Genomic DNA, 922,746 nt, shown 5'->3' with positions numbered 1-922,746 from the left:
TTTAATATTGCTAAAAATCTTTAATTCAATATGATACATAATTTTCGATATTATTTAAATAAGCTAAATTGGATACTTAACAATACTAAAATGATGATATTTTATTCAGACTTAAATACCTGTTAATCGGGTAAATTAAATAAACCTTAGAATAGTAAATAATCAATCTTAATTAATTTCACTTAAAAGTATTCTAATGAACACTTATATAATTTAGATTACTATTCAATCTAAAATTACATAAAATGAAGATTAATAACTTTACTTTAATATATTTTAGTACACAACAAATCAATTTCATTAGCCATGTCTTTGAAGTTATGATATTTGATAGTTTGATTATAGTTATTTTCGATAATTTTATAACTTACTTCTTCATTTTCCATTAACTGAAGAATTTTTTTAGATAAGTCTTTGTAATCGTGATTTTTAAAGGTCAAACAATTAAAATTATCCTTAGCAAATTCCCTGGTTTGTTTAAAATCTGTTAATATTATAGGAACCCTGGCAACACCTGCTTCATATAATGGTCGAGACTGGTGAGCTGAGGTGGCAGGAAAAACTAATATGTCTGAAGACCGAATATAATCTTCTGGGTTAACAACAGTAGGAATAAATATAATTTTTTCCCATAAATCATTCTTATCGATTAATTTCATTAATTTGGCTTCATAATCCATATTCAAAATATATCTTAGTTTATGTTTTAGTGAGTTATAATCTTTAATTTTTCTTACTTCTTTACAACCATCAAACTTTAAGAATATCAATTTTACGTTTTGATCCTTTAGTTCAATTAATGCTTTTAAGATAATATGCGCTCCTTTTAGCCGATTAGCTCCTCCCAAGTATATTAATTTTTTATCTACAGAATCTGTATCATCAAGGATTTCAAATAACTTGAGCTTTTTAGTTAACTCATTATCAATAGATACTTTTACTTTATCAGTGATTAATTGTGCATGCCCTGCTATCGGCCCAGTTTCTTCAATGTCATTATTGGAAATAAAAGCAACGGCATTAAAATGGTTTCGAATGCACTTCTTTATATATCTTGTTCTAATTCCGAACGTTCCTTTTGCATACGTCTCTCTATGGAAACATACGGTCTTAATTCCAAGTTTTTTCACTAGTTTACCCATCCAACAAAGCGTCATAGAATTAAAAGCAACTATATCTGGATTTGAATTTTTTATTACTTCTTCTAATTCATGCCAGCCATTTTTTCTGATTAGATTTATTATATTTATTAAATTATGTCTGTTAATTATAGGTTTATCATTTCCACTGTAATGCGAAATTATTGTTGGATTAGTTTTTGCTTTAAAAACTTTAATGTTTTTTTCTTCTAGAAGATTACACATATCTGGTGGGAGAAAAGGACAATATACTTCTAATTTATATTTTTCGGGCATTAAACCAAAAGATTCTACTATATGTAAGAGACTTACTCCCCCTCCACCCAAATATCCAGTATGATTAACTATTAAAACTTTTTTCATTTAAAAACTCCTAAACACTTCTTTTATTGACTAAGCCTAAAAAAACAAATAAATATATTAACTCGTTGTATATTAATAATTGGGTGTTAATTGAAATCATTATAGCAATCAACAACCCTATAGAAACTATCAAACCTTGCTTGAATTTTTGAAATAAATTAAAAAATGAATATATATATATAAATGTAAATATAGGACCAAAAATAACTAATAACGCACCAATAGTACTTGTATTATGTGTTGTTATACTAGCCATATTTTGAACTGACTCACTTATTCCACCAGTTATTCCTTTTCCGAAAAAAGGACTTTGCATCCAAACAGAAAGATTTCCTAAAACCGCTCCTGTTCTCCCCTGAAAAGAAGATTCTTTCATAAATAATTTATCACTTGACTGGGAGAACATATATGAGAATACATCATTTGTAAGGAAAAAGATGAGTAGAATACATATAACTGTGCTAATTATGTAGAATAACTTTTTCTTACTTTCTATTAGTTTTTCTTTTGATAAAGATTTATTTTTTGATATGAAAAACAATAAAATTATGAGTGTTCCAACTATGTAGCCTGGAGGAGAAAATGTGGTGATCGTTGTAATATAAATTACGGAGACATTAAAAAAACTAATCTTATTCTTTTTATAAAATAGCTCGAATATTAAAGCTAGATTTAAAAAAACTTGATATAAACCTGGTTCACCAAAAATTCCAAAATTACGGTAATAATTGATATCATTTATTAATACACTAAAACGAGCATCGACGAACACAAGATTGTTAGGATTCAACACAATAGGAAATATAGAATTAGGCATATTAAATGTTATAGGTCTAAAAAAATAATTAGCAAGTAGAGAATAGATAGCTAGAAAAATTATTATTTTCACATATTTATCCGCAAATTCTTCAAGAGTAAAAATATGGACTGAAAAATAACCAATTATTAACCCTAAAATCACTACTCCGTTACCACCAGTGTAATCAGAATTGAATAACATTGTTATTAATATAATTGTAACTAATACTATAAAAATTACAGTGACTTTAACATCTATTTTACATTTAAGTACTACAATTTTATAGATAAATAATAAGCCAGTTGTTATTGTAACAATGTAAATGGGCAACAATAAACTAGTATTTACAGATGCATAAAAAGTGGAATGATTAAAATAAACAAGAAAAGCAATAATTAAAACAGTTATCCATGAGTAACTAACTTTTAATTTTTTTTTGAAATTTATATTCAGCATTTAGTATCTCCTAATATTGTATCTTGACTACTTAACGGCACTAATAATTTTATCAACTTGGACTTCCCAATTCTTATTATCTAGAATAAATTTTCTAGCATTACTAGAAATTTCAATAAGGTCACTTTTATCTTTGGAAAGAATTATATCTATTTCCTTAGCAATATTGTCCGGTTTCATATCATTAAACACATACATATGCTTTAAATAGGATGATGATAGACTATTTACCTTAGAGCTTAAAACTGGGGTGCCACTAACTAAATACTCAACGATTTTAGATGGAAACGCCACTTTAGCGACGGGATGTTCAGGGTCTAAAGTACTAATTAACAAAGAGGATGTATGTTGTAATTTCATAATTTCTGAGTTTGAAACTCTACCCATATAATTAATCTTAGGATTTTTTATACTTGCTTCTCGAACATAATCAGTTAGTGGCCCATCTCCATAAATATCTAGGATAAATTTGTTGTTTTTAACTAATTTGGCAGCTTCTATTAAGTTTTGAATTCCATTATACTCGGTTAATAAACCACTGAACATTACTCTTAATTTTTCGTTTTCTGAATCTAACCATTGACCGCCACAAGGAATTAAAGGTGTTTCATCTAAATCAAAACCTCCATCAATCACAACGTATTGTGAAGTTGGCGAAAATTTTCGAGCTGCACTTTCATTTAAAACTGCTAACAGATCAAACTTTTTAATATTTTTCTTAGTACTCTCAGACTCAATTTTTGCAGCTATACCTTTAATATTCTTAAACTTTACAACCCCATCAATTGGTAAATCTGCTACAAGGCATATAGTTTTTACTTTACTATACTTTGTTGCCCATAAAATCGGAAGGGAAATATGAGGAAATGCATTATAGCATATTATCATCTTCTCTTCGCCATTATTTTCTTTCATCCAATTTTTAATGTACTTATAAGTGTTAATAATTTTTGAATACTGTTTTAGTAAAAATATATTAATAAATGGTACTTTTCTTGAATAAATATTTTCAGCTAGTTCTATTATTTCATTTTTTATAATAATTTTACTCTCAGTTGGAAAAGATGCAATAGGATAACTAGTTATTATTGATAAATCATCTTGATATTTCTTATATAAAGCTTTAATGATTCCCATTTGCATCTTATTCCCCGCTACTGAAATCCCCCGATGTTTGTTTGCATCTTCATTTTTTAAAACACTTCCAATAAATAAAACTTTCATTTATTGTTCACTCCTAATAATGCATTAAATATAGTTATATGTTTATTAACCATCTTCTGGATTGTATATTCTCTAATTTTCTCTAAATTATTTTTAGCAATTTTTTCTCTTAGTACATTATCATTAAGAACTTTCTTAATTAGCCTATTCATCTCTATAGTATTATCCACAGGGACTATATAACCGTTTATTTCTTCTTCAATTAATTCCACACCTGCTACACATTTATCTGTAGTTATTATAGGTAATCCAGCAGCCATGGCTTCATTGATTACAAGTCCCCAAATATCTCCTCTTGTGGGTAATACAAAGAGATCACTCAACATATAATATTCTTTTAATTCGTGCTTATTTTTAAATCCATGAAAATGAACATTAGTTAATTCTAATTTTTTTTTCATTTCCGTATAATCTTGTGTTGCTTCGCCACCAATAACATAAAGGCCGTAATTATCTGGCATTCCTTTAAAAGATTTCAATAATACATCTATTCCCTTGCTTGGTATAAAACGTCCAACAGACAAAATCACTTTCTCTTCTTTAATATTCAACTGATCTTTCAATATATTTTTATCCGATATATTAATTGGCTTTTCCAAGATATCTTCTGTATGCAATGAAGTAAAAGGATATCTAACAATCTTTTCAATATTGACACCGTATTTCATATAATACTCGTCATGAGATTTAGCAGTGCTAAAATAAAATGTAGCTCCTTTCAATACTTTTGTTTTAAAAGCTATTTTAAACTTATTCTCATATTTACTCATCCCTCCATCACTAACAATTGAGAAAGATATATTTTTCATGCGCATAAAATGGGTAGTGATAATACCCGTAAGTGTAAAGGGATTAGATACAATAATATGATCAAACATTTCATTCTTTATATACTTCAATTGTTCTAAGCTTAAAGCTTTATCACTTCCCATACTAATATTTTTTAATATTACACCAGTAAATTTGTGAAAATGGAAATTAGCCCAGCTTGTGTCCCTTTCGCTAGAAGTACTTTTTTCGAATAAAACTGTTAATTCACACTGAGATCCTAATTCATTAAAAAAATCGACTCTATATGGCGAAGGAATATTTGTTAACCATAGTATTTTCATTATACTTCTCCTATTTCTTGTTTGATAACTTTAATCACTTCTTGCCAGCTATTAATGGTTTTTTCAACTTTTTTTTCAACTTCTATTTTTTTTATTTCTGAGTTTAACACTTTCTCCATTAATATCGCTAATTCTTTCGGGCTAAACGGATTAAAAAAATAAGCGTTCTCGTAATTACCAAGAACTTCTCTTGCATATGGACAGTCTGCTGCAAGTATTATTGATCCTATCTCTCTGGCTTCAATTAAAGGAAGACCAACAGTCTCAATATACGACGGAAACACTAAGGTAGTTCTACTATAATATTCCATAACATCTTTTTGCTCAATTTTACCTATGAAAGAAATATTTTTTTCTGTTTTTTCTTGATCGATGGTTAGAATAATTTCGTGTTCTCTTATACCTTTTTGTTTTAATTCATTATTTGCCTTATATATACATTCATGATTTTTATACAAAATCTCTTGTGCAGGATAGAAAAAAGTAGTATTACTATACGATAATCCAAATTTGCTCTCAGCTTTGTTTACTTGTGGTGGCATAAAAGACAATATTTTCCTTGGATTTATATTAGTTTTTCTAATTATTCTTTCTCTCATCCAAATAGTTTGCACAATTATCTTGTCGGCTTTTTTTATAGATTTTATTATCATTCTTCCTATAATATGTTGATACACTGCAAGAATTCTCTCTTCTGGTTTTAAAAACGAGAATTTTTTTTCATCCTGAAATGGTATCGATTGATGCACGTACAATACTTGTGGACAATCCACGCCAAAAAAAATAGTATTTTGAAGAGAAAAAACTATATCAGGTTTTAATTTTGAAACTAATTTTTTTCCTGTAAAACAATCAAATGTTAATCTTCTAATCCATGTTTTTTTAACATCTTTTAGTATAATAACTTTTATATTTTTTGTTTCTTCAATATAGTTATCATTTAAAAGGAATATCCATTCGATTTCTTTGTCAGATTCTAATCTTATATAATCATAAAAACTATGTAATATGGATAAGGCTCCACTTGTGCTAGCAGCAATATTATTAACGACTATTTTCATTTTTTCTCCAGACAATTCTATTAATATAATCCGTATACGATAAGAGTATTCTTAAAACTTTCTCTGAAACGTTTGAAATAGAATAATCTTTAATATTTTTTAAAGTATCCCTCTTCTGAGTTTCTAAAACTATCAATCCTTGTAAAATCCTCACTTTTTCTAGCCCAGTCATAATTACGTATGCCTCTTCCATAGCCTCTGGCCGCTCATGGGCCTGTCTAATATTTAAAGCTTTAAAACCAAGAATAGAAGACTCTTCACTTATTGTTCCACTATCACTCAAAACCGCTTTAGCTTTCATTTGCAGTTTGACATAATCATTAAACCCTAAAGGTTTCATAGTCTTGATTAGCGAATTGAATTTTATACTTTTAGCATCAATCATTTTCTGTGTTCTAGGATGAGTGCTAATAATTATTGGCAAACCATATTGATCTGCAATCGCATTTAGACTTTCACATAAATCTATAAAGTTTGTCTCAGAACTAATATTTTCTTCTCGATGAGCCGATACTACAAAATATTTATCTTCTTCAAGATTTAATTTCTCGACTATATTTGAGTTCTCAATATCTTCTTTTCTTGAATTAAGAACTTCAAACATCGGACTCCCTGTTTTTATAATGCGATCTGCCGGCAATCCTTCTCTCAAAAGATATTCTCTGGCAATATCACTGTAGGTTAGGTTTATATCAGCAGTATGATCTACGATTTTACGATTCGTTTCTTCTGGTACTCGCTGATCGAAACATCTGTTTCCTGCTTCCATATGGAAAATAGGAATTTGTCTTCTTTTAGCAGCAATTGCACATAAGCAGCTGTTTGTGTCTCCAAGTACAAGAAGTGCTTCCGGTTTAACTTCTTCCAGAATAGGATCAATTTTCACAAGAATATTTCCGATTGTTTCAACAGCTGTACCATTCGCTGCATTTAAGAAATAATCTGGTTTTCTCAAGTTAAAGTCTTCAAAGAAAACTTCATTTAATTCATAATCATAGTTTTGACCTGTATGTACCAATATATGATCAATTGCATTAGATTCCTCTAACTTATTTATGACTGCTGAAAGTCTGATAATTTCGGGTCTTGTTCCCACTACAGTCATCACTTTTAACTTTTTCATTTTTAAACCTCCAAATAATGAGTGTCCGGCTTTTCAGGATCAAAGCTTTCATTCACCCACATAACTGTGACTAAGTCTGTTTCTCCTACGTTAACGATCGAATGTGTATATCCTGTTGGAATATCAACAGCCTGCAGTTTGTCACCATTCACGTAGTATTCGATAATCTCTTCTGAATCAATATTTCTGAATCTAATTAACCCATTTCCGCTTACTACCAGAAACTTTTCATTTTTAGTATGGTGCCAATGGTTTCCTTTAGTGATACCTGGTTTAGATATATTCACTGAAACTTGACCGCGGTCCGGTGTGCGGAGAAACTCCGTAAAAGACCCACGATTATCGACATTCATCTTCAAATCATAAGAAAAAGATTCTTCAGGCAAAAAACTCAAGTAAGTACTGTACAACTTCTTCGTCAGGACATCGCTCATTGCAGGAACTGCTAAAGATGTTCTACTTACTTTGAAGGTTCTAATCAGGTCAGCTAATTCACCCAATTTAATGCTATGAGTAACTGGGATAGTACAGTAATCGTCAATGATAGTTGGATTGCCTTCCAATGCTTTCGAAAATTCCGCCATTACGTCATCAATGTACGCCAATTCAAGAAGAACTTCTGGATTGTTTACTTGGATATCCAAATTTCTCGCTATGTTATAGCAGTATGTAGCCACTACCGTATTGTAATTTGGTTTACTCCATTTCCCAAACAAGTTGGGTAATCTATACACAAAAGCGTCTGCACCTGTTTCTCTTGAATAGGCAAATACTTCATCTTCTCCAGCTTTTTTGCTCTGACCATATGGATTATCTTTTTCAGCTTGTATGGAAGAAGTAATCAATACTGGCGCTTTGTTTTCATTTTTTATAAGAGACTGGAGCAATTGGGAAGTTAAGCCTTGATTCCCTTCCATGAATTCACTTTCATTTACAGGGCGGTTCACTCCTGCCAAATGATAGACAAAATCACAGTCTTTTGTAAATCTCTCAAGGTCTTCGCTAGAATTCTCTCTATTAAACAGATACAATTCCTCATGACCTTGATTTTTCAATTCTGCTACCAAGTTTTTACCAACAAATCCATTAGCACCTGTCACTAAAATTTTTGTCATTGCGTAACACCCATTTTTTCCAGTTCTACTTTAACGACATTAAGTGTAAGTAATAAATCTTTTATTTCTTGCATTGATAAACGGTGCGTATTATGAGAGTTGTACTCCCACCCTTCTGAAATCTCTTCTTCACCTTCAGTGAAGTATTTGTTGTAGTTTAAGTCACGGTTATCAGCAGGGATACGGTAATAGCCGCCCATATCTGTAGCAACAGCCATTTCTTCTCTTGTTAGAAGAGTTTCATATAATTTTTCACCGTGACGAGTTCCAATAACTTCTATTGGATTATCAACTTTAAACAATTCTTTAAGTGCCTGTGCAAGTTCACCAATTGTAGAAGCAGGAGCTTTTTGCACAAAAATATCTCCTTGATTTGAGTTTAAGAAAGCAAATAGAACTAATTCAACAGCATCCTCCAACGACATTAAATATCTAGTCATTTCTGGATCGGTGATAGTCAAAGGCTTACCTGCTTTAATTTGGTCGATAAACAATGGAATCACTGACCCACGTGATGCCATAACATTACCGTACCGAGTACCACAAATATTTGTGTCATCCACACTCACAGTTCTCGATTTAGCGACAGTAACTTTCTCCATCATTGCTTTGGAAATCCCCATAGCATTGATTGGATACACGGCTTTATCAGTAGAAAGGCAAATAACTTTTTTGACGTTATTCTGAATAGCAGCATTCAATACATTTTCTGTTCCCAACACGTTCGTTTTAACTGCTTCCATTGGGAAAAACTCACATGAAGGAACTTGTTTTAGTGCAGCGGCATGAAATACGTAATCTACATTGTTCATTGCTGTATTAATACTATTAATATCTCTTACATCCCCAATATAGTATTTGACTTTTGGGTTATTAAGGCGCTTTCTAATATCTTCTTGCTTTTTTTCATCTCTTGAAAATAAGCGAATTTCTTTAATATCTGTATCTAGAAATCTATTAAGTACAGCATTTCCGAATGAGCCTGTACCTCCAGTTATTAACAACGTCTTATTCTTAAACATATTTTAACCTCTTTCTATTTTTTAAAATGACTCATTATAATGTCATAAGAATGTTTAGGAGTATAATTCTCCTCTAAGTATTTCCTGGCATTCTTTCCGAATTTTTCTCTTAGATCTTTGTCACTTAATTTTTTTACTTTCTGATTAAAAACCTTAATTTCGTTGCTCTCACACCAATATCCAAACTCGCCTTCTGTTATAACTTGGCCAATATCAGTATTAGGGTCAGTGGCCGCTAAGACTGGCATTGAAGCTTGCATGTACGATAGTAACCGGGATGGAAAATTAGGGATTGTGAAACGGTGATCTAAGAAAATTAAACCTACATCACAGGAATTAGCTAAGACTTCATAATCTTGTTTAGGTAATTGTTGAAACAATTGAGCGTTAGTTGGCGCGTTGTTTTCGAAATAAGAATTTAATTTACCAAACTCTGTGCCTGAACCTGCAATTACAAAATATATTTCCTTATTGATCTTGTTCATTTCCAGGCACTTTATCAAGAAATCTATACCTTGCGGCTTTCCAAGATTTCCCCCATATACAAAAATTGTTTTATCTAAAGGAATATTGTATTTATTTCTAATATCATTCTTTATTATCTCGTCTATTTTTATTTCGACTGGTGTAATACTGTTAGGACAAATTTCTACGATATCTTTATTTAATTCTGGATTTTCTTTTAGCAAGAAATCTACATTTGCTTGTGACATGCATCCGATATAATCTGAGCTATTATATAGCTTTTTTTCTTTTGATTTAAAGAGGCGATAAGGAATACTTTTAACTCCCTTTTTGCTCATCATGCCTAAATCAACTGCATTTTGAGGAAAAATATCTTTTAACAGCAAATAGGACTTTGCTCCATCTCTATTTTTTATATATTCCACTGCTTTTTGTAGTGTGATAGGAGGCGTTGAATAAATTATTAAATCGAATTTTATATTGGTAAAATGCTTTTTGATAGAACGCATAAAAACAAATTCTAAAGTAAGGGTCGATACAGCCTTTTCTATAATATTAGTTTTTTGAAAATTACCAATCTGTGGCTTGAGTATTTTATGTGTTTCTTTATCAATCAGTTTTGTAGCTTTGTTGTTTCTTTTTTCACTAGGAGATATTATATAAACTTCGTGATTATTATTCACAAATTCACGCATCAAATCTGTGTAAATTCCACTTTCTTCGATTGACTCGAAATCTAATAACGTTAGAAAAAGCACATTCAATTACTACACTCCCCAAAGGAAATTTTCTTAGAGCCTAACTTAATAAATAAATTTGATAGGTTTCGCCGGCGCACCAACTGCTACACAGTTAGCGGGTAATTCGTTTACTACAACGGCTCCAGCACCTACAACTGTATTACCTCCGATTTTTACACCTTGAATTGCAACAGAACCAATTCCTAACCAAGAGCCAAGAGCAACTTTAACACTCCCGGCCAAATTAACCCCCGGAGAAACATGTACATAATCCTCAATCAAATTATCATGATCAACAGTAGCAGCCGTATTTATTATGCAACCTTCTCCAATTTTAGTTGAAGAGTTAATAATTACTCCCGCCATTACCACAGTACCTGAAGCTATCTCAACTTCCTCGCCTATAACTGCATTCGGATGTATTAACACAGGTATTGTTGCACCAAAAGTTTTCAAGCTTAGTTGAATTTTTTCTCTTGTAGAGTTATTGCCCACAGCCACAAAAATATCCCATTCAGCAATAAAATCTTCAGAGTCTCTTGATTTTCCAATAACATCAAGACCAAGTGAAGATTTAAGAGTATCATCATCATCGAGAAAAGCTATCTTTTTCCATTTTTTCATTTTCAATGCGATATCAGCCACCACTTTTCCGTGACCACTAGCACCGATTATAAGAAGGTTTTCTTTTAGATTTTCATTCATGCTTTTCATTCCCTTTAAAAGCTTCCATAGTAACTGCAGTATCAGAACTAATGCCTTCTCGTACAAAGACCTTCTTGAATGTAAGAAGTATTATCTTCCAATCACCAGTGAAACTAATTCGATCAACATACTCTACATCCAACCTAAACTTGTCTTCCCAACTAATAGCATTTCGCCCATTAACTTGAGCTAAACCAGATAAACCTGGGCGAACCTCATGACGCTTTTTCTGCTGCTCATTATACAAAGGCAGATACTGAACTAACAAAGGGCGTGGACCGATAATAGACATATCACCAATTAAGATATTAAAAAGGCCAGGCAACTCATCTAATGATGTAGATCTTAAAAACTTACCAAACTTAGTCAAGCGAACACTATCCGGCATAAGATTTCCTTCAGCATTTCTCTCATCCGTCATAGACCTAAACTTATACATCTCAAATATCTCTTCATTCAGTCCCGGCCTCTCCTGCTTAAACAAAACTGGACTCCCAAGTTTCGTTCTAACTATAATGGCCACAATGAGAAATACAGGACTAAGTATAATAATCGCAGTCAAAGAAAGCACAAAATCCATCGGCCTTTTGAAAAACCTTCTATATATACCACCTTTGTTCTTTTGCATAATTACTCCCACAACCCTCGAATTATCTTAACAACTCTTTCCAACTGCTCATCTGTAATCTTCGTATCACACGGCAAACAGACCCCAGTCTCAAACAATCTTTCCGAAACATCCGTGCCAACAAAATCATACTTCTCAAAATAAGGCTGCATGTGCATCGGTTTCCAAACAGGACGAGATTCAATATTCTCCTTTTCAAGAGCATCCATCACTTCAACCGGTCGAACCTTGCCTGTTAGCGTCATTGCACTCAACCAATAATTTGGCTTGTCCCATTCGTTATTTGGCATGAATTTTACACCTTCAAGGTCGCTTAGATTGTTCTTATAAAAATTGTATATGTAGTTCTTCTTCTCGACTCTATCATCCAACACTTTAAGCTGACCTCTGCCAATTCCAGCAATAACATTGCTCATCCGATAATTGAAGCCTAGTTCGCTATGCTGATAATGTCTTGCTTGGTCTCTAGATTGCGTAGCCCAGAATCTTGATTTAGCAATACGTTCTTGATTATTGGATACAAGCATTCCTCCACCTGAAGTGGTGATGATCTTATTACCATTAAAAGAGAAGATTCCGTAGTCTCCGAATGTTCCAGTATGTTGGCCTTTATAATAGGTACCTAAAGATTCAGCTGCATCTTCAATTAGTACAACATTATATTTTTTGCAAAGTGCTAAAATTTGATCCATTTCTGCCGATAAACCATATAGATGGACTAACAATACAGCTTTAACTTGAGGATACTTCTCAAATGCTTCTTCCAATGCCTTGGGTGACATATTCCATGTCTCGTAATCGCTATCGATAAAAACCGGAATGGCATTTTGATAGATAATCGGATTTGCTGTTGCAGAAAATGTCAGTGTTGAACAAAAAACGATATCGTCTTTCTCAACACCGGCTGCTTTTAAAGCTAAATGAATAGCTGAAGTTCCAGAAGATAATGCTGCTGCAGCTTTAGATCCGACTTTAGCTGCCAATTCGTTTTCAAATCCGTCTACATTCGTACCAAGTGGAGCAATCCAATTCGTATCGAATGCTTCTTTTACAAAATGCTGTTCATAGCCTTCATCGCTCATATGAGGCGATGAAAGAAAAATTCGTTCTGCCATTTTTCATGCATCCTTCCTTGACCTATCCATATCATTCATCAAGATTCTATATATTTTTAATTACTGACTTTCAGTAATCCTGTATCTTTCAAATCAATATTTTTTCGATTAGCTAAAGTTACCAATACATCCTTAACCTCATCATTCTCCATATCAGGCAACTTCTCTAAAAGATAAGTCAACTCACCCTCACTAACCGGATTCGCCTTCCCAATATAAATCTTCGGAAACACCTGCTCAGTCTGAATTTCATTGTCATTCAATAACTCTTCAAACAATTTCTCTCCAGGACGTATCCCAGAGAAATTGATGCCGATTTCGCCTTCTGAATAACCGGACAAGCGGATCAAGTTCTGTGCCAGATCAACAATCTTCACAGGTTCTCCCATATCCAAGACGAACACTTCGCCACCTTCAGCCAATGTTCCTGCTTGAATAACCAAGCGTGATGCTTCAGGAATCGTCATGAAATAACGAGTCATGCGTGGATCTGTCACGGTAATCGGGCCACCAGCTGCGATTTGTTTCTTAAATAAAGGGATAACCGATCCACGCGAACCAAGTACATTGCCGAAACGCACCGCTGCGAATTTCGTGTCGCTGCGTTTCGCCAGGTTCTGGACGATCATTTCCGCGAAGCGTTTCGTTGCCCCCATGACGTTCGGCGGGTTCACTGCTTTATCTGTCGAAACCATAACGAAATTGCCTACGCCGATCAAATGCGCAGCTTCCGCAACGTTCTTCGTGCCGTAAACATTGTTCTTGACCGCTTCCATCGGGTTTCCTTCCATCAAGGGCACATGCTTATGCGCCGCTGCATGGTAGACCACATCCGGTTTATAGGTCTTCATGATTTCCAGGATACGTTCTCGGTCTTGGACGTCTGCGATGATTGGGATGATTTCCGTATCGGGAGCCAGCTTTTGGCGAAGCTCCATATCGATCAAGTAAATCGAGTTTTCTCCGTGGCCTAAAAGCAAAAGCTTTTTCGGGCCGAAGCGAGCGATTTGGCGTGAAATTTCAGAGCCAATCGACCCACCTGCACCTGTTACAAGAATCGTCTTGCTGGTCAGTTGGTTCGCAATCTTGTTCATATCCAGTTTTACTTCATCGCGGCCCAATAGGTCCTCGATCTTAACGTCCTGGATATCCGTCACCGAGACTTTCCCCGTCATGATGTCTTCAATGAGGGGAATCGTCTGTGTCCGGACACCGGAGTCCATACAGGTCTTGATCAGTTCGGCGGTTTCCTGCTTGCCGAGTGAAGGAATGGCGATGATGATCGTATCGATCAAATTGTCTTTCGCAATGTCCGCAACGTCTTTCGTGTTGCCGTGAACGACCCGGACACCGTAAATATCAAGGCCTTGTTTGTTTTTGTCATCATCGACGTATAATACCGGCAACAGGCCGTTTTCTGGATTGGCCAGTAATTGGCGAGCCACTAAGCTGCCCGCTTTCCCGGCGCCTACCACTAACGTTCGTTTCAGTTCTGAACTTTTGGGTTTCATCTTGTTATCTCGGAACAGCCGCCAAGACAGGCGTGATCCGCCGATCAAGATGAGATGCAGCATCCAGGTAATGGCTAAAGCACGGAATAGGACATCGCCTCTGTACATGTATTGGACTAGACCAATTACGACGATGGACCAGCTGACCGCTTTAAAAATGGACGTCAATTCTCCGATTGAAGCGTACTCCCAAACTTTCCGGTACAAGCTGTAGTACATCGCCAACGCGTGATGTGCGATGAAAATTGTCAGGGCACTTGCCATCAGGAATTGGTTTTGCAAAACAGCCTCGTAGGGGTAAAGCACATAATAACCGACAAATATTGAGAAAAATACAATTAATGAGTCAACGATTAGTAATAAAGACACACGGTTTTTCAACGACAAAGCAGTCAATCCTTTCAATTCCCAGTACTATATACATAGCTTTGTAAAAATCTTATCTAACTCTAACATACTATGAAATGGAAATGATAGGATTTAAAAAACAAATTAATACTTTTATATTATTTATTAAGCAAATATATTCCACCATTTCCCTTTCTGGATGTCATCGGGCTCTAATACATGCAGATGATCGTCCAAAAGGATGCGTTCGTTGTTTTCTAGAAAAATATCGACCATGTCGTGCTGCTTCTTTTTCTCCAGGTAATCCAGGCCTTCATTGAACAGGAATGGCCGCTTGTCCAGGCTGTGGACATCCGATCCATAGACATGGATCAAGTTGGCGTCGATCAGGGTCATGGCCGTACGCTGAATGGCTTTGCCGAAGCTTCCGGCAACGGATCCCGCTGTGACTTGCGCCATCGCCCCGTGGAGCAAGAGCTTCTTTAAACGTTCTGGCTTTTCAATGATGCCTTGGTTGCGTTCGGCATGGGCGATGATCGGCACGTAATTATTGGTGATCAATTGTTGGATGATCGGGACGGTGTAAGCGGGTATGCCGGATGACGGAAGCTCGAGCAGCACATAACGGGACCCTGCCATCGTCAACGCTTCTTTTGCCAGCAGCTTTTCCGGCAGCTTTTCGCTCAGGCGGCATTCCTGACCGCTGTAGATTTTAATCGGCAACTGTTCCTGGGCGACATAACTGTTGACCAGCTCCAATTGCTTTTTTAACGCTGCGAGGTTTGTTTGGAAGTTCGGGTGAAAGGCGTGTGGTGTGGCGATGATGCCGGTCAGCTGTTCGTCAACCGCTTTTTCCAACATCCGTTTTGTCTGTTCCATCGTTTCCGCTCCGTCGTCAAGACCGGGCAGGATATGGGCATGGGTATCGATCATTTCTTGTTCCTCCTTGTGCGCTTAAAAAAAAGTAAAAAGGAAAATCCTTTTTACTCTGCATTCCCGTAATATTGATAATAATAGCTGTCTTTTGCCAGAGCGTAATTATTCAGGACCGCACCAATCAGACGGCTGTTTGATGACTCGATGGCTTCTTTGGCTTTCAGCGCCATTTCTTTTTCGGTATTGCCCGAGCTGACGACCAGAATCGTGCCTTCGCATTTGTTCGCCAAAATCTGTCCATCGGTTACGGAAAGAACAGGCGGCGCATCGAAGATGATCAAGTCATACATTTCTTTCAGTTGTTCGATCAATGCCGTCATTGACTTGGAAGCAAGCAGTTCTGCCGGGTTCGGCGGAATCGGACCGCACGTCATCAAGTCCAGGCGTTCAACCGCTGTTGGGCGGATGACTTCCTGGATGGAATTTTGGCGCGTCAATACACTCGACAAACCAACCGTGTTCCCCATACGGAAGGTATAGTGCGTCGTCGGTTTGCGCATATCGCCGTCCACCAACAAGACTTTTTTGCCTTCCTGTGCGAAAACGACGGCCAGGTTTGCGGACGTTGTCGACTTTCCTTCTGACGGTGCTGCAGACGTTACAACGAGTGTACGGATTTCTGCATCCGGTGATGAAAAGTTGATATTGGTGCGCAAGGTACGGAATTGTTCCGCTACGAACGAACGCGGTGTAGTGAATGCGATAAGTTTACGTGCAGTTTCCTGCAGGACTTTTTTCTTTCTTGCCATAGCGTTACACCGCCCTTCTTCTAGATGATGCAGTAGGTTCATCCAACTTGGCTTCTTCTTTAATAGGAGAAATGACGCCAAGCATCGGAATACCTAAGATGTCTTCTATATCCTGTTGCGTTTTAATGGACGTATCCAAGTATTCAAGCAGGAACGCAATGCCGACTCCCAGCATCAAGCCGATCACTGCGGCAATCGCCATGTTCAACATCGGGTTCGGTGCGACCGGTGATGGGTTTTCTTTCAGTACCGCTGGTGAGAGGATCGAAACGTTATCGACGTTCATCAATCCCATGATTTCGCCTTCAAAGACTTCTGCCGTTTTATTGGCGATTTCCACTGCCTGTGCCGGGTCTTCGTCTTGTACCGTCACGTTGACCACCTGTGAATTCTCAGCAGTTGCGACGGTGATTTTGCTGTTCAGCTGCTCGACGGACATATTAAGGCCTAACTGGCTTGATACTTCATCTAATATCGCTGGGCTTTTGATGATGACTGAATATGTATTGATCAATTGAAGATCGGTTTGGATGTTTTGGTTCGTCAATTGGCTGGCTTCTGTCTGTTCCTGGTTGACCAGGATCTGTGTGGAAGTCTCATACATCGGTGTCAGGACTAAAAAAGAAACAACGCCCGCGATGGTGATGGCTAATATCGTCATGAGTGCAATTAACCCGGCCCGTTTTTTCAGGGTTTTGAACAGGTCTTGTAAGCTGATGGTTTCTTCCATGTAGTAAGTATCTCCTTTAATTAGCATATTCTTGCCAGTCTCTTTTATAAACAACTTAAAATAGTATAGCATAGGAAAGAGTCGAAAGAACTTCCAAATTTAAAATGTTTTATAGGCTATTAGAATGAATTATGCTATCTTTATTTGTAAGTATGGATGTTTTTTGAAAGGAGTATTCGATGAAATTGTATAAAATTGGCGCCGTTTTGGCTGTACTTGTGTGTGTCATTGCATTAGTATTCAGCTATTTGACCTGGCAGGATAAACTTGAAAATGTATTGGATAAACCGGAGGAAGCGCGTGCCCAGTCTGCTGATAAAGCAGAAGAAGAACCGGAAATCGAAACAAATGACGATTCTGTGAACGTTGAAGGATTGATCGCTAATATGGATCCACAGGTTCAGGCGATTTTTGAAGCACGAAATAGCGAAGGCGAAAGCGTGAAGTTGCTGATTGCGGGTTCTGCCGCGTTGGCATCGGGTGAACCTGGCTACGCGGAGCAATTGGAAGCGTCTTTAGCGGAAGCGTATGGAAACTTTATCGAGACGGATATCGTTTCTATAGAAGGAACGTCTGAATCCCTGGCGAATGTCGATCTGTCGGCAGGCTATGATGTGGTGTTGCTCGAGCCGATGACGTTGATGAACAACGACCGCATCGCCATCGAACAGGAACGCGAGCACATCAGAGAGTTTGATGCTGCACTGACTGCTGAGAAGGAAGACGCGCTAGTGGTCCTCCATCCCCCGCAGCCGATTTACGGCGCCGGCTATTATTTATCGCAAGTGACCGCATTGAATGAATTTGCGTCGACAAACGGTTATGCTTATATTGATCACTGGTCCGCGTGGCCAGATACAGATGATGAGTTGCTGAAGGAATATTTGGCGGAAGACGGATTACCGAACAACAAAGGCGCACAGGTATGGGCAGAAGAATTACAGGCGTATTTTATCGCCAACTAAAAGGGGCAAAGCTAGATGAGCAGAAGAGACAAAAAAAACAAGAAGAAAAAATGGCCGTGGATCGTCGGGATTCTTGGACTGATCGTCATCGGCCTTGGGATTTACCTGTTTACGGTATATAGCACGTTCACGAACACATTAGAAGAAATCCACGAGCCGATTGAACGAGAAGCCTCGGAAAAACGCACGACGGACCAGGCTGTTGACCTGAGTCAGGAAGATCCGTTTTCGGTCTTGCTGCTGGGTGTCGATGAACGGGAAGACGACCGCGGCCGTTCAGATACTGTGGTTGTGATGACGGTTAATCCAGCGGAACAATCGACGAAGATGGTGTCGATTCCGCGTGACACGTACACGGAGATCGTCGGACGCGGCACGATGGATAAGATCAACCACGCGTATGCATTCGGCGGCATCGAAATGTCGATGGCGACTGTAGAGAATCTGTTGGACATTCCGATAGATTATGTCATGCAAGTGAATATGGAAGGCTTTAAGGACATTGTTGATGCAGTTGATGGGGTTGAAGTCAATAATACATTGGCATTTGACGGGTTTGCTGAAGGTACGATTGAGTTGAATGGCGAAGAAGCGTTGGATTATGTAAGAATGCGCAAACAGGATCCGGAAGGCGACTTTGGCCGACAGAATCGCCAGAAGCAAGTGATCCAGGGCATCATGAAAAAAGGGGCGTCTGTGAATAGCTTGCTGAACTATAAGGACATCTTTACTGCCCTTGGCGATAACGTCCGCACGAATATGACGTTTGACGAGATGATGGATGTGCAGTCGAACTACCGCGACGCGATCGGTACGGTTGATCAGCTGATGGTAGAGGATGGTTACGGAGAGACGATCAATGGCATCTGGTATTACATGATGGACGAAGCCGAGTTGGCGGAGATCCAGTCGACGTTGAAAGAACATCTGAATATGTAATTTTGGTGAGTCAGGAGTGCAACCCCGTTTCGGGGTGGCGCTCTTTTTCTTTTGGCAGAGGATTTTTTGAGATTTTCTATAAGTCGCTCTGGTGCTAGGTTTTGATGAATTCTAGAAGTCGCGTTGGTGCTCTGGAATGGACTCCCGCGATAAGCCAAGTAGCTGAAGTACGCTACTCGTCTTATCGCTCCGTCCACTCCTGGACGCACCTGCCGCTTGGTTTTGTAAGACTCGCAGCAAACTTGTCTGGTTTTGAGTGTGGAAAGTTAGCGTGTGATTCCGCAATCGCTCGGCGTGATGGTGCACACGCCTTCGCTTGGAGAATAATCACTTTAGTTGGGTTCTATAAATTGTGTGTGAATTGTGTGGGTGCCAGGCACCCACACAATTCACACACAATTTACCTTTTTCCCCACACAAAAGCCCGCTCCTGTGGTCAGGAGCGGGCTCAGGTGAATGATTCAGTTTACTGGATCATCTGGCGCATCGGCAAAATCATCATTTTTTTTTTAGAATCGCCGAATTTGAGTTTCTTTAGATCGTATTCACGAACAAAATACACAAAGGCCTGTCTCGGCATGCCAAGCTGTTTGGCACCAACAGATGGGCCCACATTGTCCTTGATATAGAGGTCCTTCATGACTTCCACCAAGGCTTTGTTATGCCGCTGCTCTATTTCTTCTCTATAAGCGTCATACTTCGTCATAAGCCCTTCACCTCACTTCCCACTGGTTTATATAGGTCTTGCGCATCTTTTCTCTTCTTATATTTACATTATAAGGCTTCCAGTTCTTCATTACTAGTCTATATGTCATGTTTTCGTTTGTAAATTCTTGATATTTGAACTACTTACTTTTATCGTTTAAACTTTCAGTCAACTCGTACTTTAAGGTTTCGGCGTCATCCTTAATGCAACCGGAACGAGAATCGCTTGGTCTCAGCTTCTTTGATGAAGTTCTCCATCACGTGATCACTTTCAAATTCACGCGCTTTGATGCGGTCCCATTTGGAGATTTTCTGGTACTCTTTTTCACTCGACAGCAATTTCTCGATTTGCGCCTGGACACTGAACAACTCGCTGTTTTTCGAGAACGAATCGCCGCTTTCGTATGGTGGCAATTGATGGAGAAAGCCTTCTGTTACTCCGTCCCAATCGTTGATCTTGGCTGTAATGCCCGGAATGCCGCAGCCTGATGCTTCAATCAACGGAACCCCCATGCCGACAAAACAAAACGTATCTTGCAAAGCCCGTTTTTTGTCCGCATAGGTGAATGCCCCATGCATGAAAATATGGTCGCGCGCAGAAGATTCGGCGATTTTATTGCGCAGGTCGTCTTCGCCTTGCCCTGTTCCGTAGATGTGATAGGTAAATTCCGGATCGATCTTGATCAGCTTTTCCATGATGTCGACCATATAATAATTATAAGTGCGGAAATGCGCCAGTTGCCCTATAGAGACGATGCGCCGCGAGTTGAAGTTGCATAAGCTTTTGGTTGGACCGCAAAAATCGAGCGGCATCGGAAAGATTGCATTGTCCAATGGCGCACCAATGGCTTCTTCTGTCATTTTTTTAATGGAAGGATTCATAAACAGTAGTTTTTTGTAGAATTTCGGATCGATCAATTTCAAAGTTTTGACGACTCCCCCCATGCGCTCCTGCTTGTAGCTTTCCGGATGGTAGACGCCGGACATCCGCTTTGTCGCAGGCAATAGATATGACAATAGGAACGACATCGGCCCAAACGAATAAACCAGGTCGAATTGTTTGTCGAGGCGCATACTCAGCATTTTGGTAAGTAGCCAAAGATTGACTGAAGGATCTTTCGGATCTTCATCAACGACGATGGTCACGCCTTTGACTGACTCGAGCTCTCGCAGCAGAGGCCCCCCGCTGCTGAACAGGAAAAGCGTCACATGATAGCCGCGGGCGCTGAGCCATTTGACCATGCGGACCACCAGCATTTCCACGCCCCCTACTTTCATGTTCTTATGGATGAGCGCAATCGATTGGATCGGCTGTGTCCGTCTTTCAAAGTTGAAGAAATTGTCGCTGCTGAATGTAATCATGAAAACACCTCATCTGATGGAATGTCTACTATTGTTTTTTGGCCAAGTCTGCATATTTGTATTTTTCGGTGTACCAGTCACGCGTAATCGACAACCCGGTTTGAAACGGAATAGCTGGTTCAAATCCTGGGATCTGGCTTTGATGGGTGGAAGCTGTTGTGGATTGGATAGGCACATCCGTTTGTCCGACACCTGCTGTATCCAGGCTATTTCCCGGGAAATCTCCATTCGATAAGGCATTGACCTGCTGGACAATCGCCTTGTCCGATAAGCGTGCAATGGAGCCTGTTTCGTATCGTTTCCCCGCGTCGCCTAAATGGAAGACGGTGTCGATTGCCTCGCATAAATCGCTGACAAACAGCCAGTCCCGCTCTTTCCCATCCGTTTCCAGGATTTCCAGCTTGCCGTCCAGCGCTTGCTGGATTGAAAGAGGAACGAGTGCATCATCCTGCTGCATCGGCCCGAAGATTTCCGGACTTGCGGTCGTAACGACGTTCAACCCGTATTTTTCATGGAAGCTTTGGATCATCTCATCGGCGTTGGTTTTACTCAGGGTATACAGCGTGTTTTGTCCCGAGTCCATCAAGGAAATGTGATGGAAACGCGCGGTTTTATAGGCTGGCTTCGGCTGATGCGCAGCGTCCATCCACGCACTTTGTGCGGCGTACAACAGGTTCATCGTGCCAAGCACATTGGTCTGCTCGTAGAGTCGAATTTCTCCGACGTTTTCCCTGCTGCGCGTTTCCGCTGCGAAATGGATGATATCGGTGATGTCGTAATGCTCGAACAAATGATTGATGGCATAGACATTTCGGATATCGACGCGGTGAAAGGCATAGCGGTTTTTCTGATCCGGGCAATGCATGTTTCCCGGATTAGCGGCTTCGGTGTTATAATCAATATTAACGATTTGATAATCCGGGTACTTATTTAAGTAGTAGTGGATCATATTGGAACCGATAAATCCGTGGCCACCGGTGATCAATATAGTTTTGGCGCTCATAGCTGTCCGCCTCCCTTGCTCGATTAGGTGATTCCGGGACGAGCTGAGTGGTTTCATCTACCTACTCGACACGTCTTTTGTACCAGTTATTTCTTATATAATAGAATCTTAAAGTTAAATGTAGGTTAAAAGACGTTATTTTCTAAATATTTAATTAGTATACAATGTTATTGGATATTTTGCATCATAAATCTTAATATTTACCAGTCTTTAGATATATTTTTTATCTAAATGGTAGTGATTATATAGTTAAATGGAAAATATTTTATATTTTTTTGTTCTAATGCGTTTATTTCTGAAAGCTTGTATGATTCTTTAGGACCTGAGGAGTGGTTCGTTGTACATGTGTTTCTTCTGGGGGTAAGATGGAGGATAGTGGAGATAAATTATGTATGCATGAAGTTGATGAAGTGTTTTATATGAACCGATACTCCGCAAAGCAGCTGCGCTTTCGGGAGTTCTAACTGAATATGTGAGGCTTTTAGCTGAACTCTTAGAGCGGCTACCTGAACTCTTTATATGTATAGCTGAATCTTTTGCTCCTTTACATGAACAATTCCCATCCTTACCTCAATTCACCGTGCTCCACTTAGACAACCCGAATCATTTTTTCTCTCTAAGCGAAGGCGTGTGCACCATCACGCCGAGCGATTGCAGAACCACTCACCTTCTTCCTATACCACGCATCAGTACGTTTGCTGTTATATTCCCCGCCACCCAGCGGCAGGTGCGTCCAGGAGTGGACGGAGCGATAAGACTAGTAGCGCACTTCAGCTACTCGGCTTAGCGCGGGAGTCCATTCCAGAGCACCAACGCGACTTCTAGAACCCGAATAAGTTGTGTGGGTGCCAGGCACCCGCACAATTCAAAAAAAGCTGCAGAAAGCTCGTCAATCCGAGTCTTTCTGCAGCTTTCGCTTATTAGCCGACCAGCACAAACGCGCCGGTGACGATCAGCAGGACGCCCACGACTTTGCGGGTGCCGATGCGTTCTTTTAATAGGAAATACGATATGAGCATGGTCCAGATATACGTGATCGCCGTCAATGGGAAGACGACCGTATAGGGCAGGAACTTCAACGCGACGATGTTCAGGATGGCGCTGACGCCGTAGAGGAACACCCCAAACAGCAGGCGCAGCATGAAGGCTTTGCGTTCCATGTTGATATTGAAGGATGATGCTTTTTTCAGGAAGTAGCCGCCGAATGCGCCCACCCAGGTCATGATGACCAGCAATAAAATCAAGAGAATGTTAATCGCTGTCACCCCCGATAACGATGACGCCGATCAAAATCAGCAAGGTGCCGATCGAGATATTGAACGTGATGGCTTCATTCAGAAACAAGGCTCCGTAAAAGATGGCGATGACGTAGCCCAGGCTGAGCAAGGGATGCAGCACGGACAGTTTGCCGAAACGGAAAGCCGCGGTCATCAGGACTGCGCCCATGCCGTACAGCATGAAGCCGCCGAGCATGTGCAAATCCAGGATGGCGTCGGACATTTTCCACAGCAATTGCCCGGTCGCCGTCGAAACGGCGGCAAGGATCATCAGCAGGATGCCGATGGGTGCCGTTTTTTCAGGCTTATTCACGAAGATGCCCACCTTTGGGACCGAAATTGATGAGGCTGATCAGGAAAGCCGCATACATGAACAGCGATGTGTTGAACAAGTAACGGAAATCCTGGGCCGGCATCGTTGCCATGACCGCCGCCGTGTTCAAGGCGATCGGCAACAGGATCAGCCAGATGCGCCAGTTGTTGCGCAAATAGGCGACATAGATGAACAGCGTGATCAGGAACAGGTAGACAGCCGGACGCCAGAGGAACTCTTCGGCTTCGGTATCCACTTTCAAATAAAGCTGGGCGCCGTATGTGACTTTTGGATAAATGACGGTATTGAGCAGCTTGAATTCATTGCCATGGTAGATGTTGGTGACGAAACGGTTCATGTGGCCGTCTTCTTCCAAGCGCATCTGCCAGACCAAGGAAGTTTCATCGAGAAAGGCTTCGATGGCAAGGCCGGGATTTTGCATGACCAGCTGCGCCCAATGCTTGGCGTAGAGCTTCGGATCGTCGTAGATTACAAAGCGGTCGTATTCGCCCCATGAGAATTTGATCGGATCGACGCTGGACGGATTGTATTTCTCCGGCCATAGCTCGAGCGGCATCAGGCGGTTGATGTATTCCCGCTGCTCCTCGGTCATGTCGCCGTCTTTGGTGACGATATTGGCGATCTGCTGGGTCGGAATGCTGAGTGCTTCCTGCGGATCGGACGGCACGACGTCGAGCGCTGTATACACCGGGCCGGTGATAACCTGGTGGATGATGATGATGCCGAGCGTCATCGGAAGCAATTGCTTCCACATGCGGCGGTACATGATGAGCGCCGCAATCATGGTGATGACGAATACCGGGAAACCGTTGTGCCGGAAGAATACCAGCATGAACGACCCTAAAAGGAATAAAAGAACGAAGGAAACTTTCTTTGTCTCCAGTCCTTTTGTTTTGACGAGCAGTAAGATCAATAATGAGAAAAATAATAAAGAAACGCTGTAGAGAACGTCTTTCCAGATGATGATCGACATGATCGAATTGACCGGAACGATGGCAGCGGCAAGCAGCACGGCCCAAATGATCCACGAATTGACCTTGAAACGTTTCATCAGGTAGCCCATATACCCCATCGTCAACGCTAAGGCGAAGATTTGGAATAAAGCGATGATGCCCGGGCTGTCCCAGATTTGTCTCAGGAACATGATGAGCCACGTGAACATCACGGGATGCCAGTTGGTGAACTCACGGGTTTCGGATTGTTCCCATTGAGATAGGGAATCCGGCGTCATCGCGGCAGGATAGAAAGCGATGAACATTACAAGCGAAGCGCCGAGCATCGGCAGCATGTAAAGCAGCACGTAGAGCGGCGACACTTTCTGTTCGCCTTCCGGCATCCGGATGCTGAGCAGCAGTTTGATGATGGAAATGACGATCAGTGCAATCGTCAGGAATAAGCCGATATAGACGGCTGTTTTGATCAGCCAATGGTTATCGGCCAGGTATTCCTGGTTGCCGAGCAGACTGAGCCCTGCGAGAACGGTGAACAACGGCATGAAAATAGCCAGGCTGATTTTTTTGCCGCGCGGCCAATTTTTGACGGTTTGGACGAACGAACGGCTGTAAAAAAGCAGTCCGAACAGCACGAGCGTCACGGCACCGATCAGTACCGGATGCGCGTTTCGGATCGGTTGGAAATAAAAAATGGCTGTAAATGCAAGGAAAAGTGCTGCAACAAAATATGCAGCACCCAGTAGGTACGTTTTTTTCATAGAGTTTTATCACCTTTTATCCGGTCACTGATGCGGATCAATTCAAGTTCAAATTGTTTCCGGTGCGTGCCGGCGACTGTGTCGAGGATAAGTCCGCAGGCAAATGCCAAAGTGGACAGCATCATTAAGCCGACTGCCAGGATGGCGGATGGGATGCGCGTTACAAAGTCGATTTGAATGTATTCAACGATGACAGGAATTCCTGCAGCGAGACCCAGGATAAAGAACAGGACTGCCCAGCATGAGAAAAACAATAAAGGCTTGTAGTCTTTGAAAAGCGTGAAGATCATGCGCAACACTTTGATGCCGTCTTGGATGGTGTTGAGTTTTGATTCGCTGCCTTCCGGGCGGTCGCGGTAATCGATGGCGACTTCCTTGATGAGGAATTTATTGTCCAGCGCATGGATGCTCATCTCGGTTTCGATTTCAAAGCCCGGGCTTGTGACTGGAAGCGATTTGACGAACAAGCGGTCAAACGCGCGATAGCCGGTCATGATGTCGTTGATGTTGCTCTTGTACAGACGGTTGATCAGGTTTTTGACAAGCGTGTTGCCGAACCCGTGGAATTTCCGTTTGTTTTCATTGAAATACGTGCCGTTGGACAGGCGGTCGCCGATGACCAGGTTGGCTTCCCCATCGATCACGGGCTTGATGATGTTGTGGACGAATTCCGCCGGGTATGTATCGTCGCCGTCGGCCATGACGTAGACGTCCGCATCGATTTCACGGAACATCGAACGCACGACGTTGCCTTTCCCTTGACGCGGTTCCTGCCGAACGACTGCCCCGTGGGCCAGCGCCACTTCGGTGGTTTTGTCTTTCGAGTTGTTGTCGTAGACGTATATTGTCGATTCTGGAAGTTCTCGTTTAAAGTCGTCGATCACTTTGCCGATCGTCATTTCTTCGTTGTAGCAAGGCAATAATACCGCAATTTTCATAGACATGTTCTCCTTTTATTCTTAAGCATTAACTAAACTATCATATCATGATTACAGGATTTAGTGAAATTGGTTTTGGGTTGGGGGTGGGTGGTAGATAGCGAGCGGTTCTGGAGTTGCTCGGCAGCGGTGGTGCACGCGCCTTCGCTTGGGCAATAATTTAGCTTTAGTAGGATTCTATCAGTCGCTTCGGTCGCTTAGGGCATGGCTCACGCCATGAGCCGAGAAGAACCCTCGTCTCATCGCTCCGCCCAGCCCGTGGACGCGCCTCAGCTGGGTGTTGTGGGATACACAATCTGTCTACTGGGTGTTGTGGAGTGAATTGTTCGGGAATTGTTTGGGTGCCTGGCACCCAAACAACTCTCAAACAATTCCCCTGTTGTACCCATGAGAGCGGTAGTAAGGGGTATTTCCTGTACGTTTGCTTTTCGTTTACGAAAAGCCGGCATCATGGAAAGTGAACTGGATCGAGTAAGTGACGCGTTGAAAACTTTACATGAACGTTGTGCGGCTGTACCTTCATCTTCAGGGTTCCTATCTCAATCTGTAGAGCGGCTACCTGAAGCATCCCACTTCCTACCTGAACTTACTCCATTTCTACATGGATCTCACTGGTTTTACGGAGTTCAAGCCCTTGAATAGAAACGTCACCTCTTCATCTAGAGAGAGAAAAAACACCTGTAGAACCCGTCACGGCTTGTCCAAGCCCAGCGAAGGCGCGTGCACCACCGCTGCCGAGCGATTTTAGAACCCCATGCCCACTATCTCCCTCTCACAAAAGTAGTTTGTTGCATATTCCCGCAACACTCTAAGCAGAGGCGCGTCAATGGAGGGGGTGGAGCAAGAAGACTGGCAAGCGGAGCGCTGCCCGGCTTCTTGCGGGAACCCTCTCCTAAGCGCTGAAGCGATTTATGGAACCCTGTCCAAATTGTGTGGGTGCCAGGCACCCGCACAACTCTCACACAATTCACTCCACGCCTACTTCTCCCTCCCACACAAAAGAAATTTGTTGCGTATTCCCGCAACACTCTAAGCTGAAGCGACTTATGGAACCCTGTCCAAATTGTGTGGGGGCCAGGCACCCGCACAATAAAAAAAAGCTTTCCGCAACGAGCGGAAAGCTTTCTTTGTGTTATTCGATCACGATTCGGTACTTGGCGAAATCGTTGGCAGCTGGGGCTACGTAAGTGATGCCGCTGCCTTCTGGGATCAGGCTTTGTGCGTTGGCCGAGGTTTCAAAGACGATGTTCTGGTCGCCCGCAATCGGTGCGAATTTCCAGTTGGCGTCTGCTGAAGGGTCGATGGTTCCGATTTCCAGCAGGTAGTCGATGATGACCTGGCGATTTTCATAGGCGTAGTCGATGACTTCCACGGCATCGGTGACGCCTGGGAAGTTGCCGGTTGCGCGGTAGTTATTCGTTGCGACCAGGAATTCCTGGGCATCGGTTACCGGCGCACCTTCATAGGACAGGTTTTTGATGCGGTTGGAAGCTGGATTCGCCAGCACGCCTTCCGCGTCGTATTTGGCAGGGACGGTGACGTCGATTTCGTAGGTGACGCCGTCCAATACGTCAAAGTTATAGGTGCGGAAATCGTTGTTGATCAATGGCTGTTCGCCTGTCGCTGTCGGGTTGATTTGCTGGAATTGCCCTGCAGCCATTTCCAACCACTCCTTGACGTCTTTGCCTGTCAGTTTCAAGGCGAATACCGTGTTGTCGAAGACGTAAAGGTCGGCGACGTTTTTGATGGCGATTTCACCGGTTGCGATGTCTGTGTAATAGTTTCCGCCATTGCGGCCGCCCGCTTTAAACGGTGCTGCTGCAGATAGGATCGGCAAGTCGGCATTGGCTGTACCCGCTACCTGCTGCTCGACGTACCAGGTTTGTGCGTTGTTGACGATCTGGACAGATGGATCGTCCTGAACCAGTGAGAAGTAGCTGTTGATCGGTGCTGTGGTTTCACCGACCGGGCTGCGTACGTATTCGATGGTCGCTTCGTGTGTTTCTTTGACAGCGTCAATGACTTGCTGTGCGACGACGTCGGATTCGGCATCGATTTCACGCAATTGCGCTTTGCCCGATTCAACGTTCCATTCCTTGCCTTTTTGCGACAGCTGCAAATCAATGATGCCTAAGTGGCTGCCGAAATTGCCCGGCATGACGACGGGTGTGCCGTTGATGGTCCCCTGCTGTTGGTCGACATTTTTCAAGTCGCCGTAAGAGCCCGGGAAGACATCGTGGTTGTGGCCGGTGATGATGGCGTCGACGCCTTCCACTTCAGAAAGCTGGTAGGTGATGTCTTCTTCGCCGATTTCATGGGTTTCGTCACCCATTCCTGAGTGGGATAGGACGACGACTACGTCCGCTCCCGCTTTTTCCACTTCCGGAAGGAATTTCTCAACCGATTCGACTGCGTCTTCGGCGATCACTTTTCCTTCAAGATGCGCGCGGTCCCATTTCATGATGTGCGGAGCGACGACTCCGATGACACCTACTTGAATCGTGTGCTTCTTGCCTTTGCCATCGACCACTTCCTTGTCGATGATCGTGTAGGGTTCGTAGCGGTTTTCATTCGTTTCAGCGTCGTAGACATTGGCGTTCAGCACTGGAAACGGTGCATCATCCAGCGCTTCGTCCAAATAATCCAAGCCGAAGTTGAATTCATGGTTGCCTAAAGTCGATGCATCGAAATTTAGCGAATCAAGTGCGGCATAGGCCGGATGCAGCTCGCCTTCTTCGATCGGGTCGACGGTTGCTTTATAGCCGCCGAATGGCGTTCCCTGGATCAAGTCGCCGTTATCGAATAGGAGCGAGTTGCTGTTTTCTTGGCGCGCCTGTTCGATCAGCACCCCTGTTTTCGCCAAGCCCAGGCTGTTCGATACTTTGTCCTGGTAGTAATCGTAATTGACGAAGTTGGTGTGGAGGTCGGAGGTCCCCAGAATGCGCAAGGTGACATTCTTGCCGCCGACCGGCTGGTATTCTTTCAGCAAGCGCTGGACAATCGCCCGCATCTCGCCTGGAGAAACCGGCTTCGATGGTTTTACGGTGCCGTCACCATAGCCTTTGAGCAGGCCGATGCCGACTCCTTTGGCCAGGTCCTTCAACAGGCTTTTGCTTAAGTAACGGTTATCTTTAAAATTTCTCAATAAGCCTGTCGAATAGACTTTGTCCGTCATGACTGCGCGTGAAGCGATTGAAAACGCCTGCTCACGGGACAGTTTTTCATCCGGCGCAAAGACCGTCTTGGACTTTCCGCTCGTCAACTTCAGGTTGTAAGCCGCTTCAACATATGGAGCCAGCTCCTTATCGACGTCCTTGAAGCTGATGGTCGAGCCGTCCCCTAAATCCAGTTTCAGGGACGTCACCAAATGCTTGATGAACTCGCCTCTCGTCACTTCGTCGGCTGCCGCCTGTGTTGGAACGGCTGCAAACAATCCGCTGAGAACGAGGACAAACGCTGCGAGAATCATGGAAATTTTTCTGCTGATCGCCATCTTTTCATCTCCTCTTCTTTTTGACTAAATAGTCTAACAACTAAATTATATACGACAACCGAAATATTAAAAGATATTTACAAAAAGAAAATAGAGTGGAGTTGCAGCTTTCTTAGGGTTCTCTAAGTCGCCTCGGTCGCTTTGGAGTGGGTTCCCACAATAAGCCAGGCAGCTAAACACTGCCAGTCTTATTGCTCCACCCACTCCGGGGACGCGCCTTCGCTTGATGTTGTGGGATATGCAACCTGTCTACTGTGGGTGGTGCGCGGGAAGTGAATGTGTGGTTTTGGAATCGCTCTCGCTCGGCAGCGGTTAAATTGTGTGGGAATTGTGTGGGTGCCTGGCACGCACACAATTCTCTTTAGGTTTCTCGGACGTAAAGTATCCCAGCTTTCCCCATCCAAATGCCTCCAATTAATCAGAATAATCAGTATTATTTATGGTTATCGGCTTCCTCCCCTGTTAAAATGCAGGTAAGGATACGAAAAAAAGTTTTAGAAAGGATGAGAGCTATGAAGAAAATGGGAAAAGTCGCGATGTTCTTTTTGGCACTGCTGCTGATTGTGCCACCTGCTTTGGCCGCTCCTGATTTGTCTGAGCAGCATACGTTTTATGAAGAGATCAATTATCTGATGGAGCGTGATGTGATCACCGGCTATCCGGATGGCACGGTCCGGCCGGATGCTGTTGTCACCCGTGCCGAAGCGGCGATTATGATTGGCCGTCTGAAGGATTTGGATGGCACTCAACGCGAGACGAAGTTTCCGGATGTAACGGCCAACCAACGGGCAAGCGGCTATATTGCTTCGGCTGAAGAAGCCGGCTATGTTTCCGGCTTTACGGATGGCACTTTCCGTCCGTATGCTGCGATTACGCGCGGAGATATGGCCATCATCGTCGACCGCCTCTTCAGCCTTGGACTCACTGCACAAGTGGATTTCACAGATGTGTCGCAAAATATGAGAGCTTATGAAGCCATTTCCCGTATTTTGGCCGGCAACATCACCATCGGGTATCCGGACAATACTTACCGTCCGTCTGCATCCGTGACGCGCGGACAGTTTGCGGCATTTTTAGGGCGTGGGCTTGAGCCTGCTTTCAAGAATAAAGCAGCGATTCCGGTTTCATTTATGAAAGACAAGACAAAAACCTATATCTACCAGACGCCTGAAGGAATCGAACGCCACAGCTATGCTTATGTGCCTGACCGGAGCGGCCGCGAGTACGGGTTCATGTGGTCCGTCGTTTCGGACATCGGCACCGGCGAAGCTTTGTACGGGGAAATTGAAACGCATCGCACGTTTGGCCTTCAATTCATCCCGCAGGATATTTATGTGCTGGATCTTCAGTATCCGGTGCGGCTGGGTGATTCCTTCACAGATGAAAACAATCAAGTCTTCACGGTCACAGCTGTCGGCCAAACGGTCACCACCGATTACGGAACATTTGAGGATGTTGTGGAAGTCACGGTCAATGGCTACCAGCATTATTACGCGGAAGGGCATGCGCGGATCCGCGTGGATAATCCTCAAGGGGATACAGTAAATCAACTGATAGGGATGGAATGAGGAATTGTGTGGGTTTTGGGTGGATTTCTAGTACCTATACAATTTGAGCAATGAAAGCTTTAATAGGTTTCTATAAGCCGCTTCGGTGCTCTGGAGTGGACTCCCGCGATAAGCCGGGCAGCGCTCTGCTTGCCAGTCTTATCGCTCCGTTCACTCCGGTGGCGCATCTCAACTTAATCGGGATAAATAGTATGAGAATTGTGTGGGTGCCAGGCACCCACACAATTCTCACACAATTCCAAAAATAATATTGGTAATTATCCCATTTTTGTAACTCTTATGGGTATACTGTACATGTAGAAAATTTCAGATACCCGAGAGGATGGATAACTTTGAAAAAGACACTGATTCTGAGTAGTGCTGTATTGGCGTTCAGTTTAATGGGCACGCCTGCTTTGGCTGCTTCCGACTTGCCTGAGAACCACCGTTTCTATGACGAGATCGATTATCTTGTCGACAAGAAAGTCATTACCGGATATGAGGATGGCACGTTCCGTCCTGACAAAACCGTCACTCGCGCAGAAGCTGCAATCATGATCGGCCAATTGAAGGATTTGGATGGCACGCAGAGAGCGACTGGCTTTAAAGACGTCAGTAGATCCAGTAAAGCGAGCGGCTATATTGCTGCTGCACAAGAAGCCGGTTATTTGAATGGTTATCCCGATAAGACCTTCCGTCCGGATGCACCCATTACCCGCGGAGACATGGCAATCCTGCTGTCGAATATTTTCACGATGCCTCTTTGGGGTGCCACTGACTTTAAGGATGTCTCTGCGAATATGAAAGCATTCGAGCCGATTAACCAACTGGTTTCCTACAATATCACCGCCGGTTATCCCGACAGAACCTATCGTCCGTTAACCAACGTGACCCGCGGCCAGTTCTCGGCTTTCCTTGCCCGCGGATTGGAACCTGTATTCAAGAACGATACTCACATGGAAAATTCTTATTTGCGTGATAAAACAAAGGTTTATTCCTACCGCTCAGCTGACGGCACAGTGCTGAATGCGCGTTATACGGACGATTCACACCTTAATGGCGAACCACTCGGTTTCCTTTGGGAAAACTATAATGAAGACGTAGAAGATATTTTCTATACGGAAGACGAAACCTATGATATGTATAATATCGGCTTCCCTTTCTCTGAATATATAACCGAATTGGTTTATCCGATCAAAAAAGGAAAAGTGTTTAATATCGACAACCCTTTTGCACCAGTAAGTAAAATTACCGGAGTCAACGTCACTGTCAAAACACCTTATAAAACCTTTACCAATGCAGTCGAAGTTACAGTTCCATATGATTCTTCCGTTAACCACGATACGGGCTATAAATATTATATGGTCGAAGGGTTCGGCACGGTTAAAACCGTCGGCCTCGATGGTAAAATTTCGTCAGAATTGATAAAAGTACAGTAATCGGTGCCTGGCACCCGCACAATTCCCACACAATTCAATAGAAAAAGCCGGAAGCAGCTGCTTCCGGCTTTTTCTATTGAGATATTCTCACGCTCTAGATCTGTTCTTGATCTGCTTTTACTCCATTCCTACTCAGTTTTTAACAGGCTTCCCTGGCTTATCGGGTTTGCCTTTTCCTGGTTTCTCAGGCTTGTCGGGTTTGCCCTTGCCCGGCTTGTCCGGTTTTCCTGGCTTGGTTGGAGCTGCCTTCGTGATGGTGAAGACGGCCTCTGTTACGTGGCCACCCAAATCGATGACTTTCAGCTTGATTTCGTTTGCTCCATCGGCCGGTACCGGCACGGTGGTGGTGATGTCCTGGTCGAAATTCTTCAGTTGGTAAGGGGCTGTCAGGTCTTGGGCGAAAATTTCGCTGTCAAAGTAATACGCGCGGATTTCGTCGAAATTGTCTTTGACGTTGAAAGTGATTTCCACTTCGTCCTGGTCAAGGCCGATTGTTTTCGGCACGTCTGTCAAGGTGATGACCGCTGGAGTGGTGTCGACCAGCACTTGGCGGCGAATTTCCATCTCGTTGCCGAATTCGTCGATGGCTTTGACTTTGACGTAATGGGAGCCATCCGCCAAGGTCAGCTTGTGGCTGAAGGTCTTGCCGTCAAATTCAGCTGCCGGCTCGCCGTTGACTGTCAGGGAAACGATTTTCGAATCGTCTTCCACGCGTCCAGCGACGGCCACTTCTTTGGTTTTGTGCACTGACAGGACATCCGGCTTGTCGATATAGATGACCGGTTTGACGGTTTCAGGTGTTGCCGTCGATAGGTCGACCACTTGTTGGTTGCCGGCCGTATCGTAGAATACTGCTGTCAGTTTGTCGCCTGCTTTCAGCTCTTCCGTTACCGCAAAGCTCGTGACGTCAGGCGCCAATGACTCGTCTGCAGGCGTCGCCGCATTTTCCGTCAGTTCTTTGTCGTTCAGGAAGACTTCCCAGCGATCTGGGCCAGAGCCTTCTGGGTTGTCGTTGAAGCTTGCCACTTCCACCAGTTTGGCCGCTGCGTTGAAGCTTGCTGCTGCAACGGGTGCTACGGTATCGACTTTCACCGGGAATTCAATTGTCTGCCATTCCGCATTTTCATAATCGATCACTGCGCGCAATTGAATTTGGTAATCGCCGTCCGCTACGGCTTTTTCAAGTACTTTTCCATCCCAGCCATTGGCCGGATTGAAGTTATACGACTCATCGGCTGAATAGTTCTTCACCAATTCGTCTTCTGTCCGGATGGCCCGCAAGGTGTTGCCCGCTGCATCCAGCACGTTCACTTCAAAGTCCTTGGCGTTCCGCAGCAATGAATACACTGGAATTACCTGGTCTTTCAGGCCATCGCCATTCGGGGAAAACGCGAATCGTTCCGGCACAAAGTCCGGCTGATGCGTTCCGCCTGTGATGGTCTCGCCGTTTTCATCCACCAAGAAGGTCATTCCGTAATACGTGGCTGGATCCCATGCGAAGTAATCGAAGATATTCGCATCATCCCATCCGCCGTTAAAGCCGAAGTATGGAACGACCAATTCCGTATTGCCCGTCACTTCTTCGTTGGCATCCGTCAAGGTCAGGAAGCCGTCTACGAAAAAGCCGTTGGTGAATGCTTGATAAGCCGCATCGTTTTCCAGTGCGGACACATCGACTGCGACGGTAATGTCCTGGCTGCCGTTAGCCGGAACCGTCACTGTTTTCGGCACATCAATCGCCACTTGTTCCGTGACGACATTTGATCCTGCGATGTTCGGTGCCGTCACCTGGACGCCGCTCGCCGTTAAGGCTTTATCCGTCTGGACATTGACAGCTACGTTATAATTTGCCGGCTCATCCGAGAAATTCTGTGCCGTCACTGTGAACGTGAATTTGTTGTCTTTGATTTCTTTTAATGCCACTTTCCCTTCGCCTGTCGCTTTTTCGGTCACCGTCACGTCAGTCGACAAGGCATCATGCAATTGCATCAAGCCTGCTCCCTGGCGGCGCGGTGAAACGAATTCCCCAGCGATCAATTCTATGGGATTCGCTGTATTCATCATCAGGTTCTTGGCGAATTGAACACGTTCCTTGCCGTCGAGCCCCAATTCCTCGATGCGTTGGAAGATCAAAGCCGTACCGCCTGAAACATGCGGTGCTGCCATCGACGTTCCGCTCATCAAGCCGTATTCATCGTTGTTCAATGTCGAGAAGATATTGCCGCCCGGCGCTGTGATTTCCGGTTTGAAATCCAGGTTCGGTGTTGGTCCCCATGAAGTAAAATCACTCATCTGTCCAGCTGTCGGACTTTGGGTTTCCAGGTATTCTCCGTCAAACAAAACCGTCACCCTCTGGCCGGCGTCGATCAATGCTTTCATAGCCACACCGTCCGCCTGAAGGGCTGACATATAAGGAATCGTGATGGATGGATCGGACGCCATATTGATGGTGCCTGACGTGTTGTTGTAGATGATGACACCGGTCGCTCCTGCAGTTTGTGCGTTGATCGCTTTTTCCACGAACGGATTGCCACCGCGTGAAATCAGTGCGAATTTACCGGTGAAATCTTTTCCTGCAAAGTCAGCGGCCATACCCAGTCCCGCATCCGCCACTTCATAGGAAGCTTCCGGCAAATCGCGTGGATCTTTGTCGTTCGCCAATAGGTACATGGCGCGCCCGGCTTCTTCCCCGTCCGCCTGGTACGCAAAGCTCATGGCCGTGATCATGTCGTTTTCAAAAGATGCGACACCAAACGAGTCGAATGAAACACTTGGCGAGCCGGTCAAGCCGTAATCCTGGTTTTCAGCATAGGGATAGAAATAACCCGATCCCAGCATATCCGAGTTTCCGGCTGAAATGGATACCAGGATGCCGCTGTTTGTGGCGCGTTCAACCGCCTGTTGTTCAGGGTTCGAGGAATCCACAAATCCGGAAACGGAGCCCAATGACATATTGATGACATCCGCCCCCAATTTGATGGAATCATCGATGGCTTTAATGTAGATATCGCCGTAAGTCGATGGATACAACGGATCATTGCCGAACACTTTCAGCGCAAGCAATTGCGCTTCCGGAGCTACGCCCTTGATACCGCCGTTTTCTTCATTGCCGTTGGCTCCCACTGTGCCGGCTACGTGCATGCCATGCATCGAAGCTTCCGGTCCGAGGTCCAGGATTTCATTCTTGCCGTCCATGTAATTGTAGCCGAACGGCACTTTAGGCGTGAAATACTGGCCATTTTCCACTGAGCCATCGCCCAATAGCGCGCCGACATCGGCTTTGGTGATGTCACCTGAAACGTCATCGCTCAAGACCATGTCTTTGTGGCTCGGGTCGATGCCGGTATCGATGACGCCGACGACCATGCCTTCGCCTTTATAGTCGTAATCGTTCCAGACTTGTTGCGCCTGAACAAGTTCTTTGGAGTATTTCATTTCCGGTTTGATTTCCGGACGTTGGTATTCGGTTGATTCGTAGACAGCTTTGACGCCGCTTTGAGAAGCGATGTCTTTGACTTTTCCGGCTTCCACTTCAGCCGAGAAGCCATTGAAGACCGTCGTGAAATTTTCTAGGTATGTAATGCCGGGTGCCAGTTTCAAGATGGATGACTGAACTGAATTTTGTTCAGAACTGACTGCCGCTTCCAAGGTTTCTTTCTGGGACGCTGGCAGATTTTTGTAGAGCACGCCTTTGCGTGTCGCGTTTTCGATTGCCGGTTCGCTTGCGAGTTCCACGATGATCCGCACTTGTTTGTTCGGATTTTTCGGATTTTCAAGCGTTTCCGGAATCTTCACTGCCGGCTTTTTCAGCTGCAGCTCCTGGCCAGCCCCAGCTGCTTTATTCGGCGCAGCTGAAACGCCTGGCAAGCCTGCCGAGACAGTTCCAAAAGCTACCAGAAACACCAATGCCATCAATAAAATTGAACGTATCTTCCCCAATTTTTCTCCCCCTCGTCAAAATAATGGAATTTTCAAACTAAAAGACAGTTTAAATTTACCATAATTCACGGCTTAAGCGACCAAACGCTAATCAAAATAACATTACTTTTATGTTACATTTATTACAAAATGATACATATTGAATCGATGAGAAAACCCGTCATGCCAGAGGCAGACGGGTTTCGGAAGGGATATGCAGTTTTATGGAAATGAAAATGAAGACAGTCCGCGCTTTACATTGAAGCCAGTCGATAGATGAAGATGGCCAATTCGCCGCGTTTTACATTGTTGACGACGCCGAATTGTGTAGCGCTGATGCCGTTGGTGATTTTATTGGTGGCCAGCGCATTGACCGCTTCTTCGTAACGGGAGGATACGTCGGTAAACGGCAATTTCTCACCGTTCGGCTGAAGCTTATAGCCGTTTTTCAGAATCAAGGCGATTTCGCCCCGCGTCAGCTTTTGGGTTGCCCCGAAGGTCGTTTTCGTCTTGCCGCTGATGTAGCCCGCGTGTTTTAATGCGTTCACTGACGGCACGGCACGGGCCGGGACATCGGTGAATCCGGATGCTGGCGCAGCGGCCAGGTTCAAACCAAGTTCTTTTGCCAGCCAGATGGCGGCGTCTACACGAAGGATGTCGTTTTGAACGCCAAACCGTGTGGAGCTTTCACCATTGGTGACCCCTCTTTTCACCAGGTAGTCGACTGAAGGAAAATAGGCAGCAGAGACATCTGTGAAAAGATCCGCAGTTTGTGGAACGGTTATTTTCAATGAAGCGGTTTTATTTCCTAAAGTTGCAGTGACGGTGGTGCTCCCAACTGCTTTCATCGTCACTTTTCCTTTAGAGACGGTGGCTACTGCCGGATTTGATGAAACCCATTGTGCGGTTTGGGCCGCATCGATGGCTTCGCCGTTCGTATAGCTCGCCGTCACAACCAGTTGAACCGATTTGCCGACTGCGCTGGTGATCGACGCTTTATCGAAAGCCAGTGTCAGAAGTGGATTGCCCACTTCAGAAATTCGCGGTGCTTTATAGGAAGAAATTTGAATCAATCCATGGCCGTAGAGGGGATCTCTGCCAGCTTTGCCCAAGTCTTTCGCTTCCTGCGCCATCACGGCCCGCAATTCCTTGTTCGTCAATTTTGGGTACGCCTGCTTCATCAAAGCCAATTGGCCAGCCACGTACGGCGTCGCCATAGAGGTACCGGACATCAGGCTGTAGCGGTTACTCGGCAATGTGCTGTAGATGTTCAGCCCAGGCGCCACCACTTCAACCGCAGGTCCTGTCGACGAAAATGGTGCGCGAAGCAAGTTTTGCCCTAATGCACCCACCGCAATGACGGATGGATAGCGTGCCGGATACTCGACATTATCGCCTATCCCCGTATTGGTGCCGACATTGCCGGCTGCTGCTACGATCAATATTCCTCTGGCATAAGCTTTGTCGAAAACTTCCTTAAAGACGGTGGAATCTTCCGGCGAACCGCCACTCAAGTTGATGATGTCCATATTATTGGTTATCGCCCAGTTGACGCTTTCAATCAAATCGGATAAATAGGCGTCGCCTTTGCTGTCAAATGCTTTGACGGCGTACAGGCTCGCTTCGTGTGCCACACCTTTTAAGCCGATGCTGTTATTTTTGGCACCGATGATTCCAGCGACATGCGTTCCATGCCCTTGATCGTCCGCATAGGAAGTCATGCCATCGATAGCGGAATAGCCACCGGCGATGACCAAATCTTCATGTCTGGTGATCCCCGAATCGATGACGGCGACTTTCACGCCTTTTCCTGTAAATCCGGAATTCCAAGCCGCAGCTGCTTTGATCTGCGGAATTCCCCAGCCTTCCGATTGAGCACTAAGAGAAAAGACGATATCTTCTTCAATCGCTTTGACGGAAGGATCGGCCAAAAGCTTCGCAGCTTCCGCTTCCGTCATTTCCGCAGATACAATCGATACTTCCTCATAGGCCTCTACCTCAGAGCCGCCGAAATTTTCGGTCTTTTCAGCGATTGAAAAGCTCTTTTGCTCTTCCTCATAGACGATAATCATCCGTTTTTCCTGATTGTCATCCGCTGAAGCCGTTAATTGCCCCAAACCCGTAACCAGAAGTAAAGCGCTCAACGTGCTATACAGTAGTTTCAATAAAAAAACCCCTTTGCTATCTTGAATTATTTTAGTAGAATTTTCCAAAAATATAAGAAATATTTAACAGAGATATAAGTTCTAATACCAATATCAGTATATAAGATGGAGAAAGAAGCGTCAAAGCCAATTGTGTCCATTGTTTGATTACTTGTATTGTACTCACTTCCAGCAGAGATGAAAAGGGCTTTCGCTTAAATTCATACTAGAAAAGAGTAATTTATACTAATATCTGGGGGAGCTGACTTCAGGGGGAAGAAGTCGCTCCAGGTGGACGCTTTCGGGCCCGCAGGATGCGGGTCATGCAGCTGGCGCGACAGGACGTCGCGGTGCCAGCTGCCGGGGGGCTCGCGCCGAACTAACTCGGGCTTAACGCCCGAGTGGATTTCGGCACTTCACTGGTTCCCCCAGGAGTCGCCACCTTCCGCTCTTTCTTCTAGTTTTTTGGGAGATAAGGAGTGAGGCGTCACTCTTTATCGGAGGAATGCGGAAAGCATAGGCATCGAGCTGATCACGAACAGGTGTGGGACTTGCGCAGAAACGTTTGTTTCTGCATCATTTTGTGTGTTGAACTGGAGATTTCTTTATTGGTGGCTACTTGGGGTTCTACCTGAATGTTCGTGGCTTCTACATGAACAATTGGAGCGGCTACCTGAAATTTTCATATCTATAACTGAAATTTTTGCTCCTTTACATAAACAATCTTCATCTTTACCTCAATTCGATGTTTTTTACAAAGTTCAAGCACCTGAATGGAAGCTGTTCGCGTGGCGAACAGCCGGGGATAGGGAGTGACATTTTCTGATCAGGTATTGTCCATATACAGGATGTAATTTCCCTCATGAAATTCGTGTAGGAAAGGAAATCTTTCATATAGAGAAGTTAAAAAGTGAGATAGTATCCTCACCTTCTTATAGTAGAAACTTATAATTGTTAGGTAGAGATCCCTACTCTTCCTCTAAAAACACAAATCTATTTATAGACTTCACCCACATCAAGCGAAGGTGCGTGCACCATCGCTGCCGAGCGATTTCAGAACCACTCTCCATCTATCTTCTCGACAAGAACCAGAAGATGGGATGTCATCCCCACACCCAGCTGAGGCGTGTCCCCGGAGTGGGTGGAGCAATAAGACTGGCAGCGTTCTCCAGCTGCTTGGCTTATTGTGGGAACCCACTCCAAAGCGTCCGAAGCGATTTATAGAATCCTATTAAAGGTATTCCCGCAACCTCACTCCAAGCGAAGGCGCGTGCACCACCTCGTCGAGCGATTGCAGAACCACACGCCCACTTTCCCCACCACATCCAACATGGCTTGCCGCATATCCCCCAACACCCAAGCACCGGCGCGTCCCCGGAGTGGGTGGAGCAATAAGACGGGCAGCGTTCTCCAGCTGCCTGGCTTATTGTGGGAACCCGCTCCAAAGCGTCGGAAGCGACTTTTAGAAACCGCTCAAACTAAGTACGCCCAGCAAAGCACTGCTCGGCTTATCCCAGGAGTCCATTCCAGAGTACCAGAGTGACTTATAGAAACCCAAATTGTGCGGGAATTGTTCGGGTGCCAGGCACCCGCACAATTCAAACCAACGCTGCCCGGCACTAGAGCGATCTGTATACCAAAATAAAAACAGCCTTCTTATATAGAAGACTGTTCGTTTTTTGCTATGGCACCAATCGGTTGATCACCGGCAGCTTCTGCATGGCCAGGATGATGGCAAACGAGAGGGTGAATATGAGAATCCAGACAAGCGGAACGCTGAGGATCGGGTTGAAAGTGGTTTCGTTGAGCCCGAAGAATTTATTCAAATAAATCTGGATAAGCGGATGGATGACATAGATGCCGAAAGTGGCGGTGCTGATCCGTGTGATCAAGGCATTCGGCTTGATCTTGTTCGCCATGTGCTGGAATCCGATGAAGATGAACAGTGTAATCAGCAAGTTGTTCGGGCGGTAATGCTCGTAGAAGAACTCATCGAACTCTCCCGCCGGCAAACCGTTGTTCAAGTAATAGGTGCCCCAAAGCGTCGCAAAATAGCTGATGACAGCGAGTACGCCCAGTGGCATCAGGTATTTTTTCGGAACCGGGTAGAGCACGAGATAGGCGCCGAGCAGGAAATAGCCGATATACGGTTGGAACAATCCGGCATCCAAGGCAATTTCGAAGCCGAGGAACTTCGGCAGAAACGGCAGGAAGCTGGCAAAGACGATCCAAAACAACAGAAAAGCCTGGAAGGTTTTCTTGTCCATGTAAGCTACCAGCAGTTTCAGAAAAGGCGCCATGATGTAGAGGCCGGTGATGGTGTAGAGAAACCACAAGTGGTAATAGATGTCGTCAGTCAGGAACTGTACGAGGATTTCATAGGCGGTATACGACTCGCCCAGCTCGTAAATATTGTACAGCGTGTAGACGAAGCTCCAGAAAATCAGCGGAATGACGACTTTCGACAGCCGCTTCTGCAGAAATTGCCAGACGCTTTCCTCTTTATCACGCGTCAGCAGCAAAGCGCCGCTGAGCATGAAGAAAATCGGCACACACCAGCGCAGACCGGCATCGAAAACATTGGCGAAATGCCAGATCCAGTCGTCCGTGGTGGTGCTGTTGATGATTTTTGAAACTACATGAATGCCGACGACTACGAAAATCGACAAGACCCGCAGCCAATCCATATAGTCATATCTTCTGGCCATGTGGGCAACTCCTTCTATGTATGTATGATGTTGTGGTAAAGATTGATAATTACTGTTTATTACAAAGAGCAAGAGAAGCTCATTCTCATATCACCTCTACAACCTATAGAAGAAAGAGTGGAAGGCGGCAGATGTTCTAAGTATACGAGTCGCAAAGACATTGGCCGAACTCTCTTCGGCCAATGTCTTGTCCACCTGGAGCGATTTCTTTCCCCACTCCGCTTTTAAACATCCTTACTTTAAATCCCTCTATCATTTTAGCCTGTCCCACCGATTTGAACCACTACGAATTCATTACATCTATATGACAAAGGTTTTATTCCAATAACTGCTGGCACAATTTGCGGATGTCGTCGCGGTTCGTATTGAGCAGCTCCTGGCCGAGCTCGACCAAGGCGTTGAGGTTCTCTTCCGAGCCGTCGTCCAGTTTCTCCGTACCTGGTTCTTCCAACTCGATTTGGAAACGGTAATAGCGTTTCGCCTCTTCCCTTTCCGGCAGGACGTAATTCAGCTGGTGATGCACCACGTCGGAGCTGCCGTCCATCAGGATATACCAGAGCGGACGCGCCCAACCGAGCAGGCCCCAGTTTCGGAAGTCGCCGAATTCGATGGTCAGCTGCGGATTCCCCGTACCGAGGGAAACAATCAGCAAATCCTCGTCATCCGGAAAGATTTCCTTTGCTTCCGCATAGGCGCACATGGCTGGGTTGTTGGCGAAGACGCCGCCGTCGATAAACGTCGCGTCCGGATAGGCTTTGATCTTTTTCGGCACAAAATACGTCGGTGCTGCCGAGCCGGCGCGTGCGACATCCCGCATCAATACATCCCTTTCGATTTTCTTTTCGGTTACGTCCCGGCTCTTGAAAAAAGCCGTAAAGCGCCCATGGATTTCATAGCTGGGCACAACGACAGCCTTTATGGCTTCAGAAAGCATGGTCGGACCAAAGTATGTCTTCAATGCCTTCTCAAGCGCACGGGCGTGGTAGCGCCGTGCGAAAAGGCCACGGGTGATTTTGTAGAACAGTGATTTATCGAAAATGGCATGGGATTCCTCTAAATAAAATCCGAGAAACTGCTCGGCTGAATAGCGAGGCTTTGTGGGAGCCAACCTGTCCGGCGCAACCAGTCCAAGTGCCAAAATCCCTCCGGTCGACGCGCCGACCACCAAGTCAAACAGCTCCGCAATCGGTTTTCCGGTCTGTTCTTCGATTTCTGCCAGCACCATTGCCGGAATGATGCCGCGGACACCTCCACCGTCGATGGAAAGGATTTTTTTCATCGGCTTCCCCTCATTTCAGAATTTTCTAATTTATTCAATTGTAAGAAGTTTACGGTTTTCTGTCAAAATTGGACGAACAGATGTTATTGCAACCAAAGTTTTTGAATAATTTAGATAGTATATTATTTTTTTAATAAAAAAATGAGTGTGTTTATCTTATACATTTTTTCAACAAGCAGTCTATCATCATTTTGTCATTTTTTCACTTTGCATAGCTAAAATAAAGCTGGTAGGATTTTTAATTTTGTATTTATTAGGAGATTTTTTGTAACAAATACACTATTTTAAAGATCAGAAACCCATTTTCTAAAGAAATAAACCTTTTCTCCGTATTTTATTGACTTCCAAAACCCTGCTATTAAAGGGTTTTGAGGGCCAAATTCTCTTTGTTATACAACTGTAATATAACTGCAATTGAATTGACGTTGTTTTTAAGTTGTTCTCTCTATATAGTAAATGGCAGAGCAAAATATTATTAATTCATATTCTTGGATAATAAAAAAACTTTTTGGAGGAACCAACAACAATGAAAAAACTAGTCTTTACTTTACTCGCAGCCGGATCATTGCTATTTGCTAACTCAACCACGGACGTACAAGCAGCAACAACTACTCAAAATGTCGCTACTTCATCATATGAAACTTCTGAATCTACAGTGGAGCAAGTTGCCGCAAGCAAAGCAACTGCCAAATCAGGTACATTCAAAATGAAATACAACACAAATGTTCGCGCAGATGCAGGAACAAAATACAAAGTGGTAACAGTCGCTAAAAAAGGCGCAATCGCTACAGCTACTCACCAAAAGAAAGTCGGCAAATCGACTTGGTACAAAGTGAAAGTCAACGGCAAATCAGGATGGGTATTAAGCACACTGCTTTCTTCCGCTACTGTCAAGAAAGCTTCTGTTTCAACTTCATCTTCATCAGTCGTTTCAGCAGCATTGTCACTTAAAGGCATCCCATACAAATTTGGCGGCACGACGCCTTCTGGATTTGATTGCAGTGGATTTGTTCAATACGCTTACAAAAAAGCAGGCAAAAACGTATCACGCACGACACTGTCACAATACGCTGAGACTTATGCAGTCAGCAGCCCGCAACCAGGCGATTTGGTATTCTTCGCTAACACGTACCGCGCTGGGATCTCACACGTTGGGATTTACATCGGCAACAACCAGTTCATCCATTCTGGCGGAGCGAAAGCCGAAGTCAAGAGCATGGATGATCCTTACTGGGGCAAGAAATTCCATAGCTACAAGCGCTTCTAATCAAATAGGTATTCCAAAGGGTGACCCGAAGACCTGCTAATAGCAGGCCTTCGCCGGTCCCCTTTTTAATTTGGGAATCTTTAATGTTGCTGGAGTAATACCAATGCAGGATGCCCAGGCTTGAAGAAGTCGCTCCAGGCGGACGCTTTCCGGGGGGCTTGCGCCGAAATCCACTCGGGCTTAACACCCGAGTGGATTTCGGCACTTCGTCGCTTCGCTGCTTCCCCCAGGAAAGGTATTGGCCGAAGGTAGTTCGGTCAATACCTTTGCGACGAAGCTAGCGCAGCGATGCAGGAGCATATCTTTGCCCTTCGCCACCTTCCGCTCTTTCTTCTATTTTTTGAGAGATAAGGAATTAGCGTCACTCTTTATCGGAGGAGTGCGAAAAGTATAGGCAGCGGGCTGACTATAGAGGGTTTTCGCAGAAACGTTTGTTTCTGCATCATTTTGTGGTTTGAACTGGGGTATAGGTTTTATGGTAGCTGGTTGTGAGAATGAAGTTTGGGGAGTCGGCTTGAGTCCTAGCTGAATGTTTAAGGCTTCTACATGAATGATTGAAGCAGCTACAAGAACACTCAAGATCTATACCTAAACTTTTTGCTCCTTTACCTGAACAATCTCCATCCTTACCTCAATTCGACGTTTTTTTACAAAGTTCAAGCCACTGGATGGAAGCTGTTCGCGTCGCGTACAACCAGGAATAGGGAGTGACTTTTTTGATATGGCTTCCTTCACACACAAGATGTGATCTTTCTTGTGAAAATTGTGTAAGGAGTTAAAACTTTCATGTAGAGAAGCATACTGGTGAGGTAGAAACCTCGATAGGTCTTGTAGAACTCCTGAAAAGGTGATTTTCAAAGCGAAGGCGCGTGCACCACCGCTGCCGAGTGATTCCAGAACCACACGCTAACTTTCCACCCCCACACATAAATAAGTTTGCTGCGTATTCTCCGACACCTAGCGGCAGGTGCGTGCAGGAGTGGACGGAGCGATAAGACTAGCAGCGTACTTCAGCTGCTTGGCTTATCGCGGGAGTCCATTCCAGAGCACCGAAGCGACTTACAGAAACCCGCCAAAAGCTACCACACCGAAGCGGCTTATAGAACCCACTAAAACACATAAAAGAGCAGACTCACATCTGAGTCTACTCTTTATTCATTCACAATATCATCGATCTGGTAATCGCCGTACTCGTCGATCACCACCGAATAGACGCCTTCGTGGGACACCGTCGACGATTCACCGCTCGCTTTTTCGTGGTAGGTGAAGTCGGCTTCGGCCTCCACGATGGCATTGTCTTCATTGATGTCAATGCTGGTGATAGTCGGCTGGACGGTGTCATAAACACGACCCGATTCGGCAAACGCCTCAATCAGCTCTGTCGCTTCCTGTTCCGCTTCGCTGCCTGGCAGGATATAGGACAGATAGTAGGAAGATTCGGCATCGTTCAGCGAATACGGAATCAATTCATAATAAGCAGCAATAAAGTCTTCCAGCAGTTCATCAGCAAAATAGGCATCTTTGACATCCTGCAGCACGATTTCCTCTTCCTCAGGAAGAACCGGGTTGTCGACCCATTCGGTCAACTGATCCCAGACGCTGTACAGCGGGATGGTGTAGCCGGTTCCCTGTTTTTCCTCAAGGATGATCGAGTTGATGCCAAGGATTTTTCCGGTGTCGGCCGCGATCAGCGGTCCGCCGCTGGAGCCCCGGGCGATTTCTGCGGTCATCTCGTAGAGGCCGGTGTATTCATATTGGTCCAGAAAGTCGAGGTCGGTTGCGGTGATTTCACCGGTGGTCGCTGTGTTGCTTTCGTCATTGGGGCTGCCGATGGCAACAACGGGTGTGCCAATGTCCACCGGCTCCATTTCAATTTCCAATGGCTCTTTGCCGGCCAACTCGTCAACACGGACGATGGCCAGGTCCTGGGTTTCGGACATGCCGATGATGTGGCCATTGAATTCCTGGCCGTCGCTGTTTTTAACAGTGATATAGGACGCATCCAGCACAACGTGGGCATTGGTCAGGATGTCGCCTTCAGTGTTGATCAGAAAGCCTGAACCTTGCTCAAGGTCGGTGTACAGAGTATAGACATGGGTTTTGGCGTTGGCGATCATCGATGCCTGGCTTTGTTCATCCGCCACGTCACCTGTTTTGTCGCCTTCCGCAGCGGGCTCGATTTCCTCTTCTGCAGGCGGGTTGTCTGAAACTGGGGATTGGCAGGCACCCACTCCAAAAAGCAGCACGGCCATAACAAGCAGCATCTGCATGACCCCTTTGTAGAAGCTTTGCTTTCCATCGTTGTCACGTCTGTTCATCTGTTTCCCCCACTTCTGTTTTTTTCTCAGTTGATTTGTGTTCATTATAACAACTTGTGTCGAAAAGGTCTTGTGGGCAAAAAGAAATTGTGTACGTGCCAGGCACCCACACAATTCTCAAACAATTTAACCCTTCCCAGCAAAGGCGCGTCCCAGGAGTGGACGGAGCGAAAAGACTGGCAAGCAAAGCGCGGCCCGGCTTATCGTGGGAGTCCTCTCCAGAGCACCAGAGCGATTTATAGGACCGACTAAGTCACCACTACACAAAAAAAAACAGCCAAACCCGATCGCTCGGGTTTGGCTGCTTCTGCATAGATTATTTTTTCTTCGCCTGGCCTTTATTCGTCACGACGGTGTAGTTCCCCAGTTCGTTGATGCTGAGGGTGAATACATTGTCGCCGAGTTGGCCCTGGATGATTTTCCATTTGCCTTTGGCGTCTTCACGCGCACCGAACTGGACTTTGATGTCGTTTGTTGTATCGAATGCCAGTGTGACCGGTGAGGTGAAGTTCAATGGCAGCTCGTTGCCCGCTGCGTCAGTCAGGGTCAGGTCGATTTGATCGGTCAAGGTTGGGCGTTTGTCGACTTCTGGTGCGTCGTCAACTGCCACTTCCAACACAAATCCTTCGCCTGCCGCTGCTGCAAGTTGCTGAAGGTTTTCGGCTGATAGCGTCAAGTCCGCTGTCGGCATATTGATCAGCAGGTCTTTTCCGCTTTCCAGCAATTCAGCTACCGTGCCTTCAGAGAACGTGATGGCAAGTTCACCGTTTTCATCCGGTTCGCCAGCTGTGATGACTGCCTGGTCTCCGGATAAATCAGGATCTGCCTGTTGCTCACCTGGTACTGGTGCTGCTTCTGCTTCAAATGCAATCTGTGCCAGCAATGGATCGTGATCCGATGCGCGGCCGTGCTCTTCCATGAACATGGCGTTGATGTGGACCATGTCCAATTTAGTGCGGTCTGCTAAATTATTGGTGACCAATAGGTGATCCAGGACCTGTGAATTGCCCTGGTAGTAATAAGAGAAGCGGTCTTCAAGCGGCACATCCTCGACTTTATTCGTCAGAATCTCGCCTTTCAATGCGTCCATTGCCGGTGTGAACTCAAAATCGTTCATATCGCCTGCAACGATGACGTTCAAATCCGGATCTTGCTCCAGACCTTCCTGGATAAAGCCGTTGATGGCTGCTGCCAGCTCGATGCGCTCTTCTACAGAGCCAAGGAATGGCGGCTGATTCTGGCCGAATAATGGCTGGTCTCCGCCTTTTGAGTTCAAGTGGGCGCCGATGACCACGACTTGCTCACCTTGGAATTCGAATTGTGCAGCGATCGGTTTGCGTGTATTCGGCATCGGGATCGGCTGGACGCGTCCAGGGTTCAAGGCAAGTTCGCCGTCCACCCATGAGTTGTCTTCCGTTGCCGTGCCTTTTGTTCCTTCAGAAAGTGTAACGCGTTCAGGATTGTACAGGTAGCCGACGCGGATATTCCCGCCCGGCTGCCCGCCGTCCTGGTTGTATTCAGGTGCGATGTCTGTCCAGGCATAAGTCGGGCCGCCTGCTGTTTCGATATCATTGATCAACCGTTCGTAACTTGCTGTTGCGTCACTGTTGTTTGATGCAATCGGGCCGTCACTGTCCTGTACTTCCACCATGACGATGACGTCCGGTGAGTTCAGGTCATTCACGAACGACTCTGCGATGCGCTGTGCTTTTGCATCAGATGTGTGGCTTGGATCTGCAGAGAAGTTCTCTACATTATAAGCCGCTACGGTCAGTTCGTCTTCTTTGTTTTCAATCCACGTTTCTTCCGGAGTGGTGCCGCCATCCACGATTGCTGGAAGCTCGCTTTCCTCCGTCCAGATCTGGTAGTTGCCGAAGCCGTAGCCCAGAACGCCAACTGGATTTTCTGCAAATGTGTCGCCTGCTTTGGCAACGATGTTTTCACCTGTGGTAACGGTGATGCGTTCAGGGTTGTAATCGTCTTCCGCAAGCAAGATCCCGCCTTGTTTGTGGAACTCGTTGTTGGTGGCCTTTTTCGATACGACAAACACTTCGCCGTAATCCTGCGGACCGACGATTTGTGCGTCAGCTACCTCAACACGCATAAGTTCAAGCGATTCCCAGAAGTCAATGCCATCTTCTTCTGGATTGAATTGAGTCAATCCATCATCGTCGATGTTCTGGGTCGGTGGGTAGACATCTTCACCGATAATCAAAGCTTCAGGAAGTTCAGCTGTTCCGTCCTTTACCACGTCCGTTGAGCGGATGCGTGTCACCGGAAGGTCGTTATCTCTCATGTCGGAATAGCCTTTATAGAAATGTTCTTCAACCGTTCCGGCTACTGTGACGACATCGCCAACTTGGAAAGAACTGCTGGCGCTTGCTTTGTTGACCATGATTGCTTCTGAAGTCGTCCAGTCATCGTCTCCGTTCGGATCTTGGATGACAAAGTTCGCTCCATTGTAGAAATGTGTGATGACGCCTGTGATTTCATTCACCACTGCGCCGTCATACTCGGAGTAATGGTTTCCGCTTTGGATGTCACGGATTTTCAGGTCTGTGGTTTTCAGGACCGTGTAGTCGAATGTAAATACCTCAGACGTTTCGTCAGCAATCGCAATGGCCTTGATCGCTGTGTCTTTTGTCAAAACGATGGGTGCTGTGTATTCGGTGCTGTCGGCAGTTGGAGCTGAGCCGTCAAGCGTATAATAAATAGTTGCATTTTCCCAGCCCGAAGCCAATGTGATTTCAGTGCCTTCAGAAACGACACCTGGGAAAACATCAGCGTATACTGCCGGTTTGTTGACTAGGTCAAAGCTTTCAAAACCAAGCGTCTTCACCTGGTAGGTATCATTGTATTTCGAAGCGATTCCAGTGACGTGGATCAAATCGCCTTCTTTATATTGTTGCGTAAATTGTTCAAAAGCCAGTCCGTTGCGGTTATCGTTGCGGATGGTCACCGCTTCGCCGTTTTCAGCAACTGCTGAAAACTCGAACGTACCGTACTCGTTTACGGATTTTAATCCTGTGATGGTAACGTTCTGCAGTTCGATGCGTTCGCTTTGCGTGTCTTCAGCGACACCGGCTGGCGTAACGGTCTGCACTGCCGGCAACTCATTGCCGGAAGAAAGAATTTCTATGGTAGTGGGCTGCAGCTGCAGTTCGCCGCTGTATTCGGAAACGGTTCCCGTCAAACGGACCGCATCGCCCGGCGCCACAGTTGCGCTCGATGTGTAGACGTAGATTCCGGCTGTCTCATCCTGGACGTAGAATGCATTGCCGCCCCAGAAGCCTGTTTCGGTTGTCACGATTGCGTCAACCTGAATCAGTTCACCTGGCATTGTGCGTGCTTCTGCCAATGTATCGACAGCAGTCGGCTCAGGTGGTGCTTCGCCTTCCGAAATGATCGTGTAGGCCGTTGGAGATTTAAGGCCGGGCACTGAAAAATAAGCTTCAAGTGAGCCTGTAATGGTAACTTCCGCTTTAAAATTGGCCGGGTTGTCGACCAAGTTCAAGCCTGCGCGAATCGATCCTGTCGGCAATTGCACCGGAAGGATTTTCGTCGGATCGGTTTCATCCGGAGAATCGGCAAGACCCAAATTTGTTGCCGATGTAAATGGCGCTTCCTGGTCGTAGTTGGTACCGCTACTGGCAGTTCCCACCACAAAGCCTTTCACAGTGGCAGTACCTGTGTTGTTCGCGATCGCGTCAGCAACCGTAATCGGTTCTGCGGCGTTTGCCGGAGTTGCCAAATATGGCAGCATCGCGGATAAGGCCAGTACTAAGCTCAATAAGATCTTCACGAACGTGTTTCTCGTCAAAAGCTCCACTCCCCTAAAATATTATGAGTTACGAAATAAGTATACAAGAAAATTGTAAGCGTTTTATTAAAATTTCGTAAATAATGCAAATTTTTTCTTGTTTCGTGCCTGGCACCCGCACAATTCTCGCTCAATTCACTCTGAGGGACTCGATTTCTGGATGATCCGGCTCTTCGCAGTACATCAGATACCCCGCTACACACTTGGAATAGGGTCTTGGCAAGATCGTCGGCATATAACTCAAGTCGAGAAATTCATAAGGCGGACAGGAAGCATTTGCATAGAAACGGTAAGAGCTGTGCGGATACTCTTTCATTTCCGCCACCATCGGATTCAGGGTGTTGATCGGGTTTCGGTGGATATAGCGGCTGACTGCGAGGATGCTTTTGTGGGTAATCGCTTTGCCGGCATAATACCGGCTTTCGTAGAAATAACCACTGTAGTGGTATTTCTTTTTAGCGTAATCACTATAGCGCTTGTTGATGAGGGCCATCAATTTCCCTAATGGCACTTCAGGGGACCGAATCAATAAATGGTAATGATTGGTCATCAAGCAATAAGCCAGAATCGTGAATGGATATTTTTCATGGGCATACGCCAACACCCTCATAAAAGCATCCATATCCGATTCCTCCTGAAAAATCGGCTGCCGGTTATTCCCCCTCATCACCACATGTTCATAGGCATCCGGATTCCAGATGCGCCGGCTTCTCCCCATCCTGCTCACTCTCTTCTTCTAAGAACTTTCTTTCTATCGTAGAAAGAAGGTGGAGTTCCGTCAATTGTCTCAAAAAGTGAATAACTTACATTTGCTGGAGAGTAGAAGCCCAAAAATGATTTTTCATCTTGAAAGCTCTTGAGCAGCCTGTCTATTCAGCTCCAAAATATTTTTTTGAATTGTTTGGGTGCCAGGCACGCAAACAATTCTCACACAATTCCCACACAACAAAAAAAGCCGGGAGCGCCCGCTCCCGGCTTTTCACCATGCTTTACTGTTCTTTTGTGATGACAAAGCTTTCTTCTGTAATATGTCCGGCCGCGTCAACGACTTTCAAGGTGAATTCGTTTTCGCCTGGATTGCCGACAGGGACTGTGATGGTGATGTCTTCGTTGAAGTTACCTTCCCCGTATGGCTCACTCATGTCGTTGCTGTAGACTTCACTGTCGGTCAGGTAGACTTTGATGGCGTCCATATTGTCTGTGACATTGAACGTCACTTCGGCGCTATCCTGGCCGGCTTCCACCGTCTCCGGCACATTCAGCAGTTCAAGGACAGCCGGTTGGGTGTCGATCAGCACTTGGCTGCGCACTTCGAGTTCATTGCCGGCTTCGTCAATGGCTTTGGCGAAAATGTCGTTACGCCCGTCTTCCAATGTCAGCCTATGCTGGAAGAAGACGCCGTCAAAGCGATCCGCTTTTTCGCCATTGACCGTTACAGAGACGATGCGTGATTTGTCTTCTACCGTACCGAATACATCCACCCGCTTCGTGCTCAATACTTCAAAAAGCCCGGGTGCGATGATGGAAACAGCTGGTTTTTCCGTGTCTTCTACTGCACCGGTCAACGGAACTTCGGTTTTATTGCCGGCCGTATCGTGGAATACCGCTTTCAGCACGTCGCCGTCTTTAATGTCGACAGGCACGACATAGCTGGTGGTGCTCGGCGCCAGCGACTCGTCTTCAAAAGTCTCCTGATTCTCGGTCAGCTCCACATTGTTGAGGAATACTTCCCAGCGGTCTGCACCGCCGCCTCCTGTGTTATCTTCGAAATTCGTCACCGTTACGGTCTGGGTTTCCGCATTTAAGGCAGCGTTTGCCGTCGGTGATACCGTATCGACTAGAATCGGCATAGTCAGTGACTGCCACTCAGCATCGGGATAATCAATGACCGCGCGCATCTGAATCTGGTACTGGCCGTCTTCGACCATTTTGCCGAGCACTTCCCCGTTCCACTCATTCAGCGGATTGTAATAATAGGAGAACTGGGTAGAGAAATTCTTCACCAGATTTTCTGCGGTCTGTAAGGTCCGCAATTTTTTGCCCGCTGCATCCAGCACGTTCACTTCCAGCTGCTTGGCGTTCCGCAGCAGCGAAAACACTGGAATAATCGATTCCCGTGCACCATCGCCGTTCGGTGAAAAGGCAAAGCGCTCCGGAACAAAGCCTTGCTGGTGGTTGCCGCCGTTGATGATCATTCCGAAATCATCGGTCAGGAATGTCGAAGCGAAAACCGTGCCGGGATCCCATGCCACATCATCAAAAATCGGTGCATCGTCCCATTCGCCGTTAAAGCCGAAATACGGCACGGCAAGCGGCGTGTTGCCAGTCACTTCTTCATTGCTGTCGGTCAAGGTAATAAACCCGTCAATGAAATAGCCGTTGGTGAATGCCGCAAATTCCGGACGTCCCTGCAAAGTGGAAGCATCAATCGTCACTTGGATATCCGCCGTCCCATTCGCCGGCACTGTCACTGTGTCGGGTGCGGTGATGTTGACGAGATCCGTCACGACATTGGATCCGGCGCGATTCGGATCAGTGATGTCGATCTTCCGGTTCGGATCCTTGGTGATGTAGTCGGTTTGGACGTTGACGCCCACCGCGTAGGTCGCGGCCGCATCTGAGAAGTTCTCAGCCGTCAGCGTCATGGTCATCTGGTAATTGTCGATTTCCTTCAAGGTTACTTTGGCATCGCCGCTGTTCTGATCCGTCAGCATAACATCTGTCGACAGCGCGTCATGCAATTGCATCAGGCCTGCCCCTTGTCGACGCGGCGAAACATATTGGCCCGCCACCAATTCAACCGGGTTGGCCGTGTTCATCATCAGGTTTTTCGCAAATTCCACGCGATCCCGGCCCTCTAGGCCAAGTTCTTCGATCCGCTGGAACACCAAAGCCGTACCGCCTGCCACATGCGGTGCCGCCATCGACGTTCCGCTCATCAACCCATAGTCATTGCCGTTTAATGTCGAGAAGATATTGCCGCCCGGTGCCGTGATTTCCGGCTTGAAGTCCAGGTTCGGCGTCGGTCCCCAAGAGGTGAAGTCGCTCATCTTGCCGGCATTCGGATTCGGCGTCTCCAGCTTCTCTCCGTCAAAGACGACCGTCACCTGGCTTCCTGCATCGAGTGCCGCTTTCATCGCCAGTCCGTCCGCCTGAAGCGTCGACAGGAACGGAATGGTGATGAACGGATCGGATTCCATATTGATCGGTCCGGTGGTGTTGTTGTAGATGATCACACCCGCCGCTCCCGCCGCTTCTGCCGCAAAGGCTTTTTCAGTGAATGGAATCTCACCGCGTGCAATCAAAGCGAATTTGCCGTTGACATCTTTTCCTTCAAAATCCGCCGGCAGTCCGAGTCCGACTTCCACCACTTCATAAGAATCGGCAGGCAGACTTTCCGGCTCCACATCATTCGCCAACAGGTAAAGTGCGCGTCCTGCCTGGGCGCCGTTTACCTGATAGACGAAACTGTCCGTGGTGATCATGCTGTTTTCAAACGAGGCCACACCGAGTGAATCAATTGCCAGTCCAGGCGAACCGATCAGACCGTAATCCTGGTTTTCCGCAAACGGTGCCAGGAAACCGGAACCACGCAAGTCTGAATTCCCCGCTGAAATGGCGACTAAAATACCGTTATTCGTTGCACGTTCTACGGCTTGCTGTTCAGGACTTGACGTATCCACAAACCCGGCTGTTGCGCCGAGCGACATATTGATGACGTCCGCCCCCAGTTTAATGGAGTCGTCGATCGCCTTGATGTAGATATCCCCGAAAGTCGACGCATAATAAGCATCGTTGCCGAATACTTTCAGTGCCAGCAACTGCGTTTCGGGGGCAACACCTTTGATGCCGCCATTTTCTTCATTGCCATTGGCGCCGACGGTTCCTGCGACGTGCATGCCGTGCATCGACGCGCCTGGGGCGATGTCCCGGATTTCCGTATTGGCATCCATGTAGTTATAGCCGAATGGCACTTTCGGCGTAAAATACTCGCCTTTTTCGATCGAGCTGTCGGCGACGAACGCTTCGACTTCTGCCTGCGTCAGCGCAGCTGTTGTGTTATTCGTCAGCACCATGTCCTGGTGGCCCGGGTCGATGCCCGTATCGATGACGCCGACAATCATGCCTTCCCCTTTAAAGCCGTAGTCACTCCAAGCCTGCTGCGCCTGGACCAGCTCTTTGGAATATTTCATCGTCGGTTCCACTTCGGGACGTTTGTATTCCGTCGCTTCATAGACTGCCTTGACGTTCGGCAACTCAGCGATTTTCGCTACCTGTCCTGCCTCGACTTCCGCTGAGAAGCCATTAAAGACGGCTGTAAAGGTTTGCAGGTAATCGATATTCGGCGCGATATCGGCAATCGCCGTCTGAGCGGTTTCCTGCTTGGCTATCGCTGCCTTTTCGATGCGTTCTTTCTGGCTATCGGGCAATTCTTTATAGAGAACGCCTTGTTTGCTCGCCGTTTCAATCGTCGGCTCTTCCAACAGCTCGATGATGACACGGACTTTCTCTTTCGGCGATTCCGGCTTCAACAGGGTTTTCGCCAATTTCACTTCTGGATCAGGCGCGGCCTGTACCTCTGGGCTGTTGAAACCACCCAGACTGCTGATGGTTAATAGTAAAATTGCGAGTATTGCTAATACTTTCTTCATGTATTTTCCTCCTCTTTCTGAAATCCTTGTCTAAATAATCAAATAATTGAGTCAACTTCATTTTTCCAGTTCAGCTATCAAAAGTCTATGGTTCCAAAGCTATCTTATTTGTTAGTTTTCTTCGAATTATTTAGGTATTTCGGGTTTTGGTGGGCTCTTCTTTTTTCCTTTTTTTAGGTTTTAGTTGGATGAGTTTTCGCTGAGTGTGAGATTACGGGAATAGTTTTTAAATGGTTCTATAAGTCGCTTCAGACGCTCTGGAGTGGGTTCCCACAATAAGCCAGGCAGCTGGAGTACGCTGCCCGTCTTATTGCTTCCCCCACTCCGGGGACGCGCCGGCGCTTGGGTGTTGGGAAGATACGCAACGAACTTGTTGGATGTGGTGGGAAGTTAGCGTGTGGTTCTGGAATCGTTCGGCAGCGGTGGTGCACGCGCCTTCGCTTGGGGTGGTGACGTGGCTACATGTGGATTTTTGGGTTCTAAAGGAAGAGCTGGTGTCTCTACCTCACCCTTTCAAGTTTCTACAGGAGAAAGTTCGGATGCTACCTGACCGGCTTGCACTTCTACATGAAGTTTCTGTGTTCTTACATGAATTCCGAGAAAAGGTGAGACGAAATTATGTGCTCAGTGGGTAAAAGCTTCAACGCTGGGTGTGAGCCATGCCTCGTTAGAAAGTATCGCTCCTTATGCCAAGCTGTTCGCGGCGCGAATAGCTTCCAATCAAAGGCTTGAACTTGGTTAGAAGCAGAAGTGGAGGAAATGCATGTAGAGGGTTAACTAGTTCATGTAGCCGTTCCTAAAGTTCAGGTAGAAATAGGGACGTCCATGTGCTCTGGTTTGGCGTGAAGAGGTGCCTATAGTTTAAGACGTCTGTTTAATTTCCAAATATCTGCATTTGCTTGCATCTCATGCTTCCTCTATACTTAAGGGTAGTCCACATTTTCCGTCTCTTTCTGGCGATCGATGCGCCTGATGTGATAAATCTTTTTGAGGTGATTTTTAATGAAAGTCAAATGGAGCTACAAACCTGTTTTGGTTATGCTAGCCACCATGTTTTACTTCTTTTTGCTTATAAATGGAATTGAAACATATTTAAATGGAAGCTATTCGGAACGTGCTGTCTGGCGCGGGGAAAACAAAGAGGCTTTTTTCTTCAATTACATGATTGCCTTGAGTTTGTTCATTGTCTTTTTAGGGATTTTCAACCGCTATTTTATCAGTTTTATCCTCACCAACGCGATTGTAGTGCTATTGGCGGTTTTCAGCTTTTATAAATTCAGCTTTTTAGGGGAATTTTTATATCCTTGGGATTTGATGCTTTATAATAATGTGCTGAATTTATTGCCGAACCTGTATGAAACCGTCAATTTAACGCAAGTCATTGTCATTTTCGGATTGATCATTGCGGTCCTTTCTGCCTTTTCCGCTTTTTTATTCATCAAGAAGCCGAAGCGCTGGATCCGCTTGAACCCATGGGTGCGTCTGTTCTTCGTCGTTGCGGGTGCTGCGTATTTGAGCATCTTCATCTTTTACCGGTCGATCCCGGATGTGGAATCGACTTTGGAAGATGCGGGAGTCACCAATTTAGTTTTTGACCAGAGCCGTAATTACAAAACCAACGGCTTCCTGCTGACGTTCCTATTGAATATGCAAAGCGCCATCGTGCTGCAGCCAAGTGGCTATAATGAAGAAAACATTCTGGATATCGTTGATGGGTTGAATAGAGTCGAACCGCAATCCAACTCGACTGCGCCAAAAGATCCGAATATCATCTTCATCATGAGTGAATCTTTCTGGGATCCGACTTCTGTAGAAGGCACATCGTATAACGAAGACCCGATGCCGACCGTTAGAGAACAGCAGAACGGCCAGATTTTGGCACCTACTTTCGGCGGAGGTACCAGCAATGTGGAATTCGAGGCATTGACCGGCTTCACCAATATGTTCCTGCCACCCGGTTCTGTGCCGTACCAGCAGTATATAAAAAATGAAATTCCAGCAATGCCTAATTATTTGGCGGATCAGGGATATCAGACCACTGCGATCCACCCATATCCGAAATGGTTCTGGAACAGAGAAGAAGTCTATCAGCATGTCGGATTCGAAAAGTTCATCGATATCGACGGATTCACCGACCCGGCTTATAAAGGGCCCTATGTTTCGGACCAGCAAGTGACTGATACGATCATCGAACAGACGGAAGCGAATGAAGATCCGACGTTCATCTATGCCATCACCATGCAGAACCATACCAGCTATAATGTTGATAAATACCCTGAATTCAGTGTCGAAACGCAAACGCCGCCCGGAGTGGATCCGGTCTTCAACTTATTGTTGCGGTCCTACACACAGGGAATCGCGGATGCCGACGCAGCGTTCAAGAGCCTCATCGATTACTACGAAACATCCGATGAACCCACCATCGTCGTCTTTTTTGGAGACCATTTGCCGGGCCTCGGCAACGATTATAAATTCTATAAGCAGGCTGAATACGTGCCGCGCGGAGCCGGAGACATCAACTGGAGCCTCGAGGATCAGTTGAAAATGCATGCTACGCCACTGGCCATCTGGAATAACTACGGCACTGAAGTTCCGGATCTCGGAACCATCAGCCCTTCGTTCCTGGCACCGACCGTCTTTGACCTGGCAGGAATCGAACAGCCTTTGTACCATTCCGTGCTGGAAAACTTCCAAGCCGAAATGCCTGGCTACACGAACGACGTGAAAATCGATGCAAACGGCGAACTCTACAAAGTTACACCGGACAAAGTCGAACCAACTAAGCGTGAATACGAACTGATCCAATACGATCTGCTCTTCGGAGAACAGTATTCGCTGGAGAAGTTGTTCGGGAAACAAAAGTAAACAAAAACACAAACCCCCATGAACCGGATCGCCGGTTCATGGGGGTTTTGAATTGTGTGGGAATTGTGCGGGTGCCTGGCACCCGCACAATTCCCTTCTATATCGTTTCAGCTTTTCAGGCAAAAAAGCCCCGCAGAGATTTCTCTCGACGAAGCTTCCTTTCCAGTTAAGGTATTACATTGAACTTATCGTTCGCAAGCAATCAGATCTTTATCACGGTCACTTTTTTTATTGGCATCATACAATGCTTGAGAAACAAATGGCTTGTACTTTGTTTTCCCGCCTTTGTTTTTTACCTTTGAAGAGCGGGCAATACCACCTGCATAAACTTTGTTGATTTCTTTACAGTTAGCGTATGTCTTCGCTTTAGTTGCCGCAGCATCTGCCGGTAATGGTGCTGCACTGAACGTAAAGCTAAGAGCCACCATTAATGACAATAGTGCATAACTAAGTTTCTTCACTTTGAGTCCCCCTCTCATTAATTTTCCCTATTGCAACAATATGTTAACGCTATTAATAAGTCAGGCATCTAATTGCACATCATCCAATTATTAGTAGCTTCCATATTATAGCAGTATTTTTATTTTAATCCTATATATTTGGAAAATAAATCCTATATCCTTTTTATCTTTAAAGAGGAAATCGAAGTTACAGAGAGCTACTACCACGCGTTCTTTGAGAAAGCTATACGGGGCGCAATTAACGTTAATGAATTGTATAAGAATTGCGCGGGTGCCTGGCACCCCCACTATCAGTTGGAATTTCCGGACCACTGCATTGAACGCTTCGAATTTTCCTGCTGGAGTCAGATGCGTTTCTTCGCCCGCCTCTAAAGATCTTCGAGCTTTTTCTCCACCGAGAGATCTTTCGAAGGGGGGACGACCGGTACTGCTCTTGCCTCGGTGCTCTTCAAAAAAACCTCTTCCCCATATATCTGAAACGTTTTCTGCCAACGTTTTAATGTCTCTTTCAGTTTGTCCAAGCCAATTTCCAGCAGGTCGAATCCATTTTCGCCAAAAATTTGAGCTGGCCTTTTCCTTGCAGGTTTTCTTTGACTGCTTTCACCTTAAATTCGGGTGTGTATTGAATCATTCGATCAGTGACCGTTTTGACATTCGGATTCGCCTCCAAAACTCGGCGTTGATGTTCGTTAAAGATGATTTTACTCATCACAAACTCTCCCGTTCCAGTAGATATGTTCAGTATACCGAGGTCTAAAAACAGAAAAACCCCCAAATGGAAGCACTTTTTTAAAGTGTCTACCATTTGGGGTTCAGTTCAAATACTCTCGTGAAGGTATTCAAAATTACTTTGTACTTTTATCAAGAGTGTAAAAGTAAACACTACTTAGTAAAGATTAGTTAGAAATAGTTGCGTTTTTCACAAAATTTCCGTTTGCATCAACTAAGTTTGTTGATTTAAATTCAACAGTGACTTTATCAGTTAAAGCATAATCTTCAGTAGTAGTAACTGCTAAGTCACCATTTGTAACTGTTAGTGCAGATGTAGTAACTACATTTCCATTAACTTTTACTGTTACTCCTGTTGGAGCTACTTGGTCTTTAAGAACTTCAGAGAAATCAACAGTGAAGTTTTTGCTGTTTGAGATATTAACTTTTGTAGCTGTTGGAGCAACGCTTTCTTTTAATGGTACTAGCACACTTGCTTTACCATCTTTCAAAGTGTTTCCAGCAGTGTCCACTACGTTATTCACTTCAAGAACGTAGCTTCCATTAGCAGTAATAGAACCTTCTGGCAAAGTAAAGCGTACTTTATCTGTACCATTTACAAACTGCACCAATGTCCCAGCAGGTAGAGCTTTTCCACCAAGGGTATAGTTAGATGCCACTGTAGCAGATGAAGTAACATCAGCTGCGTAGTCAATAGTGAACACATTGTTGTTAGTCTGGTCAACCACAACTGGATTGAGAGCTTCAAGAGTTAATGAAGCTTTGCTTTCTGGTGTTGGAGCTGTGAAAGTTGATGTCGCTACGTTTACATTCAAAGCATTCGATATTACATTGTTATGAACATCTGTTACTGCTTTAGCAGCTAGTTCAAAAGTATAAGAAGAATTAGCATCTAAGTCAACATTTACTTTGACTGTATTTAATTCAGACCCTTCAATCTTACCATTTCCATTAACATCAACTCCTGCTGCAGAAGCATCGTTTATAACAATCGGAGCAGCATCAGTATAAACAATCCCGTTTTTAGCAGTCAATTTGAAGTTTCCATTAACTTTAACAGGTTCACTGAATGTTAAATATACTGCATCAACATCAGTAGTTACTTTAGTATCGTCAGCTACTAGTAATTTAGCAGATGCAGATACTAGACTCGGCGGAGTTGTATCCTTCTTCAAAGTTGTAGAAAATTCGAATGCATCTCCTGCGTTATTTGCAAGATCTTTATGACCTTCTACTTTTACTTTTGTATTAATGAAAGTATTATTTCCTAAAGCCGAAATTGCATCTATAGTGAACTTAGTGTTGTCATTAGAGTCCATATCAGCTGCTGTTAGATAGTAAGTTGTCGAACCAACAGTTACTTTTGCATATTCACCTTGACTTGAGTCAGCATTTAAATCCTGGAGAACTAACTCTTCAGAGAAATCAAAAGTGATCTTAGTGTCAGTAACAGAAGTCGATACAGCTGGTTTTGAATTGTCTACAACTGGAGGAGCAACTGTGAAGTTAAGCGCGATTGGGTTAGCCATGTTTTTAGCATAGTCAACTGCCCCTACTACATCTACTTTATAAGATTGATTTGCTACTAATCCTGTTACAGTTAGAGTTTTGCGATCTGCACTCACAGTGTAACCAGCATTTTCAGCAATGACAGCACCATTTAAGCTAACTGTTCCGAAGCTTTCAACTGATTCGTTAAACTTAATAACAGATGTAGTCCCCTTAGCATCTACAGATGTAACTTGTGGAGCTGCTGTGTCTTCAAAAGAAAATAGTGTTGTGAATACTTCTGTTAATACAGTTCCATCAGCCTTAGTTTTAATAGGTTCTACAGTTAGTTTAGCGTTATTTACTTTTAACTCAGTTTTAGAAGTTAAGGTTACAGTTCTACCATCTTCTGAAATTACAACAGCCTCGAACTCTTCTCCTTCAAGTGTATACTTACTTAATTCTTTAGCATCAACACTATCAATTGCAGTATTGAACTTAACTTGCAACTCTTTAGCGTTAAGTGCTGTTACAGAAGTAACCCCTAGTGTAGTTGGTGCTTTTTCCAATTCAGACAATCTATGAAGGAAGATTGCGAAATCTCCACGCTTGATTGAAGATTCGATTCCAAAGCTAGTTGGAGTTACGCCTTCAGTGATTTTGTTTTCAACTAATGATGCAACTTGAGTTGCGAAACGGTGTTTTGCACCAACATCAGTGAATTTAAGTTTTGATGCATCGCCAGCTTCCAAATCATAAGCCTGTGCAAGCATGAATGCTGCCTGGCCACGAGTGATTGACTGATCCCAGCCGAATTTAGTATCTGAAACGCCACTAAGAACTCCTGCTGCTTTAAGAGAGTTGACTGCAACAGCACCACGAGAAGGAACGTCAGAGAATCCTGAGTTTGGAGCTTTTTCGTTCATCAAGCCAGTAGCTTTAGCGATCATGATTGCTGCATCGCCACGAGTGATTGATTCGCCAACACCGAATTTAGTTGCAGTAAGACCGTTTGAAATGTTATTAGATACTACATAGTCAACCGCTTCTGTATAACGATCACCCACATCAGTGAATGCTGAAGTTGAAGCTTGGTCTGCGAATGCCGCTGGAGCGATTGCTGATGCTACTAAAGTAGCCGTTGCTGCAGTTGCTACAAATTTTTTGTAATTTTTTGGTTGGTAAGCCATTAATATAATTCCTCCTTGGTTTGGTGGTGCTATAAATATATTGAGTCATATAACTCAATTCAGTTACCCGCTTCTCCCTAATCGTTTCCACCTTCTGTAGATTAAGTACGTCTTATGAACGATACTAGAGTCCCACTTGTTATAGGTCGAACGAAAGATTTTATCAGATAACTAAACTCTTACTTAGTTTACCAAAGAATTACGTTAAATCAACCACTAATGTAATAATATATCAAAAAATTTACTAATACTTACAAAAATAATGCAGAAGAATTACATTTAATACCGATTTCTGATTTTTTCGAACAACTTATGGTATATTATCCCTATATTTTATTTCCTTTTTTATCCTATTTCACGGTAAATGAAGTTTTTTTACATTTTATAGTAATTTATTTTCTTCAACCATTAGCAAGAATATCATTTTTTTATTTTATTAATATTTTTAACCAAAAATATTGGCCTTTTAAGCCAGTAAAATCATGTCAATTTACTTATACTACTTTTTCTTTATTTGTTTAAATAAATAGTCTTTAAAACACCCTTAGTCTTTAGTCCCCTATCTCTGAACACTGAATTTGCTTCCTGCACTCCAGATTTTCTTCTCCAGTAATAGCCGATTCAACTGATTATTCCCCTCCCCATTTTTCAGAATATACGTGGCCTTAATCTTCCCAAACAGAAAAAAAACCCCGAAAGGCAGCAGAATTGCAACGCTGTCTTTCGGGGCTAGATTTACTGGATTCTATTTTATTTCGATTTAAGCAGATCTTCGTTTACCGTCAGCATCGCGAGGATAGCTGCCACATAGATGGAAACGGCTGGAGCTGTCAAGACGTGGCCTGCGGTATAGGCAATTCCAATCCCTAAAAGGAAAGCAACGCCATATAAAATATAGAAGTACGTAAAATGGGTTTTGATATTGACGACAAAGTGAATCAGGAATTTACCGGTGAACCAAACAAATGGAATCATCATGTAAATGAAAGTGATCCATCCGAACGAATAGAACCAATCGTGAAAGTCCATTTCGATCATCGTCGGTGACTTGCCAGGTTCGGGAATTTCATAATTCCCCGCAAAGCCCATTCCGAATAATTGCTGAAGGATCGGCGAGTTCTGGAAGTCCTCTTTCATGAACTGCGCATAGGTTTCGCGAGAGCTGAACACCAGGTTCTGCACTTGCGCACTTGTGATTCCGGAATCTTCTTCTTCTTGCTGCTGCTCCTCGAAGCCTTCGTCCCCTTCGACTAATACTTCATCTCCAGGACGTTCGACGGCATCCCCAAAGTTGATGCCAAGCGAATCGATGTGGGCAAACATATTGCCGAATACTGGAGTTACAGGTGTAATCGCAATCAAGACGACGGTCAGGAAGGTGGAAATCAGCAAATTGATTTTGATCGTTGCTGACCGTTTCTTCATCAGCAGCATGATCAAACTGCCGAATACTACCGATAATAGAACGATGATGATTCCGCCATAGCCGACCTTCGTACCAAGTGCGAGCATGCCGATCGACAGCAGGATGAACGGAATCCATGACCAGGATTTTTTCCAGGAATCGGTTTTTTCAATGGCATAGAGAGCCATAATCGGCAAAACAATCGCCATAATTGCCCCGACTTCGTTACCGGCATAAAACCATCCTGTAAAACCGACTTTCGTATGCGAGTAATTGGAAAGGCTTGTTCCCGTCAACTGGGCAATGATAAAGATAATTCCGATGAATAAACCCGATATCCATAAGTATTTTGTTGTTTGGCTGGCAATATTGTAGTTTTTGTCTTTCAGCTGGCGATAAACCACCAGGAAACCAAACAACACAATATGGAAATAGATCGCCTTATTGAAGAACTTAAGCTCCTGGAACAGATAGTACGGATCTTTGATCTGCAGATTGCTGACGATATTGATGCCGATCAGCAATGCCAAACCGATCAAGTAAACAGTGAAAAGCCGACTGTTTTTGCTGGTTCTCGCCATCCATAGCAAAAATACCAGTGCCAATGCCATATAAGCTGTCCGTAAAAGGACACCCACCGTCAAACTGGTTTCCACCATGAAGATGGAAGCCGTCGTCAAGACATCAATGATCGGCTGAATCGCAATAAAGGCGATGAAAAGTATTAGAATTTTTTTAGAGTCCATAGTAAAATCCTCTTTCATTTAATTAGCTCAAGTTCATGAAATATAGCAGAAAGCTTCGATTGAATCTTTCCCTGATCATAATTTTGTGCAGTTTCATAGGCAGCTTCAGCGATTTGTTGCTTTTCTTCCATTGTTAATCGGTTATACAGTTCCAACTGCTTAACCAAATCTTCCCATTCACCGGCTTCAAACAACCAACTATTGGTGCCATCTTGGACATAATCCAAGATGCCGCCGATGCGGCTCGCCAAAATCGGTGTTCCGCAAGCCATTGCTTCAAGACCCACCAATCCAAGGCTTTCGCCTTTTCGGGTGGTCGGGAATATGAAAAGTTCAATGATGTTGTAGATGGCCGCTAAGTCTTGATGTTTCATTAATGGAAAGTGATGGACAACGTCATCGAGTCCAAGATCGGACTTCATTTTAAAAAATGCGGCATCGTCTTTTCCAGAGCCGACCATGATTAAATGCGTTTTGTCTTTTTCGGCGGGATTTCGTTCAAGAAAAGCGGAAAAGCCTTTTAATAGATGATCCCACCCTTTGCCGACGTCCATCCGTCCAACATACCCAAAATAGCGCATATCGGAATTCAAGCCTAATTGTTCCAGCTGAAGTTCCCGCTCCTCGGGATTCGGATAAAATACAGACGAGTTCACACCACCTGAAGGAAAGATTTCAATCGGTGTCGTGACGCCGTATTTTTCATGGACAAGCTGTTTATAATAATTTGAAGGAGTGATGATCAAAGTGGATTGCTGCAATAGCTTTTTGACATAGGGCTGGAACTTTTCCTGGGATGCCACTTCGGGAACCACGTCACTGCCATGGACATTGGTGACAATCCGGACAGAAGGCTTCAGTTTTTTCAGGAGCAGGAGTGGAAACGCATTATGGGCAGCATAGTGCACATAGATGGCATCATACTTGCCCATCATGCCTTTCCGGACCACATTGGCATAATGGCCCATATAAGCAGATAATTTTTTGGACTTGCTGACTGTTTTCTCAACGACAGCTTTATCTACAGTGAAACCTTCAGCTGTTAAAATGGCTTCGGTGTTTTTCACAAAAACACCGAAGCTTGGAAATTGCTCTGAAGGGTACATATTCGATACGAGCAAAATTTTCAAAGACAGGCCTTCCTTTCGAACTTTACTTGTATTCTTCTAATTTTAATCTCATAAAATCCAACAAGTCTTCACGGAGCTCCGGACGCGCCAAGGCAAAATCCAAAGTTGTCTCCACAAATCCACGTTTTTCGCCTACATCGTAACGTTTTCCTTCGAAAGCATACCCGTAAACGCTTTGCACAGCATTCAACTCTTCAATGGCATCGGTCAATTGGATTTCTCCATTGGCACCGACTTTCATATTATCCAAAAACCCGAAGATTTCCGGCGTGAAGATGTAACGGCCGATAATCGCCAAATTTGAGGGAGCTGTCCCCGCTCTTGGCTTTTCAACGAATTTATTGGCTTTATAAAGCCGGCCATCTTTTGTAGATGGATCCATGATGCCATATCTATAGGTTTCTTCTTCCGGCACTTCCATGACACCGATGATGGATGATTGTGTTTTATCGTATTGGCCCATCAACTGCTCGAGGCCTGGCACTTCCGATTGAATGATATCGTCGCCCAGCAAAACAGCAAACGGCTCATCACCGATGAATTTCCGCGCCGTCCATACCGCATGGCCCAGACCGAGTGGAGATTTTTGGCGAATATAATGAATATCCACTTTACTCGATAACTGAACTGCATTCAACAACTCAAACTTTTCGGATTCTGCAAGACGGGATTCAAGCAAATGGGCAGAATCAAAATGATCTTCAATCGCACGTTTGTCTTTCCCGGTGACGATGATGATGTCTTCGATTCCGGAAGCGACCGCTTCTTCCACGATGTATTGAATGGTCGGCTTGTCGAGAATCGGCAGCATTTCTTTTGGCATCGCTTTCGTTGCAGGGAGAAACCGTGTACCTAATCCAGCAGCGGGAATAATCGCTTTCCTTACCTTTTTCATAGGCTTGCCTCCTAGTTTAGTTGAAGTTTTTAGTTTACCCACCGCTTCGGACGCTTAGGGCAAGGCTCCCGCAAAAAGCCAGGCAAAGGACGCCTGTCTTCTTGCTTCGCCCAGCCCGTGGACGCGCCGGCGCTAAGTGATTTGTTGAAATCGAAGCGGGCGTAATTTTTTTAAGTTTTTATAAAATCTATACTTTGCATATACTACTATGTGAATGACTCTTAGAAGAATGAGCGGAAGGCGGCGGAAAACCGGCGGCTCCTGCGAAAGGGGCATCTTGCAGTAGCTCTGCTCCTGCATCGCTTCGCTGCTTCGTCGCAAAGACACTGTCCGAACTCCCTTCGGCCAATGTCTTGTCCGCCTAGAGCGATTTCTTCTACCCTTACCTTCAGTTCTTCGAATCTCCAAGTACGTATACGTCAAAACCGGCTGCTTCCCACTTCGCGCGGTCTACACAGTTTTTGGTATCGACGACGATTTTGTTTTTCATCGATGTCAACGTCGTTGGGTCTAGATCCTTGAACACTTGGTGTTCTGTCAAAATGACCAACGCGGATGCGTCTTTTAAAGCTTCTTCCGCATTTTGCGTCTGTTCGGCGATGTTGTTGACTTTGATATGCGGGTCGTACGCCGTTACGTTAAAGTTCCGGTGAGTGAACTGCTCGACCACTTCCAGTGACGGGCTTTCGCGCATGTCGTCGATATTGCCCTTGAAGGCCAAACCGAAAATAGCGATTTTCGAATTAGTGATGCCTTTGGCTTCAAGGATACTAGCAGTCAGCTGAGCCGTATACGATGGCATGCCATCATTTGTCTTGCGCGCCAGGTGGATGATCTTCGATTTCTCGGGATCCAGTTCAACAAGGAACCATGGATCGACGGCGATGCAATGTCCGCCGACTCCCGGGCCTGGCGTATGGATATTGACGCGCGGGTGGAAATTCGCCAATTTGATGGCTTCCCAAATGTTCACGCCGATGTTTTGCGCAATCATCGCCAATTCATTGGCGAACGCGATGTTGACATCTCTGTATGTGTTTTCCATGACTTTTACAAGTTCAGCAGTCGTCGTGTCGGTTTCGTGCATAGCACCTTCTACAAACGAGCGATACAGATCCGATGTGACGCGGGCTGATTCTTCGTTGATGCCGCCGATAATGCGGTCATTCGAAACCAATTCCGCGAAAACTTTGCCTGGAATGACGCGTTCAGGTGAATGGGAAACGAATAATTCCGTTCCGATTTCCAGACCGGATTGGATCAATTCCGGAAGCATGACATTTTCGACCGTTTTTGGGGGAACTGTCGATTCGAGCACAACCAGATCTCCTTTTTTCAAAAAAGGAACAACGGAAGCTGTCGCTTGACGGACATATTCAAGCTCCGCTGTTTTATCCGGATTGATCGGAGACGGAACGGCAATGATGAAGACATCCGCTGCCACCGGTTTGGTGCCGACTGTCATTGCACCTTTGTCGATTGCTGTTTCCAGACGTTCCAATAATCCGTTCTCTTCTATATGAAGTTCTTTATTTCCAATCATTTGAACTGCTTTTTCATTGATATCCACACCATGGACCTGATGTCCGTGATTGGCAAACATAACCGCTGTCGGCAAACCGATATAGCCCAGACCGACAACACAGATAGACTTCTTCATTTTTACATTAGCTCCTTTAGCGTGATCGCAATACTTTCATTAAAAAGATCGGCAAGTTCATCTGCCGTTTGATGCGGGATGGGCTGGAGATCAGCCGGTACAGCCACTCGATTCCGAGTTTGCGGAAAAGTGCAGGTGCCCGCTTGACGGTTCCTGAAAAGACATCAAAGCTTCCGCCGACCCCCTGGAATACTTGGACGTTTTTGAGGCGTCCCATGTTGCGTTGAATCCACAATTCCTGCTTGGGGCTGCCGAGTGCCACAAAAATAACTTTTGCTCCACTGCGGTTGATGCGTTCAATCAAAGCATCTTCATCTTTTTCATAGCCGTTGGTATAGCCTGCAATGATTATTTCCGGATGGGTCTGCTCGATGCTGCTGATTGCTTTCGTGACGACTTCTTCTTTTGCACCGTAAAAATACACAGGGTGTCCTTCATCTGTGGCAAACTCCAAAAGCTTCGCCATCATGTCCACACCTGTGACGCGTGACGTGATCTGGCCGCCTTTTATTTTTGCAGCGAGCAGGATTCCGATGCCGTCAGCGATCTGGTACGTTGATGAGTTGATCAGCTCTTTGACTTTCGGATCACGTTCAGCGGCGATGACTTTTTCCGGATTCACCGCTATGATGGTGGACTGATCGCCATTCGAAATTCTTTTTCTTAAATCTTCTATTATACCTTCATATGAGAGAGGTGAAACATTCACCCCTAAATAGCTTTCTTTCATCATTCGAACCCTCTATTCACTAGCTTTCAATTTTATTAGTATAGCAGATTCTAACAGTAGTTGCATAGGCTGTTTAACAAGTGATAGAATTTAGCAAGGACAAGGCTTGCGAGCTTTAGTTTGAGGAGGAAACAGTGTGAAAATAGTACTATCCGGCTTTTATGGATTGGGCAATACAGGCGATGAAGCCATCCTGAAAGCGATTATTGATAATTTGAGAGCAGAATTGACCGACCCAGATATTACTGTATTTTCTTTATCGCCCGACCAGACAGCGAAAGAATATGGTGTCAAATCGGTGTACCGGGCATGGAGACGTGAAAACAAAGAAAAAGTGAAAGCTTTGCGGGATGCGGATTTGATGATTTCCGGAGGCGGCGGCTTGCTGCAGGATACATACCCTACGAAATTCTTATTTGGTCCCCTTCCCTATTATTTACTGATTGTCATGCTGGCTAAAATGTGCGGCACAAAAGTGATGTTCTTTTCCCAAGGAATCGGCCCTGTAACATCGACATGGGGCAAGATCCTCATGAAGCTGTTTGCGAACCGCGCAGATTTCATCACCGTACGCGATCAGTATTCGAAAGATTACTTGAAGAAGCTCGGCGTGACCCGTCCGGAAACGGTCGTGACCGCGGACATCGTCTTCGCTTTTAAAGCGGACGAAGAAGATCGCGCTTACCAATCCCTGCCGTTGACTGGAGACGAGAAGATTGTCGCCGTTACGGTCCGTCCATGGTTCAGCCATCCGGATTATATTGAAAAAACCGCCCATTTGCTGGATCAATTGATCGAACAGCGCGGCGTTACCCCTGTCTTCGTTCCAATGGAAGGAAAATATGACGTTCCTGCTTCAAAAGATGTCATGTCCAAGATGAAGCACGCAGACAAGACCCATTTGCTGGGTTCTGATTTCACGCCGAATGAGTTCTTGAATTTCATTCGCCATGCAGAATTGACAGTTGGCCTGCGCCTTCACGCGCTGATTTTCTCGGCCTTGTCGAATGTGCCCCATCTCGGGTTCAGCTACGACAAGAAAGTGGAAAGCTTCCTGAAACGTTCGGGCATGTGGGATTATTCTTTCCGTTTAGGGGAGATCGATGAAACTAAACTATTGGCCAACGCGTTATACCTATTGGACAACAAAGCACAGGCGCAGCAGGTTATGAAACCGAACGTAGCGAAGCTTCACGCTGAAGCGATGCGCAATATCGAATTGTTGCAGGAAAATTTTGTGAAATAAGCTTTTCAGGAAGGAACTGTAAAATGAAAATTCTATTGGCGACAACTTACGATTACCCCCATCTTGGTGGACTTTCTACCCATATGACGACGTTGAAGACGGGCCTTGAAAACTTAGGGCATACAGTCGAAACCCTTTCTTTTTCCGACGTGCCGAAATGGCGCCGTGACTTTATAGCCCGCGGCCCTTCGTTCTTATTAAACAAAGCTTCGCTTGGAGCCGGCTATGTCTGGACTTTGAATCGCCGCCAGGAATTTCTGGAACAGATTTTGAAGGACGACAAATACAAATCCTTCGACATCATCAATGGCCAGGATGTATTCGCGACACGCGCTTCCCTAAATGTCGGTTTGCCGACAGTCACGACGACCCACGGCTATTTGACTTACGAAGGCATTTCCAAAGGCTCGGTAGCTGAAGGCAGTAAGCATGCGCAGAAACTGCTGGATGTGGAAAACAGCATGTACAAAAAAACGCGCGCCGTCATTACCGTCGATACGCGCATCAAAGAATACATCAAGCGCGAAGCCGGCGTCGAAGCGTCGATGATCAAAAACTTCATCGATGTGGAGGATTTCAAACCGGAACTTGAACGCCGCGAAGAATTCCGCAATAAATACGGCATCGCACAGGATGAATTGATTTTCTTCATCCCCCGCCGATTGACGAAGAAAAACGGCGTCATCTATCCGATCCTCTCCTTCCCTCCAGTATTGGAGAAATACCCGAATGCCCGGCTGGTCTTTGCGGGAACCGGCGAAATGATGGATCAGATGAAGGCAAAAGCAAAAGAGCTGGGCATCGACAAGAATGTCACCATGCTTGGAGCAGTCGATCATAAGGACATGATCCAGTATTATGCATTAAGTGATATTGCATTGGTCCCTTCCATCTATTCTGCCGGCGTTGAAGAAGCGACCTCCATTTCCGCTCTGGAAGCCATGGGATCGGGCATTCCGCTGATCGCCTGTGCAGTAGGCGGACTGAAGGAAATCGTCGACCACAACAAAGACGGCCTCTTAGTTGAAGAGAAAAATGTCGAACAGCTGTCAGATGCCATGATCTATTTATTGGCAAACCCTGAAGAAGGCGCAAAGCTGGCCAAAGCAGCACGCACAAAAATCATCGAGCAGTATTCCCATTTTGCAGCTGCCGAAAAATACGAAAAGATTTACCAAGAAGCGCTGACAAAAAACTGAGTATCCAAAGAAAAAGTGGCCGGCTCTCTATTTTGAGCCAGCCGCTTTTTGTTGAGAAAGAAGTGAATTCATGTCCAGTCTTAAAAAAGCAGCCATCTGGACCACGGGTCTGGCCCTCTTATTGAAATTATCGGGTTTGCTGCGCGAATCGATTGTCGCCCGTGAATTTGGGGCTTCTGCTGAAACAGACGCTTATTTCCTGGCTTTTTCTTTTATCACTTTAGTGGTGGCCATGATCGCCACCGGCTTCAATAATGTCTTCCTGCCGCTCTACATCAAGCGGCGCCAGAACAAGATGGACCTCACCGATGGCAACGCCAACGCCCTTTTAAATTGGACGATGCTGCTGTTTATCGGTGTTTCAGTCGTAGGCTGGTCCACTGCGGGCTGGCTTGTGCCGTTCATTTACGGCAATATGCTGCCGGCAACTGAACTGATTGCCATCGAGATGACTGAAGTCTTCTTCATCTTCATGACCTTTATCGCACTTGCGGGGCTGTTGGAATCCTATCTGCAATCACGCCGCATTTTCGTCCCGACACTTGTTTCCAAACTGCTCGCGACGTTCATGTCCGCTGTGTTCGCCCTGCTGTTCAGTGACATTTGGGGCATCTATGCACTTGCCTACGGGTTTGTGGTCGGGACCATTATCGGTGCTATTATCCAGCTGTATTATTTAGTGAAATCTAATTACAAATGGGAACCGACGTTGAAGATGGAATCTGATTTCCGGAAAGCCTTCATCATCCTGATCATCCCTTCCCTCTTGAACTCTGTGGTCGGGCAAGTGAATTTATTCGTCAACAAAGCCTTCGCTTCGGGAACCATCGAAGCCGCTGTCACTTATTTGAATAACGCTTCCTTGATCATCAGTATTCCCAACGCGATTTACGCAGCCACTTTAGCCGCCATCATTTTCACGTTGATGTCGGAACAGGCAACGGATCAAGCGAAATTTAAGGATACCTTGTTCTTGGGCATGGAAATTTCGTTCGTGACGCTTGTGCCGATTTCCGTCGGCTTGCTGGTGATCGGAGACGCCCTCATTTCCTTTATCTATGAAGGCGGCGCCTTTACGGCCCAAGATGCAGACTATACTTATATGGCCTTGCTGTTCTACTTGCCGATCATCATTTTCCAAGGCATGCAGCTAATGCTGTCGAAATCGATGTATGCGCGCGGAAAAACCGCTGTCGTGTTCCGTATCTCTGTCACCACCGTCGCATTGAACTTCCTGTTGAACTGGTTCCTGGTGGATGATTATGGCTACTTGGCTTTGGCCTTTGCTGCATCCGTCGTCTCCGTTTACTATTTCACCTTATCGATGATCGTGGTGTACAAGGATTTGGGCATGCAGGAATTCAAACGTTTTTTATCGATGGCGGTTCGCGTCATCGTTCCTGCTGCCGCGATGGGATTTGCGGTTTGGGGAGTGAAAACGGCCTTTTCAGCTACGGAATGGCCCGCACTTGTCCAACTTGCCGTCCTTGTCCCAGTTGGCGTTATCGTTTACGGTGTATTGCTGCGATTTATGCACCCAGCTGGATTCCGGCGCTTTATCGGATTGATCAAACGCAAAAAGAAAGGGTGATGATGTGTTAAAGAAAGCCATTTGGGGAGTCGGCATCTTTTTGCTGACCGCGCTGCTGTTATTTACCGCTTTTATCCTGATGAAAGAAGACTATATGATCTACCAAGGCGACGAATTTGATGTGTTCATCGAATTGCCGGCATTATTGACCGTCACTGCTCCTGACCAAACCGAACGGACCCTGGAAAACACCCAGGACGTCAGCCAGCGCGCAGACATCGAATTATTCGGTTTGACCATCGGTTTTATTGAAATAACCGAACGGACTTTGGGCAATGGTTCTAAATTCCTTTTCGAACGATTGGAAAATAGCAGCTGGCTGTTCTTCCCTGCTACTGTGACCATGATTGGCCTAGAAGACCACGAATTCACCAGCTGGAATCCGACTGTCGTGGAACACGAATACCATGACGTATTCGGCGTCGACGCCACGGTCAATCCGTTCGGTACATTGAAAGGCGCTGAGTTTGAGCTTCTTCAAAGCAATGTCTATCTTTCAAAGAAAATGCAAGCTTCCTATGAAGACGGCACAAGCAGCCACCTCCGGGAACTTTCCAAGGAAGTGACTAACCTGGAGGTTACAGAAAACTCTATTGTGAAGGAATTTTGGCTGCGGCCGGTCCATCTTGCCGAATCATGGGCGATGATTTCGGAAAGCCCGCTTTTTTCGTCAACGGAATCGGAAGAGGAATGGATCGATCATTCCCTGCACAATCAAACCGTCCAATTGAATTGGTTGACGACGGATGGTCCTTTCACGAAATTGCCGTTCTCCATCGAACCCAGCACGAAAATGGGGTATGGCCGTGCCATCGGCCGTTTTGAAGATGACGAGGCTATGCGCTGGAATGAGAAAGACCCTTCCGCTTTTCACGAAACGATGATTTTGAATTCACGCGTCAACCTGCTGTATTACCTGGCTGAGTTTGACGGTTCCCGTTGGCCTACCGAATACACCAGCACCTGGCTCAAAAACGCTTATGAAGTGACTGCGCCTTATGTCGATACCCGTTATAACGAATATGTCGCTTTTTACCTGGATGAAACTGCCCGGCTTTATGATGACGAAATTGAGCAGGATGGGCTGGCTGTGGAAACCTATGCTGATTATTTGTTGAGCCAGGTAGAAGAGGAGCAAATCCTTCCAACAGCTAACGGTTATTTGATCGTTGATTATTTTGATGAAGATGACGGTACGCCGCTGACCCACGCTTCTTTGAACCATGAGCTGGGCGGGCTGAAGATTTTGCTTCAGGCTTACGGCGATACTGGCGATGCCGAGTATCTGGAGGCAGCTGAGCAAGTGACTGTGGGCATTGAAGAGTTTAATCAGGAAGAAGGCGGCTGGATCCGGGAAACTGGAGACTTGTGGTACCAGGCGCGCCCTGATGGAACGTTCAGCGGTGACGATTATCCTCAACTGACGTTGTTGGATCTGCTGGAGACGCAGTTGCTGCTGGAGGAGCTTGGCATGGAACGGAATGTTTATTTTGATGAAATGATCGAGTCGAAGCTCGGGTATTTGGAGAATGAAAATATTGAGCTGATTGAGAAGGTTACTAGTTTGATGGAATAGGTTTTGTGGTTTTATAGTAGTTCTAGAAGTCGCTTCGGACGCTTTGAGAGCGGAGCAGTGTTGAATGATTCTGAGAGTGCTGATGTTTTTTGTGGGTTCTATCAGTCGCTTCGGACGCTTTGGAGAGGACTCCCGCCATAAGCCGGGCAGCGCTTTGCTTGCCAGTCTTATGGCTCCGTCCCCTCCTGTGACGCGCCGGCGCTGGGTGTTTCTTCATACGAAGCAACCTACTTTTTGTTTGGTGGTAGGTGGAGTGGGGTTCCGGAAACGCTCGGCAGCGGTGGGGCACGCGCCTTCGCTTGGTGAATGGAATAGATCTGAATGATTCTGTGAGTGGTGTTTTTTAGTGGACTCTATCAATCGCTTCGGACGCTTGGGAGAGGACTCCCGCCATAAGCCGGGCATCGCTTCGCTTGCCAGTCTTATGGCTCCGTCCCCTCCTGTGACGCGCCGGCGCTTGGTTTTTCTTCATACGCAGCAACCTGCTTTTTGTTTGATGGTAGGTGGAGTGAGGTTCTGGAAACGCTCAGCAGCGGTGGTGCACGCGCCTTCACTTGGTGATTGATGAAAGTTTCCAATGATTCTAGAGTCGCTTCGGACGCTTGGGAGAGGACTCCCGCGATAAGCCAGGCTAGCGCTTCGCTTGCCAGTCTTATCGCTCCGTCCCCTCCTGTGACTCGCCGGCGCTGGGTGTTTTTTCATACGCAGCAGCCTACTTTTCTGGTTGGTGGTAGGTGGAGTGGGGGTCTGGAAACGCTCGGCAGCGGTGGTGCACGCGCCTTCGCTTTGTAATCTTGAATTATGAAATGCTTCTATGTAAGTAAGCAAAGTTATAAGCAGAAGGGTTCACGTTTCTACGTGAGCCCTTTTTTTTCTTTGTGTAAATTCTTTTCAGTGGCGGTTCGCCTGCGAACCGCTTCCATTCGGATGGGTGCACTTTGAGAAATTCGTGAATGCAGATAGAGAATGAGAAGTTCAGGTAGGGGCGTGAAAAGTTTAGGTAGCCGCCTTAACTATTTAGCTAAGAATCCAACATTTGAAAGTTACTAGGATAGACAGCAGGCAAGCTTCCACCTGCTGCTATGTTCGCTATCTATTATGTACTTAATAGATAGCGAACAACAATGGATAGTTCAAAAAAGTGAACATTCTGCTCCCCTCATCCAGGATGCCTACTTTTTTACATGGAAAGCATAAGAATAATATTGCCCATTCTCACCCCTCTCCTCCTTGTAGAAACCTACTCCAAACACTTCACACTCCCTACTACAAGAAGACGTCTAGAAGAAAACGCGGAAGACGGCGACTCCAGCGGGACAGCGAAGTGCCGAAATCCACTCGGGCGTTTAGCACGAGTTAGTTCGGCGCAAGCCCGCAGGAAAGCGTCCTTCTGAAGCGATTTCTTCCCCCTTCTATATCTAAACAAGCTAAAAAAAGACGTTTCGGATAAGCTCCGAAACGTCTTTTGTTTTCTTGCTATTCGTTATTAATTGATTTCATCAACCAGATCTGAACGGATCCATCCGACGCCTTTATTGGTGTCAGTGTCCGGGTTCAAGTCGGAGATGACCTGGTACCAGATGTAGCCGTCGCTTGCTTGTTGAGAGCCTAAGATGACGACCGGGTAACCGAAGGCGTTGTTGACGCCAAGTTCCGAGCGTTTGAATTGATACAGCACGGTTGGGCCGTTTGGTGCGTTTCTGACATTGGTGGAAGCGGTATTGGTGATTCCCAATTTATGCTGGCCGATGTCTTTTTTGCCTAACTCCAAGTCAGCGCGGAACATGTGCCCGGCTACTTTAGCGCCCCATGTCGGATCTGATGCATAGCTGACATTAAACCCCGTGGTCTTGTTGCCTGGACTTGCGCCATTTGCGTATCCGCCAAGTGGATTCGCATAATTGCGGTTCATGTATTCACGGGCGAAAGCATCAATGCTGCCTTCAGGCTGCGAATAGACGGTGCCTTCGTGAGGCGATCCATCAAAGACACGAATTCCGAAAAGGTTATTTTTGGTTTGTGCATTGGCGCTCATGCCATAAGCACTTTCGTGCATTGCTGCCGCTAACATGAACAGGGCATTGATATTATATTTGTTCTGCATTTCTATGAAGTATTTGCCTTTGCCGATCAGTTTTGATCTCGTTACAGCATCTTTGTATGTTCCGGATGAGGTGGTCACCCCTTTTAATCTGTTCATGACGAATTGATCCAGTTGTGCAGCCGTATAATTGGTTTTGGTCCGAACCGATTGATACTGGAAATAAGGGTAATGGACAAACTGGGTGACTCCCGCTTCGTTTGCAAAATGGACGCCATCTTTACTATAGTATTTCACTCCCGTCGCCATTTCTGACGGTGCTGGCCCGATTGAATGGCTGGCACGGGTTTTGGTGACGTAATTGTATTGATGATGCTCTAAAGTGCCCCACTGATTTTTCAAGTAATAATCACGGCTCGTGATCAATTCAGAAGGAACAAAATCCACTTCGCTGTGTTTGGCAAAGCCGATTGTTCCGCCTACTTGTACTTTGACAAATTCCGCATTGGCATCGATATAGCGGAGCTCTCTGCCATGCTCGATGTATGTGGCTTGTTTGGTGAACTGGGAATCATAATAGATGGTCGTTACTTCTTTTACGCCGCTTCCTGAGACACGATTTCCATAAGCGAGTCCGCTCTTAATCCGGATAATTTCATCCCCTTTAAAGATTGCTTGGGCAGTCGGAACATTCTTGAATGATTCTGCAGCCAACTGATACTCCTTGTGGCCGTATTGCTGTTTCACCAGTACGCCATTGTCGACATAGCCTAGGTAATAGGCTGATCCGTCATTCGGTACATCCGGGAGAATCGGTGGTGCACTGGCTTCTTCATGAGCCAGAAGGAAGCGATAGATGAAAGCTGCTGCCTGTTCACGGCTGGCGATGTCTTTCGGTCCGTATTTCAATCCGCCTTTGCCATCCGGAATCCCTTCCGTAATGCCGTAGTGGACGATATTGAATACGGCACGAATTCCACCAGAAGAAACAAAGTTATCAGCATCCGAAAACTCAATGCGCTCTTCCACTAATTCCATCTCTTGGTACGCCAACACATTTTTCAAGGTTTGGGCCATTTGCTCACGTGTGATATTGGCAGTCGGACGGAATGTACTTTCTGTAACTCCGACCATTAGTCCGGCACTGTAGGCAGCACCGATTTCATTTGAAAGGCTAGAGTTTTTTGGTACGTCCTTAAACGGATGGATCCCCGCCGGCAAATTCAATGCACGGTTAATGAATGCAGCGAATTGCTCGCGTGTCACACTGGCTGTCGGTTTATACGAGCCATCCTTGTAACCCGATAAAATCCCTCTTTCCACCATTTCTTTCATTTCTTTTTCCAACGCGCTGCCGGGTACGATATCGGTCGCCTGGCTGGTTGATGCAAAACCGAAAACTCCGGAAATTAATAAAATGATAACTGCTAACCGAGTGATTGTCTTCATGTGGGCCCCCTGTAAGTTCTGATTGATTGGCTTGTGCAATATAGGTATTCTTTCTTCTCTCTATCAGCCTAAAAGTTCATTAGTTACCAATAAAATACTCTTTTATAAACAGTTTATAGTAAAAATATGTTTTAAAGAAGGTAAATATGGGAATACTTTAAAATACGCTCCTTGTGCCTAATTCTTTGTAACCGCATTTAAAAATAGACTTTCAAACCATAACTTTATACCTATGCATTGCATCAAAAAAGGACCTCCCATATGATACCGGAAGGCCCTGTTCTTCTTGATATTTATTTAACCATCATTGAACTGTATAAAGCTGCTGCAAATTCTGAACGATTTGCATTTTTCGTTTCGTAATATCTTGATGTTTGGAAGACTGTTGTCTGATCAATCGCCTTTAACGTAACGATGTGTTTGTGCGCCCAGAATGTTGATGGAATATCCAGGTATTTAACAGATGAAGTTTTAGCTTGCGCTTGAGTCGACTCAGACATTTTAAATGCCCGCTCGAGAATGACAGCTAATTGTGTTTTTGTTAAAGTATCGTCTACTCCGTATGCACCGTTTGTGTATCCGAGAATAATACCGGATTCATTCATCGCCGCTATGTCTTTAGCGAATCGATGTGATGTGGATACATCACTGAAGTTGACAGCACCTGATGGTTGCAGCTCCAGTACGCGGTTGACCATTGCAGCCGCTTGTCCGCGAGTGATGGATTCGTTTGGACGGAAATCCTGTTTTTCGAAACCGTTGATGATTCCTGAAACATTCAACGATTTAATCGCTTCATATGCTGGATGTGATGAAGCCACATCTACGAAGTTGCCATTTGTGACCGGAGGCAGTGAGGCTTGAATTGGTGCAGTAACACTTTTAACCCCACTTAACCGTTTAGCTCCTGCGTATTTCGGGCCCCAGTAAGGATTGGTGTTGATGTTTGAAATTGCCACACCTTTACTTTCCGCTGAGATCACATCGCCATCCCCCAAGTAAATTCCTGTATGGGAAATTCCTGGCTTATATGTATCGGCAAAGAATACTAAATCACCTTTTTGAAGATTGCTTTTCGAAACGCTGGTCCCGACATTAAATTGTTCGGCTGACGTTCTTGGCAATGAAATATCGAAGTTCTTGAATACGTGTAGGATGTAGCCTGAACAATCAAATCCTGCTGTAGTGGTTCCACCAAATTTGTAAGGTGTGCCTTTAAATTTAAGAGCATAACTGGCAATGTCGTCTGGTGCTGCTGCCTTAGTTTCAGTGGCTGTAAAAGGACTGATTACTGAGAATAATAGTACCATCATCATTATGAGCAATATGCGATTCTTCAATTTGTCACCTCTTATTGTTTTTTGGACCCAAAATGCTGATCAGGCACTGAATCATGTTTTTTTGTATTCTTAATCTATTTTTGATTTTAGCAGACAATTCTAACAGTTATTGTTACATTTGCATTACATTTATGTAACAAGTTTCATTTTTTTGTTTATTTATACCAATAAGAGGATATATAAGGTCTTTTAGAACCCCGTCTTACTAATCATTTTGCAGTAAATTTTTTGAAGTAAATTTATCGAGTTTAGGTTTTATTTTGCTTTGAAAACAAAAACTCCACCGCGCCACATTGGGCAGTGGAGTTTTTGGCAAGGAAAGATCGAGCTGCACGGATGGATCTGGACGATTAATGCAGTCGTTTACTTGGTGAAGAATCAGCTACGCTGTAATACTGGCCCAAATCAGTGCGGCCATGGTAATGATAGTAGAAGTCAAGGCTTGCCAGATAAAGGGCTCTTCCCATATTCTTGCGATGCGCATCAGAACGGATGTACTTAATATCGACATCGCTGTCGATAAAGCCCATTTCAATAAGCGTTGCAGGTACAGTGTTTTGGCGAAGAACTGCCAGGTTTCCTTGTTTCACTCCACGATTAACAAGTGGCCAAGCTTCCTGCATACGTGCTTGCATATAGATGGACAACACTTTTGATTGAGTTACATAAGGATTGGTCGCAGAAGTTGAACCATAATAGAATGACTCTTGGCCATTGGCCGATTTGTTGAACGCATTGGTATGAACACTGACAAATATGTCACCACCATATTTTTTCGCAAATTCCGCACGTTGCGTCAAGCTTGGATAAGTGTCTCCAGTACGCGTCATTACGACTTGAATCGGCGTCTTATCAAAATAAGACTTCATGTGATTACTGACATTTAAAGCGACATTTTTTTCAAGGAACCCAAAACCACTAGCTCCTGGATCTGTTCCGCCATGTCCTGGATCAATGATGATTGTAAGATCTTTTCCGGCAGCTGGAGGTGGAGCTGGCAGTACTGCCGCCGGTTTTGCAGATTTCAAATAGGATTTATCGACATAGCCGATCAAGTTTCCGGCTTTAATGTATGCCCAGTTGCCCGTGTAGCTTGCAACACTGACCATTTGGCCGTGGCTAAGCTTGCCGATGACGTTAGAAGGCGAATTGACGACTTGCGGTTTTGAGCGGATGTTCAATGTACTTGAACCTACGCTTACATATTGCGTTGTTTTAAAGATGGATGTATCTCCGGTTTTGACACGAAAATCAGCATTGATGGTTCTAGCCAGGAATACGGCGAAATCAGAACGGATAATCGTTACATTGCCTCCGAAGCTTCCATCAGCCATCCCTTGTGCAATGCCTTTATCCATCAGAATTTTAGCAGAGTCTGAAGAATTCGTACCCCCTAAGTTATAAGCACGGTTGATCAAAATGGCCATTTCGCCACGATCTAGTTTTGCGTTAGGACGGAACGTACCGTCTCCATATCCGCTGATGACTTTCTTATTGACAAGTTCTACTATATAGCCTGAAGCCATATTTCCAGCTGCAACATCTTTGAAGCTAGTTGCGCGTTTTTCGCCATTCAACCCCAATGATCTGCCCAGCATGGCAGCAGCTTCTCCTCTTGTCACTTCTCTATCAGGAACAAACTGGGTGGACGTAACCCCATTGATGATGTTCTTGTTCACTAGATAAGCAATTTCCGCTGCGGCTCGGTGACTGGCACCGACATCCTTAAAACTGGTATTTGCATTCACATGGCTCATAGGAACTATCACTGAAGAAATCAATGCTATACATAGTAAAATTATCCACTTTTTCAAACTTATTTGCCCCCTAAATATTATTGTTAATCCATACTTTAAACCATACCTTCAGTAAATTCTATGTAACTTTTAACCTATTTGTGATTATTTGGAATCAGATTTTTCTATACTAATGAGTCTAAAGTCTTCCGTTTTTTCTTCACTATACGTTAGTGTTTTGGATTTTGTTAATATTTTTTCATGGATTTTTTCTTTACAAATTAATGTAAAAACTAGGTATTTCGCTTATATTTTAAGGAAAACCGCCCCCTGCTAAACACCCCATCTGTGCAGCAATAAGCGCATGTTCTATAAGATCTCAAGATTTCTTTCTCCACATAAAGACCCACGCAAAAAAGCTCCGCCCCCAAAAGAGGGCGGAGCTTTTTTTAAATTTATGAAGCTGTGAAGTTATTGAGGCGTGTTCACTTCAACGATGCGCCCTTCAACTTCCGGTGTCACTTGGCCGATCCGCTCCAGTTCTTCCTGGAAATTGATCCAATCCGAAATTCCCAAATCAATGGCACGGCCTTCAGCGTATGCCTGAGCCAGAACATCATAACCGTCTCCGCCTTTAGCGGTAAAAGCATTTGTTGCCACTTTATATGTCTCTGATTCTACTAGAGGCGTTTCAGTTCCAGCTTCATCTACAAATGTAATGGATACAATTCGCGAGCCTGCAGGTTTTGTAGCATCAAATTGAATTTCTGCTCCAGAGACGTGCAGGAAACCGCCATTTTCGTTTGGATATTGGCCGACACTGATTTCAAATGCCTGTTTAATTTCAGTACCAGTCAAGTCCATGGTCGCCAATGTGTTGCCGAACGGCAAAACAGCAATGATTTCTCCCACTGTGATTGGCCCCGCATCAATAGCTGAACGGATTCCGCCGCCATTTTGGAAAGCCATCACTGTTTCCGGGCTATAGTCTCTTGCTTTTGCAAGCATGCCATCTGTGATGATATTGCCTAATGGGGTTTCATTTTTGCGAACACTCACTCCAGTTGTGTTGCCTGTATCACCTGTACGCGGATTTAAAAGCGGCTCCACAGCAACAGCTGTTGTCTCTTCTTCTTCAATTTCCTTCACTCTTGTTGCATAAGGCTCTAGAATTTCTACAGCTTCTGCATCTTCGGCTTGCGCATCAATTTCGACCAGCTCACCCGCGTATGCGTAGACTTCCCCTTGATCATCGAATTCCACATTCAATGTTCCCAGGTTATCGCCATACTGTCCTGTTTGGACAATGATGGTCGGGGCGTCAAACTCATTTACCAAAACTGGATCAGAAAGCTCTGTATGCGTGTGGCCACCCACGATAACGTCGATGCCTTCAACCGCTTTCGCCAATTCCTGATCGTTATCGATTGCAGCATTATCATCAAAGCCGATATGGGTAAGGGCTATGACTTTATCGATCCCCATTCCTTCAAATTCAGCGACCATTTGCTTCGCTTCTGCAATATAATCAGAAAACGTGATTTCTCCAGGACTGGAAATGTCTGCAGTATCCTTCGTTGTGAGTCCGAAAATCCCAACTTTCTCGCCATCGATTTCCTTCACGATTCCTGAGTAGATATTGCCTGAGGCAGCCTCTGCCGGAATCTTCGTCTGGAACAACCCGTCAAATAGCGGATCGTTTGAGAAATCAACGTTCGCAGCTACAAACGGGAATTCTGCCGCTTCGACAAATTCTTTCAGCGCCTGATGCCCTTCTTCAGAAGAACCCAGATCAAATTCGTGATTTCCGAAGGTCATCGCATCGTACTTCATCAAATTCATCATTTTCACGTCTGGTTCTCCAGTAAATTCGTTGAAATACAATGTTCCCGAGAATACATCACCTGCATCCAGCAATAAAGCATCCGGATTTTTTTCACGGAACTCCTTTACTGCCGTCACTCTTTTAGGAGCTGAATCCAGGCGCGCATGCGTATCATTTGTATGCATCAATGACATCGAGAACAACTCATTCTTCAAATCGTCTTTAGCACGGAAAATGAACAAGGCCATTTCTCCACGTGTCAGGTTTTGTTCAGCACCAAATTGTTTTTCCGTCTTCCCGACTGTAATGCCATTTTTAAGCAACGCGTCTACATATTTTGCGAATTTCGCATTCACATCTGTAAACTGTGTTTTTGTCACTTTGTCGTCTATATCATATTTGGCCGCACTTGCCAAAATTTTGGAAAGCTCATTCCGTGTCAGTAAATCAGTGGCACCGAAACGTTTCTCCGTCTTGCCGTGGACAATTCCAGCCTGTACCAAAGCATCTACAGCCCATTTAGCAGAAGCCGGAACATCAGTGAATCCTGAATCTTTAAAATCCTGGCTTGAATTGAATCCTATTGCGCGGGCAATCATCACAGCTGCATCCTGTCTCTTAATATTGTCAGCCGTACCGTAATGTGTTTCAGAAATACCATTCGTAATGCCGTTTTCAACCAAAAAATTAACCGCTTTCACGTAACGGTCGGAAACATCTTCAAATTTCGCCGCATCAGCAGATACGGTTGAAACTGCGGAAGCCACCATAGTTACAGCGATTGCCGAAGCGATGAATTTCTTGTTTTGCAGGACATTTGTCATGTGCTCTTTCCTCCTTAAGGATTATGTTTCTCATTGCTCCTTTACTTTACCAAATTAAACCTGCTCCTTCCATACAATTTACACAAAAAACGCATTATTCTTACAATGTATTTCTGTGCTGAATAGTTCATCTGTTTCTTTCCCATTAAACAGCGGAAATAACGCTCAAACCCACTCATTCTCCTCTTCTCCAACTAATGAAGTAAGACTGCTGGAGAAGAGAGTCTTCATTTTTTTTAGAAATTGGTGCGACTCAAGAAATGAACATAAAAAAACCCTTTTGCCGGTAAGCAAAAGGGGGTGGATACCTTATTCGTGGCGGCTTTCTTCGTCGCCCCAGCATTCAGTGTTCTTCAGGCCGGGGATATTTTTAGCAAAAAACTCCGGATTCTTTCCGGCTTTGCGCTGGCCTGTGTAATCATCCAGCACCTTGAAGGCAATTTTGCCGAGCAAGGCGATGACTACGAGGTTGAGTACAGCCATGAAGCCCATGAACAGATCGGCCATGTTCCAGACCAATTGAACCTGTGCCAATGCACCGAACATCACCATCGCCAATACGCCGAAACGGTAAGCAGTCAGCCAACCGCTGTGGGCGTTGATGAATTCGATGTTCGTTTCACCGTAGTAGTAGTTACCGATGATCGAACTGAACGCAAAGAACAGGATGGCAATCGCCAGGAAATAAGGCGCCCAGCTGCCCAAGTGAACATTCAATGATGCCTGCGTCAGCAGGATCCCTTCCTGTTCGCCATTTGAATACAGGTCTGCCAGGATAATGATGAAAGCAGTTGCCGAACAGATGACAATGGTGTCAAAGAAAACGCCCAAACTCTGCACAAGCCCCTGCTTCGCAGGATGCGAAACGTTGGCAGAAGCTGCTGCGTTCGGTACAGAACCCATACCCGCTTCGTTGGAGAACAAGCCCCGGCGGACACCTTGCATAATGGCGGCACCAATACCGCCGCCTACCGCTTCTTCCAAACCGAATGCACTTTGGATGATCAGGGTGAAAACGGCAGGAATTTCCGTAAAGTTTATGATGACGATATACAATGCAACAAAAATGTAGATCGTTGCCATAATCGGTACGACGACTTGCGTAACGCGTGCAATGCGTTTAACACCGCCGAATATGATGACAGCTGTTAAAAGTACCAGCCCAAGACCAACCGACCAATCAGGAATATTGAAAACATCCTCGAACGATTGCGCAATGGTATTGGATTGGACAGAATTGAAGATAAAGCCGAACGCGAGTGTCAATAGAATCGCGAAGACAATACCAAGTTTACGGTTGCCCAGCGCTTTTTCCATGTAATAGGCCGGACCGCCGCGGAATTGCTCGCCGTCACGGACTTTATAGACCTGCGCCAATGTGCTTTCAATGAAAGCGGTAGCCATGCCGATGATAGCCACCATCCACATCCAAAAGACTGCTCCCGGACCACCGATGGCGATTGCTAATGCGACACCTGTGATATTGCCGGTTCCGACACGTGATGCGGTTGAGATCGTGAATGCCTGGAAAGCGGATACGCCGCTATCGCCGTCCTTCTTCTCCGTGATGACGCGGAACATTTCGCCGAACAAGCGAACTTGGACGAATTTGGTGCGAATGGTAAAGTACAGGCCAAGGCCCATCAAAAGTGCAATTAATATGTATGTCCAGAGCAACGTGTTGACGTTATCGACGAACCACGTAACCCCATCTAAAAAAGCATTCATTCATTTTCTCCCCTTTTCAGTAAACTTATTTACAATACCCTGTATCCATTGGAAAGAAACGTTCTTTTCAACGGATATAAAGAAAAGCTTCGCTCAGCGGGATATTCCATTGAGAAAAGCCAGAACATAAGCCAAAAACGCCTATATATCCGGTATCCTGCCTGTCCAGTCTAACGGGCAGTTACAGGTCATATAAAAATGAGACCCTCTAGTAAAAGAGGGTCTCGGATATCGGCTTAACTTCATGATAGCATGTGTTTGGCCAAAATAAGAGTTGTTAGTATTTTAAGTTATTTCCCGGGAAATATTCTGTGGAAACATGCATTTCTTTGGTTATCGGATGGCGTACATGTGCACCCAATAAGGAAATCCATCTGAATCTTCCATATAGCCAACGCCGATAACCGTATATGATTTCAACAACAGGTTGTCTTTATGGCCGCGGGATTCCATCCACGCCCTAACCGTTTCATCCGCTGTAATATAGCCGCTCGCTAAGTTTTCCCCTACCTGGTTGGTTGGATAACCCAAATCGACGGCCATTTCCCATGGAAGCCCATACGTAGGTGAGGTATGGTCGAAATAATTATTTCGAGCCATATCTTCCGCCTTCAACTGTGCAATTTTCGACAGTTCAGGATCTTCCTGAACTTTTCCTACACCTGCCGCCTGTCTTTTTTCATTGACTAGGGCGATGGTGTCATAGGCTACTGAAGTTACTCCCGAATAGGCTTTACTGCCGCTGTCATATGTGACAGTTTTTGTTTTTACCCGTTCCGCAAATTGCATGGAACGTTCGATAAATGCTGCCAGCTGAGCACGCGTCACCAGGGTCTCCGGCTGAAAAGTAGAGGTCGTCACGCCTCTGGTGATATTAACTTCGGCCATCGTCACGATATAGGAATGTGCCCAATAAGTTGAAGGGACATCCTTGAAATTGATTTCATGGTTGTTGTCTACGACAATATCGAAACCTTCGATGATGATTTTTGCCATCTGCGATCTTGGCAAAGGACTTGCCGGATTGAATTTTTTGACGTCCGCGAATACACCTTTTTCAGTTAAGGCCGCAATTTCCTTATAAGCATAGTGGTTGGTTGGAACATCCGTGAACTTCGGCTTGAATGCGGTATCCAAATCCAGTTTCAGGGTTTTCGCGAGGATCAAGGCTGCCTGCGCTCTCGTTACATTGTCGTTAGGACCAAATTTGCCATTGCTGTAACCGTTTAAAATTCCAGCCTTGGATAAGTTATGGATCGAATAATAGGCAAAATGGTATTTAGATAAGTCCGGGAAATGATGGGCTTGAACCGGTGATGTCGAAAATAAAAATAATAATACGATAAGTGCAGAAATAATCGGCTTTTTCATATGCCCTCCTCCCTATTCGAGAACTCTCAAATACATTTTTTCACTATATTTTTACCTATACCCTTTTTCACCCCTTTTCTATCCTTTATTTTAAAAAAACTACTACTTTTGTTTTACTTCGGTTTATTGCCTTACTATATTTGCCAAAACACGTGCGCCAATCGCAAGGGCTTCGTGGTTAAAGCGCATATCCGGATGGTGGAGCCCAGGTGTGAGATCCGCGCCGATGCCGATCATGGCTGCATGCAATTCCGGTTTTTTGATCGTGTAGAAATGAAAATCGTCAGCACCTGTCGTATGGACCGGTGGAGCTGTCGCTTCGTCCCCCAAGGTTTGCCGGATGGCAGCGTCTGCAATCTGCATCGCTGTTTCGGAAACTTCCGCAGCTGGCGTGTAATCTGTCCACTCATAGGAAATTCCGACATCGTGCAGCTTAGCGATCGCCTCCAAACCGTCAGCGATTTTTTGCTGAAGTTCTTTCATGAGCCCATTCGATTGGGAGCGGACATCCATGGCAAAATGAGCGCTTCCCGGAATGATGTTCAAACTGTCGCCGCCCGTCTGGATATGCGTGAGTTTCGCCGAGTACGATTCAAACGGGGAAAAATAAATCGATTTCACAAATTGATGAATCGCTGCAAGGACATCGATGGCATTTTTGCCTTGATGTGGTCGAGCGCCGTGTGCATCCACACCAGTGATCTTCCCTCTCAAGAAGATGCCGGATCCATGATGCAGCGCAGGCGCCACTTGGCCAAACGGCAATTCCTCGATCGGCCGCAAATGCACGCCGTATAAATGTGAGACTCCGTCGATGGCTCCCCGCTCGATCATCGACAGCGAGCCATTTCCGAGCTCTTCTGCTGGCTGAAAAATAAAACGGACCCGTTTCGTCAAGGTTTCGTCTTTCAAGTGCAGAAGTGCTCCGAGCACCATCGCCATATTGGCATCGTGTCCGCAGGAATGATTGGCCTGGAGTTTGCCGTCCACTTCCTGCCAAAGCGCGTCAATATCCGCTCGAATCGCCACCACTTCCGGCCCGTTGCCGATTTCCGCAATCAACCCGGTGACATCTGGAAACGTATGGTATCCTACACCCAGCTCAGTCATGATCGCCGCCAGTTTCTTGGTGGTCTCCACCTCTTTCCAACTGACTTCAGGATGCGTATGGAAATGATTGAAGTATTCACGTATTTGCTGTTCGATATCCATGCAATTGTCTCCTTTGTATGAGAAATTCACTTTAATAGTTTGATTGTACACGAGGAACGGGGGGATTTGTGAAGAAATAGTTTGGGTGTGGGTTTCAAGATGAAGTTATTTTTTGGCTACATGAATAGATGAAGTCCCTACATGAAGTTTTCGACTCTTTACATGAAGTATCTAACTCTCTACATGACTTTCTGATTCTTACGTGAAGCTTTTTGTTTTCTACATGATCAATTGCGATCTCTACATGAAGTATCTAACTCTCTACATGACTTCTTGATTCCTACATGAAGCTTTTTGTTGGCTACATGAATAGTTGAGGTCTCTACATGAAGTTTTCGATTCTCTACATGACTTTCTGATTCTTACGTGAAGCTTTTTGTCGGCTACATGATCAATTGCGGTCTCTACATGAAGTATCTAACTCTCTACATGACTTCCTAATTCCTACGTGAAGATTTTTGTTTTCTACATGACCAATTGCGATCTCTACATGAAGTATCTAACTCTCTACATGACTTCTTGATTCCTACGTGAAGCTTTTTGTCGGCTACATGATCAATTGCAATCTCTACATGAAGCATCCGTTTCTCTACATGACTTTACAAGAATTCTATTATATTTCCGGTGAAAGTTTGTTTATTTTCCCTTCAACGGACGGGTATATTCGCGGTATCGCCTGCCGCCTATTGGTTGGCAACCGTTTCGGACCAGAAATCGCTTGGCTGTATCGAGTTTTTCTAGACCGATAAAATCGAGGCATTCAGCTGTATTGATTGTAGGTTTTATTAGCATGAACCAGTCCAGCAACGCATCAACAGGGGCATCTTGGCTGGTCAGTCGGCACGATTCACATTCCCAGATACGCTTTGTTCTTGCCATCTTTTCAAATACGCAGCGTGGACAAAAGACTCCAGCTTCGATTTCAGACTGTTCGATTTGAAATTTAGGAGCCAGAGGGAAAGGGTGATAATCCCGATGAATATCCACTAAACTTTGCCCAAGCTGATGAAGTTCTTCTATAGAAATAATCGGTTTCGGCAATTTCATTTTCGATAAGTGAAAATTGAGCTCGCCCGAAGCTAAAATAAGAGCATTAGGCGGCGCGTCTTCAACAATTTGCGAAGGATGCGCGATGACAATAATAGTCGCCACCGACAGTGGACAACCGAGGGTTTTCAAAAATTTGTTCATGCGTATAGCAGTTTCATTCATTTGCGTGATGGGACTCTTATAGCTTTTAATCTCTCCATTTGTCAATATCGAATGCAGCGCACTCGGATTTTGCTTGAATTGAAGCTTTCCCGCGATATTTTTTATTTCCAGTAAAAACACACAGCTCTGGGTGAGCACCACCGTATCCACTTGAACTTTAAACGACTCTCCCAATGAAAAAGCCTGGATAATCAGGTGAGGATAAGGCGGGTCAAAAAATTCCAGCGCTTCATCCAAGCGTTCTTCCCCTCCGTAGCCCGCGTTGGCATTATTTAAACTATTTTTCACAGCCATCCGTTTTGGATGAGTCGGCGGCAGCCTTTTTAATAAAGCTTCATACCCCGCAATTTTTTTCGGCTTTTCGCGATGTTTAATGATCATAAAATCTCTCCTTTTTCTCATTAGTTTAACAGATAAAATAGGGAATTACCATTTATATCCAAATCTAATTTTTGAACCTATTATAGCTTTCAAAAATGATTTTTGAGTATAAGTTTATGCGATAATTTGCGAGTTTTACGTGAAAGTCTCAGTTTTCTACCTGACATTTCTTCTTCTCTGTATATAGTGTTTCTTTCTATCTTACGTATTCGGACTTTTACAAGAATCTTTCATCTCCATATATCACTAAACTACGCTCCTACCTCAAGTTTTCAAGCTTCTATATGAATCAATGCCGTCTATCTCACATTTCCCGCCCTCTACATGAACTCTCCCTCTCCATACATCAACCAACTTCACTCCTACCTGAATATTCACCACCTTTACCTAAATCCACCGGATCCTAAACTATCTCTCCCCCAAAACACTCAGATGTCCAACCCCAAAACACTCAGATGTCCAACCCCAAAACACTCAGATGTCCAACCCCAAAAACGCTTTTCGCTCGCGAAAAGCCACAAAATCGATCTTGAACTGACCCCACTAAAGCATCCTGCTCACCCTCTCGACCTAAACGCCAACCAAAAAAAGCCGCCTCAATGGCGGCTTTTCACGGGTATGGATAGAATCATTTCTTCTAAGAGAATGGGCATTTCTTCGAATGTGTTTTTGATGTGCAGACGCTCGGTGCGTTTGTGGGCGTCTTTGCCGTAGGGTCCAACGTTCAAAACAGGAGCGGTCAATTGTTTCATGGCTTCGAACGGGATGCTGTAGGGATCGCCATAGACGGGCGTGTTGTTTTCATAGGTGATCCAGCCCCCGTTTTGATCCGTGTAATTGACGTAGCTCAGATCAGAGATGCCGTTGAAATAATGAACTTGTTCGATGTCCAAGTTGAACTTTTCTTTGGCATTGGTTGTGACTTGTTCGACGCATAATTTGATCAGCTCGTTTTCTGATGAATTGACGGGCGGATAATAAGGCGGTGCGTACATCAGGACCATGGCAGGAGTCAGTTCCTGGCAATTGATGAGCAGGATGTCTGTGACATGCATGGACTTTTCGCGGACGTCCCATTCGGGATGCATCAGCGTGTCGCGCAACAAATCGGTGATATAGTCGTGACCGAATTTATTGAGCGCGTATTCCATCAGTTTTTCGTAGCGCATGACATTGATGCTGCCGAACGGTTCGATGTTTTCGCGTTCACACATGGCACGGTAATCGCGCTCGCAATGGGCAGCTGCCTCTTTCGCGACGTTTTCAAAAATCTCGAAGACTTCTTCCGCGTTGCGTTCCATCATGAAGACATTGTACATGGCCGACGTACGGTACGGAGTCTGTGCCGAATAGGACAACTTCATATCACGCTGCATCAGAGTGACCGGCAGCGGTGTCGTCTCCCCATAGACGACTTCCTTGAAACTTGGATTCCATTCCATCCGATGGGTCAGATAGGTCGAAATATAGCTTGATGTGATGCCTGACAACGGTTCGCCGACATGAGTCTCTTTGCCGTAAAACAACGCCGATGGCATGATTTTCCCGATTGAGCCAGTATACAGATAGTGAGTCTTATCGCCAGGTTTCATCGCAAATACGGGTTCGCCGTTAAGGAACAGGATGAATTCAAGCCCGTGTTCGCGCTCAAGGTCGAGCAGCTTGGCTACGCCATAGCGCATGCCTGCCGAGTTGACTTCCTCGTCCGGCACCGTCATCAGCAGCAGATTGATCGGCCATTCTTCGATAGAGGCTTTTTCAATCAAAGCCATATGCAGGGCAAGGCCAGCTTTCATATCCATCGTTCCGCGTCCGAAGAGGTATTCGCCTGAATCGAGGTCGCTTAACGTGTCCGCGTCGAATTCGTCACGGATCAGCTTGAAGGCCTCCGCCAATTTATAGGGACTGCATGCCAAAGGTTCCAGATCTCCGTATTCTCCTGTGTGCACCGTGTCGAAATGGCTGAGCAGGACAATCGTGTCGACCGCTTCCGGGTGTTTATAGAGAGCCGTCACATTTTGCCGCTCCCAATTCACTTCACCCAATCCGATATATTCCGGATGTTCCTGGAAATAGGGAAGCTCCATCAGTTTGTCTTTCAGCTTAAAGGCAAACTCCACTTCTCCATCGGTCAATGTCAGGCTTTTCCAACCGACAAGTTCACACAATAACTCTTCTAATTTCTCTGGCGTTCCCCATAATGTGGCCATGGCTTTTCACTCCTCTGATTGTTCTTGGCTGTCTAACTTTCTTCTATTATAGTGAACTTCCCTGTAAATAAAAAGAGGGCGCAAAAAAAGAATAGCAGCCACCCTGCATTGCAATTTCGGCTTTTCCAACAATAAAAACAGCTCAATGCGAGAGCCGTTTTTTTCGTTTCTTCAAGAGATCTTCGGCAGCCCCAGAACCGAACAGCACGCCGATGACAATCAGCACCAAGCCGTAGATATGGCCGGGTGTGATCTTTTCATTCAAAATGACGCTGGCACCCACAAGGGAAAATAAGGTGTTCAGGTTCATGAAGATGGCGGCTTTTGTCGGTCCGGCCTGCCCGATCGAATAATTATAGAGCATATGGCCGACCGCTGTCCCCAGCATCGCCGAGAACAGAAAAGCAATCCAGAACGATACGGGTACCATGGCGAAAGCCCGGATTTCCCCCGGCTCCTGAATGAGCGAAATGATGAATAGGACGGTTGCGCCCACCACGAACATATAGCCCGTCAATAGACGCGGATCCAGTGAGCGCGCGGCATTGGCGATGACGATATAGCTCAGCACCTGCGCAAGGATCGAGATGAAGACGAAAATGTCACCGACGTTCAATCCCGTCGCAGCGCCGTTGCCCACCAATACTGTAGCCGCAACGCCAGCAAAGCCGACGATTACACCAAGCCATTGCAGTTTGGACGGGAAATTACGCATGATCAGCGATACCAGCACCGCCGTCAACATCGGTCCTGTCCCAAGGATCAACCCGGCATTCGAGCCGGTGGTCAAGGACAGGCCGTTCGACAGGAAATAATGATGCGCAACGACATTGAGCAGCGAACCGAGGAAGATGAACTTCCAGTCGCTTTTAGCCGGCCAACGCAGCATTCTGAAGGCAGCCAGAATTCCGATCACCGACAATCCCGCCAATAAAATACGGAATGCCGTCAAGGTCACCGGATCCACAAATGCCACCATGTATTTAACAGAGGCTAAGTTAAAGCCCCAGACAATCATCACTGCTGTCAGGATGCCGTAAATTTTCCACTGAGTCAATTGCAAAGACCTTCTTTCGCTTTCCGAATATAAGCATTCATTTTACGCCTGTTTCCGGCATCTGTAAATGTCCAAAAATTCACTTGTGGTTTGGATTTATAATTGACTAAATTGAACTATATGAGTTGAACTATGGTTTTTTAGCCGATATTCCGCAAAACAGCTTCGCTTTCCAGCGGGCTCCCGCCCAATCCTCCTCGTCCGCTGCGCTCCCTGCGGTGTATCGGTCGAATCGCTAAGCCGCAGGAGTCTTCGCTGTTTTGCTCCATATCTATGCAAACGCTCCAGCGCCGGTGTGTCTACAGGCTAGGCAAAGCAATCTCCTCAATCCCCTATTTCATCAACGTACATTATAATTATAAGCCTTCCTGCCGATCAACAAACTAAAGGCAATGAAAGCGACGAGCGACAAGAGCACCGGCAGCGTCACGGTATGGACGCCGAACAGGTTGCCGTTTTCCAGGTTGTAGAAATGCAGCCCGATATAGCTGAGGATTCCGGTCGCCATCGATGCGATTGCGCCGTATTTATTGCCCCATTTCCAATACAGACCCAAAACGATCGGCCAGATGAAAGCTGCTTCCAAGCCTCCAAAGGCGAACAGGTTCAGGAAGATCAGCAAGTCGGGCGGATCCAAGGCCAGCAGAAAGACGATGATTCCCAGGATGCCTGTGACACCGAATGATACGCGCTTGATGGTTTTGATGGTGGCGTCCGGTTTTATGTAATTCAAGTAGACGTCTTTGACGATCGACGAGCTGACCAGCAGCAATAAGGAATCGACGGTCGACATGATGGCAGCCATCGGAGCGGCGAGAACGATGCCGGCTACCCACGGCGGCAAAGTTTCCAGCGCAATGAGCGGGATGACTTTGTCGCCGATTTCAATTCCCGGAAGTACAGGACGTGCAAAAACGCCGATCAAATGCATATTGAGCATGATGAAGCCGGTGACGATCGTCCCGATGATCAAAGCTCTGTGCATCGAACGTGAATTCTTGTAGGACATCGCCCGCACGGCAATCTGCGGCAGGCCGACGACGCCGACACCGACCAGGATCCAGAATGACGACACGTAAGCGGCACTTAAATCACCGCTTGCTCCGTATGGCGTGACCAGATTCGGGTTTTCATTGATGAGATCATTGACGATGTTCGGAATGCCTCCCCCTGCGATGATGACCGCGATCAGCAGGACCAATGTTCCGATCAGCATAACTGCACCCTGTACGGCATCGGTCAATGCAACTGCACGGAACCCGCCGATGGTGACGTAAACAAGGACACTGGCGGCAAATAAAAATAAAGCCGAATTATACGATAAGCCCGTCAGTGATTCCACGAGGCGAGCGCCGCCGATCCACTGCGCCGCCATGGCAGAGAAAAGGAAGATGATGATGCTGAGTGCCGACAACAGCACGACGGCTGTACTGTCATAGCGCGATTTCAGGAAATCGATCATGGTGACGGCTTTGTAGCGGCGGGCCATGATGGCGTATTTCTTGCCGAGGATCATCAGGACGAAATAGCCGGTGACCACTTGCGACATTGCAAGCAAGACCCAACCGAAGCCCATCGTATAGGCAGTTCCGGGTCCGCCCAAGAAACTCGACGCACTGCCGTAGGTTGCCACCATGGTCATGGCCAGGACAAATCCGCCGAGTTCACGGCCGCCCAGGAAATAATCGCTGATGAAATTGGAGGACGCCGATAATTTACGGCTTGCCCAATAGCCGATAAAGAAGATGATCAACAAAAAGACGATCATCGGTACTAATACAGCGTAATTCATTGGGAATCCTCCTCTTCCTCAAATGGGACTTCTACAAAGAAGAATTTCACGATGACGATCACCAGCACCGCAATCACCAAAAAGCCGACGACGCAGCTATAGAAAAACCAATCCGGCAAACCGAAGACATAGCTGTATTCCTCTACCGGCCGTGAACCCATGCCATATGCAAATCCAAACCACCAGACAAAGTTGAACAGCGCCAAGCCCACGCCGATCCGTGCTTCCCGGTGTGCTATCTTAAATCGCCAATCTGTTTCTTCCATTTCTGTTCACTCCGTTCACTCGCTATTTTCATTTCATGTCAGCAGTGGTTCAAGATCTCCACTGAGCAGTTTTATCTCAATCCATCGTACACTATTGCACCCTGCAGATTAACCCCCATGCTCTTTTGAACAATCAAAAACCCGAAAGCTGTTGCTTCCGGGTCGGTCTAATGAATGGTTAACGAGCCAGCAGGTATTCGACGTAGGCACGCCAATACGTATTTTTGGCGTATTCGAAATCAGGCTGGTGGCTTGGGAACGGCATGAAGACCTTTGGAGGCGAAACGAAGTTCTCCAGTTTTTCCTCATGGATGACAACCGTTCCGGCTTCAGGGCCCTCAGACAGCACGGCTCTCGCACCGTCTTCAAAATTGGTTGCCACTGCCAGAGTCTTCGGCCGGCCATTGATGTTCAAGGTATGGGTTTTGCCTTCCGTACCGTCATAGTTGAAAAGCCAGGTGGTCGGAAGAGCTACCGCGTCTTCTGCGGTTTCCAAGGTAATGGATGTATTGACGTTGCTGCCATAAGGCATGGTATTTTCAATCGGCGTATCCGCAACAATCCGCACTTCGTAATAGGCGAGCGGGTTGTTCTGTTCTTTCGGATCTAACTGATGATAGGCTTCCAGCCATTTCGATTCTTCAGCCGGCATCTTGGAAACACTTTGGACCGTTCCAGTCGCGATGCCGTCTATGCCTTCACCTTCAATTTTAACCAGATCCGCCACTTCAACCAGCGGCCATTCATCCTCCAGCACATAGCTGAGGAATACTTTTTCATTTGAATAGAGTTCGATGCTCAACGGTTCTGTGTCCCGGTTGATCTTAGCGACTGTTCCATCCACTGGGCTGATGACCGATGGATTCGACAGGCTTTGCGATAATTGCGCCTCGAGCACTGCCAATTGCGATTCAATCGAAGCCAGCTGTTGTTCGGCCTGCGCAATGCCTGCGGCGTAGGAACCATCCTGCGGAACTGCTACACCGACCGAAACATTGACATCAAACTGAATGGTCTCATCCTCGTCATTGGTGATTTCGGAATTATCGGTCGCGTCCTGTGAGACCGGTCCGCCTTGGGCAGCTCTCGCCTGCTGAAGTGTGGCAAGTGAACTTCTTACTTCTGTCCGTTGCCCTTCCAAAGCGGTTTTCTGTGTTTCCCAAACCGCACGCTGCTCTTCGGTTTCCGCTTCGTTCAATGTAGCAAGTTCGGATCCTGCTGTAACGCTGTCGCCTTCACCCACCATCCATTGCTGAAGCGCTTCATGGTCCTGTACATAGATTTTCACGGTTCCCTGCGGCGCCGTCAATGCTTCTTTGAACATCTGGGTCTCGTATGTATGCGTATAGGCCTGTTCATAGTCACTGACATAAACGCTTTTCGAAAGGATGCTTTTTTCGCCGAACATTAAAAGGGAGTTGGCTGTCAGAAAGGCGATGACTGCAACTGATAAGCCTACAAAAAAGAATCTATTCAACCGAATTGCCCCCTTCCATGAACCCGCTCAGCATATCGTCCACTGGAATCAGGCCAAAAGATGCCACAATCAGGGCAGCAAAGATATGGAGAATGATCAAGCCGAATAAAATCAGCTTCGGGTTGATTTTCGTAAAGCTGCGGATAAATCGGTACTGCACCGCAATAATCAGCGAAGTGAATAAAGTCAGTTGGTTAAAGAAATAAATCAGGAAGTGGTTATCCAGGAATGTCGCGGCAATCGGTCCAAACGAAAAGATTGATACGGGCATCGTAAAACCGGTCACAGAAAACAATGCGAAAACCAAGCCCTTTTCGATGACCAGCAATGCAGTGACATAGGTCTGCATAATAATTGCTGCCCGCCATGGCATTCTGAGAATTTTGCTGAATAGAAAAGCGGCGCCATAAAGATGGAAAGCCAAATAGAAGCCTGCCCATAGCAGTGTTCCGACAAGCGATGTCCAACGTGCCAATGTATAAGCGTCCCACATGCCCGCTGCTAATAGCGGCGTCAGGGAATCGGTGTTCATGCCCCAGATTTCACTGATGGCAAAGACCAGCAAGCCGATGGCGATGATGCAGGCAATGCGTTTATTGACGTTGCGCATTTCGGTATTTTGGATATTATGTATAAGTTGCCCTTGTCTTGGGAAGAAGTGCCAGAATCTGAAGTCTGATATCATGCGCGTATGTCCTTTCAAGGCAATTGACGTTCTGCTTCACTTTACTTTACCAAAAAACCTTCCCCTTTGGAACGCATTAGCTGCCACATTTTCCAATATTTAAAAGGTTTGAGCCAAAAGGCTTAGAAGAATGGTTGAGGAGAGATTGAGAAGGTGGAAGAATTTGCTCCAGGCGGACAAGACATTGGCCGAAGGGAGTTCGGACAGTGGCTTTGCGACGAAGCTAGCGCAGCGATTGTAGGAGCATTCATATAGGGGTAAAGAAATCGCTCCAGAAGGACGCTTTCCAGGGGGCTTGCGCCGAACTAACTCGGGCTATGGCCCGAGTGGATTTCGGCACTTCGCTGCTCCCCAAGGAGTCGCCTCCTTCCGCTCTTTCTCCTAGGTTTCTTCAAATTGATAGAAAGTGAGGGGGTAAGCATCTCTGTTGTCTTCATTTGAAGAGAGAAAGAAATGATTTGCCCTTATGCTTTTCGCGTGAGAAAAAGCGGGCATGTTGGAGGAGCGAAGCGGATCGCTTTTGGTTTTAAGTTTGTGGGTAGTTGTGAGTGAGAGGTTGTATACTTCTACATAAACTTTTTATGGTTCTACCTAATTTTTGTGAACGGCTACATGACCGCTTCCCCTCTATACATGAACCTGTTGCTCCTTTATCTGCACATTTCCCTTCCTTACCTGAATTCCACCTATTCCAATAAGTTCAAGCCCCTAAATGGAAGCTGTTCGCGGGGCGAACAGCCCATCATAGGAAGCGACACTCTCTATCCTGACTTAGCTCACACCCAGTGATGGATTCCCCCACTCAACACATGATTTGTCAGTACATTTTCACGGAATTCATGTATGGATCCAAAAGGATGAGATAAAAATGCCACTTGTTCCAGTATAAGTACAAAACTCTCAGCTAGCCACTCGAAAACTTCATGTAGAATATGTCTCCGATCAACATTACAAGCGAAGGCGCGTGCACTACCGCTGCCGAGCGTTTTCAGAACCCTACAAAATATACCATCCACAAAAAAAGAAAGTTGGCTTCCTACAAAACAACACCCAGCTGAGGCGCGCCGCCGGAGGGGACGGAGCCATAAGACTGGCAAGCGGAGCGCTGTCCGGCTTATGGCGGGAGTCCTCTCCAAAGCGCCGAAGCGGCTTGCAGACCCCAGCTCAAACTACTACCACTAGCCAAAAGCTCCTCTCCCTATCCAAGCGAAGGCGCGTGCACCACCGCTGCCGAGCGTTTCCAGAACCCCACTCCCCCTACCACCAAACAAAAAATCAGGCTGCTGCGTACAAGCCCCACACCCAGCTAAGGCGCGGCACCGGAGGGGACGGAGCCATAAGACTGGCAAGCGAAGCGGTGCCCGGCTTATGGCGGGAGTCCTCTCCAAAGCGCCGAAGCGACTTTCAGAACACAGTAAAAAATACTACTGCTCACCAAACCGCTTACAGAATCATTCCAATTTACTCCACTCACTAAGCGAAAGCGCGTCTTTCCAAAGCACCGAAGCGGCTTGCAGAACACGGTAAAAAATACTCCCGCTAACTAAGAAGCTTCTTATAAAAAAGTACAAAAAAAGAAGGCTACCTTTGGCAGACAGCCTTCTTTCTAATGGAATTATGCTTCGACGATGCGGTATTTCTTATGTGAAATTACGGTCATGTTGGATGGCGCACCGATTTCTTTTGCGTCTTCTGGTGAAATCTCAACAATTACCGAGTTGTCCATAATTTTAAAGATGGTGCCGTTCACATCGACGCCGTTGCGAGTGAAGGAAATCCATTCACCGATGTAGCGCGCTGCTACGAATTCTGATACTTCTTTTTCATGGGGTTGGAATGCCATCATTACCACGCCTCTCTTTTTAAACACTATCTGTTTATTATAACACATTTCGCTGCCCATTTCATCTCTAAGCAAACGCTCCAGCTAAATGATTTTATTCACAAAGCTGTTGATAGCGGGCTGTTTGGAAAATACAGAGAGGAAGTATCCCCTTTAGTCCTGTTCTTCAGTTTCCACAAATCGGCGAACGGTGCATAACTCCGTTTCGTGTTTGGTGCCGGCCAGTTCAATGATTTCCACTGACTTTCCGGGAGTCGGGGAATGCAGCATCAAGCCGTTGCCATAATAGACCCCCACATGGTGAAGATTGCCTTTTCCTTCTTCATAGGCAAAGAACAGCAAATCACCGATATGCCAGGAATTCTGGTCATGCTGATCAATTTCGCTGCCTTCCATCGCTTGATCGACGGCATCGCGTGAAATGATGATGCCGTTTGCTTTCATTAAATTATAAGTGAACCCCGAACAATCATAACCGTAGCTCGACATGCCGCCCCATAGATAAGGCAGGTCTAAGAATCCTGCTCCCAGCTTGGCGATGTCCAGGCCGCTCCCCTGCGGACTTTGGTTATAGGCGGCAACTATTTCCACAGCATCCGCCATGACCAGCGCATCGCCATCCGGTGTTTGCAGGCGGACGAAATCGCCAAGTTCCTTGACCGGCAATAACGTATTGAAGGATACCGCTTTCAAAGGCTTGAATTCTTCTGTCCAGAGCTGGGCTTTGTTGGCCGTTACACGGGCATATCCGAGCTCAGTTAGGGCTTCGACTTCCTTCAATTGATCCTTTGGCACCCATCCCGGGTAGCCCCGCTCATCTTTGTGGCATGGCTGCCAAAGCGCGATGATTTTCGCCCAGCCATCCACTACTTCCTCGACCAATACAGGCTCGCCATAGAGAAGCTGCGTCTGGATGCGCCCACTGTCCGTCAGGTCTTTATTGTCCGCACGGCTCATTTCCTGCAGCCATTTATTGATGTTCGGATTTTCTGAAATGCCTTCCGCATCGACGGGACGCGCTTTTTCCGGCGCTGTCCAAACGGTTGCGACCGGCACACTACATACCCACGCCGTAGATTCTGTCTGCAGCAAATTCTCCACTCCATTTCTTTTTCGGATTATCCCGCTTTAACAGGCAGTGTGGGATGCCCCCCCACTGATTGAAGTTTCTCTTTATTCGACTCCTGGAAGGATGGTCAAGGTTTTCGCGTCTCCATCCAGCCGTGCAAGCGCCCCCAGCGGTACCGAGAAATGCGGTTCGCAATGGCCGATTTTAAAGCCTTTGACGACTGGAATTTTCAAGTCGTTGAAGTAATCGTTGAATACCTGGTCCAACGTCAGTGACGGCTTGCGTTTTTTCGGGCTGGCATTTTTGAAGTCGCCGACGACAATGCCTGCCGCTTCATCGAATTTGCGCGCCATCCGCAATTGGTTGAGCATTTCGTCCACTTCGTATGGCTCTTCATCAATGTCTTCAATCAATAAAATTTTGCCTTTGACATCCAAGTCGAACTTGGTGCCGATTGCACTGCGAATCAGCGACAGGTTTCCGCCGACCAGTTCACCCTGTGCGACTCCACCGACCAGTGTTTCGAGCGGTGCGACTTCTTCTGTATAATGCAGCTCAAATGGTTCGAACAATTGGCCGAACATGCGGCCGCTGCGTTCATGGAATTCCGGCTTGCCGACATCAGATGCCAGCATCGGTCCGTGGAATGTCACCATCTCGGCGTATTCGCCGATCGCTGTATGTAAAAAGGTGATGTCTGAATAGCCCCAGAACACTTTCGGGTTTTCCATGATCATGGCGTAATCGATCTTATCTGCATAACGCGCAGCACCATATCCACCGCCCGCGCAAATGATGCCGGACACTTCCGGGTCTTCGAACATGGCATGAAGATCGGCCAGACGTTCTTCATCTGTTCCCGCTAAATAGCCATGGGCAGCATCAACCGATTTGCCAAGCTTGATTTTTAAACCCAGTTCTTCCAGAAACGGCAGTGCTTTCTGCAGGTTTTCTTGATTGGGCGGACTCGAAGGCGCAATGATGCCAACGGTGTCCCCTTTTTTCAGTCGTTTCGGCAATTTCCGCAAAATGATCTACTCCTCTTTTTCTGTATTTCAGGCTTTTTTCATTATAACCTGAAATCCGCTTTAGTTAATCAACCCGCGATTCAGCAGAACTTCGCCTGCATGGCAAGTTCACTCATCACCAGCATGGCCCGGTAAGCTTCCAGAATATCTTTCGCCTGGAAATGCACGATGGTCGTGCCTTCCTCCAACTCACAACCCGGCATCATAGCGGCAAGTTCTGCTTCTCCATAATTCGTGAACTCGATTTTCAACAGCGGTGTCTCGGGCGGCACCAGCGGCTGGACATTCGCCCGGTTTTCAATGGCGCGGATGGTTTGTTCGCGCAAAAGCTTTTGCGCTTTTTTCGGATGCAGGGTTCGAACAGCTGAACGCGTCAGCGATTGTTTGACTGCCGCTGTCGTGATGTTCGGGATCAAGGCTTCTGCTTCCCGGCATGCACAATCGTCTCCAGCGACCATTAGAACCGGGACCCCGTGATAGCCGGCAACATATGCATTAAAGCCAAGTTCCCCTACTTCCACGTCATTGATCCACATGGTCCGGACCGCAAAAATCATGGAATGGGCCATAACCCCCTTTTGGCCTGCCCGTGCATGGTAGCCGGCAAAAAAAGCACCCGTGTAACTGCTGTCCAAGCCCTCAACCATCGAAAATGCCTTTACCCCTCCGGTAATCAAGTCCGCTTCTTCATGCAACTCTTCTGCAATCAGGTTATTCATTTTTGAATGGCTGTCGTTGATCAGAAATTCTTCGGCTCCCGCATCAAATGAGCCACGGACGATGGCATTGGCATCCGCCGTCATCAGGCGGCGTCCCCGCTCGTAATTGTTTTCTTTCGAATCCACATATGTATAATCCGGCAAAGCTGTAACACCTTCCATATCCATCGATAAATAGAATTTCATAATGAATACTCCCCCTTCTCTGTCTTCGTTACGGTCCATATGACTCAATGTACCAATACCCGCTCCATAGTTCAATCCAGCTCTGATCCCTTGCTGCTTCAAAGTCGGGACGACTTAACAATTTTTTAGTTTATTTTTAGAATTTTTAGTTATTTTGTATGATGTTTATTAAGAATCATTTATTTATACTAAAAAACAAGTTAGCGAATACGGTAACTTGCCTGTAAGATCTTCCATCAACAAAACCCAATCGAAAAGGAGCGGATTATGATGAATTTTGACAAAGTACTTGAGCTCGGCTGGGGAGATCTTGCAATCGGTGTGGCTGGTTCGACGGCAGTCATGTTGTTTATCAATTTTTACACTTTGATGTAAGGGGTGACTTATGAATAGTGAAGAAACCTAAAAGCTCTTTTCCCTTTCAAGCGGAAAAGAGCTTTTGCTGTTCCATTTAATCCCATTCAAAAACGCCTCCCCTTAATGATCCGGAAAGGCGTTCTTTATCCATAGGCTGCTGATTTCACTTTACAAACCTCCATGTAGTTGTTGTGATTCCCGCTGTTGGGCCAATAATTCATCGAACATCGCTCGGTCTCCTGCACTCAATGCTTCATCAATCATACGGCTGTAGTTTTCCTGCTCCAGAAAATAGATGGCGTCCGCCGCTTCTTTTCTCGACTGTTCGTTGACCTCGATCAATTCAGCTCGCTCTTCCTGCAGGATCGCTTGAAGATGTCTGTGAATATCCGACACGAGCAACAATTGGTATAGAGGTAAGCGAATAAAGCGATTGCCTTTCTGGAAGACGAAGACTTCCGAGAGATTTTCAACCTGGAATGTGTTGAGGTTGACGATGATCTCTTTGCCTTCCACAGGAATGAAATGGAACAGCTCGTCGTCTTTCATGATAGAGAAGTACTGATAAGCAAACACGAACTTCACCAAATGCCCTTCTTTCTTTGTATAGAACGGCTTCATGAGCTTCACATGCAACATCTGACTCACCCCCATCTTTTTTGTAATATTCTGATTACATATATCATACCATAAAAACCGCTTTTCGAACATAGAATTGCATAAGAACAGTCTTATACAATAGACGTATCAGGCTACGATTTTGTTACAAATTTGACATAATATTAGCAATTTTTAATAAATACGAGACAAAATTATTGCGTCTTCTTGAAACCTTTTTAGAAGAACCAGAAAAATATGCCACCATTCCCAACCGAAGGCGCGTGCACCACCGCTGCCAAGCGTTTTCAGAACCTTACTTTCCTTACCACCCACAAAAAAGAAGGATGATGGTTGCGTATAAACTCCACACTCAGCTGAGGCGCGCCACCGGAGGGGACGGAGCCATAAGACTGGCAAGCGGAGCGGTGCCCGGCTTATGGCGGGAGTCCTCTCCAAAGCGCCGAAGCGATTTACAGAACCCGTAAAGAATACTGCCACTTAAACCACTTACAGAATCACACAAACCTAATCCTCTCTAAAAGCCGAAGCGATTTATAAAACCGTTCTAAAACTACCCCAACAGAAAAAGCCTGTCCACCATCCCAAACTCGGATTAGCGAACAGGCTTTTCATATAGAGCTTCCTTATTTCTTGCTGCGTGTCCGCTGGTGGCGATGCCGCGGAGGACTGACCATGAAATGCATTTCATCCGGATTGATGTAAATCGAAACTTTATCCATAATATAAGCCACCAGACTATGGAACTCTTCATCTGACATTTGCCGTTTGTAAAAAATGATTCGGTTCATTTTGAAATCGACCTGTATCTGTTCCAGGTAATCCGGAAACAGCCGCGGGTTTTGGATACTGTAACAATCACCATCTGACGAAATTTGCCAGCTGATCTTACCAAATACCAATTCAGCTTTCGCATAGATTACTTCCCAAGCCACAACGTCCTTTGGATGCAACACAGAACGCAAGTCGGGGATTTCCAAAACAAACGAATTGAGCAACGATCATTCTCCTATCTCCATTAAATTATTTAGAACTTTATTACTACTATAGTACCATTTACTTTACATAAAACAAGGACTACCGAAAAATAAACCAGCGGCTTTCCGGGAGATGGAAGAGCAAAGTATTCTTCATCGTTTACGGAGCAGTCAGAAAGACGTATAATAGAAGGAAAGTTTTATTTTGGGGCGATGCATATGGCTACGGTTCAATCCCTGGCGAAAAGATTCGAAGATACGATTCACAATTATATGGCTGCTATCGACAAATCACTTCTACCGACGCGTGCTTCGGATGAAGAAATGGTTCGAAAAGCAGTCTTTTTAGTGCGCCATGACGGCGTACAGATTCAGTCGTTCAATGAGGAACGGCTTTTACTCGAGGCAATTGTCAAAGATGCACATGCAGTTAAAGTCATTCTCAATTTCGATAAGCTCACGGCAATATGCGCTTGTCCGCAGGAGACGATGTGCCGTCACCGATTGGCGGTCATTTTTGCGCTATATCAAAAAATCGGTTCTCTTTCCGAATGGGTAGCGTCATGGCGTGAGCCTGAAAGCAAACAATTGGCTTTGTTGTCTGAAAAACGCTCTCCTGAACAATGGACAAAGCTGATCCGCAGCATCTGGCGTGATGCGATTCCAGATTACACCACCCGGAATTACTTCTATTTTGAACAGATGTACGATGGACGTCTGAAAAACGCCTTATCCTATGTGCCTTTAGAGCGGGAGTGGAAAGTGCTGTACCGCGCCTATGCGCATTTTATTTCCTTGACGGAAGTGTGGGCTACCTTCATCGCCGGCACTCAGGAAGTCCATCACTCATTCTTCAAAACATGGTTTGACGATGAACTGCATGAATTACGTGATTTGCTCGCTCAATTGCGTGTTCAACACCGAACATTTGAAGCGGATGCTTTTTTTGAATACTTGAAAACCTTGATCCGTGAATTTATGGAAGTGAAGGACAGTTCGTTTTCACAGCGTTTCTCACTTTACCAGCTGTTTTGGACCAATCTGTTCACCACCAGCAGACTTCGTGAAGAAGAACTGGCCGCATTGAAAAATCCGGATGAACGATTGAAGGCGTTTTTCGCTGTCATTTTAAAGAAAGATTTGGATATCAAAAAAATATCACCGAACGAAACGCATGATTGGGTAGAACTGGCGGTTCTTGCCGAAGGGGAAAATCATCCGCAGGCATTGACGACTATTTTGCTGGCAATCAAACCACATGTAAAGACCTTCCTTTTTGAAGGGCTTTATACACAATATCGCCATCAATACGTGCGTACGCTCAGCCGCTTATTTTCACAAATCGAATTGAGCGAGTACGACTGGGAAGATCTGTTCAAGCAATTCGGCCATTACGGGCTGCCCGCCTACTCTGCTTACTTAGTCGAAAAACAATTATACAAACAATGGGCAGAACTGCATCACCTCCATAATTCGCCTTTGTATTTTGCAGAGGAATGCGGACTCAAGGAAGTCCAGACGTCAGCACCGGATTATGTGCTCCCGCTGTTCCACCGGTATGCGCTGGCTCACCTTGAAGAGCGCAATCGCCCGAGCTATAAACAAGCGGTCCGCATCTGGAAAAAGATGAAGGCCGCCTGCAAGAAAAGCGGTCAAATGGAGTTCTGGACTGCATACATCAATGAAATCCGTACGCAGAATAAACGCCTGCGTGCACTCCAGGAAGAGATCGAGAAAGGAAATCTGATATGAATCAATTCCAAACTGAAGGAAGCCGCCTCTACTATCTAACCATTAATCGTGGAGAGCTTTTCCGTATTCAGGCTACCAATGAAGCCGGCAACCGGATTCCTCCGGAAATCTGGAAACCGTATTTGTATTTTTTGGACAAGGACAGCTTTTTCGGTTTGACAGCTCAGACAGATGGTTTGGACCTGGTGTTGACTCCCGCTGATTTTGTACGTCTATTTCAAAGCGAACCTCACCATTACGTGACATTCGCCGGACAGCGTGCAGAAGATGAAGGCTGGTTGAAACTTGCTGGAAAAGTCGCCGATTCTTTAAGCGATCCAATATTATGGGACCATGTTTCGGTTGAAGACGGAGACATTGTCATCAGTGATAAGTACGGAGATCAGGAAATCCGGACATTCCTCAGCGATACGATCCATCATCAATTGCGCCAGAAAGGCTTATCGGTTGCTCAGCTGCCTTATATTCAAGGTTTTGTCCAAAAAGCAGGGTGGCAGGGAATGGCGGATGCAGATGACTATGTCGTCGCCGTACAACTGAGCGAACCGGATGCGGATGAGTTTTGGTCTTTTAAAGTCGTAATGCGCTCGAAACGTGGCAGTGTCTACTGGTCGCCTTCCAAACGCCGTGCCGATGAACCGATCGATAAGGCCTTGCCTGAGAAGTGGCGCGCGTTTACCGAAGATATCAAAGAGCGCCAAGCGCTGCTGTTGAGTTTATGCCCTTCTGTTGAGCGGTTTGATGAAGACCGTTTTTACCACGCTGAGTGGACAGATGGAGAAATTCTCGAGTTTCTCCGCAATGATGCAGAAATCCTCCAGGCCTTCGGTGTTGAAGTGTCGATTCCTTCATGGTTGAAGGCCGTCCAGGAGTCGAAGATCCGTGTCAAAGCCAACGTCAACTCACCGATCAAGAAAGCATCGGTTGTCGGGCTTGACCAGATCGTCAATTTTGACTGGCAGTTTTCGCTGAATGGCCATGAATTGAGCATGCAGGATTTCCAACGCCTCGTTTCCGAAAACAAGGAATTTATCCGCATCGGCAATGAATGGGTGCGTGTCGATTCAAACCTGTTGATGCAATTGCGGAAAATGATTGAAGAAGCGGAAGATGCAGACTGGACAATCAAAGATATGCTGTTCCAGAACGTTCCCGAAATCATGTTGGAGGAGACAGCGGACGAAGAAGATCCGCTGGTTGAATTCCATTTGAACCGTTCTCTGAAAACCTTGCTGGATAAGCTGCTGGACAAACGCGACCTGCCGGAAACCGCCTTGCCGCAGAACCTGTTGACGGAGCTGCGCCCTTACCAGAAGATCGGTTTCGATTATTTGGTGTTTATGCGCGAAGAAGGCTTTGGGCTTTGCTTAGCGGATGATATGGGGCTCGGAAAGACCGTTCAGCTGATTACGTACCTCTTGCATGTGCATGGAAAGAATCCGGATCAGCCCTCACTGATTGTCTGTCCGACTTCTGTGCTCGGCAACTGGCAGAAGGAATTGGAACGTTTTGCGCCTGCTTTGAAGGTTGTCACCCATTACGGCAGCATCCGTCCGAAAGGCGAAGAATTCAATGCCTTTTTAGCGGAAGAAAAACCGGATGTCGTGTTGTCGACTTACGGCATTGCGTCTTCTGACGGCGAAGAAATGCAGAGCCTGCATTGGTCGAGCATTACGCTGGATGAAGCACAGAACATCAAGAATATGTACACCAAACAATCGCGGACGATCCGCAAGTTCAAAGGTGACCACCATATCGCCTTGACGGGAACACCGATTGAAAACCGCCTGTCTGAGTTGTGGTCGATCTTCGACTTTATCAATAAAGGCTACCTGTACCGCATCAAGCAGTTCCAGGAAAACTTCATGATTCCAATCGAACGCGACAATTCTGAAGAACATAAGGAAAAATTGCGTCAACGGATTCAGCCTTTCCTTTTGCGCCGGACGAAGAAAGATCCGGACCTGCAATTGAACCTGCCCGAAAAGCTGGAACAGTTGGAGTATTGTCCTCTGACGCCCGAACAGGCCGCTCTTTACGAAGGGTTGGTACAGGATACGGTGCAGAAAATGGAGACGCTCACAGGTTTTGAGAAAAAAGGGCTGGTATTGAAAATGCTGAGCAAATTGAAGCAGCTATGTAATCATCCGTCTCTGTACTTGAAAGAGCCGTATACGAGCGCTGCTGAAATCATGCCCCGTTCTCAAAAACTGGAGCGCATTGTGACCTTGGCCGGGGAAATTGCAGAACGCGGGGAACAATGTTTGATCTTTACGCAATACATCGGAATGGGGCATTTGCTGCAACAGGCCATAAATGAGCTGTATGGCCATGAAGTGCCATTCTTGACCGGCAGCATGCCGAAACAGCAGCGTGATTCACTTGTGGCTTCTTTCCAGGCTGGTAAATTCCCAATTTTCATCCTATCCTTGAAAGCAGGTGGCACCGGCCTTAATTTGACCGCTGCAACTCACGTTCTTCATGCGGACAGATGGTGGAATCCGGCTGTCGAAAACCAGGCGACTGACCGCGCCTACCGCATCGGACAGACGCAATTTGTCCATGTCCATAAATTTGTAACGATCGGGACGATCGAGGAGAAAATCGATGCCCTGCTGGTGCAAAAGCAATCGATGTCCGAAGAATTCATCCAATCCAGTCAGTGGATGACCGACCTATCGGATAATGACTTGAAGGAATTGTTCACGTATTCACTTTAACTATATAAGTTGAACAAATATGCCATAACAGAAATGATTTAATTATGGATATTCCACAAACCAGCTCCGCTTTCCTACGGGCTTGCGACGAGGAGGCTCAGCGCTTCGTCCGCGGAAAGCATCCGCCTGGAGCGCTTTCTTCGTTTCTTCACACTAATTTGAATTGAAAAGGTAATTTCTTTAGTTCAACTAATATAACTTAATTTGATTTCAAATAATCCGGCCAGGTCCCCACCTGGCCGGATTCCCCTTTTAGACGTGAATATTCACCCTTTTTGAACGGAACGGAAGATCGATTTCAGTTCACTTAGTTCCCGCTCCGCCTCTGCCAATCGCTGATGGAGCAAAGCGGTTAGTTTGATCAATTGCTCCATATGCACTTCCAGTTGCAGCTGTACATCTTTCGGCATCGCTAAGTGCCTCCTTTTTTAAAATTGCTTATGCATTTACTTGCTCCGTCCCTGGTGGTTGGAAATCGAAGTCTTCATCTGACTGCGATGCTTCCGGCTGAGGGGCGGTTTCTTCTTGTGGTTTTCTTCTGTCGAGGAACCGGATCTGATCGCCAAGTACTTCCGTCACATAGATGCGCGTCCCGTCTTCTTTATCGTAAGAGCGTGACTGCAGGCGGCCGGTAACAGCGACCAGTGATCCTTTGACGCAGTATTTCGAGACATTGTGGGCAGGCTTGCCCCAAGTGGAACAAAGGACATAATCTGTTTCCGTTTCTCCTTTCTGATTTTTATAGTTTCGGGAGACCGCTACGATGAAGGAAGTATGTATCCGCCCTTCATTCATGACCCGCATGGCTGGATCTTTTGTTAAACGTCCTACAATTCCGACTTGATTCATTTTCTCACCTCCTTTCGCTTACTTGAAGCATACTAAGAAGATTGAATTCTTTGCAAAAACGAAAAAATTATTTTTTGCGGGTTTTTGCGCCTTCATATCTCATTTTTGGAAGATCCCCTGAATTTCTTTACGTATTGTTTAGTTGAAATGATTGAGTTCCAGCTAAAGGATCTGCCAAATCAAAAATGTCTTTTGGGATAGCTCACATTTTTTTACATGCCCTTTTCCGTTCGCCACCCAAATCTTCAATATGCTATACTGAAACAAAGTTAGTGTATTGGAGGCATTGCTGCATGAAAACATTCAAAATGCTGTCACTGGGTATTGAAATAGAGGATCAAGTGACCGATTATCCGGTACATGATGGCATCATCATCAACCAGGAGAACACTGAACGCTCGTGGATCCTGGAAATGCTGATCGACTTGACCCACCAGGAAACGTTTGAACACTTAAAGAACATTGAAGAAACAATAGCGGTCCAAGTCGTCATTTCCTATCCTGGAAACGAACCGGCCCCATTTGAAGTAGTGGTGTGTGCAGTAAAGGTCATGGGGGATCATATTTCTGTCCTTATGAAAGGCACCTTGAAGCGGGCTCGCCGAAAATATGCAGAAACGCTGCTGTCGGAGTTGCTTGAAGATGGACTTGAAGGACAAGAATTGCTTGAGCGCTTCGAAACGGATATGCGCACACGTCCAGGCCTGCGAAAAGATGAGGCAAAATCATAACGGTCCAGCTTTAAATTATAGGCAGACAAATAAGAAATCCGAGCAGATTTACTTTCTATGAAGTAAATCTGCTCGGATTTTTGTGCAGATAAAAAACCACCGGCATGCAGCGATGGTTTAGTGACAGCTTAGTAGTTTGATTTTGTCGAATTGAGTTTGCGTTCTACAAAGTCCGCTTCTGCTCTGCAAGCGTAATCGTAGGAGGTATGTAAAGTTTCTTGTGTGATTTCTATACGGGCTACCTGCTCTTCTGAAGGAGGTTCCTTTAAAATGCGATCGATTGTCTGGTTGATCTTTTCAGCAATGCTTTCATGGAACTCAGGGGCAGCCTTTACCTCTTCAGGTACTTGCTTGTACCACTTTGCTTCATTTTCAATATAGGCTTTCCATGTATCCATAAAATCCGTTAACTGAAAACGCTCCTCTTTCCACTCGATCTGCGCCATGTATTTTTCGAAATTCTTTGAGATTGATTTTGTTATACTGCTTTTCACACTCGGTGATAATGATTTATACATCTAAGTAACCTCCATTTCTAAAACGAGAAGCCTTTGCTGGTAAGGTTTGCTGTCTCAAGAAAGCTTATTCACTTAGCTTCAGAAACAGGTCCCAACGCAAAGAGAATATCGCATTCGCATGCTATTTCTCCGTCCACGGTGGCAATTGCATGGCCTTTGCCCATAGAACCGCGCAGTTTCGTCAACTCAACTTCCAGTCGCAATTGATCACCTGGTATAACCTGCCGTTTAAAGCGGCAGTTATCAATGCCTGTGAAGAACGCCAGACGGCCTTTATTGGCATCCAATTGCAGGACAGCTGCCGCGCCAACCTGTGCCAGCGCTTCAACAATCAAGACACCTGGCATCACCGGGTATCCTGGAAAATGTCCGTTAAAAAATTCTTCATTCGCAGATACATTCTTTAAGCCGACCGCTTTCTTTCCGGCTTCAATTTCTACTATCCGATCCACCATCAAAAATGGATATCGATGCGGTAAAATCGCTTGAATTTGTTCAGTTGTCAACAATCGATTCAACTCCTTCTATTTTTCTTCAGCAATCGCTAAAGCCTATTTTCCACTCATAATATCAAATATGTGCTGCCAAGTTTCCCATTTCAACGCATCGGCCGGTTCGCCGTCTCCGACAACGCCAAAGCCCACCATTGCGCCTAGAACAGCAGCCAGAGCAACCAAGGCAATTACAATGATGATGCGGAGCCAAATGGGAAACAGGCGGATTTGGACCCACCATGTCTTTTTCGGCTCTTCAGTTTTTACCTCATCTTTTTCAGCTTTTTTCCGAAGAGAAAAGTTTTTTTTCAGCTCAGCCATTCACTCCGTCAACCTTTCCATCTACTGAATTCCCGAATTTCGGGCAAATCCATTCGTCCTGCTTTCCCTCAGTGAAGACGCTCTTCTGCCGAGGGAAGTTTCCCTTTTGTCTAAACTCTAGTCATTATACTAGAATACTCTGTTTTTGCCACCTGCTATTTGGCTCTGTTTACTCTGGCGGAAGATATTTTCTTTTGCTTCTAGCATCAATCCTGTGCCCAGCGCTACGCATTCCATTGGATTTTCTGCGATGGAGACCGGAATTCCCAATTTCTCTGCCAACAGCTGATCGAGGCCTTCCAGCAAGGCGCCTCCGCCTGTCAGGATTGCTCCGCTTTCAATGATATCCGAAGCCAGTTCCGGCGGTGTTTTCTCCAGCACCAGACGGGTAGCCTCAACAATGGATTCCACCGATTCCTTAAGCGCAGACTCAACCTCTTTTGAAGTGATGATCAATGTTTTCGGGTAGCCGGTCAAAATATCACGGCCCCTGATTTCCATTACTTTCTCTTCAGCGTGCTTCACTGCCGTACCGATCTCCTGCTTGATTTTTTCAGCAGTTTTTTCACCGATCAGCAGCTTGTGGTGTTGTTTGACATACTTCATTATCTGCTGGTCAAATCGATCTCCCGCTATTTTAATTGTTTCACTTGTAACGATATCACCCATAGACAAAACCGCGACATCTGTTGTTCCGCCTCCGATATCGATAACCATACTGGCATTCGGTTGATAGATATCCAGGCCGGCACCGATTGCCGCAACTTTCGGTTCCACTTCCACATAAACTTTCTTGCCGCCTGCTTTTTCCGCCACTTCACGGATTGCATTCTGTTCAATGCTCGTGACATTCGTGGGACAGCAAATCAGGATGCGCGGCTTGGTCATGAAACCTTTCAATTTCAGGATGTGAATGAAATGCTTGAGCATGGCTTCCGTAACATCAAAATCGTGGATTACGCCGTCTTTCAACGGACGGACCGCCACAATATGCTTCGGCGTTCTGCCCATCATTTTGTGCGCGTCTTTTCCGACAGCCAGCACTTCATTGGTTTTTTGGTCCATGGCCACTACGGAAGGCTCGTTCAGGATGATTCCTTTGCCTTTAACGTAGATCAATACATTCGCTGTTCCAAGATCGATTCCGATATCCTTTGAAAACATCAAGCCCGCACTCCTTCTAACCCATTTATCCCATTTCTGCAACCGAAGGAAAAGTAGCCCTCCTGATTGAAGTTGTTCACCATTCCTACATATCGCTAAAAAAAAGACTCTCTTAATTGAATATTTTATCATAGTGAGGAACGCAATGACAAAAATTCGTTGATCCACCTGAATTCATAAAAAGAGCCTGCAACGCTAAGATTTAGCGCTGCAAGCCCCTTATGAAAGAATTAGACCAATTGCTCAACTTTCGTTTCAGCCTGTTCAACACTTACACGCTCAATATCAGCGCCTAGAGCTGCCAGTTTCAAATGAAAATCTACATATCCGCGATCTAAATGATAAAGTTCGTTAACACGTGTGATTCCGTCTGCAGCGAGTCCAGCCAGAATCAATGCAGCCGCAGCTCTTAAATCTGTAGCTGCCACTTCCGCTCCTTGTAGAGCTGAAGGACCTTCCATGATTACAGAGCGGCCTTCGATTTTGACCGAAGCATTCATACGGCGGAACTCTTCCACATGCATGAAGCGATTTTCAAAGACAGTTTCCGTTAAAATGCCGTTGCCCGTAGCAGTCAGCATCAAGGACATCATCTGAGATTGCATGTCCGTCGGGAATCCCGGATGAGGCATGGTTTTGATATCGATTGAACGAAGTGGTCGGCTTGCACGGATGCGCAGCCCTTCTTGCGTTTCCTGAATATCAACACCCATTTCACCCATCTTCGAGATCAAAGCTGCCATATGTTCAGGAACAGCGTTCTCGATGATGACGTCGCCTTCAGTGATTGCAGCAGCGACCATGAACGTTCCAGCTTCAACACGATCCGGAATGATGTAATGCTCAGCACCATGCAGTTCTTCCACACCTTCGATACGCATAGTATCTGTACCGGCTCCGATTACGCGGCCACCCATTTCATTGATGTAATTTGCAACATCGACGATTTCAGGCTCTTTTGCAGCGTTTTCGATCAATGTTGTACCTTCTGCCAAAGCGGCAGCCATCATAATGTTTTCAGTTGCGCCGACACTTGGGAAATCCAAATAGATTTTAGCCCCGCGTAAACGTCCTGTTGTTTTTGCTTCAACAAAACCGTTGCCAAAAGTGATTTTCGCACCCATCGCTTCAAACCCTTTAAGGTGTTGATCGATTGGACGTGAGCCTATAGCGCATCCACCCGGCAAAGCTACACGAGCAAATCCATTACGTGCAAGAACTGGTCCCATTACCAGAATCGAGGCGCGCATTTTACGCACATATTCAAACTGCGCTTCGCTTGATAATGTTGCTGAAGAATCGATCAGCATTTCATTTTTTTCCGGGAAGTATTCAACAGAAACATTCAAGCTTTTCAAAACTTCCTGAATGGTGTAGACATCCGCCAAATTTGGCACTTCTTTGATGATGCTCTTGCCTTTTGAAGCCAATAACGCTCCGGCTAATACCGGAAGAACTGCATTTTTAGCACCCTCCACACGTACTTTCCCTTTTAATTTTTGGCCGCCTTTTACAATAATTTGATCCACTAATATGCCCTCCATGTGTTTAATAGTCATCTATATGTATCCCATATACGTTTAAAGTCCAATGTCATTATTTAGAAACAAAACCTTACTCATATTACCTGCTTCTTTAGTAAAAAACAAGCAACTTTACTCTCATTTTGCGCAGTTATTTTAATCAAAATTATTCATTACGTTAAGTTATTCGAAAGATACTTCCATTTTATGTCCGTTAGGGAGAAAAGTCACGTTTTATTACCAGTCTTAATAGACCTTTTCCCCTCTGTCTTGTGCTTAAACCTTATACGCAAGATTATTTCCCGGGTAATAAAACTTTTGCCGTTTTGCCATAGCCATGAGTTTCAGAGCCATGGCAAAACGGCAATTTTAAAACAGATAAGGCAATTGCCTTGACCAAGATGAAATATTTAGGAAAAAAGTAGATACCATGGTCCCGAGTGCTATACTGATAAAAATATAGAGAATTTGCGCTTGGAGCACATGATGCTTATGGATCCACTTTTCAAACATTACGGCGCGCATTGCGTAAAAAGCAACGCCCGAAAAGAAAATATGGCTGAAGATTGAAATTAAAGCGGTTTGGCCAATCATGGTTTCCATCTTATCCATCCTTTCCAGAATAGTAAAAGCGGGCAAAAGTCACTTGCCCTTCTGCCCGCTTTTTCTTTTGTTACTATCCAGCTTCAACGGCCAACTCCTCGGGTCTTAAGGCAGCCTGGCTGTGCGGCTGAAAAGATGCCGCTTCGCCAGTCTGCCTTAAGCCCGTCGGAGCTGAACGGCCGTTTACGCTTTTCTTATTGTCCAGCTTCAGCGCCCAGATTCTTGGGTCATAAGCCAACCCAGCTGCGTGGCAAAGTACGCCACACTGCTGGTTTTTCTTATGCCCGTCGAATCTACACGGGCGCTTACGCTTTTCTTTAAATGTTACCCTCATAAACGTTGATACGATTCATCGCACGCTTTAACGCCAATTCTGCACGTTTAAAGTCGATTTCATCTTTATTTGCCTGTAAAAGTGCTTCTGCACGTTTAGCGGATTCCTGAGCACGCGCCAAATCAATTTCTGTAGCGAGTTCAGCCGATTGTGCAAGAATTGTCACTTTTTCAGGGCGGATTTCAAGAAATCCGCCGTTTACAGCTACCAATTCTGTCGAGTTCTCTTTCTTCAATCGGACTGCACCGATTCCAAGAGGAGCGACTGTCGGAATGTGGCCGGGCAGGACGCCCATTTCGCCTGTTGCTGTAACTGCAATAACCATAGATACTTCTGAATCGTATACCGGGCCGTCGGGAGTGACAATATTGACTGTAATGGTCTTCATTTTTTTCCCTCCTGGTCCCTGGTTTTAGACTTCTACGCCCATGCCTTTTGCTTTTGCAATAACATCTTCAATGCGTCCGACCAAACGGAAAGCATCTTCTGGCAAGTGGTCATATTTTCCATCAAGAATTTCTCTAAATCCTTTGATCGTTTCTTGAACAGGAACATAAGAGCCTTTTTGGCCAGTGAACTGTTCAGCCACGTGGAAGTTCTGAGAAAGGAAGTTTTGGACACGGCGTGCACGGTTAACCGTCAGCTTGTCTTCGTCGCTTAACTCATCCATACCAAGGATTGCAATGATATCTTGTAATTCTTTGTAGCGTTGAAGCGTTTCTTGAACTTCACGTGAGATGTTGTAATGTTCGGCGCCAACGATTTCAGGTGACAATGCACGTGAAGTTGAAGCCAAAGGATCTACTGCTGGGTAGATACCCATCTCAGAAAGTTTACGCTCAAGGTTTGTTGTCGCATCCAAGTGAGCGAAAGTTGTAGCCGGAGCCGGATCCGTATAGTCATCGGCTGGTACGTAGATCGCTTGAATAGACGTTACTGAACCTGTGCTTGTTGTCGTGATCCGTTCCTGTAATTGACCCATTTCAGTCGCAAGTGTCGGCTGGTAACCAACGGCAGATGGCATGCGGCCAAGAAGCGCTGATACCTCAGAACCTGCTTGCGTATAACGATAGATATTATCGATGAATAGGAGTACATCCGCGCCTTGTTCGTCACGGAAATATTCAGCCATTGTCAAAGCAGACAAAGCAACACGCATACGTGCGCCCGGCGGCTCGTTCATTTGGCCGAAGACCATTGCCGTTTTCTTGATTACGCCAGAATCGCTCATTTCGTGGAATAAGTCGTTTCCTTCACGTGTACGCTCACCAACACCGGCGAATACAGAAAGACCGCCGTGCTCTTGAGCGATGTTGTTGATCAATTCCTGGATAAGAACTGTTTTACCTACACCGGCACCACCGAAGAGACCGATTTTACCACCTTTGATGTAAGGGGCAAGCAAGTCGACAACTTTGATACCTGTTTCAAGAATTTCTACTTCTGTGGAAAGGTGTTCGAATGTAGGCGCTAAGCGGTGAATCGGATCACGGCGCTCTGTAGCAGGAATCTCTTCCCCTAAATCGATAATTTCACCAAGTACGTTGAATACGCGGCCCAATGTTGCTTCTCCAACTGGAACAGTAATAGCGCTGCCCAAATCGGTTACAACCGATCCGCGTTGCAATCCATCAGTGGATTCCATCGCAATTGTACGGACTGAATCGTCACCAAGGTGAAGAGCCACTTCAAGCGTCAAAACGACTTGAGCTTGTCCGGGACGATCAATATTTACAGTTAGGGCATTGTAGATAGCTGGAAGTTGGCCGTTAGCGAACTTGACATCTACAACCGGTCCCATAACTTGAAGAACGTGTCCTGTGTTCATGCTGTTCCCTCCTGTCTTACTTTTATTAAAACTTTATTGCAAGTCTCAACGGCCTTATCGGCCGTCTTCGCTTCAATGTTTTTTCGTTATTGTCCAGACTCCAGCAGCCCAGCTCTTCGGGTCATAAGTCGACCCAGCTGTGCGGCAAAGAACGCCACCCTGCTGGTCCACCTTATGCCTTTCAGAGCTTAACGGGCACTGTCGCTTTTCGTTATTGTCCAGACTCCAGCAGCCCAGCTCCTCGGGTCATAAGTCGACCCAGCTGTGCGGCAAAGAACGCCACCCTGCTGGTCCACCTTATCCCTTTCAGAGCTTAACGGGCGCTGTCGCTTTTCGTTATTGTCCAGACTCCAGCAGCCCAGCTCCTCGGGTCATAAGTCGACCCAGCTGTGCGGCAAAGAACGCCACCTGCTGGTCCACCTTATGCCTTTCAGAGCTTAACGGGCGCTGTCGCTTTTCGTTATTATTCTAACGCAGCTGCTCCGCCGACGATTTCAGAGATTTCCTGAGTGATTGCCGCCTGGCGGGCACGGTTGTATTGAAGTGTCAATCCGCCGATTAAATCAGACGCATTGTCGGTTGCGCTCTTCATTGCTGTCATAGATGCAGCATGTTCACTCGCTTTGCCGTCAAGAAGGGCCCCAAAGATCAAGCTTTCCGCGTATTGCGGAAGAAGAACTTCCAAAATCGCTTCTGCTGAAGGATCGAACTCGTAAGAGGCAGTTGATCCTGTCGGTTGAATATCCGTCAGCGGCAAGACTTTTTTCTCTGTGACTTCTTGTTGAATTGCTGAAACAAAGTGATTGTAATACATATAAACTTCGTCATATGTACCATCTGAGAACATACCAACAGCTTTGCGCGTTATTTCTTTAATATCCGCAAACGTCGGATGGTCCGGAAGCGCAATTGCACTTTCAAGAATGGTCATTCCTTGCTTCGCAAAGAATTCTTTCCCTTTCCGGCCGACGCTCAGGATCACAAACTCGTCATTGGATGTATGCCGTTCACGGATTTTGTTCATAACAACACGAAGAATATTACTGTTATATCCACCTACAAGGCCACGATCCGATGTGATCACTAAATAAGCAGTTTTCTTTACAGGACGGGCGATCATCATTGCATTGCTGGTGTCCGTAGACCCGGCTGCGATGGATGCCACTACGTCCTGGATTTTGTCCATGTAGGGAACGAATGCTTTCGCGTTCACTTCCGCACGGCTTAGTTTAGATGCAGAAACCATTTGCATGGCTCTTGTGATCTGACTCGTTTTCTTGGTTGACGTAATGCGTGTTTTTATATCGCGTAAAGATGCCACTGGTATTTCACCACCCTATTATTTTTTCTTCATATTCGACTCGAGTAGCCCTCCGCTCTAACGGGCAGCATGTCTCCCGCATTGACACGCAGGAAATGGACTGACCGCAAAAGTCCGATTGGATCAACCAGCATTCAGTGAGGCAAAAGCCTCTACTGAATACAGTTTCTCTTTACTCTGATTTTGCGAATGTGCGTTTGAATTCGTTGATCGCTGCACCAAATGCGTCATCAGCAGGTAAACCTTGAGTTGTACGAATAGTATCCAAAATTTCTGTGTGGTTTGTATCCAACCAGCTTGTCAATTCAGCTTCAAAGCGAGAAATGTCGTTGAGAGCGATGTCGTCAAGGAATCCACGAGTCAACGCATAGAAGATAACAACTTGTTTTTCAACTTTGATCGGGTTGTTCAAATCTTGCTTCAAGACTTCAACAGTACGTTTCCCGCGCTCGATTTTCGCAGCAGTTGCAGCATCAAGATCTGAACCGAACTGAGAGAATGATTCAAGTTCACGGAAAGAAGCCAAGTCAAGACGCAATGTACCCGCAACTTTTTTCATTGCTTTGATCTGAGCTGAACCACCAACACGTGATACAGACAGACCCGCGTTGATCGCTGGGCGTACACCTGAGAAGAATAGATCCGATTGAAGGAAGATCTGGCCATCCGTAATCGAGATAACGTTTGTTGGAATATATGCAGAGATATCGCCAGCCTGCGTTTCAACGAACGGCAATGCTGTGATTGATCCTGCTCCAAGAGTTTCGTTCAACTTCGCTGCACGCTCAAGTAAACGTGAGTGCAAGTAGAAGACATCACCTGGATAAGCTTCACGGCCTGGTGGACGACGAAGCAATAGTGAAAGTTCGCGGTAAGCAGATGCTTGTTTTGTTAAATCATCATAGACGATCAACACGTGCTTGCCTTCAAACATGAATTCCTCAGCCATTGTGATACCTGCATAAGGAGCAAGGAACAATAATGGAGCTGGCTGTGAAGCAGAAGCTGTTACAACGATCGTGTAATCAAGAGCTCCGTTTTTACGGAAAGTTTCTACTACGTTACGTACAGTAGATTCTTTTTGTCCGATTGCAACATAGATACAGATCATGTCTTGGTCAGATTGGTTTAAGATCGTATCGATCGCTACAGAAGTTTTACCTGTCTGGCGGTCACCGATGATCAATTCACGCTGTCCACGGCCGATCGGCACAAGTGCGTCGATCGCTTTGATGCCTGTTTGAAGTGGTTCATGAACCGATTTACGGGCCATAACCCCTTGTGCAGGGCTTTCAATTGGACGGGTTTTAGTCGTGTTGATCGGTCCAAGACCGTCAACAGGCTGTCCAAGTGGATTTACTACGCGTCCGATAAGTTCAGGTCCTACCGGTACTTCCATGATGCGGCCAGTCCGACGTACTTCATCGCCTTCTTTAATGTCTGTGTAAGGGCCAAGGATAATAATACCAACATTGTTGGCTTCCAAGTTTTGCGCCATACCAAGGACACCAGTTGAGAATTCTACAAGTTCTCCAGCCATGATGTTGTCGAGGCCATGAGCGCGCGCGATACCATCACCAATGGTGATTACTGTACCAACGTCGTCAACTTTCATCTCTGATTGATAATTTTCAATCTGTTGTTTGATCAGACCGCTGATTTCTTCAGCTTTGATGCTCATGTATGTCACCCTCTCATAATTTCATAATTAACCGTTCAATTGACGCTGCAGACGTGACAATTTCGTGCTCACACTGCTGTCGTAAATGCGGTTTCCGATTTGAAGACGCAATCCGCCGATCAACGATGGATCGATGATGTTTTCAATTCGTAAAGATTGTTTGCCGATTTTTTTAGCGAAAACGGAAGAGATGGATGCGCGTTCTTCTTCAGTCAAAGGACGTGTAGAATAAACTTTCGCATCTTCGATTCCCTGTGCATTGTTGGATAAAGCGACGAACGCGTCAGCCATAGAGCCGACTTCGTCCAGACGTTTGCGTTCTGCCATCAATTGAAGTGTATTTACAACAAGCGGATTCGCTTCTCTGAATACCTCATTGATTAGGTTTGTTCTTTTATCAGCAGAAAGTTTTGGAGAAACGATCAAATTGTAAAGTTCCGGGGTCATTTCGAAGACCTTTTTCACTTCACGCAAATCCTGCTCTACATCCAATGACGATTCATGCTTTTGAGCAACTTCGAACAATGCTAGAGCGTAGCGTTCTGCAACTTGACTCACTGAACTTCGCCTGCCTTCGCAATCGTTTCGTTAATCAACTGACGGTTGTCTTCCTCAGAGATTTCTTTTTCAAGCACTTTCGTAGCAGCAAGCAATGACAATGCCACAACTTCTTCACGAACAGCTGAAATAGCTTTATCTCTTTCGTTGGCAATTTCTTGAACCGCAGCTTCTTTCATACGGCCAGACTCAGCACGCGCTGTCGTAATGATTTCCTCACGCGAAACGTCGCCTTGCTTTTTAGCGTTTTCAACGATTTCCTGTGCTTGCGTACGCGCATCTTTAAGAAGGCTGCGCTGCTCTTCAAGCAATTTCTGAGATTCCAGACGGCTGTTTTCAGCAGTTTCGATTTCACTCTTGATCAAATCTTCACGCTGCTGCATTACGCCCATCAAAGGACCCCATGCGAATTTCTTCAAAAGCAACATTAGCAAAATGAAGATAACAAGTGTAGCAAGGATGTCTCCAATATTCAAAAACTCCCCGGTTGCACCGAGTACGAGGTGATCAAAAAACACGATTGTTTCACTCCCTTCAAGAGCCTAAAATACAATTTCTTCTATAGTAAGATCTTTATCTGTCGTAAGATGGATTTTCAAAAGCAAATTGCTTCATACAAGTTTAAATGGCGAAAACCATATCGAAGCATCCCCACCATTTAACTTTTTGTATAGAAATACTATTGGTTCATAACGATGAACGCGATAACTACAGCGATGATTGGCAATGCCTCTACCAATGCAACACCGATGAACATTGTTGTTTGTAGGACGCCGCGTGCTTCTGGCTGGCGAGCGATACCTTCAACTGTTTTTGAAACGATAAGACCGTTACCGATACCTGCACCTAGTGCTGCTAAACCTACTGCGATTGCTGCTGCTAATAAACCTAATGAACCTGTCATTTAATGTGTCCTCCTCAGGATAGTTGTTTTTTTTGCTCTACGAGCAGTTTATACTCAATGATCGTCGGCAACTTTATGCGACATGTAGACCATCGTCAACATAACGAAAATAAACGCTTGGATTGCCCCGATAAAGATCGAGAAGCCTTGCCATGCCATCATTGGTACGATGGCTGATGCAAATCCAAATGCACCTGCTGATGCGAGGCCTGCCAACAAAGTCAACAGGATTTCCCCCGCATAGATGTTACCGTAAAGACGCAGACCGAGTGTCAGCGTATTTGCGAATTCCTCAATGATGTTCAATGGGAACAAGAATTTCATCGGCTTGATGTAGCCTCCGGCATATCCTTTAAGCCCTTTCAGCTTGATACCATAATAATGGCTCAAGATTAGCACCATTGCGGCCAATGTCATCGTTACCGTCGGATCAGCTGTTGGTGATTTCCACCAAAGATCTCCGTTGACAACTATTGCAAATGGAAGGCCTAACATGTTCGAAACAAAAATGAACATAATCAGGGTGATTCCAAGAACATGGAATCGGCCACCATCTTTCCAATCCATATTGCTTTTGATTATCCCTTTTACGAAATCCATGATCCATTCCATGAAGTTCTGCATGCCCGTCGGTTTAAGCTGCAGGTTCCGTGTGGAGATAAAAGCAATAAGGAAGACGATAAGAGCGGCTATAAGCAGCATCATAACGTTCGATAGGTTGAACCAGATCCCGAACACCTCGAGCATAGGAGCGCCATGTTCCACGATAGTTTCACCTCTCTTTCCACATTCTTAATGGTGTTTCACGTGATAAACAATCCGCTCTGTTAACAACAGAGCATAAGGGACCATCAACCCAATTACCGTACTGACCAAGTGAATGTGCTCTGCGAATAAAATGGCGATCGCCACAGCTGCAACACCTGATGCAAACCGTAATGCCGTTCCAAGCGAACGAACTTTCGAGCCTTCAGCCACCGCGCGGTCGAATTTCTCCATCCGCCGAACCAGAATCCACATGTTGTAAATGCCGAACAAAGTTCCGATGATGAGACCGGCGAACACTTCTTGATAAGGGGTAAACCCCCAACCAATAACGTAGAACGCCAAGATGAAAAAAATCATCTTTTTCAGTCTTGTATATATCTCCCTAAGTCCATCCATTTTTACTTGTCTCCTGATTCGAATTTGCGGACGGTCTGAAGCATTGCCCAAACACCGGCAGTGATGCCTATGACTAGGCAGATGATCATGAAAAACGGGGCGGTTCCGAGCTTTTCATCGAGCCACATACCTGTGAACACACCGAAAAGCGCGGACCCGACAAGTTGTGAGAGGATGGCACTGTAAAGCGCCATCGCTTGTAAGGGACTTTTTGTTGGGCGCATGATAACCCCCTCGAACCTCGTTGATTTGACATTAAACCCTTAAAAAGGACCGTCGCATCAGGCTTCCAAAACCACATAATATATGTAAGAAAACCTTCTCATGCATACCCTTTGTAAGCATACAATAGGGGTAAAATCATGTCAATTAGTAGAAGTGAAAAACTTCACAAGCGATTTTCCTCTGACATATTGTCGACAAACTTTGTACAGAAAAGTGAAAGTGCCTGTTCAGCTCTGACAGGCATAAGGCAATTCGGCGAAGTGGCGCTCTTTGCCACACAGCCGGATTGACTTATGACCCGAAGAGCTAGGCGCTTGCAACTGGACACCAGAAAAGCGGAATCGGCCGTTCAGCTCCGACAGGCGTAAGACGGAATTCCGAAGTGGCGCTTTTTGCCACACAGGAAGACCGGCTTACGACCCGAGGAGTTGGCCGATGAAGCTGGACAAAAGAAAAGTGAAAGTGCCTGTTCAGCTCTGACAGGGGTAAGACGCTCTGGCGAAGCGGTATGTTTTCAGCCGCACAGCCAGAGTGGCTTACATCCCGAAGAGCTAGGCGCTTGCAACTGGACACCAGAAAAGCGGAATCGGCCGTTCAGCCAATCACAGTTTCGAAAAATACACATGCAGTGCTTCGACGATCCGCGCCGAAGCTTTGCCGTCTCCGTATGGATTGGATGCTTGGGACATCGCTTTATAAGCGTCTTCATCCGTCAGCAATTCTTTAGCCATTCCATAAATCGTCTCTTCGTCTGTTCCAGCCAGCTTCAAGGTTCCTGCGCTGATTCCTTCAGGGCGTTCAGTGGTATCTCGCAAAACCAGTACCGGCTTGCCAAGTGAAGGCGCTTCTTCTTGAATCCCGCCCGAATCGGTCAGGATAAAGAATGAGCGGGCTGCAAAGTTATGGAAGTCCAGAACTTCCAGCGGCTCAATCAAATGGATGCGCGGATCACGGCCCAATACTTCATCCGCCACTTCACGCACAGCTGGATTCATATGTACCGGATAGACCACTTGAATATCATCGTGTTCTTCAATCAGGCGTTTGATGGCACGGAACATATTGCGCATCGGCTGTCCAAGATTTTCACGGCGGTGTGCAGTCAAAAGAATCATGCGGTCCGTGCCGATCTTCTCAAGGATTGGGTGCGTATAGGTTTCGCGCACTGTTGTTTGAAGTGCGTCGATGGCTGTATTGCCGGTGATGTAGATCGTTTCTTCCTTTTTGTTTTCATCGAGAAGGTTCTGAGCTGATTTTTCAGTTGGTGAAAAATGAATATCGGCCATGACACCCGTCAGCTGACGGTTCATTTCTTCCGGATACGGCGAATATTTATTGTGCGTACGCAAGCCCGCCTCAACATGGCCAACGGCAACCTGATTATAGAAGGCAGCAAGGCTGGCAGCGAAAGTTGTCGTCGTATCGCCATGTACCAGGACAATATCCGGTTTCGCTTCTTTCATGACTGCATCAAGACCCTGCATGGCGCGCATCGTTACATCGGTCAATGTCTGGCGTTCCTTCATGATGTTCAAATCGAAGTCAGGCGTGATTTGGAATGTCTCCAGCACCTGGTCCAGCATTTCTCTGTGCTGCGCTGTCACTGTCACCAATGGTTCGATGGTGTCAGGATGTTTTTGAAGTTCCAGAACAAGCGGCGCCATTTTGATGGCTTCTGGCCGCGTACCAAATATCGTCATTACTTTCCATTTTTTCGTCAAGCTGATATACCCCGCTCTCTTATTTTGTTCCGAATAACCGGTCACCAGCATCTCCAAGACCTGGGACGATGTATCCTTTTTCATTTAATTTTTCATCGAGTGCCGCAATGTAGATATCCACATCAGGATGCGCTTCTTGAAGAGCTTCTACACCTTCAGGAGCTGCAATGATGCACATGAAACGAATTTTCGTAGCCCCACGTTTCTTCATGGAGTTGACTGCTTCGATCGCTGATCCGCCTGTCGCCAGCATTGGATCCACAACGATGAAATCCCGCTCCTGAACATCGGAAGGCAATTTCAAATAGTATTCAACCGGCTGCAATGTGACCGGGTCACGATATAAACCGATGTGTCCGACTTTAGCAGCTGGAATCAATTTTAGAATTCCATCCACCATGCCGATGCCTGCACGTAAAATCGGCACGACGCCTAATTTCTTTCCTGCAAGGACTTTTGATTTTGCTAGCTGGACCGGCGTCTCCACTTCGATTTCCTCCAACGGCAAGTCGCGTGTAATTTCGAACGCCATCAATGTAGCGATTTCGTCGACCAATTCACGGAACTCTTTCGTACCTGTCGATTTATCACGGATGTACGTCAGTTTATGCTGAATCAGCGGATGATCAAAAACGTATACTTTTCCCACGGCCTATCTCTCCTTTTCACACATTATCTTAAATAGTATAACAGAAAATCATTGGCTCAAGTTGCCAGATCCCGCTTTGCTATTATTCAGTTATTTTCACCCATGGTTTATTTACCCATAAGAAAAAACCGGGAAATATTGCCCCGGTTTTCCGCAAAATCTCTATAACTCTTTTCTAGTTGTTCCAATTCAAGCAATGTTCCGGTTGCCGGCACTTCAGATGCCCTATAACAAGAAAGCTTCGCTGAGCGGCATAGGCTTGTAGAACAGATACCCCTGCCCCACTTTACAGCCGAGCCTCAACAGGGTTTGGCGGTCTTTTTCCGTTTCCACACCTTCAGCAACTGCACGCATGTCCAAATTTTCCGCCAGCTGGATGATAGTTCGGATGATAGCCAATGTTCCCGGTTCCCCCATATTGGAAATGAAGGACCGGTCAATTTTCAGTTCCTCGACAGGCAGCTTCTGCAGATAGCTGAGCGACGAGTAACCAGTCCCGAAATCATCAATCGAAGTCGTGAAGCCGCAATGTTTCAGGTGCTTGAATACTTTATTGGCCGTTTCAATATCCACAAAGCCGATACGCTCCGTAATCTCCAATTGAATCCATTGTGGATCAATGCCATATTCAGCAGTCATGTCCATCAAATGTGGAACGAATGAATGATGGAAGAAATGATCTGCAGATATATTGATGGCCACTTGGCGAATCTGCAGCCCATGCTCAACTCTTTTTTTCAGCCATTCCAGCACCTGCTTCAAAACGCTTTGTTCCAACAAACGGATTTTGCCATTTTTTTCAGCAGCAGGGATAAAGACATCCGGCGGGATGGTGCCGAGATCCGGCGACGTCCAGCGAGCCAGCGCTTCAAAGCTCAGAATCTCGCCGGTTTTCAAATCAACTTTCGGCTGCAGGTGAACCCCCACCTCATTGCGTCTGATCGCTGCTGTCAATTCATTGGCCACGCGCAGATCCTTCATCATGAATTCGTCATATTCACTTTCAAAATAGCAGATGGACTCACCAGTACGGAGCTTTGCCTGGGATAATGCACTGTCGGCACAGCGGATTATCTCTTCGGAGTCAACCTGATGAGGCGTTACGATGGCAACGCCCATTTTCAAGGTCAGGAACAATTCCATATCACCGACTGCAACAGGTTCGACCAACCCTTGCAGAAGATGTTCCAGGTAATCCGGGATTTTTGTGAAAGGTGTCATGCTGTACATAGCCAATGTAGAGTCTGAGAACCGGGCAATTAAATTATCCGAGGAATTCTGCGCCAGCATCATCCGCTTGCCAATTTCACGCATAATGGTATCTCCGGCACTATGGCCATATTGATCGACCACTTTGACATATTCGTCTGTGGACACGAATGCCACAAACCCTTCCTTGCCTTCCTTCAGCATTTCCATCATTTCATTTCTGAAATAATTGCGATTGGGCAAGTCCGTATTTTCATCGGTATAGGCCAGTCGAAGAACCTCTTCATGTTGGCGGGAGTATTTGATCGCGAGTGAAGCAATCGAAGCAACTTCCTCCATGAAAGCCAAATCTTTTTCATGCGGTGACAGTGCTGCAGGAAAGTACATGCCGAATGTGCCGATTGGCATTCCTTCAACGCTGTAGATCGGAATTGACCAGCTTGACACCAAGTTATAGTTTTCCACCAATTGCTGGTGATTTCGCCATAGATAGTCCGTAGTCATGTCCTCGACAACCACCGGCTGCTGCCGATGGAAAGCCGCTCCGCATGTTCCGATATCTTCTTCAACCAGCAGTCCGTTGATTGCTTCCTGAAAACTCTTTGGCATGGAACTGGCCGCACCGATTTTATAAAGTTCTGTGTCGTCAATCAATAACACCGTACATTTTGCCCCATCAATAAAGAATGATTCGGCAGTAGTACAGACATTCTGCAGCAGCATGCTGAGCATATAGCCCTTTTCGATTCCATTATAGGTCTCTTTTTGAAGTTTAATCAAAGCTTCTGCACGTTTGCGGTCGGTGATGTCATGTTGCAGCATCAACGTGAATTTGAAATTCTTCTCCGGAAATGACAAGGGCTGGACAGTGATCTCATTCCAAAAAGGCGTGCCGTTTTTCCGGTAGTTTACGATTTCGACAATACCGCTTTCGCCCGCTTCCACGCAGCAACGTATTTTTTCACTTGCTTCTTCAGACGTTTTTTCACCATGCAGGAAACGCCCATTGCGTCCCAGAGTTTCTTTTTCGTTATAACCGATCATTTTGTAGAAGGCGTCATTAGCATAGACGACAGGCTGATCTTCCATTTCCGAATTCACAATCAAAAATGAGGTATGGAATTCAACACCCAGACGGCGCAGCCACTCCATGATCACCTTTTTATCTCTCTTCAATTCATGCGTGTGCATACGACGCGTCCCCCCTGTAAACAGCTCTATGTATAGATTAAAAGCAATACATCCATTCTTCCCCGACGCTTCGGCCGATAGGACCTACCGAAATCTTATTAACTGAAATAATTGTATGTAATAGGTATTATTCCTGATTTAGGCAATACGCAAACAAACTTCCCCATTTATTTATGGAAAAAATAAAGCTGCCAAGCATTAACCCGGCAGCTGTATGAACTTATTTATATAAAGGATGCGCAGCAGTCAATTTGGCTGTACGTTCTGCAGCATCTTTTTTCACTGATTCGTCTTCCGGGTTTTTCAGAAGCATTGCCATGATTGAAGCAATTTCTTTCATGTCCGCTTCTTTAAAGCCACGAGATGTGACGGCAGCTGTTCCAAGACGGACGCCGGAAGTGACAAATGGGCTTTCCGGGTCGAAAGGAATGGTATTTTTGTTTGTCGTAATACCGACTTCATCCAGTACATGTTCTGCAACTTTGCCTGTCAGATTCAACGAGCGAAGATCCAGCAACAGTAAGTGATTGTCTGTTCCGCCTGAAACGATATCCACGCCTTCAGCGATTAAGCCTTCAGCAAGTGCATGGGCGTTTTTCACGACTTGTTCAATATAGGTTTTGAATTCCGGCTGCAACGCTTCACCGAATGCCACAGCTTTGGCTGCGATTACGTGCATAAGTGGGCCGCCTTGAATTCCAGGAAAAATGGTTTTATCGATTTTTTTCGCAAATTCCTCATTGCAGAGAATCAACCCGCCGCGTGGTCCGCGAAGTGTCTTATGCGTAGTCGATGTAACAAAATGGGCATGAGGGACAGGGTTAGGATGAGCTCCAGTAGCGACCAGACCGGCAATGTGTGCCATGTCGACCATCAGGTATGCTCCGACTTCGTCAGCGATTTCACGGAATTTAGCGAAATCCAATTTGCGCGAATAAGCACTTGCTCCAGCAACGATCATTTTCGGTTTGTGTTCCAATGCTGCCTGGCGAACTGCTTCATAATCGACCAATTGTTCTTCTTCTGTAACGCCGTACTCAACAAAATTATACTGCATGCCGCTGAAATTCACTTTACTGCCATGTGTTAAGTGGCCGCCATGATTAAGGTTCATCCCAAGGATTGTATCGCCTTTTTCCAAAACTGCTGTATAGACTGCCATATTGGCCTGTGATCCGGAATGCGGTTGAACGTTCGCATGGTCGCCGCCAAAAATTTCCTTCAGGCGGTCGCGGGCAATGTTTTCAACAACGTCCACAAATTCGCAGCCTCCGTAATAGCGTTTGCCCGGATAGCCTTCTGCGTATTTGTTGGTCAATACTGATCCTTGTGCATCCATTACGGCTTGTGAGACAAAGTTTTCAGAAGCGATCAATTCGATATTCGCTTCCTGTCTTCCTTTTTCTGCGTTCATCGCTTCATATACTGCTGGGTCTTGCGACTTAATCAATTCCATCTGTATATCCCTCCCGTGATTGAACAAGCTCACGATCATAGCTCGCACGTTCACCGCCGATCAATTTCGGCCGTGTTGTTGCAGCTGCTACAATCGCTTCACCTACTAGTTTAACAGAAGTTCGGAGAGGAACGGCAACTCTTTTCAAATGCATACCGATCATCGTTTGTCCAATGTCGATTCCTGCATGAGCCTGAATCTCTTCCACTACAACTGGATCGGCCATATTGCTGAATGCATAGGCACTCATCGAACCGCCCGCTTTTGCAACCGGAATAACCGAAACAGGTTCCCAGCCATATTTGATGGCTGCCTGCCGCTCCACCGTCAATGCACGGTTGATATGCTCACAACCTTGAAATGCCAAAAACAAGTGATGGCGTGACGCGAATTTCTCCAAAGGTTCAAACAGACTTTCGGCAATATCCAATCCGCCGCCTGTTCCAATCCTTTTTCCTGCTACCTCTGATGTCGAACAGCCGACTACAAACACTTGGCCTTTCCTGAACTCGATCTGCTGCTCCAATTCACTTAAAACCTCTTCAAGTTGCAATTGCCATAAAGTTTGCATGCCGACTCCTCCTTATTTTTCGAGGTCAGTAATTTTTTGGATCCGCTTGCCGTGTCTGCCGCCTTCAAATTCCTCTGTCAGCCAAGTTTGGGCGATTTCACGTGCAAGCCCTGGGCCAATGACGCGCTCACCCATTGCTAAAATATTTGAATCGTTGTGCCCTCTGGTCGCTTTTGCACTGAACACATCATGGACAAGTGCACAACGGATTCCTTTGACTTTATTCGCAGAAATGGACATGCCGATGCCGGTGCCGCAAATCAGAATACCGCGATCAAATTCTCCGCTCGCTACGCGATCAGCCACCGGCTTTGCATAATCCGGATAGTCGACCGAATCGTCTGTATGTGGTCCAAAATCCTGATATTCGATACCAATTTCGTTCATTAGGTTAACGATTTCTTTACGCAGGTTATTGCCGCCGTGATCTGATGAAATTGCCACTCTCATGATATACCCTCTTTTCTTGAAATCAAATTTATTGTTCAGCAAAAGCGCCAATGTCGAATTATGCGAATTTCGATTACGCTTTTAATCAATTCTAACATTTTTACGCAAAAAAGACAGGCACAGCCTCGAAAGGCCTGCCTGTCTTTTTCATTCAGTTGACTTTATCGATTAATTTATCAATCAAATGCTTAAGTTCCTGGAAAGTCTGCTCGTAAAGTGCCAGTGGCCCGCCATAGGGATCACTGATATCTTCTGTCGAGCCTTCCGTAAATTCCTTCAGCGTATAGAGCTTTGTCGCCACTTCAGGATATGCCTGCATAAGCGTCACTTTATGGGAGGAAGTCATGGTTAAAATCAGTTCGGCCCATTGCATATCTTCCACATCAAGCGGCTTTGAGATGTGCGCAAAAGAAATTTGCTGCTGCTCCAGTACAGCTTGGGCATTTTTAGAGAGAGGCGCGACTCCGGCATAAATACCGGCAGAACGAGCTTCGATTTCCGGCAGGTTCCGGGCTGACAAGATGGCTTCAGCCATCGGACTTCGGCATGTATTGCCTGTACAGACAAAAAGAATTCTCATACAGCATCTCCTTTCAGCGATTCAGCTGAACCACTTATGGTCCGCCGCTTTTTCGAGTCTGTTCATCAAGGCATCATTCTCCTGCAATCCGGGTTCAACCGATGCCAAAATCAAATCAGCATCCGTTGAATCACATTTCCGCAAACTGGCATACAGGCTTTCCATCGACAGTGGAAAATTGAAATCAGCTGCAGGGTACTCGGTTTTGCTGAGAACAGCAACCGTTTTTCCTTTTTCCTGAATGTAGTCAATTGCTTTTTCAATCAATCCCTCTTCGTTTTCAATTAAATATAAAGGGGCAGTTGGTGCATAATGCATGTATTTCATTCCCGGTGATTTTGGAACATTGTTTTTGTTTCCGGACGAGGTTCGAACTGTTCCAATCACTCCTTCGATCTGCTCTTTCGAGACTTTCCCAGGACGCAAAATGACAGGCGGTTCGCAGGTCGTATCCAAAACTGTGGACTCAATGCCGATTTCCGTAGCGCCACCGTCCAGGATCAGCGGAATTCTGCCTTCCATATCATGATAGACATGCTCAGCCAAAGTCGGACTGGGCTTGCCGCTGGTGTTGGCACTCGGAGCAGCCAAAGGCAATTGAAGCTTGCGCAACAAACTTAAGGCAACCGGATGATTCGGCACACGGATGCCGACCGTTTCAAGGTCGGCAGTAACGTTTTTTGCGAATGCTCCCGGTCTCTCCTGCATGATCAGCGTTAATGCACCAGGCCAGAAAGCATCCATACATTGCAGCGCTTTCGGAGAAACTTCCTGTACATACTCCAGTGCCGTCTCTTTCGAATCAACGTGGACAATCAATGGATTATCCGCTGGCCGTCCTTTTGCTTCAAAAATTCTGCCTACAGCCTCCGCATTGGTGGCATCTGCGCCCAACCCATAAACGGTTTCAGTCGGAAAAGCGACAACTTCACCGGAAAGGAGGATTTCCACAGCCTGTGCATAACTTTCTTCTTCGTCCACATTATTATCCACAAAAATAATTTCCGTTTTCACATGAACAACTCCTATTTTTAAAGGTTTTTCACCTTTCTATCCACAATCAGTGGATAAACTCCACCGAATTGTGGGTATTTTGTGCATAAGTTAGTCTATTAACGCAAAAACCATTCGATCGTTTTTGTTGATATCTTTTTTACTATAGACTAAAGCATCCGGAAAAGCGTCTTTCAGCATTTTTTCAACTGCTTTTCCCTGTTGATAACCTATTTCGAAACCGATGATGCCTGGTTTATTGAGCATCTTCGGAAATTGCTTCGCCATCTTTTCATAAAGAGCCAAGCCTTCATTGTCGGCAAACAACGCATGATGCGGTTCGAAATCGCGGACACTGTCCGACAATCCAGGGGCTTCAGCATAAGCGATGTACGGCGGATTGGACAATAGTACATCCCATTTTTCGCCTTCAATCGGTTCAGCCAGATCCCCCAGCCGAAAATCGATGTCGGCATTTAAACGTTCAGCATTTTTCGCTGCCATATCCAGTGCCTTTTGTGAAATATCCGTCGCTACAACCTGTGCATCAGGCAATTCACATTTCAGCGTAATCGCGATAATGCCACTGCCCGTTCCAATATCGGCGATTGCCAGTTCTTTTTTCGATAGATGGCGATCAATCAGCTGCAGTGTTTCTTCTATTAACTCTTCTGTTTCCGGACGCGGAATCAATACATCCGAATTCACCAGAAAGTTTCTTCCGTAGAACTCTTCGCTTCCCGTCAAATGCTGGACTGGAATTCCTTTGGCATGCGATTCGATATTCGCCCAAAACCTTTCAAATTGCTGTTCACTGATTTCATCACGCATCGAAGAAATCAAACTCGAATACGACAGGCCCATTTCATGTTGAAGAAGAATGCGTGCCGCTCCTTCTTCGCGACCGTTCTCCTGTAAATAAGAAGAAGCCCTCTTGAGGGCCTCATAAACATACTTAAGCTTGGTCATTGTTCAGGCTTTCCATGCGCGCAGACTGCTCTTCCACAATCAAGGCATCGATGATTTCATCCATTTTCCCCTGCAAAATCTGGTCCAATTTCTGGATCGTTAAGCCAATGCGGTGATCTGTAACACGGTTTTGAGGGAAGTTATAAGTCCGGATCCGTTCAGAACGGTCACCTGTTCCAACTGCGGATTTGCGGACTGCGTCGTATTCAGCTTGTGCTTCCTGCTGGAATTTTTCATAGACGCGGGCACGCAATACTTTCATCGCACTCGCTTTGTTTTTGATCTGTGATTTTTCATCCTGGCAGGTTACCACTGTATTCGTCGGAAGATGCGTCAGGCGGACAGCTGACATCGTCGTGTTGACCGATTGTCCACCAGCTCCGGAAGATGCATAGGTATCTGTGCGGATGTCGTTTTCATGTATATCAACTTCCACTTCTTCAACTTCCGGCAAACACGCCACCGTTGCAGTAGAGGTATGAATCCGGCCGCCCGATTCCGTTTCCGGAACCCGCTGTACGCGATGTGCGCCATTTTCGTATTTCAATTTTGAATAAGCGCCTTTTCCTGTAACCATAAAGACGATTTCCTTGAATCCGCCAAGGCCGGTCGGGTTTGAATCCATGACTTGGACTTTCCAGCCATTAGATTCGGCAAAACGTGTATACATGCGGTATAGGTCACCAGCAAACAAAGCCGCTTCGTCTCCGCCCGCTGCTCCACGAATTTCCATGATTACGTTCTTGTCGTCGTTTGGATCTTTTGGAATCAACAATTTGTGAAGGCGCTCTTCAACTACAGTAATCTGCCCTTCCAATTCATTGACTTCTTCTTTGACCATTTCGCGCATATCCGCATCCATCTTATCATCGAACATGGCTTTCGCTTCTGCCAATTGCGCAGTCAACTCTTTGTATTCGCGGTAAGTTTCGACTGTTTCCTGAAGGTCGGATTGTTCTTTGGAGTATTCGCGAAGTTTATTATTGTCGCTGATGATATCCGGGTCGCTCAATAATTCATTTAAACGGTCATATCTATCTTCCACTGATTGTAAACGATCAAACATGGGTGTCACCTCGAGTTCTATTTTTTTGTTGTTGTTGATTTGAAATTCCGCAAACCAGCTCCGCTTTCCTACGGGCTTGCGCCGAACTAACTCGGGCTATACGCCCGAGTGGATTTCGGCACTTCGCTATCCCGTGGGAGTCTCCACTGGTTTGCTCCATATCTTAATAAATGACGTTAATAATCAAAATCTTCACTAATGATTTAATGATAAGTCTACTGTAATTTTTAAATGGAGTTTCACTTTACATAATTGTTCACATGACTCTTAGAAGGAAGAGCGGAAGTTGGCGAAGGGCAAAGATCTGCTCCTGCATCGCTACGCTAGCTTCGTTGCAAACGAGTCAGGCACAGCCTGACTCGCTTCCTGCGGAAATAGCGCGAGCTGGAGCCACTGGACTGAGCACAGCGAGGGAAGCGGCAGAGGCCGTACCCGCGGAAAGCGTCCGCCTGTAGCAATTTCTTCAAAACCATCTCAATATTTATACTCTATTCACTTAACGGTAACGCCTGCCGGTACTTCGTGGTGATGGCGGCAGCGTGGTTCGTAGGCTTCTGATGCACCTACCAGGATTGTCGGGTCATCCGATCCTGCAGGCTTTCCGTCGATCAGTCGCTGGGTGCGGCTTGCGGGAGAACCGCAAACGGTGCAGACAGCTTGAAGTTTCGTCACTTGTTCGGCGATTGCCAATAATGCCGGCATCGGGCCGAACGGGCGGCCTCTGAAATCCTGGTCCAGCCCTGCCACGATTACCCGGAAACCATGATTTGCAAGCTTCTGGACATTTTCGATGATGTCTTCATCAAAAAATTGGGCTTCATCTATGGCAATGACATCAAATTCATCGGTAATGTACTCCCACATTTCGGTTGAACGGGAAATCGGCAGGGCAATCACAGTTGCACCATTATGGGAAACGACCGCTTCTTTGCTGTAACGGTCGTCGATTTTCGGTTTAAAGACAGCGATTTTTTGTTTGGCGAATTGGGAACGACGGACACGGCGGATCAATTCTTCTGATTTCCCGGAAAACATGCTGCCGCAGATCAATTCGACCCATCCAGTTTGTTTCATGACATACATAGGTGAGACCCCTTTCGAACTCTTGGTTGTTTTTTCATGCACGAATGTTTATAGAAATATGAAGCCCTTCCTAATTATATAAATTGAACTCAACTAACTATAGTAGCCGATATTCCGCAAAACAGCTCCGAAGACATTAGCCGTAGCTTGCGAGGACAATGTCTTTGCGACGTAGTGCGCAGCACGAAGGAGCACGGTTTTTAAAGCTACGCTATCGATAGGGATATAGCATAGCTGTTTTGCTCCATATCTCTAGAGATTTCTTTAACGCCGGCGCGGCACAGGAGCAGGCGAATGCCGAGCGGAGCAATAAGACGAGTGGTCTTCTCGGCTTATTGTGGGAGCCAATGAGGGACCAGGCATTCCTGGGACCTCATTGGCGACGAGCTTGCGCAGGAGCAATCGTCTTTGCTCTACCCAAAGCGCCGAAGCGGCTTATTTACGAGGATTCTTTAGTTCAACTTATATAGATGAAGTTTTTCTTTATCATACCAAAAATCATGCGATTGCTTGCTGTTTTTTGAAATATGTAAGGTGTTTTTCAGATAGAAGGCGAAAAAAAAATACCCGCCAGGCGTTTTCGCGCTAGGCAGGTATATTTTTATTTACTCGTTGATTTCTTCTTTTAGGCCGTATTTCTTGTTGAAACGATCTACGCGGCCATCTGCTGATGCGAATTTCTGACGTCCAGTGTAGAATGGATGACATTCAGAGCAAAGCTCAACGCTGATGTTTTCTTTTACAGAACCAGTTGTGAAAGAGTTCCCACATGAGCAAGTTACTGTAGCTTGTTTGTAATCTGGATGAATACCTGTTTTCATTGTAATTTTCTCCTCTCGCCCTGAACCATCTGGAACAGAGTTTACTCTATTTTACTATTGCCTTACACGGTTCTTCAGACCGTATATGCAATAGCTTTGCTTTGATTCACTCTCATAATCATAACAAATCCCCGTACCATTTGCAAGCAATTAAATCATCTTCTTATTGCTTCGGTGGGTCTTCATTTCCGTAGCCAATTGTTCAAAGAATTCTTCATTGGTATCCGTTTGGTTCATTTTTTTCAGGAAACGTTCGCCGAAGTCATGTGAATCCGAGAAGGTTTTCCGGATGGACCAAAGCTTTTCAAGCTGCTTCGGTTCGATCAGCAATTCCTCTTTGCGTGTTCCGGAACGGCGAATATCAAGTGCAGGGAAAATACGGCGCTCAGCCAAAGAACGGTCAAGATGCAATTCCATATTGCCTGTCCCTTTAAATTCCTCGTAAATGACTTCATCCATACGTGATCCGGTCTCTACTAAAGCTGTCGCTAAAATAGTCAAACTGCCGCCTTCTTCGATATTGCGGGCAGCTCCGAAAAAGCGTTTCGGCCGGTGGAAAGCTGCTGGGTCTATCCCTCCAGATAGTGTACGGCCACTTGGCGGAATAACCAAATTATATGCTCGTGCCAGACGCGTGATGGAATCCATCAAAATGACAACATCACGTTTGTGTTCAACAAGGCGCATCGCGCGTTCAAGAACCAATTCAGCAACCTTAACATGATTTTCAGGCACTTCATCGAAAGTTGACGACACGACATCGGCATCCACGGAACGCTCGATATCCGTCACTTCTTCCGGACGCTCATCAATCAACAGCACAATCAATTCCGCTTCCGGATGATTGGTCGTAATCGAATTGGCGATTTCTTTCAGCAGCATCGTTTTCCCTGCTTTCGGCGGTGCCACGATCAAACCGCGCTGGCCAAATCCGACAGGCGCAACCAAATCCATAATGCGCGTCGATAAATGCGCAGGTGTCGTTTCCAGGCGGATATGGCGGTCTGGATAAAGCGGCGTCAGCCCTGGGAAATGGACGCGTTCTTTTGCCACTTCCGGATCTTCGCCGTTTACCGCTTCCACTTGAAGCAAGCCGAAATAACGTTCGTTTTCTTTCGGCGGACGCACTTTCCCGGATACTTTATCGCCATTTCTCAAATCAAAACGGCGGATTTGGGAAGCGGAGATATAGATGTCCTGTGAACTCGGTGAATAGTTGATCGGACGCAGGAAACCAAAACCCTCCGATTGAATAATCTCCAAAACACCTTCCATAAAGAAGAAACCTTCCTGTTCCGCACGTGTTTTCAAAATCGCAAAAATCAGTTCCTTTTTGGTCAGCTTGCTGTAATTGCTCAGTTTGTATTCTTTTGCTAAATTATAAAGTTCTTTTAATGTCATGTTCTCCAATGCGGAGATCGTTATCGTTGCCATGTATCGGACACCACTCTTATTCGTATTATTTTTTGTAGATAAGTTGAATGAATGCAATAAATTTTCGCGGACTCGGGCTAAGCGATATGCAAAAAAAATTTTTTGATTCAACTTATAAGATTTGAGGATCAGCAGTGAATGATTGAGAAGATCGTAAAGAAGAAGTCCGGCAAGTTGCCGGACTCATTTTATGAAGTAGGATCGTTAATCGTTCATTACAAGATTCGGCTTTTTCTGCAGGCTGTGACGCCCTTCGATAAAGCGGATGGTTCCGGATTTCGCACGCATGACCAATGTATGGCTTTCGGCGAAACCGCCTTTCAGCTGGACGCCTTTTAATAGTTCGCCGTCTGTGACGCCTGTTGCCGCAAAAATGGCATCATCGCCTTTGACTAGGTCATCCATCATCAGGACTTTACTTACGTCAAGGCCCATATCGATGCAGCGCTGCGCTTCTTCTTCGTTCTGTGGAACCAGTTTCCCCTGGATCTCGCCGCCCAGGCATTTTAAGCCGACTGCAGCGATGACACCCTCGGGTGCTCCACCAGTTCCGAATAGGATGTCGACACCAGTTTGATCGAATGCAGTATTGATTGCACCGGCAACATCGCCGTCATCAATCAATTTGATGCGGGCTCCCGCTGCACGGATCTGATCAATGATCTCCTGGTGGCGAGGACGGTTCATAATGGTGGCCACGACGTCTTCGATGTTCTTGTTCTTGGCTTTCGCCACTGCACGAAGGTTGTCGATGACTGGCGCGTTGATGTCGATTTTGCCCACTGATTCCGGCCCAACCGCTATTTTCTCCATATACATATCAGGAGCATTCAGAAGGTTGCCGCGATCTGCAATCGCCAAAACTGCCAAAGCATTCCAGCCGCCTGCAGCGACAATATTTGTTCCTTCTAAAGGATCTACTGCAACGTCCACTTCCGGACCATTGCCAGTCCCCAGTTCTTCACCGATATACAGCATAGGAGCTTCATCCATCTCACCTTCACCGATGACGACAACACCACGCATCGGAATGGTATCAAATACCGTTCTCATTGCAGTGGTCGCTGCATCATCCGCTTCAATCTTCATGCCGCGGCCCATCCATTTTGAAGCAGCAATTGCTGCCGCTTCAGTGATACGCACTAATTCCATCGATAGACTTCGTTCCATACTATCAGTTCCTCCCGTTCAGCTATAACGCTATGTCTTCATTATTGTAGCACATATTTTTACGCTAAAAGAGAGTCAATTCGCGTCTTGGCTAAGGTCGGACTTCATGCTTGCCACCGGATCGATGGTCTCTCTCCGGATATCAGCGCCGAGGCCCTGCAGTTTTTCGATGATGGACGAATAGCCCCGTTCAATATGATAGATTTCACGGATTTCCGTTTCGCCTTCCGCCAATAATCCTGCAATGACCAATGCCGCTCCTGCCCGCAAGTCGGATGCAACGACAGTTGCCGATGTCAGCGGAGTCGGACCGGTAATAATCGCCGCTCTTCCTTCCACCCGCCCGCTCGCATTCATCCGGCGAAGTTCGTCGATATGCTTGAAGCGTGCCGAGTAGATGGTATCTGTAATCATCGAAGCTCCTTGGGCCTGAGTCATCAGCACAGAGAACGGCTGTTGAAGATCTGTCGCAAAGCCTGGATAGACCAGGGTTTTTACATCGATTGCATGCAAATCAACGGATTTTGGAATATAAATCGATTCTTCGCCTTCCTGAACATCAACGCCCATTTCACGCAATTTGGCAGTCAATGCTTCCATATGGAAAGGAATCACGTTATCGATCGTGACGCCATCCCCTATAGCAGCAGCCATAATCATGAAAGTTCCGGCTTCGATGCGGTCAGGAATGATCGTATGATTGGTGCCGTGCAATTCTTCCACGCCATCGATACGGATGACATTTGTTCCGGCTCCTTTGATTTTCGCGCCCATATTGGTCAATAAAGTCGCTACATCAATAATTTCCGGTTCTTTTGCCGCATTTTCAATCGTCGTCTGCCCTTTAGCCATTACAGCTGCGAGCATAATGTTTATTGTTGCGCCGACACTGACAACATCCAGGTAAATTTTAGCTCCACGAAGTTCATCTGCACGCAAATAAATGGCGCCATGTTCGTTCGTCACTTTTGCGCCTAACGCTTCAAAGCCTTTGATGTGCTGATCGATTGGACGGGGGCCTAAGAAACAGCCGCCCGGCAAGCCGATTGCTGCATGCTTGAAGCGGCCCAGCATCGCACCCATCATGTAGTAGGAGGCACGAAGCTTTTTCACATTGCCGTTCGGCAAAGGCATATCAATCATTTTTGTCGGATCGATATTCATCGTTCCGTCTTCGAATGTTACTTCTCCGCCGATTTCTTCCAAAATACTCTTCAGTGTCCAAGCGTCGGAAATTCCCGGCAATCCCTCAATCGTTACTGGCGAATTCGCCAAAATCGATGCAGGAATCAAGGCTACTGCACTATTTTTAGCGCCATTGACTTTAATTGTTCCGGAAAGGCGTTTGCCGCCCTTTATTTTATAAACATCCATTAAATTTCTCCTTTTTCTCCCTTTCGGACAGTTCGTTTCGTCCGAAAAGTTCCATTGCTTCGGCCTTTGGACTAGATGCCGATCACAATTTTAGTCTATCCCGCTTTTCAAACGGGGAAATCCACTGTTCTCTTTATTTTACGCCGTCTTCCACTGAACGTTTTTCCCAGTCAGCCAGGAATGCTTCGATTCCTTGATCTGTCAGCGGGTGTTTAAACATCTGGTGCATAACTTTAATCGGCATAGTGGCAATATGTGCACCATTCAAAGCAGCTTCTGTAACGTGCTGCGGGTGACGGATTGAAGCAGCGATGATTTCTGAAGAAATGTCATGGATGGCGAAAATCTCTGCGATTGTTGCGATCAAGTCCATTCCGTTATGTCCGATATCGTCAAGGCGTCCAAGGAACGGTGATACGTAAGACGCCCCTGCACGTGCTGCAAGCAATGCTTGGTTGGCACTGAAAATCAATGTGACATTGACTTTTTTGCCTTCTGAAGCAAGAACCGAGCAAGCTTTCAAACCGTCTGGAGTCATCGGCAATTTAACCGTAATATTCGGAGCAAGGTCTGCAAGTTCACGGCCTTCTTTAATCATGCCTTCTGCATCAAGTGAGATGACTTCGCCACTGATTGAACCGTCAACAAGTGCAGCGATTTCTTTCAGGCGGTCATGGAATGAAACATTCTTTTCTTTTGCAACCAATGATGGGTTGGTTGTAACACCCGATAGGATACCCCAGGCATGTGCTTCTTTAATTTCGTCAAAGTTTGCTGTGTCGATGAAAAATTTCATGGTTTTTTTCCTCCAGTATGACGGGAAAAAGAGAAGGCGCCTTGTGGACACTTCTCTCCCATCTTTTTTTGTCTCTTATTATGCTTTTCCTGAACTTCCAAATTCACGCATTTTGCCGATTACCGTCTTTTTGATTGCGTCGCGGGCTGGTCCCAGGTATTTGCGGGGATCATAGACATCCGGATCGCTGTTCAATTTGTCGCGGACTGCTTGAGCCGATGTAATCTGGCTTTCCGTGTTGACATTGATTTTCGATGTGCCAAGTGAAACAGAACGTTGAATATCCTTTAAAGGAATGCCTGTTCCGCCGTGCAATACAAGCGGCACGTCACACTGCTGAGAAATTTCTTCCATTTCTTCGAAGCCTAAATTCGGTTCTCCTTTATAAGGACCGTGGACCGAACCTAGAGCAGGGGCCAGGCAATCGATTCCGGTTTGTTCAACCATCTGTTTGCATTCCTGAGGATCTGCATAAATCACGCCATCTGCAATGATGTCATCTTCCTGTCCACCGACAGTTCCTAATTCCGCTTCAACGGAAACATTGTGCTTCCGTGCATATTCTACGACTTGTTTCGTGATTTCAATGTTTTCTTCAAAAGGATGATGGGAGGCGTCGATCATAACTGAAGTGAATCCAGCATCAATCGCTTCCTTACATTTTTCAAAGCTTGAACCGTGATCCAAATGAATCGCCACGGGAACGGTAATTTTATAATCATGCATCAATCCTTTGACAATATTAACAACTGTCGTAAATCCACCCATGTAACGGGCTGCACCTTCAGAAACTCCGCAAATGACGGGAGAATTCTCTTCTTGTGCGGCTTGAAGAATAGCTTGTGTGAACTCCAAGTTGTTTAAATTGAATTGACCGATTGCATATCCTTCTTGTTTTCCTTTTATCATCATTTCTTTCATTGAAACCAATGGCATTTAGAATTCCTCCTCAGCAATGTTTAAAGCGAATATCCTTTATACTATATCAAAAACCCAGTACTTACGCTACTTCTTCGTTGTTTACTCTTCTAATAACTGCTTAACGGCGTCACGCACTTCGAAGACATCAAAAGGCTTAGTGAAATAACGTTCCGCTCCCCAGTTCATGGATTCCTTAATGAGGTCAAGTTCACCGTAAGCCGTCATCATGATGACATGAACAGCCGACTGGTTTTTCTTCAAGCGCTTAAGGATCTCAATGCCATCCATACCGGGGATTTTCATATCCAACAGCACCAGATCCGGACAAACTTCCTGCACTTTTTCAAGTGCTTCTTTTCCGCTTCCCGCTGTAATCGCGTGGTATCCTTCTTTGCTGAATACTTCTTTCAACAACAGCCGGATTCCTGGCTGGTCATCGACAATTAAAATGGTTTTCAAGAAGAACCACTCCTTTATCTGCTATACTTTTTTCACGAGGTGAGTTTTATGGATCCATTAACTGCACAATTGACCCGATTGTTTGAGCGCCTGTCCAATCAGCAGCCTGCCATTGACGGCATTGCCGGTGTTTTGGCACAGGCCGCCGTTGCGGAAGGGACCATCTTCATCGCAGCCTTTGGTGAAATGAAAGCTGTGGTTGCCGCAGCATTGCATAGCGAAGTGCCGTTGATTGCTGCAGCCGAGTGGTCGCCGGCAAGCATCGTCACCAGTACCGACCGCGTCTGGATTCTGGCACCGAATAATGAGGGGGATGAACTTGCCGGGAGGTTAGCAGACGCCGGCATTCCATTCGCGTTTGTCGCATCCCATTCAGACGAAAGTGAATTGGCTGACGTCTTCCTTCCCTTAAGCAGCCACGAAGGCACCCTGTTACAGGACGACGGCTTGCCCCTGTTAGTTCCACACGCCATGGCCGCGCTCTATCTTTATTATGCGGTCAAGCAACAGATTGACCAACTTTTGAATGAATAAATTTATGCAAAAAGCCTTCCCATTTTCAGGGAAGGCTTTTGCCATTTATTTATTGGCAATGGATGCTTTTACAAATTCACGGAACAATGGCTGCGGACGGTTCGGTCGTGAAATGAACTCCGGGTGGAATTGGCATGCCACGAACCATGGGTGGTCAGCAACTTCAATAATTTCCACCAGGCGGCCATCCGGGCTGGTGCCTGTAAATTTGAATCCGGCATTCTCGAAAGCTTCACGGTATTCATTGTTGAACTCGTAACGGTGGCGATGTCTTTCGTAAACCAATTCTTCTCCATAAGCCTCATGCGCTTTCGAACCTTTTTCAAGTTTCGCCGGATACAAGCCAAGACGAAGTGTTCCGCCCAAGTCTTCGATGTCTTTTTGTTCAGGCAATAAATCAATGACTGGGTATGGTGTTTTAGCGTTCAATTCAGAAGAATGTGCGCCTTCCAGGTTCATGGTGTTGCGGCCGAATTCGACAGATGCCAATTGCATGCCCAGGCAAATACCGAAGAACGGTACATTGTTTTCGCGTGCGAATTGAGTAGCCGCGATTTTCCCTTCAACTCCACGGTCGCCGAAACCACCTGGAACCAGGATCCCATCACAATCTTTCAATTTTTCTGCAACATTGTCGGCATTGATGTGTTCAGCGTTGATCCAATCCACTTCGATTTCAGAATCAAATGCGAAACCAGCATGCTTCAAGGCTTCCACTACAGAAATATAAGCATCCTGCAATTCTACATATTTTCCGACAAGGCCGATGCGTACGCTGTTTTTAAGCGATTTTACTTTATCGACCAGCGTATTCCATTCCGTCATGTTCGCTTCAGGCGCTTCGATCCCGAAATGATCAAGGACGATTTGGTCCATATGCTGCTCCTGAAGGCGAAGCGGCATTTCGTAGATCACGTCAACATCGCGTGATTCGATTACTTCTTCCGGCTTAATGTCGCAGAACAATGCAATCTTGTCCTTCATGTCCTGTGGCACTGGGTGTTCTGTACGCACGACGATCAGGTTTGGCTGAATGCCGAGGCTGCGAAGTTCTTTTACACTATGCTGTGTCGGTTTTGTTTTCATTTCCTTAGCTGCTCCAAGATACGGAATCAAGGTACAGTGGACGTACATCACTTCATCGCGCCCAAGATCAGAACGCATTTGGCGAATTGCTTCGAGGAATGGCAATGATTCGATATCGCCTACGGTTCCGCCGATTTCCGTGATGACTACGTCCGCTTTCGCTGTTTTGGCAGCGCGCAATAGACGGTCTTTGATTTCGTTTGTGATATGTGGAATAACTTGAACCGTTCCGCCCAAGTAATCGCCGCGGCGTTCTTTTTGAATAACGGTCGAGTAGACTTTCCCGGTTGTTACGTTTGAGTATTTGTTTAAATTAATATCGATGAAACGTTCGTAATGGCCAAGATCCAAATCTGTTTCTGCGCCGTCATCTGTCACGAAAACTTCTCCGTGCTGATACGGACTCATTGTTCCAGGGTCGATATTGATGTACGGATCGAATTTTTGAATCGTTACATTCAACCCTCTGTTTTTCAATAAACGCCCTAACGATGCGGCTACAATCCCTTTACCTAGTGATGATACAACCCCACCGGTTACAAATATATACTTCGTCATGCCTGCTTCCTCCTCGAATGGTAAAAATAAAAAGCGCTCCACCTGCTGCATATGCAGGGGGAGCGCGTAAACTGTACGAATCATCTCTCCTATTTTAAGGAGCCCAGTAAAATCTTATCCAGTCTAGCCTCATAAGTCAAGGTGAAAAAATGTTCAGATTACTTCAAGTCATCTTCTTCATCGTCGTCCTCGTCGTCGTCTTCATCATCGATGATGTTGCCGTCAAGGTCTTCAACCAGAACGTCAACGTCTTCTTCGTCGTCGTCATCCGCATCGAAATCCAGAACTTCCACTTCCACCGGTGATTTAACCACTTCATCCTCGTCATCATCGTCATCGTCGTCTTCACCGAAGTCCTCAAACTCCAATTCATCTTCCAATGCCAATTCGTCCAAATCGTCAAAGCCTTCATCGTCAGCCACTTTGGCTTTCTTTTTACGTGCTTTAACAGTCGGTGCCGACTCTTCTTCAATCTGTTCAACCGGATACCATTCGCGAAGGCCCCAGCGGTTTTCGCCCAAAATCAAAAAGCGGCCGTCAATATTCAGGTCAGTATAGAACTGCACAAGACGATCTTTCATTTCTTCTTTAGACAAATTCAGCAATTTTTCAATTTCCGCAACCAATTCTGCGTAAGTTCTTGTTTCGTGTGTTTCTTCCAGCATTGCATATGTCAAGTCAACGAATGACTCTTCTATCAGTTCTTCTTTAGATAATTCACGAATTTTCATTCCGTGCACGTCCCTTCTTCTTTCGTAACTTAATTCATTATATACAAACTACCTAGTCTCCGCTACCGTGTTTTCTTTTTTCTCGGATCTATTTGTCTCCATCCAAAATAAAACAAATAGAGCGCCAGAATCATAAATGGAATTGATCCCAAAGCTTTATTGTACAGGAAGAAAATCAGTATGACACAGATTGTGATGATTATGTAGTGGATAGCTTTGCGCATAGGATCCATCCTTCTTGGTTTCTGCGGTGCGTATTCTTCTATTATACAGAAAAAGAGCAGGGATATCGAATTGGCGTGTATAGTGAGGGATTGTTACGGGTTAACTTTTTGGAAATATTTTCTTTTATAAATAAGATACTAGATTTAATTTCTTTTTATCATATTTCCTTTTCCGTTTTCCTGCTGTTTGTGCGTATTTTTTCTTGAGCGTGCATATTTTTTTCTGAGCATGCGTATTTCCTGCTGAACGTGCATAACCTACTTAAAATCAACGAAAATCCAGTGTCTCAGCCTGCAAGTTAGATCTCTCTTTTCTTTTTCTTCTCAAAAAAGGTGATAAACCCGTCTTTTGACGGGTTTTCGCCTTCTTTCGTACTTTCATCCATCTGGCTCTTAGGTCTTAACTCAGCCGAACGACCATAAATTTTTTTGAGCGCCCATAAATTCCCGTGAACGACCACAAATCTGTTTGAACGCCCACAAATTCCTCTGAGCGCCCATAAATCTTTCTGAACGCCCACAAATTAAATCCATCTCGCTTTTTCGCCAAAAAAAGTAAGCGAAATCCGTTGGAAGACGGATTCCGCTTACTTTTATCGTGTTTTATACAGTTTTTCTTTATCCAAACCTTGATTTCGTGGGCGGATCCGCTTTTCCTTGTCCAGCTCCACCAGCCTGCTCCTCGGGTCGTAAGCTGCCTTGGCTGTGCGGCTGAAAACACGCCGCTTCGCCAAACCCTCTTACGCCTATCGGAGCAAAACGGCTGCTTCCGCTTTTCCTTGTCCAGCTCCACCAGCCTGATCCTCGGGTCGTAAGCTGCCTTGGCTGTGCGGCTGAAAACACGCCGCTTCGCCAAACCCTCTTACGCCTATCGGAGCAAAACGGCTGCTTCCGCTTTTCCTTGTCCAGCTCCACCAGCCTGATCCTCGGGTCGTAAGCTGCCTTGGCTGTGCGGCTGAAAACACGCCGCTTCGCCAAACCCTCTTACGCCTATCGGAGCAAAACGGCTGCTTCCGCTTTTCCTTGTCCAGCTCCTCCGCCCAGCCCCTCGGGGTCTTAAGTCAACTCGGCTGTGCGGCTGAAAACACGCCGCTTCGCCAAGTCGCCTTAAGCCTGTCGGGGCTTTCATGGGCGGATCCACTTTTCCCACTACATATTCCGTCTATACTGCCCGCCGACTTCGTACAAGGCTGTTGTGATTTGGCCGAGGCTTGCGACTTTTACAGTTTCCATCAGCTCTTCGAAGATGTTGCCGCCGGTCTTGGCTGCCTGCTTGAGGCGCTCCAAGGCTTCGGTTGAGTCGTTGCGTTCCTGGAAGGCGCGCAGGTTGTTGATTTGTGTTTCTTTTTCTTCCACTGTGGCGCGGGCGATTTCCATCGCGTTGATGTCGTCGTCCGATTGCGGATTCGGGTTCAGGTAAGTGTTGACGCCAATGATCGGCAATTCGCCTGTATGTTTCTTCATTTCGTAATGCATGGACTCTTCCTGGATTTTGCCGCGCTGGTATTGTGTTTCCATCGCGCCCAGGACGCCTCCGCGGTCGTTGATGCGGTCAAACTCAGTCAGCACCGCTTCTTCCACCAATTGTGTCATTTCTTCAATGATGAACGCGCCTTGCAGCGGGTTCTCGTTTTTCGACAGGCCATGCTCTTTGGTGATGATCATCTGGATCGCCATTGCGCGGCGGACCGATTCTTCCGTTGGCGTCGTGATCGCTTCATCATAGGCATTGGTGTGCAGCGAGTTGCAGTTGTCCTGCAGCGCCATCAAGGCCTGCAATGTCGTGCGGATATCGTTGAAGTCGATTTCCTGCGCGTGAAGGCTGCGCCCTGAAGTCTGGACATGGTATTTCAGTTTCTGGCTGCGTTCATTGGCGCCATATTTATCGCGCATGACGACTGCCCAGATGCGGCGTGCTACACGTCCGATGACGGTATATTCCGGATCCAGCCCGTTCGAGAAGAAGAACGACAGGTTCGGCGCAAAGTCATCGATGTTCATGCCGCGGCTCAAATAATATTCCACGTACGTGAAACCGTTGGACAGCGTAAACGCCAATTGGGAAATCGGATTCGCGCCGGCTTCGGCAATGTGGTAGCCCGAAATCGATACAGAGTAATAGTTGCGGACTTTGTGGTCGATAAAGTATTGCTGGATATCACCCATCATGCGAAGCGCAAACTCGGTCGAGAAGATGCAGGTGTTCTGCCCTTGGTCTTCTTTCAGGATATCGGCTTGCACGGTTCCGCGCACAACTTGCAGCGTGCTTTCACGGACTTCCGTGAACTCTTCGACCGTCAATGTGCGACCCAGCTTTTCTTCGTTCAACTTGACCTGCTGATCGATGGCTGTGTTCATGAACATCGCCAAAATGATCGGCGCCGGTCCGTTGATCGTCATGGAGACGGATGTCGATGGTGCACACAGGTCGAACCCTGCGTACAGCTTCTTCATATCATCAAGCGTACAGATCGACACGCCCGACTCTCCGACTTTTCCGTAAATGTCCGGACGGTGATCCGGGTCTTCGCCATAAAGCGTTACCGAGTCAAATGCTGTCGACAAACGTTTTGCATCATCATCTTTCGATAAATAATGGAAGCGGCGATTGGTGCGTTCCGGTGTTCCTTCGCCGGCAAACTGGCGCTTTGGATCTTCTCCAGCCCGTTTGAACGGGAATACCCCTGCTGTATAAGGGAATGAACCCGGAACGTTCTCGGCATAGACCCACGACAGGATTTCGCCGTAATCGACGAATTTCGGCAATACGACGCGCGGCACTTTGATGCCTGACAGGCTTTCTGTACGCAGGATCGTACGGATTTCCTTGTCGCGGACCGATGTGACGAATTCGTCGCCAGCATACATTTCCTTCAATGCATCCCAGTTCGCGAGAATGCGTTTGGATTCAGCAGTCAGTTCATCACGGACGCCGTCAGCCAGCGATTCGAGCGAAGCGACCAATGCATCATCCGGCGCTTTTTCTTTTACCGCTTCGATGGCGCCTTCCAATTGGAACAGGCGGCGCGCAAAGGCGGATTGTTCTTTAGCTTTAGCATGATAGCCGCGGACTGTGTCCGTCAGCTCGCGCAAATAATAGCGGCGGTCATTTGGAATGATCAGATTCTCTTTCTGGGTTTTGACGAATTTATCGTAATCCGTTTCCCAGTCGGTTCCGACTTTTTCATTGACCGTAGCCACTAATGCAGCAAACAGGGAATTGGTCCCTTTATCATTGAACTGGCTGGCGATTGTCCCGTAGACCGGCATTTCGTCCAGGTCTTTGTCCCACAGCAGGTGGCTGCGCTGATACTGCTTCTGCACTTGGCGAAGCGCATCCTGCGAACCGCTGCGTTCGAATTTATTGATGACAATCAAATCGGCATAATCGATCATATCGATTTTCTCAAGCTGTGAAGGCGCACCGAATTCGCTGGTCATGACGTACATGGAAATGTCCGAGAAATTAGCGATTTCCGCATCTCCCTGGCCAATTCCGCTCGTTTCAACGATGATTAAGTCAAAGTCGGCCGCTTTCACGACATCCAACACGTCGCCAATGGCCCCAGACAACTCAGAGCGTGAACCACGCGTTGCCAGACTTCTCATAAAGACGCGTTTGTTGAAGATGGCGTTCATGCGAATCCGGTCACCAAGAAGTGCACCGCCCGTTTTTTGCTTGGTCGGGTCTATTGAAAGAATCGCGATTTTCTTGTCCGGCAGTTCAGACAGGAAGCGGCGAATCAATTCATCCGTCAATGAACTTTTACCGGCTCCGCCTGTTCCTGTGATGCCAAGAACCGGCGTGTTTTTCGTCTGTTCCCGAACCGCTCTCAACAAATCGTCGGTATCGGTATCGCGCGTGTGGGCTTCTTCCGCTGCTGTGATGACGTGGGCCAACACAACCGGCTCATCGGCTGACAGGTTTTCAACCTTCACATCCGGTTTCGCCGTCGAGAAATCACATTCTTCCACAATTTCCGTAATCATGCCCTGGAGGCCTTTTTTGCGGCCGTCTTCCGGCGAGAAAATACCGGCAATGCCGTATTCTTCAAGCTCTTTGATTTCGCGCGGCAAAATAACGCCTCCGCCTCCGCCGTAAATGCGGATCTGCGAAGCGCCTTTTTCCTGAAGCAAGTCGTGCATATACTTGAAGTATTCCATGTGGCCGCCCTGATAGGACGAAATGCAGATCCCCTGGACATCTTCCTGGATCGCGGCATTGACCACTTCTTCAACCGAACGGTTATGGCCCAAGTGAATTACTTCGGCACCGCTCGCCTGCAGAATCCGGCGCATGATGTTGATGGACGCGTCATGGCCGTCAAACAGACTGGAAGCTGTGACAAAGCGGATATGGTTTTTTGGCTGATAGGTTTTCGTTTCTTCGATTGTAGCCATTATGATCAAGCCCCCTGTATTGAGATGTTTTCCCCTGCCATCCCCTGCAAAAGAAATTTGGTTTGCATGTCGATAAATTGTTGGATGGTGAAATCGTTTAACGCCCACCGTCTGAAAGCCCACATCTGTCCCTGGACGAATAAATGATGGGAAGCCATGACCACTTCTTCCGGAGTCATCTTGATTTCCCCGTTGTCGACGCATTGCGTCAACAGGCGCTCGAAAATCGCCACCATTTCAAGTTCTTTCTTCAACACGTAGCTTAATGCGTCTTTCGGCAAGGATTTGGATTCCTGGTACATGACCACGAATTCATCCTGCATATCGTCGATCAATGTGTAATAATGTTCGATCGCCGTCACCAATACGCTGACCGAGCCCTGTTCGATATCGAGCCGGTCCAGACGCGTGTGCACTTCATCGTAGATGGAGTCACAGACGAGATACAGCACATCTTCTTTGGTCCGGATGTATTCGTATAACGTACCGATGCTGAAACCGGCTGCTTTTGCAATTTCCCGCGTCGTCGTCCGGTGAAAGCCTTTTTCTTTAAAAAGCGTGACAGCCCCGCGAATCATTTGTTCGCGGCGCTTTTCAATCAGGCTTTCGTCTTTCACGGAGGACTCAATCTCACGCTTTTTGTTCATAAGGCAACCCTCCGCTTATTTCGTGACCATCCGGGAAATAACCAGACGCTGGACTTCCTGCGTGCCTTCGTAAATTTGCGTAATTTTCGCGTCGCGCATATAGCGTTCGACCGGATAATCTTTCGTGTAGCCGTAGCCGCCAAATACTTGAACCGCTTCGACTGTCACTTTCATAGCTGTATCGCCGGCCATCAATTTCGCCATCGCCGACTCTTTGCTGTAGGATAATTTATTTGATTCCAACCAAGCTGCCTGGTAAGTCAACAGGCGGGAAGCTTCGATCGAAGTCGCCATATCCGCCAATTTGAATGAAACCCCTTGGTTTACTAAAATCGGCTTTCCGAATTGCTCACGCTCTTTGGCATAGTCGATTGATGCGTCAAGCGCGCCTTGTGCGATGCCCACAGCCTGTGCTGCGATGCCGTTGCGTCCGCCGTCAAGCGTCTGCATCGCGATCTTGAACCCTTGGCCAAGCTCGCCCAAAACGTTTTCTTTCGGTACACGGCAGTTATCGAAAATGATTTCTGTTGTCGGACTTGAACGAATGCCGAGCTTGCGTTCTTTTTTGCCGACCGAAAAGCCTTCGAAATCTTTTTCAACGATGAATGCTGTCGTGCCTTTATGTTTCGATTCCGGATCCGTTACCGCGAATACGATATAGATATCCGCAATGCCGCCATTGGTGATGAAGATCTTCGAACCGTTCAGCACATAATGATCGCCATCTTCTTTTGCAGAAGTGCGCATCGCGCCCGCATCTGATCCTGAAGCCGGTTCTGTTAAGCCGTATGCACCAATTTTTGTGCCTTCAGCCATCGGGCGAAGGTATTTTTGCTTTTGCTCTTCTGTTCCGAATGTGTAAACCGGCCATCCGGCAAGTGAAGTATGTGCAGATAATGTAACTCCCGTTGACGCGCAAACACGGGACAATTCTTCAACTGCGATGCAATACGCCAAATAATCCGAACCGATTCCGCCGTATTCTTCCGGCCATGGAATTCCTGTCAGGCCCAGTTCAGCCATTTTGTCGAAAATTTCACGGTCAAAGCGCTCTTCTTCGTCGCGTTCTTCCGCGGTTGGCGCCACTTCTTTGTTAGCGAAATCTCTTACCATTTTGCGGATCATTTCGTGTTCTTCAGACAGTTGAAAATTCATTTTCCATTCCTCCAATTAATTACTTGATTAGTTGTTTACTGATGACGATGCGTTGAATCTCGCTGGTGCCTTCGTAAATTTCGGTCACTTTTGCGTCGCGGAACAGGCGCTCGACTGGATAATCTTTCGTGTAGCCGTAGCCACCGAAAACCTGGATAGCTTCAATCGTCACATCCATTGCGGCTTTCGACGCGAAAAGTTTCGCCATGGAAGCCTGTTTATTGCAATCTTTGCCTTTGGAATAGAGGTCCGCAGCGTTGTAGACCAGCAGTTTCGCTGCTTCCACCTGCGTCGCCATATCTGCCAGTTTAAAGCCGACGCCTTGTTGCTGTGCAATCGGTTTTCCAAATTGCTCACGCTCTTTGGCGTAGGCGACTGCATACTCGTATGCCGCTTCGGCGATGCCGAGCGCTTGTGCCGCGATACCGATCCGTCCCACATTCAAATTCGCCATCGCGATGCTGAATCCTTTATTTTCTTCGCCTAACAGGTTTTCAGCCGGTACCCGCATGTTTTCGAAGGTCAATTGGACCGTCTTCGAACCATTAAGGCCCATTTTCTTTTCATTTTTTCCGATGATCAAGCCCGGCGTATCCTTTTCAACGATGAAAGCCGAGATTCCGCGAGAACCTGCGGAAGGTTTTGTAGACGCGAATACGATATACGTATCGGCCTCGCCGCCATTGGTGATAAAGACTTTCGAGCCGTTCATGACATAATCATCGCCGTCCAGCACAGCTTTTGTCTTAAGGCTGGCTGCATCCGATCCTGCCGAAGGTTCTGTCAGGCAAAAAGCGCCCAGATATTCCCCGCTCGCCAGTTTTGGTACGTATTTTTCGATTTGCTGCTGTGATCCGAAATTAAGGATCGGGTTGGTGCCGACAGACGTGTGGACTGATAAGATAACCCCAACCACACCGCTCGCTTTTGATAGTTCATGGATAGCTGTGATATAAGAAGTAAAATCCATTTCCGAGCCGCCGTATTTTTCCGGTGCCGTTATGCCCATCAATCCAAGCTCGCCCATTTTCTTCAGAATAGCTGTTGGAAATTCGCCGTTTTCCATGTTTTCGATAAACGGTGTAATCTCCTCTTTCGCGAAATCTCGCACCATGTTGCGCATCATAAGTTGTTCATCTGTAAAGTGCAAATCCATTACGGTTCCCCCTAATAATTAAGTGTATTCATAGAAACCGCGTCCGGTTTTCTTGCCGAGCCAGCCTGCTTTGACGTATTGGCGCAATAACGGGCTTGGGCGGTATTTGCTGTCGCCAAATCCTTCATGCAGTACTTCCATAATGTACAGGCAGGTATCCAATCCGATAAAATCAGCCAATTGCAGCGGCCCCATTGGGTGGTTCATGCCGAGTTTCATGATGTCATCGATCGCTTCTTTGGTCGCAACACCTTCCTGAAGTGTGAAAATCGCTTCATTGATCATCGGCATCAGAATGCGGTTCGCGACAAATCCCGGGAAGTCGTTCACTTCCACAGGTGTTTTCGACAATTGAACCGTCATTTCTTCCACTATTTTGTAGACTTCATCGGAAGTTGCCAAACCGCGGATAATTTCCACCAATTTCATCACCGGTACCGGATTCATAAAATGCATGCCGATGACCTGCTCCGGGCGATTGGTGACTGCCGCGATCTCTGTGATTGGAAGTGACGACGTGTTCGTTGCCAGGATCGCGTGCTTTGGCGCCACTTCGTCCAGCGTTTTAAAGATGCTGTGCTTGATGGCCATGTTCTCGACAGCCGCTTCGATGACGATATCGACGTCATGCGCATCCTTCAGATCAAGCGATGCGGTGATGCGGCCGAGGACTGCTGTTTTTTCTTCTTCGGTCATGCGCCCTTTTTCAACATTGCGGGTCAGGTTTTTGGTGATGGTCCCGATTCCCCGCTCGTAGGCTTCTTGTTTCATATCATTCAATTTCACATTCAATCCTGCTTGTGCGCAAACCTGCGCGATGCCGGAACCCATTTGTCCGGCGCCAATGACCATTACATTTTGAATCGACATGCTTATTTTGCCTCCTTAGGAACTTCGATCATGACCGCGTCGCCTTGACCGCCACCTGAACAGATGGCTGCGATGCCGATGCCGCCTCCGCGGCGTTTCAACTCGTAGGCTAATGTCAGGATGATCCGTGCACCGCTCGCCCCGATTGGATGCCCGAGTGCAACTGATCCACCGTTGACATTGACTTTTTCAGCGTCCAAACCAGCGATTTTCGAACTCGCCAGCGCAACCGCCGCGAATGCCTCGTTGATCTCAAACAGATCGATATCATCCAGCGATTTACCGGTTTTCTTCAGTAATTCATTGATGACGATACCAGGCGTTTCCGGGAAACGATGCGGCTCGATCGCCACTTCGGTGTGAGACAAAATATGCGCCAAGACGTTTTTCCCTTCATTCTGTGCACGTTCTTCACTCATCAGCACAAGCGCCACCGCCCCATCATTGATGCCGGGCGCGTTTCCTGCAGTGATTGTTCCGTCTTTGCCGAATGCCGGCTTCAGTTTCGCCAATGCATCGATGGTAGAATTGGCGCGTGGCGCTTCATCAACATCCACTGTAATGGGATTCCCTTTGCGCTGCGGAATGTCGATGGCGACGATTTCTTCAGAAAATAGATCCTTCGCTTTAATGGCGCGTTCATGTGAACGGGCGGACCATTCGTCCTGCGCTTCACGCGTCAGGTTAAAATCTTCTGCGGTCGAGTTTCCGTATGTCCCCATATGGACTTTGTCGGGATGAAATGAGCAGGATAAACCATCATGGACCATGCCATCAACGACTTGAGCATCGCCCATGCGAAGGCCCCAACGCGCTTTCGGGAGATAATAAGGTGCATTGGACATGGACTCCATGCCGCCTGCAACGATGACTTCTTCATCACCTAAGCGGATGATCTGGTCTGCCAATGTGACGCTGCGCATGCCGGATGCACATACTTTATTGATTGTTTCGGATTTGACGTTGTAAGGAATCCCTGCTTTTTTCGCTGCCTGGCGTGAAGGGATCTGCCCTTGCCCTGCCTGCAGAACATTGCCCATGATGACTTCCTGGACATCTTCCGGCTGGATATCTGAACGGCTCATTGCCGCTTTGATCGCTTCTGCCCCGAGTTCGCTTGCCGTCAATGTGCTCAAGTTTCCTCCGAATTTCCCGAATGCTGTACGTGCCCCATCGATGATGACTGTTTTTGCCATGAATATTTTCCTCCCCTTTTCGTTTTCGTGTAAACGGTTTCAAATGTATTAAAAAAATATAATTGGTGAGTTAGGTTGATTTAACTTTTTGTCATGACTCTATCCCACCGTGGATATTCCACAAACCAGCTCATAAAAACCCGGTGCTCCTACATCGCTTCGCTAGCTTCGTCGCAAATTTTTTTGAGCTGAATTTCATTCAACTCATAAAATTGACTGAACGCTCGCTCGGTTTGATTCCAAAAGAAAAGGGAGCATTCACTCCCTTCCTTCTTTTGCTTATGCTGTTATTCTACTCAATTTTCTGTCATTAAGCAATTATTAATTATTGAAGCGTTCTTGTGGATGTTTACTGGACAATCGCTTCCGGTTCTGGTGTTTCGTTTCCGAGAACGGCCATTTCCAACAGTTCAGCCACATCGTATGTGCCAACCTCGTCTTCGACTTCTTTGGCTTTCGTTCCATCTGACAGCATCGTCAGGCAGTATGGACAACCGGAAGAAATCATTGTCGGGCTGACTTCGAGTGCCTGTTCAGTACGGGCCACATTGACGCGATGGCCTGCGTCTTCTTCCATCCACATCATTCCGCCGCCGGCTCCACAGCACATGCCGTCTTGTCGGTTACGGACCATTTCGACCAATTCCACGCCTTCGATCGCTTTCAATATCTCGCGCGGTGCGTCATAGACATCGTTGTAGCGGCCGAGGTAACAGGAATCGTGGAACGTGATTCGTTCGTTCACCGGGAATTGCGGTTTCAAACGTCCGTCCTGCACCAGTTCGAACAGCATTTCGGTATGGTGATAAACTTCAGCTTTGAAACCGAAATCCGGGTATTCATTTTTGAAGATATTGTAAGCATGCGGGTCAATCGTGACGATTTTCTTGACTTCCGCTTTTTCAAATTCTTTGATATTGCCTGTCGCCAGTTCCTGGAACAGGAATTCGTTTCCGAGGCGGCGCGGCGTATCTCCAGAGTTCTTTTCTTTGTTGCCGAGAATCGCGAATTTCACACCGGCTTCATTCATCAGACGGGCAAATGACAAAGCGATTTTTTGTGAGCGGCTGTCGAATGAACCCATCGATCCAACCCAGAAAAGGAATTCGAATTCTTCGCCTGCTTTGTTCATTTCTTTTACTGTCGGAATCGAGATATCTGGACGTGCATCTCTCCAGTTCTCTTTTTCTTTGCGGTTAAGGCCCCAAGGATTCCCTTGCTTTTCGATGTTTGTCATCGCGCGCTGCGCATCTTTGTCCATTTTCCCTTCCGTCATTACCAGGTAACGGCGAAGGTCGATGATTTTATCGACGTGCTCGTTCATAACAGGACATTGGTCTTCACAGTTACGGCAAGTCGTACATGCCCAGATTTCTTCTTCTGTGATGACGTCTCCGATCAAGCTCGGGCTATATAGTTCGTCGATGCTGATTCCTTCAGCACCGGCAGCCATCGCCAATTGGTTTCCTTGTGTATTGCTGAATGCCATTGCCGGCACCCATGGTTTTTTCTGTGTCATGACCGCACCTGTGTTTGTCAGGTTGTCACGGAGTTTTGTAATAAGATCCATCGGAGACAACATTTTTCCTGTCCCGGTTGCCGGACACATATTCGTACAGCGTCCGCATTCTACGCAGGCGTAAAAATCGATCATTTGCCCCTGAGTGAAGTCGGTAATTTTTCCAACACCGAATGAAGGCATGGCATCCGGATCTTCTTCATCTTCCATTTCTTCAAAGTTGATCGGCTTCAAGCGTCCGACATGATCAACTCGGTGGAACCAGGTGTTGACCGGCCCGAAGATCAAGTGAGCGTGCTTGGATTGTGGAACATAAACCAGGAACGTCAGCAGGAACAATAGATGCGCCCACCACATAACGTAGAAAATCGTTACAGTTGCAGCTTCAGGCAACCAAGCGAAGGCAGCCGCCACAAGTGAAGCAACGGGTTCTGTCCAGGCACCTTCGTGGCCGTGCCAGATCATGTTCATTCCGTTGCCGATCAACACGGTCACCATCAGTCCACCAATAAAAATAAGGACAAGCCCCGATTTCCATCCGCGCTTCAAGCGAACCAATTTTTCGATATAGCGTCTATAGAATGCCCAGACCACTGCAACCAAAATCGTCAACGTCACGATTTCCTGGAAGAAAGTGAAGGCCGGGTAAAGCGGGCCGAGCGGCAAATGTGAATCCGGAGATAGGCCTTTGATGATGAAATCAATGGCGCTCGCCTGAACCAGCAGGAAGCCGTAGAAGAACATGACGTGGATCGTACCGCTCTTCTTATCTTTCATTAATTTCTTTTGTCCAAAAACATTGACCATAACTTTGCGCAATCGCTCGTTGAAATTCTCTTCAAACTCAACCTTTTTCCCGAGTTTGATAAAATCATATCTCGACTTCAATAAATAAATGAAGAGATAGATGGCGTAAGCGGTTACAGCTATGAATAAAATCCAGTTGGCAATAAGCAATGGCTCCATCGTGATATCCCCCTTGTGTGTATATTCTAAAAATTCCATACCCAAAGTCTACGTGAATGAGAACAACTTGTCGATACTATGTTCTATATTAAAATATGAATGAGCATTCAGTCAACAACTATTTAAAAGAGTTTTCAAATTTCGGCTTTTGACTATTTACTATCCATAAGATACCAGTTCAAGATTGTAAAATCTACAGTTTTTTTGCTCCTCGAATAAATTTTCCCTCGACAAAAAAACATCATCCACTCATGGATGATGTTTCTGCTCTATTGGAATTCGATCGGAAAAAGTTGTTCTTTGAAATAATCTTGAACACGTCCTCTATTTGACGGCAGGACACCGATCAGGACGCAGGTCGCCGGCCCAGCGGAGCTGTCGACGTCAGGAACTGTGGAAAATCCCTTTGACTTGCCCATCAACAATTCCACTTCATGCGCGATGCCTTTCGATCCGACTGGCCAAACACGTTCAATTAGCTCCGATTCAAAAGCTTTCTTGATGGCAGCGAGATTGGCGACTTGATCTGCCTTCGCCAGGACATCTTCCCCGACTAGTGGAACACCGTAGACGAACCACTGCAGCGATTCGGCAGGCGGCTGTGTCCGTTGCTGTTTGCCGATCATTGTCACGGCGATGCCGGATTGCAGCGTCGGCATATTGGTTTCTGAGCTTCCTGAAACTGGCGGCACTGGCGTTTCTGCTTCAGCGAAAAGATTGGCGATGCCGTGCATATAGACATCCCATCGATCGGCCCCGCTGAAGTTGTGCAGCAGTATTGCCTGCGCTTCGCTGCCCGCCGCCCATTGCTCAAGGAGCGCAACCCGCGCCGCAAACTTAGCCGTTATGGCATCGGGAGCGTAGACCACATCCTGCTGCTTTTCACCGATTGCAGCTGAATTATCTGAAGTGATGACAAAGCCGCCGATCAAAAGTTCATGACGCATGCAGAGACCCTCCACGAACTTTTAGCACATAAGGCATCAGCATCGCTGCAACCCCGACATTGATCGCGGCCGCAATCACCAGCCCGGGCACCGACGCATAGAAAAATGCCGGTGACAGCAGGAAATAGAACGGGATTGCCGCAAGCACTCCGTTGCCGATGATGAATGCCGGCCATTTCAGCCATTGGTTGCCGGACTGATGCAGCTTCGCGAACAGCCACACCACTGCCCACATTTCAAACGCGATGATCAGATGAAACGGCCCGAGTGGCATGCCCCCGAACAAAGCTGAAATCAAATGGCCGAATGCCGCAATCGTTCCGGCGAGCGGCGCTGAAAAGAACAGCACGGCCACTAGTGCCGGCATCGAATCGAGCGCGATGGACGCGATGCCGAGCGGAATCTTGATCATGCCTCCGATTGCGGATAAGCTGATGAAAAGAGCCGCAAGTGCCAATTTTCTCGTCGACAACTCAATCCACCGACTTTTTGCTGCGCCCGCCATTCTTGAACACTTTGGCGCTGCGCACATATTCGTTATCCGGCACATTCGCACGCGAATTGACGACGCGCGATGCGGCGAACAGGTAGTCAGACAGACGGTTCAAATAACGCTGGACTACAGGCGGGAAATCTTCCCCTGCCCTCATCAACGTCACTGTCTGGCGTTCTGCACGGCGTGTGATGGTGCGCGCAATATGAAGCGTTGCTGCTGCAGGAGATCCCCCAGGCAGGATAAAGCGTTCCAGCAAAGGCGGTTCCTCCATCAATTCATCGATGCGCTTCTCCAGAACTTCTACCGGCTCTTCCGTCATTTTGTAATTGGGTTCTTTGCGGACATCGGCCAAATCGCCGCCACAGTCGAATAATTCATTTTGGATTGCTTCCAGATCCGCCAGCAGATCGGCATATGTCTCCGGCTCCAATTCAGTCATCGCCTTGCCGATAAATGAATTCACTTCGTCAATCGTGCCGTATGCTTCAACGCGCGGCGCATCTTTATCTGTACGCGCTCCGATCAAACTGGTTTGCCCTTTATCCCCTGTTTTCGTGTAAATCTTCATCTTTATCCGCCCCTTTAATTTTTTCTGGTATGCCGTACCAAATCCGTGTAATTTCTTCAGCTTCGGAAAATAAAAACTGATACAGCCGTCCGATAACATCGCGTATTTCGCGCTCGATGCGTTCGGTCGGTACGATGCCCCGGTTCAGATCCGTTAAAACCCAAATTTGCTGTGCTTGGCCATGGCCAGCTGTTCTCCTCACTTGCCCGATCAGTTGTTCTTCTGACAGCCCCTGTTCAAGCTGCTGTTTCACCCACAGCTCCAAACCGGCGATGACAACAATGGTTTCAGCAGCTGCCGGTGCAGGTAACCGGCCTTCATTCCAGTCGATATCCTGTTTTTTCAATTGCTCTTTCACATAGTGCCGTTTGCCGTTAAAGGCTCCACCGAAAACGATGTGCATAATTCCCGCTCCTCGAATGCCTGTCGGCTTTGCCAGGTCAAAATGTGGCAGCCGCCGTGCAGCGCAATTTGATCTTGAAATCTTTCACCCAACGCCTGAGCCATCAGGTATCGAATCGGGCCGCCATGGAGAACCAGCGTCACTTCGCTGCCCTTCGGCAGTTTCTTTATGCCCTGTTCGACCCGCTTCACCATGTCGTTCAAACTTTCACCGCCAGGGGGCCGGATATTCCATGGTTCGTTTATCCAATTCCGGTACAACTGAATCTCTTTCAGTTGTTCATAGGTTTTCATTTCCCATTCGCCGAAATGGCATTCCCGCAAATCCCGGTTTGCCCGGTAGACCGCATTTGGAAATAGCACCTCGGCCGTCTGCCGGCAGCGTTTCAAGTCACTGCCGATAACATTCTTCAATGCCAGGTCAGGTTCTGCCTGAAACGGCAAGATCGACTCGTCCGTCCAGCCGATATAGCGTTTTTGTTGATTGCCTCGTGTAGGGGCATGACGGATTAAACGAAGAACAAAAGGCTGATCCATAATAGAATCTCCACTCCTTCCACATAAGCACCAAACAAGTCACCCGTCACCCCACCGAAATTCCGCAAGCACCAAGCGCGGAATAGCCAGAGCGAAACGAGCAGGAGCACCAGCAATATAAAGGCGATTCCGAAACTCGTGCTCCAAGCCAGGAAGGCAAAACTGACAGCCAATAAACTAACAGCTGCGAGCTTCAGTCTCTTATGATCCGCATGCTGCTGAAAGAATGCCGCCAAACCTTCCCGCTTCGCTGATTTCGTGGAGCTGAATAGAATCAACAAACCGATTCTGGATAAGATCGGAACAAATAAAACCAGCACCAGCGAAACAAGTTCTATGGATTCTGCTACGATAATGATTTTCCCGACAATCGACAGCAGCAAAACCATGGAACCGAACGCGCCAATCCGTGGGTCGCCCATAATATCAAGTCGTTTTTCCCGGTCCTGGTAAGAGAAAAAAGCATCTCCTGTATCAGCCAGGCCGTCCATATGCAACCCACCGGTCAGCACGATACTGATGACAACAACTACAAAACCGATCATCAGCGAACTGGTGTCAGTTGTTTCCCGCAGCAGCCAGACCGCCCCTGCCAGCGTGCTGCCAAATAACAGGCCCAATAAAGGCAACATGGCATACATAGCCGTGATAGGGGCTTTTTCCATCGGCAGCTGCTTTTTCACAGGAATCACCGAGAAAAATTGAAGCACCAATAGAATTCCTGTTCCCAGAAGGCGGATCATCGGCTTCCCTCCATTATTTCTTCGACTTTCTGCCAGTTCAGATGCCGCCTGACATGCTTTGCCCAGCGGTCAAAAGGATCCTCCAGCTTTTCAGGCGCGGGCAATGGCAGGTTCTTCTGCTTTCGGATCGGTGCCAGGAAAGCGGTACGGCAATGGGGCTCACGGAAAAACCCATGCAGATGCGTGCCCAGCAGATGGCCGTGGAAATAACCTTCGACAGAACGTTCACAGCTTATAAGCGGGTGTTCCGTCCCAGACACGTTGCCGTGATGAATCTCGTAGCCGGACACGCTGATTATTGCTTCTGCAAACTTCACCGTTCCGCTCTGCCTTTGGACTACTTTCTGTTCTTGAAAATGGACACGCATATTCGGCACCAAACCAAACCCTTCTTCGCTTTCTGCAGCAAAGCCGTCATGGCCTTCCGGGTCCGACAGGGTTTCGGCAAACATCTGATAGCCTCCGCATAAGCCGACAATCCAGGTATCCTCCTTCAAGGTTTGCAGTTTGGCGCTAAGCCCCTGCTCCTTCCAATAGCGCAGATCAGCAATCGTGCTTTTGGTGCCCGGCAGCAAAAGGATATCCGGCTGTCCGATGTCTTCGACCGTTTCCGCCCAGCGGATCGTCACATCCGGCTCATTCAGGAAGGGTTCGATATCCGTAAAATTCGAGATATAAGGATGCCGGCAGATCACCAGTTCAATCGCATCTTCTACGCTAGATACCCGCTGCACCGCCTGAACACCGAGTGAATCTTCCTGTTCGATTTCATGGCTGGCCATATAGGGGACGACACCGAGCACGGGAATGCCCGTATAGGATTCCAAGAAACGGACACCGTCATCAAAAAGTCGGGCATCCCCGCGGAATTTATTGATGATCAGCCCTTTCACACGCTCCCGTTCCGGAATCAAGGCGAGCGTTCCGACAATCGAGGCAAACACGCCGCCGCGTTCAATGTCGGCAACGAGAATCACCGGTACATCCGCACGTTTCGCAACTGTCATATTGACCAGTTCCCGGTCGTTCAAATTGACTTCGGCCGGACTGCCGGCTCCTTCGATGATTAAATGGGTAAAATCTTTTGCCAGATTGCCCAGTGCCTGATCGATTGCAGCCAGCCCTTTTTCATAAAATTGTGCCCGGTAGTCCATGCCGTCCATCGTTTCCAGTTTATTGCCGAAGAGGACCACTTGCGATTTCATGCCGCTTTCAGGCTTTAAGAGGATTGGGTTCATATCGGCAGTCGCCACTGTACGGGCAGCTTCCGCCTGCACGCCCTGCGCACGGCCGATTTCTTCGCCCAGCACGGTCACATAGGAGTTATTCGACATGTTCTGTGATTTGAAAGGAGCTACTTTCAGTCCCTCATCAGAAAGTATTCGGCAAAAAGCTGTACAGATCATGCTTTTACCGACATCTGAAGCGGTGCCTTGAATCATTATTCCGCGCATCTTTTCACTTCCTTCTGAATGCCAGCCCATTTTCCATTTCGATAGCCTGATCTGCTTGCTGCACGAGCCAAATATGGATGCGCCCGAGCCAGCTTTGGTAAAGTTCGTCGCGCACGAAGTCGTCCAGCACTTCGTTCGAGACGACTGTCAATAAATCAACGGTTTCCAGCATTTCGAGAATCGTCTTTTGGAGGCTGTTCCATTTCTGTTCCATGCACCCTGGCTTTTCGGCACACACGCTGCCTGTCTCCCACCCTTCGTACAGTTCATTGGCGAGCCAAGTCGTCACACAATCCCATAGTACCAAGTCTTCCGCTTGCAGTTCATCCAGAACACTGTCCATACGATAGGCCTTTTCGATTGTCTGCCAGCCATCTTCCTGACGATCTTTCCGGTGGCGTTCAATGCGGTCTTTCATTTCTTCATCGTAAGCCCGTCCGCTCGCCAAATAGATTTTCCGGCGGTTGCCGGCTGCGCAGACGATTGACTCTGCATAAGCGCTTTTGCCGCTTCGGACCCCTCCGCTGATAAAAATCAATTGCCCTCGAGCCATTCCTTAATCGCCTCCCGCAATATGTTCATGTTTTCGGTTGACTTCATACCAATTCGGAACCATTTGCCATCCATCCCCTGGAACGATTCGGTATGCCGCAGGACGACTCCTGTTTTCAGGAGCTCCCTAAAAAATGCAGCGGATCTATCCGGGTCCGGCAGTTGGAAGGCCAGGAAGTTGACTACAGAATCACTTGTCCGGCATTGGTTCCTCGCCAAAAACTGCTGCATCTTCCGACGTTCTTCCGTTGCAGCCGTAATGACTTTGCTGCGGTAAGCCGCTTCGGCCAAGCATTGGGCACCGATGGCCGCAGATAAGGCGTTGACGTTCCAATGCGCCGCCCCCTGCTTCAGTTGGCCAATCGTTTCGGCCTGGCTGATCACATAACCGAGGCGGAGTCCTGGTATCGCATACATTTTAGTCATCGACCGAACGATGATGACATCCGGAAAGCTCATTAAAAATGGCATAAAGGATGCTTCTTCTCCAATAAAATCGATAAACGCCTCGTCGATGACGAGTTCGCAGTTATTTTCCAAGCAAATCTGCGCGATCTCCTGAAGTTCACCCAGGTTCAGCAATGTACCTGTAGGATTGTGCGGGTTGCAGATATACAGAGCCGCACAACCTGAAATTGCCTCCTGAACGTTTTGGGCCGTCAATCGCCAGCCGGTTTCCGGTTGCAATTGAATCTCTTTAATCCGGACATTTTCCGCTTCCAGTGACTGGCGATATTCGGAAAATGCCGGTTCGACCAAGACCACCTGCTGGCCACGGTATCTTCTGGCCAGCCAAGTGAAAATCTCGGCCGCGCCGTTTCCTGCAGCCACTTGATTGGCTGCGACCCCATGGTATTCTGCAGCGGCCGTACGGAACGGTTCTCCGTCCGGATCCGGATAGGAACGGGTTAAGGCCAGCATTTCCGGCCATTGCTCCACCAGAAAATCCGGCGGTCCGAATGGGTGGACGTTTTCACTGAAATCCAAAATATGTTGTGGCGGACTGATGCCTGCCTGTTTGTATAAACGCAGCGGATTGGCTCCGTGATTAGGCAACTCCAAGCAAAATTCCTCCTAAGGCAAATAAAATGAAAAAACCCATGGTGACCGTCTGCATATGGCTGACGGCATCCTTGATATGATGCGCTTCCAGTGGATGAATCGGTCTTCCCATACGCGCACGGTCCGACTCGACTCCCTTGTAGCGGTTCACTCCACCAAGTTCTACCCCCAATTGCACGGCAGTCGCCGCTTCCAGCCAGCCGCTGTTCGGGCTCGGGTGCTTCGGAGCATCCCGCAGCCATTCTGAAAAACGCTGACGCATGGTCAGTGAACGCTTATTTTCCGTCATCAATAAAATCAACATCCCCGTCAGTCGGCTCGGAATAAAGTTCAAGACATCGTCCGCTTTTGCGGAGGCAAAGCCGAATTTCTCATACTCCTCATTCTGGTAGCCGACCATCGAATCCAGCGTATTGACCGCTTTGTAAAGCCATAAGCCGGGTGCGCCTAAAAGAAATGCCCAGAACAACGGAGCTGTTACCCCGTCACTGGTATTTTCTGATACCGTTTCTACGACGCCTCTCGTAATTTCGCTTTCACTTAACCCAACGGTATCTCTGCCGACAATCCATGACAATTTCTCTCGTGCCAGTTCCATGTGTTTGTTCGTCAGCGGATTGTAGACATCCATCGCTGCATCCTTCAGGCTCTTTTGGGCCAGGCCCGAAGCGATGAGCAGTGCTTCAACAGCAATTCCTGCAAAGACATTCAGTGAATAGGCCAAAAAAACAATCGCGTATACGATCAAAAAGGACGAAACTGCAATCGTCGCCAGCAGCAGGAAACCGTTTCGGAAGGCGTTCGGCCCGTGGTTCCATCGTTTGGTCAGCTTGGTGATGGCTGTGCCGATCCAGCGAACCGGATGCGGCCAATTCGGTGGATCACCGACGATGCGGTCGATGGCCAATCCCAGCGCAATGGCACTCAAATGAGGAATCATATGCTTTTCGCTTTCGCCTGCTGGTAGAGTTTGAGCGCTTCGATGGTGCATTCAAAAACACCGACACCGATCAATTTTCCAAGTTCGGTGATAGGTCCCGCGTAAGGCAATTGTTCGCCCTGCTGCGTTGCCGCCACCAGGCAGCTGTCCGTAGATGTGCCCGTTGCGATCGTACCCGTCAACGGATCTTTGACCTGTTCCTGCTGGAGTGCTTTTGTTTTGGCTTCTGTCGCGGTGATCATCGCCTGGATAAAAGCTTCATCTGATAATACACCATTGACCAGTATCCATGTGTTGATGGTCCCGACGCGCAATGTACGCTCCACGGCTTTCGAGACATCCACGCCGTTGCCGACGCCCGCCGTAACAGCAATCACGACAGAACCGAATGGACCAAGGTATTCTTTGATGATGGCGTCCTGCGTCTGGACAGCGGTCATCATCCCTACCGTATCCGTCGTCTTCAATCCGCTCAGTTCAATGAAATCGGACATTTCCTGGACGCTGTCATTGATATTATAAAAAGCATCCACATGGCGGTTCATAAAGTTACGGAACCATCCGGAACCCGCGTTGACAACCGCTGAAGAAACCGTCTTTAACGGAATCGGGCTTTCATAAAGGACCATATCTTTGGAAATCTGAAATTCCTCAGCGCGTATGGTGTGGAAATCGGCTTCACGTTCGATCCCAGGCAATAAAGTGATCTGCGGCTTCGGCAATTCAGGATGCGGATGATTGCTGACGCGTGTATGATAGACCGTTTCGATGTCCTGTTCCCGAACCACTTCATGCGGTTCGCCGATCCGGACAACCTGTCCCCGGTCCAGCAACAGCAATTGATCGCAATACATCGACGCCAGGTTGATATCATGAAAAATGGAGACAATCGTCAAGTCTTTTTCGATGGCCTGCTTTTTAATGGTGTCGAGTAATTCCTTCTGATGGTTGATGTCCAGATGGTTGGTCGGCTCATCCAGCAACAGAATCCCTGCATCCTGCGCCAGTGCCTGAGCCACAAAGACGCGCTGTTGTTCGCCGCCCGACATCCGGTCGATCTGAGTTTTTTCGTAATGGCTGATGTCCATCAGGCGCATCGCCTCCAGTACGGCCTGCTCATCTTCTTCCGACCAGGAAGAAAACCAGCCGCTTTGATATGGGTATCTGCCAAGTGAAATCGTTTCCCGGACGGTATGGGCAAAAGCGTGGGCATGCAATTGAGGCAAGACCGCCATTTTTCTGGCCAAATCCTTTGCCGGAAAATCAGCAACCGATACACCGTCTATCCGGACATCCCCTTTTGCTGCCGGCAGCACGCCGCTGATCAGTTTCATCAGGGTCGATTTGCCGCTCCCGTTTGGTCCTAAAATACCGAGAATTGAGCCTTTATCGACAGTAAACGATACGTCTTTGACGATATCCTGATCGCCGTAGCCGCCTGTCAGCCCTTTTATTTCAAGCATAGTTAAGCTCCTCCTTTGCGTTGTCGGAAAAAGATGAATGCAAATACCGGCGCTCCAATAAAGGCGGTAATGACACCGATCGGCAATTCCGTCGGTGAAATGATGGTTCGTGATACCAAATCACAGACAATCAAAAGAGCTGCTCCGTTGATGAACGATAAAGGCAAAACGTGCCGATGGTCCGCCCCCCATAGCAACCGGGTCATATGCGGAACGACCAAGCCGACAAAGCCGATGGTTCCTGAAACCGAAACAGCTGCTCCCGTCAGTACCGAACCACCGATTAAAATCGTCATTTTGCTCTTTTTGACATCCACACCCAAATGCTGCGCGCGCTCTTCCCCGAACAGCATGGCGTTCAACTCACGGCGCTTCAGCCATAAAACGAAAGAGCCGATCAAAACGAAGGGCAGCGCCATCCGCACGTATGGCCAGCCCCGCATCGACACACTGCCGAGCAGCCAGCCGATGATTTGGCGCAGTTCTTCCCCGGTCAACGCGATCATCAGGGAAATGATCGATCCGAGAAATGAACTGAAGATGATGCCTGTCAAAATGACCGTTTCCATTTTCATGGAGCGATCCACCAGCTTAGCGAAGCTCATGACGGCAAGCATCGTCAAAAGCGCACCGATCATGCTCATGACCGGTAAGGTGAATGGTCCCAGAAACGGAATCGAAATACCAAAAAAGAGCGTCATCACAGCGCCGACTGAGGCACCGGAAGACACTCCCAAGGTGTAAGGATCGGCCAGTGGATTCTTCAGAAGCCCCTGAAACGCTGCACCGGCAATCGCCAGCGCCGCACCGACAAGCCCTGCTAAAATGACACGGGGCATGCGGATGTTCCATAGTATATTGGCAGCTGCTTCATCCGCTGACGGATTCCACAGCACGACCGGTGAAATGGAGACCGTTCCGACCGTTACTCCCAGCAGTACGGCTCCTGCTAAAATCAGCAGCGAGACGCTGTATGCCAGTACATTCTTAGTCATTGAAAACTTCAGGGTAAACAGCTTGCGCCATTTCCATCAGCCCTTCTGATAAGCGTGGGCCTGAACGGGTGAGCATATCCGAATCCAGGTTATAGACAGCATCTTCTTTAACAGCAGTCACTTCTGCGAAGCCGCTGCGTGATTTGATCTGTTCGACAGCGTCTTCTACATAGGCACCCTCAGTTGTAATGATCACATCTGGATTAGCCGCAACGATGGCTTCCGGATCCATGCTTACCCAACCTTCCAAATCGCCGGCTACATTTTCAGCGTTGATGAGTGTCAGCATTTCGTCCATAAATGTCCCTTTACCGGTCGTATAGATGTCCGGCTGGCTGCCAACTTCCAAAAAGACTGTTTTCGGCTCTTCGATTGTACTTGCCAGTTCCTCGATTTCCGCCACTTGTACTTCCATTTCTGAAACAATGCTTTCCGCTGCTTCCATCGTACCGGTCGCTTGCGCGATAACCGTGATGGAATCATAGACTTCTTCAAAACTGATCGCATTATTGACGACGAATACATCAAGTCCCGCATCACGCAATTGCTGTAAGCCTGCGTCTCCGACACCCAGTCCGGATTCATGGGCCAGCACCAAGTCCGGCTGAAGGCTGATGATTTTCTCCACATTGAATTCCTGGCCGCCGATTTTCTCGACTTCTGTTGCCTCTTCCGGGTAATTGTCAAAATCCGAGACCCCGACCATTTTGTCGCCCGCCCCTAACTCATAGACGATTTCCGTATTCGACGGCACCATTGAGACAATAGCTTCCGGTTCTTCCTCAATGACCACTTCTTCCCCGACTGCATCCGTCATGGTCACTGGAAATTCAACATCCACCACTTCTGTCGGCGGTTCTGCCGGTGTTTCCACGTCTTCTTCTTCCACCGGTGTTGCCGTATCTCCGCACCCTGCCATTAAAACCGCGGCCAACCCTGCTGTTGCTCCAAATTTCCAAATCTTCTTCATGAATAAAACCCCCTTGTTGTTTGTAATGCTTTATCTATATAAATTGAACTAATAATTTGTAGTAGTAGATATTCCGTAAAACAGCTACGCTTTCCAGCGGGCTCGCGCCCAATCCTCCTCGTCCGCTGCGCTCCCTGCGGTGTATCGGTCGTCTCGCTAAGCCGCAGGAGTCTTCGCTGTTTTGCTCCATATCTTTAGAGTTTTCTCTGATAGTCGCAGCGATATATAAAATGCTATTTCTTTAGCTCAACTTATCTAGCCATTTTATTAAATGATAGAAATAACTCCTTAAACAATTCAGGTACAAAAGGTTGAAAAATTTTCTTGGGAACACAAAATCCCCCGCAGCAAACTGCGAGGGATGGAAAGGACGCCATAAAAAAGCATGCGCATCCAGCCTTTCCTCGCAGGCGTTTGGGTGTGTCGTCATAAAGGCAGGTCTCCTGGCTTGTGGTCGTCGGTTTCTGCACCTTCCCAAAGCATCGCTTCAGTGGCATCTAGCAGATTCCTCTCACATACAGTGGCGGGACCGCGCCGGAATTGAACCGGCTTCCCTTTTAACTCATGTTCTTAGACATAAGCACCTTTATGAATTGTTATCATATTCTGTTACTTCTCTATTATTATACACCTAAACGCGGGTGTGTTTCTTACATTTTTTCCGGAGCTGCAACGCCGACTGTTTTCAATGCATTGGCTAAAGTCGTTTTCACGGCTGTGATCAATGCGAGACGGGCGCCAGTCAATTCCGGATTCGACGCGTCCAATACTTTATTGGCATTGTAGAAGCTGTGGAAATTGGATGCCAATTCATGGATATAGGTCGTAACTCTATGAGGCGCGCGCTGCTTCGCTGCATCGGCGATCACTTGCGGGAAATCCCCAATTTTCTTCAGGACATCGATTTCTTTCTCAGAAGTCAATAAGTTCAACTGTCCTTCTGAAGCCAACAGACCTTGCTCCTCTGCCTGGCGCAGAATTGAAGAGATGCGGGCATGAGCATATTGCGAATAAAAGACCGGATTTTCATTGGACTGTGAAACGGCCAAATCCAAATCAAAGTCCATATGCGTATCGCCTGAACGCATCGCGAAGAAATAACGCACCGCATCCAAGCCGACGAGTTCAACCAGTTCGCGCATCGTCACCGCTTTACCGGTACGTTTGCTCATCTTCATCTTTTCGCCGTCTTTGTACAATTGCACCATCTGGATGATGCTGACTTCTAGCGTGTCGCGGTCATAACCAAGTGCCTGGATCGCCGCCTTCATGCGTGGGATATAGCCGTGGTGATCAGCTCCCCAGACATTGATGAGCTTGTCGAATCCGCGCTGCAATTTGTCTTCATGGTAAGCGACGTCGGGCATCAAATATGTGTACGTGCCGTCATTCTTGATCAACACGCGGTCCTTGTCATCTCCAAAGGTCGTTGAACGGAACCAAGTCGCCCCATCTTCTTCGTAGACATGCCCATTGGCACGGAGTTTAGCCAACGCATCATCAATTTTGCCATTTTTGTAAAGGGATGATTCAGGATACCAAACGTCGAATTCCACGCGGAAGTCCGCCAGATCCTGCTGCAATTTCGCCAATTCCACTTTCAATCCGTGCTGGCGGAATGCTTCAAAGCGCTCTTCGTGGGTCATGCTGACGAATTTATCGCCATGTTCCTGGACTAGCGCGTCCGCGATGTCTTTAATGTCCTGTCCACGGTAGCCGTCTTCCGGCATGCTGTCGCCTTTGCCTAGCGCTTCAAAATAACGTGCTTCGATCGACAAAGCCAAATTGTTGATTTGATTGCCGGCATCGTTAATGTAATATTCGCGTGATACTTCGTATCCTGCCAGGTCCAATACATTGCACAGCGAATCGCCGACTGAAGATCCACGGGCATGGCCCAAGTGCAGATCGCCTGTGGGATTGGCTGATACGAATTCCACCTGGATGCGTTCGCCGCCACCTGCTGTTGAACGGCCATAATCGGCTTTCTGCTCCAGCACGGTTTTGATGACATCCTGCAAATAATCCTTTTTGATGGTGATGTTGATGAAGCCTGGTCCGGCAATTTCAACTGTCTGGATATTTGCTGCATCTTTATCGAGGTTTTCGACAATCGCTTCGGCAATGGCGCGGGGCGGCTTTTTCGCCAAGCGTGTCAATTGCATGGCGATGTTCGTGGCGTAATCGCCATTCGCTTTATCTTTCGGCGATTCGAGTTGGACTTCAACCGGCTCGGTCGTCAATTCCGCTTTTTCGATCGCTTCTTTAAACGCTGTTTTAATCGCATGTTGAACTTTTTCTACTGCATTCATCATTTAGCCTCCATAAACTGTATTTCCATTTCGTATTCGCCGACATGATCCGCGCCAAGCGTAAGGTCGTAGCGGACCATGAACCGCGTATCGCTGACCGACAGCTCGTGCGCTTTTGTCGTCAGCATGAATGACCCCTGTTCATTGGTCAGATTGCCGGTTTGTTCTTTATGTAATAAAAAAGGTAGCCGCATCTGCAGGCCGCCGCTTCTCATGATCACCGCTTCATTTTCTTGAATTTTGACCGTCGTCCGGATTTCAAGTTCGTCCTGCTGCTCCGCATATTGCAGATAGCGCAGCTCGTTTTTTTCCGTCAAGGTGCCTTGGGATTCCAACGTCATCACTTGCTCTTCCATATCCGGCTGGCGGATCGTCGTCGTCAGTTTGATCGTCACTGTCTTTTGCATGGCTCTCCGCCTCCCCGTCCTTTGATAACCTTTATATTATAGCTTGACTCGACTGTTTTTTTCAATGAAGGATTGGCAGGAACTGCAGATTAGACAAAAGACCACATATTTTGGCCTCAGCCAAAGCTACGTGGTCTTTAATCCTATTCCATTGCAGAGCATAGCTGGTTACCTTGTATAGGTTGTAACAAAAGAAGGGCGCGGGAAAATATTCGGGCGTTTGTCGATGCCTTCCGCCGTGCCACGTTTTGCATGTGCATGGCCGTATGCCTGTGATTCCTGCCAGTCTTTGAATGATTGCTCGTCTTTCCAAATCGTCAGAATCGCATAGGTATCCGAATTCAGCGGACGCAATACGCGAATTGCTGCAAAGCCGGGTTCCTTTTCAACCATTCCTGCCCGATTTTGGAAGCGTGATTCAAACAGCTCACGGCCTTCCTCCGTCACCGGAATATTATTGAATACGGCGTAGTAACCGTCATTGATATCTCCCACTGCATTCAGTACTCCATAAGCTTCTGCCCCCTGCAATCCTGGGCCGCCTTCTGTTTCATAAAGCAGAACCGCTTCGTCGCCGTTCACCAAGTAAATCAGCCGTGCATTTGCCAAGTTCGCCATCAACGTCACCGCCTGATCGCGATGGCCCGTCCATTTATACAGTTCCATTGTCAGCACCTCTTCCAGATAATTAGTCTCTATTATCTTAACGGTTTTAAATCAAAGATTCTATTTTGGAGGGCTTCGACCGGTTTTGTGGTTCTCCCAGCATTCCGTCTGACTTACGGCTTCTGTACTTTAACATGAAATTGAAAAAGCCGATCTGGGAAATTCCAGACCGGCTTGGTTTTTTGTCATTCAAATCCAGATGTTCGCTTGCGCTTGTCACGGCTAGACGGCTGCCTTCGCTTTTCTTTGTTGTCCAGACTCCAACGGCCAACTCCTCGGGTCATAAGCCACTCTGGCTATGCGGCAAAGGACGCCGCTTCGTCAGATCGTCTAAACCTTATTGCTCCTGCAGCACTTTGTGCTTCGTCGCAAAGAGGTGGCTCAAACTACCTTTGAGCCACCTCTTGCCTGTCGGAGCTGAACGGCCGTTTCCGCTTTTCTTGTTGTCCAGACTCCGGCAGTCCAGCCCCTCGAGTCGCTTCAGCCTTTCCAGCAATGGCACAGAACGCCATTACCGGCAAGGCTTCCAGCGCTTGTCGCGGCTAGACGGCTGCCTTCGCTTTTCTCTACTCTACCCAACCCAAAATCATCTCACGCATCAGCTTGCTTGCTGTGTTTGCGGTTTGGTCGGAATGGTCGTAGACAGGTGCAAGTTCTACTAAGTCGAAGCCGACGACGTTGACGCCTGACGCTGCGATGGCATGTATAGAAGCCAGCAGTTCGCGCGACGTGATGCCGCCTGCGTCGACAGTGCCTGTTCCCGGTGCGTGTGCCGGGTCCAACACGTCCATATCGATCGTCACGTAGACGTTGCGCCCTTCGAGGGTCGGCAATACTTCTTTCAACGGCTCCAGCACTTCAAATTTCGAAATGTGCATGCCTTGCTCTTTGGCCCATTCGAATTCTTCTTTCATGCCCGAACGGATGCCGAATGAATAGACGTTCTTCGGTCCGATATGGTCCGCGATTTTACGGATCGGCGTCGAATGTGAATATTCTTCGCCTTCGTAGTTTTCACGAAGGTCGGTGTGTGCATCAAAATGGATGATCGCCAAGTCGTCGTATTTGCTGGCGACCGCTTTCATGACCGGCAATGACACTAAATGTTCGCCGCCCATGCCCATTGGGATTTTATTGTCAGCCAAAAGCGTGTGCACGTAAGTTTCGATTTCAATCAGACTTTTTTCCGGATTGCCGAACGGCAAGGGAATATCGCCTGCATCGAAAAACTTCACGTCCCCGAGTTCACGGTCGAGATACGGGCTGTATTCTTCCAGTCCGATGGACACTTCCCGGATTTTGTTCGGGCCGAAACGGGATCCCGGACGGTAGCTGACTGTCCAGTCCATCGGCATGCCGTAAAGGACGGCTTTTGACTCTTCGTAATTCGGATGGCTTTTGATGAATACTTTTCCTGAATAGGTTTCGTCAAATCTCATCGTTTACTCTCCTGTCAGATCTTTCACGAATTTAGGCAACACGAAAGCGGCGTTATGTAGCTCAGGAGTATAGTATTTTGTATCGATTTCATGGAAACGCTCAGCCGGAACTTCCAGCGGGTTGTATTTCTTCGAACCGATTGTGAATGCCCACAGACCGCTTGGGTAAGTCGGGATGTTCGCCAAATACAGCTTGGTGATCGGGAAGATTTCCTTCACATCGCTCTGTACCTGCTTGATCAGATCCGCTTTGAACCAAGGGTTGTCGGATTGCGCCACAAAGATGCCGTCTTCTTTCAAGGCTTTCGAAATGCCTGCATAGAAGCCTTTCGAGAACAGGTTCACTGCCGGTCCGACCGGTTCGGTTGAATCCACCATGATGACATCGAATTCGTTTTCAGATTCCGCGATGTGCATGAAACCGTCGCCGACAATCACTTCCACGCGTGAATCTTCCAAACCTGATGCAATGCTTGGCAGGAATTTTTTCGAGTACTCGATCACTTTTCCGTCAATGTCCACGAGCGTCGCTTTCTTGACAGACGGATGCTTCAGGATCTCTCGGATGACACCGCCATCACCGCCGCCGACAACCAGTACATTTTCCGGGTTCGGATGCGTGAACAATGGCACGTGTGCCACCATTTCATGGTAGACGAATTCGTCCTTTTCAGAGGTCATGACCATGCCATCCAAGAACAGCATATTGCCCCATTCTGCTGTTTCCGCCATTTCAAGGTATTGAAATTCCGTTTGCTCCGTATGAAGCGTCTTGTTGATTTTCATTGTAATCCCGAAATTCTCTGTCTGTTTTTCTGTATACCAAAATCCTGCCATCTATAATCAAACTCCTTTTCAATCTAAATCAAATCCACCTTAAAAAAGTATAAGTGTTTTCGGTGAAAGTGCAATATTTTTTTATACTCCTCTTTACCCGTTGAAAGTGGCGTTACACTCCAACTAAAAAGGTTTCCTGTACAGGGAATGTTTTTCCCTTCACAGAAAACCTTTTTAAAGCCTGATGGTGCAGAGAAAGAGACATGAGGCATTGGGCTTGGGTTTTAATCTCAATGGCTCATGGCACTTGCTCGCTACCAGGTGTCCTAGCTTTCTATTGAAAAGCTGTATTTCTAGTGTACTGCCTTTTATAGACAACTTCAACCATCCATTGGAAGCAAATAGAAATGTCACATTCTGTTCAAAAAACTGCATTTTTAATAGATATTCTGCTTTGACATTCTCATCTTTTATTGGCCAAGCTGTGTTCTTTACTTTCGGCCAAGGTCCTGATGAAGCTGTTCTGAGCTGCGCTGCCACATTTCGGGGTTATGGCTCTCCAAGTATTCAGCAAGCACTTTTTTCGATGGTTCATCCATTTGTTCAACAAGGATTTTGCGCTTCATCGACTTGTCCATGCGATTGACATGATCAGCCAGAATTTTATAACCACGCCGTTTCTCACGGTTGACCACCATTTCGCATGCTGCAACTCCCGCGTAATAAGGACCTTCCGGATTGTAATCGATGGTGATCCACACGAGCCAATAATCTTTGCCGCCGGCAGAATCTTCCGGGTTGGTGGTGAACTTGATGCCGCGCTCCACTTCACTGCGGGCATGCATAGCACCGATATCAATAAAAGCTTCCTGTTCTTCCACATCGATGAATAGTGGAGAAACGTTTTCCAGTGACAAGGAACCGATGCCGTAGCCTTTATGGCCGTCCGTCGGATCGTTCTTTATGATGGTGAAGCCTACTTTTTGTTTTGGTTTTTCTTCATTCGCCATTGTCTGAATCCTCCGTTCTGCTATGATGATAGTATTCTCAAGAAAAGGAGCTGTATCCATTATGCCATACGTAACTGTAAAAATGCTCGAAGGCCGCACAGAAGACCAAAAACGCGCACTAGTCGAGAAGGTATCCGAAGCTGTTTCTGAAACAACAGGCGCACCGATCGAAAATGTCACCGTCTTTATCGAGGACATGAAAAAAACCGATTACGGCACAAAAGGCAAACTGTTCAGCGATCAGTAAGAGGAGCGGAAATGGCCGTTCAGCTCTGAAAGGCATAAGGCAGACCGGCGAAGTGGCGCTCTTTGGCACACAGCCGGGTTGACTTATGACCCGAAGAGTTGGCCATTGCAGCTGGACACCAAAAGAAAATCAACCTCTATTACTCAAAAGCTCCCATAACGGGAGCTTTTTTCATTTCCAATTCTCTTAAGAGCGCAATCCTTCAATAAAAGCGAATGCTTCATCGATTTCCTCTGCCGTAAAGTTCAATTTCCCTTTGACGACATGCAGCTTGTCGATTTGTTCCTGACGATTCAAATTGTCGAAATACAGGAGAGTCGCGGTCAATTCCAGGAATCGCCCGCTTTTGGCATTCAGTTTCCCTGCAGTCGATGGATTATCCAAAACGGATTTGCCCAACACTTTGCGGAATTCCATGCCTTCTGCTGTAACGGTGTATTTATATTGAACGTACGAGCCTTTGTCCTCCAACGCTTCCGTCAAAAAACCCATATCGCATAATTCGTGTACACGGGCAGTCAATTCTTCCGAGTACGGCCCATAAATATGAAATTCGTATTTTTCCTGAAACGGCAGGTCCATCTTTTTCATTATGTAGATCATTTTCTGTAGTTTCTTGCGGCCGGTGACACCTTCCGCTGCGGCAATAAAGTCCACAATTTTTGCATGTTCCTGGAGCAACTAGAGCCCTCCTTCTCGAAGCATTTCCAAAATCTGCTGTTTGATGGCTGTTTTCTTGCCGTCGATCAATAGCTCAGCTGGAAAATACAATTTATAATCGGTTCTGCGCTTGCCTGAAATGGCATCTACAATCTGGGACAAGCGCGATAATTCCTTGATGTCGCCATTCGGCATCAACAAATGGATCGGCAGGCGCTCTTCTTCCTCTCCCGGACGATAGAAATCGTAGGGCAGGTCGGATGTCGAGTCGTCTATCAAATAATATTCCGGGTCGATGCCGGCAGAATGGAACAGCTGAGCCAACTCGCCAAGCTTTTTATAGTCCTTGCCCGGGTCAAAATCGACATACTGGAACAGGCGCCGGTTGACGAAGCGGTCGCACAGGTCTGATAGAATCGGATCGCGTTCGGTCATCCACAATTGGAAATAGGTCATCAGCACGCCTTCATCGAGCGCCAAATATTCTTTCAGCGTAAAGCTCCGGTCGAAAAATGCCAAAAAATGCGTCGGCGGCTGTTCGAATTTATAGCCGCTTTCACTCAATTCCTTCGCGCGCTGCAGAATCTTGCGCAAAATCACTTCTGCACTGCGGGCAACCGGATGGAAATAGACTTGCCAGTACATCTGGTACCGGCTCATGATGTAATCTTCGACAGCGTGCATGCCGCTCGACTTGATGACCACCTGGTCATCCAGCGGACGCATGACGCGGAGAATCCGTTCCATATCAAAATGTCCGTAGGAAACCCCTGTATAATACGCATCCCGCTGGAGATAATCCATGCGGTCTGCATCGATCTGGCTGGAAATCAATGAAACGACTTGTTTATTCGAATACGTTTTGGCAATGACTTCCGCAACTTTTTTTGGAAATTCAGCGGACACCTTCAACAGGATTTCATTGACCTCGGTATCCCCAAGCAGGATTTCCCGCGTGAATTCCTCATGGTCGACAGAAAAGACTTTTTCAAATGAATGCGAAAACGGGCCATGGCCCAAGTCATGGAGAAGCGCCGCACACAAAACCACCAAGCGTTCGCTTTCATCCCATTCTGGACGGCCGTGGAAAATATCATCCGAAATCCGGCGGACAATTTCGTAAACGCCCAGCGAGTGGTTGAAACGGCTGTGTTCCGCGCCGTGGAATACTAAATACGAGGTGCCCAATTGCTTGATCCTGCGCAAACGCTGAACTTCACGCGAATTGATCAGATCCCAAATCACTTGGTCGCGCACGTGGATATATCGGTGAACCGGATCTTTGAAGACTTTTTCCTCAGCTAACTTTTGCGTTGCGTAGCTCACTTGCGCACCTCCAGATTTTTCATGTACCAGCTATTCTACACCAGCGCCTCTCTTCTATTCAAGAGGGCGTTCCAGCATTTTGCTATTGCGTTCGACAACGCGTTTCAAATAAAAACCGTACAGTTCCGTCTCATCCTGCTGCAGGGGCATCGGTGCGGGTTCTCCCATTAAAGCATGGAGGTCCAGCACCACTTCCTGAACGGTAATGTTTCTTTCCAGCAGCTCACTGAGCGATGCCATCGTCTCCGGTTTTATTTCCGGGTAAGTGAATTTCGTTTCTTCTCCCTGCAGTCCCGCTTCGTAAAAATCGCGGATGACTTCTGCGCGTTCTGAACCGCTGCCTTCAACGCACAGGTAAACTTGTACGGCAATTCCGCGGCGAATCCGGCGCTGCGAGATGCCGGCGAACTTCCGGCCGCCAATGCTCAGGTCATAGGACCCCGGACAGTACGAGCCGACGATTTCGTAGGCATCGATTGTGGCTTCCGGAAACAGCTCACGCACCAAGTCAAGCATCAATTCGTACCCTGCTGGAATGTCGATGGCGTTGTCCTTTTCCGACAGAACGAGCGAAATGTTCAGGACACCAGCGTCCAGCACAACCGCGAGCCCGCCTGAATTGCGGATAATCGGGGAAAACCCACGTGCTCTCAAAGCGTCCATCCCTTCATCAATGTGCGGCAGCCGGTGATCCTGGATGCCCAATACTACAGTATCGTCGTGCACCCATGTGCGGACGGTCGGGGCGCTTTTTCCCGATCCAACCAATTCACATAAAGTGTCATCCGCTGCGAACGACTCGAGTGCAGAGCGGTTTTTGGCGCTGAGGGACTGGTCCCAAAAACGCCAGGCTGTTTCTTCAAAAAATAACGGCATGCTTCCTTCTCCTCTTTCTGCAATTGCTTGTCTTCAGTTTACCCTTTTCGGCTGTTGCTGAAAACCCGTGCGCGTCATGTCAAATTGGTGACAGCCATTAGTTTTAAAGGAAGTTGATGAGGGGTTGTGATAAACTGAGTGGTGAGAGATTTACATTAAAAGGAGTGTTTGAGTAATGAATGAAGCAGCGATTACATTAGACGGCTGGTACGTCCTGCACGATTTCCGGTCGATGGATTGGGTAACGTGGAAAATGCTGACGGAAGAAGAGCGCCAATTCGCGATCGACGAATTCCAGGCATTTATGGACAAAATCAACCAAGCCGATGAAAATAAAACCGGCGCACATGCTTTGTATTCAATTGTTGGCCAAAAAGCTGACTTGATGCTGATGATGCTGCGTGAAACAATGGACGAATTGAACGAACTTGAAACGGAATACAATAAGCTGACATTGATCGCTTATACAGTTCCTACCTATTCATACGTTTCAGTTGTCGAGCTTTCCAACTACCTGGCTGGAAAATCCGACGAAGATCCTTACCAGAATGCACATGTCCGTGCGCGTCTGTACCCAGAACTTCAGCGTTCACAGTACATCTGCTTCTACCCGATGGACAAACGCCGCGATGGTGACGACAACTGGTACATGCTTCCAATGGATACACGCAAAGAATTGATGCTGTCACACGGCAAAATCGGCCGCAGCTATGCCGGCAAAGTAAAACAGATCATCTCTGGATCTGTCGGCTTTGACGACTACGAGTGGGGCGTTACTTTGTTCGCAGACGACGTTCTTCAATTCAAGAAACTGATCTACGAGATGCGTTTTGACGAAGTCAGCGCGCGTTACGCAGAATTCGGTTCATTCTATGTCGGTACAAGACTAGATGCCGAAAGAACCGTTAAATTTTTAGAAGTTTAATGAACGCATGCTGAAAGCCGCCTTTTGGGCGGCTTTTTTTGTTTGATTTGTATGCGACCGCACTTCGAATGGCTGCGACCGCACCTTGAGGAGTGATTTCCGCACCTCAAGCGGGTGTAACCGCACCTCGCCGACCCATTTCCGCACCTCAAACGTCCTAGACCGCACCTCGACGCGAAATCAGCGGCAGTTTCATACGCCGAATTCCCAATTAATTGGATATACAGTCCGACTTGAGCAATATACAGTCCATTCGACCACAAATACTGTCCGCGACCTAAAAAAAAGGGCAATCCGCATAAAACAGATTGCCCTTCCCCTATTCTTACAACGCTTTTACTGCAGCAATGATGACCATTACCCAGGCGGCGATAAAAGCGACGCCGCCGATTGGCGTGATGGCACCGAGAATGCTGATGCCCGTTAAACTCAGGACATATAAACTCCCTGAAAAAATGACGATACCAGCAAGCATCAAATAGCCAGCCCAGTTCAATGATCCGAGTGGCCCAAGCAGAGACGAGCTCATGAGGATCGCGATGACCATCAAGCCGACTGCATGGAACATCTGATATTGTACGGCCGTTTGCCATGTATCCAAATATTTATCTGCAACACGCCCTTCCAGCAGATGTGCGCCAAACGCGCCAAATGCGACAGACAGAAGAGCGTTAACCGCTCCGGCAATCAAGAAAAACTTCATATTCCATTTCCTCTTTCCCTTTAAAATTCAAACAGCGAATCGCCGTTCGCGTCTTCTTCTTTCAGCTTATTGACGGCAGATACCGTCTGCGGCTGAGGGGAAGCAAGCGGCACGGCGCGCGGTGTTTCCTTGTCGACAGCCGGTTGATCGTCCTCCAGCAGCAGGTCGCATAATGCACGGATGGCCGCGACAGATTCACGCACCTTCGCCGGATGGCCGCCTCGCGCACGCGTCGTGTGCTTGTCGATTTCATTTAAAATACGCATGGTATCGATGGCCATGTTACAGCCCCCTCTCCTTTTTTGGATTACTTCCAGTTTACCACGACGCTCTGCTGCAGGTCAGTCCAAACAGAAATCGATGGGCGTTTGGCCGCGGCTTTGTAACAGACTGTTCACTTTTGAATACGGCCGGCTGCCGAAAAAACCGCGGCTCGCACTGAGCGGACTTGGATGAGGCGCTTCGAGAACCTCATGCTTTCCGAGGTCGATGAGCCGCTTCTTCGTTTGGGCAGGTTTTCCCCACAACACAAAAATAATCGGCTCTTCGCGCTCGGACAATTTGCGGATGACTTCATCCGTAAACGTTTCCCAGCCTTTATTGCGATGCGAATTCGCTTCTCCGGCTCTGACCGTCAGGACGGTGTTCATCATCAGGACGCCCTGGTCGGCCCATTTCGTCAACGTGCCGTCTTTCGGCTTGTCGCAGCCGATATCCTCCTTCAATTCCTTGAACATATTGCGCAGGCTCGGCGGATGCGGCACTCCCGGCTGTACGGAAAAACTTAGGCCATGCGCCTGGTTTGGGCCATGATACGGATCCTGCCCCAAAATCACGACTTTGATATCCTGATACGCCGTGTGTTCAAAAGCCGACCAAATATTTTCTTTTGCAGGATAGATTGTTTTATTGGCGTATTCTTCTTTTAAAAACTCGCGCAGCTCCAAATAATACGGTTTATCGAATTCTTCGCCCACGACGTCCTGCCAATCGTTGTTGAAAATCTGTTTGCCCATATCCATCACTCCTCGAACTCTACTGTGACATCATAATCGACCAAGCCGAACATCTCCTGGACCGAACGCGCTGCATTAGCCTCTGCCGTCTGCAGCACGCCCTGGCCTTCCGTCTCCACCAACATCAGGTTCTTGGCCTCTTCCGCCAGTTCGTAGGCCTCAGAAAAGTCCGTTCCGCTGCGAAACAGCCCTTCATACGAATAAACCTCCACCTGGTCCATGAACAGTTCCGGTCCTCCCAGAAACTCTGCCGGCGGCAACGTCAATGTTGCGGTCTGGGCTTCTTCGTCAAGAATGATATCGTCTTCGGATACTTTGGAGAAATCAATGCCGGCGCGGACCGATCCCGGTATGACGACCAGCAGTTGCCGTTTCGTTCCCGGCAGGTCCAAGCCGATTTCCTGCCCGAATACTGCATTATCTTCGCGTTCAATGATGACTTTCGAAAAAGCTTCTGCTGTGGACAGCTCGTTCAATTCCTGGATCTGTTCCAGAAAGGCACCTTTGCTTTCAGTCGCTGTGCTGCCTTTGATCATCCAAAAAGTGCCCAATGGAAGAGCCACAAGCAGCAACAGCAAAACCGCTATCAGCACCAGAAACGTATTGCGCCAGACACTCATCATCAATTTGGTGCTTTTCCAAAAGCCTGATTCTTTCGTCGTTCCCTGCTCTTTCATTTCTGCCAATAACCGTTCGATTTCCGTCATTTTCGGATCTTTCGCCAATAAAACCCCTACTTTCTTATATTCTCTTCATCTCTGCTTCATGGTACGCTTATCTAAAGGAGCGATCAGCATGGCCGATTGGCGCGAAAAAATAACCAGTGTTTCAAAAACTAAAGGAGCGACTGCTCCAGAAGGCGCAAAACGGGCCGGATTGGGCTGTCTCGGCCTGATAATAGTAGCTGTTTCCATTCTAACATTACTCATTACGATTGGTCTTTTCAAAAGCGGCTTTGCATTAATGGGGATTTTCACCACTGTATTTCTGCTTATCTGCCTCGCGACTGCAGCTCTTCTGCTGGTACCGAATAAGCGCAATCCGTTGTAAATGTTCGAATTTTTGTTAAAATGAGAGCAATGACATAATCCACTTAAAGGAGATTTACGCATGACACTCAAAAAAACCTTAACCATCGCCGGTTCTGACACTTCCGGCGGAGCAGGCATACAAGCAGACCTTAAAACTTTCCAGGAACATGGAACATATGGCATGAATGCATTGACTGTCATCGTCACCATGGATCCTGAAAACGGCTGGAGCCACGGCATCCATCCGATTGCGTTGGATACGCTCGATGCCCAGTTGACAACAGCGTTCTCTACTGGCGTTGACGCCTTGAAGACCGGCATGCTGCCGACTGTCGATATTATCGAAATGGCTGGAAAAGCGATTGCTGATTCTGGCATCACAGACGTGGTCATCGATCCGGTAATGGCGTGCAAAGGCGAAGACGAAGTTTTATTTCCTGAAAACGTTGACGCCATGATCAAGTATTTACTGCCGAACGCTAAAGTCGTTACGCCGAATCTGGTGGAAGCTGGTCAATTATCAGGCGAAGGCACCTTGCAAACAGTGGAGGACATGCAGACAGCTGCTGAAAAGATCCACGCGCACGGCGCTGAGTTTGTTGTCATCAAAGGCGGCAAGCAATTGAAGCACGAAAAGGCGGCAGATTTGCTGTTCGATGGCAAAACGCATTATTTGCTGACATCCGAAAAAACGGATACCACATACAACCACGGCGCAGGCTGCACATTCGCAGCAGCGATTACGGCGAACCTGGCAAACGGCCAGTCGGTTAAAGACGCTGTCCTCAACGCCAAAATTTTTGTCGCAACAGCGATCCAGCACGGCTGGAAGCTGAATGAATACGTCGGCCCTGTCATGCACGGTGCCGCATCGAAATTCACAAAACCTGAAGTTGAAGTAACTGAATTATAAAATGTTCCAGTCCAGACCGCCCCGGAAGATCATGAAAATGATTTTCCGGGGCGGTCTTTTTTGTTTAAATGAAAATGACTGAACCGACACAAAGCATCCTAATCGCATTCTTCCCCACATTTCCCTATACTGAAAGAATACCGATTCAATAGGAGGAACATCATGGAACTAGTCGAAGTAAAAAAACTACAGGTTGAACTGGATGCTTTTGCAGGCAGAGATGTCTACCTTCATTTGGAAACGACGAACGGCTCGTATGCCACCCATTTCAATGAAGGCTTTTTCAATGCTGGTGCATTTATCCGAAACGTCGTCATCAATTACGAACTCGGAAAAGTGGTTGGGGACAGCCCCCATCGTGTCGGACTGAAATTGCCGCATGGCTGGGTCTACGCGCAAGGCATTACACATTATGAATTGGACGAACAAGGCCGCCTGCTCCTTGCAGGACACGACGGCTCTGGAAAATTGGCGGTCGCGCTGCAAATCAGCGAAACACCGTTCAGTTATTAAGGGAGGAACTTACGATGACAATTCCACAAGAACGACATGTCCTGGTCGTCTTCCCTCACCCGGATGATGAAGCATTCGGCGTGTCCGGAACGATCACGACACATATCCAGCAAGGCACCCCGGTTACATACGCGTGTCTGACACTTGGCGAAATGGGCCGCAACTTGGGCAACCCGCCATTTGCCACAAGAGAATCATTACCGATCATCCGCAAAAAGGAGCTTCAGGCTTCTGCAGATGCAATGGGATTGACCGACCTTCGGATGATGGGGCTGCGCGATAAAACCATTGAATTCGAAGATGACGAGAAGATGGTCGGCTTGATGACGGACCTGATCGAAGAGCTGAACCCTTCGAAGATCATCACCTTCTACCCTGATTTCGCTGTCCATCCGGACCATGAAGCGACTGCCCGTGCCGTTGTGCGTGCCGTTCGCCGGATGAAGGATCGTCCGACATTGCATGGCGTCGCGTTTGCGAACAATACAGTGGAAATGCTTGGTCAACCCGATGTCATCTACGATATCCAGGAAGTCCGCGACCAAAAAATGAATTCCATGAAAGCCCATATTTCTCAAACGGCCTGGATGCTTGAGGAGATGGAACATAAACTTCAACAGGGCGATAAAGAGACAGAAAACTGGTTGACGAAAGAACGTTTCTACAATTATCGTTGGCACGAAGATTTTGAAAAATCCTTTTAAAAATATACCCCTCAACTTTTTCTCTGTTGGGGGGTATTTTTTATGGACATTTTCAGATAATATAAACATTGGCTGTTAAGCGTTTTCATGGGGAAAAACGCTGTATAATCAGTTAGTATCATGTGTATTCATACACTCAGAAAAGGGGAATTAGTTGTGAAAAAGTTTTCTGCTTCAACTTGGTTATTGTTCTTGATTCCTTCTTTACTTGGAATCCTGCTGTTTTTAATACCGATTCCAACCGAAGATGGCTGGATGGTAACAATTGCTGTGCTTGCCAATTTGTTGGCCGGATCTATTGAATCCATTGTACCGTGGATAATGATGGTCATTTTAATCGTGGCCGCTTTAGGTTCATTGTTCTTCATCACAAAGAAAGTCAACGAGAAAGAATCCGTTTCATTTGTCGATAAGCTTTTCAATGTCAATCTCTTCTGGACCATCGTCCGGATCCTGGGAGCTGCATTTGCAATTATGGTGCTTTTCCAAGTCGGTCCTGAACCGATCTGGAACGAAAATACCGGCGGACTTCTTCTGGCTGGAGACGGTTTACTGTCATTCCTTTTCACCATTTTCCTCTTTGCCGGATTATTCCTTCCCCTCTTGATGAACTTTGGCTTGCTTGAGTTTTTCGGAACCATGATGGTGAAAATCATGCGTCCGCTTTTCCGTTTGCCTGGCCGTTCTTCCATTGACGCCTTGGCTTCATGGGTCGGAGATGGCACCATCGGGGTTCTACTGACAAGCAAACAATATGAAGCAAATAAATACACGCAACGTGAAGCAGCAATCATCGGAACCACCTTCTCGGTCGTTTCCATCACATTTGCGATTGTGGTCATTCAGGAGATTGGTCTTGGCAGCTACTTCCTGCCTTACTACGCTACTGTCATTCTAGCGGGTATCATCTTGGCGCTGATCATGCCGCGCATTTATCCACTTTCGAAAAAACCGACTACATTCATGGACGGTTCGCCACAGGAGTCTCAAACTGAGGATGTTCCAGAAGGCTATAACGTCGCTTCCCACGGCATTGAAAACGCCTTGACGAAAGCCGATGATAATCGCTCTATCAGTAAATTTTTCCGAGACGGCTTCAAAAACGTGTTGGATATGTGGATTGGGGTCGCGCCGGTTGTTATGGCTTTCGGTACGGTCGCATTGATCTTGGCTGAATATACTCCTATATTTACGATTCTGGGTACGCCATTTGAACCGTACTTACGATTGCTCGGCGTTCCGGAAGCAGCAGAAGCTGCACAATTGATGGTCGTCGGTTTTGCCGATATGTTCCTGCCAGCTATTCTTGGCGCAGACATCGAGTCTGAAATGACACGTTTTGTTGTCGCCACTATGTCTGTAACCCAACTAATTTACATGTCCGAAGTCGGTGGATTGTTGTTGGGTTCCAAAATACCCGTCAACATCTTTGACCTAATCGTCATTTTCCTGCTTCGTACAATCATTGCTTTGCCGATTGTTGTCGGTGTCGCACATTTGTTATTTTAATCAAACCAAAAACGCCATCCGCATGCCGCGGATGGCGTTTTTATCATTTCGGCTTTTTTAATGGGATTCACTCAAACGGGTTGAAGCTTTTTTTTTAATTTTTCCAGCATATCGAAAGTCATCGCGTCCAGATCGTAAGAAGCTTTAAAGCCCCATTCTGATTTCGCTGCCGATGCATCAATATTATCTGGCCAGCTGTCTGCAATTTCCTGTCTTGCCGGGTCAACAGCATAGGACATCTTGAAGTCCGGAATATGCTTGCGGATCGATGCTGCAATCTGTTCCGGCTCAAAGCTCATCGCCGTCACGTTGAAAGCATTGCGGTGAATCAATTTGGCGGGATCTGCTTCCATCAAGTCGACGATGGCCTGCAGTGCATCCGGCATATACATCATATCCATGTAAGTGCCTTCTGCAATATAAGAGGTGTAACTGCCTTGCTCAATTGCTTTGTAATAGATGTCGACAGCGTAATCGGTCGTGCCTCCGCCCGGTTGTGCAACGTTTGAAACCAGCCCCGGGAAACGTACGCCGCGAGTATCAACGCCGAATTTTGTATAGTAATAATCACATAGCAACTCGCCGGCTACTTTGTTGACCCCATACATGGTGGTCGGGCGCTGCAATGTGTCCTGCGGTGTGTTCTTTTTAGGTGTTGATGGACCGAATGCGCCAATGGAACTGGGTGTAAAAAATTGCATGCCAAGCTCACGAGATGCTTCGAGCGCATTTACAAGGCCGCCCATGTTCAGGTTCCAGGCAAGCAGCGGTTTTTCTTCAGCAGTCGCTGACAGCAAAGCCGCCATGTGGACCATTGTATCCGCTCCAAAATCCTTTGCCAAATCGTGCATTCTCTGTGCGTCTGTCACATCCAAAATTTCAAAAGGACCGGATTGATCGGCAGTTTGGCGGATATCCGTCGCCAATACATTGTCATTGCCATAGATGCTGCGCATTTTCCCCACAAGCTCCGACCCAATCTGTCCTAAAGCACCTGTAATCATAATTCGTTCCATTTTCAACACTCCTTTTCTCCAAAACATTTGTCCTGTGTGAAAACACAAAAAATAGCTTATAAACCTTGTTAATTTAACCTTTAATATTTAGTTATTATAATGTGTTCTCTTTAAAAACACAAATGATTTCTAAAAAAAGATTACCGTCAATTGATCTCCAACTAGCAAAACGTTCTCTATCAGTGCATAACCGCTGAATCATCGAACTTCAGAAAATCTGTCTTTTTGCGTTCGCTTCATTTGAGACTGCAGGGTAGGCGTGCTATAATAAATCAGCTTTAGGATTACTTGTAGATTTCGCATCAATTTTCCTTTTTTTAAACTTTAAACCTACTAATCCGGTTGGTCATTATGTCTTTATGAACTATATTTACAGTAGGTTTAAAATACGGATGCGGCATTCGGGTAAGGAAATCCAAAAAATACAAAAGAATAGAGGAGAGTTTATGAAGAAATTTAGTTTGGCGTTTTTATTGTTGGTGGCAATGCTGGTTTTGGCTGCATGCGGAGGGTCACCGGAAGAAGATCCAACGACAGATGATGCAGTAGGAGACGAAAGCTCAGAGCAAGATCTATTGGCTAAGGTCCAGGAAGAAGGAACATTGGTTATCGGAACGGAAGGAACCTACCCTCCTTTCACTTTCCATGATGCTTCGGGTGACTTGACTGGATTTGATGTGGAAATAGCTCGTGAAGTGGCAGATCGCCTTGGCGTTGAAGCTGAATTCCTTGAAACGCAATGGGATGCCATGTTTGCAGGATTGGATGCCGGCCGTTTTGATATGGTAGCGAACCAAGTCGGGATCAATCCGGAACGTCAGGAAAGCTATGAGTTTTCAGACCCGTACATCACCTCTACTGCCGTATTGGTGGTTGCAGAAGACAACACGGATATCCAGAGCTTTGAAGACTTGGAAGGCAAATTGTCTGCGCAGTCACTGACCAGCAATTATGCTGAAACCGCAACTTCATTCGGCGCAGAACTTGAAGGCGTCGAAGGATTTAACCAAGCAATCGAATTATTGAATTCGGGCCGTGTTGATGCGACTGTCAATGATAATTTGACCGTTTTGGATTTCCTGAAACAGCGTCCGGATGCACAAGTGAAAGTTGTCGATGAGTCTGAAGATGCTGCTCAAAGTGGATTATTGTTCAGACAGGACAGCGGCGCAATCGTCGATGAAGTCAACCAGGCATTGGCCGATATGATCGAAGACGGCACCTACGATGAAATTTCAGAAAAATGGTTTGGTGAAAATGTACTTGAATAGTATTTTCTCCGATCCTGTCAGAATGGAACGGCTTGTGGACATTGCGCAATCCTCATTCCTTCCATTAATCGAGGCAACTCTTCAATTCACCTTGCCTCTATCGATCATATCCTTTATTTTCGGATTGGTACTGGCGATTTTGACAGCTTTGGCGCGAATTTCTACGGTTAAAATTTTCCAGATCATTGCCCGCGTCTATGTTTCCATCATTCGGGGTACACCGCTGCTGGTCCAATTGTTCATCCTGTTTTACGGATTGCCGACACTCGGTATCACGATTGATCCATTTCCAGCGGCAGTGATCGGTTTCTCCTTGAACGTCGGAGCTTATGCTTCCGAAGTGATCCGGGCAGCCATCTTGTCGATTCCCAAAGGTCAATGGGAGGCAGCCGATACCATCGGCATGTCTTACACACAATCCCTGCGACGCGTCATTTTACCGCAGGCATCACGCGTTTCGTTGCCTCCCTTGTCGAATACATTCATCAGTCTGATTAAAGATACATCGCTGGCATCGCTTATTCTGGTTACCGAGATGTTCAGGGTCGCCCAGCAAATCGCTGCGACCAATTACGAGTTCCTGCTGCTTTACGGGCAGGCGGCATTGCTTTACTGGGTCATCTGCTTTGCCTTGTCTCTGGTTCAAGGAAGACTCGAACACCGCTTTGACCGGTACGTTTCCAGATAATAAAAGCAGTTCACTTATTGCAGTAAGGAGTCCCAGATGATTTCAATCAAAAATTTGCATAAAAAATTCGGCGATCTTGAAGTATTGAAAGGCATTGATGCAGACGTCCAAAAAGGTCAGGCCATCGTGGTCATCGGGCCATCCGGGTCCGGAAAAACGACATTCCTGCGCTGCCTAAATACGTTGGAGACACCGACTTCCGGGTCCGTAACAATCGACGAACAAACCATCGACTTCTCCAAACCTTTGTCGAAAAAGCAGATTATGGCTTTTCGCAAGCAATCGGCTATGGTCTTTCAGCATTACAACCTGTTCCCGCACATGACAGCTCTTGAAAACGTCATGGAAGGTCCGGTTACTGTCCAAAAGCTGGACAAAAAATTAGCCCGCAAAAAAGCCGAACAGCTGCTGACGAAAGTCGGTCTCGGCGAAAAGATCAATGACTACCCGTTCCAGCTGAGCGGCGGCCAACAACAGCGCGTCGGCATCGCACGCGCGCTGGCACTCGAACCGAAAGTCATGCTGTTCGACGAACCGACGTCTGCGCTCGATCCGGAATTGGTCGGCGAAGTGCTGCAGGTTATGAAAGACTTGGCTGCTGAAGGCATGACGATGGTCGTGGTGACACACGAAATGCGCTTTGCCAAAGGCGTCGCTGACGAAGTGCTGTTCATGGACGAAGGACGCATCGTCGAGCGCGGCAAACCCGAAGACATCTTCAACCATCCGACAGAAGAACGGACAAAACGTTTCCTGAGTTTGATACAGAAAGCCGATACGATTTAAGAAAAGCGTAAACTGAATGAAACAGAAAAACTCGCCTCTCTTTTGAGATTGCGAGTTTTTTTGCGGTCATTTTTCGATGATGCATGATTTAACCGTCAATTTCTCCAATTGCGCCTGATCCACTTCCACACCCAGACCTGGCTTACCGGATAATAAGACATTCGGGTGCTGATAGGTCAAGTCGCCGATTTCTTCACTGAACAGCAACGGCCCCGTCAATTCGGTGCTTTCGATATTGATGCGTGACATCGCAACGTGATAGCCTGCGGCTGAACCGATGGATGATTCCACCATGGAACCGATTTGGCACAGCATACCCGCTGCTTCAGCCGTCTTTGCCATTTGCGCAGCATGGAAAATCCCCGCACATTTCATCAATTTGATGTTGATGACATCCGCCGCCTGCAGCCGGATGATTTCCAACAGGTCTTCCATCGATTGGATGCTTTCGTCGGCCATGATCGGCACGGCGGTCTTCGAACGGATTTCAGCGAGGCCCCGGATGTCGCCCATGCGGATCGGCTGCTCGATCCAGGCAATGTTGGCCCCTTCAAGTTGTTTGATTGCCGCCACGGCAATGCCTGGAGACTTCCATCCTTGATTGACATCGACTCGGATCGGCATGTCTTTGCCGACTGCTTCGCGAACGGCCAAAATCCGGTCGACATCTTCCTGCGCCTGCCCTTTCCCTACTTTCAGCTTTAGGGAAGCATAGCCCATTTCAACGGCTTTCTTCGCTTTTTCCGCCATGATTTCAGGTGCTTCGATGCTGAGCACTTTCGGATAATCCAAATGAGCCGTTGCCTGCCCGCCAATCAGGTTATAGACTGGCTGCCCTGACGCTTTACCCATCAAATCATAGCAGGCGATATCCACAGCGGCTTTAGCCGCTGGATTGCGGGCCATCAACGCGTTTAGTTTCGAATGGATAGTTTCAATATCGAACGGGTTCATTCCGATGATCGCCGGGAGGAACAGCTCTTTCAATAGTTCAAACGCTGCAGTGAAATACTCTCCCGTCACATGTTCATCCGGAACTGCTTCTCCGTATCCGACAAGGCCGGTGTCTGTTTCCAGTACCACAATCAATGCCGGCATATCTGGATAAGTTGCATAAGAGATGATGAATGGTTCGCTGAGAGGAAATCTGACTGCATGCAAAGATGCTTTTGTGATTTTCATTTGAGTGCCTCCAATGATTTTAACTTATTGTATACTTACTACTATAGTGAAATTAAAGAATAATTGGTATTTTATTTTATATCCAAAGGAGCTTACATATATGACATTAGCTGAGCAGATTGATTCACTGTACGAGGAAATGGTGGAAACAAGAAGACACCTGCATATGCATCCCGAGCTGTCGCATCATGAGATTGCGACTCCGGCTTTTATTGCGGACCGTCTGGAAGAATTGGGCGTTGAGGTTCGCCGGGGAGTTGGCGGGCGCGGAGTCGTCGGGACGATCGGTGGCGGCAAGCCTGGCAAAACGATTGCATTTCGTGCAGATTTTGATGCCTTGCCGATCGATGATCAAAAAGATGTCCCTTATAAATCCACTGTTCCCGGCGTCATGCATGCTTGCGGACACGATGGACACACTGCTGCTTTACTCGGCTTCGCTAAAGCGATGATGGCCATTCGGGAAGAGCTTCCGGGCACGATTGTGCTGATCCATCAATTCGGCGAAGAGTTGTCGCCGGGCGGTGCACGTGCCATGATTGCAGATGGCTGCCTGGACGGTGTGGATGCCGTCTACGGCGCTCATCTGCAAAGCAAAATGGACAGTGGCCGTATTTATTTGCGCGATGGCTTTCTGCAGGCGTCCGAGGATACGGTCAAAATTATCGTCCACGGCTCGGGAAGCCACGGAGCCGAACCGCATAACGGCGTCGATCCAATTCTGGCAGCGAGCCATATCATGGTGGCGCTGCAATCCATCGTCAGCCGAAATGCGGACCCGCTGAAGGAGTTGGTCGTCTCCATCGGAAAATTCCATGCGGGTGATGCCGATAATGTCATTCCGGGCAAAGCCGTGCTGGAAGGCACCATCCGCGTCTTCGATCCTGAGCTTCGCGAGCTGGCCAGCCAGCGCCTGCGGACGATTGTGGAGAATGTCGCCATCGCAATGGGCGCCACGGCTGAAGTGATCATTGAAAATGGCTATGATGCGCTGTGGAACCATCCGGCTGAAACCGAGCGGGTCCGCAGCGCAGGCCGCGGCTTGTTGGGTGAAGAAAACGTCGTGGAAATCGACCCGGTCATGCCGGTCGAGGACTTCACTTATTTTACGCAGGCAAAGCCTGGCGCCTACTTTTTTATTGGGGCGAAAATGGCAAATAATGCCGCAGTTTACCCCCATCACCATGAAAACTTCGATTTCAATGAAACCGCCATGCTGGTGACCGCAAAAATGTTCGCTGCGATTTACTTTGAGGCGCAGGAAATGCCTACGGACAGTATTCTGGTTGATTTGGACAGTATTTAAGCTAGTTTGGACAGTATTTCCTGCCAACTGGACTGTATATCACACCATCCGGACTGTATATCCTATATCTGGAAATAAAAACACGCCCAGCAGCGTATCGCCGGGCGTGTTTTCGTTTATTTACTTGATGACGCCTAATTCTTTGCCGACTTTTTCGTAAGTGGCGATGGCTTCATCCAACATTTCTTTCGTGTGGGCAGCTGTCGGCATGTTACGTACGCGTCCAGTGCCTTTTGGAACGGTTGGGAAAACGATCGACTTGGCATAAACGCCTTCTTCGAACAAACGCTTCGAAAATTCCTGCGTCAGCTTTTCGTCGCCGATGATGCAAGGTGTAATCGGCGTTTCGGAATGGCCAATATCAAAGCCTAATGCATCCAGCCCTTTTTTCAGGTAATCGCCGTTGCTCCATAATTGATCATGCAATTCCGTTGAATCCATGATCATTTGGACTGCAGCGGTGATAGCTGCCACGTCGCCTGGAGTTACCGCTGTCGAGAACAGGAATGGACGTGAACGGACTTTCAGCCAATCGATGAGATTCTTTTTGCCGGCTACATAACCGCCGACAACTCCGACTGCCTTAGACAAAGTTCCCATTTGCATATCGACTTCTTTTTCAAGGCCGAAATGCTTCACAGTTCCTTTTCCTTTGCCAGTGACGCCTGAACCGTGCGCATCATCCACGTACGTGATCAAGTCGAATTCCTTGGCGATTTCCACAATCTCAGGAAGTTTGGCGATATCGCCATCCATTGAGAAGACCCCGTCCGTGATGACCATAACTTTATTGTAGAGGCCTGATTCTGTCGCTTCTTTCGCTTTCATGCGAAGGTCTTCCATATCGGAATGCTTGAACGCGATGATTTTCGCTTTTGACAAGCGGCAGCCATCGATGATTGATGCATGGTTCAATTGATCGGACAGAATCGCATCGTTCTTGTCCATTACAGCTGAAATCGCCGCCATGTTGCAATTAAAACCGGATTGGTAGGAAATAGCCGCTTCGGTTCCTTTAAACTCGGCTAATTTCTCTTCCAATTTCACGTGCAGATCAAGCGTTCCGTTGATAGTGCGGACTGCCCCTGCACCGACACCATATTTATCGATAGCATCTTTTGCCACTTGCTTCAACTCTTCGTTGGTCGCAAGCCCCAGGTAGTTATTTGAAGAAAGGTTGATCAGTTCCTTGGCGCGCACTTTGATGATGGCGCCGTTCGGTCCTTCAACCGGATCGATTTCATTATAGAGGCCCTGCTCTTTTAATTCTGTTAAATTTTCATCTAAAAATGTATCTAGTTTTTTCGACAATGTCCTCTTCCTTTCACAAACAATCTCAGTTTCCATCTTACCATACGGGGCTTTTTCTCCAAAAGAAAAAGCGGACCGAGGTCCGCTTTCAGCTTATTTATTGCTTTTTTCTTTGTTCTTGCCTTTGTTCGGGTTGTCTTGCTTATAGATTACTTCATACGTGAATTCTTTCGCTTCTTTTTGCCCTTCTTCTGCAGCGTAAGAAGTGATCATTTTCACATTGCCTTCACGAAGAACCTGGTTAAGGTCCAACGCCTGCTTTTCTGTCACGTTAAATGGATCAACGTGGAAAACGCGTTCTTTGCCGTTTTTCTTGGTTTGGATGAATGTTGTCGTGAAGTTGACATAGTCACCTTTCAATTGACCCAATGACTGGAACACATCCGTTGAAGTGCCATCAGCTGTGAACTCGCCTAATTCAATGTTCTTGATGAACCACCCTGAATTGTTTGAACCCCAGTCAGTCAGGTTGCGGAATGAAACCAGAACATCCTGTCCTGCATAAGCGGATAAATCAAAGCTTTCAGTTGCCCAATCACCATTCGTTCCAGTAAATCCAGGCACATTTTCCTTGATGGTCGGGTAACCTTCTTCAACTACATCACTGCGCGTGTTTTCATTTTCAAGAGAAGTCCATGAATCGCCATTGTCAGTTGAAACCTGAACCATACCGAAATCCCATTGCTCTTCAGTATCGTAGTAATGCTCGAACGTCAATGTCGCGTCGGCAGCAGGAACAGTTGCTCCAAAAATCAATTCCTGATCTGCTTCGTCGCCGTTATTTGCGTGTAGCACCTGTGCACCAGAACCTTTTGGATCTGCTACAGTTTTCCATTGCAATGGCAGGAAGTCGACGCCGTCAAATTCCAGGCCGCGGACATCTTTGCCGAAGTTGAATTCCTTAAAGTCGCCGCCCCATGCTGGAACGCCTTCTTTTTCAAAGGTCTTCGCTTTTTCAAAGTCTACCGTTTTGCCGCGCACGTCACCATTTGTGCCGACCGGCAGTTCACGCAAATCAATGCTTTCGAAATTATAATCGCTGCTGACGTCTGAGTTGTCCAACGTCAACGCCGTCATAAAATTCTGGTAGACTTCAGTGAATGTCTTATTGGTGCCATAATCCTGCAATACTTTATCGACGCTCGCCATTCCCTGGCTGTCGCCGTCTGTCGCTAATTCACGGATGAACTCTTGTCCGAACTTGTCGTACATATAAAGGGTGAACAGGTAAACCTGGCCGTAATCCGCAATTGTTTCAGGACCGGTTGCTGCTGTTCCATGCTCGTCCCAGTTGACTAATGAGTTTTCCGGGTGGTCCAAATAGAAGTTGATTGATCCTTCTCCGTGACCATATCCGCCCAGAAATTCAGAGAATGTCGACATGCCTTCATTCAACCATGTTTCTTCAGAAGGGTCATTATCAGCTTGGATCAAATGCTGCAATTCATGGATTGTTGTCCCGAAGAATGTGCTCTCCAAACGTGTTTCCCATGAATTCGTATCGATGGTGATGATGTTGCGGTCTGTGTAGTTTTCAAGTGTCTGCCAGAAGAAGCCGGCAACAAAGAATGGGTAACTTGGGTTGTTCCAGCCTTCATCCTGGACATTATCGACCAGCATGATGACTTTATCAGATCCTTCGTAATAGCCTTCAGGAAGGTTAACCATACCGGGAAGTGGCGAGTTAGAGCCATCCAATTGATCCGGTGTTCCGAAGAAGTCAGTTGCTACCGGATAGATGTTGCTGTCAAACTCAGCCTTTAATTTATCCACCTGAGCCTGTGTGACCACGTCAGCCGGTTTCGGGTTATTTGGCCCGTAAGCTAAATCTTTGGCTACCCAGATTTCCACGTTGTCGCCAATGCTCCGAAGTGTAAATTCTTTAAAAGCTAAATTGCGGTCCAGGAATAATTTCGTCCCGTGATCTTCTGTAAATGCTCCGTCGGCTGCCGCCTCAGACGTTCCGTCTGTCACGTCATCCGCCTGTTCTTTTATCTTTTTATCCGCTTCTTTTTTGAAATTTTCATCCTGCGCTAAATCATTCAAGCTTTGGTCGATATCGATCCGGTCCCCGTATCGTTCACTGTTCCAGTCGTTTGCTGATGGTACTGCCTCGGTTGGTGCCGCTGCAGCTGCTGGCGCGAATAAAGATAGGGTTAACGCACTAGCCGATAAGATCGATACCCATTTGCTGTTCTTCATGTTGCATCCCCTTCCAAACTGTCAGAATATTATTTCTTTCAAAATCTTACCATGACAGAATAGTCAGAAGAATAGGGGAAAAGGTATATTTCGAGTTACGAAATTACAGGTTATAAGATTCATTTTTCCCTATTACAAATAGTTCAAATGGTTTTAATTATAGAAAGAGAACGTAAAAAAACCGCCTTTATTAGGCGGTTTGTCACTTATTTTAAAGCATTTTCCAGATCTTCGATCAAATCTTCAACATCTTCGATTCCGACTGAAATTCGAACGAGTCCTTCGACGATGCCCAACTCGCCACGGCGTTCAATAGGAATTGAAGCATGGGTCATTTGTGCCGGTACGGAAATCAAGCTTTCCACGGCGCCTAAACTTTCAGCCAAGGTAAAGTATTTCAGCTTCGCCAATAATTCTCCGGCCTTTTCCTTGCTGCCTACATCAAATGAAATCATGCCACCGAAACCAGTCGCTTGTTTCTGCATTAATTCGCGTCCTGGATGGCTTTCAAGTCCTGGATAGATGACTTTGCCGACGGCGTCATGCGCTTCCAAAAACTCTGCAATTTTCTGTGCATTGGAATTGGCTTCTTCCATGCGTAAGCCCAATGTCTTCAATCCACGGATCAGCAGCCAAGAATCCTGCGGCCCTAAAATCGCACCGATGGAGTTTTGCACAAAGTGGACCTCTTCAGCAAGTTCCGCTGAATTGACGACAACCAAACCTGCTACGACATCACTATGCCCGCCGATGTATTTGGTCGCACTGTGCACAACAATGTCAGCACCCAAAGCAATCGGATTCTGCAGGTAAGGCGTCATGAACGTGTTGTCGACAATCGTCAGCAGATCCTTCGATTTAGCGAAGGCAGCGACCGCTTCGATATCTGTCACTTTCAACAGCGGATTGGTCGGTGTTTCAATGAAAATCGCTTTGGTATTTTCTTTGACTGCCGCTTCCACTTCCGCCAGGTTGCCGGTATCGACAAACGTGAATTCCAAGCCGAAACGGTTCAGTACTTTATTGATGACACGGTAGGTACCGCCATAAACGTCGTCTGTCAGGACGACGTGGTCTCCGGCTGAAAACAGCATCATGACTGACGAAATCGCAGCCATCCCTGAACCGAATGCAAAACCGGCGTGGCCGAATTCCACATCCGCGATCAATTCTTCCAGTGCATGGCGTGTCGGATTGCCTGTCCGTGAATATTCATAGCCTTTAAATTTGCCGACCGCTTCCTGCTTATAGGTGCTGACCTGATAGATCGGCGTAGACACGGCGCCTGTCGCTTCATCTCCGACAATGCCACCGTGGATTAATCTTGTTTTTGGTTTCATTACTGATCCTCCTCAAAACTTCTGCTATAAATATTTTGGCTCATATAACGTTCGCTTGAGTCAGCAAAGACAGTCACAATATGGCTTCCCGGCGTAGCAGTTTCCGCTTCCCTGAGCGCTGCTACAAAAGCTGCACCGGAAGAGCTTCCTACTAATAAACCCTCGTTTTTTGCCAACTCGCGAACGGCCATAAATGCTTCTTTATCCAGGATGGTGTGGATGGCTTCAAAATAGCTCTCATCCATGTAATCCGGCAAAAATTCCATGCCGATGCCTTCCGTCAAATGTGGTCCTGATGGCCCGCCGTTTAAAATCGAGCCTTCCGGTTCCACAATGACGGTTTTGATGGCGGGCTTTTTTGATTTCAAATAACGCGCTGTGCCCATGAAAGTGCCTCCGGATCCTGCCCCGGCAATAAAAATATCGATTTCACCGTCTAGCGCTTCCCAGACTTCCGGCCCAAGTGTCCGGACATAGGTTTCGGGATTGGCTGGGTTGGAAAATTGGGAAGGGGAAAATGCCCCTTGCTCTTCCACCAGTTCCTTGGCTTTTTCGATTGCGCCTTTGATACCCTTTTCAGTCGGCGTATTAATGACTTCCGCTCCCAATGCGCGCATCAGCCCCTGTTTTTCCTGGCTGAATTTTTCAGGCACTACAAATTTCACGTGATAGCCTTTGCCGATGGCGGCGATCGCCAAACCGATGCCGGTGTTGCCGGCTGTCGGCTCGATCATCGTACCGCCCGGTTGGAGCAGCCCGCGTTTTTCAGCATCTTCAATCAACGAAACGCCCAAACGGTCTTTGACGCTGCCGCCGGGGTTAAAATACTCCAGCTTGGCAAAAATGCGGCAGCCGTTCGGAATTTTGCTGTGTGTCAGTTCCAACAGTGGCGTATTGCCGATCAGTTGTTGAATTTCAGTAACATAGTTCATCGTTATTCTCCTTAGATCGCTTCATCCGCGAAGACTTGGCGCCATTGGTCTTTTTTCGCCAGCATTTCACGCGCCAGTTCTTTTGCGCCTTCTAAGCTATGGCTCGCAGCCCAACCGCATTGAACTTCATTGCATGCCGGCACTTCGTCCGCTTCGATTACATCCTTCAATGTGTTTTCAAGAATGCGGAGAATGTCTTCATAATCGTCATGGTTGATGACGGACAGGTAATAGCCGGTCTGGCATCCCATTGGCCCGATATCCACAATGTTATCTGAATGGTTGCGGCTGTGTTCTGCCATCATATGCTCAAGGGAATGAAGTCCGGGCATATCCATATGTTCTTTGTTCGGCTGTTTGAAACGGATATCGTATTTGCGGATCGTGTCGCCTTTGGCTCCAGTTTTTTCTCCTGCGAGGCGTACATATGGCGCCACTACTTTTGTATGGTCCAAGTTAAAGCTTTCAACATTCATTTTTTTCATCTTAATCGCTCCTTGTTTCTTATTTTTTCGTTGCATCAATCAGAAATACGTAATTGTTCAACTTCGACAATTCTACCGTAAACCCTGCATCTGTAATCAATTTTTCCATGACAGGCACCGTGGTGTAATATTCCCGGTTCAAGTCCTCTACTAGATTAGCATGACCTCTTGCTTGTTCAAATGCAATTATTTCCTTTTTAGCATCTTCTGATTCGAATAGCGTATCTGCGAAAACCACTTTGCCGCCTGCCGGCAATTGCTCCGCATAAATCTGGAATGCCCGTGCTTTTTCGGCATCCGTCAAATGATGGAAGGCGTAAGAGCTGACAAAGCTCTGCGGTGTGACGCCTGCCTCAAATTCCAGAAAATCTCCGTCTGTGACTGTCAGGTCTTTCAGTTTTTCCGCGACCACTTCACGCATCGCCTGATTCGGTTCGATTCCCACCACTTCCAGGCCACGGACAAGAAGCTTTTCGGTAAGGTTTCCCGTACCGACACCGAATTCCACCACCGGACCAACTGCCGCATCGGCCACTGCCTGCAGAATTTCATTATATTTTACGAATACATCCTTGTATTCCTCATCTTTTCCATTAACTGAATCATCATACGTATGAACCCATTCATCAAAGATTTCTACAAATTCACGTCCCATAAAAATGCCCCTTTATGCTTATATTTAATAAAACCAATAGAGTTACTCGGCTTTATTTATACCATATCAGCAGAGCGGTTTCAACTATATGAGACGGATGGAAGATTCAGCTTATTTCCTGCATAGCGCCAAAAGGAAGCCAGGCAACGTACACCTGGCTTCCTTTTTCGTTTGCCCCATCAATGGGCCATCGCTGCAGATTTCATTTGTATAAAAACAAGCTTTCCTGTTTTCATTTTAAGCTGGCCCAGCTCAAATTTTGAGCACAGGCGGAACTTCTTCTTTTCTGCCGATGAGCGTCACCAGCAGCTTTTCAAATTGCGGCAGGGAGACTTGCACGATCCTCCCGGTCAGCAACGCGACAGCAATGGTACCGACTCCGACCGGGCCCCCGAGCAGCCAGCCGAGCAAGGCGACCCCCACTTCGATGCCCGCCCGCACGACGCTGATGCTGAGTCCAGTCTTTTCAACGAGCATCATCATCAGGCTATCCCGCGGCCCCGCTCCGATTTTCGGCGACACGTAGAGACCGACGCCATAACCCGAAACGACGATTCCGGCCGTCAAAATCAGGATTTGCCCGACCAGTGTGTGGATGTCCGGAATCAGGAAGTTGAAAATATCGATGAAGACGCCGATCAGCACCATATTCAGGAAGGTGCCGATTTGCGGAATTCGCCGTGTGAACAAAGCGGTGCTGGCAATCAGCACAAACCCCGCGATGACCGACCAGGTGCCGATCGTCAATCCGAAATTCAGGTACAGCCCGACATGGAGCACATCCCATGGTCCGATGCCCAGTTTGCTGCCTTTGATGGTCATGGTGAAACCAAGAGCGAGCACGATCAATCCGACAATAAAAAACAGCCAACGGTAAAACAACGAACGCTTCATCCAAATCCTTCTTTCTGCTAGTATGATATGAAAAATCCACCCATTCGAAAAGAATGGATGGAGGCCTCATTGACCGGAGGCTGTTAATTCGGCAAACTGGGCATTTGTCACACGGGCCAGTTCGACAGGAGCCAGTTTCAGCTGCATGCCGATTTTGCCGGCGGATACGATCATTTCAGGCAATTGTTCCGCTTCTGCTGAAAGGAATGTCGGAAACGGTTTTTTCATCCCGACAGGTGAACACCCCCCCCGGATGTAGCCGGTCAATGACAGAATGTCTTTGGACGGTGCCATGTCGATTTTCTTTTCGCCGGCGGCTTTGGCCGCTTTTTTCAGGTCCAGCTCTTCTGCAACCGGAATGACGAACACAAAAGCCTGCTTTGACGCACCGATCGCCACCAATGTCTTGTAGACAAGGTCAGCAGAGGCGCCGATTTTAGCGGCAACAGAAACGCCATCCACTTTGCCGTCATCTGTACTGTAATGAAGCAGTTCGTAAGAGATTTTCTCTTTGTCGAGCATGCGTGCCGCATTGGTTTTTGCAATTTTCTTAGCCATGGCGTTTTCTCCTTATTTGAAAACTCTCTTCGTCACAGCATACCATCTTCACCAACGGGTTTCTATTCAGTTTGGCCCAATAATTTTTTCAATGCATCGGCCATTGCCGTATTTTGCGGCGCTTCATCCTGCTGGTTCAAGTATTTATTGACGTCTTTCTTATTGGCTTTTGACTGGCCGGATTTTTTGCGTTTTTCAAAGGCCGACAGCTTCTCGCGATGTCCGCATTTGCAGACGAAAATCTTGCCGTCGCCTTCGCCCTGCATCTCCAGCTTCTTGTGGCAGTTCGGGCAGCGGGCATTGGTCTGCATTGCCACATTCTTTTTGTAGCCGCAGTCACGGTCCTGGCAGACATTCATCTTGCCGCGCTTGCCGTTGACTTCAAGAAGCGGTTTGCCGCAATCCGGGCACATTTTGCCGGTGATGTTGTCGTGCTTGAATTTCTTGTCGCTCTTCTTGATGTCCGACACCGATTTCTCGGCGAAGACGATCATTTCTTTGATGAATTCTTCTTTTTTCAATTGGCCCTTGGCGATCTTGGTCAATTGCTGTTCCCAGTCGGCTGTCAGTTTCGGTGACTTCAAGTCTTCCGGAACAAGCTCGAGCAGCTGGCGGCCTTTTGACGTGATCGTCAGGTCCTTGCCTTTTTTCTCGATCAGGAAGGTGTTGAACAATTTATCGATGACATCCGCACGCGTCGCAACCGTGCCGAGGCCACCTGTTTCGCCAAGTGTCTGGATCAGTTCTTTCGATTCGCCGCTCATGAACTGCGCCGGGTTTTCCATAGCGCCAAGCAGCGTTCCTTCATTGAAGAAAGCGGGCGGCTTGGTTTTGCCATCAGTCAGGGCGATGCCTTTGATGGCCAGCTTCTGGCCGTTTTCAAACGGCGGCAGCGTCGTATCGTTGTCGTCGCCTTCATCTTTGTAGACGCGTTTCCATCCTTCATTGCGGATCGTATTGCCTTTCGCCTGGAAGGTTTCCCCGCCGGCAGTCAGCTTGACGGTCGTCTGGTCGTACTCATACTGCGGATAAAATACCGCAAGGAAGCGCTTGACGATCATGTCGTATAATTTATGCTCTTTGTCGGACAAGTCATGCAGCGGCGGCGTTTCTTCCGTCGGGATGATGGCATGGTGATCGGAAACTTTGCCATCGTCGATGACGCCTTTTTGCGGCGCCACCGGATTTTTCAGGATCATCGCGGCCAGGCTGCGGTAAGGTCCCATCTGCACCGCCTTGACGCGGTCTTTCAAAGTGTCGCGCATATCGCTCGTCAGATGCTTCGAGTCGGTCCGCGGGTAGGTCACGATTTTGTAGCGCTCGTACAGGTTCTGCAACGTGTTGAGCGTCTCTTTCGCCGACCAGCTATAGCGCTTGTAGGCTTCTTTCTGCAGTTCGGTCAAGTCAAATAAAGGCGGTGCCGGCTGGCGTTTCGGCGTGATTTTGATATCCGTCACCGTGCCTTCATGCGTATTCTGGAGTTTATTGAACAGCTGGTCGACTTTGTCCTTGTCGAAGGATTGCGTCGAGTTGCCGTCCGTCCAGGTGAAGGCGGCCTTGTCGGTAATCGCCTGCATGCCGTAATACGGCTTCGGCTGGAAATTACGGATCTGCTGCTCACGTTCGGCAATCATCGCCAGTGTCGGCGTCTGCACGCGGCCAGTCGACAATTGCGCATTGTATTTGACGGTCAGCGCGCGCGTCGCATTGATGCCGACCACCCAGTCCGCTTCCGCACGCGCGACAGCTGCCGCGTACAGGTTTTCATAAGCTTTTCCGTCTCTCAAGTTATTGAAGCCGTCTTTGATGGCTTTGTCGGTGACGGACGAAATCCACAGCCGCTTCACAGGCTTGCGCGTATTCGTTTTCTCCAGGATCCAGCGCGCCACCAGCTCGCCTTCGCGCCCGGCGTCTGTCGCGATGATGACATCTTTGACATCGCCGCGCTGCAGCTGTGATTTAACCGCATTGAATTGTTTCATCGACTGCTTGATCGGCACCAGCTTGAACGGCTTCGGAATGATCGGCAGCGTGTCCATCTTCCATTCCTTAAAGTCGTTGTCGTACTGCTCCGGCTGGGCATGCGTCACCAAGTGGCCAAGCGCCCACGTGACGATATACTGCTTGCCTTCCAGGTACCCGTTGCCTTTTTGTTCGCATCCGAGAACACGCGCAATATCACGCGCCACGGACGGCTTTTCTGCTAAAACGATTGATTTCATTTGGATTCACCCTCATTTCTGATGTGGTTATTGTAACATTTTCTGATTTTAAAGGAAAAAAAATGCGCCAGAATCATATTTCTCGCACAATGGAACATATTTAAATTTTTGTGAGTCGTATTTCAGAACCAATGGAACGTATTTCACTCCCAATGGATCGTATCCAGTTAAAACTGCATTACCTTGAAAATAAAGTCGGAATATTCTTGATTTCATTAGTCGATAACGCTATATTATTTTAAACTCCCTTGAAAGGAATGATGTGTTTGCAACTGTTTGAACGCCGGCGGCCTAATATCCTTATTTATTTGGAAGCATTGCTTGCCCGAACCCCTCTCCATCATCCAACCTATGCCGATGTAAAAGAAAAAGTGAGGACCTGGACCGCTGGATATGCCGGCGAAAAGTGGTTTGGCCGACTCTGGCATGATTATGCAAATGATGAAGTCTTCAGAGTTATCCCCGACTATGCTATTCCTTCTCATCAAATGGATGCCGTCTGTGTTTTTTCCAAATTCATTGCCATTATCGAGATTAAAAACATCGGTGGAGTCATTGAAATGGACGGAACGACTCGGCAATTCACCCGCACACTGCATACAGAAACCATGGGTATGAGAAATCCCGACGATCAGCTTTATCGCCATGAAAAAAAGATCCGGCAGCTGACCAACTATAAGATTCCTGTTATCGGCATTGTTGTATTTACAAATCCCTCAAGCATCCTCAAGCTCGAAGCTGTTGAACGACGAGTTATCCATCTCTCCGGGCTCCCATTTGTATTAGATCAATTGATTGAACAACATGCCACCTACCCGTCGTTTGATGTTCCCCAACTATGCGATCTTCTCCTGGCTTACCAATGTCCACCCACAGCCTATCAGTCCGAACCCATTACTTTCCCATTACAAACCGGTGTTTTTTGTTCCGCATGCTCTTTTTCGAAAATGGTCTATTCCCGCGATTTATGGCGGTGCCTCAATTGCAGCCATAGGCAGCAGGATGCTCATTTATTAGCCCTGCAAGATTATCGCTTATTAGTTGCAAACACTATTTCGAATCAGGAATTCCGGAGCTTTACGGAGATGGAGTCAAGGTCGAACGCTGTGAAAATCTTAAAGCGCTGCGGTTTCAAAACTGTTGGCAACTATAAAAGCCTCAGATATATGATTCCTGAGATGGACTTGCGGAATAAAGCCAAATAGGGAGGAAAATCGTATTTCGGGCTCAATGGATCATATATGCGTGGCTGTGGATCGTATCCTATTCCTAACGAGTCGTATTTCCAGGCTTATGGAACGTATTTCATTTCCAGCGGAACACAAACAAAAAAACCTCCCACACAGGGAGGTTTTTCTCATCAATCAATGATTATCCAGCGTTTCTTTCGATAGATGCTTGCTCATCTCGGCGTATTGCACGAAGACACGCGCCAGTTCGCGCAGGCGGTTGTGGACGTCTTCGTTGGTGATGGTGTTGGTTTCGTCGAAATGGCTGCTGTGGGTGTAGACGTAGTTCGGCGTCACCAGGCAGCGGAAGTAATCGAGAATCGGCTTGAGCTGGTTTTCAATGACCAGATGATGCTGATACGTGCCGCCGTTCGCCACGATCGATACCGGCTTGTAGCGCATCGTGCGCGGATGCAGCATATCGAAAGTGTTTTTCAAAACACCGGGAATCGACCCCTGGAAAATCGGGGACGCGATGATATAGCCGTCAGCGTCTTCAAAGCGGCGGACGATTTCCTGCATGCTGTCGTTGTATTCGCCGAGTGGGCGGCCATCGACGAATTGATGGTCATAATCGGCCAGCTTTAATATCGTCAATTCCATTTCGGGATTGAATTCTTTGATGTAGATCTCCACCTGCTCCAGGATAGCCCCGGTCTTGCTCCCCAGAATCGTTCCATCTACTAATAAAACCTTCATAATCCTATGTCCTCCTCAGAATGCGTAAAGTAACTGTCGGTTGTCTGTTTTGAATTCGTATCATTACAATAAAATCCGAAACAATCCGTTTGTTTTCATCATAACAAACCCTGTTTCACAATACGCATCGAAAAGCTTAGAAGGGAATGATTTCATTCTTTAGACTGAGTGGCGAGTTTGAAGCGTTTGTTTTCCAAGCGCTCTTGTGCACGGTCCGACTGGCGGGCCGGTGAAGTGAAGCTGACAACGGTATCTCCAGCTTTCGGTTCAAGCTTATTGTTTTGAGCGAAGAATTCAATTTTTCCTTGTGGCCGCTGGATAAAGAGCGGAATGTTTTCGCCGGTCCATTTGCCTTGGAAATCTTCAAAACTGAACCGCTCCGTCAACTGCGTTTTGCGCATCGTATAACCTTCTTCCGTCTTCATCTCCAATTCGTGGATGTTCCACGTCTCCCCGAACAGGGTCCGTCCGCTCAATGAGGAGTGGAAATCGGCCGGATCTCCTTGGTGAATGGCCGTCTGGTACAGATTTGCCCGGCCCAGTTCCGGTACGAAGTTATTGACGACAAGCGCATTGTAGGAATCGGTTTCAGTGGCGACGATCATCGTCTCATATGGCGTCAATTCCACTTCGTAATCTGTGTGCTCCGATAGGATTTCACCGGCATAAGTCTTCAAGCCAACCTGACGGGCTCCTTGGAGACGGCCCCAGGACGGATCCATGATCAACACGTTTTTATTGAGATTAGCCAGTGCTTCGCCAAGCTTGGTTGCGAACCGGCTGGCACCCACGATGATGATGCCCGGATCGTCGGCCGTCGCCAGGCCAAGCTTTCTTCCCAGCCAGCCGATGGTGAAGCCGTGGACCACAACCGTCGAAAAGACCAGCGCGAATGTTAGGGCGGTCAGCAGTTCTGCATCCGCGAAACCGGCATCGAGCAGAACTCCCGCAAAATAACCGGAAACCGTCAATGCCACAATTCCGCGCGGCGCAATCCAACCGACCAGTGTTTTTTCCTGAAGGGTCAAATCGGTGCCGATCGTCGACAGCCAGATGGACAGTGGACGAACGACGAACAACGTCGCCAAGACGAATGAAATGATTTGCCAATTGAAGATTCCGATCAATACATCAAGACTTAAAGAAGCCGTCAGCATGACAAAAATACTGGAAATCAACAGGACAGAAATATTTTCCTTGAAATGGCGCATGTCGTTGATCGAGGCGATGTTCATATTGGCCATGATCATGCCCATAGCGGTAACTGCCAACAGCCCCGTTTCGTGCATAATCAGATCCGACACGACAAATGTCAGCAGCACCATACCGAATACCATCGGGGCTTTCAGAAATTCCGGGACCTGTCCTTTCTCGAACATCAGCCCCATCAGCCCCCCTGCTCCTGCGCCAAGTGCGGCGGCAAAAAGCGAGGCCAGGAAGAACAGGCCAAAAGCGGCGGCTGTTTCGTCGCCATTAGCGAACAGCACAAACTGGAACGCAAACAAAGCCAGCAGTGCCCCGAAAGGATCTACGATAATGCCTTCCCATTTCAAGATGGCGGCTGGTCGCGATTTCAGCTTTGCCTGCCGAAGCAGCGGCAGAATCACCGTTGGGCCGGTGACGATGAATAGTCCACCGATGACAAAGGCTACCGCCCAGGACAATCCGGCGATATAATGCGCTGCCAGCGACCCGACGATCCAGGCGATAAAAGCACCAAGTGTAACGATCCGTAAAATCGGTTTGCCGAAAGTGCGGATTTCCTTGAAATTCAAGTTCAAGCTGCCTTCAAACAAGATGATGGCGACTGCCAACGAAATAAAGGGATTGAACAGATCTCCGAAACTTTCAGCCGGATGGATCACTTCGAAAATCGGTCCGACAAGGAGACCCGCGATCGACATCAGGACAATGGCAGGAAGCTGAAGACGCCAGGCGACCCATTGGGAGAGCACTCCCAGAAAAATAATTAGCATCAAGTCGAATAATAGGGTATCGATGGCAAGTCACTTCCTTTTGTTCTTTTTTTGGAATTATACAGGTTTTATATAATGAATGAAAATCGTTAAGGATTCAACTTTTGTGTTTTTGTGTTACAATGGTAGAAAAATAAGGGTGATTTTGTGAACAAGCAGGAATTGGAATACGCGATTGCTGAGCTGAAGATGGATTATGTGCGCCATCAAGGTGATATCGAGAAGCTGGAAACGACTGGACATGCCGGAATGGTAGAGAAAGCGGAATTGCGTTTGGAAAAAATGGAACTACAACTTGCGGAATTAAACCAAAAACTCGCGGATCTGTAACCGCGATTTTTTTTATGATAATGGAGGAATTTATTAAATGAGTTTATTGACAGTAGAAAATTTAAGCCACACGTTCGGTGACCGGACCCTTTTCAACGATGTATCGTTTCGATTGGTCGAAGGTGAACATGTAGGATTAGTCGGGGCCAATGGCGTCGGGAAATCGACAATGATGAATATTTTAACAGGCAAGATCATCCACGATGACGGGCGCGTTGAATGGCAGCCGCGGACCCATTACGGTTACTTGGACCAGCACACCCAGCTGCAGTCTGGACGCACAATCCGCGAAACCCTTCAGGACGCGTTCCTGCCTCTTTACCAGAAAGAAGCGGAATTGAACGATGTCGCCATGCAAATGGGTGATGCCGATCCTGAACGGCTGGAAGAACTGCTTGAGCAGATGGCGGAAGCACAGGACGCTTTGGACGCTGGCGATTTTTACACATTGGACGGCAAAGTCGAAGAAATTGCACGCGGCTTAGGCCTTGATGCAATCGGGCTTGACCGCAATGTGGAAGCTCTTTCCGGTGGACAGCGCACCAAGCTGCTATTGGCGAAATTGCTTCTTGAAAAGCCGAAAGTATTGCTTTTGGATGAGCCGACCAACTATCTGGACGAAGAGCATATTCAATGGCTCGTCAATTACCTGAAGAACTATCCGCATGCCTTCCTGTTGATTTCTCATGATACGGAATTCATGAGCAGTGTCACAAGCGTCATTTTCCACTTGGAATTTTCACGTCTGACGCGTTATACAGCGACTTACGAAAAATTCATCGAACTTGCTGAGCTGAGCAAGCAACAGCATTTGGACGCTTACGAAAGACAGGAAGACATGATCAAGAAAACCGAAACCTTCATCGCGAAAAACAAAGCACGCGCTTCTACAACCGGCCGTGCCAAGTCACGCCAGAAACAGCTGGACCGCATGGATCGTATCGACAAACCGGAAGTTGCGGCAAATCCGCAATTTGCATTCAAGGAAACACGCAGCCCGAGCCGCTACGTCGTTGAAGCCGAAGCGCTTTCCATCGGCTATGACAAGCCGCTCTTGCCACCATTGACCTTTATGATCGAACGCGGTGAAAAAATTGCCCTTGTCGGTATGAATGGTGTGGGGAAATCGACTTTGCTTAAAACGATGCTCGGCAAAATCAAGCCTTTGGACGGCGATGTGCTTCGCGGTGAATATTTGACTCCGAGTTATTTCGAACAGGAAGTCAAAGCACCGACGCATACACCACTCGATGAAATCTGGGCAGCTTATCCGAGTATGGACCAAGGCCAGGTGCGCGGCGCTCTTGCCCGTACTGGTTTGAAGAACGAACATATTTCGCGTCCAATGACTCAACTGAGCGGTGGCGAACAAGCCAAAGTCCGCCTTTGCAAATTGATGATGGAAGAAAGCAATTGGCTGATTTTCGATGAGCCGACCAACCACTTGGATATCAATGCAAAAGCTGAACTAAAACGGGCGATGCAAGCTTATAAAGGCACCATCGTTCTGGTAAGCCATGAACCTGACTTCTACGAAGGCTTGGCAACAAAAGTCTGGGACGTTGAAGAATGGATTACAGCCGGCAAACCGGTACAATCGTAATAACAAAAAAGCCTCTTCCGGTTTTTCCGGAAGAGGCTTTTTTCAATACGTCGTCAATTTGAACAGTTTTTGGAATCCATAGATGCCGCGTTGCCAAAATGTGAAGTCATCTTGGTATTCTTCAGTATCCAATGTATATAAGGCATCTTCATTGTTCCAGAGCCGATCAAAATAAGTTTCCATATCTCCAGTCAGTTCGCTGTCGTTTGGCGCCACAATCCTGATATTGCTTTCCAGATTATAATCATTGAACGCCCGCTCGGTGTAATTTGTGGACCCGCCCGAAACGATTGTTTCGTCCGATGTTTGGATCATGATGGATTTTGTATGGAATTGTCCGACAACCGCATTATACCAGCGTACCTGCAGACGATCTTCCGTTTCAGCCAACATCTCATGGACCACCGGCCGGTTCGGTAAACCTGTCTTTTCAGTACCAAAAGCATTTTCATTGGCGTCCAGGATCAAGCGGACCTCCACTCCGCGATTGGCTGCGTCCGTCAAAGCCTTGACCACACTGCTTTCAGCGATGTAGAACATCGCCAATTGGATGGTGTCGCCTTCTGCCGTTTTTTCAATATCCGAAAGCAAAGCATCCAACACTTTCCGTTCCGTCAAGTATTGCACTTGATAGTCTCCCTGTTGTTCAGCCACTTCGATTCTGGGCAGCTCCGGCCCACCTGAAAATCGGGATACGGCTTCCTCTGCTTCCAAAATATCATTGACAACCGGTCCGCTGACCTTAAAGGCCATATTGCCATGCAAGCCACTGGCATTATGGGGATTCGCCGAACTGATCAATGCCTCATTTTCCGTAATGACCGTTTTCCGGTGATTGGCTTTAATATTCATCATCTTCAAGTAAGAAGACAAGGTTAAGTCAGGTGCATCACTCGACATCCCGTTCGGTACCCAGCCTTTTCCGCCAGCATCAAACCATTGGAAAATCACCCGGTAAAATCCCGAATACAGTGGCGTAGAATCTCGCAGCTTGTCCAGGTCTGTCGTAATGACTTCGACGCCTTCGTCTTCCAACGTGCCCAAAAATTGATTTTCATAAGATCCGTAGCCAAAGTTCAGCGGATCTGTAATAAAATAGATAGGGAAATCCGGATTTCCTTCTTTTTTGTCGAGTAAATGATCCGTCAAAGTTTCCGATACCGCTGGAAAGTCCGTATCCTGGTCATTGTAATTATCAAAAAGGAAAAGATCCAGGACGATGAATTCTTCCGCCTCATCGATCATGTCATAAATTTCATTGAATATCCGTAATTCGCTTTCAGTTTCCATACCTTCTTTATCTTGCGCGTAAGATAAATCATAAATCATTTCAACCTGTTCAACTGCATGGAGGTCACCTGCGCTTGAAATCCCTTCAGGCAAAGGCTTGAAAGTCTGCCACACGATGACTGCGATATACAGGAATGCCAGAATACCGACGGTGCCCATAACAATCCGCCTTCTTCTGCTCCAATCCTGAAACTTCTTCTTTTTCATGGACTTTCCCCCTCCTGTTTATTATAACCAGTAAGAGAATAAAATCCTTATAATATTTCCCATAAAAAAATCACCGAATTTGTTGGCAGTTTCCGACAATTCCGGTGTTGCAATATACGTTTTTTCAATTTTAAATAGCTACCACATATTCGCGTGTACGATCGTCTTCCATCAGCATGTCTTTCAAGCGCTGCTTACCGCGGAAAAGGCGGGATTTCACTGTTCCAATCGATACTTTCATCGCGTCTGCGATTTCAATCAGCGAATATTGATGGACGTAGAAATAGAGGATCGTCGTGCGGTAAATCGTGTCCAGCTCTGAAATCTTGTGGCGGATCATGACAGATACATCCTGTTTCTCAAGCAATTCAGCTGCACCGGCTGAATCAGAAGGAATCAGATCCAATAACGAAACATCCAAGCCTTCTGGCTGTTGAATCAGGTGTTTGCTGCGCCGTACATTTTTGCGGTAACGATCACGGAACGTATTCATGCAGATTGTCGTCAACCATGCCTTTACATGATCCACTTCAGCAATCGAAGATTCATAGCGTACAACCTTCAGCCAAACTTCCTGCATCAAGTCCTCCGCTTCGGCTTTATTGCGTGTCAGTTTCAAGCATAAATGATAGATGTACCGATTATATTCTGTGTATAAGGTTTCCATGATCGTGCCCCCGTCCGTTCTGCTTGTCCAGCGGAGCTGTTGTTGCTTCCGCTTTCTCTTATATCCTTATCTTGACGGAAGTTTACCTTTCACTCTATCGCTTCTACTTTCATTTCCCTTACAAAGGTGTAATATAGGGAACTTTTTATAAACCGGGTTTCTCCTCGTTTGAATCCAGCCTGAACGAAAAACCCCCTGTCCGAGGACAGGGGGTTTGAGCTTGTAGACAAAAGAATATTGATGTCATTTAAAGAATGAATATACATTTTATTATGTTTATACCGGATCCTGTGCTTCAGGCGGACGCTTTCCGCGGGCTCGCGCCGAACTAACTCGGACTGGCGCCCGAGTGGATTTCGGCACTTCGCTGTCCCCGCAGGAGTCGCCGCCTTGCGCTCCGGATCCTTGAGTGAAGGAGTTACCAGGTTTGTTGTGATTATTCTTTCTAAAATTGACTAGCAAGTTTCTCTCTTTAATTGAAGCAACACACCCCCAAGCGGGCTGGCCACGAAGACTCCTGTGGGACAGCGATAGCTGAAGACCCCGCAGGAAAGGCATTGGTCGAAATTTGTGAGGTCAAGCCTTTGCGACGAAGCTAGCGCAGCGATGCAGGAGCATGGGTTTTCCAGTGACGAGGAGGCTGAAGCTGAGCCCACGGAAAGCGGAGTGGCCGGACCGCTTGGGGATTATGCACCCCTATACATTTTGGTCAAACTTTGTCTACAGTCTGAAACCCCCTATCCGAGGACAGGGGGTTTCTCTATGCTAATACTTCTTCTTTATCTGTTTTTGTAATGGTTAAGCGCACAATACGGTTACGGTCCATTTCGTTGATTTCAACGTGAAGGTTTTCATAGGTGAACTGTTCCCCTTCGTCCGGCACATGCCCCAATTGCTGCATGACAAAACCGGCGATGGTGTCGTGGTCATTGGGTACTTCCACTTTGAACATGTCATTGACGTCTTCAATTTCAAGACGGCCATGGCATGACAATAAGGTGTCCGTCATTTCAAAGACCAGTTCATCGTCTTCTTCATCTGTTTCATCTTCGATATCCTGGCCGATCATTTCTTCGATAATGTCTTCGTGCGTGACAATTCCAAGCGTTCCACCGTATTCATCCAAAATAACAGCCATATGCTTTTTCTTCGCCATCATCATCTTAAAGACTTTTTCAACGCTGACCGACTGGACTACAAATAGCGGGTTATCGTCCATCAATTCTTCCAGTGTCAAGTTCGGATTCATTGACCATTCGATCAGTTTCTTCGAATAAAACAAGCCGACGACATTGTCCATGCTTTCTTCATAAACCGGATAGCGTGTGTAGGAGGAATCCAGGATCAAGTCGCGAACTTCTTCATAGGTCGAGCCGATTGCAATGCCCACTGTATCGGTTCGGTGAGTCGACATGACGTCCGATACGTCTTTATGGGGGAAATCCAAAACCCCTTTGATGCGCTCGGATTCACCTTCTTCAAACGTACCTTCCGTCGATGCAATGTCAACCATCGTCCGCAGCTCTTCTTTTGTCATAGTCGCTTCCTTCACCGAACCTTTGGAGATGATGCGGATAAAAATATTCGTGAATTGTGCCAGCAACCAGGTCAATGGCATCAGAATGACGACCAGGAAACTGATGACCGGGAATACAATGTAAGCTACTTTATCAGCAAATGTCGCCGCAATTGTTTTCGGCAGCACTTCTCCGAAGATAATAAGGACAATCGTCAGAATAGCCGTCGCAAGCCCGACTTCCCATCCCCTGGTAATTGCAATAGTGGTCACTAAGGTCGGAAGCATGATGTTGGCGATGTTATTGCCGATTAAAATTGTCGTAATCATTCGGTCCGGCTTCGCAATTAATTTCTGCAGTTTCTGCGCCTTGGCGTCACCCTGCTCTGCGCGAAGATGGACCTTCATCCTATTTACTGCGGTCAATGCCGTTTCGCTTCCGGATAGGAAGAACGACATCACCAAAAAGATACCTAATGCTATAAACAATTTTATTTCCTCCAGTGCCTTAAACACATAATTTTACGAACTCTTTCCGTAGTAAACACTATACCACAGCCAATTTCCACTTGTCGAAAACCAAAACTTGGTATGTTATAATTTTTTCATACTCAAAATACACGAATCGAGGGATCCTGATGAACGCTCAAGCGATAGACCAATACTTCAAAGACAACCGGGAAGCACACCTGGACGAATTAAAAACGTTTTTGCGCATCCCTTCTGTCAGCTCTTTATCCGAACATAAAGCGGATATGCAAAAAGGGGCTGAATGGCTGATCACCGCATTTGAAAGTGCTGGCCTGGAAAACGCAAAAATCGATGAAACCGATGGACATCCGGTTGTTTATGCTGACTGGCTGCATGCAGAAGGCAAACCGACCGTATTGGTTTATGGCCATTACGATGTCCAGCCAGTGGATCCACTGGAGCTGTGGGAATCTCCTCCATTCGAACCGCAAGTGCGCGACAACAAACTGTACGCCCGTGGCGCAAGTGATGACAAAGGCCAGGTATTCATGCACATCAAAGCTGCTGAAGCTCTTCTGAAACTGAATGGCGAATTGCCGGTCAACATCAAATTCATCATCGAGGGCGAAGAAGAGATCGGCAGTCCCAATCTTCCGAAATATGTCGAAGAAAATCAGGAATTATTGAAAGCTGATGTCATCGTCATTTCCGATACCGGCATGCAAGGGCCCGGACGCCCAGCTGTCTGTTACGGATTGCGTGGGCTTGCCGGCATCCAAATCGATGTCAAAGGGCCAAAAGGCGATCTGCATTCCGGACTATACGGCGGCGCAGTCCAAAATCCACTGCATGCCATCGTTGAAATCCTGCAATCGTTCCGTGACCAGGAAGGCTTGATTCAAGTGGACGGTTTTTACGATGACGTACTCGAAGTCTCCGATAAAGAGCGTGAAGAATTTGCAGCGCTTGAATTCGATCTTGAGCATGAGAAAAAAGAGATCGGCATTTTAGAAGACTTCGGCGAAAAAGGCTATTCTTTTGTAGAGCGCACATGGATTCGTCCGACACTCGAAGTCAACGGCATTACCGGCGGCTTTTCGGGTGAAGGCATCAAGACCGTTTTGCCTGCAGAAGCCAGCACGAAAATCACCTGCCGTCTGGTGCCGAATCAGGATCCCGACGATATCGTCGCAAAATTGAAAGCGCATGTGGAATCCCATAAACCTGCAGGCGTCTCAGTTGAGATTTCCGAGTTCGACAAAGGGAAACCTTTCCTCACTCCTTTCGACCATCCTGCGATCCAGGCAGCCGGCCGCTCGTATGAAAAAATCTATGGTGTACCGACTGCATTCACCCGCATGGGTGGCTCCATTCCAATCGTTGCTGCATTCGATGAGATTCTTGGCTTGCCGATCGTCTTGATGGGCTTCGGGCTTGCTTCAGAGAATTTCCATGCACCCAACGAACATTTCCATCTGGAAAACTTCGATAAAGGCCTTCGTGTCATCAGCGATTATCTTTTCGAAGCTGCAGAGCTAAACTAAACTTTTCCATCAAGGCCTTCCCGCTCTGCAGGGGAGGCCTTTCTACTCTGCTTTACTATCAAAATTGGAGGCTTCCTCATGATCGCATACTGGCTATTTTCTTATTTTATCGGTAATTTTTTGACAGCCTGGTGGATCGGCAAATGGAAAGGCGTTGATCTGCGGCAGCAGCGCAGCGGCAACCTGGGAGCTCGGAACGCCGGTGCCATCCTTGGAAAATCTGCTTTTATTTTGACTTTTCTTGGTGATGCCGGCAAAGGGGCGCTGGTTGTCTGGATCGGCTTCTTTTTCGATTTCCCGATCTGGGAAATCGCTGTTGCGGGTCTCGCTGTCATTCTTGGCCATCTATTCCCGTTTTGGCTCAAATACCGCGGCGGCAAAGGAATCGCCGCTTTCATCGGTGTCACGTTCTGCTTAACGCCGGATTTGTTTTTGGCGATGCTCATTCTCTTCCTGGCATTTTATCCTTGGCTCAAAAGCGCGACACTTTCGATGCTTGCCAGCTTTTCCGGTTTTATCGCAATGGCCATCATCCTTCAGGTCTGGCTCATTATCTGGCCCTTGATTGCAGCTGTTTTTATTATTGTAATTAAACATAAATCCGATATTATAGAATCGTTCAACAACCGATTCCGCGCTTCTTCTTTGTAAGTAATTCACCTTCGACGGCTATTGCTACCGCAGAAATATTATCCATGTTATAGTTTTTGTATTCTAACTATTCTAAAAAGACGGGGGTTATATCATGAAAAAGCCGATTGCGTGGGTTATGGATACCACAGGATTTGTTACAGAGGAATTCAAGGCCCATCCGGACGTCTACATTGTTCCGTTGAACATTCATTTTGGGACCGAAGAATACATTGATGATGGGGTGGATCTGACGAATGACGAACTTTATCGACGGATAAAGGAGGCATCCGAATTCCCCAAAACCTCCCAACCATCCGCCGGTAAATTTGCCGAACTTTACGACAAACTCAAAGAAGAATATGAATGCGCAATTGCCGTCCACGCTTCTGCAAAGCTCAGCGGAACGATTGCCTCTTCTACTGCCGGCGCTGAAATGAGCGAGTTTAAGGTCTATGCAATCGACTCACTCGCGCTATCCTATGGCTTGTCAGGCTTGATCGAGCGTGGCCTCAAACTTCAGGAGCAGGGACTTGAAGCTGAAGAAATCGCGCAACGCCTGGAAAAGGAAACTGCAAATTTCCGCAACTACATTTTGATCGGCAATCTGACACAGTTATACAAAGGCGGCCGAATGAGCGGTGCCCAGTATTATTTGGGAAGCCTGCTGCAGATTAAACCGATTGTTCAGCTTACTTCTGAAGGTGAACTCCAGCCGATCGACAAAGTCCGATCCCACAAAAAAGCAATTCAATATTTGATCAATCATGCGAAAAAAGATTACGAGGAGTTTGGCATCCGACACTTCCAGATCATGCATGGCCATGTGATGAAAGAAGCCGAAAGCCTAAAACAAGAAGTGTTGAAAGAGATGCCGGATGCTGAAATTCTAATCGGAGACTTGAGCTCATCACTTGCTGTCCATGCAGGAGAAGGAACACTTGCCTTCCAGTGGAGACGGGACGCTTTGTAAAAGAAAACTGCGACTAATGACATATGCGTTATTTTTATTTTTCAGACTTTTCGGCTGAACCGGCCCTCCCTAAACGGATATTCCTCTTTTGTTCTGCTACAATAAGAGTAGAAGAATGATGGTGAGGTGGATTTAATGCAACATGTGGAACGAGAGCTTACTGAATTTGTAAAACTTTGTGATGCAAGAGGCCAATTAAATCCAAAAGCCATTGGGTATGCCAAACAGCCATTGGTGGAAAGCAATTTACGCGGCAATTTCATGCGGAAGAAAAAATGGAATTATTGGTGTGTGTTCGGAGATGAAATCCTGTTTTCGGCTACGATTTCCCATCTGGATTATGCAACTGTCTGCTTCGTGTACTTCCTTAATTACGAAACGCAGCGGTTTTATGAAAAAACGATTGTAGTTCCTTTTACGCGACATGTAAAACTATCTGAAAACGCATTGGATCCTTGCTATTTCCGAAGTGAAACCATGACAATCGAATCAGTATATAGTCAGGACGCTACACATTTAACAGTCAGCGTCAAAGAATTTGATGGAGAAGATCTGGAAGCGCTTTTAGTCATTTCCCATCCCGAAGATTATGAATCCTTAAACGTCGTGGTCCCTTGGAATCGCCAAACTTTCCAATTCACCGGCAAACATACATCCCTGCCGGTCAGTGGGATGGTGAAAATCGGCAGCCAACAGTTTGAATTTGAAAAACTCGATAGCTTTGCCGTATTGGATTACGGCCGCGGCGTCTGGCCGCGGGAATCCGTTTGGAACTGGGGAATGGCATCCCAACGCTCGCTCGGAAAAGTGATCGGCCTTAATTTAGGCGGTAAATGGACCGATGGCACAGGAATGACCGAGAACGCTTTTTTCGTAAATGGCAAAATGACGAAAATCCATGAGGATGTTTTGTTCCATTACGATAAGGAAGATTATAAGAAGACGTGGCTGATCCACAGCAAATTTTCCGATGATGTCAGACTGACGTTCTCCCCATTTTTTGAACGTGTTTCCAAAACCGATGTGCGTCTCGTCAAATCGGAAGTCCATCAATGTTTCGGCTATTATAATGGTTATGTCCGTTATCCCGATGGCAAAAAACTGAAGATCACCCAGCTTCTCGGTTCCATCGAGGAGCATTACGCCAAATGGTAAACCAAAAAGACGAATCGGAGAAATCCGATTCGTCTTTTTTAAGGAAAAAATATAAACTATACAAGTAGTGGAGCAATTTCATCAAAATATAATTACGTAGTTTAACTATCAGCTGAAATGTGCCAGCATCTTTTCGGGGTAATCCGTAAAGATGCCGTGGACTCCGATTTTTTGCAGTTCTTCTGCGTAAGTCTGGTCATTGACTGTATAGACATAGACTATGGCACCCTTGCGCAAAGCGTCTGTAGTCATTCTTCTGAACGCCGATGGCAAGGAAACATGGATTCGCTTCGTCCCAACAATACGGGCATAATCGTAGACATCCACCAGGACTGCAAAGGTCAGGATGGCGCTTTCCACTTGTTTTCCCAGGACAATGGATTGAACGTCTTCGTGGTTAAAAGAAGAGATCAGCACACGATCCGTAAATCCGCGCTTTGCAGCCAGATCGACCACTTTATCGGCTAATCCATCGTACGGGAAGACATCTGTCTTCAATTCGATATTCAGCCGATGGTTGGTTTCTTCAAAAATATCGAATACTTCGTCCAAGGTCGGAATTTTTTCATCGTTCCATTCTTCGGAATACCAGGAACCGCAATCCAGCTCCCTCAGTTCTTTTAAAGTCATTTCTTTTACATAACCTTTGCCATTTGTCGTGCGGTTAACTTTTTCATCGTGAATGACAACGATTTCGCCGTCTTTGGTTAAATGCACATCAAGCTCGACACCCGTAATCGGCAATTCAGCCGCTGCACGAAAGGCTACTAATGTGTTTTCCGGATAATTCCCTGAGCAACCTCTATGCGCGTAAATCTTCACAAAACCCCTCCTAAATATCTGTCCGTATTTCCCATAATTCCGGGAAGAAATATTGATCAAGAACTTTCTTCAAATAGTTGACTCCTGATGAGCCGCCAGTTCCTTGCTTAAATCCAATCACGCGCTCCACCGTCTTCATATGACGGAATCGCCATTGCTGCAGCCAATCTTCAATATCCACTAATTTCTCTGCCAATTGGTACAACTCCCAATAGGTATCCACATCGCGATAGATGGTTTTCCATGCTTCGCGCACACTTTCGTTGGATTCGTAGACCATGCTGACGTCCCGTTCCAGTATTTCCTGATCGATGGCAAATCCGCTTCTGGCCAGTTTTTGGATCGCTGCATCATAAAGGCCCGGCGCATTGAATGCCTTTTCAAGTTCCACATGAAGCGGCGCATCTTTTTCATAGATCTTCAGCACATGTTTAGTTTTGTAGCCAAGGGCAAATTCAATCATTCGATACTGATAAGACTGAAATCCACTGGCATTCCCCAAATCATCGCGGAACTCCATGTATTCAGCAGGCGTCAGCGTCGACAGCACATCCCAGCCTTGGATAATTTGCGATTGGATGCGTGACACCCGTGCTAATTGCTTGAATGCCGGCTGCAGATCGTCGTTATTGACATTGTCGATGGCCGCCTGCAGTTCATGCAAAATCAGCTTCATCCATAGCTCTGAAACCTGGTGGATGATGATGAATAAGGTCTCATCATGATGTCCACTGACCCCTTCCTGGGCTGTCAACAGCTTGTCCAAGTGCAAGTACTCCCCATAAGTCATGCTTTCCTTGAAATCTGTGCGGATGTTCTTTTCGGCTGCTGCGGCGATATTCTGTCCATTTTCGTAGTTGTTCATCAAAGTTGCTCCGTTCAATCTCGGCTTGTTCTCTGCTGGGCTCAGTTGGTGCCTTTTCTATAAGCTATTGATTAATTCCAGAAAATTCGGGAATGTGCATAGTAATAAGTATAAGCTAAGGGAAAGGATGAAATCAGATGATCTTCAATAAAAGAAATATAATGGCGCCTCTGCTGTTTTCTTCTGCTTTGCTGTTAGCCGCCTGTGGTGATGACGAGCAAGTAACGGAACCTGTGGACAACGAAAGCCAAGAACAGCCTGCCGATCCTGGAGGCACGGAAAATGCCTCTCCTGAAGGCGGATTGGACCAGGACAGCATCGGTGGCGAAACATTCGGTTTCACCGAGCTCGACATCAATGTCGACTACCCTGATATGGATGATATGATCGAAATCAGCTATGAGGAGGACCGCGATAAAGTTGAAGCTGAATTTAAAAACCAGATGACGGAAACGGATTTATCTGGAAATGATGCCATGGATGAAATTGAACCCGGACTCAGCCAATTGGAGCTGACAACGGATACTTCCGATGACGAAGTCATCACACAAGTCATTGACGCTTTTGGGATTGAGGACGGATTTACTGAAATTGAAATCGAAGTCACATATCCTGACGGCACAGATAAAGAATACAGACAAACCAGCAATTGATTCAGTCTCTGGATGAACTTTAAGCTTGTGTTGCATCAAAACCCATTCGCTTACCCGCCTTACCTGAGCCGGGAACCTGCGGATGGTTTTTTGTTATACGGTTTTACGCTTCCAATAAGAAATGGTTTGTATCCGCATGAATCCTGATTTTTCGTAGACATGTAATGCTTCATTATCCGTTTCGACATCCAACAGGACTTTCGTCAACCCCCGCTCGGAAGCAAGCACCCGGCACCATTTCAAAAACGCTTTGCCATAGCCCCTGCCTTGGTGAACAGGATGCACAGCAAAAGCCGTCACCCACAATGCCCCTTCTTCAGTCAGCAGCGTGGCAGTGGCAACCAGCTGGTTTTCTTTCTTAAGCAGCCAAATCTCCCTTTCCGGATCCACCAAATTATGCTCCAGAATCGGCAGGATCGTATCATCAAATGCCGCCGTCAGCAACTCGGCCAGCGCTTCATCTTCCCCTTCGTAAGGAACAATTGCCAGTCCTTCAGGCAAAGGATTTCCGGATAATGGTTCTGCAGAAAGAAGGATTTCATTGAAGTCTGGACCGTAGCCGATCTTTTCCATGAATGCAGCAATTTCGGTGTCGTCTGCAAAAGCCGCCAACTCGCTTTCAGCCTGGCGCTGCGACAAGGCGTGGGATACACCATCTGCCAAAGCCGTCCCAAGCGAAATTCTGCGGTAATCCGGATGGACAAACAGTGACCACTCGTAATGATGCAGCCCGACCATATCCGCCGCTGCGGCAAAGCCGATCAGTTCTTCCTGATCCGTGTAGGCAATCACAGCAAAGCCTCTTGCCTCCGCTGCCCTCCATAGGGATGGATGAAGGACCATTCTTTGCTGTTCCGGCAGTTTCTCCAGCAATTGTGCCATGTCCCCCGCTGTTTGTTCATCTACCGGAAATGAAACGATTGATAACGATAAATCCATTGGGATGCCTCCTCAGCTTATGCGTTAACATTCAATGGCATTGAACTTCCGATTGAATGAAATGCCTCTTTGTTTTTATCGTATCATATAGCCTCTGGAATGTAAGGAATGCTGCGAAAAAAGCCAAGTCCATTTAGCTGGACTTGGCTCTTCTTTATAATTGTGCGTCAGCCAGCATATTGGCGTAAATGCCGCCTTTGTCCAATAATTGCTGCTGTGTGCCTGATTCCACCAGTTCTCCCATCTCCATAACCAGAACCAAATCGGCTTTTCGCACCGTATTCAATCGATGGGCGATGACAAAGCTGGTACGCCCAGCCATAAGCCGCTCCAATGCTTCCTGTATCTTCAATTCGGTGACGGTATCGATGCTGCTCGTCGCTTCATCCAGCAACAGGATGACCGGATCGGCAATCAAGGCGCGGGCAATCGACAGCAATTGCTTCTGGCCCTGGCTGATCATTGAACCGTCTCCAGTCAAGATCGTGTCATAGCCATTCGGCAGCTTTTCGATAAAGTCATGTGCGTTTGCACCTTTTGCCGCCTCCACCACCTCTTTATCCGTAGCGTCCAATTTGCCGTAGCGGATGTTGTCACTGACGGTCGCTTCGAAGAGAAAAGGGTCCTGCAGCACGAAAGCGATTTGCTTGCGCAATGTTTCACGTGGCATGTCAGCAATCGGCGTGCCGTCCAACCGGATTTCTCCTTCATTGGCATCATAAAAGCGCGCCAATAACTGCATAATTGTTGTTTTCCCTGCACCGGTTGCCCCGACAAGCGCCGCGGTTTGGCCAATGCCGACGGTGAAGCTGACATCACGGATGGTCCAGTCTTCTTCTGTTCCTTCGTATTTAAAGGACACACGGTCGAAGATCACTTCGCCTTCCAATTTCTTTTCGACATTGAAGACCTGGTCATCCTTTTCTTCCGTCTCATCCATGATGGAGAAAACCCGTTCAGCGCCGGCGATTGCCGACAGGACGGTATTGAACTGGTTAGCCAGGTCGTTCAACGGACGTGTAAATTGCCGTGAGTACTCCGTAAAAATCACGATGACACCGATCGATACAGAACCATTGAGCGCCAGGATCCCCCCGACACCGGCCACAATCGCAAAACTGCCGTTGTTGAGGAAGTTCATCACTTTTGGAATGAACCCGGCATAGGTCCATGCCCAGAATCCTGCACGCCGGAGCCGCTCACTTTTCTCCCGGAACTCTTCCATCACACGCGGTTCCTGAGAAAAGGCTTTGATGATTTTTTGTCCGGAAATCGTTTCTTCAATCATTCCGTTCAATTCCCCGATCGCTTTCTGCTGCTCTTTATAGAGGCGGCCTGTGCGCTTGGTGATCCATTGAATGGAAATGTACATGAGCGGAATGATGATCAGCGTCAATAACGTCAATAACGGGCTAAGCGTCAGCATGACGATTGCCGTACCGGTCAAGGTCAAAATGCTTGAAAACACTTGGATGAAGGACGTGTTCAATGTCGAAGAAACATTTTCGATATCATTCGTCATCCGGCTCATCAATTCTCCATGCTGGCGCTTGTCAAAGAAAGTGACAGGCAAGCGCTGGAGGTGTGAAAAGAGCCGCGTCCGCATGCGGAAAATCACCTGCTGGGCAATCCCCACCATCCAAAAGTTCTGCAGGTACAGAGAAACGGAATGGCCGATATACACGACAATCAACCACAGCACCACAATTCCCATCCCATTGAAACTTTGCGGAACAATGTATTCATCGATGATGAAGCCGATTAAATACGGACCAAGCAGGGCCAAAGCCGAGCTGACGAAAACAAGCGCCACTACCACGATCAGCAGGAAGCGCTGCTCATCCACCAGTCTCCAGATTTTCAGCAGCGTCGATTTCCAATTTTCCGCACGCTCTGTTTTCTTGTCGTCTTTCTTTTTCTTCAAGTCTTCCTTGGTAAGGATCGGTTCATGGCCGAAAGGACGGCGAATCGCATCAAACATATTCATCAACCTCCTCTTCCTGCTGGGACATTGCAATCTGGCGATACAGTTCGGAGCTCTTCATCAGCTCTTCATGCGTCCCATAAGCTGAAATCATGCCATCTTCCAACAGCAAAATACGGTCGGCTCTCATCGCCGTCCTGATTTTTTGCGTGACCATCAGCATTGTCGCTTCTTCCCGGTCCAGCTCTTCCCACAACGCCGCCTCGGTTTTGACATCCAACGCACTGGTGCTGTCATCCAAAATTAAAATCGAAGGCTTGCGCACCAAGGCGCGCGCAATGGACAGCCGCTGTTTTTGGCCCCCGGATAAATTGACGCCTTTTTGTCCGACGCGGGTAAAATACCCTTTCGGAAAACGTTCCACCGTTTCATGGATCTGGGCCTTGATGGCTGCATCAGCCAGTTCCTCCTGCACCACTTCATCTTTGCCCCAGGAAAGATTATTGGAGATAGTTCCTGTAAACAGAAGCGATTGCTGGGGCACGATGCCAATCGTTTTGCGCAATGCCCGCAGCGACCATTTCGTGACATCACGGCCATGCACCGACACCGTTCCCTCAGTTCCATCATAAAACCGTGGAATCAGCTGCAGCAAAGAGGATTTCCCCGATCCTGTCGCTCCCATGATCGCCAGTTTTTCATTGGCTTTCAAATGGAAAGAGATATTTTTCAGCACAGGCCGGGTAGTTTCCGGATAGGTGAACGAAACGTTATCGAAACGGATTTCACCACGGTGGATGGCTTCACTTTCTCCAACTTCCTCTTTTTCACGGATATCCTCCGCCAGCAGCACTTCTTCAAGCCGCTCGGAAGAAGCTTTCGCACGGGCAAAAATCATGATGATGAAGGAAAACATGGAGAAAGCACCTGTCATCCGCATCGCATAATTGACGATGGCCACCAGTTCACCGATCTGTGCTCCGCCGCTCCGAATTTCAAATGCCCCGAACCATAAAACAGCAAGCAAGGAAAGGTTCATACCGAACAATAAAATCGGCAGGATGATTTCCATGATCCTGAAAGCTTTTACAGTATCTATTTTTAGAGAGCCTGCCACTTCTGCAAAGCGATTGGTTTCGTATTTCCCACGAAGGTAGGCTTTGATCAGACGCACAGCCTGCAGATTCTCCTGAACGATCCGGTTGACCCGATCCAGCCGTTTTTGGACAAAACCAAAATAGCTGACTCCTTTTTTGACCATGACATACAGAAAAATAAGCAGAAATGGAAAAACAATCACCAAATAGAAAGCCAGTTTAGGATTGACGACAAATGCCATGATCATACTTCCCACCACAAGCAAAGGAGCACGCAGCATAATCCGCAAGCCCATATACAGAACCTGCTGGACCAGCGTTACATCGCTCGTCAACCGTGTGATCAAACCGGAAGCCGGAAATTTATTGAACATGGCCAATGAAAATGATTGGATGCGTCCGTAGACGGCCTGCCGAAGATCAAATGAAAAGCTTTGCGAAGCATGCGCCGCAAAATAAGAATTGACGATTCCGGAAACAAAAGCGATGACGGATAAGGCCATCAACACGATTCCCAACTGGATGATGACGTCCTGATCCCTTGCCACAATTCCTTCATCAATGATGCTGGCAATGACAAGCGGCTGCATCAATTCAACCGTCAGTTCCAGAAGCATTAAAATCAGTGCAATCACAATATAAAATTTATATGGTTTGGCATATGAAAAAACTGTTTTCATGGACGTGCCTCCTAAACGTTTCGATACTCGAACCTTTGTACTGAATAGTATGCCATAATTTTCAGATATCGAATAGAGATTTCTATTTTGGCACGTAAAAGCGATGCCGTTTTAAGCGGCATCGCTGACATTAAAATTATATAGGCAGCAATCAGCAAAACTAGTTTTGCTCAGAGTGTAGACAAAGCCTGACCAAAATGTATAGCAGTGCATAATCCCCAACCGGTCCGGCCACTTCGCTTTCCGTGGGCTCAGCTTCAGCCTCCTCGTCACTGCGTTCCTGCGGGGTCTTCAGCTTTCGCTGTCCCACAGGAGTCTTCGTGGCCAGCCCGCTTGGGGCATGTTGCTTCAATCAAAGAGAGAAGCTTGCTCGTCTGTTCTAGAAAGAATAGTCCCAACAAATCTAGAAAACCCTTCACTCAAGGATCCGGAGCGCCAGGCGGCGACTCCTGCGGGGACAGCGAAGTGCCGAAATCCACTCGGGCGCCAGTCCGAGTTAGTTCGGCGCGAGCCCGTGGAAAGCGTCCGCCTGAAGCGCAGGATCCGGTTTAAACAGGATGAAATGTGTATTCATGCTTTAAATGACAGCAATATTCTTTTGTCTACAAGCTCAGCAAAACTAGTTTTGCTTTATCTATGTTTATTCAGAAGACTGCGGCTCCTGAGTCCGCCCTTTTTTCTTTTTCGTACTTCCTGCAAGCGACAGCCACGTGACGAACACCAGCATCAACAGCGCGCCGAGCATTTGAACCGGCGACAGGACCTGGCCGAACCAGAACATGGAAATGACCATTGCCGTTAAAGGCTCAAGTGATGACAAGATACTGGTTTCAACTGCCGTGATATAACGCATGCTGCTGAGGAACAGGACGAAAGCTGCTGTTCCGATGAAGATGATCGCGATGATTGCCCCAATAACAGGCGGCTCGGTTAAAATCGGCCATTCATCTGACAGGAAAACCGGGTTTACCAGCCCCAGGAAAACCCCGCCAAAAAGCATCGACCATCCCACAACAACCAAAACTCCCCATTCCTGCATGAGCCGCGCTGGATACAGCGTATAGAAGGTGAAAGCCAATCCCACGAGGATGCCCCAGAAAAAAGCTTCTCCACTGATGATCAGTTGATCCGGCCTGCCATTGGTCAGCAATAGAAATAACCCGGCTAAAGTGCCGACCATTCCGATGATCTGGTAGCTGGGCGGCATTTTTTTATGGGTCATGGAAACAAACAGAATGACATAAACAGGAGCCAAGAACTGCATCAATGTCGCCACTACTGCGTTGCTTGCTTCAATGGCCGCGACAAAGCTGTACTGGACACCAAGCATTCCCAATATCGAGAATATCAGCAAGGGCCGAACCCAATACTTATTGCGAAAAATTGCTGTAATTCGGACGCCTTTCAGTTTCAGGAACAGAAGCAACAAAAGACCCGCTACGGTCAAACGAATGGTTAAAAGAAACGGTACAGAGATACCGTAAACTTCCATTGTCCATTCCATCAAAGGACCTGTAGCTCCCCACAGTATGGCCCCGATCAATATCATGGAAATCCCTTTTAAACGTTCCATTTCCCCACTCCTTTCCATAGAAAAACCAATCCCGGAAGATTGGCTGTAAATTAATTAAAATGAAAGACTCAACATCAATCCTGCATAAAAACAGATAATGAATCCAATACCGAACAACAACGACAGCCAGGCATTCAACTGACGGGAAAAGCCCAATAGCATCAATGCCAGTAAGAGCAAGCTCAGCCCCATCAGCAGCGAGCCATTCAACGTCAAATCCAGTCCAGCTGTAAACGGGATGTATAATGGACCAGCCAATTGTTCAATAAACCATCCACCGCCTTCGATACGCAAGGTATCATTAACATCATGAGGCGGTGCCTGCTTGCTCATAAAAGCAGTAAAGACAAAGACGACAAGCAACAAAACGCTTTCAAGCTTCAACCAAGACTGCTGAAACACTTTCTGTTTGTTGAGAAATCCATTGATTAATGCTGCCAGCAGCACCGGAATGATGCTTATATGTTTCAACAGCAGCAATTGCCCATAAGGCAAAGCCCAAGAGTTTGCATAATCGGATGGTGCCACGAAAAAGAACATGATGACGATTCCGCTGGCAATAACCGCAGCTACACAGAAAAAGGCAAAAGGCGTAAACCAGGCCAGAAAACTGCGCCAGTTCGCTCCATCTTTTGTAAACCAAGCCACATGGAGCAAAACTCCAGCCCACATCGACAGAAAGAGAATATGAATTGATTGAAGCGCAAATCCAGTCCAAAGGTCAAGCGTCGAAATATGGCTATAGAAACCGACTGTCAAAATAAGCAGGAACAAATACAATCCCTGGATATGCCGACTGCCGCCAAAATAGATGGTGAGAGACAGGATGATACTGAGCAGCAAAGTGATCAACCATCCCTGTCCAATCCGAAACCCGGTAATGGCATTCAGCCAAGCTTCTCCCCAGCCTTGGCTGCCCTGCAGAAAGACCACGAGTTCATAAACCGGGAAAAATGACAGCAGAACGATGCCTGTGGCACTGAGCAGGAGCAGAATTTTAGATTCAGCAAGCGGTGGTTTTCGGTCTTCCGGTACAAATTGCAGCACGATATACCCAGCAAGATACGAAAAAGCGATATACAGCAAGACATCGGCAAATGCGGTGAAAAACGTCATTCTTTCTTCAACAGCAATTTATAGATTCCATAGATGACCAAAACAGCAGCAAGGATAAGCAAGACGGTCACCATCAAATTACCGCCAGACTCACCTTCAGCAGACTCAACGACTGGGTTTGCCAGCTCTTCCGCTACCTCAGTCTCGACTGGCGAAGTCTCCACTTCTTCCTCAGCTTCAATAGAGACACCGAACGCTACTTCTCCTTCAATCGGATGTCCGTCTTCTCCGATAATATTCCATAGAATACGATACGATCCATTCGGTAAGGTTTCCTTAAAATCCCCCACCATCGTGTCCTCTGCAATAGCAATATTGGCGAATTCGAAAGACTCACTTTCTCCTTCAATTGTCATTGTGCTGCCTTCTTCGATTTTCGTACCGAAAACCAGTTGCACTTCCTCTAAAGCTTCAGCTACATTTTCGCCTTCAGCGGGCGTTGAGGACAATAAAGTTGTATGCGCTTGAACCGAAAAAGGTATACTAATAATTAGGAATAATAATACAAAAAGTTTCTTAAACATTTTCTTACCTCTATTTTCATATGATTTATGCCTATTCTCTCACGATTACCAGCGAAAGGATAGTGAAAAATCCGTGAATTTCCTGTAGAGATTATTTTGAAAAGGATGACGATAGACCTTTTCTTCTTTATAATGAAAATAACTACGGTTAAGGAGCGTTAATGAATGAGCGAATTGCAAGGAAAACTGGCTGATACCCTCGTTTTTAATCATATCCCTTTCCCCATCATCATAATCGATAAAAACGGCTTGATTGTCTGGTGCAACCAGCATGCCGAGCGCGTTTTCCAAATAGAATCCGAAGCAGTCAAAGGACAGCTTTCTCCTTATATGAATCCCGAAAAAGCTGCATTAAGCAAACATCCATGGGATAAATTACTACATACTGAGGAACCGGTAAGATTTGAAGATGTGGAAATAGAATTGAGCGAGGGCATAAAAGCGTATACAACAGTAGTAGCCAAATCCTATACATCCGACAACGAACAGTTCGTCATGACCATCTATGAACTCGATGAAGCGGATGAAGACGGCTCTGCCCCTAAAGAATTAAATCAATTACGAAATGGTTTGGACGACTCGTTCATGCTGCTGTATTTTGATGAAGAATTTTTGATCACATATGCAAATCCATTGTTCCTGAAATTGAGCAAATGGACTCCGAAACGAATCTTAGGCAAGCCTGTATGGCATATGTTTGGAGACGGTGAAGAAGAAGTTCAATTCGTCGATTCCATTCTTTCTACGTTAAGAGAAGGGAATGTCTGGAACGGCGAAGCGAAAAAGGTGAAAAAAGACGGTGAAGTTTATTGGGTTGATTTGACAGCAATTCCGATGCAACTTTCGAGTGAAGACACGTATTATATTTTCCTGGAAAAAGACATTACAGCAAATAAGAAAGCCCAACAGCATCTCGAAGAAATCGCTTTTATCGATCCTGTGACTGGATTGGAAAATCGTCATCGGCTTGAGCAGGTAGTCAATGAATACATAGAAGAAGGTCGGCATTTCTCCTTTATTTTTCTGGATATTGACCGTTTCTATACGCTGCGCGATGTTTCCGATACAGACACGGAAAACGAATTGCTCACCGAATTCACCAAGCGCCTGCGGATGTACTTTTCCGATTCCATCATCACACGTGCCGGTCTGCATGAGTTTGCTTTAGTAACCCCTTTAAGCAATTGGTTTATCGAAGGATTTCTCCATTATCTTCAGCAACATCCGATTTACCTGAAGGGTACGGCGGTGCCGATGACCATCAGCGGCGCCATTACAAAATACCCCGAAGATCAGCAGAGCTTCATGCATTTGATCAAAGCTTCCTATGCAACAATCAAAAAAGTGAAAGATCGCGGGGGCAGTGCTATTGCCGCGTTGACATCCGATGACCATGAACGGTTGAATCGTAAAGCGCTTATCGAAAAACGGCTCATCTACGCATTGGACCGTAAGAATTTGCAGCTTTTGTACCAGCCACAGGTCAATTTGAAGAACGGTAAAGTGGAGCGCGTCGAAGCATTGGTGCGTTGGACCGATTCAGAAATCGGTGTCGTCACGCCGGATGAGCTCATCCCGATTGCAGAAGAAAATGGCTTGATCAATGAAATCGGCAGCTTCGTTATTGAAACAGCGTGCAAACAATTAAAAGACTGGAAATCCAAAGACATCGATCTGCAGATCAGCATCAACTCATCCATCCGTGAATTCAGGGACAAGGATATGGCGAAGATGCTGCTTGAACAATTGAAGGTCAATAATTGCCAAGCCAGTTCATTGATGATCGAAATCACTGAGAAATTCGCTCTCGAAGCCGAAGCAGAACGTTCGATCATGGCACAAATGAAAACTCTTCACCAAGCAGGCATAAGTTTTGCATTAGATGACTTTGGGACTGGCTACGCTTCGTTCCGCTATATGCTTATGTTGCCAATATCTTCATTAAAAATAGATCAAATGATCATACAGTCGATCACTAAACAAGAAAAAATACAAAAATTGATCAACGGCATGATCCAGTTCGGAAAATCTCTCGACTTCCAAGTAACAGCAGAAGGCGTTGAGACAAACGAACAATTTGAACTCCTGCGTGCCATGGGCTGCGACAGCCTCCAAGGCTACATCATCGGCCACCCGATGAGTGCCGAAGATTTGGAGAAATGGTTGGGGTAGACAGAAAAACGGAAGCAGCCGTTAAGCCCCGACAAGCGCTGGAAGCCTTACCGGTAATGGCGTTCTTTGCCATTGCGGGTAAGGCTGAAGCGACTCGAGGGGCTGGCTGCTGGAGCTGGACAAAGAAAAGCGGAAACGGCCGTTCAGCTCCGACAGGCAAGAGATGGCTCAAAGGTAGTTTGAGTCATCTCTTTGCGACGAAGCACAGAGTGCTGCAGGAGCAATAAGGTCTTAGGCAGACCAGCAGTGTGGCGTTCTTTGCCGCACAGCCAGCGTGGCTTATGACCCTAGAATCTGGGCACTGCAGCTGGACAACACGAAAAGTCCACCCAACCAACATATTCCCAAAACATAAAAATGGGTCTGACAAACAAGAATTATTCTTGTGTCAGGCCCATTTTTCTTTGTATTCTTCTAGCCTGCCGCTTAAAGTACAGCTGCATCAGCACTTCAGCAAAAACCAGCCCCATCGCAACAGCTCCGGAAATCATCAATGCTTCGGAAGCAAAAGCGATAGCTTCCAAGTGATTGTTTTCAACGATGTTTCTCATAGCGTTGTAGGCCTTGCTTCCCGGCACTAATGGAATAATTCCAGCGATACTGAAAATAATCATCGGCATCCGGAATTTTTTAGCCAGCAAATGTGCCACAATCGAAACAGCAAATGCGCCGGCAAAAGAAGCCTGAACCGAGTCATCAAAAGCCAGAAAGAATGCGCGGTAGATGAGCCAGCCGCTCATCCCGACCAACCCACAGCTGACCAGGGTCCGGCGCGGGGCGTTGAAGATGACACCGAACGCGCCTGCTGCCAAAAAACTGAGAAATGCTTCCAATGGCCAGTTCATCTGATTACCCCCTTAAAATGATAGTACTACTGCGATTCCAGCACCGATAGCAAATGCCGTCAAAAAAGCCTCCGCTCCCTTGGATAATCCTGATACGAAATAACCTGCCATTAAATCACGTACCGCATTGGTAATCAGCAATCCCGGAACCAGCGGCATGATGGAACCGATGATCAGCGTATCCAAATTTGTCGCGATTCCGGTATAAACAGCGATGGATGCGAGTATTCCGATGACAAAAGCACCAATGAATTCAGCAAATATTTTTACACGTGTCTCGATCAGTATGGTTTCTACTATGATGAACCCGATTCCACCGATTACAAAAGGAAAAGGAATATTGGACCAACTGCCACCCAATAAAATAAAAAAGCAGGCACTCGCCACCGAAGCAGCCAGCGTCTGCACCCATACACTGGTTCGGTAATTGGTTTGGTCAATGATCATCATTTCATCATAAGCCTGTTGCAATGTATATTCGCCGGATACCAGTTTGCGTGAAACCGAGTTGATAAGCGCCACCCGTTCCAAGTCGGTACTCCGGTTATTGATGCGGACAAATCGTGTAGCAAGCTCTTCACTTGGCGAAAACATGATGCCTGTGGGTGTTACGAAGCAATGGGAATTCACCATATTTTGTGATACCGCCATCCGGATCATCGTATCCTCAACACGATAAGTTTCAGCTCCACTTTCCATCATGATTCTGCCAGCCAGCAAAAAACAATCCAACGCGAGTTCACGCCTAGTCTCTCCTATTTGCGCCACATGCGTCTCTCCTCTCGCTGTCGGTTTCTGTACTCATCATAACGCACATAGGCAAAAAATTAAACGCCCCAGTAAATCGGGACGTTTAATAAAATTTTTATCGTGCGTGGGAAGTTATGGTTTCAGGACGACTTTCGTACAATTGTCTTGATGGTCATTGAAGATTTGATAAGCTTCACTGGCACTTTCCAACGGCACGATATGCGAAATGATTTCGCGCGGATCAAACTCGCCATTTTCGATTTTTTTATACAGCATCGGCATCAAGTGGATAACGGGTGCCTGTCCCATTTTCAAGGTGACATTCCGTTCGAACATGTTACCCAGCGGGAACATATTGTAAGTCAGTCCGTAAACACCAGTCAATTGAATGGTACCAAATTTGCTGACAGCGTCTTTCGCAATGTTAATGGCGCTGAGCGTACCACCTTGCAGCATCAGCTTTTGCTGGGCGGCTTCTGCTGGTGACTTTTTGCCGTCCATCCCTACACAATCAATGACGACATTCGCGCCCCCCTGCGTAATCTCGTGGATCAGCGCGCCCGTGTTGTCATGTTTACTGAAATCAACAATTTCTACATTGTTCATTTTTTTGGCAAGTTCCATTCGGTAAGGAATCTCATCCACTGCAATAACGCGGCTTGCACCCTGCATCCAAGCGAATTTCTGTGTCATGAGTCCAATGGGGCCACATCCCAGAACAACTACGGTATCCCCTTTTTTTACGCCGGCATTTTCAACACTCCACCAGGCTGTCGGCAGGACATCTGATAGGAACAGCAATGATTCATCTTCCAATTCGGAGGATTCAGGAATAACAAGAGGCATGAAATTGCCATAAGGTACGCGAAGATACTCAGCTTGCCCTCCTGCATAATCGCCATAGCGCTCCGTTAACCCAAAATACCCGCCCGTATCGAAATGGGGATTGCCATTTGAGTTGTCACATTGGCTCTCTAATTCATTGCTGCAATAAAAACAGTGGCCACAGCTGACGTTAAAAGGAAGGACGATGCGATCGCCTTTTTTCACTTTGGTGACATCCGGTCCGACTTCTTCCACAATCCCCATTGGCTCATGGCCAATGACGGTGTCTTTTGTCGTCGGCAATGCACCTTGATAAATATGTAAATCTGTACCGCAAATAGCAGTTGAAGTTATTTTTACAATGATGTCGTCTTTTTTCTGAAGTTCAGGATCCTTAACATTTTTCACCTGCATATTTTTTGTTCCTTGAAACGTTACTGCTTTCATCGATATCCCTCCAGTTATAGTTTTCAGAATACTTCTCAACTTCCCTTTTTCTGCTAATTGAAAACATAAAAAAAAAGAAGAGGGCGATAAAAACACGCCTCTTCCCGCTATTTATCAAACACCAGACTACCGATTGGTTCGAATGTATCCAATCCATAGCTTTTGATTTCACCATTTGCCACTGTGTACAATTCCCCGCCAACATAGAGGATGCGCTGAATGGCCGTATTCCAGTCTTCGTATTGGTCATCGGTTTGTTCAATTAAATTTGCTGCTTGTGAAATTCCGTCTGGTGTAATTGTGTAGATCAGTGCACCTTCCCCTTCAAACTCCACATAGTCACCACCCGTTTCTGCGTATAGCGCAGCAGGAAAACCAAACAGGTTTTTTTCCTGATGCGTGAACAATGCTTTGTGGTCATATTGGAGCGCCGAATAGGTTCCGGGTCCACCGATAATCTCTGTATCTTTTTCAAGTGGGTCAGTAAAATCGCTGACATCAAATAAAGAAATTTTCATGCCGCCTGTCACGACCCGAGGTTCTCCGCCTTTTACTGGCACCAGTTTCGTATCATAGCCAAAGCCGATCAAATGATTCTCATCCAACGGGTGAAGATAATTTGAGAAGCCCGGTATTTTCAGTTCTCCGAGCACTTCTGGAGAAGATGGGACAGAAACATCAATGACGAAAAGCGGATCCGTTTCTTTAAAAGTCACCATGTAGGCTTTTTGTTCAATAAAACGGGCTGAATAGATCCGTTCTCCGGGAGCCAGATCTTCCACTGATCCCACTTGGTTCATCTGCCCATCGAGGATGAACAGATGATTTTTCGACGGGGAAGTCAAGTCCCATGCAATTCCTTCTGTTGTTACTGCCCTAAAGTAGCCATTGTATTCATCCATGGAAAACTGATTGAGCAAAGAACCTGTTATTTCTGCAGAAGCGAGGAAATCGACAGCTGTTCCGCTCAAACTGAATTTAAAGACTTCAGTATTTGCCTGCTGTGGCAGCCAGATAGCCATTTCCCTGTTGCCCGGCATTTGCTCCTCATCCAACGGAACATAAGCAGACGCTGTTAAATAGAGACTTTCTTCATTCATGTAAAGCTGCTCATTGCCTCCTAAAAACCCTTCTGTCGAGATGTCGTTGGTTTCAGGAGCATTCAAGTCGATGGTTGTAATGACGCTGTAGCTGCCCTCCATAGTCCCCGGCAAAACCGCGATGCTGTCATAAGGCAGAGGCTGAAGCTCGCCTCCGTCATTTGAGTCATACCGATGCGGCCGCAGTTCAGGTTCATCTTGCTCTTCCAGCACCCAATAATCCGGATAGACGTTGGTGACAAAGTAAAGGACATTGTTTGCCAGCCTTGCGCCACTTAAATTTCCTTCAGCGCCGAATTCACGGATCAACTGAGGAGATTCGGGGCTACTGATGTCATATAAATAGACAGAGGTGATGCCTAAATGCGGCAATTGGCTGTGCGGCAGCTGAAAGTTATCGATTGGCATGGCTGAAAAACGGCTTCCCATGACCACCAATGTATCTTCCGATAAGAAAAGCTGCTGCGGGTAGGTTTCTTCTGTAAAGGGCAGCTCAGCTGCGACCACCATCTCCTGCGGATTTTGGACATCCGAAATCACCACACGCGATTCACTGATGGAGTAGATATACGAACCATCCGTTTTCACAAGATCGGCTTCATCCACACCTTCCACCTGGTTATTGGTAGTCGAATAATCCCCATTCGCTCCCGAGCTTCCGCTTTCACCTGCTGCAGAGTCAGCGGATTCCGCGGTCTCTTCACTGCCTTCCTGCATGATGCCTCCGAATTGCCGGTTGTTTTGTTGCATTTCCATCAGACGCGCGAAATAGTTCCGCAACTCTTCTTCACCTGATAGTTTTTCCAGTTGTTCCTGTACAGCGAAAGAAACTTCTGTATCCACTAAACTTTTCATAAAACTGTTCTTTAATGCTGCATTTTTGATATGCAATTGGTATTCACCTATTGGGATCCCCCGAATTTCCAGCGTCTTTCCATTTTCATGGATAAACATTTCGGTGTCGACACGGTCACCATTTTCATCCGTGATGTATATATACCCCTTATCAATGGCTTCCTGATGGAGCGATGAAGAGAAATTGGCTTTCCACCCCTGCTCCGCTAAAGCAACAGAGGAAGCGCTGACTGATACTTTATCATTGAAAAAAACAAACGCCAGACCGGCAACTGCAATCGCAATGGCAGCAATGAGCCAGATTTTTTTCTTCTTCATGACCACTCACGCCCTTTCAGACATCCCTTTTTCCATTAGACAGAGAAGCACTGGAAAAGTTACACATTTCACTTGAAATTTTTTAGGGCTGACCGGAAAACATCCTTGAATATTTCCGGTGAGTTATCGGTAGCACCGCCACCTTGAGCAAATTGTGCGTTTCCTCCGCCTTTGCCTCTAGTCAACGCCAAAAGTTGCTGCAACACTTCACGCATATCGCCCGGCGCCTGTTCCCCTCTTGCACAGACAAAGCGTACATCTCCTTCTGAAGTACTGATGAACAGCACGGTTACTGAAGGATTTTTAACAATCACCAAGCGGGCAAGCTGCTGCAGTTCCTTAATCGGACGGCCTTCAAAGAGCTTTTCTATAATTCCATTAGCCGGATTAATCGTCTCAGCTTCCAGGTTCAGCAGTTGTTCCTGAAGATTTTTGATTGCTTTGTCAGCAGACGCCTTGTCTGCCAATAGAGTTTTCGCTGCCTGCGGCAATTCGGCAGCCGGTGCATTCAGTTGAGTCACCAGTTTATCAGTCGTTTCCATCAAAAAGTTAAAATGCTGCAAGGCACGATCACCGCATAAAAAATAAACCCGCATTCCGCCTTTGGCTTTCTCTGTAGAGATGATCTTCAACAAACCGATATCCGCTGTATTTTTGGGATGGGTGCCTCCGCAGGGATTGAAATCAATTCCTGCAATTTCAACCAGCCGAATGTCCCCTTCCACTACCGGCGGCTTTCTCAGATTCAGCTCTTTTGCTTGTTCGGAAGTGATCCAGCGTTCGGAAATTGAAAGGCATTGGCGGATTAACCCATTCGCCTTATTCTCAACCGCCAGCAGTTGTTCTTTTGTTGCCGAATCCAAGTCCAAATCGATGGAGACCCGTTCTTTTCCTAAATGAAAACTTTGGGTTTTGAAACCGAAATCGTCTTCAAGCAAAGCACTCAGTAAATGTTGCCCCGCGTGCTGCTGCATATGATCCCATCTTCTTTGCCAATCCACATTGGCAGAAAAGTTGCCTTTCGGCAGCTGAATATCTGTGTAATGACGGATTTCGCCTTCGACAGACTGTACATCCAGCACTTTGGCAGGTCCAATCTCTCCCTGATCCGCCGGCTGTCCGCCGCCTTCAGGATAGAAGCAGCTTTGGTCCAGGATAGCGTAATAGCCGGCTGCATCCTTTCCGCTGTCCATCACGCCCACACGAGCTTCTGAAATTTCCGAATCCTGGTAATATAATTTAATTGTCATATTGGCACCTCTTTTTTATAGTTGCTTTCATTTTACTGGCTTCCATTGTTTATGTATTCTTGATTAGTGGAATTATATAAGCAAATAGAAGTACAGGAGGACATATGAAATGCCTAAGTTCAATCGTTCCGTATTATTGTATAACGGCAATGCAGGAGCGTCTACGGTAGACTCTGTTCTGCGGCTGGCTGTACCTCATCTGGCTGAAGCGTCCAAGTCACTCGAGCTGATCAAAACCGATTCGCCGGAGGAATTCGAGAATGCCTGCCAAACTGCTGCTACGCATGCGGATATTCTGTTTATTGCCGGAGGCGATGGAACTGTCCATTCTGCGGTCCGCGCTTTGGCCTCCGTTCCCGCTCCGCCTCCAATGGCTATTATTCCAAGTGGTACCTGTAATGATTTCGCACGCACCTTGAACATTCCTTTAGACTTGGACTTAGCGGCTTCAGAATTGGTCAATGGGGAAATTAAAGAGATCGATACAGGAAAAATCAACGGCGGCTCTTTTCTCAATTTTGCCGGCATCGGCCTGATTACTGATGCTTCTTCAAACATTGATCCCCACCTAAAAGAACGTTATGGAAAAATCAGCTATTTCATGAGCGCGCTTCAGTCCATGCGGCAGGCAGAACCATTTCCAGTGCATTTGAAGATTGACGGAATCAGCTATGCCGAGGAGGGTGTGCTGGTGCTTGTCATGAATGGCAAGTCGATCGGTACACACAACTTTCCACTCGCAACGATCGACCCGACAGATGGACTGCTGGACCTGTTTATTATCCAAACTTCATCTTTGGCCGCTTTACGAGAGTGGTTTTCTTTATCACAGCCTGAAGTGGTCGCAGAGGAATTGGAGCATATCACCCATTACCAGGGAAAATCCATTTCCATCAAAACAGAAGAAGAACTCGATGTGGATACCGATGGCGAAATCTATTTGACCACGCCACTCGACATCGAGATTCAGCCTGCCAGCCTGAAAATGCTGGTCCCGAAAAAAGTGGAAGAACTTCTATAAGAAATGAAAAGAAGGATGGCGCCGTCTGGGGCCATCCCTCTTTTACTGTTTGACCATACATACTTTAGCGCTCTTTGTTCTATAGATACACACAAACCTTTAATTCTGAAGAGCTGAACGGTGAACGGTTTCTTTGATTTCTACACCGCGCTTTGCCATCTCTGCAATATATTCGTCTCCTGGAACAACCATTTCCGGTGGGTAGGCACCCGCCTTATCGATTATGCCTTTGCCGATCATCTGTGCGACAACTGAAATGGTATAGGCGGTCGCACGCGCCATTGCGGTAACGCCCGTATCAGGATCTTTCACCGTCACCATATTGTATTCATAGCTGATATCCTCACCAGCCTTCACGCCTGACACCATTACCCGCAGAACGACAGCATCCTGCTTGTCCCCAAGTGCCGTTATGGGTTCCAGCACAGCCTTCAAGACCGAACGCAGCTTCACTTCATGACCTTCCACTTGGACTGTTTTTGTCCGGTCGGTAAAGCCCAAATCAACCAATAGTTTAAATTTCTCGGCATGGCCTTTGTAGCGCAATGTTTTGTATTCCAGTGAATTTACATCGCTGAAGGTATCCGTCAACGTCGACGTTCCTCCAGATGTATGGAAGGCTTCCAATTCACCGAAGCCTTCAAACTCGATATGTTCAATTTCAGATAAGGATTCAACTTCCAACAGTTTCCCTTCACGGATGACATGGGATTTATCCGTGTAATGGTCGAACACGCCTTCCAGCGAAAAAACATGATTGTATTCGAGCGGCGGTTCCGGATGGACAGGAATGCCCCCGACATACAAACGGATATCAGAGACCTGGTCAAGCTTGCTGGCACCATATCCTGCGAGGATGTTGATCATTCCAGGCGCTACCCCTAAGTCAGGAATGAGCGTGACGCCCTTTTGCTGTGCCTGTTCATGCAATTCCAGCACAGCATCCGTCGCTCCGCCAATATGGCCGCCCAAATCTACAGCGTGGACACCGCATTCAAGCGCAGTAGCCGCCACTTTTTCATTGAAGGTATAGAAAAGGGCATTGATGACGATATCTCCTTTTGCAATCACTGCCGCCAATGCTTCATCATTGGCCGCATCCAATTCCAGCACTTCCAGCTTGCTGCTGCCGAGCTGTTCTTTGAAGAGTTTGGCCTGTTCAGTATTCCGATCTGCTAAGAACACCAATTCCACAGCATTGTCAGCGACCAAGTCCCGAGCCGCCTGCTTCCCCATCAAGCCTGCACCTAATACGACGACTTTCATCTCTCTATCCCCTTTCCCTTAAACTTCATTGTCGATTTGCGCACGCTGCAATTTACCGCTGTAATCGACATAGACGCTTTTCCACTCCGTAAAGACATCCAATGCCGCAACGCCTGAATCGCGGTGGCCGTTGCCTGTGCCTTTCGTCCCGCCGAACGGCAAGTGAATTTCCGCTCCTGTCGTTCCTGCGTTTATATAGACGATCCCTGTATCCAAATCACGCTGAGCTTTGAACGCACGGTTGACATCAGCCGTATAGATAGAGCTGGACAAACCATAGATCACACCATTATTGACATCAATAGCCTCTTCAAAACTCGACACTTCGATCATCGATACGACTGGGCCAAAAATCTCTTCCTGCGCAATACGCATATCCGGCGTCACATCCGCAAACAATGTCGGAGCGTAATAGTTCCCTTTATCGTAGATGCCGCCTGTCAGGATTTCTCCGCCAACTAACAGGCTGGCTCCTTCTTCTTGGCCAATCGTGATATAGGAATGGATTTTTTCAAGAGCTTTTCGATTGATGACCGGTCCCACTTTAATCGATTCATCCGTGCCATCGCCAATCGTCAAGGTATCCATTTTCGACAGCAGACGCTTCTGCAACTCCTCTTTGACCTCTGTATGGACAATCACCCTGCTGCAGGCCGTACAGCGCTGGCCGGCCGTACCGAATGCACTCCACAAGATCCCTTCCACAGCCAAATCCAGGTCAGCATCCTCCATGACAATGACAGCATTTTTGCCACCCATTTCAAGTGATACTTTTTTCAGGTTGCGCCCTCCCGCTTCTGCCACTTTACGTCCTGTCTCAGTCGATCCCGTAAATGAAATGACCCGCACGCCTTCATGTTCAATGAGTGCGGTCCCGACCTCTGAACCCGCTCCAAAGACAATATTGGCGACGCCTTCGGGAAGGCCGACTTCTTCAAATATCTTCGCCATTTCATAAGCCATCATCGGCGTTTCGGTTGCTGGCTTCCAAACAAAGGTATTGCCGGCCACAATCGCCGGAAACGATTTCCAGGTAGCGATGGCTATCGGGAAATTCCATGGAGTAATGAGCCCCACCACACCAATCGGAGAACGGACGCTCATCGCGAATTTGTCCGCCAGTTCCGATGGCGTCGTTTCACCGAACAGTCGCCTGCCTTCCCCGGCCATGTAATAGGCCATGTCGATTCCTTCTTGAACTTCGCCACGCCCTTCTTCGATGACCTTCCCCATTTCTTTGGTCAACACTTGAGCCAACTGTTCTTTTCTCTCTTTCATCAGCCGCCCGATTTCATATAAATAATCCGCACGCTTGGGTGCCGGAACTTTCGCCCATTTTTTCTGTGCTGTCTGGGCCGCCTTGACCGCTGCATCGACATCTTCTGCCGTAGACATGCGGACCTGTGCCAACTCGTTCCCGTTTGCCGGGTTCAGAACTGGCCGGAATTTCGCCGTTTCATCCTGCTGCCATTTGCCGTTTACAAAATTGGTCAATTTCATTGTCATTACTCCTTTCATAAAGAGGTTAATGATAGCGCTTTCAATTTCATTATTTCATAGATATCTAGTAAATCCTAGGAGATTTCTGAAATATCTGTTTTTATTTTTTCAGCTAATCCCTTAAATAACCTTCCAATCTTAGAGTGAAGATTAAAAGGACTATTTTTATATACAAATCTGCAGCAGGCATTATAAGCCGTCAAACTGTTCTTCGACTTTTTAACAGCTATGATACAGAAATAATACATTTTCACATCTTTTCCCCTAAACTATTGACACTGACGGTGCGTTATAGTGTATTTTAAAGAGAGAGGTGATTAGATTGTACAAAGTACAAGAAGTAGCAAAAATAGCGGGCGTGAGTGTCCGAACTCTCCATCACTATGACAGCATCGGTTTACTGAAACCATCAAATATCGGAACCAACCGATATCGTTATTACAATGGAGCAGATTTGAAATTGCTTCAACAGATTTTGTTCTTGAAGGAACTGGATTTTTCATTAAAGAAAATCCAAGAGCTAGTAGCTGATGGCATTGATCGGGAATATGCATTGGTGCAGCACATCGAATTGCTGGAACAGAAAAAACAACGCATCGAAAACCTGATCCGCAATGCGGAACTGACCCAGCAAGAGCTGCAGGGTGCGCAGAGTTTGACCGATACAGAACGGTTTTCCGCTTTCGCGACCAGCAAAGCAGAAGACTTGATGAAGAAATACCAAAAACCGGGCATCGGCATAGCTGTTTTGGAACCGGTTGAACCGCAGCTGGAATCCTTGCAGGCTGCATCCGGCGGATACGGTGAAGAATCAGCTGTTGCCGTAGCGGTCGCTCCCGTTGAAACAGCTCTAAACGAAGAACCTGCCGCAACACTGAGCGAGCCTGTACAAGTGGAAAAAGAAGAAGAGGATTTGGATGAGATCAACCGCGAAGGAGACCGCATTTACAACACGGTTGCCAGCTTGATGCACCTGCCTCCACAGGCGGATGCCGTCCAACTCGAAATGAAAGCATATTATACGCTTTTGAACCGTTTCTATGACTGTTCACCGAAAATGTTCCGCGGTCTCGGCGATCTATACGCATCAGACAGCCGTTTCGCCAAGAATATCGACCAGCACGGCAAAGGCTTGGCCAAATACCTGAAAGATGCGATGTACGTCTACGCCGAAGGTTTACAGGATGCTTGAGCTGATCGGGCCATGCAGTAATTGTGGCAAAGACGTCTATTGCCGTGATGGTTTTCTCGATGGCGTATATGTAGACGCGGAATTGGTCTGCTTCGACTGCCAGGAAGAAGTCGAAAAATAAACTGAGCAAAATAAAAGAAGCTGCCGAATCAATCGGCAGCTTCTTTTGCATTCATTTATACTTCAGTTGTTTCTTTCAAGGCATCCAGACGCGCCTGTACCTGCTCCCCAGTCAAACCGTGTTCAAAAGCATAACGGTTGCGCGGGTGTTCGCGGCACTCGTCTGAACATGACCGCATGTACTTGTGTTCGTTTTCTTCAGAAGCCAGAATCTTCGCGTTGCAATCTGGATTTGCGCAGTTCACATAGCGTTCGCAAGGTTCGCCTGTAAAATGATCTTTGCCGACAATCACGTGTTCCAATTGGTTTACCGGAACAGCAATACGCTCATCGAATACGTATAATTGGCCATCCCATAGGTCACCTTTCACTTCAGGGTCTTTTCCATAAGTGACAATGCCCCCGTGCAATTGAGCGACATCCTCAAAGCCTTCTTTTTTAAGCCAGCCAGAGAATTTTTCACAGCGGATTCCGCCTGTGCAATACGTCAAAATTTTCTTGCCTTCAAATTGCTCTTTGTTATCGCGGATCCATTCAGGAAGGTCACGAAAGTTTTCGATATCCGGACGGACCGAGTTGCGGAAATGCCCAAGGTCATATTCATAATCATTGCGCGCATCCAAAACGATCGTGTCCTGCTCCTGCATTTGTTTGTAGAATTCGACCGGCTCCAGATAAGTCCCTGTCAGTTCGTTCGGATTGATGTCTTCTTCCAGTCCGAGATGAACAATTTCTTTTTTCGCACGTACGTGCATTTTTTTAAACGCGTGTCCTTCAGCGGCATCAATTTTAAAAACGATGTCGGAGAAGCGCGGATCGCTTTTCAACATTTCCATATAAGCTTCAGTTTGTTCGATGGTTCCTGAACACGTCCCATTGATCCCTTCTTCGGATACGAGGATCCGGCCTTTCAGCTCGAGTCCTTTGCATGCTGCCAAATGCTCAACCGCAAATTCCTCCGGGTTTTCAATCGATGTATATAAATAATAAAGTAAAACGTTGTGTGTATGATTTTGCATGAATCATACCTCCTATTTCCTCAATTTGCTTCTGTGCCGTAAAGGCAGCAAAACCTCAATCATTTTACAATAAATAACGCCAAACTTCAACTTCTGCAAAGCTGGAAAAGTGCAGGGCCCAAGTTGATGCCTTGCGCTATGCTCTATATCCCATTGCAGAAGGGCCACCTTGCCCCGTTTAGATCCAACCGGCAGGCGGTTCTTACATTTCAAAAAAGGCAACTGAACGTCAGCTGCCTTTTCCTGCCTCACTCAGCAGACTCTATTTTTCACTGATTTATTTTCCAGGCACGCCTTGATTGCTTCGGCATTCAAAGCCATCATTTCAAGACGGGTTTGAACAGTGGCACTGCCGATATGCGGCAGCACTGTCACATTCGGCAGCGTCAATAAGGGATGGTCCAACGGCACCGGTTCCTGTTCAAACACATCGAGGCCAGCACCCCAAAGTTTGTTTTCTTTCAATGCTTCATACAAAGCCATTTCATCGACGATGCCTCCTCTGGCGACATTGATCAAACAGGCCGTTTCTTTCATCAAGGCCAGCTCGTCCGCTCCGATCATCCCTTCTGTTTCAGGCGTCAACGGCGTCAGAATCACGACATAATCCGAAACCTTCAATAGCTCCTCAAATTCGGCATAACGTACATCTTCCAAACTCCGGCGCGTACGGTTGTGATACAGGACATCCATACCAAAACCGTGGGCTCGCCTGGCCACGGCTTCACCGATCCGTCCCATTCCAATGATGCCAAGCGTGGCACCAGCAACGTTCTGGCCAGTCATCCCCATCGGCGTCCAAGATTTCCATTCCCCTGAACGAACCGTTTTTTCTGCTTCAATGATTCTGCGGGCGGTTGCCAACATTAAGGCAAAGGTCAGGTCTGCTGTGGATTCCGTTAAGACGTCCGGTGTATTGGTGACGGTCACGCCATGTTTTCTGGCAGCCTCCAAGTCGATATTGTTATAGCCAACTGCCAGGTTACTGACGATTTTCAAATTGGGTGCCGCTTCAAACACCTCATTGTCTACTTGGTCGGACAGCATGGTCCAAAGCGCATGTGCCTCTTTCGCTTCTTCCAGTAATTTTTCGCGCGGCGCAGGGGTGTCTTCATCCGCCCACATCCGGACTTCATATAATTCTTCTAATTCAACTACTGCCTGGTCCGGCAACTTTTGCGTAATGAATACGATCGGCTTCATAGAAACCCTCCATCCTCTATTATCCCATTATTATAACAATTTAAAAAACTGCCGGCAATTGCCAGCAGTTTCCTGTTAGTCACGCGTTCTTATTTTTTTGATGTAATACCAGATAGCCACGATGGCGCCCAGCCCAATCAATGCATAGACCGCGTTGGAGTAAAGCTCCAATTGCCGCATGATCTGCTCCCGATTTTCTCCGACTGCTTCACCGACAAACACCAACACCGTATTCCACAGCAAGGTGCCGAGAGTGGTGAAGCTTATGAATAACCAGAACTTCATATTCGACATCCCGGCAGGAATGGAAATCAAGCTGCGGAGCAATGGGACCAAGCGGCCAAAGAACACAGTCCAAACACCAAAGCGATCAAACCAAGCGTCCGCTTTGTAGATATCTTCCTTCTTTACACGCAGCCAATTGCCATATTTGTCGATGATCTTTTCCAGCCGCTCAACATCCAGCAATAAACCGACGCCATACAAAATAACTGCTCCAAGGACTGATCCGGCAGTGGATGCCAGTACTACTCCCGGTATCGTCATTTCAGTCGTTGTCGTCATAAATCCACCGACCGTCAAAATCACTTCCGACGGAATCGGCGGAAATACGTTTTCCAACATGATGAGCAGGAAAATTCCAAAGTAGCCATAATCTGACATGACTGAAGTAATCCAATCTTCCATGTAAACACTCCTCTTACGAAGTTGGCCGGAAATTCATCTTGACCGACCACAACTCTGAACGGCTTCCAATCCGCAATGGCGGTCCCCAGAAGCCGAATCCTGAAGACACCAAAAAATGCGTTTTCTTAATTAGACGGTAGCCGTAATCCAACTCAAAAATTCGCTTCGTCAATAGATGGTTTGGCCACATCTGGCCTTTGTGGGTGTGCCCAGACATATGAAAGTCCGCACCTAACTCGACCGGCATCTTCAGATCGGAAGGGGTATGGTCCATCACAATCCAGGGCAGCTTCCCTTTTTGCGGCTTCAGCTGAGACAGCGGACGCCGTTTCCCGTTGGTCCGGTCTTCACGCCCCGTCAAATAAAAACGATTCGCGATCAGAATAGTTTCATCTCTTAAGATATTCACACCTGATTTTTCCATCATCCGCACCAATAACGGGATTTTTTTGCCGTAATACTCATGATTGCCCAAAACGCCATAGACGCCAAGAGATGGGTTCAACTGCTCCATCACTTCTGACATGCCATAACGCGCATACCAAATCGGATCGTCATCCACCAGGTCTCCTGCTAAAAACACAACATCCGGCTCAAGCGAGTTGGTTTTTTCAACAAAACGCCGCAAATGCCTTTTGCCTGATAAAACACCCAGATGGAAATCAGAACCGATAACCATATGCAGCGGCTCTGCCTCTTGCCCTTCCACTGTGAGCTCCAACTTACGGACAACCGGGCTATAGGCCAAATAAGTGCCGACAATGAAGATCGCAAGCAAAATGATGCCCGTTGCCGATCCGATGAAAAACACATCGTCTCTAAAATTTACCATCAGCACGATGAGATTCGCCACGGGTATCAGTAGAATCGCATACTGCAAAAAAGCGAACCAATACGAACCGAGAATCGTAAAGCCAAGCCATTTATGGCCGATCCGCCCGATGACATAACTGTAGGCGAAAATCAGCCAGAGAACCGCAAAGAACCAAGGATTGGCACCATCCACAAAACTGTTCATCCAGCTGTAGACTGCCCAGCCGAGATAAGCAATAAGCCCGGTATAGATTAATAAGGCACCGCCAATGCCCGTCAGTATTTTCATAGAAAAACGCCTCTTTCTTCTTTATAAGATGGACCATATACAAAGTTCATTGTTCTCAATGCATTAGTTAAAAGCCAGTTTCTTCAGTTCAACTTGTATCGTGAAAATTATTATAGCATTCCATCTGCCAATCTTTCGCAGCAGAACTCCTGAAAGTCGGATGTAGATGCTTCTACGCCTCAGGACCTAGTAAAAGATGCAGTCAGAGACCGTATTGGAAAATGCGCCCGCTTAGTATGATTAGGGTAGAAATTGAGAGGAGGAAACAAGATGAACAAATTTTGGTTAACCACCCTCGGCATCATCGCCGGAATCGTCGCACTTTCCAATTTGGGACCCATCATTGGATTGGCCGTATCCCTATTAGTCGTATACGCAGGGGTGCATTATTACTTAAGAAGCATCTCGGCCTTGGCTAAATTCTGGTGGGCTTTCGTCGGCGTACTTGGAGGACTTGCAGCCATCTCGAATGTGCCGGCATTGATCGGCGTTGCTGCAATCGCCGGATTGTGGATGATCTACCGCGCATGGAATGGCCAAAGCGTTTCAGTCGCAGCCGTAAAAGAAAGCGATCCATTCACGAACTTTGAACAGCAATGGAACAAATTGACCAAATAAGGAGGAAACGAATATGACAACTTTATGGGACCGTTTCAAATTTGCCGTCGCAACCGACCTGGATGCCGTCGTCGCTAAGAAAGAGGAAAAAAATCCACTTGCATTATTGAACCGCTATATCACAGAAGCAGAAAACCAGACGGCAGCTACAGGAAAATGGGTGGAGCGCCAGGCACAGCTGAATGGTAAACTGGAGAAGGAATTGGCTGAAGCTTCTGCTATGCTCGACAAGCGCCAAAACCAGCTGGAATTGGCACAGTCTTCAGGCGAAGCCGATCTCGCTGATTTTGCCGCCATGGAAGTCGAGGCTTATGCTGCCCGCGTTTCGGCGCTGCAGAACAACCTGGATGAAAATATTGCTGAACTGACTGGCCTGGAACACCGCTACGAGGAAATGAAGCACAAAGTGAAAGACATGAAAGTGAAGCAGCTGCAATTGATGGGCAAGGAAAATGCAACGCGCGCCCATCATCAGATGGATAAAATACTGAGCCCGGAACTTGTCGCTGAACGCATCGGCTCATTTGACGACATGGCGTCCTATATTACGACGCTTGGCGCTAAAGTCGAAGAACGCCATGAGCATTCAGCAATGGAACGCCGCTTGGAATCTTTAGAAAAAAATAGCGCAAACCAAAAAGAAATTGTTTAAACTGAAATGAGAAGAAGCTTTTCTTCTTCTCATTTTTTCTGATACAAAGAAGGAGGCAAAAGCCATGCAGCATTTTACAACAAACAGACAAGCGTTTTTTCTATTGAGCGCTTTATTATTGATCTTCGTGGAAGCTGCCTTTTTCGGAAACGGCAGTGTGTTTTTGATCCTTCTTGGTATCGGAACCATTTACTATGCGCTACGAAATAACGTAAAATACCGCCGTTCTTATTTTTGGACAGGCGCCTTCCTTATTGGGGTTTCCATTCTGTCGATGTGGAGCCTGCGGCTGATGGTCTTCGGGCTTGCCATCTACCTCCTGATCCGGTTGTGGAAAGGGGAAGAATGGCTGCAGACTGCACCGCTTCACGGCTCTACAGATAAGGGCCTGATCCAAAACAAAGTCATGGCCGCACAGAGCACACCCATTGAATCTTATGAGTGGAAAGACATTCATGTCCAGGGGTTTATCGGTGATATCCTGGTGGATACCACTCAAACCGTGTTGCCGAAAAAGACCTCATTGATTTCCATACGGCAAGGCTTTGGAAAAGTCCAAGTCGTTGTTCCCTATGAAATCCCTGTAAGGGTCTTCTATTCGACTTTGTTGGGAGAAGCCCGTTTTTTCAACGGGACCAACCAACGGATTCTTAACGGCACAGTCCACGCAGAAGATGGCTACCCAGCGGACACCGGCAATAAAGCCGAATTGATTATTTCCCTGACCACTTGGATGGGAGATGTCGAGGTGATCCGCAGATGAGACAGATTTTGCCGCGCAGCCTATTTTTCATTTCCCTTTTCGCCTTGATCGTGTTCAGCATCCTTTTTGCCTTACTCGGCTTGCCGACAGTCAACAGCTGGTCTGTCCTTTGGGAAGATTTCATCGCTGGCCTGCCCCTTGGTATTTGGCTGCTTGTTCTGATGCTTGCTTTGTCTGTCGGCATCTCCTGGTGGACCGAATCCTTGTCCCGTTCAAAGGTACAGGAAATTGAAGAGATTTTCCAGGCACTCTTGCGCAATGAAGACCAGACCGTTGTCCAGGCTGCCCAAATGAAAACCCTGCCGCGTAATTTATCCAGCTCCATCCTGAAATTGCAGAAGCTTCTGGAGTCACAGCGCAAAAGCTTGACCCGCATTGCCAATGAACGTGCGGAAACACAGGACCAAATCATCCAGGAGCGCTTGATCATGGAACGCCAGCGTCTGGCAAGAGAGCTCCACGACTCGGTTTCCCAGCAATTGTTCGCTGCTTCCATGCTGTTGTCTTCCATGACCGAAAGTGGAGACGCGCAGCCAGGACTGCTCCAGACCGAGAAGATGGTCCAGCAGGCCCAATTGGAGATGCGTGCACTGCTGCTGCATTTGCGTCCCGCTGCCCTGCACGATAAGAGCCTGCGTCAGGGATTGTTCGAGTTGGTCAGTGAACTGAAGGAAAAAGTCTATTTTACAATCGAGCATAAGTTGGAAGAGGTGCCATTGCAAAAAGGGGCCGAAGACCATCTGTTCCGCATTGCACAGGAAACCTTATCGAATACATTGCGCCATTCCAAAGCGACCGAGGTTCATATCCTGTTTGTCGAGCGTGATAATTTCGCGATCCTGCGCATTCAGGATAATGGCGTCGGCTTTGAAAGCGAACAATCCAAATCGACTTCCTACGGCCTAAAACATATAGAAGAACGCGCCATTGAAATCGGTGCGACCAGCAAAATCGTTTCCGTGCCTTCTGAAGGTACGATTGTGGAAGTAAAAGTTCCGATTGAAAGGAAGAAAACCCATGATTCGAATCTTATTAGTGGATGACCATGAAATGGTGCGCATCGGTGTCTCTGCCTACTTGCAGTCCCAAAAGGATATGGAGGTTGCCGGGGAAGCGGCAAACGGCCAGGAGGCGGTTGAAATGGCATTGGAACTGCGCCCCGATCTGATTTTAATGGACATGGTGATGCCCGTCATGAATGGTGCAGAAGCGACAAAAGCCATCATCGACCAGTGGCCGGAAGCGAAAATTATGATTGTCACCAGTTTTCTGGATGATGACAAAGTCTACCCGGCCCTTCAGGCGGGAGCGGTCAGCTACATATTAAAAACATCGAAAGCGTCACGGATCGCCGACTCTATTCGTGAAACCATGAACGGCACCCCGGTTCTCGAACCCGAAGTCATGACCAAAATGATGAAGCAGATGCGCCACGAACGTGTCCTTCACGACGATTTGACCGAACGCGAAATGGAAATCCTCCTGTTGCTGGCTTGCGGTTTGACCAACCAGGAAATTGCCGATAAATTGTTCATCGCCCTGAAAACCGTCAAGACCCACGTCAGCAACATCCTGGCAAAGCTGGAGGTCCACGACCGGACCCAGGCGGTCATTTATGCCTTTCAGCATAAGCTGATTTCTCCTCCTAAATAAAAACACAAAAAAGCCGGACAGTTTTTACGCTGTTCGGCTTTTTCAATTAGCGAAATATAATTTTTCAGCTGTTCTTTTAGTGTCTAGACTTCAGCGCCCAACTCTTTGGGGCATAAGCCATTCTGGCTATGCGGCAAAGTACGCCGCTTCGCCAGATCGTCTTATGCCCGGCAGAGCTAAACGGGCGCTTGCGCTTTTCTATGTCTAGACTTCAGCGCCCAGCTCTTTGGGTCATAAGCCAGCCCGACAATGCGGCAAAAAGCGCCGCTTCGCCGGTCTGTCTTATGCCCGGCAGAGCTACATGGGCTCTTCCGCTTTTCTTTTTACACATTTAATTTTCGCAATTCCACGCGGCGGATTTTGCCCGAAGCCGTTTTCGGCAGTTCATCCAAAAACTCGATGACCCGTGGATATTTGTAAGGTGCGGTAATTTCCTTGACATGGTCCTGCAGCTGTTTCACTAAAGCTTCTTTATCCTGGAACTCGTCCGGATTGCGAAGCACGACATAGGCTTTGACAATATTGCCGCGAATTTCATCCGGAGCGGCTACGACTGCGCATTCCTGGATAGCTGCATGCTTCATGAGCGCATCTTCAACTTCAAAAGGCCCGATTGTATATCCAGAACTGATGATGATGTCATCACTTCGCCCTTCAAACCAGAAATAGCCATCTTCATCGCGCGTTGCCTGGTCCCCTGTCAGATACCAATCCCCTCTGAACGACGCTTTCGTCCGTTCAGGATCCCGGTAATACTCCCGGAACAATGCCGGACAATCACGGTGCACGGCAATATCCCCCACTTCCCCGACCGCTGTCGGTTGTCCTTCATCATTGATGATATCCACCGGATTTCCTGGAGTCGGTTTGCCCATCGATCCGGCCTTCACTTCCATATCCTGAAGCGTTCCGACAAGCAAGGTGTTTTCTGTCTGTCCATAACCATCACGGACATTGATATTAAATGCCTGTTGGAATGCCTCGATGACCTGTCGGTTCAAAGGTTCTCCAGCAGATACCGCTGACCTTAATGCCGGCAGCTTGTAGGAATTCAAATTCTCCACTTTTGCCATGATGCGGTATTCTGTCGGAGTACAGCATAAGACATTGATATTTTCTTCCTTCAATAGATCCAGGTATTTCAACGCATCGAATGGCCCGTTATAGACGAAAGCCGTTGCTCCGAGTGTAATCGTCGACAGGAATGGACTCCAGATCCACTTTTGCCAGCCTGGAGCTGCAGTTGCCCACACCATGTCCCCGCTTTGTACACCCAACCATTTTGTCGCTGCAGTCCGTACATGTGCATAGCCCCAGCCATGGACATGCACGACGCCTTTTGGATTTCCGGTAGTGCCGGATGTATAAGAAAGGAAAGCCATGTCTTCGCGGTGAGTCGGCACAGCTTCGAATTCCGGTGATTCTTTTTCTGCCAGCTCCTCGAAAGACTGCCAGCCATCTTCTGTCCCACCGATGATCAACTTATTGTTCAGTGCTTCCAAGTCTTCATCAATGGAGTTTGTTTCCGCAGTAGTTTTATAATGCGCAACAATTCCTTTAGCCCCAGAATGGTGCATCCGGTAAGTTAAATCTTTCTTTCGGAGCATTTCCGAACAAGGAATGGCTACAATTCCAGCGCGGAGGCAGGCCAAATACGTAATATAAGCTTCCGGAATCCGGGGTAGGATAATCAGCATCCGATCTCCTTTACCAATGCCCAGTTTCAGCAAAGCCTGCGCATATTGATTCATTTTGCCGACCAGTTCTTTATACGAAAGATCTTCCCGATTGCCTTCACTGTCCAGCCACCGAATCGCCAATCTGTCGCTTTCTTCTTTGTATTTCTCAAGTTCTAAGGTGATATTATACTGTTCTGGAGCAATTAAATCCTTGAATTCCATATGATAGCCTCCAATCATTTTATCTTCATGCTGGCGGGATAATCAGGTAATAGACACTCGCTAAAAAAACGAATGCTGCCAACGTCGCCAGGTAAGCTTTCTTAGTTGAGAAATTCTGCGTGGTTTTAATGATTTTAACGCAGACCAAGTACATCCAGATGAGGCCGATCGCCAGCAGCACATAGACCAGCGGATGGCCATTTCCTGCATCCGCAAGGTAGGGCGCTCCCAGAAGACCAGGCAGCAAAGCAACCGGTGCCGCGCGATTGATGTCCCGCAGCAACCCTTTCCCGCCAAGACCCTTTGAGCCTGCCCAAAGCAGCAACGCCAAGCCTATTTTTGTAATGAACGCCATCAGCAGCCCAAAAAGGATGAAAATTGCCGGAACAATGAAGTTTTGCAGCAAAGCCGAATCGAAACTTGCTATGTATGAGGCATTTGACGCGATTGAAATCGCGCCATAGCCCAAACCAACGATGAGCAATAGCAGATTGCTCACCCATTGGGTTTTCGGCAATTCTAAAAATGACCGAAAAGATGAATCATTTAAAGCAACCATTTTTCCGACCATTTTACTCACCCTTTCTTTCATTCCCTACATCCCCCAAGGCATCAATGCCCAGATTGCAACAGCAGCAGAAACCACTACCGTAATTCCGGCACCTACCGTACTGTTGTAACGATACGATTTGATGTCCTTCCATCCGTGGATGCGTTCGATCAATTCAATATCCGATTGCTTGGTCAATTTACTTTGAAGACCCGGCATACGGTTGGTAATATAAGAAACGACGATCAACAGGATAAAGCTGATCGGTACAGCAAGCATCGCGCCGGATAAGCCCATTCCATCGGTAACGCCGTGCCCCGTCAATACGATGCTCGGGAAAACGAATGGCGACACGATGATGTAGATGGCACCACCAACGACAGAAGCCACTATGGCACCGAATTTATTGGCCTCTTTCCACCAAACCCCAACTATAATTAGTGGTGCATTCGTGACTCCCGCTAAACCAAAAGCCCATAGGATACTGACGACCAGGAAAGCCGGTGGTTGGATCGCCAGCAAGATACTGACCAATCCACCTGCAAAAATGGCGATGAAGCCAATCCGAAGGCTCAGACGCTGAGGGATATTCGGCTTTAAGGTAGCGATGATATCCTGGGAAATTAAGGCACCGATCGCCAATAAATTCCCGCTTAAAGTTGAAAGTCCCGCTGAAATGGCCCCAGCGATAACAAGTGCAGTCACCCATTCCGGGTTATAGACCAAATTGAGGATGATGGTTAATTTATCAGCATCCCCCTCTGAAATCGTCAGCCCTTGAGTAGCTGTCGCATAAACACCGACAAAGCCCATTGCGTAAGTTGCTGAGAACACCAATCCAAGAATAAAGGCGAACCAGACCATTGCCGAGCGTGCACTTTTCAGATTGGATGCCGTATAGACACGCATCGCCAAGTGCGGCAGCCCCAATGCTCCGATTGTCAAAGCCGGAATAATGGAGAAATACCATTTCGGCGAGAACTGGTAATCAAAGAATGTAGGCAAAGACTCCAGCATTGCCGGAACCATGTCCGAATAGAACAACGGTGGGAAATACCATCCGTCTGCTCCTACTGCTTTCATGATGGCGCCAAGCGGGATGATAAACATCAAAGCGATAATGACCATTTGAATCGCAGCGTTGTTTGTCGCTCCCGCCATGCCGCCGATTGTAATATAGCCGACAATAATAATTCCAAAAACAAAGAGTCCTGTTAAATAAGGAATTCCCAGTAATGTTTCAAACGTAATGGCGATTCCAATCATCTGACCCAGCGCATACATGATTGAAACCAAAATCATGAATAGAGCGGCAATGATGGAAGCCGTCACTCCATATCTGTCGCGGATAAAATGCGTAGGAGAGAAAGCGCCCATACGGCGCAGGCTTGTTCCGTAGATGATCGTAATCAACGGAATTGCCAAGATCAATTGGATCCACAACATAATGAATGGGACCTGCAGCTGCAGAATCAATGCCGTGATGCCAAGGAAAGTTGCCAGGCTCATATAAGTTGATGCCATCGCCAACCCATTGGTGAAGGCCCCGACGTTTCCGCCGCCTATGTAAAGGTCTTTTGCCGATGCACTTTTCCGGTTGGAGATGAATCCGACGATATAGAATAATAAAAACGTCGCTCCCACAACCGCTAAACCAAGAATCGGATTGGATAATTGCCAGTTTTGTGCTTCCATCATCTACACATCCTTTACTTCGTCGGAAACTCCGAGCGCGTCGTTTTCACTATCAATTTCATCGTCAATACGATTGCCGATCTTGCCCGCTACAATTGTAAGAAAGAATACACCAAACCACCCCATCAGGATCGGTACAATGTACATGACCGGAAAGCCGAATAACATAGCATCTACCGGAAAGATGGAAAAAATCAATCCTACATTTCCCACTAAAATAAAGGCGACTGTCATCCAGACTGTAAACTGAACTTCTTTTTTGTACGCTTTCATCGTATCCCCCATTTCATCTTAGTTTCTAGCCTGAACCCTCCCAACTGAGCGTTCACTCAGTTGTATAAAATACTCTCCCTTCTAAATATTATATAGTTAATAACTCCTTTGATTGTAACCGTTTGCATAAAATCAAGTCAACTGAATTTTTTAATTATTTAAAATACTATATCGATAGCATTTTTACCTATTTAAAGCATTTTTTTCAGCTTACTTACTTAAAATATGGGACTGTAATGGATAGATAATACACTTCATTAAATTCACTAAAATTTTTTTGTATTTTGATATATCTTCATATTCCTTTAATTCAGTTGAAAAAATTCCCTTTTTATCATCGAAACGAATATTTATACAGAAACCTAAAAAAATATAAAATCCCTTTAGGCAAGATCTGTCTAAAGGGATTTCTATGATGGTTTTATAGATTTGGTTTATCGTTCTCTTTTTGCATTTTCTTTTCAAGGTTTTCAAGCTGGCGTTTAGCGAATTCACGTCCACCTATACCGAAGGAGATCGCGAATGCCACTGCAAGTCCAGCGATGATGAATAAGAATGCCAGGTTAACGATATTTGTTGCGAAATTCAATTGGTCAAGCGTCATGAATACGGCAATGATGATGATGGCGTATTTGACGATGGCTCCCAGGAAACGGTTGCCGGAAGCTTGTTTGATGTAGTTTCCAAGCAGGCTGCCTCCGATCAATCCAAGACCCAGAATGATCAATGAGCTGATGAGCAATGGCAGGTATCCGATGATGGCTTCACCGATTCCATTCAACACATCAAGCTGCAATACGTTCATCGCTTCTACTGTAAAGAAGATGATGATGATCGCTTGCACTACCTTGCCGATGATATTCGCGATATCGAAGCTTGGCGATTTGGTTTTGTCAGGGTTCAGGTAAGTCGAGAAACGGTTGATCCCTGTGCCATTCAACAGGCTGATCAACAGATCACCTATGAATTTAGCAATCAGAACCCCTGCCAAAATCAAGATGATTGCGACAAAGATATTCGGAATCATGTTCAGAACCTGGTTGAGCATATTGACAATCGGCTCAGAAATAGACTGGATGTTCAAGGTCTCCAATGCAATCGTCAGAATTGGGATCAAGACGATGACGAAGACCACATTCGCTAAAACATTCGCTAAGGTCGATTTGTCACCCGCATCCATTCTTTTTGTTCCTGTTGATGTACTGCCCGGTTTACTGGTGAATTTATTGAACCATTTATCAATATTCACCGCGGTCAAAAGGCTGAATACAAGATTCTTCACAAACTTGGCTACAAAATAGCCAATGACTACAATAATGATGGCCATCAGAAGATTCGGCAGGAATGCCAGCAATTTGTCCATCATATTTGAAATCGGTTGTGCTACTTGGTGCATATTCAATGCCTGCAAGACGCTCGGAATAAACAAAATGAAGATTAGGTAATACAGGATTTTCCCGATGGAATCCAATTTACTGTCTGCGTCTTCTTTTGTTTTTGCCATATGGCCTCTGACCATCGCTCTGTCTGCCCCTGCTTTTTTCAATCCTTTAGTGAAAATCGCCCGTACAATTGTCGCTACAACCCATGCAATCAATAATAATAATAATGCCCCTAAAACGTTTGGAATGTAGTCAATGATTGTATTTCCGACACCTCTAAAAGAATTACCCACTTCGTTCATACACACAACTCCTTTTTGTTTTTTTATATCCTAGTTACTATGCCCTTCCCTTGGCTCAGTTAAACTCCAAAAAGACAATACATGAATCCGAAGATCATTTAAGCCCTTGCGGAGCAGTTAGCCGCTGTCTCTTGCCGATGGTCAATACCAATATGCCGCCGAGGAGAAGCCCTACTCCGCTCCAGGAAAGGCCACTCAGCACTTCTCCAACTACCAGAACACCCAAAATAGCTGCGGTCAGCGGTTCCGCTAACGACAAGGTCACAGCAGAAGAAGATGGAATCTGTTTTAATCCAAAAGAAAAAAGGATATACGATAAGCTTGTCGCTCCAATCCCCAAATAGAGTAGGAGCGATAAGTTTCCGGGTGCGGTTACGTAGGAAAGGTCAAATAACAGCAGAAAAGGCAGCAGACAACAGGCACTCAGTGAAAAAATCACCGCTACAGCGGAGACGGTTTCCATACGCTGGAGTACATTTTTGCTGACAAGGGCATAAACAGCAAAAGAAAAACCAGCCCCTAATGCCATGGCAATACCTACTGGATCCACCAGTTGTTGGCCTCTATTGGCAAATAACAGGACACATCCGATTAAAGCCAGCACGGTGGCAATCACCCAAACTCTATCGGGCTTTTTTTTCAAAGCCACCCATTCAATCATTCCCGTCAACACAGGAGCACTGCCGATGGCTACAACAGTTCCAATTGCAATCCCGGTCAATTGGACAGATGAAAAGAACAAGGGCTGAAACAGCGCCATACTCAGGGCTGAAAGGAGTGCAGCCGGCCAGGGAATCGTCTGGACCGATAACTTTTTTGTAGCAAGAACAAAAACCAACAATGAAAAACCGCCTATCGCTAAGCGGAATGCGCCAATTGACAGTGGATGTGCAGGGCCATCAAAAAAAGATTGAGCGGTCCCAGTCGTCCCCCATAAAATAGCAGCCAGCAAAACTAATAGATACGCCATATAATTCAACATCAACACTCCTATTTCCGGACTTTTCCCCTTAACATACCATGACGCGAATGGTTTGAGATAGCTGTCTTCTTCCATTATAATAAAAGAAAAGAATGGAGGAGGAGATCCTATGTATATGACAGTCCAGGAAACTGCCGCATTCTTATCGATGCCTGAAGAACAAATCAATCGTTATGTATTGGAAGGCCGTATCCGCGCAGTCCATGATGGGGAGCAATACATGATCAACACCTCTCAATTCGGAACGCATTTCCAACAATTGGAGCAGGCTAAGCAAGCGCTGGAGGAATGGCGCGCCATTCCTATACCAGACGATGTGGATATTAAAGACGAAGACTGAAAAAAAGCATCTGAGCGGGGACTGCAGTCCCGCTCAGATGCTTTTTAAATCGAACTTTTAACGTGTGAGCTCAGGCACCAAAAGACGTTTCAGTTTTTCTTCGATAAAACCGCCCCATTTTTCAAACTCCACCAGAAAACCGTCATGGCCAAAATCCGTTTCGATGATTTCCCAGGTCGCATCCTTCTGCTTTTCAAGCCACGGAACCATCAGTTCACTTGGGTAAAGCAGATCATGCGTAAATGATAAGGAATAGACGGGAACTTCCAGGATAGCCTCCTGAATATCATGTGTATTCATTGCTTTCAGCAACAGCACATAGCTGTTGGCATCAAAACGGTCTGCCAGTTTTTTCCCTTGGTAATTCAAATAGGACTGTACGTTGAATTCATCGCCATCATTGATGCGTCCAAAACGCTGGTTAAACATATTGCCGCTGCGGTAAGTGACCATCCCTGCCATTCTGGCTACTTCGAACCCTTTCAGCAGAGACGAATCTTCATAATTACCGCTGTCGAATTCTTTATCATTCTCTATTGCCAAAATACCGATGTGGTTAAAAGCTACGCCATAATCACTGTAATACTGAGTCACGGCCAACGGAAAAACTGCATCGACAAAGTCCGGATACAATTTACCCCATTCCAGAGTTTTCATTCCTCCCAGTGAACCCCCTACCACTCCAACGAGATGGTTGATGCCCAGTTTCTTTAAGGCATGATACTCCGCCCGCACCATATCACGTATCGTCAAGGTTGGGAAATCCGCACGATAAGGAGCTCCAGTTGCCGGATTTATCGATAATGGGCCTGTGGATCCATGGCACCCTCCTAGTACATTGAAGATGATCACTTGAAAAACATTTGTATCCACCGACTTGCCTGGTCCGATTAATCCTGCCCACCAACCTGGATCTCCGTCTGTGCCAACTGCATATTGATCGCCTGTCAATGCATGGCATACCAGGACAGCAGGAGCTTTTTCATCCCCATGACGTTCGTATGCAAGTTCTACATTGTCTATAGTCTTAGTTGAATCCAGGGTTAACGAGCCAATGGATACTGTCTTCATGAAAATCCCTCCTTATGCCTTTTCCAATACTGCCGCCTTTATCGCCTGCTCCAAATCAGCAATCAAATCTTCAGCGTTCTCCAACCCGACAGATAAACGGATCAACTCTTCCGTTACTCCCGATGCTTTCAACTCTTCATTGTTCAATTGCTGATGCGTGGTGGAAGCCGGGTGGATAATCAATGATTTAGCGTCTCCTACGTTTGCGACATGCGACCAAAGATTGACGCTGTCGATCACTTTACGGCCTGCTTCCCGTCCGCCTTTTATGCCAAAATTGACAATCGAACCATAGCCATCATTCTTCAAATATTTTTTCGCCAATTGATGCGATGGGTGATCTTCAAAACCCAGGAAATTGACCCATTCGATTTGCGGATGCTGTTTTAAGTAATCCGCAATAATTTGAGCATTGGTGCTGTGTTTAGGGATGCGAAGATGCAAAGTCTCAAGACCCTGCAGTAAAGCATGCGCACTATCCGGACTCAGTGAAGGTCCAAAATCCCGCAGCAGCTGCACACGAAGCTTTGTCGCAAATGCTGCATCCGGCACATCAATGCCGTAACGCAAACCATGATACGATTCATCCGGCTCTGTGTAATTCGGGAAGCGCGGATTGTCCCAATTGAATTTCCCGGCATCTACTGCGATGCCACCGATTGTCGTGCCGTGTCCCCCAATCCATTTCGTAGCGGAATGGATGACCACATCTGCACCGAATTCGATCGGATTGCTGCCGTATGGAGAAGCGAATGTATTGTCGATCAATAACGGCAATCCATTCGCATGGGCGATTTCCGCTACCTTCTCAACGTCAAAGACATTCAAGCTTGGATTGCCGATAATTTCGCCAAATAACGCTTTGGTTTTATCTGTAATGGCTGCTTTAAAGTTTTCAGGGTTTGTCGCATCGACAAATATTGTCTTGATGCCATAACGCGGCAATGTGTTGGCAAATAAATTGTACGTACCGCCATAAAGATTGCTGTCCGCTACGATTTCGTCTCCAGCTTCTGCAATATTCAAAACAGAAAATGCAATAGCCGCCATTCCGGAGGATAGTGCAACCGCAGCAGTGCCGCCTTCCAATAATGCCACCCGTTGTTCAAATACATCGACTGTGGGATTCATGATGCGCGAGTAGATATTGCCGGTATCCTTCAAGCCGAACAGATCCTGCGCATGTTGTGTATCTTTAAAGACATAGGAAGTTGTTTTATAAACCGGTACCCCTCTGGATCCGGTTGTCGGATCTGGCTGTTGTCCCCCGTGCAATAATAAAGTTTCTGGTTTCATATTCGTCATTTTCCATTCCCCCTGTTTTTTATTGATCCATAACGGTCAAAGAAAGCAGCAAAAAGCCCCCTTCGCTAAGAAGAGGGCCGTAAATTACGGAGTTTCCTCCTCTCATCTGTCAGAATCAGTCGTTCGATCCTGTAGGAATTAGCACCTTTCCAGACATGTGCGTCTGTTGGTTGCCGGGCATCGCAGGGCCTATCCCTCCGCCACTCTTGATAAGAGTATTTGATTTGGTTTTTCATCTTGTTGAGAAGTATAAAAATTTCAGCGCGATTTGTCAAGTCCATTAGTCAAAAAATTTTGAAACCTCGTTCTGTTTCAAACGTTATCTTTTAAGGTAGAGGAGGAATTGGCATGTTTATCTGGATGTTGCTATTATTTATTATTTGCTATGTAATCGGCTGTTTTCATGGATCTCTTGCAGCTCAGGCTCTATCAGGGGTCAACGTCAAAAAAGAAGGTGTAAAAAATTCCGGGGCTTCCAATGCAGCCATCGTACTGGGATGGAAATATGGTTTGCTTGTCGCTTTCATCGATATTTCCAAAGGCTTTGCTGCTGTTGCAGGCTTACGCCTTTTGCTGGATTCCAGCAGTCTTTCTTCTGAAATGATCTGGACTTTGCTATTCATCGCAGGTGCCGGCGTAATTTTCGGCCATAACTTTCCGTTCTATATGAATTTCAATGGCGGCAAAGGCACGGCTTCTGTAATTGGCGTCATGCTGGCCCTCGATTGGAAACTTGGACTGGTCGGACTGCTCTTGCTCATCGGCGTTTCGCTCGCCACCGATTATTTGGTCATTGGCGTACTAGTGCTTTACGCGGTTTATTTTATGATTGCTTTCGGTCCTGCTGTTGGACCATGGCCATTGCTGACAGCCTTGGCTTTATTCGCAATGGCGGTATGGAAGCATAGCGAAAACATTATTCGAATAAAGAATGGAAGCGAGAGCAAAGTATCCTCCATCTTTAAGAAGAAGCCATCAACCCCTGTAAAGTAAAGGAGTTAAACTAATTATTGCTTTCATGTAAAAGATTGTGAAATAAATATCATAATTCTTCTTGACATTTTTGTTATTTCACCATAAAGTAAGAATCACGAATCGAATAGCATACATCACTTTCTTATCAAGAGAAACCGAGGGACAGGCCCTGAGACGTTTCGGCAGCAGATTTGTTTAACCGCAAAAACTGTGCCAACTCCTGCAAATGCCGTTAACGCATTTGGAAGATGAGAATTAGATGGTTTCAACTGGAGCCTTCTTTTTTCTTATGGATAAGAAAAAAGGGGGCTCTTTTTTGTCCATTATCTCAGGAGAATGTGAGACTCCATCGATTTGATAAGACCCATTACAGCATGAGGAGGTTCAATCACCATGATTCAATTCGAAGGCGTCGCCAAGACCTATCAATCAGGAAAACAGGAAATCCATGCCTTGAACGGCATTGAACTGACCGTCGAAACCGGCGAAATTTTTGGAGTCATCGGCTTTAGCGGAGCCGGAAAAAGTTCTTTGATCCGCACCGTGAATCTGCTCGAACGTCCTTCTGCAGGACGCGTATTGATTCAAGGAAAAGATATATCCACTTTATCCAGCAAAGAGATCCGCACCACCCGAAAAGATATCGGCATGATTTTCCAGCATTTCAACTTGCTGAATTCAAAAACGGTTTACCATAACGTCGCTATGCCGCTCTTGCTTGCTAAGACACCAAAAGCAGATATTGAAAAACAGGTAACCGACCTGCTCGACTTTGTCGGCCTTGCAGACCAGGCACAGAAATACCCCGATCAGCTGTCAGGCGGACAAAAACAACGGATCGGCATTGCCCGGGCGCTCGCTACTAACCCATCTGTTCTGCTATGCGACGAAGCGACTTCGGCACTTGATCCGCAAACGACTAAATCGATTTTGGACTTGCTTCGCAAAATCAATAAAGAATACAACATCACCATTCTGCTCATCACTCACGAAATGGGCGTCATCCGGGAAATCTGCGACAAGGTGGCTGTGCTTGAAGCAGGGAAAGTGATCGAGCAAGGCAGCGTCTTCGATATTTTCTCGAATCCGCAGCAACCAACCACCAAACGGTTTGTCCGCTCCGTCATGAACGACGAACTTCCTGATTCGCTGCTGGCACAAATTCAGGCAGCCGAAAGCGATAATGCCATCTACCGCCTCCAGTTTACCGGCACTTCCGTCGGCAAACCGTTCATGTCCCGAGTATCACGCGATTTCAAAGTTGACTTGAATGTGCTGTTCGGCAATATCACTGAGCTGCAGGGCGTCCCGTATGGCAACCTGATCGTGGAATTTTCCGGCGAGCCCAGTGAAATCGAATTGGCTTTGTCCTCCATCCGAGAAAGCGATATCCACATAGAGGAGGTCAATAATTATGTCAGTTAACTACGAACAAATCATAGAAGCTCTATGGGAAACCATTTACATGACCGGCGCAGCATTCGGCTTTTCCCTTTTGATCGGCTTTCCGCTCGGCATCCTGCTGGTGGTCACCCGCAAAGGCCATTTGCTGGAAAATGAACCGGTCTCCAAAGTGTTGAATATCGTCATCAATATTTTCCGCTCGGTTCCGTTCATCATTTTAATGGTTGCCATCATTCCATTGACCCGCCTGATTGTCGGTACGTCCATCGGAACCGCAGCCGCCATCGTTCCACTGGTCTTTTACGCCGGGCCCTACATTGCACGGCTGATTGAAAACTCCTTATTGGAAGTTGATAAAGGCGTTATCGAAGCGGCTCAGGCGATGGGCGCCACGCCGATGCAGATCATTTTCCGCTTCCTGATTCCCGAGGCTTTAAGCTCTTTGGTTCTCGCATTGACGATAGCAGTGGTCGGCTTGATCGGTGCATCCGCCATGGCAGGCGCCATCGGAGGCGGTGGGCTTGGCGACTTGGCCATCACTTACGGCTATCAGCGTTTCGATACGCTCGTCATGTTCATTACCGTAGCGATTCTTGTCGTGCTGGTGCAGGGTGTTCAATCCCTTGGAAATGTATTGTCAAGAACGGTACGGCGTAACTAAAAAATAAAAACAACATAGAAAAAACTGGAGGAATTACTCATGAAAAAACTTACAGCGACAGCATTACTTTCACTATCTGGCTTACTTTTGGCAGCCTGCGGAGACGACAGCAGTTCCGATGGCAACACGAAAGTGACACTTGGCATCAGCGGTTCCGATACAACCATCTGGGATTATATTGGCGAAAAAGCCGAAAAAGAAGGCATCGACCTCGAAATCCAAACGTTCTCTGATTATGTGGCACCAAACTTGGCGCTTGCCGAAGGCGAACTCGACTTGAATGCTTTTCAGACCATTTCTTATTTCGATGAATTTGTTACAGAGCACGACATCGATATCGTACCGATTGGTTCTACCGTCATTGCACCGATGGGCTTATATTCCGATAAATATGAATCCATCGATGAAATTCCCGAAGGTTCACAAATCGCAATGCCGAATGAAGCGACCAACATGGGGCGTGCCCTTCTATTGCTCGATGAAGCCGGACTGATCACGCTCTCTGAAGATGCCGGACTTACTGGCACAGCAGAAGACATTATCGAGAATCCAAAAAACATTGAAATTATGCCGATGGTATCCGGCCATACGCCGCGCGCTATGCCAGATGTTGCCGGTTCGGTCATCAACAACGGCGTTGCAGTGGATGCTGGCTTGAATCCGACTGATGATCCGATTGCCCGTGAAAGCGAAACAGCGAAACCTTATATCAACTTGATTGCCGCAAACGCTGAAGAGGCAGATAATGAAGCCTACCTGAAAATCGTTGAATTATATCAAGAAGAAGACACTGCTGAATTTATCATCGAACATACAAAAGGTGGTCAAATCCCTACCGTTGTGACAGTTGACGAACTGGTCGATTACCAATAAAACGAATTCAACTTAGGAGGAGTTCCAATGACATTTATCAAGGAAGCAGCCCAGTCCATTTCCCAGTCCATCGATTCCCGGAGCGAAACCTATATTGAAACAAGCCAGGCGATCCACGCAAACCCGGAAATCGGCAACCAAGAGATTTTCGCCAGTTCTTTATTGATCAAACGGCTTGAAGAAGCTGGGTTTCAGGTTGACAAAAGTGTCGCCGGCCATTACACCTCTTTTTTTGCCAGCAAAGAAAGCGCCCGTCCTGGACCGACAATTGCTTATCTTGCCGAGTATGATGCACTTCCCGGAATTGGCCATGCCTGCGGCCACAATATCATTGGAACAACCAGCGTGGCTGCGGCCATCGCATTGGCGGAAACTTTAGACTCAACAGGCGGACGCGTGGTCGTCCTGGGAACTCCTGCAGAAGAAGGAGGGCCGAATGGCAGTGCCAAAGGCAGCTTTGTTAAACATGGGTTGCTTGAAGGCATTGACGCCGCGTTGATGCTTCATCCTTCCGGAAATTCAGCTGTCACCGGACCTTCTCTTGCGGTCGAACCTTTGGAATTTCACTTTTACGGAAAACCAGCGCATGCGGCAGGATCTCCTGAAGAAGGCATCAATGCCTTGGATGCCGTTCTGCAGCTGTTCAACAGCATCAATGCCCTGCGCCAGCAATTGCCATCGGATGCCCGGGTTCATGGAATCATCACTCATGGAGGCGATGCGCCGAATATCATTCCGGAATACGCTTCTGCCCGTTTCTATATCCGCGGAGATTCATGGAAGAAAACATCCGATACTGCCCGCAAAATTCGGGCTATTGCGGAAGGCGCTGCTCTTGCAACTGGCGCGACAGTGAAAATCGAACGCTTTCAGAATGAAGTGCGTGATTTGGTCATCACCCCAGCATTGGATGCTGTTGTCCGCAGCGAACTTGAATCATTGGGTGAAACAGTGGCTGATTCCCGCATCTCCGGCCTCGGCTCTACAGATGCCGGCAATATCAGCTATGAAGTACCCACTGCCCATGGGTATATCAAAATCGGTCCGGAAAGTCTGGTTGCCCATACTGCCGAATTCCGCGAAGCCGCAAAATCAGTGAAAGGCAATGATGCGTTGATTAAAGGCGCCAAAGCCTTGGCCACTACCGGTTACCGCCTGCTGACAGAACCTGAGCTTCTGGAACGAGTAAAAGCCGCACATGCCGATGCGGTTAAAGCAAAACAGCAAAATTGATGAAGCGATGCCCTAACCCGGGCATCGTTTTTTTAAACTGGAATTTTCATCATTTTCCTGCTTCGTGCTAAAATACTACTATATAAGTTGAACTGATGCGTTTCATAGTCCATAGGCCGCAAGTCGATCAGGAAATTAGTGAAAATCTATGAACTTACACCGGGTTAGTTAGATAATCTCTTAGTGCCGGTGCGGCGTATATATGATGCTAAAGTTCAACTTATATAGAACGAATTCAAGGGGGATTACATATGTTAGAGACGTTAATCGAACGGCTTGTCCGTTATGCAAAAATCGATACGCAATCTGATGCAAATAGTGAAAATACACCTTCTACAGCGGGACAATGGGACTTGTTGCGTGAATTGGAACAGGAAATGAAGGCTATCGGCCTGACGGATGTCGGCATGGACGACGCGGGGTATCTATTCGGTACACTGCCAGCCACTACCGAACGGGATATCCCGGTAATCGGTTTCCTGGCGCACGTCGATACCGCAACAGACTTTACCGGTAAGAACGTGAACCCAAAGCGCATCGACAATTATGACGGACAGGATATCCCGTTGAATGACAGCATCACAATGACTGTGTCGGATTTTCCTGCCTTGAAAAATTATGCAGGTCATACCCTGATTACCACAGACGGCACAACACTTCTTGGGGCAGACAATAAAGCCGGTATCGCCGAAATCATGACAGCCATGGAATATTTGAATGCACATCCCGAAATCGAACATGGAAAAATTCGTGTGGCGTTTACACCGGACGAAGAAATCGGCCGCGGCCCCCATAAATTCGATGTTGAACGCTTTGGCGCTGAGTATGCCTATACCATGGACGGCGGCCCTCTTGGCGAATTGCAGTATGAAAGCTTTAACGCAGCCAGCGGCAAACTAACCGTTCAAGGCAAGAGCGTGCATCCAGGCTCAGCAAAAGACAAAATGGTCAATGCCCAAACGGTCGCCATTCAATTCCAGGAGGAAATGCCAAAGGACGAAGTGCCTGAACAGACAGAGGGGTATGAAGGCTTCATCCATTTGAACAACTTTAACGGCAACATTGAAACGGCGGAATTGACCTATATCATCCGTGATTTCGATAAAGCGAAATTCGAAGATAAAAAGCGGCATATGCAGGCGGTTGCCGAGAAACTCCAGCAGCAGTACGGCGAACAGGCTGTCCACTTGGAAATCGAAGACCAATACTATAATATGCGCGAAAAGATTGAACCAGTCATGGAAATCGTCGACACTGCAGAGCGTGCGATGAACACCTTGGGAATAGAACCGAATATCGTTCCCGTGCGCGGCGGTACGGATGGTTCTCAATTATCTTATATGGGATTGCCCACACCGAATATTTTCACAGGCGGTGAAAACTACCACGGAAAATACGAATTCATCTCTGCTGAAAACATGGAAAAAGCCACACAGGTCATTATTGAAATTGTAAAAACCGCCAAGTAAGTTGGCATCTTATAAAAAAGGCGTATTGGACTGGGTCCAATACGCCTTTTGATTTGGAGTTTAAAAATTTCAGTTTCTTCTTTGGATTTTATGCCCGGCAGAGCTACACAGGCGCTTGCGCTTTTCTTCTTTGTCCAGCTTCATCGGCCAACTCCTCGGGACATAAGCCGTTTTGGCTGTGCGGCTGAAGTAACGCCGCTTCGCCAGTGCGTCTTATGCCCGGCAGAGCTACACGGGCGCTTGCGCTTTTCTTTGTCCAGACTCCAGCGCCCAGCTCTTTGGGTCATAAGCCACTCTGGCTGTGCGGCTGAAGTAACGCCGCTTCGCCAGTGCGTCTTATGCCCGGCAGAGCTACACGGGCGCTTGCGCTTTTCTTTGTCCAGACTCCAGCGCCCAGCTCTTTGGGTCATAAGCCACTCTGGCTGTGCGGCTGAAGTAACGCCGCTTCGCCAGTGCGTCTTATGCCCGGCAGAGCTACACGGGCGCTTGCGCTTTTCTTACATAATGCTTCTCCCGTTTTGCGCCAGGGCATAATGGATGCCATGCTGCAAAGTTTGGAAGCATTGGAATTTCGATAAGTTGATGGCTGAGTCTGTAATGGTCATACTCATTCCTGCTGAAATTCCCACCAAAATGGTTTGTGTACCAATCAGCGATGCGGTTGAGCCTAATTTCTCGATCAGCATTGCGGCATGCTGTGTAAAGTTCGTGTTTATTCCCGTCAAGTCCAATATTAAGTACTTGGCTTTGTGTTTCGGCATGTTCTGCAATGTTTTCACCAACAGCTCTTCCGCACGGGCCTCGTCATAAGTCCCCAGAAGCGGAACGACGACGATATCTTCAAGAACCGGAATGAGCGGAGATGAGATTTCTTTGATCATTTCATTCAGTTCTTTTGTTTTTTCATCCACCAATCGTTCAAGCTCATTGATTTTTTCCGCTTCTTTCAAACGGGACAATTGATGGATATTCTTTTCGATAGTCTCTTCTGAAGGGAAATACTGAACGACAGTTTCTGGAAAACCATCCAATTGATAATGAACGACTTTATACCAAATATTTTGCTTGAACAGTGATGAAAAAATTCCTGCGTAATGGGCAGGCAAGAAACTTCCTCCCCGCTCCTTCTCTTGCGCCACATTGATTGTGTGCTCCCAGCTGTTTTTCAAGTGCACTTCAAGTGTATGTTCCTCTTCATCTAGCTCTCTAATTGCCGCCAATCCCCATCCTGCTGAGGCGTATGTATTGGTGATCAATTCAGCAGCCTCTGCGACGGAGACACCTTTCATCCCTTGGAAATATTCTCCCACTACAAGCCCCTGGCGAAACCCTGTTGTTTCCAGCACAACATACGCTGCGTTTTTTCCGGCAATCTCTTCTATCGAATCAAAAAACATTTTCATTGCTGATGCTGTCCAAAAAAGAACAGATTCCTGACCTTCAAATAGAAAGCGGCCCTCAGCCAACTTCCATTCGAAATTCAAACCGCCTACTGTTATCGCTGATTTCGTATTCATCTTGCAACTCCTTTCGTTCCCTGATTTCATTTTATCATATTTATTGTACTTCACATGGCGGTAAAGATGATTTTCGCTCCTTGCAACGCTGCTCTAAAAGAAACAAACGGGTTTTCATCAGGCAATTAAACAGGAAGTGCGCATCCACTCTATGTTTTAAAAGGTTTTATAAAAGGAATACAGTAAGTAATACAATCAGGAAGAGGTGCTATACATGTCAGACAAAAGACCATTTAAAGAGGAAGACCGCAACATAAGCGACGGCGGTCCCATGGATAACCCTGAACAGTACAAAACCGATAAAAAGACCCTCACCGAAATGCATGAAGAAGAAATGAATGTGGATTCTATTCCGATGGAAGATCTAAAGCAGGAAAAACGGGAAGAAAAAGATAAGCGCGGAACGAAGAACAGTTCATCCAGCGAAGAAAAATTCCCAGAGTAAACAGCATGAATTTTCGTAAAAGTGAATGCTTTCAAAAAAGACCGCCGAGGCTACCCTCAGCGGTTTTTTTATGCTATGATTCTCGTTTGAACAGGAGTGAAAGAAGATGAAAAACTGGATTTACCCACTAATGGTCGTCATAGCAGCGAGCTGTTACGGAGTTCTCTCGACCATTATCAAAGTGGCCATGAAAAATGGATTTACTGCTGCAGAAGCAGTGACCGCCCAATACTTTATAGGGTTCGCCTTAGCGGCTCTTTTATTTTTTGCAACGCAACGTAAAATGCCTGGGATTAAAGGATGGAAGATTTTGATGCTATCCGGTAGTTTTACTGCTGCCACCGGCATGGTCTATGCACATTCCCTCAACTATCTGCCAGCTTCATTGGCTGTTGTGCTGCTGTTCCAATTCACTTGGATCGGCATGTTCCTGGATTGCATCGTCAACCGCCGATGGCTGAAGCGGACTGAAGTTTTTTCTTTGGTGCTGCTGTTTGCCGGAACTTTATTTGCAGCCGGCATCATCGGCACAGATCTTAGCGGGATTCCTTGGCAAGGCTGGGTTTGGGGAATGGCTGCGGCTTTTTGTTTCTCAGCATTCATGTTCGTCAACGGCAAACAGATTGAAGGCATGGATACTTCAGCCCGTCTATTTTATGTATCACTTTTTGCAGCAATTGTTGTTGGCTTGTTCCAAACACCTGAAATTGTGTGGAACGGACAGCTATTCAATGAAGGCCTATGGGTTTATGGATTATTGCTGGGCTTTTTCGGAATCATTATGCCTATCTACTTCTTTTCTGTTGCAGTGCCGCATGTCGGCTCGGGGCTTGCTTCTATTTTGAGTGCTATGGAATTGCCGGTGGCGGTCATTGCATCGGTCCTGATCCTCAACGAAACCTTATCAACACTTCAAGTCGGCGGAATTTTCATCATCCTGATCGGCATGGTGCTCCCTAGTGCGTTTAACCGGACACCGAAAATAGTTGAACAAGTTTAAAGGCCTGCTGCCCAAGCAGGCCTTTTATGTTTAGTACGGACTTAAAAAGGAATAGATAAGTACAAACATAAAAGGAGTGGTATGGATGAATCAGGAAGATGTAAAAAAAGCGGCGTTAAAAATTTTAGAAGACAGCTATGTGGGGACTTTAGCGACGATAAAAGGACAAAAACCCCATTCGCGTTATATGACTTTTTTTAACGATGAATTTACACTTTATACTGCTACCAGCAAAAAAACACAGAAAGTCGACGAATTGGAAGCCAATCCGCATGCCCATATTCTTTTAGGTTATGAAGGCGAAGGGGTCGGCGATACATTTTTGGAAATCGAAGGAACCATGTCGCTGAATGACGATCGCGAAATGATCGACAAAGTGTGGAACGAGCATCTGGAAGGATGGTTTGAAGGTCCTGATGATCCAAATCTCATCATTCTTGCCATCAAACCCGATCGTGTACGCTTAATGAATACAAAAGGGTTAGAGCCGCACGTGCTGGAACTATAAATAAAAAACGGCTCATTAATTGAGCCGTTTTTTATGTCTGAAGGATTTCGCGAAGCCCTTCCCTGTTGAACATCAGGTCTTCAAGCGTATATTCATCCAATACGGACAGGTAAGCATTGAGAGCCTTGCCTAATACGCCACGCAGACCGCAGATAGGGGAAATCGGACAGCGATTCGTCGCTGAATTAAAGCATTCAACTAAATGGAAATCATCTTCCATTCGCCTGACTACGGTTCCTACATTTATATTTTCAGGAAGGTCAGCAAGACGGATACCACCACCTCGTCCACGGACGGTATGGATAAAACCGGCTTTGCCCAGTTCGAATGTAACTTTCGTTAAGTGGTTTTTGGATATATTATATGCATCAGAAATTTCCTGTATCGTTGCAAGCTTATCTGTTTCTTTGGTGCCCAAGTAAATCAAAACACGTAATGAGAAGTCTGTATACATGGTCAATCTCATTTTTTTCACCTCTTCTGCATGTTCATTATAACGGCTTTTCAGAAAGTCCGAAAGTAATTGAACCTCAAGACTTTATTGAGAAAAGGAGTAGATCAGCATGTTATCAGAAGAAACCCGTACAATTGTCAAATCCACTGTCCCGGTTCTGGAGGAACACGGCGTGGCAATCACCACCACGTTCTATAAGAACCTGTTCGTAGCCCATCCCGAATTGCTGAATATCTTCAATCATGCCAATCAGGCACAAGGCCGCCAGCAAACAGCTTTGGCTAAAGCAGTATATGCAGCGGCTGTGCACATCGATAACTTAGAAGAGATCTTGCCAGCTGTTGTCCAAATTGCCCACAAACACGTCTCTCTTGGCGTGTTGCCTGAGCATTATCCAATCGTTGGCGAATATCTGCTGAAAGCGATGAAAGAAGTGTTGGGTGATGCTGCAACAGATGAAATCATTGAAGCATGGGCAGAAGCTTACGGGGTCATTGCCGATGCATTTATCGGTGTTGAAAAAGAGATGTATGAACAAACGGAGGCACAGGACAACGGCTGGATTTTCTTCAAGGATTTCATTGTCTCCCGAAAAGTAAAGGAAAGTGACGTCATCACTTCCTTCTACTTGAAGCCTGCGGATGGATCCAATGTTCCGCCCTACACACCAGGCCAATACATTTCCGTGCGTTTATCGATGCCAGGCGAAGAGTTTCTAGTGATTCGGCAGTACAGTCTTTCCCAGGCACCAAAACCGGATGAATTCCGCATTTCGGTCAAGCGTGAAAACGACAACGATCCAAATGGCGTTGTCTCCAATTATCTGCACAGCAGCATCAACGAAGGGGATCGACTAGAAGTCAGTGCACCGGCTGGCGTCTTTGTCCTCGATACCACAAAAACTTCACCGGTCGCTTTCATCAGCGGCGGTGTCGGTATCACGCCGATGATGAGTATGTTCGAGACAGTCGCAAACTCTACACCAGAGCGGCCGACTACTTTCCTTCACGGCGCCCGCAATCCTTTGCAGCAGGCTTTTGATGATGATATTCAGGCATATGCCACAATGATGGATGATGCCCGTTACAAAACCATCTATTCAGATGAACCGAACGGATTTATTACCCGGAAAATACTCGAGGAATATGTTGATCCCGAAAGCGACATCTATGTTTGCGGACCGGCTCCATTTATGGAAATCATGATTCGTGAACTGCACGGCATGGGCATTCCGGAAGAACAGATTCATTACGAGTTCTTCGGTCCTGCGATGGATTTGAATACAGGTAATTAAAACGGATTTTTGAAGCCCGACTCAAGTTGGGCTTTTTAATTTTGGGTTTTCTTGACGCAGGCTTTCTTTCTGAAAGTATTTTAAGTAAATCGGAAATCATATCCAGTTAATGGAAATGACTGGTTCCTCAATTGAATGAAATATAACTAACTTCCCCTTCTTTCTTGCAGTTTACTGAATCTATACAGGTGCTTCCAGCGCCCGGCAGAGCTGAACAGCCACTTTCGCTTTTCTTATTGTCCAGCTACTGCGCCCAGAACCTCGGGGTCTTAAGTCCGCTTGCCTGTGCGGCTGAAAACACGCCGCTTCGGCAACCTCCCTTAAGCCTGTCGGTTCTAACCGGGCGCATTCGCTTTTCTTTTTGTCCAGCTCCAGCGGCTAGCTCTTTGGGTCATAAGCCAACCCAGCTGCGCGGCAAAGAACGCCACTTCGCTGGTCCGTCTTATGCCCGGCAGAGCTGAACAGCCACTTTCGCTTTTCTTTTTGTCCAGACTCCAGCGGCCAACTCCTCGGGTCGTAAGCCACTCTGGCTATGCGGCTGAAAACATGCCGCTTCGCCAGATCGTCTTACGCCTGTCAGAGTTAAACGGTCGCTTCCGCTTTTCCTTGTTGTGACTTTTCTGTGAAGTTAAATGTGTCTAAATTTTAAAGATGTATTTAAAATATATCTTTAAACGAATTGTGGGAGTATAGTCAAAGTATAGAAAACAAAAGGAGAGATTGAGCATGTTATCACAAGAGACAAGAACAATCATCAAATCCACAGTACCGGTATTAGAAGAGCACGGAACAGCCATTACGACTGTATTCTACAAAAATATGTTTGAAGCGCACCCAGAACTTTTCAACATTTTTAATCAAGCCAACCAGAAGAAAGGACGTCAGCAAGCTGCTTTGGCAAACACGGTTTATGCTGCAGCAGTCCACATCGACAATCTGGAGGCTATTCTTCCGGCAGTTGTACAAATTGCCAACAAACACGTAAGTTTAGGAATTAAACCAGAGCATTATCCGATTGTTGGAGAATATCTGTTAAAAGCGATCAAAGAAGTATTGGGCGATGCAGCAACTGATGACATCATCAATGCTTGGGCAGAAGCATATGGCGTAATCGCAGATGCCTTCATCGGCGTTGAAAAAGATATGTATGAAAAAATGGAATCTCAGGAGAATGGCTGGAGCTTCTTTAAAGACTTTACGATTGTCCGCAAAGAGAAAGAAAGCGAAAACATCACTTCCTTCTATCTAAAACCTGCAGATGGAAAAAATGTTCCAGCTTACCAGCCTGGCCAATACATCTCTGTGCGCTTGTCGATACCAGGCGAAGAATATTTATCCAACCGCCAGTACAGCCTATCTCAAGCTGCACAGGAAGATGAGTTCCGCATTTCCGTTAAACGCGATGCTGATAATGATCCGAACGGCCTTGTATCCGTTTATCTTCACGATCATTTGAACGTAGGGGATAGCTTTGAAGTCAGCGCACCAGCAGGTGAATTTGTACTTGATACGGAAAAAGATACACCTGTTGCATTCGTTAGCGGCGGTGTCGGCATCACACCGATGATGAGCATGTTCGAAACTGTTGCTACACTGACTCCAGAACGTCCAACCGCATTCCTTCATGCTGCGCGCAATGAAACTATGCACGCTTTCGATAAAGATATCCAGAAATACATCGCATCTATGGACAATGCAAGCTATAAAACACTTTACTCCGATCAGCCTCAAGGCTATATCACGAGAGCGGTTCTGGAAGAATACATTGATATCACAGGTGATGTCTATGTATGTGGCCCAGTACCTTTCATGGAGGCCATGATTAAAGAATTGCGGGCACTTGGCATGAAAGAAGAACAGATCCACTTTGAATTCTTTGGTCCAGCCATCGCTCTTCAAACTGCATAATTACTAAAAAAGCTGTCCGCTTGCCGGACAGCTTTTTGTGTATTCATTTTCCCCCCAAAGTAAAAGGACCTGCCAACATGGCAGGTCCTTTTGCTATTTGTTGGTTCTTTTCATTTCATCTTGCGCAGCAAGTAAAGTAAATAGGGTGTGCCAATTAATGCTACAACCAACCCGCTCGGAATGTCTTTTGGCGCGATCAGGATGCGTCCGACAAAATCAGCGGTGACCAGCAGCAATCCGCCAAGCAAGCCAGAAGCCAGCATTAATGGCAAATGGCGGAAACCGACCAGCCGTCGGGCGATATGCGGGGCCACCAGCCCTACAAATCCGATAGTGCCGACAATCGATACGGCCACCGTCGAAATGGCTACACCGATGATTAACGCCCATACACGCGTAGAGCGGATGTTCAATCCAAGCCCTGCCGCGACATCATCTCCGAAGGTCAGCGTATCCAAGCTGCGTGTCAGATAGATCGCCGGCCAAATGAATACAGCCAATAGGATCAGCGCAAATTGAACATCGTCCCATCCTTTTCCGTAAGTACTGCCTGACAGCCAGACAAGTGCACTGGCCACTGCCAGCTTCGCCTTGACAATAAAAACCTGCGTCGCTGCCGAACCGAATGCGGAAATGGCAATTCCCATCAACGCAACCAGCATCGGCTGGAAATTATTCTTCCAGGCTGTCACCAGGATGATGCCAAGTGCCAAAGCTGCACCGACCGTTGCCCCCAGTGGCATGAACTCAGGTGGAATAGACGGGAAAAGGACCAGCAACAGCATCGCTCCCGCTCCTGCCATTGAAGTGACACCGAGCACACTGGCATCTGCCAGCGGATTTCTCAGGACTCCTTGAAGAATGACACCGGTAATTGCCAGCATCACACCTACAATAAATGAAGTTAAGACCCGCGGCACCCGGAAATTCCAGACGACTGGTTCCATCCAGGCGAAGGTCCAGGCAGAACCGTTGAAACTCAACGCCATGACTATAATTCCTAAGATAATCGCCACCAGCACTGGTACGATCAATTTTAACCGGATTGGTTTGGTAGTGCCGCCCATTTGGCGCTCTCCGCGCTTCAAGGACTTAGCCGTGCGCCATGCCAGATACAAGAGCCACGGACCGCCGACTAATGCCGTCATGGCACCAACCGGCACTTCCTGGCCGGGCTGGATCAACCTGCCCAGTACATCCGCACCGACCAAAAAGACGCTACCCCAAATAAAGGAATGGATGAAAATTTGGAGATGGCCACGAATCCCCATCATGCGGACAATGTGCGGAGCCATCAGACCAATAAAGCCGATCGGACCAACGACACTTACTGTCGCAGCAGCCAAAACAATGGCGACTCCCCATGCAGCCAGTTTAACTACCCGAACATTTTGCCCCAGTGAAGACGCAATATCTTCTCCCAGCGATAAAATATCCATTGGTTTCGCCAACAGCAGTGCGCAGGTGAACATCAGGAGAATAACAGGCGCCGCAAAAACGACCCCCTCCCAATTCAACTGCACCAACGTTCCAGAGCCCCATAGAAAGAGACCATTCGTCTGATTTTCAAATAATAACTGTAGCGCCCCGGTAATGGACGCGAACAGCAGTGAAATGATCATTCCCGTCAGCGCTACACGCACGGGCTCCATTTGATTTCCAGCAAGGCCGACGACCAATAATGAAGAAAGCACGGCGCCCAAAAGAGCTGTAACAAATGGAAAAGCACCAAGCAGTCCTGGAAAAAAGATGGTGGACAGAACCACAAAGAAAAATGCCCCTGCATTGATGCCCAAAGTTCCTGGAGAAGCCAATGGATTATTCGTCAAGGTTTGCAGGACGGCACCTGAAACTGCTAACGCTCCTCCAGCAAGTAAGCCCATCGCAAGACGCGGCAATCGGAAAGAAAGCACAATATCTTGGATACGCCCTTCCGTCCACACTCCTGTCAACAGTTCGGATACTGTATAATCCGCCTGACCTTGAATCAGGTGTATGACAGATAGCATAATAAGCAGGAAAAAGCCCGCTGTCAGAGAGACAGTGGACTTGTTCAATAATCTTCGGAGCATTAGTCAGTCACCAATACATCAGTGATTTGGTTCATCAATGTTTCAGCAGACAACGGTCCTCCGTATAACCAGGTATCCGCGCCTAAATCATACGTCCGGCCTTCTTGGACAAACGCAAGATTTTCCCAGACAGGATTTCCTTTTAGCTGGTTTTCATAAATATTATCTTCTTCCGGTACTGTGTAAAGGTAGTTGGCATCTTCGTATTTAACCAATCCTTCTACATTGAATGTACTGGATCCGAAAATTTCAAACTGGTCCGGTTCATGGACATTATTCAAGCCGATGCGCTCTAAGATGATGGAAGCCATCGAGTTTGGCGTAAAGACACGAATTTCCGGAGCCTGCGCCCCGCTGTAGGCAAGTGTTAGAATAACGTCTTTTGTTTTCAAATCAGCCGCTTCAATTTCAGCCGCCTTTTCTTCGTACTGTGCTTCCAAGTCAGTCAAGACCTGTTCGCCTTCTGTCGTCTTCCCAACTGCTTTTGCAATTTCAAGGAACGTCGTTTCCATTTCCTGATACAGATCGATACTCTCATCTTCAGGATACGGATTGAAAATCACTGTAGGAGCAATCGTCTCCAATTGTTCGATCATGCCATCATGGCGGAAGCTCACACCAATGATCAGGTCTGGCTCTAAAGCGGCAATGGCTTCCAAATTCGGCTCCTGGCGGCCGCCGACGTCCACAACCGTTTCATCCAATTGCGGTTCAATGTTCACGTAGTTTCCATAATCCGAAATATCGGCCATTCCCGCCGGCTGTACACCGACTGCCAATAGGTCTTCTGCATACGTCCATTCCAGAACCACCACTTTTTGGGCTGGCGCGTCTAATGTCACTTCGCCATTGGTTCCTTGGATTGTGACCGGTTCCGCTTCTTCAGCTGGCGCCGCCGGCTCTTCTTCTGCTGTTGAACACGCTGCTAGTATAAGTAAAAGGATAGCTGTTAGTACAATTAGTAAGGGCTTCTTCATTTTATTATCCTCCAAGTTGTTTGATAATGATTCTCAATACGTCTTTATTTTAGGTCTATCTGTCACATTTGTAAAGCATTTTCTGAAAATCGTAGTGAAAATTGTTCTCATTTAATAAGAATTTATGCTATAGTAACTGTAACGAAAATCCTATCAAACAGAATTACAGTGAAAGATATGGAGGAATTGCGCAATGTCAATAGCCGTCAAAACCAGCGACTTGTCAATTGGATATACAGATAACCTACTTTTCGAAAACCTGAATTTATCGATTCCGCGCGGCGAAATATCGGTATTTGTGGGCAGCAATGGCTGCGGCAAATCCACCCTTCTTCGCTCGATTGCGCGTTTACTTAAACCTCAAGAAGGCTCTATACTCTTGGAAGGCAAAGAAGTCCATAGCATGTCTTCACGTGAAGTCGCGAAAAAAATGGGCATTCTCCCTCAATCTCCAGTATCACCTGAAGGGCTGACAGTCCACGACCTGGTCAAACAAGGCCGTTATCCACATCAGTCCTGGCTGAAACGCTGGACCGAAGAAGATACAGAAAAAGTGGAAGCCGCTATGAAAGCGACGCGCGTTGATGCATTCCGCGACAAGCCTGTAGACGAATTATCAGGGGGACAGCGGCAGCGTGCCTGGATTGCCATGACACTTGCCCAAGATACCGAGATTATTCTCTTGGATGAACCCACTACTTATTTAGATATGACACATCAAATCGAAATTTTGGATTTGCTGTTTGAGTTAAATGAAACTCAAGGCCGTACAATCATCATGGTTCTTCATGATTTAAATCTGGCTTCCCGCTATGCCCATAACATCATTGCCATTAAAGACGGCGATGTATTCGGACAGGGAACGCCTGAAGATGTCATTAGCTGCGATTTGGTCCGTTCCGTTTTCGGAATGGAATGCCAGGTTTCCAAAGATCCTTTGTTTGGAACTCCCCATTGCGTTCCATTTGGCAGAGGCCGTTGCATCGTCCCTGAAATCCGCCAAGCGTTAAGCAGTGCGCAATAATGGAAAAACTGGATCTTTTCCAAGTACACCTCCAACCGGATGCAAATGGATTTATGACTTTGTCTGAAAGCATGGAAAGCCGTTCTTTTGAATTGATCCAAAAAGTCATCCGTGAATCCGGAGCACCCACTGAAGCCGTAGCCTCGTCTATCTTCATGCGGCGCTTCGGTTTTTTTATAACCGCTCAGCTTTATTTATTGGCACATCAACAAGTGTGGGCTGGCCCACTTAGCGAAATCCACTTGACTGAAGCCGAGTACGGAATTGCTTTTGAAGTTGATGGAAAATGGTTGAGGCCACGACAGGAAGGCGACCTGGAAATGGTCTTGAAGGAATACGCAAGTCCAGTTGTGGAAACGTTCCGGAAAATCGGCCCCATCTCCAAATTGATTCTTTGGGAAAATATTTGGGGATATGCCATCTGGATGTATGGCATGGAACAATCAGTACAGGCTGAACAGGACTTGCAGGCTTTGCTGAATGACACACTCTGGCAGCCCGAAATGCGGAAATCGCATTTCAAGCAATTTCTAGGCGGACACAGTCTGGAGCATTCACAAGAAGAATACAAACGCGTAACCTGCTGTCTCTACAAAGAATTGCCGGAAACGGATAAATGCCCATACTGTCCTTTGCGCAAATAAATGCCCTGCTCATATGCAGGGCGTTTTCGTTTTTTATGATTTCTTTTCAGCAGTGATCATTTCAAAAATTCCAACCGGTTTCCGAAAGGATCGAAGACGAAAAATCGCTCGACACCCGAAATGCTGTCATCTTCTTTCCATACAATACCGGTTGCTGATAAATGAGCCTTCAGCTCACTATACCCCGCTACACGAAATGCGGGATGCGCTTTTTTGGCTGGCGAAAAAGGTTCCTCCACACCTACATGCAATTGCTGTCCACCAAATTCAAACCAAGCTCCGCCTCTTCCTTGCAAAGCTTTCGGCTTTTCGACTTCCTGCATCCCTAAAATACCTGCATAGAACTCTCTCGCCGTCTCTTCTTTTCCAGCCGGTGATGCCACCTGTACATGATCGATCTGTAAAATTGAAAAATCCATTTCCTCACTCCTTTCCCTTCAGTTTATCCAAGTTAGCGGCAAAAGAATATACGCTTGTTTTAGAGCTTTGCCATAAGATTATCCAATCACTTTGCAAACTCCGCTCTTTTGCCGTAGCATGAAAAATAAAGAGGTGATTCCACATGACTTTACCATCACAGGCAAGGTATTCATTGAGCAGCCAATCCGTAGCAGTGGATCGTATTCCGCACCAGCCGTTCAGCCAGGACATTCCCCTGATGATCGAGGAACTGAAAGCCTGGTGCGAGACCGACAATGCCGGTGCAGCAGTATCCTATTTCTTCCGTCAATATGCGCTCTTTGTAACTGCTCAATTCAGTCTGCTCCATCAGCATGGCGGCTATATCTCTATCCACTGGAAGGACCTCCAATTTGACCGGGTCCACAATTATGGGTTGCCGCTTCTGCAGACCCATGTCGACTCGTCTTCGTTCCAAACTCTTGAGGGAAATGAAAGACATCAGGCTTTCCATGAAATCCTTCATCAGCAAGTAGATGAACTGGTGAAGGAATTTAAAAAATACATAAAAATATCTCCCATCACCTGTTGGGAGAACGTACTGGGATCTGTCCTTTGGTTTTATGCCGGTCTGGAAACACGCGAACCTCGAAAAGTTGCAGAGGACATGGAATGGCTTCTTGATGCAGCTAATTGGAAGCCGGTCAAAACTTCTTATCTCGCTAAACTGCTTGGCGATATCCCCCTGCAGCAGGCTGTTTCAAAGCCGCTTAGAAAAACCTGCTGCCTGTACAAAGAGATGCCGTCTTTTAATACCTGTACATTCTGTCCAACACCAAATTAAAGCACCTCAGCATGTATGCTGAGGTGCTGTATGCTTATACTTCAAATACTTCGTGCAGGATTTTCCCTGGATCGTTATTGATCAGGTTTTTATAGACGCAGCTTGTCGGTTTCTTTTGGAGCGCTTTAGAGAAAGACTTGGCGTGTTCGGCTTCTCCGACCACGTGGATTTCTTCCCATTTGCGCTCTTTTTTCAATTTCTCGATCTTGCTGCCCATGTCTTTATAAAAGCGTTCGAGGTTTTCTTTCAGCCGGTGATCCAATTCATCGACAGGGCTTCCTCCGCCACTGCCGCCAATGACCGGGCTATTTCCTCCAGCAGCACCGCCGCCAACGGATCCTGCACCTGAACCGCCTGCTCTTCCCTGAATGCGTCCGGAACTGCGTACGCCTTTCTGTTCTGTCCAAACTTCCAGCCCGGCATCGAATTCATAAAAGAATTCTTCATTGATAATCCCCATTGATGTATCGATTACACGGATTCCTTTAAAGCTTGGCAAAATGATGCCCGCATACGGATAGGCTTTGTACATATAGCGAAGCTCTTCAAGAGCAGGCTTCGTCTCCCAGTGGAAACTTGTTTTTACCGGGACCTGAACATAGTGGACAGACCACAAATCTTTATGCGGTGATGCAAAAATAACGACACCCTTCTGGAGGTCGTTTTGATTGTCTAAAATTTCTTTTTCAACTTTTTTTCTCAAGGCTTTATATACCTGTATTTCTTTTTCATCATTCGAAGCCTTTAAATATTCGTCTAATCGTTTCAAACCATTTTTCAGATGGATTTTCCACGCCCCGTTTTGGGCGTTTAAGTCAGCTGGATTGGTATTCAGATATACACTTAACACGCAACGGTCTGGACATTCGAAACTCTTCAATTCCTGGATTTCGTCGTATAAAGTCATTCATTCATCATCCTCCTTGTATTCCATCCTTGTTATCTGATTACCCGAAGGCAGTTAATTTAAACGAATCTTCTGAACCATTATTGAAACCACGTTTAAAATTCAGCGACAGTGGTAAATAGAGAGTACGATAAAAAATTTGAAGGAGCGTGTTACAGAATGGAAAACATCAACAAGCAAGTTGAAGATAAACTCAAGAATACAGATGACAAGAAAAAAGAGCAGATTTTAGCGGACTTCTCAGTTTTCATCAATTATTTAGGTGATAAAGTGGAAATCGGAGAAAAAATGGGCTTAAGTGAAGAACGCATCGCGCAGTTAGCCGAAAAAGTTGCAGGATATCTAGCTAAGAAAGAAGATCCAAAAAATAGCGAAGAGTATTTATTGCAGCGCCTATGGCAGGTCGGCGATAAAGAAGAACAGCATATGCTGGCACACATGCTGGTGAAATTAGCCAAAGACCAAGACAAATAATTTGAAAAGGCCTTCCTCAATGGGAAGGCCTTTTTTCGTATAGATGAAACATCAACAGATAGACAATGCCGCTGGCGAGTGCAAGCAGACCCAAAAGGCCGAATGTCCACGCAAAACCGAACCAGGCTGTCATCGGAATGGAAACCGGCGCAATCATCCGGCCAATGGTGTACCGCAAACTGGCCGCTGCAAAATATTGGCCACGCATGTCCTCAGGCGCCAATTTAGAGATGAAGTTCTGCTGCAGTCCAACGACCATCAGCTCCGCAAATGTGAAAACAGCCATTGCGACCACGAATATCCAGAACCATGAAGTCAACGGAAACAGCCACATCGCCAATGCGTAGAAAGCGGCAGATGTGAAGAAAACCCATTTCTCTGGAAATTTGGTCATCCACCGGGTAACCACCACCGTCAGCAACGCGACAAATAATCCGTTTTCAGCCAATAGAATGCCAAAGGAAGTTTCTCCTGTGACAGACCATTCCTGGTCAAACAGAGTGGCTACTGTCTGGCTGTCAATCGTTTCCTTCAAATAGACGGGAATCAGCAGATCCAATTGCATAAACGTCTGGGCACCCAAAACACCGGCAATGATAAATAATAGAAACAAACGATCTTTGAAAATCAGACCGTATTCCTTAAATTGCTTTAAAATTGCGCCAGTCCATCCTGTTGCTGTCTGCGACTGCCATTTGTCCACCATAACCTGGGACAAGGTTTCCTTTGTCAGTAGTCTCAGCACCAGACCAAGCAGCATCGAAATCACTGCAACCGCCAGCAATAGCTCGAAACGGTAAGAAAAGAATAGGATCGCGCCAAAAAGCGGTCCCACTACAACCGCAATATTCAAGGTTGTGTAAAAAATCGCAAAGACATCGCTCCGGTATTTTTCCGGTACGACATCCGCAATCATTGCCTGGCTCGCCGGCCAGTATAGGGAACCGCACATTCCAGCAAGAGTGAACGCGACAAAACCAAGTTCTGGCGATTGCAGCCAAGGTGAATTGGCAAAAGCAAATAACAGAAACGTAAAACCCTGCGCAATAGAAGCCACGACCAACATCCGTCTGCGGCCGAAACGGTCCGCGCAATAACCGCCAACCAGGTTGGCTGCAACTGAAAACACCTGTGAAATCACCAGCAGCAAGCCTGCCATTCCTTTGCCGAATTCTTCGGCAAAATAAATCGCTAAAAACGGAAATACCATCCAATAACTCGTATTCATAAAAAACTCGCCTACCAGGCGTACCTTTAAACTTCGATCCCAATCCTTCAATCTCATTCCCGTTTCCCCACGTTCTTTTATAGGCCACTTCTATTTTTCCAGAAGTGCTACTCGATAATCTCCAACAATCTATAACTTAAGCAAATATCGATCATTAAATCTTTTCGTTCTTTTGCGAATTGGATGGAGATGCGTTCCTTATCCCGCTCAATGATTTCTCCCGCCCCAAATACCCGGTGCCGGACCTGAACGCCTTGACGCAAAGCATCTTCTGAATGGATCGCATTCGGATTATCGGGCACCTTCACTTTGATGGGTGTTTTGGCTGCAGTCCGCTGTGTTGTTGCCAACCTTTTTTCAGGGATGATCAGTTTGCGCACTTCATCTGCAAAACGGGATTCGCTGCCATAGCTGATCAGCTCTAAATGGTTTTTAGCCCTGGTCATCCCGACATAGAACAGGCGCCGTGCTTCTTCCAACGTATCTGGATTCTCCGCATCTTCTTCAGTTGGAATAACACCTTCCACCAAATCAATCATATAAACCCGCTCAAACTCCAGACCTTTGGAGCTATGGAAAGTCGATAAAGTCAGCATGTCGTCGGTTTTTTCCACCTTTGCCTGCTGAGTTACCTGCTCGAGCTGTTTCAACCGTTTGGCAAACGCAGTCATGGACTCAAGCGGTTCCGCAATCTGTTCCAAAGTCGTTAAAATCTGTGTTAAATAAGTCATTTTCATACCGAATTTCTCCGCGCGGCTCGCAAGCATCTGATCGTAGCCCATTTCCCCTCGGATGGTTCGGATGACCTTCAATGGCTTCATGCCATTCAATGCAGCAAACCATTTTTTCTGTTCGGCCAGAATTTTAAGCTGGTATTCCTTTAAGGTGATCGTCAAATTGATGTCGTCAAAAGCATTGTTTCCTGTCGGATTCATCCGGCTCAGCATCTTCAGTTGGCTGCCTGACCAATAGGCATTGGTTTTAGAAGCCACTTTCGAATAAATGTCGATACGTTCCGGCTTCAGGCTGAAACGCATGAAGTTCAGCATATCTTCTACAATCCAATGAGAGAAAAAGCGGTTATCCGAATCCTTCATATAAAAAGGTATGCCCAAGCGTTCAAGTTCGCTCATTAGCAGAGTGGACGAAGAGTTGTTGCGGTACAGAATAGCCACGTCGCCGTAATCGGTCAATTCCTTGAGCTCTTTCATAAGGTATTTGAATTGGGCTTCTTCTGAACCCAAGCGTTTCAAAACAATCGGATCGCCTTCCGGTTGCTTGGTGAACATATTTTTGTCATGGCGCTTTTTATTGGTCTTGATGAATTCATTGGCGGTGTGGACGATATTTTGGGATGAACGGTAATTGCGCTCCATTTTCATGATGTAGGCATCTGGGTAAACCGTTCTGAACTTCAGTAGGTAAGTCGGTTCAGCAGCTCTCCATGTATAAATTGACTGATCATCATCGGCTACCACACAGAGATTTTGATGTCTTGCCACCAGCTTTTCCACAATGGCATGCTGGATCAATGAGGTATCCTGACTTTCATCTGTCATGATGTAATCCCAGCGTCCCTGGTATTTCGCTAATAGGCTCTTGTCTTTTTCAAGCGCTTCATAGGCCAGTGACAGCATGTCATCAAAATCGACCAACCTAACGTCATAGTTTTCTTTGAAGGCTTCATAGGTTTTCAGGATTTCAATAGCACCTGGAAATGGTTCCTTTAACTTCGCCCATTCTGTTCTGGGCAACATTTTGTTTTTCACGAAACTGATAAATGAAATCAATTCTTCCAGTTGGTCCTCTGTAATCGGCTCATCATTTTCAGTTTTGTACATTTCACGAAGCAGCTTTTTTTTGTGAAGGCCATTCGTCTCGTTGCCTTCTATCATGACGTAACGTGAACCTGAAAAATAATCACGGGTGATTTGGAAAGCCAGACTATGGATGGTCGAAAAATCGATGGGTTGCAGGGAAGGAAAAAATCGTTTGTACCGCTCGAGCATATCGTTCGCCGAAGCTTTGCTGAACGTGATCGCTTTGATCCGTTTTGGAGAAACACCCTTTTCTTCAATCAGGTATCCGATGCGCATAATCATCGTGGTTGTTTTTCCAGATCCGGGACATGCCAGCAAAAGCAAAGGACCTTCCGTCCGTTCTACCGCTTTTCGTTGTATTTTATTTAATTGGACTCCAAGTTCCTGTTTTTTTCGTTCAAAGAATTGGCTCATTATGAGGGGCTCCTTCATTTTTCAATATCCCTATATTAACACAAAAACGGACCCGGTTTAATGGGTCCGTTTCTGTTCAAGCAGATAAAGAGAAACTTCAAAGCGGGATAAAGCTTATGCTGTGTTAGGTCTGGAAGAGCTACACTGGCGCTTCCGCTTTTCTTATTGTCCAGCTCCAGCGCCCAGCCCCTCGAGTCGCTTCAGCCTTACCGACAATGGCAAAGGACGCCATTATCGGTAAGGCTTCCAGCGCTTGTCGGGGCTACACGGGCGCTTACGCTTTTCTCATTGTCTAGCTCCATCAGCCAGATTCTAGGGTCATAAGCCACCCTGGTGTCTAGTTCAGTGCCTAACTCTTCGGGTCATAAGTCAACCCAGCTGTGTGGCAAAAAGCGCCACTTCGCTGGTCTGTCTTATGCCTGTCAGAGTTGAACAGGCACTTCCACTTTTCATGCTGTGCGGCTGAGAACATGCCGCTGCGCCAGGGCGTCTTATGCCCGTCGAATCTACATGGCTGCTTACGCTTTTCTTTAAATAAAGTTCTTTTCATCTGGCTTGCTGATTGGGTCTGCATTGCGCTTGTCTTTTCTGAATGCGGGATCTTCGTAATGCCGCTCATCCAGTTCAACCGCTTTCCCTTCGCGTTCTTCTTCTATGGTCCGCGGACCTTCCGACTCAAGCTTGTCCTGTTGAATTTCCGTCTTTTCGTCTTCGGGCAATTCAAATGCATCGTGTGCATCTTTGTTTACATAAAGCAGTAGCTTGCCTTCTTGTACGTCCCGATAGTAGCGTTCTGACTCATTTTCATCAATCCCCATATTCAGAAAGGCTTGATGAACTTTTTGATCACCTGTTAAAAAAGTGGCGAATCGATCGGCCCAGCCAGTTTCAGTTGAATGGACTTCTACATCTGATTTCCCTTTTAGTAGGGATAGCTGGTTACTGGACTTGCCCATAATATACATATCTTTTTCCAAATAGCCATCTTTTTTCAGTTCTTCGATTTTCTGCAGAACTTCTTCCTGTGTATGATAGGTTTCGATGAATCGATTCAGCATGCTGATCTCTCCTTAATAGGGGTTACTGTATTTTACCCTTATGCCAGGAGCTCGAAACAACCGTTACTTTTGAGACAAAATCTCACAGACACGTCCAACCTGTCCGTCTTCCAACCGCACTTTGATGCCATGCGGATGAGTTGCTGAGTTTGTCAATAAGTCCTTGACGATGCCGCGGGTTTTCTTTCCTGAACGCTGATCTTGTTTTAAAATCACATTTACTTCAATACCTGGTTTCACGTCACTTCTTTTTTTACCGTCCACGCTTATCCCTCCTTACTTTCTTCTATCATACGCTATTCCTTCCAGCTGAACAAAACATGCTCAAATCAAAACCAAGGAAGGAAAAGTCATCCTTTTCCTTCCTTGGCGCAAAGCTGCCGTTTATGGGTTAATTCTTTTAACTGCCTGAAAGGCTTATTGCTCTAAACTTTACGCAACCATCTAAAAAAGCGGGGATTTCTCCCCGCCTCATCGTTCATTTCATCGATTATAAACGGTCTCGATCCGTGCGGTTTTTGTGGTCTTTACGAGTTAACTCGTCGTCCGTCACATTGGTATCTTCATCGATATCCGCTTCTTCACGACGGACAGTCTCGTTAACAGTTTCAGTGTCCTGTACTTTGCGTTTTCCGACCACAATCTCTTCAGCTACTACGTCTTTTTTTGTAACCTCGACGCGTTCTTCCGATACTGGGATGTGGATGTTTTCGCCTTCTTGATAAGCATCTCCAGTTAAACCGGAATCTTTATCGAAGGAATTTCCAGTTGTTTCTTCGTTTACAGGGCGGCGCTCTACATATACTTCTTCACGCTCTACCGGTACTTCGATTGATTGGTTTTCTTCGACAACGTGTTTCCCGACGTTCACTTCACCGGTTTGTACACGCTCTTTGTCGACATTCAACCGCTCTTCATGCAGACGGAGTTTTTCTTCATCCGTGCCAGTACGATCAAGGTCTCTGTCTTTGGCGTCAAAATTATCCGTGCGATTGACATCATCAACCGTACGATCTGATCCTAAACCGAAACCTGTGCCTGAATCTTTTCCGACGCCGGCTGTTTCCGTAGTATCACGGCTGAACTTATCGTCTTTTTTATTGTAGTAAACGTCATTTTCAGCATTTGTATCCACTGTTAAACCATCTTTGGCTACAGCTTCGTCGTCCATACGGCCTCTGCTGCTTCCTAATCCGGCTCCGGTAGCGCCGGTAGCTCCAGCTGCACCCATCGTTCCTGCTGCGTCACTTCTTGATGTATTGTCATACGGCGCATTACCTTCATAGTTCGCACCATACTCACGATCTACAAACAATAGGATTTTGCCGTTCTGTACTTCTTTGTAATAACGGTCAGCTTCTGCTTCATCTACACCCATTCCAGAGAAAGCTTGGCGTGTAGGTTCATCCCCTGATAGGAATCCCATGAACTTATCCATCCAGTTGCCTTCGGATGATTTGTAATCCACATCTGTCCGTCCCCGGACCATTGAAATCTGATCTTTATCGCGTGCCATTACATACATATCTTCTTCGCGGGAACCTTGTGCTTTCAATTCCTCAATTTTTCTCAATACTTCCGTTTCACTGTCGAACGTTCCCATAAATTTATTGTTGGCCATTTTCTATTCCTCCAATTTTTTATGCGTATTTTGAAAATGCTTGCTTAGTTTAGAAAATACCCCGCACGTCTTTTCTTAAACATTTCAGTGTTTTAAGATTTTAGTTTCGGCTGTTTTTTTTCTTCTTTATTCGACTTGTCTATCCCAGTGGCGATGCGCTGTGATAGCTTCAAGGAACGGCTCTGTAAAATTGGAAGCATCGCTTGCTGCAACGACTCCTGGCTGATCTTCGATGGCGGCTGCCTTCAACCATTGCTGGCCATCATGTGTCGCACCGATCGGTTTGTAATGATCGAATGCTTCTCCAATATAGCGGGCTGCCTCTTTAGCAAACTTCCTGCTGACATCTGGTCCTCCGACAGCATAAATGGCGTCATAGAGAACCGGATCGGTCGTAGTGAATGTGTGGTCGACTTCAAGTTCTTTACCGTTCGAGCCCATCACTGTGCCTTGCATTTCACTGACCACTTCGTATTGAACACCTTTCGCTTGGAGTCCTTCGAGGATTTTCAGCACCTCAGCATCATTAAAGCCTTTATCTGCCAGGACTCCGACTTTACGCGTAGCTGGCGATTTCACAGTATTGTCCAGACTCAGCGCTGGAGAAGCTTTAGTGACATCCGAACCACCGTTTGTTGGAGGGGCGACACCAATATTCTTAGCTACTGCCTGCGCCATTTCCAAGTTGACATTCGTGAACATCTCAACAGCACCTTCACGAATCCATTTCTCCTGGCATTTTCCGAGTTCAAAACTGAAAGCTTCGACAATATGCTTTCGTTCCGGTTCTGTCATACTGTTCCAGAACATGGTCGCTTGTGAGAAATGATCCTTAAAGCTCTCACTGCGGGCACGCACTTTACGCCCTTCCATTTTTTCCTGGTAATGAGAATAGCCGCCTTCAGCTTCACTGACAGGAGCTGGCGTACTGTTTGTGAATGAACTCTTCTGATAAGAAACTTGCCCTTTATTGATCGTTTGGCGTCCGAAACCGTCCCGCTGATTGTTATGGAATGGGCAAACCGGTCGATTGATCGGCAGTTCGTGGAAATTTGGTCCATTCAAGCGGAGCAATTGGGTATCTGTATAGGAAAACAAGCGACCTTGCAGCAAAGGGTCGTTCGAGAAATCGATTCCCGGTACCACATGCCCCGGATGGAAAGCCACCTGTTCTGTTTCCGCAAAAACGTTGTCAACGTTGCGGTTCAAGGTCATTTTCCCGACAATCTGAATCGGAATTTCTTCCTGTGGCCATAGTTTCGTGGCGTCCAATAGATCAAAGTCGAACTTGAACTCGTCTTCCTCCGCGATAATCTGGACGCCCAACTCCCATTCAGGGAAATCTCCCTGTTCAATGGAATCATACAGATCCCGACGATTGAAATCCGGATCTTTACCGGCGATTTTCTGTGCTTCATCCCACACAAGAGAATGGGTCCCAAGCGTCGATTTCCAATTGAATTTAACGAAATGTGATTTTCCTTCAGCATTGACGAAGCGGAATGCATGCACACCAAAACCATCCATCATCCTGAAGCTGCGGGGAATTGCGCGATCAGACATCAGCCACATCATCATATGCGCTGTTTCCTGGTTGTTGATGACAAAATCCCATAAGGTATCATGCGCACTTGCCGCCTGTGGCATTTCATTGTGCGGCTCCGGCTTCACAGCATGGACAAAATCCGGAAACTTGATGGCATCCTGAATAAAGAACACCGGCATGTTATTGCCGACCAAATCATAATTTCCTTCCTCGGTATAAAACTTCGTAGAAAATCCTCGAACATCCCTCACTGTCTCTGCAGATCCTTTTGATCCGGCAACAGTCGAGAACCGCACAAATACAGGGGTCTTCTTACCTTTTTCCGACAAGAACTTGGCCTTTGTCAAAGACTCCAACGATTCATACGCCTCAAACACTCCATGTGCAGCATATCCTCTGGCATGGACAACGCGTTCCGGAATCCGTTCGTGGTCAAAATGGGTCATTTTTTCACGGAAATGAAAATCCTCCATCAATGTAGGGCCGCGCTCTCCAGCTTTCAATGAAAATTCATCTTCCGCCATTTTCAGCCCTTGATTGGTCGTCAAGCTTTTGCCGGTATCATCCGTCCGGTACTGCTCCAATTGTTCATCCTTGCTGTTTTCATTCACTTCAGGTTCTTTCGCCATTTTGCCACTCCTTTTATTTTTATATTCTTTCTTTTACTACCCTGTCTTGTTTTAATGCACACCTCTATTTTTATTTTATTCAGCAAAAAACTCCGCAGGCTGTTAAAGCCTGCGGAGTTCCTATTAAAAGATGCTTAAATCCCATTCTTTCGAAATTTGCCGCAGCATCATCGTGCCTGCTGCACTGTTTCCTTGTACATCGATTGCAGGGCCATAGACACCAATGCCCGCTCCCGCCCGGAATTCATAAGTTTGTGAGTGGAGTTTCGGTGGAACAGCAGCCATGATACCACCTGAGACACCGCTTTTCGCTGGAATCCCGACATGAGCCGCAAAATTTCCGGAAGAATTGTACATGCCGCATGTCACCATGAGGACTTTCGCCACCTGCGCAATTTCTTCAGAGAAATGCTTTACTTTTGTAATCGGGTTAAACCCGTCATATGCAATGATCAGGCCGATCAATGCCAAATCCTTCGTGCTCACTTTAATCGCGCATTGCCGAATGTAAATATCCAGCGCTTCCTCCACTTCGAGATCCAGGAACTTCGCTTCTTTCAAATAGTAAGCCAATGCCCGGTTCCGATGAGATGATTTCCATTCGGAATCGTATACTTCCTTATCAAGCTCAAGCGGATGGCCCACCAGCTCTTCCAGAAAATGCAGCAGGAATTCATATTTCTTCTGGCTTGTCTGTCCTGGCAGCAACGCTGAAATCGTGATTGCTCCTGCATTGATGAAGGGATTGAACGGCTTGTTCGGACGATGGATTTCAAACGGGATAATTGAATTGAACGCTTCTCCGGTCGGTTCCACATCCACCCGCTCCAACACAAAATCCAACCCGTAATGGCAGCTCAATGCGATGAATGTCAATGCTTTTGAAATGCTCTGCAGAGTGAATTCCTTATCCGTATCTCCTGCGCAATAATAATTCCCTTCATCATCGACCATACAGATTCCGAGTTGGCTCGGATCCTCTTTTCCAAGTGCCGGTATGTACTGCGCGGTGGTTCCCAATATGGCATGGCCCTTATTATCTTTGACCCAAGCCTCTAACTGCTCCTGAATACGCGGATTGGTTTGCACTGCCATCCCTCCTTCTACTTCTTTCCTCCTATCATGAATGAAAGCAGTCGCCTTTGTCAAAAGCGTTCCCCCGCTGGCCCAAGAACTTTTGGCATTGTCTGCTTTCTGCATCCATACTCAATGGACGAAAGAAAAAAACCTTCCCTGCACACAGGGAAGGTTCATCTTATAACTTGTCGTACCAGGTTTTGGCGGCTTCCACTTCCGGCATCGTCAATTGATGGCCGAAATCTTCCCAATGCAGCTCAGTGTTTGCACCGGCACTTGTCAGCAGCTTGTCAAGATCTGTCGATTCTTCTGCCGGACAGATGGGATCATTGGTGCCTGCTGCGATGAATACAGGAACACCTGTTAAATCGGGCAAATCCGCCTCGCGGTTGGGCACCATCGGATGATGAAGAATTGCTCCTTTTAACGAATCCGAATACGTAAACAGCAAATTAGCGGCAATGTTTGCGCCATTTGAATAACCGATTGCAATGACATTGCTGCGGTCAAATCCATGTTCCTCAGCAGCCTGTCCAATAAACTCATGGAGCTCTTCTGTGCGGACTTTCAAATCTTCCATGTCGAAGACACCTTCTGATAACCGTTTAAAAAAACGGGGCATGCCATTTTCCGATACGTTGCCGCGAACGCTCAAGACAGAAGCCTCCGGGTCGATATGGGCAGCGATGGCCAGCAGGTCATTTTCATTTCCACCTGTTCCATGAAGCATCAGAAAAGTTGGTTTAGCAGGATTGCTGCCTTGTTGAAAAATATGTTTCATCATGAATAACCTCCAGTTGTAATCTAGATAAGTTGACGTTGAGAGCTAAAGTTCAGCCCATCGATATGCCGGCAAAGAGTGACTTACCGGACTGAGTCGAGCTGCTTCTACAATTCCCTAATTTCACTAAAAGAAACTTATCTCGAATTCAAGATAATGATATCATAGATTTTCTTTTCCTCCAATAGAAAAGGTCCATCGCACAAATTGCGTGGACCTCTTTTATTTATCGTGTCTGCGGATTCAGCATATCTTCCAGGTTTTCTTTTGAAAACAGGTAGTTTTCATTGCAGAAATGGCATTGCGCTTCCGCTTGTCCGTCTGTAACGATCATGTCCTCGATTTCAGCAGTTCCAAGGCTTTGAATGGCTCTGGAAATGCGGTCTCTCGAACATTGGCATTGAAACTGGACAGGCATTTCATCCAGCACCTTTACGTTTCCGATGCCCAATACCTCATTTAGAATATCTTCCGGCGTCAAGCCCTGGCGAACCATATTGGAAATAGTCGGAATGACTTTTAAGCGTTCTTCAATTTCCAAGATGACTTTTTCTTCAGTTCCCGGCAGCAATTGGATGATGAATCCGCCGGAAGCCTGGATGGTATTATCAGGATTGACGATTACGCCAACACCTACTGAGGATGGAATTTGTTCAGAAGTGACAATATAATGGGTGAAATCGTCACCCAATTCGCCGGACACTAAAGGAACCTGCCCGACAAAAGGCTGGAGCAATCCAATGTCTTTGGAAACCGCTAATGTACCGTCAGTACCTACAGCTCTTTTGACATCCAGTTTGCCCTGCTCGTTCAAATCGAAATGTGTCAAGGGATTCGTCACATAGCCACGGACTTCACCTTTTGCATTTGCATCCACTAAAATCGTACCAATCGGACCTCCGCCGTTAATGCGGATGGTCAGTTTCTCTTCGCCCTTCATCATCGCACCGAGCATGACGCTCGCTGTCATGGAACGGCCAAGCGCTGCAGATGCAGTCGGCCATGTATAATGGCGGCGCTGCGCTTCTCCTACAGTTTTTGTTGTCCGCGCAGCATAAGCACGTACTTGTCCATCGTATGCTAAAGCTTTCACTAAATAATCGTTCATATTGTTCTCCCTTTCTATATCAAGCTTTTCAGCTTTGATCGGCTTGTTTTTTTGCACGTACTTTGTCAGGGGTGATATCGTCACCCAATGGATCGATGACCGTCATATTGGTGACAGTCCATTCGATCTGTCCGCGGATTGACCGCAAATAATCTTCACGCAGTACTTGACGTTCCACTTTCTCCGCGTTTGTCAGTCCTTCTTCACGTGCTTTTTTTGCCAATTGATTGATGCGCGGTAAAATCGCGATCATTGTTCTCCCTCTCTTCTCTTTAACCTACAAGTTTTTGAGACAGCCATTCGGTTAATTTTTTTGTTTTTTCCTGAAATCGCTGCTCCTCCATCTTCTCTGAAAGAACAGCAATTGTTTCCTGTTCCATTCGGAAACGCCATGCATTTTCTGCATCGATCATCAAATCCGTCAACAGACAGCATCGCTCCGGCTCCTCGAGTTCCAGCAGGTCGCCCAACACTCCACTTGAGGTATACAGCGCTTGCTGTCCTTCAATGGCCACATATATATCAAACACATTAATGTCTTCCGGTTTTTTATTGAGCTTGAACCCGCCTTTAACGCCTGGTACAGAAGCGATTAAGCCTGCACTGACCAGTTTTCTCAAGAGCTTTTGAAAATAGGTCGGGGAAGTCCTGAGTTGCTGGCTGATGGCTTCGCCCGGAAGCACGGCCTTGTCCGGCAGCATATTCAATAGAAGAATTGCATACACCGATTGCTCTACACCTGGTTTCATATGCACCCAAATCACCCTCCTTCAATTACGGATAAACTTTATCCTTGTTGTCCACAATAAACTATCTTGAATTAAAAGTAAATAATAGTGCCTGGCTTTCCAAAAACTCAAAAAAGCCATCCGCAATTGGATGGCCTGGTTATCTTCAAATTAGTTGATTGAAAATAATTTGTATTAAATCGCAAAAGCTAAATCATTCCGGACACTGCTCCATAAGCAAGCGCCATTAAAATGACAAAAGCGGGATGCACTTTCCTGATTTCCAGCAGCCAATAGCTGACGATGATCAGAATCACTGTTTGTACAGTTCCTGAAGTATCAACTGAAGTCATAAAAAATTGGAGAGTCATAGCCCCGAGCAATACAGCAATGACTGGACGAACAAGCTTGGTGATGTTTTTGACTTTCGGTGAGTCTTTGTATTTCAAAAGGGTCACCATCAAAAGGACCATCAGTATAAGCGAAGGTGCCACTGAAGCGAACAAAGCGACAATCGACCCCAATATTCCGCCTTCCATATAGCCGATGTACCCTGCCATTTTTGTTGCAATCGGACCGGGAAGCGCATTGCCCAATGCCAGAACTTCCCCGAATTCCTGAGTTGTCATCCAGCCATAGCGGTCCACCACTTCTTTTTCCACAAGCGGAATGGAAGCAGGTCCCCCACCATAACCTAAAACACCGGGAATAAAAAATGCCAAAAAGATGGACCAATAAATCATTTTGACCCGACCCCTTTCTTAAAGGAAGTTAAGGAAAGAATCAAAACACCTAATATGACAATTGCAGGATGAATATTCACTAGTTCCAGCAATACAATGGCGATCCCTGTAAACAGGATGGCCCGGCCGATTCCCAATGCCTTGCCGGATTTCTGAAAGAAATCCCATGTCATCACCGCCAGCATGACGCCAACGACCGGCACCACCGCGGCCGACATGCTGTTGACCCATTCAAGATCTTTGTATTTTTGCAAAATGCCCAGCAGGATGATCATCAGGACCACTGTCGGAACAACGGAAGCAGTCAGTGCTACAAGGCAGCCCATAATCCCATTGACACGATAGCCAATGTAGCCCGCCATTTTCGTGGCAATTGGACCCGGCATCGTATTTCCCAAAGCTAAAGTATCGCCGAACTCGTCTTCTGTCATCCATTTGTAGTTAATGACCGCCTCACGGTGAAAAAGTGGGATAGCAGCGGGTCCACCACCGAATCCAAGTAAACCTACACGAAAAAAAGCGAAGAAAAGGTCTTTATTGATTTTCAGACTGGAAATCCCCAGTTTCTTTTTCTCCGCTTTTTTAGCGCCTACCAAGCAGCCACCGCGCCGTCTGTCCGCGATTCGGTTCCTCCGGCCAGCACACCGGTTTCGGGATTGCGCCAAATGATCTGTCCTCTTCCGAAACTGCCGCCATCTGTCGCGACTTGAATTTGATGGCCTTTACGGGCTAAAGCTTGCGCCAGGTAGTTCGGGAAGCTTGGTTCCACAAGAACGGTTTTCCCTTCCATCCATTGCCATCTTGGTGCATCAAGTGCAGCTTGTGGATTCATTAGGTAATCGATGGTATTGGTGACAACTTGAAAATGTCCCTGCGGCTGCATATATCCACCCATTACACCGAATGGACCCACGGCTTTTCCGCCTTTTGTCAGGAATCCCGGAATGATGGTATGGAAGGTCCGCTTGCCGCCAGCCAGGACATTGGGATGCTCAGAATCCAAAGAGAAGTCTGCTCCGCGGTTCTGCAGCCCAATTCCAGTCCCTGGAATGACGATGCCCGAGCCGAAGCCCATGTAATTGCTTTGGATGTAGGAAATCATATTGCCTTCTTCGTCAGCTGCCGACAAATACACCGTACCGCCTTTCGGCAATTCATAAGGTTCCGGATCTGAAGCGTTTTTGCCGATGGTTTCAGCGCGTGCCGCAGCATAATCTTTTGAAAGAAGATGTTCCGTGCTGACCGGCATATGTTCAGGTTCCGTAATGAAGGCTTTGCCATCTGTAAATGCCAGTTTCATCGCTTCAATTTGTTCATGGTAGGTATCAGCAGACTGCCATTTCGGCTCGGCCAGCTCTTTGAAGATATTCAAAGCCATCAAAGCGACCATCCCCTGCCCATTTGGCGGAATTTCCCACACCTCATAGCCACGGTACTCCGTAGAAACCGGTTCAACCCACTCAGGTTCAAACGATTCCAGATCTTCCTTCGATAAAAATCCTTCGTGCTTTTTCATGAAGTCATCGATTCTGTCCGCAATCGCACCTTCATAGAAAGAACGAGCATCGGTTTGCCCGATTTCAATCAAGGTTCTGGCATGGCCGGGGGATGACCACATTTCACCAATTTCCGGTGCGCGGCCGTTCGGTGCGAAAGTATCGAACCAAGCTTGGTATTCTTCACCTGTAAATGAAGACTTATATTTGGAATAGGCAGCTTTCCAATATTTTCCGAGAATCGGCGTTAATGGATAGCCTTCCTCTGCATAACGGATTGCAGGCTTCAAAGCATCCGCCAGTGACAGTTTCCCAAACTTCTTCGACAATTCTGCCCATGCAGCAGGCACGCCTGGAACCGTTACAGGCACCAAGCCATGTGTCGGCATTTTATCAAAACCAAGCGCTTTGACTGTCTCCGGAGAAATGCTTTTTGGTGCAGGGCCTGAACTGTTTAAGCCATGCAGCTTGTCTTTGACCCAGACCAATGCAAAGGCATCTCCACCAATGCCGTTCGATGTCGGCTCGACAACAGTCAACGCCGCAGCAGTTGCGATGGCTGCATCAATGGCATTTCCCCCATTCTGCATAACTTCAATACCTGCCTGTGCAGCCAGTGGCTGTGAAGTCGCCACCATCCCTTTTTTTGAAAATACGGTATGCCGTTGTGATGCAAACGGATTTTGTAAGTAGTCCACAGCAATACTTCCTTTCTCCGACTAAACTTTTGTATGAAAATAAATCCTATTCTCCACCAATTGTTAACCATTATTGGAATTCACTTACCTATAGTAAAGAGCTAATAGTCTCGATTATAGAGTATTCGTTTACTTATTTCTACCTCAAAAACAAAAATAACAGAATATTCCCACTGAAAAAGAGGGATATACTGCACTTATAAAATAAAATCCTGCAGCTCGCATCGGCTGCAGGATTTTATAGCTTCATCCCGGTACGGCTCTTGAAACGCCGAAGGAGAATATGGCTTTCTACCCTTGTGATTCCTTCGAGGGCATAGAGTTCTTCGTTGATGAATTTTTCCAGGTCGGTAAAATCATCGACCAGCACATGCATGTGAAGCGTGGATGGACCTGTCATTTGGTAACAGCTGGCCACACTGGGGTTATCCGCCAAAGTTTGAGCCACCTCAACCAAAGAAGCCGGTTCACAATCCACTTCAAAAAATCCAGATACTTTTTTACCGACTTTTTCACTGTTGATGACGACTGTAAAACTTTCAATGACACCGGCTTCCGTTAACTGGTGGACTCTTTCACGGATCGCCACCCGCGACAAATTCAGTTCTTTCCCAATATCCACATATGAAATCCGGCCGTTTTCAGTCAATAACTCCAATATCTTTCGATCAATAAGATCCAGTCTCATGAATACACCTCAAGCTTTTATTTTGAAATCTGAATGTCTAATTCCCTCTTGGGCAAAGATATGATCCCTTTTAATTGTCCAAGCTGAATTCCGTACATGTAATGCCCGGAGCTACTTCAGTTAAGCGCTGTTCCTGAAACCCGAGTGCTTTGTATAGAGCGATGGCGGGTTTATTTGCAGTTCCAGTGCTGACCGTGAATCGATAGCCTCTAAAACTTCCCAGCAAGTAGGCCACCAGTTTTCTGCCGACACCTTTTCGGAAATGATCAGGATGCACGACGAGCCGGTGTATATCGACTTCTCCTTCTTCTACTTGATACGATAGGAGTCCCTGCAACTGCTCTTCCTTGTATCCGACAAAGGTTTCGGCACTGTTTTGGATTTGAGAAGTCGTTTCATGAAGCTGAGGAATTCCATGGAAACCCATCAATTCCGCTTCTATTCGGTAAGCAGCCTGCTGGATTCCCTGTATTTCTTTTGCAAGCTGTTCATTTTGATGATCTACGATATGAATCATCACCATCACCCCAATCTAACTTTACCACGATGCGATTCTCATTTTCTAAACTTATTTCTGAAGAAATTCCAGCAGTTCCTGGAATCGGTCGGTGGCATCCTGATAGCCTTGGTTGTATAAAGCTTCCAGCCGCTCCCGATCTCGTTCTACACCTCTTATTTTATAAAGGTTCATCGGGCGTATCACCATGGCCAGCCCTTCACGTTCCAATTGCTCGATAAATTCTATTGTTTCATTGTAATAAAGATGCCGGCTTTCCATTTTCTTGGCGATAGCAGGATACTGGCGAACAAATGCCGGCATAATTTTAGCGAGCCGACTTTGTTTTTTCCGGTAGCCTTTTTCTCTTGTCAAAATGATGATCGGTTTGGTCACTCCGTCCGATAACGCTTTACGGATCGGAAGCGGATCTGCAATACTGCCATCCATTAATAATTTACCGGCAAATTCCACCGGCTGCGCCATTAAGGGCAGCGAACTGGAGGCTCTGACAATGGCCAGCACATCTTCCGGCCGACTTTGTTTTTCAAAGTATACTGCTTCGCCGGTTAAACAATCCGTCGTGCCGACCACGAACTCTTCCGTTGCGTCATTAAAGCGTTCATAATCGAAAGGAACCAGGCTGTTCGGGATTTCATTGAAAATCAAATCCATTCCGAAGAGCTCCCGCTTCACCAGTAGATTTTTCACAGAGATGTATTCCGGATGGTTAACATATCCGATGGTCACTTCGCGATTGCGTCCAGCTTGTCTGGAAATGTAAGAAGATGCATGACAGGCTCCTGCCGAAACACCGATGATATAGTCGACAAAAATTTCTTCTTCCAACAGCTTTTCCAGAACACCGCCTGTGTAAACGCCACGCATTCCGCCGCCTTCCAATATCAACCCGCTCTTCATCTAACTCCCCCCTATAATCGCAAAATCAGTAAAGGGTCCAGCTGGTTCAGCCGACTTTTTCAATCAATTCCGGTTTATTGTTCTTTGGAGAGTTGACTTCATCCGAAACCCGATAGGCTTCCATGTCTTCTGCCTTATAGGGCTTCAACAGCCCTTTCAATGTTTCAACATCGTCAACATCGGGATCCAGCCAAATCTTCTCGTCCTCTTTTGATAGAATGACAGGCATCCGGTCATGGATTGACTCCATCAAAGCATTTGGACCTGTCGTCAAGATGGAACAGCTATTGACCGTCTTGCCATCGGGTGCTTTCCACGATTCCCAAAGAGCCGCAAAAGCGAAAGGTTCCCCCGTTTTCAATTTAATGCGCATCGGTATCTTTTCTCCATCTTTGCGTTGCCATTCGTAGAAAGAATCCGCCACCACCAAACAACGTTTCTTTTTGAAGGCATTGCGGAAGCTGGGTTTTTCCGCTGCAGTTTCCGACCGGGCATTAATCATCTTATAACCGATTTTCACATCTTTTGCCCATGGAGGAATCAGCCCCCACTTGAGTTTGCCAAGCCGGTTTTTCTCTCCATCATTTACGATCGCGACCACTTCCTGGGAAGGCGCCACATTATAGCTTGCCGAATACTCGTCTTCATCAATCGCCGCTTCTTCAATATTGAAGCGTTCAATCAATACAGTATAATCAGTGAACAATGAGTATCTTCCACACATCTGTACCACTCCTTCCGTTAAAGGTTCCCTATCTTAAATATACCAGATAATTCTACTACCTTCTTTGCTTCTGCCCTGTATTTTGAAAATATTCAGATAGTATATCCTTTATTATAAAGGTGAAATCAGTCATTTCCCTTGTTCTTCCGTCGGGTTGTCCTGCTAGATTTTGCATATGCCATTATTCCTTTAAATCAATAGCCCTAAGCCTTTACACCCGTTAAGGCTTAAAATCCAGGGAAAATACGTTACAGCCCCTTAAATGGCTAAATAGTGTTATAATAGAAGAACAACGAGTTATATTAGGAGGAATCACATGGCTACTGCACGCGAAATGAGTCTCGTCAACAAGGATTTTCTGGTTGAAGAATTAGGGCTGAAACAACAAGGAAACTCAACTATCTTTATGAATGAAGATTGTTTTGTATTATCCCCATCTGTTCAGCGATATGAAAAAGGTTTTGACGTCAGTGAATTCAATTTGGCAAAGTTCGATCCTGAACGCCAACAAGGCTTTTTGCTCGTACGGTACATGGACACCTTTTTAATGGCGAAGCTTGAAAGCTTTACAAAGAAAATGATGCTTCCAGAACTTCAAATCAAAAAGAAAAATACAAAACCGCATTGGAAGTTTACTGTCGCTGAGAATCCGGCCTATCATATCGTCAATACTCAAAACAAGGAACTGCGTTACCGTTTGCAGGAACCTACAAAAAAACAAATTGTCTCATTCTTCAACAAAATATAAGTTTCCCCGCAGCCTTTGGGCATGCGGGCTTTTTTATACCTCTTTAAAGGCATTGCTTTTTAGATCGATTTGCCATTTGGACTAATTTTTTAATGGTAAAATATATGGAAGTATGGAAGTTTTGGCTCATTGGCAGTTTGCCGGCTTAAAGCTGCCGAGACAAAAAAGCAATCAGTGATTGGAAGTGACCTATGGATGCTCAGCGTTATACCGTAAAAGACCGCCAGTTTTGGAAAATTATACTCAGCCTTCTGTTTGCCTCATTGTTCATATTTGCAAATATGTATGCTGTACAGCCTTTACTGCCTGTTTTTGTAGATGAATTTCAAGTCTCTGTTTCTACAGCCAGTTTATCCTTGTCATTGACCATAGTCGGTTTGATCCTTGGATTGATCGTCCTTGGGTTCTTTTCTGACCGTAATGGCAGAAAATCTTATATCATCTATTCTTTACTCGGATCAGCAATCCCTTTTTTCATCATTCCCATGACGGATTCATTTACCGTACTGCTGATTCTTCGTTTTATCCAGGGATTTGCGCTGGCAGGTGTTCCTGCGGCTGCGCTTGCTTATATCAGCGAAGAAATCGACAGAAAGAATATCGCTTACGCAACTGCTCTTTACATATCAAGCAACGCACTGGGCGGCATGCTCGGGCGGGTTTTAACCGGCTATCTGACCGACCATTTCTCCTGGCAGTTTTCATTTTATGCATTTGCTGTGACAGGACTTCTATTATTCGCAGCTGTTGTCTACCTCCTGCCGCCTTCACAGAATTTCAGCTCCAGCCAACTGAGCTTTGCAAAAGACATTGAGGGATTCCTGTTTCACTTGAAAAATCCGGCACTTCTCGTCGTTTTCGGTTTGGGCGCTATTTTACAAGTTTCTTTTACCGGCATTTGGACGTACCTGCCGTTCTATTTGGAAAGCCCGCCTTACTCCATGTCACTGCAAGCCATTTCGTATTTATTCTTTGCCTATGGCATTGGTGTCATCGGTTCCCCACTCGCGGGACGGGCCGCCGAGACATTCGGATTGCGCAACGTCCGTCTAGCAGGAGTTTTTATCCTGTCAGCCGGCATGTTCATGACACTCAGCCCTCATCTTTGGATGATTGTCGTCGGCCTTTGTGTGACTTGCCTGGGCTTTTTCACTTCCCATTCCTTGACTGCCGCTTCTGTCGGCCAGCAGGCAGCCCATCATAAGGGCAGTGCTTCCAGTTTGTATTTAGTGTCATACTACATTGGTGTTGCAGCGGGAAGTTCCCTGTTGAGTCCTCTATGGACTTCTGTTGGCTGGACCGGACTGGTTCTTTTCACCGCAATCTTGCCGCTTCTTTATATAATGGCTGTCACTCTCTACAGAAAAAAAGCAGGCTCCACCAGAAGGTGAGCCTGCTTTTTGCTGTTTATTTCACTTTATTCGAGAAATTCTGCTGGAATCGACATCAGGTCGAGTCCCCAGACAAGCGGCAAGAAGTAGAACACCGCAAGTGAGACAAAGAAAATACCGAATATATTGAGCGCGAATCCGGCTTTAGCCATGTCTGAGATCTTTAAATATCCGGATCCGAAGACAACCGCATTCGGCGGTGTAGCAACCGGCAGCATAAATGCACACGATGCCGCTACGGCTGCAGTGACCATCAGCGCATATGGATGGATGCTGAGCGCTACTGCAAGAGATGCCATGATCGGGAACATCATGGAAGCAGTCGCTGTATTGGAAGTGATTTCCGTTAGGAACAAGACCAGCGCAGCCACTACCAGAACAATAATCAGGACATTGACTCCCTGCAGTCCGATCAATTGATTTCCGATCCACTCAGACAGACCGGAGTTTGTGAAGCCAGCAGCGATGGCAAGCCCGCCACCAAACAGCAGCAGAATGCCCCAAGGCAGTTTGACTGCTGTTGCCCAGTCCAGCAAATGGTCGCCTTTTCTGTTTTTCGAAGGGATGATGAACAAAATCATCGCAGCAATCAAACCGACCATGGCATCCGTCATTTCCAGATTCGGTGCAAAAGCATCCAAAACAAAAGAGCGGCTGATCCAGGCAAGCGCCACTGCTACGAAAACAACAAAGACTGCTTTTTCTTCATAAGAAGCAGCGCCTAACTCCGCTTTCTGCTGGCGTATCACTTCGCTCCCTCCAGGTAGATGCTTCAATTTCTGTGGGTAAGCGACTTTCACCAAATAAATCCAGGCGATTAAAATGAAAGTCCAGGCCAATGGAACACCGAACAGCATCCATTGTGCAAACGTGATTTCAATGCCGTAGATTTCATTGACCGCACCAGCCAGCAAGGTGTTGGGTGGTGTTCCGATCAATGTTGCAATCCCGCCGAGTGATGCGGAGTAGGCAATCCCGAGCATCAAGGCTTTACCAAAACCAAAATTCTCTTTTGTAGTATTGATCGAAGAGTCATCCTTCAGCGCCTCTGATACCTGATAGATGATCGCCAGTCCGATCGGCACCATCATCATCGCTGTGGCAGTATTGGAGATCCACATCGACAAGAAACCGGTGGCAACCATAAACCCGAGAATGATCCGTTCAGTATTGGTACCGATGATAGAAATAATAGTAAGGGCAATTCGCTTATGTAGATCCCACTTCTCCATTGTTAGGGCAATCATAAAGCCGCCCATAAAAAGAAAGATTGTATCATTGCCATATGCAGATGTTGTTGAGCTGACATCAAGTCCGCCAGTCATCGGAAAAAGAATAATCGGCAGAAGCGATGTTGCGGGAATCGGAATGGCTTCCGTAATCCACCAGGTCGCAATCCAGATTGTACTGGCCAGTATAGCCTTCGCCTCAGGGGACAGCCCATCAGGGTTAAAGAAAACCAGCGTCAAGATGAAAAGCAACGGCCCCAGAAATAGACCGATTAACTGAGGTGTATTGTAGCTGCGGTTCTTTTTGCGTTCATCATAAGATCCGGCATCTTCCGCTCGATCACGGTCGTCGGGCACCCCACCTCCAGGGTTGGTGAAGAATCGAAATGTTTCTTTTGCCTGATCGTGTTTTTCCCACATCCAGTTCCATGTTGCAGAAATCATCTTATCCCTCCATTGTCTTAAAAAAACGAATTTTTCAATAATTTCCTTTCATCATTGTATAGCTTTATGCTCTGGCAGACAAGTCGCCCAAAGACGGGTTTCTTTATACAGAGAAATATGGCGTGTTCCACTTGATGAAGCAAATGAACTGTGATCCAATCGCTCACTTGAATGCATTGCTGCAGCACCGGACCTTGGCCGAAACGACCATCAGCTACCGGGAATTCAGGGGATTCACTGGATACCCTTCCACTACTACCGCCTCCAAGATGTTGAAATCGGCAAATACGCCATTCGTCGGGAGTTATAAAGATCGAATATACTCCATTCCTGAACTTTTTGAAGGCATGGAAAGTATTTAGAGCTTATTAGAAAGTATTCAGCCGTTTACGGAAAGTATTTGCACCTAAACAGAAAGTATTTCACTCATATTAGAAAGTAAGCTCTATTAATGGAATAAAACCATTCTTCTTTTCAAATAAGATCCAAATCATCACATCCAAAACAAAAACCGCTGGAGAAAAATCATTGATTTTTCTCCAGCGGTTTTATTTCAGGGACTGATGAGTCAGCCGCTTGCTCTAAATTTCTTGATACGCCAGTTCTTTACGGCTCAGCTACTTTTCTTCCGATTCTCCGATCGGATTCCGTTCATCGCCCACTCCTGTATTGCTGTGAGCTCCTTTTTTCTGCATCTTGTCGCCATCTTCTCTCGATTCCTGATCGATGCTTTCGAATTCTTCACGCTGCCGGCGATTGTGGCTGCTTTGTGGATTTGCATCTTTTGAAAAATCATTTTTAGCCATTAAAATCATTCCTCCTATGAGCGTTTGTTCTTCCATTTCCCTTCTGTCATGAAGTAAAACGTTTACAGCGAAAGAAAAACGTCATAACCGAAATAGACGCAAAGAAGCGATAGCAATGCAAAGACCAGGTTTTCTGAAGTGCCGCCAGTCGTAGCGGTCAGCGGAAACCGGACGGTCAATCTTATGGGGAAGAATAGTTTGACTCCCCTTTTTGTTGCCATATCCAAGACGATGTGGCTTGCCATCCCAACGAGCAGCCCTGCTGAAATTGCTTCCATCGGCATAAAGTTATGCAACAAAATCCCAAACAGAACCAAAAACAGCAGGCTGTGCGTGAATGTCCGGTGCCCGAAAAGACCGTTGATCAATTTTGATAAAAGAGGCAAGGCCCGCCCAATCTTACTGCTGCCATGGCAAATATCAGGAATCAGCGACCCGATGACGCCTGCTCCGAGCAATAAGACCGGCTCGTAATTTGTAACTTGTGCAAAAGCAAGAGATGCTGCGATGCCGCCTATGATGTGTGTCTTTCCTGTCATGCTCCTCTTCTCCTTCGTCACGCTTTACCGGTGTCATGTATATTATACTAAAAATCGTGTATGCTGAAGACAAGGAATTTAATTATTAAAGGGTGAGGACATGAAGAATTCGCACGAGGCCGGTGTAAGCCTTCGGCAACTCCCATACCTGTTGCAGCCATGTGCGAAGGCATAGCTGATCTGCAAGTCATTTTCTGCAGACTCGCATCCTTACAACTTACTATTCAACTCAACTAGAAGGAGGCGTCATTATGGGCATTCATCGATTTTTTACATCATTAAATGATTTGGAACGGATTATCCGTGCACCTGGAAGATTTAAATTTGAAGAACATAATGTTGCAGCCCATTCGTGGAAAGTCAGCCAATACGCGATGTTTTTTGCAACAATTGAAGAACGTGCAGGACGTGAAGTTGACTGGAAGGCATTGTATGAAAAAACCATCAATCACGATTTCGCCGAAGTATTCATCGGAGATATCAAGACTCCGGTCAAATATGCTTCTCCCGAATTGAAGGAAATGATCGCAAAAGTGGAAGAAGGCATGATGGAGAAGTTCATCCTGCGCGAGATTCCCGAGGAGTTTCACGATGTCTTTTTCGATCGCATGAAGGAAGGGAAAGATTCCACCGTTGAAGGCCGCCTGCTTGAACTGGCGGATAAGCTCGATCAGTTTTATGAAGCGTTCGCAGAGTTGAAACGCGGCAATACCGACAAAGAATTTGTCGTCATGTACCGGATCGCTTTGACTAAAATATTGGACCTTCCCTTGCCTGCAAGCATCGATTATTTCAAGAACGTCATGCTCGACGATGTCATCAATGAAGACACGGCCATCGACGTGAAGGAGATTACACGACAAATCATTTCTGAGCACTAAGCTTTGCTCTATGTTTCGTGCTCGTATTATGGTAAATTTAACTTCAACAAATACTTTCGGAGGTGAATCCCTTATTTAAGGGAATTTATTGGACCCCATACTTTTAGTGAATTTAGCTTTGCTCGTCTTATTAATCGCGTTAACGGCTGTTTTCGTCGGCTCAGAATTTGCCGTCGTTAAAGTCCGGATGTCGCGCATCGACCAATTGATCGATGAAGGAAACAAAAAAGCTGTGCTGGTCAAAAAAATCACCAGTGACCTTGACTATTATCTGTCAGCGTGTCAGTTGGGAATTACCGTCACCGCCCTCGGACTGGGCTGGTTGGGGGAACCTACCGTTGAACGGCTTTTACATCCTTTGTTCGATATGCTCGGTGTTCCTTCTTCCGCTTCTACCATCATTTCATTTGTATTGGCATTCTCACTGGTGACTTTTCTGCATGTTGTCGTTGGGGAAATGGCACCAAAATCGTTGGCGCTGCAATTTGCAGAACGGATGACGCTTCTTTTGTCGCCTTTCCTGTATTGGTTCGGCAAAATCATGTATCCGTTCATCTTCGTCCTTAATGGTTCAGCTCGCATCCTATTGCGTGTTTTCGGGGTGGAACCTGCGAAAGAAGAGCAGGCCCATTCAGAAGAAGAGCTGAAAATCATTATGGCTCAAAGCTTCCAAAGCGGGGAAATCAACCAAACCGAATTGTCCTACATGCAGAATATCTTTGCTTTTGATGAACGCAGCGCAAAAGATGTCATGATTCCGCGTACGCAAATGATCGCTTTTTCAGATGATTTATCAACTGAAGAACTTCTGGCTGAAATCCGTGAGCACCGCTTTACCCGTTATCCCATCTCAAGAGATGGAGATAAAGATGACCTGATCGGTTTCATCAATGCCAAAGAAGTCCTGACCCATTATGCTGTCAACGGTCAATTTGAGTTATCAGAACTGATACACGATCTTCCTTACTTCCATGAAACCACGCCGCTTCAAAATGCCTTGGTGAAAATGCAGAAAGACCGTACACATATCGCCTTGGTCATCGATGAATATGGCGGAACTTCCGGATTGATTACAATGGAGGATATCTTAGAGGAAATTGTAGGGGAAATCCGCGATGAATTTGATGAAGAAGAAGACGAAGAAATTATTAAGGAAAGTGATACCCGCTATCTTTTGAATGGTCGTGTCCTATTGAAGGATCTGGAAGAACGGTTCGGCTTTACTTTTGAAGACAGCGAAGACATCGATACGATCGCCGGCTGGATTCAGCATCAGCTGATTGAAGCTGAAACTGGGGACCTCTTTATAAAAGGTGGTTGCCAATGGTCCATCGTTGAAATGGAAAATCACCATATTTTAAAAGTGGCCTGTGATCTCTTGCCAAAATCAGCTTAAAATGAACGTCCACTTGCCGGGCGTTTTTTTCTTTGCAGAAAACAAATTTCAATAATGCTGTATTTTTTCAACTATTGAAAAACACAGCATATCAAGGTTTCAGGCTATTGGCTCTCATCAAATTTTCCCTTTCCCTGAATCTGTCACCACTATCGAGGTTTCCAGCTCTTTTTCCTGCAAATCAGCTTTTGTTTCCATTTTAGGGTTAATCCTATGTATAACGGGGCATATAAAGAATAACCAATTTTAAAAATGGAGGTTTTCACATGAGTAAAGCTATGGGGTTTGCCAAAGAACTTGGCAGTGAGTTTAAAAAAGATAAAGCAACGACCCTAGCAGCGGCACAGGCTTATTACTATCTTTTAGCTATCGTTCCTTTATTAATCCTGTTGCTGGCTATTTTGCCTTATCTTCAGATCGACCCACAGCGTGCGGTAGATTTCATCGGCACCATCCTCCCAGGGGAAGTGGCTTCAACATTCGAAGAGACGATTGTCAGTGTCGTCACCACACCATCAGGCGGTTTATTGACATTTGGTATTCTGGGTACGCTTTGGTCTGCTTCGAACGCCTTGACTGCGTTTATCGATGCCACCAATCAAGCCTATGGCATTGAAGAAACCCGTTCATTCATTAAATTGAAAGCGACAGCCATCGTTTTGACGCTTGGTATGCTCGTAGCGGTTATTGTCGCACTCGTCCTGCCAATTTTTGGTGGCACGATTATTGACATGGTTAAATCCTTCTTGAGTCTTCCAGAACAAACAGAAATTATTTTCCAGATTCTGCGTTGGGTCATTTCCATTGCAGTTATGAGTATTGTCTTGGCACTTATGTACAAGTTTGCTCCTGATAAGCATTTCCCATTCAAGGAAGTCATTATCGGAGCAGTAATTGCAACCGTGCTATGGCAAGTCGTATCATTCGGATTCTCAATCTACGTTGCCAATTTCGGCAGTTACTCGGCTACTTACGGCAGTCTTGGAGGACTTATTGTACTCATGTTATGGTTCTTCCTGACCGGTCTGATTCTGGTGATCGGTGCTGAAATCAACGCTATCCTACACAGACGCAAACATGCGAAAGCAGATACTTCATCTGATCCTGTCGCCCAAAGTGAAGCAGGTCAAAAAGAAGCAAAGGATGCAGAATCGTCCATGAACAAATATTAGATTGGAAAGCCCCTTCACCGGTTTGGTGAAAGGGCTTTTTTTGGTTTTCTCAATGGTCTACTTTTTCGTACAGAGCCATCCACTCATCAATTGTGAAGGTTTGAATTTTTCCAGCACTGGTTTCTATTGAAAAGTAGTCAGTGGTTTTTTCATCCGCACTAAGCAAATGCAGGGAAACCTGCTCCACTTGCGCTTCACTTTCAGCAGTTCGAGCTACCCACGACGGATAATCGAATGTTTTCTTCCGGTCCGCTGATTTCAGTTTCACCAAACCATTCTGCTCCAGCAGACTCGCCCATTCTTCTTTTGGCAGGCAGCGTGAATGGCTGGCATCCCGCAATTTTTCAGTAGCGTTCATAAATTCTGCAAGCTCGGGGTCTGCCGGGGCGACATTGTCGATCAGCATAAATTTTCCGCCTTTTTTTAAAACCCGTGCCGCTTCTTTGATAAATCGGGCCGGATGCGGAAAGTGATGCGGTGCAATCCTGCACACTGCTGCATCAAAACTTTCCTTCAAGAATGGCAAAGCCTCAGCATCCGCCACTACATATTGGATGTTATCGAAACTGCCGCGCAGATACTTGGCCGTATTCTCCAGCATTTCTTCTGTCAGATCTGTCGAAAATACAGTTGCTGCATGGGGAGCCAGTGTTTTGGTCACATGGCCACCTCCCGTTGCAATATCCAGCACAGTCCAGCTCTTCTTAGGCTGAAGCCATTCGACAATCAGCGGCAGATCATCTCCTTTAGCATGGCTGTTGCTGGTTACATATTTATCGGCATTTTTCCCAAAAACTTCTTTCACTTTTTGTTTTGGCGTCTTCTCCATCTTTCTCCCCCTCACTTACATCCCAGGACGATGTTCCAGAAAGTTGCGGTATGCAAATCCTTCCACTTCCGCTTCTGTATAATGCTTCTGCAGCTCATTGATCAGGTTAGGGAATTCTGATGCATCCCCGAGTTCTGTAATGTGCGAAGAAATCCCATCAAAATCGGACCCGATGCCTATTTGGTGAATTCCACCCAAGGAACTGAGGTGATCAATGTGGCGAATCAAATCGGATATCGTCGCCTGTTCACTGTCATTATTGATAAACTGTGGAGCAAACACAACATCGATCATGCCATTGTTGGCAAACATCGCCTGAATTTGCTGGTCATCCAAATTGCGTGGGTGATCGCAAAGGGCCCGCGCATTGGAATGGCTGGCGATCGGATATTTCGCCAGCTCCATGACATCCCAAAATCCTTTAACGGACAGATGGGATACATCGGTGAAAACATGGTGGTCATTATTGAGGTGGACCACTTCTTTCCCGAGCACCGTCAAACCAGCGCCTCGCGGATCACCCACACCATCGGCGCAAAGATTGGCATTGTTCCAAGTCAAACCGATCGACAGAACACCTAAACGATAGAGATGGCGAAGTTTCGCTAAATCGTTTCCGAATGCATCCGCTCCCTCCAAAGTCAAAACCGCTCCAATTTCATCGGGCTTTAACAAGTCGATATCCTGCCAGTTTTTGATCTGCCTCATCAGCGGATTTTTCCCAAGAATCTCACTGTAGAACAAATCCACCTGTTCCAGCGCATGCTGCCATTTTTCGTCGGATGGGAATTCCGGATGGATGAAGACAGCAAAAAACTGCACTTTCACCCCTCCAGCCTGCAGCCTTTCAAAATTGGTTTCCAGTTCATTTGACTGCCGGTAGTCCAATGCTTCGCCTTTGAATAAGGTATTCCGCTTGGCGATCTGCAGCTTCAGCAACGCGTCACAATGCGTATCGAAAATCTTCATCTACTCATCCCCTTCTTCGCGGCATGCCTCGATAAATCCTGTAAAAATGCCGAGTGATGCCGAGTCTTTAGCCCGTGCCATGTTTTCCGGATGCCATTGCACGCCTAATGCGAAATGATGCTGCGTACTTTCGATTGCTTCCACAATCCCATCACTCGATATACCACTGATGATAAAGGGCTTCGGCACGTGCCGATTTGCCTGGTGATGACGGCTGTTCACTTTCATGCGTTGCACTCCTGTTAATCGGTGCAACAACGACCCTTCCGTTACGTCAATAAAATGAGAACCATGGAATCGCGGCGCTTTCTGCTGATGCTGCAGCAGATCGGCTTTTACTTGCGTTGTGATATCCTGATACATGTCACCGCCGACAGCGATATTCAAGATTTGCGCTCCCCGGCACACACCCAAAATCGGTTTTTTCAAAGCCAGTACTTTTTTTGCCAACGCCAATTCAAATGCGTCGCGCGACGGGATGATCACCCCAAGGTTCGGATGCGGCTCTTCATCAAATAAAGTCGGATCGATGTCATAGCCTCCAGCAAGGAACAACCCATCGATATGCTCGGCAATTTCCTCAATATCCGCTTCTTCCATTAAGTGCGGAAGCATGATCGGCAAGCCGCCTGCTGACACAATCGCTTCTGTATCGGCAAGTTCGATGCCGTATTCGTCACGTCCGAGTTCCAAAGACGCAGTAACTCCAATAATGGGTTTCATCTATGTATAGCCTCCTTTTATAAAAACTGAATATAATAAACATACAGAATTTGTTAATGGAATACCAGCTTATCTACGAAGTTTGTCGATTATGAATTCCATAATAAAAACGGGAAGCCTGTAAGCTTCCCGTTCTGGTCTTACCGTTCTTCACCTGATTCCGCAATTGCCGTGGCAATGGCGTCTTCGATTGGTGTGACTGATGCCAGGTCATTATTGATGATGATGGAAAAAATCAATGGCTTGCCGTCTTTGGTTGTGGCATAGCCAGACAAAGCGGATACAGCGGTCAATGTACCTGTTTTCGCTTTGACGTTATTTTGGGCTGCTGTTTCTTTCATCCGATTTCGCAATGTGCCACCGACAAATCGTTCTGCATTTCCCGCAACCGGAAGAGCATTCAGGTAGCTGCCGAACCAGGATTTGTGCTGGACTCCAAACAATAATTGTGATACTTCATTCACAGGAATCAAATTGACATGGGACATCCCAGAACCGTCACGCAGCAGAATTGTATCCGTGTTGACGCCAATTGTACCGGCTACATCCTCCATCACTTTCAACCCTGCTTCCCAGCTGCCTTCTCCTTGGGCGACGCGACCCATTTCCTTGATCAATACTTCACCATGGCCATTATTGCTGAGCTTCATGAACGGAATTGAAAACTCTGGGAGCGTCATCGACTCATGCTCGAGCAATAGTGTACTGCCTTCGGGAGTTACGCCCATTTCCAGCGTATACTTTCCGGCCCACTCGATGCCTTCAGCAAGCAAAGCATTTTCAAACAAATCCAGGGCATAGCCTGAAGGTTCATCCACGGCAATCCATTCTCGCGTCCGTGAACCTTCCGCAGGGATATTCCCTTCAACTATTATTTCGTTGGTTCCGTGCTCACGGCTGATGGAAACTGTTTTGGGCTGGCCTGCCGGCACAGTTTGCGCCTGGTTCACGATGGTTACGTAATCCGTTTCAGGTGACATGGACACTTTGGGTTCTGCGCCTGCTGAATCGCCCGGATTCACTTCAACGATAAGCGAGCCAGCATCATAATCTTCATTGGGCGATGCAGTCAAAGCGGATACTTGTGCTCCGTAATAATAAACTTCGTCCTGCCAAGTGATATCCTCTGACAGTCGGACATCGTCGTACCAAGTATCATCACCAATCAGATCACCTTTAATTTTTTCGATCCCTTGGCTTTTCAGCTCCTGCGCAAACTGCTCAAAATCTTCCTGCAACAAGGTCGGATCCCCTTTACCCTTTAAATAGAGATTGCCCTTGAGGAGCTTGCCTTTCAATGTGCCGTCCGTATGTATCTCGGTGGAGAACCGGTGGTCTTCACCCAAGGTTTCAAATGCTGCTGCAGCGGTGAAGAGCTTCATATTTGAAGCCGGTATCAACCGGGTGTCTCCAAAGTGATCGTAGATTTTTTCGCCTGTTTCCGCTTCCCTTATACTGACACCTGCCAAAGCACCATCCAACCGTTCATCCTGCAGAATCTGGTTGATTTCGCTGACCAGCGGTGCATATTCATCGTCTGCCCCTGCTGTTATTTTTTGATCAGCCAAACGAATCGGCGAAACCGCTAACACTCCTGCCAATAATAAAAATACACTTCCTTTTAGAATTCTTTTGCCACTCATCATTCCATCCCCTATCCCATAATATGTTAAAGAATGTACCATACTCCCCTCTAGAATTTTCAGTTAATTCATTAAATGAACCTTTAAACATAGAACTTTTTTATACTTATAGGAATATTATCCATTTAAATTTATTTATTTTTTACCAATTAATAAAACCCATAGCCTAATTCACCTACTCTATCTCATAGAAAAAGGTTCAGCGGAAACATCGAGTTTCCGCTGAACCTTTTCTTATATGTGTATTCTTATTGCCAGAGCGTCATCCGCCCCATTGCAAATCTGTTGTATAAAGCAGCCGGTCGCCTACAAAAATCCGACATTCCACTTTGCAGAAACACGATCCAATCGACACTTTGATTTCTTCATACTGGCCATCTTCGTTCTTCACTTTTCCAAACAGGCGGGAAGTTAAATGAAAACCAACCTGTTCATCCTGCAAAACTCCATCCACAAACAGTTTTTCATTGGTCCATGTATTGACGACACGGATTGTGTGCTCACCGTACTTCACTATCCATACATCTTTCATAACTTGACCTCCTGTTTCAGCTTTTGACAACAGTATAACAGAAAAAGACCACAGACCACTCAAGTCAGTCGAGTGTATCTGTGGTCCATTAAATGGTAACCGCATATCTATTCTTTATTCTCTTACTCCACCAATTCCAGCTCGACAGGAATCGATGCTTCAACTTCTTCGCCTTCAAGTGACTGGACTGCCGTTTCAACTGCCATTTCACCGATCATTTCGGGTTTTTGAGCAATGGTACCGTCTAACCGGCCTTCTTCTACAGCTTTAACTGCATCTTCGTTTGCGTCAAATCCGACAACCGCAATATCTTTTCCTGAAGCTTCAATAGCTTCAAGAGCACCTAATGCCATTTCATCGTTATGAGCAAATACTCCTGTAATGTCAGGGTTTGCCTGAAGAATGTTCTCCATGACTGATAAACCTTCAGAACGGTTGAAGTTCGCTGTTTGTTTAGCGACAACCTCAAGGCTGTCACCCGCGACATTGTTAAAACCTTCTCCACGCTCGCGTGCAGCTGAAGATCCTGAAACGCCTTCAAGTTCTGCAACCTGAGCACCTTCACCCACGATTGAAACCAAGTGTTCGCCTGCCATTTCACCGCCAGCGATGTTATCTGAAGCGATATGGGAAACCACTTCGCCGCCCGCAGCACTGCGGTCAACGGTGATGACCGGAATGTTTGCAGCATTTGCTGATTCTACTGCGGCCGCAACCGCTTCAGAGTCTACAGGATTGATCATGATCAGATCCACTTCCTGCTGGATCAAATCCTCTACATCACTTGCCTGTTTTGAAGCATTGTCCTGTGCATCCACTACCGTTAGTGTCGCACCAAGCTCTTCAGCTTTCGCTTCAGCACCTTCATTCAGTGTAACGAAAAATGGATTATTCAATGTCGAAATTGAAAACCCGATTGTGTAATCGCCGCTTGCTTCTCCGCCATCGCCACTTCCCTCTTCAGAACTTGAACCTGGAGCTTCCATTGAACAAGCCGCCAAAATCATCATTGCCATTAAAATGAACCCCAATTGCATTTTTTTCATTTTCCTGCACCCCTTATGCTGTTTTTTTACGGTCCAGAAGAACCGCTAATAATATGACTGCACCCTTCACCACTTGCTGGAAGAAGGACGGAACCCCAATCAAGTTCAAACCGTTATTCAGTACACCAATGATCAAAGCACCAATTAGCGTGCCGACGATCCATCCACGGCCACCGGTCAGGCTTGTGCCGCCTAGAACAACAGCAGCGATGGCATCAAGCTCGAACATTTCACCGGCAGTCGGCTGAGCCGAATTTAGCCGCGATGTTAAAATCAGTGAAGCTAATGCTGCCAATAACCCAAGCAACGAATATACATAGATTTTGATGCGGTCTGCATTGATCCCTGATAAGATCGAGGCTTCTTCATTGCCGCCTACTGCATAGACACGGCGCCCGAAGGTCGTCTTTTTCAATATGAAATACAAAATTGCGAAACTGACGATCATGGTTACTACCGGAATAGGAATTCCAAGGAAATAACCTTTTCCAAGCATCTGGAACGTCAGGCTGTCGCCCAATCCTGAAATAGGGCGTCCGTCTGTGTAGACCAATGTCAAACCTCGATAAATGGTCATTGTTGCCAATGTAGCGATAAACGGCGCCACTTTACCTTTTGCAATAATGATTCCGTTAATTGCGCCCAGAACTGCCCCAAGCAAAAGCCCAAGCAACATAGCAAAAATCGGATCTACCCCGCTTGCCATCATTCCAGCCGAAACAGCTCCAGTCAAAGCGAGAGTCGCCCCGACGGATAAGTCGATGCCTCCTGTCAGAATGACGAAAGTCATACCGAAGGCGATCAAAGCGTTGATGGAAACCTGCCGAAGGACGTTCATTAAATTGGATACCGATAAAAATCCTGGATTTAAAATGGTGATAATCACGATAATGAGGATTAATCCGATAAATGGAGCGATTTTTTGTAAAATTGATTGATTATTGGTCTTCAACTGCAAGTTTTCCACCTCCTGTAGCAAAATGCATAATTCGTTCCTGTGTCATTTCGTTTTTCGCTAAATCAGCTGTTATTTTTCCTTCGTGCATCACCAGGACGCGATCAGCCATGCCGATCACTTCCGGCAGTTCTGAAGAAATCATTAGAATCGCCACACCACGCTCAGCCAGTTCGTTGATGATGGAGTAAATCTCCTTTTTCGCACCGACATCAACTCCTCGTGTCGGTTCATCCAAAATCAGCAATTTCGGTTCAATGCCAAGCCATTTTGCAATCACCACTTTTTGCTGATTTCCGCCGCTTAAGGATTTCGCTGCCTGGTCAGGGCCGGATGTACGGATGCCGAGGCGTTTGACCATCGTGTCGTAAAGCTGGCGTTCCCTGTCTTTAGAAATCAAGCCGTTTTTGGATATGGCCGCAAAATTCGTCATGCTGACATTTTCCTCAACTGTAAAGTCGACAACAAGCCCTTCTGATTTCCGATCTTCCGTGACATAGCCGATGCCCATTTCTTTGGCTTTTTTTGGCGTATCAATTCTGACTTGTTTGCCGTCGAACTCGATCGTACCACTGTCCAGCTTCTTGTAGCCGAACAGCGATTGTGCCACTTCTGTACGCCCTGCTCCCATGAGCCCTGCAATAGACAGCACTTCACCTCTTCGGAGTTCAAAAGAAATATCTTCGAAACAATTTTTTCGGCTTAGGCCTTTAACAGCCAGTTTGATTTCACCGATTGTCGATTTCCGTTCCGGGTAACGTTCTCCCAGCTCCCGGCCGACCATCATTTGAACAATTTCATCGAAGGAAGTTTCGCTTATTTTTCGCTCTCCGACAAATTCACCATCGCGTAAAATGGTAATTCGGTCGCAAAGAGAAAAGATCTCTTCCATTCGGTGAGAAATATAGATGAAAGAAACACCGCGCTTCTGGAGGTCCCGGATAGTTTTGAACAAATTATCGATTTCACGGTCTGTCAGCGCTGCCGTGGGCTCATCCATGATGATCACTTCTGCATCCACTGACAATGCTTTGGCAATTTCTAAAATCTGCTGTTTGCCGACTGATAAGGAACTGGCGGGATCAGCAGGATTGATATCAAGACCCAGGTCAAGCAGAATTTGGCGCGTCTTTTTTTCCATCTGCTTGGTTTTCAATATTCCGGTGCGGCCAATGGTTTCTTCCCGTCCAAGAAATAAATTATCCGCAATCGACAGGTGAGGCAGGATGTTCAATTCCTGATGGATGACTGCAATGCCTGCCTTTTCAGCTTGTTTTGGAGAAGTGAAATGGACTTGTTCACCTTTCACTTCAATCATTCCTGAATCACGTGTGTAAATTCCGGACATCACTTTCATCAAAGTTGACTTGCCGGCGCCGTTTTCACCCATCAAAGCATGGATTTCACCTTTTTCGAGAGCAAAATGGACGTTTTTCAATACTTTATTGCCACTGAACGATTTGGAGATATCGGTCATTCTAATCATTGGATTCACCTGCCTTTTTAAAAAATAACGCCAGATCGAAGGACAATATTAGCGTATGGTGTCGCTTCCCCTGTACGGATGATCAATTTCGCCTGTTTGGTGAGTTCTTTCAGTTCATCATGTGTTAGATAGTCTGCTGTCATTTTTTCCAGGATCGCTTTTTCAACTTGAGGATTGCTGGCTGTTATTTCCCGGGCAATGAACGCCGCTTCTGCTTCGAAGTCAGCCAGTACAGCTTCCAGGATAGTCAGAAAGGCAGGCTTCCCTATAACATAAGACAAGTCCACACATGGAATGTCTTTTGGAATCGGCAAACCGCAGTCCGCAATCACCAGAAGATCCGTATGTCCAAATGACGCCAAGGCTGACGCTATGTCACGGTTGATGATGCCATGTTTCTTCATGGACGGCCACCTGCCATTCGCTCAGTTACAGCAGTCCGTTCCGGCATGCCTCCCTGGGCGCCGAACTTCTCTACGGACAAGGATGCAGCAGCATTCGCAAAACGCACAGCTTCTTCAAAAGCCTGCCCTTCTGACAGTGCTGAAGCAAGTGCCCCGTTGAAGGTATCACCGGCTCCAGTGGTATCAACTGCTTTTGTAGGAAACCCTCCAACGAGGACATGTTTTTCTCCATCATAAAACTGCGCACCCTTTTGTCCGAGCGTCACTACAAGACGGTTTGGATATTCCTCTAAAGCTGCTTCCCAATCGCCGCCAAAAATTTCTTCTGCTTCTGTTTCATTGGGCGTCAGGTAGGTGCAATAAGGCAGAAGTTCAGCCGTAAATCCACTTGCCGGTGCTGGGTTCAAAATAGTGGGAACGCCTTGTTGATGGCAAATCTCCAGAGTCCGTTGAATAACAGGAATCGGCATTTCCAATTGCATCATCACCAAGTCGCTTGCAGCGAGTTGATCCGTTAACGCGTCGATTTCTTCCGTTGTGACGCTATGGTTTGCTCCTGGCACCACGATTATGCGATTATCGCCTTCGGACAGAAGAATATTGGCGATGCCGCTGGCACCATCAATCTGTTTGACGTGCTCTACTTGAATCCCCTCTTCTTTCAACCCTGCCAACAGCTCACTCCCGAAGGCATCCTGCCCAACAGCTCCGATCATATGGACACCGCTCCCAAGCCTTGCAGCTGCCACCGCCTGATTGGCGCCTTTGCCGCCAGGAACTGTCGTATAAAGGTTCCCTAAAGCTGTTTCTCCTTGTTTTGGAAAACGGTCTGTTTGTACGACCAGATCCATATTGATGCTGCCTACTACTGTTATCATTCCAACACACTCCTTGTTGTTCCACGAATGACCAATTTCACGGGAACTTCATAAAAACTTTGATCGATTTTTTTGTTTTCAATTTGTTTGATCAGGACACGGGTTGCAACTGCGCCCATCTTATAAACATCCTGAGCGACTGTCGTCAATCCGGGCGACAGCATCTCGCCCATTGCCACGCCATCAAAGCCGACAATCTGCAAGTCATCAGGTACGTGTTTTCCAATCGTACTTGCCGCTTTTAAAGCACCAGCCGCTGAAACGTCACTGCTGGCAAAGATGCCATCGATTGTTGGATCCGTCTCTAATGCACGTTCCACAATCTTCTGTGAATCAGCGAAGTGGAAGGGGCTGGTCACTACCCGGTAATGCACATCCGAATTTTGAATTGCTTCCATAAACCCTTCATATCGGTCGTTCGCCGGATTCAATTCTTCAGGTCCTCGGAGGAACAGGATATTTCGGCATCCTCTTTCCAGCAAAGCATTCGTTCCCATGACCGCTCCTTCTCTGTTGTTTGAGGAGACAGTCGGAATTTTCTCGTTAATCGCCCGGTCAAGTGCCACAATCGGCACATTGGCATTGGCATAATGCGGTGCATCAAGCTGATTGGACGTCACGATAAAACCCGCAATGTATTTTTTCTTTAAAGTTTCAATATAGTTCTTTTCTTTTTCGGGATCTTCATCCGAATTGCACAGCACCACTGTGTACCCATAAGTCAAAGCCACATCTTCAACGGCCCGCGCAAGTTCCGGAAAGAAAGGGTTGGTGATGTCCGGCAAAATCAAGCCGATTAAGTTCGATTTCTTCGTATTCAATGAACGCGCGACCGGATTCAACTCATATTGCAGTTCTTCAACTGCGGCGGTTACTGCTTTGGCAGCTTCTGTACTGACGTATCCACTGTCATTTAAAAACCTGGAAACCGTAGCCACGGAGACCCCTGCTTTTTTCGCTACATCTTTAATAGTGGTCATAAAAAACGACTCCGTTCTCTCCCTGATGTGTAACCGGTTACACATAATATATATTGTTAAGGTTTTGTTGTCAATGTGAACATTTTCCAGTTGTTTGAATTTTTTTTACATGAAAATCCGTGTTTTCTGCTATAGATAGACAAAAAGGATTCCCGCATCGCTGCGAAAATCCTTTTCTCATTAAGCGTTCATATTTTCCATTCGTAATTCTCTATCTTTTTCAGTTTCCGCCACATAAACTGCACATGCCGCATCTCCTGAGATGTTTACTGCCGTACGCGTCATATCCAATAAGCGATCGATTCCGATTACAAGACCAATACCTTCTGGCGGAAGACCCACACTCCCCAATACCATGGCCAGCATAATCAATCCAACGCCTGGCACACCTGCTGTACCAATGCTTGCCAATACGGCGGTGAGAACGACTGTCGCAAGATCTACTGCAGATAATTCAATGCCATAAGCCTGGGCAATAAACATTGTTGCAACCCCTTGCATAATAGCAGTTCCATCCATGTTGATCGTAGCACCCAGAGGCTGTACAAAAGAACTGACAGACTTAGACACGCCTAATTTTTCTTGCGCCACTTCCATTGAAATCGGCAAAGTCGCTGTACTGCTCGATGTACTAAATCCGACGCTCATTGCAGGAGCAAAGTTTTTAAAAAACCAAATTGGGCTTTTCTTCGCCAGAAATTTAATGGTTCCCCCATAAGTGAAGATTGCATGAACCAAAAGAGCTGCCAGAATAACGAGCATATAAGAACCCATCGCTTTCATTGCTGAGAACCCCTGAGATCCTACAGCTGTTGCGATTAAGCCAAATGTGCCGTAAGGAGCGAATTTCATAACAATGCCCACCAGGTACATCATGACGTCATTGCCCTGTTCAAACAAATGAACTAGACCTTTGGTTTTTTCGCCAAGAGCCGTCAAAGCCAAACCAATGAAGACAGCAAACACGATGATCTGCAGCATATTGCCTTCCCCTAAAGCTGCAATTGGATTTGTTGGAATCATATTCAACAACGTTTCTCCGACAGATGGTGCTTTTTCTGCTTCAAACTCCGCACTTGTCAGATCAAAATCGCCGGCAAGTCCAGGCTGAATAACAGCCGCCAACGACAACCCAATTAAGATTGCAATAGTGGTGGTCACAAGAAAATAACTGACCGTCTTAATGCCAATCCGCCCTAATTTAGCCGGATCGCCCAACCCTGCTGTTCCCAGAATGATCGAAAATAGAACAAGTGGAACAACCAGCATATTAATTAAACTTAAAAATATTTGGCCAAGCGGCACAAATAAATATGTATTCAACGCTTCAAATGAGCCGGACGCAAATAAGTTGATCAATAATCCAACCACTGCTCCCAACACAAGTCCAGTCAGTACTTTTGCTGTCAATCCAGGTTTTTTCATTCATTTCCCTCTTTCGTTTCTAGACATAAAAACATTTTATAGGAAAGTATATATTGGTGACAAGCTTTAAGTGATTCACCGAATCTACTGTGTTTTCAAAATAAAATCACTATTTTAAAATACAATAAACCTGTGTAAACGGGAATCCGTTTACACAGGTTTAAGGTTAACAGCATGCGGTATGCATTTTGTCTTTACGGTTTTCGTTCATTAAACTATAGCTGGCCACATTGAATCCTTTTTGATGGAGCAGGCGGGCTGCTAAATTTTTTTCCAATTGATTTTCTGCAATCAGGTGAATCGGCTTTTTCGGTATTTCCTGATAGCCTCTGGTAAAATAGGAAATCGGCAGATTAAAGGCCTCAGGAATCGGCTCTTTATCGGATACATTATAGGCGCGGACATCCAGCAATGTGTATAAGTAGCTGTCCACACGATCCAGCTGCTCCGGTTTGACTCCATGAACCGGAACATGTCTTTTATAAGCTCCATAGGCCACCATCGAAACTGGGACCCCAATCAGCATTATACTCGTTATCATTTTATTTCTCCTTCTATAATATATGAGGTGCATATAGTTTTATACCTGGAGATTTTACACAGCCTCGTGTTGAATATCAAAAAAATTAAACCGTCATTTCTTCTTTCCATTTTGAATAGCCACCGGTCAGGTTCACCAAGTTGTCGATCCCATTCGCTTTGAGGATGCTGGCTGCAATTGCAGAACGTGCACCTGCCTCACACTGAACGATTACTGTTTTGTCTGTCTCGACTTCTTCCAGACGGTTCTTCAATGTACCGATCATAATATGGCCGGCTTCTTCAATATGGCCTTCTTCATATTCAGTTTGGCTCCGGACATCCAATACATAGCCTTCTCCATCTTCAATGAGCTCTTTAGCCTGTCCCGGTGTCACGTTTTGGTAGGTATCCAAATGCTCTGCTTCATTGATCGTCTTCGAAACATCGGCATAGCCTGCTACATGATCGATGCCGATGGAATGCAGAACCTCAAGAACCTGATCCAAGGATTCCGGCTCCAGCAACAGATAAAGCGGCTTTTTATAATCGGTAATCCATCCGGCCCAATTGGCAAAAGATTTGTTGAACGGAATATTGATTGTTCCTGGAATATAGCCATTGCTGAATGAAGGGGCAGAACGCAAATCCAGAACCTGGTGGCCATCAGCAATCAATGCCTCAAGCTCTTTGACTGAACTGATAACTTTCGGCTCCGGGAGATCTTTCACTAGTTCCACACCTGTTTTATTCACAGCTTTCATGACCGCAAAATAATAAGGCGGTTCTGGTTGTCCATCCAACAGTTCTTTTTGGAATGCTTGTGCATCATCATACTGCAATGCCCAGTTGAACAGCTTCTCATAACCGACAGTAGTCGATGGCACAGCGCCGAGTGCTTTCCCGCAGGCACTTCCTGCTCCGTGGGCCGGCCATACTTGAAGATAGTCCGGTAGCTTTTTAAAGCGTTGAAGTGACTCGAACAACTCTTTTGCCCCCGCTTCAGAAGTCCCCTGTATGCCTGCCGCCTTTTCGAGCAGGTCAGGTCTTCCCACATCGCCGACAAATACAAAGTCTCCAGTGAAAATACCCATTGCTTTATCCGCTGAACCGCCACGGTCCGTCAATAAGAATGAAATGCTTTCAGGCGTGTGGCCCGGTGTATGCATCACTTCAAACACCAGATTGCCGATTTTGAACTGGTCGCCGTGCTTCAGTAATTGATGATTCAGGTGATCGATATTCTGATATTTCCAATCCGCATCGCCTTCATCAGACAAATACAAGGTGGCTCCGAAACGATTCGCCAATTCACGCGAACCTGAAACAAAGTCAGCATGGATATGCGTTTCAAGCGCTCCGACAATATTCAGATTTTCTTTTGCTGCGAGCTCTTCGTAGGCTTCAATATTGCGCATCGGATCTATTACCACTGCTTCCCCGGTCGCCTGGCAACCTACTACATATGAAGCGTGCGCTAAATTTTCGTCATAGAAATATCGTAATAACATCTCATCAATTCCCTTCAGCATTTTTTATTAACCTCAATATACCACCAGGGGTATACAGTGTACACTATTCTGCTTATGGAGAAGCAACTTGCGCTTATTTGCAAAAAAAAAAAATTGGATCCGAATGCCACTTTCATGACGTTTGGATCCAACTCTAGTTTGATTTTTTACTTTTTCTTCTCAAAAAACTCCGGCAATTCACTGGCCTTCATCGGGAATTCCGCTTTGCGCTTGTCGACAAATGACTGGATGCCTTCATCCGCATCCGCATTCTGACCAGCCCAGTGCAGAAATTTGGATTCAACCAAATGGGACTCAAGCGGATGATCCTGCCCCAACATCTTCCACAGCAGCTGACGGGTAAAGCTATTTGAAGTGGCCGCTGTGTTTTCGGCAATTTCCCGAGCAATTTCATAAGCCTTAGCGAGTGGATCTTCTGATTCGTATTGCATCAACCCGGTTTCCACTGCTTCGGCAGTCGGTATGTAACGGCCGGTCAACGTCCATTCGAGCGCTTTGCCGATTCCCACCACTCTTGGCAGGAACCAACCCGAGGCCGCCTCGGGACCAATACCGCGCCGGCCGAAGACAAAACCAATCTTCGTGTCTTTTTTGACAATCCGAATGTCCATCGGCAAAGTCATTGTCATGCCGATTCCGACAGCCGGTCCATTGATCGCTGCAATGATCGGCTTGTTGACTTCGTATACTTGAAGGCTGACCTGGCCGCCGAGGTCCCGGTACTCATCGGAGGATTGCTCAGAGGAGAAAGTCGAGCCCCCTTCCGACAAATCCATACCTGCGCAGAATGCCCGGCCGCTGCCAGTCACCACAATGACACGCACGCTGTCATCGTCATTGACTTCCCGATAGAAATGCAGCAATTCCTCATTCATTTTTTCGGTATAAGCGTTCATGTTATCGGGACGATTCAAGGTTAATGTCAGAATTCCGTCCTGAAGCTCGGTTTTAATCGTTTCGTACAAGCCCAGCCACCCCTTCCTCATATTCAGCAAGCAATTGGTCCACAATTTCCTTCGTCGTCTCCCGTTTAGTGATGGTGGTGACTCCGTGGCCAGCCGACCAGATATCCCGCCAAGCTTTGGCATTCACCAAATGCGACAGATCGATTTCGTCTTTCGGCTTCAAGGTTTTCGGATCGATTCCCTGCTTCACTAAGCTGGGAATCAGCACGTTGACCGGCACTCCGCTGAAAGAATCGGTATAGAGAACATCTTCCACGGACGAGTCGATGACCATCTGCTTGTACTCTTCCGGCGCGCTGCTTTCTTCCGCGGCTAGAAAACGTGTACCCATATAGGCATAATCGGCTCCCATCAACTTAGCTGCAGCCACATCCGCTCCTGTAGATAAAGAGCCGGACAAAATAATCGTTCCGTTATAGAACTTTTTGACTGCTGCAATAAAAGCGAATGGATTTATTGTGCCGCCATGCCCTCCCGCTCCTGCACAAACAAGTATCAGGCCGTCCACTCCGCTGGAAGCTGCTTTTTTCGCGTGGCGGATATTGGCGACATCCGAATAGACCAGCCCCCCATACGCATGCACAATCTCGATGACATCGGTCGGAGAACCAAGAGACGTGATGACAATCGGTGGTTCGAATTGGCGGATCAATTCAAAATCCTCTTCATAGCGTTTATTCGAGCCGCGGTGGCAGATGAAATTGACTGCCCAGGGCTTTTCTCCAAGAGACTCCTTTACTTCTTTCAGCCATTCGGCACAGGTTTCGATCGGACGCGCATTCAATAGCGGAAACGACCCGATCACCCCTGCATTCGATGCTTCAATAACCATTTTAGGTGTTGACACCAAGAACATCGGTGCCACAATGACCGGCAACTTAAGCATGTTCAATCACCACCGCAATTCCCTGGCCTCCGCCAATGCACAGACTGGCCACTCCATATTTTCCGCCCCGGCGCTTCAGTTCATATGCCAAAGACAATAAGACCCGCGCACCGCTCGCACCGACCGGATGGCCCAAGGCAATCGCACCGCCGTTGACATTGACCCTTTCACGGTCCAAACCGAGCTCTTTCTCCACCGCCAAATATTGTGCGGCAAAGGCTTCATTCAGTTCAAACAAGTCAATATCATCAAGCGTCAATTCAGCCCGCTCCAATGCCTGTTTGATGGCCGGCACAGGTCCGATGCCCATGATGGTCGGATCCACTCCAACCACTCCCCAGGATACAATACGTGCCATCGGCTTGAGGCTATGCTTTTTCACCGCTTCTTCGCTAGCCACGATCAAAGATGCCGCTCCGTCGTTTATACCAGAAGCGTTGCCTGCCGTAACCGTCCCATCTTTTTTAAACGATGGCCGAAGTTTCGACAAAGCCTCCTGATTGGCATCCGGCTTGATGTGTTCGTCTTTATCAACCACGACGACGCCTTTCCGCGTTTTCACTTCGACACCGACGATCTGTTCCGCAAATGCACCGGATTCCGTTGCCCGTGCCGCTCTTTGATTTGATTCCACAGCAAAAGCATCCTGCTCCTCGCGTGAAATATCATATTGTTCCGCCAGTTTTTCTGCGGTCATTCCCATCCCGCTGCCCGTATACTGGTCTGTCAATGTTGCCGTCAGCATATCATCAAATTGCAGATTGCCCATTTTTGACTTGCTGAAGCGCTGGTCAAAACTGGAGTACGGGGACATCGACATATTCTCTGCACCTCCCGCCAGCACCAGGTCCGCCTCTCCCAACAAAATATGCTGGGCTGCCGTCACGACAGCCTGAGCGCCTGATCCGCACAAACGGTTCAAAGTCAGAGCTGGCACTTCCTTCGGTATCCCCGCTTTCAAACCGATATGGCGAGCGATATAAGCAGCATTCAAACTGGAGTGAATGACATTTCCGTAAAAAACATGGTTGATGTCCTCCGCTTTGACGTTCGATCGCTTCAAGGCCTCCACTGCTGTAGCCGCTCCAAGTTCAGTAGCATCCGTATTGGCGAATGACCCGCCGAATCCTCCAAAAGCCGTTCTTGCTCCATCTATTAAGTAGACATTATTCATATTCCAACTTCCCCTTCCTCGACTCTAGGTTTGCTGAAGAACCTTAAAATGACTTCTAATAGAACAAATAAAAACCCAATGGGCACTAAGAAATAAATAGGCCAGACCGAGACTAAGCTCCCTCCTAATGGGACAGCCATCTGGCTTTCAAAACCTGACATGGCGAACAGGAATCCATAATAGGTCAATAGAGTAAAAACGCCCAAATCAATAACAAGAATCAATATGTCATTGAACTTCTGAAAAGCTTTTGGCGTTTTTGCAATTATTTCTGACAGCCTCGGCAAAACACCTACCCAGTAGACATAACCCAATGCTGGAAAGATGGCCATGGGCATCAGGAAAAATTGAACGATTTCATAAGTTCCAGAAATCGGGCTTCCAAAAACGTTCCGCATAAAAACATCTGCTACAATAATCAACATCATCAGAAAAATGGAGATACCACTAAAATATTTTCCTGCACTTCGAAAAATACTATTTATCCTTTCCAAAATCACCATGCTTTCACCTTCCTTATCTCATCTGGCTTGGTAACCAAGTCACTAATTCCGGGAATGCAATCAATAACCCGATTACAACTACTGTTGCGACTACTGCAAAAACAGTCGAAGTTTTAAATAGCCGCTCAATAGGAATACCGGACACTCCTCCAACGGCATATACGCTGATTCCAACTGGAGGTGTAATCATTCCAACTGTACAGACAACCGTCAGCATAATCCCAAACCAGAGAGGATCTACAGCAATTGTCTCCAATATAGGCGTAATGATCGGCACAGTCATCAGAATAACCGCCACTCCCTCGATAAACATAAATAGGAAGAAGTAGAAGACCATTATAATAATTATGACTAAAGTTGGCGTTTCAAGAAGAGGCCCCAATAAATCAATGATTTTTCGAGGTACCAGAGACAACGAAATAAATCTTCCGAAAAGTGAGGCACCGATAACAATGAACATAGCCATAACTGTAATTTTTGTTGTTTCAACCAAGGAGGTTCTCAGAAAATCCAAATTCAGTTTCCCCAGTAATGCAGCCATGATTAAGGCTATAAATGCACCTACAGCGCCTGCTTCCGTAGGAGAAAAAATACCAAGGTAAATTCCTCCGAAAATAGAGATGCCCATCAATGAGCCAAGAATCGTTACCACAATATAACGGGAAACCGGCACGTCATCGCTGACAAATGTTTTTGAAGCAGCATTCAGTGCTTCCCGATTCATCCGCAAATAGAAGATTGCAACTACAGAAAAGACCAGCATAAGCAAAAGGCCTGGGATGAGTGCCGCAGTAAACAAAGATCCAATTGATATTTGCGCCACCACTCCATACAGAATCAGAATGACACTCGGAGGAATGATGGCAGAAAGCGAACCGGCTGCGGCTGCAATCGTTCCAGCCAAGTGGTCCGGATACCCTCTTTTTTGAAGCTCCGGCACAGCAATCTGTCCGAGCGCAGCAGAAGTTGCCGTTCCAGATCCGGATACTCCACCCAATAACCCTCCCAGCAGAATGGTCATCACGCCCAAAGGTCCTGGCCTTCCACGTGATATGGTATACATCAAACTGTACAAATCTTTGACAATGCCGGCCTGCATGACAAATTGGGCCATTAAAATGTACAGTGGAATTGTAGTCAATGCATAGCTGGCTGTTCTGGTGAATGGTTCATTCTGCAAAAAACCACTTAAAAGATCCATCCCGCCAATCAGAAAAATCCCTAATATACCGATTGAAAACATTAAGGAGCTGATATATTGGCCAGCGATCAAAAAATAAAGAAAAAGAACAAGCGAGATGATAATTATAATATTTTCCATAGACAAGTTCCCCCTAACTTTAAAAAAGGAGCACAGAGGCTCCTGATTTAACTACTCTAAGTCTAAAATATCTTGAGGAAGAACTGCTCCGGATTCAACAAGCATATCTCTCCATAGAATAGCCATCTCCTTACCGCCCAACCCCTGTGAATCCAAATCTTCAATCCAATCATTCCACGAGTTGACGACGGCTGATTCCAGCAAATCATGCACTTCCGGAGTAACATCGTCAAAATGAGTTATTTCTCCACCCTTTTCTTTATTGGATGCAATATTCTCTTCTGTTTCGCCCATTGTCAAAGCCGCACCTTCATGCACAATCGACTCAGCATTTTCTCGGAATACCTCTTGAGTTTCAGGGGATAATGAGTCCCATGTTTCTTGAGTCATTGCAGTGTGTCCGACAAAGTGGCCTAAGTTGACTCCGGTGATTGTATGTTTGATTAGTTCATCCAATCCGAATGCAATCCAGTCAGGAGCATTATAGATGATTCCATCCAAGGCATTTCGGCTTAACGCATCATAAGCATCAGAAATCGGCATCGATTGCCCTGTTATCCCTAACTCGTTCGCTAAAATTTCATGAACGCGAGAAGCGGTACGAACACGAAGTGCAGCTGTAAAATCAGCCGCAGATTCAAACTTCTGGTTTGTCGTCGAGAGCACGTAAGGCTCTGTTGCCGGATTCGCAAAAGCTACGAGATCTTTATCTTCGAACTCCAATTGGTAGTATGTCTTTCCATCAGCGATTTCGCGGTCACTCTCCATCATTTTGGCCATGGCTTCAGTGGCGATGCCCGCATCAGAAGTTAAAGTTGGAAGCATTACCACTTCGGTATATGGAAACCTTTGCGGATCATAAGGTGGCATCAAGGTCAGTGCAATATCAATCTGCCCGGAGTTAAGCGCGTCCAATTCCCCACCGAGCGTGACCAGTTCTCCAGAAGTGAAAATATCAAATGTTGCTTGTCCACCGGATTCTTCTTCTACAGCAGTTGTTAATGGTTCAAAGAAACCTCGATGCCAGAAATGCTTGTCGGGTACACCAGAAGAGGCACGAAAGTTCTTCGCCTCTCCACCTGCTTCTGCTTCACCTGATGAAGATGAACCAGTTTCTTCACCACAAGCACTTAAAACGAGAGCACTAGCCAAAACAACAGACATCCACTTCATTTTTTCCATAATGAAATCCCCTTTGTATTTATTATTTTTTCTATTTTCCTTTAATACGATAGCTCCGGTGGCAGCAACATGGCTTTTCTGCTTCTGATAAATCTCATTTACAAGAAAACGCTTACACTTCTCCCTCCTCTTCAACCAATTTTTTCTTTAGCCCGTAATGTATGTTTTAATACTTTACCGGAAGCATTTCTTGGCAGTTCTTCCATAAATTCAACTTCGAAAGGCACCTTATATTTGGCAAGCTGCGTTGCACAATAGCTTTTGATCTCTTCTTCAGTTATAGACTGACCATTCTTCAGTACCGCATAAGCCTTCGGAACTTCGCCATAAACTTCATGCGGCACTCCCACTACAGCAGATTCCATGAGCTGTGGAATCTGGTAAAGAACTTCTTCCACTTCGACCGGGTATACATTTTCTCCGCCTCGGATGATCATATCCTTTTTGCGGTCCACGATATACAACAGCCCATCTTCATCAAATTTACCCAAGTCCCCACTATAGAGCCAGCCGTTTTTGATTGCCTGGTGAGTGGCTTCAGGATTTCTCAGATAACCTTTCATGACCTGAGGCCCTTTCACTACTATTTCTCCGACCTGCCCAACAGGAAGAGGCTCGCCAAATTCATCTACTACCTGAACGTCTGTTTGGGGCAGTTTTTCTCCAACTGACCCAATTTTTTCTAAAGCCAGATGATCTTTCAAGGTGGAGGCGGCTGGAGCATTTTCAGTCTGGCCATATAAATTTTGCACGGCTACATTCGGAAACGTTTCTTTCAATGTCTTCACCAGTTCATAAGGCATGGGGGCTGCCCCATAACCAAATAGCCGAAGGTTCGGCAGTTCAACTTTCTTGATATCAGGTAAGTTCAAAATAATACTGAACATGGCCGGTACTCCAAAGAACATTGTCGGACTTTCCTGCTGCAGCATATCAAGCGTTTTATCAGGAGAGAATGCTTCTTCAATGATGATGCTCCCGCCCTTATAAGTGACTGGAACAACAAATACATGGCTTGCTGCACAATGGAAGAGTGGTGTCGAAACAAGCATCCGGTCATTTTCCGTAATCGACATGGCTTCAGACCAGATTTCACCCGCGGCTTTCACATTGTTGTTGGTCAACATTACCCCTTTTGGTTTTCCGGTCGTTCCTGATGTATACATGACAACTGCCGTATTTTCACCCGCTAATTCAGCAGCAGTAAATAGAAGAGATTCATCCTCAAGTATTTTTCCTAACGAATCCTTTTCGCCGCCAATTACGAGTACATCCTCAAATGAATAACTGGTCTGATCAACTGTCTCTTCAATCCGAACATCATAAATCAAGGCTTTGGCTTCAGAATTCGAAAAAATATATTCAACTTCTGGTGCAGCCAGTTTCGTATTGACCGGCATAACAGTAAACCCTCCGAGCTGGACCCCGTAATAGCACACTAGAAAAACATCTGAATTCAATGAATACAAAGCGATGATGTCTTCTTTTTGATACCCCTTTTTCTGAAAATAAGCAGCTACACGCTGAGCTTTTTCGAAGAATTCTCTATAAGTCCATTCTCGTCCGTTGTAGGAAGTGTAGATTTTATCCGGATACTTTTGGACATTTGCTTCTAAATTTTCAGTAATGAACATTCTCCCCGCCCCTTTATTTCAATAATTTAATGATCGAATCCCCAAATGTTTTTTGCAGCTCTTCTTTTGAAAGCCGTCCCCCAGGCCGATACCATTGCTGGATCCAGTTCATCGACCCAAGAATGATCATTCTGGAAATCAGTGGATCATTTACTTCAAATTCACCGAATTCGACTCCCCTACCAATGATCTGATCAAATAAATGAGAATAGAATTTTCGAAGATCCAATACTGCAGTCAACTGTTCTTCCGTAAATATCTGTTCAGGTTTCAAAATCATATTAAACGTTTCTTTTTCTTCGATTGCGTAATCAATATGTGTAACGATCATTGCTCTTAAAACTGCTTCTGCTGTACCGCTTTTTTTGAGATGTTCTTCCTGTTCCTCAATGGCGGCTCCAAGCACCAGATTGTGGCATTGGAACATCAAGTCGCCTTTATTTTTGAAATAGTAATAAAGCGCTCCTTTAGTCATCAGCAGATCAGCAGCAATTTCTTCCATCGTGGCGCCGGAATACCCTCTGCGGTTCACGATAGCCACGGCGGCCATCAATATTTCCTCTTTTTTCTTTAAGGCCCTTTTTTCCGCAAGCTTCATGCTTTCTTCCACCCCTAGGCCAGAATTTTCTTGGCAATGATGTTTTTCATAATTTCTGTTGTGCCCGCATAAATGCTCGTGACAGGGATGTCGCGATAACGCCGGGCAATTTCGTATTCCTCCATATAGCCATATCCACCATGGAGCTGAAGACATTCAGCAGCAACCCTTTTAGCCATTTCACTGATCCACCACTTTGCCATGGATACTTCTTTGACAATTTCTTCGCCTGCGATATGTTTTTCTGTCAGTGTATTGACGTACGTTCTTCCTATATCGATTTCCGTCGCCATTTCGGCGATTTTGAATTGGGTATTCTGGAAATCAGCGATGCGGCTACCAAATGCTTTACGTTCTTTTACATAATCAATCGTCAAACGCAACATTTCTTCCGCCTCTACTTGAACCTGTAATGCGACAACCAGACGTTCCTGCTGCAATTTATCCATTAAGTAGTAGAATCCTTTTCCCTCTTCACCGAGCAAGTTTTCGGCAGGAACTTTAGCATCTTCAAAAATCAGTTCCGCAGTATCCCCCGAATGCATGCCCATCTTGTGGAGTTTTTTACCTGTTCGGAATCCTTCTGTACCTTTTTCAACGATCAATAGGCTGATGCCTCTGTGAGCAGGTTCCGCTTTCAAATCTGTTTTACACACCACCACAATATAATCCGCATTCTGCCCATTGGTGATGAATGTTTTTTCACCATTCAGGATATAATGATCTCCGTTTCGTTGCGCAGTCGTTTTGACGCCCGCTAAATCGGAGCCTGCACCTGGTTCAGTCATCGCAATAGCTGAAATGAATTCACCAGTTACACTCTTTGGAAGCCATTTCTCCTTTTGCTCTTCTGTCCCATATGAAGATATGTAAGGGCTTACAATATCCGAGTGAAGGCAAATACCGCTAGCAAGCCCAACTCCCACGCGTTCTAATTCCTCTGTCAATATAAATGAATATGAAAAATCTAAAGCTAGACCGCCATAATTTTCCTCCACCCACGGCAATAAGAAGCCATTCTCGCCAAGCTTCGTCCAAAACTCTCGTGGAATCGCCTTTTCTTCCTCCCATTTTTCATAAAAAGGATAAGCTTCTTTATCCAACATTTTTCTCAAGGATTTTCTGAACAGTTGATGATCTTCAGTTAAAAAAGATGCTTCCATATGTTTCCTCCTTTAAGCATTTATAATTATCTGAAAATTTGTATTTATTTCATATTACCTGCCTTTTTTTGAATATGCAATAGATTTATTACTAATACTTTAATTTTTAACGCATCGTTTAAATACTATGTGATATTACCTGCTTTCTTGGCTTCCACCAACTTGTTCCATCAGGCAGAAAAATACCTCAAACAAATATCGTTTGAGGTTTTGGGAAAAAACTATTTTTTAAAACTTTCCTTTACCGAGATATTCTGTTCACCCGCCCACCGATAGACGGTGCTGACAGACACGCCTAAAGTTTTCGCAGCCTGTTCTATTTTTTCTGAATTCCGCAAGACTGCTTTCAGCATTTGTGCTTTTGTTTCTTTTTCCATTTTTTTATATAATTCCGGATTTTCTTGTGGCGGGGTTTCTTTTGCTAAATAAGCTGGAAGATATTCCGACGTTAAAATGTCCTCGTCACAGAACACCTCCATTTGCTCTAATACATTTTTTAGCTCTCTGAGATTCCCCGGCCACTCATAAGCCATAAAGGCATTTACTGCTTCAGGTGCCAGTTTTTTTGTTCTTGAAAAATAATCGACCAGAAGTGGCAAGTCACTTTTCCTTTTCCGGAGAGGCGGAATCTCCAAGGTCAGGATATTCAAACGATAAAATAAATCAAGCCTGAATTTCTTTTCTTTTACCAGAGACAATAAGTCTTGATTGGTGGCTGCGATGATTCTGACATCCACCGATTTTGAGCGGTTTGACCCGAGAGGTGTAATCTCTCTTTCTTCCAAAACACGCAATAGGTTCGCTTGGAGGTCCAAGGGCATATCGCCGATTTCATCAAGGAGCAATGTTCCTCCATGAGCCGCTTCGAACTTCCCTTTCTTGCCGCCGCGTGCCGCATTCGTAAAAGCACCATCTACATAGCCAAATAATTCACTGGCAATCAGCTCCTGCGGAATTGAAGCACAGTTGATGGCCAGAAAAGGACCACGCTGCCTTGAACTGTCGTTATGGATAGCCTGGGCAAACAGTTCTTTCCCTGTTCCGCTTTCACCGATCAATAAAACATTTTTATCTGTTTTGGCTGCTTTTCTTGCATAGTCCACCGTTTTCCGAAAACTCTCTTCTTCTCCCACAAGAGAAGAGAACTGGTGTATTGCAGTACTGTTCATCAATTCTTTCGATACTTTCCGTTTGAGGATCAGAATATTTCCGATATGCTCCTTTTCGATTCCTATTTTTCGGGAAGTCAGAAAAAATTGGGTTCCGCCTCCACTTTCCACACTAGATTCGCCTTTCAATATCACTTCATGTTCATTGATCGTTTCAGTTAAGTCCGTTGAAAAAGACTTCAGCTTTTCAATCTCGTTTATCTTGAGCTTTTCAAAATTACTTCCTGGAAGATGAAGAAGATGTGCAGCAATTTTGTTCATACGAAGAATTTCACCATGAAGGTTAACGATGACTATTCCATCCGAAACTGATTCCAAGGCAGCATTAAAGTAATGGTTGCTCATATACTTTCCCTGCTCCAGCTCTTTTTGTTCAATCAATTTCATGATTGCTTCGGCAGCCGCCTTCACCAAAGCCAAGGAATGCGGATGAGCGGTATTCAAATAGCCGACCACTGTTATAATACCGATAATTTCAGATGAAAGCGGATCACGGATAGGGGCACTTGAACAATGGGAAGTATGCCATGCTACACAATAATGCTCTGCTCCCACCATTTGGATCGGACCACCGATTGCAATTGCTGTTCCGATGGCATTGCTTCCAGAATGCCTTTCACTCATTTTGGCGCCAACTTTGAAATTAGCACTTGCCGCATTCATAGCAATTTCACTGTCTCCAAACAATTCCAAAATGACACCCTCTTTATCTGAAAATGCAATGATGCTATCGCTTCCACGGACCACAGCGAAAAGATCATCCAATAAAGGACGGATCAGGTTCAAGAGTTCTATGTTTTTCCGGATTTTACTTTCTATTGCTTTTTCAGTGCAGATTACTGGCGCTGCCAAAAGATCGGGATTTACCCCATACTCTTTGGAACGGCTCCAAGACTCCGCTATGACTTCCCGGACTTCACCTTCCGGCGTATTCCATTTAACATGATTTGTCCAAGCCATTTTCAGCTTCCTATTTTTTTCGGGGCGCCTGACAGTTGCGTCGGTGGGTTTATATACATGTATGTCAGCCAAATCCAACCACTCCCGTTTTTAGTATGTATAGAAAAAGGGCGGACTTCCGCCCTTTTCCGATATGAAGCCACCTGCTTTAAACTGTGCTCCATCCGCCATCTACCGGCAGAATGACTCCAGTTATATAACTGGCTTCATCAGATGCCAAAAACAACGCAGCTCCGGCAATTTCTTCCGGTTCTCCCACTCTTCCAAGCGGACCCGTTTCGTAGTTTTTAGCGATTTCCGGAATATCCAGCACTTCGCTGATCATCGGTGTATTGATTGCACCCGGGCAAATGCAATTGACACGGATATTGTGCTTCCCGTAGTCGGCTGCCATCACGCGTGTCAATGCTACAACCCCGCCTTTTGACGCCGTATAGGCGTCTGCTCCAGTGACACCGATTATGCCATTTAAAGAAGAGTTATTGATGACACTCCCTTTCCCTTGCTCGATCATTACAGGAATGACATACTTCGACATCAAAAAAGTGCCATTCAGATTAATACTCATAATGCTGTTCCAGTCATCCAACGGTGTCTCTAGAATAGAGGCCATGGTGTACTTGGAACGGGAAGAAAAACCGATGCCGGCATTATTGAATAAAATATCGATGCTGCCGTATTTGTCTTGAACGACGCTAACCAGTTCTTGGACATTCTCTTCATTTGAAATGTCCGTTTTGAAAAACATTGCTTCATTTCCGGCATCAGTGATTTCTTTTTCCACTTGCTTTCCCGCTTCTTCATTCCATTCGGCAATGACGACTTTTGCTCCCTGTTCAGCGAATAGCAAAGCAGATGCTTTTCCCTGACCGCTTCCTGCTCCAGTAATGATCGCTGTTTTCCCTGCTAACCTCATAATCATCCCCCTATTCTTCAGCTCAATTCTTCCACAGTTACGTTTTCAAATGCTCTCTTTACTTCATTTGTAAAATGGGCACCTGTCACGCCATCGATAAAGCGGTGGTCGTAGCAGATCGACAAAACCATAATCGGGACAACAGAAATTTCGTCATCCTCCCCTACAATCGGCGTCTTTCGGATTGCGCCGGCAAAGATAATGGTTGATTGTGGGCTATTGACAATCGGGGTTCCCGATTCTATGCCAAGGCTTCCAAGATTGGAAATGGTGATCGTGCCATTTCCATAATCTTCCATTGCCAATTCTTTGTTTTCCGCTTTTTCGGCCAGCTGTTTGATTTCTGCAGAAATCTCCTGAATCGACTTGCTCTCTGCATTTTTCACAACCGGCACCACCAGTCCATGAGAGCTGTTGACGGCTACAGAGATATTCACTTCTTCGTAGACAGTGATTTTATTGTCGTCTTCCAACTTGCTGTTGACGAGCGGATAATTACCCACTGCATTGCTGACCGTTTTTACAATGATGTCATTCAACGAAATATCGCTGAGTTCTTTTTTCACCGCTAATGCATTTGTCATATTCACGGAGACCATTTGAGTGAACTGCGGAATGCTTTGCCAGCTGTTCAGGACATTTTGTGCCATTGCTTTCTTAACACCATTGAGTGAAATCGTCTCTTTCACTTTAATAGTTGAGCTTGAAGCTGGAGCTGATGCATTTCGGATATCTTCTTCAGTGACGATTCCATCTTTTCCAGTTCCGTTTACGGTATCCAAAGAAACCCCAAGTTCTTTTGCGAGTTTCCGCGCTCTTGGTGAAACTCCGCCTTTTCTTGCAGCTGGCTTCGATGGATCCTGAGCAACCGCTTCTTTCACAACTTCTTCTGTTTTTTCAGCAGGTGCTGCTTTGGCGTCATGTGTGTATATCGACAAATCCGCTTCTTCATCCGCCGCACCTAAAATGGCGATGACTGTATTCACCGGAACTTCTACATCCGCAGGAACGATGATTTTTTTCAATACCCCCGATTCCTGGGCTTCTATTTCCAATGTCGATTTTTCGGTTTCCAATTCAAATAAATAATCGCCTTTTTTGACTTCCTCACCTTCTTCAACCAACCATTCGGTAACTGTACCGTTTTGCATCGTCACCCCTAAACGGGGCATTTTCACTTCATACATCTTATGCACTCCCTTCTAAAAGTAATCGTGGAAAATCCAAAAAGGGGCTGGCTTGGAATCATACCTTGTCCAGCCCCTGGCTTCTAATATTCCATCAATTCATTGACCGCTTTGGTGATTTGGTCTTTACTCGGTGTATAAAATTGTTCCAGGTAAATACTCTGCGCAATGGGAACATCCGGGCTGCCGATTCTTCTGATAGGTGCACTGAGATCAAACAAAGCACCTTCTTGGATTTGAGCCGCAATTTCGGCGCCAGAGCCTCCCGTTTTCGGTTCTTCATGGACAATTAAGGCACGCCCTGTTTTTCTGACTGATTCCAAGATCGTTTCCATGTCCAAAGGAGCCAAAGTACGCGGATCAATGACCTCCACTTCCACACCCTGAACCGCCAGCTCATCAGCAGCTGCCAAAGCCGTATGGACCTGCAGAGCCGTGGCGATAATGGTGACATCTGTGCCAGAACGTTTAATGTCCGCTTTGCCGAATGGAATCAAGTATTCCTCTTCCGGAACTTCACCTTTCATATCATAAAGAACTTTATGTTCAAAGAATAATACAGCATTATTATCGCGGATTGCGGTTTTCAACAGCCCTTTAGCATCGTAAGAAGTGGAAGGAATAACGATTTGAAGCCCTGGACCGTGCATGAATAAGGCTTGAGGACTTTGTGAATGCTCTGGCCCTGCTCCGCCCGCAATACCAATAGGCAAGCGCAAAGTTACTGGCATTTCCATCTGCCCGCCATGCATGAACCGCCATTTCCCCATTTTGTTGAAAACTTCATCAAAAGCGATTCCTACAAAATCACCAAACTGCAATTCAGGAATCGGACGGGCATTTCCGGTGATCGCCATTCCCACTGCTGCCGCTACGATTGTCGGTTCAGCAATCGGTGTATCAAATACACGGGTACTTCCGAACTTTTCATACAAGCCTTTTGTTACGGCATTGATGCCGCCAAATTTACCGACGTCTTCCCCAAACAGAACTGTCGTTTCATCCCGCTCCATTTCCTCATTTAAAGCTTCCAGTAAAGCTGCACGCATTGTAATCTTTCTCATCCGTTTCTCCCCCTTTACGCGAATAGTCCTTCGTAGATTCTTTCAGGATTCGGCAGTGGTGCCGCTTCTGCTTTTTGAATAGCTTCCGCTATTTCCACATCAATCTCTTTATTGATTTTTTCAAGGTCTTCTTCTGTCACTACTTTATCGAGCATCAGTTTAGCTGCAAAGTTGGTGATTGGATCTTTCGTGTCTTTCCAGTTCTGCAGAATTTCCACATCCACATAATCGTATGGATCGCCTTCAAAATGTCCGCGATGGCGGAACGTCTGAGCTTCGATGAAAGTTGGGCCTTCTCCGCGTTTTGCCCGCTCTACCGCTTCCTTTACAACTTCGTGCATCAGCAGCACATCATTGCCGTCTACGACACAGTTTGGAATTCCATAACCGTCGGCCCAATCCGCAATATTTTCTTTGACAGAATGCGTTTCAGATACATGGCAGGAAATGGCGTATTCGTTATTTTCACAAATATAGATGATCGGCAACTTATAAAGTCCGGCCCAGTTCAAAGAACCGTGAAGCATTTCACGCGACGCTGCTCCGTCTCCAAAATACACCACTGTCACCTGATCGCTGCCAGTCAACTTCGAAGTATAGGCGGTTCCGACGCTTAATCCCAATTGGGAACCGATTGTTCCTGCCTGTCCGAGTACACCTCGCGATGGATCCGCACTGTGGACGATTCCCGCACCCAAGCCTCTCGTAGTGCCTTCAATCGTCCCGAGGAAATCCCCGTAAATTTTCGACAGCGGTACACCCTTCGCGATCTTCTGGTTACACCCTCTATGGTTGTAGTAGATATAATCCTCATCCCGCAGGTTTTGCCGGATAGAGCCCGCTGACAACCCTTCAGAACCGATGCCGGAATGATAAAATCCGGAAACTTTCCCTTCAGCCATCAACTTGATCAAATTCTCATCAAACTTTCTGATTTTCGCCATTGTCTTGTAAAAATCCACCAGCACTTCTTTCGTGTAGCTTTTTGTTTCGACTTCCTTCACATATGTCTCAGCCATTCTTTTTCACTCCTCTTTTTTTAATGGTTCAAAAAAAACGCTTTGATATTCGGAAAGAGATTATCCTTCTTTTCTGCTCCGATCTTTGTTGGTTCCCCATGCCCCGGGTAAACTTCTACATGGTCATTTAATGAATAGAGTTTTTCTTTAATGGAAGCTTTCAAAAGTTCCCGATTTCCTGATGGGAGATTCGTCGGCCCCACTAACCCGGCCAGCAAGGTGTCTCCGGAAAACAAATAGCGGTCATTCAGCAAATAGCAGACACTTCCCGGAGAATGCCCAGGTGTATGGATCACCTTTACCGAAAACTTTCCGCATTGAACCAACTCACCTCCATTCAGCAAAATATCCGGCCATTCACAAACTACTGGCTTTCCGCTTTCCGATGATAGGTTCAACACTGGATCACTCAGATATTCCGCTTCGGCATAATGAATGGCGACTGATGCGTCAGTTCTCTCTTTGAGAGCGGTCACGCCTCCAATATGATCGTAATGGCCATGCGTCAATAGGATGTAATCGACTTTCCTGTCCCCGATATACGTCAATAGTTCCGTGGATTCTTCTCCCGGATCAATCACCACACAAAATGACTCTTCATCCGATACCACATAACTATTGCTCTGGAGCTTCCCTGAGACAAACGGGACGATGCTAAGTGGCTTCATCTCAAGCCTCCTTTCCCGCAAGCTTGACTCCTTCTAAAGAAAGCGTTTTCATAAATTTGTTGATCGCCTCTTTTACAGTCTTGTTCGCTTGCATATATTGCCTTCCGCTTATCAAGAGATTTTTCTCTACCTCCTTTTGTGTCTTTTAAGGCAATGGCGCCTTCATTATTTATATATGCAAATTCCGTGCCAACTCAAAAAATGAGAGACATATGGAACTGCCCGTTCTTTGCGGCTGCATTTTTCTCATTTCCGAGAATTTCCTATAAGAAATTCCTATTTCTGCTCAGTAGCGCCGCCTGTTCATGGAATTCGCAAATTTCAATTGTTCCCGATACTTAGCTATGGTCCTTCTTGAGACCGGTACACCTTGCTGTTTCAATAAAACCTTTAATTGTTCGTCTGAATAAGGTTCAGATGGGTTTTCATTTTCAATCAAAGATGCCAGTTTAGCTTTTATGCTCAACACAGACTCTGAATGGCCAGTAGTCGAATTTGATAAACCCTGAGTGAAAAAATACTTGAAAGTATATAAGCCATAGGGTGTCTGAATATATTTATTGCTGGTGATCCGGCTGATTGTCGATTCATGAAGCTGCAATTTTTGGGCCAGATCTTTCAAACGCATAGGCTTTATAAATGATTCACCTTTTTGAAAAAATGCCTCTTGATGGTCCATGATCATTGCCGTCACATGGTATAAGGTTTCTTTTCGGCTCTTTAGGCTATTCCTTAAGAATTGGGCATCCTTTAATCGCTGTTGTACATAGCTTTCAACGTCATCTTGTTGTGATGCCAGAAGGTTTTTAATATATTTTTCATTCAATTTAATGGTGGGCAATAAATGATCGGTTACATGGATGATCCATCTTCGATCAATCTTTTCAATCACAACATCGGGTACTACATAGGAAACCGGAGATTGGGAATAGTCCTCTGCTGGATACAGCTTCAGGTTCTTGATGAAATCTGTAATTTCCTGAAGGATTTGTCTGTTGACCTTATACTTAGCCGAAAGAAAATGAAAAGAGCCCGACGCCATTTTCACCAAGTCATTTTCAATCAAAGTTTTTGCAATTTCTTTGTAGTGAAAATTCAGGCTGGAGTCAATTTGAAGCAATAGAAAATCCTTCGAGTTTGCTGTACCTATCCCCATTGGCTCCAGTTGCTGAAGCAAGCCAATCAACCCTTTCGCTTCAGCCTTGGAAATCCCGAGCATCCTCTCAGCTTCAGGGACTCCACCACTTAAAAATCCATGACTATCTAAGTTGGAAATTAAAAACTTCATCATCTTTTCCTGTCTTTTTTCGAGATTCAAAAGAACTAGTTGTTCCAGCAGTTCACTTTCCAGTTTATTTTCTGCTGCTTCAATAAATTGAATAGGATCGAGTGAACTTTTAGCCGTTGAAAAATATCTCTCCCCTTTCACATGATCAGGATGCTGAAGAAGTGGGTTTGCAGAAATCTGCTCATTTAAGAATTCCGCCAATTCCAGTGTCGAATACTGCAGAAGCTTTATCGCCTGAGATAAAGCAGGTGTCATGTGGATTTTTTTCACTTGCTTTTGCTGCAACTGAATACCGCCATACATAGACATCACCTCTGGTTTATTGGGTGTAACGGGGATTGATCTGAAGGGGAAAGGAGAGCAGGTTGGATATTTAACTACTAAACGATTGCCCCCCTTTTGGAGGGCAACGGCTCAACAGCAAATCCATTAAGGGATCAGTAGAACTTTGCCGATACTCGCCCGGCTTTCAATATGGGCATGCGCTTCCGAGGCATCCGCCATTGCAAAGCTCTTGGAGATGACAATTTTCAATTGTTTTTGCAGCAGGTATTCGGTTATCCTTTCAGCACCTTCTCTCAAGAATTCCGGGCGGTGCTTTCGGTATGTGCCCGTACTGTACCCAATGACTGAGCGACAGTTTGAATGAAGCTGATCTGTTTTTGCGATTCCTGGAACTGATCCATCATTGGCATGTCCGAAAGAGACGATTCGCCCAAATGTAGCCAAGCATTTCAAGCTCCTTTCGAAATTCTCGCCTGCTATTGTATCAAGAATGACATCTGCCCCTTTTCCTCCAGTCAATTCATTGACTTTCTCCACAAAATCCGTTGACCGATAATTGATGACTTCGTCTGCACCAAAAGATTTGGCATGTGCTACTTTTTCATCACTGCCGACAGTCCCGATAATTTTGGAAGCTCCGAAAAACTTGGCCAGCTGAATAGCGGTTGAACCGATTCCCCCTGCCGCCGCATGGATTAAGAGGATTTCCCCTTTTTCCAGCCTCGCCATTTTTTGGATGACGTTATAGGCAGTGATGCCAACGGTCAAAGAAGCTGCGGCCGTTTCGCTGCTTATTTCATCAGGTACCGGATAAGTTAAATTCTCTGGCGCCACGACATATTCAGCGTAGGAACCGCCTGTCGGAAATGCCATAACACGCTGTCCGGGCTGAAACCGGCTCACTTGATCTCCAATTTCTACAACAACTCCCGCACAATCCAGACCTGGTGTAAAAGCTGCATCTGCTGCGACTCCATGGTACTGTCCTTGGCGAGCCTTAATATCTGCAAAATTAACACTGATTGCTTCAACACGGATCAGGACCTGATGTGCATCAGGCTTTGGTTTATCGATTTCCTGAAGCTTCATCACTCCAGGAGGACCGGTCTCTTCGACGATAATCGCTTTCATGGTACCCTCTCCTTTTCTTTCTAGAAAATCAGCATACAGGCGCCTATCACTAAGCCTCCGTAAATCAAAGCAATCATGGTGTATCCCATGATATCGCGAATCTTAAGACCAGCAATCGCAAGCAATGGAATCGCCCAGAATGGCTGGATCATATTGGTCCAGCTGTCACCCCAAGCAACAGCCATCACCACTTTTGCTGGTTCGACACCCATTTCGAGCGCAGCTGGAATCACCAGTGGTGCCTGAACCGCCCACTGTCCACCACCCGAGGGGATAAAGACATTCAGAATTCCAGCCGATAGGAAAGTCCAAAGCGGCAAGGTCGTATCCGTTGAAATATTAATGAAGAAATTGGATATCAGTACTGCTAAACCGGAAGCACTCAGCATTCCCATAATGCCTGCATAGAATGGATATTGCAGAACAAATTGGCCTACGCTGCTGACGGATTTCAAAAGTCCTTGAGCAAGTTCCCGAACATTCGAGAACAATAGCAAGGCCGCTGTCAGGAAAATCAAGTTGACTGTATTCAAATCCAACGAAAATCCATTGGCAATAAAGTGATTGACCAAGTAACTTAAGCCGAGGAATCCACCTATAAGTGGAATCAGACGAGTCTTTTCAATCTTGTCATTCGGATAATTGGTTTCTTCACGAGAGTCTTCTTCGACTACCGGATCCTCTAAACGTGACTGTTCCACAATATAACGGTCTTTGGGGTTTTTCGGATGGACCAAACGCATGACAAAAGGCAGCGTGAAGAACAATGTGGCTACAATGGCAATATTGACAGCTGACAGCAAAGTTTCTGAAATAGGGATTAATCCGATTTCCCCTTCAAAGACATGTCCCGCTGTCGCAACGAAAAGCGCTGGAGAAGATGATAAACCACCTTCCCAAATCAGGAAGCCCGAATAGCCTGCTGCTACGAGTACACGATAATCGACGTCATGGACTTTCTTCGCAACCAGTTTCGCGATGATCCCTGCCACTACTAAACCGAAGGCCCAACTGATCAGGGAAGCACCCAGAGCTGTGAATGTCACCATCAAAATGGCCGAGTTCGGCGATTTGGGAATCGCCGCGATTTTTTCAAGGGTGTTAGAAACTGTCTTCGTCAATGCTAAGGCATAACTTAAAACAAAAGTGGTTATGATCTGCGCCGTGAATGTTAACAGACCCCACATTCCATCGCCCCAATAGGTCATCATGTCAAAAGGGCTTGAGTCTGTGAAAATAACTCCTGCAATAAAAGCGATGGTCGTCAGTATAATGGCAAATACGAATGCATCAGGCAACCATCGTTCTGCAATGCGGGCAAACAGCCCCGCTACTTTTGCGAGGGGATTATTTTTATTTGCGTTCAACACTCTTTCCCTTTCCAGCTCTTCTGCACTTTTCACTTTAGTCATTCCTGCTCCCCCTTAAACCCATTTTTTCATTTGCTGTTTCTGTATCTTTCCGACTGAAGTACGCGGAAACTCTTCTGTAAAGTGAATTTCCTGTGGCACCTTGAATTTAGCTAGACGTGCGCGACACCATTCCAAAAGCTCTTCTGAAGTCAACTTCCGGTTCTCCTTTAAAATGACAAAAGCATGTATAGATTCTTCATATACCGGATCTGGTACAGAGATGACCGCACTTTCGAAAACGGCATCATGTTCATTGATTACCGCTTCAACTTCTCCAGCTGCTATATTTTCCCCTGATCGTTTCATCATGTCTTTCTTTCGGTCGACAAAATAGAACAGTCCGGTCTTCGGATCCACTTTTGCCATATCTCCGGTATACAACCAGTTGTCTTGAATTGTTTCCGCAGTTGCTGCCGGATTTTTAAAATACTCTTTCATGATTGTCACACCCGGTTCACCGTAAACCGTAATTTCGCCTTCTTCGCCAGTATTGACTTCATACCCTTCTCCATCTCTTAATACCACAGAATATCCGCAAGCTTCTCCACCGATGCTGATATGGTCCTGCAAGTCTTCCACCGGATTCATCAAAGGGATGGCAATGGTTTCGGTCATTCCATATAATTGGCGGAGTTCAACTCGATACCTAGTGCGAAATTCATCATATTGCTGGTCTGTCAACGCTTGTGCATAGATGACGAGTCTTAATGAATTCTCCGCATCTTCAGGATCATAGTCTTTTTTTAGAATCATTTTAATGGGAGCTGAAAAAAGTGAACCCACTGTGGCTTTCAGCCGTTTAGACTGTTTGACATAATTGGTTGCACTGAAGCTTTCAGTAATGGCGATGCTCGCTCCAGCATAAAGCGCAGGCATTGCCATATAGTATTGGCCATTGCCATGGAACATCGGCAACACGATCAGAACGCGATCCTCTGAGCTATATCCAAGCGTTTCCGCCATCTGCTTTCCGGTATGCAAGTAATTCTGCTGCGTCAGCACTACGCCTTTCGGTTTTGAAGTTGTTCCTGATGTATACAAAATCGCGGCTTCGTCCTGGGGCGAAAGTTTCGGCAACTTCACGACTGGTTCCGCTTTTTCAATTTCAGCCTCTAGCCATATTCCTTTGTGGTCTTCTCCGAGACGAGAGAACAGCAAAGGCAGCCCAAAGCTCGAGAATTTCTGCTCGTACTCTTTTTCAGTGATGATCAGCTTGCTTTCCGAATGGTTCACCAGGTATTTCATTTCTTCTTCAGGGGATAGGATATTTGTCGGCACCATGACAGCACCGATGGACAGAATGGCAAACCACGATTTCATAAAAGCACTGCCGTTCGGCAGATGCAGCAGAATCTTATCCCCTTTCCTGATTCCGTTTTCGCTTAATACCTGTGCCAGCTTTCGGACCTGTTCCTGGAATTCAAGATAGCTCAACCTTTCCACAGAACCGTTTTTATCTTCGATCACTAGAAACTCCTTATCAGGAGCTTCTTTGCACCTTGCTGCCAGCAGCTCCGAAACAGTTGCGTATTCCATTTGTCTCCTCCTTACTTCCGTCACATCTTCTCAATTTGCTGTCCATCCTCCGTCGATATACAGAATTTGCCCAGTCACATAAGTAGAGGCGTCTGACGCAAAAAACAAAGCCGGTCCGATCATTTCATCCGCTCGCCCCATCCTTTTCATCATGGTCCGGCTGATGATTTTCTCCAACCTTTCTTCGTCCTGTAAAAAAGGTTCAGTCATGGGAGTGATTATGTAAGCAGGAGCTAAGGCATTGACGGTTATCCCATGCTCTGCAAGTTCAGATGCCCATACTTTTGTCAGCTGATCGATTCCCCCTTTACTGGCGGCGTAGCTGGTCTGAAGTGGATTGCCGATTTTACCGAGAATCGATGAGATATTGATGATGCGTCCGCCTTTTTGGACAATCATCCGCTTTGCCGCCTGCTGTCCCACTAGGAAAATCCCTTTTAAATTGGTTCCAATCACTCGGTCCCAATCTTCTTCCTCCACTTCAACAAGGGATTTCCGGATATTCATGCCTGCATTGTTGATCAGGATATCGATTTGCCGAAACTCTTGATCGATGTAATCGAAGAGTTTCTCCACTTCTTTCTTCACTGTCACATCAGAAGTTTTCCAGGAAACCCGGTACCCTCGCTTCTTCATTTCATCCACAGCATCTATAAGGGCGGATTCATTTCTACCGGTGATCAGCACTTCCGCTCCTGCATGTGCCAAACCTGCGGCAATCGCCAGCCCAATTCCCTTGCTCCCTCCAGTTACCACCGCTTTTTTTCCAGTCAGATCAAATGTTGGATACATGTAGTTTTGCATTGCATCTATTCTCCTCTTTTACAGAAAGAATATTCCGTCTTTTTACATTAGACAGAACTGTTTTTTACAGTAAATGAACCCATCAGTTTCATTGAATCTTGCGGATCTTTTATCAAGATTTCCCCGCTATTTTCAGCTACCATCGTTCCAGTGATGACGAGAATGGTTCCCGGATGGGTGACAGCTTGAAAACGGACACTAAATGACGCCAACTGCCTTTCTGGAAACCATTCTTCTATAGCCGCCGCTGCCCAGCCCATCACGAACATGCCATGTGCGATGATATTAGCAAACCCTTTTTCTTCAGCAATCGCCGGAACAGTATGGATTTCGTTGAAATCACCGGATGCACCCGAATATTTCACGAGATCGATTGGATAAATAGGTTTTTTGATAATGGTCCGCAGTTCATTCATCAGTCCACCTCCGCTATTTCTATAATGGTAGCTCGTCCAACAGCCGTGATTTCATTCCATTGGTTTCTGTAGATTGTCTCCAAGAGAAAGAAATTCTTCCCTTTTTTATGGAACTGCTCTTTGACCCTTACTTGTGCTGCAATGGTATCACCAGCCAGTATAACTTTATGGTATTCATACGACTGCTCACCATGGAGTACGTGATTCGGATTCAACTTCAGAAAATCCGCGAAAAACTGATAAAAGTTGCGGTCATTCCAGAAATCAATGACGGTCATGAATGTCGGAGGTACTGGTATTCCTCGGTACCCAGCTGATTTAGCTGTTTCTTCATCCCTGTATATCGGATTTTCCAGCTGCAGCGCCTTCGCAAATTCCTTTATTTTTCCTGCTTCAATCAGAAACGGGGCATAGTCGAAAACCATCGCTTGTTCACTCATGAATCCACCCGCTTTACAAAAGTTATTGTTATATTAATTGTCCGCTTCTGGTTAGATTGGCCATGTCCACTAAATTAGAAACAGCCTGATTCAAGTCGCTGAAGCGGTCATCATCGATTTCTCCGGTTTTCCAGCGATAATGGATTTGCTGCAAAATAACGGCGAGTTTATAAAAGCCGAATGTCACATAGTAGTCGACATTCGAAACGTCACGTCCGCTTTGTTTTGCATACTCCTCAATAAATTCTTTTCTGCTGAAGAATCCTGGTTGGCTTGTAACGATATTGATGCCCATATCGGGATCATCCGGTTCGCCCCAGTAAGCGACAGTAGAGCCCAAATCACTTAAAGGATCACCGATAGTAGACAATTCCCAATCCAATATACCGACGGCTTTGCCTGGATTCTCTTGGTCAAGCACCATATTATTGAGCTTAAAATCGTTGTGGACGATGGTTGTTTCCGCGTTGACTGGAATATTTGCTGACAGCCAACTTTCCAGCTCATTTAAATTTTCAATTTCCTCAGTTTTTGACTGACTGTAGCGTTTGATCCAGCCCTTCACTTGGCGCTCCATGAACCCTTCCGGCTTGCCCATCTCTTCCATTCCTGCTTCTTTGTAATCGATGGATTGAAGCTGAACCAAGGTATTGATGACATTTTTTGAAATCGCCATCCCTACCTGCTCAGAACTGCCATAAGACTCAGGAAGCTGGTCATCGATCACGACGCCTTGTTTTTTCTCCATAACATAAAAATGCTTGTCCATGATTTCAGGATCTTCACAGTATATATATGGCTTTGGAGCCAATGGAAAAACTGGATTCACTTTTTCAAGCATCCGATATTCCCTTTCCATATCATGTGCACGCGGCGGCACTTCTCCAAAAGGAGGACGTCTCAGCACACCCTCCCAATTGCCAATCCGTATCAAATAAGTCAAGTTCGAGTAGCCCTCGGAAAATTGCTGAACTTCCATTTCGCCTTCCGGCAAGCCCGGTATCGACTTGCGAAGATGTTTTGCGACTTTGGTCCAGTCAATCGGCTCAATCGTTTTATCTGCTGCACTCATCCTATCCACTCCCTGATCATTAGTCATAAGTAAAGAACCCCTGTCCGGATTTGCGTCCTAAACGACCTGCCCGCACATACTTCTTCAAGAGAGGTGCTGGACGATATTTGGAATCATTGGTTTCGTTATAGAGGGTTTCTGCTACAAACAACATCGTGTCTAAACCGATCAAATCGGTCAATGCCAGCGGACCGATCGGGTGGCTGGCCCCGAGCATCATCCCCTTATCGATATCTTCCGCCGATGCGATGCCTTCCGATAAGACAAAAATCGCTTCATTGATCATCGGTGTTAAAATTCGATTGACTGCAAATAATGGGGCTTCTTTAACCGAGATAGCTGTTTTGTTGAAACGCTCAGCCACTTGATGTGCGATTTTAAATGTTTCATCACTCGTTTGTTCGCCTCTGATGATTTCAACCAATTGCATGACCGGCACCGGATTAAAGAAATGCATGCCAATCACTTTTTCGCTGCGCTTTACAGAGCTGGCCATTTCTGTAATGCTTAACCCGGATGTATTGGAAGCAAAGATTGTGGAGGGCTTACAGATTCCATCAAGTTCTGTCAGCAAACTTTTTTTGGGTTCCATTTGTTCGATAATCGCTTCGATCACCAGATCGACATCTTTCAAGTCTTCGATATTTCCCGTCGGTGTAATTCGCCCGCGGATGCCATCGCTTTGGTTTTGATCAATTTTCTTCTTTTCGACATTCCTGGCTAATGTCTTTTCAATTCTGGATACGCCTTTCGCCAGTCCCTCGGCATTGACATCATACAAGAAAACTTCGTATTCTCCTTCAGCGGCTACCTGGGCAATGCCGTTTCCCATGATTCCCGCACCAACTATCGCAATGCTTTTCATCGCTCCATCTCCCTTCAGACTTTAGTTCCCTTTAAAATCAGCAGTGCGCTTTTCAGTAAAAGCTTTAACACCTTCCTGCATGTCCTGTGTTTCGGCTAATTCTGCAAACAGTTGTGTCTCCAAATTCTGGCCAGCAGCTAAACTCAGCTCCAGTCCTTCATCAATCGCTTTCTTGGCATTCGCTACTGCCAGCGGTGCTTTCGAAGCTATTGCCTGAGCAAGCTTTACAGCATTTTCGAATGCCTGTCCCGAGGGCACCAACCTTTCCACCAAGCCCGCTTCATGTGCTTCCTTACCGGATAAAAACTCACCCGATAAAACCAGCTCTTTTGCCTTTCCTGGACCGACCAAACGCGCTAAGCGCTGTGTCCCGCCATAGCCCGGCAATATACCCAAGCCTGTTTCAGGAAGCCCAACCTTCGTATTTTCTTCAGCAATTCGAATATCACAAGCAAGCACCAATTCCAATCCTGCTCCCAGAGCCAACCCTTGAACTGCACAAATAACCGGTTTTCCTGCAGCCAACTTGTCGAATATCCCTTTTCCTTTTTCTACCAGAGCTATGCCACTTTCTTTTGTCAGGCTTGGAAATTGGCGGATGTCTGCACCTGCAGCAAATGCTTTTTCCCCGGCTGCCCGCAGGACAATTGCCCGAATCCCTTGATCTTTTTCAACTTCGTCTACAGCTTCGTTCAATTGGTTCAGCAACTCATCTGTCAGTACATTCAAAGGGGGATTGTTCAAGGTCAATACTGCAATCATTTCCTGGCGCTCCAGTTTAATCACTGTCCACTGTTCTTTCTGCAATGGCCTTCCTCCTTCAACTTCTTTTAAGAGTTATTTTCTGATGATCATTGACAATTTTCCCATTTCTAAAAAGCGGCACAACATCCACCAATTCATGGTGCCGAAGAACAAATTCCACCGAATCTGTAAAATCGAACCGCTTCAATAAATCTGCGGTTTCGCATTCATGCAAACTTTTGAAAGATGCTGCATGTGCATGAAGATAAGCCTCTCTGGCCAGCTTAGAGGAATCGGATAATTCATAGCTCGCTTTTCTCGATAGATGTTCAACTATCTGTCCCGCTCCAATAAAATCTTCCATTGAAAAACGGTCATCATTTCCTGAGCAGACCAGAACAATGGAGGAATCAGCTTCCTGCAGATGGATCCGTTCTGCAATCAAGTGGCCGTTAACCAATGAAGAAATGAAGAGCACATTAGCTTTGCTCGCTTTTTCAATGGCGATGGTGCCGTTTGTGGAACAGATGATTGCTGCCTGCTTTTCATCATTTAATTTGATTAGGCAAGGGTCAGGATATTGAAATCCTTGAATGGACTCCCCTTTTGTCTCTCCTAATAGAATATGAGGTTCACTGTGTTTTTTGGATAACTCAATTGCCTGATCGCTGTCCTTCACTGCATAAATGGGCTCGAAATTATTTTCGAGCAGAAAAGCAATCGTCGAAGTCGCGAGGAAGACATCGATGACCACTGCTGTACAGCCTTTCAACTTTTCTTCTGCCACCGCTTCTTTTTGCGTAATGACGTGGATTTTCCTCATCACAATCAATTCCTTTGAATTAATTCCACTTTAATAAGCTGATATTACTCAGCGGATATAAAGAAACTTAGTCCGAGTAATGTTCGTGGATTCTAATTTATGCCAGCATCTTCAAAAAATACTCTGCGTATATGTTCTCTATCTTTTCTTTGCTGAACTTGCCTTCAGGCGAATACCAAACCTGTACCCAGTTGGTGGCACCAAGAATGATCATACGTGCCATTTTTTTATCTGAAACGTTAAATTCTCCCCGTTCCACCCCTTCGGCAATAATTCTGTCAAAAATCCCAGCGTATTGATCACGTTTTTGAATGATCGTTTCTATATTTTCTTCTGAAAAAAGCTGTTCCGGCTTCACAATCAGATTAAAAACTTCCTTCTCCTTTATCGCAATGTCCAAATGCGTTTTAATTGCCTTTTCCATCTTTTTCATAGAAGATAATTCTTCTGCATAGATGGATTCCACCTTTTCCATAGCCGCCGATAAAATCAAATCATGGCAACTGTACAACAGCTCTTCTTTACTTTTGAAGTAATAGTAAAGAGCTCCTTTGGTCATCAATAATTCTGCTGCAATGTCTTCCATCGTTGCATTCTGATAGCCGTTCCGTGAAATCACCAGACTCGCAGAACGAAGAATATCTTCTTTTTTCTTGGCTGCTTTTCGTTCTCGAAGACTCATGCCACCACCTCATTCATTTATTCAGTTTCAAAGCAACTCTTCAGGCTTTGCCTCTGTTTCCTTCATCACCATGGACGGCTTGTTGTCCAAAATATTTCGGATCAAAATAAAAATATTTTCAATCACAATCATGGCAAAGGCAATAGGAATTAGGAAGAACAATGGATACAGCGGATACAAGGTGCCGGCAGCAGGAAAGGCGGTCTTGCGTTCGAAGCCGCTCATGGCATATTCCCAACTGAATTGGACAATCAGCACAAGTACGAATAGTTCAAGCAACACCATAAGAAAAATCAAAATCCTTTTTGCGGAGTTATTCAGTTTTTCAAGGATTAAATCCATTTTCGGCAATACACCCGATGCATATACATATGCGAGACCTGGAAACACCACAAGAGGCATCATGTAATTCTGGATGATTTCAAAGCCACCGCGTATCGAACTGGAAAAGAAGGTTCGCATAGCAACGTCGTACACAATCAGCAGCATCATTACCAGTACACTGATTCCACTGATCCATATTCCTGCCAGTTTTATATAATGAAAAATTTTATAGGCCTTCCATACACCTTTCACTCAAGCCCACTCCCTTCAGTCGCTCACATGGAATTCGGCAGCCACGTGGCAAGTCCCGGAAACGCAATCATCAAACCACAGACAATGATCATTGCGACGACGGCAAAAACCATCGAGATGCGGAATATTGATCCTGAACTGATTCCGCTAACCCCGGCAACTGCATACACACTCAATCCGACAGGCGGCGTTATCAATCCAATCGTACAAATAACGGCTACAAATACACCGAACCAGAGGATATCAACCTGCAACTCTTGAATGATGGGAAGAATGACTGGAATTGACATCAAGATTACAGCTGCGCCTTCTATAAACATAAACATGATGAACAAAACAACCGAAATGGCGATCAACACCAATACTGGAGTATCCATAATCGGTTCGATCAATTCAATCAGACGTCTAGGCAGCAGAGATAGGGAAACAAAGCGACCGAATATCTGTGCACCGATCATGATGATCATGACCATCCCTGTCAGTTTGATGGTTTCAACAACAGAAGTTTTGAAAAATTGAAAATTGACCTTTCCTAGAACCAGTGCAGCAAGCAAACCGACGAACGCTCCCACTGCTCCTGCTTCAGTCGGTGTAAAGACGCCTGAATATATCCCGCCGAAAATCACCAAAACGATGAGTATAGCGATAACGCTCACAATAAGTAAACGGATGGCAGATAACTTTTCTGTTACCGGGGCCTCTTTGATTGCCGGCTCTTCTACTTGTGTCCGTTTTTTTCTTTCCCATCGGAAATACACCAGCATCACCAGGATAAAAATGGCCATGGTCAGTATGCCGGGAATAAACGCCCCGACAAACAAACTGCCCACGGGTGTTTCAGTTGCCACTCCATAAAGGATTAGAATAATGCTCGGCGGGATAATCCCCGATAAAGAGCCTCCTGATGCTGCTATTGCACCAGCGAGTGGTGCACTATAGCCATGTTTCCGCAGCTCCGGAATCGCTACTTGGCCGAGTGAAGCTGAAGTTGCGGTTCCCGAACCGGAAACTGCCCCCAGCATTCCGCCAATAATCAATGTTAAAATTCCAAGTAGACTGTTTTTTCCTTTTGAGACCTTATGAACCATATAAAAAATATCCTGGACCAAGCCTGATTGAAGAATAAACTGCGCCATTAAAACAAAAAGGGGAATGGTTGTTAAGGTATAGCTCGCGACCCGGTTAAAAGGTTCGTTTCCAAGCAGCCCGGGAAGTATCCCGAAACCCTCCAATAAAATTAAACCGATTATGCCGCTTGCAAGGAGTACCGAATGTATATAAAGACCTGCGATCAGCAGGACAATCATCATTACCAGAATAATTCCTATGACCAGTAAGTTATCCACCTCAAGACCTCCTTGCATAAAATTATAGAAAGAAAAGGGAATGACTCACTGGATGATAAGCTATTCCCTTTTCCCAAACGGCTACTCCAGATCCATGATGGCTTCCGGTACCTCGCCGCCTTCTTCAATTAGAAGATCTCTCCACATTTTAACCAATTCATTTCCTGGCATTCCATTATCCTCAAGCAATGTTGCGTAATCTGTCCATGTCTCTTCGATCCCTTGGTTGAAATGGTCCTGGACTGCCGGATCCAAATCAGCAAAGTCAACAAATTTCCCGCCATTCGCTTCATTTTCCGGGATGATTTCTTCTGAGCGGTTGATCCACTCCTGAGCGCCAGGCTCGAAGATTTCTTCGTTTGCTTGCGTCATCGCTTCCTGTACATTTTCGGGCATTTCCTCCCATTTATCCTGACTCATTCCAATAAAGGCGTTGAAATGTCCGAAATTGATACCAGTCAAAGTGTAACGGAACAAATCCTGGAATCCGTATCCTGTCCAGTCGGCAATACTGTAAAACGCTCCTTCAAATGTGCCTCTGCTCAAGGAGTCGTAAATTTCCACAGCAGGCATTGTCACACTGTTGATGCCCGTTTTAGCCGCATACATTTCATGAATCCGTGAAGGCGTGCGAAGTGATGTACCTTCTACATCGCTGACTGCATTGAATTCATGGCCGGTTGTTGAAATTGAATATTCCTGAGTAGTAGAGATTGGGAATACTTTAAAATCACCAAACTGCATCTCAGTATAGGTTTGTCCATCTGCCAGCTCCTCTTCACTTTCAAGAAGATTTTTCCAGGCGTTGGAAGCGATTAGTGTATCCGAATGGTTCAACGGCAGCATTGTCACTTCCGCCATCGGAAATTGATCCGGCTGGTAAATCGGCAGAACGAGGGCAACGTCCACTGTGCCGGTTTCGAGAGCTTCCGCTTCATCGGGAACCGCCACCAACTCGCCTCCGGTGAAGGATTCAAATTGAACCTGTCCTTCCGTCAGTTCCTCGACACGTTCCATCCAAGGCACCATCGATGCTTCCCACCAGGCGTGCTGGGCACTGAGTCCAGTGGCTGCACGTAATGTGATCGTTTCCCCTTCTGAAGAACCACCACCTGTTTCTTCACCGCCTCCACATCCTGACAACAAGAGCACTAATCCTAGACCTGCTACTGAAAAACGAGAATTAAATGATTTCATAATTTTTCCCTCCATCCATTTAATCTAGTGATTGTGTTTTTGTATCCGCTTACAAAACCAAAATACTATTTGCCATTAAATTGAGGAACACGCTTCTCGAAAAAAGCTGAAATGCCTTCTTGATGATCTTTAGTCTGTAGCAGCATCGCCTGAATCATATTTTCCTGCATAAAAGCAGTTTCTTTATGAAGTTCTCCTACATGATTAACCAGATATTTGACGTATTTATTGCTGATGGGCGGTCCGTCCACAATAAATCCTGCAAATTCAGCTGCTGCTTCCACTGCCGAACCTGTGGAAATTTTGTTGATCAAGCCATGCCTGTAGGCTTCTTCAGCTGATAGGGTCTTGGCTGAAGAAATCCACTCCTTGGCAATCGGCGGTGATACACGCTCAGTTAATGCTTTGATCAAGCCCAGATCCGGAATCAAGCCGATATTCGAAAAGCTCAAAGCGAATTTGGCATTTTCATCTGCGACAATGAAATCTGCAGCAAGAGCGATGCTGAAGCCCGCCCCTGCAGCGTAGCCATGCACTGCAGCTATTACGTATTTATCCAGGCTTATTATTTTTTTCGACAGACCCGAAACATACTCGATCCATTCTGCCACTTCGTGGGCATCCGCCAACTCCTTCATGGATGAAATATCACCGCCTGCAGAAAATGCTTTGCCTTCTCCTGACAAAACGATGACCTTGACTTCCTGGTTGCCGGACAATTCATCCAAGGCAACCATGACTTCCTGCACTAATTCACGCGACAAGGCATTCAACTTCTCCGGTCTCTTCAATTTCAAATAACCGACTCCTGCCTGTGTATTGATTTCCACCAATTTAGTCATCCACTTTCCTCCCTTTTCATTACGGTTTCACAACCAACTTTCCATAGGTTTTGCGGTCACCCAATAGATCCAAAGCATCCGGAACCTTTTCAAATGGATATTCTTCATAGATCATCGGGCGAATAGCTCCCTTTTCGTATAAATCCATCAATTCGTGATGAGCCTTCATCACTTCTTCCGGATATAAATTGCGGAATAATCCGAAATGAACACCTACAACCGAATAATTTTTAATCAAGGCATGATTGGTTGGTGCATCTGCAATCCTGCCTCCAGCAAAGCCAATTACCAACAAACGGCCTTCAAAGGCGATGCATTTTCTGGAAAGGTCGAAGGTGTCTCCACCGACAGGATCGAAGATGACATTAGCCCCTTTTCCACCTGTCGCTTCTTTAACTAGGGAGACGAAATCCTCTGTGCGGTAATTGATGACCTGATCAGCACCAAGCTCCTTGCAGATTGCTGTTTTCTCGTTGCTGCCGGCTGTAGCGATGACAGTAGCTCCTGCCGCTTTTCCAAGCTGGATGGCAGCTGAACCAACACCGCCTGAGCCTGCATGCACCAACAAGGTTTCGCCTTTTTGAAGGCGCGCTGTCCGGTGCAACGCGAAATATGCGGTCTGGTAGGTGATGAATAGAGATGCTGCTTCACTATAGGAAAGCGAATCCGGAATCGGGAATACCCCTTCTTCCTTGACGACTACCCATTCGGCAAGACCGCCAGTGGGCAACTGAGGTGTAGCGAGAACACGCTGGCCGATCTGTATGCCCACCCCATCTCCCACCTTTTCAACAATACCGGCAATTTCAGCGCCCGGTGTAAATGGCAGATCAGGTTTCTCCTGATATTTTCCCTGACACTGGAGGATATCAAAGAAATTCAAGGCGGCTGCCTCCACTTTCACAAGTACTTCGCCCGCTTTTGGTTCAGGATTCGTGAGCTCCGTAAGCTCAAGAGCTTCCTGTGGATCTCCTATTCGGACCACTGTCCAAGCCTTCATCACAATACCCCCTTATTTTACGTTTGAACTTTCCTTCAATTGTTCGCGCAATTCCAGGCGTCCGACATCACGTAGATGGACTTGGTCTGGACCGTCAACCAAACGCAGTGTCCGCGCATTGGCATAATGTGCCGCAAGCGGGAAATCTTCGGTTAAACCGGCTCCGCCGAATACTTGCATAGCGCGATCGATGACATTCAATGAAACGCGAGGTGCTGCAATCTTGATCATGGCAATTTCTTTACGTGCCGCTTTAGCACCTTCCTCATCAATTTTATGGGCAGCATGCAAAGTCAAGAGACGCGCCTGTTCAATTTCGATTCTGCTTTCGGCAATGATTTCTTTGATCACATCTTTTTCGGCCAAAGTAGAACCGAATGCTTCTCTGCTGTCAGCCCGTTTACATAGGAGCTCCAGTGCCCGCTCAGCTGCTCCGATGGCACGCATGCAATGATGGATGCGTCCTGGTCCAAGGCGGCCCTGTGCGATTTCAAAGCCACGTCCTTCACCCAGCAGCATATTGGAAACTGGTACCCGTACATTGGTGTAATGGACTTCAGCATGACCTTGTGGTGCATCGTCGTATCCGAAGACAGTCAGCGGTCGGATGATTTCCACTCCCGGTGTATCAAAAGGCACCAAAATCATTGATTGTTGCTGATGTTTCGCCGCATTCGGATCTGTTTTCCCCATGACAATCGCAATTTTGCAGCGGGGATCCATCGCTCCGGTTGTCCACCATTTTTTCGCATTGATGACATATTCATCCCCATCACGGACGATGCTACTCTGGATATTGGTAGCGTCGGAAGAAGCGACAGCTGGTTCCGTCATCGAGAAGCACGAACGGATTTCCCCACGCAGCAAAGGCTCCAGCCATTGTTTTTTCTGCTCTTCTGTTCCGTATTTGACGAAGACCTCCATATTGCCGGTATCGGGGGCGTTGCAATTGAACAGCTCCGGCGCAATCAAGGAACGGCCCATGATTTCGCAGAGATGCGAGTAATCGTAATTCGACAAGCCAGCTCCGTATTCCGGATGGTCTAAAAATAAATTCCACAGTCCTTGCTCTTTCGCCTTTTCCTTGAGCTCTTCGATAATCGGTGGAATCGTCCAACGGTCCTCGGCTTCCTGCAGATACTTTTCGACAGTCGCTTCATTGGGATAGACGTAATCATCCATGAACTTCAGTAGTTTCCCTCGTAACTCTTCGGCTTTCGGTGATAATTCTTTAAGCATTTGTTTTTCCTCCAATGTTTTTTAATGTATTTTTTAATATTTTTCCGGATGCATTTCTTGGCAAGCTATCGATCAATTCAAATTCTTCAGGAACCTTGAATTTAGCCAGGGACTTTCTACAATGTTCCTTTAACCCAGTGAAATCTTCCGCATCCAGTTTCGGACCCACCACAAACGCTTTCACTTTTTCCCCGAAAACCGGGTCGGGTTCCCCGATGACAGCAGCCTCTACGACATCGGGGTGGGCTTTCAATACATCCTCGACTTCAATTGAAAATATTTTTTCACCCGCACGGTTGATCATGTCCTTCTTCCTGTCCCGAATATAAATGAAGCCGTCTTCATCTTGAATGCCAAGATCTCCTGAATGCCAATAGCCATCCGTAAAACTGGTTTGGTTGGCCGTCGGGTTATCCCAATATTCCTTAATGATCATTGGACCCTTAATGTAAAGCTCTCCTGATTCACCGGTTTCACATTCTTTTCCTTCTTCACCGATGATTTTGATATCCGCCACCTCTACAGGGAGTCCGACTGAAGTCACTTTAGAATCAGGATAGTTTAAGGGCATTAATGTTGCAGGTGAAGTTGTTTCTGTTGCGCCGTAGGCATTGTGCAGCTGTGCATTTGGAAATGCGTTTTTCAGCATCGTAAAGGTCTGCTGATAAATTGGTGAACCCCCAAAAGCCACTTTCTTCACAAAGTCAAACGAGTGTTTTTGAAATTCTTCACTGGTGGACATCATAATGAAAATGGTGGGTACATTAAAAAGAAAATTGATTTTATGCTTCAGTATTCGATTGATATATTCCTCATTTTGATAGCGGCGCATGCTATATACCGTGCCTCCAACATAGAACATATGCAGAAGTTGACCAACCAGCCCGGTTACATGGAACATGGGTACGGCGATCAGCGTATTGAATGTTTCATCGGTTTTGAAAACCAATTTATAATTCATGAGGCTGTGAATGACATTGATATGAGTCAGCACAGCACCTTTGGGACGCCCTGTCGTCCCCGATGTATACAAGATGAAAATACCGTCTTCCTCTGTAACCGGAACTTCGAGAAAAGGCGTATCCGTCTTCACTAGTTGTTCGTATGAATTTTGGCCATCAATGACAAAGATGTTTTCTTCAGGTACCACAGCCGCTTCTTTATTGGCTTTTTGTACTTGTTCCAAAAACTCCTGTTCACTGATGATAATGCTCGGTTTGGAATGTCTGAGGATATAGTGAAGCTCTTCCACCGCCAGTTTAACGTTGATCGGAACCATGATGGCTCCAATTTTTGCACAGGCAATTACCAGCAAAGGAAATTCAGCTCGATTTCCAACGATGACTGCTACACGGTCTCCCTTTGCAATTCCCCGGCTTTGAAGATTCGCCGCAATTGCTGTCGCCAGTTCTTCCAATTGTCGATAACTCAACGATTGATCTTCGGTTACAATGGCAGGCTTTTCACCATAAGTTTTGCTGGTGCTACGAATGATTTCTCCAACAGTTTGTGGACGTTCTTTAAATACTTTGACTCTTTTTCTGCCAAACAAGCTTATTTCCTGTTGTTCCATAAAATGCCCCTTTCTTTTCAAAACCCAATATGAAAGCCCTTACATATCACTCGAAATAAATAGTCAAAATTTTTACACTATTGCTTCAAAGTTAGTATAAATGTTCTGTTTTTGAATTACAAGTCAAATTTCTAATTATCAGAATATTTTTTCCGATAAAAAAAGAGACGCTGTGATTTACACGAAGCGTCTCCTGCTCTATTTCGGTTTTATTCCCCTAAATCAACATTGTGATAAACTTGCTGAACGTCTTCCAGATCTTCGATGGCATCGATCATTTTTTCGAATTGCTCCTGTGCGTCTTCCGGCAGCGGCAATTCATTTTGCGCAAGCATCGTCAATTCAGCAACCGTAAATTCGGTGATGCCAACATTCTTAAACGCTTCCTGTACGAGGTGATATTGATCCGGTTCGGCGTAGACGATGACGCCATCCTCTTCTTCTGTGATGTCACGTACATCGATATCCGCTTCCATCATCAACTCCAGCACTTCGTCAGCAGTTTTGCCTTCAATACCGAATACCGCAGTATGGTCGAACATATAAGCAACAGATCCGCTGACGCCCATGTTGCCGCCGTTTTTGCCGAAAGCCGCGCGAACATCCGAAGCCGTACGGTTGACGTTGTTCGTCAATGTATCGACGATCACCATAGAACCGTTCGGCCCGAATCCTTCATAACGCAATTCATCGTAGCTTTCTTCAGAACCGCCTTTAGCTTTTTCTACTGCACGGTCAATGATCGCTCTTGGAATGCTATAGGTCTTTGCACGTTCCAGAACCACCTTCAAAGCCTGGTTCGATTCCGGATCCGGCTCTCCCTGTTTGGCAGCCACATATATTTCACGTCCAAATTTTGCATAGATCCGGCTTGTGTTGGCATCTTTTGATGCTTTCTTCTCTTTAATATTATTCCATTTGCGTCCCATTGAACTTCCTACTCTCTATAAAGTCTCATTCTGAATGATATTCACTATGTACTATTATAGTACAAATTTTTCGGATGTAACGTATTTTGCCGTCAAAAACCGCAGTTTTTATGCAAGCGGATACTTTGAACGAGACACAAATAGGGTGTACGGTGAAGTTGTAGAAATAATTTGAATCGATTAGGAGGAGTTCATCATGGCAGAAAACAAAGTACTCATCATCACAGGCGGAGCAAGTGGAATTGGCCGGCATGCTTCGTACCAGTTAGCAAAAGAAGGTTACGCCATTGTTGTAGCTGATTTCAATGAAGACGGTGCAAACGAAACCGTTTCCCACATCGAATCCGAAGGCGGAAAAGCCGCATCATTTAAAGTGGATGTGTCAAAAGCGGAGCAAGTGGAAGCAATGGTTGATTTCGCCGTCGAGAAATTCGGAACCTTGAATGGCATCTTTAATAACGCCGGCATCGGCCTTGTGAAGCCTTTGCTTGAAATGGATCCCGCTTCTTACCACAAAGTAATCGATGTCGATCAGCACAGCGTCTATTACGGAATCTATTACGGCGCGAAGAAAATGGTGGAACTCGGCACAACCGGAACCATCGTCAACACAGCATCTATTTATGGATCGATGGCCGCTAAAGGCAGCTTCAACTACAATGCAGCGAAGGCCGCGGTCGTCATGATGTCAAAATCAGGAGCATTGGAGCTTGCTGAACATGGCATTCGTGTCGTCGGTGTGGCACCAGGCTTTATCGACACCCCAATCCTTGGAGACGATCCGGAAATGAAAAAAGCTCTGTCGGCCCTTCATATGCACAACAAACTGATTCAGCCTGAAAAAGTAGCGAATGTCGTCAAGTTTCTATTCTCTGAAGACGCAGCGGCTGTCAACGGCTCCACTGTTGCAGTGGATGACGGGTTCTTGAGTTTCAAATAAATTTATGGGCATTTGGGCGGATTTGCACCCGTTCAACCCGAAATCCTAAAACAGCAGCGCCGCCCAAAAAGGCAGCGCTGCTGTTTTTATACTTTATCCGTCCGATGGTATTCCGAAATCTGGATGACCCGGACATCCCGTGTATTCAGCTCATGGTAGATTCCGCGGCTGTCATGAAACGAAATATACTGATCCCGCTCACTTTGTATCAGTTTTTCTGCCTTTTCCTGTGACTCGACGTGAATGAACCGGCGAATATAATGTTCTTGGTCAAAAAAATAGGTCACTTTGAATTCCTTCATCAGTATCCTCTCCTTATGATTGATAGGGAGCTTTTTGATGGAAATAATTTGGCTTAACCAGGTCGTTCTTATAGGGCTTGTGGAAGATATGGGTCGTGGCCGGGGACATCGGCGGGATTAACCAAACCCAGTTTCCGGTGACATCCCGCCCTTCCACTTCTTCTTTTTTTTCGAAATTCTTGAACTGTTTGGCTGCTGTATGGTGATCGACGATGGTCACCCCTGCTTCTTGGAACGATTCCAGCACAGCAATATTCAATTCGACCAAAGCTTTGTCTTTCCATAAGGAACGGTTCGATTGCGTATTCAGCTCCAAGAGTTCCGCTACAGCGGGCAGAAAATCATAACGGTCTTCGTCTGCCAGATTTCTGGCGCCAATTTCAGTCCCCATATACCAGCCATTAAAAGGAGCCATCTTGTATTCAATGCCCCCGATTTCCAGCCTCATATCTGAAATGATGGGAACTCCATACCATTTGATGCCGAGCTGTGAAAACGCGGGGATTTCGGGATGTCCGATGTTGACCTCCACAATCGACTGCTCCGGGATCTCTTTCAGAAAAGGCGCTTCTCCTGGCAGTTGAACCACTAAAGGCAAAACATCGAAAGCTGTTCCCGCTCCCTGCCAACCGATTTTTTGGCAGGTTTTCGTGAACTCCACTGAACTGGGATCACCAATGATGCCTTCTGCGGTTTCGTATCCGGCATAACGAATCAACTGATGGTTCCATAAACGCATGGAGTCTCCATTTTCCTGTTCAGCACGGAATACCGTTATGGCTGGTCGGATTTTCCCGTTATTCGAAGCAAAGTTGATATGCTGGACCAAGGCATCAAAAATCCCTTCCGCAGTGGTTTGATGCCGTTCGTCAAAGACCGTCAGTGTATTCCAGAACAATCTGCCGATGCAGCGGTTATTATTGCGCCATGCCATACGTGCTCCATGCTCCAGCTCTTCAAAGCTGTGGGTATAAGTTCCAGTGTTTTCTATTTCCTCTATAACTTCAAGCAGCCTGTCAGCTTTCTGACGCTCGCTCTTCCCTAATTCGTCGCAGCAAATTTCTATATAGTCAGTGGCTTCTTCCAATAAAAGCATCGTCGAATTGCTCATCGTCATTTCATTCACTCCTTGCCCCTATCATATCACCTGCACCTGTTTCTTTTCAGTGACAGAACTCTGAACTACCTATGTTTTTATTCGTTTTTCCAGTACACTAGAGCAAAGTAAAGATATTGTCAGGAGGAGCTCACACCGATGGTCAAAGCGATTTTTTTCGATTTGGATGATACCTTATTATGGGATAAAAAGAGTGTTGAAAAAGCGTTCGAGGAAACCTGCCAGTTGGCTGAAGCATTGACAGGCCAGGACTGTCCGGGTTTGGAAGAGGCAGTAAGAGCTGCAGCGACTGAGCTTTATGCTGGATACAATACATACGAGTTCACCAAGATGATCGGCATCAATCCTTTCGAAGGATTATGGGGGAATTTTGATGATGAAGGAACCGATTTTCAGCAGATGAAAACCATTGTTCCGGCGTATCGCCGCGAATCCTGGACAGCCGGACTGAAAAAAATCGGCATCGACAGCCCTGACATCGGAGCTCAACTTGCAGAGTACTTCCCTGAAGCGCGCAAAAGCAATCCTATCCTCTACGAAGAAAGCTTAAAAGTGCTGGAAGATTTGAAAGGCCATTATCAATTGCTGTTATTGACCAACGGTTCGCCAAGCCTTCAGCAGATCAAGCTTGAGATCACACCGGAAATTGCTCCTTACTTTGATCACATCGTCATCTCTGGCGCGTTCGGTAAAGGCAAACCAGATCCGGACATCTTCCATCATGCCTTATCGAAATTCGATTTTTCTGCTGATGACGTGCTGATGGTCGGTGATAACCTCATGACGGATATTATTGGTGCTGAAAAAGCAGGGATTCGCTCCGTCTGGGTCAACCGGGAGCAAAAAGCTCCCCATGAATCCATCATCCCAACATATGAAATCCAGCATTTGGAGGAATTGCTTCAACTGCTTGAACAAATTTAAACACAAAAGAATATTGATGTCATTTAAAGCATGAATACACATTTCATCCTGTTTATACCGGAACCTGCGCTTCAGGCGGACGCTTTCCACGGGCTCGCGCCGAACTAACTCGGACTGGCGCCCGAGTGGATTTCGGCACTTCGTCGCTTCGCTGCTCCCGCAGGAGTCGCCGCCTTGCGCTCCGGATCCTTGAGTGAAGGATTTACTAGATTTGTTAGGACTATTTTTTCTAGAACAGACTAGCCAGCTTCTCTCTTTGATTAAAGCAACATGCCCCAAGCGGGCTGGCCACGAAGACTCCTGTGGGATAGCGAGAGCTGAAGACCCCGCAGGAACGCAGTGACGAGGAGGCTGAAGCTGAGCCCACGGAAAGCGAAGTGGCCGGACCGGTTAGGGATTATGCACCGCTATACATTTTGGTCAGGCTTTGTCTACACTCTGACACAAAAGAGGTCCTCGCTATGAGGACCTCTTTTCTGTTTCTTATAGGTTGATGGGTGTGACTCCCTGAATTTCATCCAATTTCGCCAATTGTTCCAGGCTGCTTGATTCCGCAGGCTTATCAATCGATAACATCATAATGGCGTCTCCACCGACATTCGAGCGTCCAACCTGCATCGTCGCAATGTTGACGTTCTCCTGGCCGAGCAAAGTTCCGACACGTCCGATGACGCCTGGGCGGTCATTGTGGCGAACATACAGCAGATGGCCTTCCGGCACCACATCCACCAAATAATCATCCACTTTGACGATACGTGCACCTTGTCCATTCAACAGCGTTCCAGCGGCTTTTCTCGTGCCCTTTGCTGTTTTCACTTCTACAGTGATCAAGCTCGTAAACCCTTTCGATTCCGTAGTCTTTTGTTCGCTGACCACAATGCCTTTTTGATTGGCGATATACGTGGCATTCACGTCGTTGACATGCTTGCCAAGATGGCGCTTCAACATGCCTTTCAGCATATTGCGCGTCAATGGACCCACTTCCATATTAGCCAAATCTCCAGCATAGCGGACCGTCACTTCTTCTGCAGCCGCACCACTTAAATCAGTTAAAAAGGCACCCAAACGCTCTGACAAATCAAAGTAAGGTTCGATTTTCTTCATGATTTCTTTCGGTACTGACGGCAGGTTCACTGAGTTCCGCACAGTTCCTGTTGTGAAGTAGCTGACCACGTCCATGCTGACATCCACAGCTACACTTTCCTGAGCTTCAAATGTGCTGGCGCCTAAATGAGGCGTTGCGATAATTTCCGGTAAATCCAATAGCCGGAAGTCAATCATCGGCTCCTGCTCAAAAACGTCAAGTGCAGCGCCGGCTACTTTACCTGATTTCACTGCGTCGAACAATGCATTTTCATCGATGATGCCGCCGCGTGCACAGTTGACGATCTGGACGCCGTCTTTCATGATTTCAAAGGCTTCTTTATTGATCAAATGCTTGGTTTCTTTTAGCAAAGGCGTATGGACAGTAACAAAATCCGCCACTTTCAGGACATCTTCCACTGATCCAAAATCCACACCCAGCTTTTCCGCTTTTTCAGCCGTCAAGAATGGATCATAGGCAATGACGTTCATCCGCTGCCCTTTTGCACGTGCTGCCACTTCCTGTCCGATTCGGCCAAAGCCGACAACTCCAAGCGTCTTGTTCTTCAATTCCACGCCGACATATGATTTACGATCCCATTTTTGATTGCGCAGAGCGTGAAACGCCTGTGGAATTTTGCGTGCCATAGACATCAGCATCGCCATCGTATGCTCAGCGGCCGAGTTGGTATTGCCGTCCGGCGCATTGACCACGATAATGCCATGTTCTGTAGCAGCTTCCAGATCGATATTGTCGACGCCGACACCTGCACGTCCGATAATTTTCAAGTTTGATGCTTTTTCAATCAATTCCCGTGTCACCTGGGTCTGGCTACGGACAAGCAGCGCATCAAACCCATCAATACGCTCTCCCAATTGTTCCGGAGTTAAGTTGGTTTCCATGACGATGTTTACGCCGTTCGCCTGGCGCAGGGGATAAATTCCCTCTTCGCTGAGTGGATCACTGATCAGTACGTGAAAAGTCATTTGGTTTTCTTCCCTTCTGTTAAAAAGACTTGCTGTGCAGCGGCAATTCCTTTACCGAGTTCGATTTCTTTTCCTACTTTGACCAATCCGATTTCCATTGCGGCAATTGCCTGCAGCATATCTGCCGGAGAACAATAGCCCATGTGGCCGATGCGGAAAATCTTTTTCGCTAGATGCTGTTGGCCACCAGCCACTTCCAATGCAAATTCCTTCTTCATCACTTTACGGAATTCTTCCGCATCAAAGTCATCCGGTTTCACGGCTGTAACTGTCGGTGATGCATCTTTGTCAGAAGTCAGTAGCGGAATGCCCAATGCTTTAAATGCGGCACGGGTCATATCCTTCATCAAGTGATGTCTTGCGTATACGGCTTCCAACCCTTCTTCCTCCAGCAACTGGAGTACTTGCTGCAATCCGAATAAAATCGACAGGGCCGGAGTAAACGGCGTTGTGTCTTTTAGAATATTGTCTCTGTGTTTTTTAAGGTCCAGGTAAAAACGTGGCTGGGGGTTCGCTTCGATCTTCTTCCATGCACGGTCACTTGCCGCTACGAATGATAGGCCTGCCGGAAGCATAAAGGCTTTTTGTGAACCGGTGACTACAACATCGATTCCCCATTTATCCATTTGGGTTTCCGTTCCCGCTACACAAGATACACCATCTACAATGACAAGCGCCTCGGATACTTCTTTGACAGCTGCTGCCAATTCCTTGATCGGGTTCAGTACGCCAGTGGAAGTTTCACAGAAGGTGGAGAAGACCACCTTGATTTCAGGATGTTCCACAAGGAAATTCTTTACCGCTTCCGGATCGACCGCAAGACCCCATTCCACTTCGAATACGTGGGTTTGAATACCATATGCTTTACAAATTTTCGCAAAACGATCACCGAATGCACCGGTTACGAGAACCAAAACTTCTTCGCCAGGAGCAACTGTATTAACCACTGCGGTTTCCAGCCCCGCAGTCCCACTCCCCGTCAAAATGACAACTTCCTGCTTGGTTCCAAAAACGCGTTTCAATCTTGGTCTGATGTCACTGATCATTTCGGATGTACTCTGTCCACGGTGGCCGATCATCGGTTGTGCCATTGCACGTTGGACACTCGGTGGAATTGGCGTTGGTCCTGGGATTCGTAAAATTTGTTGGTCAGTCAGCATAATGATTTCATTCCCCTCTCGATTTCCCCGCATTTGCGGGCAGTGATTGTGTAAAGACGACAAAAAAGACTCTCCGCCCTTACATAAAGATGCAAGGGGCGAAGAGTCTTCCATTTCGCGGTACCACCCTAATTCACCGTCAAAAAAACTGACAGTCTCATTGGTTCACATGCGTAACGGACATGAAGCGGATGGACCTACTGGGTTATTCAATCCATCTATTCAGAAGTGCTGCCAAATGCCGAAACCACTGATTTTCACCAACCATCAGCTCTCTTGAGATTTCCCTGCATAAAGCGTATCTCCATCAACATAGTTAATCTGTATATTTGAATTGACTCCATCATATACAGCCTAAAATGCGTTGTCAATATATAAAAAATATTTAGACTTCTTTGCAAACGTTTCCATCTTTCACAAACCCAGAAGCCCCGTGGCTCTAATAAAAACGAAAAAATATTTTCATAATTCGGTGAAGTAGACCAATTCAGGCTCATTTCCGGAAAAGAACATATTTTTGTTATAATGATTATGAATTTATTTCAAAGGAGGAATTGACATGGCAATTAACTCTTCTGTCACTAACTACTTATCAAGCAACAGAGACCACTTCGAATCAATCAGCCAATACGTTTGGGAACATCCTGAAACGCGCTACGAAGAATTTGAGTCCGCTGCTTTCTTAGCTGATGAACTGGAGAAAGAGGGATTTTCAGTCGAACGCGGAGTAGCCGGCATTGAAACCGCGTTTGTGGCAACTTATGGAGAAGGAAAGCCGGTAATCGGATTTCTAGGTGAATTCGACGCCCTCTCCGGCCTCAGCCAAAAAGCGAACTCTACACAGCAAGAGCCCTTGGTACCAGGTGGCATCGGCCACGGTTGCGGCCACAACCTGCTCGGCACCGGCTCACTTGCAGCGGCATATGCCGTTAAAGCTTATCTCACTGAAAATAAGATCAACGGAACCGTGAAATTTTACGGCTGTCCCGCTGAAGAAGGCGGCTCCGGCAAAACCTTCATGGTACGTGAAGGCGCCTTCAATGGCTTGGATGTCGCTTTGACCTGGCACCCTTCATATGCCAATTCCATCATGAGCTTATCGAGCCTCGCCAATTATCAAGTCTATTTCCGTTTCAAAGGAGTGGCTTCGCACGCAGCAAATTCGCCGCATTTAGGACGCAGTGCACTGGATGCGGTAGAGCTGATGAATGTCGGCGTCAATTACTTGCGCGAACATGTCGTCCAGGAAGCACGGATGCATTACGCCATCACCAACAGTGGCGGATTTTCACCAAATGTTGTCCAGTCGGAAGCGGAAGTTCTGTATTTGATCCGTGCGCCGAAAGTGGCACAAGTCGATGAAATCTACAAACGCGTCTGCAAAATCGCGGAAGGTGCTACATTGATGACAGAAACCGATATGACGATTGTCTTCGATAAAGCCTGCTCCAACTATGAACCGAACCGGACATTGGAGGCGATTCTAAATAAGAAATTGCAGGAAGCCGGAGCAGTCGAGCCAACGGCAGAAGAAAAGGAATTCGCTGCAGGAATCTGGCAGACTTTATCTGAAGGAGAAAAAAATAATTTTCTCGCCGGCATGAAAACTTTCGGCTACAGCGGAGACGGCAGCGAGTTCGAAGGCAAATATCTTGCAGACGTAATTTCCGAGTATGTTCCTTCGGATGAAGTGATGGCAGGGTCCACCGATGTTTCGGATGTCAGTTGGATTGTTCCCACTGCTCAAGTGACAACGGCCACATCAGCCATCGGTACGCCTCTTCACACATGGCAGATGGTGACGCAAGGCATCAGTTCATTTGCACACAGCGGCATGCTCTTGTCCTCTGAAGTCATGGCGAATACCGCCATCCATTTGTTCAATAATCCCAAAGACCTTCAGGCGATCAAAGCCGAACACGAAGCGAAGCGCGCGAAAGAGCCTTATACCTGTCCGATTCCGGAAGGGGTTCAGCCCTCTGCTTTGAAATAACGGAAGAAATAAACATTCTTAAGACGCAAAAAAGACGCCAGAAGATTTTCTGGCGTCTTTTTCTTCTGGCCATTAATAAGAGCGAGGCATCTTCAGCACATTCTGGCCGAGATAAGCCAAAATCATATTGTTGCTGACGGGTGCCACTTGGTACATCCGGGTCTCCCTGAATTTCCGCTCGACATCATACTCATCGACGAATCCATAGCCGCCGAATGTATCCAGGCAGACATTGGCCGCCAGCCAGCTTGCTTCACTCGATAGGAATTTCGCCAAGTTGGCCTGTTCTCCGAATTTCTCATTTTCGTCAAATCTTTTTGCCGCTTCGTAGCGCATCAAGTCCGCTGCTTTGATCGCTGCATAAGCCCGGGCTATCGGAAACTGGATGCCTTGATTTTCTCCGATCTTCCGGTTGAAGACTACCCGTTCATTGGCATAGCTGGTGGCTTTGTCGATGAAGAAATAACCGTCGCCAATGGCTTCCGCTGCCAATAAGGTCCGCTCTGCGTTCATGCCGTCCAATACATAACGGAACCCTTTGCCTTCTTCCCCGATCAGGCATTCGGCCGGAATCTCCATATCCTTGTACCAAACTTGATTGGTTGCGTAATTGAACATGGCCCGAACCGGTTCCACTACCAAGGATTCGGGCTGCTGTTCGCGGATGATCCGCAGATCGACGAGGAACAGGCTAAGTCCTTCAGCCCTCTTTTCCCCTACATCCGCAAGCGGCGTCGTGCGTGCCAGCACCATCAGCAAATCTGATTGCAGCAATCGGCTGGTCCAATTTTTATGGCCGTTGACCCGATAGCCAGCTGCTGTTTTTTCAGCGAAGGTTTCGATTGCGGTGGTATTGGAGCCGGCTTTCTCTTCTGTCACCGAGAACGCCTGGAAGCGGATCGAGCCATCTGCGATGCCGGGCAGATACTGTTGTTTCTGCTCTTCACTGCCATGCTTCAATAAGGCGCCCATCGTATACATCTGAGCGTGGCATCCGGCGGCGTGGCCCCCCGAGCGGTTAATCTCTTCCAGAATGATGGTCGCTTCTGTCATGCCGTATCCTTTGCCGCCATACTGTTCAGGAATCAATGCGGAAAGATAGCCGCTTTTCGTCAACGCATCCACAAATTTATAAGGGTATTCCCGCTCAAGATCCAGCTTTCTCCAATAGGAATTCGGGAATTCCGAACACAGTTTCCGCACTTCCTGCCGTAATTGTTCTCTTTCCTGCTGCGTTAATTTCGCCATTTCCATTTTCCCCTTTCGAATGCTGCCTTTTCATTGTGTGGTCAACTTTTTTATTTGCTGCTCAGAAAATCCAAACTCCGACAAAATGGAATGCGTATGTTCCCCGACTGCCGGAATCGGATTCATGACAGTATCGACTTCATCTGAAGTGACCGGCGGGATAAGCGCCTTCAATTTCCCCACTGGCGAATCCACTTCCCGCCAGCGGTCGCGTGCCGCTAATTGCGGGTGGTCGACCAGTTCGTTCATAGTATTGAGGCGTGCATTGGCGATCCGAGACTGTTCCAGCCGTTCGATGGCCTGGCCGGAATCCATTCCTTGAAATACGTCTTCAATGATAGTTTTCAGTGCTGTTTTATTGACCACCCGCTGGGAATTGCTGTTGAACAAAGGGTCAACCGCCAGCTCAGGGTTATCCAAAACAGTTTCACAGAATTCAACCCATTCCCGTTCATTTTGGATCCCCATAAAGACCATTTTGCCATCTCCGGCTTCAAACGGGCCATACGGATAAATCGTGGCATGGCTTGCCCCGGTTCGCTGTGGTTCGTTGTCCCCGTACGCGGAGTAGTAGAGCGGATAACCCATCCATTCCGCCAGCGCTTCCAGCATGGACACTTCAATAATCGCGCCTTTGCCTGTTTTATAGCGTGAAATGATGGCGGTCAACACCCCGGTATAGGCATACATTCCTGCCGCAATATCGGCAATGGAAATTCCGGCTTTGGACGGAGTATCTTCTGTCCCGGTTACAGAAACCAGCCCTGCTTCGCATTGGATCAGCAAGTCATACGCTTTTTTATTGGTATACGGGCCGAAGGTGCCATAACCCGAAATGGAGCAGATGATCAGCTTCGGATACTTTGCCTTCAATTCCTCGGCGCTGAATCCAAGGCGATCCACTGCTCCGGGTGCCAGATTATGAAGAAACACGTCGGCCTCTTCCAATAATTTATACAAAACCTCTTTGGCCTCTTCCTGCTTAAGATCCAGCGCCAACGACTCTTTGGAACGATTGATCCAAACAAAATGGCTGGCCATCCCTTTCACCGTCTTATCATAATTTCGGGCAAAATCGCCCACTCCCGGCCGTTCCACTTTAATGACCCGCGCACCCAAATCGGCCAATTGCCTGGTCGCAAAAGGCGCTGCAACAGCCTGCTCCAAAGAAACGACGGTTATGCCTTCCAATGGCAACATATGAATTCCTCCTTGTTGATTCGATTGATGAACAGAAAATCCATCTTTTCAAACTGGGCAACATTAAATCAACCCAATCCAATTCCACCAAGTTGCGGCGACCAGAACAGTTGCCGCCATTGAAATGACAGTAGCGTATAAACCAGGCTTCAAAAAATCTTTCTGTGAAATCATTCCGGTGCTGTGGGCAATCAGGTTCGGCATGGATTCAACAATCAGGACAAATCCGAAAAGACAGGTCAAGCCTGTTGTAAAAGCAATGGCCAGGGGATCGATTCCCGCATTTTGGGCTACACTGATGACAATCGGCACCAGGACAACAACGGCAGTGGCAACATTGGAAATCATTTTATGAAAAATTTGAGCCAAGACAATGACGATTACTACGGCAGAAAACGGATTTTGAATAAGCTGCATGAACCAACCGACACTCAAGTATTGGCTGATGGTGGTTGCGGCTCCTGAATCCACAAATGTATAGCCCATCGATAAGGTGACGCTGATCAACAAAACGGTATTGTAGTTGATGCGGACGACAGGCTCCCATGCAGCGACGCCGATAATGGGCAATGTCATCAACACCACACCGGCTAGAGCGGGAACGCTCGGATGCAGACCATGAAGAGGCTCAGTCAGCCAAAAAATCACAATCGTCAACAGAATAGCCAAACAACGGATTTCCCGCGCATTGACAGGTCCTAATTCTTTCAGCTTCCATGTCATTTCTTCTTTGATTGCCGGAAAATAGCTCTGCTCTTCCGGCAATGGAAAAACTTTCAACAGCATGAGCCATATTGCCGGAATCAATATCAGCCAGATCGGGAAAGTGTAATAGAACCACTCGAAATACGTGATATTGATTCCCGCAAAACGATTGAGCAATTCCACCGTCAAAATATTGCCGATTGCCGCAGTCATGACAGATGTTCCGCTGATGATGCCGCCGAAAGCGACACCGAGCATAATCATTTTCCGCAAATTCCCGCCTGGCTCGGCATGGGTCGTTTCAATGATCATGGTTGAAACCGGTAGAATCAGGGCAGACCGGACAGCAGTGGAAGGAATAAAAAATGCTTGAATCTGCTGGATGATGATGATGCTGCCGAGCAAGCCAGCTGAGCGGCCGCCCCACTTTTTCAGGATGGTGTAGCTCATCCGTTTGATCAAGGCCGTTTCATTGACCGCTGTGGCAAGCATCATGCCTCCGACGATCAAATAAGTTGCCGGTGACGCAAATCCGCTGAAGATAACCGACGAATCCGCAATACCGAATAGCAGCATCAACAATAGAATGATCAAGGCCGTCAACCCCATCGGGATCGGTTCCAATGACCATAGGATAATCCCGAGCGTAATGATGCTGGTCATCACTTTAGCGGCGTAGGAAAATTCATCTGGCAATAAAAAATAGACAGCAAGGAAACCCAAAACAGCTATGCCTATAAACAGGAGCGTCCTCCTGCTTTCCGCCGGATTGCTTTTCATGCTTCCTTACCTCCTTTTTCACAGCCGAGCAGGTTCCGTATTTTTTTAATCCGCGTAACAGATCCATCCGCCAAAATGGTTGGTCTTAAAGAAGTTGGCGACCCGGTGGAACCCTGAGTCCTTCAGCAATTGACGAATTTGAGCTTCAGAAATCGAGGATTCCGTTAAAGTTCCTTTCATCAATTCCTCCACTTTTTGCTCTGGCAGATTGGTCATGTCCAGCCAGTAGTTTTTCCATAAAGCGACCAGCTCTTTAAATTCGGGATCGTCTGGATCTCCGAATTTACTGACCAATACGAAAGGCGCGCCTGAATCCAAATGACTTCTTACTTTCATCAGCAGCGCCCTTTTCTCTTCTATCTCTGGAACAAAGTGGAGGACCAGGATGCAGGTCGCGCCATCAAAGCGCTTTTCTGTCGGTACATCCATTACGGTCCCGTTCACCCATTCGATGCGGTCTTCAATTCCGGCATGCGCCGCTTTGGCTTTCGCTGCTTCCAACATGGCTTTTGCCGGATCGACCGCCGTAAATCGCCAGCCTTGGTTCGGAACACCAAAAGTTTTCAATTCATTGCCACCGCCACAGCCGACCACCAATACTTCTGCCTGCTCGTTAAGTGCATTGCGAAGAAAGGTTTGTGACAAGCGCAGCATCGGATCGTAAGTCGGCAATGTCCGTCTCACCCCTTTGTCATATTCAGTCGCAATGTCCTGATTGAATTCCATTTTGCCTGCCACGTTTTTACCTCCCCCTTACTTTTTATCCTTACTTGCCGATTGTCAGCAACAATTCATACAAATTGGCCTTTTCTTCAAAGCCGATTCCCGGCACTTCCGGGAGCCGGACATAGCCGTCCTCCACTGCGTAGCGATCCGCAAATCCGCCGAAAGGTTCGAAGACGCCTGGATAAGATTCATTGCCGTGAAGCTCCAGACCTGCTGCAATATTGAGTGACAATTGGTGGCCGCCATGCGGGATGCAGCGGCGCGAAGACCAGCCATGGTCTTTCAGCATATCGAGGATCCGCAAATACTCCACCAACCCGTAGCTGAGGGCGCAGTCGAATTGCAGAAAATCTTTTTCCGGGTCCATCCCTCCGTACCGGATTAAATTGGTGGCATCCTGAAGTGAAAACAGGTTTTCGCCAGTTGCCAAGGCATGCGGATAACGCTTGGAAAGCTCTGCCTGTAAATGATAATCCAATGGGTCTCCTGCTTCTTCGTACCAAATCAGTTCATAGTCTTTTACTTTTTCACCAAACTCAATGGCATAGTCCAAATCGAAGCGGCCATTGGCATCAACCATCAAGCCGCTGCCTTTTGGCAAAATGTCCAGAACTGCCTCAATTCGCTGGAGGTCTTCATTCAATGACGCACCGCCAACTTTCATTTTCACGTCACGGTAGCCCAGATCCAAATAGCCTTTCATCTCGTCTTGAAGCTCAGTCAAGCCTTTATCAGGGAAATAATAGCCGCCCGCCGCATAAATATAGACCTTGTCATCCGTTTTCCCGGTTCCATAGCGGTCCGCCAACAGCTGGTACAAAGGCTTTTCCTCTATTTTTGCAACAGCATCCCAGACCGCCATGTCAATGACGCCCACCGCAACTGCGCGCTCACCATGACCGCCCGGCTTTTCATTGGACATGATGATTTTATGTATTTTGTGGGGGTCCAAGTTGCCTCCATCAGCTGTCACAATGTCTTTCGGGTCCGCTTCCAGAAGCCGTGGGATAAAACGTTCTTCCAGTAAACAAGTGGGTGCATACCTTCCATTCGAATTAAATCCGTAACCCACTACGGGTTTCCCGTTTCTGACAACATCAGTGGTAATCGCCAGAGCCGAAGTGGTCATTTTGCTGAAATCTATATAAGCGTTGCGGATAGGACTGCTGATCGGTACTGTCTTAACATCGATTTTCACTATTTTCACGTTGCTCACCTCATCATTTTTAATGGGAAGATTGTTTAATAGTCTCTATTCTGCAAGATTCGTTTAGCTTTTTTATAGACTGGATAATCGACAAACTGTCCTTTGACTTCAATCGAAGCCTTGCCTGTTTTTTCAGCTTGTTCAAATGCTACGACGATTTCTCTAGCCAAGGCAAGCTCTTCCTCTGAAGGCGAAAGCACTTGATGGACAACTCCCAATTGTTTCGGATGGATGACCAGTTTCGCCTTGAAACCCAACTGTTTGGCAAAAACCGTTTGCTTTTTCAGTCCATCTTCATCCGTTAAATCAGGATAGACCGCATCGATCGGCGAGCCGATTCCTGCTGCTTTTGAAGCGATCACCAATTGGGAACGGGCATATAATAATTCCAGCCCTTCAGGTGTAAGTTCACATTCGATATCCAAGGAAAAATCGATTGACCCGAAAGCCAGAGCCGAAACCAGTGAATCTGCGGATGCAATCGCATATGCGAACTGCACACCTTTAGCGCTTTCTATCAATGGAATCACCTCTACTGTTTTATCCCCGGCGATACTCCGTATTCTATGGCAGACCTTTTGTATGTCCTGCTCACTTTCCGCTTTTGGAACCATAATTCCACCAGCTCTACTGCGGATCGCCACTTCTAAATCGGCTTCCCATAAATCGGTGTCAAGACTGTTGATGCGGACAACACCCCTGTTTTCGTGTTGATGCGTCTCTAACGCTTCTTTCATTACTTGCCGCGCTGCTTGCTTTTCCGAGACAGCCACAGCATCCTCTAAATCCAAGATGACAACATCAGCAATAGATGAGAACGCTTTCTTTATAATGGAAAGATCTCTAGCTGGAACAAATAAATAGGAGCGTGGTGTATTCATTGCACTCTCTCCAATCATTGGATATTGGATACAATATTAATTTAATTCTCATCTTACTAAATGATTGGGCTATTGTAAAATACTTTTCAGAAAATTTAGTTCTTTTAAAAAGACAGCAGTTATCTTGTGCAGCACTCCGCGACAACTTACTGTTTTCTAAGATTAGCAATTATTTCATCGGTTACCTCGGAAGTGGAAGAGCTGCCGCCAATATCCGCCGTCTTGATGCCGGATTGCATAGAAGCTTCGATAGCCTCGAGCAACAATGTACCCATTTCCAGTTCTCCGAAATGGTCGAGCATCATTTTGGCTGTCCAGATCTGCCCGATGGGATTAGCGATCCCTCTGCCAAAAATATCCGGTGCTGAGCCATGAACCGGTTCGAACATGGATGGGTATTTGCCATTTAAATTGATATTTCCTGCCGGCGCTATTCCGATGCTGCCCATTATGGCAGCGCCTATATCGCTTAAAATATCACCGAACAAGTTGCTGGCTACTACTACATCCAGCGTCTGCGGCTTGGTGATGAAAAAAGCAGAGAGTGCATCAATGTGCTCGCTATTGGTTTGAATTTCTTCATAATTGGTTGCGACTTCTTTGAAGACTTCATCCCAAAACGGCATGGAGTGTACGATTCCATTGGATTTGGTGGCGCTCGTCACCCTTCCGTTCCGTTGTTTTGCCAATTCAAATGCATACTCGATGACACGGGAAACCCCTTTTTTGGTAAACACCGCATTTTGGATGACAATTTCATCTTCTCCGCTGTGGACTCTGCCGCCAATACTGCTGTATTCGCCTTCGCTGTTTTCACGGACAATCATGATGTCGAAGTCCCGCGGATTTGCTAAAGGCGAGACGATGCCTTTCAGCTGCTTGGCAGGCCGGATATTGATAACCTGCTCAAATTCCCGTCGGATTTTCAGCAGCAACCCTCCCAGTGAAATATGGTCAGCCACTAAGTCGGGGTCCCCGACAGCCCCCAGGAAAACCGCATCACTTTGTGCGATTTGGCTCAAGCCGTCCGCCGGCATCATTATTCCATGTTGGACATAATATTCCGAGCTCCATGGGTGGTGGATTGAGTTGAACTTTAATCCACCGTGGATTTCTGCTATCACATCCAGGACACGCAATGCCTCCGGAACCACCTCTTTTCCGATGCCATCTCCTGGAATAACCGCTAACTCGATTTGTTTCATACTGTCTGCCCCTCTCCCTTTATCAAACACTCAACAAATAAATCCCTTTATTCTTTCATCATTTCAATTAAGTTTTCTTTCGTTCTCAGAATATGCTTTTCGGTGATTCTCCTTAACTGGACTTCGTCTTTCTGTTTGACGTATTCCAGCATTAAGCGATGTTCTTCGTGCGAATCCGCCAGATGGTTCGACAGCAGGCTTGGTGTATAGGGAGGAATTCCTTTCCATAAAGTTTCAATAAACCCCTGGATCCTTCTCCAAGGGCAGCTCTCCCTTAAAATCCGGTGAAACTCAGCGTTCAATTTCATAAAGATTTCAACATCGTTTTCATCGGCTTTCAGTTTGATCATTTCATCGTATAGATTTTGGAGTTCCTCAATTTCTTCATCGCCTAAATAAGGGAGCGACTTTACGACTGCCTGTCCTTCCAAGAGAGCTCTCAATTGATAGATTTCTTCAATATCCTCTGTGGAAATTGGCGTGACCACCGCGCCTCTTCTTGGCTCGATTCTGACCAACCCTTCCACTTCCAGCTGACGCAATGCTTCTCTAAGAGGCATCCGGCTGACGCCCAACTTTTGTGCCCATTCCTCCTGCATCAAACGCTCGCCCATTTTGAATTCGCCTTTGAGTATCAATTCCCTCAGTTTATTTGTTACTTTATATTGCAAAGTGGCTCTATCCTGCTCTGTTAATTTAAATTTTTCCATATGGCACCCCTTAAACACGTTCCCCTTTAACTGCAGGAAAGAATAATTGCATTTTATCATTAAAAACCACCTTCGAGTATTGGGTTGATCAGGACCCTTTGATTTCCACAGCGAACATGTCTTCGATATATTTCACAATGGCGGTATGGTCCTGATCACCGCCGCCCTGGGACCAGGCATGCTTCCAAAGTTGGAACGATGCACTGGAAATGAACATCGGCACTTTTTCTTCCTCCGCCATCGCCATCGCAATCTTCAGATCTTTGACCATCAGATCCAACGTAAAGCCAACTTCGAATTTCCGCGTCAGCACTTGATTGGGAAATTTGAAGTCACTGGAAAAGCTTCTGCCGGTGCTGGCGTTGATAACGTTCAGCATCTTTTCAGGATCAAGACCTAATTTGACGCCAAGTGCCATCGCTTCTCCCGTAGCTGCTAATGTTGTTGCGGAAATCATATTGTTCAACGCTTTTATGGTATGGCCCGCCCCTGCTTCGCCGACGTGAAAAATATTGGCTCCCATGCATTCAAGCAGCGGTTTTGCTCTTTCGAAGTCTGCTTCCTCGCCTCCGACCATGATGGACAAAGTGCCTTCTTCCGCTTTTTTGACCCCACCGCTCACGGGGGCATCAATCATCTTCAGATCTTTTTCTTTCAGCAAGGCACTCAGTTCTTTTGTTACTGAAGGAATGGACGTCGTCATTTCAATCAGCAGGCTGTCTGAATTCATGCCTTCCATCAACCCTTCCGGACCAGTCAACGTTTCTTTAACAATGAATACATTCGGCAAGACTGTCAGGATGTATGAATATTTTTCTGCTAAATCTGCGGGGCTTTCAGCTTCTTTTGCACCAAGCTCCACGAATTTTTGGACGAACTCTTTATTGACGTCAAAAACACCCACTTCGACTCCTTGCTCCAGCAGCCTTTTCACCATACGGCCGCCCATATTGCCCAACCCGATAATTCCTGCTTTCATCCATGTTGCCCCCTTTTTGGGTATCTTGTCGACTATCCTCATTGTTTGTATTTCGCAACGCCATCCTTATAAATATCACCGCCATGGATATCATTGATGACAAATACCGGAAAATCTTCAATGGTCAGTTTCCGGATAGCTTCTGTACCCAGATCTTCATAGGCGACCACTTCCGCTTTTTTGATTGAGCGGGCAATCAGCGCTGCAGCACCACCGACAGCACCGAAATAAACCGCTTTGTGTTGGAGCATGGAAGTGATGACCTCTTCACTTCGATATCCCTTGCCGATCATTCCCTTCAATCCTTTTTCAAGAAGAGCCGGCGTATACAGATCCATTCTGCCGCTCGTCGTCGGTCCCGCCGAACCGATCACTTCTCCAGGTTTTGCAGGAGTCGGCCCCGTGTAATACAAAACCTGGCCATCCAGCTCCACCGGAAGCGGTGTTCCATCTTTTTCCTGTTCCACCATTCGCTTATGGGCTGCGTCCCTTGCTGTATAGACGATACCGGAAAGCAATACGCGGTCTCCTGCTTTCAGCGATTCGATGTCTTCGTCTCGTAAAGGCAGGTTGATTTTCTTCTGCATGCACTTTCACCTCACTTCAGTTTAATCGTTTGGTGGCGGCTCGCATGGCAGTTCAAATTGACAGCCACCGGCAAAGCCGCAATATGGCAGGACTCGAGTTCCACTTTTACATCCAGTGCGGTCGTGCTGCCGCCCATTCCTTGCGGGCCGATGCCGAGGCGGTTGATTTGTTCCATCAATTCCAGCTCAAGCTCTGCAACTGCCGGATCTTCATGGCGCACCCCTAAAGGGCGGAACAATGATTTTTTCGCCAAAAAAGCGCAGCGTTCAAAATTTCCGCCGATTCCAATGCCGACCACCAGCGGCGGACAGGCATTCGGCCCTGCTTCTTTAACGATGGATAAAATATAATCCTTAATCCCTTCCATTCCATCAGATGGCTTGAGCATCTTCAATGCACTCATGTTTTCGGCCCCGCCGCCTTTAGCTGTCATATGGAGAGTCAGCTCTTCCCCTTCAACCAAATCGATATGGACAATGGCTGGCGTATTGTTTCCAGTATTTTTTCGGTTCATCGGATTGTAGACCATGGAATTTCTTAAATAGCCTTCTCCATAACCTTTTTCCACCCCTTCATTGATGGCATCCACTAATCTTCCGCCAACAATATGGCAATCCTGGCCAACCTCGACCATAAACACTGCAGTCCCGGTATCCTGGCACATGGGCACCCTTTCGGCCTTGGCAATATCTGCGTTATCAATCAGCTGCGTCAACACTTCCTTGCCGGTTTCTGAACGTTCCGTCTGCAATGCCTGTTTAAATGCCGAGTAGACATCTTCTCCAAGATTGTAATTGGACTCCATGCACATGGCTTTTACTTCTTCCACAATAGTTTCGTAAGTAATCTCATTCACTTGTCTCCCTCCTTCCTTTTTGATGCACCACTGATATAAAAGGTACCCAGCGCTTTCGCGACTAATTTCCCCGAGACATCGTGAATCGAACATTCAGAAACGACCGTGCTTCTGCCTTGCCTTAAAATGAGGGGAGTCGCAATTAAACGGGAACCTTGCCCTTTTTCAATAAAATTCACTTTCAGCTCCAAAGTGAAGACTTTTTCACCTTCTGTTAAATTCTGCAGGATACTAAAACCGATGGCGACATCGGCCAGTGTATAAATGGAACCGCCCTGTGCCACACCATAAGTATTTTCGTTCTGAAACCCCAATGCCATCTCTGTCGTACCGTTCTGATTCTGCACCATCCCTAAAAAACGCCCAAAAAAATGCATGGGTACAGCATTTCCGGTTGAATCAGCCTGCGGCTCCTGCAAGAGCGACAATAAATAGGCAGCCTGCTCCAGTTCAATAGGATTGAAGGATTCCAATTGCTTTTGCAGTTTTGCGATTTCCAGTTTTTGCTCACTGTTTTGTTCCATAAAGACGCCCTCTTTGCATGAATTCTTTTTATCCTGCTTCCGGTTCAATCGCGGTAAAAACCGTTTTACAATGTATCCATCAGATCACCGACATTCTCTGCTGATTCTAAGTCCATCAAGCTCTCCGCTAATGCCTGCCGCTGTTCAGTAGGTAACTTCGTGGCCATTCCCATGAATTTTTCAAGCAGTTCTTCTGAAGTCACCGCATTTTCAGGGTCGCCTTTTGGAAAATCAGTTTGCTTGCTGATTTTCTCCCCATTCTTCAGCAGAACACTGACTGCAGCTCCCCACTGCTTCGGATAACCGTTATCAATTGCGGGATCCGTGTGGACATTGACTTTTTTCACCAGCGATCGAATATCTTCATCCCATAGCTTATCTCCATTGAAGTCATCCAGACTCGCACGGCCATTCAACAAGGCCAATGCCGAACAGAATTGGAGGCTGAATTTAGCAGCATATTCTGTCTGTGGATCAGGATCATCTGTAATCGTAAGCGCAACCTGATAGGAATCCACTTCCACCGATTCGATTTCGTCCAATGCGGGGTTCTGCTCCTTAAAGACATCGATCAGTAGATCGACAGCATGATGGGTATGGCGGCATGAAGCATGGATTTTAAAAGAATTCTCCAGAATCTTGAACTCCTGACCCAGGTTTTCGGTTATTCTTGAAGCATCATGTTCCTCACTCATCGCATTAAAAAAGCCCCGGTCGCCTTCAAGTATCTTTTTCGGTCCCGTAAATCCTTTTTTTGCCAATAAAGCGGCCATTGTTCCGTTCATTGCCGCTTTTCCAGTATGCAACTGCTTGGTCATCGCTCCATCGACGATGAATTCCCATAATCCCGCAGCCTGGGAACCTGCATTTCCTAAGGCGCTGACCATTTCATCTTCTGTTAAACCGAGCAGTTTTCCGGCCGCTGTTGCAGCACCAAAAGTGCCGCATGTAGCTGTATTGTGCCAGTAGTAATAATGAGAAGGCGATACCGCTTCCCCGATTCTAAAACAGACTTCATATCCCGCCACTACTGCCGTGATCAGTTCTTTTCCGCTAAGCTTCTTCCATTCCGCAACCGCAAGTGCCGCAGGAATAACGACCGTTGCCGCATGTACAATGGACCCTTTATGGATGTCATCAAGTTCCATTACATGACTTGCTGCTCCGTTCACTAAAGCCGCATGAACGGCACTGGATTTTCCTCCAGTGACCAGTTTCGCCTGTTCAAAGCCACCCATTTCATTGACTAAATCGCTGACCATTTGAACTGGGCTTTTATCCGACCCCGCAATCGCTGACCCAAAATAGTCAAGAATGCACAACTTCGTAAACTCTACGACTTCTTCCGGCAACTCATCGTATGAAAGTTCTAAGCTGTACCTCGCCAATTGTCTGCTTAACTCCATTTTAGGTTCTCCTTCCACTAATGCGCTACAGCATCAGCACTTTGTTATTTCCCTTGCCATTCCGGCTTCCGTTTTTCATTGAAGGCCAAAACACCCTCGAGGCGATCCGCTGAATTTGCACATTTATAATATTGATCAAGTTCAATCGACAGGGCCGTATTGATGTCCGTATGAAGGCCGGTAGAGATGGATTTTTTGATGGATTGCAGGGATAACGGCGCATTTCGCGCAATTTCCTTCGCCACTTCCAGCGTCTTCGGCATCAGCTCCTCTTTCGAAAAGACGCCATTTAGAATGCCGATATCCACTGCTTTAGCTGCATCCACCTGGTTTCCTCTAAACAACATCTCTTTTGCCAATCCGACTGGAATCGCACGCGGCAATAATTGCGTTCCGCCTACACCCGGGATGATGCCGAGTTTCACTTCAGGCAATCCCATCTTGGCGTGTTCCGCTGCATAGCGGAGGTCGCAGCTCAGCAGCATCTCCATGCCGCCGCCTAAAGCAAAGCCATTGACGGCTGCAATGACAGGAAACTTGAAGTTCCGCAGCAATTCATAAGCATCTTCAAAAATGTCATGCTGCTGTTTCCATTGTTCATTGGTCATCCCTTTCCGTTCCTTTAAATCCGCACCTGCACAAAAACTTTTTTCTCCTTTGGCAGTGAGCACCAGAACCCGCAATTCCTTTTCCTGCTCCAGTGATTTCAGGCAGTCAACCAGCTCGATGCCCATTTTCGTATTCAGCGAGTTCATCGCCTCCGGCCTATTCAATTCAATCACAAAGACGTTTTCATTACGGTGTTCGTCAATTAAGTTCAAGGTTTCCCAATTGGCCATGGTCGCATCCTCCAAATCATCTCTAAAAGTTCTATTTGTTTGCCGGAACTGGATATTTCCGGTCGTAGGGGCCTGCTTTCAGAACGTAGCTGGGTGTTTCGTGGCCAACATATTGTTGAAGCGTTCTTGAAGCTGCCATCAATTCTTCAAGTGACAGCCCGGTCTCGATTCCCATGCTGTGCAGCATGTGGACCACATCTTCTGTGCAGATATTCCCTGTCGCACCAGGGGCAAATGGGCAGCCGCCAAGACCGCCTAAAGAAGCATCAAAACTCGTGATGCCGGCCTGCATAGCCCCCAGCATATTGGCAAGCCCCATGCCTCTTGTATTATGGAAATGAAGATTGAACGATTGTTCCGGAAATTTGGTTGTCATCTCCGACACCAAATCGTAGACCTGCTGCGGATTCGCCATGCCGGTGGTATCTGCGAGCGTAATGGTCTCTACATTCAACGGCACCAATTGCTCGAGGATCCACTGGATTCTGTCCTTGCTCACTTCACCTTCAAACGGACAGCCGAAAGTCGTGGCAACCGATACATTCACTAACATTGCATGGTCTTCGCAATAAACAAGAATTTCTTTGAGATCGTGCAATGATTCTTCTGTACTTTTCTGCACATTTTGCTGGTTATGCGTATCGCTTGCCGAAAAGACGAAATTCAATCTTTCTACACCTTTTTCCTGTGCATTCTTTGCTCCCTTTAAATTCGGGATTAGGGCAATCAGTTCGAGTTGATTCGCTTCTTTTGAAATCAACTCAAATAGTTCCCCACTGTTTGCCATTTGCGGAACCAGCTTCGGATGGACGAAAGAACCGAATTCCACTGTTCGAAGATTGGCTTTCACCAATTGATCAAATAAGGCTTTTTTCTCGTCCACCGTCAGTACTTTGTCTTCCAACTGCAGTCCATCCCTTAATACCACTTCGTTTATCTTCACTTTTTTTGGCAGTTTCATTTTGATTCACCTCAGTCCCAAAATTGATTGGTATAATTTTCTTAATGGTGTATATTGTACAGAAACAAGAATCAGGCAGACTGCTTAATGAATGGAAGGAGAGAGTGTTATGGAGATTTTCAATATTTTCTTGAATATCATCGTCCCCATTCTCATTTTGATTGGACTTGGGGCATTTTTGCATTTGAAATTCCATTTTGATTTGAATACGCTGGCAAAAATCAATATTTATTATTTAGTGCCAGGATTAATTTTTATCCGTCTTTACGAAACTGATTTGGCTTTAGAAATGTTTTTTAAAGTATTGGTGTTTTTTATTTTTTTGTCTTTATTTTTGTATTTTGTATCCAAGTTAATCAGCAAGCTTCTCGGTTTCAGCAAAGGGCTCAGTATCGCCTTTTCACATAGTTCTTTGTTCTACAACTCAGGAAATTACGGCATTTCCGTTAATGACTTGGCATTTCGCCAGGATCCGATCGCTATGGCGGTCCAGGTATTGGTCCTTACTTTTCAAAACTTGCTGGTCTATTCCTACGGCATTATCAGCTTGCAGCGACTGGACAAGTCCAAGATTAAGGCTACCGTCCCTTATTTTAAAATGCCGGTGCTTTATGCGATGTTTTTCGGTCTCATACTGAATGCCTTTGACCTAACACTTCCGCAATTCTTGTACACACCAGGCTCTTATATTGCAGATGCCTTGATTGCATTGGCTCTTTTGACCCTTGGTGCGCAAGTCGTTCAACTGAATTTCACTAAGAATATGGTTACTGTTTACTTGAGCGTAGGTGTCAGGCTCATCATCAGTCCGCTTCTCGCCTTTATCATCATTCAATTTCTTAACGTCGACACCATCACAGCTCAAGCGATGTTCATCGCTTCCGCCGTTCCAAGTTCCGTAAATAGTGCCATCATTGCACAGGAATACGAAAATGAAACTGCATTTGCGGCTCAAGCTGTTCTTGCATCAACTATTTTCAGCGCTTTATCCGTAACTATCGTCATTTTCCTATCGCGGATCCTCTTTGTTTAAGAGGGAGTGAATTATTGCTCTTTATCCATTTCATCAAATACTTCTTTTGCTGTCCGGAAGCTATCAATCGCCGCTGGTACACCGCAATAGATGGCGGCCTGCAGGAAAACCTCCTGAATTTCGTCTTTTGTTAAGCCGTTATTGATAGCTCCTCTGACATGCAGCTTCAATTCATGAGGCCGATTCAATGCCGTAATCATAGCGAGATTCAGCATGCTCCGTGTCTTTTTCGGCAAGCCTGGCCGCGCCCAAATCTCTCCCCAGCAATACTCCGTCACCAATTCCTGCATCGGCATATTAAAATCCGTCGCATTCTGGATCGATTTGTCCACATATTCTGCGCCCAGTACACTTCTTCGTATTTCCAATCCCTGCTCAAACTTCTCTTTGTTCATATTCCATTCTCCTGTCTGTTAGTTATTTTTTCTTTTTCTGGATGCCAAGCGGTGAAAAATTCTGTATTCAATCAATGCTTATCTTTAGCCGGATATTAAACTGAAAAAAGCTGGCTATGGTGACAGCCAACTTTTTTCAGTTCTCTTCAAGTATTATTGGCCTGCTGCTTCACGCGCCGCTTCGTATACATCTGCGCCGATTTCATCTTCGAACTCATCGTAGATAGGCTCCAATGCTGTACGGAACTCTTCGATTTGTTCTGGTGTCAACTCGATGATTTCAACCAGCCCTCTTTCACGAATCAATTCGAGAGCTTCTTCGTTCAGACTTGTTGCTTCCTCACGTGCCACCGCTGTACCTTCATCCAAGCCAGCCTGCACTATCTCTTTTGTTTCATCATTCATGCTTTCCCAGAACTCTGTATTCGTGAAAACAGCATAATCTACACGCGTATGGTTCATGATTGTCATGTAATCTTGAACTTCATCAAATTTCTTGGATTCGATATTGCTGAATGTATTTTCCTGTCCCTCAACTACTCCTTGGTCCAACGCTGTGTAAAGTTCGCCGAACGGAATGGACTCAGAGCCCGCTCCCAAAGCAGAGTAGATAGCTTCCAATACTTGGCCGCCTTGTGTACGGAATTTCAGCCCCTGGAAATCATCCGGTGAATCGATTGGCCGTTCGTTGTTAGTGATATGCTTACCACCGTTCGGCCACATTGATAATCCAAGTACGCCATCGCTTTCCAGGCTCCCCAAAATCTCCTGGCCTTTTTCGCCATCCCAAAATGCAATCGCCTCTTCATCGTTATCAAACATAAAAGGAAGAGCCGGCACATTGAATTGCGGATTATTTCCGACAAACTTCGTCAAATCCGGTGCAATGAACTGAACATTATTCGAGGCCAGATTCTGGTATTCATCCTGATCTCCGAACAACGAACTATTTGGATAAATCTCTACTTCGATAGCGCCATCGGATTCTGTTTCAATATACTCTTTCATAGCTAAAGCACCTTGGTGTTTCGGTGTATTCTCAGCGACTACGTGAGAGAATTTGATCGTCATCTCCTGGACACCCTCTGCACCGCCTTCTCCACCGGTCGCTGCTTCATCACTGCCACATGCGGATAATACAAGTGCTGACATCAAAAGTGACGTGGATAGAATATACTTCTTCATCTAAAGAACCCCCCTATTGGTTTTTGGACCTGTGCCTACTTAAAACATTTTTGTAAGGGCTTTCATTTTGGAGCTGCACCTTCCTTTCTTTCAGCCCTGCTCTCCGTGTTATACAAAAAATTTTAAGCTGCTCTCCTTCAAATGAATTTTGGATACAACTCACAACAAAATTAGCATATAAAAAAATGATTGTAAAGATAAATTTGAATATTCAATTTTCATATACGCTAAAATTTTACTTCAATTAGTAAAAAATAACCTGTATTTATAAAGCAGAGAGGATTTTATTGACACTAATTACCCACTTAAACTTTTAGTCAATTCTAAATTTTCACTTGTTATTCGATAAAACTTGTATTATGATTTGACTAATTCTTTTCGTATCCAAAATACAAAATAGGTAAAGGAGGATTCAAATGAAATACTTGAATTATATTGAAAGCGCTTTCTCCATTGTCTTGTTCTTGTTTGGAATCGGCATCAGCCTCTACTCGGTCTTCATGCGCTATATTATGGGGAGCTCGCAAAGTTGGGCAACGGAAATCTATACCATGCTCTTAGTTTGGGCCATTTTCATCGGTTTCTCTTCCGCTTTAAAAGAAGATAAGCACATTGCGATCGATGTACTTTACGATCGATTCGGTCCTAAAATGCAGCATTTCTCCCAAGTGCTCACTTTGGTGGTCGGCGCAGCATTCAGTGTTTTCATTATTTGGACTGGAATGGACATGGTGACCACAGCTTACAGCCAAGATATCAAAACCATTGATGTCGGCTTCCCGATCTGGATCAATTACTTGATCATGCCAATTGCAGGAACCTTGCTGTTTATTCGTTTTTGTGAAAAAGCTTATCGATACTTTGTCAAGAAAGAAAATGTTACGGGCGGAGGAGATGCAGAATGGAAGCAGCAGTAATTGTAATCGTCTTACTTTTCGTATTTGCTTTCTTACGGGTGCCGATTGCCATCAGTTTGGCAGTATCGAGTATTGTCGGTCTCTACATGGTGGACTTTTCATTGAATACGGTGATTCAGAGAATGTTCACTGGAGTCAACAGCACCACTTTGATGGCGATTCCCGGATTTGTTTTCGCTGGATTGATCATGGCCAAAGGCGGAATATCCAAATACTTGATCGAATGCATCCGTTCCTGGGTGGGCCACACTAAAGGTGGCTTATCAGTGGTCACCATCATCACCTGCATGATTTTTGCTGCGATTTCAGGTTCAAGTCCAGCGACTGCTGCTGCGATCGGTGCCATTATGATTCCGATGATGGTCAAAGCAGGCTATGACAAAAGCTATTCAATGGGACTGGTCGCTGCCGCTGGTACATTGGGGATTCTGATTCCACCTTCAATCCCGTTAATTCTGTACGGTTCAGTTTCTGAACAATCCACAGGCAGATTATTTTCTGCCGGGATACTTCCTGGACTGTTACTTGGGCTAGCTTTAATCATTTATGCTGTTCTTGTAGCTTACCGGAAAAATTACGGTGGCTTGCCGAAGGTTCCTTTAAAAGACCGGTGGCGCCCTACACTGAAAGCTACTTGGGGTCTTATCATGCCGGTTCTTATCTTAGGCAGTATCTATACGGGGATTGTCACCCCGACAGAGGCCTCATTTGTAGCTGCATTATATGCCATTATCGTATCCATCGTTATCTATAGAGAAATGACCTGGTCTCAATTTATCGAAATTACCAAGGAGTCCATCAATACCACCTCGATGATTTTCCTGATTATTGCAGCTGCCCTGGTTTTCGGGATGTTCCTGACGACTGAACAGGTTCCACAAGATTTTGCCGCCTGGGTCAGTGACAGTGGCTTCAATAAATGGACATTCTTGCTGATCGTCAGTATCCTGTTCTTCGTTCTTGGAATGTTCCTGGAACCGACAGCCATCATTTTAATTACGCTGCCGATTTTGCTGCCGATCATTGGAGCATTGGAAATCGATGTCATCCACTTCGCCATCATCATGGTAGTCAATATGGAGTTGGGAATGATCACACCACCTGTTGGACTCAATCTCTTCGTTGTTAGCGGGATAACCGGTGAAAAGGTCGAACAGGTCATACGAGGTGTTGTCCCATTCTTTATGATCTTTATAATCGTTCTGATCCTGATTATCATCTTCCCTCAAATTTCCTTGTACCTAACCTGAATTTCATCAAGTATGGCTATCGAATAGGTATTGGCATAAAGAAAGACGGCAGGAAATACCTGCCGTCTCAGAGTATAGACAAAGCCTGACCAAAATGTATAGCAGTGCATAATCCCCAACCAGTCCGGCCACTTCGCTTTCCGTGGGCTCAGCTTCAGCCTCCTCGTCACTGGAAAACCCATGCTCCTGCATCGCTGCGCTAGCTTCGTCGCAAAGGCTTGGCCTCATAAGTTTCGGCCAATGCCTTTCCTGCGGGGTCTTCAGCTTTCATCGCTGCGCTGCTCCCACAGGAGTCTTCGTGGCCAGCCCGCTTGGAAGCGTATTGCTTCAATCAAAGAGAGAAGCTTGCTAGTCTGTTCTAGAAAAAATAGTCCCAACAAATCTAGAAAATCCTTCACTCAAGGATCCGGAGCGCCAGGCGGCGAGTTCGCGGAAAGCGTCCGCCTGAAGCGCAGGATCCGGTATAAACAGGATCAAATGTGTATTCATTCTTTAAATGACATCAATATTCTTTTGTCTACAAGCTCAGACGGCAGGAAATACCTGCCGTCTTTTTCATGCTTTGCTTAGTTTCAATGCGGAGCGGTACAGTAAGTCGACAGCTGCCAACATTGATGCTTCATCAAAATCGAACCTTTCGTTGTGGTGGCCGGCTGCTAAGTCACTGCCGACGATGCAATAGGTGGCCAATCCACCATGCGCTTTTACCTGTTCCATATAATAGGTCGCATCTTCGGACCCTGCCGAATCAGTGGACCAGTCAATGGTGTTGGTGAAGTAAGGTGAGCTTTGGGCAACTTCATGCAAGCTTTCAACCAGCTCTTTGCTCGGAATGCTGCTTTTGGCTTCGCCCACCACTTCTGTAGAGACTTCGACGCCATACATGGCTGCAGCTCCTTCAAGAACTGCAAAAGCCTGTGTCCGGATGTAATCATTGATTTCAGAAGTTTCTCCGCGGGTTTCAATTTTCATATGAGCAGCTGCCGGAATAATGTTGCGTCCAGAACCTGCGTTCAACACGCCGACATTGACACGCGAAGCTCCAGCCGAGTGGCGGGGAATCCCGTGCAGTCCAAGCACAGCAGAAGACGCGGCCATCAACGCATTGCGCCCTTCTTCCGGCTTGCCTCCCGCATGAGAAGCCACGCCTTTGAATACCACATCCATCTTGGTGGTTGCCAGGAAACCGGCATTGCCGGCTACAAATTCACCTGTTGGAACACCGGTTCCAAGGTGCATGGCGATGAAGACATCGACATCGTCAACAACGCCTGCCGCTACCATTGATTTCGCTCCACGCGTACCTTCTTCTGCCGGCTGAAAAATCAGCTTGATCGTTCCGGCCAGTTTATCTTTGTTGTCGATGAGTATTTTCGCAAATCCAAGCCCAATCGAAGTATGCCCATCATGCGCACAAGCGTGCATCTTATCTGCGTTGACCGACTGGAAGCCATGATCGAATGGAATATGCCCTTCCGCCAATTCCTCTTGGATATCAAGAGCATCCATATCAAAGCGGTAAGCCAGCACCGGACCCGGTCTTCCGGTTTCAAGCACAGCGACAATCCCCGTCATGCCATCCTTGAAGTTCGGCAGCCATTTTGGATCAGCGCCGTTCTCTTGTGCCCAGTTATAATGCGCCTCCAGAACTTCTTGGCTGGGAACACCCATCCGCTGATCGGCTTTCATCACTTCCCCAGCCATCTGCAGCGGGTAGCCAAGTTCAGCTAGGCGGCTGGCGACAAGTGAAGCGGTACGCATTTCCAAGAATCCGGATTCCGCATGCTTATGCAAATCCCGCCGCCAACTGACCATCTCCTCCTGCAGCAGTTCGTCGATTAATTTCTCTGTCACTTGTTGTCCTCCTCAATATGATGCTTCTTTTTATAGATAAGGGGTGATTCCCGGTCCATATTGCAATCCTGTAAAGAAGAAAATCAGGAACAGGATGATCCAGACCACCAGGAAGGATAACGTATATGGAATCATCAATGAAATCAAGGTACCCATACCAGCCTTTTTGTCATACTCTTTCAAGAAAGAAAGCACGACGATAAAATATGGATTCAGCGGTGTCACGATATTCGTTGAGGAATCCCCCAAACGATAAGCCATCTGAGTAAATGCCGGATGATAGCCCAATTGCATAAACAGCGGAATAAATACCGGTGCTTCCAATGCCCATTTCGCTGATCCTGAAGTGATCAGGAAGTTCAAGGAGGCTGTGAATAAGATATATCCGACAATCAGATAGATGCCGGTAAAGTTGATTTGCGTCAAAAATTCTGCCCCGTTGACGGCAATCCAAGTTCCGATATTGGTCCACGTAAAGTAGGCGATAAACTGTGATGCAGCGAAAATAAGCACAATGAATCCAGACATATCTTTAATGGATTCAGCCATAAAGCCTACAGCATCCCCTGAATCTTTGATGGCTCCGACTGTTTTTCCGTAGGCAATGCCGAGAACCAGGAAAAATCCAAGAATAATCGGGACAATTCCCGACAGGAATGGCGAAGGGATCATCCCGCCATCTTCATTGCGGAGAGAAGAACCCGGCCAAACAATTAGCACCACTATGACAGCAATATAGGCAAGAGCCGCTAGCCCCGCATTGCGCAAGCCTTTGTTGGCTTTCGGGTGTTCTTCAGCACTGACATCGATAACAGCTTTTCCTTCGTATTTTCCAAGTTTCGGTTCGATAATTTTTTCAGTCACTAATCCTGCTACAATGGTCATGACAAAAACCGAAACGATATTGAAGTACCAGTTATCCGCAGGAGTTACGATCAGCGTATCATCCAAAATGGCGGCCGCTTCCGTTGAAATCCCGGAAAGCAATGCGTCTGTTCCAACAATCAGCAGGTTTGCAGTAAATCCAGCACCGGCGCTGGCAAATCCTACTGCCAGTCCGGCAAGCGGATGGCGGCCCAGTTTGTAAAATACCATGGCTGCCAAAGGCGGGATGAGGATTTGAGCCGCATCGGAAGCGATGTTCCCCATGATCCCCACAAAAGCGATGGCATACGTTACGATTGAAGCTGGAGCTTTCATGATCGTCTTTCGAATGGCGATTTCCAGCAATCCCACTTTCTCGGCCAATCCAATTCCCAGCATAATGGCTAATACGGTCCCTAACGGAGCAAAGCCGGTAAAGTTGGTCAGCATTGAAGTGACGATATACTGCAGACCACCCCAGGATAACAGATTTTCAATCGCCAACGTCTCTCCTGTCCCGGGATGGACAACAGAAGCACCGAATAAGCTGAAAATGAATGATGCAATGATTACACCAATTGCTAAATACACAAAAATCATGAATGGATCGGGCAATTTATTTCCCAGCTTTTCAATGGTATTTAGAAAACGGATAAAGATTCCCTTTTTTTCCCCATTCTGTTCCGGTTTTTTCATAATACGCCTCCTCAAATTCCTGAAATCTTAACTTTTTTAATAGTATAGTCAAATAAACAGCGAATAATCAAGTGATTCCGACAATTAATGAATTTTTGTTTTATATTGTACGTGTTTTACAACATTATCCTTTTAGCTTATTCAGAGCATCCACTGTCACTTTAGTCATCGTTTCAATTCCAATTTCCAAAGCGTCTTCGTCAAAAAAGAACTCCGGATCGTGCAGGGGTTTGGGTGATTCTTCTCCTGCTTTCGAACATCCCAGCCAATAGAATGCGCCGGGAATTTTCTCCAGGAATCTGGAAAAATCCTCCCCCGCCATAGATGGGTCGACTTCCGGCAAAGCTTCTTCCCCCAGTAGACCGCTGGCACTTTCGCGCACTAACTCTGACCATTCTGGAGTGTTGATGGTGGCTCCATAACCTTCTGCATAGTCGAAATCAATTTTCACCTCATAAGCAATCTCAAAACCTTTCACTAAGTTTTCCAGACGCCGTTTCACAGTTGCTTTGGCTTTTTTGCTATAGGTGCGGACCGTTCCGTTCAACACGACCTGATCCGCTATGACATTGTAACGATAGCCGCCTTCGATCGTACCGATGGTTATCACGGCGGATTCCAAGGGATTTACGTTCCGGCTGACAATTGACTGCAGAGATGAGATGAATTCAGCCGTCACGACAATGGCGTCTTTTCCTTGGTGGGGCATACTGGCATGTCCGCCTGCTCCTTTGATTGTGAAAGACAGTTTATCTGATGCGCCCATCATTTCTTTGTCGCGTACACCAATCTGTCCGACTGGCAAATCGGGCCATACATGCTGTCCGAAAATGACATCCGGCTGGAATTCATCGAAGACGCCATCTTCCATCATCGGTCTCGCTCCACCGATGGGCGAAGCTTCTTCATTTGGCTGAAAAACGAGCAACACACGACCAGACAGCTGCTCTTTCATTTCCTGCAGTTTAAAGGCTGTTCCCAAGAGCATTGATGTATGTGCGTCATGGCCACAGGCATGCATCTTGCCGTCCACTTTGGATTTAAATTCGACAGCGGTCTTCTCCAGAATCGGAAGAGCATCAATATCAGCCCGGAGCGCTACCGTTCCGCCCTCTCCTTTGCCTTCGATAATGCCCAGTACACCCGTTTTCGCAAAACCTGTTTTAAAGGGGATGCCGGCCTTTTGCAGCTCTTCCTGAATCCGTTTAGAAGTTTCCCATTCTTCTCCGCCCAGTTCCGGATTTTGATGCAGAGCTCTTCTGATTTCCTTTACTTGGTCGATTACTGCCATCGCTTTTCATCCTCTCTGTTTTACTGACTCACTTCGAGAATAGCACAGTTGAAAAAAGCTGTGTACAAAATTCTGAATTCAGTAGTAATTATGCTACTATTGAAGGACAATTTCATGGGAAGGGATGAACATGGATGAAAATGAAAATTAATATAAACCGATTGATGTCGGCTATCGAGGCTTATGCTAAGTATGGACAAGTCGAAGGCGGCGGGGTAACTCGGCCCAGTTTTTCTACTGCCGATTACCAGGTACGGGAGCTTTTCAGTCAGGAGCTGGAGGCTCTCGGCATGACTGTATCCGTCGATGCCATCGCCAATATTTGGGGAACTTTACCGGGGTCTGACGAGATGAGTCCTCCACTGGTGATAGGGTCTCACCTTGACACCGTTCCAAATGGAGGCAAGTATGACGGTGCTTTAGGCGTTTTGGTTGCCAAGGAAATTGTAGAGACTTTAAAAGAACATCAAGTCACACTGGCCCATCCTCTGCAAATTGTCTCCTTCACTGCTGAAGAAGCCAATGAATTTAATTTTTCGACCATGGGTAGCCGGGCTTTGAGCGGAAAGCTCAGCTCAGAGGAATTGCTGGCGGCAGAAGACCGCTCTGGAAGAACCCTGGCTGCAGCAGTTGAAAAAGCCGGCGGCGACCTTTCAAAGGTCGGCACCGGCAACAAGAAAACAATGGCCGCCTATTTCGAATTGCACATCGAGCAAGGAAGCAAGCTGGAGAACGAAAACTTATCCGTCGGGATCGTCGACAGTATTGTCGGAATCTACCGGGATCTGATTACGATTGATGGCCAGCAAAACCATTCCGGTACCACCATCATGAAGAACCGGAAAGATGCACTCGTGGCTGCCGGTGAAATGGTGGCAGAAGTGCAGAAGTTGGCGATTGCCCTCGACAGCGATACCGTCGCCACTGTCGGCAAATTCGAAGTGTTTCCAAATGCCGCCAATATCATCCCGGGCCGTGTCGAGTTTACGCTTGAAGTACGTTCTGCTGACGGACAGGAACGCAGAAACCTGGTTCAGTGCATCCATAATTCGTTTCGTATGATTGAAGAAAGACATGGCGTTAAAATGGCGATTGCCAATAACTACAACACACAGGAATGCGATTTCAACAGGCAGCTAATCGGTTTCATGGAAGAGGCGGCTGCCGAATCCGGCATTCATTATATCGTTCTTCCAAGTATGGCCGGACACGATGCCATGAACTTGGCGGCAATGACCAAGTCCGTCATGGTCTTCGTCAAAAGCATCAACGGCATCAGCCATAGCCCGCAGGAATTGAGTCTTCCAGAAGACATCGAAAAGAGTGCCAATGTCCTGTTGAACGCTTTGCTGAAAGCGGATCAAGCTCTGTAAAAACTCTGCTTCCTGCATTTTCAGCAAAAAAATAAACCGCTTATCAGTTCAAAACTGATAAACGGTTTTTAGTTAATTAGCCTAAGCCATAATCATTCACTAATGCCGCAAGGCCGCCCTGATAGCCGCTGCCGATTGCGTTGAACTTCCATTCATTGCCATGGCGATACAATTCGCCGACCACTAGAGCCGTTTCAATTGAGAAATCTTCCCCAAGGTCGTAACGGATCAATTCTTCGTTTGAATTTTCGTTCACGATGCGGATAAAGGCATTCGACACCTGGCCGAAGTTTTGTCCGCGGCTGTCCGCTTCATGGATGGTTACAGTGAAACTGATTTTATGGACATCAGCAGGAACATTCGGCAAGTCGACAATCACTTGCTCATCATCGCCTTCTCCTTCTCCTGTTAAATTATCGCCTGTATGGGTAACGGCGCCACCCGCACCAACCAAGTTGTTATAGAAGATAAAATCTTCCGGCCCGCGTGATTTACCGTTTTCTCCCACAAGGAAGACTGAAGCATCCAAATCAAAATCTCCGCCACCGCTGTATTTATTGGTATCCCAGCCTAAACCGACGACTACTTTTGTTAGGCCCGGGTTTGTTTTCGTTAAGTCGATCTTCTGTCCTTTTGAAAGATTGATAGTTGACATATTGATTTCCTCCTCCGATTAATTAGCTTTGCGTTGCGTGTCTTCGTATTTCTTCTGCAATTCTTCGATGCGGAGACGACCTTCTTCACGCATTTTGCGATTTTCCTGCTCAATCTCGCGCGTATCATTCATCCCCTGCATAATAGTCTCCCATGTTTGTTCAATCGTTTCAATCTTGATGCTCGGTTGGCCCGACATTCTCGCGATATCAACACTTTGGCGTGAAATGTCATTGGCATTGTTCAACAACATCTCATTGGTGCGCCGGTCCAATTCACTCATGGATTCAGCTACCAGGTTCTGGCGTTTTGCCGCGATGGCATTGATCAAGCCCGTTTTGAAGATCGGGATGGTCGTAACGAAAGCTGAGTTGATTTTCCCGATCAATTTTGTGTTCCCGCGCTGGAGCATGCGGATTTGAGGTGCTGACTGATAAGATACCTGTTTAGCCATTTCAAGATCATAAACCCGCTGTTCCAGAAGCTCGATAGCATTCTGCAGGGAATTCAGTTCCATCAAGGCCATTTGGTCGCCGGACTCCGCTTTTGCACGGACAGCTGGTTCTTGGGCTTTCAGTTCTTCGACTTTGATATCGCCGGCCGCGATGTACTTCTCCAATTCCATGAAATAATTGAAATTTTGGTTATACAATTCTTCCAACGTAGTCGTCGATTTTTTCATTTCGCCTTCATACTTGGTGATTTCAACATATACTTTGTCGATTTCAGTACCCATGGTCTGATATTTGTTGAACAGCTGCTCAATCACTTTATTGCCTTTATTGAAGATTTTATTGAGGAAACCTTTCTTTTCAACAAAATCCTTCTTGTCGAATTTATCCATGATTTTGCCGAGTTGCTTCAGCAATTCACTGGATTCTTCCATGCTGTTTGCCTGGACGGAATTCAGGACCTTCCCTGTAAAAGCGGAAATCTCATTGGCTGGCTCGCGGCCGAATTCCAATAAAGCGATTTGGTTTTTCGGATCGATCTTTGAAGCCAATTGAAGGACTTCAGGGTCTTTCTTCAATTGAACTTTGAGTTGGGTTTCATCTTTCATCACCAATTCTTGCTGTTCGATTTGATCTGGCATATTCGTCATCCGATTTCACTCCTTTGTGGCTACAGCCATTTTCTGAATATCTTTTTCACTACGGAAGGCTCCCGGTACGGCTCGTTGAAGCTCCGCTCATCCAGCCAATGTGTATCGAACGATTCGGGATCCACCCAGCGTTCAATGTCTTGATGCCCTTGCGGATTGATGATGATGACATCGAGTCCGAAGACATGGATCAAGGCGATTGCGTTGGCATCCGCCCGGCTCAATTCGCCATCTTTTTCTTCGTTGTAAAACAACATCGTCGGTACGAATTGCGGATAATCGAACAATTGGATCAATTGAACCACCGAATCCGGCAGCGACATGGACTGGGAAAAAGCATAGAGCTGCAGGTCTTCAAACGATTCACCGCTTAGCGGCAGCAGGATCGGCTTTTCAACATGCCGCGCTATCGCTGCTGCAATGGCAGTCTGGACGCCGTCCGGCAACTTATTGTACTTCCACCAATGTGCGGCTTTCATTTTTTCCGGGTCGAGCTGTCCGTCTTTTCCAAGAGCGGCGCGGTAATGGAATTGTTGATTGCCTTTTCGTTCTTCCATAAAAGGAAAACTGCGTACCAATTTTGTATCTTCACGCTCCGTTAAGTTATGGACATTATCCCAAAAGCGTTTACGGTCTTTTTCGATGCCCATGAGCTTAGAGAAAACAACAGGAATGTTGACGCTTCCACTTGCTACTGAAAACGAGGGGCGGACCATCGCTCGTTCTTTGGCGAGCATGAAAGCTTCATCCATCGTCGTTTTCAATCGCACCGAATGTGTCCGGTAGGATTTGAATTGGAACGGCTTGTAAAGCCCGGAATCATCATGATGCAACAGCCGATCCACTTCCTGGGTTGCCCGGTAAGCGACCGTTCCGACACGTTTCGGCTTTTCTTCCGGAAAAGGCAGAAGCGACTCGGTGTTCACTTGGAAGCTGTGGCTGTGAAGGCCTTCTTTTCCAATTGCCTGTTCGAACCAGCCTTCGCCTTTCGGATCATAGACGATTACGTGGAAGCCGAAATCAGCTGCCAATTTCAAAAACCAGGTTTCACTTTCCGAAGCGCTGCCATACCACAAAAAGCCCGGCAGCCCTTTTTCAAGATCCAACTTTTCTATTTCAGGGTCGATATGGTTGAACATCCATTTGACTAGATCAGTCGTTACACGACGGAAAGAAGAATGGGTCGTGCTCCCGCCAGATTGCTCCTGAAATGCTTTCAGGATGTCGATTAGTACAACGCGGAGGCGTCTGTTCAGTCCGGGATCTTTTAATCTGGGAAGAAGGCCTTTACCGTCAAGGAACGCTACCATGCGATTCGGGGACAGGCCTTTTTCCTTTTTATTCATTTCAAACAGATCCTGCAATGTCCGGAGCCGATCCTGCTCAATATGCTTATTCATTTTATCCGATAGACGGATTAGCCGCCCTTCTGCTGCTTCGATGACGTCATAGATGGAGGCGAAATATTCGTCGGCATCAAGTGTCATGCCCATCACCTGTCCAAGCAGCTGCGGATACGTAATCTGATCTTCTTCAATTTTAGTTTCGCTGTGATCCACTATCGGTTTTTTCAGCCATTCCCCGATCTTTTCCAGATCCCAGGTTTTGGCGGGGATCGGATGCAATTGAACCATCGGAATCTCTCCTTGCTTTGTTGCTTACTTACGCTGCAATGAAACCTCGACGACACGGGCCAAGATCTCTTCTCCTACTTTAATGCCATGTCCAGCAGTCCTGTGAATGTGCCCAGATACCGGAACCGCACTTTTTACTGCTTCTCCATGGGAGGCCAGCATACTGTAATCAGCACTTTCCAATAGGTCCAGATCCAACAGCGAATCACCTGCTGCAACTACATAAGTTGCACCCAGACGTTCTTTGACATACTCCATGGCACCTGCTTTCGTGATGCTTTCCGGCATGAAATAAAGTTTTCTTCCTTGGAGCGACATTCCCCACCCGAGCTTCTTAAAAGATGTCGTATAAAAATCAAGCTTATCTTCAGGGAACCGCGCGCGGTCGACAATCAGATAGACGAACCACTCGTCCGCTTCCCGGACTTTCAGTACCCAGTCTTCCGAAAAATGGCGCTCAATTTCCGGCAGTAACTCCGTAATGATGGTTTTTCGGCTGACGCATTGCCGGCGAATTTCTTCTGACCACTCCTTGATCGGTTCACCATTCTCCAAAATGACGGCTCCATTGGAAATAACCGCAAAACGCGGTGCTTGCTGCCCTTTGAAAATGCCTGTCACCCGCTCATATTGAGCCTGTGTCCGCGTAGTCACCGGTAAAAAGAATGCCTTCTCGTTGATTGCCCACAACGCCGACTGGCTGCTTTGCGTCATGAAGGACAAAGGTTTGCCTTCGTATCGCTCCACTTCCACCAATTCGTCTTCTGCCACGTCCATTCCCATCGAATTACGCGAATAGATCAAGGTTTGATCCAAATCACTGGCGAATAATACTGTCATATTTCTTTACCTGACCGGATCAAGCCGATTGCACGATAGAACAAATTGGGAACGACTTCCACCGGCACCTCTTTTTCTTTTGCCAACATCAAAATATGATGGACATCCGGATTATCCAGGCTGTTGACCAGAACCTTCCACGGACTTCTGCGAAGCAGGACGCGCGTCGTTTCTCCAACACCTGGTTTAATCAGATGGTAATCGGTTTCACTGTACATCTGTTGGCCGATCGCCTCGACTTCCTTCATGCCCTGCCAGGTTCTTTCCGCCGTCACCGGCGTAGAGACGGCGTCCTTTTCGACTCTTTCACGCGTCACCGCAAAGCATTCCGTAATCTGGTCGACAAAATCATTGGATAAATCCTCTTTGAGCAGCTCTCCATAAAATTTCGCGCCGTGGAAATCATCCTCACCAATATACAATTTGTTGAGGATCGTTCGGCTCACCAAACCTGAAACAGTAGCATTCAAACATGCACTTGGAATAAGGAAGTCTTCACGCGTACCGAACAGTACCGCACAGGCTCCCGGATCGGCCAAGACGGCCATATCATCAAACAATTCCATTCCTTTTTCTGCATTGAGGCCCTTGACCGCTTTGGTCAACTCTTTTTGTATAGCCCCTTTTCCAGTCCAGCCATCCACAAATTGGATGCGGCTGGTCGGATGCGCAGTCCGGATTGAGTCGATCGCTTTTTCATCAATCCCTTTATCGCGCAAAATGGATACGCTGTAATGCGGCCAGTCCATATTCATCACTTGTTCGGCGTAGCGGCGGATCAAAACACCGATCGGGCTGCCTGCACGCGCCAACGACACAAGAACAATATCATCCGTTCCGGCATTCATGAAAATCCGGCGTGTCACCAAGCCTACAAGATAGCTTAATTGTTCTTTGGTTTTCAGCACTGTTTCATGATAAAGATTGGTGTATTCCTCAGAAGGCCGATATTCCATCGGCAGCCGTTCTGCATAATGAGCACCTGTCTGAACCGCCTTTTCTCGTTCCTCCAATGTACTTTCCACAAACTCTTCGCTTACATCCTTCAATAGGAAAGTGATGTCTTCTTTCGGATAACTCGTTTTCACTAGACCGGTTGCTATCATTCGATTTCTTCACTCCTTTTGGTGGTTGTCAGGGATATCCACTCCACTGGTGCCTTTTTCTCCAGGTATGCGATCAGTGGCTGCCATTCGGATTTGTCGATGACAGATTCAGCCAACAGGTAGATCCGGTCAATATCCAGTTCATTCAGATTATAGATGAATTGGCTGACTCCTTCTGCATCCGGCAACGCAAAACTGGCTTTTTCCTTAATCGGATAGCCGGTTGTCTGGGAGGCGAAGATCGGGCTGCGCGTCGTCGTCTGCACAAGGGGGTTGCCGCCCAATGCCAAAGCAAAACGCAAAGGCAGGTACATATTTTCCCCTACACCAATGACCAATGCCTTATCGCTTGTGCCTACGACCTGACGGGCTGCCGATTCTGCCCAGACCGCTATTTCATCCTGTTGCTTGCTGGTGATGCCGAAACGTCCAGTATAGGAGATATACTGTTGACCGGTTTTTGAGCCGACAGCTAATTTCCTGCCCGGCAATTCGACATCCGGAAGTTTGAAAACCGTTCCATCCAATGAAACCAATTCCGGCTCCTCAGGTGCTGAGCTGTGCAACAGGTCGAATTGGCCAGCCATTAAAGACAGCACTTTCAGACTGATATCCCGTCCATATGCCATTTCTTCCAACTTTTCTTTTTGGCTTTCATTTCGCCAATCCAGAATGGAAAGAGACGCATAATTTTTTCCAGGAAATTGATCATCCAATGCACAAACCAGATTCAACAACGTATTGCCTGTAGAAATTTCATCATCGATCAAAACGATGGTTTTCGCTTCTTCAAGCATACCCGAAGGCGCATATACTTTATGGGACGTTGCGTGGGAATGTTCTTCTTCAAAGACAAAAGATGGGGTAATGCCGATAATTTCTTCACGCGTTGTATGGATATAGGCAGCTTCTTCAAAATGCTGAAAAACCGAATGGCCAAGTCCGGTGGCTGTTTCCGCCATACCGATGAAAACCGTTTTTTCAGGCATCGCTTTTTTAAATTGAAGTGCCTGGAAACTTACATGACGATCCGCTGTTCCAGATTCGATCATTTTCACAAGAGAACGCGTATCTGGATATCCTTCAAGGCCCACTTCTTCCATCAGCAGGGAAGCAAGCAATGTTCCTGTACCGAGAGCCAAAGCAGGATGGACAGCCAAATGCTTGGCAATCAACTTGCTGACAAAGAGAAATTGGCGCTTTTTATTGACGCGCAGCGCGACAGAAAAAAGCGATTCCGGCGAGAGGCCAGGATAGGCTTCTGCGACAGAAATATTAATATCCAGATTGTCCCAGAGTTTAGTGTTGATTTGATAGTTGGTTTGCCCGGATATGGTTGAGGACGTCGATTGGTTGATAGTTTTCATTCAGCACCCCGTAGACTTCCGCTTGAGCGGCAATTTTCCTTGCCCAACTCAAATGCGGTTTTACTTCGTTCATTTTATTGCGTTTGGGACTTTGCAGAACCCCATTTCGCTTACTGCTTTCATTAAGAATCAGTCGAGCGTCTTCGTAGGCTTCAAGCGTGACGATATGGCCTGCATTGACGATGGAGATCTGTGATGGATGAATGCAGGTTTTTCCTTTGAAACCGTTCAGGACGTCCAGTTGGACTTCTTCCCACAATGTCTGTTCCGGTTTCGAGGAAAGCCATAAACGTTCTCCACTCGAAAAATGTTCATATACAGGTCCAGATACCGTAAAGCCATCTTCTGAACGGCCAAAGCGGTTTAGGATGGAAATCAGGCAATCCCGGATGATGTGGACATCGTAGATCGTCCGTTCTGCAGGTCGCCGCAAACCGTAAAGACTCGAAAAATCGGTTGCACCTACCCGGACGGTCAAAATCCGCTCAGCTTCAGCTTGCATAATACTGTGTAAATCAGCCAGCGTCTGTTCACGGGATTCACTGTACAGAACTTCCTTTGTTTCAAGAAGAGGCAATGCGTAGAGTCTTCTGCCTGCCGCTTCGCTCGCTCGATCCAACGCATCGAAAAATAACGGCAATGTAGCCGGCAAACATTTTGGAAAAACGACTCCGGTCAATACGCCTAATGCAGTTCCTGCCATTTTGATCAATTTATCCAATTGATTCGGCGTCCGAATCCGCAAAAACAAAGCCGGACCTGCTGCCAACTGATCCGCAGTCGCCTGTTCCAGTTTTTTCAACTCACCCACAACATTTTCTTCCGCCGACTTCAATTCTGTATCAGCTACTGCATCTTCCAAACAGACAATCAATGTCGTCAGGCCGGTAAATGGGCCGTTATTGTAATCCCCACTTAAAATCCTTTGAGCGAAATCCACTCTGGATCCCGGTGTATAAAGTGCTGCACCCAAGGCCAGGCTTAAAGTTTCCCGTTCCGTATCACGGTTGAATTCTGCCGGGGAATATTTAAAAAAAGTCTTTAAATCAGAATCGGTTAATCCGTTAAAATGTCTCATGCGTGATCCCTCCCGGCATGCTGCTAGCTACAGCCCGTTCAAATTATCATTTCAACTATGAATGGAGAAAAAGCAAGGAGAAAGTCTCCTTGCTTTTCCATCGTTTACTCAGCTGTTTAAGCCAAAGTCCTTAACAAGAGACTCTAAGCCGCCTTGATAACCGCTGCCAATGGCATTAAATTTCCATTCTCCTCCATGACGGTAAAGTTCACCGACAACAACTGCAGTTTCAATTGAAAAATCTTCACCCAGGTCGTAGCGGATCAATTCTTCATTTGTGTCCCCATTAACAATACGGACGTATGAATTACTTACTTGGCCGAAGTTTTGGCCGCGTGCTTCCGCATCATGGATGGTGATGGCAAAAGTCGCCTTCTCGATGGATGCTGGAATAGCAGACAGGTTGACATTCACCTGTTCGTCATCGCCTTCGCCTTCGCCTGTTTTGTTATCGCCTGTATGCTCTACTGCACCAGCAGCGCCTGTCGTATTGTTATAGAAGATGAAATCAGCTTCAGAAGCCGTTTTGCCTTCAGCATTCAGAAGGAAGACCGAAGAATCCAAGTCGAAATCCTGCCCGCCGTCATACTTATTGGTATCCCAGCCTAAACCTACGATTACTTTGGATAAGCCCGGATTGCTTTTCGTTAAATCCACTTTTTGGCCTTTTGATAAATTGATTGCCATTATTCCATCACTCCTTAAGAATATTTGTTAGCGATTGATCCAATATCAGGTTCTGATGCACCTTCGCCGATGGCAGAAAACTTCCACTCTGCACCTTGGCGGTAAAGTTCACCTGTAATCAACGACATTTGGCCCGCATAATTATCGGTTAGGTTATAATGAACCAATTCTTCTTTCGATTGATTATCGACTAAACGGATAAAGGCGTTTTCGATCATGCCGAAGTCTTGTTTCTTTTGTTTGGCATTATAGATGTTTACGACAAAGACCAAGCGATGAACGGAAGGTGAAATACGTTTCAAGTCGATATTGATCGTTTCATCATCGCCTTCGCCTTCGCCAGTCAGGTTATCACCCGAATGGACCACGCTGCCGTCTTTGCTTTTCTTATTGCCGAAATAGATCAGGTTTTCCTTAGCCGTCAGTTTGCCGTTTTCGTCCAGCAATAGGACAGAAGCGTCACAGTCAACCTCGGCTCCACCGCCGCCGCCCAATAGGCCACTCAGGAATCCTCCACTTTTCTTTTTAGCGACTGGGTCCCAGCCCAAGCCGACCATAATGCTTGAAAGAGATGAACGTCCTTTTGTTAAATCGATCTTCTGACCTTTTACAAGATTAATCGCCATTCGTAACACTCTCCATTCATCAGTATGTATTCTATTTTAATGGTATCGGTCCAACATGTAAAATTCAACGAATAAAGCCTGACAGCACTTTCAACCATTCAAGCCGCTTGAAGTCAGATCCTCCCGCCTTAAGTTTTAGAGACAGTAAACCTGCGCTGAATTTTCAGTCAAATGTTTTCTTGAAACACCTGACGTATACTAATACGTATCTAAGGCCAGGAAGTTTCATTTTCCTGTGGCATACTTCTTAATTGACGCGGGTAATGTAAGCTAAAGATGCATTTTCACGAACAGATCGAAAGGGGAAATAAACATGAAGCTTATCTCCATTGTAGTTCCAGCTTATAACGAGGAAGCCAATATCGCTTCGATGTATGCGAAATTGGCGCAGGAACTTGAGGCCCTTCCATATCGTTATGAAATCATGTTCATCAATGATGGCAGCAGTGATGGCACACTCCAGGAAATTTTAAAACTGGCAGAAGCACATGACACTGTAAAATATATTTCACTGACACGGAATTTTGGAAAAGAGTCGGCGATGCTCGCTGGCTTGAAACGCATCAAAGGAGACGCCGCCATCGTAATGGACAGCGACCTGCAGCATCCGCCCACCCTGATTGGAGAGATGGTCCAGGGTTATGAGGAAGGCTTTAACCAGGTCGTAGCCAAACGATCACGCACCGGAGACACCAAAGTCAGGTCCATGCTCTCTTCCCTTTACTATAAACTGATCAACTCCATCACCGATGTCGACTTGCAGGATGGTGAAGGCGACTTCCGGCTGTTGAGCCGTAAAGCCGTCAATGCGATTCTGGCATTGAGTGAAAGCAACCGTTTTTCCAAAGGGCTGTTCTCCTGGATCGGCCTCAGCAAAAAAACCATCAATTATGAAAATGTACTGCGGACTGATGGCGATTCAAAATGGTCGTTCAATAGCCTGGTCAATTACGGAATCGACGGAATCGTTTCATTCAATATGAAGCCTTTACGCATTTGCTTTTACACAGGCTTCCTGGTTCTGTTCCTTTCGATTATCTACATTTTCTTTACGCTGTACAATATTTTGCGCGAAGGCATCGGAGCTCCCGGCTACTTTACAACAATTACCGCGATTCTCTTACTGGGCGGCATTCAATTGATCAGCCTCGGGGTCATCGGCGAATACATCGGACGCATCTATAATGAAACCAAACAGCGCCCGCATTTTCTTGTGGATATCAGCAATGCGGATGAATATGATGAGATTTAACTCGGTGAATACTGAATTTACCCGCTTTCTCTTTGTCGGCGGCCTGAATACCTTGAGCTATTACACCATTTACCTTGTACTTCATAATGTTTTCTCACTGCCTTATCTGCTGGCGCATATTATCGGCTTTCTGATCAGCTTGAACATTTCCTTTTTTTTGAACTGCTATGTGACGTATCGCATTAAGCCAACCTTAAAAAAATACTTGTATTTCCCTTTAACACAGGTGGTCAATATGGCTGTTTCCACAGCGTTGATTTACATTTTCGTTGAGTTTCTTCACCTCAACAGCAATATCGCGCCTTTCGCGGCGGTATTATTCACAATTCCCATCACTTTTGCTGTATCCGGTAAAATCCTGAAAGATACGGCTCAGCCAAAATAAGCAAAAAGACGGTGACTCTATGCAAAAGCTACGCCCTGCTCTTCTTCTGTTATTCTTCAGTTTCCTGCTGTCGGCGATTGGCCACTTTGTTTTTCTTCATCAGTGGACACGCAGCCATTTCATGGTGGGAGTCAATGATGGGCTTTCACAAATGATGCCTTTCAAGCATCTGTTATACGAACAATATACCCGAGGAGAGTTTTTCTATTCATTTGATTTCGGCTTGGGGGCAGGCACGTTCAGTGAGCTGTCTTATTATTTCTCCACATCCATCGTTTTTCTGATTTCGGTGGTGATCGTTTTCCTATTCGAGATAAGCAACATCATCCAGACGACAGACGTACTGTTCTGGGCAAATGCTGCCGTCTTTATCAGTATCGTCCGTCTGGCAGCTGTATTGTTCATCACTACACGCCTGTTCATGTACATGAAGCTGTCAAAGCCGGCAGCTCTTTTGGGGGCTTCCCTCTATGGCATCTCGGGCATGTATTTCCGCCACGCCACCTACTGGGAGTTTTTCGCGGACGCTTTCCTATGGTTGCCGATCCTCCTGTTTGGTGTCGAAAAAATCTTCCGTGAACAAAAGCCCGGCTGGTTTTTGGCCGCGGTCGCAGTTTCAATGATCGACAATTTCTATTTTGCCTACATCAACCTTTTATTGACCGGCCTCTATATCCTTTTCCGCTTGTTCATCCCACTAAGTGAAGGTGGCGAGGACAAGAAAAAAGCAGTGATGCATTTTGCTGTTGCCGGCCTGGTGGGCGCTGGCATCAGTGCCGTTTCTTTCGTTCCCGCTGTCTATGCGTACCTAAACAACCATAGGCCGCCTTTTCAGCAAGAGATTCCATGGATCGATTTAACGGATAATATTCTTTTCAGCAGTCGTTTTATCGTCCTGCCGGCGTTTTTCATCCTGCTGTTGTTTTGCGGCTTTCTTTATCGCCATAAAACGTTTCGCTTGTTTGCGCTTCTTGGCATAGCAGGCATCCTTATGCACCACAGCCCATTAATCGGCAGCGCCTTCAACGGTTTCTCCGCCCCCCAATACCGTTGGGAATATTTTTTATCCCTGGTTGCAGGAGGTGCCGTTGCCGTTGCATTCGATCAATTGCATAAATTCACGCTGCAGCGTTTTGCCATTGCCGCTGTTTTTGCGATTTTCTGTTTTGCGCTTTACGCTTCAGCAGATGAATATTTTATCATCGATTCACCGACTTCCCTAGTAGCTTTTGGCAGCCTGCTGCTTACGCTGCTGCTGTTGTTTTTTTACATCCAATTCAAAAAGCCATTGTTTAAAATCCTGTTGATGACTTCGCTGTTTGCTTGGGTTTTGATCTTTTCCAACCTCTACCAGACAGAAAAGCTCCTGGAAGATGGTGATATTTCCCAGGTCAACGAAGAGCTGATGACTGGGGCTGACTATGATGATCCGGAAATAAATGAACTGCTGGATTACATCCATGCCAAAGAATCAGATGGGCCTTACCGTACTGAGTGGATGGAAGGCGTGCGCAACAATACGCCCATTGTTCAGGATTTCCAGGGATTGAGTGCGTATTCCAGCATTTTAAATAAAAACTTATTGTATTTTTACTTATACGATCTTGAAATTGATATGGGACGTGAAAGCGTCAGCCGCTATGCAACACTTGGCAATCGGGCGAATCTGTACAGTCTGCTGCAGGGTAAATACGTCATCCGTCCACACGGAGACGAAAACATTCCATACGGCTTCACTGAAATCCAATCCAGTGAAAATTTTGCTGTCTATGAAAACAGTTATGTACTGCCTTTTGCCCGATCCACTTCCAAAGTTTATCAGGAGCAGCAATTAGCCGGAATGTCTCCACTGATGCGTGAGCAGGCCATGCTGACAGGCATTGTGCTTGATCAGGATTCAGATGCTGAACGGCTGCCATCAGACGGCAATTCTGTCGGCTTTAGGACTACAGCAATCGGTGGAACTTACGATGATGGGCTATTAGAAGTAACTGAAGGCACCGGTGGTTTAAATTTACGTTTGGAGAACCCGCCGGAATCCGACGGTGATTTGTTTGTCTCCTTCCATTTGGAAAATACGGCAGCGGATCAAGGCTTTCCACTCCAGGTCAATGGCTATCGCACCACCAGAAAATCCAATCAGTCGGTCTACAAAACCTTTGTAGACGATCTCACAATCCGAATCCCGGCTGCTCAACAAGTTGAGCTCCGCCTTCCGGAAGGAACATATGAATTGACGGATATCCAATTGCATTCGGAGACTTATGAGATCTTGCGGGAGCAAGCCGATCAGCCTGACCTTTCCAGCAACTTAACAATCGAAGGCAGCCATGTCAGCCTTGATTATTCCAATGCAGAAAATGACGATTACTTAAAATTGTCCATTCCTTACGAACGCGGATGGCATGCATCCGTTAATGGAGAAGAAGTGAAAGTGCTGAAAGCAGATTATGCTTTTGTTGCAGTTCCCTTGGAAACAGGCGAAAACACCATCTCCTTCACTTATCGGCCACCATTCTTTAAGCCGGCCGCTGCAATAAGTGTCCTATCGACACTTATTGGGTTGTTAATTGTTTTCCGCAAAAGATTAAGATGAAACTTCTTTATCCTACAAAAGAATCCATTTCAGAAAATTGCGTTTATTTCCCCGTGAATATGTGTAAGGTAGAATAACATGATTACGAGGGAGGAGTTCAGATGAAGCGTTGGCTTATGCTTATTTTAGCACTGGCTTTTTTATTATTTTTGACAGCCTGTGGCAACGAAAGCGCAGAAGACCCACCAACAGAATCTGACGGCGCAACAGAACAGGAACCTGAAGACGATGGAGATGACTTGCCGCAGCTCGGAGACGAGACAGACGAGGAAAGCAGTGAAGAAATTCTAATGCTGACTGTTGAAATGATGGACAGTGATGGAAATGCAATTGGCACCGCAGAATTATCTGGAGAAGAGGCTGGTGTGATGGTAGCACTTGAAGTGGAAGGCTTGGAGGAAGGCATGCACGGCATTCATTTCCATGAAACCGGCATGTGTGAAGCTCCTGATTTCGAATCAGCTGGCGGCCATTTTAATCCGACCGACGCTATGCATGGCATAGATAATCCGGATGGACCGCATGCTGGAGATTTGCCGAATATTGAAGTAAGCGATGATGGCACGGCTTCGCAGGAGTTTACAGCTGAAAATGTGACACTCGCAATCGGCGAGGAAAACTCTCTGCTTAAAGAAGGCGGAACGGCGCTTGTCATCCATGCAGGAGAAGATGATCAAATGACGGACCCATCCGGTGACTCCGGCGATAGAATTGCCTGCGGAGTAGTTACTGGAGAGTCATGAAAATTTTACTGAACCAGCTTCAAGTCCGAACGGAAACACCTCTACAATTGGGTGTTTCCGTTTTTCTTTCCTTATGAACAGTAGTTTTCCAGATAATTGCTTTTGTGTTTAAGTGAAACAACAGCGGGAATAAGGAACATGACGCTAGTTAATTTTAAGGAGGATTCGTTATGGCTAAAGACAAATTCGAAGAAATTGATGAACAGGTGGATCCGCAGGAACAATCAAAGCAACCCGGTTTAGAAGAGCAAATGGATCCTGAACCGATTTACGATGACAAAGACTATAAAGGCTCCGGGAAACTGGAAGGCAAAGTCGCCCTCATTACAGGAGGAGATAGTGGAATTGGACGCGCTGTCGCTGTCGCATATGCAAAAGAAGGCGCCAGCGTTGCCATCGCCTATCTTAATGAGGATGAAGACGCTGATCAAACGATTAAAGCGATTGAAGCCTACGGGGCTAAAGGCGCTAAATTTGCGACAGATGTCAGTGATGTTGAAAATTGCAATCAGCTTATAGTGGACGTCATTTCTGAATTCGGCCAATTGAACATTTTGGTCAATAATGCCGGAAAACAGTTTCCACAGGATGATTTCCTTGCCATTAGTCCAGACCAGTTAATGGAGACTTTTTCAACCAATATTTTCAGTATGTTCTATTTGACGCAGGCTGCCTTGCCGCATCTTCAAAAAGGCGACAGCATCATCAATACATCATCCGTCACAGCTTATCGCGGCTCTCCAGAACTGATTGATTATTCATCAACCAAAGGAGCAATCACGAGCTTTACCCGCTCCTTGTCCGCCAATATCGCGGAGCAAGGCATCCGGGTGAATTCAGTCGCGCCGGGTCCGATTTGGACACCACTGATTCCAGCGACTTTCGGTGCAGAAAAAGTTGGAGAACATGGTGGAGACACACCGATGGAACGGCGTGGACAGCCGTCAGAACTGGCTCCTGCCTATGTCTATCTGGCTTCCAAGGACTCCACCTACGTGACTGGCCAGGCCATTCATGTAAATGGCGGAGATTATATCAGTTCCTGAATATCACTGACCTGGCATTTGCCGGGTCAGTTTTTAAATCCTTTTTTACTTGACGAAACGCGTCGGGGAAAAGAGGGAAACTTCTCACAAGCCCCTTGTATGACGCAGACCATCTGCTTTCACGCCTCCCTCACTGGCGTATAAAACCTTGTTTTTTGCCCTTTTGAATAATGGGCCATCGGAAGATGATGATGGAGCGAAACAGGAAGATACGAAGCCATTGTGTTTTGATGGATCTGGCCTTTTAAATAATGGAGCGTCCAGGGTGGATGTGTAATATCCACTCGATACAGCTGCTCTTTCGGTTTTGTCCACAAACAATAACGTTCCGTCAGCCACTGCTCGATGGAGCTTGGTGCAATGGGCTTTGCATCTTCTTTAAAGGTCATTCTAAAAGATTCCGGAAAGTGATCTTTTTCGATTCTTTTGCTGGTGAATGTCCGGTGTCCCGCTTTCTTTGACATGCTCATATCAGCATGCCGATATGGCAGAAAACCGCCGAGAGAAGCAGCTAGTACGGCAAGCCGGCTGTCCGCATCCAAGCTGAAGAAATACACGCCTTGCTTATTTTTGTATTTCACATACGTCCTGACGTTCAGCTCCAGATAGGAACGTGTACTTGGAACTGGCGGAATCAATCGAAGACGTGTAGCTTTTGCACGGAACAGCACGACACCAATCCAAGCTCGATTATCGTATAAATCGATTTCCAACTCTGCCGGCACAAAACGACTCAGCCAACTCACTTCGACCGGCCAGTGCAAAAAAACCACATCTTTCCACTTCTGCTTCATGATCCAGGCTCTTTTTGACACGATCCCTCCACCCTTTCTTTTGAAGAAATTGTACGGAAGAACAAAAGAGGCTGCCCCTAAGCCATTGCATATGACTTTAGGACAGCCTCAAAAGGGTTATTTCAGTTTATCTTCCGGCAATGAATTATGGGCTTCCGGTGGAGCTGGCTTCAGTTCAGGTTTAGTGCTGAAGGGCTCTGGTTTGCCGAATTTAAATTCGTGGCCATCCGGTGCAGGCTCATGCATCCACTTGAGCTCTTTGCTGCTTTCAGAGTTCGTGTAAAGAGTATGGGAGTATTCAGTTGCTTCCCATTCTGGCGGAAGTGTTCCAGGCACAATCGGACCTTCTTTCGCTTCCAATTCTTTTATAGCAGCAAGCCATTGGTTTTGGTGCATCGTATCACGTGCCAAGAGGAAAGAAAACAGGTCTTTCACACCTTTGTCGTCTGTCATGCTGTAGAGACGGGCTACCTGCAGGCGCCCCTGTGATTCTGCATTGACATTGGCACGGAAATCCGCCAATAAATTACCGCTCGCTACGATATATCCCGCGTTCCAAGGAACCCCATTGCTGTCTTTTGGGGAAGCACCTAATCCATGGACGATGGCATGCTGCGGATTCATGCCGCCCATGATTGCTCCGACAATCGGATCGCTGGCAGCTTTTTCCTGTTCGTAAACAGGTGCCCCTTCAAGGAGCCTTGCCACCATAGTTGCCAGCATTTCAATATGCCCCAACTCCTGCGTTCCTGTATCCATCAGCAAATCTCTGTACTTTTCGTTTCCTCTTGTGCTCCACCCTTGGAATAAGTATTGCATGGCAACTGACATTTCGCCGAATTGCCCGCCGATCAATTCCTGTACTTGTTTAGCGAACACCGGATCTGGAGCGTCCGGTTTAGCGTGGTATTGAAGTTCTCCTGTATGAAAAAACATAAATAAAACCTCCTGTTTGATTTTAGTTTTCGTCTTCGGAGCCTATGCGCCCTTTACTGTCAGGCTTAACATCTTCTGGATGTCCACCATCGTAATCAGAGTCATTTCCGCCTGCATTATAAGAATCGCCGGTTTGTTGTTTCTGCTGCTTTTCTTTTTGCTGTTTACTCAAAGCATCTTCCGGATGTCCGCCGTCATAATCAGAGTCATTTCCTCCAGCATTGAAATTTTTCTTTTCTTCAACTAAATTCTGACCTGTAGATTCTATACTTTTTGAAGTCCGTTGCTTCTTCTGCTCTTTGTCCATTCCCTCCATCCTCCTTTAATTTCAGTATGACTCTGCATTATATTTCTACCCTGCTCCGATTTTTTAAAACCATATTCTGTATTTTTTCAACGTCACTGTAAACTGCTGTTACCACTTATTAAAATAAAAAAAGCCGGAAAAGTGAGCTTTCCGGCTTTTTTGGAATTCTTATACTATTTTCAATTCTACGTCCACATTCCCTCTTGTTGCTTTGGAGTAAGGGCAGAACGCATGTGCTTTTTCTACAAGGTCTTTCGCTGTCGCTTCATCGACACCTTCCAAATGGGCATTCAGTGTGACACCGATTTTAAAACCATCGTTGCCTTCATCTTTTAGGAAATGCACATCGGCTTTGATGGAAGTGCTTGAAACATCCGCTTTTTCTCTTTTGATGATTAGGTTCAAGGCTCCGTCAAAACAAGCTGAATAGCCTGCTGCAAATAATTGTTCAGGATTCGTGCCTTCTCCTCCGGGACCGCCCAATTCTTTCGGCGAGACCAATTGAAGATCCAATACATTGTCTTCGGAAACGACTCTTCCTTCACGGCCACCAGTGGCTGTGACAGATGTTGTGAATAATGCTGACATTTTTCCAACCTCTTTCCTGATTAGTATTTGAGAACAGTTAAAACTTACCTCTAATTCCAATACAGAGTCAACTGATATGGTTTTCACTTGCGGTTTTTTGTGTAATGAAATTTAAGGCTCTCTCAATGGTAGAAAAAGTGATTAAGCGGCTGTCCCGATCCAAGTCGTTTGCAAATTGCTGGGCAGCTGCTGGGGAGATACCTGTTACATAAAGATTGCTTCCCATAATTCGCAACGCTTCGTAAATCTGTGTGAACCAATAAAGGGGCGATTTTTCATTCCATGACAAGCCGGTGATATCGATGATGGCATGTTCAATGCGATGCTCCTGCACATATTCACATATTTTCACTTTCAAGGTTTCAAAGCGTTGCAGATTCATCGTCCCTACAAGTGCGACGGTCGCCACATTTTCCTGTACGGATAAAATCGGCAGCATCAACTTTTCAATTTCGTCTTCGTTGGCCATGATTGCCTGTTGCTGAGAACGTTCAAGTGTAATGTCTGTTTGAGTACCGATGAAATACAGCTTGTCCTCTATACGGACAGGTTCGATGGCAAGGCGATTCCAAAATGGCGAACCGTCTTTGCGGTAATTCTGCAACGTCAAGATGACCTTTTTTTCGTCCGCAATGGCTTCTTTCATTTTTTGAATATCTTCTTTTGCGGTTCCCGGTCCCTGCAAGAATCGGCAATTGCGTCCAATCACTTCTTCTTGTGTATATCCTGTCATTTCGATAAAGGTTTTATTGGTATAAATAATCGGATTGTCGTGCTGAGACGGATCGGTCACAATAGTACCCACTTTACTGCCATCAAGCATGGCTTCAAGTAAGGTCACCTGGGTTTTCTGGGTTAACTCTTTCAAGCGGTCCACCTCATCTTTCGTATCATGGAATAATCGTAGCATATCTCTGCAACTGAATCCATGAACTCCCCCGTTGCCACGTTTCAGGATTTCCCTATAGGGTAAATGAAGAAACAAGGACTTTCTAAAAGTAGGAGGAAGATATGATGGCAAAAGTATTAGCGGTTTTATCCAATGGCTACACGGACGAAGAAAATAATTACGTGACCGGTTGGTGGGCGGAAGAATTGTTCGCACCTGCATTAGAGCTCGAAAAAGAAGGGCACATTGTGGGATTGGCTTCTATTGACGGGGGCAAGCCAGTGGTCGATCCACTGAGCCTCAGCAAAGACTATGACCCGGATGGAATTTATAAAAAACAATACGAATCGGGCATGGCGGATAAAACAACTCCGATCGTCGATGTTAAGGCCAGTGAATATGATGCCATCATGATTGTCGGCGGACACGGAGCCATGTTTGATTTGGCGAAAAACGAAGATTTGCATGCAGTGATCAACATTGTCTATGAACTGGGCGGTATCGTCTCAGCTGTCTGCCACGGACCGGCTCCGCTGATTTTCACAAAAACCAAAGAAGGCCGCGGAATCCTTGAAGGTCTGAAAGTTACCGGTTATCCGAACGATATGGAACCGGAAGAAGTGGTGGATCTGTTGCCGTTCAGCCTCGAAGATGAATTGAAAAAAATCGCGGATTACCATGAAGAGAAAGACCAGGATGCTTATGTTGTCTGGGGCAGCAAACAAATACTTACAGGCCGGGATCCGCAATCTTCAGAGCTTTTCGGCCGGGAGTTGGCTCAGAAGTTGACTCAGCGCGAATTGCAGGCGGAAGAAAAGTTCGTGGATTGAACCTTTGCTTTATCGGGTAAAGATGACTAACAGTAAGTTCAAGGAGGCATTCAAATGAGTAATAGCGATAAAGACGATTACATGAAAGAGACTGAAGAAGAGGCTAAACGCCGTCCACCTGAAGAGAAAGAAGGACTGCAAGAGCCAAGGACTACAGGCTACAAGCCTTTGCAGCTGGGCATCATCATCTTTGTCGTCCTGGTTCTCATCATTGTCGGCTTCGGAATCGGAACAGATTGGTTCGGCATTTTCGATTAACACTTCTGCACCTGTGTAACTTAAGAAGTTCCCCAAAAAAAGCCTCCCGTTTATCGGGAAGCTTTTTTCTTATGCGGTTCGATTGTGTTTCCACATCATCTGGCGGTATCGGATAAAGCAGCCGATGCAATCGCCCGTGAATGCCGCTCCTCATTCCGACAGCATTTTAGCTGGCGGACTGTATTGTGCCAGGTTTGGACTGTAAGCTCTATTAATGGAATAAAAGCATTCTTCTTTTCAAAAAAATCCAAAAGACTTGCCACAATCTCCTGAAAGTCGCTGTTGCCTAGGGAAAACCGCGTACAACGCAAAACTGCTGGAGAAAAATCATTGATTTTTCTCCAGCAGTTTTATTTTAGCGTCTTAAAAGAACACCATTACCGGTAAGGCTTCCAGCGCTTGTCAGGGCTAAGCGGCCGCTTCTGCTTTTCTCCATCAAATGCTCTCCGTCAGTTTCAACTCGAAGCTCTGGAGTTCTCCATTTCGGTAGGCTTTGACTTTCAGTGTATCGCCGACTTCGGTTTCGTTGTAGAGATATTGGCGAAGCTCCAATACGGAGTTCACTGGTTTTCCATCCATTTCAACGATCACGTCAAAGTCTTTCATTCCCGCAGCTGCCGCTCCTGAGCCTTCAACTACTGATTCGACGACGATGCCGCCTTCCACTTCTGCCGGCAAGTTCAATTGAGAACTGCGGTATTGGGCTGGCACTTCAGCCAGATCCAAAATCGCGACGCCCATTGACGGACGATCTACAGCTCCTTCTGTTTCCAGGTCAGAAATAATCGGTATGGCGGTGTTGACGGGTATCGCCAGTCCAATTCCTTCCACAGCATCCTGGGCAATTTTCATGGAATTGATGCCGATCAATTGTCCTTCAGCATTGATCAATGCACCCCCGCTATTCCCTGGGCTGATAGCAGCGTCGGTTTGAAGAACTTCTGACTGCCAGTCTTCGGTGCCATCCTGGTTTACGTCAATCGGTACCAAGCGCTCCGTACCTGAAATGACACCCGTGGTCACAGATCCCGAGAATTGAAGACCTAGAGGATTACCTATGGCAATAACCGGTTCGCCCGCTTGCAATACAGATGAATCTCCGAACTCAGCCACTGTTGAAATGCTGTCTCCTGGAACTTCCAACACGGCGAGGTCGGTCCAAATATCTGTACCGAGCACTTTAGCGTCGAGTTCCGTACCATCCGACAAGGTGACCATTACTTCTTCTGCACCTTCTACCACGTGGTTATTGGTGACAATGTAAGCCGTGTCCCCATCTTTTTTATAGATGACACCGGATCCTACACCCGCTTCTTGTGATTCCGCATCTTTGCTTGTCTGTGAAGCAAATGGATTTTGCTGCGCTGCCTGCAAATTCGATACCCCGACTACTGCATCGCTGGTTTCTTCAACGATTTCCGTCACATCTGAAGTGACAATCGTTGAGTTTGTCTGCAATCCGCTGACCGCTTCCGTTGTTGACGCCGATTCAGTGTTTCCGGGCTCTGTATCCGTTACTCCGGGCAGAATTACCCCCACCAATAATGCTCCTGCCATCAATCCTGTAAAGCTGGAAGCGAAATACCCTTTCTTATTTCTTTTCGGTTCAGATGAATTATAATAACCCATTTTTATTTCCTCCTCTATTCTGTCAGTTTATTGACGATATCGTATGACTCGGTTTTCTCAGCCAGCCATTCGGCATATTTTGTATTTAATGCTTCATCAAATAAGGTTTCCTTAATCTGTTGTTTGCTGTCTTCCAAGTTGGCTTCCACTGCATCGGTCTTTTTGGTTACCTGTATGATGTGGAATCCATAATCCGTTTGTACTGGATCACTGATTTCATCAACTTCCATACTGAATGCAGCTTCTTCAAATTCCGGTGCCATTTCACCTGCACCAAACGCCCCGAGAGCGCCGCCACTATCAGCATTGGCTGTATCTGTCGAATATGCTGCTGCCAGCTTGGCAAAGTCATCGCCGTTATCCAGCTTAGCTTTAACTTCATCTGCTTCTTCCTGCGTAGCTACTAAGATATGGCTCGCCTCTACCTGCGAAGGCTGCTCAAATGAATCTTTGTTTTCTTCGAAATAGGTGCTGATCTGCTCATCCGTTATCTCAATATCCGGTCCTACGATTTTTTCAACCTTCAAGTATATTTCCATTTCCTCTTTGAGATCATCTATCGACATTCCGCTTGATGCAAGAGCCTGTTCAAGCGCCTCCGCTCCGCCATAGCTTTCTTCATAGACGGCCATTTCCGCATCAAGTTCTTCCTGCGTCACCTTGACGTCAGCCTTATCCGCCTCCTGGTTGACCACTTCGTTGGAAATCATCGCATCAAGTGTGGCCGCTCCAGCGGAAGCCACCATTTTGTCATACAATGCTTCTTTGGTTATTTCTGTATCTCCTACTTCAGCAACAGTTTCATCTCCTGAAAATGCCACCATCATAAAAATAGCTGTGGCCGCCAGTACGCCGATTCCAATATATAAAAGTTTTTTCACGTATATTCCCTCTTTTCCTAAGTCGATATACAAAGCTTATCAAGCAGTTATGAATAAACTATGACCAGAGTTTTAACAAAAATAAAAAGTTCAGGAAATAAAAATAAGACCTGGAATTGGTTCTTCCAGGTCATTCTTTATGCGGCAGACGGATGATGAATCTCGTTCCCTGCCCTTTTTCACTTTCCACCTGAATTTCTCCATCATGCAGCGTCACCAATTGTTTGACGATCGATAAGCCCAGTCCGAATTGGCCGCTGCCCCGCGATAAATCCGCTTTATAGAACCGGCGCCAGATCATGTCGATTTCTTCGATATCAATGCCCGCTCCATCATCTTCCACTGTGATCACCATGTGATCGGCTTCCGCATAGCTGGTCAGCGAAATAACTCCATTCTCTGTAAACTGAATCGCGTTCTTGACAATATTCATCAGAATTTGAATCAGCCGGTCCATATCCCCGTAGATGACGTCGCCAGGATTGGTATTGATGACGATTGAATCGCCTTTTTCTTTCGCCTGCAGATAAAGCTGTTCCTGAATAATTTCCAAAAGCTCATCTGCTTCGATTTCCTCTTTCGTCAGTACCACTTGATTGGATCTTATTTTTTCATAATCCAGATTTTCATTGACCAGGCGCATCAGCCGTTTCGTCTCATCGCTTGCCAGGCGGATGCCTTTTTCCCGTTGGCCTTCTTCAATCATATTGTTCCGCAAACCTTCGATAATGCCAGCAATCGTCGTTAAAGGCGTCCGCATTTCATGCGAGACATCCGCCATGAATTGGCGACGGCGATTTTCAAGCCGGTCGATTTCCTCATTTGATTTTTGGAGTTTGGCGGCCATCTTGTTGAAGTCATGTGCCAGATCTCCAAACTCATCAAAATTCGACTCGGGCAGATTAACATCGTAATGGCCTTCGCTGATCATCGAGGTTGCTTTTCGCATCCGTTGAATCCGGCTGACATGCAATTTCGATAACCATAGGCTGAGCAGCAGGGCAATCGCTAAAGCCACCAGGACCGTCGTGATCAAGGTTTTATTCAACTCAGCGATCATTTCACTGACGCCGCTGACGGGCGAGGCGAGCAGGACTCCTCCTGCTAGCTGGTTATTTTCGAAATAAGGCATGGCCACAAATGTCACTGTAAAATCGAATCGGTCCACGTCACGATTGACGACAAGGGTATCTCCCTGTTCAATGACATTCCACTCTTCCTGCGTCAGTTCCACTGGAGGGAACGAACCGGACACCGGATACAAAATCCGGCTTTGCTGGTCAAAGACGATGAAGCTGATATTCTGTGCCTCAAGAATCGAGACATAGGCCTGCAGATTGGTGCCAGGACGCGTCCGTTCCAGCTCGGCAATAATCCGCTCCCCATAATTTTCAAGTTCTTCGGCTTTCTCACCATAGGCAAAATCATCCACATATCGCACGAATAAAATGCTTAAAATCAAAAAAGCAATCAGCAAAATGCTCATATGGCTGGCGATCAGCTGATAGAAATACTTAATTCGTGTGTTCTTCAAATTTATAGCCAACTCCCCATACCGTATGGAACAGCTTGTCCCCGCCGTTGATTTTTTTGCGCAGGCGTTTAATATGGACATCCACCGTCCGCTCATCGCCATAAAACTGATAGCCCCATACCTGTTCCAACAATTGTTCTCGGCTGAACACCTGTTTCGGATGCTGCAGGAAGAAAATCAGCAGGTCAAATTCTTTTGGAGTCAGACTGTCGACTTCCTGGCCGTCTTTCACAATATCCCGTGTTTCCTTATTGACGGTGAAATGGACGGTTTGGATCAGATCCGATACAGGTTCCGTTTTCTGGGTACGCCGCGTGACCGCTTTGATGCGCGCCATTAAGGTCAGCGGACTGAACGGTTTGGTCACGTAATCATCCGCCCCCATTTCAAAGCCGATGACCTGGTCGGATTCACTGTCTTTAGCTGTCAACATGATGATGGGAACGGCGTTTCCTTCTTCGCGGATTTTGCGGCATAGCGCTATGCCGTCCATTCCCGGGAGCATCCAGTCCAGGATCAGCAAATCATAGTTGCTGTCTTTGTACTTCCGGTAACCTTCCAGCCCATCAGCCGCAAAATCACCTTGGATGCCTTCTTTTGAGAAGAACAGCTCAAGCATGGAGCTGACGCTCGGATTATCTTCCACTACCAATATCTTCATCTTGCACCTCCGACTATCTTTCTCCTAAAGTTAAATGACAAATCCGAAAGACGCAAGCAACTTGAAAACCGCCCTTCAAGGTTCGAAGGGCGGTTCAGCAGTTCTTAAGCTTTTTTCTCGCGATTTTTCAGCTTTTCAAACAAATCGCCGATCATATCGTAATCAATGGCAATATTATTTTCATAGGCGTATTTCACACCGTAGCCGAGCGCCAATGTCATGGACGAAGCCACAGTCCCACCGATGATGGATCCTGCTCCGGGTATGAATTTCAGCGCCTGGCGATAAATGGTGTGCCCGATGGTCTGCGTAGCTGTGACGACAATCATGTCTTTTGCCGCTTTTTTAGTCAGCGGCTTATCGTATAGATTCGATAATTTGATGATCAACCCTGCCTGCAATGTGGTCAGCGGCAGCACATCAGAACCCGGAATCGGCGATGCACCGATGACCCCTGCCGAAACGCCGGCGCCGATGATCCAACGTGTAGCAGCAGAGGATTTTTCTTTCATGCTTTTGGCGAAGAGCAGGTCCTTACCCTTCTTTTCGAGCAAAAAAAGGATTTCCTTCTTTAAGGTTTCCAAATTTTCTTCTGTCTTCGAAGAAATCGGAATGACTTTATATTTATGGGCGGTATGCTCTTTGACAAACTGGACGATGGACGGAATATTTTCGGCCGCATCGATTTTATTTAAGACAATCAAAATATCTTTATTGTGTTTTTCGATTTCATGGAATTTCTCTTTTTCACTTTCAGAAAACACCGTGCCTGCTGCATTCAGGAAAAACAGCACAACATCGGATTTCTGGACAAACTCCAACGTTTTTTTAGGGTTTTCGTCATTTGGGTCATTCAATCCCGGTGTGTCCATGAATTTGATATTTTCCAATCCACGGATATTGTAAGGATCTACACTGACCGTTTCTCCTGGCATCGGATTGGTGCTGGCGATATCCTCTCCGATGATCTTATTGACAGTGGATGACTTACCGGCATTCACTTCACCGATCAACGAAATCAACAGCTCTTGTTCGAGTGCGTCATTGACTTTTTTCATTTCGTTTTCAAACATTTTGTCCATCGCCTGAATGACTTCTTTTTCAAACTCTTTTACCATATACCGGTTCCCCCTTATCTCTTACTTACATTCTATTATAACGGCTTACTCTCTACTGAGGAACTCATTCCTCGATATAGCCTTTCAATAAGGTATCAGCGTAATTCATCAGTGTTTCCGTATCCTCGATATGCTTTTTCGCTTCGCTGTTTTTTGCGCGTTCACTCATGGTTTTCAGGTCATACAAAACTTCCGGCAGTTTCGCCCCCGGCGCTTTATACAATTGTTCCGATTGGATGTAAGACCCTCCCGGCAAATAATAGCGCATGCCCAATAGATTCTTTTTATATTGGAACAGGTTATGCCCCATCATCGGCTCGTCATGTTCAACGCCGAGCAAGGCCAAAAGTGTCGGCATGATATCCACCTGGCCGCCGAGGCGGGTCATTTCAGTTTCTTCAAACAAGTTCCCGCCTGTAAAAATCAGTGGAATGGTGTATTGGTCTTTCAATGAATAATCATGTCCCAAAAAGCCACTTAACAAGCGTTGGTCTTCATCAGTAACCAGCGTACCATGCATACCCGAATGGTCTCCAAAAATAGCGATCAGGGACTCATCATAAATGCCCTGGTCTTTCAGTGTCTGAATAAATGCACCAATTTGTTCATCTGCGTAGCGGATCGATTGCAGGTAATTCCCAATGTACATTTCTTCATACTCAGCTGGCAAATTTAGATACTGCATATCATCCGGCATTTCGAATGGTGTATGGCTGGTGACGGTTACGATATTGGCATAGATGCGTTCATAAGCTTCAAGCTGCCGAGGCAGCTCATTCGCTGCAAAATCGAACAGCACTTCATCGGCTGGGCCGAAACCGACCTGTTTGATATCCGGAATATCTTCGATTGAAAAAATCTCCTCGTAGCCAAGAACCGGATAAAGGACGTCCCGGTTCCAAAACGACACATCGTCAGCATGATAAGTGGCAGAACCATAGCCTTTTTCCTTCAAGCTCCGCGCCAAGGACGGTACTTCTTTACCTGTCAGGCTATTGGCGGTGGGAATCATCCCCTCCGGATACAAACCTGTATTGACCATCCATTCGGCATCAGAGGTGGTACCGGCCCCCACCTGCTGGAAGACAGTTGAAAAATAAGCACTTTCACTCAATAGCTCATTGAGATGCGGTGTAATCTCTTGGCCATTCAAGCTACGGCCGATGACAAAATTCTGCAGGGATTCCACTTGAATGACGAAAAGATGGCGGCCTTCGGCAACTCCAAAGCTTTCCTGCTCACTGACCTTCACATAGTTATTGCCTTTAAGCTCTTCCAGCTCTTTTGTTGACAGTTTGGTTGAGGAAGCATGTGCAGTTTCATTGGAGCGGTTATACAACTGGGCTATCTGAGACTGCAGGAAACCGTTTTCTTTTGCAAAATAAGAAACGTCGATGATTGGCTGTTGAAGCGCATAAACGACGGTCACCGTACAAATCGCTGCCGTACTGATAGCCACATATTTCAATCCTGTAAACTTCACAGGATTTTTCCAACGCCGCGCTATGAATACGAATAGGACAGCGTCCAGGAAAAAGAGGAAGTCCCATGGAGACGACAGCATCGTAATGGTATTGCTGACAGAGCCGGTCTGCGTCAATTGCTGCAAATCATAGTAAGACGGAATGGTGGAATAATAGCGGATATAAAGTGTAACTGTAAAGAAGATGACGGAAACCAACAGGTTGAAAAGCCAGACCGTCCGCCACAACTGATTTTTAGCGAGTATCAAAATAACTGACAACAGTAAAGCCCACATCGGAAACTCGATCAGGAGGATCTGTAAAATCGATTTCGAGTCAAAAATAAGCACACGAAAAACACTCACTTTAATCAATAACAAAAGAAAAATGAGTCCATATGGCAACAACTCTGTTCTTTTCATTTGAACCACCTCTTTTCTACAGACAAATACTCGAATTGGATGTTGCATATATTACTTCCTAAAGGGAATAGGAGACTGTGTAAGTTGAACTGCCATTCCGCTGGCCAACAGCGGACTCGGTTGAATTTACAAAGACTGATCACCTAAAAGGAGCGATACCGTGCAGACATTAAAAGCGATTTTTCTTAATGCTTCGTTAAAAAGTTCAGAGGAGCCTTCCCATACCGAAGGATTCATCAATGATGTTCAATTCCATTATAATCGGTTGGGGGTAGAATCTGAAATTGTTCGTTTGGCTGATTATTCCATAGCTTATGGCGTCCAAGCAGATATGGGCGAGGGAGATGAATGGCCCCAGATTCTGGAAAAAGTTTTAGCTGCAGACATTGTCATTATCGGCACACCCATCTGGCTTGGAGAAAAAAGCTCACTGGCCACGCAAGCTATTGAGCGCCTATACGGCAGCAGCAGCGTCACCAATGACAAAGGACAAGCTATTTTCTATAACAAAGTCGGCGGTGCCATTGTAACTGGAAATGAAGATGGAGCCAAACACTCGTCTGCTTCCATCCTCTATGGACTTTCTCATATCGGCTTCGTTATTCCGCCGAATGTGGATGCCTACTGGGTGGGTGAAGCTGGTCCCGGAGACTCCTATATGGATGCTGGCCGAGACAACGAATTCACAAAATCCGCCATCCAGCGGCTTGCCTATAATACCTATCATTTAGCCGGCATGCTGAAAAACAATCCCATTCCAAATGAAGGAAACACGCTTGAATAATTGGCCTTTTTAATAATAGGGTAAAGCAAAAGCGAACGCGTTTCAGGCCGGCAGCAAGTTAAGCGCTGCCGGCTCTTTTGCCTTGCTTTAAAGACAGTCAAGCTCCCACTTTCAGATATGGAGGATGTGCATTCCACTTTATGGAATCAGCTCCAAATACGCTTCACAGAAGGCATCCCTTGTTTTATAGTCACTTCATAGACATCCGGATTGGTCAGTTTTTTCCACTCCGAAAACCCATAGCTTTTGTCGATTTGCTTCAGCAGCAATCCAAGTAAGTTTCCGTGGGTCACCGCTGCGGTTCTGTCTTTCATTTCACTCAAGACTTCCATTGCTCGGGCCGTTGCTTCTTTTCCCGATTCGCCTCCAGCCAATTTCAAATCTGCATCCCCAAAAGACGCCTCCAACTTTTCCATCCAGTCAGGCAAATCTTCAGTGCTTAGCACGCGTTCTGCCAAACGGTCATCGATTTCAATCGGCAAATCCAGCTGGTCTGCTGCCGGTTCGATGGATTGGATGGCACGTGTAAACGGACTGGAAATAAAATGGGCCACCTGCCGTTCCCGCAAGAACTCTGCCAAATCCTGCGCCTGTTTTCTTCCCGCTTCAGTCAATTCTGCATCCGGAGATTGTCCGGTCGCCTGGCAATGCCTGATCAAATAGATGATCTTGTCCATAACTCTCCCCCTAAATCAATTTTCCCCATTCAGATACACTTCAGAAGTATCCTTCAGTAATTTCACTATTTTCTCTGTAGTCAGCTTCATTGTGATTCATCAGTCCTATTGCTGTTATACTTTCCATTCCCCAAATTCGGCCTTTTAACCTCAAAAAAACTCCTGAGCAAAAGCTCAGGAGTGCTGTATTATAATTTTTTCATCAGATTTGCCATTTCTATGGCACCCGCTGCTGATTCCCAGCCTTTGTTGCCGGCTTTTGTGCCTGCACGCTCAATTGCCTGTTCAATGGAGTCCGTCGTCAAAACTCCAAAGATGACTGGAATATTGGCTTGGTCACTGGCTCTTGATACGCCCTTCGCGACTTCACTGCAGACGAAATCAAAATGAGGAGTTGCGCCTCTGATGACTGTCCCTAAAGTGATGACTGCATCATAGTTTCCACTCATCGCCATTTTTTTTGCTACAAGCGGAATTTCAAAAGCTCCTGGCACCCAGGCAATGGAGACATCATCTTCTCCAACACCATGGCGCTTCAAAGCATCTTCCGCGCCGCCCAGCAGTTTACTCGTGATAAATTCATTAAAACGTCCGACAACTATACCGATCCGCAGTCCTTCACCGTTTAAATATCCTTCAAAATGTACAGTCATTCAGTTCCATCTCCTCTGGTAGATTAGTAGGCTGTCGTGTTTTGATTTTTTTGCTGGTAGGATACCAGATCTTTAATCGTGAGAATACCAAGGCCGAGCCGTTCCGCCACTTTCAGCAAATCGTCCACACGCGCCATTGTGCCGTCCGGATTCATGATTTCGCATATGACGCCTGCAGGGGGTGATCCCGCAAGCTTCGCCAAATCGACAGCTGCTTCGGTATGTCCAGTGCGGTCAAGCACACCGCCATCTTTCGCAATCAATGGAAAAATATGCCCAGGACGTTTAAAGTCTGTTGCTTTCGCATCCGCTTTCACTAAACTGGTGATCGTGTGGGAGCGTTCAAAAGCACTAATCCCCGTCGTTGTATCTTTGTGATCGATACTAATGGTAAAAGCAGTACCGAATTCATCTGTGTTATGGTCGGTCATTAGGCCGATCTGCAAACTTTGAGCGATGGATTGGGCAATTGGCACACAAATCAGCCCTCTTCCTTCAGTCGCCATCAAGTTGACGATTTCCGGTGAAGCAAACTCTGCCAATGCGATGAAATCGCCTTCGTTTTCTCTATCTTCATCATCGATGACGATGATGGCTTTGCCATTTTTCAAATCTTCGACGGCTTCTTCTACGGTGTAGAACATCTCTTCAGCGCCTCCTTTTAAAATCCGTTTTCCGCCAGCCAGCCTCTGTTGATCTTTGGTTCTGCTGTCTGGATACGTTCGGTGTATTTCGCCAACAGATCACATTCGATGTTGACCTTGTCGCCGATGCCTTTTTCGCCTAACAGTGAATCTTCCTGTGTTGTGGGAATCAAAGAAATGGTCACCGTATTATGGCCAAGCGCAAAAATCGTCAATGAAGTTCCATCTACTGCAATAGAACCTTTCAGCATCATGTACTTCATCAACTGTGGATTGAGCTCAATTGTCTTCGTCACAGCATTCGCTTCTTTTTTCACTGAACGGATCGTACCGACGCCATCAATATGGCCACTGACAAAATGGCCGCCGAAACGCCCGTTAGCTGGCATAGCACGTTCTAAATTCACGCGTCCGCCTGCTTTCAATCCGATCATCGTCGAAGACTTGACCGTTTCCGGGATGACATCGACTGTGAATGTGCTGGAACTGAATGTAGAGACAGTTAAACAAACTCCATTAATGGAGATGCTGTCTCCGCGTTTAATGTCCTCTAAGATCAGCGCACAGGAAATCGTTAATTCCATAGCCTGGGGTTTAGTGCGGACTGAAGCGACATGGCCGACTTCTTCGACAATACCTGTAAACATTTAGGCACACTCCTCCGTTCTGTTTGCCAGACTGTATTCAATTGGGGCCGTACGAGTTTTTGGGTGCTTTCCACCATGGGGCTTATGGGTGGTGAGGAAAGGGTTGCTCAGAAGGTTTTGTATCCATAAATAGATGTACATGTGCCCTGCTTCTTTTTCAAGATTGCCGGTTTTCCGGCAGTTTTTCTTACCTTGAAGAAGCCCATTTTCCTTGAAGGAAAGGAGCGGGATTAAAAATGATCGCATCGTGATTTCAGGGACTGGTCCCTGAAAAGAGTTTTTGGTCATACAAATTCCTCCTTTCAATTTCAACTAATTGAAAAGAAGAGGCACATAACGAAGCCGATCTCTGAATTCTTCTCCCATCCAGACTGTAACTGTCGGTGCTGGAATTTCACCAGCTCCACCGCTTGAGCGCTCAAAACATAGTGGCCTATGTCCGCATTCGCTCAATCGGGTCACGGACTTGCAGTTTCCTGCTCACCGCCGGTAAGGAATTTCACCTTGCCCCGAAGAATTAGATTCGTAGTTTCGTCCCTTTCATAGTAGCATAGAAAGAAACTGAACCCTATAAATCAAAGTGATTATTTTCAATGAGCTTTGCAAACAAGTACTTGAAACAATCTGTGAAGATTTCCCGGATTCCACTCATACATCCTATCCCCTTTTCAGAAAGGAAGATTTGAAATGGCCCACCATCATAGAGTGAAAGGCATTCAAGTGGACGCCGAAACACGTTGCGCCCATTACCATTCCCCCATCGACCGCATCGCCATCAAGTTCTTTTGCTGCCAGGAATATTTCCCCTGCTTTGAATGCCATGCAGCTGCCGGCTGCGGAAAGCATCAGGTTTGGCCAAGGGATCGTTTCCATGAAAAGGCGGTTTTATGCGGAACCTGCGGATACGACCTGTCTGTTGATGAATATCTAGCCTGTGCATCTACTTGCCCAAGCTGTTCTTCACCGTTCAATCCAGGCTGCAGTCTGCATAAGCACCTTTATTTTGAATAAATGCAAAAAGCCAAGCGGCAGCATTTCTGCTGTCACTTGGCTTTTTTTGTATACAGGGACATAACATATTGTTCGCCTTTAGAGCGCATAATCCGTCTGCCTGTGTCTGTAAATCCTGCCTTTTGATACAGGCGCTGAGCTGGTATATTGCGGGCATTGACCCCCAGCACCACTTCATCAAAATCCGGGAATTCCGTTTCCATGAATTCAGGTAGTGCATAGATTGAACCGGTCGCGATGCCTCTGCCCTGAAATTTCGGATTCACAGAAAATCCCCTCAACAACAAAGCTTTCGGATTGTCTGAGTATTTCTTGCGGTCTTCCGATTCATCCAATTCAAAAAACCCGGCATCTTCTCCACGTGCTTTGATGATGATGAAATGCTTTAATGGATCTTTGGCATCTTTTTCCACAATTTCTTTCGGCAATCGTGTAAACTCCAGCTGATCTGATGGCAGATCATAGTCAATTGACACTTTTGAGGAATAACGGTGCAATGAAACTTCTTTTTTCTTGATCACACTTAGCAGCCTCCCTGTTTGCATTCACTAATCAGCGATCGGCTTGAAACCGGCAAGCCTGATCAGCTGCCGGTGGTTGGACAGACATCAGTCAGCCTATAATTCACGACCCATCATTCGCTTATCCTTTTTCCAGCGTTACAACAACAATTTCCGGCAAATTGAAAATACGGACAGGAAAAGTACTGTTGCCAAGCCCGCGGCTGACAACCATTTTCGATTGACCTTTTTCGAAGATTCCTTCCGTCACTTTAGGAAACCACCCTTGCCCCGGAGCAATCAACCCACCAATTCCAGGAATACGGATTTGTCCGCCATGAGCATGGCCAGAGAAGACGACATCTACGCCTCTTCCCGCATAAATAGAAAAATATTCCGGTCGATGTGCCAGCAACAATGTAAAATCGTCCGTCAACTGTGCCTGATCGAGGCTATGCTGAGTCACTTCTTCCTCATGGAAATCAGGTTCCATGAGCGGATCATCGATTCCTGCAATCTGGATTGTTTCCTCATCTTTTCTCCATTCGACAGAATCATCCGCCAGGACCGTGACACCTCGTTCCTGCAATGCTTCCATAATTTCGTCTACCTTATTGGAAGCCACTTCATGATTGCCAGTCACGTAATATACTTCACTCATTTCTACGAGGGCATCCACCAAAACCAAACTGGCATCCAGATCATAGCGGTTGCTGTCCACAAGATCTCCTGTCAAAAAAATGGCATCAGGTTCAGCCGCTTCCACCTTTTCAATCAGCGACGATTGATTTCTTCCAAAAGTCGCGTTATGTAAATCGGATACCTGAACAATTCTTGCTCCATCGAAAGCTTCCGGCATCTTATCCGATGCTATTGTATATTCAGTGGTTTGCACCCACTTATTGCTGCTCCAGATTCCACCCCATACCACTAGCGCGAGCAGTAAGAATACTGCCAGTTTCTTCATAAAAATTAACCTCTATTCGATTCTGATTCAGTCCACGGGGTTGTCATACCCCCTTCTTTTCTTTTGGCAACGCAGCCAAAAACGTTCCAAGCTTTCCTTATACATGGACGTTCCCTTCACCTGGTGCTGTGATTTCAATTTTCAAGCGATCAGGCCCCTCAAGGAAAACCGCATAATAATTTGGACCACCTGCATAAGGGTGAAGATCTTCATACAGGACTTGCGCTCCCCATTGTCTCATTTTTTGAGTCATCACGTCCACTTGCACGCGTGAAGCTGCCTGAAAGGCTAAATGGTTCAACCCCGTTTGTTTCCGGTGATATGGAATCTGGATGAATTGCTCCTCCGTTTGCACAAACACGATATATGTTGGACCTGACTTGTAGCTGAAGCCTTTTTCCCATTCCTGAAACAGGGCATACCCGAGCGGCGGCAACAGCTCACTGTAAAACGATTTGGCTTCCGGTAAATTTGAAACATTAAGTTCTACATGATGCAGCAATTGCTCCAGCTCCTTTTCGCCAAACTTCCGATTTTATCCCAAAAGTACATATCCCAGCAAAGCCCTTGCCGCTTTTTATCCGATTTATTTCCCTATTAGACTTTTGTTTTAGCTTTGTTTTTCCGAGATATCCAGCTTCCGAAACCGAATAAAACCAAAATGATAACAACAGTAATTCCGACGGCTCCCCAGAGGCTGGGAAGATCCGGGTTCCCTGTCAGCCAAGTTGCTGCATACTGAGGGATTTTGACTGGTGAGACAGACCAATTCGCCCCCAAAAGACCATCGGCTAATTGAAGAAGCACATATAAAGCAAATGCGGCAGCGGCGGCAAGTCCACCATTTGGCAAAGCGGCACTTGCAGCTAAAACAATGGTGAGGATGAGCAATACCCAGAAACTATAGAAGCCGATCATTTGAAGAAGCTTGATGATTTCTACCTCTCCGAAAAATAACCGTGTATAGTAATAGCCCGAAAAGAAACCGAGCCAAACGCTGGCCAAGGAAATGGCAGCCGCCACCACCCACTTACTTAAGAAATAAGCGGAAAAAGAGAGTGGGCGCACATACAATAAAGTCGCAGTTCCACTTTTCCGTTCCCCAGCTATGGTTGCCATATACGCGAGAATTAGCACAGCCATACCAATGGTTTGAAATTGTTGAAGGACCGCCATTAAAATTTGTTCCGGTGTCGGGGTCGGTATTTCAAAAACCGCACCTTCCGGCAAACCGTCGGATGCTTCCAGTATTTGCGGAAGAAAGTAATTCACTGCAGGTTCTGTAATTCCCAAAAGGATAAAAATAGCAGGTATCCAGTAAATTTTATAATTCCGTATATTTTCCCGCCACTCTTTTTGCATCAAAATGCCGAAATGCTTCATTTGCCAGCAACCACCTTTAAAAAGATTTCTTCCAATGAAGCTGTTTGAAACTCGACGCCTAGAACATCTTGTTTTTTAGAAGCCAAAACCTGAAGTACCTGCTGCATGGTTGGACCACTTTTCTGAACCGGAAGAAAGATGGAATTCTCTTTAACTTCAGAACCCCATGCCTGTCCTTCAGCAAACTCCACCGCTTGGGCATAGTTTTGAAACCGGATTCGGATACGGGGATTGGCATGCCGATCTCTGACTTCACTCAACGAGCCTTGCTCAATCAGCCGCCCGTCTTTCATAAACAGCAACTGGTCTGTCATTTCTTCCGCGTCGTTTAAAATGTGGGTCGAATACAGGATCGTCGTATCCTGTTGCAGAGATTTCAACAAATCCATGATTTCCCGACGTCCGGTAGGATCCAGAGCTGAAATCGGTTCGTCCAAAAGAAGCAGTTTTGGCTGATGGACAATGGCCTGCGCAAGACCCAGACGCTGTTTCATCCCTCCTGAAAAAGCTCCGGTTTTTTTAGTCAAGGCAGTTCCGAGTCCTACAAATTCCAATGTGCGCGTTGCCTGTAATCTCGCTTTCTTTGTTTCAACACCACTTAGTTTTGCAGCCATTTCTGTAAATTCAAGAGCTGTCAACCAAGGAAAAAATTGCGGATACTGGGGAAGAAAGCCGATTGTCAGCCCTTTGGCCATCGTGACTTTCCCACTGGTCGGAGACAGGAGATCAGCCAACATCGATAAAGTTGTCGTTTTCCCTGCTCCATTCGGACCAATCAAAGCCGTGGCCGTGCCTTCTTCCAATGCAAAAGAGAGTTCTTCAGCTGCATTTTCCTGTCCATAACGTTTTGTCAGTCTTTCTACTTCTACGATGTTCAATAATTTTTCCTCCCAATGACAAAGTATAGAATGGGTCCAATAATGTTAATGACAACAATAAAGATGCCCCACATCCATTTCGGACCGTTTGGATTTGGGTTTTTTATCAAGTCTACCAATGCAAAAATCATCAGAGCCAATTGGATGATGAGGATTGGCAACAATGCCAAAATCAAAGTTGTTTGATCCACTGGGTGTCACCTCTTCTTAATATTATTTTAAAAAACCGTACAGTTCTATGTTCTCTGCCTTCGCTGTCTTTCCCTTTTTTTAAAAAACGCAAAAAAAAAAAACCGAAAACTGCGTTCGTTCGGTTTTTTCTCCTTTTACTTGGTCTACCATTTCATCTTTGAAAAAAGATCAATCAAATAGGCCTTTTCTTGTTCGTCAATGTTCCACTGAGCCATTTCTTCCAGCATACCAGCTTTTGTACCGAAGCCTTTCACAAATCCGTTTAACCGGGCAGCGAAAGTTGAGTCCGTCAGCAATGCCGGGTTCGGGTAAAGTTCAGCGGTCTGTTCCAATGCTTTCGGATAACGCTTCAGGTAGTATTTTTGATGACGTTCCTCGGCCGGAGTGAATTGGCTGAAAGGTGAAATTTCCGTTTCAATCAGCTCCCCTAACTGCAGCTCCATTTCTTCTTTGATTACGTCAATCGTTCGCCGCTGTTGCTCTGTGTGGTAATGCAGTAAAGAGATATACTGTCTCCCTTTATAATTATCGCGATTCGGGTAATGATTCTGCCAAAATTCCCTAAGCACCTCTGCATAGCTGATCATCAATGGATCAAACTCAATTTGGACTGTTTCTGTATGATCGCCCATGCTGCGGTAAGTAGGAGACGGGAACGTTCCACCCGCAAAACCGACACGCGTTCGGACGACTCCAGGGATGCTCCCGAACCTCGCCTCCGGTCCCCAGAAACACCCCATCCCGAATGTAGCAAGTTCCAGTGGCCGACCGTTTTGATAGAGTCCTTCTTCAATTTTTTTAATGGTCTTTTGCTGAAATCCCATCATAAACACCCCTTCTTTGAAGACACCGATCTCCGTAGCAATTACTATACAGTTCGCAATGATTTCCTTAAAATTAACGTAACAAGACTGCTCAGAAAATGCATGGCTCAGCTACTCCGTTTGGTGCAGCTCCAATAAAAGAAAGCAGGTGGAAGTAATGAACAGTCAACGAAAAGAAATCATCTCCTATTTCAAACAGATGGACCGCAGCTTTTTTATGGACACCAACAAGGACCTGGCCTCTTTCGACCAAGCCCTGCCGATTGGATTTGAACAAACCATCTCTCAACCATCTTTGGTTCTCGAAATGACCTTAGCACTTGACCTTCAGCCAAAACAGAAAGTACTCGAACTCGGAACAGGGTCAGGTTTTCAAACCGCTTTGCTGGCCGCTTTTTCTGGAACCGTCTATACCATCGAGAGAATTGAAGAATTGCAGAAGCGCGCAAAAGAGCGGCTAGAGCAATTGGGTTTCCAAAACATTCATTATAAATTGGGTGATGGCAGTGAAGGATGGGAAGAACACGCACCCTTCGACCGGATCATGGTCACCGCTGCGGCTTCCGAAGTGCCGAGAGAACTGCTCGAACAATTAAATGGGGGTGGAAAAATGGTTATTCCGGTTGGAAACTCATTCAGCCAGGAACTCCGTTTGATTGAAAAGGATATAGACGGTAAAACCCATACCACAATTTTAAATGAAGTCCTATTCGTTCCATTAAAAGGAAAGTACGAAAAGTAAAGCCACTATTTTTCTTGTGATGATAATTGCAGGCACACACTTTGATAAAAGACTGGAGAATTCGAGGTTCACTACCGATTTCCATTGGACTTTATTGGCGTGTTCGGGGTTTGCCAAAGCAGAACTATTCCAGCTAAAAGCAAAATCACCGCTGTAATATTCCAAACCAGATCATACGGCAACAAATCCACGCCGTAGCGAATTTGGTGAAGCTCTAATAACTTATGTTGAATGATGCCATCGTAAAGTTGAAAGGCTCCGGCACCAACCAATATGCCACCTGTCCATCTCTTAGGCCACCAGGCTTTTCGCCGTTGGAGATCAGCCAAAAGAAACAGGGAAGCTACAGTCGCAAACCAGCTGAAAGCATGAAATAAGCCATCTGAAACTAGTCCTGCATCCGTTGTGGATCGATCATAGAAATGATGCCAGTGCAACAATTGATGAAATACAGTTTCGTCGATAAACGCCACTAAGCCGATACCAAATAAAAGTCCTGACCAGACGTTTCTTTTGGCATGGACTCTACGGTTTTTCTCTTTTGTGTAGTCAACGGTTTTGACTGTAGATGAAGGCATGGAATCCTCCTTTCTTGGTCAAGCGAGCAGAAAAATGCCCGGGCAGCTTTTTCCAAATAATACCCTTTTTTTACCGGTACCAAACAAATAAACAAATGAAAAACCTTATTCCTGATTCAAAAATCCTAAACTTTTTTACAAAATCGCTCCTTTCTTCCAAAATACAGAATTAAGAAGTCAAAATCCCAATATCTCATTTCGATTTCTTTAAATGCCCGTGCTAATCCCGTATAATGAAGCCAATTGAGCAATAACAAACAGCCGGAACTTTACAGCCACACAATAAAAGGAGAGCTAAACATGTCCAAAGAAAAAACAATGCACACTGAAGTCGGCAGCTATATTTCCACCTTATTGCGTGACCATTTTGGAAAAGGGCCTACCTCAGTATTCGTGACAGTCAAACCTCCTTTTATTTCTATACACCTTCGGGGATTTTTGGCTCCAACTGAAAGAATTTTGCTAAAACAGCAGGAGCATCGAAGGGTGTTGGAAACGCGGGACCTATTGATGAACCAGTTGGCAGCAGATATAAAATTGGATTTATGGAAGATTGGAAATCTGGAAGTTGAAGAGGTATATGCAGACTGGAATTTAGACGATCAAACCGGGATGATATTGGCGATCATGGCGGATAAGTCTGGAGCAAAAGAAATTGAATGGGATTCAGCTATTCAGATTGAAAGTGTCCGTGAAGAAGTGAATGAAGCCAGCCGAAAAGCACAAAAAACACCTGAATCGACAGAGCTGTACTGGTTAAACAACCGGACACTATTGATCGAGCGGTCCGGAATTTTTGTTGAAATCGAAAAAGAGTTGATCCGTGGTGGCTTTGTCGAGGAATTGAAATTAGTGAAGCGTCCTTTGGAGCGAAGATTATTATTGCAGACACGCATCGAAGCTATTCTCGAGCAATCTATTTTGGAAGTGTTCCTCGACTGGAACTTCATTTCGGATAAAGGGTATATTGTGTTGTTGCTGGAAAACGCCAAATAAGAAAAAGCCAGCTTTAGCTGACTTCTGAAACCATGGACAAACTACTCGTCCATGGTTTTTTTCAATTTGATAACTTCTTGGAGCCTTCCGCCTTCTATAAAATCTCTTTTAGCTGCTGATGGTCTGGGCTGTCTGGCAATGGGGACAGAACTCATACGAATCTTCTTCCTCCAGCTGCTCGATATAATCAGCACGATCTGTAAATTCCCTTTTTTCCACAGGCGTTTCTACAAACCCGCACCGGTCTCCCGCAAATTGGCGTTGATGGATTTTCTTTTTCTTGTGATCCACAAAGTAATGCATGAAATTCGCTTCCTTTCTTTTTCAGAAATAGAAAAAGCCGAAAAGAATCACCTCTGTTTCAAGGCAATCTTTTCGGCTTTTATATCAGCTCTATCGTCTGAAATATTTAACCAAGATATAAAATTAGATGTGAGATGGGCAGTAGCCACAATTACGAATGGAATTTTATACCAAGTCGGAAACGCTATCGTTTTCCAAGTCTTTTTATTATACTAAATTTCGCAGTAAAGGTAAAGTGACAGTAAATTCAATTGCCTGTAAAATCAGACAGTTTATTGTTCCTCTACTTTTCTCAAATCCTTTTTATGGGAAATGTCTTCGAATTCTTTGGCTATTCGTTCTAAAGCTTCTTTAATGAGCGGCCGTGGGGAAGGTGTACAGATTCTTTGATAGAATTCCCCTTCTTCACCGAACATGCTGCCGTCTTCCAGCAGGACATTGGCTTTATTATAGATACGGTCGTGGATATCTTTTGCTGAAATGCCGTAGCCGCTGAAATCCAGCCACATAATATATGTGCCTTCCGGAATGGCTACCTTCACTTCAGGCATTTTTTCAGCTAAGAATTCCTTTATATACACCATTGTGCCATCAACGTAATCCTTTAACTGCTCAAGCCAATCCTCACCTTCGTTATAAACGGCAATCAATGCAGCAATGGCAAATGGAGAGGCCAATTGCATACCCATTTCAGTGGCGAATTTAGTGCGCAGCTCTTCATCCGAAATGATGACATTGGTGCAATGCAATCCCGCAACATTAAAGGTTTTGTTGATGGCTGTACAGGTGATGATATGGTCGGTTTGGTCGGCTACTTTAGCCATCGGAATAAATTCCTTTCCACGGCGCAGCAAATCTCCATGGATTTCATCAGCCACGATTAAGACATTGTGTTCATGGCAGATGGCAGACATCTTTTTCAACTCTTCTTCATTGAAGAGTCTGCCTGTCGGGTTATGTGGATTACAAAGAATGAACATTGTCGTATGGTCATCCTTTGCCTTGGCTTCGAAATCCTCGAAATCGATGGAATAATAACCATCGGCCTCCTGTTTCAGCGCGTTGTTCACTACTTTTCTGCCGTTTCCTTCAATCACGGAAGTGAAAGGAGGATAAACTGGACGTTGGATGATGATGCCATCTTCCAAATTCGTAAATGCCTTAACCGCAATATTCAATGCATGAACCGTGCCTGGGCTATAGACAATCTGCTCTTTTTCGACTTTCCAGCCATGCCGCTTCTGCATCCAGGACTGGATGGCCTCAAAGTATTCATCCGGAAAAACGGAATAGCCGTAAATCCGGTGATCCACTGTTTTGTGCAAAGCTTCAACTAAAGGCTGAGGAACCGGCAAATCCATATCGGCGGTAAACAGCGGAATCGTGTCCTCATCGTATCGTTCAGTAAGACCGAATTGTTTGATCAGGTCCCCTCCATCCCATTTCATGGAGTAAGTGCCTCTTCTGTTGACGATTTCATCAAAATTATATTTCATGCGAAACTCCCTTTCCAGTGAATTGTTAGGTTATGTCTTCTTTATTCATTATCAAAGAAAGACTGGAGCCATTGCAACCAATCAAGCTTTTGAGTCTCAGCCCTACTTAAAACCTTTAAAACTCCATCTTCAATTTGCCCTCTTCCAACACCAGTTTGGCGTTGAACTTCTTGCCGTTTTTCGAAACAAAGCCTTTAATGACTGGCGTCTTCCCTTTTGTGCACAAGTATTCAATCTGCTTGGCCGTTAACCGCTTCTTCAGGAAGGTTGCCGGAAATGACTGCTTGCAGCCATTGGCGTGTTCGGTGCAATTGTAAGAGCCTCTCCTTGATACGATCATACCGGTCTTGCATCTCGGACAAGGAGCGATTTCATCTTTGGCGCTGGGCGTCGCCATCTGTGCCGGCAATCCGTTCTTCTGCATTTGCCCAGGTACTTCATCGAGCAGCTTTTGGATGAATTTGCCGATCGTCGCCAGAAACACCTCCGCCGAACCTTCGCCCTTCCCGATTTTCTTCAGATAGGTCTCCCATTTCGCGGTCATCGACGGGCTGGAAAGCAAGTTCCCTTCGATGGACTGGCACAGGATGCGTCCTTTATCAGTGATTGAAACGATGTTTTTAGTTACTGAAATGTATTGATGGCGTTTGATCGTCTCGATGATTCCGCTTCTTGTCGCTTCTGTTCCCAGTCCTTCGACTTCTTTTAGGATCTCGGTGTCTTCCACATCCTCGACAAACTTCCCGCAGGTCTTCATCATGGCGATCAACTGGCCTTCCGTATAGGGTTTTGGCGGTGTCGTCATACTTTCTTTTATGTCGACCTTGCTCTTCACCCGCTCCTGCTCCCGCAATTCCGGCAAAGAGGGTTCCTGCTTGGTTTCCTTTGCGGGTGGAAACAGCTCTCTCCAGCCTTTTTCAAGCTCGGTTTTTCCAGTTGTGAAAAATGCCAGTCCTTTGACGTCCGTAGTCACTTTGGTTTCGGCGTAGCGGTAATCTTTATGGAACATCGCTAGAGTTGTGCGCAAAACTTCTTCATAGAGATTTCGTTCGTCTCTTGCCAACCCTTCCAGTTTTCTTGCGGTCGGAATGGTTTTTGTTGGAATGATGGCATAATGCTCCTGGACTTTAGAGCTGTCCACAAACCTCTTTTTCGGTGATTTGGAAGCAATCGGGAATGGTACATCAATCAGCTGTTGGTATTTTTCGACCTGTCCTGCCAAATAGCTGAACTCACCCGGTGTAATATGCTGGGTATCCGTTCTTGGATAGCTGACAAGTTTCTTTTCATACAATCCCTGCATGACAGACAACACTTTAGCCGGACTGTATTTCCATTTCCGGTTCGCTGCAGCCTGCAAGGTCGATAACGAATGAAGCTGTGGCGGCGGTGTGCGTTTTTCGGTGGTCTTCATCTGAGTCACAATGCCTTCTTCCTTGGCAGTAATGGCATGTTTGGCCAAAAGCTCTTCCGCTTCTTTCCGCTCTTTTGCCCTCAGCTTTGCTTTGCCCTTGTAGCGCCCTTTTTCCGCGTCAAAAACACCTTCAATTTCATAAAAAGGCTCTGGTACGAACGCTTCAATTTCTTTTTCGCGCTGATAGATCAGGAACACGGTTGGTGTCTGCACACGTCCGATGGCAAAGACTTCGTGAATGCCTTTTTCCTGAAGCAAAAGGGAATATAGGCGGGATCCGTTCATCCCGACGAGCCAATCACTGATTTGACGCGCTTTGGCTTCCTGATACAATAATAGGTCCTGCCGATTGTCCCGCAGTTCCTGAAAGCCTTTCCTCACTTCATCCGCTTCCAGTGAATTGATCCATAACCGCTGAATCTTCTTGTTTTTGGCACCTGTCTGGTAATAGATGCTATAGAATATATTGGAGCCTTCCCGGTCAACGTCACAGGCGTTGATGACCGTATCGGTCTGGAAAATCAATTTTTTGATGATGCCAAATTGCTGTGCCTTGCCTCTTGCCACCTGAAACTGATAGGTATCCGGCAAAATCGGCAGCGCAGTCAGCGACCATTTTCCCCATTTCGGGTCATAGGCCTTCGGTTCTTTTAGTTCCACAAGATGTCCGATTCCCCATGTGATATAGGCACCCTCTGGAAAAATCGCATCGGGTGCAAGTTCAATATAGCCATCGCGTTTCACGGACTTGAATGCTTCCGCATAGGCTTTTGCCTGGCTTGGTTTTTCAGCGACTATCACTGGTTTCATGCGCTTCTTCCTTTCCTATCGATCTTTCTCTTATTGTACCCCTTCAGCCAAAGAATCAAAGCAAAAAAGACAATTCCCTGTATAGTGGGGTATAGTAAGTTCTAACAGATAGATGACACAGAAAAAGGAGTCGTTCAAAATGAACAACAAAACCGCTTTACTGGCAGGTGCCAGCGGACTGGTCGGCAACGAATTGCTCCATATCCTCCTAGAAAGCCCCCATTACAAAGGGGTGAAAATTTTGGTGCGCCGTCCACTCGACATGGCACATGAAAAACTGGAACAAGTAATCACGGATTTCGACAAACTGGACGATTATGCTAAGCACTTTGATGTAGATGATGTCTATTGCTGTCTCGGCACCACCATTAAAAAAGCCGGATCACAGGATGCATTCAAAAAAGTCGATTATGAATATCCCTTAAAGATGGCTGAATTGGCAAAGTCGCAGCAGGCAAAGAACTTTCTGATCATCACTGCCTTGGGTGCTGATGCTGAGTCAAAAGTCTTCTACAGCCGTACCAAAGGGCAGCTGCAAGTCCGCCTGAAGAAAATAGGCTTGACGGCACTTCATATTTTCCAGCCCTCTTTACTGCTTGGCAATCGTCAGGAATTTCGATTGGGTGAAAAAGCAGCCACCATCCTTAGCCCGGCCCTCAGCAAATTGCTGAAGGGAAAAATGAAAAAGTATAAGCCTGTCGAAGCAAGAGATGTCGCACTCGCCATGTATGAAGTAGCTCAAATCGAGCGCACTGGCAACTACACTTACCCACCAAACCGAATCGAAAAAATAAGCGCCCAAAGCGCTGACTGATAAAAAGAGAGGGCGCCTGTTACAAGGCGCCCTCTCTTTTTGCACTAAAGGATATCTGTCCAGATTTTAATCGCTGTAGCTAAAATCAGTAGAGCCAATATCCATTGCAGGTATTTGGTATTCATTTTTTGCCCCAGCTTCGCTCCAAGAGGCGCTGCTAGTATACTTGCGACAATCATAACAGCTGCCGGGCCATACAAAATCTGATCGGTAACGATTTTGCCGACTGTCGAACCGATGGAGGACAGAAAGGTAATCGCAAGCGAAGTCGCGATGGTCATCCGGGTCGGGATCTTCAATACGACCAACATGATCGGCACCAGGATAAAGGCACCGGCTGCCCCAACGATTCCGGCAGCGATCCCGACGATAAACGCCAATCCTGCTGCCAGCCATTTGTTGAAAGTAACCTGATCCAGCGGGATATCATCCACGCCTTTTTTCGGCATGAACATCATGACAACCGCGATGGTCGCCAGTACCGCGTAGACAATATTGATGGCCTGCTCAGACAGCAAAGTCGATCCGTAGCCGCCGATGAAGCTCCCCACTAAAATGGCGCCCCCCATATAAGCGATTAGGGTTTTATTCAAATAGCCGCTGCCACGGTATGCCCAAACACCGGCAATCGTCGCAAAAAAGACCTGGATGGCACTGATCCCCGAGACTTCATGGGCGCTGAATGCCGTGTACCCCAACATCACCGGTATGTAGAGCAGCATCGGATACTTGATAATCGAACCACCGATTCCCACCATTCCTGAAATGAAGGAACCTACAAAGCCGATCAGAAAAATGACAATGATAAAGTCCATACTCATTTCTTTTCACCTCTCTAAAAGGGAAAAGGGCATCATGGCGATGCCCTTTAATCCGGCTCTTAGCCTTTCTTGATCCAGAATGTAAAGACATCTCCATTTTCCTGCGAATCCAGCAACTCATGGCCGCCGGATTTTGCCCATGCAACTAAATCCGCTTTCGCACCCTTATCGGTTGCCAGAATTTCAAGAATCTGTCCACTTTCCATTTCTTTCATTTCTTTTCTTGTTTTTACGATCGGCATTGGGCATGCCAGCCCTTTTGCATCCAATACTTTATCTGCGTTCATCAAAATCTCTCCTTTTGGTTTTTATTTACTGTTAACTTTTTTCTCTAAATCGTTGCTTAGCGAACCGCACAACGGTTTGGTCCGATTTCCATTTCACGCTGAACTTCTTCATCAGGCGTAATCTTGCCCATATTCGTTTTGCGGATATCCTGATAAGCGTTCGGCTGCGGCGGCAGGTTTTTTGTGACCATATCACGGAACTCCTGCTCATCTGCAATATTCAGGCCATGGTTTTCCTTGAACAGATCACCTAATTTTTTAGCGACACTGCCATCTTCGTTCAACTCTTCCATGATCATGAAATGAGCCGGCAGAACCACAAGTTCATTGGCTAATTCCTTGTAACGTGTGTACAGGGATTCTCTTAAATCGCCAACCCAGTCATCAGCCAAGCCTGCAAGATCCGGCCGTCCGATAGAGTCGATGAATAGAATATCGCCTGTCATCAAGTATTTATGGTCTACGATGAATGAGGTAGAACCGATTGTGTGCCCCGGTGAATAAAGAGCTTCAATGTCGATTTTCGAGTTGCCGATCGCCACTTCCAAGCCGTTTTCCAAAGCCGTATAGCCAAATACCACTTCTTCCGCATCAGCCGGCGGCAAGTAATAAGTTGCGCCTGTTGCTTCTGCAATTGCACGGCCCCCGGAAATATGGTCAGCGTGCAAATGCGTATCGAATACATGCTTGATGGTTGCGCCTTTTTCCTGCGCGAAGTCCAAGAAGATATCTGTCATGCGTGTTGCATCAATAACAGCGGCTTCCCCTTCAGAGATGGCCATGTACGACAGGCATCCCTTGCCAAGACGAACAAATTGATACAATTCGCCGCCGCCTTGCAATTCACCGACTTTCACTGGTTCCAGGTGCTCACTCCAAGCTTTCATGCCGCCTTCAAGATAGACCACGTCAACACCTTCCTCTGACAGCATTTCTGCCACCATGACGGAAGAGCCTTCTTTTGCACAGACTACCAGGATGTCTCTATCTGTCGGCAATTCTGAAACCACTTCTTCGACGCCGTCCAATAAATCGAAATAAGGGGTATTTATATACTGGATATTCCCGCCTTCGATTTTCCAATCAGCAAAGGCATCTCCATTTCGTACATCCAGGATGAACAATGGCTGATTGTTCACTACTTTCTTTGCTACTTCACTTGCTTTCATCGCTTTTACCGTCATACTCAAATTACCTCCAGGGGTATATATTTTTCTAAATTTTTTTACTCTGTCTTCCCTGTCCAGTTGCTCATGCCAGGTACTACATTGTATAAAGTGCCAAAACCATTTTTGGCCATCATATCTCCTGCAATGCCGCTTCTTCTTCCCGAATGGCAAATGATATAAATTGCATTTTCTTTGGCTAATTCAGCCATTCGTGCTTCGACTTCGCCTAAAGGAATGTGGATTGCTCCCGGAATATGGGCTTCTTCAAACTCATCTTTTTCACGGACATCCAGAATCGTCATGTGCTCGTCAGCTTCCACCTTTTGAGTGAAATCAGCCAGTGAAATTTCTGGAATGGTGATGGTTTCTTCAGGAGCTCCAGCTCCATCTTTGCGAAGGAAATGATGTAAAACGTCCCCTTCAGTTTCAGTGCCGATATATTGATGGCCTGAACTCTTTGCCCATGCCTGCAGATCAGCTGTTGAACCTTTATCTGTTGCAAGGATTTCCAATACTTTTCCTGAATCCATCGTTTTCATCATCTTTTTTGTTTTCACGATTGGCATCGGGCATGCCAGCCCTTTTGCATCTAATGTTAAGTCAGTTTGTACCATTTATATTCCTCCTTGGAGATTTGCCTGTTCTTCAGCAGGCGTTTAGTTTGTTTCGCCATTCCAATCCAGCATTCCGCCATCCATATTGGTCACTTTATAACCATGGTTTTCAAGGAAATTGGTGGCTTGTCCGCTTCGTCCGCCTGAACGGCAAACCATGATATATTCTTTCGATTTATCGAGTTCATTCATCCGAAATTCCAGTAAGCCCAAAGGAATATTGGTGGCGCCGGGAATTTTCCCTGCCGCAACTTCATTGGTTTCCCGAACATCGATCAAATTGATTGCTTGTTTGCTTTCCACTAATTCCTGAACTTGCTGAGTTGTCATTGTTTTCATTATAATTTCTCCTTTATGCGCGGTAGCTGCTCATACCGCCTCTGATATTTGTGACGGTGGTGAATCCGTTCTTCTTCAATAATTGGCTGGCTTTGCTGCTGCGCACACCGCTTTGGCAAATGATCAGTACTTCTTTTTCTTTTGACAATTCATTCATACGCTTCGGCAACTCATTTAATGGGATGTTCTTAAAGCCCTTAATGTGGTTCCCTTTGAACTCTCCCGGCGTTCGAACATCGATATACTGCTTATCTTTCTTGCCGAGCTGCGTTTTCATTTCTTCTGTAGAAATCGATTCGATTCCTTTAGCCGGTGAAGTGAACCGGTAAGCTACCCAAAGAGCTGCCACTCCAATCAGAACCCATAGTATCCATTCCATGCTGCATCTTTCCCTTCTGCTGTAAATGCGATTAGATGAATAGGTTGACGTTGCCGTCTTCGGCATCTCCAAGATAGGCAGCGACTCCTGCATATTCGACTCCGTCCAACAGTTCTTCTTTCTGCAAACCAAGAAGGTCCATCGTCATCGTACAAGCGATCATTTTTACGTCCTGTTCTTCTGCCATTTCAATTAATTGGGGCAAGGTCAGTGCATTGTGCTTTTTCATGACTTGCTTGATCATTTTAGGTCCCATTCCGCCGAACTGCATATTCGATAAACCAAGTTTATCTGCACCTCTTGGCATCATTTTCGCAAACATCGTTTCTAAGCGTCCTTTTTTCAACGCTGGCGGATTTTCTTTCCGTAATGCATTCAATCCCCAAAATGTATGGAAGATTGTCACTTCATGATCGTATGCCGCAGCACCATTGGCAATAATGTAAGCTGCCATCGCCTTATCATAATCCCCGCTGAATAATACGATCGTCGTCTTCTTTTGCTCTTGTGCCATTTTAATGCCTCCATTTTTAATTACCCGTGGGGGTATATTTTATTTCGAAAAAAAATGACGTTTTATAGTGGCGCCGCACTTTTAAATACCCTACAGGGTATAATAAAGCATGTCTTTCTGAAAGTCAAACAAAAATTTTTTTATCTGCTTTTCACTAGCAATTCGACAGCTTCTTTTACCATGCCTTCAGTGCTTTCGCCTTTTTCGATGCTTTCGCGTACACATGTCTCCAGGTTATCGCTGACAATAACACCAATGGCGCGATCAACTGCGCTTCTTACCGCGGATAGCTGCATGACTACGTCTCTGCATTCTCCATCATTTTCAACCATTTTGATGACACCGCGAAGCTGGCCTTCTATTCTTTTCAATCGATTCTCAACAAGTTTGTCGTATTTCATCTTAACTATGCCTCCTATAAATAATATAAGGATGTTTAACTAACCCCCATAATATACCCCTAAGGGTATTAAGTCAAGCTATTGGCTCGCAATAAAATCGATCTAAGAAACATGGCAAAAGCAACTGTCCGCAGACCGTGCAGCAAGTTATGCAGATTGATCGATGCACTTGATCAATCGCTCTTCAATATCTTCAGCAATCGATTTGATATTCTCGTCTTCCACCATGCTGATTAAAGCGGTGGGCTTCGGCATGCCGATTTTCACGCTATCGCTTTCCTTATAGACAACGATTTTACATGGCAGGAAATAGCCGATCATCAAGTTTTCCGATAATACGCGGTTCGCTTCTTTCGGGTTGCAGACTTCCAAAATAGTGTAGGGGGTATCAAAGTCTTCTCCTTTTTCCTGCAGTTTTGCAGTTAAGTCGAAATTCCATAAGACACCGAATTTCTCTTCCTTTAAATTCTCTTCCAATGCTTGCACGGCTTCACTCACTGTTTTAGATGTATCTACTGTGTAATTAAACATATTCATATTCCTCCTCTTATTTTTGGTCTTATAAGTACCCTACCCGGTATATTTTAAGGTAAACATTCGAGAGGAAGGCGCCTTAACCAAAAAACCTTCATCCTCTAGTGATCGGATGAAGGTTTTTGAAGACATTCAGTTTTCCGTTTTGATATCTTCCTGCAGTTCGATTTCTGCGAATGGGTTCATTGCCAAAAGAATACTGCCCAAGTAATCGCTATGGCAGTAACCACAAAACTCGAATACCCCCCGATAATGAGTTGTTCCTTTAAGGAGAATGCATTTTTTTGAAAAGCAAGAAACGTCGTGGGTGAGTGAATTGGTAAAATGGTAACGCCACCGATCATCATAATTACTAAAAAAGCAGAAGACATGACAGACAAATCCAAAATACCTGCGTAGTTTATGATAATAGGAAAAATAATGATCATGGAAGTGGAAGGAACAACAAACAGGAAGCGCAGGATAAAGATAAAGCAGGCAATGTAGACAGTATTCCCGAAGTCACCCAGTCCATCCGGCAGCAGACCCATCAACTGCTCAGCCAGTACAAAGGCAGTCCCGCTCTCTTCAATTATGTAGCCTAAGGAAAATGATGAGCCCAGAAGCAAAAAAGTTTCCCAATCATAATCCCTTACTGTTTTATTCGTTATCAGCCCATTGACCGGCATCGCATAGTAGCCGACCAATAGCAACGGCGCCAAAACCAACGGCACCTGCTGATGGTCTAAAACAATCCAACTGACGATCATGATGACAAAAGGCAGCATAATCCACCAGAACCTCGGCGGAAGCGCCCCATCTTCCATTTCAGGAATTTTCGAATCAGCAGCAACTAGAAGAGCGCTATTCCGCTTAAAGTAAAACCAGACCCCGAAGCTTACAAGCAGCATGGCCAGCCATAAAGGAGGAGCGATGCGCAAAAACCAACCAAGCCACGAAATTTCGATGCCGCCAAAATCCTTCAACAATTGTGCTGCCAAAATCGGAAATCCGCCGCCCGTAAAGACAATCATCGTCGCATTCTGATTCAGCATACCGATTGCATACATGCAATATTTTCGGAACAAGCTTTCCTGGCCAAAACCAAACCGATCATTCACCTGTTCAATGATCGGTTCGAGTATACGAAACCGCGCGACCGCCGACGGCAGAAGGATAGGCATAAATACAATCAGCAGAGGCAGACCGAGTAAAATTGCCCGGATTCCGCCTCTGCTGAATTTTATGATGATATGGGCAAAAACACGGTCCACTCCCGCCCTCACTAAAGCGGCAGAAATGAGGGACAGCACTAAGATAAAGTAGAGAGCATTCGATAGAAATCCTCTGAAGGCTTCTTCCGGCTCATCTACAATACCGAACAGCAGCATCAATCCGATCAATACTAAACTTGATGCCGCAACAGGCAGTGGACTGAGTGTCCAGAAATAGATGGCAATCCCGAGCAGCAGGAGCGTTGATTGCTGTTGAAGTGAATAGGCGGAGCCTAGATCTGTATAAAAGAGGCCAAATGCAGCTAGAACCAACAGCAACAGGCTTAGCCATGGCCGAAGTCCAGAAAAACTCACCTGATTCCCTCCCTTACATTTTAGCCAGCTTGCGTCGGCTTCTCCACTTAAGAAGACCCGGTATGACAAGCGACAAGAAGGCGACGAGGATCAAAGACAAAGGCAGTGGACTGTTGACAAAAATCGCTAAACTGCCATTTGAAATCGTCATCGACTGTCTGAATGCCTGCTCCATCATGCCGCCCAGGATGAATGCCAGGATAAATGGCGGAGCCGGGAAAGAAAAGACCCGCATCGCAAATCCCAAGGCACCAAAAACAAGGAGCATATAAAGATCGAACACATTAAAGCTGATTGAGTAAACACCGATCAAACTGAACATGATGACCAGTGAAATCAATAGCGGCCTCGGAATGCTCAAAATTTTAGCCAGGTACGGAATAAGAGGCAAGTTCAAGACCAACAGAAAAATATTCCCTAAGTACATACTTGCAATAATTCCCCAGAAGATTTCAGGTCGATCCGTCATCAAAAGCGGACCCGGCTGAACGCCCAATACCAAAAATGCGCCCAACATAACTGCTGTCGTTCCTGAACCTGGAATACCAAGACTCAGCAACGGCACAAACGCGCCACTTGTTGCTGCATTATTGGAACTTTCCGGAGCAGCTAACCCTTTGATGGACCCTTTCCCGAATTCCTCCGGGTTTTTCGAAATGCGTTTTTCGAAAATATAACTGATGAATGAGGCGATTGTTGCGCCTGCCCCAGGCAGAACGCCCAGGATGAACCCAACAAATGATTGGCGCGTCATCGGACCGCTCATCTCTTTCAAGTCTGCACGGCTTACCTTCAGACTGCCAAGTTTCTGGTCATCGCTCAAACTGCGGTTTTTCCGGTTGAGGACCAGCATACAGACCTCTGCGATGGCAAACAGGCCAAGTGCAATAATCAAAAAGTCAAACCCATCAAACAAGTTTACATTTCCGAAAGTGAATCGCTGCGTACCGGTTTGCGGATCAATTCCTATCGTGACGACCATTACGCCCGCTACAGCAGAAATCATGGCTTTTATAGTAGAACCTTCAGATAAACTTGAGATAGCCGTCAGTCCCATCAGCATCAAAGCGAAATAGGCAGGCGGTCCAAAGGAAATGGCTACGCTTGACAGGGCAGGTGCCAATAACATCAGCATGATGACCGATACGGTTCCCCCAAAGAATGAAGCGATCGCTGCGATAGCCAGCGCTTTTCCGGCTTTGCCTTGCTGGGCCATTGGATAGCCGTCAAAAGCAGTCGCAACGGTCCCCGAGATTCCCGGAGCATTCAATAGGATCGAAGAAGTCGATCCACCGAATACCGCTCCATAATAGACACCAGCCATCATCACCAATGCCGGTGCCGGATCCATCCCATACGTGATGGGGATCATAATCGCGATGGCGCTGATCGGCCCCAACCCAGGCATCATTCCGATCAGTGTTCCTACAATGACACCGATTAAAACAAACAAGATGCCTTCCCAGCTTAAAGCGACCTGGAAACCTGTTATCATTCCATCAAAAGCATTCATAAAATCCACACCCCCTATATTGGTAAAATGCCTTTAGGCAGCGAGATTCCTAATGCAAAAACAAAAATCGCATACATGCCCAGAGGAAATAAAATTGAAACGATGATATTCGTTTTCCATTTGGTATATCCTAAAAACCAAGAGCTGAAAAAAATGAATACAGCCGTCATGATGATGAAGCCAAGCGCTTCGAATAATAAAATATAAAGAAAAATCATTGCGAAAACAGCCAACAACACCAATAACTCTTTTTTAGGGATATTGCGTTTCTCTTTTTCCGCTTCCGTTTCAATGGCTTTAGAAAAAAACAGCGCCGCAGACAGTATGAGCATCAACACGCCGAGGCCTTTGGGTATAACGTCTGCATCTACAGGAGCATACGGATAATTAGGCAATTGAAAACTTAAGAACAAGTAAACGGCCGCGATGATGAATAGTATAAGACCAATTCGTTGATTGATTGTCGACAGCATGTAGAACGCCTCCTTCAGACTGAAAAGAGAGAAACCGAATAATCGCTATCCGGTTTCTGCTTCTTTTAGTTTCCTAAACCAATTTCTTCTAGCAATGTTTCGATCTCTTGATATTCTGTATTCAGGAACTCTTCGTATTCTGCCGAATTCATGTACATCTCGTTCCACCCATACTTCTCACGTACTTCAGCAAACTCTTCAGATTCACTCAACTCCTGGAATTTCGCTTCATAGAATTCTACGGCCGCCGGATCCATGTTTGGCGGTCCAAAGAATCCGCGCCAGTTGATGAAGCTTTCATCGATTCCTTGTTCAATAGCTGTAGGGAAGTCAGAAAGAACTTCGCCTTCCATCCGCTCTTCAGCTGTTATGCCCAGAACTTTGATGTTTCCAGCACGTACTTGTTCAACCACTTCACCGACTCCTGTAGAAAACACATCCACTGAGCCGTTCAGTACTGAAGTCAATGCACCGCCATCCTGATCGGATACGTATTTGATTTGAGTCGGATCGACTCCAGCCGCTTTAGCGATGCGGACGAACTGCATATGGTCCATGCTTCCTGGTGCTGATGTCCCAACGACCGTCACACTTTCAGGATCTTCTTTCATCTGGTCGAACAAGGCATTCAGGTCATCCCATTCGCTGTCTGCACTTACTGCAAAGGCACCGTAATCCGCAATCATGTTTGCTAATGGCGTGAAATCTTCATGCCCAAACTCGGATTGTCCGTTTAGAGGAACGAACATCAATGGCGGTGATGCCACGAATAGATTATAAGGACTGTCATCTTGTCCATGAATGTAAGCCCAGGCAATCGCACCTCCGCCGCCTTCTTTATTCACTACCGTCATATTCTCTTCGATGATCCCTGTTTCCCCAAAGACCCGTGCCACTTCACGTGCTGTTGTATCCCAGCCGCCGCCAGCTCCAGCGGGTGCCACCATTTCGATATTTTGTGTGGGTTCGAATGCTCCACCCTCTCCAGTGTCCCCGTTAGTGGATTCTTCTGAGTTACACCCTGCAAATACCAAAGCACTGCCGGCTAAAATGGTTGTAAGTATCGTTTTTTTCATTTGACTTCCTCCTCTTGTTTTTCAATTAAACTGAGTATAACTGCGAATTTTCAGAATGTAACCGTTTGCAAAATAAGGTTTATAAAGAGTTTAGAATTTTTTATGTTCATAAAGTTCACAAAAAAAAGACTGATGAGTACTATCAGTCTTTTTTCGTATAATAATGCCGTTCGGGCCTTCCGACAATTCCATAGGCCAGTTCAGCAAAGCATTCATCAATGGCTACAAGATGTTCCAAATACCGGCGGGCCGTGGTTCGTGACGCACCCATCTGCTCCCCCATTTTTTCAGCAGTGATGCCGGAGGATTGCTCTGTCAACACGTCCCTTACCTTCTCTAAGGTCAAGGGATCGATTCCCTTGGCACCTATCGCCGGTTTCGGAGTAAGTTCGACACCAAAAAACTCATCCAGAAAACCCTGGTCGATATTGCTGGTGTTTTGGAGCGTCTTTTTGTTTTCCATGTATTTAATGATTGTGGAAACGAACCTTTCCAAGGTAGCTGGTTTGATGATGATGCCTTTTACACCTTTGCGGATAGCCGTTTCAACATACCCCTTATCATTTTCAGCGGACACCAGGATGATATCGGTTTGGGGGCTTACGGAGCGGATATCATCAATCAAATCGATGCCGAGGCCATCCGGCATATAATTGTCTAAAATGACCAAATCAATTGCATGTTCTTTTACAGCCTTTAAGGTTTCTTCGCAATTGCCTGCTTTCCCAAGTAGATTCACTTCGGGGATTTGCTTCAGAAATTGTTCATGGATATTTGCCACCCGAAAATCATCTTCGGCAATATAGACGTGTATCATTCATTTCTCCCACTTTCCTATTTTGGTAAAAAGACGGTGAAGACAGTGCCACGCGTTAACTCCGAATCTACTTCTATTGACCCTTTCAATTCCTCGACGGCCTGCTTAACGATGGCCAGCCCATAACCCCTGTCCTTTTTCCCAAGCTTTGTTGAAAAACCCAGTTTGAATAATTCTTCCATATGTTCAGTCTGTATACCGCGTCCTGTATCTTCCACTTCAATCACCAAATCATGGCCAAGGTCAGTGACGAAAAAAGACACCTCTCTGATAGCCTGCTGCGCAACTTCTTCAATTGCATTATCAATCAGATTCCCCAGAATATGAATAAGCTTGGCAATATCAAAATGTTCCGGGAGTGCCTCCAACGAACTGTTTTCATCAATGATCAGCTTGACTTTATTTTCAGATGCCTTTCCTATCTTGCCAAGCAGGATGGCCTGTACTTTTTTGTCTTGGATATGATCCAGCATATGCTTCGTTTGATTCTTGTGGATTTGTGTTTCCTGCTGAATCAAATTGATGGCTTCCTCTTTTTGTCCGAGCTGCAGCAATCCTGAGATGGCATACAGCTTATTGGAATATTCATGCGTCTGGGCACGCAGCCCTTCTGAATACTGCTGAATCTCCGACAAAGTCTCCAATACCTCCTGAATATCCGTTTTCTCCCGGAAAGTCGAGACCACACCAACGATTTTCCCTTCATGTGTTATTTGTGTCCGGTTGATGATAAGGAGCTTATCTCCAATCAGCATTTCCTCGTTGCGGATCGTCCTTCCGGATTGCAGAGCTTCCTTCATCTTTGACTGAGGGATAGCTTCGGCAATATCGGAATTGATCGAAGCTTGCGTAAGCCCGAGCATTCTTTCTGCAGATTGATTGATTTCTGTGATTTTCCCTTGATTATCAATGGCAATCACGCCTTCTACGATTGAAGAAAGCAAAGCTTCACGGTCCCGGTACATTGCCGCTATTTCACGCGGTTCAAGTCCCATCGTGTCTTTTCTGATGTTCTTTGCCAGCAGGATGCTGCCGATAATCCCGATTGCCAAAGCCAGCAATACAAACTGCAGCAGCTCCAGGGTTTTCCCAATAATAATCTGTTGGATATCTTCCATCAAATAGCCAACAGAAACCAATCCCACCACATTGCCGGTGCCATCGAAAATCGGGGCTTTCCCCCTTAAGCTTGGTCCCAGCGAGCCCTGGGCTTCAGACGTATAGAATTCGGCATTTACCAACGCCCGGTCATTGTCGCCGCCTACCATCAACTGACCGATTTGAGAAGGATTCGGGTGGGAATACCGAATTCCAGCACGATTGCCGACTACGATAAATTCTGCACCGACTTGCTTTCTCATGTACTCAGCTAAGGGCTGGATGGTTTCTTCAGGATTTTCATCCTCCATCGCTTCAACGACACTTGGCATGACGGAGATGCCGATGGCGGTTTCCAATGCGCGCGTCCCAACATTTTCTTTGGTATCACCAATTTCGTTATAGATAACAATTCCACCAAAAATAATGGTGACGAATAAAATCAATGACATACTCAATATAATAATTTTCGCTTGAAGCGATAAGTTCCGCATAGTCGATACTCCTAAAAATACTGAATTTTTAATATTTGTAGTCTATCACATTTCGCGCAAAGAAAAAGTCCGTTTTAGAAACAACTTAACCAAAAAACCTTCATCCTCTAGTGATTGGATGAAGGTTTTTAAAGAAATTCAGTTTTCCGTTCTGATATCCGCCTGCAATTCGATTTCTACATTGCCTTTGATGGCACGTGTAATCATGCAGGAGCTTTCGGCTTTTTCCGCCAGCTTCTGTGCCAATGCCAAATCTTTTTCGGAAGCATCAGCTTTCAGGACCACTTGTGGTTTATGGATGATGCGCTTATAAGTGATTACGCCTTTCTCCACTTCCACAATGCCTTCCGATTCCATGGTCAAGGATTGCTTTTCCAATTTGCTGCGCTCCATCATAGCAGCGAGCGTAATGATATAGCAGGTAGCTGCAGCACCCAGCAGCATTTCATCAGGATTCGTGCCGATTCCCGGCCCATCCATTTCCGGCGGGATCGAAATCCTGGTTTTCAGCCCGCCGACTTCAATGTCACCTACATCGTTGCGGAGGCCTGGCCAATCCGCTTTCAGATGAAAACTATGCAATGTCATAAGATCTCTCCTCCTGGATTACTGGTTGTCGCCATTACTGGTTGTCGCCATTTCCGCTAGATGCGGCATCGCGGTCAAAGCCCCTGCTTTTGTCGCACAAAGCGCTCCCAGCTTATTGCCGAAATCGGCACAGGCAACGACTTCCTGCTTTGTTTCAGGCAAGCCCCGCAGATGGACGTGGCGAATGACGCCAGCCATAAAGGCATCACCCGCGCCTGTCGTGTCCACTGGCTGCACGGGGAGAACCGGTATATGATGAATTTGATTTTGAAAAACCGCATGGGTCCCATTTTCACCATCCGTTACCAATACCAGTGGGATAGCAGTACGGGCCAATCGCAAAACTCCTTCTTCAAGCGATTCCGTTTCCATCAAAAAAGCAAGTTCGGCAGTTGTCAACTTGACGATGTTTGCCAATGGGAGAAAATCGAGTACGGTTTCCCGGCAATGCTCTTCGCTTTCCCAGCGCAACGGTCGAATATTGACATCGTATGAACACAGAACGTCATGCTCTTTTGACAGTTCAAGAGCTCTTCGGGTTGTGGATCTCGCTTCCGGATGGAAAAGGGTACCGGAGCAGAAATGAAAAATACTTGCCTTTTCAAAAGCTTCTTTCCGCAGTTCATGGCTCCTTACTTGCAGGTCTGGCGTTTCATTGACATAGTCCGCGAATACGCGATCGAATTCAGGAGTCAGATGAATATACACACCGCTTACCCGCTTTTCCGGCACCTGTATGGCGTGTGTCAAATCCACCCCTTCCTTCAACAACTCATTCCGCACAAAAGCCGAGGTATCGTCATCTCCTGTGATGGTGATGAATCCTGAGGGCAGACCCAATCGGCTGACGCCTGCAGCTACGTTCACTGTAGCGCCTCCGAGGTGGCGGTTGAATGAATCATTGCTGGTAGTTGCGGCTATATAATCCACAAATGCATCTCCGTATGTCAGGACATGCTTGGTATTCCCCATAGTATTGCCTCCTTCGTGTTAAAGGGCTCTTTCATTGATATACTATTATTTCAGTCAATGCAGACTTAATGCAAGCAAAAGGAGTAGATCACGATGAATATCAGCATTCGACAAGCGCAACCAGAAGATGCAGGGAAAATCGCCCCTCTCATTATCAATGCAATCGGCGAAATCGCTGACCATATGACAGCGCAGAAAGAGCCGCAAGCTGTACTGAAAAAAGTCGAAGACATGATTCGCGGTGAACATACTCGCCACAGTCACCGCTATACGTATACAGCTATTGTGAATGGAGCCATTGCGGGCGCGCTGGTGCTTTATCACGGCAAACAAGCTGAAGCCCTGGATCGTTATTTGATTGAACAGCTGAAAAGTGAAGGCCACGAGCGGACAATCGAACCCGAAGCCCACCTGGACGAATGGTATATCGATACCGTCTCAGTCGATCCCGCCTGCCAGGGACATGGCATCGGTTCCAAGCTATTCGAATTTGCAGAGGAACTGGTTCACTCTCAAGGAGGCGGCAAACTTTCTTTGAACGTCGACATCGGCAAAGAAGGCGCCATTCGTCTCTATAAACGTCTCGGCTATTCCATTTCCGAACCATGGACCATCATCGGCGAACCTTTCCACCACATGGTCAAGACAGTTTCCTGAAAGCACTATTTGATAGTGAAAACTTTTTTAAATATATAAGTGAAACTAAATAGACAAAAGCCGCTCCCGATTTTCTCGGGAGCGGCTTTCTGTCTAGGAAATATTATTCAGCCATCCATTCCGGCTTGCCGAAGCCTTCAAACTCTTCATCAATTACAGCTTCAAATTCATCAGATTCCACAATTTCCACTAAGTCAGCAGCCAATTCACTGTCTTCATTTTCAGCATTGACCGCTACTACATTGCGGTATTGGTCAGGCATGTTCTCAAGGGCCAACGCGTCAAGCAGATCCATCTCCGCAGCGATTGCAAAGTTTCCGGGTACAGCCGCTAAATCAGAGCCGTCCACTGCACGCGGCAACTGGCCCGCTTCAATTGGCTGGAATTCCAGATTTTTCGTATTCGTAACGACATCTCTTTCCGAAGCCTGCAAGACTTCCGCTTCTGGATCCAGTTCAACCAAGCCTTCATCCTGAAGCATCAAAAGAGCGCGTGCCCCGTTTACCGGATCATTCGGAATCGCGATGGTCGCTCCATCTTCAACAGCTTCCAAGGAATCGTATTGGTTTGAATAGATGCCCATAGGCGCAGTCGGCACCGTAATCAATGCAGACAGGTCCATGCCGTTCTCCTCTTCGAAGTTTTCCAGGTAAATCGTATGTTGAAACAGATTGGCATCGATATCTCCGCCATCAAGTGCCACGTTCGGCTGAATGTAATCGCTGAATTCGACCAGTTCCACTGTATAGCCTTTTTCCTCTAAACCAGGCACAATCGCCTTGCTCAGCATATCGCTGTATGGACCTGCAGTAGCTCCTAATTTAATGTCCTTTGAAGCTTCTTCTGTCGTTCCTGCAGAGTCGCTTTCTTCCCCGCCGCCGCATGCTGCCAGAGCCAGTGCACTCGCTGCTAAAATAAATCCTAATTTTTTCATGTCATTCTCCCCTTATCGTTTATCGATTGTTTTCGCTGTATAATCTCCTGCTTGCTGAATCAATTGGACCAGCACAATCAAAATGACGACTGTGACGATCATGATGGTGTTGTCGTACCGGTAATAGCCGAAGCGGATGGCCAAATCTCCGATGCCTCCGCCACCTACCACACCAGCCATCGCCGAGTAGGCGACCAAGCTGATGATGGTCAATGTCACACCTTGGATGATGCTCGCTTTCGCTTCAGGCAAAAGAACGTCTTTAATGATCATCCATGGGGTTGCACCCACTGCAATCGCTGCTTCGATGACGCCTTTATCAATTTCACGGAGTGAGTTTTCCACAATCCGTGCGAAAAAGGGAATGGCAGCAACCGATAAAGATACACTGGCCGCAATCGGGCCGATTGTTGTTCCTGTGATCAATTTCGTCAACGGGATGAGTGCCACCAATAGAATGATGAATGGAATGGAACGCACGATGTTAACAATAAAGCCGATCACCGCATTGACCGGCCGATTTTCAAGAAACAGGCCGCGGTCTGTAATGAATAATAAGATTCCAAGTGGCAGCCCAACAATCAGCGCGACAGCTAAAGAAATTCCGATCATCGTCAATGTCTGAAAGAAGGCCGTCTGTATTTCTGGCCACAATTCAATAATCCGTCCCCATTCAATGCCCATTCGGAATCACCTCCACAATTGCTGATCTGCTTTCCATATACTTCAATGCGTCCATGACGGCGGTAGAAGTACCTTTCAACTCCATGATGAAAATGCCGAGAGGCTGTTCCTGAATATACTCGATCGCTCCGTGCAAAAAGTTGCCTTTTACCGGGTAATTCTGCAGCATATCGGAAATCACGCCTTCTCCGGCCACGCCGCCTTTAAACAGCACTTTCACCAGTGTGCCTGTAAATTCGCTCAAAATATGCTCTGGTACATTGAACGATACGACACTGGATATGAATTCCTTGGTCAATTCCTTTTGTGGATCTGCAAAAATATCATATACCTGGCCTTCTTCGATGACGCGTCCCCCTTGCATGACGGCCATGCGGTCACAGATTTCCTTGACGACATTCATTTCATGCGTGATGAGGACAATCGTGATATCCAATTTACGGTTGATGTCTTTCAACAAACGCAAAATGGATAAAGTCGTATTCGGGTCAAGGGCGGAGGTAGCTTCATCGCACAGCAGAACGGCCGGATTGTTGGCAAGTGCCCGTGCGATGCCGACGCGTTGTTTTTGCCCGCCGCTCAATTGTGCCGGATAAACATCCCGCTTGTCGGATAAACCGACCATTTCGAGCAGCTCTTCCACCCGCGTTTTAATGTTTTTTGCAGGAGTTCCTGCTGCGCGAAGCGCAAAAGCGATATTGTCGTAAACCGTCTTTTGGCTGATCAGATAAAAATGCTGGAAAATCATGCCGATTTTCAACCGGGCTTTTCTCAGCTGATCTCCGTTCAGTTGGGTTAAATCGTTGCCATCTACCGTCACACTGCCAGAGGTCGGCCGTTCCAGCAGGTTGATGCATCGGATCAGCGAGCTTTTTCCGGCACCTGAATAGCCGACGATCCCGAAAATCTCGCCTTTTCCGATATCCAATGATACATTGTCCACTCCGGTGATTGTGCCATGCTTAGTTGTGTAGGTCTTCGTCAATTTCTCAATCTGTATCATAGCGTCCTCCCGGCAATAAAAAGATGCCTCTTTCATCAAGAAAGAGACATCGAAAATTTTAGTTTCTCGACTTATCTTCCAGAACATTTGCATGTTCCGTTGGATTTGGCACCTTCCCAATCGGGGGTTGCCGGACGTCATAGGGCCTATCCCTCAGTCTCTCTTGATAAGTTTACGTTATTTGATTAAATTTTATGTTACAGGCATTAATTACGAGTGTCAATCTACTTTTTGAATTTTTCGTACAATTTATCGCGGCGGTCTTCAAAAACCGGTATTCGCTTCCGGACTTCTTCCACTTCATCCAAATCGATATCGATATAAGCGACGCCTTCATCTTTTTTCATGTCGAGACGGACTTCTCCCCATGGAGCAATTGCCATCGTGCTTCCCCCAAACTCGTTGTTTGGATCGCTGCCGATGCGGTTTACTGCCACAATAAAGCATTGGTTCTCGATCGCTCGCGCCTGCAGCAGGATGCGCCAATGATCAATTCGTGCCTCCGGCCATTCAGCTGATACAAAAATTAGTTTTGCACCATTCAGTGCCTGCGCGCGAATCCATTCAGGGAAACGGATATCGTAGCAAATGACTCCGCCGTAAACGGTATTTTCCAACTCGAATGTACCCAGTGAATCTCCTTCTTCAAGATGGATATGCTCATCCATCAAGCAAAAGCGATGCGCTTTATCATATTCCGAAATAAGCTCTCCATTTTTGTCGACGACATACATCGTGTTATAGAAACCACCGTTCTTTTTCGTCGAAACAGATCCACCGACAATATTGACCTTGTGTTCTTTCGCAAAACTCTTCAGCAACTCCACGGTCCGGTTCGTGCTGTCTGCAAGTGTATCAAGCTCTGTCAATGCGTATCCCGTATTCCACATTTCGGGCAGGACAATCGTTTCCGCTCCACCTCCGGCCGCTTCCTTCAAATAGTCCATGACCCGCTGATAATTCAGTTCCGGTTCTCCAAAAGCGATATCCATCTGAACGCATGCAATTTTCATATGTTTCTCCTCCACTAGACAAGTTACCTACAACTCTATAAGATTTGGGGTAGATGTGCAATTATTTCGAAAACAAGGAGAATTATATGGAATTTTCAAATCGCCTGCAAAACCTGCCTACACAATTTTTTACTTCATTGGTTGCTAAAACGAGTAAAGCCATCGCCGAAGGACGCGACGTCATCAACCTTGGCCAGGGCAATCCTGACCAGCCGACGCCCGACCATATCATCAAGGCACTGCAAACCGCAGCGGCTGATCCAAAAACACATAAGTATTCCCCTTTTCGCGGCATTTCCGAGCTGCGCCAGGCTGCAGTGGATTTCTACAAACGCGAATACGGCGTGGACATCGACCCTGACCTTGAAGTAGCCATTCTGGCTGGAACAAAAGTCGGGCTTGTCGAATTGCCACTGGCCTTGTTGAATCCACAGGATCTCCTGCTGCTGCCGGACCCTGGCTATCCGGATTACCTGTCCGGGGCTCCACTCGCCGATATCGACTATAAACTGATGCGGCTCAATCCAGAAAATGGCTATTTACCGGATTACGGTGAAGTGCCTGAATCTGTTCGCTCGCAAGCTAAGCTGATGTATTTGAACTACCCGAACAATCCGACAGGCGCAGTGGCCAATAAAGACTTCTTTGATGAGACTGTCGCTTTTGCAAAAGACAACGGCATTGCCGTCGTCCATGATTTCGCTTATGGCGCAGTTGGTTTCGAAGGAAAGAAACCGGTGAGCTTCCTGCAATCCGAAGGGGCCAAAGAAGTCGGCATCGAGATGTATACTTTATCTAAAACGTACAATATGGCCGGCTGGCGCATTGGATTTGCTGTCGGACATTCGAAAATGATCGAAGCCCTGAACCTGATCCAGGACCATCTATTCGCCGGTCTGTTTCCCGCCGTCCAGTTGGCTGCCGCCAAAGCTTTAAGTGCTGATCAGCAATGTGTGGATGACTTAGTGGCTCTCTATGAAAAACGCCGCGATGTCCTGGTCAAGGAATGTTCGCGCATCGGCTGGGAAATCGAAGCGCCTCAAGGCTCTTTTTTCGCCTGGCTGCCGGTTCCAGAAGGCTTTACCAGTGTCGAGTTCGCTGATTTCCTACTTGAAAAAGCGGATATTTCAGTTGCTGCAGGTAGCGGGTTCGGTGCTGGCGGAGAAGGATTTGTCCGCGTTGGATTATTGGTTGATGAAACCCGTATCACCGAAGCGATAAACCGCATTGAAAAATTGAACCTATTTTAACTCAAAAAGACAGCTTCCCTTTTTTCGGGCAGCTGTCTTTTTTGATGCAAGTTGAACAAATAATTTATAACAGAAAAAAATCTACTATGGATATTCCACAAACCAGCTCCGCGTTCCTACGGGCTTGCGCCGAACTAACTCGGGCTAAACGCCCGAGTGGATTTCGGCACATCGCTATCCCGCGGGAGTCTCCGCTGGTTTGTTCCATATCCTGGTTAGTTGTTTAATGACGCTTAGAAGAATGAAAGTCGGTGAAGGGCAAAGATGTTCTCCTTTATCGCTTTGTTGCTTCGTTCGTGAAAAGTGTCCGTCTAAAATACAGGATCCGGTATGAATACGATGAAATGAGTATTCAATCTTGGAATGACATAAATATTCTTTTGTCTACACACTTAGACAGCTGTCTTTTTTCGATTTTGGAGCAATCGAGCATTCTCCATCATTCCACAATCCCGATATGATCGAGCGGAGATAATCGGATTTTCACTTCTCCAATGATGGAGTCTTTAGAAATAAATCCTAAAACCCTTGAATCCATGCTGTTTAAACGGTTATCTCCCAATACATAATAGGATTCGGCAGGCACAGTGAATTCCTGGAAATCCTCGGTTAACCGAGAGAAGCCCTGCTGTTCGGCCAATTTACGGTTCTTATCCAAATAAGGCTCAGCTACAGCCTGGCCGTTCACATATAATCGATCGTCTTTCATGGAAATGCGATCACCCGGAATACCGATTACACGCTTGATGAAATTCACTCCAGTAGGCGCAGTGAAAACGATCATATCAAAATTTTCTATGGTATAAACCTTAACCAGCATTACTTTGTCATCGTCTTCAAACGTAGGCATCATTGATTCACCATGAACGGCTACCGGCTCAAACAGGAAATGCCTCGACATGAGGACAATAAGCACTGCCAAAAAGATTACACGCATCCAGGAAACAGATTCTTTTACCGGATCTCCATACACATTGTCCCCTCCTGCCCATGCTTTTACTTTTTATTATAATACGCCTTCAGCTTTATGCATACTTTTGGTAATTGACATCCAACAGATGCTGCCAAAATCAGGAATGCCTCTTTAAAAACTAAAAGAAGCTTTAATCTTTTTTTCAAGCGCCATCATCAAGTTTGGCGCTTATTTCCTCGGTCTATCGGCGTCTGAATCGTCAGACTTTTGAGGGCGGCGCAATTTTATGTTACACTCAATAAAAAATGTAGGTGATTATGAATGGTAGGAAGAAATGATCCATGCCCATGCGGCAGCGGCAAAAAATACAAAAAATGTCACGGAAAACAGCAAACTGTCTCCATTAATGATTTGGTGAATGAGGAACTGTTCAAAGTACGCCAGCAGTTCTTCTCGGAAAATCCGAATCAGGAGCAACTTGCCGAATTCCGTGAACTTCAACAAGCATGGCAGCCACGTTTAATGCAATCAATGGCTGAAAACGATGCACAGGCATTTGTTATCGAGAATTTCCTGTTCATGAAAAAACCAGAGCTATGGGAAGAATTCTTGGCAAAACAAATTGACCTTTCCCAGCGCCCTTCAACTAAAGAAGTGCTGGAAAACTGGAACGACGTAAAAGTATTCCTTGGACAATATGTCAAAGGCGATACAGAAACGGCTCAGTTTACAGATATCTTTACAGGCGAGACGCTTGAAATGGCTGATCAACCGCCAACTGACATGGAAAACGGACAAGGCTTGCTTGCAATCCTTCTTCCGGACTCCCGCGTCGGCGATAATGGCGTATTGTTCCTAAACGGTTATTTGACCGTTGTCGGTGAGTTCAAGCCGTTCTTCGAGCAGTTGAAAGCACAAATCACGTCTGAAAATGCTTCACAGGATGAAAGCTACCTTCGCGACAATTACTTAGCGGTTGTTGAACAAATCGTTAAATATTCGACTGGCAGCGTAGAAGAAAGCATCCAGCTTTCTCCAGAACACGACTCTGTTATGGCTGAACTCGATAAGCATATCGAACAGGCTGATTTCGACGAAGAGACAGTCAGCAACATCACAAGCATCCTGAACAGCTATCTTGTCAGCCAGCAGCCAACCGTCCAAAAACCCGAAGCTCTTGTAGCCGGGTATTGGAGATTCCTGCAGGATCACGAGCTCGTTAAAGGCCCAATGCTTTCTGCAAAAGACCTAAGCGAAAAATTCGGCGTCTCTTCAAGTACAATTTTGAAGCGTTCAAAAGAATTCAGTGCTTATTTCGAAGAATTACTGGCAAAAAAATAGGATTCACTCAGCCTGTGAGTTTTTTATCCCCCAATAGCTGGTAAACCAACAAAAAGGAGTAGCCGCGGCTACTCCTTTTTTTCGTCGTCTTTTCTGCGGAAGGTGATGAGGATATACAACAGAATTCCTGAAACCACTAGAAACAAATACAGTCGGATAAAATAAAAGGGGAGCCATGAAACATCGGTCACCCCGAATAGCCAATTGGCCAATGTCAGCAAAGATAAAATGATGCCCACAGCAAAAACTACCAAACCCAAATAACGGAGCAAGTTCAAGAAAAGTTCCATTTTCATTCACCCCTCACCCATATCAGATTATCCCTCCTATTCCCTTTGCGAAAAAACAAATCCAACTCAAAGTTAATCTCCGTCTGATGCGTTTGTTGATAACTACAAAGGGAAACATGAATAGTAAAGGAGGACTTCCTGAAAAATTGGATTTACACTTAAAAATTTCCACATATTCATTCTTATACACATTTAATACGCCATTTGTGTGTGTTATGTGGATAAGATGTTTGAATTTTGTTGATATTCTTGCATAAATAAAACTTATCAACATGTGGATAATTTTATTATTTTTTGAACGAAAGGAGGAATAAGATGTTTGAAATTACTTTAGACAGCTTCATCCGGATTGTTACAGTCGGCTTTTTGGCCTATGTAGGATTAGTGATTTTTCTTCGGGTTTCAGGCAAACGCACACTCACTAAATTAAACGCGTTTGATTTGGTTGTAACTGTGGCTTTGGGTTCGACATTGGCCACAATTTTATTAAGCAAAGATGTCAGTCTTCTTGAAGGGCTGACTGCATTTACATTATTAATTTTTATGCAGTATTTGTTCACTCTTCTTGCTGTTCATTCCCAATGGTTCAATAACGTCATCAAGTCTGAACCCCGGCTGTTATTTTTAGACGGACAATTTTTGAGAAACGCTATGAAAAAGGAACGCATTAAAGAAATTGAAATCCTGCAGGCGATCCGCAACACTGGATTCGGCTCTACTGAGAAAGTGAAAGCGGTGGTCCTCGAAACGGACGGCAGCATGTCAGTCATCAGCAGTGAACCCGGCAATACGCTGACAAATGTTAAATCAGAACATGAATCGTTCAGTTAATAATTGCCGATACAAAAGGTGCCTGGATTCCTCCAGGCACCTTTTACTGTTATCTTGGTGTTTTCACACGCATTTTCCGATGTTCACGTCTGGCAGGTGCTGATTCGAAAAACAGTTTTTCGCCAGGTGATTCCGGCAGAACAGGCGGTACTGGGGTCGGCTTGCCGTCGTCTCCCATCGCCACCATCGTCAAAAACGATTCCGTCGTCAGCTTTTCTTCACCTGTTTGCAGGTTCTTGGATTTGACTCGAACATAGACTTCCATCGACGTCCGGCCAGTTGAAGTGACATTCGCTTCAAGTTCCAATACATCTCCGACCCTTGCTGAAGACAGGAAATCCACTGAATCGATTGATGCTGTCACCACTACTTGACGACGCGCATGCTTCATTGCTGTAATTCCTGCAATTTCATCGATATAGGCTAATACTTTTCCTCCAAAGATGGAATCCATATGATTGGTGTCCGGCGGGAGCACCAACTTTGTCTGGATTGTTCTGGATTCTTTCATCGGCTTTGCTTCCATTTTGATCATTCCTTCCTCTATTGCCTTGCTGACAATGGTTTCCCAAAATTGCAGGCTTTCCTTTATAATATAGTGAAATCGGAGGGATACTTTATGTCAGAGTTATTGAATATTTTAAACACGCCTCAATTCCAGTCGAAAGAAACCTTAAAGCCACAGCTACAACAGCTGGGCATCGAAGCTGGAGACGCAGTGATGGTCCACTCCTCGCTGAAGTCCATGGGGTGGATCGCTGGAGGCGCTCAAGCGGTCGTAGAAGCTTTAATGGAAACTATTACGGAAGCAGGCACCTTAATCATGCCCGCTCAGTCTGCGGACAACTCAGACCCCGTGTATTGGATGGAGCCACCGGTTCCGGAAAATTGGCATCAGCCAATCCGTGAACAGCTCCCTGCTTTCGATCCCCACTTAAGCGGGATGCGTGGCATGGGCAAAATTGCAGAATGCTTCCATCGCCATCCCGCGACCATTCGGAGTCCTCATCCCTCCCACTCCTTTATCGCCTGGGGGAGTCAGGCAGCCCATTGGATGAGTGAACAGCCGATTGACGATTCCTTCGGAAAACGATCGCCGCTCGCAAAAATGCTGCAGGTTAAAGTGAAGATCCTGCTGATCGGTGTCGGCTTTGATTCGTGTACGGCTCTTCACTATGCTGAATTTGTCCAGGAAAACCGTGCGACTTCCCCGCAGGGAGCTGCGATCTTAAAGGATGGAAAACGGATTTGGCAGACCTATGATTGTGTGGAAATGGATTCGGACTGTTTCCCCGAAATCGCCAAAGCTTTTCCTGGCAACATTTCTGAAGGTCTTTTAGGGCAAGCCCAGACCCGCCTTGTAGAAATGAAACCTCTTGTTGAATTCGGAATCGACTGGCTGCGCAAGCATCCCGCCTCATAAAGCACAGAAAATGCCAGCGCTCTCCGAGCAGCTGGCATTTTTCAGGGAGTGATTATTTCATCCAACAGCTTTTCCAGACGATTAGTGTCCTTATTGAACGAATCGACAAATGCATTGATAATCTCTGCAGGCTCCAGCACCTTTTCCCAATCCAGCCGGTAACCGGCATTCAGCAGCAACTGACGCGCAAATTCGCGGACACTGCGCCCATTGCCTTCCCGAAAAGGATGAAGGGCATTTAATTCAGACAGAAAATAAGCAAGCCGTGAAATCAACTGATCTCGCGGCAAATTCTTCAAGTAATTCTCTGCTTTCAATTCCTTGAAAATCTTCAGCAGCTGCTCCTCGATGTGTTTGGGATGGGCAAAAGCAGATGAACCTTTGGAAATCATCTCTTTCCGCAACTCCCCGGCAAACGGGTAGACATCCTGAAGCAGATATCGATGAATAGCTAAAAAAGCTTTAACGTCCAAAGGGTCTGTCGGTTCGTTTATTTGGAGTTCAGAAAGTCGGAGCAGAGAGTATACTTTCTCTAACTTCTTTAGTTTTTCTTCATCCTGTACATCAAACAAATTGATCAATACATCGGTTCCGGGGTAGCAATACATCGAGGCATGCTGGTACTTAGACATCGAACTTCTTTTTGATGGCCTGATGGAATTGGGCTTCCGTCCGTTCACCAGTCAATACCGACCGAACGAAGTTCTCATCCTCATTGGTTACATCGAATCCTTCTGTAATCAGAGAATGGGATGCGCAGGAAATCGCGTGATTGGCTTGTTCGTGGGAAACTCGGTTCACTAATTTCGTCAACTGGATGACCACCTTTCATGCTGAAATTATACCATTTTTACAGCATGAATTCTATCATCACCCCTTGTTTTATAAAGGTTTTCAGCATATTTACAGCATGAATGGACAATAAAAAAAACCAGATGCCTAGGCATCTGGTTCCGTTTAAATCTGCTCCTGCAATTCTTTCGTTTCTTCAGCGGTGAAGGCCCTCGATCTTGTCAAAAACCGCTTGCCTTCCACTCCTTCCAAAGAAAACATTCCGCCTCGCCCTGGCACGACATCAATAATCAACTGCGTGTGGCTCCAGTAATCGAATTGGTTTTTATGCATATAGAACTTACTGTCACCGATCACTCCCATCAGAATATCCTGATCCCCGATGAACAAGTCCCCTTCCGGATAACACATCGGTGAACTGCCATCACAGCATCCCCCTGATTGATGGAACATGACCGGCCCATGCTTTTCTTTCAGCAATTCGATCAATTCAATAGCAGCATCTGTCGCAATTACGCGTTCGACCATTGCTATCCCTACTTTCTGGTGGATCTTAAAATTCCAAGGGGCTATGCCCCAGGATCAAAAGAATCCTTGTTTGTCTTCGCTGTAGCTGACCAGCATGTTTTTCGTCTGCTGGTAATGGTTGAGCATCATCAAATGGTTTTCACGGCCAAAGCCGGACATTTTGTATCCGCCGAATGCAGCGTGAGCCGGGTACTGGTGGTAACAGTTCGTCCAAACACGCCCTGCCTGGATGCCACGTCCGAAGCGGTAAGCCGTGTTGGTGTCACGCGTCCAAATTCCTGCACCTAGTCCATAGAGGGTGTCATTCGCAATTTCGAGCGCTTCTTCTTTCGTTTTGAAAGTTGTCACCGATACAACAGGCCCAAAAATCTCTTCCTGGAAAATCCGCATCTTGTTGTGGCCTTCGAAGACTGTCGGTTGGATATAGAAGCCTTCAGACAGCTCACCGTCCAAATGATTGCGGTCGCCGCCAGCAAGAACTTTAGCGCCTTCCTGTTTGCCGATATCCAAATAGGATTGGATCTTTTCCATTTGTTCAGTGGAAGCCTGCGCTCCCATCATCGTCTCTGGGTCCAGCGGGTTGCCTGTCTTGATTGCTTCCACACGCTTTATTGCACGTTCCATGAACTCGTCGTAGATATCTTCATGAATCAACACACGCGATGGGCATGTGCAAACTTCCCCTTGGTTCAAGGCGAACATGACAAACCCTTCAACTGCTTTATCAAGGAACGCATCGTCTTGGTCCATAACATCTTTAAAGAAGATATTCGGTGATTTTCCGCCCAATTCCAGTGTTACGGGAATCAGGTTTTGTGAAGCGTATTGCATGATCATACGTCCTGTAGTCGTTTCGCCAGTAAACGCCACTTTGCTGATACGTGGGCTGGAAGCAAGCGGTTTGCCTGTTTCAAGACCGAATCCGTTGACGATGTTCAGTACACCAGGAGGCAGGATATCGCCGATCAGTTCAGCCAGCACCAGGATACTTGCAGGCGTCTGCTCAGCAGGCTTCAAGACGACACAGTTACCGGCAGCAAGAGCCGGAGCCAGTTTCCAGACAGCCATCAAAATCGGAAAATTCCAAGGAATGATCTGTCCGACCACTCCAAGTGGCTCGTGGAAATGGTAAGCTACTGTATCGTTATCGATTTGGCTCAGCGACCCTTCCTGCGCACGGATCGCTCCAGCGAAATAGCGGAAATGGTCAATCGCCAATGGCAGATCGGCATTCAATGTCTCCCGGACTGCCTTCCCGTTGTCCCACGTTTCAGCAACAGCCAGCATCTCCAGGTTCTGCTCCATACGATCTGCAATTTTCAACAGCGCATTGGCACGTTCAGTTACTGAAGTTTTTCCCCAAGCATCTTTTGCTGCATGTGCTGCATCAAGGGCCAGTTCAACATCTTCAGCCGTTGAGCGGGCGATTTCGGTAAACTTCTTGCCTGTTACCGGTGAAACATTCTCAAAGTATTGCCCTTTGACCGGTGCTTTCCACTCTCCGTTTATAAAGTTCTCATACTTATCTTTAAACGTAACTTTTGAACCTTCTGTGTTTGGCATTGCATAGACCATTCCCATTTCTCCCCTTTACTCGTTTTTCTGCTATGTACACGCTTACATTTGTCCAAATACCCCTCGGCGCATCAATAACAGCTTCCCTTCTATATTGTCAAACTAATCTAAAAATTGCAACTGTGAAACTCCGAATTTTTTTATTCGCCTCCAGAGTTCATGTATAATGAGAGCGAGACCAGGAAATACAGAACTGAAAGGAATTCATTATGCGAATCAATAAATTTTTAAGCGAAACAGGAATCACTTCACGGCGCGGAGCCGATAAGTTCATCGACGCAGGACGCGTCACCATCAATGGCACCCCGGCCGAACTCGGCAGTAAAGTCGAAGCGGGAGACGAAGTACGCGTCGATGGCAAGATCATCGAACAGCCGAAGCAACAATATGTCTACTTGGCATTGAACAAACCGGTCGGCATCACCAGCACGACCGAACGGCATATCGAAGGAAACATCGTCGATTTCGTCAACCATCCAGAACGCATCTTTCACGTAGGGCGCCTCGATAAAGATTCGGAAGGGCTCATCCTATTGACCAATGACGGGGATATCGTCAATGAAATTCTGCGCGCTGAAAATGAGCATGAGAAGGAATACATCGTCAAAGTTGATATGCCAATCACGGAATCCTTTATAGCGAAGATGGAGGAAGGCGTTGAAATACTCGATACGAAAACACTTCCCGCCAAAGCTGATAAATTGTCCACCTACACCTTCAAACTGACCATACGTCAGGGATTGAACCGCCAAATCCGACGAATGTGTACAGCGTTAGGCTATGAAGTCCGGGCTTTACAGAGGGTCCGGATTATGAACATCCTGCTTGGTGACTTAGCTGTAGGTGAATGGCGCGATTTGACGGAAGCCGAACGCAGTGAACTGTTCGCCAAACTCGATTACACACCAAAACGTTGAGGAGGATACAGATATGCTGACTATGAAAAGCACGCCGAACCATACAGGTGTTAAAATCAGCGGCGATTATTTCGACTTGGACGAACTGAACCAGGCGATATACAGAGTCATCGGACAGGAAGATCAGTATTATGGCTATGAAGGATCGCGGATGCGAATCCTGGGCCTTTCCTTTGAAATTCGCCATGCTGCCCAAGGAGATCGCAACGTGGATTTCGTATTCAATGGCCTGCACGAACATACGATGAAACAGCATGGATTTATCGCACCCGATAAGAATATCTACTTTTCTGTCGAAGTGCTGTGGCCGGAATTGATATACACTGCCATCGCCTTGAAGGATTTCATCAAATTTTATCAGGAAGACAAACAATTCCCTCTTTGGGATGTCCACTTGCCGGTCATTTCCCGTTTTCAGTCTTTAGTGCTCGACTGCCTGCAGGGACATGTCCCGCAAGAAGAATACGAACTGATCGTAAAAGCCTTCAATCAGCCGGTTACAGTGAATGATTACGCAATCCAGTATGTAGACTTTTTAAACTTGAAGTACATCGCCATGACCAAAGAGCAACGTGAGCAAAGCCTGTCGGCAATCGCCATGAAGATCGCGGTGCAGGACCAGGATTACGCAGCCTTCCGCAACCAGGTCCTTGCCGCCGCTACTCCCCATAAAAAACCGATTCACGAAATCAATATAAAAGCAGAATATCCAGAGGAATTTGAGTGGTGACTAGAAAAGCGGAAACGGCCGCTCAGCTCTGACAGGCATAAGACGATCTGGCGAAGTGGCATGTTTTCAGCCGCACAGCACAAAAAGTGAAAGTGCCTGTTCAGCTCTGACCGGCATAAGGCGGACCAGCAGGGTGGCGTTCTTTGCCGCACAGCTGGGTTGAGTTATGACCCGAAGAGCTAGGCACTTGCAACTGGAAGCCAGAGTGGCTTATGACCCGAGGAGCTGGCCGTTGGAGCTGGACAACTAGAAAAGCGGAAGCTGCCGTTTGGCCCCGAAAAGCGCTGGAAGCCTTGCCGGTAATGGCGTTCTTTGCCATAGCTGGAAAGGCTGAAGCGACTCGAGGGGCTGCAGCCGGACAACTAGAAAAGTATATGCTGCTCAACCCCATGAATAAAAGCTCACGCTTTCTCAGCGTGAGCTTTTATTATGGAGTAATTTGAAGAACCAATAGATCACTTGGCTCGATTGCGGTCAGGCTGTGTTTTTCTTTTGGATCCATATGCAAAATGTTTTCAGGTGATACTTCCACCGTTTGCCCTTGTACATCAAATGAAACTTTCCCGCTCCGTACGATAATGATGACATTTGCCGCCGAGTCGTGTTCTGCAATCTTTTCGCCTGCCTGCAATTGTATATTAACGACTTTAGTATTGCCGAAACTTAAAGCTTTTTGGACATGCTTGTTTTTTTCTCCCAATGCATTTGGCGTTTCAATCAATTCCATTAGATCACCTCATCCCTTTCCCAAACCATACACCCGGGGACTTCAAAAGAAAAGAAAAATAGGACTATCGCTGACTAATCCTCAAAAAACCGGCTTTAATCTCCAATTAAAACCAGTTCAATCCCCTGAAAACACCACCTACAAGGTTAGGAAGGGTTTTGTAAAGGGTATTATTCAACTAACAATGTTTAATTAATAGAGGAGCGTGATGTTATGTATAGATTCTTTATTCCATTGAGCTTGGTTTTACTGCTATCTGCCTGCGGGGAAACAGCGCCTGAGGTTACAGAAGAAAGCCAGACCGAAGTAACCGCTCCAGAAGGAGAACTGGATCCCACCGATCCTGAAGAAGCAGAAAATGCGGAATTTGTGAGCTTCGAAGAATTGGCTTCGGGAACTATTGAAGAAGGTACCGGAGTTTCTGTTCAAGGAACAGTGGAAGAATTGGCAGATGACATCGCCTTTCCTTCATTTATTATGGTGACCGAGGAAAATCGGATCTATATTCGAAATATGGCGGAAACACCCGTTGAAGTAGGCGATACCATTACAGCGGACGGGATTTATGAAGGCAATGCCGAAGAGAATATGCCGATGGTTTCTGCTTCCACTATTGAAAAAGCAGAATAGACGCATGAAAAGCCCCTTCTATAAAATGAACTGCACCTCCATTGGTAGATACCACTAACAATGGAGGTGCAGTTCAAAAAAAGAAAAGGACTTTTTTTCATTCTACTGCTAATCCAACTCAGAAATTTCAATTATGGTGGTTTCTGCATAATGATTCGATGAAACGTCTCTTATCGCTAAATCGCCTAAAGAAACAATGCCGACTACGCGATCATTTTCTACAATGGGCAGCCGACGGATTTTATGGGCAGCCATTAGTTCAGCCGCTTCTTCAATTGTTAAGTCTACCGTTCCGGTAATGACTTCAGCAGATAGAATTTCAGCTATGGCGGCATCGCTCGGAATTTGCTCAGCTATGGCACGGATGACAATATCCCTGTCTGTAACGATGCCGACCAAGCGATCTTCCTCACAAATCGGGATGGACCCTACATTTATTTCCCGCATTTTTGAGGCAACTTCTTGGAGCGTTGATTCAGGCATACACGTTTCGACATCAGTCGTCATGATCTCTTCGATTCTCATCCATTCAGCCTCCTCAAATACTCTCATATACTTTACCTTAACCGTTTTGTCGATCAGCAAACGTCAATCAACAAAAGAAAGAAGGAATCAGTTCATTCGAACCGACTCCTTCTTTTCTATCTGGTATTTTCAACCTATTGAGGGATCGTTTATTCAACCAGTTGAATAAACTGTTTTGTCCGTTCGTTTTGCGGATTTTCAAAGAAAGTCTTTGGATCTGCCGATTCGATGATCTTCCCTTCATCAATCATGATGATGCGGTCCGCTACTTCTTTGGCGAATTTCATTTCATGGGTAACCACGACCATGGTCATCCCTTCTTCAGCCAACTGCTTCATGACCTGCAGAACTTCTCCAACCAATTCCGGATCGAGCGCTGAAGTCGGCTCATCAAACAGCATGACTTTCGGCTGCATCGCAAGGGAGCGCGCAATGGCGACACGCTGCTTTTGTCCGCCGGAAAGCTTGCTTGGATAGACATCTGCTTTATCTTTCAAGCCTACTTTTTCCAGCAATTCCATCCCCAGTTTTTTTGCAGCTTCTTTTTTCATCTTTTTGACGGTGATCGGTGCTTCTATGACATTCTCTAATACCGTCTTATGAGGAAACAAGTTAAAATGCTGGAAGACCATGCCTACTTCAGCACGGATTTTCGTTAAATTATCCTTTTTCGGGTTGACTGTATGGCCATCAATCGTAATCTTTCCTTCATTAATCATTTCAAGGAAGTTGAAACATCTGAGGAGCGTGCTTTTCCCGGAGCCACTGACTCCAACAAGTACAACAACTTCCTGTGGTTTGACATGAAGATCTACGCCTTTCAGCACCTCGAGGTCACCAAAGGACTTATGAATGTTTTCTCCAATGATCATGTTAGTCCCTCCTTAGGCTCTGTCGACATCGAGTTTGTTTTCATACAAACGCAATAGGAATGTGAAGATCATCACCAGCACCAGGTAATAGAGCGCAACAACCAGGAACGATTCAAACGGCTGGTAGGACTGCGCAGCTTCCCTGTTTCCAAGTGAGAAGATTTCCGCCACCCCGATAATATAAACGAGTGACGAATCTTTCAATGTGATGATGAATTGATTGCCAAGCGGCGGAATCGAGCGGCGCAAAGCCTGCGGGAAAACGATTCGGCTCATTGTTTGGCGCCGATCCATCCCGAGTGACATACTGGCTTCACGTTGCCCTGGGTCAATGCCCTGTATTGAACCACGGAAAATTTCCGCGATATAAGCACCGTTATGGACACCGAGCGCAATTGCCCCTGCCCAGAAATTGGACATTGTATAAATTTCGACGATGCCGAAATATAGAAACATAATTTGCACAATCAACGGCGTACCGCGGATGATTGTGATATAGATATTAGCAATCGTCTGTAAAATTTTCGATCCTGAAATTTTCATCAGCGCAAAAATAAGTCCGATGACTGTCCCTAAAATGACACCGATTGCTGTCAATTGAAGTGTAACGACAGTGGCCTCTAAAAATCCAGGGTATGTTCGCATGAATACATCATAAACCGTTACAAATATCTCTGGCATAAACGCCACTCCTCCCCATCTCAGCTTGTTTAGTTGAGAATTTCAATTCCTTCAAGATCTACATCGAGGAGGTTACGCCCAAACCACTTCTGGGAAATTTCATCGTATGTTCCATTTTCAACAATAGTTGCCAATGCTTCATTGATCGCTTCAAGCAAGGCTTCATCTTCCGGACGCACTGCAACAGCAGCTTGTTCAATCCACAATGGATCACCGATCATTTCGATTTCCAAGCCTGCGTTCTGTGCTTCAAATCCTACTACATCGGCAGTGATAACAGCATCTAGACGCCCTTCAACTTCCAAGTCTTGCAATGCAACAACATCACTATTGTAGTATTGAATGTCATCTGTGTAGTTTTGTGCAGCTGTGTCATACGTACTTTGTCCGACAACGCCGATTGTTGCTCCTTCAAGATCGGCTTCTGAAGTAATTTCTGTATTTCCTTCACGGACGAAGATTACGCCACCAGAATAATAGTATGGATCCGAAAATGCCACTTGCTCAGCGCGTTCTTCAGTAATAGCCATCGATCCCAAAATTGCATCGTAACGGTTTGTCGTCAAGCCCTGAATGATTGTTTCGAATGGAGTAGTCACCGGATTCGGCTCCAAGCCCATCTCTTCAGCAAGCGCATTTCCGATTTCAATATCGAAACCTGTCAAATTGCCGCCTTCTTCATAGTTGAAAGGCTTATAAAGCCCACTTGAAGCAGTAGTGAACTTCCCTTCTTCCACTAAGTTCAAATCACTGTTCCCGCCTTCTGTACTTGCTCCTTCTTCCGGACTGGTTGTGTCGTCTCCTCCACAAGCTGCCAATAACATTCCTGCAGAAAATACTACACTTAAAAATGATAATTTCTTTTTCATTTTATTCTCCCCTTTTCGTTTATAATTGACCAAATCGCCAAGGCGCTTCGGAATTTCCCAGTAAAGAGTGTTCGCTAAATAAAAAGATTCCGCTCTTTGTAGACAACTTCTGCCTTTGCCCAATTGCCATTTACTTTCGTCTGTTCTTTAACATAAACAAAACGCATAATCGAAGTCAAAAGCGCATGGACAGAGGTGTAGGAATCAATGCTCAATGTTGAATTCACTGACACCGTAAGAGCATAATCTGCATAGGCAAGAGCTGGAGAATTTTCTGTATCAGTCAGAACGATGACATCTGCCCCATGTTCTTTGGCGTTTTTCAATGTATCGATGACTATTCTGGTATAGCGAGGGAAAACAAAAGCGATTACCAGATCCCCTTTTCCCATTTTGGAGAGTTGGGTATAGTATTCTCCAGTTGAGGGATGCATCATTTCTGTATGGTCAAGTGCAAGGTTCAACCAGTTGGCGAACCAGTGAGCTATGCCATAATCGAAAAAATCACCAGCAACATACACACGATTTGCTTGACTGATTTTGTCGACAACTTGAAGAAGTTCTTCCTCGTTGATCGATTTTTTCAGCTTCACAATACTTAAAACTTCTGCATCCAACAAGTTTTCCAAAAAAGTCTGAGTGGCAATAGGTTCTGGAACATTTTGTTCGGCTTTCTCCAGGCGCTCTTCAGCCAGCTTGCGCTGCACAACCTGTTGAAAATCCGCATATCCCCTATATCCAAGTTTTTGTGTCCACCGGATGACTGTCGATTCACTGACATTCACTCGCTTGCCAACTTCAAGAGCAGAAGAGAACGCTAAAAAAATGGGTTCTTTAAAAAACAAATCACCGACCTTTTTTTGGCCTGCACTAAATTCCGGATACGAATCAGATACACTTCGCAGTAAATCCTGCATTATTAACGCCTCCACTTGAAGAACACACTCGTTTACTCTTCTAAAGTATACTAGTGTGCAGGAAACCCTGCAAGAGTTTACAGAAAATTCAAGACTGACCGCATTCTCAGATAAATCAATTTTTGTCGTTGAATGCCTGTGCCTCAAGGCTTTAAAATAAATAAAAAAGATTAAGATTTTTAGTTAAATTTTCTTTTCCCTCAAAAAAATACGCTATTTTAACTGGATAAATGCTTTATTTCCTCAAAAAAATTGAATAATAGATAAATAGATACAGCAATTTATTCCCTATTTTTGAAACGATAAAACCTGATGTGTGTTTCGTCCCTTCAATCTTTGCTTGCTTTTGGCTATAGCTTTCCGCATGTTTTCATATTTCATCCAGACTCCTGTATAATATTTGTATAAGTCATTTTGTTGAGGAGCTGTTCACGGTGTGGGAAAATCGAATCTTTAAACTTTTTATCTTTTGGTATGTATGCGGCATTATTTTACTGGGTTTTGACCTTCTGCCTCCCTGGCTGGAGTGGGCAAATGCGTTCTTTCTGATGCTGGCCGGCACACTTGGCTTTTTGTATTTCACTAAGCGTTTTGGCGTTGCGGTCGGATCATCGCTCGGCATACTTATTTTCTTTTCAACATTTTTTGTGGAATGGGCCGGTGCAGACAGCGGATTCCTGTTCGGCTCTTACGATTATACAGACCGTTTTGCCCCTAATATCTTCGGTGTTCCAATCGCCATCGGTTTTGCTTGGTTGATGGTTATGGCAACTACACATGTTGTCGCGCGCTGGATCTTTCCTGCTGGGGGCTTACTATACGCCATAGTTGGGGGCTTTGGCGCAGTAGTCATCGATTTGATCATCGATCCAGTAGCTTATCAAGTAAAACAATATTGGATTTGGGAAGACACCGGCCTTTACTACGAAATTCCCTGGACCAACTTTTTCGGTTGGTTTGTTGTAGCATTTGTCCTTCATCTGGTGATCGACTTAAGCATGAAGAAGAAATCCATGGTCATGGCTTCGGATCTGCCTGAAAAACGGATGGTACTTTTATATGTATTGATGATCGCCATGTTCATCATGCTGGGAGCGATCGGCGGGTTGTGGCTAGCCGCGTCATTGACTGCCATATTAACTGCTTCGATCGTACTGTTGGCCTGGAAGAGGCGGCCTATATGATCGATGCAAAAAAATCAGCTTTGTTTGAAACAGGCTTTAATCTGTATTTGACACCACTCATCCGCTCATCTTTTTCCCGTTTACTCGGGCAAGGAGTGGAAAAAATTCCGGAAGAGCCTGTATTGTTTATTGCCAATCACAGTTCCTGGTGGGACGGCCTGGTGTTTTTCTATTTGAACCGCACAGTCTGGCGCCATGATATCCATATGATGATGCATGAAGACGGGCTTAAAAAACATTCTTATTTCCGTTATCTCGGCGCATTTTCCATCAATCGGCAGAAACCGAAAGAAATTCTCACTTCACTTCAATATGCTGAATCCTTGTTGAAGAAGGGTAAATCAGTGGTTCTTTTTCCGCAAGGAGATGAATTCCACCTTGAAACAAGGCCTCTCGCCTTTCAAACAGGAATCGCCTACTTGATGGAGCATTGCCCGGAAGTACCGGTTGTGCCCCTCAATTTTTATTATTCATTCGGCCACCAGCAAAAACCCGAACTTTGGATACGCCAACATCCGCCGGTATCGACCGATGAAATTGCGCATATGACCCGTAAAGAAAAAACGCTTTATCTTCAACAGCTCTGCACCGAACAACTCGATTCGCTAAAGAATACAGTCATCAGTGAAAACAGTGAAGCCTTTGAGTCACTTGGAAAAAGGAGAAAATGACGATGGCCATTTATATCGGAATGCATTTGTTTTTTCTGGCTTGGATCATCATCAACCGCATGTTTCTTCCTGCTTTGCCTAAACAACCCAGTCTTTTGGCTACCCCCCTCATGTCCGTTCTTGTTCCTATGCGAAATGAAGAACGTAATGTCGAAGTGCTGGTAAAATCATTAAAGAATTCTTCATATGGCCGCACGGAATTCATTATCTTAAATGATCAATCCACCGACGGCACACAGCAAGAGCTGGAACGGACGATTGATGGAGATACCCGTTTCACCATCCTGCAGGGCAAAGAATTGCCCGATGGCTGGGTTGGAAAAGTGCACGCCTGCCATCAGCTGCAGCAAGCCGCTTCTGGGGATGTTCTGCTGTTTGTCGATGCGGACGTCCGATTCAGGCCGAGAGCGATTGAACAGTCCTTGGCATTGATGCAGCAAAAGAAAGCTAACTTGCTGACCGGTTTTCCCGCTTTTGATGTATCGCCTTTTCTCAGCAAACTTCTCGTGCCGATGCTGCATTTCGTGATTTTATTTCATTTGCCGATTGCTTTGGCCAATTATACGAAATTCAAAGCGGCGACAGCAGCCAATGGCATGTGGATGATGTTTGAACGCACCAGCTACCAGGAAATTGGTGGACATGCAGCGGTCCATGATTCATTGGTCGAAGATGTCCATATTGCCCGGGAAATGAAATCGCAGGGCTTTAAAGTCATACTGGCGAATATCACCATGTCGGTAAAATGCCGGATGTATGACACCAACTCTGAAGTATGGGAAGGGTTCCTGAAAAACAGCTACACTGGAATCGGCCGTTCTCCTATACTTGCAGCGGGTCTCATCCTTTTCTATTCTGTCTTTTATGTGCTCCCGCCATTTATAGCCGTTTACGGCCTGTTCAGTGGGTTCTATTCATGGATCATCCCTTACGCACTGACAATGGTCCAGCGCTGGTATATCGATATGGTGACCAATCAACGCTGGTATCTTTCCTTTCTGATTCCTCTTCAGGCAGCAGCAATGCTTGCGGTATTGGTTCAATCCATGCGCAAATCCTTTAAAAAACAACCTTATTCATGGAAAGGAAGGCATTATTCATGAAAAAAATTGTCATAGTCGGCGGCGGATTAGGCGGACTGGCTTCCGCCGTAACGCTTGCCCATGCAGGATTTGAAGTGGAGCTCTTTGAGAAGAATGACCATCTTGGCGGCAAGCTGATGCCTGTGGAACTGGGAAGTTATCGCTTCGATTTCGGTCCAAATACCATTACGATGCCAGCTGTCTTCAATCGAGTGATTTCACAGACTGGCGAAGATCCACAGGAGTACCTGGATTTCATTCCTTTGAAAGTCCATACGCGCAATCATTTTCCGGACGGCCATGCTTTTGATTTTTCCAGCAATCAGGAAGAGATGGTCCATCAACTCCAAACGATCGACCCTGCAGCTGCGGGTAAATACCCAGCCTTCATAAAGGAAATCAGTCGTTTGTATAAATTGTCGGAACGCTTTTTTTTCCCGGTGACGTTCCAGTCCTGGCGCGATTACCTATCGCCGTCTCTCGGCTTCGCGCTTTTTCAGGTCCGTCCGGCTGAATCCATGCATCATTTTTTCCAGCGCTATTTTACAAATCCTTTTTTGGTGCAGGCATTCGATCGGTATGCCACATACATCGGCTCTTCTCCTTACCGGGCACCAGCTACTTTTTCCATGATCGCTTATTTGGAATTGGTTGAAGGCGTCTTTTATACAAAAGGCGGAAATACTGGAATTGCCCAAGCCTTTGCGGCTGTCGCAAGAAAATCCGGAGCGGCATTACATACCGGGACAGCTGTTACAAAAATCATCACAGATGGAGGACAGTCAAGCGGCGTGGAGCTTGAAGACGGAACACTGATTGCTGCTGACCTGGTCATTTTAAACGGTGACCTGCTATCAGCATTTCCGGCTTTGGTCAAAGAAGCGGAACGTCCATCTTTAAACGATGCTAAGATCGCTGCTTTTGAGCCCTCCATTTCGGCGTTTGTCATTACTGTCGGTTTAACCGAACGACTGGACCTTCTCAAGCACCACAACGTCTTTTTCTCGTCTGATTACCGTCAGGAGTTCAAGGATTTGTTTGACGCTTCCGTTTACAGTGATGAGCCGACAGTTTATATCAGCAATTCTTCCTATACGGATCCTTCGGTTTCACCGGACGGCGACAACCTGTTCATCCTGGTCAATGCACCTGCCTTAACCGTTGAGGGAACATTGCAAATTGAGCCAGAGGCTTATAAAGAGCGTATCTACGATTTCCTCTTTAGCTATGGAATTGATATCCGCAAGTACTTGGCCGAAGAAAAAATCTTCACGCCTGCTTTTATCCGTGAAAAGTTCGGTTCATTTCGCGGCTCCCTATACGGCCCTTCATCCAACCGGCCGAAAGACGCCTTTCTGCGCCCGGCCAATGCAAGCAAAGATATCCGCAATTTGTATTTCGTCGGCGGCAGCACCCATCCAGGCGGCGGGTCGCCGATGGTTGTATTGAGCGGCTTGAACGTAGCCAATAACATTATTGCGAAATCGAAAAAGACACCTTCATCATGATGATGAGGGTGTCTTTTTCGATTATAGTAGGAGGCGCGGCTAGACAGCTGCCTTCTCTTTTCTTATTGTCCAGACTCCAGCGCCCAGCTCTTTGGGTCATAAGCCAGATTAGCTATGCGGCAAAGAACGCCACTTCGCTAATCTGTCTTATGCCCGGCAGAGCTATACGGGCGCTTCCGCTTTTCGTACTACAAACAAGCCAAAATCGCTTGTTTTGATTCTTCTGGTACGTAATGCTTTTCGCGGAAGACGTTGTATTGCTTCGAGCGGATGGTTGTCAGGATTTCACGGTATACAAGTGCGGCTCCTTTGACCGGGACTCTTGAAGAAAGCGGATAGTCCTGTATGGTTTCAAATGCTTTCTTATAATGGAATTCGGCTTTTTCCGCCAGTTCTTCCCACACGGCAATAAATTGAGGGCTGACTATTCCAGAACGCAGCTCATCTTCACACAACTCATATTTCCCCATGATTTCTTCCGGCAAATAAATCCGGCCCATTTCCAGGTCTTCACCAATATCGCGAAGAATGTTGGTGATCTGCATTGCATAGCCGAGTGAAACGGCGCCTTCTTTCAGAACCCCTGTTTTTCCCGGTGCCAAAATCGGCAACAACATCAAGCCGACGGTGCTCGCTACATGGTAGCTGTAGTTCAACAGTTCTTCCATGGTCCGATAGCGGTTGATGGTCAGATCCATTTCCTGTCCCGTGATCAATCCCCAAAATGCCTCGACATCCATTTCATAGTTTTCAAATACATGTGCCAAGGCCACCCACATCGGATTTTCGAAATCGTAGTTTCCGTTCAAAAATTCGTTGAAGTCCACTTTAAACTGTGCAAGTTCTTCTTTGGAGTTGAGTCCTTCATCCACAATATCATCCACTGTCCGGCAAAATGTATAAACAGCCCAAACAGCTTTGCGTTTTTCCTTAGGCAATAAGGAAAATGCTTTGTAAAAGCTTTTCGAATGCGTAGCGATGACTTTTTCACAGGAGGTATAAGCATCTTTCAAATTCATCATGCACTGCCCCTTTCCTTTGCAAAATCGCCTTGGATTTGCTCTGCCAGCAGCTTTGCACCTTGCATGACAATTGGAATGCCTCCTCCAGGATGAACAGAAGCACCAACCGCATACAAGCGATCTGTTTTGTATGGTTTGACTTGGGGACGGAAAACACCTGACTGGAATAAGGTTGGACCGATTCCGAAACTGCCTCCTTTAAACAAGCCGAAAGCTTCTGCTTGTGCAGGCGTCCGGACTTCCATCCATTCGACCGCTTTCCGGAAATCCGGAAAAGCCAATTCTTCCATTCGATCAATGATTCTGTCGATCCATGCTGTATCGCTCGCCCAATCGATGTCTGTTCCTGAAGGCACGGGCACCAGTACATACATAACACCTTTGCCTTCAGGAGCCAGTGAATCATCTATCTTCGACGGATGAAAAGTGTAGATTGCCGGATTTTCAGTCTTCTTTTTCTTCCTAAATACATCATCCATATGGTCTTCATAGCTATCGCCAATGAAAAATTGATGGACATTTCCTTCTTCATATACCTTGTTTAACCCGAAATACAGTAGCACACACCCTGAAGAAGCTGTATAGCTCTTTTTCTTCTGTTCCGGCAATACTTTTTCAATGCCGGGGAAATCGCCATTGTAGACAATCGCCTCGAATGCTTCAAAGCCTTCTTTTGTTTCAATCCCTTTAGCTTTGCCGTTTTCTGTGACAATTCGCTGTACTGCAGTGTTTGTTTTGATGGTCAAGTTATCGCGTGACCGCAATGTTTTTTCCAAGGTTGGAATCAGACTGCCATAACCGCCTTTTAAATAATATACCCCATGTTCGTGTTCACTAAAAGGAACAAGCGAATACATCGCCGGGGCACGGAAAGGATCTCCACCGATATACAGGGACTGCAGAGAATAAGCTAATTGCAGCCGTTCATCCCGAAAATAATTCGATGTGAGTTTTTTAACAGATTGCTGGGGCTTCAGCTTAAGCAGTTTTTTTATATTTGCAGCTGTAAAAAAATCGGCTTTATTGACAAATGAATGCTCTAAGAATGAGGACTTGCCGATTTCAAAACGCTTGCGCCCTTCTGAAATATACCGTAGAAACCCTTCTTTTTCAGCTGGAAAGACGTTTTCAATCTCTTCCAGTTGACGATTGATATCGGGATATTTTGTGTAGACTGTCCCATCTGAAAAACGGATGGAATAAAGTGGATCGCATAATAATAATTCGATTTCTTCAGCCGGAATCCCTGCCTGCTGAAGCAAATCCTGAAACATTTCAGGCAATAGGACAATCGTAGGGCCCTGGTCCACTTTAAAGCCGTCTCGCTCCACGAACGTTAACCGGCCGCCAAGCTTTTCTTCTTTTTCAAAAATAGTGACGTCAAAGCCCATATTGTTTAAATACAAAGCACCCATCATACCGCCGACACCACCGCCGACCATTGCGATTTTCATACAAATCCCTCCAATGCCGGAAGAGGCAAGATCGGGATGCCTTTTTTGCCATGCTGCTCAAGGATGCCGTTCGCCGTAATGCGGGCAGATTCCAAAATAGTCGGCAATCCGCTTCCGGGATGTGTGCCTCCGCCGACCAACCAGCAATTCCCCAACTCTTCAAATTTATTGTGCGGACGGAATACCATCATCTGTGTTAATTGATGGCCAAGATTGAATGTCGCTCCCTGGTATACCGAATAATCTTCCTGCCAGCCCATCGGTGTCAGCATTTTCTCAACTTCGATATGATCACGCAGATTCTTGAATTGCGTCTTTTCTTCAATAATATCTAGCACCAATTCACGGAAAGCATCCTGCTCTTTTTCCCAGCCGATGTCACTGAAGTTATTGGGTACAGGGGCTAAAATATATAGCGCTGATTTCCCTTCAGGCGCTAATGTCGGATCGGTCACACTGGCATTCTGTACATAAATGGAAGGATCTGCAGAAAGGATGCGCGATTTTGTCATCTCTTCAACATTTTTCTTATAATCCTTCGCAAATACGATGGTGTGATGAGAAAGGTCGTACTTTTTATCAAGACCTAAGTACAGCATGAATGTGGAACAAGAATATTTTTTCTTCGCCAGTTTCTCCGGCGAGTATTTTTTCAGGATTCCCGGTTCGACCAGATTATTCATGGCATGTGCAAAATCACCGTTGATGATCACCTCGTCCGCTGCCTCACGTCGGCCATTTTCAAGGTCTACCCCTTTCACTTTGCGGTTTTCAATCCATAATTTTTTAACACCTGTACGGGTATGGATTTTGCTGCCCAGTTCTTCCACTACTTTTGCCATCGCTTGCGAAAGTTGGTTGACTCCGCCGATCGGGTGGTAGATGCCGTAAGCGTGTTCCATATAGGAAAGAATCGAAAAAGCACCGGGGCATTCCCATGGCGACATGCCCAAATATTTAGATTGGAAAGCAAAAGCCATTTTCAAGCGCTCATCCTTAAAATAGCGGGATAAAACATCATATAATGTTTTATTCACTTCGAGTTCCGGCAAAGCTTTCAAGACCTTTGGATGAACCATCCCAAAATAACTGTCCATTTTCGTTTGCAGAATCGGCGATAAAGCTTCCAGTTTCTTTCCGGTCTCTTTCATAAAGCGTTCGTATCCGTCGCCGTCGCCTTTGAAGTTTTCATTGATCTGCTTTTTCATTTCCTGGTTATTGCGCGTCATCACCAGGTTCTGATCTTCAAAAATCAATTCATACATAGGATCCAGTTCAACCGCATTCATATAATCTTTTAAATTGCGGCCGGTCGCTTCAAACAGTTCTTCCACTAAATGCAGCATGCTTAAAAAGGTTGGGCCTGTATCAAACGTGAAGTCCCCAAGACGCAACTCTGCGTTTCTTCCCCCTATCCATGCCTGCTTCTCATAGACATCCACCTGGTATCCTTTACTGGCCAATAACATAGCTGCAGCTAAACCACCAGGCCCGGCTCCGATCACAATCATTTTCTCCGACATAACAGATGCCTCCATTTCAAATTACCCTAAATAACTCTACATTTATTATACAAACATTATACCGCCTAGCTTTTAAAAAGACTATTTATTTGAATTTACCCTCTTTCCCTATTTTTACTTTATTCATCAAGCATTTATTTTGATCTGGAGGTAACCAGTGATATGCGTAAGAATAATCTACTGATTTTATAGCATTCCATAAAAAAATCCGGCTCATGTTTATGAGCCGGATTTTGCTTATTTCAATATTTTTATTTTTACGTTTTTGCGTCCCCACTTAAGTGCATTGCTTTGAGTGGGAATAAAGACATCAATTTTGTTGCCTTTAATGGCACCGCCTGTATCGCCTGCGACTGCATAGCCATAACCTTCAACATGGACTTTTGTCCCCAATGGAATTACTTTTGGATCTACCGCGATGACTTTAAGCCCCGGATTTTTCTTTAGGTTAAGCCCTGTTCTGGTAATGCCGGAACACCCTTTGCAATACGCCGTGTAGGCAGTTGCACTTACTGTAAATTCTTTAGCTACCGATCCGCTTGTTGAACGGGAAGGCGTCGTTTTTTTGGAAACTGGTTTTGCTGAAGATTTCTTCAATTGAAGTTTTTGTTTCGGATAAATGGTGTCGGATTTTAATCCGTTCCAAATTTTCAAATTGCTGACTGAAACTTTTTGCGTTTTTGAAATCTTATATAATGTGTCCCCGCTTTTTACTGTGTATGTATTTGATGCGGCTGAACTTTCAATCGAAGTGCCTAGGAATAAAATCAGTGCAAAACTTAAGACTGCCAATAGTTTTTTCAATCTGCTATCCCCTTTGCTTTTTGTAAGTACAACTAAAATAGCACGGGAATATTACAGACACGTAACAATAAAGGGCATGTTTCATTACAATACGGCTTCATTGTGTGACATAAGTATTGAACAGACTCTTATTTGAACCTAAATAATGGCACTTAAAAAGACTTTTATACTATTCCAAATGATACAGCCCTCTTTTATTTCTGGGAAATATAAAAGCACGAGCTCTATTCAGCTCGTGCTCCCTGTTTATTTATTGGCTTTATGCACTTTTAATGTTTTTCCTTTTATCGTCTTATCTTTCATGGCTTTCAGCACCATTGGTCCTTTGCCATTTAAAATATCGATATAAGTTACCGTATCCTGGATCTTGATGATCCCGATGTCTTCAGCAGTTACACCTGGAATACTTGTGAGTGTTCCGACGAAATCAAAGGCACGCAGCTTCTTTTTCTTGCCGCCATTAAAGTACAGTTTAAGGATATCTTTATTGACTTGCTCATTTTTATTTTTCTTCAGCTTCGGACGGCTTTCCAGTTTTTCTGTAAATGCCTGCATCGCTTCATCCACTTCACTAGGTGAAGGAGCTGTTCTGCGCGGAATCTCAAATCCGATATAATCTTCGATTTCAGCCAGGAATTTATCTTCGTTTGGTGTAACGAATGAAATCGCTCTTCCTGTTTTTCCAGCGCGGCCTGTACGGCCTGCACGATGGACATAGCTTTCTTTTTCCATTGGCAGGTCATAATTAATGACATGCGTAATACTGTCGATGTCAATTCCACGGGCAGCGACGTCGGTCGCCACCAAATAACGGAATTCACCGCGTTTAAAATCGTTCATGACTGCAGTACGGTCTTCCTGCAGCATGCCGCCATGCAATTTATCACAGGTGTAATAATGCTTTTCCAATTGCTCCATGACAAAATCGACATTGTCTTTGGTCCGACAAAAAATAATGCAGCTATCCGGATTTTCGACGATGGTTACGTCACGCAATAAGGAGAACTTTTTCTGTTCCGCTACAACAAACAGCGAATGATCAATGTTGGCTGTCAGGTTCTCCGCAGAAGCAATTTCTATATGCTGGGGATCGATCATGTATTTTTTCTGAAGCTTTTCTACGTTTTCAGTCAAAGTTGCTGAAAACAACATCGTAGTGCGCTGCTTCGGCAATTTGTTGATGATTGCTTCCACTTGCTCTACAAATCCCATATTCAACATTTCATCCGCTTCATCCAGAACCAGGTACTCGATCCGTTCCAAATTCAGTGTTCCGCGTTCGATATGATCAAGCACTCGGCCTGGCGTACCCACCACAACGTGGCATTTTTGCTTGAGTTCAGCCTGCTGGTAGGCAAATGGCTGTTTGCCATAAACTGCCGCTGCTTTAATGCGTTTGAAGCGCCCGATATTCGTCAAATCCTCTTTTACCTGGTCTGCTAATTCACGGGTCGGCGTCAAAATCAAAGCTTGGGGTTTATTTTCTTCCCAATCAACCAGTTCACAGATTGGAATACCGAATGCTGCAGTCTTCCCGCTGCCTGTTTGGGACTTTACTGTTATGTCAGTCTTTGAAAATGCGACAGGAAGAACTTTTCTCTGTACTTCTGTCGGCTCTGTATAGCCAAGCCCCTCAAGGGCCTTTACGATTGGTTCACTTATGCCGTATTCTTTAAATTGTTTAGTATTCATATTCGCTCTCCATCTCCGTTCAAAAATTTCAGGTTCTTCTATTATCGCACGGATTAGAAAATTCTGCCGTTAAACGATTATTAAGATTTATCCCCTTTCAACGGCTATTGCAGATTGAAGATGCCCTTTCGTAAGCCACACCTATTTTATTGATCCATCAAGCTCACCGAAACTTTAACATCCAATGACTGGCTGCCCCCACGGTAAACGCCCTGAACCGGGCTGACATCATTATAATCCCGTCCAACTCCGACACGGATATGGTTTTCCAATGCTTCTACGTTATTTGTCGGATCCAAGCCGACCCATCCAATGCCTGGCACCATCACTTCCACCCAAGCATGGCTTGCTGCGTCTCCGACCAGCGCAGAGTTTTCACCCACATACAGGTAGCCGCTGACGTAACGGGCAGGTATATGCTTGCTGCGCAGGATGCCAAGCATAACATGCGTAATATCCTGACAAACACCTTTTCTAAGCTCAAAGGATTCTTCCGCCTTCGTAGTGACAGTCGTCGATTCCCCATCATAGGTGAAATGCTGGTGAATGTATTCCATCACATCAATTGCGTATTGGACTGGATTCTTCATTATTCCCAGTTCCCGGTCAATTTGGCTCATTTGTTCAATCGTTAAATACGTATAAGCCGTATTACTTAAAAATGCCAGATAATGTTCACCGAATAATTGCGAATGAAAAATGGCGCTCATTTCTGGTGAATAATCAATCCGGTGAATAAATGGACTTTTTTGAATGCTGACAATTGAAGTCGTCTTCACTTCCAGATGCTGATGATGTTCTGCAATAAAAAAGGTTTCCACGTGGTTCCCCCAAATATCGATATGCTCTTTAGTTAAGGAAGCCGGTGTAATTTCTGCCCGATACGATAAGAGGCGCTGGCATTCATCGGTTCTCGGTTTTAAGCGAATCGAGTTCATGCTTTGATCCACAATGGTTTCGTACTCAAAAATGTTCGTATGTTCAACTTTATATTTCATAGATGTTATTCCTTTCGTGCCCATGCTCTGTGATTGGCTGGACTTCATCGGTTTTGTCTCGGAGTCGCTTAAATAATAGGTTTTCGAAAAAATCTGTCCGACTTCATTGCAGCCGTTCTGAAATTCATTCAGAAAATCCATAATTTCGTCTGAATCAAGCTCATCAATATTGATCTCTTCAAACTCTTCCTGCAGTTGGTCCAACTTTGCATAAAGCTCCCAGGAATAATGAGAAATTTTTCCGCCTTCCAGCTCATCGATAGCTCTGCGGACGTGAGTCAGGCAGTAGCGGATCGACCGCGGGAAATCCGTATTGGCAATCAGGAAAGTCAGGACTTTCTTTGGGTTCATCTGAGGAGGATTCATTTTCAAATAGGCATTATAGCCGTTGGTCATCCGTAAAGCAGCCAGCCAATAATAATAATCTTCGGATTGCGCTTCGAGCACCCGCTCTCTTGTCCGCTCACAAACCACGTTTAAAATACGCGCTGTTTTCTCCGCACGCTCCAACCATTTGGCGATTTTAATGATTTGATAAGCTACCCCCCGCGACATGGAAGATTCTACAATGCCCTGAGTGGTCAGAGAGGTCAGTTTGACCTGCTCAAGAAATTCACGCATTTCTTTGACTGTGCAGTGTTGCTGATCCATTTCCTTTAAAGCCAAGTAACAACCGTTCCAGGCTTCCCAGTAATCATCGGGAATATGGTCTCTGCTGATTCTCGCATTTTCGCGAACGACTTTTACACAGCTCGCAACGGAATTGAAATTGGTTTCTTCCATTGCCAGATAATGGACCAGCTGATCTTCCTGGTAACTGGGCATCGATTTGATCTGCTCCATTGTTTCCGTCGAAGCACAAATTTCATAAATCAGCTTCCAATCACTGTCCCGAATCAGCTCTTCATCAGCGGCTTCAATCATCTGCAATAATTGCACATCCAGTATACGGGCGTTATTCTCCGCCCTTTCAACATTTCTCGACATCCAATACAAAGAATTCGCTACACGGCTAAGCATCAGGCGTCCCCCTCTTCTTCTCTTTTCTTGAACACCCATGTATCCTTCCCTCCGCCACCCTGCGAAGAGTTTACAACGAGTGAGCCCTCTTTTAAGGCAACCCGCGAAAGTCCGCCTGGCATTACATGCGTATCAACTCCCCGGACCACAAAAACCCTTAAATCGACATGGCAGGGATAAAACTCTTCTCCCTGGTATGCAGGAGCCCTCGATAATTTGATGGTCGGCTGCGCAATGTACTGGTGAGGGGCTTCAATGATTTTTTCGCGGAATTTTTCAATGAGCTCTTCCGACGCATGTGGTCCAACCAGCATATCGTAACCACCCGAAGCACCGACATTTTTGACTACTAATTCATTCAAATGATCCAATACCCACTCCCGCTCTTCCGGCTTATCCAATAGATAAGTTTTGACATTATCGATTATGGGTTCTTCATCCAGGTAGTAGCGGATCATATCCGGGACATAGGCATAGATGGCTTTATCGTCTGCCACGCCATTACCGATGCCATTAAGAATAGCTACATTGCCTTTCCTATAGGCCAGCAACAATCCGGGAACACCCAATGCTGAGTCGGCCAGAAACGCTTCAGGATCCAAATAATCATCATCAATCCGACGGTAGATGATATCCACACGCTTCAAGCCTCTGATCGACTTCATATAGACGATATTCTTTTTGACGATCAGATCCCTGCCTTCCACCAAGTCAATCCCCATCTGCTGCGCTAAAAATACATGGTCGTAGTAGGCAGAGTTGTACATCCCCGGTGTCAATAAAACAGCAAAAGGCTTTTCTTTTCTCGATTCCGGTGCATGATCCAATATGGCTTGATGCAGATGGGAAAGCTGGTGCTCGAGGGTATGAACCGATTGACTGGCGAAAAACTCGGGGTAAACCTGGCGCATGACATATCGATTTTGATATACGTAGGACAAGCCGGATGGATTGCGCAAATTATCTTCCAGCACATGATATTTGCCATTCTCATCCCGGATCAGGTCAATTCCAGCTAAAAAGATGTGATTTTTCAGTGGGATATCAATCCCTTTCACCTGTTCTTCGTAATAGTATGGGTTCTCTTCGACTAACCGCCTTGGAACAATGCCATCCTGCAGAATACGTTTTTCATTGTATACATCTTCCAAAAATCGATTGAGCGCTTCCGCTCGCTGGATCATTCCTTTTTCAACAATTTCCCATTCTTCCGATGGAATGATGATTGGAACAAAATCAAAAGGCATCGTTCTTTCTGTGCCGACATTATTGTTATATACAGTGAACGTGATACCTTGCCTTAGAAAAGATAATTGAGCTGTCTCATGCTTTTCTCTCAGCTCTTCTTCCGAAAACCGCTGAAGTACATCGAAGAATTTTCGGTAATGTGATTTCGGTTTTCCTTGCGGTGTAAACATTTCGTCAAAAAATGCCCCTGTTGAATATGTTTTAAACAAACGAACAACCCCCTCAATGCATAGAATATTCAGACAAAAAAGAATTAAGAAAAAAGCTATGCCGTTTCTAGAAACGAACATAGCTTATCCTAGTTCTATTATACCAAACTTACTTTTTGAATGTTGAATCATTTGAGGATGAGCTATCTTTTTTTGAAGAGTCATCCGATAGATCCTTTTTCAGGGAATCTGTATATTCGGTACTTCCCCCGTATGGTTTGTTGGCTTCGGAAGAAGAACTTCCGTAAGTGTTTGTTTTACCATATGTTGAATCATCCTTTTTCGATGAATCGTCTGATACATCTTTTTTCAAGGACTCTGTATATTCGGTGCTTCCCCCATAAATTCCGCCCGTTGGCTTGTCAGTATTAGGAGAAACATTGCCTGTAGAACTTGTTTTGGACTTATCGGTTGAACTGCTGTCTTTATCTGCATTTCCGCCCACATCATCCTGAAGCGTCTTATTGGCTTTATCCAAAGCGTCTTTCTCTTTGTTCATCATATCCTGTTGCGCATCTATTGCTGTTTTTACTTTTTCAACCGCTTTGTTGACCGTTGGCTTCACTTTATCAACCATACCGCCGGATTGCTCATTCAAACGATCGAGCCCTTTTTTGATGTTATTCTTCATATCTGCTTTGCTGGTTTGAGAAGTTCCGCCTGTTTCAGTTTTCTGCTGCGTCATTGCTGCACCGATTAATGCACCAAGACCGATCAATACAAGTTTACCGAACATGCCACCTGATGAATTTCTGGCCATTTGAATCTCTCCTCTTCGTTTTTGTATAGTCACTGTGTATAAAGTATTGACTAAATTGCATGTTTTTAAACATTTTGAGCAAAATAAAAGACACCTCGAACTGTCTTGGGTGTCTGGGTTCAGCATCTATGAACTTAGTCTTCCTTCTTCTTTTAAAACCTGTTCGAAAGCCTTCACAACTTCCTCATCGTATTGAATTCCGATCAGACTGTTAATCTCAGCCATCGCATATTCCGCAGTAAAGGCTGACCGATAAGCTCTGTCTTCAGTCATCGCATCGAAAGTGTCACATACGCCGATAATTTTTGCTTCCACTAAAATCTGGTCACCTTTTAACCCGAACGGGTAACCTCTTCCGTTGACGCGCTCATGATGCTGCTCGACAATATCTGCAATATCTGCGTAAGGTGTATCACGGATCATGGCAGCCCCATCCCCAGGATGTTTTTTGACCATCTCAAATTCTTCATTTGTTAATTTACTTGGCTTTTTGAGAACTTCTTCCGGAATATTGATTTTGCCAATGTCGTGAAGGATTGACGCTAGCAACAAATTTTCCATTTGTTCTTTTCTCAAGTTCATTTTAGAAGCGGTCTTTACCGCATAATTGGATACACGTGCACTGTGGTTAAAGGTGTACCGATCTTTTTTTTCAACAGCTTCTCCAATACTTCTTAACTTACTTACTATATTACTTAAATAATGAAAAACAGGGACAGTGGAAATAGATAAAAAAGTCAGGTCAGCCAAAGTTTTAAATTGTACTGTACCTTCAAGGTTTTTGGCAGAAATAAAGTCATCTGGCCCAAGCTTTATTGTATCTCCATTTATATTAGCCTCAATTTCACCACTCAAAATATAAAAAAATTCTTGAGCATTTTTATCTTGACTAGGAAATAGCACAAATATACTGTCTTTCAATATCGTCTGTTTCATTAATTCAATACCGTTTCCGCGTCCCAAAAGACTCAGCGTCGTTGCACCATTATTCACTTTTTCAAGATAACCATCTGCTAATATGTCCAAGCCTTTCACAGATACACTTCCTCTATTGAAAATATGAGAGTATAGAAAACTCTCTATACTCTCATATTACTCTATTTATTATTTTTTTGACACCTTCATTACCAGCCAACCACTAGAATTGGATCAATTGCCTCGGTACGATCAGCAAACTTAACGTCTACAAAATACATTTCCACTACTAATCCAGCTTTTTCAGCCTTTTCAATTCCTTTGAGTGTCATTTTTTCAGTTTTCACTTTCAGCTGACTAATTAACTCATCGGACTTCTTTTCATAGTTCGCAGTTAATTTAGCTTGTTTTGCTGAATCTTGGTGCTTGATTAGCTCTTCGTTGTACTTGTCGTGCATCTTTTCATATTTCACAACTGCCTTTTCAATTTCATTGAAAATTTTCGCATTTGTTTCTTCTACCTCAATTAATGCCTTAGCAATTTCTGGTGTAACTTCTTCTGCATTATAGTATTTTATAGGTTGGAAATCTTCTGCTGCAAATGCACTTGTACCCAATACCATTGCCATGATCAACGAAAATAATACAGCAACTAAACTCTTTTTAAACATATTTATTCCTCCTATTTCATTTGTTATTAGCAGCGCATGAAATTCCAATCTTTTATGAGTGAACGTGAATAACATGTCACTATAAATTGACTTAAAATACCATCTCTCGCCTTCTATAGTATATACTTTATAGGCATTTCGCACAACCTGTTATTGCACTATTTAGATAAAAGACACAGTCTTTACATTGTCGAAATCTTTCGGAAGCGCTTTGTAAGCAAATAGACATTATTAAAGCTTCACTTGTCCATACTAATGTTTTCGAGAACTTCATATGCAATGATTTATAACTTCTCACTATAAAAAAGTAGCAGTTGAACTCACTGATGAGTTCAACTGCTACTTTCTTTCAAAATATTCATTTTGTGCACTTACTATGGCAATACAGTGGTTCCCATAAGGAACCGATCGCATTCACGCGCGGCTTCACGGCCTTCGTTAATGGCCCAAACGATCAGGCTTTGGCCACGGCGGACATCTCCTGCCGCAAACACGCCTTCTACATTGGTAGTGTATTTTCCGTATTCTGCTTTTACCGTTGAATTCGTTTCAGTCTCTACTTCCAGCTGCTGAATCAAGTCCTGTTCAGGTCCGCTGAAACCGATGGCAATCAAGACCAAATCCGCTTTCCATACTTTTTCTGTACCTGGAATTTCTTCGCGGATCCGATTGCCTTTTTCATCTATCTTCAACTTCACATTTACGGTATGAACTTCTTTGACTTGTCCCTCTTCGTTGCCGACGAATTTCTTTGTCATGACTGCATAAGCTCTTGGGTCTTCGCCAAAAGTTGCAGCCGCTTCTTTATGGCCATATTCAATACGGTGAACTTTCGGATACTGGGGCCATGGATTGCCCTTTTCATCGCGAATCGCACCTTTTTTATCATAGACATCAAACTGTACAAGACTTTCGCAATCATGGCGAACAGAAGTCGCTAAACAGTCTGTTCCCGTATCTCCGCCTCCAATGACGATGACGTTCTTGCCTTTAGCCGAAATGAAGTTGCCGTCTTCGAAGTTTGAATCCAACAGACTTTTCGTGCTGGCATGCAGAAAGTCCATCGCAAAATGAACACCTTCTAAATCACGGCCTTCTACATCAATATTGCGGTGAACGGTTGCACCTGTGCACATGACAACCGCATCGAAGTCTTCCTTTAATTTCGAAGAAGGATAATTTTTCCCTACTTCTACACTCGTAATGAAAGTGATGCCTTCTTGTTCAAGTAAATTTACGCGTCTCGTCACCATATCGTATGACAATTTCATCTCTGGAATCCCGTATGTCAGCAATCCACCTACGCGGTCGCTTTTTTCAAATACCGTCACCAGATGTCCTGCTTTATTTAATTGAGCCGCTGCAGCAAGTCCGGCCGGACCGGAACCAATTACCGCAACTTTTTTTCCGGTACGCGTTTTAGGTGGTTCGGGTACAACCCAACCCTCCGCAAACCCACGCTCAATAATGGAACGTTCCACTGTGCGGATGGCTACAGGCGGTTCATTGATGCCTAATACACATGCTCCTTCACAAGGTGCCGGACAAGCCGTCCCTGTAAATTCTGGAAAGTTATTCTTAAGGTGCTCGCGGTGCAACGCCTCTTTCCATTGTCCGCGATAAACAAGATCATTCCATTCTGGGATGAGATGGTTTACAGGGCAACCGGTCGTTACATTGTCCAGTTCCATTCCGGTATGGCAAGTCGGCACTCCACAATCCATACAGCGCGCGCCTTGTTTTGCCACTTCTTCATTCGACAAAGGGATTGTATAGTCATTCCAATCTTTTGTCCGTTCAGCCGGTTGGCGCTCTTTGACTGTTTGTCTGCCATATTCCATAAATCCTGTTGGTTTCCCCATTGTTTCCCTCCTACTCACGATTTCTCATGTTGAAATCTACAGGTTTCTCTATTTTCACGAGAACCTGGATTTTTTATTTGATTGTGATTTCAGTTCTGCTTTTGGGTGCTTCGCTTTTCTTTTGTCTAGACTCCAGCGCCTAGCTCTTCGGGATGTAAGCCGATCTGGCTGTGCGGCTGAAAACATGCCACTTCGCCAGCTCATCTTACACCTGTCAGAGCTGAACAGGCACTTTCGCTTTTCTTTTGTCTAGACTCCAGTGCCTAGCTCTTCGGGATGTAAGCCGATCTGGCTGTGCGGCTGAAAACATGCCACTTCGCCAGCTCATCTTACACCTGTCAGAGCTGAACAGGCACTTTCGCTTTTCCTATTTCGCGGCGTTAGCCATTTTGCTTTCTTCAAAAGCAGCCATTTCCGCTTCGGATTTCGCCATGCCGCTGCTTTGCAATTTGTTGATTCGTTCATTGATTTGCAGGTAGGCTTTTGGAATGACGCGTACAAACTTAGAAGTATAAATGTCCCAATGCGCCAGTAGACGGGTTCCTTTGGCGCTGCTTGTATAATGAACATGTTTTTGAATCATTTCACGCAGTTCTTCGATTTCTGCTGGATCGGCAAGCGGCTGCAGATGAACCATTTCTGCATTGCAGCGTTCACTGAACGTACCTTCTTCATCAAGTACGTACGCTACTCCACCAGACATACCGGCCGCAAAGTTTTTGCCGGTTTGTCCCAGAATCGCTACCCGTCCACCTGTCATATACTCACAGCCATGATCACCAACGCCTTCAACGACAATTTTTGCTCCGCTGTTTCTGACTGCAAAACGTTCCCCAGCGACGCCATAGATATAAGCTTCACCGGCAGATGCACCGTAGAACGAGACATTCCCAATGATGATGTTGTTTTCCGGAAGGAAAGTTGAATCCAATGCTGGATAAACCGTAATTTTACCGCCTGACAAACCTTTTCCGACGAAATCGTTGGCATCACCGATCAGGTTCATCGACATTCCTTTTGGAATGAATGCCCCAAAACTTTGTCCGGCAGACCCTTGGAAGTTCAAGTTGACCGTATCTTCAGGCAAGCCTTCTGCGCCATAGCGTTTCGAAATGGCACTGCCGACAATTGTTCCTGCCGCTCTATGGATATTGCGGATCGCTGTCGCCACTTCTACGCGCTCGCCAGTTTCAATGGCTTTTCGGCAACGCGGCAATAGCTCCTGATAATCCAGCGTTTTTTCCAACTCATGATTTTGTTTGATGGTTGCATAGCGTCCTACTTTTTCAGGAAGATCCGGCTGATACAACAAGGCACTCAAATCGATGCCGCCAGCTTTCCAGTGATCCACTGCCTGATTGGCTTCGATAACATCAGTACGGCCGATCATTTCATCAATTGTACGGAAGCCAAGTTCCGCCATCAGCTCACGTGTTTCACGTGCGATAAAGCGCATGAAATTCGCTACGTGTTCCGGGTCTCCGCCGTATTTCTCACGAAGCTCCGGATTTTGCGTCGCAATGCCGACAGGACAAGTGTCCAAATGGCAGACGCGCATCATCACACAGCCAAGTACGACGAGAGGGGCGGTTGAAAAACCGAATTCTTCTGCGCCTAAGAGAGCCGCTGTCACTACATCGCGGCCAGTCATCATCTTGCCGTCTGTTTCCACAACGATCCGGTCGCGCAGACCATTCAATAGAAGAGTCTGGTGCGTTTCAGCCAAACCGATTTCCCATGGCAGGCCTGTATGTTTCAAACTTGTTTTCGGCGCCGCTCCTGTTCCGCCATCGTAGCCGCTGATCAATACGACATCTGCACGGCCTTTCGCTACACCGGCTGCTATCGTTCCAACACCTACTGCCGATACCAATTTTACGCTTATGCGTGCATCTGGATTTGCGTTTTTCAAGTTGAATATCAATTCAGCTAAATCTTCTATCGAATAGATATCGTGATGCGGAGGCGGTGAAATCAATTCAACACCTGGAGTAGAACCGCGTACTTCTGCAATCCACGGATACACTTTCTTGCCTGGCAAGTGTCCGCCTTCTCCCGGCTTCGCTCCCTGGGCAACTTTGATTTGAATTTCGTCGGCGTTTACAAGGTAATGGCTGGTTACGCCAAAGCGTCCGGATGCCACCTGTTTGATGGCGCTGCGGCGATTGTCGCCATTTTTATCAGGGATAAAACGGGAAACTTCTTCTCCGCCTTCTCCTGAATTGCTTCTGCCGCCGATACGGTTCATTGCGACAGCGAGTGCTTCGTGTGCTTCTTTACTGATGGAACCATAAGACATGGCGCCTGTTTTAAAGCGCGCACAAATCTCCTCGATGGTTTCCACTTCTTCAATCGGCACCGGCGTTTGTTTCTTAAAGGACATCAAGCCGCGCAATGATTGAAGGTTGGCTTTCTCATCAGTCAAAAGATTCGTATATTTCTTGAAGACATCGTAATTATTGGTCCGGCACGCATGTTGCAGCGTATGGATCGTTTTCGGATTGTATTGGTGATTTTCTCCATTTTCACGGTATTGGAATTCGTCGCCCGACTCCAATGCCTGATCGTCTCCTTGAGCAACCGGATAAGCTGCTGCATGTCTTAGGAGAACTTCTTTGGCAATGATATCGAGGCCGATTCCGCCAAGGCGTGAAGAAGTACGCGTAAAGTATTTGTCGATGACATCCATATGGATACCGACAGCTTCAAATATTTGTGCTCCACGGTAGCTCTGTATGGTAGAGATACCCATTTTGGACAGAACTTTGATGATGCCGTCTGTAACGGCTTGTACGTATGTCTGTTCTGCTTCTTCGAAAGTCATATTCGGAATATCTTCTATTTCTATTAGGTTCTCAATCGTATCAAAAGCCAAGTAAGGGTTGATGCCCTCTGCTCCATAGCCGAGAAGTGCCGCAAAATGATGGACTTCACGTGGTTCTGCAGATTCCAGCAAAATACTCATTTGTGTACGGGTTCCTTTACGGATCAGGTGATGATGCAAACCTGAAACAGCCAGAAGCGCAGGAATTGCTGCAAATTCTTCGTTTACGCCGCGGTCAGACAAAATAAGCAATGTGGCGCCTTCTCGAAGCGCTTGATCCGCTTCTTCAAAGATCGTGTCCAATCTTTGCTCCATGGCTTTCGCTCCAGCATTCTTGTCGAACAGAATCGAAATCGTGGCAGATTTGAAATCAGGGATATCCTGCTGACGCAATTTCTCAAGTTCCGCATCCGTTAAAACTGGTGTTTCCAATCGAATGTGGCGGGCACTTTCAGGAGTCGGCTGAACCAGATTCCCTTCCGCACCGATCGTAGTGCGTGCTGCAGTAATAATGTGTTCACGAATCGCATCAATTGGCGGATTAGTGACTTGGGCGAACAATTGCTTAAAGTAATTATAAAGAAGCTGTGGTTTTTTCGATAAAACAGCTAATGGGGAATCATAACCCATTGAACCGACAGGATCTTTACCGTCGGTTGCCAACGGCTTGATGATTTTTTGGACTTCTTCCATTGTATAACCGAAAGCCAGCTGACGTTTGATCAAAGGTTGCGCATTGTCAGAGTTCGAAGGCTTCACTGGTTCTGGCAGATCATCCAAATCGAACATATTTTTTTCAATGAAATCTTTATAAGGCAATTCTCCTGCAATTTGAAGTTTGATTTCTTCATCAGGAATAATTTTGCCTTCCTCTAAATCGACCAACAGCATTTTACCTGGGCGCAGACGATCTTTATAGATGATGTCATCCGCAAAAATATCCAATGCGCCGACTTCTGAACCCATGACGATCATGCCGCTCTTTGTCACATAATACCGTGCCGGGCGAAGGCCGTTGCGGTCAAGACAAGCCGCAATCTGTTTACCGTCAGTGAAGACGAGTGCAGCCGGCCCATCCCAAGGTTCCATTAATGTGCTGTGATACTCGTAGAAATCACGTTTTTCCTGTTTGATGGTTGGATCATTGACCCAAGGTTCCGGCACCATCATCATCGCTGTATGCGCCAGAGACCTTCCAGACAAATGCAAAAATTCAAAGCAGTTGTCGAACATGGACGAATCACTGCCGGTTTCATCGATGACAGGCAAAACTTTATGAAGCTCCTGTTCAGTGAATGCAGGAGATGCACAAAGCATCTGACGGGCACGCATCCAATTGACATTTCCTCTTAAGGTATTAAATTCACCATTGTGGATTGAATAACGGTTAGGGTGTGAACGCTGCCAGCTTGGGAAGGTATTCGTACTAAAACGAGAGTGGACGAGAGCCAAGGCCGATTTAAATTCGGGATGGTTGAGGTCAATATAAAACGAGTCCAGCTGTTCCGGGATCAGCATGCCTTTATAGACGATGGTCCCTGCTGAAAGACTGCTGAAGTATACATCTTTAAACTCTTCTTTTCCGACCATGGCTTGTTCGATCCGCTTGCGGATAATATATAACCGGCGTTCAAGATCAATCCGGTTTTCCAATCCGTGCGCAGCACCGATAAATACTTGTCGGATAACAGGCTTAGTTTTTGAAGCGACTTTACCAACGAATGAATCGTTCACTGGAACTGGACGCCATCCAAGACAAATTTGTCCTTCTTCCTGAACGATCTGATGGATCATTTCTTTTGTCTTCATTCGCAGGTCATAATCCTGTGGCATGAAGAGCATACCGATTCCATACTTTCCTTCTTCAGGCAATGTAATGCCTTCTTTCTCACATTGCTTCAAGAAGAAACGATGGGGAATCTGAGTTAAAATTCCAGCGCCGTCGCCTGTGCTTGTATCGGATGATTGACCGCCGCGATGTTCCAGGTTACACAATATATTTATGGCATTTTGAACGATTGCATGTGACTTTTCCCCATTAATATTGGCGATCATCCCTATCCCGCACGCTTCGTGCTCTTGATCTGGATGATACAGCCCTTGTGGGATTGGATACTCTTTCTTGCTCATCAAACCGCCTCCTTCATTACACTCATGTGTCATAATGTTTTGATAGTATATCATAAGTCTGAATATATATACAATTCCCCCAAGTAAAAAAATAGAATTTCTGCGACTAAAACCCCATGATTCCGTTGAAAACGCTTCCATTTTATCCGATTGAAATTATCTGAAGTCATTATATTTAAGTGCATAATTATACAAGTCTGATAATTTATAAATAAAAAAACCCCGTTTTATACGGAGTTTTTGCACTTATATTTATTCAGTTATTTATCGCATCAAAAGAATGGATCGCCTGTAAAAATGCTTCACCATATTTTTCAAGCTTATTGGCGCCCACTCCGTTGACTTCTAAAAATTCGGCATCATTTTTCGGTCTTCTCGCCACCATATCCTGCAATGCCTTGTCGGAAAAAATAACAAAAGGTGGAACTCCCGCTTCATCAGCCAAACTTTTCCGAACCACGCGCAATTCTTCAAATAAAGGATCATTTGAAGCAATGCGCTTCGTCACAACTGCTCCTTTTCGCAGAACCTGTCGCTTACCCAGCAATACATCCCGCCCTCCATCCGGTACATAGATGGTCGGGAATGAGCCTTGCTCGACCGCCAAAAGTTCCTGGGATATCATGAATTCGATTAAATTCGACACTTCTTTGGCATTTTGGTGCTTTAAAATTCCGTATGTCGACAGTTTATCGAATCCGAAATCCAAGACCTTTTTATTGCGCGACCCTGTCAGCACTTGTGCTGTCATCGCCTTACCGAATTTCTGCCCCATGCGGATGACGCAAGACAGAACCATTTGGACGTCTTTTGTGACATCCAGACTTTCCCGGTCATCCAAACAATTCCCACAATGGCCGCATGGTTCTGCTGCCGTATCACCGAAATAATGGATGATAAACTGCTGCAGGCAATTTTCGGTGTGGCAATAATCGACCATCCCCTGCAATTTCACCAGTTCTCCTGGAATGCGGCTCGGATCTTGGGCCTGGTCGATCAGGAAACGCTGAGTTTGAACATCCTGCGATGCATAGAGAACGATACACTCACTCGGCAACCCGTCCCGTCCTGCACGCCCCGCTTCCTGGTAATAACTTTCCATATTCTTCGGCAGCTGATAATGGATGACAAATCGGATATTGGATTTATCGATTCCCATACCGAATGCATTGGTCGCAACCATGACGGTCACTTCATCATTCAGGAATCGCTCCTGGCCAAGCTTTCTTTCATGATCCGGCATGCCTGCATGGTATTTTGCCGCCTTAATGCCTTTTTTCAATAACATTTCATAAACCGAATCCACTGTTTTTCGAGTAGCTGCATAGATAATGCCTGCTTCTTTATCATTTTTCTCTACATACTCTTTCACAAACCGCTCCCGGTCCTGGCCGCGTATGACGGAAAACGTCAAATTAGCCCGTTCAAATCCGGTCATGATGGTATGCTGTTCTTCGATGTTCAAAATCCGGCAAATATCTTCGCGCACCTGAGGTGTAGCTGTTGCCGTCAAGGCCAAGACTGTCGGATTGTTCGGAAACAATTCCGTCATACGGCTGATCAGACGGTAGCTTGGGCGGAAGTCATGACCCCATTGCGAGATACAGTGAGCTTCATCGACCGCAATCAGCGGCACATGGACTCCTTGCAACTCATTGAGGAACATTTCCGAATCCAATCGCTCCGGCGCAATGTACAGCAGTTTGATGGCACCGCGCTGCACATCCATCAGCGTTTCCCTCACCTCATCAAAATCGAGGGAACTGTTTATAAAAGCAGCGGGAATCCCAGCTGCCAAAAGTGCATCCACTTGGTCTTTCATCAATGAAATCAAAGGCGACACGACAATTGTGGTCCCTTCCATGACAAGCGCCGGAATTTGATAGCACATGGACTTGCCTCCGCCTGTCGGCATGACACAAATCGAATTATGGCCTTCAAATACCTGCGTAATGGCTTGCTCCTGGCCGATCCGGAAAGACTCATAACCAAAATGGGACTGCAGTAATTTCTTTGCGCTTTCCAACAAAATTGAACACTCCTAATACTCGTATCGTATGAGTTAGCTTACCACATTTTAGCACCTTTTTCTTCGGTTAAATCTTGGAAAGTATTGCTTCACAGAGACAAAAAATCGCCCCTAAGCCTAAGCTCTCAGGACGATTCTTTATTTTTCCAATTTCTCAAGCAAAAAGAAAAAAGGCTGCTTATCTCCTTTAAGATCCATCATGCCGAGCAACTTTCCATCAGCGATTTTCCGCAAATGATCATGGATTGGCAAATGGTCATAAATGATGGTTGCACTTACCTTGCCGCGGAACTCAACCATCCGCATGCGGGCTTCACCGCCTGCCGCTTCCGATAGCTTCTGCTTTGTCAGGAACGGCACAGGATCAACCGCTACCACTTTTCCTTTTTTGATTTCAAAAAGCAGGGGATCCACATTGTCCGCGTCGTGGAATTCCTTGCCGTACCATCTTAATTTCGTCAATACCCATCCAGTGGATGGCCCGTATGAAATTCTTTTCCTTTCCAGGTTCCGAGAAGGGATTCCAAATCTACGGTCTCCAGTGAATCGAATAATTTGCAGGCAGTATGAAGATCTGCTGTTCCTTCTTCCAGCATAGCGACAATCTCGGCTTGAGACTCCATGCTCATCTCCCCTTCAAATTTCCATTTCCCAGCGTTTCGCTTCTTCTTCCTTCATCTGCTTTTCTGTTTCTTCTGGGAAGGCAGTGCGGAATTTATGTGTATCCAGAGGGATGACTTCCACCATCTTCGCAATCATTTCTTCGGGATCATACTGATTTTCCAGTGCTTTATCCGCCTCTTCCATGTCCTCTTTCCGCGTGAAATGTATGGCTTCGTTGTACCATTTCCATTTCGCTTCCGCACTGCGGTCATTGAAACCTGTCGCAAACGCACCTGGATTGATGGTCGCCACTTGTACTCCGTGACCTTCCAATTCCTTCTGCATCGTCGTCGCTATCGCTTCGATTGCATGCTTGGTTGCCGTATATGGCCCGACATAAGGCGTCGCCATTATTCCTGCCATTGAAGACATAAAAATGATTTTTCCTTTTCCTTTATCCACGAACTTACGTGCAGCAACCTGCGCCGTTTCCAACGTGCTGAAGACATTCACCTCGAATAATTCCCGGAAATTCGACATCGGCACCTCCGAAAGCGGCCCACCTTCATTTACGGCTGCATTAGCGACGAAGATATCAAAATCGTATTCGAGCATCTGTGCCAGATCCTGTGGATTTTTGATGTCCATTTTGAAAACATCCAATTCCAGACCTTTTGCAGCAGCTTCCTCACGTAATGCTGTCACCTGCGGAGCGGTTTCCACTGGCGCTATAACCTTATGCCCCTTTTCTGCAAGTCCGAATGCTGTTCCTTTTGCCAAACCGCTACCGGCTCCTGTGATAAAAATTGTTTTACTCAATTAATCCAGCCTCCTGTATTCCTATTTTATACTTTATGTCTTCCCCGAGAAGCATAAAATAAACAGGACTTAGCAGAGCATTGGATTCTTAACTGAGCTTCTATGGACTTCATGAAACAAAAAAATGCCCACTCCCTCGAAAAGGAATGAGCATTTTAAGCGGGCTTATGGAAAGTCAGTTCGATGCGACACCGTAACTACCCATACGGCGTTTAACTTGAATGAAAGATGCAGCTTCAGCAAGTTCGTTCTGATTCAACGGCTGGTCATCCAACATGAGATTGTAATCATTTAAAAAACTGGTATTTTGAAGATCCACATTGATTGTCCGTTCGTTGCGATCCAACAAACTGTCGACAGATATCTCAAAATAATCGGCAAGCCTCTCGAGATGCACTACAGACACTTGTTTCTTTCCACTTTCATAAGCCCAAACCGTACTTTTCGCAAAGCCGATTGCTTCTGCCAACTCTTCAGTAGATAGTCCTTTTGCTTCCCTTAAGTCCTTGATGCGTTTACTCAACTGTTTCATTTATACTCCTGCTCCCTAAATAATTTTCTAACTATTTTAAATATACTGCACCTTGCGCTTTTTCACAATCTTTTTTGGATAATTCTTTAAAAAAGTGTGAATAATTAGTGAACACTAACTAGAGATTACTAAATATGGTAATTAAATAGGTTTTTATAGTTACTTAATTTACCAATTTCAAAGTTGTTTAAATTGACAGGTAAATAGACACTTCATCGTTTAATTACCTTTAAATGCCATACCACCTATAAAAGTCAGGTGAATCCTCCACTGGGTCTTCGACAACCCGCCAGTAAAATTTGTTCTAAATCTTCCAAATGCCGTGCCTTCTTCAATCATTCTCTTGCCGATCAAACTATGCCTCGTAAAGTTCGGATAAAATTAATAAATAGCACTAATTTGAATTTAATAACTATTCTAATAAAGTATATTCATTTTGAACTAGATTAAAATCCTTTAATAAATCCAAAATAACACCTATATACCTACTCATGAAATTTATTTTGATTTTTTTAACTAAAAAAAGTATTATGTTAGAATAAACAAATGGAGGTTAGTGTAATGTCTGAAAAGTATTCTCGGCAAGAGATTGTTAAAAGTGTTCCTCAAAAAGGCTTTTTTGGCCATCCAAAAGGGCTTTTCACGTTATTCTTTACAGAATTCTGGGAACGGTTCTCCTATTATGGAATGAGAGCCATCCTGGTTTTTTATATGTATTACGAAATTTCCGATGGCGGTCTGGGACTTGATCAAACGACTGCTTTATCCATCATGTCCATTTATGGATCACTCGTTTATATGTCCGGAATCATCGGCGGTTGGCTGGCTGACCGGATATTCGGCACTTCAAAAGCTGTCTTTTATGGTGGGATTCTCATCATGCTTGGACATATCGCATTAGCGATTCCAGGTAACCTCGCTTTATTTTTCGTATCCATGGTCTTGATCGTTCTCGGTACCGGTTTATTGAAACCGAACGTATCCAGTGTTGTAGGCGAAATTTACGCGGATAATGACGATCGCCGCGATGCCGGATTCAGTATCTTCTATATGGGTATTAATATGGGGGGCTTCCTGGCGCCGTTAATTGTCGGTACTGTCGGAATGAACATCAGCTTCCATTTAGGGTTCAGTATTGCCGCTGCCGGCATGTTCTTGGGCTTAGTGATTTTTGTCGCTACCAAGAAGAAAAACCTTGGTCTGGCAGGAACGGTTGTGCCAAATCCATTATTGCCTTCAGAACGTAAAACAACGATTAAAATCTTTACAATCGGCGCATTGGTCATTGCAGCAGCAGTTGCAATCGGTATTCCAACTGGATTATTGACTTTTGACAGCTTTGTAGCGATTGTCGGTATTTTTGGCATTTTGATTCCCGTCGCTTATTTCACAGTTATGTACCGCAGCAAAAAAACAACAGAAGTGGAACGTTCACATCTGCTGGCATACATTCCATTGTTTATCGCATCCGTCATGTTCTGGGCAATCCAGGAACAGGGATCAACCATCCTTGCGGCATACGCGGATACACGCACGGATCTTGAATTTGCAGGGATTTCGATTTCCCCTGCCTGGTTCCAATCTTTGAACCCGTTGTTCATCATCATGTTGGCTCCAGTCTTTGCTTGGCTATGGGTTAAACTTGGAAGCAGACAACCGTCGATTCCACAAAAATTCTCACTTGGCCTGTTGTTTGCCGGATTGTCCTTCCTGGTCATCCTATTGCCTGCTTACTTCGGAGGACCAGCAGCATTAGTCAATCCACTTTGGCTTGTCCTTAGTTATTTCATCGTTGTACTCGGCGAACTCTGCCTGTCTCCGGTGGGACTATCAGCAACAACCAAATTGGCACCTGCTGCTTTTTCTGCTCAAACGATGAGCCTGTGGTTCCTATCCAACGCAGCAGCTCAGGCAATCAACGCACAATTGGTCAAATTCTATACAGTGGAAAACGAAATGATGTACTTCGGAATCATCGGGGGCGCTTCGATCGTCCTCAGCATCCTGTTGTTCATCTTCGCACCACGCATCCAAGGCTTCATGAAAGGTGTCCGGTAACAAGAAAAGCGCAAGCAGCCGTTTAGCCCCGACAAGCACTGAAGCAAATAAAGAAAACAAAAGAGACAATACCAGCAAAAAAATGCCCGACAGCTCAAAACTGTCGGGCATTTTTTTCGTGTTCCTTCTATAATATTAGTTATTTTCTACAATCATTCCCATCTGCCGGGCAAAAGCTATGGCCTGCTCCGGAGACACCTTGCATCCCTGCAGTTTCTCAATCGACACTTGGATGCTGTCGAAGGTATTCGTACTTAAATCGATGCCTTTTAAGCTGGTTTCAGTGAAATTGATCTCATTCATATCGCACAGGCGAAATTCACTGGTCTTCAGCTCCATTTGGTAAAAGTCTGCAAAGCGCATGGAAGAAGAGACGAAACTTACCGTATTGCATAAAGAAAAACCAAATGTGGCGTAATTCAAGAGACACTCTTCAAAAAGTGTATGGCGAATTCCTGCTTCAGCAAAATTGGTTCCCACTAGTTTCGAGTTTCGGAATTCTGTTCGGTGAAAGACGGCGCGGCTCAAATCCGCATTCGATAAATCACAATTCAAAAAAACGACATCAACAAATTCAGAGCGTGGCCAACTGGTTTCCAGGAAGTTAACGTTTTCAAAGACCACATTGTCGATATGAAGTGCTTCTTCAGAACTGAAATCTATGGTTTCCTGCGATATTCTGCAATTGCTTATGTAATACTCATCTATGGCTGCTGTAAACGAGCGGGTTTCCAGTTCCGATGGGATAAGCGGTACCAATCTTTTGGTTTTCTTCATGACTCTTTATCTCTCCTCTTGGGTAAATAAAAGACCACTTCGATAGCGAAGCGGTCTTTTATGTTGTTATTTATTTTTTCACTAATTCTTTTTCCAGGCACTTGTCGATGATTTCCGGCAAATCAATGCGGTCTTCCGTCACTTCCGCTTGATACAACTTATTGTCATGCATGAACTTAAAGATACCATTATCGAAATCGGTACCGATTTCCTTAAAGAAAATCCCTTCAAGCTGACAGTTTTTCGATTGGGTGAAATTGATTTTGTAGCTGTCTCCATCTTTTACCAAGTAACAGCGTACACCTTTTTCAAATTCGTCCCCTTCAACGCCCTTCACTGTACGAGCCAATGAGACGACATGAAGATCAACAAACGGAATTTCACGAAGCAGCATGTTCAGGAATGAACCTTTCGTAATTTCTTCCCATCTGCTTCTCGCGGTCTGTCCTATGACAATTTGCGTAATATTAAATTCGTGCGCCACTTCTGCAATCACTTTTGCAGAGGGGCGCTTTTCTTTATCACGAACAATAAACTCTTCAGCTTCGTATTCTTCAGCCAATTCTCTCCATCGCTCAATATAAGATGCTTTTTCAGCGTCAAATTCGTCAACGGATGTCGAATCCACCGTTAAAATGTACAATGGGCAATCCAGCATGGTGGCAAGTCTATTACCCCGGTTGATCAAACGTTCACCATTCGGTCCGTAAAAAACACATACCAGGATGCTTTCATCCATTCGTCCTCTGATTTTTTTCATTTATGTTCACCCCCCTGGGAATATTATTTATATACTGACATTCAAAACCATGAAATTATACTTCTTCTATTTTAAAAAATCAAGGGCATTTGTTTAACTTTAGATTTTCGATTCACAAAGAAACACCCACTTTTCATTTTGTGGGTTAGCTGAGAAATGAAAAAGCCTTGATTTTACTGTATAATTTATGTTGACTGCTTTGAGAGCCCTTATCATATCATATTGCAGGAAAAGCGAAACCTATTACCCTTATTATATACCCGCTCTTTGATTTTTCCATTCACATTTGATTGTTTTTCCCATTACAGGAGGTTCTGCCGTGTCTTTATTGATCATAGCCATCTTAATTCCTTTTATCGCTACCGCTCTGATTCCACTCATACATAACCGCATAGGAGCCTTGCACATCGGCTGGCTCGTGCTGCTGATTCCTACCGCGCTTTTCGTCATATTCGCTTTACAGATCCCCGTCATCTCCACTGGCGACACGTTAACCCAGACAATCAATTGGATCCCTTCAGTAGGCATTAACTTTGTTGCTTACCTTGATGGCCTCAGTTTGATCATGGCTTTGCTGATCACGGGCATGGGGAGCCTCGTGGTTCTCTACTCCATCTACTATTTATCAGCATCCGACTCTTTCCCACATTTCTATGCTTATCTGCTGCTGTTCATGGGGGCTATGCTCGGCATCGTCCTATCTGACAATCTTCTAGTGTTGTATATCTTCTGGGAATTGACCAGTATTTCTTCCTTCCTACTGATTGCGTTCTGGTATCACCGGAAAAATTCCCGTTATGGTGCACAAAAATCCTTATTGATCACCTTTTTCGGCGGATTGGGCATGCTTGCCGGATTCTTGATGCTGCATTCCATGACAGGAACTTTCAGCATCCGGGAAACTGTATCTGCAATCAGCCAATATACCGACCACACATTGTTCTACCCGGCAATGTTCCTGGTGCTGCTCGGCGCATTCACCAAATCGGCCCAGTTCCCTTTCCATATCTGGCTGCCGGATGCCATGGAAGCCCCGACTCCTGTCAGTGCCTATCTCCATTCGGCCACAATGGTTAAAGCTGGCCTTTACCTGGTCGCCCGCTTCACGCCGATTTTCGGCGGGACTGCCGAATGGTTCTGGACAGTGACGATTGTCGGACTCGTCACCTTATTCTGGGGAGCATTCTGCGCAGTCCGCCAGACCGACTTGAAGGCTTTGCTGGCGTATTCGACAATCAGCCAGCTTGGCTTGATTATGACCCTTCTCGGTTTGGGTTCGGCGGCTATGTATTTTGGCGATGGCGAACAAGGGACACTTTATGGTTTAGCCATTTTCGCAGCCTTATTCCACATGGTCAATCACTCGACATTCAAAGGGGCACTCTTTATGGTGGTCGGCATCGTCGATCACCAGGTAGGGACACGTGATATCCGCCGTCTTGGCGGACTAATGGCGTTCCTGCCCCTCACGTTTACATTTGCTGTCATCGGCAGCTTTTCAATGGCCGGATTGCCCTTCTTCAACGGATTCCTGAGCAAGGAGATGTTTTTTACAGCCACGGTCAATGCGGTGGGCCTCCCTGTTTTCGGCGTTTCAACTTGGGGCTTGCTGATTCCAGTCATCGCTTGGATCGCTTCCGTCTTCACTTTCGTCTACTGTATGATTTTCGTATTCCGCACTTTTTTTGGAAGACCGCAACTGAAGAAGCTGGACAGGAAACCCGTAGAGCCTTCTCCTGGTATGCTCATTTCACCAGCTATTCTGTGTGTACTGATTGTCGGTTTGTTCTTCGTCCCTAATTTGTTAGGTGATCATCTACTTAGACCAGCTTCAAATGGCATTATCCCTGGTATTTCAGGAGCAGCTCCGCATATTTCCGCATGGCATGGTTTTAACACTGAATTATTCATGACTTTTGGAATCATAGTAGGAGGAACACTTCTTTTCCTCACTTTCCGCAGCTGGTACAAAATCTACCTCCTGCAACCCGCAGGATGGACTTTCACTGCACTGTATAATTCTTTCCTGAAGAACTTGAAACGAGTATCCAATTGGATCACCACACATTATATGACAGGCCACCTGCCAGCTTACTTTGCTTATATCTTTATTTTCTTCATTGCCACAGCTGGGGGTGCGCTTCTTCTCACTGGCGCGCTATCGATTGATCTGACGGCAGATTCACCTATCAGCTTCTATGAAGGCATGCTGGTTACTGCCATGGCGATAGCGGCTGTCAGTGTTCTGTTTGCGAAATCCCGCCTGACAGCAATTTTGCTGAATGGTGTATTGGGCTTCTCCATCGCCATTTTCTTTGTTCTGTTCCGTGCACCGGATTTGGCATTGACGCAATTGGTCATCGAAACGGTGACCACCGCTCTATTCCTGCTGTGCTTTAACTTTTTGCCGGAATGGACAAAAGAAGATTCTTCAAAACGGATAAAAATCCGGAATGCGGTTATTGCAATCAGCGCCGGAATTACGGTGACGTTAATTGGACTGACGGTCAACAGCGGACAATCATTTGACAGCATTTCCGGTTATTTCGAAAACTCCTATGAACTTGCAGGAGGGGACAATATCGTCAATGCGATCTTGGGCGATTTCCGTGCTTTTGATACCATGCTGGAATCACTCGTCTTGTTCATTGCCGGACTTGGCGTCTATACCTTGATCCGCTTAAAGCTTGGAAAGGGGCCGGAAAAAGATGAACATAAATGACGTAATTTTAAAAACTGTCTCAAAAGCCGTTGTTTTGATTATTTTAACTTTCGGCATATACCTATTCCTTTCCGGTCATAATCAGCCAGGGGGCGGTTTCATCGGCGGATTGGTTATTGCTTCTGCTTTCGTGCTGATGTTCTTATCTTACGACTCAGAAACCGTCAGTGAAGCATTGCCGATCGATTTCAAGAAATTATCCGCACTCGGTGTATTGCTGGCGATGCTGAGTGGCGTAGCTCCGATGTTTTTTGGCGGGGCATTTCTAAGCCAGAGTTTCGGCTACTTCGATTTGCCGATTTTCGGCAAAACCGAACTTGCCACTGTTACCATATTCGAAGCCGGCATCGCGTTGACCGTCATCGGCGTTGTCGTGAATATAATTCTTAGTATAAGTGAGGATGAGTAGCCTGTGGAATCATTGATCATCATTTTGGTCGGCGTCCTTACCACGGTCGCCATCTATCTCGTTTTATCCAAAAATGTCGTTCGCGTCATTTTGGGAACAGCCATTCTTTCCCATGCAGTCCATCTGCTCATCCTTTCGATGGGCGGCTTGAAATTGGGGACTGTCCCCTTGCTCGGCGAAGAAGCTGGATCTTATGTTGACGCTTTGCCGCAAGCATTAATTTTAACGGCTATTGTCATCAGTTTCGCTGTTACAGCCTTCATCCTGGTGCTCGCGTATCGCGCCTATCAGGAGTTGGGAACCGATAATCTGGGAGCTATGAGAGGTTCTGATGATGAATAATATCTTAGTCATCCCCATGCTGCTTCCGATTGTTGTAGGTGTATTGTTGATTTTCCTCCGGACTTACGGCCGCCTCCAGGCCTGGGTCAGCATTGCCTCTATGGCGGTGACTGCAGGAATATCGTTTTATCTGTTGTATACGGTTCAAACCGACGGAATCCTCCGTTTGGATTTCGGAGGCTGGGAACCGCCTTTCGGCATTTTGTTTGTTGCCGATTCCTTTGCCGTCCTTCTCGTCCTGACGTCCAGTATCGTAACCGCCATTTGTCTGAGCTATGCGTTGATCTCCACCAGCAAAGAGCTGCAGACCATGTATTTTTATCCCACAGTGCTGTTCCTTGCAGCAGGCGTCAACGGATCATTTTTGACAGGTGATTTATTCAACTTGTTTGTATGTTTCGAAGTGATGCTGTTGTCGTCCTATGTCTTGCTGACTTTGGGGAATTCCAAACGCCAGCTGCGTGAAGCCATTAAGTATGTATCCATCAATATCGTTTCTTCCTGGTTCTTCCTGGTGGCTTTAGCTTACTTATATGGATCTGTCGGCACCTTGAATATGGCGCATGTAGCTGAACGGGTAGCAGAATCGGGTCAATCCCCTCTCCTGACAACCATCAGCATCGTCTTTTTAATTGTTTTCAGCTTGAAGGCCGGATTGCTCCTTTACTTCTGGCTACCGGGGTCCTATAGTTCGCCGCCTGTTGTCACGTCCGCCCTTTTCGGCGCATTATTGACCAAGGTCGGCATCTACGCCCTTTTCCGGGTCTTCTCCCTGATTTTCCACCATCAGCCGGAAATTACACATACCATCATCGGCATCATGGCTGCTCTCACCTTGGTCGGAGGAAGTCTCGGTGCCATCGCTTTTAACGATATCCGTACAATTGCAGCTTATAACGTTGTCATTGCCGTCGGTTTCATACTCGTTGGACTGGCCATCGCCACTCCAGCAGCTGTGGAAGGGGCCATTTACTATTTGATCCACGACATGGTCGCCAAAGCGTTGCTGTTCCTACTGGTCGGCACAATGATCACACTCAGCGGCACATCGAAAATGGCCGGGATGAGTGGACTGATGAAGAACTATCCATTGCTCGGCTGGTCTTTCTTCATCACTATGCTGTCGCTTTCTGGTATTCCGCCGCTCAGCGGTTTTATCGGAAAAGTCCTGATATCTGCTGCAGCTATCGACAGCGGTTCATATGGTTTGCTGGCATTGGCACTCCTTTCAAGCATTTTTGTCCTTTACTCGCTGCTCCGCGTCTTCAAGAACTGTTTCTGGGGTGAAACCATTGTCAGTAAAGAAGAGCAGCCCCCATTGCGCAAAGGCGTATTATGGCCTTGTTTAGCGCTTGTACTTCTGACGATCGGCATTGGTCTGGGCACTGAGGCAATGGCGCCATATGTCACTGATGCCGCTGAAACTTTATTGAATCCGGATATTTACATTGATGCTGTATTAGGTAAAATCCAATAAAACCACTTATTATTGAAGGGAGTGAATTAAAGTGCCGGCGCAGTTCCTGTTGAATATCACCATTGCTTTGCTATGGACCTTATTGATGGATGAAGACGCTTTTTATCTCACGACTTTTCTGTCCGGTTATTTAATTGGGATCGGAATCCTTTTCCTCATGCACCGTTTTTTCGGAACCAAGTTCTACTTATTGCGTGTTTACTCTACTGTTAAACTGCTGCTGATTTTCGTCTCTGAACTTTTTCAATCCAGCCTGTTGATCATGAAACAGATCTTAAGCCCGAAACTCAATATAAAACCCGGCATCTTCACCTATGAACATAGTATGGAAGGTGATTATGAATTGACTACACTTGCCCTTCTGCTGACCCTGACACCTGGCTCTGTCGTAATGGAAGTGTCGTCGGACGGAAAAATCTTCTATATCCACGCCATGGATGTGGAAAGCTCACGTGATTCCGTACTGAAATCCATCAAGGTGTTTGAAAAAGCAATCATGGAGGTGACGAGAAATTGATAAATACGATCCTGACTGTCGCCCTTTCCCTATTCATCCTGGCAATCATCCTGGCTCTTTACCGGATTATCCGTGGCCCTTCCATGCCGGACCGCGTGGTGGCGCTGGATATGATCGGCGTCAATCTGATTTCAGGAGTGGCTGTATTTTCAGTCGTCCTCAATACGCATGCTTTTCTCGAAGTCATCCTCATTGTCGGTATTCTGGCATTTATCAGCACCCTTGCTTTAGCACGCTTTGTTGAAAGGGGCGATATTGTTGAACATAAGCATGATCGTTGAATATTTTGGTGTTTTCCTGATATTGATCGGAAGCATTATGGCAGTCATCAGTGCAATCGGGATTCTCCGCCTTCCCGATGTCTATACTCGTTCTCATGCAGCTACCAAAAGCTCTACGTTAGCCGTTTTGCTGTCGTTGTCAGGAACCTTCCTTTACTTTTGGGCAACCGAAAACTTTATCAGTGTCAGGCTTATATTGGGCATAATATTCGTCTTTTTAACAGCACCTGTGTCAGGCCATCTCATTACACGTGCAGCTTACCGTTCCAACGTTAAGTTGGCGGACTCTTCTACAGAAGATGCATTAGAGGAATTGTTTAAGAAGTAAAGAGAAGCCTCAATATAGACATGAAAAGGCATTGCCGCTCCAACGAGTGCAGCAATGCTTTTTTTTTACGAATAAAATCAAAAGTTTACGAAAGGGTTCTCAGGGAATAGGAGTAAAAAACAGAAATGAGGACGGACTCTCGATGGAAAATGTAAGAGACACTTTTAAAGAAGTTGCCGCTGCCATCCTTCCAGTCACTCTAGTCGTCATTATTCTGCAAATTGTTTTTATCAGGATGCCTTTTGAAGCGGTAATCCAGTTTCTCATCGGTGTTCTTTTTGTCAGTACCGGTTTTTTCCTTTTTCTTATCGGCGTCAATGCAGGGCTTTTGCCTATCGGCGAAATGATCGGCAGGAGGTTGCCGAGCACAAAAAAAGCCGGTTTGATTATTGCTACCGGATTTTTGCTGGGCATCGCTGTTACCGTAGCTGAACCCGATGTCCGGGTCTTAGCCAAACAAATTGAAGAGGTATCTGAAGGCGCCATCAGTGCAACAATTCTTATCCTGTCTGTCTCACTTGGTTTAGCCATCTTTGTAGCTTTGGCAATGATTCGCACCATCTTCAGCATCCCCCTGCAATATTTACTCATCGGCGGTTACGCTTTAGTTTTTCTGCTCTCTTTCTTTGTCCCCGAAGCTTTTATATCCATCTCCTTTGATTCCGGAGGCGTCACCACCGGCCCAATGGCAGTTCCATTCATCTTAGCACTAGGCATCGGCGTAGCCTCTGTCCTGCGGTCAGAGGATGACAGTTCCGGTGAAAAGTTCGGCTTAATCGGATTGGCGTCCATTGGCCCCATCCTGGCAGTTATGCTACTGGGGGTGTTATTCAGGTGAATATCCACGTTTTCGAAGGATTTCAAACAGTGATGCTGGAAGTCAGCTTGGCACTGCTTCCTCTTCTGGCTTTCTTCGCCGCATTTCAGATTTTCATGCTTAAACTGCCCATGCAGCGTGTCATGCAAGTAGGCATCGGTTTTATTTTAGCTTTTCTTGGCCTTTCCTTTTTCCTTCAAGGTGTTCATATAGGCTTTATGCCTGTAGGGACCATGATGGGAGAAACGCTTGGAAGCTGGGAAAACAAATGGTTGTTGATCCCGATTGGTTTTATCCTTGGGTTCGCCGCTACTTTCGCTGAACCAGCTGTCAGCATCATGACAGATGAAGTCGACCAGGAAACCGGCGGATACATTTCCCGCAAAATGATGCTTTACACATTGTCCGTTGGGGTTGGCGTTTCCATCGCTTTATCCATGCTGCGCATCTTAACCGGCTGGTCGTTATGGTATTTCATCATTCCAGGTTACCTGCTGGCATTTATTCTTCTGCTCTTTTCAACCCAGACCTTCATCGGCATTGCTTTTGATTCCGGAGGAGTCGCGACAGGCCCCATGACGGTCACCTTTGTCGTTGCCGTTGCAGTCGGGATTTCAAGCGCAATAGAAGGCAGCGATCCATTGACCGATGGATTCGGAATGATTGCACTTGTGGCCTTGACGCCAATCATCGCCGTACTCATACTGGGTCTAATCTTCACTAAAAAAGGTGGGACATAAACCTATGACTCTCAATCACAGACTAATGATCGCCATCGTCAAAAGAGGCCATTCACGCGAAGTGATCGCCGCCGCCAAAAAAGCAGGGGTTGATGGCGCAACTATCATCTATGGCGAAGGCATCGGCAGAAATGAAAAACCTACATTTTTAGGCCTTCCGGCTACCCATGAAAAAGATGTGATTTTTTTCGCATTGGATGGGGACAATGAAAAAGCAGTCGCAGAGGCCGTCTCGGAAGCCGGAAAATTAGGAAAGCCTGGTTATGGCCTGGGCTTCACTGTGCACCTCAGCAAATTGCTTGGTGTGCCTCATTTATCCGAACGCATGGATGACCGAAAAAGAAAGAGAGGTGCTACGGAATTGGAATCTGAATTAAAGGATTTTCAATTGATTGTAACGATTGTAAACTCAGGAGACTCAGCAGCAGTGGTTAAAGCTGCAGCCAAAGCCGGTGCCGAAGGCGGAACAATCCTGAATGGGCGCGGGACAGGAGTCAACGAGCAGCAGAAGTTCATGAATTTTACAATCGATCCGGAAAAAGATGTCGTATTGACACTGGTTCCAAGCAGCTATGCAGAAGAAGTGGTCAAGTATATCGAGCAGGCTGTCGATTTGAATGCCCCCGGCAAAGGCATCGCCTTTCTCTTGGATGTCGAAAAAGTTTTTGGAGTCAATCATTCTTCACTTGGCAACCTGGAACAATGACAAGAAAGCCTGATAAAACCATTACACTTAAATACCGAAAAAGCACCGGCAAGCCATGGAGGCTTGCCGGTGCTTTAAAATTGTTAATATGGTTTAGCTTCATGTCCTTTTGCAGCCGCCCCTTGCGCTACTTTATTGGCAGCGGGTTGACCGTATACTTTTGGTCCTGCCTTTTTCATTTCTTCGTTTTCTTTAATCTTTTGCTCCATGTTCTCACGGACGCGGCGGCCATACTCTTCATCCGCCTGAGTGAAGTGATAGATCATTTCTTCCTGGATCCGAGGATCGCATACCGATAATGCATCTCCCAGATTATTGATCAGCTCTTCGCGTTCCCAATCTTCAAAGCTGCGGTAAGTCTCACCCGCTTGCCCATAGTTATTGGTGCGATCAATCGGTGCTGATACGACTTTTGCGTTATATGCCGGTTCGTGAGCCGGCGTCTTGCTTGAATCCGCTTCTGTAAAGCCGCCAAGAACAGAGGGTTCATAGTTGATGGACGGATTTGAAGGGTTTTCGTCAGGATTCTTCACATCCATTGCTCCACGCTGCTGATTGGTTGCCACACGTTTCTTCGGTGCATTGACCGGCAACTTCAAGTAATTGGCTCCAACACGGTAACGCTGCGTATCAGAATAAGAGAATGTGCGTCCCTGCAGCATCTTGTCGTCCGAGAAATCCAGACCATCCACAAGAACACCTGTACCGAATGCCGCTTGTTCAATTTCAGCGTGATAATCGACCGGATTTCGGTCTAATACCATTTTTCCTACTGGAAGGAACGGAAATTTATCCTGAGGCCATAATTTTGTATCATCCAGCGGATCGAAATCCAATTCCGGATGTTCATCATCACTCATGATTTGGACAAATAATTCCCATTCCGGATAATCCCCGCTTTCAATCGCTTCATAAAGATCCTGTGTTGCATGTCCGACGTTTTCCGCCTGGATTTCAGAAGCTTCTTTCTGTGTGAGGTTGCGGATGCCTTGCTTCGGCTCCCAGTGATACTTAACCAAGACAGCTTCTCCCTTATCATTGACCCACTTGTAAGTGTTGACTCCAGATCCCTGCATATGGCGATAAGTTGCCGGAATGCCCCATGGTGAAAACAGGAATGTAATCATGTGGGTCGCTTCTGGTGAACGGGCAACAAAGTCGAACATGCGCTGTGGATCTGCGACATTTGACGCTGGATCTGTTTTAAAGGCATGAATCATATCCGGGAATTTCATCGCATCACGGATAAAGAATATTTTAAGGTTGTTGCCGACCAAGTCCCAGTTGCCGTCCTCTGTATACATTTTAACTGCAAATCCGCGAGGGTCGCGATCGGTTTCCGGTGAATGCCTGGATCCTGCCACAGTCGAAAAGCGCACCATCAACGGTGTCTGTTTCCCTGCACCTGAAAATACTTTTGCGCGGGTATATTTTTCTACCGGCTCATCGCCGACTTTTCCATAAGTTTCAAAATAACCAAATGCACCTGCGCCACGCGCGTGGACAATTCGCTCGGGAATCTCTTCACGGTCGAAATGTGAGATTTTTTCAATGAAATGATAATTTTCAAGTGTAGCAGGGCCCCGGTTGCCGACAGTTCGCATATTCTGATTGTCTCTGATCGGATGGCCTTGGCGGTTCGTCAATGTTTCTTCACTTTCGCCTGTGCCCATTTTCTTCTTTTTCTCTTCATTACTCTCTTTCATCAATATCCTCCTCTGCAATGTGCTATCACCTAATATTCTTCCCACTTTTCAAGAAAATAAACGCCTATCCAGAAAGTAATTGAAAAATTAGTTTCTTAGTGAAGATAGACAAAGGCAGCGTTATATGAAAAACTAAAGTAATGACAACCAGTAGAAAGCAGGGCTTATAGATGAGTGTAGAATTAAAAGAAAAAGGAAGATGGGATCCCTTGATGGTATTTGCCAAAGTTTCAGCCGCATACCTCCTCTCCTTCTTCATGAAGAAAAAAAATGGAAAGAAAATCGCTTTAGTGGGAGGGAATCTTGGTGAAAAATATGAAGACAATGCTGCTGTGTACCATAAGTACTTGTTGAATAACCATAAAGACCAGGTGACGGCCTATTGGATGTACGATCCAAAGACTTCCTATGCTCAAAAGCAAAAAATCGAAAATGCAGTTCCACTTGGAAGCTTTAAAAATTATCTGCTTTTTTTCCGGGCAGATTACACATTTCATGGACATTCTCTTCTTTACGACATCGTTCCAGCCGCCGATAAATTTCTATTCCTTAACCGGAAAACCATCATTACCCATGTCAGCCACGGCATTGAGGGATTCAAGAAAATCCTGATCCAAAAAGAAGATGTTCCATTGTTGAAGCGTACTGATTACTTTAATTGTGCCTCTCAATACGAGTATGAACTAAAGCTCAATAAGTGGAAAATCCCCGAGCAGAAGTTGATTATAACCGGATTTCCACGCTTCGATCGTTATCCGCCGAATCAGCCTTCCACGGAAGTCAAAAATATTTTGATGATGATGACCTGGCGCGAATGGCTTTTTGACTTGACGAAAGAAGAATTTATCGACAGTGTTTACTTTAAGAGCACCGTAGGTTTATTGAAGCATGAAGGCATTCAAAAACTGCTTTCTGATCACGATCTCAAACTGAATATCGCCTTGCATCCTTTCATGAAAAAGTTTGAAAAGTATTTTACCGGACTGACAGACAACGAACATGGCATCAGATTCCTGGACTTCAATCAAGAAACCATTGAATATTCAATCGACCACAACGATATGCTGTTGACGGACATCACGAGTGTATCCTGGGATTTCCTTTACCTGAATAAACCCATTATTTTCTATATGTTCGACCAGCAGGAGTATTTGGAAAAAAGAGGGACTTACCTAAATATGGATACGGATTTATACGGTTATAAAGCAAATTCAATCGACCATGTATATGAGTATCTCAAAAAAATCATCGAGGAAAAAATAACTTATAATGCTTGGTATCCGAAGGCAACTGACTATATCGACTACTTCGATCAGGACAACTGTAAACGCCTTACGAAGCGGGTCATGAACCTATCATAGTCTTACGTGATAGTTTCACGTAATAGTTTCGCGTAATAGTTTCACGTGAAACTATTCAGGAAATTTATAAAGTTAAAAACACACTCAAATTGAGTGTGTTTTTTATAATTCTATCTGCAGTTCGACTGGGCAGTGATCTGATCCCCATACATCCGCATGGATTTTTGCGTTGCTCAAATGCGGCAGCAACTTTTGGGAAGCGAGGAAATAATCGATTCTCCACCCAACATTCTTTTCACGGCAATTGGAACGGTACGACCACCAGGAATAGAAGCCAGTTTTTTCCGGGTGAAAATAACGGAAGGTATCCACAAATCCGCTTGCCAAAAATTGCGTCATTTTTCCGTGCTCCTCAGGAGTAAACCCTGAATTTTTCTTATTGGCTTTTGGGTTCTTCAAGTCGATTTCTTCATGGGCGACATTCAAATCACCACATAAAATAACGGGTTTGTGGGCTTCCAGCTTTTTCACAAATGATAAGATGGCATCTTCCCAAAGTAGACGATAGTCCAAACGAAGCAAGCCGTGCTGGGAATTCGGGGTATAGACCGTTACCACATAATGGCCTTCGAACTCCAATGCAATCAGCCGTCCCTCGGTATCATGTTCTTCCAATCCCAGGCCGTATTGAATCGATAAAGGTTGTTGTTTTGTAAAGATTGCTGTACCTGAATAACCCTTTTTATGGGCATAATTCCAATATGTATAGTAGCCGGGTAAATCCATTTCTATTTGGCCTTCCTGTAATTTAATTTCCTGCAGGCAAAACACATCGGCATCTGTTGCTGTAAAGAAATCCATGAAGCCTTTTTTCATCACAGCTCGAAGTCCGTTGACATTCCATGAAATTAGTTTCAAAAATAACCCTTCTTTCTTTTCATACACTAGTTTAAACACTCTCCCACCAGAACACAACAAATGAGCTACGCCCTGCTCCATTCAAGAAATCTTTATTCAGCAAGCCTTATTTGTTTCAGCTTAGAAAATTGTATATGTTTAAAAATGTAAAATTTCTGTATTTTTTTAAACATTCTGCATCATTTTCAAACACCTTCTTGTACAATGAAGTTATCTGACAAAGAGAAGCGAACCCTGGATAAAAGCATGTCCATGGTTCGCTAAAGCAGGGCAAAGGGGATAGAACGATGAAAAAGTTTTCGAAAGAAGAAAAAAGCTGGGCTTTATACGATTGGGGGAGTTCCGCCTACTCCATCATCATCACGACAGCAGTTTTCCCCATTTATTATAAAGCATCTGCTACTGAAGCCGGTGTCAGTTTATCCGATTCGACGGCTTACTTGGGCTACACGATTGCGATTTTCACATTTATTTTGGCGATGATCGGCCCTATACTGGGAACCATTGCTGATTACCAGGGCATGAAGAAAAAGTTTTTTACCGCCTTTTTCCTGTTGGGCACCATCTCTACCGCCCTACTGGCATTTGTCCCAAGTGAAAACTGGTTATTGATGCTGATCTGTTATGTCTTCGCGGCTCTCGGAGCGACCGGTGCCAACTTGTTCTATGACGCATTTATTGTCGATGTCACTACAGAAAAACGGATGAACAGCGTTTCTGCCTTTGGCTACGGACTTGGCTATATTGGCTCAACCATCCCATTTATCCTATCGATTGCCATCATCCTGCTGGCTCAAAATGGCGTATTGCCCATTTCTGCCACCGTTGCCAGCCGCATTGCTTTTTTGATTACCGCCGTTTGGTGGGCTTGCTTCTCACTTCCAATGTTCCGCCATGTTAAGCAAATCCATTATATCGAGCGAGAACCTAATCCTGTCCATCAAAGTTTTAAGCGGCTCGGAAAAACCATCAAAGAAATACGCCAGTACCGTGCGTTATTCCTGTTCCTGATTGCTTACTTCTTTTATATCGACGGAGTCGGCACAATCATTTCCCTCTCCACAGCGTATGGGACTGATTTGGGGCTTAGCGCCACCAACCTCCTCATTGTCCTGTTTGTCACCCAGGTTGTAGCTGCTCCATTTGCCATCCTTTACGGGCGGTTGGCAAATCGGTTCACCGGCAAGAAAATGCTGTACGTAGGAATCTGCGTGTATATTGTGGTCTGTATTTATGCCTTTTTCTTAGAAACCATTACGGATTTCTGGATCTTGGCTATGCTCGTCGCTACCAGCCAGGGTGGCATTCAGGCACTCAGCCGTTCTTATTTCGGCAAGTTGGTGCCGAAAGAAAATTCAAACGAATTTTTCGGCTTCTATAATGTTTTCGGTAAATTCGCCGCAATCACAGGTCCCCTGCTTGTAGCAGTCACCTCACAAGTGACCGGCAATTCAAGCATGGGTGTATTCAGCCTGGTGATCCTATTCGTTATCGGTCTCATCGTCCTGTCCCGCGTACCCGAACCAAAACCGCACGAGCCAGTAGATAAGGTGGCAGCTGAGTAGGAAAAGCGGAAGCAGCTGTTTAGCCCCGACAAGCACCACAATCAACCCCAAATAAAAAGGTGTCCGCCAATCCATCTGGCGGACACCTTTTTCGGTATTAATTTTTATTTTTATCTTCAGCCTTTACAGTTACGCTGCCGGTGCTGTCTTTTTGCACAGATGCATCGCCAAGTTCAACAACTTCGATGCCGCTTTTTTCTTTATCGGCTTCCTTGTCGGCTTTTTTGATTTCTTTTTCTACCGCTTTTTCGGCTTTTTCATGTTCTTTTTCAGCCTTTTCTTGCTCTTTTGCTTCTTTTTGGACGACTTTTTCTTGTTTCTTCAACTCTTTTTCTTCCTGTTTTTCAACACGTTTTGCTTTAAGCTCATCAGCTTTGCCTTTAGCTTTTTCAGTAATGCCGCTAGTCTTATCTTTGAGTTGATTGGCTTTTTCTTTCACTTGATCCATTGCGCCGCCTGAACTTTCATCGTTCCCGTCCTTAGAGCTGGACGCCTTTTCTTTAACGATTTCCTGAAGTTCCTTACCGCTCTTTGGAGCGAACAATAGACCTGCTGCTGCACCGATAACTGCACCGGTTGCTGCACCAGCTAAGAAACCGCCGCCTCCGCCGCTTTCTTTACGTTCAGCTTCTGTTGGCTGCGGCGCTTGGATCTTACCGCCGCGCACAAGACGCTCTTCCACTTCTTCTACGATTTCGTACAGCGTACGTCCTTTAGCTTCAACGAGTGACACGCTCATGTGATAGTCAGCTAAATCTTCCTGATCTCTCACAACGATGACGTCATAATCGGTTGAATCCGATTTATCTTCCAGCATCTCTGCTTGGTACCCTTTTTTCTCTAATGCTTCACGTACTGACGTAAATGGATGTTCGACTGCAATTTTCACCATGTTCTGTCCACTCCCTTTTCAAAAGTCTATATTTCACTGTTTCCCCTCAATTGCGAAATTATAAACTTCTTTCTAAAAATTCGGTAATTTACTGCCAGATTTTTATTCTGTCCGTATTCATCAAGCGAGCCGCCAGAACAATGCCCAATACAGCACCGCTCAAGCTGGAAATGAAAAATGGAGGAATAAAAAATAATGCCCCAAACTCTGTACCCAGCAAAAGCTTGGCATAAGGTACGGCAACCAAGGAAGCGATTATTCCCGTACCCACTACTTCCCCTAAAGCAGCAATCCAGATTTTTCCGAACCTCGCATACATGAGTCCAGCCAGCAAAGCCCCGATCATTCCTCCAGGAAAAGCCAATAGAGATCCGGTCCCTGTCAAAATTCTGACGACACCCGTCAAAAAAGCGATCACTACCGCCGGACCGGGTCCAAAAAGAACCGCGGCGATAACATTGATGGCATGCTGGATTGGATATGCACGAGCAATTCCAGCCGGAAAATAAACAAAAGCAGATCCAGCCACTCCGATAGCGACGAACATCGCCATCAAGATGAGTTTTCTTGTCTTCATTTCCCTGCACCTTCTTTACAGGAAGACTGGAAGGCAGCAATTTGCGCTGCAATATCTTCTGCTTCCGCTATAGCGGATATCACGGCAATCCCTGAAACACCGGATTGCCATACGTGATTGGCATTATCGGGTGTGATCCCGCCGATTCCCACAATCGGCAAGTCAGGAAACTCATTTTTGACGAGTAGAATTTCTTTGACGCCGGCAGGCTTTTTCGCATCCGCCTTGGAGGTCGTCCCGAAGACCGGGCCCATTCCGATATAATCCGCTCCGTCCTTCACAGCCGTTTGCGCTTCTTCCAGGGAGTGGACGGAAACGCCCAGAAGTTTTTCCTTGCCGATCATTTTACGGGTCTGTCCAGCAGCCAGATCGTCCTGCCCGATGTGCACCCCATCCGCTCCAACTTGGCATGCCAGGTCGACCAGGTCGTTGATGATGAACGGAACACCATATTCACTGCATAGTTGTTGGCATTGTTCAGCGAATTCAACCAATGTTGCACCCGTCAAAGCTCCCACCCCTTTTTCTCTCAACTGAAAATGGGTGATGCCGCCTTTCAAAGCCGCCTCCAATACTTCCACCGGATTTCTTTTTCCCGAATTTCGGGAGCCCATTATAAAATAGATGGCCGGTTTATCGGAAAACTTCAATGTTCGCCACCTCCCTGTTTTTTTCAAGTCTTGCTTTATACGCGGCATGATTGGTTGGTCCATGCCCCGAACCGATATTCAACGGTTCACTGAGCGCAGCCTGGATGAATTGCTTTGCCGTATGGACAGCATCCTGCAGTTCCTGTCCTTTGGCCAACTGTGCGGTCACGGCCGCTGCAAAGGTGCAGCCTGTCCCATGTGTCTGATCCGTTGCAACCCGGGTTGAGCGGTACAACAGCGATTCTCCGTTATCCTGCAATAAGTAATCCTCTGCATATTCAGGGTCGCTCCCATGTCCGCCTTTGATGACGACAGCCTCTGCTCCCAGCGATAAAATCTTTTCAGCAGCCCGCCGGCGGCTGAAGGAATCTGTGATTGCGATGCCTGTCAGCGCTTCTGCCTCCGGGATGTTCGGCGTTACCAGCAAAGCCAGCGGCAGCAAGTGGACTTTAAGCGCTTCCACTGCCTCCTGCTGCAACAAATTGGCACCGCCCTTCGCAATCATCACCGGGTCTACTATCAGATTTCCCCACCCATACTCTCGAACGGCCGCAGCAGTTTCCTTAATGATTTCCGGATTGAACAGCATGCCCGTTTTCACAGCCGCAATCTCGAAATCACTTCCCACTGCCTTCAATTGCGTCTTTACAGCCTGAGACGACATTGGGTAGATGTCTGTGACTCCCGTCGTATTCTGAGCCGTCACGGCCGTGATTACAGATGTGCCATAGACACCGAGCTCCTGAAATGTTTTCAGGTCCGCCTGGATCCCGGCGCCTCCTCCAGAATCCGATCCGGCTATCGTCAACGTTTGTGGAATTTTACTCATAGTATTTCCTCCTATAAATAGACATGTTCTTTCACTTCACTGTCCGTCAGCCTGGCAAGTTGATTGAGGAAAGCGACTTGAAAATCCCCTGGAAGAACTGCAGACTTCGCGGCCTTCTGTCCAGCAATCGCATAAAAGTGCAGCGCATTGCCGACAGTCTTTAAAGGATCCTCTGGTTGGACTGCCAAGGCTGCAGCCACAATACTGCTGAGCAAACAGCCCGTTCCCGTAATCGAAGCCATGATCGGATCACCAAAAGAAATTTCCGTTACACTTTTTCCGTCTGTGACAATATCCGTTTTTCCAGTGACTGCGACTACCAACCCTAATTTCTGAGCAGTGGAGACGGCAAGTTCTCTGACGTCCAGGAGCCCTTCTCCGGCATCAACACCTTTTGACTGCCACTGTTTCCCGGCTATAGCTGCAAGCTCTCCTGCGTTGCACCGAAGGACGCTGACGTCAACTGTGTCCAGAATTTCGCGGACCGCCTGCTTTCGAAAGTTACTGGCTCCTACGCCGACAGGATCCAGGACCACAGGTATTCCCAGCCGATTGGCCGATACTCCGGCAATCAGCATACTTTTCAAAGATTGTGCATGTAAAGTTCCGATATTCAACGACAACGCCTTCGACATTGCAGCAAGTTCTGCCGCTTCTTCAGGTGCTTCTCCCATGATCGGGGATGCACCGATCGCCAGCAGCCCATTGGCTTGAAAATTGGAAACAACATGATTGGTGATGCAATGGACAAGCGGATTTTCACTTCTTATCTGCTGGAGCATATTAGACACCTACTTTGTCGATGGAATCTACGGACCAGGATTCTTTTTTCCAAGCCTGATCCCAGAAATTCCATTCATAATAGCTGCTCTTCCGGAAACGGTTTTTCAACTCCTGCCGGCGCGTTTCCGGCAGCCCTTCTGCCAGCCTGTCCATACGGGCAATCTGTTCGTTGACTAATGCCCCAAACTCCTCGGAACCATAAGTTGCGATCCACCGGTTGTAGATCGGATGATCGGGTTCCGCATTTTTCAACCGCTCTCCAATTTCGTAATAAAGCCAGTAGCAAGGTAAAATGGACGCCAGCACATCCGCTAAATCGCCTTCGGATGAGCGGTACATATGCGATACATAGGCGTAAGCGGTCGGAGAAGGTTCAAAAACAGTCCACTCTTCTTCAGTGACTTCGAGAATTTCCATGAACGATTCATGAAGCGCCAGCTCAGCACTGCAGGTATGTGCAGAATGGATGGCAAAACGCTGAGTGGTTTCCAGATCTGCAGCTTTGGATGCGCCAATAGCCTGCACTTTCGCAAAATGCGTCAAATAATAGGCATCCTGCATTACATAAAAGCGAAATCTATCAATCGGCAACGTCCCGTCTTCGATTCCTTTCACAAATGGGTGATCAAAACTAGCTTGCCACAGGGTGTCGCATTCTTTTCTTACTTCTTTGCAAAATGCCATTTCTCCATCTCCTTTTCTTCCACAAAACAAAAAACACCGCTTCCCAGTAAAGGGAAGCGGCGTATGCAGTCGATAATGGAAATAGCAGACGGCCGCCACTTCCCTCCGCTGGTATGATCCAGATCAGGTTCAAAGGGTCCAGGCTTATGCCCGTCTCAGCCGATATCCGGCTCCCCTAGTGGTGTTTTTTAGTTGTGTTTTCGAAATCACTATATCATAGTTTCAGAAAATTCTACAGCTTTTATGCGATTTCCCGTTTCCTCATCAAAAAAGTGTACGTGGCTCATATCAAAAGCAAGCGTTGCCGTATCACCCGCTTCAATTGTGGTAGAAGCATCAATGCGTGCGATGAATTCCTGATCCGCATATACGGCATAGAGGATGGTTTCAGCCCCTGTCAATTCAGAAACTGTAATGGTCGCTTCGAATTCACTTGCTGGGAAACCCGACAAATCTTCGTTATTGACATGAATATGTTCCGGCCGGATGCCTAAAGTCACCGCCTTGCCATCATACCCTTCATTTCTCAGCATCGTCATTACAGATGAGGGAATATCAATCACTTTATCCCCCATCAAATAGGTACCTTTATCAATTCTTCCTTCAAAAAAGTTCATCGCCTTTCTGGGGTTCGGAACTCAGACGCCCCATCATTGACAAAATCGTCGCTGACTTCAATGAATCCCAGGATGAAATCGAAGTCAGACATACGTACAGCCCTTGGGGAGACATCTGGACCAAAGAGCTGGCTGCCATTGCAGCGGGCAATCCTCCTGATGTCGTAATCAATGACATCAACGCTACTGCAATCCGCGGCAAGGAAAATCAGGCCATGAACCTTTCAGAATTCATCGATGAAGATTTCTCAGAAAAATTCTATCCTGAACTTTGGGAGGCTACGCTCTATGAAGGCGATTCTTACGGCATCCCTTTCAATACTGATACGCGCGTCCTCTTCTATAACAAAGACGCCTTTGAAGAAGTCGGTCTGGATCCGGAAGATCCACCGGAAACATGGGCAGAACTGGAAGAATACGCAACTAAGCTGGATGTAAAGGAGAATGGGGAGTATGACCGCCTCGGCTTCTATCCTCTTTGGGGAGTCGGTTACGATGTCTGGCTGCTGAATGCCAACGGCCAAAACTATTTCGGTGAAGACAATAATACAGATACAGTCAACATCAATACAGAAAGAAATGTTGAAGTTTTGAACTGGCTGAAATCTTGGAGAGAAAGAATCGGGGAAGATGTCGTCAATTCATACCAGGCTCAAATCGACAGTCAGCAGGGAAATCCTTTCTTCAGCGGTGATTTGGCTATGATCGTGCAACAGCCGACTTTCTACCAGCAAATCAGCGAATATGCGGAAGACCTGAATTTCGGTGTAGTGCAGCTTCCTGAATACGAACCGGGCAGCGGCCACACGAGTTGGGGCGGCGGTTTCGTAGCTGAAATTCCTGAAGGATCAAGCGATCCGGAAGCCGCATGGGAGTTTATCGAATATCTGACAGGTAAAGAAGCACAGACATACTGGGCAGTGGAAAACTTTGATAATATTGCTAATATCGAAGCGGCAGAAGCAGCTTCAGAATCCGATGAGTTAACGGAAGAAGGCCAGATGGTCTATCAGATTGCAGTTGAAAGCATGGAAGATACTTTGCTCACACCAGCTCCTGTGGAAGCACCAGGGTTCTACAATTACATCAATCCGCAAGTCGATGAATTCTTCTTGGGCCAAAAGACAGCCGAAGAAGCACTTGCACAAGCGGAAGAGGATGTGAAAAATTTAATCGAGGAAAACCAGTGAGCTAGGAGGAAATCCCATGGGAAAAAGAAAATTGACCATGAGGCGTAAGGAAAGCATATACGGCTATATTTTCATTTTGCCGTTTATTGTCGGATTCTTCGCTTTCACTGCCGGGCCTTTATTGTTTTCTTTAGCAGGAAGCTTCACAGACTATAATATTACATCACAGATGAATTTCACCGGAGTGGAAAACTACCAATCGCTCATCACGGAAGATGGTCTTTTTCGGACTTCCCTTTGGAATACAATTTATTACGTTGCGTTTTCCGTCCCTTTGACAACAATAGGCGCTATTTTCATTTCTTCGCTGTTGAATCAGCAGGTCCCAGGCATCCGTTATTTCCGGACCTTGTATTATTTGCCCGCTGTACTGTCAGGTGTCGGCGTTTACCTGCTTTGGATGCAATTGCTTGAACCTGGAACCGGGATGGTCAATCTCGTTCTTGGCTGGGTCGGCATCGACGGTCCGAACTGGCTGTATGATCCGGATTGGACCAAGCCATCCTTAATTTTGATGAAACTTTGGAGTGTCGGCGGATCAATGCTCCTCTATCTTGCCAGTATGCAGGGGGTTTCAAAAAATCTCTATGAAGCAGCTGAAATTGATGGAGCGAGCAGATTGCGCCAATTTTTCCATATTACAATTCCCATGATTACTCCAGTCATATTTTTCGATGTAGTCACCAGCACGATTGGAGGCTTCCAGATTTTCCAGGAAGCCTACATCATGTCAGGGAACGGTGAAGGCGGACCTGCAAATTCCCTGCTGTTCTACAACCTTTATATGTGGAATCAAGCCTTCGAGAATTTCAACATGGGCTATGCCATGGCAATGTCCTGGATTTTATTTGTTATCGTCTTTGTTTTGACAATCATCAACCTGAAGCTGGCTCCTCGCTGGGTACATTACGAAGGAGAGGAGAAATAAATGGCTAAAACCAACGAAGAAACCAAGTTTCTTGATGAAGAAGATAAAATCGAAAACCGATCTGTCCCCAACACAAAATTGCGCTATTTGGAACACCGTGGAAACCGGAATAATATGTGGCGGATATTCAATTTCGTCTTGCTGGCTGCAGGAAGCCTACTGATCCTGTCGCCACTTTGGTGGATGTTCGCCACGTCACTAAAGACCATGGCAGAAGTCATGTCCTATCCGCCGTCCTTCTTCCCGGAATCCTGGGAATGGACCAATTATATACGCGCCTGGAACGCCGCACCTTTTACCACCTATACCATTAACACAATCACGATTACGACCTTTGTGGTGATCGGCAGTGTCATGGCGAATTCGTTCATTGCTTACGGCTTTGCCAAGATACCTTTTCGGGGGAAGAGTATTTGGTTCGCCATTGTGCTATCGACCATGATGATTCCCGGATTTGTAACGCTCATTCCGCAATACATCCTATTTTCCAATTTGGGCTGGGTCAACACGTATTACCCGTTGATTGTCCCGCATTTCTTTGGAAGCGCATTTTACATTTTCCTGCTCCGGCAATTCTACATGACCATTCCAACTGAATTGATCGAAGCCGCTAAAATGGAAGGGGCAAGCCATTTCTATATCTGGTGGAAAATCAGCCTTCCTTTAACAAAGCCGGCACTTGCAACTGTTGCAATTTTCTCGTTCAACGGCGCTTGGAATGATTTCCTCGGACCGTTGCTTTACTTAAATGATGAAAATCTCTATACCCTGCAGCTTGGGCTAGCGGTATTCAAAGGACAGCTCAGTACACAATGGAATTACCTGATGGCCGGATCGCTTCTCGTGCTCCTTCCCGTCATTCTGCTGTTCTTCTTTTTTCAGAAGTACTTTATCCAAGGAATCAACCTGTCGTCTGGCGGGAAATAGGAAAAGCGGAAGCAGCCGTTCAGCTCCGAAAGGCATAAGACAGGCTGGTGAAGCGGCATGTTTTCAGCCGCATAGCACGAAAAGTGAAAGTGCCTGCTCAGCTCTGACCGGCATAAGGCGGACCAGCAGTGCGGCGTTCTTTGCCGCGCAGCTGGTCCGCCTTATGACCCGAAGAGCTAGGTACTTGAAACTGGACACCAGATTGGCTTATGATCCGAGGAGTTGGCTGCTGGAGTCTGGACAATAAGAAAAAGCGTTCCTAAAATTTCAGGAACGCTTTTTTTATATTATTAGACGGTTGCTACTTTTTTCTCTTTTTTGATTTGCTTGCTTCGTAATTGTCCACAAGCTGCATCGATGTCGGCGCCTTGCTCGTGGCGGACACCGCAGTTGATGCCTTTCTTTTTCAGAGCATCATAGAAAGCAGTGATCGCTTCCGGCGTGCTTTGCTGATACTGATCGTGCTCATCAACTGAATTGTAGGGAATCAGGTTGACGTATGACAGATGACGTTTGTCTTCCAGCAATTTCGCCAATTGATTCGCTTCTTCAACATGGTCATTAACGTCGCGCAATAAAATATACTCAAACGTGATGCGGCGGTTGGATTTCTCCAGGTAATAATCGATGGATGCCATCAATTTTTCAATCGGATAAGCTTTATTGATTTTCATGATGCGCGTACGCAATTCATTGGTCGGCGCATGGATTGAAATGGCCAAGTTCACTTGCAGGCCTTCGTCTGCATAGTCGTAGATTTTCGGTACGATACCGCTTGTCGATACCGTAATGTGGCGAGCTCCGATAGCCAAACCTTTTTGTGAGTTGACGATGTTCAGGAAGCCCATCAAGTTCGTGTAGTTATCGAACGGTTCGCCGATACCCATTACGACAATATGGCTGACACGCTCGTCTTTTTGCTGGGAGTCGAAATGCGCTTGTACCTGCATGATCTGTTCAACGATTTCGCCCGCATTTAAATCGCGGCTCTTTTTCAAAAGTCCGCTGGCGCAGAAACTGCAGCCGATGTTGCAGCCAACCTGTGTCGTTACACAGACCGAATTTCCGTATTTGAAGCGCATCAATACAGTTTCAATCAAGTTGCCGTCCTGCATTTGGAACAGGAATTTAATCGTGCCGTCTGCCGATTCCTGCTTAACGGTTTCTTTCAAAGTGCGGATCGCAAAGTTATCTTCAAGCAATTGAATGCAATCCTTCGAAAGATTGTTCATCTCTGAAAATTCGGTGACGCGTTTAATATACAGCCAATCCCATACCTGTTCCGCACGGTATTTTTTCTGGCCGTTTTCTAAAAACCATTCTTTTAACTGATCTATCGTTAATCCATAGATGGAATTTTTCATTTTAGTACCCTCATTTCAAATTTCACAATTGCTTATTATAATACTAAAAATAACGCTTGACAACAACTATTTTTGTTTAGACAGAAAACTCTGATTTAAATAGTGCTTATTCTGCTTCTTGTATGGGTAGAGAATGATAGGAAGGAGTGGATTTTATGAGCACCATTACACATGTGGGACTTGCCGTTCCCGACTTGAATCGAGCCATCGATTGGTACAAAAAAGTGTTTGATTTCTATATATTGGCTGGTCCGTTCGACTTTAATGCTGAGGAAGAAGCGAGTGCCATGACATTGGATTTGCAAGGAAGCGAGCTGAAGAAGATGCGCAACGTCCACCTGATGTCTTCAGGCGGCGTCGGCATCGAGCTTTTTGAATTCCAGGATCCTACATATTACAGCGATCATTACTCACCACATGCCGGTTTTATCCACATATGTCTGGTTGTCGATGATCTTGTCGGAACCATCGAAAAAGCCGTGCAGCATGGTGGTAAACAACGCAGTAAAATCTGGAATATCAATAAAGGCAAACCTCATTATTTGGTTTATACTGAAGACCCTTTCGGCCATGTGGTTGAACTGTACACTCGCAGCACTTCTGAAATCTATGGAAACAAGTAATTGAAAAAACCAGACAGCTTATTTAGGCTGTCTGGTTTTTCTAAGTTATCGGGTGTTTTCGCTTTTCTTTATTGTCCAGACTCCGGCAGCCAGCCCCTCGAGTCGCTTCAGCCCTACCTGCAATGGCAAAGAACGCCATTACCGGTAAGGCTTCCAGCGCTTGTCGGGGCTAGACGGCTGCCTTCGCTTTTCTTTTGTCCAACTCCAGCGCCCAGCTCTTTGGGTCATAAGCCACTCTGGCTATGCGGCAAAGTACGCCGCTTCGCCAGATCGTCTTATGCCCGGCAGAGCTACACGGGCGCTTCCGCTTTTCTTATACCAATTGCTCTTTCTTCTGTAGCATTGTGCCGTTTTTCGCTAAATCGGCGTGCCATGAGAATGCTTTTTCCAACACATGCGGTGTTTGTCCGCCGCGTGTCAAAGCTTCGTCGTAATACTCGCGAAGTTGAGTGCGGTACGACGGGTGTACGCAGTTTGCAAGGATGACTTCTACACGTTCACGTGGAGCCAGTCCGCGAAGATCTGCATATCCTTGCTCTGTTACTACCACATCCACATCGTGTTCTGTATGATCCACATGGGATACAAACGGTACTACGCTTGAAATGTTTCCGTTTTTGGCAATTGATTTTGTGACAAAAATCGCCAAACGGGCATTTCGTGCGAAATCACCTGAACCCCCGATGCCGTTCATCATTTTCGTACCAGATACATGCGTGGAGTTGACGTTTCCATACATATCGAATTCCAAAGCAGTATTGATTGAAATCAATCCGAGTCGACGGATAATCTCAGGATGGTTTGAGATTTCTTGAGGACGCATCACGATTTTCTCACGATAGTTTTCAAATTCAGCAAAAACCTGCTTCATTTTCGGTTCAGATAATGTAATTGAACAGCAAGATGCGAAACTTACTTTTCCGGCATCCATCAAATCAAAGACAGCGTCTTGAAGAACTTCCGAGTATACTTCCAAATCTTTGAATTCAGAGTCGATCATGCCATGCAAAACAGCATTCGCTACAGATCCAATTCCTGACTGCAAAGGAGCTAATTTTTCTGTCAAACGGCCTGCACGAATTTCAGAACGCAGGAACTCAAGCAAATGGTCAGCCATAATTTTTGTTTCTTCATCCGGCGGTACAATGTTTGAAGGAGAATCCAATTGCTCAGTGAACACAATGCCTCTGACTTTTTCCATATCGATCGGAATTCCGATGGTACCGATACGCTGATCTGCATCAGTTAATGGAATCGGCGAACGCTCGCCTTGCTTGCCGGTATCATAGATGTCATGAACCCCTTCAAACCATTCAGGCTGTGCCATGTTGATTTCTAGAATGATGTTCTTAGCATGTTTTGCAAAAATAGCATTATTTCCGACAGAAGTTGTCGGAATGATCATGCCATCTTCCGTAATGGACAGAGCTTCTAAAATTGCAAAATCAATCGATTCTGTCACTCCAGAGCGAATCCATTCTGAAGTATGCGATAAGTGATGGTCCACAAACAGCATTTCACCGTCGTTGATTTTCTTGCGCATTGCCGGTTCTGCCTGGAATGGCAAACGTTTGTTGACAATTCCCGCTTCCGCGAACAATCGATCGATGTCTGAACCTAAAGAAGCGCCTGTGAAAACATTAACTTTAAAGCTTTCATCTTCCGCACGTTTAACTAATGCCAAAGGAACCGCTTTCACGTCTCCAGCGCGTGTAAACCCACTAAGACCCAATGTCATTCCATCCTGTATCCATGAAGCTGCCTCTTCTGGTGTAACCACCCGGTCCTGTAATTGTTTCGCTTTGATGCGCTCAAGTTTCTTTTCCATTGTAATCACTCTCTTTCAAATTTTAGTTTTAAATAATGCTCGCTTGATAAAGCGTTTTCATGAGCGGCCGCTCAGTTGAAAATCGCAATCCGTACAAAAATGGGTATAGTTTTTCATTATCTATCAACAACTTAATTATTAGATAATTTTAACTTGTTTTGATATGTTATTGAGCTTTGCAGATTGGAAAAGAGTTTATTTCTGCCAAGCAGTTAAAAAGACGATTGAAGCAGCATATTTTTAATAACGCAAAAAAGCATCGAGACAATCCTTGAAAGGATTGTACCGATGCTTAGCATTTTTCAGTTCCAGCAGGAGCGGGCGCTTTTCTTGTCCAGCTCCAGCACCCAGAACCTCGGGGTCTTAAGTCAATTTGCCTGTGCGGCACAAAACGCCGCTTCGGCAAACCGCCTTAAGCCTGTCGGTTCTACATGGGCGCTTCCGCTTTTCTATGTTGTCCAGACTCCAGCGCCCAGCTCTTTGGGTCATAAGCCAACCCAGCTGCGTGGCAAAGAACGCCACACTGCTGGTCTGTCTTATGCCCGTCGAATCTAGATGGGCGCTTCCGCTTTTCTATGCTGTCCAGTTGCAAGTGCCTAGCTCTTCGGGATGTAAGCCACTCTGGCTGTGCGGCTGAAAACATGCCGCTTCGTCAAAAAACTTACTGCTCCTGCAGCACTTCATGCTTCGTCGCAAAGAGATGGCTCAAACTACCTTTGAACCATCTCTTTCCTGTCAGAGCTGAACAGGCACTTTCACTTTTCTATTGTCCAGCTCCAGCGCCCAGATTCTAGGGTCATAAGCCAACCCAGCTGCGTGGCAAAGAACGCCACACTGCTGGTCTGTCTTATGCCCGTCGAATCTAGATGGGCGCTTCCGCTTTTCTTTAGAACCCCAATAGTTTTCTGAAGTAGCTGGAATAGGACTGACTGACGGGGATTCGCTCCCCGTTATTCATTGCCAGGACGAATGTGGAATGGGTATCCGGATAAATTTCTTCTATATGATGTACGTTGACGATAAACGAACGATGGCACCGGATGAACGATTCACGCGGCAACAGGAATTCAAATTCCTGAAGGGAGTTTTTATTGGTTCCGGAATAACCCTCAGCATGGACATGGGTTTTGCGGTCCTTCACTTCCAGATACTTAACTTCGGTAAAAGGAATCGGTTTCCAGCCATCGGGGCTTTTCACCGTCACAACGGACTTTCCTTCCGTAAATGCTGGATAGATGGCCATGACACAGCCCTGCAGTTCCCCTTCGTGTTCAAACGGTACAGCCATTCCGTGGTAAGGGACGCCGAAAATTTCCCGATTGATGAATTCGGAAGTTTTCTGATTCGACAGCAGCGCTTTATGTGCGATGGTCCCCGGCTTCACCTGGTCTCCTGATTTTATTTTCAGATCTACACGCTTGCTCGGCCTGTAATAGATATATTCTTTTGTGTTGGTCACAGCTATTGAAATTTCGTCAGAGAATAATTCCCCCATGACATCCAATAGTGAACCTAGTGTAAAGCTCTCCATTATAACCCTCCTGTTTCAACTCAATGCTTTGATTATACACGAAAAGCCCTTCTTCTATTAGAAAAACCAGCCCTTCGCAAGGACTGGTTTTGTACGATTATTCAGAAATGAGCATTGTTCCATTTTCCATTAAATTAGTGTGCCAGGAAAAGGCTTTTTCCAGCACATGAGGCGTCTGCCCTCCACGCAGCAGTGCTTCCTCATAATAAGCCTGCATTTGGTCCCGGTACATCGGGTGGACACAGTTCTCGATGATCAGAGGCACCCGCTCACGCGGAGCGAGTCCGCGCAAGTCCGCGTAGCCCTGCTCGGTCACGACAACATCGACATCGTGCTCGGTATGGTCTACATGCGTGGCGAATGGGACTACGCTTGAGATGATGCCGCCTTTGGCAATTGATTTTGTAACAAAGATGGACAAACGGGCATTGCGGGCAAAATCACCGGACCCACCGATGCCGTTCATCATTTTAATGCCGGACACATGGGTCGAGTTTACATTGCCGTAAATATCGAATTCCAGTGCTGTATTAATGGAAATCAAACCGAGACGGCGAATCAATCCTGGATGATTCGTAATTTCCTGCGGGCGCAAGATGATTTTATCCCGGTACTCGCCAAAGTTTCCGAATACCTGCTTCATCTTCTCCTGAGACAGCGTAATCGAGGAAGCGGAAGCGAACTTCACCTTTCCTGCATCCATCAAATCGAAAACCGCATCCTGGAGAACTTCTGAGTATACGTCCAACTCATTGAATTCAGACTCGATCAAGCCGTGAAGAACGGCATTCGCAACCGAACCGATTCCCGACTGCAGAGGAGCGAGTCGATTGGTCAACCTCCCCGACTTCACTTCCGCTCGCAGGAAATCCAATAGATGGCCAGCCATCACTTCCGATTCGGCATCGGGCTGAAGAATAGTGGAAGGGGAATCCTGCTGTGCAGTAAAGACAATGCCCCGGACCTTTTCTGGATCTACTGGTATCCCGATTGTTCCGATGCGGTCATCGACACGAGTCAATGGAATGGGCGAACGCTGCCCCTGCATTCCCGGTTCGTAAATATCATGGATTCCTTTAAACAATTCAGGCTGTGACAGGTTGATTTCCACTATGACATTTTTGGCATGTTTTACGAAAACCGATGAATTCCCGACCGATGTCGTTGGAATGATCATGCCATCTTCTGTGATTTCCAAAGCTTCGATTATCGCAAAGTCGATCGGTTCAATGACACCTGCCCGAATCCATTCAGCGGTCTGGGACAGATGGTGGTCGACAAACAGCAGATCGCCGTTGTTTATCTTTCTGCGCATCGCCGGATCTGCCTGGAAAGGCAAACGCTTATGGATGATCCCCGCTTCTGCCATGAGTTTGTCGACGTCCGAACCCAACGAAGCGCCGGTAAAGACATTCACTTTAAACTTCTCTGTTTCTGCACGGCGAATCAATGCATACGGTACGGCTTTGGCATCGCCAGCGCGCGTGAATCCACTTAGCCCTAACGTCATTCCATCTTCGATCCAAGAAGCTGCCTCTTCGGGAGAGACAACCCGATTCTGTAATTCGATAGCCTTGATACGACGAAGTTTTTTGTCCACCTTTATCACCCTTCAAAAACTTTAGTTTTAAAGCTTTTCCATTTATTACGTCTTATTCCCTGATCTCTAAAAATCAACCAAACTTTTTCCTAACTGCGTTTGCCCTCTCCTCTTACTAAAATATAATAAAGTATTTTATCTTTGCGTAAGATAATTGTGCTTATGAGCCTCGTCAATGTGCTGGTCCTTTATCGGCCGGACTGCTGACCATCACCTTATTGATCGCCGTGGCTTGGCGCAGTTCATGCGCAGCCAAAACGCTTGCTTTGACTCAAAGCGAATGAAACAGCTGAAGCGGAATCTCTGGTCTAGAGATTCCTTTTTTTATGGGTTTAAAAGTCAATAATCCGTTCAAGTCTGTTCTATTGACAAGAAGTGGAAGCTCAAATAATATGGAAAAGCTGAAGAAAAAAACTTCGTATAAACACATAGAAGAAAAGAGGAAATCTGTCATGTCTGCAGACCAAAAAAAGAAAATTTTTATCCTGATGATCAATATGTTCATCGCCATCGCAAGCTTCGGAATCGTCATCCCGATCCTGCCTTCCTATCTGGAATCCATCAACCAAGGCGGTATGGCGGCAGGTTTGATGATTGCTATTTTCGCCGCTGCCCAATTCGTCTTTTCTCCGATTGCTGGAAAATGGGCCGACCAATATGGACGCCGGAAAATGATTATTTACGGCTTACTCGGTTTAACGATTTCCATGTTCGTCTTCTACGCTTCTGACTCTATTTGGGTATTGTACTTATCCCGTGTCATCGGTGGCGTGGGAGCAGCGATGCTGATCCCCGCTATTTTCGCTTATATTGCAGATATCACGACCTTTGACCAGCGAGCTAAAGGAACCAGCCTGGTGTCTGCCGCCATGTCGCTGGGGATTGTCGTAGGGCCTGGCATCGGCGGATTTTTAGCTGATTATGGCTTGAAGCTGCCATTCCTTGTTTCTGCATTGGTATCCCTGGGCGCAGTGCTCTTTTCCGTCATCTGGCTGAAGGAACATGATGCAACAGATGCCAATCCTGTATTGGCTGCTACATTGACTGATGAGGAATCCATGTTCACTAAAATCGGCCGCTCCACCAAGATGCCGTATTTCATTCCATTGGTCATTACACTCGTCATGAGCTTCGGCTTATTGGCATATGAATCCGTAGTTGGCCTGTATCTGGACAATCAATTCAACTCGACCGCAAAAGACATCGCCTTCATGATTACCGCAACAGGTGTCGTCAGCGTTATTGTGCAATTGTTTATTGTTGACCGGATTGTTCGCCGTTACGGAGAAGTTGCCATCCTGGTTGCGTTTCTGGGTGTTGCGGCATTCGGTTTCCTGATGTCCCTGTTCGCGGGAAGCTACATCATGTTCTTCGTTGTTTCATTGGTGATCTTCATGGCTACGTCCATTTTGCGTCCAGTCTTGAATACCTTGATTTCGAAAATGGCTGACGGTGAAGTCGGCTTCGCCATGGGCATGAACAACGCCTATATGAGCATCGGGAATGTGATTGGGCCATTGCTTGCAGGTGTCCTTTACGATATCAATATCATTTATCCATTTATTTTGGGTCTGATCATGTTGATGATCACCATGTTCATCACGGTCTCTTGGCAGCGTTCGCGCGCCGCCAAAGCTTCTGCAACTGTATAAAGATCCATTAATGATGGGCTCTCTCCGGAGAGTCTATTTTTTTTCATCCTTTTTGTCGAGTTATGTCTCCAGCTTTACGGGTCTGTCTATACGTTGTATAATATTTGTACAACACCTAACCATAAATCTATAGAATGAAGGTAATGCTATGTATAATATTAAAGCAGCTGCCAAAATCTTAGATATGCCGAAAGTGACAATCCGCTCGTGGGAGACGCGTTACAGTGCGATTACGCCTGCCCGTACGGAATCTGGACACCGCTTGTATTCGGATCAAAATCTGGAAGATTTGAAATGGCTAAAAATACAAGTCCAGGACAACGGCATGAAAATCAGTGAAGCTGTAAAAAAGCTTCATGCTTCACGCAAGCAGTTCATCGTACCGAATACTGAACTCCCTCAAAAAGAAGCAATGGAATACGAAGAACAAATAAATCAACTTTTTCAGGCTGCTGCCGAGATGGATACGGAACGTTTCAATTATTTGCTGGATCTTCATTTTTCTTTATTCCATCACCAAACAGTCTTTTTTTATATCATCGCGCCGTTGATGGTGCGTATTGGAGAGGCTTGGGAAAATGGCGTCATCAGTGTGGCTCATGAGCATATGATCACCCACATCGTCCAACAACGCTTCAATCAATTTTTCCGTGTTTTCCCGGTTTCCCCTAATCTGCCGAAAGTCATGGCGCTCAGCCCAAGCGGTGAACAACATCAATTAGGCTTGCTGCTATTCACTTTATTCCTGCGGGAGAACGGGTTTTCGGTCGTTTACATTGGACCGGATACACCTCTCGAAGGCTTAGAGGAAATGGTCACCAAACAGAATTTCAAATTGATGTGCATGTCCATCGCCTCCCCCAAACTCCTGCCGGTAGCTAATAAGTACATTGACGCCTTAGCTAAAGCCAACCCTGAAATGCATTTTATCCTCGGGGGACAAGGCGTCGATTGTGAGCAGACTGAAGGCAACCGCTGGTACTTGGGCAGCGATGTCAAAGTTTGGCAGCAATGGCTGGATCAACAAAAATTTTAGCAACATACAAAACGCCCTCAAATCGATGATTGAGGGCGTTTTTGTATAGATTTTTTATAAGTTTATTCCCAGTCGAGGTCTTGATAGTCTTTCTGGTAAGTTCCGTTGTCCGTTACTTCTGAATGGTAGAGCGCTTTTAAGGCAAAGCCTTTTTCAAGCTCCATTTCCTTCATCAATATTTTCAACCGCTTCTTCAATTCCGGATGATCGCTGACCAACTGCTCCATTTTGGATTTGGTGTATTTCATCTTTATCCGCTCCTTTTGGATCTTCTTCTTTCATTGTACACTGCTATAGAAAAAAACGCACTTGCTTCAGCAAGTGCGCTACTGTTGACGGGTCTCAACCCAAAAAATGAAACACGAAATTTGCGAGGAACAAGCCAGCAATCACAAACAGGGTCAGCGAAACTTCACGCCCTCTGCCAGTTGCGATTTTCAAAATCGGATACAGGATGAATCCGAAAGCGATGCCGTCCGCAATGCTGTACGTAAACGGGATCAATGCCACAATCAACAGAGCCGGAAAGCTTTCGGTCATGTCCTTCATATCGAGATTCTTGATGTTCTGCAGCATCAACCCGCCGATGATGATCAGAATCGGCGCAATTGCGCTATCCGGAATCAGTTTGATGACGGGAATGAAGAACGAAGCGACCAGAAACAATAAGCCGGCCGTAATCGTCGTCAATCCGGTCCGGCCGCCTGCAGTCATACCTGCAGCACTTTCGACCGTCGCCACTGTTGGGCTCGTACCGAAAATACCGGATGTCATCGCTGACACGGAAGTCGCCTGGAACGCGCGGCCGAATTTCTCCGGGCGCTCGATGAATGCCACTTGTCCGTGGACAAGGCCGATGTTTTCAAACACCAGCACCATCGTCAGCGAAAATACCGCGACCCAAAACGTCATGGACAGGATGTTGCCGAACGACAATGCGCCAAATACCGCAAATGCTTCCGTCGCGTTGATCGATGATTCGTTCATACTGCCGAAGTCGATTAGGCCAAAAAACGAAGCGATGACCGTTCCCACCACAATCGTGATCAGGAAATTCCCCGGCACGTTACGGATGAACAACACGATCGCGATAAGGAACGTCAGCACTGTCGCCAGCACCTGCGCTTCCGCAAGTGAACCGAGCGCCAGAATCGAACTCGTCCCCCGCTCCACGATACCGCCTTTCTCAAGGCCGATCAGCATCAGGAATAAACCCAGTCCAACCGTAATCGCTTCTTTCAGCGAATGAGGCACTGCCGCGCTCAGCATTTTCGCGAAACGCGTGAATGCCACCGCCACAAAGATCACGCCTGAAACAAACACGACCGCCAGTGCTTCCTGCCACGACAAGCCCATCGACTGGACCATGGTGTATGAGAATAACGCATTGATTCCCATACCGGGCACCAATAAAATCGGCGCATTGCCCCAAAATCCCATGATCAGACAGCCAAAGACCGACGCCGCAATCGTTGCGACAATTGCCGCTTCAAGCGGCATTCCCGCTTCCGATAAGATCAGCGAATTGACCGCGATGATATAGACGACCGTAAAAAAGCCGACCAATCCCGCTGTCATTTCGCGTTTGACCGTTGTATCGTTTTCCTGAAGACCAAAATATCGGTCCATCCAATTAAACATAGCCAAAACCTTCTATTAAATTAGCCCTCTCCCTACCCGCTCTGCCTATCGAAATAGGTAAGCCAAGATAGGAGTGTAATCTAAAAAGATTAGGGTGTCAAGAGGATATGCTTGATGGCGTAAATGGTTGGAATTTTTGAACGGTGGGAAATCTCTTCGAGCGAGTGTAAATCCTTCTAAACGACTGCAAATCTCTGCGAACGGCTGCAAATCGGAATGAGCGACTGCAAATCCTTTTGAACGATTGCAAATCTCCAAGAATGGTTGCATTTGGCTGAACAGCTTTGGTGTTGGTCGCTTTTCGCCTGCGAAAAGCCGGTATTCAGGTTTTTCATCGGCTCTTAAAATAAGATAGCCGCAAGGAAAGGAGCAATGCTATAATTCTATTAATTTTAAAAGGAGGGATTCATATAGTAGATTTATTACCGCGTGCGAAAGCATTGGAACTATTGCTAATACGGCTCGGCGAACATCATCCTCAACGGCCATTTATTGAGCGGGAACTCCACTGGGCCGCTGCTGGAACAAGAGGCGAAGATCGCCTGCAGAAAAAGTTCCACGAGTTCTATTCGGAGGAAGAATTCCAGATCCTTTGGGACGTCAGCTTGAAAATCGGCAGTTGGTCCGTTCAGATGGATGGCCTGCTGCTCACTGAGCGCTGCGCGGTCATCATCGAGTCCAAAAACATCAACGGCCAGCTCTATTTTGATGAAAAGACGGGCGAATTTTTCCGAATTAATACTGCTGGAGAAAAAACCGTCATGGAAGACCCTCGCGTACAGCTGAATAAGCATATCCGTTTTCTGAAGCAGTTCTTCCAAATGAAAAAAATAAATCTGCCGGTATCCGGCCTGATCGTTTTTACTGCCAAAGATTGCGAATTCGCGTCGAAACCGCATCGCGCCTCTATCTGCAAAACCTATCAAATGGTCGAATATCTCCTGAAGATCCTGCAGGCTTTCCCCCATGAAGCCGACAATAAGAAACTGGCGAAGATCAAAAAAACGATTTTGACCAATCAAACCCCTTATAAACAAGCCCCTTTATGCACCTACTATTTCATCGACCCAAAAGATTTGCGGCCCGGCGTTTATTGCCGACATTGCAAGTCCCTGTCGATGCAGCGGGACCAACGCAGCTGGATCTGCAGCAGGTGCCGCGCGCGCGACCCTTCCGCTCATCTTTTGGCGATCCAGGAATACTTTACTTTTGTGGAGCTGGAGATCACCAATCGAAAGCTTCGGGAGTTTTGTGGGTTGGCGTCTCGAACTGTGGCTAAACGCTTACTGACACGGCTGGATTTAGATAGCACCGGCGCCCTCAAAAATCGCGTCTATCATTTTAGAGAATAGTGAGAATGGAGCCCCGCAAATTGCAGGGCTTTTTGCATGATATTTTATGCAAAAATAGCTGAACGCCCATAAATCCGGCTGCACGACCATAAATTTTTTTGAGCGTCCACAAATCTCTTCCAACCGCCCACAAATCCATTTGACCGCCCATAAATTTTTCTGAACGCCCATAAAATCATTTTCGCGCTCAACAGGCAATTTAAACCCGAAAACCAACCACCCAAAACCCCCAGAATACCCGCTTTCCGCAAGCGAAAAGCACTAAAACCTAAAAAAAGGACCTGCAGCAGCTGCAGGTCCCTCACATTATCAAGTTTAGACGAACATTCCGGCGATAGCTGCGCTCAATAACGAAGCGAGCATACCAGCCGCAACGGCGCGAATGCCGAGGCGGGCGATGTCCGGGCGGCGGCTTGGCGCCATTGCACCAAGTCCACCAAGCAAAATTGCGAGTGAGCTCAAGTTAGCGAATCCACAAAGGGCAAAGCTGACAACGATGACGGTTTTAGGTGACAGGTCAGCAATTTCCGGAGCAAAGGCTGTGTACGCAACAAACTCGTTAAGCACCAATTTTTGTCCGATGAAACTACCCGCTTGGACAGCTTCTGCCCAAGGCACACCGATCGCCCAGGCAAGCGGTGCGAAAATGACACCCAGAATAGCTTGGATAGTCAGGCCTTCAAAGCCGAACCAGCCGCTGATACCGCCAAGCACCCCGTTCAATAATGCGATCAACGCGATGAATGCAAGAAGCATCGCACCGACGTTTAACGCCAGTTGAAGACCGTCAGACGCACCGCGTGCCGCTGCATCCACGACGTTGACCGACGTTTGGTCTTTTTCCATAACGAAGTCTTTTTCTTCGACTTCCTCTGTTTCCGGCATCATCATTTTAGCCATGATCAAACCGGCTGGTGCAGCCATGAAGCTTGCAGCAAGCAAGTATTCAAGCGGTACGCCAAGAAGCGCATATCCCGCCAAGGTCGAACCGGCAACAGATGCCAGTCCACCCGTCATGACAGCGAACAACTCAGATTTGGTCATCCCCGCGATGAATGGTCGTACCACAAGCGGCGCTTCCGTCTGGCCGACGAAAATATTCGCTGCAGCTGAAATCGATTCCGCTTTACTGGTTCCAAGAAGCTTCGATAACGCGCCTCCCAGAAGTTTGATGATAATCTGCATGACACCAAGATAATAAAGTACTGAAATTAAAGAAGAAAAGAAAATGATGATCGTCAATACTTGAAAAGCAAAAACGAAACCGAATCCTTGTGTATCCGCCGCTGGGCCGAATACAAAAGCGATTCCTTCACCTGCATAATTGATGACGTTCTGAACCAGATTCGAAAGACCCAAAAGGAGGCTTCTGCCGAAGTCCCATTCCAACACCATAAATGCAAACGTGATTTGGATGGCTAATCCGCCGAGAATTGTCCGTGGCTTAATAGACTTCTTGCCGCTTGATAATAGGAAGGCGATTCCGAGAACAACGAATACGCCAAAGATGCCCCACAATAAATTCACAACTTCACCTCATCGGTATATTTTTTATCAGAAAATTAAGCAAATAATATGTTTAACTCCACTGTCGTCAGACATCTTACCAAATTTAAAGAAAGAAGTAAATGACTATCGTGTGACAAAATGATAACGCATTCATAAGTTTTTCTTTTATAGAAAAGTCTTTTTATTCGCCTTTATCTGCCGCTTCCATCCCTGGACCGGTTTTTCTGAGGAAAAACGCCAATCCAACACCGATGATGCTCAAAATACCGACGACGATAAACGAAATATTGACCCCTCGTATCAGGCCTTGCACGCCGTATTGATCAGGATCCAGCGCAGTGCTTGTCATGACGGTCACCAGAAGTGCCGTCCCGATTGAGCCCGATACCTGCCGCATGGTATTGCTCATTGCCGTGCCATGTGGAATCAGCCGTTCAGGCAGCTGATTGAGGCCGGCCGTCGTCACCGGCATCATGACCATCGCTACACCGAACATGCGGATGGCATGCATGACGGTTAAATAGAGGAAAGAAGTGGTCGCGGTCAGCACCGTAAATTGGAAAGTCGACACCGTCACGATCGATAAGCCCACGACCGCCAGCCATTTGCCGCCAACTTTATCAAAGACCCGGCCCGTGATGGGGTTCATCAAGCCCATGATGATCGCTCCCGGCAACAGCATCAGCCCCGATTCAAGCGCGGTAAAACCGTGCATGTTCTGCATATAGATCGGCAGGATGGTGGCGCTGCCGATCATGGAAATGAAAACGATGACACTTAGGATAGTGGATAAAGTGAAAATGCCGTAGGAAAATACACGAAACTCCAAAATCGGCTCATCCAACCGGAATTGCCGGCGGATAAAGAACACTAGTGAAATGATGCCGACGATAATGGAAACAGACACCGCTGGACTGTCCCAACCGAGCGAGCCGGCACTCGAAAAGCCATAAAGAATTCCGCCAAACCCCAGCGTCGACAGGACAATCGATAAATAGTCCAAAGTCGGAAAGGTTTGCTTGGTGACGTTTTTCAGGAAGAAGTACGCCAAGATCAAATCCAGCAAGGCAATCGGGATGACGATATAAAACAGGGCGCGCCATGGGTATTGGCCGACGATCCAGCCTGACAACGTAGGGCCAATCGCCGGAGCAAAGGAAATGACCAAACCGAACAAGCCCATCGCCTGCCCGCGTTTTTCCACCGGGAAAATGATGAACAACACTGTCTGGGTCAACGGCATCATGATCCCTGCTCCAGCCGCCTGGACAATCCGGCCGACCATGAGGATCGAGAAGCCCGGAGCAAAAGCACAAATGATCGTGCCGGCCGCAAATAAACCCATCGCCACAAAAAACAGGTTGCGCGTCGAAAATTTTCCGATCAAAAAAGCGGTGATCGGAATCATGACGCCGTTGACCAGCATAAAGACGGTCGTTAGCCACTGTGCCGTATTTGCAGAAATACTTAAATCATCCATGATATGCGGCAAAGCTGTCGCGAGTAGGGTTTGATTTAAAATAGCCACAAAAACCCCAGCCATCAGCACCGCCAGGAAGGGCCCTTTCGCAATATCGTTTTCTGTTTCCTTCTGCCGGATTTCCATCATCGCCTCTTCCCCCTACGATCATCTTTACTTTATTGCTTACCCCTTCGCTTTCCAAATATTCACCGATATAAATAAAACTGCGCAGCCCAAGGGCAGCGCAGTCGCTAGTTATTCTGTAACTTGATTTCTGCGGCGGTTCACACGATAGAACACCAAGTACAATGATGGAATCATCACCAAGGTGAACAAGCTTGAGAACGCCAATCCGGCAATGATGGTCACTGCCAGTGGTTCAAATAACGGATCGCCCGACAAAGCGACCGGCACGAGTGCAATGATCGACGTAATCGAGGTCAATAGAATCGGTTTGATGCGGGCATAGCCTGATTCGATGATGGCTTCTTTGATATCGAAGTCACCCGACAAACGGCGCGCTTCCACAAAGTCGATAAGAACGACCGCGTTGCGCACAACAATCCCCGTCAGGGAAACAATTCCCATAACACCCAGGAAGCTGAGCGGTGTCTGTGTCAGGAACAAGCCAAGAATCGCACCGGAAATACCCAAATACACGGCAATCAACACAAGGAATGGCAAGCTGAATGATTTAAACTGGAAAGCGATGACCAGGTAAACCAACAGGAGCACGACCAGGAACAGCACGCCGATTTCCGCAAAGAACGCTTCCTGATCCGAGTTCTCGCCGCCAGTCGACAATTCATAGCCTTCCGGCAGTGATTCACGTTCAGCATCCACTACATCCAGCATTTTGTTTTCAAAGTCATCCACTTCACCGAATGCGCGAAGCGTGATGGAACGATCGGCCTGCTTATGTGGAATCTGAGCCAAGCGATCTGTTTCTTCAGCTGTCAGCAACTCATCCATCGGCACCAATTGCGGCGGCCCTTGTTCAGCGAGTGAAGGAACACCGAACTGAGACAGGTCAATCGGTTCCCCGTCTTCAATGCCTGATTGTTTCAGGTACACTTCGTATGGCATCTGCCCTTCGTAAATGGTGTACAACGGCACACCCTGCGTCAGAAGCTGCAGCTGGTTGGTCACCGAACTGAGCGCTATATTATTTGTCTGCAGCGCATCCTGGTTCGGTACGTATTCGATCGCCGGCACCGGATCTCCCAGATTGTCCGTGACGATGGTTGCGCCGTTTTCAAGCATCTGCTCTTTCAGTACATCACGAAGCGACTCTAATTCCTCGATGTCCTCACCTTTAATGTCGACGGTGACTGGAGCACCAACAGGCGGCCCTTGGACAATCGTATCCAGGAAGATTTCAGCCTCCGGGAAACGGTCGCGCAGCTCCGACTGCCATTTGCTGATGAAATCTGCAGCCGTCGTGCTTTCACGATCGATCCGGAACGCTACCTGGCCAGTATTGCCGCCAGTATTGTCCATCGATGCGGAGAACAGGTTCGGCAAACCTTCACCGGCGAAAATGGCTGTTTCCGCCACATTGCCATCTTCTGAAGCGACCTGCTCAGTCAAGTCTGTCAGGAATACATTCGTTTCTTCAATAGTGGTACCTTCCGCAAGGCGGACATCCATCGTCACCTCTTCGCGGTCAGCTGCCGGGAAAAATTCAAATGGCGTAAAGAGTGCAAGGGACAATAAGCCCGTCGCTACCAATAACCCGCCAACGCCTACCAAAATCGGGCGTTTCAAGACGCCGCGCAGCACTTTATTGGAATAGAACAAGGCAATTTTCTCGAGTGGTTTCCCTAAAAATCCGGGAGTGTCTGAAATTTTCTTCGCTCTTCTTTTCGTTTTTAAGTATTGCATCATTGGCACCAGCGTAATCGACAGCACGGTCGAAGCCAAAATGGTGGTGATCAGAATGCTTGGCAGAGCTTTGATGAATGCCCCGTTGCCGCCCGACAACAGCAGCAATGGCGAAAACGTCACGACTATCGCCAAACTGGAGGAAATAATCGACGGGTACACTTCACGGACGCCGGTGATGGCTCCATTGAGCGGCGAATCCCCTAATTTATAGCGCCGCTGGATATTGTCGTTGACCACGATGCTGTCATCAACCAGAATCCCGATGGCAATGATGAGGCCGATGACCGAAATCTGGTTTAAGTCGACACCCATGAACGGAATCGGAATCATACCGATCAATACGGAAGCCAGCACGGTCAAAGCAACTGCAAAAGCTCCGTACAAAGTCAGGCCGGCTGTGGTGACGATCAAAACTGCCAGCACCGCGATGGCCAATGAAACATACAAGCTATCAAAAATCGTGTTGACATTATCCGCTTGGGATTCGTATTTTTCTGCCTGCACACCTGCCGGCAGCGTTTCGGTGAATTCTTCAATTACTTCTGAAACATTTTCGTCAACAGAAGGAACATCCTGCTCTGTCTGCAAAAAGACTGTATAGGAAATCGCAGGTTCTCCTTCAAAAGTGACGATATCCGCAGTTTCCTGGTCCACCGTTTCAATGGTCGCCACGTCAGCAAGCGGAACCGCTGCTCCACCCACCTGAAGCTGTTCCAACTTTTCGATGCCTTCACTTTGCTGAATGGTCAAGGTCACCTGTTCATTGCCATTGTCATGGGTTCCGAGCGATAAGGGCTGGTTGGCCTGCTGAAGCGATTCAAGCACTTCGAACGGCTGCAGGTTATTGGCTGCCAGTTCTTCACTGTCCAGTTCGATGAGTACTTGTTGCGTGTTCAGCCCTTTTACCGTCGTTCCCGCAACACCCGAAACGGCTTCCACTTGATCTGACAAATCGGATAACGCATTAGCCATAGTGACCAGCTCTTCTTCATCTCCATAGAACATGTAGGAGACCAATGGGAAAGTCAGATCCAGCTTTTCAACTGTGGGTTCCTGCGCTGTATCGGGAAATCCCGAAGCCGCACTTCCCGTCTGCTGCTGGATGCTGTTGATCAGTTCATCCGGATTTTCACCGTCCTCAAGTTCCAGGGTGATGATGGATGCCGAATTGGATGATATGGACTGCATGGATGAAATGCCATCCACTTTCTGGATTTCACGCTCCAACGGGTTGGTGATGGATGTCTCCACTTCTTCCGGCCCCGCTCCCGGCAAAATCGTCGAAACCAGTACCAGGCTCGACGGTGTTTCCGGAATTTCACGTTGAGGCAAGGTCAGGAACGTGTAAGCTCCTATTATTGAAAGGATTAGAATCAGGAAAATAAATAATTTGCTGCGCTCTAATATGTAATTCATCAGCTTTGCCCCTCTACTTTTTGTATAACAATTGTATAACTGTGATTTTGAAAATGCTAGTATAATGCACAGAAAAACCGGATGAAATTTCCATCCGGTTCTACAAGCTCTGCATTTTTTGCTGTTTCATTAGAAAAGCGGCAATAAACAACACCAACGGCAACAGAATACACAGTCGGAACCAAATTCCTTCTCCACCCATAAAAATGAGCAGCATCGGTGGCAGCAAAGCGATTCCGCTCCAGGCAAGTGCTTGCCATGACTTCCTCCAAAGACCGACAATTGCCAAGACAATTCCACCAATGACAAGCGACCATAAGACAATCCCAACTAAAAAGAAGCCCACCTTTTCGCGCCTCCCCATTCGTCAATCTTCTATTTAATCTATACCCCTTTTTGAAAAATAAACATCATCCAGTAAAAAAAAACCGGACAGCAAATTCAGCTGTCCGGTTGAAAAATCGATTATAGATTCTGGAAAAACAAGCGGATGACATCTATACCGCCGATGACATTACCGGCCGCAGTACCAATATTGGTCAACACGACGACCAGCAGGACACGCGTTACTTTATTGTCCCAAAATCCTTTGAGCGTAAAAACGTCTTTCGACAATGTCTGGAAATCTCCGACATTCGGCCGACGGATATAGGCTTGCGCAAGTCCGGAAAACCAGCCTGCGGCCAAAAGCGGATGCAAGGCGCCGATCGGTCCGCCTACAAAAGCGGTCAGTATGGCCAACGGATGGCCGAATGCTGCAGCGGCTCCAATAGCTCCGAGACAAGCTGTCCATAAAATCCAGCTGACGGTCTGATCAATCCCAGCTGCGGGATTGTTCATGAATGTAATGGCGATCATGGCGACAAGAGCCAATGGAATGGCCCAGCCGATGATTTTCGGCCACTTCGATTTCGGTGGAACTTTTGATAATTCCGCCAAATCATGTTCGTTGTGGACTTCCTTGATAATCCCCGGAATATGGGCAGCACCGAGGACTGCGACAACTTTTTTGCCCGGTGCTTCTTTGATTTTCTGTGCCAAGTACTGATCCCGTTCATCGATCAGCGGTTCTTTCAATTTAGGGAAGGACTGGGTGAAATCATCCATGACAGCATTCAACGTATCCTGGGACTTCATCTTTTCCAGATCCTCTTCCGAAATCGTCTCTTTGCTGAAAATGCTGAAGAAGACCGAAGTCAAGAGCTGTGCTTTCCCCATAAAGCCGATATTTCCCCAGATGCGTGAAAACGTGACCTGAATATTGCGGTCAGCCAGCACCAATTCCGCGCCTGTTTCTTTGGCTGACGCAATTCCTTGGATCATTTCCTGGCCAGGCTTGATGCCGAACTGATCTGCCAGCCGATTCTGAAACGAGGAAATCGCCAGGTTCATCAGCAAAAGACTGGCTTTCTTGTCTTTGATGACTTTAAAAATGTCCGTTTCTTTCCACTTACTGCCTTGTGTGACCGATTCATAGCGCTGTGCATCCAATTCGATGCACACTGAATCGGGCTGCTCAGCTTCAATGACCTCTTTCACCTGTTCCGCACTGAGCTTGGAAACGTGTGCCGTACCGATCAAGATCAATTCTTTATCGCCGTATTCTATGCGTGTAATATTATCTTGCGTCATGTTGTACTTCCTTTATAGAACTGAATTTCTTTTCAATTATAGATGAAAAGACTGTCTATTCTTTATAATGAATCACTACAGCGAAAATATCAATGCCGCACCCTTGGATTTCTGCCAAAAAGCGCTTCGGAATCACAAGTCAGTTGCATTGAAGGTATCGCCTTCTTTGAGATTTCCCGCCTGAAAGCCTTTATAGAACCAGCGCTGACGTTGCTCGGAACTGCCATGGGTAAAACTTTCCGGGACTACGTAGCCACGGGAGCGCTGTTGGATTGTGTCATCCCCTACCGCGCTTGCCGCTGTCAACGCTTCCTCCAGATCGCCTTCCTCTAAATAACCCATTCCCTGGGCGTGATGTGCCCAGACACCGGATAGATAATCCGCCTGCAGCTCCAGGCGAACCTGTATTTTATTGTATTCTTCTTCACTTAACTGGTTGCGGAGAGGCTGCACTTCTTCCATGACGCCAAGCAGATTTTGGACATGGTGCCCTACTTCATGCGCCACTACATAAGCCATGGCAAAATCACCGGGGGCCTGAAACTGATTCTGCAATTCATTGTAGAAGCTCAAATCGATGTATAGCTTGTAGTCGCCGGGACAATAGAACGGACCGACGGCGGCACCTGCCGTTCCGCAGGCTGACTCGACGCTTCCGGTATACAGAACAAGGGTCGGTTCAACGTACTCCATGCCTTCTTCTGCAAATACTTCTGTCCAAACCTCTTCGGTATCGGCCAAAACGACCGATACGAATTCAACCAACTCCTCTTCTTCCTGCGTCGCTACATACGGCTCGTTTGAAGTTGTTCCGGCCGATCCGCCTAATTGATCCAGGATAACGCCCGGGTCGCCGCCCAAAAACGCCACCAGCAGGACAATCAAGATGCCGCCGATGCCTCCTCCTGCAACCATGGCGCCGCCTTTCCCTCTTCGGTCTTCAACATTTCTGCTGGCTTTTCTGCCTTTCCATTCCATATAGGGTCCCCCGCTTCAAATTTGTTTTTAGTTAAAGCATACCCATTATCGCTTGTCTTCTAATCCATATGTGGCAGCCGGTATATTAAAAAACGTTCGCGTGGCTCTTTATGGAAACCGAGCAGCTGAATTTCCGCCACTAACTCAAAGGCCGTACTGTTTTCCAGGAAATCACTGTATTCCTGTGGAGGAAAAAACAAAAACAGTTCCACCATCCGCGGATTTGTTTCGACAGAGCGCAAAACCTTATTAATAAAACTGATGAATACCTGCACTGAGAATGGATTGAAGAAATAAAATTTATTGTCCCGCGCATCGATTGGATAATCCTGTGCCAGGCAATTATAGAAGGCAATGCTCTGCTCAGCGCTTTTATGTTTTTTTGCATAGTTCTTTTTGTTTTCCAAAGCTTCGGCGTAGAATTCCGGATTCATCTCAATGCCCGCACTTTCCACACCAAATAGATGATGGGCATAAAAATTCAGCCGCCCTTTTCCAGACCCAACATCCACCAGCCGGTCTCCAGAAGACAAGCTGTACTTATCGAACAGCCTGTCCAGAAGCTCATAAGGAGTTGGTTCATATCGGTTATGGTGCAGGGAATCCGTGAAACCCTGCTGATTTCCTGCAGTGGCAATATTCAGCCGGCGGTCATGTAGCTGTTCGTTCATCCGAACCCCTCCTTTTTCATAAGATTTTACGTTTTTCGTCTTGCAATTGACAAGAAAATTTGTTATAGTACAGCTAATTAAATATTTCTTGCTCCAGCTTTTATGGAGTAGGATAGAGGCGCAAAAACCATCAGTACGCAAAACGAGGATGATGAGATCCATTGACGTTTGCCGAAAGGGGGATTTGCCGAAGTGGCGGAAATCTCATTTTTCCGTGCGCTGGGTCTGCATTCAATAAATGCAGGACTGTCATATAGGAAACTATATGGAGGGCTATCTGATGCACAGGAACGAATGTTAAACATTGTTTCTACTGCAGCAACGGGACCCCCTCGTTGCTGCTTTTTTTGTTTATTCCTGACTGGCCCCTCACCTCTAAGTTTCGACAAAAATTAGAAAAGGGTGTGTTCATTATGAATTTCGGCCAAGTAATTACAGCAATGGTGACGCCGTTCGACCAACATGGAGAAATCGATTTTCCGGCAACACAAAAACTGATAGAGCATTTGATCGCAAACGGTTCAGACGGCCTTGTCGTCGCAGGAACAACAGGGGAATCCCCAACTTTATCGACAGAGGAAAAAGTGGAGTTATTTGAGTTTACCGTCAACACAGTCGCCGGACGGATTCCGGTAATTGCAGGAACCGGTTCCAACAATACACGAGCTTCCATCTCCTTGACGAAACAGGCTGAAGAAACAGGCGTTGATGGGATCATGCTGGTCACGCCTTATTATAACAAGCCTTCACAGGAAGGCATGTTCCAGCATTTCCAAGCGATCGCCCAGTCTACAAGCCTGCCGGTCATGCTGTACAACATCCCAGGGCGCAGTGTGGTCAATATGTCTCCAGAAACGATCATTCGCCTGTCCAAGATCGACAATATCGTTTCTGTCAAAGAAGCGAGTGGAGACTTGGACGCTGCTGCAGAGATCATCGAAAAAACACCGGCTACATTTTCTGTATACAGCGGCGACGACAGCCTGACCTTGCCGCTGCTGTCAATTGGCGGTACTGGCATCGTCTCAGTTTCCGCGCATATCATCGGCAACGATATGCAGGACATGATCACCAGCTTCAAAACAGGCGATGTGAGCACTGCTGCTGCTATCCACCGCAGACTGGTGCCGACGATGAAAGCATTGTTCGCTGCACCTAATCCATCTCCGGTCAAAGCGGCACTTAACATGAAGGGGGTGGATGTTGGCGGTGTACGCTTGCCGATGATTCCATTGACCGAAGAAGAAACTGTCACTTTACGCAAGTCATTGCCTGACCTGCATTCTGAAGCTGTAACTAACTGACTACTAAAAAAACGCTGGAGCCTAAAGGCTTCAGCGTTTTTTTAGGGTCAATTAATTTTCATCTGATGAAGCACGCGCTTCAAACTGCCGCCGATCTCCAAGTCCTTCAAATCGACTCCGATTTCCGTGAGTGTCCGGGCAATTTCCGGACGGATGCCGGTCAGAACCGAGCGTACCCCGACAAGCTTCAGCGATCGGATGATTTTGATGATCTGCTCGGCTACCATCGAATCCACTCTCACCACTCCCGAGAGGTCCACAATCAGCACTTTGATTTTCAGTTCATTTGCGGCAAGCAAAGTCTGTTCCAGTATATAGCGCGCCCGGTCAATTTCAATGCTTCCCACTAACGGTAAAATCGCGATCTGGTCACTGACAGGGACGACCGGTGCGGAAAGTTCGAGAAATTCTTTTCTTGCCAATTTCAATTTCCGCTGATAAGAGGCCGTGTAGGCTTGGGTATACGAATAAGCTGCATGATCCAGTAGAGAATGGAAAAATTCCATGACATTAAAAAGAAGCTGAAGTTCCATGTCTTTTCGAACCGCTTCCGTTTTAATGATTGTTCCGATATGTTTGCGGTAAAGTGATGTTTCTGCGAGCGCTTCTTCAAGCGACCTTCCCGTTTCAAGAAAAAAGTTCCCTGTCTTTTCTCCCCATTCTTGAATATCCGCGTAGACTTTTTGTACATCACAACTATTGCTGATCGACTTTCCGATAAGTTCCACAAAATCGATTCGAGTCTTATTGACAATGTCGATAAAAGCTTTGTTCATTTCAAGCTGCTCCATGGGAACATCCCGGACCGCTTCTTCATGAATCAACTGAGCGATCAATTCTTTATCCGCTGACACCCGTTCACCAAGCAATCGATTCTTATTTTCCATCATTACCCCCAAAGGTGAAGATATTTTCATATGCCATTATTATAGCTCTTGAGCCGGTGATTGTAAGGAGTTTTCCGCATAAAAAACCACCCGTTTTAAAAACGGATGATTAGCTCAGCTTTTATTCGATTCCAAACACACAGTTTCTCCCATTGGCCTTGGCTTTATAGAGAAATCCATCAGCCCGCGCCAACAGGCTATCCACTCCATCTCCAGCTGCATAAGCTGCGGCACCGATGCTGACCGTGACCGGCACGTGCTGCCAATCAGCTGTTTCCATAAGATTGCATAAAGTATTGCCGAGTTTAAGGCTTTCCTCTATTCCGGCATCCGGCATGACCACCACGAACTCTTCACCACCGAGACGCGTTACAATCCCTTCAGGTCCTACTTCCGTTTCCAAGCGCCAGGCTAATTCCTGCAGCACGGCATCCCCCATCGGGTGTCCATATGTATCGTTGACTTGCTTAAAATGATCGATGTCCAAAATCAGGACAGCCACTTTTCTGCCATTTTCCGCCTGCGCTAAAAACTCAGCGAGCCTTTCTTCCAAGTAGCGGCGGTTTTTCAAGCCTGTCAGCTGATCTGTCGTAGCCAACTGCTGCAGTTTCCGGTTAAGATCCATCAGCTCCTGCTGTTTGCATTCCACTTCAGCCAGTAAGGCCTGCAGTTTTTCATAAGCTTCTGCTGTTTCCCGGTTGATTTGTTCTGCATTGCGTTTGGCCAGCAGCAACTCTTTTTCATATTCTCCTCGGACGCTCATCTGAATCAAAGCACATTCATAAAATCCGTCTCGTTCTGCCGTATTCATCAGCACAGGCATTGGACCCTCGTCACTTTTCAAGGTCAAAAACATTTCATTTACCGTCCCGTGCATTTTAATGGAGGGAGTAAAATAGGTCTGGAAATAAACCCGCGAAGCGATTGTCAATAAATCATGCATATGCTGTGGATTCTTTACCCCGGTCATCTTCTGCAGCGTTTTGTTCATTTCGACGATACGCAAGTCCTGGTCCAGAACTAAATAACCGCAAGGCGCCCTATCGAGTTGCTGTTCCACTGTATCCACTCCTCTATTGTTCCAGGTATGCCTTGATGTATTTGACCGTTTCTCCTGAATCACTCAGGTGTGGATTATGGCCCACAGCCTCCATAGTGATCATTTGGCTGCCCTTCATGTGATCGTGGACATATTGCCCAACTTCAAGCGGCGCAATCGCATCGAACTTCGGCTGGAGAATCAACGTAGGAACTGTTACTTGATCCAATTTGTCTCGGAGATCCGAAGTAAATGTCACTTCCGCGAATTGCCGGGCAATCAGTGGGTCATTCGAACACAACAGTTGCTCAAAATCCTCCGCCAGCTGAGGGCGCTCTTCATTCTGCATAACCACAGGCGCCAAATATTTGGCCCATTCCTTGTAATTGGTTTCCATCATATCCAGCAGTTCATCAATATCACTGCGTTCAAATCCGCCATTATAGCCCGGTTCATTCATATAATAAGGAGATGGTCCGATCATAATCATTTTCTCCATCAATTCCGGACGCTCAATTGAAGCCAGCATGCCGATCATGGCACTGACAGAATGCCCCACAAAGATTATTTCCTTAATCTCCAGCCCGTCACAGACATCCAACAGATCCTGTTTATAGCCGTTCAATGTGCTGTAGCGTTCTTTTGAATAAGCAGCCTTATCACTATTTCCCGAACCGATATAATCGAATGTGACGACACGGTAGTCCCCCTCAAAATCCTTAATCGTATTGTTCCAAACCTGCTGATCACAGCCAAAGCCGTGTCCAAACATTATTGTCTTTTCCCCTTGGCCCGTGACCCGAACATTATTACGCTTTAAAACATCCATTCCCATTACGTTTCTTGCCCCCTACGAAGATACCTATTGAAAGGATTAATATATTATTTAAAAGTAAAATATAACCTTATGATAGCATCAATAGACTCCTTTAACCGGGTATTACCTAAAAATATTCACCCTACTTCGAAAAATCCATTCCTTTGAATCAGCTTCTTATACAACTAATAAAAGCAGCAGACTGGCGTCTGCTGCTTCCGAGGATATGGAACTTTCTTGAGCTGATCCAACGGCTCTTCTTTTAATGCCTTTAGAAGGATAATCTTAAAAAAATCGCCTCACCAGCTGGCCTTCTTCACACCTGGAATCCGGCCATTATGTGCCAACTCCCTAAACACGATGCGCGACATCCCGAATTTACGCATAAAGCCACGCGGTCTTCCTGTCACTTCGCATCGATTGTTCAGACGAACCGGAGACGAATCTTTCGGCAAATCAGCTAAGGCCTGAACATCGCCTTTTTCCTTCAATTCTTGCCGCAGCTCTGCAAATTGTGCAACCATGGCCTGTTGCTTATGATGACGTGCAATTTTCGATTTCTTTGCCATTCTTTTTCCTCCTAAAAGTAATGATGATCATTTGGATTTTATAAAAAATTATTTTGTCTCTCTGTGAATCGTGACCTTTTTTAGACGCGGACTGTACTTTTTCAATTCAATACGTTCCGGATTGGTCCGCTTGTTTTTTGTTGTGCTGTAATTCCGGTCCCCGGTTTCTGTACATGCTAATGTAATATTGACTCTCATCTTTTTTCCTCCTCAAGTAGTTGAAATGCTGGAAGTGGGTCATAGAATGTTTTCCAATCCTGTGCAGTTTCTTCATCCGTCAGCAAACACAGATTCAGCCTGCTGACGATGTCCGCCTGGTCCATATCAATACCAATGAATACCAGCTCGGTCATTTTCACTCCTTTTTCCAGTTCCCATCGGCCCGCATGCTCAATGCCGAGTGATGGTCCAGCCTGGGACAGCAAAACAGCCGACTCGGTTCTTGTCGCCAACCACAAAAATCCTTTGGCGCGGACAATTTCCACCGGCCATTCCTTGACCCAATCCATCAGCCGTTCCGGATGAAACGGTTGCTGGCTCCGGTAAACAAATGAAGCTATGCCGTATTCCTCGGATTCTGGAATATGCTCTTCATTCAGTTCTTTGATCCACCCCGCACTCTGACTCGATTTAACAAAGTCGAATAAACCGGTGTTCACTACATTTTTCAAAGCCACTTTCGAATGCTCGGTTTCAATTATCTGCGCATCCGGATTTAAAGTTGCAAGCAGCTCTTTCAATCGCCCCCGCTCCTCTGGGGCCACCAAATCTACTTTGTTCAATAAAATGACATTAGCAAACTCTATCTGGTCAATCAGCAAGTCTGAAATTTCACGGACGTCTCCTGCCGCTGCTTCCTGCTTTCTTTCGAGCAGTGATTCCCCCGATGCAAAATCCTGCCAAAAAGCATAGCCGTCCACTACGGTGACTAAAGTATCCAACCGACAGCTTTTCGTTAAATCAATTCCCATTCCATCATCCATATATGAAAAGGTCTGAGCTACTGGAAGTGGCTCGCTGATTCCCGAAGATTCGATTACGATGCAGTCGATGTCTCCACGAATAACCAACTTCTCGACTTCCTGCATAAGATCTTCTCTCAACGTACAGCAGATGCACCCATTCTGCAGCCGAACCAGTTTTTCCTCTGTCTGTGAAAAACTCCCCCGCTCTATTAAATCTGCGTCTATGTTCACCTCACTCATATCATTGACAATCACCGCCATTTTCAACTCTTCTCGATTATTCAACAGATGATTCAATAAGGTCGTTTTGCCGGCTCCCAAATAACCACTCAAAACTGTAACTGGAACAATTTCCCCCACCATGCCACACCCTTTCTTTAAAGCCCTTAAATAGTAATGATTACGTTTTATATTGTATTAAAGAACGAGTGGTAAAGCAAGCCTTTATTTTTTAGTCTTTCAACCAGCTCCGTCACGGCAGGAATAATATTCTCCGTACATTTATTTTCGACCTTGTTTCACACGTTATCGCTTGTTCCACCAGTCTTTCTGTTCTACTTCACCAAACGAACATTGTTAGGAAAGAGAGTCCTTTCTACCTTTACTGGAACTTGCGGTGTTTATTCCGAAAAGCAACGGGGTAGATTATGATTACCTTACTTTACAGGTGATTTATCACTATTAGGAGGAATTGACCATGACAAACAAAGGAACAACATTCATTCAAGCATATGACGTACAAGCAGAGGTTCTGCATAAAATCGGTGAATTGAAAGCACAAGGGTACAACGAAGAGGATATGTATGTAATTGCGAAGCATGACGATCAATTATCCATGGTTCAAGGCCAGACGGATGTCCATTTGAATACGCAGCAAGACGATAACATGATGGGCAAATTCAAATCCTTCATTTCCGGAGAAGATTCCACTCGGGACGCCTTCACGCAAATGGGATTAGGAACCGGCGAAGCGGACGAATATTACCGCCAAGTGGAAAATGGCAAGCTCGTGCTTTATGTCAATAGCGATTATGGTACATCCTACAAACCATACAACGGCACTCAAACCGGTGCCGAAACAGCCAGTACGACTTCTGCCGGAAGCCCTGACGAAGAAGAACATCTGCGTCTTCACGAAGAGCGCTTGAGCGTCGACAAGGAACGCGTGCAGACAGGCGAAGTGAATGTCGGCAAGCATGTTGTGGAAGAGCAACAGACCATCGAGGTTCCTGTGGAACGTGAAGAAGTTTATGTAGAACGCCGCCCGGTAAACGAGGACGTAAGTTCCACAGGCGGCGGATTGACCGATAAGGGTGCTTATGAAGACGGCGAAACCATCCATATCCCACTTTCCGAAGAACGTCTGGAAGTCACCAAAAAAGATGTCGTCAGCGAAGAAATTGTCGTCGGCAAACGTAAAGTACAAGATACGGAAGTTGTAAATGAAACCGTGCGCCGCGAAGAAGCGGATATTGATGAAAACGTAAAGTCCAAAAAAGATGATCGCAATTCATTTTAACGAGCAGTAAAAGGCGCCTCCGGATAAAACTTCCGGAGGCGCCTTTTTGTAGTTTCCAACGTTCAAGGTTTATAGGGTGCACAGCCTCGGGTAAATAGACCTTAATGAAGTTATATTGGTGCCACTGACATGGGAGGATTGAGCATGGAGAAAAAAGGAAACAAACTGGTCGGCCTTTTTGATGCGCAAGCAAAAGTATTGATCAAAGTCGGCGAATTAAAAGCAGCAGGATACGAAGAAGAGGAACTGTATTTGGTAGCGAAGCATGACAAACAGATCGACTTGCTGATCGATTACACGTCTGTCCATGTCGACACACAGGATCGGGATAATTTCAAAGGCAAAGTCATCGCCTTCTTAGCCGGGGAAGACATTACAAAAGACGCCTTTAACCGTATGGGACTGGACGAAAAAGAAACGGATTATTATTTCCAGCAGGTCGAAAGCGGCAGGCTTCTTCTGTACACCCACAATATGCCTGCAGTTGCTCCTCAACCGGAGACAACCACTTCACCCGAAGCCAAAAATGATGCTGCACTCTCCACCGATGAGGAAGAAGACAAAGAAATCCGCGTGCCAGTGGAACACGAAGAAATTGATATCGACAGGCGTCCCCTCCCTGCGGAAACAGCTACCGGAAATGAGGAGCAGGTGCTGACACCGAAACAAGCCTACGAAAAAGGCGATGCCATCTACATTCCGCTTTCCGAAGAGCGCCTGGATATCGGCAAAAAGAACGTGGTTCGTGAAGAGATCGTCATCGGCAAACGAAAAGTCAAGGACGTTAAGGTCATCAACGAAACCGTCCGACGGGAAGTGGCCGATGTGGAAGAGAATGGGACTGTCCGTAAAGTGGACCAATCATAATAAAACAAGGCAGCCTTTTCGTAATGGATTCCATTGGGGGTACAACCCCCATCTTCACCCATACAATCGCACTATATTTCGCACATCCATCAGAGTTTAAAATGGACCTCAACTAACGAGAAACTCTGAAATTCAGATGATCCTCGGTGGAGGTTCTTTTATTTTTCGTACATGTTTCATTTTCCAAAAGGCGCTTTGAAATTTATGGTAAAGTGTAAAAAAGGGGGATGTGCAATGGGATGGATGCTTATTATTGTGATAGCTTATTTACCGATTTTTTATAGAATTCATAAACGGATTGAACACCTGGAAAGTGAAGTAGAGAGATTATCTAAAAAACGGCCAAATTTATAAACGCCTAGCCGAAGATCGGTTAAGCGTTTTTTATGATTGCAAAGAGCTCCACCTGTGAACCAGGAAGGCTTTATTGAATTGGTGGTTCTAAAGACAAAAAAGAGACTAATTCATAGACGAATTAGATCTCTATTTATAATGCCATTTGTGTTTTGTACGTTAAAACAGAATCCCTTAACCTTTCCAGTTGCCTTGTTTTATTTAAATTCTATAGAACGACCATTGCAATCACCGCGATAATAGCTGAGATCGCAATAATGACCAGCACAATTGGAATAAGGATGATGAAGAACCCTTTCCAGGCAGAAAGTCTGTGCGCTTCCCCCACTGCTTTGCACTGGATAACGAAAGTCCAGATGGAGACAGCACCTAAAATAATGAAGAAAATTACAGACAGCAGATCTGCCTCTGCAAACGGAAGTTCACCCGGCTGCAGGAAATAGGTTTCGGGCAGCAACAGCATCCACAAAAGGATGACCGGGATCAACCAGATTTGCGGAATCTGCCCCGTCAATATTGCACGGAACATTTCTGAGTAACTGGCTTCGCCTTTAAATAATTTGCCGACCACCAGATAGATGCCTGCTCCAATCGCCGTGCTCACCATAACACCGATCGGCCCAAAGAAGAGCGACAGGAGTATAAGTCCCGGCACCGGAAACAGCTGTTCCGAATCCAGGCTGCTGAGAAGTCCGCCTGCGAAGCCTGCCAGCACGATTAGCAGAAAGATGAAGCCCGATGTTTTTTCCTCAATAACGCGCCGGACGACTGCGCGAGGCCGCGTCCAAATTGCCGTAAATGGATTGATGCTTTCATAACTTTCTGTCTTGTTCAATCTAATTCCACCTTTTTTATACTGCTTCTATTCAACCATATTGGAATAATAATGTAAATGATAGAAAATATACCCACTAAACCATTCCTAATACAGCTTTCTATAAAACGATAAAAAGGCCGCCTCAGGAGGAGACTGCCTTTTTCCATTTAAGCATTCTTTTCAGATCACATAATTTAGTCTCACTGATCGTGCTTACTCTCTCTTCATCCGCTCCCGGATTCCGCCTTCGACTTCTATTCCTTTTTCCATCGGAATGTAGAGGCTGCCATTTGTCGGCCCCGCTGGCGGAGCATCTTCAATGACCTTCTGGACAAATTTGGCATTCATTTTTTCTGTAGCTCCGGGAAGAATATGGCTGGAGAGAACCGAGGCTTTCGATTTTGCGCCGACCGCGACAGTTTCCTGCGGCTTGTCGATCAATCCGATGATGGCTTCGACGACAATTTCCGGATCATCCATCGGTTTCATTTCCGCGGCATGTCCCGTGTAATTTCCTGTGTGTTCAAACCACGGCGTGTCCGTCGCCCATGGCAGCACTGTGCAGACATGGATATCCTTAAAGCCTTCGAGCTTCACTTCCTCGTTCAATGCGGAGCTGAGCCCTAATACTGCGTGTTTGCTGGCGCTGTATCCGGTGTAATACGGAAAAGCGATTTCGCTTGTAATAGAGCCGATATTGATAAGAATGCCGCGTTTCAGTTCCTTAAAATGGCGCAATGCAAAATGACTGCCGTTGATCGTCCCTTTGACATTGACATCGACCACCCGCGCCAAATCCTTGACTGGGATGTCGGTAAATGGACCAATGGCGCCAACACCGGCATTGTTGATCCAGACATCTATTTTGCCGAACCGGCCCAGCGCCGCTTCAAAGAGACGTGCCACCTGCTCTTCCTGGCTGACATCCGTCGTCACCGCTAGTACATTCGGACCCAATTCCTCTGCCAACTTTTCGAGCAGTCCAGTCCGGCGCGCTGCCAATACCACGTTAGCTCCTTGCGCTGCCAGCTCTCTCGCGACCCCTTTTCCGAATCCGCTGGAAGCACCGGTGATCACAACGGTCATTCCTTCGTGGGATTTCTTTTTTGCCATCTCCCATTCCTCCTCGCTTCTGCATTCGGTCATCCTTTGGCTTTCAGCCGCTCCCGTAGATTTCCTGATACTTCTGTCCCTTCCGGCCCCGATTCATAAAGACTGCCCGATGTCGGCGGAGCAGGAGGCGCCTCCTGGATCATTTTCAGCAGCGAACGCCCCGTCAGCGCTTTTGTCGTCTTTGGAATCAACGTACCCGTAGCCGCGATGCCTTTGGACTTGGCACCGATTTCCACCACTTTTTTTGGATTATCAATCAACCCGATAATCTGGTCCACCACTTTCTGCGGGTCATCCGCCGGTCCCACGATGATTTCATGGCCACTGTAATTGCCGGCATGCTGTGTCCAAGGCGTATCCGTCACCCACGGATCCACCGAGCAGACATGAATGTCATCAAAACCGTCCATTCTCATTTCCTGATGCAAGCCATTGCTCAAACCAGAAATTCCGTATTTACTGCCTGTATACGCCGCCCCGAAAGGCATCGGCGTTTTACTGGCGAACGAAGAAACATTGATCAACGTTCCGTACCGCTGTTTCTTGAATTGATTCAACGCATAATGGCTGCCGTAGATGGTGCCCAGAAAATTGATTTCCACCGTCCGGTTCAAATCCCTCAACGGCGTATCCGTGAAGGAGCCGTATGTTCCGATGCCGGCGTTATTGATCCAGACATCGATGCTGCTGAATACGCCCATTGCCGTTTCAAATAGGTTCTCCACGTCTTCTTCCCGGCTGACGTCAGTCGTCACTGCAATTGCATTGGGCCCGCATGCTTCTGCCAATGCTTCAATCTCCTTGGTGCGGCGCGCTGCCAGGACAACATTGGCGCCTTCTGCCGCCAGCTGCTGAGCCACCCCTTTGCCGATTCCGCTCGAGGTTCCGGTGATGACGATCGTCAGTCCTGCATATTTCTTTTCATTTGTCATGGTTATTCCTCCCATCCGTAAAACGGTCCTTACTGCTGTTTGCCTTTTCGGATTTGTTGCTTCAGCCTGTTCCGCATATTTCCTGACACTTCGGTCCCTTCTGAGCGCGGTGAATGGATACTGCCGGAAGTCTTTTCAGCGGCTGGAGCGGACTGGAGCATCTTCTGCAGCAAAATGCCGTTCAGTTTCTCGGTTCCAATCGGCATCAAATGCTGGGAGAGAATGGCGGCTTTTGACTTGCTGCCGATCTCCACACTTTCCTGCGGTTGGTCAATCAGCCCGATTACAGCGTCAATGACCGTTTCGGGATCATCGGCTGGTCCCAATGTGATTTCATGGCCGCTGTAGTTTCCCGAATGCTCCGGCCATGGTGTATCCGTCACCCACGGATGCACCATACAGACATGGATGTCCTTCCGCCCTTCCAGCTCCATTTCCAGATGCAGTCCTGCCGTCAGCCCTGCAATGCCATACTTCGTGGCACAGTAGACAGCACCGAACGGCAGCGGCACACTGCTGATGAAGGAAGACATATTGATCAGGGTTCCCGAGCCGTTCTTTTTGAAATGGCGAAGAGCATGATGGCTGCCATAGATCATTCCCTTCAGGTTGATGTCCACCAGCCGCAGCATGTCATTCAGCGGAATATCCGTGAACGACCCCATGATGCCAAGACCTGCATTATTGATCCAGACATCCACTTTGCCGAAACGGGATTCCGCCGCAGCCATCAGCCTGGCTATATCTTCTTCCTTGCTGACATCCGTAGTGACAGCGAGGGTCCGGACACCCAACTCTACAGCGAGTTCATCGATCAACTTGGTCCGCCTGGCAGCCAGCACGACATTCGCTCCATCTGCTGCCAGCTTTTGGGCAATACCTCTGCCAAACCCGCTTGATGCTCCAGTGACAACTACAGTCAATCCTTGCCGGTCCTTTGTCAGGGCCACACTGTCTCCTCCTGTCTGGAAATGAAATTGCCTTGTTTGCTTACTAACTACCCCTTTCTCCTCAACAAAAACGCTTTTCTAAAGAGGTTCAGAAAGTCTTTTTCAGGGAATCAGGGAGATAAAAAGAAAGGAGAGAGGATATGCTGCTTAAAGATTTTCAGTCCACTGTCGTCAATACAGGAGAAGCGGAGATTTATTTGCGCTACGGAGGGCAGGGCCCTCCGCTCCTTCTGCTGCATGGCCATCCCCAAACCCATATGATGTGGCACGAGCTGGCTCCAAAATTGGCAGAAGAGTATACCGTCGTGATGCCCGACTTGAGAGGGTATGGAGACAGCTCCAAACCTGAATCTGCCGATGACCACTCAACATATTCCAAACGCGCGATGGCCAAAGACCAAATAGCCGTCATGAAAGAGCTCGGGTTTTCCCGCTTCACAGTCATCGGCCATGATCGGGGAGCCCGGTGCGCTTATCGCCTGGCCCTCGACTTTCCGGAAGCGGTGGAAAAGCTCACTGTCATGGATATCATCCCCACCGGCGAAACTTTTAGAAGAGCCGACAAGGATTTCGCCATGGGGTATTGGCATTGGTTTTTTCTCGCGCAGCCTTTCGACTTTCCGGAACGAGTCATCGGAGAGAACCCCGACAATTTCTACTTCCAAGGCACGCGCCACCTGTTCCACCCCGAAGCACTCGCGGAATATTGGCGGGGCATCCACAATCCTGGAACAATCCATGCCATGTGCGAAGATTACCGGGCCGCAGCGACCATCGATTCCGAACTGGACGAAGCAGAACGGGGAAGCAAAAAAATCGCATGCCCCGTACTTGTCCTATGGGGTGAAAAAGGAGCGCTCCCGAATTGGTATGATGTGCTCGATGTATGGCAAGGCTGGGCGGACGACGTGACAGGACGCGGCATCGATTGCGGCCACTATCTTGCAGAAGAAGCGCCTGAGGAAACCTATGAGGAGATTCGAAAATTCTTGAAGACGTAAAAAAGGACAATCCAAGTTGGATTGTCCAGATTTCCTCTGAAACTCCGCCTCGCGTCCATGCGCATGGTAGTTGGAGCGAAGCGAATTCTGGCTGAACGGTTGCAAATCGAAATGAACGACTGCAAATCCATTTGAACGACCATAAATCCGTTTGAACGCCCATAAATCCGTTTGAACGCCCATAAACCCAAACTGCCTAGATATAAAGACAGCCAAAAGCCCTGTGCCGACTCTCGGCACAGGGCTTTTTCGTGAAATTTGATTCAAATCACTCTGTAACTCTGCAACTTCATACTTTAAACCTGTTCCACCACGTTGTGGCTGGCAAATTTGCCTGCTTGTTCCCCGGCAATTTTCCCGAATACAGCACCCGCCATCAAGCCAGCGCCTCCAGGATAGTTTTCGTAGAACAGCCCGCCCGCGGCTTCACCCGCTGCGTACAAGCCATTTATTTTTTCGTACATGGTGTTTTGCACTTCAGCTTGTTCATTGATTTTCAAGCCGCCGAATGTGAATGTGATGCCACAAGTGACGGCATAGGCTTCGAACGGAGCCGTATCAAGCGTATTTGCCCAATTGCTTTTATCAACAGGCAAACCAGCTGTGCCGCGTCCATCTTTTTCATTCGGATTGAACGGCACCGCATCGTTGATCGCTCCATTGTATTCGTTGATTTCCTGAAGGAATTTCGCTTTGTCGATGCCTTCCATTTTCTCTGCAAGTTCTTCGAGTGTATTGGCTTTGACTTTGGTCACCTGCCTGCCTTTATACTCTTCGCGCAGCAGATGTGCCACCTTGCCGTCAAAAACCTGCCATGCACACCCCTCTTTTTGTTCAAGGATGCGCCGTCCATATTTGGCATAGGTGTAATTCCGGAAATCCGCGCCTTCGTTTAGAAAACGCTGGCCATCGGTATTGACAATGACGCCGAATGGATAACTCAGCCGCTGGAACCCTTCCTGGAAATCAGGCAAGTAGCGGTCGCCCGTCACGGCATGTGCCATCGACCAGTTGCCGGCAGACAGGGCCCCGATATCCAAGGCCATCTGAATCCCTTCACCGGTATTGTAGCGGCTGCCTCTCGTATGTACCGTATCCCATTTCGGCCCGAGGTATTTGGTGCGCATTTCGATATTGGCATGGAACCCCCCCGAAGCGATAACCACCGACTTCGCCCGGATGACTTTCGTCTTGCCTTGTTCTTTAACGATGACTCCCTGCACGCCGTCGTCATCCTGCAGAAGGCTGACCGCCATCGTTCGGTAGAGGATCTGTATACCCAAATCAATTGCCCGCTTATGCAAGGCTTCCACCAGGCCAGGTCCGCCGCCGACCGATTCTAGAATCATGCCGCCCCAGAACTTGAAGATGCCGTCGACCTTGAACGCCTGCCGCCCATAAATAGGGATGAATTTGATGTCATGGCTGGTCAGCCATTTCATGGTTTCGAAGCTTTCGCCAGTCAGCAGAGAAGCCAGCTCCGGATCCGTTTTGTAATTGGTCATCCGGCACATATCCTCGTAGTACTGCTCTTCACTGTAGCTGCCGAAATCAACCGTCTTCAATTCCTCTTCGTCCAGTTCCGGGATGATCGCCTGGATATCCTCCACGCCTTTATAGGCAAAGCGGATGGAACCATGCGTATAGGTGGTATTGCCGCCTTTTTGCTGTTCCGGTGATTTTTCCAGCACAATGACGCGTGCCCCCTGTTCCTGAGCGGAAAGCGCCGCGCACATCGCTGCGTTCCCGGCACCGATGATCACCACGTCGGTTTCATAATCGATCGATTGTTGAGTCTTCACGGTAACACTCCTCAGCTGTTAAATTTTCTTGCTAAAGAATGACTGGATCAGCTCGTGGAAACTGTCCTTCATTTCAAGCTGCGCCCAATGTCCGCATTGCCCGAAGACATGGAGCTGGGCATTGTGCAGATGCTCCGCCAGATAATAGCTGGATTCCACCGAACAGACCTTGTCATTCAAGCCATGCACCAAGAGCACCCGGTTCTTGATCCGGTTGAGCGCCACGGTCGGAATCGGAACGGCCGCTGTAGCGAAAATTGAATCATTTGAACGGTGCACTTCCGGACGCATCGCCGTTTCAAAGCGCTCCTCCAGAAGGCCTTCGATGACCGGACTCATTTTATCCGCATCATAAACGAACCAGCTCATGATCTGCTTCAACTTCTTTTTCGAAGGATTGTCGTAAAAGCTTTTCGCACGCGCCAATTCAAAGCTCAATTTGGTGTTCGGCGTCCCGCCAGGACCCATCAGCACCACTTCATCAAAACGCTCTGGATACTCGATCAATAATTCCAATGCGATCGAACAGCCCAGTGAATTGCCGACCAAGTGCACTTTCTCCAGTTTCAGGTGGTCCATCAATTCCAGAACTTGCTTGACCCATTGGTCCATCCATTGCTGGCGGTTTTTCAACGGCTGTTCCGGATGGCTGCTTTTGCCGAATCCGTATAAATCAGGTGCCAGGCAGCGGTAGTTTTCACTGACGCCTTCGAGCGCTTTATGCCAGTTGACGACGGCAGTCACTCCAGGACCAGATCCGTGAAGAAATAGGATGGTCTCGGTATTCTGTTCGCCAGACTGGTTCAAGAAAGTTGCAAAATTCTCTGTTTGGATAATTTCCTGCGTAGTTTCATTCGTAACAATCGCCATAGCCATTCCCCTCCAATTCATAAGGCTTCTATCGTTTCTTTGACTAACTGCTTCTTGTTTATACTGTCGCCCCAATAGGTATTGCCGAAAGCACGTTCACTTTCAGTCCACTCGACCGGCTGCCAATCCGGTTCGAATATCAAGTAGCTGCCCGTGAATAATTCCACCCGGCAGCCGCTCCCCGGATCTGTCACGTATAGATACAAAGCCTGGGAGATGGAATGTTTCCCCGGACCGACAAAGTCGAAATGATGCTCTCTCAAAATATCCGCTGCCCGCAGAATGTCCTGCGAATCATCCAGCCAATAGGAGATATGATGCAATCTGGCTTTTGTCGGTGTTTCCGGACGGGACACCAACGCTACGTCATGAACCAATTGCGTGACACTCATCCAGCCTGCGAGTATATTTCCTTCATCACTGATCAAATACTCACGCATCTTGAATCCGAGCACTTCTTCCATAAAGGAATAAGTGGCACTTGATTCGGCTGACGTGTGAAGATTGACATGATCCAGACGGCGGGGAGATATTCCCTTTGCCCACGATTTATACGTCTGATTCTTCAGGACCGACCGGCGGTGTTCATCCACGGGTGGCCGCTCTACATCGAAGTACAGATTGAATGTATGGCCGCTTGGGACTTGAAAGCTGATGGATTCGCCGATGCCAGGTGTTTTCCAGGCATCCACCTGATCGACTTTAATCCCCTGCTCTTCAAGTAAGGCCTGAAAAGCAGCAACATCTTCTTTGGTTTTCGTCCGCCAGCCGATATGTTTCACATGGCCGCGGTCTCCCTGCTGGATCGACAAGGTGTGGTGCTGGAAGTCACCCCAAGCGCGCAAATAATGCACACCGTCTTTTGCTTCTGTTTCTTCCAAGCCGATGATGTCTTTGAAAAACACCAGCGACTTTTCCAAATCCGCCGATACCAGCGAAATATATCCCAACTTCGCAATTTCCGGTTTCACGATAAACCCTCCCCTAACTGATAAGCTAATTTTCTGTAAGCGCGTACATTTAATAGCGGATGGCGTTTGATTCGAGTCCGGCCAATACACGCCCGAAGTTTTCTTTGGTGATGGTCGGCGACAAGGAGCGATGCGTATGCAAAGTCAAGAAATCGAGCAGGATCCGCTGCATCGGATGGCCGTTGTAGACAAATCCAGAACCGCTTGCCGACAATAGGATATCCATCGCTTCTTTCAGCAGTTGGTTGGCATAGCCGATATCCGCCAGGGTTTTCACGCGTTCGTGACGCGGCATATATTCTTTTGCTGCTGCACTGGCATCCAAAGCATCCGCCACTTTGTAGAAGAACATTTCAGCGGTTTCGATTTTCAATGCCACATCTGCCATGGCAGTATGTGTACTGGCTGCATCTTTGATAAATTCTACGCCCATATGTGCTGCACGGCGGTTCGGTAAAGTTTGTTCATAGAATTCATATGCCGCTTTCAGCAAGCCCAAGCCCGGCAAGCCCAATGACAAGATTAAAGCTGGGAATAACGCTGTATTGTAAAGCGGGATATCACGCAGATGCGCAGATTCGAAATCGCCATCAAGAGCTTTAACGAACGATGTACAGCGGCGTTCAGGAATAAAGACATTGTTCATCTTGACACTGTTGCTGCCTGTTCCTTTCAAGCCCATCACATGCCAGTCATCCATGATTTCCATTTCAGAAAATGGCAAAGTCATCAATACCTGGTCGATCATCTTCCCTTCATCATCGACAATCGGCATTCCAAAATAGCCCCATGTCGCGTGCAGAGATCCCGAACAGAACATCCAAAATCCTTCTTCGATCATATAGCCGCCTTCTACTTTTTTGGCGATGCATTTGCGCGGCTCGTAAACTCCTGCGAACAGGACATCATCTTCGTTCTTGCCAAAAATTTCTTCGTGGGTTTCTTCACCGAAAGACTCAGCAACCATCAATTCGCGGATGGCGCATAATGCGACGATCCACCCTGTCGAACCGCAGCCTTTGGAGATTTCAACAACCGCTTCACTATAGTCGCGCATAGACGTTTCAAGCCCGCCATAACGCTTCGGGCGCAACATCTTGAATATGCTCAATTCCTTTAATTCATTCATAGTAACTTCTGGGATACGGCGGATTTCTTCAGTTTCTTTAGCGCGCTCCCGTAATGCAGGAATCAGCGATTTCGCCGCTGCCACTACATCGGTTTCACTTTGTTGTTGGATAACTGGATTCATTTTTCCCACTCCTCTTCAGCTTTTTCTTTCTGTCTCTAATTTAAAGAAATTTCTGAATAAATTAAAGATGAAAAAGCATTCGATTTCCGGTCATTTTCCAATAGAATTTATTAGTTTTCCGGAAATGGAAGCGCATTAATCGAGTTTTTCCAATGATTATTTTTTAGATACGAATTAAAAACACAAAAAAGCATTGCCAGAAGCCGCGTCTTTCAGCTTCAGGCAATGCTCTATGTTTCTTCTTGATAAAAATTATACCTCGATGTCGCCAAGTATTATCAATGCATCCAGCATCAATAACAATTCATAGGCTACTGTCGGATTGCGCAGTTCCTTGCCGAGCAGTTTTTCAATCCGGGTGATGCGGTACATCAGCCCGCTCATGGAAAGCGACAAGTCACTGATGGACTGCTGCAGGTTTCCGCCATTCATCAGGAAGACATACAGCGTTTTCAGCAGTTCGTCGCGCTTATGGTCTTTCAGCTCAAAAATCGGTTCCAGCTCTTTTCGGGCAATACGGCGGATGGACAGCATATTTTTTGAATTGATCAAAGAGCCGATGATGCTGACATCTTCAAAAGAAGCAATCTGGTCTTCCGAGTTGAGTCTTAAAGCCACCCGCGACTCTTCCAGGCTTTCTTCGATTGTTTCAATCGAATCGCTTTCGCTGCTCAAGGCAACTTGGAACTCTGCATAGCGGTGCTCTTGACGCAGATGCTTCAGGATATTTTCAATCATGTAGCGCAATCGATCGACTTTAGGCAGCAGCATGAGAATATGGCCTTCGTATTCCGTAATCAGGATTTTATAGCTTTGCATCTCCAAATAGCGGCTAATCGATTGGATCGCCTGCTCCAAAAATTCCACTTTGGAAACATCAAGATGTTCTGAAGAGCATTTTAACGTTGCAATGTAAAAAGGCTCCTTCAAGTCTACCCCCATGTAATACCCACGGTAAACCATGCTTGGCACAGACGTGTATTGCTTCAGCAGCAGCTGTTCGAAAAAATAGGACTTGATGTTTTCCACAGCTTCCAGACTGGTTTTTTCATTCAGGAACAAAAGCGCTGCAGAAACGGCGGCCCGGCGAATAAACATCGTTTCGTTTTCCAATTCCATTTCTTTGTCCAAGTAGAAAAATGTGATATAGCCAATGGCTTTCTTCTGGACGATAATTGGTGAGACAAGGCGGTTATGTGTCTTGCCGCGAATGATGAAGGTACCCGTGTAAGTCGCTGGCAGGATTTTGCCACTCTTGGTTTTATTGATGGCTGTCCGGAAATCATCGCTCAAATTCTGGTATTCAATTTCATCCAACCCTCTATAGACACGGGGTTCAAAATTCAGATCTTCAATCGAAACCGGTATGTTCAGCGTATCGTAGATCGTGCCGATGATGTCTTCGATTGAATCACCATCCGACAGCTTCGAAGTCAGCGTATCGTGAAAGGCTGCCGCTTTTTCGATATAGTTTTTATGCTCGACTACTTGTTCATAAGTGCCATTCAATTCGTCGATGAACCGGCTTTTTTCATAGAGCCCTATTTCTTCCAGCATCCCCGGCTCATCCCAGTCTTCTTCTAAACGCATTTCAAATGTACAGGTCGCATCCCCTTTGCCCCGGCATTCCACTTCTTTGATGAAGACACGGCGTTTGATGATGGTCGAAGTGAAACCGCTTCCAAATCCTGTTAACGTATGGCATACCGGACAAGCCGACAGCCCATGGTTCTTAACATGCTCTTCTACCTCAAAAGAATCCACCCATTCTCCTTTTGCCGAAATCGACAGCAGGTTGCCATGATCATCCATCTCAACTGAACGATTGGAAATCAAATTTGAAATTTGACCGGTTTGAAAATGCAGTTCTCCTGCCTTTTCAAGCATTTCTTTTATCGTTCCACCAGCTTTTAAGACATCTTTGGCGTGAGCCTCCCCTAAATTCCACCCATAACGCAGTAAAAACGACTTAGCCCGCTTCATCCCCAGATTTTCGATCAATTCCTTGCGCAATAAACCGAATGTGGCAGAAGTGGTCGATATCTTTTTATCTTCCAAATGTTCGAATTCCTCCAACTGTCTCATCAAAATCCCCCTTTGATCACAGTTCTATTTCACTACAGCATATTTACTAAAGTAAATGGATAAACTTATGAAATATTTATAAGCCAGCTCCATTATACAAAATTTTAAATTAAACTGATAATTTATTGTGATATAACGAGATGCCCAAAAACCTCCGCTAGTAACGGAGGCTTTAAAACTAAATTCGAATTCCAGCTTTGACCGATAATCCATAATCAAGGCCGGCATGGATATCGCTTTCTTTATTGTAGAAACCGCGCAATTTTTTCACCGCTTCTTCCGGCGGCTTGGCATTGAAATAGCCTTTGCGCGTCATGGTGACTCCCGAATTCACTTTGAGGTCCGTCATGGTTTCGCACATTTTGATGCCGGCCGCAAAAGAGTCGACGATCGGTACGTCTCCAATCCGCGAGATGCCTTGAGTCGCGAGGAAGACATTCATCGGTCCTTCTCCAGGAACAATCACATCTGCACCCAGTGCAATGGCTTTTTCCGCGCTTTCGATAAAACTGTCGATGACCGGCTGCGGATTCTCAAATCCGGCCAGCACTTCGTAAAATCCGACAGAAGTCTGGACGATCGGTCCAAGCTTGCCTCCTAAGCCATAGCGATCGGCGTTCTGGCGCAATTGATCGGCCAATGGTTCCAGGAAATTGACGATGCCGATGTTGTCTCCAAGCATGGAAGCGATATGGAAAGACGCCTGGCCATAGCCGATCACCGGGATGTCCACCAGCGTCCGGGCTTCCATCAACCCGACATCCGGAATAGTGCCGATGAACATGCAATCATAGCCCGCACTTTCAGCAATCAATGCATTTTTGACAAATTGCTCACGGTGGAGATTCTGCAGATAGGCATAGGTGATGAAATGGCCGGGGTATTCGGATGGATAGGTTTCGTTCGACATGCCATGCAGTACAACCTCTACATCCGGCCTCGCCACTTTCTGGATCTGTGCAATCACGGCGTCGCGATAAGCCGGAACATGTTCAATTGAAGTCAGGCTTTGGTGCCAAATTTTCAATGGTCTCACCTCTCCTTTTATCCCGCTTTAACGGTAAGTCGGGGATGAAGAACCCCCCACTGATTGAAGCTTTTCTTTATAGAACCGCTTGCTTCTTTAATGCGCTTTGGACGGCGACACGGCCGAAGATTGCGGCTTTCCCTAATGAGCTGCCAGTCATATAACCGGCTCCATGGAAGCCTCCGGCAATTTCACCGGCTGCGTACAAGCCTTCGATCGGTTCGTTATAGGGATTCAAAACATGCGTATAGCGGTCGACACTGACACCCGCATACGTGGCAAGCATCGCCACTGTTGTATGCATCGCATAAAACGGTGCCTGGTCGATCGGCTGCGGCTTGCCGAAATGATGGGTCAGGCTGTCGCGCCCAAATCCACGGTCAACGCCATTTCTGACGTCTTCATTATAAACAGCTACTGTTTCTTTCAGATCTTCCATCGGCAAACCGATTTTTTGAGCAAGCTCCTCAAGCGTTTCTGCCTGTTCAATCAAATCAAGCGATTGCAGCTTGACGAAATCATAGAGGGCATCGCCTGCGACACCTTGCTCCATAATCGCCTGATCCCAAATTTGGTAAGTGAGTTTGTCCGGCTGTCTCAACGCTTCGGTTCCAATCAATTTATAGGAGATCGACTCATTGACAAAGCGTTTAGCTGATTTATTGACGATGATGGCGCCTTTGTAGAATGCCAGTGCCTGAGATTTCCGTGGACCGTCTGCTGTCGGATGAAAACCGAAAGTGCCTTTCAGGTAAGGGAAATCGCGGAGCCAGGCACCTTGTTCACTGGCAAGCCGGATGCCGTCACCGACATTGCCGGCGCCGCCGATCCTTAAAGCCCCATCCAACTGCGGAGCAAATGCTGACAGCAGTTCTTCGCTTTTGGAAAATCCGCCTGAAGTCAACAGCACTCCATTTTCCGCTGTTGCAGTGAAGGTTTGCCCTTCGTGCTCATAGACCACTTCCGCAACGCGGCCCTCTGCGTTTTTTCGAAGCCGCTGAACCTTGGACTGCGTTTTGAAAACGACATTCCCCGATTTTTCCGCTTTTTCGTATAAGGCGGTAATCGCTTGAAGCGGCGTGATCGTATGGCCCCGCGGCACACTATGCCCGCTGACCGCCTGTACTTTATGGAACTCGACACCTTGGGCAACCAGCCATTGATAGGTTTCAAACTGGTGCTCCCCGTAGGCCTCGACCAAATCAACTTCATTTTTTCCTTCACCGACCGCCAGCATATCAGCGACCAGAAATTCCGTTTGATCGGTGATTCCTTCACGCTGCTGAATATCGGTTCCGGCAAAAGCCATGTAGCGTCCGCTCAGCAGGGAGCTGCCCCCGAACTTCTCTTCCTTCTCAAGCACCAGGACACTTGCTCCTTGCTCCGATGCTTCAGCCGCTGCACATAAGCCGGCCATCCCCGCTCCGACAATGATGAGATGATAGGAATTGTCCATACGCTTTACACTGCCTTTGTGCTAAGCTGCTCCACAACTTCCAGGGCGGCTTCACAAACCTGCATGTCATGCGTGTAATGGCCGCCGCTGACACCGATTCCGCCAATCAATTCCCCGTCGATCTTAATCGGATAACCGCCGCCGAAAATAACCAGGCGCTCTGTATGTACCAGGCCATGCAATAACGGTGGATCATCCTTCAAACGGTCATACCATTCATGTGTTGCACGGTTATAAGTTGCTGCTGAAAAGGCTTTGTTCTGTGCGATATCCAAGCTCAATACCGGCGCATTGTCCATAGCTGAGAAAGCTTTAAGGTTTCCGACTCTGTCGACAATCGAGATGCTGAAAGGCATGCCCAATTCTTTTCCTTTTTCTACTGCAGCCTCCAATAGTTTAGTGGATAATTCAAGGCTGATATTTTTTGATGAGATTGCTGATACGAATTCAGTCATTTTTATCGTTCCCTTCGCGTTTTATTTTTGTAAGCTGGCGATCGGCTGTCCTGCACCGAACGCTTCAATCGATGCTGCTGTAACTGCGACCATTTTCGGCAGACATAAGTCAACCACTACATGGGCGATGTCGATCGGCTTGAGCCAGCCGCTTTTATCGACATCCATGCCCAAGTCATCAATCATCCGGGTGTCGACAGGACCAGGATTCACTACATTTACGCGGACGCCATGCGGCTTCAACTCTTCTCCCAAAGCTTTTGAAAATCCGATGATGGCATGCTTGGATGAGATATAGGCACTTCTGTTCGGTCCGCCTTTTGTCCCCCAGATCGAGCCGATATTGATGATGACGCCGTCCCTCTGTTCAATCATTCCCGGTACGACTGCTTTGCTCAAGTTGAAAGGGGCATGCACATTGATATCGTGCACCCATTTCCATTCTTCCAGCGTCGTTTCTGTAAATGGTTTGAGGCTCATGACACCGGCATTATTGATCAGGATCGTCACTTTACCAAGTTCATTTTCCACCGTTTCAACTGCTTGTTTCACTGCCTCTTCGTCGCCCACATCGCAAATTACCGCAATGGCCCGGACGCCGTATTGTTCAGTGATCAGATCTACCACTTCTTGGCATTCATCCGCACTTCTTGCACAAACCGCTACATCCGCTCCATATGAAGCAAGGAGAATGCAGGTTTCACGGCCGATTCCACGGCCGCCGCCTGTGACCAACGCCACTTTCCCTGTTAACAAAAGCTCCACCCCTTTTCATTAAGAATAAGATTTCACGTTTGATGAGATGTACTCCACTGCATGCTCCCCTGAACGTTTGCCGAATACAAGGCCACGCAACACTGACGTACCGCCAGGGTATTTTCCGTAATAAAGGCCGGTCATCTCTCCTGCAGCGTACAGGCCTGGTATCGCTTCGTTGTCATTGGATAAGACACGGCCATGGACATCGGTCGCCAGCCCACCGTTGGTAAAGACGTTGCAGCAAATAATCGGATAAGCGATATACGGCCCTTGATCGATCGGTACAGCCCAATTGGATTTGGGCGGTTCGATGCCGACAGCTTTTTTGCCATCCTTCTTGTTCCATAAAAATTCGCCAGGCTGTACGGCCTTATTGAAATCTTCGACCGTCTTCGCCAGGACCTCTGCAGGAATGTCCAGTTTCTCCGCCAGCTCTTCAATGGTTTCTCCGGTTACGGGCGGCTGTTCGGTTTGCAAGGCTTCCTCGTAATTCGGAATATCGTATAACTTCTGATCGGTGATCATATAAGCGACGTGGTTCGGCAACTCATAGAAAATTTTACGCGCCACGGCTTCATATTGTTCATCGATCGTCGATGCACCTTCGTCGACGAACCGGTTGCCGTTCTGGTCGACAAGGATGGCGTACGGGTATGTCATGACGCCCGCTTCTTCCCGCTTGCTGCGCGGATCGACCGGTTCGGCATGAAAAGCGTCCCATTGCCCTGACCCTTTAGCGCCGAGCTGCATAGCCATGCGGATGCCTTCACCTTTATTGAAGAGACCGCCTTCGGCAACCGGCGGAATCTTATGGGCATCCCGTCCGATGTATTGCGCCATCATTTCCTGGCTTCCCTGGAAACCACCAGATGCCAAAATGACCGTACTGACACTCAAATCAATCGAGTTGCCGCCTTTGATGCGGATTTTCAGCCCTTCGACTGCGCCTTCTTCATCCAGGCTCAAATTCCAGGCCGTCGCTTCATAGATGATTTCCACACCGAGTGCCCGTGCACGCAGCGACAATGTATCGATCAAGGCGCGTCCGCCGCCGACAGGCAACAAGCGCGGTTTGGCTGATGTCAAAAACATCGTCGGCAAATAGTCGAACCCGACCCCTTTCGATTCGACCCACCGCAAAGTCGGTCCGGCATGGTCGTAAAGTGTTTCAATATATTGACGGTCTGAGAAATTATCCGAGAACGCCATCATGTCTTCCTTAAAGTTCGGTGCCGGCTGATCGATGGTCTCCATGCGCATATACGCCGCTGTCCAACGCGAGTTGCCGCCCCGGTTATCAAAGTCTGCCCGCTCGATGATGGCGATCTTCAATTGCTGATCCTGTTCCTTCGCTTTTTCTGCAGCTGCCAGCGCCGCCGCTGTTCCTGCTGCACCACAGCCGATAATGGCAATGTCATAATCGATTTCTCTCGTCATCGTTTGCGCGCCTCCTCTAGTACATCAAATTCAAGGTATTGCTTTTCCCATTGCTTGATCTGCTTGAGCTTGAACAGCTCCTGCCGTTCTTCCCACGTACAGATGAACTCATGGATGTTCTCCTGTGACTTGTCCTGCTGCAGGATCCCCAAGCTTTGTTGAATGCCTTTGATAGCTGAACGCAATACGGTATTGGCACAAAGCATGATCTGGAAGCCCATCTTTTCCGCTTCTTCCAGCGAAACAAGCGGCGTGCTGCCGCCTTCAACCATATTGATGATATGGGGGATATCCGGAACCTGCGCCGTAATCTGTGTCAGCTGTTCAACGGTGGTCGGGGCTTCAACAAAAATGACATCTGCTCCCGCTTCCTTATAGGCATTGGCCCGGTCAATCGCCTCTTCCATGCCATAGATGGCCAGGGCATCGGTTCTTGCGATGATCGACAAGTCTTCAGCTTGCCGTGTATCGACGGCCGCCTTGATTTTATTGACCATCTCTTGTTTTGAAATCACTTGCTTGCCGCCGAAATGCCCGCATTTCTTGGGAGCTACCTGATCTTCAAACTGGATAGCCGAAGCACCTGCCCGCTCCAATTGTTTAACGGTGCGCATCAAATTCAATGCATTGCCGAATCCGGTATCTCCGTCTACGACGATCGGCACATTGGTGACATCCGACATGCGCGCTACCACATCCGCTATTTCAGTAACCGCCGTGAGTCCGACATCCGCCCATCCGAGCTGGGCGTTGGAAATTCCGGCGCCGGTTGCATAGATAGCGGGAAATCCGAATTCCTCGATCATCCGTGCTGTCATTCCGTCATAAGCACCCGGCAGTAAAAATGCATTCGGCTGCTCAAGTAATTGTTTAAACTGATTATTTTTCGTCATCCAATCATCCTCTGCCATTGATTTATCAAGCGAAGCTGAAGACATTTTCTTCAACTTCCTTATGCCATTTGATGGTCATGCGCCTGTCTGAAATAAAGCCGATTCGGTTGAAATTAATCTGCCGGTCGGCCGTCACCTGCAGAATGCCGGTCATTTCGCGGTCATGGCATTTCAGCGTGACGACGTATTCACCGGCTGCCGGCAAGGTATAATGCGGCAGCAATCCATTTTCGGGGCACCATTCGATGGTATAGGCTTCACCCATCATGTTCTGCAGGAACTCGATGTCGCCAGTCGCCAACTTTTCGCGGATCCGCGTTGAACTGATCTTATCTCCGCAGACTTCCACTTTCGCCACTTCCGTTACACCGAACTGGCCGCCGCCATGATCGGCAAGCGTCGTGACATTTCCCGCTCCTTTAGAGCCATACGTGTAATCAAATCCGCAGACAACATGCTGTGCGCTTAACCCCACCAGATAATCCTGCACAAACTGTTCGGGAGATAAGGCGGCGAAATCCAAATTGAATTCAACAATCAAGAACAGATCCACACCAAGCTCTGCCAGCCGCTGCTGTTTTTTCTCCAATGGCATCAAGTAATCGACTTGCACTTTGCCTTTCGACAAAACACTTTTCGGATGCGGGAAAAAGCTCATGACCGACAACGGCAATCCCAGCAAATCCGCTTTCTTCTTCGCTTCTTCGATAACTGTCCGGTGGCCTTTATGCAATCCGTCAAAAAATCCAAGGGCGATGACATGCGGTGAAAGTTCAAGCTGGTGCTGCTGCAAGTTCGTGTAATCGATTTCGATTGTTTTCATGAGAGTTCGCCTCTTTTCTCCTTATTTCGCTTCGATGGTGATGTTGTTCAATTCTTTGTCCTGCACTGAATCTCCCCAATACGTATTGCCGACTGCCCGTTCTTTCATCGTCCATTCGACCGGTTCCCAGTCGGGTTCAAAGATCAAATAGCCGCCAGTGAAGAGTTCTACGCGGAAACCGCTGCCGGGATCCATGACGTACAAGTAAAGAGCCTGTGAAATGCCGTGTTTTCCTGGACCGATGAATTCGATATTGTTTTCGCTGAGGATATCCGCCGCCCGCAGGATATCCTGTGAATCGTCTGACCAATAGGAGATGTGGTGGATGCGTGCCGGTGATGGCAATGATGGCTTCTGCGCCAACGCCACATCGTGCACCAATTGCGTTACGCTCATCCAGCCTGCAATGATATCGCCATTGTCATCCCGCAAATACTCACGCATATTGAATCCCAGCTCCTTCAGGAATTCGTAGGTGATGCCGGCATCCGTCGAGGTGTGAATATTGACGTGGTCCAAGCGTCTCGGTGAAATCCCTTTTGCCCAGGCTTTATAGGTCTGGTTCTTCAATACCGATTTCCGGTGTTCCTCGGGCGCTGGGCGTTCGATATCATAATACAATTCAAACGTATGTCCGCTTGGCAGCTGGAACCGGATCGCTTCGCCGATGCCCGGCGTTTCACCAGCCGCGTAATAATCCACTTTTACGCCGTCATTTTCCAGAAGTTCCCGGAACTCTCCGACATCCTTGCGGTTTTTCGTTCGCCAGCCGATGTATTTCACATGGCCGCTGTCCCCTTTTTCAATGGATAAGGTATGATGCTGAAAATCTCCCCATGCCCGTAAATAATGTACGCCATCAATTTCCGTCGTTTCCTCAAGCCCAATCACTTCTTTGAAGAAATGCAGGGATGCCTCTAAATCTGGTGTCACCAACGACACATAACCCAACTTCGCAATTTCCGGATTCGCCATTTTCTTTTCGCCCCTTTGTATGCGTTTACAATTATTTCTTTCTGTATAAATTGAACTAAAGATTTACTTTAGCCGATACTCCGCAAAACAACTTCGCTTTCGGGCCCGCAGGATGCGGGTCATGCAGGTGGCGCGACAGGACGTCGCGGTGCCAACTGCCAAGGGCTCCCGCCGAATTGGCCTATAATGTTCCTTCTTTAGTTCAACTTATATAGCTAATAAAATTTGTAGAATATACTGAAATATTACACAAATCATTTCTAGCATACTAGAGTAGAAATTATCCGTATTGAAGGTGGTTTTCCGGTAGTTTTTATTAGTTTTCATCTTTAGTAACGCTTCTATCGAATCAAAAACTGTAGATTCGACATATAGCCATTAAAAAGTGAACATTAAAAGGGAACTGTGAAATTCTTTCTTCTCACAGTTCCCTTATGCATTATCAAAATTTATTTAGATAGATTTGCAATTCCAACGCTTATTTGTGGAATCAGTACAATCAATATGACGTCTAAAATTAAAATCAAGATAAATGGAATGATTGGTTTTACTATAGACTCGTATCGAATATCGCCAACTTTTGCTGCAATGAATAAATTTAAGCCAACCGGCGGTGTTATCAACCCTATAGACAAAGTAACAATCATAATGATTCCGAAGTGAACTGGATCATAGCCAAGCAATATGACAATTGGCAATAAGATTGGCGTGAGAATGATGATTGCCGACATAGGTTCCATGAAAGTACCAACTATGAGCAACAAAACAATAATCAGCATCATGACCAGGAATGGCGCTAAACTTGTGCCTCCCACTAATGTTCCGAGAGTATGAGGAATCCTTTCCAAAGTAAGCCATAATCCGAAGAATGAAGCTGAAGCAATTATTAACGAAACAGAAGAAACTATTACTACTGTACTTAATAAGATTTCTTTCATCACTGCATAATCAATCTTTTTATAAACAAATTTACCAATTAGGAATCCATATACAACAGCCACTACAGAGGCTTCAGTCGGTGTAAAAATTCCACCGTAAATACCGCCAAGGATAATAACCGGCATAAACAAAGCCAGCAGAGAATCAATAAAACTTCTTCCTATCCCCGAGACGTTTACTCTAGCCGTAGTTTTGTAGCCTTTCATTGAAGAGTAGACATATGCTACAACCATAAGGGAAAGGCCGACTAGAACACCTGGAACTATCCCCGCTAAGAATAAATCTCCTACAGAAACTCCTCCAGTAACAGCAAACAATACCATAGGAACGCTTGGCGGAATGATGATTCCCGTAGTTCCCCCAGCTGCTTGGACAGCCGCAGAAAAATTCCGATCGTAGCCAGCTTTGACCATGGCCGGTATCAGGATTGCTCCAACAGCCGCAGTTGTGGCTACCGCCGAACCGGACAATGCTGCAAAGAACATGCAAGCTATAATCGATACGTGCGCGAGCCCGCCCTTCAGATGGCCGACCAAGCTGCTTGCGAATGTCACCAACTTTTCGGATATCCCGCCATGTTCCATAATTTTCCCCGCTAAAATAAAAAATGGCGCAGCCAGTAATGGAAATGAATCCAATGAATTGAACATTCTATTCGGCAAAGTTGTGACTTCAAAACTGCCCGACATGAATACGACGATAAAAGTACCGAGACCAAACGCGACGGCTATTGGCACATTAATCAATAGAAGTACAGTTAATATGACTATAAGCGTGATTATCAAAAGATCACCTCTCCGCCTTCGTTTCTTTGGATTTGAAATAGTTGAGGTTTACATCAACTACATTAAGTATTTGAAGAATACCGCTTATAGGTAGAGCCAAGTAAACCAACCCCATGGGAATATTCAATGCCGGTGAAGATTGAGTCATTGATGAAGTTGTAAACTCTAAACCTGTAACAATCAAAATAACAAAAAACGCTATGCAAATAAGCATGACCGCCAGTTGAATGAATTTCTGCCATCGGGCTGAAAACCTTTCTACTATGGCTTCAATACCAATATGCGCCCGATGTTGAAAAGCAATGCCGCCACCTAAAAAAGCAAGCCAAACCATCATGTAGCGGGCCAGCTCATTGGTCCATGAAAAAGAAGTGCTGAACATAGCACGCGAAACGATTTGAAAAAATACGAGCAGTACCATAATTACCAGTAAAGTCATCGTAAAACTCTCTGTACCTTTATTTAATGCGCGAATACTTTTGCTCCACATAAGCTATCCCCCCATATCGGCAAAAGAAAGCATTGTCAGAAATGCTTTCTTTTGCTCAAATATGTTTCTACTTAAAAATTATTTTTCATTTTGAATACGTTCAACTAAATCGCCGAACCGCGCTTCATGCTGTTCATATACCGGTTGAACCGCTTCTACAAATGCTTCACGATCAACGTCTTCGATAGGGACTATCTTGACATCATTATCTGTAAGCGTTTCTTTCACGCTTTCTTCATACTCTGGGTATACAACCGAGTGATAATGGTCAATGCTGTCCTGCACCACAGTCTCCAACTCTGTTTTGGTCTCTTCTTCTAAGCCATCGAATTTATCTTTGTTCATCAATAAAATACCTGAACGGTAATTCAAAGAAATCTCAGTATAGTAATCTGTCACTTCGAAAAGTTTGCCGCCGATCATGGCAACATTAACCGGATCTGTTCCATCAACTACACCTTGTTGAATAGCCGAGTAGACTTCTGGGAACGGCATCGGTACCGGGTCTGCCCCCAATGCTTTGAACGTATCCATAAAAATGTCATTTTCTAAGGTGCGCATCTGAAGACCCTTTAAATCAACAGGTTCTTTAATTTCTTGCTTCGTATTAGCTAGATGTCCTTCTCCATAATCATAGAACCCCAAAATCTGAAAGCCCTCTTCTGCCGCTTTTTCTTTAATTTGGTTTCCGACTTCGCCATTCAAAACTTTTTTTGCATGGTCCAAGTCATCGAAAAGGAATGGCATATCCAATACAGCGATATCAGGAACAAAGTTCGATAAAGCTCCTCCAGTGACAAATGCCATATCAACAGAACCTGATCTTAATTGTTCTACAATCTCTACTTCTCCACCCAGCTGTCCTGATGGGAACACTTCAATAGCCACTTCTCCCCCAGTAGCTTCAGCAGTATCAGCTGCAATTTTATCCGCAATAACACCGCCCGGATCTGTCGGTGGAGCAGAATGGCCATACCGGAGTGTTGATTTCTCCGCTCCCGAAGCATTTCCGTCTTCTGAATTTCCACACGCTGCCATCAAGCAAGCCATTAAAATAAATACACCGAGAATCATTAGTTTTTTCATATGTCCACACCTCTCCTTTTTTAGTTTTAAAAACCGGCTTTAATGTAACCCCTTACATTTCGAACCTACCAGCCTCCTTTAATCAGATAAAATCTTTCCATCAAATATAGAATATTCAATCAAATAGAACTAGGTAAAAAATCATTGGAATTACTTAGAATTCCAGCTAGTATTTACTAGTTTATTTCGAAATATCGGCATGGTTTTTAAGGGATACCAATAAAATTGCTTTATTTCAACGGCACCGGATTTGCTTTACACCTTTAAAAACTGTTCTAAAAAAAGCTGATTAATTCATAATTAATCAGCTTTTCAAGAGATTATAAAATTGGTTTTTTATTGAGAGAAATTTTTCATTGCGTTTTCTTCGCCGCAAAACTCTGGGCAACATCATAAATCAAATCTTCCTGTCCACCCACTGCCTTCATGCGGCCGAGTTCCACGAGGATGTCGCGTTCATCGACACCGAACTTTTCTGCGGCTGTCTGTGTATGGAGCAAGAAGCTTGAGTAGACGCCCGAGTAGCCCATGATCAGGCTGGAGCCGGTAATTTCCTGTGGCCGCTGCATGAATGGGGCCACGACTTTATTCGCCACATCCATGATTTTGTACAAATCGATTCCGGTGTTATAGCCAAGGCGTTCCAGAACCGCCACCATTACTTCTGTCTGTGTATTGCCGCTGCCGGCGCCAAGCGCGCGCAGGCTGCCGTCGATATAGGTGGCGCCTGCTTCAACCGCCGCTATCGTATTTGCCATCGCCATCGACAGGTTGTTATGGCCGTGGAAGCCGATTTCACAGCCCACCGATTGCTTCAGTGCCGTGATGCGTTCCGTCACTTCATGCGGCAGCATATATCCCGCCGAATCGGTCACATAAATCACTTCAGCACCATAGCTTTCAAAAAGCTTGGCCTGCTCGACGATTTTCTCAACACTCGCCATATGGGCCATCATGAGAAATCCAACCGTCTTCAACCCCAGTTCCCTGCCGAGTGCGATATGCTGGGCCGCAACGTCCGCTTCCGTGACATGCGTCGCCACACGGACCATTTTCGCCCCGGCTTTCACTGCTTCCTGCAGGTCTTCTTTAATGCCGATTCCAGGAATCAGCAGAACCGAAACTTTTGACGTTTTGCAGACATCCGCTGCCGCCTCGATCAGCTTCAGCTCGTCCACTTTCGACAAACCATATTGCAGGGACGAGCCACCCAGGCCATCGCCATGGGATACTTCAAAATAATTGACGCCTGCCAAATCCAGCCCTTTGGCCGTATCGCGGACATGCTGTTCCGTAAATGCGTGCTTCATAGCGTGACTGCCATCCCGAAGTGTCACGTCCAGTATTTCAAATGACCGTTGCGTCATTGGATTCTCCTCCTAAACCTCCGCAGCCATCAGCTGCTTCGCCATTTCGTTTGCTACTTTCGCCGCTGCTGCGGTCATGATATCCAGGTTGCCTGAATAAGGCGGGAAAAAGTCGCCCGCCCCTTCCACTTCCAAAAAGACCGAAACTTTACGGCCGTCGAACTGGGGTGCTCCGCGCAGACGATAGCCAGGAACGTAGCTTTGCACTTCTTTTACCATGTCATTGATCGACTTGATGACGGCTTGTTCCTGCCCTTCAGCAGCCATTAACGCGTGAACGGTATCCCGCATCAGAATCGGTGGTTCTGCCGGATTCAGAATGATGATTGCTTTTCCTTTTTTCGCTCCGCCCACCTGCTCGATCGCTTTAGAAGTTGTGTGGGTGAATTCATCGATATTGGCGCGTGTTCCCGGACCCGCACTTTTGCTGGCGACGGTTGCGACAATTTCTGCATATTCGACTTCCACTACACGGCTGATTGCATTGACGATTGGAATCGTTGCCTGTCCACCGCAAGTCACCATATTCAAGTTCGGTTTTTCAAAATGCTCATCCAAATTGACAGTCGGCACAGTGAACGGGCCGATTGCTGCCGGTGTCAGGTCGATGACTTTTTTACCGGCCGCCACCAACAGTTCGCTGTGATGCTTGTGCGCCTTCGCAGACGTCGCGTCAAAAACGATGTCAACGAGCTCCAGTTTTTCCATCAAGCCATCGATGCCATTCGCCACCACTTCATAACCACGGTCAGCTGCACGCTTCAACCCTTCCGATTCAGGATCGATGCCCACCATGACACTCATCTGCAACGCATCGTTGCGTTCGATCTTATACATCAGGTCGGTGCCGATATTGCCGGATCCAATAATGCCCACTTTCAGCTTTTTCACACCCGCTCACCTTCCCTTACAAACGATACCGACACATCGCCAAGTTCTCCGAAGTCAGCTGTAAAATTTTCATCCGCTTCAAATGGAACCGCTTTTGACAACGCGCCTGCCAAAATGAAATAGCCTGCACGCAATGTGATGCCGTATTCCGCTACCGCATTGGCGAGCCAGGCCACCGCTTTTGCAGGATGTCCCATCACCGCTTCGCCCGTCGCCGTATCAAACCATTCGCCGTTTCTGTAAGCATTCATTTCAACAGCTGCCAGATCCACATCTTTCGCATAGGAGCGTTTGCTGCCGAATACCGCGCCTGCTGAAGAACCATTGTCCGCTACTGTATCTTCAAATTTGAATTTCCAGTCTTCGATGCGGCTGTCGATAATTTCGATGGCCGGCACAACGTAGTCAGTAGCGGCCAGGACGTCTTCAACTGTGACATTCGGTCCCTTCAATTCATTCTTCAGCACAAAGGCAATTTCAAACTCGACTTTCGGCTGGATAAACTGCTCCACATTGACTGAGCTGCCCTGCCCGAAAATCATCGAATCCAGGATATGGCCGTAATCCGGCGTATCCACATTGAACATATCCTGCATGACTTTACTGGTCAGTCCGACTTTCAAGCCTTTGATTTCCGCGCCTTGCTCCACTTTTTCCTGAATTTGAAGCAATTGGATCTGGTAGGCATCTTCAACAGAAATCGCTTCTGACGAGGATGTGAATGGAGCAATCGGTGCTTTGTTTTTTTCAGCTTGCTTCAGCTTTTCTGCCGCTGCTTGAATATCCATCGAATTCTCCTCTCCCTTATACGACTGGCGCTTTTTCGGCTAACGCATGGTATTGGCCGCTGAAGAAAATCAACGGGTTGCCTTCTTCCAGTTTGATATCCAGCACTTCACCGATCAATAAGGTATGGTCCCCTTCGACATGTTCCGCTACCAGCTTGCAGCTGACTTGCGCCAATGCGTTCGGAATGACCGGATTGCCCGCCAATTCACCGAATGCGACTTTGCTGTCATCTTTCGCCTGTCCGGCAAACATGCGGGAATAATTCTCCTGATCCGCTGCCAGAATATTTACTGCGAACTTCTGGGAATCCTGCACCTTCGCCAGGAAGCGTGCTTTATGGCCAATCGATACGACCACCAGCTTCGGCGTCAATGAAACCGACATAAATGCATTTGCTGTCATGCCTGCAGGCTCATTTTCAAACTCTGTCGTCAATACGGTGACCCCTGTTGTAAATTTGCCCATTGCATCTCGGAATAAACGATCATCCATGATGATTCCTCCTCTATTTTGGTTTTAGTTTTATGCCTTAATGGTCGGATTGTTTTCTGTCTTGGTATCTGTCTGGTCGCCCCAGTAGGTGAAACCAACGTCCATTTCGTCAAGGGTCCAAACAATCGGCTCCCAGTCCGGTTCAAAGATCAGGTAGCCGTTGGTGAAGATTTCAACACGCACTCCACTCCCTGGATCGATGGCGTAAATATACATAGCCTGTGAAATGCCGTGCTTTCCTGGCCCCACAAAATGAATGCCGTGTTCTGTCAGGATATCCGCTGCCCGCAGCAGGTCCTGTGCATTATCCAGCCAATAGGAAATGTGGTGGACTTCATTGGTGGAAGCGGCATTCGGGTCATGGCTGATGGCGATATCATGCACTAATGCAGTGACACTCAACCAGGCGCCAACCAAACTGCCATCCGGTGCCTGTACGCATTCACGCATCTGGAAGCCCAGTTTGTCCATCAGGAAATCCGCCAGTTCATTGGCTGGTAAAGAAGACAGCAAATTGACATGATCGATTCGTCTCGGTGATACACCGCGCGCCCATGATTTATGGGACTGGTTTTTCAGTACAGAACGGCTTTTCGGATCTGCCAATGTTTTTTCCATTTCGTAATAGATCTCCAATGTATGGCCGCTCGGCATCTTGAAACGGAACGCTTTGCCTTGACCGGCTTCGATGCCTTCTTCGTTCCATGTGATAGGAGTTCCTGACTCTTCCAGGATTTTTGCAAAACCTTCTACATCCTCCGGTTTTTTCGTACGCCAGGCAATATGATCCAGCTTCGCTTCGTCACCCTGACAAATAGTCAGTGTATGATGCTCGAAATCTCCCCATGCCCGCAGGTAATGGACGCCATCCCGCTCTTCCGTTTCTTCTAATCCCAATATTTCTTTAAAGAACCATAATGATTTCTCCAAATCCGTTGATACCAATCCAAAATGCCCCAATTTTGCGATTTCCGGTTTGCTCATCCCAAATTCCTCCTCTTGAGTATCTTTGTATACTGAAATTTCAATCTCCTTAGTTTAGACGAAGTACGTATTCGGTTCCTGGCCGCATATGACTCTGCCATATGTCTCGATCAGGCTTGATGGTGTGATGAAGCCGTGCAGGTGCATCGACAGGAAATCACGGTAGACCAATTGGAACAGGTTGTTGTTATAAGAGAACACCGAACCGGCACCTTCTGTCAGCAAGTCGATCGCTTCTTTGCAGAGCTGATTGACGTAACCGAAATCCGCTTTCATGCGAATGCCTTCCTCCATCGTCAATTGCAGTCCTCGAACGGAATAATCATCCAGTATATCAACTGCCCGGTACAGATGAAGCTCGGCAGAATCGATTTTCAGCTGCGCTTGCGCCACTTGCATGTGGGTGATCGGTGCTTCGCTCATTTTTGCGTAGAAAGTATTGCCGATGCCCGCTTTTTCGACGCGCTCCATATGAAGATCCATCGCTGCCTGCGCCAATCCAAGTGCCGGAGCCACGATCGACAGAGTCAATGAAGGTACAAAAGGCGTCTGATATAAAGGAATGTCGCGCAGCGGCTCGATCATGTACTCACCTTGTCTCGCCAGGCGATCGAGCGATACCCGATGCTCCGGAAGAAAGACGTTTTCGACTTTCACACTGTTGCTTCCCGATCCTCTTAAACCCATTACATTCCAGTCATTTAAAACAGTCACTTCATGTCTCGGCAGCACCATGATGGCCATTTCCATGCCGCCTTTGCCGTCATCCACCGGAAATCCGAAGTAGAACCAATCGGCATGAGGGCTGCCGGAAACGAATGGCCATTGGGCTTCTTTGATCATGTAGCCGCCTTCCGTTTTCTCGATTTCACATTTGATCGGTTTAAAGTTCCCCGCCAGAATGACGTCCTGTCCTTCACCGAAAATTTCATCCAATGCCTGTTGGCCGAATGCGTAGGAAATCATGTAATCCCGGATGTTGCTCAGTGATACGAACCAGCCCGCCGATCCGTTGCCGCGGGAAATTTCCGTCACCACTTCTGTATAGGTGCGCATATTCGTTTGATAGCCTCCGAAGATTTCCGGGCGCAGGACCTTCAACAGCCCATTGCTGCGCAGTTCTTCAATCACTTCATCGGATAATTCGCTATTGCGGTCAATTTCCAAACTCAGGTCTCTTAACTTCGGTATCAACGCGGTTCCGCTTTCCACCAGCATCTTTTTCGTATCTGTCGCCATTTGAGTCAATATAAACACCCCTTATCTAATTTTTAAGCGCGGTTCAATACTTTATTGCGGTTGAAGAAATCCTGAGTCAGTTTGATGAAATTCTCTCTCTGTTCAATCTGTGCCCAGTGCCCGCATTGCTTGAAGACATGCAGTTCAGCATTTTCCAGGTATTCCATTACGTACAGGCTGCTTGCCAATGGAACAAAACGATCCTGGTGTCCATGAATCAGGAAGAATTCGTGCTTCATGCGCTTAAGCGCAGAAGGCGGAACCAGCATATCGGACAATTGTGTCTTACTGAAGTTCTCTTCGTAGGATTTGCGCACTTCCGGACGATTGAACAGTTCCATGCGTTCTTCAACGATGCTATCCAGCTTGTCTTCCATCCCCGTTGTGTCGTATAAGAACCAGCTCAGTAAATTGCGCAGCGCTTTCGCCGTTGGATCTTTATGGAAGTTTGCCAATTTGCTGAGTTCCGGTGTCGGCTCAGTTAACCCGCCGCCAGCACCCATCAAGACAATGCGGTCGAAACGGTCCGGTGTATCCATCGCCAGGAACAGGGAAATGACACCTCCCAGTGAATTGCCGACGAGATGAACCTTCTCCAGGTCCAGTGCGTCCATCAAATTCAACACCTGCTCGATCCGCCAGTTCATCCACTGCGCTCCATTGGCCGGATACTCTGTCGGATGATCCGTCTCGCCAAATCCGAGGAGGTCAGGAGCTACAACGTGATAATTCTCAGCGTATTCCGCCAGAACCCCTTGCCAGTTCGAACTTGCACTCGCTCCGGGGCCGCTGCCATGAAGGAAAAAGATCGTCTCGCTGTTGCCGGCTCCTCCCTCGTGTATAAATGTCTCATATGCGCCTGTTTGGACTTTCCGTTTCGTGATTGTCATTCTGTCCACTCCCTAAGTAAAATTTTAGATAATTGTTTTTAACCTTCTTTTCAACAGAATCAATTCATTTCCGCTTATTTTATGAACAACTAATATTTCAGTATGTCTATACGTAATCCTTTTTCCCTAAAATCCAAAGCATCTGTTTTCCGCTTACACCCTCCCTTTCATCTTCCGCTCCATCCCGTATCCGCTTCAGTAAAACGCTTACATTGTTCTTGTAACTGATTCTATGCGGAATAAACTAAACTTTCAATGATATTTGAAAACTCAATAAATAGTTATCTAATTCCATTCTGTTTTCTGTATATAACCTACTAAAAACAGTCTTGATATCTGCCAGATTCAATCCATATGTCCGTATTTACCAATAATAAATTGCGCAACCCGCATCAAATGCTTTTTCATCAGCAGCTCTGTCAGTTTTGAATCCCCATCACGCAGCGCATAATAAATCATGCGGTGTTCAGCTTGCGACTGTTCACGGTTAGCTCCGCGGAACAAGGTTTCGGAAGCATTCAGGTAGTTCAGGTAATCCCAATTGATTTTATTTGTCTGGAACGCATAGCTATTATTGGCTGCACGGCAAATCATCGTATGGAAATCCCGGTTCAAGATCTCGTAATCACTCGGCTCAATGGCAGGTTGTTCCATCGCCTCCAGCAGTTTTTTCAATTCCTCGAGTTGAAGTTCATTGATTGATTTGGCCGCCTGCTCTGCCAGGAAAACATCGATGTTAACGCAAAGCAGCAGCCTTTCCTGCACTTCCCTCGCATCTGGCCGCCGCACAAAAACGCCGACCTGGGGTGTAATGGTAATATACCCTTCCCGTTCTAAACGCGACAATGCCCGGTGAATCGGTGTTCGGCTCATCACCAGCTGCTCCGCCAGACGATTGATGCTGATCGCTTCTTTCACTGAGAATTTCCCCTCAATGATCATTTTCTTAATTTGTTTGTATGCCTGTTCTTCTTTCATTTTTATTGCCCCTCGCTTTATTTATGTAATGTTCCGACTTTAAATTGAACTATAGTCGGCAGTTCTTCTACTTGTCAATAAAGCTTTGTATGGAGTACAGCCAAAAATGGTTAATTGTTCAAAAGGAAGAGACCTCCCAGCCATGCTATACTGAAATCACTTACTAGTGAAAGGATGATTTCTTTGTCTGAACTGACTCATTTCAATGCCCAGGGACGCGCCAAGATGGTCGACGTCTCCGATAAGAAAGACAGCGTCCGCACTGCCCGTGCCACAACTTCGGTTTTGCTGAACAAAGCGATATACCAGCAGATTAAAGAAGGCACCAATAAAAAAGGCGATGTTTTCGCCGTTGCCCAGGTCGCCGGCATCATGGCCGCCAAAAATACCGCCCAAATCATCCCGATGTGCCATCCTTTGGCTCTCAGCGGAGTCGATATTGAATTCCAATGGAATGTCGATGAAGACGCCAATCATTTTGAAGTCCTGTTGACAGCCGAAGTCAAAACGAAGGGGCCGACCGGTGTCGAGATGGAAGCACTCACTGCGGCTTCAGCTGCTGCTTTGACCATCTACGACATGTGCAAAGCAGCCGGCAAGGAAATGGTCATCGGACCGACCATGCTGCTCCAGAAAACCGGTGGGAAATCAGGCGATTACGCACGCGACTGAACGACAGTGGCAACTTCACCGTTTGATCAAATCCATAAAAAAGCCTCAAAAGCCGTCATTTCGATGACGGCTTTTGAGGCTTTTGGTATTAAATTATGAATGGCTCTGTTTTGTCAGCCGGTTATTCACCAGTCTGACGATGCTTAGTCAGCTCCGAATGGATATGCTGGATTTCCGGCAAAATCAGGCGTTCCATCGCCAGTTTTACAGCTCCACGGGATCCAGGCAGGACAAAGATGGCTTTATCATTGGCTACACCTGCCGCCGCCCGGCTTAAAAGGGCTTTTGTGCCGATGTCTTCAGTAAAGCTGACGTAACGGAAGAGCTCGCCAAAACCGTCAATTTCCTTTTCAAACAACGGCTCGACCGCCTCTAACGTAACATCGCGTTTGGCGATTCCTGTTCCGCCGGTTGTGATGATTACATCAATTTCATCCTGTTCCAGCCAGTCGGAAATAGCGACACGAATAGCCGCTATATCATCTGCCACTATGTCGTAAGCGACAAGTTCCAGCCCTTCATTCCCAGCCAGTTGCTGAACGAGCTGTCCCCCGGTGTCCGTCTCTTTTGTCCGCGTATCGCTGATCGTCAACACTGCCACACGGACATGTTGAACCCCTTCGAATGATTCCGACATACAAACTCCCCTTCCTGATCAACCGAATACTTGATGGTATAATTTCCGGCCTTCTGTCACATTGTGGACGCCGTGAATCAGTAAACGTCCGTTTCCGAATAGTATCATGCGGTGGTTAAAGACCTTCAATTCGACAAAATAAGGTGTTCTCCTTACTCCCGCTTCCAGCCGGTTGCCCACTTTTTCAGCGTCGTCCAAAGTGATCGGACGATTCGGATCAGGCAGAATCTGCACGGCATCACGACCGCATAAAACGGCATAGGCGTTCACTCCTGCTTCGTTTAGCGACGGGAATACTGCATCTGGCCCGCATGTTTTGCAGGCAGGGTCCTTGATGCGCGACACTCCGATATCCAATTGGCTATTGTCCCACATATTGAAGTGATGGATCTTTTTGCGCATCGCTTCACGGTTGCCGCTCAACCATTTCAGCGCTTCTGTACATTGAAGTGCAGCCGTCACCTGAACCGCCGGCGAGATGATACCGACCGTATCACAGGTTTCATTGATGGCTGGCAACACAGGCAATAGGCAACGGAAGCAGGAACTTTCTCCAGGTATGAACGGGAAAACCACTCCCGAACTGCCTACACAGGCGCCGTAGATCCAAGGTACGCCGTATTTTACAGAAGCATCATTAATCAGTAGGCGAGTTTCAAAATTATCGGTGGCATCCAGGATCAGATCGCTGACAGCAGCCAATTTCTCCATTCCTGCCGCATCCAAGTGCTCCAGATAAGTGATTAGATGGAGATCACTGCGAATCGCTTTTAACCGCTGCTCCGCAGCCGCCACTTTCGGCAGCATCTGCTGGGCATCCGTTTCCGTGAAAAGCTGTTGACGCTGAAGATTTGACACCTCCACATAATCACGGTCGACTAAATGGATGGTTCCGACGCCTGCACGCGTCAGCGTTTCTGCAATCGCCGAGCCCAAAGCTCCGCAGCCGACGATGGTGACAGACGATAATCCGAGCTTTTCCTGGCCGGTCTGGCCAAGCGGTTTGAATAACACTTGCCTTGAATAGCGTTCATCCACATTGTTTCCCACTTTCCTGCCGCTTGATCGTCCAAACGGTTTCTTCGTTAGTATCACTTTATCATGGCCAATCTATAACTGCAGTCCCTATCAAAATACTGTTTGCTCCGTCATCTGTCCTTTTTCAATCCGGATGATCCGGTCTGCCAATTTCTCAGCATCGGCAATCCGATGCGTCACAAAGATGATCGGTATTTGCCATTGCCGGTGAATCCGCAGCAGTTCGTCCTGGCAGCGGTCACGGTTGGCGTCGTCCAAAGCTGAAAATGGTTCATCGAGCAGCAGGATATCGGGCTGAATGGCCATTGCACGCGTCAACGCCACACGCTGCTTTTCGCCTCCTGAAATCTGGTGCGGGTATTTGGCCAGCAGCCCGGTGATTCCAAGGATTTTTGTAAGTTCGGTAATAGGTGATGTATCCGCGACTCGCGACAGCGCATACAGAATATTCTGTTCCGCAGTCAGATGCGGGAACAGCGCGTAATCCTGAAACAAATAGCCCACTTTCCTTTTTTGGATTTTAAGCGGCTTCTGCCCTTCCCTGTAAAAATTCCGGCCGTTCAATGAAATTTCCCCTGCATCCGGATGGACAATTCCCGCCAAGCAGTTCAGCAACGTGGTTTTGCCCGAACCGGAAGACCCCACAAGTGCCAGAATTTCCTGCCCCAGTTCAAACTCCATATCCAAGTTAAAATGATCCAATTGCTTTTGAACATCCACTTTAAGCATCTGCTCACTCCCTGCCGATTCGTATTGCGTTTTTTTTGCGCCAGTAGTTGACCCAGGCGATGGCGGCGACTCCAAGCGAGGAAATGATCAGCACCCAAAACAGGGCTTTTTCCATATCGCCTGCTTCATAGGCGAAGTAAATCGCGAGCGGCACCGTTTCCGTAACGCCCGGGATGTAGCCGGCAATCATCAAAGTGGCCCCGAATTCACCGATACCCCGTGCAAACGCCAGGATTAATCCCGCCAGAATACCCGACCAGGCAAGTGGAAATGTGATGGTCCGGAAAATCCGCCATTCGGACACGCCCATCGTCCGCGCCACGTTTTCCCAACGCGGATCCACTTTTTCAAAAGCGGCCAGAACGCTTTGATACATCAGCGGCAAAGACACCACAAAAGACGCAATGGCTGCGCCGATCCAAGTAAAGACGACACGAAATCCAAACCACTGCTCCAAGAGGATGCCGAGTGGACCATTGACGCCGAATAAAACGATCAAGCCGAAGCCGATAACCGTCGGCGGCAAAACCAAAGGCAGCAGAATCAGGGCTTCCACGAAGCTTTTCCCAAAAAAATCACGCCTGTTCATCAAGCGGGCAAGCGCCAGGCTGGCCAGAAATACAAATAATGTGGAAATGACCGCGACTCTCAGCGATAACCAAAGTGGAGACAAATCATATGGCGTCATGGCGCTTTTCCATCTCCCGGCAAAAAGCCGTAGTCCTTAAAAATGGCCTGGCCTGTTGGACCCGTGACAAAATCCAGAAAAGCTGCAGCAGCCTGCTGATTCTCTGACGCGGTTACAACGGCTCCAGGGTAGACGACAGGATCTATCTGTCCGGGCAGCTCGAGCGTCGCTGTTATTTCCCGGGAAATAACGGCATCGGAAGAATAGATGATGCCAAGACCTGCATTCCCGCTTTCTACGTAAGTCACCACTTGCCTTGCGTCTTTGGAATAGATTAGACGCCCTTCAAGCGGCTGCCATAACCCTTGGCTTTCCAATGCCTGCCTTGTATACGCTCCAACCGGCACGCTGTCAGGCTCTCCAACGGCAATGGTTTCTTCTGCATCCATCACTACTTCCTCAAAATCCACCGATTCCGGGAACTCTTCCAAAGAAGCCAGAACCAGCCGATTTTCAGCAAATGGACTGATGCTTGCAGCGTCTATGAGCTGCTGCGATTCGAGCAGGTCCATATCCTTCATGCTGGCCGATAAAAACAAATCTGCAGGTGCCCCTTGCTCGATTTGGCTTCTCAGCTTGCTGGATGATCCGTAATTGAAGGATAAGTCAATATCCGGTTCCACCTGTTGAAATTCCTCTTCCATCTTTTTCATCACTTCCGTCAGGCTTGAGGCTGCCGAAACCAACAGCTCACTGTCGTTGCCAGCCGATGTATTGCTGCAGGCGCTCAGCAGGATGGCTATGCTTATAATAGTTATCATTTTTTTCATTAATAAAGACCCCTTATTCGTTTGAAATGCAGCTCACCGGTTCCGGTAAATTCTCCACGTACCTTCAGTATAACGCCAGCTGAAGAGAAGCTAAATAATTTTGCGAATAATCTTGTAAGAAACAGAGCATTTGAGTAAAATAAAGAGAAACTTCAATCAGTAAAGACTTTTTCACTCTTCACTGATGAAAGCTGAACAAATTCAACAAAAAATTAAATATGCTACATCCTTATCAAGAGAGGCAGAGGGAATGGCCCTACGACGCCCGGCAACCGCCAGTTAACGTAACTGGAATGGTGCCAAATCCAGCAGAAGCACGATGTTCTGAAAGATGAGGAAGAGAATTTCACGAGCAGATAACCACTCTTCCCTTTTTCAGCGGAAGATTTTTTTTATTTTAAGGAGTGATATCTATGAAGTTGAGCAAAGCCGAACGAATCAAAAAAACACGGGTACCCGTAGTGGATCCCGCACTGGCTGAACGCCTGCCACCTGGCCAAGTGCTGACCGAGCGCTTTCCGGTCCTGCACGAAGGCGAAGTGCCGGTCTATGATATGGCCACCTGGACCTTGAAGATCTTTGGCCAGGTCGACAAGGAAGTTACACTGCATTACGACGACTTATTGAAGTTGCCACAAACAACGATTACCCGCGACATCCACTGTGTCACACGCTGGTCCCGCTTCGATAATACATTTACAGGTGTCCGCTTTATCGATCTGATGAAAGAATTGGGCGTAACACCGAAAAGCGGTTATGTGATGCTTCATGGTGACAATGATTACACCACCAATCTTGCCCTGTCCGACCTCGACCGGGAAGATGTGCTGCTTGCCCATTCACTTGACGGCGAACCACTGACAGCCAAACACGGTTATCCGCTGCGCTTCGTGGTGCCTCATCTGTATTTCTGGAAAAGTGTCAAATGGGTCCGCGGCATCGAATTCATCGATGAAAACCAACCTGGCTTCTGGGAGCAGAACGGCTTCCACATGAACGGCGATCCGTTTCAGGAAGAGCGTTTTTCAGGTGAAGATCTGGAGATTCCAGAGGATGAATGGGAGAAAAAGGATTTTGACTGAGTCCAGTTATAGTCTTATGATTCCAGGACAACTGAACTGTCACTTTAAGAGATAATTTGCATCAACTTAAACTTTATTTTGCGTATTATTTTAAAGAACCCAGCAACCTTTTATGCGAAGGTTGTTGGGTTCTTTGAATTATATGTAGAATCTATTGCTGCTTCCGATAATCCCTCAGATGTAAACTCGTTATCTGTAAAATTCATAGCTTATTTCAAAAAATACAATAAGATGGACCCGAGAAAATTAGGCAAAGCTATCAGTAAGACAGTATTTGATAAGTTGAGTGTTTCATCTAATTTTATAATGGCCAAATTCCCGATAACAGGTGCATTAGAGCTAATGAAACCTGTTTTCAAAAAGCCCCCGATTAAGATGCCTACGAGCCCTAGTATTCCAGTCACATTCATAGCAAGTTCGATGTTATTTTGCACAACAAAGAAACTTACTATAAAAATAAAAATTAATAATCCTAAAGATAACCTTTTCATAATATTCTCCTCTTCATATAATTTGCCTGAAAAAATATACCGACCAACAGTTCTGATTTAGGATCTAGCTTATGAAATTTTCTAAAAGCAGAAATTTTTTTCAGAAGTCTCATTCCTAATGTACTAAATAAATACATTTAGTTCATCTTATTTTTTAAGTATTCCGATATCTATTAAAAACCATTATTTTTATTGAATTAATCTTTCTCAAGTATTCGCAAACGATAAATCTGAATATAACTTAATTCATATTAAGTTATATTCAGATCTAGTAATTTTATTAGACTCCCACAGAAGCTATAATGGCGATACTCCATGTAATGAACACAAATGATGTTGTGAGCCAAATTGTATTAACTATTGTTTTCTCATCCCTTTTTACCTTTTTGATTATGGCCACAAGGTTAAGGCAAAAAATAATACTCAAAACTGGGATGAGGTATATACCGATGAATAGAAAAGCACTTTCCATATAATTCACCCCTCAATTTTTTCACTTACTGCACTTTTGTTACATTCAAATACTTAATATTCTTGATACATTACACTCTTCAAATGCTTTGAATTTTAAGTTGTGTAAAGGTAGTTTTTGATTTGTTTCATCTGAGTTTTTAAGGCTCACTTATTCCCATTGCAAATAAAAGTAGAAAGGCGAATATCAATGCAATAAAATTCACTCCACTACCTAAAACCATCCATAACAATTGTTTAGATAATGCTGCAAATAACAGACCAATAACCGAAAGAGTACTTAATACTATTATAGTTAAATAAATATCTCCATCTGGTCCTCTCATTGTAAAGAATGCAACGAGACTAACAACAAACATCAGTAGAGATAACAAACCAAATTTGTTCATTTTATTCCCCCTCCAATTTATTTTTATAAGTCTACTCTACATAAATCATTAATCCAGTTTCTAATATATCACACCAAAATACCCCAATATATTCTGCTTTTTTTATTCTGTATTAAAACCAAAACCGCTTGTAAACCTATCAAGTCATTTTACAAATGTTCGCGAATTTACATACATATTTACGAACAGCTTTCAGGTAAGTGAAGGAAAAAATAAAAAACTTTAGATCCCTCTTCCCGCCTGCTGTCTCAGAAAAACAACCTCATTCAAAAAAACGAACGGAGAAAAGGAATTCTTTTTCTCCGTTCGTTTATATGCAGAACTTGTTGGAGCACCTATTTTTTAAAAATATGTCACTCAGCCAATCCCTCTTTATGCATGATTTTCTCAATTTCTTTGATGGCGTCTTCTTCATCGGATCCTTCAATGTTCACTTTAAACTCGGTGCCATAAGCAATGCCCAATGACATCACGCCTAAAATGGACTTTAGATTCACTTTTTTCTCCTGATGGACAATGTTCACTTCTGACTCGAATTTGTTTGCCAAGTTCACCAAAATCGCTGCCGGACGTGCATGAATCCCCGCTTCGTCTGTGATTGTAAATTGCTTTTCAACCATTATGATCCAACTCCTCTATCCCTTAGTTTATCTTTAACTGAATATGCCTTAAAAATAATTGTTCTATTTTGGGGACACATGCCTGCGCAGCTTCGTCATTCGTGAGTGACCAAAAGCTCCAGTTTTCCTGAGATTCCATATGTTTCAACCGTAGATGGCAAAATAAAATGACTGCCTTTTTCCACCGGAAAAGACTGTCCGTTAACAGAGATTTCTCCCGCGCCGGCAATGACGCTGATCAACAGATAATTCCTTTTCAAAGGGGTTTTCACTTCCCCGTTAATTTGCCAATGGTAAACCGTAAAATAGGATTCTTTTATTAATTGCATACTCGCGAGATCGCCATCATTTACTGCAGTCTTAGGGGGCTGGACTGGGTGATGAGGAAAGTTGATGACGTCGATCGCTGATTGGATTTGAAGTTCGCGTGTCTTTCCTTCGTCTGTAATCCGGTTATAATCGTATACGCGATAGGTGATGTCCGAGCTCTGCTGGATCTCCACTATCATGATTCCTTTTCCGATGGCATGAACCGTTCCGCTCGGAATATAGAAGAAATCACCTTTTTTGACGGGCAGCGGAAGCAGCAGCTCGTCCCATTGTTCTGCGTCCACCCGTCTCTTGAAGTCTTCCTGGCTCTCTGCCCGGTGCCCCAGAATAATTTGGCTGTCCGGTTCGCAATCCAACACATACCAGCATTCCGCTTTTCCAAAAGGCATATTTTCCATTTTCCGCGCGTAAGCGGCATCCGGATGGACCTGAACAGACAGGCTTTCATTGGCATCCAGGATTTTCACCAGCAGCGGGAACTCCCCGCTGCCTTGTTCTTTTCCGAATAATAAAGGATTGTCATTCCAGGCTTCCAGCAGATTCTTTCCCTTCAACAGCCCATTCGCAATTGTAGATGGTCCATTTTTATGAGCTGATATCACCCATGCTTCCCCTGTTTTATCTGATGGAATATCATAGCCGAAGAAAGTGTGAAGCTTCTGGCCGCCCCAAATTCGATCCTGAAAGAATGGTTCCAAAAAAATAGGTTCTTCGTACATAGTGAAGTTCCTCCGATTCCTGGTTACTTAAAGCAAAGAGCTGCTGCACCAATGACTCCGGCTTGTTGGCCAAGCTTTGCCGCCACAACTTCCGTTTTTCTGCCTGTCGGATTCAAGGCATAGCGCTGGACATACTGTCGGATCGAATCGAACATCGGCTCTCCGAATTCAGAAACTCCGCCACCAATAACGAGCTTTTCAGGGTCGAAGGTATTGATCATATTGACAGCAGTCACACCAAGCACCTTAAAGACTTCTTGCATGTATTCGATTATCTGGGAATTCCCTTCCTGATAAAGGTGAAAAACCTCTTTTGCCGTTACCTTTTCACCGAGGATTTCTGAAGCTCTTTTCGCAATGGCGGTTCCTGACGCAATGGATTCAAGACAGCCCGACTGTCCGCAGGCACATTTTCCGTAAGAAGGATCGATGACGGTATGTCCGATATCTCCCGCATTTCCCTTCAAACCTTTAAGCAGCTGTCCTTCAGCAATGATGCCAGCCCCTATCCCGGTACTGACTGTGATGTAGATGAAGTTTTCATTTTCTGTCGCGGCTCCGATCCATTTTTCGGCAAGCGCCGCTGCATTTGCATCATTTTCCAGAAGAATCGGGACAGGAAAGGACCGCCCGATCAATTCCCGGATTGGGATATCCACCCATGTCTGCAAATTTGGCGGGCAGGAGATGAGCCCGTTCCTGCTGTCTAACGGACCCGGTGCCCCTATGCCGATTCCCATCAGCTGAGCCATCAAGACACCTGACTTTTCGATTATCCGCCTGATTTCCTGTTGAATTTCAACAATCATGGCTTCAGGCGGAATTTGGAGGTTTGTCGGAATGACCGATTGGCAGATGATCGTTCCCTGCTCATCCACTGCCGCAACAGCTACTTTTGTTCCGCCGATATCCACACCAATGGCATAGTTCATCTTTTCACTCCTTTACCTGAAAGATCAGCAACTTGAACAGATAATAGTTAGAAATGTTGGTCAAGCTCCCCTACAATGCAATCACTTTCATAAAATCCTCGTAGGTTTTGGCTTTAATCAACCGTTCAACAATTGCGCTGTCATGAATGATTCTGCCGAGCAGGTCATACATGACCTGCAGATCTTCCTGGCTGTCTTTCATGACATTCAGCAGACAAACAAACTGGACCGGCTTATCTTTCCAAATGATCGGTTTCTTCAGCGTGCATACTGTTAAAAAAGTCGTTTCGGAATGCGGTGTGATGGGATGAGGAATAGCAACAAAGTTCCCGAAGGAGGTCGGCGCCACTTTTTCCCTTTCGAATACCGCCTGAAGACAGCCTTCATCCACCAGCCCTTGTTCCATCAATTTTTCATGCAGAAATTCCAAAGTTTGTTCTTTCGTACCCAGCTCTTGCCCCAAGAACACCCGGTCTTTTTTAAAATAAAAAGAGATGTCTTGTTGTTCCTTAAGGATATACTTTTCGATTTTCCGTATATCCGACTCGCCCAAAATTGCATTGACCACAATGACCGGAACAGCCAACTCTTCCTGGATTGGAATGGAACTGATAATGAAATCGATCCCCTCCAATCCACATTGCCCCAGCTTGTAGTATTCGGTTGTGCCGACCACTTCCAGGCTTTCGCCGAATTGGGATTTTAATTTGTAATAGATCAATTGAGCGGTCCCCAATCCCGATGCACAGACGATCAGGCATTTTTTCGGGACCACTTCGGATTTTCTCCGCTCAATCGCAGCGGCTAAATGAAGCGCCAGGTAACCGATTTCGTTTTCATCAATGACGGCTCCAATCGCTTCATTGATGGTTATTCCAGCTATGATTCCGGCTTCAAACGCAACGGGATAGTTTGCTTTGATATCCTGAAGCATCGGATTCCGGATGTTCATGCCGTATCGATAACGATTTACGGCCGGCTTTAAATGCAGGCTCAAAGCGATGATCAATTCCTGATCTTCCTGTATGCCTAAATTCAGTTTTGACTCGATTCTGCCCAATGCTTTCATGACCAAGTCAGTGATCTCTTTCTGGATCACCTGTTGGACCGCCTTTTCCCCAGCAGCTGGGTGAGCGGCAATTTTGGTGCCCAACAAATGCATAGCAATGTAAGCCACCTCTTCCAAAGGAAAATGCACAGCAAACTTCTCTTGCACTTTCTTGACGATTTTCTGGGCTACTTTGTATTCCTTTTGCTCCAGTATTTCATCAATATCCGCAGAGTGTAACGTAACGTTATAGCCTTCTTTTATTCTTTTATAGGCGATAGCCAGATGGATCACGAGGTTATTGATGGCAATGTCCGATACAAGCACTCCATTCTCTTCAATCTGCTCCATGACAATCGCCAGAATGGAATCCAATTCCTCCTGTGACAAGGAAGAGAAATGAGGCTTGAACAATTCGTTTACCAGCTCTTCCCGGATGAATATATATTCCGCCATACAAAAACGGCGCTTCAATTCATCGGCATTGACAGACAATCCATAATTTGGACGCGATTCCAGACGGATATCATAGACTGCCAGCATTTTTTTCACATGGCCTAAATCGTTCTGAAGGGTCGACTTGCTTATATACAGTTCATCAGCCAGCTCCTCAAGCTTGATATACCCATCGCTTAGTAGAAAACGTTTGATCAAATAAGCGATCCGCTCTTCGGGCATTTTTGGAATAATGGTTTCGAGTTCCGTATCTTCCATCGCCAGCATTTTTAAATAGTCCCGGAAAAGCTGCTCTTCCATAATTCCCAATTTATAGCCCTGCCCCATAATCGAATCGATATAGGCGCCATGTTCAATCAGCAGCGAATCCAGTACTTTGACGTCTTCACGGATTGTCCGCGAAGAAACCTGATTGAGCATCGCCAGGTATTTACCAGTAATCGGCGTTTCCGCCGCCATCAATTCACGAAAAATAGTTTTCATTCTTGAGGTCAACATATCGCCACTTCTCCTTACGCTGCTTTGTAGAGCATTATGACCTAGTTCTTTAAGTCTATTATAATTGAATTCGGAATATTTAATCTGTTTAAATTCAAATTTGAGCTATAGACCGCTTAAATACAGAATCCGCTTGAAATAGAGAAGCCCTTTAGATCAGCTGATATAGGATTTTTCGAATTGCGGCAGGTGTTCTTTATGGGCTTCCAGCATTTCGTCCAGAATTTTCTTCGCTAAGCTGTCGGATGGCACGAGAGGATTGATCGTCATCGCCAGCAACGCGGTAGGATAATCTCCGGTCACCGCCGCTTCTGCAGCCAGGCGCTCAAATGATTTGATTTGCTGGACCAGGCCGCTGACTGCAACCGGCATGTCGCCCATAGCGATCGGCTTCGGTCCCTCATTCGTGATGATGCAGCTGACTTCAACTGCCGAATCCGCCGGAAGGCTGGAAATCGCTCCATTATTCCGGACATTGACCACTTGGATATCCTGTTTGTTGTTATAGATGGAGTTGATGAGGTTGCAGGCCGCATCGCTGTAAAATGCACCGCCCCGTTCTTCCAATTGTTTCGGTTTGACCGCCAGATTTTCATCGCTGTATAAAGTGAATAATTCTTTTTCCAGTTTCTGCACCACTTCAGCACGCGTCCCTTTTTCCTGCAGGTCCCGTTGTTCCTGGGCAAGCATTTTCTCCGTCTGGTAGTAATAACGGTGGTACGGACACGGCAGCAGGTTCAAAGCTTTGATGAAATCCTTTTCCCAACCAACATCGACAATATTTTTCATGGTCATCGACGGCCCGCTTGCCAGTTTATCCAGCACCTCGCCCATGACCGCTTTGCCGTCCAAATAGACTTCCAAGCCATACACCATGTGGTTCAAGCCAGCAAAGTCGATGTGGATACGGTTCTTTTCGACTCCGAGCATCTCTGCCACCGCCATATGCATCCCGATCGGCACATTGCACAGGCCGATGGTTTTCGTAATGCCGCTGTAGCGAAGGATGGCTTCTGTGACCATTCCGGCTGGATTCGAAAAATTGATGAACCAGGCGTCCGGACACAGTTCTTCGATATCCCGGCAAATCTCCAAAATGACCGGAATCGTACGCAGCCCCTTCAACAGGCCGCCCGGACCATTAGTTTCCTGTCCGATTACACCGTATTTCAATGGAATCCGCTCGTCTTTGGCACGCGCTTCCAAGTGGCCGACACGGATTTGCGTCGTGACGAAATCCGCTCCCGGCAGAGCCTCCCGGCGATCCAGCGTAGTGCGGATCTCAATCGGAACCCCTGCCTTCTCCACCATACGCCTGGCAAGAGCCGACACGATTTCGAGCTTCTCCCGTCCTTCCGGAATATCGACAAGCCACAGTTCCCGGACCGGCAATTCGGGGTAGCGGTTAATAAACCCTTCAACCAATTCAGGCGTATAGCTCGAGCCACCGCCAATCGTCACTATTTTGATGCCCTCCATGTATTCACTCCTCCCAAACTAGTTAAAGCCGTTCTGTTCAGAAACCTTTTTGATCCAATGGGCGCTTTTTTTCGGTGTCCTTTTCTTTGTTTCGGTATCGACGGAAAAGAAGCCGTAGCGATTTTTATAGGCGTTCATCCACGACCAATTGTCCATGAACGACCATAAATGATAGCCTTTGACATTGCAGCCTTCTTCAATGGCTTTATGCAGCCACTTTAAGTGTCCGCTGATAAATTCAATCCGGTAATCGTCCTGTATCTCCCCGTGTTCCATGAACCGGGATTCGTCCTGGACACCCATGCCATTTTCAGCGATATACGATTGGATGTTGCCGTAGTTGTCCCGTAGATTGACCATAATGTCATAGATCCCTTTTTCATAGATTTCCCAGCCGCGATAAGGATTCATCTTTCTGCCCGGCAGTTCATAGTTATCAAAATACCAGTCCGGCATGAACGGCCCATGTGGATTCGGCAGATGCTCTTTCGCCTTCACCCGCCTCGGCTGATAGTAATTGACGCCCAGAATATCGACGATTCCCGCTTCCAATAAAGCCTGATCGCCTTTTTCGGTATGCGGCAGCTGCCCATGCCCACTCAGCAGTTCCACCAATTCCTCTGGATACTTTCCTAACACCGCCGGATCCAGGAAGCTGCGGTTAAAAAACAGATCAGCGGCATTGGAAGCTTTCAAGTCGGCTGGATGCTGGCTTCTCGGATAGGAAGGTGTCAGGTTCAAAATAATGCCGATCTGCCCCTCTGTAATTCCAGTTGTCCGAAATGTCCTGACCGCTTTTGCATGGGCTATCATCGTATGATAAGCCACTTGCACAGCACGTCTCGCATCCACTACGTTCGGATAGTGGAAATCGTAAAGGTACCCACCTTCGACCGGCACAATCGGCTCATTGAACGTAAACCATTTTTTCACCCGGCCACCGAATAACCGGAAGCATTGTTCAGCAAACGCTGCATACGCCTCCACGACCGACCGGTTCTCCCAGCCGCCTTCCTGCTGCAGTTCAAGTGGCATGTCAAAATGGTAAAGCGTGATGAAAGGTTCGATGTCCTGCGCCCTCAATTCATCGATGACATTGTTGTAGAAAGTCACCGCTTCCGGATTGACTTGCCCGCGTCCTCCCGGAATCAGCCGGGACCAGGAAATGGACAGCCGGAACGTATTATGGCCAATCTCTTTCATCAACCCGATGTCTTCTTTATATAGATGATAAAAATCAGAGGTGGATTCGGGACCCACTTCTTCAAAAAAACGATTGGGCTCGTTTCGATGCCAGTGGTCCCAGATATTCGGGCCTTTTCCGCCTTCTTCTGATGCGCCTTCTATCTGCGTCGCAGATGTCGCGCTTCCCCACCAAAATCCTTCTGGAAACTTATACTGTACAGCCATTCAACAACCTCCATTTGGTTCTATTTATTGCGATAGATCTCAACGATTTCGACAGCCAAGTCTCTGACTGTCATTGAAGTCATCAAATGATCTTGTGAATGGATCAGCATTACCGTAATGGTATTTTCTTCTCCGCTGGCTTCTTTCTGCAATAATTGCGTCTGGTAAGCATGGGCTTTCCCCATTTCCTCCCCCGCCACGGTCAAAAGCCTATCCGCTTCCTCGAAATCATTGGCTTTTGCAGCTTGTATCGCTTCCATGGCACTGGATTTTCCATTGCCAGCATTCAGGATTATTTGAAAAGCAATTTCTGTGATTGTGTCCATCTGCATTTGCGGTCACCTCTACTAGTAGTTTTCAGGAAAATGATCAAGCTTCTTCCCGTTCAGTATCATAATAATTTTTGTCCAGAATCCGCAGGAACGGCCACCAGATCACCATGACGACCAGCATGTTAACTGCCTGAAGCACACCGCCCTGCCACGCATTTCCTGTTGCCAGGAAGCCATTGAGGATAGGAGGTGTCGTCCATGGCACGATAATTCCTGCCGGTCTTGGCACCAACCCTGCGGCCATCGAGTAATACGTGATGACTGTTACTGCAACCGGTGCCAGCATCCACGGGATGATGATCAACGGATTCATGATGATCGGCAAACCGAAGATGATCGGTTCGTTGACATTGAAAACGCCAGCCGGAGCCCCCAGCTTTCCTAATTCCTTGAGCTGTCTGCTTTTACCGATGGCAAAAATCAACACAATGACCGCAAGCGTCATTCCCGTCCCCCCCATTCCAACAAGGAATGAATCGATGAATTGCTTGGTCACAATGTTCGGAAGGGCTTCTCCAGCTTGGAAAGCCACCAGGTTCTGGTCATTAAGAGTAAACCAGATCGGATCGAATACTGAGTTGATGATGATTTGCCCATGCAAGCCGAAGAACCAGAAGACCTGCGTCAGCAGGACGATGATGATTGTTGCCGGCAAACCGCTACCGAGAATCGTCAACGGCTGTTGGATAATCGTGAAGATGAAGTTTTGCATGGTTTCAAATGTTGTAAAGCTGAACAACACGCGGATGAGCAAAAAGACGGACAGTGTTAAGGTGATCGGGATCAACGCACTGAACGATTTCGATACGGCTGCCGGCACACCCGCCGGCATCTTGATGGTCCAGCCACGCTCGATGAAAAAGCGATTAAGTTCCGCAGAAAGAAATGCAGTGAAAATTCCAAGGAACATCCCTTGTGCCCCAAGAGCTGAAGTTGGAATTACGCCTGGTACATCTTCCAAAACCTGCGGCGTCAAAATCAAGAAAGCCGCCAAAGCGACAACTCCGCCATAAATGGCGTCCTGTCCATAATGGGCGGTCAGTTTATAGCCGATGCCGATGATGACAAACAGCCCCATGATGCTGAGCGTCGCAGCGGACGCAGGCCCTAGGGCACTTTGATAGGCCGCAAAAGCTTCCGGGCTGATGACACGATCAAGGAACGGGAAATTGGCGATGACTACAAAGATGGAACCGAAAATAATCAAAGGCAAGGCGACCATGAATCCGTCCCGCAAGGCAGTCAAGTACCGATTGTTGTTCAGTGCATCCGCAAGTGGCAGTAAAAAACTTTCCAAAAACGACATAAACTTATTGTTCTCCATTTTCTTTCCTCCACTCCGTTAATGGGTTTCGATCAATTCCATCGCTCTGTTCAATACTGCTTCGCCGTCCAGTCTGCCATAGGCCATCGAATCGATGACCTCCAGCGGGATACCGACTTCTTCCGCCACTTTCGCGAATTTCTTCTTCATAAACCTCATTTGTGGACCGATCAACAGGACATCCGCCTTTTCCATATCCTTGGGTGCTTTGTCCTGTGAGACTGCCCAGATGGTTACATCAATCCCTCTGCTCTTCGCCGCTTCTTCCATTTTGGTGACCAATAGGCTGGTGGACATCCCCGCTGAACAAGCCAATAATATGTTCTTCATCTTTTTACCCCTCCCGAACTAATTTTCTGAAATATTCGACTACACCTTCAGTCTAATTTGAAACCGCTTACAACTCTACCCATTAATTTTCCGCTTCATAGAGGAAAAGAGTAACCCCTCCTTTTTTGGGAATCTGCGTTAGAATAGAAGATAAGCACATCAGTTACACTAGGAGGAATCGCAATGAGATTTGGCATCATCGGAACAAATTGGATCACTGACCGGTTTATTAAAGCGGCAAAGCAACATCCTGAATTCATCATCGGGGCCATCTATTCCCGTAAGACGGAAACCGGCCGCGCATTTGCAGAAAAGCATGAAGCCGAAAATGTCTATACGGATATGAAAGCCATGTTCAGCAGCGGGGAAATCGATGCGGTGTATATCGCATCCCCCAATGCCTTTCATGCAGAGCAAAGCATCCTGGCTATAGAGCATGGCATCCATGTCCTGTGTGAAAAGCCTGCAGTGACATCAGTCGAGGAAATGGACCGCGTCATTGCAGCTTCGCATACGCACGGGACCACTTTTATGGAAGCTATGAAATCCACGGTGACCCCCTCTTTCCTGAATTTGAAGGGGAATTTGGACAAGATCGGACCGATCCGCCGTTTCGTCTTCCATTACAACCAATATTCTTCACGCTACGACAATTACAAAAATGGCGTCATTGAAAATGCCTTCAAGCCGGAACTCGGCAACGGCGCTAAAATGGACCTGGGCGTCTACGGCATCGCACCCGTCATCCATTTGGCAGGTGCACCAAAGTCGGCCCTGAGGAACGATTATCTACTATCGACAGGCGCAGATGGACAAGGCAGCATGATCCTGATTTACGAAGGCATGGAAGCGGTCATCATGTATTCGAAGATTTCGGATTCCTTTATGCCGAGTGAAATCCAGGGTGAGAATGGCCTGATCGAGATCGACCGGATCAGCGACCCGAAACGCATCACCGTTAAATACAGAGATGGCGAAACTGAAGATTTATCGATAGCGCATGAATTCGATACCATGTATTATGAGTTGGCGGAGTTCATCGAATGCGTGAAAAATGGACAGCTGGAATCAGCCGTCAATACACACGCCATTTCACGCGAAGTGACGAAACTGCTGGTGTGAAGCGATTGACTTAAGAAAACTTGTCCAAAATGGCTTGAAAGATTAAACTCCATAGTTCATCTGATCCAATTCATCAGCAAAGGAAGTGCCTTATGATCAAAGGAATTATATTCGATTTTGACGGTTTGATTTTTGATACGGAAACGCATCAGTATCGCATTCTTCAAGAAATGTTCAGCGAATACGGAAGTGAACTTCCGCTTGCGCTGTGGCAAAATGAAGTCGGCACAGACAGCGGCTTCTCGCCGTTCCATTACATGGAGCAGCAGATCGGCAAACAAGTGGAACATGCGCTCCTTGAGCGACAGTATGAAGAGAAGTTCCTCTCAACTCTGGCCCAGGAGAAAGCCCGGGACGGAGTAGAGGATTACCTCAAGATGGCGCAGGAGTTGGACCTGAAAATCGGTTTGGCATCCAGCTCCAGCTACCGCTGGGTTTCGGGCCACCTGAAAAACCTCGAGCTGTTCGATTATTTTCAGTGCATCCGCACTTCGGACCATGTGGAAAAAGTGAAACCCGATCCTGCTTTGTATATCCAGGCGGCCCAGTGCCTTGATCTCCATCCAGAAAACTGCCTGGTATTTGAGGATTCCGCACATGGTGCAACCGCAGCGAAAAGCGCTGGCATGGGTTGTGTCATCGTACCGAACACAATCACCAGTACGATGGATTTCTGCCAAGTCGAGCACCGGCTGGATTCGATGGCGGATATGCCTTTGACGGAGCTTCTTGACTATGTAACTGCATTAAAAGTAGAGCGTTAAAACAAAAAAGATGGCTCTGGTTGAATACCAGAAGCCATCTTTTTGCTTATGATTATTTACTACGGACACTTTCTAAGTGTCCGTAGTATTTTTGTGCCGATCAAATTGATGTTATTGTTCAGCTCGGAAACCAACCAATTGGCTCCACATTTAATCTGGTGTTGATTTGTTTAGTCTCTTGGAAATCTTCCATTCCGTATTTCCCTAAACTTCTTCCGATACCACTTTGTTTATATCCACCCCAAGGAGCTTCTACATAAGTCGGATGGTAATCGTTGATCCAAGTGATGCCCGCTCGGATTTTCTTAATAACCCGTAAAGCTTTTGCTCCGTCATTGGAGAATACACCACCCGCAAGACCATAATCCGTATCATTGGCCAATTGAATCGCTTCTTCTTCTGTCCGGAATTTCTGGATTGTGACCACAGGCCCAAAGATTTCTTCACGAACTATGCGCATGTCATTTGTAACGTCTGTAAATACCGTCGGCTTGATGAAAAATCCTTTATCCAAACCATTTTCGGTTAAACGATAACCGCCAGCCGCCAATGTCGCGCCTTCCGCTTTCCCTATTTCGATGTAGTTTAAAATGCTGTTCATTTGCGCTTCACTTACAATTGCGCCTACGTCAATGCCCTCTTCCAATCCAGGACCGACTTTGATTTTATTGGCCCGTTCTACATAGCGTTTAACGTACTCATCGTAAATGCTTTCTTCCACTAAAATCCGGCTGCCGGATGAACATACTTGTCCTGCCCCGAAGAAGATTCCAAAAAGCCCGTAATCCACAGCTGTTTCAAAGTCAGCATCTGCAAAGACGATGTTCGGAGATTTACCGCCCAATTCGAGCGAAATCTTCTTGAGGTTCCCTGCAGACGCACGCATAATTTCACGGCCAACTTCTGTACTTCCAGTGAATGAAACCACATCCACATCCATACTTTCTGCAATTGTCTGACCGATGATGGAACCGCGGCCCAAGACCATATTGGCAACCCCTTTAGGAACTCCGACTTCTTCCATAATTTCAAACAGCTTCATTGCTGTGACAGGCGTCACTTCTGCCGGTTTATAAACAATGGAGTTGCCGGCTGCCAGTGCAGGTGCAATTTTCCAAACACTCATTAAAAGAGGGAAGTTCCACGGAACGATCAAGCCTGCCACCCCTACTGGCTCTTTAACCACCATTGCCTGCACATTATCAGGCACTTGATAAGTTTCCCCTTCAGGATGCATAATCATACCCGCGTAATAACGGAAGCATGTCGCGGCATCAGCGATGTCAAACCCGGCTTCTTCTTTGCGTTTGCCGTTATCCATTGTTTCCAACACCGTTAACTCTTCTGCACGCTCATCGATCTTGTCAGCAATCGCGTTCAATATAGCCGCTCGCTCATGGGTTGTTTTGCCTGCCCAAATTCCACTTTCAAATGAGTCACGCGCAGCCTGAATCGCCTCTTCTGTTTCTTCCTTACTCGAGCGCGGCGCATGTGCAATCACTTCCTGATTTGCAGGATTGATAATCGCACAAGTTTCTCCAGATCCCGCTAATCGCCATTCACCATTAATATAGTTTTTCAGTTCCAATACGCTTGTCAATACTGTCATTTTGTTTTCCCCCTTATTTTCTTTACGATTAAATTTTGATAGCAATTCGTTCATTTTTGGCGCGTGAACAGCAGGCCAAAATAGAATTTCGGCTTTGGCGGTCGTCTTCCGTCAAAAAGATATCGCGGTGAAGAACTTCGCCTTCTGAGACTTCCAATTCACAGCTGCCGCAGCCACCTATCTTGCATGCATACGGCGCTTCAATTCCTGCCTTTAACAACGCATCCAATAATGTTTCATTCTCACCTACATGCAGCGTTATCTCACTATCGATCAGATCAACAATGAATGGATTTTGGGGTCCATTATCTCGGCCGCTTGAGAATAGCTCAAAATGAATGGCTTTTGCCGGATATCCGTAAGACGCAGCTGCATCCCGGTACTCTTTTACCATGCTTACCGGTCCGCAGAAATAGACATGGGTGCCGATGCGGTGATCCAGCATGGAAGCCGGTGACATCTTTTGCGGTTTATCGCTTCGGGAAAAGTGGAAATGGCAACGGTCCCCATATTCTTCTTTTAGTTGTTCATAGAATGCACATTGCTCCGCTGTACGGGCAGTATAATGAAGTTCGAAAGTCTGCCACTCCTCCAAGTCTTGCGCCATTGTCAAAAATGGGGTGATCCCTATGCCTGCCGCATAAAAAACGTGGTGCTTCGCTTGATAACTTAAAGCAAAATGATTTCTTGGAAAGCTGATTTCGAGCGCCGTACCGACTTCAACTTCTTCATGCCAAAAAAGAGAGCCACCGGTGGAATAATCATCTTTCCTGATTGCTATTTCATAAAAGTTCCGCTCCTGCGGTGGACTCACAAGAGAATAGGCCCGCTCTAAAACTCCTTCTTCTTTTTGTAAAAATGTTTTTATATGAGCTCCTCCCGCAAATGCCGGCAATAATAAATTATCAGTAGGAGCGAACCGGAATCGTTTCACGAACTCTGTTTCTTGTATGATTTGAACAACTTCCACTTGAATATTTCCTGCGACTCTCATCTTTCTCAACTCCCCACTGTTTGTCGTTGTTCGACAGGTATAAATGGATAGCCAATGTAGCCTTTTCTTACTTTCGAAAAGAATGGCCCTACTTCCAAGTGAGCACTGCACTGGCATTGCACCGCTGATGCATCGCCTGCAATTTCAGAAGTACTGAAGCATTTCATGCAATAAACAAACCGCTTTTTTGGGCCTATTATAAATGTTTGAATTTCCTCTTCTGATGCACCTTCTTCAACAGTAAGCGAAAATAGACGGTAAGCCGTATCCCATTGAGCGACGATACATAATTGAGTACCCATTTTTTGAGAAGCTATAAATTCACTGACCTTCTGATCGGGAGTGTCCTCTGAAACCAGCAGCGACTCTGCCGGAATGGTATTCGCTGTCTCTAATATGCCTTCCGCCTGCTCTCTGCCAGTTTCGTCGAACAATACAGCAATCTTTGTTCGCCCTTGCAGAAGGGAAAAATTATCGGCTAATGTAGGGGATTGATCGAATAATACCGGACGGCTGTACATAGAATCCTCTCCTTTACGCTTCGCTTTCTTTACTTGCTTTTATTTTTTCATCTTCTCTTCGCAAATATTCAACTGTTTGCGGCAAATAAGGCGCAATCCCTTTGTACTCTGCCATCGGTTCCGGAATATCCTGCAAAACGCTGTATGTTAAATCAAACCATTCCTGGCGTAATTTCAAATCCTCCATCGGAAGGAATTGTGTATTCAAAACAAATAAAATGGCATTGCTTCTTGGCATACGGTAAAACTTCTGCTCTTCTACACGAAGGCGGACAAGTTCACCGGCATTTTCAGCGGTGATCAAACTTCTCTCCGGTTCCCAAACATCCATCGTTTCGTAGTTGACGTCCCAACGGTTCGCCATCAAATTCCAATTGATGCGTGTCCAAGGTTCTCCAGCTTCAATCGAGTGCAAGAATTGCCGAACCCGATCGGCCAACTGGTCTCCTTTTCGTGATACGAAAGGAACAGGACCATGAATTTCATTGAAAGACATGCCCTTGTTCCAATGGGCTGAAAACAAGGCTGCATAGGAAACCTGTCCAACTTCCAAATAATAATTGTCGTCACGCTGTACCATCATGACAAAATCATTATGGAAATGGCGTCCGATATAATCCAGGGGTTCAAGTTCCAATGTGCTGGAGTCACCAAATACAAATGACTCTTCTTCTGCTAATATATTGTTTTTAAACGTCCAATTTCGACCGTCTTTCTTAACTTCAAAATGCTCTGGATAACGGCTGACTGCCATATCTACCAACATTTCAAGCACTTCCCACTGCATTTCATGCGTGTGTGGGAATGATTGGAAACGGACATCGTGCTGTTCATCCAACAAACGTCTTTTAGCTCGAATCATTAACTCATACTCCGGCGTTATCTCCACGCAGTTTATATTTTGCAATTTTTTCAAGTCATTGGAATAGCGGTAATTCCCTGAAGTAAAAGGAAACGGAAATGTCGTTAAATCGGTCGTTTTGAAATCCATGCTTTGTGTGAACATATTAAATTTCCCCTTTCGAAATTAAGGTGGTTGCCGGTTCTTTGTGCTCTTGAACAATACGGCTGCCGGCCTGATCGACTTCATATTTAAAAATATATTTAGCTGATACATAATAAGATATCAATGCTGCAAAGTAGGTCGGGATGCCTGCCGACATGTATAGAAACAGATTGCTCGAGTTGAACGTCAGCGGATTATACAATCCCCAGTAAACCAAGATACTGACTCCTATTGCGACAAGGGCAGATGGGTTTACTCCCTTCCAATACGTATATGCGCCCTGTGTATCGTAGAGATGTCTCAGAGAGATCTTTTGTTTTTTAACAAAAAAGTAATCTGCGATAATAATTCCGCCAAGGCTTGCCATAATAAACGAAACAACAGCAATGAAAGACCCAAAAGCGTTGTAGAATGTAGCACTTAACAACAGCAAAACCGCGGGAATCGTCGTCCCCATTGAAAATAACCAGGTTCTTTTCGGGAATAAGGTTTTAAAGCTGACTGCTTGTGAATACATAAGGAAAATCGCTGCCCCTAAGTTGGCCACTGTAAGCAACAGCAAGCCAATAAGTCCGCCGTATGTCCCTGCAATAGCCATCATCCAACTTGCAGGAGCCAATGAACCAGCAATTAATGTCGCAAGCGCTCCAACGATCGCCGCTAAAGCAACGATAACGCCGTAACTGTAGAATCCGGCTTTGAATGCGCTGCTTTCTTTTTTAGCAAGCCTGCTGTACTGCCCCAGATAAGGCAGCCATGAAAATCCTAATCCGATGTTAATCTCAAGAGCGATTGCCAGTGAGCGAGAGTTTGTTTCAAACGGTTCTGCCGGAAGCAAAGAAGATAATGCCGGAATATGTTGCCCAAACACAATAATTCCTAAAAGCCCCACTAAAAAAATAATGAAAGCCGGAACCGCAAAAAGATTAAATTTACGGATGGCTGCAGGCCCGCGCACTGTCACGAGAAAAGCAAGCGCGAACAAGAATATTGCAAAAAACGGTGTTCCTGTTCCCGAGCTAGTAAAAAGAGCAGGCAAGCCAAGCCATACAGCTACTTCTACTAAAGCTTCCCCAGCCATGAACAAAGCAATTGCTATGTAGCCAAGTGTTAAAGCCAAAAAGACGAAGAAAAAAGCTTGAGCTCCTTTATATCCTAGAGAACTGCGAAAGCCGATGAATGTATCAATGCCATACCTGGCAAAGAATAAGATGATCGGAGCGATTAAAAACATGGGAAACGCATTTCCGAAGAGTACGGCTGCCAAGGATTCTGATGAACCAAGCATGCTCCCTGTATAAGCGCCAGTCAGAAGTCCAAAAGCTGATAACCCGATAACTACTTGCACGAGTATTAAATCCCAGAAATTGAAGATCCGCCCTTTTTTGTCGGTGGGCAAAAATCCGAAAGCAACGTCATTAGTTACAGCCGATGTTTGTTTTGGCATTGAATTCACTCCTTTATCAGTTGTCATTTTCTAGTATTGGTAAAATACTTTTTGCGTGGTATTCTAAGCTTTATATGACTGTAGCGACAAAAAAGATGACGATCAGGCTCATTACCGTCAATACACCAATGGTATCTTTCCAATGGATCTGTTCAGTTCTGTCATTTTCGCTATGTTCATAATCTTGGATTCTTTTTTCTAAGTCTTCATACATGCCTCGGATAAATGGGTCGTCAGATTGAAGATTTTGCTCGTATTTACTCAGTTCGTTCATTGGTACCCCTCCATTTTTCGAAATTTTCAAACGTATTATAGATTATATAGCAAGAAGCGTGCCAACTATGAAAGCGCTTTAAATAACTGTTTTCATACTGGGTTCTATGTGATGGAATTCAAAAATGAAATTATTATTCAATTCTGAAATATAGAATGGGAGCAATGCATATGGAATGGAAATCTATTTTACTTCGCCTTTATGATTACTTGATTGTGACCACTGATGAGGGTATCGTCTGTTCCACGGATGGAAATGATGACCCTTTGTTCGCGAATATATCCAGATATAAGAATATAGAAGAGCTGGAAACCAAATTATTTACCGAAGGAATCTACTCTCAATTAAATAAAGATTTTAAAAAACAAGTTTATCGGCAGACCACCTGGATGGGGATTGATGTTCTGACAACTGTTTTTAAAGAAAAAAAACATTTTTACTTTGCCTACACCCACCTCATTCCCCCTTATATAGAAGCAGAAAATCATGAGCGCACTGATTTTGAATCCTCCTCCTTTATCGTCAACAGCCAACCCATGGAAGAAGTTGCTTCTAAATTAAAAAAAGTAGCAGCAGTTGGAGTGACCGTTCTGCTGCTCGGGGAATCAGGAGTCGGCAAAGAAATGGCGGCGAAAACAATTCATCAAATAGGCAGCCGCTCTGACAAACCATTCGTTTCCATTAACTGCGGAGCTATCCCTGAGAACTTGTTGGAAAGTGAATTATTCGGATTTGTCGACGGAGCCTTTACGGGAGCCAAAAAAGGCGGAGTCGAAGGGAAATTTCGCCAAGCCCATACAGGAATCTTATTCCTGGATGAAGTTGCTGAACTGCCTCTGGCGCTCCAGGTCAAGATTTTGAGGGCGCTCGAAGAACGAGTAATTACGCCTATCGGCAGCAGCAAGTCCTATCCAGTGGATATACAAGTCGTTGCAGCTACCAATAAACCCCTTGAAGAAGCTGTAGCAAAAGGGGAATTTCGGGCAGATCTGTATTACCGATTAAATGTAGTGCCGATAATGATTCCGCCTTTACGTGACCGGGTCGAAGAAATTCCTTCTCTTGTCCAGCACTTCATCCAAAAATTTAACGTCCGTTATCATAAACAAATCAGTTTTTCTCCAGATGCATTGGATTATCTATGCTTGCAGCCGTGGCACGGGAATATTCGAGAATTGGAAAATACAGTGGACCGTCTGATGGTTCTTTCCAATACATCCATTATTAGCAGTTCATTGATAGAACAGATCATCCCTCCAAAAATTCCATCCCGGGTATCCAGTCCCATGATCAACCAATTGATGCCGTTGCAAGAAGCCGTAGAAATGGTGGAAGAGGAATTAATCACAATGGCAATGGAACAATATAAATCCGTAAAATTGGCTTCAAATATCCTTGGAATCAGTCAACCAACGATGAGCAGAAAATATAAGAAAATTAGGGATATGCAAAAGAACGGAAACAGCCAGCTCAGTAAGCGCCGGATTTTAGAAGAACAGTTAAACAAACATTTACGATCCATCACCATCGTCACAGCAGTGGCCATTTCTCCTGAAGAAGTGAGAAACGCCGTAAAAGACACAAGCAATGCTGCGTTGCGAGCTCCTCTTTCCCAAAAGTTCACTGCTATCCACCAGCAAGAAGGCGGAATCAAATGGGTATTTGTTTTTCAGATGCAAGCCGATGGAAAAGTTATGCACGTTGCCGCTTCGGATGATTTCGTTATTAACCCTGGCGAAGAATATATCGGACCGCCTGAAGTGATGAAAGTTATCTACGAAGCCTTCAAAGGAAAGAGTGGCGTTACGCCTTTATACGAAGATGAATACGGGATTTGGAAGAGCAGCATCGCCCCCCTTTATGATGAAAATGGCCATATAATAGCCATCATCGGTTTTGATTATAGTGAAGAATATGTCAACAGTGAATTGCAGCGGCTCAGTAAGCAATTGAATATCACCCTTTGAACCCTCAGCTAAAACAAAAGCATTCTAAAAAAGAAGGTAAAAGACTGATGGATTCCCACCCATCAATCTTTCGCCTTCTTTTGGTTTGGATCTATCCAAACCATCAGATTCAACTGTAACGGACTCTTTTCGCTGAGTTGCTGATCAATAATTCTTCCCTGTATTTCGCTACGGTTCTTCTGGATATTTGAATGTTCTCTTTTTGCAGCAGAGCTACAAGATTTTGGTCAGAATAGGGCTTTTTGCGATCTTCTGACTGAATGATTTCTTTTATCTTTGTTTTAATCTGAGCTGTGGATTCCATTTCGCCTTCCTTATTCACTAAACCTTTGGCGAAAAGTGTTTGGATGCTAAAAATTCCACATGGCGTTTGAATATATTTGTTTTTGACCGCTCTGCTGATAGTGGATTCATGTACTTCAAGCAGCTCTGCTGCATCTTTTAACCGCATCGGTTTAAGACCCGCTTTTCCTTTTTCGAAAAAGCTAGATTGCACTTCTACGAGCAATTTTGCTAGTCGATATAAGGTTTTATCCCTTTGTTCCAAGCCTTGAATTAGTATACTGGCATCTTTTAAATTTGCTTTTAAGTACTCCTTTGTTTGAATATCACACTCTTTTATCATTTGCGAGTAATGGTCACTGATGGACACAGACGGAATATGACGTCTGTTGATGCTGACAATCCATTCCCCCTCAACTTCATTGACGATGATATCCGGAATGATGTATTCAACTGCCTCATGGACCAGCTCCTGCAACGGTTTCGGTTTAAGGGATCTGATGTAATCTACAGCATTCTGGATTTCCGTTTTAGATTCTCCGCAAGCGCCCGCTATTTTTTTCAAAGCACCTTCTGCCAATTCATTTAAATATTGGTCAACGATTCGATAAGGCAAACTGGTTGCTGAATGGGTCTGTACAATCTGAATCAACAAGCATTCCTTCAGGTTTCTGGCGCCAATCCCGGCTGGCTCGAAGGTTTGTAGCAACTGCAGCACATTTTCTGCCGACTCCATCTCGACTCCGAAAATTTCCGCTGCATCTTCTATAAAAATATCCAAGTAGCCGGATTCATTTAAATTATTGATGTAATAGAGCAGCACCTTTTTTTCGGTACAGCTCAAATAAGTATTGAAAGGGATTTGTTCAATCAAATATGTTTCGATATCATTAATCTCAGGATTCAATGGTCTCTTTGCATCTAAATAATCTTCGGTTTTTCCTTTAGTTGAATTGCTTGAAGCCGGCTGATTCTTTAGTAAAACCATCTTTTCAATCTTTTTGAAGTCGACTTGGTAATCTTGATACTCAATATTCAATAAAGGATTTTCTGACACTTTTTCAGCTAAACAGGCTTGTAATTCCACTGCTGACATCTGTAAAACTTGCAGCGATTGCTGCATTTCCTGTGTCATTTTTAAGGCTAGGTTTTGTTTGAGATTCACTTCTAGTTGCAATGTCATCAACTCCTTATAAAATATTGTTAATTTTATAATAATATACATCAGCAACTTTTACTTAAATTTATTAAATATATGTTTTAAAATCATCTTATAATATTTCAAACAAGGAGAAAAAGCATAGGCTATTATTTTTTCATCGTCCATCTAATGAAAAATATCTGTTTTTTTTTTGCATTTTCAATGCCAAAACAGACAATCCAAAAGGAATTGTCTGTTTTCTATTTATTCGGATTAACTTATAACTCCAACCCAGCCAATAAAAACGGATTTACAGAATCAAACCCATATTAAACTGCTGCTACAGTCTCATTCAGATTTCTCTCCACTTCAGTGTACGGATAATTATGTGCTTCAGCTACCGCCTTATAAGTGACTTTGCCATCAACCACATTGACTCCTTTTGCAATTGCCTTATTATCCAATGCCGCTTGTCTATAGCCTTTATTGGCTATCTGCACTCCGTACGGAATTGTTGCATTCGTCAAAGCTAAGGTGGAGGTACGAGCTACCGCCCCTGGCATATTAGCTACAGAATAATGTACTACATCGTGTTTAACGTATGTTGGATTGCTGTGCGTCGTTATATGATCAACCGTCTCAATAGAACCGCCCTGATCGATTGCAACATCCACAATAACAGCTCCTGGTTGCATAGTTTTGACCATTTCCTCGGTAACGAGCATTGGCGCACGAGCACCCGGAATTAGAACTGCTCCCACCAATAAATCGGCTTCTTGCACAGCGGTGGCAATATTTAAGCTGTTTGAAGCCAAGGTTTTCAATCTCCCATCAAATTGGTCATCGAGTTGGCGAAGGCGATCCATGTTGACATCAAGAATCGTCACATTAGCCCCTAGTCCAATAGCCATTTTCGCAGCATTAGTTCCAACGATGCCACCACCGATGATGACCACCTTACCAGGAGCCACACCCGGAACTCCGCCTAAAAGAACGCCTCTTCCTCCTTTTGGATTTTCAAGGAACTGGGCACCGATTTGAATGGACATCCGCCCGGCAACTTCGCTCATCGGCGTTAGAAGTGGAAGTGTTCCATTATCAAGTTGAATCGTTTCATATGCGATGGCCGTTACTTTTTTATCAACAAGAGCTTTTGTCAATTCCGGTTCCGGGGCTAAGTGCAAATACGTATAGAGAATCTGCCCTTCACGGAAATTCTGGTATTCCTCTGCCAATGGCTCTTTTACTTTGATCACCATTCCTGCTGACCATGCTTCTTTTGCTGTGCTGACAATTTCAGCACCGGCGTTTTGATATTCTTCATCTGTAAAGCCACTGCCCGCTCCTGCATTGGTTTGAATCCAGACCTCGTGACCATTATTTTTAAATGCTGTTACTCCTGCAGGTGTTATCCCTACACGATTTTCATTGTTTTTAATTTCTTTCGGCACACCAATAATCATCCTTTTCACCCCATCTTAATAATTTTGGTTAAAGACAACCAACTTAAGTTCTGTCATTTCCTCAATTGCATATTTAACGCCTTCACGTCCAACTCCGCTTTCTTTCACGCCGCCATATGGCATATGATCGACCCGGAAGGTAGGAATGTCATTTACCATAACGCCCCCAACATGCAGCTTTTTCGTCGCCATCAATGCTGTATGGATGTTTTCAGTGTAAATTCCCGCCTGCAAGCCGTAACGCGAATCATTTACTTGGCTGATGGCCTCTTCTACTGATTTCACTTTATTGATGACAATGATTGGTGCGAATACTTCCTGGCAGGAAACTTTCAACGCTGCGTCCACTCCAGTCAGTATAGTCGGATACAGAATATTCCCCTCTGCTTTTCCTCCCGCTGCAACCGTTGCGCCGCCTTGTTTCGCTTCTTCTATCCAGGCAAGCGCACGTTCAACATCTTTCGAGCTGATCAATGCAGAGACATCTGTTGATGGATCTTGTGGATCGCCGAGCTTTAGGCGGTTGGTAGCTTCGACCATTTTCTCCACGAACTCTTCATACAAGTCTTCGTGAACATAGGCACGCTGCAGTGAAATACAAACTTGACCTTGAAATGCAAAGGCTCCAGACACACAGCGGGCGATAATTTTGTCGAGATCGATTCCACTGTCGATGATGACAGCTGCATTTGAACCCAGTTCCAACGTCACCCGTTTTAAACCGGCTTTGTTGCGAATGCCTATCCCGACAGCCGGGCTTCCGGTAAACGAAATTTTCTTCACTCGGTCATCCTTGACCAAGGCTTCGCCGATCACGGCACCGCTCCCAGTTACTACATTTAATGCACCTGCCGGCAAACCGGCTTCTTTGAACACCTCTGCCAGGAATAGAGAAGACAAGGGTGTTTGTCCTGCTGGCTTTAATACGACTGTGTTTCCAGAAGCAATCGCTGGACCCACTTTATGGGCAACTAAGTTCATTGGAAAATTGAACGGCGTAATCGCACCAATAACACCCAAAGGCTCACGTACCGTATAAGCAATCCGGTTCTCCCCACCCGGAGCAGCATCCATCGGAATCGTCTCTCCATGCATGCGCTTTGCTTCTTCGGCCGCAAATTTGTATGTAGCAATTGTTCGGTCGACTTCTGCACGAGCTGTTTTTATCGGCTTGGCTGCTTCATTTGCAATAATGCCCGCTGCTTCATCCGCCCGTTTTTCGAGAATCTTTGCTACATTTTCTAAAATTCCAGCACGCTCATGGGCAGGCAGCTCCGCCATCGTCTCTGCCGCCTTATATGCCGCATCCACCGCCCGGTCCACGTCTTCTGCAGTTGCAGAAGCGACTTGGGCAATCTCTTCATTACTGTAAGGGGAATAAAGAGGCGTATATTTGTTTGCCTCAACCCATTCCCCATTTATAAATAATTGTTTCTTGACTGTGGTTGCTTCGACCTGTGACATGCAACTTACCCCCTTATATTTTTACAAGATTATTTTCAACAGCAGTAAAAGTTTCGTGGATAATATCAGTCATCGCGACCACTTCTTCTTGAGTAATGGTCAACGGTGGCGCAAATACCAGTGTATCCTGGCCATCAAATACGACCGAACGGAAAATCAGGCCTCTCTTGGCTGCTTCGGCTACTAGTTGGGGAACGATTGGCGATTCGAATCTCTCGTTTGTCTTTTTATCTTTAACCACTTCAATTGCCCCGATCAGACCGAGCGTCCGTACTTCTCCGATAATGTCATGCTGCTGTTGAAGCTTGACGAATTCTTCGAGCATCACTTTGCCCATTTCCTTGGAATTAGCGACTAAATTTTCACGTTCAATAATTTCAATGTTCTTCAACGCAACTGCACAAGCCATTGCATGGCCGCTGTATGTGTAGCCGTGTAACAGCGTGCCTGTTGACAGTTCAGTAAATTCTTTATGGAGAGGCTCGGAAATCATGACGCCCCCTAATTGCGCGTAACCGCTTGTAACTCCTTTGGCAAAGCACATCATATCCGGAACGACATCATAATGTTCAATACCGAAGTAGGTTCCCGTACGTCCGAATCCGGTAATCACCTCATCGGTGATGAACAAAATTCCATGCTCGTCACAGATGCTGCGTACCTCTTTAAAATATCCTTCAGGAGCGATGTGGACACCGCCAGCCCCTTGGACAGGTTCTGCCACAAAAGCTGCGACCGTATCCGCACCTTCACGTTCAATCACTGCCCGCAAAGACTCCGTTGAAAAGTTTTCTGCGTAATGGAAGTCAGGTGCGATGGACGTTGTAAAATCCCGAAACGGTTTTAACCCGGTTGCACTCGTGGCTCCCATCGATACACCATGATAAGACTTGGTCCGTGAAATGATCTTTTGGCGATTCGGCTGGCCTTTCAAAACCCAGTAATGGCGTGCGAGCTTATAAGCCGTATCGTTCGCTTCAGAACCGCCTGAAGTGAAAAAGGTCGACGACAAGTTTCCTGGAGCAATTTCTGCAAGTTTTGCAGCTAAACGGATTGCCGGTTCATTGCTGAAAGTCGCAAAGCAAGAACTGAAAGCCAGTTTCTTCATTTGGGCAGCAGCTACTTCCCCGATTTCCTCGCGGCCATGTCCGATATTGACATTCCAAAGTGAGGACATGCCATCAATTAGCGTCCTGCCACTCATATCCGTTAAATAGATACCTTTTCCTTCAGTAAAAATAAACGAAGCCCCTTTTTCCTGTTGTTGGCCAATTGGCGAAGTGGGATGTAAAAAGTGTTTTTTATCTAATTCCATCAATTCTTGAATTTCTTTTTCTCTATTCATCAATAACAGCTCCCTTTGATATAAATAATTTTCGATTCATAACTTATATAGCAAGTTCCATGCCAACCTTTTTCTGAAGAATTAAAAGAAAACTCCCTGCTTTTTGATTCATATTCGAATTAAAATGATATATTTGATTCGGATACGAATCATTCAGGAGATTTGATTTATTTTTGAATCATTCTTAGAGGTTCAAATTAAGGAGGGATTGCATGGAGAACGAATTCTTGCAAATTGAGCTAAATAAAATTATCGAAACATCGAATAATAATATTACTGTGACGGACCAAGATGGCATCATTTTGCGTTCAAACCCCAACCACTGGTCCATCTACGGAATTGAACCCGACCAGTATATCGGAAAATCAGTTTATCAGCTCCAAAAAGAAGGAGTTCTATCGCCTTCAATCCATGCCATGGTTCTCGAAGACAAAAAACCAGTCCAAATCCTGCAGAAGACCAAAACAGGGCGGACTGTCATGGCGACTGGATTTCCAGTATTCGACCATAATGGTGAGATTATGAGGGCCATCAGCTATAGCCAAGATCAAACGGAAATCTTCAATCTCCAGGAACAATACAAAGGCCTGGAAAAGAAATTGGTCAGTTATCAAACCGAAGTAGAGGAATTGCGGGGAAAGGAAGCAGATTATCATGGCATCCTGTATCGAAGTTCTTCCATCGAGCAGATTGTAAAAACTATTTACAGCGTTTCTAAAACAGATGCCTCCGTCCTTTTGCTTGGACCTTCAGGTGTAGGGAAAAGCACGTTCGCCCGTATGCTCCATGCCCAAAGCAACCGAAAAAACGAACCGTTTATAGAAGTGAATTGCAGTACCATTCCAGAAGCTTTATTCGAATCAGAAATGTTCGGTTATGAGTCCGGTTCATTTACCGGCGCAAGTAAACATGGTAAACAAGGGTTAATTGAAAGTGCGGAACAAGGAACTCTCTTCTTAGATGAAATTGGGGAATTGCCTTTAGCCGTCCAATCAAAACTTTTGCGGGTACTTCAAGAGAAGAAAGTAATGCGGATAGGCGGTAAGAAGGAAAGACAAGTGAATTTCCGGCTCATTACAGCGACTAATAAAAATATCGAAGAGATGGTTGAAAAAGGTGAATTCCGTTTGGATTTGTTTTATCGCATCAATATCATCCCACTTCAAATTCCACCTTTAAAAGATAGAAAAGAAGATCTACCTATTTTAATCAACCATTATGTTCAAAACATCAATGAAAAATACCAGTTGGCTAAAAAATTTCATACAAGTACCTATGATGTGCTCACCCAATATAATTGGCCTGGAAATGTGAGGGAATTGGAAAATATTTTAGAACGGGTTATATTAACCGTTGATGAAGAAACCATTCTTCCTGAACACCTTCCAGCCAATTTCAGAAGCTCTATTCCTCATATAGAAGACAGGGCTGCGTCAGAAATTAATCATGTTGAGACTGAGGAACATGATTGGAAGACCTCTATTGAGAAGATTGAAACCCAGTTGCTGAAAAAAGCTTCAAAACACTGTAAAACAACTTATGAAATGGCCGACTATCTTGGAATCAGCCAACCATCTGTTGTGCGTAAACTGAAACAATATGCTATAAGCAGAAAGTTATAAGTCAAAATCCCACGATAAAGAGCCGATTAAAGAGCATATCTTTAATCGGCTTTTGCTATCTCCATATGAAACACGATCATTCTTTCTTTGCCTACTGGAGCTGTTCGATGGTCTGTTTTGGACTAAATATCCACGCCACCGGTTACCATCGGCAATAAAACTGGAACCGATTTTCTCCTATTCAACTTACCTGCGTCGCGGCAATGCCGAAAAAGGATCCCGGATCGTCTGAAAACACCACCCGTTCGAAATGCGCCTGGAATCCCGCTTCCGCAAGCAGCTCTTCCCATTCGGGCATGGAAAACAAGCCGCCTTTCATGCTGTCGTGTTCATGGGTGACTTGCCCATCCCTGTCCCGCATAACATAGGCATACTCCGTTTCCAGCATCTGATCATCCGAGTCGCTGTCATAAGTCCACTCCAAATACCGCATGCCCCGCCCGTCCTTATCAATCCCGCCATGGTTCGTCCGCGGCTCGAATGTTTCCGAGTATTCATCCGGCATGATGAACAGCAGGCCGTCCGGTTTCAGATGCTTCTTGGCATTTTTCATGATCGCCAGCAAATCGGCTTTGTCTGTAAAGTAGGTAATCGCATCGTGGATGAAAACCAAATCAAACTGGCGGTCCACTGTCATCGTCCGCATATCTCCCTGCATATGCGGACAATCCGGATTCAGCTTGCGGCTGACTTCCAGCATGTCCGCTGACAGGTCCGTCAAGGTCATTGAAAAATGCTTTTTCAGGTAAAAAGCGTTGCTGCCTCCTCCCGAACCGAATTCCAGCGCCTCTTTGACTTGCGGATGATACTGTTGGATGATCTTCAGGAAAAGATGGGCTTCTTCCTCGTATTCCGTATGCGGGGACAATAACGGCCACCATTCCGCCAGTTCCTTGTACAGCTTCATGCGACTCACCCTTCCGATTTTTCTTTTATTATATAGCGGGTAAGCGGAAACTGCAGAAAAAAGCGATTCCAGAACTAAAATCTGGAATCGCTTTTCGTTAAACTTCTTTAACCACTGTATAAGAGTACAGATCGTGCGGGAATTTCTCGCCTTCGTAGGCGTCGTAATGGGCGCGGTCCTTCAAATAGACGAAAGGACCGACTGTGTCGCGATGCACGATGCGCTCAAGGATCTGTTCAGGCGTTGGTTCGCCGCCTGCTTCGTTTTGGACCTCGATGCCCATCATCTTATGGCCGACCGTCTGGCCTTTCAAACGCATCTGCGCGTATTCCAGTCCCCAGAAAATCACGGTCGGTGACACTACTGTGTAGATAAAGCTGTTCTTCGTTTTTCTTTTCAATAAAGGCTCAATCGCGAACGATACCGCAGTGGAAATCGCTGTATCGATCAATCCGGCTTTCAAGCGCTTTTTCGTTAGTTCATTCATTTAATTCATCCCTCCATCGCAAGTAGTAAAGTAAAGGCTAAGAAAATCGTTAATGACGCTGACCATTCATACCAATAACGTTCTTCTTCGCGGTACGAATGCCATTCTCCGATTCCCCGAAACAAAGTCTGCAAGAAAAACAGCGCCGCAAAAGGACTGAGACGGGCAATCAACGAAATTCCGGCACCGTCATCTTTCATGTTGATAGCAATCAAGGCAAACACAAAGCCAGCAAAAAGCGCCAACTCAAGTGCGATTCCCAAAAGGTTTCTGTCCTTCAGGAAAACGCTTCCTCCCAAGCCTTTGATGCCGCGATATTTTCTGAGGTAGATTCTGATAAAAAGGAAATAAGCCACAAAAGTTGCGATGAGTCCGATGATCGTGACTGAATGCATAGAACAACCTCCAGAATAGTTTACCTCTCCATTTTGGACTTATTCCCCTTCTTTAGTCAACATTGGGAATTAAGCAGAATCACATTGCCTTATTATGTTAAAATTGCGACAGTCATTTAGGAGGAGACGCTTTTGAATATCGATACCGATTCATTTGTATTATTTTTAATCACCTGGGGAATTCCTGCTTTTTGATGCGGCGGGCCTATTTGAAAATGGACGTCACTGACCAGAAGTCCGCAATGGACGATTTTAAATCAGTACGCTTCATTTTCTTTCACCCTTGGTTTTGTTGGACTCGGATTTTTCCTGCTTCATCTGGAAAGTACCCTTACTTTCATCCTACTGAAAATCACGGGACTTTGTCTCTTGATTACAGGTGGGATTTTTTCAACGGTCTCTATATGGAAGACCAGTAAAATCAAAAGCTTGATTACGTTCGCGTTAGTAAGTTTTATGGTTTTTCAAGCAGTCAGCTAACAGTTTGCCGGTGGATCCTTCAGGGAACCTATGAGGTAATGGAATAAGTTGAAAGAGGGGGAATGACTGTGATCTTTTTTATCGTTTGGCTGATGCTGGTCGGCTATGCTGTTTTTCTTGCACCCGGCGGCGAGACCGATCCCGTTCTGTCGAATATCTTCAGCGGTCAGCTGGGGGAAATCGACCCGCTGGTACTGGCCGTCTTCAACTCGCTCGGGTTGTTTCCGATGGTTTTTTTGACCTTGCTGCTGCTGAATGACCGGCAAAAATGGCCGGCCTGGCCGTTCGCGCTTTTGTCTTTCGGCGTCGGCGCATTTTCACTCCTATTGTATTTCGCTTTCGGCGATCGGCAAGCTGAAAGAGGGTTGCGTACACCGAAATGGCTCGTTCGCTTTCTCGGTTCCCGCTTCTGGCTCATTCTCCTGATGCTGTCCTGGGCCGTCAACGGACTGACGCTGCTGCAGGGTTTTTCACTGGCCGCCTACCGCGAAGCCTTTTTCGCTTCGGGTCTGGTATCTGTCATGACCGTTGATTGGTTTGTGCTGTGGGGCTTATCCGTCTACACCGTCTACCGCTTCTATCCCGAGGCGAAACGCAAAGCGCTCGCCTGGATCCCGATCATCGGCCCCGTGCTTGTATTGTTCCTCAATAAAAAACACCAGAAACTTTAAAAATACGGCCATTACGCTGAAATCCGCGTAATGGCCGTATTTATTTCTGCTTATTGAGCTGTCATGCCGCCGTCCACCACAAACTCCGAACCTGTGGAATAGCTTGCTTCATCCGAAGCAAGGAACATCACCATATTGGATACTTCCTCTGATTGTGCGACGCGCTTCAACGGGATATGCTTTGAAAATTCCTCGACTGCCGCTTTGGTGTCTTCCTGAACAACCATCGGGGTCGCAATAACGCCGGGGTGCACGGAATTCACACGGATGCCGTAGTTGGCGCATTCCATCGCTGCCGCTTTGGTCATACCCCGAACTGCGAATTTCGTATCGGTATAGCCGATGGCACCAGCCACCAAACCATTCATGGATGAAATGTTGACGATCGACCCGCCGCCGGCTTTTTGCATGGACGGGATGACGGTTTTCATACCAAGGAACACAGATACCTGGTTAATGTCCACAATGCGGCGGTATTCTTCTTCTGTCGTCTGAAGAATCGATTTCGCCATCGTGATGCCGGCATTATTGACCAGCACGTTCACCGGACCGAATGCTTTTTCGGCTTGTGCCACAACTGCTTCCCAATCTTCCGCGCTCGTCACGTTCTGCTTAACGAACAATGCACCTTCTCCAAGTTCAGCTGCCAAAGCCTGGCCTTTTTCTTCGTTCAAATCCGTCAGCACGACCTTCGCGCCCTCTTCGATGAATTTTTTCGCATGTGATGCACCCATACCTTGGGCCGCACCTGTAATAATCGCTACTTTACCTTCTAAACGTGCCATTTTCTGTTCCTCCTAAAATTCTGTTGAAATTCATTTTCAAAATAAACTACATATGTAAGTTAACAGACAATCATTGAGTTTGTCCATTATTCAAGATTCATGTCATACTTAATTTACAAACCTGTCCATTTTTCGGACACAACAGGAGGAGCTCAAGATGAAGGGCACAGAAGACCGCCGTATTTTGCGGACCAAAAAAAAGCTGAAAACAGCGCTGCTTCAGCTGATGGAAGAAAAAGAGCTCCAGCAGCTCACCATCACCGAAGTCACAAAGCAAGCTGACTGCAACCGTGTCACCTTCTATTCCCATTACACGGATCTGAACGAGCTGCTAGCGGCCGTCGTCGAAGACCATCTGGACGGCCTCGTCGGCTATTTCCGGAAAAGTTTCCAGGAGTTGGAACGCTTTTCCTCGACAGATGTGCAGCGTCATCTGCCAATTTTCGAATACATGTATGAACATCAGTTTATCTTTCGGCTGATCATCCAAGGAGAAGTACTCCCCGGCTCGCAGAACCAGTTTTGTGAAAGCCTGGTCCAAGTGGCTGCCACCGAGCTGCGCCTGGAGGAAGAAAGTGAGCTCGATATAGCTGCGCTCAATTACTTTGTCACCTACGGCAGCCTGGGATTCTTTCTGTATTGGATTAAACAGGATTTTAACGATTCTCCTGAAATCATGGCCGGAAAGCTGGCTGATCTCCACGGCAAAATGTATAAAGGCGCGGTGGTAGTGGAAGATGAAAGACGATGAAAAAGGCATTCCTTTGGCGGAATGCCTTTTTCATCGTGGTCTATAGCGCCAGTTGACCTGACACAGAGCGACGAGCAGGTAAAGCTTATTCTTTTCTTCTATAAATCCACAGCTGTCCATTCCGCTAAGCCCATCAGACCCAGTATGGACAGGATGAACACAATCGTCAGCAGTAAGCTGACAAGAGAGCGTCGTGAATTCCCGACGTATTTCCATTCGATCAAAGTTTGAAGTACAGCTAATCCTCCAAAGCACAACAGGACAATCATGTAGTTGATCGCTACCCCAGCTGTCGCCAGGCCAATAAGTCCGATTAAACTGATCCCGCTGATCCAACCTGCCGAGCGTTCGATTTTCTTCAATGGCTCTCCAGCTTCTGCCCGGTCTACCCCATACTTTTTTTCCAGCTTTTTCAGCATCAGGACGACTAGTGCCATGCTGATGAAGAACCCGATCAAAATCAACGCATCCACTTCACTCACTCCCCAATCATTACTTCGCATCTATCGAACTGAACTTTTGATGCTACCCTATTTGCCATCCGACATAGCTGATGAACAACACGACAGCCAGCACTGTAATCGCAAAATAGATAAGCGATACTTGATATTTTCGGGATTCTTGCAAGTATTTCCATTCCAGAAAAACTTGTACCCCGTTTACGATGAGGAAAACGATCATCAGCCAAGAGAAAAACACTTCCAGCGAATCCGGAAGAAGCATAAACAACACAATAATCGCTCCCAGCATCACCCAGCCGTTCCAGCGTTCGAACCGCCTTACCTGGATACCCGCCCGCTCTTCCTCATCAATGCCGAACCGATTTCTCAAAAATATCCTTAAAAATCCGAAGCCGAAAATAATGGCCAGCCAAATAAGTAAAACTTCCATATGCCGCACCTCCTGAGCTCTTGTCTATTCTACGGGTCAATTGGATGGAAGTTCCGAAAGATTTCCCGGGAAATGAAAATCTACTCAATCGCTTCGATGGATTCAACAGGTTATCCCCAATCCTCAAGAAAAAAACGGCAATAAATGAAAAACCCGTCGAGTTATCCGACGGAATCTTGGATATGTGGATGATTTCAGCTTGAAACGGGGATAACTTTGCCGTTTCGTCATTCTTTACCGCTTATCCACATGTGGATAAACTATTACGGAAAGTTGTCGTTCGCTATCCACAGAGAAGTTGAAGAAATCGTATCGGTGATGACAAAATAAAAATTCGAATCGGTGTGAAAATGCGCGATACGGGTATTTTAAACATATAAAAGGATATCGGTTCCACGCAGCTGAAACAGGTTTATTCGGGAAAGAGGTGCACGTGATGGAGCAGGACAAAAACAAAAACGCGCTAAGCCATGCAGCTTCCTGGTTTGCGAAATGGGTGCTGAACAACAAAGCGGTATCCGTACTGATCATTGTCCTATTGATTCTGCTGAATTTACTGCTGCTGCCGAAAGTCAGCTTTATCTTCCAGCCGCTTGTCGCTTTTTTTGATGTCATGGGGCTGCCGCTGATTATGGCTGGTGTCTTGTACTACCTGCTGAATCCATTCATCGATTGGATGGAAACGAAAAACATCCCGCGCGCTGGCGGCATCACCATCGTCTTTGTCGTGATCGCCGCATTGTTGGCGTGGGGCATCGCGACTTTGATCCCGATTATCCGGGAACAGACGCTCAGCCTTTTGGACAACTGGCAAGAGTATTTAACCAGCTTCATCTCACAGATCGACGCCTTTTTCCAAAGCGATTTGCTGTCACAGCTCCAGATGCAGCTGACAGGTGAAGATGACAGCCTGTCCACTTCCATTACGGACCAGGCGGACGATGTTGTCGATACGACGGTCACCGGCATCGGCAGTATCTTCGGCATCCTGTCGACCACCGTGCTGGCCATCATCACAACGCCCTTCATCCTTTTCTACCTCTTGAAGGATGGCCATCACCTGCCTTACCACATCATGAAGCTGGTCCCTTCGAGAATGCGCGAGCATACTTACCTGCTGCTGCGCGAAACGAACCTGCAGATCAGCCAGTATATCCGGGGCCAGCTGCTCGTGGCTTTTTTCGTCGGCCTGATTTTTTGGATCGGCTTCAGCATCATCGGCCTCGAATATGCATTGATACTGGCTATTACAGCCGGCGCTTTAAACCTGATTCCTTTTCTGGGCACCTTTATCGCTTTCTTCCCGATTGTCATCATCGCCATCGTGCTGCATCCGCCCATCATGCTTGCCAAAGTGCTGATTGTCTTCTTCATCGAACAGACATTGGAAGGGCGCGTCATCCAGCCGCTCATTCTCGGCAGCAACCTGAATATCCATCCCGTCACCATCATCGCTGTCTTGTTGACGGCGGGAAATCTCTTCGGCATTCCCGGCGTCATTCTCGGAATCCCGGCCTACGCCGTCACCAAAGTGTTTCTCGTCCACCTATTCACCTGGTACCAGCGCTATACCGGACTGTATGACGATGAGTACAATCCGGCGCCGAAGCCGCTGGTCTCAGAAAAGAAAAAGAAGAAACAGCTGAACCTGAAAAAGAAACTGAGACGAACCCACTAGAACTGCTGAAACTTTTGTGATTCAAGCCATATGCATATATGAGCTTACGGATGTTAAAAGACAAAAAAGCCTAATCCAGCCGTTTCTTGAACGGGGAATTAGGCTTTCTGTTTTTCATTCAACTAATCGCAGTCATGCTTAGGGATTTTTAAGTAAAATTGATGCTCCCGCTTAAACTGCCAAATCAACTGATAAGAAGTCAGGCAGCGACTGTTCACGCTTGTCGAGCATGATCTGTTCGGTCTTGACGCCCTGCTCACGCAACAATTTAATGTTTTCCATAAGGAAGTCGTCGCTTCCGACAACATAGAAAAGGCCATCCCTGTCTGCAGCAAGATTCTTCACCTCTTCGTAATAGTCGCGGCGGTTATCGACGAATTGTGAGGTGAACTTCTTGTCAGGTGCGGATTCAAAGACATCCGTGAACAGGAAATCTTTAGATGAGTCGATGTTCAACGAATGGATTTGATTGACCTGGTCGGCACACTCGAAATAATCCAGCACAAGCGGTCTGAACGTTGCCAGGCCGACACCCGATGACAACAGGTAGACATTTTTGTCTTCTCTTTTGAGCGGGACATTCGAGTGCGTTTTAAAGATCGCCACTTCATCGCCGACTCCGAGGTTTCTTAGAGCCGCTTTAAATTCAGAACACTGCTCTCTGATGCGTGTCGTGATGCCGATCGAATTTTCATGCGGCAATGTAGAGATGGACATATGGCGGATCAATCCGCGGTTTGGTTTCTCTCCAGCGTTAAAGCCTTCCAAAGCGAAATGGGTATGGGAACCTTCCTGCCAGGTGAATTCTTCCGGGCGATCCAGAAGGTAGGTTCTGACCTCTGGTGTTTCTTCAATGATCTTGTTTATTTTCGTCCAGTAAATTTGCATAATCTATTTTCCCCCTGAATTATCTTTCTCTGTTACATCTACTATACAACAAGTGATAATTGTTCTCAATTAAACGTTCTGGATGAAGCGGAGGAAATCTGACAATCCAGCTTTATTTATACTTATTCATCAATTCTTCTGGAATATGACAGTAATCAGTTGGGCATCTGGCTAACCGGTCCTGATGTTCTTCTGCACTTCTCACATAGTTTGTAAGCGGCAAAACTTCGACCACGATAAGATCCGAATCATTTCTTTCCCCAATGAATGCCTTCGCCTCTGTTAGATGGGCAGGATTTTCGCTGTAAATGCCCGTTCTGTATTTCTCGCCAACATCTTCGCCTTGTTTGTTCAAACTGGTTGGATCGATGATTTCAAATAAATACTCCATCAATCCCGGGATTGATACGACGGCCGGGTCAAAAGTGGTTTTGACACATTCGGCATAGCCATCGTAATCACTCTCGAGCAGAGAACTTGTTCCATTGGCCCTTCCTGCTTCCGTGGACTCGACCCCGGGCAAAGTTTTGATGAAAGCCTGCACTCCCCATAAACATCCGCCTGCCAAATAGACTGTTTCCATAGTGGTCCTCCTCTTTATGTAAAATCAATTAAAATAAATATACCATTTTCCTGTGAGAAGCTTGTTTTTTAATGCGGAATTCCAGAAAGTACAGAGCCATTCCGGCCTCTCCAGATTGACGGTATCCGCTTTAGAATGGTAGATTTTGTATTCAAGCAGTTTTGCTGCAAAACTAAGGTACTGGAAGGGGAAATTAATGTGAACTCATTCAAAGCCATCAGAGTTAAGGAACAGGAAGACCAGATCGTCTATGGGTTGGAAGAAGTAACTGCAGATCAACTTTCCGAAGGGGATGTCCTGATCAAAGTCGCTTATTCGTCGATCAATTACAAAGATATGCTGGCTGTCCAGAAAAATTCAGGGGTCATCCGAAATTACCCGATGATTCCGGGAATCGATTTGAGCGGCACCATCGTGGAATCGAAAGACTCGCGCTTTACAGAAGGCCAGGAAGTGATCGTGACCGGATTTACGATGGGCATGAGCCATACAGGCGGCTTTTCAGAATACGCACGCGTCCCTGCGGAGTGGATTGTGCCATTGCCAGATACTATGAGCTTGAAGGATGCCATGGTATTCGGCACGGCCGGATTCACTGCAGCACTTTCCATTCTTGCACTCGAGAAGAACGGGATGAACGTTGCAGACAATCCGGAAATACTGGTGACGGGCTCAACCGGCGGAGTCGGCAGCATCGCCTTACAGATCCTCTCTAAAATCGGCTATAAAAACGTCTCCGCTTTGGTGCGGAAAGAGCATCAGGAAGAAGTCGCCAAATCACTGGGCGCAGCCAATGTTGTTTTTGCAGACCAGCTCGGAGACGCCAAGAAGCCACTCGCCAAGACCCGTTTCGACTATGTGCTGGATACGGTCGGCGGAGATGTGGCCTCTGCATTGATTCCGCAGATTTCCTACGGCGGCAGCATGAGCATGTGCGGCAACGCGGGCGGCCTTCCAGTGAACACCACTGTCCTGCCGTTCATCCTGAGAGCCGTCAACCTGCTCGGCATCGACTCTGTCAATGTGCCGATCGAGAAGCGCGGAAGCATTTGGGAGAAGATGGCCAGCGAATGGAACATCGCCGACACGACACTGGTGAACGAAATTTCACTGGAAGAATTGACCGAGGCGATCGACGCCATCAAGAATGGCCAGCATTTGGGGCGGACCATCGTTAAATTGTAAGTTCAGGCTAAAAATACAAAAAGCGGAAGGGCTAAAATCAGCCCTTCCGCTTTTTCACGTTTCTTTCCAATCATGCGATCCTCGTACCCAGCCGCCGATCACTGCGCCCATCGCCATCATCGGCGAATCAAACTCGGTGTCTTCCATCAACAGGAGTTGATGCTCGAACGGCACAAGCAACTTATCCAGCACTAAGTTCTCGCGCAGCTTGATGTATTTTTGAGGGCATTTCGGCGAAGTTGACGCCGCAAACTTGGATCCCCGCTGCACGACAAATTTCGCGTCCCGGTAAAATCCGGTCGCATCCGCCCCGCGTTTGGAGGTGATGGAAAAGATTTCAGGTGCTGGCTCCTTCTCCGCATAGAGCTGCAGCATCCCCGTTTCAAACGGATTGATGGCCTGTTCCTCGCCTGTCTGGGCATCTAGTTCCAGAAATTGATAGAGCTCGCCTTCTTGCGGGTGCTGGATTTTCTTAACGTAGTACTCCTTCATTTTTCGTCCTCCTCTAAAGTAAGTTCCGACTTTCGCTGGATAGCGGGTGTCTGGTTACTTTAGAGATAGGAGAAGTTAGAGTAAAAGGAGACAGGACTATCAACTTTCCTCGCTTGCAATGTAGCGATACAACTTCCCTTCCACCGTGTTTTCCAAAGCTAAATGCATATGAACCACGGGGATATCCTTTAAGTTTTTATCTTTCATGAACGCTTGCTCAACGCTTATCTTGTCCGGAAGAACTTGCCCTAGGTAATAGAAATCGCCGCCTTCGTCATCATCTTTTTTGATGAATAAATGAAGGTCAATATGATTTTCAGCAGCGTCTATGATGGTTTTTACTTCCGCAGACGCCAGCGTTCGATTACTACGCGTCGACCATTTGAAGATATCCGGGCTTACAAATCCTTCTGTATAGGCAACACTCGACTCTACTTCATCATTTTTATGATAGGTAACAAAAATTGGACAGGTACCATGCTTCGTTTTATACCCATAAATCGTTGAGCTCTCATCGCTTGTCCAGTTCAATAAGCGACATGCATCTTTGCGGGTATATTTTTTGTAGAGTGTCAAAGATTGATCGCATCTATAGCTTTTGCTTAACTCTTTCGCACTGATGACGATATCTATCAGCATTGCTTTAAAGCTTGGATTCTGCTTCAGGCTGGCTTGAATTTCCCTATTAAGTTGAATACCATTTTCCTCAAAGACCACAAGTGGTTTATTGCCATATTTTTTTCGAGGGCCTTGATTGTAGAAACTCAAGTCCAACACACGCTGCACCGAAGCTAAGGTTTCTGGGCCTACAGAGCAATTATGAGATCTTATCGATTGTTCAAATGCCTGCATCGTGACTTGGTCTTTTTCCAGCAATAATTCGAGCAGCAGAATTTCGTGCAGTCGCTTGCCATTCAAAATTTCCAATGACAACATCGTCAAGACCTGCTCTTCATAGACCGTTATTAACGGATCAATCTCTTTAAGTTTCAGTAAAAATTGATAATAATTTGTGTATTTTTGAACAATCACCAAAGGGTCGATTGAGTTGTGTTGGATAAAATCCTGAAGCTGCGGAATATGTCCAATTCTGTTTTTTAGCTCAATATAAGCTTCGCGAAGAATCTTCATATCGTTTAAATTACTCTTCTTAATCGCTGAGAACACACGATTTTTCGCAATCTCTTCAAAATTCACAGTGGAAATCCCCTTGATATAGCTGGTGTCTTTCATTCGACGACGGATATTGTCTTTGTTTTGCGAACGTTCACCGGACAAAGCCACGGGAATCAGGTAATTGTTTTTGTAGTTTCCGATAAAGTCGATGATCGTCACAAATTCCTTTGATCCATGCTTACGAAGTCCGCGACCAAGCTGCTGGATAAAGATAATGCTCGACTGTGTTTGTCTCAGCATGACTACTTGGTTGACACTTGGAATGTCTATCCCCTCATTGAAAATATCCACAGTCAAAATATAGTTAATGACACCATTTTCTAGCCGTTCAACTTGCAGAATGCGCTCTTCCTGAGAATTTTGCCCAGTCAAGGCGACCGTTTTTAATCCGCGACGATTCAGCTCTTCTGAAAGCTTCACCGCTTCTTCTTTTCGGCTGCAGAACATGAGACCTCTTACTTTTTCGCCTGAATGACCGTAATAATCGACCTTTTGCAAAATATGATCGACACGTTCTCCCGTTACTAGTTTTGAAAAAACCGTCGCTTCATCAATCACACCTTCTTCATATTCGACGTCAGTCACTCCAAAGTAATGGAACGGACAAAGCATGTCTTCTTCCAGTGCTTCCTGTAAGCGAATTTCGTAGGCTACATTATAATCGAATAGCTCGTAGATATTGAAATCATCAGTACGTTCAGGCGTCGCAGTCATTCCCATCAGGAACTTCGGCTGGAAATGCTCAATGACTTTCTGATACGATTTCGCACCGGCTTTATGCACTTCATCAATTAAAATATAATCGAAAGCTTGTGGATCTAGTTGCTTGAGCGTCGCTTCTTTTGAAATCGTTTGGATGGTCGCAAATAAATAACGCGCGTTTGTCTCTCTTAAATTCCCCGATAGAATCCCAAAATCTTGTTCTATCCCACCTAGTATCCGGATGAAATCTGACTTGGCTTTCTGGAGAATTTGTTCTCGGTGAACGATAAACAACATTCGTTTTGGGGCAAAGTTACGCACGTCAAAAGCCGATAAATAAGTTTTCCCAGTGCCCGTCGCTGAAATAACCAATCCTTTGTCATTCCCAGCTTCCCGTACCGCTTGTATTTCCTGAAGAGCCGCAGTTTGCATCTTATTTGGTTTAATAGTAACCGCTTCTTCTAACGGGTTTTCTGTATACACCTCTGGAAACTCAGCAATATTCTTTAGCTCTTTACGGTATTCAATCGGCACATAGGATTGTTCATATCGCGTAATCCACTGTTCGGATAAGGGTTGGGCGTTCTCCCAGACCTCTTCGAATTGCTGATAGAAATGGGAAACCAATTCCCCATTTTCATGAGAACTCAATTTGATATTCCACTCGTAATTTACCTTTAGAGCTTGCGCAGTTAAATTGGAACTTCCGACGATTAAGGTTTGGTGCGTTTCATGAGAAAAAATATAGCCCTTAGAATGAAAGCCTTTCATACTCGACAATCGGACTTCCACATTGTTAATTTTCAAGAGTTCCTTGAATACTTTCGGTTGATTGAAATTCAGAAAAGTTGAGGTTAATATTCTTCCTTTAATGCCTTGGCGGTCAAGATCTGATAAATGGGTTTTTAAAGTCGCCAAGCCACTTTCAGTCACAAAAGCTACAGAAAAGAGAAAGGATTGACAGCTATCCAGCTCTTCAGTGATGGAATTCAATACGGTCTCATTTGTCTTTGTATTATTGATCAGCAAAGTCGGTTTAAAGCGTTCTCCGCTAGGTTTTGTTTGATCGATGAAACCTTTGTAGATAGAGTCTTCTAAATTCTGAAGAAAGTTCATTTCCGTCCCCCGCTTTTCTCTCAACTGTCTCTCTTATTTTTGGGCTTGGTACGTCCGCTTTAATTTTCGGATGGCCGGTATATCTGCCGGAGCCCATTCGAGCTGCTCTAGCTCATATGCTTCTAACCACTGAATCGCAATATGCTCCGTTAACACCGGAGTTCCTTCAACTAGTTGGCAATAAAACGTGGTCAAATGAACAACTCCGAAATCGTATTCGTGCACCGTATGTTCTACTTGCTCACCAATCGCTACCTGGCAACGCATTTCTTCTTGAATTTCTCTTTGTAACGCTGCTTGAGGCGTTTCAGGTTCTTCAATCTTTCCACCTGGAAATTCCCATAAGCCAGGCAAACTTTTTTCCATACCGCGCTGCGCACATAATATTTTATTGCCGTTTGTAATTACTGCTCCCACTACATGTATATTTTTCTTCATATTTTTTCACCTGCTTCTCGAAATTTAAAGTTGCTTATGATTTGAAAACGTTCAATTCCCTTTATTCTAACATTTTCTTTTCAAGAAAAATTCTTCTTCATTGTTTAAATTGAAATGAGACAATAATACTTCACGCAACAAAACCTCTTACCTGTAATATCCAATACTTTTTGTTACACTTGGAAAAAGGCAGACTAGTATGCCATCACCGAAAGGATTTTTAGTTTGAAGACATACTGGCTGATTATTGCCATCTTATTGGTTAATCTATGTACACTCCTGGTCAATGATTATTTCCCGGGAACGCTGGATGCGCTTGGCATTCCGCCGTGGATCCTGTTCGCGGTTATTGCGCTTATGGTTGTCCTTAGTGCACTGACGCTTAAACAGCAGCGGGAAAAGAAACGTTATATGATTATTTTTCCGCTGCTGATGATTGTGGTGCCACTGATCGTACTAGCCGTATTGACGGTGCTTGGCGGAGAACCCCGCAACAGCATTTCCCTCACGAGTTCCTCCCTGTGGATCGGCGTTGCTGTGACCCTCTGGATTTTCTGGCTCGAATATTTACGCGCTTCCAAAAAAGAAGCAAAGGAAGCATAAGGTTTCCCTAATACATATGAAAAGGCCAAAGAAGCTCAGATCAGTTCTTTGGCCTTTTTGTATGGAGTTTTTTATCCGTCAGATTTGCGGAAGTATCGCTATGTTTAATTCTCCAGCAGTTCCTGCAATTCTTTGACTACGTTCTGGGGGACCTTGCCTGTCACACCCTCTACCAGGTTTTCTGCCGCTTTCATGAGCATCGCTGCGCGCGTTTGTTCGGTGGCCGAGCCGATATGCGGGAGGGCGACGACCTGATCCATCCTGAGCAGCGGGTTATCGGGGCTCACAGGTTCCTCTTCAAAGACATCCAGTCCCGCTCCGCGAATCTCCCCTTTCTCCAGAGCGTCGATCAAAGCTTTCTCATCCACCACGGCCCCTCTGGCACAATTGATCAAAATCGCGCTGTTCTTCATCTTTTCAAATTGCTGCTGCCCCATCAGGTGATGGGTCTCCGGCGTCAAAGGCACGATCAGGACGACGAAATCGGATTTCTCCAGTAAGGCGTTCAGTTCGCTGTAGACGATGCCGTATTTTTCTTCGAGAGCGGGTTTCGGCGTCCTGCTATTGTAGAGGACTTCCATTTCAAAACCGAATCTCGCTCTTCTGACAATCTTCTCGCCGATGCGGCCCATGCCGATGATGCCCATCGTCGCGTGGTGCACATCGATGCCGAACAGGTGCCGAGAATCCGTTTGTTTATCCCATTTCCCCTGTTTAACGAAGTTGTTCAGCTCGGGCACTCGCCTCGCTGTCGCAAGCATCAAGCTGAAGGCCAAATCCGCCACCGTTTCATCCAGCACAAAAGGTGTATGCGTGCCGAGCACCTTATGCTGTTTCATGGCTTCCAGGTCGAAGGAGTCATAGCCTACCGCCGAATTGCTGATGATTTTCAGATTGGGTGCCTGCTCCAGCAATTCATGTGTGATGGGCGCATGCTGCACCAGCACCCCGTCGACATCCTTTATTTCTTCTATTAAGACATCCAGCGGGATGGCCCCTTCTCCCTGCCACTTTCTGTAATCGCAATGCTTTCCGATATATTCTTCCACTTCTTTTGAGATCTTTCGTGCAATATAAACTTTTGGTTTCATGTAATGCCTCCTTTATTGATTAAAAACTGCATTTTTTATTCAGTTATAAGAATATTATAACAACGTTAGAATTGAATAAGATATGAAAGGAAGAGATAGATGAAAAAAACCAACAAATTCAAGCTGGAGGAAGTGTCCCGCGGTGGAAGCTGCATCGCAGGATCACTAGGAGAATAGATCGTAGAGCCCATCTATGGAGAAAAAAGGATCCTCTATGCCGAAACTCGACATCGACAAAATCGCCGAGAATCAGTTCGACTTTGACGCATCCGGGCATTATTCGCGCACGGATGTTTTTCAGTTGAGTGGGAATGAGAAGGAACAGAAGCATCTAGTTTGGGAAAAGTAAGCCAGGATTCTCTCTCGAATTCCAGATTTAGTAGATAAACGCAAAGCGACCCGCCCCATATCTCTTAGGGCGGTTCGTCTTATGAAATCTATTCTCTACTCTTTTCTCAGATAGCTACCGTATCTGTAGATAGGCCTGCTTTCATGACCTGCCCCGGCAGTTGATACCCTAAAATCCGTTCCAGCTGTTTGGAAGTTCCTATCAACTTGTCGATATTAGCACCTGCCGAGATTCCCATGAACTTGAGCATATGCACCGTATCCTCCAGACAGATATTGCCGCTCGCCCCCGGGGCAAAGGGACAGCCGCCAATGCCCCCGAGAGCAGCATCGAAGTGACGGATGCCAGACTGATAGCCTGCATATAAATTGGCAAGCCCCATGCCTCGTGTATTATGTAGATGGAGTGCAAAATGGCTATCAGTATGGTCCTTTTTGAGGCCTTCGACAAACTTGCTGATTTGAGCCGGACTTGCCATTCCGGTCGTATCCGCGAGCGTAAAGCGGTTCAGCCCACCCCGCTTCAGGCGTTCAATAACAGCTGCCACTTTTCCAACATCATATAAGCCTTCAAACGGACAGCCGAATGTAGTTGCCAGACTGATGATGATTTTGTCGGTAGGCATCAGCCGGCTGATTTCCAAAATGCCCTCTATTGATTCGTCCACGGATTTATTGACGTTCTTGTTGTTATGCGATTCACTGATGGACATGACCACATTGATTTCATCTACTCCTGCCTCCAACGCGCGTTCAGCGCCTTTGGTGTTTGGCACAAGAGCGATAATGTCGACCGCTCCCCGGTTAAGCCTGCTGATGACTTCCTTTGCATCTTTCATCTGCGGAATAGCTTTTGGCGACACAAAGGAAGTCGCTTCAATGCGTGTGATTCCTGCACCAATGATGCCATTAATGATTTTTACCTTGTCTTCGGTTTCAATCCACTGCTTTTCCATTTGAAAGCCATCACGTCCGGTAACATCCGTCAAAACCACTTTTTCCATGCTTCGGCACCTCCTGTCAGTTTTCCCGCGGCAATGTAAAAAGCTCCTGTACTTCACTGTAGCGGTTGGCCAAACGCCCAAGCGGCTTCAGCTTTTCCAGATCAACTTTATAGTTGCCGAGGTAATAATCATCTTTGATATGGTAATGCACGATTTTCCCAAGAATCAAATGGTCGCTTCCGAGCTCGATGATGCGGTCGAGTTCAAGCTCGAATGAAATAGGCGCTTCCCTCACCCGCGGCGGAGCGACCGATACACTGTCAGCCGCCGTTACTCCTGCGGCTTTGAACTCATCCACGTCGCTCGGAAAATTTTTAGCGCTTTCATGCATTTCGTTGCCCAATTCCGTATTGACGATATTGATGATATATTGCTTTTGCGTCCGGATATTTTCCAGCGTATCTTTGATGGTACCTTCACGTTCCCCAACACCTGGCCCGATTGAAATGCACAGCATCGGCGGATTTCTGGAGGCGACAGTGAAAAAGCTGAAAGGCGCGAGATTCCGCTGCCCTTCTGCATCGATGCTCGATACCCAGGCAATCGCTCGCGGGACAACCGAGCCAGACATCAATTTATAGGCTTGTTGTGTTTCAATCTCTCTTAGATCTATATCCACCCAAATTCCTCCTGTCGAATTTCTTCTGCTCTCATTTTTCAATTTCGCTGCTCTGATTTTCTTTTTTCACGATGACCATCGCCAAAAGCAACAGAGCGATGACTGCCGCAAGCATGAGTGCAAGGAACAGCCAGCCAAACGTGAATGCACCGGTGACATCGACGATATACCCGAACAGCGGCGGTCCGATGATGACCCCCCATGAACCAAGGGTCAAACTGAAGCCGCTGGCGATTCCTGCCTGTTCAATCGGCACCAGCTCTGTCGCAGCGTTCATCCAAATGCCGTTGAAGCCGGAAATACAGAAGCCGAACAGCACAGTGATCGGCACCATGAGCCAGAACGGGGTTCCTGCAGGAAGCTGGCTGATGACCAGGGATGTCAGGATCGACAGGGAAGCGATGATGACCAGGACAATGATTCTTTTGCCGCCAAACAAGTTATCGCTGATGACTCCCCATGCGACACGGCCGAACGAACCGCTGACTTCGGAAATGACCAGCAGCATGCCTGCCAGAACAAGACTGATGCCAAGATGCTCGTAGGCGAACAGGACGATATAAGTATTTAAAATAAGCTGGCTCCCGCTAAGGCCCATCGCTGCAAGACTAACCAGAACTAGGGGCTTTTCGTTGAACATCTGAAGAATTGAGGCAAACAATCGGGTAGGTTTTTCTGCGCCTTTCGCTTCTGCTGCCGGCGGGTCATGGTAGAACCTGTAGGCGAGCATTCCCGTGATGATCAACAGTGCACAAGCACCGAACAAGACTGGTCGCCATCCCCATGCAACAGCAGCGGGAAGCAGCAGAAGTGCCGCCAGTGCGGAACCTAAAGTTACGCCCATCTGCTTTATTCCCATGGCTGTTCCGCGCTTTTCGGAAAACCAGTAGATAATGCCTTTATTGGACGTCGGATGCATCGTTCCATACCCGATTCCTCCCAGCACCACCATGAACAGCACTACCGCATAAATCGAAGTGACTGTCATGAGAATAAAAGACAGACCCAGACAGAGGGACAAAAGAAAGAGCAGTTTTTTCGATCCGATTCTATCAACCACAAAACCGGCTGGAATCGAGACCAAAGACTGCCCTAAAAATAGTGCCGCCGGGAGCATGCCGATCTGTGCTTTGGTCAGCGACAGGTCTTCTCCTATCAGCACCCCGAGCGGCGCAAGGCTTCTGCCGACGAATGCCACCATAATCTGGGCAATCAGGAGCCACGTGAGCATACGCCAAGGATTGATATTAGCGACTGCATCCTTGTGAAGAATGGTTTTATTCATACGGGGTCATCTCTTTTACAGGCTTAAGACAGAAAGCATTCTCCGTTAAGCCAAGTCGATTTTTTTCAGGTCTTCCTTCTCTTCTTCTGTTGCAGTTACTGTCACGAGGTAAGAGCCGACAACCGCAATCAGGAAGTTGGCAGCTAAACCAATAACTCCACCATGAACGCCAAATACGGTTTTATGTCCGGTCCACGTAAGGACTCCTGCAATAATGGCTCCTGTTAACATCCCCCAAAATACAGGCTGTGCAGCCATTCGCTTCCAGTACAAACCGAGAACAAAGGCAGGGAATACTTGAACCAGCAATTCGAACTTTAAGACAAAAATTTCATATAAAGTCGCTGGAGGATACCAAGCGATCCATAACAGGATAGCAACAGCAAAGATACCCGTCACTTTTCCGACTAGCACTTTTTTACGCTCCGGTGCATTCGGATTGATGAATCGGCTGTAGATATCGTTTGACACAATAGACGAGAAACTCAACAGCACAGAATCCGCTGTGGATACAATCGCGGCAACAATCGCTCCGAAGAAGATGATCATCACCCAGTAAAAGAATCCGTTGATGCCTGCTATTTCATTGGCCATCAAACCAACCAGCTGTTCTGATCCCGCTACATCCAGATTAGGAATAAGTGCAATCCCTAAAATTCCGATGATGAATACAAGTCCAGTAGTAATCGGTGGCATCCAGGCCATCCGGGAGAATGAACGCTTTAGCGTACGCTCACTTTCAGCTGCAAAAATTCGTTGGACTGCATGTGGGTAAATTGCAGCTCCAAAGCCGACTAGCAAGATCATACTCAGCCAGTTGACCGAAGTCATCATCTCTGGGACCCCAAGTTTGGCAGGTTCTGTTTCAGCAATAAATTGGGTTGCGCCTGCAAAATTGCCTCCGACCAGGTACACAGCTCCAACAAGGAAGATTACGATTCCCACCATCAATACAAGCCCCTGCATGACATCAGTGAAAGCAACCGCTTTCATCCCACCCAGCCATTCGTAAATCAGCATGACCAAAACAAAGGCGATAACGGCGACTTGATATGGAATGGTCCCGCCCGTCAGGCTTGATGCTGCCTGTCCGATAGCCACTAGCTGCTCCAAAAGATAATTTCCCAGTCCCCAAAGCATTAGCAATACAGCCAAAATGGTAACAGCCTTGGATTTAAAGCGATAATTGATCCAGTCTGCCGGCGTAATGAAGTTCAGCTTTTTGGACACTACATACAACCTTGGTGCAAATAACAAATAGACACCAATGATAATCGTCATGAACGTGATGGACTGCAACCAGGCAAAACCAGTCCGGTAAGCAGTCGGTGCATATCCGATAATCGTATTTCCACTGTATTGTGTCGCATACAGCGTGAAGAACAAAGCGATGAAGCCAAGATTTTTCCCTGCTAAGTAATAATTGCTCATGCTATCATGAAGCGTTTTGTCGCCGCGCCCTGAGAAATAACCAATCAGCAGCATGACAACAGCATAGGCAGATAAGATTAAGACACCATCCATACCTGAAAAGGTTAAATCATTCATTCAATTTCCCCCTCTTCTCTTCTTCTTCAACATCTTCTACGATATTCCAGTGCTTTAAAGTTGCCCAGCTCAAGTAAGCGCAAAGCAAGAGAGAAAAACCTACAATAATCCATGCCCAGTAAGGGATGCCTAAAATCAGCGGTTCATACGAGCCTGCCGGCATATACCATGGAACATTCCCAAGAACGATCAGTACGAGAACGATCCATATCCATTTCTTGCGGATTGGTTCTTTGATTGACTTATTGTCCATAAATAAGCTCCTTTTTTACGTACCGTAATCTTAACCATCTTAAAAATTCATTTCTTGGCCACTTCATTTTAATGAGTAATAAACATTATGACGACGTTCAAAATCAGTTATTTCCGTTTCATATTGAATCGTTGCGGAAATTTCATCGAGTCCTTTCAGGAGCATGTCGCGGCGGTATTCATCCACTTCAAAACTCTTTTCATAGCCCTGTCCATCTGTAATTACATTTTTTTCCAAATTGACCGTCAGCTGATAGCCAGGAATGGCGGCAGATTTCTCAAACAGCTGCTGCACGTCTTTCGCTGACAGCTGAATAGGCAGAATGCCGTTTTTAAAACAGTTATTATAGAAGATATCCGCAAATGACGGCGCGATGACCACACGGAAACCGAAATCTTCGATTGCCCACGGAGCGTGCTCGCGCGATGAGCCGCAGCCGAAATTTTCCCGTGTCAGTAGAACTGTCGCGTTGCGATAGGGTTCCCGATTCAACAGGAAATCGGGATTTTCCTGGTCTTCTTCATAGTAGCGCCAGTCATAAAACAAGAACTGGCCATATCCACTTTTTTCAATGCGTTTCAGAAATTGTTTCGGGATGATTGCGTCCGTGTCGATATTCGCCCGGTCTAGAGGCGCCACAATTCCGCTATGAGTTTTGAATGCTTCCATGATTACACCTCTTCTCCGATTTTGACCGGCCAATCGCGGACATCCACAAAATGTCCTTCGACCGCCGCTGCCGCTGCCATGGACGGGCTGACTAGATGGGATCTTGAATCCCTCCCCTGCCTGCCCTCGAAGTTGCGGTTCGAAGTCGAGGCGATTCGGTCTCCCGGCTTGGCGATATCCGGATTCATTCCCAAACACATGCTGCATCCGGCTTCACGCCACTCAAATCCGGCATCTGTAAAGATTTTCGCCAAGCCTTCATCTTCCGCCTGCTGCTTGACCGACTGTGAACCCGGCACCACTAAGGCGCGAACTCCTGATGCTACCTTGTAGCCATTGACCACTTTGGCAGCTTCCCGCAAATCCTGAATGCGTCCGTTTGTACAGGATCCGATAAAGACTGTATTGACGGGAATATCCGTTATCGCCGTTCCAGGCTTTAAATCCATGTAGGCCAGCGCGCTTTTAACCATTTGCTGCTTTTCTTCTGCAACATCCGACGGTCCAGGCACAGTTCCGTTTATGCTGGCAACAAGACCCGGATTTGTTCCCCATGTCACCTGTGGTTCGATTTCTGAACAATCAAAGTCAACTATACGATCAAAGTCCGCTTCCTCATCGCTGTGAAGCTGCCGCCAATCTTCCAGCGCCGTCTCCCATTCTTCTCCTTCGGGCACGTATTCCTTCCCTTTCAAATAGTCGAAAGTTGTTTCGTCCGGCGCGATAAGGCCGGCGCGTGCACCGATTTCAATGGACATATTGCATACTGTCATCCGTTCTTCCATCGTCAGATTGCTGATGGCTTCGCCGCGGTACTCAAGTACGTAGCCGGTACCGAAATCATGTCCGAATTTTCCGATCAGTGCGAGAATCAAATCTTTCGCCGTTACTCCGATAGGCAGCTGGCCGTTGAAATTGATGGCCATTGTTTTCGATTTATACTGCTTAAGGGTCTGAGTCGCCAGTACATGCTCCACTTCGCTTGTGCCGATGCCAAAAGCAAGTGTCCCGAAGGCCCCATGTGTAGCGGTATGGCTATCGCCGCAGACAATCGTCTGTCCCGGCTGCGTCAAACCGAGCTCCGGCGCGATGATATGGACGATTCCCTGTCTGCGGCTGAACAGATCAAACAGTTTAATGCCGAATTCCTTGCAGTTTTGCCGCAAAGCCTCCACTTGCTTCTCAGCTATTTTGTCTTCGAACGGAAGGTGGCGGTCTGTTGTCGGAATCGAATGATCCATCGTTGCCAATGTCCGATCCGGCCTGTGGACTTTACGGTTTGCCAACCTAAGCCCGTCAAAGGCCTGAGGTGACGTCACTTCGTGAATCAAGTGAAGATCGATATAAATAATATCCGGCTGTGCTTCCTGTTCCACCACAACATGACGGTCCCAAATTTTTTCATAAAGTGTTTTGCCCATAACGGCTCCCTTCTTTCAGTCAGATGATTTGATTGCTCTTCAATTCCTTCAACTTTTCTTCATCGTAATTCAATAAGTTACCGTAGACTGCTGCATTATCTTTGCCGATGGATTCGGCTCCGACGTGCTTCACTTTTCCAGGCGTCCGGCTAAGTTTCGGAACCACTCCTGGCATTGGAAATTCACCGAGAACTGGATGTTCCGTCTTAATGATCATGTCTCTTGCAGCATAATGCGGATCTTCCACAATATCTTTCGCCGAATAAATCCGACCCGAGGGAACCCCTTTTTCTGCCAGTATTTCAAGCACCTCTACCGTATCTTTGGATTTTGTCCATTCTTCGATTAATTGGTCCAGCTCTGTCATATGCTCACTTCTGGCATGATGAGTATGGTATTTCGGATTATCGAACAGTCCCGGCTGGCCCATCGCTTCGCAAAGTCGTTTGAAAACACCGTCAGCGTTTCCACCGATGACAACATAGGTACCTTCTTTTGTCAGATAAATATTAGAAGGTGCCACCCCCGGCAAAATGTTGCCCATCCGCTCACGTACATAACCGGCCAGCAGATAATCGGGCACTGTACTTTCCATCACGGAAAATACCGATTCATAGATTGCCGTATCAACCATTTGGCCTTTTCCTGAGAAATGGCGCTCATTCAAAGCCGTCAAAGTACCGATTGTCGCAAATAATGCCGCCAGCGTATCGCCCAGTGATACACCAATCCTGGAAGGTGCTCTGTCAGGGAATCCTGTAACATGGCGAATGCCCCCCATCGCCTCGCCGACGCTGCCGAATCCCGCACGTTTATGGTAAGGGCCGGTTTGGCCATAACCTGATGTGCGCGTCATGATGATCCGCGGATTGATTTCGGACAATTCTTCGTAAGATAAATTCCATTTTTCCATAGTACCTGGCCGGAAATTCTCGATTATAATATCCACTTCTTTGACTAGATCCTTAAAAATCTCCTGTCCTTCCTGCGTTCTTAGATTCAAGGTCACAGACTTCTTGTTTCGCGACTGTATGGGCCACCAAAGTCCTTCCCCATCTTTTTGCTGTCCCCATTGCCTCATCGGGTCCGCTTTGTCTGGTGCTTCGATTTTGATGATTTCTGCCCCGAAGTCACCCAGCATCCGTCCAGTAAATGGTCCCGCAAGCAATGTCCCCAGTTCTAGCACCCGGATTCCTTCGAGTGGTGTTCTTTCTTGTTCTTCTGTCATCGTCGCCGATTCAGGAGTCTTTCCGTCTGCTTCCATTGTGTGATTATTTGCTGTCATCTATTGCACCTCCGAGGTATAGTTCTTTATCCTTGAAATAGGCGCCTCATTGAGAACGCTTTCTTTTCCCAGCATAGCTACTGTCCATTTCTAATTGGCTGCTAACCTTTTTTGAAAGATTTTTATCCAATAAACAAAATCTTCTAACAATTAGCAATTGATTAAAAATTATCATATTGTATACAGTACGTCAACCGATTTTTTAGTTTTTCTTTTCAGTTGGGTAAATTCAGCATTAAAACAGCTAAATAAGAAGTTTTTTTAATTATAGATTGCTGTCCCTTACTTTACTGTATACAATAATTAAAAGAGAGGGGATTATATGAATCCATATAACGCGATTAAAGATGCTATAATTATCGGAGAATACGAACCAGGCAAGCGTTTAACAGAAGAAGCTCTTGCAGAAGCGCTGCAAGTTAGCCGTACTCCAATTCGGGATGCCATTAAACAACTGGAGTCGGACGGGCTGATCATTCCATATAAACGCAGAGGCTATATCGTCAAGGAGTTTTCCATTGAAGACATCCGCCAAATCTATAATTTGCGCGCATTGCTTGAAAGCCACGGTGCTAGTGAAGCCGCTCTAAACCGTACCAATGAAGAACTGCAATTCATGCACGAAAAAAATACAGCTTATGAGCAAGCCATCACCAAACTAAAACGATCCGATATCTCCACGATAAAAAATATTCAGCAAGCCAATCAGGATTTCCATGAAGAAATTTTTAAAGCGACTAAAAATGAACATCTCAGGTCCCACATTTCCAAGCTCGTTGTCGTCCCTTTGATTTTCCGTTCATTTTATTGGTATAACGAACGCCAGCTTCTTCGTTCTCTGGAAGTGCATAAAACCATTTTAAAGGCGATTGAGAATCGAGAACCGGAACGTGCCAAAATCGCCATGCAGGAACACATCTATCAAGGTCGGGACGATGTACTGATTCAGATGAACAATCCCAAAATCGATTTATGGAAAGGAGAAGCTCAATGATCGAAATTTGCGAAGTGGGTCCTCGTGACGGACTGCAGAATGAAAAGAAACTGATAACCACTGACCAAAAAGTCGAATTGATTACCAAACTGATCGATGCCGGCATCAAAAAAATTGAAGCAGTATCATTTGTAAATCCCAAAGTAGTTCCACAGATGGTGGATGCTGAAGAAGTGATGAAGCAAGTCCCCAAGGTTGATGATGTTTCTTACGCCGGGCTTGTGCTGAGCTATTCCGGCTTGAAAAGAGCGTTGGAAACCACTGTCGATACTTATCATGTTGTAACAGCAACAAGTGATGCGTTCAATTTAAAGAATGCTAGAAAAACAGTTGATCAGAATGTAACGGAGTTAGTGGAGGTCATAAAAGAAGCGGCTGATGCGAAGAAAAAAGTAGCAGGTGTTCTGGGCACAGCTTTCGGTTGTCCATTTTCTGGAGATGTGCCCGCTAACCGGGTCCTTGAAATAGCCGAAGCTTTCATCAAAGCAGGAGCGACCGAGATTACTTTGGCCGATACGACTGGGCTTGCCAATCCCCTTCAAGTCAGTCAATTGGTTCAAGAATTCCAAAAGCAGTACGGCAATGAGATTAAATTCGGCCTTCACTTCCACAATACAAGAGGTTTAGGATTGGCCAATGTATTAGCAGGCTATCAAGCCGGGATCCGCCGATTTGATTCCTCAATCGGCGGTCTCGGCGGCTGCCCATTTGCGCCCAAAGCCGTCGGCAATGTCTGTACCGAAGACATGGTCAATATGTTTGCCGGAATGGACATTGAAACTGGAGTGAGTCTTCAGAAACTAGTGGATACCGCTTTATGGATGGAATTGCAGATGGAGCGGCCATTGGACGGGATGTTAATGAAGCTGTAACATCCGGGTGGCCTGTTTTATTTTTTGAGATTGCCCATACTTATACCCCGACACTATCATTTGCCCGAAAACTGCATGTTGCCGTATCGCGGATTCGAAAATGGCACAAGATAAGTAAGCAAGAAAGCACAGCCGAAACGGGTTTCCCCCCTTCTCGGCTGTGCTTTTCAAATCCAATTAGATGCTATAAATTCATTCCAATTTCTGCATTTGTTCTTTATTGAGCCACACGAGCGGTTCCTGACCATTTTTAACCCGAACAATCTCTTTTGCGCAATCCAGGGACATGGTGTTCATCGCCTCTTGTGTCAAAGCGGCAAGATGAGGTGTGGCAACCAGATTATCCAGCCTTAGTAACGGATGATTAGCAGAAACAGGTTCCTGTTCAAAGACATCCAGTCCCGCTCCAGGAGTCTCCCCTTTGTCCAAAGCTCTGATCAAAGCCCTTTCATCCACCACGGCCCCTCTGGCACAATTGATCAAAATCGCGCTGTTCTTCATCTTTTCAAATTGCTGCTGCCCCATCAGGTGATGGGCCTCCGGCGTCAAAGGCACAATCAGGACGACGAAATCGGATTTCTCCAGTAAGGCGTCCAGTTTGCTGTAAACGATGCCGTATTTTCTTCGAGTGCGGGTTTCGGCGTCCTGCTGTTGTAGAGGACTTCCATTTCAAAACCGAATCTCGCTCTTCTGACAATCTTCTCGCCGATGCGGCCCATGCCGATGATGCTCATTGTGGCATGATGCACGTCGACGCCGAATAAATCCCGGCTGTCCGTTTCCTCATCCCATTTCTCTTGTTTGACGAAATCGTTCAATTCCGGCACCCGTCTCGCAGTGGCCAGCACCAGGCTGAATGCCAGGTCCGCAACCGTTTCATCTAACACAAAAGGCGTGTGCGTGCCAAGAACTCCATGCTGTTTCATGGCTTCCAGGTCAAAGGAATCGTAGCCGACGCCGAATTGCTGATGACTTTTAGATTGGGTGCCTGCACCAGCACCCTATCTACATCCTTTATTTCTTCCATTTCAAGAATATTATAACAATGATAAACTTGAATTTGACACGAAAGGATGAGATCGATGAAAAAATACACTAAATTTAAAGTAGCCGTCGTCCAAGCCGGCTCAGAAATTATGGACAAGGAAAAAGGCGTGTTGAAAACAGTTCGACTGATTGAAGAAGCAGGAGCTCAAGGGGCGAAGATCATCGTCTTCCCCGAAGCGTTCATCCCTGCCTATCCGCGCGGCATGTCGTTTGGTGCAGTCGTGGGCAGCCGCTCTCCGGAAGGCCGGAAAGATTTCAGGAAGTATTGGGATAATTCCATCACAGCGCCAGGCCCTGAAACGGAAGCAATCGGCAAGGCCGCGAAGCAAGCGGGTGCTTACATCGTCATCGGCGTCATCGAAAAGGACAGTTCCGGCAGCCAAGGCACGTTGTATTGCACAGCCTTGTTTTTCGGTCCGAACGGCGAACTGCTCGGCAAACACCGTAAGCTGAAACCGACCGGCTCTGAACGGCTGATCTGGGGACAGGGAGACGGCAGCACCCTGCCGGTATTCGATACGCCTTATGGTCGCCTCGGGACACTGATCTGCTGGGAGAATTATATGCCATTGGCGCGTGCAGCGATGTACGAAAAAGGCATCCAGATCTACGTCATGCCAACTGCTGACGCGCGTGATACGTGGACAGCGACCGTTCGCCACGTCGCTGCGGAAGGCCGCTGTTTCGTCCTGTCCTGCAACCAGTATTCAACAAAATCCATGTATCCCGAAGAAATCTCATCGCGGGATGAATTCAAGCAGTTGCCGGAGGAGATGTCGCGCGGCGGCAGCTGTATCGCCGGACCATTGGGAGAATTGATCGTAGAGCCGTTCTACGGCGAGGAATCGATCCTCTATGCAGAACTCGACCTGGATCAGATCGCTGAAAGCCAGTTCGACTTTGAAGTAGCCGGCCATTACTCGCGCCCGGATGTTTTTCAGCTGAGTGTTAATGAGAAGGCGCAGAAGACGGTGGTTTGGGAATAAGTAAAGAAATTCATAAAAGCACAGCAGGAACGGGTCTTTCTCCGCTCCTGCTGTGCTTTTTCGATTTCAATTTCCAGATCCATCAGACGGTTTCATTCAATAATTGCTCAATAACTTTTTCCATCGCCTTCGGCTTCACAGTCGGCGCAAAACGATGGACGACATTTCCTTTGCGGTCGATCAGGAACTTCGTGAAGTTCCATTTGATGTCGGAGCTTTCCAGCATATCGCGATCTTCTTTCTGCAACTTGCCTGCCTCGTCAAACTCCTCGTCCGCCGGAGCCTGTCCGCGTAAATACCGATAAAGCGGATGGGCAGCTTCGCCATTCACTTCAGTTTTTTGAGCAAGCGGAAAACTGACCCCATAATTGACCGAACAGAATTCCGATATTTCCTCATCTGTTCCCGGTTCCTGTCCGCCGAACTGGTCACACGGAAAGCCGATGATCTCAAATCCTTTTTCTTTATGGGTTTTATACAGCTCTTCCAATTCTTCGTATTGAGGGGTCAATCCGCATTTACTGGCTGTATTCACAATCAGCAGCACCTCGCCCTGATACTTCTCGAACTGCATTTCTTCACCAGTTGATAATTTTGTTTGAAACGAATAAATCGACATGGATATCCTCCTCTTTCATGGGTGCTGGATATCTCAGCTTCTGTTCCCGGCTTAGCCAGCTCCAGAAGTTGCGGCTCCCCATCTTCCGTAAAATTTCTTCCGGTAGTCTTAGTATCCTGCTTTTCGGCGGCAGATACAAACTTGATGGTTTTTCCCAAGAAGAATGAAGAAGAATGATATTTTTTTAATACACCTCAGAAGACTGCTTTTTATCTCTTAATCCATTAACATGCCGCCATTTACTTCAATAATTTCTCCTGTAACATAACTTGCTAATTCTGAAGCTAAATATAATGCCGCTCCTGCAATTTCCTCCGCTGTTCCCGCACGGCCAAGTGGTGCGGAGGCTACCATTTTTTCAACAAGTTCAGGGGTCGAGTATCGTTCATGGAACGGCGTTTCAATAACTCCTGGAGCTATCCCGTTGACACGAATTCCATTTTCCGCCAACTCTTTTGCCAATCCTCTGGTTAAAGTACTGACTGCGCCTTTGGCAGCGGCATATGTAACTGCGCCTCCACCTCCTCCATTTCTAGCTGCAATTGAAGTCATATTAATAATGGCACCAGTTTTCTGCTGTTTCATAAGGGGGAGAACAGATTGAGTTACTTGAACTACAGAAGTGAAATTAATTGCTATAATTTTTTCTAGTGTTTCCAACTCAATATCTTCTACTTTTGCACGCTTCACCATTGTTCCTGCATTATTAATCAAAATATCGATTCGCCCAAATTTTTTATCTATTTCTTCCGTCATCCGATCGACTTGGCTTCTGTCGGTTACATCGCCCAGAACAAGAAGGCTCTTGCCTCCCATGCTTTGAACTTCTTCCCATGTTTTTTTCGCTGCAGCTTTATTGCCATTTCCATGGACAACGACTGATGCGCCATTCTCTGCGAACTTAACAGCGATCGCTCTACCAATTCCGGTACTGCTTCCTGTCACCCAAACTACTTTTCCATTTAAGTTAAACATTTTTACGCCTCCTGAATAGCGTTATTTTAGGCTGTGCCTATTGCTCATTCCACTTTTTTTTACTTAATCGAGAGATTATTGAGGTGCATCAACAAGAACTTCTATTTATGAAAATTGGTTCCATACGATATATTTCGGTTTTTTCGGTTTTTCTTTCGTCACTGATTTTTTCTAATAACAATTCGGCTGCCTTGTTGGCCATATCGACCTTAGGCTGTTCTACGACCGTTATCGGCGGCATATAAAAGCCGGCAAATGACACATCGTCAATACCAATGACAGCTACATCTTCGGGAATTGACAGCTGATGCTCTTTTACATATTTTAAGAGTTCAATCAACACAATATCGTTTCCTGCCAAAATGGCTTCGGGTGGAGAATCGAGCAGAAATAATTCAGCCAAAACATTTTGAAGATTTTCAGTGTCAGCCGTTTTTATGTAGTCAAGCTGAATTGGCAGAAGATGCTTTTTAAGCGCTTTTTTGAATCCTTCAATCCGCTCTACGCGTGGACTTATGTTCCTTATAACGGATGTAGTGACAATGGAAATCCTTGAATGATTGCATTCAACAAACCGATCAACAGCCAATTCCGCTGCTCGATAATTATCGAGCATAACAGTATCAATATTAAAGCCATCAATTTTTCTGTCCACGAAAACAATTGGAAATCCGTTTTTTTCCATCTGTTCATATAAGTCGAGATTGCCACCTGTAGGAAATATGACAAGGCCATCGACTTGTTTCGCCAACAGCATTTCAATATAATTCCTTTCTTTCTCCGGTTCGTCATCAGCATTGCAAATGATAGTATGGAAGCCATGCTCAATAAATTTAGTTTCCAATGTCCGTATGACATGGGTTGAAAAAGAATGGAGAATATTGGCGACAACTACCCCTACTGTATAAGTCGTCTTTTGTTTAAGACTCCTGGCTACACTATTGGGATGGTAATTCAATTCTTTAATTGCCGCTTCAATTCTTTTTTTCGTACTTTCACTCATGTATTCATAGCGTTTATTCAAATACTGCGAAACAGTGCTTTTAGAAGTATTTGTATACTCAGCCACTTCGGCCATCGTCACATTTTTTTTCATCCTTGATCAAACTCCTGAATAAGCCATAAAGCCTCCATCAACTGCGAGCGTCGTACCAGTGACAAATGAAGAATAGGATTCATCTGCCAGGAATAGGAGCGCCCCCAAAAGATTTTCGGGTTGACCAAATTTTTTCATTGGCGTTGCCGTTAATATTTTATTGCTCCGCGCTGTCGGATTGCCATCTTGATCGAGCAATAAATTCCGATTTTGTGTCGTCAAGAAAAAGCCTGGTGCGATGGCATTGACGCGCATGCCCGTTTCTGCGAAATGGACAGCCATCCATTGCGTAAAATTATTGATGGAAGCCTTGGCTGCGCTATAGGCAACCACTTTTGTCAGTGGTGCATAAGAACTCATTGAAGATAAGTTTACGATGGCTGGTGCATCACTTTTTAATAGCTCTTTGCCGAATACTTGGCAGGCTAAGAAAGTGCCCGTGAAATTAACGGAAAATACTGATGAAAAACCACTTTCATCCAAATCAAAAAAAGATGGTCCTGCTGCGCCGTCTTCATGGAGTTCGGGACCCGTGATGGCATCCGGATGGTTACCTCCAGCCCCATTTACCAATAAATCGATTCGGCCAAAATTTTCAAGTACTTGTGCTTTTACTTTTTCGAGTGATTCACGATTTAAAACGTCAGCAGCTAGCGCTATTGCCTGCCCACCTAGATCTGCAATCTCTTGTGCTACGCTTTCACCCTTTTCAGCTGTTCGATTCAAAATCACTACTTTCATGCCTTGACGCGCTAATTCCCGCGCCATTTCCGAACATAAAACACCGCTGCCTCCTGTGATTACTGCAACACGCCCATTTAAGTTTTCATGAATTGGTATCATTTCACATCCTCCGTTCTTCTAATTTCGTAGGCATCCCATAATCCAAGCAAATACATAATTCCAAGTGCACGATCATACAAGCCGTATCCAGGGCGGCAAACTTCTCCCCAAATATGGCGGCCATGGTCTGGACGGACATAGCCGCTAAAATTCTGGCCATGCAATTCTTTAACAACACCTTTAACATTAATAGAGCCGTCCTGTGTATAATGAGAGGTTTCTGTAAAATCGCCATTATCGTAAATTCTTACATTACGGATATGTGCGAACGGCGAACGGCTAGCATACTTTTTCGCTATTGCGGCCATATCATTTGATTTGCTTGCACCCATAGAGCCTGTGCAAAGTGTAAAAGCATTTGAAGGAGAATCGGAAATTTCAATCAATTTTTCATAGCTTTTTTCACTTGTGATGATACGGGGCAATCCAAAAATCGAAAAAGGCGGATCATCAGGGTGGATAGCCATTTTAATTCCCGCCTGCTCTGCTACAGGTAAGATTTCCTTCAAGAAAGCCGCTAAGTTTTCCCACAATTTCGCTTCATCGAGTTCTTTATAAGCATCGAATAATTCTGTAATACGGTCCAACTTCTCGGGCTCCCAACCCGGCAAGGTTAAATCCGATGCTTCGCTGACTGTACGGATCAACTCTCTTGGGTCAGTGTTCTCCACTTTTGCATTTTCAAAGAATAAAGCTGTTGAACCGTCTTCCAACGGATGGAACATTTCGGTCCGTGTCCAGTCAAAAATCGGCATGAAATTATAGCAAATCACTTTGACACCAGCTTCACCTAAATTGCGGATAGATTCTTTATAGTTTTCAATATAGCGGGCACTGTCATCATTACCGAGTTTGATAGACTCGTGAACATTAACACTTTCCACCACATCAGCATGGAAACCATGAGATTCGATGTAATCGATTTCCGCTCCAATTTCTTCCTTTGTCCAAACTTCCCCAGCTGGTTTGGCGTGAAGTGCCCAGACAATTCCTTGGACTCCAGGAATTTGTTTAATATGCTTGAGTGTAACCGTATCGTTTCCTTGGCCATACCAGCGAAATGTCATATTCATAAAAAGGACTCCTTTACTGTATGCTTTTCTGCATGTATTTTTGCGTTAGTTCTACTGCCGCATTAAAGCCTCCAGCTGCGTATGCTTTGTTCAAATCACTGCCGATTCCGGCTGCTACCGCTCCAGCTTTCAGCCACTCTTGGATATTATCGAGATTGATGCCGCCTGTCGGCATAATACGCACATGTGGAAGTGGACCATTAACCGACTTGATGAATGCTGGCGAAAAGTTATTCGCAGGGAACAATTTGACAATATCGCATCCCGCTTCTAATGCTTTGACCATTTCACGAATCGTCATACAGCCCGGCAGATAAGGGAGTCCGTAACGATTGCAAACCGATGAAACCTCTTCATTGAAATGGGGGCTGACAATAAACTTTGCACCTGCCAAAATGGCATGACGTGCTGTTTCTGTGTCCAGTACTGAACCGGCTCCCAGCAGGATGTCCTGTCCGTATAAAGCTTCGAATACCCTCTGTACTTGCGGAGTTGTATAAGTCAGTTCAATAGCACGTATACCGCCTTCAATTGCAGCTTTTGATAATTCGATCGCTTCATCCGCACTATTGCCCCTAATAACCGCCACCACTTTAGTCTCCGTTATGCTTGATAATATTTCATGTTTCAGCATTCTGCCTTCTCTCCTCCTTCATCGTTCAATAAGCTTTTCTTTACGGATTAACGAGAAAACTTCTTGAAGATAAGGAAGTCCTTCATTATCTCCAGAGACGGTGGTCACAAGTGCTCCTACTCCATTTGCAAATTCCAGAGCATCTTCTGGGCTATAACCATGAAGAGTTGAATAAATATAACCAGCATCAAAACCATCTCCAGCCCCTACAGTATCAACAACTTTCACTTGGAAAGCAGTTTTCGAATACCAGTGGCCCTCTTGGTAAAGCCTGGAACCATTGCCCCCATCTTTTATAACAAGCTGCTCAATCCCAAAGCGTTCAGCAAATTCTTCTAGAGCTTGATCCGAAGCACCTTCATTAATCAATTCGATTTCATCCAAGCCCGTCAATAAGATATTAATAGACGGTAAGATCTCAATGTAGGCTGCTTTCGCTTGCTCTAATGTCCATAACTTCAATCGGATATTCGGATCAAACGAGACTTGAATTTCTTTTTTGCCAGCAATCTTCAGCACTTTCTTGGCGATCGCTAAATTTTTCGAATCGATGGCCAGAAAAACCCCAGTCAAGTGGATCAAATCTATTCCTTCGAACATCTCCTCTGTAATGTCTTCAGGTTCCATTGTTAATATGGGCGACTGATAGCGATAGTAAAATGTTTTGCCTGTTCCATCTTCGCGGATTTCTTTAAAATTCAGCGAAGTCGGATAGTTTTCTACTAAGTTTACATCCGACATATCAATTCCTTCACCTCGTGCAAAATTATAAATGACACGTCCAAATTCATCTCCGCCCAACCGGCTTGCCCACTTTGTATCCATTCCCAAACGCGCACAGCCAATAGCAAAGTTCAGTTCCGCTCCACCGACTTTCCGTGTAAATGCTGGAACATATCGAAGTGGTCCCGTTTCTGAAGGATTAAATGTAATTAAAGCATCACCCAATGTAAAAACTTTAAAGTTTCCTGCCATAATCGTTTACCTCTCTTATCTCATTATCATAATTTAATAGATTACTTCATAAAAGTATGGTAGCGAAGGTTCTCAACCCACTGCAATATAGTTAGAAACTGTGCTGGTGAATTAAGAATCAGGAAAGCTTAACGGCCTTTCCTGTCTCAGCAGATTCATAAATAGCTAATATTAACTCAAGTGCTTTAACTGCTTCTTTTCCATTAACCAGCGGCTCAGTTCCATTCAGAAATGCTTGAACAATGTCCTCATATTGACGAATGAAAGAAGGGCTATGATCAGCGGTCTGCGTATTTTTTCCTGTACTGGCATTTTGAGATTCTCGAATATGTTGATCGAGTACTTCGTTTTTGATATGCCACTCTACAACTTGATCCGAATCGATGCGTACACTCCCTGAATCGCCAAAAACGTCCAAGCTTGTATTGAAGCCTGGATATGCTGCTGTATTTCCTTCAATGATGCCGAGTGCTCCTGAAACAAATTTCACATTCGCCACTGCAACATCCTCTACATTAATTCGTTCATGCGCGCGAGTAGCACAATAACCGTGAACTTCTTCTACCGGTCCCATAATGTATAACAGTAGATCTATATAATGAATGGATTGATTCATTAATGCACCTCCGCCATCAAGCTGCATTGTCCCACGCCATTTGCCGCTGTCATAGTACTCTTGCGGCCGATACCATGTAGTGCGGGAAGAACCGAAATTTAATTTCCCCAATCTATCATTATTGATAGCTTCTTTAAGTTTGATGATTCCTGTATCAAACCGATGCTGAAAAATACAGCTTAGCTTAACATTCGCCTTTTCACATGCTTGTACTAACTTTTCAGCTTTTTCTAAAGTAACATCAATCGGTTTTTCGACAATAACATGCTTGCCTGCCCCAGCTGCCTTTATTCCAAATTCCGCATGAGTTCCACTTGGCGTTAAAATGACCACTGCATCAATTCCATCACTTTTCAGTAATGATTCGTAATCGCTGAAAGCCTGCACACCGTACTCCTGTCCCCATTCACTTGCTTTATCCGCATTTCTGGAATAGAGAGCAGTCAATTGAGCATTTGGGAGTTTATGTATAGCTTGAATATGCTGTTTGGCTATAGTTCCACAACCCACAATTGCAAAATTCACCTGCTGATTCAATAGCATCCACTCCTCACTGTGCTTAATCTTGTGATAGGTGTACAAAAGCTTGATCAATATTGAAGTGTTTTTACTAAAATGCCCCCTCTTAATAGCAGTGGGGGCATTTTAGCAATTTATATTATTCGAAATCAAAGTATTCTTTTGCATTATGATAGGAGATTCCGTTAACAATACTGCCTAGGAATTCAATATCGTCAGGAACTTCACCCGCTTCTACCCAACTCCCGATAAAATTACAAACTATTCTTCTGAAATATTCATGTCTGGTATAGGAGAGAAAGCTTCTGGAATCTGTAAGCATACCGATAAAGCGGCTAAAGACCCCCATGTCGGCCAATGTTTGCATCTGGCTCAGCATGCCGGATTTCGTATCGTTATACCACCATGCAGTACCCAACTGCATTTTTCCCGGCACTCCTCCGCCTTGAAAATTACCAATCATTGTAGCCAGTGTGGGGTTGTCATTAGGATTTAATGAATATAAGATCGTTTTCGGAAGTGCATTTTCTTTTTCTAGTGAATTCAACAACCTTGCCAATGGTTTGGCAATTTTTTCATCGTTCATGGAATCATAGCCTGTATCAGGGCCCAACTCTTTTAACATTCTGGAGTTATTGTTCCGCAGCGCATTAATATGGAACTGCATCACCCATCCATGCTCAGCATAAAGTTTTCCAAGGAAGACCAGAGTATGGGACTTGAAGATTTTTTCACCATCAACAGAAACTTTTTCTCCTTTTAATGCACGCTCAAAGTGTACTTTAGCTTCTTCTACAGTTGCATCAGTATACATCACTGCATCAAGTGCGTGATCAGAAACACGGCCACCAATCGAATGGAAAAAATCAACTCTTGACTTTAAAGCTTCAAGAAACGACTCATAGGAATTGATTTCAAGATTCGAGGCTTTTTGCAATTTCCCTACCCAGTCTGCAAAGCCATCTTTGTTAATTTCGAGAGCTTTGTCAGGACGGAAGCTCGGAAATACTTTCGTGTCAAAATCATTTTCATCTCTAAGTTTCAAATGATATTCCAAGCTGTCTGCCGGGTCGTCAGTTGTACAAATCACTTTCACTTGGGATTTTTGGATAAAATCACGTGCGCGGTAGCTATCACTGTCCAGTAATGCATTTACCCTTTCCCAAATCTCCGGTGCAGATTTTTCATTGAGAATGTCATCAATACCGAAGAAACGCTGCAATTCCAAATGAGTCCAATTATAAAGCGGATTGCCGATCAACAACGGGACTGTTTTAGCCCATGCCATGAATTTATCGTAATCACTGGCATCGCCGGTAATGTATTCTTCATCTACTCCATTGGCTCGCATCACGCGCCATTTGTAATGGTCCCCATACAGCCAGATATCCGTAATATTCTTGAACTTTTTGTTTTCATATATTTCTTTCGGGCTCAAATGGCAATGGTAATCAATAATCGGTAAATCTTTTGCATAGTCATGGTACAACTTGATTGCTGTTTCATTTTCCAGTAAGAAGTTTTCACCCATAAATGTTTGCAAATTCAACATCCTTTCTTCAATTATAAATTCAGTAAATCAACGTGTTTTCCGATATGGCTGATAAGTGCTTCACGGTATGCTTGTTCATTTTCGTTCAGTGAATTGTAAAACTCATCTTTGAATAAAAAGTTTCCTTTATCATCTTTGGCCGTAAGCAAAATACCGTATGTGACATGAAGCACTTGACGGGCTGCATCGTTGTTCATGTAATCTGCCAGTTGCTCATCGTTCACACTGTCCAGTGGAACGATGCTTTCCATATTTGGTGTTATATGATAATACTTCAATGCTTCATCAAGGTGCTCTAAAGCATAAGCGTGCATACGACGATAAAGATTTGGTTTAATTGTTGCAATGGCTCTTACAGCTTCTAGCCAATTGGTTCCTGCTGTCTTAACATGTAAAATTCCTTTTGTATACTTAGAAATAATCGGGAAAACTGAAAATTTATCACTTCCAGAATGAATACTTAATTTATATCCAAAATATTCAGCAATGGCTGCATGTTCACTCAGTTCAACTTCAAATTGTTCTACATCGCCAATATAGTCGATTCCTTTTTGGAATTCTCCACAAAATCTTGGGGCAAGACTAGTAACCAGTACATCTTTTGATTTCAGTTCATTAGCTACAAAGAAATGGGAGCCTGGTGATGTTACAGTTTCTGTTTCATCGATGGATAATTCAAAATCGATATCGCGGTCGGCTTTTGTTATATATTCCTCATAAACATGCTGGGTATAATCCAGCGCCTCCCCATAAATCAATACATTCTTCATCAACGTCAGTTCATTAAATTCAATCTTTAATCCGTTGACTTCAAATGCTTGATTTAGATAGCGCTCAGTGAAATAGTTTCTTTTTTCTTCAGGAAGCTTCTCATATGCAGATCTAATTTCTTCATCTGTGGCTGTTTCAATATTCTTTTTGATTTGATCAGAGCAATCCAGCGTCAACATTGACACTCCAACCGAAAGGGCGTATTCAATATCTTTTTCTTCTTTAATGTGATCCCCGTCCGCTCCATAACCATCTTTGTATCCTTCTTGGAAAACAGCAAAAGATGCCGCATCAAGCATGTCGTTCATTGATCTATTGGTTAATGTCAGCTCACGTATGCTTTGCTGAGCCAATACCGGTTTTACTTTTCTATTTCTTAAAGTTTCAATATGCCCAGGTGAAGCAATCCCTAAGCGATCTCCAAGTCCCATCGTAGCTTGCTTTGTACCAAAAGCCCGGGGAACTGTATAGTCAAAATAACGATTCAGCACTAAGCGGTTTTCATGGGAAAGTGGGCAAATTTTTCCTTTTCCATCGATAATTGTTCCTTCCAATTCCATAAACAAAGAACCTTCTCCCGATGCCAATAGCCACTTGCCATCTTTATCCTTCACCATCACTAAGTTTGTTTGACCTGATTGTGCATATGATTCCTCATAAATTGTAACTTCAGAAATAATAGATTTTTCTAACTGGTCCTCTGTAAGTAAATCTAAAATCGGGTTGAAATGCTCCATTAAATTTGACACTCCTTCATTTTTAGTATTAAATATCAGCATACTGATAACGTTTTCATAATCTCTAGAATTTTTTCTGAAAACTTTTAATAACAACGTTGTAAAGTTAACTTAAAGATAAATCTCCTTCTAAGCACTGTTATGAATAGTTTTTAGTGATATGAAATCACTTAACAATTGAAAGCTTATTTTAAAATACCGATGGAAAAGGTATTTTCTATGTTACATTTTAAAAAATACGAATTATAAGGTGATTAAATGACTGTAACTATAAAAGATATCGCAAAAGTAGCGGGCGTTAGTTATTCAACCGTTTCTAAAGCTTTGAACGACAGCCCGTTAGTTAAAAACAATACTAAAAAAAAGATAGTGGCTATTGCAGATGAGATGGGTTATGCACCAAATTTTGCCGCACAGCATCTGGTATCAAAAAAATCAAGAATTATCGGACTCATATGGCCGACTATAGAACGAGTCGTTCTCGCTACATTAGTAACAAAGATAAGTAATGAAATAAATAAAACACCTTATTCCATGATCCTATCAGTCGATCCTATTGAAAAATCATTAGAAACATTCAAAAAGTATAAAGTAGATGGTGCCATTTTATTCGAGGAAGATGTTCGGGTACAAATCACCAACTTCCCATCTCCTATATTAGGATATGGAGTTGCTGGAACTACCTCATCAGACTATCCCGTTATCGATCCCGATCACCAACAAGCTATTTTAAAAGCAGTCACATACTTATATGAGTTGGGGCATCGCAAAATTGCATATGTCGGTTTCATCTCCCAGAACGACCCGCGTCAAATCGGAAAGTATTTAGGGTTTAAGAAAGCACTGAAGAAGTTCGATATTGAAGAACTCAATAAACAGCACGTATTCAATACCGAAGGCCTAGATTGGTATGATGGGTACTCAGCTATCAATAAACTGCTGGAACTTCAAAATCCGGTTACAGCCATAGTGGGAGGAAGCTATGATATAAGCGGTGGAATTATACGTGGTCTAAAAGACAAACATATAGATATTCCCCAGGATATATCAGTGATCAGTTATGACAACATTCCACAAATGGAAAACATGGAAATCCCATTAACAAGCGTAGGCGTTCCCATAGAAGAACTGGCAAAGGAAATTGTAGATACGATTATAAAAATGGTGGAAAGCGACCAGCCTCTTCCTCGAGTGACTATGCTAACTCCTTCACTTGCTGAAAGAAAGTCATGTGCACCTGTCAAACGTAAACAGTAATTCCTCAACGGGTATTTTAAACCACTGTAATTACTGACCAGATTTTATTTTATAAATTTTTTACTATAATGTGACCCTCCTTGTAGGTTTGCCAAACAGAGGGTCATTTTTTCAATTATAAACTTTTCTTACTCAAACAAACTTGGCAGCCATAAAGTAAGATTCGGGACATAAGCGACTAATAACAATACGGCCAACATTGCTCCATAAAAAGGCAGCATGGCTCTTGAAGCTTTTTCTATGGATATCCGTCCAATGGCAGACCCTACAAATAACACTGCACCTACTGGAGGTGTTACCAATCCTATACCTAAGCTCAAAATCAGCATTACACCAAAGTGAACCGGATCTATCCCTGCCGTTATAGCAACTGGCAGCAAGATTGGTGTCGCAATTAAAATAAGCGGTGCCATATCCATTATCATGCCTAACAGTAGAAGGATAATTAAAATTAATAAGATTGTTATAAAATTGTTGGGAGAAATACTGATTAATGCATCAGCTACCATTTGCGGAACACGCAGCATGGCCAATAGCCAACCAAAAGCAGAAGATGCTCCGATCAAGAACAGCACCATCGACAAAGTTTTAAAGGTATTATGCAGAATGACACCCATTCTTGTTATTGATACTTCACGATATACGAAGAAAGCAATAATGAAGGCATATAGCGCTCCGATTGCAGCAGATTCAGTAGCCGTAAAAATACCGCTGAGTATTCCGCCCATAATGATTACAATGGTGAATAGTCCTAATAAACCTTCTCTAATGATTTTCGGAATTTCTTCCCTAGCCACAGGCTCACCTTTTGGATATTTTCTTTTGACAGCGATTAGGTAAGTCAAAGTCATTATAGCCAAACCGAGTAATAAACCAGGCAAGAGACCACCCATGAAAAGAGCACCGACTGAAACTCCACCAGCAGCAGTAGAAAAAATAATCATATTATGGCTTGGTGGAATCAGAACACCTTGTGTAGCACTGGAAATGGTTACCGAAACAGAGTAGTCTGCATCATACTTCTGTTTTTTCATCATTGGAATTAATACAGATCCCAGAGATGAGGTATCCGCTAGAGCCGACCCTGAAATACCGCCAAAGAATGTACTGGCCAAGACGTTAACCATAGCTAGTCCGCCGCGAATCCTCCCAATGATCACATTTGCAAAATCAATTAATCGGCGGGAGATTCCTCCTTCATTCATAATTTCACCAGCCAGTATGAAAAATGGGATAGCCAACAAAGAAAATGAATTCAAGCCGCCGACCATTCGTTGAACAATTGCCGCAGAGTCGATGCCCATATAAATCCCTGTAACCAGTGAGGATATAATTAGTGTAAGTGCTATTGGAACCCTAAATATCAGTAATAAAATAAAGCTCCCTAATAAAACGAAAACATCCATATGCTCAACCCTCACTTATATCATTTAAGTCTTGATGCAGTCCCTTTTTGAACAACAGGTCAATCCCATAGAATGTTACGAAAAACCCCGATACCGGTATTGCTGAGTATAATACACTCGACGGCCATCCCGTTCCAGGCATTGAAGAGTTCCCCATTAAGACGGTAAACTGCCAGCCATAATAAATCATGATTACACCAAAACCAATAATTAATACTTTCGATAAGTAATCAAATGCATGCTGTACAGTTTCTGGAAGCTGATTGACGACAATTCCCAAAGCAATATGAAGTTTTTCCTTAAATCCATAAGCTATACCCAGAAAACTGACCCAAACGAAAAGAAGTTTGGAGACTTCTTCTGACCAGGAAGGCGTATAATTCAGTACTTGACGCGAAAAGACTTGAACAATAATAATCACTACCATCGCCAACAACATGGTTAAAGCAGACCCTAATAAAAGTCGATCCAAAAAAGTTTTAACCATTTTCAAAATCTTCATATGGATATTCCTCCTAAAACAGAGAAGTGAGGAATAATTCCTCACCCCAATGGACTCTCTTATTAGTTTGAAAGCTTATCAATCCACTCGCCGTACTGTTCTTCATATTGATCATAAACTGGCTGTACAGCCTCTCTCCAAGGAGTGATATCGTCAATTTCGACTAACTCACTGCCGGCCTCCACAACCGCTTCTCTTGATTCTTCTGTCAACTCAGCCCAAGCTTCGCGCTGAACTTCTACTGACTCCATTGCAGCCTCTCTGAACAATTCTTTATCTTCATCACTTAATGTATCCCAAACCTTTTGAGATGCAATAACAACTTCCGGAGTACCAGTGTATCCGTTCACTGTATAGTAGGGTGCAACTTCAAAGTGGTTAGAAGTATAATAACTTGGAAAGTTGTTTTCCGCCCCATCAATAACTCCAGTCTGTAAGCTGGAATAGACTTCTCCGTATTCCATAGGTGTAGCAGAAGCTCCCAAAGCTTCAACTACAGCAATAGACAATTCGGAATTTTGCACACGAATTTTTAACCCCGCCATGTCTTCCGGTGTTTCAATTGGGCGTTCTGTGTTATAAAAGCTTCTTTCACCAGAATCATAAAATGCTAACCCAACCATGTTCGTGCCATCCAAAGTATCCAACAACTCACGGCCTAAGTCCCCATTCAATTTTCCCCATTTTTCTTCTTCATTTTCGAATAAAAATGGCATTGATGTAACGCCTATCTCTTCTGCGAATTGTGAGAGAGGAGATGCATTTACACGAGCTAAGTCAATCGATCCGAGCTGAACTTGTTCAATAGAGTTGGTTTCCTCACCCAACTGCCCGCCTGAATAGACATCTATTTTGTAGCGGCCATCTGTTTTTTCTTCAACCAAGCGAGCAAATTCTTTATCTCCAATAGTTGTAGGGTAATCATCCGGCTGGTTTTCAGCTAACTTTAGTGTAATTGTTTCACCAGCACCTTCTGCAGATCCACCCGAGCTTGAGCCTTCATCCCCACATGCAGCTAGCGTAAGTGCTGCCATACTAGTTACAAAAAAGATTGACAACGTTTTCATTTTCATTGTTAATTCCCCCTTAGGTTTTTTATCTATACTATATTCAAAAAAATATTTATAAAAGCAAATTTCCAACGTTGTTATTTTAGATCAAAAAAAATATTTATACTTAATTAAGCGCCTGACTTTCAAGTAATACTCATCTCAGAATCCCATAAAACGAAAATTTTTTTGTATTTAATAGCTTAATATTAAGCAACTACGTAATCGGTGGTTCACCACTTCCTCTCTATTATCAAGCAGATACTGCCTTTGTTGCTCCTAGATTTTTTTGTTTCGAATATTGGAAAGCAAAATTGTTAGTTCTGCTGTAGAACATAGCCTCTTTTCCAAAAGACTTATAATTCTTAATCGTATTATAATTGTAAGCGTTTTATAAATCAAGCGTTTTAAGAAAATTCTTACAACTTACAACAAATCTTCTCTCACCTTTTATAGAAATAGCAAACTCGATTTCCATAATTCCACTAAAAAATTGATTACAATAGTAAAAACGCTATTATAGTACCGATTCCACCGAAAAGAAGAGCGAATGGAAGATTTTGCAAAGTGATTTTGTATGGACTTTGTCTCATATTAACTGAGGTAAGTGTTACAACTAGACCGTAAGTTCCAACTGTTAATGTTGAAACAGCGCTTGTAACTAAAACAATCGCCAAACTAATTGGGTTCATGAAATTTATCAAAGTTGATATGACACCGCCTAAAATACCGATTGTCGCTACTGGATGAACACCAAACATGCTAAGGAAAATGAATAGCAATTGAATGGTAATCATTATTAAAAGCGGTTTATTAGACATCGATGCAATCGGAGCCTGAATCACTTCTAAAAAGGAAGTGAGACTAATACTATTTGCAAAAAAAGACAATGAGATAAATAAAACGATGAAGTTTTGCATAGTATTTGTTTTAGCCTTCCAAGTATTCCAGCCAATTATCCAAAAACTTCGCACTCTTTTCATTAACACGGACCATAATAAAGAAAACGGCAAAATTAATATCGTGACGGTGAAAATAAATTCTAAATCGAATCGATTACCTAAATAAATTACGAGCGATAAAAAAATAGCAAGCGCACTAATTAAATGAACTAATTTTTTTATTAGCATTTTCGGGTCAATTGTCCGTTCAACTGAAGCTATATGGTTATACTCATACTTTTGGTAGCGCAACCTGCCCCATAACGCATCTAGCAGAAAAGTTACCCCAGAAATCAGCAGCAACCATGGAAGTAAAGATATATAGTTTACTCCCGTCACAAAAATCGAAGCCGCCAGCAGAATCTCTAAAGGACTCCATATTAAAGCCAACGAGTAGCCCCTCAATGTTGCAGTATTGATAAACGAGTTCCTTACTTTTTCATCAAATGTCTTCAAATTACTTTTTAAAACATCTTGCGCAATAGTTGTTGAGGATAAATTTAGAAAAGCAGCCATTACCAATGTGATAATTGAACTTCGTGGATATAGTTTGCCAAGATCATTTACGTTTACTTCCATCACTTGTTTTAAATTTTTATCGAATCTCCCGCTTTTGACTACACTATTCATCCATGGCAGCATAGCCAACAAAGTCAGTAAAGGCAGATTTGATACAAGCATAGGAGGAACTTCCTGCAGTGGATTTCCAGTAGTAGTATATAAAAAGACACCCACTATAATAAAAGCTCCACCAAGAATTTTAAAAAGACGGGACGCTTTTCCATAAGAAACAATCAACATAACAATCGCTAGTATGCCTAATAGATAATTTAGTTCTTCGCTCTTCAGAAATACATTAATGATATGGATTAAAAAAACCAATGAATAAAAAAGATATATGTTTTTAGAATAAACAGAGCTTATCATTAAACCTCCTAGACAACGTTGTTATTTTAATAAAAACACTTTTAAGATATCGTTTTGAAATCCGGATAAACTCTTTAATTCATTGAACTTATAAAGGACTTTTAATTGAGTAGAGAGACTGAAAAAATTCTTAATAATTAACTCTCTCCTTCTTTTTATGACTTAATCATAACTAGAAACTAACATGCCGTCGGTGTAAATGGATTAAGCAAACTTGCATAACTATGTTGACTCTTCTCAACAAGTGGAAATATTATGATAGCAAAATTTATTAGTCGGTTTAATAGTCTCCTTCCTAATTCAGTATATTCAACCTCGAACAAGCTAAGATTACTTTTAAAGAAACGAGTTGTCAAATTATTCTATCTATATAAATCAGACTAAAGAGTCATACTTTCCATGTACCACTTCTACCCCGCGGGCTAAAACAAAGACAATTTCTCCTGCGCCAGCTCGTCGTAAAATAGACTTGTTTGCTTATTTTACTTAGCTCTTTGCTATATCTTTTCTAAATGATTTAGCCCTTTGTAGAGAGCCTATTGCTTCATAAAATATGGAGCAATAATCCTTAGACTATAAGACAGCAAGGTCAAAAGTGCTCGAGCTAGGCCTTATTCCATAGGCTGATATTGTCGTCATCCTTTTGATTTAAAGCTTACTAGCCTATCCATATTGGCAATCATTTAGTTAATTGCGATTACTTTCTCTGTCGTATAGTCATTGTTTTTGGTAACCCGATTGAACTTTTTGCGAACTTCCAAGAATATATCTGCGTTAAAGTCCCATCATTAAGGAAAGAGCTTTCGGTACACCCCTCTTTACTAATAGAACGGACGTATGGATTTATTACCTAACAGGAACTTCAAATATTATCAATGTTCTGATTCTCGTATACCCACACTAATAATCACTCTATCTGAGCTTTGTGTTTACCAATTTTTTTCTGATTCCCTTGAGCAATTCTCTGATGTTTGTGAATAACCACCACTATATAATCTTCGTTAACCAGTAGGATATTGACCGTCCAATCCTTACCGTGTGCTGGACTGAATCCTCATCAAAGAGTCTGTCTTATTTGTTCTTATGGGCTTAATTACTTGCTTACCCTGTTTTAGCAATCATTTTCCCATGGAAACCCAATAACTCTGGCCTCTTCTTTCCCAATTGCTGGATATCTCAGCTACCTTCTCCGGATTTGACCAGTTCTAACTAACAGATGCTCTCATCTATCGTTCAATTACTTCATACAGTCCAAGTATTCTGCTTTTCGATAACAGATACAAACTTGATGTTTCCCCTGGGAAACATCACCACGAAAATACAACTGAAACGGTAAACATCTCCTTTTCAGCTGCACTTTTTATATTCAATAGATTATTTACCCGTTTCACCCACTTTCTCCATTTGCTTCTCATTAAGCCATACAAGCGGATCCATCTGGTTTTTAACCCGAACAATCTCTTTTGCGCAATCCAGGGACATGGTGTTCATCGCCTCTTGTGTCAAAGCGGCAAGATGAGGTGTGGCAATCAGGTTATCCAGCTTCAGCAGCGGATGATCGGCAGAAACGGGCTCCTGTTCAAAGACATCCAATGCAGCACCGGCAATCAAGTTATCACTGAGCACTTCAGCTAATGCGGCTTCATCCACTAACCCGCCTCTGGCCGCATTGATTAGGAATGCCGAGGGTTTCATCAAACCTAACTTCTCCTGATCGATGAAATGATGAAGCGCTTTGTTATATGGGAGATGCAAAGAAATGAAATCTGACTTCCTCATCAGTTCGTCTATGTCTTCTACTTTGCTTATGTATGTTTCTTCAGGCGGTTTGGCGTAAGGGTCATAGGCAATCACTCTCATTTCGAGGCCGAATGCACATTTTTTGGCGACCAGCTTCCCAATATTGCCAAGTCCAATAATGCCCAGCACTTTTCCTTTCAGTTCAGTTCCGTAAGAGGTGTCCCGCACCTCAAAATTTCCTCGTCTCACAGCCTTATCGACTTTAATAGTTTGCCTGGAAATGGCTAATATCAATCCTGTCACATGTTCGGCCACGGAATTGATGTTGGCGGCGGGTGTGTAGGACACATAAATCCCCTTGGCTGAAGCAGCTTCAATATCGATATTATCGAACCCGACGCCGTGCCGTGCAATGATTTTCAGCCGATCAGCCTGAAGAATCATTTTTTCGTCCAGCATATCTGTTCTCAGCAAAACCGCATCGCAATCTTTAATCGCTGCCTCTAGTTCTCCTGCGCTCATTTCTTTACGCGCATCCACTTCACAGCCATTCGCCTTTAAATAGTCAATTCCTTCAGATGCCACAGTTCTTGGTACCAGGACCTTAAAAGCCATTTCCCTTCCCCCTTTTCACTCATCTCTATTCAACACTGAATGCCTTATTTTGAAGAATGAAGATCTCACGACCTGTTGAGAGTTACTGATAAATAAGCTTCAGTGCATAGATGAAGACACAGCCGATCAAAAACATCGTTAGCACATACAGTCCATTCCATCGGAAGCCCACTGTGAAAAACTTCTTGCTGACTGCGTTCGATATGAGAATCGTAACTGCATTTATCGGACTGATGATAGCAGACATGAACCAAGCCAGTATGAAGACAAAAGCAATCACTACAGGGTCCACACCGATTGCTGCAGGATCGACTTGCATGACCAGCAATGGAACCGTAATAATTTGATGGAAACCGATTAAGGCAAAGAACATGATGGTAAAAACGATAAACACAACAAAGAAGAAAAAAGAACCTTCAGAAATGATCAATAGAAAATCTTTTATCCAGCCCGATATGGAAGAATTCGAAATTGCACTGCCAAATACACCGGCACTTAGAAAAAGAACCATTTCGCTGCCTGTTCCGCCTGTTACCTGATTTTTATAGAGGATGACTTGATCGATGAAACTCTTCCACTTGCCAGCCAAAGCCATCCAGATTGCCGGTATGATGATTGCCAGCATGCTCACCAAGACGAGCATCGATAACTTCGTCAGCTGCTCCAGAAGAATCAAAGCTGAAATCAAGATCCCTAATGAGAAGACAAATTTCAGAACCAGGGGCAGTATATGTATCTCCTTTTCATCCCCTTTGTTTTTCTCTGTTGATAAAGGCTTTTCGACTCCATTCTTCATGGCGAAAAGCAGATTCCCTGTCAGAAGTTGCGCGGCGGCAAACAACAGTCCGATGACAAAGTACTCGCTATAAGGGATGTCCAGGTAATACAGCACCAGTGCGACAGAGCCAAAATAAGGCGACCAAACCATCGCTGTAGAAAAACCGGTGAAATAAGAACGGCCCAACAGCTCACCCGACAAATTGCGGTCTTTCATCAAATCAGCTAAAATCCTCACCGATCCTACATTTAAGACAGGAGCCAGCAGGGTCAGAAAGCTTGAGATTCCCAGAAATAGTTGCCTCGGTTTGTTCTTTACCTGTTCTATGTATGCCATCGGATCGTCCAGCAACGTTCCGCTCCTTAAAGGAATGGACAATAATGGAGCCAGCAGTATCAGGATAAGAAGCGGCAAATTCAGCTGGACGCCTTGAACACTTTCGATCAAGCTGGCGCCATTCATAAAGAAGCTGATGCCCATTCCGATAACCAGAAGACTGATGCCCATCACCTTTGTCATGGCTTTTGAAGAAGGGATGGCAACAATCAATAATAAAAAAGCCAAAATCGACAGTAATATATGACCGCGTTCACTGCCTATAAAAACATTGAAAAAGTAGAGCAGAAGAACAAGGATTATTAAACTGCTTTTTATCCTATTCAAATCCTCCACCTGCTTTCATTGACGCTTTTCCTAGTTTTCCAAAAAATAGCAGACTATAAACAATTCGCGTTTACAGTCTGCTCCTTTTCAATCACTTTTTTCCGGTAAATTGTCTAGAATTTTTTTCCGGACAAAACTTAAATGCCGGTACATTTGCGTAAACGCTTCATGAGGGTCTCTTTTTTTCAAAGCCTCATAGATTGCCATGTGGTGCTCCACTGTAATATCGGGATCCCGATGCTGAATTAAGCTGTCTGTTTTATGATGCGTAATAAGCAAAGAGGTGATCATCCCTTCCACCACCGGATTGTTTGCGCTCAACGCAATGATTCGGTGAAACTCCTTGTCCAGTGCACCGTAGTTGGTATGCGCATTTTCCTTTATGCTTTCAATCGTTTCCAACAGCTGGTCCAATTGTTCATCCGAAATCTTTTCAGCTGCAATAGTCACCAAACCGAGCTCCAACGCCATCCTCGCTTCAATTACAGCAGGAAGGTTGTTTATCGATAGGGCGAGCATCGCTGTAAAAGGATCGCTTCCGACTTTATCATTTACAATTGTCCCACCACGGGGCTTTCTCGTGATGATCTCCAAGGTCTCAAGAGAACTCAAAGCTTCTCGCAAAACGGGTCTGCTTACTCCCAATTGCTCCATCAGCTTCATCTCCGGAGGTAATTTGTCTCCAGGCTTCAGTTGGCCATCAACCAATAAAAATACAATTTTCTCCAAAACCTGCTGCGAGAGTGTACTTCTTCGGACTGTGTCCACTATATATCCATCCATCATATAACCTGTCACCGCCTTTTTATGCAAGAACACCGTATAATTCTTTCGCTCCTGCGCTACTTCTTTCTATTTTACATTAATTTTACACTTACTTCCTATATTAATCCCTTACTAGGCAAGGCTTCTTATTATCGAATTTCCAATTTGGAATTAAATATTGCATACCTTGAGAATCATCGCGTGCGCCAAGGCCGTGTTCGTTGTATAGCTGATGCGCTTTCTCGATTTTTTCCAGATCGATTTCGATGCCCAAACCAGGTGATTGAGGCACTTCAATTTTACCGTCCACAATTTGGAAAGGGTTTTTAGTTAAGTACTGTCCATCCTGCCAAATCCAATGGGTATCGATTGCTGTAATTTTTCCTGGAGCTGCTGCCGCGACCTGGGTAAACATCGCAAGCGAGATATCAAAATGGTTATTCGAGTGTGATCCCCATGTTAGTCCCCATTCATTGCACATCTGTGCTACTCTTACCGACCCCTGCATGGTCCAGAAATGAGGATCAGCCAATGGAATATCGACAGAGTTCAATTGGATGGCGTGGCCCATTTCGCGCCAGTCTGTAGCGATCATGTTCGTGGCGGTCGGAAGTCCTGTCGCTTTTCTGAATTCGGCCATCACTTCACGCGAAGAATAGCCGTTTTCCGCTCCGCATGGATCTTCCGCATAGGCAAGAACATCTCCCTTGCCTTTACAAAGGCGAATCGCTTCTTCCAATGACCAGGCACCGTTTGGATCCAGCGTGATCCGGGCTTCCGGGAAGCGTTCAGCCAAAGCCGTTACAGCCTTCATTTCTTCTTCGCCTTTCAGTACGCCGCCTTTGAGTTTGAAGTCCTGGAAACCATAACGCTTGTGGGCAGCTTCAGCCAGCGCGACAACCGATTCAGGAGTCAGTGCTTCTTCATGCCTCAATCTTAACCAGTCGTCAGTTGCATCCGGTTCGCTCAAATAAGGCAGATCTGTTTTGTTGCGATCTCCAATATAAAATAAGTAGCCAAGCATCTCTACATGCGTTCGCTGTTGACCTTCACCCAATAGCTCCGCAACAGGAACATTCAGGAATTTCCCCAAAAGATCAAGCAACGCCGCTTCGAGCGCTGTTACTGCGTGAATCGTTGTTCTCAGATCGAAGGTTTGGCTGCCTCTGCCGCCCGCGTCTTTAAATGCGAACTCTTTACGGACTTTGTTTAAAATCCGGTTGTAGGCACCAATCGGCTGATCCAGTACATATTCTTTTGCTTCTTCCAGGGTTTGGCGGATGGCTTCTCCTCCCGGAACTTCCCCCGCTCCAATATTTCCGTGATTGTCTTCCAATATCACAATATTACGCGTAAAAAATGGACTATGCGCTCCACTCAGGTTCAATAGCATACTGTCATGCCCCGCAACCGGGACAACTCTCATTTCCACTATATGCGGTGCTGCTGTTTTTTGCTGATTCTCATCTTTCGTTAGCATATTCCCACTCCTCCATACTTATTGGTTGAAACAATCCCGTAAACGGGTTATGTATAGAAATTCTTTATTTAAAAGTCCAAAAAATTTTAAAAAAGAGGAGTTACGCATCTAGCGCATAACTCCCTCTGCTTTTATTTTTTTACAAATACCGTTTTAATAGCTGTGAAGAACTCGATAGCCGCTTTCCCTTGTTCACGGGAATGTGAGCTCGACTGTTTCATACCGCCAAATGGCGCCTGCAATTCAACGCCTGCGCTTTCCGCATTGATGCGCACAAGCCCGGCTTCCATATCATTGATGAATTCCAGCATATTGCCGATGTTTGTGGTGAAAATCGATGCGCTCAAGCCGTACTCCGAGTCATTAGCCATTGCCAGCCCTTCTTCTATCGTATCCACTTTCAGCAATGCCAGTACAGGACCGAAGATTTCTTCTCTTGCGATGGCCATATCAGATGTCACGTCGTCGAACACTGTTGGTTCTACGAAGTAGCCGTTGGCAGTTTCCGTTCCTGTAAGACGATTTCCGCCATAGATCAGTTTGGCTCCTTCTTGCTTGCCTTTTTCAATATAAGACAACACCGTATTCAACTGGTTTTCACTTGCGACTGGTCCCATCCAACTGCCGGAGTCCATGCCATTTCCGACTGTAATTTCAGCGACTTTTTCCAGCAATTTTTTGCGGAACTCATCGTATACACCTTTTTGGACGATGACCCGGCTGGTAGCTGTACATTTCTGTCCTGAAGATTTTAATCCTCCAGCAATTGTCGCACTGACAGCCAGATCGAGATCTGCATCATTGGCTACGATAACCGGATTCTTGCCGCCCATTTCAAGCTGATATTTGATGCCGCGATCAAATGCTGCACGGCCGATTTGTTTTCCGACTGCGTTCGATCCGGTAAATGTGACGGCATCCACATTCGGATGCTCCGCCAGACCTTGTCCGATGACTGAACCGGAACCGGTCACCATGTTGATGACACCTTCCGGAAGACCCGCTTCATGGAAGCATTCAATCACCCGGGCTGCCGTAACTGCCGTATCGCTGGCCGGTTTTAAGACGACTGAGTTTCCGTAGATCAATGCTGGTGCCATTTTCCAGATCGGAATGGCAACCGGGAAATTCCAGGGGGTGATGACGCCCACTACTCCTAACGGTACTCTCGTTGTAAACATCAGCGCTTCGCTGTCTGACGATGGAATGACATCTCCAATCGCCCGCATGCCTTCGCCTGCATAATAACGCAGAATAGCTACACCACGGAGGGTTTCACCTTTTGCTTCCGCAAAAGTTTTGCCCATTTCCTTGGTCATTGCTTCAGCCACATATTCCACTTTCTCTTCAAGTACATTTGCCACTTTGAACAAGTAATTTCCTCTGTCACTGCCGGCAAGCTTTCTCCAAACTTTCTGGCCTGCTTTTGCTGCAGAGACCGCTTTATCCAAGTCATTTGCAGAAGACAACTGGAAAGAACCCAGCACTTCATCTTTATTGGAAGGATTGAAGCTTTCGCTTGTTTTCCCGGTATCCGATGTAACCCATTCGCCGTTGATGTAGTTCAAGTATGTTTTAACTTCTATATTAGTAGTCATAAAATCCTCCTAGTTTTTAGTCGTTATTTTTGCCGGATATTTCTTCAGCGCTTCTTCGATGATTACTTTCAACTGTGCATAATGCGCTTCTTCGACCGGCGCGATTGGAGCTCTGACATTTGTTGTGACCGGAAGTCCGACGATCTTCATGCCTGCTTTGATCAGTGAAACAGCATAGCCTTTTTTCTGTTTTCTGATACGGTGAATCGGTAGGATAACTTCTCCGTATATCTCTTTCTCGACTTTTTTATCGCCATTTTTCAATGCTTCGAAATACTGTTTTGAAATATGCGGGATGTAGTTTGAAATGGCCGATGAATACGTATTGAAGCCGAGATTCAAGTAGGCTCCCATCGTCACTTCAGCCAACGGCATCCCGTTGATCCATTCCAGCCGATCCCCGAACAAATGCGTGAATTCAGCTACCGTTTCCATATTGCCGACGCCATCTTTGAAGCCGACCAGTTGAGGCAACTCACAAAGCTTGCCTAATGTATCTGCAGTCATAATACAGTTGTCCCGGTTATAGACGATGGCATTTAAATCGGTGCTGCTGATGATTTCGCTCAAATAATTGTAAAGGCCTTCTTGAGAAGGATCGATCAAGTATGGCGGTAAGATCAAGTAGCCGTCTGCGCCAAGCTCTTCGGATATTTTTGCCTGTTCCAAAGCAGCAGTGATATTGCCGCCGACTCCGGTATAGAGCGGCACTTTTCCTTTTGTCTTTTTGACAGCCAATTCCACCATGGCGTGGTATTCCGCGGTGTTGATCGCGTGAAGCTCACCAGCTCCACATGCTACAAAAATCGAAGTCAGGCCCTGATCCAATAAAAAATCGATATTTGCTTCCAGTCCATTTAAATCCAATATGCCTTTATCCGTTAATGGCGCTACCGGAAAGCCTAAAATCCCTGTGGGTGATTGCCTTTTGTTTTTCATATCCATTACCACCTTCAATTATTTTTTGTTTAATAGTAATATTGTAAGACAATTAAATTGTTCTGTCAATTCAATTAATTTATTCAAGTAACGGGAGAAGGGTTGAATAGGGCAAGATCGTTATGGATTCCCCATTGATCAGCCCAGGTTTGCTTGGATCCGCTGCTCACTTCCAGAATGTCGTTAAAAATTTCATACCCCACTTCTTCAATAGAAGCTTCTCCGGTAGCAATCTTTCCAGCATTTATATCGATCAGATCATGCCATTGCTCCTGCAGTGTGTTTCTTGTCGACACTTTTAGGACTGGTGCCATACTCAAGTTATAGGGTGTTCCTCTGCCGGTTGTGAATACTTGCAAGTGTATTCCGGAAGCCAATTGAAGCGTTCCACAAACAAAATCACTTGCTGGCGTAGCTGCGAAAACCAACCCTTTCTTTCTCACCTTTTCCCCTGGACTCAATACATCGACAATCGGTAAAGTTCCAGATTTCACAATGGATCCCAGCGACTTTTCAACAACATTCGATAATCCTCCCCGTTTATTGCCCGGGGATGGATTTGCGCTGCGATCCACTTGGCCTCTATTCAAATACTCGTCGTACCATTTCATTTCTCTTATTAAAGATTTTCCCACTTCTTCGTTTACTGCGCGGGGAGTTAATAGATGGATGGCATCCCGAACTTCCGTGACCTCGGAGAAAAGCACCGTCGCACCGGCTCTTACTAAAAGATCTGTGGCATAGCCCAATGCTGGATTAGCCGTAACTCCTGAAAAAGCATCGCTTCCTCCACACTGAACACCGACCACCAAGTCAGAAACAGGACAGACTTCTCTTTGACGTTCGTTTAATCGGTTCAAGCGCTGTTCCGCCATTTTAACGATGGAAGCGATCATTTGGACAAAGCCATCTTCATCCTGAAGGGACAGGATATTATCGTCGTCATTTCCATCGTTTAAACGCGTAGGCACCAATTTTTCGCAACCCAGACCGATGATCATCACTTCCCCACCAAAATTTGGATGTTTCGCTAGATTTTCAATGGTTCGGATCGGTATTTCCGCATCTGGTGCATTGATTGCCACTCCGCAGCCATAATTATGGTTCAAAGCGATAACATCATCTACATTGGGAAACTGCGGCAATAATTCCTGCCTGATTTTTTTGACTGCATATTCCAGAACCCCTGCAACGCATTGCACGCTTGTCGTAATGCCAAGCAGGTTTTTCGTTCCGACCGTACCATCTGAATTTCGGTAACCGAGGAACGTATAGGTTTCTTCTAATGGCTTCACTTCTTTTAGATTCGTTGAAAATGGAAGAGAATCCAGTTCCGGAGGCGTCGGCAAATTCACCAATGCCTCTTTCACCCAACTACCTTTTTGGATCAACTTTTCAGCATAGCCAATTACTTCACCGTAGCGAATGATTTCTTCACCTGGTTGAATATCGGACAAAGCAACTTTATGTCCCTGTGGAATTCGCTGTATAAGAGTCAGACCACATGAAAACTGAACTCCTTGTTTTAATCCACCCGTATTGACGATGATCGCCGTATTATCCTGCGCGTTCATCTTCAAGAACAAGGGAATATCTGCATTCGATTCATGTTCCATGTCTTCACTCCTCTAATTTATGTAAAGTTATATTTCTTTTAGCCTTCAAACTCTGTCATGGCCGCAAACAAAGCTTTGATATAGCCGACAGAATATGCAAACCCAAGACTGGATTTCTTCCAACCAATATTTGAATATTGCCAGCGTGTGTCCAGATCCGGCTGATCTCCTGCCATTGTCGGGACATGGTCAGGATTGATGCAGCCGTCATAGCCCACTTTCTTCAATTCCAGCAATAGTTTGAACATGTTCATATCACCGTCATCCAACAAGGCTTCTTCAAAGGCCCCAGCAGTCGGCAAACTGCCTCTGACATTCCGGAAGTGGACCAGGAAAATTCTGCCCTTGCGGCCGAAATGATTGATTTCATCCAGCACCAATGAAGAACCACCTGCTTCCGCGCGTGTCCCGATACAATAAACCAATCCGACGTTCTTATTTGGAAAATCGTCGATTAGACGATGCAGGCCGATACCGCCGAATGGTGAATCAGGATGCGGGGTATCTGACGGGTGCATGGCTATTTTCACACCATTTTCCTGTGCAGTCGGCACTAATTCCTTATAAGCTGTCTGAACGTTGCCCCACCAGGATTCCAATTCTTCCAAAGTAGGAGTCGACTGCTTTTCTTTCTGCAACCCAAGGCTCTCGCCACGTGAAATCGCCCCGCCACGCTGCACTGCTTTATAATTCCTTGAAAGCCCGTAGAAAACGTCACCTTCAAATCGCTGCCTCACAATATCTATACCGGCCTGTCCAAACACTTTTACTGCATTAACGGAGTTTTCGAGCTGGCGCTCACTTCCTGGACGGTTCAGCATAAAGTCATCGGTCATATTCGGCAACGTCACTCTGTTGATGTCCATTCCATATGATCGGATTCGTCTTTGCAGTTTCAATAATTCATCCAGATCCGGAAATCCTTGTTCACTGACACCGGCAAAAGAGCCGCCAGCTCCAAAATCAACACAATCCACCCCAAGTTGGGACATTTGCTGCAAATCCATATCACTTAAATCTGTAGTATTTACTGTTACAGAAACTTTCATCATTTATAAAATCACCTCTTCAGCATTTTTTTAACTATTGTTAGGACAATAATTTATGGCAGCAACTCTTGGAAGCATCCAGTTCTGCACGAATAGTTCTCAAAGTTGCTGCCACCAATTGTTAATATCCAAACTTATGAATGTTCCATTATTGAATTATTTATTGTTCCGAGTTGTCATAAGCCTCTTGATAGCTGGCATTGATTTCTTCTAATTTTGCATTTGTTGCTTCTTGGTCCAAGAAAGTAGGCGACAACCAAGAATCTTCGATTTCCTGTTGATACTCTTCATTCGCCACGACATTTTCCATAGCATTAGAGAATTTCTCTACATATGCATCCGGAGTTTCCGGATCGAAGCCCCAATAGAAGATCTTGTCGATGACGATATCAACGCCTTCCTCTTTGAACGTTGGAACATCAGGAGCTCCTTCTAGGCGTTCTTCTGCCATAACTCCCAGTGGAACCATATCCCCGGATTCGATATATCCGCTTACTAAACCAAGTGAAGTTGGCACAATGTCCACACGCCCTCCAAGAAGAGCTGCAATTTTATCGGCTGCTCCACCGATGTCTACGATATTAAATTCAACACCAGTCTGTTCCTGGAATTGAAGTGTCTGAATATAAGTCATGGAACCGATCTCAGTCGCCATCGTCACTTCTCCAGGATTAGCCTTTGCATATTCAATCAAAGAAGGAATGTCTTGGAATTCAGAATCTGGAGACGTAAGAAACGTGTTGGATTGGTCCAATACCCCCACACCCGCCATTTTAAATTCATCATATGTGTAATCGGTCAATCCAAAAACATTATTCAATAGCATAGAGTTATGGAACGCAAGAACCGTTTGTCCGTCAGGCTTCGCATCCAAAACGGTTTGTGTTCCTGTTGCTCCACCTGAACCGGTGACATTCGATACTACGATATTTGTATCAAGTTCTTTTTCCAAATATTTCGCCATGATCCGTGTATTTAAATCCGTATCGCCGCCTGCTCCAGCCGGTACAACAACTGTAATCGGCCCTGATGGATAATCAGCAGCAGGATCATTGCCTGCATTCGCGTCTTCGCTTGCCTCATTCCCACCACAAGCCCCCAGGAATAAAATTGATGTTGCCAGAACCGAACCGAACAAAGTCTTTCTTAATACATTCTTCATTTAATTTCCCCCTTGTTTTTTTATTTCAACGGGCTTAACCCCATTAAAAACGAAATCAATTGTCGAGCAGTTTAAACATTTAAAACACTGGTGCCTTTCTTCTTCTTGTGATTACTGTAAATTGCGAAGACTACTGAAGCTGCTGCAACCAACAGAAATGCTGCTGCAATGGGTGAAGTCAAGAATGGCATGAAATCACCTTGTGAAAGCATTAATCCTCTGCGTAAATTCGTCTCCAGCAATGGCCCTAAGATAAAGCCAAGAACAAGCGGCGTCAGTGGGAAACCGAACTTGATCATCAAATAACCCAAAACCCCGAAGAACAACAAAGCACCGACATCAAACAATCTATTGTTGACACCGAAAGCTCCTACTACACAAAGCGCGAGAATGATCGGGTATAGGATATGCTGTGGAATACTCAACAAACGGATGAAGCCTTTCATCCCCATAAATAGGAAAAGAATCATGAAGACGTTCGCAATTAGAAGTGCTGCAAAAATTCCGTACACCACATCACCGCTGTTTTGCATCAGCAATGGCCCCGGTTGCAAGCCGTGTAGTACCAGTCCACCCAAGAGCATGGCTGTTACTGTATCGCCGGGAATTCCTAGAGAGATAAGCGGAACAAGCGCTCCACCTACTGCAGCATTGTTGGAAGCCTCAGACGCCACAACACCGGCTGGATTTCCTTTCCCAAACTCTTCAGGCTTCTTCGAAGAACTTTTCGCCGCGACATAGGAAATGATGTTTGAAGTACCTCCACCAATGCCCGGCAAAATCCCGATCCCCAGTCCAATGAGACTTGACCTCAAAAAGTTCCACCCTTGAGCCACGTATTCTTTTATGCTCACTTTGTAATTCACTTTAGAAAGTTTTGCATTCAAGCCTTTTTTCACTTTCTTTTCAGCCGATATAAAAATTTCCGATAAGGCGAACAATCCGATTAAAACAGGAAGCAAGTTAAATCCAGCGTTCATATCGGTGAAGCCGTATGTAAAACGCGGAAATGCATCGATGGGAGCCGCGCCCACCATGGCAAAAGAAATTCCAAGCAATCCGGCCATAATTCCTTTCGGCAGAGAATCTCCAGAAAGACTGGCAATCAAGGTCAAGGAAAAAATAACAATGGCGAAAAATTCAAACGGTCCAAATTGTAGAGCTACTCTTCCTAATGGAGGCGCAATCATAATCAGGACGATAATACTGAGAAGTCCACCTAAGAAAGAAGAAACGATGGCATAATTGAACGCCTTTCCTGCTTCGCCATTTTGTGCCATTGGATATCCGTCAAAGGTTGTGGCGATTGAAGAGGGAGTGCCTGGCAGCTTCAATAGAATAGCCGGGATTAGCCCACCTGAAACGCCACCGATGTATAAGCCCATTAAGAGAGACATTCCTGCGATTGGATCCATACCGTATGTAATGGGCAGGCAGATGGCGACGGCCATAGTGGCAGTCAGGCCGGGTATGGACCCGAACACAAGTCCCAAAGCCACACCAGCTGCAATCAGCATGATAATTTGCAATGTCATAACGGACCCGAAGCCCGCAAATAGCATATCGAACATAGTTTATCCTCCTTAGCCAATGATTCCAGTTGGAAGCATGACGTAAAATACATTGCGGAAAAGGTAATAGATTGTTGCGGATGTAACAATGGAGATTAGAAGGAAGAGCCAAATCTTCCGATGAGTGATATGGCTTAAGATCAGCATCTGCAAGAAAATGTAGATGACTGTCATGATCAAGAAACCGATATAAGGCAACAGTATTACGTAGCCGATCATCAATCCTAAACTTATCAGCACAGGTTTGTAGCTTCTTTTTTCAGTTACAATCAATTCTTCTTTATGTTGCTCTGGCGAGTTTTTCTCTTCAGGAATGATTTTACTTTTTCTGAACCCACCCACAGCGATGACGACGCTGAAAATGGCCATTACTATCGCAATGATTTGAGGCATAAAGGCCGGCCCGACAAGACTCGTAGTTAAAGCTTCAAAGCTGTAAGCTGTAAAAAACATGATAACGCTTACAATCAAAAGAAAAATACCGGAAAAGACATCTTCGTACTTTGCCACCATACTGTTCCCCCTCAACATACTGTAGATTTAAAATATTCTGATTGTTAATATGTTTTATTGTAAGACAATATAGATTGACTGTCAACAAAGTATTTAAATTTTCTTACTTTACTAATTAAACTTCAAGTTGCGGTGAAAGCTGTGGGTCTTTGAAAATACTTCTTCTATAGAAGAGATGCGCTTCATAAACCAACGAGCAAGAAGTAAAACTTTAGAAAAGATCGAGAGGATTATCCAGCTATGACTGTTGGCTATCTCAAGAAATCCGGCTGACCGGAGATCAAAACTGAGATTGAAATTTTGAGGGCACCGGTATAAAGTATCGACTTTTTTACACTAAGGGAAAAGCAGCAATAGTTGCTTATCTATCTTCTATATACCTTAATCCGCCATGGCCAACTGACTGATAGCGATAAAACTGATGATGTCAGCTCCACCTGCTCCATCTGGAACACTACTTTAAACTAAATAAACCATGACGTTAAAGAACTGAAACCTTATTTAGGAGTCAGTTCTTTCTTTTTCCTTACTCTAACTAATTTAAAAAGCGAAACCCTCATAGGCTATTCGACTATTTATTTTTAAAATATTGGTTATTAATTTCCACTAAATTGTTATTATCTGTAATATCCCTATTTCTTTTCTTCCCCAACTTCTTTATAATAAAATAAATAACAACAAATTCTTTAAATTCAGAATTTTTTATGTAAATATTTTCTATTTTAAACGAGGTGGAATCCATCACTCTTTCGAATATAAAAAAATTGTTTGCTGTTTATATCTTCTTCCATATCTCCATCTACTATGCCTGGACTTTGTTCAATGAGAGCAATGATTATATTCATCTGCTGGGGATCATCCTTATTTCCTGGCTGGCTCCTCTCGTTGCCGGAATCGCTCTGTTCATTGTGTATTTAAAAATCCATAACCCCGACCGTTATTTCTGGCTGCTCTGTTCGCTGGGGTGTTTCAGCTATGTAATCGCTCAGGGAATCTGGTTCTACAGCCACAGTATTGCCCGTGCAGATGCGCCCTATATGGGATGGACAGACCTGTTTTACTTACTTCAAATCCTTTTCTATCTAATTGCCTTCGTTTATCAGCTCTGGCAGAAAAAAGAAAATGCCCATCAAATCAAGTTTCTGTTTGATATGGGCATTATCGTTGCTGTATTTACGGCCCTTAGCTGGCATTATCTGATCCAGCCCCTGTTCTCGTCAGGTTCTGCATCTCCCCTGCTGCTTGCGGCCTCAGTTGGGTATCCGATTGGAGATTTACTCTTGCTGTTTGCTGCTGTCAGCTTCTATATCGGCTCCACCTACTTTTTTCAGAGCCGCGTACTGGCACTGATCATTGCAGGTTTGATTGTCCAGGTTTTTGCGGATACCGCTTATCTTCTTGCGATGATTGCGGGCAGCTATAATGCAGGCACGCTCTATGATCCCTTATGGTCCCTCGGACTGCTGATCACGGCGCTTGCCGGCCTGTATGCCCTGGAACCCAAAAATGAAGCTATTCCAACCACAGCTTCCGCCCCTACCGATGGCCGGATTTCCCTGCGCATGCTGCTTCCTTATTTCAGCATGGTGCTGCTGTTCATCGTCATGATTTTCGAGCAAAAGAATGATATGAACGGCTTGATTGCCGGAGCTGGCGTGTCGGTCATTTTGATCATCACCAGACAGGTCTTCACGCTGCAGGACAACCGGAAGTTATTGGCTCGCTACCATGAACTGACTTCTGTACTTGAGGAGAAAATCGAACAACGAACGGTCGAGGTCACTTCCAAGAACGAACAATTGAAAAAAGCCGTACGGCAGATGAAGCACATGGCCTATCACGATGTGCTGAGCGGATTGCCGAACAGAAGGTTGTTTCTGGAAAAACTTGAAGCCGCGATATCGGCGGCCAGACTGAATTCACGGAAAGTTGCTGTCGTCTTCATCGATTTGGATCGCTTCAAAAACATCAACGATACATTCGGCCATGAGTTCGGGGATTTATTGCTGCAGGGATTTTCCCAAAAAATCAGAGGCAACCTACGCTCAAACGATATCGTTTCACGGCAGGGCGGGGATGAGTTCACTTTGATTTTGAACAATATCCAAGCTGAAACGGACATTGCGCCGATGATCCACAGGCTGCAGTCCGCCCTGGCATCACCCCTGACCATCAATGGCCAGGAACTGCATATTTCGATGAGCATCGGCATCGCAATCTACCCGAAAGATGGAGAGACGACAGGGGAACTGCTGAAGCATGCCGACAGTGCCATGTACAGCGCAAAAGAAAAAGGGAAAAACAATTACCAGTTCTTTTCGGACGACATGGCCGTCAGCGCCTCCCGAAAAATCGCGCTTGAAAACGATCTGCGCCGCGCCCTTGCCAATGAAGAATTCATCCTGCATTACCAGCCGCAGATCCAGGCCGCAACCGGTGAAATCGTTGGGATGGAAGCCTTGGTCCGCTGGCAGAATGCAGACGGAAAAATCATTTCTCCCGGAGAGTTCATTCCGCTGGCGGAAGAAACCCGGTTGATCCTTCCCATCGGCGAGTGGGTTCTTTATACGGCCTGCAGGCAGGCGAAGAAATGGCATGATACGGGGTATTCCCAGTTGAAGCTTGCTGTGAATTTGTCTCCTCTCCAATTTCTGCATGACGATTTGATGGACACGGTGCGGCTGGCTCTTGAAAAGACCGGCTTTCCAGCTGCTTCTTTGGAGCTGGAAATTACGGAAGGCGTCGCTGTTGATGATGCCGAAAAGGCGATTTCCCGGATGCTGGCCTTGAGGAAGTTGGGCGTACGGATTGCTATTGATGATTTCGGCACCGGCTATTCGTCGCTGAACTACCTGAAACGGTTCCCGCTCAACAACCTGAAAATCGCCCAGCCGTTCGTTCAGGACATGGCCACCAACCCTCACGACAAAGCACTTGTCGAAGCTATGATTTTCATCGCCCACCGCCTCGACATGTCGGTCATCGCAGAAGGCGTAGAAACCGGTGAACAATTGGCATTGCTGAAAGAGATGAACTGCGATGAAATCCAAGGCTACTTCTTCAGCAGACCGCTCACTGCCGAAAAATTTTCAGCTCTTCTTGCGAATAGGCTGCCTTCTATAAAATTGGTTTAGACAGCATAAGTGACCTCTCTTACTTTTTCTTTACCGCAAACAGGCATAACGACTCTCAGTAACAACAAAAATTCCACCTTCGTTTCTTGAAGGTGGAATTTTTAGGATGGCTGAAATGTTTTCAGCTGATTTCGCGGTTCCAATGGCGATGTGCAGTAACGGCTTCAATGAAGCGTTCCGTAAAGTTGGCTTCCTCTCCAGTGACAACTCCAGGCTGACCCAGCATTTCTGCAGCAGCCAGCCATTTTTGGCCTTCCTGTACAGCACCGATTGCTTTGTAATGATCAAAGGCTTCCCCAAGGAATTTAGCGGCGTTTTTCGCAAAAGTTTTGGATACATCTGGACCGCCGACGGCCAATAAGGCGTCATACAACACGGCATCGGTCGTTGTGAATGTATGGGCAGCTTTCAGCTCCTTGCCATCCGCGCCGGTCACTGTCCCTTGTTTCTCGCTGATGATCTCGTATTTCATTTTGTTGGATTCCAGCTCATCCAGCACTTTGGCGACTTCGCTTCCTTTGAACCCTTCCGCAAGTAGCACACCCACTTTTCGGGTATCGGGCAGCTTCACTGTATTCTCCTGGCTGAGTGCCGGGGAGGATTTTGTAACATCCGAACCGCCGCTCTCCGGCGGGGTGACTCCAATATTCCTCGCAACTTGCTGCGCCAGGTCCAAATCGACATTCTTCAGTACGTCGATATTCATTTGCCGGATCGGCATCTCACATTTTCCAAGCTCGAAACTATAAGCTTCCACGATATGTTTTTTCTCTGGTCCACTCATCGAATTCCAGAAAAGCTTGGTTTGTGAAAAATGATCGTTGAAGCTTTCACTCCGGGCGCGCACTTTTCGTCCTTCCACTTTTTCCTGATAATGTTCGAACCCGCCTTCCGCCGCACTCACAGGAGCTGGCGTGTTATTGGCAAGCGCATTTTGGTGATAGCTGACTTTGCCTTTATTGATGGTTTGGCGGCTGTAGCCATCCCGCTGGTTATTGTGGAATGGGCAAACAGGTCTGTTAATCGGAATCTCGTGGAAATTAGGACCTCCCAGGCGAATCAGCTGCGTGTCTGTATAGGAAAACAATCGTCCCTGCAGCAACGGGTCGTTCGTGAAATCGATTCCCGGTACGACATGTCCCGGATGAAACGCCACTTGTTCTGTCTCCGCAAACACATTGTCCACATTGCGGTTCAAGGTCATTTTGCCGATCATCGTCACTGGGACATCTTCCTCCGGCCAGATTTTCGTCGGATCCAGCACATCAAAATCGAATTTGAATTCGTCTTCCTCCGGCAAGAGCTGTACACCGAATTCATATTCCGGAAAATCGCCTGCCTCAATCGACTCCCATAAATCCCGGCGATTGAAGTCCGGATCTTTCCCGGCAATTTTCTGTGCTTCATCCCATACCAAGGAGTGGACCCCTAATTTCGGCTTCCAATGGAATTTCACGAAATGGGATTTCCCTTCATCGTTGATAAAGCGGAAAGTGTGCACACCGAAACCTTCCATCATACGGAAGCTTCGAGGGATCGCCCGGTCTGCCATGTTCCAGATGACATGATGGGATGATTCGGTATTATTTGCGACAAAATCCCAAAATGTGTCATGAGCTGCTGCTGCCTGAGGCATTTCATTGTGAGGCTCCGGTTTAATGGCATGGACAAGGTCGGGGAATTTAATGGCGTCCTGGATGAAAAAAACCGGCATATTATTAGCGACCAGATCGTAATTTCCTTCTTCCGTATAAAACTTGGTGGCGAATCCACGGGTGTCGCGCACTGTCTCCGCCGACCCTCTAAAACCAACTACGGTCGAAAAGCGGACAAATACCGGTGTTTTCTTTCCTTTCTTTAAAAATCCCGCTTTCGTATAAGGCTCTGCTGTTCCATATGCCTCAAACTCACCGTGTGCTGCAAACCCACGTGCATGAACCACCCGTTCCGGAATTCGCTCATGATCAAAATGGGTCATTTTCTCCCGAAAATGGAAATCCTCCATTATGGTAGGACCCCGCTCACCCGCTTTCAACGACAATTCATCTTCGGAAACCTTCAGCCCTTGGTTGGTCGTCAACGCCTTGTCCTGATCATCTGTGCGAAACTGTTCCAACTGCTGGTCTTTACTGTTTTCGTTTCTCTTGTCGTTTGCCATCGATGCCTCTTCTCCTTTTTTATTTTATTTATTACCTTCCTTTTTCCCGTATTAAGTTTTTAAAAACATTGCTATTTTTTTGACGTCCCTCTCTTAAAACACCTGAGTTTCTCTGTAGAATAAAAAAAGAAAAAAGCTCTGCTTGAGCCTTCTTCTCACTTGAATCTTTCAAATTCGATTTTTATAGCAAAATAATAAAAAGGATGGATCTTCACAGTGAACCGGTTATTTCGGCCGTTCCATTGAAAAGATCTCCCCGATGGCAGCATAGTTTGTCCCTGCGAGCCGACTGACTGCGTCCAGCCCTCTTGGGTCGATGCGGCCGTTTTCAAAAATAGCTTCCTCTATATGGAACCGGACAATCTTGCCGATGAACAAATCGCTGCCGGGGCCGTCGCCGCCCAGTGGAACAGACTCCACCAACTGGCATTCCATGCGGATCTTCGATTCTTTGACACCTGGAACCGAAACTACCTCACTCGGCACCTGTGTCAACCCGGCCATGTCCACTTCACTTTCAGACGGCGGCAAGGAAGCCGCGGTCTCATTGATTTTTGCTACATTGTCACGGTCCACGATATGCACCACAAATTCACCGTTGCCGTAAATGTTGCGCGCCGTATCCTTCCGCTCCCCCGTCGGCCGCTGAATCGATAAAGAGACCATCGGCGGGTTGGAAGAGACGATATTGAAATAGCTGAACGGCGCTCCGTTCAGGACTCCCGACTCCGACTGTGTCGTGACGAACGCGATGGGACGCGGGATGACCGAGCCGATCAGCAGCTTATAGTTGTCCCGTTCCTTGTTTTGTTCCGGATCAATTGAAATCATTTATACCTGCCCCTTTACTGATGGAATGTGTTGAATCACTGTTTTTCGTTTGTCGATATTCCGCAAATCAGCTCCGCTTTCCTACGGGCTTGCGCCGAACTAACTCGGGCTAAACGCCCGAGTGGATTTCGGCACGGCGCTATCCCGCGGGAGTCTCCGCTGATTTGCTACATATCTTTATATTCTTACCAAACAGAGAAAAAATAACTCCTCGCTTAGTACTGAGAAAATTGTTTAGCGCCGCGCTTCCACGACCTAATCGAAGCAAGAAGACTGGTACTCTTTGCTGCGTGAGCAAATGAGCAATCGTCTTTGCTCTATTCGAAGCAGTCAAAACATTGTATAAAAGTCAATTTTCCAGTTCCATATATACCTTATCCATTCCCTCTACTTCTCCATTCTAGCCAAAAAAATAACAGAATGTGCGGATGTTCCTGCACATTCTGTTATTGGGGTTGAAATTTGGATTAGCGGATTGTTTTCAATGCTGTTGACCACGGGATGACCTGGTCCAGCATTTGGTTGACGGAATCTGCTTGGACTGGCGCTGCTTTCAGTTCCGCACCGTTTTCGAAGTCTGTGAACAGGGAGAGTGCCGGGTGGACACGTACGTCCGCTACAGATAATTCGCCCAGGATGCCGCGCAAATGTTCTGCCGCGCGCGCTCCGCCGACTGAACCGTAGGATACGATGCCTGCCGCTTTGTTGTTCCATTCCACACGCAGGTAATCGAGTGCGTTTTTCAATGAGCCGGTGATCGAGTGGTTGTATTCCTGTGCGATGAAGACAAATCCGTCTTGAGCTGCGACTGCTTCTGACCAAGCGCCTGCACCTGATGCATCTCCGCCATTTTCGCCTAATAACGGCAATTTATAATCTGCGATGTCGATGATCGTATAGTTCGCGTCTCCGCGTTTGTCTGCCAATTCTTTTACCCAGTTTCCTACCTGCGGGCTTAAGCGTCCTTCACGTGTTGATCCTAAGATGATGCCGATGTTCAATTTTGTCATTGTTGTTTCCTCCTCCGGTTGGTTTTCTTGCGATGTTCCAAATAATCTACTGAAAATACTCATCTAATTTCCCCCTATTTACAGATATTCTTTTTCGATGGTGCGCGTGCTGCGTACGGTGTCGATCGGGCGTACCAGCTTCTCGATCTGGTCGCGTTTCGGCTCGAGGAATGGCGGCAAGGATAAGTTCTCTCCTAAAGTTTCGTAAGGCTCATCGCCCATGAAGCCCGGTCCGTCTGTTGCCCATTCGAACAGGATGCCTTGTGCTACTCGCACATACAGCGACTCGAAGAAGAAACGGTCGACATAGCCGGATGTATTGAAGCCAAGATTTTGCATGCGGTCGATCCATTCCTGCAATACGCTGGTATCCGCTACACGGAAGGCTGCATGGTGAACCGTTCCGAAGCCTTGGCGTCCCTCTGGCAGCAATTTATTGTGCTCGACGATCACCTGCGCGCCGTTGCCGCCTTCGCCTACTTCGAATAAATAGAATGAACCTTCTTTTGCGACTTGGCGCATCAGCATGGCTTTTTCCAATACTTCCTTAAAATAATCGAATTCCGCGATACGGATATGGATCGGACCAAGCCCGGTAATGGCGAACTCCAATGGAACCGGTCCGTTCTGCCATGGCGTACCCGATGCTACGCCTTCGTTGTTTTCGTCCGATACCAGCATGTACTGCTGGTCATCGAAATCGACGAACGAGAGGGTTTTCTTGCCGAACACATCCTGAATGCCTTTATGCTTCACGTCGTATTTATCGAAACGCTTGACCCAGTAAGCAAGTGCATCGTCTGTCGGTACACGGAACGCCGTTTTGTAGATTTCGTTGGTTCCGTGGGTGCCTTTCGGGATGTTCGGGAAATCGAAGAAGGTCATATCGGTTCCGGCCGAACCTTTGTCATCGGCGAAGAATAGGTGATAGGTCTGGATGTCGTCCTGGTTCACGGTTTTCTTGACCAAGCGCATGCCCAGTACATAAGTGAAAAATTCATAGTTTTTTTCAGCGCTGCTGGTAATGGCTGTTACGTGGTGCATTCCTCTTAATTCATTCATCAGTATCTCTCCTCAACTAGTAGTGTATAATTATTATCTCGATTCCGAGATATAGGATTAAAAAAAGTTAAATGTCTTGTGATTGATAGCCGATTTTCTTGACGGTTCTGATCATTTCTTCCATTTCCGACTGTTCCATTCCCTGAAACGCCTGATTGATCACTTGTTCATGCTTCGGAAAAATCTCATCCATCAATTGCTGTCCGCTATCGGTCAGTTCTGCGAAGGTTACACGCCGATCTTCCGGACATGCCTTGCGGATGACGTAGTTTTTCGTTTCCAACTTATCAACGACGTAAGTGATGCTGCTGCTGGCAATCAAGACTTTTTTGCCGATCAGCTGAATCGGCTGTTGTCCCCGATGGTACAGCAATTCCAATACCGAAAACTCGGTCGGATTCAATCCGTACTGCGCAACATCCGTTTTAATCAATTCATGGAGAGCGTCAGTTGCTCGAACCAATACAGTCAATGCTTTCAAGTTGAGATTTGGCATAGCCATTCGATTCACCTCATTTATCTTGAATTAATTTATCTTTAATTCGAGATAATCATAACATGGGTATTTCCGAGAGTCAACTGTTTGAGTTGGATTAACTTTTAAGCAAGTAAAAAGCAGCCCGAAAATCCGGACCGCTCTTCGTTACCTATGATACAGGTTATTTTCTTATTTATTCCGAAGCGGCTCGAATGCATTGGTCCAGGCATTGACCTGATCGAGCAATGTTGTGACCGATCCTTCATGGACATCCGCCGGCTTGAACTCATTCATATTTTCAAAATCTGTAAACAAGGACATGGCGGGGTGAGCTCTAACAGTGGCCACCTGCAGTTCGGCCATAATGATGCGCAGAGCTTCTGCCGCGCGCACGCCGCCGGAAGAACCATAGCTGACAATGCCTGCCGCTTTATTGTTCCATTCCACGTACAGATAATCGATGGCATTCTTCAGCGCCGACGTCACCCCGCGATTGTACTCCGGACAAATGAAGACATAGCCGTCGAGCTCCGCTACTTTCTGAGCCCACGGAATCGCTTCCGGGGTTTGGTAATCCTGGCTATAAGCTGCCGAAACCGGCTCCGCGTACATCGGCAAATTATAATCCTTCAGATCCACAATTTCATATTCCGCATCTCCGCGCTTGTCCGCTACGGCTTTGACCCATTCCGCAACCTGTATGCTATTGCGTCCGGGACGGGTGCTTCCTGTGATAATTCCAATCTTTGTCATGAATAACTGCCTCCTCAATTTGTGATCAATTCTTAGCTCTATGAACTTTCACTCCTTGATGCCCTTTCATCATAAGGGAAAATTCCCTCAGTTTCAAACGAAATGTCCGAATACTCTTTTAAATGATTCCAACTTGTAATTCTCCTTGCCTTTGGTCTATTTCAATGGCGACAGTATACTTTTTGTCAGTATGTGCGATTAAAGTGCGTACTTCACACGATTGACGGCAGGGCTTACACTGAGCCTGACCCAAAAATAAGAATCCGAGGAGAATACCCATAGATGAAATTTCAATTGGCTTTAGATTTAGTAGACATTCCACAAGCAATCGAACTGGTTAAAGAAGTAGAGGCATTTATCGATATCGTTGAAATCGGCACTCCAGTCATCAACAAAGAAGGCTTGAAAGCCGTTTCAGAAATGAAAGCAGCATTCCCGAACCTGGAAGTGCTGGCAGACGTAAAAATCATGGACGCTGCTGCTTATGAAGTATCCAATGCAGTTGCTGCAGGGGCTGACATCGTCACGATCCTGGCACAGGCAGAAGATTCATCAATCAAAGGCGCAGTTGAAGAAGCCAAAAAACAAGGCAAAAAAATCCTGGTTGATATGATTGCAGTCAAAGACATCAAAACACGTGCGGCAGAACTCGACCTTCTTGGAGCTGATTACATCTGTGTCCACACCGGCTACGATCTGCAGGCAGAAGGCAAAGATTCGTTCGAAGACTTGCGCACCATCAAAAGCGTCGTAAAAAATGCGCGCACAGCTATTGCAGGCGGCATCAAATTGGAGACATTGCCCGAAGTGATCAAAGCACAACCCGACTTGATCATCGTCGGCGGCGGCATCACGAGCAAAGAAGACAAAGGCGCGGAAGCTGCGAAGATCCGAGAGCTGATCAAAGAAAGCGTGACAGCGTAACATGAACACCACAGGCTTTACCAATGAAATACTGGCCGAACTGAAACAGACCCTCGCAGGCATTGATGAGGAACAAGCCGAAAAACTGGTAACCGGCATCCTGCAGGCCAAAAAAGTTTTTGTTGCAGGCGGCGGCCGCTCCGGCTTTATGGCGAAAGCGTTCGTTATGCGCATGATGCATGTGGGATTGAATGCATATGTTGTAGGAGAAACGGTGACCCCGAATTTGGAAACGGATGATCTCTTCATTGTCGGCTCCGGTTCCGGCGAAACCCAAAGCCTGGCAGCGATGAGCCAAAAAGCGAAAGCCATCGGTGCGACGGTCGTGGCCATCACGACAAATCCAGATTCTACGATCGGCAGCCTCGCAGACATCACAATTGAGATTCCTGCCCAAGCGAAAGCAGACAGCTCGAGCGGCAAGTCCATTCAACCGATGGGCTCCCTGTTCGAGCAATCGCTTCTGCTTTTCTACGATGCCGTGATCTTGAGATTCATGGATAAAAAAGGGCTGAACTCCGACACGATGTACGGCAGACACGCCAATCTAGAGTGAAACCCAATAAGCCTGAGCCTGAAGTGACCAGGTTCAGGCTTATTTTAATCGTTCATCCCGAATGAAGAACTTGCGCTGCTATGGATAGCCCTTGTATTCAAGCGTTTTCACTGGACAGCCGGATAAATAACATGCCAAGCTGGACATACAACAAACTCCGCAGCAACGGAAGGGTTGATGAGATGAAAATGTATGACGTAACAGGGGCAATTTTTGAAGGCATGGCTGTCTATAAGGACAAACCGGAAAAACAGCCGAAAATGAATCCGAAGACAAGCGGCGAAGTCACTGAAACGCAATTGGAGATGAACGTCCATACCGGGACCCATATCGACGCTCCCCGCCATATGCTCATGGATGGAGAAACATTCGAGTCGATCTCTTTGGACAAGCTCGTGGGTACATGCCAAGTATTGGATTTGACGGGTGTGGAAAACGGAATTTCAAAAGCGGATCTGAAACGATTCCACATTCAAAAAGACGACTTTATTTTATTGAAGACAAAAAACTCATTTGACGAAGAGTTCAATTTCGATTTTGTTTACCTTACGGAAGACGGCGCAAACTATCTGGCAGAGCTGGGGATTCGAGGAGTGGGGACAGACGCACTTGGAATCGAAAGAAGCCAGGAAAACCACCCGACTCATAAGGCCTTGTTTGCCAGTGATATCATCATCGTAGAAGGGTTGCGTCTGAAAGAAGTTCAGCAAGGCGATTATTTCATGGTGGCAGCGCCATTAAAATTGATAGGAACAGACGCCGCCCCTGCAAGAGTTCTGCTGTTCGACGAACTGAATTTTTAAACGCTTCAAAAAGAGGGACAACTAGAAACTTCAAGGAGAGAGCCTATGTATAAAATGATTGCGATCGATCTTGACGGCACACTGCTCACTGATGAGCTGACCATTTCAGCCGATACTGCGACAGCCATCCAAAAAGCGATCCGAATGGGAACCGTGGTAACGATTGCGACGGGAAGGATGTTTTCATCCGCAAAACTGATTGCTGAGCAGTTGGGGATCCATGCACCGCTGATTACCTATCAGGGCGCCATGATCAGAGTCGCAGGCGAAGCGGAGGCACTGTATGAACGCCCGGTCTCTCCTGACATTGCAGAAAAACTGATTATGATCGCCCGTGAAAAAAACATCCACCTGCAAGTCTACCAGGACGACATTCTATACGGTGATGCGGAAACGGATAAGCTGATTGCCTATGCTGAAGCTGTTCAAGTTCCGTATACTGTAGAACCGGACCTGATCGGACTGGCTAAAAAAGGATTTACGAAATTGCTCTTTATCGACGAGCCGGACGTTTTGGCTCCCCTGCAACAGGAATTGCAGGTATTATTCGGAGAGTCCGCCTATATCGCCAAATCAAAAAGAACTTACCTGGAAGTGACCCATCCCGAAGCCAATAAAGGAAGCGCCCTTTTGTTTCTGGCCAACGAGCTTGGGATCGATCGGTCAGAAATCATCGGCATCGGCGATAACCACAACGATTCCGAACTTTTGAAGGCCGCCGGTTTCGGCATCGCCATGGGAAATGCAGTACAGGAAGTGAAGGAACTGGCTGATTACACCTCTCTCACAAACAACGACGAAGGGGTGCTTCATGCCATCGATAAGTTTATTTTAGACCCGGCAAATGTCGCTGCAACTCAGGAAGGAAGAGAAGAACATGCCCAACTTGGGAGAAAAAAGCTTTAATTGTGAAAAGGAACTGACCCTTTCGATCATCGGCGGAAAGTGGAAGATGCTGATCCTGTGGCATTTAGGCAAAGAAGGAACAAAACGGTTCGGCGAACTGAAGAACCTGATGCCGGGCATCACCCAGCGCATGCTTGTCACTCAATTGCGCGAGCTCGAAGAACATTTGATTGTGCACCGGGAGATCTATCCGGTCGTTCCCCCGAAAGTAGAATATTCCCTAACCGACCAGGGACGAACCCTAATTCCGATTCTTGACTCGATGTACGAATGGGGCAAGGATTATATGGAGCATAATTTGGATACGAAAGTCGAAAGCAGCTAATACTTATGAATAGAGCAAAGCGGATTGCATTAATATGCAATCCGCCCAGACTGTAGACAAAGTTTGACCAAAATGTATAGCGGTGCATAATCCCCAAGCGGTCCGGCCACTCCGCTTTCCGTGGGCTCAGCTTCAGCCTCCTCGTTACTGGAAAACCCATGCTTCTGCGGGGTCTTCAGCTTTCATCGCTGCGCTGCTCCCACAGGAGTCTTCTTGGCCAGCCCGCTTGGTGGGTGTTGCTTTAATCAAAGAAAGAAGCTCCTAGTCAGTTTCAGAAAAAATAATCTCACAAAACCTAGTAAATTCTTCACTCAAGGATCCGGAGCGCAAGGCGGCGACTCCTGCGGGAACAGTGAAGTGCCGAAATCCACTCGGGCGCCAGTCCGAGTTAGTTCGGCGCGAGCCCGCGGAAAGCGTCCGCCTGAAGCGCAGGATCCATTATAAACATGATGAAATGTGTATTCATGCTTTAAATAACATCAATATTCTTTCGTCTACAAGCTCAGCGGATTGCATTAACATGCAATCCGCCTTGTTTATTTGAGTTTCAGTAGGAACAATACCGAAAGAGTTAGTGGAGTTCCCTTGACCTGAGAACGTTATCATACTTTATGCTGAAAGTGTAAAGCAGCTTTTGATGACTTTCGGCAGTTTCAAGAAGCCTTTTGTGAGTGTAACCCGTTTCGGGGCATGATCACATGGTCCTTCTTGTGTAAGCTGTCGATCGGTCAGGCTGCTTTTTTCCGATTTCATCACCGGGTGACTTTAAACAGTCATTCTTTCGATCAAGTGAACGGAAACTTCTTTATGTGACACCGTATCCGCCAAGGTCTGTCCGAAAAGAAGCTGCCCGATGGAATTCAACGGAATCCCGATGGTGGTAATATTCATGGCTTTGGCGATCGGGTGGTTATCAAATCCGATAATCGCCAAATCATCCGGAATGGCGATGCCGTACTTGGAACTGGCGATCAGGATGCCAGCCGCCACTTGATCGCTCGTCGCAAGCAGAGCCGTCGGGCGCCGCTGCAGACGCGAAAACCGGTCTAATATGCGGTCCCCATCTTCCAGGTAAAGGCAATCCTTAACCATGTACTCTTCATGATAAGGCAGCCCTTTCAACTCCAGAAAATCCCGGTAAGCCTGTTCCCTTTGTCTGCTGTTTGTTCCATCGGATCGATTGATGGAGAATCCGATCTCCCGGTGCCCCTTCTCATACAAATAAGTTAACGCATCCATAAAACATGCGTAATGATCGACATAGGTGTAACTCAACGGTGTATTCCCGCCGTTTTCGAATAATACGATCATTCCGTATTGGCGATAGTGCTCTATCGTATCCAGTGAAACTTTTCTCGAACAAATGATCAGGCTGTCGATTTGCTTGAGCTTCAACATCTCCAATGCTTCCATTTCCTGTCCTTCATGATAACCGGTCTGATAAAGGACCAGTTTATAGTGATGACTTGCAGCCGCCAGTGAGATGCCTTGGATCAATTGCGAAAAATACGGATGATCCACTATCGGCAAAACGATGCCCACCAGGTTGGTTTTGCCTTTTTTCAAATTGATGGCATTGATATTTTGGATATATCCAGTTTCTTCGATGGCTCTTTTGACAGCCTCCACTTTTTCCTTCTTCACATATGGATGGTTATTCAACACACGTGAAACAGTGGCGACAGATACGCCCGCTATTCTGGCAACGTCTCGGATACTTGCCACTCCATCGCCTCCTTATTTCCGGTTCCCTTATTTATTAAAATGAATGCCATGCTCGATATAAGGGACAGCTGCTTTAATGTATTCCTCCGGAGAGACTTGGCTATTTCTAGTCCATTCCACTGACGCTCCGTAGATTCCCCAGCTCAGCATAACGGCCACTGTTTTAAGGGCTCTCTCTTCCTTATCCTCATTTTTTCGCATCAGCATTTTATAGAACAGGACTTCAAGCTGTTCCCGTATGATCCGCGCGATGGTATCTTCGTATCCTCTGTGGCACCGGTTGGACAGGGACTTCTGGAAATTGGTGACCGCTTCGAAGATTTTGGCGAATGTTTTTTCCGTGAATTCGTCATTCCGGTAATTTTCCACATCCAAATTAATCAATAAAACTTCCGATAAGGCCTTCTCCAACAGATCGTAGATATCTTCGAAATGGTAGTAAAACGTCGCCCGATTAATCATGGCTTCAGCCGTTATGTCTTTTACCGTAATGTCCTTGAATTCTTTTCCTTCCGAAAGTGCGATGAAGGAATCCATGATCAATTTGCGGGTCCGGATTACACGGGGATCCGTCTTTGTTTCTGCCATTTCGCCATCACTCCTTTTCCGACAATTTCCTGGATGTGTTGCATAAGCGACACATCCCCCGAACTATTGGTGTTGCTTGTTTTCATTATGGCTTAAGATCGAATTGTAAAGCAAATAAGCTACCCAAAACGCTCAGTTAGAGCCAGTTTAAAAAGAGGAGGAACTAGAATGAAAAACAATAGGATGTGTGATATCGAAACAGGCATATGCGGAGTTGCGGAAGAAGAGGAAACAGGGCTGATCGATTTCAATAAACCCAAGAAATCGGTTACGCTTTACTATGTAACAGACCCAATCTGTTCCCATTGCTGGGCTATTGAACCGGTGCTTCGCCGTTTCACAGAGCAATATGGTGAGCATTTCAACTTCCAGACCGTAATGGGCGGATTGCTGGAAAAATGGCATGACGGCCCCATCGATCCGGCAAACGGCATCTACAAGCCAGCCGATGTCGCAGGCCATTGGAGAGAAGTCGGTGATCATTCAAGGATGCCGATCGACGGCACATTAATGATCGACAATCCCGTACAGTCGTCTTATCCCCCTTCACGAGTCTTTAAAGTGATTCAGGAAAACCACAACGACGCCAGAGCCAATGAATACCTGCGCCGTGCAAGAGAAGCGCTCTTCGCATTCAACCAAAACATTTCAGAACCGTCTGTTATAATCGAGATCGTCAACAACATGGGACTCGATGGTGAAGCCATCGTCAAACAAGCCGAACTGCCAGCCGGACAACAAGCGTTGAACGAGGACTTCGCTCTCGCCAGAAGTCTGGGTGCCAGAGGCTTTCCATCCATCATTATGGTCAATGAAGAAAACAAAGGCGTAAAACTTGTCGGCGGCCGCCCATTCGAATCCTATGTGGATGGCTTGAAGCAAGTGCTGAATCAGGACGAACTGCAAGCAAAGCCGCAACCCGCGCTTTCGCAGTTGTTGGAAAGAGAACAATTGCTCTTTTCCAAGGAAATCGAAGTCATGTACGATGTGGAGTCGACAGAGGTAAACTCGTTTATTGAAAAAGAACTTTCGCCAGGGTATTATCAAACAAATGAAATTTTAGGCGAAGCCTATTTCTCACTGATTAAAAATTGAGGAGGAAACAAGATGGCATATATCCTGCAAGTGGATTTCGAGATGAATGGCCCTTTCGGAGACGAGATGGCTGAGGCATTCTCAGAACTGGCAACAAGCATCAACAATGAAGAGGGCTTTATCTGGAAAATCTGGACCGAAAGCCCGGAAACCAAAGAAGCCGGCGGAATTTACCTTTTCGAGACAAAAGACGCGGCGGAAAAATACGTGGAAATGCACACTGACCGATTGGCTGGCTTTGGCATAACACCGGTACACGCCAAGATTTTCGAGGTCAATTCTGCATTGACGGAAATTAATAAAGGCCCGGTTAAGCAGTAAAAGAATCACATCAAATTAAACAGGGCAGGAGACGCTGATTGATCCAATCACGCCTCTTGTCCTTTTCATTTAGAATCCTAATTTCCCATTCCATTTATCTTCAAAAACCTGGTTTTCCAACGAACGCCTTTTTTCCCATCCCGCTGTTTCCAGAATCGGCTTGTCGGGATAATCTTCGGTGTAGCCAAGCGAAAGTAAAGCGATCGGGTCGATATGCGGCGGGATGTCCAAAATGTCCCGGACATCGTTTTTCTTGTAAAAACTTACCCATCCCATCGCCAATCCTTCTGCACAGGCGGCCAACCACATGTTTTGAATGGCGCAGGCAGTTGATAAGGCATCGGTTTCGGGAATGGAATTGCGCCCCAGGACATGTGAGCCGCCGCGTGTAGGATCACAGGTCACACAAATCGTCACTGGCGCTTGTTTCAACCCTTCCACTTTCAAGCCAAGGAATTTGTTTTCTTTTTCCCCTTCATAATGGATGGCCAGTGCCCGCCGCTCCTTGTCTGCGGCCCAAGCCAGTTTTTCTTTTGTTTCAGGTGAAGACACTAAAATGAAGTTCCACGGCTGCATAAACCCTACGGACGGCGCATGATGAGCCGCATCCAGAATATTGGTGACCAGCTCCTCCGGAATCGCTGTCGGCAAAAAGCTTCGAATATCTCTTCTATTATAAATTGCTTTATATACGCCTTCTTTTTCTTCTCTCGTAAACATCTTTTCATCCTTTCAGCATCTCGTCTTCACTTGTTGTCACTGGAATGAATATCCTATGGTTCCGTTACCTCAAATTTCAAGGCCCACTTCAGAAAAGGTGGCCATCTCTCTCATCATGTTACACGCCGCTTCCACAAGCGGGAACGCTAAAGCGACGCCCGATCCTTCACCCAAACACATATCCATATGCAGCAGCGGTCTGATGCCCAGCAGTTCACTGGCTCTTTTGCCGCCCGGTTCCGCACTTGCATGTGAAGGGATCAAGTAAGCTTTCACTTTCGGTTCAATCGCAACAGCGAGCAGCGCCGCAACTGTAGAAATATAGCCGTCCAACACAACCGGCACACGGTTGGCTGCCGCTCCGATCATGATACCCGCCATGCCGCCGATTTCCAGGCCGCCCACTTTGGCAAGGACATCGATCGCATCCCGCTTATCTGGATTGTTGACCTCAATCGCCGTCTTGATGACCTTCACTTTATGTGAGATTCCGCCATTGCCGACCCCTGCTCCGTTGCCGGTAATCTCCTCAGGTGGAATGTCCCCCAGAACAGACAGAATCGCCGTGCTCGGCGTCGTATTGCCGATGCCCATTTCGCCGGTTCCCAGGATGCGGGCGCCGTTTCTGATTTCGGCTTCCGCAATTTCTATTCCCACTTCGAGCGACTGGATAGCTTCTTCTGTGGTCATCGCAGGTCCTGTCGCGATATTGCCTGCTCCTTGCTTAATCTTCCGGTCGATCACTCCGGCATCACTTGGAAAGTCCCCTTTTACCCCGATATCCACGGTGACGATTTTCGCACCGGTCGGCTTCGCTAATACACCGACTCCGGTTATGCCTTTTGCGATGAACATCGTCTGTGCAAACGTCACCTCTTGTGGGTTGGAAGAAACCCCTTCCTCGTACACGCCATGATCGGCAGCCATCACCACAATCGCCTTTTGATCCACCACAGGATACAGTTCTCCATATATTCCCGCCAGTTGTACAGCCAGGTCTTCCAGCCTACCCAGACTATGCGGCGGCTTGATGAGACTGTCCACCCGCCCCCGTGCCATATCCATCACTTCCAGATCCAAGCCCTCAAACCGTCCAATCGTTTGCTGCAATAAATCCATCTTTTTCTTCCCCCTTCTATGTTAAAAAGAAAAAGCCTTCAGTTTATTTGCGCGAACAAATAAACGAAAGACTTTTCCATGATCTATAAGCAGAAAGTAAGCAGGCAGGTCTCCTGGCTCTGGATCATCATTTCACAGGCCTTCCCAGACAAAAGTCCAGTGGCTATTTCCATAAAACTCCCCGTTACAGTGGCGGGACCGCTGAAGATTTTCACTTCATTCCCTATTCTCCCCGAAGGGCACCTCTTACTGATATTCTATTTATGTTTCATCAAGCTTACACTGGATAATCTTGGCCAGTCAAGCTCCAAAAAGGAATCTCAGCAGCGACTCCGCGGGCAAGCGAAGTAGTGAAATCCAACCAACCAAAAACCCCAAATGGGGACATCGTTTAAAATGTCTGCCATTCAGGGTTCAGTTCCTTCTATATAAAAGAATTATTTATTCAGCAGGTGTTAAATCTTCGATTGAATCGATGTCCATATAAGCGGGAACGACAAATCCGATTTTAGCGCCTTCGAGGTTAACTCCAAGATCGACTACACTGTCGCCATAAGTTTCAAGCTGAGTGGCGTGGGTTCCCGGCAACCATGCCGCTACCATTCCGTCTGCTTGTCCTTCAGAAACAGCCTGCCACATCACTGCATTGTCAAGCGGCGTCAATGTTACTTCAAAGCCTTGGTCTTCCAAGACTTTTCCGACAACATTCGTTGAAACGACTTCCGTATCCCATTCCACGTAAGCCAACTCAATTTCTGTGCCGTCTACTGCTTCTGTACCGGCTGTCCATTCAGCAACTTTATCACTGTTTTCTTCTACCCATTCAGTTGTAACTTCTTTAACATCTGCGCCATTTGAAACTTCCAGCATGATGCTTTCGATATCAGCAGACTCCCATTGGAATTGATCAAGAATTGTGTAGGCTTCAGGTTTCTCTTCTTCTAAACCTTCACGTACCATTGTGTTGATCGTTTCAGCATCGCCGAATAAGCCATTAGGATCTTCAAGGTATTTCAAATCATACTTCTGGAACTTCCAGTGCGGGCTCCAGCCAGTGACGATGATCGGTTCTTCGTTATCGATCGCTTCGCCTAAAGCTGCAGCCATCGCGCCGCTTGAAGAAGTGACCACTTCCCAGCCTTCAAGACTTTCGTACTCTTCTGTTGCTGCTTCAGATGCAGCAACTACGCCTGCGCCTGCTTCAATGCCTGTAATTTTGTAACCTAACTCTTCACCGTAGTTCACGTCTTCAGAACCGGAACCTTCAGCAGTTCCTGTGTCTGAAGCCTCTTCGTCATTTCCGCACGCTGCTACAACCAGTGTCAGCATAAGTACGAACATAAGCCCTAAATGTTTCCATTGTAATTTGAACATAAAATAATCAATCTCCTTTTTCTTTAATATTATATAAATTGAACTAGTGATCTTCACCTGCTGATATTCCGCAAATCAGTTCCTGAAAACCCAGTGCTCCTGCATCGCTTCGCTAGCTTCGTCGCAAAGATACGGACCGAACTCCCTTCGGCCGTATCTTTCCTACGGGCTTGCGCCGAACTAACTCGGGCTAAACGCCCGAGTGGATTTCTTGTATGTCGTTGCACTGCTCCCGCGGGAGTCTCCACTGATTTGCTCCATATCTCTTATATATAAGGGAAAATACAGAGTCGCTTCGAATTCTAACCTCTTAGCGCCGGCGCGTTCAGGGGCTAGGCGAAGCAAGAAGACAGGCGCCCTTTGCCTGGCTTCTTGCGGGAGACATGCCCAAAGCGACCGAAGCGTTGTGTAAAAGCTAGTTTCTTTAGTTCAACTTACATACTTGGTACTTTTCTTTTTATAACTTTACCAAAATTAGCTTTTCACTCTTTTTTGTCCAGTGAAACTTTGCGTAAACCGATCGATGATGATTGCCAGGATGACAATCCCCAAGCCTGCGACAAATCCGGTTCCTACATCAGCCCGCTGCAAGGAAGAAAGAACTTCCCTGCCGAGACCCGGTGCGCCGATCATCGATGCGATAACGACCATCGACAACGACAACATAACCGTTTGGTTGATGCCGGCCATGATTGTCGCTTTGGCCATCGGCAATTCCACTTTAAAGAGCTTTTGTGAACCCGTGCTGCCGAAAGCTTCGGAAGCTTCGACCAATTCTTTTGATACTTGACGGATTCCGAGGTTCGTAAACCGAACAGTCGGTGGAGTGGCGAAAATCAATGATGCGAAAATGCCGGGAACCATTCCGATGCTGAAAAATGCCACAGCCGGAATCAAGTAAACAAAAGCTGGCATGGTCTGCATAAAGTCAAGAACAGGCGTAATGATGCTTTCCGCGGTTTTGCTTTTCGACATCAGGATGCCGATCGGAACCCCTAGGAGGATCGACAAGAGACTTGCGACAAGAACCAATGTAAACGACAGCATCAATTCTTCCCACAGCCCTTGGTTCCAGACCAGCAATAGGCCAATAAGAGAAAATGCAGCCAAGCCAAATCGTTTTCCACTGATGAAGAATGCCAGTATCGCGACGATCAGAATCACAATCGGCGGCGGGACTGCTGCAAGAACGTCTGCAAATTCTTCCAGGCCGTCCGCAAATTCATTTTTAAGAGGATCGAATAGGAAAGCGAATGTATCTGATATCCAATCCGTGAAATCCGAAACTAATGAAGACAACGGAATTTCCGGGATGTTGTCCATAAAATTAAGCATGGTTGCGATTCACCTCGCTTTGTCCTGCAAGCGCGGAAATGACGGCGCCGCGTACGATGATGCCGAGCAGTTTTCCGTCTTCCACAACCGGGATCGGAACAGGAGAATTATGGCTGATTTCAAAAATCGCATTCATCAAGGTGTCTTTAGTGACAGTCGGTGCATCCGTCTTCAGGATATCCAGAAGGCTTTTCACTTCAGCTTTAAAGGCAACGGAAGCGTCATCGGCTGTTACATAGCCTTTCAGGTTCCGCTTGCTATCTGTTACATAAATGCTCGAGATGCCTTCTTCTTTCATTCTTTCCAAAGCGACACGCGGACCGTGCTTATCGATGTTGATCGTTTCAGGGCGTTTCATGATATTGAACGCGGTCAATACTTTCGAGCGGTCGACATCTTGAACGAATTTTTTAACGTAATCATTGGCCGGATTCACCAAGATTTCTTCCGGTGTACCGACCTGTACGATGGAGCCGTCTTTCATCAACGCGATTTTATCGCCGATGCGCAGAGCTTCGTCCAAATCATGTGTGATGAAAATGATGGTCTTCCGCATGGTTTCCTGCAGATCCAATAATTCATCTTGCATTTCTTTTCGGATCAATGGATCCAGTGCGGAGAAGGCTTCGTCCATCAGCATGACTTCCGGATCGTTCGCCAGCGCTCTGGCTAATCCGACACGCTGCTGCATACCCCCTGAAAGCTGGGATGGCACTTGTTCTATGTACCCGCCCAAGCCGACCATTTCCAACGATTCTTTTGCTTTTTTATGTCTTTCCGCTTTGTCGACCCCTTGGATTTCCAAGCCGTATGCGGCATTGTCCAAAACGGTCAGATACGGGAAGAGGGCAAAGTTTTGGAACACCATACTCATTTTTGTGCGGCGCACTCTGCGCAGGTCTTTTTTATCCATCGCTGCCAGATTTTCACCATCTATAAATACTTTTCCTTCTGTTGGATCGATCAACCGGTTCAACAAACGAACCAAGGTCGATTTCCCGCTTCCGGAAAGCCCCATGATGACAAAAATCTCACCGGCTTCCACTGAAAATGAAGCGCGATTGACGCCTACTGTACTGCCCGTCAATTTTAGGATTTCTTCTTTCGATTTTCCTTCACTGAGCAATTTCAATGCTTGCTTAGTATTTTTACCGAATACTTTCGATAATCCTTCTACTTCAATAATTGACATCTCTTGCTCACCTCTCTGCTATTCAATTTATTGCCTGGATAGAAGAGCAGTTCATCGCGTCTATTCATCTATCTTCCATAACAACTTTATCCATTCATTTATTAGACTCTTTGGAAATCTCGCCCTAATAAAAATGAATATTTACCTATTATTTTCACCGGTTCAAATATCACTTGTCTCACTATACGCACAATTTCCTATCATTACAAATGTTGCAAGCGGGATTTTTTAGTTAAAAAGAAAATTTAAACACTTTTAAACTTCCTTAGAAAAATCTGCGATTTATTTCATTCATTTGTTTATTTTCTACAAAAATGTGTTCATGACAGTATTTCAAGGGATCAGAAAATGACGTTTTTTTGATATCTCTATTCCTGGAATCAAGAAGGAGATAGATCCTGAAAAGTTTTAAAAAAATATTTTGAAACCTGATTCCTCTTGCATAATTACAAGTATTTCTTTCCGATTTCAGCCTGAAAACTACTAAATTATCAATAAGTCGCGAAACAGAAATCCGATTTTATATTCGATAGTCACGACCTGCTTGTGGATAAAACATCTTGCGTCTCTCTTACGGGCTTATTTTTAACGTTCACGAAGTACTCGAGGTTTTTCAAACGCTTTTATACAGAACTAAAAAGAAATAATGCTTTGCTTAAGCATCTCTTCACCTTCTGTATGGTCCTAGTCGTATATCTGAATTTCCATTTCGTTTTCTGTTTTCCCTCCAAGAACGTAAAGTTTAAATTGGATAAACTTACGCTAAAGGAACTCACTAAGAAAAAGTGTTAACCATCCATAACTTTATTAAGTTATATTTACCTATTATTAATTCTGTATTTCAAGGATATAATACCTTCTTAATGGAAATTAATTGATGTAACTATGTTTTTCAAGAATAGTAATTTAGTAACTGCATTCAATTCCAGGATAATTTTCATATTACTATTTGTTTTTCAACATTAAATTATTTTCATCTGATGCTGACAAGGAAAGCGGTCACAGTAAATTCTCAGTTTTCACTGGTCAAGTTTGCTGAAAAAAAGGTAAACAGCTTAATCAACTCTCTACTATATTTCGAAAAACATTATTTCACTATTAATACCGATTCTGTCGAAGAAAAATGATAGTAAAATCAAAGCCATATCCCATCCTTAAAATTTCCTTTTTTACGGCATATAGGAATTGATTCGAACATTTGAAGTCGTAGTCCACTCTTCGGACAACTATTCTTGTATACAGCAATACCACCATCCAAAAATAGAGACTGAGAAACTAAAATAGTAGATAAAGGGTGAGATGTATTGAAAAAGGACACTGGTTTACTTAAAGAATGGATGAATACGAATGACGAATTTTTGATTGCCATTGATGGAGATGGCCTGATTCTTCAAGTTAATCAGGCGTGGATAGATTTTTGCACCTTCCATGAAGTAACAGAGGCCTTATGGAAAATAGGAGCTAATTACCTTGAACAACTGGAGATAAACGGCAACGAGAAAAAACTGCACTCATTTAAAAGCTTGTTGGCAAAAGAGATCAGCGAATATAAAAAAATATTCCCGTTTCCCCTTGGGAATGGAGATATTCAGTGGTTTCAAGTCAATATCCGAGGAACTAAAGATCCATCAGGACATTCACACGGTGCCATCGTAAAGCATAAGCCGATTACTCTTCATGCAACTCAGCCGATTACGGCGGAGACGATCCTTGAAAGCATGACAGATGGCTTTTATCTATTGGACGATCATTTGCATGTGATTTACATAAACGAAATTGCGGAAAAATTGCTGAAGACCGAACGGGGAAGTGTTGTGGGCCGAGGCTTGTACGAACGGTTTTCTGAAGCCATCGGCACTGCATTCGATTATCAATACAAGCATGCATTGAAAGAAAAGGTGATTATAGAATTTGTCGAGTATTACAAACCGCTGGATATGTGGTTTCAAGTCAAAGTATATCCACTCGAAGAAGGCAGTCTGGCCGTGTATTTTCAAGATGTCAGTGACCGTAAAAAGATAGAAACGCAATTGGCCGAATCGGCTTACTTTGATTATTTGACAGGACTGCCCAACCGCAGATCACTTAACCATACGACTCGCCTGCTGCGAGCCCAAGGTAAACAGTTTTCGATCTTCCACCTTAACCTTGATAATTTAAACTCTATCAACGCAGTGCATGATTATAATGCCGGCGATGATGTCATAAAAAAAGTTGCCAGCGAGCTACAAGGGTTAATCTGTGAGAAATGCCAAATTGCCCGTATGGATGGCAATGAATTTATTATCCAAAAAGAAGACAGTCCAAGAGATGACCAGGAAGAACTTGCAGAAAAAATCGCAAAAGTTTTTTCTAAACCCATTACCTTGGACAGCAACCAAGAAATTCATGTCATTATCAGCATTGGGATTGCTTGCTACCCTCTCGATTCCTCAGCAATGAATGAAGTGTATTCATATGCTGAAATGGCCATGCGCGAAGCAAAAATAACCCGCGGCTCTTCCTATGCTTTTTTCCAGCCCATGATGCGTACTTTATACAACCGCAACTCGACCATTGAAGAAGGATTGACCGGCGACTTGAAGAAAAATGGCTTTTACTATACCATGCAGCCTCAGATTGATGGGCATTCAGGTGATATTATCGGCATCGAAATCCTTTCGCGTTGGGCTCACCCGAAGCTTGGAGAAATTTCACCTCTGGAATTCATTCAAGTAGCTGAGGAAACCGGTGACATTATTCCATTGACTTCCCATTTGCTCAAAGAAGTCTTTACTCAATTGAAAGATTGGGAAAACAGGTATGGTTGGAGTCTCCGCACTGCCTTTAATATGACGCCTTCCCTCCTCAACAACTCGAATTTCTTTGATAGCTTCTTTGAGTTAATCGATCAGTATAAAGTCGATCCCACTTTAATAGAAATTGAAATTACCGAGCAGGCGGAACTGACCTATTCATCGAAAACGCTGGAAAACCTGATTCTCTGCAAGTCCAAGGGAATCTCCATAGCCATTGATGATTTCGGAACCGGGTTTTCGATGATTTCGTACTTAACCAGTTTTCCCATCGATAAAATCAAAATCGACAAGTCCTTCATCGAAAAAATTGGACAGGATCGAAAATCGGAAGCTGTATTGAAGTCGCTCATCCATTTGGCTAAAAGCATTGAGTGTGAACTGGTGGCCGAAGGCGTTGAACGAATTGAAGAAGCCAATTTTCTACTGGCTAATGACTGCAACGTTTTCCAAGGATATCTATACGATAAACCATTGAACATCAGAGAATTCGAAAAGAAATACTTACAGGCTGACCATAAATCCCCTGCTGCGAATGATCGGTTATGACTTATTTCAAAATGGATGGGAATAGAAAAAGCAGCCTTTTGAGAAAGGACATGAACACGTGAATCTATCCAGTATACTGCCCTTTGACCAGACGCTGATCGAAGCAATTAAAGACATGGTGTTTATTGTCAGTGTTGAGGAAAATTCTATTTTCAAATATGAGTTCTTTAACCAAGCTGTTGTGGAAAGAACTCATTTGACTCAAAACGAACTTACGAAAACATTTCACGAAGCACATTCCCAAGCAACCGCTGACTTATTAAAACTGCAATACACCCAAGCTCTTGCCACTCGAAAAAAAGTAAGCTATGAAGATTCCTATGTGTCTCCTGCCGGGGACCACTACTACTCTGAAACCGTATTGACACCGTTGTTCGATGCATCAGGACAATGCACCTATATTATAGGCGTTGTCAAAGACGTAACGAATGAGCGGCTGGCCAAACTGGAAAGTGCAGTCGCGTGGGAGCGGCTGAAAGAAAGCCGTTCCCGCTACCGTTCCTTATACGAGAACAGTGCAGATGCGATTTTTTCTCTTGACTTGAATGGCCGAATTTTGGATGGCAATGGATCCGTCGAACACGTAACGGCTTATCCACTGGTTGAGTTGATTGACTCAACGTTTGTCGAGCATCTTAGCCAAAAAGATTTCGAATTGATAAGTGTTTATTTTCATATGGCTCTGGATGGAATATCAAACGATTTCCAAACAAAGTTTTTGGGAAGGTCCGGCCAGTTGATTGGTGTGTTGATCAACTTTGCCCCAGTCAAAGTAAAGAAAGAAATTGTTGGGATCTATGCGGTGATGAAAGACATGAGGGAAATGGATCAACTGATCAGCCAGTATGTCGAAAGCGAGAACCGATTCCGCATCATTGCCGAAAACTCACAGGATGTTATTGTCTTAATGGATTCTAAAGGAGAAACGCTTTATGTCTCTCCTTCAAGTAAGCGGGTATATGGATTTGATCCTGCAGAATATATCGGAAAGCTGCCTTACCATAATGTTCATCCTGCTGACATCCCACTGCTAAGAAAAACCTTCTCACTGGCGATTCAGGAAAATGAGTCCTACCTGTTGGAGGTTCGGATAAAGCATAAAGAAGTTGGCTGGGTTTGGACAGAAGTGAAAGGCACACCCATCTTCGATGATCAGCATCAATTTGTTCACATGCTCATGATTACGCGTGACATCACGTTACAAAAAGAACAGGAAACTCAATTGTATCATTATGCATATCACGACTCGCTGACCGGTCTGCCGAATCGGAGATTTTTAAAAGACCATCTTTTGACTAAGATTAAACAATGCCAGAAAAAAGATGAGGTTTTGGCCGTAGTGCTCCTCGACATCGATCATTTTAAAGACATCAATGACCGATTGGGCCACGAAGTAGGCGATGCCGTAATTGAGGAATTCGGCAAGCGTTTAAGCCAAAAGATCAGCGAACAGGACATTGCAGCGCGTCTTGGCGGAGATGAATTTGTGCTTCTCTTGCCTGGTATAAAAACACAGGAGCAGGCGAAAAACATGGCCACAGAGATTCAGCTGGCGATGAAGGACGTATGGCTGATCGAAAATGGACCTGCTGAGGTCACGGCCAGCATAGGCATCGCCCTAACACCTTTGTTCGGATCCACTGTTTCAGCCATATTGAAAAATGCCGACCTGGCGATGTATGAATCGAAAGAAGCCGGCCGCAGCACTTTTCGCATCCATATGCACGAATAAGCTTGAAATTCATTGAAATGAAGAATAGCGCTTTTTCCCCACTCATTAAACAGAGAGGAAAAAAGCGTTATTTTTATTGCGATTTATCAGTAGAATGCATGATTCAACATAAAAGTTACAGAAAAAAGAAACGCTCCGCTTCAGCGTATCTTCACTTAAAGCAGCTGCCACTTCTTTTTGGATATCAATAGCTTATTGCATATACAAATCAGGTTCCGACGTTAGCCTTTGAATCAACAGGAAAAAAAGATAAAATAAATATACACTGAGCTTTTCAAGGAGGTAGGTCACAATACTATGATGAATGACATTATCACACCGGATTATTTGATGTTTGTACTGGCATTGTTTTTTATCATCGGTGTCTTTACGACGAAATTCTCTTCACGTTTTGGCGTTCCCGCCCTTATTCTCTTCATCGCCATCGGCATGCTTGCCGGCAGTGACGGATTTGGACTCCTCTATTTCGATAACCCCTCTTATGCTCAATTCATCGGCATTTTCGCTTTAGTGGTCATTCTTTTTGAAGGTGGACTTTCAACGAAATGGACGACCATTAAACCTGTAGTGTTTCCGTCACTGGTTCTGGCGACTGTCGGCGTTTTGATCACCACGTTCATAGTGGCAATTGCCGCAACCTTTATTTTGGACGTGACATGGCTGGAAGGGCTTCTTTTCGGCGCCATCGTCGGTTCCACAGATGCAGCCGCCGTTTTCGCTGCCCTAAAAGGCCAAAATATCAAAAATCGGCTGGCGGCGACGTTGGAAGCGGAATCCGGCACGAATGACCCGATGGCCATGTTCCTGACTTTAGCGCTTATCCAATTAATCGTGTCGGACGAGCAGGGCATCTTGAGTATCATCGGCGTATTTTTCCTGCAGATGGGTCTTGGCCTCTTGTTCGGGCTTCTACTGGGCCGCTTCGCTTCTTGGGCCATCAACAAGATCAACCTGGATTCAGGCGGACTTTATCCCATCCTTGCCATGGGGTTCGCCATCTTGACCTACAGCGTGGCCGCCAACTTGAACGGCAGCGGACTACTCGCGGTATATGTAGCTGCCCTGGTCATCGGCAACAGCGATCTGACTTTCCGTCATACCATCTTTCACTTCAATGAAGGATTCGCCTGGATGATGCAGTTGCTGATGTTCGTGATTCTTGGCTTACTGGTCTTTCCGAGTCAGCTCTTCACGTTTGAAATCATCATAAATGGCTTCCTGTTGTCATTCATCCTGATCCTGGTGGCACGCCCTCTTGCCGTGTTTGTTTCCACACTTGGATTTGATTATTCCTGGCAGGAAAAAACGCTCATTTCCTGGGCCGGACTTAGAGGGGCTGTCCCAATCGTGCTGGCAACATTCCCCATGATTGCGGGATTGGAAAATGCCCAGCTATTCTTTAATGTTGTCTTTTTCGTCGTCCTCACTTCAGCCCTTATCCAAGGCGCCACTATTTCTCCTTTTGCCGAGAAGCTGGGGCTCACAGGTCCGAAGAAAGTGGCGCCGATCCACACACTCGAGCTTGTATCCATCGGCAAAGCGAATGCCGAAATCGTGGAATATACCGTCAGCGAGGAAACGCCGATTTTAGGAAAAAGTCTGGCGGAGATTGATTTTCCTCCGGAGGTTCTGATCAACGCCATCATCCGTGATGAAGAACTGGTCACTCCTTATGGTGAAACGACCATCCAAACAAACGATGTCCTGTATATCCTGGTGTCTAAAAACAGGAAAAAAGAGCTCAAAAAGACATTAGGGGAAAATGGAATTTCCGATAACAACTAATGGCCATCAGGAAAGGGATGGCAGGGATTATGTTTTCAATCCCATAAATCTTTTGACGCAAAAACCTCCCAACCTTCATCGGATTGGGAGGTTTTTGCTGTTTTGTCGAAAGGCTTCTCGTCCCTGCGAATCTCTCATGCGTAGGAGTGCAGACCCGCAATGACCAAATTGACGAAAATTTGATTGAAAATAATCGTACCGAAGCCGATAATTGCCAGCCAGGCAGTTTTCTCTCCAGTCCACTCACGACCAATCCGCAGATGGAGGAAGGCTGCATAAAAAAGAAACGTAATTAAAGCCCATACTTCTTTCGGATCCCAGCCCCAGAAACGGCTCCAGGCAATCTGCGTCCAAATCATGGCAAAGAACAAGCCGCCAAGCGCAAATAATGGGAAACCGATGACCACTGAACGGTAAGAGATTTCATCCATCAGCGTCAAATTGACTTTGTTGGTGAACGGCTGCAGCAGCTGCGCGATTTTCTTCCGCGTGATCAGACGAATCAGTCCATACAAGACAGAACCGATCAGGAAAGACCAGAGAACCGAGTTGAGTTTTGCCGCTTCGATGCTGTTCGGAATTTCCAGCAGGCCGCCATAATGATTTGCCGGTTCGTAGCTTCCAGCCTTTCCAGTGACGGGCTTTGCATCAATTGGCACGACCATGGCCGGCATAGCGTAGTCATAAATCTGGATTTCACTTTGCTGATTTTCGAATTGGTAGCTTGCGCTGTAATCGGTAATCCGGAAAGCGGATGTTACAAGGATAAAACCGACAACGACCACCAGGAAATACAGGACCAGCTCCAAAAAGAACGAACTTTTTCCTTTTCGAGTGGTATCCACGTGCTTCAGTAAATAAATCAGCCCTGTGACAAACGATACCGACAATACTGCACTGGCAGTGGCGACTGTCATAACGTGGATTGTAAGCCAATGGCTTTGAAGCGCCGGAATCAGCGGCGACACTTCATTGGCGAACATGCTGGCATAGGCGATGATCAGAATGGCAATCGGAAGCAAAAACAAGCCGACGACTGGCTGGCGGTAAAGGTAGTAAAACACCAGAAAGCTGCCGATCAGCATGATGCCGAAGAACGTCAGAAATTCATTGAGATTGCTGACGGGTGCATGGCCGGAAGCTGTCCAGCGAAGGATGAAATAGCTCAGCTGCGCCAAAAAACCGATAACGGTCATGATCAAAGCAATTTTCGCCGCAACTTGCTTACGGGATTTTACTGCAACTCCGAATGGAATAATGGCAATCAATAAAATGATGAAAGAAAAAAATAATGCCGAACTGCTTAACGAAATTAGGGATTCTACAGACATAGGTATACTCCTTTTAAAAGAATAATGGTATTATTGAAACTATTATTCCAATAATACCATTATTTACTAAGTAGAATCCTAGTCCATTTTGTGTCATCTTGCTTCTGCGGATTGCATAAGCAGAAGGACGAAAATATTCATTCCATTAAAATTATGGAGGCATAAGCTATGATAAGTTTTATGAAGGATTTGATCGGCGCTATTACAGATATTTTGAGATGGGTCTGTTACTTCCTGGCTGGAGCAGTGGTAGTGACTGTTTTTATGTACATCCTCAAGTGGAGCATTGAATGGATACTTGTCCCTCTTTTAACTTAAGGAAAAGTATAAAAGAAAACCCGTAGATTTGAACCGAGTCCCATTTCAAAATAGATTAATTTAACAATAATATAAGCCCAACAACTAATACCTACTTAAACACCTGGTCTATCTCATCTCTGTCGTAATCCAATATCCAGGCATTGTGCGTTTTGTACATATGGCGTATGTCTTCCGGAGAAGCCGCCACCAGATCACAGCCTCTGTCATCATACACATGGAAAATGGTTTTCTGTTTAAGGCTGATGAAGAAAACATCATGATAGATAGCCGGCTCGTATCCCATGTCATTATTACAGATGGCTTTCAGTAAAGGCATATATCTGAGATCCGATACTTTGCACTTCAGGACAAACCTATGGGTCTTGTAATTCCCATCTTCATCGTCCTCCGGGATGATATAAGGAAGCGTCATATGTTCTAATTTGTTCAAAACAGATTGATGTCTTATATACCTGGAGAAGATATTCAATTTGCGTCTCAAGCTTCTGTTATCCCCAAAATCATTTACGTTTACTACCACAAAAATTTCGTCCTCTGGAAGATGCAAGGAATCGAACAGCGTAATGGCCCTTCGGTAAACGCCTTTAAGATAAGGACTGTTCTGAGAACAATCATCCCGCCTATAATCCACTCCTAACTCGAAGCGAATACCGATGTTCCAGTTATAAAATAAAGGAGGATTGAGTTCTAAATCCGGAAAGTTCTTTTTCATAAAGTCGATAAATTCCACTTGTCCACCTCATTCTTTTCATTAAACAACCGAAGCTGCCCTCTTCTGCTTGTGGCATCTTTCGCATGTGTACACATACATGGCGGGCACTTCGTTGTCCCGGTTACCTCGTTTGTATTTATGCAGACCGACCCGGCATAAAAAGCTGCTTTCCTTATTACTTCCAATCAATGAAAAAATCAGACCGATCATCCCACCGGCAATCAATAGATAAGGCGCATTGTAAAGATTAAATGTCTCATCCACTTCCGCGAGCAGGACAACCACCCCGATCAAAATAGCAAACGAAGAAATGACCTTCAGTTTCCCCCACATACTATTCCTCCCTTTGTCTTTGGGTTAGTTAAGCCCAATCCCAACAAACTTATCGAATTTCAGCTTCTCTATTCCACATACCCTAACCCTTCTCCTTATATGAATGGTTCTTCTATAGAGATTTGATCCCTAAAAACAAAAGAGAATTACCTCCAAAATTTGGAAAACTTTCGCGAAATCACACGTATAACAAGTCAACATGATTTCGGAAAGAGTAGAGGATGGGAGGGGTTCACCATGAGGAAGTTGTTTTTACTAGCTTTAGCGGCATTATTATTGGCCGGCTGTTCATTTGAAGTGCGGGATGCAGATCCGGATCAAGAAGACGGATTCACAATCGACCTCAAAGACAACAAGGATGGCAAAGAAGAAGACGAAGAATAGGAAGCAGAGAGGGACATTTCCCTCTCTGCTTTTTCATGACGCATGACACTTTACTCGCCAAGAATCTTAAGACTTATCTTTTTCGAAACAGTCTTCACAGATAAACTGTCCTTCGTTCTTCAAATAAGCTTTCACTTCAGTAAAGCCTTTTCGTTTCGGGTAGCGCATCTTGATGAATACGACTTCGTTTCCTTCGATTTCCTTGTTGCATATGGAACATTTCGGCTCTTCATTGAACATTGTCATCGCCTCCTGTGTCTGTTCTGGAAAATCACTTCATTTATTTCAAGTGGATTTTGCTATCGTTTTTTCTTAACCGATTGAACGCGATGCTTGAAACAAGTGTAGTTATAATCAGCACAAAAGGTATCTGTGTTAAAAACTGGCCGTTTGCAGCTAATGGATTCTTATACATATAAATACTGATTCCGATGCACACAAGAGCCGAAGAAATCCCCAAAATCAGCAATAAGGATTTTAAAATCTTCTTATCCAAGCTCCATCACCTCGACATTTTCTTTTTCACTAATGAAAAAATGAAAACTACCGCTATAAAAAACAGTAAAGTATAAATTATGTCTCCTATATTAAGCAAATTGCATCCTCCTTCCATCCGCTCCTATTCCAGCTTCTCCAGATGGTTCTATGTAGTCTTCTAAAAAACGTAATGATATAAAACGAAAGCTACCGTTCCGACTAAAATCGGAAGCCACAGCCACTCAAACAGTTTATTTTCAAGTTCTTTTTCTTTTCCAGCCTTCTCGAAAAAATAGTTGCTCCAAACTAATAGAAGAGAAATGATCAGCAATGTGAAAATAGTGAGTGAGCCGGTTAAATGCAATAAGAAAATAATAAAAGACCAAAGTACATATCGTGTCGTCGTATGAGCAAAAAGCGTCAAGATAAAACCCCCTCCTCTTTCCTACGGATTAGTTGGGGTGAAGTTGCACATATGCTTTAATTTTTCTGATTTCGATATAGAAAAGACGCCTTCCAAGTAATATTATGCAGTTTTTTTCTGCGGTTGCCGACAGTGATAGTATTGAAATCATCATACATCTTGCTCGAACCGGAGGTGAAACAGCGATGAACCTAGTTGAAAAGCTCTATACAGTCATAATTTTATCTGCTGCGGTGATCGGCACGGGTCTAGGGCGAATCGAAGAGATCCAGGCAAACACCGAGCATTTCATCGTACCTTTACTGATGCTCATGCTTTATCTCACCTTCTTGCAGATCCCGCTCCAACAAGCGAAGCAGGCTTTCGGCAACACCCGGTTCGCTTCTGCTTGCTCTCCGAAAACCCAGTGTTCCGTAAACCCGGAAAACGAAAAAGTACACATTTTTTACTTCACATTTATTTTTCTGCTTCTATTTTGCTTCAGAGCCAAATAAACTATTGAATTTTAATGATTTTTGGTAGCACGTTTTGAAATCGGGTTTTAGTCCTTGCCGCAGTAAGCGTTTCTTACAAATGGCAAATCGCTCTTGACCCATACACACCGAATAGAAGCGTTTTCATTTTTAATGGCATGTTCCAATCGTTTAAAACCTTCCATTTGCAGGCGATTTTTGGAAGAAAATGTGTCTGAATTTCCATAATCATTCCAGATATCCACTGAATAGTATTGAGTTCTTAGAGGAGTTTTTGTATAGTTGCAAAGTGACTCAACCGCTTTGGTAGAAAGTCGGCAAGTCAAAATTACATATAGATAGAAGGAAATCGATTTATGAAATCTCATGTACAAGTAAAAAAACCGAAAACGATGGCAGCTATTTTGATGCTCGGCTCGTTTATCGGGTTATTTGGGGAAACGGCATTGAATATGGCGTTGACCAATATTATGGAAGACTTCGCCATCAGCGCCGGCAAAGCGCAATGGCTGACGACCGGCTATTTACTGGTCTTAGCTATTTTGGTTCCCTTATCTGCCTATCTGGTCCGCTGGTTTTCAACCCGGCAATTGGTGGTTGCGGCATTGCTCATTTCTTCCCTGGGTGCCATGCTTGCAGCACTTTCGCCAAGTTTCTCCGTACTTCTGATCGGCCGCTTAGTCCAAGCTGTCGGTACAGGCATTTTCCTGCCGCTCATGTTCAGTGTGGTCCTGCTGATTTTCCCGATCCAAAAACGCGGATCGGTGATGGGGATTGTCGGCCTGGTCATCACAGCGGGTCCGGCGTTAGGTCCAACATTCAGCGGATTGATCATCAGTGCCAGCAGCTGGCATTATATTTTCTGGGTCATGGTCGTCTTGAATCTCGTGCTGATGATCGGCGCCTTAAGCATGGAAAACGTCTCGGATATTTCCAAGCCCAAAATTGATATCGGCTCGTTGCTGCTTTCCACCATCGCTTTCGGGGGCATCATCTATTCCTTATCGACATTGGCCGAAACACCGTTCACAGAGCCGAATGTATGGGCTCCGCTCGTGATTGGTGCAGCCGCTTTGGGACTGTTCATCATCCGTCAGCTGAAGATGTCGCAGCCGATGGTCGACCTGCGCGTTTTCAAGTACCCGATGTTCGCACTCGGCACCTTGCTGATGTTCCTTACCCTTTTCGTCATTCTTTCCGTAGCTATCCTGATTCCCATCTATTTGAAGAGTGTCCTGGCTTATACATCGATTGCCGCCGGCTTATTGATGTTCCCAGCCAATTTATTGAATATCATCATGGCGCCGATTGTCGGCTCCAATTTTGACCGGGTGGGCGCCCGCATCTTTACACGTCTCGGGTTTTCTTTCATCACAGTGGGGGCTATCGTCTTCCTTGTGATCCTTTCGTCCACGACACCGGTTTGGCAAGTCATCGCCGCTCTTTGTGTACTGTTCTTAGGGATTTCGATGACCATCATGCCTGCACAGACCCATGCGATGAATCAGCTGCCGCCGAAGCTGTACGCAGACGGTTCGGCCGCTATGAACACCCTGACACAGGTTGCAGGGGCTGCCGGTACGGCAATCGCCATCACCTTGTTCACCGCCGGGCAAAACAGCTATATTGCTGAATTCGGCGCCGCCACTCCGGCAGAGTTTTTGGCATCCGGCACCCATACCGCGTTTTATGCGGTATTAGCGGCTGCGGCGGTTGGGTTGATCGGGTCCTTGTTTATCAGAAATAATCGTGAAGTAGTTAATTAAGATAAAAACACACCAGTCCGATACCAGGGCTGGTGTGTTTTTTGGATTTTATGTATTCGCATCGACGTCTTCCGCTGCGGAAGTATTTTTTAATAGCCCAAGTTCAGCAAATCATACTGAATCGCCATAGCCAGTGCTGTTGCAAACACCACCATCTCCCCGATCGTCAAGATCGCCTGCTTTGGGTGATCCGAGTATTTCCACTCAAAGAATGCTCTGACCGCATAGTCTATTACCAGGAGCAGCACGACTGGAATGAGGTAAAAGATGACGGAATACTCTTTGAAGATGACCAGGTACAAAACGATAATCAGCACCATCGACGACAGAACTCTCACAACCCAATCGATTTTTTTATGGGTTTTGTTGACATGGTTATAAGAAAACCACTCTGTTTTTTCTTTTTCAATCTTGAAGAGCTTTCTCAAAGCAGATTTCACTACTGCCATTAAGATGAATAAAATCACTAGAGACAAGCCGATTTTCAACCACACCATCTCATTTCCTCCTTGAATGTTCTCTTATCAACTGAAGAAGAATTGATAAAGGACATAGCCTAAAAACAAGATAAGAATTAACAAGAGCATGCCTTTCCAGCCCATGTCACCTGCAATGTCCGGTACATTGCCGTTGCCGGCGCCGCGATCGAAGCCATCACGCAAGGAACCTCCCGGATTACGCTTGTGTTCCTTTTGCCTTAAGCGCTCTCTGCTTTCTTTTGCTGTCTTCCTCGATTCCATCTGGCTTCCCTCCCTGGTTTACTAATAATTCAATTAATGGTTTATTCTATTATGACATAAATTAGAGATTCCACTCCGTATTATTCAACAAAGTAATGCAAGTCGAAGCAACACGGAAGCTATGCCAGGAGAGATATCTTAAATGTAAATTTACTAAGGAACAAGGTCTATCAGGGAAATAGAAAAAGCACCGCAAAAAGCTTTCTGCGGTGCTTTTATATGTGTCGGTTTACATCCTTATCACTGGTTGCAAATAGAAGTTAAATAAGATGACTTCAACCGAGTCATCTCATCATCCTGTAGACTATGCGTTTTTTTAAAACATTACCTATATAATGAAGTTCAGTTTAAAGCACTCGGTTATTCTGTATAATCCGCTTCTATATAGAATTTTACCCGTTCACCGACCATGTAGTACTTAGAGTAATGGACAGGTGTCCCATCCGGACCGTAAATGAGTTTCTTCACGAGGATAACGGAAGAGGTTTTATTGATGCCCAGATATTTGCAAAGTTCTGTCGGCGGATGGACATATTCAATCTCTTTTTTTACTTTTGTGAAAGGGACTTTATAGGTTTCCCGAATTAAAGCGAAAGTGGAGACACTATCATCTAGCAGGTCCTGAATGCCAGGATAGATGTTCAGCGGCAGATAAGCGTAATCCACGCTGAACGGTCCTTCTGCATCTTTTACGAGACGCACAAGCTCCACAAATTCGTTTTGTTCATGTAAAAAGGCTTTTGCAATTTCTCCATCATCGGTGATGATCCGTTTGTGCAGAATCTCTTTTTCAATATTGTTCTCCTCGGTCGACAAACCTTCGGTAAAGCCTTTCAGGTTCAATAGATGCAAGTCTTTTTTGGATGCCCGAACGAATGTACCTTTGCCGCGAATCACTTCAATGACCCCTTCTTCGCTCAGTTCTTTGATCGCCCTGCGTATCGTAATGCGGCTTACATCAAAGATTCCGCACAGCTCAGACTCGTTCGGAATCTTATCTCCCGGCTTTAAATTATTAGTTTTGATCAATTCCTTGATGCCTGCTTTTATCTGCTCATATAATAAGATGGGACTATCCAAATCGACGCTGTTTTGGTTCATATCCAGACTCCCCCTATACTCAAAATTAAAATCTTCCTGTCATTTAACTGTACATGAGGAGCAGTTCGAAAACAATTTTTTAGAATTCCTTCGGGTATCCAAAACCACCGTAAAACCCGCATGTAACTTCTGCAGACTTTGTTGCCTTTTCGATAGCCTCTTCCATCGCTACTCCGTTTATATAATTCACCAAAAATCCGCCGATCAAACTATCACCTGCTCCCATTGTGTCAACAACAGAAATTTCCCGCAGCTTCTGTTCAAATACGGTATTTTTGCTGATAAACAAAGCAGGCTCGCTGCCTCTTGTCAGGGCAGCTGCTTCAAAATCAAAGCCTTTCAGCCTCTGGATAAACCAGTTCAGCTCTTCTTCCGACAAATCCGCTGCTGAGAAAAAAGCGTATTTGATAAAGGGCGCGACCTTTTCAATATAGTCCAGTTCCAGGTGATTGGAGAAGTCATAGGAAATGTCGATCACTTTTGCCAGCTTTTCCAATTCACTTTCCATGGAAGAATAACAACTGACGTGGCAAACATCAAATTCAGTGATGAAATCCAAATCTTCTTCGATCAGCTGTATTTTCAACATGCGTTGTACTGTGTTTTTCGCCCCGCTTACAAATACTCTGTCGCCATCTTCAGTTAATGCTACACGCGGCTGGCCGCTGATGCCTTCCGCTGTACGCGACAATCCGAAGTCGATTTCTTCCTCCTGCAAAGCGTATTTAATATGCTGCGCTTTGTCATCGGTTGCGAAGATGCCGATATAAGCGGCTTTTTCTGCGCCATTTTTCCGAGCATTGACAGCGACATTGACACAGTTTCCTCCCGGGTAATATTTATCTTGATCCAAATAGCAATCCACCACATTATCTCCAACCGCAATCAACTTCATTCCAAATTCCTCCTCTTATCCTTTAACAGATCCTTCCGACAGCCCTCTGACCAAATACCGCTGCAGGAATATCAGCAGGATGACCATCGGGATCGCCGCAATCACCATCCCTGCAAGCAATACGCCCCAATCAGTTCTGAGTGCGTCCCTAAAATTCATCAAACCTGAAGGGATTGTTTTCAATACGTCCGAATCAATAAACACGGTCGCAAACATAAATTCATTCCAGGCAAAGTATGCCGTCAGTACAATTGTCGTCACGATGATTGGAATCGAAAGCGGCAGGTAGATTCGTGCATAAATGCCGAATTCACTGCAGCCATCGATGATCGCCGACTCTTCCAGTTCTCTTGGAATGCTCAGGAAGAATGCGCGTATCAGGATGATCGTCAACGGCAGCCGGTAAGCTACATACGTTAAGATCAATGCCCAATGCGTATTGATCAAATTCATCCAAGTCAGCATTTCAAACAATGGAATGAGCGCTACCTGTGGATTCATCATGATGCCGCCGATGGTGAAGATCAACGCCACATCAATCCATCTCGATTTGTAGCGGGACAGTGTAAACGCTGCCATCGAACCGATCAGGACGACGAGGACAATCGTAACCAAGGTAACGAATAGGCTGTTGAAGAAATAGCCCGAGATTCCCATCGACCAGGCTGTCGCGTAATTTTCAAAATGCCAAACGGACGGCAACCCCCATACATTGTTATAGATTTCATCATAACTTTTCATCGAAGAAACTACCATCCAAAAAAGTGGATAGAGGATGACAAAAGCAAACAAAAGCAGGCCGAGAAGAATTATGTTTTTCGAAATTTTGCCCTGCAGATTTGTTCTTCTGGTCGTTTTGTCCATTTTAGCTAAACGGGCTTTTTTGATTTGCGTATCGGAAGTGAACAGATCGGCTTTAATATTTTCATTTGTTTTTGTCATCCTACTCATCCTTTCCGGTTCCCGAGACCTTGATTTGGATAAGGGCGAATATCGCAGTCACGACGAAGATCAATGTGGCGACAGCTGATGCATAACCCATATTGTCTTTGAAAAATCCTTGCTGGTACATGTACACCGACAATGTCATCGAACTCGTACCCGGACCGCCATTAGTGAGTATGTACGGTTCGTTGAAAACGAGCATGGCTCCTGTGATAGTAATCAGCATGTTGACGAACAGGGCTTCTTTCACTTGGGGGACGGTAATATTGAAAAACTGCCGTATCTTACCGGCACCGTCTATATTGGCCGCCTCATAAAGCTCTTTAGGAATTTTCTGGATCGCTACGATGAACAGCATGGTAATGAATCCGATGCTTTGCCATTGCGACATCGCTATAACTGCATAAATCGAAGTCGTCGCATTTCCCAACCAAGGCAAGGCCAGACTTTCCAAACCGACCAGCTCCAAAAAGCTATTTAAAAGACCCATTTGAGGATTGTAAATAAAATTGAACAACAAGGCGATAACCGAAATCGAAATCATGACTGGGATAAAGTAAATGATCCGCAACATCGGTGCAATCCGCCGGAACAACTTATCTTCAAGTATCGTAGCAAGGACCAGCGCGAATGCCACCTGAAAAATCACCGAGATGATTGCGTATTTGATATTGTTGATGAAAGCTGTCATGACGACTTTATCAGCAAACAGCTGTTCAAAAGCCGAGAACCCAACATATTCTTTCGTCGGGGAAAACACGCTAAAGTCAAAAAAGCTGTTATAGAAGTTTTGGACCAGTGGAATGTAGATGAAGATTCCCAAGAACAAGAGACTGGGCAATATGAATAAGGCTGGGATCATGCGGTTTCTTCTTGCTATCATACGTGCACCTTCTTTCATTTTAATAAGTCCTAATATTCAACTGAACATTAGGACTTATCCAGTTCTGCACTGCTGCTATTTCTGGTTTGCTGCTTCCTGTTGCGCTTCTTTTAAAATATCCTCAGGCGTTGCCTGCCCTGTAGCCAAGCTTTGCCCTCCACGCATGAAGACGTCTGCTACATTGATGTTAACTGCATTGTCAAACCATGGCGCTGTCGAAGAAGCATTGGTGATCAGTTCATACGCCTCAAGACTTGTCGGATTGACGTTCTCTTCGGTCACTGCGCCTTCAATAGCGTTCAGTTGGCCATCTGTTTTCGTGAATTCAGCAGCCGTTTCTTCTGAAGTCAGGAATTTCAGGAAATCGATGGTTTCTTCTGGTGCGTTCTTGCTGACCATCCATCCTTCCGGTGCCCCTGTAAGTGCTGTCGGATCGCCTGCTGCACCTTCAACTTCCGGAAAGTCAAAGAATCCAAACTCCACATCTCCCGCTTCCTCGACCATTTTGATTTCCGCGAACTGCATGTATAAGACAGGTACTTCACCGGCAGCAAACATATTGCGTGCCGCTTCGTGATCGATTGCAGTGGAAACGTCTCCCATATAGCCTGTCAATTCTTCAAACATTTCAAGGCCTTGAATGTATCCTTGATCCGTAAATTCTGCTGTTTCTTCGTTATAGTCTTTTTCCAATACCGCCGGATCCACAACTCGTTCAAAGATTGTGCCGAGGTAATGCGAAATCGCCCATGTGTTGGTCAACCCTTCCACCAACGGCTGTTCATAGCCCGCACTTTGAAGCTTGTCGAGCGCTGCAATCAACTCGTCATAGGTTTTTGGAATTTCGATATTATTTTCTTCAAAGGCCGCTTTATTATAGAAGAATGCTTTGCCGTCTACAGTAAAGGGAACGCCATACGTCGTGTCGTCAAAAGTGAATCCGCCGAACTGGGAATCGATGATTTTCGATGACCATTCCTCGTCTTCTTGAATGACTTCATTCAGCGGCATGATGCGCTCAGAAGAAACCAGGTTTTCTGCGAATGAATCTGACCAGGCAGTAAAGATATCCGGCAGCTCATCACTCGATACTAAAACACGGACCTTTTCTTTGTAAGCGTCATTCAGGACATAATCCACATTGATGTGAACATCCGGGTTCTGCTCCATGTACTCTTTGACTTTTTCGTCGTAGAAGGATTTTCTAGGTTCGTTCGGCCATCTGTGGAAAAAGTCGATTTCAACTTTTCCATCCGCATTGGCACTTTGTTCTTCACCTGAATTACATGCAGCTAATAACGTCGAAAGCAGAAGCAACAAAATCGAAAAGCACAATGTTTTCTTCATTTCGTATCCCCTTTCTGATGAACCCCGTTTATTTTTAGTAATCCATTTTCCACATATATCTTCTGACCGACAATGGATGGCCAGTGTGTTCGGCTAGCGCATCCGCATAGAGGCGAAGAACCGATCCGGTGAGTGCCGGTCCGAAGTATTCTTTCAAGTCTTCGTCTACGCCGTCGTAGTTTAAAGTTTCGATATCGACCACTTCCACTTTGTCGCTGAATTTCTGTACGAAGTCCAGTGCACGCTCGTCCAGCGGGCGGCTTGCTCCATCGCCTTTCACAACCAGGAATGGCACATCGTAATCGGTGATTTCAAACGGTCCGTGGAAGAATTCTCCGGAATGGATTGCGTTTGAATGGATCCACAGCATTTCCATCAACAGGCAGCTTGTGAATGAGTAAGCATGGTGGATGTACGCACCGCTTGCCATTGTGTAGATGATTTTTTCGCGTTTGTTCTTTTTGCCGAATTTGTTTGCGGCATCCGCAAATTGTTCGATATTTTTCTGAATCAATTCGCCGACATTCGGCAATTGGCTGACAACACGCTTGTATTTTTCATTCGGAGCCAATGCGTTCAGTAATTCGAAGATTAATGTATAGAAAATACCGACTTCACCGTCGATAGCGTCCGAACCATCTTTGTAATTGTAATGAACGATGTGTTCAGCTGCCTGGCATAATGGTGAATCTGCTTCCATTGAGATGGACACAGTCAATGCGCCTTTTTCACGGGCAAAGCTTGCTGCTTCAACCGTTTCAGGAGTTGTACCTGAATGTGAACGTAAAATTACCAGTGTATTTTCACCGACACTTTTCGGATTGCGGTGAATAAACTCGTTCGCTGTATAAACGAAGCTTGGGACTTCTGTTTCCTTGCTGATGAAATATTCACCGAATGACAGCGAAGCCATCGAACCTCCGCACGCTACAAAATAGACATTCTTAATGTCGCGGGCTTTTACCGCTTCCAACACGTTGGCGATCTGAGTAGCATGTTCCGGTTTCATGGCTGTTCCTTGCACTTCATTGATAATTCCACCTGCTACTTCTTCAATAATTGTACCTTGCTCCTGTTTCATTTCAACACCTCCAAGATTTATAACGTCATATGACGTTATATTAATTAGTATTATATGCCGAAGTATTTTAAATAGTCAATATAATTTGATAATTTAATTTTTTTATTTTTTTAAGCTGTTTTAAAAAAACCAGGCAATAGCATTTCATCTAGTTTTTTTATAATCATCTTTGAATTTCTTTCCTTTCTTCCGATAATCGAAGTTAATACTTCAAAGACGAAATACAAGCCAACAAAAAAAGCGCCGCATATAGCGGCGCCTTAAAGTTTACGTAATTCAATTTTGCTGGATCACAAAGTAAAAGATAGCAATTTCTACTACCGGTCACACCTTTATTCGAATAAAGGCGTGACCGGTTTTTCGTTATGGACGTGCTCGATCGCTTCAGCCAATAAAGGCGCGACTGAAAGAATCGTGATTTTCGGCGTACGTTTCTCTTCAGGCACGCGGATTGTATTGGTGACAACCAGTTCCGTAACGGCCGACTCTTCGATTCGTTGTACCGCTTCACCAGATAGGACTGCGTGCGTACAGCAGGCATAAACAGCTTTCGCACCGTTTTCAACCAGGACATTCGCTGCTAACGAAATTGTGGTTGCGGTATCGATGATATCCACAATGATGATGACGTTCTTGCCTTCAATGTCTCCGACGATATTGACCATTTCCGGTTCGCCCGGCTGCATGCGGCGTTTATCGATAAAGCCGATCGGAACGTCCAAATGGCTGGCCAGTTTGCGGGCTCTTCCCAAACCGCCATTGTCCGGAGCTACCACGATGGCATCTTCCAATCCCTTTTCCAGGAAATGCTTCGATAGGATCTTCTCACCGAGCAGCTGATCTACCGGCATATTGAAGAACCCTTGGATTTGAGGCGCATGCAAATCCATGGTGATGATGTGGGTAGCCCCTGCTTTTTCCAGCATATTGGCCACCAGTTTTGCAGTGATCGGTTCACGCGAACTCGCTTTCCGGTCCTGCCGCGCATAGCCGTAGTAAGGCATGACGACGTTGATCGTCTCCGCAGATGCCCGCTTCAGCGCATCGATCATAATCAGAAGTTCCATGACATGCTCACTTCCCGGCTGGGAAGTCGACTGGATCAAGTACACTTCTTTACCACGGACACTTTCTTCAATATTGATTTGGATTTCCCCATCGCTAAAGTGTTTGATGAAGCTTTTCCCGAGCGGACAACCAAGTTCAGTCGCAATTTCCTGGGCTAGTTCCGGATTTGAACTCAATGTAAAAAGCTTAAAGTTCTTCCCTAATTGATATGGCAATTTGTAGTCCCCTCCGCAACGATTATTTTGTAAAACCTGATAGCCGATCAGCTATCGTGAAGGTCCATCAACTGACATTTGAACTTCAGTAGTTGCTTTTATAATACCTTTTTCACGAGGTAATAGCCACTGGTTAAAGAGAGTTTTCCATGTTTGCTCAATTGAAAAAAGTTCTTTTTCCTAGCTCAGCAGCTTTTTTATAGGGAAGCTCCGCGCCTTACGACTGTCAACTTACGTAATAGTTGAGTTAACTGTCAAAGACACTGATTTCCTTTCAAAATAAGCATTCAGCCGATATTCCGCTATTTCCTGAGTCCAGTTATATAAAGACTCATTTTCGTTCCCTAAAGCTAGAACATCGAATTTAAAAATACCATCTTCAAAAGAAACCATTCCTTCTTTCGCACTTCCGCTCCACTTCGCCATCGGCATCTGTGCAATCAAGTCCGCTATTTGCTTTTGTTCAAAGTTACGCAGCCGCTTCCCTTGCGCGTCACTGAAGTCGATATTCATGCGGTAGTCTTTTTCGGTTAAATAATTATGGAAGAAAGGTGCTGCTTCATCCGGTGTTATCGGTTCAAGCCATCTTTCCAGACCTTTTGACAGCATATAACTCAAGACGACCATCTTATAGCTTTTGGTCATCCCTGTTTTTTCGACTTCCAAAAACCAGCCTTTAAATTTCAGCCAGACATCTTGTTCTGTTTCCGTCAGTTCATCCGCATAAGCGAGCATCCCTATGTAACTGCCAAACTCCTGTTTTACTGTTTTGGAATCGACGTTGGCGTGAAGGTGGAATTCCAAGTACTTCGGACGCCTGCCAACTTCCTTTTTCAAATCATGATAGGCCAGTACAAGCGCTTCTTTGCGTGGGGCTCTTTTTCTGCGCATTTCCTCCAGCAAATCAATCACTTGAAGATCTAAGTTAAATTCACAGTGGAGGGGCAAAAGTGGTTGAGTGGCTTTATTTCCCGCCGGCTTGCCTTCCTTATCAAAAACCGCCAGTTTCAGATCTGCATTTCGGTAATTGCCGATGAAATCGATGATGACGCAATGCGACTTCTCCTCCGCAATCCGCAGTCCGCGGCCAATTTGCTGCGTATAAACGGACAGTGATTCTGTCGGTCGGATGAACAGGAGTGTATCCACTTTTGGAATATCAACGCCTTCATTGAATAGATCGACCGTGAATATAAGTTCAAGCTCACCAGAATCCAGTTTGAAACGGGCAGCTTTGCGCTCTTGCGGATGAGATCCACCATGGAGGGCAATCGACCGGACGCCTTTGCGCTGAAAGAAATTATTCATGTAAACAGCCTGCTTTACCGAAGAACAGAACACGATTGTTCTTGTCTGCTTGTAACGGTTCCATTCTTCAAAAATCTTTTGCGCAAACTCTTCACGCAGCTGAACCTGCAGTAATTCCTGTTCATCGTACCGGGTTCCCCTCCACGGGATAGCAGAGTAATCGGTATCATCATACACACCGTAATAATTGAACGGCGCGAGCCAATTGCGCTCGATGGCATCCAGGAAATGAATCGAGATCGCCACATTCCCATCGCATAACGCATACACGTCTTTATTGTCCATACGGTCAGGCGTGGCCGTAATCCCCAACAAGAACGTTGGTTCAAAGTGATTAAGCAGGCGCTCATAAGTCGGTGCCGCTGCATGGTGAAATTCATCGACCACAATCAAATCAAAGGCATCCTTTTCAAATTTGTCTAAATGATATTGGCTGCCTAATGTATAGATCGAAGCAAAAATAAAATCAGCATCGGTTCTCTTTTCCGAAGCGTTATAAAAAGCACTCGACCTGTCCGGATGAACATGCTGAAATGACTGCTTCGCTTGGGTAAGAATTTCTTCCCGGTGTGCAACAAACAACACCCGTTTGAATTTCTCCGCAAAAAAAGCGGCTAAATAAGTTTTGCCTAAGCCTGTCGCCAGCACTACCATCGCGCGGCTGTATTCTTCAGCCAGCACAGTGTCTAGTGCATCCAGTGCTTCACGCTGCGCAGGCCTCGGTGAAATCGAAGCGCTGTACGAAACTTGAGTCTCAGCCACTTCCGGCTGTTGCGGAAAAGCTGGACCTACCGTCAGTTCGACTTCTTCCGCTTCAGACCAGACGGGACTGATGGGCCGTTTGAGATTTGCTGCTTTATGTAATGACCGATATTCCGCAAGTGTCTCCGCATTCAAAGAGACCGTCTGCTCGGCATAAAAATTTTTCAGAAATTGAGTAACCGCTTCCTCAAAAACTTCTGCATCCACAGAAGTCGGCGCTATTAAGTTCCACTCGACTCCTGTTGTTAATGCAGATGATGATAAATTAGAAGATCCCACAATCAAATGTGAAGCGTCTGTCCCTCGGAACAAATAAGACTTCGGATGGAAGGAAGTACTGCCGCTCCTCCAGATCCGAATTTCCGCAGAAGGCAGTTCTTCCAAGAGCATCTGCAAGGCATCCGGCTGCGTGACAAACAGGTAATCGCCTACCAGTAGTTTAATCGGCACGCCTCTTTCTGCCGCTTTCTTTAGGAAAGGTATGATCTTTTTCACACCTGACTTCATCGCAAACGCCGTAATCCACTGAATCTCAACTGCTTCTTTTGATAACCTCTCCAAATGCGAGACAAGCTGAGAAGTGACCAGCTCCAGCTTAGTCATCTTCAACCTCGATTAGAAAGATGCGTTTGTCAAAACCGCCACGTTTCTCAACTTTAGCCTGCCGGACTTTTTCCAGCTCTTCAATAGAAGAACCGTGAATTTTCACAGCCGCGTGAAGAAGCTCAAGGATATCGGCTAATTCCTCAACTGCTTCTTCATCGGTAGCTGCTTCTTTATACTCTTCAAGTTCTTCGCCCAATTTCTTTTTGACTTCAGCTTTATACTCTTCTTCATCCAAAATACGGATTGAAGATTCTTTGCCGGTCTTTTTGATTACTTCCGGTATGGCATCGCGAACTAATTTATTGTAGATAGGCATGGGTCGGCTCCTTTAGAGAAATATTTATTTAGGTTATTTTAACATATAGAAAAAGCAGTTAGCTTACTCAATCATTAAAGCAAAAATATAATCAGCGATCCCCTGTTCCCAATACGCCATTAAATCCTAACGAGTCCTATTCGCCTCCCAAAAACCAATTTCTTGCATTCACACCACTCAGAGCTTATCATTTGAAACATTGTGCTTAATACTATTATTGGGCGACCACTATGTTTTTTGGAGACGAATTAACGAAAGAACGGAGATGTACGCGTGAAGAGTTTTTATAGCCTGCTGGCCATTTTTGCAGGATCCTTGCTGCTTGCTACAGCGTTTAATTTGTTTCTACTGCCTCATGAGATTTTATCCGGAGGCGTCACGGGCGTAGCAATGATTTTGGGGTTACTGACCCCGATTAACGCAGGAATTTGGCTGGTTGTCCTGAACGTACCGATTTTCATGCTGGCATGGATGAAGCTTGGCAAAGTGTTTGTCCTCAACAGTATTTTTTCCGTGGCTGTGACATCGATTGCGATGCTTTACATTCCCATCATGCAAGTCACTGAAGATGCCCTGTTGTCTTCCGTGTTCGGCGGAGTCATCGTAGGTGCCGGCGCTGGTGTGATCATCCGGTTTTATGGTTCGGGCGGCGGGTTCGATATCGTCGGGCTGCTGTTGACGCTGAAGCGCGACATCCCGCTCGGTTTTTTGGTATTTTGTCTAAACAGCGTTGTGGTTTTCATCTCCGGGTTCATCTTTTCCTGGGAACTGGCGATGTACACGATGGCTTCCATCTACATCACCGGGATTGTCGTGGATCGCATACACACGCGCCATATCAAGCTGAGCCTCATGGTGGTGACTAGCCAAGGCGACGCGGTCAAAAAAGAATTGCTCGAAAGCTTGTACCGCGGCATTACGGTGACCGACGGCGAAGGCGCCTACTCAGGCACCAAAGTCAAAGTGCTCCATAGCGTCATCACGCGTTATGAACTTGCCTATGTCCGGCCGCTCATCAAGTCGATCGACCCGAACGCGTTCGTCAGCATCACGGAGACAATGGAAGTCATGGGGAATTTCCGACGGGGCGGTACGCTCAAGAAACCGGGTGAACCGAAACGTTCCGTGGCCGCTGCTGTGCCGAGCTCTTCTAAATAAAATCGTAGAAATCAAAAACGCACCGATCCTGAGCCAGTTAGAGCTCAGGGTCGGTGCGTTTTTTTAATCATTTAGTTCTCTATTCCCACCGGCTTCTTATCTCTTCCAACCTAATTGAACAACCGCTTCTTTCCCGCTTTCCAATACGAGCGTTTCGCCGTTATGGATGATGTTCAAAGGCTCTCCCTGCAGAACTGTGTAACTTGCCGTTTCCCTTTCTTTGCGGATTTTCAGCAGCCGTCCTTGGTATTGCAGGCGGAACTCGAAGGAATTCCATTCGGTCGGAAGAGAAGGTGCAAAGGAGAGGCCGCTTTCTTTCAGCCGCAACCCGGCGAATCCATAGACGATGGCGAGCCAAGTGCCGCCCATATTCGCCATATGCAGGCCGTCTTTGGTATTCTTGTGCGTATTTTCCAAGTCCAGCCGGGCTGTTTCAATAAAATATTCGTAGGCCTTTTCGTAATAGCCCAGTTTCGAGGCCATGATGCTATGGACGCAAGAAGACAACGAAGAATCGTGGGTGGTGATCTGTTCGTAATAATCGTAGGAGTTCTTCATCGTTTCCAACTCCTGTTCATCTTCCAGCAGGAAATGCGCAAGCACCGTGTCCGCCTGCTTCAGCACCTGGTACCGGTACAAAGTCAGCGGATGGTAGTTCAACAAGAGCGGAAATTTTTCGGCTGGTGTGTTTTTCAGATCCCAGCGGTCCTTTTTCAGGAAGCTGTCGTCCTGCGCATTGATTTTATACGTTTCGTCATAAGGCAGGTACATATTGTCGCCAGCGGTCTTCCAGCCGGCCACTTCTGCTTCTGTCAGCTCCAACTGGTCCGTCAGCTGCTGCAAGCGCTCGCCGTCTGTTTTCTTCAAACCTTCGAACACTTTGGCTGCCCACAGCAGATTGTGTTTTGCCATCACGTTGGTGTAATAATTATTGTTGACGATGCAGGTGTATTCATCGGGCCCCGTGACGCTGTCGATCCGGAACTTGCCGTTTTGCATATGCCCTGTTTCTGCCCAGAGCCTGGCGGTTTCAAACAGCACCTCCGCCATATATTCTTTCAGGAAAGCTTCATCTTTTGTGGCCAAGTAGAATTGAATATAGCTGTAGGCGATATCCGCGCTGATATGGTACTGTGCCGTACCGGCAGGGAAAAAAGCCGAGCTTTCCGGGCCGGTGATGGTGCGCCACGGAAACAAAGCGCCTTTTTCATGCCCCATTTCCTTTGCCCGTTCCCTGGCACTGTCGAGGATGGAGTAACGGTGCAGCAGCAGGTTTTTTGCGATGGCCGGATTGGTCATTAAAAACACCGGAAAAATGTAGATTTCCGTATCCCAGAAATAATGTCCTTCATAGCCTTCACCCGACAAGCCTTTTGCTGCGATATTGCTGGCCGGATCTTTGCCCACCGATTGCAGGAGCTGGTACAGATTAAAGCGGATGCCTTCCTGGACCTGCTCATCGCCGTCTATCGCAATATCCGAGACTGCCCAGTAATCGTCCAAATATGCTTTTTGCGCTATGAGCAACTCTATAAAGGTTCTTTGCTTCATTTGTTTCAGAAGCTTCACCGCTTCCTCATCGACATGTTCCCCATGGCGCAGCGTATCTGTATAGACTACGTACTTGGTGAAATGGACCGGTTGTGTGCCTGTACAGGTGTAGGTTTCTTCCACGCTCGCGCCTTTCAGCTCGCTGCTGTATCCATGGCTTTCTGCCTGTACGCTAGTTGTCGCTGCGCATGCCACTTCCAATTTGGTGCTGTATGTCGTGTTTTTTACAATGCTGATCTGCTCTTCCTGGCGTACATCCGTCACATGAAGACGTTTTGTATGGCCGGAAGCAAGACGCGGATCTTCTTTGTCGACATAGTTGGAGACGTCTCCGTTGAGCGTTGACACGATCTTCACTTGTCCGATCGGCGTAACCGGTTCAATGCTGATCTCAAGCGCGAACAATTCTTTTGCCACGAATGAAACCAGCCGTCTGAAATGGATCTTCACTTCTTTTCCCTTGGGAGAAATCCAGTGGACGATCCGTTCAGCGAAGCCTGCATCCATATGCAGATTGCGTTCACAAACCAACACTTCTCCTTCAAACAATGAAAATCGTTCATCATCCAAGTGGATTTCGACCGTTTGCGCATCGATGACATTCAAGACCTTTTGCTGCTTGGTTGGAAATCCATATAGCTTCTCACCGTAGCTGATTTCCGTTTCGTCATGAAATGCATTGATATAGGCGCCGCGAATCGATTTAAAGCCCTCTTTGTATCCTTCTTCGAAATTTCCTCTGACGCCTAAATAGCCATTCCCTAATGAGAGGAGGCTTTCGTCCACCAGCAGATTCGGATTGTCCAGTTCAACTTTCGTCAATTTCCAAGTCATGCTTCCACTCCTTTAAAAGCCGGCGTTTTTTTTGCCGAACTGCCGGACCACTCTATCAAAATCCAATTCAGAGGTTTCCGCCACCAAATAATCAGCATGTGACAGGTAAGCTCTATCCCCGACACCCACAGAGAACATTCCGGCTCGATTGATCGCTTCCACCCCGGCCGCTGCATCTTCGATTCCAACACAGTCCGGGTAATCGATTCCGAAAGCATCTGCAGCAACAGTGAACGTTTCCGGGTCCGGCTTTCCTTTTTTCACCTTTGCCGCATCCACTATATAGTCAAAATAGCCGGCAAGGCCGAGCTTTTCCAAGATGGCAGGCGCATTTTTGCTGGCCGATCCCAGCGCCAGCTTTGCATCCGATTTTCTATTGGCTTCCAAAAAAGCTTCTATGCCGGGCAGAATATGAGCCGGCGTGATTTCTTCGATCAACTCCAAATAATTTTCGTTCTTTTGTGTCGCTAATTTGAGCTTTTCCTCCTCTGTAAAACCGCCACTGGAAGGATCCAATGCCAGAATACGGTCCAGGGAATCCATGCGGCTGATTCCTTTGAGTTGCTCGTTGAACGCATAATCAAAAGAAATCCCGAGCTCTTCCGCCAACTTTTTCCATGCCATGTAATGGAATTCGGCCGTATCGGTCAGGATGCCGTCAAGGTCGTATATAAACAGTTTCGGATGGCGGGTCATATCGTTCCCCTCTTTTCTTCTTCTGTCATTTAAACGCTCGATAGGCGCTTTACGCTTTGCCGCTCCAACAACTGATGCGGAACCCAGATATGCTGTTTTTCCGATTTGCCTTCGATGATTTCCTGAAGCAACCGGGCCGATATTTTTCCGATTTCCACAAAATCCTGCCGGATCGTCGTCAGCGGCGGCTGCATGTACCGGCTCAGCAGCAAATCGTCAATTCCGGTGATGGAAATGTCGTCAGGGATTCTTAAGCCTGTTTCTTTCACAGCCTTCATCACACCATAAGCCATCAAATCACTGAAACAAAGAAAAGCTGTGGGCTGTTTTTCCTGAAGATACGCTTTGGCAAGTTCATACGCCTTTTCTTCCGAGAAAGAAGCTTCCAGAATATCAATGTCACTCAACTCTATGCCAGAGGCGTGCAATGCTTTCTCCAAGCCTTTCAAGCGCTCTGTGTTGACATAGGTTTCACGTGTTCCTGACACGACTACCAGCTTGCGATGATTCAGTTCCAGCAGATAGGTCGCCACTTCTTCCACGGCTTTGGCATTATCAATGGAAACACTGCCGATCAATCCATTGACGGTTTCGGCCATGATGTCGAGCACCACACAAGGCAAACTGGAGTCGATCAGCTCTTTATAATACTGGTCATCTGTCCGGATGCCCTGTAAAATGGCTCCGCCGATATTCCGTTCACGGCAGTAGCGGACATAGCTCTGCTGTTTTTGCTGTTGGGAATCGATCAGGTAAATGGATAATTCAAAGCGGCTGTTCGTCACTTCCTGATAGACGCCTTTGAAGATATTGAACGCATTGCTGTCATTTTCATTGTCATTCAGCACGCCCGAAGAAATCAGTCCAAGCGTCATCTGTTTTTTGGATGATAAATTTTTGGCATTGAGGTTCGGAGAATAATTCAATTCTTTGGCAATCGCAAAAATGCGTTGCCTCGTTTCTTCCTTTACATCTGCATAATTATTAAAAGATTTAGAAACCACACTGACGGACACTCCCGCTTTTTTGGCAACTTCTTTTATTGTCGACATTCACTGTTTCACTTCCTACGTGAGTTTATCAAGTTAAAAGGGCATTTCAGCTGGAGGTTTTTGCCTCCTGTTTGTTCTTGACCCGTAATGTAAAGCTGTAAAATGCTGAAAATGACAGAAAAGCACTCAATGAACAGGTCAAAAGCGGTAAAAGCAACAACAGCTTGACGACACTGATCCAAATGAGCAAGCCATTGCTGCCCAGAATGAAGAGGCTCAGCAGCGGGCTGCCGGTTGTAACGAAGAACGCATTAACAAGCCGTTCTTTAGGATTCATCCGGTAATGGACGCTGATTGACAGAAAGTTCACGGTATAGATGAACAATGCTAAGCCGATGATCAGAAACAGCAAATCGAGCGAATCGCTTCCTGTTCTGAGATAGAAATACGCATAATACCAAACCAGCCAGATTGCCGCAAACGGCACACCCATTTTCATACTATCTTTATAGTTCGCCTTTAAATTGCTGACGTACATCTTCATGGAAGAAGAATCACGGCCGAGCAGCCAATCCCGGGCAGTCGCAAATGCAGCGGCCGTCGCCGGAAAAAACAGAAGGGGCGTAAACAGCAGGACAGCAGCACCGAAAAATACGATTCCAGCTGCATGGCTGAGGTCAATGACTACAAATGCAGTGAATAACGGAAGGCTCATGATAAACCACATGAAATTGACGGTCGCCATTTTCAAAAGCCATTCGCTTGCCGTATAGAACACGCCCATAATCCCGCTCACTTCCTGCATGTTTTCATCTCCTTTTGAAAAGGCTTATTTGATAGCCCCTTCGCCGATTCCTTTGATAATGTATTTTTGTGCAATGATATAGAAAATAACTACTGGAATAATCGTTAACGTCAATCCTGCCATCGCCAGGTTCCACTCAATGGTGAACTCTCCGAAAAAGTAGAAGACAGACAATGGAATCGTCCGCAACTCTTTGTCGACAAGTGTCAGTGAAGGCAATAGGAAATCGTTCCAAATCAGAATGACATTCAAAATCATGACAGTCGCCGTAATAGGTGTCAAAATCGGGAAAATGATCCGCCAGAAAACTCCGAACTTCGAAGCTCCATCAATCGTTGCTGCTTCCTCCAGTGAAATAGGAATCGATTTGATGAAGCCATGATAAAGAAAAACAGAAAGAGCCGCGTGAAAACCGATATTCATGAAAACCAGACCGCTGAGCGTGTTGTACAAAGGAATGCCCAGATTGCCTGTAATCCCTGTGACCAGCTGCATAAGCGGCATCATCAGTGTCTGAAATGGAATCAGCATCGTGGCGATCAGCGTCATGAAAATGATGGTACTGATCCGGCTTCCGGATCGGACCAGCATCCAGGCTGTCATCGATGACAGGATGACGATGAACACCACCGAAACGACGGTGACAAACATCGAGTTCAAAAAAGCACTGAAGAAATTCATCTTTTCCATCGCTTCTGTATAGAATTGGAAACCGAAGACCTCTGGAAAAGCCAGCGTATTCTCGTACAATTCCTGTCTCGTCTTGAACGAGTTGATAAATATGATATAGATGGGAGACAGAAAGATTAAAGCAACCACTATCAAAAGGATTTCTCTCGACCATTTGCTGAGTATACGCATTACATATCAACCTCCCGTTTCTTCGTCAGGTAAACTTGGGTCAATGTAATAGCTGCGATAATCACGAAGAACAAAATAGCTTTTGCCTGACCGTATCCATAATTTCCGTAGCCAAAAATTTCATTGTAAATATTCATCGCAAAAAGTTCTGTCGCATTTGCCGGTCCACCGCCCGTCAATGATAAGTTGACGTCGTAGATTTTAAAGCCGTACGACAATGTCAAGAACAGACTGATGGTAAATGCGGGCATGAGCAATGGGAACGTAATTCTCATCAGGCGTTGCCATTTGCTGGCCCCATCGACTTTTGAAGCTTCAATCAGTTCTCCAGGTATGCCCTGTATCCCTGCAATGTAGACAATCATGACATAGCCGGCCATCTGCCAAGTAAAAACAAACACAAGAGCAAACAAGGCGAAATTCTCGTTAAGCAGCCAGTTGAAAAAGATGCTTTCGAGTCCGACCGCTTCACCTACAAATGTGAAGACGTCCAGAAACACAAACTGCCAGATATAACCTAGAATCAGGCCGCCAATCAAGTAAGGCATGAAAAACATGGTGCGCGCTAAATTGGCCAGCTTAAGTTTTGAAGTGACCAGCAAAGCAAATGCGAGCCCCACTACATTGACCGAGATTACGGACAATACGGTAAACAAAACCGTAAGCCATGTCGATTTCAAGAAGCGCTCATCCGAAAACAGAGTCAGGAAATTCTCCATGCCGACAAAAACTTTCGGATTGGCGTTGATGCCATCCCATTCGAAAAAGGCATAATAAATTCCGATTATAAACGGAATGATGACAATGATTGTAAAAATGATAAGCAGCGGTAACGTAAATAAGAGATACCAGCCGATATTCTTCCTGTTGGCCACGTCCATCCCCTCTTTCCTTAACAACTTCGTTCTTTAATAGAGAAAAAGCAGAACACGCCTGTACAGGCGTGCTCTCTTTATTTATACGTACATCCTGAACAGATCCCTTTACTTGCTCGCATTCTGCCAAGCGGCATCCAGATTGCTGATGAATTCTTCGCCTGTGGTCTCTTCATTCACAAAGAATCCTTCTGCAGCGGGTGCAAAGTCATTTGGTACAAGGTTCGCCGGATAGTAGTTATGTGCCCAAGGAATCGTGTTCCCGCTGTTGGAAGCTTCCAGCACAGCTTGTGATAATGGGTCCAAGTCAGTGGCTTCGATATTCGTCATCGCAGGGACGAATTTAAACTCTTCAACGATGATGCGCTTGCCGGTTTCGCTCGTGTGCAGCCATTCCAGGAAGTCAGTAGCCGCTTGGATTTCTTCCGGCTCTTTATCTGCATTTACCGCCCAGTTGCTGCCGACGCCTACTGCAAGCTTGTCATTTCCTTCAAGCGGGAATGGAGCCATGCCGACTTCAAAATCCACTTCGAAATCTTGAAGCAAGCCCCATGCCCAGTTTCCTTGATGGATCATGGCCGTTTTTCCAGCTGCAAAATCGCCTACCTGCTGGTCATAAGAAGTACTCAGAGGACTCGGTGTGTTTGCTCTGATGGCTTCCATATACTCACCGAATCTAAGGAATTCTTCCGTTTCCGCCATCGTCACTTCACCACTTGACAGGCTCTCCATAAACTCTACCGGTTCTTCCTGAATCGAGAATGGATAATTACTCATATGGCCGATCAGGAAGTAAGCTTCTGAGGACAAGCCATAGCCGTTGATGCCTTCAGCATTGAATTTTTCCAATGTGCTTACAAACGATTCATAATCTTGAATGTCTTCCGGATTCACCAGTTCCTTGTTGTAGACAATTCCAAATCCTTCTACACCATATGGTATGCCGACCACTTTCTCATCAAGTGTCAAAGCCATGTCCGGTGCAATGTCATCTACAAATTCCTCGCCGCTCAAGTCGTGTAAATACGATGTTAAGCTTTCGGCTACAGTGGCATTCTGCACACTCATAATCGAAGGTCCGGTTCCATTATTGAGACGGATTTGCAACTGTTGGAAATAATCATCGCCGGTCGTTCCGATGACTTCCACATCCACTCCAGTTTCTTCCGTATACGCTTCTGCCGCCGCTTCAAGCTGATCGGAAATTTCAACCTTCGTCTGGAAGATCGTGATTTGTTGACTTGCTTCCTCGCCATCGCCTTCAGTTGCCGGTTCTTCGTTTCCGCTGCATGCAGCCAAACCTGTCATCAGTGCAGCAAACGCTATACCTGCCGTGAACTTCTTTTTAAAAACCATGTGTAATGCCCCCTTTGATTTTTTTATAGTAAATAAAATGAACGAATCATTTTATTACTGCCGTGGTTGTCCTGAATGGATTTGCGCCTCACTTGTGAGCGGCACTTCTATCAACTTGTCCGCTTTGTAGATTTTACCGCCAGTTTCAAATACCACTTCTCCACTATGCGGGGTGGCTTTGAGTGATTGATGGGTGATTTCGATTGTCAATGCAACACCCTTCCAGTAGAGCGTAAACTTCATGCGCCGCCATTGCTTCGGCAACCTGGGATTGATCCGCAGCAGTTCATCCGATAACCGGACGCCGCCAAAGCCGAATACCGCTGCGGTCCAGATCCCTCCGATAGCCGCTGCATGTATGCCTTCATCGGACGTATGCATTTGCGGCCCGAGATCGATTTCACAGGCTTGACGGAACAGGGAGTAGGCCATGTCCGTTTCCCCCAGATCGTTCGCCACAACGGCATGTACCGCCAGACTCAAAGAAGAGTCATGCAAGGTGCGGGGCTCATAATACCGGTAATTCTCCCGCTTGGCTGTGTTCGATAAGCGGGCGTCCCCGCACAGGAAGGTCTGCTCCAGCAGATAGAATAACAGTACGGTATCCGCTTGTTTGGTCACTTGGATTTTGTTGATCTGTTCCGCATTATAATCCCGGTAGATCGTCCTCACCTTCGTTTGCTTCTTGTATGTTGAAAGATCGATTTCGGGAAGCTGCAAATACGTATCGTCTTGCGGAATGACCGAGTCTAGCGGTCGCGGATTCGGCAAATACAGGCTTTCCGCTTTTTCTTTCCAATCCAGGCGGGCATCCCCCACACCGAATTTCTGAAAAAGCTTTGGATTTTCGGATGACAGCTGTTCGGCATAGCGTTCGGCGAGTTTCAGATTGAAGTAGGCCATATAATTTGTGAAAGCATTGTTGTCCACATGTTCTTTATACTCGTCAGGCCCAAGGACATTGCGGATTTCATACACTTCCCGGTCCTCGTTCCACTCCAGTCTGCTAGACCAGAATTTCGCGGTTTCGAAGACCATCTCGTACCCATAGCATTCCATAAATCCCGAGTCGCCTGTCACCTTCTCGTATTGATAAACTGCAAAAGCGATGTCTGCGGAAATATGCTGTTCGATGATTCCTGACCAGATCTTCGACTGCTCTCCTGTCACAATATCAATATCTCCCCATAACGGCGTGGTTTCTCCATCTTCCGGCCAAGCCATTTCCCATGGATACATGGCTCCGGCATAGCCATTTTCCACCGCCTTTCTTCGTGCTCCTTCAAGGCCGTGATACCGGTAGGTAAGCAACGATTTTGCTGCTGCAGGATTGGAATAGATGAAGAACGGCAATATGAAAATCTCCAAGTCCCAAAATGTATGGCCTTTATATCCTTCTCCGCTCATCGCTTTCGCTCCGATGCCTAAATATTCGTGAGATGCCGGAGGCTGCATGGCCGTCAAGTGGTACAGTGAAAATCGGAGTGCCAGCTGGTCAAACGGATGGTCACTTTCCACCTCGAAATTGTAATTTCCCCAAACCTTTTCCTGCCATGCCTGGCGATGATTTTCGAATAAGGCATCATATCCTTTTTCTGCATGATGCCGCAGTTCGTCGAGAGATTTCTGAAGCAGCTGTGCGGTGTTTTCCATTCGCGGCCTGTCCCGGCTCGTATGCACGGTGGCCAATTTTTCCACTTCCAGTTTGCCTTTCGGCTCGAGCTGGAAGTCATAGGTCATCCACACTTTCCGGCGAGCCATGTCCTTATCTGCAGCCGGCATTACCTTTTCCTCATTCAAGCGGATGGTATGTACAGCATTAAAGACCATTTCCACACCGGATTCGTTCGTCTTCTGAGTCAGCTGGATCAAGCGGTCCTCCAGTATTCTCCGCTCGCCTTCAAGAAAATGCTGCGACCCCGAATTGGTCATCCGCCCATTGATGCCACTGTCAAAAGAAATTGCCACTGGATGGGTCAAGCTTTCCACTTCCATCTTCATCGCAATCAAATGCAGGTTGTCGAGCGATACAAAGCGCTTGAAATGAAACCACAGCTTTTTCCCTTTTGGTGATTCCCATATAAAGGACCTGGTCAGTTGCGCTGTTTTTAGATTGAGCTGCTTGATGTAATCATTGGTTTTTCCGAATTCCAAGCTGAACCGTTCTCCGTCAATGCGAATATCCAATCGAGTGATATCGGCTGCATTGGGGAGTTCGGTCACTTCATTTTCCTGTGATCTATTGAAAGTTCCATTGATGAACAAGTTTCTGGTTTCCTGTCCATACGGTTCCTCTGCCGCAGAACGCAGCCCCATATACCCATTTCCAAGCATCATAACAGCTTCGCTTTTCCCCAATTTCTCGGCTGAAAAGGCAGTCTCTGCCACAATCCAGTCCTTAAACTCCCCTGTGCCGATGGAATAATCCATCACAGAAACCGCCCCTTTCGCATTTACGAAAACGTTTTAGTTTTTTTCGAAAAAAATATCAGAGCTTCCGTCTGAGAAGCATCTCCGCTTCTCCTCTAGCAAGCTTTCCTTTAAAATAAGAATTCTTGAATTTTATGGAAAGCGCTTACAAGACTTATTATATGTACTATATTTTGAATAGTCAATAAAATAAAAAAACAAAATCCCACAACTTTTTCAGCTGAAGAATTTTGTTTGATCATTAGCCTTTACAGATTTCAGTTCAAAATTTATAGACATTTCCTTCACGCTTTTCTTTTTCCCACTCTGCCGCTTCTTCGCCTTCTATCGGACCTGACAGCAATTGGTCGTCCGTATCAACCATCCACCGTTCAACTTTAACGCGCAAGTCTTCCAAAACATGCTGGTGTTCCCTGTTCTCGGCAAGATTGTTCTGCTCTTGCGGATCTGCATCCAGGTCATATAATTCTTCTTCAGCATTTGGGACATAATATGATTTCCTCACCACTCGCCCTGAAAGGCTCTCGTGGATATCGAATGGGAGGTATACTTTCGGACCGTCTTCAAAATTTCTTATGTACTTGTATTTGGCGGTCCTTACGCCTCGCATCGGATGATAACGGTCATGCCAGGTCAGTTCGCAGAAAAAATGTTCGCGTTCTGTATAATTCTTCTCTTGGATCAACGGCAGGAAACTCCGTCCATCAATTCCAACAGGAACTTCTCCATCCGCAAATTCCAGAAGAGTGGGCATTAAATCAATATTGCATAAAAGCTCTTTTTGCCTGACTCCTTTTCTGTCCATACCTTTCGGAAATTTCATGATCAATGCCGTTTCCAAACCTGCATCCGTCAATGTCCCTTTTGCTCTTGGAAAAGCAATGCCGTGGTCTGTCGTATAGATCAAGAGCGTGTTTTCGTCCAAACGGGTGTCTTCCAATAATTTTCTTATCCTCCCGATTGCGCGGTCCAGCTCTTTGACAGAGCCTTGAAAGTCGGCAATATCTTGTCTGACTTCTGTTGTATCTGGCAAGTACGGGGGAACTTCCACTTCATCAATGGAATCGGGTTCAAACTTATCAAAAGGGCGATGTGTTTCTTCAAATCCGACCGAAGCATAAAAAGGTGGCGCATCGCCAGATTCCGCTCTTTCAAGCAAAAACTTCTCCAGTTCATCAGTTACTTTTTCTGCTGCATTTCCTGGAACTTTGACTACCTGATCGTAGCCTAATTTCTCCCCTTCATAAATTCCGTCGATGGATTCATGGAAAAAACCGAAAAGCCAGGTGGCATAGCCGGCTCTTTTCATTTCTGAAGGAAGTGTCTTGATGCCGGCTTTCATTGTGTGCCCTAAATGCGTCAGGCCGATCAATCCATGATTATGGCCATATTGCCCGGTTAGGATGCTCCCCCGGCTAGGGCTGCATTGAGGCTGTGTGCAAAAATAATTGTCGAACTGGATGCCTTCTTCCGCAATCCTGTTCAGTTCCGGTGTCTTCACTTTGCGCCCATAGCTTTCTAAATGCCTTCCTGTATCATGTGAAATCACCAGTAGGATATTTGGTTTCCCCATTAGATCAGCGCCTCCCTGTTTTGTTGAAATCGTTGGATTCTATTGGATGATTTCCGTCTCCCTAAATGCTGGCCACACACCTGAAGCCTATATTGCCTGCCGAACTGTCACTGGTATTAGAGGACCGCGCGGCTACACGATGCCTATTGCAATATGAATCGTGACAAAGGTAGGAGCCGCCCCGCATCGCTTTGTCCATAACTTGATCTCCTTCCGAATTCGGCAGTTCCGCAAATGCGTTCGAACACCATTCCCATACGTTCCCGGACATATTAAAGAGACCGAATCCATTGGGTGGAAAAGAAGAGGCAGGCGCAGTCCCTTTAAATCCGTCTTCAGCAGTGTTGAAAGTCGGAAACGTTCCTTGCCAAATATTACAAAGATGTTCGTTATCCGGAGTCAAGTCATCTCCCCATGGATACCGTTTTTGCTCCAATCCCCCACGTGCCGCGTATTCCCATTCAATTTCAGTAGGCAGCCGCTTTCCTGCCCACTCGCAGTAAGCGTTAGCATCTTTCCATGAAACATGGACGACCGGATGATCCATCCGTTTCTCTATACTGCTTCCGGGTCCTTCCGGCTGAAACCAGTAAGCTCCTTCTACGGCGTACCACCATGGGGTATTCGCTACTTGCCTCACTGCTGTTTTAATGTCAGGAGCTATAAACTGGTAAAAAACAAAAGACCAGCCGAATATTTCAGCTTCCGTCTGATAACCGGTTTCCTTAATGAATTGCATGAATTCTTCATTTGTCACTACGGTGCTGTCCATATAAAACGGCTCTACCCGTTGCTCACTTATCGGACCTTCAAAGTCGGCAGGATGCCCCTCTCCACTTTCTGTACCCATCAAAAAAGTTCCACCGTTAATGAAAACCATCTTTTCCTTAAAGCGATTTTTTTTGCTGCACTGCTCAGAAGGCTCGGTCTCCATGGCACGATTGATTTCTTTCGGTTGCTGCGGCTTGCTTGGCGAACAACAAGCTTTTGCCATCTTGCCCACGAGATTCCCCCCTTTGTTCCAGCCATCAGTCAATTAAAATTGTAAACGCTATTAGTCTGAATTGAAAGTTAATTAAAGTCGAACTACAAATCCACCCTCTTCTTTTGGTTGATAGAAAAAAATGATTGAAGTGATAAACAAACACTAAAACGCCTCGAAACCAGAGCTGTTTTCGAGGCGTTTACCTTGTCTAAATCATTGTCACTTATTCCTCTATCCCCATCGACTTCTTATACCCTTCCAAATACGTCTTCTCGGACGGACTGCTCATGTCGAATGAGCTCATGGTACGGTGCCAGTTGGGGTAGATCGGCACAGGGCGAGCGGCCGATTCAATCAGGTCGTGCTCTTCTTGAGTCAATTTGATCTCAAAGGAAGCAATGTTTTCTTTCAGCTGCTCTTCGTTGCGGGCTGCGATGACGATTGGCCCAACGTTCGGACGGTCCCGGACCCACGAATAAGCGATCTGCGGAACCGATGCGTTATGGTTGGCCGCGACTTCTTCCAGTGCATCGATGACCTGGTACAGCCGCTCCTGATCTTGCACCCATGGCTCCGGCCATCCCGCACCTTGGCGCGTGTTTGGCGGCGCCTGTTTATTGCGTCCGATTTTGCCGTTCAGTAAGCCCTCGCCGAGCGGACTCCAGATCATCGAACCGATGCCAAGTTCACTGCCGGCCGGAAGCAATTCATATTCTGCTTCTCTCGCTTCTGGTGTGTAGTAGATCTGCTGGGTGATCGGCGGGATATAGCCCGCTTGCTCCGCGACGGAAAACGTGCGGGCAAGCGCCCAACCGCTGTAATTCGACACGCCCCAATGGCGGATTTTGCCGGACTTCACGAGGCTGGTCATCGCTTCCACGGTTTCTTCGACCGGCGTCTGCCCGTCCCACAGGTGAACGAAATAGACATCAAGGTAGTCTGTTCCCAAGCGCTCCAGCGACTGGTCGATGGATGTCAGGATATTGCTTCGCGAAGCTCCCCTTGCGTTAGGGTTTTCTCCCAGAGGAAAGCCTGTTTTTGATGTCAGCAGAACTTCGTCCCGGCGCCCTTTGATGGCCGATCCCAATACTTTTTCCGCATCTCCTTTTGAATAGAGGTTGGCGGTATCGAACATATTGATGCCGGCTTCCAGTGACATGTCGATCATGCGGCGTGCCAGATTCTCGTCAATATCTCCAGCTGCTTCAAAACCATTTGTTCCGCTGAAAGGAACAGTTCCGAGTATGTATTTCGGAACACGCAAACCTGAATTTCCTAAATAGATATATTCCATGATGGCCTCCTGATACGCTGTATTTTTTTAAAACAAGATAGTCTTAGCTTACCCTTTGGCAGCCTATACAAAACAGCCCTTTGATGATTGGAAATGGATTTACCGCTATGCTATACTGGCCTTATCAAACGACAGAAAGGCTGATGGGTGGACGATGCGCAACTAATCTTGTTTTAGCGACTGGAATTTTAAATTTCAACTTACGCAAAATAGGATTAGTCTGCCCACATCTTGAAAAACTGGCGAGCCATTGTACATAGATGGCTTATTTAGAATGGGCACGATACGGCTAATCCTTCCAAATTTATTTGGGAGGATTTTTTTATTCTCCCTCTCCTGAAGGGATTGATTGGATGAAAGAACTGCTGAAATTGCAGAATGTGCGTTATGAAATACTGGATACGGTAATTTTTGAAGAGGTCCATGCAAGTGTCCGGCAAGGCGAAGTGATCGGCATCATCGGCAAGAATGGAGCCGGTAAATCGACGTTGCTGCGCTTGATCGCCGGTGAATTGATTCCTACAAGCGGACAGCTCGACTGGCTCCAGCCGAATATCGAAACCGTCTTCGTGGAACAGGAAACGGAAACACATGCATTCAGCGAGGTCACAGCCTCGGAAAGTGCCTTGCTGAAACAATGGCAGGTACCGATGCATGACTTCCCACTCCTCAGCGGCGGGGAAAAACTGAAGGCCCGGCTTTCTGCAGGCCTCTCGAAAAATGCCCACCTGTTGTTGCTGGACGAGCCGACCAATCATTTGGATAGCGGCAGCATCGAGCTGTTGAAAGCGCAGCTCCGCAAATACCCGGGGACCATTATCCTGGTGTCGCATAACCGCCACTTCCTGGACGCGGTTGCGACCAAAATCTGGTCGCTCGAAAACCAGAAACTGATCGAGCACAGCGGCAATTACTCCAGCTATATAGACGCGCGGCAGCAGAAACGGTTGACCCAGCAACGGGAATACGACAAGCAGCAAAAGATGGTCGAGCGCATCGAAGCGCAGATGGACGAACTGACTTCCTGGTCGCATAAAGCGCACGCTGAATCAACCAAGCAGGAAGGTTATAAAGAACATTACCGCCTGAAAGCGAAACGCATGGACAAACAAGTCAAATCCAAACAGAAGCGGCTGGAAAAAGAGCTGGATAAAATCAACGCGGAGCCCCTCGAGCCTGAATACGAAGTCGCTTTCTCCATGAAAGCCACGCATAAAACAGGCAAACGTTTTCTTGAAGTGAAAGAGCTGTCGAAGGCATATGGCGGCAAACTGCTGTTTGAGAAAGCGGATTTCACCATTTTGCATGGGGAAAAAGTGGCCATCGAAGGTGCAAATGGCAGCGGCAAAACGACGTTACTGAAAATCCTGCTCGGGCTGGAACCTGCAGACGGCAATGTTTGGATGTCCCCTTCTGCGAGCATCGGCTACTTGACGCAGGAAGTGTTTGACCTGCCGCTTGAGAAAACACCGGGCGAGCTGTTCTATAAGGAAACCTTCGAAGCGCGCGGCAAAGTCCAGAACTTGATGAAGCATCTCGGCTTTACAGCGGAGCAGTGGAAAGAGCCGATCGGCGCCATGAGCATGGGGGAACGCATCAAGTGCAAGCTGATGGTCTATATTTTGGAGGAACGGGACGCGCTGATTCTTGATGAGCCGACCAACCACCTCGACTTGCCGTCACGCGAGCAGCTCGAGGAGACTTTGGCGCAGTACACGGGCACAATGCTTGTCGTCTCCCATGATCAGGCATTCCGGGAGAAAACCACCACCAGCAAACTGGTCATCGCGGACCGCCGGATCGAGAAGCAACTCGATGCACCCGCTCCGGAACGGGACGAAACTGAAGAATTGCTGATGCGGCTTGAGACGGAGCGCCAGGAAGTACTGGGGAAATTGAGTTTTATGATCGCGAAAGATCCGCAATATGCCGAGCTTGACCGGCGGTTCAGTGAACTGACGGTGGAGATCAACAGGCTGAAATCCTGAATAATACCTGAAAGAAAGCCGATAGACCTTGCCAATGTGTAGGCGAAAAGGGCCGCTCCAGTAACTTTCAGGAGCGGCCCTTTTTCAAGTGATGATATGCATTTTTTAGGCACGGATCCATCTCCAGATTTCGCCCGGTGTTGCATTTTTCCCATACATCAAAATACCGATCTTAAATATTTTCCCTGCCAGCTTCATGAAGACCCAGACACTGACAATCAGGATAGCCAGCGCAATGATGATTTCAATCCACGGCCACTCTTCCAAGAGCGTCAACCGGAGGATCAATATCGCTGGCGAAGTGAATGGAATATACGAGCCAATTTGCGCCCAAATGCCGCTTGGGTCACTGAAAACCGGACCAACGAAAATCAAAGCGGTAAACGGCAGCATCATAATCATTCCCTGGAAGTTTCCAGCAGTCGAAATGTCCGCCATCGTTGCTCCGATGCCGACAAAAAGAGCGGCAAACAACAAGTAGCCCAGTATCGCAATGAACAGCAGCAAAGCCAGTTCCGGCACGAACAAATACTCAAGTATCGGAACATCGATTTTCCACACAAGAACCGGCAGCACCAGTACGATAAACACAAGCACCTGAATGATGCCAAGCACGAAATACCCGATAATCTTGCCTTGCATCAATTCACCCGGAGTCAGTGACGACAAGATGATTTCAGCGATTTTGTCTTTTTTCTCCTGAGAAGCACTTTGGAAGATCGCCATGCCTGTAAAGACGATCGACAGCAAGACGGCTGCCGCGAATATCCCCGGCACCATGCGTTTCATCAAGTCTTCATCCAATCCTGTGCCCATTTCGGTTTCTGCATTTGCGGCGGCAGAAGCATCTTCAAACACGACGCCTTGGGCAATGACGCTTGCTTCTTCAGGCGTCAAGCCGAGCTCTTCGATTTGCATCGCCTGCAAAGGAGCACCTAGCAGCTGCACTTCATTGATAAAAACAGGGCTGATTTCCTCGCTTTGGTAAACCGGCAAGACGCCGCCTTCGAATGCCCGCTCATCGATAAAGACGTATGCAGTGTTTTCTTCGGATTCAAGCGCCTCTTCGGCTCTTTCCTCCGAACTATCGGTCGGCTGCAGTTCCCATTCGGCTCCTGCTTGATCGACTGTTATTTCCAGTTTTTCATAGACACCAAGCTGGTCATTGACGAATACCGTCGTCGACACTGCGTCCTCATCCGAGTTATTGAACAGGTCGGGAATGAGGTAAAATGCCAGAAACAGAATAGGCGATATAAACAAGCCAATCAGGAACGTCTTGTTTTTCATATTCCGTTTGATTTCCCATTTGGCGACTTTCTTCGTGTTACGCATCCAAACTCTCCTCTCTCTTCAAGAGATTTTTATCTGTTGCGATGTCGATGAAGATTTCATGCAAGGAAATCCGGTCGATGGATAATTCCTGGACATCAAGCTGTACTGGCAGATTTTTCAGCCATGAAGCCGGCTCCACATCTTTAGACAAATACAGCACGGCTGTTTCTTCATTTTGCTCTACCCGTTCGACCTCCGGCAGGCTTTCCAATAAACTCCGTTCGTTCACGCCGTGGATGGTGCATTTGAAATTGGCGTATTGTTTCTTTACGTCATCGAGCGGTCCGTAAATCACTTTTGTCCCGCGGTGGATCAAAAACAGCCGATCGGCCATTTCTTCGACCAGGTTCATTTGATGCGATGACAGCAAAATCGCTGTGCCGTTTTGCGCCAAGCCGCGGATTTCGTTTTTGAACAATTCCTGGCTGACGGGATCTAAGCCGGAAAAAGGTTCATCAAGGATCAACAGTTCCGGTTCATGAAGAATCGCGGCGATAAACTGGACTTTCTGCCCCATGCCTTTTGACAATTCTTCCACCGACACCTTGTCTTTCCCTTCCAAATCAAATTTCTTCAGCAGCTCAAGCGCCCGTTCTTTCGCGCGGTCCAGCGGATAATCTTTCAGTTCCGCCAAATACAGCAGGATGTCCATGACTTTGACGTTTTTGTACAACCCGCGTTCTTCCGGCAAATAGCCGATTTTATTGCGCGGGATTCCTTTTTTAGGGTTGCTCTGGAATGTGATGCTCCCTTCATCGGGATACATAATGCCCATGATGTTGCGGATTGTCGTCGATTTCCCTGCTCCGTTTGGGCCGAGAAGCGCCATGATCTCCCCTTTTTTCACTTCAAATGAAATATTCGAGACAATTTTCTTATCTTTGAAAGACTTCCCTAAATTTTCTACAGCCAGCATCGTCTCCACTTGTTCTCATCCTTTCTTCTTCGAAATCAGGTTCCTGCGTTCTGCTTACTTGAGTAATATGTCGATAATTCCCTCCAGATCCAATGCGGCATTGTCGATTATACGGATATTCTCGTAACGTTCTGCGGCAGCCAAATTATTCGACACGACCTGCCTGGGGTCCCCTGACACTTCTCCAGAGACCGGACCATCAGAATTGATCGAGGCAGTAGCGTTTGCTTGGATGGTTGGGGTGTCCGTTTTAAAAAAAATGCCGTTTAGCGCTCTCCTATACTAGCTTCGTCTTCGTTTGAAAGTTTTGTAAGGAATGGGTATATCCCTAAAAATATAAAAATTAAAGCTGGTACTAACAGGAAAGTACCCAGTACTTCCAAATCAAAAATTAATGTCACCACAATAATAAGAAATGCCGGCAAAAAGCTGAAGAGGGCATTTTGTTTTCTTGACTTCGGCACGATGTATTGCGCTTTTCCGCAGTACGGGCAATTTACTTTATTGGTGAATTTGAGGGTGTTCAGGACAATGGTCTTCCATTTCCATTGCCGTCCGCAATTTTCACAGTTTGGCATATGTACACGCTCCTTTACCGTGGATAAGTTTCGTGATCTGTCTGCAGGTAACGGCTGAAGTAAGCTCCGGTGATCAATAACAAGATTGTCAGGGACATCGAGATGATTCCGATAATATCGAACCAATATGCCAACAGGTTGACGATGGCGATTAAAAAGAAACAGATGGATGTTCCCAAACTTTTCAGATCCGCGGCAGAAGATTCTTTCCTTTTTTTGATGATTTTATTGACTGCAAATCCTATGGCAATGAGAAGAAACACAGTTGCGATAGTTGGCCACATGTTCAGCCACCTCCTTTTATCCCCCGTTTCTATATTTACGGTTCGGGCAACTGAAAGTTTCGGATTTCGAAGATTTACAGTCTAGAACATCCTAAATTCTGGACCCTCCTATTCGGAAAGACGTACAATAGGAAGGAGCGATAAGCAAAGGGGAGGAAATTTTTCTATGGCAAACGACAAGTTTTTCACATTCCACAATGGGGTTAAAATTCCCGATATCGGATTCGGCACTTGGCAGATTCCGAACGAAGAAGCCTACGCTGCAGTGACGACTGCATTGGAAAACGGCTATACACATATCGATACGGCTTTAGCCTACCAGAACGAGGAAAACGTCGGCAAAGCGATTAAGGATTTCACTATTTCCCGTGAAAAGATCTTTATCACCAGTAAGCTCCCGGCGCAAATCAAAGGCTATGACGTGACACTTGAAGCTTTTGAAGAAACGATTTCGAACCTTGGCGTTGATTACCTTGATCTTTATTTGATTCATGCGCCGTGGCCTTGGGACGAAATAGGCAAAGACTGTACAGAAGGCAATATCGAATCATGGAAAGCGATGGAGAAGCTATATAGAGACGGTAAGATTCGGGCAATCGGCGTTTCCAATTTCTCAGAAAAGGATATCCAGGCACTTCTGGATAATTGCGACATCGTGCCGATGGCCAACCAGATACCATTCTATATCGGCCGCGATCAAGCGAGCCTATTGGAGTTCTGCAAAAAGCACAACATCGTTGTGGAGGCATATTCACCTCTTGCAACAGGACAGATTTTAAACAACCCTGACATCAAAGAGTTGGCTGCCAAGTATGAGGTAACACCTGCACAATTATGTATCCGATATTGCCTGGAGCACGGCACATTGCCGCTTCCGAAATCAACAAATGAAGAACGCATCATCGAAAACAGCCAATTGGAGTTCACTATTTCTCCAGAAGATGTTCAAACACTTGATGCGTTTGAAGATATACGCGTTAAATGACAAAAAACCGCCATTGGGCGGTTTTTTACGTTTGATAAATGGTTTATTTGCTGAAAGCTGGTGTTGTCGTAAGGATGTATAAAGGGTCAATGAGTTTATTTCCAGATAATTGGACATACAGTCCAAACTGGACGAAATACAGTCCGTTCTGCACCAAATACTGTCCAACTCAGTCTGAATACTGTCCAAACAACCCGATTTACTTGCCAAACTCGAATTCCAACAAATAAGAGCAGAATGGAAACAGTTTGCGCGGCAAACTGCCTTTGTCCATGAGCGAAAGCCGCTCACGGACGAAAACCACTTTTTAATTGCCACATCAGATTTTCATTTATTGATTAGCCGCCTCGGCATCTTGTACCCAGTACAAAGAAAAGTCATTCAAACTTCCCCAGGCCCGTCGTATTCCACTAATATCATCTTACCTGAGCCCCTCACTGGTAACAAAGAACCCTTCTTATATTGTATTGGCTCTCATCACCCACTTGCCTTCCATGGTTCTGTGGCTTCCAGACTTAATGCAGTAATTTAGTTTTTTCTATAAGAGGAGCATTTCATCTTCATGGTGGAATCATTCTTTAGTCAATTTGGTGCAGTCGAAAGATAAGTCATTGATTGATAGCAGTTTATTTTATAACTACAAAGGGAACCTTATCACCATTACAGGTTTTTAAATTGGAGGAGGAAAAATTTTTGGGACATTATATTGAAGTGGAAGACGGCGTGAAAGTTTATGCAGAAGATATTGGGTCAGGACAGCCGGTAGTATTCATCCATGGCTGGCCATTGAACAGCAAATCGTTTGAATCGCAGGTCAGCATCCTTGCACAGCAGAATTTCCGGTTTATCGGCATCGACCTTAGAGGCTACGGGAAATCAGACAAGCCGTGGTCAGGCTATGATTACGATACGGCAGCGAGCGATGTTAAAGCGGTCATCGATCATTTGAAACTCGATAATTTCGTACTTGCCGGATTTTCCATGGGCGGACCGATTGCGATCCGCTACTTAACGAAGTTTGGCCAGCAAGGCGTAGACAAATTGCTATTGATGGGAGCTGCTGCTCCTGTGTTCACACAACGCGAGGATTTCAAGATCAACTTGAAGCCTGAAGAAGTGGACGACATCATCAAACAGATCAAAGAAGATCGCCCGGCTTTCCTTTCCCAATTCGCGGATATGTTCTATGAACAGAAAAAGTCACCGGAGTTCCTTCACTGGTTCCAGACGCTCGGACTCGAAGCCGGTGCCCATTCAACCATCAACTCCGCAATTGCGTTGAGAGATGAAGACTTGCGCGGCGAATTGGCGGGCATTACAGTCCCAACAGCTATTTTCCATGGCAAAAAAGATCAAATCTGTTCATATGAACTGGGCGAAGAACTGGAGAAACAAATTCCCAACTCGGTTCTCGTTCCATTTAAGGATAGCGGACATGGGATGAATGCAGATGAACCTGAACGCTTTAACAATGAATTGTTAAGCTTTCTTAGAAGTACTGGCGTAAAATAAAAATATCCAGAAGATGTTCGTATTAAATGAAAAAACCGCCACCCAGGCGGTTTTTTTCATTTTCATATAGATTTCATTTCTGTAAGCGGTAGTTTTCTGCTGATCAGGAGAGAAATCCACTTTCATTTCAGCTTTCCAGCTTATCGATTCCCAGGTAAATGGATATACAGTCCGAATCGTTCAAAATACAATCCATTCCACGCTAAATACCGTCCAACTCAAAAAGAGCTGAATGGAAACAGTTTGCCCCGGCAAACTGCCTTTGTCCATGAGCGAAACCCACTCACGGACAACCAACCTCTCTTTCATCACCATATAGAAGCTTTATGAATCGATTAGGTGACACGGTTGCACAATTCTTTTATTTTCATATGAAAAGAGTGATCTAATTCCAGAACCCCTCCGTTATGTGTGTAAGAAACTTAAAAAAGAGGAGTGGTTTTATTATGAAATGGAGAAAAGTTTTAGCACCTGTACTTGGAGCCGCACTTTTGGTTCCTGGAATGGGAACAGCAGCATTCGCGGATGAACTTCCGCCAACGGAAACGACGGGCGTGGAACTTCGCGCCACACTGGATTCCTTATTGTCGGAGCATTATGCGCTGGCTGTCGATTCCATGATGAAAATCTATGATGGAGACGAAGCGGCAGAAGCATCACTCGCAGCATTGGATGCCAACGCTGCGGACATGGAGCCGGTCATCGCTTCGGTTTACGGCGAAGAAGGCGGAGCTGCTTTCGTTGAAATCTTCGATAAGCATAATATGGGCACAGACGATTACGCTGCCGCTGTTAAAGCAGGCGACGAAGCCATGCAGGAAGAAGCGTTAACAGAAATCCAGTCATTCGTTGACGACATGGGCGCATTCCTCGGCACTGCAACAGAAGGGAATCTTCCAGAAGACGGCGCGACTGCCGCTCTTCGTGAGCATGAAGATTTCGTTCAAGAAACATTTGATCTGTATGTAGAAGGTGATTACGAAGCGGCTTATACTTCTTACCTGGAAGGCTTCACGCAAATCTTCGGAGCCGGAAGCGCCATCAGTGGAGCGATTTCCGCTCAGTTCCCGGATCAGTTTTCTGATCCGAACACACCAGCCGGCGATTTCCGTTCAACAGTCAACCGCATTGCAGCCGAGCATTTCGCTTTGGCGCAACTGAGCATGACAAAAGGCTATAATGGATCTGAAGACTTTGATTTTGCAGATTGGGCACAAGACCAGAACACCGAAGAATTCCGTGCAGCACTTGCTTCTGTCTACGGTGAAGAAGCGAGCAACCAATTTGTTGAACTTTGGAACAACGAACACATTTCTGTTCAAGGCGACTTGGCTACCGCTGCAGCAGCTGACGATCAGCCAGCTGTAGAAGAAGCGACAACTACGTTGACCAGCACATTTGCAACTGACCTTGGAACATTCCTGAACAGCGCAACTGAAGACCGCATGCCTTTGGATGAAACCATTGCAGGTGTACAAGCACATGAAACTTCAGTTGTAGATACATTCCAGCAATACGGTTCAGGCGATTATGCAGCATCTTATGAAAATTACCGTGCAGGCTATGCGATCATGTTTGATATCGGTAAAGGATTGAGCGGCGCAATCGTTGATCAATTCCCGGAGAATTTCGAAAACACAGCACCTGAAAAAATGCCGGCCACAGGACTTGGCGGCACTGCTAACCAATCCAACACCATGATTCTTTGGATCACATTGAGCATGATGATCTTATTGGCTGCTGGAACAATTACGTATCGTCAAAGTAAAAACCAGCAATAATAGTTCAGGGAGGGCCACTGGCTCTCTCTGTTCCTGATTGGAAAGGAGGGTATGCAGATGAAGCAGCTTGTCACCATGGGAACGGCGATTGTTTTATGTCTCGTCTTGTTCATCATATTGAAGCCTTTAGCGGCCAGTCCGACGATTGAAGAAGATGCCGAATTGATCGACCAGAATGAACCAATAGAACAAGCCGCAGCTGAAGAGAAAACGGCCGGCAACTATGTCGACAAAATTGCGGAGTTTCCTATCCTTCCGGAACAACGGGAAAAGCTGCAGATGCTGCAGCGGGAACGCCAGGAAAGCATTAGAGGCATGGAGCCTTCGCAGATCGAAGTCCCTTCGATCGGTGTTAAAGCAAACATCGAGCCGACCGGTATTCTGGATAACGGCGAAATGGGTGTGCCGGAAGACGTGGATCAAGTTGGGTGGTTTGAACCCGGTTTTAAAGCTGGCGCCAAAGGCAACGCCGTATTAGCTGGACATGTCGACAGTTTGACGGGACCAGCAGTCTTTTATGAACTGAAAGACGTAAAAGTTGGAGAAACAGTAGTCCTGACCGACGCGGATGGGCGCAAGATGGTGTTTGAGGTGAAAAACCTGACCAGCTATGAAACCGACGAAGCGCCGATTGAAGAGATTTTCGGCAGCTCGGACAAGCGGATGATCAATTTAATCACCTGTACCGGCGATTTCAACCGTGACATCGGCTCCCACGAAGAACGCCTGGTCGTTACCGCCGAACTGGTTTCCGATTCAAGCATCCAGGAAAAACAGCCGGAGCCTCCGGCAAACGTCATGGCTTCTGCTTTCAACATCTCCTGGCACGCGGTGCGAGATGACGCAATCATCGGTTACCGCATCTATGAAGAAGATATCAAGACAGGCGAAATAGAAAAAATTGAAACGGTCTCCTTGTTCGACAGAAAGAAAGTCGAACTCAAAACGGATGCTGACAAGCGCTATTTCGTCACTTCTGTGGATGTTGACTTGAATGAGTCTGAAAAAGCGGAAGCGCAGACGAAATGAGTAGTGTATTTGCAAAACCCCCAGCTAATGTCGATTAGCTGGGGGTTTATTATGCTTTATTAACGGATTGAAGATTTTTTCCAACCTCTTTTTCATGCCGCAACAGCCATTCTTTCCGGGTCAATGTCCCGGCGTAGCCGGTCAGTTTGCCGGTCGATCCAATGATCCGGTGGCAAGGTACAACAATGGTCAGCTTGTTCTTGCTGTTGGCATTCCCCACTGCCCTTACGGCTTTTTCGCTGCCGACCGCTTTAGCAATCGCCCCGTAGGAGACGGTTTCTGCATAGGGAACTTCGGTCAATGCCGACCAGACTTTCTGCTGGAATGGAGTGCCGGTTGATTCGAAGGGAATGTTGAATTCCATGCGTTCTCCCTTAAAGTATTCCTCCAGCTGCCGCTGGCAATCCACTATGACCGATGGACTATCCGGTCCGATTGGGTAGTCCACTTCAACTTTTTCACTGAACAGGATCGACAGGATTGCCCTTTCGGTCCCGATGATTTCCACGACGCCGATCGGGGATTGGAATTCAGCTTTGTGCAATTCATTCATAATAAAGACCTCCATAGATAGAATGTGGCATAAGCCTGCCACCCTTCCCAATTTTTCGCCAGCTCTGCAATTTCTGCCAGTGTCGGTTTCCGGTCGAGTTGCAATTGGGCTTTCAAAGCATTATGCAGACCAACATCCGCGAACGGAAAGGCTGATTGGCGGTGCAGGCATTTCATCATGACGTAATTAGCCGACCAGGCACCAATCCCCCGAATTTCCAGTAAAGAACGCTCCATGTCCGGTTGCATGAGCAGCGTTTCCTTATTCAATCCGCCTTTCGCCATCGCCGTGGCAATGCCAAGAATGTATTCCGCTTTTCTGCCCGTCAGCTGCAAAGCCCTCAAGTCCTCAACACTCTGCTCGGCAATTGTCTCAGCCTCTGGAAATGTCCAATAACGTTCGCCTTCGTAAGTCAGGGATTCCCCGAAGTTTTCGACAAACCTCTTCTTCAAGCTGTAGGCGAAAGTCAGATTGATTTGCTGTCCCATAACTGCCCAGACCAGGGCTTCAAACAAGTCCGGTACGCCAATCACCCGCAACCCATAATATTTTTGAACCACGCTGTTCAAAACCGGATCCGTTTCCGCCATCGCGAAAAATTCCCGCAGGTCTGTTTTCAGATCAAACCAGTCCACTACATAAGCTGCGGCCATTTCCCTTTCCCTCGTCGATGGCGCACCCAGTGGGAATTCGAGGCGCAAAGCTCCAGTCGACGGTCTGATATGAAACAGCACAAGCTGCCCATCGAGCTTCAGCAATTTGGTGATTTTTCCTCCATCCAGGCGGTACAGGTTTTCCTGCGAAGACCGGCCCAGATGGACAAGGCATTCCGCAAAATTAAAATCAGCAGGCGTCGGTATTTTTGTATACAGTTCATCGTGTACCTTTTTCATGAAGTCATCGCCTCGCTCTGCTTCCGAAACTCAGTTGGTGAATAACCTTTCAGCTTGCGGAATATTCTATAGAAATTGGAAGGACTTTGAAATCCCGCCTCAAAACATATGGCAAGATTGGACAGATCGGTGCATTTTAAAAGATGCGCTGCCTTGTCGACCCTGATTCTCTCCAGACAGGAACGCGGTGTTTCAGACGTTTCCTGCTTGAATACACGCTCCAGGTAAAACGGGCTCATGCCAACATAATCAGCAATGTCCGGCAGGTTGATGCTTTCCCTGTAGTTGGCCGTCAGGTAAGCCATCACTCTGCGTGTCAGTTCTTCATCAGGTGAAAATTCCGTTTCGGGTTGGCATCTTTTGCATGCCCGAAATCCATTCGATTCAGCTTCAGCCATGGTCGTATAAAATGTGACGTTGCTCTTTTTGGGCTTCCGGGATCTGCAGGATGGCCTGCAGTAAATTTTGGTTGTTTTGACCGCCGTGTAAAAAAGACCGTCATATTTCCGATCGCAAGCCATGACTTTTTCCCACATCTCATCAAAAGACAAATTTTCCTTTTCCATCATGCAGTCTCCTTCCGCTCGAATCCTATGCAAATGCTTTATTGAATTTATCTATCTGTTTGCTTCATTATATCCCAGTGCTGCGGGATCTTCAGCTTTGTGCTTCCCGCTGTTATCTCCAGTTTATAACCGCGGAGCGCGAGATGCATCCTCATTCTTGCCTTTACGGTCTGATAAATCATAAGCGGAAAAATTTTAATTCCGGCCGCCTTCTCTTATAATGGGTAAGATGACTACGAAAGAAGGAATAAGTTCATGATTCAAATTTTTTGGTACATATACGCTGCACTTCTAGCCACGTCCACGATTGGTTTTTTCATTCACGGCGGCTACCGGAGCCCTGTTTTTCTGATTGACCTGGCATTTACAGTCATTGCCTGGGTTGGCCTGTTCGGGTTTGTTACCCATCACCAGATTTTCACGCCTTTTGTCTGGCAAGTGGTTCTTGCAGCCGTGGTCTTATGGGATTTATTGTTTTTCTTTTTCATCAAGTCGCATGTCACTGTAGAAGACCCGGAAGCCGGCACTGCATCCATGACCCTTATTTCCGGCGCGTTGATGCTGGTATTGCTGGGGCCTCTCTATTACGCGTTATTCCAATATGCCTTTTAAGATTTAACTCTGCCACATGCCAAAGACCGCTGTACTCCAATTTCAGGTTGGAAGTACAGCGGTCTTTTTTTTTGCGGATAGACAACTTACTCACCCATCTTCAAATCCTCCACTGGGTTCTCGAGCGGTTCGAAGCCATCAATCCGGCAACTCACTACATCCCACTGCCGGATCACCACGGCTCCCGGGGTTCCGGTCGAAATGATGTCGCCCGGCAGCAAAGTCATTACCTTAGAATGGAATGAAATCAGAAACTGCGGCTGAAAGGTCATATTCGAAACCGTATTCTCGCGGTGCACTTCCCCGTTGATGACAGTCGCCACTTTCAGCTCGAGGACATCCTCCACTTCGTCCGGCGTAACCAGATGCGGACCAAAACTGAAAAATGTATCGAAGCTTTTGGCACGCGTCAAATAACGCGGATTTTTCTGCAGGATATCCTCTGCTGTCATATCGATAATCGTCGTATAGCCGGCTATGACATCGAGCGCATCTTCTTCCGAAACATCCCTGCACTCTTTTCCTATGATGATGCCCAGTTCAGATTCGGCAGTGGTGCGCTCCGATTGCAACGGCACCTGAATGGTATCTCCCGGACCGATAATCGTCGTGTCAGGTTTCATAAAACTTGCCGGTTCGGTGTTGGGCGACACTTCATGCAAGTCGGCTGCATGCTCCACGTAATTCAAACCGATTCCCCAAATCTTTCGCGGATGGCGATAAAGCGGTGCATAGCTGACCTGATCGAACGGAATAATCAGTTCCTTAAAGGATTCCTCTTTTATCTTTTGCTGGAATTCATCTTGAAACCAATGGTTCAACGCATTCAGTTGGTCCGATTCCATCAATTCCAATAGATTCGTTGCCCATTTTTGGTTGAACGTCTCGTTCAACCGCTCAAACGGCACCACTCCGGATGCCAGCACTAAGGCAGCCATTTCTTCACCTGATTGTTTGATTGTCGCTAAACGCATTCCGCCATTCCTCCCTAGCTTCAATTCGGCGATAAACTTAAGAATTCTTACAGCTGATGCCATTTCTTATTCTACCTTATTAATTGACGGAAAATTCTATTATTTAGATTAAAACATTAAAAGGACGGTTATTTTGGGAGCATTTACCTTTTGCAATGGTGTACAAAGAAAGGGGGAAATCGTATAATGGAGACATGAAAGCGGTTAACAAGCTGGACTTTACAGCCGCAAATCGGACTCTGACAAGAAGGTGCAACGATGATGAATTGGGAAGAACGCAGACAGATCGTAAAGGTCGCTAACCTCTACTATTTCGACGGTCAGACCCAGGCGCAAATCGCCAGCAAAATGGGTGTATCCCGACCGGTGATTTCAAAACTGCTGAATAAGGCAAGGGAAATGGGCATAGTGGAAATTTACATCAAAGATGAGAATGCTCATACAGTGGAATTGGAGCAGCAGCTGGAAAAAGCGTATGGCTTGAAAGAAGCTCTGGTTGTGCCTGCAGCCAATTTAGGCACCGACATGATTAAACATGCCCTTGGAAAAGCGGCGGCTTCCTATGTATCCAAAAATATCAAAGACATTAAATCACTGGGTATTTCATGGGGCAGCACCTTGTCTAAATTTGTGCAGGAATACCCGTATGAACAGCATCGCGACCTCCAAATTGTCCCGCTGGTCGGGGGAATGGGCCGGAAATTTGTAAACATCCATTCAAATCTCCTCGCTTATCAACTAGCTCAAAAGATGAACTCTTATTGTTCTTATCTGTATGCACCTGCCATGGTGGAATCTGTGGAATTGAAAGAGCGGCTGATCCAGTCGGAGGATATTGCCATGGTGCTGGAAGAAGGGCGTAATGTGGAAATGGCGGTTGTCGGACTCGGCAATCCGTTTGAAGGCTCGACTATGGTCGATATGAAGTATCTGACTACGGAAGATTTGGATTCATTGAAGAGTGCCGGGGCTGCAGGAGATATCGGTTCGCGCTTTTATGACGCGGACGGCAACCAGATCAGGCACCCGTTGAACGACTTGGTCATCGGCCTGGATTTGGAAGAATTCAAGAACATCCCGCAGGTCGTCGGCATTGTCGAAGGCGCCCATAAAGTGGAAAGCCTTAGAGCCGCGTTAAAAGGCGGTTACCTGGACGTATTGATCATCGATGACGTTACAGCAGACTTGCTGCTTCACCCTAAAAAGCCGATGGACTGAACTTGGTTACATATGTTCTAAAAAAGCCGATTGGCCTGATGCACGAAGCATCAGGCCAATCGGCTTTTCGGCTTAAGAGTAGAGTATTTCAGCTTTTGGTTATGGTTCAGACTCTGGCTGGGGCGCTTCCGCTTTTCTAGTTGTCCAGACTCCAGCGCCCAGCTCTTTGGGTCATAAGCCAACCCAGCTGCGTGGCAAAGAACGCCACACTGCCGGTCTGTCTTATGCCCGGCAGAGCTAAACGGGCGCTTCCGCTTTTCTAGTTGTCCAGACTCCAGCGCCCAGCTCTTTGGGTCATAAGCCAACCCAGCTGCGTAGCAAAGTACGCCACACTGCCGGTCTGTCTTATGCCCGGCAGAGCTAAACGGGCGCTTCCGCTTTTCTAGTTGTCCAGTTGCAAGTGCCTAGCTCTTCGGGATGTAAGCCGCTCTGGCTGTGCGGCTGAAAGCATGCCGCTTCGCCAGATCGTCTTACCCCTGTCAGAGCTGAACAGGCACTTTCACTTTTCTAGTGATGCACACCCCTCCCTAACCAAGAAGCAGCGGCTTCATACAGGCTTTCGGAAACTGTCGGATGCGCATGGATCATGGTAGCCAGCTCATCGACTGTGCCTTCCAACCGCATATAGGCGGACGGTTCCGCAATCATTTCTGTCACATGAGGGCCGACCATGGAAACGCCCAGGATTTCGCCGTAGGTGGTGTCGGCAATCAATTTGGTGAAGCCTTCTTTTTCATCCAAAGTCAATGCTTTGCCGTTTCCGGCATGATCCACTTTCACCACTTTGAAAGGGATGCCTTTTTGTTCTGCTTCTTCTTCAGTCATCCCGACACTGGCAATTTCAGGGTTTGTGTAGACGCAGCGCGGCACCACATGATAATCAATCGTTTCTTCCTGTCCTGCTGCATTAGCTGCAGCCACCAAGCCTTCGGCACTCGCTACATGCGCAAGCTGCCAATTGCCGACCAGGTCGCCGGCTGCGTATATGTTCGGAAGGCTGGTGGCCATCCGCTCATCCACTTTCACGAAAGGTCCATTCATCTCCAGCTCCAGGGAATTGAATGCCGAGGTATTGGGAGACCTGCCGACCGACAACAGAATCATATCGGTCTGCAAGCTTTCTTTCTGTCCTTTTTGATTTTCGGTATGAACCAATCGGGAACTGTCTCCTCGCTCCACTGCCGTCACTTTGGTCGACGTTAAAATGGTAATGCCTTTCTTTTTCAACGATTTCGCCAAAACTTTTGCAGCTTGCGGATCTTCGCTCGGCACAATACTGCCGCTCATTTCAATGATGGTGACCGGCACGCCGATGGCAGCGAAGATGCAGGCAAATTCCACACCAATGATTCCGCCTCCAACGATGACCAGAGAGGCCGGAATTTCCGTGATGTCAAAAATCGTATCGCTGGTATGGAAATTCCCTCTCTCCAGACCTGGAATAGGCGGGACAATCGGTTTCGACCCGGTGGCTAAAATGATTTTATCAGCTTTGATCGTTTCCTGATTACCATTTAGGTCGACTTGAATGACGCCATCCGCCTGCACTTCTCCATAGCCATTCAAGACATCGATTTTTCCTTGTTTCATCAAGTAAGAGATACCGGTCCGAAGTTTTTGGATGACTTCATCTTTGCGTTTCATCATTTTGGATAAGGATACGGTGACCGGTCCTGTTTCAATGCCCCAGCTTTTGGCTTTCTCGATGCTTTCGATGACTTCGGCGTGCCGCAGCAAAGTCTTGGAAGGAATACAGCCACGGTTGAGGCATGTTCCGCCAAGTTCACGCGCTTCCACCAATGCCACTGTCCTGCCAAGCTTGGCGGCTCTGATGGCCGCCACATATCCAGCTGGTCCGCCGCCGACCACCGCCACTTCATAAGTCTTCAATAGGATCTACCCCTTACATTAATAATTCAAATGGATTTTCAAGCACTGCCTTCAAATCTGTTAAGAAGGCGGCCGCCGGTGCTCCGTCGATGACACGGTGGTCGAATGACAGCCCGACTCCCATCATAGGGCGAAGCACAATCTGGCCATTGAGACCCACGGGTTTTTCATTGATTCGTCCGATGCCAAGAATCGCCGATTCCGGCTGATTGATGACTGGGTTAAATGTATCGACTGCGTACATTCCGAGGTTGCTGATGGTGAAGGTGCCCCCTGCCATTTCGTCAGGTTTCAACTTGCTTTCTTTGGCTGCCTGCCCGGCTGTTTTGCAGGCTATTGTAAGTTCAGCCAAGCCTTTCTGGTCGGCATCTTTGATGACCGGCACCACCAGTCCATCTTGGAGTGCCACCGCCAATCCGACATTAATGGCTTTATGATGGACAATTTCATTGCCTTCCAGTGAAACATTGATGTTCGGATGCCGCATCAACGCATGGGCTGTCGCTTTTAAGATGATTTCGGTATAGCTGATCCGATAACCGGTCTGTTTTTCAATCGGCCCCAGCAATTGCTTGCGCATCGCCACCACTTCAGCCATGTCGATTTCACTATTGAGGGTGACATGCGGTGCGGTCGTTTTGCTATGAAGCATCCGGTCTGCTACAGCTTTCCGGATCCCTGCCATTTTCACCCGTTTAGCCGGTGCCGCTTGAGAAGCCGCCGGTTGCTTGGCTTGGTCTACGTCTGCCCGGTAAATCTTGCCTCGTGGACCGCTGCCGCTGACTTCCTGCAATTCCACTCCTTCCGCTTTCGCTACTTTTTCAGCAAGCGGCGTAGCACTGCTGGAAGCGGTGGCGGTGGCGGAAGCCGTGGCAAATCCTTCAACATCCGCCTGGTGAATCCGCCCTTTCGGACCTGTGCCTTCGACTTCTGCGAGGCTGAGTTCCCTTTCCCGGGCGACTCTTCTGGCAGCCGGAGTTGCCCGGACTTTTTCCGGCTGTTCAGAGGGCTGCTCCTTCGATTCGGCTTCTTCCTGTTGTTGGGGTGCTTCTGCAGAGACGGGTTTGTTGCTGACGCCGGACTCTCCAGGCGGCGATTCGGGAACTTCCTCCCCCTCTTCGCCGATATAGCCGACAATATGATTGATCGGCACTTCATCGTCTTCTTCAAAATAACGTTTCAGCAAAGTGCCTTCCTCATAGGACTCGACTTCTATATTGATTTTATCGGTCATGATTTCAAATAGCGGTTCTCCGACTTCGACCGAATCTCCTTCTTCTTTGAACCATTGAAGCAATGTGCCGACTTCCATGGTGCTGCTCAGCTTCGGCATGAAAATTTCTTTGGCCATCTGTTTCTCCTCCCTACAGGCGGTTTAGCGTTTCTTTGACGGCTGTGACGATATCAGCCACTCCTGGAACCGCCGCTTTTTCCAGCTCCGGATTATAAGGAATCGGAACCGCTTTTCCGCCAAGCCGCTTGATGGGCGCATCCAGATAATCGAAGGCTTCACTTTCTGCGATCAGGCTGGCAATTTCGCCGCCGAATCCACCGCGTTTCACGGCTTCATGGACCACGACCAGACGACCAGTCTTTTGGACGGACTGGACAATGGTATCGATGTCGAGCGGCACGAGCGTCCGTGGATCGATCACCTCGGCATGGATGCCTTCTTTTTCAAGTTCCTCAGCGGCCTCCAACGCTCGATGGACCATGATCGCCGTCGCGACGATCGTCACATCCGTCCCTTGTTTTTTGATATCGGCTTTGCCCAGCGGAATCGAATAGAGTTCTTCCGGAACATCGGATTTCGTCCGGTAGCAAAGTTTATGTTCATAGAAAATGACCGGGTTGTCGTCGTCGATCGCCGCCTTCAATAATCCTTTGGCGTCGTAAGCCGTCGAAGGCTGGACCACTTTCAGCCCAGGTATATGGGCCATCCAGGCTTCCAGACTTTGTGAATGCTGCGCTGCAGCCCCCGTACCCGAGCCGGCTGGCGTCCGGAGCACCATGGGCACTTTTCCTTTCCCTCCGTACATATAACGGATCTTCGCTGCCTGGTTGACCATGTTGTCCATTGCGATGGTCATGAAATCGGAAAACTGCAGTTCCAGGATCGGTCGCATGCCCGTCAGCGCCGCTCCAACTGCTGTTCCCGAGATGGCCGCTTCTGAAATAGGCGTATTGCGGATCCGTTCCGGACCAAACTCTTCTATCATTCCACGGGTGACACCGAATGCGCCGCCATAGACACCGATGTCTTCCCCTAGTACAAAGACATCTTCATTGTCACGCATTTCCTGGCTCATCGCTTCTCTTACTGCTTCTAAATAGGTCAGCTCTCTCATGCGTCGATTCTCCTTTACTCCGCCTTATGCGTAAATGTCTTCCATCAGAGCATCCAAAGTCGGCTCTGGACTGTTTTTTGCGAATTCCACTGATTCTTCGATTTCCTTTTTGGCTTCAGCTTTAATTTGATCGGCTTCCTGCTGTGTGAAAATCCCTTCCTCGATCAGAACTTCGGCCATCAATTTAATGGGGTCCCGAAGCTGCCATTCTTTTTCTTCCTCGCGTGTCCGGTACTTTTTGGCATCGCTCTTCGAATGTCCTTTGGAACGGTATGTTTTCGCTTCGATAATGGATGGCCCTTCTCCGTTGCGCGCCCGCTCTACGGCTTCACTGACTCCATTCATGACATCGAACACATCGTTGCCATCGACCACTTTCCCTGGAATTCCGTAGCTTGCCGCCCGTGCGGCAATATCTTCGATGTTGATCATTTCCCGAACCGGCCCCGACATGCCGTATTGATTGTTTTCGCAAATGAAGACTACCGGCAATTTCCAGATGGACGCCAGGTTGATCGCTTCGTGGAAACTGCCTTCATTCGAAGCTCCGTCCCCGAAGAAGCACAGGACGACATAGCCGGCATTTTTCATCTGTGAAGTCAGCGCAGCTCCTGCAGCAATCGCAAAGCCGCCTCCTACAATGCCGTTGGCTCCAAGGTTTCCTTTGTCGACATCTGCAATGTGCATCGATCCGCCTTTGCCTTTGCAGTAACCCGTAGTCCGGCCGAAAAGTTCAGCCATCATGCCATTTACGGTTGCCCCTTTGGCGATACAATGCCCATGGCCGCGGTGCGTACTGGTAATCTTGTCCTGCTCTTCCAGAACAGCGATGGAACCGACGGCAGAAGCTTCTTGCCCGACGCTCAAATGAGTGGTTCCATGAATCATCCCTTTTGCGAAAAACTCGTCCACTTTTTCTTCAAAAAAACGGATCAGCCACATCTGCTTGTACAAATCCCTTAATTCCGTTTCTTTAACTTGTGGCGGCAATTTCAGTTTCTGTGTCATGTGTCTTCCTCCTTTTACATATGTTCTGTATTGTGACATATGTAAAATATAATATTTTTAGACTATTTAGTCAAGTTAACCGAAAGGGCCAACCCTCTCGAATGGTTATGGAGAAGTCTGGCCCTTGGACAGCAACATTATTTAACTCTGCTTTTTTTCTGCTTGTACTGCTTGATTATTTTCCGCGATGCATTGACGTCCTTCAGCAGGCGATACGGCTTGCTGACCGTCCGCACAGGAAGGGAAAGCAGCAGATGGCTCAAGTCGTCTTTGTATTCCTGCGTGATCCGCGTCGGCTTCGAGGAAATCCGGTCATAGACTTCTTTATAGAACTTCTTATTGACGTCCACTTTGAGCTTCTTGGTCTTGTTGCATTGCTCACATCGGATGCTCTTTATATCATCGTTGATATAGGTGATTTCATGATTCACTTCTTCTTTGCAATGGTTGCAGAATAGAGCCGCTTCCATAGTTTTGATTTCCATGTTTGGACACCTTCTCATTCAGTTGATTGGGTTTTTCCTCTACATGAGATTGGACGGGCTAAGCTTTCACTGGAATCTCTCTTTCAGTTTCCGCTTTAAACGTGTCATCCTGCATGCGGCGCAGACGCCAAATCGTCGAATCTTTGGTTTGTTCGACATCGTCATAACTGATGATTTCGCCTTTTTTGATATCCCGCTTTAAGCGGACGTTCTTATCAACCAATCCCAGCGGCAATGCATTTTTATCCCGCGCTTCCTGCGCTGTAAGGATATGGCCATATACCGTGAACCCTCCGATGCTGTCCAGGAAATCACCTGCTGCCAGATCGATTTTCGCTACGGTCACTGTTTCGGCTTGGAGCCCATGCCAAGGCGCAATCGTCGCTTCATTGTAGATATAAGCACGCGCAATCGAAATCGGTGTTTCCAAGCTGGTCAGATGATACGGACGATAAAGCACATAATTCGGCCCATCCCCCATGCTCAAATACTTCAGCTCGTGATTCACTTCTTCTTTTTCAGAAGCGATGATGGCGAATACGCCGGGTGCAATGCCGTTGATGTATTCAACAATCCGCTTATTGTTGACTTCTCCGCCGTCTTCTTTCAATTTGAAGATTTCAGGCAAGCCTTTCACGTCGCTGACAAAGCCATGCATGCCCGGTTTATCGGGTAAAAAGCCTGTGGCATTTGCTACTGCGGTCATTTCGACCATGGTTTTCGTGCCGTCCTGGAAAGAAGCAAGCATTTTCGGACTGGCTCCTTTTCGGGCAGCCTCTTCCGCTGCTGTATCAGGATTTGCATTCAGGTTCAACGGATTATTCTTGCCTTTTCCAAGCGCTACCACTTCAAAGCCCAGTGCATCGGCGAAATCGAACAATTCCATAATGGCTCCCGGCTCATCACCCGCAGAACCCGTGTAGACCACGCCGCTGGCATCGGCCATTTTCTTCAAAATGACCCCTACCGTAACGTCAGCCTCCACGTTCAGCATAACGATATGCTTGCGGTTGAGGATGGCGTCCCAGGCAATCTTCGCTCCGATGTCCGGTACTCCCGTGGCGTCCACGACGACATCGACTTCCGGCAATGAGGTGACCAGTTGGGCATCAGTTGTCGCTACGACCTTACCTTCCTTGACGGCCGCTGCCGCTTGCTGGACGCTATTGGTTTCGACGACATCATCTGCTGAAACCCCTGATTTCACATATGCGTTGGTGACATTGCCGATTTGAATATCTGCAGTGGCAACGACGCGCATGCCCGCCATGCTTTCAATCTGCGAGATCATTCCCCGTCCCATCTGGCCGGCCCCCACTACACCAACTTTGATTATTTCACCATTGCGCTCAAGTTCTTCAAGTTTTCTATTTATCCCCAGCATGAACTAACCTCCTCTTTTTAACGCTTTACAATCCGGATCGTGGCGCCGATCTCCAATTCAGGCAACGCCTTATTTTCCACACACATCGTTCCCGGCAAGCTGGCGTCTGTTTCACCGTTGAAGGCGATGGTGCAATGGCCGATTTCTTCGAGTGTGTCATTCACCTTGCTACCGACAAATAAAATCTCATACCGCTGTCCATTGATCTCCAACACATCGCCGGACTCGACTTTCTCGAGAAGGTCCGCCCGTTCATGGATCACACCAATCGACCTCAATGATTCAGGAACTGTGTCATTGAAAATGACCAGCATATTTTCATCTAAAAAGATTTCCACTTCTTCACCGATTTCCGTTATTTTTGCTTCATATTTTTTCGTCATGATATCCTCCACCTTATTACCTCCTTATTTTCTAGCTGTACAGACCGAAACTGAACAAGTATGCAATGACGACCGCGAGTGGGCCGGTGATAACACGTGACAGCAAGACCGCTGGAACCCCGACTTCAATGGTTTCCGGCTCCGCTTCTCCCAATGTCAGGCCAACCGGCACGAAATCCGCCCCAACCTGTGGATTGATGGCAAACAGGGCAGGCAGCGCCAATTCCGGCGGGATATTCCCGCGGCCGATTTCCACACCGACCAAAACCCCGACTACTTGGGCAATAACTGCACCCGGTCCAAGCAATGGCGACAGGATCGGCAATGCACAAATAACTGATAGGATCAGCAAGCCCCCAATATTCCCTGCTAATGGCGAAACGAAATTGGCGATTAAATCACCGATTCCGGTAAAAGTAATAATCCCGATCAGCATACTGACAAAAGCCATGAACGGCAAAATGTTCTTCAGCACCTGATCGATGGTTTCCCGGCCGGCTTGATAGAAAATCCCGACCACTTTACCGGCTCCACGGCCGATTCTCTCGATGATGTTCATTTTTTCAGGCTTCTGCTTATAGCCGGCTGCTTTTTGTTTTGCTTCTTCTTTTATCTCCTGCGGCGTCTTTTCGCGGGCTGCCGGACTTTCCACTTTCTCCACCGCGTCCTCCACAGCGTCCTGGTCTTCGTATGGAGCCGCTACTGCACTGATGTTTTCAAGTTTCACTCCGGACACGAAATTCTCTTCATTGATGAATTTCATCAATGGTCCCGATGGTGAGGTCGCATTGACATTGACCGTCAGAATGTTCATCTTCGGGTAAACGCCGCAGCGGGCCGTTCCGCCGCAATCGATGATGACGCAGGCCATGGTTTCTTTATCGTACGAACCTTTAAATCCATCTACTGCTTCGGCACCGGTCAGTTTCGCAATTTCTTCCGCAACGGGATGAATGCCGCCGCCTGTTACCGACACAATGTAGCGCTTTTCTTCATTTGGCCGAATGGTCAACGGACCGCCCCAACCGCCTCTGCCTTTCGTTACTGTCACCGGCTTAAAATTCAATGGCGTCTGAATGCTGCTCATTTTCTTTGCCTCCCTTTTTTAGACCACTCGGTTAGTTAGACTTCCATGCCTCGTGATTTCATCATACGTACCGTGATGATTTCTGTGACGATGCCCCGGATCAGAATGACGATCACCCCTACGATAAAGAAGCGGATCGCCAATGGCCCAAGCGAAAAGCCCAATTGGGTGATCCCTGCGGAAATTCCCAGATACACAAACAACTCAGCGGGATTGGCATGTGGGAACAAGCCTGTAATCGGATGCACAAAAGATACTGCTGAATCATAAAATGCCGGTTTTTGTTTTTCCGGCAGAAATTTCCCGAAGGTATAGGCCATCGGGTTGGTCAGGAAGAAAACCGCTAAGACAGGAAACAGCGAATAACGCAAAATGATGTTCTTCGTGCTTCTGCGTGCTAGTTTGTTGATGCGCTCTTCCCCCACCAAACGGATAAATGCATTAACGGCTGTGATCAAAACAACAAGCAACGGAATGATGCCGGTCACCAAGCCGACAAAAACATCACCGCCTGCTTGGAACATGCCAATAAACCCTTCTGCCAATCTAACTAAAAAGTCCATTATTCTTCCTCCTTATACCGCTAAATTTGTCTTTTCATTCATCTGCGCCTTTATCTTTTCAATTGCCATCTTAAAGGCCAGATCCATCGGTTCCCCGTTAAGACCTTCCATTACAGCTTCCAACGGCATGCCAATATACTTCGTGAATGGTTCAAAACGGCTGAACACTGTAACGCCATGCATCAACCGGCTTTCGACCACGGTTCCGGCTTCATCAGTCACCAAAATTGCTACCGCCCCTATTCCCAGTTTCTGTTTTTGAATCCCTACACCCAGATATCCTGAAGGCCTTCTGCTCAACTCCCTGATCGTGCCATGATAATTCTTCAACTGCGCTTTGGTCATCCAAAGTTGAAGCAGCCAGACTGCAGCAAACAAAACGATGAACCATCCCCACATGGATTTCCGCCTCCTTTTTACATTTGTTCAGCGTCGTGACATTTGATATTATCATCATTATAAAAGCGCTTCCACGATAAATCAATACTTAATTAAAAGAAAATTCTAATTATTTAAACTGTGCCTTTTCTTTAGTCGATCGGAAAATGTAGTCTACAGAAGGTACAAAACAAACGAGTGAGCCCATTAGCTTTTCCGATAGAAAAAAGAACCGTTTCCGGAAGTCATTTTAACGACTTCCGGAAACGGTTCTTATCTGCTTTGCTATTTCTGGAACTGTCCGATAAATTCATTCAGACGGTCCAAGGTTTTGACATGCTCATTGCAGGCAGCGGAATCCTGGCAAATGTAATTGCCCCGCTTGATAAACTGATCCTGCCCGGAGCTTTTTGTTTTGGCGATGAACATGCCGACTTCACTGTGGCGGTTGCAGATGGTGCAGATGCCTTGCTTCGCACTGCGTGTAAAGCTGCCTTGGACACCGATCAGCCGATCGCTTTCATCCGCCACCAAATACATGAGATTGGAACTTTCCGTCCACGCCAAATAGGAAGTTCTGCTGAAGTTGATAGTCTCCAGCTTCGGTCCCTTGAACTTTTTTGCTTTAGGGAATAACTTCTTCAATCCCTGATCTGTGACTGCTTTGAATGGAATGATGTATGGCTGAAGCAGTCCCAGAAATGCTTCCGCATCGCTAAGTTCCTTCACCTGTACCAAAGGGTTGAGGATTTTCTTCTGCTCTTCGGTAAGTGATGGAAATAATTTATAGACTTTTTCGTGTGCGAGATGCCTGAGTACATTCAATACCTCTGCATCATTTGCGCTGGCTTGTCCCGACACCAGGATTTTCGTCTGATCCTTGATGAAATTGTATTGGTCATTCCGGATAAACGCTTTTGGGTTGTCTTCTGTGCTGCCACTGTTCTGGTTCGTTTCTTTTACATGGATCATGTGAGACCACTCCTTATGTTTTTTCGGATGGATGTATAAGGAAGAAAGCCTGGCACGATGGACTGCGCTGTTTGGCGGGAGCGATTGTCATCTGATACCACCTCCTCTAAAGGCACGGGTTTTGCTTGTGGTTTCATCATACTTTATCCCATGATTGTTTTCCATCCAGAGATTTTTAAAACTTGGTATCGAAAAAGGAGCTCCCAGTGAAATGGAAGCTCCTTTTTTAGCCTTTAGTTAAAATCGCGGTCGACTTCAAATTTCCTGCATGTATCATAAACTATTTTATCGCCTTCGTAAGCTTTCAATCCACTAGTGATGTAGAATTTGGAAGCATCGGAAGTCATCGTACTAGATGACTCCAAGCGTGTTTGCCAATCTTCACGTCCAACCGTCAATGTCCAATCGCAGACGACAGAAGCTGATAGAGGATCTCCTTCAGTGATGCGGTAAACGTTTTTATTGGTGCTGCCGTATTCCAGGCCATTTTCCGGTAATCGCCGGCATCCTTCATCTGAAAAATCATTTAACACCCATTCATTGGTCACCGTATTATGGCGGATTTCACGGGTCCGTCCCGCTTCCCGCATTATCTCACGCTCCATAACAGCCGCCGTTTCGGGACGTTCGAAAGGAACAATATCTTCTGGCTGCGTCTTGTTCGTGTAAGCCGGAAGGATCAGTTTCGTGTCCTGATCTTTAATGATCTGGATTTCCGCTTCCTCTGCTGTGGGCCAAGCATGCGGCCAGTAGGTCGGGGCCACTGATAATTGCAGACGATGACCTTTCGGCACTTTGTAGCCAATAGCGTCCAGCTCCACTGTTACGACAAACTCTTCACCGATTGGCACATCTTCAGGGAATTCATGGCTGTCACGATGCGTCAGGTTCAATTGTCCCCAACTGATTAGCTTTGATGTACCAAAAGGTGACAGATCACTCAAGCGCACCGCCAAATTCCCTCGTTTGCTGTCGCTGAGAAGCTTCAGCTGCATTTTCGGAAATCCGAGGATCGCCAGTTCTTCTTTTAGTTCTTTGCCGGTGAAGGTGTTCGACAATCCGTTTTCAATTGCTTGATCTGACGGCATATCGCCTTCTTGGCCAAATGGACAGTACACACCTGCATACAGCCCATGTTGCTGATGCGTCATCAAGCTTTCTTTGCCCCCATCCGGCTTGGCGGTTAATTGCAAGTCACCGAGGTGCAGCGTTTGTTCTTTGGCATTTTCGGTCGGCCAACTGTTCTCAAGAACCCATTCCCCAGGACGGACATGGTAGTCTGTTTTCGGTGGAACGGCGTCCTGCAGCCACATACGCAAGACGGGTTCGTCCATAATGCCTGTTTCTTCCTCTTTCAGCCATTGGTCCCACCAACGAAGACATTCTTGCAGAAAGCCGATTTGTGGCCCGGGAACCGCAACTTCCGGATATTCATGTGCCCAAGGACCAATCAACCCTTTTTTGGGTCCTTTTAAGTTCTGTACCATTCGGAAAATTGCGTTGGTGTAGCCATCAGCCCAACCACCGACCGCATAGACCGGAATTTTGATATCATCGTAGTTTTCACAAACTGAGCCATGCTTCCAGTAAGCATCACGCCGCTGATGACTCATCCACGCTTCTACGAATGGAGGCGTTTTTTCCAGTCGTTCCAACCAATTTTCGCGCCATGCATCCCCAACATGCTTTGGATCGGCCGGCCTGCCGTTATAAACCAACATCGTCGAAGCCCACCAGAGCATATCGGAAGCGAGCAAAACGCCTCCCTTATAATGGACATCATCAGCATAGCGGTCATCAGTAGAACAAAGTGTAATAATCGCTTTCAGGGCCGGGTGCTGACGTGCAGCAACCTGGAGACCGTTGAATCCTCCCCAGGATTTCCCGATCATGCCGACAGAGCCAGTGGACCATTCCTGTTTGGCAATCCAGTCGAGCACTTCAAGCGCATCATCCTGTTCCTGTTTGGCATATTCGTCATACATTATGCCTTCGGAATCTCCGCAGCCTCTTAGGTCGACACGGATGCTGACATAGCCATGCCCAGCAAAATATGGATGGCGAATCGAGTCCCGCAATGCGGTAAATTCATTTTTTCGGTAAGGAAGGTATTCCAGAATCGCTGGAAGCGGCTTGGTTTTTGTACATTTTGGAATCCATAGCTTTGCCGACAACCGAACGCCGTCAGACATGGGAATCCATACGTGCTCCACTATATCCACTTCATATGGAAAATCTTCTTTAATTGACCTTGTGCTTTCTCTTACGTTGAATACCATTACTCAAGCTCTCCTTTTTCAGTTGATGTTTCTGCCTCAGGGTGATCCTGCTTTAACCACCGCAGGAGTGAAACCGAAAGCAATACGTAGAGGATAATCACCGGCACTGAAACAATGACGGAGGATGTCTGGATGACTCTTAACCCGCCGATCAGCAGTAAAGATATAGCTAAGGCAGCCAATACCATTCCCCAAAGCATCCGATTCCAGCGGGCTGGCTCCTGGCCTGCTGTCAATTCTTTTGTCGTGATGGATGCTAAAATATAGGTGGCCGAATCCAACGACGTTGCCAGGAAGATAAATCCAAGAAGTGCGAAGAACGGCAAAACGATGAAGCTGAGTGGCAAGGTTTTTAAAATCTCAACAATTGCAGCAGGATCTCCTCTTTCACCCATAATTCCAATGACATCGAGTGCTCCGCTTAATTGGAGATTCAAGGTATAGCCGCCAAAAATACCGAAATAAATCCAGCTGCCTACAGATCCCCATATCAATATATGGGTAATCAATTCACGGATCGTTCTGCCTCTTGAAATACGGGCAACGAACAAACCGATGAAAGGTGCCGTTGCTGCGAACCAAGCCCAATAAAAAACTGTCCACGTCTGCGGAAACCCTCCATGATTGATCGGATCGGTTGAAAAGCTCATAAATGCGAAGTTCTGCAGCATCAATCCGAAGCTGTTGCTGAAATTAGAAAGAATAAACAGACTTGGACCTACCAGCAATACGAAAATCGCTAAACCCAATGCCAAGTAAACGTTCCAGTCACTGAGCTTCCGGATGCCCTTGTATAATCCCATGTACGCACTTGCGCTATAGATAATGACCCAAACAATAATGATGATGATGCTTAACATCATCGATTGTGGAACACCGAAAATTTCTCCAATAACTGCCGATACCATCGGTACACCCAGTCCGAGAGAAGTTCCAAGTCCTCCGACCAAACTCCAGATGACCAGGATATCAATGGCTTTTCCGATGAACCCATCAGCGTGTTTGCCTAATGCTCCCCGACAAGCTGAACTGATTTTAAGCGAATGGTTCTTCTTAACAAAAAACGAATAAGCAATCGTCACAGTAGGTAAAGCGTAAAGTGCCCACGCAGAGATTCCCCAATGAAACATGCCATAAGCGACTGCCCATTCAGCAGCTTCACTGCTGTTCGGCTCTATTCCAAATGGAGGACCCATGAAATAATACATTGGCTCCATCATGGACCAGAACATGATACTCGTTCCCATCCCTGCACAAAATAACATAGCCCCCCAACTGAAGGTGGAAAACTCAGGCGCTTCCTCTCCGAGCTTCACTTTTCCGTATTTACCAAATACGAGATACATTAACAACAAGAATAAACCAAATGTTAAAAATTGAAATGCCCAATCGAGATTATACGTAATCCCTGTTAACATTGTATTTAATACAGGTTCGGCACTGCTTTGAAAAATCACAAGACCTAAAGTAGCTACAATGATCACAATCAAAGAAGACCAAAATACAAGTGGATCAATTTTTACTTTATTCATCTTTTTTCCCCCTAAAAGTCGAAAGTGAAATCATGATTAAAAAATAATCATGATTACTTTTCTGTTTATTTAGCGTATCATGAGAGTATAGAATAGTTCAACATTATATAAAAATAGTTTAATACTCAAAGGTGGGTTATCGATTGGAGAAAAAAAATATAAAAAAACGCCGCATGTGGACATATTTTATTGATGCGACAGAAGAGTTGATCCAAACTGAAGGATTTGACCATGTAACGATCCGGAAAGTAGCCGAGAAGGCGGGATACAACAGTGCTACCATCTATAATTATTTCGACGAATTATCTCATTTGCTGTTTTTTGCTTCCTTAAAGTTTTTACGCCCTTATGTGGAGACAGTCACCACTGAAATGGAGAAAACAAATAACCCTGTTGAAAAGTATCTCATCGCCTGGGAATGTTTCAGCGAGTATTCTTTCAAGATTCCTGAAATCTTCAACGCTGTCTTTCTGATGGATCTTGGGGACCGTCCTGAAAATATGCTGGAACGTTATTATGAACTGTATCCTTCCGATCTCGTGACAATCCCAGAAGAATTATTACCCGGTTTACTGGAAAGAAGCATCACGGATCGTGGTCGTTTCGCCATTAACTTCATCGTCCAAGAAGGTCTTTTGGATAAAGATGCCGCAGAAGAATTGAATGAATTGACCAACTTGGTTTGGCAAGGCATGTTCTCAAATTTCTTGAATAACCGCAATCATTACACTGTTGACGAAGCACAACAACGAACGATGAAGTATATCCGTGAAATTGTAGATCAAAAAATAACTAGCAATTGAAAAAAGCAGCCATTCTAAATTATGGTTAAACTGAGCTCCATTTGAAATGGACAGTTTATTAGAAAGCATTCTGCAATCCACAGTTCGACGAGAAGGATTTTCACATTAAAATTTAAAATGAAGACAAAAAAGAACCGCTCCTTGAAGGGAACGGTTCTACTCCAAACTCAGCTGGGCTGCCCATAATCACAAACTACATAAGCAACCGCTTTTGCGGCAACCAGCAAGGCGTCTTCATCGATATCGAATTTCGGGTGATGGTTAAAAAAGACTTCCGACTGCCCTTTCGGTTTGCAGCCGATGTTGAAAAACAGCCCTGGTGTTTTTTCCAAGTAATAAGCGAAGTCTTCCGAACCGGAAAATACCGGATATTCGACCACTTCCTTGATATCGGGATCGGCGGCTTTTTTCAGGATGGCTACGACTTCTTCCGTTACGGCCTCATCGTTTTTCAGCGGCGGGTAATCGGCAGTGTAGACCAAATCGCATTTCACATCAAACTGTAGTTCAATGCCGCTGACGATACGATGGATTTCCCGGTCGATCAGCTGCTGTGTCTTGTCGTTCATGTAACGGACGTCGCCTTCGATTTCAATGCTGTCTTTGATGATATTGAATGAACCCTTGCCATCAAAGGAGCCGATCGTCACTACACCCATTTCAAATGGATTGAGGCGACGGCTGACCACTGTCTGTACCGCGGTGATGAAATGAGCACCGGCGACAATCGGGTCATTGGCATTCTGTGGAGACGAGCCATGGCCGCCGCGTCCCTGAATTTTCAGCTTGAAGTAAGTTCTGCCCGCCATGGCATAGCCGCTTCGGTATCCGATGGTCCCGGCTGGATGGGTTGGGAACAGATGGGTGCCGAATACCGCATCCAGATCATCGAGCACACCGGATTCCACGATGCTTTTCGCTCCACCCGGCGGTGTTTCTTCCGCATGCTGATGAATGATTTTTATAGTGCCTGACAGTTCTGCTTTCAATTGGATCAGGCAGTCTGCCAACACCAGCATATAAGCTGTATGGCCATCATGGCCGCAGGCGTGCATGACGCCTGCGTTCTGGGACTTGAACGGAACATCCACTTCCTCGTGAATCGGCAGCGCGTCAAAATCAGCGCGCAGGCCAATGGTCTTGCCCGGCTTGCCGCCTTTGATGGTGACGATGATGCCGAAACCGTTCCCGACATGCGTCTGGACTTCGACATCTTTTCCTTTATAGAAATTAGCTATGTACTGCGCAGTCTTTTCTTCTTTGAATGACAGCTCCGGATGCTGATGAAGATGGCGGCGGATCTGGATCATTTCCTCTTTCCGGCTGTCGAGCAGATTCAAAAGTTGTTGTTTGAGATGAGATGACTTGTTTTGCTGTACCATTTTGCATTCCTCCTAATTTTTAATCTCCAGGCTTATGCCTTCGCCTTTTTCAGTTTTTCCAGAAGCAGGCAGATGATCACCAATCCGAATATACAGCAGAAAGCTTTCAGTGAAGTCGGCACAGGACCGAGGTTGACAGCCAAGGCCAAGGCGATGCCGATCACTCCCCATAATGGCTTTTGCATAGCCAACTGTGCGATGAGTCCACCGAAAATTGCGGGCAGGACAAATACCAAGGAATCCACCACCGACTGAGGCAGTAGGGTTACGACATACGAACCGCCAAGTACGATGAACAGCAGCATGACAATATTGACGATTGATGCAGCTGCCATCGCCAGTGTCGCAGTCAGTTCACCTTTTTTTGTTCCAGGCTCCACACTTACAGCTGATTGGGCAATAGACGCTGCGGGCAGGCACATATTGCCGATATTTCCTGTCAAAAACGCCAGATAGGTACCGGAAATCCCTAAGATCGGGTAATAGCTGACTGGCTCAACAAACCAGAGAACCCCGACTACCGCGGCATACGCCAGAAAACCGGATAGGATGGCTGACCAGCCCGGGTGGAAGTCAAGGCCATAAGACAGATAAAGCGGCAATGCCAAGGTAAGGAGAATGACTGCCCAAATGGTCAGCCTTCCCCAGAAATGCGACCGTTCATGAAACTTCTCGAAACTGATGGTTTTGAATGACGCTGCTTCTCCAAGCCCTTCAAGGCCATGTTCCAGGACTTCATTTTCCACATCATTATTCAACGTCATACGCAGTTTCCCCTTTTCTTATCAGGATATGAAATAACCGACTGAAATCCCTACTATAATAATCAAGCCGAGCGACCATTCCCTGAGCCAGTTCAGTTTGAATTTAGCAGCGCACCACAAGATGACCGGCATGACGGCAAACGCAGCAAGAAAAACCATCGCTTCATCCATTCCTTTGATCACCTGAGTGGTTCCCAAGTAACTGAAGGCACCCAGTAAAGCGGCGGTCGAAATCACTTTCAATAGCGTGATACTTTTTTGGCCGTTGCTGGCGATTTTCGCCTGTGCTTTACTGAGGGATTTGGTGAACAATGCGGTTACCAAAAGCCAGCCGATTCCACCCAGACACATGACCCAAACCGCATTCGTAAAGGCTTGATGCGTAAAGTCAGCAGACCCCAAATCGGAACCCGCCGCCTGCGCACCGACTGTCGCCCCGATCGTTTCAACCGGTGCAGAACCGATGATGCCGATGCGGATTAAAGTCACCGGATTGCCGATCAATGTCAGCAAGGAAATCGCGACGATCAAAATGGCAAAAGAAGGACCAAGGGAACTGATAGCCCCTGTCCGCAAAGCCGTCTTAACTTCCAGACGGCTCATCCCGACGGTTGAAGCTGTCCTTGAAGCCAATCTGATGAACGTAATGGCCTGAAAGATGACGATACTGACCACCAATGCTGCTATAATCCAAAGCGGTAAACTGTTTGCTGTTTCCATTACCTTGCTCATCTGCACACCCTCTTCACCTGTGAATTAGATTCTACTCTACCGAAAAAAATTGTCTAAATCTTCCGTATTCGGCTCATATTGTCCACTATAACCATTATATTTTGTATCAGCAATGGCAAAATCTGCGGTCTGCAGAAGGGTTCGAAGAGAATTCATTGGTTTTATCATAAAGAAAGGGGTTACAGGATTTCTGTAACTTTTTTTTGGTTCTGCTATTAAACATACGAAAAAAGGCTCTCCCTCAAAGGAAAGCCCATTTTCCCACTGACCTGTTCAGTCTGTCGTGATCATTTCAACGATTTTGGCAACATGGACTTCCACTGTGTTCAATTGCGGGATAGCCAGATCCTCTGGCTTAAAGATCATCGGAAACTCCGTGCATCCAAGAATCAGCCCTTCAATTTCATGTTGTTCGATCATCCGTTCAACAATCGCCAGAAACTCTTTTTTCGTTTCCTCATTGACGATTCCCTGCTCCAGTTCCTTGACGATTTTTTCGTGAATGTATTGTTGTTCCCGTTCATTCGGCACGAAGATTTCTTTTCCATTGATCTTGAATGGTTCTTTGAAAAAATCATTTTCCATGGTGAACTGGGTTCCGAGCAAACCAATTTTCCGGAGTTCCAACTGTCGGGCTTTCTGGTAGGTTTCTTCAACGATGCTGATCATCGGGATGTTCACTTTCTGCTGCACCTGGTCAAAGACGATATGCGGCGTATTCGCTGAAATGACCGCAAAATCAGCTCCTGCCCGCTCCAGGCTCAGTACGGCGGCCGCCAGATATTCCGCCAGTTCTTTTTCCTGTCCGCTCTCAAGCAAGTCGAAAATCTTATACATATTGATGCTGTAGATCAGCAGTTCCGGCAAAGTTTCCTGACTACCGGTTTGTTCCTGAAATTTTTTGATGATGGATTGGTAGTAGTCGACAGTTGACTCAGGTCCCGTACCGCCAATCATTCCAAGTTTTTTCATGGGGCTCTTCCTCTCTTCGTCTGTCATTTACTGCAGCCGTTCCAAATTCCCTAAATCGCTCTTACTTGAAAATTCCCTAATAGAAAGAAGTAAAACTTTACAACAAAAAAAGAGCTGCAAGGTGCAGCTCTCAGACTGTAGATAAAGTTTGACCAAAATGTATGGCGGTGCATAATCTCCAAGCGGTCCGGCCACTTCGCTTTCCATGGGCTCAGCTTCAGCCTCCTCGTCACTGCGTTCCTGCGGGGTCTTCAGCTATCGCTGTCCCCCAGGAGTCTTCGTGGCCAGCCCGCTTGGAAGCGTGTTGCTTCAATCAAAGAGAGAGGCTTGCTAGTCAATATCAGGAAATGTAGCCTCTACAAATCTGGTAGAACCTTCACTCAAGGATCCGGAGCACCAGGCGGCGACTCCTGCGGGAACAGCGAAGTGCCGAACTAACTCGGGCGCCAGTCCGAGTTAGTTCGGCGCGAGCCCGTGGAAAGCGTCCGCCTGAAGCGCAGGTTCCGGTATAAACAGGATGAAATGTGTATTCATGCTTTAAATGACATCAATATTCTTTTGTCTACAAGCTCAGAGCTGCAAGGTGCAGCTCTTTTTTGCTGTCTCATTACTGAGCAGTATATCCGCCATCGACCATTAACGTACTGCCTGTCACAAACTCATTTTCGACCAGGAAGACGATGGCATGTGCAATTTCTTCCGGCTGTCCAAGTCTGCCGACAGGATGCTTATCAACCAATGCGTCATAGAAATCACCCAATGCTTCTTTACTGACCATGCCGGACTCCACATAGCCCGGCGCTACTGCATTGACGCGGATCTTATGTTCAGCATACTGCAAAGCCAATGATTTGGTCATCAGGTTGACTGCGCCTTTAGTGGCGTTATAGGCAAAAGCACCGCCTTCCCCAACTGTTCCAAGAATCGAAGAGGTGTTGATGATCACACCGCCATCGCCATTTTTCAGCATATTCTTGATTGCGTGTTTGGCACCGAAAAAGACGCCATCCTGATTGATGGAAATCACTTTATGGTAATCCTCGTACGTCAATTCATGTGTCACACCAAGTACACCGACGCCCGCGTTATTGACCATGATGTCAACTCTTCCGTAACGTTCGACTGTTGCGGCAACCAACTTTTCAACTGATTCTTCACTGGCTACATCAACGTTGACAAACAACACTTCAGCATCTCCCTGCTTCAACTGTTGTTCAGCCTGCTTGCCGCCTTCTTCATTGAAATCGGCGATGACAACTTTCGCTCCTTTATCAAGAAACGCTTTTGCTGTCGCCAAGCCGATACCGGATGCCCCACCTGTTACGATTGCCACTTTGTCTGCTAAGTTCATTTACTCCGCCTCCTAGTATTGGAAAATACTCTCACCCTCTATTAAACCGCAATAAACTGATTATTACAACTTACCAGAAAATAATATTTAATTGCCTAATTTTGCAGCCGGAAAATAACGTTCTTTCATTTTAGTTGAGAGGATTTCCAAGACGATGGCAAAAACCAAAATCATATAAGTGATCATTCCCACTTCACTCAAATCGAAATAGAATCCGGAAGCCATGAATAGTTCAAAGCCTATGCCTCCTGCTCCTGCTGCTGCACCCATTGCCACAGCAACTGAAAAATTAATTTCGAAGCGCAGGAATGTCCAGGACAAGAGGTAGGTGAACGTCGACGGCAGAACCGCATGCACAACGATGTGCCACCAGTTGGCTCCTGTCGCACGTAATGCTTCAATGATCCCCTGATCCACTTCTTCAAAGGCTTCTGAAAAGGCCTTGACCAAATAAGCGATGGAATGGAACAGCATACCAAGCACCGCCGCTTCACTGCCCAAGCCAGCTGCAATGGCAAAAATTAATACCCAAAGAACAGTAGGGACTGCGCGGATAAATGCGACAGCAATTCGCACAGTTTTTGAAATCCAGGCTTTTGACAAATTTGATGCGGCCATCAATGCCAGGAAAAACGCGATGGCAGCTCCAAGTATTGTCGATAAAAATGCCAGACCTAAGGTGACGCCCATTTGATAGAATGCTTGCCCCCAAGTGAAATGGGAAAGCGCTGGTGCCAAAAACATCTTTTTTAAGTTGTAGAACGTTTCCGGAATGGCCTTAGACAAGTTAAGCCCTGTGTAATCAAAGAAGTAGAACGCCGCGATTGTCAAAGCGATGAGTAGCGTGACCGTCCATGTCATGACGCGTTCCGACTTGCTTCCCATCTTAATTGTTATGCGGCCGTTGGCTCCACGCCTTATGTATGTGCTTGCCTCCATTAAATAATCACCTTCCTGATATAGTTTGACATCAGCTCGATGACAATCACCGCAATAATGATACTGAAGGTAACGAGAGCTACAGCATTGTAGTTCAAGGTCTTATAGTACAAATCGAATGCATAGCCGATGCCCGTACCAGTTAAGATTCCCACTAAAGTCGCGCTTCTGATATTGGTTTCGATCATAAAAAGAATCCAGCTGATCATCTGTGGCAAGCATTGCGGCACAACGGCTTTAAAAACGATTTGAAAATATGTTGCACCGGTGGCGCGCAGTGCTTCAACCGCACTTTGACTCGCTTCATCTATCGATTCGATAAAAGCTCTTGTTAGAAATCCGACAGATCCCACGAATAAAGCCAGGTAACCTGTCATCGAATTTTGGCCGAATGACAACAAAAGAATCAAGGCCCAGGCTACAACCGGGATATTCCGCGAGACTGAGGCAACAAAACGCGCAAACACACCTAAAGCTCTGCTGGTGCCCGTCGTTTTCGACCCCATCAAACTTAAGAAAAAGGCAACGGCCGTGCCCGTTGTCGTTGCGGCAATTGACATGAGAATCGTTTCAAGCAATTTTTCCAAAATCGTCGGCAGGCGTTCCAACGATTCCTGAGTGATCAACAGATTCGAGAAGATCCAAGCACCCGCTTTGGGCAATGTGGCAAGGCCATGGAAAATATTAAACTCGGTGATTGCGGAAGAAGCAAGAGTCATTCCGAAAATCAACACGACAAAAAAGAGTGTCTGCCATTTCCGGCTGGCTTTCATTGTTTTCTCATTCACTGTAATTGCTCCTTAAACCATGATCAATTCTCTGATTTCCGGGGTTGCTTTTGATTGTGTTCCATAAATAAGATCTGTATGGCTTCGGTGGAGCCGGTAACTCGGTCCATCGAAAACGATTCCGCCTTTGTTCAAACCGATGATCCGGTCAGAGTAGTCTTTTGCAATCTCCACTTGATGCAGGTTGACGATACAGGTAATGCCCAACTCTTGGGTGATCGATTTCAAATGGTCCATGATTACTTTTGAAGCATTTGGATCGAGCGACGCAATCGGTTCATCGCATAAAACGATTTTCGGTTCCTGGATCAATGACCGGGCGATGCCGACACGTTGCTGTTGCCCACCACTCAATTGATCACAGCGTTTATAGGCGTGTTCTTCGATACCCAACTTTTTCAACAGGAAAAAAGCATGTTCTTTTTCCGCTTCGGTAAAACGTCCCAAAATCCCTTGAATCGTTGTCTTGTAGCCAAAGCGGCCATGCAGGACGTTCTCGATAACCGATAAACGCGGCACCAGGTTATAATGCTGAAAAATCATTCCGATAGTTGTACGCACTTTCCGCAGTTCTTTTTTGTTCAATGCGCCGACGTCCTGGCCATCGAAAACTACTTTCCCCTCATCAATTTCCACCATTCGATTGATGCACCGGAGAAGTGTCGATTTCCCTGCTCCCGAAGGTCCGATCACAGAAAGAAATTCACCGGCTTCCACTTCAAAATTCAACCCTTGCAGCACTTTCGAATCCGAATTATAGGACTTTCCAAGATCTTTGATTTGCAGTAAAGACATGCTCATCGTCTCCTTTTTCGTCTCATTTGTCAGACAGCGCATTCCCAATGATAGGAACGCGCCGCTGTCTTCCGGTTATTCTTTCGATAGCTCACGGATTGGATCGAACCACGCATCTTCAACCGGCGCAAACCGTTCATCCGCTGATTTGAAGAAGAGCCCCGACTCACCTGAATCTTCCGGAACAAAGATTTTTTCATTATCCGCGATTTCATCTGAAGTGAATAATTCTTGCAAGGCATCGTAATCTTCCTGGCCAAGCACTTCCATATTGGCTGCGAACGGTGCATTCAAGACAGGAGTGACCCCCATCAATGCAAATTCACTGCCTGTTACGGTATTGAACGGTTCTGCTGCATCATCTTTGACTTTATAGACGGAACCGACTTCGTTGGCTTCACCTTCGGTTACCTCCACGTAGTTTTCAACACATGTGTCACAGAATGCCGCGACTTCAGCACTGTCATTCAGTAAATTGACGGCTGACCCCTGATGTGAATTTCCGAACAGCACTTGAGAGAACAATGGACCGCCTTCCATCAAATCCTCTGCCGCCAGATCCTCATAGCCGGATTGTTCAGCAAAATGGCCGATGATGGTGGAAGAAGGAACAACAAATCCGGAGGTGGAGCTATTGGAGACGAAAGACATTTTTTTCTGTTCCAATGTATCCAATGAGAACTCGCCATCTGCTTTGAATTTCTCCTGATCGTCGACATTGACTGCCAACCAGCTATGGTAGATGGCATCGTCAAGTGTGCCAGATTCTCCTGTCGGCACAACCAACGGCTCAATCGCGTCGTTGCCATTTTTCGCTTCAATATAGCCCTGTGCTCCCATAAACGCCATATCCGCATTGTTGTTGACCAAAGTCTCGATTGCAATGGCATAATCCGTTGTCAATTGGTGCTCGACTTCTTTGCCTGTAGCCTGCTCAATAGCCGCTCCGATTTCATCACGGGAAGATGTCATGTCCGACCCTGATTCATTTGGATACCAGACCACTTTAATCACATCATCCACTTCCGTTTTACCCGCTTCTGCGCTGCCGTCCGAGCAGGCCCCTAACAATAAAGCCGCTCCCATTACCATTGCCAATGCTGAACTTTTCTTTTTCATGATCGATTCTCCTTTTTGTCTAACTGGAATGAGCAGGAGACCCTGCTTTGTCAGTACCATTACAACATAATTCCAAGGCAAAATACTGAAATTTACAGGAACTTCACAGTCTTTTAACGCTGCTTACATCTCCTGGGCTGACGATGTCTCCGGGCTCTATCATTGCTCCAAAAGCTCCGTGATAGTCGCTGCCCCCGGTCATCACGAGCCCATATTGCCGCGCGAGCTCTTCCACTTTCAGATGATCTTCTGCCGAATGGTCGAAATGGTTACGTTCAATTCCCCCTAGGCCTGCTCCAATCAATTCGGGTATCAGCTCATAGGAGTCGAGTTGTCCGGGATGCGCCATAACGGCCAGCCCTCCATCTGAAACGATTGCCTGGACAGCATCTGTTGCAGATGCGTACTCAATGTCTCCTGCTGCGACGCCCTTTCCTTTGAATAGGCTTTTGTACAGGAATTGATATTCCTTGGACGTATAAGGGGCATCTGTCAATTGCTGCATAATATGCTGCTTGTAGACAGTGGCTGAAGGTTTTGCCGATTCTATAACCGCTTCGGAATCCAGGTTAAATCCTGCTGCTTGAATTTGGCTCATCTGCCACATCGAATGGCTGTGGCGAAGTTCCAGAAGTCCTTTGCACAGCCGATTGATCGCTAATGCTTCAGAATTAAAATGATAGCCAAGGATGTGTACTTTTCGCTGACGCTTAAAGTCATAGGCGGAAATCTCAATTCCAGGAATCGCCTGTATATGATGAGTTTCCGCAATGCGTTGTTGTTCCCGCCATCCTGATATGGTGTCATGTTCAACAAAACTGATAGCCGTGACGCCCGCTTTCTTAGCTTTCTTGATGACACTCTCCACCGAGTCCGCTCCGTCTGAATAGTGGCTATGGACATGCAAGTCAGCTTTCAGCGCCAACACCCACTTTTCCCGTGACAGTCAACGTTCTCGTCTGCATGTCATAAACTTTATCGCAAAGCCCTTCCATAAATTCAATGTCATGAAAAATCCCGACAAGCGTTGTGCCTTCTGCCTTCAGTTTTTCAATAATCTCACGGACTTTCAGTTTGGACTGATGATCGAGACTCGCTGTCGGTTCATCAAGAAGCAGCAGCCGCGGTTGCTTAACGGTCGCCATGGCAATGTTTAAGCGCAGTTTTTCCCCACCTGAAAATGTATTCGGGTAACTGTCCCAAAGCTTTGGATCGATTTCAAAATGAGCTAATGCTTTTTCCGCTTCTTCAGCAGCCACAACCTCCGTCGAGCCCATCTCCAATAAGGCATTGGTGACCAATTGCCGGCAGGTTGTACGCGGCATGACATTTAAAAATTGGGACACATAGCCGATTTCGTATTTCCGCAAATGCAGCATTTGGCGTTCCGTGATATGGGCCATGTCCACTACGCCGAATGCCGCAGAATCATAAAGAATCTTTCCATGATCCGGCAGATACGTACGATAGATGCTTTTCAGGATCGTCGATTTGCCACTGCCGCTTTTTCCGACGATGCCAATAAATTCGCCTGTTTTTAAAGAAAAACTGATGTCTTTTATAGCTGGCATGGTCTTGTTTAAATGATGAATGGTGAAGCGTTTCTCAAAGCCCACTATTTCCAGCATCGTCATTAGATTGCCTCCTATTTTTTAACTTAAGAAAATACTACTTTTAGGTTCTTCATTTATGGTCGGGACTGCACGGGCGCTTCCGCTTTTCTTTGTCCAGACTCCAGCGCCCAGCTCTTTGGGTCATAAGCCACTCTGGTGTCTAGTTCAGTGCCTAGCTCTTCGGGATGCAAGCCGATCTGGCTATGCGGCTAAAAACATACCGCTTCGCCAGCTCATCTTACACCTGTCAGAGCTGAATAGGCACTTCTACTTTTCTGGCTGTGTGGCAAAGAACGCCACTTCGCCAGATCGTCTTATGCCCGGCAGAGCTACACGGGCGCTTCCGCTTTTCTTTATTTCAACCGGTAATTCGTCGTCGTAATCAACGCGCCATTGACCATTGTTGCCGTCAACATCGGATAACCGTCGTCCATGCGTTGAATGATCAAGAGATCGGCTCTTTTCCCGGGTTTGATCGACCCCAGTTCGTCATCCATCTTCACTGCTTTTGCCGGATTTAACGTGACCATCATGAACATCGCATGCAGATCGTTGCCGTATTTCTCATGCAGATCAAATACAGCATGAAGCAAAGCAGGTGGATAATAGTCGCTGCACAGGATATCCATGCAACCCTGGCTGACCGCTTCCGCCGCTGAAAGATTTCCGGAATGGGAGCCTCCGAGCATCACATTCGGGGCTCCGGCGATTGTGTAGATGCCCAGTTCTTTAGCTTTGACGGCGACTTCAAGCGTAATCGGAAACTCGCTGATGGTGGTGCCGAAGCTTTTCACAAAATCCAGTTTCTTCACGTCATCGTCATCATGGGAAGCGACAGCAATTCCGCGCGCGAACGCAATATCCGCCACTTCCCTGATTTTCTCTGCAGCCAGACATTCGGTGCTTTGGCGCTCTGCAATGAGCACATTGACGTCCTCATCTGAAATTTCGCGGTAGCCTTTCAAGGTTTCACGGTAGACTTCCAGGTTGCGGTATTGGCCTTGTCCGGGTGTATGGTCCATGAATGACAGCAGGTGCACTTTGCCGTCTTCAATATTTTTCACCAGCTGGTCCACTTCATCGATATTATCGATTTCGAAACGGGCATGCAGACGATGGCGAATCAAATGCAGCCGGTTATGCGTCTTTTCGATAGCGTCCACCATGCGTTGGATATTGTTCGGATTGCGCATTGGTTTGTGGGAGAAAACATCTTCTTTATAGAACGACAGGGAGTGGAACATCGTTGTGATGCCGTGGCTGATAAGAATTTTTTCCGCTTCACGCAGGCTGATGTCAAAATCCATCATGCTGGTCGGACGCGGAGAAGCAATCGTTTCGATGTAATCGGAATGGATGTCGATAAAGCCCGGTGAGATATAGCCTCCGTTGGCATCGATCAGTTTGGCAGCCGGATAGTCTACTATCTGTTCTTCCGGGATGATCGACTTGATAATTTCCCCTTCCACTACGACTGCCAATCCTTCGGCTATTGATTGCTCGGTTACGATTTTGCCATTATGGATAATATACAAAGCATCGATCCTCCTAGAGTAATGAGTACACGAGTTGCTGCGTGTACGCATGTTGTGGGTCTTCTAATACTTGATCCGTCAAGCCCTGTTCGATGATTTCCCCATTCAGCATGACAATGGTCCGGTCAGCGAGCATGCGGATAACCGCTAAATCGTGCGATACCACAATCATGCTGATGCCAAGTTCACGCTGGATCCTTTTGATCAGGTCAAGAACATTTGCCTGAACCGACAAATCGAGTCCGGTTGTCACTTCATCTAAAAACAGAATGGGTGGATTATTCGATAATGCTTTAGCAATCTGGACACGTTGCTGCATGCCGCCTGAAAAGTTGCGCGGTTCTTCTTTCATGCGATGAAGCGGGATATGGACATTGTCCAGCAGCCGTTTGCTTGTTGTTTCCATATTCCCAACATTCCGGTTGCCCGCTGCTATGAGCTTTTCTGCAATATTTCCCACAGAGGAAAAATTCATTTTCAAGCCATGCACCGGATTTTGATAAACCATCCCATAATCGTGGTTGCGGATGGAACGCTTTTGCTGTGAAGACAAATCAAAGACATTGAAGCCTGCCAAAACGGGTGTATTGATATACGCCTCCCCTGACGAAACGTCAGTGTCGAAGTACAGGCATTGCATCAATGTGGATTTGCCGCTGCCGCTTTCTCCGACGATCCCTAGAATTTCGCCGGGATATACATCAAGTGACACGTCACGAACTGCATAGACTGTGCCGCATACCGTGCAGTAGTTTTTTTCCAAACGATTAGAATTTAAATTGGTGCATTGAGAACAACCGGGACCAAATTGCTTTCGCAAGTTACGTACTTTTAGAATCGGTTCTTCATGCATAACTGCTCTCCACCTCGGCTTTCTCCCTGCTATTCAGCTGTTCCATGCAATAACTGGTGTCGTTGCATTGATAGACGGGCTCTCCTGTTTTCTGATCAATCAATTCATCAAGAAAGACGTGTGCTGATCCGCATAACTGGCATTCCTTGCCTTTAAATGATTCAACAGCAAATGGGTAATCTTCAAATGCCAATGATTCAACATTCGTAAAGGGTGGTACAGCATAGATTTTCTTCTCGCGTCCCGCACCGAGTAAAATCAACGCTTCGGATTGATGCATTCTGGGATTATCAAAGCGCGGAATCGGGCTTGGCGCCATCACATAGCGCCCGTTGACATAAACCGGGTGATCCGCAGCAGTTGCCGTTTTCCCATATTTGACGATCTGCTCGAACAGCATCAGCCAAGCGCCGCTGTAATCGTCTTCGGAGTGCATGCGTTTGGTCATGTACTCGCGTGCTTCCACAGGACGCAGAGGCTCAGGCATCGGCACTTGAAGAACCAGGATCTGGTCTTTCGTCATCGGTGTTTCAGGGATGCGGTGGCGTGACTGGATAAGATCTGCCTCTTCCGTTTGGTCAGTGGTTTGGACACCTGTCGTTTCCTGAACCAACTTTTTGATGCTGACCGCATTGACCGATTCATCGGCTCCTTGGTCGATGACTTTCAGCACATCCGTTTTGCCGATCAAGGACAGCGTCAACTGCAAGCCGCCTGTTCCCCAGCCGCGTGCAATCGGCATTTCCCGCGACGCGAAAGGTACCTGATACCCCGGAATAGCGACAGCTTTCAGTGTAGCCCGCCGAATCTCTTTTTTGGATCCTTCATCAAAAAATGCAAAATGCGGTTTAGCTCTCAACTTCCTGCACTCCTTTCTTTACTTGGCGGATACTGTCCAGCTTCGACTGGAACGTGACGTAATGCGGGAGTTTCAAGTGGGAAATAAAACCGGTGGATTCTACTGAATCGAGATGCAATAAGACAAATTCCTCATCATGAGTTGGAAAATCCGCATTCGGATGTTCCAGGCATTGATCCAGTATGCTCATGGCAATCGCTTTTGTTTCATTTTGCCCATAGCAGACGCCATAGCCGATTTCAAACTCCAGTTCACCTTCATTGTTGTCCTTTTTTACAGTTACCGGCACAAACGATTCCACTTCCGTTATGCGCATTTCGCCGACATAGAATTGGTCTTCCGGATCCGGATCCACTTCGTTTGGATGTGCTGTGTAAATCGGTATTTTACCGACACGAACTTCACCTACAGTGGGATGAACTTGTCCATATCCCCGCAGCGATGCGTAGCCGAATGATGTTACGGTGCCTGTTTGTCCGCGTGTCAGGACCTGCAGACGGGCGCTTCTTGTCGTCGGAAATTGAAGGCTTTGCTTGGTCACATCGTTCGGGAATGTATTATCCGGTTCGTATGTCTTAAACAAGCCTTCCTTCCGGAGATAATCGACGACTTTCGGAAAATAAACCACTTCTGTTGAGCCTTGAAGGGCTGACAAGTTATTTTTATAATCCTGCAGCCACTTGCGATTCGTTTCCATGCTTTCTTCCAACAATCCGAAATCCAGCAGCCGGTGTGTGTAATCATAGGTGGCACCCAATAACTGGCCGCCTGGAATATCCTTGAAACTTGCCGATATCCGCCGTTCGACCAGCATGGTTTCCGCTTCGACAGTCTCGCTGTAATAGTGGCGCGGCAAAGTTGAACGGTGCGCGCGCATCAGGAATACAGCTTCTTCCATGCTGCCTTCCCCTTGCTTGATGGCCAAAGCCGCAAGTTCCGGGGAATACAGGCTGCTTTCAGACATCACCTGATCCACCATGCTGCCCATCGTCGCCAGGATCGTGTTGATCTCTAAAATTTCTTCACCTTTTAACCGTTCATAAGTCAGCCGTTTAATCGAAGCCTCGATAGCCTGAGTTCCGCCTTTTACAGGAACATAGCCCATTTACTCCACCTCCATTAAAATGGCCGTAACCGTTCTCGGCAGACAAGCGACCTGAGAGGAGCCATCCGCAAAGATCATATCAATGCCCATCGGATACTCCTTGATGCGGCTGTCTCTGGCTTGCCAGAATTCGAAAGATTGCCCCATCGCCAAATGGGCTTCCGTTTCGATTCCTGGTCCAGTCAGCAGCAATGTGCCTTTGTTCGATAAAGCCGGAGTTTCAATAATCCAAGTCGAGGATTGCTGTGGATCGATCAAGTTGCCTATTTTGCATTGTGCCATGGCTTCTAAAATTTCCGATTCCCTGTCTTCCTGCAATACGATGATGAAATCCGCTTCCTGCAACGGAACACAGCGGGCTGAAGTGTATTCCGAAATCTTCTCGATCAGATCCCGCCGTTTTGTCGACAGGACATGAAAAGTGACTTCCGCATCCAGCAGCACCATCGCACTTAACATCAGGGCATCGGCACAGCCGAAATCCACATCCAAATTTTCTGTCTCCTGCTCAATCGATGAGATGGTTCCTGGCCGTGACATACTATGTAATAATTTCCGATAAACTTGCTGCAAGTCATGAATTTGGTCAATCGCCATATAATCCCTCCTGGTCAGATCATGTAGTTTGTTTTCTCAGACTTCCATCGTTTCAAAGTTTACTTTTGTTTCGAAAAGGCCTGTTTGCTGCTGCGCTTTGGCTACATGGATCTGCTGTTCTTCGTCTAAAAGCAAAGGTTCCCATTCAGCTGTTTCAGGCAATTGAGCCTTATAAGCAGCATCAATGATCGCCAAATCGCTGGCGCGTTGTTCATCCATGCCTACCAGCAGGCCCGTTCCGATTTTCCCTGAAATCTCCGCTTTCGCTTCTGTTATCAGGACTTCTCCTATATAAAACAAGGAATTTTTTGCTGTCTCCCTCATTTTGACCATAATCATTCCTTGCTCCGGCGCACTGATTTCACGGCATTCGTATTTTTCCGCGATGCTGGCTGCTAAATCCTTTGCCAAACGTCCATCACCTTGAATAAGGATTTCTGTTCTTCTGCGTCTTTTCATAATCGCTGCCTCCTTGTCTGTAAGTTCATCGTAACTTGTCGCCAAGTGGCTGTGTTTTAAGCTCTCGTAAAGCTTGTGTAAAGGTGCTTCACAATCGTGACAAGAAAAGCACAAGCGCCCATACAGCCTAAACAATAAAAGAAAAACTCAAAGCCAGAATGTAGACAAAGCCTGACCAAAATGTATAACAGTGCATAATCTCCAAGCGGTCCGGCCACTTCGCTTTCCATGGGCTCAGCTTCAGCCTCCTCGTCACTGCGTTCCTGCGGGGTCTTCAGCTCTCGCTGTCCCACAAGAGTCTTCGTGGCCAGCCCGCTTGGAAGCGTGTTGCTTCAATCAAAGAGAGAAGCTTACTAGTCAATATCAGTAAATGTAATCCCTGCAAATCTTGTAAACTCTTCACTCAAGGATCCGTAGCGCAAGGCGGCGACTCCTGCGGGAGCAGCGAAGCGACGAAGTGCCGAAATCCACTCGGGCGCCAGTCCGAGTTAGTTCGGCGCGAGCCCGTGGAAAGCGTCCGCCTGAAGCGCAGGATCCGGTATAAACAGGATGAAATGTATATACATTCTTTAAATGACATAAATATTCTTTTATCTACAAGCTCAAAGCTACACTTTCTTAAGCATAAAAAACAGGCAAAGGATCGTTTCTCCTTTGCCTGTTTTTTTAATCCATCGTGATATCATATTTGAATTTATCGCTGCGGTATAAGATTTTAGTATGCTCCAGCACATCTCCTGTCGCTGCGTCGATGCAGTCACTTTCCACCATAATGAGAGGCACCATGCTTTTACATTGCAAAAGCTGTTGTTCTGTTGATGTCGGAAAAGAGATACTTAGCAAGGTTTTGTTGTTGGCAAACTCGGTATGGCCGTGTTTACGGTAATAAGCGAACATTGAGCGGATATCGGGTCCTTCTGTTTTGATTTCAGGAAACATTTTTTCGCTTACAAAGGATTTGTGGATGGCCATCGGTTGCCCGTCGATAAATCGGCTTCGGGAAACCTTATAAACGCTGTCCCCTGATCCACATGCTAACGATTTATAGATTTTTTCATCATAGCGAATTTTTTCGCAACTGATGAGCCGCGTTTCCAAATCATAACCGGCCTGCTCCATCTTTTCAGTAAAGCTGATTTTGCCGGTTAATTGCAACTGAATTTGAGTGGACTCTTCTTTTAAAAATCTTCCTTTACCTTGCTTCGAATAGATGTAGCCCCGTTCTTCCAGCTTAGTCAATGCCGCGCGCACAGTCATGCGCGGCACTCCATAGCGATCGGCTAACTTGTTTTCTGAAGGCAGCTTTTCACCGGCTGAAAATTTCTTTGATGCAATTTTTTCCATTAACTCATCCAGAATTTGTGTTTCTTTGTCGAGTGAAATAATAAGCCACCCTTTCCATCGCTTTCGATTCACCATCCAGTGGTTTGTTTAACTTGTTTTTACGTTCCTCATTAATTCCACAGGCAACCAGCCGCGTACGCCGTTGATCAGAAAGATTGCCTCATATTCCTGAAGCTCTTCTTTAAGGATGACTTTTTCTTCAATCAGCTTTTGATCCAGCAACTGCTGCCTAAACGTGCCTGCCAACAATCCGCAGGAAACAGGTGGCGTGAAAAACCGCCCATTCTTTTCAAGCACCACATTGCCGATGGTGAATTCCGTCAGCTGCTGGTTTTCATTCCATAACAAAACTGAAAATATATCGTCCGGCAGCTTGTCGCTGGCTTTGTTGTATACTTCACGATGTGTCGTTTTATGGAACAGGAACGGATTTCTGCTGTCCACTGCCGAAGAGGCGAGCGAACATTTTACCGGTTTCCTGATTGCTGCAGTTTCCTGTGCCTCCAGTTTCGTCTGTCCTTTGTCATCCAGGAGCATGCGAACCTTGTAGGTGCCTACCGGGTAGGTTTCTGCCAACTGTCTTAACTCCATTTCAACTTGCTGAATATTTCCCGGGAAATGAAAATAATCCGCAGAATCCTTTAAGCGTGCCAGATGATACCGCAGCAACGGGTAGTTTCCGTCCTCCAGTTTCAAGGATTCCAGCAGGCTGAATACCGGCCGTTTCGCTGTCAGCACTTCTGCTTTTGTCTGCAGTTCCCGGTATTCTCCTTCCGAAGTCGAATCCCAAGTGATGCCACCTCCCACGCCATAGCGAGCCGTCTCTTTTTCCCGGTCGATGACGACTGTACGGATGGGCACATTGAAGACAGCGTCTTTGGTCGGCGTGATGAAACCGATAGCACCGCAATACACTTCCCTCGGCGTCTGTTCCAGTTCGGCTATGTAGTTCATCGTACTGATTTTCGGTGCACCCGTAATTGATCCGCATGGAAACAAAGCTTGAAACCAGTCCAGGATAGTTGTTGTATCATCCAGCTGGGCTTCTATCGTCGAGGTCAGCTGATGGACGGTCGGGTAGGTTTCCACTGTAAACAGCGGATCGGCTTTGACAGTCCCTTTTTTGGCTATGCGGCTGATGTCATTTCGAAGCAAGTCAACGATCATCAGGTTTTCAGCCCGTTCTTTTTCAGAAGCCCGCAATGCCGTGACCTGTTCCCGGTCTTCCTGCGTGGTACGTCCTCTTGGCGCTGTGCCTTTCATCGGTTTGGCTGTCAGCTTTCCGTCCTGGACTTTAAAGAACAGCTCTGGAGATGCCGACAGCACACGGAATCTTCCAAGGTTCAGGTATGCACCATAGTCGGCCTGTTGATTTCTTGCCAATTGGCGGTAGAATGCCAGGTCGCTGCCCGTAAATTCCGCAACAAGCCGTTCCGTATAATTCACCTGGTAGGTTTCGCCTTCTTCAATTGCCTGCTTGATCTGTTGAATCCCAGTTTTGTACCGTTCCACGGAGCTCGCCATTTTCCACTCCGACACACTGTAAGGCTGCTGTTCTTCCTCAATCGAAAAGCTTTTTTTCGGTTCATTGAAAATCCCGAACCAGACAAGCGGCATTTCGCCTCCCGTTTGCACGTTCATTTCCGGGTGAAAAGCCGGAGCTGCTTCATAGGAGACATAGCCCGCTGCGTAGAATCCATCACCAACCGCCTTTTCCACCTTCAAAAGAATTTCCGCCACTTCCGAAAGGTTGCTTGTTTCAAGGATAGCTAAAGGATCACTGAACAGAAGCGGCTCAACTTCTTCGTCCTCATTTCGAAACTCATACAGTAGGTAAGGGTTTTGCATGTCCAGCACCTCCCTTATTATTTTCTTTCCATTGCTTTGCCAGTTCATAACTATTCTTCAGCATATTGAAACCTTCCGAAGTCAAAATCGATTCCGGATGAAACTGAATGCCTTCAACCGGCAAATACCGGTGGTGAACAGCCATGATCACCCCGTCCTCTGAATAGGCGGTCACTGACAGGCAGTCAGGCAGTGGTTCTTCCGCCACCAAAGAGTGATAGCGGGTCACAGCTGTCGGATTGGGTATTCCTTTGAACAGCCCATCGCCATTGTGTGTCAGCATGGAGACTTTTCCATGCATGGGCCTGTTTCCTTTAGCGATCCGCCCACCGAAATGCTCGATGATGGTTTGATGCCCAAGGCAAACACCGAGTACAGGAATCCGTCCGCTAAGCTCCCTCAGCACTTCCTTGCTCGCTCCATCTGCAACAGGACGTCCTGGACCGGGCGACAGCACAATCAGGTCCGGCTTTAAATTCTCTATTTGTTTTCCCGTCAATTCTCCATTTTGAAAAACCAGCACGGCTGGATCTAATTGCTCAAAATAATGCACCAGATTATAGGTGAATGAATCCTGGTTATCGATGATGATGATCATGATGGACACCTCTTTAATTTCACTTTATGTAACTCTATCAGCTGTCTTTATTATACGCTGTAGAATGGCTCAGATGGAAATTTCCCAGAGGCAGAAGCGGCTCTCTGGCTTCAAATTATTAGCCAATAAAAAAAACCGCCTTTCGGCGATTTTGTATCTTACTATCCCTTACATATAAGGCGAAGTATCGGTGGCCGCAATCGCCTGGCTTATTTTTTCGGCACTGTCCTGCAGAATCGGCAAGAATTCTTCCCGCAGCACTTCTTTTGAAGTTCTTCCGGCATGGGCAGAACAATTGATGGCAGCAATGACTTTACCCGATTTATTGCGCAGCGGTACGGCGATGGAACGCAGTCCTTCTTCAAATTGCTGATCCACCCCACCCCAGCCGCGCTCACGCACTTCAGCAAGGGTTTGGCGCAATTGTTCTTTGTCCGTGATGGTCTTGCTTGTAAATTGTTCGAAATCAATAGCATCCATATACTTCTCCAGTTCTTCCTCAGGCAAATAGGCAAGCAGGACATGCCCCATTGAAGTGGCATACGCCGGTAGACGGGAGCCGACGTCCAGGTTGATGGACATGATGCGCTTAGTCGAAACCCGCGCCACATAAAGAACGTCAGTGCCGTCCAAAATAGAGATCGAACACGATTCTTCTGTTTTCGCAACAAACTCTCTCATAAAAGGATGAGCCAAACTCCATGTGTTATTCGATGACAGATACGCATAACCGAGCGATAAAGTCCGCGCCGTCAGCGAATATGTGTTATTTTCGGATTCCGCAAATCCCAGGTGTTCCAAGGTTAAAAGAATTCTTCGGGCTGTCGGACGGCTTAACCCTGTTTTCTTTGCTACAGCACTGACTGTAAGAGATCGGTCTTGCTGAGAAAAAGCTTGGATCACCTGCAATCCCCGATCCAAAGATTGGATATAATCCCCACTATTTTTAAAATTGTCTGATTCTTTTATTGACAAGACCACTACCCCCTATGCTAAGATGACACTGTACGCATAACGATACATTGTACGTATATCGTACAATAAATAATTCCAGCCTGCAAGCATTATATTTTTTACCGGTTGTGAAGGCGTTTACATTTACGGTTTCACACTTAAAATATCATCCCATTATTAGGAGGAATTTAAGATGACAGAAAAAACAGTAGTAAACGAACGCGTATTGGGTGCTTATGAAGGGTTTGTTAAGCATTTGAAGAACTTCCTTGATGAGCAGCAATTCAATCATGAAGAATATACGAACTTCGTCAAATGGGCAGATCGCTTAGGGCGCAGCGGAGAGATTCCTTTGTTCCTTGATGTTTTTGTAGAAACCCATGTACTGGAATCTAAATACAAAAATTCTCCAGGAACCGAGCCTTCCCTGCTTGGACCTTATTATGAAGAAGGCGCTCCTGTCCTTGAAGAATCACCGTTTGTGATGCCCCAGAGAGAAGATGAGCCCGGCGACAAATTGACGTTCCGCGGAAATGTGAGTTCTGTCAACGGACCGTTGGCAAAAACAAAAGTGGAATGGTGGCAGGATGATGCAGATGGCTTGTATTCAAACTACGACTCGCCTGCGCCGGCCTTCAATTTGCGCGGCCAGTTCCATACAGATGAAAACGGTGATTTTGAAGTGCATTCCATCGTACCGATCCCTTACCAAATTCCAACAAGCGGTCCGACTGGTGAATTCACTTTTGCAGCCGGCTACCACGCTTACCGTCCAGCCCATATCCATATCAAGTTCGAGCATGAAGGACATGAGACATTGATTACGCAAGTATTTTTTGAAGGCGATGAATGGCTGGAGACAGATGTTGCCGGCGGCGTTCGCTCTTCTCTTCTGACAAAGCTTGAAGACCATGGCGATCACAAAGAAGCTTCGTTGAATTTTGTTATGAGAACTGAATAAGCCAAGTAAAAGCTGCCGGGATTTTCTTGGCAGCTGATTCTTTTTAATACAGGAACTTACAAATTTGAACTGGAGTGGATTTAAGTGGAACTTTACAAAGTAGAGGTCAATGGAAACGAAATTCAAGTAGCCGATTATCCAGGAGAGAAAGGGACGATCATCGCGATACACGGATTAACCGGGACGCATAAGAATATGCATTATTATGCTGAACAGTTTAAAGGCGATTATCGCTTTATCTCGTTAGACCTCCGAGGCCGCGGCAACAGTGCGGCAGCGGATTCCGACACCTCCATCTTCAAACACGCCGATGACGTTTTGGGCTTGATTGAAGAATTGAAGATCGTCAACCCGATCTTGCTCGGCTATTCGATGGGTGCTTTCATTTCTGCGATTGTCGCCAGCCAGCTGAAATCGGTCAAGGCATTGATTTTGCTCGATGGCGCTGCCAAGGCATCCGAACACCAAAGAGGGATTGTCCAGCCATCCCTGGGGAGAATCAGCCGCGAATTCACTTCAAAGCAGCATTACACCGAAGAAATCCAAAAGATTTACGCGAATCTCGGAATCGAATGGAATGAAGTATTGCAGGAAACAGCGGAATACGAAGTCGGCCCTGTAAATGGCCATTGGGAAAACAAAGCGACTGAATCGCGCATTGTGACGGATTTTGATAGTTTTTATTCCTTTGATCCTACGGAAATCTGCCCGCAGATTGCGTGTCCTGTCCTGCTGGTTTACGCCGAAGGAAATATCGGCTCCATGCCGCCTCTGTTTTACCTGTCAGATTATGATGAAACGCAAAAACACACCAAGAAGATCGAGACCATCGTTTCAGGTGCCAACCATTACACCATGGTTTTTGAACAACGCGAAGAGATTCTGCAGGCAGCCGACAGCTTCCTGAAAAAATTGTAGAACAGCACCCTGCAAAGGGGTGTTATGGGGGGAAATCATCTATGAAATACTCATTGAAAACCTTAAAGACAAGCATGTGGAAATCACATAAGCAAACGAAAGATCTGCTGACGATGGCAGAGCTGCGGCATTCCGGCGGTGCTGGGGTGGCAACCGCAGAGCTTCCCGACAAAGATTCTGCAGCCCAGGAAAACGAAAAAACCTTTCGCAAGAAATCCTATAACCTATCCCAAAAAATCGGTCTGTTTTTAGGCCCCGCTTTATTTCTGCTGATCCTGTTCTTGCTGCCGCTTCCCGGACTCAGCACAGAAGGCCGGTCAGTGTTGGCCGTAACTGCATGGATGGCCGTTTGGTGGATCCTTGAAGCGATGCCGCTTGGAATTACGTCGTTGATGCCATTGGTTCTTCTGCCTTTGCTGCAGACAGTAGAGGCCGGCGTAGTCGCTTCCAGCTACGGGGATAACTTGATTTTCCTGTTCATCGGCGGATTCGCCCTTGCTTTGGCGCTGGAACGCTGGAACCTTCACGAACGAATCGCCTTGTCCATCATCAGTGCAGTAGGCGCCAGCACCTCAGGCCTGGTACTCGGCTTTATGCTGGCTACAGGCTTTCTGTCGATGTGGGTTTCCAATATGGCTACGGTCATGCTGATGATTCCGATCGGTTTGGCGATCATCGCAAAAGTCGTCACTTTGATGAAGGAAGATGACGTCTATACGAAAGAAGAAGAAACGAAGTTCACCAAGTCCATCATCTTTGCCATCGGTTTCGGTGGAACGATTGGCGGCAGCGCCACCTTGATCGGGACACCGACGAACCTGGTGCTTGCGGGACTGGCCAGTGAGCTGCTCGGCGTTGAAATTTCCTTCGCCCAGTTCTTTATTTTCGCCTTTCCGCTAGTGACATTGCTGATGATCGTTTCGATTTTCTACATTACAAAAATTGCTTACCCGATGAAAGTTAAAAATATCCGAAACGGGAAACAATTTGTGGTTGACCGCAAAAGAGAGCTTGGCGTCATGAGTTACGAAGAAAAAATCGTCTTGACGATCTTCACTTTGACCGCCTTCATGTGGATGACGAGAACCTTTATCTGGAGCGACATCATTCCAGGATTGAGCGATACGATGATTGCCATGGTCGCCGCTATCCTTCTCCACTTGATCCCTGCTTCAGGCGATTCGGGAGACCGGATTTTAAATGGTGATTCGTTGAAGAACATGCCGTGGGGCGTTCTGCTGTTGGTCGGTGGCGGCCTTGCACTGGCATCCGGATTTAATGGTACAGACCTGGCTTCATGGATCGGCAGCCAATTGCTGCTGCTTGAAGGCACTTCCTACCTGCTGATTCTTGCGGTGACCACATTGCTCGGCATCGCCATGACACAGGTGACGCCAAACACTGCAACGGTAACCATTTTGGTGCCGATCACTGCTGCGCTCGCTTTAGCGATCGATGTCCATCCGCTGCCATTGATGACTGCCGTTGCGATGGGTGCCGGATTTGCGTTCATGCTGCCGATTGGTACGCCTTCCAACGCCATCATCTTTGCAACCGGAAAAATCACGATGGTCGATATGCTACGAAGAGGTTCTGGATTGACGGTTCTGGCTTTCCTTCTCATCGTCGTCTTTGTCTACTTTATCCTACCGGTCGTTTTCGGCATCAATCAGCACGAATATCCCGACAGCTTAAAATAAATGAAAATCCAGGAGTGAGAATATGAGCAAAGCGTTAGATTATTTCAAAGAAGTGTACGATGAGGTGCCTGGATGGGTTCAGAAAATGCACGATTACAGCCCGGCTGTATTGGACACCTATACAGGAATACGCGGAGAAATCATGCAGGACGGCTCCTTGTCCCGCAAGGAAAAAGATGCTTTAATCGCCAGTATGAATGCGGCTCGCCTGTACTCCCGGAGTATGCTGTTCCATACAAAAGGCGCCATCGACTTTGGCTATACCGTACCGGAACTGGCCGAGTTTTTCCTGACTGCCTACTTATACAAAGGTGATAAAGCCTTGGCGTTGTCCCTTGAAGCGATTTCCTACGCCCTCGAATTGCAGGGGAAAACAGCAGTGCAGCCGGACCCGGCTCCTGAACAGGCTGTGGATTCCCTGAAGACCATCATAGACTGGCTAGACGGCGAGGATACGTCATATCTTGAAGAAACCTTAGCAGTTATCCACTCTGGAAACCTTGAAGAGATTCAAACCAAGATTTTGGGGGACGGACTGCTGTCCTCCCGTTTGAAGCATTTGAACATGGCCGGCAATTTCATCGTGGAATTGAATGGCAAAGGCGCTGCCTCTTGGATGGACAAGGCGCGGACAGCTGGCGCATCGGAAGCAGACCTGGCGGATATCGGCTATATCTGCATCCTGACTGCCGGCATCCCTGCCTGGTTCGAATTGAGCGACTCATTGAAAACAATCGAATAATCACCGAATGGAGGATTTCAGATGTCAAAAATACAGCACGATATCTCACAAGCCCTGGATTGCATTAAATCTGGAGACACTGTCCTAGTCGGCGGCTTCGGTCTCATCGGAGCCCCCCTCACCTTGATCGAAGGGTTGACTGAACGCGATGTCACCGACTTGACCATCGTCAGCAACAACCTGGGTGAATCCGGCAAAGGACTCGGCATTCTGCTCAATCAAAACAAAATCAAAAAAGGCATCGGCTCTTATTTCACCAGCAACCGCGATGTCGGCGACAAATACCAGAATGGTGAAATCGAACTGGAATTGCTTCCGCAAGGCACGCTCGCTGAATCACTTCGCGCAGGCGGCGCTGGCCTTGGCGGTTATTATACAACCACAGGCGTCGGTACCGATTTGGCGATCGGCAAAGAAGAACGTGAAATCGATGGCATCCCCTATATTCTTGAAAAAGCCATCCGTGCTGACGTAGCTTTGATCCGCGCCCACAAAGCGGATACGCTCGGAAACCTGGTCTATTATAAAACAGCACGCAACTTCAATCCTTTGATGGCTACTGCTGCGAAAATCGTCATTGTCGAAGTGGATGAAATCGTGGAAGCGGGCGAATTAGATCCCGAAGAAGTAGTTACGCCCTTCATCTATATCGATACGATCGTCAAAGCACAGCAAGTGTTGACGAAAGAAGGAGTGGTGGCAGTATGACGGTTCAATTGAGCAAATCAGAAATGCAGCACGGGATTGCCAAACGCGTCGCACTGGAACTCGCAGGTCCCTGCATCGTCAATTTGGGCATCGGAATCCCGACTTTAGTTGCAGAATACATGACAGAAGACAATATTTATCTGCACACAGAAAATGGATTGCTTGGGGTAACCGATGTAGCGGATGAAGCGATTGATCCCAACTTGGTCAATGCCGGTAAATTGCCGGTCGGCGAAGCGGTTGGCGCTTCCTTCTTCAACAGCTCGGACTCGTTTGCCATGATTCGCGGCGGCCATGTGGATGTAGCCATTCTCGGCGCCCTTCAAGTGGATGAAACCGGCGTCATCGCCAATTGGGCCGTACCCGGCAAAAACATCATGGGTGTCGGCGGCGCGATGGACTTGCTGGTCGGAGCGAAAAAAGTATTTGTGACGATGAGCCATACGTCGAAAGACGGCAGTTCCAAGCTATTGAAGGAATGCACCTATCCGATCACTTCCACACGCCAAGTCGATATGATCTTTACAGAACTGGCGGTATTCAAAGTGAACGCCGGCCAACTAGAGCTGGTGGATCTGATGCCTGGCGCAACCATCGAAGAAGTTCGCGAAAAAACCGAAGCAGCCTTTACAGAATAGAAGAAAGAGGGTTTATACGCATGAAAATACGTTCACTTGACGTTTATATAGTCGATTTGCCGACCATCCGGCCGCATCAACTGGCGATGCATACCATCGTCTCGCAGACGATCTTGCTCGGCTGCGCTACAGACGAAGACGGACGCGAAGGCTGGGCGGAAGTCGCCACTATCGGCGGTGCTTCCTACGGTGAATCCACGCCGGAAGCGATCAAAGCCAATATCGATGCTTATATCACGCCTTTGGTTATTGGCCAGGACCCTATCCATTTCAATAAGATCATGAACGATGTATCAAAGCTCGTACGCGGCAATTACTTCGCCAAAGCTCTGGTCGAAGGTGCCATTGTGGAGCTGGCAGCCAAAAGCAAAAACATTGCTGCCTTTGAGTTGTTCGGGGGACAGATCCATAAGTCATTGCCGATTGCCTGGACACTGGCAAGCGGCAATACGGAAACCGATATCGAAGAAGCGCAGGACATGCTCGAGAAGAAACGACATAACATCTTCAAGCTGAAAATCGGCAAGGGCGATCCCTACCAAAACGTGGAGCATGTCCGGAAAATCAAGCAAGCACTCGGCGATCAGGCGCGTCTGACGGTCGATGTCAATCAGGCTTGGGATGAGGATACATCGAATTACTGCATCGCTTCCCTTCAGGATGCCGGTGTTTCAATGGTCGAACAGCCGCTGCAGGCCTGGGATTTCGAAGGCATGTCACGTTTAACCGCTAAATTCACCGTGCCGATCATGGCGGATGAAGCGGCAACCAGCATCCAGGATGTTTTTCGGATAGCCAAATACCGCGCCGGAAATTCCATCGCGTTGAAGCCCTGCAAGCATGGCGGATTGACACAGACGAAAAAAGTGGCCGGCATTGCAGAAGCTTCAGGACTCGGTCTATACGGCGGTACCATGATCGAATCGAGTTTAGGGACCGCCATGTGCGCCCAATTATATGCCACTCTTCCTGAAATGAAATTCGGCACCGAGATATTCGGCCCATTATTATTTAAGGACACTCTCACAACCAACGACATCCGCTTTGAGAACTTTGAAGTCATTGTGCCGGACGGTCCCGGCTTCGGCATGGAGATCGACAAGGAAAAAGTGAAACATTACGCACGCAAGTTCCAGTCAGAAACGGAGATGACGATTTGAGAAATACAGTGATAGTAGATTCAGTCCGTACCGCCATCGGCAAGCTGGGCGGCGGCATCGGAAATGAAACGGTCGACTTTCTCGGCTCCCATGTCATTGAAGAGTTGCTGCGCCGAACTCAATTGGAACCTTCCGCTGTGGAAGAAGTCATTTTCGGACAGGCTAAACAAAGCGCCGATGTCTCCAATTTGGCCAGGGTCGCTATGCTGCGCGCAGGCATCCCGGCTGAAGTGCCTGGCTATACCATCCACCGCCAATGCGGTTCCGGTGTACAGGCATTGAATTCAGCTGCTCAACAAATTCAAACTGGCCTCAGCGATATCATCATCGCTGGCGGAGCCGAATCCATGAGCACCGCCCCTTATTACGTCAATAATGTACGATTCGGAACGAAATCCGGAGATACCCTGTTGAAAGATCCAAATACGGCGAGCCAGCCGGGATCGCAGCCACGTGAAACTTATGGCGAGCTGAACATGGGAACTACAGCTGAAAACGTCGCGGATAAATATGGCATCTCACGCCAGCAGCAGGATGAGTTCGCTTTGGAAAGCCAGGAAAAAGCCGCAAATGCGATTTCAAAAGCTTATTTCGAAGCCCAGATTGCCCCTTATCCGGTGAAAACCCGGAAAGGCATCAGCGAGTTTAAAACGGATGAACATCCGCGCGACACAACGCTTGAGAAATTATCACTCTTGAAGCCGGTCTTCAAAGAAGGCGGTACGGTCACTGCAGGCAATGCCAGCGGACGGAATGACGGGGCGGCAGCTCTACTCGTCATGTCGGAAGATGAAGCTGCTAAACGCGGCTATCAGCCAAAAGCCCGTGTCCTTGCCCAAGCCTCTGTCGGCTGTTCTCCTGAACTGATGGGAATGGGTCCCGTTCAAGCAAGTTTCAAGGCATTGAAACAAGCTGGATTAAAAGTGGAAGACATTGATATCGTCGAATTGAATGAAGCTTTCGCTTCCCAATCCGTCGCTTGCATCAATGAGCTGGGACTGGACCGCAGGAAGGTCAATCCGAACGGCGGCGCGATTGCGATGGGCCATCCCATCGGTGCAACAGGCGCCATCCTTTTGACGAAATTAATGCATGAACTCGAACGCACCGGCAAAAAATACGGGTTGGTAACACTCTGTATCGCTGGCGGTATGGGAATTGCAACAATCATTGAAAACCTGAACGCATAACAGAAAAAGGCAGGAGCACCGAAAAAAATCGGGCTCCTGCCTTTACTTATGCTTTGCATCCGTTTCATTTTCCACCTAATCTGTCCTTCAAACCCTGCATCTCATCACAAACGGTTTGGTTTCTTCAGTCGCCTTCGCTTTTCTGCCTGCCATTTGCCTTTCGACACGCTCCACCATCCGATGACCGATTCCTTCCCCCCGGAACGAAGGGATCACAGATATATGTTGGACTGTGAAGCTATCCCCGTCTTCTATATGAATACCGATGGCACCGACATAATCATCCCCTTCTCTCCAGAGGAAAAGCTGCCAGTCGGGACGTTCGTTGTACAATTCCATGGTTTTTTTCAGTTGTTTTACATTTCGCTCCTTGGGCATGAATGACAACAGGCCCATAGCGATTTTTTCGTGCGGTCGTTTATATCTGCTAAGCATTGGAATCTCCTTCCTTAGGCAGTTGCTCAAACAAGCGTATTTTGTTCAATGGCATCGAAAGCGGCAGACAGCCTGGCAGCAAAATCTTCAGGAGCTTCTTCTGAAGACAAATAGACGCAAATGATATCCGGATTGCTATCCATGCGATGCTGATAAGTTGTCGGCAATGGAATCGGATGCCTATGGAGCGCATTGATAAAGGAAGCCAACTCCCCTGGCAATAAAAATATTTCTGCCTGGTTGAAAGCTTTTCCGTTGTCTTTTAGATTCTTGAAAGAAATATCGTGATCTAAGGTACAGGTGAAGTTTTTACTGTGTGAAGAAATATTGATGGTTCTTTTTCTTTTGATCAAGCATTCCCCGCCCTGCAGTTCTGTTTCGGAATTCATCAGCAGGCCTACTTGCTCAGCCAATTGCTCTAGTTGTTCCATCCCTCTCATCCTTTCTGTTTTTCCCAAATTACATTTCGGATTGTAAAAAACAGTAAAAATCTACACAAAAATACCGAAAAGAATCGAGAGACTCTTTTCGGCGTTGTCTACAGCACTATCGTCTGTCACATCCAGCCAACTTATTCTGGCTATTTATATTCAGAAAGCTTGCACCTTATAGTGGATTGGATTTAACGGAAACCCAAGTGTTTTCCGTTCGCTCTTAACTTACCATCACTTGAAACAAAAGTAAAACCTTTGACCCAAATTCTTCTACAAAAATCCAATATCTTTGTGATCTATGCTATTTTTTTATTAATGGAACCGGGAATTCCGCCGATTAAGAGTCAGGAGTTTCTACTATTTAAACCCGTTAACTGCTGCGTTGATGGTTTAAGCTCTTTTAGGTTATATACCCTTTTTCTAAAATAAAACACTTTTCCGACAACTAAAATCATTTCACTGAATTCAGCCGTTTCTCCACGTAGATGGGCTCTTCTTTAAAAATCTGTATAGCGCGCTCTTTTGAACAGCTCCACCAATTTCTCACAGCGGGGAGCATCACTCGGCTGCGGCATCAATTCCACTTTTAAGGTCGCCACCAGCTGGGTCTTCACAAAAAGCATATCGCGGAAGCGGTCGACCGCGCCGCAGAACTCGGAAAAAAAGCTGTCGCCGGTTCCGAAAACCGCTGTATGCAGCTCTTTTCTGTCCAAACGCTCGATCGCCTGGTAGAAAGCATGCATTTCTTCCGGAATTTCGCCGCTCCCCCATGTATAAGTGCCGATTAATACACCATCATAACTGGACAGTTCGAACAAAGGAAACTCCTCTACCCGATACAGCTTTGCATCAAGGCTCTGCTTCTGTGCAGCCTCCTGCAGCATCTCTGCCAAGTGCTCCGTATTTCCGGTAACAGAGGCATAGACAATCGCCAACTTCGGGCTATAGTTCGTCAAAGCCATTCGACTTGGAGACTTTGGTATAGGTTCGTGATTTCTGTTCGAAAAAGTCGGATTTGGTATCGTTCATCATATCGTCTCCAAAGACCTGAATCCATGGCATCGGATTGCTGCGCTCTTCGTAAAGATTGTCCAATCCCAGCTGGCGCAGCCGTTTGTTGGCCAAATACTCCACATAACCATCAAATTCCACCAGATCCAGTCCCTCGATGTCCTCCAGAATGTAATGTGCCCATTCCTTCTCAAGCGCTACGGCCCGGTCGATGGTCGTGTAGATGTACTGGATATTTTCACCTGTGTTCAATTCCGGATTTTCCGTCAGCATGATGCGGATAAACTGGGCAATAAAATACGCATGCTGCATCTCGTCACGCTGGATATAACTGATCATCGTGCTGGTCTTCAGCATTTTCTGCTGGCGCGCCAGATGATAGAAAAAAGCAAAGCCGGCATAAAAATAGATGCCTTCCAGGTTGATGGAATTGACGCTCAGCTTGAACAGGTTTTGCGGCGTCGGATTTTGCCGGAATTCCTCGTAGGCATCCAAAATTAGATCGTTGCGCTTTTGGACAACTGGATCGCTTTTCGCCTGGTCGAAGCGTGCATTCTGCTCGCTGACCGAAACCAGCGAACTCAAGATATAGGAATACGACTCGGTATGGACCGCTTCCTGTTGGGAAATGACCGCAAAAATGGCCTTGAAGCTGGAGTCGGTGACGTAATCCATCGCCTGGCTCATTGTCGGTGTCTGCAAGCTGTCGAGTGATGCCAGCTGCGTATTGATGCGCAAAAAGACGTCTTTTTCCACATCGCTCAAGCTATCCCATTGCTTGATGTCGTCCTGCATATTAATCTCCTGCGCTTTCCAAAAGTTAGCCAAAAGCGCCTGGTACAGATCGTACATTTGCGGATAAGCAATATCGTTCCAGTTCAGTAAGCCGGAAGACTGGCCGTTCAAGACGCCAGTCGATTTGTTCGGATGTTCCGGATTCAGTAATTTAATTTTCTTCAACGGTTCATGGATGGTCATGAAGATTCCTCCTTTAGCTTTGGCATGCTTCGCATTCTTCGATTTCCGCCTGTGATGTACTGCGGACGTAATAGGTCGTCTTCAGATGTTGTTGCCACGCTTCCAAATGAAGCTCCAGCAATTCTTTCGCTTTAATGGTATGCGGTACGTAAAAGTTGAAGCTGATGGATTGGTCGATATGCCGTTGGCGTGCTGCGTTTTGGCGGATGCTCCATTTCTGATCCAGCACGTGGCGGGCACGGCGGTAATACTCGTAGGTGTTGTGGTCCAAGTCAGGCGCTGTCACCTTGAACTTGAAATTCTTTTTCTCTTCCGCGTATTCAACGGCATACAGGGGATCGATGCCATCTGTCGAACCGCCGATTTTCGCAGTCGACGAGTTCGGTGCAACGGCCATCATCCAGCCGTTGCGGACACCGTTTGCGGCGACTTCCTGCTGCAGTTGCTCCCAGCGCTCTCCGCGGTAGCTGCGGCGCTCAAAATACTCGCCCGTGTGCCATTCAGAATCTGCAAACTTGCTGAAAGCCCCTTTTTCTTGGGCCAGCTGCATCGAAGCGCGGATCGTCTCATAAGCAATTTTTTCGTATAACGAGTCTGCAAACTCCACTGCCTTTTCGCTTTCCCAATGGATGCCGTCAAGCGCCAAAAGGTGGTGCCAACCGAATGTCCCTAATCCAATGGCGCGGTATTTTTTATTTGTGGCTTCGGCCTGCCCGACAGAAATTGTGTTCAAATCAATGACATTATCGAGCATGCGCACTTGGATTGGAATTACCCGTTCCAACACGTCCGCTTTGACCGCTCTCGGCAAGTTGATGGATGACAAATTGCAAACGACAAAATCCCCCGGCTTGCGGACCATCACAAGGTTGCCGTCTTCATCGGTGTATTCTTTCATGATGGTTGTTGCAGACATATTTTGTGTTATTTCTGTACACAAATTACTGCAGTAAATCGATGTCAGCCCTCTGCCTCTTGTGTGCTTGTTCGGGTTTTGACGATTCACTTCATCCCGGTAGAACATATAAGGCGTGCCGGTTTCCAGCTGCGATACCATGATGCGCGCCATAATCTCCATCGCCCGGTAAGTTTTGCGCGGCAATAGCGGATGGTCCACAGCTTCCTGGTATTTCACGCTGAAGTATTTTTCATCGGTTTCATCGTAAAAGTCTTCGAGACCCAACGCGTTGCCGTTTTCGTCTTTCCAGCCCATCACCTGCTTGATCTGGTGCGGACAGAAGGTATGCCATTCACCGTTGCTGCGGCCGTTTTCGTCTTTTTCCTGAAGCCGCTTCATAAACAGATCCGGAATCGACACGCCCGTGAAAATATCGTGCGCTTTGCGGCGCTCGTCGCCGTTATTGGTCTTCAGATCCAAAAATCCGTTCATGATGTCTTTATGGAAAACATCCAGGTAAATCGCCACTGCGCCCTGGCGCTGGCCCAGTTGATCGACACTGACCGCCGTATCATTGACCAGACGGATCCACGGCACAACGCCTGACGAATTGCCTTTGAACTTTTTGATGTCTGAGCCCAAAGCCCGCACTTTTCCATAATAGATGCCAATGCCGCCGCCATCTTTGCTGAGGCGGGCGATGTCCCAGTTGTTCAAATAGATGCCATCCAATGAATCGTCAACGGTATCGATAAAGCACGAAGACAATTGGCCGAAGCTCTTCCCGGCATTCGATAAAGTCGGTGTCGCCACTGTCATATACAGATGGCTCATTGCCCAGTAGGCTTCTTTGACCAGTTCCAGCCGTTGGTCTTTCGATTCGTTTTGCATCAAGGTCATCGCGATGACGAGAAAACGTTCCTGCGGAAGTTCGAACAAGCGCCCTTCATAGTCTTTCGCCAAATAGCGGTCAGCCAGCAGGAACAGGCCGATGTAATTGAACAGCAAATCCCGCTCCGGTGCAATTCCCTGTCCCAATTCGCTGATTTCTTCTTTCGAATATGCCGCAAGGAGCTCTTCGGAATAAATGCCGATCTGTGTAAGCTCTTCAATAAGTCCATAGAAGTCGCCGTATTTCTCTGAAGCGGAAAATTTGCGGCTATCTGCAGCTTTTCCGTACAAGTCGCCTGCATACAATTCGGCCGCCACGTATGTCCAATCCGGCTCATCCATGGTGATGCGGTTCAAAGCATAGAGCAATGACTGTTCTCCTTTTGCCTGTCCAGCCAACTTTGCTGCCCGTTCCAGCAGTTCACGCGTATCCAGTCCATATACATCCGTTGCCCGTTGAAGGGCTCTTTCCACTGCATTCATTTCTGTTGCTTCGATTTTCGTATTCATATCAGCACAACTCCTTTGCGTATTCGTTTACTTTCATGCGCCGCTGCTTGCGTTCCTGGGCGCTTTTGAATAGTTTTTCTTCGGCAGCCGTTTCGGGAATCACGCCAGTCACAGGTGTCGGTTTGCCTTCGCTGTCGACAGCCACCATCGTCAGGATGGCCGTAGTCGTTAAACTTTTATCACCGGTTTCAATATGCTGGCATTCGGCTTTGACGTACACTTCCATCGATGTTCTGCCCGTTGAAATGACGACGCCCTCTAAAATGAGGATATCCCCCACTTTCGCAGAAGACAGGAAATTCACGGTGTCGATCGATGCTGTCACAACTGCTTTGCCACTGTGCCTCATCGCTGTGATGGCGGCAATCTCATCAATATAAGCCAATACCGTGCCACCGAAAATGGTGCCCATGTGGTTGGTGTCCGGCGGCAGCACCAGCCTTGTTTGAATGGTTCTTGCTACGCCTGCTGCTAATGGTTCCGTCATCTGTATTCAATCCTCCATCTCTGAGTAAAAAGAAAAAACCCCATCCTCTCAGGGAGGATGGGGTTGAAAACGCAGAATATCAGATGAAAACAGCAGAAAAAGGGCTGTCCCACACATAAATACCTTTGTTATCCCTCTCAGCTCCCGGAGAAGATCATAAACGATAACGAAGGCAGGTCTCCTGGCTTGTGCGTCATCCTCTGCTATCTCCTTCCCGTCCATTGGACAGTGGATTGTGATAGCTCGTCAGCACTTACAGTTGCGGGAACAGCTCCGGAATTTCACCGGCTTCCCTATTAAGCCTTTTCAGGCACCTTCGTTATTGGTTCTACTATATATAGTTTTTATTTTCATCAAATCACTAAATATTGTATTTCTAAACTATAAATCACTTTCAATGCTTTGACAAGAATTTTTTCAACCTTCTGGTTAGGTGGAGGTTTTAGTTAATCGTCAAATGCCGCTTCAACGCTTGTTTAACTGTACCCATGGTCGTCAATTGGCTGAAATTGACACGTGCTTCAATCGCTTTTAAAGCCAATTCAGGACGAATGCCGGTAAAAATCAGTTGAATGCCGAGCAAGCGCATGATGTGATCGATCTTGTAGAGAAATTCCGCTACGACCTTATCGATATTGTAGATGCCGGATACATCGATGATGAGGCATTGCAGGTTCTCCCCCTGAACTTTTTGGGGGATGATGTCGAGCAGCCGATTGCTTCGGTCACCATCGACAGAACCTACAAGCGGCAACACGGCCAAGCCATCAATAATCGGAACGATGGGGGTTGATATTTCGTTTTTCAATTGCAATAAGTCCCGTTCTGTTTGTTTTTGCGCGCTGATGTCATGGATGATCGATTGAATGGCAACCGTTTCTCCATACTGAACAGGATAACAATACAACTCTACATCTGCTAGGGTCCCATCAAAACGTCTAACAGTGGTCTCCATCAATCCTCCGATCGCGCGGTCTTCCATGCCCGTGCGGATGCGTTCAGTGATGAACTCTTTATAGTCCTCAGTAAAAACATCCACCACATTCGCCCCGATGAGCGTCTCTTTGCTGGCTTTGAAAAAATCCGATCCTGGCTGATTTATATATAGGACTTTCTGATTTGAATGGATGATGGTCGTTTCGTTCGAATACTCCGCTATTTGCTGATAGATTTCTTCTTTTTCTGTAATGCTCAGTTGTGGTACTGGTGATAAACTTGGCATTTTTTCTCACTCCTTCTGGCTAAGAAACTGCCTTATCCTCTATTTTACACTTTTTCAGAAAAACTTTCAGTGTCTGTCGATGTTTCAAATATCTGAATCATTCTTTTATTTACAGTTCTATTTCAAAACTTGTAAAACAGAAGTATTATGCTATGATAAGAAATTGTGATTTCGGAACATCTTTTTGACACTGCTTTTGGAAATACAGTAACGTGAAGTTATGGCAAATGGAGATACATGATGAAACAATTAACAGGAAATGCTTTTCACTACGGCTGGGTCATTATCGCGATTGCAGCCTTGTCCCAATTTTTCTCTGGCCCCGGACAAACTTATTCCAACTCGATTTTCATCGATTATTATATAGAAGACTTCGGCTGGAGCCGCTCGACGGTTTCCGGCATCTACTCAGCTGCCACCTTAACCGCAGGCTTCCTGCTGTTTTTTGTCGGTCGGCTGATTGACCGCAATGGTTCACGAAAAATGGCGGTTGCTGTTTCCATCGCCCTCGCTGTGGCCTGCTTCTTCAACAGTTTCGTAACAAGTCTCGTCATGCTGTTCATCGGCTTCTTTTTTATCCGGCTGCTTGGACAAGGTTCCATGGCGCTCATCTCAAGCTCGCTCATCCCCCAGTGGTTTGTCAAAAAGAGAGGGCTCGCCATCAGCATTGCCGCCATCGGTGGATTGGTCAGTTCCGCTGCTTTCCCGCTGTTGAATGTTTGGCTGATCGAGTCATTTGGCTGGCGCAGTTCGTGGCTGATTTTAGGGGTCATCATCATTGTTTGCTTTACACCGCTCGCTCTTTTCCTCATTCAAAATTCTCCTGAAGAAATGGGTTTGTTACCGGATAACGGCGATAAACTAAGAAAAGAGCCTGAAAAAATGGCCATTGAAGAAGTCAGCTGGTCGGTGAAGGAAGCTTCAAAAACCCGGGCATTCTGGTTATTGCTGCTATGTGCCGCCATTCCTGGAATCGTCAATACCGGTTTGACCTTCCACCTGGTTTCCATCTTCGCTCAAAAATCCTTATCCCTTGAAACCGCCGCAAGTATATTAAGCTTAACGGCATTGATCGGTTTGCCGGTCACGTTCATCACTGGGATCCTATTGGAAAAAGTAAAGGTCCAATATATGCTGACGCTCGTTTTTGCCGGAGAACTCCTGTCGTTGTTTCTTCTGCAGAAAGCTGATTTTTTGGCAGCCGCCGTCATTTTCGGTCTGGTCTGGGGCGTGAGCATGGGAATCGAGCGGATCGTCATGGCTGTCGTCTGGCCCAATTACTTTGGCCGGAAACATATTGGCAGCATTAGCGGCATCTCGATGGCGATGGTCGTCACGGGATCTGCACTTGGCCCGTTGCCGCTCGGCATCGCGTTCGATCTGTTCGGCGGCTACGTTGAAATCCTCTGGACGCTGATGATCTTCCCGGTTTTCGGCATCATTTCGGCATTGCTGGCGAATCCACCGATGAAGGAAGTGCCTGCAAAAGAACCCGTTATTGAAGACATTTATGGTCCTTCAGAAAACCCTTTACTCGCGGAGTAAAGGGTTTTTTTGATGCAACTGGACTACCGGGCAAATAAAAAAAGTTGCCCAATTTGGACAACCCATTACTTCTCTCTTTATGCATCGACCCATTCAGCTTCTGAAGCTCGTTCTTTATCTGTTTTGGGTTCGTCGGCTTTTTTATTGGTTTTACTGGTGTACGGCTTAAAACTCTTGGCCTTGTTGGCGCCGGCTTTCCAGCGGGTCCAGCCTTTTTTGCCAGTTCCCTGGCCCGTACCGCTTTTCGTTTTTGCTTTTGCTTTGCTCATTCTAATCACTCCATTACTTACGATGATGTACAGCTTATCACATCAGGGCGCAGAGTGGAATAGAAAGGTTTTGCTATTGCTGGCCAAGCACTTTTTGAATATCTTTTTCAAAGGATTCAGGTTTGTCTTTTGGCGAGAAACGCGAAACGATGTTGCCTTCCTGGTCAATCAGGAATTTAGTAAAGTTCCATTTGATCCCGCTCGACAGGAATCCTTTTGTGTTATCAGTCAGGTAGCTGAAAAGCGGATGTGCGCCTTTGCCATTGACCTTTACGAGGTCATGCATCGGAAAAGTAACCCCATAAGTCATGCGGCAAGCTTCCTGAGCTTCTTCTCCGCTGCCTTTTTCCTGTCCGAATTGATCGGATGGAAAACCTAACACGACCAGTCCTTGCTCCTTATAGTCTTCATACATTTTTTCCAGGCTGTCAAATTGATCTCTCAATCCGCATTTTGTCGCTGTGTTGACAATCAACATGGCCTTGCCTTTGTATTCGCTTAATTGGTATTCTTCCCCGTTCGGCTTTGGTACCGCAATATCGTAAATATTCATCCGGCATCACTCCTTTTGTGGCGATTCAAAGCATAGTTTACAGATCCATGGTTTTAAAAGTCGCATTCAGCTCTTTCAGGTTTTTCATCAAGGTAATCGCGTTGACGCCCATGAAGTTGCAGCTCGCAAGTTTGTCGAAGACAGCCTGTTCAACCGCTTTTTGTTCGCTTTGGGCTTTTTCCGTCAAGGAAATCGTAAACGCGCGTTTGTCGGTTTCGGATTGCTGTTTGATCAGCCTCCCCTGTTCGATCATGCGATTGATGATGGGATTCAAGGTTCCCGTGCCAAGGCCGAGCCGTTCACCGATGTTTTTCATCAGCAGTCCGTCTTCCTCCCATAGGACAAGAAGCACCAAATACTGCGGGAACGTCAGACCGAACGGCTCCAGCGCTTTCGCATACATTTTCGAAAAATTACTGGAAGCTTTATAGACTTCAAAACATAATTGCTGTTCGAGTTTCGTCGGTTTTTCCATTTACATCTCACCTATACTCATTATTAGAGAACGCTGATCTCCACATCCACCGATCCTTTGATCGCTTTTGAATATGGGCAATACTGATGCGCTTTTTCTACGTACTCGTGTTTTTTCTCTTCATCGATGCCTGTGATATCGACAACCAGTTTCACTGCCAGCTTAACGCCGCCATTGTCTTTATCTCCGATCAATGCAACAGTCGCCGTTACTTCGCTTTTCTCTATTTCCACTTTACCAGCTTCCAGCACCCATTCCAATGCGCTATTGAAGCAGGCGCTGTAGCCTGCCGCAAAAAGCTGCTCCGGATTTGTTGCCGTTGTGGCTGAACCGCCAAGAGCCTGTGGTTTTGCTACGTCCAAATAGAAAATATTGTCCGGCGAATAAACTGCGCCGTCTCTTCCGCCTGTATTGATCATAGTCGTTTCAAATAGTGTTTTCATTAGTTATGTTCCTCCATCCATTTGTATCTTACACGATCTATATTATATTACATCGTACACGATGTAAATAAAGATGCTCATATCTAAAAAAGACGTTATTCACCTTTCTGGCGAATAACGTCTTTTCGTAAAATTGATCCGTTTCCTTCTGTTTAATAAATGAATGGAATCAAGCGCGCACGCTTTTTCATCCATTGCTCATAATCCGGCCCGAACTTCTCGACCAGCAGGCGCTCTTCGTAATTGATCCGCTGAAGTAAGGCCCAGACCATGGCCGCGCCTCCGATAATTGCCGCAATCAGGCTGCTGAAAAAAAGCGCCATGCCCAGTGTAATCAGCAGCAGTCCCGTATAAAGCGGATGGCGCAGCTTCCGGTACGGGCCGGTGCTGACGATTTCATCCCCTTCGCGAACTGTGACGTAACGTGTGAATTGCGACTTCAAATGTATGATTCCCCAGAAGCGCAGAAACACTCCTGATGCCAGTAAAATGATCCCCACCAGCTGGCCAGCCAACGCCAAGGCCGCGAATGGCTGCAGCTCCTGCAGCAGCATCGCCACAATGATCGTGGCAATCAAGACCGTGAAAATAGTGAAAAAAGTCCGTTTTTCCAAAGAATCGCCCTGGCCGACGCCGCGATTGCGGAAAATCACGAATTCGCCGATCCACAGCAAACTTATTGCCGTAAAAATCCATTCCATAATCGTCATATAAAAGGCCTCAACTTCCTGTCCATTTCCTTCCAATATATAGAACATTCCGAAACAATACAATTTCTATCCCTTTCCAAATAAGCTCATCCAAACATCGGCAGCCGGGAATCCATCCTGCTGCTCTGGCTTGCGTCCAAGCTCGTGGAGGATTTTGGCTGAACGGCTGCAAATTCTCCTGAGCGACCATAAATCTTTTTGAACGCCCACAAATCCTCCTGAACGACCACAAATCTTTTTGAGCGCCCACAAATCCTCCTGAACGACCACAAATCTTTTTGAGCGCCTATAAATCCACAACACACCTGCCAGAAGCCGAAAAAAAGCCCTTTGCCGACCCGGCAAAGGACTCTTTTCTATGATTTTATCTACGTTTCCTTAAAAAACTGGTGCTGCTGCCTTCCGCTTACTCTTCTGTAGAAGAGATTTCAACCAGCATTGCCGTGAATGCGATAAAAACAACCATTAATGAAAGTACCATCGTGAACATTGTTCCTCAACTCCTACCAAGTTTTGAATCCTTCTGAGCCTGGCGGTGCATGTTGAATCATATGGCTTAACGGAATTGCATAAGCGATGACAATGAGTGCAACAGCGAGACCAATCCAAATCCACCAATTCTCCAGCCATTTCGGCGTACGGGTCATGTCGCTTTCCGCCATCGGGAAGTCAACCACATCCTTCGGCTCCACCGCTTTAGGCGACAGGAACATCGTCATAATAACGATATAGATGAGGATCATCGCCGATACGAATAATATACTTCCTCCAATTGCCATCGTGACGTGGTTCGTCAAGATGCCATCAAACCATTCCATGGCAGCTGGGTGATCGTTATAGCCGGAATACGCGGTTCTTCTTGGCGCTCCGAGTAGGCCCAGAAGATGCTGCGCTGTTGACATCAAAAGCATACCGATTGACCAGGTGATGATTTGGACCAGTCCAAGAACTTTCATGGACTTGGTGAATTTTCTGCCTGTCAGATAAGGAATCAGCCAGAACGTCAATCCCATGAATGTCATGGCCACTGGAGTTCCAACCGTAATGTGGAAATGTCCGACAATCCATAGCGTATTATGGACAACTTCGTTCAACTGGAAGCTTGCATTGATGATTCCGCCAGCTCCACCGGGGATAAAGAACGCCATGGCGATGAAAATCGATGTAAAGCGGATATCTCTCCACGGCAATTTCGTAAACCATCCGAAAATGCCTTTTCCGCCATTTTTCCGTCCCGCGATTTCAAATGTCGCGAACATCGAGAACGCGGTCATCAATGAAGGCACGATGACCATGAATGTCAACACCACCTGAAGGAATTTCCAGAAGTTCGAAATTCCCGGTTCTGTCAGCTGATGGTGGAATCCGACAGGAATGGAGAACAGGATAAAGAGTACGAAAGACAAACGTGCCAAGGAATCACTGAATACTTTTACGCCCAGGATCTTCGGTACGATAACATACCAGGCCATGTATGCAGGCAATAGCCAGAAATACACGAGCGGATGTCCAAAGAACCAGAACAAGGTACGGCTGAGTTCCACATCAATGGTATCGGTCCAGCCGAACGCCCAAGGAATGTATTGGAACAATACTGTCGCCACGACACCAAGACAAGCGATGATCCACATGATGATGGTGGTGATGGTCATGAAAGCGAATAACGGGCTCAACTGCCCTTTATTGTTTTTCCGCCATACTCTGTAATGTCCGACCAGCGCGAAACTGCTGATCCAGGTTCCGACGATGACAAGAGCAAGCCCTACATAGTAAAAGCCGCTTGCCTGAAGTGGTGCATAAAAGGTGTACATGACGGAAGCTTCACCGGCCACGATCATTGCTGTTGCCATGACCGTTCCAAGCAACGTCACCCAAAAACCGATCCAGGAAAACAAGCGGACTTTCGGCCCGAAGCTTCCGAGGCTTTTGCTCATACCGGTAATAAAGAATCCAAAAATGAAAAATGTCGTAAATACAAGTGCGAGTAAGACCCCGTGCGCCGTTAAAATTTGATAATAGTCCAGCCAAGCCGGTAATTGAAGAGCGTCATTGCGGATAAAAACCTGAAGCAGTCCGCATAATGTACCTATTAGAAATGCAGCATAAGCTACGCCGATATTCCATAAAGCGATTTTTCGATCTTGCACAGCAATCATTCTTCGTACACCTCTATCTCTGTATACATCATATGGTGACCCGTTCCACAGTATTCATTGCAAAGAATTAAATATGTGCCCGGTTCTTCAAACGTGTAGGATTTTGTTGTAATACGGCCTGGAACGACCATCATATTGACTTTTGTATCATCGATTGTAAGACTGTGGACCACGTCGGTGCTGGTCACTTTAAAAATAATTTCCTTGCCGACCGGCACTCTTAAGTCCGGTGCCTGGTATCCGAAGGCCATTGCTACGATCGTAGCCTGATACGTGTCTTCATCCAATTGGGTTACACCCGGGTTATCAAATGGCGCTGTTTCATTCACTTTTTGGGGATCTATTGTTTCCATCCCTCCAGCTGGGGTGTGATCTTGAGAAAAGGCGCTCACTCCGACCACGCTTAAAAATACAATCAGCGATGCAATACCGAACACCAGCCAAATTTTTTCATATTTATGAAGATGCATTTAAACCTACTCCTTTCGTCCTGCCTTAACGGGCTACGTACAATAAATAAACGGCGACCCACATCACGATGATGATCAATCCCACTATGAAAACACTTACTAAAGTTCCTTTTAGATTGGCCTCCGGCTCCCGGTTTTCCTGACTCATTTCTTCTCACCTCTAATGCTTTTTGTTCTTACTTTCAGCCTATGCTATCGTCCTTCATGGCACTGTGACATTTCTCACACTTGAACCTCATTTTTAATAGATTGACAAATTTTAGACAAAAAAAGAGCTCGCCACATGGGCAAGCTCTCCTATTAATCAATTTTACATAAATAAATGGGACAGTTTTCACAATTTGTTTCTGTCTTTAAATGGCTCATATCGTGAATAAGGATTTTCCCTTCAAGTAAACTCACTATGCCATTCTTTTTCAAATCATTCAGCATGCGGTTGACCACTTCCCTGGTCATTCCACAGAAATTCGCCAGGTCCTGGTTAGTCAGGACCAGGTCGATCAGCGTCCCTTTTTCTGTTACAACCCCATAACTGTTGGAAAGTCTGATTAAGGTCGAATACAGCGCTCCTTTTTTACCGTGCAGCAGCAAATCCCGGAATTTCGTCTGAGTTTTCTGCTGATCGATTCCCATCCATTTCATAAAGGCGATGGACAGCCGCGCATTCGACAGCAAGGCTTCTTCCAGATCATTTATTGAAATATGAAGGCATACCGTGTCTTCAATCGCACGGGCATCCAGCATGTATTTAGGTGCTTCAGAAAAAATTGTCACTTCTCCAACAAGCTGTCCCGGACCGCAGATTTTCAGCGTAAGCTCCCGACCGTTCGGTGTCACTTTTTCAATCCGTATTTTCCCGGAGCGAATGATGAATACCCCGCTGATGGCATCTCCCTCATGGAACAAGTAACTATCCTTTTTCAATTCTTTGGTTTGATGGCGTATTGACAGCAATTCTTCCATCCCTGTCAGGCCATTCGTGTTTACTGCACCGGTCTTCACTTTATAGCCACCTTTCAACATGTCTTCCGCACTCTTCTATTTCATTTATTTTAACATGAATTTCCTTTTATCCGTGCAAAAGTTCATGACTTCGACACCCTTTTTCAAAAGAATGTGACAGATAAGAAGGAACTCCCGATGGCGACAGCGAAGTTCCTAGTATAGAGACGAGGAGGAATGCTGAATGACTTTAAAATATTCCAATATTTTAGTAGCAGTAGACGGTTCCAAAGAAGCAGAATTGGCATTTAAGAAAGGTGCTGCAGCTGCAGCCCGGAACAATGCCACCTTGCATCTGGCCCACATTATCGATAACCGTTCATTCGGTTCCATCGAGGCTTACGATCGGACAATTGCAGACCGCACGAAAAAAACATCCCAGGAGCTGCTGGCCAAATATAAAGAAGAAGCATTGGCTGCCGGCGTAAAGGATGTAAATGTCATTATTGAATACGGAGTCCCTAAAGTCGCCATTCCTAAAGAACTGGCACCTAAATTGAACATCGATGTCATCGTTTGCGGCGCTACTGGATTGAATGCCGCTGAACGGTTTATCATGGGCAGCGTTTCTGAACGGATTGTCCGTTCTGCCAAATGTGATGTACTGGTCGTTCGCAGAGAACAAGCTGACGTATTAGCAGAAGAATAATCGAAAGTCCTTCCCAAACTAAATTCCGGGGAAGGCTTTTTTTTTGCCCTTTTACATCTTCTCTCGTCCTATCCTATCTTCGTCTTTTATCCTAGAAGCAATAAATCATGTAAATAGTCAGATAAATATCAAGTCCTCGTTTTCAATATAACGTTATTTCACTAAAAAATCATATTAATGCTATAAACCAGCAGATTCAACCTTATATTCTGACATTTTGTCATGTTCGCCTTCTAATTGATAAGAAACTGTAATAATAAACAGGTTTATGCGGTGGTACAATGGGTCTGCTGGATTTTTCCTATGGCCACTCAAATGCCAAGGAAATTATCGATTATGTAAAAAATTTATCAGTATAACTTATAGATAGCCACGGAAAATGAAAGGGGCGCGAGAGTTTGAATTCATTATCAAAAATTATGATGATTGCATTATCAGCAGTACTGGCTTTAACGATGTTCATGCCGACTGCAAATGCAGATAAACTAAGTGATTTAGAAAAGAAGCAACAAGAGGTTCAACAGAAACAAAGTGAATTGAACTCAGGGATTCAACAAAAAACAAGTGAAATCTCCCAAAATCAAACCACACTCGAAAAAATCATCGCAAAAATCCGCGAATTGGATAACCAAATCATCGAAACACAAACCAAAATTGACGTGGCTCAAGCCGAGATCGACCAAACGAAAGTCGAAATTGACGAGTTGAGAAAGTCCATTGAAGAATTGGAAAGAAAAATTGCGGAGCGTGAAGAGCTTCTGAAAGAACGAGCTCGTGCCATCCAATTAAGTGGCGGCTCAGTAGATTACATAGATGTACTTCTTGGAGCAAACAGCTTTGTTGATTTCATTGACCGTTTCTCAGCAGTTAACATCTTGATCGAAGCAGACCGTGAAATTATGCGTGAACAAGCTGCAGATAAAAAATTGCTGGCTGAACAAAAAGCAGAAGTGGAAACGAAGTTGGCTGAACAGGAAGCTAAAAAAGCGGAATTGGTCGACTTGAAGAATTCACTGGATGCTCAAAAGAATAAACAGGCACAACTTGAAAAAGATCTAAAAGCCGAACAGGGACGATTGGCTAAAGAGAAATCAGCTCTTGAAGCGGAACATAATAAAGCGATGAATATCAGCTCAGATCTCGCCAAGAAAATTGGCGCAGAACAAGCACGCCTGGCAGAAATCGCCAGAAAAGCAGAACAAGAACGCCTAGCTAAAGAAGCAGCTGCACGTAAAGCGGAAGCTCAGCGCCAAGCAGCCGCATCTGCAGCTTCAGCGGCACCTGCAGCAACCGTTACACAAGCTTCTGTTTCTTCCAATGCCGGCAGCTCAACATTCATCTTGCCATCAACTGGACGTTTCACTTCTGGATTCGGCGGCCGTGATATCGGAGCCGGAGCAGAATCACATCTTGGAATGGATATTGCCAATTCACCGGGTACACCGATTGTTGCTGCAGCGAGCGGAATTGTTTCGTACGCCGGCAACATGGGCGGATATGGAAATGTGGTTGTTCTTACGCATTCCATCAACGGCCAGACTCACGCTACTGTATATGCTCATATGAACTCGATCAATGTATCGGTTGGACAGTCAGTCGGACAAGGCCAGCAAGTAGGCGGCATGGGCAACACCGGCCGTTCAACAGGCACGCATCTTCACTTTGAAATTCATGTAGGACCGTGGAACGGCGCACGCTCGAATGCCGTCAACCCTGCTCCTTACGTACGCTAATATAGGAAAAACCGGTTTCTCTTAAGAGATGCCGGTTTTTTTTATATGCTGAACCCAGTCAACTTTCCTGTAAAACTTTGCTCAGTCAAGCATATGGATTGAAGTGATCATACCGATTGCAAGTTGCCGTTCACCGAACGAATCTTCATAGGTGATGGCCCATTTCTCCTGATCCAGTTTTCGGATCGTGCAACGGCAGTAGTGGAAATGGCGTTCTTGCCATGATTGGATAAACACAGTGCACTTACGCTCACAAGCTACTATCAGCATATCAAGGATGGCCCCTTGCTCATCAGCACTGAGCATTGGCTGCGGATCATTAATAAAGTCAGCTGTGGAATCCCAAGCATGCTCCGATACGAACAGTCCCTCCCATCGCGTTTGCCTTCTTACATATCTTTTGCCGGTACTGCTTTTCTCCTCCATATTCTCCACTCCTTTCAAAAAAAGAACATTTGTTCTTATTGTACCAATTAAAAGCAGTGATTGTGTTATTTCGAAAAAATTTTTATTTTGAAGTAGAACCATAAATGAAGAGAAGAGCTTATTTCCTTCCGATAAATAGGTGAAATGCTAACTACTAGGGTGCAACATCACCTCTTTTTACTGCTGACTAAAATTTATTCGTAGAAGGAACTGTTGTCCACTCCAGGTATTTTAACTATTAAGAATTATAGATGCTAAGCTTTTAAAATTTTCACCTTTTTTATAGAAACGCGCCTTTTGAAAGCGTTGACAATGCAAGAAGACAAAGATATACTAAATTAACCGAATGAATAGATTGAAAATTAGGATTGTTACTGGTTGAGCAGGCAAAACCTAAGTCGCTAAAAGGGTGAAATCTTTGTGATTTTATCTGCTTTTAGTATGGCTTAGGTTATTTATATTGGATAGCAAAAGAACTGAGGAGAAGCCATGAAAATTGCTAAGGTTATTAATAATAATGTAATTAGTGTGCTGCAGTCAGACGGTTCGGAACTGGTTATAATGGGTACTGGCCTGGCTTATCAGAAAAAACCCGGCCAAGAGGTCGATCAGCAAAAAATCCAAAAAGTGTTTGCGTTGAAAAATAAAGAAACTTCCGATAATTTCAAGATGCTTCTTCGGGAAGTGCCTGTGGATCACATGGTTGCAGTTGAAGAAATCATTACATATGCAAAAAATAAACTGGGCAAGAAATTAAATGAAAATATCTATGTTTCCTTAACGGATCATATCAATTTTGCGATGGAGCGGTTTCGGGACGGCATTGAGATAAAGAATGCTTTGTTATGGGAAGTAAAACAGCTTTATAAGGAAGAGTTTTTGGTTGGCATGAAAGCAGTCGAACATATAAATGAAAAGTTCAATGTCTCGTTATCTGAAGATGAGGCAGGTTTTATCGCAATCCATTTAATTAATGCAGAAATGAATGAAGATGTGTCAAATACGTTAAATATCACAAAATTCATCCACCAAATCATTACAATCGTCAAATACCATTTTAAAGTGGAGTTCGAAGAAGATTCCTTAAATTATATGCGCTTTATCACCCATTTGAAATTTTTCGCCCAACGCATTTTTAAAGGCACACATTATGAAGGTACGGATGATGATTTGTATACTCTGGTTAAGCAAAAGCACCCAGACGCAGCAAAATGCACCAATAGAATTAAGGAATACATTAAAAAAGAATATGGCCATGAATTGACCAACGAAGAAATGCTTTACTTGACGATTCACATTGAACGTGTTGTCAAAAGATGAATAAACCCGTAAGCAACAGCGCTTCGCTGAAAGACGTTCCTCTATATAACAAAAAAAAGATGCCCCATCAGGCATCTTTTCTTTTATTTTAATCGTTTTACAGTTTGGCTTGTACAGTAGTTAATACATAATTATTTATGGCATAGGCCACGCCATTTTCATTGTTTGAATGTGTAACAACATCACAAACCTCTTTCACTTGAGGCTCTGCATTTCCCATCGCAACTGAAAGTCCAGCCACTTCAAGCATCGGAATATCATTAAAGTTATCTCCAATAGCCACGGTATCGTGTAAAGGAATGTTGTAGTGTTCAGCTACTCTTTTCAGAGCGCTCCCTTTATTTCCATGCTGATCCATCACTTCGATATTCAAAGGGCTCGAAGAAGTGATGCCGATAGTAGAGATGCCCTCCAAATAGCCGGATAACGCTGTTTTACTGCTGCTGTTTAAAGTCAGTACAAAGAATTTTTGGATGGTTAAATCTCTTCTGTTAAACAACTCGCTATAATGCTCGAAGAAATTAATGAGACTTGATTTTTGCGGCTGTTCTGTAATTTTTTGATAAATTTCATCTGAAAGGCCTTCGACTTTGATCTGTTCCTGTTTCATCGCAAGTTCTACTCGTTCTGACCAGTCTGCAGGTAGATAAATACCGTAATTGGTGTAGATTCGATATGGAAACTGATCCTCATCCAGCTTCTCTGCCGTCTTGATGATATCTTCTCTGTTCATAGATACACTTTGCAGAACACGGCCTTGGGCTTGCACAACGGATCCGTTGCTTCCGGCCAACGGAATCGACAAATCGTATTTTTCAAGGATTTGTTGAATATCTTCCGGAGCACGACCCGAGCAGATCATCACTATATTTCCCTGATTCTGTGCTTCCCGTATTGCTGCAAGATTTTCTTTCGTAATTTCCATTTTGGGAGACAGCAACGTGCCATCTAAATCAATCGCAATCAGTTTCATTATTCTCCACCTCTTATCCTAAATTCAAACATAGTACTATCATTCAGTATAAAGCATTCGTTTATTTCTGCCCTTACCTGGAAACTTTTTCACAACCAGTTTAAAGTGCCCTACTCTATTGAGTAAGGCACTTTTTCATTACTTTACTTCATCTAAGCTTTTCTGATGCAATTCTTCGCCGTTAGTAGCGATTACATTTTTGTACCAATCAAATGACTTTTTCTTTTTTCTTTCCAGCGTACCGTTGCCATAATCGTCTTGGTCCACGTAAATAAATCCGTAGCGCTTGGACATTTCGGAGGTACTGGCAGAAATCAAATCAATGCAGCCCCAGCTTGTATAGCCCATCAGTTCAACACCATCTTTAATCGCTTCTCCCATTTGTTCAATATGGGCCTGAAGGTAATCGATGCGGTAATCATCGTTGATCGAGCCATCTTCTTCCACAACATCGTATGCCCCTAAGCCATTTTCCACAATGAATAACGGTACTTGATAGCGGTCATACATTTTGTTTAACGTTATGCGCAAGCCTTTCGGGTCAATCTGCCAACCCCAGTCCGAAGCTTCCAAATAAGGATTTTTAATCCCAAGAGAAAAGTTTCCTTTCTCTTTTGCTTTATCCGGATTTCCGCTTGCCACCATTGACATATAATAGCTGAATGACAGAAAGTCGACAGTATGCTGAAGCAAGATTTCTTTATCGCCTGGAAGCATTTCAATCTGAATATTATTCTCTCTAAAGTATCGGTTCATGAAACTTGGGTAATAGCCGCGTACTTGAACATCTGTAAAAAATAAGTTTTTCTGATCTTCATCCAGTGCTGCCAACACATCATCCGGGCTGCATGTTTCCGGATAGGATTCCATGCGAGCCAGCATACAGCCGATCTGGGAACCAGGAATAATTTCGTGGCAAGCCTTTACCGCTAAGCTACTCGCTACAAACTGATGATGCAACGCTTGATATACCGCTTGTTCCTTGTTTTCAAGGCGGTCAACCAAAATTCCGCTGCCGATATATGGTGAAAACATAGAGATATTGATTTCATTGAATGTCAGCCAATATTTCACTTTATCTTTGTAGCGGTTGAATACCGTTTCAGCGTAATGAACAAAAAAGTCTACTAAGCGACGGTCAGTCCAGCCGTTGTATTTTTGCACCAGGTGAAGCGGCATTTCGTAATGCGATAGGGTCACTAATGGTTCAATACCATGTTTCTGCAATTCATCAAACACGCGATCGTAGAAAGCCAATCCTTCTTCATTCGGTGTTTGCTCATCGCCATTCGGAAAAATACGCGGCCAGGATATCGACAAACGAAACGTTTTAAAGCCCATCTCTGCAAAAAGAGCGATATCTTCTTTGTAACGGTTATAAAAATCAATTCCACGGCGCTTCGGAAAATTGGTTTTCTCGGTTTCGGCTAGCAACGCGTTCAATTCCGATTCGCTTTTAACGTCCATTTCAATGTCGTTGCCGCGTTCTTCTTTCGGCACAAATGAAACCATATCGAAAATCGACAGCCCTTTTCCTCCTGCATTGTATGCGCCTTCTAGTTGATTGGCAGCTGTTGCACCGCCCCATAAAAACCCTTTTGGAAATGTAGTTGATGTCATGAATTTATCTCCTTTTTTATGTATGGAAGAAAAACGGAATTCCGTTTTTCTTCCTACTTATTTTTGTGAAGTTAGATGTCCAGTGAAATGAGCGGCTCGCCCCACTTGACTTGTTTGTCTGTCGTTGTGTTGACCTGAGCATATTTTCCAGTATCTGTGATGACTACAGGCGTCGTCACTTCAAATCCAGCTTTCTTAATTGCCTCAATATCAAATTCAATCAGCAGCTGGCCTTTTTCCACCTGAGCACCTTGTTCTACAAGAGCCGTGAAATACTTGCCGTTAAGCTGGACCGTATTCATGCCGATGTGGATCAATATTTCCGCACCGCTGTCTGCTGTAATGCCGATTGCGTGCTTTGTTGGAAACAAAGCGGTTACAATGCCGGAAATCGGTGCAAACAATTTTCCTTCTGTCGGCTCGATTGCTACACCTTTACCCAGAGCACCCGATGAAAATGCGGCATCTCCGATTTCCGAAAGTGGTTTGATAAGCCCCTCCATAGGGCTTGCTACGATTTGATCTCCTACAAGCAATGCTTCTTCTTTTTGAACAGCTACTTTTTCTGTTGCAGGATCATTTGTTGTATCTGCTTTAGTCATGCCGAATAAGTACGTAAGGATAAAACTAAGAACAAAGGCAACCCCAATTGATATCATCACTGCCCAAAAGCTAAAACCTAATCCTCCTGTAGGAGGAATGAATGTCGGGATTCCAAAGATTCCAAGGCCACCGATCATGTAAAATGCTGAATTGCCAAAAGCAAGAATAGCTCCACCAACAGCTCCACCAATACAACTTATGATGAAAGGTTTTTTCAGCGGAAGCGTAATTCCGTAAATCGCCGGTTCTGTAACACCGAAAATACCCGAGATGAATGCTGGAATGCTAAGCGATTTCATCTTTTGATTCTTGATTCTCATCCAAACTGCAAGAACAGCCCCAATTTGCGCAAATGAAGCCGCGAATGACATCGCAAGAATAGGATCCGCTCCATAAACCGACAAGTTGTTGATCGCAATCGGTACAAGGCCCCAGTGCAGACCAAACATGACGAAGACTTGCCAAAGCCCGCCGATGAACAAACCGGCAATGATCGGGCTTAAGTTGAAGATGAACAAGGTTGATTGTCCAAGCAGTTGTCCTGCCCAAGTGGCAATCGGCCCGATCAGCATGAATGTAACCGGCACTACTACAAGTAAGGTTGCAAATGGAACAATGAATGTTTTTACGACGTCAGGTGTGATGTTACTAAACATTTTTTCTACTTTAGCACCAATTGCCGAAGCAATAATAATTGGAATAACGGATGATGCATAACTCATTAAGATTACCGGAATACCTAAAAAGGTAATATGAACAGGTGATTCAAAAAGAGTGCCACTAAACAGTGTATAAAGCGGTTCGCCTGCCGATAGACCGGATAGGGTTGGATAAACAAGAGCTGCACCAATGGCCATCCCGATAAAAGGACTGCCGCCGAATTTCTTCATTGCTGTATAACCAAGGAAAATAGGGAAGAAGTAAAAAAGTGAGTCACCGACTGCGTTTAGGATTTGATATGTACCGGATGTCGTATCAAGCCATCCAAGTGCTACAAACAGTGCATTTAACCCTTTGATCATCCCGGTTGCTGCAAGGACGCCAAGAATCGGTGAAAAAATACTGGAAATAATATCAATAAGTCGGTTGAATAGACTTGTATCGCCCGACTCTTCTGGAGGAGCATCGTTAGCTCCAAAGCCGCCTACTTCAACAACTGCTTTGTATACGTCTTGCACATGATTTCCGATAACTACCTGATACTGGCCGCCACTTTGCATGACTGTTACCACACCATCCATGTTCTTCAATACTTCTTTATTCGCCTTACTTTCATCTTTCAGCTTAAAGCGAAGCCGGGTAATGCAGTGCACCACACTATTGATATTCCCCCGGCCCCCAACATTCTCGATGATCTCTTTTGCCAACTTCTCATACTTCATCTTTTCCACCCCCATGATATTCAACCAATTTAATTTTGGAAACAAAAAAACCTAAATCATACAACGTCAGAGATAGATCTCTGTACCGTTCTATGATTTAGGTTTTGCCTGCTTCACCAGTAACAACCCTAAAGGGATTGATATGCAGTTGATGGGTTAAATATATCAGCACTGAAATTAGATGTCAACGCTTTCATTTTTATTTTTTTAATTTTATAAAAATTAAAGGAATTTCAGCTGATTTTTAAAACTACTGGAATCACCCCCTAGTCAAAGAAGTCGAGGTACTTACCTCAGATCCAAAGAACCCATGCAAAACCTTACTTTGAGTTTTGGTGTGACTGGCGTTTTATTAGTTTCGAATGAGCTTCTTCTCTCTATTCTTAAACTAAAAAAGGCAACGGAAAAGTTTTCTGTAAATTGTTTGCCTAATCAAAAAAGCAATGGTAAAGTTAATTCAATTAACTATTATAGGATTGTTACTGCTTATGCAGGCAAAACCTAAATCACGTAGAGTACGGGACGAGTATGTCTCTTTACGTGATTTGGGTTTTTTTATTACCCGCGTGAAAACGCACCCATTATACATAATTGGAGGTTTTACAAATGACGAAGACATATCAATTTCCCGAAAACTTTTTATGGGGCGGCGCGACAGCTGCCAATCAACTAGAAGGTGCTCATCTTGAAGGTGGCAAGGGGATGAACCTTGCAGACGTTATGCCGGGTGGAAAAGTTCGTTTCAACCTAATCACTGCACCGGGATTCGATTTTGAAATCGATAAGGACACGTATACCTACCCAAACCATGATGCCATCGATTTTTATCATCGTTACGCTGATGATATTGCCCTTTTTGCAGAGATGGGTTTTAAGACCTTCCGTCTGTCAATTGCCTGGTCACGCATTTTTCCGAACGGCGACGAGCTTGAGCCGAACGAAGAAGGCCTAGCATTTTATGACCGTGTATTCGATGAGTGTTTGAAGCATGGGATGGAACCGCTTGTCACGATTTCCCACTATGAAATGCCTTTATACTTGATTAAAGAGTATGGCGGCTGGAGAAGCCGTGAAGTCATTACTTTCTTCGAGCGCTATGCCATTACCTTATTCAACCGTTACAAAGATAAAGTGAAATACTGGTTAACGTTCAATGAAATCAACGGCGCAACACATATGCCGATTTTCGGTCTTGGATTTTCTCCCGCTACTGAAGATGTTCGTTTACAGGAAAGCTTCCAAGGGCTGCACCACCAATTTGTAGCGAGCAGCTTGGCAGTGAAAGCTTGCCACGAAATCAGTCCTGACGCTCAAATCGGCTGCATGTTGCTTTATGCTCCGGTTTACGCCTATGACAGCAATCCAGCAAATGTGTTGTATGCGATGAAGGAAGAGCAAATCTTCAACTACATTTGTGGAGATGTTCAGGTGCGTGGCGAATACCCTGCATTTACAAAACGCTATTTCAAAGAAAATGACATCAACATTGAAATGCAGGAAAATGACTTAGAGATCATTAAACAACACCCAGTCGACTTCATTTCTCTCAGCTACTACATGTCTCGTACGGAAAAGAAAGAGAAAACATCAGAGGAACAATCAGCAGGAAACATCATGGCCGGTGTGAAAAATCCATTCCTAAGTGCAAGTGACTGGGGTTGGGAAATTGATCCTACCGGTCTACAGATTGCATTAAATCAATTATACGACCGCTACCGCGTGCCATTGTTCATCGTAGAAAATGGGCTTGGCGCGTACGATGAAGTGGAAGAAGACGGAAGCATCCATGACGACTACCGCATCAAATACCTTCGCGAGCATATTCAAGCGATGGGTGAAGCGATCGAGGACGGCGTTGAACTGATGGGTTACACTCCTTGGGGCTGCATCGACCTGGTAAGTGCTTCGACTGGTGAAATGTCCAAGCGCTACGGCTTCATCTATGTAGATAAACACGATGACGGAAGCGGTACTCTTGAGCGTAAGAAGAAAAAATCGTTCGACTGGTATAAAAACCTTATTGCTACAAATGGAAGAGAGTTATAATATTCAGCAAGCCAAGTATTGGTCCATTTTGTTTGGGCCAATGCTTTTTATTTATTTTTAATTTTACATAAAAGTACACTAACGATAAAGTAAAGAATCTTCAGTATGAGGGTGGCCATTCTACTGATAAGTCGCCATATGTAAACTTGGAAGTTAATAAATCTTTTCTATAACTTAATCCGGAAAATAATGAATAATATCATCAATCCCAGAAAAAACACCTCCAGTTTGTCGTTGGTAACTCCATACGACGTTGGTGGTGTTTTTTCCTTGTCTCATTTTAGTGGGTCACTCCATCCAAGATGCCCGGTTTTTCCGTCTCTCTATTCTTTTCCTCCATACAACTGCTGAAGCTCTTCTTCTTTCATGGTGAAACGATGTTCTTCAGCCGGGAAAGCGCCTGTTTTCACTTCATCGACATATTGAGCCAGGCCTTGTTTCATGATCTCTCCCGTTTCTGCATAAGAACGGACGAATTTCGCTAAATGATGGGATCCATATTTCAAGACGTCATGATAAACAAGGACCTGTCCATCTGTTTCGCTGCCGGCACCGATGCCAATCACTGGTATTGTCAGCGCCGCTGTGACTTTCTGCGCCAATTGATAGGGGATGCATTCGAGAACCAGCATGCAGGCTCCTGCCGCTTCGCAAGCTTTTGCATCTTCGATCAGTTTTTGTGCGGCGTCCGCTGTTTTCCCCTGCACTTTATAGCCGCCGAGAACCCCTGCTGTTTGGGGAAGCAGACCCAGATGACCGACAACCGGGATTCCGGTGCGCGTCAGCAGTTTCACGACATCCACAACTTCGTCTGCACCTTCCAGCTTCAGCGCCTCCGCTCCTGTTTCCTGAAAAATGCGGACTGCATGATCAAGGGTGCGTTCTAAGCTGCCATGAAACGAAGCAAACGGCATATCCACCACCAAAAAGGTGTCGGGCGCTCCGCGGCGTGCTGCTTTGCCGTGATGGATCATGTCGCCGACAGTCACTTTTACAGTAGAATCGTATCCCAGGACGACCATCCCCAGCGAGTCACCTACCAGAATCACGTCCACACCAGCTTGTTCTGCAAGCTTTGCGGAAGGGTAATCGTAGGCTGTGAGCATCGCGATCTTTTCATTTTGGACTTTCATTTTGATGAGTGAGGCTGTGTTCTTCATTTTTCTCTCTCCTTTTGGGAGGAAAACCGAAATAAAGCCCATCGGTTCCAAAAATGGACAGACGGGCAGTAAGTTTATCAGTGGTTTTCTCCGTCCCTGTCGATTTAAGATCAAGGCAGAACTATGCAATTGTTGAGGTTCTTTATACGGGTGCAGTTCAACAATGATACCGCCCTTATTGCCACTATAGCAGAAGCCTGTGTGTTCGAACATGGTTTATGCACTAAGCTACTTTCCATTCCACCCAAACAGATTCACTTCATGGCCGCCTTTACTTTGTCCTGAATCATAACAACCTGCGGCTCTAAATCGACTGAACCATAGGCAAAATCAAGGCATTCGTTCCAGAACTCCATATGCTTTTTGTCCACTTCATGGCTGGAGCTCTCCAGTTCAGTTCCGCCTTCCCCCTGTACCGAATACCAGTATAAGTAGGTGGCACCTTCAAGCTCTTCTTTAAAAATTGTTTCAACAAACATTTTTTCATCGTCGAGAGTCAGCAGGACTTTGTCCATATGGTCATTCAAAAAATCCATCCATTGTTCAACCGCTTCTGCTTTTCCTTCTTTGACTTTGAACCTCGAAAGCTCTGCCGTCAGCTTCATTTCATCTACATCCTTTACTGTTTTTTGAAATAACCTAAAGTGGCTCTGCTGTTCAGCTGTTCGATGACACCAGTCTCTCTATAGCCCAGTTTTTCATAGAAGCGGCAATTCCCTTCCTCTTCCAGAATGGTGGCGAGCTCCCAGGTCACAGCTTCTTGATGCTGAATTTCCGCCAGTTTCATCGCTTCTCCGGCTATACCGCGCCCTTGATGAGAAGGATCGACGAATAAAGGGCTGACTCCAAATCTGCCTTCTTCATCCCATTTGATGCGTATCGCCCCCACCATTTTTTCCTCCGCCAAAATCTTATAGAAGTGCGAGCCAAGACCGTTGATTCTGCCAAGTACCCGCTCCAGCGTTTCATTCGCCGGATTGGTGTCATGATCCTGGTATTTCTCTAGAAGGGGCAAAAAAGCCGCTTTTTGCATGGCTAGGATAGCAGGTGCATCCGAAGCTATTGCTTTTTCCAGGTTGATATTCATAGGCTCACCTCATTTATTAAAAAAGAAAAAAGCTGTGGGGCTCTCCTTTGGAAAGCACGAACATTCACGTCCCCAAATATTCAACAGCCAATTCCTCTTCTCCATCCTTACTCACCCGGTAAGCTTTCGCTGCCGGTCTTGAACTGACTATCCGTTTGATATCCTGGCCAGCGTAGTGGATAGCCGCTCCATCATCTGCCGCAATTCCTTCTTGCAAATCGCCCTGTTTGATAAACTGGCGGTAAGCCGGTTTTCTTTCGGCTTCACCGTCGTAATGCGGACAATGGCTGCCTTTCAGGAAACCCAGCGCCTGGAGCGGTTCGAGTTTGTCGCCATAGGAATCGGTGACACCTTCCTCGTACCAGCAAATGGAACCGGCACTAAGGCCCGCCAACACAACCCCCTGTTCCCATGCCTTTTTCAGAATTCCGTCCAATCCCCATTCTTTCCAAAGCACCAAGAGGTTTTTGGTATTGCCGCCGCCTACATAAACAATATCCTGCTCCAACACAAGCCGTTCCAAATCCCGCGTCGGCGGTTTAAACAAAGACAGATGGCTCGGAATGCATGGCTGCTGGTTGAAGAAATCATAGAACTTCTCGATATAGCTGTCCGCATCTCCACTTGCAGTCGGAATAAAGCAGATTTTTGGCTGGGGTTGATGGGCCTGTTGCAATATGTATTGATCCAATAACGGATTGTCGGGCTCCATCGAGAAACCTCCACCGCCCATGGCGATAATCTGACGCATAGTTTTCACCCTTTCCTACATTCTTATTTCTATTTATTCTTCAAATTGGAAGGTTTATCCTTCTATGCTATAGTAATAAAAACAAATTCAGCTACGGGGGATTATCATGCTTATACAGGAAGTTGCGGTAGAAAAAATAACAGCCAGCTTAACGAAAAGCCCTTATGTGCGAGCCGTTTTCCTGAAAGGTTCCATGGGCAGAGATGAACACGATGAGCATTCGGATATCGACCTGTATTGCCTGGTCGATAAAGAGCAGGAAAAATCATTTCTGGCTGAGCGCCTTACGCATCTCCAAGCATATCGGCCGGTACTGTTTCAGGACGATATTTTCATCATTGCCCCTCAGCTCATAGCGGTTTTTGATGATCTGCTGCACATCGATCTGTTTACGGTGACTGTAGAATCATTTACGTCAAAGGATTTCTTTAGGGTGGTCTATGATCCTGAAAACCTGCTGGAGCAATTTACAGAATCGCAAAGTCTGGAGCTGAATGGAGCTGAATATACAGATCACGTCATTGATGTTGCGTGGTTTTTATTTCAGTACCGCAAAGCGGCTGCCAGAGGGAATGGCGTTTGGGCAGTGAAGATGCTGTGGCATGTTGTGGAGCATTTAGCGAAGGTTCTCTTGTACCGCTATGCACCAGAGCGGGCACAGCTTGGCTTGAAAACAGTGAGCCGCTCGTTGCCGGCAGCCGTCTTTTCGGAAATCGAGGGGATCTCCAGCCTGATGACGCCGGCTGATCATGTGCGGGCGGCTTCACGGATCAAAGAGCTGCTGCAACGGGAATACAGCTGGATCGATGAACACGTGTCCAGGGATAATAAGATGATGCCACTCTTGAAAAAGATGATTGAAATCCAAGGAAATTAAACAAGGGACAGTGCTTGATGAAGGCACTGTCCCCGTGTTCGTCAATGGCGGTTTTCGCGTTCCGGATCTATCAGCAGCACCATGTACCCTACATCTTCTATAAAGTTCCAATCGGTGAATACTTCGGTTATGTTCTGTTTTAAGATTTGTTCAAGAGAAGAATTGTAGATGAGATTCGATTCCAAAGGGCGTTTCGCCAGTTTCAACTGTGCCATAAAATTGTTTTTGATCAATTCCTTTTCGATTTCAATCATAATTCCTGTTCTTTGAATCAATACAATTCGTGGATTCAACCAATAAACTTCAATTTTCTCAGGTTCTTTCTGGGCTTCTTTGCTGATTTCGATGATTTCCTGAAAAAATGCCTTGGGATCTACACCTTTCGGCCATTCGCCATCATCTTCAATCCCCTCTTCGTTGAGCACCAGAATCAGCATGCCGGTCTTATTCTCCAAATTCCAGTCTGTGTAAATGTCTTTGATATCAAGATCCGCTGATTTCAACAGGTCCATCTTTATTTGGCCATCCAAATCCGCCATCAGCAAATCCCGGATTTCCTTTACACGTCCAGCTTCATGTTTGCTCATCAGCACTTTTTCTGTCGGCGCCAGGAACTCACGCAAATGGATAACGATAAACGGACGACGGATTGAGACAAATACAGACCTTAGCCCTTTTCCAAAATACGTTCGCAATAAACCTGCAATATAGCCGCTCACTTCCGCTTCAATGGTCTTGTCCTTCTTCATGGGCGCTGCTCCTTTAGGTGACACATCATTTGTTCTGATGCTATTCCCCTAAACGAGCGCATTTAATCCTCCACCGAAACGGTCGTGCTAATATCACCAGGAGAAAAAAAGAACGGCAGACTTATCCACCTATAAAAACTTCTGCCGGACATGAATATTCTTCTAACGAGGGAAAACAAAAAAACTAAGTAGCAGGACTGCAGCAATGGCGGCTTCCGATAACTGGCTGATCCAAATATTATCGGTTTTAGCGTATTTCCATTCCATTAAAGCCCGGATGAGGGAGCTGATGAAGAAAAAGAAAAAGAGATAATAGACCCAATTGATGTTCCCCAACAATTGATTTCCTAAAGTCACTGCCCCGACAAGAAAAGCGATCATCAGAAAAGCTTCAATCAACGCATGTGTCCGGTTCAGAGGCCAATACAGCCATTCCTTGCGCTTTGCTATGTCCCAGCGCTTCTTCACATACCGCCCCACAAAAAAGTTTACACTAATATAAAACAAACAAAGTATGAGCGCCTCGACTATCAAACTTTTTTCACCTCCATTATGCACTATTCAGGTTTTTCTTCGTCCAGCCATTCCGGCCTCAATAAAGAGAAAATAAAAGCGTCGTGGGATTGATTCCGCTGATGCAGATAGCCGCGCAATCGTCCTTCCCGTGTAAAGCCAAGCTTTTCCAAAAGCCGGTTCGATGACATGTTTTCCGGATAGGTTACAGCTCCGATCCGGTACAGACCGAGTTCTGCAAAAGCATGCCTTAAAACAGCACGGATTGCTTCCTGCATCAATTGCCGGCGCCAATAATCCGGATGCAATTCATAGCCGATTTCCGCTTTTTTCGAATAAAGATTCAAATTGTTCAACCCAATGGTCCCAATAAACTCATTCGTCTCCTTGAAGCGGATTGCCCACCGCATCCCCCGTTTCAACGTAAAGCTGTTGTGAAATGACCGGATCATTTCAACAGCCTCTTCCTGGTGGGCCAAGCTATCCATTCCATAATAGTTTGTTACTTCATCGCGCGACAGGATATCAAAAAAACGGCTCGCATCCGGCTCTTCAACCTTATTTAAAAACAGTCTTTCCGTCTCCAATATAGGGAATTCCATGATTGTCCTCCTTTTCCATTGCGTAAACCCAGACGTTTTTCCCGGACAGCACGATTTCCTTTTCCACTGTCATTCCGATATATTCCGCCACTTTTCTCGAAGCCTGATTGTCCGGCTGAATCAACGAAATGAGCCGGTTTCTTCCCATTTGCTGCAGACCATAATCACGCAACGCCTCTGCAGCCTCCTTGGCAAATCCCTGTCCCCAATAATCTCTGGCCACCCAATAACCGACTTCCAATTCATCAGTCCCCTCGATGTTCTGAGCCACCAGCCCGGCATGGCCGATTCGTTTGCCATCTTTTTTCCGGATCAACAGCAAAAGCCCGCCTTGAGGATTTTCTTTATACGAACGATAAATCCAGTAAAGGAATTCAAGAGCTCCATTTTTATCTCGGGTCTGTCCTTTTCCGATATAGCGGATCATTTCAGGATCGGACAGCAACGAGTATAAAAAGTAGAAATCTTCGTCTCTGTAAGCTCTGAATTCCAGCCTCTCAGATTGAAGGCGCACAAAACCACCCCTTTTTAGGATTTTCAAAGATCACGCGGATTGATGATGGCCAGCACCTGATGATCCCGCCATACCCCATTGATCTGGACATTTTGCACAGCGACCCCTTCTTTGTGAAAGCCTGCTTTTTCCAGTACCCGGATAGAGGCATCATTTCCCGGCATAACCCCTGCCTCGATACGATGCAGGGCAAGCTTTCGAAAAGCATAGGCCACCACCAGCTTGACCGCTTCTGTTGCATAGCCTTTGTTATTGTGCTTTTTATCCAAGGCATATCCCAGTACGGCGCTTTGCAACGGACCTCTTATCACTTGAACAAGGCTGATCGTTCCAACCAATAACCCGGTTCTATTCTCAAAGATTCCAAAGCTATAAGCCTGATCATTTTCCTTCTGCTCCGCATAAATTTCAATCAGTTCCTTTTGCAACGGCAATGTATAAAAATCCGGATAGCGGGTCATGGCATACGCTTCAAAAAACTCACGGTTATCCACTTCCAACTGGAGCTTTTCCGCTGCATCTCCAGTGTGCAAAAACCGGATATTCACCTGCTCACCCTTCATTTAGGCATCTCTCCTTTGAGTTGAAACGTTCCACGTGAAACAGCTGGCATCTCTTAAAGTTATTCTTCAATGGTTTTGCGGAAGCCGTAGAATGGCCGGTAGCCCTGTGCTTCATAAAAACTGCGGGAGGTGCTGCTGGCCAGTAATTCCATGCGGGTTTTTGGGTACAAGCTGTGAACATGACGCATCAACTTTTTGCCCACTCCTGACTTGCGGTACTTTTCGCTTACCAGCACTTCACAGATATAAAGGGAAATGAAGCCATCTGTCAGTCCGCGCAAACAACCGATGACCTGTCCGTCCATTTCAGCAACGACTGCCACAGTGGAGTTGGTCCAAGCTTGTTGGGTATCCTGTTCTTTTGCCGCCAGGTTGTTCCATTGCTCCTGCTTGTTCAATGCATGGATGGCTGGGAAATCATCTTCCCGGTACGAACGGATCACCAAATTTTCCTGCGTATTCTTCATTTGCTCCCCCTCGCACTTTCTTTCAGCAAACTGATGATTTCTTGATTTTGCTGGATCTGCTTTTCCGAATTAAGGCGGAGAATCCGGACCCATCTCAATGCTATGGCTGCAACAAAGATTGGAATCAATATAAAAATCGCGCCAATGAAATCTCCCATCTGGTTCCCCCCTTTATTTTAGATCGTAAAAATAACCGAGACAAAGTCCGGAAATAAACTCACGCCCAATGTGATCAGAATGATAGTGCCCGTCAACGATTCCAAGATCGTATACAAATAGTCGTTCGGGTTTTCCGCGTATTTCTTCTCGAATCCTGCCCGGATCAACACCTGTACTGCCCCTATAAAAGCTGTAATGCCCACAACGTATAGACTGATGACGGGACCATATTCAATAAGGGACATCGATAGGATAAACACAATAATACCTGCGCTGACATTCACAATCCTGTCCCATTTTTTGTGAAGGTCGTTCACATGTTCTGTTGAAAAAAACTTCCTTTTCTCCACACCAAGGATTTTTCTCAAGAACCCATTCACCAGAAAAATACTGGAAACCGTTCCGAGTAAAAACAGGACAAACCGCCAACCTATTCCATCAAAAAGCACTTTCAGAACCCCCTTCGCTTACGACGGCCCTTCCCGCTGTTCTTCCGGAAAACAGGCAGCCGCCAAGAAACGTCCCTTCAAGTGACCGGTAACCGTGGACGCCGCCACCGCCGAACCCTGCCACTTCTCCAGCGGCATACAGGCCCGGCACTGGCTGCCCGGATGCATTCAGCACACGAGCGGATAAATCCGTCTGCAGGCCGCCTAAGGTTTTGCGGCTGACGATATTCAGGCGAACCGCAATGAGCGGTCCTTTTTTCCGGTCCAATAGTTTATGAGGCACAGCCACTCGGATCAACCGGTCTCCTCGGTAATTCCGGGCTCCTCGCATCGCTGTAATCTGCAGATCCTTTGAGAAGGGATTGTCGAGTTGACGGTCGCGTGCATCGATCTGTTCTTTGATCCGTTCAAAATCCAATAGATTTTCCCCGGTCAGGCTGTTCATTCCTTTCACTAATTCCTCAAGGGTGTCCGCCACGATAAAATCTTCGCCTTGGTCCATAAAGGCCTGTACCGGTGCCGTCGCTCCGGCGCGGACACGGGATAATACCTGCGGAATGCTTTTGCCCGTCAAATCCGGATTCTGCTCGGAACCTGACAGCGCAAATTCCTTTTCGATGATTTTCTGCGTAAGGATGAACCAGGAATAGCTATAGCCGGTCTTCTGGATGGTTTCGAGTGTTCCGAGCGTGTCAAATCCCGGAAAATTCGGTGCCGGGAAACGTTCTCCCACAGCATCGAACCACATCGAAGAGGGTCCCGGCAGAATCCGGATGCCGTGTTTGCTCCAGACCGGATTCCAATTCTTGATGCCTTCAGTATAATGCCACATCCGGTCCCGGTTGACGATGCGCCCGCCTGCTTTTTCCGTGATGGCCAGCATCCTCCCGTCGACATGCGCCGGCACACCTGACAGCATCATCTCTGGCGCTGTCCCCAAACGGCTCGGCCAATTCTGTTTGATCAGTTCATGGTTGCCGCCAATGCCTCCGCTCGTCACGACAACAGCCCGTGCTTCGCAGCGGAAATTGGCGACCATCTGCCGTGAACTCGCTTCTCCCCGCTCGGCGTCGCTCGGCTCCAGCAGTGAACCTGAAACACCTGTCACCACTCCGTCTTCGGTGAGCAGCTCGTCTACTTGATGCCTTGGAAGGAATTCGATCAGGCCATTCTTGATATGTTCACGCACCCGCTGCTCGAACGGCGCAACGATGCCCGGCCCCGTTCCCCAGACAATATGAAAGCGCGGCACCGAATTGCCATGCCCTTCCGCCAGATAGCCGCCACGTTCTGCCCAGCCAACAACTGGAAAGAATTTGACGCCCATGTCAGCAAGCCAGGTCCGTTTTTCATTCGCTGCAAAATCCACATAGGCTTCTGCCCACTTCCTGCCCCAGTGATCTTCGTCCTCTTCCCGGTCGAAACCGGCTGCCCCAAGCCAGTCCTGCCAGGCCAATTCTTTTGAATCGTTGATGCCCATGCGCCGTTGTTCAGGCGAATCGATCAAAAACAGCCCGCCGAACGACCACCACGCCTGTCCGCCAAAAGACGCTTCCGGCTCCTGGTCCAACAGCAACACTTTTTTGCCCGCGTCAGCGATTTCCGCTGCCGCCACCAGCCCCGCAAGGCCTGCTCCTACTACAATCGCATCGAATTCCATCCTTACATCCCCCTTGATGTTGAATGATTTAGGTATTGCTTTTCCACAGTGGGAAAAGTTCTCCCTACTGATTAAAGTTGTCTTTATCGTATCATGGGCGTTTGGAAAATTATAGATATTTTTAGCTGTTTTCTGATTGTTTGATTTATTTTGGCGAAAAGTTCTGCCATCCGTGCATATTTTATTTTAAACGTGCATAAGTTCTGCTGAACGTGCGTATTTCATGTTAAACGTGCATAAATTTTCTTAAGCGTGCATAAGATTAGCCAGAAGCAACTATGAAATTTTATTCGAATAAATAAAGAAAATATCCCCAGACAATCAACCCAAAAAAACACCCGAAACCAACTTTCTGGTCCCGGGTGTCGCGTATTATTCCAAATGCTTCCGTTGGAAGTCTGAAATGCTTTCGTATTCTTCTGTCAGCAGGCGGGATAGGCGGATATAGATCGGCAGCAGTTCCCTATAGACACCCGCTGCCGCTTCGTCCGGTTCATGCGTATGCGTCTGGCCGATCATTTCGGAGACGATGCTGAAATCCTCGATTTCCCCTGTTGCGTACATGCCGAGAACGACGGCGCCGAGGCACGAGCTTTCAAAGCTTTCCGGAATGATCACCGGCTTGTCGAAAACGTCCGCCAACAGCTGGCGCCACATTTCCGAACGGGCAAAGCCGCCCGATGCCTGGATGCGCACTGGTTCACCGGTCAATTCCTCAACTGCAAGCAACACTGTATACAGATTAAAGACGATGCCTTCCAGCACCGAGCGGATCATATGCTCCTTTTTGTGATGGATGCTGAGGCCGAAAAACGATCCGCGTGCATTGGCGTCCCATAGCGGCGCCCGTTCCCCCGTCAAATACGGATGGAACAGCAGGCCGTCCGCGCCAGGATTGACTCCTTCGGCGATTTTCGTCAGTACGTCATAGGAATCGATGCCGAGGCGTTTTGCGGTTTCGACTTCAGATGAAGCGAACTCATCCCGCAGCCAGCGCAGGACGATGCCCCCATTGTTGACTGGTCCACCGACCACCCAATGGTTTTCAGTCAACGCGTAGCAGAAGGTGCGCCCTTTCGGATCTGTTTTCGGTTCAGCAGTGACCGTACGGATCGCGCCGCTCGTACCGATCGTCACGGCAAGAACGCCAGGTTCGATCGCATCAACGCCGAGGTTCGCCAAGACGCCGTCACTTGCACCGATGATGAAAGGAATGTCTTCAGGAATTCCCATAAACAAGGCATGTTCCGGAACAATTCCCGTCAGCGCGTGCGTTGTCGGCACTGGGCGCGACAGTTGATCAGGTGTGACGCCGGCCACTGCAAGCGCCTCTTCATCCCAATCCAGTTCCTGCAGATTGAAGAGTCCCGTCGCAGAAGCGATTGAATGGTCGACCACGTACTCTCCGAACAATTCGTGAAACACAAACTCCTTGATACCGATGAATTTCGCCGCCTGTTCGCAGACTTCCGGCTTGTCGTCTTTCAGCCAGACCAATTTTGAGAGAGGCGACATCGCGTGGATCGGCGTTCCTGTACGCAGGTAGATTTCATGGCCATTGAGCTGTTCTTTTATATATTTTGCGTGCTTGGAACTTCTGGTGTCGGCCCAAGTGATGCTTTGCGTCAGCAGATTTCCCTCTGCATCCACCGCAATCAGGCTGTGCATGGCTGAACTGAAAGATACCAGTTTCAGTTGCTGTGCATCAATGCCGCTTTTGCGGATTGTTTTTCGCACAGAGGTCAAAACAGCACGGAAAATTTCCTCCGGATCCTGTTCCGCTATCAACGGACTCGGCGTCTCCAGCGCATAGAAAACCGTATCGGCTTCTATCACGTTCCCGGATTTATCGAACAAAACGGCTTTGGTGGACGTGGTGCCGATATCCACCCCAAGATAATATGACTGTTCAGGCATAGGAGCCCTCCTCTATATACAAGAAAAAGAAAAAGGAAACACGTCCTTTTTCTCTTCAGGTTTAATTTAGATAAAAAAGCTTATGATCAACACTACCACGAATCCGGTGAGACCGATAATGGTTTCCATGACCGTCCAGGATTTCAATGTATCCTTGACGTCCATGCCGAAGTAACGGTTAACGAGCCAGAATCCGGAGTCGTTGACGTGGGACAAGACTGTCGCACCTGAAGCGATGGCAATAACGATCAAGCCCAAAGCGGGTCCGGTCATGCCGACCATTTCAAGAAGCGGCGTGATCAAGCCGGCCGCTGTTACCATCGCAACGGTTGCAGAACCCTGCGCAACACGTACGGCCGTCGCAATCAGGAAAGCCAGAACGATTGGCGGCAAAGCTGAATCGCCCATCATCTCTCCCAATACATCGCCGACTCCAGAGTCGATCAGCACTTGTTTGAAGACACCACCTGCACCTGTTACCAGGATGATGATTCCGGCAGGTTCAAGCGCTTTGGTCGCAATATCCTGTACTTCCTGGCGCGAATAACCGCGTTTTGTACCCAACAGATAGAAAGTCAGCAATGTCGCGATGGTCAATGCCACGAATGGATGGCCAAGGAATGTCAAAATCTCACGCACTGTATTGCCTTCATCCAACAATACACCTGATAACGTATTCAACAGAATCAAAACTAAAGGAATCAAGATCAACGATGTGATCATGCCGAAACTCGGCAGATCCTTATCGTATTCCTTTTGTTCAAGCTCCATATAATCCGGGATTGCAACATGGATCTTTTTGCCGATAAAGCGCCCGAACACAGGTCCAGCCAAAATCATCGCCGGAATCCCTGCGAGCACCCCGAATAGGATAACCCATCCGAGTTCCGCTCCGACCAACTCAGCCACCGCAATCGGTCCTGGAGTCGGCGGGATGAAACTATGGGTAACGGCAAGTCCCGCCAGCAGCGGAATCCCGTAATGCAGAAGCGATTTGCCTGTTTTTCTTGCCAAGCCATACACAATCGGCACCAAAATGATGAAACCGACATCAAAGAACACAGGAATCGCGACAATAAATCCGGTGACGCCTAGCGCCCATTGTGCTTTATCTTCACCGAATTTGCTGATCATCGTAGCGGCTAAACGTTCCGCACCACCCGATACTTCCAGCATTTTTCCGAACATGGCACCAAGGCCGACCACTACAGCGACAAAGCCGAGTGTGCCGCCCATCCCGTTTTGGATGGACGTAATCACTTCATTCAGCGGCATGCCTGCGGCGATACCCACCAGCAAACTGACCAGCAATAGCGCAACAAAAGCATGCAATTTAGTCCGAATAACCAAAAACAACAATAAGAATATACCTGCAAGTGCGACCATGATCAATGTTGAACCTGACAAATCTTCTCCCCCTCAATATGTAACCTCAGCGCCGTGCACTGAAGCTGAAATTCGCTTTTATGCTCCGCGTTGAGCCCCGCTGACGCCCATCCCCTGGTCGCGCCAGCGCATGTCTACACAGAATAATGTAGGCGATTACCTTCTATAGTAATTAAACCGGTAAAGTTCTTCTTATTTTTTCTCTACCGCATGACCGCCGAACTCGTTGCGCTGGGCTGCCACGACTTTTCCTGCAAAGGTATCGTCTTCCAATGAGCGGTAGCGCATCATCAGCGACAAAGTAATCACCGGTGCCGGAACATTCAAGTCAAGCGCCGTTTCCACGGTCCACTTGCCTTCGCCTGAAGAATTCATGACGCCTTTAATGCTTTCCAATTTGGCGTCTTTTGAAAAGGCGCTTTTTGTCACTTCCATCAAGTACGAGCTGATGATGGAGCCGTTGTTCCAAACGTCAGCCACTTTTTCGTAATCAAAATCAAATGGGCTTTTGTTCAGGATATCGAAGCCTTCCGCGATGGATTGCATCATGCCGTATTCAATTCCGTTGTGGATCATTTTCAGGAAATGTCCGCTTCCCGCTTCTCCTGTGTACAGATAGCCGTCTTGTACAGAAATATCCTGCAATAACGGTTCAATGGTCTTGAATTTTTCTGCATCGCCGCCGATCATCGCACAAATGCCATGACGTGCCCCTTCCGTTCCGCCGCTCGTCCCGCAATCAAAAAAGTAGATGCCGTGGTTTTTCAAGATTTCCGCGCGGCGCACGGTATCTTTGTAGTTCGAGTTCCCGCCATCGATAATCGAATCTCCTTCTTCAAGCAAAGGAATCAATTGCTCGATGACCGATTCCGTAATTTCACCGGCTGGTACCATCAACCAAATTGTTCGCGGCGCTTTCAGCTCTTTCACCATTTCTTCAATAGAAGAAACTTGTTTGAAACCGCTTTCTTCGATTGCCGCATGACTGTCATAGCCGACAACTTGATGACCGTGATCGCTCAAATTTAATGCCAGGTTCAATCCCATTTTCCCTAAACCAATAATTCCGATTTCCATTGTGGAATCCTCCTTTGAAATAAAAGAATATTTTTCCTTAATAAACTCATTGTATCAAATATTTTTCCGCACGCAACATGTTATTGTATAATTAACGAAAATACTTCTATAGAAACGAGGCGCGGATCATGAAAGAACAGCAATTTGCGCTGGCTGCCATACGCGGTAGTTACCGCCACTTCAGTGAAAAAGAAAAAAAAATCGCCGATTATGTACTCAACGACCCAAAAAACATCATTCATTTGACCATCAACCAGATTGCGGATGAACTCGGGCTCGCTGAATCGACCATTTTCCGCTTTTGCCAACGCATCGGCTTCAAAGGATTTCAGGCCTTTAAGATTTCGCTTGCTGCGGAAGTCGTGGCTCCTTTAAAAGATATCCACGAAAAAATTGAAGAAGGCGACAGCATCAGTGCTGTCACCGAAAAAGTCTTCCGCTCCAATATCAAAACATTGGAAGACACGCTGCAGATCGTCGACACGGAAGCAATGGAACAGGCAACAGTAAAATTGCTGAAAGCGCGGAAAATCGACTTCTATGGCAATGGCGGTTCCGCCATGGTCGCTATGGATGGCTACCATAAATTTGTCCGTTTAGGCCTCCACGTCTCCATGAACCTCGATTCCCATATGCAGCTCATGGCAGCATCGCAGCTTCAATCGGACGATGTAGCGATTGTCATTTCCCATTCCGGTTCGACCACAGACGTTCTGGATGTCCTGCGGGTCTTGAAGGAAAAAGGCGTGACCATCATTTGTGTCACCAACTTCGCCAAGTCACCTTTATCCAAAGAGTCGGATATCGCCCTGTACACGATTTCAGAAGAAACCGATTTCCGCTCCGAGGCCTTATCATCCCGCATCGCCCAATTGAGCTTAATCGACGCACTTTACACCAATCTGATGATCATCCGCGGCAATGAAGGCAAAAAAGCCCTTCAGGACATGCGCGAAGCGATGTCGTATAAACGGTTGTAGACACCAATGCCGGCTTTTTTCACGAACCGTCTCTGCCCCCTGAATGGTTTCAGCTCTTGCTCACGGGGTATTTCATGGCTATCAGGAAGTTATCCAATTAACCTCATGGAGGATGATGAGCATGAAAAACTTACAAGATACCACTACGTTGCATAACGGCGTCAAGATGCCTTGGTTCGGTCTCGGGGTGTTCAAAGTCAGTGAAGGGGCGGAAGTCATCGATGCGGTCAGAACTGCGATTGCCAACGGTTACCGCAGTATCGATACAGCTGCCGCTTATGGCAATGAAGAAGGCGTTGGCCAAGGAATCCGTGAAGGTTTGAAAGAAGCCGGCATCTCCAGAGAAGAGCTTTTCATCACTTCAAAAGTATGGAATTCCGATCTTGGTTATGAATCGACGCTTGCTGCCTACGAAACCAGCTTAAAGAAACTCGGCTTGGATTATTTGGATCTGTATTTGATCCATTGGCCGGTTGAAGGGAAATACAAAGAAGCCTGGCGTGCTCTGGAGACTTTGTATAAAGATGGTCGGGTCAAAGCGATCGGCGTCAGCAATTTCCATATCCATCATCTCGAAGAATTGATGAGAGACATAGAAATCGTTCCGATGGTCGATCAGGTTGAGTATCACCCGCATCTGACCCAGACCGATTTGCATGAGTTCTGCAAAACACACGATATCCAGCTGGAAGCCTGGTCACCTTTGATGCAGGGCAAGCTGCTCGATCACCCGTTGCTTGTGGAAATCGCCGCCAAGACCGAAAAAACGGTCGCCCAGGTCATCCTTCGCTGGGATTTGCAGAATGGGGTCGTGACGATTCCCAAATCCATCAAGGAAGCACGGATCATCCAAAACTCCCAGATTTTCGATTTCGAACTGACAGAGGACGATATGGAACGGATTTCCGCGTTGAATGAAAATCAGAGAGTCGGTCCGAATCCGGATAATTTCGATTTTTAATTGCAAAAAGAAGCCCTTTTTTATAATAAAAGGCTTCTTTTTTTATCGATTCAAGAACGCTACTGTCATTACCCATTTAACTGGAAATTAATTCTAATTATTTGCAGATTTCTCTCAATAAATTCAAAATAGTGTTATCTTTCTCGTGTATATACAGTAGTATGATAATAAACGTTTATTCTTGAACTATCCCGTTAACTTCCTGTTTTGGAGCTTAACTCATGTCAATTTTTCAAGAGGCAGGGAGCAATGATATATGACTACTCAATTTAAAGGACTTTTAGGCATTTTCTTTATGTTATTTTACACATCCTTTTACTTTTTCTGGGTGCGCAATTGGAAAGATCATGAAACCCTCTTAACTTTGGGGGGCAATATTCTTTCGGTATTAGGCTGTTTCATCGCCTTCGTATGGCTATTCAGGGCATTCAGAAAAAGCTGTAAAGAGGAAAAAATGTTCTGGCTGCTTTTGACCACCGGGACATTCAGTTATTTCATAGCTGAGTTTCTATGGATAGTATATGAAAACATATTAGGCATTGAAGTTCCTTTCCCAGGACCACCCGACTTCTTTTATATGCTGCAAATTGTTTTTTACCTGGGAGCCTTTTCTTATAAGTTGATAAAAGAAGTTAAAAAACATCAATTTACTAAATACCTCTTAGATGTTTTAATTGTCATGACTGTCGCCTCAACTTTCAGCTGGCATTTTTTGATTAGCCCAATTATTGAAGCTGGAGACCTCTCCATTTACTCTTTTCTTGTCTCTCTCGCCTATCCTGTCGGTGATTTAGCTCTTCTTCTTGGAATCGTCAGCATCTACCTTGGCACACAGAAATCCACTTTTACTAAAAACCTGCTCTTTTTATCGATCGGGCTCTTTTTTCAAATAACCGCAGATTCTGCTTATCTCTACTTGGTTTCTTTTGAGCAATACGAGTCGGGAAGCATAATCGATCCGCTGTTTATATTGGCTATTCTGTTTATTGGATTCGCTGGATTCCTGCGGACAGAAACCGTACAGCAACCACGCTCTTCCTTAACCGAGCAAGCGGCTCCACAACAATTGGATGCTTTCCGTCTGTCACTCCCATATATAAATGTACTGATTTTATTTGTCTTCATGGGATCCAGGTCTACCGGCATAGATGTGGTCACCGTCGGGTCAGGAATCTCAATTTTGCTCGTCATCTTGAGACAGATTTTAATCATTTTGGAAAACCAGCAACTGCTGCGCCAATATCATTGTAAAACAGAAGAACTGGATGTAAGCGAACAGCGCTACAAATCCTTGTTTGATTACCATCCCGATGCTGTCTATTCTCTTGATGTAACAGGACGTTTTGAAAGTGCCAACCCTGCTACCATTGCTCTTTTCGGTTACGAAAAAAGCGAATTGATCGGTCTCTCAAGTACTGTTTTTATCGATGAAGAAAAGCAGCAAAGAGCTTCTGAAATTTTGGCAAGTTCATTAGAAGGACAACCTCAAAGCTATGAATTGCCGATACGCAGCCGTCTAGGCAAATTCCATCATTTGAGCATCACCAATATTCCAATTAAGGTGCGCAATAATATTGTTGGTATCTTTGGAATCGGCAAAGATATTACAGAGAACAAAAAGAATGAGGAAAAAATTCAATTCCTGGCATATCACGATCCTCTAACCGGCTTAGCCAACCGATTATATTTCGGGGAGTCGTTAAAAAAAGCTGTAACCGAAGCTGAAGCCCTAAACGAGATATTCGCCGTCATGTTTATTGATCTGGATCATTTCAAGCAGATCAATGACACCCTAGGACATGATAACGGGGATGAACTGCTGATTTCTGTTGCAAATAGACTTAAAAGCTGTGTTCTTGAGAATGATATCGTATCGAGGCTAGGCGGGGACGAATTCACGTTGATCATCCGTGACGTAAATGATTTAGAAGCAATTGAACAGACCGCAGAGAAGATTCTCCAGTCTCTGAAACAAACTCATCTCATTAATGGCTTTGAAATCATTAGCTTGCCTAGCATAGGTATTGCTGTTTATCCATCGGATGCGACCACCACTGTCGATTTAATGAAAAAAGCAGACAAAGCCATGTATCAGGTCAAAGCAAACGGCAAAGGCCATTTCCAGTTCATTAAAGAAACGATTTAAATAACTTCGAAAAACCTCCATTCAATGCTGTTTGGGGGTTATTTTCTGTCTTTTGAAGCTGTCGGCAACAAAATTCACTATCTGATTTCCTCTTTCCTTTCTGGCACAAGCAGACATTTTGACAGTCCTCCACACTCTGGTATAAGTTAAGAAAGTTAATTCCGATAAAACATATAAGATTTATTTTTTGAAAAAAGGAGAGACACGATGAAAACTGCTTGGAAACGATATCTCGACGCTTCATTGATATTTAAAATTACGATTGCACTTATACTCGGCATTGCCGTCGGGCTGATTTTTGGAGAGCAGGCAGCTGTTCTGGCTCCGCTCGGCGATTTGCTGCTGAACCTGTTGACCTTTCTGATCATTCCCCTGATTCTTTTCACTATGATGGTCGGCATCAACCAATCCTCCATCGGCGATTTGGGGCGCATGGGCGGTAAAGTATTCATCTTCTATGTTTTTAGCTCCGCATTTGCCATCATGGTCGGTTTGACGGTAGCAAGCCTCTTTCAGCCTGGAACCGGCATGCAGCTGCAGGGCAATGAAACTTTTGATGTTCCGGACAATCCGGGGGTCATTAATGTCTTGGTGAATATTGTCCCTTCCAATATCTTTACGGCTTTTACCGAACTTAATCTGCTCGGCATCATTTTTACTGCCTTTGCTTTCGGCATCGCGCTGTCCTATATGCGCCAATCCAGCGAACTTGAAAGCTTGGGCGATCATTTGTATAAAACCGTCAATGCGCTGAATGAAGTGACCTTGCTGGTGCTGAAAGCCATTCTCCAATATGTGCCGATCGGAATTTTCGCCATCATGGCCGAAACTGTCGGCAGCCAGGGCTTCGCTACACTTTTGTCGCTCGGAGAAATGGTGCTGGTGTTATATGCCGCATTGATTGTCCAGATCCTTCTCTATACGCTGGTTCTGCTGTTGTTCAAAGTTAAGCCAGGGCAGTTTTTCAAACAGGCGCGTACCCCTATGCTGACTGCGTTTGTTACTCAAAGCAGTTCAGGGACTTTGCCATTGACCTTGACTGCCGCCAAAAACCTTGGCTTATCCAAAAGTCTGTATGGCTTCAGCCTGCCGCTCGGTGCAACCATCAATATGGATGGAGCCGCCATCCGCATTGCTGTTTCCGCCGTTTTCGCAGCAAATCTGGTAGGTGATCCTCTAAGCCTGTCCGAAATGCTGATGGTGGTTCTGGTCGGAACTTTGGCATCCATCGGAACCGCTGGCGTCCCTGGTGCCGGAATTGTCATGATCGCCACAGTATTTGTTCAGTTGGGCTTGCCGATGGAAGCTGTCGCCTTGCTGACAGCCATTGATGCTCTGGTTGGCATGGGCTGTACCGCATTGAATGTAACGGGTGACCTGGTCGGGAGCACGGTGATCGATAAAAACGAGCAGAAACGCAAAACTGCATAACGCTAAAAAAGGCTGCCCTTCCGGCAGCCTTTTCATTTTATTCCGGCAGTTTGAACTCGCTCTTCAGCACCGCATACATCGCCAGATCTACAAATTCACCTTTAATAATCATATGCTGCCGAGCAACGCCTTCGCGTACCATGCCCAGTTTTTCTGCCAGCCGCTGAGATTGCTTATTTCCCAACATAATCGGGGCTTCCACTTTGTTCAATTCCATGTCCCGGAAGCCGAACGAAAGCAAGGCCTCTGCTGCTTCGGCCATCAGCCCACGCCCCCAGTAGTGAGGCGACAGCACATAGGCGATTTCTGCTTTATATCGCTTCGGGCTCCAGCTGACGAAGTCGATGGTTCCGATCATCTTGCCGTTGCTTTTCAATTCAATCGCCCAAGTCAATTTGGACTGCTGATTGTAGCCTTCCAAAATAAAGTTCAGAAATGCTATCGAATCCTCTATCGATTGGTGGACCTGCCACGGCAAGTAATTGGAAACTTCCGGTTGCGAGGCATACTCAAAAAGATCCTCGGCATCTTTCATCATCATTTTTCTCAGGAGCAGACGCTCCGTTTCGATTACCGGCAATTGACGGTAGATTTCCTGTGGGTTCATCTGGAATGGCCCTCTCTTCTCTTAAAGTCTGATTTCAGGTATCCTTTTAACTAGCACACCAAAGGAGATGGCTCTATTGACAACAATTGGTTTGGTACGGCACGGCATAACGGATTGGAACATACAAGGCATCGCCCAAGGATCTTCGGATGTCCCGTTGAACGAAACCGGCAGACAGCAGGCAGAAGCGCTTGCAAACAGGCTTGCCACAGAAGAAACTTGGGACCTGATCATCTCCAGCGATTTATCCCGCGCTAAGGAAACAGCGGAAATCATTGGCCGCAAGCTCCATTTGCCAGTCAGCCATTTTGACACGCGGCTACGCGAAAGAAGCGGCGGTAAAATTGAAGGCACTACAGAAGAAGATCGACTTGAAAAATGGGGAGCCGATTGGCGCAAACTTGATTTGGCGATGGAAAACCTCGACGAGGCAGCTGATCGGGGACTGGCTTGCATCGAAGAAATTCTGGAAGATTTCAGCGGCCAGCGTGTACTCATTGTCAGCCACGGGGCATTGATCGGCCTCACACTGAAAAAACTCATGCCGGATAAGTTCCAGGAAACTTCCATGGATAATACATCCATCACAATTTTGAAAAACGCTGAAAGCCGGTGGGATTGCTCGCTGTATAATTGCACGGTCCATCTGCAGAAAAGTGAAAGCTACTGATTGCTGGCATAACTTGCCGGTTCTCCTATATCCACTGTCCAGGAAACCACAGTCGCGCTGTCGCGGACGTGGTTTTTTTGGATGATTGACAGTAAAGCGGCTACTCCATCTGTTGTATCGACATCCCTGCATTGCTGCCAGATGCTTTCCGGTTCAGCAAATACTGCATTAGGGCATTCCACCAGACCGTCCGTTGTCAGCAAGAGCTGATTTTTTCCTTGGCGCAATTCCCGTATGCCGCTGCTGAAGCACGGAACTTCTTGCTCGAAGGTGTTCACCTGTCCGACCCATTCATAAAATTGGCGTTGATTGAGTTGATATTGCCCAAAAGCGGCCAGCTCAGGATGGAAGAGGTACAATAGGCAATCGCCGATGGAAAACCAGTACAGGTATTTCCCTTTTCTTACCGCGATCAGGCAAGCCGTTTCGCCCTGCACATGCCGGCAGGCTTCTTTAAAGCCGTCTTCCTGAAACAGCTGCATCAATTTTCTTTCCATTTGATTGAACACCTCAACACTAACCTTACCTGATAGTAGAAGAGCGATTGACGTTCTGTGTTTTTCAATTTGCCTGATGACCAATTCAGCGCTTCGGGCTGAATTATGCGCATCCAAAACCATCACGAATTCCCATTCTTCCTTCTCATCGATCCAAATCAGGCATCCATCTTCATTCTTGGTTTGGCCGGCAGCTGAATTTCCACCAAATCTGCCGACCACTGCATGTTGGAGCCGCTCGACAACGGGCTGATCGATGTATGTTCCCTCGCTGCCTACCCAGCTGAATTTCTGCATCATTTAACTAACCTCGCTCTCAATATTCTTACAATTATAATCGACACGAAGCAGATTGGACAGAACATCTTGGATGACACCCGCAGTACACACATCGATTTGAAGAATGTGGTAAAGTTAATATCAATGAGCGACAAAAATACCAAACAAAAAGGAGAGATTTCTGATGTACATCGTAACCAACCGCATTAAAATGAAAAAAGGATTTGCTGAAAAAATGGCTCCTAACTTTGCACGTCCAGGCGCTTTGCAGGAAATGGAAGGCTTCGTCAAAGTTGAAGTGACCATTACTCAGAACCTGGAAGAATATGATGAATTGAACGTCAATATGTACTGGGAAAACCTGGAGAGCTTTGAAGCCTGGAAAACCAGCGACACCTTCAAAGAAGCCCATAAGCGCCCCGAAACGAATGCAGACAGTGATGAACCGAAAAAAGAATCGCCAATGCTTGGCAGTGAACTGGTAATCACCAAAATCGCTGCTCTTATTGAAGCAAAAACTTCAAATTGATGACTGCAGACAGATAGCCTGAATTTGGCTGTCTGTTTCTTTTATGCCCCTACCTCTCAGCCATATGAATTACATTGCAGAACAAGGAGAACTTCTATATGAATACTTCAAAACCCGCTTTATGGACAAAGGATTTTATCGTTACTGCTTTAGTGAACTTTTTCTTGATCCTTATTTTCTACCTATTGATGGTCACGATCGCCGTCTACGCCGTTGAGGAATACGATGCTTCTACAAGCGAAGCTGGTCTGGTTACCGGAATTTTCATCTTGGGTGCTTTAGCAGGCCGGCTGGTCATCGGCCGCACCATCGACAAAATGGGACGCAAACGGACCTTGGTCATCGGCCTTATCCTATTCACGTTGACGACGTTTTTCTATTTCCTGAATTTCGGACTTCCATTCCTGATGCTCAACCGTTTTCTTCATGGGATGACATTGGGGATGGCCAGCACAGCAGCTGGAACCATCGTTGCCCAGATCATCCCAATGAGACGCAAAGGTGAAGGCATCGGCTATTTCAGCCTCAGCGCCACTTTAGCCACGGCTTTCGGTCCTTTCATCGGATTGATGATGAGCCAGTACAGCAGTTATGAGATGATTTTTACGGTATGCCTGGCACTCGGCGTTGTCAGCCTTATCGTGTCTTTGTTCATTTATGTACCGCCGGTTGTCGCTCCATCTGTGACTGACGAAACGAAAGGGTTTAAGCTTTCCGATTATGTCGAGCCGAAAGCGGTTCCGATTGCACTGGTTTGTCTGGCGATTGCCCTTTGCTATTCAAGCGTTCTGTCCTTCATCAATTTTTACGCTATGGAAGAGGATTTAGTGGCAGCAGCCAGTTACTTCTTCCTGGTCTATGCGATAGCCATCCTCATTTCACGGCCATTTACAGGGCGGCTGATGGACCTGAAGGGAGCCAACTTCATCATGTATCCAGCTTTCGCCGTCTTTGCTGCCGGCTTATTCGTGTTAAGCATCACCAGCAGCAGTACGGGTCTATTGGTGGCCGCTGCCTTGATCGGATTCGGATTCGGCAATATGCAGTCGACTACACAGGCTGTCGCCATCAAGCTGACTCCACCCCACCGCATGGGCCTGGCGACTTCAACGTTTTTCATCTCGATGGATGCCGGGCTCGGCTTCGGTCCGTACCTGCTGGGCTTTGTGGTTCCGCTGATCGGCTATAGCTCGCTTTACGGCGTCCTGGGCTTTGTGGTTCTTGCTACTGCCATCCTCTATTATCTGATGCATGGCAAAAAAGAGCGCGCGGAAGCTGCGGCTTTGGCTTATAAATAAAAGCGCTTCTTTTTTCTCCTTGCTTGGCCGTTTTGGTGATGCCAGTGTTTTATGAATTATTATTATTATTAAAATAAAGAAATGGCCATCAAATCTATAGACGATTTGATGGCCATTTCACATTCCATTTTACTATTATCAATCGATAGCAAACCCTATTACTTTTATGCGGTCTTTTTACTCATCTTCGTCTTTTTCAGCAATCTCTTTAGTTTTATGGACTGTCCCATGTGGATGTTCAGGCGGCGCATAAATCGAATAGATTTTTAACGGATTATCGCCGGTATTCGTCACGTTATGCCATTTCCCTGCTGGAATCATGATGGCATAGTCGTCTTCGGCATCCTCTTCAAATGTCAGATCATCCTCACTGTCGCCCATCTGGACAAACCCTTTTCCAGCTTCGATCCGCAGGAATTGATCGCCTTTATGGACTTCCAGGCCGATGTCATCACCCGCTTCAATGCTCATCACAGTTACCTGCAGGTTTTTTCCCGTCCATAAAGCAGTGCGGAATGTATCATTTTGCTTAGTCGCTTCTTCGATATTCACAACAAACGATTCTGCTCCATAATCTTTCAATTCCATCATCAATTCCTCCTCCAAATTTTCTTCACAGCCTTCTATACCTCAGTCCCAGCTGCATCAAACTATTTGGAAGGGGTCTTTCTTACACCAATAATTGCTTGACCAATTCCTTATTGCGCTTTTTAAATACTTCATTATGGGAAGACACCATCGCGATTTTATGGGCATCCGGCTGGATGAAATGCTTGGCTTTATTGACAGCGTTGGCTGCGTCTTGGAATGTCCCGGCAATCAAATTCAATTTGCCTTCATGCTGGAGAATGTCCCCAGCCGCAAAGAGCCCGGCCACTGAAGATTCGCTGCTTAAAGTGCCGGCGATGTAATAGTCGTCAGCGATTTCGATATTCAGGGGGCTATTGCCGAGCAGACTGATGTCGCGCTCGTAACCATGGTTGATGATCATTTCGTCGATTGGAAGTACTTGCTTGTCGTTTGTTTCCTGATGCGTCAGCTCAACGAATTCGATGGCATCCCGGTCATCCGAAGCAATGAGGCGGGTGATATTGGTATGAAGGCAACAGATGGCCGAGCCGTTCATCAGCTGGGTCACCTGCGCTTCATGTCCCGCAAGTTCCGGCTTGCGGTAGGTCACATATACTTGCTTGGCAATCGGCTCCAGTTCGTTGGCCCAATCGATTGCCGAGTTTCCGCCGCCTGAAATCAGCACCGTTTTGCCTTTGAAACGTTCCAGTGATTTGACGGTGTAGTTCAAGTTGGATACTTCAAAGCGCTCCGCTCCTTCAATCTGCAGCTTTTGCGGGTTGAGGATTCCCCCGCCGACTGCCACGATGACGGTTTTCGATACATGCACTTCTCCTGAAGAACCGATCAATTCAAATAATCCTTCTTCGGTTTTCGCTATGGACTCCACTTTTTCGTTCAATACGACTTCCGGATGGAATGTCAGCCCTTGTGCAACCAATTGGTCGATGAGTTTAGCTCCCTGAATCGGCGGCTGTCCTCCCACGTCCCAAATCATTTTCTCTGGGTATACATGGATTTTGCCGCCCAGCTGCGGTTGGAATTCGATGATTTTTGTTTTCATTTCCCGTAAGCCGCTGTAGAAGGCCGAATATAATCCAGCAGGACCCCCACCTATAATTGTTACATCAAAAAGCTCTTTTTCCTCCATCTATCTTCACTCCTGTCCTTTTGGATTTCGTATTGACAATGTAAAAAATTAGTCTTATAGTATTGATTGTACTGAAAATGAGAATCATTATCAACGAAAAAGAGAATAAATTTAGAAAAGGAGGTTTTTTGGATGGTGCGCCTATTCACCGAGGAGCTGAATATCGGCTATGGAGACCGGTTGATTGTCAAAGATTTGACAGTCCAAATTCCAGATAAAAAAATTACGACAATCATCGGTTCCAATGGCTGTGGCAAATCAACGCTTCTAAAAGCGATTACTCGGGTAATTTCGCATCAATCCGGATCCGTAGTATTGGATGGCAGTAATATTGCACAGGAAAATACGAAGTCCCTGGCAAAGAAAATGGCCATCCTGCCACAAACTCCGGACAGTGCCGCCGGATTGACGGTCGGCGAACTGGTCTCCTATGGCCGCTTCCCTTACCAGAAAGGCTTCGGGCGATTATCCAAACGGGATTACGAAATCATCAATTGGGCACTCGATGTCACCGGAACGCAATTCTTCAAATACCATCCTGTCGACGCATTGTCCGGCGGCCAGCGCCAACGCGTTTGGATTGCGATGGCTTTGGCCCAGGAAACCGAAATGATTTTCCTCGATGAGCCGACCACTTATCTCGACATGGCCCATCAGCTGGAAATCCTGGAGCTATTGCAACAACTCAACCGGGACCAGGAACGGACCATCATTATGGTACTGCACGACCTGAACCAGGCAGCACGTTTTGCTGATCACATCATCGCGATGAAAGACGGCAGGATCGTCAAAGCGGGCAATTGCCACGAAGTCATTACACAACCCGTATTAAGAGAAGTTTTCCGGATCGATGCAGAAATCGGCCTGGATCCAAGAACCAAAAAACCCATGTGCACCACCTATAACTTAATCAAAGGAGTCTAACCGACATGAAAAAATTATTCTTGCCTATACTTTTACTTACTTTGCTGCTGATCCTTGGCGCCTGCAACTCCGATTCAACTGCTGAAGAAGCTGACGCTGCAGAATCTGACAAATCTCCTGAAACCATTACATATGAATCTGAAAGCGGACCTGTCGAAGTTCCTGCAGATCCACAGCGCGTAGTCATGCTCACTTCTTACACAGGTGACGCAATGTCTTTAGACGTTCCTTTAGTAGGAGTAACTTCCTGGGCAAAAAACAACCCGCGTTTTGAAGAAGAGCTCGCAGACGTAGAAGAAGTAGAAGAAACAGACCTGGAGAAAATCATTGAATTGGAACCTGACTTAATCATTGGCGCTTCAACTACAAAAAACATCGACAAATTGAGTGAAATCGCACCAACGGTCACGTTCACCTACGGCAACGTGGGCTATTTGGAGCAGCATCTGGAAATCGGTAAAGTATTAAACAAAGAAGATGAAGCACAAGCTTGGATTACCGACTTCCAAGAACGGGCACAGCAAGCCGGGGAAGAAATTCGCGCTGAAATCGGCGAAGACACAACCGTTTCCGTTATTGAAAACTTCGATAAGCAAATCTATGTATTCGGAGACAACTGGGGACGCGGAACTGAAATTCTTTATCAGGAAATGAAGTTAAAAATGCCGGCAAAAGTGGAAGAGATGGCTTTAGCAGATGGATACTACATGCTTTCTCAGGAAGTATTGCCAGAATACATGGGTGATTACGTCATCTTCAGCAAAGACAGTTCACAGGACAATTCATTCCAGGAAACGGACCTGTACAAAAACACACCTGCCGCTCAAAACGGCCAGATCTTTGAAGCTGATGCCAAAGAATTTTACTTTAACGATCCAATTTCATTGGAATACCAATTGGAATTCTTTATCGAAAACTTTTTAGGTGAGTGAGATCTCTTTTTATCAAGCAAGTATCTCAGTGTCAGCGCCGGCGTCCAAGGGCTAGGCTTCCTGTAAGAGCCATGCCCGAAACGGCCGAAGCGCTGTCAAAAAAGTGCATTCTTTAATTTGCCAAATATAAACGTCTATACTAAAAAAGAGGGATTCTGATTTTAGAATTCCTCTTTTAATCTCAGGAAAAGATGATGATCAATGAGCCCTAAAGTTTCCTTTCCAATTAAATTCATCTTGAGCCTGCTTGCATTAGTGCTGACACTCATCGTCTCCCTGATTTTCGGGGCGGCGGACATCAGCCTGAAGGAAGTGGGGCTTGCGTTATTTTCAACCAGTTCCAGTGACGGCATCGGTGTCATTCGGGAAATCCGTCTGCCGCGTGAAATTGCTGCCATCTTTGTAGGTGCTGCTCTTGCAGTATCCGGAGCGATGATGCAGGGTATGACCCGCAACCCGCTGGCCGATCCAGGTCTTCTTGGTTTGACCGCCGGGGCCAATGCCGCTCTTGCTTTTACATTGGCATTCATACCAGCTGCCAACTATTTCGGCATCATGATTGCCTGCTTTATCGGGGCAGCAGCCGGAGCAGCCTTGGTGTTCGGTATCGGCGCTGCAAAAAAAGGCGGATTCTCGCCTTTTCGGATCGTCCTTGCCGGTGCTGCCATCTCAGCCTTTCTGACAGCGATTGCTGAAGGAATCGGCCTGTATTTCAATATCTCAAAAAATGTTTCCCAATGGACAGCCGGCGGATTGATCGGCACCTCCTGGGGGCAGCTGCAGGTGGTTGTGCCATTTATCGCCGTAGCTTTGCTGGTTGCATTGCTGCTGTCGCGCCAGTTGACCATCCTTAGCTTAAGTGAAGAAGCCGCCATCGGACTTGGCCAAAGAACGGCGCAGGTCAAGGCGATTCTCTTTGTCATCATCACACTTCTTGCAGGTGCAGCAGTTGCGCTTGCGGGCAATATGGCCTTTATCGGCTTGATGATTCCGCATGTGGTGCGGGCGATTGTCGGGACCGATTACCGCTTCATCATTCCGATGTCTGCAGTGGCAGGAGCCATTTTCATGCTGCTCGCCGACTTGATCGGCCGGACCATCAATGCACCATTTGAAACGCCAGTGGCAGCGATCATTGCGATTATCGGCTTGCCCTTCTTCCTGATCATTGTCCGTAAAGGAGGCAAAGCATTCGCATGATCCATCCAAGCTTACGCAAAAAACAACGGATTTCGTATTACTTATTGCTGGCGTTGATCCTGTTGACGGCGATCGCCAGTATGGGCTTGGGCTATTCTCCCATCTCCTATGACCGCCTGGTACCGGCAATTTTTGGCCAAGGGACATTCAAAGAAGATTTCATCCTGTTTTCCATCCGGCTTCCGCGTATTTTGATCACGTTGCTGGCCGGAATGGCGCTGGCCTTATCCGGTGCCATTTTGCAAAGCGTGACACGCAATGATCTCGCAGACCCCGGAATCATCGGCATCAACTCCGGTGCCGGCGTTGCCATAGCGGTTTTCTTCTTATTCATTCCGGTGGAAGCAGGCGCGTTCGTTTACTTGCTGCCGATCGTGGCATTCGGTGGCGCACTTGCAACTGCCGCATTAATTTATGCGTTTTCCTACTCACGCAACACCGGTTTGCAGCCAATCCGTCTGGTTCTCGTCGGAATCGGTTTTTCAATGGCTTTATCCGGAGTCATGATTGTCTTGATTTCCTCAGCGGAACCGGAAAAAGTCGATTTCATCGCCAATTGGCTGGCCGGCAATATTTGGGGTGCGGATTGGCCGTTCATTATAGCCATTCTTCCATGGCTGCTGGTGCTGATTCCGTTCACCTTGTACAAAGCCAATCGGATGAACGTGCTCGGCCTCAGTGATCCGGTCGCTGTAGGCATCGGCGTTTCCATCGAAAAGGAACGGCTCGTTCTGCTGATCGCCGCTGTCGCTCTTGCTGCGTCTGCTGTCTCGGTTACAGGAGGGATTGCATTCATCGGCCTGATGGCGCCGCATATCGCCAAATCCATCGTCGGTCCGCGCCATCAGTTATTCTTGCCGCTTGCCATCCTGATCGGCGGCTGGCTGTTGCTGCTGGCGGATACCGTCGGCCGGAACTTGCTTGAACCTTCCGGAATTCCAGCAGGCATCATGGCTGCGCTGATCGGAGCCCCGTATTTCATTTATCTGCTATTGAAAAAATGACAGACAAAAACACAGTAAGCCTCATTAGAGAGCTTACTGTGTTTTTTGTTGCCTGAAAGCATGGGTCAAGCGCTTTCCACTGAACGGATCCACTCTATTTTAATGGCGTTCGTCCATTGATTGAAATTATGTGTAAAACTGGCTTCTTTTTCATTCAACACCTGGGCGTTGCAGAGTACTACCTCGTTGTTGATATGGAGCTTCACTTCATACTGTCCAGGTGCCGGCAAGGAATAGAAAGGCAGAAGCCCATTTTGAGGGCACCAATTGACTGCATAGAATTTCCCCAGCAGCTTTCGCAGTACGGAGATATTCCCTTTTGCCAACGCCTGGCGAATACGGGTGGAACTGATTTTTTCTCCCTCGTATTCTATCAGCTCGATGACGGATACACCGAAATGTCCGGCTCCCTGTTCTTTCAGCGTGTTCGTACAGCCGCTTCCTTTGGATCCGTAATGGAAATCAACACCACAAACCACATGTACTGCATTCAAGCCGATTAAAAAGCTCTGTACGAAATCAGCTGAAGCCAGACCCGCGATGTCACGGTCAAAGTGAACCAAAAATAAGGTGTCGACGTCAAGCTCTTCAAGCACAGCCTGCTTTTCCTCGAGCGGCATCAAGTATTGAAAGGGCTTTTGCTGATTTCCCACTACTGTTTTCGGATGTGGAAAAAAGCTCATGACCGCTGTCGGCGTTCCATAATCACCAGCCAGGCGCTTCGCCTCTTCAATGACGGATAAATGCCCTTTATGCAAACCGTCAAAAAAGCCAATTGCAAACACCTGCCGTTGAAATTGATTTTGCCATTCCGACATATTTTGACTTGTTAAGTGAATTGTTTGCATAAAAAGACCTCCCGCATTAATTTTGCGCTGCTAACCCTTGAGCTACATCATAGATTAAATCTTCCTGTCCACCAATGGCCTTCATGCGGCCCAGCTCTACCAGAATATCCCGTTCATCAACACCAAAACGTTTGGCAGCAACATTGGTGTGCAGAAGAAAACTGGAATAGACACCTGAATAGCCCATGACCAAGCTGGACCCGGTTATTTCCTGTGGCCGCGGCATAAATGGCGCCACTACATCATTAGCCACATCCATGATCTTGTAGAGATCGATACCCGTCTGATAGCCAAGACGTTCCAAAACCGCAACCATTACTTCTGTTTGTGTATTTCCGCTTCCCGCACCTAAAGCACGCAGGCTGCCATCGATGTAGGTGGCACCGGCTTCAACCGCCGCAACGGTATTGGCCATCGCCATGGATAGATTATTATGTCCATGGAACCCGATCTCGCAGCCAACCGACTGCTTTAAAGCAGAAATTCGATCAGTGACATCCTGAGGCAGCATATAGCCAGCTGAATCAGTTACATAAATGACTTCCGCCCCGTAGCTTTCAAAAAGCTTTGCCTGTTCCACGATTTTTTCGGTAGTGGCCATATGGGACATCATCAGAAAACCGACTGTTTTCAATCCCAGTTCGCGCCCTAATGCAATATGCTGAGCTGCAACATCCGCTTCTGTGACATGAGTCGCCACCCGCACCATTTTGGCGCCGGCCTTGACGGCGTTCTGAAGATCGCCTTTTACGCCGATGCCTGGAATCAGCAGGACGGATACTTGCGCCTTTTTGCATTCATCCGCGGCAATTTCGATCAACTCCAGCTCGTCATGTGCAGATAATCCATACTGCAAGGATGATCCGCCAAGTCCGTCGCCATGGGATACTTCAAAATAGCGGATGCCCGCCGCATCCAGGCCACGAGCTGTTTCACGAACTTGCTGTGGAGTGAATGCATGAGACATCGCATGGCTTCCGTCACGGAGTGTCACATCTAATATTTCAAAGGATTTCTTGTCCATTTGTCCCTCTCCTTACGCGTTTGCCGCTAGTAACTCTTTTGCCATTTCATTGGCTACTTTGGCAGCCGCAGCCGTCATGATATCCAAGTTGCCGGAATAGGCCGGGAAGAAATCACCTGCCCCTTCCACTTCCAAAAAGACCAATACCCGCTGCCCATCGAATTGCGGCGTTCCCCGCAAACGGTAGCCAGGTACGTATTCCTGGACTTCTTTTACCATCTTTACGATTGAATCCACGATTTCAGCTTCGTTGAAATCTTCGTCTTTAATCAATGCATTGACCGTGTCCCGCATGATTACAGGCGGCTCTGCCGGGTTTAAAATAATGATGGCTTTTCCTTTTTCAGCTCCGCCAACCGCTTCAATAGCCCGTGCTGTCGTATGCGTAAACTCATCGATATTGGCGCGCGTCCCGGGACCGGCGCTTTTGCTGGCGACCGTCGCTACGATTTCAGCATATTCCACAGGGGCGACACGGCTGATGGCATAGACCATCGGAATGGTTGCCTGTCCGCCGCATGTCACCATATTGACGTTCGGTGATGCGAAATTCTCTTTCAGATTTACGGGTGGAACCGTGAAAGGCCCAATTGCTGCAGGCGTCAAATCGATCACTTTCTTGCCGGCTTTCGTCAGCAGATCGCTATGCGTCTGATGTGCATAGGCACTGGTCGCATCAAAGACGATATCGACCAGGTCGATCTGCTCCATCAAGCCGTCAATGCCCGTCGAGATGGCGGTATAGCCGGCATCTTTCGCGCGTTTCAGACCCTCAGAATCCGGGTCAATCCCGACCATGACACTCATTTCCAATGAATCGCAGCGCTCAATCTTATACATCAGATCCGTTCCGATATTTCCTGAACCGATGATTCCCACTTTTAGTTTGCTCATTTTTTCACCTCTGCCGGTTGAAATGAAATGCTGACTTCACCCAATTCACCGAAGTCCGCCTTGAAGCTGTCACCATTTGTAAATGGCAACGCTTTGGATAAGGCTCCTGACAAAACGAACATGCCCGGCTGGATGCTGATATCGTAGCGGCTTACTTCGTTGGCCAGCCAAACGACAGCATTCAGCGGATTCCCTAATACCGCATCACTGCTTGCAGTATCGATGCACTCATCGTTTTTGTAGACCGCCATCCCGACATTGGCGATATCGATATTCGATAGGACCGTCTGTTGCGAACCCAGTACCGCACCCGCTGATGAGCCATTATCTGCTACGGTGTCTTCAAATTTAATGCGCCAATCGGCTATCCGGCTGTCGATGATTTCTATGGACGGAACCACGTAATCCGTCGCATCGATGACATCTTCTATCGTCACATTTGGCCCCTTCAAGGATTTCTTGAAGACAAAGGCGATTTCAAATTCAACCTTGGGCTGTATGAATTGCCCGGGGTCCACATGGTCCAATTCCGGAAAAACCATGCTGTCTAAAATAAATCCATAATCCGGTGTATGGACATTCAGCATTTCCTGCATGACTTTGCTGGTCAAGCCGATTTTCAAGCCTTTGACGACGGCTCCTTCACTCACTTTTTGCTGTATTTGATGCAGCTGGATGCGATAGGCATCATCAGCCGTCAACTGCGTTTCGCTTTCAGTTAATGGAGCAATGGGCTGCCTGAACAGCTCTGCATCCAGCAACTTCCGTGCGATTGTCTGAATTTCCATTAGCTCACCTGCTTATAATTTATTTGTTTCGAGTGCTGTTAACTCGCAATACTGCCCACCGAAGTAAAGAAGCGGACTTTTCTCCTGCAGTTCAAGGCCCGTGACTCTCCCAATGAACAAAGTATGATCTCCTTCTTCATGTGCAGATGCGACATCACAGGTTATTTGTGCGACTGTACCAGCTATGACCGGCAGTCCATCCAAAGTGGAAAAATGGATTTCCCCTTGCGGTTTCCCAGCAAAATGCTGGGAAATCTGTTCTTGATCTTCAGCCAGGATATTAACCGCAAAACGTTGTGATTTTGTTACTTTTTCTAAAAAGCGTGCGCGATGCCCGACTGAAATGACCACAAGTTTTGGATCTAAGGATACCGACATAAAGGCATTTGCCGTCATTCCATGAACGTCCCCTTCGTGAGCTGTCGTCAACACTGTCACCCCAGTTGCGAATTTCCCCATTGCTTGTCTGAATAACAAATCATCCATTTTACATTCTCCTTTGTATTATGATATGGTGGCTAAGTTACTTTTTTGTAACCGCTTACTTTCTTTTTGCTTCACTTGACAGTCGATGAATTTTGGTATTTACTGAATTGAAATTCTTACACCTTGAGAATAGCATCTCCCTAAATCCAAAAATACAACCGATGAGTAGCAATTTTCAATGAATTTTAGTTTAAAACATCTAAAAGGTTTTTTAGTATAGTAATTTATCAGAAAATTAAAAATTATCAGAGCAACCTACGCCGCTTTATGATTTTATTGTTTGGATTACCTAGAAAGTCAGGAAGCAGCAAGAAGGTTTGATTCCCATTTCTATGGCCTGAATAAACAATTTTTCATCTGATGAGGAGGAAACAAGCATGAAACCTAAAGAACTGCACTTGAAAGACGTGTTTGATTCAGATAGAGAGACCATTATCACGGAATTATACGATCGGGTGATTACGATCCCCATCGAATCACGAACCGCTTTAAAAAGAGAACTCTTTACAGTCATTGGTAAAGAACGCACAAAGGGAGTCTTTACCCGCTATGGTTGGCATTGCGGAGTTGGCGATGGAGAAAAATCAAAGTTGTTCAAATGGGATGATGTTTGGGAAGCCGTATATGCCGGACCTAAATTCCATATGCTGCATGGCTATTTGGATAAAGTCGAAATTCTGGAAATTCGCAAGGATCAGGATCAGCTGGAGTTCATTGAAGTGCTGTGGATCAATACATTTGAAGCAGATCAGTATTTGGAAAACTCTCCAGTAAGTGAGGAGCCCGTCTGCCATACCTTATGCGGCTATGCCAGCGGCTATCTGTCGACAGTCCTCGGGCAGCCGGTACTGGTAAAGGAGATTGAATGCCGCGCTATGGGTCACGAGCAATGTAAGTGCATCTGCATGCCCATCGAAAAATGGGGAGACGAAATTTCCAGTGAGCAGGATTATTATCAAGCGACCAGCATGATCAACGAATTGGATGAAGTGACAGAAAAACTGAAAACCGAGCGGGATCACTTGAACAAAGCCAATGACATCCATCAGCAATTGATCCAGGAACTGCTGTCCAAACAAGGCATCCAAAAAATTGTCGATATCCTATTCGAAACAACGGGCTTGACTGCTTTTATCGAAAATGAAAACCATCATGTGCTTGTCCATGCCGGACATTTGGAAGAGAATCTTGAGCTGAAGGCATTGGATTCAAAGCAAACGACCTTCACTCCTTATTCAAAGGACTTTTCCTTGTTGCGCACACCCATTTTCTACGAACAGCAGGTAAAAGGCTATTGCTCATTTGTTTATCCTAGTGGGGAACAGCCGAATGACCTTGACTACATGATCATCGAAAAGGCCGGCTTAACCTCATCGATTATTCTGCTCAATGAAAACATCAAAATTAATACGGAACAAAACATCAAACGAAGTTTTTTAAATGATCTTTTGGAAAGCCGCTTGACGGAAGAAGAAATGTACAAGGTCTCCTATTACCTGAATTTCGACTCCTCTTCCTCCTATTGGATGCTGGCAATCGACCGGAACCACAAAGAACACGAAAATGAAATCGAGTTCAATGAAGAACTGATCCGGTACATCAATCTATTCTTGAATGAGCGCAATATCAATACCATCGTTTCGCAGAAACTCGATAAAATCATCGTTTTGATTGAATATCCTTCTTTTGAAAATTTGCATGTGGGCCAGGAGAAATTCGTCGACCAATTATTGAAGCATTGCCTGCGCCGCTCCTCCTTCTATCGCTTCTCTATAGGAGTAAGTACCGTGATTCAGGATTTCATGGATATCACTGTCCTCTATAAAGAAGCCCTTGCCGCTTTGCGATCCACCAATGATCAATCCAATATCTCCTATTTCAAGCAATTGGGTCTTGAAAGTGTATTGTTTCAAATACAAGACGAGGTGTTGATCGAGCGTTTTGTCAATCAGCATATCGGAAAATTATTGGAAATCGACCTTGAATGTGATTTGATCCGGACGCTTTACGCTTATATCGATAACGGCAACAGCATCAACACTACCGCCAAAAAACTATCGATGTCCATCAGCGGCTTGCGCTATCGCTTAGCCAAAATCAGTGAAATCCTCGAGCAGGATCTGACGGATACGCAGGCAGTGTTTTCGATTTACTTAGCCATCAATATTTTAAAATCAAAAGGGTCAATCAGTCTCTAAATGAACAAGCCTTACTTCTCATTACGCAGAGATAAGGCTTTTTTCTATGGGATTCAAACCGAACAAAATTAAATCATATAGTCATTTAACTATATAAAAAAAGCATTAATTGATTTTAAAGGAATTATAAAGGCCCTTTAAACAACAAAAATAATAATTATGCTTTCGACTATCCGTATATTGAAAAATCATTTAAACGGATATGTTTTAAAGTCTTCATAATTTCCATAGCTTTCGTATCTATTTTCTGATTTTTCTGGCTGTTATGATTCATTTAATTCCAAACCACTGATAAAGAGGTTTTGAAAACGCTTACCAAAAGGAGGAATGGAAATGTCAATCAATCAATTGGAAGTCCAACAAACAACACTGAACCGAGAAGAATTGCTCGAGAAAGCAAAGGGAATTGGACTGATTGCCGAAAAGTACGCTTCTGAAGCAGAAAAAAATGCCAAGCTTTCCGACGAGGTTATCCAAAAAATTAAAGAAGCTCAATTTCATAAACTACTGCGCCCCAAAGAATATGGTGGCCAGGACCTGGATTATTTCACATTCGGCGAAATGATTCGGACCATCGCCTATCACAGTGTTCCAGCAGCCTGGTTAAGCTATTTCTTTGTTATCCATGAAACATGGCCTGCTTTCCTTCCGAAAGAAAGCCGGGATGAACTTTTCAATGATGGCGGCTTGATGGCTGATGTCTTTGCGCCGGTCGGAAAAGTTACAGACGACGGAGAAGGGTACCGTCTATCCGGCCAATGGAATTTCTGCAGTGGCGTTCTATGGAGCGATTGGATTGCTCTGGGTGCTGTTGCAAAACTAAAAGATCGTTCGGATCCCGAGTACAGCATGTACATCGTCCATAAAGATGACGTGAAAATCGTAGACAACTGGGATACATTGGGGTTGCGGGGCACAGGAAGCAACGGCGTACTAGTGGACAATGTCTACATTCCGCCTAACCGAGTGTTTAAAATGGCGCGTGTAATGGCGGGCGAAGGCCTTGGGGAAGATAATTACGACCCCGATTATCAAATTGCGAATGTACCGTATATGCAATTCTTTTTGATGGGCTTCCAGTTTATTCAAATCGGTGGAATCGAACGGCTCCTGCAAATTTTCCAGGAAAAAACGGAGAACCGCATCCGCATTTTCAATAATGGGCAAAATGAAAAAGAGGCTGCCAGCAGTCAGCGCGTCTTAGCGGAAATGAAAATCCAACTGAGCGCATTAAAAGGTTTGTCGAATGAGTATGTTGAGAAATTGACCTACTATCAAAAAAACAGCATGGTGACCCTGGAAGAAGATGAGCGCGAAAAACTATTCGCTATTCGGGGGTATGTTGCAAAAAGTGCTGCGGAAATGGCATTGCGTGTCATGCTGACATTGGGCGGCAACTCTGTTTTCAAAACAGATCCAACAGAGATGTTTCTCCGTGACCTCATAACAGTCGCAGTTCACCCAACACATCTATACGAAGATTCTCTGGCAGCTTACGGAAAGTCCATTTTCGGCTTTAAAGGAAACCCAACGTGGTAAAAAAATCTGAGGAGGCAGTTAAAATGACAAAAGAACCGATTTTAGATGTTGCACAATTAGCCCATGTGGAAATTTACAGTACGGATGTGGAAGGCTCGGTGAAATTCTTCCGGGAGATTCTAGGAATGGAAGAATCCCACCGTGAAGGCAATTCGGTGTATATGCGGGCATATGAAGACTTTTACCACAACACCTTGATCATCACTGCCAATGACGAAGCCGGGCTCGGGCATGTTGCCTGGCGCGCCACTTCTCCACAGGCGCTGGAACGCCGTGCGCAAGTGATCGAAGCAACAGGCTATGGCCTTGGCTGGATCGATGGCGACATTGGGCACGGACGTGCGTACCAGTTCACTTTGCCGGATGGTCATAAGATGGAAATCCTATGGGATGTAGAATATTACCAGGCACCCGAAGACCAGAAAACACCGTTGTTGAACCGTCCGCAAAAGCGTCCGTCAAGAGGGGTGCCAGTCCGAAGAATCGACCATGTAAACTTATCGGCAAGCGAAACGAACAAGAACGTCGCGTTCTTGGAAGAAGCACTTGGCTTCAAAGTGCGCGAGCGCATCTTGGACGGAGACGACAAAGATGTTGCGGCTTGGCTGAGCGTCACGAACTTGGTGCACGATATCGCGGTCATGGGCGATGCACTCGGTGAAAAAGGCCGTCTGCACCATATCTGCTACTGGTACGGCTACCCGCAGCACTTGGCAGATGTTTCCGATTTATTGCTTGAAGCTGGATTTAAGATTGAAGCCGGTCCAGGAAAGCATGGTGTAACGCAAGCTGCCTTCCTCTATGTAATTGAACCTGGCGGCAACCGGGTTGAGTTATTCGGGGATTCCGGCTACCAGATCTTTGATCCAGCCTGGAAAACAATCGAGTGGAAAGGCGCCGACCTTGAACACTCGATCGTCTGGCACGGTTCCAACTTGCCTGCGGAATTCTTTGAATACGCAACACCGGTGAGAACAAAAACACCTGTTGAATAAGGATGCCGTTTCACGCACGAATAGATGAAAAGAATGTCCCGGCATTTGCTGAAAAGGGCTGGAGGAAACTAGCAATAGTTTCCTCCGGTCCATTTAAAAGAATGAAAGGAGAATGATGATGACAACAACTGCAAACATCGCTTCAAAATTCATCGACATCAACGGCATCAACACGCATTACCACGAGGAAGGGACAGGGGAGGAAACCATCATCCTCATCCACGGCTCCGGCCCCGGCGTTTCTGCTTTTGCGAACTGGCGCCTCGTTATCCCGACACTGAGTGAGAATTACCATATATTCGCTCCGGACATCATCGGCTTCGGTGAAACGGATAAACGGGAAAGCAACGACTATCCCGTGGATTTATGGGTCGAGCATTTGATCGGCTTTATTGAAGCAGTATCGGATGGCCCGGTCTATCTGGTGGGCAATTCGATGGGCGGCGCTTTGTCGCTGCATGTCGCTTTACAACGGCCAGATTTAGTGAAAAAATTAATACTGATGGGAAGTGCAGGCATCCAATTCCCTATTTCAGAAGGATTAGAACGGGTATGGGGCTATAAAGCAAGCCTAGAGTCTATGCGCGAGCTGATTAAATTGTTTTCCTATAACCAGGAAGCGGCAAACAATGAGGAACTCGTCCGACTGCGCTACGAAGCGAGCATGCGCCCGGACGTCAAGCAATCGTTCGAGGCGATGTTCCCGGAACCGCGTCAGAACAAGCTCGATGAACTGGCATTGACGGACGACGAAATCCGCCAGATCCAGATTCCGGCACTGCTGTTCCATGGCCTGAACGACCAGGTCATCCCGATTGAGCGCACGAGCTACCGGCTGATCGAGCTATTGCCGCACGCAGAGCTTCATGTGTTCAATGAATGTGGACACTGGACACAGATCGAGAAGACCGAACCATTCGTGGAACATATTTTAAGCTTCATCAAACAACAATGACCATTCAAAAAAGCGTTGAGAATTCAGTTTCTCAACGCTTTTTTCTGTCTTATACTTTATACTTCCAACTGTTTTTCGTACAAAGGCGATGCCGCCGGTTTCCCAAAATAATAGCCTTGGAACAATTGGTATCCCCGTTGCTTCAGCCAATCAAAGTCCTGAGGCGTTTCGATGCCTTCCGCCAAAGGCACAGAACCGATTTCCAAAGCTTTCTTCAGAAACTTCTCGGCAACCTTCTGCTTATCCGTATCCGTTGCAACATCCTGGACAAACTGCATATCCAACTTCATATATTTGGGCTTCAAATCTGCCAGCATTTCAATGGTACTGTAGCCCTCACCCACGTCATCCAATGCGTAATCGAATCCTTTTTCTTTATAATAAGTCAGGATTTTTTTCAAATGATCCAAGTCGTCTACTTTTTCCGTTTCCACCACTTCAAACACCAGAGATTTCGAATCGACGCCTAATTGCTCAGACAATGAAATTGTCGAACGCAGACAAAATTCAGGCGAATAAATCGATGTGGGGATAAAATTGATGAACGCCTTCTCCCCTTTCAGCGCAGCAGCATATTTTACAGCAGTCATTCTGCAGACCCGATCCAAAGCATACAACCGTCCGCGGGTTTTTGCAGCGGGAAAAATTTCATTGGGATAGATCATCGAACCGTCTTCGTTTTGAAAGCGCGCCAGCATTTCGTAGGCAAAGATCTTTTCATCCGCATCCACAATTGGCTGGTAATGGCAGGTCAAACGTTCGTTTTTGATGACCTCGTCTATCCATTCGGTTGCGAAAACCTGGGACATCCCCTCTACTGGCTGCCAGGATTCCTGATTGATGCGGAACGTCACTTGGTCCATATCCAGCAGATCCCTGCAAAAATCCAGGAACTCACGCGCTCCTTTTTCATCCATCTGCAGCTTATTCCCTTTAACGGCAACTTCTATTTCTCTTCTTCCCAAATGATCTATGACTATTTGTAAAACTGAAAGATTCATCTGACCTTCCAGCTTGATTTCGAATTTGAGGGCCGCTACTGTGCAGCTATTGCAATGCATAATCTATCACTCCCCTTTTTATGGTATTTATAGTTTACTTTATAAGTAATAAGAACTGTCGATTTTTAGCAAAAAAATTTAACTTTTTCTATTTTTCCTATCTATATCCAACTGGCCGAATATTTTCAGTTGCTCCGCTCGATTTAAAGGGTATTTTAAATGGAGCTCGAATTAAATCTACTATAGACTCTGCTCCTTATCTAAATTACTTCCGTATAAAAGGGCCACCCGTTCGTATTTCATTCGCAAAGGAGAATGGTCATGGGAAAAATTGTTGTAGCGATGTATTTGACGCTTGATGGAGTCATGGAGGAACCTTCGTGGACTGCGCCTTATTGGGATGATGAGATAGCCAAGTTCCAACTGGATCTGCTGTTCGGCACTGATGCACTGCTGCTCGGACGGGTCACGTATGAAGGATTTGCGGCAGCATGGCCAGCGGCAGAAGATGAAGAGGGATTTGCCGAACGAATGAACAAATTGCCGAAGTATGTGGTTTCCACCAGCTTGAAACGCACAGAATGGAATGCCCGCCTGATCACCAGCCATGTGCCGCAGGAAGTTGCCAGGCTGAAAAAAACTGGGCAGCGGCTGTTGGTCTACGGCAGTGCCGAGCTTATCGAAACCTTATTGAAGCATGATTTGATCGACGAATTGCATCTAATGACATTTCCGCTCGTTTTAGGTGAAGGAAAACGGCTGTTCAAGGAAAATGCCGACCAGAAAATGTTCAATCTCCAGGAAATCCGTTCCACAGACTCAGGCGTCCTCATTGCCAGCTATACGCCGGATAAATAATGACAAACAAAAAGGCTTCCGTATAGGAAGCCTCTTTGTTTGCGAATCATGTTTTGGAGAATTTCTTTTTGGCGTATACATAAGTGACTGCCAGTGCAGCGACCAACACGCCTCCTTTGATGATGTCGAATGCGTAATAAGGAAGGTTGAGAATCGTCAAGCCATTCAATAGGATGCCGATGACAGCCGCTCCGAAAAATGTACCGAGTGCATTCGGTTTTCCCGCCCCTAATACCGAGTAGCCGACAAAGACAGCCGCAACCGCCTCCATCATCAATGGTGCACCTGCGTCAATCTGTCCGGAACCTACACGTGCCGTAAACAGGATGCCCGCCATAGAAGCAAAGATACCGGATATGACGTAGGCAGTGAACTTCACTTTTTTGACGTTGACACCTGACAGCGTAGCCGCTTCGGCGTTCCCGCCAGTCATGTAGAGCACTCTTCCCCAACGGGTATGGTTGAGCACTACATAAGAAGCCAGGACCATCACCAGCATGATCCATACCGGAACCGGCAGACCCAGCATCTGCCCCTGGCCAATCCACAGGAACGCTTCCGACAATTGGCCGGGTGCAGTGCCTCCTGAAGTCAGCGGCATATTGTTATAAATCGAATAGCCTTCCGTATAGGTCCGGTGCAAACCAGCCACGATATACATCATGCTCAAAGTTGCCAGCAGATCCGGAATGCCGATGACGACAATCAGAAAGCTGTTGACCGCTCCGACTGCAACCCCGATCAGCAACGGCAGGATCAGCACGAGCCACAATGGCATGTCGTACCACACCATCAATGAGGCGGAAACGACGGTTGATAAAGACATCGTCGAACCTACAGACAGATCAAAACCATCCACCACCAGCGTGAACGTCACGCCTAAAGCCAGTAAAGTCACAATGGAGATTGAACGCAAAATATCCGTAAAATTACCATATGTGAAAAAAGCATCACTGATCGTGCTGAAATAAAAAATAATGAAGACCAGTAATGCGATGGCGCCATATTTAAACAGAAACTGAATTGCGTTGTCTTTCACCGAGCTCTTGCCTTTCCCCAAGTTCTTCTTTTCCGCCACTTGCATACAATAAAATCCTTTCTTGGGTCGCTTCTTGTCGTGATAACTCCTTCACGATTTGACCGTTGTACATTACGAGAATCCGATCGGAAATTCCAATGGCCTCATGAATCTCACTTGAAAAATACAAACATCCTTTGCCGCTTTCGGCCAATTGGCGGATCAGTTTAAAGATGTCGACTTTGGCACCGATATCGACGCCTTTTGTCGGTTCATCAAACAAGTACAGGGCGGAATCGAGGGAAATCCATTTGCCGATCGCCACTTTCTGCTGATTTCCGCCGCTCAAATGGACAAGCGGTGTTTCTGTACTGCCAGTTTTGATGCGCAACCGTTCAATAATCTCATCGGCAAAACGCTTTTCCGCTTTTCGATCCATCAACAGGCGCTTGGAGAACTTTTTCAGATTGGGGAATGAAGCATTGGCTTCCAGCGATTCCTGGACAAACAAGCCTTCTTTTCGCCGCTCTTCCGGAATCAACGCTATCCCTGCTTTGATGGCATCTGCCGGATGTTTGATTTTAGCTGCGCTCCCCGCCAGTTTAATTGTTCCGGCTGTTAAAGGGGTTCCGCCGAATAATGCTTTGGCGAGTTCCGTTTTGCCTGCCCCTACCAGTCCGACGACACCCACTACTTCACCCGCTGCAACCGTCAGCGACAAATCCTTGAGCTTTTGCCCATCGGACAAATGATCGACTTCCAACAAAGCGGTTCCGATGTCATGCGCCCGCGGCTCCAATTCGTGGCTGAGTGCTGCACCGAGCATCGCTTCGATCACACCATCTTGATCGGCTTCTGCCGTATCATAGGTTTTGACAAGCGTCCCTTCCCGCATAACCGTAATCCGATCGCTGATTTCAAACACTTCCGGCAAGCGATGGGAAATAAAGACACATCCAACCCCCTGCGCTTTTAATTTTGAAATGACGGCATACAGTTTTTCCGATTCATGAATCGACAACGGAGCCGTCGGTTCATCGAAAATGATGATTTTCGCTGAATGCACCAATGCTCGGGCAATCAGCACCATCTGCTTTTCCGCCAATGTCAGGCTTGCCGCTTTTTGCTGGACGTCAATGGTTTCCGCTTGAAGTTCAAGCAATGCTGAATAGGCTCGCTTATTGATTTTCTGCTTGGAGACGAATAGATTCCCCTTGCCGGAGAATGTGTCGAGCAGGATATTTTCTGCTACAGTCAATTCAGCCACAATGGCCGTATCCACTTCCTGATAAACGCAGTAGATTCCCTGTTCTTTCGCTGCTTTCGGCGACTCCAGCCGAATGGCGGAGCCGTCCAGATGAATCGTTCCTTCATCCTGTTGATAGACGCCCGACAGAATTTTGATCAAGGTGCTTTTTCCTGCCCCGTTGACGCCGAGAATGGCATGGACTTCGCCTTTTTCCAAATGGAATTCCGCTCCTTGCAATGCTGTTACCGGTCCAAAATTTTTTCCGATGCCGGCCATCGATAGTAAAGGTCCTGCCATTGAGATGCCCCTTTCTGGTAAAAAAAGCTGCCCCATCTTTCAGGACAGCTTGAGATGGTGAAGATTATTGGCCTTCCAGTTCGCGCAGCTCATCCGTATACCCTTGCTCACTTGCGCCCCAGCCTTCTACATATTCGCTTAATTCTTCGGTTGTCACCGTTTCTTCCGGCAAGCTTTCCGCCTCCACGAAAACCGGTTCCAAAATCACTTTTTCTTCCGGTTGTTCACCGTTCAACAGCTGGTACAGGTAACGCACTTGAATGCGTCCGATGTCCGTCGGATCCACAGCTGCTGAAGCCAGCCACGGGCTATTTTCTTTTTGCATCAATTGCAGGTCCTCATCACTCATGTCGATGCCGTAGACTTTGATATCTGTACGCCCTGCTTGTTCAATGGCACGGACTGCACCTTTTGCAAATTCGTCCCAAGCCGCCCATACCGCTGTGATCTCCCCTTCATTCGGGTATTGCTTCAACACAGCTTCCATCTGTGACTGTGTATCCAGTGCCGTATTGTTGGTTGCCGCACCGAATGATGTGACTTCCTTAATGCCCGTGTTGTCAGTTAGGAATTTTTCATATGCCACTTGGCGTCTTTCCATTGGTGCAAATCCGGCTGTCCAGATTTTCACGATATTGGCTTCGCCATTGGCATCTTCCGCCAGTTTTTCCAAAGTCATTTCAGCCATCTGCTGATCACCCTGTTCCAAAGAGACAACGCCTTCTACATCGATTCCTGCATCAAACGCTACTACCGGAATCCCTGCTTCAAGTGCTTTTTCAACCCCTTGGTTCAATGCTTCTTTTGTTCCGTGGTCGATTAAGATGCCATCGACGCCCTGGTTGATTGCTGCATCCAGATTGGACGCCATTTTCGCCAAATCACCTTCAGAAGTGAAAACTGTCGCTTTGCCTCCGAATTTTTCAACCTGTTCTTCTACACCTGCAATATACTGGGCAGAAAATGTCCCTAGGTTGATTTGCATGATCAAAGCAATTTCCTTGCCTGCGAGCGGGTGATCTGAAGCCTCAGCCTCGGTATCTGAAGAAGTCGTTTCTTCGTTGACATTTCCTTGTGGTTGGCAGGCAGCCAATAAAATACTGATAAATAAAAGTGCGGCAAGCAGCCAAATGGATTGTTTTTTCATATTCTTTCTCCTTTTCCTGCAGATGCACCAAGCAAATCAGGGATGTTTTTTTGATAATCGGATTGAATGATGCCTTTTTCAGTGATGATTGCTGTAATGAGATGTGCCGGTGTGACATCAAATGCCGGATTAAATACTTTTGTGCCGAGTGGTGCCACCGGCTGTCCATTCATGTGGGTGATCTCTTCCGGGTTGCGCTCTTCGATCGGAATCGCAGTGCCATCTTCAATCGACAGATCGAAAGTCGATGCCGGCGCCGCTACATAAAATGGAATTTTGAATGCATTCGCCAACAAAGCCAGATTATACGTGCCGATTTTATTGGCCGTGTCGCCATTTGCAGCGATGCGGTCCGCACCGACAATAATGGCTTCCACGCCTTTCGCTCCGATGGTGTGTGCTGCCATGCTGTCGGTGATCAGCGTGACATCGACTCCCGACTGCTGCAGCTCCCATACCGTCAAACGTGCGCCTTGATAGACCGGGCGGGTTTCACAGGCGAACACTTCAAACTGCCGGCCACGCTCACTTCCCAGATGGAACGGCGCTAAAGCTGTGCCATATTTGGCGGTGGCGATCGAACCGGCGTTGCAGATCGTCATGACTTTCGTTTGCCCCTGCAGCAGTACCAGCGCATGTTCGCCGATGCTGCGGCAGGATTCTTCATCTTCCCTGTGGATCTTCACAGCTTCCGCCAACAACAGAAGCTTTGCTTGTGGCACGTTCTCCGCTTCGCTTAATTTATCTTTCAGACGGCTGAGCGCCCAACCGAGATTGACCGCAGTCGGTCTTGAGGCGTTCAAATACGCCGCGTCTTTTTCGACATATTGCTGGAAAGCTTCCAGTGAATCTGTATCGTGCCGCTGAGCCCCGATTGCCAGTCCATATGCGGCGGTGATGCCAATTGCAGGTGCTCCACGGACTTTCAATGAAAAAATAGCCTCGTACACGTCTTCCACCGTTTCAAGCGTCAAGTATTCAATACGATGCGGCAACTTCTGCTGATCCAGAATAGTCAGCTGTTGGCCGTCCCATTTGATGGATAAAGGAATGCTCATGTGTGCGCCTCCTCCAGAATTTGCAGTACATCCCCAATCGACGCTGTCTGCTGGCGCTTCAGGATTAATGCTTGTCCTGCCCGCAGCGCCTGTTTCTTAAAGTGGATTCTTTTTTCTGTATCTTCGATGCTGTCCAAGTCTTTGACATGCGCCAAGCCAATCGTCCGGCGGATCAATTCACATCCCGCAAAACCGGCTGCATCTGTCAGCACCTTCTCAAGTACGTACTCCAAATAGCCTTCTGTCTCTTTAAACGATTCGACACTCTCTGTTTTCCATAGCTCAGTGAAGCGGGAAGCGAAAACTTCCCATGTCTTTTCAATATGATCTACAATTACCTGGCGATCTCCATCCTCCCGCGTGATGGACTGGAACATGAGGTTTGCCAAGAACAAGCCGACATCGAATCCGATTGGACCGTAAAAGCCGAATTCCGGATCAATGACCTTGGTTTCCGTTTGGCTCGCAAAGATGCTGCCGGTATGAAGGTCGCCGTGCAGCAGCGCTTCCGATTCAGTCAAAAAGCTCTTCTTCAATTTCGCTACTTCCAGCTGCAGCTTACGATCGCTCCAGATCGCTTCTACCGCTGATTGGAGCTGCGGTTCGTACGCATTGGTTTCAACATCGAAAAAGGGATCTGTAAAGACGAGGTCTTCCGTGATCTTGCAGAGCTCCGGATTGGAGAATTCAGCAGCCAATCCCTTTTTCTCAAAAGGATGCAAGCCGTAATCCGATGTATGGAATAAAGTCTCCGCCAAGTATTCGCCGATATCCTGCGACAGCCTCGGGAAATTCTTTCCGTTGACCAAGCCTTCCCTTGCAATCTCCAGATGGGACAAGTCTTCCATTACCGTAATGGCCAGTTCTTCGTCCGTAGCATAGACTGCGGGTACCAATGAAGGAACGAACTCTCCGTGTTTTCTCAGGACATTGGCTTCAATGGTCGCCCGCTTCAAGGTCAGCGGCCAGCTTTCACCGATTACTTTCGCATATGGCAGCGCCTGTTTGATGATCAGCCGCTTGCCGGTTTGCGGATCTTCAATCTGAAAGACATAATTCAAGTTGCCGTCGCCAATTTCCCGGCAAGTCAATCGGGCATCGCCATCGAATGGGTGGACAACCTTCGCCAATGCGATCGCCGTCGATTCAGTTAATGCTTTATAAGTGGTTGGAACAGTAAGAGTCATCATTTATCTTCCTTTCTTCTGCAATATAAAAAGCCTCTTTCAAAAAGAAAGAGGCCAGAATAAGAGATTCCATGCCTCTTATCTTTCAGAAATTAAATTTCTGATGGAATTAGCACCGTGCCTTACAGGAAATTCATCCTGGCGCCAAAGCGCCCCGTCTCACAACGGTATTACGGTCGGTTGCTGGGCGTCATCGGGCCAAAATCCCTCTGCCAGCTCTTGATAAGAGTACTACGTGTATTACTATTAAGTTTATGAAGAGAATCCTATCACGATTCAGAATTGACTGTCAACGGATTTTTCAAATAAAAACAGTTTTTTGATAACAGAGTTGACAGACTTCTGCGCACATGAAATAATCAGAATTACTTTACTGTATTAAATCGACTTACTTATTTTGGATTGAACCTATAAAATTGTTTTACCCAATTTCATATCTTTCTTATTCAGAGCAGGTGGAGGGACAAGCCCTACGATACCCGGCAACCGGTCCAATGGTGGACACGGTGCTAATTCTTGCAGCCAGAACCGATGGCTGAGAAATAAGAAGTTGTTAACGCCCTTAACCTCTTCTTATTTGAAGAGGTTTTTTATTTTTAAAATTGCATGGGAGTGTGGAATAGATGAGCGTATTGACTGCTACTTATCAAGTATATGGAAAGCCCGGTTCCTTCGAAAAAAAAGCGGAAGGCATCGCTTTGGGTCTGACAATCGGCTCCTGGACAGACTTGCCGCTGCTTGAACAGGCACAACTGAAACACCATAAGGGACATGTTGTCTCCATCGAAGAATTCGCAGAAGACAGCCATCCATTGAAGCCGGAGCTGATAAAGGCAGAACTCGAGATTGCCTACCCGAGCATCAATTTTTCAGCCGACTTGCCTGCCATCCTGACCACGGTTTTCGGCAAACTATCCCTGGATGGTGAAGTGAAGCTACTGGATTTGGATTTCAGCCATGATTTGCTCAGCCACTTTCCCGGCCCGCGCTTCGGCATAGAAGAAATTCGCAATACACTTGGCGTAGCCGGAAGGCCGCTTCTGATGAGCATATTCAAAGGCGTCATCGGCCGCGATCTGGATTTTCTGTCTGCTCAATTGCGCGAGCAGGCTTTAGGCGGCGTAGACCTTGTCAAAGACGACGAAATTTTGTTCGACAATCCGCTGACTCCATTCGAAAGCCGCATCATAACGGGTAAAAGAGTACTGGAGAATGTCTACGAAGAAACGGGCCATCGTACCTATTATGCGGTGAACCTATCGGGCAGAACTTCCGACCTGAGAGGGAAGGCAAGAAAAGCACGAGAGCTGGGAGCGGATGCCTTATTGTTCAACGTCCACGCATACGGTCTCGATGTGCTGCAGGAATTGGCGGAAGATGATGAGATCGGTTTGCCGTTGATGGCGCATCCTGCATTCAGTGGTGCCTTCACTTCATCCGCATTTTATGGCCTAGCTGCGCCGCTCGCACTCGGGAAACTGATCCGCTATGCCGGTGCAGACTTCTCCCTCTTTCCTTCTCCTTACGGCAGTGTTGCCTTGGAGAAAACAGCTGCTCTTGCACTCGGCAAGGAACTGACCAGGGATAGCCCATTGAAACGAAGCTTCCCGGTACCTTCTGCCGGAATCCATCCAGGGCTTGTGCCTTTACTGTTGGCTGATTACGAGATTGATAGTGTCATCAATGCCGGCGGTGGAATTCATGGACATCCGGCTGGCGCAGCTGGAGGCGGCCGTGCCTTCAGACAGGCAATAGATGCGGTGCTTCAGGGAGAATCCTTACAGGATGCCGCTGGACAACACGAAGAACTACAAACGGCTCTTGAGCTATGGGGGTGAACAGATTGAACAAACCGATTATTTTTTGCGATTTTGATGGTACTGTAACGGCCAATGATAACATCATCGCTATTATGAAACAGTTTGATCCAACGGGCTGGGAACCAGTCAAAGACCGAATTCTTGACCAATCCATCTCGATACGTGAAGGTGTGGCGAAAATGTTTTCCCTGCTCCCTGTTTCGGCAAAAGATGAAATTATTTCATATGTTCTGGAACAGGCTGAAATACGGGAAGGTTTCAGCGACTTTGTCGCTTATACGAAAAAACAGGAGTTGCCTTTATACATTGTCAGTGGTGGAATCGACTTTTTCGTCTATCCGCTCCTTGAACCTTTTGGACCTTTTGACGGCATCTATTGCAACGGTGCCGACTTTTCAGAAGATGTCATCAAACTGGAATTCCCGCATGGCTGCGATGAAAAATGCAGCAGCCAGGGCTGCGGATGCTGTAAGCCATCTGTCATTCGGGACCTTTTGGATACCGGCACGAAAAGTATCGTCATTGGTGATTCCATCAGTGACTGGGAAGCCGCCAAAGAAGCCGATTTCGTCATCGCCAGGGATTTATTGGCTGAGAAATGCCAAGAAGCTGACATCGCCTACGAACCGTTTGAAACGTTCCACGAAGTCATTGCGATCGTCGATGACTATATAGGAGTGAAGTCATGACAGCATGGCGGGAAAAATGGCTGGAATTGGCGGATGTCAAAGATGAATTGGCAGTTCGCGACTGGTTTATGGGAACCAGCGGAAATCTAGCCATTAAGGTAGCAGATGAACCACTCGAATTTCTTGTCACCGCCAGCGGAAAAGACAAGAAAAAACGGACCGATGAAGACTTTTTGCTCGTCGATGCCAACGGCCAGCCGGCTGCAGAAACACCGTTGAAACCCTCGGCTGAGACTTTGCTGCATTGTGCGATTTACGGAAAGACAAAGGCCGGCTGCAGTCTTCACGTCCATACAGTCGCCAATAATGTCATTTCCGAGTTATACGGCGATGCCGGAAAAATCGATTTCAAGGGACAGGAATTGATCAAGGCATTCGGATTATGGGAAGAGGATGCTGTACTGACCATTCCCATCATTCCCAATCACGCCGATATTCCAACGCTCGCCGCAGCCTTTGAACCTTATATTGCCGCCGACAAAGGTGCGGTGCTGATCCGCAACCATGGCATTACCGTTTGGGGAAAAGACGGCTTTGAAGCGAAAAAGCTGCTTGAAGCCAGCGAGTTTTTATTTCAATACCAATTAGCGTTGCAACTACAGTTAAAATAAGAGAGGAAGATTCTAATGGCTATCATTAAAATTCAAGGAACAGACGAAACAATTGAAGCACAAAACGAGGTGGCAGCATTTCTCGAGCAGCAGGAAGTCGTTTATGAACATTGGGACAACAATAAATTGCCGGAGCATCTTCGTGAAAAGTTCGACTTGAGCGATGAAGACAAAGAAGAAATCCTTCAGGTATTCAAAACAGAAATTGATGACATCTCAGAGCGCCGCGGCTACCAGGCAGCGGATATCATTTCCCTGTCAGACTCCAACCCGAAGCTGGACGAGCTCTTGAAGAACTTCCAGCGCAAACATATCCATACAGACGACGAAGTGCGCTATATCGTCAGCGGCCATGGCGTCTTCATCATCCAAGGAAAAGACGAGCGCTTTTTCGAAGTTCACCTGACGCCAGGCGACTTGATCTCGGTTCCTGAAAACATCACCCATTACTTTACGCTTGCAGATGACCGGAAAGTTGTAGCGGTTCGCATCTTTGTAACAACTGAAGGATGGGTACCGGTTTACCAGGAAGAAAGCAACGTTCAAAACTAAAGATGATGAAAAGACCCGACAAATTCGGGTCTTTTTTATTTTGAAAAAAATAGGTAAAATTTATCTATTTTTAATAATTTTTAAGCTATAATGTCTTTTGAGTTATATTTTGTAAATAGAAAAGAGTGGTATTGATGAAGAAGACTCTGCTGTCTATAACAGCAATCATTGCTATCCTTCTATTGCCTATTATCATCTGGTTCTTTAAGGAAGAAAAAATAGTAAATGTGGCGATACTTGATAAAACGGTTCCAACTGAAAGTTACCGGGAACATAAAGGACTGACCTGGCTGTTGAATCACCACCGCTACGTGTCAGAAGACAATAAGACGTATCAGGCAGACAGCGATTATTATGGATTTGTCCCTGATGAAAAAGAGAACAGCTATACAACCCGGGATTTACCCGAAAATCTATCTGGAACCGACCTTATCTATCTGGCGGATTCCTATGGTGTTTATGAAGAAGATATTCCATGGAAATCATCGGAAAAAACTCCAGGCAGTTCATCTATGATTTTGGGCGGACTTCAAATGGATGAATGGCAGACCATTAAAAAGCAGGTTCAATCTCAAGGTACGGATTTAGTTGTTGAGTTCAATACCTTCGCCTCCCCGACGCCAAAAGAAGTGGCGCAAGATATGAACGAGTTTCTGGGACTCAAATGGAGCGGCTGGAGTGGCCGCCATTTTGTAAACCTTCAGGCACCTGAAGGCGAAGTGCCTCAGTGGATTGTAGATAATTATGAAAAAAACGATATGAAATGGAATTTTGAAGGTGCTGGCTTTGTCCTGGTCAACGATGCTAAAGGAGAAATCGTGGTTCTTTCCGAAGAATCCGGAGAAGTCGGCGCCAACGGGATTCACCTTGCCTTTACTGAAAAAGGCGCTGATCAATTCACTTTAGCGGATAGTCCTTCTTTCGGTTATTGGTTTGATATCAACGAGGCGGCTGCCGGTACAGAGGTACTGGCAGACTATCAATGGGATCTCGAAAGCACGGGCAGCGAGAAGTTGAAAGCTGCCGGCATTCCTGAAAACTTTCCAGCCGTGTTCCATCAATCCAAGAACGGAGCAGACCTTTACTATTTTGCCGGGGATTTTGTTGATATTGATGATACCCCAAGTTTTTACCGCTATGCCGGATTTTCAACACTTCGTTCATTTATCTCAACGGAATCATTGGATGCCGAAAAGAGTTTTTACTGGCAGACTTACCTACCAATGATGGAGACCATTTTGGCGAATACAGAAGATAAGAAGACTGAAAGTGAAAAGACCGAAGATGAGAATACTGAGATCGAAGCAGCCAAAGCAACTACAGCCGAGAAGGATGGCATCGCCTACCCTTCCCGTGTAAACGGCCAGGCGTTTGAGGTATACCAGGATGGTGAATGGCAGCCGTTCACCATCAAAGGCGTCAATATGGGGATGGCCAAACCCGGAACGTTCCCTGGAGAAGCCGCGATTACGCGGGAGGAATACGACCGGTGGTTCCAAGCAATCGGTGAAATGAATGCCAATGCAATCCGCATTTATACACTTCATCCACCAGCTTTCTACGAAGCATTCGCTGCTTATAATGCCAGCGCAAAAGAGCCGCTTTACCTGTATCACGGTGTATGGATCGATGAAGAGCCGTTGGTGGAGACATTGGACGCTTTTACTCCCGACATCACAGACCGCTTCCAGAATGAAGTTGAGAAAATTGTTGATGTCATCCATGGCGAAGCAGTGGTCGAACAGGAGCCTGGCCATGCCCATGGAACTTACCAGACGGATATCTCTTCCTATGTCATCGGCTGGATGATCGGCATCGAATGGTATCCTGGAGCTGTCCATCAGATGAAACTCGATTACCCTGACTTGGGTGATTATCAGGGAACCCACGTCTACACAGAAGGTGCCACCCCCATGGAGCATTGGCTGGCGCAGCAATTGGATCGCCTTGCGGAATATGAGCTGGACGAATACCAAAGCATGCGCCCCCTCAGCTTCACCAACTGGGTGACGACTGACAATATCGAACACCCAGCGGAGCCAAGCTACTTGGAAGACTTAGCCACTGTTGACCCAAACCACATTAAAACAAAAGGGATGACGGATACAGTCGGTATGTTTGCTTCCTACCATGTTTATCCGTACTATCCGGATTTCTTGAATTTAGAAGAGCGCTATACCGAATATGTTGATCACCGCGGCGAAGCTAATAACTACGCCGGTTACTTGAAGGATTTAAACGATTCACACGACATGCCGATTGTCATCGCCGAGTTCGGTGTTCCAGCTTCACGCGGCATGACCCATGAAAATCCGTTCGGCTGGAACCAAGGATTCATTTCCGAACAGCAGCAAGGTGAAATCGTCAACCGTCTATATGAAGATATTCTTGAAGAAGGCATGCTTGGCGGTATGGTTTTCACCTGGCAGGATGAGTGGTTCAAACGCACGTGGAATACGATGGATTATGACAATCCGAACGAACGGCCTTTCTGGTCGAATGCCCAAACCAACGAGCAGCAATTCGGTCTGTTGAGCTTTGATCGCCATAAAGTGAAAGTCGATGGCGAGGATGACTGGTCAGGTGGCCAAACCCTTTACGAAAAAGACAGCGGAGCTCTTAGAGCACTGGAGATGGATTCGGATGAGCGGTATGTCTACATTAAAGCCCAATTCGATCCAGCCAATAAAAACTGGTGGGACAAACAGGATTTCACTCTTTATTTCAGCACCCGTGAAGACCAAGGCATCGCGGTTGATGCCTTGAAGAAAACAGAGTTTCTGGCGGACTTCCAGTTGAAAGTGGAAGACCTGGAGCAGGCACGTTTGCAGGTGGCGGGCGATTACGACAGCTTCTATTATGATTATCATGAACGCCTTGAAATGATTCCCGCGGAAGAAAAGATCGAATCGACCTTCCATCCGATCCGATTGGCTTTGAACAAAGAATTTGTTCGTCCGGACACAGGCGAAATTTATCCATTTGATGCCTATGAAACTGGGGTCCTTCGATTCGGCATCGCCAACCCGGAACATGAAAATTATGATTCCTTGAATGATTATTATTACGATAAGGGGACGGGAATCATGGAAATCCGAATTCCATGGATGTTGCTGAATGCCAAAGACCCGGCGAAGCACGAATTTATCGGCGATCTCTGGAAAGAGGGGATCGAATCTTCCGAAACGATCGACGGATTGGATGTCACCGCCAGTTTAACCGGACCGGACGGAAAAGCAGTTGAAACCTTTGAGGCCGATAAAGCTGCCCGGTACTCCTGGGAACCTTGGGGCTTGCCGAAAACTGATGAACGGTTGAAGCAATCGTATTATATTTTACAAGAGACTTTTGACGAGACAGAGTGACGTAAACCAACTAAAAAAGAAGGAAGCCCTTTACAGGCTTCCTTCTTTTTGTTCGTCATCGGAGAACACACCTTTGCGCTCCATGTCTCCCCATACTGATTTTTTCTTGAATGCATAGAACAAACCTTGCACACGCCAGAAATTCATCAGGATCCGATACCAGAACGTCTCAGTCAGTGCATAGACATAAAGGACGAGGATACTTCTGACCGTAGGATACTTATGGTAGGTCCATTCCTCCAGCAGCACAGCAAGCGCAGACAAGAGAGAACCGTACAGCACCATCACCAGCAGCATGATAACGGCTATGTCCGTCTCAATGAAGGAGAAGGCAAACCCGCCGATGATGATGAAATAACCCATTACTTCAAAGACAGCGCTCAATAGTTCGATAAAGACATAATAAGGCATCGAAAATAACCCGATTCCTCTATATTTCGGATTGAGCATCATTCCGCGATGCGTCCATAAAGTTTCTGCCAGGCCTCTTTGCCAGCGAATGCGCTGTGCCCGCAAGGAAGCTACTGTACTCGGCGCTTCTGTCCAGCAAACCGGATCCTGGATATATTCGATCCGCTGCTTTGATTTTTCATCTTTGATGGACCGGTGCAAGCGGACAATCAGCTCCATATCTTCACCGACGGTATCGGTTTTATAGCCGCCCACTTTAATGACCCGGCTTTTCTCAAAGACGCCGAATGCCCCTGAAATGATCAGCAGGATATTCACCCGGCTGAACCCAAGACGGCCAATCAGAAAAGCACGGAAGTATTCGATAATCTGCATGACTTCCAATGGCTTTTTCGGTAATGCCACCTGTTCGATGACGCTACGGTTAATTTTGCAACCATTGGCAATCCTCACAGTCCCACCTGTCGCAGTCACCATTCCGCTTGAATCCACAATCGGTTTCATCGTCTTCAGCAAGGCATCCTGTTCGAGGATCGAATCGCCGTCGATTGCTGCAAAATAGGGGTATCTTGAGAAATTGACTCCAGCATTCAATGCATCCGCTTTTCCGCCATTTTCTTTTTCAATCAAGAACAAATGGGGATGAAAAGTCGAGCGATAAGCCCGTTTGATTTCTCCAGTTTTAAAGTGAGTCCGGATCGCCAGTTCAATCGGTTCCATCCCGAATTGGGCAAGTACTTTTTCACTAGTCCTATCCGTTGACCCATCGTTGACTACAATGATTTCATATTGGGGATAATTCAAATTCAGTAAGGAACGGACTGTGCTGACCACGCCAGCTTCTTCGTTATAGGCGGGAACCAGAATGGAAATAGGATATGTGTCTTTATTGATCGACATTTCCTCAATTTGCTCCTGGCGGTTCAATTTTTTCTCTTTACTGATTTTCGGGCTGGCGACCAGAAACAGAATCAAATAAGTCGCACCGGCCGCCAGCATATAAGCGATGATTGCCCAGGAAATAATTTCGATGATTACTGCGATGCCAGTTCCACTCATATGAGGATCCCTCCTTCACGTGTCAGCATATGCCTGGCAATATCTCTGGCGTATGCATCCGCGTGATCAGCCGCCACCTGTTCCAGCACCCGATTGCCGCCTTCAAAGAATTTAAGGTTTTCAGCCCCTGCAAAACGGACCCACCATACATTGTCCGCCAGCAAGTAAATCAAATGGGGTTTGTACTGATCAAAATGGCAGGCTCCCGCCAGCTTAGCTGCGTACATCCGCTCTTGCCAGTGTGCTGAATCGAAAAAGCCGGAAAGAATAGCAGGATTCACCATTTTTTTGTAATGGCATAAGCTGCTCATTGCCTTCAAGCGGACTTCTTTACGCTCATCCTGTAATTTTTTTTCGACAAACGGGAAGAGCATGTCAATCTGATGCTCTCCGCTGAAACTGATGAAGGCGTAAAGCATATTTTCTGAGATATCCTCTTTCAATTGCATCCGCTCCAGCGTCAATTTGAGTAAATCCTGATCCAGGCGATATAGCAATTCCTTGATCATCCCGAATGACAGGTCTTTACTTTCAATGGCGGCATCCATCAACCGCACTTCCTGCAAAGTGGCACAAGCACGGATGCATTGGCGAAATTCTTCATCCCTTTGGCTGATTTTCTTGAAATGCTGATAAATGTCTTCCTTTAAGGAAAAAAGCCGGAAATCTTCGATAAAATACAACGCATTGATGCGCTCTGCCCATTGGCCTTTTTTCAGCATATGACGATAATATTCCGTTAAATGCTTTTCTGCCAATCTATGGATACGTGCTTTCTGTTCGCCCTGAAAACCTTCGGATGCAAATTCATCAAGCATGGTTTCCATCAATTTGAACCGGTTTTTCTTCGCAACAGGCAAACCAGGCTCAGTTTCATGCGAACCCTCTATATACTGCCGGAATTGAGGCTTTAACGTCTCCATTGTTTCTTTTATGGTGTGTTCAACAGCCAGGTTTTTCATTTTCCAGGCAATCAGCAAAGTCAAAATCAGTAATTGAATCCCCAACAAACTGAAAACAATCCATATAAATACCTCTATCATCTATCAAATCTCCTTTTTGAGGCGCCTCCACCGATTTTTATACAAAAATTCCTAAATAATATTAGCGGTTGATAATTTATGGATATTGTAACATATCCATATTAGTTAACTATAAGAAAAAGCAGCCTGGTTCAGCCGAATCGGCCAACCTTGCTGCTTTTCATCCCTTTATGGAGCCATCGTTTTCCAACTGTCCACGTGATGGATTGCAATACCGCCAAACCCTTTTACCCCAGTATAATATGCGGATACTTTGGCCAACTCGACTTTCATGAAAGTTTCTCCTTCTTCATAGAAAGAGATGAAATCCCCTTCATCAGTCTTGTCGGTTTCAACTCCCACCACTACGGGTTTCCCATACTTTACTCCATAAGCAATTTCGTTTTTCACCAGTTCTGTAATCATGGCTGCTGAATCCCGATAAGCCATGAGGGTAACGCTGTGCGTGTTGGCAATTACCCATTCAGCGAGCACACCTTTGCCGTAGGTATTTTTATAGGAAATTTCATCGAACCAGAAAGGCAGATCCACTTCAATCGGCAAGTTCAGCGCAGCTGTGCTGGATTTTGCTTTTGTCAGCAAAGCTTGATAAGACTTAACGGTTGCTGCACGGTTTGTATTCCAGCCGCTGTAAAGATACGGTTCAACATCCAAGTGAACGCCCGAAAATCTTTGGGCCGGCCCAGAATCCCGCTGATAAAGCGATAACCAGGACATCAACTGATCCTGCTGTACAAAACCTTTCGGTGCCACCCAGTCAGGTGCCCCATCCAATGCGTAAATAGCCATTCCTGCTGATCGCGCTTTTTCAATAAAGCTCTGATAACTACTGGCCGGAATATCGGCATCAATCTGCACATAAACTTTGTTTACATCTTTATTCTCCAGAAAAGCCAGTGTTCCCGCTTCATCATTGTAGATCATCCAAGGATTCCATAACCAAGTCGCTTTGGTTTCCACCTCAGTCGCCTGTGCTTCAATCCCATGTTGCGTCAGCATAAACAACAGCCATACACCTGCTATCATTAGTTTTTTCATTTTCCCATATCCTCCCGTTCTGATAGCCGTGGCTCACAGAACGAGGCCGAGGCAACCTGACAACCCTGCGTTTTTCAACGGGTAGGCTCATGGCTTTGCGTCCTTCCCTTTCGGTGAAGTTTGCCTTTTCCAGATTTTCATTATTATATGTCAAATAATTCAAATGCGCCATCTTTTTTTTACCTCTTTCCAAAATGACGATTTAGCGCAATAATCAACAATAGGATTTCTGAATTTCCTGTACAGAAGGAGTGAACCCCATGTCTACAGCATTGTTCGAAGATGAAATCACCCTGGCGCTGATCAAGGCCATGAAAGAGGGAAAAATAATGGAGTTCCAGGACATTCTGGATGAGCTCCAGCCCTACGATATGGCGATCCAATACCGGCACCTGCCGGACAAGCACCGCAATAAATTCCTGCTCTATTTGACGATCCGCCAATTGACGGAATTGATGCAGGAACTTTCCAAAAATGAACAAATCGATATTCTTCATAAATTGGGTCTCGAAAAGTCGTCCCAGGTCCTTGATCGCATGGACAACGACGATTTGGCCCTGCTATTGGCCGATTTGGAACCGGAACGCATTGAAGAACTATTATCGCAGATCAATCAGGACGATTCACAATTTGTTAAAAGTACGATGACTTACCCACCTGAAACGGCAGGCCGCTTGATGAATAACCGATATGTTTGGATTCCACGCCATTACACGATCCGTGAAGCGGTCGATAAGATTAAGCTGTTTGCCGATTTGGCGGAATACCTAAACTATCTTTATGTCGTAGATGAGGATAAGAAGCTGGTCGGCGTCGTTTCCTATAAGGACCTGATCCTCGGAAACCTTGACGATAAAATTGAAGAAGTCATGTACAATCGCGTCGTCAAAGCCGATGTCTTGACCGACCAGGAAGATGCCGCACAATTGATCAGCCGTTATGATTTTGTCACGCTGCCGATTGTTGAAAAAGATGACAAGCTGGTTGGTGTCATCACTGTTGATGACATTATCGATGTCGTTATGCAGGAAGCGAATGAAGACATTGAAAAACTATCGGCTTCAGGAAAGTCGATCGACTTCAATACGCCCGCTCTGGTTGCTGCCTATCGCCGTCTGCCCTGGCTGATCCTTCTATTGTTTATCGGGCTGTTTTCCGGCGGTATCATCAGCCGTTTTGAAGAAACGCTGCAGACGGTTGTCGCTTTAACTTTCTTTATGCCGATGATTGCCGGCATGACAGGGAATACGGGAACGCAATCCCTGTCTGTAGTGGTCCGTGGACTGGCTTCACAAAAGTTGAATACCAAGCAGACCATCAACCTGATCTTTAGGGAATTATGGGTCGGCATCATCATCGGCGCTATCTGCTCCGTGCTTATTTTGCTGATTGCGTATGTGTGGCAGGGTAATTTCGTATTGGGCATTGTGGTCGGCGGCTCGCTGTTGATGACCTTAATCATCGGAACTTTGGCCGGGACCATCATTCCTCTTGTCCTATACAGATTTAAGATCGATCCGGCTGTGGCATCCGGTCCTTTAATCACGACAATCAACGATATCCTGTCTTTGCTGATTTATTTTGGGATGGCTACTTTATTCATTTCTCAACTGCTTTAAAGGGCGTCGCTCCTCCTCACGTGCTTAAAGTTCCTTATCTCAAGCAATTATCTTTATCCTAAGTAAGTTACTAGGTATAATAAGTCTTAATTGAAGGAGGCGAGCCCGTGACTATTCCGAAACCCCTTGTACAGACCAATCAGGCTTTTATCGTCATTACCGTATTAACAGCACTTCTGCTCCACCCGGCCATTCTGCTATTGCCGTTTGCTGTCGGAGTTTATACATTGATCACCAAGAAAAACCCGGTGATTCAATTCAGCCGCCGCTTTTTGAAAAAACCGATGGCGAGCTATCAGCAGGAAGATAAAGATCAGCAGCTTTTCAATCAATGGATCGCAACGATCTGCTTAGGGCTGTCACTTCTTTTCTTCTCTGTGGGCACTCCACTGGCCGCCTATGCGTTCGGCATCATGGTCATTATCGCAGCAGGCGTGGCGCTCATGGGGTATTGCATCGGCTGTACCATCCGTTATCGCTACATGATGTGGAAACACAATCGAACCGCATAAGAAAAAGACCGGAAGCGATGAGCTTCCGGTCTTTTTTGTGTATCGCACATTTCTTATTTAACTTGGCCATTGCCGCGCACGATGTATTTAGTCGAAGTCAAAGCAGGCAGTCCCATAGGTCCGCGCGCGTGAAGCTTCTGTGTACTGATGCCGATCTCGGCACCAAAACCAAATTCAAAACCGTCCGTAAAACGGGTAGAGGCATTATGGTAAACCGCGGCTGCATCAATTTCCATAAAGAATTGATCGACATTTGCGGAATTGGACGAAATGATGGCTTCCGAATGTTTGGTTCCGTAGGTGTTGATATGCTGAACCGCTTCAGTTACATCATCAACGATTTTCATCGACACTTCCAGTCCCAGGTATTCTGTTCCCCAATCCGCTTCTTCTGCAGGTATGACATTAGGAGAGAGTTTTTGCGCAACCTCATCTCCATGGATTTCCACCTGATTTTCCTGCAATGCTGTCATCAATTTCGGTAAATGCTGCTCCGCCCAATTTTTATGGACCAGAATGCTTTCACAGGAATTACAGACTGAAGGCCGCTGTGTCTTGGCATTCAGTGCAATTTCGATGGCCATTTTGACATCCGCTGTCTCGTCGATATAGATATGGCAATTGCCTGCACCAGTTTCCAATACCGGGACCGTAGAGTTTTGGACCACTGTTTGAATCAGCTTGGCGCCTCCGCGAGGAATCAGCACATCCAGGTATTGGTTCAGCTTAAACATATGTGAAGCTGCTTCCCTGCTCGTATCTTCCAGCAATTGAACGGACTCAACCGGCAGTTCACTTTTTTCAAGTGCGCGGTGGATAACCGAAACAATGGCTTTATTGGAATGGATTGCCGTGGAACTGCCGCGTAGCACCACCGCATTACCTGTTTTCAGGCATAAGCTGGAGGCATCCACTGTGACATTGGGACGCGCTTCGTAGATCATGCCCACAACACCTAGAGGCACTCGGATTTTCGACATCGTCAAGCCATTCGGCCGTTCCCATTTCTCAAGCACCTCACCGACAGGATCCGCGAGTTTCGTCAATTGAATCAAAGCATCGGCCATATCTTCTAACCGCGCTTGATCCAGTTTTAAACGGTCCACCAAGGAGTCACTCATTCCATTTTGGCGTCCGGCTTCAATGTCTTTCTTGTTTTCTTCCAGAATATAAGCCTGCTCTTCAAGCAGTTGAGCTGAAATTGAACGAAGCGCGTTATTTTTTTGCTTGGTCGTCGACTTCGCCAATACTGCGGAAGCCTGTTTCGCCTGTTTCGCTTTCTGGACTAGTTCACTTTTCTCGATTTGCTGTTCTTGAAGAAGTTCAGTCATTCATGATACCCCTTTCGGTTTTGCGTTAATCAAACACCCATTTTTGTTTTTACGCCAATATAGGTCCCATCACCTTTGCCCCGGAAAATATCAACCAGTTTTTCACTGCCTGTTCCAGAACCGATGAACACTTGAACACCTAAAGCCAAGGCCGTACGTGCTGCTTCGAGTTTTGACTTCATGCCGCCTGTTCCGACATCAGAACCCACAGAAGATGTGGCTTCTATTAGTTCATTAGGGATTGTATCAAGATGAAGGTATTTATGAGCTTGAGGATTGGTTCTTGGATTGTCCTGATAAATGCCGTTGATGTCTGTTAAAATCATAAGGAAATCTGCGTGGACGAGCCCGCTTACCAATGCCGACAGCATATCATTGTCTCCAAACGTCAGCTCTTTCACTGACACCGAATCGTTTTCATTGATGATCGGCATAACGTCTCGTTCCAATAGTTTTGAAATCGTGTCGTTGGCATTTTTGTAAAGATCTTTTGTCAATAGCAGCTGTGCAGCCACAATATTGTGTTTTTTGCATTCATCTGCATACGCCTGCAACAACAGGCTTTGGCCCACTGCCGCCGCTGACTGCTTATCGACTACTGTATCTGGACGCGATAAATAGCCCATGCTTGTACATCCTGCAGCGACTGCTCCAGATGATATCAATATTACTTCATGCCCGTCTTCTTTTAAGCGAGCCAGTGCATCCACATGCTCGCGCAACTTATCGATCGACAGTTTACCACGCTCATCTGTCAATGAACTACTGCCTATTTTCACAACAATTCTCTTCTTCTCCACGTGCAATCACCACCCGATTTTGATAAATAAAAAAAATTCTTCCATTTCATTCAAAAGCGGAAGAACCATGCCTCCGTGTCTATGTTCTCTTCAACTGTTTTCATCGAATCTGTTTAATAGAGTTATTATGCACTGTTTTGCATTTTAAGTCAATCCAATAAATTATTTTTTCCAGCATAAATGGATTTAACAAACTTTCACATACACCATAAATGAATATTTATGCATTATATTGAAAGTGTCTTATACTGTCTCCCGAAAAATCTGTACTCAGGATTCATGAGATTAAGATAGTTAATTCCAATTTTTCAATTTAAAATGAAAATTCGAATTTTGATTGAAGTAATAGCTTAACATAGTTTATCCTTCATTGAAACCGGGTTCCGGATATAAGGGCTGATTACGGCGGCCATCAGCAACTCATTTAATCGTTCTACAAATGCTGATCCTCTTCTTTTAAAAATATGTATATATAGAAGTTTTTTATTTTGAGATCAATTAAAAAAATTCTTCTTTTTTGAGAAAAATAGATTGGCTACACATTTAAAAAAAGCGCGGAAATTTAATTCCACGCTTTCTTTCTTGCTTTATTTGGAACCTGCGCTCCATGTCATGCCCCATTTGAAGGCCTTATCCATTTCCCGGTGGCCTGAGAAATACTCCACCACTTTTTTGACGCTCAAGGTTTGATTTTTTTCATTTTCAACCAAGGCGATGGCGCACATCCGCTTGCCTTTGCGGTGTTCATCCAGACGGACTTCTACATCCGGGCCGTTTTTTTGCTTCAATGTGACAACTCCATCCACTTCTGCCCAATTCGCTGCACCTTCGTAGATAAAAGCATAGACCAAAATCCGTTTGAATTTCATGAGCTGATCGCCATTGATCCGAAGGTTTTCTCCGCCTTTGGACGTTCCAGTGCGGTCATCGTGGTCAAGTGCGATATAAGGCAGCTGCTTCAAATTTCCGAAGGTGTTGCCGAGCGCTTGGACCACGCCTTTAGAGCCGTCCTCCAACTCAAACAAACAGCCCAGATCCAAATCCACTGAATTGCTGGCATTGAGGATCGATGACAAAAAGCCGCCTGCCGTTTTTTGCGTCCAATTTAAATTCACGACGATTTCACCCAAGGGTGAATCGGTTTTGTTGAGGTTGATCTTGTCTCCTGCCTTTTTCAGTTCCACCTTCTTCAGGTTGATCGAAGCGGGTTTTGGACTTGCATCTTCTGTTTTGATAGGCTGTTTGGGTTTAGCCAATGCATCTGCCGGCAGGTCAAGATGGAATTGCCGGCACAGTTCCCGGAGGTCTCCGGAAACGCTTTGGCCGATTGCGGAAAACTTCCATTCTCCGTTATGCAGGTAGACTTCTCCTGCCAGGAGGGTAAGGTCCTTGTTGAACTCTTTGCCCAAATCATAGCGGCATAATTCTTTTTTGTTTTGATCATCTTCAATCCGTACGTAAGCGTTTGAAACCTGTCCGAAGTCCTGCTTTTTAGCTGCTCCTTCATAGATGCAGATCGCCACTACAATTTTTTTGATTCCTGCTGGGACTTTCTCCAGGTCAACAGTAATCTGTTCGTCGTCTCCGGCACCGGCACCCGTCCGATCGTCCTTCGTCAGCTGCACTGCGTTTCCGCCGCCAGTCAGATTATTGTAAAAAACGATATTTTCTTTCCCGGCAATTTTCCCTTCAGCATCCACCAGCAAAGCCACCGCATCTAAATCGATGGACGCAGCTGTTTGGCTGACGTCCCAGCCCAATCCGATTTTCAATTGCTTTAAGCCAGGATGCGCCTTGGTTAAATCCACTTTTTGTCCTTTGATCAAAGTCACCATTCATTTTCCTCCTCAATAAAACTTTATCTGATTCAACTATACTGTAAATATCTTCTATTTTCACTTAACGATATTCTTGTGACCGAAAAAACTCCCGCCAGGACACAGCCCTGCGGGAGTTTGTTATTTTTTACTGCGGACGGTAATCCGGCTGCAATTGCTTTAGGTTTCTGTACTTGATGATTTGTGCGACATACCATAACAACACCACCAGAGTGATGCAGGCTCCGATAATTGCGGAAACCTGATAATCCATGTTCAAGCCTTCCGGTGCATAGAAGATATACATAGATACGACGGCTGTCATGAAAATCGCAGGGACTCCTGCCACCCAATGGAATTTGAAGTTTTTCAAAAGGTAGACAGCAGCTGTCCATAACATGAATGTGGCCACCAGCTGGTTGGTCCAGCCGACATACCTCCATAGGAACGTATAGTCGATTGTCGCCATGTAGAAGGTTGGAATGGCCAGTGGAATGGTCACCAATAGAATCTTCACTTTGCCTTCCATATTGACAAACTTTGCCAGGATATCCGTCAAGATCATTCGTGAAGAACGAAGCGCGGTATCCCCAGTAGTAATCGGCAAGATGATGACACCGAAAATAGCGAGCAATCCACCCATCGTACCCAGCAAGGAAATCGAGATTTCATTGACTACGCCTGATGGGCCACCAGCAGCAAGTGCTGCTCCCAAACCTTCAGTACCATTGAAGAAAGTCATGCCGGCAGCTGCCCAGATCAAGGCGATAATGCCTTCGATGATCATAGCTCCGTAAAAGATCTTGCGGCCGTCTGTTTCTTTTTTCATCGTACGTGCAATGATCGGGCTTTGCGTGCAATGGAATCCTGATATTGCCCCACATGAAATGGTCACCATCAATAATGGCCAAATCGGCAGATCTCCCGGGTGCAGGTTAGCGAATGTAAGGTTCGGCATCGGTTTTCCGGAGAAAACCAACGCAATCGCCACCGCCACCGCCATAAACAGCAGGATTGCTCCCAACAGTGGATAGATGCGGCCAATCACTTTATTGATCGGCAAAATTGTCGCCAGGATAAAGTAGAAGAAAATGATCACTAAAGCAGTCATAAAGTTAATCGGCGTAATTTGTGCAATCAATTGCGCAGGCCCTGCGGTAAAAGCTGCAGTCACCAGCAGCATCAAGACCAGTGAGAGTCCGTTGATAAAGACTTTAGCATTCTTGCCCAGGTACTTCCCTACTAATGTCGGGAACTGTGCACCTCCGTGGCGCATGGACATGACACCTGAAAAGTAATCATGAACCCCTCCAGCGAAAATACAGCCAACAACGATCCAGACAAATGCTACTGGACCATATAAAGCCCCGGCAACCGCTCCATATATTGGGCCAAGGCCGGCGATATTCAGTAATTGAATCAAATTCCCTTTCCACCAGCTCATTGGAACAAAGTCCAATGTGTCTGTTTTGGAATAGGCGGGAGTCGGTGTATTGTCATCAACGCCAAATACACGCTCGATGAATTTCGAATAAAATACATAACCTAAAATAAGTAAGGCCAAGGCTGCAAAAAAAGTAATCATGTGGCGGTTCCTCCTGATGTTGTTGTATAAGCATAAATCATGATAACATGTTTTTTAAATATATAAACATAATATTTAGAAAAAAACAAATTTACTGTAAAATAACTATAAAAGACAAACTAAACTTTTTTAACTGATTTTATAGACCTATCTAAGAATTTTTCTTTTGAATTGAATAGTATTAAACATTAAAAAAATATAAAAATATTATACTCAATTAATTTTCCAACAAAAAAACGTACAGAAAGATTCTTCTGTACGCTCTTTCCATTATTTATTTTGTCCGGATTCTTGCTCTTCGGATCCCTTGAATGACATCTATGGCTGAGAAAATAATGACAACCACTAAAACACTGCCAATCAGCCAATTGAGGCCAGCCGTACCGCCGAACAGGTCCGTAAGCCATTGCTGGAACGCCGCGTTGATCAGATTGGAATTGGTGAAGATCAGGATAAACACAAGCACTGACGTTGTCTGAACAAAGGCATTGAACAGGGCCAATTTATTTGTCCATTGCAACGCGCGCCATTGATAGACTGCCAATGCAATTTCGAGGACGACGACAAGTATGATCAATGGCCAATAGGAAATCAGGACATCCTGATTGAAGATCGGCGTGGTGAATTCCAGGCCTCCCTGCTGCCCCTGCTGGTATATCCCAAGCAGTTTATCCGCATTGAAATAAACCGTTGTCCAGATTGCCGTCCAAATCAGGCTGCCGAATATTTGGCTTCTTGGAATCTTTTTTTCTTTTAAGATATGCGGCCGCTCCGGAAATTCCTTGAGATCATCCGGTGTCCATTCTTCAAAATTCAAGGCGAGCGGCCTTTGTGATTTGGAATGTTCCGCGCGTTCAACAATCACCAGCACCAGGGTCAGCCAGAATACGGCCTGAATTACCGCATTGACGATTCCTGAAATGATGCCTCCGATTAAATTTCCGATGATCGTCAAGACCGGCTCTTCTCCTGCTCCTGAAACGACTGTAACGATGATGATGACAATGGTGGTCACCGTAATGGCAATCGGCAGGATAAGCTTCAGCAGCTGGAGGTAGAGGTCATAATAACGGGGCCCGATCAAATACATGGGCCGCTCTGCATAACGGCTTGCCAGAACTGCCGGATGGCCCAGCTCGGCAAGGGCATTTTTGACATCCTGTTCCGTATAAGGATCCGGCAGCATCTGTTCAATAGTCGACCGCAGCTCCTCTGCAACTTCGTTCCGTTTTTTTTCCGGAATCCTCTTCGTCACTTCCCCGATATACAGTTCAATCAATTTCATGGCAAACCTCCCCTTTTTACAAGCTCTACCGATGCTCCCATTTTGTTCTATCATACACCCTTATTTTCTTTTAAAAAATAGTTCCGTCTTCTTTTTTCAATATATTCCGTCAACTCCGATAATAAGTGAATACAGCAAAAAGCAGACCCATGTCCATGAGCCTGCCACGTTTCTGCAATGCTTTACCTCCACTTTAACAGCAGTGGCCAATGCAGAAATTCGTTACCGGATTGAACTGATCCGTCATTCAAACTGCGTACGGAATTCCAACGCTTCTGCGATTTTATTGTCCTGACTGTCAAAGACATCACTTGTGGTGATCGATACCGAATCAAAACTGCCGTCTTCAACAATAAAGCCGATGTTGCCTCGTTTGGTTTCACCTGCAGCGAGTTCACCGTTCAACTCTTCCAAGTAAATATCATCTTCCCAAAGTTTTGTTTCCCCTTTGGCGGTTTCCATCAAAGCCACAGGTGCAAAATAAACCGGTTCGTCGGATGTATTCGTGACTTCCACAAACATTTTCACGATTTTGAACTCCTGATCATGCGTGTAGGAGTGGAAAAAATCAATCAGGCTGTAATCCGGTTTGAGCTGTAGAATTTTCGATTCCGCCAAGGTCAGTTCCACCGGACCGACTTCAGCTGTCTCACTGTCCATATTCACCGCTTCAACAGTTGCTTCCCCTTTGGCATCCCGCTTGTGTTGGCCGCCCTCCTGCAGTAGTCGGTCATCCGTCACCTGGGGGCTAAGGACATAGTCTTCGTAATAGCCGGGGATTTCGTTTTGCTGGCCGGCTGCTGAAACGGCCATTGTTGAATCTGCCTGTTCCGAACACCCTCCGAGCAATAGCGCGGAGAGGCCTATTAAATAAACGGTCTTTTTCATGTCAGTTCCTCATTTCACTGCTGTTTTTACTGGTTTACTTATCATCGATCTCCACTTTTGCTTTCAATAGGTCAAAGATGATTTTTGCATGATCGGTATTGTCGAGCTGTCCCGCAAACTTTTCACTTGCAGGTCCGTATGCATAAACCGGAACATCTTCCCCTGTGTGTCCGCCGGTTGTCCACCCCGTGTGTGAACGCTTATCGAAAATCTTTTCAATCGAATTATCGATCGCTGTGAAGTTTCCGCCCGCTGCCGCTTTTTTAACTGCGCCGATTTCTTCAGCTGTCAGGTCAAGGTCGATATACTTGCTTAACGTTTCTTCTGCGCCGGCACCGCCAATGATTTTTTCAGCCATAAAATCAGGTGTGCGTTTTGCCGCTTTGATCGGCTCTCCAAACCAGTTGTAGATGCCATCCGAACCAATGGAAAAGCCGCCAGTTGAATGGTCCGCCGTTGCGACGACCAACGTATTGCCATCTTCTTCAGCAAACTTGATGGCTGCCTGGAACGCTTGGTCGTAATCCTCCATCTCGCTCATCGCACTGACGATATCGTTGTCATGTCCTGCCCAGTCGACCTGGCTGCCTTCCACCATCAGGAAGAATCCGTCTTCCTCTTCCGATAACCGATCGATGGCCGATTCTGTCATATCCGCCAATGAAGGGATGCTGTCGTCACGGTCAATCATTTTCGGAAGGCCCGCCGGCGCAAACAAGCCGAGTACTTGCTCGTCATCGTTGCTCAACAGCTGTTTTCGGTCTGTAATATAGCTGTAGCCGTCTTTCCGGAACTCTTCCGTTAGGTCACGGTCTGTCCGTTCAAACAGATTGACGCCTCCACCCAGAAGCACATCGACTTTGTGCTCTCCATCGATCAACTCGTCATAATAATCCTCCGCAATGGCATTCATGTTTTTTCGTGCGATGTCATGAGCGCCGAACGATGCCGGGGTGGCGTGTGTAATTTCGGAAGTTGCGACCAATCCTGTCGCTTTTCCTTTTTCTTTGGCAGCCTCCAGGACTGTCTTCACTTCGCTTTCATCGTTATCGACCGCAATCGCATTGTTGTAGGTTTTTATGCCGGCAGCCATCGCTGTGGCAGAGGAAGCGGAATCCGTAATGTTTTGTGCAGGATCTTCCGGATATGTCGATTGCTGTCCAACTAAATAAGAATCGAAGGACATGTCTTCGACCAACTTGGTGGAAGCATCATCTTGAAGATAACGATAGGCAGATGTATAGGATGTCCCGACTCCGTCACCGATCAGGAAAATAACGTTCTTCACTTCATCTTTTTTGCCGCCTTTGCCTTTGCCCTGGCTGTGTTCAGGTGCTTTGCCCTGATTATTTCCAGCTTTTGCTTCGGCTGACAAAGTAAACGAACTTGCCCCCGTCAGCGCCACTGCTGAAGCTAAAGCAATCGGAAGTACTTTCAATTTCAAGTTTCTATGTATCATTTGTTTCCCCTCCAGTCAGTTGATGAACAAGTTCAGTATAGGATTTGATTGTTAAGCGCTGACGGGAAAATTGTTTAGTATTTGTAAACGGTGAAAAACAGGTATTTTTACGCAATACAAAAAACCCGGAAGAATTTCCGGGCTTCAGATTATTTGGCAGTTGATGCGGTTGCATTTTTTGCAAAGAATATATAGGCCAACAATGCAGTCAAGCACATGATGAAAATGACCAGCCCCATTGGAACTGCCGTATCTTCTCCTGCAATCCCTACTAACGGCGCCGTCGCTGCTCCAAGAATAAACGGCAGCAAGCCAAGCAATGCCGAAGCACTTCCTGCTACATGGCCTTGGCTTTCCATGGCTAGAGTGAAAGCGGCTGTTCCCACCACGCCAATCGACGTGATGAAAAAGAAAATAGGAATGACGACCGCCCATAAAGGGCCATCAAGCAACACGACGGCCAATAAAACTGCACCGGCAGTCGTGGCAGTATAAAGCGCGGTTTCCAAAAACCGCTTTTCAGACCAAATGTACGAGAAACGGCCAACAGCATAACTGCCGATAATCAGTCCGATGCCATTCATACCGAACAGCAAGCTGAATGTCTGCGGCGATACTCCGTACACATTCTGATAGATGAAGGGAGTACCCGACACATAGGCAAAAACACCGCCGATCAGAAAACCTTGTGCCAACGCATAGCCCGTGAACTGCCGATTCTTTAAAATTCCCGCAAAATTGCTGAAGGTCGTTCCCAGATTGCTTGGAACCCTTTTTTCAGGCGGCAAGCTTTCCTTCAGGCGGAAGGCTGAAACGAGCAACAGGACAATTCCCAGAACCGTCAGCACCAGGAAAATTCCTCTCCAGTCTGCAAACAGCAGGACTCCGCTGCCAACTGAAGGCGCCAGCAGAGGAACCAGGTTGTTGACGACCATCAATAGAGCGAACAATCTTGTCAATTCCGCCCCATTGCTGACGTCCCGCACTATTGCCCGGGAAATAACCAAGCCACCGGAAGCTGCAAAGCCCTGTACGAAACGCAGTAGAACAAATATGTAGATGTTTGGAGCAAATATGCAAGCCACTGAGGCTACTATGTATGCAACCAGCGAAATCAGGAGTGGCTTTCTCCGTCCCTGCACATCACTAAGCGCTCCTGTGATCAATTGGCCTAACGCGAGTCCAAGCAGACACGCGGTCAAGCTCAATTGAACAGAGGTGGCATTGGTTTCGTAGACATCTGCAAGAATTGGGAAAGCCGGTAAATACATATCGATCGTGAATGGAATTAAGGAAGTCAGTGCACCCATCAACAAAATAAAATGGACGCGTTTTAAGCCAGTCAAGCTTTCCAATACTTACACCTTCTTTTCTATCATTAAAAATATGAGCTTGTAGACGAAAAAATTTATGTCACTTAAAGAATGAATACACATTTCATCCTGTTTATACTGAATCCTGCGCTCCAGGCGGACGCTTTCCACGGGCTCGCGCCGAACTAACTCGGACTGACGCCCGAGTGGATTTCGACACTTCGCCGCCTTGCACTTCGGATCCTGGAGTGAAGGATATACCAAATTTGTCGGGACTACTTTTACCGGAACTGACTAGCAGGTTACGTTCTTTGATTGAAGCAACAGACTCCCAACCAGGCTGGCCAAGAAGACTCCTGTGAAATCAGTGAAAGCTGAAGACCCCGCAGAAAAGGGATTGGCCAAAACTTTTGAGGGCATGAAGCTCGGTAGAGTTAGTATACAGCCTCAAAACTACATAAATCATTTTCTCAAGTTGTTGAAGAATCGCTCCACGCATGAAAATTACCATTTTCTAACATAACATAAAAGCTCCTGTCTTTCTTTAACTATGTTCTCTCTTAACCAACTTTTTAAACCTTACATTCAATAGGACAGCTAAAAACCCATCCCTGTCGAGCTATCCCAAAGGATAACCAGACAGCGACGGGTTTCAGAAATGCTAATGGCTAAAGAGAAACTTGCCGATTATTTTACTTCCACAGTCCAGCCCAGTGTATCTTCAATCTTGCCTGTCTGGATTCCTGTGATCGTATCGTATAGTTTTTGTGATAATTCACCGATTTCGTGATTGTTGATGATCATTTTCTGGCCTTTCCAGTTCAGTTCCCCGACTGGAGAAATAACGGCTGCCGTCCCAGTGCCGAAGACCTCTTCGACTTGGCCGGCTTCATATGCTTCGTACAGTTCATCGATGGAAACACGTTTTTCGGTTACGGTGATTCCCCATGTGCCAAGCAATTCGATGATGGACATGCGCGTGATGCCTTTTAGGATACTGCCGTTCAACTCAGGCGTCACCACTTCACCGTTGATTTTGAAGAAGATGTTCATGCTGCCGACTTCTTCGATGTATTTCTTTTCGACGCCATCCAGCCATAGGACATCCGCGTTGCCTTCTTTTTTGGCATTGGCCTGCGCCTGGTAGCCTGACGAATAATTTCCGGCTGTTTTAGCCATACCGGTTCCGCCTTTTACTGCGCGGGTGAATTTATCTTCTACATGGATGACAACCGGGTGAAGGCCGCCTGGGAAATAAGAGCCCACTGGTGACAGGATGACCATGTATTTATAGGTTTGAGACGGTCCGACTGCAAGATTGGCGTCTGTTGAAATGATGTAGGGACGGATATACAGCGAAGTTCCAGGTGTTTTCGGAACCCAGTCTTTTTCAAGCTTGATCAATTGTGTCAAATGCTCCAAAGCCTGTTCTTCATCGATGGCGGGGATGCTCAGGCGTTCACTTGAAAGGTTCAGACGCTCAAAGTTCTTTTCGGGACGGAACAATAAAAGGCGCCCGTCCTCTGTATGATAGGCTTTCATGCCTTCAAAAACCGTTTGTCCGTAATGGAAGATCATCGCCGCAGGATCTAAACTGATCGGTCCGTAGGGAACGATTTTCGGATCATACCAGCCTTTTTCTGTTTCATACTCCAGGATATACATATGATCAGTAAACGTCGTCCCGAATGGCACCTGGTCTTTCACCGGTTTTTCTTTTTTGTTGGTATTTTCAATAACTTCAAGCTGATATGTAGTCATCGTCAGGACTCCTTTGTAAAAATAATTTTAATTATCAGTAATATGAATAATTATACACGTTCTTTCCGCCCTTTAAAAGCTTCGCCGGCTACAATTCAAAAATTGCGATAAAAGACCCGTTCCTTTCCAAAACAAAAAGACCATTCAGCGAATGATCTCGATAAAGTGTGCAAGAATTTTGGCGGTAAGCCCCCAAATGACCTTGTCTCCATAAATGTAAAAGTATTCATCAACTTGGCGCGTCCGCCAATTGTAATTTTCCCCTCCGGCAATCAAATCGTAGGGAAAGCTCTCCTCCGGCTGGATATCAAAATTGATGCTGTATACTTTCGGCTCTTTTTCCAGGAAGAACGACAGCGGAACCGTAAAGATGCTGTCGACTTCGGGTGGATTCGGCTCAAATGCAGCTTCCGGATCAATGATGCCGGCAAATGTATACACAATCATGCCAAAAGGCGAAACAATATAGTCTAGTGGAAAGATATCCGAGATTTCGGCTCTTTCTATTCCAAGCTCTTCAATCGTTTCCCGGACGGCTGTGTCTTCTTCCGTCTGGTCCTGAAAATCAATTCTTCCCCCGGGAAAACAGATTTCCCCCGGCTGGTTTCTTAAGTCATAGGAGCGAACTTCAAAGAGGACATGAATTTCTCCATCTTTTTCGATAAGGGGCAAAAGAATTGCATATTTTGAGAAATCCTTATTTCCTAATACATCAGGAGTACGGTTTTTCACTTTTTCCAGCATGCTTTTCGGATCCATATCAACACCTCAGCTCTCTTTCAACCATTTTACCAAACCGGGCACAATAATTCCTTTTCGACGATGATTTTTATAGGATGCTCCGGATAGAAAAGACATTCGGCAGATCGACAGGCTATATCGTCAGGATTTCCCGGATGTCCTCTGCAGACATCGCCTTCAGCGGTTCTTCTCCCGATTGGATCACCTCATCGATCAGGTTTTTCTTTCTCATCTGCAGCTCATTAATCTTTTCTTCGATGGTGCCTTTGGCGACCAGCCGAATCACCTGCACTTCCTTCTTCTGTCCCATGCGATGCGCCCGGTCAGCAGCTTGCTGTTCGACAGCCGGATTCCACCAAAGATCGTAAAGGATGACTGTATCGGCTCCCGTCAGATTCAGGCCAGTACCGCCGGCTTTCAGGGAAATCAAAAACAAATCACCTTGTCCCCCGTTGAATCGGCTGCACAGGTCCACCCGTTCTGCGGGCGGAGTCTGGCCGTCCAAATAAAAATAAGGGACTCCTTCTTTCGCCAATTGATGGCCGATGATGCCGAGCATTTGGGTAAATTGCGAAAATACCAGCACACGCCGTCCGGACAGCCGGCATTCCTCCACCAGCTCCATCAATTGATCGAACTTGCCTGATCCGCCATCGTAGCCTTCCACGAATAATGCAGGGTGGCAGCATAACTGGCGCAGCCGGGTCAGTCCCGCCAAAATCCGGATCCGGTTCTTCTGGAAGCTGTCTTTGTTCAAATGCTTCAGTGCATCCTGTTTCAATTCGGCTAAGTAAGCCGCATATAATTTCTTCTGCTCTTTCTGCAGTTCCGAATAATGGATGGTTTCCACTTTGTCCGGAAGCTCCGTCAACACCTCCGTCTTGATGCGGCGCAGGATGAAAGGACGGACCCGCTTCTTGATGCTTTCGCGCCTCATCTCACTGAACAGCCTGCGGTTCGGCAACAGCTCTGGAAACACCACATTGAAAATCGACCATAATTCATCCAGCGAGTTTTCAATCGGGGTTCCGGTAAGCGCAAACCGGTGATCTGCCTGAATTTCCCTGACGGCCTTCGCCGTTTGGGTGACCGGGTTTTTAAAGGCCTGTGCTTCATCCAAAAACAAGGTATGGAAGCTTTGGCTGCGGTACAGCGCTTGATCCATCCGCAAGGAAGGATAGGACGTGATGACGACATCCAGCCCCTGTGTTTTTTGGATCAAAGAAGCCCTTTGTGTTTTAGTGCCATCAATGATCCCAACTTTGAGTTCTGGTGCAAATTTCGTCAATTCGTTGAGCCAATTATAGACAAGCGACGAAGGGGCAACCACGAGGACAGGCTGCTGCTGTTTGCGGATATCCGGCAGTACCGAGACGATAAAGGCGATGCTTTGCAACGTTTTGCCAAGCCCCATGTCATCCGCCAGAATGCCGCCGAATTTATATTTCGCCAACAGGTTAAGCCAGCGGAAACCGGCTTCCTGGTAATCGCGGAGTACCCCGTTCAAACTTTCCGGTAGATCAGTATCCAGCTCATCCGGTCGATTCAGGTTTTGCAGCAAGTGGGCAAAACTGGCCCCTGGGTCGAGCAGCTGCCCTTCATCCAGTGAAGCCACCAAGTGGAGGCCATGGATCAAAGGAATGCGGATCTCTTCCCTGCCGAAATTAGCGGAATTGACGTCCAGTTCGCGCAGGAAATCACTCAACTCCATGAATTCCGCTGTTTCTAAAGACATTAACGTACCGTTAGGGATTCGGTAATAAGGCCGTTTTTCTTCCAACGCCTTCAAGATTTTCTTGATCTCCGCTTCCGGAATGTCCTGCAGATCAAAGCGAAATTCCAGCCAATCGGTGCGCTCACTGATTTCAACTTTCACTTTCGGACCGCCATAGTTTTTCTGAACCCGAAGCTTGACGGCTGTCGTCGCATAAATCTGCACCAATTCTTCAAGCACAGGAATGACATGGTAGAGGAAATGGTACTCCGATTCCTCATCCTGCATATAGAAACCGCCGTCCGTCTGTGTAAATGCACTGTCTTTCATTACTTTCACAATTTCCTGCTCCTGCTCTCGCTGCCGGCGGATTCCTGGATAATGGCGGAATTCATCGTCCGCCTCTTCACACGGATTGATGACCAAATGCCCGTAATGGAATTCCACTCCTGCCAGCAGACGATGCTTGATGCGGTCGAGATACAGCTTGGCGCGGAGAGGTGTTTCCACCAGCCGTTCCGCTACTGCATCAGCGATATGGACTTTCCCTAAACGCTCCAGCCCCGGCACGACCGTCGCCATGAAATGGTCCATTTCCTCTGTCGGAATCAGCAGCTGGTCAACCGAGCCAGGCAGCAATTCCTTCAATTCCGCCAGACGCCTGGCATCTTCCCCAGCCAAATGGACCAAGGCACCGTCCGCAATCGCCAGCTCGTAAACCTTCAGGATCAGCACTTCCTCCAAACCTTCGACGTCCAGACGAAAGCCACCGGAGCGGTTTTCAGCAAAGTGGAAAGACAGCGGCAATTCTTTTTTGATGCGGATGCCTTCGGTAATCCGTCCAGCGCCCATCAGTTTAACGAAAGGCACGGTTTGCATCAAAGGCAACAGCCGCTCCCAGTCCGAAGCTGCCAAGACCACCAGATCTGTTTTTCCTGAACTTCCTGCACCTGTAATCCGCGTTTTCGCCAAGTAATCGAGTACCTTTTCAGTCTCATCCTGCAAGCGGTGTTCTTCTGGCGAGTAATGGACTCCAGCTGATTCGCTGTACGATTCCTCAGTCCTCACCGCTTCAAGGAAATCACCAATATTTTCTACAGGTTCCAGTCCAGCTGTTCCGATAGCGAGCCGCAGACCGAGTACGTAGCCTGTTCCTTCCATTAGAACCGGAAGGAAACTGAATTCGACTTGAAGCGTTTGCCGCTTATCGAAGTACTGCCGTCTGCCTTTAGTTCCGCTTGTTTGCCGCGTGAATAAATCCAGCATTTTCATCGTTGGGTTTTCGCGTTGCTGCATGTCGTCAATCGCCAGCAGAACACCTGCAATATGATGGCAATAAGTCGTTACAAAACCGACTGGCGGACAACTGCAGGAAGCCAGGATTTCCCCGTCCTGTTCCTGCCTGACACTGACGTGAAATTCGTTGCGGCCGATGACGATGCCTTTGATCAGCCGGTCGTCATTCAGATCCGGTGAGAGCCGGATTTTGCCGCCAAAAATGTAGGACCGTCCTTTTTTGTAAGCGGCAAGTCCGCATAGTTTTTTTATTTTTGTTTCATTAAGTGAAAAGTTCATGGGGCCAGTTCCTTCCTGAGATGCCTGAATACCCGAAACCGTTGCGAAGAATTCGAAGCTCTCTCCATTATCCCTAACTGCATGCAGCGAATCAACTTAGCTACTTCGGCATCGCCAGTGAGTAAAGAAAATCCCCTGCAACATGGAGTTGAGGGGATTTTCCATTTATAAAGAGTGGGTTAGCTTGCCGACGACTTCTCGATATCCGGAATCTGCTGTTTGATCGCTTCGATGGCTTCTTCCAGGTTTTGCACCTGCAATACTTTCTTTTGCTGGTCCGGGTATTGAAGACCGGTATGCTTGTAGCGGGAATCGTAATAATACTCCAGCAGCAGACGTACCGCAGAGGAAAATTCCCCTGTTTCCAAATCCGCTTCGATCTGTTTCGAAACATCCTGCGGCATCCGTGTTTTGATCCGTTGGAAGGCTGCTATACATTCCTGCTGGTACTGAACAGGTCGGTAATCTTCAATGATCTCTTTGATTCTTTCTTCCATCGGCATGTCGATAATGAGCTGAACGCTATTGTTTTTCAGATCCATCACCCAGCTCGGGATGACAACTTTGCCGATCCGTGAACTTTCAGCTTCAAAAAGGACAAAAGGCGATTTTTCGAGTTCCCGGAATTGCTGAACCAACAGCGAGTCGAATTTTTTTTGGTTATTCGGCTCAACGCCGATATGGCCGAAAATCGAGCCTTTATGATTGGCCAGCCCTTCCAGATCGATGACAGGATAGCCTTGTTTTTCCAACGCTTTCAGGATTCTCGTTTTGCCTGTTCCAGTCAAGCCGTTCAATACATATGCTTTAAAAGGGGTTTCCGGCTGCTCAAGCTGGTTGATGACCCATCTCCGGTATTCACGGATTCCGCCTTCCAACCGACTGACATGGACATCCATCAACGACAAAAGCGTAGCAGTTGTTCGGCTGCGCATGCCGCCCCGCCAGCAAAATACCGTTTTATTGCCTTCCAGCTGTTTAAATTGCTTCACAAATTCCGGCAGCTTGGCCGAGATGATTTCAAGGCCGCGCTCTTTTGCTGCAGCTACACTCTTTTGCTTATAGAGTGTGCCGATTTCTGCCCGCTCCGCATCATCGAAAAAAGGGATATTGATGCTTCCAGGTATTGAAAAATTCTTATATTCGGATGGCGATCTCACATCGATAAGCACCATTTTTTTCTGTTCACTTAACGGGATCAGTTCTTCCACTGCAATATCGCTGAACATTCTTTTTCCTCCAAACACGCACTTGTTTTACTTATTTTATCAGTATACACCCATCAAGATCAGTTTTCGTTTCTGATTGCTTATTTTAACGCGCATGGATTTCCTGGATTTTTTAAAACCCCCAGCGGAATATACGTTTTCCCATCACATATTCCGTGTTATCCACATAATTTATATTCTTTTTAAATGCTTAATCCAAAGCATTTTCCGTTGACACCCCGGGGTTCAAGCTATATGATAACCAAGTATTCCCGACTAACTCACTAAGAAAAGGATGGTTTCATGACTTCACTTACACATGTTCAACCGGTAAACGATGCAAAAGATCCGGTTTTACGGAAAGATACAGCTTTAAACAAACCTCAGGTTTCACTGATTGTCGGCGGCCTGGTGGTTGCGGCTCTATTAATGATTTATCTATTGGCTACTCAACACATAGCACAACCTATTTTGCTGGTCATCGGACTATTGCTTGGCTATACCTTATTCCACGCACGCTTCGGATTTACTTCAGCTTTCCGACGCCTGGCATCTGTCGGCAACGGCCAAGCCATGCGATCCCATATGCTGATGCTTGCGGTTGCGGTGACTTTGTTTGCGCCGATTTTGGCATATGGCTATTCATTTTTCGGAACTGAAGTTGCCGGCTATGTTTCACCTGTAGGCGTCAGCTTGGTTGTCGGAGCATTCATCTTCGGAATCGGCATGCAACTCGGCGGCGGCTGTGCTTCCGGTACCTTGTATGCAATCGGCGGCGGACGTACGGTGATGTTTGTGACCTTGCTGTTCTTCATCATCGGAACAACGATCGGCGCTTACCATCTGCCGTTCTGGACAGAAGAAATGCCGGCGTTCGAACCGATTTCGTTAGCCACCTCAACTGGGCTTGGCTACGGCGGCGCTTGGCTTGTGTCGATTGTCATTTTCGGTTTGATTGCTTTGATCAGTTTGGCTATCGAGAAAAAAAGACGCGCTCCAAAAATGGCGCCTCTGCCATCCGCTTCTGGATGGAGACGGATTTTCCGCGGTTCATGGCCTTTGTTCGCTGCAGCCATCATCCTGGCATTGTTGAACGCATTGACGTTGATGGTCCGTGGTACACCTTGGGGCATCACATCGGCGTTTGCACTGTGGGGCTCGAAAATCGCTGCATTGTTCGGTGTTGACGTAGCAAGCTGGGGTTATTGGCAAGGTGCCAATGCCGCTATGCTTGAGTCTTCAATCTTTGCCGATTCCACAACAGTATTGAACTTCGGCGTCATTATCGGGGCATTCCTTGCTTCAGCCGCTGGCGGCTTGTTCAAGTTCACGAAAGTGAAAGTGGGCAATTTCTTCGCTTCTGTCATCGGTGGCTTGCTGATGGGCTATGGCGCCCGCTTGGCATTCGGCTGTAACATCGGCGCTTACTTCGGTGGCATTGCGTCGTTCAGCCTCCACGGCTACATCTGGGGCATTCTGGCATTAGCCGGAACGTTTGTCGCATTGTATCTCCGTCCACTATTCGGACTGTCGGTACCTAAATCCAACGATTCGGTATGCTGACAACAATTATTCACAAAAAATAAAATCCCCCAAAACGAACACTTTAACAGTGAGCGTTTTGGGGGATTCTTTTGTTTTGCCGTTATTCAATTCACGCTTTTGAGGTTCTTGCTTCCAGTTGTTCCCATACCTTCGATTTCAGGTAATGATAAACGCCATTTTCATCACAGGTGAATTCCGTCACCTCATCGACCATGGCCTGGATATGGTCCGCCGCATTTTTCATCGCGACGGCATGGCTGACATACTCGAACATCTTGACATCGTTGTCGCTGTCTCCGATGGCTAGGGTCTCACAGCCCGTTAAACCGAACCGCTCCAGCATCTGTTTGATACCTGATGCTTTGTTGATGTCTGCAACCATTACTTCGGCATTATGCGGTGAAGACGGAGTCATCGTGAAATCCATCTCTTTTTGAAGTTGCTTGAGTTCAATTTTCCAATCATCGATTTCATCTTTCGTTCTTGCGAAGAAATAAAATTTGGAAAAATGACTTCCAGTAATTTCGTCTATCCACTCGATTTCCTCTTCAATCGCTTTTTGGCGTGAAATCCATTCGTTGATCTGGACGGAATCGGGCTTAGGATCACGAACAGCTGCTTCGACAAATGCCTGGTCCTGTTTCAGCACCAGCCGAGCTTCGCCATGCGGGAAAAGCTCATAATAGATTTTGCGTTCCCGTGCCTTGGTAATGACCGTTTCCACCAAATCCAGCGGCAGTGCGTGCTCGAACACGACTTCTTCCCCGATATAACCGGCCATGCCGTTTGAGGTGATGATGCCATCTACAGCAAAGCCTTCCGGAAGCATTTCTGCCAGCTCTTCAGCGGATCTGCCTGTCGCTACAAATACAAAAATCCCTTCACTTCGAAGTCTATCTATGATTTCTTTCGTGTCCATGCTTACTTCGTTGGTATGATTCAAAATCGTCCCGTCCATATCCAAAAAGACGGCTTTAGGGTTAATCGCCACTCCATTACCTCCTGATGTTTAATACAATTGATATAGCCTCAGTATACGCCTTGGGTTTTTTAAACTCAATGAATGCGCAACAGCCCATGACACCAGCAACAGTAATATCTATTACAGACAAACAAGAAATGTTAGAATAAGGCACAGAAGAATTTTCAGATTATATCCTGGTTGATGGATGATCCGCTTGCAAACAGAGGAGATACTATATCCTATTGGCCTAAAGGAATTTCGTGGAGCAGTTAAATTGCGCCAGATTCATACTCACAGAAAATCGTTTGTTTATGCCAGTCAGACAGATACGAAAGTCCAGTGGCAGATGGAGGCTAACATGAAGCAAATCTTGACCATACAAAAAATATTGAATAATAATGTCGTCATCGCGAGCAACGATACGTATAAAGAAGCTGTCCTGATCGGCAATGGCCTTGGCTTTAATCGAAAAAAGGGGGATACCGTCCCTTTCGACCAAGCAGATAAAACCTTTTTGCTGCAGGACGAAAAAGAAATGGAGCAATACGTCAATCTGCTTCCTTATATCGAGGAGCAGCTCATTGCCTTCATCCATGAACTGCTCTTGTTCATCGAGGAAAAAATGGGCAAAGAACTCAACGAACATATCCACGTGGCCCTGACAGACCATATCGCATTTGCCATTAACCGGGCAAAAAAAGGAATCCAATTCTCCAATCCGTTCTTATTTGAAATCGAATCACTGTATCCAAAAGAATACATTGTGGCCCAGGATGTGGTCAAAAAAGTGGAAGCGCGGACAGGCGTTTCGTTTCCGGAAGGGGAAGTCGGCTTTATCGCACTCCATGTCCACAGTGCCGTTACAGACAAGTCCCTGCGCGATATCAATCGCTATCATGCTTTGCTCTCAAAAATGGTGAAAATCATCGAAGACAGCCTGGATATCCAGTTGGAAAAAGACAATATCGATTACCACCGCCTTATTCAGCACCTCCACCGCGCCATCGACCGTGCCGATAAAGGAGCTCCCCTGGGGGAAGAAAATAAATTGGCCGCTATGTTGAAAAGTGAATATCCCGTATGCTATAATCTTGCTTGGAAGCTCATTAAAGTAATGCAAAACCAATTGAATAAGCCTGTAGATGAAGCGGAAGTCATGTATTTGACGATTCATCTGCAGCGCTTGACACATAAATTCTGACCATACGTGTTACTGATTCGATCAGGCATGAGTATGAAAAGATGCAAAAGTTGACCCTTAGGACAAAACTGTCCTTTTCTCGGCTTTTCCCTTTTCTTCTCATGCCTTTTTTGTGTCTTCAATTGATCTGCTTCATAATTTGAACCATCGAGGAGGAAATTGCATGTCATTCAATTTATTCGGTACCTTGCAAAAAGTCGGTAAAGCCCTTATGCTGCCAGTTGCACTCTTACCTGCTGCCGGTATCCTATTGGCTTTCGGTACAAGCTTTGCACAAGAATCATTTTTGGAAGCGGTTCCTTTTATGGGAGCTGACTGGATCCAGTCCTTATTATTCGTGATGGCGGAAGCCGGCGGTGTCATTTTCGATAACCTGCCCTTGCTGTTTGCTGTAGGTGTCGCAATCGGCCTTGCCGGTGGTGATGGAGTAGCAGGACTTGCTGCCATCATCGGTTACTTGATCATGAACGTTACGATGAAAGCGTTTGGCGGAATCACCCTGGAAATGACCGCTGATCCGGCATATGCCAATGTACTGGGAATTCCGACGCTGCAAACAGGCGTATTCGGCGGTATTATCGTCGGGGTCCTTGCTGCCTTTATGTACAATAAATTCTTCAATATCCAATTGCCTCAGTTTTTAGGTTTCTTCGCTGGAAAGCGCTTTGTTCCAATTATCACTGCTTTCTCTGCTGTTTTTCTTGGTATTGTGATGTTCATGGTTTGGCCTTTTGCCCAAACCGGTTTGAATACACTTTCCCACTTCATGCTTGAAACGAACCGTACCCTTGCGGCGTTCGTATTCGGAACCATTGAACGTTCATTGATTCCATTCGGTTTGCACCATATTTTCTACTCACCATTCTGGTTTGAATTCGGCCAGTATACCAATGCTGCCGGTGAAATCATCCGCGGCGACCAGCGCATCTTCTTTGCTCAACTGCAGGACGGTGTAGACTTTACTGCCGGGACATTCATGACCGGTAAATTCCCATTCATGATGTTCGGTCTTCCAGCTGCGGCACTTGCCATCTACCACTGTGCACGTCCGGAGAAAAAGAAAATTGTCGGCGGCATCATGCTTTCAGGTGCTTTGACATCGTTCCTGACAGGAATCACCGAACCTCTTGAGTTCTCGTTCTTGTTTGTTGCACCTGTATTGTTCGGTATCCATGCAATTTTTGCGGGTCTGTCATTCATGACCATGCACTTGCTTAACGTTAAGATCGGGATGACATTCTCCGGCGGACTGATTGACTTCCTGCTGTTCGGGGTAATGCCTGGAAGAACAGAATGGTTCTGGGTCATTGTTGTCGGTCTCGTGTTCTCGGTCATCTACTATTTCGGGTTCCGTTTTGCTATCAAAAAATTCAATTTGATGACACCTGGGCGCGAAGCTGATGAAGAAGGCGATGAGGAAACAGGTGAAGTTGGCGACTTGCCATATGAAATTCTTGCAGCTATGGGCGGCCAGGAAAACATCACCCACCTTGACGCTTGTATCACCCGCTTACGTGTCAGCGTTGCCGATAAAGGCAATGTCGATAAAAACAGATTGAAAAAACTTGGCGCATCCGGCGTCATGGAAGTTGGAAACAACATCCAGGCCATTTTCGGACCTGTCTCAGATAGCCTGCGGGGACAAATGCAGGACATCATCAATGGCAAAGCGCCTCGACCATCCGAAAAAACGGCGGTTCCAACTGGAGATTCAACTGCCGCCGCTTCAGCTACACCATTGGAATTCAACAGCCCGATTACCGGTGAATTGCTTCCGATTTCAGAAGTTCCGGATCAGGTATTCTCCGGCAAAATGGTTGGTGACGGATTTGCGATCAAGCCGACAGAAGGAAAAGTATTCTCTCCGGTGAACGGCAAAGTCGTCACGGTCTTCCCTACCAAGCACGCCATCGGCATCGCGGCGGACAACGGAACGGAAATACTGATCCACATCGGGATTGATACGGTCCATCTGAAAGGTGAAGGCTTTACTTCACATATTGAACAAGGCGATTTGGTTGAACAAGGACAGCTTCTAATGGAAATGGACTTGGATTACATCGCAGAAAACGCAGCTTCCATCATTACGCCTGTCGTCTTCACGAACCTTGAAGAAGGCCAATCGATCAAACTCAGCAAATCCGGCTCAGTAGCAGCCACGGACAAGAACATCATGGAAATTGTCCAGGGAGAGCCTGTCGTCTGATCTAGAAACACCAACTAAAAGCCCGGTTGCACGCGGAATTTTTCCGCAGGCAGCCGGGCTTTCTTACATATTCGATTAAAACAGCATCTATGAAGATGAGGTTTTCAAACTGACCCCTAAGTTTTATTCGGAATTGGCACTTTTAACTGGATCAGTCCTCTGCTAATCTTATCTGAAAAAGAAAAGATAGGAAGGTAACCACCGATGCAAAAAACAACCAGCTATTCACCTGCAGCCAATACCCGCACATTTGATTTGATTTTAAGCTCCATGGCCATTGCACTTGTCTTTGTCTCTACTTTATTGCTGAATATTCGCCTGCCAATTGCGGCAAACGGCGGGCTTGTCCATTTGGGCACCGCGATGCTCTTCATTATCGCCATCTTGTTCGGTCCAAAAAAAGGACTGATTGCTGGTGCAATCGGCATGGGTCTGTTTGATTTGGTCTCCGGCTGGACCTTATGGGCGCCGATTACCATACTCGCTCGCGGCCTGCAAGGGTATCTGGTCGGAAAGATCGCCTGGTCCGGCGGCAGAAAAGGCGGCAGTACGAAATTCAATATTTTAGCTGCCATCGTCTCGATTCCATTCATGGTCGCTATCTACTACCTCGGCGAAGCCATCATCTTCAGCAGCTGGATTATCCCGGCCGCTTCGATTCCTGGAAACCTTGTCCAAAATACGGTTGGTTTGATCATCGCAATTCCAGTAGCAGTTGCCTTGAAGAAAACGCCGTTTTTCAAATAAGTTTTCTATCGGTTCACCTAAAAAGGAGCATGTCTGAACTTCAGACATGCTCCTTTTTTCAGTTTTTCACTTGCGAGATAGTCAGGCCGTCGCCTATCGGAATCAATAAGGATTCCAGTTGAGGGTGATTCGCCACAACAAGATTAAATGCCTTCATCACTTCTGTATGGCTGCTGGCTTCAGCTGCATCGTCCGCTACCGTTCCCCTTGCGAGTACATTATCCGCAACGATCAAAGCGCCAGGAGTTGATAGCTTCAGACAGTAATCCAAATAATTTTCATAGTTTCCTTTGTCTGCATCGATAAAGAAAAAATCGAATTTGCGATTTTCTTCCACCAGTTTTTCGAGGCTCACTAAAGCCGCTCCTGTCATGTAGGAAACCTGTTCACCGAATCCAGCTTTCGTTAAATTGCTGTGCGCCAGTTCTGCATACTGTTCCTCAAGCTCAAGCGAAGTCAACTTCCCTTCTTTCCCGGCGAATCCTCTCGCCAGACAAATACCGCTATAGCCTCCAAGCGCTCCAATTTCCAGCACATTTTTAGCGCCTGAGATTGAGACCAGCATCGTCAGCAGCTTGCCGGACGATGGCGATACAGAAATCGAAGGCATTTCATTTTCCTTTATGGAAGCGACAACTCTGTCTAAAAGTGGATCTTGTGTGGTGAAGGCGGCATCAATGTATTGGTTGATTTTCTTCATGTCCAGGACCTCCTTTTTTGTCAATTGGATTTCTTTTTCTGTCTATATAAGTTGAACTAAAGAATTTACTTTTTTAACTCAACAAGAGTGAAGAAACGAAGAAAGTGCTCCAGGCGGATGCTTTCCGCGGACGAAGCGCTGAGCCTCCTCGTCGCAAGCTCCTGCGGGGTCTCATCACTCCGTTCTTCCGCGGGAGCAGTGCAACGACATACAAGAAATCCACTCGGGCGTTTAGCCCGAGTTAGTTCGGCGCAAGCCCGTAGGAAAGATACGGCCGAAAGGAATTCGGATCGTATCTTTGCGACGAAGCTAGCGCAGCGATGCAGGAGCACCGGGTTTTTAGGAGCTGGTTTGTGGAATATCCATAACAGAATTGTTTCTGTGAAAAATTATTAGTTCAACCTATATTATATGAATAAATTGTATACGTTTGTAGATAAAACTGTCCAAAAAAGCCCCTCTCATCGACTTTGATGGGAGGAGCTTACGTAAGCAATTAGATTCCTACAGGGCTTTTTTCATCCAACTGAAGTGCTTTTGCTGTTGAAATATGGATTTCCTGAAGAAGTTCCGGATTATCAGACAAGGATACGCCATAAGACGGAATCATTTCTTTGATTTTCGGCTCCCATTCGCCTACCTGGTCCGGGAAGCATCTTTGGAAGATTTCAAGCATTGCATGAACGGCCGTGGATGCACCTGGAGAAGCTCCAAGCAATGCAGCAACTGAACCATCAGCAGCAGTGACGATTTCTGTACCGAACTGCAAGGTTCCTTTGCCCTTATCCGTATCTTTGATGACTTGTACACGTTGTCCCGCTACGACGACATCCCAATCCTCAAGCTTGGCAGTCGGAATGAATTCACGCAATTCTTCCACGCGTTTTTCATTGGACAGCATGACCTGCTGGATCAGATATTTTGTCAGTGACATCTCTTTTGCGCCTGCAGCCAGCATCGTAAAGACATTGTTCGGTTTGACAGATCCGATCAAGTCCATATTCGATCCTGTTTTCAGGAACTTCGGTGAAAAGCCGGCAAATGGTCCGAACAACAAGGATTTCTTGTTATCGATGAAGCGTGTATCCAAATGCGGTACTGACATCGGAGGAGCTCCGACTTTTGCTTTTCCGTATACTTTTGCATGGTGCTGCTCGACGATTTCAGGATCGTTGCAGACCAGGAACATTCCGCTTACCGGGAATCCGCCGATATGCTTGGATTCCGGAATGCCTGTTTTCTGAAGCAAAGGCAAACTTCCGCCGCCGCCGCCGATAAAGACGAAGTCAGCGCTATGGTATTCGATTTTATCGTTTTCCAGGTCCTGCACTTTTACTTCCCAAGTACCGTCGCCGCTGCGTTTAATATCTTTAACTGCATGTTTGTAATTCATCTCGACCTGCTGCTCTTTCAAGTGGTCAAACAGCATTTCCGTTAACGCGCCAAAGTTGACGTCCGTTCCGGAATCGATTTTTGTAGCTGCCATTGCTTCATTTGAAGTACGGCCTTCCATGATAAGTGGAACCCATTCCTTCAATTTTGCAGGATCAGCTGAATATTCCATGCCGTTGAACAACGGGCTGGCTGATAATGCTTCGAAGCGTTTATTTAAGAATCGGACATTGTCTTCTCCCTGCACTAAACTCATGTGGGGAATCGACATGATGAAGTCCTGAGGGTTTGCAATGCGTTTATTGTTTACAAGGAAAGACCAGAACTGTCTTGAAAGCTGGAACTGTTCGTTGATTTTTATCGCTTTGTTGATGTCGATGGAACCGTCTGCCTGTTCCGGAGTATAGTTCAGCTCGCAAAGTGCAGCGTGGCCGGTTCCTGCGTTATTCCATTCGTTGGAACTTTCAGATCCCGCTTTTTCAAGTTTTTCAAACACTTTGATGTTCCAGTCTGGCGCTAGCTCTTTAAGCATCGATCCTAAAGTCGCACTCATGACACCAGCACCGATTAAGATGACGTTTCTTTTTTTCTGTTGGTTGTCCATTATAACCTTCCTTATCCCGTATATTTGCAAATAGGTGCAGCTTGCTCCTGATCAAATAATACAAAAAGCCAGGCTCAACCGAAAAACGCACCTTTTCTGCCTCAATTGTGTAATTATATCATATTTATCGTATCTACCTATCTACTTTTGCCTGTCAATTATACCTTAAGTAGAACGGCTTAAAAAGAAAGATGCCTGTTTTAAGAAGAAATGAGCCTGAAAAGCCCAAATGCTGACATTGTCCAGAATGTCAGCATTTGGGCTTATTTTATATTCCGCTTTATCCTGCACGATTACCGTCTTTGTAAAGCTTCATAATGACGCACGGCTGCTTTTGTGATGTCACTGTTTTCAGGCAAGCCACTGACTGTTTGCAAAACAGCGGCCGGCCCGTTTTTGCGGATCATCTCCTGGATTTCCATCGCTTCCTCATCTTCTGGATAATCGAACGCCAACGCAGCAGCAATGGCCTTCGCCAGGTTGGTGTAAGAAAGACCCGCTTTTTGTGCCTGGGTTGCCGGTCGGATCAACCGGTCTTCAGGACCAAGCTTGCGGATCGGGGCACGTCCAACGCGTGTAACGCCGTCATTCAAGTAAGCATTCTTAAAGCGTTCGATATTCTTGTTGATGTACGTGAGATGTTCTTCGTCATCCAGTCCATATTCCTTCACCAAGTAAGCACCGGTCTCCTTCAACGTCTCTCTGACCTGCTCGACAATCTTCTCATCAGCCAAGGTTTCATCAATCGTCGATTTACCTGCCAGATAGCCGAGGTAAGCAATAACAGCATGGCCCGTGTTCACTGTGAACAGCTTCCGTTCAATGAATGGCGCAAGGTCCTTGACCCTTGTCATGCCGGTTACCGGCGGGATGTCTTCAGTCGTTTCCACGACCCACTCGTAATAAGGCTCAACCAGGACATCCAGTGAACTTTGGTCCTGGATCGGCACGATACGGTCAACAGCCGAGTTGAAGAAATAGACCTTTCCTTCCAGCTGGTTCTTCGTCTCTTCATCGAGGTTGTCCAGGATATGCTGCTTCAGGATATCCGTTGCACCAATCTGATTTTCGCAGGCGATGATATAAAGCTTGTCATCTGTTGCCGTCACCCGGTTCGCCAGACCGCGGGCGATCAGCGGCGCGATTCTCGGCAAAATGTTCGGGCCGATTGCTGTGGTCAAGTAGGTCGCTTGTTGAATCGCGTCAATGACATCAGTGTCATGTGTCCTATTATTGATGCCTGACACGTTTTCGATGGTGATGGATTCTTCTTGTGGCTGAGCCAGTTTTACCTGATACCCTTTTTCTTCATTCAGCTTATTGATGACCTGCTCTGCAACATCTACAAACGTCACGTGGTACCCCGATTCGGAAAACAAAGCCCCGATAAATCCTCTGCCGATGTTTCCTGCTCCAAAATGAACCGCTTGTTTCATTGTCATCATTCCTTTATCAACTTATTTTGTAGATAATCCAAGAAAATATCTTCTAATTTCTGCCGGATCACTTTTTCGTTGGATGACGAAAAAATCATCATGGCTATATCACTTTCGATCAAACTCGTACTGATCAAGCTAAGTATTTCCTGTTCCCTTCCACTCAACATCGTGGGCGCCAACATCAGCAACAGGTTTTTCATCTGCATATCCTCACCATCCATCCCTTTGACTAAAAGCGGATCATCCAAATGGATTATTTGAAATACGGGTTTTTGGATAGAATCATCCCGGCAATGGAAAAGTGCCATATTGGTTTCCGGAATCCCCAATCCACCTTTTTTCTCACGCTCTTTCAATTCGTTCAGGGCAGAAGCCGCATCTGTGATGAGACCATCCTCTGTTGCTGATTCGATTACTTCCTCCAAAACTTTCCAATGATCTGTCGCAAGATGTTTGTTGAGGACCTTGAAGTTGGCCAGGATCGCTTCCATACTGCCCTGCACTTCTTTTATTTCCCGCAAGACTGTCTGTACGTCGGGCCGATTGTTCGCAAGCATCGTTTCGCCGGGATTTCCGGCATTCAGGTAGTGTTTTTTGCCGGTGATTTTCCCGACATTGTTCTGCAGGTAACTTTCGATATAGCCGATATCCCTGTCACTCAATAAGGGGCTCACCATTATATAATCCACTTCCGTGACGGGCAGGCGGATCGTTGAAATCACCAAATCGTAATCCTGGAAATGAGCGGATTGAAAATCATTGATGGACAACACTTCCACTGAATTGATTTCGGGCAGTTCTTTTTGAATGCGGCTTGCCAGCATTTTGGACGTTCCGATGCCTGTCGGACAGATGACGACCACGTCAATTCGAACCTTTTCTTCGTTCATCAGCAAAGCGGAGCCGAAATGCAGGACAATAAACGCCGTCTCGTCAGGGGAAAAATCCAAGTCCGTGAATTCATTTTCCAGACCTTGCTTGACCGCCATGAACAACACCGGGTACTTACGCCTGATTTCATCGGTTAATGGATTGAAGGACTCCAGCTTTTGGTTTAGGCGGAAAATCGAAGGCCCCATATGTGCGAGCAACCCCTGGTACAGCGAAAAATCATCGATCAGATTGACATGCAGCTGCGCTGAAACATCGCGGATCAGGTTTTTAATCAGCCGCCCGAGCAGCACACTGTCATAGTAAGCCAAGTCAGCCGTCTGTACTTTCGAGCCTTTCAGAATTACTGCTAAAAACTGGACATCCGCTGCAGTCAGCCCAATAGAAAACCGCCCGCGCAACTCTGTACAAACATTTTCCATCAAGCGGTATTCAGTGTCTGAACCAACTTCTTTTTTGTTCTTCGGTTCAAGCAGAAAGCCCGCTTCCGTGCGTTGAAGAGCCAGACAGCTATAGACCACCAATCCAATGTAATCACTGTCCGCCAATCTTGTTTGTTCCTTATTGATTTTTTGATCCACTAATTGATCCACGACAACCAAGTACTTCGGTGAAAAATAGCCAAGAATCTTCTCTTCCTTATTTTTTCCTTGCTGGAGAAAATACAAACTCTCCACCATCTCTTCATAAAAATAAGCAAGGATGTAGCCGCCTAACGCATGGCGCTTATTTGCTTCTCTGCCATTCACTTCAACGCCGACGCCTCTTGTCCGCGACAACTCGATTGAAAATTTCCGCAGCCAGTCGGTTACATCATCCAAGTAGGCTGTCAGCGTGGCTGTACTGATCCCCAATTGGCCCGCCAGCACCTGCATTTTGAAAAACGGTCCTTCATGCAGCAAAATAACCAGCAGCTTCAGCTTTCTCTCTTCCGGTGTTTCATCCGCTGGACTAACGGTGATCAAATTCTGTATCAGGCGGTAGACCTGCTCATTCGGACCGGCAATAAAAAGCCCTTCATCGCCCGTACGTTCCACGGTCAAATCAAATTGCTTCAGCATCTTCCCTACTGATTTCAAATCCCGCTGGATCGTCCGGGCGCTGACATCCAAGTAGGAAGACAGCGAATGCACGGTATGCTTTCCAGAAGTTCGGACGATCAGCTCGATAATGGACTTTTCCCTAAATGTAATAAACATCGGCCTCACTCACTTCACTTTTAAGTGCTTTTTTTTAGAACAAGGAAATGTAGATAGATAAGTTGAACTAATGATCTTCATGATATTCCACAAATCAGCTCCTGAAAACCCGGTGCTCCTGCATCGCTGCGCTAGCTTCGTCGCAAAGATACGATCCGAATTCCTTTCGGCCGTATCTTTCCTGCGGGCTTGCACCGAACTAACTCGGGCTTTTGGCCCGAGTGGATTTCTTGTATGTCGTTGCACTGCTCCCTTGGGAGTCTCCGCTGATTTGCTCCATATCTTTTATCAATACAGTGGAAACACAGAGGCTCACTTCGATTTTACTACATCTCTTAGCGCCGCCGCGCCCAGGGGCTAGGCGAAGCAAGAAGACTGGCGCTCTTTGCCTGGCTTCTTGCGGGAGCCAATGAGGGACCAGGCATTCCTGGGACCTCATTTGCGACGAGCTTGCGCAGGAGCAATCGTCTTTGCTCTACCCAAAGCGTCCGAAGCGTTGTGTAAAGCAGGTTTCTTTAGTTCAACTTATAGAGAATAGAACAAAAAGGCAGGAATCCCCGCCTTTCTGTTACTGCTATTTAATTGCTGTTGATGATCGCGATTAATTCCTTAGCGGACTTCGCATTGACCAGCTTGTCTACGTTAAGTTGTTCTGCACAAATGACGGCGATTCCTGAAAGGATTTCCAAGTGTGTGCCGTCCTTTCCGGCGATGCCAAAAATCATTTTTGCGCTTTCTCCATTAAAGTCTACTCCATTTGGAACCTGAACAACAGTAAAGCCCGACTTCAGGACAGATTTTTTGGCGTTTTCCGTGCCGTGGGGAATGGCGACATTATTGCCCATATAGGTTGTCGTGATTTCCTCGCGCTTCATCATCTCATCCACATAGGATTCTTCGACATATCCGCCCCGGACCAATGCTTCCCCCGCGAACCGGATTGCTTCTTCTTTTGTGCGGAATTTCTGGTTCATAAAGACGTTTTCCTCCAGCAGGAGCTGATCGTCTTCAGTGCTATGTGGGACACTTGCTTCACTTTCTTCGACAAGTTTATGCTGCTCACCTGTCACGCCTGTTTGCAGACGGTCGATCAGTTGATCGTATTCAGGGCTTGATAGGAAGTTATCGACTGAAATATGATAGGCATCCGGCACTTTATTTTCTGCGCGCGGCGTCAATTTTTCCTGTGTAATAACAATTTGGGAATCAGACGGAATTGTACTGATTGCCGTGTTCGTCACTGTTACATCCAGACCTGCTTCTTTTACTTTCTTGCGCAGGAGAGAAGCACCCATTGCACTCGATCCCATTCCGGCATCGCAGGCAAAAACGATTTTCTGGACATTTGATGGGAATACTCCGCTGACATTTCCAGCAGGCTGTGTTATTTCCCGGGAAATAGAACTCTTTTTGCCTTTCATCTGTTCCATTTTCTTTGTGGCTTCTTCCATATCTTCATCTGTTTGTTTACTCGATTTCAATACGACTGCTGAGATGGCGAAAGACACGGCAGTTGCGACAAAGACGGCAGCAAAGTTGGCCAGGTAAGCCATTCCCTCAGGCGGTGTAACCGCTGCAATGGCCAGAATGCTTCCCGGCGATGCGGGAGCAACCAATCCGCCACCCATTAAAACAAGTGTAAAAACTCCGCTCATTCCGCCGAAAATGACAGCCAGCAATAACATCGGCTTCATCAAGACGTAGGGGAAATAAATTTCATGAATCCCCCCGAAGAAATGGATGATGGCTGCTCCCGGAGCTGACTGCTTGGCGATGCCTTTTCCAAACAGCATAAACCCAAGAAGTACACCAAGTCCCGGACCCGGATTCGCTTCCAGCAGGAACAGAATCGATTTGCCTGCCTGTTGGACCTGCTCCAAGCCGATTGGTGTCAACACACCATGGTTGATGGCGTTGTTCAGGAACAGAATTTTTGCCGGTTCGATCAAAATGCTCGTCAACGGCAATAATCCCGCTGCCAATAACCAGTCCACTCCAGAAACAAGAACCGAAGTAAAAGCACTTACAGCCGGTCCGATGCTGAGAAATGCAAAAATGGCTAATGCGCCGCCGAGAATACCGGCAGAGAAGTTATTGACCAGCATTTCAAAGCCGGTCCGGACTTTCCCTTCGATCAATTGGTCAAATTTCTTGATAGCATATGCGCCGAGCGGACCCATGATCATGGCACCCAGGAACATTGGGGTATCCGGAGCTCCGACAATGACCCCCATTGTTGCGATGGTTCCGACCACCCCACCACGCTGATCGTAAATCAGCCGGCCTCCTGTATAACCGATCAGAAGCGGCAGCATATAGGTAACCATCGGCCCCACTAGTGAAGCAAGATTTTCATTCGGAATAAATCCTGTTGGGATGAATAGGGCTGTAATCAATCCCCAAGCAATAAATGCGCCGATATTCGGCAAAACCATGGAGCTCAGGAAATTACCGAACTTTTGTATCCGAACCTTCATTGTTGATTCGTTCATGTGATCCTCTCCTTCGAAATGTAGTTTGTGAAGCTGTACGAAAGTTTTCAAGATACGCGGCGCTGCAGAACACCGTCTGCCGAAAAACTTAAAGTTAATTTATCTCTCTATGATGTGTTTCCATCATAGCCCTTGAATGGAAGCGTATTCAATAACAAGGAAAGTCAACTTTGTCGTGCTTGTCGTGACAAGGCTGTTGTTATATAAAAAAGACCGCCCTTTCATCAGTAAGTATGACGAAAGGACAGTTTTGCTTTTTATTGTTTCATCGCTATTTATTATGAAAATACGTGCTGAAACCAGTAATTAATGACTCTTTTTAGGAAGTTTCACCACAAAAGCTGTTCTTCCCAATGAGCTTTCTGCTTCAATTTGTCCGCCATGCAATTCCAAAATGCTTTTTACGATAGCTAAACCTAACCCCGAACCCCCTGTATACTGGGAACGTGATTTTTCGACTCTGTAGAACCGTTCGAATAGGTATGGCAAATCAATGCTTGGGATAACTTGGCCATAGTTCGCTATTTCAATTTCGATGAGTCCTTCCGATTCCTTTACCAGAAGATCAATATACTTTCCATCTTTCCCATACCGGATGGCGTTTTGAATCAGGTTTTCAAATACTCTGGCCAGCTTTGTTCCTTCTCCTATTACAAACGGTGTTTCAGTGTATGAAAATTGCTGCCGCATCTCCATTCCTGCCTCTTTAAGCTGGAACTGGAATTGAACGGACAACTGGTTCAGCATTTCTTCCAGATTGATGGGTACTTCATTGACCAGTGCTTCTTTATTCTGCACCAAGGTATACTCAAACAAATCATTGAGCAATTGGTTCAACTCATGGGATTTCTGATGGATGATCTGGATATAATACCTGAGCTCCACTTCGTTTTTGTACTGGTCTTCGTTGATCAAATCCAAATAGCCGACAATGGATGTTAAGGGAGAACGAAGGTCATGCGCGACGTTGGTGATTAAATCATTCTTGATCTCAGCAGCTTTTTTTTGCTCGGCTTTCGCTTTTTCTAACTGCAGAACGAGTTGGTTCACCCTATCGGCTAGTTCCCCTATTACTCCTCCATCTTCAATTGTCAATTCTTGCTCAAACTGCCCTTTTGCGATATTTTCCATTTCTTTCATCATGTTCTTCATCGCACTTTCCGCATATCGCTGCCGCTCAAACAGATAAAAGTAAGATAAGATCAGAGCAAATGGCAGTAGACATAATAGGAAGAAAGGCACTAAACCAAAAGAGCCGCTCAGCTCGATAAAACCCGCGAGCCTGGAAGATTCTGTTTCCAGGAAATACAAGGCAAAAAGAAGGACTTGAGCGGCGGCTGCTGTCAGTATGATTGCCAGAAAGATGTATAGCAGCGATTTCCACATCGGAATAAACTTAACGACTTTTTTCAATTTTATAGCCTACTCCCCAGACAGTTTGAATTAAAGCTTCCCTAGGACTGGCTGCCTGCATCTTGTCCCGAAGATTCTTAATATGCACCATCACTGTCTTGTTTGATCCCATACTGTCCTCCTGCCACAGCCGCTTGAAAATTTCTTCCGAACTAAAAACAGTGCCTTGGTTTTTAGCCAACAAATAAAAGATATCAAATTCGCTGGAAGTCAATTTGATTTCCTTGCCATGTACACTGACCCTGTGACCTTTTTTATCGATTTCCCAGGAATCGATCTGGATGCTCCCCTGTTCCCTGTCTCGCGGAATATAGCTAGCACGCCGCAGCAACCCCTTTACACGAGCATTCAATTCCAGCGGATTAAACGGTTTGGTCATATAATCATCTGCCCCCGTCATCAGTCCAGTGATTTTGTCCATGTCCTGCACCTTGGCGCTAAGCATAAGAATCGGTATCTGACTAGTTGCCCGCACCTGCCTGCAAAACTCCAAACCGTCCATGCGGGGCATCATAACATCCAGAACGATCAGATCGACAGAAACATGTTCGATGACTGCCAATGCCTCTAATCCGTCCTGTGCCTGCAAAACCTCATACCCTTCATTTTGCAAATAAATCTCTGCCAGCCTCGCAATGTCACGGTCATCATCAACGATTAAAACAATATGGCTCACGCTTGTTCTCCCCCTCTTTAAAATCCATCTTACCGACCTATTCCAGCTCTTTTTTCCAGGCAGAATTTGTGGAAAATGGTTTGAGCCTGTGAAATTCTTAGAATTTGCCTTATTAGTAGAAACCCTATCACAGCGCCTAATGTATTCGCAATCAAATCATTGATATCTGTACTTCTCCCGCTTCCGAGCAAAATCCGGACGGCCAATTGAGTGAGTTCAAACGATAAACTAACATAAAACCCTAGACGGGCTGCCTGTTTAACAGATCGGATTTTCCGGCTTAAAAACGGCAAGTACATTCCAAAGGGTACCAGCATGATGATATTCAACAGGAAAGTCTTCAGATCAATCGTCAAGACCGGAATAAAGTTGGTGGATTTGTACCACGGTGTCAGGTTTCGATATTCACCGAGATTCACTTCAATTGGAAAAAACACCAAATGCATCATAGCGAGAAAATAAACGGTGAAAGACAGCATTAGCGTAAATTGGCCGAAAGAATAGTTTTTCTTTAACAAGGTGGCAACAAGCAAGTAGATGATCAAAAGCATGAACACCGGCAATAGGATATCAGTAGAATTGATTGTGAAGATGATTGAACCATTCATTTTTCTTCCTCCTAGTAATCATTATTTCGTTTGTCTTTTGGATCGGTATGCCTTTCTTCAAGGGATAGGTAAATTATAAGTAGTATTTTTAAAGTTTTTTTTAAGAAAGCAGAAATGATTTTTTAATATTGGACAAAAGAAAGAAACAATTCCAGAAGCCAGTGGATGGCCAAGGAATTGCTTCTTTTTAACGGCTATACGTTAAACTCAATTTCATCGTCTCACTTTAAACTACACTGAACCCCCAGCAGACGCAGCAGCTGCCTGATCAGCTTTGACACAGTCAATCGCAATCACAATGGCGATGACGACCGTCTCCATCTCCTCATCCAAAATTTCCACCTTGTAGGTGTCTCCCCAGCTCAACCATTCTTTGCTCACCTGGCCAATCACTTCTCCATTTTGCACTACTTGAAAATCCAGATCCCACCAGTTTCCATGGATTTCAATTCCGGTACCGTCAATTGTATAGCGGGCTTTGAACAAAGAAAACTCCTTTTTGATCGTTAACCGCTCCTGTCCGTTCACTTCAACAAAAAACTTCGGCAGAAAGCTGAAGGTCTTTTTGGTGATGAGCGCGACTTCATCCCTTGCCATATTCAGTATGGAGAAGGTTTTAGGAATCTGCAGAAAGCTGCCTTCCACATAATAGACATCCTGCTGTTCCTTATCCTTCACAGCAAATTTGCCGCTTAGACTGAATACCTTTTGTTTAATGTAGAGTTCGTTCATCGTAATCGTCTCCTTTTTTATCAGATTGGAATTTATACAGGATATATCAAGCTTTTCCGCTCCCATTTCACGTTTTCTTTAGTATGAAGGAAAGTCTTGGAAGAAGCACGGAAGTTAGGAGGAAGATTTGAAGGCTGATAAGCCTCCCCCAACTACCAGGGATAAGGGGTCGACTCGGCATATTTCCTCCGGTTTTGATAAGATGCCAGTGAGGTGAATCGTATCTATTGGCGAGAAGCACTGGCCTCGCTGAAGCTTTCAAAACACCGCCAGAAGAATCTAATTTCTCGAAAGGAAGAGAGCTGCATGTTATTAAAAAACGCAAAGCTTTACGGACAAGAAGGAAAATGGGATATCTCGATCCAATCGGAACAAATCAACTCCATCAAGCAAGCTGCAAACCCAACTGAGGAAACTGATGAGCAAACCATCGACTTAAAAGGAAAAATCGTATTGCCCCCTTACGTAGAGCCCCATATCCACCTGGACTACGTGTTGACAGCGGGAACGCCGCGATGGAGCCAATCGGGTTCTGTCTTCGAAGGAATAGAAATTTGGTCAGAACGAAAACAACTCGTAACGGAAACAAAAGACGATATTAAAAAAAGAGCGTTGACGGCGATCAAGATGCAGCTGACACACGGCATCCAGCATGTACGGACACACGTCGATGTCAGCGATCCGACCTTAAAAGGATTGGAAGCCTTATTGGAAGTAAAAGAAGAAATCAAACCGTGGATGGACCTGCAGATTGTAGCACTTCCTCAAGAAGGCTTGTACACCAAACCAGATGGGGAAGAACTGCTGATCAAAGCATTGGAGATGGGCGCTGATGTCGTCGGCGGCATTCCACATTATGAATTGACCCGGGAAGATGGGGTCCGTTCGGTGTGTAAGGCGCTTGAACTGGCTGTGAAATACGATAAATTGGTCGATATCCATTGTGATGAGATCGATGATGACCAATCCAGATACCTTGAAGTGCTTGCAGGAGAGGCATTGAAACTGGGCATCGGACATCGTATAACAGCCAGCCACACGACGGCCATGGCTTCCTACAGCAATGCCTATACGTATAAATTGTTCCAGACCTTGAGAAAAGCCAAGATCAACTTTGTCTCGCTGCCAAAAGCCAATCTTCATTTGCAGGGACGCTTTGATGGCCATCCGGCGCGCCGCGGCATCACACGTGTGAAAGAACTGCTGGCAGATGACATCAACGTCTGTTTCGGTCTCGATTCGATCATGGATCCATGGTATCCGCTCGGTGACGGCAACTTGATGAGTGTCGTCGATACCGGTCTGCATGCTTGCCATATGACAGATTACGCCCATATCGTAAAAGCGCTTGATTTGATCACCATCAATGGCGCCAAAACACTGGCGATTGAAGAAGGCTATGGCATCAAAGAAGGCCATCAAGCCAACTTGATCGTTATCGATTCTGAATCTGAATACGAAGCAATCCGGACGCAGGCTTCCGTTCTTTACTCGATCCGCAACGGAAAAATCATCGTTGAAACCAAACCTGTTGAAACGACGATGACTATTTCTCTTTTTTCTTGAAAAAGAGTTGAAAATCCATAATGAACAGATAAAGAGGAGCCGATTTTACGGCTCCTCTTTGCTGTTTCATCTCCTACAAGACTAATTTTATTTTTCTTTAACTCGGCTGTTTTGAATACACCATGCAAAGAACGTCCATACATTTCCAATGATTCATGTACCCGTTATACTAAGGGCAAATATTCCTTAAAGAAAGGATTGGCCAAAATGGAAATCGAGAATCTGATCGACGTGAAGACCCGGCAGGAATTGAGGGAGTGGCTTGAGGAAAATTCTGCGGCAGAAAAGTTCTGCTGGGTGGCCGTCAGCACAAAAGAGCAACCAGGAGTCGTCCAATATTTAGACGCAGTCGAAGAAGCTTTATGTTTCGGCTGGATCGACAGCACCAAAAAGAAGCTGTCTGATACGGAAACGGTTCAACGGCTATCTCCAAGAAAGAAAAACAGCCATTTTACTGAGTTGAATAAAGAAAGAATAAGAAGATTGGAGAAATTAGGGTTGATGACAGAAAGAGGGCGGCGGGTCTTACCCGATATGCACCCTGAGTCCTTTCTCATCGATGAGGAGATTGAAGCACGCCTGAAAAAAGAGGCTCAAGTTTATCAAAACTTCCTGAACTTTCCCGAACTCTACAGAAGAATCCGAATCGATACCATCCAAAGCCATAAAAAAGACCCTGAACTTTTCAATAAAAGATTGGAAAAATTCATTGAAAACACAAGGGAAAATAAAATGTACGGCCAGTGGCATGACAATGGCCGCTTGCTTGATCATTGAAAGTTACTGCCAATCGCTCATTTATATAAACATCATAAAATAAGCTTAGACAGAACTTGGGATTGTATGAACCATAATGAAAGCGAATTGAGGCGGCTCTACTTTGTGATGCCTGAACTCATCTACTAGAATCAAGAAATCCTGAAAAACAAAAAACGGGAAGAGAACCTTCTTTCGAAGTTTCGTATCTTCCCGCTTCTAAACCCTTCTATTCTCTTATCTATTTAAACCAGAGTTTGCAATGCAATGTTACCGGCTTATACTTAATTGCTTCCACCAAAAAACTACTTATAACCAGGCGCTCCATATGGCTCTCTGATGCCTCTTCAAGCAACGGAACATCTATTTACGGGCCCACTCAGCAATCGCTTTGATATCCTCAGGAGCAGTTCTACAACACCCTCCGATGATCTGGGCACCGGCTTCATGCCAGCGCCGTGTATTTGAGGTAAACAGATCTGCTGAAGAACCTTTCCCCCATGTCTTGCTTGTCGGATCGTATTCTTCACCTGAATTCGGATACACGATGACCGGCTTGCTGGTCTGGCTCTTCACCTCGTTGATCAACGATTCGATGAGGTGGGGTGCTGAACAATTGATGCCGATTGCCGCTGCTTGCTGTTGGCCATCCAACCACTCCGCACATTTGGCGATTTTCTCTCCATCGCTTATGTGATATTCGTCTTTTGCGCTGAAACTGAACCACGCATAGACATCCGGAAACTCCTTTAATACTTTGACGATCGCTTTAGCTTCCGCCAGACAGGGGATGGTTTCACACGCTAAAATATCTGCACCCGCTCCAACCAACACCCGGATCCGTTCTTTATGGAAGGCAATCAATTCCTCTTCGCTCACCGAATAATCACCGCGGTATTCAGAACCATCCGACAGGAACGCTCCATATGGCCCGACAGAAGCGGCAACGAGTGGTTTCGGCCGGTTTGATTGATCCTGCAAATCTGACCAAAATTCATCACGGGCTTCTGCTGCAAGTGCAACAGACTTGTCGATCAAGCCGATTGCCTCCTCCCCGGTCAACCCTCTTTCTTTATATCCTTCGATAGTCGCCTGGTAGCTTGCGGTAATTGCGCAATCTGCACCTGCCTGAAAATAATCCAAGTGAACTTTCTTGATCAATTCCGGGTTTTCCATCAAGACTTTTGCCGACCATAAGCGGTCATTTAAATTGCAGCCGTAATTCTCAAGCTCTGTGGCCATCGCGCCGTCAAGAATGACAATTGGGAAGCGGTTCAAAATTTGTTCGATCGGGTTCACGCTAATTCATCCTTTCCAAATCCAAGCTCTTTTTGCGATTTATTAATTGTTCCGGGTGGCTTTGCCTAAAAATTGCTTTGTTCTTTCCATTTTTGCGTTAGTAAAAAGCTGATCCGCAGTGCCTTCTTCGATGATGACACCGTCTTCCATGAAAATGACACGATCCGAGATTTCACGCGCAAAGTTAAGCTCATGGGTAACGATAAACATCGTTTTGCCTGTGTCTGCCACACTTCTGATTGTCGCCAAAACTTCATCAACCAGCTCTGGGTCCAGAGAAGACGTCGGTTCATCAAACAATAACACTTCCGGATTGAGTGCAAGTGCCCGAGCAATGCCCACCCGTTGCTGCTGGCCACCCGATAGTTGTACCGGATAATGGCTTAGCTTATTCGACAAGCCCACCCGTTCGAGAATTTCCAAGCTCTTCTTTTTCGCTTCGTCTTTCTTCAGTTGCTTGACACTGGTTAACCCGATCATTACATTTTGCAGCACGGTTAAGTTTTTAAACAGATTGTATTGCTGAAAAACCATTCCTGTCGACGTTCTCAAAGCAAAGATATCCGACTTGCTGGCTGATTCAACGTCCACTCGGTTGCCGCCGATTTCCACTATTCCGCTGGTCGGCTGCTCCAGGAAATTGATGCAGCGCAACAGTGTCGACTTGCCTGAGCCGCTTGGTCCCAAAATAGAAACAACCTCGCCTTTATCGACGCTTATATTGATTCCCTTCAGCACATGATGGCTGTCGTAATATTTATGGATATTTTCCAATTTAATCATGAGGCAATCCCTCTTTCATATCTGCGAGCCCGCTTCTCGATTTTCACCAGCAACCGCTCTACTATTATGCAAAGGATCCAGTAGACGATGGATACCGCAATGTATACTTCAAAAAATGCCAAACCGCGGGACCCAAGAATTTTGGCTTGCCCCATAATGTCCACGACGCCAATGATGAAAACCAGCGACGTGTCTTTGATCGTGCTGATGAACATATTTCCCAGGTTCGGGATTGCGACTGCCAACGCCTGCGGGAAAATGATTTGAAGCATCATTTGTGTAGGCTTCATCCCGATTGCTTTTGCAGCTTCAAATTGTCCCCGATCAACCGATTCGATCGCTGACCGGATCGTCTCGGACAAATAAGCGCCCAGATTAATGGAAAAAGCCAGTAGCGCATATACTTCGGGCGGTATACTGTTGACGTCGGCGGACTGAAGCCAGCCATATTCAATCTGTAAATAATAGATGATCTTCGGTATTCCATAAAACACCAAATAGATTTGGACCAGTAAAGGCGTTCCTCTGACAAAAGAGATGTATATCGATGAAACCACACTTAATACCGGAACCTTGTATATTTTGATCAATGCGGTGAAAACCCCGATAACTAAACTCAAAATCAATGAGCCGACAGCTATCCCGATGGTAATCGGGAGCCGTGAAATAATAGCAGGAAAACTTTCGATTAAAAATTGTATATCCAGTAGATTTTCCATTTTCTCTTTCCTTCCACAGACCTATTCAGGGATATATTCTCCGCCAGTCCACTTGATCGACAGGTCCGTTAAGGTACCGTCTTCTTTAAGTTCTTTCAGGATGGGATCGATTAAGGATTTTAATTTTTCGCCCTCTTCTCCATTTTTCAACACAATTCCCATGTCATCATTGACCAAAGGCTGCCCCACAATTTCTACTCCTAAATTGTTTTTTTCCAACACCGCATTCATCATAATCGGATCATTCACGTAGGCATCGACACGGCCATTTTGCACGTCCTGCAAAATTTCCGAAGGGTTTCCACTTTCGCTGTATTTCAACTCAATGGGCGTATCTGCTGTTTCGTTATACTCCTCCAGCAACAGCGTATAAGAATCCCCCGCTAAAGCGCCAACCGCCTTTCCTTCTAAATCCTCTACAGTCCGGATGTCTTCTCTTCCGGTTTTCACCGCAATGACTGTTTCTGCTGCAAAATAAGATTCATCGGTGAACAAGTACTTTTCCTGGCGTTCAGGTGTTTTTGCTACTTGGTCTGCGATTGCCTGAACCTTATTGGATTCGAGTGCAAGAAACATGCTATCCCACGGAACGGCGACAAACTCGAATGTATAGCCATCCAATTTTTCATCGATCGCTTTCACCATCTCGACGTCATACCCTGTCAATTCATTAGTGTCATCCGCAAAAGCAAATGGCGGATAATCATTTTGCGTTCCTACCACAACCACTTGATCGCCCGTTGCACTTGTCGCTTCCTCCGACGAACACCCACTTAACGCCCCGATTACACCCAGTGATAAAAACAGGGATCCCAATACATAATGTTTTCTTTTCATTTTCATGCTCCTTTTTTAGGCAACAAGCCGTAAGTCAATTTGATGGGGAAAGGCAAAAGCCAATTTTTCTTGCTATGTAAGCTAAATGTAAAGACATTACTGCCGGCAAAGGACTAGTTGCTTATCCATACATGGGGTCATCCTTTTTCTTTTGCATATTTCCAAGTCACCGAAAACCTCCTTTTTCTACTTTTCAAGAAAATCATTTTTGCAATCGCCCTTTGGAAACAAAAAAACCTCTTCCAATAGGAAAGAGGTTTCAGCCAAATTCTTATCTCTCAGAATAAAACACTCTGCAGGAATTAGCACCTCTCATAAAAATGATGGTTGCTGGACTTCACAGGGCCTGTCCCTCAGTCTCTCTTGATAAGTTATTTAATTTTTTTTTCATATTAACGATAGTATTTGACATTGGCTCTCATGTCAAATACATTTTTATTCTATTTCGAATTTACTCAAAATTTTTTTGCACAAAATTGGCGTTTATACCCAACGAATGGAGCTCCATTGCAGAGTGTCCACCAGTTTCTGAGTTCCCGTTGAAATAATTCAAGGCGTATAGCGCATAATGGACGATTGACAATCCCTCACATCTTTCATACCATCTAGTAATAATTCACCCTTGCTTTTTTACAGGAGAGCGTCGTTTTAAAACCACTTTACTAGCAAAGAAGATTGGAGCGAGAAAATGACCAAAAAAGCTATTTATGATGTCGCAATAATTGGAGCTGGAACAATGGGAATGGCTGCCGGCGCTTTTTTGGCACAGCAAAACGTGAAAACTGTTTTGATCGATGCCTTTGATCCTCCGCATATCCATGGCAGCCATCATGGCGATACCCGCTTGATCCGCCATGCTTACGGCGAAGGGAGGCAATACGTTACATTAGTAAAACGTGCGCAGCAATTGTGGGAGGAACTGGAGCAGCAAACCGGCTTCAACATCTTTGAAAAAACCGGGGTCGTCGGCCTTGGCCCGCAGGATTCGCCCTTCCTGCAGGAGACAATTGCGGCTGCTCATAAGTATAACCTTCCGTTAGAGATGCTGACCGGCAAGGAAATCAACGAAAGATGGCCGGGATTTTCTGTACCTGACCATTTCATCGGCTGCTTTGAATCAGAATCAGGAATCCTCTACAGCGAGAATGCCATTCGGGCATACAAAAAAATGGCTATTACACACGGAGCACAGCTGGTTGCCCATACACCCGTTCAACACATCGATCTTCACGACGAACAAGGTGTAAAAATCACGACCGAACATATGACGTTTCATGCCAAGAAAGTAATCGTCACGGCGGGAGCGTGGGCAGCCAACCTGTTGCCGGATTTGAAGCTGCCGATCCAGCCGATCCGTAAAGCTGTGGCTTGGTTCGAAGCGCCTTCCAAATTATATGACGCAGTTAACTTTCCAGCTTTTTTTGTAGAAGACCAAGATAAAAAGTTCTATGGTTTCCCCAGTTTGAATGGAGCGGGCCTTAAAATCGGAAGGTCGGATGGCGGACAGCCGATCGACCCGAATCTGCAGACCCAGAACTTTGGAGCACACGAATCAGATGAAGGCGACTTGAGGCAGGGTCTTGAGCTTTACCTCCCCCGTGCAAACGGCAAACTAAAGCAAGGAAAAACATGTTTATATACCCTTTCGGCTGACAATGATTTTATCGTCGATTTCCATCCCGAAGATCCTCGTGTCATTTTCGCCTGCGGGTTTTCCGGCCATGGCTTTAAATTTGGAAGTGTCATGGGAGAAGTATTGAGCCAATTGGCTTTAGCAGGAGAAAGCCAATTGGATATCTCTATATTTGCTCTCAGCAGATTTGGCTCAGGATCCAAAACACTACGCCCGTCCGAATTCTAATAGACAAGAGGTGAACTGAACAGCAATGAAAATGTAAATTGGAGCCGCTGTTCCTGCACAGTCTGGACGCAGAAACAGCAGCTTCAATTCCTACTCGATATGCTACTGATTTTAAACTCTTCCACAGGCTGCTAACCCGTTTTCCTGATCGCGTTGACTTGCTCCCTACTAAAACATGGCTCTATCAGAACCCGTTAAAAAATGAGGCAAACAAGACAAAAACAATAAGCAGAACAAAGATGGTGAT

At 46.1% G+C, this 922,746-nt stretch carries 857 protein-coding genes, 3 pseudogenes, 14 riboswitches and 1 other annotated feature (1 of these 875 cut by a window edge); of the genes and pseudogenes, 204 read left to right on the top strand and 656 right to left on the bottom strand.

What is annotated here, in order from left to right:
- Window positions 1-266 precede the first annotated feature (266 nt).
- The 16 genes from ACRC6Q_RS04570 to ACRC6Q_RS04495 all read right to left on the bottom strand — a co-directional run bounded on the left by ACRC6Q_RS04570 (window position 267) and on the right by ACRC6Q_RS04495 (window position 17,341).
- Window positions 267-1,502: a glycosyltransferase gene (locus tag ACRC6Q_RS04570; protein ID WP_431465911.1), complete on the bottom strand. Its 1,236-nt coding sequence runs from the start codon at window positions 1,500-1,502 to the stop codon at window positions 267-269.
- A 10-nt stretch (window positions 1,503-1,512) separates the two neighbouring features.
- Window positions 1,513-2,757 (bottom strand): hypothetical protein, encoded by a 1,245-nt coding sequence (locus tag ACRC6Q_RS04565; protein ID WP_431465910.1) that lies wholly within the window; start codon window positions 2,755-2,757, stop codon window positions 1,513-1,515.
- Window positions 2,758-2,784: 27 nt separating this feature from the next.
- On the bottom strand, window positions 2,785-3,981 hold the full coding sequence (locus ACRC6Q_RS04560) for a glycosyltransferase (protein WP_431465909.1): 1,197 nt from the start codon (window positions 3,979-3,981) through the stop codon (window positions 2,785-2,787).
- Complete coding sequence (locus tag ACRC6Q_RS04555; RefSeq protein WP_431465908.1) at window positions 3,978-5,093, bottom strand: glycosyltransferase family 4 protein; 1,116 nt, start codon at window positions 5,091-5,093, stop codon at window positions 3,978-3,980. Before ACRC6Q_RS04555 ends, ACRC6Q_RS04560 begins: the two co-directional genes overlap by 4 nt.
- The gene (locus ACRC6Q_RS04550) at window positions 5,093-6,154 is read right to left on the bottom strand and encodes a glycosyltransferase (protein ID WP_431465907.1); all 1,062 of its coding nucleotides are present in this window, start codon (window positions 6,152-6,154) and stop codon (window positions 5,093-5,095) included. Before ACRC6Q_RS04550 ends, ACRC6Q_RS04555 begins: the two co-directional genes overlap by 1 nt.
- On the bottom strand, window positions 6,138-7,277 hold the full coding sequence (gene wecB / locus ACRC6Q_RS04545; protein WP_431465906.1) for a non-hydrolyzing UDP-N-acetylglucosamine 2-epimerase: 1,140 nt from the start codon (window positions 7,275-7,277) through the stop codon (window positions 6,138-6,140). The genes ACRC6Q_RS04550 and wecB (ACRC6Q_RS04545) overlap by 17 nt, the downstream gene beginning before the upstream one ends.
- 2 nt (window positions 7,278-7,279) lie before the next feature.
- The gene (locus ACRC6Q_RS04540) at window positions 7,280-8,392 is read right to left on the bottom strand and encodes a capsular polysaccharide biosynthesis protein CapF (protein ID WP_431465905.1); all 1,113 of its coding nucleotides are present in this window, start codon (window positions 8,390-8,392) and stop codon (window positions 7,280-7,282) included.
- The gene (locus tag ACRC6Q_RS04535) at window positions 8,389-9,414 is read right to left on the bottom strand and encodes a polysaccharide biosynthesis protein (RefSeq protein ID WP_431465904.1); all 1,026 of its coding nucleotides are present in this window, start codon (window positions 9,412-9,414) and stop codon (window positions 8,389-8,391) included. The genes ACRC6Q_RS04540 and ACRC6Q_RS04535 overlap by 4 nt, the downstream gene beginning before the upstream one ends.
- Window positions 9,415-9,428: 14 nt before the next feature.
- Complete coding sequence (locus tag ACRC6Q_RS04530) at window positions 9,429-10,637, bottom strand: glycosyltransferase family 4 protein (RefSeq protein ID WP_431466320.1); 1,209 nt, start codon at window positions 10,635-10,637, stop codon at window positions 9,429-9,431.
- Window positions 10,638-10,682: 45 nt separating this feature from the next.
- Entirely contained in the window at window positions 10,683-11,324 is a 642-nt protein-coding gene (locus ACRC6Q_RS04525) for an acetyltransferase (RefSeq protein ID WP_431465903.1), read from the bottom strand.
- A complete protein-coding gene (locus tag ACRC6Q_RS04520) occupies window positions 11,317-11,952 on the bottom strand; it encodes a sugar transferase (protein WP_431465902.1) in 636 nt (211 codons plus the stop codon). The genes ACRC6Q_RS04525 and ACRC6Q_RS04520 overlap by 8 nt, the downstream gene beginning before the upstream one ends.
- Before the next feature lie 2 nt (window positions 11,953-11,954).
- Window positions 11,955-13,067 carry a DegT/DnrJ/EryC1/StrS family aminotransferase gene (locus tag ACRC6Q_RS04515; protein WP_431465901.1) on the bottom strand — a complete coding sequence of 371 codons (1,113 nt, stop codon included), beginning with the start codon at window positions 13,065-13,067 and terminating at the stop codon, window positions 11,955-11,957.
- A 56-nt stretch (window positions 13,068-13,123) separates the two neighbouring features.
- Complete coding sequence (locus tag ACRC6Q_RS04510; protein WP_431465900.1) at window positions 13,124-14,965, bottom strand: polysaccharide biosynthesis protein; 1,842 nt, start codon at window positions 14,963-14,965, stop codon at window positions 13,124-13,126.
- A gap of 126 nt (window positions 14,966-15,091) precedes the next feature.
- Complete coding sequence (locus ACRC6Q_RS04505) at window positions 15,092-15,859, bottom strand: tyrosine-protein phosphatase (protein ID WP_431465899.1); 768 nt, start codon at window positions 15,857-15,859, stop codon at window positions 15,092-15,094.
- A gap of 50 nt (window positions 15,860-15,909) precedes the next feature.
- The gene (locus ACRC6Q_RS04500; protein ID WP_298824685.1) at window positions 15,910-16,611 is read right to left on the bottom strand and encodes a CpsD/CapB family tyrosine-protein kinase; all 702 of its coding nucleotides are present in this window, start codon (window positions 16,609-16,611) and stop codon (window positions 15,910-15,912) included.
- Window positions 16,612-16,615: 4 nt separating this feature from the next.
- A complete protein-coding gene (locus ACRC6Q_RS04495) occupies window positions 16,616-17,341 on the bottom strand; it encodes a YveK family protein (RefSeq protein WP_431465898.1) in 726 nt (241 codons plus the stop codon).
- A 179-nt stretch (window positions 17,342-17,520) separates the two neighbouring features.
- On the opposite strand from ACRC6Q_RS04495, the gene ACRC6Q_RS04490 reads away from it, so the two are divergent.
- Both ACRC6Q_RS04490 and ACRC6Q_RS04485 read left to right on the top strand, forming a co-directional pair.
- A complete protein-coding gene (locus ACRC6Q_RS04490) occupies window positions 17,521-18,306 on the top strand; it encodes an SGNH/GDSL hydrolase family protein (RefSeq protein WP_431465897.1) in 786 nt (261 codons plus the stop codon).
- Window positions 18,307-18,321: 15 nt separating this feature from the next.
- A complete protein-coding gene (locus ACRC6Q_RS04485; RefSeq protein ID WP_431465896.1) occupies window positions 18,322-19,245 on the top strand; it encodes a LytR family transcriptional regulator in 924 nt (307 codons plus the stop codon).
- A 466-nt stretch (window positions 19,246-19,711) separates the two neighbouring features.
- Here ACRC6Q_RS04485 and ACRC6Q_RS04480 read toward each other — a convergent pair whose 3' ends face one another.
- From ACRC6Q_RS04480 to ACRC6Q_RS04445, 8 genes are all read right to left on the bottom strand, one after another.
- Complete coding sequence (locus ACRC6Q_RS04480) at window positions 19,712-19,951, bottom strand: hypothetical protein (RefSeq protein WP_223634673.1); 240 nt, start codon at window positions 19,949-19,951, stop codon at window positions 19,712-19,714.
- 200 nt (window positions 19,952-20,151) lie between these two features.
- Window positions 20,152-21,312 carry a glycosyltransferase gene (locus ACRC6Q_RS04475; protein ID WP_431465895.1) on the bottom strand — a complete coding sequence of 387 codons (1,161 nt, stop codon included), beginning with the start codon at window positions 21,310-21,312 and terminating at the stop codon, window positions 20,152-20,154.
- 28 nt (window positions 21,313-21,340) lie between these two features.
- Window positions 21,341-22,315 (bottom strand): GDP-mannose 4,6-dehydratase, encoded by a 975-nt coding sequence (locus tag ACRC6Q_RS04470; protein ID WP_431465894.1) that lies wholly within the window; start codon window positions 22,313-22,315, stop codon window positions 21,341-21,343.
- 920 nt (window positions 22,316-23,235) lie between these two features.
- Window positions 23,236-23,580, bottom strand: coding sequence for an EamA family transporter (locus ACRC6Q_RS04465; protein ID WP_223634680.1), 345 nt, complete (start codon window positions 23,578-23,580; stop codon window positions 23,236-23,238).
- Window positions 23,567-23,905, bottom strand: a complete 339-nt coding sequence (locus ACRC6Q_RS04460) for an EamA/RhaT family transporter (protein ID WP_223634683.1) — start codon at window positions 23,903-23,905, stop codon at window positions 23,567-23,569. The genes ACRC6Q_RS04465 and ACRC6Q_RS04460 overlap by 14 nt, the downstream gene beginning before the upstream one ends.
- Window positions 23,898-25,637, bottom strand: coding sequence for a DUF6020 family protein (locus ACRC6Q_RS04455; RefSeq protein ID WP_431465893.1), 1,740 nt, complete (start codon window positions 25,635-25,637; stop codon window positions 23,898-23,900). The genes ACRC6Q_RS04460 and ACRC6Q_RS04455 overlap by 8 nt, the downstream gene beginning before the upstream one ends.
- Complete coding sequence (locus ACRC6Q_RS04450; RefSeq protein WP_223634689.1) at window positions 25,634-26,575, bottom strand: glycosyltransferase family 2 protein; 942 nt, start codon at window positions 26,573-26,575, stop codon at window positions 25,634-25,636. The genes ACRC6Q_RS04455 and ACRC6Q_RS04450 overlap by 4 nt, the downstream gene beginning before the upstream one ends.
- A gap of 1,132 nt (window positions 26,576-27,707) precedes the next feature.
- Complete coding sequence (locus ACRC6Q_RS04445; RefSeq protein WP_431465892.1) at window positions 27,708-30,068, bottom strand: bifunctional 2',3'-cyclic-nucleotide 2'-phosphodiesterase/3'-nucleotidase; 2,361 nt, start codon at window positions 30,066-30,068, stop codon at window positions 27,708-27,710.
- 512 nt (window positions 30,069-30,580) lie between these two features.
- Between ACRC6Q_RS04445 and ACRC6Q_RS04440 the strand changes: the two genes are divergently transcribed.
- The gene (locus ACRC6Q_RS04440) at window positions 30,581-31,636 is read left to right on the top strand and encodes an S-layer homology domain-containing protein (RefSeq protein ID WP_431465891.1); all 1,056 of its coding nucleotides are present in this window, start codon (window positions 30,581-30,583) and stop codon (window positions 31,634-31,636) included.
- Window positions 31,637-31,968: 332 nt separating this feature from the next.
- Window positions 31,969-33,054: an S-layer homology domain-containing protein gene (locus ACRC6Q_RS04435; protein WP_431465890.1), complete on the top strand. Its 1,086-nt coding sequence runs from the start codon at window positions 31,969-31,971 to the stop codon at window positions 33,052-33,054.
- 132 nt (window positions 33,055-33,186) lie between these two features.
- Here the strand turns inward: ACRC6Q_RS04435 and ACRC6Q_RS04430 are convergent, their stop codons facing one another.
- The 4 genes from ACRC6Q_RS04430 to ACRC6Q_RS04415 form a co-directional block, all read right to left on the bottom strand.
- The gene (locus ACRC6Q_RS04430; RefSeq protein ID WP_431465889.1) at window positions 33,187-36,993 is read right to left on the bottom strand and encodes a S8 family serine peptidase; all 3,807 of its coding nucleotides are present in this window, start codon (window positions 36,991-36,993) and stop codon (window positions 33,187-33,189) included.
- A 233-nt stretch (window positions 36,994-37,226) separates the two neighbouring features.
- Window positions 37,227-39,137, bottom strand: coding sequence for a S8 family serine peptidase (locus ACRC6Q_RS04425; RefSeq protein ID WP_431465888.1), 1,911 nt, complete (start codon window positions 39,135-39,137; stop codon window positions 37,227-37,229).
- 1,661 nt (window positions 39,138-40,798) lie between these two features.
- Window positions 40,799-41,824, bottom strand: coding sequence for an acyltransferase (locus ACRC6Q_RS04420; RefSeq protein WP_223634715.1), 1,026 nt, complete (start codon window positions 41,822-41,824; stop codon window positions 40,799-40,801).
- Between the two features lie 316 nt (window positions 41,825-42,140).
- Window positions 42,141-43,103 carry a patatin-like phospholipase family protein gene (locus ACRC6Q_RS04415; protein ID WP_223634717.1) on the bottom strand — a complete coding sequence of 321 codons (963 nt, stop codon included), beginning with the start codon at window positions 43,101-43,103 and terminating at the stop codon, window positions 42,141-42,143.
- Window positions 43,104-43,629: 526 nt separating this feature from the next.
- On the opposite strand from ACRC6Q_RS04415, the gene ACRC6Q_RS04410 reads away from it, so the two are divergent.
- Window positions 43,630-44,370: a C40 family peptidase gene (locus tag ACRC6Q_RS04410; RefSeq protein ID WP_431465887.1), complete on the top strand. Its 741-nt coding sequence runs from the start codon at window positions 43,630-43,632 to the stop codon at window positions 44,368-44,370.
- A 1,151-nt stretch (window positions 44,371-45,521) separates the two neighbouring features.
- Here the strand turns inward: ACRC6Q_RS04410 and ACRC6Q_RS04405 are convergent.
- From ACRC6Q_RS04405 to ACRC6Q_RS04390, 4 genes are all read right to left on the bottom strand, one after another.
- Window positions 45,522-46,688 (bottom strand): trypsin-like peptidase domain-containing protein, encoded by a 1,167-nt coding sequence (locus ACRC6Q_RS04405; protein ID WP_431465886.1) that lies wholly within the window; start codon window positions 46,686-46,688, stop codon window positions 45,522-45,524.
- 316 nt (window positions 46,689-47,004) lie between these two features.
- A complete protein-coding gene (locus ACRC6Q_RS04400; RefSeq protein WP_431465885.1) occupies window positions 47,005-50,517 on the bottom strand; it encodes a DUF6359 domain-containing protein in 3,513 nt (1,170 codons plus the stop codon).
- Window positions 50,518-50,638: 121 nt separating this feature from the next.
- Window positions 50,639-51,226, bottom strand: a complete 588-nt coding sequence (locus tag ACRC6Q_RS04395; protein ID WP_431465884.1) for a transposase — start codon at window positions 51,224-51,226, stop codon at window positions 50,639-50,641.
- A 271-nt stretch (window positions 51,227-51,497) separates the two neighbouring features.
- Complete coding sequence (locus tag ACRC6Q_RS04390) at window positions 51,498-55,160, bottom strand: S8 family serine peptidase (protein WP_431465883.1); 3,663 nt, start codon at window positions 55,158-55,160, stop codon at window positions 51,498-51,500.
- A 1,002-nt stretch (window positions 55,161-56,162) separates the two neighbouring features.
- On the opposite strand from ACRC6Q_RS04390, the gene ACRC6Q_RS04385 reads away from it, so the two are divergent.
- Window positions 56,163-58,025, top strand: coding sequence for an LTA synthase family protein (locus tag ACRC6Q_RS04385; protein WP_431465882.1), 1,863 nt, complete (start codon window positions 56,163-56,165; stop codon window positions 58,023-58,025).
- 185 nt (window positions 58,026-58,210) lie between these two features.
- On the opposite strand, the gene ACRC6Q_RS04380 is transcribed toward ACRC6Q_RS04385, so the two are convergent.
- The 9 genes from ACRC6Q_RS04380 to ACRC6Q_RS04340 form a co-directional block, all read right to left on the bottom strand.
- Window positions 58,211-58,486: an excalibur calcium-binding domain-containing protein gene (locus tag ACRC6Q_RS04380; protein WP_223634725.1), complete on the bottom strand. Its 276-nt coding sequence runs from the start codon at window positions 58,484-58,486 to the stop codon at window positions 58,211-58,213.
- A 105-nt stretch (window positions 58,487-58,591) separates the two neighbouring features.
- On the bottom strand, window positions 58,592-58,978 hold the full coding sequence (locus tag ACRC6Q_RS04375; RefSeq protein ID WP_431465881.1) for a hypothetical protein: 387 nt from the start codon (window positions 58,976-58,978) through the stop codon (window positions 58,592-58,594).
- Between the two features lie 16 nt (window positions 58,979-58,994).
- The gene (locus tag ACRC6Q_RS04370) at window positions 58,995-59,195 is read right to left on the bottom strand and encodes a hypothetical protein (RefSeq protein WP_431465880.1); all 201 of its coding nucleotides are present in this window, start codon (window positions 59,193-59,195) and stop codon (window positions 58,995-58,997) included.
- 187 nt (window positions 59,196-59,382) lie between these two features.
- Window positions 59,383-61,893 carry an S-layer homology domain-containing protein gene (locus ACRC6Q_RS04365; RefSeq protein ID WP_431465879.1) on the bottom strand — a complete coding sequence of 837 codons (2,511 nt, stop codon included), beginning with the start codon at window positions 61,891-61,893 and terminating at the stop codon, window positions 59,383-59,385.
- Between the two features lie 750 nt (window positions 61,894-62,643).
- Entirely contained in the window at window positions 62,644-64,044 is a 1,401-nt protein-coding gene (locus tag ACRC6Q_RS04360; protein ID WP_223634730.1) for an O-antigen ligase family protein, read from the bottom strand.
- A gap of 14 nt (window positions 64,045-64,058) precedes the next feature.
- A complete protein-coding gene (locus tag ACRC6Q_RS04355; RefSeq protein WP_431465878.1) occupies window positions 64,059-65,174 on the bottom strand; it encodes a glycosyltransferase family 4 protein in 1,116 nt (371 codons plus the stop codon).
- 22 nt (window positions 65,175-65,196) lie between these two features.
- On the bottom strand, window positions 65,197-66,069 hold the full coding sequence (gene galU / locus ACRC6Q_RS04350) for a UTP--glucose-1-phosphate uridylyltransferase GalU (RefSeq protein ID WP_223634735.1): 873 nt from the start codon (window positions 66,067-66,069) through the stop codon (window positions 65,197-65,199).
- Between the two features lie 388 nt (window positions 66,070-66,457).
- A complete protein-coding gene (locus ACRC6Q_RS04345; RefSeq protein ID WP_223634737.1) occupies window positions 66,458-67,729 on the bottom strand; it encodes a nucleotide sugar dehydrogenase in 1,272 nt (423 codons plus the stop codon).
- Between the two features lie 16 nt (window positions 67,730-67,745).
- Window positions 67,746-68,462 carry a WecB/TagA/CpsF family glycosyltransferase gene (locus ACRC6Q_RS04340; RefSeq protein WP_431465877.1) on the bottom strand — a complete coding sequence of 239 codons (717 nt, stop codon included), beginning with the start codon at window positions 68,460-68,462 and terminating at the stop codon, window positions 67,746-67,748.
- 133 nt (window positions 68,463-68,595) lie between these two features.
- On the opposite strand from ACRC6Q_RS04340, the gene csaB reads away from it, so the two are divergent.
- From csaB to ACRC6Q_RS04320, 4 genes are all read left to right on the top strand, one after another.
- Window positions 68,596-69,705 carry a polysaccharide pyruvyl transferase CsaB gene (gene csaB, locus ACRC6Q_RS04335; protein WP_223634743.1) on the top strand — a complete coding sequence of 370 codons (1,110 nt, stop codon included), beginning with the start codon at window positions 68,596-68,598 and terminating at the stop codon, window positions 69,703-69,705.
- A 23-nt stretch (window positions 69,706-69,728) separates the two neighbouring features.
- A complete protein-coding gene (locus ACRC6Q_RS04330) occupies window positions 69,729-70,904 on the top strand; it encodes a glycosyltransferase family 4 protein (RefSeq protein ID WP_223634746.1) in 1,176 nt (391 codons plus the stop codon).
- Window positions 70,905-70,974: 70 nt separating this feature from the next.
- Window positions 70,975-72,495, top strand: a complete 1,521-nt coding sequence (gene murJ, locus ACRC6Q_RS04325; RefSeq protein WP_431465876.1) for a murein biosynthesis integral membrane protein MurJ — start codon at window positions 70,975-70,977, stop codon at window positions 72,493-72,495.
- Window positions 72,496-72,499: 4 nt separating this feature from the next.
- Window positions 72,500-74,071, top strand: coding sequence for a hypothetical protein (locus ACRC6Q_RS04320; RefSeq protein WP_431465875.1), 1,572 nt, complete (start codon window positions 72,500-72,502; stop codon window positions 74,069-74,071).
- A 1,486-nt stretch (window positions 74,072-75,557) separates the two neighbouring features.
- On the opposite strand, the gene ACRC6Q_RS04315 is transcribed toward ACRC6Q_RS04320, so the two are convergent.
- The 20 genes from ACRC6Q_RS04315 to ACRC6Q_RS04220 all read right to left on the bottom strand — a co-directional run bounded on the left by ACRC6Q_RS04315 (window position 75,558) and on the right by ACRC6Q_RS04220 (window position 103,495).
- Window positions 75,558-77,561 (bottom strand): S-layer homology domain-containing protein, encoded by a 2,004-nt coding sequence (locus ACRC6Q_RS04315; RefSeq protein WP_431465874.1) that lies wholly within the window; start codon window positions 77,559-77,561, stop codon window positions 75,558-75,560.
- A 293-nt stretch (window positions 77,562-77,854) separates the two neighbouring features.
- Window positions 77,855-78,901 carry a C40 family peptidase gene (locus ACRC6Q_RS04310; RefSeq protein WP_223634757.1) on the bottom strand — a complete coding sequence of 349 codons (1,047 nt, stop codon included), beginning with the start codon at window positions 78,899-78,901 and terminating at the stop codon, window positions 77,855-77,857.
- A gap of 350 nt (window positions 78,902-79,251) precedes the next feature.
- Window positions 79,252-80,715: an N-acetylmuramoyl-L-alanine amidase gene (locus ACRC6Q_RS04305; RefSeq protein WP_223634759.1), complete on the bottom strand. Its 1,464-nt coding sequence runs from the start codon at window positions 80,713-80,715 to the stop codon at window positions 79,252-79,254.
- 393 nt (window positions 80,716-81,108) lie between these two features.
- Window positions 81,109-83,286, bottom strand: a complete 2,178-nt coding sequence (locus ACRC6Q_RS04300; protein ID WP_431465873.1) for a 5'-nucleotidase C-terminal domain-containing protein — start codon at window positions 83,284-83,286, stop codon at window positions 81,109-81,111.
- Between the two features lie 309 nt (window positions 83,287-83,595).
- Complete coding sequence (locus ACRC6Q_RS04295) at window positions 83,596-85,014, bottom strand: alanine/glycine:cation symporter family protein (protein WP_431465872.1); 1,419 nt, start codon at window positions 85,012-85,014, stop codon at window positions 83,596-83,598.
- A gap of 333 nt (window positions 85,015-85,347) precedes the next feature.
- A complete protein-coding gene (locus ACRC6Q_RS04290) occupies window positions 85,348-86,385 on the bottom strand; it encodes an S-layer homology domain-containing protein (RefSeq protein WP_431465871.1) in 1,038 nt (345 codons plus the stop codon).
- A gap of 123 nt (window positions 86,386-86,508) precedes the next feature.
- On the bottom strand, window positions 86,509-87,597 hold the full coding sequence (locus ACRC6Q_RS04285) for an amidohydrolase (RefSeq protein ID WP_431465870.1): 1,089 nt from the start codon (window positions 87,595-87,597) through the stop codon (window positions 86,509-86,511).
- A gap of 636 nt (window positions 87,598-88,233) precedes the next feature.
- Window positions 88,234-89,190, bottom strand: a complete 957-nt coding sequence (locus ACRC6Q_RS04280) for a nuclease-related domain-containing protein (protein WP_431465869.1) — start codon at window positions 89,188-89,190, stop codon at window positions 88,234-88,236.
- Window positions 89,191-89,786: 596 nt separating this feature from the next.
- Window positions 89,787-91,400: a M20/M25/M40 family metallo-hydrolase gene (locus tag ACRC6Q_RS04275; protein ID WP_223634775.1), complete on the bottom strand. Its 1,614-nt coding sequence runs from the start codon at window positions 91,398-91,400 to the stop codon at window positions 89,787-89,789.
- 142 nt (window positions 91,401-91,542) lie between these two features.
- Complete coding sequence (locus ACRC6Q_RS04270; RefSeq protein ID WP_431465868.1) at window positions 91,543-92,457, bottom strand: DMT family transporter; 915 nt, start codon at window positions 92,455-92,457, stop codon at window positions 91,543-91,545.
- 340 nt (window positions 92,458-92,797) lie between these two features.
- Window positions 92,798-94,249, bottom strand: coding sequence for a sodium/pantothenate symporter (gene panF, locus ACRC6Q_RS04265; protein ID WP_223634779.1), 1,452 nt, complete (start codon window positions 94,247-94,249; stop codon window positions 92,798-92,800).
- The gene (locus tag ACRC6Q_RS04260; RefSeq protein WP_223634782.1) at window positions 94,246-94,515 is read right to left on the bottom strand and encodes a YhdT family protein; all 270 of its coding nucleotides are present in this window, start codon (window positions 94,513-94,515) and stop codon (window positions 94,246-94,248) included. The genes panF and ACRC6Q_RS04260 overlap by 4 nt, the downstream gene beginning before the upstream one ends.
- A gap of 178 nt (window positions 94,516-94,693) precedes the next feature.
- On the bottom strand, window positions 94,694-95,992 hold the full coding sequence (locus ACRC6Q_RS04255) for an efflux RND transporter periplasmic adaptor subunit (protein ID WP_223634784.1): 1,299 nt from the start codon (window positions 95,990-95,992) through the stop codon (window positions 94,694-94,696).
- Complete coding sequence (locus ACRC6Q_RS04250) at window positions 95,985-96,677, bottom strand: hypothetical protein (RefSeq protein ID WP_431465867.1); 693 nt, start codon at window positions 96,675-96,677, stop codon at window positions 95,985-95,987. The genes ACRC6Q_RS04255 and ACRC6Q_RS04250 overlap by 8 nt, the downstream gene beginning before the upstream one ends.
- Window positions 96,678-98,292: 1,615 nt before the next feature.
- Window positions 98,293-98,523 (bottom strand): DUF2187 family protein, encoded by a 231-nt coding sequence (locus ACRC6Q_RS04245; protein WP_223634790.1) that lies wholly within the window; start codon window positions 98,521-98,523, stop codon window positions 98,293-98,295.
- A gap of 150 nt (window positions 98,524-98,673) precedes the next feature.
- On the bottom strand, window positions 98,674-99,621 hold the full coding sequence (locus ACRC6Q_RS04240; protein WP_317851901.1) for a C40 family peptidase: 948 nt from the start codon (window positions 99,619-99,621) through the stop codon (window positions 98,674-98,676).
- Between the two features lie 72 nt (window positions 99,622-99,693).
- Window positions 99,694-100,617: a S66 peptidase family protein gene (locus ACRC6Q_RS04235; protein WP_431465866.1), complete on the bottom strand. Its 924-nt coding sequence runs from the start codon at window positions 100,615-100,617 to the stop codon at window positions 99,694-99,696.
- 80 nt (window positions 100,618-100,697) lie between these two features.
- On the bottom strand, window positions 100,698-101,522 hold the full coding sequence (locus tag ACRC6Q_RS04230) for a M55 family metallopeptidase (protein ID WP_431465865.1): 825 nt from the start codon (window positions 101,520-101,522) through the stop codon (window positions 100,698-100,700).
- Between the two features lie 525 nt (window positions 101,523-102,047).
- The gene (locus ACRC6Q_RS04225; protein WP_223634802.1) at window positions 102,048-102,518 is read right to left on the bottom strand and encodes a transcriptional regulator; all 471 of its coding nucleotides are present in this window, start codon (window positions 102,516-102,518) and stop codon (window positions 102,048-102,050) included.
- A gap of 605 nt (window positions 102,519-103,123) precedes the next feature.
- Window positions 103,124-103,495 (bottom strand): hypothetical protein, encoded by a 372-nt coding sequence (locus ACRC6Q_RS04220; RefSeq protein ID WP_431465864.1) that lies wholly within the window; start codon window positions 103,493-103,495, stop codon window positions 103,124-103,126.
- 198 nt (window positions 103,496-103,693) lie between these two features.
- On the opposite strand from ACRC6Q_RS04220, the gene ACRC6Q_RS04215 reads away from it, so the two are divergent.
- Both ACRC6Q_RS04215 and ACRC6Q_RS04210 read left to right on the top strand, forming a co-directional pair.
- A complete protein-coding gene (locus ACRC6Q_RS04215; protein WP_431465863.1) occupies window positions 103,694-105,226 on the top strand; it encodes a hypothetical protein in 1,533 nt (510 codons plus the stop codon).
- Complete coding sequence (locus ACRC6Q_RS04210) at window positions 105,223-107,946, top strand: DEAD/DEAH box helicase (RefSeq protein WP_223634810.1); 2,724 nt, start codon at window positions 105,223-105,225, stop codon at window positions 107,944-107,946. Before ACRC6Q_RS04215 ends, ACRC6Q_RS04210 begins: the two co-directional genes overlap by 4 nt.
- A 266-nt stretch (window positions 107,947-108,212) precedes the next feature.
- Here the strand turns inward: ACRC6Q_RS04210 and ACRC6Q_RS04205 are convergent, their stop codons facing one another.
- Together ACRC6Q_RS04205 and ACRC6Q_RS04200 are read right to left on the bottom strand one after the other, a co-directional pair.
- The gene (locus ACRC6Q_RS04205) at window positions 108,213-108,356 is read right to left on the bottom strand and encodes a hypothetical protein (protein WP_169314366.1); all 144 of its coding nucleotides are present in this window, start codon (window positions 108,354-108,356) and stop codon (window positions 108,213-108,215) included.
- Window positions 108,357-108,384: 28 nt separating this feature from the next.
- Window positions 108,385-108,795 carry a single-stranded DNA-binding protein gene (locus tag ACRC6Q_RS04200; RefSeq protein WP_223634812.1) on the bottom strand — a complete coding sequence of 137 codons (411 nt, stop codon included), beginning with the start codon at window positions 108,793-108,795 and terminating at the stop codon, window positions 108,385-108,387.
- Between the two features lie 293 nt (window positions 108,796-109,088).
- On the opposite strand from ACRC6Q_RS04200, the gene ACRC6Q_RS04195 reads away from it, so the two are divergent.
- Window positions 109,089-109,526, top strand: coding sequence for a YwpF-like family protein (locus ACRC6Q_RS04195; protein ID WP_223634814.1), 438 nt, complete (start codon window positions 109,089-109,091; stop codon window positions 109,524-109,526).
- A 128-nt stretch (window positions 109,527-109,654) separates the two neighbouring features.
- Here ACRC6Q_RS04195 and ACRC6Q_RS04190 read toward each other — a convergent pair whose 3' ends face one another.
- The 34 genes from ACRC6Q_RS04190 to ACRC6Q_RS04025 form a co-directional block, all read right to left on the bottom strand.
- The gene (locus ACRC6Q_RS04190) at window positions 109,655-110,044 is read right to left on the bottom strand and encodes a hypothetical protein (RefSeq protein ID WP_223634816.1); all 390 of its coding nucleotides are present in this window, start codon (window positions 110,042-110,044) and stop codon (window positions 109,655-109,657) included.
- A gap of 68 nt (window positions 110,045-110,112) precedes the next feature.
- Complete coding sequence (gene fabZ / locus ACRC6Q_RS04185) at window positions 110,113-110,553, bottom strand: 3-hydroxyacyl-ACP dehydratase FabZ (protein WP_223634818.1); 441 nt, start codon at window positions 110,551-110,553, stop codon at window positions 110,113-110,115.
- 42 nt (window positions 110,554-110,595) lie between these two features.
- A complete protein-coding gene (locus tag ACRC6Q_RS04180; RefSeq protein ID WP_223634820.1) occupies window positions 110,596-110,859 on the bottom strand; it encodes a DNA-directed RNA polymerase subunit beta in 264 nt (87 codons plus the stop codon).
- Window positions 110,860-110,988: 129 nt separating this feature from the next.
- Window positions 110,989-112,023 carry a rod shape-determining protein gene (locus ACRC6Q_RS04175; protein ID WP_223634823.1) on the bottom strand — a complete coding sequence of 345 codons (1,035 nt, stop codon included), beginning with the start codon at window positions 112,021-112,023 and terminating at the stop codon, window positions 110,989-110,991.
- Window positions 112,024-112,253: 230 nt separating this feature from the next.
- Window positions 112,254-113,552 (bottom strand): UDP-N-acetylglucosamine 1-carboxyvinyltransferase, encoded by a 1,299-nt coding sequence (gene murA, locus ACRC6Q_RS04170; protein ID WP_223634899.1) that lies wholly within the window; start codon window positions 113,550-113,552, stop codon window positions 112,254-112,256.
- A 363-nt stretch (window positions 113,553-113,915) separates the two neighbouring features.
- A complete protein-coding gene (locus ACRC6Q_RS04165) occupies window positions 113,916-114,149 on the bottom strand; it encodes a DUF1146 family protein (protein WP_223634826.1) in 234 nt (77 codons plus the stop codon).
- Window positions 114,150-114,466: 317 nt separating this feature from the next.
- Entirely contained in the window at window positions 114,467-114,871 is a 405-nt protein-coding gene (locus ACRC6Q_RS04160) for a F0F1 ATP synthase subunit epsilon (protein ID WP_223634829.1), read from the bottom strand.
- Between the two features lie 24 nt (window positions 114,872-114,895).
- Window positions 114,896-116,311 (bottom strand): F0F1 ATP synthase subunit beta, encoded by a 1,416-nt coding sequence (gene atpD / locus ACRC6Q_RS04155; protein WP_223634832.1) that lies wholly within the window; start codon window positions 116,309-116,311, stop codon window positions 114,896-114,898.
- A gap of 463 nt (window positions 116,312-116,774) precedes the next feature.
- Complete coding sequence (atpG, locus tag ACRC6Q_RS04150) at window positions 116,775-117,632, bottom strand: ATP synthase F1 subunit gamma (RefSeq protein ID WP_223640342.1); 858 nt, start codon at window positions 117,630-117,632, stop codon at window positions 116,775-116,777.
- A 172-nt stretch (window positions 117,633-117,804) separates the two neighbouring features.
- Window positions 117,805-119,313, bottom strand: a complete 1,509-nt coding sequence (gene atpA / locus ACRC6Q_RS04145; protein ID WP_223640339.1) for a F0F1 ATP synthase subunit alpha — start codon at window positions 119,311-119,313, stop codon at window positions 117,805-117,807.
- A 27-nt stretch (window positions 119,314-119,340) separates the two neighbouring features.
- Window positions 119,341-119,871, bottom strand: coding sequence for a F0F1 ATP synthase subunit delta (locus ACRC6Q_RS04140; RefSeq protein ID WP_431465862.1), 531 nt, complete (start codon window positions 119,869-119,871; stop codon window positions 119,341-119,343).
- Complete coding sequence (atpF, locus tag ACRC6Q_RS04135) at window positions 119,868-120,389, bottom strand: F0F1 ATP synthase subunit B (protein WP_223640333.1); 522 nt, start codon at window positions 120,387-120,389, stop codon at window positions 119,868-119,870. Before atpF ends, ACRC6Q_RS04140 begins: the two co-directional genes overlap by 4 nt.
- Window positions 120,390-120,550: 161 nt before the next feature.
- Window positions 120,551-120,775 carry a F0F1 ATP synthase subunit C gene (gene atpE / locus ACRC6Q_RS04130; protein ID WP_006829234.1) on the bottom strand — a complete coding sequence of 75 codons (225 nt, stop codon included), beginning with the start codon at window positions 120,773-120,775 and terminating at the stop codon, window positions 120,551-120,553.
- A gap of 54 nt (window positions 120,776-120,829) precedes the next feature.
- Window positions 120,830-121,540: a F0F1 ATP synthase subunit A gene (gene atpB, locus ACRC6Q_RS04125; RefSeq protein ID WP_223640330.1), complete on the bottom strand. Its 711-nt coding sequence runs from the start codon at window positions 121,538-121,540 to the stop codon at window positions 120,830-120,832.
- Window positions 121,541-121,567: 27 nt separating this feature from the next.
- Window positions 121,568-121,939, bottom strand: a complete 372-nt coding sequence (locus ACRC6Q_RS04120; protein WP_223640328.1) for an ATP synthase subunit I — start codon at window positions 121,937-121,939, stop codon at window positions 121,568-121,570.
- Between the two features lie 2 nt (window positions 121,940-121,941).
- Window positions 121,942-122,163, bottom strand: a complete 222-nt coding sequence (locus ACRC6Q_RS04115; protein WP_223640325.1) for an AtpZ/AtpI family protein — start codon at window positions 122,161-122,163, stop codon at window positions 121,942-121,944.
- Between the two features lie 603 nt (window positions 122,164-122,766).
- Window positions 122,767-123,885: a non-hydrolyzing UDP-N-acetylglucosamine 2-epimerase gene (gene wecB / locus ACRC6Q_RS04110; protein WP_298824424.1), complete on the bottom strand. Its 1,119-nt coding sequence runs from the start codon at window positions 123,883-123,885 to the stop codon at window positions 122,767-122,769.
- A gap of 19 nt (window positions 123,886-123,904) precedes the next feature.
- Window positions 123,905-124,534: a uracil phosphoribosyltransferase gene (gene upp, locus ACRC6Q_RS04105; RefSeq protein WP_223640321.1), complete on the bottom strand. Its 630-nt coding sequence runs from the start codon at window positions 124,532-124,534 to the stop codon at window positions 123,905-123,907.
- A 225-nt stretch (window positions 124,535-124,759) separates the two neighbouring features.
- Entirely contained in the window at window positions 124,760-126,934 is a 2,175-nt protein-coding gene (locus ACRC6Q_RS04100) for a bifunctional diguanylate cyclase/phosphodiesterase (RefSeq protein WP_223640318.1), read from the bottom strand.
- Between the two features lie 220 nt (window positions 126,935-127,154).
- Complete coding sequence (glyA, locus tag ACRC6Q_RS04095; protein ID WP_223640315.1) at window positions 127,155-128,390, bottom strand: serine hydroxymethyltransferase; 1,236 nt, start codon at window positions 128,388-128,390, stop codon at window positions 127,155-127,157.
- On the bottom strand, window positions 128,377-128,961 hold the full coding sequence (locus ACRC6Q_RS04090) for a TIGR01440 family protein (protein WP_223640312.1): 585 nt from the start codon (window positions 128,959-128,961) through the stop codon (window positions 128,377-128,379). The genes glyA and ACRC6Q_RS04090 overlap by 14 nt, the downstream gene beginning before the upstream one ends.
- A gap of 12 nt (window positions 128,962-128,973) precedes the next feature.
- Window positions 128,974-129,411: a ribose 5-phosphate isomerase B gene (gene rpiB, locus ACRC6Q_RS04085; RefSeq protein WP_191713552.1), complete on the bottom strand. Its 438-nt coding sequence runs from the start codon at window positions 129,409-129,411 to the stop codon at window positions 128,974-128,976.
- A gap of 151 nt (window positions 129,412-129,562) precedes the next feature.
- A complete protein-coding gene (locus tag ACRC6Q_RS04080) occupies window positions 129,563-129,991 on the bottom strand; it encodes a low molecular weight protein arginine phosphatase (RefSeq protein WP_223640309.1) in 429 nt (142 codons plus the stop codon).
- 21 nt (window positions 129,992-130,012) lie between these two features.
- Window positions 130,013-131,005, bottom strand: coding sequence for an L-threonylcarbamoyladenylate synthase (locus ACRC6Q_RS04075; RefSeq protein WP_431465861.1), 993 nt, complete (start codon window positions 131,003-131,005; stop codon window positions 130,013-130,015).
- Between the two features lie 90 nt (window positions 131,006-131,095).
- Window positions 131,096-131,953 carry a peptide chain release factor N(5)-glutamine methyltransferase gene (prmC, locus tag ACRC6Q_RS04070; RefSeq protein WP_431465860.1) on the bottom strand — a complete coding sequence of 286 codons (858 nt, stop codon included), beginning with the start codon at window positions 131,951-131,953 and terminating at the stop codon, window positions 131,096-131,098.
- On the bottom strand, window positions 131,940-133,019 hold the full coding sequence (gene prfA, locus ACRC6Q_RS04065; RefSeq protein WP_223640300.1) for a peptide chain release factor 1: 1,080 nt from the start codon (window positions 133,017-133,019) through the stop codon (window positions 131,940-131,942). Before prfA ends, prmC begins: the two co-directional genes overlap by 14 nt.
- Before the next feature lie 492 nt (window positions 133,020-133,511).
- Window positions 133,512-134,102 (bottom strand): thymidine kinase, encoded by a 591-nt coding sequence (locus ACRC6Q_RS04060; RefSeq protein ID WP_215100529.1) that lies wholly within the window; start codon window positions 134,100-134,102, stop codon window positions 133,512-133,514.
- 605 nt (window positions 134,103-134,707) lie between these two features.
- On the bottom strand, window positions 134,708-134,923 hold the full coding sequence (gene rpmE / locus ACRC6Q_RS04055; RefSeq protein WP_006829249.1) for a 50S ribosomal protein L31: 216 nt from the start codon (window positions 134,921-134,923) through the stop codon (window positions 134,708-134,710).
- A gap of 150 nt (window positions 134,924-135,073) precedes the next feature.
- Complete coding sequence (gene rho, locus ACRC6Q_RS04050; protein WP_223640296.1) at window positions 135,074-136,357, bottom strand: transcription termination factor Rho; 1,284 nt, start codon at window positions 136,355-136,357, stop codon at window positions 135,074-135,076.
- A gap of 204 nt (window positions 136,358-136,561) precedes the next feature.
- On the bottom strand, window positions 136,562-137,527 hold the full coding sequence (glpX, locus tag ACRC6Q_RS04045; RefSeq protein ID WP_223640293.1) for a class II fructose-bisphosphatase: 966 nt from the start codon (window positions 137,525-137,527) through the stop codon (window positions 136,562-136,564).
- A gap of 75 nt (window positions 137,528-137,602) precedes the next feature.
- Window positions 137,603-138,901, bottom strand: a complete 1,299-nt coding sequence (locus tag ACRC6Q_RS04040) for a UDP-N-acetylglucosamine 1-carboxyvinyltransferase (RefSeq protein ID WP_223640290.1) — start codon at window positions 138,899-138,901, stop codon at window positions 137,603-137,605.
- Between the two features lie 133 nt (window positions 138,902-139,034).
- Window positions 139,035-139,697: a fructose-6-phosphate aldolase gene (gene fsa, locus ACRC6Q_RS04035; protein WP_223640287.1), complete on the bottom strand. Its 663-nt coding sequence runs from the start codon at window positions 139,695-139,697 to the stop codon at window positions 139,035-139,037.
- Between the two features lie 78 nt (window positions 139,698-139,775).
- Complete coding sequence (locus ACRC6Q_RS04030) at window positions 139,776-140,633, bottom strand: class II fructose-bisphosphate aldolase (protein ID WP_223640284.1); 858 nt, start codon at window positions 140,631-140,633, stop codon at window positions 139,776-139,778.
- An 84-nt stretch (window positions 140,634-140,717) separates the two neighbouring features.
- A complete protein-coding gene (locus ACRC6Q_RS04025; RefSeq protein WP_223640281.1) occupies window positions 140,718-141,077 on the bottom strand; it encodes a response regulator in 360 nt (119 codons plus the stop codon).
- Between the two features lie 48 nt (window positions 141,078-141,125).
- Between ACRC6Q_RS04025 and ACRC6Q_RS04020 the strand changes: the two genes are divergently transcribed.
- Window positions 141,126-141,611 (top strand): DUF2529 family protein, encoded by a 486-nt coding sequence (locus ACRC6Q_RS04020; RefSeq protein WP_223640278.1) that lies wholly within the window; start codon window positions 141,126-141,128, stop codon window positions 141,609-141,611.
- A 45-nt stretch (window positions 141,612-141,656) separates the two neighbouring features.
- Here ACRC6Q_RS04020 and ACRC6Q_RS04015 read toward each other — a convergent pair whose 3' ends face one another.
- The 29 genes from ACRC6Q_RS04015 to ACRC6Q_RS03875 all read right to left on the bottom strand — a co-directional run bounded on the left by ACRC6Q_RS04015 (window position 141,657) and on the right by ACRC6Q_RS03875 (window position 173,860).
- Window positions 141,657-143,255 (bottom strand): CTP synthase, encoded by a 1,599-nt coding sequence (locus ACRC6Q_RS04015; RefSeq protein WP_223640274.1) that lies wholly within the window; start codon window positions 143,253-143,255, stop codon window positions 141,657-141,659.
- A gap of 158 nt (window positions 143,256-143,413) precedes the next feature.
- Window positions 143,414-143,986: a DNA-directed RNA polymerase subunit delta gene (rpoE, locus tag ACRC6Q_RS04010; protein ID WP_223640271.1), complete on the bottom strand. Its 573-nt coding sequence runs from the start codon at window positions 143,984-143,986 to the stop codon at window positions 143,414-143,416.
- A gap of 523 nt (window positions 143,987-144,509) precedes the next feature.
- Window positions 144,510-144,731: a hypothetical protein gene (locus ACRC6Q_RS04005; protein WP_223640268.1), complete on the bottom strand. Its 222-nt coding sequence runs from the start codon at window positions 144,729-144,731 to the stop codon at window positions 144,510-144,512.
- A 628-nt stretch (window positions 144,732-145,359) separates the two neighbouring features.
- Window positions 145,360-148,611 carry a fused isobutyryl-CoA mutase/GTPase IcmF gene (gene icmF, locus ACRC6Q_RS04000; RefSeq protein ID WP_431465859.1) on the bottom strand — a complete coding sequence of 1,084 codons (3,252 nt, stop codon included), beginning with the start codon at window positions 148,609-148,611 and terminating at the stop codon, window positions 145,360-145,362.
- 5 nt (window positions 148,612-148,616) lie between these two features.
- Complete coding sequence (locus ACRC6Q_RS03995; protein ID WP_223640262.1) at window positions 148,617-149,258, bottom strand: TetR/AcrR family transcriptional regulator; 642 nt, start codon at window positions 149,256-149,258, stop codon at window positions 148,617-148,619.
- Between the two features lie 15 nt (window positions 149,259-149,273).
- Window positions 149,274-150,413: an acyl-CoA dehydrogenase gene (locus ACRC6Q_RS03990; RefSeq protein ID WP_223640259.1), complete on the bottom strand. Its 1,140-nt coding sequence runs from the start codon at window positions 150,411-150,413 to the stop codon at window positions 149,274-149,276.
- Window positions 150,414-150,432: 19 nt separating this feature from the next.
- Window positions 150,433-151,569: an acyl-CoA dehydrogenase gene (locus ACRC6Q_RS03985; RefSeq protein WP_223640245.1), complete on the bottom strand. Its 1,137-nt coding sequence runs from the start codon at window positions 151,567-151,569 to the stop codon at window positions 150,433-150,435.
- Window positions 151,570-151,587: 18 nt separating this feature from the next.
- A complete protein-coding gene (locus ACRC6Q_RS03980; protein WP_431465858.1) occupies window positions 151,588-152,439 on the bottom strand; it encodes a 3-hydroxybutyryl-CoA dehydrogenase in 852 nt (283 codons plus the stop codon).
- 2 nt (window positions 152,440-152,441) lie between these two features.
- Window positions 152,442-153,635 (bottom strand): acetyl-CoA C-acetyltransferase, encoded by a 1,194-nt coding sequence (locus tag ACRC6Q_RS03975; protein WP_431465857.1) that lies wholly within the window; start codon window positions 153,633-153,635, stop codon window positions 152,442-152,444.
- A 349-nt stretch (window positions 153,636-153,984) separates the two neighbouring features.
- Window positions 153,985-156,120: a (Fe-S)-binding protein gene (locus ACRC6Q_RS03970; RefSeq protein WP_223640236.1), complete on the bottom strand. Its 2,136-nt coding sequence runs from the start codon at window positions 156,118-156,120 to the stop codon at window positions 153,985-153,987.
- A gap of 269 nt (window positions 156,121-156,389) precedes the next feature.
- Window positions 156,390-157,067: an alpha-ribazole-5-phosphate synthase gene (locus ACRC6Q_RS03965; protein ID WP_431465856.1), complete on the bottom strand. Its 678-nt coding sequence runs from the start codon at window positions 157,065-157,067 to the stop codon at window positions 156,390-156,392.
- Entirely contained in the window at window positions 157,057-157,539 is a 483-nt protein-coding gene (locus tag ACRC6Q_RS03960; protein WP_223640215.1) for an ECF transporter S component, read from the bottom strand. The genes ACRC6Q_RS03965 and ACRC6Q_RS03960 overlap by 11 nt, the downstream gene beginning before the upstream one ends.
- 1 nt (window position 157,540) lies before the next feature.
- On the bottom strand, window positions 157,541-158,131 hold the full coding sequence (locus ACRC6Q_RS03955) for a cob(I)yrinic acid a,c-diamide adenosyltransferase (protein ID WP_223640212.1): 591 nt from the start codon (window positions 158,129-158,131) through the stop codon (window positions 157,541-157,543).
- Entirely contained in the window at window positions 158,103-158,534 is a 432-nt protein-coding gene (locus ACRC6Q_RS03950; protein WP_431465855.1) for a bifunctional adenosylcobinamide kinase/adenosylcobinamide-phosphate guanylyltransferase, read from the bottom strand. The genes ACRC6Q_RS03955 and ACRC6Q_RS03950 overlap by 29 nt, the downstream gene beginning before the upstream one ends.
- Window positions 158,486-159,070, bottom strand: coding sequence for a histidine phosphatase family protein (locus ACRC6Q_RS03945; protein ID WP_431465854.1), 585 nt, complete (start codon window positions 159,068-159,070; stop codon window positions 158,486-158,488). Before ACRC6Q_RS03945 ends, ACRC6Q_RS03950 begins: the two co-directional genes overlap by 49 nt.
- Window positions 159,043-159,813, bottom strand: a complete 771-nt coding sequence (gene cobS / locus ACRC6Q_RS03940) for an adenosylcobinamide-GDP ribazoletransferase (RefSeq protein WP_223640189.1) — start codon at window positions 159,811-159,813, stop codon at window positions 159,043-159,045. Before cobS ends, ACRC6Q_RS03945 begins: the two co-directional genes overlap by 28 nt.
- Window positions 159,810-161,267 carry a cobyric acid synthase gene (locus ACRC6Q_RS03935; RefSeq protein ID WP_223640186.1) on the bottom strand — a complete coding sequence of 486 codons (1,458 nt, stop codon included), beginning with the start codon at window positions 161,265-161,267 and terminating at the stop codon, window positions 159,810-159,812. The genes cobS and ACRC6Q_RS03935 overlap by 4 nt, the downstream gene beginning before the upstream one ends.
- Before the next feature lie 4 nt (window positions 161,268-161,271).
- Complete coding sequence (locus ACRC6Q_RS03930; RefSeq protein ID WP_223640183.1) at window positions 161,272-161,820, bottom strand: bifunctional adenosylcobinamide kinase/adenosylcobinamide-phosphate guanylyltransferase; 549 nt, start codon at window positions 161,818-161,820, stop codon at window positions 161,272-161,274.
- Window positions 161,802-162,881: a pyridoxal phosphate-dependent aminotransferase gene (locus ACRC6Q_RS03925; protein ID WP_223640180.1), complete on the bottom strand. Its 1,080-nt coding sequence runs from the start codon at window positions 162,879-162,881 to the stop codon at window positions 161,802-161,804. The genes ACRC6Q_RS03930 and ACRC6Q_RS03925 overlap by 19 nt, the downstream gene beginning before the upstream one ends.
- Window positions 162,868-163,821 carry an adenosylcobinamide-phosphate synthase CbiB gene (gene cbiB, locus ACRC6Q_RS03920; RefSeq protein ID WP_223640177.1) on the bottom strand — a complete coding sequence of 318 codons (954 nt, stop codon included), beginning with the start codon at window positions 163,819-163,821 and terminating at the stop codon, window positions 162,868-162,870. Before cbiB ends, ACRC6Q_RS03925 begins: the two co-directional genes overlap by 14 nt.
- The gene (locus tag ACRC6Q_RS03915) at window positions 163,818-165,284 is read right to left on the bottom strand and encodes an adenosylcobinamide amidohydrolase (RefSeq protein ID WP_431465853.1); all 1,467 of its coding nucleotides are present in this window, start codon (window positions 165,282-165,284) and stop codon (window positions 163,818-163,820) included. Before ACRC6Q_RS03915 ends, cbiB begins: the two co-directional genes overlap by 4 nt.
- 2 nt (window positions 165,285-165,286) lie before the next feature.
- Entirely contained in the window at window positions 165,287-166,279 is a 993-nt protein-coding gene (locus ACRC6Q_RS03910; protein ID WP_431465852.1) for a FecCD family ABC transporter permease, read from the bottom strand.
- Window positions 166,272-167,249, bottom strand: a complete 978-nt coding sequence (locus tag ACRC6Q_RS03905) for an ABC transporter substrate-binding protein (RefSeq protein WP_431465851.1) — start codon at window positions 167,247-167,249, stop codon at window positions 166,272-166,274. The genes ACRC6Q_RS03910 and ACRC6Q_RS03905 overlap by 8 nt, the downstream gene beginning before the upstream one ends.
- Before the next feature lie 416 nt (window positions 167,250-167,665).
- Window positions 167,666-167,852: riboswitch (cobalamin riboswitch) on the bottom strand.
- Window positions 167,853-167,899: 47 nt separating this feature from the next.
- Window positions 167,900-169,561 (bottom strand): arginine--tRNA ligase, encoded by a 1,662-nt coding sequence (gene argS, locus ACRC6Q_RS03900; RefSeq protein WP_431465850.1) that lies wholly within the window; start codon window positions 169,559-169,561, stop codon window positions 167,900-167,902.
- Complete coding sequence (locus ACRC6Q_RS03895; RefSeq protein ID WP_431465849.1) at window positions 169,561-169,968, bottom strand: DUF1934 domain-containing protein; 408 nt, start codon at window positions 169,966-169,968, stop codon at window positions 169,561-169,563. The genes argS and ACRC6Q_RS03895 overlap by 1 nt, the downstream gene beginning before the upstream one ends.
- 168 nt (window positions 169,969-170,136) lie before the next feature.
- Window positions 170,137-170,634 (bottom strand): antibiotic biosynthesis monooxygenase family protein, encoded by a 498-nt coding sequence (locus ACRC6Q_RS03890; protein ID WP_223640159.1) that lies wholly within the window; start codon window positions 170,632-170,634, stop codon window positions 170,137-170,139.
- A gap of 566 nt (window positions 170,635-171,200) precedes the next feature.
- Entirely contained in the window at window positions 171,201-172,073 is an 873-nt protein-coding gene (speB, locus tag ACRC6Q_RS03885) for an agmatinase (RefSeq protein ID WP_431465848.1), read from the bottom strand.
- 3 nt (window positions 172,074-172,076) lie between these two features.
- Window positions 172,077-172,910 carry a spermidine synthase gene (gene speE, locus ACRC6Q_RS03880; protein ID WP_223640153.1) on the bottom strand — a complete coding sequence of 278 codons (834 nt, stop codon included), beginning with the start codon at window positions 172,908-172,910 and terminating at the stop codon, window positions 172,077-172,079.
- 431 nt (window positions 172,911-173,341) lie between these two features.
- Window positions 173,342-173,860 carry a YwhD family protein gene (locus tag ACRC6Q_RS03875; protein WP_223640150.1) on the bottom strand — a complete coding sequence of 173 codons (519 nt, stop codon included), beginning with the start codon at window positions 173,858-173,860 and terminating at the stop codon, window positions 173,342-173,344.
- Between the two features lie 61 nt (window positions 173,861-173,921).
- On the opposite strand from ACRC6Q_RS03875, the gene ACRC6Q_RS03870 reads away from it, so the two are divergent.
- Window positions 173,922-174,107 carry a 2-hydroxymuconate tautomerase gene (locus ACRC6Q_RS03870; protein ID WP_038704761.1) on the top strand — a complete coding sequence of 62 codons (186 nt, stop codon included), beginning with the start codon at window positions 173,922-173,924 and terminating at the stop codon, window positions 174,105-174,107.
- A gap of 186 nt (window positions 174,108-174,293) precedes the next feature.
- On the opposite strand, the gene ACRC6Q_RS03865 is transcribed toward ACRC6Q_RS03870, so the two are convergent.
- From ACRC6Q_RS03865 to ACRC6Q_RS03855, 3 genes are read right to left on the bottom strand one after another with little or no spacing between them, the layout of a single operon-like run.
- Window positions 174,294-174,788, bottom strand: coding sequence for a YwgA family protein (locus ACRC6Q_RS03865; RefSeq protein WP_223640147.1), 495 nt, complete (start codon window positions 174,786-174,788; stop codon window positions 174,294-174,296).
- On the bottom strand, window positions 174,789-176,093 hold the full coding sequence (locus tag ACRC6Q_RS03860; protein ID WP_223640144.1) for an HD domain-containing protein: 1,305 nt from the start codon (window positions 176,091-176,093) through the stop codon (window positions 174,789-174,791).
- 54 nt (window positions 176,094-176,147) lie between these two features.
- The gene (locus ACRC6Q_RS03855) at window positions 176,148-176,969 is read right to left on the bottom strand and encodes a lipoate--protein ligase family protein (protein WP_223640141.1); all 822 of its coding nucleotides are present in this window, start codon (window positions 176,967-176,969) and stop codon (window positions 176,148-176,150) included.
- A 175-nt stretch (window positions 176,970-177,144) separates the two neighbouring features.
- Here ACRC6Q_RS03855 and hemQ point away from each other — a divergent pair, with 175 nt between their 5' ends.
- Window positions 177,145-177,894 carry a hydrogen peroxide-dependent heme synthase gene (gene hemQ, locus ACRC6Q_RS03850; RefSeq protein ID WP_223640138.1) on the top strand — a complete coding sequence of 250 codons (750 nt, stop codon included), beginning with the start codon at window positions 177,145-177,147 and terminating at the stop codon, window positions 177,892-177,894.
- A gap of 325 nt (window positions 177,895-178,219) precedes the next feature.
- Here hemQ and ACRC6Q_RS03845 read toward each other — a convergent pair whose 3' ends face one another.
- Genes ACRC6Q_RS03845 through ACRC6Q_RS03830 form a run of 4 tightly spaced genes read right to left on the bottom strand, consistent with a single transcriptional unit; the run spans window position 178,220 to window position 180,338 of the window.
- Window positions 178,220-178,597, bottom strand: coding sequence for a DUF423 domain-containing protein (locus ACRC6Q_RS03845; RefSeq protein ID WP_223640135.1), 378 nt, complete (start codon window positions 178,595-178,597; stop codon window positions 178,220-178,222).
- A 20-nt stretch (window positions 178,598-178,617) separates the two neighbouring features.
- Window positions 178,618-178,878 carry a YwdI family protein gene (locus ACRC6Q_RS03840; protein ID WP_223640131.1) on the bottom strand — a complete coding sequence of 87 codons (261 nt, stop codon included), beginning with the start codon at window positions 178,876-178,878 and terminating at the stop codon, window positions 178,618-178,620.
- A gap of 60 nt (window positions 178,879-178,938) precedes the next feature.
- Window positions 178,939-179,613, bottom strand: a complete 675-nt coding sequence (locus ACRC6Q_RS03835) for a uracil-DNA glycosylase (RefSeq protein ID WP_223640128.1) — start codon at window positions 179,611-179,613, stop codon at window positions 178,939-178,941.
- Window positions 179,614-179,618: 5 nt separating this feature from the next.
- Entirely contained in the window at window positions 179,619-180,338 is a 720-nt protein-coding gene (locus ACRC6Q_RS03830; protein WP_223640125.1) for a DUF4230 domain-containing protein, read from the bottom strand.
- A gap of 70 nt (window positions 180,339-180,408) precedes the next feature.
- Between ACRC6Q_RS03830 and ACRC6Q_RS03825 the strand changes: the two genes are divergently transcribed.
- The 5 genes from ACRC6Q_RS03825 to ACRC6Q_RS03805 all read left to right on the top strand — a co-directional run bounded on the left by ACRC6Q_RS03825 (window position 180,409) and on the right by ACRC6Q_RS03805 (window position 184,283).
- Window positions 180,409-180,663, top strand: a complete 255-nt coding sequence (locus ACRC6Q_RS03825) for a hypothetical protein (RefSeq protein WP_223640123.1) — start codon at window positions 180,409-180,411, stop codon at window positions 180,661-180,663.
- Between the two features lie 60 nt (window positions 180,664-180,723).
- Window positions 180,724-181,557 carry a pyridoxine/pyridoxal/pyridoxamine kinase gene (pdxK, locus tag ACRC6Q_RS03820; RefSeq protein WP_223640120.1) on the top strand — a complete coding sequence of 278 codons (834 nt, stop codon included), beginning with the start codon at window positions 180,724-180,726 and terminating at the stop codon, window positions 181,555-181,557.
- A 162-nt stretch (window positions 181,558-181,719) separates the two neighbouring features.
- Window positions 181,720-182,070 carry a YojF family protein gene (locus ACRC6Q_RS03815; protein WP_223640104.1) on the top strand — a complete coding sequence of 117 codons (351 nt, stop codon included), beginning with the start codon at window positions 181,720-181,722 and terminating at the stop codon, window positions 182,068-182,070.
- Between the two features lie 14 nt (window positions 182,071-182,084).
- Complete coding sequence (gene bshB2 / locus ACRC6Q_RS03810; RefSeq protein ID WP_223640101.1) at window positions 182,085-182,774, top strand: bacillithiol biosynthesis deacetylase BshB2; 690 nt, start codon at window positions 182,085-182,087, stop codon at window positions 182,772-182,774.
- A gap of 156 nt (window positions 182,775-182,930) precedes the next feature.
- Window positions 182,931-184,283 carry a YjiH family protein gene (locus ACRC6Q_RS03805; protein WP_223640098.1) on the top strand — a complete coding sequence of 451 codons (1,353 nt, stop codon included), beginning with the start codon at window positions 182,931-182,933 and terminating at the stop codon, window positions 184,281-184,283.
- 71 nt (window positions 184,284-184,354) lie between these two features.
- Here the strand turns inward: ACRC6Q_RS03805 and ACRC6Q_RS03800 are convergent, their stop codons facing one another.
- A complete protein-coding gene (locus ACRC6Q_RS03800) occupies window positions 184,355-185,299 on the bottom strand; it encodes an L-threonine 3-dehydrogenase (RefSeq protein WP_223640082.1) in 945 nt (314 codons plus the stop codon).
- Between the two features lie 446 nt (window positions 185,300-185,745).
- On the opposite strand from ACRC6Q_RS03800, the gene ACRC6Q_RS03795 reads away from it, so the two are divergent.
- Genes ACRC6Q_RS03795 through ACRC6Q_RS03785 form a run of 3 tightly spaced genes read left to right on the top strand, consistent with a single transcriptional unit; the run spans window position 185,746 to window position 188,044 of the window.
- Window positions 185,746-186,570 carry an amino acid ABC transporter substrate-binding protein gene (locus ACRC6Q_RS03795; RefSeq protein WP_223640080.1) on the top strand — a complete coding sequence of 275 codons (825 nt, stop codon included), beginning with the start codon at window positions 185,746-185,748 and terminating at the stop codon, window positions 186,568-186,570.
- Window positions 186,557-187,258 carry an amino acid ABC transporter permease gene (locus tag ACRC6Q_RS03790; protein ID WP_203339677.1) on the top strand — a complete coding sequence of 234 codons (702 nt, stop codon included), beginning with the start codon at window positions 186,557-186,559 and terminating at the stop codon, window positions 187,256-187,258. Before ACRC6Q_RS03795 ends, ACRC6Q_RS03790 begins: the two co-directional genes overlap by 14 nt.
- A gap of 36 nt (window positions 187,259-187,294) precedes the next feature.
- Window positions 187,295-188,044, top strand: coding sequence for an amino acid ABC transporter ATP-binding protein (locus tag ACRC6Q_RS03785; protein ID WP_223640077.1), 750 nt, complete (start codon window positions 187,295-187,297; stop codon window positions 188,042-188,044).
- 66 nt (window positions 188,045-188,110) lie between these two features.
- On the opposite strand, the gene ACRC6Q_RS03780 is transcribed toward ACRC6Q_RS03785, so the two are convergent.
- A complete protein-coding gene (locus ACRC6Q_RS03780; protein WP_223640074.1) occupies window positions 188,111-189,226 on the bottom strand; it encodes a mandelate racemase/muconate lactonizing enzyme family protein in 1,116 nt (371 codons plus the stop codon).
- 100 nt (window positions 189,227-189,326) lie between these two features.
- Between ACRC6Q_RS03780 and ACRC6Q_RS03775 the strand changes: the two genes are divergently transcribed.
- The gene (locus ACRC6Q_RS03775; protein ID WP_431465847.1) at window positions 189,327-190,532 is read left to right on the top strand and encodes a M20 metallopeptidase family protein; all 1,206 of its coding nucleotides are present in this window, start codon (window positions 189,327-189,329) and stop codon (window positions 190,530-190,532) included.
- Window positions 190,533-190,652: 120 nt separating this feature from the next.
- Here ACRC6Q_RS03775 and ACRC6Q_RS03770 read toward each other — a convergent pair whose 3' ends face one another.
- From ACRC6Q_RS03770 to ACRC6Q_RS03730, 9 genes are all read right to left on the bottom strand, one after another.
- On the bottom strand, window positions 190,653-191,843 hold the full coding sequence (locus ACRC6Q_RS03770) for a glycine C-acetyltransferase (RefSeq protein WP_431465846.1): 1,191 nt from the start codon (window positions 191,841-191,843) through the stop codon (window positions 190,653-190,655).
- A gap of 93 nt (window positions 191,844-191,936) precedes the next feature.
- Complete coding sequence (locus tag ACRC6Q_RS03765; protein ID WP_431465845.1) at window positions 191,937-194,045, bottom strand: peptidase M6; 2,109 nt, start codon at window positions 194,043-194,045, stop codon at window positions 191,937-191,939.
- A gap of 206 nt (window positions 194,046-194,251) precedes the next feature.
- Window positions 194,252-195,385, bottom strand: a complete 1,134-nt coding sequence (locus ACRC6Q_RS03760; protein WP_223640052.1) for a bifunctional cystathionine gamma-lyase/homocysteine desulfhydrase — start codon at window positions 195,383-195,385, stop codon at window positions 194,252-194,254.
- Window positions 195,385-196,317 (bottom strand): PLP-dependent cysteine synthase family protein, encoded by a 933-nt coding sequence (locus ACRC6Q_RS03755; protein WP_431465844.1) that lies wholly within the window; start codon window positions 196,315-196,317, stop codon window positions 195,385-195,387. Before ACRC6Q_RS03755 ends, ACRC6Q_RS03760 begins: the two co-directional genes overlap by 1 nt.
- 11 nt (window positions 196,318-196,328) lie before the next feature.
- Entirely contained in the window at window positions 196,329-196,802 is a 474-nt protein-coding gene (locus ACRC6Q_RS03750; RefSeq protein ID WP_223640035.1) for an S-ribosylhomocysteine lyase, read from the bottom strand.
- A 19-nt stretch (window positions 196,803-196,821) separates the two neighbouring features.
- Window positions 196,822-197,457 carry a class I SAM-dependent methyltransferase gene (locus ACRC6Q_RS03745; protein WP_431465843.1) on the bottom strand — a complete coding sequence of 212 codons (636 nt, stop codon included), beginning with the start codon at window positions 197,455-197,457 and terminating at the stop codon, window positions 196,822-196,824.
- A 252-nt stretch (window positions 197,458-197,709) separates the two neighbouring features.
- Window positions 197,710-198,351, bottom strand: coding sequence for a YczE/YyaS/YitT family protein (locus tag ACRC6Q_RS03740; protein ID WP_431465842.1), 642 nt, complete (start codon window positions 198,349-198,351; stop codon window positions 197,710-197,712).
- 66 nt (window positions 198,352-198,417) lie between these two features.
- The gene (ybaK, locus tag ACRC6Q_RS03735; RefSeq protein WP_431465841.1) at window positions 198,418-198,909 is read right to left on the bottom strand and encodes a Cys-tRNA(Pro) deacylase; all 492 of its coding nucleotides are present in this window, start codon (window positions 198,907-198,909) and stop codon (window positions 198,418-198,420) included.
- Window positions 198,910-198,971: 62 nt separating this feature from the next.
- A complete protein-coding gene (locus ACRC6Q_RS03730; protein WP_431465840.1) occupies window positions 198,972-201,131 on the bottom strand; it encodes a DNA topoisomerase III in 2,160 nt (719 codons plus the stop codon).
- A 266-nt stretch (window positions 201,132-201,397) separates the two neighbouring features.
- Between ACRC6Q_RS03730 and ACRC6Q_RS03725 the strand changes: the two genes are divergently transcribed.
- Window positions 201,398-202,336 (top strand): nuclease-related domain-containing protein, encoded by a 939-nt coding sequence (locus ACRC6Q_RS03725; protein ID WP_431465839.1) that lies wholly within the window; start codon window positions 201,398-201,400, stop codon window positions 202,334-202,336.
- 159 nt (window positions 202,337-202,495) lie between these two features.
- Here ACRC6Q_RS03725 and ACRC6Q_RS03720 read toward each other — a convergent pair whose 3' ends face one another.
- Window positions 202,496-203,059 carry an NADPH-dependent FMN reductase gene (locus tag ACRC6Q_RS03720; RefSeq protein ID WP_223640018.1) on the bottom strand — a complete coding sequence of 188 codons (564 nt, stop codon included), beginning with the start codon at window positions 203,057-203,059 and terminating at the stop codon, window positions 202,496-202,498.
- A 152-nt stretch (window positions 203,060-203,211) separates the two neighbouring features.
- On the bottom strand, window positions 203,212-205,035 hold the full coding sequence (locus ACRC6Q_RS03715) for a cation:proton antiporter (RefSeq protein WP_223640015.1): 1,824 nt from the start codon (window positions 205,033-205,035) through the stop codon (window positions 203,212-203,214).
- A gap of 147 nt (window positions 205,036-205,182) precedes the next feature.
- Here ACRC6Q_RS03715 and ACRC6Q_RS03710 point away from each other — a divergent pair, with 147 nt between their 5' ends.
- Both ACRC6Q_RS03710 and ACRC6Q_RS03705 read left to right on the top strand, forming a co-directional pair.
- Window positions 205,183-205,365, top strand: a complete 183-nt coding sequence (locus ACRC6Q_RS03710) for an SE1832 family protein (RefSeq protein ID WP_142827060.1) — start codon at window positions 205,183-205,185, stop codon at window positions 205,363-205,365.
- 37 nt (window positions 205,366-205,402) lie between these two features.
- On the top strand, window positions 205,403-206,968 hold the full coding sequence (locus ACRC6Q_RS03705) for an ABC-F family ATP-binding cassette domain-containing protein (RefSeq protein WP_223640012.1): 1,566 nt from the start codon (window positions 205,403-205,405) through the stop codon (window positions 206,966-206,968).
- A gap of 42 nt (window positions 206,969-207,010) precedes the next feature.
- Here the strand turns inward: ACRC6Q_RS03705 and ACRC6Q_RS03700 are convergent, their stop codons facing one another.
- The 3 genes from ACRC6Q_RS03700 to ACRC6Q_RS03690 form a co-directional block, all read right to left on the bottom strand.
- A complete protein-coding gene (locus ACRC6Q_RS03700; RefSeq protein ID WP_431465838.1) occupies window positions 207,011-208,465 on the bottom strand; it encodes a phospholipase D family protein in 1,455 nt (484 codons plus the stop codon).
- Between the two features lie 130 nt (window positions 208,466-208,595).
- Window positions 208,596-209,132, bottom strand: a complete 537-nt coding sequence (locus tag ACRC6Q_RS03695; protein ID WP_223640006.1) for an RNA polymerase sigma factor — start codon at window positions 209,130-209,132, stop codon at window positions 208,596-208,598.
- Window positions 209,133-209,892: 760 nt separating this feature from the next.
- Entirely contained in the window at window positions 209,893-211,137 is a 1,245-nt protein-coding gene (locus ACRC6Q_RS03690) for a CNNM domain-containing protein (protein ID WP_223640003.1), read from the bottom strand.
- Window positions 211,138-211,286: 149 nt separating this feature from the next.
- Between ACRC6Q_RS03690 and ACRC6Q_RS03685 the strand changes: the two genes are divergently transcribed.
- The 4 genes from ACRC6Q_RS03685 (at window position 211,287) to ACRC6Q_RS03670 (ending at window position 215,421) form a co-directional block, all read left to right on the top strand.
- A complete protein-coding gene (locus ACRC6Q_RS03685) occupies window positions 211,287-212,663 on the top strand; it encodes a dipeptidase (protein WP_431465837.1) in 1,377 nt (458 codons plus the stop codon).
- Between the two features lie 78 nt (window positions 212,664-212,741).
- Window positions 212,742-213,314 (top strand): glycerol-3-phosphate acyltransferase, encoded by a 573-nt coding sequence (locus tag ACRC6Q_RS03680; protein ID WP_431465836.1) that lies wholly within the window; start codon window positions 212,742-212,744, stop codon window positions 213,312-213,314.
- Between the two features lie 94 nt (window positions 213,315-213,408).
- Window positions 213,409-214,266 (top strand): DegV family protein, encoded by an 858-nt coding sequence (locus tag ACRC6Q_RS03675; RefSeq protein WP_431465835.1) that lies wholly within the window; start codon window positions 213,409-213,411, stop codon window positions 214,264-214,266.
- Window positions 214,267-214,401: 135 nt separating this feature from the next.
- Window positions 214,402-215,421 (top strand): DUF2804 domain-containing protein, encoded by a 1,020-nt coding sequence (locus ACRC6Q_RS03670; RefSeq protein WP_431465834.1) that lies wholly within the window; start codon window positions 214,402-214,404, stop codon window positions 215,419-215,421.
- A gap of 108 nt (window positions 215,422-215,529) precedes the next feature.
- On the opposite strand, the gene ACRC6Q_RS03665 is transcribed toward ACRC6Q_RS03670, so the two are convergent.
- On the bottom strand, window positions 215,530-216,243 hold the full coding sequence (locus ACRC6Q_RS03665; RefSeq protein WP_223639979.1) for a glycerophosphodiester phosphodiesterase: 714 nt from the start codon (window positions 216,241-216,243) through the stop codon (window positions 215,530-215,532).
- A gap of 10 nt (window positions 216,244-216,253) precedes the next feature.
- A complete protein-coding gene (kynA, locus tag ACRC6Q_RS03660) occupies window positions 216,254-217,108 on the bottom strand; it encodes a tryptophan 2,3-dioxygenase (protein ID WP_223639976.1) in 855 nt (284 codons plus the stop codon).
- 137 nt (window positions 217,109-217,245) lie between these two features.
- Between kynA and ACRC6Q_RS03655 the strand changes: the two genes are divergently transcribed.
- On the top strand, window positions 217,246-217,761 hold the full coding sequence (locus ACRC6Q_RS03655) for a YusW family protein (protein ID WP_223639972.1): 516 nt from the start codon (window positions 217,246-217,248) through the stop codon (window positions 217,759-217,761).
- A 93-nt stretch (window positions 217,762-217,854) separates the two neighbouring features.
- On the opposite strand, the gene ACRC6Q_RS03650 is transcribed toward ACRC6Q_RS03655, so the two are convergent.
- The 6 genes from ACRC6Q_RS03650 to ACRC6Q_RS03625 all read right to left on the bottom strand — a co-directional run bounded on the left by ACRC6Q_RS03650 (window position 217,855) and on the right by ACRC6Q_RS03625 (window position 225,614).
- Window positions 217,855-218,700: a GNAT family N-acetyltransferase gene (locus ACRC6Q_RS03650; protein ID WP_431465833.1), complete on the bottom strand. Its 846-nt coding sequence runs from the start codon at window positions 218,698-218,700 to the stop codon at window positions 217,855-217,857.
- Between the two features lie 154 nt (window positions 218,701-218,854).
- Window positions 218,855-220,681 carry an ABC transporter ATP-binding protein gene (locus ACRC6Q_RS03645; protein WP_431465832.1) on the bottom strand — a complete coding sequence of 609 codons (1,827 nt, stop codon included), beginning with the start codon at window positions 220,679-220,681 and terminating at the stop codon, window positions 218,855-218,857.
- Window positions 220,674-222,401, bottom strand: coding sequence for an ABC transporter ATP-binding protein (locus tag ACRC6Q_RS03640; protein WP_223639963.1), 1,728 nt, complete (start codon window positions 222,399-222,401; stop codon window positions 220,674-220,676). The genes ACRC6Q_RS03645 and ACRC6Q_RS03640 overlap by 8 nt, the downstream gene beginning before the upstream one ends.
- A 640-nt stretch (window positions 222,402-223,041) precedes the next feature.
- Window positions 223,042-223,974 (bottom strand): DMT family transporter, encoded by a 933-nt coding sequence (locus tag ACRC6Q_RS03635; RefSeq protein ID WP_223639960.1) that lies wholly within the window; start codon window positions 223,972-223,974, stop codon window positions 223,042-223,044.
- Window positions 223,975-224,028: 54 nt separating this feature from the next.
- Window positions 224,029-225,090 (bottom strand): copper resistance D family protein, encoded by a 1,062-nt coding sequence (locus ACRC6Q_RS03630; protein WP_431465831.1) that lies wholly within the window; start codon window positions 225,088-225,090, stop codon window positions 224,029-224,031.
- A complete protein-coding gene (locus ACRC6Q_RS03625) occupies window positions 225,087-225,614 on the bottom strand; it encodes a copper resistance CopC family protein (RefSeq protein WP_223639952.1) in 528 nt (175 codons plus the stop codon). The genes ACRC6Q_RS03630 and ACRC6Q_RS03625 overlap by 4 nt, the downstream gene beginning before the upstream one ends.
- Before the next feature lie 165 nt (window positions 225,615-225,779).
- Here ACRC6Q_RS03625 and ACRC6Q_RS03620 point away from each other — a divergent pair, with 165 nt between their 5' ends.
- Together ACRC6Q_RS03620 and ACRC6Q_RS03615 are read left to right on the top strand one after the other, a co-directional pair.
- Window positions 225,780-227,786: an EAL domain-containing protein gene (locus ACRC6Q_RS03620; protein WP_431465830.1), complete on the top strand. Its 2,007-nt coding sequence runs from the start codon at window positions 225,780-225,782 to the stop codon at window positions 227,784-227,786.
- Window positions 227,774-228,013, top strand: coding sequence for a hypothetical protein (locus ACRC6Q_RS03615; protein WP_431465829.1), 240 nt, complete (start codon window positions 227,774-227,776; stop codon window positions 228,011-228,013). Before ACRC6Q_RS03620 ends, ACRC6Q_RS03615 begins: the two co-directional genes overlap by 13 nt.
- Window positions 228,014-228,163: 150 nt before the next feature.
- On the opposite strand, the gene ACRC6Q_RS03610 is transcribed toward ACRC6Q_RS03615, so the two are convergent.
- The 5 genes from ACRC6Q_RS03610 to ACRC6Q_RS03590 form a co-directional block, all read right to left on the bottom strand.
- A complete protein-coding gene (locus ACRC6Q_RS03610; protein ID WP_223639946.1) occupies window positions 228,164-228,631 on the bottom strand; it encodes a threonine/serine exporter family protein in 468 nt (155 codons plus the stop codon).
- Window positions 228,632-228,643: 12 nt separating this feature from the next.
- Window positions 228,644-229,399 carry a threonine/serine exporter family protein gene (locus ACRC6Q_RS03605; RefSeq protein ID WP_223639943.1) on the bottom strand — a complete coding sequence of 252 codons (756 nt, stop codon included), beginning with the start codon at window positions 229,397-229,399 and terminating at the stop codon, window positions 228,644-228,646.
- 114 nt (window positions 229,400-229,513) lie between these two features.
- Complete coding sequence (locus ACRC6Q_RS03600; protein ID WP_223639940.1) at window positions 229,514-230,653, bottom strand: zinc-dependent alcohol dehydrogenase; 1,140 nt, start codon at window positions 230,651-230,653, stop codon at window positions 229,514-229,516.
- A 107-nt stretch (window positions 230,654-230,760) separates the two neighbouring features.
- Window positions 230,761-232,926 carry a beta-propeller domain-containing protein gene (locus ACRC6Q_RS03595; protein ID WP_431465828.1) on the bottom strand — a complete coding sequence of 722 codons (2,166 nt, stop codon included), beginning with the start codon at window positions 232,924-232,926 and terminating at the stop codon, window positions 230,761-230,763.
- Between the two features lie 68 nt (window positions 232,927-232,994).
- Window positions 232,995-234,176, bottom strand: coding sequence for an alanyl-tRNA editing protein (locus tag ACRC6Q_RS03590; protein WP_431465827.1), 1,182 nt, complete (start codon window positions 234,174-234,176; stop codon window positions 232,995-232,997).
- A 109-nt stretch (window positions 234,177-234,285) separates the two neighbouring features.
- Between ACRC6Q_RS03590 and ACRC6Q_RS03585 the strand changes: the two genes are divergently transcribed.
- The gene (locus tag ACRC6Q_RS03585) at window positions 234,286-235,197 is read left to right on the top strand and encodes a diacylglycerol/lipid kinase family protein (protein ID WP_223639931.1); all 912 of its coding nucleotides are present in this window, start codon (window positions 234,286-234,288) and stop codon (window positions 235,195-235,197) included.
- Between the two features lie 99 nt (window positions 235,198-235,296).
- Here ACRC6Q_RS03585 and ACRC6Q_RS03580 read toward each other — a convergent pair whose 3' ends face one another.
- A complete protein-coding gene (locus ACRC6Q_RS03580) occupies window positions 235,297-236,463 on the bottom strand; it encodes a saccharopine dehydrogenase family protein (RefSeq protein WP_223639914.1) in 1,167 nt (388 codons plus the stop codon).
- Between the two features lie 18 nt (window positions 236,464-236,481).
- Window positions 236,482-237,963 (bottom strand): aldehyde dehydrogenase family protein, encoded by a 1,482-nt coding sequence (locus ACRC6Q_RS03575; RefSeq protein ID WP_431465826.1) that lies wholly within the window; start codon window positions 237,961-237,963, stop codon window positions 236,482-236,484.
- Between the two features lie 322 nt (window positions 237,964-238,285).
- On the opposite strand from ACRC6Q_RS03575, the gene ACRC6Q_RS03570 reads away from it, so the two are divergent.
- Window positions 238,286-239,155 (top strand): MerR family transcriptional regulator, encoded by an 870-nt coding sequence (locus tag ACRC6Q_RS03570; RefSeq protein ID WP_223639908.1) that lies wholly within the window; start codon window positions 238,286-238,288, stop codon window positions 239,153-239,155.
- Window positions 239,148-239,276 (top strand): hypothetical protein, encoded by a 129-nt coding sequence (locus ACRC6Q_RS03565; protein WP_263298663.1) that lies wholly within the window; start codon window positions 239,148-239,150, stop codon window positions 239,274-239,276. Before ACRC6Q_RS03570 ends, ACRC6Q_RS03565 begins: the two co-directional genes overlap by 8 nt.
- Before the next feature lie 55 nt (window positions 239,277-239,331).
- Here the strand turns inward: ACRC6Q_RS03565 and ACRC6Q_RS03560 are convergent, their stop codons facing one another.
- The 4 genes from ACRC6Q_RS03560 to ACRC6Q_RS03545 form a co-directional block, all read right to left on the bottom strand.
- The gene (locus ACRC6Q_RS03560; RefSeq protein WP_223639905.1) at window positions 239,332-240,294 is read right to left on the bottom strand and encodes a rhodanese-related sulfurtransferase; all 963 of its coding nucleotides are present in this window, start codon (window positions 240,292-240,294) and stop codon (window positions 239,332-239,334) included.
- Window positions 240,295-240,546: 252 nt separating this feature from the next.
- Window positions 240,547-241,497, bottom strand: coding sequence for a 2-hydroxyacid dehydrogenase (locus ACRC6Q_RS03555; RefSeq protein WP_223639902.1), 951 nt, complete (start codon window positions 241,495-241,497; stop codon window positions 240,547-240,549).
- A gap of 75 nt (window positions 241,498-241,572) precedes the next feature.
- The gene (locus ACRC6Q_RS03550) at window positions 241,573-242,184 is read right to left on the bottom strand and encodes a DedA family protein (protein ID WP_223639899.1); all 612 of its coding nucleotides are present in this window, start codon (window positions 242,182-242,184) and stop codon (window positions 241,573-241,575) included.
- Window positions 242,185-242,197: 13 nt separating this feature from the next.
- The gene (locus tag ACRC6Q_RS03545; RefSeq protein ID WP_431465825.1) at window positions 242,198-243,286 is read right to left on the bottom strand and encodes a metallophosphoesterase; all 1,089 of its coding nucleotides are present in this window, start codon (window positions 243,284-243,286) and stop codon (window positions 242,198-242,200) included.
- 270 nt (window positions 243,287-243,556) lie between these two features.
- Between ACRC6Q_RS03545 and ACRC6Q_RS03540 the strand changes: the two genes are divergently transcribed.
- From ACRC6Q_RS03540 to ACRC6Q_RS03520, 5 genes are all read left to right on the top strand, one after another.
- Entirely contained in the window at window positions 243,557-243,904 is a 348-nt protein-coding gene (locus ACRC6Q_RS03540) for an ABC transporter permease (RefSeq protein ID WP_223639878.1), read from the top strand.
- Window positions 243,905-243,917: 13 nt separating this feature from the next.
- Window positions 243,918-244,556 carry a PspA/IM30 family protein gene (locus tag ACRC6Q_RS03535; RefSeq protein ID WP_223639875.1) on the top strand — a complete coding sequence of 213 codons (639 nt, stop codon included), beginning with the start codon at window positions 243,918-243,920 and terminating at the stop codon, window positions 244,554-244,556.
- Between the two features lie 64 nt (window positions 244,557-244,620).
- Window positions 244,621-245,319 carry a cell wall-active antibiotics response protein LiaF gene (gene liaF, locus ACRC6Q_RS03530; protein ID WP_223639872.1) on the top strand — a complete coding sequence of 233 codons (699 nt, stop codon included), beginning with the start codon at window positions 244,621-244,623 and terminating at the stop codon, window positions 245,317-245,319.
- Window positions 245,316-246,362, top strand: a complete 1,047-nt coding sequence (locus ACRC6Q_RS03525) for a sensor histidine kinase (RefSeq protein ID WP_223639855.1) — start codon at window positions 245,316-245,318, stop codon at window positions 246,360-246,362. Before liaF ends, ACRC6Q_RS03525 begins: the two co-directional genes overlap by 4 nt.
- The gene (locus tag ACRC6Q_RS03520) at window positions 246,337-246,972 is read left to right on the top strand and encodes a response regulator transcription factor (RefSeq protein ID WP_223639852.1); all 636 of its coding nucleotides are present in this window, start codon (window positions 246,337-246,339) and stop codon (window positions 246,970-246,972) included. The genes ACRC6Q_RS03525 and ACRC6Q_RS03520 overlap by 26 nt, the downstream gene beginning before the upstream one ends.
- A 323-nt stretch (window positions 246,973-247,295) precedes the next feature.
- Here the strand turns inward: ACRC6Q_RS03520 and mbcS are convergent, their stop codons facing one another.
- From mbcS to ACRC6Q_RS03490, 6 genes are all read right to left on the bottom strand, one after another.
- A complete protein-coding gene (mbcS, locus tag ACRC6Q_RS03515; protein WP_431465824.1) occupies window positions 247,296-248,873 on the bottom strand; it encodes an acyl-CoA synthetase MbcS in 1,578 nt (525 codons plus the stop codon).
- Between the two features lie 25 nt (window positions 248,874-248,898).
- Window positions 248,899-249,465, bottom strand: a complete 567-nt coding sequence (locus ACRC6Q_RS03510) for a YIP1 family protein (protein ID WP_298824042.1) — start codon at window positions 249,463-249,465, stop codon at window positions 248,899-248,901.
- Between the two features lie 3 nt (window positions 249,466-249,468).
- Window positions 249,469-251,118 carry a solute symporter family protein gene (locus ACRC6Q_RS03505; RefSeq protein ID WP_431465823.1) on the bottom strand — a complete coding sequence of 550 codons (1,650 nt, stop codon included), beginning with the start codon at window positions 251,116-251,118 and terminating at the stop codon, window positions 249,469-249,471.
- Window positions 251,119-251,121: 3 nt separating this feature from the next.
- The gene (locus ACRC6Q_RS03500) at window positions 251,122-251,391 is read right to left on the bottom strand and encodes a hypothetical protein (RefSeq protein ID WP_223639825.1); all 270 of its coding nucleotides are present in this window, start codon (window positions 251,389-251,391) and stop codon (window positions 251,122-251,124) included.
- Between the two features lie 421 nt (window positions 251,392-251,812).
- The gene (locus ACRC6Q_RS03495) at window positions 251,813-253,075 is read right to left on the bottom strand and encodes a mechanosensitive ion channel (RefSeq protein ID WP_223639822.1); all 1,263 of its coding nucleotides are present in this window, start codon (window positions 253,073-253,075) and stop codon (window positions 251,813-251,815) included.
- 94 nt (window positions 253,076-253,169) lie between these two features.
- Window positions 253,170-254,057, bottom strand: coding sequence for a DMT family transporter (locus tag ACRC6Q_RS03490; RefSeq protein ID WP_223639819.1), 888 nt, complete (start codon window positions 254,055-254,057; stop codon window positions 253,170-253,172).
- 109 nt (window positions 254,058-254,166) lie between these two features.
- Here ACRC6Q_RS03490 and ACRC6Q_RS03485 point away from each other — a divergent pair, with 109 nt between their 5' ends.
- Complete coding sequence (locus tag ACRC6Q_RS03485) at window positions 254,167-254,397, top strand: helix-turn-helix domain-containing protein (RefSeq protein WP_431465822.1); 231 nt, start codon at window positions 254,167-254,169, stop codon at window positions 254,395-254,397.
- 57 nt (window positions 254,398-254,454) lie between these two features.
- Here the strand turns inward: ACRC6Q_RS03485 and metX are convergent, their stop codons facing one another.
- Both metX and ACRC6Q_RS03475 read right to left on the bottom strand, forming a co-directional pair.
- Window positions 254,455-255,468: a homoserine O-acetyltransferase MetX gene (metX, locus tag ACRC6Q_RS03480; RefSeq protein WP_431465821.1), complete on the bottom strand. Its 1,014-nt coding sequence runs from the start codon at window positions 255,466-255,468 to the stop codon at window positions 254,455-254,457.
- Between the two features lie 12 nt (window positions 255,469-255,480).
- A complete protein-coding gene (locus ACRC6Q_RS03475) occupies window positions 255,481-256,773 on the bottom strand; it encodes an O-acetylhomoserine aminocarboxypropyltransferase/cysteine synthase family protein (RefSeq protein WP_223639813.1) in 1,293 nt (430 codons plus the stop codon).
- 99 nt (window positions 256,774-256,872) lie between these two features.
- A riboswitch (SAM riboswitch) is annotated at window positions 256,873-256,989 on the bottom strand.
- 132 nt (window positions 256,990-257,121) lie between these two features.
- Here ACRC6Q_RS03475 and ACRC6Q_RS03470 point away from each other — a divergent pair.
- The 6 genes from ACRC6Q_RS03470 to pepT all read left to right on the top strand — a co-directional run bounded on the left by ACRC6Q_RS03470 (window position 257,122) and on the right by pepT (window position 263,388).
- Window positions 257,122-257,766, top strand: coding sequence for a glycerol-3-phosphate acyltransferase (locus ACRC6Q_RS03470; protein WP_223639811.1), 645 nt, complete (start codon window positions 257,122-257,124; stop codon window positions 257,764-257,766).
- A gap of 121 nt (window positions 257,767-257,887) precedes the next feature.
- Window positions 257,888-258,003: riboswitch (SAM riboswitch) on the top strand.
- Window positions 258,004-258,141: 138 nt separating this feature from the next.
- A complete protein-coding gene (locus tag ACRC6Q_RS03465) occupies window positions 258,142-259,173 on the top strand; it encodes a methionine ABC transporter ATP-binding protein (protein ID WP_431465820.1) in 1,032 nt (343 codons plus the stop codon).
- On the top strand, window positions 259,163-259,813 hold the full coding sequence (locus tag ACRC6Q_RS03460) for a methionine ABC transporter permease (RefSeq protein ID WP_431465819.1): 651 nt from the start codon (window positions 259,163-259,165) through the stop codon (window positions 259,811-259,813). Before ACRC6Q_RS03465 ends, ACRC6Q_RS03460 begins: the two co-directional genes overlap by 11 nt.
- 39 nt (window positions 259,814-259,852) lie before the next feature.
- The gene (locus ACRC6Q_RS03455; RefSeq protein ID WP_223639802.1) at window positions 259,853-260,686 is read left to right on the top strand and encodes a MetQ/NlpA family ABC transporter substrate-binding protein; all 834 of its coding nucleotides are present in this window, start codon (window positions 259,853-259,855) and stop codon (window positions 260,684-260,686) included.
- A 27-nt stretch (window positions 260,687-260,713) separates the two neighbouring features.
- Window positions 260,714-261,919 carry a M20 family metallopeptidase gene (locus tag ACRC6Q_RS03450; protein ID WP_223639799.1) on the top strand — a complete coding sequence of 402 codons (1,206 nt, stop codon included), beginning with the start codon at window positions 260,714-260,716 and terminating at the stop codon, window positions 261,917-261,919.
- A gap of 251 nt (window positions 261,920-262,170) precedes the next feature.
- Entirely contained in the window at window positions 262,171-263,388 is a 1,218-nt protein-coding gene (gene pepT / locus ACRC6Q_RS03445) for a peptidase T (RefSeq protein ID WP_223639796.1), read from the top strand.
- Window positions 263,389-263,885: 497 nt separating this feature from the next.
- On the opposite strand, the gene ACRC6Q_RS03440 is transcribed toward pepT, so the two are convergent.
- Window positions 263,886-264,905 (bottom strand): STAS domain-containing protein, encoded by a 1,020-nt coding sequence (locus ACRC6Q_RS03440; protein WP_431465818.1) that lies wholly within the window; start codon window positions 264,903-264,905, stop codon window positions 263,886-263,888.
- Between the two features lie 214 nt (window positions 264,906-265,119).
- On the opposite strand from ACRC6Q_RS03440, the gene ACRC6Q_RS03435 reads away from it, so the two are divergent.
- The 3 genes from ACRC6Q_RS03435 (at window position 265,120) to ACRC6Q_RS03425 (ending at window position 266,858) form a co-directional block, all read left to right on the top strand.
- On the top strand, window positions 265,120-265,350 hold the full coding sequence (locus ACRC6Q_RS03435) for a hypothetical protein (protein WP_223639791.1): 231 nt from the start codon (window positions 265,120-265,122) through the stop codon (window positions 265,348-265,350).
- 106 nt (window positions 265,351-265,456) lie between these two features.
- Window positions 265,457-266,350 carry an EamA family transporter gene (locus ACRC6Q_RS03430; RefSeq protein WP_223639788.1) on the top strand — a complete coding sequence of 298 codons (894 nt, stop codon included), beginning with the start codon at window positions 265,457-265,459 and terminating at the stop codon, window positions 266,348-266,350.
- Window positions 266,351-266,435: 85 nt separating this feature from the next.
- Window positions 266,436-266,858, top strand: coding sequence for a pyridoxamine 5'-phosphate oxidase family protein (locus tag ACRC6Q_RS03425; RefSeq protein ID WP_223639785.1), 423 nt, complete (start codon window positions 266,436-266,438; stop codon window positions 266,856-266,858).
- A gap of 31 nt (window positions 266,859-266,889) precedes the next feature.
- Here ACRC6Q_RS03425 and ACRC6Q_RS03420 read toward each other — a convergent pair whose 3' ends face one another.
- Window positions 266,890-267,324: an RrF2 family transcriptional regulator gene (locus tag ACRC6Q_RS03420; protein ID WP_223639782.1), complete on the bottom strand. Its 435-nt coding sequence runs from the start codon at window positions 267,322-267,324 to the stop codon at window positions 266,890-266,892.
- Window positions 267,325-267,421: 97 nt separating this feature from the next.
- On the opposite strand from ACRC6Q_RS03420, the gene hmpA (ACRC6Q_RS03415) reads away from it, so the two are divergent.
- Window positions 267,422-268,606, top strand: a complete 1,185-nt coding sequence (gene hmpA, locus ACRC6Q_RS03415) for an NO-inducible flavohemoprotein (RefSeq protein WP_431465817.1) — start codon at window positions 267,422-267,424, stop codon at window positions 268,604-268,606.
- A gap of 726 nt (window positions 268,607-269,332) precedes the next feature.
- Window positions 269,333-270,514, top strand: coding sequence for an NO-inducible flavohemoprotein (gene hmpA, locus ACRC6Q_RS03410; protein WP_431465816.1), 1,182 nt, complete (start codon window positions 269,333-269,335; stop codon window positions 270,512-270,514).
- A gap of 110 nt (window positions 270,515-270,624) precedes the next feature.
- On the opposite strand, the gene ACRC6Q_RS03405 is transcribed toward hmpA (ACRC6Q_RS03410), so the two are convergent.
- Window positions 270,625-272,586, bottom strand: coding sequence for an iron ABC transporter permease (locus ACRC6Q_RS03405; RefSeq protein ID WP_431465815.1), 1,962 nt, complete (start codon window positions 272,584-272,586; stop codon window positions 270,625-270,627).
- Window positions 272,586-273,563: an ABC transporter substrate-binding protein gene (locus ACRC6Q_RS03400; protein WP_431465814.1), complete on the bottom strand. Its 978-nt coding sequence runs from the start codon at window positions 273,561-273,563 to the stop codon at window positions 272,586-272,588. The genes ACRC6Q_RS03405 and ACRC6Q_RS03400 overlap by 1 nt, the downstream gene beginning before the upstream one ends.
- Window positions 273,564-273,756: 193 nt before the next feature.
- Between ACRC6Q_RS03400 and ACRC6Q_RS03395 the strand changes: the two genes are divergently transcribed.
- Complete coding sequence (locus tag ACRC6Q_RS03395; RefSeq protein ID WP_223639764.1) at window positions 273,757-274,587, top strand: ABC transporter ATP-binding protein; 831 nt, start codon at window positions 273,757-273,759, stop codon at window positions 274,585-274,587.
- Window positions 274,587-275,231, top strand: a complete 645-nt coding sequence (locus ACRC6Q_RS03390; RefSeq protein WP_223639761.1) for a hypothetical protein — start codon at window positions 274,587-274,589, stop codon at window positions 275,229-275,231. Before ACRC6Q_RS03395 ends, ACRC6Q_RS03390 begins: the two co-directional genes overlap by 1 nt.
- A gap of 56 nt (window positions 275,232-275,287) precedes the next feature.
- Here ACRC6Q_RS03390 and ACRC6Q_RS03385 read toward each other — a convergent pair whose 3' ends face one another.
- Complete coding sequence (locus tag ACRC6Q_RS03385) at window positions 275,288-275,650, bottom strand: VOC family protein (RefSeq protein ID WP_431465813.1); 363 nt, start codon at window positions 275,648-275,650, stop codon at window positions 275,288-275,290.
- A 143-nt stretch (window positions 275,651-275,793) separates the two neighbouring features.
- Here ACRC6Q_RS03385 and ACRC6Q_RS03380 point away from each other — a divergent pair, with 143 nt between their 5' ends.
- A complete protein-coding gene (locus ACRC6Q_RS03380; protein ID WP_431465812.1) occupies window positions 275,794-276,474 on the top strand; it encodes a hypothetical protein in 681 nt (226 codons plus the stop codon).
- 34 nt (window positions 276,475-276,508) lie between these two features.
- On the opposite strand, the gene ACRC6Q_RS03375 is transcribed toward ACRC6Q_RS03380, so the two are convergent.
- Entirely contained in the window at window positions 276,509-277,381 is an 873-nt protein-coding gene (locus tag ACRC6Q_RS03375) for a VLRF1 family aeRF1-type release factor (RefSeq protein ID WP_223639752.1), read from the bottom strand.
- Window positions 277,382-277,540: 159 nt separating this feature from the next.
- Between ACRC6Q_RS03375 and ACRC6Q_RS03370 the strand changes: the two genes are divergently transcribed.
- Window positions 277,541-277,855, top strand: coding sequence for a DUF3243 domain-containing protein (locus ACRC6Q_RS03370; RefSeq protein ID WP_223639749.1), 315 nt, complete (start codon window positions 277,541-277,543; stop codon window positions 277,853-277,855).
- Window positions 277,856-277,871: 16 nt separating this feature from the next.
- Here the strand turns inward: ACRC6Q_RS03370 and ACRC6Q_RS03365 are convergent, their stop codons facing one another.
- From ACRC6Q_RS03365 to ACRC6Q_RS03280, 18 genes are all read right to left on the bottom strand, one after another.
- The gene (locus ACRC6Q_RS03365; protein WP_431465811.1) at window positions 277,872-279,140 is read right to left on the bottom strand and encodes an MDR family MFS transporter; all 1,269 of its coding nucleotides are present in this window, start codon (window positions 279,138-279,140) and stop codon (window positions 277,872-277,874) included.
- 50 nt (window positions 279,141-279,190) lie between these two features.
- Window positions 279,191-281,317 carry an ATP-dependent helicase gene (locus tag ACRC6Q_RS03360; RefSeq protein ID WP_431465810.1) on the bottom strand — a complete coding sequence of 709 codons (2,127 nt, stop codon included), beginning with the start codon at window positions 281,315-281,317 and terminating at the stop codon, window positions 279,191-279,193.
- Between the two features lie 530 nt (window positions 281,318-281,847).
- Window positions 281,848-282,375: a general stress protein gene (locus ACRC6Q_RS03355; protein WP_431465809.1), complete on the bottom strand. Its 528-nt coding sequence runs from the start codon at window positions 282,373-282,375 to the stop codon at window positions 281,848-281,850.
- Between the two features lie 63 nt (window positions 282,376-282,438).
- Entirely contained in the window at window positions 282,439-282,639 is a 201-nt protein-coding gene (locus ACRC6Q_RS03350; protein WP_223639735.1) for a YwbE family protein, read from the bottom strand.
- 226 nt (window positions 282,640-282,865) lie between these two features.
- Window positions 282,866-283,996, bottom strand: coding sequence for a DUF2382 domain-containing protein (locus ACRC6Q_RS03345; protein ID WP_223639732.1), 1,131 nt, complete (start codon window positions 283,994-283,996; stop codon window positions 282,866-282,868).
- Between the two features lie 126 nt (window positions 283,997-284,122).
- Entirely contained in the window at window positions 284,123-286,171 is a 2,049-nt protein-coding gene (locus ACRC6Q_RS03340) for a catalase (RefSeq protein WP_431465808.1), read from the bottom strand.
- A 123-nt stretch (window positions 286,172-286,294) separates the two neighbouring features.
- Window positions 286,295-287,266 (bottom strand): glutaminase A, encoded by a 972-nt coding sequence (gene glsA / locus ACRC6Q_RS03335; RefSeq protein ID WP_223639726.1) that lies wholly within the window; start codon window positions 287,264-287,266, stop codon window positions 286,295-286,297.
- Window positions 287,267-287,426: 160 nt separating this feature from the next.
- The gene (locus tag ACRC6Q_RS03330) at window positions 287,427-288,029 is read right to left on the bottom strand and encodes an alpha/beta hydrolase (RefSeq protein WP_431466319.1); all 603 of its coding nucleotides are present in this window, start codon (window positions 288,027-288,029) and stop codon (window positions 287,427-287,429) included.
- Between the two features lie 226 nt (window positions 288,030-288,255).
- A complete protein-coding gene (hslO, locus tag ACRC6Q_RS03325) occupies window positions 288,256-289,137 on the bottom strand; it encodes an Hsp33 family molecular chaperone HslO (protein ID WP_223639707.1) in 882 nt (293 codons plus the stop codon).
- Between the two features lie 28 nt (window positions 289,138-289,165).
- A complete protein-coding gene (locus tag ACRC6Q_RS03320; protein ID WP_223639705.1) occupies window positions 289,166-289,390 on the bottom strand; it encodes a DUF896 domain-containing protein in 225 nt (74 codons plus the stop codon).
- Window positions 289,391-289,409: 19 nt separating this feature from the next.
- Window positions 289,410-289,892 (bottom strand): RrF2 family transcriptional regulator, encoded by a 483-nt coding sequence (locus tag ACRC6Q_RS03315; RefSeq protein WP_223639702.1) that lies wholly within the window; start codon window positions 289,890-289,892, stop codon window positions 289,410-289,412.
- Window positions 289,893-290,074: 182 nt separating this feature from the next.
- Window positions 290,075-290,608, bottom strand: coding sequence for a chromate transporter (locus ACRC6Q_RS03310; RefSeq protein ID WP_223639699.1), 534 nt, complete (start codon window positions 290,606-290,608; stop codon window positions 290,075-290,077).
- Window positions 290,605-291,171, bottom strand: coding sequence for a chromate transporter (locus ACRC6Q_RS03305; RefSeq protein WP_431466318.1), 567 nt, complete (start codon window positions 291,169-291,171; stop codon window positions 290,605-290,607). The genes ACRC6Q_RS03310 and ACRC6Q_RS03305 overlap by 4 nt, the downstream gene beginning before the upstream one ends.
- Before the next feature lie 26 nt (window positions 291,172-291,197).
- Window positions 291,198-292,802, bottom strand: coding sequence for a gamma-glutamyltransferase family protein (locus ACRC6Q_RS03300; RefSeq protein ID WP_223639696.1), 1,605 nt, complete (start codon window positions 292,800-292,802; stop codon window positions 291,198-291,200).
- 238 nt (window positions 292,803-293,040) lie between these two features.
- Window positions 293,041-293,490 carry an Lrp/AsnC family transcriptional regulator gene (locus tag ACRC6Q_RS03295; RefSeq protein ID WP_223639693.1) on the bottom strand — a complete coding sequence of 150 codons (450 nt, stop codon included), beginning with the start codon at window positions 293,488-293,490 and terminating at the stop codon, window positions 293,041-293,043.
- Window positions 293,491-293,560: 70 nt separating this feature from the next.
- Window positions 293,561-294,007: a GNAT family N-acetyltransferase gene (locus ACRC6Q_RS03290; RefSeq protein WP_431465807.1), complete on the bottom strand. Its 447-nt coding sequence runs from the start codon at window positions 294,005-294,007 to the stop codon at window positions 293,561-293,563.
- Between the two features lie 51 nt (window positions 294,008-294,058).
- Window positions 294,059-294,907 carry a patatin-like phospholipase family protein gene (locus tag ACRC6Q_RS03285; RefSeq protein WP_223639671.1) on the bottom strand — a complete coding sequence of 283 codons (849 nt, stop codon included), beginning with the start codon at window positions 294,905-294,907 and terminating at the stop codon, window positions 294,059-294,061.
- A 46-nt stretch (window positions 294,908-294,953) separates the two neighbouring features.
- Window positions 294,954-295,631 carry an SOS response-associated peptidase gene (locus ACRC6Q_RS03280; RefSeq protein ID WP_223639656.1) on the bottom strand — a complete coding sequence of 226 codons (678 nt, stop codon included), beginning with the start codon at window positions 295,629-295,631 and terminating at the stop codon, window positions 294,954-294,956.
- A gap of 316 nt (window positions 295,632-295,947) precedes the next feature.
- Between ACRC6Q_RS03280 and ACRC6Q_RS03275 the strand changes: the two genes are divergently transcribed.
- Complete coding sequence (locus ACRC6Q_RS03275) at window positions 295,948-296,379, top strand: hypothetical protein (RefSeq protein WP_223639653.1); 432 nt, start codon at window positions 295,948-295,950, stop codon at window positions 296,377-296,379.
- A gap of 191 nt (window positions 296,380-296,570) precedes the next feature.
- Window positions 296,571-297,770, top strand: a complete 1,200-nt coding sequence (locus ACRC6Q_RS03270) for an MFS transporter (RefSeq protein WP_223639650.1) — start codon at window positions 296,571-296,573, stop codon at window positions 297,768-297,770.
- A gap of 26 nt (window positions 297,771-297,796) precedes the next feature.
- Here ACRC6Q_RS03270 and ACRC6Q_RS03265 read toward each other — a convergent pair whose 3' ends face one another.
- Complete coding sequence (locus ACRC6Q_RS03265; protein WP_223639647.1) at window positions 297,797-299,443, bottom strand: SLC13 family permease; 1,647 nt, start codon at window positions 299,441-299,443, stop codon at window positions 297,797-297,799.
- A 131-nt stretch (window positions 299,444-299,574) separates the two neighbouring features.
- Here ACRC6Q_RS03265 and ACRC6Q_RS03260 point away from each other — a divergent pair, with 131 nt between their 5' ends.
- Entirely contained in the window at window positions 299,575-299,805 is a 231-nt protein-coding gene (locus ACRC6Q_RS03260) for a hypothetical protein (protein ID WP_431465806.1), read from the top strand.
- A 255-nt stretch (window positions 299,806-300,060) separates the two neighbouring features.
- Here the strand turns inward: ACRC6Q_RS03260 and ACRC6Q_RS03255 are convergent, their stop codons facing one another.
- Together ACRC6Q_RS03255 and ACRC6Q_RS03250 are read right to left on the bottom strand one after the other, a co-directional pair.
- Window positions 300,061-300,249: a hypothetical protein gene (locus tag ACRC6Q_RS03255; RefSeq protein ID WP_223639641.1), complete on the bottom strand. Its 189-nt coding sequence runs from the start codon at window positions 300,247-300,249 to the stop codon at window positions 300,061-300,063.
- Window positions 300,250-300,311: 62 nt separating this feature from the next.
- Entirely contained in the window at window positions 300,312-300,788 is a 477-nt protein-coding gene (locus ACRC6Q_RS03250; RefSeq protein WP_431465805.1) for a metal-dependent hydrolase, read from the bottom strand.
- Window positions 300,789-301,039: 251 nt separating this feature from the next.
- On the opposite strand from ACRC6Q_RS03250, the gene ACRC6Q_RS03245 reads away from it, so the two are divergent.
- The 3 genes from ACRC6Q_RS03245 (at window position 301,040) to ACRC6Q_RS03235 (ending at window position 304,237) form a co-directional block, all read left to right on the top strand.
- Window positions 301,040-301,669 (top strand): YfbR-like 5'-deoxynucleotidase, encoded by a 630-nt coding sequence (locus ACRC6Q_RS03245; protein WP_223639635.1) that lies wholly within the window; start codon window positions 301,040-301,042, stop codon window positions 301,667-301,669.
- Window positions 301,670-301,757: 88 nt separating this feature from the next.
- A complete protein-coding gene (locus ACRC6Q_RS03240; protein WP_223639632.1) occupies window positions 301,758-303,065 on the top strand; it encodes a hemolysin family protein in 1,308 nt (435 codons plus the stop codon).
- 266 nt (window positions 303,066-303,331) lie between these two features.
- Window positions 303,332-304,237 carry a YihY/virulence factor BrkB family protein gene (locus tag ACRC6Q_RS03235; protein ID WP_223639629.1) on the top strand — a complete coding sequence of 302 codons (906 nt, stop codon included), beginning with the start codon at window positions 303,332-303,334 and terminating at the stop codon, window positions 304,235-304,237.
- A 49-nt stretch (window positions 304,238-304,286) separates the two neighbouring features.
- On the opposite strand, the gene ACRC6Q_RS03230 is transcribed toward ACRC6Q_RS03235, so the two are convergent.
- From ACRC6Q_RS03230 to ACRC6Q_RS02990, 49 genes are all read right to left on the bottom strand, one after another.
- Window positions 304,287-305,066 (bottom strand): class I SAM-dependent methyltransferase, encoded by a 780-nt coding sequence (locus ACRC6Q_RS03230; RefSeq protein ID WP_431465804.1) that lies wholly within the window; start codon window positions 305,064-305,066, stop codon window positions 304,287-304,289.
- A gap of 15 nt (window positions 305,067-305,081) precedes the next feature.
- Complete coding sequence (locus ACRC6Q_RS03225; RefSeq protein ID WP_431465803.1) at window positions 305,082-306,035, bottom strand: dipeptidase; 954 nt, start codon at window positions 306,033-306,035, stop codon at window positions 305,082-305,084.
- On the bottom strand, window positions 306,036-306,758 hold the full coding sequence (locus ACRC6Q_RS03220; protein WP_431465802.1) for a gamma-glutamyl-gamma-aminobutyrate hydrolase family protein: 723 nt from the start codon (window positions 306,756-306,758) through the stop codon (window positions 306,036-306,038).
- A gap of 140 nt (window positions 306,759-306,898) precedes the next feature.
- Window positions 306,899-308,401 carry a D-alanyl-D-alanine carboxypeptidase/D-alanyl-D-alanine endopeptidase gene (dacB, locus tag ACRC6Q_RS03215; RefSeq protein WP_431465801.1) on the bottom strand — a complete coding sequence of 501 codons (1,503 nt, stop codon included), beginning with the start codon at window positions 308,399-308,401 and terminating at the stop codon, window positions 306,899-306,901.
- A 262-nt stretch (window positions 308,402-308,663) separates the two neighbouring features.
- On the bottom strand, window positions 308,664-308,933 hold the full coding sequence (locus tag ACRC6Q_RS03210; protein ID WP_223639604.1) for a hypothetical protein: 270 nt from the start codon (window positions 308,931-308,933) through the stop codon (window positions 308,664-308,666).
- Window positions 308,934-309,055: 122 nt separating this feature from the next.
- On the bottom strand, window positions 309,056-309,979 hold the full coding sequence (gene rbsB / locus ACRC6Q_RS03205) for a ribose ABC transporter substrate-binding protein RbsB (protein ID WP_431465800.1): 924 nt from the start codon (window positions 309,977-309,979) through the stop codon (window positions 309,056-309,058).
- 13 nt (window positions 309,980-309,992) lie between these two features.
- On the bottom strand, window positions 309,993-310,937 hold the full coding sequence (locus ACRC6Q_RS03200; RefSeq protein WP_263298662.1) for an ABC transporter permease subunit: 945 nt from the start codon (window positions 310,935-310,937) through the stop codon (window positions 309,993-309,995).
- Window positions 310,918-312,420 (bottom strand): sugar ABC transporter ATP-binding protein, encoded by a 1,503-nt coding sequence (locus tag ACRC6Q_RS03195; protein ID WP_431465799.1) that lies wholly within the window; start codon window positions 312,418-312,420, stop codon window positions 310,918-310,920. Before ACRC6Q_RS03195 ends, ACRC6Q_RS03200 begins: the two co-directional genes overlap by 20 nt.
- Before the next feature lie 17 nt (window positions 312,421-312,437).
- Window positions 312,438-312,824 (bottom strand): D-ribose pyranase, encoded by a 387-nt coding sequence (rbsD, locus tag ACRC6Q_RS03190; protein WP_223639595.1) that lies wholly within the window; start codon window positions 312,822-312,824, stop codon window positions 312,438-312,440.
- Complete coding sequence (gene rbsK, locus ACRC6Q_RS03185) at window positions 312,821-313,702, bottom strand: ribokinase (RefSeq protein WP_431465798.1); 882 nt, start codon at window positions 313,700-313,702, stop codon at window positions 312,821-312,823. The genes rbsD and rbsK overlap by 4 nt, the downstream gene beginning before the upstream one ends.
- A complete protein-coding gene (locus ACRC6Q_RS03180) occupies window positions 313,699-314,682 on the bottom strand; it encodes a LacI family DNA-binding transcriptional regulator (protein WP_223639589.1) in 984 nt (327 codons plus the stop codon). The genes rbsK and ACRC6Q_RS03180 overlap by 4 nt, the downstream gene beginning before the upstream one ends.
- A 180-nt stretch (window positions 314,683-314,862) precedes the next feature.
- Window positions 314,863-316,107, bottom strand: a complete 1,245-nt coding sequence (locus ACRC6Q_RS03175; RefSeq protein ID WP_223639586.1) for a dicarboxylate/amino acid:cation symporter — start codon at window positions 316,105-316,107, stop codon at window positions 314,863-314,865.
- Window positions 316,108-316,273: 166 nt separating this feature from the next.
- On the bottom strand, window positions 316,274-316,648 hold the full coding sequence (locus ACRC6Q_RS03170) for a hypothetical protein (RefSeq protein ID WP_431465797.1): 375 nt from the start codon (window positions 316,646-316,648) through the stop codon (window positions 316,274-316,276).
- A gap of 85 nt (window positions 316,649-316,733) precedes the next feature.
- Entirely contained in the window at window positions 316,734-318,137 is a 1,404-nt protein-coding gene (locus tag ACRC6Q_RS03165; RefSeq protein ID WP_431465796.1) for an MBL fold metallo-hydrolase, read from the bottom strand.
- A gap of 167 nt (window positions 318,138-318,304) precedes the next feature.
- A complete protein-coding gene (locus ACRC6Q_RS03160) occupies window positions 318,305-319,123 on the bottom strand; it encodes an enoyl-CoA hydratase-related protein (RefSeq protein ID WP_223639578.1) in 819 nt (272 codons plus the stop codon).
- The gene (locus ACRC6Q_RS03155; RefSeq protein ID WP_223639575.1) at window positions 319,107-320,009 is read right to left on the bottom strand and encodes an NAD(P)H-dependent flavin oxidoreductase; all 903 of its coding nucleotides are present in this window, start codon (window positions 320,007-320,009) and stop codon (window positions 319,107-319,109) included. The genes ACRC6Q_RS03160 and ACRC6Q_RS03155 overlap by 17 nt, the downstream gene beginning before the upstream one ends.
- Window positions 320,002-321,183 carry an acetyl-CoA C-acetyltransferase gene (locus tag ACRC6Q_RS03150; protein WP_223639572.1) on the bottom strand — a complete coding sequence of 394 codons (1,182 nt, stop codon included), beginning with the start codon at window positions 321,181-321,183 and terminating at the stop codon, window positions 320,002-320,004. The genes ACRC6Q_RS03155 and ACRC6Q_RS03150 overlap by 8 nt, the downstream gene beginning before the upstream one ends.
- Window positions 321,180-321,686 carry a TRAP transporter small permease gene (locus ACRC6Q_RS03145; protein ID WP_431465795.1) on the bottom strand — a complete coding sequence of 169 codons (507 nt, stop codon included), beginning with the start codon at window positions 321,684-321,686 and terminating at the stop codon, window positions 321,180-321,182. The genes ACRC6Q_RS03150 and ACRC6Q_RS03145 overlap by 4 nt, the downstream gene beginning before the upstream one ends.
- A 13-nt stretch (window positions 321,687-321,699) precedes the next feature.
- Window positions 321,700-323,007 (bottom strand): TRAP transporter large permease, encoded by a 1,308-nt coding sequence (locus ACRC6Q_RS03140; protein ID WP_223639566.1) that lies wholly within the window; start codon window positions 323,005-323,007, stop codon window positions 321,700-321,702.
- Window positions 323,008-323,058: 51 nt separating this feature from the next.
- Window positions 323,059-324,189 (bottom strand): TRAP transporter substrate-binding protein, encoded by a 1,131-nt coding sequence (locus ACRC6Q_RS03135; RefSeq protein WP_223639563.1) that lies wholly within the window; start codon window positions 324,187-324,189, stop codon window positions 323,059-323,061.
- Between the two features lie 131 nt (window positions 324,190-324,320).
- A complete protein-coding gene (locus ACRC6Q_RS03130) occupies window positions 324,321-325,823 on the bottom strand; it encodes a class I adenylate-forming enzyme family protein (RefSeq protein ID WP_223639546.1) in 1,503 nt (500 codons plus the stop codon).
- A 13-nt stretch (window positions 325,824-325,836) separates the two neighbouring features.
- On the bottom strand, window positions 325,837-326,421 hold the full coding sequence (locus tag ACRC6Q_RS03125) for a TetR/AcrR family transcriptional regulator (RefSeq protein WP_223639527.1): 585 nt from the start codon (window positions 326,419-326,421) through the stop codon (window positions 325,837-325,839).
- 14 nt (window positions 326,422-326,435) lie between these two features.
- Window positions 326,436-327,584 carry an acyl-CoA dehydrogenase family protein gene (locus tag ACRC6Q_RS03120; RefSeq protein WP_431465794.1) on the bottom strand — a complete coding sequence of 383 codons (1,149 nt, stop codon included), beginning with the start codon at window positions 327,582-327,584 and terminating at the stop codon, window positions 326,436-326,438.
- A gap of 221 nt (window positions 327,585-327,805) precedes the next feature.
- Window positions 327,806-329,713: a sigma-54-dependent Fis family transcriptional regulator gene (locus ACRC6Q_RS03115; RefSeq protein ID WP_431465793.1), complete on the bottom strand. Its 1,908-nt coding sequence runs from the start codon at window positions 329,711-329,713 to the stop codon at window positions 327,806-327,808.
- Window positions 329,714-329,861: 148 nt separating this feature from the next.
- A complete protein-coding gene (locus ACRC6Q_RS03110) occupies window positions 329,862-330,629 on the bottom strand; it encodes an SDR family NAD(P)-dependent oxidoreductase (RefSeq protein ID WP_223639519.1) in 768 nt (255 codons plus the stop codon).
- Window positions 330,630-330,646: 17 nt separating this feature from the next.
- Complete coding sequence (locus tag ACRC6Q_RS03105) at window positions 330,647-331,816, bottom strand: dihydrolipoamide acetyltransferase family protein (RefSeq protein WP_431465792.1); 1,170 nt, start codon at window positions 331,814-331,816, stop codon at window positions 330,647-330,649.
- Window positions 331,817-331,899: 83 nt separating this feature from the next.
- Window positions 331,900-332,880: an alpha-ketoacid dehydrogenase subunit beta gene (locus ACRC6Q_RS03100; protein ID WP_431465791.1), complete on the bottom strand. Its 981-nt coding sequence runs from the start codon at window positions 332,878-332,880 to the stop codon at window positions 331,900-331,902.
- Between the two features lie 14 nt (window positions 332,881-332,894).
- The gene (locus ACRC6Q_RS03095; RefSeq protein WP_223639510.1) at window positions 332,895-333,899 is read right to left on the bottom strand and encodes a thiamine pyrophosphate-dependent dehydrogenase E1 component subunit alpha; all 1,005 of its coding nucleotides are present in this window, start codon (window positions 333,897-333,899) and stop codon (window positions 332,895-332,897) included.
- Between the two features lie 20 nt (window positions 333,900-333,919).
- Window positions 333,920-334,567: an MBL fold metallo-hydrolase gene (locus ACRC6Q_RS03090; protein WP_431465790.1), complete on the bottom strand. Its 648-nt coding sequence runs from the start codon at window positions 334,565-334,567 to the stop codon at window positions 333,920-333,922.
- 286 nt (window positions 334,568-334,853) lie between these two features.
- Entirely contained in the window at window positions 334,854-336,158 is a 1,305-nt protein-coding gene (gene rpoN / locus ACRC6Q_RS03085) for an RNA polymerase factor sigma-54 (protein ID WP_431465789.1), read from the bottom strand.
- A 126-nt stretch (window positions 336,159-336,284) separates the two neighbouring features.
- Window positions 336,285-337,271, bottom strand: a complete 987-nt coding sequence (locus tag ACRC6Q_RS03080; RefSeq protein WP_431465788.1) for a quinone oxidoreductase family protein — start codon at window positions 337,269-337,271, stop codon at window positions 336,285-336,287.
- A 20-nt stretch (window positions 337,272-337,291) separates the two neighbouring features.
- Window positions 337,292-338,683, bottom strand: coding sequence for a short-chain fatty acid transporter (locus ACRC6Q_RS03075; protein WP_431465787.1), 1,392 nt, complete (start codon window positions 338,681-338,683; stop codon window positions 337,292-337,294).
- Window positions 338,684-338,695: 12 nt separating this feature from the next.
- Entirely contained in the window at window positions 338,696-340,219 is a 1,524-nt protein-coding gene (locus tag ACRC6Q_RS03070; RefSeq protein ID WP_223639480.1) for a class I adenylate-forming enzyme family protein, read from the bottom strand.
- A gap of 30 nt (window positions 340,220-340,249) precedes the next feature.
- On the bottom strand, window positions 340,250-341,023 hold the full coding sequence (locus ACRC6Q_RS03065; protein WP_223639476.1) for an SDR family NAD(P)-dependent oxidoreductase: 774 nt from the start codon (window positions 341,021-341,023) through the stop codon (window positions 340,250-340,252).
- A 47-nt stretch (window positions 341,024-341,070) separates the two neighbouring features.
- On the bottom strand, window positions 341,071-341,439 hold the full coding sequence (locus tag ACRC6Q_RS03060) for a MaoC/PaaZ C-terminal domain-containing protein (RefSeq protein ID WP_431465786.1): 369 nt from the start codon (window positions 341,437-341,439) through the stop codon (window positions 341,071-341,073).
- On the bottom strand, window positions 341,439-341,879 hold the full coding sequence (locus ACRC6Q_RS03055) for an FAS1-like dehydratase domain-containing protein (protein WP_431465785.1): 441 nt from the start codon (window positions 341,877-341,879) through the stop codon (window positions 341,439-341,441). The genes ACRC6Q_RS03060 and ACRC6Q_RS03055 overlap by 1 nt, the downstream gene beginning before the upstream one ends.
- Before the next feature lie 28 nt (window positions 341,880-341,907).
- Window positions 341,908-342,978: a phosphotransferase family protein gene (locus ACRC6Q_RS03050; RefSeq protein ID WP_431465784.1), complete on the bottom strand. Its 1,071-nt coding sequence runs from the start codon at window positions 342,976-342,978 to the stop codon at window positions 341,908-341,910.
- Window positions 342,971-343,816, bottom strand: a complete 846-nt coding sequence (locus ACRC6Q_RS03045; RefSeq protein ID WP_431465783.1) for a 3-hydroxyacyl-CoA dehydrogenase NAD-binding domain-containing protein — start codon at window positions 343,814-343,816, stop codon at window positions 342,971-342,973. The genes ACRC6Q_RS03050 and ACRC6Q_RS03045 overlap by 8 nt, the downstream gene beginning before the upstream one ends.
- A gap of 21 nt (window positions 343,817-343,837) precedes the next feature.
- The gene (locus ACRC6Q_RS03040; protein ID WP_223639455.1) at window positions 343,838-344,623 is read right to left on the bottom strand and encodes an enoyl-CoA hydratase/isomerase family protein; all 786 of its coding nucleotides are present in this window, start codon (window positions 344,621-344,623) and stop codon (window positions 343,838-343,840) included.
- 13 nt (window positions 344,624-344,636) lie between these two features.
- The gene (locus ACRC6Q_RS03035) at window positions 344,637-345,383 is read right to left on the bottom strand and encodes a 2-phosphosulfolactate phosphatase (protein WP_223639454.1); all 747 of its coding nucleotides are present in this window, start codon (window positions 345,381-345,383) and stop codon (window positions 344,637-344,639) included.
- A 97-nt stretch (window positions 345,384-345,480) separates the two neighbouring features.
- A complete protein-coding gene (locus tag ACRC6Q_RS03030) occupies window positions 345,481-346,065 on the bottom strand; it encodes a TetR/AcrR family transcriptional regulator (protein WP_223639449.1) in 585 nt (194 codons plus the stop codon).
- A gap of 27 nt (window positions 346,066-346,092) precedes the next feature.
- Window positions 346,093-346,641 carry a TRAP transporter small permease gene (locus ACRC6Q_RS03025; protein WP_223639446.1) on the bottom strand — a complete coding sequence of 183 codons (549 nt, stop codon included), beginning with the start codon at window positions 346,639-346,641 and terminating at the stop codon, window positions 346,093-346,095.
- A 23-nt stretch (window positions 346,642-346,664) separates the two neighbouring features.
- Entirely contained in the window at window positions 346,665-347,987 is a 1,323-nt protein-coding gene (locus ACRC6Q_RS03020) for a TRAP transporter large permease (protein WP_431465782.1), read from the bottom strand.
- Window positions 347,988-348,068: 81 nt separating this feature from the next.
- Window positions 348,069-349,184: a TRAP transporter substrate-binding protein DctP gene (gene dctP / locus ACRC6Q_RS03015; RefSeq protein ID WP_431465781.1), complete on the bottom strand. Its 1,116-nt coding sequence runs from the start codon at window positions 349,182-349,184 to the stop codon at window positions 348,069-348,071.
- Between the two features lie 65 nt (window positions 349,185-349,249).
- On the bottom strand, window positions 349,250-350,026 hold the full coding sequence (locus ACRC6Q_RS03010) for an enoyl-CoA hydratase/isomerase family protein (protein ID WP_431465780.1): 777 nt from the start codon (window positions 350,024-350,026) through the stop codon (window positions 349,250-349,252).
- Between the two features lie 19 nt (window positions 350,027-350,045).
- Window positions 350,046-351,026: an NADPH:quinone oxidoreductase family protein gene (locus ACRC6Q_RS03005; RefSeq protein WP_223639433.1), complete on the bottom strand. Its 981-nt coding sequence runs from the start codon at window positions 351,024-351,026 to the stop codon at window positions 350,046-350,048.
- 12 nt (window positions 351,027-351,038) lie between these two features.
- Complete coding sequence (locus ACRC6Q_RS03000; RefSeq protein ID WP_223639430.1) at window positions 351,039-352,265, bottom strand: acyl-CoA dehydrogenase family protein; 1,227 nt, start codon at window positions 352,263-352,265, stop codon at window positions 351,039-351,041.
- Window positions 352,258-353,838 (bottom strand): class I adenylate-forming enzyme family protein, encoded by a 1,581-nt coding sequence (locus tag ACRC6Q_RS02995; RefSeq protein ID WP_431465779.1) that lies wholly within the window; start codon window positions 353,836-353,838, stop codon window positions 352,258-352,260. The genes ACRC6Q_RS03000 and ACRC6Q_RS02995 overlap by 8 nt, the downstream gene beginning before the upstream one ends.
- Before the next feature lie 209 nt (window positions 353,839-354,047).
- Entirely contained in the window at window positions 354,048-354,767 is a 720-nt protein-coding gene (locus ACRC6Q_RS02990) for a YebC/PmpR family DNA-binding transcriptional regulator (protein WP_223639411.1), read from the bottom strand.
- Between the two features lie 196 nt (window positions 354,768-354,963).
- Between ACRC6Q_RS02990 and ACRC6Q_RS02985 the strand changes: the two genes are divergently transcribed.
- Window positions 354,964-355,707, top strand: coding sequence for an SDR family NAD(P)-dependent oxidoreductase (locus ACRC6Q_RS02985; RefSeq protein ID WP_431465778.1), 744 nt, complete (start codon window positions 354,964-354,966; stop codon window positions 355,705-355,707).
- A gap of 86 nt (window positions 355,708-355,793) precedes the next feature.
- On the opposite strand, the gene ACRC6Q_RS02980 is transcribed toward ACRC6Q_RS02985, so the two are convergent.
- Window positions 355,794-356,009, bottom strand: coding sequence for a hypothetical protein (locus ACRC6Q_RS02980; protein WP_431465777.1), 216 nt, complete (start codon window positions 356,007-356,009; stop codon window positions 355,794-355,796).
- Window positions 356,010-356,022: 13 nt separating this feature from the next.
- Window positions 356,023-357,126 carry a nitric oxide synthase oxygenase gene (locus tag ACRC6Q_RS02975; RefSeq protein ID WP_431465776.1) on the bottom strand — a complete coding sequence of 368 codons (1,104 nt, stop codon included), beginning with the start codon at window positions 357,124-357,126 and terminating at the stop codon, window positions 356,023-356,025.
- Window positions 357,127-357,264: 138 nt separating this feature from the next.
- Here ACRC6Q_RS02975 and ACRC6Q_RS02970 point away from each other — a divergent pair, with 138 nt between their 5' ends.
- A complete protein-coding gene (locus tag ACRC6Q_RS02970; protein WP_431465775.1) occupies window positions 357,265-358,050 on the top strand; it encodes an HAD family hydrolase in 786 nt (261 codons plus the stop codon).
- Window positions 358,051-358,533: 483 nt separating this feature from the next.
- Here the strand turns inward: ACRC6Q_RS02970 and serA are convergent, their stop codons facing one another.
- The gene (serA, locus tag ACRC6Q_RS02965; RefSeq protein ID WP_431465774.1) at window positions 358,534-360,120 is read right to left on the bottom strand and encodes a phosphoglycerate dehydrogenase; all 1,587 of its coding nucleotides are present in this window, start codon (window positions 360,118-360,120) and stop codon (window positions 358,534-358,536) included.
- Complete coding sequence (locus ACRC6Q_RS02960; protein WP_223643536.1) at window positions 360,117-361,280, bottom strand: pyridoxal-phosphate-dependent aminotransferase family protein; 1,164 nt, start codon at window positions 361,278-361,280, stop codon at window positions 360,117-360,119. Before ACRC6Q_RS02960 ends, serA begins: the two co-directional genes overlap by 4 nt.
- A 91-nt stretch (window positions 361,281-361,371) precedes the next feature.
- Window positions 361,372-361,600 (bottom strand) — a binding site (T-box leader).
- Between the two features lie 239 nt (window positions 361,601-361,839).
- Here ACRC6Q_RS02960 and ACRC6Q_RS02955 point away from each other — a divergent pair.
- Window positions 361,840-363,273, top strand: coding sequence for a M20 family metallopeptidase (locus tag ACRC6Q_RS02955; protein WP_431465773.1), 1,434 nt, complete (start codon window positions 361,840-361,842; stop codon window positions 363,271-363,273).
- A 72-nt stretch (window positions 363,274-363,345) separates the two neighbouring features.
- On the opposite strand, the gene ACRC6Q_RS02950 is transcribed toward ACRC6Q_RS02955, so the two are convergent.
- The 15 genes from ACRC6Q_RS02950 to ACRC6Q_RS02880 form a co-directional block, all read right to left on the bottom strand.
- On the bottom strand, window positions 363,346-364,521 hold the full coding sequence (locus tag ACRC6Q_RS02950; RefSeq protein ID WP_431465772.1) for an acyl-CoA dehydrogenase family protein: 1,176 nt from the start codon (window positions 364,519-364,521) through the stop codon (window positions 363,346-363,348).
- A gap of 30 nt (window positions 364,522-364,551) precedes the next feature.
- Complete coding sequence (locus ACRC6Q_RS02945; RefSeq protein ID WP_223643542.1) at window positions 364,552-365,721, bottom strand: CaiB/BaiF CoA transferase family protein; 1,170 nt, start codon at window positions 365,719-365,721, stop codon at window positions 364,552-364,554.
- Between the two features lie 63 nt (window positions 365,722-365,784).
- Window positions 365,785-367,206 (bottom strand): SLC13 family permease, encoded by a 1,422-nt coding sequence (locus tag ACRC6Q_RS02940; RefSeq protein ID WP_431465771.1) that lies wholly within the window; start codon window positions 367,204-367,206, stop codon window positions 365,785-365,787.
- 45 nt (window positions 367,207-367,251) lie between these two features.
- Entirely contained in the window at window positions 367,252-367,944 is a 693-nt protein-coding gene (locus ACRC6Q_RS02935; RefSeq protein WP_223643546.1) for a class I SAM-dependent methyltransferase, read from the bottom strand.
- A gap of 28 nt (window positions 367,945-367,972) precedes the next feature.
- On the bottom strand, window positions 367,973-369,139 hold the full coding sequence (locus ACRC6Q_RS02930; protein WP_317851938.1) for a mandelate racemase/muconate lactonizing enzyme family protein: 1,167 nt from the start codon (window positions 369,137-369,139) through the stop codon (window positions 367,973-367,975).
- Between the two features lie 35 nt (window positions 369,140-369,174).
- Entirely contained in the window at window positions 369,175-370,020 is an 846-nt protein-coding gene (locus tag ACRC6Q_RS02925) for an HpcH/HpaI aldolase/citrate lyase family protein (RefSeq protein WP_431465770.1), read from the bottom strand.
- Between the two features lie 146 nt (window positions 370,021-370,166).
- Window positions 370,167-371,225 carry a tartrate dehydrogenase gene (locus tag ACRC6Q_RS02920; protein ID WP_431465769.1) on the bottom strand — a complete coding sequence of 353 codons (1,059 nt, stop codon included), beginning with the start codon at window positions 371,223-371,225 and terminating at the stop codon, window positions 370,167-370,169.
- A gap of 47 nt (window positions 371,226-371,272) precedes the next feature.
- Window positions 371,273-371,935 (bottom strand): GntR family transcriptional regulator, encoded by a 663-nt coding sequence (locus ACRC6Q_RS02915; RefSeq protein WP_223643554.1) that lies wholly within the window; start codon window positions 371,933-371,935, stop codon window positions 371,273-371,275.
- 88 nt (window positions 371,936-372,023) lie between these two features.
- Complete coding sequence (locus ACRC6Q_RS02910; protein WP_223643556.1) at window positions 372,024-372,914, bottom strand: NAD(P)-dependent oxidoreductase; 891 nt, start codon at window positions 372,912-372,914, stop codon at window positions 372,024-372,026.
- A 38-nt stretch (window positions 372,915-372,952) separates the two neighbouring features.
- Window positions 372,953-373,501: a Fe-S-containing hydro-lyase gene (locus ACRC6Q_RS02905; protein WP_223643558.1), complete on the bottom strand. Its 549-nt coding sequence runs from the start codon at window positions 373,499-373,501 to the stop codon at window positions 372,953-372,955.
- Window positions 373,502-373,512: 11 nt separating this feature from the next.
- Window positions 373,513-374,358 (bottom strand): fumarate hydratase, encoded by an 846-nt coding sequence (locus ACRC6Q_RS02900; RefSeq protein ID WP_431465768.1) that lies wholly within the window; start codon window positions 374,356-374,358, stop codon window positions 373,513-373,515.
- Window positions 374,355-374,882 carry a PaaI family thioesterase gene (locus tag ACRC6Q_RS02895; protein WP_431465767.1) on the bottom strand — a complete coding sequence of 176 codons (528 nt, stop codon included), beginning with the start codon at window positions 374,880-374,882 and terminating at the stop codon, window positions 374,355-374,357. The genes ACRC6Q_RS02900 and ACRC6Q_RS02895 overlap by 4 nt, the downstream gene beginning before the upstream one ends.
- Window positions 374,883-374,947: 65 nt before the next feature.
- Complete coding sequence (locus ACRC6Q_RS02890) at window positions 374,948-376,288, bottom strand: MmgE/PrpD family protein (RefSeq protein WP_431465766.1); 1,341 nt, start codon at window positions 376,286-376,288, stop codon at window positions 374,948-374,950.
- A gap of 44 nt (window positions 376,289-376,332) precedes the next feature.
- Window positions 376,333-377,127: an enoyl-CoA hydratase/isomerase family protein gene (locus ACRC6Q_RS02885; RefSeq protein ID WP_223643567.1), complete on the bottom strand. Its 795-nt coding sequence runs from the start codon at window positions 377,125-377,127 to the stop codon at window positions 376,333-376,335.
- 31 nt (window positions 377,128-377,158) lie between these two features.
- Entirely contained in the window at window positions 377,159-378,088 is a 930-nt protein-coding gene (locus tag ACRC6Q_RS02880; RefSeq protein WP_223643569.1) for a hydroxymethylglutaryl-CoA lyase, read from the bottom strand.
- A gap of 109 nt (window positions 378,089-378,197) precedes the next feature.
- Here ACRC6Q_RS02880 and ACRC6Q_RS02875 point away from each other — a divergent pair, with 109 nt between their 5' ends.
- Window positions 378,198-379,121 carry an AEC family transporter gene (locus ACRC6Q_RS02875; RefSeq protein WP_223643571.1) on the top strand — a complete coding sequence of 308 codons (924 nt, stop codon included), beginning with the start codon at window positions 378,198-378,200 and terminating at the stop codon, window positions 379,119-379,121.
- 11 nt (window positions 379,122-379,132) lie between these two features.
- Here ACRC6Q_RS02875 and pcaC read toward each other — a convergent pair whose 3' ends face one another.
- Complete coding sequence (gene pcaC / locus ACRC6Q_RS02870; RefSeq protein ID WP_223643573.1) at window positions 379,133-379,516, bottom strand: 4-carboxymuconolactone decarboxylase; 384 nt, start codon at window positions 379,514-379,516, stop codon at window positions 379,133-379,135.
- A gap of 153 nt (window positions 379,517-379,669) precedes the next feature.
- Window positions 379,670-380,701, bottom strand: a complete 1,032-nt coding sequence (locus ACRC6Q_RS02865; protein WP_223643574.1) for a DctP family TRAP transporter solute-binding subunit — start codon at window positions 380,699-380,701, stop codon at window positions 379,670-379,672.
- 416 nt (window positions 380,702-381,117) lie between these two features.
- Between ACRC6Q_RS02865 and ACRC6Q_RS02860 the strand changes: the two genes are divergently transcribed.
- Together ACRC6Q_RS02860 and ACRC6Q_RS02855 are read left to right on the top strand one after the other, a co-directional pair.
- Window positions 381,118-381,618, top strand: a complete 501-nt coding sequence (locus ACRC6Q_RS02860) for a TRAP transporter small permease (RefSeq protein WP_223643575.1) — start codon at window positions 381,118-381,120, stop codon at window positions 381,616-381,618.
- A complete protein-coding gene (locus ACRC6Q_RS02855) occupies window positions 381,603-382,868 on the top strand; it encodes a TRAP transporter large permease (RefSeq protein WP_223643577.1) in 1,266 nt (421 codons plus the stop codon). Before ACRC6Q_RS02860 ends, ACRC6Q_RS02855 begins: the two co-directional genes overlap by 16 nt.
- Before the next feature lie 555 nt (window positions 382,869-383,423).
- Here the strand turns inward: ACRC6Q_RS02855 and ACRC6Q_RS02850 are convergent.
- From ACRC6Q_RS02850 to ACRC6Q_RS02840, 3 genes are all read right to left on the bottom strand, one after another.
- Entirely contained in the window at window positions 383,424-384,722 is a 1,299-nt protein-coding gene (locus ACRC6Q_RS02850; protein WP_317851929.1) for an amidohydrolase, read from the bottom strand.
- 30 nt (window positions 384,723-384,752) lie between these two features.
- Window positions 384,753-386,282, bottom strand: a complete 1,530-nt coding sequence (locus tag ACRC6Q_RS02845; protein ID WP_223640373.1) for an AbgT family transporter — start codon at window positions 386,280-386,282, stop codon at window positions 384,753-384,755.
- Between the two features lie 124 nt (window positions 386,283-386,406).
- Window positions 386,407-387,573 carry a M20 metallopeptidase family protein gene (locus ACRC6Q_RS02840; protein WP_223640376.1) on the bottom strand — a complete coding sequence of 389 codons (1,167 nt, stop codon included), beginning with the start codon at window positions 387,571-387,573 and terminating at the stop codon, window positions 386,407-386,409.
- 134 nt (window positions 387,574-387,707) lie between these two features.
- Here ACRC6Q_RS02840 and ACRC6Q_RS02835 point away from each other — a divergent pair, with 134 nt between their 5' ends.
- Window positions 387,708-388,946, top strand: coding sequence for a Zn-dependent hydrolase (locus tag ACRC6Q_RS02835; RefSeq protein WP_431465765.1), 1,239 nt, complete (start codon window positions 387,708-387,710; stop codon window positions 388,944-388,946).
- Window positions 388,947-389,022: 76 nt separating this feature from the next.
- Here the strand turns inward: ACRC6Q_RS02835 and ACRC6Q_RS02830 are convergent, their stop codons facing one another.
- The 9 genes from ACRC6Q_RS02830 to ACRC6Q_RS02790 all read right to left on the bottom strand — a co-directional run bounded on the left by ACRC6Q_RS02830 (window position 389,023) and on the right by ACRC6Q_RS02790 (window position 398,040).
- Window positions 389,023-389,601 (bottom strand): TerD family protein, encoded by a 579-nt coding sequence (locus tag ACRC6Q_RS02830; RefSeq protein ID WP_223640382.1) that lies wholly within the window; start codon window positions 389,599-389,601, stop codon window positions 389,023-389,025.
- Between the two features lie 18 nt (window positions 389,602-389,619).
- The gene (locus ACRC6Q_RS02825; protein ID WP_223640385.1) at window positions 389,620-390,702 is read right to left on the bottom strand and encodes a toxic anion resistance protein; all 1,083 of its coding nucleotides are present in this window, start codon (window positions 390,700-390,702) and stop codon (window positions 389,620-389,622) included.
- 20 nt (window positions 390,703-390,722) lie between these two features.
- Window positions 390,723-392,336 carry a YceG family protein gene (locus tag ACRC6Q_RS02820; RefSeq protein WP_431465764.1) on the bottom strand — a complete coding sequence of 538 codons (1,614 nt, stop codon included), beginning with the start codon at window positions 392,334-392,336 and terminating at the stop codon, window positions 390,723-390,725.
- 24 nt (window positions 392,337-392,360) lie between these two features.
- Window positions 392,361-393,176 (bottom strand): hypothetical protein, encoded by an 816-nt coding sequence (locus ACRC6Q_RS02815; protein WP_223640391.1) that lies wholly within the window; start codon window positions 393,174-393,176, stop codon window positions 392,361-392,363.
- Complete coding sequence (locus ACRC6Q_RS02810) at window positions 393,173-394,282, bottom strand: cysteine protease StiP family protein (RefSeq protein WP_431465763.1); 1,110 nt, start codon at window positions 394,280-394,282, stop codon at window positions 393,173-393,175. The genes ACRC6Q_RS02815 and ACRC6Q_RS02810 overlap by 4 nt, the downstream gene beginning before the upstream one ends.
- Window positions 394,279-395,649 carry a phosphoribosyltransferase family protein gene (locus ACRC6Q_RS02805; protein ID WP_431465762.1) on the bottom strand — a complete coding sequence of 457 codons (1,371 nt, stop codon included), beginning with the start codon at window positions 395,647-395,649 and terminating at the stop codon, window positions 394,279-394,281. Before ACRC6Q_RS02805 ends, ACRC6Q_RS02810 begins: the two co-directional genes overlap by 4 nt.
- Window positions 395,582-396,727, bottom strand: a complete 1,146-nt coding sequence (locus tag ACRC6Q_RS02800) for an HpcH/HpaI aldolase/citrate lyase family protein (RefSeq protein WP_431465761.1) — start codon at window positions 396,725-396,727, stop codon at window positions 395,582-395,584. Before ACRC6Q_RS02800 ends, ACRC6Q_RS02805 begins: the two co-directional genes overlap by 68 nt.
- Window positions 396,728-396,835: 108 nt before the next feature.
- The gene (locus ACRC6Q_RS02795) at window positions 396,836-397,414 is read right to left on the bottom strand and encodes a TerD family protein (protein WP_223640403.1); all 579 of its coding nucleotides are present in this window, start codon (window positions 397,412-397,414) and stop codon (window positions 396,836-396,838) included.
- 14 nt (window positions 397,415-397,428) lie between these two features.
- Window positions 397,429-398,040 carry a TerD family protein gene (locus ACRC6Q_RS02790; protein ID WP_223640406.1) on the bottom strand — a complete coding sequence of 204 codons (612 nt, stop codon included), beginning with the start codon at window positions 398,038-398,040 and terminating at the stop codon, window positions 397,429-397,431.
- A 307-nt stretch (window positions 398,041-398,347) separates the two neighbouring features.
- Here ACRC6Q_RS02790 and ACRC6Q_RS02785 point away from each other — a divergent pair, with 307 nt between their 5' ends.
- From ACRC6Q_RS02785 to ACRC6Q_RS02765, 5 genes are all read left to right on the top strand, one after another.
- Entirely contained in the window at window positions 398,348-399,292 is a 945-nt protein-coding gene (locus ACRC6Q_RS02785) for a glycosyltransferase family 2 protein (RefSeq protein ID WP_317851932.1), read from the top strand.
- Entirely contained in the window at window positions 399,282-399,677 is a 396-nt protein-coding gene (locus ACRC6Q_RS02780) for a GtrA family protein (protein ID WP_431465760.1), read from the top strand. Before ACRC6Q_RS02785 ends, ACRC6Q_RS02780 begins: the two co-directional genes overlap by 11 nt.
- A gap of 19 nt (window positions 399,678-399,696) precedes the next feature.
- Window positions 399,697-402,273: a YfhO family protein gene (locus tag ACRC6Q_RS02775; protein WP_431465759.1), complete on the top strand. Its 2,577-nt coding sequence runs from the start codon at window positions 399,697-399,699 to the stop codon at window positions 402,271-402,273.
- Window positions 402,274-402,374: 101 nt separating this feature from the next.
- Window positions 402,375-403,016, top strand: a complete 642-nt coding sequence (locus ACRC6Q_RS02770; RefSeq protein WP_223640416.1) for a superoxide dismutase family protein — start codon at window positions 402,375-402,377, stop codon at window positions 403,014-403,016.
- 170 nt (window positions 403,017-403,186) lie between these two features.
- Window positions 403,187-404,062: an SDR family oxidoreductase gene (locus ACRC6Q_RS02765; protein ID WP_431465758.1), complete on the top strand. Its 876-nt coding sequence runs from the start codon at window positions 403,187-403,189 to the stop codon at window positions 404,060-404,062.
- A 119-nt stretch (window positions 404,063-404,181) separates the two neighbouring features.
- Here the strand turns inward: ACRC6Q_RS02765 and ACRC6Q_RS02760 are convergent, their stop codons facing one another.
- From ACRC6Q_RS02760 to ACRC6Q_RS02740, 5 genes are all read right to left on the bottom strand, one after another.
- Window positions 404,182-404,856 (bottom strand): YqjF family protein, encoded by a 675-nt coding sequence (locus ACRC6Q_RS02760; RefSeq protein WP_431465757.1) that lies wholly within the window; start codon window positions 404,854-404,856, stop codon window positions 404,182-404,184.
- 117 nt (window positions 404,857-404,973) lie between these two features.
- Window positions 404,974-405,792 carry a manganese catalase family protein gene (locus tag ACRC6Q_RS02755; RefSeq protein ID WP_223640437.1) on the bottom strand — a complete coding sequence of 273 codons (819 nt, stop codon included), beginning with the start codon at window positions 405,790-405,792 and terminating at the stop codon, window positions 404,974-404,976.
- A gap of 22 nt (window positions 405,793-405,814) precedes the next feature.
- The gene (locus ACRC6Q_RS02750) at window positions 405,815-406,099 is read right to left on the bottom strand and encodes a hypothetical protein (RefSeq protein WP_431465756.1); all 285 of its coding nucleotides are present in this window, start codon (window positions 406,097-406,099) and stop codon (window positions 405,815-405,817) included.
- 168 nt (window positions 406,100-406,267) lie between these two features.
- Entirely contained in the window at window positions 406,268-406,687 is a 420-nt protein-coding gene (locus ACRC6Q_RS02745) for an organic hydroperoxide resistance protein (protein WP_223640442.1), read from the bottom strand.
- A gap of 67 nt (window positions 406,688-406,754) precedes the next feature.
- Window positions 406,755-407,564, bottom strand: coding sequence for a PAS domain-containing protein (locus ACRC6Q_RS02740; protein WP_223641345.1), 810 nt, complete (start codon window positions 407,562-407,564; stop codon window positions 406,755-406,757).
- Between the two features lie 137 nt (window positions 407,565-407,701).
- Between ACRC6Q_RS02740 and ACRC6Q_RS02735 the strand changes: the two genes are divergently transcribed.
- Both ACRC6Q_RS02735 and ACRC6Q_RS02730 read left to right on the top strand, forming a co-directional pair.
- Entirely contained in the window at window positions 407,702-408,406 is a 705-nt protein-coding gene (locus tag ACRC6Q_RS02735) for a type 1 glutamine amidotransferase domain-containing protein (RefSeq protein ID WP_223640445.1), read from the top strand.
- Window positions 408,407-408,460: 54 nt separating this feature from the next.
- Window positions 408,461-408,664, top strand: a complete 204-nt coding sequence (locus ACRC6Q_RS02730) for a hypothetical protein (RefSeq protein ID WP_223640448.1) — start codon at window positions 408,461-408,463, stop codon at window positions 408,662-408,664.
- A 435-nt stretch (window positions 408,665-409,099) separates the two neighbouring features.
- Here ACRC6Q_RS02730 and ACRC6Q_RS02725 read toward each other — a convergent pair whose 3' ends face one another.
- The 6 genes from ACRC6Q_RS02725 to ACRC6Q_RS02700 all read right to left on the bottom strand — a co-directional run bounded on the left by ACRC6Q_RS02725 (window position 409,100) and on the right by ACRC6Q_RS02700 (window position 416,372).
- Window positions 409,100-410,293 (bottom strand): S1C family serine protease, encoded by a 1,194-nt coding sequence (locus tag ACRC6Q_RS02725; RefSeq protein WP_223640452.1) that lies wholly within the window; start codon window positions 410,291-410,293, stop codon window positions 409,100-409,102.
- 14 nt (window positions 410,294-410,307) lie between these two features.
- Window positions 410,308-411,174 carry a peptidylprolyl isomerase gene (locus ACRC6Q_RS02720; protein WP_431465755.1) on the bottom strand — a complete coding sequence of 289 codons (867 nt, stop codon included), beginning with the start codon at window positions 411,172-411,174 and terminating at the stop codon, window positions 410,308-410,310.
- Window positions 411,175-411,304: 130 nt separating this feature from the next.
- Window positions 411,305-412,708: an ATP-binding protein gene (locus tag ACRC6Q_RS02715; protein ID WP_431465754.1), complete on the bottom strand. Its 1,404-nt coding sequence runs from the start codon at window positions 412,706-412,708 to the stop codon at window positions 411,305-411,307.
- The gene (locus ACRC6Q_RS02710) at window positions 412,689-413,369 is read right to left on the bottom strand and encodes a response regulator transcription factor (RefSeq protein ID WP_223640461.1); all 681 of its coding nucleotides are present in this window, start codon (window positions 413,367-413,369) and stop codon (window positions 412,689-412,691) included. Before ACRC6Q_RS02710 ends, ACRC6Q_RS02715 begins: the two co-directional genes overlap by 20 nt.
- 104 nt (window positions 413,370-413,473) lie before the next feature.
- Entirely contained in the window at window positions 413,474-414,487 is a 1,014-nt protein-coding gene (locus ACRC6Q_RS02705) for a YcjF family protein (RefSeq protein ID WP_223640464.1), read from the bottom strand.
- Between the two features lie 64 nt (window positions 414,488-414,551).
- The gene (locus tag ACRC6Q_RS02700) at window positions 414,552-416,372 is read right to left on the bottom strand and encodes an LTA synthase family protein (protein WP_431465753.1); all 1,821 of its coding nucleotides are present in this window, start codon (window positions 416,370-416,372) and stop codon (window positions 414,552-414,554) included.
- Between the two features lie 160 nt (window positions 416,373-416,532).
- On the opposite strand from ACRC6Q_RS02700, the gene ACRC6Q_RS02695 reads away from it, so the two are divergent.
- Entirely contained in the window at window positions 416,533-417,156 is a 624-nt protein-coding gene (locus ACRC6Q_RS02695) for a flavodoxin family protein (RefSeq protein WP_223640469.1), read from the top strand.
- Between the two features lie 146 nt (window positions 417,157-417,302).
- Here ACRC6Q_RS02695 and ACRC6Q_RS02690 read toward each other — a convergent pair whose 3' ends face one another.
- From ACRC6Q_RS02690 to ACRC6Q_RS02670, 5 genes and pseudogenes are all read right to left on the bottom strand, one after another.
- Window positions 417,303-417,833, bottom strand: a complete 531-nt coding sequence (locus ACRC6Q_RS02690) for a histidine phosphatase family protein (protein ID WP_223640472.1) — start codon at window positions 417,831-417,833, stop codon at window positions 417,303-417,305.
- 188 nt (window positions 417,834-418,021) lie between these two features.
- A complete protein-coding gene (gene ribH / locus ACRC6Q_RS02685; protein ID WP_223640475.1) occupies window positions 418,022-418,486 on the bottom strand; it encodes a 6,7-dimethyl-8-ribityllumazine synthase in 465 nt (154 codons plus the stop codon).
- Between the two features lie 41 nt (window positions 418,487-418,527).
- A pseudogene (gene ribB / locus ACRC6Q_RS02680) lies at window positions 418,528-419,130 on the bottom strand (3,4-dihydroxy-2-butanone-4-phosphate synthase); the annotation flags it as partial.
- A 17-nt stretch (window positions 419,131-419,147) separates the two neighbouring features.
- Window positions 419,148-419,777, bottom strand: a complete 630-nt coding sequence (gene ribE / locus ACRC6Q_RS02675) for a riboflavin synthase (protein WP_223640479.1) — start codon at window positions 419,775-419,777, stop codon at window positions 419,148-419,150.
- The gene (locus ACRC6Q_RS02670; RefSeq protein ID WP_223640482.1) at window positions 419,778-420,065 is read right to left on the bottom strand and encodes a hypothetical protein; all 288 of its coding nucleotides are present in this window, start codon (window positions 420,063-420,065) and stop codon (window positions 419,778-419,780) included.
- A 62-nt stretch (window positions 420,066-420,127) separates the two neighbouring features.
- A riboswitch (FMN riboswitch) is annotated at window positions 420,128-420,298 on the bottom strand.
- A 166-nt stretch (window positions 420,299-420,464) separates the two neighbouring features.
- Here ACRC6Q_RS02670 and ACRC6Q_RS02665 point away from each other — a divergent pair.
- The gene (locus ACRC6Q_RS02665; protein WP_223640485.1) at window positions 420,465-420,788 is read left to right on the top strand and encodes a CHY zinc finger protein; all 324 of its coding nucleotides are present in this window, start codon (window positions 420,465-420,467) and stop codon (window positions 420,786-420,788) included.
- 32 nt (window positions 420,789-420,820) lie between these two features.
- On the opposite strand, the gene ACRC6Q_RS02660 is transcribed toward ACRC6Q_RS02665, so the two are convergent.
- The 7 genes from ACRC6Q_RS02660 to ACRC6Q_RS02630 form a co-directional block, all read right to left on the bottom strand.
- Entirely contained in the window at window positions 420,821-421,309 is a 489-nt protein-coding gene (locus ACRC6Q_RS02660) for a GNAT family N-acetyltransferase (protein WP_223640488.1), read from the bottom strand.
- 121 nt (window positions 421,310-421,430) lie between these two features.
- Entirely contained in the window at window positions 421,431-422,255 is an 825-nt protein-coding gene (locus tag ACRC6Q_RS02655; protein ID WP_223640491.1) for a metallophosphoesterase, read from the bottom strand.
- A gap of 97 nt (window positions 422,256-422,352) precedes the next feature.
- Window positions 422,353-422,757 (bottom strand): VOC family protein, encoded by a 405-nt coding sequence (locus ACRC6Q_RS02650; protein WP_223640507.1) that lies wholly within the window; start codon window positions 422,755-422,757, stop codon window positions 422,353-422,355.
- 95 nt (window positions 422,758-422,852) lie between these two features.
- Window positions 422,853-423,638, bottom strand: a complete 786-nt coding sequence (locus ACRC6Q_RS02645; protein ID WP_431465752.1) for an ABC transporter permease — start codon at window positions 423,636-423,638, stop codon at window positions 422,853-422,855.
- The gene (locus ACRC6Q_RS02640; RefSeq protein WP_223640513.1) at window positions 423,635-424,516 is read right to left on the bottom strand and encodes an ABC transporter ATP-binding protein; all 882 of its coding nucleotides are present in this window, start codon (window positions 424,514-424,516) and stop codon (window positions 423,635-423,637) included. The genes ACRC6Q_RS02645 and ACRC6Q_RS02640 overlap by 4 nt, the downstream gene beginning before the upstream one ends.
- Window positions 424,513-424,707 (bottom strand): PLD nuclease N-terminal domain-containing protein, encoded by a 195-nt coding sequence (locus ACRC6Q_RS02635; RefSeq protein ID WP_223640516.1) that lies wholly within the window; start codon window positions 424,705-424,707, stop codon window positions 424,513-424,515. The genes ACRC6Q_RS02640 and ACRC6Q_RS02635 overlap by 4 nt, the downstream gene beginning before the upstream one ends.
- Before the next feature lie 144 nt (window positions 424,708-424,851).
- Window positions 424,852-425,448, bottom strand: a complete 597-nt coding sequence (locus tag ACRC6Q_RS02630) for a peptide-methionine (S)-S-oxide reductase MsrA (protein WP_411730370.1) — start codon at window positions 425,446-425,448, stop codon at window positions 424,852-424,854.
- A 241-nt stretch (window positions 425,449-425,689) separates the two neighbouring features.
- On the opposite strand from ACRC6Q_RS02630, the gene ACRC6Q_RS02625 reads away from it, so the two are divergent.
- Window positions 425,690-426,274, top strand: coding sequence for a protein-L-isoaspartate(D-aspartate) O-methyltransferase (locus ACRC6Q_RS02625; protein WP_223640524.1), 585 nt, complete (start codon window positions 425,690-425,692; stop codon window positions 426,272-426,274).
- A 71-nt stretch (window positions 426,275-426,345) separates the two neighbouring features.
- On the opposite strand, the gene ACRC6Q_RS02620 is transcribed toward ACRC6Q_RS02625, so the two are convergent.
- On the bottom strand, window positions 426,346-426,852 hold the full coding sequence (locus ACRC6Q_RS02620; RefSeq protein WP_431465751.1) for a DUF2243 domain-containing protein: 507 nt from the start codon (window positions 426,850-426,852) through the stop codon (window positions 426,346-426,348).
- Window positions 426,853-427,152: 300 nt separating this feature from the next.
- Between ACRC6Q_RS02620 and ACRC6Q_RS02615 the strand changes: the two genes are divergently transcribed.
- Window positions 427,153-427,848 (top strand): DUF2294 domain-containing protein, encoded by a 696-nt coding sequence (locus tag ACRC6Q_RS02615; RefSeq protein ID WP_223640544.1) that lies wholly within the window; start codon window positions 427,153-427,155, stop codon window positions 427,846-427,848.
- A gap of 108 nt (window positions 427,849-427,956) precedes the next feature.
- On the opposite strand, the gene ACRC6Q_RS02610 is transcribed toward ACRC6Q_RS02615, so the two are convergent.
- The 3 genes from ACRC6Q_RS02610 to ACRC6Q_RS02600 form a co-directional block, all read right to left on the bottom strand.
- Window positions 427,957-428,151 carry a hypothetical protein gene (locus tag ACRC6Q_RS02610; RefSeq protein ID WP_223640547.1) on the bottom strand — a complete coding sequence of 65 codons (195 nt, stop codon included), beginning with the start codon at window positions 428,149-428,151 and terminating at the stop codon, window positions 427,957-427,959.
- A gap of 272 nt (window positions 428,152-428,423) precedes the next feature.
- Complete coding sequence (locus ACRC6Q_RS02605) at window positions 428,424-429,647, bottom strand: MalY/PatB family protein (protein WP_223640550.1); 1,224 nt, start codon at window positions 429,645-429,647, stop codon at window positions 428,424-428,426.
- Between the two features lie 115 nt (window positions 429,648-429,762).
- Window positions 429,763-431,871, bottom strand: a complete 2,109-nt coding sequence (locus ACRC6Q_RS02600) for a DNA topoisomerase 3 (RefSeq protein ID WP_431465750.1) — start codon at window positions 431,869-431,871, stop codon at window positions 429,763-429,765.
- Window positions 431,872-432,010: 139 nt separating this feature from the next.
- Between ACRC6Q_RS02600 and ACRC6Q_RS02595 the strand changes: the two genes are divergently transcribed.
- Complete coding sequence (locus ACRC6Q_RS02595) at window positions 432,011-432,685, top strand: oxidoreductase (RefSeq protein WP_431465749.1); 675 nt, start codon at window positions 432,011-432,013, stop codon at window positions 432,683-432,685.
- A 44-nt stretch (window positions 432,686-432,729) separates the two neighbouring features.
- Here ACRC6Q_RS02595 and ACRC6Q_RS02590 read toward each other — a convergent pair whose 3' ends face one another.
- The 17 genes from ACRC6Q_RS02590 to ACRC6Q_RS02510 form a co-directional block, all read right to left on the bottom strand.
- Window positions 432,730-433,506 (bottom strand): sulfite exporter TauE/SafE family protein, encoded by a 777-nt coding sequence (locus ACRC6Q_RS02590; protein WP_223640559.1) that lies wholly within the window; start codon window positions 433,504-433,506, stop codon window positions 432,730-432,732.
- Window positions 433,507-433,565: 59 nt separating this feature from the next.
- Window positions 433,566-433,793: a sulfurtransferase TusA family protein gene (locus tag ACRC6Q_RS02585; RefSeq protein WP_431465748.1), complete on the bottom strand. Its 228-nt coding sequence runs from the start codon at window positions 433,791-433,793 to the stop codon at window positions 433,566-433,568.
- A 56-nt stretch (window positions 433,794-433,849) separates the two neighbouring features.
- Window positions 433,850-434,977 carry an MBL fold metallo-hydrolase gene (locus tag ACRC6Q_RS02580; RefSeq protein ID WP_431465747.1) on the bottom strand — a complete coding sequence of 376 codons (1,128 nt, stop codon included), beginning with the start codon at window positions 434,975-434,977 and terminating at the stop codon, window positions 433,850-433,852.
- 41 nt (window positions 434,978-435,018) lie between these two features.
- Window positions 435,019-435,576 (bottom strand): sulfurtransferase TusA family protein, encoded by a 558-nt coding sequence (locus ACRC6Q_RS02575; protein WP_223640582.1) that lies wholly within the window; start codon window positions 435,574-435,576, stop codon window positions 435,019-435,021.
- A gap of 42 nt (window positions 435,577-435,618) precedes the next feature.
- Complete coding sequence (locus ACRC6Q_RS02570; RefSeq protein ID WP_223640586.1) at window positions 435,619-435,915, bottom strand: rhodanese-like domain-containing protein; 297 nt, start codon at window positions 435,913-435,915, stop codon at window positions 435,619-435,621.
- A 13-nt stretch (window positions 435,916-435,928) separates the two neighbouring features.
- Window positions 435,929-436,294, bottom strand: coding sequence for a rhodanese-like domain-containing protein (locus ACRC6Q_RS02565; protein WP_431465746.1), 366 nt, complete (start codon window positions 436,292-436,294; stop codon window positions 435,929-435,931).
- A gap of 31 nt (window positions 436,295-436,325) precedes the next feature.
- Window positions 436,326-436,808, bottom strand: a complete 483-nt coding sequence (locus tag ACRC6Q_RS02560) for a DsrE/DsrF/DrsH-like family protein (protein WP_191714935.1) — start codon at window positions 436,806-436,808, stop codon at window positions 436,326-436,328.
- 140 nt (window positions 436,809-436,948) lie between these two features.
- Window positions 436,949-437,209 carry a metal-sensitive transcriptional regulator gene (locus ACRC6Q_RS02555; RefSeq protein ID WP_431465745.1) on the bottom strand — a complete coding sequence of 87 codons (261 nt, stop codon included), beginning with the start codon at window positions 437,207-437,209 and terminating at the stop codon, window positions 436,949-436,951.
- A 147-nt stretch (window positions 437,210-437,356) separates the two neighbouring features.
- Window positions 437,357-437,740 (bottom strand): DUF302 domain-containing protein, encoded by a 384-nt coding sequence (locus ACRC6Q_RS02550; protein ID WP_223640606.1) that lies wholly within the window; start codon window positions 437,738-437,740, stop codon window positions 437,357-437,359.
- A gap of 185 nt (window positions 437,741-437,925) precedes the next feature.
- On the bottom strand, window positions 437,926-439,311 hold the full coding sequence (locus ACRC6Q_RS02545; protein ID WP_431465744.1) for an SLC13 family permease: 1,386 nt from the start codon (window positions 439,309-439,311) through the stop codon (window positions 437,926-437,928).
- A 13-nt stretch (window positions 439,312-439,324) separates the two neighbouring features.
- Window positions 439,325-440,824, bottom strand: a complete 1,500-nt coding sequence (locus ACRC6Q_RS02540) for a tripartite tricarboxylate transporter permease (protein ID WP_223640615.1) — start codon at window positions 440,822-440,824, stop codon at window positions 439,325-439,327.
- Between the two features lie 14 nt (window positions 440,825-440,838).
- Window positions 440,839-441,297 carry a tripartite tricarboxylate transporter TctB family protein gene (locus ACRC6Q_RS02535; protein ID WP_223640618.1) on the bottom strand — a complete coding sequence of 153 codons (459 nt, stop codon included), beginning with the start codon at window positions 441,295-441,297 and terminating at the stop codon, window positions 440,839-440,841.
- A 65-nt stretch (window positions 441,298-441,362) separates the two neighbouring features.
- Entirely contained in the window at window positions 441,363-442,373 is a 1,011-nt protein-coding gene (locus ACRC6Q_RS02530) for a tripartite tricarboxylate transporter substrate binding protein (RefSeq protein ID WP_431465743.1), read from the bottom strand.
- A gap of 142 nt (window positions 442,374-442,515) precedes the next feature.
- Window positions 442,516-443,190 carry a response regulator gene (locus tag ACRC6Q_RS02525; protein ID WP_431465742.1) on the bottom strand — a complete coding sequence of 225 codons (675 nt, stop codon included), beginning with the start codon at window positions 443,188-443,190 and terminating at the stop codon, window positions 442,516-442,518.
- A gap of 17 nt (window positions 443,191-443,207) precedes the next feature.
- Complete coding sequence (locus ACRC6Q_RS02520; RefSeq protein WP_431465741.1) at window positions 443,208-444,782, bottom strand: ATP-binding protein; 1,575 nt, start codon at window positions 444,780-444,782, stop codon at window positions 443,208-443,210.
- 138 nt (window positions 444,783-444,920) lie between these two features.
- On the bottom strand, window positions 444,921-445,370 hold the full coding sequence (locus ACRC6Q_RS02515) for an OsmC family protein (RefSeq protein WP_431465740.1): 450 nt from the start codon (window positions 445,368-445,370) through the stop codon (window positions 444,921-444,923).
- Window positions 445,371-445,388: 18 nt separating this feature from the next.
- Window positions 445,389-446,342, bottom strand: coding sequence for a carbohydrate kinase family protein (locus ACRC6Q_RS02510; RefSeq protein ID WP_431465739.1), 954 nt, complete (start codon window positions 446,340-446,342; stop codon window positions 445,389-445,391).
- A 93-nt stretch (window positions 446,343-446,435) separates the two neighbouring features.
- Between ACRC6Q_RS02510 and ACRC6Q_RS02505 the strand changes: the two genes are divergently transcribed.
- Window positions 446,436-446,999: a GNAT family N-acetyltransferase gene (locus ACRC6Q_RS02505; protein ID WP_431465738.1), complete on the top strand. Its 564-nt coding sequence runs from the start codon at window positions 446,436-446,438 to the stop codon at window positions 446,997-446,999.
- Between the two features lie 103 nt (window positions 447,000-447,102).
- On the opposite strand, the gene ACRC6Q_RS02500 is transcribed toward ACRC6Q_RS02505, so the two are convergent.
- The 4 genes from ACRC6Q_RS02500 to ACRC6Q_RS02485 all read right to left on the bottom strand — a co-directional run bounded on the left by ACRC6Q_RS02500 (window position 447,103) and on the right by ACRC6Q_RS02485 (window position 450,633).
- Window positions 447,103-447,933, bottom strand: coding sequence for a MetQ/NlpA family ABC transporter substrate-binding protein (locus ACRC6Q_RS02500; protein WP_431465737.1), 831 nt, complete (start codon window positions 447,931-447,933; stop codon window positions 447,103-447,105).
- A 12-nt stretch (window positions 447,934-447,945) separates the two neighbouring features.
- Window positions 447,946-448,617, bottom strand: a complete 672-nt coding sequence (locus ACRC6Q_RS02495; RefSeq protein WP_431465736.1) for a methionine ABC transporter permease — start codon at window positions 448,615-448,617, stop codon at window positions 447,946-447,948.
- Window positions 448,607-449,620, bottom strand: coding sequence for a methionine ABC transporter ATP-binding protein (locus ACRC6Q_RS02490; RefSeq protein WP_223640647.1), 1,014 nt, complete (start codon window positions 449,618-449,620; stop codon window positions 448,607-448,609). The genes ACRC6Q_RS02495 and ACRC6Q_RS02490 overlap by 11 nt, the downstream gene beginning before the upstream one ends.
- 68 nt (window positions 449,621-449,688) lie before the next feature.
- A riboswitch (SAM riboswitch) is annotated at window positions 449,689-449,793 on the bottom strand.
- A gap of 51 nt (window positions 449,794-449,844) precedes the next feature.
- Window positions 449,845-450,633 (bottom strand): carbon-nitrogen family hydrolase, encoded by a 789-nt coding sequence (locus ACRC6Q_RS02485; RefSeq protein ID WP_431465735.1) that lies wholly within the window; start codon window positions 450,631-450,633, stop codon window positions 449,845-449,847.
- Window positions 450,634-450,719: 86 nt separating this feature from the next.
- Between ACRC6Q_RS02485 and ACRC6Q_RS02480 the strand changes: the two genes are divergently transcribed.
- Window positions 450,720-451,883: a pyridoxal phosphate-dependent aminotransferase gene (locus tag ACRC6Q_RS02480; RefSeq protein ID WP_431465734.1), complete on the top strand. Its 1,164-nt coding sequence runs from the start codon at window positions 450,720-450,722 to the stop codon at window positions 451,881-451,883.
- A 439-nt stretch (window positions 451,884-452,322) separates the two neighbouring features.
- On the opposite strand, the gene lepB is transcribed toward ACRC6Q_RS02480, so the two are convergent.
- A complete protein-coding gene (gene lepB / locus ACRC6Q_RS02475; RefSeq protein ID WP_431465733.1) occupies window positions 452,323-452,856 on the bottom strand; it encodes a signal peptidase I in 534 nt (177 codons plus the stop codon).
- 261 nt (window positions 452,857-453,117) lie between these two features.
- Here lepB and ACRC6Q_RS02470 point away from each other — a divergent pair, with 261 nt between their 5' ends.
- Window positions 453,118-454,137, top strand: a complete 1,020-nt coding sequence (locus ACRC6Q_RS02470; RefSeq protein ID WP_223640660.1) for an SEC-C metal-binding domain-containing protein — start codon at window positions 453,118-453,120, stop codon at window positions 454,135-454,137.
- Window positions 454,138-454,205: 68 nt separating this feature from the next.
- Here the strand turns inward: ACRC6Q_RS02470 and ACRC6Q_RS02465 are convergent, their stop codons facing one another.
- Complete coding sequence (locus tag ACRC6Q_RS02465) at window positions 454,206-454,427, bottom strand: hypothetical protein (RefSeq protein WP_431465732.1); 222 nt, start codon at window positions 454,425-454,427, stop codon at window positions 454,206-454,208.
- Between the two features lie 315 nt (window positions 454,428-454,742).
- On the opposite strand from ACRC6Q_RS02465, the gene ACRC6Q_RS02460 reads away from it, so the two are divergent.
- Window positions 454,743-455,258, top strand: a complete 516-nt coding sequence (locus ACRC6Q_RS02460) for a DUF421 domain-containing protein (RefSeq protein WP_223640663.1) — start codon at window positions 454,743-454,745, stop codon at window positions 455,256-455,258.
- Between the two features lie 49 nt (window positions 455,259-455,307).
- On the opposite strand, the gene ACRC6Q_RS02455 is transcribed toward ACRC6Q_RS02460, so the two are convergent.
- Window positions 455,308-455,784, bottom strand: a complete 477-nt coding sequence (locus tag ACRC6Q_RS02455) for an acyl-CoA thioesterase (protein ID WP_146555763.1) — start codon at window positions 455,782-455,784, stop codon at window positions 455,308-455,310.
- Window positions 455,785-455,877: 93 nt separating this feature from the next.
- Between ACRC6Q_RS02455 and ACRC6Q_RS02450 the strand changes: the two genes are divergently transcribed.
- Window positions 455,878-456,681 (top strand): aminoglycoside N(3)-acetyltransferase, encoded by an 804-nt coding sequence (locus ACRC6Q_RS02450; RefSeq protein WP_431465731.1) that lies wholly within the window; start codon window positions 455,878-455,880, stop codon window positions 456,679-456,681.
- A 41-nt stretch (window positions 456,682-456,722) separates the two neighbouring features.
- On the opposite strand, the gene ACRC6Q_RS02445 is transcribed toward ACRC6Q_RS02450, so the two are convergent.
- The 4 genes from ACRC6Q_RS02445 to adh all read right to left on the bottom strand — a co-directional run bounded on the left by ACRC6Q_RS02445 (window position 456,723) and on the right by adh (window position 459,576).
- Entirely contained in the window at window positions 456,723-457,313 is a 591-nt protein-coding gene (locus ACRC6Q_RS02445; protein WP_431465730.1) for a Fic/DOC family protein, read from the bottom strand.
- Entirely contained in the window at window positions 457,306-457,494 is a 189-nt protein-coding gene (locus tag ACRC6Q_RS02440; protein WP_223640690.1) for a hypothetical protein, read from the bottom strand. Before ACRC6Q_RS02440 ends, ACRC6Q_RS02445 begins: the two co-directional genes overlap by 8 nt.
- Before the next feature lie 144 nt (window positions 457,495-457,638).
- A complete protein-coding gene (locus ACRC6Q_RS02435) occupies window positions 457,639-458,001 on the bottom strand; it encodes a DUF779 domain-containing protein (RefSeq protein ID WP_223640721.1) in 363 nt (120 codons plus the stop codon).
- Window positions 458,002-458,055: 54 nt separating this feature from the next.
- A complete protein-coding gene (gene adh, locus ACRC6Q_RS02430; protein WP_223640724.1) occupies window positions 458,056-459,576 on the bottom strand; it encodes an aldehyde dehydrogenase in 1,521 nt (506 codons plus the stop codon).
- A gap of 209 nt (window positions 459,577-459,785) precedes the next feature.
- Here adh and ACRC6Q_RS02425 point away from each other — a divergent pair, with 209 nt between their 5' ends.
- Together ACRC6Q_RS02425 and ACRC6Q_RS02420 are read left to right on the top strand one after the other, a co-directional pair.
- Window positions 459,786-460,493 (top strand): pseudouridine synthase, encoded by a 708-nt coding sequence (locus tag ACRC6Q_RS02425; protein ID WP_223640727.1) that lies wholly within the window; start codon window positions 459,786-459,788, stop codon window positions 460,491-460,493.
- Between the two features lie 13 nt (window positions 460,494-460,506).
- Window positions 460,507-461,223, top strand: coding sequence for a DUF6904 family protein (locus tag ACRC6Q_RS02420; RefSeq protein WP_223640729.1), 717 nt, complete (start codon window positions 460,507-460,509; stop codon window positions 461,221-461,223).
- Between the two features lie 427 nt (window positions 461,224-461,650).
- Here ACRC6Q_RS02420 and ACRC6Q_RS02415 read toward each other — a convergent pair whose 3' ends face one another.
- Window positions 461,651-461,950: an AraC family ligand binding domain-containing protein gene (locus ACRC6Q_RS02415; protein ID WP_431465729.1), complete on the bottom strand. Its 300-nt coding sequence runs from the start codon at window positions 461,948-461,950 to the stop codon at window positions 461,651-461,653.
- Between the two features lie 213 nt (window positions 461,951-462,163).
- On the opposite strand from ACRC6Q_RS02415, the gene ACRC6Q_RS02410 reads away from it, so the two are divergent.
- Complete coding sequence (locus ACRC6Q_RS02410) at window positions 462,164-462,580, top strand: hypothetical protein (RefSeq protein ID WP_223640771.1); 417 nt, start codon at window positions 462,164-462,166, stop codon at window positions 462,578-462,580.
- Between the two features lie 108 nt (window positions 462,581-462,688).
- Here the strand turns inward: ACRC6Q_RS02410 and ACRC6Q_RS02405 are convergent, their stop codons facing one another.
- The 5 genes from ACRC6Q_RS02405 to ACRC6Q_RS02385 all read right to left on the bottom strand — a co-directional run bounded on the left by ACRC6Q_RS02405 (window position 462,689) and on the right by ACRC6Q_RS02385 (window position 466,444).
- Entirely contained in the window at window positions 462,689-463,105 is a 417-nt protein-coding gene (locus tag ACRC6Q_RS02405) for a CBS domain-containing protein (protein ID WP_223640774.1), read from the bottom strand.
- A gap of 149 nt (window positions 463,106-463,254) precedes the next feature.
- Entirely contained in the window at window positions 463,255-463,977 is a 723-nt protein-coding gene (locus tag ACRC6Q_RS02400) for an amino acid ABC transporter ATP-binding protein (RefSeq protein ID WP_223640777.1), read from the bottom strand.
- 12 nt (window positions 463,978-463,989) lie between these two features.
- Window positions 463,990-464,658, bottom strand: a complete 669-nt coding sequence (locus ACRC6Q_RS02395; RefSeq protein ID WP_223640781.1) for an amino acid ABC transporter permease — start codon at window positions 464,656-464,658, stop codon at window positions 463,990-463,992.
- Between the two features lie 29 nt (window positions 464,659-464,687).
- On the bottom strand, window positions 464,688-465,527 hold the full coding sequence (locus tag ACRC6Q_RS02390) for a transporter substrate-binding domain-containing protein (RefSeq protein ID WP_223640783.1): 840 nt from the start codon (window positions 465,525-465,527) through the stop codon (window positions 464,688-464,690).
- 74 nt (window positions 465,528-465,601) lie between these two features.
- The gene (locus ACRC6Q_RS02385; RefSeq protein ID WP_223640785.1) at window positions 465,602-466,444 is read right to left on the bottom strand and encodes a MurR/RpiR family transcriptional regulator; all 843 of its coding nucleotides are present in this window, start codon (window positions 466,442-466,444) and stop codon (window positions 465,602-465,604) included.
- 434 nt (window positions 466,445-466,878) lie between these two features.
- On the opposite strand from ACRC6Q_RS02385, the gene ACRC6Q_RS02380 reads away from it, so the two are divergent.
- From ACRC6Q_RS02380 to ACRC6Q_RS02365, 4 genes are read left to right on the top strand one after another with little or no spacing between them, the layout of a single operon-like run.
- Window positions 466,879-467,628 carry a carotenoid biosynthesis protein gene (locus ACRC6Q_RS02380; RefSeq protein ID WP_431465728.1) on the top strand — a complete coding sequence of 250 codons (750 nt, stop codon included), beginning with the start codon at window positions 466,879-466,881 and terminating at the stop codon, window positions 467,626-467,628.
- Window positions 467,625-468,299, top strand: coding sequence for a lysophospholipid acyltransferase family protein (locus tag ACRC6Q_RS02375; RefSeq protein WP_223640791.1), 675 nt, complete (start codon window positions 467,625-467,627; stop codon window positions 468,297-468,299). The genes ACRC6Q_RS02380 and ACRC6Q_RS02375 overlap by 4 nt, the downstream gene beginning before the upstream one ends.
- Before the next feature lie 2 nt (window positions 468,300-468,301).
- Complete coding sequence (locus ACRC6Q_RS02370; RefSeq protein WP_431465727.1) at window positions 468,302-469,402, top strand: glycosyltransferase; 1,101 nt, start codon at window positions 468,302-468,304, stop codon at window positions 469,400-469,402.
- Entirely contained in the window at window positions 469,399-470,889 is a 1,491-nt protein-coding gene (locus tag ACRC6Q_RS02365; RefSeq protein WP_223640813.1) for a phytoene desaturase family protein, read from the top strand. The genes ACRC6Q_RS02370 and ACRC6Q_RS02365 overlap by 4 nt, the downstream gene beginning before the upstream one ends.
- Before the next feature lie 188 nt (window positions 470,890-471,077).
- Here ACRC6Q_RS02365 and ACRC6Q_RS02360 read toward each other — a convergent pair whose 3' ends face one another.
- The 17 genes and pseudogenes from ACRC6Q_RS02360 to ACRC6Q_RS02280 all read right to left on the bottom strand — a co-directional run bounded on the left by ACRC6Q_RS02360 (window position 471,078) and on the right by ACRC6Q_RS02280 (window position 494,004).
- Entirely contained in the window at window positions 471,078-471,911 is an 834-nt protein-coding gene (locus ACRC6Q_RS02360) for a phytoene/squalene synthase family protein (protein WP_431465726.1), read from the bottom strand.
- Window positions 471,908-473,365: a phytoene desaturase family protein gene (locus ACRC6Q_RS02355; RefSeq protein ID WP_431465725.1), complete on the bottom strand. Its 1,458-nt coding sequence runs from the start codon at window positions 473,363-473,365 to the stop codon at window positions 471,908-471,910. The genes ACRC6Q_RS02360 and ACRC6Q_RS02355 overlap by 4 nt, the downstream gene beginning before the upstream one ends.
- Window positions 473,362-474,888 (bottom strand): phytoene desaturase family protein, encoded by a 1,527-nt coding sequence (locus ACRC6Q_RS02350; protein WP_431465724.1) that lies wholly within the window; start codon window positions 474,886-474,888, stop codon window positions 473,362-473,364. The genes ACRC6Q_RS02355 and ACRC6Q_RS02350 overlap by 4 nt, the downstream gene beginning before the upstream one ends.
- A 237-nt stretch (window positions 474,889-475,125) precedes the next feature.
- Entirely contained in the window at window positions 475,126-475,692 is a 567-nt protein-coding gene (locus ACRC6Q_RS02345) for a 3D domain-containing protein (protein WP_223640824.1), read from the bottom strand.
- Window positions 475,693-475,938: 246 nt separating this feature from the next.
- Window positions 475,939-477,384: a DEAD/DEAH box helicase gene (locus ACRC6Q_RS02340; RefSeq protein ID WP_431465723.1), complete on the bottom strand. Its 1,446-nt coding sequence runs from the start codon at window positions 477,382-477,384 to the stop codon at window positions 475,939-475,941.
- Between the two features lie 146 nt (window positions 477,385-477,530).
- Window positions 477,531-479,402, bottom strand: a complete 1,872-nt coding sequence (locus tag ACRC6Q_RS02335; protein ID WP_223640831.1) for an alpha-E domain-containing protein — start codon at window positions 479,400-479,402, stop codon at window positions 477,531-477,533.
- On the bottom strand, window positions 479,402-480,859 hold the full coding sequence (locus ACRC6Q_RS02330) for a circularly permuted type 2 ATP-grasp protein (protein ID WP_223640834.1): 1,458 nt from the start codon (window positions 480,857-480,859) through the stop codon (window positions 479,402-479,404). The genes ACRC6Q_RS02335 and ACRC6Q_RS02330 overlap by 1 nt, the downstream gene beginning before the upstream one ends.
- Window positions 480,860-480,968: 109 nt before the next feature.
- Entirely contained in the window at window positions 480,969-481,619 is a 651-nt protein-coding gene (locus tag ACRC6Q_RS02325) for a hypothetical protein (RefSeq protein ID WP_431465722.1), read from the bottom strand.
- A gap of 126 nt (window positions 481,620-481,745) precedes the next feature.
- Entirely contained in the window at window positions 481,746-482,654 is a 909-nt protein-coding gene (locus ACRC6Q_RS02320) for an HD domain-containing phosphohydrolase (RefSeq protein ID WP_223640852.1), read from the bottom strand.
- A gap of 89 nt (window positions 482,655-482,743) precedes the next feature.
- Complete coding sequence (locus tag ACRC6Q_RS02315) at window positions 482,744-483,205, bottom strand: hypothetical protein (protein WP_223640855.1); 462 nt, start codon at window positions 483,203-483,205, stop codon at window positions 482,744-482,746.
- A gap of 374 nt (window positions 483,206-483,579) precedes the next feature.
- Entirely contained in the window at window positions 483,580-485,067 is a 1,488-nt protein-coding gene (locus tag ACRC6Q_RS02310; RefSeq protein WP_223640858.1) for a glutamate synthase subunit beta, read from the bottom strand.
- Between the two features lie 367 nt (window positions 485,068-485,434).
- Window positions 485,435-490,021, bottom strand: a complete 4,587-nt coding sequence (gene gltB / locus ACRC6Q_RS02305; protein WP_431465721.1) for a glutamate synthase large subunit — start codon at window positions 490,019-490,021, stop codon at window positions 485,435-485,437.
- A 256-nt stretch (window positions 490,022-490,277) separates the two neighbouring features.
- Window positions 490,278-492,050: a DNA helicase RecQ gene (gene recQ, locus ACRC6Q_RS02300; protein ID WP_431465720.1), complete on the bottom strand. Its 1,773-nt coding sequence runs from the start codon at window positions 492,048-492,050 to the stop codon at window positions 490,278-490,280.
- A 138-nt stretch (window positions 492,051-492,188) separates the two neighbouring features.
- Complete coding sequence (locus ACRC6Q_RS02295) at window positions 492,189-492,356, bottom strand: DUF4334 domain-containing protein (RefSeq protein WP_431466317.1); 168 nt, start codon at window positions 492,354-492,356, stop codon at window positions 492,189-492,191.
- A gap of 135 nt (window positions 492,357-492,491) precedes the next feature.
- Window positions 492,492-492,646, bottom strand: a pseudogene (locus ACRC6Q_RS02290) (GXWXG domain-containing protein); the annotation flags it as partial.
- Between the two features lie 40 nt (window positions 492,647-492,686).
- Window positions 492,687-493,472 carry an SDR family oxidoreductase gene (locus tag ACRC6Q_RS02285; protein ID WP_223640903.1) on the bottom strand — a complete coding sequence of 262 codons (786 nt, stop codon included), beginning with the start codon at window positions 493,470-493,472 and terminating at the stop codon, window positions 492,687-492,689.
- A gap of 175 nt (window positions 493,473-493,647) precedes the next feature.
- The gene (locus tag ACRC6Q_RS02280) at window positions 493,648-494,004 is read right to left on the bottom strand and encodes a helix-turn-helix domain-containing protein (protein WP_223640906.1); all 357 of its coding nucleotides are present in this window, start codon (window positions 494,002-494,004) and stop codon (window positions 493,648-493,650) included.
- Between the two features lie 561 nt (window positions 494,005-494,565).
- Here ACRC6Q_RS02280 and ACRC6Q_RS02275 point away from each other — a divergent pair.
- Window positions 494,566-496,062, top strand: coding sequence for a peptide MFS transporter (locus tag ACRC6Q_RS02275; protein ID WP_431465719.1), 1,497 nt, complete (start codon window positions 494,566-494,568; stop codon window positions 496,060-496,062).
- A 135-nt stretch (window positions 496,063-496,197) separates the two neighbouring features.
- Here ACRC6Q_RS02275 and ACRC6Q_RS02270 read toward each other — a convergent pair whose 3' ends face one another.
- The gene (locus tag ACRC6Q_RS02270; protein WP_431465718.1) at window positions 496,198-496,839 is read right to left on the bottom strand and encodes a pentapeptide repeat-containing protein; all 642 of its coding nucleotides are present in this window, start codon (window positions 496,837-496,839) and stop codon (window positions 496,198-496,200) included.
- A 70-nt stretch (window positions 496,840-496,909) separates the two neighbouring features.
- Window positions 496,910-497,599: a universal stress protein gene (locus ACRC6Q_RS02265; protein ID WP_431465717.1), complete on the bottom strand. Its 690-nt coding sequence runs from the start codon at window positions 497,597-497,599 to the stop codon at window positions 496,910-496,912.
- 319 nt (window positions 497,600-497,918) lie between these two features.
- On the opposite strand from ACRC6Q_RS02265, the gene ACRC6Q_RS02260 reads away from it, so the two are divergent.
- The 10 genes from ACRC6Q_RS02260 to ACRC6Q_RS02215 all read left to right on the top strand — a co-directional run bounded on the left by ACRC6Q_RS02260 (window position 497,919) and on the right by ACRC6Q_RS02215 (window position 505,938).
- Window positions 497,919-500,321, top strand: a complete 2,403-nt coding sequence (locus tag ACRC6Q_RS02260; protein ID WP_431465716.1) for a Na+/H+ antiporter subunit A — start codon at window positions 497,919-497,921, stop codon at window positions 500,319-500,321.
- On the top strand, window positions 500,308-500,730 hold the full coding sequence (locus ACRC6Q_RS02255) for a Na(+)/H(+) antiporter subunit B (RefSeq protein WP_431465715.1): 423 nt from the start codon (window positions 500,308-500,310) through the stop codon (window positions 500,728-500,730). The genes ACRC6Q_RS02260 and ACRC6Q_RS02255 overlap by 14 nt, the downstream gene beginning before the upstream one ends.
- 3 nt (window positions 500,731-500,733) lie before the next feature.
- Window positions 500,734-501,072: a Na(+)/H(+) antiporter subunit C gene (locus tag ACRC6Q_RS02250; RefSeq protein ID WP_431465714.1), complete on the top strand. Its 339-nt coding sequence runs from the start codon at window positions 500,734-500,736 to the stop codon at window positions 501,070-501,072.
- Window positions 501,065-502,549, top strand: coding sequence for a Na+/H+ antiporter subunit D (locus ACRC6Q_RS02245; RefSeq protein ID WP_431465713.1), 1,485 nt, complete (start codon window positions 501,065-501,067; stop codon window positions 502,547-502,549). Before ACRC6Q_RS02250 ends, ACRC6Q_RS02245 begins: the two co-directional genes overlap by 8 nt.
- Window positions 502,550-502,580: 31 nt before the next feature.
- The gene (locus ACRC6Q_RS02240; protein WP_431465712.1) at window positions 502,581-503,066 is read left to right on the top strand and encodes a Na+/H+ antiporter subunit E; all 486 of its coding nucleotides are present in this window, start codon (window positions 502,581-502,583) and stop codon (window positions 503,064-503,066) included.
- Entirely contained in the window at window positions 503,063-503,347 is a 285-nt protein-coding gene (locus tag ACRC6Q_RS02235) for a Na(+)/H(+) antiporter subunit F1 (RefSeq protein ID WP_223640973.1), read from the top strand. Before ACRC6Q_RS02240 ends, ACRC6Q_RS02235 begins: the two co-directional genes overlap by 4 nt.
- On the top strand, window positions 503,325-503,675 hold the full coding sequence (locus ACRC6Q_RS02230; protein WP_223640976.1) for a Na+/H+ antiporter subunit G: 351 nt from the start codon (window positions 503,325-503,327) through the stop codon (window positions 503,673-503,675). Before ACRC6Q_RS02235 ends, ACRC6Q_RS02230 begins: the two co-directional genes overlap by 23 nt.
- A gap of 142 nt (window positions 503,676-503,817) precedes the next feature.
- On the top strand, window positions 503,818-504,513 hold the full coding sequence (locus ACRC6Q_RS02225) for a DUF1538 domain-containing protein (protein WP_223640988.1): 696 nt from the start codon (window positions 503,818-503,820) through the stop codon (window positions 504,511-504,513).
- Complete coding sequence (locus ACRC6Q_RS02220) at window positions 504,510-505,232, top strand: DUF1538 domain-containing protein (protein ID WP_223640989.1); 723 nt, start codon at window positions 504,510-504,512, stop codon at window positions 505,230-505,232. Before ACRC6Q_RS02225 ends, ACRC6Q_RS02220 begins: the two co-directional genes overlap by 4 nt.
- 4 nt (window positions 505,233-505,236) lie before the next feature.
- Window positions 505,237-505,938, top strand: coding sequence for a P-II family nitrogen regulator (locus tag ACRC6Q_RS02215; protein ID WP_223640992.1), 702 nt, complete (start codon window positions 505,237-505,239; stop codon window positions 505,936-505,938).
- A gap of 83 nt (window positions 505,939-506,021) precedes the next feature.
- Here the strand turns inward: ACRC6Q_RS02215 and ACRC6Q_RS02210 are convergent, their stop codons facing one another.
- A complete protein-coding gene (locus ACRC6Q_RS02210; RefSeq protein ID WP_431465711.1) occupies window positions 506,022-507,644 on the bottom strand; it encodes a catalase in 1,623 nt (540 codons plus the stop codon).
- A gap of 170 nt (window positions 507,645-507,814) precedes the next feature.
- Here ACRC6Q_RS02210 and ACRC6Q_RS02205 point away from each other — a divergent pair, with 170 nt between their 5' ends.
- Window positions 507,815-509,005: a CDP-glycerol glycerophosphotransferase family protein gene (locus tag ACRC6Q_RS02205; protein WP_223640998.1), complete on the top strand. Its 1,191-nt coding sequence runs from the start codon at window positions 507,815-507,817 to the stop codon at window positions 509,003-509,005.
- A 102-nt stretch (window positions 509,006-509,107) separates the two neighbouring features.
- Here ACRC6Q_RS02205 and ACRC6Q_RS02200 read toward each other — a convergent pair whose 3' ends face one another.
- The gene (locus ACRC6Q_RS02200; RefSeq protein WP_431465710.1) at window positions 509,108-509,863 is read right to left on the bottom strand and encodes an exodeoxyribonuclease III; all 756 of its coding nucleotides are present in this window, start codon (window positions 509,861-509,863) and stop codon (window positions 509,108-509,110) included.
- 287 nt (window positions 509,864-510,150) lie between these two features.
- Here ACRC6Q_RS02200 and ACRC6Q_RS02195 point away from each other — a divergent pair, with 287 nt between their 5' ends.
- Window positions 510,151-511,428 (top strand): MFS transporter, encoded by a 1,278-nt coding sequence (locus ACRC6Q_RS02195; protein WP_223641015.1) that lies wholly within the window; start codon window positions 510,151-510,153, stop codon window positions 511,426-511,428.
- A gap of 97 nt (window positions 511,429-511,525) precedes the next feature.
- Here the strand turns inward: ACRC6Q_RS02195 and ACRC6Q_RS02190 are convergent, their stop codons facing one another.
- The 7 genes from ACRC6Q_RS02190 to ACRC6Q_RS02160 form a co-directional block, all read right to left on the bottom strand.
- Entirely contained in the window at window positions 511,526-512,320 is a 795-nt protein-coding gene (locus ACRC6Q_RS02190; protein WP_223641018.1) for a YkuS family protein, read from the bottom strand.
- Between the two features lie 88 nt (window positions 512,321-512,408).
- Window positions 512,409-512,897, bottom strand: coding sequence for an energy coupling factor transporter S component ThiW (gene thiW / locus ACRC6Q_RS02185; RefSeq protein ID WP_223641035.1), 489 nt, complete (start codon window positions 512,895-512,897; stop codon window positions 512,409-512,411).
- Complete coding sequence (gene thiE / locus ACRC6Q_RS02180) at window positions 512,894-513,511, bottom strand: thiamine phosphate synthase (protein WP_431466316.1); 618 nt, start codon at window positions 513,509-513,511, stop codon at window positions 512,894-512,896. Before thiE ends, thiW begins: the two co-directional genes overlap by 4 nt.
- Before the next feature lie 19 nt (window positions 513,512-513,530).
- On the bottom strand, window positions 513,531-514,376 hold the full coding sequence (gene thiD / locus ACRC6Q_RS02175; protein ID WP_431465709.1) for a bifunctional hydroxymethylpyrimidine kinase/phosphomethylpyrimidine kinase: 846 nt from the start codon (window positions 514,374-514,376) through the stop codon (window positions 513,531-513,533).
- An 11-nt stretch (window positions 514,377-514,387) separates the two neighbouring features.
- The gene (gene thiM / locus ACRC6Q_RS02170) at window positions 514,388-515,158 is read right to left on the bottom strand and encodes a hydroxyethylthiazole kinase (RefSeq protein ID WP_431465708.1); all 771 of its coding nucleotides are present in this window, start codon (window positions 515,156-515,158) and stop codon (window positions 514,388-514,390) included.
- A gap of 1 nt (window position 515,159) precedes the next feature.
- A complete protein-coding gene (tenA, locus tag ACRC6Q_RS02165; protein WP_431465707.1) occupies window positions 515,160-515,843 on the bottom strand; it encodes a thiaminase II in 684 nt (227 codons plus the stop codon).
- Window positions 515,844-515,926: 83 nt separating this feature from the next.
- A riboswitch (TPP riboswitch) is annotated at window positions 515,927-516,030 on the bottom strand.
- A gap of 22 nt (window positions 516,031-516,052) precedes the next feature.
- Window positions 516,053-516,406: a TOBE domain-containing protein gene (locus ACRC6Q_RS02160; RefSeq protein WP_431465706.1), complete on the bottom strand. Its 354-nt coding sequence runs from the start codon at window positions 516,404-516,406 to the stop codon at window positions 516,053-516,055.
- On the opposite strand from ACRC6Q_RS02160, the gene ACRC6Q_RS02155 reads away from it, so the two are divergent.
- From ACRC6Q_RS02155 to ACRC6Q_RS02145, 3 genes are read left to right on the top strand one after another with little or no spacing between them, the layout of a single operon-like run.
- Window positions 516,388-517,650, top strand: coding sequence for an ABC transporter substrate-binding protein (locus ACRC6Q_RS02155; protein ID WP_431465705.1), 1,263 nt, complete (start codon window positions 516,388-516,390; stop codon window positions 517,648-517,650). The two genes, ACRC6Q_RS02160 and ACRC6Q_RS02155, sit on opposite strands and share 19 nt — an antisense overlap.
- A 16-nt stretch (window positions 517,651-517,666) precedes the next feature.
- On the top strand, window positions 517,667-518,578 hold the full coding sequence (locus tag ACRC6Q_RS02150) for a carbohydrate ABC transporter permease (protein WP_223641065.1): 912 nt from the start codon (window positions 517,667-517,669) through the stop codon (window positions 518,576-518,578).
- Window positions 518,579-519,505 (top strand): carbohydrate ABC transporter permease, encoded by a 927-nt coding sequence (locus tag ACRC6Q_RS02145; RefSeq protein WP_431465704.1) that lies wholly within the window; start codon window positions 518,579-518,581, stop codon window positions 519,503-519,505.
- Window positions 519,506-519,795: 290 nt separating this feature from the next.
- Here the strand turns inward: ACRC6Q_RS02145 and rlmN are convergent, their stop codons facing one another.
- Entirely contained in the window at window positions 519,796-520,869 is a 1,074-nt protein-coding gene (gene rlmN, locus ACRC6Q_RS02140; protein WP_223641068.1) for a 23S rRNA (adenine(2503)-C(2))-methyltransferase RlmN, read from the bottom strand.
- 155 nt (window positions 520,870-521,024) lie between these two features.
- Here rlmN and ACRC6Q_RS02135 point away from each other — a divergent pair, with 155 nt between their 5' ends.
- Window positions 521,025-521,492 (top strand): VOC family protein, encoded by a 468-nt coding sequence (locus tag ACRC6Q_RS02135; RefSeq protein WP_223641071.1) that lies wholly within the window; start codon window positions 521,025-521,027, stop codon window positions 521,490-521,492.
- A gap of 313 nt (window positions 521,493-521,805) precedes the next feature.
- Here the strand turns inward: ACRC6Q_RS02135 and ACRC6Q_RS02130 are convergent, their stop codons facing one another.
- From ACRC6Q_RS02130 to ACRC6Q_RS02120, 3 genes are all read right to left on the bottom strand, one after another.
- Entirely contained in the window at window positions 521,806-523,320 is a 1,515-nt protein-coding gene (locus tag ACRC6Q_RS02130; RefSeq protein ID WP_431465703.1) for an acetyl-CoA hydrolase/transferase family protein, read from the bottom strand.
- A gap of 886 nt (window positions 523,321-524,206) precedes the next feature.
- A complete protein-coding gene (locus ACRC6Q_RS02125) occupies window positions 524,207-524,851 on the bottom strand; it encodes a LytTR family DNA-binding domain-containing protein (protein ID WP_223641077.1) in 645 nt (214 codons plus the stop codon).
- Window positions 524,852-524,948: 97 nt separating this feature from the next.
- Window positions 524,949-526,451, bottom strand: a complete 1,503-nt coding sequence (locus ACRC6Q_RS02120; protein WP_431465702.1) for an acetyl-CoA hydrolase/transferase family protein — start codon at window positions 526,449-526,451, stop codon at window positions 524,949-524,951.
- 452 nt (window positions 526,452-526,903) lie between these two features.
- Between ACRC6Q_RS02120 and ACRC6Q_RS02115 the strand changes: the two genes are divergently transcribed.
- Window positions 526,904-528,103, top strand: coding sequence for an MFS transporter (locus ACRC6Q_RS02115; protein WP_431465701.1), 1,200 nt, complete (start codon window positions 526,904-526,906; stop codon window positions 528,101-528,103).
- Window positions 528,104-528,251: 148 nt separating this feature from the next.
- A complete protein-coding gene (locus ACRC6Q_RS02110) occupies window positions 528,252-529,139 on the top strand; it encodes a MerR family transcriptional regulator (RefSeq protein ID WP_223641086.1) in 888 nt (295 codons plus the stop codon).
- 62 nt (window positions 529,140-529,201) lie between these two features.
- Here ACRC6Q_RS02110 and ACRC6Q_RS02105 read toward each other — a convergent pair whose 3' ends face one another.
- Together ACRC6Q_RS02105 and ACRC6Q_RS02100 are read right to left on the bottom strand one after the other, a co-directional pair.
- Complete coding sequence (locus ACRC6Q_RS02105) at window positions 529,202-529,387, bottom strand: hypothetical protein (protein WP_223641089.1); 186 nt, start codon at window positions 529,385-529,387, stop codon at window positions 529,202-529,204.
- A 94-nt stretch (window positions 529,388-529,481) separates the two neighbouring features.
- Window positions 529,482-530,780, bottom strand: coding sequence for an NCS2 family permease (locus tag ACRC6Q_RS02100; RefSeq protein WP_223641092.1), 1,299 nt, complete (start codon window positions 530,778-530,780; stop codon window positions 529,482-529,484).
- A 440-nt stretch (window positions 530,781-531,220) separates the two neighbouring features.
- Between ACRC6Q_RS02100 and ACRC6Q_RS02095 the strand changes: the two genes are divergently transcribed.
- Complete coding sequence (locus tag ACRC6Q_RS02095) at window positions 531,221-532,132, top strand: nuclease-related domain-containing protein (protein WP_431465700.1); 912 nt, start codon at window positions 531,221-531,223, stop codon at window positions 532,130-532,132.
- A 315-nt stretch (window positions 532,133-532,447) separates the two neighbouring features.
- Here the strand turns inward: ACRC6Q_RS02095 and ACRC6Q_RS02090 are convergent, their stop codons facing one another.
- From ACRC6Q_RS02090 to ACRC6Q_RS02060, 7 genes are all read right to left on the bottom strand, one after another.
- Window positions 532,448-533,659: a NupC/NupG family nucleoside CNT transporter gene (locus tag ACRC6Q_RS02090; RefSeq protein ID WP_223641102.1), complete on the bottom strand. Its 1,212-nt coding sequence runs from the start codon at window positions 533,657-533,659 to the stop codon at window positions 532,448-532,450.
- A 163-nt stretch (window positions 533,660-533,822) separates the two neighbouring features.
- Window positions 533,823-535,250, bottom strand: a complete 1,428-nt coding sequence (locus ACRC6Q_RS02085) for a DHA2 family efflux MFS transporter permease subunit (RefSeq protein WP_431465699.1) — start codon at window positions 535,248-535,250, stop codon at window positions 533,823-533,825.
- A 108-nt stretch (window positions 535,251-535,358) separates the two neighbouring features.
- The gene (locus ACRC6Q_RS02080) at window positions 535,359-538,406 is read right to left on the bottom strand and encodes an efflux RND transporter permease subunit (RefSeq protein WP_223641123.1); all 3,048 of its coding nucleotides are present in this window, start codon (window positions 538,404-538,406) and stop codon (window positions 535,359-535,361) included.
- Window positions 538,407-538,506: 100 nt separating this feature from the next.
- Window positions 538,507-538,752 carry a hypothetical protein gene (locus ACRC6Q_RS02075; protein WP_223641126.1) on the bottom strand — a complete coding sequence of 82 codons (246 nt, stop codon included), beginning with the start codon at window positions 538,750-538,752 and terminating at the stop codon, window positions 538,507-538,509.
- Between the two features lie 119 nt (window positions 538,753-538,871).
- A complete protein-coding gene (locus ACRC6Q_RS02070) occupies window positions 538,872-540,038 on the bottom strand; it encodes a TraB/GumN family protein (protein ID WP_431465698.1) in 1,167 nt (388 codons plus the stop codon).
- 132 nt (window positions 540,039-540,170) lie between these two features.
- Window positions 540,171-541,016 (bottom strand): KPN_02809 family neutral zinc metallopeptidase, encoded by an 846-nt coding sequence (ypfJ, locus tag ACRC6Q_RS02065; RefSeq protein WP_431465697.1) that lies wholly within the window; start codon window positions 541,014-541,016, stop codon window positions 540,171-540,173.
- A gap of 59 nt (window positions 541,017-541,075) precedes the next feature.
- Entirely contained in the window at window positions 541,076-541,687 is a 612-nt protein-coding gene (locus ACRC6Q_RS02060) for an SAM-dependent methyltransferase (RefSeq protein WP_431465696.1), read from the bottom strand.
- Window positions 541,688-541,792: 105 nt separating this feature from the next.
- Window positions 541,793-541,971: riboswitch (Lysine riboswitch) on the top strand.
- Between the two features lie 129 nt (window positions 541,972-542,100).
- Here ACRC6Q_RS02060 and dapA point away from each other — a divergent pair.
- Window positions 542,101-542,991: a 4-hydroxy-tetrahydrodipicolinate synthase gene (gene dapA / locus ACRC6Q_RS02055; RefSeq protein ID WP_223641152.1), complete on the top strand. Its 891-nt coding sequence runs from the start codon at window positions 542,101-542,103 to the stop codon at window positions 542,989-542,991.
- 47 nt (window positions 542,992-543,038) lie between these two features.
- On the opposite strand, the gene ACRC6Q_RS02050 is transcribed toward dapA, so the two are convergent.
- From ACRC6Q_RS02050 to ACRC6Q_RS02025, 6 genes are all read right to left on the bottom strand, one after another.
- On the bottom strand, window positions 543,039-543,878 hold the full coding sequence (locus ACRC6Q_RS02050) for an STAS domain-containing protein (RefSeq protein ID WP_431465695.1): 840 nt from the start codon (window positions 543,876-543,878) through the stop codon (window positions 543,039-543,041).
- A gap of 121 nt (window positions 543,879-543,999) precedes the next feature.
- Complete coding sequence (locus ACRC6Q_RS02045; RefSeq protein ID WP_431465694.1) at window positions 544,000-544,938, bottom strand: GGDEF domain-containing protein; 939 nt, start codon at window positions 544,936-544,938, stop codon at window positions 544,000-544,002.
- Window positions 544,939-544,951: 13 nt separating this feature from the next.
- On the bottom strand, window positions 544,952-545,752 hold the full coding sequence (locus tag ACRC6Q_RS02040) for an alpha/beta fold hydrolase (protein ID WP_431465693.1): 801 nt from the start codon (window positions 545,750-545,752) through the stop codon (window positions 544,952-544,954).
- Between the two features lie 281 nt (window positions 545,753-546,033).
- Entirely contained in the window at window positions 546,034-546,303 is a 270-nt protein-coding gene (gene rpsN, locus ACRC6Q_RS02035; protein ID WP_431465692.1) for a 30S ribosomal protein S14, read from the bottom strand.
- A gap of 48 nt (window positions 546,304-546,351) precedes the next feature.
- Window positions 546,352-546,501, bottom strand: coding sequence for a 50S ribosomal protein L33 (gene rpmG / locus ACRC6Q_RS02030; RefSeq protein ID WP_142826743.1), 150 nt, complete (start codon window positions 546,499-546,501; stop codon window positions 546,352-546,354).
- A complete protein-coding gene (locus ACRC6Q_RS02025; protein ID WP_431465691.1) occupies window positions 546,498-547,631 on the bottom strand; it encodes a GTP-binding protein in 1,134 nt (377 codons plus the stop codon). The genes rpmG and ACRC6Q_RS02025 overlap by 4 nt, the downstream gene beginning before the upstream one ends.
- A gap of 334 nt (window positions 547,632-547,965) precedes the next feature.
- Between ACRC6Q_RS02025 and ACRC6Q_RS02020 the strand changes: the two genes are divergently transcribed.
- Complete coding sequence (locus tag ACRC6Q_RS02020) at window positions 547,966-548,787, top strand: YsnF/AvaK domain-containing protein (RefSeq protein WP_431465690.1); 822 nt, start codon at window positions 547,966-547,968, stop codon at window positions 548,785-548,787.
- A gap of 144 nt (window positions 548,788-548,931) precedes the next feature.
- Window positions 548,932-549,654: a DUF2382 domain-containing protein gene (locus ACRC6Q_RS02015; RefSeq protein ID WP_431465689.1), complete on the top strand. Its 723-nt coding sequence runs from the start codon at window positions 548,932-548,934 to the stop codon at window positions 549,652-549,654.
- A 562-nt stretch (window positions 549,655-550,216) separates the two neighbouring features.
- On the opposite strand, the gene ACRC6Q_RS02010 is transcribed toward ACRC6Q_RS02015, so the two are convergent.
- The 4 genes from ACRC6Q_RS02010 to ACRC6Q_RS01995 form a co-directional block, all read right to left on the bottom strand.
- The gene (locus ACRC6Q_RS02010) at window positions 550,217-550,843 is read right to left on the bottom strand and encodes a Yip1 family protein (RefSeq protein ID WP_223641177.1); all 627 of its coding nucleotides are present in this window, start codon (window positions 550,841-550,843) and stop codon (window positions 550,217-550,219) included.
- Window positions 550,844-551,038: 195 nt separating this feature from the next.
- Window positions 551,039-551,938 carry an SDR family NAD(P)-dependent oxidoreductase gene (locus ACRC6Q_RS02005; RefSeq protein ID WP_223641181.1) on the bottom strand — a complete coding sequence of 300 codons (900 nt, stop codon included), beginning with the start codon at window positions 551,936-551,938 and terminating at the stop codon, window positions 551,039-551,041.
- 29 nt (window positions 551,939-551,967) lie between these two features.
- Window positions 551,968-552,870, bottom strand: coding sequence for an SDR family NAD(P)-dependent oxidoreductase (locus ACRC6Q_RS02000; RefSeq protein ID WP_223641184.1), 903 nt, complete (start codon window positions 552,868-552,870; stop codon window positions 551,968-551,970).
- 29 nt (window positions 552,871-552,899) lie between these two features.
- A complete protein-coding gene (locus tag ACRC6Q_RS01995) occupies window positions 552,900-553,820 on the bottom strand; it encodes an SDR family NAD(P)-dependent oxidoreductase (RefSeq protein ID WP_431465688.1) in 921 nt (306 codons plus the stop codon).
- Between the two features lie 140 nt (window positions 553,821-553,960).
- On the opposite strand from ACRC6Q_RS01995, the gene ACRC6Q_RS01990 reads away from it, so the two are divergent.
- Complete coding sequence (locus ACRC6Q_RS01990; protein WP_223641190.1) at window positions 553,961-554,821, top strand: alpha/beta fold hydrolase; 861 nt, start codon at window positions 553,961-553,963, stop codon at window positions 554,819-554,821.
- 296 nt (window positions 554,822-555,117) lie between these two features.
- Here the strand turns inward: ACRC6Q_RS01990 and tcuA are convergent, their stop codons facing one another.
- From tcuA to ACRC6Q_RS01870, 24 genes are all read right to left on the bottom strand, one after another.
- Window positions 555,118-556,623, bottom strand: a complete 1,506-nt coding sequence (gene tcuA / locus ACRC6Q_RS01985; protein WP_431465687.1) for an FAD-dependent tricarballylate dehydrogenase TcuA — start codon at window positions 556,621-556,623, stop codon at window positions 555,118-555,120.
- Between the two features lie 18 nt (window positions 556,624-556,641).
- Complete coding sequence (locus tag ACRC6Q_RS01980) at window positions 556,642-557,493, bottom strand: alpha/beta fold hydrolase (RefSeq protein ID WP_431465686.1); 852 nt, start codon at window positions 557,491-557,493, stop codon at window positions 556,642-556,644.
- 17 nt (window positions 557,494-557,510) lie between these two features.
- A complete protein-coding gene (locus tag ACRC6Q_RS01975; RefSeq protein WP_431465685.1) occupies window positions 557,511-558,464 on the bottom strand; it encodes a VOC family protein in 954 nt (317 codons plus the stop codon).
- A gap of 49 nt (window positions 558,465-558,513) precedes the next feature.
- Window positions 558,514-559,716, bottom strand: a complete 1,203-nt coding sequence (locus ACRC6Q_RS01970; RefSeq protein WP_223641201.1) for an acyl-CoA dehydrogenase family protein — start codon at window positions 559,714-559,716, stop codon at window positions 558,514-558,516.
- Between the two features lie 252 nt (window positions 559,717-559,968).
- Window positions 559,969-561,801 (bottom strand): V4R domain-containing protein, encoded by a 1,833-nt coding sequence (locus tag ACRC6Q_RS01965; protein WP_431465684.1) that lies wholly within the window; start codon window positions 561,799-561,801, stop codon window positions 559,969-559,971.
- A gap of 178 nt (window positions 561,802-561,979) precedes the next feature.
- Window positions 561,980-562,828 (bottom strand): aspartate/glutamate racemase family protein, encoded by an 849-nt coding sequence (locus ACRC6Q_RS01960; RefSeq protein ID WP_431465683.1) that lies wholly within the window; start codon window positions 562,826-562,828, stop codon window positions 561,980-561,982.
- Window positions 562,829-562,904: 76 nt separating this feature from the next.
- Window positions 562,905-564,284 carry an FAD-dependent oxidoreductase gene (locus ACRC6Q_RS01955; protein WP_431465682.1) on the bottom strand — a complete coding sequence of 460 codons (1,380 nt, stop codon included), beginning with the start codon at window positions 564,282-564,284 and terminating at the stop codon, window positions 562,905-562,907.
- A gap of 5 nt (window positions 564,285-564,289) precedes the next feature.
- Window positions 564,290-564,739 carry a GlcG/HbpS family heme-binding protein gene (locus ACRC6Q_RS01950; protein ID WP_223641216.1) on the bottom strand — a complete coding sequence of 150 codons (450 nt, stop codon included), beginning with the start codon at window positions 564,737-564,739 and terminating at the stop codon, window positions 564,290-564,292.
- Window positions 564,740-564,760: 21 nt separating this feature from the next.
- The gene (locus tag ACRC6Q_RS01945) at window positions 564,761-565,504 is read right to left on the bottom strand and encodes an SDR family NAD(P)-dependent oxidoreductase (protein ID WP_298830708.1); all 744 of its coding nucleotides are present in this window, start codon (window positions 565,502-565,504) and stop codon (window positions 564,761-564,763) included.
- 9 nt (window positions 565,505-565,513) lie between these two features.
- On the bottom strand, window positions 565,514-566,935 hold the full coding sequence (locus ACRC6Q_RS01940; protein WP_431465681.1) for an FAD-binding protein: 1,422 nt from the start codon (window positions 566,933-566,935) through the stop codon (window positions 565,514-565,516).
- Entirely contained in the window at window positions 566,932-567,873 is a 942-nt protein-coding gene (locus tag ACRC6Q_RS01935; protein WP_431465680.1) for an isocitrate lyase/PEP mutase family protein, read from the bottom strand. Before ACRC6Q_RS01935 ends, ACRC6Q_RS01940 begins: the two co-directional genes overlap by 4 nt.
- On the bottom strand, window positions 567,854-568,651 hold the full coding sequence (locus ACRC6Q_RS01930) for an adenylyltransferase/cytidyltransferase family protein (RefSeq protein ID WP_431465679.1): 798 nt from the start codon (window positions 568,649-568,651) through the stop codon (window positions 567,854-567,856). The genes ACRC6Q_RS01935 and ACRC6Q_RS01930 overlap by 20 nt, the downstream gene beginning before the upstream one ends.
- A gap of 21 nt (window positions 568,652-568,672) precedes the next feature.
- The gene (locus tag ACRC6Q_RS01925; protein ID WP_431465678.1) at window positions 568,673-569,626 is read right to left on the bottom strand and encodes a VOC family protein; all 954 of its coding nucleotides are present in this window, start codon (window positions 569,624-569,626) and stop codon (window positions 568,673-568,675) included.
- Between the two features lie 449 nt (window positions 569,627-570,075).
- Window positions 570,076-571,350 (bottom strand): TRAP transporter large permease, encoded by a 1,275-nt coding sequence (locus ACRC6Q_RS01920; RefSeq protein ID WP_431465677.1) that lies wholly within the window; start codon window positions 571,348-571,350, stop codon window positions 570,076-570,078.
- 4 nt (window positions 571,351-571,354) lie between these two features.
- A complete protein-coding gene (locus ACRC6Q_RS01915) occupies window positions 571,355-571,840 on the bottom strand; it encodes a TRAP transporter small permease (RefSeq protein WP_431465676.1) in 486 nt (161 codons plus the stop codon).
- A gap of 78 nt (window positions 571,841-571,918) precedes the next feature.
- Complete coding sequence (locus ACRC6Q_RS01910; protein ID WP_431465675.1) at window positions 571,919-572,926, bottom strand: TRAP transporter substrate-binding protein; 1,008 nt, start codon at window positions 572,924-572,926, stop codon at window positions 571,919-571,921.
- 353 nt (window positions 572,927-573,279) lie between these two features.
- Window positions 573,280-574,293 carry a 4-hydroxy-2-oxovalerate aldolase gene (dmpG, locus tag ACRC6Q_RS01905; protein WP_223641273.1) on the bottom strand — a complete coding sequence of 338 codons (1,014 nt, stop codon included), beginning with the start codon at window positions 574,291-574,293 and terminating at the stop codon, window positions 573,280-573,282.
- A 12-nt stretch (window positions 574,294-574,305) separates the two neighbouring features.
- The gene (locus tag ACRC6Q_RS01900; protein WP_431465674.1) at window positions 574,306-575,184 is read right to left on the bottom strand and encodes an acetaldehyde dehydrogenase (acetylating); all 879 of its coding nucleotides are present in this window, start codon (window positions 575,182-575,184) and stop codon (window positions 574,306-574,308) included.
- Window positions 575,181-575,972, bottom strand: a complete 792-nt coding sequence (locus ACRC6Q_RS01895) for a 2-keto-4-pentenoate hydratase (RefSeq protein WP_223641279.1) — start codon at window positions 575,970-575,972, stop codon at window positions 575,181-575,183. The genes ACRC6Q_RS01900 and ACRC6Q_RS01895 overlap by 4 nt, the downstream gene beginning before the upstream one ends.
- A 16-nt stretch (window positions 575,973-575,988) precedes the next feature.
- Window positions 575,989-576,465: a flavin reductase family protein gene (locus ACRC6Q_RS01890; protein ID WP_298830732.1), complete on the bottom strand. Its 477-nt coding sequence runs from the start codon at window positions 576,463-576,465 to the stop codon at window positions 575,989-575,991.
- Between the two features lie 30 nt (window positions 576,466-576,495).
- Entirely contained in the window at window positions 576,496-577,449 is a 954-nt protein-coding gene (locus ACRC6Q_RS01885) for a VOC family protein (protein ID WP_431465673.1), read from the bottom strand.
- A 54-nt stretch (window positions 577,450-577,503) separates the two neighbouring features.
- Window positions 577,504-578,688 carry an acyl-CoA dehydrogenase family protein gene (locus ACRC6Q_RS01880; RefSeq protein ID WP_431466315.1) on the bottom strand — a complete coding sequence of 395 codons (1,185 nt, stop codon included), beginning with the start codon at window positions 578,686-578,688 and terminating at the stop codon, window positions 577,504-577,506.
- A 32-nt stretch (window positions 578,689-578,720) separates the two neighbouring features.
- A complete protein-coding gene (locus ACRC6Q_RS01875) occupies window positions 578,721-579,578 on the bottom strand; it encodes an alpha/beta fold hydrolase (protein WP_431465672.1) in 858 nt (285 codons plus the stop codon).
- Between the two features lie 345 nt (window positions 579,579-579,923).
- A complete protein-coding gene (locus ACRC6Q_RS01870) occupies window positions 579,924-580,556 on the bottom strand; it encodes a GntR family transcriptional regulator (RefSeq protein ID WP_431465671.1) in 633 nt (210 codons plus the stop codon).
- Window positions 580,557-580,739: 183 nt separating this feature from the next.
- On the opposite strand from ACRC6Q_RS01870, the gene moaC reads away from it, so the two are divergent.
- Window positions 580,740-581,228, top strand: coding sequence for a cyclic pyranopterin monophosphate synthase MoaC (gene moaC, locus ACRC6Q_RS01865; protein ID WP_223641294.1), 489 nt, complete (start codon window positions 580,740-580,742; stop codon window positions 581,226-581,228).
- Between the two features lie 121 nt (window positions 581,229-581,349).
- Here moaC and ACRC6Q_RS01860 read toward each other — a convergent pair whose 3' ends face one another.
- From ACRC6Q_RS01860 to modA, 5 genes are all read right to left on the bottom strand, one after another.
- Entirely contained in the window at window positions 581,350-581,865 is a 516-nt protein-coding gene (locus ACRC6Q_RS01860) for a MogA/MoaB family molybdenum cofactor biosynthesis protein (protein WP_223641297.1), read from the bottom strand.
- A gap of 18 nt (window positions 581,866-581,883) precedes the next feature.
- The gene (locus ACRC6Q_RS01855) at window positions 581,884-582,903 is read right to left on the bottom strand and encodes a ThiF family adenylyltransferase (RefSeq protein ID WP_223641389.1); all 1,020 of its coding nucleotides are present in this window, start codon (window positions 582,901-582,903) and stop codon (window positions 581,884-581,886) included.
- Window positions 582,904-582,993: 90 nt separating this feature from the next.
- Window positions 582,994-583,632 carry an ATP-binding cassette domain-containing protein gene (locus ACRC6Q_RS01850; protein WP_431465670.1) on the bottom strand — a complete coding sequence of 213 codons (639 nt, stop codon included), beginning with the start codon at window positions 583,630-583,632 and terminating at the stop codon, window positions 582,994-582,996.
- Between the two features lie 4 nt (window positions 583,633-583,636).
- On the bottom strand, window positions 583,637-584,320 hold the full coding sequence (modB, locus tag ACRC6Q_RS01845; protein WP_223641317.1) for a molybdate ABC transporter permease subunit: 684 nt from the start codon (window positions 584,318-584,320) through the stop codon (window positions 583,637-583,639).
- Window positions 584,317-585,090 carry a molybdate ABC transporter substrate-binding protein gene (gene modA, locus ACRC6Q_RS01840; RefSeq protein WP_431465669.1) on the bottom strand — a complete coding sequence of 258 codons (774 nt, stop codon included), beginning with the start codon at window positions 585,088-585,090 and terminating at the stop codon, window positions 584,317-584,319. Before modA ends, modB begins: the two co-directional genes overlap by 4 nt.
- Window positions 585,091-585,316: 226 nt before the next feature.
- Window positions 585,317-585,428, top strand: a riboswitch (SAM riboswitch).
- An 81-nt stretch (window positions 585,429-585,509) separates the two neighbouring features.
- Between modA and ACRC6Q_RS01835 the strand changes: the two genes are divergently transcribed.
- Window positions 585,510-586,172 carry a sulfite oxidase-like oxidoreductase gene (locus ACRC6Q_RS01835; protein WP_431466314.1) on the top strand — a complete coding sequence of 221 codons (663 nt, stop codon included), beginning with the start codon at window positions 585,510-585,512 and terminating at the stop codon, window positions 586,170-586,172.
- 209 nt (window positions 586,173-586,381) lie between these two features.
- Here ACRC6Q_RS01835 and ACRC6Q_RS01830 read toward each other — a convergent pair whose 3' ends face one another.
- From ACRC6Q_RS01830 to ACRC6Q_RS01780, 11 genes are all read right to left on the bottom strand, one after another.
- Entirely contained in the window at window positions 586,382-586,663 is a 282-nt protein-coding gene (locus ACRC6Q_RS01830; RefSeq protein WP_431465668.1) for a hypothetical protein, read from the bottom strand.
- A gap of 611 nt (window positions 586,664-587,274) precedes the next feature.
- Window positions 587,275-587,523, bottom strand: coding sequence for a hypothetical protein (locus ACRC6Q_RS01825; protein ID WP_431465667.1), 249 nt, complete (start codon window positions 587,521-587,523; stop codon window positions 587,275-587,277).
- 353 nt (window positions 587,524-587,876) lie between these two features.
- Window positions 587,877-588,143 (bottom strand): phosphocarrier protein HPr, encoded by a 267-nt coding sequence (locus ACRC6Q_RS01820; RefSeq protein ID WP_223636783.1) that lies wholly within the window; start codon window positions 588,141-588,143, stop codon window positions 587,877-587,879.
- Window positions 588,144-588,238: 95 nt separating this feature from the next.
- On the bottom strand, window positions 588,239-589,192 hold the full coding sequence (gene manA, locus ACRC6Q_RS01815; protein ID WP_431465666.1) for a mannose-6-phosphate isomerase, class I: 954 nt from the start codon (window positions 589,190-589,192) through the stop codon (window positions 588,239-588,241).
- Window positions 589,193-589,215: 23 nt separating this feature from the next.
- The gene (locus ACRC6Q_RS01810; protein ID WP_431465665.1) at window positions 589,216-590,124 is read right to left on the bottom strand and encodes an ROK family protein; all 909 of its coding nucleotides are present in this window, start codon (window positions 590,122-590,124) and stop codon (window positions 589,216-589,218) included.
- 70 nt (window positions 590,125-590,194) lie between these two features.
- Window positions 590,195-592,126 carry a BglG family transcription antiterminator gene (locus ACRC6Q_RS01805; RefSeq protein WP_431465664.1) on the bottom strand — a complete coding sequence of 644 codons (1,932 nt, stop codon included), beginning with the start codon at window positions 592,124-592,126 and terminating at the stop codon, window positions 590,195-590,197.
- Window positions 592,127-592,282: 156 nt separating this feature from the next.
- Window positions 592,283-593,605: a 6-phospho-beta-glucosidase gene (locus ACRC6Q_RS01800; RefSeq protein WP_431465663.1), complete on the bottom strand. Its 1,323-nt coding sequence runs from the start codon at window positions 593,603-593,605 to the stop codon at window positions 592,283-592,285.
- 18 nt (window positions 593,606-593,623) lie between these two features.
- The gene (locus ACRC6Q_RS01795) at window positions 593,624-595,015 is read right to left on the bottom strand and encodes a glycoside hydrolase family 1 protein (protein ID WP_431465662.1); all 1,392 of its coding nucleotides are present in this window, start codon (window positions 595,013-595,015) and stop codon (window positions 593,624-593,626) included.
- A gap of 20 nt (window positions 595,016-595,035) precedes the next feature.
- Window positions 595,036-595,341: a PTS lactose/cellobiose transporter subunit IIA gene (locus ACRC6Q_RS01790; RefSeq protein WP_223636835.1), complete on the bottom strand. Its 306-nt coding sequence runs from the start codon at window positions 595,339-595,341 to the stop codon at window positions 595,036-595,038.
- Between the two features lie 43 nt (window positions 595,342-595,384).
- Window positions 595,385-596,671 carry a PTS cellobiose transporter subunit IIC gene (gene celB / locus ACRC6Q_RS01785; RefSeq protein ID WP_431465661.1) on the bottom strand — a complete coding sequence of 429 codons (1,287 nt, stop codon included), beginning with the start codon at window positions 596,669-596,671 and terminating at the stop codon, window positions 595,385-595,387.
- Window positions 596,672-596,689: 18 nt separating this feature from the next.
- Window positions 596,690-597,001, bottom strand: coding sequence for a PTS sugar transporter subunit IIB (locus ACRC6Q_RS01780; protein WP_394121815.1), 312 nt, complete (start codon window positions 596,999-597,001; stop codon window positions 596,690-596,692).
- 183 nt (window positions 597,002-597,184) lie between these two features.
- Here ACRC6Q_RS01780 and ACRC6Q_RS01775 point away from each other — a divergent pair, with 183 nt between their 5' ends.
- Complete coding sequence (locus ACRC6Q_RS01775; RefSeq protein ID WP_431465660.1) at window positions 597,185-598,123, top strand: Gfo/Idh/MocA family protein; 939 nt, start codon at window positions 597,185-597,187, stop codon at window positions 598,121-598,123.
- A 92-nt stretch (window positions 598,124-598,215) separates the two neighbouring features.
- Entirely contained in the window at window positions 598,216-598,887 is a 672-nt protein-coding gene (locus ACRC6Q_RS01770; RefSeq protein ID WP_431465659.1) for an HAD family hydrolase, read from the top strand.
- Window positions 598,888-599,005: 118 nt separating this feature from the next.
- On the opposite strand, the gene ACRC6Q_RS01765 is transcribed toward ACRC6Q_RS01770, so the two are convergent.
- From ACRC6Q_RS01765 to ACRC6Q_RS01740, 6 genes are all read right to left on the bottom strand, one after another.
- A complete protein-coding gene (locus ACRC6Q_RS01765; RefSeq protein WP_431465658.1) occupies window positions 599,006-600,496 on the bottom strand; it encodes an aldehyde dehydrogenase family protein in 1,491 nt (496 codons plus the stop codon).
- Between the two features lie 28 nt (window positions 600,497-600,524).
- A complete protein-coding gene (locus ACRC6Q_RS01760; RefSeq protein ID WP_431465657.1) occupies window positions 600,525-601,490 on the bottom strand; it encodes a PDR/VanB family oxidoreductase in 966 nt (321 codons plus the stop codon).
- A gap of 5 nt (window positions 601,491-601,495) precedes the next feature.
- A complete protein-coding gene (locus ACRC6Q_RS01755; protein ID WP_431465656.1) occupies window positions 601,496-602,011 on the bottom strand; it encodes a hypothetical protein in 516 nt (171 codons plus the stop codon).
- A gap of 13 nt (window positions 602,012-602,024) precedes the next feature.
- Window positions 602,025-603,017 carry a heme-dependent oxidative N-demethylase family protein gene (locus ACRC6Q_RS01750; RefSeq protein WP_431465655.1) on the bottom strand — a complete coding sequence of 331 codons (993 nt, stop codon included), beginning with the start codon at window positions 603,015-603,017 and terminating at the stop codon, window positions 602,025-602,027.
- A gap of 1 nt (window position 603,018) precedes the next feature.
- The gene (locus ACRC6Q_RS01745) at window positions 603,019-604,464 is read right to left on the bottom strand and encodes a purine-cytosine permease family protein (protein ID WP_431465654.1); all 1,446 of its coding nucleotides are present in this window, start codon (window positions 604,462-604,464) and stop codon (window positions 603,019-603,021) included.
- A 70-nt stretch (window positions 604,465-604,534) separates the two neighbouring features.
- Window positions 604,535-604,738 (bottom strand): hypothetical protein, encoded by a 204-nt coding sequence (locus tag ACRC6Q_RS01740; protein WP_431465653.1) that lies wholly within the window; start codon window positions 604,736-604,738, stop codon window positions 604,535-604,537.
- Window positions 604,739-604,908: 170 nt separating this feature from the next.
- On the opposite strand from ACRC6Q_RS01740, the gene ACRC6Q_RS01735 reads away from it, so the two are divergent.
- Window positions 604,909-606,705, top strand: coding sequence for a sigma-54 interaction domain-containing protein (locus tag ACRC6Q_RS01735; RefSeq protein WP_431465652.1), 1,797 nt, complete (start codon window positions 604,909-604,911; stop codon window positions 606,703-606,705).
- Between the two features lie 109 nt (window positions 606,706-606,814).
- On the opposite strand, the gene rpoN (ACRC6Q_RS01730) is transcribed toward ACRC6Q_RS01735, so the two are convergent.
- The 4 genes from rpoN (ACRC6Q_RS01730) to ACRC6Q_RS01715 all read right to left on the bottom strand — a co-directional run bounded on the left by rpoN (ACRC6Q_RS01730) (window position 606,815) and on the right by ACRC6Q_RS01715 (window position 612,400).
- On the bottom strand, window positions 606,815-608,212 hold the full coding sequence (gene rpoN, locus ACRC6Q_RS01730) for an RNA polymerase factor sigma-54 (RefSeq protein WP_431465651.1): 1,398 nt from the start codon (window positions 608,210-608,212) through the stop codon (window positions 606,815-606,817).
- A 245-nt stretch (window positions 608,213-608,457) separates the two neighbouring features.
- Window positions 608,458-609,591, bottom strand: a complete 1,134-nt coding sequence (gene ald / locus ACRC6Q_RS01725; protein WP_431465650.1) for an alanine dehydrogenase — start codon at window positions 609,589-609,591, stop codon at window positions 608,458-608,460.
- 15 nt (window positions 609,592-609,606) lie between these two features.
- Window positions 609,607-611,055 carry an aldehyde dehydrogenase family protein gene (locus tag ACRC6Q_RS01720; protein WP_431465649.1) on the bottom strand — a complete coding sequence of 483 codons (1,449 nt, stop codon included), beginning with the start codon at window positions 611,053-611,055 and terminating at the stop codon, window positions 609,607-609,609.
- A 13-nt stretch (window positions 611,056-611,068) separates the two neighbouring features.
- Window positions 611,069-612,400 (bottom strand): aspartate aminotransferase family protein, encoded by a 1,332-nt coding sequence (locus ACRC6Q_RS01715; protein ID WP_431465648.1) that lies wholly within the window; start codon window positions 612,398-612,400, stop codon window positions 611,069-611,071.
- 212 nt (window positions 612,401-612,612) lie between these two features.
- Between ACRC6Q_RS01715 and ACRC6Q_RS01710 the strand changes: the two genes are divergently transcribed.
- Window positions 612,613-614,022 carry a sigma-54 interaction domain-containing protein gene (locus ACRC6Q_RS01710; protein ID WP_431465647.1) on the top strand — a complete coding sequence of 470 codons (1,410 nt, stop codon included), beginning with the start codon at window positions 612,613-612,615 and terminating at the stop codon, window positions 614,020-614,022.
- Between the two features lie 181 nt (window positions 614,023-614,203).
- Here the strand turns inward: ACRC6Q_RS01710 and ACRC6Q_RS01705 are convergent, their stop codons facing one another.
- The 3 genes from ACRC6Q_RS01705 to ACRC6Q_RS01695 form a co-directional block, all read right to left on the bottom strand.
- A complete protein-coding gene (locus ACRC6Q_RS01705; RefSeq protein WP_431465646.1) occupies window positions 614,204-614,929 on the bottom strand; it encodes a class I SAM-dependent methyltransferase in 726 nt (241 codons plus the stop codon).
- A 97-nt stretch (window positions 614,930-615,026) separates the two neighbouring features.
- Window positions 615,027-615,416 (bottom strand): RDD family protein, encoded by a 390-nt coding sequence (locus ACRC6Q_RS01700; RefSeq protein WP_223636732.1) that lies wholly within the window; start codon window positions 615,414-615,416, stop codon window positions 615,027-615,029.
- Window positions 615,417-615,421: 5 nt separating this feature from the next.
- Window positions 615,422-615,811 carry a DUF4181 domain-containing protein gene (locus ACRC6Q_RS01695; protein ID WP_431465645.1) on the bottom strand — a complete coding sequence of 130 codons (390 nt, stop codon included), beginning with the start codon at window positions 615,809-615,811 and terminating at the stop codon, window positions 615,422-615,424.
- Window positions 615,812-616,359: 548 nt separating this feature from the next.
- On the opposite strand from ACRC6Q_RS01695, the gene ACRC6Q_RS01690 reads away from it, so the two are divergent.
- A complete protein-coding gene (locus tag ACRC6Q_RS01690; protein ID WP_431465644.1) occupies window positions 616,360-616,962 on the top strand; it encodes a hypothetical protein in 603 nt (200 codons plus the stop codon).
- A 50-nt stretch (window positions 616,963-617,012) separates the two neighbouring features.
- On the opposite strand, the gene ACRC6Q_RS01685 is transcribed toward ACRC6Q_RS01690, so the two are convergent.
- A complete protein-coding gene (locus ACRC6Q_RS01685; protein ID WP_431465643.1) occupies window positions 617,013-617,747 on the bottom strand; it encodes a glucose 1-dehydrogenase in 735 nt (244 codons plus the stop codon).
- Between the two features lie 157 nt (window positions 617,748-617,904).
- Here ACRC6Q_RS01685 and ACRC6Q_RS01680 point away from each other — a divergent pair, with 157 nt between their 5' ends.
- Window positions 617,905-618,498, top strand: coding sequence for a TetR/AcrR family transcriptional regulator (locus ACRC6Q_RS01680; RefSeq protein ID WP_223636708.1), 594 nt, complete (start codon window positions 617,905-617,907; stop codon window positions 618,496-618,498).
- Window positions 618,499-618,596: 98 nt separating this feature from the next.
- On the opposite strand, the gene ACRC6Q_RS01675 is transcribed toward ACRC6Q_RS01680, so the two are convergent.
- Together ACRC6Q_RS01675 and ACRC6Q_RS01670 are read right to left on the bottom strand one after the other, a co-directional pair.
- On the bottom strand, window positions 618,597-618,971 hold the full coding sequence (locus tag ACRC6Q_RS01675; RefSeq protein ID WP_223636705.1) for a hypothetical protein: 375 nt from the start codon (window positions 618,969-618,971) through the stop codon (window positions 618,597-618,599).
- A gap of 52 nt (window positions 618,972-619,023) precedes the next feature.
- On the bottom strand, window positions 619,024-619,389 hold the full coding sequence (locus tag ACRC6Q_RS01670; protein WP_431465642.1) for a DUF4181 domain-containing protein: 366 nt from the start codon (window positions 619,387-619,389) through the stop codon (window positions 619,024-619,026).
- Window positions 619,390-619,825: 436 nt separating this feature from the next.
- On the opposite strand from ACRC6Q_RS01670, the gene ACRC6Q_RS01665 reads away from it, so the two are divergent.
- A complete protein-coding gene (locus ACRC6Q_RS01665) occupies window positions 619,826-621,067 on the top strand; it encodes an AI-2E family transporter (RefSeq protein WP_431465641.1) in 1,242 nt (413 codons plus the stop codon).
- Window positions 621,068-621,238: 171 nt separating this feature from the next.
- Here ACRC6Q_RS01665 and ACRC6Q_RS01660 read toward each other — a convergent pair whose 3' ends face one another.
- Both ACRC6Q_RS01660 and ACRC6Q_RS01655 read right to left on the bottom strand, forming a co-directional pair.
- Window positions 621,239-621,955 carry a dihydropteridine reductase gene (locus ACRC6Q_RS01660; protein WP_431465640.1) on the bottom strand — a complete coding sequence of 239 codons (717 nt, stop codon included), beginning with the start codon at window positions 621,953-621,955 and terminating at the stop codon, window positions 621,239-621,241.
- A gap of 112 nt (window positions 621,956-622,067) precedes the next feature.
- Window positions 622,068-622,538 (bottom strand): peptide-methionine (S)-S-oxide reductase, encoded by a 471-nt coding sequence (locus ACRC6Q_RS01655; RefSeq protein ID WP_431465639.1) that lies wholly within the window; start codon window positions 622,536-622,538, stop codon window positions 622,068-622,070.
- 198 nt (window positions 622,539-622,736) lie between these two features.
- Between ACRC6Q_RS01655 and ACRC6Q_RS01650 the strand changes: the two genes are divergently transcribed.
- Entirely contained in the window at window positions 622,737-623,723 is a 987-nt protein-coding gene (locus ACRC6Q_RS01650) for a YhdH/YhfP family quinone oxidoreductase (RefSeq protein ID WP_431465638.1), read from the top strand.
- Between the two features lie 54 nt (window positions 623,724-623,777).
- Here ACRC6Q_RS01650 and ACRC6Q_RS01645 read toward each other — a convergent pair whose 3' ends face one another.
- The 3 genes from ACRC6Q_RS01645 to ACRC6Q_RS01635 form a co-directional block, all read right to left on the bottom strand.
- Window positions 623,778-624,215 carry a methionine sulfoxide reductase gene (locus ACRC6Q_RS01645; protein ID WP_223636691.1) on the bottom strand — a complete coding sequence of 146 codons (438 nt, stop codon included), beginning with the start codon at window positions 624,213-624,215 and terminating at the stop codon, window positions 623,778-623,780.
- Window positions 624,216-624,314: 99 nt separating this feature from the next.
- Complete coding sequence (locus tag ACRC6Q_RS01640) at window positions 624,315-627,209, bottom strand: DUF3427 domain-containing protein (RefSeq protein ID WP_431465637.1); 2,895 nt, start codon at window positions 627,207-627,209, stop codon at window positions 624,315-624,317.
- 33 nt (window positions 627,210-627,242) lie between these two features.
- Window positions 627,243-627,647, bottom strand: coding sequence for a (deoxy)nucleoside triphosphate pyrophosphohydrolase (locus tag ACRC6Q_RS01635; RefSeq protein WP_223636687.1), 405 nt, complete (start codon window positions 627,645-627,647; stop codon window positions 627,243-627,245).
- Window positions 627,648-627,872: 225 nt separating this feature from the next.
- Here ACRC6Q_RS01635 and ACRC6Q_RS01630 point away from each other — a divergent pair, with 225 nt between their 5' ends.
- Entirely contained in the window at window positions 627,873-628,250 is a 378-nt protein-coding gene (locus tag ACRC6Q_RS01630) for a hypothetical protein (RefSeq protein ID WP_431465636.1), read from the top strand.
- A gap of 104 nt (window positions 628,251-628,354) precedes the next feature.
- Here ACRC6Q_RS01630 and ACRC6Q_RS01625 read toward each other — a convergent pair whose 3' ends face one another.
- A complete protein-coding gene (locus tag ACRC6Q_RS01625) occupies window positions 628,355-629,341 on the bottom strand; it encodes a 2-hydroxyacid dehydrogenase (RefSeq protein ID WP_431465635.1) in 987 nt (328 codons plus the stop codon).
- A 193-nt stretch (window positions 629,342-629,534) separates the two neighbouring features.
- On the opposite strand from ACRC6Q_RS01625, the gene ACRC6Q_RS01620 reads away from it, so the two are divergent.
- Window positions 629,535-629,690, top strand: coding sequence for a hypothetical protein (locus tag ACRC6Q_RS01620; RefSeq protein WP_431465634.1), 156 nt, complete (start codon window positions 629,535-629,537; stop codon window positions 629,688-629,690).
- A 106-nt stretch (window positions 629,691-629,796) separates the two neighbouring features.
- On the opposite strand, the gene ACRC6Q_RS01615 is transcribed toward ACRC6Q_RS01620, so the two are convergent.
- The 8 genes from ACRC6Q_RS01615 to ACRC6Q_RS01580 all read right to left on the bottom strand — a co-directional run bounded on the left by ACRC6Q_RS01615 (window position 629,797) and on the right by ACRC6Q_RS01580 (window position 637,716).
- Window positions 629,797-630,693 carry a hydroxymethylglutaryl-CoA lyase gene (locus ACRC6Q_RS01615; protein WP_431465633.1) on the bottom strand — a complete coding sequence of 299 codons (897 nt, stop codon included), beginning with the start codon at window positions 630,691-630,693 and terminating at the stop codon, window positions 629,797-629,799.
- A gap of 16 nt (window positions 630,694-630,709) precedes the next feature.
- On the bottom strand, window positions 630,710-631,312 hold the full coding sequence (locus tag ACRC6Q_RS01610) for a flavin reductase family protein (RefSeq protein WP_431465632.1): 603 nt from the start codon (window positions 631,310-631,312) through the stop codon (window positions 630,710-630,712).
- 31 nt (window positions 631,313-631,343) lie between these two features.
- Window positions 631,344-632,597 (bottom strand): MFS transporter, encoded by a 1,254-nt coding sequence (locus ACRC6Q_RS01605; RefSeq protein ID WP_431465631.1) that lies wholly within the window; start codon window positions 632,595-632,597, stop codon window positions 631,344-631,346.
- Window positions 632,598-632,642: 45 nt separating this feature from the next.
- A complete protein-coding gene (locus tag ACRC6Q_RS01600; RefSeq protein WP_431465630.1) occupies window positions 632,643-634,145 on the bottom strand; it encodes a sodium:solute symporter family protein in 1,503 nt (500 codons plus the stop codon).
- A complete protein-coding gene (locus ACRC6Q_RS01595; protein ID WP_431465629.1) occupies window positions 634,138-634,398 on the bottom strand; it encodes a hypothetical protein in 261 nt (86 codons plus the stop codon). The genes ACRC6Q_RS01600 and ACRC6Q_RS01595 overlap by 8 nt, the downstream gene beginning before the upstream one ends.
- 63 nt (window positions 634,399-634,461) lie before the next feature.
- Window positions 634,462-635,067 carry a 3-isopropylmalate dehydratase small subunit gene (leuD, locus tag ACRC6Q_RS01590; protein WP_431465628.1) on the bottom strand — a complete coding sequence of 202 codons (606 nt, stop codon included), beginning with the start codon at window positions 635,065-635,067 and terminating at the stop codon, window positions 634,462-634,464.
- 2 nt (window positions 635,068-635,069) lie between these two features.
- On the bottom strand, window positions 635,070-636,488 hold the full coding sequence (gene leuC / locus ACRC6Q_RS01585) for a 3-isopropylmalate dehydratase large subunit (RefSeq protein ID WP_431465627.1): 1,419 nt from the start codon (window positions 636,486-636,488) through the stop codon (window positions 635,070-635,072).
- Between the two features lie 19 nt (window positions 636,489-636,507).
- Window positions 636,508-637,716, bottom strand: a complete 1,209-nt coding sequence (locus tag ACRC6Q_RS01580) for a CaiB/BaiF CoA transferase family protein (RefSeq protein ID WP_431466313.1) — start codon at window positions 637,714-637,716, stop codon at window positions 636,508-636,510.
- A 379-nt stretch (window positions 637,717-638,095) separates the two neighbouring features.
- Here ACRC6Q_RS01580 and ACRC6Q_RS01575 point away from each other — a divergent pair, with 379 nt between their 5' ends.
- Together ACRC6Q_RS01575 and ACRC6Q_RS01570 are read left to right on the top strand one after the other, a co-directional pair.
- Window positions 638,096-638,767, top strand: coding sequence for a GntR family transcriptional regulator (locus ACRC6Q_RS01575; protein WP_431465626.1), 672 nt, complete (start codon window positions 638,096-638,098; stop codon window positions 638,765-638,767).
- A complete protein-coding gene (locus ACRC6Q_RS01570; RefSeq protein WP_431465625.1) occupies window positions 638,764-639,639 on the top strand; it encodes a hydroxymethylglutaryl-CoA lyase in 876 nt (291 codons plus the stop codon). Before ACRC6Q_RS01575 ends, ACRC6Q_RS01570 begins: the two co-directional genes overlap by 4 nt.
- Before the next feature lie 192 nt (window positions 639,640-639,831).
- On the opposite strand, the pseudogene ACRC6Q_RS01565 reads toward ACRC6Q_RS01570, so the two are convergent.
- Window positions 639,832-640,595, bottom strand: a pseudogene (locus tag ACRC6Q_RS01565) (NAD(P)-dependent oxidoreductase); the annotation flags it as partial.
- A 126-nt stretch (window positions 640,596-640,721) separates the two neighbouring features.
- On the opposite strand from ACRC6Q_RS01565, the gene ACRC6Q_RS01560 reads away from it, so the two are divergent.
- Window positions 640,722-641,672 carry a carbon-nitrogen hydrolase family protein gene (locus tag ACRC6Q_RS01560; protein WP_431465624.1) on the top strand — a complete coding sequence of 317 codons (951 nt, stop codon included), beginning with the start codon at window positions 640,722-640,724 and terminating at the stop codon, window positions 641,670-641,672.
- A gap of 82 nt (window positions 641,673-641,754) precedes the next feature.
- Here the strand turns inward: ACRC6Q_RS01560 and ACRC6Q_RS01555 are convergent, their stop codons facing one another.
- The 10 genes from ACRC6Q_RS01555 to ACRC6Q_RS01510 form a co-directional block, all read right to left on the bottom strand.
- A complete protein-coding gene (locus ACRC6Q_RS01555) occupies window positions 641,755-642,291 on the bottom strand; it encodes a glutathione peroxidase (protein WP_431465623.1) in 537 nt (178 codons plus the stop codon).
- Between the two features lie 216 nt (window positions 642,292-642,507).
- Entirely contained in the window at window positions 642,508-643,266 is a 759-nt protein-coding gene (locus tag ACRC6Q_RS01550; RefSeq protein ID WP_431465622.1) for an SDR family NAD(P)-dependent oxidoreductase, read from the bottom strand.
- 88 nt (window positions 643,267-643,354) lie between these two features.
- Window positions 643,355-644,362 carry a LacI family DNA-binding transcriptional regulator gene (locus ACRC6Q_RS01545; protein WP_431465621.1) on the bottom strand — a complete coding sequence of 336 codons (1,008 nt, stop codon included), beginning with the start codon at window positions 644,360-644,362 and terminating at the stop codon, window positions 643,355-643,357.
- Between the two features lie 6 nt (window positions 644,363-644,368).
- Window positions 644,369-645,205: an SDR family oxidoreductase gene (locus ACRC6Q_RS01540; protein WP_431465620.1), complete on the bottom strand. Its 837-nt coding sequence runs from the start codon at window positions 645,203-645,205 to the stop codon at window positions 644,369-644,371.
- Window positions 645,202-646,278, bottom strand: a complete 1,077-nt coding sequence (gene uxuA / locus ACRC6Q_RS01535; protein WP_431465619.1) for a mannonate dehydratase — start codon at window positions 646,276-646,278, stop codon at window positions 645,202-645,204. The genes ACRC6Q_RS01540 and uxuA overlap by 4 nt, the downstream gene beginning before the upstream one ends.
- A gap of 13 nt (window positions 646,279-646,291) precedes the next feature.
- On the bottom strand, window positions 646,292-646,912 hold the full coding sequence (locus ACRC6Q_RS01530; RefSeq protein ID WP_431465618.1) for a bifunctional 2-keto-4-hydroxyglutarate aldolase/2-keto-3-deoxy-6-phosphogluconate aldolase: 621 nt from the start codon (window positions 646,910-646,912) through the stop codon (window positions 646,292-646,294).
- Window positions 646,913-646,930: 18 nt separating this feature from the next.
- The gene (locus ACRC6Q_RS01525; protein WP_431465617.1) at window positions 646,931-647,887 is read right to left on the bottom strand and encodes a sugar kinase; all 957 of its coding nucleotides are present in this window, start codon (window positions 647,885-647,887) and stop codon (window positions 646,931-646,933) included.
- Between the two features lie 118 nt (window positions 647,888-648,005).
- Complete coding sequence (locus ACRC6Q_RS01520; RefSeq protein WP_431465616.1) at window positions 648,006-649,040, bottom strand: Gfo/Idh/MocA family protein; 1,035 nt, start codon at window positions 649,038-649,040, stop codon at window positions 648,006-648,008.
- A gap of 121 nt (window positions 649,041-649,161) precedes the next feature.
- The gene (gene uxaC / locus ACRC6Q_RS01515; protein ID WP_431466312.1) at window positions 649,162-650,553 is read right to left on the bottom strand and encodes a glucuronate isomerase; all 1,392 of its coding nucleotides are present in this window, start codon (window positions 650,551-650,553) and stop codon (window positions 649,162-649,164) included.
- 32 nt (window positions 650,554-650,585) lie between these two features.
- Window positions 650,586-652,082: a tagaturonate epimerase family protein gene (locus ACRC6Q_RS01510; protein ID WP_431465615.1), complete on the bottom strand. Its 1,497-nt coding sequence runs from the start codon at window positions 652,080-652,082 to the stop codon at window positions 650,586-650,588.
- A gap of 258 nt (window positions 652,083-652,340) precedes the next feature.
- On the opposite strand from ACRC6Q_RS01510, the gene ACRC6Q_RS01505 reads away from it, so the two are divergent.
- A complete protein-coding gene (locus ACRC6Q_RS01505; protein ID WP_431465614.1) occupies window positions 652,341-653,339 on the top strand; it encodes a LacI family DNA-binding transcriptional regulator in 999 nt (332 codons plus the stop codon).
- A 128-nt stretch (window positions 653,340-653,467) separates the two neighbouring features.
- Here ACRC6Q_RS01505 and ACRC6Q_RS01500 read toward each other — a convergent pair whose 3' ends face one another.
- The 15 genes from ACRC6Q_RS01500 to ACRC6Q_RS01430 all read right to left on the bottom strand — a co-directional run bounded on the left by ACRC6Q_RS01500 (window position 653,468) and on the right by ACRC6Q_RS01430 (window position 672,653).
- A complete protein-coding gene (locus tag ACRC6Q_RS01500) occupies window positions 653,468-654,745 on the bottom strand; it encodes a TRAP transporter large permease (RefSeq protein WP_431465613.1) in 1,278 nt (425 codons plus the stop codon).
- 4 nt (window positions 654,746-654,749) lie between these two features.
- Window positions 654,750-655,247, bottom strand: a complete 498-nt coding sequence (locus ACRC6Q_RS01495; RefSeq protein ID WP_431465612.1) for a TRAP transporter small permease — start codon at window positions 655,245-655,247, stop codon at window positions 654,750-654,752.
- Between the two features lie 62 nt (window positions 655,248-655,309).
- Complete coding sequence (locus ACRC6Q_RS01490; protein WP_431465611.1) at window positions 655,310-656,320, bottom strand: TRAP transporter substrate-binding protein; 1,011 nt, start codon at window positions 656,318-656,320, stop codon at window positions 655,310-655,312.
- Window positions 656,321-656,793: 473 nt separating this feature from the next.
- Complete coding sequence (locus ACRC6Q_RS01485) at window positions 656,794-658,164, bottom strand: hypothetical protein (RefSeq protein ID WP_431465610.1); 1,371 nt, start codon at window positions 658,162-658,164, stop codon at window positions 656,794-656,796.
- Between the two features lie 1,374 nt (window positions 658,165-659,538).
- Window positions 659,539-660,519 carry a hydroxyacid dehydrogenase gene (locus ACRC6Q_RS01480; protein WP_431465609.1) on the bottom strand — a complete coding sequence of 327 codons (981 nt, stop codon included), beginning with the start codon at window positions 660,517-660,519 and terminating at the stop codon, window positions 659,539-659,541.
- A gap of 82 nt (window positions 660,520-660,601) precedes the next feature.
- Entirely contained in the window at window positions 660,602-661,960 is a 1,359-nt protein-coding gene (locus ACRC6Q_RS01475; protein ID WP_431465608.1) for a hypothetical protein, read from the bottom strand.
- Between the two features lie 87 nt (window positions 661,961-662,047).
- Window positions 662,048-662,746 (bottom strand): FadR/GntR family transcriptional regulator, encoded by a 699-nt coding sequence (locus tag ACRC6Q_RS01470; RefSeq protein ID WP_223636653.1) that lies wholly within the window; start codon window positions 662,744-662,746, stop codon window positions 662,048-662,050.
- A gap of 100 nt (window positions 662,747-662,846) precedes the next feature.
- Window positions 662,847-664,205 carry a glucarate dehydratase gene (gene gudD, locus ACRC6Q_RS01465; RefSeq protein WP_223636650.1) on the bottom strand — a complete coding sequence of 453 codons (1,359 nt, stop codon included), beginning with the start codon at window positions 664,203-664,205 and terminating at the stop codon, window positions 662,847-662,849.
- A 131-nt stretch (window positions 664,206-664,336) separates the two neighbouring features.
- Window positions 664,337-665,803: an alpha-ketoglutaric semialdehyde dehydrogenase GucD gene (gene gucD / locus ACRC6Q_RS01460; RefSeq protein WP_431465607.1), complete on the bottom strand. Its 1,467-nt coding sequence runs from the start codon at window positions 665,801-665,803 to the stop codon at window positions 664,337-664,339.
- 9 nt (window positions 665,804-665,812) lie between these two features.
- Window positions 665,813-666,742, bottom strand: coding sequence for a 5-dehydro-4-deoxyglucarate dehydratase (kdgD, locus tag ACRC6Q_RS01455; RefSeq protein ID WP_431465606.1), 930 nt, complete (start codon window positions 666,740-666,742; stop codon window positions 665,813-665,815).
- Window positions 666,743-666,825: 83 nt separating this feature from the next.
- Window positions 666,826-668,358, bottom strand: a complete 1,533-nt coding sequence (gene garD, locus ACRC6Q_RS01450) for a galactarate dehydratase (protein ID WP_223636642.1) — start codon at window positions 668,356-668,358, stop codon at window positions 666,826-666,828.
- Between the two features lie 38 nt (window positions 668,359-668,396).
- The gene (locus tag ACRC6Q_RS01445) at window positions 668,397-669,410 is read right to left on the bottom strand and encodes a mannonate dehydratase (RefSeq protein WP_431465605.1); all 1,014 of its coding nucleotides are present in this window, start codon (window positions 669,408-669,410) and stop codon (window positions 668,397-668,399) included.
- Between the two features lie 157 nt (window positions 669,411-669,567).
- The gene (locus ACRC6Q_RS01440) at window positions 669,568-670,569 is read right to left on the bottom strand and encodes a tripartite tricarboxylate transporter substrate binding protein (RefSeq protein WP_431465604.1); all 1,002 of its coding nucleotides are present in this window, start codon (window positions 670,567-670,569) and stop codon (window positions 669,568-669,570) included.
- A 71-nt stretch (window positions 670,570-670,640) separates the two neighbouring features.
- Window positions 670,641-672,140 (bottom strand): tripartite tricarboxylate transporter permease, encoded by a 1,500-nt coding sequence (locus tag ACRC6Q_RS01435; RefSeq protein ID WP_223636635.1) that lies wholly within the window; start codon window positions 672,138-672,140, stop codon window positions 670,641-670,643.
- A 12-nt stretch (window positions 672,141-672,152) separates the two neighbouring features.
- On the bottom strand, window positions 672,153-672,653 hold the full coding sequence (locus tag ACRC6Q_RS01430) for a tripartite tricarboxylate transporter TctB family protein (protein ID WP_431465603.1): 501 nt from the start codon (window positions 672,651-672,653) through the stop codon (window positions 672,153-672,155).
- A gap of 764 nt (window positions 672,654-673,417) precedes the next feature.
- Here ACRC6Q_RS01430 and ACRC6Q_RS01425 point away from each other — a divergent pair.
- A complete protein-coding gene (locus ACRC6Q_RS01425) occupies window positions 673,418-675,787 on the top strand; it encodes a putative bifunctional diguanylate cyclase/phosphodiesterase (RefSeq protein ID WP_431465602.1) in 2,370 nt (789 codons plus the stop codon).
- A gap of 121 nt (window positions 675,788-675,908) precedes the next feature.
- On the opposite strand, the gene ACRC6Q_RS01420 is transcribed toward ACRC6Q_RS01425, so the two are convergent.
- The 6 genes from ACRC6Q_RS01420 to ACRC6Q_RS01395 form a co-directional block, all read right to left on the bottom strand.
- Window positions 675,909-677,945 (bottom strand): catalase, encoded by a 2,037-nt coding sequence (locus ACRC6Q_RS01420; protein WP_431465601.1) that lies wholly within the window; start codon window positions 677,943-677,945, stop codon window positions 675,909-675,911.
- Between the two features lie 225 nt (window positions 677,946-678,170).
- Window positions 678,171-678,776 (bottom strand): flavin reductase family protein, encoded by a 606-nt coding sequence (locus tag ACRC6Q_RS01415; protein ID WP_431465600.1) that lies wholly within the window; start codon window positions 678,774-678,776, stop codon window positions 678,171-678,173.
- Between the two features lie 467 nt (window positions 678,777-679,243).
- On the bottom strand, window positions 679,244-679,849 hold the full coding sequence (locus ACRC6Q_RS01410; RefSeq protein WP_223636627.1) for an NADPH-dependent FMN reductase: 606 nt from the start codon (window positions 679,847-679,849) through the stop codon (window positions 679,244-679,246).
- Window positions 679,850-679,864: 15 nt separating this feature from the next.
- The gene (locus tag ACRC6Q_RS01405) at window positions 679,865-680,848 is read right to left on the bottom strand and encodes a ring-cleaving dioxygenase (RefSeq protein WP_223636625.1); all 984 of its coding nucleotides are present in this window, start codon (window positions 680,846-680,848) and stop codon (window positions 679,865-679,867) included.
- Window positions 680,849-680,915: 67 nt separating this feature from the next.
- Window positions 680,916-681,350 (bottom strand): MarR family winged helix-turn-helix transcriptional regulator, encoded by a 435-nt coding sequence (locus ACRC6Q_RS01400; RefSeq protein WP_223636623.1) that lies wholly within the window; start codon window positions 681,348-681,350, stop codon window positions 680,916-680,918.
- 165 nt (window positions 681,351-681,515) lie between these two features.
- Window positions 681,516-682,079, bottom strand: a complete 564-nt coding sequence (locus ACRC6Q_RS01395; RefSeq protein WP_223636620.1) for an NADPH-dependent FMN reductase — start codon at window positions 682,077-682,079, stop codon at window positions 681,516-681,518.
- A 282-nt stretch (window positions 682,080-682,361) separates the two neighbouring features.
- Between ACRC6Q_RS01395 and hxlA the strand changes: the two genes are divergently transcribed.
- The 5 genes from hxlA to ACRC6Q_RS01370 all read left to right on the top strand — a co-directional run bounded on the left by hxlA (window position 682,362) and on the right by ACRC6Q_RS01370 (window position 685,593).
- Window positions 682,362-683,003, top strand: a complete 642-nt coding sequence (hxlA, locus tag ACRC6Q_RS01390; RefSeq protein ID WP_431465599.1) for a 3-hexulose-6-phosphate synthase — start codon at window positions 682,362-682,364, stop codon at window positions 683,001-683,003.
- A 1-nt stretch (window position 683,004) separates the two neighbouring features.
- Window positions 683,005-683,559 carry a 6-phospho-3-hexuloisomerase gene (gene hxlB / locus ACRC6Q_RS01385; RefSeq protein ID WP_431465598.1) on the top strand — a complete coding sequence of 185 codons (555 nt, stop codon included), beginning with the start codon at window positions 683,005-683,007 and terminating at the stop codon, window positions 683,557-683,559.
- A 182-nt stretch (window positions 683,560-683,741) separates the two neighbouring features.
- Complete coding sequence (locus ACRC6Q_RS01380) at window positions 683,742-684,362, top strand: cyclase family protein (protein ID WP_431465597.1); 621 nt, start codon at window positions 683,742-683,744, stop codon at window positions 684,360-684,362.
- Window positions 684,363-684,407: 45 nt separating this feature from the next.
- Window positions 684,408-685,268: a Cof-type HAD-IIB family hydrolase gene (locus tag ACRC6Q_RS01375; RefSeq protein WP_431465596.1), complete on the top strand. Its 861-nt coding sequence runs from the start codon at window positions 684,408-684,410 to the stop codon at window positions 685,266-685,268.
- Window positions 685,240-685,593 carry a winged helix-turn-helix transcriptional regulator gene (locus ACRC6Q_RS01370; protein ID WP_223636611.1) on the top strand — a complete coding sequence of 118 codons (354 nt, stop codon included), beginning with the start codon at window positions 685,240-685,242 and terminating at the stop codon, window positions 685,591-685,593. The genes ACRC6Q_RS01375 and ACRC6Q_RS01370 overlap by 29 nt, the downstream gene beginning before the upstream one ends.
- Before the next feature lie 765 nt (window positions 685,594-686,358).
- Here the strand turns inward: ACRC6Q_RS01370 and ACRC6Q_RS01365 are convergent.
- Both ACRC6Q_RS01365 and ACRC6Q_RS01360 read right to left on the bottom strand, forming a co-directional pair.
- Window positions 686,359-687,318 carry a LacI family DNA-binding transcriptional regulator gene (locus ACRC6Q_RS01365; RefSeq protein WP_431465595.1) on the bottom strand — a complete coding sequence of 320 codons (960 nt, stop codon included), beginning with the start codon at window positions 687,316-687,318 and terminating at the stop codon, window positions 686,359-686,361.
- A 27-nt stretch (window positions 687,319-687,345) separates the two neighbouring features.
- A complete protein-coding gene (locus ACRC6Q_RS01360; protein ID WP_431465594.1) occupies window positions 687,346-687,906 on the bottom strand; it encodes a TetR/AcrR family transcriptional regulator in 561 nt (186 codons plus the stop codon).
- Between the two features lie 168 nt (window positions 687,907-688,074).
- Here ACRC6Q_RS01360 and ACRC6Q_RS01355 point away from each other — a divergent pair, with 168 nt between their 5' ends.
- A complete protein-coding gene (locus ACRC6Q_RS01355; RefSeq protein WP_431465593.1) occupies window positions 688,075-689,001 on the top strand; it encodes a DsbA family protein in 927 nt (308 codons plus the stop codon).
- Window positions 689,002-689,013: 12 nt separating this feature from the next.
- Window positions 689,014-689,322 carry a monooxygenase gene (locus tag ACRC6Q_RS01350; protein WP_431465592.1) on the top strand — a complete coding sequence of 103 codons (309 nt, stop codon included), beginning with the start codon at window positions 689,014-689,016 and terminating at the stop codon, window positions 689,320-689,322.
- A 69-nt stretch (window positions 689,323-689,391) separates the two neighbouring features.
- On the opposite strand, the gene bluB is transcribed toward ACRC6Q_RS01350, so the two are convergent.
- The 5 genes from bluB to ACRC6Q_RS01325 form a co-directional block, all read right to left on the bottom strand.
- On the bottom strand, window positions 689,392-690,042 hold the full coding sequence (gene bluB, locus ACRC6Q_RS01345) for a 5,6-dimethylbenzimidazole synthase (RefSeq protein WP_431465591.1): 651 nt from the start codon (window positions 690,040-690,042) through the stop codon (window positions 689,392-689,394).
- Window positions 690,043-690,111: 69 nt separating this feature from the next.
- On the bottom strand, window positions 690,112-691,161 hold the full coding sequence (cobT, locus tag ACRC6Q_RS01340) for a nicotinate-nucleotide--dimethylbenzimidazole phosphoribosyltransferase (protein WP_431465590.1): 1,050 nt from the start codon (window positions 691,159-691,161) through the stop codon (window positions 690,112-690,114).
- A gap of 86 nt (window positions 691,162-691,247) precedes the next feature.
- A riboswitch (cobalamin riboswitch) is annotated at window positions 691,248-691,422 on the bottom strand.
- A gap of 180 nt (window positions 691,423-691,602) precedes the next feature.
- The gene (locus tag ACRC6Q_RS01335) at window positions 691,603-692,535 is read right to left on the bottom strand and encodes a glycine betaine ABC transporter substrate-binding protein (protein WP_431465589.1); all 933 of its coding nucleotides are present in this window, start codon (window positions 692,533-692,535) and stop codon (window positions 691,603-691,605) included.
- Between the two features lie 474 nt (window positions 692,536-693,009).
- Window positions 693,010-693,870 carry an ABC transporter permease gene (locus ACRC6Q_RS01330; protein ID WP_431465588.1) on the bottom strand — a complete coding sequence of 287 codons (861 nt, stop codon included), beginning with the start codon at window positions 693,868-693,870 and terminating at the stop codon, window positions 693,010-693,012.
- On the bottom strand, window positions 693,863-695,062 hold the full coding sequence (locus tag ACRC6Q_RS01325) for a quaternary amine ABC transporter ATP-binding protein (RefSeq protein ID WP_431465587.1): 1,200 nt from the start codon (window positions 695,060-695,062) through the stop codon (window positions 693,863-693,865). Before ACRC6Q_RS01325 ends, ACRC6Q_RS01330 begins: the two co-directional genes overlap by 8 nt.
- A gap of 1,304 nt (window positions 695,063-696,366) precedes the next feature.
- On the opposite strand from ACRC6Q_RS01325, the gene ACRC6Q_RS01320 reads away from it, so the two are divergent.
- The 3 genes from ACRC6Q_RS01320 (at window position 696,367) to ACRC6Q_RS01310 (ending at window position 701,923) form a co-directional block, all read left to right on the top strand.
- The gene (locus ACRC6Q_RS01320) at window positions 696,367-698,406 is read left to right on the top strand and encodes an EAL domain-containing protein (protein WP_431465586.1); all 2,040 of its coding nucleotides are present in this window, start codon (window positions 696,367-696,369) and stop codon (window positions 698,404-698,406) included.
- Between the two features lie 58 nt (window positions 698,407-698,464).
- A complete protein-coding gene (locus tag ACRC6Q_RS01315; RefSeq protein WP_431465585.1) occupies window positions 698,465-700,138 on the top strand; it encodes a diguanylate cyclase domain-containing protein in 1,674 nt (557 codons plus the stop codon).
- A gap of 297 nt (window positions 700,139-700,435) precedes the next feature.
- Window positions 700,436-701,923: a potassium/proton antiporter gene (locus tag ACRC6Q_RS01310; protein WP_431465584.1), complete on the top strand. Its 1,488-nt coding sequence runs from the start codon at window positions 700,436-700,438 to the stop codon at window positions 701,921-701,923.
- A gap of 134 nt (window positions 701,924-702,057) precedes the next feature.
- Here ACRC6Q_RS01310 and ccsB read toward each other — a convergent pair whose 3' ends face one another.
- The gene (ccsB, locus tag ACRC6Q_RS01305) at window positions 702,058-703,254 is read right to left on the bottom strand and encodes a c-type cytochrome biogenesis protein CcsB (RefSeq protein ID WP_431465583.1); all 1,197 of its coding nucleotides are present in this window, start codon (window positions 703,252-703,254) and stop codon (window positions 702,058-702,060) included.
- A gap of 168 nt (window positions 703,255-703,422) precedes the next feature.
- Between ccsB and ACRC6Q_RS01300 the strand changes: the two genes are divergently transcribed.
- The gene (locus tag ACRC6Q_RS01300; RefSeq protein WP_223636588.1) at window positions 703,423-703,572 is read left to right on the top strand and encodes a hypothetical protein; all 150 of its coding nucleotides are present in this window, start codon (window positions 703,423-703,425) and stop codon (window positions 703,570-703,572) included.
- A gap of 91 nt (window positions 703,573-703,663) precedes the next feature.
- Here ACRC6Q_RS01300 and ACRC6Q_RS01295 read toward each other — a convergent pair whose 3' ends face one another.
- Window positions 703,664-704,287, bottom strand: coding sequence for a DUF3885 domain-containing protein (locus ACRC6Q_RS01295; protein WP_431466311.1), 624 nt, complete (start codon window positions 704,285-704,287; stop codon window positions 703,664-703,666).
- A gap of 39 nt (window positions 704,288-704,326) precedes the next feature.
- Complete coding sequence (locus ACRC6Q_RS01290) at window positions 704,327-704,620, bottom strand: hypothetical protein (protein ID WP_223636585.1); 294 nt, start codon at window positions 704,618-704,620, stop codon at window positions 704,327-704,329.
- A gap of 237 nt (window positions 704,621-704,857) precedes the next feature.
- On the opposite strand from ACRC6Q_RS01290, the gene ACRC6Q_RS01285 reads away from it, so the two are divergent.
- The gene (locus ACRC6Q_RS01285; protein WP_298831068.1) at window positions 704,858-705,004 is read left to right on the top strand and encodes a lipoprotein; all 147 of its coding nucleotides are present in this window, start codon (window positions 704,858-704,860) and stop codon (window positions 705,002-705,004) included.
- Window positions 705,005-705,070: 66 nt separating this feature from the next.
- Here ACRC6Q_RS01285 and ACRC6Q_RS01280 read toward each other — a convergent pair whose 3' ends face one another.
- Both ACRC6Q_RS01280 and ACRC6Q_RS01275 read right to left on the bottom strand, forming a co-directional pair.
- Window positions 705,071-705,244: a Fe3+ hydroxamate ABC transporter substrate-binding protein gene (locus tag ACRC6Q_RS01280; RefSeq protein WP_223636579.1), complete on the bottom strand. Its 174-nt coding sequence runs from the start codon at window positions 705,242-705,244 to the stop codon at window positions 705,071-705,073.
- A gap of 40 nt (window positions 705,245-705,284) precedes the next feature.
- A complete protein-coding gene (locus tag ACRC6Q_RS01275; RefSeq protein ID WP_223636576.1) occupies window positions 705,285-705,500 on the bottom strand; it encodes a hypothetical protein in 216 nt (71 codons plus the stop codon).
- Window positions 705,501-706,090: 590 nt separating this feature from the next.
- Between ACRC6Q_RS01275 and ACRC6Q_RS01270 the strand changes: the two genes are divergently transcribed.
- Both ACRC6Q_RS01270 and ACRC6Q_RS01265 read left to right on the top strand, forming a co-directional pair.
- Window positions 706,091-706,399 (top strand): hypothetical protein, encoded by a 309-nt coding sequence (locus tag ACRC6Q_RS01270; protein WP_431465582.1) that lies wholly within the window; start codon window positions 706,091-706,093, stop codon window positions 706,397-706,399.
- Between the two features lie 335 nt (window positions 706,400-706,734).
- Window positions 706,735-708,144 (top strand): DHA2 family efflux MFS transporter permease subunit, encoded by a 1,410-nt coding sequence (locus tag ACRC6Q_RS01265; protein WP_431465581.1) that lies wholly within the window; start codon window positions 706,735-706,737, stop codon window positions 708,142-708,144.
- An 89-nt stretch (window positions 708,145-708,233) separates the two neighbouring features.
- Here the strand turns inward: ACRC6Q_RS01265 and ACRC6Q_RS01260 are convergent, their stop codons facing one another.
- The 11 genes from ACRC6Q_RS01260 to ACRC6Q_RS01210 all read right to left on the bottom strand — a co-directional run bounded on the left by ACRC6Q_RS01260 (window position 708,234) and on the right by ACRC6Q_RS01210 (window position 719,411).
- On the bottom strand, window positions 708,234-708,641 hold the full coding sequence (locus tag ACRC6Q_RS01260) for a DUF4181 domain-containing protein (RefSeq protein WP_431465580.1): 408 nt from the start codon (window positions 708,639-708,641) through the stop codon (window positions 708,234-708,236).
- 27 nt (window positions 708,642-708,668) lie between these two features.
- Entirely contained in the window at window positions 708,669-708,884 is a 216-nt protein-coding gene (locus ACRC6Q_RS01255; protein ID WP_431465579.1) for a DUF6366 family protein, read from the bottom strand.
- 360 nt (window positions 708,885-709,244) lie between these two features.
- Window positions 709,245-709,985: a GntR family transcriptional regulator gene (locus tag ACRC6Q_RS01250; protein ID WP_223636565.1), complete on the bottom strand. Its 741-nt coding sequence runs from the start codon at window positions 709,983-709,985 to the stop codon at window positions 709,245-709,247.
- A 79-nt stretch (window positions 709,986-710,064) separates the two neighbouring features.
- Window positions 710,065-710,880 carry a PfkB family carbohydrate kinase gene (locus ACRC6Q_RS01245; protein ID WP_431465578.1) on the bottom strand — a complete coding sequence of 272 codons (816 nt, stop codon included), beginning with the start codon at window positions 710,878-710,880 and terminating at the stop codon, window positions 710,065-710,067.
- Window positions 710,881-710,895: 15 nt separating this feature from the next.
- Window positions 710,896-711,789 carry a carbohydrate ABC transporter permease gene (locus ACRC6Q_RS01240; RefSeq protein ID WP_431466310.1) on the bottom strand — a complete coding sequence of 298 codons (894 nt, stop codon included), beginning with the start codon at window positions 711,787-711,789 and terminating at the stop codon, window positions 710,896-710,898.
- A 34-nt stretch (window positions 711,790-711,823) separates the two neighbouring features.
- The gene (locus tag ACRC6Q_RS01235) at window positions 711,824-712,708 is read right to left on the bottom strand and encodes a carbohydrate ABC transporter permease (protein WP_223636558.1); all 885 of its coding nucleotides are present in this window, start codon (window positions 712,706-712,708) and stop codon (window positions 711,824-711,826) included.
- Window positions 712,709-712,783: 75 nt separating this feature from the next.
- Entirely contained in the window at window positions 712,784-714,055 is a 1,272-nt protein-coding gene (locus ACRC6Q_RS01230; protein ID WP_431465577.1) for an ABC transporter substrate-binding protein, read from the bottom strand.
- 34 nt (window positions 714,056-714,089) lie between these two features.
- Complete coding sequence (locus tag ACRC6Q_RS01225) at window positions 714,090-715,136, bottom strand: SIS domain-containing protein (RefSeq protein ID WP_431465576.1); 1,047 nt, start codon at window positions 715,134-715,136, stop codon at window positions 714,090-714,092.
- Between the two features lie 332 nt (window positions 715,137-715,468).
- A complete protein-coding gene (locus ACRC6Q_RS01220) occupies window positions 715,469-716,419 on the bottom strand; it encodes a ribose-phosphate diphosphokinase (protein ID WP_223636548.1) in 951 nt (316 codons plus the stop codon).
- 231 nt (window positions 716,420-716,650) lie between these two features.
- Window positions 716,651-719,092 carry a DEAD/DEAH box helicase family protein gene (locus ACRC6Q_RS01215; RefSeq protein ID WP_431465575.1) on the bottom strand — a complete coding sequence of 814 codons (2,442 nt, stop codon included), beginning with the start codon at window positions 719,090-719,092 and terminating at the stop codon, window positions 716,651-716,653.
- Window positions 719,085-719,411 (bottom strand): nucleoside triphosphate pyrophosphohydrolase, encoded by a 327-nt coding sequence (locus ACRC6Q_RS01210; protein ID WP_431465574.1) that lies wholly within the window; start codon window positions 719,409-719,411, stop codon window positions 719,085-719,087. Before ACRC6Q_RS01210 ends, ACRC6Q_RS01215 begins: the two co-directional genes overlap by 8 nt.
- A 273-nt stretch (window positions 719,412-719,684) precedes the next feature.
- Here ACRC6Q_RS01210 and ACRC6Q_RS01205 point away from each other — a divergent pair, with 273 nt between their 5' ends.
- Window positions 719,685-720,569: a YitT family protein gene (locus ACRC6Q_RS01205; protein ID WP_431465573.1), complete on the top strand. Its 885-nt coding sequence runs from the start codon at window positions 719,685-719,687 to the stop codon at window positions 720,567-720,569.
- 96 nt (window positions 720,570-720,665) lie between these two features.
- On the opposite strand, the gene ACRC6Q_RS01200 is transcribed toward ACRC6Q_RS01205, so the two are convergent.
- The 11 genes from ACRC6Q_RS01200 to ACRC6Q_RS01150 form a co-directional block, all read right to left on the bottom strand.
- Complete coding sequence (locus ACRC6Q_RS01200; protein ID WP_431465572.1) at window positions 720,666-722,954, bottom strand: glycoside hydrolase family 65 protein; 2,289 nt, start codon at window positions 722,952-722,954, stop codon at window positions 720,666-720,668.
- Between the two features lie 12 nt (window positions 722,955-722,966).
- Entirely contained in the window at window positions 722,967-723,650 is a 684-nt protein-coding gene (gene pgmB / locus ACRC6Q_RS01195; RefSeq protein WP_431465571.1) for a beta-phosphoglucomutase, read from the bottom strand.
- Window positions 723,651-723,679: 29 nt separating this feature from the next.
- On the bottom strand, window positions 723,680-724,702 hold the full coding sequence (locus ACRC6Q_RS01190) for a LacI family DNA-binding transcriptional regulator (RefSeq protein WP_431465570.1): 1,023 nt from the start codon (window positions 724,700-724,702) through the stop codon (window positions 723,680-723,682).
- Between the two features lie 46 nt (window positions 724,703-724,748).
- Window positions 724,749-725,447: a DUF624 domain-containing protein gene (locus ACRC6Q_RS01185; RefSeq protein ID WP_431465569.1), complete on the bottom strand. Its 699-nt coding sequence runs from the start codon at window positions 725,445-725,447 to the stop codon at window positions 724,749-724,751.
- 24 nt (window positions 725,448-725,471) lie between these two features.
- Entirely contained in the window at window positions 725,472-726,308 is an 837-nt protein-coding gene (locus ACRC6Q_RS01180; RefSeq protein ID WP_223636527.1) for a carbohydrate ABC transporter permease, read from the bottom strand.
- Entirely contained in the window at window positions 726,308-727,189 is an 882-nt protein-coding gene (locus ACRC6Q_RS01175; protein ID WP_263298600.1) for a carbohydrate ABC transporter permease, read from the bottom strand. Before ACRC6Q_RS01175 ends, ACRC6Q_RS01180 begins: the two co-directional genes overlap by 1 nt.
- A gap of 102 nt (window positions 727,190-727,291) precedes the next feature.
- The gene (locus ACRC6Q_RS01170; protein ID WP_431465568.1) at window positions 727,292-728,539 is read right to left on the bottom strand and encodes a sugar ABC transporter substrate-binding protein; all 1,248 of its coding nucleotides are present in this window, start codon (window positions 728,537-728,539) and stop codon (window positions 727,292-727,294) included.
- A gap of 54 nt (window positions 728,540-728,593) precedes the next feature.
- A complete protein-coding gene (locus tag ACRC6Q_RS01165) occupies window positions 728,594-730,969 on the bottom strand; it encodes a glycoside hydrolase family 65 protein (protein ID WP_431466309.1) in 2,376 nt (791 codons plus the stop codon).
- A 262-nt stretch (window positions 730,970-731,231) separates the two neighbouring features.
- On the bottom strand, window positions 731,232-732,542 hold the full coding sequence (locus ACRC6Q_RS01160; protein WP_431465567.1) for a sulfatase family protein: 1,311 nt from the start codon (window positions 732,540-732,542) through the stop codon (window positions 731,232-731,234).
- A 61-nt stretch (window positions 732,543-732,603) separates the two neighbouring features.
- Complete coding sequence (locus tag ACRC6Q_RS01155) at window positions 732,604-733,536, bottom strand: formylglycine-generating enzyme family protein (RefSeq protein ID WP_431466308.1); 933 nt, start codon at window positions 733,534-733,536, stop codon at window positions 732,604-732,606.
- Window positions 733,537-733,750: 214 nt separating this feature from the next.
- Window positions 733,751-734,821, bottom strand: a complete 1,071-nt coding sequence (locus ACRC6Q_RS01150; RefSeq protein WP_431465566.1) for an aldo/keto reductase — start codon at window positions 734,819-734,821, stop codon at window positions 733,751-733,753.
- Window positions 734,822-735,174: 353 nt separating this feature from the next.
- Here ACRC6Q_RS01150 and abc-f point away from each other — a divergent pair, with 353 nt between their 5' ends.
- Window positions 735,175-736,809 (top strand): ribosomal protection-like ABC-F family protein, encoded by a 1,635-nt coding sequence (abc-f, locus tag ACRC6Q_RS01145; protein ID WP_431465565.1) that lies wholly within the window; start codon window positions 735,175-735,177, stop codon window positions 736,807-736,809.
- Between the two features lie 105 nt (window positions 736,810-736,914).
- On the opposite strand, the gene ACRC6Q_RS01140 is transcribed toward abc-f, so the two are convergent.
- The 4 genes from ACRC6Q_RS01140 to ACRC6Q_RS01125 all read right to left on the bottom strand — a co-directional run bounded on the left by ACRC6Q_RS01140 (window position 736,915) and on the right by ACRC6Q_RS01125 (window position 739,922).
- Window positions 736,915-738,144 (bottom strand): ABC transporter permease, encoded by a 1,230-nt coding sequence (locus ACRC6Q_RS01140; RefSeq protein WP_431465564.1) that lies wholly within the window; start codon window positions 738,142-738,144, stop codon window positions 736,915-736,917.
- Window positions 738,137-739,069: an ABC transporter ATP-binding protein gene (locus ACRC6Q_RS01135; protein WP_223636503.1), complete on the bottom strand. Its 933-nt coding sequence runs from the start codon at window positions 739,067-739,069 to the stop codon at window positions 738,137-738,139. Before ACRC6Q_RS01135 ends, ACRC6Q_RS01140 begins: the two co-directional genes overlap by 8 nt.
- A gap of 257 nt (window positions 739,070-739,326) precedes the next feature.
- Complete coding sequence (locus ACRC6Q_RS01130) at window positions 739,327-739,638, bottom strand: TIGR04104 family putative zinc finger protein (RefSeq protein ID WP_223636500.1); 312 nt, start codon at window positions 739,636-739,638, stop codon at window positions 739,327-739,329.
- A gap of 14 nt (window positions 739,639-739,652) precedes the next feature.
- On the bottom strand, window positions 739,653-739,922 hold the full coding sequence (locus ACRC6Q_RS01125; RefSeq protein WP_431465563.1) for a hypothetical protein: 270 nt from the start codon (window positions 739,920-739,922) through the stop codon (window positions 739,653-739,655).
- A 166-nt stretch (window positions 739,923-740,088) separates the two neighbouring features.
- Here ACRC6Q_RS01125 and ACRC6Q_RS01120 point away from each other — a divergent pair, with 166 nt between their 5' ends.
- From ACRC6Q_RS01120 to ACRC6Q_RS01105, 4 genes are all read left to right on the top strand, one after another.
- The gene (locus ACRC6Q_RS01120) at window positions 740,089-740,907 is read left to right on the top strand and encodes an aldo/keto reductase (protein ID WP_431465562.1); all 819 of its coding nucleotides are present in this window, start codon (window positions 740,089-740,091) and stop codon (window positions 740,905-740,907) included.
- A 693-nt stretch (window positions 740,908-741,600) separates the two neighbouring features.
- Window positions 741,601-742,419, top strand: coding sequence for an alpha/beta fold hydrolase (locus ACRC6Q_RS01115; protein ID WP_223636477.1), 819 nt, complete (start codon window positions 741,601-741,603; stop codon window positions 742,417-742,419).
- A gap of 446 nt (window positions 742,420-742,865) precedes the next feature.
- The gene (locus ACRC6Q_RS01110; RefSeq protein WP_431465561.1) at window positions 742,866-744,200 is read left to right on the top strand and encodes a hypothetical protein; all 1,335 of its coding nucleotides are present in this window, start codon (window positions 742,866-742,868) and stop codon (window positions 744,198-744,200) included.
- Window positions 744,201-744,257: 57 nt separating this feature from the next.
- Complete coding sequence (locus tag ACRC6Q_RS01105; RefSeq protein ID WP_431465560.1) at window positions 744,258-745,229, top strand: sortase domain-containing protein; 972 nt, start codon at window positions 744,258-744,260, stop codon at window positions 745,227-745,229.
- A 49-nt stretch (window positions 745,230-745,278) separates the two neighbouring features.
- On the opposite strand, the gene ACRC6Q_RS01100 is transcribed toward ACRC6Q_RS01105, so the two are convergent.
- Genes ACRC6Q_RS01100 through ACRC6Q_RS01090 form a run of 3 tightly spaced genes read right to left on the bottom strand, consistent with a single transcriptional unit; the run spans window position 745,279 to window position 747,241 of the window.
- Window positions 745,279-745,782, bottom strand: a complete 504-nt coding sequence (locus tag ACRC6Q_RS01100; protein ID WP_394121275.1) for a methylated-DNA--[protein]-cysteine S-methyltransferase — start codon at window positions 745,780-745,782, stop codon at window positions 745,279-745,281.
- Window positions 745,779-746,675 carry a DNA-3-methyladenine glycosylase family protein gene (locus tag ACRC6Q_RS01095; RefSeq protein WP_431465559.1) on the bottom strand — a complete coding sequence of 299 codons (897 nt, stop codon included), beginning with the start codon at window positions 746,673-746,675 and terminating at the stop codon, window positions 745,779-745,781. The genes ACRC6Q_RS01100 and ACRC6Q_RS01095 overlap by 4 nt, the downstream gene beginning before the upstream one ends.
- The gene (locus ACRC6Q_RS01090) at window positions 746,672-747,241 is read right to left on the bottom strand and encodes a bifunctional transcriptional activator/DNA repair enzyme AdaA (RefSeq protein ID WP_431466307.1); all 570 of its coding nucleotides are present in this window, start codon (window positions 747,239-747,241) and stop codon (window positions 746,672-746,674) included. Before ACRC6Q_RS01090 ends, ACRC6Q_RS01095 begins: the two co-directional genes overlap by 4 nt.
- Window positions 747,242-747,496: 255 nt before the next feature.
- Between ACRC6Q_RS01090 and ACRC6Q_RS01085 the strand changes: the two genes are divergently transcribed.
- Entirely contained in the window at window positions 747,497-747,853 is a 357-nt protein-coding gene (locus ACRC6Q_RS01085) for a hypothetical protein (protein ID WP_431465558.1), read from the top strand.
- Window positions 747,854-747,939: 86 nt separating this feature from the next.
- Here ACRC6Q_RS01085 and ACRC6Q_RS01080 read toward each other — a convergent pair whose 3' ends face one another.
- Complete coding sequence (locus tag ACRC6Q_RS01080) at window positions 747,940-748,827, bottom strand: fumarylacetoacetate hydrolase family protein (RefSeq protein WP_431465557.1); 888 nt, start codon at window positions 748,825-748,827, stop codon at window positions 747,940-747,942.
- 258 nt (window positions 748,828-749,085) lie between these two features.
- Between ACRC6Q_RS01080 and ACRC6Q_RS01075 the strand changes: the two genes are divergently transcribed.
- A complete protein-coding gene (locus tag ACRC6Q_RS01075; protein WP_223636450.1) occupies window positions 749,086-750,045 on the top strand; it encodes a sugar-binding transcriptional regulator in 960 nt (319 codons plus the stop codon).
- A gap of 507 nt (window positions 750,046-750,552) precedes the next feature.
- Here ACRC6Q_RS01075 and lpdA read toward each other — a convergent pair.
- The 13 genes from lpdA to ACRC6Q_RS01010 all read right to left on the bottom strand — a co-directional run bounded on the left by lpdA (window position 750,553) and on the right by ACRC6Q_RS01010 (window position 764,354).
- A complete protein-coding gene (gene lpdA, locus ACRC6Q_RS01070; RefSeq protein WP_431465556.1) occupies window positions 750,553-751,935 on the bottom strand; it encodes a dihydrolipoyl dehydrogenase in 1,383 nt (460 codons plus the stop codon).
- A 13-nt stretch (window positions 751,936-751,948) separates the two neighbouring features.
- Window positions 751,949-753,286, bottom strand: a complete 1,338-nt coding sequence (locus ACRC6Q_RS01065) for a dihydrolipoamide acetyltransferase family protein (protein ID WP_431465555.1) — start codon at window positions 753,284-753,286, stop codon at window positions 751,949-751,951.
- Between the two features lie 13 nt (window positions 753,287-753,299).
- A complete protein-coding gene (locus ACRC6Q_RS01060; protein WP_223636440.1) occupies window positions 753,300-754,283 on the bottom strand; it encodes an alpha-ketoacid dehydrogenase subunit beta in 984 nt (327 codons plus the stop codon).
- 24 nt (window positions 754,284-754,307) lie between these two features.
- Window positions 754,308-755,291, bottom strand: a complete 984-nt coding sequence (locus ACRC6Q_RS01055; RefSeq protein WP_223636436.1) for a thiamine pyrophosphate-dependent dehydrogenase E1 component subunit alpha — start codon at window positions 755,289-755,291, stop codon at window positions 754,308-754,310.
- A 137-nt stretch (window positions 755,292-755,428) separates the two neighbouring features.
- Window positions 755,429-755,776 carry a bh protein gene (locus ACRC6Q_RS01050; RefSeq protein WP_223636434.1) on the bottom strand — a complete coding sequence of 116 codons (348 nt, stop codon included), beginning with the start codon at window positions 755,774-755,776 and terminating at the stop codon, window positions 755,429-755,431.
- A 58-nt stretch (window positions 755,777-755,834) separates the two neighbouring features.
- Window positions 755,835-757,160 carry an NAD(P)H-dependent oxidoreductase gene (locus ACRC6Q_RS01045; protein WP_223636432.1) on the bottom strand — a complete coding sequence of 442 codons (1,326 nt, stop codon included), beginning with the start codon at window positions 757,158-757,160 and terminating at the stop codon, window positions 755,835-755,837.
- A gap of 17 nt (window positions 757,161-757,177) precedes the next feature.
- Entirely contained in the window at window positions 757,178-757,543 is a 366-nt protein-coding gene (locus ACRC6Q_RS01040; protein ID WP_223636430.1) for a PTS glucitol/sorbitol transporter subunit IIA, read from the bottom strand.
- 31 nt (window positions 757,544-757,574) lie between these two features.
- Window positions 757,575-758,630 carry a PTS glucitol/sorbitol transporter subunit IIB gene (gene srlE, locus ACRC6Q_RS01035; protein WP_223636428.1) on the bottom strand — a complete coding sequence of 352 codons (1,056 nt, stop codon included), beginning with the start codon at window positions 758,628-758,630 and terminating at the stop codon, window positions 757,575-757,577.
- A 35-nt stretch (window positions 758,631-758,665) separates the two neighbouring features.
- Window positions 758,666-759,193: a PTS glucitol/sorbitol transporter subunit IIC gene (gene srlA, locus ACRC6Q_RS01030; RefSeq protein WP_431465554.1), complete on the bottom strand. Its 528-nt coding sequence runs from the start codon at window positions 759,191-759,193 to the stop codon at window positions 758,666-758,668.
- Between the two features lie 12 nt (window positions 759,194-759,205).
- Complete coding sequence (locus ACRC6Q_RS01025) at window positions 759,206-759,592, bottom strand: transcriptional regulator GutM (protein ID WP_431465553.1); 387 nt, start codon at window positions 759,590-759,592, stop codon at window positions 759,206-759,208.
- Between the two features lie 264 nt (window positions 759,593-759,856).
- Window positions 759,857-760,543, bottom strand: coding sequence for a FusB/FusC family EF-G-binding protein (locus tag ACRC6Q_RS01020; protein ID WP_431465552.1), 687 nt, complete (start codon window positions 760,541-760,543; stop codon window positions 759,857-759,859).
- A gap of 233 nt (window positions 760,544-760,776) precedes the next feature.
- Entirely contained in the window at window positions 760,777-762,822 is a 2,046-nt protein-coding gene (locus tag ACRC6Q_RS01015; protein ID WP_431465551.1) for a CocE/NonD family hydrolase, read from the bottom strand.
- Complete coding sequence (locus ACRC6Q_RS01010; protein ID WP_431465550.1) at window positions 762,822-764,354, bottom strand: BCCT family transporter; 1,533 nt, start codon at window positions 764,352-764,354, stop codon at window positions 762,822-762,824. Before ACRC6Q_RS01010 ends, ACRC6Q_RS01015 begins: the two co-directional genes overlap by 1 nt.
- A 143-nt stretch (window positions 764,355-764,497) precedes the next feature.
- On the opposite strand from ACRC6Q_RS01010, the gene ACRC6Q_RS01005 reads away from it, so the two are divergent.
- Complete coding sequence (locus ACRC6Q_RS01005; protein ID WP_431465549.1) at window positions 764,498-765,157, top strand: TetR/AcrR family transcriptional regulator; 660 nt, start codon at window positions 764,498-764,500, stop codon at window positions 765,155-765,157.
- A 167-nt stretch (window positions 765,158-765,324) separates the two neighbouring features.
- Here ACRC6Q_RS01005 and ACRC6Q_RS01000 read toward each other — a convergent pair whose 3' ends face one another.
- From ACRC6Q_RS01000 to ACRC6Q_RS00900, 21 genes are all read right to left on the bottom strand, one after another.
- Window positions 765,325-766,539 carry an amidohydrolase gene (locus tag ACRC6Q_RS01000; protein WP_431465548.1) on the bottom strand — a complete coding sequence of 405 codons (1,215 nt, stop codon included), beginning with the start codon at window positions 766,537-766,539 and terminating at the stop codon, window positions 765,325-765,327.
- A 32-nt stretch (window positions 766,540-766,571) separates the two neighbouring features.
- A complete protein-coding gene (locus tag ACRC6Q_RS00995; RefSeq protein ID WP_431465547.1) occupies window positions 766,572-767,303 on the bottom strand; it encodes a small-conductance mechanosensitive channel in 732 nt (243 codons plus the stop codon).
- A gap of 21 nt (window positions 767,304-767,324) precedes the next feature.
- The gene (locus ACRC6Q_RS00990) at window positions 767,325-768,035 is read right to left on the bottom strand and encodes a DUF5058 family protein (RefSeq protein ID WP_431465546.1); all 711 of its coding nucleotides are present in this window, start codon (window positions 768,033-768,035) and stop codon (window positions 767,325-767,327) included.
- A 273-nt stretch (window positions 768,036-768,308) separates the two neighbouring features.
- Complete coding sequence (locus ACRC6Q_RS00985) at window positions 768,309-769,007, bottom strand: aspartate/glutamate racemase family protein (RefSeq protein WP_431465545.1); 699 nt, start codon at window positions 769,005-769,007, stop codon at window positions 768,309-768,311.
- Between the two features lie 607 nt (window positions 769,008-769,614).
- Entirely contained in the window at window positions 769,615-770,358 is a 744-nt protein-coding gene (locus ACRC6Q_RS00980; RefSeq protein WP_431465544.1) for an SDR family NAD(P)-dependent oxidoreductase, read from the bottom strand.
- A gap of 87 nt (window positions 770,359-770,445) precedes the next feature.
- On the bottom strand, window positions 770,446-771,297 hold the full coding sequence (gene phnE / locus ACRC6Q_RS00975; RefSeq protein ID WP_431465543.1) for a phosphonate ABC transporter, permease protein PhnE: 852 nt from the start codon (window positions 771,295-771,297) through the stop codon (window positions 770,446-770,448).
- Entirely contained in the window at window positions 771,297-772,085 is a 789-nt protein-coding gene (gene phnE / locus ACRC6Q_RS00970; RefSeq protein ID WP_223636397.1) for a phosphonate ABC transporter, permease protein PhnE, read from the bottom strand. The genes phnE (ACRC6Q_RS00975) and phnE (ACRC6Q_RS00970) overlap by 1 nt, the downstream gene beginning before the upstream one ends.
- 12 nt (window positions 772,086-772,097) lie before the next feature.
- Window positions 772,098-772,880 carry a phosphonate ABC transporter ATP-binding protein gene (gene phnC, locus ACRC6Q_RS00965; RefSeq protein WP_431465542.1) on the bottom strand — a complete coding sequence of 261 codons (783 nt, stop codon included), beginning with the start codon at window positions 772,878-772,880 and terminating at the stop codon, window positions 772,098-772,100.
- A 75-nt stretch (window positions 772,881-772,955) separates the two neighbouring features.
- Window positions 772,956-773,999, bottom strand: a complete 1,044-nt coding sequence (locus ACRC6Q_RS00960; protein WP_431465541.1) for a PhnD/SsuA/transferrin family substrate-binding protein — start codon at window positions 773,997-773,999, stop codon at window positions 772,956-772,958.
- A gap of 103 nt (window positions 774,000-774,102) precedes the next feature.
- Window positions 774,103-774,918, bottom strand: a complete 816-nt coding sequence (locus tag ACRC6Q_RS00955; RefSeq protein ID WP_431466306.1) for a PHP domain-containing protein — start codon at window positions 774,916-774,918, stop codon at window positions 774,103-774,105.
- Window positions 774,908-775,633, bottom strand: coding sequence for a phosphonate C-P lyase system protein PhnL (gene phnL / locus ACRC6Q_RS00950; RefSeq protein WP_431465540.1), 726 nt, complete (start codon window positions 775,631-775,633; stop codon window positions 774,908-774,910). Before phnL ends, ACRC6Q_RS00955 begins: the two co-directional genes overlap by 11 nt.
- Before the next feature lie 332 nt (window positions 775,634-775,965).
- A complete protein-coding gene (phnM, locus tag ACRC6Q_RS00945) occupies window positions 775,966-777,147 on the bottom strand; it encodes a phosphonate metabolism protein PhnM (protein WP_431465539.1) in 1,182 nt (393 codons plus the stop codon).
- Between the two features lie 13 nt (window positions 777,148-777,160).
- Entirely contained in the window at window positions 777,161-778,000 is an 840-nt protein-coding gene (locus ACRC6Q_RS00940) for an ATP-binding cassette domain-containing protein (RefSeq protein WP_431465538.1), read from the bottom strand.
- Window positions 777,993-778,859, bottom strand: coding sequence for an alpha-D-ribose 1-methylphosphonate 5-phosphate C-P-lyase PhnJ (locus tag ACRC6Q_RS00935; RefSeq protein ID WP_431465537.1), 867 nt, complete (start codon window positions 778,857-778,859; stop codon window positions 777,993-777,995). The genes ACRC6Q_RS00940 and ACRC6Q_RS00935 overlap by 8 nt, the downstream gene beginning before the upstream one ends.
- Complete coding sequence (locus tag ACRC6Q_RS00930; protein ID WP_431465536.1) at window positions 778,849-779,964, bottom strand: carbon-phosphorus lyase complex subunit PhnI; 1,116 nt, start codon at window positions 779,962-779,964, stop codon at window positions 778,849-778,851. Before ACRC6Q_RS00930 ends, ACRC6Q_RS00935 begins: the two co-directional genes overlap by 11 nt.
- Entirely contained in the window at window positions 779,965-780,561 is a 597-nt protein-coding gene (gene phnH / locus ACRC6Q_RS00925) for a phosphonate C-P lyase system protein PhnH (protein WP_431465535.1), read from the bottom strand.
- 36 nt (window positions 780,562-780,597) lie between these two features.
- A complete protein-coding gene (phnG, locus tag ACRC6Q_RS00920) occupies window positions 780,598-781,020 on the bottom strand; it encodes a phosphonate C-P lyase system protein PhnG (RefSeq protein WP_431465534.1) in 423 nt (140 codons plus the stop codon).
- Between the two features lie 666 nt (window positions 781,021-781,686).
- Window positions 781,687-782,376 carry a GntR family transcriptional regulator gene (locus ACRC6Q_RS00915; RefSeq protein ID WP_431466305.1) on the bottom strand — a complete coding sequence of 230 codons (690 nt, stop codon included), beginning with the start codon at window positions 782,374-782,376 and terminating at the stop codon, window positions 781,687-781,689.
- Between the two features lie 75 nt (window positions 782,377-782,451).
- Window positions 782,452-784,212, bottom strand: coding sequence for an aminodeoxychorismate synthase component I (pabB, locus tag ACRC6Q_RS00910; protein WP_431465533.1), 1,761 nt, complete (start codon window positions 784,210-784,212; stop codon window positions 782,452-782,454).
- A complete protein-coding gene (locus tag ACRC6Q_RS00905) occupies window positions 784,187-784,810 on the bottom strand; it encodes an anthranilate synthase component II (RefSeq protein WP_431465532.1) in 624 nt (207 codons plus the stop codon). The genes pabB and ACRC6Q_RS00905 overlap by 26 nt, the downstream gene beginning before the upstream one ends.
- Window positions 784,811-784,978: 168 nt before the next feature.
- On the bottom strand, window positions 784,979-785,785 hold the full coding sequence (locus ACRC6Q_RS00900) for an IclR family transcriptional regulator domain-containing protein (protein ID WP_431465531.1): 807 nt from the start codon (window positions 785,783-785,785) through the stop codon (window positions 784,979-784,981).
- A gap of 172 nt (window positions 785,786-785,957) precedes the next feature.
- Here ACRC6Q_RS00900 and ACRC6Q_RS00895 point away from each other — a divergent pair, with 172 nt between their 5' ends.
- The 8 genes from ACRC6Q_RS00895 (at window position 785,958) to ACRC6Q_RS00860 (ending at window position 793,781) form a co-directional block, all read left to right on the top strand.
- Window positions 785,958-786,725, top strand: a complete 768-nt coding sequence (locus ACRC6Q_RS00895) for a dioxygenase (RefSeq protein ID WP_223636365.1) — start codon at window positions 785,958-785,960, stop codon at window positions 786,723-786,725.
- Window positions 786,726-786,809: 84 nt separating this feature from the next.
- Window positions 786,810-787,643, top strand: a complete 834-nt coding sequence (locus ACRC6Q_RS00890; protein ID WP_223636362.1) for an alpha/beta fold hydrolase — start codon at window positions 786,810-786,812, stop codon at window positions 787,641-787,643.
- Window positions 787,644-787,684: 41 nt separating this feature from the next.
- On the top strand, window positions 787,685-789,343 hold the full coding sequence (locus ACRC6Q_RS00885; protein ID WP_223636359.1) for an SLC13 family permease: 1,659 nt from the start codon (window positions 787,685-787,687) through the stop codon (window positions 789,341-789,343).
- A gap of 22 nt (window positions 789,344-789,365) precedes the next feature.
- Window positions 789,366-790,085 (top strand): carboxymuconolactone decarboxylase family protein, encoded by a 720-nt coding sequence (locus ACRC6Q_RS00880; protein ID WP_431465530.1) that lies wholly within the window; start codon window positions 789,366-789,368, stop codon window positions 790,083-790,085.
- Window positions 790,086-790,106: 21 nt separating this feature from the next.
- The gene (locus ACRC6Q_RS00875) at window positions 790,107-790,793 is read left to right on the top strand and encodes a CoA transferase subunit A (protein ID WP_223636353.1); all 687 of its coding nucleotides are present in this window, start codon (window positions 790,107-790,109) and stop codon (window positions 790,791-790,793) included.
- Window positions 790,790-791,431, top strand: a complete 642-nt coding sequence (locus tag ACRC6Q_RS00870) for a 3-oxoacid CoA-transferase subunit B (protein WP_298831227.1) — start codon at window positions 790,790-790,792, stop codon at window positions 791,429-791,431. Before ACRC6Q_RS00875 ends, ACRC6Q_RS00870 begins: the two co-directional genes overlap by 4 nt.
- A gap of 20 nt (window positions 791,432-791,451) precedes the next feature.
- Entirely contained in the window at window positions 791,452-792,591 is a 1,140-nt protein-coding gene (locus ACRC6Q_RS00865) for a muconate cycloisomerase family protein (protein WP_431465529.1), read from the top strand.
- Window positions 792,588-793,781 carry a thiolase family protein gene (locus ACRC6Q_RS00860; protein ID WP_431465528.1) on the top strand — a complete coding sequence of 398 codons (1,194 nt, stop codon included), beginning with the start codon at window positions 792,588-792,590 and terminating at the stop codon, window positions 793,779-793,781. The genes ACRC6Q_RS00865 and ACRC6Q_RS00860 overlap by 4 nt, the downstream gene beginning before the upstream one ends.
- An 87-nt stretch (window positions 793,782-793,868) precedes the next feature.
- Here ACRC6Q_RS00860 and ACRC6Q_RS00855 read toward each other — a convergent pair whose 3' ends face one another.
- From ACRC6Q_RS00855 to ACRC6Q_RS00825, 7 genes are all read right to left on the bottom strand, one after another.
- Entirely contained in the window at window positions 793,869-794,216 is a 348-nt protein-coding gene (locus ACRC6Q_RS00855; protein WP_223636344.1) for a GNAT family N-acetyltransferase, read from the bottom strand.
- Between the two features lie 26 nt (window positions 794,217-794,242).
- Window positions 794,243-794,647: a DUF1259 domain-containing protein gene (locus ACRC6Q_RS00850; protein ID WP_223636341.1), complete on the bottom strand. Its 405-nt coding sequence runs from the start codon at window positions 794,645-794,647 to the stop codon at window positions 794,243-794,245.
- Between the two features lie 500 nt (window positions 794,648-795,147).
- Entirely contained in the window at window positions 795,148-795,612 is a 465-nt protein-coding gene (locus ACRC6Q_RS00845) for a flavodoxin domain-containing protein (RefSeq protein ID WP_431465527.1), read from the bottom strand.
- Entirely contained in the window at window positions 795,593-796,639 is a 1,047-nt protein-coding gene (locus ACRC6Q_RS00840) for a ribonucleotide-diphosphate reductase subunit beta (protein WP_223636335.1), read from the bottom strand. The genes ACRC6Q_RS00845 and ACRC6Q_RS00840 overlap by 20 nt, the downstream gene beginning before the upstream one ends.
- Before the next feature lie 13 nt (window positions 796,640-796,652).
- Window positions 796,653-798,938, bottom strand: coding sequence for a ribonucleoside-diphosphate reductase subunit alpha (locus tag ACRC6Q_RS00835; protein ID WP_431465526.1), 2,286 nt, complete (start codon window positions 798,936-798,938; stop codon window positions 796,653-796,655).
- Window position 798,939: 1 nt separating this feature from the next.
- Window positions 798,940-799,425: an acyl-CoA thioesterase gene (locus ACRC6Q_RS00830; RefSeq protein WP_431465525.1), complete on the bottom strand. Its 486-nt coding sequence runs from the start codon at window positions 799,423-799,425 to the stop codon at window positions 798,940-798,942.
- Window positions 799,426-799,579: 154 nt separating this feature from the next.
- Window positions 799,580-799,758: riboswitch (cobalamin riboswitch) on the bottom strand.
- A gap of 109 nt (window positions 799,759-799,867) precedes the next feature.
- Complete coding sequence (locus tag ACRC6Q_RS00825) at window positions 799,868-800,647, bottom strand: PAS domain S-box protein (RefSeq protein ID WP_431465524.1); 780 nt, start codon at window positions 800,645-800,647, stop codon at window positions 799,868-799,870.
- A 240-nt stretch (window positions 800,648-800,887) separates the two neighbouring features.
- On the opposite strand from ACRC6Q_RS00825, the gene ACRC6Q_RS00820 reads away from it, so the two are divergent.
- Complete coding sequence (locus ACRC6Q_RS00820; protein WP_431465523.1) at window positions 800,888-802,192, top strand: MFS transporter; 1,305 nt, start codon at window positions 800,888-800,890, stop codon at window positions 802,190-802,192.
- Window positions 802,193-802,269: 77 nt separating this feature from the next.
- Here the strand turns inward: ACRC6Q_RS00820 and ACRC6Q_RS00815 are convergent, their stop codons facing one another.
- From ACRC6Q_RS00815 to ACRC6Q_RS00775, 9 genes are all read right to left on the bottom strand, one after another.
- The gene (locus ACRC6Q_RS00815) at window positions 802,270-802,461 is read right to left on the bottom strand and encodes a DUF3934 family protein (protein ID WP_223636320.1); all 192 of its coding nucleotides are present in this window, start codon (window positions 802,459-802,461) and stop codon (window positions 802,270-802,272) included.
- 73 nt (window positions 802,462-802,534) lie between these two features.
- Window positions 802,535-803,014: a glutathione peroxidase gene (locus ACRC6Q_RS00810; protein ID WP_431465522.1), complete on the bottom strand. Its 480-nt coding sequence runs from the start codon at window positions 803,012-803,014 to the stop codon at window positions 802,535-802,537.
- A gap of 37 nt (window positions 803,015-803,051) precedes the next feature.
- Window positions 803,052-803,489, bottom strand: coding sequence for a MarR family winged helix-turn-helix transcriptional regulator (locus ACRC6Q_RS00805; protein WP_223636316.1), 438 nt, complete (start codon window positions 803,487-803,489; stop codon window positions 803,052-803,054).
- A gap of 23 nt (window positions 803,490-803,512) precedes the next feature.
- Window positions 803,513-803,932, bottom strand: coding sequence for an organic hydroperoxide resistance protein (locus ACRC6Q_RS00800; RefSeq protein WP_223636313.1), 420 nt, complete (start codon window positions 803,930-803,932; stop codon window positions 803,513-803,515).
- Window positions 803,933-804,084: 152 nt separating this feature from the next.
- Window positions 804,085-804,642: a methyltransferase family protein gene (locus ACRC6Q_RS00795; RefSeq protein ID WP_223636311.1), complete on the bottom strand. Its 558-nt coding sequence runs from the start codon at window positions 804,640-804,642 to the stop codon at window positions 804,085-804,087.
- Between the two features lie 503 nt (window positions 804,643-805,145).
- On the bottom strand, window positions 805,146-806,798 hold the full coding sequence (locus ACRC6Q_RS00790) for a b(o/a)3-type cytochrome-c oxidase subunit 1 (RefSeq protein WP_223636307.1): 1,653 nt from the start codon (window positions 806,796-806,798) through the stop codon (window positions 805,146-805,148).
- Complete coding sequence (locus ACRC6Q_RS00785; protein ID WP_431465521.1) at window positions 806,795-807,268, bottom strand: cytochrome c oxidase subunit II; 474 nt, start codon at window positions 807,266-807,268, stop codon at window positions 806,795-806,797. The genes ACRC6Q_RS00790 and ACRC6Q_RS00785 overlap by 4 nt, the downstream gene beginning before the upstream one ends.
- Before the next feature lie 25 nt (window positions 807,269-807,293).
- On the bottom strand, window positions 807,294-807,416 hold the full coding sequence (locus ACRC6Q_RS00780; RefSeq protein ID WP_223636303.1) for a cytochrome C oxidase subunit II: 123 nt from the start codon (window positions 807,414-807,416) through the stop codon (window positions 807,294-807,296).
- 152 nt (window positions 807,417-807,568) lie between these two features.
- Complete coding sequence (locus ACRC6Q_RS00775; protein WP_223636301.1) at window positions 807,569-808,291, bottom strand: Crp/Fnr family transcriptional regulator; 723 nt, start codon at window positions 808,289-808,291, stop codon at window positions 807,569-807,571.
- Between the two features lie 163 nt (window positions 808,292-808,454).
- Here ACRC6Q_RS00775 and ACRC6Q_RS00770 point away from each other — a divergent pair, with 163 nt between their 5' ends.
- Both ACRC6Q_RS00770 and ACRC6Q_RS00765 read left to right on the top strand, forming a co-directional pair.
- The gene (locus ACRC6Q_RS00770; protein WP_223636299.1) at window positions 808,455-808,919 is read left to right on the top strand and encodes a universal stress protein; all 465 of its coding nucleotides are present in this window, start codon (window positions 808,455-808,457) and stop codon (window positions 808,917-808,919) included.
- Between the two features lie 398 nt (window positions 808,920-809,317).
- Window positions 809,318-810,652, top strand: a complete 1,335-nt coding sequence (locus tag ACRC6Q_RS00765; RefSeq protein WP_223636297.1) for a murein hydrolase activator EnvC family protein — start codon at window positions 809,318-809,320, stop codon at window positions 810,650-810,652.
- Window positions 810,653-810,733: 81 nt separating this feature from the next.
- Here the strand turns inward: ACRC6Q_RS00765 and ACRC6Q_RS00760 are convergent, their stop codons facing one another.
- Window positions 810,734-811,078, bottom strand: coding sequence for a YolD-like family protein (locus ACRC6Q_RS00760; RefSeq protein ID WP_223636294.1), 345 nt, complete (start codon window positions 811,076-811,078; stop codon window positions 810,734-810,736).
- A gap of 489 nt (window positions 811,079-811,567) precedes the next feature.
- On the opposite strand from ACRC6Q_RS00760, the gene licT reads away from it, so the two are divergent.
- On the top strand, window positions 811,568-812,398 hold the full coding sequence (licT, locus tag ACRC6Q_RS00755) for a BglG family transcription antiterminator LicT (RefSeq protein WP_223636291.1): 831 nt from the start codon (window positions 811,568-811,570) through the stop codon (window positions 812,396-812,398).
- Between the two features lie 97 nt (window positions 812,399-812,495).
- Here licT and ACRC6Q_RS00750 read toward each other — a convergent pair whose 3' ends face one another.
- The 3 genes from ACRC6Q_RS00750 to ACRC6Q_RS00740 form a co-directional block, all read right to left on the bottom strand.
- Entirely contained in the window at window positions 812,496-813,371 is an 876-nt protein-coding gene (locus ACRC6Q_RS00750; protein ID WP_223636288.1) for a Cof-type HAD-IIB family hydrolase, read from the bottom strand.
- Between the two features lie 138 nt (window positions 813,372-813,509).
- Window positions 813,510-814,991 (bottom strand): glycoside hydrolase family 1 protein, encoded by a 1,482-nt coding sequence (locus ACRC6Q_RS00745; RefSeq protein ID WP_223636285.1) that lies wholly within the window; start codon window positions 814,989-814,991, stop codon window positions 813,510-813,512.
- Window positions 814,992-815,062: 71 nt separating this feature from the next.
- Window positions 815,063-816,976 (bottom strand): beta-glucoside-specific PTS transporter subunit IIABC, encoded by a 1,914-nt coding sequence (locus tag ACRC6Q_RS00740; RefSeq protein ID WP_223636283.1) that lies wholly within the window; start codon window positions 816,974-816,976, stop codon window positions 815,063-815,065.
- A 606-nt stretch (window positions 816,977-817,582) separates the two neighbouring features.
- Here ACRC6Q_RS00740 and ACRC6Q_RS00735 point away from each other — a divergent pair.
- On the top strand, window positions 817,583-819,022 hold the full coding sequence (locus ACRC6Q_RS00735) for a glycoside hydrolase family 1 protein (RefSeq protein ID WP_223636281.1): 1,440 nt from the start codon (window positions 817,583-817,585) through the stop codon (window positions 819,020-819,022).
- 323 nt (window positions 819,023-819,345) lie between these two features.
- On the opposite strand, the gene panB is transcribed toward ACRC6Q_RS00735, so the two are convergent.
- From panB to ACRC6Q_RS00715, 4 genes are all read right to left on the bottom strand, one after another.
- Entirely contained in the window at window positions 819,346-820,182 is an 837-nt protein-coding gene (panB, locus tag ACRC6Q_RS00730) for a 3-methyl-2-oxobutanoate hydroxymethyltransferase (protein WP_431465520.1), read from the bottom strand.
- A 254-nt stretch (window positions 820,183-820,436) separates the two neighbouring features.
- On the bottom strand, window positions 820,437-820,781 hold the full coding sequence (locus ACRC6Q_RS00725; RefSeq protein ID WP_431466304.1) for a DUF6176 family protein: 345 nt from the start codon (window positions 820,779-820,781) through the stop codon (window positions 820,437-820,439).
- Window positions 820,782-820,801: 20 nt separating this feature from the next.
- A complete protein-coding gene (locus ACRC6Q_RS00720) occupies window positions 820,802-821,269 on the bottom strand; it encodes a GNAT family N-acetyltransferase (RefSeq protein WP_431465519.1) in 468 nt (155 codons plus the stop codon).
- Window positions 821,270-821,333: 64 nt separating this feature from the next.
- Window positions 821,334-822,020, bottom strand: coding sequence for a Type 1 glutamine amidotransferase-like domain-containing protein (locus ACRC6Q_RS00715; protein ID WP_431465518.1), 687 nt, complete (start codon window positions 822,018-822,020; stop codon window positions 821,334-821,336).
- Window positions 822,021-822,126: 106 nt separating this feature from the next.
- Here ACRC6Q_RS00715 and ACRC6Q_RS00710 point away from each other — a divergent pair, with 106 nt between their 5' ends.
- Window positions 822,127-822,897 (top strand): nucleotidyltransferase domain-containing protein, encoded by a 771-nt coding sequence (locus ACRC6Q_RS00710; protein WP_431465517.1) that lies wholly within the window; start codon window positions 822,127-822,129, stop codon window positions 822,895-822,897.
- Between the two features lie 41 nt (window positions 822,898-822,938).
- Here ACRC6Q_RS00710 and ACRC6Q_RS00705 read toward each other — a convergent pair whose 3' ends face one another.
- The 12 genes from ACRC6Q_RS00705 to gnd form a co-directional block, all read right to left on the bottom strand.
- Window positions 822,939-823,646: a Na-translocating system protein MpsC family protein gene (locus tag ACRC6Q_RS00705; protein ID WP_431465516.1), complete on the bottom strand. Its 708-nt coding sequence runs from the start codon at window positions 823,644-823,646 to the stop codon at window positions 822,939-822,941.
- A 162-nt stretch (window positions 823,647-823,808) separates the two neighbouring features.
- Window positions 823,809-824,126, bottom strand: coding sequence for a DUF4181 domain-containing protein (locus ACRC6Q_RS00700; RefSeq protein WP_223636804.1), 318 nt, complete (start codon window positions 824,124-824,126; stop codon window positions 823,809-823,811).
- 77 nt (window positions 824,127-824,203) lie between these two features.
- Entirely contained in the window at window positions 824,204-824,761 is a 558-nt protein-coding gene (locus tag ACRC6Q_RS00695) for a GNAT family N-acetyltransferase (RefSeq protein WP_431465515.1), read from the bottom strand.
- Window positions 824,718-825,275 (bottom strand): GNAT family N-acetyltransferase, encoded by a 558-nt coding sequence (locus ACRC6Q_RS00690; RefSeq protein WP_431465514.1) that lies wholly within the window; start codon window positions 825,273-825,275, stop codon window positions 824,718-824,720. The genes ACRC6Q_RS00695 and ACRC6Q_RS00690 overlap by 44 nt, the downstream gene beginning before the upstream one ends.
- Before the next feature lie 23 nt (window positions 825,276-825,298).
- Window positions 825,299-825,838, bottom strand: coding sequence for a GNAT family N-acetyltransferase (locus ACRC6Q_RS00685; RefSeq protein WP_223636252.1), 540 nt, complete (start codon window positions 825,836-825,838; stop codon window positions 825,299-825,301).
- 59 nt (window positions 825,839-825,897) lie between these two features.
- Complete coding sequence (locus ACRC6Q_RS00680) at window positions 825,898-826,305, bottom strand: GNAT family N-acetyltransferase (RefSeq protein ID WP_431465513.1); 408 nt, start codon at window positions 826,303-826,305, stop codon at window positions 825,898-825,900.
- Window positions 826,302-826,463, bottom strand: a complete 162-nt coding sequence (locus tag ACRC6Q_RS00675; RefSeq protein ID WP_431465512.1) for a hypothetical protein — start codon at window positions 826,461-826,463, stop codon at window positions 826,302-826,304. Before ACRC6Q_RS00675 ends, ACRC6Q_RS00680 begins: the two co-directional genes overlap by 4 nt.
- Before the next feature lie 18 nt (window positions 826,464-826,481).
- Complete coding sequence (locus ACRC6Q_RS00670; protein ID WP_431465511.1) at window positions 826,482-826,913, bottom strand: DUF4181 domain-containing protein; 432 nt, start codon at window positions 826,911-826,913, stop codon at window positions 826,482-826,484.
- Window positions 826,903-828,573, bottom strand: coding sequence for an FAD-binding dehydrogenase (locus ACRC6Q_RS00665; RefSeq protein ID WP_431465510.1), 1,671 nt, complete (start codon window positions 828,571-828,573; stop codon window positions 826,903-826,905). The genes ACRC6Q_RS00670 and ACRC6Q_RS00665 overlap by 11 nt, the downstream gene beginning before the upstream one ends.
- Before the next feature lie 372 nt (window positions 828,574-828,945).
- Window positions 828,946-830,490, bottom strand: coding sequence for a gluconokinase (gene gntK / locus ACRC6Q_RS00660; protein ID WP_431465509.1), 1,545 nt, complete (start codon window positions 830,488-830,490; stop codon window positions 828,946-828,948).
- A gap of 66 nt (window positions 830,491-830,556) precedes the next feature.
- Window positions 830,557-831,897, bottom strand: a complete 1,341-nt coding sequence (locus tag ACRC6Q_RS00655) for a gluconate:H+ symporter (RefSeq protein WP_298831350.1) — start codon at window positions 831,895-831,897, stop codon at window positions 830,557-830,559.
- 171 nt (window positions 831,898-832,068) lie between these two features.
- Window positions 832,069-832,953, bottom strand: a complete 885-nt coding sequence (gene gnd, locus ACRC6Q_RS00650; protein WP_431465508.1) for a phosphogluconate dehydrogenase (NAD(+)-dependent, decarboxylating) — start codon at window positions 832,951-832,953, stop codon at window positions 832,069-832,071.
- A gap of 128 nt (window positions 832,954-833,081) precedes the next feature.
- On the opposite strand from gnd, the gene ACRC6Q_RS00645 reads away from it, so the two are divergent.
- The 4 genes from ACRC6Q_RS00645 (at window position 833,082) to ACRC6Q_RS00630 (ending at window position 838,471) form a co-directional block, all read left to right on the top strand.
- A complete protein-coding gene (locus ACRC6Q_RS00645; protein ID WP_431465507.1) occupies window positions 833,082-833,933 on the top strand; it encodes a MurR/RpiR family transcriptional regulator in 852 nt (283 codons plus the stop codon).
- Window positions 833,934-834,048: 115 nt separating this feature from the next.
- Window positions 834,049-834,894 carry an aldo/keto reductase gene (locus ACRC6Q_RS00640; protein ID WP_431465506.1) on the top strand — a complete coding sequence of 282 codons (846 nt, stop codon included), beginning with the start codon at window positions 834,049-834,051 and terminating at the stop codon, window positions 834,892-834,894.
- A gap of 256 nt (window positions 834,895-835,150) precedes the next feature.
- The gene (locus ACRC6Q_RS00635; RefSeq protein WP_431465505.1) at window positions 835,151-837,040 is read left to right on the top strand and encodes a diguanylate cyclase domain-containing protein; all 1,890 of its coding nucleotides are present in this window, start codon (window positions 835,151-835,153) and stop codon (window positions 837,038-837,040) included.
- Between the two features lie 207 nt (window positions 837,041-837,247).
- Window positions 837,248-838,471 (top strand): dicarboxylate/amino acid:cation symporter, encoded by a 1,224-nt coding sequence (locus ACRC6Q_RS00630; protein WP_431465504.1) that lies wholly within the window; start codon window positions 837,248-837,250, stop codon window positions 838,469-838,471.
- A gap of 37 nt (window positions 838,472-838,508) precedes the next feature.
- Here ACRC6Q_RS00630 and ACRC6Q_RS00625 read toward each other — a convergent pair whose 3' ends face one another.
- Window positions 838,509-839,078, bottom strand: a complete 570-nt coding sequence (locus tag ACRC6Q_RS00625; protein ID WP_223636224.1) for a GNAT family N-acetyltransferase — start codon at window positions 839,076-839,078, stop codon at window positions 838,509-838,511.
- A gap of 76 nt (window positions 839,079-839,154) precedes the next feature.
- On the opposite strand from ACRC6Q_RS00625, the gene ACRC6Q_RS00620 reads away from it, so the two are divergent.
- Entirely contained in the window at window positions 839,155-839,748 is a 594-nt protein-coding gene (locus ACRC6Q_RS00620) for a histidine phosphatase family protein (protein WP_223636222.1), read from the top strand.
- On the opposite strand, the gene ACRC6Q_RS00615 is transcribed toward ACRC6Q_RS00620, so the two are convergent.
- Window positions 839,742-840,545, bottom strand: a complete 804-nt coding sequence (locus tag ACRC6Q_RS00615; protein WP_431465503.1) for a protein phosphatase 2C domain-containing protein — start codon at window positions 840,543-840,545, stop codon at window positions 839,742-839,744. The two genes, ACRC6Q_RS00620 and ACRC6Q_RS00615, sit on opposite strands and share 7 nt — an antisense overlap.
- 163 nt (window positions 840,546-840,708) lie before the next feature.
- Here ACRC6Q_RS00615 and ACRC6Q_RS00610 point away from each other — a divergent pair, with 163 nt between their 5' ends.
- Both ACRC6Q_RS00610 and ACRC6Q_RS00605 read left to right on the top strand, forming a co-directional pair.
- Window positions 840,709-841,053, top strand: a complete 345-nt coding sequence (locus ACRC6Q_RS00610) for a heme oxygenase (protein WP_223636220.1) — start codon at window positions 840,709-840,711, stop codon at window positions 841,051-841,053.
- Between the two features lie 98 nt (window positions 841,054-841,151).
- On the top strand, window positions 841,152-842,351 hold the full coding sequence (locus tag ACRC6Q_RS00605) for an MFS transporter (RefSeq protein WP_223636218.1): 1,200 nt from the start codon (window positions 841,152-841,154) through the stop codon (window positions 842,349-842,351).
- A 177-nt stretch (window positions 842,352-842,528) separates the two neighbouring features.
- Here the strand turns inward: ACRC6Q_RS00605 and ACRC6Q_RS00600 are convergent, their stop codons facing one another.
- Window positions 842,529-842,939, bottom strand: coding sequence for a cupin domain-containing protein (locus ACRC6Q_RS00600; RefSeq protein WP_431465502.1), 411 nt, complete (start codon window positions 842,937-842,939; stop codon window positions 842,529-842,531).
- Between the two features lie 82 nt (window positions 842,940-843,021).
- Window positions 843,022-844,071: an NAD(P)/FAD-dependent oxidoreductase gene (locus ACRC6Q_RS00595; protein ID WP_431465501.1), complete on the bottom strand. Its 1,050-nt coding sequence runs from the start codon at window positions 844,069-844,071 to the stop codon at window positions 843,022-843,024.
- A gap of 132 nt (window positions 844,072-844,203) precedes the next feature.
- On the opposite strand from ACRC6Q_RS00595, the gene ACRC6Q_RS00590 reads away from it, so the two are divergent.
- From ACRC6Q_RS00590 to ACRC6Q_RS00575, 4 genes are all read left to right on the top strand, one after another.
- Window positions 844,204-844,995 (top strand): ABC transporter ATP-binding protein, encoded by a 792-nt coding sequence (locus ACRC6Q_RS00590; protein WP_223636212.1) that lies wholly within the window; start codon window positions 844,204-844,206, stop codon window positions 844,993-844,995.
- A gap of 5 nt (window positions 844,996-845,000) precedes the next feature.
- Entirely contained in the window at window positions 845,001-845,927 is a 927-nt protein-coding gene (locus ACRC6Q_RS00585; protein ID WP_223636209.1) for an iron-hydroxamate ABC transporter substrate-binding protein, read from the top strand.
- A 201-nt stretch (window positions 845,928-846,128) separates the two neighbouring features.
- Entirely contained in the window at window positions 846,129-847,127 is a 999-nt protein-coding gene (locus ACRC6Q_RS00580) for a FecCD family ABC transporter permease (protein WP_223636206.1), read from the top strand.
- Window positions 847,124-848,131 (top strand): FecCD family ABC transporter permease, encoded by a 1,008-nt coding sequence (locus ACRC6Q_RS00575; RefSeq protein ID WP_431465500.1) that lies wholly within the window; start codon window positions 847,124-847,126, stop codon window positions 848,129-848,131. The genes ACRC6Q_RS00580 and ACRC6Q_RS00575 overlap by 4 nt, the downstream gene beginning before the upstream one ends.
- A gap of 65 nt (window positions 848,132-848,196) precedes the next feature.
- Here the strand turns inward: ACRC6Q_RS00575 and ACRC6Q_RS00570 are convergent, their stop codons facing one another.
- Genes ACRC6Q_RS00570 through ACRC6Q_RS00550 form a run of 5 tightly spaced genes read right to left on the bottom strand, consistent with a single transcriptional unit; the run spans window position 848,197 to window position 852,171 of the window.
- Window positions 848,197-848,979, bottom strand: a complete 783-nt coding sequence (locus tag ACRC6Q_RS00570) for an adenylyltransferase/cytidyltransferase family protein (RefSeq protein WP_431465499.1) — start codon at window positions 848,977-848,979, stop codon at window positions 848,197-848,199.
- A 16-nt stretch (window positions 848,980-848,995) separates the two neighbouring features.
- Window positions 848,996-850,003 (bottom strand): 4-hydroxy-2-oxovalerate aldolase, encoded by a 1,008-nt coding sequence (dmpG, locus tag ACRC6Q_RS00565; protein WP_431465498.1) that lies wholly within the window; start codon window positions 850,001-850,003, stop codon window positions 848,996-848,998.
- 12 nt (window positions 850,004-850,015) lie between these two features.
- Window positions 850,016-850,897 carry an acetaldehyde dehydrogenase (acetylating) gene (locus tag ACRC6Q_RS00560; protein ID WP_431465497.1) on the bottom strand — a complete coding sequence of 294 codons (882 nt, stop codon included), beginning with the start codon at window positions 850,895-850,897 and terminating at the stop codon, window positions 850,016-850,018.
- Complete coding sequence (locus ACRC6Q_RS00555) at window positions 850,894-851,685, bottom strand: 2-keto-4-pentenoate hydratase (protein ID WP_431465496.1); 792 nt, start codon at window positions 851,683-851,685, stop codon at window positions 850,894-850,896. Before ACRC6Q_RS00555 ends, ACRC6Q_RS00560 begins: the two co-directional genes overlap by 4 nt.
- Before the next feature lie 12 nt (window positions 851,686-851,697).
- Entirely contained in the window at window positions 851,698-852,171 is a 474-nt protein-coding gene (locus tag ACRC6Q_RS00550) for a flavin reductase family protein (protein ID WP_431465495.1), read from the bottom strand.
- A gap of 377 nt (window positions 852,172-852,548) precedes the next feature.
- On the opposite strand from ACRC6Q_RS00550, the gene ACRC6Q_RS00545 reads away from it, so the two are divergent.
- The 4 genes from ACRC6Q_RS00545 to ACRC6Q_RS00530 all read left to right on the top strand — a co-directional run bounded on the left by ACRC6Q_RS00545 (window position 852,549) and on the right by ACRC6Q_RS00530 (window position 857,858).
- Window positions 852,549-854,369, top strand: coding sequence for a helix-turn-helix domain-containing protein (locus ACRC6Q_RS00545; protein ID WP_431465494.1), 1,821 nt, complete (start codon window positions 852,549-852,551; stop codon window positions 854,367-854,369).
- A 333-nt stretch (window positions 854,370-854,702) separates the two neighbouring features.
- Window positions 854,703-855,908: an acyl-CoA dehydrogenase family protein gene (locus ACRC6Q_RS00540; protein ID WP_431465493.1), complete on the top strand. Its 1,206-nt coding sequence runs from the start codon at window positions 854,703-854,705 to the stop codon at window positions 855,906-855,908.
- A 23-nt stretch (window positions 855,909-855,931) separates the two neighbouring features.
- Window positions 855,932-856,903, top strand: coding sequence for a catechol 2,3-dioxygenase (locus ACRC6Q_RS00535; protein ID WP_431465492.1), 972 nt, complete (start codon window positions 855,932-855,934; stop codon window positions 856,901-856,903).
- Window positions 856,904-857,021: 118 nt separating this feature from the next.
- Window positions 857,022-857,858 (top strand): alpha/beta fold hydrolase, encoded by an 837-nt coding sequence (locus ACRC6Q_RS00530; protein WP_431465491.1) that lies wholly within the window; start codon window positions 857,022-857,024, stop codon window positions 857,856-857,858.
- Window positions 857,859-857,914: 56 nt separating this feature from the next.
- Here ACRC6Q_RS00530 and ACRC6Q_RS00525 read toward each other — a convergent pair whose 3' ends face one another.
- The gene (locus ACRC6Q_RS00525) at window positions 857,915-858,919 is read right to left on the bottom strand and encodes an EAL domain-containing protein (protein ID WP_431465490.1); all 1,005 of its coding nucleotides are present in this window, start codon (window positions 858,917-858,919) and stop codon (window positions 857,915-857,917) included.
- A 261-nt stretch (window positions 858,920-859,180) separates the two neighbouring features.
- Between ACRC6Q_RS00525 and ACRC6Q_RS00520 the strand changes: the two genes are divergently transcribed.
- Entirely contained in the window at window positions 859,181-859,717 is a 537-nt protein-coding gene (locus tag ACRC6Q_RS00520; RefSeq protein WP_431465489.1) for a dihydrofolate reductase family protein, read from the top strand.
- 46 nt (window positions 859,718-859,763) lie between these two features.
- Here the strand turns inward: ACRC6Q_RS00520 and ACRC6Q_RS00515 are convergent, their stop codons facing one another.
- From ACRC6Q_RS00515 to mtnK, 5 genes are all read right to left on the bottom strand, one after another.
- A complete protein-coding gene (locus ACRC6Q_RS00515; RefSeq protein ID WP_223636194.1) occupies window positions 859,764-860,801 on the bottom strand; it encodes an ABC transporter permease in 1,038 nt (345 codons plus the stop codon).
- Window positions 860,725-862,281 (bottom strand): sugar ABC transporter ATP-binding protein, encoded by a 1,557-nt coding sequence (locus ACRC6Q_RS00510; protein ID WP_431465488.1) that lies wholly within the window; start codon window positions 862,279-862,281, stop codon window positions 860,725-860,727. The genes ACRC6Q_RS00515 and ACRC6Q_RS00510 overlap by 77 nt, the downstream gene beginning before the upstream one ends.
- Window positions 862,282-862,345: 64 nt before the next feature.
- A complete protein-coding gene (locus tag ACRC6Q_RS00505) occupies window positions 862,346-863,428 on the bottom strand; it encodes a sugar ABC transporter substrate-binding protein (RefSeq protein ID WP_223636188.1) in 1,083 nt (360 codons plus the stop codon).
- Window positions 863,425-864,486, bottom strand: a complete 1,062-nt coding sequence (gene mtnA / locus ACRC6Q_RS00500; protein ID WP_431465487.1) for an S-methyl-5-thioribose-1-phosphate isomerase — start codon at window positions 864,484-864,486, stop codon at window positions 863,425-863,427. Before mtnA ends, ACRC6Q_RS00505 begins: the two co-directional genes overlap by 4 nt.
- Window positions 864,483-865,673, bottom strand: coding sequence for an S-methyl-5-thioribose kinase (mtnK, locus tag ACRC6Q_RS00495; RefSeq protein ID WP_431465486.1), 1,191 nt, complete (start codon window positions 865,671-865,673; stop codon window positions 864,483-864,485). Before mtnK ends, mtnA begins: the two co-directional genes overlap by 4 nt.
- A gap of 75 nt (window positions 865,674-865,748) precedes the next feature.
- Window positions 865,749-865,902, bottom strand: a riboswitch (SAM riboswitch).
- Window positions 865,903-866,112: 210 nt separating this feature from the next.
- A riboswitch (SAM riboswitch) is annotated at window positions 866,113-866,222 on the top strand.
- Window positions 866,223-866,296: 74 nt separating this feature from the next.
- On the opposite strand from mtnK, the gene mtnW reads away from it, so the two are divergent.
- The 5 genes from mtnW to ACRC6Q_RS00470 all read left to right on the top strand — a co-directional run bounded on the left by mtnW (window position 866,297) and on the right by ACRC6Q_RS00470 (window position 872,710).
- Window positions 866,297-867,511, top strand: coding sequence for a 2,3-diketo-5-methylthiopentyl-1-phosphate enolase (mtnW, locus tag ACRC6Q_RS00490; protein WP_223636182.1), 1,215 nt, complete (start codon window positions 866,297-866,299; stop codon window positions 867,509-867,511).
- Between the two features lie 5 nt (window positions 867,512-867,516).
- Complete coding sequence (locus tag ACRC6Q_RS00485; RefSeq protein WP_317851914.1) at window positions 867,517-868,182, top strand: 2-hydroxy-3-keto-5-methylthiopentenyl-1-phosphate phosphatase; 666 nt, start codon at window positions 867,517-867,519, stop codon at window positions 868,180-868,182.
- A complete protein-coding gene (locus ACRC6Q_RS00480; RefSeq protein ID WP_431465485.1) occupies window positions 868,179-868,793 on the top strand; it encodes a methylthioribulose 1-phosphate dehydratase in 615 nt (204 codons plus the stop codon). The genes ACRC6Q_RS00485 and ACRC6Q_RS00480 overlap by 4 nt, the downstream gene beginning before the upstream one ends.
- Window positions 868,794-868,808: 15 nt before the next feature.
- Window positions 868,809-869,345, top strand: a complete 537-nt coding sequence (locus ACRC6Q_RS00475; RefSeq protein WP_223636173.1) for a 1,2-dihydroxy-3-keto-5-methylthiopentene dioxygenase — start codon at window positions 868,809-868,811, stop codon at window positions 869,343-869,345.
- A gap of 134 nt (window positions 869,346-869,479) precedes the next feature.
- On the top strand, window positions 869,480-872,710 hold the full coding sequence (locus ACRC6Q_RS00470; protein ID WP_431465484.1) for a hypothetical protein: 3,231 nt from the start codon (window positions 869,480-869,482) through the stop codon (window positions 872,708-872,710).
- 30 nt (window positions 872,711-872,740) lie between these two features.
- Here the strand turns inward: ACRC6Q_RS00470 and ACRC6Q_RS00465 are convergent, their stop codons facing one another.
- The 3 genes from ACRC6Q_RS00465 to ACRC6Q_RS00455 all read right to left on the bottom strand — a co-directional run bounded on the left by ACRC6Q_RS00465 (window position 872,741) and on the right by ACRC6Q_RS00455 (window position 876,261).
- On the bottom strand, window positions 872,741-874,180 hold the full coding sequence (locus tag ACRC6Q_RS00465; RefSeq protein WP_223636169.1) for a glycosyltransferase: 1,440 nt from the start codon (window positions 874,178-874,180) through the stop codon (window positions 872,741-872,743).
- Entirely contained in the window at window positions 874,177-875,223 is a 1,047-nt protein-coding gene (locus ACRC6Q_RS00460; protein WP_431465483.1) for a HEAT repeat domain-containing protein, read from the bottom strand. Before ACRC6Q_RS00460 ends, ACRC6Q_RS00465 begins: the two co-directional genes overlap by 4 nt.
- A gap of 168 nt (window positions 875,224-875,391) precedes the next feature.
- A complete protein-coding gene (locus ACRC6Q_RS00455; RefSeq protein ID WP_431465482.1) occupies window positions 875,392-876,261 on the bottom strand; it encodes an amidase in 870 nt (289 codons plus the stop codon).
- Window positions 876,262-876,308: 47 nt separating this feature from the next.
- A riboswitch (cyclic di-GMP riboswitch) is annotated at window positions 876,309-876,396 on the bottom strand.
- Between the two features lie 125 nt (window positions 876,397-876,521).
- On the opposite strand from ACRC6Q_RS00455, the gene mgtE reads away from it, so the two are divergent.
- Window positions 876,522-877,880, top strand: a complete 1,359-nt coding sequence (mgtE, locus tag ACRC6Q_RS00450; protein ID WP_223636163.1) for a magnesium transporter — start codon at window positions 876,522-876,524, stop codon at window positions 877,878-877,880.
- 107 nt (window positions 877,881-877,987) lie between these two features.
- Window positions 877,988-878,392, top strand: coding sequence for a DUF4395 domain-containing protein (locus tag ACRC6Q_RS00445; RefSeq protein ID WP_223636160.1), 405 nt, complete (start codon window positions 877,988-877,990; stop codon window positions 878,390-878,392).
- Window positions 878,393-878,445: 53 nt separating this feature from the next.
- On the opposite strand, the gene ACRC6Q_RS00440 is transcribed toward ACRC6Q_RS00445, so the two are convergent.
- The 12 genes from ACRC6Q_RS00440 to mnmH all read right to left on the bottom strand — a co-directional run bounded on the left by ACRC6Q_RS00440 (window position 878,446) and on the right by mnmH (window position 895,890).
- On the bottom strand, window positions 878,446-879,723 hold the full coding sequence (locus ACRC6Q_RS00440; protein ID WP_223636156.1) for a glutamate-5-semialdehyde dehydrogenase: 1,278 nt from the start codon (window positions 879,721-879,723) through the stop codon (window positions 878,446-878,448).
- A gap of 29 nt (window positions 879,724-879,752) precedes the next feature.
- Entirely contained in the window at window positions 879,753-880,523 is a 771-nt protein-coding gene (proB, locus tag ACRC6Q_RS00435) for a glutamate 5-kinase (RefSeq protein ID WP_431465481.1), read from the bottom strand.
- Between the two features lie 587 nt (window positions 880,524-881,110).
- Complete coding sequence (locus ACRC6Q_RS00430; RefSeq protein WP_431465480.1) at window positions 881,111-882,358, bottom strand: TerD family protein; 1,248 nt, start codon at window positions 882,356-882,358, stop codon at window positions 881,111-881,113.
- Between the two features lie 130 nt (window positions 882,359-882,488).
- Window positions 882,489-883,925 (bottom strand): carbon starvation CstA family protein, encoded by a 1,437-nt coding sequence (locus ACRC6Q_RS00425; RefSeq protein WP_431465479.1) that lies wholly within the window; start codon window positions 883,923-883,925, stop codon window positions 882,489-882,491.
- 274 nt (window positions 883,926-884,199) lie between these two features.
- Window positions 884,200-885,210, bottom strand: a complete 1,011-nt coding sequence (locus tag ACRC6Q_RS00420) for a hypothetical protein (RefSeq protein ID WP_223636147.1) — start codon at window positions 885,208-885,210, stop codon at window positions 884,200-884,202.
- 243 nt (window positions 885,211-885,453) lie between these two features.
- Window positions 885,454-886,098 carry a hypothetical protein gene (locus tag ACRC6Q_RS00415; protein ID WP_431465478.1) on the bottom strand — a complete coding sequence of 215 codons (645 nt, stop codon included), beginning with the start codon at window positions 886,096-886,098 and terminating at the stop codon, window positions 885,454-885,456.
- 34 nt (window positions 886,099-886,132) lie between these two features.
- Entirely contained in the window at window positions 886,133-887,557 is a 1,425-nt protein-coding gene (locus ACRC6Q_RS00410; protein ID WP_431465477.1) for an alkaline phosphatase, read from the bottom strand.
- 149 nt (window positions 887,558-887,706) lie between these two features.
- Complete coding sequence (locus ACRC6Q_RS00405; RefSeq protein WP_223636141.1) at window positions 887,707-888,912, bottom strand: multidrug effflux MFS transporter; 1,206 nt, start codon at window positions 888,910-888,912, stop codon at window positions 887,707-887,709.
- A 645-nt stretch (window positions 888,913-889,557) separates the two neighbouring features.
- Entirely contained in the window at window positions 889,558-890,631 is a 1,074-nt protein-coding gene (locus tag ACRC6Q_RS00400; protein WP_223636139.1) for a branched-chain amino acid aminotransferase, read from the bottom strand.
- A gap of 144 nt (window positions 890,632-890,775) precedes the next feature.
- Window positions 890,776-891,390, bottom strand: a complete 615-nt coding sequence (locus tag ACRC6Q_RS00395; protein ID WP_223636137.1) for an NUDIX hydrolase — start codon at window positions 891,388-891,390, stop codon at window positions 890,776-890,778.
- Between the two features lie 115 nt (window positions 891,391-891,505).
- Entirely contained in the window at window positions 891,506-894,661 is a 3,156-nt protein-coding gene (locus tag ACRC6Q_RS00390; protein ID WP_431465476.1) for an SNF2 helicase associated domain-containing protein, read from the bottom strand.
- A gap of 179 nt (window positions 894,662-894,840) precedes the next feature.
- Window positions 894,841-895,890 carry a tRNA 2-selenouridine(34) synthase MnmH gene (mnmH, locus tag ACRC6Q_RS00385; protein WP_223636133.1) on the bottom strand — a complete coding sequence of 350 codons (1,050 nt, stop codon included), beginning with the start codon at window positions 895,888-895,890 and terminating at the stop codon, window positions 894,841-894,843.
- Between the two features lie 282 nt (window positions 895,891-896,172).
- Here mnmH and ACRC6Q_RS00380 point away from each other — a divergent pair, with 282 nt between their 5' ends.
- Window positions 896,173-897,432, top strand: a complete 1,260-nt coding sequence (locus tag ACRC6Q_RS00380) for a YeeE/YedE family protein (protein WP_223636131.1) — start codon at window positions 896,173-896,175, stop codon at window positions 897,430-897,432.
- A 91-nt stretch (window positions 897,433-897,523) separates the two neighbouring features.
- Here ACRC6Q_RS00380 and ACRC6Q_RS00375 read toward each other — a convergent pair whose 3' ends face one another.
- Window positions 897,524-898,405 (bottom strand): Cof-type HAD-IIB family hydrolase, encoded by an 882-nt coding sequence (locus ACRC6Q_RS00375; protein WP_223636127.1) that lies wholly within the window; start codon window positions 898,403-898,405, stop codon window positions 897,524-897,526.
- A gap of 331 nt (window positions 898,406-898,736) precedes the next feature.
- On the opposite strand from ACRC6Q_RS00375, the gene glcT reads away from it, so the two are divergent.
- From glcT to ACRC6Q_RS00360, 3 genes are all read left to right on the top strand, one after another.
- The gene (glcT, locus tag ACRC6Q_RS00370) at window positions 898,737-899,579 is read left to right on the top strand and encodes a glucose PTS transporter transcription antiterminator GlcT (RefSeq protein WP_298831474.1); all 843 of its coding nucleotides are present in this window, start codon (window positions 898,737-898,739) and stop codon (window positions 899,577-899,579) included.
- Window positions 899,580-899,742: 163 nt separating this feature from the next.
- On the top strand, window positions 899,743-901,785 hold the full coding sequence (gene ptsG, locus ACRC6Q_RS00365) for a glucose-specific PTS transporter subunit IIBC (RefSeq protein WP_431465475.1): 2,043 nt from the start codon (window positions 899,743-899,745) through the stop codon (window positions 901,783-901,785).
- 204 nt (window positions 901,786-901,989) lie between these two features.
- Window positions 901,990-902,532: an ECF transporter S component gene (locus ACRC6Q_RS00360; RefSeq protein ID WP_223636116.1), complete on the top strand. Its 543-nt coding sequence runs from the start codon at window positions 901,990-901,992 to the stop codon at window positions 902,530-902,532.
- A 58-nt stretch (window positions 902,533-902,590) separates the two neighbouring features.
- Here ACRC6Q_RS00360 and ACRC6Q_RS00355 read toward each other — a convergent pair whose 3' ends face one another.
- The 9 genes from ACRC6Q_RS00355 to ACRC6Q_RS00315 form a co-directional block, all read right to left on the bottom strand.
- Window positions 902,591-903,232 (bottom strand): O-methyltransferase, encoded by a 642-nt coding sequence (locus tag ACRC6Q_RS00355; RefSeq protein WP_431465474.1) that lies wholly within the window; start codon window positions 903,230-903,232, stop codon window positions 902,591-902,593.
- A 496-nt stretch (window positions 903,233-903,728) separates the two neighbouring features.
- A complete protein-coding gene (locus tag ACRC6Q_RS00350) occupies window positions 903,729-905,228 on the bottom strand; it encodes a malate:quinone oxidoreductase (protein ID WP_223636110.1) in 1,500 nt (499 codons plus the stop codon).
- A 293-nt stretch (window positions 905,229-905,521) separates the two neighbouring features.
- Window positions 905,522-906,664: a mannitol-1-phosphate 5-dehydrogenase gene (locus ACRC6Q_RS00345; RefSeq protein ID WP_431465473.1), complete on the bottom strand. Its 1,143-nt coding sequence runs from the start codon at window positions 906,662-906,664 to the stop codon at window positions 905,522-905,524.
- 5 nt (window positions 906,665-906,669) lie between these two features.
- The gene (locus ACRC6Q_RS00340) at window positions 906,670-908,757 is read right to left on the bottom strand and encodes a BglG family transcription antiterminator (protein WP_431465472.1); all 2,088 of its coding nucleotides are present in this window, start codon (window positions 908,755-908,757) and stop codon (window positions 906,670-906,672) included.
- A gap of 578 nt (window positions 908,758-909,335) precedes the next feature.
- On the bottom strand, window positions 909,336-911,249 hold the full coding sequence (locus ACRC6Q_RS00335; RefSeq protein ID WP_223636101.1) for a PTS mannitol transporter subunit IICBA: 1,914 nt from the start codon (window positions 911,247-911,249) through the stop codon (window positions 909,336-909,338).
- A gap of 306 nt (window positions 911,250-911,555) precedes the next feature.
- Window positions 911,556-912,662: a sensor histidine kinase gene (locus ACRC6Q_RS00330; RefSeq protein ID WP_431465471.1), complete on the bottom strand. Its 1,107-nt coding sequence runs from the start codon at window positions 912,660-912,662 to the stop codon at window positions 911,556-911,558.
- On the bottom strand, window positions 912,646-913,338 hold the full coding sequence (locus ACRC6Q_RS00325; protein WP_223636098.1) for a response regulator transcription factor: 693 nt from the start codon (window positions 913,336-913,338) through the stop codon (window positions 912,646-912,648). The genes ACRC6Q_RS00330 and ACRC6Q_RS00325 overlap by 17 nt, the downstream gene beginning before the upstream one ends.
- Window positions 913,339-913,367: 29 nt before the next feature.
- The gene (locus ACRC6Q_RS00320; protein WP_431465470.1) at window positions 913,368-913,946 is read right to left on the bottom strand and encodes a VanZ family protein; all 579 of its coding nucleotides are present in this window, start codon (window positions 913,944-913,946) and stop codon (window positions 913,368-913,370) included.
- A 231-nt stretch (window positions 913,947-914,177) separates the two neighbouring features.
- Window positions 914,178-914,678, bottom strand: a complete 501-nt coding sequence (locus ACRC6Q_RS00315; protein WP_431465469.1) for an LURP-one-related/scramblase family protein — start codon at window positions 914,676-914,678, stop codon at window positions 914,178-914,180.
- 306 nt (window positions 914,679-914,984) lie between these two features.
- Between ACRC6Q_RS00315 and codA the strand changes: the two genes are divergently transcribed.
- Both codA and ACRC6Q_RS00305 read left to right on the top strand, forming a co-directional pair.
- A complete protein-coding gene (codA, locus tag ACRC6Q_RS00310; protein WP_431465468.1) occupies window positions 914,985-916,244 on the top strand; it encodes a cytosine deaminase in 1,260 nt (419 codons plus the stop codon).
- Window positions 916,245-916,451: 207 nt separating this feature from the next.
- Complete coding sequence (locus ACRC6Q_RS00305; protein WP_431465467.1) at window positions 916,452-917,021, top strand: YdeI/OmpD-associated family protein; 570 nt, start codon at window positions 916,452-916,454, stop codon at window positions 917,019-917,021.
- A gap of 342 nt (window positions 917,022-917,363) precedes the next feature.
- Here ACRC6Q_RS00305 and mmuM read toward each other — a convergent pair whose 3' ends face one another.
- From mmuM to ACRC6Q_RS00285, 4 genes are read right to left on the bottom strand one after another with little or no spacing between them, the layout of a single operon-like run.
- Window positions 917,364-918,299, bottom strand: a complete 936-nt coding sequence (mmuM, locus tag ACRC6Q_RS00300) for a homocysteine S-methyltransferase (RefSeq protein ID WP_431465466.1) — start codon at window positions 918,297-918,299, stop codon at window positions 917,364-917,366.
- Between the two features lie 42 nt (window positions 918,300-918,341).
- Complete coding sequence (locus ACRC6Q_RS00295) at window positions 918,342-919,082, bottom strand: amino acid ABC transporter ATP-binding protein (RefSeq protein WP_223636082.1); 741 nt, start codon at window positions 919,080-919,082, stop codon at window positions 918,342-918,344.
- Entirely contained in the window at window positions 919,079-919,801 is a 723-nt protein-coding gene (locus ACRC6Q_RS00290; RefSeq protein ID WP_223636080.1) for an amino acid ABC transporter permease, read from the bottom strand. Before ACRC6Q_RS00290 ends, ACRC6Q_RS00295 begins: the two co-directional genes overlap by 4 nt.
- A 21-nt stretch (window positions 919,802-919,822) precedes the next feature.
- The gene (locus tag ACRC6Q_RS00285) at window positions 919,823-920,638 is read right to left on the bottom strand and encodes a transporter substrate-binding domain-containing protein (RefSeq protein WP_431465465.1); all 816 of its coding nucleotides are present in this window, start codon (window positions 920,636-920,638) and stop codon (window positions 919,823-919,825) included.
- Between the two features lie 268 nt (window positions 920,639-920,906).
- A riboswitch (SAM riboswitch) is annotated at window positions 920,907-921,011 on the bottom strand.
- A 315-nt stretch (window positions 921,012-921,326) separates the two neighbouring features.
- On the opposite strand from ACRC6Q_RS00285, the gene solA reads away from it, so the two are divergent.
- On the top strand, window positions 921,327-922,499 hold the full coding sequence (solA, locus tag ACRC6Q_RS00280; RefSeq protein ID WP_223636076.1) for an N-methyl-L-tryptophan oxidase: 1,173 nt from the start codon (window positions 921,327-921,329) through the stop codon (window positions 922,497-922,499).
- A gap of 184 nt (window positions 922,500-922,683) precedes the next feature.
- Here solA and ACRC6Q_RS00275 read toward each other — a convergent pair whose 3' ends face one another.
- On the bottom strand, window positions 922,684-922,746 hold the final stretch of the coding sequence (locus ACRC6Q_RS00275; RefSeq protein ID WP_431465464.1) for a Yip1 family protein. Its footprint extends 576 nt past the window's final position; 63 of the gene's 639 nt are visible here — the last part of the coding sequence; its start codon lies off the right edge, out of view — the gene reads right to left on this strand; the stop codon is at window positions 922,684-922,686.

Origin of the sequence: Planococcus sp. SE5232 (genome assembly GCF_050686535.1) — a bacterium.
Taxonomy (GTDB): Bacteria; Bacillota; Bacilli; order Bacillales_A; family Planococcaceae; genus Planococcus.
Note: the sequence above shows the minus strand (reverse complement) of the source record. Positions and strands in the feature narration are given on the sequence as shown.

Bases quoted from the DNA above. Each gene is read 5' to 3' on its own strand.
- ACRC6Q_RS04570 (WP_431465911.1), bottom strand. From the start codon at position 1,502: ATGAAAAAAGTTTTAATAGTTAATCATACTGGATATTTGGGTGGAGGG.
- ACRC6Q_RS04565 (WP_431465910.1), bottom strand. From the start codon at position 2,757: ATGCTGAATATAAATTTCAAAAAAAAATTAAAAGTTAGTTACTCATGG.
- ACRC6Q_RS04560 (WP_431465909.1), bottom strand. From the start codon at position 3,981: ATGAAAGTTTTATTTATTGGAAGTGTTTTAAAAAATGAAGATGCAAAC.
- ACRC6Q_RS04555 (WP_431465908.1), bottom strand. From the start codon at position 5,093: ATGAAAATACTATGGTTAACAAATATTCCTTCGCCATATAGAGTCGAT.
- ACRC6Q_RS04550 (WP_431465907.1), bottom strand. From the start codon at position 6,154: ATGAAAATAGTCGTTAATAATATTGCTGCTAGCACAAGTGGAGCCTTA.
- wecB (WP_431465906.1), bottom strand. From the start codon at position 7,277: ATGAAAAAGTTAAAAGTGATGACTGTAGTGGGAACAAGACCCGAAATT.
- ACRC6Q_RS04540 (WP_431465905.1), bottom strand. From the start codon at position 8,392: ATGACAAAAATTTTAGTGACAGGTGCTAATGGATTTGTTGGTAAAAAC.
- ACRC6Q_RS04535 (WP_431465904.1), bottom strand. From the start codon at position 9,414: ATGTTTAAGAATAAGACGTTGTTAATAACTGGAGGTACAGGCTCATTC.
- ACRC6Q_RS04525 (WP_431465903.1), bottom strand. From the start codon at position 11,324: ATGAATGAAAATCTAAAAGAAAACCTTCTTATAATCGGTGCTAGTGGT.
- ACRC6Q_RS04520 (WP_431465902.1), bottom strand. From the start codon at position 11,952: ATGCAAAAGAACAAAGGTGGTATATATAGAAGGTTTTTCAAAAGGCCG.
- ACRC6Q_RS04515 (WP_431465901.1), bottom strand. From the start codon at position 13,067: ATGGCAGAACGAATTTTTCTTTCATCGCCTCATATGAGCGATGAAGGC.
- ACRC6Q_RS04505 (WP_431465899.1), bottom strand. From the start codon at position 15,859: ATGATCGATACCCATGCCCATATCCTGCCCGGTCTTGACGACGGAGCG.
- ACRC6Q_RS04500 (WP_298824685.1), bottom strand. From the start codon at position 16,611: ATGGCAAGAAAGAAAAAAGTCCTGCAGGAAACTGCACGTAAACTTATC.
- ACRC6Q_RS04495 (WP_431465898.1), bottom strand. From the start codon at position 17,341: ATGGAAGAAACCATCAGCTTACAAGACCTGTTCAAAACCCTGAAAAAA.
- ACRC6Q_RS04490 (WP_431465897.1), top strand. From the start codon at position 17,521: ATGAAATTGTATAAAATTGGCGCCGTTTTGGCTGTACTTGTGTGTGTC.
- ACRC6Q_RS04485 (WP_431465896.1), top strand. From the start codon at position 18,322: ATGAGCAGAAGAGACAAAAAAAACAAGAAGAAAAAATGGCCGTGGATC.
- ACRC6Q_RS04480 (WP_223634673.1), bottom strand. From the start codon at position 19,951: ATGACGAAGTATGACGCTTATAGAGAAGAAATAGAGCAGCGGCATAAC.
- ACRC6Q_RS04475 (WP_431465895.1), bottom strand. From the start codon at position 21,312: ATGATTACATTCAGCAGCGACAATTTCTTCAACTTTGAAAGACGGACA.
- ACRC6Q_RS04470 (WP_431465894.1), bottom strand. From the start codon at position 22,315: ATGAGCGCCAAAACTATATTGATCACCGGTGGCCACGGATTTATCGGT.
- ACRC6Q_RS04455 (WP_431465893.1), bottom strand. From the start codon at position 25,637: ATGAAAAAAACGTACCTACTGGGTGCTGCATATTTTGTTGCAGCACTT.
- ACRC6Q_RS04450 (WP_223634689.1), bottom strand. From the start codon at position 26,575: ATGAAAATTGCGGTATTATTGCCTTGCTACAACGAAGAAATGACGATC.
- ACRC6Q_RS04445 (WP_431465892.1), bottom strand. From the start codon at position 30,068: ATGGCGATCAGCAGAAAAATTTCCATGATTCTCGCAGCGTTTGTCCTC.
- ACRC6Q_RS04440 (WP_431465891.1), top strand. From the start codon at position 30,581: ATGAAGAAAATGGGAAAAGTCGCGATGTTCTTTTTGGCACTGCTGCTG.
- ACRC6Q_RS04420 (WP_223634715.1), bottom strand. From the start codon at position 41,824: ATGGCCAGAAGATATGACTATATGGATTGGCTGCGGGTCTTGTCGATT.
- ACRC6Q_RS04415 (WP_223634717.1), bottom strand. From the start codon at position 43,103: ATGAAAAAAATCCTTTCCATCGACGGTGGAGGTGTCCGCGGCATCATT.
- ACRC6Q_RS04410 (WP_431465887.1), top strand. From the start codon at position 43,630: ATGAAAAAACTAGTCTTTACTTTACTCGCAGCCGGATCATTGCTATTT.
- ACRC6Q_RS04405 (WP_431465886.1), bottom strand. From the start codon at position 46,688: ATGAACAGACGTGACAACGATGGAAAGCAAAGCTTCTACAAAGGGGTC.
- ACRC6Q_RS04395 (WP_431465884.1), bottom strand. From the start codon at position 51,226: ATGGGGAGAAGCCGGCGCATCTGGAATCCGGATGCCTATGAACATGTG.
- ACRC6Q_RS04390 (WP_431465883.1), bottom strand. From the start codon at position 55,160: ATGAAGAAAGTATTAGCAATACTCGCAATTTTACTATTAACCATCAGC.
- ACRC6Q_RS04385 (WP_431465882.1), top strand. From the start codon at position 56,163: ATGAAAGTCAAATGGAGCTACAAACCTGTTTTGGTTATGCTAGCCACC.
- ACRC6Q_RS04370 (WP_431465880.1), bottom strand. From the start codon at position 59,195: ATGAGTAAAATCATCTTTAACGAACATCAACGCCGAGTTTTGGAGGCG.
- ACRC6Q_RS04365 (WP_431465879.1), bottom strand. From the start codon at position 61,893: ATGGCTTACCAACCAAAAAATTACAAAAAATTTGTAGCAACTGCAGCA.
- ACRC6Q_RS04360 (WP_223634730.1), bottom strand. From the start codon at position 64,044: ATGGACTCTAAAAAAATTCTAATACTTTTCATCGCCTTTATTGCGATT.
- galU (WP_223634735.1), bottom strand. From the start codon at position 66,069: ATGAAAAAGGTAAGGAAAGCGATTATTCCCGCTGCTGGATTAGGTACA.
- ACRC6Q_RS04345 (WP_223634737.1), bottom strand. From the start codon at position 67,729: ATGAAGAAGTCTATCTGTGTTGTCGGTCTGGGCTATATCGGTTTGCCG.
- ACRC6Q_RS04340 (WP_431465877.1), bottom strand. From the start codon at position 68,462: ATGATGAAAGAAAGCTATTTAGGGGTGAATGTTTCACCTCTCTCATAT.
- ACRC6Q_RS04330 (WP_223634746.1), top strand. From the start codon at position 69,729: ATGAAAATTCTATTGGCGACAACTTACGATTACCCCCATCTTGGTGGA.
- murJ (WP_431465876.1), top strand. From the start codon at position 70,975: ATGTCCAGTCTTAAAAAAGCAGCCATCTGGACCACGGGTCTGGCCCTC.
- ACRC6Q_RS04315 (WP_431465874.1), bottom strand. From the start codon at position 77,561: ATGAAGACAATCACTCGGTTAGCAGTTATCATTTTATTAATTTCCGGA.
- ACRC6Q_RS04300 (WP_431465873.1), bottom strand. From the start codon at position 83,286: ATGACAAATGTCCTGCAAAACAAGAAATTCATCGCTTCGGCAATCGCT.
- ACRC6Q_RS04295 (WP_431465872.1), bottom strand. From the start codon at position 85,014: ATGAATGCTTTTTTAGATGGGGTTACGTGGTTCGTCGATAACGTCAAC.
- ACRC6Q_RS04290 (WP_431465871.1), bottom strand. From the start codon at position 86,385: ATGAAAAAGCCGATTATTTCTGCACTTATCGTATTATTATTTTTATTT.
- ACRC6Q_RS04285 (WP_431465870.1), bottom strand. From the start codon at position 87,597: ATGGATATCGAACAGCAAATACGTGAATACTTCAATCATTTCCATACG.
- ACRC6Q_RS04280 (WP_431465869.1), bottom strand. From the start codon at position 89,190: ATGATCATTAAACATCGCGAAAAGCCGAAAAAAATTGCGGGGTATGAA.
- ACRC6Q_RS04275 (WP_223634775.1), bottom strand. From the start codon at position 91,400: ATGGCCACATTATGGGGAACGCCAGAGAAATTAGAAGAGTTATTGTGT.
- panF (WP_223634779.1), bottom strand. From the start codon at position 94,249: ATGAATTACGCTGTATTAGTACCGATGATCGTCTTTTTGTTGATCATC.
- ACRC6Q_RS04260 (WP_223634782.1), bottom strand. From the start codon at position 94,515: ATGGAAGAAACAGATTGGCGATTTAAGATAGCACACCGGGAAGCACGG.
- ACRC6Q_RS04250 (WP_431465867.1), bottom strand. From the start codon at position 96,677: ATGATATCAGACTTCAGATTCTGGCACTTCTTCCCAAGACAAGGGCAA.
- ACRC6Q_RS04245 (WP_223634790.1), bottom strand. From the start codon at position 98,523: ATGATGGCATTCCAACCCCATGAAAAAGAAGTATCAGAATTCGTAGCA.
- ACRC6Q_RS04230 (WP_431465865.1), bottom strand. From the start codon at position 101,522: ATGAAATTCTATTTATCGATGGATATGGAAGGTGTTACAGCTTTGCCG.
- ACRC6Q_RS04225 (WP_223634802.1), bottom strand. From the start codon at position 102,518: ATGTTGCATGTGAAGCTCATGAAGCCGTTCTATACAAAGAAAGAAGGG.
- ACRC6Q_RS04215 (WP_431465863.1), top strand. From the start codon at position 103,694: ATGGCTACGGTTCAATCCCTGGCGAAAAGATTCGAAGATACGATTCAC.
- ACRC6Q_RS04210 (WP_223634810.1), top strand. From the start codon at position 105,223: ATGAATCAATTCCAAACTGAAGGAAGCCGCCTCTACTATCTAACCATT.
- ACRC6Q_RS04205 (WP_169314366.1), bottom strand. From the start codon at position 108,356: ATGCCGAAAGATGTACAGCTGCAACTGGAAGTGCATATGGAGCAATTG.
- ACRC6Q_RS04200 (WP_223634812.1), bottom strand. From the start codon at position 108,795: ATGAATCAAGTCGGAATTGTAGGACGTTTAACAAAAGATCCAGCCATG.
- ACRC6Q_RS04195 (WP_223634814.1), top strand. From the start codon at position 109,089: ATGAAAACATTCAAAATGCTGTCACTGGGTATTGAAATAGAGGATCAA.
- ACRC6Q_RS04190 (WP_223634816.1), bottom strand. From the start codon at position 110,044: ATGTATAAATCATTATCACCGAGTGTGAAAAGCAGTATAACAAAATCA.
- ACRC6Q_RS04180 (WP_223634820.1), bottom strand. From the start codon at position 110,859: ATGGCTGAGCTGAAAAAAAACTTTTCTCTTCGGAAAAAAGCTGAAAAA.
- ACRC6Q_RS04175 (WP_223634823.1), bottom strand. From the start codon at position 112,023: ATGTTTTCAAAGGATATCGGAATCGATCTTGGAACAGCGAATGTATTG.
- ACRC6Q_RS04165 (WP_223634826.1), bottom strand. From the start codon at position 114,149: ATGGAAACCATGATTGGCCAAACCGCTTTAATTTCAATCTTCAGCCAT.
- ACRC6Q_RS04160 (WP_223634829.1), bottom strand. From the start codon at position 114,871: ATGAAGACCATTACAGTCAATATTGTCACTCCCGACGGCCCGGTATAC.
- atpD (WP_223634832.1), bottom strand. From the start codon at position 116,311: ATGAACACAGGACACGTTCTTCAAGTTATGGGACCGGTTGTAGATGTC.
- atpA (WP_223640339.1), bottom strand. From the start codon at position 119,313: ATGAGCATCAAAGCTGAAGAAATCAGCGGTCTGATCAAACAACAGATT.
- atpE (WP_006829234.1), bottom strand. From the start codon at position 120,775: ATGACAGGTTCATTAGGTTTATTAGCAGCAGCAATCGCAGTAGGTTTA.
- ACRC6Q_RS04120 (WP_223640328.1), bottom strand. From the start codon at position 121,939: ATGGATGGACTTAGGGAGATATATACAAGACTGAAAAAGATGATTTTT.
- ACRC6Q_RS04115 (WP_223640325.1), bottom strand. From the start codon at position 122,163: ATGCGCCCAACAAAAAGTCCCTTACAAGCGATGGCGCTTTACAGTGCC.
- ACRC6Q_RS04100 (WP_223640318.1), bottom strand. From the start codon at position 126,934: ATGCACACGCATGAATTGAAGAGAGATAAAAAGGTGATCATGGAGTGG.
- glyA (WP_223640315.1), bottom strand. From the start codon at position 128,390: ATGGAATTGATTAAGTCGCAAGACCCAGCAGTATATGAAGCGATGAAC.
- ACRC6Q_RS04090 (WP_223640312.1), bottom strand. From the start codon at position 128,961: ATGCAAACTTTATGGCAATTGCAACTTGAAGAGGTTTTAAGTGAATTG.
- rpiB (WP_191713552.1), bottom strand. From the start codon at position 129,411: ATGAGAGTGGCAATTTCATCAGATCACGGCGGCAATAACCTGCGTAAA.
- ACRC6Q_RS04080 (WP_223640309.1), bottom strand. From the start codon at position 129,991: ATGAGAATTCTTTTTGTCTGTACAGGCAATACATGCCGAAGTCCGATG.
- prmC (WP_431465860.1), bottom strand. From the start codon at position 131,953: ATGACCAAGCTTAAGTATGTTTATGAGGCCCTCAAGAGGGCTTCTTCT.
- prfA (WP_223640300.1), bottom strand. From the start codon at position 133,019: ATGTTTGATCGTTTACAATCAGTGGAAGATAGATATGACCGTTTAAAT.
- ACRC6Q_RS04060 (WP_215100529.1), bottom strand. From the start codon at position 134,102: ATGTATGTCATGAAACAAACTGGATGGGTCGAATTGATCTGCGGCAGC.
- rpmE (WP_006829249.1), bottom strand. From the start codon at position 134,923: ATGAAAACAGGTATTCATCCAGATTACAAACAAGCTACAGTAACTTGC.
- rho (WP_223640296.1), bottom strand. From the start codon at position 136,357: ATGGCAACGATAACGATCTCCGCATTGGAGAACATGACATTAAAAGAA.
- glpX (WP_223640293.1), bottom strand. From the start codon at position 137,527: ATGGAACGAAGTCTATCGATGGAATTAGTGCGTATCACTGAAGCGGCA.
- ACRC6Q_RS04040 (WP_223640290.1), bottom strand. From the start codon at position 138,901: ATGGATGTTTATAAAATAAAGGGCGGCAAACGCCTTTCCGGAACAATT.
- fsa (WP_223640287.1), bottom strand. From the start codon at position 139,697: ATGAAATTTTTCATCGACACAGCAAACTTTGACGAAATTAAAGAAGCA.
- ACRC6Q_RS04030 (WP_223640284.1), bottom strand. From the start codon at position 140,633: ATGCCATTGGTTTCAATGAAAGAAATGATGATAAAAGGAAAACAAGAA.
- ACRC6Q_RS04020 (WP_223640278.1), top strand. From the start codon at position 141,126: ATGGATCCATTAACTGCACAATTGACCCGATTGTTTGAGCGCCTGTCC.
- ACRC6Q_RS04015 (WP_223640274.1), bottom strand. From the start codon at position 143,255: ATGACGAAGTATATATTTGTAACCGGTGGGGTTGTATCATCACTAGGT.
- rpoE (WP_223640271.1), bottom strand. From the start codon at position 143,986: ATGAAAATTCGTGAATTATCTAAAGAAGAACTGATAGAAGAGTCATTC.
- icmF (WP_431465859.1), bottom strand. From the start codon at position 148,611: ATGGCTACAATCGAAGAAACGAAAACCTATCAGCCAAAAAACCATATC.
- ACRC6Q_RS03995 (WP_223640262.1), bottom strand. From the start codon at position 149,258: ATGAACAAAAAGCGTGAGATTGAGTCCTCCGTGAAAGACGAAAGCCTG.
- ACRC6Q_RS03990 (WP_223640259.1), bottom strand. From the start codon at position 150,413: ATGAATTTTCAACTGTCTGAAGAACACGAAATGATCCGCAAAATGGTA.
- ACRC6Q_RS03985 (WP_223640245.1), bottom strand. From the start codon at position 151,569: ATGGATTTGCACTTTACAGATGAACAACTTATGATGCGCAACATGGTG.
- ACRC6Q_RS03980 (WP_431465858.1), bottom strand. From the start codon at position 152,439: ATGTCGATTCAAAATGTAATGGTCATTGGCGCCGGACAAATGGGTTCC.
- ACRC6Q_RS03975 (WP_431465857.1), bottom strand. From the start codon at position 153,635: ATGGCAAAAACAGTCATCATCGATGGGGCACGTACAGCATTCGGGAAA.
- ACRC6Q_RS03970 (WP_223640236.1), bottom strand. From the start codon at position 156,120: ATGGAGCCATTGCTTATTGCCAACTGGATTTTATTCATAGCTGTAACC.
- ACRC6Q_RS03965 (WP_431465856.1), bottom strand. From the start codon at position 157,067: ATGCGTCATGAACTTTTGATCGGCGGCTTTGTCATCACTTCAGATAAT.
- ACRC6Q_RS03955 (WP_223640212.1), bottom strand. From the start codon at position 158,131: ATGAAGATTTACACGAAAACAGGGGATAAAGGGCAAACCAGTTTGATC.
- ACRC6Q_RS03950 (WP_431465855.1), bottom strand. From the start codon at position 158,534: ATGCACATCGTTTTCGGTGGAGCCTTTAACGGCAAACGGCACTATGTG.
- ACRC6Q_RS03945 (WP_431465854.1), bottom strand. From the start codon at position 159,070: ATGGATCAGCCTTTTGTTCTTCGTTTAATCCGTCATGCCCCTACACGA.
- cobS (WP_223640189.1), bottom strand. From the start codon at position 159,813: ATGATCCGCCTTCTGGGAACAGGAATTCTATTGGTGCTTCAATTTTTC.
- ACRC6Q_RS03935 (WP_223640186.1), bottom strand. From the start codon at position 161,267: ATGCGCGGAATAATGATTCAAGGCACCGCTTCAGATGTCGGTAAAAGC.
- ACRC6Q_RS03930 (WP_223640183.1), bottom strand. From the start codon at position 161,820: ATGGCTCGAGGGCAATTGATTTTTATCAGCGGAGGGGTCCGAAGCGGC.
- cbiB (WP_223640177.1), bottom strand. From the start codon at position 163,821: ATGATTCCTCATTTGAGTGCCATTGCGCTGGGATTGGCCATCGACCGC.
- ACRC6Q_RS03915 (WP_431465853.1), bottom strand. From the start codon at position 165,284: ATGCTTGAAATAAAAGGGCTGACAGGCGGCTACGGCGATCAGGATATC.
- ACRC6Q_RS03910 (WP_431465852.1), bottom strand. From the start codon at position 166,279: ATGACTAAGAATGTACTGGCATACAGCGTCTCGCTGCTGATTTTAGCA.
- ACRC6Q_RS03905 (WP_431465851.1), bottom strand. From the start codon at position 167,249: ATGAAGAAGATTTGGAAATTTGGAGCAACAGCAGGGTTGGCCGCGGTT.
- argS (WP_431465850.1), bottom strand. From the start codon at position 169,561: ATGAATGCAGTAGAAAAAGTTCAACATGCGATTAAAACAGCGTTTAAA.
- ACRC6Q_RS03895 (WP_431465849.1), bottom strand. From the start codon at position 169,968: ATGCAAAAGACAGTGACGATCAAACTGACGACGACGATCCGCCAGCCG.
- ACRC6Q_RS03890 (WP_223640159.1), bottom strand. From the start codon at position 170,634: ATGGAACTGTATAAATGGACGGGCCATCGCGATCAGGCGGTGACGTTG.
- speB (WP_431465848.1), bottom strand. From the start codon at position 172,073: ATGAGATTTGACGAAACCTATTCAGGAAAAGTATTCATCAAAAGCCAT.
- speE (WP_223640153.1), bottom strand. From the start codon at position 172,910: ATGGCAGGATTTTGGTATACAGAAAAACAGACAGAGAATTTCGGGATT.
- ACRC6Q_RS03875 (WP_223640150.1), bottom strand. From the start codon at position 173,860: ATGGCGAATGAAGAAAAACCAAAACAAAAAGTAGGCTTCACCATCATA.
- ACRC6Q_RS03870 (WP_038704761.1), top strand. From the start codon at position 173,922: ATGCCATACGTAACTGTAAAAATGCTCGAAGGCCGCACAGAAGACCAA.
- ACRC6Q_RS03855 (WP_223640141.1), bottom strand. From the start codon at position 176,969: ATGCCGTTATTTTTTGAAGAAACAGCCTGGCGTTTTTGGGACCAGTCC.
- hemQ (WP_223640138.1), top strand. From the start codon at position 177,145: ATGAATGAAGCAGCGATTACATTAGACGGCTGGTACGTCCTGCACGAT.
- ACRC6Q_RS03845 (WP_223640135.1), bottom strand. From the start codon at position 178,597: ATGAAGTTTTTCTTGATTGCCGGAGCGGTTAACGCTCTTCTGTCTGTC.
- ACRC6Q_RS03840 (WP_223640131.1), bottom strand. From the start codon at position 178,878: ATGGCCATCGATACCATGCGTATTTTAAATGAAATCGACAAGCACACG.
- ACRC6Q_RS03835 (WP_223640128.1), bottom strand. From the start codon at position 179,613: ATGGGCAAACAGATTTTCAACAACGATTGGCAGGACGTCGTGGGCGAA.
- ACRC6Q_RS03825 (WP_223640123.1), top strand. From the start codon at position 180,409: ATGGCCGATTGGCGCGAAAAAATAACCAGTGTTTCAAAAACTAAAGGA.
- pdxK (WP_223640120.1), top strand. From the start codon at position 180,724: ATGACACTCAAAAAAACCTTAACCATCGCCGGTTCTGACACTTCCGGC.
- ACRC6Q_RS03815 (WP_223640104.1), top strand. From the start codon at position 181,720: ATGGAACTAGTCGAAGTAAAAAAACTACAGGTTGAACTGGATGCTTTT.
- bshB2 (WP_223640101.1), top strand. From the start codon at position 182,085: ATGACAATTCCACAAGAACGACATGTCCTGGTCGTCTTCCCTCACCCG.
- ACRC6Q_RS03800 (WP_223640082.1), bottom strand. From the start codon at position 185,299: ATGGAACGAATTATGATTACAGGTGCTTTAGGACAGATTGGGTCGGAG.
- ACRC6Q_RS03795 (WP_223640080.1), top strand. From the start codon at position 185,746: ATGAAGAAATTTAGTTTGGCGTTTTTATTGTTGGTGGCAATGCTGGTT.
- ACRC6Q_RS03790 (WP_203339677.1), top strand. From the start codon at position 186,557: ATGTACTTGAATAGTATTTTCTCCGATCCTGTCAGAATGGAACGGCTT.
- ACRC6Q_RS03785 (WP_223640077.1), top strand. From the start codon at position 187,295: ATGATTTCAATCAAAAATTTGCATAAAAAATTCGGCGATCTTGAAGTA.
- ACRC6Q_RS03780 (WP_223640074.1), bottom strand. From the start codon at position 189,226: ATGAAAATCACAAAAGCATCTTTGCATGCAGTCAGATTTCCTCTCAGC.
- ACRC6Q_RS03775 (WP_431465847.1), top strand. From the start codon at position 189,327: ATGACATTAGCTGAGCAGATTGATTCACTGTACGAGGAAATGGTGGAA.
- ACRC6Q_RS03765 (WP_431465845.1), bottom strand. From the start codon at position 194,045: ATGAAGAACAGCAAATGGGTATCGATCTTATCGGCTAGTGCGTTAACC.
- ACRC6Q_RS03760 (WP_223640052.1), bottom strand. From the start codon at position 195,385: ATGAAACCAAAAACAAGATTAATCCACGGTGGCATTGTCGGAGATGAA.
- ACRC6Q_RS03755 (WP_431465844.1), bottom strand. From the start codon at position 196,317: ATGAACTATGTTACTGAAATTCAACAACTGATCGGCAATACGCCACTG.
- ACRC6Q_RS03750 (WP_223640035.1), bottom strand. From the start codon at position 196,802: ATGAAAAAAATGAATGTTGAAAGCTTTAACTTGGACCATACAAAAGTA.
- ACRC6Q_RS03745 (WP_431465843.1), bottom strand. From the start codon at position 197,457: ATGGGACGTGAATTTGTAGAAATCTTTGATGAATGGGTTCATACGTAT.
- ACRC6Q_RS03740 (WP_431465842.1), bottom strand. From the start codon at position 198,351: ATGAAGCGTTCGTTGTTTTACCGTTGGCTGTTTTTTATTGTCGGATTG.
- ybaK (WP_431465841.1), bottom strand. From the start codon at position 198,909: ATGGCTAAGAAAATTGCAAAAACCAATGCGGCACGCATGCTCGACAAA.
- ACRC6Q_RS03730 (WP_431465840.1), bottom strand. From the start codon at position 201,131: ATGAAATCAATCGTTTTAGCAGAAAAGCCGTCCGTGGCGCGTGATATT.
- ACRC6Q_RS03720 (WP_223640018.1), bottom strand. From the start codon at position 203,059: ATGAAGGTTTTATTAGTAGATGGAACGATTCTGGGGAGCAAGACCGGG.
- ACRC6Q_RS03715 (WP_223640015.1), bottom strand. From the start codon at position 205,035: ATGCTAATTATTTTTCTGGGAGTGCTCTCCCAATGGGTCGCCTGGCGT.
- ACRC6Q_RS03705 (WP_223640012.1), top strand. From the start codon at position 205,403: ATGAGTTTATTGACAGTAGAAAATTTAAGCCACACGTTCGGTGACCGG.
- ACRC6Q_RS03700 (WP_431465838.1), bottom strand. From the start codon at position 208,465: ATGAAAAAGAAGAAGTTTCAGGATTGGAGCAGAAGAAGGCGGATTGTT.
- ACRC6Q_RS03695 (WP_223640006.1), bottom strand. From the start codon at position 209,132: ATGGAAACCTTATACACAGAATATAATCGGTACATCTATCATTTATGC.
- ACRC6Q_RS03685 (WP_431465837.1), top strand. From the start codon at position 211,287: ATGAACGCTCAAGCGATAGACCAATACTTCAAAGACAACCGGGAAGCA.
- ACRC6Q_RS03680 (WP_431465836.1), top strand. From the start codon at position 212,742: ATGATCGCATACTGGCTATTTTCTTATTTTATCGGTAATTTTTTGACA.
- ACRC6Q_RS03675 (WP_431465835.1), top strand. From the start codon at position 213,409: ATGAAAAAGCCGATTGCGTGGGTTATGGATACCACAGGATTTGTTACA.
- ACRC6Q_RS03670 (WP_431465834.1), top strand. From the start codon at position 214,402: ATGCAACATGTGGAACGAGAGCTTACTGAATTTGTAAAACTTTGTGAT.
- kynA (WP_223639976.1), bottom strand. From the start codon at position 217,108: ATGAACAACTACGAAAATGGACAGAATATCGCCGCAGCAGCCGAAAAG.
- ACRC6Q_RS03655 (WP_223639972.1), top strand. From the start codon at position 217,246: ATGATCTTCAATAAAAGAAATATAATGGCGCCTCTGCTGTTTTCTTCT.
- ACRC6Q_RS03650 (WP_431465833.1), bottom strand. From the start codon at position 218,700: ATGGATTTATCGTTATCAATCGTTTCATTTCCGGTAGATGAACAAACA.
- ACRC6Q_RS03645 (WP_431465832.1), bottom strand. From the start codon at position 220,681: ATGTTTGATGCGATTCGCCGTCCTTTCGGCCATGAACCGATCCTTACC.
- ACRC6Q_RS03640 (WP_223639963.1), bottom strand. From the start codon at position 222,401: ATGAAAACAGTTTTTTCATATGCCAAACCATATAAATTTTATATTGTG.
- ACRC6Q_RS03635 (WP_223639960.1), bottom strand. From the start codon at position 223,974: ATGGAACGTTTAAAAGGGATTTCCATGATATTGATCGGGGCCATACTG.
- ACRC6Q_RS03630 (WP_431465831.1), bottom strand. From the start codon at position 225,090: ATGACGTTTTTCACCGCATTTGCCGATGTCTTGCTGTATATCGCTTTT.
- ACRC6Q_RS03625 (WP_223639952.1), bottom strand. From the start codon at position 225,614: ATGTTTAAGAAACTTTTTGTATTATTATTCCTAATTATTAGTATACCT.
- ACRC6Q_RS03620 (WP_431465830.1), top strand. From the start codon at position 225,780: ATGAGCGAATTGCAAGGAAAACTGGCTGATACCCTCGTTTTTAATCAT.
- ACRC6Q_RS03615 (WP_431465829.1), top strand. From the start codon at position 227,774: ATGGTTGGGGTAGACAGAAAAACGGAAGCAGCCGTTAAGCCCCGACAA.
- ACRC6Q_RS03610 (WP_223639946.1), bottom strand. From the start codon at position 228,631: ATGAACTGGCCATTGGAAGCATTTCTCAGTTTTTTGGCAGCAGGCGCG.
- ACRC6Q_RS03600 (WP_223639940.1), bottom strand. From the start codon at position 230,653: ATGAAAGCAGTAACGTTTCAAGGAACAAAAAATATGCAGGTGAAAAAT.
- ACRC6Q_RS03595 (WP_431465828.1), bottom strand. From the start codon at position 232,926: ATGAAGAAGAAAAAAATCTGGCTCATTGCTGCCATTGCGATTGCAGTT.
- ACRC6Q_RS03590 (WP_431465827.1), bottom strand. From the start codon at position 234,176: ATGACAATTAAATTATATTACCAGGATTCGGAAATTTCAGAAGCTCGT.
- ACRC6Q_RS03585 (WP_223639931.1), top strand. From the start codon at position 234,286: ATGCCTAAGTTCAATCGTTCCGTATTATTGTATAACGGCAATGCAGGA.
- ACRC6Q_RS03580 (WP_223639914.1), bottom strand. From the start codon at position 236,463: ATGAAAGTCGTCGTATTAGGTGCAGGCTTGATGGGGAAGCAGGCGGCT.
- ACRC6Q_RS03575 (WP_431465826.1), bottom strand. From the start codon at position 237,963: ATGAAATTGACCAATTTTGTAAACGGCAAATGGCAGCAGGATGAAACG.
- ACRC6Q_RS03565 (WP_263298663.1), top strand. From the start codon at position 239,148: ATGCTTGAGCTGATCGGGCCATGCAGTAATTGTGGCAAAGACGTCTAT.
- ACRC6Q_RS03560 (WP_223639905.1), bottom strand. From the start codon at position 240,294: ATGCAAAATCATACACACAACGTTTTACTTTATTATTTATATACATCG.
- ACRC6Q_RS03555 (WP_223639902.1), bottom strand. From the start codon at position 241,497: ATGAAGCCGATCGTATTCATTACGCAAAAGTTGCCGGACCAGGCAGTA.
- ACRC6Q_RS03550 (WP_223639899.1), bottom strand. From the start codon at position 242,184: ATGGAAGATTGGATTACTTCAGTCATGTCAGATTATGGCTACTTTGGA.
- ACRC6Q_RS03545 (WP_431465825.1), bottom strand. From the start codon at position 243,286: ATGAAAATACTGACGGGCATTGGCGGTGCCTTATTAATCTATACCGGG.
- ACRC6Q_RS03540 (WP_223639878.1), top strand. From the start codon at position 243,557: ATGAACAAATTTTGGTTAACCACCCTCGGCATCATCGCCGGAATCGTC.
- ACRC6Q_RS03535 (WP_223639875.1), top strand. From the start codon at position 243,918: ATGACAACTTTATGGGACCGTTTCAAATTTGCCGTCGCAACCGACCTG.
- liaF (WP_223639872.1), top strand. From the start codon at position 244,621: ATGCAGCATTTTACAACAAACAGACAAGCGTTTTTTCTATTGAGCGCT.
- ACRC6Q_RS03525 (WP_223639855.1), top strand. From the start codon at position 245,316: ATGAGACAGATTTTGCCGCGCAGCCTATTTTTCATTTCCCTTTTCGCC.
- ACRC6Q_RS03520 (WP_223639852.1), top strand. From the start codon at position 246,337: ATGATTCGAATCTTATTAGTGGATGACCATGAAATGGTGCGCATCGGT.
- mbcS (WP_431465824.1), bottom strand. From the start codon at position 248,873: ATGGAATTCAAGGATTTAATTGCTCCAGAACAGTATAATATCACCTTA.
- ACRC6Q_RS03510 (WP_298824042.1), bottom strand. From the start codon at position 249,465: ATGAAAGAAAGGGTGAGTAAAATGGTCGGAAAAATGGTTGCTTTAAAT.
- ACRC6Q_RS03505 (WP_431465823.1), bottom strand. From the start codon at position 251,118: ATGGAAGCACAAAACTGGCAATTATCCAATCCGATTCTTGGTTTAGCG.
- ACRC6Q_RS03500 (WP_223639825.1), bottom strand. From the start codon at position 251,391: ATGAAAGCGTACAAAAAAGAAGTTCAGTTTACAGTCTGGATGACAGTC.
- ACRC6Q_RS03495 (WP_223639822.1), bottom strand. From the start codon at position 253,075: ATGAACGAAGTGGGTAATTCTTTTAGAGGTGTCGGAAATACAATCATT.
- ACRC6Q_RS03490 (WP_223639819.1), bottom strand. From the start codon at position 254,057: ATGTTGAATTATATGGCGTATCTATTAGTTTTGCTGGCTGCTATTTTA.
- ACRC6Q_RS03485 (WP_431465822.1), top strand. From the start codon at position 254,167: ATGTATATGACAGTCCAGGAAACTGCCGCATTCTTATCGATGCCTGAA.
- metX (WP_431465821.1), bottom strand. From the start codon at position 255,468: ATGAAGACAGTATCCATTGGCTCGTTAACCCTGGATTCAACTAAGACT.
- ACRC6Q_RS03475 (WP_223639813.1), bottom strand. From the start codon at position 256,773: ATGACGAATATGAAACCAGAAACTTTATTATTGCACGGGGGACAACAG.
- ACRC6Q_RS03470 (WP_223639811.1), top strand. From the start codon at position 257,122: ATGTTTATCTGGATGTTGCTATTATTTATTATTTGCTATGTAATCGGC.
- ACRC6Q_RS03465 (WP_431465820.1), top strand. From the start codon at position 258,142: ATGATTCAATTCGAAGGCGTCGCCAAGACCTATCAATCAGGAAAACAG.
- ACRC6Q_RS03460 (WP_431465819.1), top strand. From the start codon at position 259,163: ATGTCAGTTAACTACGAACAAATCATAGAAGCTCTATGGGAAACCATT.
- ACRC6Q_RS03455 (WP_223639802.1), top strand. From the start codon at position 259,853: ATGAAAAAACTTACAGCGACAGCATTACTTTCACTATCTGGCTTACTT.
- ACRC6Q_RS03450 (WP_223639799.1), top strand. From the start codon at position 260,714: ATGACATTTATCAAGGAAGCAGCCCAGTCCATTTCCCAGTCCATCGAT.
- pepT (WP_223639796.1), top strand. From the start codon at position 262,171: ATGTTAGAGACGTTAATCGAACGGCTTGTCCGTTATGCAAAAATCGAT.
- ACRC6Q_RS03440 (WP_431465818.1), bottom strand. From the start codon at position 264,905: ATGAATACGAAATCAGCGATAACAGTAGGCGGTTTGAATTTCGAATGG.
- ACRC6Q_RS03435 (WP_223639791.1), top strand. From the start codon at position 265,120: ATGTCAGACAAAAGACCATTTAAAGAGGAAGACCGCAACATAAGCGAC.
- ACRC6Q_RS03430 (WP_223639788.1), top strand. From the start codon at position 265,457: ATGAAAAACTGGATTTACCCACTAATGGTCGTCATAGCAGCGAGCTGT.
- ACRC6Q_RS03425 (WP_223639785.1), top strand. From the start codon at position 266,436: ATGAATCAGGAAGATGTAAAAAAAGCGGCGTTAAAAATTTTAGAAGAC.
- ACRC6Q_RS03420 (WP_223639782.1), bottom strand. From the start codon at position 267,324: ATGAGATTGACCATGTATACAGACTTCTCATTACGTGTTTTGATTTAC.
- hmpA (WP_431465817.1), top strand. From the start codon at position 267,422: ATGTTATCAGAAGAAACCCGTACAATTGTCAAATCCACTGTCCCGGTT.
- hmpA (WP_431465816.1), top strand. From the start codon at position 269,333: ATGTTATCACAAGAGACAAGAACAATCATCAAATCCACAGTACCGGTA.
- ACRC6Q_RS03405 (WP_431465815.1), bottom strand. From the start codon at position 272,586: ATGCTCCGAAGATTATTGAACAAGTCCACTGTCTCTCTGACAGCGGGC.
- ACRC6Q_RS03400 (WP_431465814.1), bottom strand. From the start codon at position 273,563: ATGAAGAAGCCCTTACTAATTGTACTAACAGCTATCCTTTTACTTATA.
- ACRC6Q_RS03395 (WP_223639764.1), top strand. From the start codon at position 273,757: ATGTCAATAGCCGTCAAAACCAGCGACTTGTCAATTGGATATACAGAT.
- ACRC6Q_RS03390 (WP_223639761.1), top strand. From the start codon at position 274,587: ATGGAAAAACTGGATCTTTTCCAAGTACACCTCCAACCGGATGCAAAT.
- ACRC6Q_RS03385 (WP_431465813.1), bottom strand. From the start codon at position 275,650: ATGGATTTTTCAATTTTACAGATCGATCATGTACAGGTGGCATCACCG.
- ACRC6Q_RS03380 (WP_431465812.1), top strand. From the start codon at position 275,794: ATGACTTTACCATCACAGGCAAGGTATTCATTGAGCAGCCAATCCGTA.
- ACRC6Q_RS03375 (WP_223639752.1), bottom strand. From the start codon at position 277,381: ATGACTTTATACGACGAAATCCAGGAATTGAAGAGTTTCGAATGTCCA.
- ACRC6Q_RS03370 (WP_223639749.1), top strand. From the start codon at position 277,541: ATGGAAAACATCAACAAGCAAGTTGAAGATAAACTCAAGAATACAGAT.
- ACRC6Q_RS03365 (WP_431465811.1), bottom strand. From the start codon at position 279,140: ATGAGATTGAAGGATTGGGATCGAAGTTTAAAGGTACGCCTGGTAGGC.
- ACRC6Q_RS03360 (WP_431465810.1), bottom strand. From the start codon at position 281,317: ATGAGCCAATTCTTTGAACGAAAAAAACAGGAACTTGGAGTCCAATTA.
- ACRC6Q_RS03355 (WP_431465809.1), bottom strand. From the start codon at position 282,375: ATGCTGAATCGATTCATCGAAACCTATCATACACAGGAAGAAGTTCTG.
- ACRC6Q_RS03345 (WP_223639732.1), bottom strand. From the start codon at position 283,996: ATGGCCAACAATAAATTTATGGGAACGTTCGACAGTGAAACGGAAGTA.
- ACRC6Q_RS03340 (WP_431465808.1), bottom strand. From the start codon at position 286,171: ATGGCGAAAGAACCTGAAGTGAATGAAAACAGCAAGGATGAACAATTG.
- glsA (WP_223639726.1), bottom strand. From the start codon at position 287,266: ATGGCAGTGCAAACCAATCCGCGTATTCAGGAGCAGTTAGAGGCTTGG.
- ACRC6Q_RS03330 (WP_431466319.1), bottom strand. From the start codon at position 288,029: ATGAAACATATTTTTCAACAAGGCAGCAATCCTGCTAAACCAACTTTT.
- hslO (WP_223639707.1), bottom strand. From the start codon at position 289,137: ATGAACGATTATTTAGTGAAAGCTTTAGCATACGATGGACAAGTACGT.
- ACRC6Q_RS03320 (WP_223639705.1), bottom strand. From the start codon at position 289,390: ATGATCGCGATTTTACCGCGCATCAATCAATTGGCAAAAAAAGCACGT.
- ACRC6Q_RS03310 (WP_223639699.1), bottom strand. From the start codon at position 290,608: ATGATTTATTGGTCCATCTTTTTGGCATTTTTTATTCCCGGTGTTTTA.
- ACRC6Q_RS03295 (WP_223639693.1), bottom strand. From the start codon at position 293,490: ATGAGACTGGATCTTATTGATCGAAAGATATTGGAGTTATTGACTGAA.
- ACRC6Q_RS03290 (WP_431465807.1), bottom strand. From the start codon at position 294,007: ATGATTCATATCGTAGATCATCAAAATGAACAGCTTGCAAAAGAAATA.
- ACRC6Q_RS03285 (WP_223639671.1), bottom strand. From the start codon at position 294,907: ATGAAGAGCGGGTTGATATTGGAAGGCGGCGGAATGCGTGGCGTTTAC.
- ACRC6Q_RS03280 (WP_223639656.1), bottom strand. From the start codon at position 295,631: ATGTGTGGAAGATACTCATTGTTCACTGATTATACTGTATTGATTGAA.
- ACRC6Q_RS03275 (WP_223639653.1), top strand. From the start codon at position 295,948: ATGGCTACTGCACGCGAAATGAGTCTCGTCAACAAGGATTTTCTGGTT.
- ACRC6Q_RS03270 (WP_223639650.1), top strand. From the start codon at position 296,571: ATGGATGCTCAGCGTTATACCGTAAAAGACCGCCAGTTTTGGAAAATT.
- ACRC6Q_RS03265 (WP_223639647.1), bottom strand. From the start codon at position 299,443: ATGATTTCTGCAACATGGAACTGGATGTGGGAAAAACACGATCAGGCA.
- ACRC6Q_RS03255 (WP_223639641.1), bottom strand. From the start codon at position 300,249: ATGGCTAAAAATGATTTTTCAAAAGATGCAAATCCACAAAGCAGCCAC.
- ACRC6Q_RS03250 (WP_431465805.1), bottom strand. From the start codon at position 300,788: ATGACAGGAAAGACACACATCATAGGCGGCATCGCAGCATCTCTTGCT.
- ACRC6Q_RS03245 (WP_223639635.1), top strand. From the start codon at position 301,040: ATGGGCATTCATCGATTTTTTACATCATTAAATGATTTGGAACGGATT.
- ACRC6Q_RS03235 (WP_223639629.1), top strand. From the start codon at position 303,332: ATGAGTAAAGCTATGGGGTTTGCCAAAGAACTTGGCAGTGAGTTTAAA.
- ACRC6Q_RS03230 (WP_431465804.1), bottom strand. From the start codon at position 305,066: ATGGAGAAGACGCCAAAACAAAAAGTGAAAGAAGTTTTTGGGAAAAAT.
- ACRC6Q_RS03225 (WP_431465803.1), bottom strand. From the start codon at position 306,035: ATGAAGATTTTCGATACGCATTGTGACGCGTTGCTGAAGCTGCAGATC.
- ACRC6Q_RS03220 (WP_431465802.1), bottom strand. From the start codon at position 306,758: ATGAAACCCATTATTGGAGTTACTGCGTCTTTGGAACTCGGACGTGAC.
- dacB (WP_431465801.1), bottom strand. From the start codon at position 308,401: ATGAGTGGCAAAAGAATTCTAAAAGGAAGTGTATTTTTATTATTGGCA.
- ACRC6Q_RS03210 (WP_223639604.1), bottom strand. From the start codon at position 308,933: ATGAAAGATGTATGGATAGTGAAGTACGGTGAGCACACAATCCGTGTC.
- rbsB (WP_431465800.1), bottom strand. From the start codon at position 309,979: ATGAAAAAAATGCAATTGGGGTTCATTTTAATGGCAATGATGATTTTG.
- ACRC6Q_RS03195 (WP_431465799.1), bottom strand. From the start codon at position 312,420: ATGATTAGAATGACCGATATCTCCAAATCGTTCAGTGGCAATAAAGTA.
- rbsD (WP_223639595.1), bottom strand. From the start codon at position 312,824: ATGAAGAAACATGGCATCATCAACCGTGACATAGCGTCAGCCTTGGCG.
- rbsK (WP_431465798.1), bottom strand. From the start codon at position 313,702: ATGATAACAGTAGTAGGCAGCATCAATATGGATCTGGTCGTACAAACA.
- ACRC6Q_RS03180 (WP_223639589.1), bottom strand. From the start codon at position 314,682: ATGACCACTATTAAAGATGTAGCGAAAAAAGCAGGGGTCTCCGTGGCT.
- ACRC6Q_RS03175 (WP_223639586.1), bottom strand. From the start codon at position 316,107: ATGAAAAAACCTGGATTGACAGCAAAAGTACTGACTGGACTTGTGTTG.
- ACRC6Q_RS03170 (WP_431465797.1), bottom strand. From the start codon at position 316,648: ATGATAACGAGTATAATGCTGATTGGGGTCCCAGTTTCGATGGTGGCC.
- ACRC6Q_RS03165 (WP_431465796.1), bottom strand. From the start codon at position 318,137: ATGTTATTACGATATTTCTATGACGAAAATTTAGCGCACGCTTCATAT.
- ACRC6Q_RS03155 (WP_223639575.1), bottom strand. From the start codon at position 320,009: ATGCTTAAGTTGCCGGTCATTGTGGCACCGATGTTCTTGGTGTCAACA.
- ACRC6Q_RS03150 (WP_223639572.1), bottom strand. From the start codon at position 321,183: ATGAATAATGTCTACTTAATAGATGGAGCAAGAACGGCTTTTGGAGGA.
- ACRC6Q_RS03145 (WP_431465795.1), bottom strand. From the start codon at position 321,686: ATGGTGATTTTGGAAAGGATAAATAGTATTTTTCGAAGTGCAGGAAAA.
- ACRC6Q_RS03140 (WP_223639566.1), bottom strand. From the start codon at position 323,007: ATGGAAAATATTATAATTATCATCTCGCTTGTTCTTTTTCTTTATTTT.
- ACRC6Q_RS03135 (WP_223639563.1), bottom strand. From the start codon at position 324,189: ATGGAAAAAATGAAGTGGATGTCTGTTGTTTTGGCTAGTGCTCTCGTT.
- ACRC6Q_RS03130 (WP_223639546.1), bottom strand. From the start codon at position 325,823: ATGTTCATTACTGAAAATTTAGAAGCAAATGTCCAAAAGTATCCGGAT.
- ACRC6Q_RS03125 (WP_223639527.1), bottom strand. From the start codon at position 326,421: ATGAAGCTTGCGGAAAAAAGGGCCTTAAAGAAAAAAGAGGAAATATTG.
- ACRC6Q_RS03120 (WP_431465794.1), bottom strand. From the start codon at position 327,584: ATGGAAGCATCTTTTTTAACTGAAGATCATCAACTGTTCAGAAAATCC.
- ACRC6Q_RS03115 (WP_431465793.1), bottom strand. From the start codon at position 329,713: ATGGCTTGGACAAATCATGTTAAATGGAATACGCCGGAAGGTGAAGTC.
- ACRC6Q_RS03110 (WP_223639519.1), bottom strand. From the start codon at position 330,629: ATGAGGTTAGCAGGGAAAACAGCGATCATTACTGGAGCAGGAAGCGGT.
- ACRC6Q_RS03105 (WP_431465792.1), bottom strand. From the start codon at position 331,816: ATGTATGAAGTGAAAATGCCCCGTTTAGGGGTGACGATGCAAAACGGT.
- ACRC6Q_RS03100 (WP_431465791.1), bottom strand. From the start codon at position 332,880: ATGAGAAAGATTACAATGCGTGCAGCTTTACTGGAAGCTTTAAATGAG.
- ACRC6Q_RS03095 (WP_223639510.1), bottom strand. From the start codon at position 333,899: ATGGCTGAGACATATGTGAAGGAAGTCGAAACAAAAAGCTACACGAAA.
- ACRC6Q_RS03090 (WP_431465790.1), bottom strand. From the start codon at position 334,567: ATGAAGCCACTTAGCATCGTCCCGTTTGTCTCAGGGAAGCTCCAGAGC.
- rpoN (WP_431465789.1), bottom strand. From the start codon at position 336,158: ATGTATGGCGGTATTCAGTTGCAGCAAAAGCAAGTGAAAAAAATCCAC.
- ACRC6Q_RS03080 (WP_431465788.1), bottom strand. From the start codon at position 337,271: ATGAAAGCGATTATCGTCGAAGAGACCGGTCCTCCTGGAGTGATGAAG.
- ACRC6Q_RS03075 (WP_431465787.1), bottom strand. From the start codon at position 338,683: ATGACTAAAGTGAAAAGTGCAGAAGAGCTGGAAAGGGAAAGAGTGTTG.
- ACRC6Q_RS03070 (WP_223639480.1), bottom strand. From the start codon at position 340,219: ATGGAATACGCAACTGTTTCGGAGCTGCTGGCAGCAAGGTGCAAAGAA.
- ACRC6Q_RS03065 (WP_223639476.1), bottom strand. From the start codon at position 341,023: ATGCAAAACTACATGTATCCAACATTTGATCTGACTGGAAAAAAAGCG.
- ACRC6Q_RS03060 (WP_431465786.1), bottom strand. From the start codon at position 341,439: ATGAATGAACTGCGGACCATTATCAAAAAACCTATTTATCCAATCGAT.
- ACRC6Q_RS03055 (WP_431465785.1), bottom strand. From the start codon at position 341,879: ATGAGTGAACAAGCGATGGTTTTCGACTATGCCCCGTTTCTGATTGAA.
- ACRC6Q_RS03050 (WP_431465784.1), bottom strand. From the start codon at position 342,978: ATGACTAATGATCAGGGAGTGGATAGGATGAGTGCAGCAGATAAAACG.
- ACRC6Q_RS03045 (WP_431465783.1), bottom strand. From the start codon at position 343,816: ATGAAAAGCATTGCGATAGTTGGTGCGGGAATCATGGGAAACGGCATT.
- ACRC6Q_RS03035 (WP_223639454.1), bottom strand. From the start codon at position 345,383: ATGAGGAAAATCCACGTCATTACGCAAAAAGAAGCGGTGGCAGAAGAA.
- ACRC6Q_RS03030 (WP_223639449.1), bottom strand. From the start codon at position 346,065: ATGAGTCTTCGAGAACGAAAAGCAGCCAAGAAAAAAGAAGATATTCTT.
- dctP (WP_431465781.1), bottom strand. From the start codon at position 349,184: ATGAAATCATTTAATTCTCGTTTTTCAGTAGCAGGTCTAGGATTAGTG.
- ACRC6Q_RS03010 (WP_431465780.1), bottom strand. From the start codon at position 350,026: ATGACTAAATTGGTGGAAATCAATACACAGGCAGGAGTCGGTTATTTG.
- ACRC6Q_RS03005 (WP_223639433.1), bottom strand. From the start codon at position 351,026: ATGAAGGCTTGGACAGTGGTCCGAATAGGAGATCCACAGGAAGCTCTT.
- ACRC6Q_RS03000 (WP_223639430.1), bottom strand. From the start codon at position 352,265: ATGCTTAAAGAATTATCACCGAAAGCCGAAGAGTTACGAGGGAAACTA.
- ACRC6Q_RS02995 (WP_431465779.1), bottom strand. From the start codon at position 353,838: ATGGAACAACAGGAAATAAGCTTGTTTGGCAGAAAAAGAGTCAAAGTA.
- ACRC6Q_RS02990 (WP_223639411.1), bottom strand. From the start codon at position 354,767: ATGGGACGCAAATGGAATAATATTAAAGAGAAGAAAGCATCAAAAGAT.
- ACRC6Q_RS02985 (WP_431465778.1), top strand. From the start codon at position 354,964: ATGGCAGAAAACAAAGTACTCATCATCACAGGCGGAGCAAGTGGAATT.
- ACRC6Q_RS02980 (WP_431465777.1), bottom strand. From the start codon at position 356,009: ATGAAGGAATTCAAAGTGACCTATTTTTTTGACCAAGAACATTATATT.
- ACRC6Q_RS02975 (WP_431465776.1), bottom strand. From the start codon at position 357,126: ATGACGATGAGCAATTCGACGATGCTTTTATTGGAAGAAGCCACTGAC.
- ACRC6Q_RS02970 (WP_431465775.1), top strand. From the start codon at position 357,265: ATGGTCAAAGCGATTTTTTTCGATTTGGATGATACCTTATTATGGGAT.
- serA (WP_431465774.1), bottom strand. From the start codon at position 360,120: ATGACTTTTCACGTACTGATCAGTGATCCACTCAGCGAAGAGGGAATT.
- ACRC6Q_RS02960 (WP_223643536.1), bottom strand. From the start codon at position 361,280: ATGCTGACTGACCAACAAATTTTACGAATCCCAGGACCAACGCCAATT.
- ACRC6Q_RS02955 (WP_431465773.1), top strand. From the start codon at position 361,840: ATGGCAATTAACTCTTCTGTCACTAACTACTTATCAAGCAACAGAGAC.
- ACRC6Q_RS02950 (WP_431465772.1), bottom strand. From the start codon at position 364,521: ATGGCGAAATTAACGCAGCAGGAAAGAGAACAATTACGGCAGGAAGTG.
- ACRC6Q_RS02945 (WP_223643542.1), bottom strand. From the start codon at position 365,721: ATGTTGCCATTGGAAGGCATAACCGTCGTTTCTTTGGAGCAGGCTGTT.
- ACRC6Q_RS02940 (WP_431465771.1), bottom strand. From the start codon at position 367,206: ATGAAAAGCAATCCGGCGGAAAGCAGGAGGACGCTCCTGTTTATAGGC.
- ACRC6Q_RS02925 (WP_431465770.1), bottom strand. From the start codon at position 370,020: ATGAATACACCACGCTCCTATTTATTTGTTCCAGCTAGAGATCTTTCC.
- ACRC6Q_RS02920 (WP_431465769.1), bottom strand. From the start codon at position 371,225: ATGAAACAAATCGAGTTAGCGGTTATTCCAGGAGATGGCATCGGAAAA.
- ACRC6Q_RS02915 (WP_223643554.1), bottom strand. From the start codon at position 371,935: ATGGAAAAATTTAAATTAACAGAGCAGGATAGAGCCACTTTGCAATAT.
- ACRC6Q_RS02910 (WP_223643556.1), bottom strand. From the start codon at position 372,914: ATGAAAGCAGGAATTATCGGGTTGGGCAATATGGGCGGCCGTATGGTG.
- ACRC6Q_RS02905 (WP_223643558.1), bottom strand. From the start codon at position 373,501: ATGCAGAAGAAAATCAACCTGCCTTTACGAGACGAAGACATCGAATCG.
- ACRC6Q_RS02895 (WP_431465767.1), bottom strand. From the start codon at position 374,882: ATGGAACAAAACAGTGAGCAAAAACTGGAAATCGCAAAACTGCAAAAG.
- ACRC6Q_RS02890 (WP_431465766.1), bottom strand. From the start codon at position 376,288: ATGGAGTTAAGCAGACAATTGGCGAGGTACAGCTTAGAACTTTCATAC.
- ACRC6Q_RS02885 (WP_223643567.1), bottom strand. From the start codon at position 377,127: ATGGCCAATTGGGAAACCTTGAACTTAATTGACGAACACCGTAATGAA.
- ACRC6Q_RS02880 (WP_223643569.1), bottom strand. From the start codon at position 378,088: ATGAAACTGCCAAAAAAAGTGAAGATAAACGAAGTGGTATTAAGGGAT.
- ACRC6Q_RS02875 (WP_223643571.1), top strand. From the start codon at position 378,198: ATGGAGATTTTCAATATTTTCTTGAATATCATCGTCCCCATTCTCATT.
- pcaC (WP_223643573.1), bottom strand. From the start codon at position 379,516: ATGAACAAAGAGAAGTTTGAGCAGGGATTGGAAATACGAAGAAGTGTA.
- ACRC6Q_RS02865 (WP_223643574.1), bottom strand. From the start codon at position 380,701: ATGAAGAAGTATATTCTATCCACGTCACTTTTGATGTCAGCACTTGTA.
- ACRC6Q_RS02860 (WP_223643575.1), top strand. From the start codon at position 381,118: ATGAAATACTTGAATTATATTGAAAGCGCTTTCTCCATTGTCTTGTTC.
- ACRC6Q_RS02855 (WP_223643577.1), top strand. From the start codon at position 381,603: ATGGAAGCAGCAGTAATTGTAATCGTCTTACTTTTCGTATTTGCTTTC.
- ACRC6Q_RS02845 (WP_223640373.1), bottom strand. From the start codon at position 386,282: ATGAAAAAACCGGAACAGAATGGGGAAAAAAAGGGAATCTTTATCCGT.
- ACRC6Q_RS02840 (WP_223640376.1), bottom strand. From the start codon at position 387,573: ATGGCAGTAATCGACCAAGTAAAGGAAATCAGAAGAGCTCTGCATCAA.
- ACRC6Q_RS02835 (WP_431465765.1), top strand. From the start codon at position 387,708: ATGAAAATGAAAATTAATATAAACCGATTGATGTCGGCTATCGAGGCT.
- ACRC6Q_RS02830 (WP_223640382.1), bottom strand. From the start codon at position 389,601: ATGTCAACTATCAATCTTTCAAAAGGACAGAAGATCGACTTAACGAAA.
- ACRC6Q_RS02825 (WP_223640385.1), bottom strand. From the start codon at position 390,702: ATGACGAATATGCCAGATCAAATCGAACAGCAAGAATTGGTGATGAAA.
- ACRC6Q_RS02820 (WP_431465764.1), bottom strand. From the start codon at position 392,336: ATGGTTCAATTGCATCCGATCCCCGCCAAAACCTGGGATCTGGAAAAG.
- ACRC6Q_RS02815 (WP_223640391.1), bottom strand. From the start codon at position 393,176: ATGACAGTATTATTCGCCAGTGATTTGGATCAAACCTTGATCTATTCG.
- ACRC6Q_RS02810 (WP_431465763.1), bottom strand. From the start codon at position 394,282: ATGATAGCAACCGGTCTAGTGAAAACGAGTTATCCGAAAGAAGACATC.
- ACRC6Q_RS02805 (WP_431465762.1), bottom strand. From the start codon at position 395,649: ATGAAAACTATCAACCAATCGACGTCCTCAACCATATCCGGGCAAACC.
- ACRC6Q_RS02800 (WP_431465761.1), bottom strand. From the start codon at position 396,727: ATGAGACATTTTAACGGATTAACCGATTCTGATTTAAAGACTTTTTTT.
- ACRC6Q_RS02795 (WP_223640403.1), bottom strand. From the start codon at position 397,414: ATGGCAATCAATTTATCAAAAGGCCAAAAAGTGGATTTAACGAAAAGC.
- ACRC6Q_RS02790 (WP_223640406.1), bottom strand. From the start codon at position 398,040: ATGGCGATTAATCTTGTAAAAGGTCAGAAGATCGATTTAACAAAAGGA.
- ACRC6Q_RS02780 (WP_431465760.1), top strand. From the start codon at position 399,282: ATGAGATTTAACTCGGTGAATACTGAATTTACCCGCTTTCTCTTTGTC.
- ACRC6Q_RS02775 (WP_431465759.1), top strand. From the start codon at position 399,697: ATGCAAAAGCTACGCCCTGCTCTTCTTCTGTTATTCTTCAGTTTCCTG.
- ACRC6Q_RS02770 (WP_223640416.1), top strand. From the start codon at position 402,375: ATGAAGCGTTGGCTTATGCTTATTTTAGCACTGGCTTTTTTATTATTT.
- ACRC6Q_RS02765 (WP_431465758.1), top strand. From the start codon at position 403,187: ATGGCTAAAGACAAATTCGAAGAAATTGATGAACAGGTGGATCCGCAG.
- ACRC6Q_RS02760 (WP_431465757.1), bottom strand. From the start codon at position 404,856: ATGAAGCAGAAGTGGAAAGATGTGGTTTTTTTGCACTGGCCGGTCGAA.
- ACRC6Q_RS02755 (WP_223640437.1), bottom strand. From the start codon at position 405,792: ATGTTTTTTCATACAGGAGAACTTCAATACCACGCTAAACCGGACGCT.
- ACRC6Q_RS02750 (WP_431465756.1), bottom strand. From the start codon at position 406,099: ATGGACAAAGAGCAGAAGAAGCAACGGACTTCAAAAAGTATAGAATCT.
- ACRC6Q_RS02745 (WP_223640442.1), bottom strand. From the start codon at position 406,687: ATGTCAGCATTATTCACAACATCTGTCACAGCCACTGGTGGCCGTGAA.
- ACRC6Q_RS02735 (WP_223640445.1), top strand. From the start codon at position 407,702: ATGGCAAAAGTATTAGCGGTTTTATCCAATGGCTACACGGACGAAGAA.
- ACRC6Q_RS02730 (WP_223640448.1), top strand. From the start codon at position 408,461: ATGAGTAATAGCGATAAAGACGATTACATGAAAGAGACTGAAGAAGAG.
- ACRC6Q_RS02725 (WP_223640452.1), bottom strand. From the start codon at position 410,293: ATGGGTTATTATAATTCATCTGAACCGAAAAGAAATAAGAAAGGGTAT.
- ACRC6Q_RS02710 (WP_223640461.1), bottom strand. From the start codon at position 413,369: ATGAAGATATTGGTAGTGGAAGATAATCCGAGCGTCAGCTCCATGCTT.
- ACRC6Q_RS02705 (WP_223640464.1), bottom strand. From the start codon at position 414,487: ATGGTAAAAGAGTTTGAAAAAGAAGTCATTCAGGCGATGGACAAAATG.
- ACRC6Q_RS02700 (WP_431465753.1), bottom strand. From the start codon at position 416,372: ATGAAAAGAACAGAGTTGTTGCCATATGGACTCATTTTTCTTTTGTTA.
- ACRC6Q_RS02690 (WP_223640472.1), bottom strand. From the start codon at position 417,833: ATGGACAAGATCATCTATTTGATCAGGCATTGCCAGGCGACCGGACAA.
- ribH (WP_223640475.1), bottom strand. From the start codon at position 418,486: ATGACTGTACATTTTGAAGGATATTTAAACGGTGAAGGACTGCGGATC.
- ribE (WP_223640479.1), bottom strand. From the start codon at position 419,777: ATGTTTACAGGTATTGTCGAAGAAGTCGGCCATGTCGCTTCAGTCCGC.
- ACRC6Q_RS02670 (WP_223640482.1), bottom strand. From the start codon at position 420,065: ATGACCAAAAACTCTTTTCAGGGACCAGTCCCTGAAATCACGATGCGA.
- ACRC6Q_RS02665 (WP_223640485.1), top strand. From the start codon at position 420,465: ATGGCCCACCATCATAGAGTGAAAGGCATTCAAGTGGACGCCGAAACA.
- ACRC6Q_RS02655 (WP_223640491.1), bottom strand. From the start codon at position 422,255: ATGAAGAAACTGGCAGTATTCTTACTGCTCGCGCTAGTGGTATGGGGT.
- ACRC6Q_RS02645 (WP_431465752.1), bottom strand. From the start codon at position 423,638: ATGAAGCATTTCGGCATTTTGATGCAAAAAGAGTGGCGGGAAAATATA.
- ACRC6Q_RS02630 (WP_411730370.1), bottom strand. From the start codon at position 425,448: ATGGGGTGTTTCTGGGGACCGGAGGCGAGGTTCGGGAGCATCCCTGGA.
- ACRC6Q_RS02625 (WP_223640524.1), top strand. From the start codon at position 425,690: ATGAACAGTCAACGAAAAGAAATCATCTCCTATTTCAAACAGATGGAC.
- ACRC6Q_RS02620 (WP_431465751.1), bottom strand. From the start codon at position 426,852: ATGCCTTCATCTACAGTCAAAACCGTTGACTACACAAAAGAGAAAAAC.
- ACRC6Q_RS02615 (WP_223640544.1), top strand. From the start codon at position 427,153: ATGTCCAAAGAAAAAACAATGCACACTGAAGTCGGCAGCTATATTTCC.
- ACRC6Q_RS02610 (WP_223640547.1), bottom strand. From the start codon at position 428,151: ATGCATTACTTTGTGGATCACAAGAAAAAGAAAATCCATCAACGCCAA.
- ACRC6Q_RS02605 (WP_223640550.1), bottom strand. From the start codon at position 429,647: ATGAAATATAATTTTGATGAAATCGTCAACAGAAGAGGCACTTACTCC.
- ACRC6Q_RS02600 (WP_431465750.1), bottom strand. From the start codon at position 431,871: ATGAAACCAGTGATAGTCGCTGAAAAACCAAGCCAGGCAAAAGCCTAT.
- ACRC6Q_RS02595 (WP_431465749.1), top strand. From the start codon at position 432,011: ATGAACAACAAAACCGCTTTACTGGCAGGTGCCAGCGGACTGGTCGGC.
- ACRC6Q_RS02590 (WP_223640559.1), bottom strand. From the start codon at position 433,506: ATGAGTATGGACTTTATCATTGTCATTTTTCTGATCGGCTTTGTAGGT.
- ACRC6Q_RS02585 (WP_431465748.1), bottom strand. From the start codon at position 433,793: ATGAACGCAGATAAAGTATTGGATGCAAAAGGGCTGGCATGCCCAATG.
- ACRC6Q_RS02580 (WP_431465747.1), bottom strand. From the start codon at position 434,977: ATGACGGTAAAAGCGATGAAAGCAAGTGAAGTAGCAAAGAAAGTAGTG.
- ACRC6Q_RS02575 (WP_223640582.1), bottom strand. From the start codon at position 435,576: ATGGTACAAACTGACTTAACATTAGATGCAAAAGGGCTGGCATGCCCG.
- ACRC6Q_RS02570 (WP_223640586.1), bottom strand. From the start codon at position 435,915: ATGAAAACAATGACAACTCAGCAAGTTCAGGAATTAGTGGAAAGCAAA.
- ACRC6Q_RS02565 (WP_431465746.1), bottom strand. From the start codon at position 436,294: ATGGAATGGATACTATGGGTTCTGATTGGAGTGGCAGCTCTTTGGGTA.
- ACRC6Q_RS02560 (WP_191714935.1), bottom strand. From the start codon at position 436,808: ATGGCACAAGAGCAAAAGAAGACGACGATCGTATTATTCAGCGGGGAT.
- ACRC6Q_RS02555 (WP_431465745.1), bottom strand. From the start codon at position 437,209: ATGAAATACGACAAACTTGTTGAGAATCGATTGAAAAGAATAGAAGGC.
- ACRC6Q_RS02550 (WP_223640606.1), bottom strand. From the start codon at position 437,740: ATGTTTAATTACACAGTAGATACATCTAAAACAGTGAGTGAAGCCGTG.
- ACRC6Q_RS02540 (WP_223640615.1), bottom strand. From the start codon at position 440,824: ATGAATGCTTTTGATGGAATGATAACAGGTTTCCAGGTCGCTTTAAGC.
- ACRC6Q_RS02535 (WP_223640618.1), bottom strand. From the start codon at position 441,297: ATGCTGTCGACAATCAATCAACGAATTGGTCTTATACTATTCATCATC.
- ACRC6Q_RS02530 (WP_431465743.1), bottom strand. From the start codon at position 442,373: ATGAAAAAAACGATACTTACAACCATTTTAGCCGGCAGTGCTTTGGTA.
- ACRC6Q_RS02525 (WP_431465742.1), bottom strand. From the start codon at position 443,190: ATGATACACGTCTATATTGCCGAAGATGATTTTCGGGTGGCAAATATC.
- ACRC6Q_RS02520 (WP_431465741.1), bottom strand. From the start codon at position 444,782: ATGCGGAACTTATCGCTTCAAGCGAAAATTATTATATTGAGTATGTCA.
- ACRC6Q_RS02515 (WP_431465740.1), bottom strand. From the start codon at position 445,370: ATGACATTGCATAGTTTTCATCTGAAAGCGGATTGGCCAGGCCTCCGC.
- ACRC6Q_RS02510 (WP_431465739.1), bottom strand. From the start codon at position 446,342: ATGGGGAATACCAAGCATGTCCTGACATACGGAGATGCATTTGTGGAT.
- ACRC6Q_RS02505 (WP_431465738.1), top strand. From the start codon at position 446,436: ATGAATATCAGCATTCGACAAGCGCAACCAGAAGATGCAGGGAAAATC.
- ACRC6Q_RS02500 (WP_431465737.1), bottom strand. From the start codon at position 447,933: ATGAAAAAATTAGGATTTATTTTAGCAGCGAGTGCACTGGCTCTGGCA.
- ACRC6Q_RS02495 (WP_431465736.1), bottom strand. From the start codon at position 448,617: ATGGGCATTGAATGGGGACGGATTATTGAATTGTGGCCAGAAATACAG.
- ACRC6Q_RS02490 (WP_223640647.1), bottom strand. From the start codon at position 449,620: ATGATACAGATTGAGAAATTGACGAAGACCTACACAACTAAGCATGGC.
- ACRC6Q_RS02485 (WP_431465735.1), bottom strand. From the start codon at position 450,633: ATGAAAATTGCATGCGTTCAGATGGATATCGCTTTTGGAGAACCGGAA.
- ACRC6Q_RS02480 (WP_431465734.1), top strand. From the start codon at position 450,720: ATGGAATTTTCAAATCGCCTGCAAAACCTGCCTACACAATTTTTTACT.
- ACRC6Q_RS02470 (WP_223640660.1), top strand. From the start codon at position 453,118: ATGGTAGGAAGAAATGATCCATGCCCATGCGGCAGCGGCAAAAAATAC.
- ACRC6Q_RS02465 (WP_431465732.1), bottom strand. From the start codon at position 454,427: ATGGAACTTTTCTTGAACTTGCTCCGTTATTTGGGTTTGGTAGTTTTT.
- ACRC6Q_RS02460 (WP_223640663.1), top strand. From the start codon at position 454,743: ATGTTTGAAATTACTTTAGACAGCTTCATCCGGATTGTTACAGTCGGC.
- ACRC6Q_RS02455 (WP_146555763.1), bottom strand. From the start codon at position 455,784: ATGGAAGCAAAGCCGATGAAAGAATCCAGAACAATCCAGACAAAGTTG.
- ACRC6Q_RS02450 (WP_431465731.1), top strand. From the start codon at position 455,878: ATGTCAGAGTTATTGAATATTTTAAACACGCCTCAATTCCAGTCGAAA.
- ACRC6Q_RS02445 (WP_431465730.1), bottom strand. From the start codon at position 457,313: ATGTCTAAGTACCAGCATGCCTCGATGTATTGCTACCCCGGAACCGAT.
- ACRC6Q_RS02435 (WP_223640721.1), bottom strand. From the start codon at position 458,001: ATGGTCGAACGCGTAATTGCGACAGATGCTGCTATTGAATTGATCGAA.
- adh (WP_223640724.1), bottom strand. From the start codon at position 459,576: ATGGTCTATGCAATGCCAAACACAGAAGGTTCAAAAGTTACGTTTAAA.
- ACRC6Q_RS02425 (WP_223640727.1), top strand. From the start codon at position 459,786: ATGCGAATCAATAAATTTTTAAGCGAAACAGGAATCACTTCACGGCGC.
- ACRC6Q_RS02420 (WP_223640729.1), top strand. From the start codon at position 460,507: ATGCTGACTATGAAAAGCACGCCGAACCATACAGGTGTTAAAATCAGC.
- ACRC6Q_RS02415 (WP_431465729.1), bottom strand. From the start codon at position 461,950: ATGGAATTGATTGAAACGCCAAATGCATTGGGAGAAAAAAACAAGCAT.
- ACRC6Q_RS02410 (WP_223640771.1), top strand. From the start codon at position 462,164: ATGTATAGATTCTTTATTCCATTGAGCTTGGTTTTACTGCTATCTGCC.
- ACRC6Q_RS02405 (WP_223640774.1), bottom strand. From the start codon at position 463,105: ATGAGAATCGAAGAGATCATGACGACTGATGTCGAAACGTGTATGCCT.
- ACRC6Q_RS02400 (WP_223640777.1), bottom strand. From the start codon at position 463,977: ATGATCATTGGAGAAAACATTCATAAGTCCTTTGGTGACCTCGAGGTG.
- ACRC6Q_RS02395 (WP_223640781.1), bottom strand. From the start codon at position 464,658: ATGCCAGAGATATTTGTAACGGTTTATGATGTATTCATGCGAACATAC.
- ACRC6Q_RS02390 (WP_223640783.1), bottom strand. From the start codon at position 465,527: ATGAAAAAGAAATTATCATTTTTAAGTGTAGTATTTTCTGCAGGAATG.
- ACRC6Q_RS02385 (WP_223640785.1), bottom strand. From the start codon at position 466,444: ATGCAGGATTTACTGCGAAGTGTATCTGATTCGTATCCGGAATTTAGT.
- ACRC6Q_RS02375 (WP_223640791.1), top strand. From the start codon at position 467,625: ATGATCGATGCAAAAAAATCAGCTTTGTTTGAAACAGGCTTTAATCTG.
- ACRC6Q_RS02370 (WP_431465727.1), top strand. From the start codon at position 468,302: ATGGCCATTTATATCGGAATGCATTTGTTTTTTCTGGCTTGGATCATC.
- ACRC6Q_RS02365 (WP_223640813.1), top strand. From the start codon at position 469,399: ATGAAAAAAATTGTCATAGTCGGCGGCGGATTAGGCGGACTGGCTTCC.
- ACRC6Q_RS02360 (WP_431465726.1), bottom strand. From the start codon at position 471,911: ATGATGAATTTGAAAGATGCTTATACCTCCTGTGAAAAAGTCATCGCT.
- ACRC6Q_RS02355 (WP_431465725.1), bottom strand. From the start codon at position 473,365: ATGAAAATCGCAATGGTCGGCGGTGGTGTCGGCGGTATGATGGGTGCT.
- ACRC6Q_RS02350 (WP_431465724.1), bottom strand. From the start codon at position 474,888: ATGTCGGAGAAAATGATTGTGATCGGAGCCGGGCCTGGTGGTTTAGCT.
- ACRC6Q_RS02340 (WP_431465723.1), bottom strand. From the start codon at position 477,384: ATGAATACTAAACAATTTAAAGAATACGGCATAAGTGAACCAATCGTA.
- ACRC6Q_RS02335 (WP_223640831.1), bottom strand. From the start codon at position 479,402: ATGCTTAGCCGTGTAGCGAATTCTTTGTATTGGATGTCGAGAAATGTT.
- ACRC6Q_RS02325 (WP_431465722.1), bottom strand. From the start codon at position 481,619: ATGGCCAGAAATTCATCAGGTGGCATGTTCGGTAAACTTGTATTGATC.
- ACRC6Q_RS02315 (WP_223640855.1), bottom strand. From the start codon at position 483,205: ATGTTTAAAAAGAGTTTAGTTGCTGTATTATTTTCGTTGATCATGGCA.
- ACRC6Q_RS02310 (WP_223640858.1), bottom strand. From the start codon at position 485,067: ATGGGGAAACCAACAGGATTTATGGAATATGGCAGACAAACAGTCAAA.
- gltB (WP_431465721.1), bottom strand. From the start codon at position 490,021: ATGAGCAAGAAAGAGTATCCAATCCCACAAGGGCTGTATCATCCAGAT.
- ACRC6Q_RS02295 (WP_431466317.1), bottom strand. From the start codon at position 492,356: ATGCGGATGGTTGAGTTCCGCGGCAAGGTAAGTGCAACCATCATTTAT.
- ACRC6Q_RS02280 (WP_223640906.1), bottom strand. From the start codon at position 494,004: ATGAAACAGTTGAGTAAACGCATCAAGGACTTAAGGGAAGCAAAAGGA.
- ACRC6Q_RS02275 (WP_431465719.1), top strand. From the start codon at position 494,566: ATGTCTGAAAAGTATTCTCGGCAAGAGATTGTTAAAAGTGTTCCTCAA.
- ACRC6Q_RS02270 (WP_431465718.1), bottom strand. From the start codon at position 496,839: ATGAAGAAAACCAAAAGATTGGTACCGCTTATCCCATCGGAACTGGAA.
- ACRC6Q_RS02265 (WP_431465717.1), bottom strand. From the start codon at position 497,599: ATGAAAAAAATCAGAGGACGAATGGATGAAAGCATCCTGGTATGTGTT.
- ACRC6Q_RS02255 (WP_431465715.1), top strand. From the start codon at position 500,308: ATGAACATAAATGACGTAATTTTAAAAACTGTCTCAAAAGCCGTTGTT.
- ACRC6Q_RS02245 (WP_431465713.1), top strand. From the start codon at position 501,065: ATGAATAATATCTTAGTCATCCCCATGCTGCTTCCGATTGTTGTAGGT.
- ACRC6Q_RS02225 (WP_223640988.1), top strand. From the start codon at position 503,818: ATGGAAAATGTAAGAGACACTTTTAAAGAAGTTGCCGCTGCCATCCTT.
- ACRC6Q_RS02215 (WP_223640992.1), top strand. From the start codon at position 505,237: ATGACTCTCAATCACAGACTAATGATCGCCATCGTCAAAAGAGGCCAT.
- ACRC6Q_RS02210 (WP_431465711.1), bottom strand. From the start codon at position 507,644: ATGAAAGAGAGTAATGAAGAGAAAAAGAAGAAAATGGGCACAGGCGAA.
- ACRC6Q_RS02205 (WP_223640998.1), top strand. From the start codon at position 507,815: ATGAGTGTAGAATTAAAAGAAAAAGGAAGATGGGATCCCTTGATGGTA.
- ACRC6Q_RS02195 (WP_223641015.1), top strand. From the start codon at position 510,151: ATGAAAAAGTTTTCGAAAGAAGAAAAAAGCTGGGCTTTATACGATTGG.
- ACRC6Q_RS02190 (WP_223641018.1), bottom strand. From the start codon at position 512,320: ATGGTGAAAATTGCAGTCGAACATCCATTTACGTCAGTACGTGAAGCA.
- thiW (WP_223641035.1), bottom strand. From the start codon at position 512,897: ATGAAGACAAGAAAACTCATCTTGATGGCGATGTTCGTCGCTATCGGA.
- thiE (WP_431466316.1), bottom strand. From the start codon at position 513,511: ATGGGCTCCCGAAATTCGGGAAAAAGAAATCCGGTGGAAGTATTGGAG.
- thiD (WP_431465709.1), bottom strand. From the start codon at position 514,376: ATGAGTAAAATTCCACAAACGTTGACGATAGCCGGATCGGATTCTGGA.
- thiM (WP_431465708.1), bottom strand. From the start codon at position 515,158: ATGCTCCAGCAGATAAGAAGTGAAAATCCGCTTGTCCATTGCATCACC.
- tenA (WP_431465707.1), bottom strand. From the start codon at position 515,843: ATGGCATTTTGCAAAGAAGTAAGAAAAGAATGCGACACCCTGTGGCAA.
- ACRC6Q_RS02155 (WP_431465705.1), top strand. From the start codon at position 516,388: ATGAGGGAATATCAATCACTTTATCCCCCATCAAATAGGTACCTTTAT.
- ACRC6Q_RS02150 (WP_223641065.1), top strand. From the start codon at position 517,667: ATGGGAAAAAGAAAATTGACCATGAGGCGTAAGGAAAGCATATACGGC.
- ACRC6Q_RS02145 (WP_431465704.1), top strand. From the start codon at position 518,579: ATGGCTAAAACCAACGAAGAAACCAAGTTTCTTGATGAAGAAGATAAA.
- rlmN (WP_223641068.1), bottom strand. From the start codon at position 520,869: ATGAAAAATTCCATCTATGGATTAACGATAGATCAGTTAAAAGAATGG.
- ACRC6Q_RS02135 (WP_223641071.1), top strand. From the start codon at position 521,025: ATGAGCACCATTACACATGTGGGACTTGCCGTTCCCGACTTGAATCGA.
- ACRC6Q_RS02130 (WP_431465703.1), bottom strand. From the start codon at position 523,320: ATGGAAAAGAAACTTGAGCGCATCAAAGCGAAACAATTACAGGACCGG.
- ACRC6Q_RS02125 (WP_223641077.1), bottom strand. From the start codon at position 524,851: ATGGAGAGCTTTACACTAGGTTCACTATTGGATGTCATGGGGGAATTA.
- ACRC6Q_RS02115 (WP_431465701.1), top strand. From the start codon at position 526,904: ATGTCTGCAGACCAAAAAAAGAAAATTTTTATCCTGATGATCAATATG.
- ACRC6Q_RS02110 (WP_223641086.1), top strand. From the start codon at position 528,252: ATGTATAATATTAAAGCAGCTGCCAAAATCTTAGATATGCCGAAAGTG.
- ACRC6Q_RS02105 (WP_223641089.1), bottom strand. From the start codon at position 529,387: ATGAAATACACCAAATCCAAAATGGAGCAGTTGGTCAGCGATCATCCG.
- ACRC6Q_RS02100 (WP_223641092.1), bottom strand. From the start codon at position 530,780: ATGTTTAATTGGATGGACCGATATTTTGGTCTTCAGGAAAACGATACA.
- ACRC6Q_RS02085 (WP_431465699.1), bottom strand. From the start codon at position 535,250: ATGATGGAAATCCGGCAGAAGGAAACAGAAAACGATATTGCGAAAGGG.
- ACRC6Q_RS02080 (WP_223641123.1), bottom strand. From the start codon at position 538,406: ATGAATTACATATTAGAGCGCAGCAAATTATTTATTTTCCTGATTCTA.
- ACRC6Q_RS02070 (WP_431465698.1), bottom strand. From the start codon at position 540,038: ATGACGCAAGATAATATTACACGCATAGAATACGGCGATAAAGAATTG.
- ypfJ (WP_431465697.1), bottom strand. From the start codon at position 541,016: ATGGAATGGAAAGGCAGAAAAGCCAGCAGAAATGTTGAAGACCGAAGA.
- ACRC6Q_RS02060 (WP_431465696.1), bottom strand. From the start codon at position 541,687: ATGAACGAACAGCTACATGACCGCCGGCTGAATATTGCCACTGCAGGA.
- dapA (WP_223641152.1), top strand. From the start codon at position 542,101: ATGAATTTCGGCCAAGTAATTACAGCAATGGTGACGCCGTTCGACCAA.
- ACRC6Q_RS02050 (WP_431465695.1), bottom strand. From the start codon at position 543,878: ATGGAAAATAAGAATCGATTGCTTGGTGAACGGGTGTCAGCGGATAAA.
- ACRC6Q_RS02040 (WP_431465693.1), bottom strand. From the start codon at position 545,752: ATGGGAATGGATGTTTTAAAGCGTAATAATGTTCGGGTCACGGGCCAA.
- rpsN (WP_431465692.1), bottom strand. From the start codon at position 546,303: ATGGCAAAGAAATCGAAAATTGCACGTCATCATAAGCAACAGGCCATG.
- rpmG (WP_142826743.1), bottom strand. From the start codon at position 546,501: ATGAGAGTCAATATTACATTAGCATGTACAGAAACCGGGGACCGGAAT.
- ACRC6Q_RS02025 (WP_431465691.1), bottom strand. From the start codon at position 547,631: ATGGTGGGGGAAATTGTTCCAGTTACAGTTTTGAGTGGTTATTTGGGA.
- ACRC6Q_RS02020 (WP_431465690.1), top strand. From the start codon at position 547,966: ATGACAAACAAAGGAACAACATTCATTCAAGCATATGACGTACAAGCA.
- ACRC6Q_RS02015 (WP_431465689.1), top strand. From the start codon at position 548,932: ATGGAGAAAAAAGGAAACAAACTGGTCGGCCTTTTTGATGCGCAAGCA.
- ACRC6Q_RS02005 (WP_223641181.1), bottom strand. From the start codon at position 551,938: ATGGCAAAAAAGAAATCCCACGAAGGAATGACCGTTGTGATCACCGGT.
- ACRC6Q_RS02000 (WP_223641184.1), bottom strand. From the start codon at position 552,870: ATGACAAATGAAAAGAAATATGCAGGACTGACGATCGTCATCACCGGA.
- ACRC6Q_RS01990 (WP_223641190.1), top strand. From the start codon at position 553,961: ATGCTGCTTAAAGATTTTCAGTCCACTGTCGTCAATACAGGAGAAGCG.
- ACRC6Q_RS01980 (WP_431465686.1), bottom strand. From the start codon at position 557,493: ATGGCGATTGTTACGAATGAAACTACGCAGGAAATTATCCAAACAGAG.
- ACRC6Q_RS01970 (WP_223641201.1), bottom strand. From the start codon at position 559,716: ATGAATCCAGTTATCCAACAACAAAGTGAAACCGATGTAGTGGCAGCG.
- ACRC6Q_RS01965 (WP_431465684.1), bottom strand. From the start codon at position 561,801: ATGAGACAGTTGGAGGAATTCGAACATTTGGAAGATAAAAAGATATCG.
- ACRC6Q_RS01955 (WP_431465682.1), bottom strand. From the start codon at position 564,284: ATGGACAATTCCTATCATCTCATCATTGTCGGAGCGGGGATGGCCGGC.
- ACRC6Q_RS01950 (WP_223641216.1), bottom strand. From the start codon at position 564,739: ATGACTGAATTCGTATCAGCAATCTCATCAAAAAATATCAGCCTTGAA.
- ACRC6Q_RS01940 (WP_431465681.1), bottom strand. From the start codon at position 566,935: ATGACGAGAGAAATCGATTATGACATTGCCATTATCGGCTGTGGTGCA.
- ACRC6Q_RS01935 (WP_431465680.1), bottom strand. From the start codon at position 567,873: ATGTCTTCAGCTTCGCTTGATAAATCAATGGCAGAGGATGATTGGATG.
- ACRC6Q_RS01930 (WP_431465679.1), bottom strand. From the start codon at position 568,651: ATGAAAACAATCGAAATCGATTACACGAACTTGCAGCAGCACCAGCTT.
- ACRC6Q_RS01925 (WP_431465678.1), bottom strand. From the start codon at position 569,626: ATGGCGAATCCGGAAATTGCGAAGTTGGGTTATGTGTCGTTGGTGACA.
- ACRC6Q_RS01915 (WP_431465676.1), bottom strand. From the start codon at position 571,840: ATGTGGAGCAAAAGTATTCGCGCATTAAATAAAGGTACAGAGAGTTTT.
- ACRC6Q_RS01910 (WP_431465675.1), bottom strand. From the start codon at position 572,926: ATGAAAAAACTAATGATTCTCGGTGTATTTATTTTAATGGCTTGCTTG.
- dmpG (WP_223641273.1), bottom strand. From the start codon at position 574,293: ATGACGCAACGGTCATTTGAAATACTGGACGTGACACTTCGGGATGGC.
- ACRC6Q_RS01895 (WP_223641279.1), bottom strand. From the start codon at position 575,972: ATGGATATTCAAGCAGCGGCAGAAAAGCTGAAGCAAGCTGAAAAAAAC.
- ACRC6Q_RS01890 (WP_298830732.1), bottom strand. From the start codon at position 576,465: ATGGATGATCGTTTATTCCGAGATGCAATGGGCAAATTTACAACAGGG.
- ACRC6Q_RS01885 (WP_431465673.1), bottom strand. From the start codon at position 577,449: ATGAGCAAACCGGAAATCGCAAAATTGGGGCATTTTGGATTGGTATCA.
- ACRC6Q_RS01880 (WP_431466315.1), bottom strand. From the start codon at position 578,688: ATGGCGACAGATACGAAAAAGATGCTGGTGGAAAGCGGAACCGCGTTG.
- ACRC6Q_RS01875 (WP_431465672.1), bottom strand. From the start codon at position 579,578: ATGACAATCACGAAACGGAAAGTCCAAACAGGCGCATATGAGACATTT.
- ACRC6Q_RS01870 (WP_431465671.1), bottom strand. From the start codon at position 580,556: ATGAAAGAAGAACAGGCATACAAACAAATTAAGAAAATGATCATTGAG.
- ACRC6Q_RS01860 (WP_223641297.1), bottom strand. From the start codon at position 581,865: ATGTCGGAATCATTCGAAGGGGTTCAACATGTCCGTGTGGCAGTGTTG.
- ACRC6Q_RS01850 (WP_431465670.1), bottom strand. From the start codon at position 583,632: ATGCTTAAAGTGGATGTTCAAAAGCAATTGGATCATTTTAACTTGGAT.
- modB (WP_223641317.1), bottom strand. From the start codon at position 584,320: ATGACGCCATATGATTTGTCTCCACTTTGGTTATCGCTGAGAGTCGCG.
- modA (WP_431465669.1), bottom strand. From the start codon at position 585,090: ATGAAAAAAATGATAACTATTATAAGCATAGCCATCCTGCTGAGCGCC.
- ACRC6Q_RS01830 (WP_431465668.1), bottom strand. From the start codon at position 586,663: ATGAAAAGGTTATCTTTAGGATTATTAATTTTTATTTTTATAGTAAGT.
- ACRC6Q_RS01825 (WP_431465667.1), bottom strand. From the start codon at position 587,523: ATGAACAAATTTGGTTTGTTATCTCTACTGATGTTTGTTGTTAGTCTC.
- ACRC6Q_RS01820 (WP_223636783.1), bottom strand. From the start codon at position 588,143: ATGGTTGAAAAGCAATTTACAATCACAGACGAAGCGGGGATTCATGCA.
- manA (WP_431465666.1), bottom strand. From the start codon at position 589,192: ATGTACGAAGAACCTATTTTTTTGGAACCATTCTTTCAGGATCGAATT.
- ACRC6Q_RS01810 (WP_431465665.1), bottom strand. From the start codon at position 590,124: ATGAACTATGCCATTGGTGTGGATATCGGCGGAACAAAAGTAGCTGTT.
- ACRC6Q_RS01805 (WP_431465664.1), bottom strand. From the start codon at position 592,126: ATGTTGACCTCAAGAATGAAAACTATTTTTCGTGAATTGATGGCGGCG.
- ACRC6Q_RS01800 (WP_431465663.1), bottom strand. From the start codon at position 593,605: ATGGAGGGCATCAAAATAGTGACGATTGGCGGTGGCTCGAGCTATACG.
- ACRC6Q_RS01795 (WP_431465662.1), bottom strand. From the start codon at position 595,015: ATGGCTGTACAGTATAAGTTTCCAGAAGGATTTTGGTGGGGAAGCGCG.
- ACRC6Q_RS01790 (WP_223636835.1), bottom strand. From the start codon at position 595,341: ATGGACACAATCACAGAAATTGCTTTTCAAATAATCCTGAATGCTGGC.
- celB (WP_431465661.1), bottom strand. From the start codon at position 596,671: ATGGAGAACAATAAGTTTATGTCGTTTTTGGAAAGTTTTTTACTGCCA.
- ACRC6Q_RS01780 (WP_394121815.1), bottom strand. From the start codon at position 597,001: ATGAAGAACATATTATTGGCTTGTTCAGCGGGGATGTCCACCAGCCTA.
- ACRC6Q_RS01775 (WP_431465660.1), top strand. From the start codon at position 597,185: ATGAGATTTGGCATCATCGGAACAAATTGGATCACTGACCGGTTTATT.
- ACRC6Q_RS01770 (WP_431465659.1), top strand. From the start codon at position 598,216: ATGATCAAAGGAATTATATTCGATTTTGACGGTTTGATTTTTGATACG.
- ACRC6Q_RS01765 (WP_431465658.1), bottom strand. From the start codon at position 600,496: ATGACAGTATTGACAAGCGTATTGGAACTGAAAAACTATATTAATGGT.
- ACRC6Q_RS01760 (WP_431465657.1), bottom strand. From the start codon at position 601,490: ATGAGAGTCGCAGGAAATATTCAAGTGGAAGTTGTTCAAATCATACAA.
- ACRC6Q_RS01755 (WP_431465656.1), bottom strand. From the start codon at position 602,011: ATGTACAGCCGTCCGGTATTATTCGATCAATCCCCTACATTAGCCGAT.
- ACRC6Q_RS01750 (WP_431465655.1), bottom strand. From the start codon at position 603,017: ATGTTCACACAAAGCATGGATTTCAAAACGACCGATTTAACGACATTT.
- ACRC6Q_RS01745 (WP_431465654.1), bottom strand. From the start codon at position 604,464: ATGCCAAAACAAACATCGGCTGTAACTAATGACGTTGCTTTCGGATTT.
- ACRC6Q_RS01740 (WP_431465653.1), bottom strand. From the start codon at position 604,738: ATGAACGAACTGAGTAAATACGAGCAAAATCTTCAATCTGACGACCCA.
- ACRC6Q_RS01735 (WP_431465652.1), top strand. From the start codon at position 604,909: ATGGAATGGAAATCTATTTTACTTCGCCTTTATGATTACTTGATTGTG.
- rpoN (WP_431465651.1), bottom strand. From the start codon at position 608,212: ATGTATATTATTATAAAATTAACAATATTTTATAAGGAGTTGATGACA.
- ald (WP_431465650.1), bottom strand. From the start codon at position 609,591: ATGATTATTGGTGTGCCGAAAGAAATTAAAAACAATGAAAATCGTGTA.
- ACRC6Q_RS01720 (WP_431465649.1), bottom strand. From the start codon at position 611,055: ATGTCACAGGTCGAAGCAACCACAGTCAAGAAACAATTATTTATAAAT.
- ACRC6Q_RS01715 (WP_431465648.1), bottom strand. From the start codon at position 612,400: ATGAATAGAGAAAAAGAAATTCAAGAATTGATGGAATTAGATAAAAAA.
- ACRC6Q_RS01710 (WP_431465647.1), top strand. From the start codon at position 612,613: ATGGAGAACGAATTCTTGCAAATTGAGCTAAATAAAATTATCGAAACA.
- ACRC6Q_RS01705 (WP_431465646.1), bottom strand. From the start codon at position 614,929: ATGAAGCTGTACAAGGAACTGGCGGAATGGTGGCCGTTATTGTCCCCG.
- ACRC6Q_RS01700 (WP_223636732.1), bottom strand. From the start codon at position 615,416: ATGAATGAACTAACGAAAAAGCGCTTGAAAGCCGGATTGATCGATACA.
- ACRC6Q_RS01695 (WP_431465645.1), bottom strand. From the start codon at position 615,811: ATGCATTCAGTCACGATCATCGGACTCATCGCAACTTTTGTGGCTTAT.
- ACRC6Q_RS01685 (WP_431465643.1), bottom strand. From the start codon at position 617,747: ATGGCACGTTTAGAAGGTAAAGTAGCGATTATTACAGGTGCGGCCCAA.
- ACRC6Q_RS01680 (WP_223636708.1), top strand. From the start codon at position 617,905: ATGAAGGGCACAGAAGACCGCCGTATTTTGCGGACCAAAAAAAAGCTG.
- ACRC6Q_RS01670 (WP_431465642.1), bottom strand. From the start codon at position 619,389: ATGGAAGTTTTACTTATTTGGCTGGCCATTATTTTCGGCTTCGGATTT.
- ACRC6Q_RS01665 (WP_431465641.1), top strand. From the start codon at position 619,826: ATGGAGCAGGACAAAAACAAAAACGCGCTAAGCCATGCAGCTTCCTGG.
- ACRC6Q_RS01660 (WP_431465640.1), bottom strand. From the start codon at position 621,955: ATGCAAATTTACTGGACGAAAATAAACAAGATCATTGAAGAAACACCA.
- ACRC6Q_RS01655 (WP_431465639.1), bottom strand. From the start codon at position 622,538: ATGGAAACAGTCTATTTGGCAGGCGGATGTTTATGGGGAGTGCAGGCT.
- ACRC6Q_RS01645 (WP_223636691.1), bottom strand. From the start codon at position 624,215: ATGAAGGAGTACTACGTTAAGAAAATCCAGCACCCGCAAGAAGGCGAG.
- ACRC6Q_RS01640 (WP_431465637.1), bottom strand. From the start codon at position 627,209: ATGAACTTTCTTCAGAATTTAGAAGACTCTATCTACAAAGGTTTCATC.
- ACRC6Q_RS01635 (WP_223636687.1), bottom strand. From the start codon at position 627,647: ATGAAGAAAAATATACATGTAGTGGGAGCAGTAATTACAAACGGCAAT.
- ACRC6Q_RS01625 (WP_431465635.1), bottom strand. From the start codon at position 629,341: ATGAAACCAAAAGTTTATATTGCACGAAAGATCTCAAAAGAAGTGGAA.
- ACRC6Q_RS01620 (WP_431465634.1), top strand. From the start codon at position 629,535: ATGGAGAAAAAAGGATCCTCTATGCCGAAACTCGACATCGACAAAATC.
- ACRC6Q_RS01615 (WP_431465633.1), bottom strand. From the start codon at position 630,693: ATGGAAAAAGTGGTTTTGACGGATGTTACCGGACGTGATGGCTTTCAA.
- ACRC6Q_RS01605 (WP_431465631.1), bottom strand. From the start codon at position 632,597: ATGAATAAAACCATTCTTCACAAGGATGCAGTCGCTAATATCAATCCT.
- ACRC6Q_RS01600 (WP_431465630.1), bottom strand. From the start codon at position 634,145: ATGAATGATTTAACCTTTTCAGGTATGGATGGTGTCTTAATCTTATCT.
- ACRC6Q_RS01595 (WP_431465629.1), bottom strand. From the start codon at position 634,398: ATGGACAATAAGTCAATCAAAGAACCAATCCGCAAGAAATGGATATGG.
- leuD (WP_431465628.1), bottom strand. From the start codon at position 635,067: ATGGAAGCATTCAAAACTCATAGCGGAATTGTGGCGCCTCTAGACCGG.
- leuC (WP_431465627.1), bottom strand. From the start codon at position 636,488: ATGGGCAAAACACTTTATGAAAAAATTTGGGACCGTCATGTTGTGGTG.
- ACRC6Q_RS01580 (WP_431466313.1), bottom strand. From the start codon at position 637,716: ATGACAGAAGAACAAGAAAGAACACCACTCGAAGGAATCCGGGTGCTA.
- ACRC6Q_RS01575 (WP_431465626.1), top strand. From the start codon at position 638,096: ATGAATCCATATAACGCGATTAAAGATGCTATAATTATCGGAGAATAC.
- ACRC6Q_RS01570 (WP_431465625.1), top strand. From the start codon at position 638,764: ATGATCGAAATTTGCGAAGTGGGTCCTCGTGACGGACTGCAGAATGAA.
- ACRC6Q_RS01560 (WP_431465624.1), top strand. From the start codon at position 640,722: ATGAAAAAATACACTAAATTTAAAGTAGCCGTCGTCCAAGCCGGCTCA.
- ACRC6Q_RS01555 (WP_431465623.1), bottom strand. From the start codon at position 642,291: ATGTCGATTTATTCGTTTCAAACAAAATTATCAACTGGTGAAGAAATG.
- ACRC6Q_RS01550 (WP_431465622.1), bottom strand. From the start codon at position 643,266: ATGTTTAACTTAAATGGAAAAGTAGTTTGGGTGACAGGAAGCAGTACC.
- ACRC6Q_RS01545 (WP_431465621.1), bottom strand. From the start codon at position 644,362: ATGAAAAAAAATGTGACGATGGCCGAAGTGGCTGAGTATACAAATACT.
- ACRC6Q_RS01540 (WP_431465620.1), bottom strand. From the start codon at position 645,205: ATGATACCAATTCATGAAAACTTAAATGGGCGTGTTGCAGTAATCACA.
- uxuA (WP_431465619.1), bottom strand. From the start codon at position 646,278: ATGAATATGACATTTCGCTGGTATGGCCAAGGAAACGATACGGTTACA.
- ACRC6Q_RS01530 (WP_431465618.1), bottom strand. From the start codon at position 646,912: ATGCTGAAACATGAAATATTATCAAGCATAACGGAGACTAAAGTGGTG.
- ACRC6Q_RS01525 (WP_431465617.1), bottom strand. From the start codon at position 647,887: ATGGCAGGAAACTTTAAAGTTTTTACATTGGGTGATGCTTTAATTACA.
- uxaC (WP_431466312.1), bottom strand. From the start codon at position 650,553: ATGGGTGAAAACTTCTTACTGGAAAATGAAACAGCAATCAAGTTGTAC.
- ACRC6Q_RS01510 (WP_431465615.1), bottom strand. From the start codon at position 652,082: ATGGAGCATTTCAACCCGATTTTAGATTTACTTACAGAGGACCAGTTA.
- ACRC6Q_RS01505 (WP_431465614.1), top strand. From the start codon at position 652,341: ATGACTGTAACTATAAAAGATATCGCAAAAGTAGCGGGCGTTAGTTAT.
- ACRC6Q_RS01500 (WP_431465613.1), bottom strand. From the start codon at position 654,745: ATGGATGTTTTCGTTTTATTAGGGAGCTTTATTTTATTACTGATATTT.
- ACRC6Q_RS01495 (WP_431465612.1), bottom strand. From the start codon at position 655,247: ATGAAGATTTTGAAAATGGTTAAAACTTTTTTGGATCGACTTTTATTA.
- ACRC6Q_RS01490 (WP_431465611.1), bottom strand. From the start codon at position 656,320: ATGAAAATGAAAACGTTGTCAATCTTTTTTGTAACTAGTATGGCAGCA.
- ACRC6Q_RS01485 (WP_431465610.1), bottom strand. From the start codon at position 658,164: ATGATAAGCTCTGTTTATTCTAAAAACATATATCTTTTTTATTCATTG.
- ACRC6Q_RS01480 (WP_431465609.1), bottom strand. From the start codon at position 660,519: ATGGCTTTTAAGGTCCTGGTACCAAGAACTGTGGCATCTGAAGGAATT.
- ACRC6Q_RS01470 (WP_223636653.1), bottom strand. From the start codon at position 662,746: ATGATGGATGGATATATAGTGGACACAGTCCGAAGAAGTACACTCTCG.
- gudD (WP_223636650.1), bottom strand. From the start codon at position 664,205: ATGCTAACGAAAGATGAGAATCAGCAAAAAACAGCAGCACCGCATATA.
- gucD (WP_431465607.1), bottom strand. From the start codon at position 665,803: ATGACTACTAATATAGAAGTTAAAACATACTTGAACTACATCAACGGC.
- kdgD (WP_431465606.1), bottom strand. From the start codon at position 666,742: ATGAAAAACAAAAGGCAATCACCCACAGGGATTTTAGGCTTTCCGGTA.
- garD (WP_223636642.1), bottom strand. From the start codon at position 668,358: ATGGAACATGAATCGAATGCAGATATTCCCTTGTTCTTGAAGATGAAC.
- ACRC6Q_RS01445 (WP_431465605.1), bottom strand. From the start codon at position 669,410: ATGATGAAAGTTTCTGTAACAGTAAATACTACAGATTTAAGTGATATG.
- ACRC6Q_RS01440 (WP_431465604.1), bottom strand. From the start codon at position 670,569: ATGAAGAATGTATTAAGAAAGACTTTGTTCGGTTCGGTTCTGGCAACA.
- ACRC6Q_RS01435 (WP_223636635.1), bottom strand. From the start codon at position 672,140: ATGTTCGATATGCTATTTGCGGGCTTCGGGTCCGTTATGACATTGCAA.
- ACRC6Q_RS01430 (WP_431465603.1), bottom strand. From the start codon at position 672,653: ATGGTGGCAAAGTACGAAGATGTCTTTTCCGGTATTTTTCTTTTGATT.
- ACRC6Q_RS01420 (WP_431465601.1), bottom strand. From the start codon at position 677,945: ATGGCAAACGACAAGAGAAACGAAAACAGTAAAGACCAGCAGTTGGAA.
- ACRC6Q_RS01415 (WP_431465600.1), bottom strand. From the start codon at position 678,776: ATGATTTCAATTGATCCGGAACAAAACAAGGAACGGGACAACTATAAG.
- ACRC6Q_RS01410 (WP_223636627.1), bottom strand. From the start codon at position 679,849: ATGAGTATTTTCAGTAGATTATTTGGAACATCGCAAGAAAACCAACCG.
- ACRC6Q_RS01405 (WP_223636625.1), bottom strand. From the start codon at position 680,848: ATGAATGAATTAAGAGGAATGCACCACGTAACAGCCATTACCAGCAGC.
- ACRC6Q_RS01400 (WP_223636623.1), bottom strand. From the start codon at position 681,350: ATGGCTATGCCAAATCTCAACTTGAAAGCATTGACTGTATTGGTTCGA.
- ACRC6Q_RS01395 (WP_223636620.1), bottom strand. From the start codon at position 682,079: ATGACAAAGATTGGAATTATCACAGGAAGCACCCGTCCCGGACGCAAT.
- hxlA (WP_431465599.1), top strand. From the start codon at position 682,362: ATGAAATTTCAATTGGCTTTAGATTTAGTAGACATTCCACAAGCAATC.
- hxlB (WP_431465598.1), top strand. From the start codon at position 683,005: ATGAACACCACAGGCTTTACCAATGAAATACTGGCCGAACTGAAACAG.
- ACRC6Q_RS01380 (WP_431465597.1), top strand. From the start codon at position 683,742: ATGAAAATGTATGACGTAACAGGGGCAATTTTTGAAGGCATGGCTGTC.
- ACRC6Q_RS01375 (WP_431465596.1), top strand. From the start codon at position 684,408: ATGTATAAAATGATTGCGATCGATCTTGACGGCACACTGCTCACTGAT.
- ACRC6Q_RS01370 (WP_223636611.1), top strand. From the start codon at position 685,240: ATGCCCAACTTGGGAGAAAAAAGCTTTAATTGTGAAAAGGAACTGACC.
- ACRC6Q_RS01360 (WP_431465594.1), bottom strand. From the start codon at position 687,906: ATGGCAGAAACAAAGACGGATCCCCGTGTAATCCGGACCCGCAAATTG.
- ACRC6Q_RS01355 (WP_431465593.1), top strand. From the start codon at position 688,075: ATGAAAAACAATAGGATGTGTGATATCGAAACAGGCATATGCGGAGTT.
- ACRC6Q_RS01350 (WP_431465592.1), top strand. From the start codon at position 689,014: ATGGCATATATCCTGCAAGTGGATTTCGAGATGAATGGCCCTTTCGGA.
- bluB (WP_431465591.1), bottom strand. From the start codon at position 690,042: ATGTTTACGAGAGAAGAAAAAGAAGGCGTATATAAAGCAATTTATAAT.
- cobT (WP_431465590.1), bottom strand. From the start codon at position 691,161: ATGGATTTATTGCAGCAAACGATTGGACGGTTTGAGGGCTTGGATCTG.
- ACRC6Q_RS01335 (WP_431465589.1), bottom strand. From the start codon at position 692,535: ATGTTCAAATTACAATGGAAACATTTAGGGCTTATGTTCGTACTTATG.
- ACRC6Q_RS01330 (WP_431465588.1), bottom strand. From the start codon at position 693,870: ATGCTTAATTTTATGGACAACATCCCGGAAATTCCGTTGTCTTCATTA.
- ACRC6Q_RS01325 (WP_431465587.1), bottom strand. From the start codon at position 695,062: ATGTCAATTATTGAAGTAGAAGGATTATCGAAAGTATTCGGTAAAAAT.
- ACRC6Q_RS01310 (WP_431465584.1), top strand. From the start codon at position 700,436: ATGATGAATGACATTATCACACCGGATTATTTGATGTTTGTACTGGCA.
- ccsB (WP_431465583.1), bottom strand. From the start codon at position 703,254: ATGTCTGTAGAATCCCTAATTTCGTTAAGCAGTTCGGCATTATTTTTT.
- ACRC6Q_RS01300 (WP_223636588.1), top strand. From the start codon at position 703,423: ATGATAAGTTTTATGAAGGATTTGATCGGCGCTATTACAGATATTTTG.
- ACRC6Q_RS01295 (WP_431466311.1), bottom strand. From the start codon at position 704,287: ATGAAAAAGAACTTTCCGGATTTAGAACTCAATCCTCCTTTATTTTAT.
- ACRC6Q_RS01290 (WP_223636585.1), bottom strand. From the start codon at position 704,620: ATGTGGGGGAAACTGAAGGTCATTTCTTCGTTTGCTATTTTGATCGGG.
- ACRC6Q_RS01285 (WP_298831068.1), top strand. From the start codon at position 704,858: ATGAGGAAGTTGTTTTTACTAGCTTTAGCGGCATTATTATTGGCCGGC.
- ACRC6Q_RS01280 (WP_223636579.1), bottom strand. From the start codon at position 705,244: ATGTTCAATGAAGAGCCGAAATGTTCCATATGCAACAAGGAAATCGAA.
- ACRC6Q_RS01270 (WP_431465582.1), top strand. From the start codon at position 706,091: ATGAACCTAGTTGAAAAGCTCTATACAGTCATAATTTTATCTGCTGCG.
- ACRC6Q_RS01265 (WP_431465581.1), top strand. From the start codon at position 706,735: ATGAAATCTCATGTACAAGTAAAAAAACCGAAAACGATGGCAGCTATT.
- ACRC6Q_RS01260 (WP_431465580.1), bottom strand. From the start codon at position 708,641: ATGGTGTGGTTGAAAATCGGCTTGTCTCTAGTGATTTTATTCATCTTA.
- ACRC6Q_RS01255 (WP_431465579.1), bottom strand. From the start codon at position 708,884: ATGGAATCGAGGAAGACAGCAAAAGAAAGCAGAGAGCGCTTAAGGCAA.
- ACRC6Q_RS01250 (WP_223636565.1), bottom strand. From the start codon at position 709,985: ATGAACCAAAACAGCGTCGATTTGGATAGTCCCATCTTATTATATGAG.
- ACRC6Q_RS01245 (WP_431465578.1), bottom strand. From the start codon at position 710,880: ATGAAGTTGATTGCGGTTGGAGATAATGTGGTGGATTGCTATTTGGAT.
- ACRC6Q_RS01235 (WP_223636558.1), bottom strand. From the start codon at position 712,708: ATGATAGCAAGAAGAAACCGCATGATCCCAGCCTTATTCATATTGCCC.
- ACRC6Q_RS01230 (WP_431465577.1), bottom strand. From the start codon at position 714,055: ATGAAGAAAACATTGTGCTTTTCGATTTTGTTGCTTCTGCTTTCGACG.
- ACRC6Q_RS01225 (WP_431465576.1), bottom strand. From the start codon at position 715,136: ATGAAACAGGAGCAAGGTACAATTATTGAAGAAGTAGCAGGTGGAATT.
- ACRC6Q_RS01215 (WP_431465575.1), bottom strand. From the start codon at position 719,092: ATGACTAAGCTGGAGCTGGTCACTTCTCAGCTTGTCTCGCATTTGGAG.
- ACRC6Q_RS01210 (WP_431465574.1), bottom strand. From the start codon at position 719,411: ATGCCTATCTACAATAAATTAGTTCGCGATGCCATACCGGAAGTAATC.
- ACRC6Q_RS01200 (WP_431465572.1), bottom strand. From the start codon at position 722,954: ATGACTTGGAAATTGACGAAAGTTGAACTGGACAATCCGAATCTGCTG.
- pgmB (WP_431465571.1), bottom strand. From the start codon at position 723,650: ATGACCCGCCATCCGAAACTGTTTATATACGACCTTGACGGCATCCTG.
- ACRC6Q_RS01190 (WP_431465570.1), bottom strand. From the start codon at position 724,702: ATGTCGACAATAAAAGAAGTTGCCAAAAAAGCGGGAGTGTCCGTCAGT.
- ACRC6Q_RS01185 (WP_431465569.1), bottom strand. From the start codon at position 725,447: ATGCAGGAAGTGAGCGGGATTATGGGCGTGTTCTATACGGCAAGCGAA.
- ACRC6Q_RS01180 (WP_223636527.1), bottom strand. From the start codon at position 726,308: ATGCGTATACTCAGCAAATGGTCGAGAGAAATCCTTTTGATAGTGGTT.
- ACRC6Q_RS01175 (WP_263298600.1), bottom strand. From the start codon at position 727,189: ATGGACGTGGCCAACAGGAAGAATATCGGCTGGTATCTCTTATTTACG.
- ACRC6Q_RS01170 (WP_431465568.1), bottom strand. From the start codon at position 728,539: ATGGTTTTTAAAAAGAAGTTCACGGCAGGTATAGCGTTTGCTGCACTG.
- ACRC6Q_RS01165 (WP_431466309.1), bottom strand. From the start codon at position 730,969: ATGGATTATTCCATCGGCACAGGGGAGTTTAAGGACTGGATTGTGGCA.
- ACRC6Q_RS01160 (WP_431465567.1), bottom strand. From the start codon at position 732,542: ATGGGGAAACCAAATATCCTACTGGTGATTTCACATGATACAGGAAGG.
- ACRC6Q_RS01155 (WP_431466308.1), bottom strand. From the start codon at position 733,536: ATGGCAAAAGCTTGTTGTTCGCCAAGCAAGCCGCAGCAACCGAAAGAA.
- ACRC6Q_RS01150 (WP_431465566.1), bottom strand. From the start codon at position 734,821: ATGGAATATATCTATTTAGGAAATTCAGGTTTGCGTGTTCCGAAATAC.
- abc-f (WP_431465565.1), top strand. From the start codon at position 735,175: ATGAAAGAACTGCTGAAATTGCAGAATGTGCGTTATGAAATACTGGAT.
- ACRC6Q_RS01140 (WP_431465564.1), bottom strand. From the start codon at position 738,144: ATGCGTAACACGAAGAAAGTCGCCAAATGGGAAATCAAACGGAATATG.
- ACRC6Q_RS01130 (WP_223636500.1), bottom strand. From the start codon at position 739,638: ATGCCAAACTGTGAAAATTGCGGACGGCAATGGAAATGGAAGACCATT.
- ACRC6Q_RS01125 (WP_431465563.1), bottom strand. From the start codon at position 739,922: ATGTGGCCAACTATCGCAACTGTGTTTCTTCTCATTGCCATAGGATTT.
- ACRC6Q_RS01120 (WP_431465562.1), top strand. From the start codon at position 740,089: ATGGCAAACGACAAGTTTTTCACATTCCACAATGGGGTTAAAATTCCC.
- ACRC6Q_RS01110 (WP_431465561.1), top strand. From the start codon at position 742,866: ATGAAATGGAGAAAAGTTTTAGCACCTGTACTTGGAGCCGCACTTTTG.
- ACRC6Q_RS01105 (WP_431465560.1), top strand. From the start codon at position 744,258: ATGAAGCAGCTTGTCACCATGGGAACGGCGATTGTTTTATGTCTCGTC.
- ACRC6Q_RS01100 (WP_394121275.1), bottom strand. From the start codon at position 745,782: ATGAATGAATTGCACAAAGCTGAATTCCAATCCCCGATCGGCGTCGTG.
- ACRC6Q_RS01095 (WP_431465559.1), bottom strand. From the start codon at position 746,675: ATGAAAAAGGTACACGATGAACTGTATACAAAAATACCGACGCCTGCT.
- ACRC6Q_RS01090 (WP_431466307.1), bottom strand. From the start codon at position 747,241: ATGGAAAAGGAAAATTTGTCTTTTGATGAGATGTGGGAAAAAGTCATG.
- ACRC6Q_RS01085 (WP_431465558.1), top strand. From the start codon at position 747,497: ATGATTCAAATTTTTTGGTACATATACGCTGCACTTCTAGCCACGTCC.
- ACRC6Q_RS01080 (WP_431465557.1), bottom strand. From the start codon at position 748,827: ATGCGTTTAGCGACAATCAAACAATCAGGTGAAGAAATGGCTGCCTTA.
- ACRC6Q_RS01075 (WP_223636450.1), top strand. From the start codon at position 749,086: ATGATGAATTGGGAAGAACGCAGACAGATCGTAAAGGTCGCTAACCTC.
- ACRC6Q_RS01065 (WP_431465555.1), bottom strand. From the start codon at position 753,286: ATGGCCAAAGAAATTTTCATGCCGAAGCTGAGCAGCACCATGGAAGTC.
- ACRC6Q_RS01060 (WP_223636440.1), bottom strand. From the start codon at position 754,283: ATGAGAGAGCTGACCTATTTAGAAGCAGTAAGAGAAGCGATGAGCCAG.
- ACRC6Q_RS01055 (WP_223636436.1), bottom strand. From the start codon at position 755,291: ATGACACAGAAACTGAAATTGCCGCCACAAGTTAAAGAAACGGAATTA.
- ACRC6Q_RS01050 (WP_223636434.1), bottom strand. From the start codon at position 755,776: ATGGAAATCAAAACTATGGAAGCGGCTCTATTCTGCAACCATTGCAAA.
- ACRC6Q_RS01045 (WP_223636432.1), bottom strand. From the start codon at position 757,160: ATGCTGGGGATAAATAGAAAACTTGAAGAACTTGAGCGCAATGGTGAA.
- ACRC6Q_RS01040 (WP_223636430.1), bottom strand. From the start codon at position 757,543: ATGACGAAAAAATATGAAGCAAAAATAACGGAAATCGGTGAAGAAGTG.
- srlE (WP_223636428.1), bottom strand. From the start codon at position 758,630: ATGAGCAGCATTCAGACGCCATTGAATTTTAAGCCGGTGACAGTAACG.
- srlA (WP_431465554.1), bottom strand. From the start codon at position 759,193: ATGGACTTTTTAGTTAGATTGGCAGAAGGGTTTATTGGCATGTTCCAA.
- ACRC6Q_RS01025 (WP_431465553.1), bottom strand. From the start codon at position 759,592: ATGTGGGGATGGTTCATCGTTTTGTTTGCTGCAGTCTGGCTGCTTCAA.
- ACRC6Q_RS01020 (WP_431465552.1), bottom strand. From the start codon at position 760,543: ATGATCCATGTAAAAGAAACGAACCAGAACAGTGGCAGCACAGAAGAC.
- ACRC6Q_RS01015 (WP_431465551.1), bottom strand. From the start codon at position 762,822: ATGGTATTCAACGTAAGAGAAAGCACAAGGTCAATTAAAGAAGATTTT.
- ACRC6Q_RS01010 (WP_431465550.1), bottom strand. From the start codon at position 764,354: ATGAATAAAGTAAAAATTGATCCACTTGTATTTTGGTCTTCTTTGATT.
- ACRC6Q_RS01000 (WP_431465548.1), bottom strand. From the start codon at position 766,539: ATGGTACAGCAAAACAAGTCATCTCATCTCAAACAACAACTTTTGAAT.
- ACRC6Q_RS00995 (WP_431465547.1), bottom strand. From the start codon at position 767,303: ATGACGTTGAATAATGATGTGGAAAATGAAGTCCTGGAACATGGCCTT.
- ACRC6Q_RS00990 (WP_431465546.1), bottom strand. From the start codon at position 768,035: ATGAGCAAGGTAATGGAAACAGCAAACAGTTTACCGCTTTGGATTATA.
- ACRC6Q_RS00985 (WP_431465545.1), bottom strand. From the start codon at position 769,007: ATGAAAAAACTTGGAATGATTGGCGGTACGGGACCTGAGTCAACTGTC.
- ACRC6Q_RS00980 (WP_431465544.1), bottom strand. From the start codon at position 770,358: ATGAACTTAGCAGACAAAGTGGCAATCGTAACAGGTGGGGCATCCGGT.
- phnE (WP_431465543.1), bottom strand. From the start codon at position 771,297: ATGGAGGCAAGCACATACATAAGGCGTGGAGCCAACGGCCGCATAACA.
- phnC (WP_431465542.1), bottom strand. From the start codon at position 772,880: ATGTCTTTACTGCAAATCAAAGATCTTGGAAAGTCCTATAATTCGGAT.
- ACRC6Q_RS00960 (WP_431465541.1), bottom strand. From the start codon at position 773,999: ATGAAAAAGAAAAGTTCAGCATTGGCAATGGTAATGGGAGCGGCTTTA.
- phnL (WP_431465540.1), bottom strand. From the start codon at position 775,633: ATGACGATGCTGGAAATAGTGGGCTTTGAGAAACGCTTCACCATTCAT.
- ACRC6Q_RS00940 (WP_431465538.1), bottom strand. From the start codon at position 778,000: ATGCATGAAGAACCGATTCTAAAAGTACGTAACTTGCGAAAGCAATTT.
- ACRC6Q_RS00930 (WP_431465536.1), bottom strand. From the start codon at position 779,964: ATGGGCTATGTTCCTGTAAAAGGCGGAACTCAGGCTATCGAGGCTTCG.
- phnH (WP_431465535.1), bottom strand. From the start codon at position 780,561: ATGGCGATTGACCAAATTCATGACTTGCAGCAAGTTTATCGGAAATTA.
- phnG (WP_431465534.1), bottom strand. From the start codon at position 781,020: ATGAAAAGACGCAGAAGAACAGAAATCCTTATTCAAGGTGATGGACGT.
- pabB (WP_431465533.1), bottom strand. From the start codon at position 784,212: ATGCAAAACCCTTACCTACTGTATGAGTTTCGAAATGAGGACGAAGAA.
- ACRC6Q_RS00905 (WP_431465532.1), bottom strand. From the start codon at position 784,810: ATGATCATCATCATCGATAACCAGGATTCATTCACCTATAATCTGGTG.
- ACRC6Q_RS00895 (WP_223636365.1), top strand. From the start codon at position 785,958: ATGACAGAAAAAACAGTAGTAAACGAACGCGTATTGGGTGCTTATGAA.
- ACRC6Q_RS00885 (WP_223636359.1), top strand. From the start codon at position 787,685: ATGAAATACTCATTGAAAACCTTAAAGACAAGCATGTGGAAATCACAT.
- ACRC6Q_RS00880 (WP_431465530.1), top strand. From the start codon at position 789,366: ATGAGCAAAGCGTTAGATTATTTCAAAGAAGTGTACGATGAGGTGCCT.
- ACRC6Q_RS00875 (WP_223636353.1), top strand. From the start codon at position 790,107: ATGTCAAAAATACAGCACGATATCTCACAAGCCCTGGATTGCATTAAA.
- ACRC6Q_RS00870 (WP_298831227.1), top strand. From the start codon at position 790,790: ATGACGGTTCAATTGAGCAAATCAGAAATGCAGCACGGGATTGCCAAA.
- ACRC6Q_RS00865 (WP_431465529.1), top strand. From the start codon at position 791,452: ATGAAAATACGTTCACTTGACGTTTATATAGTCGATTTGCCGACCATC.
- ACRC6Q_RS00855 (WP_223636344.1), bottom strand. From the start codon at position 794,216: ATGCTTAGCAGATATAAACGACCGCACGAAAAAATCGCTATGGGCCTG.
- ACRC6Q_RS00850 (WP_223636341.1), bottom strand. From the start codon at position 794,647: ATGGAACAACTAGAGCAATTGGCTGAGCAAGTAGGCCTGCTGATGAAT.
- ACRC6Q_RS00845 (WP_431465527.1), bottom strand. From the start codon at position 795,612: ATGGCTTTGACGAACTATAGCCCGAAGTTGGCGATTGTCTATGCCTCT.
- ACRC6Q_RS00840 (WP_223636335.1), bottom strand. From the start codon at position 796,639: ATGACCATCCATGAACCGTTGAAGAAAATTAAATTACTGAATCCGGAA.
- ACRC6Q_RS00835 (WP_431465526.1), bottom strand. From the start codon at position 798,938: ATGAATACGAAAATCGAAGCAACAGAAATGAATGCAGTGGAAAGAGCC.
- ACRC6Q_RS00830 (WP_431465525.1), bottom strand. From the start codon at position 799,425: ATGACGGAACCATTAGCAGCAGGCGTAGCAAGAACCATTCAAACAAGG.
- ACRC6Q_RS00825 (WP_431465524.1), bottom strand. From the start codon at position 800,647: ATGCCAAGTTTATCACCAGTACCACAACTGAGCATTACAGAAAAAGAA.
- ACRC6Q_RS00820 (WP_431465523.1), top strand. From the start codon at position 800,888: ATGAAACAATTAACAGGAAATGCTTTTCACTACGGCTGGGTCATTATC.
- ACRC6Q_RS00815 (WP_223636320.1), bottom strand. From the start codon at position 802,461: ATGAGCAAAGCAAAAGCAAAAACGAAAAGCGGTACGGGCCAGGGAACT.
- ACRC6Q_RS00810 (WP_431465522.1), bottom strand. From the start codon at position 803,014: ATGAATATTTACGATATTGCGGTACCAAAGCCGAACGGGGAAGAATAC.
- ACRC6Q_RS00805 (WP_223636316.1), bottom strand. From the start codon at position 803,489: ATGGAAAAACCGACGAAACTCGAACAGCAATTATGTTTTGAAGTCTAT.
- ACRC6Q_RS00800 (WP_223636313.1), bottom strand. From the start codon at position 803,932: ATGAAAACACTATTTGAAACGACTATGATCAATACAGGCGGAAGAGAC.
- ACRC6Q_RS00795 (WP_223636311.1), bottom strand. From the start codon at position 804,642: ATGACGATTATGGAATGGATTTTTACGGCAATAAGTTTGCTGTGGATC.
- ACRC6Q_RS00790 (WP_223636307.1), bottom strand. From the start codon at position 806,798: ATGATTGCTGTGCAAGATCGAAAAATCGCTTTATGGAATATCGGCGTA.
- ACRC6Q_RS00785 (WP_431465521.1), bottom strand. From the start codon at position 807,268: ATGCATCTTCATAAATATGAAAAAATTTGGCTGGTGTTCGGTATTGCA.
- ACRC6Q_RS00780 (WP_223636303.1), bottom strand. From the start codon at position 807,416: ATGAGTCAGGAAAACCGGGAGCCGGAGGCCAATCTAAAAGGAACTTTA.
- ACRC6Q_RS00775 (WP_223636301.1), bottom strand. From the start codon at position 808,291: ATGTTGAAAGGTGGCTATAAAGTGAAGACCGGTGCAGTAAACACGAAT.
- ACRC6Q_RS00770 (WP_223636299.1), top strand. From the start codon at position 808,455: ATGACTTTAAAATATTCCAATATTTTAGTAGCAGTAGACGGTTCCAAA.
- ACRC6Q_RS00760 (WP_223636294.1), bottom strand. From the start codon at position 811,078: ATGGAGGAGAAAAGCAGTACCGGCAAAAGATATGTAAGAAGGCAAACG.
- licT (WP_223636291.1), top strand. From the start codon at position 811,568: ATGAAAATTGCTAAGGTTATTAATAATAATGTAATTAGTGTGCTGCAG.
- ACRC6Q_RS00750 (WP_223636288.1), bottom strand. From the start codon at position 813,371: ATGAAACTGATTGCGATTGATTTAGATGGCACGTTGCTGTCTCCCAAA.
- ACRC6Q_RS00745 (WP_223636285.1), bottom strand. From the start codon at position 814,991: ATGACATCAACTACATTTCCAAAAGGGTTTTTATGGGGCGGTGCAACA.
- ACRC6Q_RS00740 (WP_223636283.1), bottom strand. From the start codon at position 816,976: ATGAAGTATGAGAAGTTGGCAAAAGAGATCATCGAGAATGTTGGGGGC.
- ACRC6Q_RS00735 (WP_223636281.1), top strand. From the start codon at position 817,583: ATGACGAAGACATATCAATTTCCCGAAAACTTTTTATGGGGCGGCGCG.
- panB (WP_431465520.1), bottom strand. From the start codon at position 820,182: ATGAAGAACACAGCCTCACTCATCAAAATGAAAGTCCAAAATGAAAAG.
- ACRC6Q_RS00720 (WP_431465519.1), bottom strand. From the start codon at position 821,269: ATGAATATCAACCTGGAAAAAGCAATAGCTTCGGATGCACCTGCTATC.
- ACRC6Q_RS00715 (WP_431465518.1), bottom strand. From the start codon at position 822,020: ATGCGTCAGATTATCGCCATGGGCGGTGGAGGTTTCTCGATGGAGCCC.
- ACRC6Q_RS00710 (WP_431465517.1), top strand. From the start codon at position 822,127: ATGCTTATACAGGAAGTTGCGGTAGAAAAAATAACAGCCAGCTTAACG.
- ACRC6Q_RS00705 (WP_431465516.1), bottom strand. From the start codon at position 823,646: ATGAAGAAGGACAAGACCATTGAAGCGGAAGTGAGCGGCTATATTGCA.
- ACRC6Q_RS00695 (WP_431465515.1), bottom strand. From the start codon at position 824,761: ATGGAATTCCCTATATTGGAGACGGAAAGACTGTTTTTAAATAAGGTT.
- ACRC6Q_RS00685 (WP_223636252.1), bottom strand. From the start codon at position 825,838: ATGAAGGGTGAGCAGGTGAATATCCGGTTTTTGCACACTGGAGATGCA.
- ACRC6Q_RS00680 (WP_431465513.1), bottom strand. From the start codon at position 826,305: ATGAAGAATACGCAGGAAAATTTGGTGATCCGTTCGTACCGGGAAGAT.
- ACRC6Q_RS00675 (WP_431465512.1), bottom strand. From the start codon at position 826,463: ATGGGAGATTTCATTGGCGCGATTTTTATATTGATTCCAATCTTTGTT.
- ACRC6Q_RS00665 (WP_431465510.1), bottom strand. From the start codon at position 828,573: ATGGAATTCGATGCGATTGTAGTAGGAGCAGGCCTTGCGGGGCTGGTG.
- gntK (WP_431465509.1), bottom strand. From the start codon at position 830,490: ATGCCTGAACAGTCATATTATCTTGGGGTGGATATCGGCACCACGTCC.
- gnd (WP_431465508.1), bottom strand. From the start codon at position 832,953: ATGGAAATCGGAATTATTGGTTTAGGGAAAATGGGATTGAACCTGGCA.
- ACRC6Q_RS00645 (WP_431465507.1), top strand. From the start codon at position 833,082: ATGAAAGAACAGCAATTTGCGCTGGCTGCCATACGCGGTAGTTACCGC.
- ACRC6Q_RS00640 (WP_431465506.1), top strand. From the start codon at position 834,049: ATGAGCATGAAAAACTTACAAGATACCACTACGTTGCATAACGGCGTC.
- ACRC6Q_RS00635 (WP_431465505.1), top strand. From the start codon at position 835,151: ATGACTACTCAATTTAAAGGACTTTTAGGCATTTTCTTTATGTTATTT.
- ACRC6Q_RS00630 (WP_431465504.1), top strand. From the start codon at position 837,248: ATGAAAACTGCTTGGAAACGATATCTCGACGCTTCATTGATATTTAAA.
- ACRC6Q_RS00625 (WP_223636224.1), bottom strand. From the start codon at position 839,078: ATGAACCCACAGGAAATCTACCGTCAATTGCCGGTAATCGAAACGGAG.
- ACRC6Q_RS00615 (WP_431465503.1), bottom strand. From the start codon at position 840,545: ATGATGCAGAAATTCAGCTGGGTAGGCAGCGAGGGAACATACATCGAT.
- ACRC6Q_RS00610 (WP_223636220.1), top strand. From the start codon at position 840,709: ATGTACATCGTAACCAACCGCATTAAAATGAAAAAAGGATTTGCTGAA.
- ACRC6Q_RS00605 (WP_223636218.1), top strand. From the start codon at position 841,152: ATGAATACTTCAAAACCCGCTTTATGGACAAAGGATTTTATCGTTACT.
- ACRC6Q_RS00600 (WP_431465502.1), bottom strand. From the start codon at position 842,939: ATGGAATTGAAAGATTATGGAGCAGAATCGTTTGTTGTGAATATCGAA.
- ACRC6Q_RS00595 (WP_431465501.1), bottom strand. From the start codon at position 844,071: ATGGAGGAAAAAGAGCTTTTTGATGTAACAATTATAGGTGGGGGTCCT.
- ACRC6Q_RS00590 (WP_223636212.1), top strand. From the start codon at position 844,204: ATGGTGCGCCTATTCACCGAGGAGCTGAATATCGGCTATGGAGACCGG.
- ACRC6Q_RS00585 (WP_223636209.1), top strand. From the start codon at position 845,001: ATGAAAAAATTATTCTTGCCTATACTTTTACTTACTTTGCTGCTGATC.
- ACRC6Q_RS00580 (WP_223636206.1), top strand. From the start codon at position 846,129: ATGAGCCCTAAAGTTTCCTTTCCAATTAAATTCATCTTGAGCCTGCTT.
- ACRC6Q_RS00575 (WP_431465500.1), top strand. From the start codon at position 847,124: ATGATCCATCCAAGCTTACGCAAAAAACAACGGATTTCGTATTACTTA.
- ACRC6Q_RS00570 (WP_431465499.1), bottom strand. From the start codon at position 848,979: ATGCAAACAATTCACTTAACAAGTCAAAATATGTCGGAATGGCAAAAT.
- dmpG (WP_431465498.1), bottom strand. From the start codon at position 850,003: ATGGACAAGAAATCCTTTGAAATATTAGATGTGACACTCCGTGACGGA.
- ACRC6Q_RS00560 (WP_431465497.1), bottom strand. From the start codon at position 850,897: ATGAGCAAACTAAAAGTGGGAATCATCGGTTCAGGAAATATCGGAACG.
- ACRC6Q_RS00555 (WP_431465496.1), bottom strand. From the start codon at position 851,685: ATGGAAATTCAGACAATCGCACGGAAGTTGCTGGATGCAGAGCTGTTC.
- ACRC6Q_RS00550 (WP_431465495.1), bottom strand. From the start codon at position 852,171: ATGGATGATTTGTTATTCAGACAAGCAATGGGGAAATTCGCAACTGGG.
- ACRC6Q_RS00545 (WP_431465494.1), top strand. From the start codon at position 852,549: ATGAAACCTAAAGAACTGCACTTGAAAGACGTGTTTGATTCAGATAGA.
- ACRC6Q_RS00540 (WP_431465493.1), top strand. From the start codon at position 854,703: ATGTCAATCAATCAATTGGAAGTCCAACAAACAACACTGAACCGAGAA.
- ACRC6Q_RS00535 (WP_431465492.1), top strand. From the start codon at position 855,932: ATGACAAAAGAACCGATTTTAGATGTTGCACAATTAGCCCATGTGGAA.
- ACRC6Q_RS00530 (WP_431465491.1), top strand. From the start codon at position 857,022: ATGACAACAACTGCAAACATCGCTTCAAAATTCATCGACATCAACGGC.
- ACRC6Q_RS00525 (WP_431465490.1), bottom strand. From the start codon at position 858,919: ATGCATTGCAATAGCTGCACAGTAGCGGCCCTCAAATTCGAAATCAAG.
- ACRC6Q_RS00520 (WP_431465489.1), top strand. From the start codon at position 859,181: ATGGGAAAAATTGTTGTAGCGATGTATTTGACGCTTGATGGAGTCATG.
- ACRC6Q_RS00515 (WP_223636194.1), bottom strand. From the start codon at position 860,801: ATGCAAGTGGCGGAAAAGAAGAACTTGGGGAAAGGCAAGAGCTCGGTG.
- ACRC6Q_RS00510 (WP_431465488.1), bottom strand. From the start codon at position 862,281: ATGGCAGGACCTTTACTATCGATGGCCGGCATCGGAAAAAATTTTGGA.
- ACRC6Q_RS00505 (WP_223636188.1), bottom strand. From the start codon at position 863,428: ATGAAAAAACAATCCATTTGGCTGCTTGCCGCACTTTTATTTATCAGT.
- mtnA (WP_431465487.1), bottom strand. From the start codon at position 864,486: ATGAGCATTCCTTTATCCATCAAATGGGACGGCCAACAGCTGACTATT.
- mtnK (WP_431465486.1), bottom strand. From the start codon at position 865,673: ATGACTCTTACTGTTCCAACCACTTATAAAGCATTAACTGAATCGACG.
- mtnW (WP_223636182.1), top strand. From the start codon at position 866,297: ATGAGCGTATTGACTGCTACTTATCAAGTATATGGAAAGCCCGGTTCC.
- ACRC6Q_RS00480 (WP_431465485.1), top strand. From the start codon at position 868,179: ATGACAGCATGGCGGGAAAAATGGCTGGAATTGGCGGATGTCAAAGAT.
- ACRC6Q_RS00475 (WP_223636173.1), top strand. From the start codon at position 868,809: ATGGCTATCATTAAAATTCAAGGAACAGACGAAACAATTGAAGCACAA.
- ACRC6Q_RS00470 (WP_431465484.1), top strand. From the start codon at position 869,480: ATGAAGAAGACTCTGCTGTCTATAACAGCAATCATTGCTATCCTTCTA.
- ACRC6Q_RS00465 (WP_223636169.1), bottom strand. From the start codon at position 874,180: ATGAGTGGAACTGGCATCGCAGTAATCATCGAAATTATTTCCTGGGCA.
- ACRC6Q_RS00460 (WP_431465483.1), bottom strand. From the start codon at position 875,223: ATGATAGAGGTATTTATATGGATTGTTTTCAGTTTGTTGGGGATTCAA.
- ACRC6Q_RS00455 (WP_431465482.1), bottom strand. From the start codon at position 876,261: ATGAAAAAACTAATGATAGCAGGTGTATGGCTGTTGTTTATGCTGACG.
- mgtE (WP_223636163.1), top strand. From the start codon at position 876,522: ATGTCTACAGCATTGTTCGAAGATGAAATCACCCTGGCGCTGATCAAG.
- ACRC6Q_RS00440 (WP_223636156.1), bottom strand. From the start codon at position 879,723: ATGACTGAACTTCTTCAAGAACAGCAAATCGAGAAAAGTGAACTAGTC.
- ACRC6Q_RS00430 (WP_431465480.1), bottom strand. From the start codon at position 882,358: ATGGTGACTTTGATCAAAGGACAAAAAGTGGATTTAACCAAGGCGCAT.
- ACRC6Q_RS00425 (WP_431465479.1), bottom strand. From the start codon at position 883,925: ATGATTACTTTTTTTGCAGCCTTGGCCTTACTTATTTTAGGTTATGTA.
- ACRC6Q_RS00420 (WP_223636147.1), bottom strand. From the start codon at position 885,210: ATGAAATTGATTGAACTGTATATCGGGGAAGTGACGAAGAGGATTCCG.
- ACRC6Q_RS00415 (WP_431465478.1), bottom strand. From the start codon at position 886,098: ATGAAAAAGACCGTTTATTTAATAGGCCTCTCCGCGCTATTGCTCGGA.
- ACRC6Q_RS00410 (WP_431465477.1), bottom strand. From the start codon at position 887,557: ATGATACATAGAAACTTGAAATTGAAAGTACTTCCGATTGCTTTAGCT.
- ACRC6Q_RS00400 (WP_223636139.1), bottom strand. From the start codon at position 890,631: ATGACTACATATCAGCTTGAAGTTATTGAAAATACCAACAAAAAAGAA.
- ACRC6Q_RS00395 (WP_223636137.1), bottom strand. From the start codon at position 891,390: ATGGATCCGAAAAGCATGCTGGAAAAAGTGAAAAACCGTACTCCTGAT.
- ACRC6Q_RS00390 (WP_431465476.1), bottom strand. From the start codon at position 894,661: ATGAACTTTTCACTTAATGAAACAAAAATAAAAAAACTATGCGGACTT.
- mnmH (WP_223636133.1), bottom strand. From the start codon at position 895,890: ATGTTCAGCGATATTGCAGTGGAAGAACTGATCCCGTTAAGTGAACAG.
- ACRC6Q_RS00380 (WP_223636131.1), top strand. From the start codon at position 896,173: ATGACTTCACTTACACATGTTCAACCGGTAAACGATGCAAAAGATCCG.
- glcT (WP_298831474.1), top strand. From the start codon at position 898,737: ATGAAGCAAATCTTGACCATACAAAAAATATTGAATAATAATGTCGTC.
- ptsG (WP_431465475.1), top strand. From the start codon at position 899,743: ATGTCATTCAATTTATTCGGTACCTTGCAAAAAGTCGGTAAAGCCCTT.
- ACRC6Q_RS00360 (WP_223636116.1), top strand. From the start codon at position 901,990: ATGCAAAAAACAACCAGCTATTCACCTGCAGCCAATACCCGCACATTT.
- ACRC6Q_RS00355 (WP_431465474.1), bottom strand. From the start codon at position 903,232: ATGAAGAAAATCAACCAATACATTGATGCCGCCTTCACCACACAAGAT.
- ACRC6Q_RS00350 (WP_223636110.1), bottom strand. From the start codon at position 905,228: ATGGACAACCAACAGAAAAAAAGAAACGTCATCTTAATCGGTGCTGGT.
- ACRC6Q_RS00345 (WP_431465473.1), bottom strand. From the start codon at position 906,664: ATGAAACAAGCGGTTCATTTTGGAGCAGGAAACATCGGCAGAGGATTT.
- ACRC6Q_RS00340 (WP_431465472.1), bottom strand. From the start codon at position 908,757: ATGTTTATTACATTTAGGGAAAAGTCCATTATCGAGCTGATCGTCCGA.
- ACRC6Q_RS00335 (WP_223636101.1), bottom strand. From the start codon at position 911,249: ATGAACGAATCAACAATGAAGGTTCGGATACAAAAGTTCGGTAATTTC.
- ACRC6Q_RS00320 (WP_431465470.1), bottom strand. From the start codon at position 913,946: ATGAATGGTTCAATCATCTTCACAATCAATTCTACTGATATCCTATTG.
- ACRC6Q_RS00315 (WP_431465469.1), bottom strand. From the start codon at position 914,678: ATGAACGAACTCTACATTAAACAAAAGGTATTCAGTCTAAGCGGCAAA.
- codA (WP_431465468.1), top strand. From the start codon at position 914,985: ATGTTATTAAAAAACGCAAAGCTTTACGGACAAGAAGGAAAATGGGAT.
- ACRC6Q_RS00305 (WP_431465467.1), top strand. From the start codon at position 916,452: ATGGAAATCGAGAATCTGATCGACGTGAAGACCCGGCAGGAATTGAGG.
- ACRC6Q_RS00295 (WP_223636082.1), bottom strand. From the start codon at position 919,082: ATGATTAAATTGGAAAATATCCATAAATATTACGACAGCCATCATGTG.
- ACRC6Q_RS00290 (WP_223636080.1), bottom strand. From the start codon at position 919,801: ATGGAAAATCTACTGGATATACAATTTTTAATCGAAAGTTTTCCTGCT.
- ACRC6Q_RS00285 (WP_431465465.1), bottom strand. From the start codon at position 920,638: ATGAAAAGAAAACATTATGTATTGGGATCCCTGTTTTTATCACTGGGT.
- solA (WP_223636076.1), top strand. From the start codon at position 921,327: ATGACCAAAAAAGCTATTTATGATGTCGCAATAATTGGAGCTGGAACA.